The organism is Pantoea sp. S18 (genome assembly GCF_045689705.1).
GTDB lineage: Bacteria > Pseudomonadota > Gammaproteobacteria > Enterobacterales > Enterobacteriaceae > Pantoea > Pantoea symbiotica.
In genome coordinates this window covers 1553857-2471063 of the sequence record NZ_CP142688.1, presented here as the reverse complement: position 1 = coordinate 2471063, position 917207 = coordinate 1553857, and the positions used below count along the sequence as shown (strand labels likewise).

Genomic DNA, 917207 nt, shown 5'->3' with positions numbered 1-917207 from the left:
ACCGAAAATCTTGGTTTGGTGGTGACCAGCAACGTGATTCAGACCCATCCATTTTCGTTTGCGCGCCAGATCTCCTCGCTGGATGAATTTACCCGCGGTCGCATCGGCTGGAATATCGTCACTTCGTATCTCTCCAACGGCTTCCGCAACTACGGCTATCAGGACATTGTGCCGCACGACGAACGCTACGCATGGGCGCAGGAGTATCTCGATGTGGCGTATAAGCTATGGGAGCTGTCGTGGGAAGAGGGCGCAGTGCTGCACGATCCCGCCACCAACCGCTTTTTCGATGCCGACAAGATCCACAAAATTAACCACGTTGGTAAGCGCTATCGGGTGGAAGGGCCGCACATTGTTGAGCCGTCGCCGCAGCGCAGCCCGGTGTTCTTCCAGGCCGGCAACTCGGATGCCGGACGCCGCTTTGCCGCGCGCAACGCCGAAGTGACGTTCCTGCCATCGCAAACGCCAGACACCGCGCGCAAAGATATCGCCATCCTCAATCAGGATGTGGTGGATTTCGGTCGCCAGCCGGAGGATTTGAAGAAGCTGGTGATGCTGTCCACCGTGATTGGATCGACTGAGGAAGAGGCGAAGCGCAAGCAGCAATATCTGTTCGACAACATTGATATCAATGCATTGCAGGGCTTCTACAGCGGCGGTTCGGGCATCGATCTGGCGAACATCGATCCCGATACACCGCTGACCGAACTCAGTCGCCGCGAGGAGTTCAGCCAGCATATGCGCTCGAAATTCCGTATCGCGGTTGATGCTGATTATGGGCAAGGCCGTGTGCTGACGTGGCGCGAATACTTGATCCAGCACGCGCTGCTGCCGGGCCGTTTTGCCGGTACGCCAGAACAGATCGCCGACCGGGTGCAGCAGTTTGCCGATGCCGGCGTTGATGGTTTTAATGTGGTGCCGGTCACCACGCTCGGCTGGTGGGATGAGTGGGTCGAACACGTGGTGCCGGTGCTGCAAAAACGTGGTCTGGCGCAAACGGCGTATAAATCAGGCACGCTGCGCGAGAAGATTTTTGGCAAGGAGAGCAAGCTGCCGGCGTCGCATCCGCAGAGGAAGTTGACGTTGGATTAGCATCACGATTAACCAGGTGCGCATAAATGCGCACCCTACGGTTTTGTAGGGGCGCCATTTATGGCGACCACGTATTAATGAATCAACCTCATAGACCCAATACTATTTCAGGCCATTATCTTCACAATCCCTTCCGCTAACATGGACGAATTCGATCTCTCTGGAATTCAACATGGATCACGCCTCAACGCGTACGCAATCCTTCACCGTCAAATCGAGCGGTTTGCCGTTTATCCTCATTCTGAGTGCGTTGATGGCGATCACCTCGCTATCCACGGACATCTATCTGCCCGCTATGCCGATCATGGCGCGCGAGCTACATGGCGATGCGGAACTTACCATCACCGGCTTTCTTATCGGCTTCTGTATTGCCCAGCTGATTTGGGGACCGTTAAGCGACCACTTCGGCCGTAAAGCGCCGCTGTTTATTGGGCTGACGCTGTTTGTCATCGGCTCAGCGGGTTGTGCGCTCTCCACTGACATCACCCACATCGTGTTCTGGCGTGTGTTCCAGGCTTTAGGCGCTTGTACCGGGCCGATGCTGGCGCGCGCCATGATTCGCGATCTGTTTGCTCGCTCGCGTGCTGCGCAGATGCTCTCGACGCTGATGGTGATTATGGCGATTGCGCCAATTGCCGGGCCGCTGTTGGGCGGGCAGATGATCCGTGTGACATCCTGGCATGCCATCTTCTGGCTGCTGGCGGCTATCGGCGGGGTGATGCTGATGTTGATCTGTTGGTTGCCGGAAACCTTGCCGCCGGAGAAACGGGTGAAAGCCTCGCTGCCGGGCGCGTTTCGCAACTATTTCACGTTGCTGAAAAATCGCCATTTCATGCGTTTTACCCTGTGCGTGGCGTTCTATTACGTCGCGGCCTACGCCTTTATTACCGGCTCGCCTTTTGTCTACATCTCTTACTTCGGCATTGATGCGCAGCACTATGGCTGGCTGTTTGCGGTCAACGTGGTGGGTTTGATGGCGGTGAGCATGGTGAATCGACGTTTGGTGCATCGCTATCCGCTTGAGTCGCTGCTGAAGTTTGCGGTGCTAACCGCCACCGTGGCAGCGCTGATCCTAGCGCTCTGCACCAAACTGCAGCTCGGCGGCATCGTGATGATCATTCTTTCGGTGTTCGTGTTCTTCTCAATGAACGGCATTATCGCGGCCACCTCAACGGCGGCGGCGATGGATGCGGTGCCGAATATGGCGGGTTCCGCCTCGGCGCTGATTGGCTCGCTGCAATACGGCAGCGGCATCATCTCGTCGTTGCTGCTGGCGCTGTTAAGCGACGGTACGCCGTGGACCATGGGCTGGATTATCGCGTTGTTTACCGTGGCGAGTGCGGTCATGGCGATCAGCGCCGCCACGGCAAAGTCGCAAGCTTAAATGTTCTGGTCGAAGAACGGATCGAGTTGACTCATCGCTTCATCGACATAACGTGGCACCCAGTACGTCTCTATGTGGGTTGCGCCTTCGATGAGATAGAGCCTTTTGATGGCGGTTCCGCTGGCTTTGCTAAAGGCGCTTTGCGTCATGTAGAGCGAGTCAGCTTTGCTGCCCGCCATCATCAGCAGCGGCTGGTCGATCAGCTCCATGTTGCTTTGCGCATCAAAGCGCATTAACTCCAGCAGGCTGCTGGTGGTGTAGCGGAAGGTTGAGTTCGGATGGGCGTGGGTTTTCCAGTAATAGGCGTAACCCTGGCGATAGAGATCGAACGGCAGTTTAGCGATCTGTTCATCGGTCAGATTGGCGTCGCCGGAGTAGCTGACTTTACCGCCCGCGGCTTCTTTGCTGCGCGCCTCGGTGGCGGCACGCAGACGATCCTGAATAGTGGCGATCTGGGAATCCTGATAGCCGTTGCGGCGCACGCGCCCGGAATCAAACATGCTCAGGGTTGCCAGCGCTTTGAACCGCTTATCCGTCTGGGCCGCTTTCAGCGAGTAACCGCCGCCGCCGCAGATGCCGAGCAGGCCAATGCGCTCAGCATCAACGCCGGGATAGCGGCTAAGGTAATCGGCCATGCCGTGAATATCTTCGATCCGGTTAGCCGGAATATCCACGCTGCGTGGCATGCCACCGCTGGCACCCTGATAAGCGGCATCGGCGGTGATGGTGATGTAACCGTGTTCGGCCAGTCGCTGTGCGTACAAACCAGCCACTTGCTCTTTCACGCCGCCGTTAGGATGGGCGACCACAATCGCGGGATATTTTTTTGCCGGGTCGTAATTGGCGGGCGTGTAGACATTGGCGGCGATTTGCAGGCCGTGCAGATCATACTTAACGGGATGGATGTTGACCTTGCCCGCCACGTTTTGCGTAATCGCGCCGTCATAAACCAGCGTGAAAGGGTTTTTTCGGTAATCAGCGGCCTGTGCGCTGACGGAGATTGCCGTGATCAGCAGGGCATGTATTGCAGTGAGTGTCATCTTCGCTCCCGGAAAAAAGTTTTGGCCTGAATAGTGGCCGTGCACGGAAGCTTAAGGCGCGCGGGCTGACAGCATCATGACCAGAACATAACAACCTTGTCAGTTTCACTCGTACGCTAACTGACAGCGCTGTCAGCAACTTGTCAGCTTGCTGTTGGTGAGCGACGCGCAACATAACGTTCAACGCTGTAAACAAAGGAAGCATCCGCTATGCGCTTATTGTTGGTTGAAGACGAAGAGAAAACCTCCACGTACCTGAGCCGCGCGCTGGGTGAATCGGGGTTTACCGTGGATGTCTCAGCCGACGGCGCGGAAGGGCTGCACTTTGCGCTCGAGTTTGATTACGACGCGGTGATCCTCGACGTGATGCTGCCGGGCATCGACGGTTATCGTGTGCTGGAAGGCATTCGCAGCAGCAAACAAACGCCGGTGCTGATGCTGTCGGCGCGGGGTTCGGTGGATGAGCGGGTAAAAGGACTGCGGCTAGGTGCGGATGATTATCTGCCCAAGCCCTTTTCGCTGATTGAGCTGGTGGCGCGCATCCAGGCGCTGGTGCGGCGTCGCGCCACCGATGGCGCTGACATCACGCAATTGCAAATCTACGATCTACATCTCGATCTGCTGGCGCGCCGGGTGTTCCGCCAAGGCAATCGGCTGGAGCTGACCGCCAAAGAGTTCGCGCTGCTCAGTTTGCTGGCACGGCATCAGGGAGAAATTTTGTCGAAGATGATGATCGCTGAACAGATATGGGACATGAATTTCGACAGCGACGCCAACGTGGTGGAAGTGGCGATTAAGCGGTTACGCGGCAAAATCGACGCGCCTTTTGCGGTCAAACTGCTGCATACCGTGCGCGGCATGGGCTACGTGCTGGAAGTGCGGGAGGATCAGCATGTTTAAAGGTTCGATCTCGGCGCGGCTGGCGCTGATGTTTGTTATCAGCATGGTGCTGATCGTCTCGACGATTGGCCTGCTGCTGCGCAGTTCGCTGCATGATTCGCTGCAAAAGCAGATGCATAACGAGCTGCAGTTTCGTGAATCGCTGATGAGCCCGTGGATTAGTGCGCGCAGCACGCCTGAAGGCTGGTCGGCGCTGGCCAGCAAGTTCACCGACTTAACCAGCGCGGAAGGTGAGCGCGTGCGTTACTGGATTTTGAGTGGCGATGCACGTTTCAGCGTTGGCGGTGCGCCGCCGCTCGGCGTGCGCTGGGATGCCTTGCAGGAAGGTTTTAATAAAGTGCCGGGCGCGACCGATGAGGCCTGCTCGCTGTTTCTGCTGGTGAAAACCATTGCCGCGCACGGCGAGCGGCCAGCGCTGCGCTATGTGGTGGCCATCGATTCCACGCCTTACATGGGCACGCTGGACGCCTTCACGCGCACGCTGCTGATTATCGCGTTAGTCGGCGTGTTTATTGTGGCGCTGTTCGGTTATGCCATTTCACGCATTGGCCTGCGTCCGGTGGGCGCGCTGAGCCAGCAGGCGCAGCAGCTGGTGCCCGGCGATCACGCTCAGCGCCTCAATACCGACAGCTTGCCGGACGAACTTCAGCCGCTGGCTTCCTCATTTAACGGCGTGCTGGAGAGACAGGCGGTCGCGTGGCGGCAGCTGGAGAGTTTCAATGCTGATGTCGCACACGAACTACGTACGCCGCTGACCAATTTGATTGGTCAAACCCAGCTGGGCTTAGCGCGCCGCCGATCGCCAGCCGAGCTGGAGGATTTACTCGGCTCCAATCTGGAAGAGCTGGAACGCATGACCTCCATCGTCAACGACATGCTATTCCTGTCACATGCCCATGCGGGTGAACATGCTTCACAGCTGACGCTCGTTTCGCTGCGCGCCGAGACCGCTAAAACCGCTGAATACGTTGAACCCAGTTTCGCCGAAAAGCAGCAGCGATTGCAGATTGACGGCGATGCGCAGGTGCATATCGACCGGCGCTTATTCCATCGCTCGCTGGCGAATCTGCTGGAGAACAGTGCGCGCCATGCCGCGCCACACAGCACCATTACCGTCACGCTGAGTGAATCCATCACGCAGGCGAGGGTGGCGGTTTCGAATCACGGCGATGCCATCGCGCCTGAGCATCTGCATCGCCTGTTTGAGCGCTTTTATCGCGTGGACGCGTCGCGTGCCAAAAGCGACACCCACCATGGGCTGGGATTATCGATTGTGCGTGCGGTGGCCATCATGCATCGCGGTGACGTGTTCGCGCGCAGTGAAAGTGGAATTAACACGTTTGGGCTGACCTTTGCCTTAACGCCCGAGCAAAAAACGCTATCTGCTGCGCCCGTCGCCTCGCTGCAAACTGACAACATTGTCAGTAACGCGTCAGCCTGACGACATCTGTGCCTCGTTAGAATCGATGCCTCGCAGCATCCATGTTCAACAAAATAGGACGCACGGCATGACAGCAAAATCGGGTTATCTGGGGCTATTACTGTCCTTTGCTTTCTCATCGGTTGCCGCCGAACCTTTGATGCAGATTGCACCGGCCGGCAGCCAATCAGCGCTTACCGGTCCCGCGCAGAACTTCACCGGTTAGGTGCGCGTTGATCCGCTGTTTGTGGCGGACAACGACATCATTGCCTCGGCTGCGTATGTCACCTTTGAACCCGGCGCACGCTCGGCGTGGCACACGCATCCCGCCGGGCAACGGCTGATTGTCACCTCCGGCGTGGGCTTGACCCAGCAGGAAGGGCAACCGGTGCAGATCATCCGTGTTGGCGATGTGGTGATCTGCCCGCCAGGCGTCAAGCACTGGCATGGCGCCAGCGCTAACAGTGCGATGACACATATCGCGGTGACCGGCGTGGTGGATGGCAAAAGCGTAACCTGGATGGAGAAAGTGACTGATGAACACTATCGTGCCGATTAAGCAACTCACCGTCGGCATCGTCATGATGTTTGCCTGTAACCTGGCGACCTATGCTGCAACCCAACAAGGAGTGACACCTGCAATGAATGAGTCATCAAATCTGTCCGAAACGCTCTCGGCACGTCAACAAGCCATTCCGCTGATGGCGGCGTTTATGGCAACCAGCAACATGGAAAAACTGGATGCGGCGCTTAATCAGGGGCTGGACGCCGGATTAACGGTAAACGAAGCCAAAGAAATTCTGGTGCAGCTGTATGCCTACACCGGTTTCCCGCGCAGTCTCAACGCGCTGAGCGCGCTGATGAAAGTCACGGAAGCGCGCAAGCAGCGCGGCATCAAGGATGAAATCGGCAAAGAGCCGGCGAAGCCGGTTCCGGTGGGCGATGCGCTGCGTCAGCTGGGCACTGACAACCAGACCAAAATTTCTGGCGCACCGGTGCAAGGACCACTTTTCGACTTCGTACCGGCGATCAATCAGTTCCTGCAAACCCATCTGTTTGGCGATATTTTTGCCCGTGACAACCTTGACTGGCAAAGCCGCGAGCTGGCCACGGTAGGCGCCTTGGCCGCTACTCCGGGCGCAGAATCGCAGCTGTTGTCACATACGCGCGCCAGCTTGCGCGTAGGGATCACGCGCGGCCAGTTGCAGCAGCTGGCGGACCTGTTGCGCGCCAATGGGGAAGTTGAGGCGGCGGATCGCGCGGAAAGTGCATTGCAGGCGATATAAGTTAGCAGAGGAAAGATTTTTGAAAAATTCACTCAAAATCTTCAGCATCTGTCTGCTGGCGACCAGCTTTATCGTCGCCGCGCAGTCGGAGCCTTTAGTGATTCAGGAACAAGGTAGTTTTGCGGCGGGCGGCACGGTGATAACCGCGCCAGGGCAATTCGATGCCAAAAAGCCGCTGGATCCTGCAGGCCAAACCTATCACGGCGATCACGCGGCGGTGTTTTATCAAATTCCGCCGCATGCGCATAAATATCCCATCGTTATGCTGCACGGTGCCGGGCAGTTTTCCCGCACCTGGGAAAGCACGCCGGATGGCCGAGAAGGCTTCCAGAACCTCTTTCTACGGCGCGGATTTGCCACCTATCTGGTCGATCAGCCGCGTCGCGGTAGCGCCGGTCGCAGCACGGTAGAAAGCACGCTAACGCCGAAACCGGATGAGCAGCTGTGGTTCAATCAGTTTCGCCTCGGCGTGTGGCCCACCCTCTTCAAAGGCGTGCAGTTCTCACAGGACAAAGAGGCGCTGAACCAATACTTCCGCCAGATGACGCCGAATACCGGGCCGTTTGACGTCAATGTGATTTCGGATGCGCTCTCCGCCGTGGTCGATAAAAGTGGTCCCGCTATTCTGTTTACTCATTCGCAGGGCGGCGGACCAGGCTGGTACACCGCGATGAAAAACAGCAAGGTCAAAGCCATCGTCGCCTTTGAACCGGGCAGCGGCTTTGTGTTTCCAGAAAATGAATTACCGCCAGCGATGCCCAGCGCGTTCGATACGCTGAAGGGTGAACCGGTGGCGCTGGATAAGTTTATGGCGCTGACCAAAATTCCTATTCTGATCTTCTATGGCGATAACATCCCGGATAAACCCAGCGCCATGCCGGCGCAGGACAGCTGGCGCGTAAGGCTGGCGATGGCGCGCCAGTGGCGAGATGTGGTGAATAAACACGGTGGCGATGTGCAGGTGATTCACCTGCCGGAAATCGGCATTAAAGGCAACACGCATTTCCCGTTCTCCGACCTGAATAACGTACAGATCGCCGATCAGGTCAGCCAGTTTTTGCAGCAGAAGCATCTGCAATAGCTCAACGGCAGGGTTTATAGATTGATGAATACAACTAATAAACCTTAGCTGATTACCGGGTCTAATCAAATTAATGCGGTGGCGTTATGCTTTTGGAAACTCTCAAAAGGATAACGCCATGCAAACGGTAAAACTCAATAACGGCCTCGAAATGCCTCTGCTGGGCTTTGGTGTGTTTCAGATGACCGATGCCGCCGAGTGCGAGCGTGCGGTAATCGACGCCATTGAAACCGGTTATCGCCTGATTGATACCGCCGCGTCTTATCAAAACGAAACTCAGGTTGGCAATGCCCTCAAGCAGAGCGGCATCGCGCGCGATGAGCTGTTCGTCACCACCAAACTGTGGCTGCAGGACACTAATTACGAAGGCGCCAAAGCGCAGTTTGAGCGCTCACTCAATCGCTTGCAGATGGATTATGTCGATCTCTATCTGATTCACCAGCCTTACGGCGATGTGCACGGTGCGTGGCGGGCGATGGAAGAGTTGCAGCAGGCAGGCAAGATTAAAGCGATTGGCGTCAGCAACTTCCAGCCGGATCGCCTGGCGGATCTCATCGCCTTCAACAAGGTGATTCCGGCAGTCAATCAGGTTGAAGTCAATCCGTTTAACCAACAACTGCACGCTGTGCCGTGGATGAAGAGCCGTAACATTCAGCCCGAAGCCTGGGCGCCGTTTGCGGAAGGCAGAAACGGTTTATTCCAGCATCCGCTGCTAACAAAAATTGGCGAAAAATATGACAAAAGCGTTGGTCAGGTGGTCCTGCGCTGGATCTTCCAGCGCGGCATCGTGTCGCTGGCGAAATCGGTGCGCAAAGAACGCATGGCAGAAAACATCAACGTGCTGGACTTCGAACTCGGCGAGGCAGAAATGCAGAAAATTACCGCGCTGGATAGTGCGACCAGCGCCTTCTTTTCGCACCGCGACCCCGCAATGGTCGAGTGGCTGACCGGCAGGAAGCTGGATGTCTAAACAGCCTTGTTAGCAACCTACTTTAGGCCGGCTCGATGATTAATACGGCGGTACCTGAATAGGTGCCGCCTTGGGTAATGCCTTCCAGCTGGCTGGTAATGGTCAGGGATGATAGGCCCGTTTCCAGAGAATGTTTTTCGCCCGGCTGTTTATTATTTATAAGAATATTGGCTTTTGCATCATTATTAAGTGGCACATAAGTAAGCTTGCTCTCCAGACTTAATTTTATGTTGTTTTTTTGTGAACAATTGATGCTGAATGATGCGCTGGCTGTCGACGTAGCTAGGTCTTTAATTGAAATAGAGCCGTGATTTAAGTTTATTTCTGGCGTAATGATATAACAATAAACATTGGGTGGTAGTGTTTTCATACAACCTGTTGGTAATATGGCGGTTTCATAAGATGTATTGCCCTGTGGAATACCACCAAATGCCACGCATTTACCATTTGCTCCGCCAGACGCAGAATAGTAAGTGGTTGATGGTCCTTTCTTAAACGCTCGCATGGCGGTCGCACTGATGGTTTCACCCGGTATGACTTTTGAAGCACATATATCATTGACGCAGGTCTCACTTTGTACGACTTCAAATTTAGGACCTGTTGACCAGGAACTGCCAAACCAATAATTTTCCGGTGCCTGGGTATCAGCAAATGGGATGTCAATAGTTGTCCAGATAACTCGTAAGCGAGCGGGTCGATCATCGGTTCTGGTGATGGATAATGGTACCGGGAATGGCCCTGCAATGGCTGCCGATAGCCAGAATATAAGAAAAGGTAGTAATAAACTGCGTATATTCATCCGGAATTCCTCATTGGTAATTCAAATTAAAAGTCGCGATGGCACTAAAAGCGCCATGAATGATGGAACGTTCGCGAATAGCATTGGGTTCACCCTGAATATACGCACGTAATACAATCAAAGTTCGTCCGGCTTGCAACGTAACAGCCGGGGCGACCTTGTTCAGTAGGACGGCTTCTCCAGATAATGTTTCCATGCCAACAGCGATACCAGCGGCTTTACTACCAGCCTGTGTCGCCAGAAATCCGGCCAATTCATTACTCTCCTGGCCGCTAAAAGTAATGGCAACAGTTTTAGCCGTATCGATGGAGCAACCAATCAGATTCAGTGTGAAAGGCATCGTTTGAGATCGATGATGGACATACAGTTCTCGGTCAATAACGTTGCCGAAATTCAGCTCTAAAGCGTCATCTCCGGTTTCAATCTCACAAGGCTCGGCAATCAGTGCACCGCTAAAATGGATATCGCTAGCGAGCGATAAGGGTGAAATCAGCGACAGAAGTATTGCCACTATATTTCGCCAGAGAATCAATAAATCCATTATTGGTACTCCGCAACGAGTGAGGCGGTTGCAAGGAAGCTGCCTTCGGACAATTTAATCGCTGGATCGGCTACCGGTACCGCTTCCAAAACGGGAGGGCTAGCCATATTAATAACCCATGTTGAACCAATAGTAACACGCTGATTATTTTGCAATATGCGAATGCCCAATCCTGATTTACTCGATTGAATCGCCGTATTATCTTTGCTCATGACATTGCCGCTCACAGTGAGCGTCAACTTATATGCAGAACCATTAGTTGCACATTTAATGACGTAATCAATTGTCTGACGATAATTATCTCCATTGATTTTGCTTACACCCAAATCCTCACCAAAACTGATATCAATGGGCTGATCGTCATTTATTTTACAAGACGGAGGTTCAATAATTGTACCTTTAAGTAATAGATTCGGTGCGGCTCTGGCCATGTTGCTACACCACAAAAGCCCACCAATGATTATCAAAGTGAGAATATTAAATCGGGTGCTATTCATTCGTAATATACCGCCAGCGTTGCTGCTGCGCTAAACGGACCTGCTTGTACCTTAACATTACCAATTTTATAAGGTGCAGCTACGAATGCGTATGATCTTAGTGGATCAACCTCCAACCGCTCATTAAGGGGAAACCATTGGCCGGCTCTAAAAAATTCAATACTCAAATTTTCTTTGCTGGTTTTAAGTACTTTAATGCTGCTGTACCATTGCTCGCCTTCAATTTTAAGAAAGATGGTGTTGGGTGTGGATGCATTGCATTGAAAATTAACAAAAAAAATTTCCCGATTATGATTTCCGTCAAGTTTGGTAGATAAAACTTCATCACCAAAGTCCACCTCAATAGTTTCACCGTTATTGATAGTGCATGAAGGCCCTAACACCTCGACATTAACGTGAATGTTGGACGCCAAAGCAGTCAGCGGCAAAAGACACGCCGATAAAATAACAACTTTTTTTACTGCCGTTAGCCAACTCATTTTCTTTTGCCTTAACGAAATCAGACTTAATTATCTAGTGGTGTGGCAATACAGAGATTAACTTTGCAACTGAACTGGAGTTTGGGGCGGGCACCGTAATCATTGACGTAGTTAATCACCGGCGATGAACCCAATTCCGTTACCGATGACGTCAGCAATTGATGACTTTGAGGTGCTAGCATAAGGGGTTTAAAACTTTCAATCGTTTTGCTTTTTGCACTTTTCCGTCCTTCTACCAACGTAATGTAGTAATTGGTTGGGTTGTGAATGCGATATTTATCACCTTCGCGGCTAAGCTTGAGCTGTTCCTGCCATGGCGCGGCACTTTTATCTGCGATGATAGCGGCGGGGCGATAAAAAAGTTTAATGCGCGTTTGCAAGGCGATTTGTAGCGTATTAGGCTTCGATGATTTCGGTGGAATTTCACGTAAATTAAAAAAGAACAAACTTTCTCTGTCCTGGGGCAATGATGCCACTGCCGGTAAGGCCTGAATTTTCAGCTGGCTGCTGGCGCCAGGTTCAACACGTTGTACCGGAGGCAGCACCACTAAAGGGCCGGTGATCTTATTTCCTTCAGCATCTTCCAGCCAGCCTTGCGCCAGATAAGGCAGTTTTTTATTTTCGTTGCTAATACGTAAGCTGACGGATTTCTGCGTGCTATCAAATACAATGCGCGTGCGATCCAGCGAAATCGCCGCGTAGGTGGGTTGAAAGCCAATAACACTGACCAAAAGTGTAGACAACAATGCATTTTTAAATTGAAAAAACATGGTTATATCCCATTATTACAAAAGCCAGTTAAAGGCTGCAGTTTTAATTAAATCTCACCGTCTCTTCGGCAAGGAAGAAATAGATTTGCAGTAAAGTCTTGTGGGTTAAGTGATTGTGGCAACGCAATGCTACATTGCACTTTCTCTGCCCATTTCACTGTCATACTTTCACCTGCGGCAATGCCCGTGAGATAGACATTGCCGCTGTCACTCACAATGCCCACTTCCTGTTTTTTGCGATTGTGCACCGTGGCGCCAAACGGTGGATAGGAACCGTCGGCCAGCCGGATGATCGCCATCGCTTTCTCTCCGGCGATGACGGCAAATTTACGGTAGCCAATGGCACCTTCAGTCAGCGTGGCTTGCACTACCGAACGTTCAGCTTCGACATTGTCCGGTAGATTATTGAGATCGAGGCTGGCGCTGTTGCGGTAATAACTGTTGACGTCAGTCGACACCAGTTTGCCAAAGCGATTACTGCGTACCGCTAATCCGCCACTGCTAACAGGAATGTTGGCCACATTGTCGGTATCAATCATTAAACGTGTGCCACCCATGTTGCTGGAGCGATGCAACGCGGCGCCTTTGGTCGTCGCCGTTGCGCCGCCGCGCACATTGAAGCCAAACGTGGTGGATTTTCCAGTTTGCGAACTGACGTTAGCGTTCAAATGCGCCAGTTCGCCGTCATGCGTTATACTGCCGTTCGACGTGCTGCCATGGCTATTGATCCCCGTTCCCACTTGATAACTGTTGCGTTGGTCCAGACGCCCATAATAATTAACGCGCTGATTTGTCCCATCGCGGCCTTGTGCGGCGCTATAACTCAGCGTGGCGTTGTTACCCAATGGAATCGACAGCGAGACGAATACGCCATCATCTTTGCTGCCATTATTAATAGTGCGATAGGCGGACAGCGATAAACTCAGATTGCGTAATTTGCCAATATCAAAATATTGCGACAGGTTAGCGCTATAACGATCGTTATCCGGCAAGCTCCAATACGTTTGGTGGTTATAGTTGAAATAGGTGCTCAAACGTAAATCACGGAACTGCTTATTAACGGTGACCGAATAAAGTTCTTTGCTGTTTTGCTGACGGATGCCCGTTTTGCGCGTTTCCAGATATTCATTCATGCTGAGGAAATTACGCTCGGAGAAACGATAACCGGCAAAAGTAATCTGGCTGTCGTACTGCTCAAAGTTTTTTGAATAGCTGAGTCGATAGGATCGTCCAGTCAGCTTTTCCGCGATATCAGGTAAGGCGGCGCGTGATTGTGTGATATCAAATGATAAAGCACCCAGCCAGTACAAATCACGACCAATACCCAGCACCAAAGCATTGTAATTTCCTGCCGCCACACCACCACCAAATAGCGACCAACCGTTACTCACGCCCCAGGATAATTCGCCACTGGCAAATGCTGGCCCTTTAAATTGATGGCGAGATTGAGAAGATTTTCCCGCTGCGAATTTGTAACGCATGCGTCCAGGCCGCGTCAGATAGGGAATGCTAGACGTTTCTATGGTAAAGGTTTGCGCCGTGCCATCCTGCTCTTCAACACGGACATCCAGTTTGCCGGAGACGGCATTATCAATATCCTGAATGCGGAATGGGCCAGCAGCGACCTGAACCTCTTTAAGCACACGACCTTGTTGGCTGATAATCACCAGCGCATTGGTACGTGCAATGCCGGTAACTTCAGGGGCATAACCGCGCAGGTTAGGCGGTAATTGGCTATCATCTGAGGCTACGCTAACCCCCGCGTAGCTGAAGCTGTCGAAGAGCTCTGAACCTAAATAATCTTCTCCGACAGAGACTTTTGCTTCCCAGCCTGGAATGGCGCGGTACGCATAATAGCGGCTCCAGTCAAACTGCTGTGCCAGGGTTTTGCTTTGATTGTTTTGCGATCTTCCAGGTTGAGATTGCCAGTCGGCGCGAAAACGCCATGCGTTAAGGTTTGCGCCAACGGTGCCATTACCGTTGAGCATCAGACGCTGCCCGTTTTTTTGACTCTGTGTTTGCCCATTGAAGTTGTAATCAAACAATGCGCCGGGAATACCATTATCCCACATCGCCGGAGCATCCCAGTTTTCATCGACATATTGTAAATAAGCCTGGGGAATGCTGATATACAGCGCCGAGGTGGCCAGATCAGGGCGCACCTCTAATCCCGTCATGCTGGCAGTGTCAATGCATTTTCCCTGTTGCTGCCAAACGATTTTTTCAATCACACTCTTTCTCAGGCCAAACTGTTTAATAAGGTCTGGCGTGATGCATACCGTGCTTTTATTCGTCTCTTCTTGAGTCTGAATAATGACGGTTTGCTCTGGCAGTGCTTGTTTGTTGATAAACACTGACATTTCATACTCCCCAGCGAGAATAAATCCGCTGTTTGAGAATCGGGAAAGGTCAATGTTTTTCCGGTCATTGATATCCAAAATATCAGTATTGAATTCAATATTGTCAGACAAGCTATGACTGGAAAATCCCAGGAAAAAACTCGCTATTAATAAACTCAGCTGCGTTGGCCGGAATCTCGGGAAAATCTTGTAACAAACCACCTTCATAATCTTAACCCTTGATTTCCCTGAGGTGTGCAGACGCAATCCGAACCGAGTATGAAAATATAACGATGAGAGAGAGCGACACGATGAGGAGGAAATTAAATTTTCCCCAGGATTTTTCTTACAGGTTGAGGGGTGACGTGTTTTCAGGCCGTTAGAAGAAAGCCGCGGGGCGAACAGGTATTAATTCCTGCCAATTACTGTCGCTTATATTGGCCGGATTAACAGAATTTAGCGTTGTCGCGCAAAGAGGCGTTACAAAGAGCATGCGGTAACCGCATGCTCGATTGAGGATTACAGGTAGTTAAGGCCGAAATTAACCACTGCCTGGAATTCACCTGGAACAATGGGAAGATCTTTATCGTCTTCATCTTTATCTCCCTGCAGGTAAGCAGCGAAACTGAGATTATTGTTGCCATCCTGCAGTGCCTGAGCAACTGAAGGCGTGCCCAGCTTAATTAAATTGTAGGTGCCATCAACAATAGCAATGCTCGCGCCTTTAGCGGTGCCGGCAATTCCTACACGGTCTGAGTTGCCCGCTGGACCGGTGAAGGTCGTGGTGACGGTTTTCTTGGTGGTTAGGGCACAGTTTTCCAGCATGATATTGAACTGACGAGGTTGAGACTTGCCGCCGTTCGCCAGAGAAACGTTAGAGACCTGACCCAGATCGACTGTTTGGTCGCTATTTTCATGAGAAACAGAACATGGCGCCTCAATGATGGAGCCTGTGAAGGTTATGGTACCGCTGCCCTGGTCAGCAGCGTGGGAAGCTGAGGTTGTTCCCAATGCAATTAAGGTGGCAATGGCAAGTGCGTTAAGTTTCATGTTTAATCCTTTAATGTTTTGTTTTTGATGATTTTTTTATTAAAAAAATCTTACTAAAAACCAGCTTGTTACGAGTTGGAATGAGTGTACAAGTAGGGAAATTCCTACTCAATCAGAATGGATTGTCAGGATCTGTAGGGTGAAACCTACATTGCCGGGCAGTAAATGACGTGCAGGATTATTAAACCGTAGTTTGAATTATTTAGAGAGATTACGTATGGCACTTATACGCTCAATTATTATTGACGATCATCCTTTAATCCGTTTAGCCGTCAGGACATTGTTAGAAAAAGATCAATTCTCCATTGTCGCAGAATCGGATGATGGCCTCGAAGGTCAAAAGCTGGTTGAATTACATAATCCCGACGTGTTGGTTATCGACATTGATATTGCGCGCATCGATGGCATTGAGGTGGTGAAACATCTTCGACGCAGGGATTTTAGTGGTGTCATTGTGGTTTTATCTGCAAAAAATCCTGACTATTATGCTCCGCTCAGTGCGTCTGCGGGGGCGAATGGTTTTGTTAGCAAAGATAAAAACTTGCAGGAAGTCATTAGTGCGATTAACGCAGGTATTAACGGCTATAGTTATTTCCCGCTGATCAAACGCCAGGTGGGAGAGGGCAGTGAATTGTCGGACCAACAAAAAATTGCGATGTTATCCACCCAGGAGTTTAGGGTTTTCCAGTTGCTGGTGGATGGTTTGCAAAATACCGAAGTTGCTCTGAAGATGAACCTGAGCACCAAAACCGTAGCCACCTATAAATGCCGTTTAATGGAAAAGTTGAAATTCAAAACGGTTAAACAGTTATATGAATTTGGGCAGAGAAATAGCCTTTAATTTTACGGTATGAATGGGTATGCTTTGCAGCGTCAGGATCTTCCGGCCAGGGTTGGTTGAGACGATTACAGAGAGCCCATGAAAAACAGTAATGATAAACAGCTATGCGACATTGCGATTGGTGATGCCGTGCTTGAATTATTTAATCAGGATGCACCGGTCTCGCGCACCACGCTGCTCGCGCAATTAGAGAAGATGATTCATGCCGGTGATACGGCGGAAGATGTGCGGGTTGCCAGACTGGCTTTAGCGTTGGTGAAGAGCAGCAGCACAGGCGACAACGCTGAGAAATCTGATGAGAACGTGATGAGCTTTATGGCGAAAAACGTCTCGGCGGATGACTCCACCAAGCACTGATTGTTGCATGCCGGACACGGGTTGTCCGGCATAACGTCAGGATTTACCAGTGGAACTTATTCGAATCTTCCCACTCTTTGACTTCTTTCTCCGCACGGTCTTTTTCATAACCGTAGCGTTCCTGAATTTTACCGACCAGCTGATCGCGTTTTCCTTCGACCACGGTCATATCATCATCAGTCAGGTCGCCCCATTTTTCCTTCACTTTCCCTTTGAACTGCTTCCAGTTGCCGCTAATACGATCTTCGTTCATGTCGAACTCCCTGGTTAGTGGTTACTGTGTGCTCGCCTTTGCTGGCCTGATGCCAGCGGGTGCATTAATTCTGGCACAGGATTTGCGCTTTGCCTGGCAGGGCTGTGAGCTGACTCGAAGATTTGAAATTGCGTGAGGTGGAGCGGTAGTAGAGGCAGGCTTTACAAGCTAACTTATTGCTCTATAAGGCATTATGCTTACCTGGCTATACATGCAGTGGTTTGTTGCGATATAGTAACCGCCGATAAGACATTTCCGTCAACTTTTGGAAACCCGCATTACCCAATGCCATCCGCTATGAGCAAAACGCAAACCACCGACACGAAAAGCAGAGAGCGTGGCCGCCCAAGAGAGTTCGATATCGAACAGGCTCTGGACAAAGCCATGATCGTTTTTCGTCAAAAGGGTTTTCATGCCGCTTCACTGAATGATTTGGGCGAGGCGATGGGCCTGACGGCGGGCAGCATCTACAAGGCTTTCAAAGATAAGCGCAGCCTGTTTCTGCTGGTGTTTGAACGCTACCTTTCGGTGCGCAATGCCGATCTGCGTCAGCGTCTGGCGCAGTTCACCACTGGCCGCGAGAAGCTCAGCGAGCTGCTGCAGTTTTACCTCGATTCCGCGCGGGCGGTGGAAGGTCGCACCGGTTGTTTAGTGGTTGGCAGCGCGGTGGAGTTACAGGTGCTGGATGACGATCTCTCGCAACTGGTCAGTGAAGCGGTGTTGCGTAACAAAAACTTCCTCGCCTCGTTACTCAAACAGGGCCAGGAAGATGGATCGGTCACGCCCAATCTGGATGTCGATACCGCCGCAGGATTGATCCTCTGTATCGCCTTTGGCATGCGCGTTGTGGGCAAGATCACGGATGTAAAAGATGAACCCGAGACCATCAAGTTAGTAATGAAGCTGCTGGACTAAAATTTGTCTAATTAGGAGGCGGATACTTCCTAAATAAGCGAAGCGTAAAGCCGGAGGGCAAGTGAAAGACGAAGATTCAGATATTACGGAAGAGATTCGCGCATTGGTGGGAAGGGTGGTGACACGTATCCTTCGTCCTGATGAAGCGCTTACCGTTCAGGAACTGATTGGCGCGTTGTATCGCCTGAGTTTGCGTTCTACCGATAGCAAAACCAAAGTTGCCTGCGAGAAAGCCATTCGTATTCTGGCGAAAAAACTGCACTAATAGGGTCGCGCGTGCCGCGCCTTGTTGTTCTCCTCTGCTGAAGTCTGGCAATCCCTCGCCAAACACCTGTCTGATTAAAGCGGGCGATGCGCGGTCTCTTTCGCCTTCCACAGCGCAAACAGCGTGATCAGCAACGCCAGGCTGACATACAGCGATACCCACATCGTGCTGCCCATCTCTTTATACAAGGTCGTAATGATCAAGGGCGCAAAGCCGCCGCCGATGATGCCCGCCAGCGTGTAAGCCAGTGACGATCCAGCGTAGCGCACATGGCTGGGGAACTGTTCGGTGACAAATGCCGCCTGCGGTCCGTACATCACCGCATGAATCAGTAAGCCGCCAATCACCGCCAGTACGATCAGCACCGGCTGCGAGCTATCCAGCAGTACAAAGAATACAAACGACCAGACGATCGCCAGCAGCGCACCGGCAATGTAAACCGGACGACGGCCGAGCTTGTCGGAGAGCGCGCCAAACATCGGCACCGTGATGGCATTGCCGATCGCACCGAGCATGGTCGCCATCAACGCCAGCGGACGCGGCAGCTGCAGCACCGTGGTGATGTAAGTCAGGGTAAACACCACCACCAGCGCATACAGCACGTCGGAACCAATGCGTGAACCGCCCGCGATCAGCAGCTCGCGCGGATAGCGCACAAACACCTCTTTGAGCGGCGTATGCGTGGTTTTCTCCGCCTGCTGCATCGCGATAAAGGTTGGGGTCTCTTCCACGCCGCGACGCAGCCATAAGCCAAACATCACCAGCAGCAGGCTCAGCAGGAACGGAATGCGCCATCCCCACTCCTGAAACTGTTCGCCGCTCAATGCCACCGTCACCAGCGTGATAAATCCGGTACCAATCAAGGTACCGCACGATGGGCCCACCTGCGCAAACGAGGCGTTACGGCCACGTTTGTTGGCATCGCCATGCTCCATCGACAGCAACACCGCACCGGCCCATTCGCCGCCTAATGCAATGCCCTGAATAAAGCGTAAAGCCACCAGCAGCACCGGACTCCAGATGCCCCACACCGCATAGCCGGGCAGCAAGCCCATCAGCGCGGTGGTGACGCCCATAATCACTAATGTGGTGATCAATACCGCTTTGCGCCCGGCGACATCGCCGAGATGACCAAAGATAAAGCCGCCCACCGGACGGGAGATGTAGCCGACCGCATAGGTGGAAAACGCCAGAATAGTGCCGACCAGCGGATCGAAGCTGGGGAAAAACACGTGGTTAAACACCAGCGCCGCCATGATGTTGTAGACCGTGAAGTCATACCACTCCAGCGCGGTTCCAATGGAGCTGGCCGCCGCGAGGCGACCGGTTTTGCTGTGGCTGGCGCGCGCGCCTGAAGCGTGCGGCAACGTTGAGTCGGTATTAGCCATGAGCCATCTCCTGTTTGGTTAACTGCCAACTGAGGGAGTAGAGCTGAACATCCGCGTTGAGCGCCTGCGCGGCGTCGGCGGCGAGGGTTTTACACACTTGCGCGTCTCGGCAGATCAGCAGCAGCATTGGATGCATAGGTCGCGTCGCGCTGGTTTCCCGTGGCAGCGGCGAGCTCAGCGTGGTGTCAGGCGTCAGCAAACGTGAGGCGATGTAGCCCGGCGTTTGCTGCACGCTGTTTTGCCAGTTGCCCAGCGATGCAACATCTGTACCGGCTTTCAACGTCAGCACCGCCAGATGGCTGCCGCTGCCTTGTCCATGCTGATGAGAGATGGCGCAGACGCGGCGCATCGGATTGACCATTTTGTTGAGATTCTTCACTGACCATTCGGTCTGGCGCGTGAAGGCGGCGTGGTAATCCGCGCTGGTAAAGGCTTCCAGCGATGCGGTTTCGTACAGGCCGAGGTATTTGCGTTCCGCATCCACCGCCTGATAACGCGTACCGCTGAGAAAGCCGCTGATCGCTACGCGCTCTTCAACGTGTTCGTGGTCGTACCATTGGTTGAAATCCGCTTCATCTGCAGCATCGATATTGGTGGCGACAAACAGCATGCCGTGGGGTTGAGTCATGATCAGCTACTCCGTTTCAGGGTGGTTTCAATCGCGGCAGCCCAGCTGAGTAACGCAGCATCGTTGCCATGGGTGGAAGAGAGCATCAGGCCAACCGGCGCGTCGCCGGGCTGATGACAAGGCAGAGAAATTGAACAGCCATCCAGCATGTTGATCACGCTGGTGTTGCGCAGCATCAGCAGATTGACCTGCATATAACGCGCGGGATCCTCGAGCTCGGCCAGCGTCGGCGCGATAAGCGGCACCGTCGGCATCAATATGCCGTCGAAAGGCGCAACCGCCTGCTCGACGCGCTGTTTCCAGTCGGCGCGCAGCTGATACAGCTCGGCGGCATCCTCTTCAGTCAGCAAACTGCCGCGTTGAATGCGCGTCAGAACCTGCGGATCGTAAGCTTCCGACTGAGATTGGGCGTAATGCTGATGCCATTGCCAGGCTTCCCACGCGGTAATGCCGCCGCGCGCGTTGATGGTGTCGAGTTCCGCCAGCTCTTGCAGCGGCAGCTCGGTGATTTTCACGCCCTGCGCGCGCAGCACATCAAGCGCATGCAGCCAGGCGGCGCTGACGTGTTCGTCAAGGCCAGCCAGCACCCGCGTCTGCGGGATGACGAAGTGTGCGTCCGACAGATGCCGCTCATCGATCTCCAGCGGCCGATCGGCGATCACGCTATCGAGCAGCCAGCAGCTGCGCACGTCGTGAGCGATCACGCCGATGCTATCGAGTGACGCCGCCAGCGGCAGCGTTCCGCGTTGATCGATGCGGCTGGCGCTGGGTTTAAAACCGGTTAATCCGCACAGCGCGGCTGGAATGCGCACCGAACCGCCGGTATCGGTACCGACCGCCGCCAGGCACATGCCATCGCTCACCGCCACCGCCGCACCGGAAGAGGAACCGCCAGGAATGCGCTGCTGCGCGCGCTGCCACGGATTGGCGGGCGTGCCGTAATGCGGATTGACGCCGAGGCCAGTGAAGGCGAACTCGCTCATATTGGTTTTGCCAAAGATGGCGGCACCGGCCTGCTGCAGTCGATCAACTAAGCTGGCATTCGCCGTGGCCACGCTGGCGTTATTCAGCAAGCGGGAACCGGCAGTGGTCACTTCTCCGGCGATATCGAACAGATCTTTGATGCTGATAGGCAGACCATCAATCGCGCTGCGCGGCTGTTGCTGCTGCCAGCGCGCGCCGGCTTGTGCCGCCTGCTGCTGCGCATCCGCGGCATATACCTTGGTGAAGACGCGCTTGCCTTCCCCGGCTTCCGCCGCGATTGCGCTCAGCGCATCCTGGGTCAGGGTTTCCGGGCTGATTTGCCCGGCGAGCAGCTGCTGGCTCGCTTGCCATAACGTTGTCATAGGGAACCTCAGGCGATAACCGGCAGCGAGCCAGTGATGTAGGTGTGTTCCAGCGTGCGGTTCAGCACCGGATCGTGCAGCGCCATGCGGAATTTACTGGAAGGACGAATCCCGCCGATGGCGCTGAGCGTGCCGCACGACATGGCGAAACCCTCCTCAACCTGACCTGCGGCAAAATAGCGGCTCAACAGATCGAGCGGCGTCAGCAGCGAGGCGAGGGCGCCTTGCTGATAAGTTACCCAGTCGCCGTTGACGTTGATCCAGGCATGCAGCTCCAGTTGATCCCAGTGCGCTTTGACTTCGGACATGCGCCACGCGTGACCGGCAACCGGTTTAATGCACGCCTGCTTCGATAGCGCCACGCTGAAGGTTTCCAGATGACGATCGGTGTGATCGGAAATCAGCGAAACCCAATATTCGCCGCGATGGAAAAATACAAAGGGTTCGGCTTCACCGGATGTTTGATCGCCGACCACTTCCAGCTGCGTTTGCTGACTTAATTGATTGGTCGCGACGCGGTAAAACAGCGGTACTGCACCAGGAGCGGGCACGCCGAGCGCTTCGAGTTCCCTGATATGGTGCAGCACCGCTTCCTGGTCGCGCCCAACCCAGCCCGCGATAACAAGTTGATTAACCTCAACATCCAGCAGTGCCGCATCGGCGTAATCTGTCGTAAACCGTAATTGCATGGGATAGATCTCCAGTTGAGAAATGCGTGTGAAATTTCACTGTGATTTCAATCTAGCCATTTTCATGCCAGGTTTTTGTGTAATATGTCTCAGTTACCTAATAAGGATTTGCGCGATGAGTAATGTGATGGCTGAAAATGTGAGCACGCCGACGACACCGAAGAGCATTTCGCTTAATGAGCGCGCTTATCTGGCGTTCAAGCACCGGCTGATCACGCTGCGCTACAAACCGGGCGACTATCTCAATATCGCGCAGGTGATGGATGACCTTGAGATGGGCAGAACGCCGGTGAATCAGGCGGTGCATCGGCTGGAGACGGAAGGGCTGTTGCAGATCATCCCGCGCAAGGGCGTGATGGTGTCGCCGCTGTCGATTGATGATGCGCTGGAGTTAATTGAGGTGCGTTTAGTGAATGAGGCGTTGTGCTTGCGACTGGCTTCGCAGCGGGTCAATGCGGCGCAAATCGCCTATTTGCGGGAAATGAATCAGCGCATTGCCCATGCCAGCGCCTCACGCGATCGCGAACAGATGATGCTGCTGGACCGCGAGTTTCATCAGGTGCTGGCGGATATCGCCGCCAATGGTCGTCTGGCCGATATTCTCAGCATCATCCACGCGCAGGCGCAGCGCTTCTGGGCCACCACGCTTTCCAGCGCTGCGCACATGAACGAAGTGATCGCCGAACACGAAGCGATCATTGCCGCGCTGGAGCAGGGAAATGCCGAACAGGCAGAAGAGGCGGCGCGGGTGCATATCTATTCGTTTAAGCAGGCGCTGTTGAATAATTAATATTCCGCTTCTTCACCCGGTAGCGGAATGGAAAGATCCATGCCTTCAGCCCCGGCATAGAAAATGATTAGCTCGGCAGGCTTATCGGTGGTGAAACCGCGATGGGCAATATCGATGGATTCATTAAAAGCTTCGCCTGCGTTGAAGGTTTTAGTCTCGCCGCCTGCTTTGTCCTCGATGGTGAGCGAGCCCGATAAAACATAGGCTGTGTTGGGCATCGGATGCGTATGCCACGGCAGCTCGGAATGCGCAGGAATCGTCATCTTCATTACGGTGATCTCAGGCTTACCGACGGGATAGTGTTCAATATGCTGGCCGTTCCATGCATGCCCGCTTTGCAGCAGCGTTTCTGCACTGTTTTCATGCTCGTTATCGGCACCTTTCATCTTATTCCCCTGAATAGTCATTAAAATCTCTCCCGCACAGGATAGTGCAAATCTGCAAGGCTGCGCGCGCGTTCACTTCCAATACAAGTCGATCGATCAACGCCGAGACGCTTGTAAAAGAATTGTGATCGGTCACGAAGAACTGCCTAAAGTAATCGATTACTTTTAACTTCTCTGTGGAATGTAATCGATTTCTTTTTGGCGTGAGGTCAGCATGGTTTCGACAACTACAGGTTCTGAGATCGCGGTGAGACAGCAGCGTTTGCTGATTCCCCGCTTGTCGTTAATGATGTTCATGCAGTTTTTCATTTGGGGAAGCTGGTCCGTTACGCTCGGGCTGGTGATGACGCAACACAACATGTCATTGCTGATTGGTGACGCCTTTTCGGCGGGGCCGATCGCCTCCATTCTGTCGCCGTTTGTGCTGGGCATGTTGGTCGACCGCTTCTTTCCTTCGCAGAAGGTGATGGCGGTAATGAACCTTGCGGGCGCGGTGATCTTATGGTTTGTCCCGGCCGCGCTGGTGGCCGAAAACGGTGCGCTGCTGATTGGATTGCTGTTTGGCTACACGCTCTGTTTTATGCCGACGCTGGCGCTCTCCAACAACATCGCTTTTCACAGCCTGGCCAGCAGTGACAAAAGTTTTCCGGTAGTACGGGTGTTTGGCACCATTGGCTGGATTGTGGCGGGCATCTTTATTGGTGTCACCGGCATCGCATCCAGCACCGGGATTTTCACTCTGGCCGCGATTTGTTCCGTGGCGTTAGCGATCTACAGCCTGACGCTGCCGCACACGCCAGCACCGGCGAAAGGCATGCCGTTAAAAGTGCGCGATCTGTTCTGCGCGGATGCCTTCGCGCTGCTGAAAATTCGTCACTTCTTCGTGTTTGCGCTCTGCGCCACCTTGATTTCCATCCCGCTCGGCACCTATTACGCCTACACCGCGTCCTGGCTGGCGGATGCGGGAGTGAGTAACGTCAGTACCGCGATGTCTTTTGGTCAGATGTCGGAAATCTTCTTCATGCTGGTGATTCCGTTGCTGTTCCGCCGCCTCGGCGTCAAATACATGTTGCTGGTCGGCATGGTGGCGTGGTTTGTGCGTTATGCGCTGTTCGCCATGGGCATGAACGATGAAAGCCGCGCACTTATCTACATGGGTATTCTGCTGCACGGTGTCTGTTACGACTTCTTCTTTGTGGTCGGCTTTATCTACACCGACCGCATCGCAGGGGAAAAAGTGAAAGGGCAGGCGCAAAGCATGGTGGTGATGTTCACCTACGGTATCGGCATGCTGCTGGGCTCGCAGATCTCCGGCGCGCTCTACAACCGCCTGATTGCCGGACAAGGCACGGCGCAAAACTGGGCAACATTCTGGTGGATCCCCGCGATTGCGGCGGCGGTGATCGCCGTTCTTTTCCTCTTCACCTTTAAATACCGGGATGAAGAGGTTTGATTGACTGGAGGTGTACGTGAAAACGGTAAAAGGACCTGGAATTTTTCTCGCGCAGTTTATTGGCCCGCAGCCACCGTTTAATTCGCTGGAAGGGCTGGCGCAATGGGCTTCTGCGCTCGGTTATAAGGCGTTACAAGTGCCTTGTAATCACCCGAAGATTTTTGATCTGCCGCGCGCCGCAACCAGTCAAACCTATTGCGATGAAGTGACAGGTTTACTGGCGAACTACGGCTTGCAGATCAGTGAATTATCGACGCACCTGGAAGGCCAGCTGATTGCTGTCCACCCAGCGCATGATGCCGCCTTCGATGGCTTCGCACCCGCCGCCTTGCGCGGCGACAATGAAAAGCGCACTGCATGGGCGATTCAGACGGTGAAGCTGTCGGCTGCCGCGTCGGCCAGGCTGGGATTGCAGGCCCACGCCACCTTCTCCGGCTCACTGGCCTGGCCGTATCTCTATCCGTGGCCGCCGCACAATCCTCAGCTATTGAGTGAAGCTTTCTCAGAGCTGGCGCGGCGCTGGTTGCCGGTGCTCGACGAATTTGACCGCTACGGCATTGATGTCTGTTACGAGATCCACCCCGGTGAGGATCTGCATGATGGCGTGACGTTTGAACGCTTCCTGGCGTTGGTGAACCATCATCCACGCTGCAACATCTTGTTCGATCCCAGCCACTTGCACTTGCAGCATATCGACTATCTGCAGTTCATCGATATCTACCATCAGCGCATCAAGGCGTTTCACGTTAAAGATGCCGAGTATCTGCCAAACGGGCGTAGCGGCGTGTATGGCGGTTATCAGCGCTGGATAGATCGTGCCGGTCGCTTTCGCTCACCCGGTGACGGGCAGATCGATTTCCCGTCCATTTTCAGCAAATTGGCGCAGTACGATTATGACGGCTGGGCGGTGCTTGAGTGGGAATGTTGTCTGAAAGAGGCGGAAACCGGCGCGCGCGAGGGGGCTGAGTTCATCCGTCGCCACATCATTCCGGTGGCCGATCGGGCATTCGATGACTTCGCCGCACAATCGCAGCAAGCGGCCAGCATCCGCGTGCAGCTGGGGCTGAGCGCGGCAGAGTCGCACGATTAAGGTGGGCGCGGAATTATGGTAGCCTCCGTAGTATCTGACTGAGCAAGAGTTCAAGCATGTCCATCCAAAAAATCGCCCGCTTAGCGGGCGTTTCTGTAGCGACAGTTTCACGGGTGCTGAATAACAGCGACACGGTAAAAGCGCAGAATCGTGAGAAAGTCCTGCACGCCATTAAAGCGAGTAATTACCAGCCAAATTTGTTAGCGCGTCAGTTGCGCACTGCACGTAGCTCAATGATTCTCGTTATGGTGTCAGATATCTCCAATCCTTTCTGCGCCGAGTTGGTGAAAGGCATTGAGGAGCAGGCGGAGAAGAACCGCTATCGCATTCTGTTGTGTAATTCTGGATCAGACATCGAGCGCTCCCGCTCCAGTTTGCAATTGCTGGCCGGTAAAATGGTGGATGGCATTATCACCATGGATGCATTCAGTAAGTTGCCAGAATTGGCACAGCTGATTGGCGAAACGCCGTGGGTTCAGTGCGCGGAATACGCCGATGCCGGGGATGTCTCCTGCGTCGGCATTGATGATGTGCAGGCATCAAAGCACGTGGTGGCATATCTGGCGAGCAGGGGACGACAGCGTATTGCGTTAATCAACCACGATCTCAGCTATAAATATGCGCAGCTGCGACAGGCGGGATATCAGCAGCAACTTAGCCAGGAAGCGCGTAGCTGGCAAGCCATCTCTTACGCCACCGATCTGAGTTTTAATGCCGGTAAACAGGCGATGGAAAGCTTGCTGGCGGCGCCCGAGCGTCCAGATGCAGTGTTCGCGGTGTCGGACACTTTAGCGGCGGGCGCGCTTTCAGCGATTCACGCCGCCGGACTGCGCGTACCGCAGGATATTGCGGTGACCGGATTTGATGGCACCGACCTCGCCGAAATGGTCACGCCACCACTGAGCACGCTGGCGCAGCCGTCGCGCGATATGGGGCGCAAAGCGTTCGACTTGCTGCTGAATAAGATCGACCAGCCTGGTTCGCCGGCTCAACGCATTATGATGGACTGGCACTTTGTGGTACGTGCCAGTACTTAAGCGGTCGCTTGCTGACAAATTTAATACTGCCGAAGAGGGTGATAGAGGACGTATAAATGCTCCACGGATTTCCTGGCGCGCGGTTTTAGCCAAACAGCCGCTGGCGGTTTTGCGTCAGCGCGTGGGCCACATCAGGCAGCATCGGGAAAGAACTCTGACCGCCATATTTCTGGATTGAGCAGGAGCTGATTTCAGCAGCGAATGGAATCGCTTCTTCCAGAGCGATGTTGTTCACCAGGCAATAGGCGATGCCGCCAATAAATGAATCGCCTGCGCCGGTGGTATCAACCACATCCGGGCAGAACACAGCGGGATAATGTCTGGCACCTGCATCACCGGATAATACCGCGCCTTTCTCGCCCAGCGTGATAATCACCCGCCCATTCACCTTTTGCTGTAGCGCTGCTGCGCAGGCCATCGCTTCCTTGACCGACGTGACGGAAGTTTTGCTCATAAAGCTGGCTTCGGTCTCATTCACCACCAGAAAATCCACCTGGCTCAGCGCCTGCGCAGACATCTCGCGTGCTGGCGCATTGTTGAGCAAAATCTGGCAATCGTGACGACGTGCCACGCTGATGGCACGTTCAACCACATGGTCGGGAATTTCCGACTGCAGGATTAACAGTGGGCGATCGCTGAATAACCCATCGTGAATATCAGATTCGGTTATCAGGTAGTTTGCGCCCTTAATAATGGTGCTGCAGTAATCACCGGATTCCAGAATCTGCACGATGCCAATACCGGAGGTTTTTCCGCGTTGGCTAATGTTATCCACCGATACGCCGTTTTCATTCAGCGATTTTATGAGCTCACTGCCATAAATATCATTGCCCACGCAGCCCACCATATTGACGTTCAAGCCCAGCTTGGCGCACTGAACCGCCTGGTTTGCCCCTTTACCGCCCGACATCAACATTAATTCGTTGCCGGTAAACGTCTCCCCAATTTCCGGCAGGCGATCCTGCTGGACAAGAATGTCTTAGTTAAGACTGCCAATAACAACAATATTATGTTTCATCATTTCGGCCCTTAATTGGCGGTGCGTTTCGACGCAACCGCATTTCTGGTGTTGTGTAAACTGGTCTGGCTTTTTTCGCTGGTCTTGCTGGCGATAATGGTAAAAATGGCATCGAGAATATTCAGATGCACAATGCGCGTGGTGGCGTTTTCTCCGGTAATCGGATTGTTTTTAACCGAGGAGATAATCGAGTGCCTGGCAATTAAACTCAGCGGGCTGTTGGGATAATTGGTCAGGCAGATGGTTTCTGCGCCGTTCTCATTCGCCGCTTTTACCATCTGGATAATGTCTGTGGTTTGGCCGGAGTGGGAAATTGCCAGCAGGATATCGCCGGGTTGCATCAATGAGGCGGTCATCAACTGCTTGTGGCTGTCACTGAATACCGATGAGAAGATGCCAATTTTCAGCAGCTTATGATTGAAGTCATCACAGATTGAGCCTGAACCACCGCATCCAGCAATAAAAATGCGCGCGCTTTCTGGCTTATTAATAAACAGATACGCCACCGCTTTGATCACGGCACTGTTAATCACACTCAGTGAATCCTGTAGCGCCAGCACTGAATTTAAAAAGGTGCTTTCAATCACCTGCTCAACATATTTCTCTGAATCCGGAATCACTGGAATATCAATAATATCTTCCTGCGTACTGACTTGCCGGGCGATATTGATTTTCAGATCGTGAAAACCGGTAAAGCCGAGTTTCTTCGATACTTTAGTAATGCTCGATACGCTGACATTCAGATAATTCGCAATATCAGTGATGCACATTTTAGATAATGACTGTGGATTGTCGTCAATAAAACGTGCAATAGACCGTTCCTTTTTTCCCAGCTCAGGTGCAAGCGTGCGAGCCAGCAGGAATATCTCATTGCCTTTAAGTCGGTTATGCATGTTGAGCGCTCAATAAAAACGTTGTCGCTAAGCTAGCATGGTGATTAGGGGAAAAGTGTTAACTGGATCACATGCTGTAAAACGTTTTACTGATGCATTTTACTGGTAGTAAAATAAAAGTATCATAATTGCGACTGTTATTTTACTAGCAGGAAAGTGATTATTTAACTTGTTGTATTTTAATGGTTTTACTCGCAGTAAAATTTTCACTATTATAAATTACCCTTTTATTTTATTAGCGGTAGTATTTATCTATCCGCATTTACCTGATGAATGTTCTCATTTATAAGAAAGTGGAAATCCCATTAAAGGTAATTTAAAAATGAAATTCTCATCACGTATAAATTCATTTCGCTCCAGAGCCGATCTGTTTGCGGCGAAGAACAAAATGGATACTTGCGATCTTATTACGCGTATGGGTACCGTTGCGGGCTTGACGCATATTGAGTTGAATTATCCAGAACATTTTATTGGTCAGGATAAAGAACTGATTAAGCAGACCATCGCTGATAACAATTTGCAGGTCGGTGGCATTGCATTGCGTTATAACAAAGAGTTCATTGACGGTGAATTCACCAATCCGGATGCCGCACTGCGTAAAAAAGCGATTGAAATTACCCTTGAAGCCGCAGAGATGTGCAAATACCTCGGCGGTAATACCGTCACGCTGTGGTTTGGCTACGATGGCTACGATTATCCGTTCCAGCAGGATTACTTCCGCGCCTATGAGTGGCTGGTCAGCGCATTACAGACCGTGACGCAGTCCCACGCGGATATGCAATTCAGCTTTGAATACAAGCCTTATGAGCCGCGCACCTTCTCCTTTATTGGTGATGTCTCTTCAACGCTGATGCTGATTGATGACGTGGGCTCCGACAATCTCGGTATTACCCTCGATTTTTGCCACATGATCATGAAGAAAGAGAATCCCGCTTTCTCGCTGTTCCAGTCGGCACGCAAAAACCGTCTGGTGGGTTTCCACCTGAATGATGGTTATGGCCATTTTGATGATGGGTTGATGCTGGGTTCAGTGCATCTGATGCAGACGCTGGAATACATCTATTACGCAAAACGCGTTAACTTCAGCGGCCTGATCTATTTCGATACCTTCCCAAGCCGCGAAGATCCGGTTGCCGAATGCGCGCAAAATATTCGCATGTATAAAGCGCTTTCAAGCTTTATCGACCGCCTGAGCATTGATGAGATCGATCAGCTGATTAAAAGCCAGGATGCACTGAAAGTGCAGGGCATGCTGATGAAAATCATCGCTGAATAAAAACAAAATCAAAACTTACCTCTATTAACTACAACCAGTCAGTGTCTGACACTGGGGGAAACTATGTTCGATAAAATAGGTTTGCCTAAAAACTTGCTTTGGGGCTATATCGGCCTCGCGATATTTATGATCGGTGATGGTGTAGAACAAGCGTGGATTGCCATCTGGCTGGTGGATAAAGGACTCTCCGTCGCGCAGGCCTCTTATCTGATCACCGCGTACGGTGTCACGGTGACGCTGGCGGCCTGGGTAACTGGCGTGCTGGTGCAAACCCTCGGACCGCGCAAAGTGATGGTGTATGGGCTGATCACCTTCGTCATCGGCAGCATCGGGTTTATCGGCATTGGCCTCAAGACCATGCACATGGCCTGGATGCTGCCGTTTTATGCCATTCGCGGCATCGGTTATCCGCTGTTTGCCTACTCGTTTCTCATCTGGATTAACTACAGCACGCCGGTGGAGCGCCGTTCTACCGCAGTGGGTTGGTTCTGGTTCACCTTCTCGCTGGGTTTAAGCGTTATCGGTCCGTTCTTCTCCTCGCTGGCACTGCCGGTAATGGGCGAAATTCATGTGCTGTGGATCGGCATGGTGTTTGTGGTGGTGGGCTCAGTGTTAGGCATTTGGGTGAACCGCGACGTGGTGCCGGCATCTGAAATTCATCCCTTCAGTGCGGCTGAATTAATCAAAGGCATCACCATTTTGCAGCGTCCGGTGATCGCCATGGGATTGGTGGTGAAATCGGTAAACGGCATCGCACAATATGGGTTGGCCACTTTTCTGCCGCTGTATCTGATCAGTTTCGGCTACAGCAAAACCGAATGGCTGCATATGTGGTCGGCGGTATTCCTGGTGGCGATTTTCGCCAACCTGTTCTTTGGCTTCTTCGGCGATAAGTTTGGCTGGCGTACCACCATTATGTGGGTCGGCGGCTTTGGTTATGCCGCGGTGCTGATTCTGGTTTGGGCAGTGCCGCAGGTGCTGGGCCACAACTTCTATGTGATGGCGTTCGTGCTGTGCCTGTGCGGCATTACCATGGCGGGTTATGTGCCGCTATCAGCGCTGTTCCCGTTACTGGCCCCGGACAGTAAAGGCGCAGCGATGTCGGTGCTGAATCTGGGGGCAGGTCTGGGTGCATTTATCGCACCTGCCATCACTGCGCTGTTCTATTCATCACTGGGTGCGGGCGGGGTGCTGGGGATTTATGCCGGACTTTATGTGTTGAGCGGCGTGCTGACGCCATTCCTGAAAACGCCAGAAGAGCTGGATGCGCGGGTGGCGATGACGGATAAAGCGGCCTGAAAGATGTGAGATTTTGGTTATAAAAAAGCCCAGTTAAGAAACTGGGCTTTTTATTGGAATCAATAGCTTAGACGTTGAACAGGAAGTTCATCACGTCGCCATCTTTAACGATGTACTCTTTTCCTTCTGAGCGCATCTTGCCGGCTTCTTTCGCGCCTTGTTCACCTTTGAACGCAACGAAATCTTCAAACGCGATGGTCTGAGCACGGATGAAGCCTTTCTCGAAGTCGGTGTGGATTTTACCCGCCGCCTGTGGCGCAGTGGCACCAACAGGAATGGTCCATGCACGCACTTCTTTCACGCCAGCGGTGAAGTAGGTTTGCAGGTTCAGCAGCGCATAACCGGCGCGGATCACGCGGTTCAGGCCCGGCTCTTCCAGACCTAGCTCAGCCATGAACTCGTCGCGCTCATCATCTTCCAGCTCAGCGATATCAGATTCAACCGCAGCACACACTGGCACCACTACTGAACCTTCAGCTTCGGCAATCGCACGCACCTGATCGAGGTACGGATTGTTTTCGAAACCGTCTTCGTTGACGTTAGCGATGTACATGGTTGGCTTCAGCGTCAGGAAGCTGAGGTAGCGGATTGCCGCTTTCTCGTCAGCATCCAGATTCAGTGCGCGCAGCATGCCCGCTTCTGACAGATGCGGCAGGCACTTCTCCAGCGCAGCCAGTTCGGCTTTAGCATCTTTGTCGCCGCCTTTGGCTTTCTTCTGGCAACGCTGAATCGCGCGTTCGCAGGTGTCGAGATCCGACAGCGCCAGCTCGGTGTTGATCACGTCAATATCTTCCGCTGGGTTAACTTTACCCGCTACGTGGATGATGTTGTCGTTTTCGAAGCAGCGCACTACGTGGCCGATGGCTTCGGTTTCACGGATGTTGGTCAGGAACTGGTTGCCCAGGCCTTCACCTTTGGACGCGCCTTTCACCAGACCGGCGATATCGACGAATTCCATGGTAGTTGGCACTACACGCTGTGGCTTAACAATCTCGCTCAGCTGATCGAGGCGCAGATCGGGCATTGGCACTACACCGGTGTTTGGCTCGATGGTGCAGAACGGAAAGTTGGCTGCTTCGATACCCGCTTTAGTCAGCGCGTTGAACAGGGTGGATTTACCGACGTTCGGCAGGCCCACAATACCGCATTTAAATCCCATGGTCTGATTACCTTTCTCACTGAGTGCGCAGCGCTGTTAACCAGCGCCGACAGATTCAAAAAATTTCGCGCATTATACACAGAATTGCCTTCTGCGGCGCGGGAATTGGCCTTAGCCCGCCTTGAACGCGTGCAGGCGGTTCATCGCCTTGATCTTGTCTTCTTTCAGCCACAACTCGGTGCAGCGCACCGCTTCGTCTACGGCATCGTCAATCAGCTCTTGTTCGCTGGCTGGCGGCTTGCCCAGCACGAAACCAGTGACTTTATTGCGGTCGCCAGGATGGCCAATGCCGACACGTAAACGGTGAAAATTATTGTTGTTGCCCAGTTTGCTGATGATGTCTTTCAGGCCGTTGTGGCCTCCGTGGCCGCCGCCTTGCTTAAATTTTGCTACGCCGGGCGGTAAATCCAGCTCATCGTGCGCCACCAAAATCTCTTCTGGCGCAATGCGATAGAAGGTCGCCATCGCCGCCACCGCTTTGCCGCTGAGATTCATAAACGTGGTGGGCACCAGCAGGCGCACATCTTCTCCCGCCAGCAACAGGCGCGCGGTATAGCCATAGAATTTTGGCTCGTCTTTTAACGACTGATTGTTGCGGCTCGCCAGTAAATCGACATACCACGCGCCAGCGTTATGGCGCGTTGCGGCGTATTCAGCGCCGGGATTGGCCAGCCCCACAATCAGTTTAATGCTGCTCACGATGTTTATCCTGTCTTGCTGCGGAAAGGGCGATAGTTTACTGCCTGACGGCACGGATGACAAAGGCCGCAAGCAGCAGATAATGTCTCTGCGTGACTAATCATTTTCTATCGAAATCAAGGCTCTGGCGGTAAAGATTTGTCAAAGGTTGTGAAGGATATGTGATCCTGTACGCAACTTAAGCGGCAACTATTGCCTAAGCTTATGGCTAGTTAACCATACGTGCTGTTTTGCTTTTATAAGGATGGAGGTGGATCATGAAACGTCAAAATTGCCGCTTTGTAGGTAACGGTTTGATGTGTTTAGGTTTACTGACGATGGTATTAGGTGTCGGCTATTCCATTATCAATCAGCTTCCTTCACTCAACCTGCCGCAATTTCTCGCGCACGGTGCAATGTTTAGCATCTTCGTTGGCGCTTTGCTGTGGCTGGTTGGCGCACGCGTCAGCGGACGTGAGCGCGTGGAAGATCGCTATTACTGGTTGCGTCATTACGGTGATAAGCGCTGCCGTCGCAATCACTCATCACATTAAGTGAGTACGGTTTGCTGAAGCGGCTGTAACTGCGCGAGATAACATTCGATGCGGTTACGGCCGCTGGCTTTTGCGCGATACAAAGCTTCATCGGCCAGCGCCAGCAATGGCGGGAAAGGTTCGCCGGGCTGCAGTGCGGTGGCAAAACCGATACTGACGGTATAGCGCACGTCGTTGGGTTGCGACAGCTGTGTCGCTAAACGAATACGCTCACACACGCGCTGCGCTTGCTCGGCATCGCCGGGAATAATCGCTGCAAACTCCTCACCGCCCAGGCGGGCAAAATGTCCACTCTCCGGCAACAATGCCTGCACCACCTGACAAAAATCGATTAATACCTGATCGCCTTGCTGATGGCCAAAACGGTCGTTGATACTTTTAAAATGGTCCAGATCGAACAGCACCGCGCTATAAACAAATTGCTGTGATTGTCGCGCGCTGCGCAGCACCATTTTATCTGCCTGCTCGAACAGTGCGCGACGATTCCACACGCTGGTGAGCGGATCAAGCATTGATGCCAGTTTGTGGGCGATTTGCGTGCGCTCATTCACCATCGCCAGAATGGTGAAGCTCAGGCCAATGACAAACAGAATCGATTCGAGAATCACATAAACCGAGAAGCTGGAGCCGCCGATCGCACCACGAACCGGCGTTGCCACCGCATCATCCAGAAAGATGCGCGCCACGTGAAACAGCAGATGGATCCACAGCAGGATTTGCGCCGGCCAGAAGGTAACGGTTAACGAGGCATGCACGCGCCACAGCAAGCGGATCAGCGCGCCGGTATAGATGATGCACAGCAGGCAAACCACCAGCACGCGCTTCGGCTGGCTGTGATAAAACTCGGGGAACAGGCACAGAATCGCCCACAATAAACCGCCGCCTAACCAGCTGAGTCCAATGGTTTTACCGCAGAAGATGCGGAAGGCATTGAGCAGATTGCCGTAAGCCAGCAGCAGCATGATGTTGCCGACCGCTACCGGTAAAAACTGGAATCCCGCGCTGCGTAAGCTGCTGAGGAACACCGCGGTCAACGTTAAAACCAACGCCAGCGTGGTGCAGCCCAATACGCGATCGTACTGCGCGCCAACCCAGGCAAAAACCAAAATGATACTCAAAAACCCCAGCACATAGAGCTCGCAAACAAACAGTGTGTAGATGTCGAGAGTCATAGTGGTCGGAGCTCTTGAAAAAGTGGGGAAGAAAATACCATTAATTATTGGAGCGCTAAAGGGCGGCAATGCGAGTTGCGGGAAAAGAGTGGATGGCAGCGAGAATAGCAAGATTTAACGAAATTTATCGCGCAAATATCAGCGGCGAAAGTGGCTTAATCGGTGAGTCAGGTTTAGGACAGTGAACAAAGAAAAACCGGGCACAAGGCCCGGTTTCACGCGATGAATTAATGCTCAAACATCGCGGAGATTGATTCTTCGTTGCTGATACGACGAATCGCTTCGGCCAACATGCCAGACAGCGTCAAAGTACGCACGTTTGGCAGAGATTTCATCTCTTCAGACAGCGGAATGGTATCGCAGACAATCACCTGGTCAATCACCGACTTACGCAGGTTTTCCACCGCGTTGCCAGAGAAGATTGGGTGAGTGGCGTAGGCGAAGACACGTTTCGCGCCGCGCTCTTTCAACGCTTCAGCCGCTTTGCACAGCGTACCGCCGGTGTCGATCATATCGTCGACCAGTACACAGTCACGACCCGCAACGTCACCAATAATGTGCATCACCTGAGAAACGTTCGCGCGCGGGCGGCGTTTGTCGATGATAGCCATATCGGTATCGTTAAGCAGTTTAGCGATGGCGCGGGCACGCACTACGCCACCGATGTCTGGGGAAACCACAATTGGATTTTCCAGGCCAATTTGCAGCATATCTTCCAGCAGGATTGGGCTGCCGAAGACGTTATCCACCGGGACATCAAAGAAGCCCTGAATCTGTTCAGCATGCAGGTCAACGGTGAGAACACGGTCAACGCCCACGCTGGAGAGGAAATCGGCAACCACTTTGGCGGTGATCGGTACACGAGCAGAACGCACACGGCGATCCTGACGCGCATAGCCAAAGTAAGGAATAACAGCAGTAATACGACCAGCAGAAGCCCGACGCAAGGCGTCGACCATCACAACCAGCTCCATCAGATTATCGTTGGTGGGGGCACAGGTGGACTGGATGATGAAAATATCACCACCGCGTACATTTTCGTTGATCTGTACACTTACTTCACCATCACTGAAACGGCCAACAGCGGCGTCTCCGAGGCTAGTGTAAAGGCGGTTGGCAATACGTTGTGCTAGTTCCGGGGTGGCGTTACCAGCAAATAGCTTCATATCAGGCACGAGAAGAACCTCAGGCTTGGCGTCCAGAGAATGAACGGCTCTAGAGTAACCGGCGAATACCAAAGAGCATGTTCATACGGGTGTGTTAATGCGCAACATGCAGTGTCTGGAACGTGTGACACTGTCACGTAGACGCTTTTAGCCCAGAAAGTGTGCGCTGCAACGGCGAGAGGTTAAGCCCGCGCGCCACAAATCCGCAAATCCATTTCGGGGCAAGCTCCAGCACCTGACGTGCGTCGGATTCGGTGTCAAATTCAGCAAACACACAAGCTCCGGTCCCAGTCAGGCGCGACGGCGCGTATTCTAGCAGCCAGGAAAGCAGCTCATCAACCTTACGAAAACGTTTTCTTGCCACAGACTCACAATCATTGTGAAAAGGACGCTGTAACAGTTCATCTAATGTGCGGATTGGTGAATCGCGCGTCAGATCGGGATCGCGGAACAGATCCGGCGTTGCGATACTCACGCCCGGATGCGCCACCAGATACCATTTTTCTGCCGGTTCTGCCGGCTGCAACAACTCGCCCACACCTTCAGCAAAGGCCGCGTGGCCACCAATAAACACGGGCACATCCGCGCCCAGCTTGATGCCAATCGCTGCCATTTCAGCAACGCTTAACCCGGTTTGCCACAGATGATTTAGCGCCACTAATACCGTCGCCGCATCCGATGAGCCGCCGCCGAGACCGCCGCCCATCGGCAAAACCTTCTCCAGCGCGATAGTAGCACCGGCTTGCGCAGGCAAAGTGCCACGCGCGGCGGCGAAGGTTTTTAACGCCTGCGCGGCGCGCACAATCAGGTTCTCTTCATCCGGCACGCCATCCAGCGGTGTCAGCAGCGTAATCTTGCCGCTGCTGTCTGGCGTGATTTCCAGCGTGTCACCGTAATCGAGAAATTGAAACAGCGTTTGCAGGTTGTGGTAGCCGTCAGGACGACGGCCAGTGATATACAAAAACAGATTCAGTTTTGCTGGCGCGGGCCACGTGGTGATCATTGGGTGGTCCAGCTATCCATGCGTAATTTGATGCGCTGGCCGCCTTCAGACAGCTCCAGATTCGCCGGCAGCGGTGGATTCACTTTGCTGTCGTAATCAGAAATGTTCACTTTCCACTGCTGGCCGTTACGGCTGTAATTTAGGCTTTGCAGCTGGTAATTGTTATTCAGCTGATAATCGCTGGCATCGCCCGGCAAGCCCATCATCCACTGTCGCAGATTGGCGAGCGGGATATCCATGCCGGTAAGCTGTGAAATCATCTTCTCGGCATCGTTACTGACGTAGCGCTTGCCTTTGTTATCAACGATCTGCACCACTGAACCTTGCGCATCCAGTTGCAATTCGGTGCTGCCGAGCGGATTGGTTAACAGCAGACGATAGCGATCGGCAGCGGTTTGCTGCCAGTTAAAGCGCGCATAGACTTTTTGCTTATCCGACAGGTACGCGAACGCGCCGCGCGTCTGATACTGGCTGATTTTCGCCACGGCTTGTTGATGCTGCTGCCATTGCGGTGACGTGGTGCTTGGGCCCGGACCTTGTGGTTTGTTAATGGTACATGCAGCCAGTAACACGCTGGCAAGGGGTAAAAGGCGCAGTAACTTGCGCGGGGGCAAATGCATCACGTGGTCATCTCCTCAGACACGTTTTTACTTCGTAACCGGTAACGCTAACCATCCGCATGTAAGCCGTCAATGCTGTTATGGCAATAATTGCGCACGATCAGTTTAATCTTATTACAGTCATAGGCTTTGTATGGCTTTTCTTGACCTGTGGCATCTTGTAGAATGCGCTGCACAAAACCCTGACAACTATTGGGATATCCCAACCCGAATCACATGACGCTGCTTGCACTCGGAATCAACCACAAAACTGCACCTGTTGCGCTACGCGAACGCGTTGCGTTTACACCAGACACGCTGGAACTGGCGCTGAATAGCCTGTTGTCCCAGCCGATGGTGCAGAGCGGCGTGGTCCTCTCGACCTGCAACCGTACGGAACTCTACCTCAGTGTAGAGCAGCAAGCCGACCTGCAGGAGAAGCTGGTGCGTTGGCTGTGTGACTATCACGATCTGCGTGAAGAGGATGTGCGCAACAGCCTCTACTGGCATCAGGATAACGCGGCGGTCAGCCATCTGATGCGTGTAGCAAGTGGGTTGGATTCATTGGTGTTGGGTGAACCACAGATTTTAGGTCAGGTTAAAAAAGCCTTTGTTGATTCGTCACGCGATCATGCGCTGAGCAGTGAACTGGAGCGCATGTTCCAGAAAACCTTCTCGGTGGCCAAGCGTGTACGCACCGAAACCGAGATTGGTGCCAGCGCCGTTTCGGTCGCCTTCGCCGCCTGTTCCCTGGCGCGTCAAATCTTTGAATCGCTCAGCACCGTTAACGTGCTGCTGGTCGGCGCCGGTGAAACCATTGAGTTAGTGGCGCGTCATCTGCGCGAACACTCCGTCAAGAAGCTGATGATCGCCAACCGCACACGCGAACGCGCACAGCTGCTGGCCGATGAAGTGGGGGCAGAAGTGATTGGCCTCGGCGATATCGAAACCCGTCTGGCCGATGCCGACATCATTATCTCGTCTACCGCCAGCCCGCTGCCGATTATCGGTAAAGGGATGGTGGAGCGCGCGCTGAAAGCGCGTCGCAATCAGCCGATGCTGCTGGTGGATATCGCCGTACCGCGCGATGTCGAGCCGGAAGTGGGCAAGCTGGCGAACGCCTATCTTTATAGCGTTGATGATCTGCAAGCGATCATCGAGCAGAACATGGCGCAGCGTAAAGCCGCCGCCGTGCAGGCCGAAAGCATTGTGGTGCAGGAGAGCGGCGAATTTATGGCCTGGCTGCGCGCGCAAAGCGCGGTTGAGACCATCCGTGAATATCGCTCGCAGGCCGATCAGGTGCGCGCCGAGTTACAGGAACGCGCGCTGGCCGCGCTGCAGCAGGGCGCTGACGCCGAAAAAGTATTGCAAGAGTTGGCGCACAAGCTGACCAACCGTTTAATTCATGCACCAACCAAATCACTGCAGCAGGCCGCGCGCGACGGCGACAGCGAACGCCTGCAGATCTTACGTGACAGCCTCGGTTTAGAGTAATCTGGTCAGTCACGACCTATCACTGGGATACCCGCTATTACATGAAGAGCTCTATTGTTGCCAAGCTGGAAGCGCTCCAGGAACGCCACGAGGAAGTGGAAGCGTTGCTGGGCGATGCCGGCGTGATTGCCGATCAGGATCGTTTCCGTGCGTTATCACGCGAATATGCCCAGCTTAGCGACGTCACCCGTTGTTTCCGCGAATGGCAGCAGGTGCAGGAAGATGTTGAAACTGCCGAAATGATGCTGGAAGACCCGGAAATGCGCGAGATGGCGCAGGAAGAATTGAAGCTGTCACGCGAGAAGCGTGAAGAGCTGGAACAACAGCTGCAAGTGCTGCTGTTGCCGAAAGATCCCGACGATGAACGTCCGTGCTTTGTCGAAGTGCGCGCCGGTACCGGCGGTGATGAAGCGGCGATTTTTGCCGGCGATTTGTTCCGTATGTACAGCCGTTATGCTGAAGCACGTCGCTGGCAGGTGGAGATCATCAGCGCCAACGAAGGTGAGCACGGCGGCTATAAAGAAGTGATCGCGCGCATCATCGGCGATGGCGCGTATGGCCGCTTTAAGTTTGAATCGGGCGGTCATCGCGTCCAGCGCGTGCCGGAAACCGAATCGCAGGGCCGTATTCACACTTCAGCTTGTACCGTTGCGGTGATGCCGGAACTGCCAGAAGCGGAAATGCCGGAAATCAACGCTGGCGATTTGAAAATTGATACTTTCCGCTCGTCCGGTGCCGGTGGTCAGCACGTTAACACCACCGATTCCGCGATTCGTATCACCCACTTGCCAACCGGCATTGTGGTGGAGTGTCAGGACGAACGTTCACAGCACAAAAACAAAGCCAAAGCGTTGGCGGTGTTGGGCGCACGTATTCACGCGGCGGAAACGGCGAAGCGTAATGCCGCAGAAGCCTCAACGCGTCGTAACCTGCTCGGCAGCGGCGACCGTTCAGACCGTAACCGCACCTATAACTTCCCGCAGGGCCGCGTTACCGATCACCGCATCAACCTGACGGTTTATCGTCTCGACGAGGTGATGGAAGGCAAACTGGATTCCCTGATTGAGCCGATTGTGCAGGAGTATCAAGCCGATCAGCTGGCCGCGCTGGCTGGACAGGACTAATGATCATCCGTCGCTGGCTACAGCAGGCTGTGGTAGCGCTCTGTGGCGGCGACAGCCCGAAGCGCGATGCGGAAATATTGCTGAGTTTCGTGACGGGCAAACCGCGCAGTTGGCTGATCGCCTTTGACGATGCCGAACTGGACGCGCAGCAGCAGGAACAGCTGAATGCGCTGCTGGCGCGCCGCGTCAACGGTGAGCCGATTGCACATCTGGTTGGCGAGCGTGAATTCTGGTCGCTGCCGTTGCGCGTCAGCGATGCCACACTGATTCCGCGCCCGGACACCGAAGTGCTGGTGGAACAGGCGCTGGCGCATCTGCCGGCCACAGCAACCTCACTGCTGGATTTGGGCACCGGCACCGGCGCGATTGCGCTGGCGCTGGCCAGCGAACGGCCAACTTGCCAGGTTATCGGCTGCGATCGTATTGCCGCAGCGGTGGAACTGGCGCAGGACAACGCGCTACGTCTGCACATCGATAATGCCCGCTTCATCCTCAGCAACTGGTTCAGTGAACTTCCCGCCCAACGTTTTGATCTGATTGTCAGTAATCCGCCCTATATTGATGCCGCCGATGAACATCTGCAGCAGGGCGACGTGCGCTTTGAGCCGCTCAGCGCGCTGGTGGCGGACGATCAGGGTTTGGCTGATTTACGTTTCATCATTCACACCGCACCGAACTGGCTGCACGCGGGTGGCTGGCTGCTGCTGGAACATGGCTGGCAGCAAGGCGCAGCCGTACGCGCCATCATGACGCAGCACGGTTATCAGGCGGTGAGCACCGTTGACGATTACGGCGGTAATCCGCGCGTCACACTAGGACAATTTTTTAACAAGGAATAACGATGGCGAGCTGGTATCCCCTCATTAAACATTTTCACTTGCTGACCGTCGCGCTGACGATTTGTCTGTTTTTGCTGCGCTTCTACTGGCAAACCACCGGCTCAGCGATGCTGCAGCGCCGCTGGGTGCGCATTGCGCCGCACATCAACGACACCTTTTTGCTGTTAAGCGGTGCGCTGCTAGTGATGATTACGCACTTTTATCCGTTCACACCGCAAGGAAGCTGGCTGACGGAGAAGCTGTTAGCGGTTATTATCTACATCGCCTTAGGTTCCGTGGCATTGAGCCGTCGCCCACGTAAAATGGGGACACGTTGGATCGCCTTCCTGATTGCAATCGTAGCTTTGCTGTTTGTGATTAAGCTGGCGATGACCAAAATGCCGTTATTGGGGATTGTATGACCTCGCCAGAGCAACTCGATTACAGTGAAACACCGTTGAGTGAAGCGGTGATTGGCGCCACATGCGCCATACGCAATGATTTTTCTGCACCTTCTGTGCAACAACAGTTGGCGGCAATGGTCGATGAAGCCCGTGAGTTCATCAGCAGCGAGCAGGACGCCGATTTGCAGCTGGGTAAGCTGCTGGAGCTGTTCTATCGTCAGTGGGGATTTGGTGGCGCCAGCGGCGTCTACAATCTCTCTGACGCGCTGTGGATCGACAAAGTATTGAAGAGCCGTCAGGGCACCGCAGTGTCGCTGGGTGTGATTCTGCTGCACATCGCCGATGAGCTGGAATTGCCGCTAATGCCGGTGATTTTCCCGACGCAGCTGATTCTGCGCGCCGACTGGTTAGATGGCGAAATGTGGCTGATCAACCCGTTCAACGGCGAAACGCTGGATACGCATACGCTGGAAGTGTGGCTCAAAGGCAACATCAGCCCAACCGCCAAGCTGTATAACGATGATCTCGACGAAGCTAAGACTATCAACGTGATGCGCAAGATGCTCGACACCTTGAAATCCGCGCTGATGGAAGAGAAGCAGATGGAGCTGGCGCTGAACGTCAGCAAAGTGCTGCTGCAGATCGATCCTGATGATCCTTACGAGATCCGCGACCGTGGATTGATTTACGCGCAATTAGAGTGTGAACACATCGCGCTGACTGATTTGACCTATTTCGTTGAACAGTGTCCTGAAGATCCGGTCAGCGAAATGATTAAAGTGCAGATTCACGCAATTGAACAGAAACAGGTAACGCTGCACTAAGCGTTACCCGATAAAAGGAAAGGAAAGGGCATGACACAGAAAGTAGTGAAAATCGGCGATATCAAGGTCGCAAACGATCTGCCATTCGTTCTCTTCGGCGGCATGAACGTGCTGGAATCGCGCGATCTCGCCATGCGCATCTGCGAACACTACGTTAAGGTCACCGACAAACTCGGCATCCCCTACGTATTCAAAGCCTCTTTTGATAAAGCGAACCGCTCTTCGATCAAATCCTATCGTGGTCCAGGCCTGGAAGAGGGCATGAAGATTTTCCAGGAGCTGAAGCAGGCTTTCGGTGTGAAAATCATCACCGACGTGCATGAAGCATCGCAGGCGCAACCGGTGGCTGACGTGGTTGATGTTATTCAGCTGCCAGCCTTCCTCGCGCGTCAGACCGATCTGGTGGAAGCGATGGCGAAAACTGGCGCAGTCATCAACGTGAAGAAGCCACAGTTTGTGAGCCCAGGCCAAATGGGCAACATCTATGACAAGTTCGTTGAAGGCGGTAACGATCAGGTTATTCTGTGCGATCGCGGCAGCAACTTCGGCTATGACAACCTGGTTGTCGATATGCTCGGCTTCAACGTGATGAAGAACGTCACGCAAAATAGCCCGGTTATCTTCGACGTTACCCACGCATTGCAAACGCGCGATCCGTTCGGCGCTGCCTCTGGCGGCCGTCGTGCGCAGGTGGCTGAGCTGGCGCGCGCTGGTATGGCGGTTGGCATTGCTGGCTTGTTCATCGAAGCACACCCAGAGCCAAACAGCGCGAAGTGCGACGGTCCATCGGCGCTGCCGTTGGATAAGCTGGAGCCATTCCTGGTGCAGATGAAAGCGATTGACGATCTGGTGAAGAGTTTCCCAGAGTTGGATACCAGCAACTGATTGTTTTCAGATGTGAAAAAGGCGCCGATGGCGCCTTTTTTATTGGCTGGACGCCATAAATGGCGACCCTACAACATGCACGATTTCCGTAGGGTCGCCATTTATGGCGACCTGGCACTCACAGCATAATCGTCAACAAATAACCGGCAAACAGCGCCAGATGCGCGGCACCGTTCAACACATTGGTGCGGCCGGTTGAGAACGAAATGTGGCACAGAATCAACACGGCGCTCATCATCACCATCTGCGGCGGCTCAAGGCCAAACACCAATTGCTGGTCGGTTAAGGTCGCAATGATTGTCACCGCAGGCACGGTCAGTGAAATGGTCGCCAGTACCGAACCGAAGAACAGATTCATTGCGCGCTGCACCTGATTCATCAGCACCGCTTTAATCGCACCCAATCCTTCTGGAGACAGGATCAACAGCGCCACCAGGAAGCCGGTGAACTGTGCTGGGGCATTCAGCTCTGTCAGAAGGCTCTCCAGCGGATTGGCGTTCATCTTGGTTACGGCGATAACCGCAATCAGATGCACGATCAGCCATACGGTGTGCCACAGTGAACTGTGCGCAGAAGGCTTGCCGTGATGCGGATCGTCGCCATCATCTTCATGCTCATAAACGAACAGGCTTTGGTGCGTTTTGGTTTGAATCAGCAGGAATACGCCGTACATGGCGGCGGAAATCGCCGCGATAATCAGCGCCTGGGTGGTAGTGAAGTTGCCGCCGGGTAACGCATTGGGAAACACCAGCACCAGAATCGCCAGCGGGAAAATGGCGATCATGTATTGCTTAACGCCCGCCAGATTAACGTACTGCGTGGCAAACTTGCGTCCGCCCAGCAGCAGGGCACAGCCGACCAAACCGGCAGTCACAATCATGATGATCGAGTAAAGCGTGTCGCGCATCAGCGCGGGCGCGGCATCGCCGGTGGCCATCAGCGCCGAGATCAGGCTCACTTCGAGAATGACGACGGAAAGACTTAAAATCAGCGAGCCATAAGGTTCGCCTAAACGGTGTGCCAGAACGTCGGCGTGACGCACCACGCTGAACGCGCTAAACAGAATGGCAACTAATGCCAGCAGATTGATGCCGATAACCGGCAGAAGCGCTGTCTGGTTGCCGAAGAAGCTCAGCACCGCCAGCGCAGCAACGGGGAAAATCAGTGAGTACTCGGTATGGCGGGTTTTCTCATGTCCAGGCATTTACCATCCTCTCCGGAAAAAGTACAAAGCAGGCAATCATTGCCTGATAAATATAATGAGTTTTCTGACGCAACGCAGTGTAACTTTTCAACAACTGTGCTGCTGTGACTTTACGCGATTTTACCAAAAGCGTTTATTATGTATAACACGGCAAAAGAGCATGTTATCGCTGAATTAACGACAGTATTCATTATGTTGCATCAGTCATCCACTAAATTAAGGATGAGATTGGTCTGTTTAATTGACTTGTTTGATACGGCTTATGGGGGTTTAACTCTCTTAAATCCAATATTCCCGTAAAAGTCGGACTTTATGCGGTTTTTTTGCTTCGCTTCGCACTTTTCCTTCCAATATTGAAGTTCCTCGCCAGGCAGCCGATGCTATTTACACAGAATTTCCCTTTTGTGATCGGGGTCAATCTTGAATGTTTTGTTAAAAATGAATTAATGTCTTCTCTTAAGGCGAAGTGTTCAGCGTCGCCTGTAGACATCAGTTTTAAGGAACCACACCGGCAAGATGTCAGCGCAGTAGAGGAGACCACAGTGTTAACGCGGGAATTTTTATTAAAAGCAGATTGTAAAACATCGTTTGGCGATATTGATGAAGCGCTGTTCTGGAGCTGTGAAAAGCGTGCGGCATCGCTGTCAGCGACGCTTGCCTGTCGTCCTGACCAAAGCCCGGTGTGGATTTTTGGCTACGGCTCGCTGATGTGGAACCCGATTTTTGAAGCGGCCGAAGTGGCGCCAGGCCGATTAGAGGGCTGGCACCGTGCGTTTTGTCTGCGTCTGATTGCCGGTCGCGGCACCGTCACCGCGCCTGGTCGCATGCTGGCGCTGAAAGAGGGCGGATCCACCAGTGGACTGGCGTTCCGTTTACCGGAATCGCGACTGCATGATGAGCTGGAGCTGCTGTGGAAGCGTGAAATGATCACCGGCTGCTATCTGCCAACCTGGTGTGAGCTGGAGCTGGAGGATGGACGCAACGTCACCGCGCTGGTGTTTATTATGGATCCGCGTCATCCACTGTATGAAACCGACTCATGTCGCAGCACCATCGCGCCATTAATTGCCCAGGCCAGTGGGCCGCTCGGCACCAACGCACAGTATCTCTATGCGCTGGAGCAGGAGCTGGGCAAACGTGGGATGCAGGAAGCGGCGTTGACGCGCCTGGCGGCAGAAGTCAGAGCGCTGCAGAATCATTCAGCAGCGCGCTAACGCGCATTACTGCGCTGGATTAATCAGCCAGGTTCCCGGCTTATCGATGGTCAACGATTGGCTGTGCACCTGGTTGCCGTTACGCACTTCAATGCGATAGTTCCCCGCCGCCAGATTCAATGAAGCAAACCCGCTGCTGGAGGGCTTCACATCCCGGGCTTCGCCATTCAGCATCACGTTCTCACCCGCCTGCAAACGCAGATAAACCGTCGCTACCGTTGGCGCATTGCTCGCCACATTATTGGCGGGTGCAGCAGGCGCGGCTGGCGTGGTGCTCGCGGCCACCGGCGGCACTTCGCTGTGACGATTCGCTTTCCACACCACCACCACAACCGCCAACACCGCAATCGCAGCGGCCACCACTAAACCGGGCGACAAACGACGCACGTTGCGTGGCGTCAGAGGTTCAACGGCGGCTGCGGCATGATTGACCGCCAACACCTGCGGTTCCGGCGTTGCCACAATCGGCTCCGCCGGTACAACCGGCTCGGCTACCACCGGAATGGTGGTGGAGAGCGCTTCGACATCGCTTACCGGCAGATCGATCAGGCTAGCAAAGGCATCAATGCTCTGCGGACGATCTTCTGGCTTCATCGCTAACGCGCAGTCAATGGCGTGCAGCAGCGGCAGCGAATAGCCTTCCGGCTTGCGCTCCACCAACGGCTGATAGTTATCCTCAATGCAGCGCACCACGCTCACCGGCGGCGCATGGCCGGTGATCAGGTTGTGCAGCACCGCGCCAAGCGCATAGATATCGGTCCACGGACCTTGCTCGATTTCACCTTCTTCACTGTATTGCTCAATTGGCGCAAAGCCGGGTTTAAGCATGATCTCGGTTTCATCAGAGAGGTTACCGATCTCTTTGCGCGCCGAGCCAAAATCGAGCAGCACCGGCAGCTGATTTTCCTGAATCTGGATGTTATCCAGTGAGATGTCGCGATGCAGATAACCGGCAGCGTGAATGGTATCGATGGCGCCAAACAGCGGCGGCAGCAGACGGCGGATCCAGCTTTCATCAATGCTGTCCGGACTGGTGATCTGCCACTCTTTCAGCGTCATGCCGCTGTAATAAAGCGTGCCCATGTACGCGGTGCCGTTCTCTTCCCAGAAGCGCAATACGTGCAGCAAGCCGGGATGATTAAAGCGTGCCAGCAGGCGCGCCTCCTGAATAAAGCTATTGCGACCGGCGGTAAACAGCTTGTGGAAACGCTCACCGCGCAGTTCCAGCGACATATCCGCCGCACGCACCGCCAGCGAGACGGGCATGTACTCTTTGATAGCGATAGTGCGTTCCAGCTGATGATCCCAGGCACGATAAACAATGCCGAAGCCGCCGCCGCCAATCACTTCCTTGATTTCAAATTCATTAAACCGGTAGCCCGCAGGCAGGGCGTTAGGTGTATGGTTTTCGTTTGCCGACATAGTGAACTCTCTGAACACGTCCTGTAGCGCCCCGTCATCACGATGACGGCGGGCAACGACCGCTAATTAATTAATGTTACGCCAGGCACCAATCGCCGGATCGGCGAGATCCGCATGCAGGGTGTCAATCAGTAACACAGTCACTTTTTGCTGTGGCATAAATTGCGGCGACCACACGCCGCGTAATGTCTCAACCCGCTTTTTCAGCACATCGCTGTCCTGATCGGCGGTTTTGTCCATCTTCACCAGAAGTGTGCCGCTGAAGCGCCACACATGCTGTTGTGCATCAAACGGCAGCACTAACCAGCTATCATCGGCATCCGGACGCGTAACGATCATGCGCTGGTTATTCACCGAGACCACTTCCAGCGGCGGACCGCTTAGTTTCAAATCTGCAATCGGGTAGCCCTGATAGAAATTCAGCGCCACATTGCGCGTTTTACCGTTGCTCATCAGCGTCATTTCGCTCGGGCCTTCCAGCCAGCCTTCGGTGGAGCAGTGCTGATTCGGGTTATCCGGGATAAACAGCGAATCGCCTTTGTCATCCCACCAGGTGCGGAAATGACAGCCGCCCGGCAAGGCAAAATGCTGCAGCGGTGTGCTATCCGCCGGGCGCGAGAGATCGAGCGGCGCGGCATTATTGGCGGTTGCGCTGGCCGTGGCATCGTTGATGACGATGGGACGCCAGTTCTGTAATTTGGCCGCGCTACCGTTTGCCAGCACGCTGCCCTCTTTATTAGTCATCTGCCACGGCAGTTCATCCAGCAAGCCGCACTGATTAGCCAGCAGCGTACCGACGCGCGGCAGGAAGCTGGTCAGGACGCTGGAATCGGTGCTTTTGCCCGAAACAATGCGCAGCGGCAGCGTCTCTTTGCACCAGTCGTTAGGTGCTTTGCTCGCCACGTCATCAATGTAGACTTCCAATGACAGGCTCGGTGAATAGACCACACGATAATCTTCTGCCTGCGCATTTCCGGCCAGCAACAGGGTTGCGAAGCCCGTCAACCACACTTTCATAAGAATCCTTGGATCAATAACGTGACGGCAGAAAACGTGCCGCATCAGCCTGGGAATAAAGCAGCGTCGCTTCCTGCGGTTCGCCAATCCAGACGGCCAGAGCGCTGAGATTGTCGCTTTTAACACTGCGGTTAACGGCTTGTTCCATCAAAGTCAGCCACTCTTCGCAGGCATTCACCATGCGCAGGGCCAGTTCCATTTCGTGGGTGGTGAGATTGAGCCAGAATCCATCGCTGCAAACTAAAAACGCGTCGCCGTCGGCCAGCGTAATCACCTCGCTAAAGGTGGCCGGACGGGCAGGCTCAACACCGAGCGCATTATAGAGTAAATTACTGTTAATGCCGGTATTTTCATAGCCCGCCTCGCGTAACTGCTGGGCCAAACTGTGATCACGCGTCACCTGATTCAGCACCCCGTGACGGAAGTGATAAACCCGGCTGTCGCCAGCGTGCGCCCACCATGCGAGCTGTTTTTCACGGTCAATAAACAGCGCAGCGAGCGTGGTGCTCATCCGGGAAAAATTCGGATTGTTTCCCTGTGCCTCAATCAGCACCTGCTGGCAATGTTCGATGGCAGCGCGCGTGCTTTCCGGCGTGAAGGTCGCGCTTTGCTGCAACTGCGTCAGCAGCGTGTCGCGCACCAGCTGCGCAGCGATATCTCCGCCGGGCAAACCGGCGACGCCGTCGCACACCAGAAAACAGGCTTTATGATCGTCTAGTTCAGCGCCGGTACGATCCTGATTTTCGTCGCGCATGCCTTGCTGGCAGCGGCTGGCAAACATCATCTTCATGCGTCTTCGGTCCGCGTCTGAGAATCCTTGTATTGATTCACTTCCATATCATAGGCATGCAGGAAGGCTTCGCCGAACAGCGTGTGGAAATCATCTTCAATTTCACCGGCGGTACGCTGGTAGTGGCGAGAGAAGTAATCCCACAGCGCCGCTTTTCGTCCGGTGCTAAACGCCATTTTGGGCAGCACGCCATCTTTGCGCGCTTCTTCTTCTAAGCGCTGCGGGTTAAATGATTGCAGCATGGCGGCGATAATTGCGCGGATGCCGGCAATCATCCCAAGCTGATGCGCCTGCAAATCCACCAGCGCATCACGCACCGCCGGTTCCGGCGGCATAAAGCCCGGCATCTGGCTCTGATACATCTGCATCAACACGGTTTTACCGGACGGCAGAATTTTGAACGGGTTATTCGCCTCGTTGAGGATCATCGTCATGTCGGCTTTCACGCCGCGCTTGAGAATCGAGCGCGAGGAGAGCAGGGCGACGGTGCCTTGCGAAAACAGGCTCAGCATGCGGCCAGTGACACGCATCTGCTCTTCGGTGATGGTGGTTTGGTGGCCGTTGTTCAGCCCCATGCCTTCCAGCAACGCGGCAATCAGTTTGTCCTGAGAGACGCCCGGCAAGGTGGCTGGCAGCGTCGGCGCATCGCTTTGCGGATCGATGGCGAGACGCGGATCGTTGCGACGTTCCTGACGCGCAACCGGCTCGGGAATCACGTCGGGCTCCTGCATCATGCCGAGCGGGTCGTCGCTGCTGTCGGCAAAGAACGCCAGCGGATCGTCCTGGCGGGCTTTGAGGTTGTTGGGATCGCGCACTTCGAGCCCGTACTCACCAATTTGCAGCGTGTCGCCATCCTGCAACGCCACTTGCGAGCCGCGTTGCAACGCGACGCCGTTCAATACTACCGACGTGACGCTGCCCTGATTGGTCAGGCGGCATTCGCCCTCCGGCGAAAGGTGCACCAGCGCCTGCAAGCGCGATATGGCGCGCGATTCGTCAGGCAGCACCAAATCGTTATCCTGACTGCGGCCGATGGTGCCGCCGGGCGGTTTGAAGGCTACCGTCTTGGCGGGCACATCCGTATTGCACTGCACAATGGTAAATTGCATGAGTCATCCCGTTAACAAGGCAAACGCGACGGCCTATTCAAACATCGGTGGATAGAGGCCGTTGCGGCCCGGCTGTGCACCAGACGCCGGGTTAAACAATAATGAAAAAAGTTGCGCAGTCAGCGGGCCACTGTGTTTATGCGTGGCATGGCTAAAACCGTCACTGCGATTACTCCACCAGTAGCTCATGTGCTGCTGCGGATCGAACCTGTCAGCCACTTCACGCCAGCTCAGCGTGCAGGGCAAATCATCAAAACCAATCACATCCATGATGTCGCTGCGCTGCGTATCCGGCACCAGCAGCGGCGACAGGCGCTGCATTTGCTGTTCCAGCGCATCGGGATTGAGCCGATCGCGCACCGAGTGCAGCAGCAGCGCGCCCAATTCCTGAAACCAGTCGCCGGACATTGCCAGCTGCGCGCTGTGCCAGCGGCTCAGCGGGAAGCTACGCAGCGCCAGCAGCGGCCAGCTGCGGCCCACGCGATCGCATGAGGGCAGCAGGCAGCCCATCTGCACCTGCTGACGCAGCGGCGAAAGCGGCAACACAAAATTCCACACCGGCGCACGTAAAAACTGTGCCGGACTGGCATCCGGTTGCTGATGCCAGTGCGTCAATCCCTGTTGAAACCAGTGGCTCCACGGCGTCACGGTATTTTCGCTCAGACGCTGGCGCAAAAAATCGCCGGTGGCCGGTAACTTGCCGTACCAGCCCGGCGCAGTGTGTGTCGGCATGATTACCTCACCATTACTCACTGTGTCTGGTCAATCGCTGCGAAACGACGTGCGGCGCAATCGCCAGCGTGTTGCTGCTGTCACCGGCATTTTTCAGATTCTCCGCAAGCTTGCGCATCATCAACGCGTTGTCACGCGCATAGGGCGAAGACTGAATTTGTTGATCCAGCAGCTGGCTCAGATGCCAGTCGAGCTGCTGCAAATCACGCGCGCTAACATCATCCGGTAGCGTACGCTGCAGGTTTTGCATCAGCCAGCCACGCAGGAACTCGCCGTCATAATTGCGCGGCTGATACAGCATTTGATAAGCGCGCAGCGCATTGCGACTGTATTCGTTATCGGTGCCCGGATCGTCACGCAGTAAATTCGTTATCTGCTGTGCCACGCGCGGCAACAGTAAAGACTTAAGCGCATTTTGATAAAGCGCCCACGCCGCATCGCTTACCTGATTGCCGCGATATAGCCCAACGCGCATGGTAAGCGGCGGATTGTCGAGGGAAAAACGCTCGGAGAGCGGCAGTTTCACCAGGTTATTTAAGAAGGGTAGCAGATCAAAAATATTATCGGCGGGCTGATGGATCACCTGCTGACTTTGCGTGGTGATCGGGCCAATGCGCTCTGCAACCTGGTCGAGATAACGCTGATTCTGAATATAGCTGGTGAGCCACAAACAAGAGAGCAGCAGCAGCGCGCCGGTCAGCACGCCATAACCGATCCAATGGAACAGGCGGTTGCGGTATTCCCAATGGCGATTGCTACCCGCCAGGCCACTTTCGCGGAACACCAAATCGCTCAGCAAATCGCGGATAAAGAAACTCTGCCCTTTGTTGCCGGGAATGGGGCTGCTGCGATTAACGCTATCCCAGGCAGCGAGGCTGCTTTCGCCGGTGTGCGGCAGCTGTAGTTTACGATTGAGCTCGCCCATGATGCGGTCAAACGGCAAACCTTCCTGCGTGCCGCTGGTGAAGAACAGACCGCGCGCCGACCAGGCGATCGGTTCCTGATGGCTGGAGAACACCACATCGAGATACTCATTCAGCAGCGGACGCAGCGAGCTGAACTCTTGCGGGAACAGGAAGCTGTCGGCGCGCTGGGTGAGATCGCGTTCACCTGCCATCACCTCGGCCAACTGCTGCTGTAAACGCTGCTCTAAGTGCTGATATTGCTGGCTGAAGCTACGATGCCAGTCATCTTTGTGCGGTTTGCCCGGTTCCCACGGAAAGGTAAAGCCCCAAATTGCATCACGCTGCGGCTTGCTTTGGCTGCCGTAGAAACTCATAAACCCTTTCAGCAGGTCGGTTTTGGTCACCATCACGTAAACCGGGAAGTGAATGCCGGTGTGCTGATGCAGCTCCGCCATGCGCTCACGCAGCGCGCTGGCCTGCGCATGGCGCGCTTCGGCTGAATCGGTCAGCAGATCGGAGACGCTGATGGTCATGATCACGCCGTTAATCGGCTGGCGGGTACGATAACGCTTCAGCAGGTTAATAAAACTCTGCCACTCCGCGCCGTCGCGCGCACGCTGGCTCTCCTGCAGGGCGTAACGCCCGGCGGTATCGATCAGTACTGCGCTGTCGGTAAACCACCAGTCGCAATGGCGCGTGCCGCCCACGCCGCGAATCGCCGCTTTGCCAAGGCTATCGGTCAGCGGGAATTCCAGTCCGGCATTAAGCAACGCGGTGGTTTTTCCGGCACCCGGCGCGCCAATCATCACGTACCACGGCAGTTGATAAAGGTAGTGACTTTGGAAACGTGCCAGCCAGCTCTGCTGATGACGACGACCAAACTGAGTGCGCTTTAAACGCAGCGCCGCTTCACTGAAACGCTGCGCCAGCAGAGTTTCGGTGGCCTGACGATCGGATAACTCTTCCTGACTCATCTGCTGCAAACGGTTAAGCAGTTTGCTGTTAAACCAGCCGCGCCACAATGCCGGGATAAACTGGAACAGCAGCCAGAGTAGATAAAGCAGACCGACCGCTAACTGGCGCGGCAATACCGGCTCGAGCGGGCGCGTATCGCCCCAGCTCCACAGCGGTCCGAGCATCCATAGCACGCAGCTCAGTGCGGTGACGCCAATCAGGCTCCACAGCAGGCGATGGGTTAACAGATGTTGCAGTGATGCGCGCATCATTGGCCTCCCTGATGATTGCCGAGGGTTTCCGGTGTCACAAACAGGGTGATTTCCACCCGACGATTGCGGGCGCGGTTTTCATTGCTGTCGTTCGGCAGCAGCGGATTGCTGTCGCCGCGACCTTCCGCTTTCACGCTGTGACCTTCGGCGAGCTGCGGATTTAGCAGCTGGGTGATAGCGCGCGCGCGGGCAAAAGAGAATTCGTAGCTGGAGGCGAAACGGCCATCGACCGGGCTATTATCGGTATACACCGACACCAAAACCGTGCCTTTCACGGTTTTCATTGCGCTGGCCACATGCGCCAGCAGCGCGCGGCCCACCTGATTCACCACCGTGCCATCGCTGGAGAACAGTTTGTCAGCCGGGATGATCACTTTGCTGCCGAACGCGCCATCGCTCACTTCCAGCTGTCCGGCGGCAATCACATCATTCAGACGTTGATGCAGATCGAGCAGCGCTTGAGGGGAAGTAGGGCGACGTCCAGGCGTGATTTGTGGCAGCGGGGTTTGATAGATGGTGCGCAGCAGCGGTTCGGCGGCGTTGCCGAGTCGCCAGTTCAGCCCGCTGTAGATCAGGCTCGCCACCAGCGTGGCTAAGGTAACGCAGGCCCAGAGCGGCACCATTGGACGCGTCAGGGTGCTGACCAAAGGATGCACTTCCACCAGCGGCACCGCCGGATTGGCGCTCGACGGACGATGCTCGGCTATCAATTGCGCCAGGCGTTTGCGGATTGCTTCACACTGCGCGCGACCGCTGTCACTGCCGCGATAGCGACCTTCATAGCCGAGCAACAGGCAATAGTGGATCAGTTCCAGCAACCACAAATGCTGCTGCGGGCTCTGTGAAACGCGCGATAACAGCTGGAACACTTTCTCGCCGCCCCAGCTTTCATTATGAAAAGTCACCAGCATGCCGTTACCGGACCACACGCCGCGCGTGCCCCACGGCGTTTGCGCCGCCGCTTCGTCCAGCACGCTGCACAGGCAGTAGCGCGCGCCGATGATCATCTCAAAAGGTAAGCCCGCTTGTTTGCAGCGTTGTTCGAATTGGCGGATCTCTTCGATCAGTAACTGGCGCAATCCGGCAGGATCGTCATGCGTAGCGGCCTGCCGTATACGTACCACGGCATTCAGGATAGGTGCTGCGGCATTAAGCAAAAGGTTATCATTGCCCGCGACAATGCCATCGCGAGCAAGGGAATCCTGAGTCATTAAATCTTGGTTATCCAGGCAAGGGCGAAAATCACAGCCCGCATAGCGAAAGCTGCTGCGGGCATTGTGCGCCGGATTGCATTATCAGTCTAAAATCCAGGTCGCGGTATCGTTAGTGCGACAAGCCTTACTGGCGCCCCCAACGGCCACACAGACCTGTTTGCTGTTGCGGCGAGGGCGCGGGCGATCGCTACGAATGGTCGCGTCATAGCGGCTGCTCTCTACGCCCGCTTTCGGCGGAATATAGCCAATTAACTGGCCGTTAGGCTCATCGGCCACCGCCAGCCAGCTGTGTTCAACACGTCCCAGCACTTCAAACGGTTTGGCGTTATCAAGATAGCGCACTACCTTGCCACCAAAATCAGGCGTGGTCATCACGGATGCCGCATAGAGCGCGCGATAACTCTCATTGACCGGCGTGAATTCGCCAGGTGCTGCCACCGCATGACGATGAACCAGTTGGACGCCATTCACTTCACTGGTTACCAGCGTGTCATCAGTAACGGGTGGCGGTGGCGCTTTACACGCAGCCAGACTTAACACCGCCAGCAACACAAGCACGAGACTCTTATTCACCATGATCCTCAAATTTCATCAGATTAGCTGCAGAGTAATCTGCGGCACGAGCCTTTAAGGCAGGCAGATTAGGCAGCGAGAAAGCCATCAAAAAAACAGACAGATTACAGAAAGATAGTGCTGAACTAAGTCTACCTAAGACTTTTTAGAATTCAAACCATTGCACCATGAGAAATCCCATGCTACCGGGCGAAAAAGCAGCGCAGGACAATGATATAAAACACATAGTCACGGTGATAGATAAGCTTCATTAATTTATTCGCTGCAGTTAGCGATGCGAGGGTGCGCAGCGGCATTTGGTCGCTGCTAGTGCCAATCGAAAATGGTAAATAAGATTAATCTATTTTTTCAGATTAAAAAAGATTGCTCAGCGAAACAATTTTCTTAAATTCGGAATTTCCGGGCACTTTTTTGCCACTTTTAAAAGCAGCACGGCATGGCTTTTGCTTAATCCTCTGTTTACTCCGCTAAACCGCTGGAGAAAGCAATGAATCGGGCTTTGAACTATCTGCGTGCCAGCCGCGCCAGCGAGATAGCCAGTTTGCAACGTCTGTTGCGAACCGGCGAACAGATTACCGCCATCAGTGAATTGATCCATGTGCTGCAGCGTGAACGTGGAGCCAGCAATATCTGGCTGTGCTCGGCTGGTCGATTGTTTGGCGAAGAGTTGGCACAGCGCGCCGCCGAGGTTGAATTGCGTGAGCAGAGTGCGATGGCGGTGCTGCCAGAAGCAGAGGCGCAGCCCGGCTATAGCCGATTTTGCATGTTGATCGCTACTGCGCTTCAGGCGCTGGACGGACTACCGGCGCTGCGTCAGCAAGTACACAGCCGCACCGTGACGCAGGCGCAGGCGATGGATGCGTTTAATCACATCATCTGCACCTTACTCAATCTGGTCTTTGAAGCGGCGGATACCGCCAGTGAGCCGGACATCTCGCGTGCGTTAATCGCGCTATTTAGCTTTATGCAAGGCAAAGAGCTGGCCGGACAGGAGCGCGCCACCGGTTCGGCGGGATTCGCTGCCGGTGAATTTACCGAGACGCAACGGCAGCGCATTCAGGTGTTGATCGCTGCGCAGGAGCAAAGCTTTGCAACCTTCAGCCAGTTTTCTGATGCGGAAAATTTGCAACGCTGGCAGGCGATAGCCGATGCCGGCAGCCAGATTGAGCGGCTAAGACGCATCGCCTGCACCGGCGCGCAGTGCGGTGAAAATGGCGTGTTGCAGTGGTTTAGTTTGCTCAGCTCGCGTCTCGATCAGATGAAACAGATTGAAGATACGCTGTGCGCCACGCTGATGAGCCGCTGTCAGCGCGCGATTGCGGCTGCCCAGCACAATGAACATTCGCCGATTGCCATCGGAGAAGAGGCCAGTTTCTCGCTCTATGTCGCGGGTGCCAGCTGGCTGTCAGGCGCTGAAACCACGCTGGACAGCAATGGCCTCGCGCCCCAACTCGGGCGTTCGGTGCTGGCGTTGATCCGTGAGCAGTCGCAGCGTCTGCAGACGCAGGCTGATGAACTCGCCTCGATGCGCGCTTCACTGGATGAACGCAAAATTATCGATCAGGCGAAAAGCTGGTTGATGCAACAGCACGGTTTCAGCGAGCAGGATGCGTGGCAGGCGCTGCGTAAAAGCGCCATGAACCAGAACAAACGGGTGCTGGAAATTGCCCAGGCAGTGCTGGCGGTTGCCGCCACGCTCAAGGCATAACCCGAAGGAGGTAGCTGCACAAACCCTGTGCGTAGGGTGCGTCAGCGCAGTGCAAAAATGACGCACCCTCAGCGCATTTGTAGCGCCAGCCTTGATAAATCGGCCTGATATTTTTGGCACAGGCTTTGCAATACCTTACAGACATTGCGCATTTGTTTCGCCAACGGCGGTGAAGCGAGTGCTTTGGATAAAGGCGTCCGGCCCCATGTTTTTCGACATGCGGGAGGACGCCTTTTTTTATTCTTTTTTTTCAGGATGCGCATGATGAGCAAAACGCGGTTCACATTGTCACGACGTCAATTTCTCCTGGGTAGCGCGGTGGTCGGTGGCAGCTATTTACTGCCGGGATTACGCAATGCGGTGTGGGCTGCCGGTTCCGACGCGCCCGAAAAGAGCAACATTCGCGTCGGCTTTATTCCGCTCACCGACTGCGCGCCGGTGGTGATGGCCTCAGTAAAAGGCTTCGATAAAAAATACGGCCTGACGCTGCAACCGAGTAAAGAAGCCAGCTGGGCGGCGGTACGCGACAAACTCACCGCAGGCGAGCTGGATGCAGCGCACGCGTTGTACGGCATGATTTATGGTCTGCAGTTGGGCATTGCCGGACCTCAACATGAGATGGCTAACCTGATGACGCTCAACAACAACGGGCAGGCCATCACTCTGGCGAATCAGCTTAAAGATCAGAAAGTCACCGATGCCGCCAGCCTGCAAAAGTTAATCGCCAGTCAAGCCAAAGGCAGCTTTACCTTCGCGCATACCTTCCCAACCAGTACGCACGCCATGTGGCTCTATTACTGGCTGGCCAACGCTGGAATCGACCCGTTTGAGGATGTGCGTACCGTGGTGGTCCCGCCACCGCAAATGGTGATGAACATGAAGATGGGCAACATGAGTGGCTTCTGCGTGGGCGAGCCGTGGAATCAGCGCGCCATCAGCGACAACATCGGTTTTACCGCCGCGACCACGCAGCAAATCTGGCCGGATCATCCGGAAAAAATTCTCGCCACGCGTGCCGCCTGGGTGCAAGAGAACCCCAATACCGCCCGTGCGCTGACCGCCGCAGTGCTGGAAGCCGCGCGCTGGATCGATGCCTCCGACGCTAACCGCAAAGAGACCGCGCAGGTGCTGGCCGGGCGCGCGTGGATCAATACCAAAGTGGAAACGCTGGAAGGGCGCATGCTCGGTCAGTACGAAAACGGGCTCGGTCAGCGCTGGCAGGACGCGCACGGTATGCGCTTCTTCCGCGACGGTGAAGTGAGCTTCCCCTGGATTTCCGACGGCATGTGGTTCCTGACGCAGATGAAACGCTGGGGCATGGTGCAAACCGCGCCTGATTACGCAGCAGTGGCGCGTCAGATCAACCGTATCGATATCTACAAACAGGCCGCCAGCGCGGTGGGCGGCATTAGCGTCCCAGCCGGCGAGATGCGCAGCAGCACACTGTTCGACGGCAAAGTGTGGGACGGCAGTAATCCCGCCGCTTATGCCGACAGTTTTGCCCTTAAACGCAGTTAAGTGAGGTCATGATGAAATCTGAAGCACGCACGCTCAACGCCGCGCCGATCGCCGCGCAACCCGCGCAGGTGATTGCGCTCAAGGTGACGCCCGCACCGCGTCGAGGTCAACGCTGGCTCCGTCCTCTGTTGCAGCGGCTAATCCCCGCCAGTTGCGGCCTGATTTTGCTGCTGTTTGTCTGGCAACTGGCCTCAATGTCTAGCAAAGGCTTCCCCACGCCGTACGCCACCTGGCAAGCCGCCGTCACGCTGTTTGCCGATCCGTTTTACAACAACGGCCCCAACGATCAGGGCATCGGCTGGAACGTGGTCGCCTCGCTGCAACGGGTGGCAATCGGCTTTGGTCTGGCGGCGCTGGTGGGCATTCCCGCCGGATTCCTGATTGGCCGTTTTAGCTTTATCGCGCACATGCTCAACCCGATCATCGCGTTGCTGCGCCCGGTCAGTCCACTTGCCTGGTTACCAATTGGCCTGCTGCTGTTCCAGCGCGCTGAGCCGGCATCAAGCTGGACCATTTTCATCTGCTCCATCTGGCCGATGGTGATCAACACCGCCGAAGGCGTACAGCGTATTCCGCAGGATTACCTCAATGTGGCGCGCGTGCTGCGGCTCAATGAGTGGACAGTGATGCGCCGCATTCTGTTCCCGGCGGTGCTGCCCGCAGTGTTAACCGGCATGCGTTTGTCGATGGGCATCGCGTGGCTGGTGATTGTCGCCGCAGAAATGCTCACCGGTGGGCTCGGTATCGGTTTCTGGATCTGGAACGAGTGGAACAACCTCAATGTGGAAAACATCCTGATCGCCATCGTGGTGATCGGCGTGGTCGGGTTACTGCTCGAACAGGCGCTGATGCTACTGGCACGCCGCTTTAGCTGGGAAAAATAAGGGCATCCGACGCCTTTGTAGGGTCGCCATTTATGGTGACCTAAAACTCAGAATCATCGGGAATTGAAAAATGAATCCAATTATTCGCGTACAGCAGATCAGCCAGCGCTTTAATACCGCAGGCGGCGAGTTCCTCGCCCTCGATAACGTCAGTTTTGATATCCATGAAGGTGAAACGCTCAGCCTGATTGGTCACTCCGGCTGCGGAAAGTCCACGTTACTCAATTTGATCGCCGGGCTAACGCAGCCGAGTAGCGGCGTGTTGCTGTGTGACAACCGCGAAATCAGCGGTCCCGGTCCAGAGCGTGCGGTGGTATTCCAGAACCATTCGTTGCTGCCGTGGCTGACCGCCTACCAAAACGTGGAGCTGGCGGTGCAGCAAGTGTTCAAAGGAAAGATGAGCAAAAGCGAGATGAGCGAGTGGATCGAACACAACCTCAATCGCGTGCAGATGAGTCACGCGTTGCATAAGCGTCCGTCGGAGATCTCCGGCGGCATGAAGCAGCGTGTCGGTATTGCGCGTGCACTGGCCATGCAACCGCGAGTGCTGCTGCTGGATGAACCGTTCGGCGCGCTGGATGCGCTGACGCGCGCTCATCTGCAAGACAGCGTGATGCGCATCCAGCAGGAGCTCAACACCACCATTGTGCTGATTACGCACGATGTCGATGAGGCGGTGTTGCTGTCAGATCGCGTGCTGATGATGACCAACGGCCCCGCCGCGCAGGTCGGTGACATTCTCAATATCGACCTGCCACGTCCACGTTCACGGGTAGCGCTGGCCGACGAGCCGCGATATCACCAGCTGCGCCAACGGATTCTGCATTTCCTGTATGAAAAGCAAACGGCTGTGGCGTAAGGGGACAACCATGGTGCAGCGACTGGTAGTGATCGGTAACGGCATGGCGGCGATGCGCATGGTGGAAACCTTGCTGCAACGTGCGCCGGGTCGCTACGCCATCACGGTGATTGGCCGTGAGCCGCACGGCAATTACAACCGGGTGCTGCTGTCGCCGGTGCTGGCGGGCGAAAAAGCCTTTGCTGACACGGTGCTCCACGCGCCCGAATGGTATGCGGCACATCAGGTGCAACTACTAATGGGTGAAGAAGCGCTGCAGGTGAATATCCCTGCGCGCACAGTACAAACCGACCAGCGCAGACTGCACTGGGACAAGCTGGTGTTCGCTTGCGGTTCGAGGCCGCGCATGCCGGAACTGCCCGGCATCCATCGCCCACAGGTGCAGGGTTTTCGCACGGTGCGAGACGTGGAGACCATGCTCGCGCAGCAAGGTCCGGTGGTGGTGCTGGGTGGAGGATTTATTGGTGTGGAAGCCGCAGCGGCGCTGCGTCAGCGTGGACGTGACGTCACGCTACTGCATCATCGCCCGTGGCTGCTTGATCGCCAACTGGATGCTAAAGCGGGGGCGCTGTTGCAGCAGCATCTGACACAGCGCGGTATTCGCTGTCGGCTCGGCGTCTCTTTGCAGGCCATTGACGCGAAAAGCGTCACGCTCAGCGATGGTGCGGTTATCGCGGCGGAACAGGTGGTGATCGCCATCGGCGTGCTGCCGGAGATCGCGTTGGCGCAGGCGGCGGGCGTGCCTTGTCAGCGCGGCATTCTGGTAAACCGCCAACTGCAAACCGCGCTACCGCATGTGTATGCGCTCGGCGAGTGCTGCGAAATCAGCGGAGAAACGTTTGGCTTGATTGCGCCTTGTCTGGCTCAGGCCGCCGTGCTGGCAGCACAACTGGCGGGTGAACCCGTGGCCGACTTTCACTATCAGGAAAACGGTACGCGGCTGAAAGTCAGCGGCATTGAGATGTTCAGTGCGGGTGATATCAGCGAAGGCGACGCCATCAGCAGCTTTGACCCGCTGCACCAGCACTATCGCCGACTGTTTTTGCGCAATGGCGCACTGCGCGGCGTGCTGCTGTTTGGTGACAGCCAGGCGGCAGGCACGCTGCTACCACAACTTCAACAGGCCGCGCAGGTGGGAATCAATGCGCTGTTCGGTCTTGACGACAACACAACGCAGCCGAGCGCTGCAGGAAGCCAGATGATGAGCAAACCTCTTCTCGCCGTGGTTGGACACGGCATGGTCAGCCACCATTTTCTCGAACAGCTGGTGAGTCGTGAACTGCATCAGCACTATCACATCGTGGTGTACGGCGACGAGCCGCAGATGGCCTACGATCGCGTGCATCTTACCGAATACTTCAACGGCAAAAGCGCGGACGATTTGTCACTGGTCAGCGATAACTTCTTTCAGCAACACGGCATCGAACTGCGCAGCGGTTGTGAAGTGGTGGCAATTGACAGTGCAAAACGCAGCCTGCGTGATGCCAGCGGCGCGGAATTGAGCTGGGATAAACTGGTGCTGGCGACCGGCTCGGTGCCGTTTGTACCGCCAGTTCCCGGCCACGATCACGCGCGTTGTTTTGTATACCGCACACTGGGCGATCTGGATGCGATTGCTGACTGTGCCCGTGATGCAACGCGCGGGGTGGTGATCGGTGGCGGGCTGCTCGGACTGGAAGCCGCCAACGCATTGAAACAGCTCGGTCTGGAAACCCATGTGGTGGAGTTCGCGCCGCGTCTGATGGCGGTACAGCTGGATGACGGCGGCGCGCAGATGCTGCGCGGCAAAATCAGCGCGTTGGGCGTACAAGTTCATACCAGCAAGCAAACTGAAGCGATTGAAAGCCTGCCGGATGGCAGCCTGCAACTGCGTTTTGCCGATGGCAGCCTGCTGGCAACGGATCTGCTGGTATTTTCAGCCGGCATCCGTCCGCGTGATGCACTGGCGCGCGCCGCCGGTCTGCAACTGGGCGAACGCGGCGGCATTCTGATCAACGACGCTTGCGCCACCAGCGCCGCAGATGTCTATGCGATTGGCGAATGCGCGCTGTGGCAAGGGCAAATTTTCGGTTTGGTTGCGCCGGGATATCAAATGGCGCGCGTACTGGCGGCGCAGCTGGCACATGAAGAGCTGGCATTCAGCGGTGCCGACATGAGCACCAAACTGAAGCTGCTCGGCGTGGAAGTGGCGTCATTTGGCGATGCGCACGGGCGCACCGCTGACAGCCAAAGTTATCAGTGGATCGATAATCCAAAGGGCATCTACAAAAAACTGGTGGTGTGCAAAGATCGCAAAACGCTGCTTGGCGGCGTGCTGGTGGGCGACAGCGCAGATTACGCCAGCCTGCTGCAGATGATGCTAAATCAGTTACCGCTACCGGAAGAGCCAGAGAGCCTGATTTTGCCGCAGTTAGCGGGAGCGCCGGCTAAAGCGCTGGGTGTCGCAGCGTTGCCAGACAGCGCGCAAATCTGCTCGTGCCATAACGTCAGCAAGGCGGACATTTGCGGCGCGGTGCAGGGCGGCTGCGGTGACATGGCGGCGATCAAAAGCTGCACCAAAGCGGCGACCGGCTGCGGTGGGTGCAGCGCATTAGTCAAACAGGTGATGGAGTTCCAGCTCGCCAGTCAGGGCGTGGAAGTGAAAAAGGATATCTGCGAACACTTTGCCTACTCGCGTCAGGAGCTGTATCACCTGATACGCGTCGGCAACATCACCACCTTTGAGCAGCTATTGCAGCTCAACGGGCGTGGACAGGGCTGTGAAGTGTGCAAACCGCTGGTGGGATCATTGCTGGCATCATGCTGGAATGACTACTTACTGAAGCCCGAACATCTGCCGCTGCAGGATACCAACGATCGCTACTTCGCCAACATCCAGAAAGATGGCACCTATTCGGTGGTACCGCGTGTGCCAGCCGGTGAAATTACGCCTCAAGGGTTAATTGCGATTGGTGAAGTAGCCGCCCGTTACGATCTCTACACCAAAATCACCGGCGGTCAGCGCATCGATCTGTTCGGTGCGCGGCTCGATCAGTTACCGGATATCTGGGAACACTTAATCGCGGCGGGTTTCGAAACCGGTCACGCCTACGGCAAATCGCTGCGCACGGTCAAATCCTGCGTTGGTTCAACCTGGTGCCGCTACGGCGTGCAGGATTCCACCGCCTTCGCCATCGCATTAGAGAATCGCTATAAAGGGCTGCGCGCCCCGCACAAAATCAAAATGGCGGTTTCTGGCTGCACGCGTGAATGCGCCGAAGCGCAGAGCAAGGACATTGGCGTAATCGCCACGGAAAAAGGCTGGAACCTGTATGTCTGCGGCAACGGCGGGATGAAACCGCGCCATGCTGATCTGTTCGCCAGCGATCTCGATGATGAAACCCTGCTGCGCTACGTTGACCGCATCTTGATGTTCTATGTGCGCACCGCCGATCGCCTGCAACGCACCAGCGTGTGGATGGATAACATGGAAGGCGGACTCGACTACCTGCGCCAGGTGGTAATCGAGGATTCACTCGGCATGGCCACGCAACTGGAGCAGGAGATGCAGCGCGTGGTGGATCGCTATCAGTGCGAATGGCACAGCACGCTGCAGGATCCTTCGCGTCGCGCCTTGTTTACCGCCACCGTCAACAGCGAGCAGCCTGACGAGACGCTCAACTATGTGCAGGTACGCGGTCAGCGTCAGCCCGCGACGGCGGACAGCATTCCGGTCACCACTTTGCCGGCAGAACCCTGGAGTGCCATTTGCCATGTCGACGCCATCCCGCCGTCTGCGGGCATGGGTGCGCGGCTGGGCGGCCAGCGTGTGGCCTTGTTCCGCTTGGGCGAGGCGATTTATGCGCTGGAAGATATTGAGCCCGGCACGCAAGCCAGCGTGCTGTCGCGCGGCATTCTCGGCGACGTCGCGGGCGAGCCGGTGGTGATATCACCGCTTTACAAGCAGCGCGTGCGGCTGCGCGACGGACAAAGTCTCGATAATGCCGAGCATCAACTGCGCTGCTGGCCGGTGCGCGTGGAAGGCGGCAAAGTGTGGCTCGGGCAGCAGCCGATTATTGCGCTGGCGGCGGCCTCATGAAAACCACCTGTCCGTACTGCGGCGTTGGATGTGGCGTGGAGGTGAAAGCCCTGGATGCGCCGGTGAGTGGCGACCGGCAGCATCCGGCTAATTTCGGTCGGCTGTGCGTTAAGGGTTCGGCGCTGGGCGAGACTCTGACGCATGAAGGTCGTTTGCTCTGGCCGCAGATTGATGGTCAGCGCGTCAGTATCGAAGCCGCACTGGACCACGTGGCGGCAGGTTTCCGGCGCATCATCGATCAGCATGGGCCGCAGGCGGTGGCCTTTTACGGCTCCGGTCAACTGCTGACGGAGGATTATTACACCGCCAATAAGCTGATGAAGGGCTTTATTGGCTCTGCCAACATCGATACCAATTCACGGCTGTGTATGGCTTCGGCGGTGGTGGGTTACAAACGCGCTTTCGGTGCCGATGCGGTGCCGTGCTGCTATGACGATCTTGAACAGGCCGATGTCGTGGTGTTGGTCGGCTCCAATGCAGCATGGGCGCATCCGGTGGCGTGGCAGCGGCTGGTGCAAGCCAAAGCCGAACGCCCAGAGATGCAGCTGGTGGTAATCGATCCGCGTCGTACTGCCAGCTGTGACCTTGCCGACCTGCATCTGGCGCTGCAACCGGGATCCGATAGCGCGCTGTTTGCCGGGCTGCTGAACTGGCTGGCACACCATGCGGGTATCGATACCAGCATGTTGCCGCATCTGACAAATGTTGAGGCCACCTTAGCCGCCTGTGAGGCGTGGGATGTGGCGGCGGTCGCCGCTGCCTGCCAGCTGAGTGAGCATGAGATTGTGGCGTTCTGGCAGCTGTTCGCCGCGCAGCCGCGCGTGCTGACGTTGTGGTGCATGGGCATCAATCAATCACAAACCGGTAGCGATAACAACAACGCCATCCTCAATGCGCATCTGCTCAGCGGCAAAATCGGCCGTGCGGGCTGCGGACCGTTTTCGCTGACCGGACAGCCCAACGCCATGGGGGGCCGTGAGGTGGGCGGCTTAGCCAATCAACTGGCGGCGCACATGGGCTTTAGCGCAGCAGAGATTGATCAAGTGGCGCGCTTTTGGGGGAGCGGTCGTGTTGCGCAGCAGCCAGGACTGACGGCGGTGAATTTGTTCAACGCCATCGAACGCGGTGACGTCAAAGCGGTGTGGATCATGGGTACCAATCCCGCCGTTTCGATGCCGGAAGGTAACCGCGTGGCGCAGGCGCTGGCGAAATGCGAGCTGGTGGTGGTGTCGGAAGTCAGCGCCCACAGCGACACGGCACAGTTAGCTGACGTGCTACTTCCGGCGCAGGCGTGGGGCGAGAAAAACGGCACCGTGACCAACTCGGAGCGGCGTATCTCACGCCAGCGCAGTTTTACCGCATCAGCCGGTGAGGCCAAAGCGGATTGGTGGCTGCTGGCGCAGGTGGCGCAGCGGCTCGGTTTTGGCGCGGCCTTTGCCTGGCAGCATCCATGCGAGATTTTCGCCGAGCATGCCGCGCTGTCTGGTTTTGAGAATCACGGCACTCGCGCCTTTGATATCAGCGCGCTGGCAACCATCACGCGTGAGCAATATGACCAGTTAGCGCCGGTGCAGTGGCCGATCACTGCCGCAGCACCCAACGGCACCGCGCGGCTGTTTGCCGATCGCCGCTTTTACCATGCCGATGGCAAAGCGCGTCTGCTGCCGCCCGCGATGCCGATTAAAACCCTCACGACCACAGATTATCCGCTGCTGATGAACACTGGCCGCATCCGCGATCAGTGGCACACCATGACGCGCACCGGCAACGTGCCGCGCCTGATGCAGCATTACGATGAACCCTTTGTCGCGCTAAATCCGCTGGATGCGGCGGCCCACGGCTTGAGTCACGGCGATGTGACGCGCGTGCAGTCGGCGCTGGGCTGGTGCAGCGGACGCGTCACCCTCGACAGCGGCCTGCAGCGTGGGCAAATCTTTGTGCCGATGCACTGGACAAGGCAGTTCAGCGGGCAGGCCAACGTCGATGGCTTAGTGGCGGCCACTTGTTGTCCCGATTCCGCTCAGCCAGCGTTAAAACAGACGGCGGTGCGCTTGCAACCCCTGCGTCCGACGTGGCAAGGCTGGCTGTGGCTGCCGAACATCATCACGCCGCCTGCGTTATTCTACTGGTCGCGAGCGCCACAGCCCGGCGTGCAGCGCTATGTGCTGGCGGGCAATGCTCACGCTGGCGAATGGCTGATGCAACTGCCGGGCATGTCCGCATTGCAATGGCAGCAGGCGCAGGCAGGACAGCAATTGCACTGGCTTGGCTGGCGCGAGGGCAAGTTGGCATGCGCCTTTTATGCCGCGCCCTGGCTGCCGGACATCGATCACCCCTTTATCGCGCAGGCCTTTAGCCAGCCGCCCGATTCGCCGCAGCAGCGACATGCGCTGTTAGGCGGACGACCGACGCAGGGCGGCAGCCACGGACGAACCCTTTGCAGCTGCTTTGGCGTCGGAGAAGTGGCGATTCGCCGGGCCATTGCCGGGGGCTGTGATTCCCCGGCGGCGCTCGGCGCGGTGTTGAAATGCGGCACCAACTGTGGCTCCTGTATTCCGGAGCTCAAACAACTGCTCTCATCTCTGCGCGTGGCGCAGTAACGGAAAACATCATGACGCAAGCCAGTGAATCCCTCGACAAGCTGTTTAATCCGCGTGACGGCGAACAGGCGCAAGGCGGCGTCTGGCTGGTTGGAGCCGGGCCGGGGGACGTAGAACTGCTCACCTTAAAAGCCTGGCGGTTGATCAACAGCGCCGATGTGGTGGTGTATGACCGGTTGGTGAGCGAGGCGATCATGGCGGAAGTGCCGCCGGAGACGCTGGCGATTGATGTCGGCAAGAAGCCCGGCAGCCACGGTTTGAAGCAGGCGCAAATTAATCAGCTGCTGGTGGATTTAGCCCGCAGCGGGCGGCAAGTGGTGCGGCTCAAAGGCGGCGATCCCTTTATTTTCGGGCGCGGCGGTGAAGAGATGCTCTATCTGCAACAGGCGGGAATAGCCTGCCATATCGTGCCGGGTATTACCGCCGCCGCCGGATGCGCGGCAGCCAGCGGCATTCCGCTAACGCACCGCGATTGCGCACAGTCGCTGCGGTTAATTACCGGTCACGGCAAAAGCGGCGAACCGCAGCTGGATGATGCCAGCCTCGCCGCCGATAATCAGACGCTGGTGTTTTACATGGGGCTGAAATGGAGCGCCAGCATCAGCGCACAGCTGCAGGCGCAGGGCCGCAACGCGCATACGCCAGTAGCCATTATTGAGAACGGCACGCGCGCCGATCAGCGGGTGATGATCACCACGCTGGCTGAGCTGGCGCATACCGTTGAGGTGCAACAAGCGCAATCACCGGCGTTATTGTTGGTTGGTGACGTGGTGCGCTTTTATCGCCATCCGGTCAGCATTTACGCACATTCGAGTGGGGTAGCGGCGCCATTTATGGCGTAATGCACGTCAGTTAAGCATCTTTCGGTCACCATAAATGGCGACCCTACAAAGGATTGGCGCGTTTTTCGTAGGGTGCGCATTCATGCGCACCTGCATACATATGCAAACTAATGCTTAACTGAGCGGCATTAAGCCATTTATGGCTACCCATCAGCCCGCAATTTCACTTATGGCTAAATAAGCTCACATTTCCCCCCTTTAATCCGCGCTTTAGCCTGACCGGGTTTTGGCATTCTATGCTCAGAATTCCTGCCAGCTGAGGTATGTCGTGGCTGAAGAGAGTAACGAGGACAAAACAGAATCGCCCACGCCCCACCGACTTGAAAAAGCGCGTGAGGAGGGGCAGATTCCGCGTTCGCGCGAGCTGACTTCAGTGATGATGCTGTTGATTGGATTGCTAATCCTGTGGATTGGCGGCAACAGCATGGCGGAGCGTCTGGCCAGCATGGTCGCCACCGGTTTTCGTTTTGATCACGGCATGGTCAGCGATGACAAAGTCATCATTGGTCATATCGGCAGCCTGATTAAGCAGGCGGTGATCGCGCTGCTTCCGCTGATGGGTGGTTTAGTGGTAGTGGCGATTGCCGGACCGATGGCGCTGGGCGGCCTTAACTTCAGCGGTAAATCCATCAAGTTCGATCTCAAAAAGCTCAACCCGCTCACCGGTATCGGCCGCATGTTCTCCGGTCAAACCGCCGCTGAGCTGGTGAAGTCGATTATGAAAGCGGTGCTGGTGGGCATCGTCGCCGGTTGGTACATCTGGAGCCACTGGCAAGAGATGCTGCGTTTGATGAGCGAATCGCCCATCAACGCGCTGCATCATGGTTTGTCGATGATCGCCGCCTGCTGCGGGTTGATCATGCTCGGCCTGTTCCCGATGGTCGGTTTTGACGTGTTCTGGCAGCTTTATAGCTACTTCAAAAAGCTGAAGATGACGCGCCAGGAAATTCGCGACGAACACAAACAGAACGAAGGCGATCCGCACGTTAAAGGGCGTATTCGTCAGGCGATGCGTGCAGCGGCGCGTCGTCGCATGATGGCCGATGTACCGAAAGCCGATGTCATCGTCACTAACCCAACGCACTACTCGGTGGCGCTGAAGTATCAGGAAGGCAAGATGAGCGCGCCGAAAGTGATTGCCAAAGGCGCCGGCGACATCGCGCTGAAAATTCGTGAGCTCGCCAAAGAGCACCGTATCCCGATTCTCGAAGCACCGCCGCTGGCGCGTGCGTTGTATCGACACACAGAAATTGGTCAGTTCATCCCCGGCGCGCTGTATGGCGCAGTGGCAGAAGTGCTGGCCTGGGTTTGGCAGCTGCGACGCTGGAAGCGCGAAGGCGGCTTGATTCCAAACAAACCAAAAAACCTGCCGGTTCCGGCAGACATGGACTTTGCAGGAGAGAACACTAACGATGGCTAATTTAGCCGAGAAGCTGCGTTTACCGGGCAACTTTAAAGACACGCAATGGCAGGTGCTGGCGGGCCCGGTACTGATCATGTTGATCCTGTCGATGATGGTGCTGCCGTTACCCGCATTCATTCTTGACCTGCTGTTCACCTTTAACATTGCGCTGTCGATCATGGTGCTGCTGGTGGCGATGTTCACCCAGCGCACGCTGGAGTTCGCCGCATTCCCGACCATTCTGCTGTTCTCGACGCTGCTGCGTCTGGCGCTGAACGTCGCCTCAACCCGTATCATTTTGCTGGAAGGCCATACCGGTGCCGATGCCGCCGGACGCGTGGTGGAAGCCTTTGGTCACTTCCTCGTTGGCGGTAACTTCGCCATCGGTATCGTGGTGTTCATCATCCTCGTTATCATCAACTTCATGGTCATCACCAAGGGTGCGGGACGTATCGCTGAAGTCGGCGCGCGTTTTGTGCTGGATGGTATGCCGGGTAAGCAGATGGCGATCGATGCCGACCTCAACGCCGGTTTAATTGGCGAACAGGAAGCCAAGCAACGTCGTAGCGAAGTGACGCAGGAAGCCGACTTCTACGGCTCGATGGACGGTGCGAGTAAGTTCGTTCGCGGTGATGCCATCGCCGGTATCCTGATCATGGTGATTAACGTCATCGGCGGCCTGTTGGTTGGTGTAGTGCAGCACGGTATGGATCTCGGCCATGCGGGCGAAACCTACACGCTGTTAACCATCGGCGACGGCCTGGTGGCGCAGATCCCAGCGCTGGTGATCTCCACTGCCGCAGGTGTCATCGTCACGCGCGTGGGCACCGATCAGGATGTCGGCGAGCAGATGGTGACCCAACTGTTCAGAAACCCGCGCGTGCTGATGCTGAGTGGCGGCGTGATTGGTTTACTCGGCCTGGTGCCGGGCATGCCAAACTTCGTGTTCCTGCTGTTTACCGCTTCACTGCTGGGACTCGCCTGGTGGTTGCGCGGCCGCGAAATGCAGCCGAAGAAACCAACCGAAGCCTCCAGTCTGGTGAAAACCCAGGAAACGCCGGCCACCGTGGAAGCGTCGTGGACCGATGTGCAGCTGGAAGATTCGCTGGGTATGGAAGTGGGATATCGCCTGATTCCGATGGTCGATCACCTGCAAAACGGCGAACTGCTGGGGCGTATCCGCAGTATTCGTAAGAAGGTGGCGCAGGAGGTCGGCTTCCTGCCGCCGGTGGTGCATATCCGTGACAACATGGAGCTGCCGCCTGCGCGTTACCGCATCCTGATGAAAGGCGTGGAAATTGGCAGCGGTGATGCTTATCCGGGACGCTGGATGGCGATCAACCCAGGCACCGCCGCCGGTTCGCTGCCGGGCGAGCCGACTGTCGATCCGGCCTTTGGTCTGGCGGCGATCTGGATCGATAGCGCCCTGAAAGAGCAGGCGCAGATTCAGGGCTTTACCGTAGTTGAAGCCAGCACCGTGGTGGCGACGCACCTCAATCACCTGATCGGACAATACGCCAGCGAGCTGTTTGGCCGTCAGGAAGCGCAACAGCTGTTGGATCGCGTTACGCAAGAGATGCCGAAGCTGACCGAAGATCTGGTGCCGGGCGTCATCACCCTGACCACGCTGCATAAAGTGCTGCAAAACCTGCTGACCGAGCGCGTCTCGATTCGCGATATGCGCACCATTATTGAAACCCTTGCGGAACATGCGCCGGTACAGAACGATCCGCAAGAGCTGACCAGCGTAGTGCGTGTGGCGCTGGGACGTGCGATTACCCAGCAATGGTTCCCTGGCAACGGCGAAGTACAGGTAATTGGCCTCGATGCCACGCTGGAACGTCTGCTGCTGCAGGCGCTGCAGGGCGGCGGTGGGCTTGAGCCGGGTCTGGCGGATCGCTTACTGGTGCAAGCGCAAGGCGCACTGCAGCAGCAAGAGATGGCGGGCGCGCCGCCGGTGCTGCTGGTCAATCATCCGCTGCGTGCGCTGCTGGCGCGCTTCCTGCGCCGCAACCTGCCGCAGCTGATTGTGCTGTCGAATATGGAGCTGACCGACAACCGTCAGATCCGCATGACCGCCACCATTGGAGGCAAGTAATGCGTCGCTGGTGCTGGGCATTGATGATGTTGCCGATGATGGCGCTGCCGCTGGCTGCCGATGCGGCCAGCGGTGCCTGGAGCGCCAACGCCAGCGGCCCGAGCATTGGCGTGCGCGGTAACTGGCTGATGACGCCTGCGCTGCGTGCGCCCTCCAGCGCACCGGGTAACATCTCGCTGGTGAACTGGCGTTATCAGCTCAGCCGTCCTGCGCCTTCGGGTTTGCTGGTACGCCTGTGCGCGGGCGATCGTTGTGTCGAAATCGAAGGGGCCAGCGGCAGCACGCGTGGCTTAGCCAACGTGGCGGCGGAAGAGACGCTGCATCTGGCGTTTGGCTTTCAGGGGAAGGGCGCATTGCCGCCGGGCTTGCGCGTGGTGAGCAGTGAAGTGACCGTGAATTACCAGTAACGCGTGTTACATCGGCGGCGCATCCTGCGCCGCCGAGTGCGTTAATTAAGGCTTATCTCCCTGACCGTAAATCGGAGGTGAAGCCAGTTTTGCATCCTCTCTTAATCCTTTCACCTGCTTCGCATCCACTTTGGCCGCCGCCGGATTACCAAACTGCTGGGTCACAAAGTTACTGACATCCGCCACCTGCTGGTCACTCAGTTCAGGGGCAAAAGGCGGCATAAAAACTTCGCCCTCGGTCATATTGCGATGTACGCCGTTGAGGATCACCGATACCACGTTCAGCGCATCTGCCGCGCCGGTGCTGGTGTGATGGAATAGCGATGGATAGGCATGGAATCCGCTACCCGATCCCGCACCTTCGGCGCCATGACAGCTGGCACAGTTACCGGCAAACACTACTGCGCCGGGCTGAGCATTGCGGGTTGCGTCATCGGCACCGCGCAGTGCAATCAGCGCGGTGGAAGGTTGTCCCCAACTGTCGCGCGCACGGGTTTGCTGCGCGTCCGGCTGCGGCTTGACGCTGCGCAGATAGGTGGCGATGTCTTGCAGATCACTCTCCGGCAGATATTGCAGGCTGTGCTCAATCGCTTCGGCCATCGGACCGGAGGCGCTGGCTTTATTGGCAACAAACCCGGTTTTCAGATAGGTCACCAGCTGTTGCTGGCTCCAGTCACCGATGCCAGCCTGCTTATCTGGCGTAATGTTGTACGCCATCCAGCCGCCAAGATCGCCGCCCGCAAGCGCTTTATCGTTGTCCATGCCCATAGTCAGATTACGCGGCGTATGACAGGTGCCGCAGTGCGCCAGCGCTTCAACCAGATAACGACCATTATTCCACTGCGCGCTCTGCTGCGTATCGTTCTGCAATTCGCCCTTATCGAAGTTAAACCACTTCCAGAAACGCATGCCCCAACGTTGGTTGAACGGGAACGGCAGGTCGGTTTGCGGTGAAGCCTGATGCACCGGCGGCATCGACATCAGGTAGGCTTTGATTGCCAGCACATCGTCGCGCTTCATTTTGGTGAAGGAGTCATACGGCATTGCCGGGTAGAGCTGCTCGCCGTTTTTGCCAATGCCGTCGCGCACTGCGGCAACAAACTGATCGTCGCTCCAGCTGCCAATTCCGTACTGCTTATCGGAGGAGATATTGCTGCCCCAGATCTGGCCGAAAGGCGTACTGACCGCAAAGCCGCCGCCAAACAGCGGGCCGTTGGTGGCGGTGTGACAGGCAGTGCAGTCACCGGCGCGCGCCAGATATTCGCCGCGCTTAATCTGAGCGTCATTGTCTGCCGCCTGCGCCACAGCGCACTGCATCAGGACCACCGCGATAGCGGCCTGAATAAATACAGGTTTCATCGGGGGCTCCTTACAAGCTTGCCAGAACGCTATCGGCCATACGCAGCGCCAGCGCGGTTCCGGTCAGCGTTGAGTTGACCGTCGAGGCCGACGGCATAATACCGGTGCCGGCGATAAACAGGTTCGGGTGATCGTGGGTGCGGCAGTGACCATCCACCACCGAATCCTGCGGATTGCTGCCCATGATCATGGTGCCGGTGATGTGCTGGTTGTTGTCGTAAACGCCGCGCTTGCTGTAAACCGCTTCCGTTCCGCCCATCTCTTTCACCATGCGCTGGAAGTCGAGCATCGACTGGTCATAGCCGCGATGCACGTATTCCGGGAAGCTGTAGTAAACCTCGAGGCGGGGAATGCCCCAGGCATCCTTCTCAGTTTTACTCAGCGTGACGCGGTTCTGCGGCTCCGGCAGCATCTCCAGCAAACACTTCAGCTGGACAAAGCGCTCGGCCTGGAAGGCCAGCTTGTCGTTAAGCGCCTTGCCGTAATAGCCCTGACGCACCAGACGTTCGGTGAGGTAGCGCACCGGCGAGGTGTTGGCGAGATCGATACGCAGCGCCGAACGCTCGCCACGGAAATCGCCGTCGCGCATGTTATTGATGCTGCCGGGACGCATCGGTCCACGGCCAAACCACACCGGCTCATCGGCGTAAAACTCCACTGACGATCCCGGATGATCCATCAGGTTGCGACCCACCATGCCGGAACTGTTGGCAATGCCGTTCGGGTAGCGATCGCTGGTGGAGAGCAGCAGGATTTTCGGGCTTTCGATGCCGTTGGCGGTCAGGACAAACTGTTTGCCGGTCACGCGATGGCGCGCTTTGTTCTGATCGAGATAGTGCACCGCCTGAATGGCGCCTTTGTCGTCGGCCTCAATGCGAAACACCACCGCATTGGTGACGATTTTGACACCGGCATCCAGCGCCTTACGCGCGGCGATGCCGCCGTGATACTGCGCGTCAATCGGGCAAACCGGCATGCAATTGTTGTTGCCGCAGCAGGCCGGGCGACCGTCGTAGGCGATGCTGTTACGCGCCTGCGGACCAATGCCCACCTCATAACCCAGCGGACCGAGACGCTGCTTCAGGCGATCAAAACCGTACGGCAGCGGAATGCCCGGCAGCGGGTAAGGGCGCGAACGCGGCGAGGCCAGATCGCTATCGCCAGAAACGCCCATCTGATATTCGGCATCGCAGTAATAAGGTTCCAGCTCGTCATAGCTGATCGGCCAGTCGCGGCCAATGCCGTACAGTGACTGAATGCGCATATCGTTCGGCAACAGGCGGAACGCTTGTCCAGCCCAGTGCCATGTGGTGCCGCCGGTACCGCGCAGATATTGGGCGCGATAGGGATCCGGGCCTTTCTGGATCAGGTAATTGTTATCGCTGGGGATAAATTTCGGCTGCGGCGCCCACGGCTGCGGCGGGTAAGGTTCGGTGAAATCGCCCTTAAACGGCGAGTTGCGGAAATACTCCACCGCCTGATCGCGTTTAATCTCCGGGCCAGACTCCAGCATCAACACCGATGCGCCGGCTTTGGCCATCTTCAGCGCCGCCAGTGAACCGGCAATCCCGGCGCCAATCACTACCACATCGGCGCTTAATGAATCAGACATGTGCTCTCCTTGCAGGCGGCTGCGTCCAGAAGTTAGGTTGCCCCGGCGCATAGCTCGGCGGTAACAGGGAATCGCGCAGCAGTTGATAACTGACGATATTCTCAAAAGCAATGCATTGCGGGCGCGGCAGCGGGCCGACGACGCCGAGATACCAGCCGGAAACCAGCGCCTGATAAAGATCGTTGAGGGCTTTGGGCTGCGTACTCAGCAACACCAGCAGGCTGCTGCCGTTGGCGGCGGGTTGCTGTTGCAGCAGCGCGTTGAGCGTATCGAGCTGGCTATCCAGCTGCGGGAAGTGGTCGTGTAGCCAGCTGTAAAGGTGCTGCGCCAGCAAGGCATCTGGCTGATCCAGCCCGGTTAATCGGGTTGAAATCGCAGTGAAACTGGCGGAAGGCGCGACCGCGGCGGCCAGCGGTGGCGAGGCGAGAGCCAGGCTGCCGGGAAGCGCCTGCGTCAGGACGCCAGCCACCAGCAGGCCCGCCGTGCCGGTCAGCAACCGGCGGCGTGAAAGAGTCATCATGGAAATTCCCGAAAGTTATTTCAGCGCCTGAGCGGCAGCCTCTGAAGCCTGGTTATCCAGATCCTGTTTAGGGGTGCTGACGCCGACCGCGCCGACCACTTCATTTTGCAGCGTGAGCGGGAAACCGCCGCCGAGCGCCACAGCGTGCGGGATGGCGAGCACCGTGGTTTCGCCGCTCTGCAGACGCTGCATAAATTTCAGGGAAGGGGCGTGATACAACGCCGAAGTGCGGGCTTTACCAATCGCAGCATCGACACAGCCCGGCGACGCGCCATCCAGGCGCTGGAAGGCCAGCAACGTGCCGCTGGCATCAACCACCGCCACGCAGCCGGTGCTGTGCTGGGCGCTGATGCTGTTTTTCACACTGGTGATAACCTGGTTGGTGTGGCTGGCGTCCAGCGCGGCTGCGCTGGCCTGGCCAATACCCGCTGCCAGCAGCAGGGAAAGGGCAACAGATGCTCTAATCTTCATGTTTTGCTTCCGATATTTATTGTTTTATAACCTGCTTCTCGTCTCGCTTACGCTACGCCGTTGCAAAAATGTAAACAATTGCCGATAAACAAAACGCATACCTTTGGGCGTATAACTCATTGAGGTGGATAGATCTTATCCAGCGTCTCTTGCCAAACGAACGGCGTGAGTTGTTGATAGCGCAGGGCGCGGGCGTTTAACGCATCTACCAGCCCTTGTTGGGTGGTAACAATCGCTGCGCTCATGGCGGCCGGTACCTTGACGTCCTGCAGCGTTTTCACCACTTCCTGCATCTCTTCAGCACGTCGCTGACCGTGCTCCGCCACGCGGCTGATCAGGTAGTGCGGCAGCTGATCGTTCCAGCCCAGCGACGGGAAGCTGGCGTGCAGCGAATCCAGCACTGCTTGCTCTACGCCGTACTGGCGCGCCGCGCTCAGGCATTCGGTGGTTAGCGCTTCGAGGCCTTTGATCATCACGCTGCGGCACATCTTAATCGCCGAGGCTTCACCCACTTCGCTGCCCAGCAGGCGGCTGTTGAGGCCCAGCTGTTGCAGCAGCGGCTGCACCCGCTCAGCCTGCGCACCGCCAATCAGCAGCGGCGTCGCCAGCCGCTTGGGCGGCACCGGCGCCATTACCGCCACGTCGATATAGCTGGCACCGGCGGCGTAAATCACTTCAGCGGCGGCGCGTTTGGTGTGCGGTGCCACCGAGTTGAGATCAAGAAAATGCTGCCCAGCCTGTAACAGCGCTGCCGCCTGCTGGGCCACGTTGAGTGCCTGCGATGCGGTAACGGTGGAGAACACCAGCGTGGCATCCTGCAGCGCGTCCGCCAGCGAAGCGGCCAGCCGCACGCCGCCTTGTTGCGCTTTTTGCTGCAGCGCGGGCAGGGTTTCTGCCGCGAGGGCTTTGCGGTCCCACACCGTCACCGCGTTGCCTTGCGCCTGTAAGTCATGGGCGAGAATGCCGCCCGCTTCGCCAAAACCGATAAAGGTGATGTTCATCAATTACTCCTTGCTGAAGGGCCAGACCGCAGCCGGAATCATGACTTCACCGGCAAAAATGGCGCGTGCGGTGCGCAGTAAACCGCAACCCGCCAGCGGGTTAGCGCCTTCGCGCTGCAGCAATACGCTAAATTCGCCGCTGGGGTGTTCCACGCTCAAGCGCTGTTGAGGTTGCTGGCAGGTGCGTGCCAGTCCGTCAGCGACGCTGCCGGGGATCAGGCAGGCGCTGGCAACGCTCACCGCGCCAAGCACGCCAATCGAGGCGTGGCAGCGGTGCGGAATAAAAGTGCGTGAGCTGATCGCACCGCCGTGACGCGCTTCAGCCAGCAGCGTGACTTTGGGCACCGTACGCTGGCTGACATCCCCTAAGTTCATCCGCGGCCCGGCCTGCAGGCGAATCGACTCCAGCCGCTGCTTGAGCTCGCTATCGTTGTCTAACGCGTCGCGGCTTTCATAGCCGCTGCGATTGACATCCGCCGCACGAATCAAAATCACCGGCATGCCGTTGTCGATGCAGGTGACATCAATGCCATCAAAACAGTCGCGCACCTGACCGGTCGGCAGCAGCGCGCCACAGCTCGATCCGGCAATGTCTTTGAAGGTGAGGGCGATCTCGCCTGCGCTGCCGGGTACGCCATCAATACTTAAGTCACCGTCATAGTCGACTTCACCGTCGGGCGTGGCGAACTCTGCTTCGGCAATCTGCCCGGTGTTCTGCATGAAAATGCGCACGCGGGTGCGTTGATTGCCTGCCTTTACCAGCCCGCATTCCACGGCGAAAGGCCCGACTGCGGCGAGGATATTGCCGCAGTTTTGCCCGTAATCGACGCTGGGTTGATCGACGTTGACCTGAGCAAACAGGTAATCGACATCGGCATCGTCCCGGCGCGAAGCGCTGACGATCGCCACTTTGCTGGTGAGCGGATCGCCCCCGCCGAGACCGTCAATCTGGCGGATATCGGGCGATCCCATCACCGCCAGCAGCACCCGATCGCGGATCGCAGGATCTGCTGGCAGATCCTGTGCCAGAAAACAGGCGGCTTTGGAGGTGCCGCCGCGCATCAGTAAGCAGGGAATGCGACGCTGGCGCATGGTTTACTCCTCCAGTTGATCGAGCGTGTCGAGATAGCGCAGTCCTTTTTCCGCCAGGCGCGGGCGCATCTGATAGATATCCAGTCCCAGCTCACCGGCCGCTAAACGCAGGCGTTTGCTCTCTTCCAGCTCTTCACGCTGACGCGCTTTGGCTGCCACGCTGGCGGCTTCATCGCGAGCCACCACCACCACGCCGTCGTCATCGGCCACGATCACATCACCCGGCCAGATCAGCTGCCCGGCACACACCAGCGGCACGTTCACCGAACCGAGCGTCTCTTTGACTGTGCCTTGCGCATACACTGCGCGCGACCAGACGGCAAAGCCCATCTCGCGCAGCGTGCGGCTATCACGCACACCGACATCCGCCACCAGTCCACGCACACCGCGCGCTTGCAGCGAGGTCGCCAGCAGATCGCCGAAGAAGCCGTCGCTGCACGGTGAGGTCGGTGCGACCACCAGCACATCGCCCGGCTGACAGAGCTCCACTGCGACGTGGAACATCCAGTTATCGCCCGGTGCCACCAGCACGGTGACCGCGCTGCCCGCGATGGCGCAATCCTGTTGAATCGGACGAACGGCGGGATCGAGCAAGCCTTTGCGGCCCTGCGCTTCATGCACGGTGGCGACGCCAAAGCGCGCCAGCGCGTCGATATCCGTAGCTGCCGCGCGCGCAATGTGGCGCACCGCGACGCCTTTTTTAGCGATGATGCTCATGCCAGATCCTCGGTTACGCGTGGGAAGATGCTCTGATAACCTTCGCCATAAATGATGTCGCGGCTGGTGGTAATCCCGACGTTGCGCTTGGCCTGTACGCCGCGCTGCTGTGCCACGCGCGTGTAGTATTCCCACAGATGTTCCTGCCCGGCCATGCACTGAATCGCCTGATATTTTTTGTCCCACACCGAGGTGATATCCAGCAGCACATCCGGCTTCCAGTTGCACTGCTCGGGCTGATGCGGTTCGAAGCAGTAAACCGGCGGCGCACCGACGATTTTTTCGCCCGGACGGTAGCCTTCGGCCTGGGCGATAATGCGCGCTTCCTGTGCCAGATGCGTGGCCATTGGGTGATCGTAGTTGTAGGGATCCTGCAATGAGTGGGTCAGAACAAAGTGCGGCAGCACCCGGCGATAGACGTCGGCAAGGCGGAACAGGGTTTCTTTATCGGCACGCAGCGGATAATCGCCGAGATCAAAAAATTCAATGCTGGCACCCAGAATCTCGGCGGCGGCCTGCGCTTCACTGCGGCGGGCGGCTTTAACTTTCGCTTCGCTCATCTCTCCTTTGCGCCACAGCTTGGCTGATTCACCGCGCTCGCCAAACGAGAGGCAGACAACGTGGACGTCATAGCCCTGCGCATGGTGCAGCGCGATGGCACCGCCGGCGCGCCAGACGAAATCCGCTGAGTGAGCGCTGACCACCAGCGCGGTTTTTTTTGGGGTGTTGTTAGTCATGGCATACTCCTCCGCTGTTTTTTTCCATGCTGTCACTGCCAACCTGGCGGCGATAATTCATTTAATTGCAGCGGGTATGCGTTTTATTTATATTGCGACATCGATCGGTAGCGAAAAGGGGCAGGGAAAGATGGCGGAAAAGGATATGCAAGAGCTGACAAACCTGATGCAAATCAGGGCATTTAGTCAGGTGGTGGCACAAGGCAGTGTCTCGCGGGCAGCAGATGAATTATTTCGCACCCAGTCGGCCATTACCCGCGCCATTCGCGACCTGGAACTCACGTTAGGTGTGACGCTGTTTGAACGTCACGCCGGTGGCATGATGCTGACTGACTTCGGTAAATGCGTGCTGCCGCGCGCGCTGCGGGCGATCGATGAGCTGCATCAGGTGCCGCAGCGGCTGGCAAAATTGCAGGGACGCGGCGCACAGCGTAGCGATGCTGAACCGCTGTGGCTATTTAACGTACGTCGGCTGCAAATTTTTATCACCCTGTGTCAGACGCGGCATATGCAGACGGTGGCGGCACGGCTCGGACTGAGCCAGCCAGCGGTGAGCGCCGCGCTGCGCGTGCTGGAAAACGGTGCGGGCATCGCGCTGCTGGAGCGCACGCCGCACGGCATGATGCCTTCGCTGGCCGGGCGTGAAATTGAAGCCAACGTGCGACGTGCGCTAAATGAACTGCGCCACATTCCAGCTGATATTGCCGCTCGCAGCGGGATACTTGAGGGAACGGTGCGCGTGGGCGCATTGCCGCTGGGACGCACGCGCATTCTGCCGCAGGCTATCGTGATGCTGACGGCGCGTTATCCGGGCGTGCGCGTAGTAACCAGTGAAAGCGCCTTTGGCGTGCTGGCCTCGGAAATGCGCTCCGGCGATATCGATTTTATCTTTGGCGCGCTGCGCCGCGATGAAGATGCGCTGGACGTCACGCGCGAGACGCTGTTCTCGGAACGCATGGTGCTGCTGGCGCGTCACGATCATCCATTAGTCGGGCGTGAGCTTTCTACCGAAGATCTGCGCGCTGCGCGTTGGGTGCTGCCGCGTTCGGCCACGCCAGCGCGATATATGCTGAATAACAGTTTTCAGGCGATGGGCATTCCGGCTCCCGATCCGGTGGTGGAAACCGGCGATTTGGCGTTGGTGCGCGGCTTACTGATGCAGTCGGATATGCTGGCAGCGGTCTCCGCGCACCAGCTGGAAGTGGAACTGGCGTCCGGTGCGCTGGTGGCGCTGCCGGTGCCATTACCGGATACCGATCGCGCCATCGGGCTGACGGTGCGGGCGGGCTGTCTGCACTCACCGGCAGCGGATGCGCTGATCCGCTGCCTGCGAGAAGTGTGCGGGCAGGATGAATAATCAGCCGACGCGCGCCGCTTCCATCAACGCATAGCGGTAACCGCGAATGCCGTAGCCGCAGATCACGCCTTGCGCGACATCGGAAAGATAGGAGTGGTGACGGAAGGGCTCACGCTTGTGCACATTGGTGATGTGCACTTCCCACAGTGGCAACGCCACGCCGGTGACTGCATCGCGGATCGCCACCGAGGTGTGCGTCCACGCCGCTGGGTTGATCACCAGCGCCTGCGCTTCGAGACGCGCCTGTTGAATCCACTCAATCATTTCACCTTCGTGGTTGGTCTGGCGAAACTCAATCGCCACGCCCAGCTCTTCCGCCGTTGCGCGGCACAGCGCTTCCACGCTTTGCAGCGTGTCGGAGCCGTAAGTTTCTGGCTCGCGCGTGCCCAGCAGATTGAGGTTCGGGCCGTTCAGTACATAGATGGTTCTCATCGTGACTCCTGTAATTCAGTAAAACCAAACAGCCGCTGTGGCGTGTGCCAAAGCACCTGACGGCGGCTCTTTTCATCGGGGATCAGCTGTTCGATCAGCAGCAGTTGCGTGCCCATATCCATGCGTTCAGTGGCGCGCAGGAAGGGCCAGTCCGATCCCCACATGCAATTTTCCGCGCCGAAAGCGTCCAGCAAGGCCAGCAGATAAGGATGTCCATCGCTGAAGGGATACGGCTGGCGGGAGAATTTCGCCAGCCCGGAAAGTTTCACGCTGGTGCGCTGCTGACCGGCCAGCGACAGCAGCGCCTGAAAGGCCGGTTGTGCTACGCCTGCGCCGACGTCTGGTCGGCCGGAGTGATCGATCAGCAAACGCGTGCGGGTGCGTGACAGCAGCGGCATCAGCGCCAGCAGCTGATCGTTCTGCACCTGAATCTGAGCAAAGAGGTCCAGCTCCGCCAGCCTGCCCATCAGGGCATCAAGCTGGAGAAACGGCTCGGTGCCGAGCATCGCCACGTTAAGCGCAATGCCGACGATGCCCTGATCTTTCAGGCTGGCGAGCGTGTCGCTATCCACGTCACGCGGCGTGACGGCAATGCCCTTGAACCGTCCTTCACCGCGCTTAATGGTATCCAGCAGGCAGCGATTGTCGGTGTTATAGCCCGATGTTGGGCCGACAATCAGCGAGTGGCGGATGTTGTAGGCCTGCATCACGGCGCGATAGTAATCCGGCGTCGCCAGCTCGTGTCCGTCCGGGTTGTAGGCGCTCTCGGGCGCCCAGGGAAAGTTTACTGGATCAAAAACGTGGTGATGGCAGTCGATAACGGATTGCGTAAACATCACTCTTTTTTCCCCGCTACCGAGTAGAGCACCTGCTGATTGCGCGTCTGCTGGAACTGTTCCAGCGTTTCGCCGCGCATCGCCGAATAGATATGCAGGTTAGACACGCCCACCACTGCACCCAGTTTTTCCAGCAGGAAGAAGCTGACGCCGTAATGGATCATGCCGCGCCAGTCGAGCTGGGTAATCAGCGTTTGCTCTTCAGCGGTCAGTCCGGCTTCCTGATACAGCGCCTGCGGAGCTTCGCGGAAACGCTTACGCCACTCTGGCTGAATCATGCGGTGCAGGAAGCGGTTGATGCGCAGCGCTTTCAGGCTGCGCGCCTGGGTGAACGGATAGGTGCCGGGCAGTTTTTCCACGCCGCTCATTTGCAGGTTGATCTTATCGCGCTGACGCTGATGCACATCAACCGGCGCTTCACGAGACTGGTTTTCGAGGATCAGCGTGGCGATACCGGTCATCGAAGGCAGATAGTAATCCTGATGCAGTTTCTCGACGTTGGCCGACAGCGCGCCGCGCATGATCAACCACATAATCACTTCCGCACCTTCCAGGCCGCCGAGCGTGGCGTATTCCGCCAGGGTGATTTCGGTCAGGCGCTCGGGATCGTTGATCAGCAGATCGATAAACTGCGCATCCCATTCGGGATTGTTGAAGCCACAGCGCTCGCCGTGAACCTGATGTGAAACGCCGCCGGTTGCTACCACCGCAACTTTCAGATCTTCCGGGAAACTCTCCACCGCGCGCTTCAGTGCCTGGCCGAGTTTATAGCAGCGACGTGCCGTCGGAATCGGGAACTGTAAAACGCCCACCGCCAGCGGAACCACCTGCATCGGCCAGCCGCCTTGCCACGGTGCTAGCGCCGACAGCGGCGAAAACAGGCCGTGATCCAGTGCTTTGTCCTGGAAGAATGACATATCGAACTCATCCGCCATCAGGCTGGCACCAATATGCTGCGACAGCGCCGCATGACCTTTTACCGGTGGCAGATCGCGCGGGCCGCCGCCTTCATCCGCCACGGCATATTCGTCATCAATGCCCAGCACAAACGCCGAATAATGATCAAAAAAGAAGGAGGTGACGTGATCGTTAAACACATACAGCAGCACGTCCGGTTTCTTCTCTTCCAGCCAGCGCTGCATCGGCGCAAAGCCATCGAAAATCGGTGCCCATGCGCCTTCCTGCTGCTTGTTATGATCAACCGCAAAGCCAATGGTGGGGGTATGGGAAACCGCTAAACCGCCTATGATTTTAGCCATAATTTTTTGACCTCTACTTCATCGATTATTGAGGGTACGCGACAGGGACGGCAGGTCATTAAGGTCGATGCCTTTAACCTGACGGGCCACCTGTGCAGGGTGATGTCGGGTGATGGAAAGTGCCGCCAAAACTGCCGGGAGCGACAAAACGATAAAAATGGCTGTTTGCCCAGGGAACACGCCAAGCAGCACGCCGCCCAGCGACGAGCTGATAATGGCGCCGCTGCGTCCAATGCCATGCATCCAGCACACGCCGGTGGCACGCATTTCAGTGGGGTAAAAGGCCGGAGAAAACGCCTGCAATCCGGTTTGCGCCCCGTTGATACAGACGCCAGCGAGGAACACTAGCAGCGCCAGTACATTCGGGCCAAAGCTCCAGATGCCCTGCGACACCAGGCAGAAACTGCCCAGCAGATAGAACAGGGCGATAACATATTTCGCTTTGAAACGGTCCATCAATCCGCCGACCATCAGGCCGCCAAAGGTGCCACCGAGCTGGAACAAGCCGGCGACAATCGCGGCACGCTCAAGCGTTACGCCGCCAGAACGGAGAATGGTCGGCAGCCAACCGTTAAGCAGGTAGATGACGAACAGCCCCATGAAGTAGGTGAGCCATAACACCACAGTGCCGCCCGCATAGCCGCGGCTGAACAGCTGCAGCACCTGGGCTTTTTTCGGGATGATTGGCGCATTGAGCACAAAGGCGGTGCCAGCGGAGAACTCGCCGCCCAGACGTTTGAGCACCGCAGCAATCTTGTCGCGACTGACTTTGCGCACCACCATGTACATCGCCGATTCCGGCAGCAGCCACAGCAGCAGTGGCAACATCAGCAACGGCAGCAGGCCACCAAACCCCAGCACCGCTTGCCAGCCAAAGTGCGGCAGCATGCCGGCGGCGATGAATCCGCCCAATCCAGAGCCGATATTAAATCCGCTGTACATCACGGTGATCATCAGGCTGCGGCGGCGCTCCGGCATATATTCCGACACCAGCGTGACGCAATTGGGCATCACCGCGCCGAGACCGAGGCCGGTGAGAAAACGTAACGCGCCCATTTCCAGCGGCGTACGGGCGAAGGCGCTCATCAGGCTGAAGCAGGCAAAGACGGCAATCGACAACAGCAGTACGCGCTTGCGGCCGAATTTGTCGGACCACGGACCGGCGATCAGCGCGCCAATTGCCACACCGAACATCGCAGCGCCGAGAATCGGCCCCATTTCCGCGTGGCTGATGCCCCAGTCTTCAATCAGCGCGGGCGCAATGAACCCCATCGCTGCCGCGTCGTAGCCATCAAACATGATGATGATGAAACACAGGCTGAGGGTCAGCCACTGGTATCCGGTGATCGGGCGGGCGTCGATCCAGCCTTTTACATCGATAATGTCGTGATTGCTCATAGGATACGCTCTGATTTTTTTATTAATGACGTTATCGGGTTGAGATTTTTTTCCGCCCTGACATGGGCCGGGGGCATCACTTTAACCCGATTGCAGGGGTAAGTTTTATAGTTTTTAGCTTTTAAAACAGCTTGTTGCATGTTTTAGCTTTCATGCTTCCATTACCAAATTAGGGATGGCGTGCGACTTTGTCTGCCATAAAATGGTTATGAAGGTATGAGTTTTGTTTATTTGGTGAGCTATGTCGGAAAATTGAGAAAGCGTGTGAAGCGTGAGAAATTGCAGGTATCGAGCAGGATAAAAGCCAAATTCAGAGCAGATTAAGGGGGATTTTTAACAGGAAGGAAGAGGGAAAGCAGCGAAGAGCCGTTTGCGGCGCTCTCCGCTGATGGTATTACATGCGCTCGACGGTTTTGATGCCCAGCGTGTCCAGACCTTGCTTCAGCGTTTTCGCGGTTAACGCGGCCAGCTGCAGACGGCTTTGACGGATGTTCTCGTCCTCGGCGGAGAGAATCGGGCAGTGTTCGTAGAAGCCAGAGAACTGGCCGGCCAGATCGTACAGGTAAGCGCACATCACGTGTGGCGTACCGTCACGCGCGACCTGAGTAATCACTTCTTCGAACTGCAACAGACGCGTGGCCAGCTGCGCTTCACGCTCTTCGGTCAGCACGATGTCGCCGCTCAGGCTATCGGCATCAATACCGGCTTTGCGGAACACCGACAGCACGCGCGTGTAGGCGTATTGCATGTAAGGCGCGGTGTTGCCTTCGAATGCCAGCATGTTGTCCCAGTCAAAGATGTAATCGGTGGTGCGGCTTTTCGACAGGTCAGCGTATTTCACTGCGCCGATACCCACCACTTCCGACAGATCTTTCAGCTCTTGCGCTGACATCTCTGGATTCTTCTCGCTGACCAACGTATGCGCGCGTTCGACTGCTTCATCCAGCAAATCGGCGAGGCGAATAGTGCCGCCGCTGCGGGTTTTGAATGGACGGCCATCCTTGCCCAGCATCATGCCGAATGCGTGATGCTCAAGCGGTACCGATTCCGGCACATAACCGGCTTTACGCACGATGGTCCACGCCTGCTGCAGATGCTGATGCTGACGGGAATCGATGTAGTAGAGCACGCGATCGGCATGCAGGGTTTCAAAACGGTATTTGGCACAGGCGATGTCGGTGGTGGTGTAGAGATAGCCGCCATCTTTCTTCTGAATGATCACGCCCATGGGTTCGCCTTCCTTGTTTTTGAACTCATCAAGGAAAACTACCGTGGCGCCTTCGCTGGTCACCGCCAGGCCTTTGTCGCGCAGATCGGCGACGATGCCCGGCAGCATGTCGTTGTACAGGCTTTCACCCATCACATCATTGCGCGTCAGCGTCACGTTCAGGCGGTCATACACCAGCTGGTTCTGGCTCATGGTGATATCGACCAGCTTCTTCCACATGCTGCGGCAATATTCATCGCCACCTTGCAGCTTCACCACGTAATTACGTGCACGCTCGGCAAAGGCTTCGTCGGCATCGTAGGTCACTTTGGCTTCGCGGTAGAAGGCTTCCAGATCAGCCAGCGCAATCTCTTCGTGGTGTTCGTTCTGCTGCTTTTCCAGATAGGCAATCAGCATGCCGAACTGCGTGCCCCAGTCACCGACGTGGTTGGCGCGGATCACTTTATGGCCGAGGAACTCCAGCGTACGCACTGCGGCATCACCAATGATGGTGGAGCGGACGTGACCGACATGCATCTGCTTCGCCACGTTGGGCGCGGAGTAATCCACCACGATAGTTTGCGGCGCGACACTGCTCACACCGAGGCGCGGCAGCTGCAGCGCCTGCGCGGTTTGCGCCGCCAGCCATGCACGATCGAGGAAGATATTGATAAAGCCGGGACCGGCGATTTCGACTTTGCTGGCGATGCCGTTAAGATCCAGATGCTGAATCACCTGCTCAGCCAGTTGTCGCGGTGCCTGACCGAGCTTTTTCGCCACGGCCATCATACCGTTTGCCTGGTAATCACCGAACTGTACCTTCGCAGACTGACGAACCTGAGGTTCGCAATCGGCAGGCGCACCCGCCGCAATCATTGCCTGACTGACTTTGTCGGAAAGAAGAGCCTGAATATTCACCGCGTTACCTTCATATGCTGAAAAGGCCCGCCTGTAGGCGGCGAGCCGATGTCGTCATCCCGCAACTGCGCGGCGGGACGGAAAAATAAGAGGGGAAGTATACGTGAAATGTTAAAGTGAGTCAGCTATTCGGTATTCAGTGAGACGTAACATCGGGCCCTCAGCGCCGATTAACGGCGCCGTGGGTGACGACGAGGATTTTTAACGCTTTTGTCTTCACGCACCTTCCAATGGCGGGAAATTGCAAATCCCATTAATGCAATCAGGACCGCGACAACAATGAGCATAGACATAAGGCCGTTCCTTGTAGTTGTGAAACACAAATTTATAAGAAAGGGTATCAGGCTGCAATTGTTTGCAACTTAAATAAGAGTTATCTCATTGTATTAACTATCCTGAATAATAACAGAAGGTTAAGCCACTTTCATAAAGTAACTGCTGGACCTGTTTTGGCGATAAATCCGAAATGAATGGTCTATTTATGCGGTTTTCAGCCTTTTTGACACCTAAATCGGATGAATCCGACAATTTTGTCAAGCGGAATCAACGGCTAGCAAATTTCATATTGATTAGTAAACCTGAACTGAATTAGAGGTAAAACGTGATGCGGACCAACTTTCCTATGGAATTGGATGATTTAAAACAAGACCTGGCTCGTTTTGAGCACTCTTTGGCGCTATTTGCTGAACGTTTAGGCATTAACCTGGCTGAACATGAAGCCGATCACGTTGCGGTGCGCTGCCACCAGTTTGCGACGGCAGAACGCTGGAAAAACGGATTGCTGCAAATCGGCACGCAGTTTTCCGAAGCAATGATCAATGGTCGCCCGATCTGCCTGTTCAAACTGCATCAGCCATTGAACCTCGCGGGCTGGGAAATCGATGTGATTGAACTGCCGTGGCCGGGCGAGAAGCTGTATCGCCATGAAGGCTGGGAACACGTGGAGATTGTGCTGCGCGGTGAACCGGAAACGCTGGGTGTGCGCGCGATGGCGTTGCTCTCGGATGATGCGCTGACGCAGCCGGGCATCTCGTTTAAAACCAGCGCGCCCAAAGGCGAGAATGAACGTTTGCCCAATCCGACGCTAGCGGTGACGGACGGGCAAACCACCATCAAGTTTCATCCGTGGCGACTGGAAGAGATCGTCGCCAGCGAGCAGGCTTAACGGCGCGCTGCTACCGCCAGCTGCAAACGCGCCACCGCCTGTTCTAGCGTGGCGCGTGTACAACCAAAGTTGAAGCGCACGAAATTATCGTCGCCAAAATCGTGACCCGGTGAAAAACCGAGTCCGTGCTGCTCGAAGTAGTCCATTGGGCTGGCAACATCCAGTTTGCTGGCGTCGATCCAACCGAGATAAGTCGCTTCCGGCGCGGCCATCTGCAGTTCTGGCAGCGCATTGACCTGCGCCACCAGCCAGTCGCGATTAGCGCGTAGATAATCCAGCTGCGCCGCCAGCCATTCATCGCCATCGCGCCACGCCGCTTCGGCTGCCACCAGCGCCAGAATATCCACGCCAGGCACAATGCCTTCCCGCACGCGTTTGAAGCGCGCTCGCAACTCTGGATTGGGAATGATCGCCATCGAGGCGCCTAATCCGGCAATATTGAAGGTTTTCGACGGCGAGATCAGCGTAATGCTGCGTTGTGCGGCATCTTCACTTAATGCTGCAAACGGAATGTGTTGCGCGCCAGGCGACAGTAATAAATCGCAATGGATTTCATCGGAGCAGACAATCAAATCATGCTGCTGCGCAAATGCCAGCTGGGCTTCCAGCTCGTCACGACGATATACCGTGCCGCCCGGATTCTGCGGGTTACACAGCATCAGCAGGCGCTCATTGCCCTGCATGGCGCTGGCGTCGAGATCCATTACCCAGCGATCGTCCTGTAAACGCAGCGGTAAATGCACCTGTGCGCGATCGGCCAATTTTGCTGCACCGCGAAACGGCGGATAAATCGGCGTTGGGGAAACCGTGGATTCGCCCGATTCCGTGAATGCGCGGACCGAAAGATTCAAACCGCATACCACGCCAGGCAATAGCACAATCCAGTCCGGCTCAATCTGCCAGTTGTAGCGCTGCGCTAAACGGGAAAGGGTGATATCAATCAATCCGCTTGGCGTTGCGCCATAGCCAAAAACGCCGTGTTCAGCGCGCTGTTTAATGGCCTCAATCACACTCGGCGGCGAACGGAAATCGCTGTCCGCTACCCAGAGCGGCAGCACATCGCGATCACCATATTTGTGCCATTTCAAACTATCGCTGTGACGACGGTCTATCCATTGATTAAAATCGAATGCCATAGTGCGAGTTCCACGTAAACTGTCCAATTAAGTAGACTAACTGAAGCATTCATCCCGAGCCAGAAGTCATGAGAAGGAGCATGGTATGACGAAACTGGAAATTTGTTGCTACGGCATCGACTGCGCAATGACTGCGCAGCTGTCCGGTGCCGATCGCGTGGAGCTGTGCAGCGCACCGCGCGAAGGTGGGTTGACGCCTTCAGCCGGCGTGCTGGAAGCGGCACGACGTGAAATTTCGATCCCGGTACATCCTATCGTCCGTCCACGTGGCGGCGATTTTTGCTACACCAACTATGAGTTTGAGTCGATGAAATCGGACGTTGCGCTAATGCGTGAACTCGGTTTTCCCGGCTTAGTGATTGGCATGCTTGATGAAGATGCGCATGTCGATATTGCTCGTATGCAGCAGATTATGACGCTGTGTGACGGCATGGACGTCACCTTCCATCGCGCCTTTGATTTATGCCACAGTCCAAAACGCTCACTTGAGGTGCTGGCTGATTTAGGCATCGCGCGTATCCTGACGTCTGGCCAGCAACAGAGCGCCGAAGCAGGAATTGCATTATTACGGGAACTAAATGAACACAGCACAGGTCCGATTATTATGGCCGGTGCGGGCGTGCGTTTGAGCAACATCCAGAAGTTCATCGACAGTGGATTGCAGGAAGTTCACAGCTCCGCCAGCCGTTTAGTCGCTTCGCCGATGCGCTACCGTAAAGCCGGTGTTTCAATGTGCTCCGAAGCGGAAACCGATGAATTCAGTCGCTATTGCGTTGATGGTGATGTGGTTGAAGCCATGAAAAGCATGACGCAGATGAGCGCCGTCCGGGTAGCCTGAATTCACCCCGATTTTGCCGCGCAGCACGCCAGTCCAAACGACGTGATGTTTGCAAGTACCAACCCCAGTTCTCCTAACTGGGGTTCTTTTTATCTGCCATTCCCGTAGAGATAGCGTGATCGTGTAAATGATGCTTTGATTACTCTATGGCCTCGTACGGATAACCTTCATGAAATCCATCCCTTGTACCGTTTTACTGCTGCTTCTCCCATACTGCGGCGTTGCGCTGGCGGTCAGCACGGCGTGTCCACCGATGAGCAAAAACATCACCAGCAGCAACAACTGGATCATGCTGGGTGGCGATGCCAAAGGCGCGGTGCGTCAGGTGGTGGCGGGCGAATTTGGCAAAGATGTAGACTCGCAAAAGCGCGTACTCGGCCAATTTGATCAGTGCGGCGATTTAATGGTGGCCGATATCTCCTACGACAAAAACGAAGGCAACGTTTTGCTGACGATGGAACAGCATATCGCGCGTGTTCAGCGCGGCTGGGTGGCGGAATATGCCTACATGGTCAAAGTGATCAAAGCGGGGCAGGAGCAAGTGGTCGACAACCGTCAGGGCACCATCAGCTGGCAAATCGGCCAGCATGGCAACATCGTCAGCTCATCCGATAAATTCACCAGCATGGGCAAAGATGGCTTTACCGATACTACTTACCGCTATGACAAACAGTTCAGAGTAGAAAAAAGCGTGGCGCGCGGCAGCGATAGCATGACCAACGGCGAAAGCAGCTGGCGCTGGAATCCACAAGGATTGGTGACTTCATCCAGCAGCGCGCGTAGCAAAGATACTTACAGCTACGATAACCAGTGGCGGGAACTGCGCCTGAACGGCACATCGACCACGCCAGTCAGCACGCTACGCTCGATTGACGAGTGCCAACTGTGGGATGAAGTGGGCAACTGTACGCTCAGTTATCTGCATGAAACCGAAGTATTCGCCAAAGGCACCATTGAACGCCATTTGAGCTCCGCTTATAAATACCAATACTGGAACGCACCTGCCGAAACAGCCGCACAAGATTAAACCGCACGAATTCCACATAAAGGCTGGGAACAAGGGCCGCGTAGTAAAGCTTCCAGCGCATGGATGCGCTGGCAGAGTCCACAGGGATGTGTCCACGACGTCTTTACGCAGCGGCCCTTGTTTTCAGCCTGAAACGCACCGGAGCAATTGAGAGCATCGCATGACACTAATTTTATCTTTCCTCTTCGCCATCACCATCCTCACGCTCACGCCCGGCTTTGATACCGCATTAGTGTTGCGTTCCGCCGCCGCGCAAGGCTGGAAGCGTGCATCGGCTACGGCGTTTGGCGTCACGCTGGGTTGCCTGGTGTGGGGCGTTGCGGTGGGCCTTGGCTTGGGCGCGCTGCTGCTGGCTTCGGAAATGGCGTATAACCTGCTGAAATGGATCGGTGCGGCCTATCTGCTCTATCTCGGCGTCAAATTACTCATCAACCCACGTACTCAAGCGGAAGCAGGTCAGCATGCGCAGAATAAAGAGCAAAGCTATGTTGCCTGCTTCACACGCGGACTATTTGGTAATCTATTAAACCCTAAAGTCGGCGTGTTCTACGTCACCTTCCTGCCGCAGTTCATTCCGGCGGGCGCATCGGTGCCGCTGTGGTGTACGCTGATGGCGCTCACACATATGGTGATTGGTTTGGTGTGGAATGCGGTGCTGATCGGTAGCAGCCAATACTTTGCGACGCATCTGCGTCGTCCAGCGGTGCTGAAAGTGATGGATCGCCTGACGGGCTGCGTCTTTATTGGCTTTGCCGCGAAGCTGGCGCTATCGCGGCGTTAAGCATTACGGCTTGCGCGCTACTAACACAGCACGCAGCGGAGCGGGATAACCTTCAACGGTCTTACTGCTGTCATTCGGATCAAGGAACTCGGCCAGCGACTCGCTGGTCATCCAACTGGTGCGACGCTGCTCTTCCACGGACGTCACCGCATAATCCGCGATGCGCACATCGACAAATCCGCACTTCTCCAGCCAGCTCTTCAGCGCCGCCGCAGAAGGGATAAAGTACACATTACGCATCTGCGCATAACGCTCACCCGGCACCAACACCGCGTTCTCATCGCCTTCAATCACCAGCGTCTCCAGCACCAGCTCGCCATCGCTGACTAACTGATTTTTCAGCTGCATCAGGTGGTCGAGCGGCGAACGGCGGTGATAAAGCACGCCCATTGAAAACACGGTATCGAACGCTTGTAAGGCCGGCAGTTGCTCAATGCCCAGCGGCAGCAAATGCGCCCGACGATCGTCACCCAACAGCTTACGCACCGCTTCAAACTGGCACAAAAACAGCTGCATCGGATCGATACCTACCACCAGCTTCGCGCCTGCACCAATCATGCGCCACATGTGATAACCGCTGCCGCAGCCGACATCCAGCACCGTGCGATGCTGCAAAGGCGAAATGTGCGGCAACACGCGATCCCATTTCCAGTCAGAACGCCATTCGGTATCGATCTCGGTACCGTACAGCGAATAAGGACCTTTGCGCCACGGCATCAAATTGCGCAGCAGATTCTCAATGCCAAGACGCTGACGATCGGTCAGATCCTCAACATCCGCGCTCACGCTGTGCAACAAATCCAGCTTCTGCGGCGTCAGCAGCGGCAGATAATCAACGGACTTCTCCCAGTCGCGAAACTTACCGTGCAAATTCTCACGCTGCCATGCGGCAACTTGCGCCGGTAACACTTCCAGCCAACTGGCCAGCGGGCCGGTGGCAATCTGCTGATAAAAACGGCCAAACTCAATCATTTCAACGCCACCAACGAACCAAAATTAAAGCACTGGAACCACAACTCCGCATGTTTGAAACCGGCGGTTTTCAAGCGTGCCTTATGCGCTTCGACGCTATCGGTCAACATCACGTTCTCCAGCATGCTGCGTTTCTGGCTGATCTCCAGCTCGCTGTAACCGTTAGCGCGTTTGAAATCGTGATGCATGTTAAACAGCAACTCGCCGACATCGGCATCTTCAAAACTGAACTTCTCCGACAGCACCAGCGCGCCGCCCGGATTCAATCCGATAACAATCTTCTTCAGCAACTCAAGACGGGCCGGCGGCTCAAGGAATTGCAGGGTAAAGTTCAGCACCACCAACGAGGCGTTCTCAATGTGGATATCCTGAATATCCGCTTCGATCACCTGCACCGGCGTATCCGCGCGGAAAGCATCGATGTGGCGACGGCAACGCTCAACCATCGCTGGCGAATTATCTACGGCAATAATCTGGCAGCCAGGCACATGAATATTGCGGCGCACCGACAATGTGGCGGCTCCCAGCGAACAGCCAAGATCGTAAACCTGGCTATTCGGCTGAACGAAGCGTTCTGCCAGCATGCCAATCATCGAAATGATGTTGGAATAACCCGGCACCGAGCGCTGAATCATATCGGGAAAAACTTCAGCTACGCGCTCGTCAAAGGTCCAGTCGCCCAGCTTATCGATGGGCGCGGAAAATAGCGTATCGCGATCAGACATAATGAAAGGTCCGGAGAGAAAACGGAAAGGGCGCTATTTTGGCAGAAACGCGGGCGGGCTGCACCCTTTGCGTTGCGTCTAGAACAGGCTTGATTGCTGCGGCCAGTCGGGCAGATCGCGTAACGATGGCTCCAGCTGCTGCAACTGTGGCCACAACGCCTGAATCAGTGGAAACACCTCGCCCATATCCGGCGTATGAATAAACAGCATGGGATCGCTATCCATCTGCCACGCTTGTAGCTTGCTGTGCCACGGCTGAAACAGCGGCACGCTCTCCGCCACGCTATCGCTGCCAATAAAACGCACCATCGGTTGCGAACCGGTGCGCACCGCATGCGGCGGCACGCGCGGCTTTTTCGATCGCGCATCCACGGCGGCGGCGGTTTGCGAGCTTGAAGCATGCACCGGACGGCTATCTAAAATCACCCGATTAACGCCGCGATCCAGTAAACCGCGATTCAGCGCGCGTTCAGCGTCACCTTTGGCAAAAAACGCCTGATGCCGCACCTCAACGCCATAGCGGAAATTGCGTGGCAAACTATCGAGAAAGGACCATAAATCAACCAGCTGTGCCGGTGAAAACGCGGCGGGTAACTGCAGCCAATATTGACCAATGCGTGTGCTCAGCGGATCGAGCAGGCGGAAAAACTCCGTCAGCAACTCATCGCAGTCGCGCAGTGCCGCTTTATGGCTGATGCTATCGGGAAACTTAAAGCAAAAACGGAAATCGTCGTGCGTCATATCGCGCCAGCGCAGTACCACTTCCGGCTTCGGAAGCGCATACAACGTGGTATTGCCTTCCACACAACCAAACAGCTGGGCGTAGTCGGCTAAAGTCTCAATGCCGAACTGTTTCCATTGCGCGTGCTGCCATTGCGGTAATCCTATGCGAAGTGTCAACGCGAACTCCTGAATCCTTTAGGGGCGGGAAAGGGCGGCTTAATGTACCCTGTTTTGATGTCGGCAGGAAAAACAGCGCGATAAAGCATAATGTTTTGTCCGCTTTGATCGGGCTCCACTTATCCTGCCTGGGTTTTTCCATTATAATAGCCGCCTTTTTTGCGACAGCATCTCAGAAGGTTACGCGGCCTGATGTTGTCTGGCAGCAGCGGCGAAGTTAAAAGGATACGTTATGCGTACAGAATATTGCGGACAGCTCAATCTGTCTCACGTGGGTCAGCAAGTCACTCTCTGCGGCTGGGTAAATCGCCGTCGCGATCTGGGTAGCCTGATTTTTATCGATATGCGTGACCGTGAAGGTATCGCACAGGTGTTCTTCGATGCCGATCGTCAGGACGCTTTCCAGCTGGCATCTGAGCTGCGTAACGAATTCTGTATCCAGATCACCGGCACCGTGCGTGCACGTGACGAAAAGAATAAAAACAGCGACATGGCGACCGGCGAAATCGAAGTGTTTGCTCATGAGCTCAACATCATCAACCGTGCTGAACCGCTGCCGCTGGACTCTAACCAGGTCAACAGCGAAGAAGCGCGCCTGACTTATCGCTATCTGGACCTGCGTCGTCCGGAAATGGCGCAGCGTTTGAAAACCCGCGCTAAAATTACCAGCTTCGTGCGTCGCTTTATGGACGACCAGGGTTTCCTCGATATCGAAACGCCAATGCTGACCAAAGCCACGCCAGAAGGCGCGCGTGACTATCTGGTGCCAAGCCGTGTGCATAAAGGCAAATTCTACGCGCTGCCGCAGTCGCCACAGCTGTTCAAACAGCTGCTGATGATGTCGGGTTTTGACCGCTACTATCAGATCGTTAAGTGTTTCCGTGACGAAGATCTGCGTGCCGATCGTCAGCCAGAATTCACCCAGATCGATGTGGAAACCTCTTTCATGACCGCCGAGCAGGTGCGTGAAAAGATGGAACGTCTGATTCGTGAACTGTGGATCAACATCAAAGGCGTGGATCTCGGTGACTTCCCGCAGATGACCTTTGCGGAAGCGATGAACCGTTACGGTTCGGATAAGCCAGACCTGCGTAACCCAATGGAGCTGGTGGACGTTGCCGATCTGCTGAAAAACGTGGAGTTCCAGGTGTTTGCCGGTCCAGCCAACGATGCTAAAGGCCGCGTGGCTGCCCTGCGCGTACCGGGCGGCGCTTCGCTGACGCGTAAGCAAATCGATGAGTACGGCGAATTTGTCAAAATCTACGGCGCTAAAGGGTTGGCGTGGATGAAGATCAACGAACGTGCTAAAGGCTTCGAAGGCGTACAGAGCCCGGTTGCCAAGTTCCTCAGTGCAGAAATCGTTGAAGACATTCTCAATCGTACGAGCGCACAAGATGGCGACCTGATCTTCTTCGGCGCGGACCGCGCCAAAGTGGTGGCGGATGCGCTGGGCGCACTGCGTCTGAAAGTGGGCCGCGATCTTAAGATCACCGATGACAAAGCCTGGGCGCCATTGTGGGTGATCGACTTCCCAATGTTTGAGGAAGATGAAGAGGGCGGCCTGGCAGCGATGCACCATCCGTTCACATCGCCGAAAGACATGAGCGCAGAAGAGCTGGCAACCGATCCGGTACAAGCGGTGGCCAATGCCTACGATATGGTGATTAACGGCTACGAAGTGGGTGGCGGTTCCGTGCGTATCCACAGCGGAAAAATGCAGCAGACAGTGTTCAGCATCCTCGGCATCACCGAAGAAGAGCAGCGTGAGAAGTTTGGCTTCCTGCTCGACGCGCTGAAATACGGTACGCCGCCGCACGCGGGCCTGGCGTTTGGTCTGGATCGTCTGACCATGCTGTTGACCGGCACCGATAACATCCGTGATGTGATCGCGTTCCCGAAAACCACCGCCGCAGCGTGCATGATGACCGAGGCCCCAAGCGAAGCCAATCCAGCTGCATTGCTGGACCTCGGCATTCTGGTGGCGCCGAAGAAAGAAAAGTCAGAGAACAAGTAATGGGCTTTAAACATCCGGTTTCGGTGCTGGTGGTGATTTTTGCCCGCGATACCGGCCGGGTGTTAATGCTGCAGCGACGTGATGACGACAGCTTCTGGCAATCGGTCACTGGCAGCCTGGAAGCGGGCGAAACCCCGCGCCAGGCGGCTCAGCGCGAAGTGTTAGAAGAGCTCGCCATCGATATTGCGCACGAAAAGTTAGTTCTGGACGATTGCCACAAGCAAATCGAGTTTGAGATCTTCCCGCACTATCGCCATCGTTACGCACCGGGCACCACGCACAACCGCGAACACTGGTTCAGGTTGGCCATACCCGCAGAGCGCGACCTGCTGCTCACCGAGCATCTCGCCGCGCGCTGGCTCGAACCCGCCGCTGCCGCAGCCCTCACCAAGTCCTGGAGTAACCGCCAGGCAATTGAAGAATTTATCTGAATGCTCACCGCCGCGCGTTTTTCCCGTGGCAGTTCAGTTAAATTCCGTGAATTCGACGAAGTTATTCCTTCGTCCCTTAAACCCGGTGCAGGATGTGAAACCTGCACCACTAAAATTGAACAGTCGGGCGTAATCGTCGCAGCGAGGTCGGTTACCGCCAGCGCACAGCAACCGGAGCGTACTTATGTACGTGAGGATTGCGAGCACTGCCGGGAGCCGAGATCGCCAGTAAGATAGCCCGTGCGATTGATAAGATCGGAGAATATGTAAAATGGCTGGACACAGTAAATGGGCGAATACTAAGCATCGTAAAGCTGCTCAGGACGCTAAGCGCGGTAAAATCTTCACCAAAATCATTCGCGAGCTGGTCACCGCTGCGAAACTGGGCGGTGGCGATGCGGGTTCTAACCCACGTCTGCGCGCAGCGATGGACAAAGCGCTGTCTAACAACATGACGCGCGACACCATGAACCGTGCCATCGCACGCGGCGTGGGCGGTGAAGATGATTCCAACATGGAAACCATCATTTATGAAGGTTACGGTCCGGGCGGCTCAGCGGTGATGATTGAGTGCCTGAGCGACAACCGCAACCGCACCGTGGGCGAAGTGCGTCATGCCTTCACCAAAACCGGTGGCAACCTCGGTACCGACGGCTCTGTTTCTTACCTGTTCAGCAAAAAGGGTGTTATCTCCTTCGCGCCAGGTCAGGATGAAGATGCAGTGATGGAAGCGGCGCTGGAAGCCGGTGCAGAAGACGTTGTGGCCTATGACGACGGCGCGATTGATGTCTTCACCGCGTGGGAAGAGATGGGTGCAGTGCGTGATGCGCTGGAAGCGGGCGGTCTGAAAGCCGACTCAGCTGAAGTCTCGATGATCCCTTCCACCAAAGCCGAAATGGATGCCGAAACCGCGCCGAAACTGCTGCGCTTGATCGACATGCTGGAAGACTGTGACGACGTGCAGGAAGTTTACCATAACGGTGAAATCTCTGATGAGATCGCAGAAACGCTGTAATGGCGTTGCTTAAAACCCCACTCACCGGAGACGCGCTGTGGCGATAATTCTCGGGATCGATCCCGGCTCGCGCGTCACCGGTTACGGTGTTATCCGCCAAACCGGCCGCCAGCTTACCTATCTGGGCAGCGGCTGTATCCGCACCAGCGTCACCGATTTGCCGACGCGCCTCAAACTGATCTACGCGGGCGTAAGCGAAATCATCACGCAGTTCTCACCCGACTATTTCGCCATCGAGCAGGTCTTTATGGCGAAGAACGCGGACTCAGCGCTCAAGCTGGGCCAGGCGCGCGGAGCGGCGATTGTCGCGGCGGTGAATCACGATTTGCCGGTGTTTGAATATGCGGCGCGTCAGGTGAAGCAAACCGTCACTGGCACTGGCGGCGCAGAGAAAAGTCAGGTACAGCATATGGTGCGGACCTTGCTGAAACTGCCAGCCAACCCGCAAGCGGATGCCGCCGATGCGCTGGCCATAGCTATCACGCATTGCCATATGAGCCAAAATGCGGCGCGTATCAGTGACACCAAATTGGTGATGACGCGCGGTCGTATGCGATCGGGTTAGCGGAAACGAAACGCGAAGTTAGGCTGGATATTCATCCAGCCTTTTTTATGCTATAAACTCAGGCTTACTTACAGATTAAGGAACTGCTCAGGTGATTGGTCGTTTACGAGGCAACATTCTGGAAAAACAGCCGCCGCTGGTGTTGATTGAGGCGCACGGTGTCGGTTATGAAGTGCACATGCCAATGACCTGCTTTTACGAGCTGCCGGAGATCAATCAGGAAGCGATCATCTTCACCCAGTTCGTGGTGCGTGAAGATGCGCAGCTGCTGTTCGGTTTCAATAACAAGCAGGAACGAACGCTGTTCCGCGAGCTGGTCAAGGTGAATGGCGTTGGGCCTAAACTGGCGCTGGCGATTTTGTCGGGTATGTCGGCACAGCAGTTCGTGACCGCCGTTGAACGACAAGAGATTGCTTCCCTGATCAAACTGCCGGGCGTCGGTAAAAAAACCGCCGAGCGTTTGATTGTGGAGATGAAAGACCGCTTTATCGGCATGCACGGCGATCTGTTTGGTGGTGATTCAACCTTTACGTTGACCACGCCTTCCGCCGCACAGGACAATAACGATGCCGAAGCTGAAGCGGTTTCAGCGCTGGTCGCTCTCGGCTATAAACCGCAGGAAGCCAGCCGGATGATCAGCAAAGTTGGTAAACCGGATGCGGATTGCGAAACCCTGATTCGTGAAGCCCTGCGCGCAGCTATTTGAGGTAAAGCATGATTGAAGCCGATCGTCTGGTCTCGGGCAGTTCCTTTAATGAAGAAGAAACGCTCGACCGCGCCATTCGCCCCAGGCTGCTGACGGAATATGTCGGTCAGCCGCAGGTACGTGAGCAGATGGAGATTTTCATCCAGGCGGCGAAACTGCGTGGCGATGCACTCGATCATCTGCTGATTTTCGGTCCGCCAGGATTGGGTAAAACCACGCTGGCTAACATCGTCGCCAACGAAATGGGCGTCAATCTGCGCACCACCTCCGGGCCGGTGCTGGAAAAAGCCGGCGATCTGGCGGCGATGCTCACCAATCTTGAACCGCATGATGTGCTGTTTATCGATGAGATCCATCGCCTGTCGCCGGTGGTTGAAGAAGTGCTGTATCCGGCGATGGAGGATTATCAGCTGGATATCATGATCGGTGAGGGTCCAGCAGCGCGTTCGATTAAGCTCGATCTGCCGCCGTTTACCCTGATTGGTGCCACCACGCGCGCCGGTTCTTTAACCTCGCCACTGCGTGACCGCTTCGGCATTGTGCAGCGTCTTGAGTTCTATAACGTTCCCGATCTTCAGCACATCGTTGGCCGTAGCGCGGCTTGTCTTGGCCTGGCGCTGAGTGAAGAGGGCGCGCTGGAGATAGCGCGTCGTGCGCGCGGAACGCCGCGTATCGCTAACCGCCTGCTGCGCCGCGTGCGTGACTTTGCTGAAGTGCGTGCTAACGGTAATTTGAGCGGCGAAGTGTCAGCCAGCGCGCTGGATATGCTTAACGTCGACAGCCAGGGTTTTGATTATATGGACCGCAAACTGCTGCTGGCGATTATCGACAAGTTCTCGGGTGGCCCGGTTGGCTTAGATAATCTGGCTGCGGCGATCGGCGAAGAGCGGGAAACTATCGAGGATGTGATTGAACCCTTCCTGATCCAGCAAGGATTCATTCAACGCACGCCACGCGGCCGAATGGCAACGCAGCATGCTTACAAACACTTTGGTATCAGTCGCGAAGAGTAAACCGGCATTATGCCGCCGGTTTTTTTGCCATGCTGATGATGAACAACACTGCGGCGCATAACACCACCGACGGGCCGGCTGGCGTATCGTAGGTGGCGGAGAAGGCGAGTCCGCCGGTCACCGCGATAATACCGGCAATCACCGCAAAACCGGCCATCTGTTCCGGTGAGCGCGAGAAGCGACGCGCCGTCGCCGCAGGGATAATCAGCAGCGATGTAATGATCAAGGCACCAACAAACTTCATCGCCACGCCGATGGTTAATGCCGTGACCAGCATCAACATCAAACGCGTGCGCTGAATGTTGACGCCATCGACCTGCGCCAGCTCCGGGCTGATGGTCATCGACAACAGCGAATTCCACTGCCACGCCATCACCGCCAGTACAATCGCCACGCCGCCGCCCATCATCCATAAATCATCGGGCGTCACCGCCAGCAGATCGCCGAACAGATAAGCCATCAGATCAACACGCACGCCTTGCATTAGACTGACGACCACTAAACCCAGCGACAGCGCGCTGTGCGCCATGATGCCGAGCAGCGTATCGATCGCCAGATGAGGGCGGCGCTCCAGCCACACCAATCCCAACGCCAGACACACGGTCACCAAAATCACCGCATAGTAGGGATTCACGTTAAGCAGCAAACCAAACGCCACGCCCAGCAAGGATGCATGCGCGAGCGTATCGCCGAAGTAGGACATGCGGCGCCAAACCACAAACGAGCCAAGTGGACCGGCCGCCAGCGCCAGCAAAACGCCGCCCAGCCAGCCAGGTAATAACAATTCAATCATGACGGGCCATTTCCTTTGCGCAGAACAATGCGTCCCTGTAAATCGTGACGGTGATTATGATGATGACGATAAATCGCCAACTGCTGCGCGCCGCGTGGGCCGAACATCGCAATAAACTCAGGATGTTGTGATACCGCTTCCGGCGTGCCCGAGCAGCAGATGTGATGGTTGAGGCACAGCACTTCGTCGGTTTTCGCCATCACCAGATGCAGGTCGTGTGAAACCATCAGCACACCGCAGTTCAGTTCGCGGCGCAGTTGATCGATCAAATCGTACAGTGCAACCTGGCCGTTGACGTCAACGCCTTGAGTTGGTTCATCGAGCACCAGCAACTGCGGCTCATTGAGTAATGCGCGCGCCAGCAGCACACGCTGCGTTTCACCGCCGGAGAGTTTTTGCAGCGTCGCGTGCATCAGATGTCCAGCCTGAACGCGCTTCAGCGCCGGCAAAATGGCATCGCGTTTGGTGCCACGAGACAGGCGCATAAAGCGCTCAACGGTGATCGGCAAAGTCGGGTCGATGTGTAGTTTTTGCGGCACATAACCGATACGTAAATCAGTGGCGCGTTTGACGCTGCCGCTGGTGGGTTTAAGCAGCCCCAGCACCGCGCGAACCAGCGTGGATTTGCCAGCGCCATTCGGGCCGAGCAGGGTGAGAATTTTTCCCGGCTCAAGTGTGAGGCTAATGCCTGCAAGCACTGGGCGCTGGGAGAATTTCACAGAAATGTTTTCAAGGGTAACAAGTGGCGGCATGTTATTTACGGGTTGCATTGAATTTCGAATGTTATAATATCACATTCCATCAACGGGTCACGATGGAATGACGTATTATGTTACACAATAAAAAGCGCCTTATTTTCACCCTTACTGCTGCGGCAATTGCCGCTTCAAGCGCGTTACCTGCGCACTCTGCAGTTGTCGCTTCAATCAAACCTATAGGATTTATCGCAGCGGCTATCGCAGATGGCATTACGCCAGTTGAAGTATTGCTGCCTGATGGCGCATCAGAACATGATTATGCCTTACGCCCTTCCGATGTAAAACGTATTAAAAACGCAGACTTAGTGGTGTGGACGGGGCCTGAAATGGAAGCCTTTCTCACCAAGTCAGCGGCCGAATTACCCGCCAATAAAAATCTGGAAATTGCCGCTTTGCCAGGTATAAAACCGCTTTTGATTAGCGGCGATGATGGCGATGAGGAACATGAGCACGGTCACGATCATGATCATGACTCAGAAAATTCCGAAGACCAAGACCCTTCTCATGCACATCACCACCACGGCCAGTTTAATATGCACCTGTGGATGTCCCCTGACATGGCCTTACAAACTGCGGTTGCAATCCATGGAAAATTATTGGAACTTATGCCGCAAAGCAAAGCCAAACTTGACGCTAATCTGCAGGAATTTAAGGCAGAATTAGCCGATGCAGACAAACACATCGGCGCGCAACTCGCGCCTGTGCGGAACAAGGGTTATTTCGTTTTTCACGACGCTTACAGCTACTTTGAAAAACATTACGGTTTGTCACCTTTAGGGCATTTCACCGTTAACCCTGAGATCCAGCCGGGCGCCCAGCGTTTACATCAAATACGAACACAGTTGGTTGAGCAGAAAGCCGTTTGCGTTTTCGCTGAACCACAATTCAGACCGGCCGTCATCGATGCCGTGTCCCGTGGAACTTCCGTCCGTAAAGGCACGTTAGATCCATTGGGAATGGACATCAGCTTATCCAAAGACAGCTACGTGAAATTCCTTTCACAGTTGTCGAGCCAGTATGCGAGCTGCCTGAATGGAGCATGAGGAATAGGTAAAAGTGCAGCAGATAGCCCGCTCTGTCGCCCTCGCATTTAATAATTTGCCGCGCCCCCACCGCGTTATGCTGGGTTCATTAACCGTTGTCACGTTGGCCGTCGCAGTATGGCGGCCTTACGTTTACCATCCACGTGATGTTGCGCCCATCGTGAAAACCATCGCGTTGGACAAAGACGAATTACGTACGCTGTTGCCAGAAGCCAGCGAGCCGATTGATCAAACTACCGAAGAACCGGCCGACGATATTCCTGCTGACGACATCGATAAAGACGTACCGGACAATCCCAATGTACATGATTACACCGTCTCTTCAGGCGATACGCTGAGCAGCGCGTTAAATCAGTACGGTATTGAGATGGGCGACATCAATGCACTGGTCAGCAGCGATAAAGATTTGCGCAACATGCGCGTCGGCCAGCAACTGAGCTGGACGCTGGATGCGGATGGTCAACTGCAAACCTTCAGCTGGGAAATCGATCGTCGTGAAACCCGTACTTATCAGCGCGCCGACAACGGCAGCTTCAAGATGCAGCAGGAGCTGCAAAAGGGTGAATGGCGTAACAGCGTCTTGAAAGGTGAAGTACGCGGCAGCTTTGCCGCCAGCGCGCAACGTGCGGGCTTGACCAGCGCAGAAACCAGCAACGTCATTAAAGCGATGCAGTGGCAAATGGACTTCCGCAAACTGCGTGCCGGTGATGATTTCAGTGTGTTGATGTCACGTGAAATGCTCGATGGCAAAAGTGCTCAAAGCCAACTGCTGGGCGTGCGTTTACGCACCGGCGGCAAAGATTATTACGCCTTCCGTGCGGAAGACGGCAAGTTCTACGATCGCAACGCGTCTGGTTTAGCACGTGGCTTTATGCGTTTCCCAACGGTTAAGCAATATCGTGTCTCCTCCAACTTCAATCCGCGCCGCCTTAACCCGGTAACCGGCCGCATCGCACCGCATAAAGGTGTCGACTTCGCGCTGCCGATTGGTACGCCAGTGTTAGCCGTGGGTGATGGTGAAGTGGTGATGGCGAAAAATGGCGGTGCTGCCGGAAATTACGTGGCAATTCGTCACGGTCGTCAGTACATGACGCGTTATATGCACTTGAGTAAAGCGCTGGTGAAACCGGGACAAAAAGTGAAACGCGGTGATCGTATTGCGCTGTCGGGTAACACCGGACGTTCAACCGGCCCACATCTGCACTATGAAGTGTGGATCAACAATCAGGCAGTGAATCCATTGACGGCAAAACTGCCGCGCATGGAAGGGCTGACGGGTAAAGATCGCAGCACTTACATGGCGCAAGTCAAAACCTGGTTGCCGCAATTGACGTTGAAATAACGCATTATTGCGCGTAACACTTAAAAACCGACGGATTCTTCGTCGGTTTTTTGCTATCTGGCGCATGAAGATTGCAAAATTAACCATCGTCACTATTATTGACCGGTCATTGTCAGAGGCGAGTGCATGGAAACCCGAAAGAAAAATAACAGTGAGTTTATTCCCGTTTTTCAACGTTCTTTTTTAAAGCCGAAATACTGGGGAAGTTGGCTAGCGGTTGGCGCGCTGGCCGGCATGGCATTACTTCCCGCCAAAGTGCGCGATCCGATTCTGGGCGGATTGGGCAAGTTCGCCGGTAAACTGGCGAAAAGTGCGCGCCGCCGTGCGCTGATCAATCTCTATTATTGCCTGCCGGAATTGAGTGAAGCGCAGCGCAATGAGATTGCTGATCGTATGTTTGCCACTGCACCGCAGGCGATGGCGATGATGGTTGAACTCGGATTACGCAATCCCGAACATGTGCGTAAGCGCGTTGACTGGCACGGCCGGGACATCATTGAGCAACTGCAGGCGAACAAAGAGAACGTCATTTTCCTTGTGCCGCATGGTTGGGGTGTAGATATTCCGGCGATGCTGCTGGCGTCTGAAGGTCAGATGATGGCGGCGATGTTCCACAATCAAAGCGATCCGTTAATGGATTATTTGTGGAATACCGTGCGACGCCGTTTTGGTGGCCGCATGCATGCGCGTAATGACGGCATTAAGCCGTTTATCGCTTCGGTGCGTCAGGGTTATTACGGCTATTATCTGCCGGACCAGGATCACGGCCCGGAACACAGCGAGTTTGTGGATTTCTTTGCCACTTATAAAGCAACGTTGCCGGCAGTCGGTCGCCTGATGAAAGTGTGCCGTGCACGCGTGGTGCCGCTTTTCCCGGTGTATAACAGCGAAACCCATCGTCTGGAAATCTATGTGCGTCCGCCTATGGATGACTTGCTGGATGCCGATGACAACACGTTGGCACGCCGCATGAATGAAGAAGTAGAAGTGTTTGTGCGCCCACATCCAGAACAGTACACCTGGATTTTAAAGCTGCTGAAAACGCGTAAGGAAGGTGACATTGAACCTTACGCGCGCAAAGATCTTTATCCTAAGAAGTAAACGTAGGGTCGCCATTCATGGCGACCCGTACCCTAAAAAACCAATTACACCACTGCCACATGACTGCGACGCTTACGCTCGCGCAGGAACAGCGTCACCAGCCCAAACCACAATACGCCAGCCACGAAGTTAATCCCGCTAAACCACGGTGTTCCGCCGCTGAAGTAGCCGCTTTTCGCCAGCTCAATCCCGACTGCTAAGGTCAGAATACTGATCATGCCGAGCATCGCCGCCACGCTACCTTTGCCTTCATTACTTGAGTAAAGCGTCAGTCGGTACAGACCGGCATTCACCATGCCCGCGCCAAAAGCGTACAGACTTAAACCGGCGGTCAGTAGCAGATAGGTGTGGCTATCCAGCAAGTTAGCCAGCAGCGAAATGCTCAGACCAATCAGGATTGGCCACGCAGCAAATTTCACTGGCTGCTCAATCGGAACGCGTCCTGCCAGTTTTCCCAGCGTGATGTTGCCCGCAATCATCGCCAGGAACACCGGCAACTGCAGCAGCGCATACTGCATGCGTGACAAGCCTTCATCGTGCATCAGAATCACTGGCGACAGCGCCACCCATGTCAGGATCGGGATAAACACCAACCCAATCGCAAAGGATCCGTACATCACCTGACGATCGCGCGCTAAACGCGCATAGCCGCGCGCCAGCGTTGGCAGAGCGATAGAGTGACTGCGGTCGCCAGCCGTTTCCGGCATTACACGCCACAGCAGGGCAAACGCAATAACGCTGCAAATGGCAAACAGCCAGAACATACTGCGCCATTCGCCAACGGTAAGCCATGCCGCACCGGCCAGCGGGCCCGCTAACGGTGCCAGCAGCGCAACGTTGGCCATCAGCGCCATCATGCGCACCGCCAGCGCTTCGTCAAAGGCTTCCTGCACCGCCGCATAGCTGACTGCGCCAATAAAGCACAGGCTAATGCCCTGCACAAAACGCAGCGCGACAAACTCTTCAATACTGCTGACCCACGTCGTCAGAATACAGGCCGCTGCGAAGAACAGAATGCCAAACAGTAATACCGGACGGCGGCCATATTTGTCTGAAAGCGGACCAAGCAGCCATTGCAGCACCACGCCGCCCATCAGATACGCGGTTAATGAGGTGGACACCCATTCCGGGCCTACGCTGAATTCAGACGTCACCAGCAGCATGCCGGGCTGGATCATGTCATGCGCGATATAGGTGGCGAACTCAAATAGCACCAGCGCGAGCGGAAACAGCAGCACGCGCCCGGTGAGTTGAGTAATAGGTTGATAGCGGGCCATCTGGCCTCCTTGTCAAAAAAATAAAAACGCGACTGCCAGGCAGTCGCGTTTGTCCATGTTGTTACAGCCGCTGTCGGTGGTGCGTATTAATCTACGCGCAGTACACGGCTGGTATTGGTGGTGCCAGTGGTGGACATCACGTCACCCTGGGTAACAATCACCAGGTCGCCTGAAACCAGGAAACCTTTCTCGCGCAGCAGGTTAACTGCATCATGCGCGGCGGCAACACCATCATTATTGCTATCGAAGAACACCGGTGTAACACCACGGTACAGCGCGGTCAGGTTCAGGGTACGTTCATGACGTGACATGGCGAAGATCGGCAAACCGGAAGTGATACGTGAAGTCATCAGCGCGGTACGGCCCGATTCGGTCATGGTAATGATGGCCGAAACCCCTTGCAGATGGTTGGCAGCATACATCGCCGACATGGCAATCGCTTCTTCGACGTTATCGAACTGCACTTCCAGGCGATGCTTGGAAACGTTTACGCTCGGGATTTTTTCTGCGCCGAGGCACACTTTCGCCATCGCTGATACGGTTTCAGCCGGATACTGGCCTGCAGCCGTTTCCGCCGACAGCATCACCGCATCGGTACCATCCAGCACGGCGTTCGCCACGTCCATAACTTCGGCACGCGTTGGCATCGGATTGGTGATCATTGACTCCATCATCTGCGTTGCAGTGATGATGGTGCGGTTCAGCTGACGCGCGCGACGGATCAACGCTTTCTGAATACCCACCAGCTCAGGATCGCCAATTTCTACCCCTAAATCGCCACGCGCAACCATCACCACATCAGAGGCGAGGATGATGTCATCCATTGCTTCCTGTGAGGCAACGGCTTCAGCACGTTCCACTTTCGCCACCAGTTTGGCATCGCAGCCGGCGTCGCGCGCCAGACGGCGGGCGTAATTCATATCTTCGCCGTTACGTGGGAAGGAGACGGCCAGATAATCCACGCCAATTTTCGCGGCGGTAACGATATCAACCTTGTCTTTTTCGGTCAGCGCGTCGGCAGAGAGGCCGCCACCAAGTTTGTTGATGCCTTTATTGTTAGACAGCGGACCGCCGACGGTAACTTCGGTGAACACTTTTACGCCCTGAACTTCCAACACTTTCAGCTGCACGCGACCGTCGTCCAGCAGAAGGATATCGCCTGGCACCACATCTTCTGGCAGGCCTTTATAGTCGATACCGACTTTTTCTTTGTCGCCTTCGCCTTTACTTAAATCGGCATCCAGCAGGAAACGATCGCCGACGTTAAGGAACACTTTGCCTTCTTTGAAGGTTGAGACGCGAATTTTTGGACCTTGCAGGTCGCCAAGGATCGCCACATGACGTCCCAGTTTCGCCGCGATTTCACGGACTTTGTTGGCGCGCTGCTGATGATCTTCCGGTGTGCCGTGGGAGAAGTTGAGTCGTACAACGTTAGCACCCGCCGCGATGATTTTTTCGAGGTTGTTGTCGCGATCGGTGGCTGGACCGAGGGTTGTAACGATCTTGGTTCTTCTGAGACGTCTGGACATGAAGGACTCCGTTAGCAAAGTATCGTGTCGCTCTCAAGTGACACGTAGTGTTCATCTATTCTATATGATCGATGGGCTGTGATTCGACTCACATTGTGAATGTGATGTTAATTATTTTCCTGCGCCTGTTTCTCCAGGCGTGAATCTTTCAGCGCTTCTTTCACCCGTTTCAAATTTTCACGGAAAGCGGCGCCGCGCTCAAGGGTAAACCCTGTCGCCAGAACATCAATCACGGTTAATTGTGCGAGGCGGGAAACCATTGGCAGGTAGATATCGGTATCTTCGGGCACGTCGAGCGTCAAAGCCAGTGTGGCTTCGGCCGCCAGTGGGGAACCCGGAGAAGTGATAGCCAGCACAGTGGAAGCGTTTACACGCGCCAGGCGAGCCAGTTCTACCATATTTTTGGTGCGACCAGTATGTGAGATGAGAACAAACACATCATTTGGACCACTATTTATGCAACTCATGCGCTGGATCACAATATCCTCTGACCAGATGACCGGCAGATTAAAACGCAAAAATTTATTGGTGGCGTCGTGGGCGACCACGGCAGAGGCACCAAGGCCAAAGAAGGCAATTTTATGGGCGTTTGATAATGCCTGAACGGCCTGGCGAATAATCTGAGAATCGAGTTGCTGGCGGACGCGGCTAAGGCCGGCTAACGCGGAATCGAAAATTTTGTGGCTATAACTTTCCACACTGTCATTTTCTTCCACATCGCGGCTCACCCAGTTTGGGCTTTTCACCAGGCTCTGCGCGAGCTGCAATTTGAAGTCAGGAAAGCCGCGCGTGCCCATACGATGGCAGAAGCGATTCACCGTCGGTTCGCTGACGTCAGCGGCGCGTGCCAGCGTGGCGATGCTGGAGTGCATCGCCTGCTGCGGCGCAGCGAGAATTTGTTCTGCGACTTTACGTTCTGATTTACTTAACGCATCGAGTTGCGCCTGAATTTGTTCCAGCATGGTTTAACCTAATGAGCGTCAATCACTTTTCCGCGTTCATCAATCAATGAAATCGCTGCCAATTCCCAAGAATATACCGTGTAATAGCACCTCGCACGCAGCGGAGGACAAATGTAAACGCGAATTTTTTGCGATACTTTGATCGCTGACGTGTTTTGCCACGACAAATATCGAAACAGAAAATGTGCTCAAATGGCACGCTACAACACACTTAACACCTTTATTACGTTCACAGTTAACGCCAGCAAAACGCGGTGTTCGGGTTGTCCTGGACCGGCGAAAAACGTACATTGTGCTGTAAGAAAATTACAATAAGGACCCGGCGTGATGAGAACGCTCAAGCCGGGTATATCCTGCAACGAGGAGAGGAAAATGGCGGTTACACAAACAGCCCAGGCATGCGATCTGGTGATTTTCGGTGCCAAAGGCGATTTAGCGCGCCGTAAACTGTTGCCATCACTGTATCAGCTGGAAAAAGCCGGTCAGATTCATGAAACCACTCGCATTATAGGCGTGGGTCGCGCGGATTGGGACAAAGCTGCGTACACCAAAGTGGTACGTGAAGCGCTGGAAACCTTCATGAAAGAGAAGATCGATGAAGCGCTGTGGGACACTCTCAGCAGCCGTCTCGACTTCTGTAACCTCGACGTAAATGACACCTCGCATTTCACCAAACTGGGCAAAATGCTTGACCAGAAAAACCGCGTAACCATTAACTACTTTGCCATGCCGCCAAGCACCTTTGGCGCGATTTGTGACGGTCTAGGCGCCGCCAAACTGAATGCCAAACCGGCGCGTGTAGTAATGGAAAAGCCGCTCGGCACCTCATTGGAAACCTCGCAAGAGATCAATGACAGCGTTGGCAAATACTTCGAAGAAGGTCAGGTTTTCCGAATTGACCACTATCTTGGTAAAGAGACGGTGCTTAACCTGCTGGCGCTGCGTTTTGCCAACTCCATCTTCGTCAACAACTGGGACAACCGCACCATCGATCACGTGCAGATCACCGTGGCGGAAGAGGTCGGTATCGAAGGCCGTTGGGGTTACTTCGACAAAGCTGGCCAGATGCGTGACATGATTCAGAACCACCTGTTGCAGATTCTCACCATGATTGCTATGTCGCCGCCATCCGATCTGAGTGCGGATGCGATTCGTGATGAGAAAGTGAAGGTGCTGCGCTCACTGCGCCGTATTGATCAAACCAACGTACGCGATAAAACCGTACGCGGTCAGTACACCGCCGGTTTTGTGCAGGGCAAGAAAGTGCCGGGCTATCTGGAAGAAGAGGGCGCGAACAAGCAGAGCGCCACTGAAAGCTTCGTTGCTATCCGCGTGGATATCGACAATTGGCGTTGGGCTGGCGTGCCGTTCTATCTGCGTACCGGCAAGCGCTTGCCAACCAAATGCTCTGAAGTGGTGGTGTACTTCAAGAATCCTGAGATGAACCTGTTCAAAGATTCGTACGCTGAACTGCCGCAGAACAAGCTGACCATTCGTCTGCAGCCGGACGAAGGTGTGGATATCGAAATCCTCAACAAAGTGCCGGGACTCGACCACAAGCATAAACTGCAGACCACTAAGCTGGATCTGAGCTACTCCGAAACCTTCAACCAGTCGCATCTGGCCGATGCTTACGAGCGTCTGCTGCTGGAAACCATGCGCGGTATTCAGGCGCTGTTTGTACGTCGTGATGAAGTGGAAGCGGCGTGGGGCTGGGTGGATTCAATCATCGATGCCTGGAATGCCGATGCCGAAGCGCCGAAGCCGTATCAGGCGGGAACGTGGGGACCGGTTGCCTCTGTCGCGATGATTACCCGCGATGGCCGTTCCTGGAACGAGTTCGAATAAAGACCTAATGCTGAGCCCGCCAATGCGCGGGCTTTTTTTTCGGCCAAAATTCATTTTTCTTAAAAGTGAACCTGAGTTTCAAAAAATTTTGATATCCGATGGACGCCGCTCCAGCCAATCTTGTATGGTAGAGCCCAATTATTGACAGCGTGGTCAAACGCCGGGCTGATGCAACTAAGGAAACGTGATGAAGAACTGGAAAACAAGTGCTGAACAGATCCTGAAAACTGGCCCGGTCGTGCCGGTCATCGTGGTGAACAAGCTGGAACACGCGGTGCCGATGGCGAAAGCGCTGGTAGCGGGCGGTGTGCGTGTGCTGGAAGTCACGCTGCGTACCCCGGTGGCGATGGACGCGCTGCGCGCCATGATTAAAGAAGTACCGGAAGCGATTGTTGGTGCGGGCACGGTTATCAACACCCAACAATTGAAAGAAGTCACTGACGCCGGTGCGCAGTTTGTTATCAGCCCAGGATTGACGGAATCGCTGCTGAAAGCCGCAGTTGAAGGTCCGGTGCCATTGATTCCAGGTATCAGCACGGTTTCAGAACTGATGACCGGTATGGATTACGGCCTGCGTGAATTCAAATTCTTCCCGGCGGAAGCCAACGGTGGCGTGAAAGCATTATCAGCGATCGGTGGTCCGTTCCCGCAAGTGCGCTTCTGCCCAACCGGCGGCATCTCGCCAGCCAACTATCGTGATTATCTGGCGCTGAAAAGTGTGCTGTGTATCGGCGGTTCGTGGCTGGTACCGAATGATGCGCTGGAAAGCGGTGACTGGGATCGTATTACGCGTCTGGCGCGTGAAGCGGTTGAAGGGGCACGCGCATAACGGCGTTTATCGGATTGCCATTGATGGCGTAAAGCTTGCCAGTTAAGTGTGAATCGGTCGCCATGAATGGCGACCCTACGGTAATGTGGCGGTTTTTGGTAGGGTCGCCATTCATGGCGACCTCTTAATACTGACTTAACCTTCTATTTTCACCGCTGCTGCACTGGCAACGGCGCGCGCGATAGCTTCATCGGTGTTTTCACCGGTCGCCAAAGCCACACCCAAACGGCGTTGACCGGCAATTTCCGGCTTACCAAACAGGCGCAGCTGCAACCCGGCACCCAGCGCGGCTTCGATATTCCCGAACACAACGTTCTGGCTGTTCAGCTCAGGCAAAATCACAGCCGACGCTGCAGGACCGTATTGACGGATACCGCCAATTGGCAGACCGAGGAAGGCGCGCACATGCAGCGCGAACTCAGACAGATCCTGCGAAATCAGCGTAACCATGCCGGTATCGTGCGGACGCGGTGATACTTCGCTGAACACCACTTCATCACCGCAGACGAACAGCTCCACGCCAAACAGGCCGTATCCGCCGAGCGCTTTCACCACGTTAGCGGCGATATCTTGCGCGCGTTGCAGCGCCAGTTCACTCATCTGCTGCGGCTGCCATGATTCACGATAATCGCCATCTTCCTGACGATGACCAATCGGCGCGCAGAAGTGGATGCCATCTACCGCGCTGATGGTCAGCAGGGTGATTTCGAAATCAAACTCCACCACGCCTTCAACGATCACGCGGCCCGCACCGGCACGTCCGCCTTGCTGCGCATAATCCCAGGCTTTGTCCAGCTGGCTGGCTTCACGAATAAAGCTCTGGCCTTTACCGGATGAGCTCATCACCGGCTTAACGATGCATGGGAACCCGATCGTCTCAGCTGCGGCGACAAAATTCTCTTTGCTGTCAGCAAACTGGTAAGTCGAGGTCGGTAACGACAACTCTTCCGCTGCCAGACGACGAATGCCTTCGCGGTTCATGGTCAGACGTGCAGCGCGTGCGGTCGGCACCACTTTCTGACCTTGCGCTTCCAGATCCAGCAGTTTTTCGGTGGCGATGGCTTCAATTTCTGGCACCACGAAGTGCGGCTTTTCCTGGGCAATCAATGCGGCCAGCGCGTCGCCGTCCAGCATGTTGATTACATAGCTGCGATGCGCCACGTGCATCGCTGGGGCATCGGCGTAACGATCCACCGCGATCACTTCCACACCCAGACGCTGGCACTCAAGTGCCACTTCTTTGCCTAATTCGCCTGAACCCAACAGCATGACACGCGTAGCGGCAGGGCGCAGCGCGGTTCCGAGAGTCGTCATAATTTCACCTTAGCAGTCAAAATGCGCGCGCAGTATAAACGAAAACGTTTGCGTACTCACGCTTTCGCCACGATCAGGTTTGCCATACTTTTCCCGCTCTGACGTTAACTGACACAGCCTGCGGCAGCATGGAGAACGGAAAATTAAACGGGAGTTAAACGATGAGTAATTGGCTACAGCAAATTCAATCGGTGCTGGCGAAGAAGGGCGGTGGCGGAAAGTCGGGCGGCTTAAGTGACATGCTGGCACCCGGCGCATTGGGCGGGCTGGCGGGATTGCTGGTGGGCAGTAAATCCACGCGTAAGTTGCTGACCAAATATGGCGGCAAAGCCTTGTTGTTGGGCGGCGGCGCGGCGGCGGGCGCGCTGCTGTGGAACAAATACAAACAGCGCATACGTGAAACCCATCAGGACGATGCGGGCTTTGGTCAGCTGCAAACGCCGATGGATCAACGCGCAGAGCGTTTAGTCACGGCGCTGGTGTTCGCGGCTAAAAGTGACGGTCATATTGACGATCAGGAGCGCGCAGCGATTGAGCAAAACATTCAGCAGGCCGGCTACGGCGCACAAGCCGAAGCGCTGATTCAGCAGGCGATGAATCGCCCGCTCGATCCCAACTGGCTGGCCGCCGATGTCAAAAACGAAGAAGAGGCGCTGGAGCTCTATTTCCTCAGCTGTGCCGCCATTGATGTCGACCACTTTATGGAGCGCAGTTATCTCTCCGCGCTCGGCGATGCGCTGAAAATTCCCCAGGATGTGCGCGACGATATTCAACGTGATATCGATGCGGAAAAAGCCGCGTAATCCATTACGAAGGTTGCATCCGCAGCCTTCGTTTTCCCTGTCTGGCTTGCCCTGCGCAAAGTGATGCTGCGTGCAGCTTGGCATCGCACGCGATTAGTGCCACGCTTGCTGAATGTTGTCCTTCAGGGAGAAGAGCCTAATGAATCAGCCACACGCGAAAAAAATTCCCCATGCCATGAATCTGCACGGTGAAACGCGCATCGATAATTATCACTGGTTACGTGATGACGACCGCGAGAATCCAGAAGTGCTGGCCCATCTGCACGCCGAAAATGATTATGGCCGCGCCATGATGGCGTCGCAGAATCCGCTGCAGGAACGGGTGTTGAAAGAGATCGTCGACCGTATTCCGCCGCAGGATCACTCGGTGCCCTATGTGAAAAACGGTTATCGCTATCAAAGCCGTTATGAAGTGGGCAATGAGTATCCGGCTTATTTCCGTCAGCCAGTAGACGCGCCGGCTGATGAGCCATGGCAGCTATTGCTCGATGGGAACCAACGCGCCTCGCACAGTGATTTTTACACCATGGGCGCGCTGGCGATTACGCCGGACAATCAGGTGATGGCCTTAGCGGAAGACTTCCTGTCGCGCCGTCAATACGGCATTCGCTTCCGTAATTTGCAGAGCGGCAGCTGGTATCCGGAAGTGCTGACCAATGCATCATCCAGCGTGGCCTGGGCCAATGATTCGCGCACGCTCTACTACGTGCGTAAGCATCCGAAAACGCTGCTGGCGTATCAGGTGTGGCGTCATGAACTGGGTCATCCGCAATCTGACGATCAGCTAGTGTATGAAGAGAAGGATGATTCCTTCCACCTGAGCGTGCACAAAACCACCTCCGAGCACTTCATTCTGATTGCGCTATACAGCACCAACACCAGCGAGATTCTGCTGATCGACGCCGAGTATCCAGATGCGCAGCCGCAAACCTTTTGTCCGCGTCGCCGTGATCACGAATACAGCATCGATCACTACAATCATCAGTTCTACATTCGCTCGAATCGCGACGGCAAAAACTTCGGTCTCTATCGCAGCGCGTGGCTGGCGGAAGCGCGCTGGCAATCGCTGATCCCGGCGCGTGACAACGTGGTGCTGGAAGATTTCCAGCTGTTCCGCCATTGGCTGGTGGTGGAAGAGCGTCAGCACGGTGTAAACACCTTACGGCAGATTAACTGGGAGAGCGGCGAAAGCTTTGGTATCGCCTTCGACGATCCGGCCTATGTCACCTGGCTTGCCTATAATCCTTCGCCGGAAAGCGACACCTTGCGCTACGGCTACTCTTCCATGACCACGCCGACCACCTTGTTTGAACTGAACATGGAAACCGGCGATCGTCGCGTGCTAAAGCGCACGCCGGTGCCGGGCTTCAAATCCGAGGATTATAAAAGCGAGCATCTGTGGATCACCGTGCGCGATGGGACGGAAGTACCGGTTTCGCTGGTCTATCACCGCAAGCATTTCCAGCGCGGTAACAATCCGTTGCTGGTATATGGTTACGGCGCTTACGGCAGCAGCATGGATGCCAGCTTTGGCACCAGCCGCATCAGCTTGCTCGAGCGCGGCTTCGTCTACGCCATTATTCATGTGCGCGGTGGCGGCGAACTCGGCCAGCAATGGTATGACGGTGGCCGGCTGAAGAATAAAATCAACAGCTTCACTGATTTTATTGATGTCACCGAAGCGCTGGTGGCGAAAGGGTATGGCAATCGTCAGCAGCTCTACGCGATGGGCGGCAGCGCCGGAGGATTACTGATGGGCGGCGTGGTGAACATGGCGCCGGATCTGTTCCACGGCGTGGTGGCGCAGGTGCCGTTTGTGGATGTGGTGACTACGATGCTCGATCCGACGATTCCGCTGACCACCGGCGAATACGATGAGTGGGGCAATCCTGAACAGGCGGAGTTTTATCACCTCATCCGCAAATACAGCCCGTATGACAACATCGAAGCCAAAGCCTATCCGCATTTACTGGTTACCACCGGCCTGCACGATTCACAGGTGCAGTATTGGGAACCGGCCAAATGGGTGGCGAAACTGCGTGAGCTTAAAACCAACGATTCGCTGCTGTTACTCTGCACTGAGATGGATTCTGGTCACGGCGGCAAATCGGGTCGTTTCAAAGCCTATGAAGGTGTGGCGCAGGAGTTCACTTTCCTGATCGGCCTGGCGCAGGGCAGCTTGCCAGACCGCGTCGATTACTGATCGCTCTTCACGTACTTGCGCAGCGCCTGCCGTAACGGTGGGCGCAAATCGCGCACATTTTCCAGCACCCAACGCAGATAGCCGGGATCTTTGCGCGCGATGCTGCCAATGCTCTGACCGCGATATTTGCCGAACGGGAACACATCGCCGCTCACCGGCGCGGGCTGGCATAAATTCGCCATCTGCTCGGCGTTCCAGCCTGAGGTTTCCATAATGCGGATCAGCAGCGCAGCGGTAACGTAGCAGTCATACAATGCGCGGTGCGCATGCAGTTCGGCTGGCGGCGTGACATCCAGCTTTAAGCTGTGACGCAGTGCCTGATTGCCATACTTAATGCCGGGCCACAGCTGACGCGCTAGCGTCATGGTGCAGATCCATTCGCCTGGCATGGTGGGCAACATGCGACGATCAAAGCTGGCGTTGTGTGCCACATAATGCGGGCTGCCATGATAGCGGCCAATCGCTTCTTCAATGGTGGGTTTGCCCACTACCATCGCTTCGGTAATGCGATGTACCGCCATTGCCTGACGACTGATGGGGCGATCCGGGCAGATTAAGTCACTCATCGGATTAACAATCTGACCATCAATGACATCCACCGACGCCACTTCCACCACGCCGCCCTGCAGGCCGCAGGTTTCGGTATCAATAACACGTAACATAAATTACTTCTGCTTAGGTTCGTAGGGCAGGCGCGACAGGCTAAGCGAAGCCTGGCGATAGTTCATTAAGCGCTGACGAAACCAGTCACGCAGCGCTTCGGGTTGCTCGCGTTCTACCATTTCGGCAATCACCGGCATATTGTAGCGCTCTTTAAATGCAACGCCTGCGGCGGCCAGATCGACATTCACTTTGTCTTTCTCTTCCTGCGAGAGCAGGGCAAGGTTTTGGCTCATGCTTTTCTCCTGATAAACAGGGGCAAAAGTAATGGTTTCGGACCTTGGGATCAAGGGGATTGGATCGCACCGCAAGTCTCGACACCTGCGGATCGGCGGCGTATCCTGCTGCCACGTTTACGGTGGTTTGCCGTATTTAAAAGGGAAGAAGTCATGAAGAAAACTGCGTTCAACTCGGTCGTCGCGCTACTTCTGGCGTCATCAACGCTGGCCTTCAGCCAGTTTGCCATGGCGCATGCTCACCTGAAAACACCGGTTCCAGCCGATAAAGCGGTGGTGGAAACGTCCCCGCAGAATTTAACGCTGACCTTTACCGAAGATGTTGAAGCGGCGTTCAGTGGCGTGGATGTGCTTAATGCTCAACATCAGCCGGTGGCGGTCGGAAAAGCCGAACTCAACGATAAACAACATGATCAGTTGATTGTGCCGATCAGCCAGCCGCTGCCATCGGGCAATTATCAGGTTAACTGGCATGTGCTGTCCGTTGATGGGCATAAAACCAAAGGCAGCTACAGCTTCAGCGTGAAGTGATTGATGAGTTTGAGCACGTTGTGGATTGGCTTGCGAGCGCTGCATTTTTTGTCGGTGCTGCTGCTCGCCGGTAGCGCCTTCTATACCGCGCTGCTGGCGCCGCGCCGCTATCGTCCGCTGCTATCACAACGTTTAGGTTTAATTTTACGTACCAGCGCGCTGCTGAGTTTGTTCAGCGCGCTGTTGATGCTGGCAACACAAACCGGCTTGATGAGCGGCGACTGGCGAAATGTCAGTGATAGCGCAATCTGGCAAGCGGTGCTTAGCACACGCTTCGGTCAGGTTTGGCGCTGGGAAATTGCTTTCGCACTGCTGAGCACGTTGGCGCTGCTGCTGCGTGGCACACTGCGGCAAAATCTGCTGTTGTGCAGCGGCCTCTTGCAGTTGATGGCTTTGGCCGGCGTAGGGCATGCCGCGATGCGCGATGGCTGGCCTGGATTGCTGCAGCAATGCAATCATGCACTGCATTTAATTGCGGCTGCATTCTGGGCGGGTGGATTATTGCCGCTATTAGTGCTGATGCGTGAAGCGCGGCAGATTGCCTTTCGCACCGATGCGATCCGCTGCATGATGCGCTTCTCGCGTTACGGACATCTCGCGGTAGCGCTAGCGCTGCTGACCGGCACGATTAATAGCCTGCTGATTGCCGGTTCACCGCTAAAATGGCAAGCCACGCTGTGGAGCGAGTTGCTGGTGGTGAAGGTGCTGCTGGTCATGCTGATGATCGCTATCGCGTTAACCAATCGCTATCTGCTGGTGCCGCGCTTTCGCCTGGCGGCCAGCAATACAGCGCATCTGTTTATTCGCCTGACGCAGCTTGAGCTGCTGCTGGCCGTTATTGTTATTGGGTTGGTGAGTGTGTTTGCCACGCTGTCACCGGCCTGAATGTGTCATTAAAGAAGATGAAATGAGGTCGATATTTTGCTGAAGAAACTGATTCCAGCTTGCGTATTGATGGCGCTGTGCAGCCAGGCGATGGCGGCACAGATTATTACCGTCAGCCGTTTTGAGATTGGAAAAGATAAATGGCCCTTCACCCGCGAAGAGGTGATGTTGACCTGCGAGAAAGACGGCGCGTTGTTCGCGATTAATCCGGGCACGCTGCTGCAGTATCCGCTTAACGATAAAGCCCTGGCGCGCAAAACTGCCGGGCAGGGCACGCTGCAATCGATCGACACCATCGTCGCCGTTGATAAAGCTCATCCCGGTCAGAAAATGAGTCTGCAGCCGATCATCGATCGCGCCCAGCAACTGTGCGATAAGTAATCCCCTAATTTTTCAGGCGTAGCGCACATTTTTGCCGCTACGCTTGCTTCCTTGTTCTGTCAACACGATCACAGAGTTGTCACCTTTCCGTATCAAACCTCCATATTGGCTGGAAAACCACCAATCTTGGTCTACCTTTAAATGGCAAGGCGTCCTCGCCTGCAAAAATGCCAACTTTTAGCGCACGGCTCTCAAAGAGCCATTTCCCTGGACCGAATATAGGAATCGTATTCGGTCTTTTTTTGTCTCTTTTTTACGTTCTAAATTCAAAAAACCATTATCACTAACCGAGAATTAAATATTCTTTTCGCTTGCTAGTATCGAAAATAAATGCGTTAATGCTTCGTCGGTCTGAATAGCAGACAGTTAGAAGGTTAGTTCCCATTGTATTTCTCATCCCAGTTAGTGCCGCTTCAAGCCCTTTCTCTTTGAGTCTTATCCTAAGTTCTGATTCGTATCTGCAACTCGGCCCTTACGCCAATAGGCTCATTTAAAAGGTAAAAATTATGTCTAATAAAATTCTTGGAACGGTAAAATGGTTCAACTCTGAAAAAGGCTTCGGCTTTATTTCTCCTGAAAATGGCAGCAAGGACGTTTTCGTCCACTTCTCAGCCATTCAGGGCACTGATTATCGCTCACTTGATGAAGGTCAGCGTGTTGAGTTTTCAGTTGAAGATGGTCCTAAAGGTCCGTCTGCAACAAATGTATTAGGTCTGTAATTATTCGTATTTATCATCGTTTAAGATGTCCGCATTGCCAGAGTTCACAATATCGCACCTCCGCGTTCGATATTACTAAAATGAACCCACATGGCGCTAAATGCATTTTCTGCAAATCATCAATGATTATGTTGAAAACTGCATAATAACGGATATTCTGCCCTGATAATTATTAGGGCTTATCAGGTAATTGCCTGATATCAGAATTATTAGCACTGCTTAGGCAGTGCTTTTTTATTTTTAAATACCCATCTTAACGTTACTTATTCCCCCGATCGTCATCTCTCCCAGATGCTACAGTTTCTCGTAATAAATCGCCGCTTTAGTGAGAATCTTGCAAGATGTACAAGCCTGTTATTCTGATCGCCATGCTGCTGAGTGGCTGCGCGCTGAAACAATATCCGCAGTCTGCCAATGTGAGCGATGCCGAAGCGCAAACCTACGACTGTGCAGCACTGAATCAGGAGATTGTTAAAAGCCAAAGTGTTAAGCAGCAGATCGATAAAACTGGCGAGTTTGACGCGCTAACCATACTCGGCTTCGTCGGGGATTTTGGTATCGGTAACGGCATTGCGAAAGCCAGTGCGAACAATAAGGCTGCAGCGCGTTTACAGCAGTTGGAAAATCTCAAGGCTGTGCGTTGCGAGCATAACGCGACTTGATGATGACCGAACGGGAAATAATCAGCAGAAAAGGTGCGGTCATATAGCTGCAGTCAGTCTGTGCGAAAAATGGTATAACGTTGGCGCATCTGATTAATGGCCGGATAAGGATCCTTCATGGCAAATACACAATATCTTCTCTGGGTAATGATTGGCACCCTAACGCTGCTTTGTATCTTTATTGGTGTGGTAGTTGGCCGCGCCAAAACGCCGCGTATTGGAACGCTGACATTCGCCGGTTTATTAGCCTTCTTCTTGCTGGCGATCTTTTTAATCACGCGCTAGTACGCAATGCCCCTTGAATGTCACAAATAGCGTCGCAGGGATATGTAAAAGGCTGCAGTGTGCAGCCTCAAGACAACGTCACAACGGTTTACGCGCGGCCAGCAAAAACATCATCGGACGATCGCGTTCTTCCGCCAGCGCGGGATTCAGCGCAACCATCTCTTCGCTCGGGCCCCATTCATCGAGATGCACCATCTCAAATCCTGCGCCGATCACTGCATTGATCCAGGTTGCCAGCTTGCGATGCTGCTTCTTCACGCCATCGGCAAACCAGTTGCTGATGCGCTCGCCTTCCTGCTGATAATGATTGACCGGCCAGCAGCGCTGCTGGTGCTCATCAACCATCCACTGCTGTTGTGTAGGTGCGGTGTAAATCGGATGTTCACAGGAAAACACCAGCGCGCCGCCCGGCGTGATCGCCTCAAACAGGGTAGCGAAAAGCGCGTCAATATTGGTGAGGTAGTGCAGCGCCAGCGAGCTGTAAGCGAGATCAAAGGATTCGCCTAACTGCAAAGTTTCTAAATCGGCGCGCTGATAGCAAATCTCCGTTCCCTGCGTCATGCTCGTGGCTTGCGCCAGCATCTTCTCGGAAACGTCGAGTCCCAGCACGTCGCGCGCGCCTTGCTGCTGCGCGTATCGGCAAAACCAGCCGTAGCCGCAGCCTAAATCGAGAACACGTTTATCCTGCAGGTCAGGCAGTAATGCACGCAGTGCGGGCCATTCTGGCGCGCCGTCTAATCCCTTAACGGAACGTGGCAAGGTGGCGTAACCGGCAAAAAAGGTAGGATTGTCGTAAATATTCTGGCTCATACAGGCTCCTTTATATGATGCGCAAAGGAGTTTAGGCGTTTAGCGCGGAATGTAAAGTGGCGTAATTATCCCACAAATAACAGATGTACCAGACGAGCGAGTGATTCCAGTAGCAGCAAGCTACCAATGAAAATAACGATTAACACACCAATGAATTGCTTCCGTCCGCTCATGCTGTTCCCTCCGCTGGCTAAACCTGACCGGACTATACTTTATGCCGGGCTCACTAAACTTCCAGTCAACCGGGGAAGATTACATGCTTTACCAAACGGTAAACACGCAATTGTGGCGAAAGATTTGGGTGGTTGGCGATCTGCACGGTTGCCGCGCCCAACTCGATGCGCAACTGCAGAAGCGGGATTTCGATAAGCAGCAGGATTTATTGCTGTCGGTGGGCGATTTAATCGATCGCGGGCCGGACAGTCCTGGCTGTTTAGCGCTGATGCAGGAACCCTGGTTTCGCTGCGTGCGCGGCAATCACGAACAGATGGCGCTCGCTGCGCTGGATGGGCGAGATCAAACCTTATGGATGATGAACGGCGGCGAGTGGTTTTGGCAGTTGAAGGGCGCAAAATTAATTGCTGCGCGCCATGCGTTAAAACGCTGCGCTGAGTTACCGTTGATCCTGCATCTGGATTTCGGCGATCGCGTAGTGGTCATTGCCCACGCCGATTATCCTGCCAGTCATTATGCGCTGGGGCAGGATGTTGACTGGCAACAAGTGGTGTGGAGTCGCGATCGGCTGGGACGCCATCAACGCGGCAGTTCAACCCACATCGATGGCGCCAGTGATTTCTACTTCGGCCACACGCCGTTAGAACAACCGCTCAATGTGGCGAATCAGCATTACATCGATACTGGCGCGGTCTTCGGCAATCATCTCACTCTGGTGCAATTGCAGTAACGTTTAACGGAACAGACGCCCGTCGCGCACCAGTTCACGTGGATAACTGTTTTTAATGCGATTACCCACTTTCTTCGCCAATCCCAGCGGCTGCTGCTGATAGGTGACGATCACTTCATCCCGGTTGGGCAAGGTTTCCGGATGGATATCCTGACCGCGATACCAGGTTTCCGCTTCTGCATCGGTGAGTTCGAAATCCAGCGCGCTGCCTGGCTGCGTCAACGCCACTACCGCTTCGTGCTGCCAGCGGTAGCCTTTCGGGAAGGTTTCTGCCAGCTTAAGGCCGATGCGCGAGAAGCGCACTTTGCCCAACCAACTCTCCAGCGCCGCCGGGAACAGCCACAGCTCTTTATCGCGCTGCCACAGCGTGTGGTTCTCATCCCACTGCAAGCCGACTTTTGCCGCCGCCTGCTGCACTTCGGCGCTCAGCTTGCGGCTGGCCGGAGAGAAGGGCAGTTTGCCAACTTTATAGGTTGGCGTGGGCAATGCCGGAATGCTGGCGGTTTTACGCAGACGCGCGACGAAGAAACCTTCGCTATCGAAAATTTGCGGGAATACGTGCAGGAAACCTTCGGCGGTTAACGCCTGATCGGCTCCGGCGAACAGGCCGTTCAGCGGTACGATTTCAACCGCATCGGGATAACGCTGTTGCAACCATTGAATCACTTGCTGATTCTCGATCTGATTCAGTGTGCAGGTGGAGTAAATCAGCGTGCCGCCGGGCTGTAAGGCGTGGAAAGCGCTATCGAGCAGATCGCGTTGGGTTTCGGCAATCGCTTCGGTGCTGGCCAGCGTCCAGTTACGTAGCGCGTCGGCATCTTTACGCACCACGCCTTCGCCAGAGCAGGGCGCATCGAGCAGAATGGCATCGAAACGTTCTGGCAGCGCGGCACCAAACACGCGGCCATCAAAATGCGTCAGCGCCACATTGCTGACACCGCAGCGGCTGATGTTTGCGTGCAGCACTTTAACGCGGCTGGCCGAGTATTCGTTCGCCAGAATAGCGCCTTCATTGCGCATCAATGCGGCCATCTGCGTGGTTTTGGAACCCGGTGCGGCAGCCACATCCATCACCTGACGCGCATCGGGTGCGGCATCAAACAGCGCGGTAACCGGCAGCATTGAGCTGGCTTCCTGGATGTAGAACAGCCCGCTCAGGTGCTCCGCCACGCTACCAAGCGGCAGCGATTCGTCATCACGCTCAATCCAGAATCCTTCGGCACACCACGGAATGGGCGATAAGCGCCAGCCATAGTCGGCGGTGCGGGCGAGGAAATCTTCCACGCTAATTTTTAAGGTGTTGACGCGTAAGCTGCGACGCAACGGTTGCTGGCTAATGGCGAGAAAGCGTTGCAGTTCGGCGTCGTCAGCAAGGCTGGCGCGCATCAGCGCGAGGAAATCTTCGGGAAAGCGATCGGACACGGGCATCTACCGGGAAACGAAATGAGCGCGAAGTGTAACACGCGAAAAAGAATCGGGCAGCCAGGCTGCCCGATTTGCTTAAGGTTGATTAGGGTCCGGAATCGCGGTGCCCCAGTCGCGCCACGCTTTCGGCGCTTCATCCTGTAGCAGGAAGTGTTTGTTGGCGCCGGCCTGCGGTGCTAATGGCACCGTCGGCGGTGTGGCAAATTGTACGCCGCCGCGAATGAACTGCTGGAAGGTGCCGGTTTTCAACACGCCGCCAATCAGACCGAAATCGAAGTTATAGCCGGAAGCCAGCCAGAACACCGAGTTGTTGCGCACCAGATGTTGATACTTCTTACTGATGCGTAGCGCGATCTGCACGCGATCCGCCATATTGCCCAGCGACGTTCCGGTTACCGTGCCCACCTCTACGCCACGGAACAGCACAGGCGTGCCGACCGACAGCGATCCGGCGTCAGCTGCATCGACATAAATCGTCAAGCCGTTCAGGTAGCGTGAATCGGTGATGGTGCTTTCCTGCAGTTCAAAGGTGCGCGCCGGTGCACCTTTGCCCGGATCGACGTTGAGATAAGGCTGCAACAGCGTTTCGATATGATTAACGCCCGCCGCAGAGATCTCCGGAGATACCACCGAGAAGCGACTGCCGATGCGCGCGAAGTCCTGCACGTATTCCGGATAAAGCACCGCTTTAGCGACCACCTGATTGTTATCCGAACTCAGCGCCAGTGATTCAACCTGGCCAATGTTGATGCCGAGATAGCGAATTGGCATTCCCGCCGCCAGTTTGCTGGCATCAAAGGTGTGCAAGGTAATCTGGCTGCCAACTGCACGCGCGGCGGTTTCTGATGCGTACAGCACGCGCTTAACGCCTTTCGCTGCCTGCGCACCGGTCAGATTATCGAAGCTGATGGCACCTTTCAGCGCACGATTGAGCGGGGACGCTTGCACGGTTAAACCGCTGCCGTTGAGCTGCACTTTGGCGCCGCCTTCGGCCCAGAACACACTTTCGCTGGTGAGTAGCTTGCGATATTGCGGTTGAATGTGAATCGAGATCTCAAACGCATCCGCGCGCGGCACTACATCTACCACTTCACCGACCTGGAACTTGCGGTACAGCAGCACCGAACCGGCCTGCACATCTGGCAAGCTGTTGGCGGTGAGTTTCAGCGTGGTCGGCGGCTGTTCGCCCACGATGCCTTCCTGGGCACGTTCCGCATCGGCATATAAAGGATAACGACTGGATGGATTGCCTTTCGCGCCGGGAATCAGGCGAATGCCGCCATCCACCCATTCGCGTGCGCTGGCGCCCAGCACTTGCATACCATCGAGGCCAAACTTCACATCGAGGCGGCTATTCACCACAAACTTGCTGTCGGCGTGCACCAGATTACGGTGTTCCGGGTTGATAGCTGCGACAAAGCTGATGCCATTCTCATCCAGCGTGCGTGAAATCACCTGGCCGATTTTCATGCCATACAGCATCACCGGCTGGCCGGCATCGATGCCGTAGGTTTCCGGCGCGCTGAGTTTTACCGTCAGCACGTCCGGTTTTTGCAGCAAGGTTTCGCTGGCCGGTAACACAGTGAAGTGATCCTGCGGCTCACCTTCGCCGGGCACCAGTTCGAAGGTATTGCCGGTTAGCAGGCTGCTGATATTGGTGTCGGTCAGGCTGATCTTCGGTGTACGCATCTCAATGCGCGTTCCGCTGCGCATCAAACCGGTTACTGAAGGATCGACCGTCAGCTCGCCGGTGACCTTGCCGCCATCCAGCAGGTTGAGTTTGGTTAAGGTGCCGACTTCCAGCCCCTGATACATCAGCGGCGTACTATCGGCTTTCAGATTATCGCCGCTCGGCAAATCCAGTTTCACTTGCACGCCGCGCTGACTGCGCGCCAAATCCGGATAGAGCTGGTAATTGGCATCCACCTGCGCTTGCTCGCCGTCATTGGGCGAATCGAAGGCAATCGCGCCATTCACTAACGCAGCCAGACTTTCCAGCTTCACTTTGGCACCGCTCAGGCTGACATCCGCATCAACGCCGGAGACATTCCAGAAGCGGCTCTGCTTTTTCACCAGATTGATAAAGCGGCGCTCAATCAGCACATCAATGGTGACGCCATCGGTGCTGTTATTCAGGCTGTAATCGTAAACGCGACCCACCGGAATTTTGCGGTAGTAGACCAGCGAACCGGTGTTGAGCGAGCCGAGATCCGGCGCACGCAGGTGGATCAATAGCTCGCCGGTATTGACGCGATATTTCGGTTGGGTATCGAGCGCGGTGAAGTGATCGCTCTCTTTACCTTTGCCCGGCATCATGCCGATGTAGTTACCGCCGACCAGCGCATCAAGTCCGGAGACGCCCGCCAGCGACGCTTTTGGCGTCACCAGCCAGAATTGGGTGTCTTCACGCAGCGCATCGCGCATGTCGCTTTTGATGCTGGCCTTAATCTGGATGCTGCGATAGTCATCACTCAGCACAATGCCTTGCACCGTGCCCACTTCAACGCCCTGATAGCGAATGGGTGTGCGGCCTGGCACAATCCCGTCGGCGGTCTGGAAGTTAATGGTGATCGTCGTACCGCGCTCCTGATAATTGGTCCACAGCAGCCAGCCAGCAATCAGCAGGGCGATGATGGGCAATAACCAGAACGGCGAAATCTTGCGCTTGTTGCGCAGATTGGCGCTAGTCGGTGTAGTCGGCGTTTCCTGTTGCATGTGCATCCCAGATCAGGCGGCTATCAAGCCACTCTACAGCCATAATGGTCAGAACAACGGCGGCACCAAAATAGAAGGCGGCCGGTCCCATGGTAAAAGCCAGAAGCTGGTCACGATTGACCAGCGACATGGTTACAGCAATCACGAACAGATCCAGCATCGACCAGCGGCCCACCCAGGTGACGGCGCGCAGCAGGCGAATGCGGGTTTTTAACCCCTGTTCGCATTTGAAATGAATGCTGATCAACAAGGTCAGCATCACTAACACTTTGGTAAAGGGCACCAGAATACTGGCGATAAACACCACGGCGGCAACCGGAATATTGCCCGATGCCAATCCCAGAATGCCGGAAAATATGGTGTCTTCACGGCGTGCGCCATTCACGTACACCACCGAAATCGGCAGCAAATTGGCGGGGATCAGCAGCACAATTGAGGCGATGAGCGCTGACCAGGATTTCTGCAAACTGTGGCGGCGGCGATAGTCGAGCGGTGTGTGGCAACGCGTGCAGCGCCCACGCTCATCGGCTACACCGGTTTGATGGCAGTTAAGGCACACTTGCCACTCTTCGGGCGGGGAAGTGGGCATCGCTTGCGGATAGTACTGTTCCCACAGCTGCTCAACGTTTAGATGAATCAGCGTCAGCAAGCTGAGCACCGTCAGCGCGATATAAGCCACTAAACCGTAGCCCACCTCCAGCGAGGCGTAATCTTGCACCTTGATTGATGCCACCGCCACGCCGACCAGATAGATATCCAGCATCACCCACTCTTTGAGCTTATCCATCATCAGCAGGACCGGGCGCAGGTTCATACCGAGCGCATTGCCCAGCCAAAGATAGAGGATGCCGACGACCAGCGTGACCGGCGCGCCAATGGTGCAAAACGCCACCATCGACGCGGTTAGGGTGTCGCCCTGCTGCGCCATCTGAATCACGCCCTCCACCAGGCTGGCGTTAATGCGCATGCCCAGCAGGCGAATATCGACCAGCGGCAAGCTAAAAGCGAACGGCATCAGCACGATCATCACCACCGCCATGGCGGTGAGTCGCGTCATTGACCAGTCACGGCCGCTCTGTATTTGTGCATGACAGCGGGGGCAATAGGCTGTCTGATGCGATTTCACATCCGGTAAGGAAAAAAGGGTATCGCATTGCGGACAACGCTGATAACGTGCGTGGGGCAACGTCTGGCTGATAGCGTGAATTTTCATAGGTGACGCAAGTGCCCATCGTTCGTTACGTTTACCGGCATGCTGAGTAGCGCAAATTTGCCTGCAATATTCGGTGGTACCAGAATACTCTTATCCACCGACTGCTAAGGGTATAGTAACTAACAGAATGATTCACCTTATGCGCCTGGATTATTAGTGCTTATTTTAACAACTGAGTGACAACAAGGTCACCACAGTGACGAGTTATGGTTGAACAATGAACAAAAAAGCTTTTTACGAGGATTTGAATCGCGATATCCGCGCTCTGTTGGCGGGCGAAACCTCGTTCCTGGCCGCGCTCGGTAATTGCAGCGCGCTGCTTTTTGAACGTCTGGAAGGCGTGAACTGGGCTGGATTCTATTTACTGACGGAACCGAACACGCTGGTGCTGGGCCCGTTCCAGGGCAAAATCGCTTGCGTACGTATTCCGGTTGGCAAAGGCGTGTGTGGTACAGCGGTAGCCGAGGACAAAGTGCAGTTGGTGGAAGACGTGCACGCGTTCCCAGGTCACATCGCCTGTGACGCGGCCAGCAACGCCGAAATCGTGATTCCTCTGAAAGTAAATGGCACCCTCGTGGGTGTTTTAGACATTGATAGTACGGTTTATTCTCGCTTCGATAGCGAGGATGAAGCGGGGCTGGTGGCCCTTACCGACGGGCTTTGTGAAGTGCTGGCGGGCAGCGACATCGTAAAATTTATTCAGCTGACGCACAGCTAATCGACTGGATCACATAGCATTTGGCGATGTTGTCATTATAATGTCGCCTGTTCATGCCTGCTCTGGTCGGCAAATCCGTTGTAATCAGGAAATTTCATGGAAAATCAACCTAAGTTGAATAGCAGTAAAGAAGTCATCGCCTTTTTGGCGGAACGTTTTCCGCAATGCTTTAGCGCCGAAGGCGAGGCGCGTCCGCTCAAAATCGGCATTTTTCAAGATCTGGTCGAGCGTGTTCAAGGCGAACTGAGCCTGAGCAAGACGCAACTGCGTTCTGCCTTACGTCTTTATACCTCTAGCTGGCGTTATCTTTATGGCATCAAAGCAGGTGCCATCCGTGTCGATCTCGATGGCAACGCCTGTGGCGTGCTGGATGAGCAACACGTAGAACATGCGCGCAAGCAACTGGAAGAAGCTAAAGCCCGCGTTCAGGCGCAGCGCGATCAGCAGAAAGCGAAGAAGCGTGAAGCCGGTGAAGAGACCGCTGAACGTCGTCCGCGCAAGCCTGCTCCGCGTAAAGCTGCCGAAGGTGATGCACCGCGTAAGCCACGTCCTCAGGCGCCGCGTGCGGCCGCTACTGAACGTGCCGCAGCGCCGCAGCCACCGCGTGCTAAACCTGTCACTGATACCTCAACGTTGCAGCCCGGCCAGAACATCAAAGTGACCGCAGGCAAAGGTGCAATGGACGCTACCATTCTGGAAATTACCAAAGATGGCGTTCGGGTTCAGCTCGCTTCCGGCATGGCTATGATTGTGCGCGCAGAACATTTGCAGTTCTGAAACGGAGGCTGACCCTGGCATGAACAATATTTTAAAGATCGGTATGATCGCGGGCCTGCTTTTAGCAGGCCCCACCTTTGGTGCAGATAATATTACCCGCGCCGACCAGATTCCCCAGCTACACGAAGATCCACAGCATCCCACCGTCAGCGAACGCGTTACATCGCGTTTTACCCGCTCTCACTATCGCCAGTTCGATTTGAATCAGGACTTTTCCGCGAAAATTTTTGATCGCTACCTGAATTTGCTCGACTACAGCCACAACGTGCTGCTGGCATCGGATGTCGCGCAATTCGCCGACAAGAAAACCACCGTCGGTGATGAGTTCCGCAGCGGTAAGCTGGATGTGTTTTACGATCTTTACAATCTGGCGCAGAAACGCCGCTTTGAGCGCTATCAATATGCGCTGAGCGTGCTGAACCGCCCAATGAATTTCACCGGCAATGACACCATTGACATTGACCGGGCAAAATCGCCATGGCCGAAGAGCGTTGATGAGCTCAACGCGCTGTGGGATGCCAAAGTTAAATATGACGAACTGAGCCTGAAACTGGCCGGTAAAGATGAGAAAGAGATCCGCGAAACGCTGACCAAGCGTTACAACTTTGCCATCCGTCGTCTGGCGCAAAGCAACAGTGAAGATGTGTTCCAGCTGGCGATGACCGCGTTCGCGCACGAAATCGATCCCCACACTAACTATCTTTCACCGCGCAACACCGAGCAGTTCAATACCGAAATGAGCCTGTCGCTGGAGGGTATCGGCGCAGTGCTGCAGATGGATGACGATTACACGGTGATCAACTCGATGGTCGCGGGTGGTCCGGCGGCGAAGAGTAAAGCGATCAGCGTCGGCGACCGCATTGTCGGTGTTGCTCAGCCGGGCAAGCCAATGGAAGATGTGATTGGCTGGCGTCTGGATGATGTGGTTTCAAAAATCAAAGGACCGAAAGGCAGCAAAGTACGCCTTGAAATCCTGCCAGCCGGTAAGGGCACTAAAACCCGCACCGTCACGCTAACGCGTGAAAAAATCCGTCTGGAAGATCGCGCCGTGAAAGGCACCGTGCATAACGTTGGCAAAGAGAAGGTCGGCGTGCTCGACATTCCTGGCTTCTACGTTGGCCTGACTGACGATGTGAAGGTGCAGCTGCAGAAACTGCAGAAGCAGAACGTCGACAGCGTGGTGATCGATCTGCGTACCAACGGCGGTGGCGCCCTGACTGAAGCCGTTTCACTCTCTGGCCTATTTATTCCAAGCGGTCCGGTGGTGCAGGTGCGTGATAACAATGGACGCGTGCGCGAAGACAGCGATAACGACGGCATTGTCTATTACAAAGGTCCGCTGGTGGTGCTGGTCGATCGCTTCAGTGCTTCGGCGTCTGAAATCTTCGCTGCGGCGATGCAGGATTACGGTCGTGCGCTGATTGTCGGTGAACCGACCTTCGGTAAAGGCACCGTGCAGCAGTATCGTTCGCTGAACCGCATCTACGATCAGATGCTGCGTCCTGAGTGGCCAGCGCTGGGTTCCGTACAGTACACCATTCAGAAGTTCTACCGCATCAACGGCGGCAGCACCCAGCGTAAAGGCGTAACGCCGGATCTGCTGATGCCAACCGGCGTCGAAGCGGCTGAAACCGGTGAGAAGTTCGAGGACAACGCGTTGCCTTGGGACAGCGTGAATGCGGCAAGCTACACCAAAACCGGCGATATCGCGCCGTTGGTGCCGCAGCTGACCAAAGAGCACGCCGATCGCATCGCTAAAGATCGCGAGTTCCAGTACATCATGAAAGATATTGCGCGTTTCGATGCGATGAAAGACAAGCGTAATATCGTGTCGCTTAATCTTGCTCAGCGTGAGAAAGAGAACCGCGAAGATGATGCACTGCGTCTGGAACGTATCAACGCACGCTATCAGGCGGAAGGCAAAGCGCCGCTGAAGAGCATCGAAGATCTGCCGAAGGACTATAAAGAGCCGGATCCGTATCTGGATGAAACGGTGAAAATCGCTAACGACATGGCGCAGCTGGAGAAATCTCAGCCTGCAGCCGAAAGCGCGAAATAACCGTTTGGCCTGTGAAACAGCACCGCTTCGGCGGTGCTTTTTTTTAGGCTAAAATCGTTATTAAGCGCTGCTGATACACTGAATTGCGCACTTCAGTGCCTAATGTAAAGTTATGTCTTTTTAGACACTTAAAGATTAAGGTTGCTTGAAATGCGCGGCGATGACCATAGGATAGATATCCGCGCATATGCGCGTGCACAACTGAGGAAGATTAACGTTTATGATGCGTATTGCTCTTTTCCTGCTCACCAACCTGGCGGTGATGTTGGTATTCGGACTGATTTTGAGTCTGACAGGAATCCAGTCAAGCAGTGTTCAGGGTCTGATGATTATGGCAGGTCTGTTTGGCTTTGGCGGTGCGTTTGTTTCACTGCTGATGTCCAAATGGATGGCGTTACGATCCGTTGGCGGTGAGGTTATTGAACAACCGCGTAATGAGACGGAACGCTGGCTGATGGAAACCGTCGGCCGCCAGGCACAACAGGCTGGCATTGCGATGCCGCAGGTGGCGATTTATCACGCGCCCGACATTAACGCCTTTGCGACAGGTGCGCGCCGTGACGCGTCGCTGGTCGCTGTTTCCACCGGCTTGTTGCAAAACATGAGCCGCGATGAAGCGGAAGCGGTGCTGGCACACGAAATCGCCCACATCGCTAACGGCGACATGATCACCATGACGCTGATTCAGGGTGTGGTGAACACCTTTGTTATCTTCATCTCGCGTATTCTGGCGCAGATAGCTGCTGGCTTCCTGTCGGGTAACCGCGACGGTGAAGAGAGCAGTAACGGTAATCCGATGGTTTATTTCGCGGTCTCCATGGTGTTGGAACTGCTGTTCGGTTTCCTTGCCAGCATCATCACTATGTGGTTCTCACGTCACCGTGAATTCCATGCCGATGCGGGTTCCGCCAAACTGGTGGGTCGCGAGAAGATGATTGCCGCACTGCAACGTTTGAAAACCAGCTACGAGCCGCAGGAGCCAGGCAGCATGATGGCGTTCTGTATCAACGGTAAAAGCAAATCGTTTAGTGAGCTGTTCATGTCGCATCCGCCGCTCGATAAACGTATCGAAGCGTTGCGCAGCGGTGAATACCTGAAGTAGCCAGTGTTTGCATACCAAAAACAAGGGCGCCAGATGGCGCCCTTGCTGTTTTCAGGATTCGGCAGTCTGCCGTGTCTGCGTCATACGCGCGAGGCTCACCACGGCGGCAACGCTGGCAAAGCCACCTGCCAGCAGCAGTGAGGCGTGTGTACCGTGGTCACTGAACAGATTAAACATCAGAGCTACCAGCGCCGCGCCGCTGCTTTGTCCCACCAGACGCGCGGTGCCGAGCATTCCGCTGGCACCACCGCTGCGATTACGCGGTGCTGCGGTGATGATGGTGTGATTGTTGGGTGACTGGAACAGACCGAAACCGGCACCGCATAGCATCATGCGCCAGATGATATCCACATCAGTTGGCTGAGTCGGCAACAGTGCCAGTAGGAACAGACCGGCAGCGAACATCGCTAATCCCAATCCGCCCAATAATCCGGCATGGAACTTCTCGATCAATCGACCCGCAATGGGTGCCATCACCATAGTTGCCAGCGGCCACGGCGTGAGCAGCAAACCGGTTGCTACTTCATCACGACCGAGCACGTTTTGCAGGAAAAACGGCAGCGCCACCATCGCCAGCATCTGCGCGCAGAACGAGCAAATTGAAGTGCCAATCGACAGCGAGAAGATCGGAATACGCAGCAAATCCACTGGCAACAATGGCACCGGCATTGCTAACTGACGACGGATAAACACTATGCCTACCAACACCAATGCCACCAACTCGGCCACAATCAGCCAGCCGTTTTGCCCTTGTGAGAAACCGCTCAGTGCTGTAATCAGCAGCCCAAAGAACAACGCATTCATTATGGCGCTGGGTACGTCGAATTTCTGTTGTTTGGCTTTCTGTGGGTTATCTGGCAGGAAACGCAACGCCAGCCACAGCGCAACAATACCGAGTGGAATGTTGATCAGGAACAGCCATTTCCAGCTGGCGACCGAAAGAATCGCTGCCGCCACGGTTGGCCCGGCTGCACTCGACACCGCGACGATCAGAGAGTTAATCGCCATACCGCGCCCGAGAAAGCGCTGCGGATAGATGATGCGGATCAGCGCAGTGTTGACGCTCATCAGCGCTGCGCCACCAAAGCCCTGCAGCACGCGCGCCACGGTCAGCGTATTCAGCGATGAGGAGAGGGCGCAAAACAGCGAGGTGGCGATAAACAGCGCAAGTCCAACTTGATAGACGCGGCGGTAACCAAGCATATCGCCAAGAAACGACAGCGACAGCAGCGAGATAACGATAGCGATTTGATAGGCGTTAACAATCCAGATCGATTCGGCTGGACTGGCATTCAATTCACGCGCAATGGTCGGCAAAGCCACGTTGGCGATAGCCCCATCCAGCACCGCCATCATGATACCGAGTGCAATGGTGATGATCGCGCCATAGCGCTGTGGAACGGGCAATCCATCCTGAGCAACAGTAGAGGACATAAGTTAGGTAAGTAAAGGAAGTGAATATCATCATGCTAATCAATTCGCTGCCGAAAAGCACCGCATTCATTGACATAAAATTACGTGTGGATGTGTCACTTAGCGTCAGTCGTTGCCGCCATCAGGTTGAAACGCATATACTGGCGCTTCTGTTCCGTTTTTTTTGAAACACTGTCAAAAAAGGATACGCGCCATGGCGAGCAGCGATAACGATAAACAGCCGGACTCGGTTTCATCGGTGATGAAAGTGTTTGGCATTCTGCAGGCGCTGGGCGAAGAGCGCGATCACGGTATCACCGAATTGTCCCAACGCGTGATGATGTCGAAAAGCACCGTCTATCGCTTTCTCCAAACCATGAAATCGCTTGGTTATGTGGCGCAGGAAGGGGAAAGTGAGAAGTACTCGCTGACGCTCAAGCTGTTTGAACTCGGTGCCAAAGCTTTGCAAAACGTTGATCTGATTCGTAGCGCCGATATTGAGATGCGTGAGCTGTCGCGTCTGACTAAAGAAACCATTCACCTCGGTGCGCTGGAAGAAGACAGCATCGTCTATATCCATAAAATCGATTCACTGTATAACCTGCGTATGTATTCGCGCATCGGCCGCCGCAATCCACTGCACACCACCGCGATTGGTAAAGTGCTGCTGGCATGGCGCGATCGCGCTGAAGTGCAGGAGATCCTCAGCGAAGTGGAATTCCGCCGCAGTACCGCCAAAACCATTGTTACTGCAGAAGGGCTGCTGGCGGTGCTGGATCAGGTGAAAGTGCAGGGATTTGGCGAAGATAATGAAGAGCAGGAAGAGGGCTTACGCTGTATCGCGGTGCCGGTGTTTGACCGCTTTGGCGTGGTGATTGCGGGATTGAGCATTTCGTTCCCCACCATTCGTTTTTCAGAAGAAGCCAAAAATGAGTATGTGGCGATGCTGCACCGTGCGGCGCGCAATCTGTCTGAACAAATGGGCTACCACGACTATCCGTTCTGAAATGAAAAACGGGCTGTTGCCAGCCCGTTTCAACGTTTAATTGTCGACCACTTCGCCACTTTTCTTCAGCAGTGGACAATCGGTTACGCCGACGATACCGCTGTCTGTGTGCAGATACTGTGCTGTAATCATGCCGCGTGCGGTCAGATAGCTGCATTGCAGTCCCAATCCCGCCGCATTTTTATTGCTGCCGGTGAGTACGCCATAGCCGGTTAGCAGCATCGCCAACCAAATTAATGCCACCAGCATAATCGTCCGAATAAGTAGTTTCATCTTTTCTCCTTGTGATACACAACGCAGCGCGTCCAACATGGCTGCGAATCTACTGTAGCAGCATGCCTCGCTTTCGCCATCGAATCGATCAGAGATAACTGAAAGAGGGTCTTGCGGGATAATCTGCTTTCCGTCGCTACCCATTATCTTTTGCCCCGGCAACGAGTAGAATCAGCGGCGGAATAGATGTTTGATTTTTGACTACAGAGGCAGTTATGAACGAATTAGCCGCAAACACCAGCCCGCTGTTTAACTACGGCGTTCTGGCCATCATCATTCTTGTGGCCTTTATTGTCTGGTTCTTTGTTAACCGGGCTAGCGTGCGCGCCAGTGAACAGATCCGTTTGCTGGAAGCCGTTATCGAAGAGCAAAAGAAACAGAATGCGCTACTGCGTCGTCTGGTTGACGCACAGCCATCCACAGCAAAACCACCAGCGGATGAAGACGCGGATGAAAAACGCGATTTTATTCGGATGATCCCGGAACGCTAAGCCGTTGGAAGGGGGCAAATAATCGCCGATAGGGCAACCGGCTGCGCACTGAAATGGTGCGTGGCGGGATAATGCCTTTTAGCGAATTCGCTTCCTAAATCAAGTATGAATAGCGATGATCTCTGCGAGAAAGAATATCAACTAAGATTAATCCTAAGGAGTTTTTGTTAAATCAAGCTCATCAATGTTTTTTTTAACATTTAATTGTTGGGTAGATAGTTAAAATTGAGATAAATGCCACCTAATGTTAATGCGTTTATATGGGGCGCATATTATTGGTTTCTCCTTATTTTGGTGCAAAGCAATTAATAACTTATACCTGAGAAAACTATTTGTACAAGATTTGAACGGCGCGCAGTTGTTGTGTGGCTGGCGAACTTTTTAGTGGAATATTTTTTGATGCCATATTAGTGCAATATTTTTGTCGTACTGTTAACCCCTTTAAAATGTACCTGTTTAGACATTACCGCTGCGCTTGACTAAGTGAGGATTAAGCGCTAACTATACTGACAGATAACCCTTTTTTGCGCATCTTACGGGTTGGGTGTCAATATGTTGATTGATGAAGTGCAGCGCCAATTAACTAATTATGTGCGTCACGTCGATCACCGTTTAAAAATGGCTTGCCATTAATTTACGGATATGTGATAACAAATCGTGGGTCAAACGAGGTACAGTTCTGTTTATGTATGGCATCTTCAGTAAAGAAGTTACGAGTAAAGACGTTGACGTTGAATACCGCTTCCTTGCCGAACCTTAAATTAGTGCCTCATTCAGTAATGTCTCTGGTTTATCTGTAAGTCTGCCTGCGGGCAATATAATCATTGAAAGGAAATTTGCGAAATGGCAAAGATTAAAGGTCAGGTTAAGTGGTTCAACGAGTCTAAAGGTTTTGGTTTTATTACTCCTGCTGATGGTAGCAAAGATGTGTTCGTACACTTCTCTGCAATCCAGGGCAATGGTTTTAAAACTCTGGCCGAAGGCCAAAGCGTTGAGTTCGAAATCCAGGACGGCCAGAAAGGTCCTGCTGCGGTCAACGTTACCCCAATCTGATTTCGCCCTCAGGCTCGGTGCCATGCACCACTGAAACGAATCTTAAAGCCCCGTTCACTGAACGGGGCTTTTTCTTTTATCCTTTCTGTAGCCAGATGATCAGGGTAAACTGCGCCGCGAATTGCTAACCCGGAGTTATCTATGTCTTTGATTTGCCCACTTTGTCATCAGCCTTTATTGCAGCAGGCGAATAGCTTCCGCTGTGAGGCTGGGCATCAATTTGATCAGGCCAAAGAAGGGTACGTCAATTTGCTGCCGGTGCAGCACAAAGGTTCGCGCGAACCGGGCGATAGCGCCGAGATGCTGCAGGCACGGCGCGCCTTCCTCGATGCTGGACATTATCAGCCGTTGCGCGCGGGTGTTGCCGAAATCCTCGCGCAGCACCTGAGTGAGCAACGTTCGCAGCTGTTAGATATCGGATGCGGAGAAGGCTATTACACCGTAGCGATGGCCGACGCGTTACCGCAGGCGCAACTCTTTGGTCTGGATGTCGCAAAAGCAGCGATTCGCATGGCCGCTAAACGCTATCGCACGGTGAGATTCTGTGTGGCCTCCAGCCAGCGTTTGCCTTTTGCCGATGCTTCTCTGGATGGGGTGGTGCGCATTTATGCGCCCTGTAATGAAGAGGAGCTCAGCCGTGTGCTTAAAGCGGGTGGCTACCTGCTAACGGTGACGCCGGGTCCGCATCACTTGCAGCAATTCAAGGCGCTGATTTATCGCGAAGTGCAGCTGCATGCGGCAGAAGAGAAGATGTATGCCGGTTTTAAGCAGATCGATCAGCAAAACATGAATTACAGCATGACGTTGAGCGGAAGTGAGGCGGTGAGCTTATTACAGATGACGCCATTTGCCTGGCGTGCGCGCGAAGAGGTGTGGCAGAAGCTTGCGGCATCCAGCGAGTTTACCTGTGATGCCGACTTCATGCTGACGTTGTGGCAGCGCGACTAACGCGCTTCCACCAGCGTATTGTAGATGCGTTCCAAATCATCCAGCTGTTTGACGGCAATCAGCAGGCGACGCTGCTCCAGTTGCATCACCAGAATGCCGTCTTCCGACAGGTTCATACTCTGAATGCGAGCGTAATCGATCCACACGCTGCCAAAAAACAGTCCATTCTCCTTCATTAGCAGCTTCGGGCTACGCACCCAGAACAACCAAATTGCCATAAAGCACAGCACCATCAGCAAATTGGTGGTGAGTTGCGTGCCATGTTTATCAATGTTGTTCCATAGCAGAATCAGCAGCAGCACCACGAAAATGGCGCTATCAATTTTATGGCGACGGCGCAGCGCGACACGCAGTTTGGTCGGGCCGTTGCGGCGCGGCAGGATCGCTTCATCATAGATGGCGAACAGAATGAAGCCTGCAATCAGCAGGGCGATCAGCGCGTCAGTCAGTGACATAAAATACTCTTCCTCAATCGAAATTACCTCAACGTGGGCGCTCAAGTAATGCCGCTCAAAAATAGCCGGGAGCAGGGCTCCCGGCTGGCTGATTACAGACCGAGCAGGCCGATCCAGTAACCGAAGATACCGAGGGCGAAGAAGCCGACGATAATCCACAACGCATTCACCTTACGACGCAGCAGCCACATACAGCCAAAGGTCAGCAGTAGCGGGATCAGGCCAGGCATGAGCTGATCGAGGATCGATTGCACCGTGGTAACCGTGGTTTTACCGGTCTGGTCAGTGATGCGCGACACCACCAGCGGCACATTCACATGCGTCCACTTGTTGACCAAGGCCCCCATGACAAAGAGGCCGAGAATCGACGCGCCCTCCGTCAGTTTCTGCAGGAAGCCGCCGCCCATATCACTGACGATATCCACACCTTTACGGTAGCCGTACGCCACACCGTAGTAACGCGTTAACAGACGAACCGCGTTAAACAGGATGAAGAACAGTAACGGACCCAGCAAGCTGCCGCTCATGGCGATACCAGCACCGAGCGCAGCAAACACCGGACGCACGGTACCCCAGAAGATCGGGTCACCTACGCCTGCCAGCGGCCCCATCAGACCCACTTTGATACCGTTAATCGCCGCATCATCAATCGGCGCACCGTTGGCGCGCTGCTCTTCCATCGCCATGGTAACGCCGAGTACCGGCGCCGCTACGTAAGGATGGGTGTTGAAGAACTCGAGGTGACGTTTAATCGCCTGTTTACGTTCATCGTTGTTTTCTGGATAGAGGCGACGAATCACCGGCACCATTGAGTAGCAAAAACCCAGCGCCTGCATACGTTCAAAGTTCCACGAACCCTGAAACAGGTTAGAGCGCAGGAACACACCACGGACATCGCCGGGGGTGAGTTTCTTTGGAGTGTTAGTTGTATCAACCATGATTTCACCTGTTCCTAGTCGAGTTCGTTATCGAGGTCATTGTTTGCAGGACCGGCATTTGCAGCACCTGCAACGCGGTTATATTTCGGTGCCAGCTGGATATACAGCACCGCCATCACCACGCCAATCACGCCAAGCGCAACCAGGTTGAAGTTGGTGAAGGCTGCAGTAACGAAGCCAAGGTAGAAGAACGGCATCAGGTAGCCCGCGCGCATCATATTGATGACCATCGCGTAACCGACTACCACGATCATGCCGCCGGCGATGTTCAGGCCGTTGGTGACCACTTCTGGAATCGAGTTCAGCAGTTCCTGAACCACGTGAGTACCAACAGAAATCGCCACGATCAAGGCTGGGATCGCGATACGCATCGCCTGCAATACCAGCGCAGAAACGTGGATCCAACTGATCGCATTAAGATTACCTTTCTCGGCTGCCTTATCGGCGGCGTGCTGGAAGGCGACAGTGATGGTACGCACGATGATGGTCAGAACCTGACCGGCGGCGGCCAGTGGAATCGCCAGCGCGATACCGGCACCGACGCTTTGGCCACCTGCGATAACCAAAATGGTTGAGATAATAGAAGCCAGCGCCGCATCCGGTGCAACGGCCGCACCGATGTTCATCCAGCCCAATGCAATCATCTCCAGCGTACCGCCGATGATGATACCGGTTTTCATATCACCGAGGACCGCACCAATTAAGGTACAAGCCACCAGCGGACGGTGGAACTGGAACTCATCAAGAATCGATCCCATCCCGGCAATACAGGCCACAATAAATATCAAAATGATTTGTAGCGTGGTTATCTCCATTGCATTTCTCCTCTGCAAGGTCTCTAAAATTCGCCCACATATGCAGGCAAAGGGCGAACTACGGATTGACCTTGGCGATCAGGTCCATCATTTTCAGTCGCTGATCGCTGGACACTTTACGTACTTCCAGTTCGATACCGCGTTCATTAAGTTTGCGGAACGCCGTGATATCTTTTTCATCCACCGATACCGCGTTGTTCACCTGCGTTTTGCCCTGACGGAACGCCATGCCACCAATATTGACCGACTTAATGTCCACGCCTTGCTCAACAATCCTTACTACATCCGTGGGATTGGTGAACAGCAGCATCACTTTATCCTGGCCATATTTCGGGTTGTTCCACACGCGAACCATCTTGTCGACATCCACCACATGCGCGGTGACGCCCGGCGGGGCAACCTGCGTCAGCAGGGTTTTGCGCACATGATCGTTGGCCACTTCATCAGACACTACGATGATGCGACTAACGTTGGTCTCTTTGGTCCAGCGCGTGGCCACTTGCCCGTGAATCAAGCGGTCATCAATACGTGCCAGGCCGATTTTCATGTGATCGCCCGGAGCCATCGGTTTCTGCGGCTGAGCAGGCGCTTTCGCTGCAACCGGAGCCGGTGCAGCTGCGGCTTGCGCAGGCGTTTCAGTCTTGAGGGCTTTAACGCCTTCACGACCGGCTTCTACCGCGATGTGAATCAGTTCTTCCAGCGATGGGTTGTCATCACGTCCCATCAGGGTTTCCACCAGCATCGGAATGTTGACGCCGGCGATGACATCATAGCCATCCTTATCTACCACAATGCGGCTGGCCGCATTAAATGGACTGCCACCCCAGGTATCGACCAGGAACAACACGCCCTTTGACGTGTCGAGATCTGCCAGCCGTGCCTGATACTTTTCGATTAGCGTTTCTGCATTTTCGCCGGGAACGAAATCAATCCATCCGACATTTTCCTGCTCACCCAACAGCATTTCTGCTGTTTTAAGCAACTGTTCTGCCGCCCAGCCATGTGTACCAATTACAATAGCAATGGTCACTTGCTACCTCCGTTCGCGTGAGAGATTCTCTGGCATTGCCGGGAATCATTGAAAATTACCGTTAGTGTTTCAGGTGGATCGTTAGTGATGTGATAGAGAAAGAGCATCAATAAATAAAACGAAACAATCCGCTGCACAGCGATAAGGTCGCGATTTATTTTAGTGATCGAAAAAATAAATTATGTGATGTTTGTCAGCTATTTCGAGCGTAACGGCGCTAATGTGTACTTTTGTTCGTTATTCATGCGTTCACGTAGATATTTGTAAATGTAATAAATTTTTTTGACGTCGTTGATGTAACTGATACATTAGCGTTCTGTTTTTTTTTCAGGAGTACCGGGCTTCAGCTCACCTTTATGGACCGTCACCGACGTCGCTCAACATGTTCTCAGCGCTTTTCCGCGCCTGCTTCCACGCTCTTCAGCGTTATCACCACCTGTAACGATCTCTCGTCTCGCCCTCTGGTGCAGATGCAATTTCGTGCGCCTTCACGTTCGGTAAGGAGTCATTGATGGAATTTCTCTTCGACCCCTCAATCTGGGCGGGTTTGCTTACGCTGATCGTGCTGGAAATCGTTCTCGGTATTGATAACCTGGTGTTTATCGCCATCCTCGCGGATAAATTGCCGCCGAAGCAGCGCGATAAAGCCCGACTGATTGGTTTGTCGCTCGCCTTGATTATGCGTCTTGGCTTGCTGTCACTGATCTCCTGGATCGTGACGCTGACGCGACCCCTATTCAGCGTAGGCGATTTCAGCTTTTCCGGACGAGATTTAATTCTGTTGTTCGGTGGTTTGTTCCTGTTATTCAAGGGAACCATGGAACTGCATGAGCGACTCGAGAACCGCGGACTCGAACATCAGGGCAATAAGAGCTACGCCAGTTTCTGGGCGGTGGTGATTCAGATCGTAGTGCTGGATGCGGTGTTCTCACTTGATGCGGTGATTACTGCGGTCGGTATGGTGAACCATCTGCCGGTGATGATGACTGCGGTGGTAATCGCCATGGGCGTGATGCTGCTGGCCTCGAAACCGCTGACGAATTTTGTTAACGCACACCCAACGGTGGTGGTGCTGTGTCTGAGCTTCCTGCTGATGATTGGTCTGTCGCTGGTGGCCGAAGGCTTTGGTTTCCACATTCCTAAAGGTTACCTGTACGCGGCGATTGGCTTCTCGATCATCATCGAGCTGTTCAACCAGATTGCGCGCCGTAACTTTATTAAGCATCAGGAACATCGGCCGATGCGTGAACGCACCGCCGAAGCGATTCTCCGTCTGATGGGTGGACGTCAGCGTAAGCAAGCGACGACCACCGAAGAAACCTCGTTGACCGAAGCGATGCCGCAGGAAGCGTTTAAAGACGAAGAACGCTACATGATTAACGGCGTACTGACGTTATCGCAGCGCTCAATCCGCAGCATCATGACGCCGCGCGGTAACATTTCGTGGGTGGATGTTTCGCGTCCGCTGGATGAAATCCGTATTCAGCTGTTGGATACGCCACACAGCTTATTCCCGGTGTGTCGCGGTGAGCTGGATGAAATCATCGGTGTAGTGCGTGCCAAAGAGCTGCTGGTTGCGCTGGAACACGGTATGGATGTGGCAACCTTTGCCGCTAACACGCCAGCGATTGTGGTACCGGAAACGCTGGACCCGATTAATCTGCTGGGCGTGCTGCGCCGTGCCAAAGGTAGCTTCGTAATTGTTACCAACGAATTTGGTGTGGTACAGGGCCTGATCACGCCGCTGGACGTGCTGGAAGCGATTGCCGGTGAGTTCCCGGATGAAGATGAAACGCCAGATATCATTGCCGATGGCGACGGTTGGTTAGTGAAGGGCGGTACCGATCTGCACTCGCTGCAACAGCTGCTGGATCATCACGAGTTAGTGAAGGCCGATGAAGATCACGCCTCGTTAGCTGGTTTGTTAATTGCGCAGAAAGGCCAGCTACCGCTGCCGGGCGAAGTGATTGATTTACCGCCGCTGCATTTCCAGGTGATTGAGGCGACCGATTACCGTATTGACCTGGTGCGCGTGACCAAAGATAAGCCTTTCGATCATGAAGAACACGCCGAGTAAGTAATCTGATTGATGCGAATAAAAACGGCCACATAAGTGGCCGTTTTTTTATGCGCTTAACTGCGCCTGATGCTGCTCCAGCCACTGCGGGAAATCTTCAATCGGCATGGGACGCGCGTAGAAATAGCCTTGCAGATGGTCGACGCCGCGCTCACGCAAATAGTGCGCCTGCTCGGCGGTTTCCACACCTTCCGCCACCAGCGAAATATTCAGACGCTGCGCCAGCGAGATCACCATATCGGTCACAGTCGCGTTGATCGCGTCGGTGCCAATGGCAGCAGTAAAAATCTTGTCGATTTTAAGCACGTCTGGCTTGAGGTCTTTCAGGTAAGCCAGCGAACTGTGGCCGGTACCAAAATCATCAATCGCCAGACGCACACCAATCTCATGCAGCTGCGACACCACCGATTGATCGATAATCGGCAAGGCATCACGCTCCGTCAGCTCGACCACCAGTTTTGGAATCGGATTGGCGGGCCACCAGATATTCTGCAGGTCTTCCACAATGGCGCGATCGCGGAAATGGCTGGCGGCAACGTTAATGGCAATATGGAACGACGGACATTGCGGCAGGTTGGGCAGCTCATCCACCACTTTCGCCAGTACGAAGCGGGTTAACGGCGCGATCAGGTTCTGGCGCTCGGCCAGCGGAATAAACACGTCCGGCGCAATCCAGCCCTGACGTTGGTTATGCCAACGCAGCAGCAGCTCCATGCCGTCACACTCGCCGCTTTTGGCGTTAATCAGCGGCTGGCAATACACCATAAATTCGTTAGCGGTGATGCCATAACTTATCTGCCAGCTAAGGCTCATGCGGTTAGCGGTCGCCAGCCAGACGATATAACCCATCAGCAGGCTCAGCATCAGCGCCAGCGGCAGCTGTGAAGGCAGCGTGTTGAGCGCCAGCCGGGCGGGAGAAGGGCCATACAAGGTGATGCTGAACGGATAACGCAGCGACGCCTGATCGTAAGCCACTTCATCTTCAGACGGTTCGGTTTGCTCAATCAGCGGATTACCGTATTCAAGGCTCTGACCACCGACGTTGAAGATCGCACGCTCCACCCACGGCAACTGCGGTTCCAGCAGATAGTTAGTCATCAATTCAATATTAATGACTTGCAGCAGGCCTTCGCGGTTATCCAGCGATTTGGGCGTCCACAGCAGCAGCACCGGTGATCCTTTCAACAGATCATTATCCGTAGCTAACATCATGCGCTGATTATTGATGGCTAATTCAGGATAGGTTTGGCTGAAGGAGAGGTTTTGCGGGCCGAAAATACTGGAGCAGTAGAGCGTGTCATCCTGCACCAGCAAAACGGTGCGCACGGTTTGCAGCGCGGCAATTTTCTCAATAAGCGGATAACGCACCTGTGAGCAAGGTACGCCAACCAGGCCGAGCGTGTTGTTGGCGGAAACATCCAGCGGCGAGAACATGCGATCAAAGCGTTCAATCGCGCGGGTGGCGAAATTCAGCGACTGCTGCTCAATGCGCGATTTCTCTTCGATATAGCGAAAAGTCAGCGTCAGGACCAGAACCAGCGAGGCGATCACTAACGCGATAAGCAGTCGCTTACGGCGAAATTGACCCACAAATTGCTGGGGAATGAGCATCAGTAACCACCTTGCAAAACAAAGATTGAAGCCAAATTAACGTGTAGGTTATCGGCATTGAGGCGGCCAGGTTTAGCGCGGCTGAATAAAAAATACGGCACTAAAAAAAGCGCGGCCACAAAGGGCCGCGCTCAAAATCAATGTATCTGGTTTACTCAGTTGGAGGTAGCAACAGATGCAGAAAAATAGTCAACTGTTGCTTTAATCATCAGCGGAGTATTAGTCGCACTGGACCTTAATCGCCAATCCGCCGCGTGAGGTTTCACGGTATTTGGCGTTCATGTCCTTACCGGTTTCGTACATGGTCTCAATCACTTTATCCAGCGACACGCGCGGTTCACTGGTGCGACGCAGTGCCATGCGTGCGGAGTTGATGGCTTTCACGGAAGCGATGGCGTTACGCTCAATGCACGGCACCTGAACCTGACCGGCGACCGGATCGCAGGTTAATCCCAGATTGTGTTCCATACCGATTTCCGCCGCGACGCAAACTTGCTCCGGGCTGCCGCCGAGCAGTTCCGCCAGACCGGCGGCCGCCATGGAACACGCCACGCCAACTTCGCCCTGACAACCCACTTCGGCACCTGAAATCGAGGCGTTCATTTTATACAGCACGCCAATGGCGCCAGAGGCGAGGAAGTAGCGGATAAAGATATCGGGCGTAACGGGTTCGATAAAGTGATCGTAATAGGCCAGCACCGCCGGCACGATGCCGCAGGCACCGTTGGTGGGTGCTGTCACCACACGACCACCGGCCGCATTCTCTTCATTGACCGCCAGCGCGAACATATTCACCCAGTCGATGACATCCATCGGATCTTTCGAATGCTTAGAAGATGAAACCAGCAGACGGCGTAAGGAAGCTGCGCGACGTGGTACGCGCAGTGGGCCCGGTAGCACGCCTTCGGTATTGAGACCGCGATCGATACAGGCCTGCATGGTTTGCCACACATGACCAAAATAGGCGTGAATCTCGTCGCGAGTATGCAGCGCCAGTTCGTTTTTCATCACCAAACCGGACAGCGACAGGCCGCTTTCGCGACAATGGCTGAGCAGCTCTTTAGCAGAGTGGAACGGCCACGGCACAGAAACCTCGTCCAGCACCGGCTGGCCGAAATGCTCTTCATCAATGATGAAACCGCCGCCGATGGAATAGTAGGTTTTACTCAAGATCATCACATCGCCAGCGAAAGCGAACACCGTCATGCCATTCTCATGCAGCGACAGGTTTTCGCTGCGGAACACCATGCCGCCTTCACGGGGGAAATCCACTTCGCGCGCGCCCTTGGCTAACAGCAGACGTTCGCGTTGCTCCACGTCTTTGATGAACGCGGGAATGCCATCGATATCCACGGTGGCCGGTTCGAAACCCGCCAGGCCCATGATAATCGCGATATCGGTGTGGTGACCTTTGCCAGTGAGCGAAAGTGAACCGTAGACGTCGACCGCCACGCGCGTCACGTCCTGCAATTTGCCTTGTTCGGCCAGCAGATCAACAAACTGCTTGCCCGCTTTCATCGGGCCGACGGTATGTGAACTGGATGGGCCGATGCCCACTTTAAACATGTCAAAAACACTAATCACCGGTGACACTCCTCACAAATCTTATTCTGCACGGCAGAAGCCGTTTATGCGGCTAATAGTAATCGCCCATGCTGGATAACGAGCAGCTTTTCGCATGAAATAAACTAATTATAAACCACAGAAATAGTTATCCGTTTCTACAGTTGTGAAGCGGATCGGTTTTCCTGGCGAAAGGCTCACGAAGTGGCGGATTTAGGGCAAATTGCTGGTTAGTTAAGCATTAATATGCATCTGTATGCAGGTGCGCATTAATGCGCACCCTACGAAAAACGCGTCAATCCACTGTAGGGTCGCCATTTATGGTGACCGAAAGGCGCTTAACTGAGGAGCATTAGAGGATTTACGGCAGGGCGATTTGTTGACCGAGCGCACGAATAATTCCGGCGGTCATGCCCCAGATAAAGTAATCCTCATACCATGACAACCAAACCTGATGTTGGCGATGACCGCGGCGTAAGGTGAGATCGCTGTAACGGCTGAGACGCAGCGCTTCCGAAAGCGGCATGGCAAAGGCGCTTTCTACTTCGTCCGGATTAAGCAGCAAAGCAAAATTGGCTGGAATAATGCCCACCACCGGCGTCACGGCGAAACCGGTGCTGCTGGTTACCGCCGGCAGCACGCCAATGATCTGTACCTGCTCCGGCTGAATTCCCACTTCTTCCTGCGCTTCACGCAGCGCGGTGTGGATCAGAGACGCGTCAGTGGCATCCTGCATGCCGCCAGGAAACGCCACTTGTCCCGCGTGCTTACGCAGGTGTGATGAGCGGCGCGTGAGCAGTAAGCCAGGTTCCGCGCCGCTAATAACCGGCACCAGCACCGCCGCACGACGTCCGCTGATAGCGCTTTTTGGCACGTGCAAAGGCGGTTGCAGGACAAAGCGGCTGAGGAACTGCTCAAGGGTTAAACTCATTTCAGGTCTCATCGCGCAGGCTGGGCAGAATACGATTCACCTTATGAAAGGTTTCCTGATATTCGGCGTTCAGGTCGCTATCTGCCACCAATCCACCGCCGGCGGCGCAGTAGAGCTGATGGTTTTCCGCAATCAGCGTGCGAATGGTAATGCTGGTATCCATGCGGCCGCACAGGCTGATGTAACCGATGCTGCCACACCACGCATTGCGGCGATGCGGCTCCAACTCTTCGATAATCTCCATCGCGCGGATCTTCGGTGCGCCGGTAATCGAACCGCCGGGGAAACAGGCGCGCAGCAGATCGGTAGCACTTAGCGTATCAGGCAAACGTGCACGCACGGTGCTAACCAGGTGATGTACCGCCGGGAAAGGCTCGACCACGAACAGTTCCGGCACGCTAACGCTGCCGGGCACGGCCACGCGGCCAATATCATTGCGCAGCAGATCGACAATCATCAGATTCTCAGCGCGATCTTTCTCTGAGTTAGCGAGTTTCTCTGCCTGCAAACGATCGGCTTCGGCATCAGCAAGACGCGGCAAGGTGCCTTTAATTGGACGCGTTTCAATCTCCTGCTGCTGTAAAGAGAGAAAACGCTCAGGCGATAAACTCAACAGCGCGCTGTTTGGCAAACGCAGGAAGGCGCTGAACGGCGCGCGATTAGCCTGCGTGAGACGCAAAAATGCCTGCCACTCATCGCCGCGATAGCCCGCCTGAAAACGCTGCGCCAGATTCACCTGATAGCAATCACCGGCCTGAATATAAGCCTGCACCGCGTGGAACCGCTGCGCATAGGCGTCAAAACTGAGGTTCGACTGCCACTCGCTGGTCAAGGTGAAGGGCTCGGCTGGCGGTGCGACCTGTGCTTGCAGCCATTGCCAGCGCTGTTCGGCATCGTTGAGCGAAATCAGCGTCAGTTTTTGCAGATGGTGATCGGCGATCAGCGCCCAGTCATAAATGCCCACCGCCATATCCGGCGTGGTGAGATCCTGCTGCGCACGCTGCGGCAGAGTTTCAAAGCGCCGTCCCAAATCGTAACCGAACAGACCCAATGCGCCGCCCTGAAAGGGTAAATCGGCATCAAAAGCGGGCGTAACACCCAGCGCGGCGCATTGCTGTTGTACCAGCAGCAGCGGATCGTCGGCAGAGTGAATCACTCCATCACCACAGGTAATTTCGGTGCTGGCGCCGCGCGTGGTCAGTGTGGCGAGCGGGTCGGCGGCGAGGATATCAAAGCGGTTATCCGCGTGATCGGCCTGGCCGGAGGTCAGCAACATCGCCCAGCATTGGTGGGCCAGCGGAGCAAAAAGGTGTAACAGCGTTTCGGGCGTATACTTCAGAACGAGGCTTTTTACCATCATGGGACAAATCACTTCAGCAAGCAGGTCGCTAGCCTGACATATTTTTTTGTTGCTGGCACCCGTTTGTTCCACGTGGTAATAATGCGTCCCCCATGCACCAGGAGTGAATTATGTTTACAGGTCTTCCAGCGTTATCCCACGAACAACAGCAACAAGCGGTTGAACGCATCCAGGAATTAATGGCGGGCGGTATGTCGAGCGGACAGGCGATTGCGCAAGTGGCGCAGGAAATTCGTCAAACCTATAAAGGTGAAGCAATTCGGGCGATGTTCGAAGATGACGAGGATGAAGAAGACGACAACGAATAACGCCCAAACGGATTTTACAGCGCGGCGATGATTTTAATTTCGACTTTATACTTCGGGTTCATCAAACCGGCCTGCACGGTGCAACGCACCGGCGCATTGCCCGGTGAAACCCACGCATCCCAGGCGCGATTCATCGCCGGGAAATCGCTTTTCTCCACCAGGAAAATGGTGGCGTCAAGGATCTTGCTCTTATCCGATCCCACGCGCGTCAGAATGGCGTCAATCACTGCCAACGCATTGGCAGTTTGCGCTTCCGCATCTTCATCCAGATTTTCCGGTACGCTGGTGTAATAGACAGTTTGGTTATGCACCACGGCTTCCGACATGCGGTGCTCAGGATCAATACGCGTAATGGTCATGCTGTTCTCCTTTAATTTTGCTGCGCTAGCCTGCCATATCCCAGGGGCGTATGTCATCTGTTGTGGTTGCCTGCCGGGAATCCTGACATAATTACAGTGGTTTTTATTTTTGATGTGAGGAAGTGTGGCAGACGATTTTGCAGCTGACGGCGCCCTGGCGCAGGCAATTCCGGGCTTTAAACCGCGTGAAGCACAGCGCCAAATGGCCAAAGCGGTCACCGAGGCGGTAAAAAAAGGCGGCGAGCTGGTGGTGGAAGCGGGCACCGGAACCGGTAAAACCTATGCCTATCTGGCGCCGGCATTGCGGGCGAAGAAAAAAGTCATCGTCTCCACCGGCTCCAAAGCATTGCAGGATCAGCTCTATAACCGCGATCTGCCCACCATCGCGCGCGCCCTGAAGTTCAGCGGCAAAACCGCGCTGCTGAAAGGGCGCTCCAACTATTTATGCCTCGAACGTCTTGAGCAGCAGAATCAAACCGGCGGTGATCTCAGCGTACAGGCGCTGGGCGATTTGATCAGCGTGCGCGGCTGGTCGTCAGAAACTACCGATGGCGACGTCAGCAACTGCAACGGCGTGGCCGAAGACAGTCCGATCTGGCCCTTCGTCACCAGCACCAACGATAACTGCCTCGGCAGCGATTGCCCGCTGTATAAAGATTGCTTCGTGGTCAAAGCGCGCAAAAAAGCCATGGACGCCGATGTGGTGGTGGTGAACCATCATCTGTTTCTCGCCGATTTGGTGGTGAAAGAGGGCGGCTTTGGTGAACTGATTCCGGAGGCCGATGTGATGATCTTCGATGAAGCGCATCAGCTCCCCGATATCGCCAGCCAATATTTCGGTCAGCAGCTGTCGAGCCGCCAACTACAAGACCTCGCCAAAGACATCATCATTGCCTATCGCACCGAAGTGCGGGATGTGCAGCAACTACAGAAATCTGCCGACCGCCTGGCGCAGTGCGCGCAGGATTTCCGTTTGACGCTCGGCGAGCCGGGCTTTCGCGGCAATCTGCGCGATCTGCTGAGCGACAACAACATCATGCGCATGTTTACCTTGCTGGATGATGCGCTCGAACTCTGTTACGACGTGATCAAACTGTCGCTCGGGCGCTCCGCGCTGCTGGATGCCGCCTTTGAGCGCGCGGCGCTGTATCGCACGCGCCTGAAACGTCTGCGCGCCATTGATGAGCCGGGCTTCAGCTATTGGTATGAGTGCAACAGCCGCCATTTCACGCTGGCACTGACGCCGTTATCGGTGGCGGAACGTTTCCGGGAAGTGATGGATAACCGCAAAGCGGCGTGGATTTTCACGTCTGCCACGCTGGCGGTAAATGAGCAGATGAGCCATTTCTCCAGCCGCCTTGGCGTGGATAACGCCACCACCATGATTCTCGACAGCCCGTTCGATTACACCCAGCAAGCGCTGCTGTGCGTGCCGCGTAATATGCCGGAACCCAATCATCCCGGCGGCGCTCGCCAGCTGGCGCGCATGATGAAGCCGCTGATTGATGCCAACAAAGGCCGCTGCTTCTTCTTATGCACCTCGCACAAAATGATGCGCGAGTTAGCCATCGAGTTTCGCGCTTCGATGACGTTGCCGGTGCTGCTGCAGGGCGAAACCAGTAAAGGACAGTTGCTGAAGCAGTTCCTCGAAGCCGGTAACGCGCTATTGGTCGCGACCAGCAGCTTCTGGGAAGGTGTCGACGTGCGCGGCGATGCGTTGTCGCTAGTGATCATCGACAAGCTGCCGTTTACCTCGCCGGAAGATCCGCTGCTCAAAGCACGCATGGAAGATTGTCGCCTGCGTGGCGGCGATCCTTTTAATGATGTGCAGCTGCCCGATGCGGTGATCACCCTGAAACAGGGCGTGGGGCGTTTGATTCGTGATACGGAAGATCGCGGTGTGCTGGTGATTTGCGATCAGCGCCTAGTTTCACGCCCTTACGGCGGCCTGTTCCTCAACAGTTTGCCGCCCACGCCGCGCACCCGCGATATTGCGCGCGCCATCGAATTTGTCCGTCAGCCTGCGGATCACTAATTTGTGCCAGGCTGTGATAAGATGCGCGCCATTTTGACTCTCTGAGGTTGTTATGTCCGCCCGAATTTTAGCCCTGGACACGGCGACAGAAGCCTGTTCTGCCGCGCTGCAAAATCTGCAGCAGATTGATGCCCGCTTTGAAATCGCCCCGCGCGATCACACCCAACGTATTCTGCCGCTGGTGCAGGAGCTGTTGCAGGCGCAGCAGCTGGATCTGACCGCGCTTGACGTGTTGGCGTTTGGCCGGGGTCCGGGCAGTTTCACCGGTGTGCGTATCGGCATTGGTATTGCTCAAGGGCTGGCACTTGGCGCGAATCTGCCGATGATCGGCGTCTCCTCATTAGCGACTATGGCGCAGGGCGCGTGGCGTTTAACCGGCGCAACCCGCGTGCTGGCGGCGATTGACGCGCGTATGGGTGAACTCTATTGGGCTGAATATCAGCGCGACGAAAACGGCGAATGGCTGGGTGCGGAAACCGAAGCGGTGATCAAACCCGAAGTAGCACAGGAACGTATTGCGGCATTAAGCGGCGAATGGACTGCCGTTGGCACCGGCTGGCAAGCCTATCCGCATCTGTTGACCTCACCAGGCGCTCAGCTTATTGCTTCAGACGTGTTATTACCTGCCGCCGAAGATATGCTGCCGCTGGCGCTCAGCGCCTGGCAGCGTGACGAAGCGGTCGCGGTGGAGAATGCTGAGCCGGTTTATCTGCGCAATGAAGTGGCATGGAAAAAGTTGCCGGGACGCTAAGTCGCGCGCAACTTATCTTCGCGAGCTCAGTCTAATCAGAGAAATAACAGGAGAAGTGCTATGCCAATAAGTCGTAAAGGGATGTCTGGCGCTCTGTTAGCCTGCGCAATGCTGCTCAGCGGCTGTGTTTCGGTGCCAGATTCAATTAAAGGAAGTTCTGAGCTTCCACAGCAAGATTTACTGCGCGTGATGAACGCGCCGCAACTGTTTGTCGGCCAGGAAGCACGCTTCGGCGGGAAAGTGGTGAAAGTCACCAATCTTAACGACTTAACTCGCGTAGAGATTGCGACCCAACCGCTGGATGAGAGCGCGCGTCCGCGTTTGGGTGCAGCCTCAGTTGGCCGCATCTTTGCCGATATCCGTGGCTTTGTCGATCCGGTCGATTTGAATAACCAATACATCACGGTGCTGGGCAACATCAAAGGCATTGAGAAAGGCGATATTGGTAAGGCCAGCTACAACTTTGTGGTGATCGATGTGCGCGGTTATCAGCGCTGGCATCTGACGCAACAGGTGATGACGCCACCGCAGCCGATTGATCCGTATATCTGGTATGGCCCAACGCGCCATCGTGCGGGATATTGGGGACCGAATCCCTATTGGGGCATGAACCTCGGCCAACCGGCGCAGGTGCAAACAATCCTTACCGAGTAAGTTTTTTATTATGTTATTTACGGCCCGGTCGCGGTGCTTGCGAACGGGCCTTTTTATTGGGCGCGCAACCGATGCGCGAAATTTAGTGATGCGCTTCGCAACCTGAAAATGCCGAAACAGGCAAACTGGTACAATCAGTTAAAATATTGTTAACAACATTGATTGTCGAGGCGGCGATGGCTACGCAACAAGATTATCGGGGTGATTCTTTGAATAAGGTTTGGCTCAAACGCTATCCAGCAGATGTCCCTGCGGAAATTAATGCGGATCGTTACGCTTCATTGGTCGAACTTTTCGAGCACGCAGCAGAACAATACGCCGATCAGGTGGCTTTCATTAATATGGGCCAGCCAATGACCTATCGGCAGCTGGAAAAGCAGAGCCGCGCTTTTGCCGCCTGGCTGCAGCAAGGTTTAGGTTTGAAGCAGGGCGATCGCGTGGCGCTGATGATGCCAAACCTGCTGCAATATCCCGTCGCGCTGTTTGGCGTATTGCGCGCTGGCATGGTGGTGGTGAACGTCAATCCGCTCTACACGCCGCGTGAACTCAAGCATCAGCTAGTTGATAGCGGTGCCAGCGCCATTGTCATCGTCTCGAACTTTGCCCACACGCTGGAAAAAGTGGTGGCCGAAACGCCGATCAAGCATGTGATGTTAACGCGTATGGGCGATCAGCTGGCGCCGGTGAAAGCCACGCTGGTAAACTTCGTCGTGAAATATGTGAAAAAGCTGGTGCCGAAATACCATCTGCCGGGCGCGGTGCCGTTCCGCAGCGCCTTGTCGCAGGGCGAACAGATGACCTATCAACGCCCGACCGTAACCAATGACGATCTCGCCTTCCTGCAATACACCGGCGGCACCACTGGCGTGGCCAAAGGCGCGATGCTGACGCACCGCAATATGCAGGCCAATCTGGAACAGACCAAAGCCACTTACGGCAAGCTGCTGCGTCCGGGCAAAGAGCAAGTGGTGACCGCGCTGCCGCTCTACCACATTTTTGCGCTGACGGTGAATGGGCTGCTGTTCCTCGATCTTGGTGGTACCAACCTGCTGATTACCAATCCGCGCGATATTCCCGGCTTTGTCAAAGAGCTCAGCAAGTTCCCGTTTACTGCGATCACCGGCGTGAACACCTTGTTCAATGCACTGCTGAATGATGCCAATTTTAATAAGCTCGATTTCTCCACGCTGCGCCTGTCTGCAGGAGGCGGCATGGCGGTGCAAAAAGCGGTCGCCGAGCGCTGGGAAAAACTTACCGGACACTATCTGCTGGAAGGTTACGGCCTGACCGAGTGTTCGCCGCTGGTGTCAGTGAATCCATATGACATTACCTGTCACACTGGCAGCATTGGTTTGCCGGTGCCGTCCACCGATGTGCGCATCGTCGATGATGAAGACAAGGATGTCGCGCCAGGCGAACCGGGCGAGCTGTGTATTCGCGGTCCGCAGGTGATGACTGGCTACTGGCAGCGCGCTGATGCGACCGATGAAGTGCTGAAAAATGGCTGGCTGCATACCGGTGATATTGTTACCGTTGATAGCGAAGGCTTTATTCGCATCGTTGATCGTAAGAAAGACATGATTCTGGTGTCAGGCTTTAACGTGTATCCTAACGAGATCGAAGATGTGCTGATGCAGCACGAGAAAGTGCGTGAAGCTGCGGCGATTGGTGTTCCCAGCGATCTGTCGGGCGAAGCGGTTAAAGTGTGCATCGTGAAGAAAGATCCCTCACTGACCAAAGAAGAGGTGCTGGATCACTGCCGTCGCCAGCTCACCGGCTACAAAGTGCCGAAGATTATCGAGTTTCGTGACGAGTTGCCAAAGACCAATGTAGGCAAAATTCTGCGTCGCGAATTGCGTGATGAGGCGAAGCGAGAAGGGCAGTAATGCGCCATTCTCCTCAGGTTAACGCCGGCACAGTCCGGCGTTTTTATTGCTTTTAACATGGAGCGCTGCGCGTAGTTTGCCGCAGCGAGAAAGACAACGTGAATTACACCCTGATCGACCAAAATGACCAACTGGCCGCCGTGTGCGAGAAGGCACGCCAGCACGCTGCCGTGGCGCTGGACACCGAATTCGTGCGTACACGCACTTACTATCCGCAGCTCGGCCTGATTCAGCTGTTTGATGGCGACCAATTGATCCTGATCGATCCGCTTAATATCAGTGACTGGACGCCGTTTGTGGCGTTGCTGCAGGATAAGCAGGTCACCAAATTCCTTCACGCCGGTGGCGAAGATCTGGAAGTGTTCCTGCATCGTTTTAAATGCCTGCCCGATCCGATGATTGATACGCAAATTCTGGCGGCCTTTAGCGGCCAGGCGCTGTCGTGGGGTTTTGCCTCGATGGTGATGCATTTCAACAAGATTGAGCTGGATAAAAGTGAGTCTCGTACCGATTGGCTGGCGCGTCCGCTGACCGAGCGTCAATGCGAATATGCCGCCGCCGATGTCGCCTATCTGCTGCCGATTGCCCATCAGCTGGTGGCGCAAACCGAGGAAGCCGGCAACATGGCGGCGGCGTTAAGCGAATGCAATTTGCTGTGCCAGCGTCGCCTCGATGTGCTGCAGCCGGAAGAAGCCTGGCGCGATATCACCAATGCGTGGCAGCTGCGTCCGCGTCAGCTGGCGGCGTTGCAGCGTCTGGCGGCATGGCGTTTAAACATCGCCCGACAAAAAGATATGGCGGTGAACTTCGTGGTACGCGAAGAGAATCTGTGGAAAGTGGCGCGCTTTATGCCAGGAAGCCTTGGTGAGCTGGATCATTTAGGTCTGAACGGCCATGAAATCCGCTTCCACGGTAAAGCGATGGTGGCACTGGTGGCTGAAGCGCAGGCGCAGGATGAATCAACCTTGCCGCCACCGCTGCCTAATCTGATCGATCATCCGCACTACAAGCAGGCGTTCAAAGCCATTAAAGCGCTGGTGCAACAGGTAAGTGAAGAGAGTGGTTTCAGTCAGGAACTGCTGGCATCACGTCGCCAGATCAATCAGGTGCTGAGTGTGCATTGGGGATTGAAAACCGCGTCGCGCACACCTGAATTACAGACAGGCTGGCGGGGCGATTTGCTGAAAGCGGGTATCGACGAGATTCTGCAGGTACTTTAACGCGAGCATTTTCCCCTGCGCGACACCGCAGGGGAAAATCAGGAAACCGCTTTAATCATTTAGGAACGTCTTCCGGCTCCGGCAGCGTTACGTTGAGCTCGAGGATGGAGATATCATCCCCTTTCTGATCCAGCTGAACGGTCACCATATCCGGGTCAATTTTTACGTATTTACAGATCACTTCCAAAATATCGCGCTTCAGCTGCGGCAGATAGTGGGGCTCACTGTCGCCCCTTCTGCGTTCGGCTACGATAATTTGCAGCCTTTCCTTGGCTATATTGGCTGTGTTCTTCTTACGGGATAAAAAGAAATCAAGTAATGCCATTGGTTATCCCCCGAACAGGCGTTTAAGGAAACCCTTCTTCTCTTCTTCAATAAAGCGGAAGGGGCGTTCTTCGCCAAGCAGGCGATCTACGGTATCAGCATAGGCTTTACCGGCGTCAGCGTTTGCGTCGAGGATCACCGGCTCACCCTGGTTAGAGGCGCGCAGGACAGATTGATCTTCCGGGATGACGCCAACCAGTGGAATGCGCAAAATTTCCAGCACGTCTTCCATACTCAGCATATCGCCACGGGTAACGCGGCCAGGATTGTAACGGGTCAGCAGCAGATGCTCTTTCACCGGATCCTGGCTGTTCTCTGCACGACGGGATTTCGAAGAGATGATGCCGAGAATACGGTCGGAGTCACGTACTGAAGAGACTTCCGGGTTGGTGGTGATGATAGCTTCATCAGCGAAGTACAACGCCATCAGCGCGCCGGTTTCGATACCTGCTGGTGAGTCGCAGACGATAAAGTCGAACTCCATCGCCGCCAAATCGTTCAGCACTTTCTCAACGCCTTCACGCGTCAGCGCATCTTTATCGCGCGTCTGTGAAGCCGGCAAAATATAAAGCTGCTCTGTACGCTTGTCGCGAATCAGCGCCTGATTCAGCGTCGCGTCACCCTGAATGACGTTAACAAAGTCATACACCACGCGGCGTTCACAGCCCATGATCAAATCGAGGTTACGCAGGCCGATATCGAAATCGATGACGACGGTTTTTTTGCCTTTCTGCGCTAAGCCGGTGGCGATGGCCGCGCTTGACGTGGTCTTGCCAACGCCCCCTTTACCCGATGTAACTACAATAATGCGTGCCATAAATGTTGATTTCCTTAACGAAAGAAAAGGGGCTTAATTAAGTGTCTGAATGGTCAGCGCGCCATCTTGGAGACTCAAACGCGCCGCTTTACCAAAGAATTCCGCCGGAATGTGATCCATCATCCAATATTCCCCGGCAATAGAGACCAACTCTGCGGCGAGGTTGGTGCAAAAAATCTGGCTGTCGCGTTGTCCACCGACGCCGGCCAACGCGCGACCGCGCATCATGCCGTAAATATGGATGTTGCCGTCGGCGACCAGTTCGGCACCGGCGCTGACGCTGCTGGTGACGATGAGGTCGGCATTGCGCGCATAAATCTGTTGGCCCGAACGCACCGGCGTATTAATGATGCGGGTTTTACTGGCGGCTTCAGCGATCACCGCTGGAACAACCGGAGCGGCTTCAACCACGGGAGCCGCAGCCTGTTTGCGGCTCTCTTTACCTTCTGAAAGTACCGGCAAACCCGCGCGGGCAATCATTTTTTTCAGGGCTTCATCTTTGCAACCGCTGACACCGACGATACGCAGACCGGTCGCCATCACCGCTTGTTGCATCTGTTTCCAGTTAATGTCGCCGGTTAGCGCAGAAACATTCAGCACCACCGGCGCATTCAGCAAAAAGGCAGGTGCCTGATCGATTTTGTCCTGTAGCGCCTGACGAATCACCTCGGGTTGCGAATGATGCAGATGAACGACTGACAGGGTAAAACTGCTTCCCTTGAATTCGATTGGCGTTTGCGACATCTGTGCTGACTCAGTCCTGTTTTACGACCCTTAAATGTACGCCGATAAAATCGGCATTAACATCAAACGGTCAATATTCGAAGTTCTGCAAGCATGTTATAGTTACTGCTATATTCAGGCAAGTGACGCCATCGGTTAATTCGAGTAAAAAATATGTTTTGTGTGATCTACAGAAGCCCGCAACGTGAACAGACTTATCTGTATGTTGAAAAAAAAGACGATTTCTCACGGGTACCGGAAGAACTGCTGCGTGGCTTCGGCAAACCCCAGCTGGCAATGGTGTTATCGCTGGATAAGTGTGACAAGCTGGCTAACGCGGATATCAATAAAGTTAAGCAAGGTTTAAGCGAACACGGCTATTATTTGCAAATTCCACCACCGGTTGAAAGTCTGCTCAACATTCATCTCGATCAGGGTAAAAAAGATTAATTCAGATTCATCTGTAAATATATCCTGTAGAAATAATCAGTGCTATTTGCGTTAATTAACTGCCCGCTTTAACCCTTTATTGCGGGCAATTATCCAAGCGTTTAGCTGATTTTGTTGTATACGATTAACGACTTTTGACAATTTCCGCCACGCCAGCCGCCATAAACCCGCTAATATATTCCACCTCAGCCTGCCGCGTTCCGGCACTGAGCCAGACTTCATCGCCAGATGCACTGGCGGCAAACACAACCAAAGCAGGGGAATAGCATGTATCAGCATCGTAACTGGCAGGGCGCTCTGTTGGATTATCCGGTCAGCAAAGTGGTTTGCGTCGGCAGCAACTATGCGAAGCACATAAAGGAGATGGGAAGTGCCACGCCAACCGAACCGGTGGTGTTTATCAAACCGGAAACTGCGGTCTGCGATTTGCGCCAGCCGCTGTCGATTCCGGCAAATTTTGGTGAAGTGCATCATGAAGTTGAGCTGGCGGTGCTGATTGGCTCAACGCTGAAACAGGCGAGCGAAGAGCACGTTGCGAAGGCGATTGCTGGCTATGGCGTCGCGCTGGATTTGACCTTACGCGACGTGCAGGCCGGTTTGAAGAAAGCGGGCCAACCGTGGGAAAAATCCAAAGGTTTCGATAACTCGTGTCCGCTGTCGGGTTTTATTCCCGTTTCTGAGTTTAGCGGCGATCCTCAGGACACCGAACTGAAGCTGATTGTTAACGGCGAAGTGCGCCAGCACGGCACGACCGCCGATATGATCCACAAAATTTTGCCGCTGATTGCCTATATGAGCCAGTATTTCACCCTGCGCGCAGGCGATGTCGTGCTGACCGGTACGCCTGAAGGCGTTGGCCCGATGCGTTCTGGCGATAAGCTGGAAATCACGCTGGCCGGTCACGGTATTTCGACACGCGTTCTGTAAAACTTGCATCACCGCACCTGAACCTTTATAAGGTGCGGTCTCTTTGCTAACCCGGACCGCCATCATGACTGAACAACCTTTCTGGCAGACTAAACGCCTTGACCAAATGAACGACGCAGAGTGGGAATCCCTGTGCGACGGCTGCGGCCAATGTTGCCTGAATAAGTTGCAGGATGCGGACACCGACGAAATCTACTTCACCAACGTGGCCTGCAATCAGCTGAATATCAAAACCTGCCAGTGTCGTAACTACGAGCATCGTTTTGAGTTGGAAGAGAATTGCATCAAGTTGACGCGTGAAAACCTCACCAGTTTTGAATGGCTGCCGCGCACCTGCGCCTATCGTGTGTTAGGAGAAGGTAAAACCTTGCCGGCGTGGCATCCGCTGATCGCCGGTTCTAAAAAGGCGATGCATGCCCAGCGTATTTCCGTGCGTTTTATTGCGGTGCGTGAGAGTGAAGTGCGGGATTGGGAAGAGCATATAATCGATCGACCGGATCGCAACGGTTAAACATAGAACAGGCAGCCAAGGCTGCCTGTTTTGTTTGTGCTTAGCGTCCGAACAGATCGCGGCGTTTCGGTTTGAACGGTTGTGCAATCAGCACCAGCAGCGCCACCAGCAGATAAGCGGCAAAAATCACGATCATCCACTGCGGCATGCTCCAGGTCAGGAAGGTCCAGCCGCGCTCAGCGCAATCACCGCTCGCTACGAATACAGAAGGCAACCATTTATCCAGCGGCAACCAGGTTGGGAAACGCGCGGCAAAGTCGCAGGTGACAAACGGGTTGGGATGCAGTTGAATCATGGTGTGATCGTAAGAGAGGCGCGTGCCTTCAATTGCGCTGTAGATCCAGATGAGAATGGCCGCCCAGCGTAGCGGTGTTTTCGGCGCAATAGCGCCCACAATGCCCGCGCCCATCACGCCAAACAGCGCGCAACGCTCATAAATACACATTACGCAGGGTTGCAGCCCCATCACGTGCTGAAAATACAACGCCGTCAATTCAAACGCCAACGCCGTCAGGGCCAGCAGAAGCCAGGCACCGCGTCCACGCGAGCATTGATTCAAATATCGCAACATATTGCTTTTCCTGTAACCGTTAATGTTTCGCAGTGTAAACCAAAAGCGCAACCGTGCCAGCCAGGTAACGGGAAAAAATCATGTACAAAAATGACTTAAGTCGCGTTGAGGCCAAAAAAGATCCAGTCAGGCGCTTCATCCGATAAATGCAAGCCTCAGACGCAGCGCAAACGTGTGCCTGACCGGGGAATTTCCTCTGAATTCACGGCTGAATTTTGCGCCAGCGCGCGCTTTTAATCGGTTGGCAGGCTATTTCCGCTATAGCCGCTCTGGTATGATGAGTCGCATTACGATAAAGAAAGCAACGAGAAATAAATGCTATGGTGATTAAGGCGCAGAGCCCCGCGGGATTTGCTGAAGAGTATATTATTGAAAGCATCTGGAACAGTCGTTTTCCGCCGGGATCCATTCTACCTGCCGAACGTGAGCTTTCTGAACTAATTGGCGTGACACGCACCACGTTGCGTGAAGTGTTGCAGCGTCTGGCGCGCGATGGCTGGTTGACCATTCAACATGGCAAACCGACGCGCGTTAACGATTTCTGGGAAACCTCCGGTTTAAACATCCTCGAAACCCTGGCCCGACTCGATCACGATAGCGTCCCGCAGTTGATTGATAATTTGCTGTCGGTGCGCACCAACATCTCGTCGATTTTTATCAGCCGTGCGCTGCGTCATCATCCAGAAAAAGCGCGTGAAGTGCTTGAGAATGCGCTGATCGAGGAAGATAAAGCCGAAGCCTATACCGAGCTCGATTATCGCGTGTTCCGCGGCCTGGCGTTTGCTTCGGGCAACCCGATTTATGGTCTGATTTTGAATGGCCTGAAAGGATTGTATACCCGCGTTGGTCGTCACTATTTCTCCAGCCTGGAAGCGCGTGAACTGGCGCGTAACTTCTATCGCCAATTGGCTGACCTGTGCGTGGCCAACCCATCGCAGGAGCAGATTGTCGATAGCGTGCGTGAATACGGACGCCGCAGCGGTGAGATTTGGCATAAGATGCAGAAAAGCATGCCGGACGATTTAGCCAGCAAGCGATAAAAGAAAAACCGGACCTCAACAGTCCGGTTTTTTGCTTTATAGCGTTGGGCCGCGCGCGGGTGAACGATCCAGCAACTCGACGCTGCCGTCTTCATTCTGTTGCTCCAGAATCACATCAAAGCCCCACAAACGATGCACATGCTTCAACACTTCTTTGCGGCTCTTATCGAGCGGCGCACGCTGTTGCGGCACATAACGCAACGTCAGTGAGCGGTCGCCACGTAAATCCACGTTGTAGACCTGAATGTTCGGTTCCAGATTGCTCAGATTGTACTGCGCCGACAACTGCTGACGTATGGCGCGATAACCCGCTTCATCATGGATAGCTGCAATTTCGAGGAAATTGTTGCGGTCATCATCCATTACCGTGAACAGACGGAAATCACGCATCACCTTCGGTGACAGGAACTGGCTGATAAAGCTCTCATCCTTAAACTCGCGCATGGCGAAATGCATGGTTTTCAGCCAGTCCGAACCAGCAATGTCCGGGAACCAGTAGCGGTCTTCTTCGGTTGGCGTCTGACAGATACGCTTGATGTCCTGGAACATCGCAAAGCCCAGCGCATACGGGTTGATGCCGTTATACCACTGACTGTTATACGGCGGCTGATACACCACGTTGGTGTGGCTGTGCAGGAACTCCATCATAAAGCGCTCCGACACTTTGCCTTCGTCATACAGATGATTAAGGATGGTGTAGTGCCAGAACGTGGCCCAGCCTTCATTCATTACCTGCGTCTGTTTCTGCGGATAAAAATACTGGCTAACTTTACGCACAATGCGCAGCACTTCACGTTGCCAGGATTCCAGCAGCGGCGCATTTTTTTCCATGAAATAGAGCAGGTTTTCCTGCGGTTCAGAAGGGTAGCGCGATGCCTCAATATGCACCGACTCCTTCTCTTTACGCGGCAGCGTACGCCATAGCGTATTCACCTGACTCTGCAAATACTCTTCGCGGCTCTGCTGGCGAGCTTTCTCTTCCTGCAGCGAAATTTTCTGCGGGCGTTTATAGCGATCCACGCCGTAGTTCATCAGCGCATGGCAGGAATCGAGCAGCCGCTCAACTTCCTCCACGCCGTAGCGCTCTTCGCAGTCGGTAATGTAATTTCTGGCGAAGAGCAGGTAATCCACGATGGAACTGGCATCGGTCCAGCTGCGGAACAGATAGTTATTTTTGAAGAACGAGTTGTGACCGTAACAGGCGTGCGCCATCACCAGCGCCTGCATGGTCATGGTGTTCTCTTCCATCAAATAGGCGATACACGGGTTGGAGTTGATGACGATTTCATACGCCAGGCCTTGCTGACCGTGCTTATAGCGCTGTTCCGTTTCGATGAATTTCTTGCCGAACGACCAGTGTGCATAGTTGATCGGCATACCCACGCTGGAGTAGGCATCCATCATCTGTTCGGAGGTGATCACTTCAATTTGGTGCGGATAGGTTTCCAGTCCGTAACTTTTGGCTACGCGGTCAATTTCCGCCAGATAATCATCCAGCAATTCGAAAGTCCAGTCGGGACCATCACTGAGTCGTTTACTGTTGCGGGTTGGCTCGTCAAAGATTGTCGTCATAGCGCACCTCTGTTTTGCAAGCGGCAGGAATTACCTGTCACGATCGTTTAAGGCCTCATCCTGAGTAAAGATGGCCCAATAAAACTGAGCGAACACTTCAATGATAGTCCACTGTCGCCTATCCGAAACTGAATCTCAATCGAATTCTTTTGGCAGAAAATCATTCAAAAAGCGTTAGTTAAGTCGATACTGATGACAAATATTGGTTTTATTTTATTTGTCAGAACAATGTTCTGTTTATAAGTGGATTGTATGACTGCGGCGCTTTCTCCTGAAAAAAGTCAAAACCGCTGCCATCCGCATAATAAATTGCTGATTAAGGGATTTAAGGCATAAAAAATCCTGATTTTGGCTCTATTGCATGATTTCAGTGTGCAGCCAGGTAAAAAACATGTGAAATAAGTCGGTCGAATGTAAGATTTAAGTGGCGGTCGGGTTATGCTGTCTTGGGCTTGGTTAATAGTTAATTATTCTTTTGCTGCGACGAGGGGCTTATGCGCGTAGTGATTCTTGGTAGTGGTGTTGTAGGCGTGGCGAGCGCCTGGTATCTGGCGCAGGCCGGACATGAGGTCACGGTTATCGATCGTCAGCCTGCCGCCGCGCTGGAAACCAGCGCCGGTAATGCGGGGCAGATCTCACCGGGCTATGCCGCGCCTTGGGCGGCACCGGGCGTTCCGCTGAAAGCGGTCAAATGGATGTTCCAGCGTCACGCGCCGCTGGCGGTTCGTCTCGATGGCAGTAAGTTCCAGCTGGAATGGATGTGGAATATGCTGCGTAACTGCGACATGCAGCACTATCAAGAGAATAAAAGCCGCATGGTACGTATCGCGGAGTACAGCCGCGACTGCCTGAAAACACTGCGCGCCAGCACCGGCATCGCCTATGAAGGTCGTCAGGGCGGCACGCTACAGCTGTTCCGTACGCAGCAACAGTTCGAAAGCGCCAGCAAAGATATCGCCGTGCTGCGCGATGCGGGCGTTCCCTATGAGTTACTGGAAGCGCATCAGCTGAAAAATGTCGAACCCGCGCTAGCGGCGACGGCGCATAAACTCACCGGCGGTTTACGTCTCCCTAACGACGAAACCGGCGACTGCCAGCTGTTTACTCAGCGCCTGGCCGAAATGGCGGCGGAGGCGGGCGTGACCTTCCGCTATAACACGTCGGTTGATCAGTTGCTGCGCGAGGGCAATCGCATTTATGGCGTGAAGTGTGGCGATGAGGTGATTAAAGCCGATGCTTACGTGGTGGCGTTCGGTTCCTATTCCACCGCGCTGCTGAAAGACATCCTCGCCATCCCGGTTTATCCGCTGAAGGGTTATTCGTTGACCATCCCGATCAAGAACGCTGACGCTGCACCGGTTTCCACCATCCTCGACGAAACCTACAAAGTGGCGGTTACGCGCTTTGACGATCGCATTCGCGTGGGCGGCATGGCAGAAATTGTTGGTTTTAACACCAAACTGTTGCCGGCACGACGCGAAACGCTGGAGATGGTGGTCCGCGATCTCTATCCTGAAGGCGGGTTTGTCGAACAGGCCACGTTCTGGACCGGATTGCGTCCAATGACGCCAGACGGTACGCCGATTGTTGGGCGCACGCCGCTCTCCAATCTCTATCTCAATACCGGGCACGGTACGCTGGGATGGACGATGGCTTGTGGTTCCGGTCAGCTTTTGGCTGATTTAATTTCCGGTCAGAAACCGGCGATTGCCGCAGATGATTTGTCAGTGCTGCGCTACCTGCCAGGTTTTGAGCCACATTCTTCGCCGCTGCGTAACGCCAGCGCGGCGCGCTGAGACCTCAGGGAGAGTAAAAGCATGTCACGTCCAACCGGTGCCACCATCAATCAACAGGCACTGCGTCATAATCTGGCTGTCGTACGTCAGGCGGCACCGCAATCACGCGTCTGGTCGGTGGTGAAAGCCAATGCGTATGGTCACGGTGTGGCCCGCGTGTGGCAAAGTCTGGCCGAAACCGACGGCTTTGCGCTGCTGAATATGGAAGAAGCGATCTTGCTGCGGGAGCAGGGCTGGAAAAAGCCGGTCCTGCTGCTGGAAGGCTTCTTCCATGCTGATGATTTAGCGCTGATCGACCGCTATCGCCTCACCACCAGCGTACACAGCAACTGGCAAATTCAGGCGCTGGCCAAAGCGCAACTGTCGGCACCGGTCGATGTTTACCTCAAAATCAACAGCGGCATGAATCGACTTGGTTTCCGTCCAGAGCAGGCGCATGCGGCGTGGCAGAAACTGCGTGCTTTGCCGAACGTCGGTGAAATGACGTTGATGGCGCACTTTGCCGATGCAGAGAATCCGCAAGGTCTGGTTGAGCCGATGAAATGCGTTGAACGGGCGGCGGAAGGGCTCGGTTGCCCGCGTTCCCTGTCTAACTCAGCGGCTACGCTGTGGCATCCTGAAGCGCATTTTGATTGGGTGCGTCCCGGCATTATTCTCTACGGTGCGTCACCGAGCGGTGACTGGCAGGATATCGCCAGCACCGGATTGCAACCGGTGATGACGCTCAACAGCGAAATCATTGGCGTGCAGCAGCTGAACGCCGGTGAAGGCGTGGGCTACGGTTATCGCTATCACGCCAGCGGCGCGCAGCGCATTGGTATTGTCGCCTGCGGTTACGCTGACGGTTATCCGCGTCATGCGCCAACCGGCACGCCAGTCAGCGTAGATGGCATCCGCACGCAAACGCTCGGCGCCATCTCCATGGACATGATGATGATCGATTTGGAACCTTGCCCGCAGGCCGGTATCGGTTCGAAGGTTGAGCTGTGGGGCAATCAGGTGAAGATCGATGAGGTGGCAAAAGCCGCCGGAACTGTGGGCTACGAGCTGATGTGCGCGCTCGCGCCACGCGTTCCGGTTGAGGTTATTTAAGCGCGGTCACGCGACCGTGCATCTTCTTGCTGCAGCGCCAGGCGGTCATGGCCAGCGCTGCACCCAGCAGCATCATCAGTGCCAGTGATGATTTCTCCGCAACGGGCAACGCCACGATTGCCATGCTGCCGCCTGCACCACACGCCATCTGAATAAATCCTTGCAGTGCAGAAGCAACGCCCGCTTGCTGCTGATAAGGCTCCAGCGCGTAGCTGGTTGCGGGACCGACCGTGAACGCCAGGCCAGCAACGGAAACCGCCACCGGAATCATGTACAGCGACCAATGGTTTTGCCACGCTGCCGGTAACAACGTTGTACCCATCATTAACAGAATCGCGCCGATTAACATGGTGGCGAAACCCATCGCCAGACAGAATGGACGTCCCGCTTTACGAATGGTTTTGTTCACGAAAGCGCTAACCAGCATGATCCAAAAACCATTGGCGCCAAAGGCAAATGAGAATTGTAGCGGCGTCAGGCCGCCTTCGGTCATCAGCACGTGTGGTGCCAGCGACACATAGGTCAGCACCATGCCTAGCGCGCCGGCATTGGCAAAAGCAAAGGCAAGGAAGCGCGGTTCACGGGCGATGGCAGCGTACTGCGCCAGCGGTAAACCTTTAACGCGCAACGTGTCTGCGGGACGCGTTTCCGGCAGCCACAGCATCACGATCAAGCCGATCACCACCGCATAGCCGCACAGGAACCAGAACGGCATACGCCAGCCGTAGGCTTCAGCCAGAATCCCGCCAAGCAGCGGTGCCAGCGCAGGTACGATATTCAGCGCACCATTGAGAAAGCCGTAAGCGCGTGCGGCATCTTCGCCGCTGAGACGATCGCGCACGCCACTGAATGCCACCACCGCAGTGCAGCACACGGCACAGCCCTGAATGATGCGGGCGAGGAAGAACACCGGCCACAGCGTGCTGGTAGCGGCTATCGCGCTGCCAACGATGTAAAGCGCCAGACCAATCAAGGCGATCGGCTTGCGACCAAAATTATCCACCAGCGGACCGGTAATCAGTTGGCCGATGCCCATCACCAATAAAAACAGGGGAATTGTGATTTGGATAAGGCTCACCGGGCTATTAAGACCTTCGGCGATTTGCGGCAATGTAGGGAGGTAAAGATCAATGCCCAGCGGCGCCAGCAGCACCAGGCTAAGAAGTATTAAGGTGAATTTTTGCATTACGAACCGGACGACCTGTTAAACAATCCGGAAGGGTAATGACTCTTTGGGGAAAAAGAAAGGGATAAAAAAAGCGATGCCTGCCGAAGTGCACAGGCATCGCCTCGAGGGTATTAGTAAGCGCCGTCGCGACGGACCACTACGCCAGCGGTTTTGAACAGAATCGCAATGTCAGTCCACAATGCCCAGTTTTTCACGTACCAGGAATCGAAGTAAACGCGCGTATCGTAGTCGATGTCGTTACGGCCGCTGACCTGCCACAAGCCGGTCATGCCCGGTTTTGCCATCAGGTAGTAATCCACATCACCGGCATAACGCTCCAGTTCCGCTTCAATCACCGGACGCGGACCGACCAGACTCATTTCGCCGCGAATCACGTTCCACAACTGTGGCAGCTCATCAAGGCTGGTTTTGCGCAGGAAGTTACCAATTTTAGTCACGCGCGGATCGTTTTTCAGTTTGAAATCACGATCCCATTCAGCACGCGCTTCCTCGCTGGTCGCCAGCAGATTTTGCAGCACTTCCTGCGAGTTGGTCACCATCGAGCGGAACTTGAGGCACTTAAACTTCACGCCATCTTGTCCAACGCGTTCATGACCATAAATCGCATTGCCGCCGTCACGTTTCACCATCGCACACAGCAGACCGAATACCGGACCGAGGAACAGCAGCAGCATGGATGCCACCACAATATCGAAGGTGCGTTTCAGGAAGCGTGAAGAGCGTTTTGCCAGGTTGTTGCTGACGCGTAAGATCATCACTTCATGGCTGAAGATGAATGACATGTCGGTGCCATACAGCGGCACGCCGCGCAGCGTTGGGATCACGGAAATCGAACGGCACTTCATTTTGGACAGAAACTTCAGCCATTTATCGCGCACCACTTGCTGCTCAAATTCTGTGGCGACGATAAATTGCGTGTTGTCACGGTCCATGGTTTGCCAGTTGATATCTTTCCAGGTGATAACCGGAACGCCATTCACTTTTTCGTGCTGTTGGTCATCATCCAGTGAAATGAACGCCTGCACGTTGTAACCCAGGATCTCTTCGCTCTGCAGCGCCGCATAGGCTTCCATTGCGTTTTTACCGGAACCAATAATGATGGTTTCCTTCTGCCACTGACCTGCACGATTGATCGCACGTTTTACCACGGCACGCATCAGCGGCAGCAGCAGCAGGGCGTAAGTCCAGCTGAACACCCAAACCATGCGCGAGAAGTCCCATTTTGAAAAGGCAATCAGCGCCAGATCAAGCAGAGAGAAGACGAACAGGGTTTTAATCACTTCTTTCAATTCAAACCAAAATGGTTTGCGATAGGTGTAGTGACGCATACGCACCCAGAACCAGGCGGTGCAAAGAATAGAAAGGCTAAATTGGGCAATAAATCGGTATTCAATCTGCTGAGGCGGAATAAACGTATCCAGTTCGCCCCAAATACCTTGAACGGTGGCGGCAGATAAAAACAATGCCAGATTTAACGCAATTAAATCCGAGAAACTAAGTGCGACTTTTGCGATGAGGTTTTTGCGCAGTCCGCTCCACGAGCGGGTTGCATCATTCATTATCAAAGTACTTGCCATAAAACCTGCTCTCTTTTCTTAAGTAAAAGATGGCCTGACCAGAATCAAGTACGCGCTCAGGAGTGATCCGCTGAAAAGCAGAAAGAATAATTCTTTCAGCGATTTATAAGTCTGTGCTGCCATAAGCGCTGCAAGGAAAGGACCGTTTGAGACGTGATGCACGTCACGAAAAGCTGCAGCAACGTTTAAGAGTATGCAGGAGTTATTTGACAGAGTTAATATGGAAATAGTCTGAAAAGGAAAAAAATGACTAAAGAAATAATTGGCTATCTACTTGAAAAATATCGTTAAAAGTTAATTAATCGCGGATATAACGCTTCATTTTAAGACAACTTTTCGGAATGACCGCCATTTTCATCAATGGCGGCGCCAGCCAGTCAGGCAGGTTTTTTCAGTACCCAAAGATCCTGCTGCTTGTCGTAGTGTCCGATTTGTAGATCGACAGCCTCTTCATCAATCCATGCCGGTACACTGGTATCCACATCCCAGCCGTCGAGTTGGTCACTCAGGCCGGGATTGGTATGGCAGGGAATACTCACAGTATCGCCATTGTCAGTATTGAACTCTGCGTCAACAATCTCATAACGACCAATCTTAACCACGTGTCCCATTACATTCTCCCGTATTAACTGGGTTGAATAGTGAGCATAGTCGTTCATACGCAGTTTACGAGCGATAATGGCCTCGGATTATTCCTTGTCTTCCATTACACGCACGCCGATTTTCACGATTTGGTTGTCTTCTTTTTCTGCCACCGTCCAGGTTAACTGGTTCCATTCCACCTGATCGCCAACCACCGGCGTACTGCCCAGCAAACTCATCACCAACTGTCCTAACGACTGCTGATCGTTGGTTTGTTCATCCAACTCCAGCCCGTAAATTTGCGCCACATCTTTCAAACGTGCCTCGGCATCGAGGATAAAGTCGCCGAAGAAACGTTGATCGAGCGAGACGGGCGGCGATTGGCTGAACATTTTGCCAAGAGCGGGGAGATCGCGTTCCCGGCCAATCACACACAGCACATCGCCTTCTTTCAGACGCGTGTTGCCGTTGGGGTGCATCAACACGTTGTCACGGAACAGGGCGGCAATGCGGGTTTCGCGGGGCATCTGCAAATCACGCAGCGCCGCGCCAACGCACCACTTGTCTGCGCCCAACTGGTAAATGAATTGCTCCCACGGATTTTCTGGATGGATATCCAGTCCAACCCGGCTAATCGGCGAGGCGGTTGGCGGCACCACCACTTTGGCACGTTTGGCGGCATAGCCCAGCGACGTACCTTGCAGCATCAGCGATACCAGCACCACAAAGAAGGCGATGTTGAAGTAGAGTTTGGCGTTTTCCAGTCCGGCCATCATCGGGAATACGGCGAGGATGATCGGCACCGCGCCACGTAAGCCCACCCAACTGATAAAGATACGTTCGCGTCCGGTGAAGCCCTTGAAAGGCAACAGGCCAACCAGAATCGATAGTGGGCGTGCTACCAGAATCAACCACAGCGACAGAATCATCGCCGGCACCGCGATGTGCCACAAATCGGATGGCGTCACCAGCAAACCCAGCACAATAAACATGCCGATTTGGCTCAGCCATGCCATGCCGTCAAAGGTTTGCAAAATACCGTGGCGGTTGCGAATCGGGCTGTTGCCCAGCAGGAAGCCGCAAAGATACACCGCCAGAATGCCGCTGCCTTCCATTACCGTGGTCAGCGCAAACACGATGATGCCGCCACTCACCGCCAGCAGCGGATATAAACCCTGCGCGAGATTGATGCGGTTTATCAACTGCTGCAGCGCCCAGCCGCCGCCAAGGCCTAATACGATGCCAAGACCAAACTGCTGCACCAGATGCACCACGAACATCCAGCTCAGGCCGGACTGGCCTTGCTGGATCATGTCGATCAGCGTGATGGTGAGAAATACCGCCATCGGGTCGTTGCTGCCAGATTCAATCTCCAGCGTGGAGCTGACACGTTCGTTGAGGCCTTTATCACCCAGCAGCGAGAATACTGCGGCGGCATCGGTGGAACCGATAATCGCGCCAATCAGGAAGCCCTGCATCAGGTCGAGCTTAAACAACCAGGCAGCGGCGACGCCGGTTAAACCTGCGGTGATCATCACGCCGACGGTCGCCAGCGATAGCGCCGGGCCGAGCGCCACTTTTAGCGAGGTCGCTTTGGTGCGCATACCGCCATCGAGCAAGATGATGGCTAACGCCAGGTTTGAGACCAGATAGGCAACCGGATAGTTATCAAACGCGATGCCACCAATGCCATCAATGCCGGCCAACATGCCGAGCGCGAGGAAGATCACCAGAATCGGAATGCCAAGGCGCGAGGAAAAGGAACTGAGTAAAATACTTGCTGCTACCAGCACGGACCCAATAATAAACACACTGTAAATCATGCTGGTATTCAACGGCGTTCTCCTGCGGCGGGGCAAAAAAGACAAACTGCGGGGGATTCACACAGACAAGGTGAAAAGATAATGCCTTATCAATAGCTTGTCAGCGCTTAATTGCACATTTTTTCATTCTGTGGGGCCATATCCCATATACAGCTAAATTTGTATGAAAAAACAACAAGAAATGGCGGGAAGTGAGCGGGGCTGCTGCAAAGAAAAAGCCGGTCAGTGACCGGCTTATAGACTTAGGCTTCTGCAGCCTGCTTGTGGAAAAGTTCTCTAAATACTGGATAGATGTCTTCTGGCTCGCGAATATGTTGGATTGCGAAGTTATCAAACATCGCCTGCAGATGTTCGTACTCGCGCCATAAGGTCTGGTGCGCGCGGCGCGTGATTTCGATGTAGCTGTAATAACGCACAACCGGCAGAATATGCTTGGCTAAGATCTCGTGGCAGAGCGGTGAATCATCGGCCCAGTTATCACCATCCGACGCTTGCGCCGCATAGATGTTCCACTGCGACGGGTCATAACGCTCTTTAACCACTTCATCCATCAACTTCAATGCACTGGATACAATGGTGCCGCCGGTTTCCTGCGAGTAGAAGAACTCCTGTTCGTCGACCTCTTTCGCCTGAGTGTGATGACGAATGTAAACCACGTCGACGTTCTTATAAGTACGGCTCAGGAACAGATACAGCAGAATATAGAAACGCTTCGCCATATCTTTGGTGGCCTGATCCATCGAACCTGATACGTCCATCAGGCAGAACATCACGGCCTGGCTGGAAGGTTCTGGCCGCTTCTCGAAGTTTTTGTAGCGCAGATCAAAGGTATCGATAAACGGCACGCGATCGATGCGCGCGCGCAGCTCGGCGATCTCTTTACGTAAACGCTCCTCTTCCAGTAACTGCGCCGGTTCGCTGTTTTCCACTTCGGTTAGCGTGGCTTCCAGCTCGTTTAACATCCGGCGTTTACCCGCCGTCATTGCGGTACGACGCGCCAATGAGTTTTGTAGCGAACGCACCACGCTGATGTTTGCCGGCGTACCATTTGAGGTATAGCCCGCGCGATGGGTTTTGTACTCGTTTAACTGACGATGCTGATTCTTACGCAGGTTCGGCAACGCCAAATCTTCGAACAGCAAATCGAGATATTCATCTTTAGAGATTTGGAAGACGAACTCATCCTGGCCTTCACCGTCCTGACTGGCATTGCCCTGGCCGCTACCACCGCCGCCGCCGCCACCTTGCGGACGTTCAATGCGATCGTTTTGCACGAAATGGTCGTTCCCAGGATGAACGCGATGGCGACTGCCGCCACGGCCCTGATGGAAACTCGGCTCATTGATATCGTCAATTGGAATCGAGACCGATTCGCCGCTCTCGACATCGGTCACCGAACGCTTATTGATGGCCTCGGAGATCGATTGCTTGATTTGCGACTTATAACGGCGCAGAAAGCGCTGCCGATTGACGGCGCTTTTATTCTTACCGTTGAGACGCCGATCGATAAAATAGGCCATAAAAATCCCCCAAACTGCATTGCAAGCTTAGGCCGGGAAAACCCGGCCTCCTGTTACAGCACCGAAGCACCGCGACGCTTACAGATAACGATTATGAAGATTTACGCACGCGCAGATACCACTCGCACAGCAGGCGAACTTGCTTGCGGGTATAGCCTTTTTCCATCATGCGATCGACAAAATCATCGTGTTTTTTCTGCTCGTCCGTTGAGGTTTTGGTATTGAACGAAATCACTGGCAGCAACTCTTCGGTGTTCGAGAACATTTTCTTCTCGATAACCGTGCGCAGTTTTTCGTAGCTGGTCCAGTTCGGATTGCGTCCACTATTCTGCGCGCGGGCACGCAGCACGAAGTTGACGATCTCGTTACGGAAATCTTTCGGGTTACTGATCCCGGCAGGTTTCTCGATCTTTTCCAGCTCGGCGTTCAGCGATTCGCGGTCAAACAGCTGTCCGGTGTCAGGATCGCGGTACTCTTGATCCTGGATCCAGAAATCAGCGTAGGTAACGTAGCGATCAAAGATGTTCTGACCGTATTCAGAGTAGGACTCCAGATACGCAGTCTGAATCTCTTTACCAATAAACTCGGCGTATTTCGGAATCAGGTAGCCTTTCAGGTGCTCCAGATACTTCTCGGCTTGATCCTGCGGGAACTGCTCGCGCTCAATTTGCTGCTCCAGTACGTAGAACAGGTGCACCGGGTTGGCCGCCACTTCGGCATGGTCGAAGTTGAACACGCGCGACAGGATTTTAAACGCGAAGCGGGTAGAAAGGCCGTTCATGCCCTCATCTACGCCTGCGTAATCGTGATACTCCTGCCAGGATTTGGCTTTTGGATCGGTATCTTTCAGGCTTTCGCCATCATAAACGCGCATTTTTGAGTAGATGCTGGAGTTTTCCGGCTCTTTCAAACGCGACAAAATGGAGAAGCGGGCCAGCGTTTCCAGCGTACCCGGCGCGCATGGCGCAGTGGTCAACTCACTGTGATCCAACAGTTTGTTGTAGATCTTGATCTCTTCGGAGACGCGTAAGCAGTAAGGCACTTTGACGATGTAAACACGGTCAAGGAACGCCTCATTGTTTTTGTTATTACGGAAGGTGACCCATTCTGATTCGTTGGAGTGCGCCAGAATGATGCCGTTGAACGGCAGGGCAGAGATCCCTTCAGTACCGTTGTAGTTACCTTCCTGCGTAGCGGTCAGCAGCGGATGCAGCACTTTAATCGGTGCTTTAAACATCTCGACGAATTCCATCACGCCCTGGTTCGCACGGCACAAAGCACCTGAATAGCCGTAAGCATCAGGATCGTTTTGCGCGTGATTTTCCAGTTTGCGGATATCGACTTTACCAACCAACGCAGAGATGTCCTGGTTGTTCTCATCACCCGGTTCAGTTTTTGCAATCGCCACCTGTTCCAGAATCGACGGCCACACTTTCACCACTTTGAAACGGGTAATATCGCCGCCAAACTCGTGCAGACGTTTTGCCGCCCAAGGCGACATGATGGTGCCAAGGTAGCGCCGCGGCACGCCATACTCTTTTTCCAGAATATTGGCGTCTTCCTGCGGGTTAAACAGGCAGAGTGGATGATCGTTTACCGGGCTGCGTTCGCCGTCGGCGCTCAGCACATAAATCGGCACACGCTGCATTAGCGCTTTCAGGCGCTCCGCCAGCGAGGATTTACCGCCGCCCACCGGGCCCAGTAAGTAAAGGATCTGTTTCTTCTCTTCCAAACCCTGCGCGGCGTGTTTCAGATAGGAGACGATTTGCTCAATCGCTTCCTCCATACCGTAAAACTCTTCGAAGGCAGGGTAGCGTCCCATGACGCGGTTGGAGAAGATGCGGGAAAGGCGTGGCTCTTGCGCAGTGTCAACCATCACCGGCTCACCGATGGCCATTAATAGTCGCTCTGCAGCGTTGGCGTATGCACTGCGATCCTGTTTACAGATGGCGAGGAATTCCTGCAATGAGAACTCTTCATCCTTGGCAGCTTCATAACGCTGACGATAGTGATCGAATATATTCATAGCGATGCCCGTCCTTTCGTTTTTAGCACAGGTAAAGGAGCGTAATAAAAGTTTGTAGCAGCTCCCGGAAGATATTCTTTATTGAGTACAGCAACCCTTATGCCAACCTGACGTTTTTTAATCGGGGTACACAATTCTTATGGTTACTCTGCTCGTACAAAAAAGTCTCGTCTTACATTTAACTGTAGAAGGCATTCAGAAAACCTGCAGCCACTTTTCTCCTTATTCAGCGATATATCAATAACAAAGTCTCATAAGCACCGAGGCAATCAACCTAAGCAGCGAGAGCGATGCAGCCACTCAGATTATTTCCCGGTGCTGGTTAGAGAGCATCATTAAACGTTAACCGATAGCAAAAATTTGGTTAGACTCTGCGTGTGATTGTTATATTAATGGACTGATTAAATTGTGAACCAATTCAAACTTAAAGCGCTTGCTCTGGCTGTTCATTGTTATTTTGCGGCGTTCGGCACTCATGCAGAACCCTTATCTCTCGGCGCTTCGGTCATTTACGCGCAGTCACCTTATCGGGGCGGACAAGACCGCTATCTGCCGATTCCGGTGATTAATTATGAAGGTGAAAACTTCTGGTTCCGCAGCCTGCAAGGCGGCTATTACCTATGGAAAGACCCACAGAATCAGCTGTCGCTGACCGTGCTGGGATCGCCGCAGGAGTACGATCCTAAAGACAACGATTTGGGTGATATGAAAGCGCTGGATAAGCGCCGTATGACGCTGATGGCCGGCGCCAACTATCGTCATGTGGCGGACTGGGGCATCGTGCGCACCACATTGCTGGGTGATGTGCTCAATAACAGCAACGGCATGATGTGGGATCTCACCTATTTATATCGCTTTAATTTCGGTGCTTTCAGCCTGACGCCGGGCATTGGCGCGCTGTGGAACAGCGCCAATCAGAACCGTTATTACTACGGTGTTTCCTCGCATGAAAGTGCGCGTACTGGCATCGCTGAGTACCATCCTGACGCCAGCTGGTCACAGTATGTTGAGATGAACGCCAGTTACCAAATCACAGAAAACTGGAACGCCAGCTTGTCAGGTCGCTATACGCGCTTCGACAGCGAAATTAAAGATAGCCCAATGGTCAATAAGAGTGGGCAGTACACACTTTGGACCGGCATCAGTTACAGCTTCTGATGATGAAATAAGCGCCTCGTAATGAGGCGTTTTTCTTACATTGCACCATTTACGAGCCCCAATTTGGCGCAACAGGAGGAGTAATGAAGACCATTCAATTTCATGGTGAATCAGCTTTACCCGCCATCGGCCAGGGAACCTGGTATATGGGCGAGAATCCATCATTACGCAGCCAGGAAGTGGCGGCACTGCAGGCGGGCTTAGATCTCGGCCTCAAGGTTATCGACACCGCTGAGATGTATGCAGAAGGCGGCGCTGAAGAGGTGGTCGGGGAAGCGTTACGCGGACGTCGCGATCAAGCCTGGCTGGTATCGAAGGTCTATCCATGGAATGCCGGAGAAGTTGACGCTATTGAAGCTTGCGAACGCAGTCTGCGCCGTCTACAAACCGATTACCTCGATCTTTATCTGTTGCACTGGCGGGGCAATGTGCCCTTAGAAGAAACCATCCGTGCGATGGAATCTTTGCAGCAGCAGGGCAAAATTCGCCATTGGGGTGTCTCTAACTTTGACCACGACGATATGCTGGAACTGTGGCATGAGCCCGGCGGCAAAGCCTGTTTAACTAATCAGGTGCTGTACCACTTAGCGTCGCGCGGTATCGAGTACGATTTATTGCCACAATGTCAGCAGCGCGAGATGCCAATTATGGCCTATTGCCCGTTGGCTCAGGCTGGACGATTGCGCCAGGCGTTGTTTGACGATCCGCATCTTCAACAGATTGCACAACAGAAGGGCATTAGCGTGGCGCAAGCGATGCTGGCTTGGGTGATACGCCAACAGGGCGTTTTAGCCATTCCAAAAGCCAGCAGCGTTGCACATGTGCAGCAAAACGCTGCGGCGCTTGGCATCAATCTAACGGATGAAGAGCTGAGCATCATCGATCGGGCGTTTCCTGCGCCACTAACGAAAACCTCATTGGATGTGGTTTAGCGGCGCAACAGCGCCGCATCTTATTACTTTTTAACAATACGAATCGTGGTGCCCAAACGCGCAGGGGATTCGCCCGCGCTTTTTAACGGCTTGCTAATGCGCGCCGTTTCCACGCACACCATGTTTTTGTAGCCTTCATTTGGCATATCACCCATGCTGCATGACAATTCAGGACCTGGGTTCCACGTGACAACGTCACTTTGATAGTGGTGATAGACTTCAATCTGACGTTTACCAGCTTTATCGTGAATCACGCTGCAGTCATCTGCCGCGGTGTGAATACGATCCACGCGGCTAGGATAGGTCTGTTTACCGTCTGATGCGCCAACCGCATTATCGTTAACCTTATCGATAAAGCTGTTACCCAATCCGCTCACTTCGACCTGCGCGATATCTGCAATCTGGAAGTAGCTGTGCAACGCTGCCGTGGCTTCATAATCGCCGTAGGCTTCCAGCTCAATTTCACAATGTTCAGCAATACGGAAACGAGCGAGCAGGGTGAAATCGTGTGGCCACAGCTTTTTAGTTTGCGCATTGCTTTCCAGCGTAAAAGTCAGCAATACCGCATCTTCGTTTTCGTCATGGGCGGTCAATGTCCACGGCATGTTACGTGCAAAACCGTGTGCAGGTTCACCTGCCGGACCAAACCACGGCCAGCAGATAGGCACGCCGCCGCGAATTGCTTTGCCCGTGGTAAACGGCGTCTTTTCACTGAGCCAAATCACCGGTTGCTGGCCGCTCGGCTGCCACGAGAGCAGATGTGCGCCTTGCAGGGCAATCGCCGCACGTACTTTGGGATGGCTGATCACCACAATCGGTAAATCACCCTGCTGACGCTGTGACAGATAAGGGGTGATTTGATTCACTACCGGAAGGGTATAAAGCGTATCTTGCATGGTCAGACCTTCTCTTTATCCAGTCGAAAAAAAGGGGCGACCGAAGTCACCCCTTGTCTGTTTAGCCGGTTAGCTTACTTAGAAGCAACCAGAGCAATCAGATCCAGAACTTTGTGTGAGTAACCAGTTTCGTTATCGTACCAGGAAACCAGTTTCACGAAGTTGTCGTTCAGAGCGATACCTGCTTTAGCATCGAACACTGAAGTCAGGGTTTCGCCGTTGAAGTCGGTAGAAACCACGTCGTCTTCGATGTAGCCCAGAACGCCTTTCATTTTGCCTTCTGACTCAGCTTTGATCACTGCACAAATTTCTTTGTAGGTCGCTGGTTTTTCCAGACGAACAGTCAGGTCAACAACAGACACGTTTGGAGTAGGAACACGGAACGCCATACCGGTCAGTTTGCCGTTCAGCTCTGGCAGAACAACGCCAACTGCTTTAGCTGCACCGGTAGAAGATGGGATGATGTTCTGCGCTGCGCCACGACCGCCGCGCCAGTCTTTGTGAGACGGGCCATCAACGGTTTTCTGGGTTGCGGTAGTTGCGTGCACGGTGGTCATCAGACCTTCAACGATACCGAAGTTGTCGTTGATAACTTTAGCCAGTGGAGCCAGGCAGTTAGTGGTGCAAGACGCGTTAGAAACGATGTCCTGGCCAGCATATTTGTCAAAGTTAGCGCCACGTACGAACATTGGGGTGCTGTCTTTAGAAGGACCAGTCAGAACCACTTTCTTCGCGCCAGCAGTGATGTGTTTACGTGCAGTTTCGTCGGTCAGGAAGATACCGGTCGCTTCAGCAACAACGTCAACACCCACTTCGTCCCACTTCAGGTTAGCCGGGTCTTTCTCAGCGGTAACACGGATTTTCTTACCGTTAACAATCAGTGCACCGTCTTTCACTTCTACAGTGCCGTCAAAACGACCGTGAGTAGAGTCATACTTCAGCATGTATGCCATGTAATCGGCGTCGAGCAGATCGTTGATCGCGACGATTTCGATGTCAGAACGCTGCTGCGCAGCACGGAAAACGATGCGACCGATACGGCCAAAACCGTTAATACCTACTTTGATAGTCATATATTCCACCAGCTATTTGTTAGTGAATAAAAGGTTGGCTGTAAAATTACAAAAACCTTACCAGGCGTCAAGCGGAATCGTGTCAATTGTTGCGACAGGTCAATTCCAACACCAGGAATAATTCGTTGCGCAATCGCTTACGCAGCACCCTTATTGCGCGCCTATGTTACGCCGAATGCGGGCTGAAAAGGGATGACTTTTGCAAAGGGTGATCGCCATCACAAAATCGTGCTGTGGAAGAGATGTCGGATGCGTTAGCACGAAAAAAGACCCGATAGATGTTGTACGTTTGTTAGAATACTAGTCGATTTTTTCAGAATGACACTCCGGAACTCAAAATGGCTAAAGACACCGCACCCGACGCAAAAATTGCGCAGCTTTCCGAAATGCAGCGCTATGTCACTCAGCATCGTGGAACGGAGCCCCCTTTCTCGGGCGCCTTGCTGCACAATAAGCAGGAAGGGATTTACCACTGCTTAGTTTGTAACTCGCCGCTGTTTCTCTCCGAAACCAAATATGATTCAGGCTGTGGCTGGCCAAGTTTCTATCAGCCTTTCAGTGACGAAGCTATCCGCTATCTGGAAGATGATTCACACGGCATGCATCGGGTTGAGATTCGTTGTGGCAACTGTGACGCGCATTTGGGGCATGTGTTCCCGGATGGCCCACAGCCAAGCGGCGAGCGCTATTGCGTGAACTCCGCTTCGCTAAACTTCACTGATGAGCAGGGCAATCAGCAAGAGGGCTAAGCATGAAACAGGAACTGGAAGCAATGCTGGAGGCGATGACGCCGGAAGTCTACGAACGACTCTCCACGGCGGTTGAAATCGGCAAATGGCCAGATGGCGTCGCGCTAACGCCAGAGCAGAAAGAGAATTGTCTGCAGCTAGTGATGTTATGGCAGGCTCGCCACAATGACGATCCGCAACATATGACCATCAGCAAAGGTGGCGATATGGTGATGAAATCGAAGAAACAGCTGAAAGAAGAGTTCGGCATTGAGCCCGATGTCACGCGCATCAACCTGCACTAAAAAGCCAAAGGGCTGGTTCTCACCAGCCCCTTATTTTCAGATTAATACCGCACCTTGCGCCGCCATCTGCTCGAACGCAATTTCACTGTCGTCCGGATTCAGGTTCACACCACGACAGCCTTCTTTAACCACCTCCACGTTGTAACCCAACTCCAGCGCATCCAGCACGCTGTATTTAACGCAGTAATCGGTCGCAATACCCAACATCACTAAATCGCTAATGCCGCGCTCGCGCAGCCAGCTGTCGAGCTCTGTCTTGCGGCGATGGCCGTTATCGAAGAAGGCGCTGTAGCTATCCACCTCAACATCACCGCCTTTATGGAACACAGCATCAATCAGAGAGCGATCGAGATCGGGATGGAAATCCGCACCGACAGAGTTCTCAATACCGTGATCCGGCCACCAGATTTGCGCTAAACCGTTTAATTCGCCCAGCGTGTACACCGGCTCGCCGGAGATTGAGGCGAAGCTGCCGTGATTGGCTGGATGCCAGTCTTGCAATGCCACCACACATTCGCCCCGATCGTGAAACTCACGCGCAAATCGATTGGCAACAGCAACCGTTTGGTCACCATCACGCACAGCCATTGGGCCGCCGGGGCAAAAATCGTTCTGAATATCGATAATTATCAATGCCCGCTTCATTGGTTTCGCTCCGTATCAATCTTCAGTCAGTTCGCCGCGTAAATTCTGCTGCATTTTGGCACGAATTTCCGCGCTGGTAAGGTTCTGACTCAATAAAAAATGCAGTTTGGTTAATGTCGCTTCAACGGTGAGATCAAAACCGCTGATTACGCCCGCATGCTCCAGCGCATTGCCGGTGGCATAGCCGCCCATATTCACTTTACCGGACATACACTGCGTCAGATTCACCACCACAATGCCGCGATCGCTGGCCTGTTGCAGTTCAGACAGGAACTCGGCGTTTTGCGGTGCGTTGCCCACACCGTAGGAACGCAGGATCAACGCTTTCACCGGTTGGCGCAGGAAGTTACCCACCACGTCGGCAGATATCCCCGGATAAATCGTCACCACGCCAATCGGCTGCGGCGTAATCGGATGCACAATCAGCTCGCCGTGACCTTGCGGTGCGGGCGGCGTATTCAACCGGCGGATATGAATGCCTGCTTCCAGCAATGGCGCCAGGTTTGGCGACGCGAAAGCATTAAAGCCGTCAGCATGTGCTTTAGTGGTGCGGTTGCCGCGGAACAGCGTGTTGTTGAAAAACAGGGCAACTTCATTAATTGGATAATTGGCTGCCACGTAGAGCGAGTTCAGCAAGTTTTGCTGACCATCAGAACGCAATTCTGCCAGGGGAATTTGCGAGCCGGTGACAATCACCGGCTTGGCGAGGTTCTCCAGCATAAAGGAGAGCGCCGAAGCGGTGAAGGCCATGGTGTCGGTACCATGCAAAATCACAAAGCCATCGTAGCGATCGTAGTTTTGCTTAATATCGTTCGCAATCGATTGCCAATCCTGCGGCGTCATGTCCGAGGAATCCATCAGCGGCTGATATTCATGGATAGTGAAAGCCGGCATTTCAGGCCGATGGAATTCGGGCATGTTTGCCAGTTGCTGCTGTAGATGACCCGATACCGGAATGTAGCCCTGCGCAGAGCGCTGCATCCCGATGGTGCCGCCGGTGTAGGCTACGTAGATATTTTTCTTTTGCATGAAGGAACTCAGACTTGCCGTAAAACGCGCAGTATAAGGGGATTGCGAACGAAAAGCAGCCCGACCAGCGGCCGGGCTGTAAAGATTAGCGTACGTTGCCGCAGTTCAGGCAGAAAGCGTAGCGATTTTGCGGATCGTTAAGGTTATTCAGTAAGCCAGGTTGCTGCTTCATTGCGCTCATCACGTCCAGCATTGGCGCAGGCAGCCAGACTTTCAGCGCTGCCGGCAACACCGCCTGAACCGACGCGTTCATCTGATTCAGCAGCAGATCGATCATGCCCGGATCATCCTGATACCAGCTCAACTCCGGCTTGGCGACTTTCGCCAGCTCAGCGGCTTTTGCTACGGCATCGTCAAAGTCACCCAACGCATCGACCAAACCATTGGCTTTCGCATCGCTGCCGGTCCAGACGTGACCCTGCGCAATCGCATTGATTTCGTCAGGCGTTTTGTGACGCGAGGTCGCCACCAGGCCCACGAAGTTACGATAGCCGTTCTCAATGGTTAGCTGCATCAGCTGCTGCACTTCGGTTGGCAGCGCTTTGGTGGTGGCGACGTCCGCCAGCGGCGATGTAGCCACACCGTCGGTATGCACACCTACCGAACTCAGGCTGTTTTCAACGGTGTTAATCACCCCAAAGATACCGATGGAACCGGTCAGCGTGCTGGGGGCCGCCACAATGTAATCAGCAGGCGTTGAAATCCAGTAGCCGCCGGATGCTGCCATGCCGCCCATCGAAACCACTACCGGTTTACCCGCATCGTGAGCTGCCGCCAGTTCTTCACGGATCGCTTCCGACGCAGTGACGCTGCCGCCTGGGCTGTTGACACGCAATACAATAGCTTTAATTTTCGGATCAAGACGCGCATCGCGAATTTGAGACGCCGTGGTATCACCGCCGATGTTTCCGGCGCTCTCTTCACCATCCATAATCGCACCGCTGGCGAGGATCACCGCGATATTGCCATCCTGACTCTGCGGCGGTTGTTTAACGGTATAATCGTAGATACTGACGCTGCGGTAATCGTTATTTGCCTTGTCCCAGCCAAAGGTTTTCACCAGTTGCTGATCGGCGGCTGCACGTGTATCCAGCACATCTACCAATTTATTGTTCAGTGCATATTTCGCCGTATCGCCTTGCACCGCTTGCAGGCCGCTAATAATGCCGGCTGCGCCAGGGAACAGCTGTTCTGGGGTGATCTGACGATTAGCCGCCACGGTATTCAGGTAGTTTTGCCACAACTGGCCAATCCAGCGTCCGTCGGCGTCGCGCGCTTCCGGAGACATATCGTCTCGCAAGAATGGCTCAACTGCCGATTTGTAAGTGCCTACGCGGAACACATGCGAGTTCACTTTCAACTTATCCAGTAAAGACTTGTAGTACAGACCATTGGTGGCGAAGCCGTGCAGATCAACCGTGCCCTGTGGTGAGAGATAGACCTTATTGGCATAGCTGGCGATGTAGTATTGCGCCTGGCTGTAGCTGTCGCCGACCACGTAAATAGGTTTGCCGGCATCACGGAATTCGCGCAGCGCTTTACCCACATATTGCAGCGAAGGTTGATCGCCACCAGCAAAGTCGCGCAGTTCCAGCACGATGCCAGTGATGTTTTTATCGGTTTTGGCCTGGCGGATCGCGTCAACGACGTCAAACAGGGAATTCTCCTGCAGGCGATCGCTGTTGGCGCCTAACAGTTGACGGCTGATACGGCTCAGACGATTGCTAACGGAAGGCTTGTCGACCAGCACACCGCTCAGATCGATTTTCAGCGCGCCTTGCTGCACAGGTTCACTGCTATTGGAACTGGAAACCTGCAGCCAAATCCCGACGCCCGCCAGGATCAACACAATAAGAAATAAATTAAGAATAAATTCCCGAATAAAATTCAGTACCCGCCAGGTCCAGCGGAACAGGCCGGAAATAATTCGCCACAAAGTGCGCATAAACTCTCCATATTCACGTAGCAGGGCAGCCAGCACGCGGTCTGCCCCGATGTCGGGTTCATCCTAAAGAGCGGCGTGCGAAAAGTCAGCAGGAAATCGCGCCAGACTGTTACAAAAGATCGCGCTGTGCCAGGATTAGCCCACGCTTTTTTATTCACGGGAGAAGAATAATGGATGCATTGGATTTATTAGTTAATCGCCGCTCGGCGTCACGTCTGGCAGAACCGGCTCCGGCGGGAGAAGCGTTGCAAAATATTCTGCACGCCGCGATGCGCGCACCCGATCACGGCACATTACAGCCCTGGCGTTTCATTATTGTCGAAAATGAAGGGCGCGAGCGTTTTGCTAACTTGCTGGAACAAGCTGCGCGCGACAGCAACCTTGAGCAGAAGGCGATCGACAAAGCAGCTTCCGCGCCTTTTCGCGCGCCGATGGTCATCACCGTGGTGGCGCATTGTGAAGAGAACGCCAAAGTGCCTCATTGGGAACAGCTGGCGTCTGCAAGCTGTGCGGTGATGGCTATGCAGATGGCAGCCGTGGCGCAAGGTTTCAACGGCATCTGGCGCAGCGGTCCGTGGACCGATCATCCGTCCGTGCGCGAAGCCTTTGGCTGCCGCGAGCAGGATGCAATTGTCGGTTTCCTCTATCTCGGCACGCCGCAGTTGAAAGCTAACACCACTGTGGTGGCGCCGGACACCGCGCATTTTGTCAGTTATTTCTGACAGACAAAGGCGGCGATTTACGGCAGGTTAGGCGCCGTTGCAGGGATTGCACAAAGCCTGTGCGAAAGATCGAGGTTAGGTCGTGCAACACTTACTCCCAACTGACAGCCAGGCTAACATAGCGCCTTCTGTTCATCGCATAAGGAAGTCGCCATGAGTGAACCTCTTCGTTTAACGCAATACAGCCACGGTGCGGGTTGCGGGTGCAAAATTTCGCCGCAGGTTTTGGAAACCATTCTGCGCAGTGAGCTCAGCCCGTTTCACGATCCGCAACTGCTGGTTGGCAATGAAACGCGTGATGACGCTGCAGTGTACGACCTCGGAAACGGTACTGCGGTGGTAAGCACCACCGATTTCTTCATGCCGATCGTCGACGATCCTTTCACTTTTGGTCGTATCGCCGCCACTAACGCCATCAGCGATATTTATGCCATGGGCGGGAAACCGATCATGGCGATCGCCATTTTAGGCTGGCCGGTGAACGTATTGAGTCCGGAAGTGGCGCAGCAGGTGGTCGAAGGCGGACGTGCTGCTTGTCAGGCGGCGGGAATCGCGCTGGCGGGCGGGCACTCGATTGATGCACCTGAGCCGATCTTTGGTCTGGCGGTAACCGGTATCGTCGATGTGGCGCGTGTGAAAAAGAACAGCGCGGCACAGGCTGGCTGTCAGCTCTTCCTCACCAAACCATTAGGCATTGGCATTCTCACCACCGCCGAGAAAAAAGGGCTGCTGCGGCCTGAACATCAGTCGCTGGCGGCTGATGTGATGTGCCAGCTGAATAAAGCCGGAGCGGAATTCGCCAAACTGGCGGGCGTCAGCGCGATGACTGATGTTACCGGTTTTGGCTTACTCGGCCATTTAAGTGAAATCTGCCAGGGTTCAGGACTGCGTGCCGAAGTGATTGCGGCGCAGGTACCGCGCCTGGCGGGCGTTGATGACTATATCGCTGCAGGAGCGGTGCCAGGCGGCACCAGCCGCAACTTCGCCAGCTATGGCGAGCTGGTTTCCCCGCTTGATGACGCCACCCGTGCGCTGCTGTGCGATCCACAAACCTCCGGCGGCTTGCTGGTGGCGGTTCAACCCAGCGCTATTGATGCGTTCCAGCGCTGTGCCTCTGCTGCTGGCGTACAAGCAACGTCGATTGGCGAACTGTTTGCCGCCGAAGCCGATCGTCCACTGATTACCGTAGTTACCTGACGTTAAGGAACGACGCCATCCATGCGTTTGTTTATTGCCGAAAAACCCAGCTTAGCGCGTGCGATTGCCGACGTGTTGCCGAAACCGCATCGACGCGGAGACGGCTATATTGCCTGCGGAAATGACCAGGTTGTGACCTGGTGTGTTGGGCACCTGCTAGAGCAGGCGCAGCCCGACAGTTACGACAGCCGCTATGCGCGCTGGAATCTGGCTGATTTACCAATTATTCCGGAAAAATGGCGCTTGCAGCCACGTCCTTCGGTGGCGAAGCAGTTAAAAGTGATTGAAGGCCTGCTGCAACAAGCCAGCGCGGTGGTGCATGCGGGTGACCCCGATCGTGAAGGTCAACTGCTGGTGGATGAGGTGCTGGATTACCTGCAGCTCGCACCAGAGAAACGCAAAACGGTGCAGCGCTGTTTGATTAACGATCTCAACCCCTCGGCGGTTGAGCGCGCGGTCGGCCGTTTGCGTGAGAACCGCGAATTTATTCCGCTGTGCGTGTCCGCGTTAGCGCGTGCGCGCGCTGATTGGCTGTATGGCATCAATATGACGCGCGCTTTTACCTTGCTGGGGCGTAATGCGGGTTACGATGGCGTGCTATCGGTTGGCCGCGTACAGACGCCAGTGCTGGGCTTGGTGGTGCGTCGCGATGAAGAGATCGAAAACTTTATTCCAAAGGACTATTTCGAGGTTAAAGCACACATCGTCACGCCAAAAGAGGAGCGTTTCGTCGCGACATGGGTGCCAAGCGACGCTTGCGAGCCATGGCAGGATGAAGAGGGGCGATTGCTGCATCGTCCGTTGGCGGATCACGTGCTTGAGCGCATTAACGGTAAGCCCGCGCTGGTCACCGGCTATAACGATAAACGCGAGTCGGATACCGCGCCGCTGCCATTCTCGCTTTCTGGCCTGCAGATAGAAGCCGGCAAACGCTTTGGCCTCAGCGCGCAGAACGTACTCGATTGCTGTCAGCGGTTGTACGAAACCCACAAGCTGATCACCTATCCGCGTTCCGATAGCCGCTATCTGCCCGATGAGCACTTTGCCGGACGGCATGCGGTATTGAATGCCATTCAGGCGCATCAGCCCAATCTGACGCCGCCAGCAGACTTCAATCCCGATCAGAAGAACCGCTGTTGGGATGATAAAAAGGTCGATGCGCACCACGCCATCATTCCTACCGCGCGTGCCAGTAAGGTCAATCTGACCGAAAATGAAGCCAATATTTATGGTCTGATTGCCCGCCAATATCTGATGCAGTTTTGCCCGGATGCGGTGTTCCGCAAATGCGTGATTGACCTCGATATCGGCGGCGGTAAATTTGTCGCCAAAGCGCGCTTTCTAGCCGAAGCCGGCTGGCGTGCGCTGCTCGGCAGCAAAGAGCGTGACGAGGAGAACGACGGTACGCCGCTGCCGGTGGTCGCCAAAGGCGATGAGCTGCTGTGCGAGCGTGGCGAAGTGCTGGCGAAGCAGACGCAGCCGCCGCGTCCGTTTACCGATGCGACACTGTTGTCTGCGATGACGGGCATCGCCCGCTTTGTGCAGGATAAAGAATTAAAGAAAGTGCTGCGTGCAACCGATGGTTTAGGTACGGAAGCGACGCGTGCGGGCATTATCGAATTGCTGTTCCGCCGCACTTTTCTGGTGAAAAAAGGCCGCTATATTCATTCGACGGATGCAGGCAGGGCGTTGATCCATGCGCTGCCAGAAATGGCCGCCCGGCCGGATATGACGGCGCAATGGGAATCAACGCTGACCCGCATCAGTGAGAAATCTTGTCGCTATGATGAGTTTATGCAGCCGCTGGTCAGCACCTTGATTGGGCTGATTGGTGAAGCACGCCAGCGACCGTCGTTACAGGCCTTTCGCGGATTGACTGCGCCTGGGGCCAAAAAAAGAGCCAAAACAAAAACGGCTCGTCGCAAAACCAAGGAGACAGAGTGATGCGTTATGCAATGATGTTGCTGGGCGGATTATTGTTATGCAGCACCTCGGCGCTGGCCAACCGCCAGCCGGAAAATAATCGTACGGGTAATACTGATGTGGTGGTGGATCTGCCACCCGAAGTCTGGACGCAAGGGCAAAATAATCGTCAGAGCAACTGCATGCAGTGCTGTACCTATGAGAATCGCAGTTATTCGGAAGGTGCGGTGGTTAAAGCGGAAGGTGTGTTATTGCAGTGCGGCAGAGATGAGAAGGTATTAGGTACCAATCCGCTTATCTGGAAAATCATCAAATAAAAGCGCGTGGCGTATGACGCCACGCTGCTTCATTACAGCTTAAACGTTGACCAAACTGGGGCGTGATCCGACGGTTTTTCCATGCTGCGGATATCGTAATCGATGCCACTCTCAATACAGCGCGAGGCGAGCGGCTGGCTCGCCAGCAGCAGATCGATGCGCAGACCACGATTGTCGTCAAAGCCTTTCGAGCGGTAATCAAACCATGAGAAACGATCGTTGGTTTCCGGGAATTTATCGCGCCAGGTGTCAACCAAACCCCACTGCAGCAAGCGATCCATCCACTCACGCTCTTCAGGCAGGAACGAGCACTTGCCGGTGCGCAGCCAGCGTTTACGATTATCTTCACCAATGCCGATATCAAAATCTGTGCTGCTGATGTTCATGTCACCCATGATCAACACCGGTTTATCCACGGCCAACTGCTGCTCAAGATAGCTTTGCAGATCGCGATAAAACTTCTCTTTCGCCGGGAACTTGGTGGGATGGTCGCGGCTTTCACCCTGCGGGAAATAACCGTTGATAACGGTGATATCGCCAATTGGACTCGGGATTTCCGCCATGATTATACGGCGCTGAGCATCTTCATCATCGCCGGGAAAACCGCGTGAGACGTTGACTGGCTCAGCTTTGGTTAGCAGCGCGACGCCGTAATGACCTTTCTGCCCGTGATAAAACACGTGATAACCGAGTTTGCTGACGTCTTCAAGCGGGAACATATCGTCATGCACTTTGGTTTCCTGCAAGCCGATGACATCAGGTTGATGCTGTTCAACCAGCGCGGCTAATTGATGAGGACGCGCACGCAAGCCGTTGATGTTGAAAGAGACAAATTTCATTTCGCTGCCATTTTTATCCGCAAAAGTATGGCGCGATGGTAACGAGTTTTTGGGCAAAAGTCATGGTGTGAATCAGGAGGTTACAACGATTAAAACAAGTGGGAAAAACAGGAGAATGGTATTGATGGTGGTGGGAGAAGGATGATTCGACGCGTTGCGTCTCACCCTTCGGGCCGCGCTAAAGCGCGTTGTCTCACTTTGTTCGACTCGAACCTTCAGTCGAAGCTTCTCATCCTTCTCTGGATGATAAATTTGAATTCGGTGATTTTAGCGAGAGAAGGAGAATATGTGATGGTGGTGGGAGAAGGATTCGAACCTTCGAAGTCTGTGACGGCAGATTTACAGTCTGCTCCCTTTGGCCGCTCGGGAATCCCACCGGGGATATTACGTATTGTGGCTTCAAGCAGAGACGATTCAGATGGTGGTGGGAGAAGGATTCGAACCTTCGAAGTCTGTGACGGCAGATTTACAGTCTGCTCCCTTTGGCCGCTCGGGAATCCCACCACTGGCCTGAATCATTGCGTCTTAAAGCGGGGCGCATCATAACAAATGCGCTCAGCCTGTAAAGCGCCGTCACTGAAAATAAAAACTGTTTGCCCACTTTTTACGCGTGGCGCTGAAAGGTTGTGCAGTTCAGCGCCGAAGTGGTTAAAGAATGATCGTGCGATTGCCGTAAACGAACACGCGCTGGCCTAGCACTTTATACAGCGCGCGGCTCAACACATTCTTCTCAACGTCTCGTCCTGCACGCATCATCTCTTCTGCGGTGTAGCTGTGATCGACGTTGATCACGTCCTGCATGATGATTGGGCCTTCATCGAGGTTATCGTTCACGTAGTGCGCAGTGGCACCGATGATTTTCACGCCGCGCTCATAAGCCTGATGATAAGGACGCGCGCCAATAAACGCCGGCAAGAAGGAGTGGTGAATATTGATGATCTGATTTGGATAACGTTGCACGAAGGCGGGCGTCAACACGCGCATATATTTCGCCAGCACCACGTAATCAGGCTGATAACGGTCAATTTCGTCCGCCATGCGGTTATCGTGCTCTTCACGCGTGTGGCCTTCGTGGCTCACCAACACAAACGGAATATCGAAACGTTCCACCAATGAACGCAGCGTTTCGTGGTTACCGATGACCGCAGCAATCTCCATATCCAGACCGCCAAATGCGCTTTTCATCAGCAGATCGCCAAGGCAATGCGCCTCTTTGGTCACCAGAATCACCACACGACGACGACCGGCACTTTGCAGTTCACGCACAGAACCGACTGGCAGTGCGCTATCGAGATCGGCCAGCAGAGTGTTATCGTTGAAAATGCCTTCCAGCTCGGTGCGCATGAAAAAGCGGCCGGTACGGTGATCGACAAACTCATTGTTCTGCACAATGTTGAGTTCGTGCTTGTAACAAATGTTGGTGATCTTGGCGATCAAACCTTTCGCATCAGGGCAAATGGTTCGTAAAACTTTTCGTTGGATGGTTTGCGCTTGCATCTCGATCAGAGTCCTGTCAAAGCGATGAATGGTAAAGCCGTTGTGAATACCCGTCATACTTTGCGCTGCAGCTGCGTTGGCTGCGCATGCTCACCCCAGTCACTTACTTTTGTAAGCTCCTGGGAATTCACATACTTGCCGCCTTGCTGCAACTCAAATTATTTAGGGTCTATCTGTCCAGATTAACCACAACATTTTTTGTATTTTTTATCGGCGCCACAAGGACAGCGATCGTTACGTCCCAACTCAGGCGTTGTTCCGTCGACATAGTACCAGCGTTGATCCTCGCGAAGAAAGCGCGAACATTCATAGATGGCTGAAGTGCGGCCTTTTTCGAGGTAACGCGCAAAAAACGTCACGAAGGCTTCATTCTCGTGGCTTCCATGATTACAACGAGTTACATTCAAGCCCAGCCATTCAGTACCGCTAAAACTTTCGGATAATAACGTCTCGAGGTCAGCCACGCGTTTACTGGAGTGCCAGGTTTTTGCCAGCCACGCAGCATCTTTCACGACGTAGGCGGTATAGCGTGAGCGCATTAATTGCTCCGCGCTGGACGGGTTCGCTTGGCCATTCAGAAAGGGTTGGCAACATAGGCTATACTCCTTTCCGCTGCAGCAAGGGCACTTTTCAGACACGTCATCTCCTGGAAGTGATTAAAGTAAATTAAAGCGTGCGCTATGGTAGCCGACTGTCAGGCGTGATGCTACGTACCATGCCAATCATGAGGTGAGATGAGAAAAGTCAGGATCGGGCTGGCACTGGGCTCAGGTGCTGCCAAAGGTTGGTCGCACATCGGCGTGATCAATGCGCTGGAACGCGCGGGGATTGAAATCGATGTGGTGGCGGGTTGTTCTGTTGGCGCGTTGGTCGGTTCGGCTTACGTGAATGGACGGCTGGGCGTGATGGAAAAATGGGTGAGCGCATTCCGTTACTGGGACGTCATCCGACTGATGGATCTTTCGTGGCAGCGCGGCGGTCTACTGCGCGGCGATCGGGTGTTTAGTCATATCCGCCAGCTGATTCCTAACGATCTGATCGATGAGTGCGACAAGCCGTTTGGCGTGGTGGCAACCAATCTGAGTACCGGACGTGAAGTGTGGTTAACCGAGGGCGATTTGCATCAAGCTGTGCGTGCGTCCTGTAGTATGCCAGGCTTATTACCACCCATCGCTTACAATGGATATTGGTTGGTGGACGGTGCGGTGGTGAATCCCGTGCCGATCTCATTAACCCGCGCATTAGGTGCTGACATCGTTATCGCTGTGGATTTACAGCATGACGCACACCTGATGCAGCAAGATCTATTGTCAGTCACGCCGCAAAGCGGTGAAGAGGCGGCGGCAGTTGAAGCGCTGAGCTGGGGAAAAAAACTGCGTCAACGCCTGATTGGCCTGACGCAACGCCGTGCTAATCAAACGCCGGGTGCGATGGAGATTATGTCGACATCCATCCAGGTTCTGGAAAATCGCCTGAAACGTAACCGCATGGCGGGCGATCCGCCGGATGTGCTGATTCAGCCGTTTTGTCCACAAATTTCCACACTGGACTTCCATCGTGCAGAAGAAGCCATCGCGGCTGGCAAGGCCGCCGTTGAGAAAAAAATGGATGAACTATTACCGCTGGTCCGTGGCAGATAGTCAGGTTGTTCATTCACAGGTGTTGCTACTTCAGCCAATTCTGAAAGGCGCAACTGCATTTTATGAACCACTATTGAATTATCTGGTACGCAGGGGGAGAGAATGGAAAAACCGCTAATCGGCAAAAAGATACTCATTGTCGAAGATGAGGTCGTTTTCCGTTCATTGATAGACAATTTATTAACCAGCTTAGGCGCCAGTACGCTTGAGGCGGGAGATGGCGTTGATGGCTTAACATTGTTGACGGCGCAGTCAGTGGATTTGGTCATTTGCGATCTTGAAATGCCGCGTATGGGCGGTATCCCGTTCGTTGAGCGTCTTCGCACGCGCGGCAACAATGTGCCCATTCTGATTATCTCCGCCACACAAAATATGGCGGATATCGCCCATGTGTTGCGTTTGGGCGTGCAGGATGTGCTGCTCAAACCGCTCAAAAATCTTGAACGTTTCCGTGAAGCAGTGTTTGAGTGTCTCTATCCCTCAATGTTTACCTCCAAAGTAGAGGAGGATGAGCAGCTATTTCAGGATTGGGATGCGCTGGTCAGCGATCCGCTGGCGGCCTCTAAATTACTTAAACAGCTCCAGCCGCCGGTACAGCAAACCATCGCCAATTGCCGAATCAATTACCGCCAGCTCACCATGGCGGAACAGCCGGGCTTAGTGCTGGATATCGCGGCGCTGTCTGATAACGATTTGGCATTCTATTGCCTTGATGTGACACGCGCTGGCGATAATGGCGTGTTAGCCGCGCTGTTACTGCGCGCGCTGTTTAATGGCTTGCTGCAGGAACAACTCTCCGGCCAGAAGCAGCGATTGCCTGAATTAAATGGGTTGCTACGGCAGGTCAACATGTTGTTACGGCAAGCCAATCTCAGCGGTCAGTTCCCGTTACTGGTGGGCTATTACCATCGCCAGTTGAAAAATCTGATCCTGGTTTCAGCAGGACTTAACGCCACATTGCATATCAATACTCATCAAATCCAACTCAGTAATGGTGTGCCACTTGGTACTATGGGCAGCACCCATCTCAATCAAATCAGTCAACGTGCCGACGCCTGGCAGTGCCATATTTGGGGCGCTGGGGGCAGGCTACGTTTGATGCTATCAGCTGAAGAATGACCAGTCGGATTTAAATTTTCCACGGGTTGAAGACAGGACCAGGGGCAAGCTTTACACTTGGGTAATAGTCCTAAATTCCGTGGATTAACTTCTTCCAGGATAAATCCACCTGATAGTAACTGATATACTCATTTCGTTTTTAAACCGACATATCAAGTATTAACTTGAACGGCCTATTAAGAGAGGTATTTTGATGTCTGCCTATAAGACTAAAGTTAAAAAAGCGGTAATCCCAGTTGCAGGCCTCGGCACGCGTATGCTGCCTGCGACCAAAGCTATTCCAAAAGAGATGTTACCGCTGGTCGATAAGCCGTTGATCCAGTATGTCGTGAATGAGTGCATTGCAGCAGGCATTAACGAGATTGTGCTGGTTACACACTCTTCTAAAAACGCCATCGAAAACCACTTTGATACCAGTTTTGAGCTGGAATCTATGCTGGAAAAACGTGTTAAGCGTCAGCTGCTGGATGAAATCCAGTCAATCTGCCCTCCACACGTCACCATCATGCAGGTTCGTCAGGGTATCGCGAAAGGTCTGGGCCACGCAGTAATGTGTGCACATCCGCTGATTGGTGATGAGCCATTCGCCGTAATCCTGCCAGACGTAATCATCGATGAATACGAATCTGACCCAACCAAAGACAACCTGGCAGAGATGCTGGCGCGCTACGAAGAGAGCGGCCGCAGCCAGATCATGGTTGAGCCAGTTGCGGATGTAACCGCTTACGGTGTGGTTGACTGCCAAGGTGCTGATCTCTCTGCAGGTCAGAGCGCGCCAATGGTTGGCGTGGTTGAGAAGCCTAAAGCTTCTGAAGCCCCATCAAACCTGGCCGTTGTTGGTCGTTACGTGCTGTCTGCTGAAATCTGGCCACTGCTGGCGAAAACACCTCCAGGTGCAGGTGGCGAAGTTCAGCTGACTGACTCCATTGCGATGCTGATGGAAAAAGAGACCGTTGAAGCTTATCACCTGAACGGTGTTAGCCATGACTGCGGTAACAAACTGGGTTACATGCAAGCGTTTGTTGAGTACGGCGTTCGCCATCCAGTCCTGGGTAAAGATTTCACTCAGTGGCTCGAAGGCGCGGTAGGCAACAAAAAGTAACTCAATAAACACAGGATAATTTAATGAAAGTCACTGTATTTGGTATCGGCTATGTCGGTCTGGTTCAGGCTGCGGTGTTGGCCGAAGTCGGACATGACGTTCTCTGTATTGATGTCGACGAAAAGAAAGTCGAGAACTTAAAGAAAGGCAATATTCCGATCTTTGAACCGGGCCTGACGCCACTCGTTATGTCTAATTACGAGTCGGGTCGCCTGAAGTTCAGCACGAATGCGGAAGAGGGCGTTAATCATGGCGTGATGCAGTTTATCGCCGTAGGTACGCCACCGGATGAAGACGGTTCTGCCGATCTGAAATATGTGACAGCTGTTGCGCGCACCATCGCGCAGCACATGAACGATCACAAAGTTGTTATCGACAAATCGACTGTACCTGTAGGTACAGCAGATCGCGTTCGTGCGGTGATGACTGAAACTTTGCAAAAGCGTGATGTGAACATCGCCTTTGACGTGGTTTCAAACCCGGAATTCCTCAAGGAAGGTGCAGCAGTTAATGACTGTATGCGTCCTGAGCGTATCGTTGTCGGTACCGATAATGATGAAGTGGTTGAGCTGCTACGCGAGCTGTATGAGCCGTTCAACCGTAATCATGATCGTATGATTTTGATGGATATCCGCAGTGCAGAGCTGACCAAATATGCGGCTAACTGCATGCTGGCAACCAAAATCAGCTTCATGAACGAGATCTCTAACCTGGCAGAACGTCTGGGAGCCGACGTTGAGAAAGTTCGCCAGGGTATCGGTTCAGATTCACGTATCGGTTATCACTTCATCTATCCAGGCTGCGGCTACGGCGGTTCTTGTTTCCCGAAAGACGTGCAGGCACTGATTCGTACTGCTGAGTCAATCGGTTACACTCCGCGTCTGCTGCAGGCGGTTGAAGACGTTAACGATTCGCAGAAGAACAAGCTTCCAACCTTTATTAAGCGTCATTTTGGCGACGATCTGCGCGGCAAAACCTTTGCTTTGTGGGGATTGGCGTTCAAACCGAACACTGACGACATGCGTGAAGCCTCCAGCCGCGTGCTGATGGAAACACTGTGGGAAGCCGGTGCAACGGTTCAGGCCTTCGACCCAGAAGCGATGGACGAAGCGCAACGCGTTTATGGTCATCGTAACGATCTGAAGTTGATGGGCACCAAAGAAGCAGCGCTGCAAGGTGCGGATGGCTTAGTTATCTGTACTGAATGGCAAAACTTCCGTGCGCCAGACTTCGACGTCATCAAAAGTGCGTTAAAAGAACCCGTGATTTTTGATGGTCGTAACCTGTATGATCCAGAGCGTATCAGCAAGCGCGGTTTCACGTACTATGCAATTGGCCGCGGAGCATCAATTAAAATCGTAGAATAATGAGGGATGTATGAAGTTTCTGGTTACCGGCGCGGCAGGTTTTATTGGATTTCACGTCAGTCAGCGCTTGCTGGCCGCTGGTCACCAGGTTGTCGGTATCGATAACCTGAATGACTATTATGATGTCAGCCTTAAGCAGGCCCGTTTAGACCAGAACACACAACATTCTGATTTTATTTTCGTAAAAATGGACCTGGCGGATCGCCAGGCCATTTCTTCTTTATTCGCTGAGCATGCGTTTGAACGCGTTATTCATTTGGGCGCTCAGGCTGGCGTACGTTATTCGATCGAAAATCCCCATGCTTATGCCGAAGCAAATTTAATCGGTCATCTCAATATTCTTGAAGGCTGCCGCCATCATAAAATCGGCCACCTTTTGTATGCCTCATCCAGTTCAGTTTATGGCCTGAATCGCAAAATGCCTTTTTCAACGGACGATTCCGTTGACCATCCGGTTTCACTCTATGCGGCCACTAAAAAAGCTAACGAATTGATGTCGCATACCTATTCACATCTTTATCAATTGCCCACTACAGGATTACGCTTTTTCACCGTTTATGGTCCGTGGGGCCGTCCGGATATGGCGCTGTTCAAATTTACCCGCGCGATGTTAGCGGGTGAAGAAATTGACGTTTATAACAACGGACAAATGACGCGTGACTTCACTTATATTGATGACATTGCAGAAGCGATCGTACGTTTGCAGGATGTAATTCCTCAGCCGGATGACAGCTGGACAGTTGAAGCAGGTTCACCTGCAAGCAGTTCGGCACCTTATCGCGTTTACAACATCGGCAATAGCCAGCCGACCAGCTTAATGACCTATATTGAGTCGCTGGAAAAGGCATTGGGCATTGAAGCGAAGAAAAATATGCTGCCGATGCAACCCGGCGACGTGCTGGGTACCAGCGCTGATACACAACCTCTGTATCAGGCGATCAATTTCCGTCCTCAAACTAGTGTTGAGCAGGGTGTGCAGCATTTTGTTGATTGGTATCGCCGCTTCTATCAACAATAATTAAGCATTAAAAAAGGAAGCCATTGGCTTCCTTTTTCTTACCTGGTCAAAGTGAATTAGTGGTGAACTAATTACAATTCTGAGCGCTGGAATGATTACAGTAGGAAATCGTCCAGTTGTTTACCTTGTTCTTCAATTGCTTTTTTAATCACAGCAGGCGTGCGGCCCTGGCCAGTCCAGGTGCGGTTTTCACCGTTTTCATCAACGTAAGAATATTTAGCGGGGCGCGCAGCACGCTTGGCTTTACCCGGAACTTTTGTTTCAGATAATGCCTGCAATAGCTCATTTGGGTCGATACCATCGGCAATCAGCATCTCGCGATATTGTTCAAGCTTGCGTGTGCGCTCTGCATTTTCCGCTTGTGCATGAGTATCATCTTCACGACGCTCATTGACCACAACTTCGAGTTTTTCCAGCATCTCTTCCAATGTTTCCAGAGAGCATTCCCGAGCCTGTGCGCGCAATGTACGGATATTATTAAGAATTTTAAGTGCTTCGCTCATTGTCCTAATCTCAAAATATAATAAATGGAGGTTGTTCTGCCGACTCATAATAGTGGTGCAAAAAAATAACTGCAATAGCCGGATTTAAAAGCAAAACGTAAAAATAAAAAAGGAGTGCGATTTTATAACGCTATTCAGAATATATTTACTTATCTGGCAATCTTTTTTAACTGGCATAGTAGGCTGAACGCTTAGCCCACGCTAATCCTGACGCTTCGGCTTTAATTAAAACGAATAAAATATCGGCTTAATCGCTACTTTGTCAAAACGTGCTCTCTTTTTTTGGGCGCTGTGATATCCATCTTGATGGTGATGTTAATTTGAGCAAATGATAAAAATAATGCATCGCTACAGGTATACAGCTTTATGGTAAACTGCAGCGCAACAGATATAGGATACGATGAGATTTTCTAATGGCTCAACTTTATTTTTATTACTCTGCGATGAATGCGGGTAAATCAACGGCTTTGCTGCAATCTTCTTATAATTACCACGAGCGCGGGATGCGATCGCTGGTTTATACCGCCGAGATCGATAATCGCTTTGGTGCAGGCAAAGTCAGTTCACGCATCGGTCTTTCGTCTCCTGCATTTTTATATAACGATGAGACAAGGCTCGATGAGGAAATAGCGGCAGAACATGCGAAGCAACCCGTGCATTGTGTGTTAGTCGATGAAAGCCAGTTCCTCACGCGCGAACAGGTGAAAGCGTTATCTGATGTTGTCGACAATCTGGATATTCCGGTGCTTTGCTATGGCTTGCGCACGGATTTCCGTGGAGAGCTGTTTGTAGGCAGCCAATATTTGCTGGCATGGGCGGATAAGTTGGTTGAGCTTAAAACCATCTGTCACTGTGGCAGAAAAGCCAGCATGGTCCTTCGTCTCGATGCAAAGGGTAAACCCTTTAGCGAAGGCGAGCAGGTAGTGATTGGTGGCAATGAGCGCTATATATCGGTCTGCCGTAAACATTATAAACAAGCTATTGATGAAGGTTCCCTTCAGGCGATTTACGGCTCACAATCCCCGCAGGTTTAACTGATCAGCAAGCCATAAAAAAACCCGCCGAAGCGGGTTTTTTGTTTAAAGCGCTTTACGCTTTCTTCATTTTCTTATCAACATTTACTTCGGCTTTAACTTCTTCAGCTTTCTCATTCAGTGACTCAGAGAATTCACGGCCGTAGAAGGTATCCAGCATGATTTGTTTTAACTCAGCAATCAGCGGATAGCGTGGGTTCGCACCTGTACATTGGTCATCGAATGCATCCTCAGCCAATTTGTCCACTTTCGCGAGGAAGTCCGCCTCTTGTACACCCGCTTCGCGGATAGAGGTTGGGATGCCCAACTGCGTTTTCATCTCTTCAAGCCAGGCGAGCAGTTTTTCAATTTTCTGCGCGGTACGGTCGCCAGCGGCGGAGAGTCCCAGATGGTCGGCAATCTCGGCATAACGACGACGTGCTTGTGGGCGATCGTACTGGCTGAAAGCCGTCTGCTTGGTCGGGTTGTCATTGGCGTTGTAGCGAATAACGTTTGAAATCAGCAGGGCGTTTGCCAGACCATGTGGGATATGGAACTCAGACCCCAGTTTATGCGCCATTGAGTGACACACACCCAGGAAGGCGTTAGCGAACGCAATCCCCGCGATAGTCGCTGCATTGTGAACACGTTCGCGAGCCACCGGATTTTTCGCGCCATCGCGATAGCTAGCAGGCAGGTTCTCTTTCAGCAGTTTCAGTGCTTGCAAAGCCTGGCCGTCAGAATACTCGTTCGCTAATACGGAAACGTAGGCTTCAAGTGAGTGCGTCACCGCATCCAGACCACCGAAGGCGCAGAGTGAACGCGGCATATCCATCACCAGGTTGGCGTCAACAATGGCCATGTCTGGTGTCAGCGCATAATCCGCTAATGGATATTTCTGGCCGGTTGCATCGTCCGTCACCACGGCAAACGGTGTAACTTCAGAACCGGTACCGGAAGTGGTCGTGATGGCAACCATACGCGCTTTAACACCCATTTTCGGGAACTTATAGATGCGTTTACGGATGTCCATAAAGCGCAGGGCCAGCTCTTCGAAATGCGTTTCAGGATGTTCGTACATCACCCACATGATTTTTGCTGCATCCATCGGTGAACCACCGCCCAGTGCAATAATCACATCAGGTTTAAAGCTGTTCATCTGCTCTGCACCTTTACGGACGATGCTCAGCGTTGGGTCAGCTTCGACTTCGAAGAAGACTTCGGTTTCGATACCGTGTGATTTCAGTACGCGAGTCACCTGGTCGGCATAGCCGTTATTGAACAGGAAGCGGTCGGTAACGATAAAGGCGCGTTTTGCACCATCAGTTGCCACTTCTTCCAGAGCAATCGGCAGTGATCCACGACGGAAGTAAATAGACTTCGGAAGTTTATGCCACAACATATTCTCAGCTCGCTTGGCCACGGTTTTCTTGTTGATGAGATGTTTTGGTCCCACGTTTTCAGAAATGGAGTTACCGCCCCATGAACCACAGCCCAGCGTCAGTGACGGAGCCAGCTTGAAGTTGTACAGGTCACCGATACCGCCTTGTGACGCCGGCGTATTAATCAGAATACGCGCGGTCTTCATTTTGTCGCCGAAGTAGTGCACGCGCTCGATCTGGTTATCCTGGTCGGTATACAGGCATGAGGTGTGACCGATACCACCCATGGTTACCAGTTTCTCAGCTTTATCAACCGCGTCGTGATAATCCTTCGCGCGGTACATCGCTAAGGTTGGAGACAGTTTTTCATGCGCAAATGGCTCAGATTCATCAACCAGTTTCACTTCGCCGATCAGAATCTTGGTAGTTGCAGGCACGCTAATTCCCGCCAATTCAGCAATCTTTGTCGCTGGCTGGCCTACAATCGCCGCATTCAACGCGCCATTCTTCAGAATGATGTCCTGAATGGCTTTCAGCTCTTTACCTTGCAGCAGATAGCCGCCGTGGCTGGCAAAACGCTCACGAACCGCGTCATAAGCCGAATCAACCACAATTACGGATTGCTCAGAAGCACAAATCACACCGTTATCGAAGGTTTTCGACATCAGGATAGACGCGACAGCGCGTTTGATATCCGCAGTTTCATCAATCACGACTGGCGTGTTACCCGCACCCACACCAATCGCGGGTTTTCCGGAACTGTAGGCCGCTTTCACCATGCCCGGGCCGCCGGTTGCAAGGATCAGGTTGATATCGGGGTGATGCATTAACTGATTAGAAAGCTCGACAGAAGGGGTATCGATCCAGCCGATAATATCTTTTGGTGCACCCGCAGCAATCGCCGCTTGCAGCACAATGTCAGCGGCTTTATTGGTTGCATCTTTCGCACGTGGATGCGGAGAGAAGATAATGCCGTTACGGGTTTTCAGGCTAATCAGCGCTTTGAAAATAGCCGTAGAAGTTGGGTTGGTGGTTGGAACGATACCGCAGATCAGGCCAATCGGTTCAGCGATGGTGATGGTGCCGAAGGTGTCATCAGTGGCGAGGATACCGCAGGTTTTTTCATCTTTGTAAGCGTTGTAGATGTATTCAGAAGCAAAGTGGTTCTTGATCACTTTATCTTCAACAATACCCATGCCTGATTCGGCAACGGCCAGCTTGGCCAGAGGAATTCGTGCGTCTGCAGCAGCAAGTGCGGCAGCGCGGAAGATTGCATCAACTTGTTCCTGACTGAAATTAGCGTACTCACGCTGTGCCTTTTTTACACGTTCAACTAGTGCATTAAGTTCGGCAACATTAGTAACGGCCATAGTGCTCTCCTGAAGGAAGTTAAACTCTTTTAGTAAACAAGCCTGAATCCAGAAGTATAGTCACGCTATGCTTATATTTCGGTCAGGTTGGCAAGTGTTTTGCCTTTGCTTACTAAAAGGGTTTCCTGGTCAAGATGCTAAAACGTCAGGAAGTTGTTTCGACGGGGTAAGATTACCCCTGATGGGGTAGGCAAATTTTGATGCAGATCAACCCTGACCCAAGCTGACACCTTTCAGCACTAACTTTCGCAAGTAAAGTTAGCGTGATGTGCCACATATGCGGTACCCGCTGGCTTCATTGAGATAACCCAACATTAACAGTAGTTGAAAGAACTGACTTAAAGCTTTGCCGGTAGCATAAATTTCTGTTGGCACCTCTGGTTTTCAGCCCGGCTTATGGACTACATTAAGCGCGTTTTTCTACTCAGACTTTACCGGAGCCCACTTTGAACCCCGTGCTACTTGATCTATCCGGCTACATTAAGTTTTTTGTCGGTTTGTTTGCCCTGGTAAATCCGGTAGGTATCATCCCGGTCTTTATCAGCATGACCAGCTATCAGGCTGTGGTTGAGCGCAACAAAACCAACCTCACCGCGAATCTGGCCGTCGCCATTATCCTGTGGACGTCACTTTTCCTTGGTGATGGCATCCTGCATCTGTTTGGTATTTCGATAGATTCGTTCCGTATTGCCGGCGGGATTCTGGTCGTCACCATCGCGATGTCGATGATCAGCGGAAAATTGGGTGAGGATAAGCAGAACAAGCAGGAGAAGTCAGAGAGCGCCATTCGTGAAAGTATTGGCGTAGTACCGCTGGCTTTACCGTTGATGGCCGGTCCCGGCGCAATCAGTTCTACCATTGTCTGGAGTACGCGCTATCACAGTTGGCAGAACTTAATTGGCTTTAGTATCGCGATTGCGATTTTCGCGTTTTGCTGTTGGCTGCTGTTTCGCGCAGCACCATTGATGGTGCGAGTACTTGGCCAAACCGGGATCAACGTTATCACTCGTATCATGGGATTGTTGTTAATGGCATTGGGCATAGAATTTATTGTCACCGGCATGAAATCAATCTTCCCCGGATTACTCAATTAATAGCCCTTAATTTTTAATCTTAACCAGCAACGCGATCCACAATGGTGCAACGTTAAACTTAATTGCACCATTTTGGTAATTTCATTCATCCTTCTTAACGCATTAACCTCCGCATCACTTTTACTACTAATCCTGATAAAAGTATCCAGCAGTTCACATTAAACTGTGATAATTATCACAGATAAATACTCTGTATAATTCTTTCTTGTTAGCATTACGGGAAAGTCATTGGCTGAGTGATGAAATCATTATGTTGTGAAATGATGATTTTTCAGTTGTATTCGTAAAAACTATAACTTAATAACAATAATGAATAAATTTTATGCGATAAAGATATTATATTGATGTTAATCAGCAGTTTAATTGATATTTCATTCCAATAATTAACACTTTGCCTACTTACCAGAACGTGATAAAAGAGAATCTGCTAACATTTTTGCAGTTTAGCTTTGGCGTGCGGGCATCGGTTCTGATAATTTTCGGCACATCACAAATTTTTTATCTGATAGCGACAAATGTGTACGCTTCTTGCTTACAGGCTATCAGGCTTATGATTAAGGTTGATATTTGTTGATGAAATGCATGGTAGCGAAAACGGCCGAACGTTCAGTGCTTGCCTTATGTCTCACAGGCGCAATGGCCTCAAGCCAGGCAGCACAAATTCCCGCAGGCACTCAATTATCAGAATTACAGCTGATCGTAATTAATAATGGCAGCGAAGTGGCAACGCTCGATCCGCAGAAAGCGGAAGGCGTGCCGGAATCCAATGTCATGCGTAATTTGCTGGAAGGTCTGGTTGAAACCGATAATAACGGTCAACTCGTCCCCGGTGTCGCTAAGCAATGGAAAAGCGAAGAGGGGCGCATCTGGACTTTCACGCTGCGTGACGATGCGCGCTGGAGTAACGGCCAGCCCGTTACCGCCCAGGATTTCGTCTACAGTTGGCAGCGCCTGGCCGATCCCAAAACGGCCTCGCCTTACGCCAGCTATTTACAGGCGGCCCATGTCGCCAACGTTGATGCCATCTTGTCTGGCAAAGCCGCGCCAGCTGAACTCGGCGTTAAAGCCCTCGACGATCGTCATCTACAAGTTACCCTTTCTGAACCTGTTCCCTATTTTGTTGCCATGCTGGCCCACAGTGCGATGAAACCCGTCTATCGTCCGGCGATAGAGCAGTGGGGCGAGCAGTGGACGCAGCCGCAACACTATGTTGGCAATGGCGCTTTTACGCTGTCGGACTGGGTGGTGAATGAAAAAATTGTGGTGAAACGCAATCCGCAGTATTGGGATAATGCACACACGACGATTGAAGAAGGCGTGTTCTTACCGCTCTCTTCAGAGAACAGTGATATCAACCGCTATCGCAGCGGTGGCACCGATATGACCAACAGTGCGGTGCCGCCGGAACTGTTTAAAAAGTTACAGCAGGATCTCGGCGCTGAGGTCAAAATCAGTCCGCTGCTGTGCACCTTCTACTACGAAATCAACAACAAAAAAGCGCCGTTCGATGACGCACGAGTACGTGCAGCGCTGAAGTTAACCCTTGATCGCGACATCATTGCGCAGAAGATCATGGGACAGGGGCAGATTCCTGCCTACGGTTTGACGCCGCCGTTTACCCACGGTATCACGCTTTCCCCACCGACCTGGGCGCAACAAACGCAGTCCGAGCGTAATGCCAGCGCCAAACAGTTATTAGCTGAGGCCGGCTTTAATCAGCAAAACCCGCTGCGTTTTACGCTGCTGTACAACACCTCGGAACAAAACAAGCGACAGGCGATTGCTGCGGCCTCGATGTGGCAAAAAAATCTAGGTGCGGTGGTGACATTACAGAATCAGGAGTGGAAAACGCTGCTGGAGACGCGTCACCAGGCGCAGTACGACGTGGTACGCGCGACATGGTGCGCGGATTACAACGAACCTTCGACCTTCCTGAATATGCTGTTGAGCGGTTCATCAATCAACACCGCGTTTTACCAAAGTCCGGCGTTTGACCAGTTAATGAAGCAAACATTAACCACCTCAGATGAAGCAAAGCGCGCCGCTCTTTATCAGCAAGCTGAAGCGCAACTCGATAAAGATTCGCCAATCGTACCTGTCTACTATCGCGTTAGCGTGCGGTTGGTCAAACCTTGGGTGGGCGGTTTTACCGGTAAAGATCCGCAGGACATGCTGGCGTTGAAATACTATTACATAAAGAAACATTGAGTAATGTGCCGATCCGGCGCTAAAGTCGGGCGGCACTTTACCGTGGTAAACCCTGAAGGGTGATTAGGGTCTTCGTTCAGACACGCGAAGATCACCTGGAAACGGGGTACGCCGGGCGTTAAATCGACCCGGTAAAGATAATAAAACTGGAGCGTAATAATGAACAACATCACAAAAAAAAGCCTGATTGCAGCAGGCGTATTAGCAGCAATCGGCGCGCTGGCAGGGAATGCCGCGCTGGCAGCAACAGTGCCAGCAGGCGTTGAATTGGCAGCAAAACAGGAACTGGTTCGCGGTAACGGCGATGAAGTACAGTCGCTGGATCCACACAAGATTGAAGGTGTTCCGGAAGACAACATCGCGCGTGACCTGTATGAAGGTTTGATCACCAGCGACAGCGATGGCAAACCAGTTCCGGGCGTGGCGGAAAGCTGGGAAAACAAAGATTTCAAAGTCTGGACTTTCCACCTGCGCAAGAACGCTAAATGGTCCAACGGTGAACCAGTCACCGCTCAAGATTTCGTTTACAGCTGGCAGCGCCTGGTCGATCCGAAAACTGCATCGCCATACGCCAGCTATCCGCAATACGGCCACATAGTCAATGTTGACGACATCATCGCCGGTAAAAAGCCGACTTCCGAGCTGGGTGTAAAAGCCATCGACGATCACACGCTGGAAGTGACGCTGAGCGAGCCCGTACCGTACTTCTATAAGCTGCTGATCAACTCGGTAATGTCTCCGGTTTATAAACCTGCTATCGACAAATTCGGCGATCAGTGGACCCAACCGCAGAACTGGGTCGGCAACGGCGCATTCAAACTTGAATCACACGTGATCAACGAACGCGTAACTCTCGTGCGTAATACGCAGTATTGGGATAACGAGCATACCGTTCTGAACAAAGTCACCTTCCTGCCAATTAACTCCGAAGTCAGCGACGTTAACCGTTATTTCTCTGAGAACGGCAGCGATATTACTTACAACAACATGCCAATCGAGCTGTTCAAAAAACTTCAGCGTGATAACGGCAAAGAGTTGATGGTGAAGCCATATCTGTGTACCTATTACTACGAAATCAATAACCAGAAAGCACCATTCACCGATCCACGCGTCCGTACCGCGCTGAAACTCGGTCTGGATCGCGACATCATGGTAAACAAGGTTCTGGCACAAGGTCAGCAACCGGCTTACAGCTTCACCCCGCCAGCCACCGATGGCATGGAACTGCTGCCGCCGGATTGGTTCAAGTGGGATCAGAACAAGCGTAACGAAGAAGCGAAAAAGCTGCTGGCTGAAGCGGGTTACACTGCGGATAAACCGCTGACCTTCAACCTGCTGTACAACACCTCCGATCTGCATAAGAAACTGGCGATCGCCGCCTCTTCTATCTGGAAGAAAAACATCGGCGTCAACATCAAGCTGGAGAACCAGGAGTGGAAAACCTTCCTGGATACGCGTCATCAGGGCAACTTTGATGTCTCTCGCGCGGCATGGTGCGCAGATTACAACGAACCGACTTCATTCCTGAACATCATGCTGTCTGACAGCAGCAGTAACACCTCGCACTATAAGAGCGCTGACTTCGATAAAGTTATCCACGATGCGGTTAAAGCCACAGACGATAAAGCGCGCGTAGCGGATTATCAGAAAGCTGAGCAGATTCTGGATAAAGACAGCACCATCGTGCCGGTTTACTACTACGTCAATGCACGTTTGGTGAAACCTTACGTAGGCGGTTACACCGGCAACGATCCGCTGGATAAAACCGTCGATAAAAACCTGTATATCATTAAACATTAATAGCACTCAGGCTATCGACAGTGGCGGTGCTGCGGCACCGCCTTTTTACTTTGTGAAGCAACAGCCTGGTAGGTACGGCAATGTTAAAATTCATCCTGCGTCGGCTCCTTGAAGCCATCCCGACGCTATTTATCCTCATCACCATCTCATTCTTTATGATGCGACTGGCACCCGGCAGTCCATTTACCGGCGAACGTGTTCTGTCGCCAGAAGTGATGGCGAATATCGAAGCGAAGTACCATCTCAACGATCCGATTGGCAAACAGTACCTGAGCTATCTGGTGCAGTTGGCACATGGCGACTTTGGTCCCTCGTTTAAGTACAAAGATTACTCGGTCAATTATCTGGTCGGCCACGCCTTCCCGGTATCAGCCAAACTCGGTCTGGCGGCATTCTTCCTCGCCGTGGTGCTGGGCGTAACGGCTGGCGTGATCGCCGCCCTGAAGCAGAACAGTTTGTGGGATTATGCCGTGATGGGGGTCGCGATGACCGGCGTGGTGATCCCCAGCTTTGTCGTGGCACCGTTACTGGTGCTGGTGTTTGCGATTACCTTACGCTGGCTGCCAGGCGGCGGCTGGAACGGCGGCCAATGGAATTACATGTTGCTGCCGATGGTGGCGCTCTCGCTGGCCTATATCGCCAGCATCGCGCGTATTACCCGTGGTTCGATGATTGAAGTGATGCACTCAAACTTCATCCGCACGGCGCGCGCCAAAGGCCTGCCGTTGCGCCGTATCGTGCTGCGTCACGCGCTGAAGCCCGCTATGTTACCGGTGCTTTCCTATATGGGACCGGCGTTTGTCGGCATCATCACCGGTTCCATGGTGATTGAATCCATCTATGGTTTGCCGGGCATCGGCCAGTTGTTCGTCAACGGGGCATTGAACCGTGACTACTCGCTGGTGATGAGCCTGACCATTCTGGTTGGCGTGCTGACCATTCTGTTTAACGCGATCGTTGATGTGCTGTACGCCGTGATCGATCCGAAAATCCGTTACTGATTGTGGAGCTCGCCCATGATGTTAAGTAAGAAAAACAGCGAAGCTCTGGATGCCTTCAGTGAAAAACTGGAAGTCGAAGGGCGCAGCCTCTGGCAGGATGCGCGTCGCCGCTTTATTCATAACCGAGCGGCGTTTATCAGCCTGCTGGTGCTGCTGGTGATCACGCTGTTCGTGGTGTTCGCCCCGATGTTGTCGCAATTTAAATATGACGATACCGACTGGGCGATGATGTCTGCCGCGCCGGATACCGTTTCCGGTCACTGGTTTGGCACTGATTCCTCGGGCCGTGATCTGCTGGTGCGTGTTGCGATTGGTGGCCGTATCTCGCTGATGGTGGGCATCGCTTCCGCGCTGATCGCGGTGCTGGTGGGCACGCTGTATGGCTCACTGGCGGGTTATCTGGGCGGTAAAATCGACTCGGTGATGATGCGTATTCTGGAGATCCTCAACTCCTTCCCGTTCATGTTCTTCGTCATCCTGCTGGTGACCTTCTTTGGTCGCAATATCCTGCTGATCTTTGTGGCGATCGGCATGGTGTCGTGGCTGGACATGGCGCGTATCGTGCGCGGGCAGACCCTGGGCCTGAAGCGCAAAGAGTTCATCGAAGCGGCGCAGGTCGGCGGTGTCAGCACCTTCAAAATCGTATTGCGCCACATTGTGCCGAACGTGTTAGGTGTGGTGGTGGTGTATGCCTCGCTGCTTGTGCCGAGCATGATCCTGTTCGAATCCTTCCTCAGCTTCCTTGGCCTCGGCACGCAGGAACCGCTGAGCAGTTGGGGCGCGTTGCTGAGCGATGGCGCCAATTCGATGGAAGTGTCGCCGTGGTTGCTGATGTTCCCGGCCGGTTTCCTCGTGGTCACGCTGTTCTGTTTTAACTTTATCGGCGATGGCTTGCGTGATGCCCTCGACCCGAAAGATCGTTAAGGAGTTTCCCGATGACCATTCATGAATTTCAGCCGGCCATGGCTGCACGTGCGGGAAACAATAACCTGCTGCTGGATGTAAAAGATCTGCGCGTCACCTTCAGCACCCACGATGGCGATGTCACCGCTGTGAACGACCTCAACTTTTCACTGCATGCGGGTGAAACGCTGGGCATTGTTGGCGAATCCGGCTCCGGGAAATCGCAAACCGCGTTTGCCTTGATGGGGTTGCTGGCAAAAAATGGGCGCATTGGCGGTTCAGCAAAATTCAACGGCGCAGAGATTCTCAACCTGCCAGAAAACAAACTGAACAAACTGCGTGCTGAGCAGATTGCGATGATCTTCCAGGACCCGATGACGTCGCTGAATCCGTATATGCGAGTTGGCGAGCAGTTAATGGAAGTGCTGAAGCTGCATAAAGGCATGAATAGCGCCCAGGCGTTTGAAGAGTCGGTACGCATGCTGGACGCCGTGAAAATGCCGGAAGCGCGTAAGCGCATGAAGATGTTCCCACATGAATTCTCTGGCGGCATGCGCCAGCGTGTGATGATTGCGATGGCGCTGCTGTGTCGACCTAAGCTGCTGATTGCCGATGAGCCGACCACAGCACTCGACGTCACCGTGCAGGCGCAGATCATGACACTGCTGAATGAGCTGAAGCGCGAGTTTAATACCGCGATTGTGATGATTACCCACGATCTCGGCGTGGTAGCGGGTATCTGTGACAAAGTGCTGGTGATGTACGCCGGTCGTACCATGGAGTATGGACGTGCCCGCGATGTGTTTTATCATCCAGCACATCCGTACTCGATTGGCTTGCTGAGTGCGGTGCCACGTCTGGACGCTGAAGAGGGCGAGTCGCTGACCACCATTCCAGGCAACCCGCCAAACTTGCTGCGCCTGCCGCAAGGCTGTCCGTTCCAGCCTCGCTGCGCTTACGCCATGGACATTTGCGCCAAGGCACCGCCGCTGGAGCCTTTTGCTGAAGGGCGCTTGCGTGCCTGCTTCAAGCCGGTGGAGGAATTAGTATGAGCACCGTAGTCGAAGAGAAAAAAGTCCTGCTGGAGATCGCCGACCTTAAGGTGCACTTCGAGATTAAGGATGGCAAACAGTGGTTCTGGCAGCCACCGCACACGCTGAAAGCGGTCGACGGTGTCAGCTTGCGTTTGTACGAAGGTGAAACGCTCGGTGTTGTCGGTGAGTCGGGTTGCGGTAAATCGACGCTGGCCCGCGCTATCATTGGCTTGGTGAAAGCTACGGAAGGACGCGTCGCCTGGTTAGGACGCGATTTGCTGGGGCAAAGTCAGGAGCAGTGGCGTCAGGCGCGCAGCGATATCCAGATGATCTTCCAGGATCCGCTGGCATCGCTTAACCCGCGTATGACCATTGGCGACATCATTGCCGAACCGCTGCGCACCTATTATCCGAAGATGCCACGCCAGGAAGTGAAGGATAAGGTCAAAAGCATGATGATGAAGGTTGGGTTGCTACCTAACCTCATCAACCGCTATCCGCATGAGTTCTCTGGCGGCCAGTGTCAGCGTATTGGCATTGCGCGTGCGCTGATTCTGGAGCCGAAGCTGATTATCTGTGATGAACCGGTATCGGCGCTCGACGTGTCGATTCAGGCGCAGGTCGTCAACCTTTTGCAGCAATTGCAGCGAGAAATGGGGTTGTCACTGATCTTTATCGCGCACGATTTGGCGGTGGTTAAACACATCTCCGATCGCGTGCTGGTGATGTATCTCGGGCATGCGGTTGAGCTGGGTACTTACGATGCGGTGTATAACAATCCTCAGCATCCTTATACCCGCGCGCTGATGTCTGCGGTGCCGATTCCCGATCCGGATCTGGAGAAGAATAAGGAAATCCAACTGCTGGAAGGGGAGCTGCCATCACCGATCAATCCGCCATCAGGTTGCGTATTCCGTACGCGTTGCCCGATTGCCGGACCAGAGTGCGCTAAAACCCGGCCGCTGCTGGAAGGCAGCTTCCGACATGCGGTGTCTTGTCTAAAAGTTGATCCGCTGTAAATGAAAACGCCGGGCGATTGCCCGGCGTTTTTCTTTCTGTCTCTTACTCGCGCCACAAGATGTGGCAGAGTTTGTGATCTTTCTCGCGGCACAGCAGGACGCGTGCGAACACATCAGTGATCGGCTCGCCGTCGGCTTCACCCAGGCCAATCACCACTTCTGCGAAGAAGTCCGGGTTGAGATCAAAATCAACATGTTCCTGCCAGTCTTCCGCAGGATCGAACAGTTCCGCGCCACCGCGCTCTTCAAACTGCAGATTGAACAGAATAATGTCAGCGGGATCGAGATTGTCGCCAGCCAGCTCAAGAAAAATATCGTAAGCCTGTTCCAGCGTTTCATCTTCAGTAAGGCGATTATTTAAATCCATGGTCATTCCTGCTTGCCCTGAGGCGGTAATATTTTCGCTCGTTTTACAGTAAAGGACTAAAGAAGTAAAACAGTCGTTCAACGATGCGTTGCCACCAGGCACGTTTAGCCCAGCGAGCGCCATCCAGTAAGCGTGAGCGGGCGATGTAATCGTCCTGCACGGTAGCGAGATCGCTGCCAAAGCCATCATCATCAACCACCAATGTGATCTCAAAATTAAGCCACAGGCTGCGCATATCCAGATTAACAGTGCCGACCAAACTCAACTGCCCATCCACCAGCACACTTTTCGTATGCAACAGGCCATCTTCAAACTGGTAAATCTTTACGCCTGCTTCCAGCAACTCGGTAAAGAAGGCGCGGCTTGCCCAGCCTACCAGCAACGAATCATTGTGGCGCGGCACAATGATGCTCACTTCTACCCCGCGTAACGCCGCGGTACAGATGGCGTGCAGCAGGTCATCGCTTGGCACAAAGTAGGGCGTGGTCATGATCAGCTGCTCGCGCGCGGAGTAAACCGCCGTGAGCAATGCCTGATGGATCATATCTTCCGGGAAACCAGGGCCAGAAGCGATTACCTGAATGGTATGACCGCTCTCCTGTTCGAAGGGCATCACGTTGGCATCTGGCGCGGGCGGCAGAATGCGTTTACCGGTTTCAATCTCCCAGTCGCAGGCATACACAATGCCCATGGTGGTTGCCACTGGACCTTCCATGCGCGCCATCAGATCAATCCACTGGCCCACGCCCGCTTCCTGTTTAAAGAAGCGTGGATCGACCAGGTTCATGCTGCCGGTATACGCGATGTAGTTATCGATCAGCACCACTTTGCGATGCTGACGTAAGTCCATGCGGCGCAGGAACACACGCAGCAGGCTTACCTGCAATGCTTCAACCACATCGATGCCAGCGTTGCGCATCATATTGACCCACGGACTGCGGAAGAAGGTGACGCTGCCTGCTGAATCCAGCATCAAGCGGCAATGCACGCCGCGACGCGACGCGGCCATCAAGGATTCCGCCACTTCATCAGCCAGCCCGCCGGGATGCCAGATATAGAACACCATCTCGATATTGTGACGTGCCAGTTGGATATCACGAATCAGCGCGTGCATCACATCGTCGGAGCTGGTCAGCAACTGCAGCTGATTACCTTTCACGCCCGCAATGCCCTGACGATGGCGGCACAAATCAAACAGGGAACGCGCCACGTCGCTGTGTTCGGTGGCGAAGATATGACGGCACTGTTTGAGATCGTTGAGCCATTTGGCGGTAGAGGGCCACATGGTGCGTGCGCGTTCGGCACGCCGTTTACCTAAATGCAGCTCACCGAAGGAGAGATAGGCGATTATACCCACCAGCGGCAGAATGTAGATGATCAGCAGCCAGGCCATTGCGGAGGTGACTGCGCGGCGTTTCATCAGAATACGTAGCGTGACACCCGCAATCAGCAGCCAGTAACCAAACAGCAGCAACCAACTGATGAGGGTATAAAATGTGGTCATTAAGTGGACATCCTGTTCGCGCTTTGTTGTGCAAAGTTTACGTGCTGATCACAGGTAGTGAAACCTTTAATCGTGAATGACGTTTCGATGAAGCTTTCGATTTGGTATTTCCCAACAGATCTTTATAATGCCTGCCGAGTTTAGCCTGTCTGAGAGGATGTGATGAGACGCAGCAAAAATGAAGTGGCGCGCTGGAGAATGTTACGTCAGGTACACCGTCGTCGTTCTCGCTGGCTGGAAGGGCAGTCGCGTCGTTATAAACGCATCCACACCATTCGTCATCAGGTGGCGCAGCAGCATCGCCGCTCCATCCTGTTTATCTCGCAAATGGTCTAATGGGCTAACGCGGCCACTATGCGCCGCGTAGCACCCGAATAACATTGACCATCTCTACTGCCGCTGCCAGCACAATTAACATCACAATGTGCTGCCGAGCGTTGCGCCAGCCTTGCTGACGCCATAGCCAAAGTGCTCTGCCGATGAGCGCGAATGCTATTACCAGCAGTAAAACTGACTGCCACATAGATTAGAAAACACGTTTGAACGGTTTGACCGCGACTTTCTCATACACGCCTGCGGCAATATAGGGATCGTCCTTGGCCCATGATTCCGCGACTTCCAGTGAAGAGAATTCGGCGATGATCACGGAACCGCTGAAACCGGCCGGGCCTGGATCGTTGCTGTCAACCGCTGGCAGCGGACCCGCCGCAATCAGTCGACCTTCATCTTGCAACAGCTGTAAACGAGCAAGATGCGCGGGACGTACCGAGTTGCGTTTTTCCAGTGAATCAGCGGTATCTTCCGCATAAATGACGTAAAGCACGATGGGATACTCCCGTTAGACTTGCCGAAATTGCGTGACACGTTAAGTGATCGTTAATCAGAGTGCAAACGAAAGATAAATACGCTGTCATTCAGCGCAATCAGGGTTAAAAAAGGCCTTTCTGCAGCCACATTTACATCGCTTATTGAAACTGATTGCTATTTGCATTTAAAATCTGCGCTTCACTCAATGAACATGAATGATATGACCACGTTGACTACGCCTTTACCTACACGTACCCCCATTGCTGTAATTTTATCCGTGGTACTTCACGGTTCGTTGATCGCTGGCATTCTCTATGCATCGTTTCATCAGGTCATTGAAGTTCCAAAAGCGTCGCAGCCAATCAGCGTTTCGCTGGTAGCGCCTGAAGTGCAACCCGAACCTGCACCTGCCCAGGTTACGCCACCACCTCCCGAGCCTGAGCCGGAACCTGAAGTAGCGCCAGAGCCGCCGAAGGTTGAGCCGGTGCCGATTCCTAAACCGGAGCCTAAGCCAAAACCTAAACCGAAACCAAAGGTTGAAAAGAAGGTTGAGCCGAAACCGCGTCAGGAAGTGAAGCCGCAGGAAAATCCGGTGAAGCAGGACGCGCCAACCACGCAGACGCGTCCAACCACCGCGCCGAAAGCCAATCCAACCGCAACGCCAAGCATCTCTGATGGCCCGAAAGCGATGAACGTCAGCAAACCAGCCTATCCGGCGCGTGCGTTCGCGCTGCGCGTTGAGGGGCGTGTACGCGTGCAGTTTGATGTTGATAGTGAGGGACGTGTCGATAACGTTCAGATTTTATCGGCTGAACCGCGCAACATGTTTGAGCGCGAAGTGAAGCAGGCGATGAAAAAATGGCGTTATCAGCCGGGTCGTCCGGGCAAGAATCTGACCATGAATATCGTGTTCCGCATCAACGGCGGCGCCAATATCGAATAAGTACTGCTGTTTGATAGGCAAAAAGAAAGCGGTCAGATGACCGCTTTTTTAGTGTTACAAATCGCGTAAATTGCTTCTGCCGGGCGGTAACGGGCGAGATTGCCCGGTATTGTCGACAGCGACGTAGACAAATACCGCTTCGGTTGCGCAGTAAGTCTGTCCAATGGGTTCGGACGACACTTTCTTGATCCACACTTCGACGTTAATGGTCATGGAACTGTTGCCGGTGCGGATGCAGCGTGCGTAGCAGCTCACTACATCGCCAACCGCTACGGGTTTAAGGAACGTCATTCCATCCACGCGCACGGTAACAACACGTCCTTCGGCAATCTCTTTCGCCTTGATTGCGCCGCCCATATCCATCTGCGACATCAACCAACCACCAAAGATATCACCGTTGGCATTGGTGTCCGCTGGCATTGCCAGGGTACGCAACACCATCTCGCCTTGCGGCGACTTATGTTTTTCGTCCATTGCTCAGTTCTTCTGCAGGTGAAGAGAAGCCCGACGTTGTCGGGCGGAGTGGCATTATTTTTGTTCTTGTTGCGGCATCTGTCGCCAGATATACATGCCGCTTAACAGGGTAAAGAGTAGGGTCAGGCCGGTCAGACCGAACACTTTAAAGTTAACCCAAAATTCCTGCGATAACCAAAACGCAACATAAATATTCGCTAAGCCGCAGGCGAGGAAGAAAATTGCCCAAGCGATGTTGAGATTGCGCCACACGCCTGACGGCAATTGCAACTCTTTACCCAGCATGGTTTGGATCAGCGGTTGCTTCATAAACCACTGGCTGTAGAGCAGCGCGACGGCAAACAGCGAATAAATTACCGTGACTTTCCATTTGATAAATTCATCGTTGTGGAACACCAGCGTCAGCGTGCCGAATACCGCAACCAGCACAAAAGTAAAAATGGTCATCTTTTCCAGCTTGCGGTAAAGCACCCAACTGACGACCAGCGCCAGACCGGTGGCAACAATCAGTGCACCGGAGGCGACAAAGATGTCGTACAGCTTGTAGAAGATGAAGAAAACCACCAGGGGAAGAAAATCGAGTAACTGCTTCATAGCGTTTCCAATTAGGGCAGGAGCGTTCAGTTATGGCGCCCGGGTGAGCGCCATAACGATTAACGTAACAGCATATACAGCCGGTACAGATAGATGACCAGTACAGCGGAGACCAGATTACCCAGCGCGTTCAACACCACGGAGGCGATGTTGGCGGGCAGCACGGTCAGCGATGAAAAGAAGAACATCAGCACAATTTTGGCCAGCAGCCACAGCACAATGGCCGGTGCGATAACCTTAATATTCTTCCATGCGAGACGCATGCTGGCGCGCATCGCACCGATCACGCCGAGCTTCTCATTGGCGAGAATCACTGGCGCCAGTGAAAACAGGATGGCCAGAATCACGCCCGGCACCATCAGCACCATAAAGCCCAGCTGTACCAGCAAGGTGATCAGGAAGGTTTGCAGCAGCAGCTTTGGCAGGATCGGCGCAGACGCACCAATAGCACGCAGTGCGCTCACGCGTTGTCCCCCCGACACCATTGGGATCAGGAATAGCATGCCACCCAGCAGCAGCGTATTACCAATCAATGCAGCAAACGTGCCCGCAGCGGAAGCGCGCAGCAAAATACGCTGCTGATCCGGAGACATATTTTGTACCAGCTCAAACAGCGAGGATGCGCTGTCATCTGACTGGCTCAACAATGAGAGCTGGTCTTCACCTGGCGTTAACGCGTGGCCGACGATCACAGTAATGAACGAGGTCAGCAGCGCCAGCAATAAAATAGTAACCAACTGATGGCGCAAAAAATTTCCTGTGTCACGGTATAACGAGCTTGCCGTGATAGACATGTAAACTCCTTGAAAGAACCGGATTAATTAACCCGGCGATTGTACATGTTCTACTGGCGTGCTGGCACCCGCATTGGGATAACTTTCTGTCATAACAGGTAAAGAAGGGTGAAAAAGCGCAGGAAGACCATAGCGAGCACGGGCGCGGTCGCAGGCTTCGTTCAATTCACCGTTCTCGCCGGACATTGAAAACTCCCGACAAGGTGACGGACGCTGCTGATAAATGCCGCAGGAGACGCAACCGCCGACCTCTCCCTCTAACGCAACACAGCGCGGTTGGTGTTGGTTGGTGCCGCGCATATTGCGCATAAACAGGCCTAACGGCTCGGTTAATTCAACGGGAACGGCACCGGCGCCATCATCGGCTTCGGCCCAGTAAAAAGAAACACGGAAATGCGCGCAGCATGCGCCACAGGTCACACAAGGGTTTAGTAAATCGCTCATCTGATCGCCCGCCACCTCTAAGGCATCGAACCAAAATCACACAGGGGAAAGGTAAAATAATCACGGCGGAAAATTTTCGCAAGCGGACTTTTATTACGCGGTGTAAGGCCAAAATTGATCTGAATCAATCCATTGTTTTTTAAGTGATTAATTTAGGTTGATGCAGATGATCTTTTACCAAAAAAGGGGTAAATGTTGTGCCGCATTCAACATCGAGACCCATCTTTTTTGGCAAAGGAGTGATTATGAAACTGGCAAAATGCGCACTGCTGATGGCGCTGGCAATTCCGCAACTGGCTCTGGCTCATGAAGCCGGTGATTTCTTTATGCGCGCAGGTAGCGCCACCGTCCGTCCGACCGAAGGCTCTGACAATGTGCTGGGTATGGGCGGCTTTAACGTCAGCAACGATACGCAACTGGGTTTAACTTTTACCTATATGGCGACGGATAACATCGGCGTTGAGCTGCTGGCCGCCACACCGTTCCGTCATAAGGTTGGACTGGGCGCCACCGGAAATCTGGCTACCGTGCGCCAGCTGCCGCCAACCTTAATGGCGCAGTACTATTTCTTTGATAGCAAAAGCAAAGTTCGCCCGTATGTGGGCGTTGGTATTAACTACACCACCTTCTATGATGCCAAATTCAACCAAACTGGACAGGATGCCGGCTTAAGCGACCTGAGCGTGAAAGACTCGTGGGGCATGGCGGGCCAGGTTGGTCTGGATTATCAAATCAACCGCGACTGGATGCTGAACGCATCGTTGTGGTACATGGACATTGATACCGAAGTGAAATTCAAAGCCGGTGGTGAGCAGCAAAACATCAACACGCGTATCGATCCGTGGGTGTTCTTCTTTGGAGCGGGATATCGTTTCTAATCGGCAAGCAGAAATGAAGCGGGCGACCAGAAGGTCGCCCGTTGTGTTATTTGATCTGCATATTGTTAACCACAGACTTCACGCCTGCCACGCTACGCGTTACGGCAACAGCGCGATTAGCCATCTGCGGTGAGCTGACAAAACCGCTCAGCTGAACTTTACCCTTAAAGGTTTCAACATTGATTTCGGTCGATTTCAGCGACTCGTCATTCAACAGCTGAGCCTTAACTTTGGTGGTTACCACGGTATCGTCGATGTAACCGCCAGTGCCTTCTTTGGTTGCTGTGGGGGCACACGCGCTAAGAGCCAGCGCCATTACCGCAGCCATCATAAATCCTGCAACGACTTTAAAAAAATTCATTGGTTATCTCCCTGTCTTAGATGATGTTTCGCCGCAATGGGGCGGCGCAGTTAATTGTGGTCTGGCGATGCGAAATCGGCAAATCGGCACGTGCGAAAAAGTGAGAAATAGGGAATTTTTGCCACTTATTGATCCAATCCCAGTTTTAGCCGGGTATGAAAAGCTGAGAGTGGCCGAGAAAATGAGCGGGGGAGGTTTATGACGGTAAAAAGGCCTTATCCGCACGGGAATAAGGCCCTGAAGGATTTTAGCGAGTGGCCGCTTTCAGGCTACTAACAAAGGCTTTCAGCTCGCTGAGCAGCGTTGCCGGATCATTCTGATTACGCTCAATGATTTTCACAATCGCCGAGCCGGAAATAGCGCCCGCCGCACCCGCAGCGATCGCTTCTTTCACCTGGCCAGGCTCAGAGATACCAAAGCCCTGCAGAGGTGGCGCAGCGTTAAACTCACGCAGTTTTTCGATCAGGTGGTGCAGCGGCAGGCTGGCGCGATTTTCTGAACCGGTGACGCCTGCGCGTGACAGCAGATAGGTATAACCGCGACCGTGCGCAGCAATCTCACGCAGCAGTTCATCGTCGGCATTTGGCGGACAGATAAAGATCGGTGCCACATTGTGGCGCATGGCAGCCTGACGGAACGGCGCAGACTCTTCCAGCGGCACATCAGCAACCAGCACGGAATCGACGCCCACCGCTTCACACTGCGCATAAAAGTTATCGATACCTTTGCTGAACACCAGATTAGCGTACATCAGCAAGCCAATCGGTAGGTCGGGATATTTCTGACGCACGGTCGCCAGAATTTCAAAACACTGCGCCACGGTGGTGCCGGAAGCAAAGGCACGCAGCGTCGCGCCCTGAATAGTTGGGCCATCGGCCAGCGGATCCGAGAACGGAATTCCGAGCTCTAACGCGTCCGCACCGCCTTCCACCAAAGTATCGATTATTTTCAGCGACAGTTCAGGTGATGGATCGCCGAGGGTAACGAAGGGGACAAACGCGCCTTCTTTCTGCGCCGACAGACGTTGAAACAGCTGATTATAACGTTCCATCAGATCTCTCCCTTGGCTTTCAAAATATCGTGAACGGTGAAGATGTCTTTATCGCCGCGTCCGGAAAGGTTAACTACCAGCAGCTGCTCTTTTTCCGGATTCTCGCGGATCATTTTCAGCGCATGTGCCAGCGCGTGTGAGGATTCGAGTGCAGGAATAATTCCTTCAGCACGGCACAGCTCTTTGAAGGCGCTGAGCGCTTCATCATCGGTGATCGAAACATATTCTGCGCGGCCGATACTGTTCAGATGCGCATGTTGAGGTCCCACCGATGGGAAGTCCAGACCCGCCGAGATGGAGTAGGATTCTTCAATCTGCCCCTCTTCGGTCTGCATCATCGGCGCTTTCATGCCGAAGTAGATCCCAACGCGACCGTGCTTAAGCGGCGCACCGTGTTCACCGGTTTCGATTCCGTGACCCGCCGGCTCAACACCGATCAGGCCAACGCTTTCTTCTTCGATGAAGTCAGCGAACATGCCGATAGCGTTCGAACCACCGCCCACGCAGGCTAACACCGCATCGGGCAGACGACCTTCGCGCTCCAGAATCTGAGCTTTGGTCTCTTCGCCAATCATACGCTGGAATTCACGTACGATCGTCGGGAACGGGTGCGGGCCTGCGGCGGTGCCGAGCATGTAGTGCGCGGTTTCATAGCTGCCAGACCAGTCGCGCAGCGCCTCGTTACAGGCATCTTTCAGCGTGGCTGAGCCGCTATGCACTGGAATCACTTCCGCGCCCATCAAACGCATACGGAATACGTTTGGTGACTGACGTTCAACATCTTTCGCGCCCATATAGATGCGGCACTTCATACCCAGCAGGGCACAGGCTAACGCTGATGCGACACCATGTTGACCGGCACCGGTTTCCGCGATGATCTCGTTTTTGCCCATACGCTTGGCCAACAGCGCCTGACCCAGCACCTGATTGGTTTTGTGCGCGCCACCGTGCAGCAAATCTTCACGCTTAAGATAGAGGCGGGTTTTGGTACCTTTGGTCAGGTTGCTACACAGCGTCAAAGCCGTTGGGCGTCCAGCGTAGTTTTTCAGCAGGTCAGTAAACTCGGCCTGAAACTCGGGATCGCGCTGCGCTTCAACAAACGCATTTTCCAGCTGGCGCAAGGCTGGCATCAGGATTTGCGGCACATATTGGCCGCCAAACTCGCCAAAATAGGGATTCAATAACGTGGTCATTTTTTCATCTTCCTTATTCGGCCCGCGCGATGGCGGGCAAGCGAAATTAATAGGCGCGCAGCGTGCGGAATACCGCCGCGACTTTGCTGGCATCTTTAATGCCTGGCGCAGATTCTACGCCGGAGTTGAAATCGAGGCCGGCACAGCCCAACTGCGCGGCTTCAACGCAGTTGTCAGCGCTTAAGCCCCCGGCCAGCAATACGTTGCTGAGATCCTGGCCTTGCAGCAGTGACCAATCGAAACGCTGGCCGGTGCCGCCCTGGCCGTTATCGAACACGTAGCGATCGACGTGCGGCCAGTCGCGCGCAGGTAAGTGATCTTTGATGCTCAGCGCTTTCCAGATTTTAGTGTCTGCTGGCAGCGCCTGACGCAGTTGTGCGACAAACGCCTGATCTTCATCGCCGTGCAATTGTACTGCGGCCAGTTTTAACGTCTCCGCAAGCGTGACAATGTCACTTAAAGCATTGTTGCGGAACACGCCAACATACTTCAGCGGGGCAGCAGCCTGAACCAACTGCGCTTGCTCAATGCTGATTTTACGCGGCGAGCCTTCAGCGAAGATCAAGCCACCGTAAATGGCGCCAGCTTCCTGCGCTGCACGCGCATCTTCAGCGCGGGTCAGGCCACAGACTTTGTTATCGCCAAGCAACACGCGACGAACGCCAGCGGTGAGATCCGCTTCTTCCATCAGCGCGGAGCCAATCAGGAAGCCGTTAGCGAAGTGGCTTAATTCACGTACCTGCGCGTAATTGTGGATGCCGGATTCGCTGATGACGGTGACGCCATGTCCGAGACGCGGCGCTAACTGACGTGTGCGGTTCAGGTCGATCGACAGGTCGCGCAGGTCGCGGTTATTAATGCCGACGACTTTGGCTTCCAGCGCGATGGCACGTTCCATCTCTTCTTCATTACTTACTTCGGTCAGAACGCCCATTTTCAGGCTGTGCGCCACGGCGGCGAGCTGACGATATTGCTCATCATCCAGCACCGACAACATCAGCAGGATGGCATCGGCTTGATAATGGCGCGCCAGATAGATCTGGTACGGATCGATGATGAAGTCTTTGCACAACACCGGTTGCGTGATGGCGGCGCTGACAATCGGCAGGAACGCAAAATCGCCCTGGAAGTATTTTTCATCGGTTAACACCGATACCGCAGAAGCGTGATGACGGTAAACGCCAGCAATAGTCGCGGGATCGAAATCCTCGCGAATCAGCCCTTTGGAAGGCGAGGCTTTTTTGCATTCCAGGATGAATACGGTGCGTGAGCCACGCAGTGCATCGTAAAAATGACGTTCCGCAGGCTGCAAATCGTTCTGGAAGGTGGCCAGCGGCTGCTGTGCTTTGCGCGCTTCAACCCAGACGGCTTTATCTTGTACGATTTTCTCTAAAACAGTGCCCTTAATACTCATCTCATCCTCTCGCTGCCAGAGCGACAACGCGCTCGTAGGCCTGTCCGCTGCGAATGGCAGCGATGGCGCGTTGTGCGTTGTCGCGCAAATCTTCATTTCCGAACACTTTCAGTAACATTGCGACGTTCACCGCAACCGCCTGCTCATGGGCGGGCTGGCCTTTACCCTGGAGTAAACGGGTCAGAATGTCACGGTTTTCTTCCGGCGTGCCGCCTGCCAACGCGTCTTTATCATGGAAGCCAAAACCGAAGTCTTCTGGCGTCAGCTGATAGCCGGTGATTTCGCCATCACGCAGCTCAGCGACCTGCGTTGGGCTGTGCAGCGCCACTTCATCCATGCCGCCGCCGTGTACCACGGCGGCACGTTGATAGCCGAGCACTTTCAGCGTTTGAGCGATCGGCAGCACCAGCTCCGGGCTATAAACGCCAATCACCGCCAGTGGTGGACGCGCGGGATTGATCAGCGGCCCCAGCACGTTAAAGATCGTACGGGTTTTCAACTGCTGACGTACCGGCATCGCGTGACGAAAACCGCTGTGATACTGCGGGGCAAACAGGAAGCAGACGTTGAGATCGTCCAGCGCCTGGCGTGCCTGTTCAGCAGGCATATCCAGATTGATGCCAAATGCTGCCAGCAGATCGGAAGATCCAGATTTGCTGGAGACGCTGCGATTGCCGTGCTTCGCCACTTTCAGGCCACAAGTTGCCGCGACAAAGGCGCTGGCGGTAGAAATATTGATGCTGTTGCTGCCGTCACCGCCGGTACCCACGATATCGGCAAAGGTGTAATCCGGACGCGGGAACGGTTTCGCATCGGCCAGCAGCGCGGAAGCGGCACCAGCGATCTCTTCCGGACGCTCGCCTCGGACTTTCATGGCGATCAGCGCGGCGGCTAACTGCGTTGGCTCCAGCTGACCGGTGATAATCGCGCTAAATAGCTGGTGGCTTTCGCCCTGGCTCAGCGTCTCGGACTGATAAAGTTTTTCCAGAATAGTTTGCATCATAATCTCCCTATTACTTCGCCAGCGCCCAGGCCAACGTCTGTTCTAACAAGCGCGCGCCCTGAGTGGTGAGAATGGATTCGGGGTGGAACTGGAAGCCACACACACGGTCGGCATCGTGGCGCACGGCCATCACCATGCCGTTGTAGCTGGCGTTAACGGTCAATTCGGCTGGCGTATTGCTGCCGACCAGCGAGTGATAGCGTGCCACCGGCAGCGGATTGCTCAGGCCCGCGAACATGCCTTCGCCATCGTGGGTAATAGAAGACGCTTTGCCGTGCAGGATCTCGCCGGCCTGGCCGACATGTCCGCCGTAAGCTTCAACAATCGCCTGATGACCGAGACAGATCCCGATAATCGGCAGGCGGCCGCGCAGCGCTTGCAGTAAATCTGGCATGCAACCGGCATCTTTCGGCGCGCCCGGACCCGGCGACAGCATCAGAATCGGATTTTCCATCTGCTGCAGGCGTTCAATCAGCACTTCAGCGGGCACGTTGTTGCGGTAAATCACCACGTTGTGGCCGAAGGTACGCAGCTGGTCAACGAGGTTGTAAGTAAAGGAGTCGATGTTATCGAGCAGCAGGATATCGGCCATCAGAAAATCTCCTTGCAGTGATGGGCTGTTGCGATGGCACGCAATACCGCGCGCGCTTTGTTGCGGCTCTCGTCCGCTTCTGCCTGTGGCTGTGAATCCAGCACCACACCAGCGCCGGCTTGCACGGTGGCGACGCCGTCTTCGACCCACGCAGAGCGGATAACGATGCAGGTATCCAGATCGCCGTTAGCGGTGAAATAGCCGACTGCGCCGCCGTAGCTGCCGCGACGTGTGCCTTCTTTTCCGGCTATCAGCTGCATCGCACGCACTTTAGGTGCGCCACTCAGCGTGCCCATGTTCATGCAGGCGCGGTACGCGTGCAGCACGTCGAGGTCTGCGCGCAGCGTGCCGACCACGCGTGACACCAGATGCATCACGAACGAATAGCGGTCCACTTTGGTCAGGTCAGCCACGTAGCGGCTGCCCGGCACGCAGATGCGCGCCAAATCGTTACGCGCTAAATCCACCAGCATCAGGTGCTCGGCCATCTCTTTATGGTCGGTGCGCATTTCCAGTTCGATGCGGCTGTCGAGATCGCGATCCAGCGAGCCATCAGCATGGCGGCCACGTGGGCGTGTGCCGGCAATCGGGTAGATCTCAATCTGGCGCGAGGTCGCGTCATATTTCAATGAGCTTTCTGGCGAGGCGCCAAACAATGCGAAGTCCTGATCCTGCATAAAGAACATATAAGGGCTTGGGTTGCTGTTTTTCAGCGTGTCGTAAGCGGCCAGTGGAGAAGGGCACGGCAGCGAGAAGCGACGTGAAGGGACAACCTGGAAGATTTCACCGATGCGAATCGCTTCCTGCATCTCACGCACCACGTTGCAATACTCTTCGTCGCTTTGACTGGTGCTCAGCGTCATTTGCTCGACGCGCTGGACCGGCAATGCGGGCGCAGCTTGCGTCATCTGGCCGCGCAGTTGTTCAATGCGGCCTTGCAGGCGCTGGAACTCGCTGGTCGATGGGCTGAACAAGCTGGCCTGCAGACGCGCCGTGCGTTGCTGGTGGTCGATCACCAGTAAAGTTTCGGCCAAATAGAAGCAGTAATCCGGGCAACGCTGTTCGTTGCGCAGCTCTGGCAGATCTTCGAAACCCGCGACTAAGTCATAAGCGAACAATCCACCGAGCAACATCGCTTCACGCTCTTCTTCCGGGCTGTTCACCAGTTGCGGAATCAGGCGCAGCGCATCAAACACAGAAAGGGCCTTCAGGCGCGAATCTTCGTCCTGCATACCTTGCGGCTGAGTGAAATGCAGCTCGCGGCCATCGGGGCGCACATCGATGCGCACTTCAGGTGGCAGCGCCTCGTCCAGCAGCGGCAAGATGGCGCGACCATTTTCCGACAGCGCTTTGATGGTGACGATGTTGCCCAACGCGCTGACGCGTAGCGCGCTATCGACGATTAACAGGCTTTTCAGGTTTTGTTTGCTGTCGATATCAGCGGATTCAAGCAGCAGAGTTGCTGGACGTGCGCCGCATAACTGATGAAACACTGCGGCCGGATCTTCGCGGTAGGGCGCGGTACCGGTTATCAACTTCAATGTAGGTTTCGCAATAGCCATAATGGATTCTCTGAATTTCGCTCAAAAAAAAGCCCGCTCGGTGGCGGGCTTAGGTATCAATCTGCACTGCGGTTACGCGAGTTGTGCACGACGATGTCGCCCGATAAAGGGATCTTCGCGCCACCAACCATTTAAAAGCGTACCGAAAATAGTCATGATTAAATACCCGTTACGTGTGAACTTGTGTACTAGTTAACTGGTTCGGACGAAAAATGTCAATACCCTTTTTCAGCCAGGGACAAAATCGTTATCATGCCTGCCGGTTTATGCAGTTGCTGGAGTTATCTTGTCGGACATCGCTCGTTTTCCCCTTTATGATTTACACAGCCATACGCTGGCTTCTGACGGCTTATTAACGCCAACCGCGCTGGTGCAGCGTGCGGTTGAGATGAAAGTCGGCGTGCTGGCGATCACCGATCACGACACGGTGGCGGGCGTGGCAGAAGCGCAGGCAGCAGTGGTGCAACAGGATCTGCCGATCCGCGTGCTAGCCGGTTTAGAAGCGTCAACCTTATGGGAAAACCACGAAATCCACATTGTGGGGCTGAATGTCGATTGCCAGCATCCCGCGTTGACTGAATTCCTCGCGCAGCAGCATCAGACACGTGTGGATCGCGCGCAGCAGATTGCCGAACGCCTTGAGCGCGCGCGCATTCCTGATGCGCTGGCCGGAGCCCAACGTCTGGCGCAAGGCGGCCTGATTACACGTGGCCATTTTGCGCGTTATCTGGTGGAGATTGGCAAAGCCGATAATATGGCGCAGGTGTTCAAGAATTATCTGGCGCGCGGGAAAACCGGCTACGTGCCTCCGCAATGGTGTACAATTAAACAAGCCATTGATGCTATTCATCATTCTGGCGGCTATGCCGTTTTGGCGCATCCCGGTCGTTATGGTTTGTCGGCTAAATGGTTGAAGCGGCTGATTGCGCATTTTGCCGACGTGGGCGGCGATGCCATGGAAGTCGCGCAGTGTCAGCAAGCGCCAAACGAGCGCACGCAGCTGGCAACCTATGCGCGCGACCATCAGTTAGCCGGGTCGCAGGGATCAGATTTTCACCAACCTTGTCCGTGGATAGAACTGGGACGCAAGTTATGGTTACCGGGCGGCGTGGAGCCGGTTTGGGAACGCTTCCCCGAGTTGGCGCCCAGCATTGCTGTTGCAGACAGGTGATATGAGGTTTTTATGAGTCAATATTTTCACATTCATCCCGACAATCCGCAGCCGCGCCTGGTGAATCAGGCCGTTGATTATCTGAACAAAGGCAGCGTGATTGTATATCCAACCGATTCTGGCTATGCGCTGGGTTGTCGTCTGGAAGAGAAAAATGCCATGGAGCGCATTTGTCGCATTCGCCAATTGGATGGCAATCACAACTTCACGCTGATGTGTCGCGATTTGTCGGAGCTGTCGACATATGCGCAGGTGGATAACTCCGCGTTTCGCATCCTGAAAAATAACACGCCGGGCAATTACACCTTCATTTTGAAGGCGACCAAAGAAGTGCCGCGTCGTCTGATGAATGACAAACGTAAAACTATCGGTCTGCGCGTGCCGTCGAATCCGGTAGCGCTGGCAATATTGGAGCGCCTCAACGAACCGATGATGTCGACTTCGCTGATGCTGCCGGGCAATGATTTTACCGAATCCGATCCGGAAGAGATTCAGTACAGCATTGGCAAGCTGGTGGATCTGATCATCGATGGCGGTACGCTGGGACAGCAGCCGACCACGGTGATCGATCTCACCAGCGATGCGCCAGTAGTGGTGCGCGAAGGCGTCGGTGACACCCGCCCGTTCGAGTAATCATGCATGGTCAGGCGTGGCGTTCTGCGTCTGACCAATATTGGATTCCAGCCAATTTTTGAAATCCCCGTACGGAATATAGAGAGAGACATCTTTTAAGATGACTTTCTTGCTGCGCACGTTAGATATTTCGTGGCTGTAACCGACAATCACGCCGCCAATAGTTTGGTCAGCATTATATACCGCGCCACCTGACATTCCTTGCACAACACCAGCATTTGATGCCATCGCCATGCAGGGCTTTTTATTCCATTTATTGGTAATTGCGGTGCGCGCTAAATTAACGCCGCTCGATTCCACCGGCATAGCGGAAATAAAGCTGTAACCGTACATTTTAATCGGTTCACCAATCGCACCGCTGCGGAATTTAGCCAGCGTTTCTGGGCTGTTCTTATGATAAATAATCGCGACGTCGCAATAGGGATGATAAGCCTTCACACGTTGCACGGCGGTTTTTGCCACGTGCGCTGCCGTCAGGCTGTATTCTGGCGTCAAAGGAATGGTTGTGCCGAGGATGCCCAAACCCAGCACAGTAGGGATGCCTGTCACGCTCATATCAACGTGTTGCATCGCAGTACGACTGTACTCAGTGTGGCCCACGGAACAACCGCTCAGTGCCAGCGCAGCAAGCGCAGGCCAAAGCAGAGAGGTTTTCATGGCAGTGATCTTCATTAAAGCATGTCCGTAAAATCCCTGGTGAAGACTTTCGACATGCAAATTAAATTCATTCCGTAAATGAATAAACGCGTCAAATCCCGCGCGCGCCGGTTTATAATATCAGTGAAATTACACAGTGTTCGTTAATGGTTTGTTAGTTGAACGAATATAAATAGTAAATAAGAGCTATGTTATTATGACGACTCACTGGATTTCAGGCTTAAATTTTACACAGTTTTTTCTTCAGAACAATTCATCAAATTTAATATTAATCAAAAAATACAAAAATACAGACTTAATCCAACCTGTAGTGCCAATAAACTATCAATTTACATTTATTGCCAGAAAAGGGCTTATTTAACGCCATTAAATAGTTTTTTATGCTGTTTTGTCTTTTTTAATTAGATTTAAAGTTTGCGATTATCCTTAAGCGTGGCGCGCAATACTGCCTTGGCAGTATTGCGAAGCGCTAATGTATCAGGTGGCTTAAGTCGGGCGCAGATTCAGGCGGGAACGGTAAGCGGCAAGTAACAATATTTCAGTGACTTGGCGTGAATGCTGATGACGAAAAGGAGATCGATCTATCAGTCAGCTGAATGTTTATTGTCGTGGTGCTAATTAAGCCGTTTTTAACGGACCCTCTGTTATCGGCAGCAAAGGAAAAGGTGTTAACAAAACTTGCGTTAGTGTAAAATCGCGGGCCGTCTGAGATTGCAGCAGCGATGCAGAGCGGTAACAGATTCTGATATGGGAATTGGTAATCCCTGTATCGTACCTCTTCTTACCACGACGCCTGGGAAGGCGACAACGAGGCTCCATGAGCGAAAAATTACAGAAAGTATTAGCGCGCGCCGGTCACGGTTCGCGTCGCGAAATCGAAACCATGATTTCAGCCGGACGCGTCAGCGTTGACGGCAAACTGGCGACGCTTGGCGATCGTGTTGAAAGTGATAAATCCCTGAAAATTCGTATTGATGGCCATCTGGTGTCTATCGCTGAGTCGGCAACCGAAGTGTGCCGCGTACTCGCGTATTACAAACCGGAAGGTGAACTCTGCACGCGTAACGATCCGGAAGGGCGTCCAACCGTGTTTGATCGTCTGCCGCGTCTGCGTGGTTCACGCTGGATTGCCGTTGGTCGTCTGGATGTGAATACCTGCGGTTTGATGCTATTCACCACTGATGGTGAACTGGCTAACCGTTTGATGCACCCTAGCCGTGAAGTTGAGCGTGAATACGCAGTTCGCGTGTTTGGTGAAGTCGATGACGATAAAATCCGTCAGCTGAGCAAAGGCGTACAGCTGGAAGATGGCCCGGCATCGTTCAAAACCATCAAGTTTGCCGGTGGCGAAGGCATTAACCAATGGTACAACGTGACGCTGACCGAAGGACGTAACCGCGAAGTGCGTCGTCTATGGGAAGCGGTCGGCGTGCAGGTTAGCCGCCTGATGCGTGTGCGTTACGGTGATATCCAGTTGCCGAAGGGCTTGCCACGTGGCGGCTGGATCGAGATGGAATTACCTGCGGTCAACTATCTGCGTACGTTAGTCAGTATGCCGGAAGAGACGGTGACTAAAGTTGCCGTCGAAAAGGATCGTCGTCGCACCAAGGCTAACCAAATCCGTCGTGCGGTAAAACGTCACGGTGTGGTGAGCAACAATCCGCGTCGTAATAACACCAAACGCGGTTCCTGATGCGAAACCTGACGCCGTAATTTGCGGCGTCAGCGTTTTACCAGTCTATTCCTTGCTGTGCCTGAATTCCCGCATCGAACGCATGCTTCACCGGACGCATTTCCGTCACGGTATCCGCCAAATCCAGTAACGTACGATGACAGCCGCGACCGGTAATGATCACGCTTTGCTGTGCAGGGCGCTGGTTCAGCACATCCACCAACTCATTTAAATCCAGATAATCCATGCTCACCATGTAAGTGATTTCATCCAGAATCACCAGATCGACGCTGTCATCGGCCAACATGCGACGCGCCTGCCGCCACACCAACTGACAGGCGGCGGTATCGGTCTCGCGGTTCTGCGTATCCCAGGTAAATCCCGTGGACATCACCTGAAATTCGACGCCGTGCTGCTCCAGCAAGTTGCGTTCACCGTTTGGCCATTCGCCTTTAATAAACTGAACCGCCGCCACTTTTTTGCCGTGCCCACAGGCGCGTAAGGCGGTGCCGAAAGCGGCGGTGGTTTTGCCTTTGCCGTTACCGGTGAACACCATCAAAATGCCGCGCGTTTCGGTGGCGGCGGCGATACGGGCATCGACTTGCTCTTTCAGTCGCTGCTGACGTTGCTGATGGCGATCGCTCATGCGGTTGCTGGCCCCGCTTTACGTCCCGGCTGCGCATCGAAGCTGGTACCGGTTTTACGACGACTGTCATCGCCCATTAAATAGAGGTAGAGCGGCATCAAATCAGCCGGGGTTTTAAGTAAATTGGCATCCTCTTCCGGGAAGGCGCTGGCGCGCATTTTGGTGCGCGTGCCGCCAGGATTGATGCAGTTCACTCGCAGATGACGGTTTTTATACTCGTCTGCCAGTACCTGCATCATTCCTTCAGTGGCAAACTTCGAAACCGCATACGCGCCCCAGCCGGCACGTCCGGTGCGGCCCACGCTGGAAGTGGTAAACACCAGCGATCCGGCATCCGATTGCAGCAGCAGCGGCAGTAATGCCTGGGTTAAATAGAAGGTGGCATCAAGGTTAATCTGCATCACGTCACGCCAGATCTGCGGATCGAGTTCTTCCAGCGGCACAATCTCGCCCAGAATGCCGGCGTTGTGCAGCACGCCATCCAGACGCGGCACCAGAGCAGCGACCTGATCGGCCAGCTGCTGGCAGCTTTCTGGCGTGGCTTCAGCCAGATCCAGTAATAAAGAAGACGCAGGCTGCTTGTTTAACTGGTTGATGGCTTGCTCAGTTTTCTGCAGCGAGTCGGCGTTGCGTCCCAGCAGGATGACGCGCGCGCCGTAGCGCGCATAGGTCAACGCTGCTTCACGGCCAATGCCGTCGGAAGCGCCGGTGACGAGAATGATGCGATTTTCCAGCAGATCGCTTTTCGGTTGATAATGCACAGCGATGTCCTTTGCTCGGGTCAGGAGGTTTTTGGCTTTATGCCTGAATTTGCCGCGCGGTGCAATCGCTTAGCCTCGCATTCTGTGCCGCCTGCGGGCATTTCAGGCGACGACAGCGCGTAAAGCGGGTAAACTTGAAGCTGTTGTAATTTACTGTTTAATAAGGCGGCAGAATGGATTTTTTCTCCAGTTACGGATTATTTCTGGCTAAGGCCGTCACCGTGGTGGTGGCGATCGCGGCTATTGTTCTGATTGTGCTTAATGCCGCGCTGCGTAAACGTCACAGTAGCGGCCAGCTGCGTTTGACGCATCTTGATGATGACTATCGTGAGATGAAGGAGGATCTGCAGCTCGCCAAAATGAAGCCACAGGCGCAAAAAGTGTGGCTCAAGCAGCATAAGAAAGAAGAGAAGCAAAAGTCGAAAGCCGATAAACGCAATGCCAAAGCGGGCGTGAGCGAGACGCTGAAGCCCACGCTGTATGTGCTGGAGTTCAAAGGCAGCATGGACGCGAGTGAAGTCACTTCATTACGTGAAGAGATCTCCGCGGTGCTGGCGGTTGCGCTGCCGGGTGATGAAGTGCTGCTGCGTCTGGAAAGCCCAGGCGGTGTGGTACACGGCTACGGTTTGGCGGCTTCGCAGCTGCAACGCCTGCGTGATGCCGGCCTGCAATTGACAGCAGTAGTGGATAAAGTCGCTGCCAGCGGCGGGTACATGATGGCTTGCGTAGCGGATCGCATCGTCGCCGCTCCGTTTTCTATTATTGGTTCGATTGGCGTGGTCGCGCAGATCCCTAACTTCAACCGTCTGTTAAAGCGTAACGATATTGACGTTGAACTGCATACCGCCGGTCAATACAAACGTACTTTGACGCTGTTTGGTGAAAACACCGACGAAGGGCGCGAGAAATTCCAGGAAGATCTCAATGAAACGCATCAGCTATTTAAGGATTTCGTACAGCAGATGCGTCCGTCGCTTGATCTGAATAAAGTGGCGACCGGCGAGCATTGGTATGGCCGTCAGGCGCTGGATTTAGGTCTGATCGATGAAATCGGCACCAGTGATGCGTTGATTATCAAGCATATGGATCGCTTCACCGTGTTAGGCGTGCACTATGCACGTAAGCGTAAAATGATGGATCGCTTTACTAACAGCGCCAGTCTGGCGGCAGAGCGGTTGATTCTGAAAATTTGGCAGCGCGGCGAGAAGCCGCTGTTGTAACCGAGCCCGGCAATTGCCGGGCTTTTTTATGCCAGATGATATTGAGAGGAGAGTTCGACCGCGAGGTGTTTAAACACATTAAATACCGTGGTGGTTTTGGCCGTAGGCAAGCCTTGATCATCGAGAAAATAGGGACCGCGAAACACCAAAACCTCACCTTGCTGAATCACGTCATTAGCTTCTAATCCGACAAAATAATTGTCGTGCTGCGTGATCATCTGATTGGCTATTTCCAGTAACGCGTGGCGTGAAATAGATTCTGTTGGCACTGACATTTTTCACCTCTTTTTTGACAGCCATTTTTCTCCTTCTATATTACTTGCGAGCTATCGCGTTCAGCAAATCAGCATTGCGTCATAAAACTGGCGCAAAATTAGGCAGAATGCTAATTAAGTTGCGTAACGGATTTTATCAGGTAGAGTGTGGGCGATTCAGCTTTCAGGGAGATCACACCCGGATGTGTGGTTCTGTCAGATGGAAAACTCGCTCCTAATCATAAAGTTGCAGAAGTCGACGCAATCTGACCTGAGATTATCCCTGCTGCCTTGAAATGCGAAATGCTGGCAGCAATATTGAACCCATTGGGTTTTGGGACCTCCAATTCTCTCCCGTTTATCAGGACGTTTCATTTAGGTAAAGGTACATATGGGTAAATCACTCGTAATCGTTGAGTCCCCGGCAAAGGCCAAAACAATCAATAAATACCTCGGTAATGACTACGTGGTGAAATCCAGTGTCGGTCATATCCGTGATTTGCCGACCAGCGGTTCAACTGCCCGTAAAAGTGCCGACGGGGAAAAAGCGAAACCTGGAAAAAAGGTAAAAAAGGATGAGAAAGCCGCACTCGTAAACCGCATGGGTGTTGATCCATGGCATGGTTGGGAAGCGGATTATCAAATTCTGCCGGGCAAAGAGAAAGTTGTCGCTGAGCTGAAAAACCTGGCTGCCGATGCAGACCACATCTATCTCGCAACCGACCTTGACCGCGAAGGGGAAGCCATTGCCTGGCACCTGCGGGAAGTGATCGGTGGGGACGATAAGCGCTTTAGCCGCGTGGTGTTTAACGAAATCACCAAGAATGCGATTCGTCAGGCGTTCGACAAGCCGGGCGAGCTCAATATTGAACGTGTCAACGCACAGCAAGCGCGTCGTTTTATGGATCGCGTGGTGGGTTACATGGTGTCGCCGCTGCTGTGGAAGAAAATTGCTCGTGGCCTGTCAGCCGGTCGCGTTCAGTCGGTTGCTGTGCGTTTGGTGGTTGAGCGCGAGCACGAAATCAAAGCCTTCGTACCAGAAGAGTATTGGGAAATCGATGCTGATTTCGCCACGCCGAAAGGCGCCGATCTGGCTATGCAGGTTACGCATCAGAATGACAAAGCGTTCCGCCCGGTTAATCGTGAGCAAACTCACGCGGCGGTGGCGATTTTGCAGAAAGCGCGTTACGAAGTGCTGGACCGTGAAGACAAACCGACCAGCAGCAAGCCTTCTGCACCATTTATTACCTCAACGCTGCAACAGGCAGCGAGTACGCGTCTGGGCTTCGGCGTGAAGAAGACCATGATGATGGCGCAGCGCTTGTATGAAGCGGGCCACATCACCTATATGCGTACCGACTCCACCAACCTGAGCCAGGATGCCGTGGCGATGGCGCGTGGCTATGTTGAGAGCAGCTTCGGTAAAAAGTATCTGCCAGAAGCGCCGAATACCTATGCGAGCAAAGAGAATTCTCAGGAAGCGCACGAAGCGATTCGTCCTTCTGATGTGAATATCGTCGCTGAGCAGTTGAAAGATATGGAAGCTGACGCGCAGAAACTGTATCAGCTGATTTGGCGCCAGTTCGTTGCCTGCCAGATGGTACCGGCTCAGTACGACTCCACCACGTTGACCGTGGGCGCGGCTGAATTCAAATTGAAAGCCAAAGGTCGTACGCTGCGTTTCGATGGCTGGACGCGCGTGATGCCTGCGCTGCGTAAAAATGATGAAGATCTGACGCTGCCGCCAGTTGATGTTGGCGACATGCTGGATCTTAAAGAGCTGATGCCAAGTCAGCACTTCACCAAACCGCCAGCGCGCTTTAGCGAAGCGTCACTGGTCCGTGAGCTGGAAAAACGCGGCATTGGTCGTCCATCTACTTATGCCTCGATTATCTCCACCATTCAGGATCGTGGTTACGTGCGTGTTGAGAACCGCCGTTTCTACGCTGAAAAAATGGGTGAAATTGTTACCGATCGTCTTGAGTCTAATTTCCGCGAGCTAATGAATTACGATTTCACCGCGCGCATGGAAAATAGCCTCGATCAGGTGGCGAATAATGAAGCCGAATGGAAAGCGGTGCTCGATTCCTTCTTCAGTGATTTTAGCCAGCAGTTAGATGATGCTGAGAAAGATCCGGAAGAGGGCGGCATGCAGCCAAACCAGATGGTGTTGACGTCGATTGACTGTCCAACCTGTAGCCGTCCGATGGGAATTCGCACCGCCAGTACCGGCGTGTTCCTCGGTTGCTCGGGTTATGCGTTGCCGCCGAAAGAGCGCTGCAAGCAGACCATCAACCTGATCCCAGAAAATGAAGTGCTCAACGTGCTGGAAGGCGATGATGCTGAAACCAACGCGCTGCGCGCCCGTCGTCGTTGCCAGAAGTGTGGCACCGCGATGGACAGCTATTTGATCGATAACCAGCGCAAGCTGCACGTCTGCGGAAATAACCCAGAGTGCGACGGCTACGAGATCGAGCAGGGCGAATTCCGCATCAAGGGCTACGATGGTCCGATTGTTGAGTGCGAGAAATGTGGTTCTGAGATGCACCTGAAAATGGGGCGCTTCGGTAAGTACATGGCCTGTACCAACGACGAGTGCAAAAACACCCGTAAGATTCTGCGTAATGGTGATGTCGCGCCGCCGAAAGAAGATCCGGTGCCGCTGCCAGAACTGCAGTGTGAAAAATCGGATGCTTACTTTGTGTTGCGTGATGGTGCCGCAGGCGTGTTCCTTGCCGCGAATACCTTCCCGAAATCACGTGAAACGCGCGCGCCGTTGGTGGAAGAGCTGCAACGCTTTGCCGACCGTCTGCCAGAGAAGCTGAAATATCTGTCAGAAGCGCCAGCCGCCGATCCGGAAGGGAATAAGACGATGGTGCGTTTCAGTCGCAAGACGAAACAGCAATATGTCTCTTCCGAAAAGGATGGCAAAGCCACTGGCTGGTCAATGTTCTATATTGACGGCAAATGGCAGGAAGTGAAGAAGTAATTCCCCACAAGGCCAGCATCCGCTGGCCTTTCTCTTATCCTTATAGCTAATCGTTCTACATTCTTCCTTTAACTGATATAGTAGTTATAGAACTCTTTTCGTTTCGCTGACTCGCTTTCCCTCCCTCACCGCAATCAAGGCGGAAACACGTCTGCCGGGAATGCACCTCTGTCGCTACCAGGAAGATATAACTATGAAATTGCAGCAGTTGCGTTACATCGTCGAAGTGGTTAATCACAATCTTAATGTCTCATCGACCGCCGAAGGCTTATATACCTCGCAGCCAGGCATCAGTAAGCAAGTCCGTATGTTAGAAGATGAGCTGGGCGTGCAGATATTTGCGCGCAGTGGTAAGCATCTGACGCAAGTAACGCCTGCAGGCGAAGAGATTATTCGGATTGCGCGCGAAGTGCTCTCCAAAGTTGACGCGATTAAATCGGTTGCCGGTGAACATACCTGGCCAGATAAAGGTTCGTTATATGTAGCGACCACGCACACGCAAGCGCGTTATGCGCTTCCTGGCGTGATTAAAGGCTTTATCGAACGTTATCCACGCGTCTCATTACATATGCATCAGGGATCGCCTACACAAATAGCTGAGGCGGTTTCAAAGGGTAATGCCGACTTTGCCATAGCCACCGAAGCGCTGCATCTCTATGACGATTTGATCATGCTGCCGTGCTATCACTGGAATCGCGCCATCGTCGTGACGCCCGACCATCCGCTGGCGGGTAAATCGAATGTGACGATCGAAGAGCTGGCAGATTTCCCACTCGTGACCTACACCTTCGGCTTTACCGGCCGTTCAGAGCTGGATACCGCGTTCAATCGCGCAGGATTAACACCACGCATCGTCTTTACTGCGACAGATGCTGACGTAATTAAGACCTATGTGCGTTTAGGCTTGGGCGTTGGAGTAATTGCCAGCATGGCGGTGGACCCAATTGCAGACCCCGATTTGGTGCGTATTGAAGCATCAGAAATCTTTACGAATAGTACGACCAAAATTGGCTTTAGACGTAGCACCTTCCTGCGCAGTTATATGTATGATTTTATTCAACGTTTTGCACCGCACCTCACACGTGATGTGGTGGATGCGGCGGTCGCACTGCGCTCCAATGAAGACATTGAAGCGATGTTCCGCGACATCAAATTACCCTTCAAGTAAATTCCTAACTCATTCTTTTGCCAAGGTGTCCAGTGGGCACCTTCGGAATCCCTTAGCGCTTAGCGCCACGAGTACTTCAAAAAAAATCATTATTTTTATGTAAATGAAACATGGGTCACATGTTTTTTCATTGTTATCTATTAAATGCGAATCAGTACACAATTTTTACGATGCTACTTTGCAGCTCGCCAGGAATATTCCCATACTCTAGTTAAGAGTTGATGGAGAAGGGCTTTTTCACTGGGTTGGTAAATTAAACTCAAATTTAGATTGGATCTAATTTGCTGTTAACCCAAATTTACAATGTAACGATTTAATTAATAGTTATGTTGGCAATTAAATTTATCTCATCAATCTTTTGTGTTTTGATAAATAGCGTTAATCGTTGTGCTCAATAAAAATAACTGGATTTTCGGTCTTAACAAGTTTAGGATTCGTCCTAAATCTTAATCGTTGTCATCAATCGTTTTATTGAGAGTGATTATCAAAAACTATGAATACGAGAATAACTGTACAGCCGGGCTTCCGGACTAAAAGCACCAAAGTTGAGCGTACTGGCAACACCCGTCGCAAAGCTTGGATGACTGTCTTCGCTGCTTCAGCACTGTTCTGGGTAGTGGTGGCGTTAATGATTTGGCGTATGTGGGGTTAAGCCATGTGGGCAAATACACTCAGTCGTAAGCATCCGGTTTCTGCGCGTCAGCCGCAAACGCCTGCGTGCAAAGTGAAAGACGTTGTATCCACTGAACCACAAGTGACCATTCCTGTTTCGTGGGAACTCAGTGAGAATCAGCGCAACTTTATTGAATCCTTCATGGATATGAAGTCCAAATAACGCGGCGTGCGTTCTGTTCCATATTTAGACATTTAGTCCCTCTTTTTGCCGGATTATCCGGTGGGCAAGTTAAAAGCCCGTCCTTTAACACTCAGCATTAAAAAAACGGTGTCATCAGTACAACGCTGAAGACGGTGGACTTTTTTTTGCCCGGAATCCGGGAGGGAGTGAATTATGAACATCAATACAACGACATTATCCTGGGTGAGCGTATATACCTTTTCCCTGGCTTTTTGGGCTGCCGCCTTTTGGGCGATGATTTAAGCTCTAACTCAAATTAAACTGAATTATATAAATGCCCTGACAAACGTCGGGGCATTTTTCATTGTGCTTTTATGTGTCAATTCGTGTTGTTATCAAAACGTTAACGGTAATGTGGTCTATCTTTAAGTTAAACCTTGCAGTCACTGAGGTTTAAAAAGAGATTCACTTACATGGAGGCGCTATGTCGTTAACGTTACGCGAGCAGAGTCAGGACACGCTGGATGTTCGGGCAAAAAAATATCATTACTACAGCTTGCCCAAAGCAGCTCAGCAATTGGGCAATATTGATCGTTTGCCCAAGTCGATGAAAGTCCTGCTGGAAAACCTATTGCGCTGGCAGGATGGTGATTCTGTCACGCTGGAAGATATTGAAGCGTTGGTCGCCTGGCAAAAAGATGCTCACGCCGATCGTGAGATTGCTTATCGTCCAGCGCGTGTATTAATGCAAGATTTTACCGGCGTGCCGGCGGTGGTGGATTTAGCCGCCATGCGCGAAGCGGTGAAACGCCTCGGCGGCGATGTCGCCAAAGTCAATCCCTTATCCCCGGTAGATCTGGTCATCGACCACTCTGTCACCGTGGACCATTTCGGTGATGACAAAGCCTTTGGTGAAAATGTGCATCTGGAAATGGAGCGCAACCATGAGCGCTACGTCTTCCTGCGCTGGGGGCAAAAGGCCTTCAATCGATTCCGCGTCGTGCCGCCGGGCACCGGGATTTGTCATCAGGTCAATCTGGAATATCTCGGTAAATCTGTCTGGCATGAGACGCTGAATGGGCAAGAGATTGCTTATCCCGATACGCTGGTGGGCACCGATTCGCACACCACCATGATCAATGCGCTCGGCGTATTGGGTTGGGGCGTAGGCGGAATTGAGGCTGAAGCGGCGATGCTTGGCCAGCCGGTTTCGATGCTGATTCCTGACGTAGTCGGTTTCAAACTCACCGGTAAACTGCGTCCCGGTATTACCGCAACGGATTTAGTGCTAACCGTCACGCAGATGCTGCGTAAACACGGCGTTGTAGGTAAATTCGTTGAGTTTTACGGTGATGGATTAGCGGACTTGCCGCTGGCCGATCGTGCAACCATCGCCAACATGGCACCGGAATATGGTGCGACCTGCGGCTTCTTCCCGGTTGATGACGTGACCTTAAGCTACATGACGCTCACCGGCCGCGATGCGGAGCAGGTTGAACTGGTTGAGGCCTATGCTAAGCAACAAGGTATGTGGCGCAATGCGGGCGATGAACCGGTGTTCACCAGCTCTTTAGCGCTGGACATGGGTGATGTTGAATCCAGCCTTGCCGGACCAAAACGCCCGCAGGATCGCGTATCGCTGGGCGATGTTCCTACAGCCTTTGATGCCAGTAATGAACTGGAAGTCAATCAGGCGCAAAAGCCGCATAAAACGGTCAGCTATCGCGATAGTGAAACCGGAGAAAGCTATCAGCTGGATGACGGTGCGGTAGTGATCTCGGCGATTACCTCTTGTACTAACACCTCGAATCCTAGCGTGCTAATGGCCGCCGGTTTGCTGGCGAAGAAAGCCGTTGAGCGCGGTCTGATGCGCAAGCCGTGGGTTAAAGCCTCGCTGGCGCCAGGTTCTAAAGTGGTTTCTGACTATCTCGCTGTGGCCCAACTCACGCCTTATCTGGACGAATTAGGGTTCAATTTGGTCGGTTACGGTTGTACTACTTGTATCGGCAACTCCGGTCCGTTACCTGATGCGATAGAAAGCGCGATTAAAGAGGGCGATCTCACGGTTGCTGCCGTGCTTTCGGGTAACCGTAACTTTGAGGGCCGCATTCATCCGCTGATTAAAACCAACTGGCTGGCTTCGCCGCCGTTGGTGGTGGCTTATGCTTTAGCGGGTAACATGAAGATCAATCTGCAATCTGATCCGATCGGTCAGGATCGACAGGGCAATGATGTCTTTCTCAAGGATATCTGGCCGTCGCCGGAAGAGATAGCGGAAGCGGTGCAGAAAGTGACCAGCGATATGTTCCACAAAGAGTATGCCGAGGTATTTGACGGCACGCCGGAGTGGCAGCAGATCAAAGTCAGCGAAGCGGCAACCTATGATTGGGATGGCGATTCCACCTATATTCGCCTGTCGCCATTCTTCGATGACATGGAGAAAACTCCGAAGCCGGTGCAGGACATCAAAGGCGCGCGCATTCTGGCGATGCTGGGTGATTCCGTCACCACCGACCACATTTCTCCGGCGGGTAGCATCAAAGCGGAAAGTCCAGCCGGACGCTATTTGCTGTCGCATGGCGTCGAGCGCACCGATTTCAACTCTTACGGTTCGCGTCGTGGTAACCACGAAGTGATGATGCGCGGCACTTTCGCTAATATCCGTATTCGTAACGAAATGGTGCCGGGTGTGGAGGGCGGTTATACCAAACACTTCCCCACTAACGAGCAGCTGGCGATTTACGACGCGGCAATGAAATATCAGCAGGAAGGCGTGCCGTTAGCGGTGATTGCCGGTAAAGAGTACGGTTCCGGCTCCAGTCGTGACTGGGCAGCAAAAGGGCCGCGCTTACAAGGCGTGCGCGTGGTTATTTCCGAATCCTTCGAGCGTATTCACCGCTCAAACCTGATTGGTATGGGGATTCTACCGCTTGAGTTTCCGGCTGGCGTGACGCGTAGAACGCTGCAGCTCACAGGTGAAGAGTTTATTGATGTGGCGAACCTGTCGCAGCTGAAACCGGGTGGCACTGTAAACGTGACGCTGACGCGCGCTGATGGCAGCAAAGAGACGCTGGAAACGCGCTGCCGTATCGATACGGGTAACGAACTAACCTACTACCAGAACGACGGCATTTTGCATTACGTGATCCGCAATATGCTGAACTAAAAGAAAAAGCCGGGAATTCCCGGCTTTTTTTATCTGCTTTAAAATCTGCTTAAGACTTCGGTAGCAAATGACCCATTTTCTCGGCTTTAGTATTGAGATAGTGCGCGTTTTTCGGGTTACGCCCGACAACCAATGGCACGCGTTCAACGATATTAATTCCGGCTTCGGTCAGGATCTCAACTTTGCGCGGATTGTTCGTTAGCAAGCGCACTTCATTGACGCCCAGCAGTTTGAACATATCCGCACACAACGTGAAGTCACGCTCATCAGCGGCGAAACCGAGCTGATGGTTGGCTTCGACAGTGTCGTAACCTTTATCCTGCAACGCATAAGCACGAATTTTATTCAGCAAACCGATGTTCCGTCCTTCCTGACGGTGATACATCAAGATGCCACGACCTTCTTCCGCAATCGCCGTCAACGCGGCTTCCAGCTGGAAACCGCAGTCGCAGCGCAAGCTGAACAGGGCATCGCCGGTTAAACACTCAGAATGGACGCGCGCCAGCACCGGATTGTGATCGCTAATATCACCATAAACCAGCGCGACATGGTCATGTCCGGTTGCCAGTTCTTCAAAACCAACCATCAGGAAATCTCCCCATGGCGTGGGCAGTTTGGCTTCTGCTACCCGTTTAAGCTGCATGTGACTCTCCAGAACCTTCAGAGGATGCGCTATCATCATGATAACGCAAGGGCCATATGGCCCGATGAAACTTACACTATTGTGCCACAACCCGAACGGCTGCCGTTAATCGGTCAGAGTGATTGTAGTGATAAAGCACAATTATCCAAGTCGCAATGGGTATGTTATTCTTTTTTCAGCTAAAGTTATGCACAACGCACGTAGTAATGCGGATCTAAAAGGAAGCGAATGTTAAAAATCATTCAGCGCACCACTTTAGGGGCGTTTTTATTGTTGCTCATGCCGTTGGGCGTATGGATATCCAACTGGCAATGGCAACCAGGGGAAAGTGGCAATCTACTTCGCGTGCTGTTTTGGATGACGGAAACCGTCACTAATCCGTGGGGCATTCTCACCAGTATCATCCTCAGCGCCTGGGTGTTGTGGTGTTTACGCTTTCGGCTTAAACCCGCGATTCTGCTTATCCTGATTATGAACGGCGCAATTCTTGCCGGTCAGTACACTAAATCCACCATCAAAGAGCAGGTGCAGGAACCGCGCCCGTATGTCATCTGGCTGGAAAAAAGTCATGGCATTAACGGTGATGAGTTTTATCAGCTGCATCGTCAGCAGCGTGGCGAAATGGTCGCAACTTTGCTGGCCAACGATACCCAGCTTCCGCAATGGCTGAAGAATCACTGGGCGTTTGAAACCGGTTATGCGTTTCCTTCCGGGCACACCATGTTTGCCGCCAGCTGGGCGTTATTGGCGATCGGGTTATTGTGGCCGCGCCGCCATTTCGCCACGGTTGCCGTATTATTTGTTTGGGCGACCGCGGTGATGGGCAGCCGTTTAGTATTAGGCATGCACTGGCCGCGTGATTTAGTGATGGCAACGCTGATATCCTGGTTGCTGGTCACCGTTGCCACTTTACTTGCGCAGCGTTTCTGCGGCCCGCTCACCATCCCGCCAGAAGAGCATCGTGAGATCGCGCAACGTGATGATGGATTGTAATTACGCTATTCGTCCCCATATGATTGATTGTGCTTGCAGAAAAAAGCGCTATCAGATGTGGGGATAAGCAGCATCGACGGCGGTTTTTTGGCATACTTCTATTGGATAACCTCTCGACAGGACGCATTGTGAAATATTTGCTTATTTTTCTCGTGGTATTGGTCATTTTCATCATATCCGTCACGCTCGGAGCGCATAACGACCAAGTCATCACCTTTAACTATCTGCTAGCGCAGGGCGAATTCCGCATTTCAACACTGCTCGCCAGCTTGTTTGGCGCTGGATTCCTGCTGGGATGGGCAATTTGTGGCCTGTTCTGGTTACGCTTACGGGTTTCGCTGGCTAATGCACAGCGCAAACTTAAACGTATGCAGGCACAGAATGAACAATCAACCGCAGTGACCACATCACCAACTGCCAGCCGTCGGGATTAATTTTCGATGCTTGAATTGCTGTTTTTGCTTCTTCCTGTTGCTGCGGCGTATGGCTGGTATATGGGCCGCCGCAGTGCACATCAGGATAAGCAACAGGAAGCGAACCGCCTGTCGCGTGATTATGTGACTGGGGTTAATTTCCTGCTCTCCAATCAACAGGACAAAGCGGTTGATCTCTTTCTCGACATGTTGAAAGAGGACAGCGGCACGGTTGAAGCACATCTGACGCTCGGCAACCTGTTCCGTTCGCGCGGTGAAGTTGATCGCGCCATTCGCATTCACCAATCTTTGATGGAAAGCGCGTCGCTCAGCTACGAGCAGCGCTTACTGGCGATCCAACAACTCGGCCGTGATTACATGGCGGCGGGATTGTACGATCGTGCCGAAGATATGTTTGGGCAACTGGTGGAAGAGACCGATTTCCGCATCGGTGCGCTCCAGCAATTGCTGTTAATTCATCAGGCAACCAGCGACTGGCAAAAAGCCATCGAAGTGGCGGAAAAGCTGGTTAAGCTCGGCAAAGACAAACAGAAAGGCGAAATTGCCCATTTCTACTGTGAATTAGCGTTGCAGGCATTAAGCAGTGACGATCTTGATCGGGCGATGAGTTTGTTGAAAAAGGGCGAGTCAGCCGATCATCAAAGTGCGCGCGTCTCTATCATGATGGGCCGCATTTTGATGGAGCAGGGCGAGTATGCGAAAGCCGCCAGCCGACTGCAGCGCGTACTCGAGCAGGATAAAGAGCTGGTAAGTGAAACCTTACCGATGCTGGAAACCTGCTATCAGCGCCTGAACCAACCTGAAAACTGGGCGCAATTCTTACAACGCTGTGTCGATGAAAATACCGGCGCCGCAGCAGAGCTTTATCTCTCCGATATTCTCGAGCAGCAGCAGGGCCCCGAAGCGGCGCAGCTGTATATCAATCGCCAGCTACAACGCCATCCCACCATGCGCGTGTTCCATCGTTTAATGGACTTCCACTTACACGAAGCGGAAGACGGACGCGCGAAAGAGAGCTTGATGGTGCTGCGCGATATGGTCGGCGAGCAAATCCGCACTAAGCCGCGATATCGTTGCCAGAAATGCGGCTTCACTGCACATGCACTTTACTGGCATTGCCCATCTTGCCGCGCCTGGTCTTCCGTAAAACCTATTCGTGGACTCGACGGCCAATAAAAGGCCGTATTTGTATTCTATCTAAAGCTTATTAGTTACAACATACTTTAATGTTTAATACTGATACTACCTCAGCATCGTGCAGCGAGCGGTCAAACAGGCAAGTTCTGGCGGCAGCGTGATTGTCGGCACCGGCCTGCGCAGGTAGAATGCTTGCCGTTTGTCCATCGCGCCTGCGGGTGCCTGTTACTGAGGAAACGTTATGCCTGTAACCACTTCACCTATTCTGGTGGCACTCGACTATCATGATCTCAACAGCGCGCTGCAGTTTGTAGACCGCATCGATCCAAGCCAGTGTCGCCTGAAAGTGGGCAAAGAGATGTTCACGCTGTTTGGTCCATCGCTGGTGAAAACGCTGCAGGAACGTGGTTTTGAAGTGTTCCTCGATCTCAAGTTCCATGACATCCCAAACACCACCGCACATGCAGTCGCGGCAGCGGCCGATCTCGGCGTATGGATGGTGAACGTGCACGCCAGCGGTGGCGCTCGCATGATGAACGCGGCACGTGAAGCGCTGGTGCCATTTGGTAAAGATGCACCGCTGCTGATTGCAGTAACCGTGTTGACCAGCATGGATGAAGACGATCTGAAAGGTTTGGGCATTACCTTATCTCCAGCTGAGCAGGCTGAACGACTGGCGCGTTTGACCCGCGATTGCGGCCTGCACGGCGTGGTTTGTTCGGCGCAGGAAGCCGTGCACTTTAAGCAGGTAATTGGTCAGGATTTCGCGCTGGTTACCCCAGGTATTCGTCCGGCTGGCAGTGATGCGGGCGATCAGCGCCGTATCATGACGCCGCAGCAGGCTAAACTCGCTGGTGTGGATTATATGGTCATCGGGCGTCCGATCACCCAATCCGCCGATCCGGCCGCCACACTGCAGCAAATCCTGCAAAGTTTACAGGAGGCTTAATGGCTCAGGACAATCGATTGGTGTATTCGACCGACAGTGGCCGAATCACCCATGAAGAAGAGAAAGCGCCGCGGCCGAAAGGCGATGGTATCGTGCGTATCCAGCGCCAAACCAGCGGACGCAAAGGGAAGGGCGTGTGTCTGGTCACCGGCATCGATCTGGATGATGGCGCACTCGAAAAACTGGCCGCTGAACTTAAGAAAAAGTGTGGTTGTGGCGGGGCAGTTAAAGAGGGCGTGATTGAGATTCAGGGCGACAAACGCGATCTGATTAAAACGCTGCTGGAAGCCAAAGGCATGAAAGTCAAACTGGCTGGCGGTTGAAACAGTTCGGGCCACTTATTAGGTGGCCCGTTGTTAAGTAGATGCGCTGCGTAGCCTGATAATTATATTTTATTTGCTGATCTGGTGGCCGATGATGCCGCCGACAGCTGCGCCGCCAACAGTACCAAGTCCGCTACCGTTGGTCAGTACTGAACCACCAATGGCACCGGCACCCGCACCGATTGCGGTATTTCGGTCGCGTTTGGACCAGTTTGAACAGCCGCTCAGCGCGACAACTAAAGTTGTTGCCAATACGGCAGCAGTAAGACGTTTCATTGTTGTAGTCATTAACTTCTCCTTGATTGTTATCACCGAGGTAACTTTATAAGTATAGATGTTACGGCGCACTCGGCAGGGTAAAACGGTCCTAAACTACAAGTCTGCAATCCACATCTTGTTTGTTGTTCGAAACCCCTTCAAGCCACAGATTTCTCGTCATAGCGACTTTCCGCAGCTTTTACAGCCATTCCTTCCATAACGCTTTTCCTCACTGCTCCGCACAATTCAGCTATCACAGTTTGCAGGAGAAAAAAGATGCTGGAAGCGTTAAAGCAGCAGGTGCTGGAAGCCAATCTCGATTTACCCCGTTACAACCTGGTCACTTTCACCTGGGGCAATGTCAGTGCGGTGGACCGCGATCGCGGTTTATTGGTGATTAAGCCGTCGGGCGTGAAGTACGAACAGATGCAGCGCGACGATATGGTGGTTGTCGATCTCGCCAGCGGTGAGGTGATTGAAGGTAAAATGCGCCCGTCATCGGATACCGCTACGCACCGCGCGCTCTATCTCGCCTGGCCAGAGATCGGCGGCATCGTGCATACGCACTCGCGGCACGCCACCATTTGGGCACAGGCTGGACGCGAAATCATCGCGTTGGGCACCACGCACGCCGATGATTTCTACGGCACCATTCCCTGCACGCGACAGATGAAGCGTGAAGAGATTGAGCAGGAATACGAGTGGAATACCGGGCAGGTAATCATTGAAACTTTTGCGCAGCGCGCAATTGAGCCAACAGCGATTCCCGCCGTGCTGGTCAATTCCCACGGCCCCTTTGCCTGGGGCAAAGACGCGCATGCTGCGGTACACAGTGCGGTGGTATTAGAAGAAGTCGCCTATATGGCGCTGCATACCGAGCAACTGCGCACTGAATTACCACCGATATCGCAAACTTTGCTTGATCTGCACTATCTGCGTAAGCACGGTAAAAATGCGTGGTATGGGCAGAATTGAAGTTGATTCAGTAACATCGATGCCTACTCCGAACCTCCAGTGCATATTACTGAAAACGATACATTTGCGAAAGGCGCTGGCGCGTCTGCTGCGGCAAAAGGGCCATTCGCAGCGCTGAGGCTTTTACGTTGGGCCAGGAGCCTCACGCATGGATGCGTGAGGCAGTTCGGGGCGGCCAGGACGGGCGATCCCCGAACGGTCCGTTGGCACGACGTGGAAGCCGAAGGCACCGCCTTAGCGGCGCGAGGACGGCCCGTGACGCAGCAGATGTGTCAGAGCCCGCACGGTAACCCATCCTTAAAGCAATTCTTAACTAACAGCATTACGCCAAAAGGCGCCTTTCTATTTACTTCAAATAATCTGGTATGGCGATATGCATCATAAATACAAAATCATCAATCAATAAAAATAAAACAGCGTTTCATAAATGCATTTGCGATCACTTTTTTCCTTTCAGCCAATCGTTATCTTGCTCGCCATGCCATCTGGCAATTCATAAAAACACCTCCCTCTGGCTCAGTTAAGGTGACACCCTTATGCATATCAAACGTGCAATCGATAAGATTCCTGGCGGCATGATGCTGATACCGCTGTTTTTGGGCGCGTTATGTCATACGTTCTCTCCGGGCGCAGGTAAATACTTTGGTTCGTTCACTAATGGGTTGATGACCGGTACCGTACCGATTCTCGCGGTGTGGTTCTTCTGCATGGGCGCATCCATCAAACTCAGCGCCACCGGCACGGTGCTGCGTAAATCAGGCACGCTGGTGCTCACCAAAATTGCAGTGGCGTGGGTTGTCGCGGCGATTGCTTCACGTGTGATGCCGGAAAACGGCGTGGAAGTGGGCATGTTTGCCGGACTCTCCACGCTGGCGTTAGTGGCGGCGATGGATATGACCAACGGCGGCTTATATGCTTCCATCATGCAGCAATACGGTTCGAAAGAAGAAGCCGGTGCGTTTGTCTTGATGTCGCTGGAGTCGGGGCCGCTGATGACGATGGTGATCCTCGGCACCGCAGGCATCGCCTCATTCGAGCCACATGTCTTCGTTGGCGCTGTGCTGCCGTTTATCGTTGGATTCGCGCTCGGTAATCTCGATCCCGAACTGCGCGAGTTCTTCGGCAAAGCAGTACACACGCTGATTCCGTTCTTTGCTTTCGCATTGGGCAACACCATTGATTTGACCGTCATTGCGCAAACTGGCCTGCTGGGAATCATGCTTGGCGTCGCAGTGATCATTGTTACCGGCATTCCGCTGATTATTGCCGATCGCCTAATTGGCGGTGGCGATGGTACGGCGGGGATTGCGGCATCCAGCACCGCTGGCGCTGCAGTGGCAACGCCGGTATTGATTGCCGAGATGCTGCCACAGTTTAAACCGGTCGCACCGGCTGCCACGGCGTTAGTCGCCACTTCTGTCATTGTCACTTCCGTCATTGTGCCAATCATTACGGCTGTTTATTCACGACGTGTTAAGCGTTCTCATGTTGCCGTGGGGCAACGCGCAGCCATCAAGTAAGCCCGCTAATGCTTCCCCGGCCGCTGGTCGGGGATATCTCTGGATTTTGCTTTATAAATCAATCTCTCATTTGGTCTGGCCTCACTCTGGATTACGCTGATGTGGCGTTTAACGCACTACATAAACATAAACAGAGGATGAGACAATGACAGTAATTAACCAACCGACATGCAGACTGTTCACCGAAGTTGGACAAACCACACAGCTCGCCGCCTACTATGAAGAGGGCCGACGTACCATGTGGATGATGCTGCGTGCGCAACCCCGTCCGAGTTTCAACCACGAATTAATTGAGGAGATCATGAACCTGAGCTATTCCGCTCAGCGTTCCGGTCTGCCGATTGATTTCTGGGTGACGGGATCGTTAGTGCCACAGATGTTTAACGCCGGAGGCGATCTGCGTTTCTTCGTGGAGTGCATTCGCAATAACCGTCGTGAAGCACTGCGCGCTTATGCACGTGCCTGTGTTGACTGCATCCACTCCGCAGCGCGGGGTTTCGATACCGGTGCGGTCACGCTGGCGATGATTGAGGGCAGTGCGCTCGGTGGCGGCTTTGAAGCGGCGCTGGCGCATCACTTCATTCTGGCGCAGAACAGCGCGCGCATGGGCTTCCCGGAGATCGCGTTCAACTTGTTCCCTGGCATGGGCGGCTACTCGCTAGTGGCGCGTCGCTCTGGCATGAAGCTGGCTGAAGAGCTGATTATGGAAGGCGAGTCACACAGCGCGGAGTGGTATGAGACACGTGGTCTGGTCGACAAAGTTTTCCAGCCGGGCGATGGTTATCGCACCACACGGACCTTTATCGATACGTTGCGTCCAAAGCTCAACGGCGTGCGTGCGATGCTGAAAGCGCGTCAGCGCGTGTTGCAATTATCACGCGCCGAGCTGATGGATATCACCGAGGACTGGGTTGATTATGCCTTCACACTGGAACCGAAAGACATTGCTTACATGGAACGACTGGTACAACTGCAGAACCGTCATAGCGCATCCTTGCGCAAAGCCGGCTAATCTCGCAAACCAGCGTTAGACGCGGGCAGGATGCTTAGCCAGCCAATGCCCGAGCTCTTCTGCGGGCATTGGTTTTGCATAATAATAACCCTGACGTCCATCGACACCATTGGCCATAACAAACTTTTCTTCGGCTTTAGTTTCAATGCCTTCGGCAATCACCTGCAGCTTCAAGGCTTTGGCAACGGCGACAATCGCACGGACCAGCGACTGCGCAACAGGTTGCTTATTGATATTACGCACAAAACTCTGATCCAGTTTAATGGCGTCAATAGGGACGCGCGCCAACTGGGAAAGTGAGGAGTAACCGGTACCAAAATCATCAAGATGCACTTGCGCGCCCAGTTCCTGAAACTGCTTCATCAGCATTAGCGCGCCAGCTTCATTCTCAATCAAACAGCTTTCCGTCAGCTCGATATCAATCGGACAGTCGGTCAAACCGGCTTCGTTCAGCGCATGTTTCAGGTCGGTATAAATACTCTGGTCAATCAGCTGTTTAGCCGAGACGTTAACGGCGACGCGCAGATAGATGCCTTCGCTACGCCACTTAATGATCTGCTGTAACACATTCAGCATCACCCAGCGGCCCAAAGGCACAATCAAACCGGACTCTTCGGCATACGAGATAAAGTCGCCCGGCGGCACCAAACCGCGCTCCGGGGAATTCCAGCGCACCAGCGCTTCGGCGCTCAGCACATCGCCTTCGGCATTGAGTTTCGGTTGGTAATGCACCACTAAATGATCAAGTTCGAGTGCTTTACGCAGGTTGGTATCGAGCCACAGATACTCAAACACGCGCTGATTCATCTCGTTGGCGAACACGCAGAACTTGCCGCGACCATTCTCTTTGGCGTGATACATCGCGGTATCGGCGTTCCGAATCAGGCTTTCACGATCTTCGCCATGCAGCGGGGCGAGGGCGATGCCAATCGAGCAGCCGCTGTAAACTTCAATCAATCCAATGCGGAACGGCTGGCGCAGTCGCTCAAGAATGCGCGATGCCATCGCTTCCAGCGCCGCCTGGCTGGTGTGTTCCGCCAGCACCACAAACTCATCGCCGCCAAGGCGCGCCAGCGTCTGGTCTTTGCCAAGGCAACTGAGGATGGCCAACGACACCGCTTGCAGCAACTGATCGCCAAACATATGGCCGTAAGCGTCGTTCACCTTCTTAAAATTGTCTAAATCGAGGTAAACCACACCGGTTTGACTGCCATTCGCCAGCTCCAGTGCCAGACTAATCTGCTGATGGATCGCGTTGCGATTGGGCAAGCCGGTCACGGTATCGGTATTGGCCAGCACGCGCAGGCGTTCCTGAGCGCGGCGCTCTTCAGTTATGTCGGTTCCGGAACAGATGAGGAAAATTTCATTTTTTCCGCTACCGCTGTGAACGAACTTATTACGAAACAGAAACAGTCGCTGACCTTTACGGGTTTTAATCCAGCGTTCAACTTCGTAAGAACTGCCTTCACGGAAGAATCCGGCGATATTGCGGCGTGATGCCTGCGCTTCCTGCTTGGTCATAAACAGCTGAAATACGTTGCGGCCAATCACTTCCTGCTCTTTCAGCCCGGTGTACTCTTCACTCAAACGATTGAAACGCTGAATATTGCCGCGCTGATCGAGAATCACGATCACTGAGTTCGCCTCAGAAACCACTTGCTCGGCGAACGATAATCCCAGCGTTAAATCACGCGCGACAGCCGAGGTGTCGCCCCAGGCTGAAGAGGTGCCTGCCCAGGTCGATTGATTGACTTTACGACCGACAAAATGCATCGGAACGGGTTCGCCGTGCAGCGACAGCGTGAGGTTAATACTTGAGGTAATGACCGTCATCGCACGTAATAAACTGGCTTGTGCGGGAGTCAGCGGAACCGCCATATTGGTGTTCGCGTTCTCATCTTCGGCAAAATGCAGAGCATCACTATCTGAAGTTAAACGCCAATGAGGGCTGGTGGTGCCAAACAAGGTGTATAGCAATGTTTGCCCTTGTTCATCGGTCATGGAAACTTCCTCCGGGGGAATGCTCAGCGGGCGGTATCTCATTATTTTAGCAACAGTATTCAACCTCCTGCGCCAGCACAAGATGCAATCCAAATATATTTTTGTTTTTATTAAAGAATGGCACGAAAAAGCCCCGACAAGCGGGGCTGATCCTGGTTAGCAAGGGCACTTACCCAGTTTTCCGGCCTGGCTGGGAAAGCGGGCATCGAGGCAGTGACGGTGAAAAGCGCGTTCATCCATGGGGGCGATAGTTGGATGATGTTCGCGCATATGCTTCAGATAAGTTTGATAGTCATGAACGCCGACCATTAAACGAAAACTTTGCTGTAATCCCTGCCAGATGCGCTGCCAGCGCGTAAGATTTTGCCCAGCCGCAGCGGGTGCGATTGGTAAGCACTGCTGAATCTGCCACGCACCGGTGGGTTTTCTCCAGTGATAAATGGACTCAGACATTTCGCACCTCTTTACGCAGTGAGATCTCGGATTCATGGGTAGTCGGTACGGTGCTGTTGAGCGCCCGACGGATCACAAAGAAGGCTGAAACCAGCATGGTCACCGCCACCAGCATGAAGAAGGCGCACAGGGCCGCGTTAATTTGATTGCTGAAGACGATGGTTTGCATGTCGGCGACGGTTTTCGCCGGGGCGATGACGATGCCGTCATCAATGCCTTTACGGAACTTGTTGGCCTGCGCGAGGAAACCAATCGAAGGTTTCTCGTGGAAAATCTTCTGCCAGCCCGCGGTCATCGAGGTAATAAACAGCCAGGCGGTCGGCACAATCGTCACCCACGCATAACGCTGCTTCTTCATTTTGAACAGCACCACGGTGCCGAGAATCAGCGCCATCGACGCCAGCATCTGGTTGCCGATACCAAACAGCGGCCACAGCGTATTGATGCCGCCGAGCGGATCGACCACGCCCTGATAAACGAAGAAGCCCCAGCCCGCCACCGCAACGGTGGTTCCCGCCATGTTGCCCAACCATGAACGGTTATTCGCCATCGATGGCACCACGGTGCCCACCAAATCCTGCACCATAAAGCGGCAGGCGCGGGTACCGGCATCCACAGCGGTGAGGATAAACAGCGCTTCAAACAAGATGGCAAAGTGATACCAGAACGCCATCATGACGCGGCTGTTAAACACCTCGGTGATGATATGTGCCATGCCGACCGCAAAGGTGGGGGCGCCACCGGCACGGGAAAGAATGGTGCTTTCGCCGACGTCACGCGCAATGCCGCTCAGCATCTCTGGCGTCACCACGAAGCCCCAGCCGTTAATCACCTGCGAAGCACTTTCCACCGTAGTGCCAATCAGCGCGGCGGGGGAGTTCATGGCAAAGTAGACGCCCGGATCAAGCACCGAGGCGCAAATCAGCGCCATGATCGCCACGAAGGATTCCATCAGCATCGCGCCGTAGCCGATAAAGCGGATATGGCTTTCGCGCTCCACCAGTTTTGGTGTGGTACCGCTCGAAACCAGCGCATGGAAACCGGAAATGGCGCCACAGGCGATAGTGATAAACAGGAACGGGAACAGCGCGCCGGAGAAGACCGGCCCGGTGCCATCAATAAATTTGGTCACCGCAGGCATTTTCATCTCGGGCATGGCAAACACGATGCCGATGGCCAAACCAATGATCACGCCGATTTTCAGGAAGGTAGAGAGATAATCGCGCGGCGCCAGCAGCAGCCACACCGGCAGCGAAGAGGCCACAAAACCGTAAATCACCAGCACCCACGTCAGCTCCGTGCCTTTCAGCGTGAACAGCGGGCCCCAATAGGGATCGGCCGCCACGTTACCGCCGTAGATAATCGCCGCCATCATCAGCACGAAGCCAATGATCGACACTTCCGCAATTTTGCCGGGACGCAGGAAACGCATATACACGCCCATAAACAGCGCAATCGGAATGGTCGCGGCAATGGTGAACAAGCCCCACGGACTGTTGGCCAGCGCCTTCACCACCACCAAGGCCAGCGCGGAGAGGATGATGATCATCACGCCCAGCGCGCCAAGCATGGTCACCACGCCAGCGAATGAACCGAGTTCCTGGCGCGCCATCTCACCGAGCGAGCGGCCATCACGGCGCGTAGAGATAAACAGAATCAGGAAATCCTGCACCGCTCCGGCGAACATCACGCCAACCAGAATCCAGATGGTGCCAGGCAGAAAGCCCATTTGCGCTGCGAGGATCGGGCCAACCAGCGGGCCCGCACCGGCAATCGCCGCAAAATGGTGACCAAACAGCACCCATTTATTGGTGGGCACATAATCAAGGCCATCACTTAAGCGCTCCGCCGGCGTGCGACGACGATCGTCCAGTTCGAAGATGCGCTTAGCGATAAACAGGCTGTAAAAGCGATAGGCAATGCTGTAGCAGGCGACGGAGGCAATCACCAGCCAGACCGCGTTGACGTGTTCGCCACGGCTGAGGGCCAGCATGGCAAATGCGCCCGCGCCAATTAACGCCACCGCTAACCAGATGAGACTGGTTTTGACGTTGTTCATGAGTTAACTCCTTGTAGGGACCGGGAAAAGAAGCGATCGAATACAACAAGTTAAAAGTAATGTAATGAATTGTTAACGACAGGCACAGGCGTTAGAAATGTGAAGCGGAATGCAAATTTAACATTTGCTAATGCGGGCGGAGAGAAATGCGGGATAACGGCTGTTATCCCGCCAGTTTTCATGCTCAGGCGGCCGGACGTGCGACCACGCTGCGGGTTTCCATACGCACTTCGGCGATGGTCACGTCGATGATGTCCGTTACACGGTAAGCGACTTCACCTTTCACCTGCACGGTGCCGCTTTCCTGCGAGCACACCAGCTCATCACGCACCGCGTGGATGAACGGCGCAGGAATGAAGGCCACCGCGCCATTCTCCTGCAGACGAACGCGCATGCCGCCGCGAGAGACATCGATGATCTCGGCGCTGAACTTGCGATCGGTGCCGGCAAACGGCGCAAGGAAGCGTGCGTACAGCCAGTCACCGACATCGCGCTCAGCCATGCGGTTCAGGCGACGACGTTCGCTCATGATGGTCGTCAGCTCATCCTGCGGACGGGCGGTGCTTTCGCCGCGCACAATTGCTTTCAGCAAGCGATGGTTGATCATGTCGCCAAACTTGCGAATCGGAGAAGTCCAGGTCGCGTATGCGTCGAGGCCTAGACCAAAGTGCGGGCCCGGCTCGGTGCCGACTTCGGCAAACGACTGGAATCGACGAATGCGGCTGTCGAGATATTGGGTTGGCTGCGCATCGAGTTCACGACGCAGCTGGCGGAAGCCTTCCAGCGTAGTAATCGCCTGCGGATCCACGGTGATGCCATGACCCGCCAGCACGCCAGCGGCCTGCTCAGCGTTGGCCAGATCGAAACCGGTGTGCAGGTTGTAGATACCGAAGCCCAGCTTCTCCTGCAGCACTTTCGCGGCACAGACGTTAGCCAGAATCATCGACTCTTCAACGATGCGGTTAGCGATGCGGCGTGGCTCGGAAATGATATCCAGCACTTCGCCTTTCTCGCCCAACACAAAGCGATAGTCCGGACGATCTTTAAACACCAGCGCGTGGGTTTGACGCCACTCGCTGCGCGCCAGGCAAACCTGGTGCAGCAGGCGAATCTGCTGGTCAATGGCGTCGTTCTCTGGTTGCCAGCTGCCGCTGTTTTCCAGCCAATCAGAAACCTGGTCATAAACCAGTTTGGCTTTCGACTCGATCCACGCGGCAAAGAAATGCACGTCATCAGCCAGGCAGCCATCTTTCAACACGGTGACGCGGCACGCCAGCGCCGGACGACGTTCGTTCGGACGCAGAGAACAGACGTCGTCAGAGAGTTCGCGCGGCAGCATCGGGATGTTAAAGCCCGGCAGATAGTTGGTGAACGCGCGTTTCGACGCCAGCTTATCCAGCTCGCTGCCTTCCGCCACGTAAGCGGTCGGATCGGCAATGGCGATGGTCAGGATCAGATTGCCGTCGGCGGCTTCTTCCACGTACAGCGCATCATCCATATCCTGGGTGCTGGCGCTGTCGATGGTGACGAAGTTAAGCGCGGTCAGATCTTCACGCTGCAGATTTTCGTCGAGCATCTCACCAAAACCGACGTCCGGAGCCTGACGTTCAAGGTTATGGCGCGACAAGGTTACCCACCACGGCGCGAGGTGATCGTCTGCAGTGACAATGAATTCGGTCAGCTCGGCATAGAAACCGCGATCGCCTTTCAGCGGGTGACGACGCATCTCTGCCACCGCCCAATCGCCAGTCTGGAAATCGTGGGTCACGCCACGTTCGGCGCGGCACTGAATCGCATCTTTCAGCAGCGGATGATCCGGCACAATTGACAGGCGATCGTCTTTCTTCTGCACGCGGCCGACAAAGCGGGTCAGGAACGGCTCAACCAGGGTTTCCGGCTCGGCACTCTCGCGGTCTTTATCGGTGTGGATCACGGCAGAAATACGGTCGCCGTGCATCACTTTCTTCATCTGCGGTGGCGGAATGAAGTAGCTTTTCTGGGCATCAACTTCGAGGAAGCCAAAGCCTTTTTCCGTTCCTTTAACAACACCTTCGACGCGCGGAGTTTGCGCGTGAAGCTTCTCTTTAAGCTGCGCGAGCAGCGGATTATCCTGGAACATAATTTATATAGTTTCGTGGCCTAAGAGCGGCTGACAGTTTTACGCGAATCGGGTCCGCGCGGCAAGGCCAAAACAGGCTAAAAAGCCGCTTTACGCGGCTTTTTACCTTCTGATAACGCTTTGGTCAGGCGATGCGTTGTGAGGCTACGGCGGCGGTTAATGCCAGCTTCACCGGCACCGATTTTGAGGTCGGTGTGCCGCTGCCGTCGCCAAAACTGGAGAGCGGTACCAGCGGGTTAGTTTCCGGATAATAAGCCGCAAGGTTACCGCGCGGAATGTTATACGGCACCAGTTTGAAACCGCTGACGCGACGTGTTAAGCCATCATTCCACAGCGTCTCGATATCCACCAACTGGCCTTCAGCAAAGCCCAGCGACGCCATATCGTCCGGATGGATAAACACCACTTCGCGCTGACCGTACACGCCGCGATAACGGTCATCGAGGCCGTAAATCGTGGTGTTGTACTGATCGTGTGAACGCAGGGTTTGCAGCGTGAACGGCACCGCGACATCACCTAACTGCGGGAACAGCGAAGTCGGCAGGGCGGCAGCGCTGAACTCGGCACGTTTGCTTGGCGTATTGAAGCGCAGCTCGGCGGCAGCGCTACCGAGGTAGAAGCCACCCGGAATGTCGCACTTGTTATTGAAATCAGCAAAGCCAGGAATGGTGGCAGCGATGTGATCGCGAATCAGATCGTAATTGCCTGCCATCGCCAGCCAGTCGATTTTATCGCTGCCTAGCGTCGCATGGGCGATGCCGGCCACAATCGCGGTTTCAGAGCGCTGCGTTTCCGCCAATGGAATGCCGACGCCTTCTGAGGCGTGCACCATGCTGAACGAGTCTTCAACGGTGATGTACTGATTACCGCTGGCCTGGCGATCGCGTTCGGTACGTCCCAGCGTTGGCAGAATCAGCCCTTCATGGCCCGGCACCAAATGGCTGCGATTGAGTTTGGTGCTGATATGCACGGTTAAACCGCAATGCTGCAACGCTTCTTCGGTGACCGGTGAATCCGGTGCGGCCGCCGCAAGGTTGCCGCCCAGCGCAATCAGCACTTTCACTTCGTCACGCAGCATCGCGTTCAGCGCTTCAACGGTGTTGTGGCCGTGCTCACGCGGTGGCTCGAAATCAAAGTGCGCGCCGAGTGCATCAAGGAAAGGCTTGCCCGGTTTCTCATCAATGCCCATGGTGCGGTTGCCTTGCACATTGCTGTGGCCGCGCACCGGACACAGGCCAGCGCCTTTCTTGCCCAACTGACCAAACAGCAGCTGCAGGTTGGTGATCTCGCGGACGGTATCCACCGAGTGTTTATGCTGCGTGATGCCCATCGCCCAGGTGATGATTACCCGCTCAGAGCTTTGGTAAATCGCCGCTGCTTCACGAATCTGCGTTTCACTCAGGCCAGATTGGCGCACGATATCATCCCAGCTGGTGTTATCCACTGCAGCGAGATAGCCCTCGACACCTTGCGTATTCGCATCAATAAACGCCTGATCGAAAATGCCTTTTTCACCGGCTGCCAAACGTGCTCGCTGTAGCTCGAGCAGGGCTTTCACCATGCCACGCACCGCCGCCATATCGCCGCCCAGATTAGGCTGGTAATAGGCAGAACTAATGGTGCCGGCCATCGACGTCACTACTTCTAACGGCTTTTGCGGATCGGCAAAGCGCTCGAGGCCGCGTTCGCGCAGCGTGTTAAAGGTGACGATCTTCGCACCGTGATCGGCGGCGTGACGCAGGCTGTGCAGCATGCGCGGATGGTTGGTGCCCGGATTCTGACCCAGCACGAAAATCGCGTCGGCGTGATCAAAATCGTCCAAACGAATAGTGCCTTTACCGACGCCGATGCTGCGCTTCAGGCCGGTGCCGCTGGCTTCATGGCACATGTTGGAGCAGTCAGGGAAGTTGTTGGTGCCCATCACGCGGCCAAACAGCTGATAAAGCCACGAGGCTTCGTTGCTGGCGCGGCCGGAGGTGTAAAGCTCCATCTGATTCGGATGGTCCATCGCCTGCAGATGGCGAGCAATCAAGGCTAACGCATCGTCCCAGCTGATCGGTTCGTAGTGGTCGGTGGCGCTGTTGTAGCGCATTGGATGGGTCAAGCGTCCCTGATACTCAAGGAAGTAATCGCTTTGCTGATAAAGAGTGCTGACGCTGTGCTGAGCAAAAAATTCCGGCTCTACCACACGACGCGTGGCTTCCCACGTCACCGCTTTTGCCCCGTTTTCACAAAAGCTAAAGGTGCTTTTGTTGTCATCGCCCCAGGCGCAACCTGGGCAGTCGAAACCGCGTGCTTTGTTCATGCGCATCAGGTTACGCATGTTTTTTAGGGCAGCTTTACTATCAAGGACGAAACGGGTGGTGGCTTCCAATGAACCCCAGCCGCCCGCAGCAGCGCGATAGGGTTGAATCTTACGTTTAAATTTCATAGTTGCAGGCTTATTTGTTTATGAGTTGTTATCAGAATATGTCTTCTGTTAGCGGGAAGTGTGCGACTGTCCTTAAAAGTTGTCTAATTGATTGGTTTAATGGTGCGATAGGCGGCGTTTATCGCGGATCGGGCTTAAAGCGTGACCTAAGTCAAACTTTCCCGGCTGTTCAGGGGCGGCGGTTACGTGCTGCTGAGATAACTGGCTAATAATTGCTCTTTCCATTCTGAAAAGGGCACGCGCATGAAGAATCTGGCAAGCCAAATTCACGCCTTCGGTAAGGCCTTAATGATGCCCATCTCGGTGATCGCTGCCGCAGGGATCTTTCTTGGCCTGGCCGCCGCAATGCAAAACCCGGCGATTACCGGCGATGCCTTCGCCAATCTGCAGGTGCCGCAACTGATCATCGGGTTTATTCGCAAAGTGGCAGGCGCGCTGTTTGCCAATCTGCCGCTGTTCTTTGCGGTGGCCAGCGCCATCGGGCTGGCGAAAGCGGAGAAACCCACCGCCGCCTTTGCCGCTGTGATTGGCTATATCGCCATGAACGTCGGTATCAGCTCCACGCTGGCCTCGAAAGGATTGACGGCCGCCACCACCACGCCAGAAGCGCTACAGAAAGCGGGAATGGACCAAACCGCTGCGATGATGACGTCCGCCGAATACATCGACATGCTCGGCATCTTTACCTACAACATGAGCGTGCTGGGCGGCGTGATTGCCGGATTAATTACCGTGGTGCTGCATAACCGCTTTTACACCCAGCAACTGCCGACGGCGATCAGCTTCTTTGGCGGACGCCGCTTTGTGCCGATCGTTACCGTGGTGGTGCTGCCGCTGGTGGGCGTGCTGCTGGCGTTGATTTGGCCGACCATCGGCGCAGGCATCGCGTGGGTGGGTTTGATGATTGGTAAAAGCGGGCAATACGGCGCCTTCCTGCTAGGCACCAGCGAACGTCTGCTGATTCCGACCGGTTTGCATCACATTCTCAACGAAACCGTGCGATTCACACCGATTGGCGGCATGGCAACGGTAGATGGACAAAGCATCGTCGGCGCGCTCAACATCTTTAACACCTCGCTGACGCATCCCGGCGCTATCCCGGACGATACGGTGCGCGGCGCCACGCAGTTCCTCGCGCAGGGCAAAATACCGGTAATGATGTTTGGCTTGCCGGCCGCCGCACTGGCGATTTACCACACCGCGCGCCCCGAACATAAGCAGCGCGTCAAAGCGCTGGTGCTGGCCGGTGCGCTGACCTCCTTTACCACCGGCATCACCGAGCCGCTGGAGTTCTGTTTCATCTTCGTTTCGCCGGTGCTGTATATCCTGCATGCGCTGTTAACCGGCCTGTCATTTATGTTGATGTCGATGCTGCATTTGATGATTGGTAACGTGCAGGGCGGCGCGATCGATCTGGTGGTGTTTGGCATTCTCGGCGGCAGTAAAACGCATTGGTGGTGGACGATTGTCCTCGGCGTGATTTATGTGCCGATTTACTACTACGGCTTCCGCTTTGTGATTACGCGGATGCGAGTAGAAACGCCGGGGCGCGAATCTGATGAGGAGCACAAACCGGAACAAGTTGCGGCGGATGAGCGCACCAAAGTGATCATCAGCGGGCTGGGCGGTGAAGCAAATATAGAGGACGTCGATTGCTGTTTCACCCGGCTGCGCGTGCGGGTTAAACAGATGAATGAAGTGGTTGATCAAACGTTACTCACCACCGGCGCGAACGGCATCAATCGCGTCAGCGAACACGACGTGCAGGTGATTTACGGCCCGCAGGTCGAAAAGATCGCCAACGACGTAAAAAGTGCCTTAGGCGTGGCGTAACTCAATGGTCGCTGCGCGTGGGCTCAGCGCAGCGGCAACCGCCATGATACACTGCCGTTTTCCAGCCAATTCTGCTTTCCATGGACATCAAACAACTCATCTATCTTTGTAATCTGGAACGCGAGCGCCACTTTGGCCGTGCGGCAGAAGCCAGCTTTGTCAGCCAGCCGACGCTATCGATGCGCCTGAAGAACCTTGAGCGCGAATTAGGGCTGTCACTGATCAACCGCAGTAACAATTTCGATGGCTTCACACCGGAAGGCGAGCGCGTGCTGACCTGGGCGCGGGAAATTGTCTCGGTGTATCAGGGATTGAAGCTGGAAGTGGAGTCGCTCAAGCATGGCGTCAACGGCACCTTGCGGCTTGGCGTCATGCCGCAATGCAGCGTGGCGCTGCCTGCGTTGTTGAAAGCGGTGGAAGCGCGTTATCCGCAGCTCGATTATCGCGTTGCCGCGATGAGCGCCGATCAGCTACTGGAAGCGCTCAACAGCCACACCGTGGATGGCGGTATCGGCTTCTTTGAACTGACGTCGCTGCGCGAGCTGCATTTCCAAACCGCGCTGTTAAAAGATCCGGGCGTTGAGGCGCTGTTTAATCCGGCGCATTTCCCGGCGCTGCTGGAGCAAGAGAGCATCTCACTCACCACGCTTGCCAGCCAGCCGCTGTGTCTGGCGGAACCGACGCGCTATTTTCGTCGCTATCTTGATGGGCAACTGCGTGAAACCGGCTTGATTCCGCGCGTGATTGTTGAGAGCGCGTCGATCATGCAGCTGCTACAAAGTGCGCAGGTTGGCCTCGGCGTGATGGTGTCGCCATGCGGGCATCTGTTGCCGGAGCTAATGCAGAATCTGGCGCGACGGCCGATTGAAATTACGCCGATGGGCAGGCAGGCGGCGTTAGTGATTGCCGAGCCGGGCAGAGCATCGCCGCTGGCTCAGCATTTCTTTGATGAAGCGCGGCGCCATCTGCCCGATTAACGGGTTTCGCCGAGCGCCATCAGCACGCGATCCTGCCAGCTGGCAAAGGCTACCGCTTGTAACAAGGTGAAGATGCGTTCGCTGCCCCAGCCCGCGTTCAGCAGCGGTTGCAGATGCGCAGCGCTGAAGCGGTCGGGCAGGCGAGTGAGCTGGGCGCTGAGTAAAATTACCGGCGAAGCTTTGCCAGCGCTTTCGACATCCTGCACCAGCGCGGCTCGCCATTCATCAGAAACACGATCAAACTGACGTCGACAACCCAGCACGCGCGCGCTGACCGCCTGCGCCAGCGCTTCATCCTCGGTAAAATGTTCACTCAGCCGCTGTTTTAGCGTGGCGAAGCCATACAGCGCTTGCGCATCATGCACCAGCAACCAAACGGCATCATCCAATCCGTCAATGCCCTGACAGAAAGTCACCGCCGCCAGCTGATCGGCGCTGGCGTAGCGCAGTTCAACCGGTTTCAGCGCGTGCTGCCAGCTGTCGTTGCGGGCAAACAGCGCTGCGCTGGCATCTGGCGGCGGTGAAACGCCCGGAATCCAGCGCACCGGCAAGCCCATCATCGCCTGCAGCGCGGCCACCACGCGCGACTGATAGCTGACATATCCCACCAGCTGATTCAGTGTGACGATATCCGGTTCGGTTAAGCCCACCGCGTCCAGCGCGATGATGCTGTGGGCGTTGATCAGTTCCGGCTGCATCGCCAGTTGACGCGCATATTGGGTGATTTGCGTCAGACGATTATTACTTTCGCGAGACGAGTCCGGGCCGGGCAACGGATTGAGCCGGGCGGAGTAGTGATTGCACAGGCGCTGCACGCCGGCGACCTGCGCCACCGTCAGCGCGGTGCTGAGGCGATCGTACAGCGTTAAGGTGTGGGTCAAACTGGTGGCAAGCGTATCGGGAAACAGAATCTGGCTGAGATCGCGCGCGGCCAATAAAGCAGGCTGAAAACGCGACAGCAGCGGCTGTAACGCAGTCGCTTCCTGTTGCAAACCGAGTAAGAAACGATCGTCGATATAGGCGGCTTCGGGCACCAGCGGCGCAGTGGCGGTACTATTCGGGCGAGTCTGGCTTTCATAAAACCAGTGGTCATGGCCGGGAGAACGGCGTTGTTCCATGGTCATTCCTTGCGCTAAAAACGGACTTGCTGCACAGCGTGCGAATCTGAAAAGCAGGCATGCAACAAAGGGCTAGCTTATCGTCGCTGAACGGCTGTCCACGGCAAAAGAATGATGGGGAATAATTAATAGCTTACGAGTATAAGGGGGGATTTTTTTGGAGAAGAGGTCGCCATGAATGGCGACCCTACGTAAATCTTATTTCAATTCCAGCTCGTTCATTGCGGCAATGCTGAAGCCGCCATCAACGTGTACCACTTCACCGGTGATACCACCCGCCAGATCAGAGCACAGGAATGCAGCTGAGTTACCCACGTCTTCGATGGTAACGGTACGACGAATCGGGGTAACCGCTTCGCAGTGCGCCAGCATCTTACGGAAATCTTTGATGCCTGATGCAGCCAGCGTACGGATTGGACCAGCAGATACGGCGTTAACACGCGTGCCTTCTGGACCCATCGCGTTCGCCATATAGCGCACGTTGGCTTCCAGAGACGCTTTCGCCAGACCCATCACGTTGTAGTTCGGGATGGCGCGCTCTGCACCCAGGTAAGACAAGGTCAGCAAGGCAGAATTCGGGTTCAGCATCGCGCGGCACTCTTTCGCCATCGCCACAAAGCTGTACGCGCTGATGTCGTGAGCGATTTTGAAGCCTTCACGGGTAACGGCATTTACGTAGTCGCCATCCAGCTGATCGCCAGGTGCGAAACCGATGGAGTGAACGAAACCGTCAAATTTCGGCCAGGTTTTTGCCAGTTCGGTGAACAGCGCAGTGATGCTCTCGTCTTCAGCTACATCGCATGGCAGAACAATGTCTGAACCCAGATCTTTAGCAAACTCTTCCACACGACTTTTCAGTTTGTCGTTCTGGTAGGTGAAAGCCAGTTCTGCGCCCTGTTTGTGCATCGCCTGCGCAATACCGTAGGCGATTGAGAGTTTACTGGCAACGCCAGTAATCAGAATGCGCTTACCGGAAAGAAAACCCATAGCTGTAATCCTTTTGGTCATTGTTGTTGGCGGTCGCGATGGTTGAAAAGTAGGCGACCGACGTTAATCTCGTGCGAAGTCTAGCACGTCTGTATAAATGCGGTAAATCGCACCGCGTTTTCCGCGCCTTAACGCTCACGGCGCCAGGCTTCGGCGGTTAAGGCTTCACCAAAGTGGCTGGTGATCAGGCGTTTGGTGAGATCGTGCAGCGGCGAGGCCAGGACATCGGCGGTGCCACCGCGCTCAACCACTTCGCCTTGATGCATCACCAGCACCTGATCGCTGATGTGCTTCATCATACCGAGATGCTGCGTGACATAAATATAGGCGATGCCGTGCTTCTCCTGCAGTTCCAGCATCAGGTTCACCAACTGCGAACGCATGGTCATATCCAGCGAGGCGAGGGCTTCATCGGCGACGATCACTTTCGGCTGCAGAATCAGCGCACGCGCCAGCGCCAGACGCTGCTTCTGGCCGGGTGCCAGCATATGCGGATAGTATCCGGCGTGGTCGCGCAGCAAACCGACCTGACGCAGCGTGGCAATAATGCGTTTTTCACGCGCTTCATCATCCAGCTCGGTATTCAGGCGCAGCGGGAAATCGAGAATCTGGCTAATGCGCTGACGCGGATTGAGCGAGGTTGAAGGATCCTGAAAAATCATGCGAATGCGCTGGCTGCGGTAGCCGTAATCACCGTACTCCAGGGGATGATCGTCAATGAGCATTTCGCCTTCGCTCGGCTCGACCATGCCGCTGAGCATTTTCGCCAGCGTCGATTTACCCGAACCGTTTTCACCGATCACCGCCAGCGTCTGTTTCTCACGCAGGGTAAAACTGACGCCTTTCACCGCCTCAACGTGCTGACGACGGAACAGGCCGGTGCGATAGCGGTAGGTTTTACTCAGGTTGCGCACTTCCAGCAGCGTTTCCATGTTTACTGGCTCTCCATATTCAGCGGGAAGTGACAGGCAAACAGATGCGCTTTATTGCCGGTCAGGCGCGGCGTTTCGATGCACTTACGCTGCGCATACGGACAGCGCGGCCCCAAACGACAACCAATTGGCAGATGTTCGAGCGACGGAATCGCGCCTGACAGCGTGTTCAGGCGGCTTTTGTGCGGCAGCGCGCTACCGAAATCGGGCATCGCACGGATCAACGCCTGAGTGTAAGGATGATGCGGCGACTCCATTAACTCTTCGCTCTGCGCGCTTTCCACCGTCTGACCGCAATACATTACATTGATGCGGTCAGCCCAGTGGCTCATGGTGCGCAGATCGTGGCTGATCAGCAAAATGGTGGTGTTGTTATTCTGGTTGAGGCGGCTTAGCAGGCGGAAAATCTGCGCCTGCGTGGTCGGCTCCATCGCATTGGTCGGTTCATCGGCAATCAGCAAACGCGGCTGATTAGCCAGCGCGATGGCGATCATCACTTTCTGGCATTCGCCGTCGGTGAGTTCGTACGGGAAACTGCGCATGATGTCTTTATGATCTTTGATACCGACGCGGTGCAGCAGCTCAATCGCGCGCACTTTGCGCCAGAACCACAGCCGTTTAAACCAGCGACCTTTATGCGTCCAGCGCGGAATCGCCTGCATTAGCTGGCGACCAATGCTTTCTGACGGATCAAGACAGGATTGCGGTTCCTGGAAAATCATCGACACGTTATGGCCAACAATCCGGCGGCGTTCGCGCGGTGACAGGCGCAGCAGATCGATATCATCAAACACCATACGATCGGCGGTGACGCGCCAGTTGTCTTTGGTGACGCCACAAATCGCTTTAGCGATCAGGCTTTTACCTGAACCTGACTCGCCGACCAGCCCACGGATTTCGCCTTCGGTGAGCGTCAGGTTGATGCGATCGACCGCTTTGACCGGACCGTCAGCGGTCATAAATTCGATGGTCAGGTTACGGATATCCAGTAGCGGCATTATTCAACTCCCGCTTCTACTGCGCGACGAATGCCGTCGCCCAGCAGATTAACGATCAACACGCTGACCATCAGCGCTACGCCCGGTAGCATCACCGTCCAGGGCGCAACGTAGATCAGCTCCAGCGCGTCACCGAGCATCGCACCCCATTCGGGTGACGGCAGCTGCGCGCCAAGATCGAGGAAACCGAGTGCGGCGATGTCGAGAATCGCCATCGACAGCGAGCGGGTAAATTCGCTCACCAGCAGCGGCAGCACGTTAGGCAGCACCGCATTCCACAAAATATTCAGGTTGCGCGCGCCATCGAGACGCAGCGCCACCACATACTCTTTTTCCATCTCATCATGCACAGCAGTATAGATCTCGCGCACCAGACGTGGGATCAGCGCCAGAAACACCGCAAGCATCGCGTGTTCCAGACGCGGGCCGAGAAATGCCACCACGATAATCGCCAGCAGCAGCGAGGGAATCGACAGCAAGGTATCCAGCACGTGATTCATCACCGCCGAGCGCACGCCATGCGTAATACCGGCAAACACGCCAAGCACCAGCGCGCAAATCGCCGCCAGCACCGTCACCAGAATCGCCGAGCCGACGGTTGGCGCTACGCCGCTCAGCAGGCGGCTCAGCACATCGCGACCTAAATCGTCGGTGCCGAGGAAGAAGGATACATCGCCATAGCGCGACCACGACGGCGGCAGCAGCTGATAACCGAGGAATTGCTGATCGATGCCATACGGCGCCAGCAGGCCACCAAACAGGCACAGGAACAGCAGCAGGCCAAAGCCGTACAAGCCAACCATGCCGCTGGTATCGCGGTACAAGCGCTGCCAGCTGCGACGCAGCGTGCTGGGCAGCCGCTTCTCGTCGTAGACATTATCGTAAGGCATACCATTCCTTATGTTTCAGCGGATTAAGGGCCGCACCCAGAATATCGGACAACACGCTGACCAGAATCACCAGACCGCCTACCACCATCACGCCAGCGGAAATCGCCGCGTAATCCTGCTGACGAATGGCGTTAATCAGCCAGCGGCCAATTCCCGGCCAGTTGAACACCACTTCGGTGATCATCGCCAACGTCAACATGGTGGAAAATTGCAGGCCAAGGCGCGGAATCACTGGCGGCAGCGCGTTGTGCAGCACGTGGCGGCGGATCACCGTGAAGCGTGACAGCCCGCGTGTGGCGGCAGCTTTAACGTAGTTCTTGTCCATCACATCGCTGGTGCTGCTGCGCAGTAAGCGAATCATCTCGGTAGCGGGCGCAACCGCCAACACCACCACCGGCAAAATCATGTGCGTCAATGCGCTGATCAGCATTTCATGCCGCCACGGCGACGGGCTCAGCCAGGCATCAATTAATGCAAAGCCGGTAACGTTTTGCACCGGATAGAGCAGGTCGAAACGCCCGGAAACCGGCAACCAGCCGAGCGTTAATGAGAAGAACAGCGTAAACAGCAGCGCCAGCCAAAACACCGGCATTGAGAAGCCGAGCAGCGCCAGCGCGCTGATGGCTTTATCCTGCCATTTTTTGCGCATCACGCCGGCGCAAATTCCCAGCGGAATGCCCACCAGCAGCGCCAGAATAAACGCCATCACGCATAGCTCCAGCGTGGCGGGAAACACTTCGCGCAGCTGAAGATCAATCGGCTGGCCGTTGGTGCTGGAGACGCCGAAATCAAACTGCAGTAAGCCCTTAAACCAGAACCACCACGCATCAAACAGCGACGCGCCTTCGAGCGGGGCGTTTGGCGTAAAGTAGCTCAGGCTAAAGCTCACCAGCGACAGCAAAAACAGGGTGATCAGCAGCAGCACCACGCGACGCAGAATATAGATAATCATGCTTACTCCTCGCTGCTCTCATCGCGGTAAACGCCGGCGAACGAGGCGTTACCAAACGGGCTTAACACCAAACCTTTGATGTCATGCCGATAGGCTTGCAAACGCAGCGACGAGGCCAGCGGCAGCACCGGCAGCTCTTGCGCCAAAATCTGCTGCGCCTTGTCGTAGCTATCAATGCGCGCCGACAGCTGCTGGGACAATAGCGCGTGCTGCAACGCCTCATCAAAGGCGGGCGAGCACCAGTGTGCGTAGTTAGTCTGCGAACGGATTGCCGCGCAGCTTAATAGTGGGCGGAAGAAACTGTCGGGATCGTTACTGTCGGTTGCCCAGCCGGTAAGCGTGAGATCGTGATTCATCTCCATCAACTGCGCTTCCTGGAAGCGGCCTTCCACCGGCGCGATGGTGACGCGCACGCCAATCTGCGCCAAATCCGCCTGCAGCAGTTCAGCGGTTTTCAGCGGGCTGGGATTCCACGACTGTGAGGAAGAGGGCACAACCAGACGTAAATGCAGATCTTCCAGCCCCAGCGCTTTCAACTCTTCACGCGCTTTGGCCGGGTTGTATTCGGTGACGCGCGCATCGTTGTCATAAGCCCAGGACGCACGCGGCAATATCGAGGCCGCAGTTTCGGCGGTGCCGTAATAGATCGACTCCATCAGGCGTTCGTTATTGATCGCCAGCGCCAGCGCGTGGCGCACTTCCGGGCGATCGAGCGGCGGCTTGCGGGTATTGAACGCCAGATAGGCGATGTTCATGCCGGGACGCAGCGTCATGCGCAGACGCGGATCGTCGCGCAAAATGCTCAGCTGGCTGGCGGCGGGATAGGCCAGTACATCGCATTCGCCGGTCAGCAGTTTGGACAAACGTCCGGTGCCGCCAACGCCCAAATCAATCACCACCTGCTGCAGACGCGGCACGCCTTTCCAGTACTGCGGATTGCGCGCCAGGCGCAGATATTGTCCGGTGCGGTATTCGCTCAGTTGGAACGGCCCGGTGCCGACCGGTTCGCGATCCAGCTGTTCCTGCTGGCCTTTGGCGCTGAGATTATTGGCGTACTCCTGCGACAAAATCGGCGCGTAATGCGTCGCGATGTGCCACAGGAATGAGGCGTCCGGGCTGTTGAGGCGGATTTCAACCGTATCGCTATCGAGCTTTTTCACGCTCTGCACTGAATCGGCAAACTGCAGGCTGTCAAAGTAGGGATAGCTGCCGCCGTTGACGTTATGCCACGGATGTTTGCGATCAAACATGCGCGCAAAGCTGAACACCACATCGTCGGCGTTCATTTTACGCGTCGGTTTAAACCAGTTGGTGTGCTGGAAGGCGACATCTTTACGCAGGTGGAAACGGTAGGTTGCGCCGTTATCCCGCACTTCCCAGCTCTGAGCGAGGTCGGGAATCAGCCGATAAGTATAAGGATCCACGTCCAGCAGCCGGTCATACAGCTGCGCCGCCAGTGTATCGACGACTAAGCCGCTGCTGACCATTTGTGGGTTGAAGGTATTAACCGTGCCGTTAACGCAATAGACAAAGCCGCTATTGCGGATGTTGTCCGTTGGCGCGGCCCACGCTGACGCGCTCATCATGCTGAGACCAAGCAGCAGAGAGGGGAATAATTTTGGCATAGAACTCAACGATTCTGAGGCAATAGCGTGAGTGTATCTTAAACGTCACGTACTCCCCAAATTCGCGACACTTCTGCTGTGTTTTTCGCCAAAGTGGCGATGAGGTAATCACAATCTCTGTGTGGAAATGAGAAAAATTCTCAATTAGGGGTTTACAGATGATAATAAGAATGATTATTATTCTTCTGCGCTTCGACGGTGGCTCTACCGAAGAAGAGCACGACATTGCTCACATTGCTTCCAGTATTAGTTGCCCGCGTCTCGCGGGCTTTTTTTTGTGTAACGTTTTTCCCGTCATCTTTTACGCTGCTGCTGCGTTGGCTGCGTACGCTAACCCCGGTCACATACTGGTGTATGCTCCCGAGGATTATCGCACTTGCCGCCTTGCATCAGCGCAAAAGCTTTTGGGAAAAGCGCCACACACCTGTGCGATAAAACGTAGGGTCGCCATTTATGGCGACCTGGCTAATCCTCGTCGCGCGCCTGAATCCCGTGCTTCTTCATCATGGCGCGCAACTGATGATACGTCACACGCAACAACTCGGCGGCGCGGCGCTGGTTGTATTTGGCTTGCTGCAAGCTCGCTTCTACCAACTCGCGCTCCTGCTGATTTTGCCACTGACGTAAATCCAGCGGCAGAGAAGGCAAAGCAGATGAGGCCGGTTCGGCTGTGACGTCGGCGGGCGGAGTGCGTGGTGCAAACGGGTTGATGATGATGTTATCCAGCTCCTCGTCGGCGCTGTGATGGCGATAGACCGAACGCTCGACCACGTTTTTCAGTTCACGTACGTTGCCGGGCCAGCTGTGATTCAGCAGTGTCAGCTGGGCGCGATCGCTGAAACCTGGGAACAGCGGCAAGCCCAACTCGCGGCACATCTGAATCGCGAAATGGTTGGCCATCACCAGAATGTCACTGCGGCGCTCACGCAGCGGCGGCAGCTGCACCACATCAAAGGCGAGGCGATCGAGCAGGTCGGCGCGAAATTTACCGGCGGTGGCAAGCGCGGGCAGATCTTCGTTGGTGGCGCACACCAGCCGCACATTGACCTGCAAAGATTGATTGCCGCCAACGCGCTCCAGCTGGCCATATTCAATCACGCGCAGCAATTTCTCCTGCACCAGCATCGGCGCGGTGGCGAGTTCATCGAGAAACAGCGTGCCGCCATCGGCGCGTTCGAAGCGTCCCAGATGGCGTTTTTGCGCTCCAGTAAACGCGCCGGCTTCATGGCCGAACAGTTCGGAATCGAGCAGGTTTTCATTCAGCGCGGCGCAGTTCAGCGAAACAAACGGACCTTCCCAACGGTTCGACAGATAATGGAGGCGGCTGGCGATCAGCTCTTTCCCTGTCCCGCGTTCACCAATCACCAGCACCGGTTTTTCCAGCGGCGCCAGGCGCGAAACCTGTTCCAGTACTTCAAGAAAGTTATTCGATTCACCCAAAAGGTTGTCAGAACTATTCGCCATGATGAAATTCGCCACTGATTAATCAATTTCACTACCTTAAGGGATGTTCTGGCGGATGTAAAATAAACAAATGGCGTGAAATCAAGCAATTAAAAGTTGGCACGCGAATTGTATTAGTGATGAGCGCCTCGCGCACCTACATACAAAATTTGAGGAACATCATTATGGGTATTTTTTCTCGTTTCGCCGACATCGTGAACGCTAACATCAACTCTCTGCTGGAGCGCGCCGAAGATCCGCAGAAACTGGTACGCCTGATGATTCAGGAAATGGAAGACACGCTGGTAGAAGTCCGTTCAACCTCAGCCCGTGCGCTGGCAGAAAAGAAACAGCTGCTGCGCCGCAGCGAGCAGGCTGAAATTCAGCAGGCCGAATGGCAGGAGAAAGCGGAGCTGGCGATCAACAAAGGTAAAGAAGATCTGGCGCGTGCTGCTTTAATTGAGAAGCAGAAGCTGACCGATTTGATTGCTGCGCTGCAGCAGGAATCTACCCAGGTTGAAGAGACGCTGGACCGCATGAAAGGCGAGATTGGTGAGCTGGAGAAAAAACTCACTGAAACTCGTGCACGCCAGCAAGCGTTAACGCTGCGTCATCAGGCGGCATCGTCATCACGTGATGTGCGTCGTCAGCTCGACAGCGGCAAGATTGATGATGCGATGGCGCGTTTCGAATCCTTTGAACGTCGCATCGATCACATGGAAGCAGAAGCAGAAAGCCAGCGTTTTGGTAAGCCAAAAGGTCTGGATCAGGAGTTCGCCGAGCTGAAAGCCGATGATGAAATCAGCCAGCAGCTGGCCGCGCTGAAAGCCAAAATGAATCGCCCTGAGTGATCGCCACGGGCCTGATTGCGGGCCCGAGTTAAAAATGGTGTTAGTGATTAAGGAGAGTCAATGAGCGCACTTTTTTTAGCCATACCCTTAACGATTTTCGTGCTGTTTGTCGCACCAATCTGGTTATGGCTGCATTACAGCAACAAACGCAACGGCGGCGCCGATTTATCATCGAGTGACCTGCAGCGTTTGCAACAAATTATTCAGGATGCGCGCCGCATGCGTGAGCGTGTGGAAGCCCTGGAAGCCATTTTGGATGCCGAACATCCAAACTGGAGGCAACCATGATGAATGGCCGTAAACTGTGGCGCATTCCGCAGCAGGGCAAAGTGCGCGGAGTGTGTGCGGGTATCGCCGAATATCTCGATATCCCGGTGCGCTTGCTTCGTGTGATTGTGGTGCTGTCGCTGTTCCTTGGGCTGTTTATGTTCACCATCGTCGCCTATTTTATCCTGGGCTTTGTGCTGGACGAGAAACCCGTTGATGCTTCATCTGAACGGGCACCCAGCGCACGTGAACTGCTCGACGAGCTGGAAACAACGCTGCAAAGCGACGAGCGAAAAGTGCGTGAAGTTGAACGCTATGTCACTTCAGAAACGTTCAGCGTACGCAGCCGCTTCCGCCAGATCTAAATTCCCGGGCTTTCGGGCCCACTTCTTCTATTGTGATAAGAGGCTCTATGCAAACTCAACGTTTTACTGCTCTGCGCCGTCGCGCGACACCTGCGTTGATGTCGGCGGGGAAATTTATCATTATTAGCGCAGTAACTTACGGGCCCGGCGGGATCGCTGGCTGGGCAGTGAAATCGGTGGCGCGCCGTCCGCTGCGCCTGTTGCTGGCGGCCGCCCTGGAACCGTTGCTGAGTAAAGCGTTTAAACGCTTATCGGCACGATTCATCAGGGAGAACGATGAAAAGACTGCAAAATGAATTTGTGGCGTTGATGAACCGCGGTGTTGACCGCCATCTACGCTTGGCTGTAACCGGTTTGAGCCGCAGCGGCAAAACCGCGTTTATCACTTCGCTGGTTAACCAGCTTCTTAATGTCCACAGCGGCGCACGTTTGCCGCTTTTTTCCGTGGTGCGCGAAGATCGCCTGCTGGGCGTCAAGCGCGTACCGCAGCGCGAACTCGGCACGCCGCGTTTCACCTACGATGAAGGTCTGGCGCAGCTGTACGGCACGCCGCCGATGTGGCCGACGCCCACGCGTGGCGTAAGCGAAATGCGCCTGGCGCTGCGCTATCGTCCGGATGAGTCGCTGCTGCGCCATTTCAAAGATACCGCCACGCTCTATCTTGAAATCGTCGATTATCCCGGAGAATGGCTGTTGGATCTGCCGATGCTGGCGCAGGATTATCTCAGTTGGTCACGCCAGATGGTGGGCTTGTTGCAGGGCGATCGCGCCGAATGGTCAGCGCAATGGCGCAGCCTGTGCGCCGATCTCGATCCTTTTGCACCCGCCGATGAAAATCGTCTGGCTGCGATTGCCGCTGCCTGGACCGATTACCTGCACCAATGCAAAAGCGAAGGCTTGCACTTTATCCAGCCGGGCCGCTTTGTGTTGCCGGGCGATATGGCTGGCGCTCCGGCGCTGCAGTTCTTTCCGTGGCCGCAGGTCGACGAGATGCAGGTTAGCAAGCTGGCTCAAGCGCCAGCGGGCAGTAACTTCGCTATGCTGCAGCAGCGTTTCAACTATTACTGCCAGCACGTGGTGAAAGGATTCTATAAAAATCATTTCTTGCGCTTCGATCGCCAAATCGTGTTGGTCGATTGTTTGCAACCACTGAACAGCGGTCCGCAAGCGTTCAACGATATGCGCCTCGCGTTGACGCAACTGATGCAGAGTTTCCATTACGGTCAGCGCACGCTGTTTCGCCGCCTGTTTTCTCCGGTCATCGATAAGCTGTTGTTTGCTGCCACTAAGGCCGATCATGTGACTTCCGATCAGCATGCCAATATGGTGTCGCTGTTGCAGCAGTTGGTGCAGGACGCGTGGCAGAACGCGGCGTTCGAAGGCATCAACATGGATTGTCTCGGTTTGGCCTCGGTGCAGGCCACGGAAAGTGGGCTGGTTGATCATCGTGGCGAGAAGTTACCGGCGTTGCGTGGTCATCGTTTAGCCGATAATGAAGCCCTGACGTTCTATCCCGGCGAAGTGCCGCCGCGCTTGCCGAGCCACAATTTCTGGCAACAGCAGGGATTTCAGTTTGAACAGTTCCGGCCGCAGCAGTTGGATGTCGATCGTCCACTGCCGCATATTCGCATGGATGCCGCACTGGAATTTTTACTGGGAGATAAATTGCGATGAGCGACGAAATACCTTTAAAAGGACGCATTAATTTCGCCCGTCCGCTGACAGTTGAAGCGGAAAAACCACTGCGCGCCGCCCAAACCTTTAGCGCGGACAGCGAGAAGGCCTTTCTCGCCACGGCAGAAGCCGAACCGCTGGAAGAGGGAGAAGGCGAAAAAGTGGTGGAAGCCGCGCTGCGGCCAAAACGCAGCCTGTGGCGCAAAATGGTGGGCGTTGGCCTCGCCATTTTCGGCGTCAGCGTGGTGGCGCAGGGTGCGCAGACGCTGCACGATGCATGGATGGTGCGCGACTGGTTCACCCTCGGCACCGGCGTGGCCGGCACATTGATTGTCGCTGCGGGTGCGGGCGCGCTGATTGGCGAATGGCGGCGTTTATATCGCCTGCGTCAGCGGGCTGAAGAGCGCGATATTGGCCGCGAACTGCTGCACAGTCACGGTGTGGGCAAAGGTCGCGCGTTCTGTGAAAAGCTGGCGCAGCAAGCTCAGCTCGATCAGGCGCATCCTGCACTGCAGCGCTGGCATGCGGCGCTGCATGAAACTCACAACGATCGTGAAATCGTCACCTTGTATGCCCAACTGGTGCAGCCGGTGCTGGATCGTCAGGCTCGCCGGGAAATCAGCCGTCACGCCGCCGAATCAACGCTGATGATCGCCGTCAGCCCGCTGGCTTTGGTGGACATGGCGTTTATCGCCTGGCGCAATCTGCGGCTGGTGAATCGCATCGCAGCGATTTATGGCATTGAGCTGGGCTACTTTAGCCGCATCCGCTTGTTCCGTTTAGTGCTCCTCAACATGGCGTTTGCCGGCGCTTCCGAACTGGTGCGTGAAGTCGGGATGGATTGGATGTCGCAGGATCTCGCCGCGCGCCTGTCAACTCGCGCCGCGCAAGGGATCGGTGCCGGTTTGCTCACCGCGCGTCTCGGCATTAAAGCGATGGAATTGTGTCGTCCATTGCCTTGGCTGGAAGATGATAAACCGCGTCTCGGTGATTTCCGTCGCGAGTTAATCGGTCAGCTGAAAGAATCCCTGGTAAAAAGTGGGGATAAAGCAGGGCAGGCTGCTAAATAATCAGCACTTGCTTACCTTTCACGCTGCAACTGGCGTGAAAGGTAAAATTATCTGTGTTACCGCGCATATTTGGCGGGATTTTTGTTGGTCGCTCCGCTACACTTCCCTCTATCACCTGCCTCTGGCTGTCAACTTTTCCTGACAGGCCTCTTCTGAGGCGCTGCAAGTTAGCGTATTATCACTAAAATCAAAACCTGACTAAGGCTCATCGCAATGCGTTTGGAAGTTTTCTGCCAGGACCGAATCGGTCTGGCGCGCGAGTTGCTCGACCTGCTGGTTGCCCGCAATATCGACCTGCGCGGCATCGAAATTGCGCCACTCGGTCGCATTTACCTCAATTTCACCGCGCTGGAGTTTGAACCCTTCAGCAATCTGATGGCGGAAATTCGCCGTACACCTGGCGTGACAGATGTGCGTACCGTTTCGTTTATGCCCTCCGAACGCGAGCATCGCGCATTGAGTGCGCTGCTGGTGGCGATGCCGGAACCGGTATTATCCATCGATCTGAAATGCAAGGTCGAGCTGGCCAATCCGGCGGCACAAAATCTGTTTACCCTTGATGAACAGAAGCTGCGCAACCAAAACGTTGGCACCTTAATCACCGGCTTTAATTTCCAGCGATGGCTGGAGAATGAACGTGTTGACGCGCAGGCGCAGCATGTGGTGATTCAGGGACGCGATTTCCTGATGGAAGCGCGGCCGATTTATCTGGCTGAAGAAGAGGGCCAGAGCGATCTGCCTGTTGGCGCGATGATCACTCTGAAATCGACGGCGCGTATGGGCCGACAGCTGCAGAATCTCACCGTTACCGATGAATCAGAGTTCGATCACATCGTGGCGGTTACGCCAAAAATGCGTCAGGTGATCGATCAGGCGCGCAAGCTGGCGATGCACGATGCGCCGCTGTTGATTGTCGGCGATACCGGCACCGGCAAAGATATGCTGGCGCGCGCCTGTCATTTACGCAGCGCACGCGGTAAAAAACCGTTCCTGGCGCTGAACTGCGCCTCACTGCCGGATGATGTGGCCGAGAGCGAGCTGTTTGGTCACGCCGCCGGTGCTTATCCCAATGCCCTGGAAGGCAAAAAAGGCTTCTTCGAGCAGGCTAACGGCGGCTCGGTATTGCTGGATGAGATTGGCGAAATGTCGCCACGCATGCAGACCAAACTGCTGCGTTTCCTCAACGACGGCACGTTCCGCCGCGTGGGCGAAGAGCATGAAGTGCATGTTGATGTGCGCGTGATTTGTGCCACGCAGAAGAATTTAATTGAGCTGGTGCAGCGCGGTGAATTCCGTGAAGATCTGTTTTATCGCCTGAATGTGCTAACGCTCAATCTGCCGCCGCTGCGTGAACGTCCGCTGGATATTCTGCCGCTGACCGAAATGTTTGTTGCCCGTTTTGCCGACGAACAAGGCTTGCCGCGTCCGCGCCTCTCATCGCAGTTGACGCCGTTCCTGACGCGCTACAACTGGCCGGGCAACGTGCGCCAGCTGAAGAATGCGCTGTACCGTGCGCTGACGCAGCTGGAAGGTTATGAGCTGGGACCACAAGATATTGTGTTGCCAGAGCAGGCGCTGGATGTGTCATTGGGCGAAGAGGCGATGGAAGGTTCGCTGGATGATATTACTAGCCGCTTCGAACGTTCGGTGCTGACGCGTCTTTACCTCTCATATCCCAGCACGCGCAAACTGGCGAAACGCCTCGGCGTCTCGCATACCGCCATTGCCAATAAGCTGCGTGAATATGGGTTAGGTCAGAAGCGTAACGACAGCGAGTAACAAAGCGCGTACATCCCGTAACGTCGTTCCGCCCGTAGGGTCGCCATTCATGGCGACCTGGTCCGCAAACGTGCATCAACCTTGGCAGGCGGATGTCTTTGCCATTGGCCGCCATGAATGGCGACCCTACGTTTATTTAGCTGGGTTTTAGTCGGGTGCGCGAATATCTACCTGACTTCCTTCCCTCATAAACACCGGAATCTCACTCAATGGCGCGGCGACGCTAATGCGTTGTCCGCCTTGATAGCACTCGCCGTTACGCGCAATCCATTGCTCACCAGCAGGTAACCACACTTCACGTTCACGCTGCCCGGCGTGCAGCACCGGCGCTATCAGCAGGTCACGGCCCAGCAGATACTGATCTTCCACTTGCCAGCTCTCGGGCTGCTGCGGGTAGTGATAGAACAGCGGGCGCATAACTGGATCGCCGAGCTCATGCGCTTCGCGCATCAGGCCATCAATATAGGGACGAATCTGCTCACGTTGCAGCAGGCAACTTTTCATCAGCGCGTAATTCTCCTCACCGTAGCTCCAAACCTCGTTTGGTGAGCCGCTGTTACACTGCGCAATACCATCACGCCAGGCTTCCTCAGGTGCAATCTGTGGCTCGCGGTAACCATGCAGACGCATCACCGGACAGAACACCGCCCACTGGAACCAACGGATTAGCAGTTCATGAAACGCCGGGTCATGAATATTTCCGCCCTGAAAACCGCCGATGTCGGTGGTCCACCACGGAATTCCCGCCATTGCCATGTTCAGCCCGGCAGTGAACTGGTTGCGCAAGGCATGGAACGAGGAGTGAACGTCGCCCGACCAGGCAAGCACGCCATAACGCTGGCTGCCCGCCCAGGCACAGCGCACCAGGTTGACGATCTCGCTCTCACCTTGTTGTTGCAGACCTTCATAAAATCCGCGGGCAAACAGCTGCGGATAGATATTGCCCACTTCCTGAACCGGACCGAGATGATAGCGGTAGTTATCAAAATCGTACGCGCGATATTCCGGTTCCGCTTCATCGAGCCAGAAGGTGCGGATGCCGTGGTCATAATAGTTGCGCTTAACTTCTTGCCAGACGAACTCGCGTGCGGCGGGGTGCGTGGCGTCAAAAAAGGTTGTGTTGCCCATGAAATCGAGGTTCACGGATACGCCGCGTTCGCTGTTGACCAGCAAGCCTTTGGATTTCATCAGACGATAGTTATCACTGCGGCTATCCACCGTGGGCCACACTGAAACCATAGTTTCGATGCCCATCTCTTTCAGCTCCTGCACCATGGCTCGCGGATCCGGCCAGTCGCGCGCATCGAAACACCAGGTTCCCTGATTTGGCCAGTGGAAAAAGTCGATGACAATCACCGAGAGCGGCAGCTGCAGACGGCGATATTCGCGCGCCACCTCCAGCACTTCCTGCTGAGTGCGATAGCGCAGTTTGCATTGCCAGAAGCCGGTTGCAAAGCTGGGCATCATCGGTGCTGTGCCGGTGGCGCGGCCATACTGGCGCACGATCTCAGCCGGTGTATCGCCTGCGGTGATCCAGTAATCCATCTGATCGGTTACTTCGGCTTGCCAGCGCGTGCCGTTTTTACCAAAAGTCACTTCGCCGATGGCCGGGTTATGCCACAGCAAGCCGTAGCCGAGGTTGGATACCATAAACGGCACGCTGGCCTGCGAGTTGCGCTGTGCCAATTCCAGCGTGCAGCCTTTTAGATCGAGGCAATCCTGCTGATACTGGCCCATGCCATAAATTTTCTCCTCCGCACGCGCTTCAAAGCGCACGCTGAGCTGATATTTCCCTCCCGGAATCGGTCGAAAGGCGCGCGCATCCAGCTTAAGGGCGCTGATGTATTTGTCCTGACTTTTTTCGCTGGCGCCGATGCCCACGGTGCTGCGCTGACGCCAGAACTCCTCCAGCAGCAGTTCTCCATGTTGATTGTAAAAAGCCAGCTGGCCGCGGATGTTCAATGTAGCGGTGATATTGCCGTTACGCAGGCTAAGAGATTCATGCTCGCGCTGGATCTCCACCTCGCAAGCCGCAGGCGATAACAACGCCCAGTCATGATCGATCAGTTCAGGCTGACAGGTGGCTCGTACTCGCAGGCTATGCGCGCCCCAAGGCTCGATAACCAGCGTCTGACGGTCAAATGTCCAGATAATACGCTGGGATTCGGCGCGTAATTCACTCATGACAACTCCTGTGGTTGTAGAAGGGGGGAAGCCGTTGCAGCTGGTTGGGCTGACACTTTGTTCTGATTGATGGTGCGCATGGTGGCATCGTTAAGTTTGTAGCCGCGCATTGCCAGCGCGCTCAACAGCGACAGCAGACCTGGAACCACTGAAAACAGCGCGACGATGGCCATCATCGCGGCGGGTTGCTGATGCGGTGCCTGAGCAACGTAACCGCTCAGACCCAGCGTCCAGCCAACAATCGCGCCGCTGATCGCCATGCCCATTTTCAATACGGCGAGCAGCGTGGAGAAGACGGTGCCATCGAGGCGCTTGCCCTGACGATATTCACCGTAATCCACCACATCGGCCATCATCACCCACATCAGCGTGGTGGTGACCTGATAGAAGCTGGAAACGATGAACGTCATGCCGACTAACAGCGCCAGCGATCCCGGCAGGAACACGATGCTGATACTCAACACACCGGCAGTGATGGCGCTGAGGGTAAAGGCGGTGATTTTGTTTAGGCGGCGCGTCAGCAGCTTTGCCAGCACGCTACCGACGCTTTTGCCGACGATATGCGCGGCCAGCAGCCACATGAAGAGACTGGCGTTACCGAGAAAATAGGTGACGTAGTACATCATCGCGCCGAGTCTAACCACGCCGAACGAGATATTGCAGAACACCAGTAATGCAACCACGCGCCACTGATCGTTACGCAGCAAATCGCGTAAATCGGCGAGAAAGTTGCCGTGGTTAGCGGGCGCATTGATACGTTCGCGGGTGTTGAAGAAGCAGATAAAGAACAGCAATGTTGCCAGCGTCGCCATAATCGACATCGCCGCGAAGTAACCGTCCAGTTTGTTACCGCCGCCCAGCCAGGTGGCGAGCGGGATCATCAGGAAAGTGGACATCGCGCCACCTAGCGTAGCCAGGAAGAAACGCCATGATTGCAGGGAGATGCGCTGATTATCATCGGCGGTGATAATCGCCCCCATCGAGCAGTAAGGAATATTGATAGCGGTGTACATCAGCATCATTAGGCTGTAGGTCACGGCGGCGTAAATCATTTTTCCGGTGAGCGACAGGCTTTCCGGCACCGCATAAATCAGCATACAACTGACGCCGAACGGTACTGCCAGCATCAATAACCAGGGACGAAATTTGCCCCAACGTGAACGGGTTCGGTCAGCCACCATCCCCATTGCTGGATCGATCACCGCATCGGCAACGCGCGCCAGTAAAAACAGCGTGCCGACAAAGATCGCGGGCAAACCCACCACATCGGTGTAGTAAAAGGTGAGAAAAATAATGACGTTATCGATGGCGATATGGCTGGCCATATCACCAAGGCCGTAACTGATTTTTTCTTTAATGGATAAGCTTGCTTGCATAGAGATTCCCGCCTGTCTTTGAATCGCTTAAGGGCAATTGACGGTTAGTTATAGGTAGCGAAGCGGATGGGAACAATTGCGGGATCTGTTACGGGTTTTATGTTTTTTGATTAATGTGATACGGGTAACAAGAATCACAGCAAAAATGCAACAAGGTAGGAAGAAGTGCTACGTATCACGATAAATCAACGGGTTAAAAAGGGAACTGAGTTGAAGGCGGGCATAAAAAAAGCACCGAAGAATTAATCATTCGGTGCTCTTTGTTTCACATTAATAGCGAGCTAACGTTACTTCAGCGCAGCCAGCGCCGCATCGTAATTTGGCTCTTCGGTGATTTCATTCACCAGCTCGCTGTAAATCACTTTATCGTTTTCATCCAGCACCACCACGGCACGCGCGGTCAGGCCTTTCAGCGGGCCATCCGCAATCGCCACGCCATAGTTTTCTTTGAACTCAGTGCCACGCAGTGAGGAGAGCGTGATCACGTTGCTGACGTTCTCTGCGCCACAGAAGCGTGACTGAGCGAAAGGCAGGTCGGAAGAGATGCACAGCACGACCGTGTTGTCCGCTTCACCTGAGCGCTCATTAAACTTACGCACCGATGCCGCACACACGCCAGTATCAATACTTGGGAAAATGTTCAGAACTTTGCGTTTGCCTGCATAATTAGCCAGGGATACGTCAGCAAGATCTTTGGCGACCAGGCTGAAAGGTTTAGCTTGCTCGCCAACTTGTGGGAACTGGCCTGCAACCGGCACCGGATTGCCCTGAAAGTGAACAGTCTGAGACATGTGATTTCCTTTTTTTAACGATGAAATATCTGACTTTAAAGATATAGCGTGTGTTTATGACATAATTTTTAAGGGTTTACGAGCGCATTTCCTGGCGATAATCGAGCCGGCTCGCATTTAAGCGACGGATTTAAGGAGAAATAATGAGAACAGTGAAGAGTTATCCGGAAGCCTGGCCGTTACATTCGCCGTTTGTTATTTCACGCGGCAGCCGCATTGAGGCGCATGTTGTGGTGGTAGAGATCGAGCAGGATGGCGTTAAAGGCGTCGGGGAAGCCACGCCGTACGCGCGCTACGGTGAAAGCGAGGAATCGGTGCTCAAGCAGATCGCTTCTCAGCTGAGTGCGTTGCAAAGCGGGATGACGCGTGAAGCGCTGCAACAGGCGTTACCGGCAGGCGCGGCGCGCAACGCCATCGACTGCGCACTGTGGGATTTGGCGCGACAGCAGCAGGGCGAAAGTCTGGTGCAATTGTGCGCTGTGCCACTGGCCGACGAGATTGTCACCGCGCACACTATCAGCATCGACACACCAGATGCGATGGCCAGCAGCGCGCAGGCGTTGTGGCAGCATGGTGCGCGTTTATTGAAGATCAAAATGGACGATCACCTGATCAGCGAACGTTTAGTGGCGATACGCAGTGCGGTACCGGACGCTACCTTGATTGTTGATGCCAATGAATCCTGGCATGCCGAAGGCCTGGCGGCGCGCTGTCAGCTACTGGCCGATCTCAACGTCGCTATGCTGGAACAGCCGCTGCCCGCAGCAGAAGACAGCGCGCTGGGCAACTTTATCCATCCGCTGCCGATCTGCGCCGATGAAAGCTGTCACACGCGTGAAAGCCTGCCGCAGCTGAAAGGGCGTTATGAGATGGTGAATATCAAGCTGGATAAAACCGGTGGATTAACCGAAGCGCTGGCGCTCGCAGAGGCGGCGCAGCAACAGGGATTTGCGATTATGCTTGGCTGCATGCTCTGTACGTCGCGGGCGATTCGTGCGGCATTACCGCTGACGGCGCAGGCGACGTTCGCGGATCTCGACGGTCCAACCTGGCTTGCGGCCGATGTTGAACCGTCGCTGCATTTCTCTCACGGCGTACTCAAGCCGCTGGCTGCCAGCGCAGCAGATTGATCATCGCTTCCAGATAGACTTCGGTGGCTTCGTCGACTGAAATCGGCGGCATCTCGGCGGTAATGCATAACAGGCCGAGATCGTCGCACCAGCTGCCAAACGAACCCGGCGTGGCATAACCCACGCTACTCACCACCGGCAGCGCGGTTTGCTGCGCCAGCCACTGCGCTAAATCGCTGTGGTGCGGATCGTCAATACAGGCCAGCGGTTCATGCCACGAAACCACCCAGCGCGGTTTGATCTGATGAATCAGCTGGCACAGCGCGCGGGTTTCCGGTTCGGAAGAGGGACCTGATCCGGTTGAAAGTACCACATCGCGCTCATCCGCTTCACTGTTCCAGCGATACACCGTGTCGCCATTCTGCCAGTTAGCCGCGGGGAAATTACGGTTGAGATCGACGCCGTTGGCGTTGGCGCGCAGCCCCAACTGACAACCATCGGGATTGACGGCCAGAACAACGTGATGACGCCGCAGCGCCTCCGGCAAGGTGCGCATCGCACCGGATAAAGTGGCAATCGCGGCATTCTCATCGCCGTGCGTGCCAGCAATAATCAGCCCGCTTTCGGCATCGGCGGCGGGTGCCGGAAACCACAGCAGCGGCGCGCCCAGCACCGATTGTCCGTATTGTTGCCAGACAGCGTCCAGCTTGCCGCGCAGCGGACGTGGATGGTATGACGACATGACGTTCCTCTCTGAAATGCTTCCAACACCGCCAAAAACCTTCTGGCGCTTAAGGTAAAAAATGTGACCGGGAATCCAGCCTCAACATAACGGTAAATAGCCTGCGGGGAAATAGCTATATATCAATCAGCAATTTGCGATAAAGTGCCAAACGTTGCTGGCGACACAATCTCTTCGCGGTCGCCATTTTTTTCGCGTAAAGGAGTGGTGATGAAACTAACGTTCCGCAAGACGCTGACTGCGTTAATTGTAGCCAGCGCAGTCTCACCCGCATTCGCCGCCAACGTGCCGTCGGGTGCACAGCTGGCCAGCACCCAGGAAATCGTTCGCCATATAAAAGATGAGCCCGCTTCACTCGATCCGATGAAGGCGGTTGGCCTGCCGGAAATTCAGGTGATGCGCGATCTGTTTGAAGGGCTGACCAATCAGGATGCCCACGGAAAGATCGTTCCCGGCGTGGCGCAAAGCTGGAGCAGCAACGATAACAAAACCTGGATCTTTACCCTGCGCAAAGATGCGCGCTGGTCGAATGGCGAGCCGGTCACCGCGCAGGATTTTGTTTACAGCTGGCAACGTTTAGTGGAACCGAAGAACAGTTCGCCGTTTGCCTGGTTTGCTGCGCTGAGCGGCATTGAAAACGCGGAAGCAATCACCAAAGGACAGATGAGCGCCGATAAACTGGGTGTGACGGCGACCGATGCAACACACCTCAAGGTGACATTGTCACGCCCTGTGCCGTGGTTCCCGAGTATGGTTGCCAATGCCGCGATGTATCCGGTATCGCAGAAAGTGATTGAAAAAGAGGGCGATAGCTGGACGTCACCGGGCAAGCTGGTCGGCAATGGCGCTTATCAGCTGCAGGATCGCGTAGTAAACGAAAAAATCGTGCTGATGCGCAACGCCAACTATTGGGATGACAAAAAATCGGTGCTGACCAAAGTCACCTTTATCCCGATTAATGAAGAGTCCAGCGCCACCAAGCGTTATCGCGCCAATGATATTGATATCACCGAATCCTTCCCGAAAAACATGTACGCGCTGCTGAAGAAAGAGTTGCCGGGCCAGGTGTATACGCCGGATCAGCTTGGCACCTATTACTACGCCTTCAATACCGAGAAAGGGCCAACCGCCGATGTACGGGTGCGTAAGGCGCTGTCATGGAGCATCGATCGTCGCATTATCGCGGAGAAAGTTTTGGGCACCGGCGAGAAACCGGCCTGGCACTTTACACCGGACGTTACCGCCGGTTTCACTCCGATGAAAAGCTATCTGCAGCAACATAGCCAACAGGAGCTGAACGCGCAGGCCAAAGCGTTGCTGACGGCGGCAGGTTATGGACCCGGCAAACCGCTGCATTTGACGCTGCTCTACAACACCTCGGAAAGCCATCAGAAAATCGCTATCGCGGTGGCTTCAATGTGGAAGAAGAATCTAGGCGTGGATGTCACGTTGCAAAATCAGGAGTGGAAAACCTATATCGACAGCCGTAACAGCGGCAATTTCGATGTGATCCGCGCCTCGTGGATCGGCGATTATAACGAGCCTTCAACCTTCCTCAGCCTGCTGACCTCGACGCACAGCGGCAATATCGCGCGCTTCCGCAGTGCCGATTATGATGCGGTGATTACCAAAGCCAGCACTGAAACCAGCGTGGCGGCGCGTAACACCGATTACAACAAAGCCGAGCAGATCATCGCCGATCAGGCACCGATCGCGCCGATCTATCAATATACCAACGGCCGCTTGATCAAGCCGTGGGTGAAAGGATATCCGATCACCAATCCTGAAGACGTGGCGTACAGCCGCGAACTGTGGATTGAGAAGCATTGAGTCTAATCGGTCGCCATAAATGGCGACCCTACAAATGAATGTGACCGCCTGTCATCTTTGCTCACAGCCTGATGATTGCAACTGGTCTGCGCCACGCTAGACTGTATCGTATTGATTTTGATAGTGAGGCGAGTTCGTGAACGTCATTGAAGGAAAAGCGTTACAAGTATCCGATGCCATTGTGTCCTGTCAGCTGGATGGCGCAGGCGGCATGATCCCCATCGAAGATAAAGATGTCATCAACTGCGAACGTCCCTGCTGGCTGCACCTCAATTACACCCAACGGCAAAGTGCGGAATGGCTGCAAAACACGCCGCTGATCCCAGATTCAGTGCGTGACGCGCTGGCGGGCGACAGCATGCGTCCACGCGTGACACGTCTTGGCGACGGCTTCATGATTGTGCTGCGTAGCGTAAACCACAATGCCGATTCGCGTCCGGATCAGCTGGTGGCAATGCGCGTGTTTATCAACGACAAGCTGATTGTCTCGACGCGCCGTCGCAAGGTGTACGCCATTGATGCCGTGCTGACCGATCTGCAAAACGGTAATGGTCCGGTTGATGGCGGCAGCTGGCTGGTGGATGTGTGCGATGCGTTAACCGATCACGCCAGTGAATTTATCGAAGAGATGCACGATAAAATTATCGAACTGGAAGATGCGTTGATGAATCAGGAAGTGCCTGCGCGCGGCGATTTAGCGCTGCTGCGTAAGCAATTGATTGTGATGCGTCGTTATATGGCACCGCAGCGCGATGTCTATGCGCGCCTGGCTATCGAAAAGATGGCGTGGATGAATGACGACGATCGCCGCCGTATGCAAGAAGTTGCCGATCGTCTCGGACGTGGACTGGACGATCTCAATGCGGGCGTAGCGCGAACCTCGATTCTGGCGGATGAAGTGGCGTCAATCCTTGCGGAATCGATGAACCGTCGCACTTATACCATGTCGTTGATGGCGATGATCTTCCTGCCAGCCACGTTCCTCACCGGCTTATTCGGCGTCAACCTCGGCGGCATTCCCGGCGGTAATTGGGCGCTGGGCTTCACCGCCTTCTGCGTGCTGCTGCTGGCGATGGTGGGCGGCGTGGCGATATGGCTAAAACGGCGGAAATGGTTGTAAGGCAGAAAAGCGGGATAAACCTGATCGATATCAATATCCCGCCAGGGCAATCGGGGCAAACTCTTTCCCGCAGGTGAATGCAACGTCAAGCGATGGGCGTTGCGCTCCATATTGTCTTACTTCCTTTTTTGAATTACTGCATAGCACATTTGATTCGTACGACGCCGGCCTATCCGCCGGCTTTTTTTTGCCCGCTTGGCTTCAATACGCATCCTTTCCTATGCTTAAAGGACATTCAGTGACAAGGAGAAGGGCATGCAAGCGATCATTGCCAGCGAACCAATTCCTACCGATCCACCACCCATTCCCGAACCGATTCCACAACCGCAGCCGATACCACCCGCACAACCTCCGTACGATCCCGAATTTCCACCGATCCAGGATCCACCACCGCACCGCTAATAAAAAAGGCGCGTAGCCGAAGCGACGCGCCTTATTTCACAGCAAATCGATTATTTAATTTCCAGCACATCAAGACGCACGCTGAGATTGGGCGCATCGTCCTCTTCTGGCTGCCAGCCCGCAGGCTGCACCGGCAAGCTTTCGCGATCAAACGCCAAATCACCGCCATCTACCACGGCATCACCGTGTTTGATGCCTTTGAAATCGAACAGATTAATGTCGGCCATATGTGATGGCACCACATTCTGCATCGCGGTGAACATGGTTTCGATGCGGCCCGGATAACGTTTATCCCAGTCGCGCAGCATGTCGGCAACCACCTGACGTTGCAGATTCGGCTGCGAACCGCACAGGTTGCAAGGAATGATCGGGAACTGGCGCGCTTCGGCAAAACGAATGATGTCTTTCTCGCGGCAATAAGCCAGCGGACGAATAACGATATGTTTACCGTCATCGCTCATCAGTTTTGGTGGCATGCCTTTCATCTTGCCGCCGTAGAACATGTTGAGGAACATGGTCTGCAGGATATCGTCGCGGTGGTGACCTAAGGCGATCTTGGTACAACCCAACTCGGTGGCGGTGCGATACAGAATACCGCGGCGCAGACGCGAACAGAGCGAGCAGGTGGTTTTACCTTCAGGAATTTTATCTTTAACGATGGAATAAGTGTCTTCGTTAACGATGTGGTATTCAACGCCCTGTTGTTCCAGATAGGCCGGCAAAATATGCTCTGGGAAACCAGGCTGTTTCTGGTCGAGATTTACCGCCACCAGCGAGAAGTTAACCGGCGCGCTTTGCTGCAAATTACGCAGGATTTCCAGCATGGTGTAGCTGTCTTTACCACCAGACAGACAAACCATGATGCGATCGCCTTCTTCAATCATGTTGAAGTCAGCAATGGCTTCGCCCACGTTGCGACGTAAACGCTTCTGCAGTTTGTTGAGGTTGTACTGCTCTTTTTTTGTTACTTCTTGATTTTCTGACATTATTTTCACGCTTGAGAGTGAAGGCGAGGGCCGTTAGCGGCTGAAGCAATCTTCAGCGGCAATAAACCCTATAAACATGACTGCGTATGGTACGGATTGCGGGCGCGAATGCTAGCCTGAAGTGATCTCTTTTCTGATGATAACGCAGTAGCACGCCTTGCCATAACGACGGTAATGCTCATCAGTTAAGTGTTAATCGGTCGCCATGAATGGCGACCCTACAGTGGTTTGGCGAGGTTTTCGTAAGCGTCGGGCTTTTTCCTCTACTCGCTTTTCTCCGTTTTACCTGCTAACTCCGCCAGCCGCTGATAACGCTGACTGGCGGCTTCCGTTGCATCACGCCACAACTGCGACGCTTCTTCTGGTCGCTGGGTTTGCAACTGGCGGAAACGCTGCTCGTTCATTAATGCCTGTTCCAGCTCGGAGGTCGGCGGACGCGAATCCAGCGCCAGCGCGGCTTTGCCTTGCTCGGCGCGTCGTGGATCAAAGCGATACAGCGGCCAGAATCCGCTGGTGGTTAGCAGGCGCATCTGCTCGTGGCTGTAGGCAAGATCATAGCCATGCTCTTCACACGGGCTGTATGCGATGATCAGCGACGGCCCCGGCCAGGCTTCCGCTTCCTGAATCGCTTTCACCGTTTGATTGAGTTGAGCGCCCAGTGAAATCTGCGCCACATACACATGCCCGTACAGCAGCGTCGACATGCCGAGATCCTTTCGCGCCTTGCGCTTGCCTTGTTCGCCGAACTTGGTCACCGCGCCGAGCGGCGTTGCCTTTGATGCCTGGCCGCCGGTATTCGAGTAGCACTGCGTATCAAGTACCAGCACATTGACGTTCTCGCTCAGGCTCATTACATGATCGAGTCCGCCGTAACCAATGTCGTATGCCCAGCCATCGCCACCAATCAGCCAGACCGATTTCTCTACCAGCGCATCGGCTGCTTCGTTTAACGCTTTAGCTTCCGGTTGCGATGACGCAGCAAGCAGGGCGCGCAGCTGTTCAATTTGCTCGCGTCGTTGCGATATCGTGACATTGTCACCTTTTAGTGCGTCAACCAATTCCGCCGGTAACTGCGCCGCGCATTGATCCAGTAATCTGAGCGCGCGCTGTTTCTGCTGATCAACACTCAAGCGGAAGCCCAGGCCAAATTCGGCGTTATCTTCAAACAGCGAATTCGCCCACGCGGGACCGCGACCTTCGGCATTGGTGGTGTAAGGCGTAGAAGGCAGATTACCGCCATAAATGGAGGAGCAGCCGGTGGCATTGGCAATCAGTAGGCGATCGCCATACAACTGCGTCAGCAGTTTGATATAGGGTGTTTCCCCGCAGCCCGAGCAAGCGCCGGAATATTCAAACAGCGGCGTAATCAGCTGCGAGGTACGGATATCAATGCGTTCCAGCTGCTCGGCGGTGATTTCAGGCAGCGCGAGGAAAGCATCATAATTGACCTTTTCCGTCTCAACATGCTCCAGCCGTGATTTCATGTTAATGGCTTTGATTTCCGGATGCTGGCGATCGCTGGCTGGGCACACTTCTACGCACAGGTTACAGCCGGTGCAATCTTCCGGCGCCACCTGCAACACGTATTTCTGTCCGCGCATATCGCGTGATTTCACATCCAGTGAAGCGAGCGAATCTGGCGCATCTGCCAGCGCTGTAGGTTCAACCACTTTGGCGCGAATCGCTGAGTGCGGGCAGGCGGCAACGCAATGGTTGCACTGGGTACAGAGATCGGGCTGCCAGATCGGCACGGCTTCGGCGATATTACGTTTTTCCCATTGTGTGGTGCCAACCGGCCAGGTGCCATCCGGCGGCAGCGCCGAAACCGGCAGTTTATCGCCAAGGCCGGCCAGCATCGCTGCAGTGACGGTTTTGACAAAATCGGGTGCGCTATCCGAGACCACCGGCGGGCGATGCGGACTGCGATCGTCTACCGGCTGCAGCGGCACAGCCTGCAGCGCTTGTTGTGCCATCGCTAGCGCTTGCCAGTTGCGCTGCACCAGCTCTTCGCCTTTGCTGCTGTAGCTGCGGGCAATGGCGTTTTGCAGTTCGGTTAACGCGCTATCGCCAGGCAAAATCTGGGTCAGCTGGAAAAAGGCCATCTGCATCACGGTGTTGATGCGCGCGCCCAGCTGGCATTCGCGGGCGATACGCGCCGCGTTGATCACATAGAATCGCGCCTGTTTATCGTTGAGCTGGCTCTGCACTTCCTGCGGCAGGCGGGACCACACTTCCTCAGCGCTGTAAGGCGTATTGAGCAGAAAAATCCCGCCCGGCTTAAGCTGATCGAGCATGGAATACTTATCGATAAACTGCAGCTGATGGCAGCCAATGAAGTCGGCTTGCTGAATCAGATAGGCGGATTGAATCGGGTATTCACTGACGCGCAGATGGGAAACCGTCAGGCCGCCAGCTTTCTTCGAGTCATAGACGAAATAACCCTGCACGTGCCACGGCGTGGCGTTGCCGATTATCTTCAGGTTGTTTTTGCTGGCGCTGACGCTGCCGTCGCTGCCCAAACCATAAAACAGCGCTTCGAGCCGCGCGCGATTCGGCACGATATTGGCTTCGATCGGCAACGAAAGATGGGTGACATCGTCGTAAATGCCGACGGTAAAACGCGCCGGCGGTTGGTCGCGCTGCAAGGCGCGGAACACTGCCAGCACCGCATCGGGTGCGAACTCTTTCGACGACAAACCATAGCGACCGCCAATCACCTTCGGCAGCGATGAGCGCTCGCCTCGGCTGTAGGCTTCAGCCAGCGCGGTCATCACATCCAGGAACAGCGGTTCCCCCAGCGCGCCGGGCTCTTTAGTGCGATCGAGCACCGCAATACGCTCGACGGAAGCGGGGATTTTTTGCAGCAAATGCGCCGCCGAAAACGGACGATAGAGGCGTACTTTCACCAGCCCGACTTTCTCGCCGCGCTGCAGCATCTCATCAATTGCTTCTTCAGCAGTGCCGCAGCCGGACCCCATCATCACGATTACGCGTTCGGCCTGCGGATGGCCGTAAAACTCAAACGGCTGATAGTGGCGGCCAGTATTTTCGCCAAACGCAGTCATCGCGGCTTCTACGTGCTGGGTGCAATCGTCGTACCAGCGGTTAGTGGCTTCACGTGACTGGAAATAGGTATCAGGATTGGCGGATGTGCCGCGAATCGTCGGGCGATCCGGCGTTAACGCGCGGGCACGATGGGCGTTAATCGCTTCGGCGGGCATCAGCGCCTGTAAAGTTTCATCGCTGATCGGCACGATCTTGTTGATCTCGTGCGAGGTGCGGAAGCCGTCGAAGAAGTGGATAAAAGGGATGCGGCTATTCAGTGAGGCGATTTGTGAAATCAGGGCAAAATCCTGCGCTTCCTGCACGCTGGAGGCGCAGAGTTGCGCGCAGCCGGTTTGCCGCACCGCCATGACATCGGAGTGATCGCCAAAAATCGACAGCGCGTGCGTTGCCACGGTACGCGCCGCGACGTGCAGAACAAACGGTGTCAGCTGACCCGCCAGCTTGTAGAGCGTAGGGATCATCAACAGCAATCCCTGCGACGAGGTGAAGGTGGTTGAGAGTGCGCCGGTTTGCAGCGCGCCGTGCACGGTGGCAATCGCGCCACCTTCCGATTGCATCTCGACCACACGCGGCACATCGCCCCAGATATTACGGCGGCCTTCACCTGACCAGCTATCCGCCAGCTCGGCCATGGTCGAGCTGGGCGTGATGGGATAAATGGCAATCACTTCGCTGGTGCGGAAGGCGACTGAAGCCACTGCACCGTTACCGTCGACGGTAATCATAAATCGTCCTTTGCTACGCTGAGAAACCCGCAAAATTTACGGGGGTTATCAGTTCAGTTTAGCAAAGGGCTCTGACGCGACTTTTTCATCTGTGTGCTTGCGAGATGGCAGCGCACCGGAATCTAACATTGCTGATTTTTACATCATCTCCAGCGACTGAACGCCTTTGATTTCCATCACTTTGTCATAGATGTTGTGCATCGGCGTGCGTCGTGACAATGTCACCTCTACGCTTAATTCGCATAGGCCAATCTCTTCATCACGGTTCACCACGGCGATATGGCCGTAGCGCACATTCTCACGCTGCAGCACCAGCAACACCAGCGGCACGCTTTTCGGTTTGAGATGCACCAGCAGCGTATGATGACGGCCAATCAGCCAGTGACTGATGCGACGAAACGTCTCCAGCACCACCAGCGCCAGCACGGTGCCATAAATGCCGATTTCATACATGCCGCTACCGATCACCAGACCAATCGCCGCAGTAACCCATAAACCGGCGGCAGTGGTGAGACCTTTCACCACTTGCTTCTGAATAATGATGGTACCGGCGCCGAGGAAGCCCATGCCGCTCACCACCTGCGCCGCAATACGGCTGGGATCGAGCGCTACATGATCGCTGACTAACATATCGGCAAAGCCATATTTCGATACCAGCATAAACATCGCGCTGCCGATACCGACCAGAATATGGGTGCGCAAACCGGCCTCTTTGGCGCGCAGCTGCCGTTCCAGGCCAATCAGTCCGCCGAGAATCCCGGCTAACGCGATGCGGATCAGCATATCCGTCAACATCATTCTCTCCTTAGTGGTTGATAAACAAACAATCCGCCGGGTGAAAAGGGCGGAAATATCTCAAACAGGATAATTCTGCTTGTAAACAATGAAATTAAATTTTGTAAAAAGCTGTGTCGCCTATCGATCCCTCACCGCACCTGACATATTCTGGTGCGACTTTTTCGCTCAATCCCCGGAGCCTCATCGATGAAAGCCGCTCTCTTCCTGCTGGCTGGCGCCACCTTGTTACTTTCTGCCTGCAGCAGCAACAGTGATAACGAACCGCCACAACAAGCTACTGCCGCCCACGTACAACCGCGCGTTGTGATGTCATCAATGGCTGAAGTGAATTGTAGTAATGCCGGGGGATCGCTGGCGTTTTCGCGTCAGTTAGACGGTTCACGCATCGGTATGTGCCAATTGGCAAATGGTCGTCGCTGTGACGAACAGGCGCTGATGGGTGGAAGCTGCGCCCGCTAAGGCAGGCGCAGAAAGATTAAGCTGGGACCTGATTCGGGCTGGTTTCGCCGCGTTCCAACTGCTGCAAGTTGCTGAGCGTGGTTTCTGAAATCGCTGTCAATGCTTCGGCGGTCAGGAAAGCCTGATGGCCGGTGAACAGCACGTTGTGACAGGCCGACAGACGACGGAACACATCATCCTGAATCACGTCATTCGATTTGTCTTCAAAGAACAGATCGCGCTCGTTTTCGTATACATCCATCCCCAACGAACCAATCTTCTGCTGTTTAAGCGCATCGATCGCTGCCTGTGAATCAATCAAACCGCCACGGCTGGTGTTGATGATCATCACGCCATCTTTCATTTGGCTGAACGCTTGGGCGTTAAGCAGATGGTGGTTTTCCGGCGTGAGCGGACAGTGCAATGTAATCACATCGGCTTCGGCGAACAGCGTTTTGAGATCGACATATTCCGCGCCCAGCTCCAGCGCCGCCTGGCTTGGATAGGGATCGAATGCCAACAGGCGCATGCCAAATCCTTTGAGGATTCGCATCGCCGCGATACCAATCTTGCCGGTCCCGACTACGCCCGCAGTTTTGTTGTGCATGTTGAAGCCGGTTAAACCATCCAGCGAGAAGTTGGCGTCGCGCGTGCGTTGATAGGCGCGGTGAATGCGACGGTTCAGCGTCATCATCAGGCCAACCGCATGTTCGGCCACCGCTTCCGGTGAATACGCCGGGACGCGCACCACGTTTAAGCCCAGCGCTTTCGCCGCCGCGAGATCGACGTTATTGAAACCGGCACAGCGCAGCGCAATGTGCTTCACGCCCAGCGCCGCCAACTCTTCCAGCACCTCTTTGCTGGCATCATCGTTGACGAAAATACACACCGCATCACAGCCCGCAGCATTTTTCGCCGTCGCCGGTGTCAGCAGGAAGTCAAAAAACTGCAGCTCAAATCCAAAGCCCTCATTGACGTGTTCAAGGTATTTCTGGTCGTAATGCTTGGTGCTGTAAACCGCAACTTTCATTGTTTCGCTCCTGAAAAATGCAACGTCGGTATCACAACAGGATAACGTTTTCCGCGTCATTTTGCTGTTCTTCAGCCAGACTATGTCGCTAACACCTTCATTTGCCGGACGTAACATGCCATCATTTGGCTCCTCGTCAGGATTGTGTAAAGAACAGGAACGTTAACTGCCATGACGCGTGGCCTTCGCCGAACACTTGCTGCGCTGCTGGCGCTGATACTGCTGCTATTGGGATTGCTGCTGACGCTCACGCAATGGTTGCCGCGTCTGGCCGGTATCTGGCTGCCCGCAAATACCCGCGTGGAACTCAACGGCACGCCGCGCTGGCAGCAAGGCGTGCTGCATTTTCCGTCGGTGCGTTATCTGGCGGGCGATTGTGAACTGGCAAACGTCAGCGATGCGGCGCTTGGCTGGCAGCAAAAGCGCTGGCAGCTCAGCGCCGGTGAAGTGCAACTTAACAGCGACTGCCTGCAATCGCTGCCGCACAGCGAAGCCAGCGGTGCGCCGCGCAGCCTGGCCGACTGGCAGAAGATGTTGCCTGGCGCCGATGTGCATCTGCAAAAAATCACCATTCTGCCGTGGCAGCAATATGCCGGTCGTTTTGATCTCACCTTAGATAAAGATGTGCAGCAGCTGCATTATCAGGGCGACAACCTCAATGTGGATGCGCGCTTGCAAGGCCAGTTACTGCAGATTGCCCAGCTGCAGCTCAGTCATCCTCTACTCCCCAAACCGCTCAATCTGCATGGCGATGTCACCTTGCCAACCTTTGCTGATGGCTTGCCGGTGGCGGGTGAACTTAGCGCCGATCTCAATGTGGTGCAGTGGCCGCAGCCGCTGGCGCTGACGCTCAACTGGCAGCAACAGCAAGGCACCTTGACGGTGAAACAGCAGGATGACGATCAGCCGCTGCTGCAGCTGCCGTGGCAGGTCGACGAGCGGCAGATTCGTATTACGCAAGGCCAATGGCGCTGGCCACAGGCCGATCAGCCGCTGTCGGGCGGCATGGCTGTGACGCTGGAAAACTGGCAGCAAGGGCTGGAAAACACGCTGGTCAGCGGGCGATTCAATCTGCTGACGCAAGGGCGCGGCGGCAAAGGCAATCTGGTATTAAGCGTTGGCCCCGGCAAATTGAGCATGGTCGACAGCGCTTTGCCGTTTCAACTGACCGGCGAAAGCAAATTCGCCGATCTGCAGCTGTTTGGCAGCATGCCCGGCTTGCTGCATGGCGTGCTCACCGATCCGCAGTTGAGCCTCAAACAGGGCGCGCTGCTGCGTTTGCGCGGTCGCTTGCTCTCAACGCTGGAAGTGGATGAAGCGCGCTGGCCGTTGGCGGGCGTGACGGTGGCGTCGCGCGGCATTAATGGTCGCCTGCAGGCGATCCTCAAGGCACACGATCCCAGCTTTGGTCGCTTCAGGTTGCATCTCGATGGGCGCGCCAGCGATTTCTGGCCGGACAGCGGCGTGTGGAACTGGCGTTATTGGGGGGACGGTCAGATCGAGCCGCTCTCTGCCAAATGGGACGTGAAGGGCACCGGCAGTTGGCAGGACACCTTGATCAGCCTCGACACCCTGAATACCGGTTTCGATCAGCTGGCGTATGGCATGGTACAAGTGGCTAAACCGCGCCTGACGCTCAACGCGCCGGTGCGCTGGCAGCGTGATCCTGATCATCCGGCGTTTAACGGCGGCTTCACGCTGAAGTCGGGTCAAACCCAATTCAGCTACGGCGGCTGGCTGCCGCCATCAGAGCTTAATTTTGAAGCCAAAGGCAGCGATCCCAGCCAGTTTATCTGGCGCGGACAGCTAACGGCTGAGGATATTGGCCCAGTACGCGTGCATGGCCGCTGGGACGGCGAACGTCTGCGTGGCGAAGCCTGGTGGCCAGCGCAGTCATTGACGGTGTTCCAGCCGCTGCTCAGCAGCGATTTAAAAATGCGTATTCAGTCGGGTGAACTGCGCGCGCAGGTGGCATTCTCGGCGGCCAGCGAGCAGGGCTTTGAAGCGGGCGGTCACTGGACGGTGAAAAACGGCAGCCTGTGGATGCCGGACAGTGAAATCAACGGTATCGATTTCTCGCTGCCGTTCCGCCTGAAGGATCATCAATGGCAGCTTGGACGGCGCGGACCGGTTTCACTGCGTATCGCCGAAGTGAAAAATCAGTTCTCGCTGCAAAACATCACCGCCGATTTGCAAGGTCACTATCCGTGGCAGGAGCGCCAGCCGTTAACGCTTAGCAACGTCAATCTTGATCTGTTAGGCGGACACGTCAGCATGCCCGAGCTGCGTATGCCGCAGCATGAAGCGGCGCGCGTCTCGCTGAAAGAGATCAATCTCAGCAAGCTGGTCAGCGCGATTAAACCCAAGCAATTTGCCATGTCCGGCAAGGTCAATGGCGAGTTGCCGCTGTGGATAAACAATCCGCAATGGCTGATTGAAAAGGGCTGGATCGCCAACAGCGGCTCGCTGACCTTCCGGCTGGATAAAGATATGGCGGATGCCATTGTCAGCAATAACTTTGCGGCTGGCGCGGCGCTGGATTGGCTGCGCTACATGGAAATCTCGCGCTCGTGGGCCACTATCGATCTGGATAACTTCGGCAATCTGATCATGCAGTCGGAAGTGAAAGGCGTTAGTCAGTTCAGCAACCGCCGTCAGACCGTTAATCTGAACTACCGGCATCAGGAAAATCTGTTCCAGCTGTGGCGCAGCCTGCGCTTTGGCGATAATTTGCAATCCTGGGTGGAGCAAAATGCCACCTTACCCTCGAAGAAGGATCCCCAACCATGAGCCTCAGGGCATTACTGGTGCTGGCAGCCTGGCTGCCACTGATTGGCTGCGTGCCGCGCATTGAAGTTGCGGCGCCAAAAGAGCCGATCACCATCAATATGAACGTCAAAATTGAGCATGAGATTCACATCAAGGTGGATAAAGATGTGGAAGCGCTGCTGAAGAATCAGAGCGGACTGTTTTGAGGAGAAGCATGATGAAACGCAAGGGGATAGCGCTGCTTGCGGCGCTGCTGCTGATGCCTTCTGCCTGGGCGCTCACGCTGGATGAGGCGCGTCAACAAGGGCGCGTGGGCGAAACGCTCAGCGGCTATGTGGCGGCGCGTCAGCAGGACGAAGAAACGCTGGCGCTGGTCAAACGCATCAACGATGGCCGCCTGCAGCAGTATCAGCGCGTGGCGCAGCAAAATAACCTGAGCGCCAGCGAAGTGGCGCGCATTGCCGGCGAGAAGCTGGTGAATCGCGCGGGTAGCGGCGAGTATGTGCGCGGCATCAATGGGCAGTGGCTGCGTAAATAAATCGACTTGTTTTTTACAGTGGCTGCCGGGCAAAGGCCGCTTTTAACGCATAGTAGGGCTTGGGTTACCGAATATATAAAGTGAAGCAAATGTGTAGCTGTTATGCGTTACCTGCTGGCTGAAATAAATGACTAATTGTTTGCAAAAAATTCAATATAAGTTAAGCATTCTTAATAAACTGGCACTTGTTTTCCAAAGTGCTCAGTGTATGATTTTCGCCGTTCTGATGCTTACTGACTATGTGATAAGACAAAATCTTGAACTGTCTTGAGAGTCTTTATTATTCAACACAATATAAAATGTAATCATAATTTCTGAATTATGAGCTCACGTGATGCATCAATCAACTCGCCCCTCACTCCGGGCAGACTCCGCCTGGAAGCGATGTGCGATTTAGTTAATTACTTTAATTTAAAACTTTAAGGCATGTTATGGCAGAGTACTCTTCATCAGATGATGACGGTTCACAAGCTTATATTCTCAAATCACTTGAGGATATGCGACGCAAGTTACTGGATCTAACTTCACGCAACAGACTGCTAAATTTCCCGGTCGCTCAAAAACATTCTTCATTACGGATTGTTGATGAGTTACCCGATCAGCTTTTTAGAACCTTGATTTCTGAAGAGCCTATGCAGTTTGCAGGCGTTCCAGACCCTTCAAGACATCAGCTCCAAAAGTTTGGCTTTCTTGATAAAAGCCAAGATTCGACAGATGAAAAAAATAAAAAGTCGATGCCTGATGCCAAGAACTGGGCGGCAAAATTAGGCATTAATACTAGCTATGAATTGCTGAGCCAGCCAAAAGACAACGTGTCTGCTGAAGATTACCAACAGGTGGTCAAAGCCTGGCAGGATATTCTTGATCCACTGAAAGATAATGCTACATCTCGATCGGGGGCATGGAACAACGCATTGCAGTCTGAGCCACCATCTGAGCGACTGATCGCTGCACTTATGCAACTCGGTTATAAAGATTTAGGTGAATTCGAGCTCGATGCAAAAGCGGGAAAACAACTTCGCACCCCTTCTATACGTGCATCCCTAGCTGATACTCAAATTCAGACACTTTATTATCCTTCAGAGCTTGAGGCCATGTTGCGTTCATTGCATGGCAAAGCCCAGGTTGCGATTGAGGAAACTGGAGCTGGAATTCTTTATCTTGCTTTGGGATTTTTAGAATGGTTTGAAAGTGAGGATTCCGATAAGCCGAGGCTCGCGCCACTTTTCACTATTCCTGTTACTTTGGAAAAAGGCAAACTTGACCCGCAGGCAGGTCTTTACCGATATCATTTGCGATACACAGGTGAAGATATTTTGCCAAATCTTTCTTTGCAGCAAAAACTTCAGGGGGATTTTGGTATAGCGCTGCCTAATCTTAGTGATGACATGTTGCCTGAAACCTACTTCCAACAAATCCAGGCGATCATAGAGAAAAGTAAACCACGTTGGTCTGTTCGCCGTTATGGCGCGTTAAGTCTGCTGAACTTCAGCAAGATGCTGATGTATCTCGATCTCGATCCTGACCGTTGGCCGCAAGGCAGCAAGAATCTACTCAACCACGAAATTATCAAACGACTTTTCACCTCACAAGCGGGAGATGCTCCGGGCTCCACCTCCGGCGGGTCAAATGAGTATTCGATTGATAATTTCAGCGATATTCATGAAAAATTCCCTTTGATTTATGACGCTGACAGCTCCCAGCACAGTGCACTTATCGACTCCGTTAATGGAGAAAATCTTGTCATTGAAGGTCCACCTGGAACGGGCAAATCTCAGACGATCACAAACCTGATCGCTGCAGCAATGCTGAACGGTAAGAAAGTTCTCTTTGTTGCTGAAAAACTTGCGGCTTTAGAAGTGGTAAAACATCGCCTTGATAAGGCTGGATTGGGAGATTTTTGTCTTGAGTTACATAGCCATAAGTCCCACAAGCGCAAGGTAATAGAAGATATTCAGAAGCGATTACTTAATCCAGCATTGCAGCAATCTCCTGCACAAATTGATGCGGAAATATCACGCTATGAAGACCTAAAAAACCAGTTAAACAGTTACGCCCAGGAAATCAATCAAGGATGGAAAAATACAGGCCTGACGATTCACCAAATTCTTACGGGGGCAACGCGCTATCGACGCGAATTGGGTATCGAACCCACGCTTCTACATATTGAAAACTTTTCGGGACAGACCTTTGATCGTGTTTCACAGTTGAGACTGCGAGATCAAATTAAACAGTTTAAAGACGTCGTGGTCGAGTTTCGCCTGCAAGTCGGCGAGCAAGCTGAATTGGCCGAACACCCGTGGTATGGCGTCAACAATATTGACATCCAGTTATTCGATTGCGATAGGATCGTTGCATTGCTGAGTGACTGGAATGCCGCGCTATTTTCCTGGCAGGAGGCGTTTTCTGATTTTCTACAAAAACATTCAATTTCCTCAACAAGCTATGATGATCTCTGCTGGCAAACTCAACTGATTGAATTAACCCTACAACTACCGCAGCTTTCTGACAATATCGACTTTGACGCTTATAAAAAACTCGATGAACACAGTATTGAACAACTGAAAAAATGGTTAATTAATTACGACGAAGTTCAAGCCGACTATGTTCAACTAGCTGGTTTTGTTGACACTGAAAAATTGCGTTTTCTTGAAGAAGGCGCTGCCGTTCAAGACTTGCCCGATATTGCCGTAACGTTTGGCCTTGAAGGCACAATTACACTTGCTGATGTTGTGCGCTTAATCCGGGGGCTGCAACAACTGTACGAAGATTTTGAGTCCGATAGTGCGGGCTTCTCTGCACTACTCGAAGCGTTGCCTCCAATAGTTGCTCAAAAGTTTCCAGCTACTGCCCAAGGGTTTAGCCAGGTTATCACCTTTATTGATATCGCCTCTGCGCTACCTGCCGATTTAGTCAAATTCAGACACGACAGATTTGATGATGACAGCATCGATTCGGTACTCAGTGACTTATATCAGCGTCTGGCATCATTGCAAATATTGCGTGACCAGCTCAAACCACGCTTTGTTTTAAGCCGAGTCAAAGATGATGAACAGCTAAAAAATATAGAAATGAGCTTACATGACTCTGGATTGCTGAGTGGATTGAGTAGTACCTGGCGCCAGGCAAAAAATACGCTTATTGGATTATCTACCGACTCTACCGCCAAATGGAAAACACTGAGTGCTGAGTTGCCTAAACTTCGCCAGTATGCGCAAGAGCTGGCTGAGCTTGAAACTCGAAACTTCAACCAACTTTTAGGAGAGCTTTACCTAGGGCTTGATACGAATACGGATCACCTGAGGCAAATCCGTGATTGGTATTGCAACGTGCGCAAAGCCTGGGGTATAGGATTTGGAACTAATGTTGCGATTGGCAGTGCATTGCTAACGTTAGACGGCCAGATTTTTAGAGGTATTCAGCATTTAAAGCAGCAGGGAGCAGACGTACAAATCTCTCTACATCTTGCCCGCCTTAAAGAGCACGAACGGACGTTTTCATCTGGCATGTTGATTGTGGGTAATGATCAGTTGCTGGCCGGCGAGATGAACTTATTTACACCGATTATTGCAAAGCTTAAAGAGGCGCTAGTACCGATTCAACAATGGTTTACGGCTGAGCATCTTACGCTGAATACGGTAAGTGAAAAAATTTCAATCCTGAAGCAGTTACATATTCGGCAGCGTGCTTTAACCGATAATACATTGCCCGCCGAGATCTTTGCCGCTGCTCGTGAAATCGTTTTAGATGTGGATAAAAATAACGCATATCCTCTAAACGTTATGAATGAAACCATCACGTTTACCGAACAGTTACGCGATAAAATTCATAGTACCGATCTGGCTCGTTGCATTAAAAAACTCAGCGGTGGTGATGCTTATCGCAATTTACAGTCTGAATTAGCCTCTCTTCAGCGCGTGTGGCAAGCGCATGTTGATGCTCAGGATAACTTTGTGGGTGAGACACAACTAACATTGGCCGAATGGTATCAAAAAAGCGGTAACAGCCTTGATGCGCTGATTGGGCGCAATAAAGATGCCATTTATAAGCCTCGATGGCTCAATGGCTGGCTTAACTTCATACGCAGATCGAAAGAAATAGAGAAAAGTGGACTGCAGCGTATTCGTGATGCAGTCATGAACCATACGCTCGCGATTGAGCTTAGTGATACTGGATTACAGGTGGCGGTCTATGACCAGCTAGCACGCGAAGTCGCTTCAGAGCGTCCACATTTGCTTCGTACTTCAGGCAATAGCCGTAGCGCACTGCAAAAACAATTCCGGGATTATGACAAAGCGTTACAGAAACTGCAGCGTGACCGCATTGCGGCTATTATCGCCAGTAACACAGTTCCTCAGGGCTCAGCCGGGGGGCGAAAAGCTGATTACACGGAGTTAGCTTTAATCCGTAACGAGGCAGGTAAGAAGACGCGACATATCCCAATTCGGCAGCTTATTAATCGTGCTGGCCAGGCGCTACTTCAGCTGAAACCGTGTTTTATGATGGGACCTATGTCTGCGGCTAACTATCTTGAACCTGGCGAAATAGAGTTTGATCTGGTTGTGATGGATGAAGCGTCACAGGTTAAACCTGAAGATGCGTTAGGAGTTATTGCTCGTGGCAAGCAGGTTGTTGTAGTTGGCGATCCCAAACAGCTTCCTCCAACGAGTTTCTTCGATCGCGCAGGCATTGAGGATGACGATGAAGACACTGCGGCTGTAAGCCAGACAGACAGTATCCTGGATGCCTCTCTGCCGCTTTTCAAAATGCGTCGCTTGCGATGGCACTATCGATCAAAACACGAAAGCCTAATTGCCTATTCCAATCGCCATTTTTATAACAGTGATTTAGTTGTGTTCCCTTCGCCGAACGCTCAGGCACCAGAGTTTGGCGTTAAATTTAGCTTCGTCAAAAACGGCCGCTTCGTTAATCAGCAAAACATTGAAGAAGCTCGCGTCATTGCTAAGGCAGTTGCCCTACATGCAATCCAGTCACCTGATGAGTCACTAGGTATTGTTGCGATGAACTCTAAGCAGCGTGAACAGATTGAGCGTGCCATTGACGAAATGTGCCGTGAGGATGCACAGGTAAACGTTGCCATCGACCGCCTGAGAATTAAAAGTGATGCACTGTTCGTTAAAAATCTTGAAAACGTGCAGGGTGATGAGCGCGATGTCATTTTCATTTCCTTCACGTATGGACCGGGAGAGGCCGATGGCAAAGTTTATCAACGGTTTGGCCCGATAAACTCAGATGTCGGCTGGCGTCGATTAAACGTGCTTTTCACGCGCTCTAAAAAACGTATGCATGTGTTTAGCTCAATGCGTTCGGAAGATGTGCTTCTAAATGAAACGTCTAAGCGAGGTGTGCAAGCGCTGCGCGGATTCCTGCACTTTGCTGAAAAAGGCAATATGGACGGACTCGGTCAATCCACAGGTAAAGCCCCAGACAGTGATTTTGAAGTTGCTGTTATTAATGCGCTCGAGCACGCGGGCTTTAGCTGCGAACCTCAGGTAGGTGTGGCAGGCTTCTTTATTGATATCGCAGTGCGAGATCCTGGCAAGCATGGGCGTTATCTCATGGGAATTGAGTGCGATGGTGCAACATACCACTCAGCTAAATCGGCTCGAGATCGTGACCGCCTGCGGCAGGATGTTTTGGAAGGGCTGGGCTGGAGAATTCGTCGTATTTGGTCAACTGATTGGTTTAGTAATCCAAATGAAATCTTAGATCCAATTATTCGTGAATTAAATCAGTTGAAAACGCTTATCGACAAAAACGATTATTCAGAAGAAGAGGCGATTGCAGAGTTAGTTGCAGAAGAAAGAAAAAGCTGCACCGATCTGGCTGATTACAGTAATGTCAAGGAGCCCCTTAAAATGCGGCTTGAGCGGTTTGCTCGAGAAGTCATTGATGTAGAAAACCCATTCATAGCGGATGAAAGCAAGTTACTCAGGCCTGCCATGATCGAGGCTTTGGTTGAGCACCAACCTCTTTCGCGATCGGAGTTTGTAGAACGTATTCCTAAATACCTAAGGGAAGCAACCGAAAGCAAAATGAGTAAGGCCTACCTCGATAGTGTACTGGCTATTATTGATGGCCAAGAGATGCTCGATTAGCGTTGTATGTGAATTCCGCCTGGAGCATATGTGCCTCAGGCGGAATAATTAACGCCAAGGGACTTAAGAACAATTTTTCTAAGTAGCCAGTTGCTTAACGGCTTCACGCACCGGCATTTCTCCGCCGGTCAACTCAACTATCACGCGGCTGACAGCCGGTTGAGCGATGATCTCAGCCAGCGTCGCCGCCACGTCATCGCGAGGAATATCGCCATAGGGGATCGCCAAACCGGCACGCACCATGCCTTGACCTTTCTCATCCGTCAGCGTGCCGGGGCGTAAAATTACCCAATCCAGATCGCTTTGCGCCAGCTCGACATCGGCCGCTTTCTTCACGCGCATGTAGTTCTCGAAGGTGGCGGAGAGGTTTTTGTTTCTGCCAGCTTCGGGAAACGCCGAGACCAGCAAAAAGCGCGAGATGCCAGCCTGCTGCGCGGCAGCAACCGCGGTGGTTAATCCTTCACCATCAATGGCGTTCGTCATCTCTTCACCGCCTTTGCCGCCGGCACCAGCGGTAAACACCACCGCATCGCTGCCCGCCATTAGCGCGGCAAGGGATTTTGCGTCCAGCGCGGTTAAATCGCCGTTAACCGGCTCAGCACCCATTTCACGCAAAGACTGCTCCTGTTCCGCTTTGCGAAACAGCGGGCGCGCAACGTGCCCGTTTGCGGCCAGCAGTGATGCCAGACGACGGCCAATGTTGCCTGCGCCGCCAATAATAAATACGTTGGACATGAGTACCTCTGCAATTGCGTAGATAAAAGCTAGTCAGTATAGACAACGTCAATCCGCCGGGAAAAAGCTGCGCAGTTTTTGCCTTTCGCGGCCGTGCTGATCCATATTCTCCGCCGCCAGCCATTCGCGTAAGGCCTGCTGAATCGCTGGCCATTCGCTATCAATGATCGATAACCAATCGGTATCGCGATTGCGCTGTTTGCGCGTCATCGCCTGACGAAAACAGCCTTCAAAGGTAAAGCCGATGCGCTCTGCTGCGCGTCGTGAAGCCAGATTCAGGGAATCACAACGCCACGCCACGCGGCGATAACCGAGCGTGAAGGCCTGCTGCAACAGCAGATATATTGCTTCACTGCCTAACACGTTGCGCTGCATCAGCGGCGACCAGGTGACATGACCAATCTCAATCGCGCCATTCTGCATCTCGATATTGGCGAAACAGACCGCGCCAACCGCTTGCTGCTTAACCTGATCGATCACCGCATAACTGACTAATCCACTGTCGCCTATTTTGTTGGCGCTCCAGTCGGTCATTTCGGCTAACGATTGCGGCTGCGATGCGCCGAGCCAGGTCCAGTCGCGATCGTCGGCTGCCAGCGAAAAGGCGGCAAACAGAGCGGGTGCGTGGTTGAGTTGAAGCGGTGCGAGATGGCAAAAACGGCCAGTGAGAATAACTGCGGGCGGGAAGGTAGCGGGCTGCCAGTCGGGTAATGCAAAACCGATGGGCTGACCGTATTGATTGTGGTGTATCACTTCATCTCCTTTCGCTGTGCTGAAATCGACCATTCAGAGGCTGGCAAAGAAGTGCAGTATGGAGCTTTAAGCGCTTAGAAAACAACAGCAAAAAAAATGCCCGTCAGATAAGCCTGACGGGCATGCATCATAGTGAAAAATGATTACGCAGCAACAATTTGCTTGATGGCGTCTTTTGCATCGTTAGCCGCTTTGGTCGCCACTTCTGGACCATAAGCGATGCCTTCTGCGAACACGAAGTTCACGTCAGTGATACCGATGAAGCCGAGGAACAGTTTCACGTATGGCGTCAGCAGGTCGCTGGCCGTATCTTTATGGATGCCGCCACGGCTGGAGAGGATCACCGCACGTTTACCGGTTACCAGACCTTCCGGGCCTGCTTCGGTGTAACGGAAAGTCACGCCAGCGCGGGCAATCAGGTCGAAGTAGTTTTTCAACTGAGTTGGAATGTTGAAGTTGTACATTGGCGCGGCGATAACCACGGTGTCATGGGCTTGCAGTTCAGCAATCAGCTCATCGGAAAGAGACAGCGCTTCCTGCTGACGTGGAGACAACGGTGCGTCGGATGGACGCAGCGCGCCAACCAGCTCACCATCCAGCACCGGAATTGGCTGCGCAGCTAAATCACGCACGGTAACCGAATCACCTTTAACGCGTGCTTCGTCAGCGTAGAAGTCAGCCAGTTGATTTGACTGAGAGTAACCAGCGAGGATGCTTGATTTCAGAACTAAAACTTTGCTCATGGTATTTTCCTGTGCGTTACGCGGTTGGCTTACCGCTCAATGCTTTACACTGTACGGAGTTAGCCCGCGAGGTAAAAGCGCAATATTTCGAGATCTATGTTCGAAATAATTGAATAACCTCGCACGTCCCGTTCAGGCAGGTGTTCCAAATTGTGCTATGATGCCGACCATTAATTGCTTGAATCCGCCGGGAAATCATCTGCCCGCTGCAACAACAGGTACGCATCGCTATGTCATCATCCGACTCTTCACCTTTAGCCTCCCTTTGGCCGCGGCTCGATAATCTGACGCTGCGCGACAGTCAACGTCTGCGACGTCGATTGCTGGGCGCTGCGAAGGTGAAAAATCCTGCGGCGCAGCAGGGCATTATGGCTGAACTGGAGCCGGAATTTGTCGCGGCGGAGCAGCGCCTTGCGCAGCGCACGGCGGCGACACCACGCATCACTTTCCCGGACAACCTGCCGGTCAGTCAGAAGCAGCAGGACATTGCCGATGCGATCAGTCAGCATCAGGTGGTGATCGTCGCGGGTGAAACCGGATCGGGTAAAACCACGCAGCTGCCGAAAATCTGTCTGGCGCTGGGACGCGGGGTAAAAGGGCTGATTGGTCACACGCAGCCGCGTCGTCTGGCAGCGCGCACCGTGGCGAACCGCATTGCCGATGAGCTGGAAACCTCGCTCGGTGGCACCATCGGTTACAAGGTGCGCTTTAACGATCAGGTGAGCGAAACCACCCAGGTTAAGCTAATGACCGACGGTATCCTGCTGGCGGAAATCCAGCAGGATCGCCTGTTGCTGCAGTACGACACCATCATTATCGATGAAGCGCACGAACGCAGTCTTAACATCGATTTCCTGCTCGGCTATCTGCGCGAACTGTTGCCACGTCGTCCCGACTTAAAAGTCATCATCACGTCAGCCACCATCGATCCGCAGCGTTTCTCACGCCATTTCCACAATGCGCCGGTGATTGAAGTTTCCGGCCGTACTTATCCGGTGGAAGTGCGTTATCGCCCGATGGTGGAAGACGCTGACGATACCGATCGCGATCAGTTGCAGGCGATTTTTGATGCGGTCGATGAGCTGGGACAAGAGAGCCGCGGCGACATTCTGATCTTTATGAGCGGCGAGCGCGAAATCCGCGATACCGCCGATGCGCTGATGAAGCGTGATATTGCGCACACCGAGATTCTGCCGCTGTATGCGCGCCTGTCGAACGCCGAGCAAAACCGCGTGTTCCAGTCGCACAGCGGACGCCGCATCGTGCTGGCAACCAACGTAGCAGAAACCTCGCTAACCGTGCCTGGCATCAAATACGTTATCGATCCCGGCACCGCGCGTATCAGCCGCTACAGTTTCCGCACCAAAGTGCAGCGCCTGCCAATTGAGCCAATTTCGCAAGCGTCCGCCAATCAGCGCAAAGGGCGCTGCGGACGCGTTTCGGAAGGTATCTGTATTCGCCTCTATTCCGAGGACGATTTCCTCAGCCGCCCGGAATTTACCGATCCCGAAATTCTGCGCACCAATCTCGCCTCGGTCATTTTACAGATGACCGCGCTGGGGCTGGGCGATATTGCTGCCTTCCCGTTTGTCGAAGCGCCGGACAAGCGCAATATTCAGGATGGCGTGCGCCTGTTGGAAGAGCTCGGTGCCATCACGCTGAGTGAAGACGAAACCTACAAGCTGACACCTTCGGGTCGCCAGCTCGCCCAGCTTCCGGTCGATCCGCGTATGGCGCGTATGGTGCTGGAAGCGCAAAAATTTGGCTGCGTGCGCGAAGCGATGATCATCACCGCTGCGCTATCGATTCAGGACCCGCGCGAGCGTCCCGCTGATAAAAAGCAGGCATCTGACGAAAAACATCGTCGTTTTGAGGATAAAGAGTCCGATTTCCTCGCCTTCGTGAATCTGTGGAATTACCTGCAGGAGCAGCAAAAAGCGCTCTCCAGCAATCACTTCCGCCGCTTGTGTAAAACGGAATTCCTTAACTATCTGCGCGTGCGTGAATGGCAGGATATTTACACCCAGCTGCGTCAGGTGGTGCGGGAACAAGGTATGCCGGTCAACAGCGAACCTGCGCCGTATCGTGAAGTGCACTGCGCTTTGCTGACCGGCTTGCTGTCGCACATTGGGCAGAAAGATAACGAGAAACAGGAGTTTACCGGCGCTCGCAACGCGCGCTTCTCCATCTTCCCAGGTTCTGGCCTGTTTAAGAAGCCGCCAAAGTGGACCATGGTGGCGGAGCTGGTGGAAACCAGCCGTTTGTGGGGGCGCGTTGCCGCACGTATCGATCCGGAATGGATCGAACCGCTGGCGCAGCATCTGATTAAACGCAGCTACAGCGAACCGCACTGGGAAAAAGCGCAGGGCGCGGTGATGGCGACGGAAAAAGTGACGCTTTACGGCCTGGCGATTGTGCTGGCGCGTAAGGTCAATTACAGCCGCATCGATCCTCAACTGAGCCGCGAGCTGTTTATCCGTCATGCGCTGGTGGAGGGCGATTGGCAGACGCGTCACGCGTTCTTCCGCAATAACCTGAAACTGCGCAACGAAATTGAAGATCTGGAACACAAATCGCGTCGTCGCGACATTCTGGTCGATGACGAAACGCTGTTCGCTTTCTACGATCGCCGTATCGGCAGCGACGTGGTCTCAGCGCGCCATTTCGATGCATGGTGGAAGCAAGCCAGCAAAGAGAATCCGGACCTGCTGAGTTTTGATAAGCAGATGCTGATTAAAGATGGCGCGGACAAAGTTAGCCAGCTCGATTACCCCAACTTCTGGCATAAGGGCAACCTGAAACTCAAGCTGAGCTATCAGTTTGAACCGGGCGCGGATGCCGATGGCGTGACGGTGCATATTCCGTTGCCGCTGCTGAATCAAATCGAAGAGACCGGTTTCGAGTGGCAGATTCCTGGCGTGCGTCGCGAGTTGGTTATCGCGCTGATCAAATCGCTGCCCAAGCCGGTGCGCCGCAATCTGGTGCCCGCGCCGAACTACGCCGAAGCGTTTCTTGGTCGCGTTACCGCGCTGGAGCTGCCGTTGCTGGATGCGCTGGAACGCGAATTCCGCCGCATGACCGGCGTCACTATTGACCGTGAAGCCTGGCAGTGGGATCAGGTGCCCGATCACCTTAAAATGACTTTCCGCGTGGTAGACGAGCACAACCGTAAGCTGCAGGAAGGCAAGAATTTGCATCAGCTGCGGCTGCTGCTGAAAGGCAAAGTGCAGGAAACGTTGTCGAAAGTGGCAGACGATGGCCTCGAGCAGAGCGGTTTGCACATCTGGAGCTTTGGCGATTTGCCGCAAAGCTACGAGCAGAAGCGCGGCAGCTATCAGGTCAAAGCCTGGCCGGCGCTGGTGGATGAAAAGGACAGCGTAGCGATTCGCCTGTTCGATAACGAAGTGGAACAGCAGAAAATGATGTGGCGCGGCCAGCGTCGCCTGCTGCTGCTCAACATTCCGTCGCCGACCAAGTATCTGCACGAGAAGCTGCCAAACAAAGCCAAACTCGGTTTGTACTTCAATCCGTACGGCAAAGTGCTGGAACTGATCGATGACTGCATCGCCTGCGGCGTGGATAAGCTGATGGCGGAGGCGGGCGGTCCGGCGTGGCAACAGGAGAACTTCGAACAACTGCGCGACAAAGTGCGTGCCGATTTGAATGAAACCGTGGTCACCATCGCTCAACAGGTCGAACAGATCCTGACCTGCGTGTTCAATATCAACAAGTTCCTTAAGGGACGCGTGGATATGTCGCTGGCGTTGGCGTTAGGCGATATTAAAGCGCAGCTGAATGGCCTGGTGTATCGCGGTTTCGTGACCGGCAATGGCTGGTCGCGCCTCGGTGATACGCTGCGCTATCTGCAAGGTATTGAACGCCGCCTCGAGAAACTGCCGGTGGATCCACACAGCGATCGTGCGCGCATGCTGAAAGTGCAAGCGGTGGAGCAGGCCTGGCAGACGTGGCGGAATAAATTGCCGCCGCAACGTCAGGATGATGCCGAAGTACAGGCGATTCGGTGGATGCTGGAAGAGCTGCGGATTAGCTATTTCGCGCAGCAGCTGGGCACGCCTTATCCGATTTCGGATAAGCGTATTCTGCAGGCGATGGAGCAGTTGAGTTAATCAAGAGAGTGATGTGATGGAGGTCGCCATGAATGGCGACCCTACGTGATTATTGCGCTAACTCTTCTAGCTTATCTTTAAAGGACGGCACCGCAATCGCGCGGTTATCGGCACGATAACGATCGGCCGGCGCGGGCGCTGAACTCTGCACCGCAATCAACTGCCACTCATCACCGTTCTTCAACAGTAGCGGCGAACCGCTGTCGCCCGGCAAGGTATCGCACTGGTGCGACAGCACTGCGCGCTGCGCCCAACCTGTCACTAAACAATCGCTGTGCGAATAGAGCGTATCCAGATGATCGGCTGGATAACCGGCTTGCGTCACTTTGCGTTGGGTGGTTTTCAAGGCGGCGGTTAAATCGCCACGCGAACCCTCAAACAACGGAATCGGCACAATACCGGACGGCGGATTATGCAAGATAACCAGCCCATAATCGTAGGGCGCGGCACCCGGCGGCACGATCCAGCCTTCGCCGTCCGCCTGCAAACGGCGCGCTAAAGAGGGTTCAACGCGCGCATCAATATCATGAATCTCGTAACGCCAGCCTTTGCTGCTGGCCATAAAACGCAGCGCCACTGGCTTATCAAATTTGCCGGGCGGAGCCAATAAACAGTGTCCGGCGGTCAACGCCAGATGGGCAGAAATCAAGGTAGCAGTGCAGAGGTTACCGCTTTCGGTCTCTAACTGACCGATGGCATCCCAGGGCGCGGCGCTTACGTCGCTAATCGCCTGGCGATGATCTTTGCCAAAGAACAACGTTTTGATGTCTTCCGGGCTTGGCCCATCTTCATCATCGGCATGTGCTGTGTGGTTAAAACTGAAAAGACCAACAAGTAACAGGATAGCCAGGCGCATAGTTCTCTCAATGGCGAGAATAAGTAGAAGTTGTTGTCATCACGCTTGAGCGATAACTATAGTCGGTGAGCGGTGAAAAAGGGAGAAATATTGGAGTAATCAGCACGCTACAACGACTAGATAAAAAAGCTGGCTGCAACTATGCCACAGAGGATCATCACAATCAGAATAATTTCGAAGCGATAGCGACGCACCATTTTTCGCTACTCCAGTAAATAAACACCCGGCATAACCGGGTGTTTTCAATCATCAATACGGTGTTGGCGCTAAGCGAATCTTATTTAGCTGCTTTTTTCACTTTGTGATGCTTTTTAGCTGCCTGAGCTTTCTGCGCAGCTGGTTTGGTTACTTTTTTGTGGTGCTTTTTAGCAGCCTGAGCTTTCTGTGCAGCTGGCTTGGTTGCTTTGTGGTGCTTTTTAGCAGCCTGGGCTTTCTGTGCAGCTGGCTTGGTTGCTTTTTTGTGGTGCTTTTTAGCAGCCTGGGCTTTCTGTGCAGCTGGCTTAGTTGCTTTTTTGTGATGCTTTTTAGCGGCCTGAGCTTTCTGTGCAGCTGGCGCTTTCTTCTCTACTTTCTTATGTTTCTTAGCTGCCTGCGCTTTCTGAGCAGCTGGTTTTTTGTGGTGAGCCATTTTGTGTTTAACTGGCGCAGCAGTTGTGGTTGCAGCAGCGGCTGGAGCAGCAGTTGTTTCAGCAGCGAAAGCAACAGAAGACATACCCATAGCAGCGGCGATCACCAGTGCAAATAATTTTTTCATTGCAAAATCCTCGAACTATTTTTTCATGTGTAGCCCACTGCGGGGCCGGTGAAAACACTATATGAAAAACAATTCAGGCTTTCCGTGAGGCATTGGTATCGGCGTGTAACGGATTGTACAAAGCGGCGTAAAGGAAGTGAAAAGGGCGGCCGCATGGGCCGCCGCGCAGTTTACTCAGACAGATAACGTTGTTCAAGGTGCTGGCGGAAATAGTGCGGATTCAGCGCTTCGCCGGTGGCATTGATCAGCAGTTGCTGCGTCGGGAAACGGCTACCGTGCTGCCAGATGTTCTGCTGCAACCAGTCAAACACCGGCTGCAAATCACCTTGTTGGATCAGCGTCTCGACCTGCGGAATCGCACGCTTCACCGACTGGAACAGCTGGGCCGCGTACATCGCGCCCAATGTGTAGGTTGGGAAATAGCCAAACGCGCCGTCGGTCCAGTGAATATCCTGCATGCAGCCATCGCGATAATTACCGCGCGTATCAATGCCTAATGATTGCTGCATCTTCTCGTCCCACAGCGCCGGGATATCATCAACCTCAATATCGCCCTCAATCAGCGCGCGCTCGATCTCGTAACGTAAAATTACGTGCGCCGGATAGCTCAACTCATCGGCATCAACGCGAATAAAGCCCGGCTTCACGCGCTGCGTCTGACGAATAAAGTTGTTTAACTCCAGCGCAGGCTGATCGCTCATCAGCGCCACCACCTGCGGATGTATATGCTGCAGGAAGGCTTTACTGCGCCCCAGCTGCATCTCCATAAACAGGCTTTGAGATTCATGAATCGCGGTAGAACGCGCCTGCGCCACCGGCTGACCGCGCCACTGTTTTGGCAAATTCTGCTCGTAACGCGCATGGCCGGTTTCATGAATCACGCCCATCATGGCGCTGAGGAAGTCGTTCTCGTTGTAACGCGTGGTGATGCGCACATCTTCCGGCACGCCGCCGCAGAACGGGTGCGCACTCACATCCAACCGGCCGTGATTGAAATCGAAGCCCAGCGTTTTCATCACGCTCAGGCCCAGCTGTTTCTGTGATTCGATGGCAAACGGACCGATTGGCTGCGCGATCGGCGTTTGCTGCTGCTTCGCCACTGCTTTTTGCAACAGGTCGGGCAGCCAGCTTTTCAAATCGCCAAAGGTTTGATCCAGCTGCGCGCTGGTCATGCCCGGCTCAAACACATCCAGCAGCGCATCGTAGCGCGATACGCCAAGCGCATCGGCACGCAGCTGCGCCTCTTCACGGCTCAGCTTCACCACTTCTTTCAGATTGGCGGAGAAACCTTGCCAGTCATTCGCTGGACGCTGCTGACGCCAGGCGTGCTCACAGCGCGAACCGGCCAGCGACTTGGCTTCCACCAGTGACGCAGGCAGCAGCGTCGCTTGCTGCCAGGCGCGCTGCATCTCGCTCAGGTTAACCTGCTCGACATCATTCAGTGATTCCTGCTGCGCGGCATCAAACAGCCCGCGGAGGCGTTTATCGGTCAGCACTTCGTGCATGAACACGCTCAGTTCGGCCATCGCTTCACCGCGTGCCTGGCTGCCGCCCGGCGGCATGGTGGTTTGCATATCGACACCGGCAATGGCGCCTAAATGGCCAAAGCGGGAGAGACGCTGAAAAGTGCGGCTAAGTTCTTGATAAGCTGAAGTCACGTATAAAGCTCCTTATGACGGTAAGCGTGGCGCAATGTCCCGCAAGGGTAGATCAACCGGCCAGCAAAAGCGAACGCTGGCGCCGCCGAGCGGACTGCTCTCAATCGAGACATTTCCCTGCATCGCCAGCGCAATAGAGTGGACGATCGCCAGACCCAAACCACAGCCGCCGGTGGCGCGATCGCGGCTCGGATCGAGGCGGACAAAAGGTTCGAACACGCGGGCGCGCTCTTCCTGCGGAATGCCCGGACCGTCGTCTTCCACCTGCAAACAGCCCAGCGCGCCATCAAACCATAAGCTCACGCGCAAACGCTGTTGCGCATAGCGCAGGGCATTGTTCACCAGATTATCCAGCACGCGCTCCATCAGGCGCGTATCGGCGCTGCCGACGTTCTCCAGCTGCGGGATATCCAGCGCAATCTGCGTCTGCGGATTCATGGTTTGCACATCTTCGATATGCACCCGCAGCCATTGCGCCAGGTCGAAAGATTGCAGATGGAGATCAACGCGTGGGCGATCGAGGCGCGCATACGTCAGCAACTCCTCAATCAAACTCTCCAGCTGACCCACATCGCGGTTCAGCGCGGCGGATTCCGCATCGGTGAGGTTATCGCTCATCTCCAGCCGGTAACGCAGCCGCACCAGCGGCGTACGCAACTCGTGCGCGATGCCGTCAATCAGCTGTTTCTTACTGGCAACCAGCGTGTTGATGTTCTCCGCCATCTGATTAAACGCCACGCCAAGACTGTGCAGGCTGGAGGTGCTTTCAAAATGGGTGCGCACGTCGAGTTCGCCGCGACCAAAACGTTCGGCGGCTTTCTCCAGCCGCTGCATCTCTTGCCAGTGTGGACGTAGCCAGATAAATACCGGCAGCGCCAGCGACATACCAATAAACGCCAGCAGCGCGATATCCAGAATGCGCATCTGGTGCAGATAGAAAAGGTAAGGGATTGGGCCGACGGAAAGCACGTAATGGCTGCGTGGAATGTGCTGTAAGAAGGTGTATTGATCGTCAATCGCCACGATTTCGCCAGCGCGCAGGCGCTTCATGTCCGCGTCACCCAGCTGATATTTGCTCATCGGCTCAATATTCAGATCAAACGAAAGATCGAGATCGAGGCTGCGAATGGTTTTGCTCCAGTCGCGCGGCGGGATCTCGCGCAGTTCGCTGCGCATCAAAAACAGCGAACTGGCCATCAAATCGTTCATTGACTGGCGTCCGGCGCGTTCGGCGGTGAATTTGTACACCAGCCCAACCAGCAGCGTCATCACCAGAAAACAGACGAACAGCAGCAAATAGAACTGAATAAAGAGCTTTCTCATGCGGAACGGGTATCCCAGGCCTGAGGCGCGAACAGATAGCCTTTGTTACGGATGGTTTTAATGCGGAACGGCTCGGTGGCGCTGTCGTACAGTTTTTTGCGCAGGCGAGAAATCGCCACATCAATGCTGCGATCCATGCCATCGTAGGTTACGCCGCGCAGGGTTTTCAGCAGCGCATCGCGATTGAGGATTTGCCCGGCATGATTCGCCAGTTCCCACAGCAGATCGAAATCGGCGGTGGACAGTACAATATTTTCCTCGAACAGCGTCACCTGACGATTGAGCGAATCGATGGTCAGTGAACCGAATCGCAGCACGCGCTGCGAACTTTGAATAGCGGGCGCCACTTCCGGCTGCCCAACATGCGCCTGGCGCAGATGCAAACGCAGGCGCGCCAGCAACACCGCCGGCGGCGTGGTTTTAAGGATGTAATCGTTAGCACCCATTTCCAGTGACAGAATATGGTTCATGTCGCTGTCGAGTGAGGTTAGCAACACAATCGGACCTTGCCAGCTGGCACGCAGATCGCGGCACAATGTCATGCCATCCTTGCCGGGTAACATGATATCCAGCATCACTAAATCGGGATCGTGCAGGGCGATGGTGGCTTCGGCGCGGTCACCGCGCGTTTCAACAATAACTTCAATATCGTGGCGGCCAAGGTAAGCGGCGATCAATTCGCCTACTTCTGGCTCATCTTCCACATAGACGATTTTGTTCATAATTCACTGTGACGGATGAGAATGCCAGCAGCATAGCTTTTCCTGGTCCTGAGCTCTACGTTACCGCACGAAATATCCCTGCGTTACTGGTATGTATACCGTGAAATGTGCCATCATTAGCGGCGCGTTGTAGCGCAAGGTTCGGAACCGTAACGAAAAACAGGAGGAGTGCGAGAGTGTCTGATAAAGAGCTGGCTTCAGCCGGATACAGTGATCGCATCTGCTTCAATTACAGTGATTTTCTCTCCGCTTCCTGCAAAAAACGCTGGAGTTTTGTCGATGCCATTTATGGCGTGATGCCTATTTTTGGCATGGTAACGCGTAAATCGGCGCACAACCTTCAGGCCAGCGACGATCATCTGAAAGAATTAGCATTACAAATCATTTCAACGCAGGTGAGCGATGAGATTAATATCGCGCGCCTCATCACGTTGGCCGAGCAACAACACATCAGCCGCTTTGATATTCAGCTGCCATATCCGCTGTCAGCCGAGCAGCTTGACGCTATTCATCAGGAATACCGTAAACCGCTCAATCTGACACAGCAGGATGACCTGCTGTGCGTTTCCATTCCCGTCCAGCCGCACTAATTCGTTAGCTGCCACAACGCGGGCAGTGACGCCGCAATCAACAACACAATCGCGATGCGCTCCAGCTGTGACAACATCTTGTCGCCACGGCCGCCGCGTCGTGCGTACAGGAACAGCAGCAGTCCAGGCGCATAAAGCACCACAGAGAGCAGCAGATGCAAGGGACCCGACGCATACAGCAGCCAAATGCCGTACGCGCTGGCGCCGATGCCGGTAAACATCGCCCAGGGTTTGTTCTGCCCGCGCACCACCTTAATCAGATACAGTCCGACCAGCAGATAAGGCACCAAAATCATTTCTGAGGCGATGGTCAGCAGCGTGTTGTAATCCGCGCCAGTTAAGGCAATCAAGATCAGGCAAACCTGCACGCTGCCGTTGGTCAACCATAACGAGGCTGAAGGGGAGTTGTGGCGATTCTGACGCGCGATGCTGCGCGGGAAGGCACCTTGCTGCGCGGCAAGGAACGGCACTTCAGCGGCCATAATCGTCCAGCTCAGATAGGCGCCGCACACCGAAATAATCAATCCGACCGCAATCACCGCATCGCCCCAATGACCGAGTAGATGCTTCATCAAACCAGCCATGGAAGGATTGCGCATCTGCGCCAGTTCGGCTCGCGGAATCACGCCTAACGACAGCAGCGTAACCAGCAAATAAACCAACAGCGCGGCCAGCACCGCCATCAGCGTAGCGCGTCCGACATCCTGCTTATTACGCGCACGCGCGGAAACCACCACCGCGCCTTCCACGCCAATAAACACCCACAAGGTGATCAGCATGGTTTGCTTCACCTGCTGCCACAGCGGCTGACCGAGCTCGACACCGCTGAAATCAAAGCGGAAGCGATCGTAGTTGAATGCCAGCAGCGCCAGCACCACAAACAGCAGCAGCGGCACCAGCTTGCCCAGCGTAGCCAGCAAGTTAATGCTGGCCGCGGTTTGCACGCCGCGCAGCACCAGGCAATGCACCAGCCACAGCAGCACCGACGCACCAAGCATTGCCTGCCATGTATTGCCATCGCCAAACACCACGCGATCCGGTGTGTCGGTAAAGAAGCTCAGCGCCGAGAAGACAATCACCAGATAAGAGACGTTGGCGATTACCGCACACAGCCAATATCCCCACGCCGAGCAGAAGCCCATCAGCTCACCAAAGCCAGCGCGCGCATAGGTAAAGATGCCGCCATCCAACTCGGGTTTCAGCCGCGTCAGTAATAGCATGGCAAGTGACAGGAAGATGATGCCTACGCCGGTGATCAGCCAGCCGATCAGCAGCGCCGCCGGGCCGGCAACTGCCGCCATGTTTTGCGGCAGGCTGAACACGCCAGCGCCCAGCATTGAGCTGAGTACCAACGCGGTGAGCGCACTAAGACCTAATTTTTTATCCAAAACGCCCATCCTAAGCAGCAGAGTATGCTGGGTGGAGGCGATTCCGCTGGAGTCTCGCGTGGCAGTTAGCCAACTTTGAAACGGAATCCCCTAAAAACAGGCGGCAGATTTTACGGAGTGCAAAGGGGGAAGGCAATGCAAGACTATGCAAATCTGCGCACGGATTATGCAGTCAGTATGAGGGAGATTTTGAAAAGGGCGACGGACGCCGCCCTTAATCGGAATTACTTGAACAGATCCGCAGTGACGGTCAGGTTACCGCCGCTCTGGTTCTGCCATTGACGCGTGATGTGATAGTACTTAGCGCCTTTTTCTACGGCACGTTTGCCAACCGCTTCAGAGATTTCGGTTGGGGTACCGAAGTGATCGGAGAAGGTGATGGTATCAAACGGCTGCATCTGCGCAGCAGTAATCGCATTCACTTCCTGCACGCTGCGGCCATCGGCGGTTTTTACCGTGTAACGTTGACCGGTTGAGCTTTGCGTTTCGAAGAAACGACCTACGTTACGGCTTGGGGTCTCAGAAGAGGCCACGCCTGGGATCGCCACTTTCGCTGCCGCCGCACCGCCAGCAGCCAGAGCGGCTTTACCGGCTTCAGAATCCGCAGGGATTGAATCAGAGGTGTTCTGTACTTTACGTTCTGGCGCATCAGCCTTGTAAACATACGCGGTTACGTACTGATTGCCGCCGTTGTTGGCATCAACCTGACGCACGATAAAGAAGGATGCCGCACCTTTATTTTTAGCTGCCTTGGCAATCGCTTCATTAACATCTGGCTGGCTTGAGAAGAAACCATTAACCGATACGGTATCGTAAGGCTCAAGGCGATACGCTTCTGCTTTCGGCAGCTCTTTCACGCCGGAGAAGGTGCGGTATTTAGTGGAGTCGTCCGCTTTTGGTGCGTTGGCTTTATACAAATCAGCCGTTACGCGCCAGTTACCGCCGTTGCCGTTGCTATCATTAATACCCTGAACATAGAAAGAGTCAGCGCCTTTGGCATCGGCTTGTTTGGAGATGGCATCAGTTGCATCGCCAATGGCATTGAAACGGCCGCTGATATTAATACGTTCGAATGGTTTCAACGCGGCCGCTTGCTCTGGCGTTAACTCTTTAGCCGCAAACGCATTTGCAGCCAGCAGTGATAACAAGGTTGACGCCAGAATGGTGTTCTTCAGCTTCATAAAAATGATCCTTCGCCTTACGCAAAATGAGTACGAAAACGTGCTGGACTCTTGATGTATAACAGATTAGCCGCTGATTATTGCATGTAATAATCGGCCTGTCTCAGCCAATTTAAGCGCATAACATTGACAATCTCTGCCATTTATTCATCGACCTGTCATTGACTTCTGTTACGGCTCTTTTTTGCACAGATAACCACTTATTCTGGTAACACTTAGTGCCATAATAGTTATCGCATTGTTAAATAAAGGTTTTTAATAATACTTAATTCGACATGACACGATTTTGCGCAGCAGAATATTTTTTAATAAACACTAAATGTAGTGGCAAAACGTGGCATTCAATCTTTGCGTCTGAATATTTGTGTGAATGTCATAAGTAGGCGTTATCGCTGTGGATCACTCTTCATATTTTCAGTAGGTTATAAAGACTTTGTTACATTGTGCATTTTGCTCATAAAAAGCTGAAACACTGTTTCGGCTTTTGAGCTTTTTGCCACTTACAGAACCTCATCCTTTAATTGTTGAAAGGAAACAGTATGTTAATTGGGATACCCAAAGAACGGTTAGCCAATGAGTCGCGCGTGGCCGCCACGCCAAAGACCGTTGAGCAGCTGATCAAACTGGGATTTAGCGTCACCGTTGAACAGAGCGCAGGACTTCGCGCCAGCTTTGATGATGAAAGCTTTATCGCCGTCGGCGCCACAATCACCAACACTCACGACGTCTGGCAGTCAGACATCGTGTTAAAAGTGAATGCGCCTGACGATCAGGAGATCGAACTGACGCGCGCCGGTAGCACGCTGGTGAGCTTTATCTGGCCTGCACAGAATCCAGCGCTGCTGGAGAAACTGGCAGCACGCAACGTCACCGTGATGGCGATGGATTCGGTGCCGCGTATTTCACGTGCGCAGGCGCTGGATGCGTTGAGCTCAATGGCGAACATCGCGGGCTATCGTGCCATCGTTGAAGCCGCGCATGAATTCGGCCGCTTCTTCACCGGACAAATCACCGCAGCCGGTAAAGTGCCGCCAGCCAAAGTGATGGTGATCGGTGCGGGCGTGGCGGGATTAGCAGCCATTGGTGCTGCAGGCAGTTTGGGTGCCATCGTGCGTGCTTTCGATACGCGTCCGGAAGTGAAAGAGCAGGTGCAGAGTATGGGCGCCGAGTTCCTTGAGCTGGACTTTGAAGAAGAAGCGGGCAGCGGCGATGGTTATGCCAAAGTAATGTCTGAAGCCTTTATCAAGGCGGAGATGGAACTGTTTGCCGCGCAGGCGAAAGAAGTCGACATTATTGTCACCACCGCGCTGATTCCAGGCCGTCCGGCACCGAAGCTGATTACTGCTGAGATGGTTGCCAGCATGAAGCCGGGCAGCGTGATCGTCGATCTGGCCGCGCAAACCGGTGGTAACTGCGAATTGACGGTTGCCGATCAGGTAACCTTAACCCCAAACGGCGTGAAAATTATCGGTTACACCGATTTGCCAAGCCGCCTGCCTACGCAATCCTCACAGCTTTACGGTACCAACCTTGTCAACCTGCTGAAACTGCTATGCAAAGAGAAAAACGGCGAAATCACCGTTGATTTCGAAGACGTCGTAGTGCGTGGCGTGACGGTGATTCGTGATGGCGAAGTGACATGGCCAGCGCCGCCAATTCAGGTTTCCGCCGCGCCGAAAGCGCAACCCGCCGCACAGCCGCTGCCGAAGGCTGAAGCCAAGCCGGTTTCACCGTGGCGCAAGTATCTGCTGCTGGCGCTGGCGGTGGTGCTGTTTGCCTGCCTGGCCAACGTGGCGCCAGCGGACTTCCTGTCGCACTTTACCGTCTTCGCGCTTTCCTGCGTGGTCGGCTATTACGTAGTGTGGAACGTGAGTCACGCTTTGCACACGCCGTTGATGGCCGTCACCAACGCCATTTCCGGCATTATTGTGGTGGGTGCGGTGCTGCAGATGGGCCACGGCGGTTGGGTAACGATTCTGTCGTTTATCGCCGTACTGATCGCCAGCATCAATATCTTCGGTGGTTTCACCGTCACCCAGCGCATGCTGAAAATGTTTCGTAAGAATTAAGGGGTAGCAACATGTCTGGCGGATTAGTTACTGCAGCATATATTGTTGCCGCGATTCTGTTTATTTGCAGCCTTGCCGGTCTCTCGAAACACGAGACCTCTAAGCAGGGTAATATTTTTGGCATGAGCGGCATGGCGATTGCGCTGCTGGCCACCATTTTTGGCCCGAACACCGGTAACGTTGCCTGGATTCTGGTGGCGATGGTGATTGGTGGTGCGATTGGCTTGCGTCTGGCGAAGAAAGTCGAAATGACCGAAATGCCGGAGCTGGTTGCCATTCTGCACAGTTTTGTAGGTTTGGCGGCGGTGTTAGTGGGCTTCAACAGCTACATCGATCACGCACCGGGCCTCGCGCCGGTGATGGAAAATATCCATCTCACCGAAGTGTTCCTCGGCATCTTCATCGGTGCGGTGACCTTCACCGGTTCACTGGTGGCGTTTGGCAAACTGCGCGGCAAGATCTCCTCTTCAGCGCTGATGCTGCCGCATCGTCATAAAATGAACCTCGCGGCGCTGGTGGTTTCCTTCCTGCTGATGCTGTGGTTCGTGCAAACCGATAGCACTGGCGCGCAGGTGTTTGCGCTGCTGCTGATGACCATCATTGCGCTGGTGTTTGGCTGGCATCTGGTGGCATCGATCGGCGGTGCGGATATGCCGGTTGTGGTTTCGATGCTTAACTCTTACTCCGGTTGGGCAGCGGCGGCGGCGGGCTTCATGCTGAGCAATGACTTGCTGATCGTTACCGGTGCGCTGGTCGGTTCTTCCGGTGCCATCCTCTCTTACATCATGTGTAAAGCGATGAACCGCTCCTTTATCAGCGTAATCGCCGGTGGTTTTGGTACCGACGTAAGCGTGGGCGGCGAAAGCGATGAAGTCGGCGAGCACCGCGAAATTACCGCAGAAGAGACCGCAGAAATGCTGAAAGCCTCTTCTTCTGTGGTGATCACGCCGGGTTATGGCATGGCGGTGGCGCAGGCGCAGTATCCGGTGGCTGAGATTACCGAAAAGCTGCGTGCACGCGGTATCAAAGTTCGCTTTGGTATTCACCCGGTTGCTGGTCGTCTGCCTGGTCACATGAACGTACTGCTGGCGGAAGCGAAAGTACCTTACGATGTGGTGCTGGAAATGGACGAGATTAACGATGACTTCAGCGATACCGATACCGTGTTGGTAATCGGCGCGAATGACACCGTTAACCCAGCTGCACTGGAAGATCCGCGCAGTCCAATCGCTGGCATGCCAGTGCTGGAAGTGTGGAAAGCGCAGAACGTGATTGTGTTTAAACGCTCGATGAGCACTGGATACGCGGGCGTACAGAATCCGCTGTTCTTTAAAGACAATACGCAGATGCTGTTTGGTGATGCGAAAGCGAGCGTGGAAGGTATTCTGCGCGCGCTGTAAAAAAGAAGGGCGGTGATGTGACTCACCGCCCTGAGTTAAATATAGAAAGGGCGGCCATTGCGAGCCGCCCTTTTTTTAATCAATCGTCTTCATCTTCTTCGTCATCGTAATCAATCGGCGATTTGAAATCGTCTGGCTTGATTGCCAGCAAATCACAGCGCAGATGATCGATCACTTGTTCCGCGGTGTTACCCAGGAACGCAGCTGACAAACCGGTACGGCCGATGGTGCCGAGCACCACAATGCCAGCATCCAGATGTGAAGCGATATCCGGAATCACTTCCTCGGGCAAACCTTTTGCCACATGAGTGAACTCTTCACCGATTGAGAATTTTTGTCGCAGCGCTTTCATCGCCACTAAATGCTGGCCGCGAATTGCGTCGTTATAAACGCTCGGATCAAAGTCCGGCAGTTCGATAGCAATGTTGATTGGCGTGATGGGATAAGCACCGACCAAATGCACTTCGGTGTGATTCACCATCTCGGCCAGCAGTGTGGTTTCACGAATCAGCTTCTGATTAAGCTCATCGTGATGCGGCTCTTCGCTGGCAAGATTGACCGCCACCACCGCTTTGCCGCCTTCAGGCCACGCCTGATCTTTCACCATCCATACCGGGCAAGGGCATTTACGCAGCAGATGCCAATCCGTCGGAGTAAATATCACCGCTTCCAGGCGATCGTGCTGGTGCGCCATTTTCAGCACTAAATCATGCTGATGCGCCATAATTTCCTGAATGATGGCTTCATACGGACGGTTGTGCCAAACCACTTTGATTTCAATTTCAACGCCAGCCTCAATATATGCCTGGGCCTGTTGGCGGATCCATTCGGTACGTTGGCTGATCACCCCTTTGCGCATATTGGAGCGCTCGTCGGGCGACAGCAGCGTGGTCATTTCATATGAGAAGTCGTAAATAGGCAGGAAAGCTTTGATTTTTCCGCCGATACGTTGATTGAGATAAACCGCACGACGCAGCGCGGGCTGATCGTCCTGCTGGGCATCAATAGCCACCAGAATATTTTGGTACCGGGACATAGGCCGATCTCCTAAAACCAAAGCAAGTTGGATTAAAGATAGCCTAAGTTTGGACAGGGCAGAAGCGGAAAAGTTGTTGCCGGATCAATAAAATAACTTTTATTAACCCGGCACAGAATCACGCGGCTTGTTCGGTCTGGCCAGCTAATTCTGCCAGCAAAGCGTGGTTCTCGATGGTGATATATTTGCCTTTAACGGCCAGCATGCCACTTTTCTGGAAGCGACCCAGCAGACGGCTGATGGTTTCTACGGTTAGTCCCAAATAGTTACCAATGTCGCCGCGCGTCATGGTCAGACGAAATTCACGCTGCGAGAAACCGCGCTGGCCGAAACGGCGTGACAGATTCCAGACAAACGCCGCCAGACGCTCTTCGGCATTTTTCTTCGACAGCAGCAGAATCATATCCTGATCGCCTTTGATTTCACCGCTCATCAAACGCATCATCTGCTGACGCAGCGCCGGCATTTTACCGGAGAGATCGTCGAGGGTTTCAAAAGGGATTTCGCACACCATCGCGGTTTCCAGCGCTTGCGCAAAGCTTGGATGTTTTGCACCGACAATGGCGTCAAAACCGACCAAATCGCCTGCCAGATGGAAGCCAGTAATTTGCTCGTCGCCTTGTTCAGTGATGGTGTAGCTTTTGATAGTGCCGGAGCGGATTGCGTAAAGCGATTTCAGTTCATCACCGGCTTTGAACAGCGTCTGGCCTTTCTGAATCGGCTTTTTGCGCTCAATGATGTTATCCAACTGATCCAGTTCGTGCTCGTTCAGCGTGAAGGGAATACACAATTGGCTGATACTGCAATCCTGACAATGGATGGCACAACCGCCAGACTGAATACGTCGAATGCTGCGTTTTTCCTGGATCATATAGTTACGCTCGATGATTATTGACTGCGGTCAATTTTAACATTTTTCTAAGCGAAGGGAACTCATCCGAGCAGTAAATGTCCTTAAAACCCCACAAATGTCAGGTATTACACGGTTTGCGCTGCTCTGGCTCAAGGGCATTTATTGATCTGGAACGTTTTGTTGCCAGGTTTACAGTTAGACACAGCTTAATACAGCGCAAAAAGTGACAGATGTTTTGCCAATAATCCTTTGCTACTCTTTTGCTTTGGCGTCGAATTGGACGCTCAGGTAAATACCAGGCGAGAGGAAACACCATGAACCTTGATGATGAAGACCTTTTCCGCGATGCCATGGGTGATGTGACACCATTAAAAAACTGCGCTAACACCCAATGGCTACGCGCCCCTTCGCCTAAAGCGCCGCGCGCGCCGCAGGAAAGTGACGAGCAGGAAAATTTCCTCACGCGTGGCTTTCTCGACATTGTTCCGCTGACAACACCACTGGAGTTTAAGGTTGAGGGCGTTCAGCAAGGCGTATTGGATAAGCTGCGGCTGGGCAAGTATCCGCCCGAAGCCAGCCTTAATTTGCTGCGTCAGCCGGTTGAAACCTGTCGTCAGGCGCTGTTCAGCTTTATGCAACAAGCCAACAAGCTTGGATTGCGCAATCTGCTGATCATTCATGGCAAAGGGCGTGACGATGAGTCGCACGCCAATATTGTGCGCAGCTATGTGGCGCGATGGTTGCAGGAGTTTGCAGAGGTGCAGACCTTTTGCACGGCGCAGCCGAAAGATGGCGGGGCGGGCGCGCTCTATGTCGGTTTACGTAAAACCGAACAGGCGCGCCTTGAGAACCGTGAACGTCATGCCAAACACAGTCGTTAACTGTGGAATTTACGTATGGTCGCCATCAACACTTCGGCGCTTAGGCTTAGCGGGCTGCCGCTGCGCGTAATAATGCCAACCGGTTCGCCTGGCCCCGGCGAGGCAATCGGTAGCGCGCATAACGCATCGTGATTTAAATCTTCTTTAATGGCGCCGGAAGGCACAAACCACACATAGTCGTAACGCAGCGCCAGCTGGCGCGCCAGCGATGTCGATGAGGTTTCGACGCAGTTTGCTGGCAAGGAACAACCTTGCTCATTCAGCATATGCTGCGCAATACGGCGCGGCGCGGTGCCTTCCGGCGAAATCACCACCGGCCACTGCATCGCGCGCGACAGCATAACGTTTTCGCTTAACAGTGGATGATCCGGGCGCACCACCAGTTTGAGTGATTCCAGAAACAGCAATTCATAGGTCAGCCCGGCCATCATGTCGCTATCCGCCATCCGACCAATGCCAACATCAAACTCACCAGCACGTAAACCGGCCAACAGTACGTTATTGTGCAACGTCGCAACCTGCACCGTGGTATTAGGTTGCTGTTCATGGAAGCGATCAAGAATTTGCGGCAACATGCCCATCGCAGCGGTAGTCAGCGCGCCGAGCCGAATCACCACCGGCCGGCCAGGCTGCTGTGCGTTGAAGCTCTGACCCGCATGATTGAGCGCATCCAGCACTTTCACCGCATGAATCAGAAACTGTTCGCCCAGCGTGGTGAGCTGCGCGCCGAGCCGTCCGCGCTCAAACAGCCGCGCGCCGGCCAGCTCTTCCAGCTCATTCAGTGTTTTCGACAAAGCAGGCTGGCTCAGATTGAGCGTTTCAGCGGCACGACCGAGCGTGCCTTGCTGCGCCACCGCCACAAAGGTATGTAAATGACGCAAGCGAATGCGCTGATTGAAAAGGATATTTTTGTCCATACGCCCAACATAATGAGTTATGACGAGAAGCAGCAATGAGGAAACGTTAATTATGTTAACTTGCCTGCAAATTTATATTAACAAAAATGCCGCGACTCAACCTTTATGCCTAACCTGCTGAATTTAAGCGTAATGCTGCAAATGACACTTTTTGCCGAATATTTAGGTCACGTAAAATCAACAACATAATTCGGTAAAAGTTGAATAATTCTCAATTACATCCAAAAACAGTGCCCGATATTGTTAACGATGAGCTATGATAAGCGCCGTTTTTTTTACTAAAACTGATGCCCTAAACGGTAAAAGTGCAGGAGTCGTTACGTGACCAGCGTTGAAGCAGTAGACGTTCGCCAGCTTATCAATAAGAGTGCGCTTAGCAGCTGGCAGAAGCGCTTAATCGCGCTGTGCTTCGTGGTAGTGGCGCTGGACGGCATGGACATTGCGCTAATGGGATTTATTGCGCCCACGCTGAAAGCCAGTTGGGGCGTAACTAATCATCAACTCGGCCTGGTGATCAGCGCGGCGTTGATTGGTCTGGCATTAGGTGCGATGGTCGCTGGACCGCTGGCCGATCGCTATGGTCGCCGCGTGATGATCCTGATCAGCGTATTGTTCTTCGGCCTGTGGACGCTGGCCACGGCGATGGCGCAGAACATCGAACAGATGATGCTGTTCCGCTTTCTCACCGGCTTAGGGCTCGGCGCCGCCATGCCTAACGTTGGCACTCTGGTGGCCGAATACGCGCCCGAACGCCGCCGCTCCTTCATTATTACCGTGGTGTTCTGTGGCTTTACCTTTGGTGCCGCAACCGGTGGCTTTGCCGCTTCGTGGTTGTTGCCGCGTTATGACTGGCACTCCGTTATGCTGATGGGTGGCGTGCTGCCACTGTTGGTGCTGCCCTTTTTAGTGCGCGGCTTACCGGAATCGGTACGCTTTCTGATTAGCCGTCGTGCGCCTGCCGCACATATTCACGCCATCCTCGAACGTATGTTGCCCGGCACAGTGCAGCCTGGAAGCCATTACCAAAGCACTGAACTGCCAACCGCGCGCAAAGGTTCGGTTGCAACCGTGGTGTCGCGCCGCTATCTGTTTGGCAGTTTGATGTTGTGGGGTGGCTACTTTATGGGGCTGTTCCTCGTTTATCTGATTGGCAGCTGGATGCCTTCACTGATCAGCACACTTGGCATGTCGGTGACGGAAGCGGCGATTGTCACGGCGATGTATCAGGCCGGTGGAACCATTGGTTCGCTGTTTGCTGGTTGGTTGATGGATCGCATCAACGCCAATCTGGCGCTGGCGGTGATCTATTTCTGCGGCGGCATTGCCATTGTGGCGCTGGGTTTTTCTCCTGCGCAGGTTGGCTTAATGAGCGCCATCGCTTTCTGCAGCGGCTTCTGTTTTAACGGCGCCAACACCGGCATGAATGCGCTCTCCGCCAATTATTATCCAACACACGCTCGAGCCACCGGCTCCAGCTGGATGCATGGCGTTGGCCGCATCGGCGCCATCATCAGCGCGTTTGTGGGTGCCGAGTTGTTAACGCTCGGCTGGACGTTCAGTCAGATCTTCCTGCTGCTGGCGATTCCTGCGGTATTAACCACCATCATGCTGGTGCTGAAATGTCGCTTTGGTGACCAGTCAAACCTCACTGAGTGACAAGGCGATCACAGTTCCACGAAATTGTTACCCGCCGCTAAAGGGTTGATCTACAGTAGCAACAACCCGTAAGCCCAAGGTGATGATGATGCCAAACTTTCTCAGCAGCGATGCCATCCGCACGCTGTTCTCTCAGGCAATGTCGACCATGTATCAGCAGGAAGTGCCGCAATACGGCACGCTGACGCAGTTGGTCACCGCCGTTAATGAACGTACGCTGGAAGCCAATCCCGAGTTGAAAAACCGTCTGTCAGCCGCCGATGAACTGAGCCGACTCAGCGTCGAGCGTCACGGTGCGATTCGCGTCGGCAAGGCTGAAGAGCTGAGCACGTTGCGCCAGATGTTTGCCGTGATGGGCATGGAAGCGGTGGGATATTACGACCTGTCGCAAGCCGGTGTGCCGGTGCATTCCACGGCGTTTCGTCCGGTCAGCGACCGCGCGTTGCGCCATAATCCGTTCCGCGTGTTCACTTCGCTGCTGCGTCTCGAACTGATTGATGATGCGGCGCTGCGCGAGAAGGCCGCTGCGATTCTCGCCGCGCGCGATATCTTTACGCCGGGTTGCCGCGCCTTAATCGCTAAGCATCAACTGCAGGGCGGCTTAAACGCAGCGGATGCGGCGACTTTCGTGCAGGAAGCGCTGGAAACTTTCCGCTGGCATGCGCACACCACCGTGGACAGCGCCACTTATCGCGCGCTGAGTCAGCAGCATCGTCTGATTGCCGATGTGGTGTGTTTCCGCGGTTGCCACATCAACCATTTGACACCGCGCACGCTGGATATTGACCGCGTGCAATCGCTGATGCCTTCGCGCGGTATCGATCCCAAAACCCTGATTGAAGGCCCGCCGCAGCGCAAGGTGCCTATTCTGCTGCGCCAGACCAGCTTCAAAGCCCTGGAAGAAGCGGTGCACTTTAATGATGGCACGCCGGGCACGCATACCGCGCGCTTTGGTGAGATTGAACAGCGCGGTGCAGCGCTCACGCCGAAAGGGCGCGAACTCTACGATCGTCTGCTGACCGAAGCCGGTACCGGCAGCGATAACCAACATCACCAGCAACATCTCAGCGCGGTGTTTAGTGACTTCCCCGATGACGAAGAGACCTTGCGCGAACAGCAGCTGGCGTGGTTCCGCTATCGCCTGACTGACAAAGGTGAGCAAGCGCCGCCACGCGCGGGCGAAAGCGTGACGCAGTTGCTGGCAGAAGGGCGATTGAGCGCTGAACCGATCGTTTATGAGGATTTCCTGCCGGTCAGTGCTGCAGGGATTTTCCAGTCAAATCTGGGCGATGTGGCGCAAACGCGCAGCGCAGGTAATGCCAGCCGGGCAGATTTTGAAAGCGCGCTAGGTACAGCGGTGCAGGATGAGATGGCGTTGTATCAGCAGATGCAGCAGCGCAGTCTTGAGCGCAGTGGCGTAGCGTAAGAAATGTTACAGCCGGTCTGAAATTCAGCAGACCGGCTGCTTTTATTTTAGTTATTGCAAGCGCGAGTCACGCACCAGCGTGTACTTCCCGGCACCCAAAAACATAATGGCGAGCGCACCCAGCAGGTAAAGAGCTTCTGTCTCCAGCGCCCAGGCACCGACATCTGTGCGATGCCAGACAGCGCCCATTTTTACCAGCAGTGTCGCAACAATCATGTTCACCGCAATAATGAACGCCGCAGGGCGCGTCAGTAATCCGATGATCACCATTAACGGTGCCGCTATTTCCCCGATGTAAGCACCGTAAGCGATGAAACCTGGCATCCCTTTGACGGCGAGCATATGCGCAATCCAGCCCACGCCATGCACTACCTTGAACGCCCCATGAAACAGCAGCAATCCGCCAAAAGTCAGGCGTAACAGCAGTTTGCCGAAGTCCGGGTGATCGCACATCCGGTTGAACATCTGGTTAATGCCACCAAACATGGTGTTTCTCCGTCGCGCCAGGTTAACTTGCAACCTTAAAACAAATGGTCTCAATGGGGTTAGCCAAAATATTTGATGGAGTTGTTCAAAGAATCGCGCCACGGTTCGGCATAATCTGCAAATGCTTTCAGAACATGGACATTCGTCCAAGGCCTGCAAATAATGGAACGATGCATTATCAGGGAACCCGAGATGAAAAATGAACGACGTCTGAGGATCATGACCGCAGAAGGTGAACTCAGAGGCCTGATGGACGAAGATCTTTTTGTCTTCAAAGGAATACCGTACGCAGCCGCACCCACTGGCGCTTTACGTTGGCGACCGCCGCAGCCGGTTCAGCCGTGGCAAGATGTGCGTGACGCGACCGAATGGGGCGCGGCAAGCTGGCAGAACCGTGACTATTGCGTGGCCGCTGGCGGTGGCGATCCCGGCCACTTCAGTGAAGATTGTCTCTACCTCAATATCTGGACACCGGATGTTGAGCCCTCGCGGCCGTTGCCGGTGATGGTCTGGTTGCACGGCGGCGGTTTTGCCATCGGCGCGGGCAATCTCGATCCCTATCGCGGCAAAGCGCTGGCGGCGCAAGGCGTGGTGGTGGTAACGCTCAACTACCGGCTCGGTCACTTCGGTTTCTTCTCTCATCCGGCGCTGGATGCGCAATATCCTGCTGGGCGCGTAATCAACAACTTTGCCTTACTCGATCAAATTGCCGCTTTACAGTGGATTCAGCGCAACATTCCTGCCTTTGGCGGCGATCGTCATAACGTGACGCTGTTTGGTGAATCCTCCGGCGCGCGCAGCGTGTTATCGCTGTGCTGCTCGCCGCTCTCCGAGGCGCTGTTTCACAAAGGCATCGTACAAAGCGCCTACAGCTTGCCCGACATCCCGCAAAAGCAGGCACAACAAATTGGTTTGCAGGTGGCGGCGCATTTTTCATTACCCGAAGATGCCAGCGCCGAGCAGTTGCGTGAGCTGCCAGCTGAACAATTCTGGCCGTTAGAACGCCCGCTAGCACTTGGCCCGGTGCCAATTAGCGGCGATGCGGTGCTGCCGAAGCCGATGTTAACCACCTTTATGAGCGGTAAACAGCATCGCATCCCGTTAATGATTGGCAGCAACAGCGATGAAGCCAGCGTGCTGGACTATTTTGGCGTGGATGCCACGGCGGTGTTGCGGCAGATGCGCAGCAAGAACCGCGTCAGTTATCGTCTGATGAAGTGGTTGTACGACATTCATGATGATGCGCTGCTGGGACGTGCGGTGGCGCGCGATATGGCGTTCACGGTGTTACCGTTGATGGTCGCTCAGGCGCAGCACAATATCGGCATGCCCGCATGGCGTTACTGGTTCGATTACGTCTCCGAAAACGCGCGCGATCTCTATCCGCACGGCACCTGGCACGGCAATGAAATTCCTTATGTCTTTAACACGCTGGATACGCTAACGCCGCCTGCGGAACGCAGCTACAGCGAGCAGGATAAAGCGTTCGCCGCCGCAGTCAGCGCCTATTGGGTCACCTTCGCACGGGAAGTCAGCGAGTTCAGTGCGCACTTACCCGGAGAGGTTGATTGGCCCGCCTGGCGACCGGGCGAAGATCTGACGCTGGCATTGGGCGATCAGGGCAAAGCCCAGGCGGTGGTGAAGGCGCGCTTTATGCGTGGACGGCTGCGTTTGTTCCGTTTGATGATGCGCAGCCACGTTAAGCTTTAATGAGCCTGCTAATGGTTTAAGCAGGTAAATGAATTCTTAAGACAAATTCACGCCTATCTTACTGATTAATCATCAAAGCGCGTTTTCCTCACCTGCGTCAGTAAGCAATTAATTAGCTTTCAAAACCGTTACATTTTCCCCATCCGATGCCGATAAACGCAATATGCCCGATTTTATCGGGCCTCCTTCGCGTTTCACACCACGGGATTATGTATGGGTATCTTAAAAAATTTCACCATCCGCGCCGTATTGCTCACCATTCTTGGGCTGTTTTGCCTGCTGTGGTGTGCCGTTGGGCTGTTTAGCGTCCACTCACTGAATGCCCTCGGCGAGGGCAACGAGATTGACCGCCAGCTGGTCAATCAAATGACAGTTTTGAGCAAAGGAAACGATCAATATTTTCGTGTGGTTACGCGTTTGTCGCGTGTGATGGAAGGCCGTGCTTCAGGCAGTGCAGTCAGTGCAGTCAGTGCTGATGCGTTCGCGCCGGTACAGCAAGCGCTCGACAATATGAAAGATCTGCTGGCGCAGTTTAAAACCATGGCGCCGGGTCCAATGGACGCGGAGACCGCCAATAGCGTCATCGCCAACTGGCAAAAACTGCTGGATGAAGGTATCGCCCCACAGGTTTCGCTGGCGCAGCAAGGCACGATTGAAGCCTATCGCGCGCAAGCCAATAATGTCACGCCGCCGCTCAGTCGTGCATTTGGTGCCAGCGCTGAAGCCTTCAATAAAGCCGCAGGCAGCAAGCTGGATGAGACGCGCGTCACCGTCGATAAGCTCACCAGCATCACCAAAGTGATCATTCTGGTGGCGGTAGTGATTGGCTTGTTCATTCTGCTGTTTACCGATCGCTATTTGGTGGCGATGCTGGTGAAACCGCTGGAACGCATCCGCAATCATTTCTCCATTATTGCGCAGGGTGATCTCAGCCAGCCGGTAGAAGATTTTGGCCGTAACTGCGTCGGTAAACTGGTGCCGCTGCTGCGTGCCATGCAGGACAGCCTGCGCGAAGCGGTAAGCGCGATTCGCAGTGGAACCGAAAACATCTATCGTGGTGCGGCGGAGATCTCCTCCGGCAACAACGATCTCTCTTCGCGCACCGAAGAGCAGGCGGCCGCGCTGGAGCAAACGGCGGCCAGCATGGAGCAGTTAACCGCTACCGTGAAGTTCAACGCCGACAACGCGCGTCAGGCCAGTTCGCTGGCAGAAACCGCCACCGGCACCGCGCAGCAGGGCGGCAAGTTGGTGGGCGAAGTGGTTACCACCATGCAAGGCATCTCCGGCAGCTCGAAGAAGATCGCGGAAATCACCAGCGTGATTAACAGCATCGCCTTCCAGACCAACATTCTGGCGCTTAACGCTGCGGTGGAAGCCGCACGCGCCGGTGAACAGGGCCGAGGTTTTGCCGTGGTGGCCAGCGAAGTGCGCAATCTGGCGCAGCGCAGCGCCGGTGCGGCGAAAGAGATCGCCACACTGATTGAAGATTCCGTGCAGCGCGTGGAAAAAGGTTCGGAGCTGGTGAGCAGCGCGGGCAGCACCATGCACGACATTCTTAAGTCGGTGCAGGATGTGAATGAGATCATGAAGCACATCGCCGCAGCGTCGGAAGAGCAGAGCAAAGGCATTTCGCAGGTCGGCACCGCCGTCACCGAAATGGACAGCGTCACCCAGCAGAACGCCTCGCTGGTTGAAGAGGTTTCTGCCGCGGCCAGCGCGCTGGAGCGTCAAACGCAGGAGTTGCAAGCTTCGGTGGCGAAATTCCGTCTGTCGGACAGCGCGCCGGTGAACAAGGCCGTGGTTTCGACAACCGCGCTACGTCGTCCGGTGTTGGCAGGTGCAGGTGTCGCGCAGCCGAAACCAGCCTCTGACGAATGGGTCTCTTTCTAAACCTCAGATAACCACGCCACCAGTTCCGGCAGGAACGGTGGCGCATCTTTTTCCGCCCGCTGTAACAGGCTGTAGCTTGCGCCGGTTGCCACACTGGCGGCAAAGGGCGCAATTAATCGGCCATTTAACACATCGTTCTGCACTAAGGTGACATCCGCCACCGTGACGCCAAATCCCTGAATCGCGGCGCTGATCGCCAGATCCATGGTGGCGAAATGCTGATTGCGCGCCATCGGCAATGCGGTATCGAGCCCGGCCAGCCACAGCTGCCAGTCACGTGAATCCGGTGTCGGATGCAAAAAAGTAAACCTCGCCAGTTCATCAATCTGGCTGGGCGGCGTGACGCTGCTGGCCATCACCGGCGTTAAACGCTCCTCAAACAGGCAAATCGATCCGGCTGGCGTTGGGCCAAACACAATCGCCGCGTCAAAATTATCCAGCTGCGATCCATGATCGAGCGTGGTGGTTAACGCCACGTGAATATCCGGACGCTGTTGTTCCAGCGCCACCAGACGCGGCACCAGCCAGCGCATGGCGCAGGTGGGTGCTTTCAGGCGAATGGCGGCGTTGCTGCGGCTAGCTTTTTCTGTGGCATTCACCAGCATGGCAAAACCTTGCTGCAGTTCCGGCAGCAGCGCTGCGCCCTGTTCGGTGAGATGCAGGCCACGGGCGTGACGGGTAAACAGCGCGAATCCCAGCCAGCTTTCTAGCGTGGCGATTTTACGGCTCACTGCGCCTTGGGTGATGCACAGTTCGCTGGCGGCTCGCGTCAGGTTGAGATGGCGCGCGGTCACCAGAAACGCGTGAATGGCATTGAGCGGCAGAGCAGAGCGGGACATAACAACCTCAAGCTATGATTTTTAATCATGGCTATTATGACAACAATTCGCTTGTCGACTCAAGCCGCACGCCGTTGAATAGAAATCTACTTTCGATACGTGGTTATGCAACCTCACGAGGCACCGATGACCCTGAATAGCAGTGTTAACATCTCTTCCAAACAGCCCGATGTCGGCACGACGATTTTTAGCGTCATCGGCCAGCTGTCGGCGCAACACAAAGCCATCAACCTGTCGCAGGGCGCACCGAACTTCCCATGCGATCCGCACCTGGTTGAGCTGGTGAGTAAGGCGATGCGCGACGGTCATAACCAATACGCCTCGATGACCGGACTGCCGTCACTGCGTGAAGCGCTGGCGGAGAAAGTGCACACGTTGTATGGCCAGCAATATGATGCCGGCAGCGAAGTGCTGATCACCGGCAGCGCCAGTCAGGGCATTTATATGGCGATTTCCGCGCTGGTGCATGCGGGTGATGAAGTGATTTTCTTCGAACCGGCTTTTGACAGCTACGCGCCGGTGGTGCGCCTGCAAGGCGCTACGCCAATTGGCCTGAAGTTGCAGGTACCTGATTTCGCTATCAACTGGGATGAACTGCGCGCCACTATTACGCCGCGCACCCGCATGATCATCATCAATACGCCGCACAATCCCAGCGCGCAGGTGCTGTCAGCGGCGGATCTGGATCAGTTAGCCGCGTTGACGCGCAACACCGATATCGTGGTGCTGTCTGACGAAGTCTACGAACATATTCTGTTTGATGGCCGTAAGCACTGCGGCATGGCAACGCATCCTGAGCTGGCGCAGCGCAGCGTGGTGGTTTCATCCTTCGGCAAAACCTTCCACGTAACCGGCTGGCGTTTGGGTTATGCGCTGGCACCGGCAGCGCTGATGGAAGAGATTGTCAAAGTGCATCAGTTCATGATGTACGCCGCCGATACGCCGATGCAGGTCGGTTTTGCTCACTATCTGCAAAACCCGCAGAACTATCTGCAGCTGTCGCCGTTCTATCAGGAAAAACGCGATCGCCTGCTGACGTTGATGCAGGATTCGCCATTTAAGCTGCTGCCGAGCGCCGGTTCGTTCTTTATGTTGGCCAGCTACGGACATTTCAGTGACGAAAGTGATAGCGAAATGGTAAAACGTCTCATCGTCGATCACGGTGTGGCCACCATTCCGTTGTCGGCGTTTTATATGGACGGCACTGACAATAAATTAATTCGCCTGTCATTCGCAAAAGACGACGCAACACTTCAGGCCGGTGCAGAAGCGCTCTGCCAGGTCAAAGGGTAACTTAGGGGTAAATATAATGAAAAAATTGAACGCACTGTTTGTCGCTCTGGGCATGCTGACCTCGGCGCACGCGCTGGCGCAGGAAACCTTACGCTATGGTCTGGAATCACAGTATCCGCCATTTGAGAGCCGCAACGCGCAGGGCGAACTGGAAGGTTTCGATATCGAACTGGGTAAAGCGATTTGTCAGGTAGGTAACTTCGACTGTAAATGGGTGGAAAGCAGCTTCGATGCGCTGATTCCGGCTCTGCAGGCGAAAAAATTTGATGCCATCAACTCCGCGATGAACATCACCGAAGCGCGTGCAAAAAGCATCGACTTCACTAAGCCGATCTACCGCATTCCAACCATGCTGATCGTGAAAGAGGGCGAGAAGCTGCTGCCAACCGCCGAATCACTGAAAGGCAAAAACATCGGTGTGCTGCAGGGTTCGATTCAGGAAACCTATGCCAAGAAACACTGGGAAGCGCAGGGCGTTACGGTGACTTCTTATCAGGATCAGAACCAGGTTTACAACGACATGGTTGCGGGTCGTCTTGATGGCACGCTGGTGATGTCTGCGGCGGGTCAATCAGGCTTCCTCGAAAAGCCGCAGGGTAAAGGTTTCGCCTTTGTCGGCAAGCCGGTGGAAGATGACACCATTCTCGGTACCGGTATTGGTTTTGGCCTGCGTAAAGGCGATGCCAAACTGAAACAAGAGCTGGATGCGGCAATCACCAAAGTGCAAACCGATGGCACCGTTACCAAGTTGGCAGCGAAATTCTTCCCTGGGATTGATGTTTCAGCGAGCAAATAACGTAAAACAGGTCGCGTAATGCTTGCCGGTTTAACCAACGGTGTTTGCGCAGGCCGGGGCCACTTTTGGTCCGGCGGTCCTCGCGCCGCTTACGCGGTTCCTTCACTTCGTTCGTCTGCCTGACGGACCGGCGGAGACGGGACTTCCATGTCCCGGCTCCGCCTTTCGCCCGCGTCCTGCGGGCTCTCCTGGCTTCCTCGCTTCGTTCAGCGCTGCGGATTGCCTGCCCAAAAGTGGCCCCGGCCTGCTTCTTAGCTTCCGTGCATGTTGTTGAAAACGTCTCAATTTTGAGAGGCGCTGGCACGTCTGCTGCGGCAAAAGGGCTATTCGCAGCGCTGAGGCTTTTACGTTGGGCCAGGAGCCTCACGCATGGATGCGTGAGGCAGTTCGGGGTCGGCCAGGACGGCCGATCCGCGAACGGTCCGTTGGCACAACGTGGAAGCCGAAGGCACCGCGCTAGCGGCGCGAGGACGGCCCGTGACGCAGCAGATGTGTCAGCGCCCGCACGAGTTGGTGTCGTCATTTATGACGACCTTTTTCTTTTATTTCGCCGCTAAATAACACAGCGCTTCTGCCACCTGATACGACTTCACAAACGAGGGAACCGGTAAAAATTCAAAGCGCGAATGGAAATTGTGCGCGCCGGTGAAGAAGTTCGGCGTCAGTAATCCTTTCGCCGACAGCGCTGCGCCGTCGGTGCCGCCGCGCATCGGGATCACTTTCGGCTCCACGCCCACCTGCTGCAGCGCGGCAAAAATCAAATCAATCGCGCGACGATCCTCACCAATCGCATTACTGATATTGCTGTAAGTGTCGTTAATCGTCAGCGCCACATGGCCGGTGGGATAACGCGCGGCAATTTCGTCGGCCACTTCCACTAATTGCTGTTTTTTCGCGTCAAAACCCTGCAAATCAAAATCACGAATTGAGGCTTTCAACACCGCGCGGCTGGCGTTGGCATTCATATCGTTAAACCAGATATAGCCTTCGCGGCCTTCGGTATGTTCGGGAGTTTTTAAGCGATCAAAGCGCGAGATGAAGTCATGTGCCATCAGCAGCGGATTGACTAACACGCCTTTGCCCGACATCGGATGCGCCGGCACGCCGGTAAACACCAGCTCAGCGGCGGCGGCATTGAAGTTTTCATACACCACTTCACCCAATTCGCAGCAGTCGATAGTCCAGGCGAAATCGACGTTAAAGCGCTGCTCCAGATCGAGCGCTTTAGCGCCGCGCAGACCAATCTCTTCATCGGGCACAAACGCCACCACGATATCACCGTGATCGCTGCGCAGGTTCTCCAGCAGCGTCATCACCACCGTTACGGCGGCTTTGTTGTCGGCGCCCAGCACGCTGGTACCGTCGCTGAAGATAATCTCCTGACCAAGATAGGGTTTGATTTCCGGATGTTCCGCCACGCGCAGCCAGATGTCCTGCGTGCTGTTGAGGCACAGATCTTCACCGGTGAACGTGAGGGTTTGCGGATGGATATCCGGCGAGAGTCCGACATCCACGGTATCGATATGGGTGATAAAACCGATGCGCGGCGCATCAGGGCGATTGCCGGGTTTCACCGCCGTGACCGTGGCGTGCTGGTCAATCACAATATCCTGTAATCCCAGTTCGCCCAGCTCCTTTGCCAGTAACTCCGCCATCGCATGTTGGGACGGCGTACTCGGCAGCGTGGTTGATTTGGCATCGCTCTGGCTGGAAACCGCCAGATAACGGTAGAAACGCTGGGTCAATTGGCTGGCAAGTTGGTCTGTCATCACAATTCCTTATTAGCATTGCGGCGTCTGTAGTACGCGTGCTGGTTAAATCATGTTATTTATTAATCAGATGAACATTAAATAACGAAGCAGACTCATGGAAGTCAATAAAAAGCGAGGATCATGATGAAAAAAATGATGGCAAATCTCACTCTCACGGCAATCGGCTTGGCGGTCGCGGGCGGGGTTTCGGCAAAAACGCTGGTTTACTGTTCTGAGGGATCGCCAGAGAACTTCAACCCGCAGTTGTACACCTCGGGAACCAGCGTCGATGCCAGCGCAGTGCCGATTTTTAACCGCCTGGTGGACTTCACGCCCGGCACCACCGAACTGGTGCCCAGCCTCGCCGAGAGCTGGGATATCAGCCCGGATGGCAAGGTCTACACATTCCATCTGCGCAAAGGGGTGAAATTCCAGAGCAACAAACTGTTTAAGCCATCGCGCGATTTCAACGCCGACGACGTAATCTTCTCGTTTATGCGCCAGATGGACCCCAAAAACCCGTACCACAATGTCTCCGGCGGTAACTACGCCAACTTCGAAAGCCTTGAGCTGGCCAAGCTGATCACCAGCATTGAGAAAGTCGATGACAATACCGTGCGCATCACTTTAGCTCACGCTGAAGCGCCATTCCTCGCCGATTTGGCGTGGTATTTTGCCTCGATCCATTCGGCTGAATACGCCGATCAGATGCTAAAAGCCGGCACGCCAGAAAAGGTCGATATGGAACCGATTGGCACCGGACCGTTTGAGCTGGTGCAGTATCAAAAAGATTCACGCATCCTCTACAAAGCCTTCCCGGAATACTGGCAAGGCAAGGCGAAACTCGATCGCATTGTCTTCTCCATCACGCCGGACGCCTCAGTGCGTTACGCCAAGCTGGAAAAAAACGAGTGCCAGATTATGCCGTTCCCCAATCCGGCCGATCTGGAGAAGATGCGCACCAATCCCGATTTAACGCTGCAACAGAAATCGGGCCTGAATACCGGTTTCCTATCATTCAACACCACCAAAGCGCCGCTGGATAACGTGAAGGTGCGCCAGGCGCTGGCGATGGCGATCAACAAGCAAGCGATTATCGATGCCATCTTTAAAGGCACCGGCACGGTGGCGAAAAATATCCTGCCGCCGGACGTGTGGAGTGCGGATAAAGATCTGAAGGATTACGACTACGATCCGCAGAAAGCCAAAGCGCTGCTGCATGAAGCGGGAATTAAGCCAGGCACCGAAATCGCCTTGTGGGCGATGCCAGTTCAGCGACCCTATAATCCGAACGCGCGACGTATGGCGGAGATGATTCAGGCGGACTGGGCCAAAGTAGGCATCAAAGCCAATATCGTCAGCTATGAGTGGGGCGAATACCTTAAGCGCGTGAAAGGCGGCGAGCATCAGGCGGCGCTGATGGGCTGGACCACCGCGACCGGCGATCCGGATAACTTCTTCGGTCCGCTCTACAGTTGCACCTCAGCGAATGGCGGCTCCAACTCATCGAAATGGTGTTATCAGCCGTTCGAGAAGATCATCACCGAAGCGCGTGCCGAGCAGAATCACGACAAACGCGTGGCGCTGTATCAGCAAGCGCAGCAGATCATGCATGACCAAATGCCCGCAGTGATGATTGCTCACTCAACCATCTTTGAGCCGGTACGCAAGTCGGTGAGCGGTTATCAGGTCGATCCGTTCGGTAAACACATCTTCTATCCGGTGGATATCAAGAACTGAGTTACGGCTTCCAGCGCTGGCGCAGCGGTTCCTCTAACGCGTCCAGCTGTTTCAGTAAAAAAGAGAGAAACACATTCAGGGCGGCACTGCGAGGTCGCCCTGATTGCGTCTGCAGCTGCAAAGTGCGCTGGCTCAGCTGATCGATGCCTACCGAGCGCAAAATAAAACCGTGCGTTTCAGCCTCCTGCAGCACGGTGAAGGCGCTGCAAATCGTCACCGCCTGCGGCGTACGTAGCAAAAATTGAAACAGCATCGAAAAGGTATCGCAGGTCATCACTGGCTCGACCAGGCTGCCATTCATGTGGCTGGCGAGTTCGAACAGTTGCCGCACGGTGGTGTTTTGCTGCGGCAAGGCCAGCGGATAGTGGCTGAGATCGGCGAGCGTGACCTGCGGCGCAGTCGCCAGCGGATGCGTTTGATGCATAACGATTAATACCGGTGCCGGCCACGAACCCATCACTTCGACACCGCGTTCAGCGTGCAGACTAAACTGCAGCGCTACGTCACACTCGCCGTTGCGCAGTGCTTCCGCCACGCCTTGGGTGCTGGCGACTTTCACATCAAACAGCACGCCCGGATTGTCATTGCGAAAATCCGCGATCAAACGGGGTAGCAGCGTAAACGCCAGCCCATCGGTGCAGGCCACGCGGATCAGCGTGCGGCGCACCGCTTTTAGCCCCTTAATCTCCGCCAGCGCGTACTCCATATCCAGCAGGTTCTTACGTACGTGATGCGCGAAAATCTCGCCCGCTTCATTCAACACCATGCCGCGCGCATGACGTGCAAACAGCGGCACGCCAACCTGATTCTCCAGTCGCTGAATTTGTCGACTGATCGCCGACACCGCCACAAACAGCTGTTCGCTGGCGGCGCTGAGCGAGCCGGTATTGGCGACGGCGAGAAAATAGCGGATTTCACTGCTTAACATGCGGGTGCCTCATGGTGGTGCATGCCTCGAAATCGGGCAGGCTAGCTTTGCAATAAAAGCAAATCTTACTCGATAAATTGATAATTGTGGCAAAGCAGCGTTTCCGCAAAGATGAATTAACGACAAAACAATAAAAGACAGGGCAAACATGACAGCACAACAGGCGGTTCAACAGGCCACCGCTTATTTTGACAGCGGGGAATTTCAACGTATTTTGGCGCGTCGTGTGGCGCAACGCACCGAAAGCCAGCGCGAGGATCGTGACAGCGAGCTACAGCGTTATTTGCAGGATGAGATCGGCCCGCAGCTGATTGCACTGGGCTTTACTTTGCACTTCATCGACAACCCGGAAGCCGCTAATCGACCGTTCCTCGTGGCGGTACGCATTGAAAATCCGCAGCTGCCAACCTTGCTCAGCTATGGTCACGGCGATGTGGTGTTTGGCGACGATGAAAACTGGCGCGACGGCTTATCGCCGTGGCAGATGGTTGAAGAGGGCGATCGCTGGTATGCGCGCGGCAGCGCCGATAACAAAGGCCAGCACTCTGTCAATCTGGCGGCGCTGGAGCAGGTGTATCAGTTGCGCGGCGGAAGCCTGGGCTTCAACTGCAAAATGCTGTTCGAGATGGGCGAGGAGATCAGCTCGCCGGGACTGGCGCAGTTGTGCCAGCAGCATGGCGAGCTGCTGCAAGCCGATCTGTTTATTGCCTCAGATGGTCCGCGCCTCAACGCGATTCGTCCCACGCTGTTCCTGGGCTCACGCGGCGCGGTTAACTTCCGTTTGACCGTCAACGCGCGTGACAACGCTTATCACTCCGGCAACTGGGGCGGATTGTTGAGCAATCCGGGTACACAATTGGCCAACGCCATCGCCTCGCTAGTCAACGCACAGGGCGTGTTGCAGGTTGAGGCGCTGAAACCTAACTCTCTGACGCCGCAGGTGCGCGATATTCTCGGCGATATCGAAGTCGGCGGCATGCCGGGCGATCCCGACATTGACGTGAACTGGGGCGAGCCTGGACTGACGCCAACCGAACGCCTGTATGGCTGGAACACGCTGGAAGTGTTGTCATTCCTCACCGGCAATCCGGCACGTCCAATGAATGCCATTCCGGGCAGTGCTACGGCGGTTTGTCAGCTGCGTTTTGTGGTGGGCACCGATTGGGAAAACCTCGCCCAGCATGTGCGCGCCCATCTGCAAGAGCACGGTTTTGACTATGTGGACGTGGAGTTTATGCGCGGATCGCCCGCGACACGCCTTGATCCCACCGATCCGCTGGTCAATTGGGTTCTTAGCAGCATGGCGGAAACCAGCGGCAAGAAACCGGCGCTGCTGCCTAACCTCGGCGGTTCGCTGCCCAATGAAGTGTTCTCTGACATTCTCGGCTTGCCCACCTTGTGGGTTCCGCATTCGTATCCGGCCTGCGGCCAGCATGGCGTTAACGAGCATATGTTGAAATCGATTGCCCGCGAAGGTTTGCAGATCATGACGCGTCTGCTGTGGGATCTCGGCGAGCAGGGAACGGAACTGGTGGCGCAGCATCGTGCGCACGTAGGAGGTGGCCAATGAGTACATTGAATACGGCGATGCCGTTGAGCGCGGCAAAACCCAATCTGCACAAAACGCTGTTCGCCACCTGTATCGGTAATGCGCTGGAGTGGTTTGATATCGCTGTGTACGGCTTTTTTGCCAGCTACATTGCGCATGCCTTCTTTCCCACCAGCGATCCGTCGGTCTCGATGTTGCTGACCTTTGGTAGTTTTGGCGTGTCATTCCTGATTCGTCCGCTCGGCGCGATTGTGCTGGGCAACTATGCCGATCGCCACGGACGTAAAAAAGCGCTGCTGTTATCGATTAACCTGATGATGCTCGGCGGTGCAGTCATCACCTTTATGCCGAGCTACAGCAGCATTGGCCTGATGGCGCCACTGCTGATTTTGCTGGCGCGTCTGGTGCAGGGTTTCTCTGCCGGCGGTGAATTTGGCAGCTCGACGGCGTTCCTGGTTGAGCATTTTCCGGAGCGCAAAGCCTTTATCGCCAGCTGGCAGTTCGCCACGCAGGGCGCCAGTACGTTAATGGCGTCGGCGTTTGGCCTTGGATTGACGCAGATTCTCAGCGAAAGCCAGATTCAGGATTGGGGATGGCGCATTCCGTTCGCCTTCGGTCTGCTGATTGGTCCGCTGGGGATCTATATCCGACGTCACGTGCATGAACCAGCGAGCTTTGCTGAGCACAAACCGGAAGCCGCACCGCTAAAAAGTCTGTTTGGCCGCCAGAAGGAGTTGATGCTGTTAGCAATCGGCCTGATGGTGATCTCGACTGCGGTGAACTACATGCTCAACTACGTGCCGACTTACGCCACTAAAAATCTGCACTTGTCAGGCAGCGTAGCGTTTACCGCCACCTTGTTGGCGGGCGTGATTCTGACGGTGGTCACGCCAATCATGGGGTTATGGGCAGAGCGCGTAGGACGCGTGCCGCTGATGTGGGGATCGTTGATTCTGCTGATCGTTACCATCTATCCGGCATTTAAGCTGGTGGTTGATCACACCACGCCGACCACCCTGATTTTGCTGGTGTGCTGGATGGCGCTGCTGAAGTCGATCTACTTCTCAACAGTGCCATCAGTGATGGCGGATCTGTTCCCGATTGGTACGCGAGCCAGTGGCATGGCGATCAGCTATAACGTGGCGGTGACGGTGTTTGGTGGCTTTGCACCGCTGATTTGTACACTGCTGATTAGCGCGACGGGTACCAGCCTGGCACCCGGCTATTATCTGATGGCGATGTCGGTATTAAGCGGCCTGGCGCTGCTGCGCAGCCAGAAGCGGGTTTCTTAACGATTTCAGGTGCGCAGGGATGCGCACCTGGTCGCCATAAATGGCGACATTACGAGAACTGCAAATACGCCACGTGTGTCTGCAAAAACTCTTCCAAACCGTGACGGCCATCGGCACCGCCAATGCCCGATTTACGCCAGCCCGCATGGAAACCTTGCATCGCCTCGAAATTCTCGCGGTTGATGTAGGTTTCGCCAAACTTCAACTTACGCAGGGCAACCATCGCGGTGTTGAGGTTTTGGGTGTAAATCGATGAAGTCAGACCGTATTCACAGTCATTCGCCAGCGCTACGGCTTCATCAAGAGTTTTAAAGGTCATCACTGGCAGCACCGGACCAAAAATCTCTTGCTGCATGATCTCCATATCCTGACGCACGCCCGTGATGATAGTTGGCTCGAAATAGAATCCTTTGCTGCCTGCACGCTTGCCGCCCAGCACTACTTTCCCGCCATCTGCGACCGCGTTCGCCACTTTCTGCTCAACGCGCTCTAGCGCAGCCGCCGTGATCAGCGGACCCATATCAATATCATTCTGCTCGGCCGGATTACCGAACTTCACCTGCTGCATGGCGGTGGTCAGGGCACTGATAAAGCGGTCGTAAATGCCTTCCTGCACGTAAACGCGCTCAGCACAGTTACAAACCTGTCCGGTGTTGATCACACGGGAGCTGACGATTGCTTTGACCGCAAGATCGAGGTCAGCATCATCCATCACGATAGCCGGCGCTTTTCCGCCCAATTCAAGCGAGACTTTGGTGACGTTTTTCGCAGCAGCTTCCATAGTGGCGATACCGGCGTTGACGCTGCCGGTCAAACTGACCAGACCGACTTTCGGGTTGCCTGCCAGCTCCTGACCAATCTCTGGGCCATAGCCGTAAACAAAGTTGATCACGCCTTTTGGCAGACCAATTTCATGGATGATTTGCGCAAAAATCGCCGCATTGTTAGGCGTCAGCTCACTGGGCTTGATAACAATGGTATTACCGGTTACCAGCGCGGGCGCGGCTTTACGTGCAATCAGGAAGAAGGGGAAGTTCCATGGCAGAATGCCGGTGGTGACACCAATGGCTTTCTTGAACACGAAGATGTTTTCGTTAGGACGATCGCTGTTAATGATCTCGCCATCATAACGACGTGCCCATTCGGCCATGTACTCAAGATAATCGGCGGTAAACAGCACTTCAGTTTGCGCCAGCCCCTGGGTTTTTCCGCCTTCGGCGACGATAGTGGCGGTCAGTTCCGGCTCACGTTGACGAATAGCAACGGCAATTTTACGCAGCCAGTTGCCGCGTTCCACGGCAGGAAGTGCTTCCCAATCCGGCTGCGCCACTTCAGCAGCGTCGATGGCCTGCGCGGCATCGTGTTTGCTGCCTTCCGGCACGCGTGACAGTAACGCCTCGGTTGCCGGATTAATTACTTCTATCCACTTGTCGTTCTGATCGGCAACAAACGCGCCATTAATGTAATGTTGATGGTGTGTTGTCATCTGCAGGTTCTCCGCGATCGGTTTCGTTAAAGTTTTGTGAAGTGCAGAGTGAAACAGATCGCGGTATTGCACCTTTTTGCTATTGCCAATGCGACTTGAAGGGTGGCAAAGAAGGGAAGAACAGCACGACAGACGCAGCATTCCTGGCGAAATGCCGCGCTTTCAGCGGCTTAGAGGCGATTCAACGTATGTTAAATAAATGTCAGGAACCCGGCATCGCCGCGCCGCTGGCAATAAACCACGCCAAAAAACTGACGCCAGCAATGATGATGGCAATAGGGAAAAGCAGTCCGATTTTCATAGTCATCCCGAGAGTTAAGCGATCTGCACGATCGCGCGATGGGTTTTCATCATACTGAACAGCTGGAATTGCGTGGCGTCATCGACCTGACGAAGATGCTCACCTTTCTGATAATGAATCGCATGAATGTGACCCAGTTGGCGCCACACCACAATCACCGACGCCAGCAGGGCGCAATTCTCTTCGCTCTGCACGCAATCCAGCGTGGCGTAGTGCGTCTCATCTAATCCATTAATAAAGACGTTAAGCGCCTGCGCTGGCACGATGGCGCGGATGTCATCCAGCATCACGCGGCTCACTGATTGTGACAGCAGTAGCCGCAATCTCTTGGTATTCATCTCAATCCTTCGTCCTGATGATTTTCCCAACGTTATACGGATTAAACGCCTGCGGGGAAAGTCTGGTGCGCGGCTTTGTGTGACTGCCATGTTAACTGTTGCAGTGGCAGTGAATCAAAAACTGTGCTGTTCGACACAGCACAATAGAAAAATATGCTGAATAATAAGCGACTTATAAAAAACACCTCGTGATCTACCTGCAAATGCGATTTTGTGATCCTTATGTTGACGACCCACCGAATTTTGCCAGCAACCTCCGCTTTCCGGCAGCCATCCAAAGGCTGACGAAAAGCTGCCCACCGTAGACTGCCGGTAATCGGGAAACCGCCGGTTTCCTGTTGGCCTCAACCTTACGAAGGAATAACAATGAACAGTGCCATCATTGCAGGTATTTTCTGGCATCTGGTGGGTGCCGCCAGTGCCGCCTGTTTTTATGCTCCATTTAAGCAGGTGAAAAAGTGGTCCTGGGAAACGATGTGGTCGGTAGGCGGCATTATGTCGTGGCTGATTCTTCCCTGGGCAGTCAGTGCGGTATTACTGCCGAACTTCTGGGCGTATTACGGCAGCTTTAGTTTCTCTCAACTAATGCCGGTGTTTCTGTTTGGTGCCATGTGGGGCATCGGAAACATCAACTACGGGTTGACCATGCGCTACCTCGGTATGTCGATGGGCATCGGGATTGCCATCGGTATCACCTTAGTGGTGGGCACCTTAATGACGCCGCTGCTGCAGGGACGCTTTGTTGAGCTATTCAACTCAACCGGTGGACGTATGACGCTGCTCGGCGTATTTGTTGCGTTGATTGGTGTGGCGATTGTTTCACGTGCCGGTCTGTTAAAAGAGCGGGCGCTTGGCATCAACGCCGAAGAGTTCAATCTGAAGAAAGGTCTGATTCTGGCGGTGATGTGCGGCATCTTCTCCGCTGGCATGTCATTTGCGATGGATGCCGCCAAGCCGATGCATGAAGCCGCAGCCAATCTGGGTATCAATCCGTTGTATGTGGCGTTGCCAAGCTATGTGGTGATCATGGGCGGCGGTGCATTAGTCAATCTGGCTTATTGCTTTATCCGTCTGGCAGTAAAAACCGATCTCTCTGTTCGCCGTGATTTCTCCGTCGCCAAACCGATGCTGCTGGCCAATATCGCGTTTGCCGTGCTGGGCGGCACCATGTGGTATCTGCAGTTCTTCTTCTACGCCTGGGGCCACGCCAAAATCCCAGCACAGTATGACTTTGTCAGCTGGATGCTGCATATGAGTCTCTACGTGCTGTGCGGTGGCTTGGTTGGTCTGGTGCTGAAAGAGTGGAAGTCAGCGGGTCAACGCCCTGTGCGCGTGCTGTCACTGGGTTGTGTGGTGATTATAATTGCCGCCAACATTGTAGGATTAGGATTAGCAAACTAATAAAAGGCCTGACGCACACCTCGCGTCAGGCTTTAACTTTCTCAGATGAGAGTTCGCGATGCGGCAGGAAGCGCTGCCGCCACGCACTCGGCGTTAAACCGGTTTCCCGCGTAAACACCACCGAAAAGTAGTTACTGTCATCGAAACCGCAACGCGCGGCCACTTCACTGATTAAGCAATCCTGTGTACGTAGCAGATACTTCGCCTGGCACAGCTGGAGCTGCCGCAAATAGTGTCCCACGGTCATACCGGTTTGCTGGCGAAACAGCTGTTTTAACGCGCGCTCGCTTAACTGATTCTGCTGGCAAAACACCGCCAAATCGAATGGACGGCTGATGGCACCTTGCAGCGCCGACATCAGCAGATCCAGTTGCTCACCTTCAGGCAATGCCCAGGGCCGATCGGCAGCATAACCGTGACGACGCAAAATCAGCGCGAGTTGCAAAAACAGCGCTTCGGAGAGTTGAATCGATAGCGAATCACTTTTGCGGCTCTCGCGCTCAAGTTGGCTAATCACGCCACGCGCTAACGCCATCCCGCGTGTGGTCAAACGCCAGCAGCCCGGCGAATCTTCTTCTTGCGGCGGCAGCAACTGGCTCCAGTCAAGGCCAAGACGAAAGCGATCGCGGCAGTAAAGAATGTTATCCAGCGCCAGGTCGTTGACGCTGTCGTAGCTGTGGCAGTCGTTATCGTGAATGTAAAAAACGTCGCCGCAGGTTATCAACCATGGACGATCGTTCAACACATGCAGGCCGTTGCCGCGCCAGACGATAACGATTTCACTGAATTCATGACGGTGCGGAGGGAAGGAGGGCTGCGGCATGCGCTCGGCCACAGCAATCGGCAGATTGGTGGACGGAAAATAGTCTTCGCGCGTTAAAATCAGCGACATGAGGAAACGCTCCCGTTATAGCATCTGCTGGCGCTCCGCTCTGGGCGCGCAGCCAAATTCTCGCCGGAACAGCGTGGAGAAGTGGTTGCTGTCACCAAATCCGCACTGGTAGGCAATGTCTGTTATGCGCATATCGCTATGACGCAGTAAATGCCGCGCCTGTAACAGGCGAAGCCGATTCAGGTAACGCTGCGGTGTATTGCCGGTTTGCTGCTTCATCTGGCGGTGCAGGGTACGCAGCGACAATGAAAAACGATCGGCTAAGGCATCCCACACAATCTCTTCACTGTAGTGCTCATTGAGCCAGTCGAGCAACCGATGCAAGCGGGCTTCCTGATCCTGTGATTGATCGTTGTGAGCCGCTTCGCGCAACAACACCAACAGTTGCAGAAAAAGTTGCTCCTGACGTGCGTGCCGTTCCAACGACCATGCATCTTGCTGCTTCATCTGCGTAACGATTTGCAGCGCCTGCGCCATTACCTTGTGATTAATGCGCCAGTGCGACGCGTAGTGGTCCTCTTCTTCGCGCGGCAGGAGTTCCTGCAAACCCGAGAGAAAACGGAATGCCGCCGGACTGCGATACAGCACGTTGGTCAGACATAAATTCTCCGTTTGCTCATAAAGATGGCGATCGTGATCGCGCACGAAGCACACGCATCCTGCGGATAAAGCCTGTGGTTGACCATTAAACACATGAATGCCAGAACCTTGTTCCACTAACACAATCTCATGGAAATCATGATGGTGCTCCGGAAATGCCTGCTGCGGCACGCGCGGCTCAATGGCGATGGCGTAATTCCCTTCCGGGAAGAAATCTGCGCTATGTAAAACGGTCATGATTCGCCTCTTTATTAACTCAACTGTTGCCGAGTCTACGCAGGCGCCCCGCACCTTACCTTGAATTTTCAACTTAGTGGCGCAGGAAAATGGCTAATTTTTCAAGATCTCACCAGTGATTGACGGAAATGCGGCAAGGCTCACATCTCCCTTCTTGTGTGGTTCTGTGAGCTTTCTCACGAACTTCTTTGTTAGCGTGCCAGCGACTATTACGCACTGGCAGTAAGGGGAAGGTGGCAAAAAGCAGAGATTTCTAATCTGTAGCCATCTCATCACAGGAAGAACACGCCATGAGTATGCGTAACATTGTTGCCATTGATTTAGGCGCATCCAGCGGGCGCGTGATGCTCGCACAATGGAGTTCAGCGAATCAGCAAATCAGCCTGCGCGAAGTTCGTCGCTTCACCAATCAGCGTGTGCGCCGTGCAGATTATGATTGTTGGGATTTGGATCGACTGGAGCAGGAGATTCGTTTAGGGCTCGCCCAGCTAGATGATGAAGGTATTGTGCCGGACAGCATCGGCATCGATACCTGGGGCGTTGATTTGGTGTTACTCGATGCCAACGGTGAGCGCGTCGGCGAGGCGGTAAGCTATCGCGACAAGCGCACGGAAGGGCATATGGCTCAGGCCATTAATGATCTCGGCAAAGGTGCGATCTATCAGCGCACCGGTATTCAGTTCTTGCCTTTCAACACGCTCTATCAACTGCACGCACTGCATCAGCAGCAGCCAGATTGGCAGGAACAAGTGCAGCATGCGCTGATGATTCCAGACTATTTGCACTATCGCCTTACCGGGCAGATGAACTGGGAATACACCAACGCCACCACCACGCAGTTGCTCAATATTCACAGCGGCGAATGGGACAGCGATTTGCTTGCCTGGGCTGGCGTGCCGGCTAAATGGTTCGGTAAACCAACCTCGCCAGGCAATACCGTTGGTTATTGGACCAGCGCCAGCGGCAACCACATTCCGGTGATCGCGGTTGCGACACACGATACGGCGAGCGCGGTTTTGGCCACGCCGTTAATGCAGGATGATGCCGCTTATCTCAGCTCGGGAACCTGGTCGCTGATGGGGATCGAGAGCTTGCAGCCTTGTGTCAGCACGGCGGCGCTCAATGCCAACATCACCAATGAAGGTGGAGCAGAAGGCTACCGTGTTCTGAAAAACATTATGGGTTTGTGGCTGCTGCAACGTGTCTGCACCGAGCTGCACATTACCGATCTCTGCTCGCTGATCAAAGACGCTGAAAAGGAACCTGCCTGTCGTGCGCTGGTTAACCCCAATCACAGCCGTTTTATCAATCCAGACAGCATGGTTCAGGAGATTCAGAACGCCTGTGCCGAACAGAACATGCCCGTTCCGCAGACGCCTGCCGCGCTGGCCCGCACCATCTTTGAGAGTCTGGCCTTGCTCTATCGCCAGGTGATTGGCGAACTCGGCACATTGCGCGCTGCACCGCTGCGCCAGCTGCATGTGGTGGGCGGTGGCAGTCAGAACCCACTGTTAAACCAATTGTGTGCCGATGCCTGCCAACTGCCGGTATTAGCCGGGCCAATTGAAGCCTCAACGCTCGGTAACGTCGGCTGCCAGCTCATTGCCTTAGGCGAACTGCGTGACGTCAGCGATTTACGCCGCTGCATTAGCCAAAACTTCCCGTTAGAAAAATTTGAACCGTTGAACAACAGCGCCTTCGCTGCCCATCAGGCACGCTTTGCCGCGCTCAGCCAACCTGCTAAGGAACTTGCATATGACTAAGCTGATTGAACAGGCCTTCGAACTGGCCAAACAACGCTACGCCGCCATCGGTGTGGATGTGGAACAGGTAATGGCACAGCTGGATGGCATTCCGGTCTCGATGCACTGCTGGCAAGGCGATGACGTGCGCGGCTTCGAAAATCCAAACGGTGAACTGACCGGCGGTATTCAGGCTACCGGTAACTATCCGGGCCGCGCCCGTAATGCTGATGAGCTGCGCTCAGATGTTGAAAAAGCGATGTCACTCATTCCGGGGGCAAAACGCCTTAACCTGCATGCAATTTACCTGGAGAGCGATAAGCCGGTTGATCGTGATGCGATTGAACCGAAACACTTCAGCAACTGGGTGGAATGGGCTAAGACGCACAAGTTGGGTCTCGACTTTAATCCAAGCTGCTTCTCCCATCCACTGAGCGCCGATGGCTTTACCTTGTCACACGCCGACAAAGGGATTCGCCAGTTCTGGATCGATCACTGCAAGGCCAGCCGTCGCATCTCGGCGCACTTTGGTGAGCAACTGGGTACTGCATCTGTTATGAACATCTGGGTGCCGGATGGAATGAAAGATCTCACCGTCGATCGCCTTGCACCGCGTCAACGCCTGGCAAGTGCGCTTGATGAAGTAATCAGTGAAAAGCTCAACCCTGCGCATCACATCGATGCGGTAGAGAGCAAACTTTTTGGTATCGGTGCCGAAAGCTACACCGTGGGCTCCAATGAATTCTGCCTGGGTTATGCCAGTAGCCGCCAGACCGCACTAACGCTGGATGCCGGCCACTTCCATCCAACCGAAGTGATTTCCGACAAGATTTCCACTGCGATGCTTTATGTGCCGCGCCTGCTGCTGCACGTAAGCCGTCCGGTGCGCTGGGACAGTGACCACGTGGTGATTCTCGACGATGAAACCCAGGCTATCGCCACCGAGATCGCGCGCCACAAGCTGTTCGACAAGGTGCATATCGGTCTCGACTTCTTTGATGCGTCTATCAACCGCATCGCGGCGTGGGTAATTGGTACACGCAATGCCAAAAAAGCACTGCTACGCGCACTGCTGGAACCTACCGATCAGTTACGCAAGCTAGAGAACGAAGGGGATTACACCGGTCGCCTGGCGATGCTGGAAGAACAAAAATCGTTGCCGTGGCAAGCGGTGTGGGAAGCCTGGTGTCTGCGCCACGATGTCCCTGCTGATGCCAGCTGGCTGAGCGAAGTCCGTCATTACGAACAACAAACACTGCGTCAACGTTAAGGGACACACCATGCAAAATATTCTCTCTTCCGCTTTTGTTCAGGGAATGGTTAAAGCGACCAGCGACATGTGGTTGAAGGGCTGGGATGAACGTAATGGCGGCAACGTCAGCTTACGTTTACTGCCGGAAGAAGTTAAAGATTTCGCCGGTGATTTCTATGCAGAGCCGCGCTGTATTGAGCTGACCAAGCCTGCTCCAGCGCTAGCCAATGATTGGTTCCTGGTTACCGGATCGGGTAAGTTTTTCCGTAATGTACAGATCGACCCGGCTGATTGTCTGGCGCTATTGCAGGTTGATGACAAAGGCTTGTCATACAAAATCCACTGGGGTTTGAGTAACGGTGGCCTGCCAACCTCTGAACTGGCAGCTCACTTCCAGTCCCACAGCGTGCGCAAACAGGTCTCAAACGGCGTTGATCGCGTGATCATGCACTGTCACGCCACCAACTTTATGGCGCTGAGCTATGTGGTCGATCTGGATTCCGCACGCTTCACACGACTGCTGTGGGAAGGCAGTACCGAATGTCTGGTGGTGTTCCCGGATGGTGTCGGTATTCTGCCGTGGATGGTGCCAGGCACTGACGGAATCGGCCAGGCAACAGCCGACGCGATGGCAAACCACAGCATTGTGATGTGGCCGTTCCATGGCATCTTTGGCGCCGGTCCAAACCTCGATGAAACCTTTGGCCTGATCGATACGGCAGAGAAATCCTCCGAAGTGGTGGTGAAAGCGCTGTCGATGGGTGGCATTCGTCAAAGCATCACCACTGAGCAACTGATTGCGCTGGGTGAACGCTTCAACGTTAAGCCGTGGCAAGCCGCGCTGCAGGCGGAGCGCAGCGATGTTGCGTAAAGCCTTTGTGATGCAGGTGCATGCACACTGCCACGATGAGTATCTGCGTCGCCATACGCCAATTTGGCCGGAGCTGGCCGAGACGTTAAAAGCGCATGGCGCGCACAATTACGCTATCTGGCTGGATGCTGAACGCAATCTGCTGTTTGCCAGCGTGGAAATTGAGTCTGAAGCGCGCTGGGAAGCAGTGGCAAAAACGGAAGTGTGTCAGCGTTGGTGGGCATCTATGAAGGATTTAATGCCATCAAATCCGGATAACAGCCCGGTGAGTGCGGCATTAAAACCGATGTTTTTCCTGCCTTAACGCTCGCTCGTCTCTGTATTCGAATAGAGGCAATAATTTCAGGCCGACAGGGAAGTCGGCCTGAATTTTATTTGGTGCTCAACTCACAATATCCCGCCAGAGCGGGCCAGATTGCCATCTGCGTATCCACAATCTGGTCAAGATCCTCACGATTAGCTCCTTCTCGAGCACGTACCGACATTCCCTGAAGTAAGCACGCCAGATAGCTAGCTAAGGTTGCACTATTGGCACATTGCGGTAATTCGCCGCGCTGCTGCCGGGTATCAAGGAATGCTTTTAATGCTGATTCCTGTGCATGATGCTGCTGAGCTAGCATCTGCGCCACTTCTTCCGAGCCGGAAGAGAGCGCGCTCGAAGTACAAATGAAGAAACAGCCTGCTGGCTTATCACATTCTGTGAAGCACGCGGCGGTTGCCCGAAAATAGGCTTCAATTGCCGTTTTCACGTCTGATGCATCATCGTTAAGCACTGCGTTGCGTTGTGCGCTGAAGGTTTCAATGTATCGCTGCATCGCCGCACGGAATAAACCCTCTTTATTCTCAAACTCAGCATAAAGGGTTGGGGCTTTCGCGCCGGTTGCATTAACCAAATCGGACAAGGACGTGCCTTCATAACCATGCGCCCAGAACAACATCAATGCCTTGTCCAGGGCATCATTCCGATCAAACACTTTCGGGCGACCGCGCGTTTTCCTGTTCACTACATCGATCAATTCTGTCATTGGGCACCTCAAAGCTTAGAAACACCCAATTAAATTACCGATCATTAAATAAATATGCAAGCGCAGCCCGGAATGAGCCTGTTCGTCATTGTCCGTTTGTGCTTTTAGCTGTCGAAAGCACCCAAATGGATAAGTCGAATAGGGCTGGGAAGCCCATAATCACGCCACTTCCGATTAAAATAATGACCGTTAATAAAATGATTGACGCGCGCACCCTTTCGGCAGTAGCATTTAATTAACGGTTGTTAACTTAATCGCGACCGACCCCAATTCATCTGTTTAAGAGAGCAAAATTATGAAAAGCATCAAACTGACCCTGGCCGCTGTAGCATTATCCTCAATCGCGTTTGGTAGCATGGCTGCAGACCTGGTAAACGAAGCGCCAATGAATCAACAACAAATTGGTGTGGTTAGCGCTTCAGGCAGCACCAACCTGACGTCGCTGGAGAATCAGCTATCGGAAAAGGCCAATGCTGCCGGAGCAAAGTCATTCCGCATCACTTCGACCTCTGGCAACAACAAGCTAAATGGCACAGCAGTAATTTATAACTAAGAGAATTGAGCGGAGTGCGATTAAGCATTCCGTAAGAAGTGAATAAAAGGCTTCAGAAGATAATCCTTCTGAAGCCTTTTTTCTTATCCGTTAGAACGCAGTTGAGGATAGCGGCGGAAGATAGCGATACACCAGAACAGTGCCACAAGGCCAATAATGCCGCCGACGTTACCAACGTCCGACATTTGCATATGCAAGCTGACCTGATTACCCAGCAGCGCACCTGCGCCGATACCGATGTTGTAGATACCAGAGAACAGCGACATTGCGACGTCGGTAGCATCCGGCGCCAGCGCCAAAACGCGCACCTGCATCGCCAGACCAATCATCATCATTGCCATGCCCCACACGATGCATAGCACGGTGATCGCAGCGGGACGCACTGCGGCAAATACCAGCAAGCCCATACTTAGCGTGATCATCGCAATCGCGGCGATCAGCATCGCCGACGGGAATTTATTACCCAGCGTACTAAACAACACGCTGCCGATGATGCCCGCCGATCCAAACAGCAGTAAAAGCAGGGTGGTGAAATTGTCATCCGCATTGGCAACCACCTGCATAAACGGTTCGATGTAGCTATAAGCGGTGTAATGCGCCGTTACCACTACGGTAACCAGCACGTACATTGCTACCAGCGCCGGACGACGGAATAGCATCGGCACGCTGCTCAGTGAACCGGTATGTTCACTCGGCAGACGCGGCAGGATGCGCATCAGCAAAATCAGCAACACCAATGCAGACAAACCGATCATGCCGAAGGTGGTGCGCCAGCCAAGATATTGACCGACGATGCGCCCAATCGGCACGCCCAGCACCATTGCCAGCGCGGTACCGGTTGCCAGCATACTCAGCGCCTGAGTTTTCTTACCTGCAGGCGCCACGCGAATAGCCAGCGAAGCGGTAATTGACCAGAACACCGCGTGCGCCAAGGCAATACCAATGCGCGAGATCACCAGCGAGGTGAAATCCCATGCCACAGACGAGAGCACATGGCTGGCGACGAACACGATGAACAACACGGCCAACAGCAGGCGACGCTCAATATTGCGCGTAAGCAGCATCAACGGCAGGGACAATAGTGCGACGACCCACGCATAGATGGTCAGCATGATGCCGACGTCGGCAGTCTTCATGTCATAGCTGGCGGCGATATCTGACAGCAAACCGACAGGCACGAATTCTGTGGTGTTAAAAACAAAAGCAGCAATAGCCAGCAATACAACGCGTAGCCAGGCCGTTTTACGGGAAACAGTAGTAGATTGCATGGAGTTCAAATCTGTCAGACGGCGAGTGAAAGGGCGAATAGGCACCCCAGAAAGTGACCGGAGTCACAAATTGCCGCTATTGTGGAGCATTAATGAGCGAAGGGAAACCGTTTGTCGGGCTTTTATTACTGATTATTTTTTATCGTGGAAGGCGTTGTTAATAGCCTGAGGTTATTACGCTTTCTGGTATGAAGGCGAGAGTAATCAGGAGTGATGAAATCAGGGAAGAGGCGACTGGACCTGACGCCACAATGAACGTCTTAAGGTCCAGTTATTATTACACTTAAATTTATAGTTATTATGAAACGCCTCAGCGGTGCTTAACAAAACAGCGAGGGCACCTTACCACTCTCAAATCATGATTATCAGAGTCTCACCATGTGTTTTAGTGCCACGCTATTTTGAGTCGTCATGTTTTTTTTTACCCCAACCGGACAACAGTGCTCGCACCCTAGCGCACTGGCATAAAATTTACGCGCTTGCTGGATGGCGGCATTTGGCGTGTAGAAAGTACCAAGAAAACGGCGTGCCTCATCGGTGGGTAAAAACGGGCATCCCGTTGCATGTACTACATGGTTGTCGTTATAGCCGGCGTGCTTATCGACGTAATAATAGAGTCCCATCTAACGACCTCATTGCTGTGAAATAAAAAAAGTCTAACTATTGTTGGAATGGAATGAATTATAGCGACGAATAGCCGTTTTGTTTTATCTGGGACTGTGAGATCGCCGTGTGGCGTGCACTTGAGATGAAAACGGGGCGCATTAGCCCCGTTTAACAGATGAAAGGTATTACAGTTTCCGGCACTGCAAACGCCAGCCAACCAGCAAAGCCATTAATAATAGCAGGCTAATGAATAGCGTTACGCCCATCCAGCCATAACTGTGCCAGAACACGCCACCCAAGGTACCGGCCACGCTGGAACCGACGTAATAACTGAAGAGATAAAGTGACGATGCCTGGCCTTTAGCACGGCGCGCGCGCGGGCCAATCCAGCCGCTGGCAACCGAGTGTGCGGCAAAGAATCCGGCGGTGAACAGCATCATGCCAGGCAAAATCAGCCACAGCGAGTTAAACGCCGTCAGCAGCAACCCTGCCAGCATAATTGCAGTCGCGCCGATCATCACCGGACCGCGCCCAAAGCGGCTAGTCATCGCACCCGCTTTTGGTGAACTCCATGATCCGGTCAGATACACCACCGACAATAATCCGACCACCGCCTGGCTCAGTGACCACGGCGCACTTAACAGGCGATACCCGATATAGTTGAACAGCGTGACGAACGCGCCCATCAGCAGGAAGCCTTCCGCGAACAGCAGCGGCAAACCTTTATCGCGCCAGTGCAGACGGAAGTTGATTAATAAACTGCGCGGGCGCAGCGACGCCGGGCGGAAATGACGAGATGCAGGCAGAATTTTCCAGAACATCAGCGCGCCCGCCAACGCGAAGCAACCAATAACACCCACCGCAACGCGCCACGAGAAGAAATCGGTCAATACGCCAGTTAACAGGCGTCCGCTCATACCACCAATCGAGTTACCGCTGATATAAAGCCCCATGGAAAAGGCGATAACACGTGGATGAATCTCTTCACTCAGATAGGTCATGCCAACGGCCGCAACGCCGCTTAGAGATAAACCTATCAGCGCGCGCATCAGCAAAATGCCTTGCCAGCTGCTCATGGTAGCGGAAATCAAGGTGCAGATGGCGGCGAGCAACAGCGCGGTAACCATCACCGATTTACGCCCAATTGCATCCGACAGCGGCCCAGTAAACAGCAATCCTAACGCCATTAAGCCGGTGGAGAGCGAGAGAGAAATACTGCTTTGCGCCGGGGAAACGCCAAACTGCTGCGATAGCACCGGCAGAATGGGCTGTACGCAATACAGTAAGGCGAAAGTGGCAAGACCGGCGGAGAACAGCGCTAGCGTCACGCGCATAAACTGCGGCGATCCGCGTTCAATCCATTCTGAAGGGGTTGCAGCTGGAGCAGGCTTTACGGACAACTCGTCTTCATCAAGTATCACCGCCTGGGAAGAGCGACTCACGGAACATCCTCGTTTGAACCATTGTGGCGTTACTGTAGAAAAGCGTTAATAGGTTGTACAATATATTAATAATCTCAAATGAGACTTTTAAAATATGAATGTCGAGTTGCGCCATTTACGCTATTTCATTGCCGTCGCCGAAGAGCTGCATTTTGGTCGTGCCGCGCAGCGCCTGAATATTTCGCAACCGCCGTTGAGTCAGCAGATCCAGCAGCTGGAACAGGAAATTGGCGCGCAGCTGTTTACCCGCACCAACCGCAGCGTGCAGATCACGCCCGCTGGCGCGCTGTTTTTGCAGGATGCGCGTGGCATTTTGTTGCAGGTTGAACAGGCAGCGCGCCGCGCCGCACGCGTGCACACCGGTCAGGAAGGCGAGCTGCGCATTGGTTTTACCTCGTCAGCGCCGTTTACTGGTCTGGTTTCAGATGCGTTGTATCAGTTTCGTCAGCGTTGGCCGCAAGTGCACATACAGATGCAGGAAAACAACACGCGCCAGCAGCTTGCGCCACTTCATGACGACCGGCTGGATCTCGGTGTGATGCGCAATACGCCGCTGCCCAGCGATCTGCAGCATCGTGTGTTACTGCGTGAGCCGCTGTGCGCGGTAGTGCATTGGGCGCATCCGCTGGCCGATGCGGAGTCGATCTCAATTCAGGCATTAGCCAACGAGCCGTTTGTATTTTTCGATCCGCAAGGCGGCACCGCGTTGTACGGTGAAATCCTGGCACTGCTGCATCGTTATCAAATCAAACCTTTTATTACTCAGGAAGTGGGCGAGGCGATGACCATTCTGGGGTTGGTGGCAACCGGACTCGGCGTATCTATTCTGCCGGCGTCGTTCCGCCGTGCGCGTTTGGCCGATGTGGTATGGATCCCTTTGCAGGAAAGCGACGCGATTTCTGAAGTTTGGCTAGTCTGGTCGGCGACGCGAGAACCGACGGCACAAATGACCAATATGATGTCGTTGATGCTCCAAAACGCGGAGAATTGAACCAGCGGGTGAAGCAGGGCATAAACTTTATGTGCGATAAATCACATTTCTAATCAAATATTTGACGCTGCTGGTCAATCTGCATCACCATAGCTGCTGTTTATTTAGAAGCGCGAAAATAATGGGAGCAGGGCGTGAATCTGTACAGTCAACCTGGTCATATTGATCAGATAAAACAGACCAACGCAGGTGTGGTTTACCGACTGATTGACCTTTACGGCCCGATTTCGCGTATTGAGCTTTCTAAACGTGCCCAGTTAGCACCCGCCAGCATTACAAAAATCGTGCGTGAAATGCTCGATGCCCATCTGGTACAGGAAACCGAATTTCAGGAACCGGGCAGTCGCGGTCGTCCAGCGATTGGTTTGATTCTCGATACGCTTGCCTGGCACTATCTCGCCGTACGCATTCAGCCCGGATACATTACGCTGACGCTGCGCGATCTCAGCAGTCGCGCGCTGCAGGAAGATCGCTTGCCGCTGCACGCCAGCGCCGAAAAACCGCTGCTGCAAACCTTGCTGGATCTGGTGAATGACTTCTTTATTCGTCATCAAAGCAAGCTGGAGCGTTTGACCGCCATCGCCATTACTTTGCCGGGATTGATCAACGCGGCTTCTGGTGTGGTACATCGTATGCCGGGTTACGACGTGCAGGATATGCCGCTGGGAGAAACGCTGGCGCAACGCACCGGTTTGCCGGTGTTCGTGCAGCATGATATTTCTGCCTGGACGTTAGCCGAAGCACTGTTTGGTGCTTCCAGCGGCGCACAACATGTGATTCAGATTGTGATCGACGAAACTGTCGGCGCGGGCGTGATCAGCGGCGGACAACTGCTGCATAAAAATGGTCGTACGCTGGTGGAGATTGGTCATACGCAAATCGATCCTTACGGCCAGCAGTGTTATTGCGGCAATAATGGTTGTCTGGAAACCGTCGCCAGCATCGGAAGCTTGCTTACCCTCACTGCCCAACGTTTGCCGTCGCAGCCAGACAGTTTATTGCATCAGGCACCGCTGACGATTGAGAGCTTATGCGCTGCCGCGCAGCAGGGCGATCGTCTGGCGCGTGATGTGATTGCTGGCGTCGGACATCATATTGGCCGGATGCTGGCGATGATGGTAAACATCTTTAATCCTCAACAAATCCTTATCGGTTCGCCGCTTAATCAAGCCGCCGATGTGCTGTTCCCTGCGGTGAGCAGTACCATTCGTCAGCAGGCGTTGCCCGCTTACAGCAGTGAAATCCAGCTCACACCAACGGCTTTCAGCGATCCCGGTACTTTTGGCGGTGCAGCCCTGATAAAAGACGCGCTCTATAGCGGCCACTTATTAGTAAAACTGTTGCAGGGATAATTACAGCTCGCCTTAAGTTTGTCCTAACGCAATCTGCCCGAGAAAACATTTCCTTAAACTGCCTCCTTCGCACGTTACACATCGCTTCAATGAAGGAGGAGAATGGTGAAAACGCTTTTTGTCACCGGTACCGACACCGCGGTGGGTAAAACCGTGGTATCTCGCGCGTTATTACAGTGCTTTGCCAAGGCGAATCTCTGCGCCGCAGGTTTTAAACCTGTAGCCAAAAGCGCGCAGCGCACACCCGAAGGCTTACGTAACAAAGATGCACTGCTGTTGCAGCAGGCTTCGGGCCTCACTCTCACTTATTCCGCCGTCAATCCTATCGCGCTAGAAGAGGATGAAATCAGCACCAGCGCGTCGCAGTGCATTGATTATCCATTGCTCAGTCGCAGCTTGAACGATTTGCAGCAGCGCGCCGCGCGCGTGGTGGTGGAAGGCACCGGCGGCTGGCGCAGTTTAATGAACGACTTGCAGCCTTTATCCGATTGGGTGCGGCAGGAGCATTTGCCGGTTGTGCTGGTTGTGGGCATTAAGGAAGGTTGCATCAGCCATGCTTTACTGACCGCCGAAGCCATTGCGCAGGATGGATTGCAACTGGCGGGTTGGGTAGCAAACCGTATTAATCCCGGCCTGGCGCATTACGCTGAAATTATTGATGTTTTGAGCGGCAAGCTAGGTGCACCTTTATTAGGCGAGTTGCCTTACCTGCCGCGTGCAGAGCAGCGGGAACTGAGCGGTTATCTGGATATTTCGCTGCTCGATGAGAACTTTACGCACGACAACAGTGCAAAGCCTGCGGCCTGATGAAACAAAGTGCCGCAAATGATCAGTGGCTGAATCTAATGATTCAGATTCAGCCATCCTTTTTAACGAATTAATTCCTCTATTATTCAATCCTTTACTCCCCGCATTTTATTGAACACTCTTCTCTGGCGTGATTCATGCATCAGCTGCTCTGATGAATATCTTGCCGGAGCACCTGTATGTCGCAATCAGATGAGAAAGGTTTGTTGTATGGGCTGAATGACCGCATCGGTCCATTGCCTGCATTTTGTGCCGCACTGCAACATGTGCTGGCCAGCGTCGTCGGCATAATTACGCCGCCGCTGATTATTGGTTCCGTTTTGGGATTACAGGCGTGGATCCCTTATCTGATCAGCATGTCGCTGTTAGTTTCCGGCTTGGGTACGTTCCTGCAGGCGCGTCGCTTTATGGGCATTGGTGCCGGCATGATCTGCTTGCAGGGCACCAGTTTTGCCTTTCTTGGTGTGATTCTGTCGGGCGGATTGATGGTCAAAGCGCGCGGCGGATCGCCTGAAGAGATCATGGCGATGATCTTTGGCTGCAACCTGGTTGCGGCGATGATTCCGATGTTAATCAGCCGCTGCATCGCGCCATTGCGCAAAGTGTTGACGCCGGTGGTTACCGGCACCGTTATTACCTTGATCGGCATCAGCCTGATCAAAGTCAGCATCACCGATTGGGCTGGTGGCCATAACGCCAGCGATTTCGGCGCACCCGGTAATCTGGCGCTCGGCGCCTTGACGCTGCTGGTGATTATTGTACTTAACCGTTCGCAAAATCGCTGGACGCGGCTGGTTGCCGTGGTTGCCGGCATTGCTGCGGGCTGTATCGCCGCAGCGATAACCGGTCATCTCACCCTCAAGCCAATGGGCGATACGCCGTGGCTGGTTCTGCCAGAACTGTTCCGTTTTGGTTTTGCCTTTGACTGGACCATTTTCATTCCCATCGCGCTGGTATCGGTGATTGCCGTGATTGAAGCGGTGGGCGATCTTACGGCGAACTGCATGTTGTCGCAGCAGCCGATTGAAGGCGAAGCGTTTGAGCGCCGCATGCAGGGCGGTATTTTTGCCGATGGCATCAGCTGTTTGCTCGCCGCCGTATTCTCAGCCTTTCCCAACACCACCTTTGCGCAAAATAACGGCGTTATCCAGATGACTGGCGTCGCCAGCCGTTACGTTGGCATGGTGATCGGCGTGATGTTGGTGCTGCTCGGTATGTTCCCGGCGATTGGCTCCATGCTGCAGCAGATTCCACCGCCGGTGCTGGGCGGCGCGACCATCGTGATGTTTGGTAGCGTGGTGGCGGCCGGTATCCGCGTGATGACGCAAACGCCGCTTGGCCGTCGCGAGATGCTGATTGTCGCCGTGTCGTTTGGTATCGGCTTAGGTGTAGAAGCAGTGCCTGATGTGCTGAAACAGTTCCCCACGCTGATTAGCAACCTGTTTGGTCACGCAGTCACCACCGGCGGGATGCTGGCGATTATTTTGAATGTCGTGCTGCCTTCAGAGCGTAACGAAGCGGTAGCAGCAAAAACGGCTGAAGAGTCGCATTAACGTGCAGAGTGCATACGCAAGAAGAGGCGGCAGATCGTAAAGACGCCATAAACCATCCCTGGGGCTTGGCCCGCGCCATCCATGGCGCGGGACACTTTACTCCTCTGCCGCCTCTTCCTGCGTTTCAAGTATCGTGCGGTTTTATGGATTCAAACGACGGCGCGTACGTCCAGAACTGAGATAATCGGCAATGTAATCCTGCGATATCTCACCGCTATAACGACCTTCCTCATCGACGATCGGCATCCACACGGTGTTGTGCTCATACAGTTTCGAAAGCACCACGCGCAGATTCTCTTCCGCTTTGCCGGTCACTTTAAAGGTATGCAGCATCTCTTCGCAGCGGCCCGTGGAACCGCGCGCTTCACGCCGCTTCACAAATCCCAGTGGCTTGCCATCTTCATCGACCACCGTTACCGAGCGCATATCGTTATCGTCCATGGTAGCGAAAGCGTCCTGCAACGGCGTATTACGCTGCACGGTGATGGTCGGCTGCTGATCGGTGACATCGCCAGCCTGAACCAGCAACAAACGTTTCAGCGTACGGTCTTGCCCGACAAAGGAGCCCACAAAGTCGTTCGCTGGTTTGGCTAACAGCTCATCCGGGCTGGCGCACTGCACAATTTTGCCCTGACCAAACACGGCAATGCGGTCGCCGAGCTTCAGCGCTTCATCAATATCATGGCTAACCAGCATCACGGTCTTCTTCAACTGACGCTGCATTTCCAGGAACTCGTTCTGAATCACTTCACGGTTAATCGGGTCGACCGCGCCGAAAGGTTCATCCATCAGCAAAACCGGTGGATCAGCGGCCAGTGCGCGAATCACGCCAATACGTTGCTGCTGACCACCGGACATTTCACGCGGATAGCGATGAAGGAACTTGGTCGGATCGAGCGCCACCATGCTCATCAATTCCGTGGCGCGTTCGCGGCAACGCTTCTTATCCCAGCCCAGCATGCGCGGCACCACGGTAATGTTCTCCTCGATGGTCATGTTCGGGAACAGACCAATCTGCTGGATCACGTAACCAATATTGCGGCGCAGGGTAACGGTATCTTGCCCGCTGGTGTCTTCACCATTGATCAAAATCCTGCCGCTCGAAGAGGGAATCAGGCGGTTAATCATCTTCAGCGTGGTGGTTTTGCCACAACCCGATGGGCCAAGCAGCACACACATTTCCCCGGCAGGCACTTCCAGGCTGACGTTATCCACGGCATTGAGAGACGTGCCGTTCTTTTGCGTAAAGGTTTTCGTCAGGTTTTCCAGTTTTATCATTATCGAATCCCCTTAGGAGTCAGCGCCGACTGCAAACGGTGCAGCAGCCAATCAAGCACAATCGCGAGCAAACAAATCATCAAGGCACCGGCAATCAGCATGCGCACATCGCTGCCGCTGATACCGTCGAGCAGTTGCAGGCCCAAACCGCCCGCACCAATCACGGCGGCAATCGCCATCACGCCGACGTTCATCACCACCGCCGTACGGATACCGCCAAAAATTACCGGCAGCGCCATCGGAATTTCCACCCAGCGCAGACGCTGCCAGAAGGTCATGCCAATTCCGCGACCGGCTTCACGCAGTCCGGGTGACAAATTCTCCAGCGCGGTGTGGGTGTTACGCACAATCGGCAGCAGCGAGTAGAGAAACACCGCAGTAATCGCGGGAAGGGCGCCAATGCCCTGACCAATCATTGAAAACAGTGGAATCATCAAACCAAATAACGCAATGGTTGGAATGGTTAACACAATGGTGGCGATGCCGAGCACCGGCGTAGCCAGCCATTTAAAGCGCACAATCAAAATGCCCAGCGGCACGCCAATGATAATGGCGAAACCCACCGCGACCAGCACCAGCCAGGTATGTTGCCAGGTGAGCGACATCAAGGTGTGCCAGTTATTCATGATGTAATGCAAGGTATCCACAGCGCCTCCTTACAGCATGTTCTTAGATTGAAGGAAATCACGCGCCACCTGTTGCGGCGACTGATGATCAATATCGACACGTTTGTTCATCTCGGTGATCGCTTCGTCATTAATCAATGCGGAAAGCTGATTAAGCGCCGTATCCAAGCCTGGATGGCTCTCCAGCACATCCTGACGCACCACCGGCGTGACGTTGTAACTCGGGAAAAAGTGCTTATCATCTTCTAACACTTTGAGTTCAAACCCTTTCACACGGCCATCGGTGGTGTAGATCAAACCCGCATCAACAAAGCCATCGCGAATCGCGTTGTAGACTAAGCCGGGATCCATCTGGCGAATCTGCGGACGATCGAGCGGCATGTTGTAGGCTTTCTGCAACGGCTTCAGGCCATCGGAACGGCCTGAGAACTCCAGGTCCAAACCCAGTTTCCAGTTATGATCCGGATCGTTCTTGCGCACCTCTTCCAGCTTCGCCACCAGTTGCGACATGGTGTTGATGCCTTCTTTCTCCGCACGATCGCGTTGCATAGCAAACGCGTAGGTATTGTTCATCGGTGCAGGATTGAGCCACACCAGCCCCAACTTCGCATCCAGCTGTTTTACCGTTTTATAAGCGTCTTCCGTCGACATCGGTTTATTGATGTGATTAAAGATGATCAGCGAGGTGCCGGTGTATTCCCACGTCATATCAATCTGTTTATTGATCATCGCGTTACGACCGATGGTGGTGGCGATGTTGGTTTTGGGGATCACCTGAAAACCTTTCTTCTGCAACCAAATCACCGTCATCGCGGAGAGGATGTGCTGCTCGGTAAAGCTCTTGGTTGCCATGGTGATTGGTGTTGCGGCAGCGGCGCTTTGGCTGATTGCCAGCGTCGCGGTGAGTGCCAGCGCAGTACGTTTTACCCAGCGCGCCAGCTTATTGGCAGTGGCCATCACAAAACTCCTTGTGTTAAGCCGCAGAGTGCGGGCTGAGATAACGTCCCAACGCTGCGAGCAGCATGTCGAGCACTAGCGCGACCAGCGCGGTGGCCACAGCGCCGAGGATCAGCGTAGGGAAGTCGTTGAGGTAGATGCCGGGGAAGATCAGTTCACCAAAGCTGCTGGCGCCAATCAGGAACGCCAATGGCGCGGTACCGACGTTAATCGCCGTGGCGATGCGCACGCCTGCCAGAATCACCGGCAGCGCATTAGGAATTTCCACCTGACGCAAACGCTGAAACTTGGTCATACCTATACCGTTGGCGGCTTCGATTAGCGACGGCGGTACCGCGCTTAAACCGGCAAAAGTATTACGCACAATCGGCAGCAGCGAGGCGAGGAACAGGGCAATCAGCGCGGGACGATCGCCGATACCGACAATCACCATCGCCAGCGCCAATACCGCCAGCGGTGGCAGCGTGTTACCCACGTTGAAGATTTGCATCACGTACTCTGCCCAGCGACGGGCAAACGGACGACTCAGCAGGATCCCGCTAGGAATCCCCACCAGCAGCGCAAAGAACATTGACCAAAACACCAAAAACAGATGCTGCTGCCCGAGATAAATCAAATCTTCCCGGCGGTCGCGCAGCGTATTCAGCCCAAGCCCCCATACCAGCAGGGCAATCACCGCAACAATTGCGAGCAGAGCCAGCCCAGCTCGGCGGGCGAGCGATGCATTTTGCATAGCCAGTGTCTCCCTGATTCAAAAAATCGTTCGATGTGGTGATGTCATTCCCAGGATGGCGGCGCAGTGTTAAAAACGCACACATACGAAAATCCTTCACCCCGTTAAATTGCAGTTAAAATGACTATTAGCAGATGCTTTTTCAGTGAATAACTGGAAAGCACCGCTTAGACCTATAGCAATGCTTGTCGATAAGCGCCAGTTTCTGCGGCAAAATCAGACAGATAGAAATAATCAAAAACCGCATCTAACCCGCATGGAATAAGGCATCATCCGACAATAAAAAATTTTCATCGAAATAAGTGACGTCGTCACAGATAGGGCGCACGCAGAGGAAACTGGTCTGGTGAATTTTCAGCTAGCCTTGTTAGAAATTAGGGAGACGTATGACTGAAACTGCAGAATTGAACACGGAACATCGCCACTGGATTCTCATCGGCTGCATGCTCGCTATGTTTATGGCGGCGATTGAAGTCACCATCGTGGCCACCGCGATGCCGACCATCATTGCCGATCTTGGCGGCTTTTCGCAGTTTGGCTGGGTATTTTCCATCTATTTACTGACACAAGCGGTCAGCGTGCCGCTGTATGGCCGATTAGCAGACATGTGGGGCCGCAAGCGGCTGCTGTTTATTGGCGTTTCGCTGTTCCTGCTCGGATCGATTTTGTGCGGATTCGCCCACAGCATGACGTGGCTGATTCTGTTTCGTGCTTTTCAGGGTTTAGGTGCTGGCGCGATTATGCCGCTGACCTCCACCATTGTGGCTGACGTCTATTCGCCGCGTGAACGCGCCAACGTACAAGGCTGGCTCTCCAGCGTCTGGGGCGTGGCGGCAATTATTGGCCCACTGAGCGGCGCATGGCTGGTGCAGCACTTTAGCTGGTCGGTGATTTTCTGGGTTAACGTACCGATTGGCGCGGTCGCCATGCTGCTACTGGCGCGCTTCCTTCCTGCGCGTGAGCAAAATCAGGCCACCTCGCTCAATCTCACCGGCAGTTGCTGGCTAATGATCTGCGTGACGGCATTATTAGTCGCGCTGTTGCAGGCCGAAGTGCTCGGCTTCTGGCTGCTGCCGTTCCTGCTGCTGGCGGTCATCGCCGCCTGGCGTTTAAAACATCATGAACAGCGTGCCGATGCGCCGCTGTTTCCGCTGGAAATCTGGCGCAGTCGGCTCATCGTTGCTGGCAACATCGGCAACCTAATTATCGGTGCCAGCATGATGGGCATCAGCGCGTTTCTGCCAACGTGGATTCAGGGCATCACCGGCGGCACGCCGCTGCAGGCTGGCAGCGCGCTGGCGATGATGTCGATTGGCTGGCCGCTGGCGAGCACCTTAAGCGGCAGGTTGATGCTTATCACTTCCTATCGCTTCACCGCGCAGTTGGGCGCGCTGCTGCTAATTGCTGGCAGCGCGTTACTACTGTTACTGCGCAGCGACAGCTCAATCATGCAGGCGGGATTCACCGCCTTTGTGATTGGCACCGGCATGGGCATGACCAGCACCACGTTTTTGGTATCGGTGCAGAACCATGCGCATTACGACATTCGCGGCATTTGCACCGCATCAATCATGTTCAGCCGCATGATCGGATCGGCGATTGGTACTGCGTTGTTGGGCGCGGTACTGAACCTGAACTTGTCGCTGCGTCTGCCGCAGGCGGACGATCCGATGCAGAAAATCATGTCGCACGAAAGTCGCCAGGCGCTGCCGGAAGCGACATTGCATCACTGGACCGGACAAATCGCCAGCTCATTACATTGGGTGTTTGTGGTGTCGTTGCTGATTGCGCTTCTAACGCTGTGGGTGGCGTGGATGATGCCGCGGCAAAGGCCGGAAGTGGAGTAAAAGCAGGGCGGCCAGAGAGCCGCCCGAAAGGTTACTGCGCGGGCGCATCCTGAGAACTGCCTGCACCGTCTGGCACGCTGCTGTCGCCATCACGGCCATTTTTCTTGTAAACGATTTTCTGTGTGTCGTTCTCGCAATGACCCACAACCTGGCCGCCAGCTTGATCGGCTTGATCATTGGCCACGATATCCAGCGTGAAGTCCGATTCGGCGACGCCGTTGTTAATGATTTTTTTGCTGATATCCGCTTTGACACTTTCACAAGAAGCCTGCGCCAAAACCGGCAGCGACAACATCGCCATCAGCAGCACTGCATTACGTTTTTTCATCATTCACTCCTTTGGTCAGAAATCCTGTCAAAACTATAGCAGCGATAAACGATTAGGGTGCAAGTGGACGTCCGGTGCGGCGGTCAAGGCAACGCAGCGTATTCGGTTCCCAATAAGCGTTAACGTTGTAGCTCTTTTCGCAGGAGTCGCGGGTATCAAAAGCTTTATCCGTTTTATCGAACTCTTTCTCGACGCGGGTATTGACCTTGTTACGCAGATTTTTAGTATCGTTCCACTGCTCTTTGCTCTGGCGCGCAGCTTCATTGCTGGAGGCGCTGCTGCCATCTTCAATGATCAGGCGATCGGTTTTGGCCGAAGCGATGGGCGCAGCCATTAACAGGCTCGACGTCACCACGGTCGCCAACAGGGCGGAAAACAGTTTATTCATCGTCATTTCCTTCAGTTAACACCAGCACAGCCGGGATCGCGGCTGTAACAACCATGGGCGCTAGTATATCATCGCTGCTTCTTTGCTCACCAGCGGTGAGCGCTTTGTTTAGCTTAGTGAGAGATTTTCTATGCTGGTAAAAACCGCCTTGCTGTTTTTTATCACTGCGATAGCGGAAATTGTTGGCTGTTTCCTGCCGTGGCTATGGTTAAAGAAGGGCATGACGGCCTGGCTGCTGGTGCCCGCCGCAGCGAGTCTGGCGCTGTTTGTTTGGTTGTTGACGCTGCATCCCGCCGCGAGCGGGCGCGTCTATGCGGCCTATGGCGGCGTGTATGTGTTGACGGCATTGCTCTGGCTGCGCGTGGTGGATGGCGTAAAACTCAGTACATGGGATTGGGTTGGCGCGCTGGTCGCCTTTAGCGGCATGTTGATTATTGTGACAGGCTGGGACCGCACCTAAATCGTAGGGTCGCCATTCATGGCGACCTGGTTCGCATTGAAAGCGACCAGGTGCGCATGAATGCGCACCCTACAAAATCACCTTAACCTTTATGTACTTTCAATCCTGCGGTGGTTTGCGTCACCGGCATAATCTCCAGCGTATTGATGTTGACGTGCTTCGGCAGCGTCGTCACCCAATAGACCGCTTCAGTCACATCTTCCGCCGTTAACGCGGTGGTGCCTTCGTAAACCTGGCCCGCTTTATCGTCATCGCCTTTGAAGCGCACGTTGGAGAACTCGGTGCCGCCCACCAAACCTGGCTCGATATCGGTCACGCGCAGCGCGGTGCCGTGCAGGTCAGTACGTAGATTCAGGCTGAACTGGCGCACGAACGCTTTAGTCGCGCCATACACGTTGCCACCCAAATAGGGCCAGCTGCCCGCAATCGAACCGATATTCACGATATGACCGACGTTGCGCTCAACCATGGCAGGCAGCACCGCACGCGTCATGTACACCAACCCTTTGTTGTTGGTGTCGATCATATTTTCCCAGTCTTCGATATTGGCTTTGTGCGCTGGTTCTACACCCAACGCCAGGCCAGCATTGTTCACCAGCACATCAATATTGCGCCATTCAGCGGGCAGGGAGGCAATCACTTCATCGATGGCGGCGCGATTACGCACGTCCAGCTGAACGGTATACAGATTATCGCCCAACTCATCTTTCAACTCTTTTAAGCGCTCAGCGCGACGTCCGCTGGCGATCACTTTATGACCTGTAGCAATGAAGCGGCGGGTGATACTTTGACCAAAACCAGCAGTTGCGCCAGTAACAAAAATAATCATCTCACTGTTCCTTAAACGATTTCAGGTTATCAGCCACACCTTAGCATTAACCTCGAACCCATGCTCATGAAAACCAAAGGCAGCTTGTTGCAGGATTTTTCCTGCACATTGCGAGTGCATCAGCGCACCACAAAGACGCACGTTTGCGGGCGATGAACTCGCCATGTCAGGTAAAACTTACCGCAATGTTAAATCGCAACCGTTTGCGAATACAGGCAACCGGTTGCGCACACGTTTGCCAGGCAAGCTTGACATAAAAACACGTCCAAACAATCTATAATATTGAAAGTAAACAGTATTTTTTGTTCTTTGCATTGGCATGCGCTTTGCAAACTATCTTTAAGGCAATCACCTGCATTAATAAAAAAAGCACCAAGGAACCATTATGCCTTACGCACCCGAAACGCTGCTGCGCGCCAGCTTCTTTGATTTCACCGCTCTGGCCGCGCAGCCAGACGACATCGCTGCCAACGCGCGCTATCTCGAAGATGGCTTATTAACGCTGCGTGACGGCAAAGTGGTCAGCCTTGAAAGCTGGCAAATCGCGGAAGGGCGCGTCGATCACACGCGCGTCACCGATCTGCGCGGCAAACTGATCGTGCCCGGCTTTATCGATACCCATATTCATTACCCGCAAACCGAGATGATCGGCGCCTTTGGCGAACAGCTGCTGGAGTGGCTCAATCAGTACACTTTCCCGGTAGAGAGCCAATATCACTGTCCCGATCACGCGGCAAAAATGTCAGCGTTCTTCCTGCATCAGCTATTGTCGAACGGCACGACAACAGCGCTGGTGTTCGGCACCGTGCATAAGCAGTCGGTTGATTCCCTGTTCAGCGCCGCACAGCAGCTGGATATGCGGCTCATCGCTGGCAAAGTGATGATGGATCGCAACGCACCGGAATACCTGACCGAAACGCCGGAAGAGAGCTATCAGCACACGCGTGAACTGATTGAGCGCTGGCATCAGCGCGGCCGCCTGAGCTATGCACTCACGCCGCGCTTTGCGCCGACCTCGTCGCCGGATCTGCTGGATAAAGTGCGTCAGCTGCGCGAGGAGTTTCCTGATGTCTGGATGCACACGCACTTAAGTGAAAACCAGCAGGAAATCGCCTGGGTAAAAGCGTTATTCCCGGAGCACGAAGGCTATCTTGATGTCTATCATCACCACCAACTCACCGGCAAACGCAGCGTGTTTGCGCACTGTTTGCATCTGGAAGATCAAGAGTGGCAGTGCCTGCGTGAAACCGATTCATCGATCGCCTTCTGCCCGACGTCAAACCTGTTCCTCGGCAGCGGCTTATTCAACATCAAACGTTGCTGGCAGCAGGGCGTGCGCATGGGCATTGGCACCGACGTGGGCGCAGGCACCACCTTTAATCTGCTGCAAACGCTGGGCGAAGCCTACAAAGTCGGCCAGCTACAGCAGTACAAACTCAGCGCCTGCGAAGCGTTCTATCATGCCACTTTGGGCGGTGCACACGCGCTCGACCTCGATGACGTCATCGGCAACTTTAATCCCGGCAAAGAGGCCGATTTTGTGGTGCTCGATCCGGCGGTGTCGCCGCTGCAGAAGCTGCGCAACGCCAATAGCAAAGATATCTGGGAGCGGCTGTTTGTGATGATGACGCTCGGCGACGACCGTAACATTGCGCAAACCTGGGTGAGTGGCAAGCCGGTTTGGCAACGCGAAAGTGAGGAGCAAATCGCATGATCCAGTTCTTACTCAACGATCGTTTAGTCACCGAACGCGAGCTCGATCCCAATCTCACCGTGCTCAACTACCTGCGCGGCCAGCAGCAGCGTCGCGGCACCAAAGAGGGTTGTGCCTCTGGCGACTGTGGTGCCTGCACCGTCACGCTCGGTAAAGTGGTGGATGGAGAGATGCAGTATCAGGCGGTCAACAGCTGTTTAACGCTGGTAAGTAGCCTGCAAGGCAAGCAACTGATCACGGTGGAAGATCTCAAGCAGGGGCGCGAACTGCACAGCGTGCAGCAAGCGATGGTCGATTGCCACGGCTCACAATGCGGTTACTGCACGCCGGGGTTTGTGATGTCGCTGTTTACCCTGCAGAAAAACAGCGCTGGCTGGAACCGTCATCAGGCGGAACAGGCGCTGGCGGGCAATTTGTGTCGCTGTACCGGCTATCGTCCGATCATGGATGCGGCGCAGCAGGCATGCGAACAACCTGATGCGGATGCCTTCAGCGCCAATGCACCCGCGCTAGTGCAGCGTTTACAGGCGCTTAGCAACACAGAAGTCCAGATTATCGAAGCCGCGGGCAGCCGCTGCTATCTGCCAAAAACGCTAGGGCAGCTCGCCGATCTCTATCAGCAACATCCCGAAGCCCGTTTGGTGGCCGGTGGCACCGATCTGACGCTGCAAATCACCCAGCAATATAAGCGCCTGCCGCTGCTGATTGCGCTGGAGCAGGTCGATGAGTTGAAGGTCTGCCACGAAGATGAAACACATCTTTATCTCGGCGCTGCCGCTTCATTGCATCATTGCTATCAGTTTTTAGCGCAGCACATTCCGGCGTTTAGCAGCATGCTGGAGCGTTTTGCCTCGTTGCAAATCCGTAATCAGGGCACGCTTGGCGGCAACATTGGTAACGCATCGCCGATTGGTGATTGCGCGCCCATGCTGCTGGCACTGAATGCGCGTCTGGTTTTGCAGCAGGGCGACAAGCAGCGAGAAGTCCCGCTCGATCAATTCTTTACCGCCTATCGCCAAACGGTTTTGCTGCCGGGGGAATTCATTCGCAGCATCATCATTCCTAAAGTGACAGCGTCACCCAACTTTACTGCGTGGAAGGTGGCGAAACGGCTGGATGATGATATTTCCGCCGTATTTGCCGCCATCAATCTGCAAATCAAGGAAGGGGTGATTGTGGAAGCGCGACTGGCTTTTGGTGGCATGGCCGCCACGCCGAAGCGTGCGCTGGCGGCTGAGGCACAATTGCTGGGCCAGCCGCTGAATCTCAGCGCCATCGAAAAAGCCTGCGCCGCATTAAGCGTTGATTTTCAGCCGCTGAGCGACTTCCGCGCCAGCGCCGATTATCGCCTGCAGGTGGCGCGCAATCTGTTGCGCCGCTACTACGCACAAGCGTCTGGCGAGCTGACCATTACCGAGGTGTCGCGCTATGTCTCATAACCGTCCGGAACTTAACGAAACTCTGCTGAAAACCCAGTTCGCCACCGGCATGCAAACAGGCGTGGGGCGCAGCAACAAACATGAAAGTGCCGACAAGCATGTCTCCGGTGAAGCGCTTTATATCGACGACAAGCCCGATTTGCCGGGATTGCTGCATCTCTGTCCGCGACTGAGCGAGCACGCGCACGCGCGCATCACTAAACTGGATGTGCAGCCGTGCTACGCGGTGCCGGGCGTGGTCAGCGTGCTGACCTGGCGTGATGTGCCAGGCCTCAATGATGTCGGTCCGCTGGAACCCGGCGATCCGCTGCTGGCGCAGGACAAAATCGAATATTTCGGCCAGATCGTGATAGCCGTGGCGGCTGATTCTCCGGAAGCAGCGCGTGCCGGTGCCGCAGCGGCAATTGTTGAGTATGAAGCGCTGCCCGCAGTGCTCGACGTGCGTGAAGCGCTGGAACAGCGCTTCTTTGTGCAGCAGCCGCATATTCACCAACGCGGTGATGCCGAAGCCGCGCTGGCGCGTGCGTCGCGCCGTATTCAGGGCGAGTTTCACATCGGCGGTCAGGAACATTTCTATCTGGAAACCCAGACGGCGCTGGTGATCCCCGGCGAAGATGACAGCTTGCAGGTGTTCTCCTCGACGCAAAACCCCACCGAAGTGCAGAAGCTGGTCGCGGAAGTTATGGGCATCACCATGAACAAAGTCACCATTGATATGCGGCGCATGGGCGGCGGCTTTGGCGGCAAAGAGACCCAGGCGGCGGGCGTAGCGTGTTTGTGTGCCATTGCCGCGCGTCAGCTGCGTAAACCGGTGAAAATGCGCCTGGCGCGTCGCGACGACATGCAGATCACCGGCAAGCGGCATCCGTTTTTTGTCCGCTACGATGTCGGCGTCGATGACGACGGTCGCTTCTGCGGTGTGAAGATCGATCTGGCTGGCAACTGCGGTTATTCGCTCGATCTCAGCGGATCGATAGTCGATCGCGCGATGTTCCACGCCGATAACGCCTATTACCTCGGCGATGCGCTGATTACCGGCTATCGCTGCCGCACGCATACCGCTTCGAACACCGCCTATCGTGGCTTCGGCGGGCCGCAAGGCATGGTGGCGATTGAGCAAATCATGGATCACGTCGCACGCGAACTCGGATTAGATCCTCTCGAACTGCGCAAACGTAACTATTACGGCAAAACCGGTCGCAACATCACCCATTACCACCAGCAGGTGGAAGACAATCTGCTGGACGAGATGACGGAGCAATTGGAAACCAGCAGCGAATACGCCGCGCGCCGTGCCGAAATCAGCGCGTTTAACGCCAGCAACCGTTTTATGAAACGCGGATTGGCGCTGACGCCGGTGAAATTCGGCATATCATTTACCTCCAGCTTCCTCAATCAGGCCGGCGCGCTGATTTTGATCTACACCGATGGCACGGTGCAGCTCAATCACGGCGGCACCGAAATGGGTCAGGGCTTAAACACCAAAGTGGCGCAGATTGTGGCGGAAGTGCTGCAGATTGATATCAGCCAGATTCAGGTCACTGCCACCGATACCGGTAAAGTGCCCAACACCTCGCCAACTGCAGCGTCCAGCGGAGCCGATCTCAACGGTAAAGCGGCGCAGAATGCCGCGCAAATCCTGCGCGATCGCTTAACCGAGATGCTGTGTCAGCAACATCAATGCGCTGCCGAAGCGGTGCATTTCAGCAACGGCATCGTGCGCGTTGGCGAGAAACACTTCACCTTCGCCCAGGTGGCGCAGCAAGCGTGGCTTAATCAGGTGCCGCTTTCCGCCACCGGTTTCTACAAAGTGCCGGGCATTCATTACGATCGCGCCGCCGGACGCGGCAAACCGTTTTATTACTTCTCCTTCGGCGCAGCCTGCTGTGAAGTGCTGGTGGATACGCTGACCGGCGAATACCGTTTGCTGCGCGCCGACATTTTGCATGACGTGGGCGCATCGCTGAATCCCGCGATTGATATCGGCCAGGTTGAGGGCGGTTTTGTGCAGGGCATGGGCTGGCTCACCTGCGAAGAGCTGGTGTGGAATGACAAGGGCAAATTGCTCACCGATGGCCCGGCCAGCTACAAAATCCCAGCGATCAGCGATGTACCGAGCGATTTGCGCGTCACGCTGGTAGAGAACCGCAAAAACCCGCAGGACACGGTGTTCCACTCCAAAGCCGTCGGCGAACCACCGTTTATGTTGGGCATCGCCGTGTGGTGTGCGTTGCAGGATGCGGTTGCCAGCGTCGATAACTATCGTCGCCATCCGCAGCTGGACGCGCCCGCCACGCCGGAGCGGGTATTCTGGGGGATTCAGCGCTTATCAGGAGCGGACCATGATTTATCATGACTGGATCAGCGTGTTACACAGCCTGCGGGAGAAACACGAAAGCTGCGTGTTGATCACCGTGCTCAGCGAGCGGGGCTCCGTGCCGCGCGATCGCGGCAGCAAAATGGTGGTCAGCGCCAATGACACTTTTCTCACCATTGGCGGCGGCCATCTTGAGTATCAATGTATTGCGCAGGCACGTGAGATGCTGCAGCAGCGCTGCACTCAACCGCGCAGTGAAGATTTTGCGCTGGCTGCGCGCCTCGGCCAATGCTGCGGCGGTCACGCCACTTTGCTGTTTGAACCGCTGATGCAGAAGCAGCCGGAAATCCAGGTTTACGGCGCAGGCCACGTCGGCCAGGCGCTGGTGAACTTGCTCGCGACCTTGCCGTGCCACATTACTTGGATTGATAGCCGCGCCGCACAGTTTCGTGCCGTGCCGCCCGGTGTGACGGTGCGCCAGGTTGAAGATCCGATCGACTGCGTGCGGGAAGCCGCGCCCGACAGCTACTTTGTGGTGATGACGCACGATCATCCGCTCGATCTGGCGCTCAGCGAAGCGATTTTGCGGCGCGGCGATTTTCGCTATGCCGGTGTGATTGGTTCAGCTACCAAAGCCCAGCGTTTTCGTTATCGCTTAGAGGGCAAAGGCATTGCGGCAGATTCTCTCGCACGTCTGCGCTGCCCGATTGGTTTAGCGGATGTGAAAGGCAAGTTGCCGGCGGAAATTGCCGTCGCGGTGGCGGGGGAAATCATCAGCGTTTATCAGCAGCAGGCGATAAGTTGTTGAGTGACGAGGAAACTGCCAGGATAGAACCATCCCGCCGCCACTGTGCGGCGTTGCTGATTATCAGGAGCGATAATGAATTCACGAGCTAATCCGTTTTTCACCGCCAGCACCTTGCCGTATCAAACCCCGCCATTTGACCAGATTCAGGAAGAGGATTTTCTGCCGGCGCTGAAAGCGGGTATTGAAGAGAAACGGCGCGAAGTGGCGGCGATCGCCAGCAATCCTGACGCGCCAACCTTTGCCAACACCTATGAAGCGCTGGAGCGCAGCGGCCAGTTACTGAAGCGCGTAAATCTGGTGTTTGGCGCCATGACTTCCGCCAACACCAGCGATCGTTTGCAGGAAATCGATGAACTGATTACCCCGCAGCTGACCGCGCTCAATGATGAAATCTGTTTGAACAGCCAGCTGTTTGCTCGCCTCGATGCGGTTTACCAGCATCGCGGATCGCAGTGTCCGGATGCTGAAGCGATGCGTCTGGCGGAAGTCACCTGGCAGCATTTCCAGTTGGCCGGTGCCAGCCTCAGCGATGCGGATAAAACCCAACTGCGCGCCTGCAATCAGGAGCTGGCAAGCCTCAGTACCCGTTTCGGCAACAAGTTGCTGGCTGCCACCAAAGCCGGCGCTTATGTGGTGAGCAATGTGGCGGCGTTGGCCGGATTAAGCGAGGAAGAACTGGCGCACGCCAAAGCGGCGGCCGAAGCGCGCGGTTTACACGGCGAATGGCTGATTGCGCTGCAAAACACCACGCAGCAACCGGCGCTGCAAGCGCTGGAAGTGCGCGCCACGCGTGAAGCGCTGTTCCAGCAGGCGCTAACGCGCAGCGAGCAGGGCGATGATAACGACACACGCGACATCGTGTTACGCATGGCGCAACTGCGCGCGCAGCAGGCGAGTTTGCTCGGCTTCAAAACCTATGCCGAGTGGAGCATGCAGGATCAGATGGCGAAAACGCCGGAAGCGGCTTTTGCCTTTATGCGCAATATCGTACCTGCCGCGCGGGCCCGCGCCGAACGCGAAGCCGCCGATATTCAGCAGGCGATTGAACAAGAGCATCACAGTTTCCCGCTGCGTGTCTGGGACTGGAATTTCTACGCCGAGCAGGTGCGCAAAGCCCAATACGCGCTGGATGAGAGTCAAATCCGTCCGTACTTTGAGCTGAATAATGTGCTGGAAAAGGGCGTATTCTGGTCGGCCAGCCAACTGTTTGGTATTCGTTTTAGCCAACGCCACGATCTGCCGGTTTACCATCCGGACGTTAACGTTTACGAGATTTTCGATGCCGACGACACGCCGCTGGCGCTGTTCTACACCGACTTCTTCAAACGCGATAACAAAAGCGGCGGCGCGTGGATGAGTAATTTCGTTGACCAAACCACGCTGCTCGGCACTAAGCCGGTGATCTACAACGTGTGCAACTACACCAAGCCGCAGGCAGGCCAGCCAGCGCTGCTGAGCTGGGATGAAGTGATTACGCTGTTCCACGAGTTTGGTCATGCGCTGCACGGCTTGTTCGCCACGCAACGCTATCCGAGCTTGTCGGGCACCGCCACGCCGCGCGACTTTGTCGAGTTCCCGTCGCAGATTAATGAGCATTGGGCCAGCAACGAAGCGGTGTTTGCCAATTACGCGCGCCACTACAAAACCGGTGAGGCGATGCCGGCTGAGCTGCGCGACAAGATGGTACGCGCCGCGAAGTTCAACAAAGGCTACGACATGACCGAGCTGCTGGCCGCAGCGCTGCTGGATCTGCAGTGGCATTCACTGACCACGCACGACAATCCGCAGGACGTCAGCCACTTTGAATTGCAGGCATTGGCTGCCGAAAACATTGCGCTGGCGGCCGTTCCACCACGCTATCGCTCCAGCTATTTCCGCCATATCTGGGGCGGCGGTTATGCAGCCGGTTATTACGCCTATATCTGGACGCAGATGCTGGCCGATGATGGCTATCAAGCCTTTGTCGAACGCGGTGGATTAACGCGAGAAAACGGTCAGCAGTTCCGCGATCATATTTTGTCACGCGGTAACAGCACCGATTTGCAGCATCTGTGGCTGGCGTGGCGCGGCAAAGAGCCGGAGATCGGCCCAATGCTGAAAAACCGTGGATTAGAATCGTAGGGTCGCCATTGATGGCGACCTGATTTAACCGAACGGACCGCCTTCAATCGTATCGCACATGCCGGCCAGCACCCGCTCGCCGGTTTCGTTTTTCAAATCCGCATACCACGCCGCCGTGACTTCCGCATCTTTCGCATGGGTAACATCACAGCGCTTACGGGCCTTCAACACCAAATCTTTGGTGCGCTCCACACGGCGGCTTTCATAGCGCAACAGCGCATCATCAATCCCCAAAGAGTGTGACGCCAACGTCTGCGCCAGCACCACCGCATCTTCCATCGCCGCACAACCGCCTTGCCCGATATCCGGCGTGGTGCTGTGTGCTGCATCGCCCAGCAACGCCACGCGACCTTTAACGAAACGGCTGAAGGGTTCGATATCGTGGATTTCCACGCGGTTGGTGGTTTCCGGATTAAGGCGTTCTATCAGGCGCTGCACCGGTTCGGCCCAGCCGTTGAAGTAGCCTTTAAGATCGCTTTTCAGCGTGGCGCGATCTTCCGACAAGCCTTTTGGCAGCGGGACATCAAAGAAGAAGTAGAAGCGGTTGTCGCTGACCGGCATCAGCGACACGCGTTTGCCTTCGCCGACAAAAGTGGTCCACTGATCGGCAGGCGCAATCGTTTCATCAATCGTCACCAGGCCGTTCCAGTTGACGTAACCGGCGTAACGACGTTCGACGCTTTCGCCCAGTACATAGTGGCGGATCACCGAGTGCGTGCCATCGGCGGCGATCAGGAAATCACCTTCGGCCTGGCTACCGTCATCAAACCAGGCGGTAACGCCGTGCTCAGTTTGTTCAACCTGCGTGACGCGTTTGCCAAAGCTAATGCGCGAACGTCCGTAGGTATCGATCAGCATCGCCTGCAATTCAGCACGCGCCACCGGATAAGGATATTCACCCACCTGTTGCACCAGCGGTTCCATACTGAAGCGGGTGAGCGTGCTACCGCTGTGCGCATCGTTGTAGGCCATAAACGCCATGTTGCCACCCAGCGCGCGCAGCGGCTCTTTCATACCCAACGCGTTGAGGCATTTCACGCCGTTGGGCCAGATGGAGATCGCCGCACCCACCGGCTTCATCTCTTTCACTGCTTCAAACACGGCGGTGTCAAAACCCGCTTTCTCCAGCGCAATCGCAGCACTCATACCGCCAATGCCCGCGCCAATTACAATCGCTTTCATATCCGTCTCCTTTGCTATGCATAAGAGATTGCAACTTTTGTACCAGATTCGCGTGCAAGCCGATTTGCGGTTATCTCTTTGATTTTACATTGTCGTAGCAGCATCTGGCTTTGCTGTCCTGCACTACAGTGGCGCACATTCATGCACTAAAGAAGGGCGATTTGAGATAAAAATTGAATCGATTGTTTCAGCATGGTAATTGGCGCCGCAGCAGCCATACTCTTTACACTCTTCCTGCGAGGACTCAATCATGAAATGGATAATGGCTTTAGCCTTGCTGTTTAGCGTTAGCGTGCTGGCACAACCGCAATGGCAGCCGGAGCGAAAAGCGCCGGTGGTCCAACTGACGCCGATTGCCGCCAAGTGCGATGTTTCAGCCTGTCAGCAGAACTGTTATGTGCAGCAATCACAGTGCAAAAACGACAATAACGGCGGCTGCGGCTCGCTGGCACAAATTTGCGTACAAAACTGTGCTAGTCAGTGTCGTTAAGTGAAATAAATCTGTCATAACCGAGTGCTAGCGTGTTTCCCCGGCAAGGTAATATTTTGATAACAGGGGAAAATAATGAAAACCCGCTTCACACTGATTGCAACGGTTCTTCTGCTGGCACAGCAGGCACATGCGGTTTCACTGCCCAATGCGGCCGCGCTGGCAGGCTTAACCTCCACCGGTTCCACCTCCGCTTATAGCGATCTCGAGCAGCAATCTTTACAGGCTGAACGTAAGGCGCTGCAAGGCGACAGCAGCAAGCTGACGCGCGAGCAACTGGAAAAAGCTAAACAGAACGCGAAACAATCTGACAAGCAGTGGCTGAAAAACAGCGGCTACGATTTCAAAACTAAAGAGAACCAGCAGGCCGGAATTGCGCTGCTTGCGGGTTTTAGCGCGTTGCCCGCCAGCGTGCTTGATGCCAGCCAGGCCACCGTTACCAATATCAATCTGAACGCCACGCAAAATGTGCGTCATCAGGCACTGGCCGATGCGGAAGCGATCAGCTATCTCTATTTCCTCTCTGATGCGCTCGGCCCGCGTCTCGGCAAAGCCTTCCTCGCGGCTTACGATAAAGGTGAGATCGGCAAAGCGGCGGCGTTGATCAAAGCCAGTGAAGTCAGCACCAGCGCGGCGAAAAAGCACTTTAACTATCCGCGACCGTTCCTGCGTGAAGGCAACAGCATTCATCTGGTGCCGGACGATGTGGTGGTAAAAGACAACGTGCGTTACACCGCCGACGGCGGCTCTTTCCCGAGCGGCCACACCAATACCGGTTATACCGATGCTTTGTTGCTGGCCGAAATGGTGCCGGAACGTTTTGAAGCATTGGTAACACGCGGCGCGCGCTACGGTTATTCGCGTTTAGTATTGGGCGTGCATTACCCGCTGGATGTGATGGGTTCGCGCATGGTGGCGCAACGCAACGTGGCAAATTATCTCAACGATGCGCGCTATCAGGCGCTGTTTAGTGAAGCGCGTGACCAGCTGCGTGCCGCGCTGGAGAAAGAGTGCGGAACGTCGCTGGCAGAATGTGCGCGCAGCGATGGCAAGGACGATCCTTATCGTTCACCTGCAATGAAGCAGTTCTATCGTTTCACCATGAGCTACAACCTGCCGAAAGCCAATGTGCAGAACACGCCAGTTAAAGTTCCGCAGGGCGCGGAGATCCTGCTGAAGACCGCGTTGCCGCAGCTGTCTGATGCGCAGATTCGTAGCCTGATGGTGAAAAGCGCGCTGCCAAACGGTTATCCGCTGTCCGGCAACAGTGCGGATCAGTCATTCTGGCAACGTGTCGATTTAACGGCGGCATTTGCTTTAGCGAAACCGACTTTGTAGGGTCGCCATTTATGGTGACCAGATGCGCATGAATGCGCACCCTACGACAACTCTCGTCACGCTTTAATCCGACGATCAAGCGCGAAGGGCGCTGAAGTGGCTTTTGCAAAGAGGGCGGCGGCGGCGGGATGGTCGGGATTGAGAATGGCGTTGTCTTCACCGGTCAAAATGCTAGGTACCGTCAACAGCAAAGGTAAGCCGCCTTGCAAATCAAGGAACGCGGCGCCAATCGCTTGCGTCTCTTCCTGCTGCTGATACTTTTGCCAATCGCTGGGCAGCTTACTGCTGTCCAGCGCCATGATTTCGCTCTCAGGGATCGGCAGGGTGAAAATCACAAAGCGGCTCTTCTCCAGCATCGCTTTACCGGCATGCACCACCAGTTCTAGCGTTGCGAGTGCCTTTGAGCTGCTGAGGTAAACCGTTTTAATGCCGGGCGGATTCCAGCGTCCGCCCCATTTTTCAGCGCCAGCGCCGCTAAATGCCTCGCTGGCATACTCTTCTTTCACTAAACGATAAAACAATCGATGGGGAGCATCCGGTTCCTTCCGTTGCGTCATTACACAATCACTCCTTGTTCCAGGCGACCAATCAGCGTTAACACCGCATCACAGCCCGCAGGCGTGCTCAGCATCTCCATTGGCAAGGCATCATCCAGTGCCAACGCAGGTTGATACATCCAGTGCATGGCAGCGTCAACGTCACCGGCAAATAATTGCAATACGGCATCCAGAATTTCGAACACCTGATACACGCGAGCACCTTGCTCCACCGAGAGTTGCGATCCGGCTTTCTCCCGGCGGCGATAGGTATTGCGATCGATCGAGACCATCTGGGCCACATCCAGCGGCGTTGCTTTCAGCACCGTGGCAGCGCGCTCAACGATGCCAACGTCCAGACCTTCGGTGATCAACTGATGTGCTTTCAGCGGATTACGCGGCAAGCCCATTTGATCCATAAAAGATTGCTGAGCGTGCTGAATCAGCGTCGGGTCGAAGACGCGTGCGGCATTGCCGTGATTGAATGGGGATGCAGTTGTCATAACAACCTCCTGAACAATGTTCATTTGAACATTTTGATAGTTCAAGTGTACATCACTGCGCAGAGGTTGTCATTTTTTGTACGATCATAAAACTAATGCATTGTTAATCAACAATAAACAGCTTTGCACCGCTGACGGTTGAGGAGCGGTGCGCTTCCGCATTGTCTGCGACCTGATAACTCACGCCTGGCGTTAACGTGAAGGTGCGACCATCTTCCAGTTCCGTCACCATTTCGCCTTCGAGGCAAAGCAGAATATGGCCTTTGCTGCACCAGTGATCCGCCAGATAACCGGGTGAATACTCCACCATCCTGACCCGAATATCGCCAAAGCGTTGGGTGCGCCACAAAGCAAAACCTTCATCGCCGGGATGTTTTTCAGGCGCGATGTCGTTCCAGATGGTTATGCCGAAGGGAAGTTGATTGATCTGCATACGGATGTCCTTAAGTAGATAAGACAGCCATGATTAGCAGCGAGAGGACAATTAAGCCAGTAAAATCAACCGGCTTCCTGCCACATCTCGCGCATCGCCAACTCCAGCTTCTTAAACACGCGATAACGCGTATCGTGAAACGCAACGCGCTCCGCTCGCGGCAACAGCGCGCCGGGATTGATCTGCACCGCCTGCTGCGCGGCCTCGGCGAGATTACGCCACGCGCCGACGCCCACACCGGCACACAATGCTGCGCCGAGCGCACCGGTTTCTTTGCACTCCGCAACGCGAATCGGTATGTCTAACACGTCAGCAAACATTTGCGGCCAGACGCAACTGCGCGCCGCGCCGCCCGACAAAATGGCCTGCGTAAAAGGGATACCCGCCGCACGCAGGCGATCGATATGCGCCCGATGGGCAAAGGTCACGCCTTCAAACAGCGCGAACAGCATATCGGCGCGCGTATGCCAGCCGCCTAAGCCATAAAACCCGGCTTTGGCCGGTTCTGATTTGCGTCCGGAATAGAGGTAAGGATGATAAAGCGGTAACTGCGCATTGGGTTGCACGTGCGCCACGCTATCGCTGCTGCGCGCCGCGCCTTGACCGCCGCGACCGTCGTCAAATTCACGCAGGAACCAGTCGAGATTCGCCGCCGACGTCGCGCTGGCCTCAATCGCCATGTAACGATCTGACTCAATAATGGAGTTCATAAATACCGGGCGCAGATAATCGGGTTTATCCACTACCACCTGATTGATGCTCCACGTCCCGGCGACAATCGAGGCTTCACCGGTGTTCACCACGCCAGAACCGACGGCGCTGGCCACCACATCAAAGATGCCCGCCACCACCGGAATGCCCGCCGGTAATCCGGTGAGCTGTGCAGCATGTTCTGTGACATGGCCAACCACCTCGCAGGATTCACGCAGTGCGGGCAGCAGGGCGAGTGCCTCTTCGATGCCGTAAAGCGCCATCAATTCACGGCTGTAGCCGCGCGCGCGATAATCAATCAATCCAGCCCCGGCGGCATCCGAAAAATCAGCGCTGATTGCACCACTGAGAAAATGGGCGATAACGTCTTTCGCTAACAGTAAATGGCCGATTTGCGCCCAACATTCGGGTTGATGTTGTTTGATCCAACTGATCAACACTGGCGTTGCCGCTGGCCAGGGTTTTTGCAGCGAAATCGGGTAGATGCGCTTATCCGCGCCGCTCATTTCCAGCGCGTGCACCGTATCACAAGCGCGATGATCGATAGACTGAATACCAAACAGCGGCTGGTGATGCTTATCCAGCGCATACAAACCGTTGCCGTGACCGGCCGCGCCAACCGCAATCACCTCGCTGGCTGGCGTTCCCGCCTGTTGCAGGCAACGGCTCACCGCATCGCAGACGCCATGCCAGATATCCGCCACCGGCCGTTCGGCGTAACCTTCCTGCGGACGATGGGTTTCTCCCGCGCACTCGGCCACCGATAATACGCGACCGTTGAGATCAAACAGCACCGCTTTGATCATGGTGTTTCCGGCATCAATACCGACTATCTTCATATCCGACTCCGTGCAACTGGCGAAGACGGCGCACCGCATAAGCGCCGGTGCAGGTAAGGCTCAACCCTGCTGATAGATTTTCAATGCGTCCGGGCCGCTGGCGCCCTGATGAATAATCGCCATCAGCGCTTTCACCACGCGCGACGGATTATCGTGCTGATAAACATTGCGGCCATACACCATGCCGCTGGCACCTTGCGCCATCAGCGCGGCGCTTTTCGTCAGCACGCCCGCCAGTTCACCTTTGCCACCGCCGCGCACCAGCGTGGGACAGCGCGCCGCTTCCACCACACGATGAAAATCCTCCACGTTCTCAGTGGGATCAGCTTTGATAATATCGGCACCCAACTCACGCGCCAGCCGTACCAGCGGCACAATCTTCTCCACATCGCCCAGCGAGCCGTAAGCTGCGCCTTGCCCGGCGGGAGCCATCACCAGCGGCTCAATCATCAGCGGCATGGCGTAGCGATCGCAGGCCTGACGCAAGCGGCCAATGTTTTCAACGCACATGCGGAAAATGCCCGGTTCATCGGGGATCAGATAGAGATTCACCACTACCGCGGCGGCGTCCATCTGCAACGCGGCAAGGATTGGTTCATCAGGATTGTGCAGCACCGCCCACATTTCCCGGTGACGCGCCGCGTTGTAGGCATTGCCCACATCGGTGCGCATCACCAGCGCCGGTTTACGTCCAGCCACACGCTGCAGCAGATCGGCCTGTCCGTAGTTGACCTGAATCGCATCCGGCTGCGCGGCGATCAGGTTATCCATCACGCCCTCAATATTCTCCAGCCCGATGAGAAAATCGGGCTCGTTGGCGATGCCGTGATCGATGGCGACATCCAGACATTTACCGTGCTGAAACAGCCGTTGCATGCGCACTTTATTGGTTACTAACATGTCGTGTTTCCTCCTGAAAAACTGTGGGATAAAGGCCGGTAAGTCCGTGCAAACGGGCCAGATTGGCGCAGCCGCGCTGCAGCTGCTGCGCACGTTCGCTATCGCTCCAGCCGAGCGTCGCGGCCATGATCTCGGCGATCTCCTGCACCAGCGGCGCGCTAAGTTCACCGCAAATCGCCAGCGAGGTGCGGCGCACCAGCAAATCCTCCAGCTGACAAACCTGTTCATTCTCTATCAGATAACGTAATTCGACATCGCTGTAGGCGGCGTGATGCTGCAACATTTGCTCGCCGTGCTGTTGGATCAGCGCCAGCAGCGGCAGCGCGCGGCTGCCGTAACGTTTGGCGAGCTGCATCACGCGCGGCAGCGGCACGCTATAACGCTGCGCCAGTTGCGCCAGCCACGCGGTTTGTCCTGAAGGTTTGGGGAAGTCACGTCCACCGCCAATCGGCACATCGCCGCTCGATACCTGACGTTTTTCACCGAGCAGGCGCAGTACACGATCCGCCGCCTCTTCACCGAACTGACGGAAGGTGGTCCATTTGCCGCCGACTAAACAGAGCGTGCTCCAGGCGCGATTCGCGTCAGCTGGCAGCACCACTAACGAATGATTACGTGAGATTTGTCCGTTAAGTTTGGCCTCGCTGGCGGGCAGCGGACGAACGCCGCAGAAGGTATACACGATGGAGGAATCCGCCACCTCGATATGCGGAAAGACGAAACGCAGTGACTCAAGGATGTAATCCTTTTCCTCCTCTTCGCACACCACCGCGTCAGGATCGTCCACGCGGATATCGGTTGAACCCACCAGCACCTTGCCGAACCATGGGAACATGATGCAGACACGGCCTTCCTGGTTCTCGAAATAGACCATTTCGCCATCCAGCATATGCAGCAATTCGGGGTGATTGAGGATCAGATGCGATCCTTTGGTGCCGCCAATCAGCTTTGGCAGATCGCGGCTGGAGGTGATGCGTTGGTTAAGCTGGTCGATCCAGGCGCCACCGGCATTCACCAGCACATGCGGTTGCAGGCTGAAGCGCTCGCCGCTCAACGCATCCTGCAAAATTACGGTTTCTCCCTCAGCGCTGACCAGCTGTAAATAATTGAGCGCCAGCGCCTCTGGACAGGCTTTTTCGGCATCATCAATCAACTCGAATCCCAGTCGTTCCGGTGCGCTGATCCAGGCATCGTAATAGCTGGCGCTGTATTTCACCCAGGGCGCGAATCCCGGCCAACGATCGCGCGTGGCGGCTTCATTGCGCACCTGATGCTTCGGCATCGATCCGTATTGGCGGGTGTAGATGTCATACAGGCTGAGCCCGGTTTTAATCAGCAGCGCACCACGTCGTGTCGGTTTATCGCTCAGGCGTAGAAAACGGCGCGTGGCATTCACTAAGCCACCAGCGAGATTATCGATTGGCACCGTGGTACGTAAGGGAAACACATAATGCGAGGCATTTTTCAGCAGGCGGTCGCGCTCGGTGACCGACTCTTTGACCAGCGTGAACTCACCGGTTTCCAGGTAACGTAAACCGCCATGAATCATGCGCGACAGCGCACCGCTGGCGGCCTGGCACCAGTCGCCTTTTTCCACCAGAATTGCCGGAATGCCCTGCAACGCCAGCTCGCGAAATGTACTGATGCCGTTGATGCCGCCGCCGACAATCAACACCGGTGTCGACGAACGCAAGCGCAGGGCGCTCAGGCGTTGTTCGCGGGTTTTGATGTTATCCATGAGATGCTCCAGATCCAGTACGCCAGGATGAGATCGTAGTCGCTGGAGAAGTGCTGAAGGATGAAAGGTGAAGGAATTGTTAATTCGATGAGTCGTAGTTGTGATTTCGTTCACTTAAATGGTGTTTAATAGACGGCGGGATTTGAAGTGTGTGAAAGGTTTAAATGCAAAAAAATACTTATCAGAGCATGGCCGTATTTTACTAAGGAGTAATAGCATGAGAACGCAAAAGCGCTGTATGGGATATGTGGCAATTGTCGTGGATGATTATGACCGCGCCATTGAATATTACACTCAGAAGCTGGGATTCCATTTAATTGAAGATACACCTCAACCCGGTAAGCGATGGGTTGTCGTGAACCCTAATCCGCAAAGTGATTGCAATCTATTACTCGCTCAGGCTTCCAATGATCGACAGAAAGAATCTATCGGAAATCAATGCGGTGGCCGCGTATTTCTGTTTTTACAAACCGATGACTTCTGGCGTGACTATAACCAGATGAAAGCTAATGGCGTTACTTTCAGTGAAGAGCCGCGCGAAGAAGAATACGGCACAGTGGTCGTGTTCGAAGATATATACGGTAACCGCTGGGATCTTTATCAGAATAAATAATCATAACGACCGGTGTGACAAGGAATTAATGAATGCTCATCACTTTTAGCGGATTACCCGGCACCGGCAAAAGCACCATTGCGCGGTTATTAGCGCAGCAGATCGGCGCGGTGTATTTACGCGTCGATACCATCGAACAGGCGCTGCGATCGGGTGAAGAGAGCGAGAAAGCCATCGGGCCGGAAGGGTATTTCGTCATCTACGGATTGGCGCGCGATAATCTGCTGCTCGGTTCCACCGTCATCACCGACTCGGTTAACGACCTGCAACTGATCCGCAATGCTTATCGCGATATCGCCTTATTAAGCGACTCGCCGCTGCTGGAAGTCGAAGTGATCTGTTCCGATCGTAACAAACATCGCTTTCGTGTCGAAAATCGCGCGTCCGATATTAAAGGTTTGAAGCTGCCGGATTGGCAGGCAGTTGAACAGCGCGAATATCAAGCCTGGGAACGTGATCATTTGCAGCTTGATAGCGCAATGCTGTCGGCGCAGCAGTGCGTGGATGCCATTCTGCAAGCGCTACCGAAAACGTCAAAATCCTGATCTTTGAGTGGTGGCGTTCAACTCGCCGCCACTTTCATCTGAAAGCTATTTTCAACCTTAATGTGATCAACCTCCGGATTCGGCGCTTGTGGCATTGTTTATTGCTGCGCATTTGTTATGAATGAAGTGTAATTTAGTTTCGAATGAAACAAACAAGTTAACGAATCGGAGCATGTCATGAATAATACTTTCACTTCATTGCAACAACCTGATGATTTCAAACAAAACGTTCGTCTGATGAAAAGCGTGCTGAGAGAGCAGATCGGTGATGTCGAAGGTCTGTTTGAACAAGTCAGAAGCAAAATCGTCAGCGAAATTGCCGCCGCTCGTGCGGAAGAGGCGCAAAACGGCAGCGCGTGGCCGCAGGTCAGTCAGCAGGATATTGCGGCGGGACGCATCAGCGATGAGGTGAAGGATCATATCCGTCGACGCGGTTGTGTGGTGGTGAAACAGACTTTTCCGCGCGAACAGGCGCTGGCGTGGGATGAGTCGATGCTTAAGTACCTCGATGACAACGATTTTGACAATGTCTATAAAGGGCCGGGCGATAACTTCTTCGGCAACCTGGATGCGTCACGCCCGGAAATCTATCCGATTTACTGGAGCGATGCGCAGATGTCAGCGCGCCAAAGCGATGCCATGGCCCAGACGCAATCTTTCCTCAATCGCTTGTGGAGGTTTGAGTCACGCGGCACACGCTGGTTTGAACCTGACGTCAGCATTATTTATCCCGATCGTATTCGCCGCCGCTTGCCTGGCACCACCTCCAAAGGCCTCGGTGCGCACACCGATTCAGGCGCGCTGGAGCGTTGGTTATTGCCGGCGTATCAGCAGGTGTTCAGCAAAATTTTCACCAACCAGTTTGATCAATACGATCCCTGGGATGCGGCGCATCGCACCGAAGTGAATGAGTATCAATCGGGCACCACCACCAAGTGTTCGGTATTCCGTACCTTCCAGGGCTGGACTGCGCTGTCGGACATGCAGATTGGTCAGGGCTTGCTGCATGTGGTGCCGGTGCCGGAAGCGATGGCCTATTTGTTACTGCGTCCGTTATTGAAAGATGTGCCGGAAGATGAGCTGTGCGGCGTTGGGCCGGGCAAAGTGTTGCCGGTATCAGCGCAGTGGCATCCGGAACTGATTGACGGCTTGTGTTCGATTCCCGCGTTGCAAGCCGGTGATTCGGTATGGTGGCACTGCGATGTGATCCATGCGGTCGCGCCAGTAGAGGATCAGCAAGGCTGGGGCAATGTGATGTACATTCCCGCCGCGCCGCTATGCGAGAAAAATGCCGCCTACGCGACCAAAGTGGCGCAAGCGCTGGCCACCGGTGCATCGCCAGGCGATTTCCCGCAGGAGGATTATGAAACGCAGTGGCGCGATCGCTTCACCCTCGATGCGTTAAATGCCCATGGTCGCCGCAGTCTGGGATTGGGCTAAATTTCTGGTAAGCTTGACAAAAATTTCACAGCAGCGGGTGTTATGAACGCACGTCATCAGCAGATTATCCAATTGGTTAGCGAGCGCGGCAGCGTCAGCGTTAATGAGCTGGCGCACACCACCGGTGTCTCGGAAGTAACCGTTCGTCAGGATCTCAATCTCCTCGAGAAAGGCGGCTTTCTGCGCCGCGTGCACGGTTCTGCCGTGGCACCAGAAAGTGATGACGTCGGCGCGCGTATGCAAACCCGCTTCGCGGTGAAAAAGCGATTGGCCGAATACGCAGCGTCGCTGGTGAACAGCGGTGAAACGGTGTTTATCGAAGGCGGCAGCACCAACGCCTTACTGGCGCGTGAACTGAGTGAACGCAACGACATCACCATTATTACCGTGAGCCATTACATCGCCGGATTGCTGCGCGAAAAGGGCGGCGATGTGATCATCCTTGGCGGCCTGTTCCAGAAAAGCAGTGAATCGGTGGTGGGGCCGCTGACGCGTTTGTGTATTCAGCACCTCAATTTCCACAAGGCGTTCATCGGCATTGATGGCTGGGATGCAGTCACCGGCTTTACCGGCCGCGATATGCTGCGCTGTGACGTGGTCAACGCCATCATGGAAAAACCCACGCACACCATCGCGTTGACGGATTCCTCTAAGTTTGGCCAGATTCATCCTTTTGCGCTGGCACCGCTTCAGCCGTTTAAACAGCTGATCACCGATGCCGAACTGGAGGCAAGCTATCTAAAAACGCTGCGCGAGAAGGGCGTGGAAGTGAGTGTGGTTTCGTAGGAAAACCAGGTGCGCATGAATGCGCACCCTACGAAATCCGTGCTCGCTGTCGTAGGGTCGCCATTTATGGTGACCCATTAATTTGATAAACCCACCAACGACTGCGCCGTCACTTCATCCGTGATCAAACCGGTCACCAGACCGCTGGCCAGCACGGCGCGAATCGCAGCAACTTTACTGGCGCCGCCCGCCAGGGCGACAATCTCTGCGCGATGCGAAAGATCGAGATCCACCGACAAGGTGCGTGCCGTCAGGTTGGTGTGAATCATCTGCCCGTTGGCATCGAAGAAGTGGCCCAGCAGTTCGCCGACCGCTCCGGATGAGGAGATATCATTGATCTCCGCTTCATCAATCATGCCGGCTTCAACCAGCTGAGCGGCAGGTTCGACGGTGCCAATGCCCACCAGTTTGACTTCACTCTGCGCCGCCATGGCAAATACCTCGCTCACACCGCGCTGCGCCAGCAACACTTCACGATCTTCCTGAGTATTCGCAAAGAAAGGCACAGGCATCATGTAAGCCTGCGCACCGGTTTTCTCGGCGATGCGATGCATGACGTCGTGGGGATTGAGCGCATAGTTGCGGGTTAAACAGCCGAGCAGCGAGACAAAGCGCATATGCGGCGCATCAATACGCGGCAATTTGTGGATGGCGGCGGAAAGGGTGCGGCCGTGCCCCAGACCTAGCGTGGTAGAAGGCGACGCGGTGAGCAGGTTACGCAGATAATCCGCGCCCGCCATACCCAACGCACGCACCGGCAAGCCTTCTTCACCGAGATCGGGCGCGACATGACAGAAGTTAAGCGCGAATTTCGCCCGCAGCCGATCTTCTAATGCGACGCAGGCGACAATATCGCCATCGATAGACACCTTCACCGCACCTTCCGCCACCATGCGCGCAATCATGCGGTGCGTTTTCACCGACGGCAGCCCAAGTCGTTTCGCCACTTCCGCCTGCGTTAAACCGCCGACGTAGTGCAGCCAGGCGGCGCGCAGCGCCAGAGATTCGTCGCGTTCAGTCGAGGTTGGTGCCGGTTTCATTATTTATACGTCCTGTTAATTAGACAAATGCAGATCCTGCACGCCGGTATCAATATGTCCGGCCCAGAAGGCGACGCTTTCGGCGATCTCAGCCACCACATTGCTGTCGGTTGGCTCGCGCTCTTTAAAGCTCAGTTCAAGGCAGATCTCATTATCCTGCGCGCCGCCGCGCGCCAGCGCGTCTAGCAGCGGCTGCGGCTGAATGCGGCCGCCGGCATTGTACTGCAATGTAAAAGGTCTGTGTCCGCCTTTATCCAGCATGCTCTGTTTAATATGGATAATCGGAGAATAACGCGGCACCGCTTCCGCCCACGCATAGGGATCGTAATCGCGCGGATCGGCGGAGGTAACATCACCGTGATCGATATCCGCCATCATCCACATCGGCAGCGCCATCGAGGCTTCGCTCAAACGCTGCTGCAGCGCTAAACAGGCCGGAATGGTTTCACCAAACTCGCGGCCCACGCTCATCGGCTCCCAAAACAGGTATTTCAGTCCGGCGGTTTTAGCGTGTTCGGCAACGTCGGCCCAGCAATCAATGGCGATATCGATCAGTGCTTCGCGGCGCGCAACATCGTTGAAATCCTGTTGAGTAAAGATGGCGAACTGCGATCCCACCGAGTCGCCACCCAGTTCAGCGGTGATATCGGCGAAGGTTTTAAACCAGTCAACGTAATAGCGGCGCACTTCAACATCAGGATGGCCAAAATGGTTGAGTCGACCATACGGCCCGGTCATGCCGGAGGTGACGCGCACGCCGGTGGCGCGCTGCGCTTGCTGCATCAGGCGCGTCATGCGTGTGATGGTCGCAGCGGCCCAGCTGGGATTGATGAATTCATGGGTGAGCTGCAAATCACGGATGCGGATCTGCTGCGCCACGGTGTGAATCAAATCCTGCGGATCGGCAAAGCGATTTACCAGTGGATTGGTATTCAGTGACAGCGTTAACGGCATGATTCACCTCTTATCCGGCATGCGCACGCAGCGGCGCGGGAGTAGCAAAGGTAGCGTTGAACCATTGGGTGAAAGCCTGTTGCTGCGCGTCATCGAGGTGCAATTTATGCTTGGTGCGACGCCACAACACATCCTCAGCCTGTTGCGCCCACTCGTTTTCCACCAGATAACGCACTTCGGCTTCATACAGTTGCCCACCAAAATGACGGCCAAGATCGCCCAGCGCATTGGCATGACCGATCAACTTATCGATACGCGTGCCATACAGCCGCGCATAGTGTTTGCGCAGCGGCTGCGGCAGCCACGGCCAGCGCGCTTTAACCTGCTCTAAGAAGCTGTCGAAATCGGCGTGTGGCATATCGCCGCCCGGTAAGGTGGCACCACGCGTCCAGTCCGCGCCCATGTTGGGGAAGAACGGTGCCAGCTTCTGAATGGCGTGTTCAGCCAGCTTGCGGAAGGTGGTGATCTTGCCGCCAAACACATGCAGCAGCGGGGCGTTTTGCTGATCGTCGAGGTCAAACACGTAATCACGGGTCACCGCCGATGGATTGCCCTTGCCGTCATCAAACAGCGGACGCACGCCAGAGAAGCGCGTGATCACATCGCTGGCGCGCAGTTTCACCTTGAAGTAGCGATTTACCACATCGATCAGGTATTGCTGTTCGCTGTCGTCGGCGGTGACCGCTTCCGCTTTACCTTGCCACGGAATATCGGTGGTGCCGATCAGCGCTTTATCGCCTTCATACGGATTGATAAAAATCACCCGCTTGTCGGTGTTCTGCACCAGATACGCCTGCTGGCCTTCCCAGAATTTCGGCACGATGATGTGCGAGCCTTTGACCAGCCGCACGTTGCGACTGCTTTTGGTGTGAGTCACCTGATTAACGATATCCAGCACCCACGGCCCGGCAGCGTTAACCAGCACTTTGGCAAACACGGTGCGCGAGGTGCCGCTGGCATCCTGCAGGGTGATTTCCCACTTACCGTTATGACGCGTCGCCGCCACGCAGCAGGTGCGCGGCAGAATGGTGGCACCACGCTCGGCGGCATCCAGCGCATTCAGCGTCACCAGCCGCGCATCATCCACCCAGCAATCGGAGTATTCGAATCCTTTGCTGTAGTTATCCAGCAGTGGCGCACCTTCAGGATCGCGCGATAAATCCAGCGAACGTGTGCCCGGCAGTTTCTGACGGCCGCCAAGGTGGTCATAGAGAAACAGGCCGAGACGCACCAGCCACGCCGGGCGATCGGTTGGACTGTGCGGCAACACAAACCGCATCGGCCAGATGATATGTGGCGCGGCGTTGAGCAGCACTTCGCGCTCGATCAGCGCCTCACGCACCAGACGAAACTCGTAATACTCCAGATAACGTAACCCGCCGTGCACCAGCTTGCCGGAGCGCGATGAGGTGCCCTGCGCGAGGTCATCTTTCTCACACATCATCACCGACAAGCCGCGACCGGCGGCGTCACGCGCGATACCCGCACCGTTGATACCGCCGCCAATCACAAACAGATCCAGCATGTGTTCACTCATGATTTACTCCTTAAAACTGTTTTAGCGCGTGCCAGGCGGCAGGAAGATCGTTACGCATCTGCTGATAGGTGGGGAACAGCTGGTTGTAGCGCTGCATCAGTTCACTAGCTGGCGCTTCGGGCGCATCCAGCAGCGGCATCACCCAGGTTTTGACGCAGCTCTCCATCGACGGATAGGCGCCAATCGCCACCGCCGCCATCATCGCGGCACCGGCCGCTCCGGCTTCGTCGCGCTGGCTGATGCGCACCGGCGCACCAATACAGGCCGACAAAATCTGGCGTAGCGGCTGCGAACGCACCGCGCCGCCGGTTAAACGGATTTCCCCCGGCAAACTGCCCATCGCCTGATAGCAATCGCGCGCCGCAAAACCGATGCCTTCGATCACCGCTCTCACCAGATCGCCAAAGTTGTGGGTGTAACTCAGGCCGGTAAAGCTGGCGCGCGCCTCGGCATTGACGAACGGCCCGCGTTCACCGGCAATTGAGATATAAGGGTGATAGAGCAGGCTGCCGGGCTTGGCCGCGTTGAGCCAGCGATCAATATGTCCCACCAAGCGGGCATGATCGATTTCGCAACCAAAGCTGTTGAGCAGATCGCTGGCCAGATTCAGTAGCCAGTCGAGGTTGAGTGTTGATGCCATATTGGTTTGCACCTGGGTGACATAGCCCGGCCACGGCAGTGGAATCACGTAGCCGGTTTGCGCCGGATTCAGCCACACCTCATCGATGGTGACGCTGCGCAGATGCACGCCGGTCGATCCGACAATCGAGCATGCGGTATTGGCTTCCCCGGTATGCACGCCAGCGCCAAGCGCGGTCATCGCCATATCGACATAGCCGAGACAGATTGGCGTGCCGGCCCGTAAACCGGTGGCCTGCGCGGCTTCAGCGGTTAATGGATGCGTGGTTTCCGTGCCTTCGATAATTTCCGGTAGCAGATGGCGACGCTGTTCCAGCCCCAGCGCGGCAATCACCTGATCGTCATAACGCTGGTGGCGGAAGTTGCCAAAGGTAAAGCTTGCCTCGGAAGGATCGGTGGCGCGAATACCAGTGAGATTGAGGTAAAGCCAATCTTTGCAGTGCAGCGCCACTTCGCTGTGGGCTAACAGCTCGGGAAAGAAGTGATCCATGTGCGCCAGCTGCGATCCCTGCTGACAAGTGTTGAGTCCGGTGCCGGTCGCGCTAAAGCGTGCGGCAGCTAACGGATGTTGATTGAGTTTTTCAACCGTCGGTGCCGCGCGCGCATCTAACCAGATCCACGCATCGCCGACCGGCTGGTTATTGGCACCCACCAGCCAGCTGCCGTCGCCTTGAGCAGTGACAGCCACCGCGACAACCCGCGCGGCGAGATTGTCGACCCGCTCGCCCAGTTTACGTATCGCGGTGACCGCATCCTGCCAGGTTTGGCTCATTGACTGCTGCGCTGCACCGCCTTCGCTGCGGTAATAACTGTTACGCACCGATGCGCATGCCAGTTGCGTGCCTTCCAGATCAAACGCCACCGCTTTAACCACCGAGGTGCCGGAATCCAGACCCAGAATGATATCGCCACTATCCACGTACACCTCCGAAAGAAGAAGAGTTCTGTTCATCGCCGTGATCACCGGAAAGGTGTTAATGGGCTGTGATGAATTTGCTAAATAATGTCTTACACCACTTCTCACTGAGATAACATATCATCTGTATTATTTTTCGATAAAACCAATAAATTTCACTTCGGATAGCGAAGCAGATCACGGATTAGGTGGTAAAACCTCACAAGAAGAAATGAGATATCACGGCGAAAAGGCTTACATGGCGGGGTTTAATGCGCTTTGTGACGAGGCCGACATCAAATAAGCGATCCAGATCGCTCTCCTGAAAAAATTGCGCGCCACCTGTTGACAATTTAGTCACATCAGCACAATTCTCATCACACAAGTTATCACATTTATAACATTATCGGCGCGATTATCGCAGCTGATGTCAGTGAGAGGTCACGTTATGTCCGATGTCTCAATTCAGGCCCAGCAAATTTCCCGCAAGCGCGTTCGGCGCTACGCCGCCATCGGCGCAGTGGTGATCGCGGTTATCGCGGCGATGGCGCTCGACACCAAGGTGGTAAAAATTGGCTCCGCCGATGATGCGCAGGAGCAGGGATTCTCGCCGGACAGTTACGGCCAGAAAACCTTCCCAACCATTCAGCAGGATGTTGAATCACGCGCGGTAGAGGCCAAAACGTTAGCCGATGCGCTGCAAGCGAATCAGCAGGAAGCGGTGCAGAAGTATGGCGTTGGCGCGCCGCTGCCGGTGTTCGCTGTTAAGTTATCAGGCGTGGTGCAAGCGGGGCAGATGGGCATCTTTCCGCTGAAAATCGACGGATTACCGGGAGATATGCAGGTGCGGCTGCAAACCGGTCCGGCGATTACTGGCACCGATCTGCGTGACGCCAACGGTAAGATTCAGTTCGGCGATTTCACTAACCAAATCGAGTATCAAAATGCCGGTTCGGCGATCAATCGCGCGATGAAAAGCGCGGTGCTCGACAAGCTGGATCGTGATGCGTTACCGGGTAAAACCGTGCAGGTGGTTGGCGTGTTCCGTTTGCTCAACGCGAAGAACTGGATGGTGACGCCGGTCAGCATGGAGGTGAAATGAAACCGTTCAACCTCAATCCCGCCTTGCTGAAAGGCGAAGTGATTCTGCAGGCGCGCAACGTCAGCAAAGTGTACGGCTCCACGCACGCGCTGAAGGGCGTCAATTTCGAAATTCGTCGTGGCGAAGTGACCACGCTGTTTGGTGAAAACGGCGCGGGTAAATCGACGCTGATGAAAATTTTGTCTGGCGTGATTACGCCAACAACCGGGGAAATCTTATTAAACGGCGAGGAGAAGACCTTTCGATCCGCCACCGAAGCGCGTGACTGCGGCATCTCGATTATCCATCAGGAGTTGAATCTCGCGCCAAATATGAACGTGCGCGACAACATCTTTATGGGCCGCGAAATCATGAAGCCGGGCGGCGTCGATTATGCCGAAGAGGCGCGCGTGACGGCGCACCTGATGGCAGCGCTGGAGGAGGAGATTGATCCGCTAACGCCAGTGGAAAACCTGCGTCTGGGCCAACAGCAGATTGTGGAGATTGCGCGCGCGCTGTCGGTCAATTCGCAGATTCTGATCATGGATGAACCGACCTCAGCCCTGAGCGCAGCAGAAGTGGCGGTGCTGTTCCAGGTGATCCGTGATTTAACCAGCCAGGGCGTGGCGATTGTCTATATCTCGCATCATCTCGAAGAGGCGCTGGAGATTACCGATCGCGCGGTGGTGCTGCGCGATGGCGTGATGACCGCCTACGCCAAACGCGATGAGATCGATCTCGAATGGATCGTGCGCAACATGGTCGGCGATCACTTTGATCTGGGATCGCCGCCGCAGGGTTACGACTTCGGGCTGCCGGCGCTGACGGTGAAAGATCTGACATTGAAAAGCAAAACCGGCATTCGGCTGGTGGACAACTTATCGCTGGCGGTGCAAGCCGGCGAGATCGTCTGCATTTACGGGCTGATGGGCGCGGGGCGCACCGAACTGCTGGAGTGCATCGCCGGACGTCTGCATCAAAGCAGCGGCCATATTCTGCTGCAGGATACCGATATCTCCGGACTGACCATTTCACAACGCATTCAAATTGGGCTGGCGCTGGTACCAGAAGATCGGCAGCGCGATGGCCTGGTACAAACCATGTCGGTGGGTGAAAACCTGTCGCTCGCCAGCATCGGCGACTTTGTGCGTGGGCTGGTGCTCTCCAGAAGCCGCGAAAAACAGCTGGTTAACGACAGCATTCGCAACGTGACGGTGAAAACCGCCGGTGGCGACGCGGCGATTGGTTCGCTCTCCGGCGGCAATCAGCAAAAAGTGGTGATCGGCAAAATGCTCGCCACCCGTCCCAAAGTGATTCTGCTGGATGAGCCGAGCCGTGGCATTGATATCGGCGCTAAAGCGGAAGTGTTTCGCCTGCTGGCGGAGAACGCCAAAAAGGGGCTGGCGGTGGTGTATACCACCTCGGAAGTGGGCGAATGCCTGAGTATTGCGCATCGCATTGTGGTGATGAGCAAAGGGCGCATCTCCGCCATCTTCGACGCAAGCGTCAGTAAAGAACGCATTATGGCCGCTTCAGGCGAGTCTCTGGTGGCATGACATGAAAAGTGGAGCAAAAGGTATGACTGACAGAACCCAAACGCTGGATACGCCGCCGGTGGTAAACAAGAAAAAAAGCGACAAGCAGCTGAATTTGGCGCGCCTGCTGCTGGAAGGGCGCGCGTTCATCGCACTGCTGGTGATTATCGCCACCTTCTCAATGTTGTCGCCTAACTACTTTACCGGCGCCAACTTCCTCACCATGGCATCGCACGTGGCGATTTTCGGTCTGCCGGCGATCGGCATGCTGTTGGTGATCCTCAACGGCGGCATTGATTTATCGGTGGGCTCTACGCTCGGTCTCGCCGGGGTAATGGCCGGATTTATGATGCAGGGCATCAACCTGGAAGCGCTCGGCGTGGTGCTCTATCTGCCGGTGTGGGCGGTGGCGATTTTGACGCTGGTGGTCGGCGCGCTGGTGGGATTAGTCAACGGCGTACTGATTGCCTGGTTCCGCGTTCCGGCATTCGTCGCCACGCTCGGCACCATGTATGTGGCGCGCGGCATTGCGCTGCTGATCACCAACGGCCTGACCTACAACAAACTCTCAGGCAGCGAAGCGCTGGGAAATACCGGCTTCGACTGGCTCGGCTTTAATCGCATCTTCAATATCCCGGTTGGCGTGCTGGTGCTGGGCGTGGTGGCGCTGGCATGTGGTTTCCTGCTCAGCCGCTCGGCGTTTGGTCGCTGGCTGTACGCTTCGGGTGGTAACGAACGCGCGGCCGACCTGTCGGGTGTGCCGGTGAAGCGCATCAAAATCAGCGTCTATGTGTTGTCTGGCGTCTGCGCCGCACTCGCCGGGCTGGTGCTCTCCTCACAGCTCACCTCGGCGGGCCCAACCGCCGGTACCACCTATGAACTGACCGCGATTGCGGCGGTGGTGATCGGTGGCGCGGCGCTGACCGGTGGACGCGGCAACGTGCGCGGTACGCTGCTTGGCGCGTTCGTGATTGGTTTTCTCTCTGATGGCCTGGTGATTATCGGCGTCTCTGCTTACTGGCAGACGGTGTTCACTGGTGCCGTGATCGTGCTGGCGGTATTGCTCAACACCCTGCAATACGGACGGCGCGCTCGCTAACTCACGCGCGCTGTTTCAGCAGCGCGCGGATATCCGTAAAACCTGTACCCCATATAATAACGGAGCACCAACTATGTTCACTAAACGTCTCTTCATCGCGGCCGCAGCTATGGCCATCACCACTTTTGCTGCACCCACCTGGGCAGATAACGGGTTAATGACGATTATCGTTAACGATCCTTCCAACCCTTACTGGCTGACGGAAGGTCAGGTGGCGCAGAAAGCCGCTGAAAAGCTGGGCTACAGCGCCAAAGTCAGCGCGCACAAGGGCGATACCAATACTGAAAGCCAGCTGATTGATACGGCGATTACCAATAAATCGAAAGCGATTATTCTCGACCCGGCTAACGCCGATGGCTCGGTCGGCTCGGTGAAAAAAGCCATCGCCGCCAATATTCCGGTGTTTATCATCAACGCCGAACTGAATCAGAGCGGGCTCGCCAAAGCGCAGCTGGTATCAAACAACGCGCAGGGCGCGGCGGTTGGCGCGATGGAGTGGGTGAAGCAGGTGGGCGATACCGCGAACTATGTCGAGCTGGTTGGCCCGCCGTCGGATAATAACGCCGCCACCCGCGCCAACGGTTTTGACACCGTGCTGACGCAATATCCCACGCTGAAGAAAGTAGGCCAGGAAGTGGCTAACTGGGACCGTACACAGGGCTTTAATAAAATGCAGTCGCTGCTGCAGGCCAATCCCAACATCAAAGGTGTGATCAGCGGCAATGACGAAATGGCGCTGGGCGCGATCGCTGCGCTGAAAGAAGCTGGCAAACTGAATCAGATCAAAGTCGGCGGTTTTGACGGTTCACCGGATGCGGTCGACGCCGTGAAAGCCGGTACGCTGGCTTACACCGTGATGCAGCCAGTGGCGCAGTTCGCGCAGAAAGCGGTAGAGCAGGCGGATAGCTTCCTGAAAACCGGCAAAACCGGAGCAGCCTCCGAGAAGCAGCTGTTTGACTGCATCCTGATCACCAAAGAGAACGCCGGTAACTTTGCTTCACCGTTTGTTCTGAAGCAGTAAATAAACCAGGTCGCCATAAATGGCGACCCTACAGAAAATATCGCGCTATGTAGGGTCGCCATTTATGGCGACCTCAGCATTTGCCAAAACCCGTTTTAAACGCTGTAATGAGTGCCGAACCCGCTTTCCGCTTCACTTTCCCGGATGAAATATGGCGCACAACCCGCAGGACTCTTCCCTTGGCGTATTTATGGCCGAAACCTTACCCAGCGATAGCCGTCAGGCGCGCCAGCTCGCCCGTCGTCAACTAATCGCCGAAGCGGTGATGGCTGAAGGGGCGATCCGCATCGAAGATATCACCGATCGCTTTGGCATCAGTTTGATGACCGCGCATCGCGATATCGACGAGATGGTAGAACGCGGCCTGCTGCATAAATCGCGCGGCGTGGTATCCGCGACGCCAACCAGCCTGGTTGAATCCAGCGATATCTACCGCGCCACCCGTCAGCTGGAAGAGAAGCAGGCGATTGCCGATGTCGCCGCCACCTATCTCGAACCGGGGCAGGCGATTTTCCTCGATGATTCCACTACCGTGCTGCAGATGGCGCGACTGCTTTCCGCACGCGCGCCGCTAACGGTAATCACCAATTCACTTACTTTGATGAACGAGCTACGCAACGGCCGCGATATCACCTTGATGGGCCTCGGCGGACAGTTCTATCACTGGTGCAATGCGTTTATGGGCCGTATGACGCGGGATGAAATTGCCAGCCTGCGCGCCGACGTGTTTTTCGTCAGCATGTCAGCGATTATCGACGATGCGGTGTTTCATCAATCTGCTGAAACGGTGGAGACCAAACGCGCGATGTTTGACGCCGCGCAGAAGCGCATTCTGATGATGGATAACACCAAGTTTGAACGTCGAGCGCTGCACCGCTTTGCGCATCTGAGTGAATTCGATGTGGTGATTGTCAATCAGGGCACGCCGGTGCCTATTTTGCGTCGTATGCAGGATTTAGGGGTAAAGGTGGTGGTCGCGCCAATGAAAATAAATCATTCGGTTAATTCGTGAAAAGAGGGTCACCATAAATGGCGACCCTACGATTATATGGCATGCCAATCTTTACATTAATTTAAATATATTCCCGCCTCGTTGATTTTTTTACTTTCTTTAATTCGTTCAGCGTCTTATTCGGGAATTTCCTGGTCATGCACTCAGCGTAGTGCTCTATGGTTATTATTCGGCCCTGGTTCAGAATAATGAGGTATCTGATGCTGATTAAACTTAAACGCACACGCACGCATGATGAGGACAGGAATCTGGCAATGTGGCTTGCCACCGCAGCCGGCGTGCTCAATGCGATCGCCTTGGGGGCGTTTGGCTTTTTCCCCTCACACATGTCAGGTAATACCTCACAATTATCCAGTGAAGTATCGAACGTTAATTTCCGCGATATCACCTTTTTAGCCACCATTCTGTTTGCCTTTGTTTGTGGTGCGGTCACGGCGAGAATGGTGGTGATCAGCGGATTAGCCAACGGCAATCGTATTATATTCTGCCAAATACTGTGGGTTGAAGGGCTGGCCTTAATCGCGTTATCGCTGTTTGAAATGTTCTTTTATTCATCGGCCAATAACCGGGAAGTTATTGTAATTCTCGGCTTCCTGATGGGCGTACATAATTCAACCTCAACGCAGTTATCCAATGGTCGCGTACGTTCAACCCATATTACCGGTACCTTAACCGATGCCGGAATTTCTCTGGCATCAGTATTAGCGGCGCTGTTCCGCCGCGATCCGTCAAAGCAGATCTCGGGCCAGAAACGCCAGCTGTGGACGCATCTGACCACCATTTTCTCTTTCCTGATTGGCGGGATTGTCGGCCTGATGATGTTTAAACATCTTGGTTTTAAAGCCATGGCGATGGTGGGCGGCATACTACTAATTGTTGCCACCCTGGCGATGGTGAGAACGGTGGTGCGCGTAAAGAACAACCGCTCACTGGCCTTAAAACCGTCCAGCAAATAAGGCCGCAACCTTAGCAGCCGCATTGATCAAGCGGCTGCTAAAGACGAGATTAGTCGATAAGATTTTTCGCTCTGGCCAGCAGAAACGCGGTCACAGACGTTGCGTCGGTGATCTTGCCTGCCAGAATTAATTCAAGAAATTCGACAGTTTTGATTTTTCTCGCGGTTAATCCTACTTCTTCTGCATCCAGATTTTGTCCCTGATAGCTCAGGTTACTCGCCAGATAAATGTGATAGCCCTGCGCGGAATAGCCTTGCGCTAATTTTTGATAACCCACGTGTTCAAGCTGCCCGGCAATGAGCCCGGTTTCTTCTAGTAGCTCGCCAGCGGCAAGATCTTCAGGTGCGGCATCGGGCGCAAGTTCCCAGCTTCCCTGTGGCAGTTCAATGGTGCGTTCACCCAGCGGATAGCGGAACTGTTCAACCACATAAATGTGGTCATCCTCAACTGGCAAAATCACCACAAAATCATTCTTCTCAATCACCGAATAGATGCCTTCGCTGCCATCGGCGCGCTGGATTTTGTCCTCTTTCAAGGTTAACCAGCGGTTACGGTAAATCTCAGTTGAAGCAAGAGTATGGATTTCAGGTTTCACTGTTGGCCTCCGTGATCTCAATAAGTGAATAACTATAACCACGATCGCCGTTAGCTTTTTCTGAATTCTCACGCCATCGCCTGTTTCAGGGCATTCAGAAAGACCGTGACGCGCGTTGGCAAATGGCGAGCGGTGGGAAACAGCGCCCAGACGCCGAGCAGCTGCGGTTGTGCATCTCGCAAGCCAATCTCAATCAGTTCACCGGCCGCCAATTCCTGCTGCACATCCCACGCAGAGAGCTGGGCGATGCCGCTGCCCGCCACACATAAGGTACGCACACCTTCCACATTGCTGCCGCTGAAACGGCCTTCAACGCTGACACTGGAAATATGGTCGTCGACCATAAAACTCCATTGCGGTACGCCGGATAAACGCAGGCAGTTATGCTGATGCAAATCGGCCAGCAGTTGTGGAGTGCCGAAGCGCGCTAAGTAGTCTGGAGAAGCACAGAGCACCCGCGGATTATCCGCCAGTCGCTGCGCCACTAACCGCGAATCCCGCAGCGGGGCGATGCGAATGGCGACATCATAGCCGAGCCCAACAATATCGGTGACGTTATCGCTGAGTTGAAAATCGATCTTCAGTTCGGGATTCTCCGCCATCAGCGCGGGCAGCAATGGAATAATGGTGCGGCGGCCAAAGCCAGAAGGCGCGGTGATACGCAGTTGGCCGGTGGCGCCTTGTTTATCCGGCGAGAACAGATTACGCGCGCTCTGTTCGGTCTCCGTCAGGGTTTTGGCGTAGGGCAAAAACTCTTCACCTTCATCCGTTAACGCAATGGCGCGGGTGGTGCGATGCAGCAGGCGCACGCCGAGATCTTCCTCCAGCGAGGCGAGTCGGCGCGATACCGTCATCGGCGTGGTGTTTAGTCGCCGCGCGGCCTGCGTCAGGCTGCGCGTCTGGGTGACCATCAGGAATACTTCAACATCCTTTGAGTTCATTGTAACGATTTCCGTTATACAGACGTATCATCATCGGCCATTTTTGTCCCTGTGGCGACCGAATATACTGCGCTCTGTAGATAATCCGCATTCAGAGAGCAATATGAGTGATAAACATCTTTTTCAGAGCGGGACACTGAACCGGCTGGCGCTGAAAAATCGCATCATGGTGGCGCCCATGACGCGCATCTCCGCCAGCGTCGACGGCATACCGGGCGAACGTATGCAGCTCTATTATCAGCGCTTCGTGCGTGGCGGCTTTAGCGCCATCATCACCGAAGGCATCTATATCGATGAAGCCTGGTCGCAAACCTATGCGTTTCAGGCCGGGCTAGTTAACGCCAAACAGAGCGCTGGCTGGCGGTCAATTACCGATCGCGTGCATCAGCGCGGCGGCAAAATCATTGCGCAGTTGATGCATGCCGGGGCGATATCGCAGGGCAACATTTATCGAGCAGACACGCTCGCGCCTTCTTCGATACAGCCACGCGGAGAACAGCTCGGTTTCTATCACGGTCATGGTGCCTATCCGCTGCCGCGTGAAATGGATGAAGAGCAGATCCAGCAGGTGATCGACAGCTTTGCGCAAACGGCGGCGCGGGCAATCGGCGAAGCGGGTTTTGATGGCATCGAAATTCATGGCGCAAATGGCTATCTGCTGGACCAGTTCTTCACCGATTACACCAATCAGCGCAGCGATCGCTGGGGCGGCGATATCGTGGCACGCTTGTCTCTGACACTGGCGGTGATCGCCGCTGTGCGCCAGCGCGTAGCGCATGATGTTACGCTGGGAATTCGGCTCTCGCAGGGCAAAGTGAATGATTTCCAGCATAAATGGCGTGAAGGCGAAGCGGGCGCGCGTCAGGTATTCGCCGCAATAGCTGAGGCTGGCGTGGATTATCTGCACCTGACCGAATATGACGCGCTGCAACCGGCGTTTGCCGATTCGCCGCTGTCGCTGGTGCAAATTGCACGGCAGGCGGCGCCGAATTTGCCGATTATCGCTAATGGTTCGTTAAGTGATGCCAGCTCGGCGGCGCAGGCGCTGGAGCAGGGCGCGGATTATGTGTCGATTGGCAAAAGCGCACTGGCGAATCCCGACTGGCCGACGCGTATTCGTGATGCTGTAGAACTGCGCGTCTTTGATAAAAACCTGTTAGCGCCGTCTGCGGATGTGAAAAACTGCGAGTTGGTGTAACGTCTGGCAAAAGGGCTGATTAAGCGTAATTTTTGATTCAAGCATTAATTTGCATATGTATGCAGGTGCGCATGAATGCGCACCCTACGAAAAACGCGGCAACCTTTTGTACGGTCGCCATTTATGGCGACCGTATGGTTATTGTGCGAAGGCCCACGTCAATTTGCCGTCATCGGAGACCAGCTTTTCCAGCTTCTTCTCGTTCACTTTCTTGCGTGCGCCTAACCGATCCGCCGTCAGCGGGCCGCTATCGCTGTGCGCAATTACCGTGTCTTTCGGCACGCTGGTCATCTTCTCAGCGATGGTTTCCAGCGCTTTGGCGTAACCGCCGCGATTGTTGAGATCAAAGTTCTTCAGTGGGAGCTGAGTTTCCAGCCATTTGCCCCAGTAGAATTCAAGGAACGGCGGCGGATTTTGCTCTTTATCAAAGCCAATATCGCGCACAAAATAGACCAGCGAGCGATATTCATCATTCTGCATGTGCTGGCGACCCAGCTCTTTCGGCAGCGCATCCGGTTTAATTTTGCCAGATGGCGTGTCCAGCCACACCAGATGTGCCGCTTCCATTTTTTGCCAGAAGGCGGACATGGTTTTCAGACTGCGGAAGTCATTGGTAATGCGTACCTGCACCGGCGTGTTGAGACCGGCGATATCGACGAAATTACTGAAAGTATGATGACCATCGGTAAGGTACAGCACATTATCCGGTGCAATCACTGCCGTTTTCATCGGGCCAGGTTCGCTGCCGACCGGCGCTTTACAACTGAAGCTGCTGGGCTGCGAGAGACGTGATTTACTATCAAATTTATCGACGCCTTTCTGACCCATGCTTTCGCAATAATCATCAAACAGCTTTTTCGGTTCGGCTTCATAACGATGTTGTTTGTAATCCAGCTGACGATAGCCAATCGCGGCCTGCGTCGGATGGAGTTGCGCTAACTGCACTTGCACAATATCACCGGCTTTGATGTCGGCGGGCAGCGCGGCAGATGCCTGTCCGGCTGACCACAACAGCACCAGTATTGACCACGGTGTTCTCATTCCCTTTCCTCAAATCGCCCATTGCAGATGCGCACAATAGCATTTCTGTCATCTTGTCGCTGTAGCGTGATGTCTCGCGGTTGCCCAGTCGCAACCGCTTATCCAGACATCTGACCACACGGAGCTTTGATTATGGCACTCGCTGCTGTGCAACCGGCAAAACTGCAACACACCGTTATCGATCCCAGCGTGCGTATGCGCGAAACCCAGATTGGCGCGCAATGTGAAGTGCTGGCCGAAACCTATATCGAATATAGCGAACTCGGCGATTTCTCCTATCTCGGTGAGCACTGCTGTGTCGCCGATGCGCAGATTGGGCGCTTTACCGCCATTGCCAATCATGTGCGGATTGGCGCGCCCAATCATCCGATGGATCGCGCTTCGCAGCACCGTTTCACCTACTGCCCGGAATACTACGATGGGCAGGCGGAGCGCGATAATGGCTTCTTTGCCGAGCGACGCGCCGATCGCGTGATTATTGGTAATGATGTGTGGATTGGGCATGGCGTGATCGTTCTGCCGGGCGTAACGGTGGGGGATGGCGCGGTGCTGGCGGCCGGTGCGGTGGTGACGAAAGATGTACCGCCTTACACCATTGTCGGTGGCGTGCCAGCCAAAGTGATCCGTGCGCGTTTCGCTGCGGATATTGCCGCACAACTGCAGGCAATTGCCTGGTGGAACTGGCCGCTGGAGAAATTGATGACGAATCTGGCGGATTTCCAGTCATCCGATCTCCGCACATTCTGCCAGCGACACGGCAGCTAACCGCGCTGTAAGCGCCATTTGTCGTCGCAGCTAATCTCAAGTAAACTCAAAATACACTGTTTTTGAGATTGCTTGAGATGAAACTGCGTCGTCCGCCTGCTCAACTTATTGATTCGTTAAGTATCAGTGAGATTAATTCGCTCCTCGCTAGTCATGCCGAGTGGGATGAGCGCTATCTGCATTTCGATGAATTGTACCGTCGAGTCAGTGATGGCCAAATGCGTGAGAAACTGTGGAGCGCATTGAAATTCAAGCGCCGCAACAGCTTGCAGCACTTTGTGATCGCCGATCAAACCGTGACCTGTAACCTCACGGCCAAAATCACGGCGGCGATGTCGGTGGTCGATCGTATGACCTTTGCGCGCAATGGCGAACCGACGGATGAGGACGCGGCTTCTTACCTGATGTCTCAGCTGATCATGGAAGAGGCGATCTCATCCAGTCAGTTGGAAGGCGCGGCGACAACCTCGCGGGTGGCGATGGAGTTGCTGGCGGTGGGGCGTGCACCGCGCAACGAAGATGAAAGCATGATCATGGGCAACTGGCGGCTAATGCAGCACATTGCCACGCTGGGTGATGCGCCGTTAACACGCGCCGATATTCTGGAAATTCATCACATCGCCTGCGCTGGCATTAATGATGACAATTATCGGCCCGGCGCCGTGCGTGACAATAACGATGTGTTTGTTGCCGGGCGGGATGGCGAAATCATTCATCAGCCGCCGGATTATCAGCGGCTGAATAGCCTGCTGGACGCGTTATGCGCCGAAGTTGCGTGGCTGGAGCAGCAGGGCAAGCATCCGTTGCTGGTCGCCTGCGTAATGCACTTTGCCATCGGCTACATTCATCCCTTTAATGATGGCAACGGTCGCACCGCGCGCGGGCTGTTCTACCATCATCTGATTCGTCACGGTTATAGCGCATTCCGCTACATCTCTATTAGCAAGCTGTTGAAAGCCGCAGCGGTAAAGTACGGCATCTCCTATCTGTACAGCGAAACCGATGAGATGGATCTGACCTATTTCGTGCAGTTCCAGTGTGAAGTGGTGATGCGCGCGGTTAATGCATTCACCGAGCAAATCGCCACGCTGCACAAAGAGCGAGAGCGTCTGGTGACGTGGGTGGAAGAGAATATGACCTTAGCCAAAGGTGAGCTGGATATCATGGCAATCGCACTGAATGCGCCGGGTTCATTACTCAGTTCTGCCGGGATTAAATCGCGGCTCGGCATTGCGGATAACACCGCGCGTGCGCGCCTGAAAAATCTCACCGAACAGGGATTGTTGCGTCCACTCAAGGAGGGGAAAGGAACGGTGTATCAGGCGCCTGTTTCACTGCGCAAGCTGCAAGAGTGGCTGAAAAAGCGCGAAGGGTAACAACGTCATCGCAAGCAATCTCAAAATACCCTGTTTTTGCGATTGCTTGCGATGTGGATTAGACCGGCGGATGCATCACCATCGCCGACAGCACCGCTTCCTGTGGCAGCTCGACATGCAACAAAATCTGCTGGCGATAGTGCTCATCGGCGTCGCGCGCATCGTCGCTGAGCAACACGCCAACTTCATTGACGTTCTTGCCAGCCACCTGCACCTTGTCACGCGCGGCACTGAGCATCCATTCATACTCGATATCAATGTGGCCGGTATCAATACAGCGAATGCCATGCTGGCTGAGATCGTAAGCCAGCACCGTTGCGGTGGGGCCGAGCGACATCAGCACCATATCGTAATCGCGTGCATGCGCCAGGACGGCGCTGTAGAGATCGTTGTAGACCGAGAAGGCGTTGCGATTGAGCGTGGTGATGCGCTTAATCTCCCGCGCGCCGCCGAGCAAATCGTTGCCGATGCCGAGACGCGTGCCGCTACCTTCCACAATTAATATCTTTTTGTCACTGAACAGTTGCTGGAACTTATTAAACACACGAGCAGCCTGTTGCTTATCCTTATAGTCATGATAGGGACGCGTAACTGAGGTATTACCGTAGCGATAATCTTTCTTTAATAACGCTTCATAATGGCGGAAATAAAACGCTTTATGAAAAAACCAGAATAGGGCCGAGCCAAAACGCATATTCGAGGTGCCGCGAAAGGCATCCGGCAAACACAATAAGCACGTATTCTTCGGCTGGCTTCCGCGACGTAATATCTCTTTAAGGCGAATCGAGAGACGTTCATCGAAAGATTGAAAACCGATATTCTTGAACAAGGTCATTTCCAGTTCGCCGTCGCCATAGCGGCTCATGGAGAGCTTGTCGTTGTTGAGCAGCAGGTCAATGGTTTGCTCAGGCGACATCACCTGATATTGCCGGGCATGCGCATTGGCAACCGGATACTTAAAAGCAGCGTGTGTGAGTTTAAAAGGAAAACGTAATTTACGATAAAAGAAATCTGCGCTAATCATCATAACCTTCTTTTTTATAGCGGACTTGCCGCAGAGCAGTTATGTGATTTATATCACGCTCAATCGGTGATAACAGGCTGAGGAAACTCTCAAAAAGGTATTGAGTCGTAATAGTTAATCAATTCAAAAAATCTTAAATAAAGACTGCGGAAATGAAAATGTAATAAAAATGCGCTTATTCGCACCGCTGAGATAATCGTTGCCAGGAATAATCGCAGCGGTGCTTTTATAATCTATTAAGTTATTTCAATTAATGTCTAACTGTGAAAGCGATTTTCCGGCTTTACTAAGCCTAAACGATCGCGCAGCGTGCCCGGCTGATAGTCGTTGCGGAAGACGCCCGCGTCCTGCAGGCGCGGTACAACCTGTTCGAGGAAGCGATCTTCGTTCTCATCAATGTAGGTGGGCAAAATGACAAAACCGTCGCAGGCCTGATGCTGATACCAGTCAATCATCTGCTGCGCAATGCTATCCGCTGTGCCGGTCGGCGCCGGGAAAGACAAGCTTTCCGCGTAGCGTTTTGCCATTTCACCCAGCGTCAGGTTCTGCTCAATGGCGCTGGAAATCACATACTGGAAACGGCCTTTGCTGCCGGTGATCTTTTCACGCAGATCCGGCACCGGACCATCAATTGGATACTGCGACAGATCGATATTCATGCTGGCCGAGACAAAACTCAGGCCCGATTCCACAGTAATCAATGATTTCAGGTATGCCGCACGCTCCTCGGCATCGCGCTGCGTGTGGCCGACAATCGGCACCATGCCAGGCAGAATGCGCAGTTGATCGGGCTGACGCTGATACTGCTGCGCACGCTGTTTCAGGGTTTGATAGAACTGCTGCGCGCGTTCCCGATTGGGCTGCACCACAAACAGCACTTCCGCCTGTTGCGCCGCCAGATCGATAAAGGCCTCCGAGACGCCAGCCTGAATCACCACCGGATGACCTTGTGGCGGGCGCGGCAGGTTCAGCGGGCCCTGCACGTCGAAAGATTCACCTTGATGATCGAGTCGATGGAAGCGTGACGGTTCGGCAAAGCGCGCCTGCGCTTTATCCAGAATCAGCGCGTCCTCTTCAAAGCTGTCCCACAGCGCTTTCATGACATCGATAAATTCTGCCGCGCGGCGATAGCGATCCTCATGGCTGAAGTGTTCGCTGCGACCAAAGTTGCGCGCTTCGGCGTGGCTCAGCGAGGTAACCACGTTCCACGCCGCGCGCCCGCCGCTGATGTGGTCGATGTTGGCCAACTGACGCGCGGTGGTATACGGCACCGAATAGGAAGAGGAAACCGTGCCGCCGAGTCCGATGTGGTCAGTCACCGCCGCCAGCGCGGCTAATAATGTTAAGGGTTCAGACCAGCCAACCTGACGATGTTGCACGGTGTGCGCCAGATGACCGCCATAAACATCATCAATCGCCAGCTTGTCAGCGACAAAAATCATGTCCAGCTTCGCGGCTTCGGCGCGTTGGGCAATTTTGCGATACAGCGGCCAATTACTGCCGCCGGTCGCGGCCGAATCGGGATGACGCCAGCCGCCCTGATGAATGCCGGAGTCGAGGTAGAGCGCCAGATTCATCATGGTTTGGCGGCTCCGTTGGCGCTAAAGAAGGTGGCATCCACCAGTTTGTCGGCTTTTAAGCCGGGTTTGATCAGGCCGCCACGGGTGAAGGTATCAATTGCCAGCTGCTGGCGTTTCTCCACCAAGGCGTAATCTTCTACCGGCGCGTTGTTTTCACGCTGCACTTTGCTCAGCGCCACCGCATCTGGCAGACGCAGCAGTTTGGCGATCTCGCTGGCGTACGCTTGTGGATGCGCCACGCCCCAAGCGCGTGCGCGGATCAGGCGCTGACGGAAGTCTGCGAGCTGCTCTCGCTTGCTGGCGATGGCGCTATCGGTCGCCACCAGATAGTTTGAAACCGGAGAGTTTTTGCCGTCGATGGCGATACGATCGCCGGATTGCGCCACGGCAAATGACACATAGGGTTCCCAGGTTGCCACCGCATCCACCGCGCCATTATCCAGCGCCAGCGTTGCTTCCGACGGCGTAGTAAAGACAAAACTGACGCTGTCGTCTGGCAAACCCGCTTCGTGCAGCGCATTCAGCACCATATTTTGTCCGGACGATCCTTTTACCGTCGCCACTTTTTTACCTTTTAAGTCGGCGATGCTGTGCAAGGCGCTGTTGTTTTTCACCACGATGGCATTGCCGAGATATTGCGATGCCTGAATGGCGCGGATCTGTGCGCCCGCCGCCACGGCAAATGACAGCGGACCATCGCCGACCAATCCGGCATCCAGATGCTGGGAATTGAGCGACTCCAGCAGTGGCGCAGCGTTGGGGAATTCATACCATTTGATTTCATATGGCACATTGTTGAGCTCGCCGGCGGCGGACATCACCGCGCGAGCATTACCTTTTTGATCGCCAACGATCAGTTCGTTGCTGGCAGCGTGTGAAGTCACCGTGAGGAGCAACAATGAGCAAGCTAATAAAGTGATTTTCATAACGTTTCCCGGGTAAAAAGAAAACAGCGTAAGTTTTCAACTACAGCGGGCGTAGTAATAAATCCGCACAAGGTTATGTCTCAGGCGCAAAAGCCAGCAAATCGCGTACTCTCGCCATTTCCCGTTATCAAAAAATGCGAATTTTCCTCACTAATGATTAATTCTCTCAACGAAAATGAAACGTGATTTCAGTCACACATTGAGCGAGGCGGTAGCTGGCAGCCATTAGCCAAACTACATTCATTAGCGGAGCTAACGACACAACTCGCAACGGGTTTTTACTAAACGGTAACGTACGTTAAAATTCTGTTGATTTTATGTGGGGTTATTTTTGAGGTTTTTCGATGAAAATGGTTGAGGGATTAGCATGGTTAACAAACTAACCAGTATCGTGCTCGCGATTCTGGCGATTGCCTTGCTGTACATGGGCGGCAAGCTGTTAATGCTGGGCGGCAGCGCCTTCTATGCACTGATGGCGGTGGGCTTACTTATTACCGCAATTTTACTGTTCCGCAACCAGCGCAGCGCGCTGGCGCTGTATGCGGTGCTGATGTGGATTACGCTCGCCTGGATTATCTGGGAAGTGGGCTTTGATAAATGGCAGTGGATCCCACGCGGTGACCTGTTCGGTGTGATCGGCCTGTGGCTGGCGATGCCGTGGGTGGTGAAACCGCTGTATCGCGGTGAACGCCGTTTCCACGGCTTCCTCGGCGGCACCGTGATTATCATGATTGTGGTGGTGATTGGTCTGTGCTTCTACGATCCGATTCCGCAGCAAGGCACTATCAGCAATGCCCGCGAACAGAACAGCGAGCAGGGCGCTGCTAACGACTGGACCGCGTACGGTGGTTCGTCTGACGGCCTGCGTTTCTCATCGCTGAATCAGATCAGCAAAGAGAACGTCAAAAACCTCGAAGTGGCCTGGACTTATCACACTGGCGATCTGCGCCAGGATGCGGATGCTACCGAATACACCTTCGAAGCCACGCCGCTGAAAGCCAACGGTATGCTGTACTTCTGTACGCCGCATAACGAAGTGCACGCGCTTGATCCGGAAACCGGCGCGGTGAAGTGGAAATTCACGCCGAATAAAGATCGCTCTTACCTGCAGCAGCATCAAACCTGTCGCGGCGTAAGCTACTACGAAGAAACCCCGGTTGCCGCGCAGGATAGCGCAGCGAATCCGGCTATCTGCCGTAAGCGTATCTTTAACGCCACCACCGATGCGCAGCTGATTGCGCTGGATGCCGATACCGGTAAACCGTGTGCTGATTTCGGTCAGAACGGTGTGGTTGATCTGCACGCCAACATGGGTGAAGTGCGTCCACATGCGCTGATGCAAACCGCAGCACCGCTGGTCGCGGGCAAGCTGGTGATCGTTGGCGGTTCCGTGATGGATAACGGCTTCAACAGCGGCAACCCGTCAGGCGTGATTCGTGCGTATGACGTGCAAAGCGGCCGTCTGGTGTGGAACTTTGATCCGGCCAACCCGGAAAACACCGCACCAATCGCTGCCGGTCAAAACTACCCGCAGGACACGCCAGTAGCGTGGGGCACGTTGAGTGCTGACCTGAAAAACGGCGTGGTGTATGTGCCGTTTGGTAACGCTTCACCGGATGAAGTGGGCATTGAACGCGATCCGAACAGCAACACCGAGAAGTTCCGCGATGCGCTGGTGGCGTTGGATCTGCAAACCGGTGCGTTCAAATGGCGTTATCAGAGCTCCAACCACGATCTGTGGGACCGCGATAATCCGTCACAGCCTTCGCTGGTGGACATCGATTATCAAGGCCAGAAGCAGCCTGTGGTGATCCTGCCGACCAAAACCGGCAACCTGTTTGTGCTGAACCGTCTTACCGGCCAGCCGGTGTATCCGGTAAACCAGGTAAAAGTCTCTACTGAAGGTGGCGTCGCGGGTGAGAAATTTGCGGCAACCCAGCCGGTTTCCAGCCTGAACTTCATCCCGCAGCCGTTGACTGAGAAGTCAATGTGGGGCATCACGCCGTTTGACCAGATGTCATGCCGCATGGATTTCCGAAGCTTGCGGTATGATGGCAATCCGTGGACGCCAGCAACTGAAGGTGGTTCGCTGATCTTCCCTGGCAACATTGGTGTGTTCAACTGGGGTTCTGTTGCTGTCGATCCGCAGCGTCAAATGCTGATTGCCGCGCCAGTGCGTCTGGCTTACAAATACAACCTGATCAAACGCAGCGAGCAGACCGCCACCGAGCGCCTGTTCACCAAAGATGGCACGCCATACTGGAACGAAAACTTCCACGGTGATTACGCGATTCATATCCAGCAGATGGCGTCTGGCCTCGGCATTCCATGTGTTGCGCCACCTTGGGGCCGCATGGTGGGCGTGGATCTGAAGACCGGTAAAACCGAATGGCTGCGCCGCGTCGGCGTTACCAAAAACCTGAAAACCAGCTTCCTGCCTGGCCGTTTCCCAATCGGTTTCCCGATGGGCATGGTGGCGCACGGTGGTCCATTGCTGACTGCGGGTGATTTGGTGTTCCACGGTGCAACCGCGGATAACTTCTTCCGCGCCTACGACAGCACCACCGGCGAACTGCTGTGGCAAACCGAGCTGAGTGCCGGTGCGCAAGCCACGCCGTCTACCTTTATGGGCAAAGACGGTAAGCAGTACGTGGTGATTGCAGCAGGCGGTCACGGTTCGCTCGGCACCCAAGCGGGTGACAGCGTGGTGGCATTCCGTTTGAAGTAACCGAATAGTGCGAAAACGTATGACAACGGCTGGTGCATCGCATCAGCCGTTTTTTTACGCTTAGAAAACCAACTGCACCTTAGCCGCACGCTCTTTATCCGCAGCCATTTCCAGCGCAAGTGCCGCATCCTGCATGGGCATTTCGGCTGATAGCAGCGGCAGCGGATTGATCTTGCCTTGCTCGAGCCAGCGTACTGCGGTGGTGAACTCGCTGGTGAAGCGGAAGGAGCCACGCAGCTGTATCTCTTTGACCAGCAACGGTCCGATAGGATAGTTCACTTCAGCCGCGCCCATGCCGAGCTGCACGATAATGCCGCCCGGACGCGTAAAGGCAACCAGCGAAGCCACCGCCGCGCCTGCGCCGGAAGCTTCAAAACAGACCTCAAAACTGCCGCCATTTTCCGCCCAGCGCGCAGTTTGCTGTTCGTCACGCGGATCCACCACCGCGCTAGCGCCCATCTCGTTCGCCAGCTGACGGCAGCGTTCGCTGATATCGGTCGCTACCACTTCGGTAGCACCTGAAGCCAGTGCCGCCGCGATCACCAGACAACCGATCGGCCCGGCGCCGGTGACCAGCACGCGCTTGCCGGTTAAATCACCCGCCTGACGTACCGCATGAATGCACACCGCCAGCGGTTCGGCGAAGGCCATCACTTTGGCCTCTGCATCATCGCCGTACGGCACGCACTGCACGGGATTCACCGCCACATATTGGGCAAATCCGCCGTTAACATGTGGGAAAAACTGCGCGCTGCCCATAAAGCGCATTGAGCGGCAAAGGTTCTGTTTTCCTTCCTGACACAGCGCACACAACTGGCAGGGTTGGGAAGGGTTGATCGCCACGCGCTGGCCAACTTTCAGGTCGCTGTTTTCTGGCACTTGCTCGATGATGCCAACAAACTCATGGCCTAAAATCATCGGCGCTTTCAGCACCGACATGCCCGCGCGGCCATGCTGGAAATAGTGAATATCCGAGCCACAAATCCCGCCACGCTCAACTTTGACCAACACTTGCTGTGCGTTCCACTCAATTTCCCGCGACTCACAGCGCACATCATGTGCGGCATTGACGATCACCGCGTTCACTGTTTTCTGCTGCATCTTGCTTCTCTCTATGCGTTTGAAGGGGTTTCGAATTTCTTCTTATTTTCAGCGCGTTCTTCGCCGGGCGGTGTCATCACTTCAATTTTGCCAACCAGCAGCAGGTAGGCCAAAAAGCCCATCAGCGCGACGGCGGCGATGTACCACATGGCATACTGGAAGTTGTGGGTGCGCTGCAAAATAACGCCAATGATGATCGGGCTGACAATGCCGGAAAGATTGCCAAAAATGTTCAGAAAGCCGCCGATGGTGCCGATTAAGTGGCGCGGAATCACATCGCTGCATACCACCCAGCCGAGATTAGAGAAGGCGTTGGCGAAGAAAGCGATAGAGAGAATGGCAATGGCAATTACCGGGCTATCCTGGAAGAAATTCACCAGCGCAATCGAGCAAGTAAGCAACATGCCCAGCATCACCGGCAGCTTGCGCGCAAAAGTGCGGCTGCGGCCACGCTTCAACAGGAAATCACTCAGCGTTCCGCCACACAGCACGCCCGCCATCGCCATCAGATAAGGGAACATCGCGCCAATCCCCGCTTTATCGATCGACAGATGCAGCCCTTTTTCCAGATAGACAATAAACCAGGTCAGGAAAAAGTAGAGCGTCGATGAAGCCGCAAACTGCGCAATAAACAAACCCCATGTGGTGCGCTGACGCAGGATGTATTTCACCGACTGCCAGTTAACTTTGCCGTTGCCGGTTTGCTGATTTACCGAACCGTGACCGCCGCCTTTGCGGATAATATCGAGTTCAGCGTCATTCACTTTGCTGCTGTGCTGCGGATCGCGATAGACAATCAGCCAGTAAATACCGAACACAATTCCCACCAGGCCAGAGAGATAAAACGACATCTCCCAGCCCCATTGGCTGACGATAAACGACAGCACCGGCGTCAGCAGCGCCAGGCCAATATATTGCGCGCTGGAGTAGGTTGCCGTTGCACGCGCACGTTCATGGTCGGGAAACCAGGTGGCGATGATTTTGGTGTTGGAGGGAAAAGAGGGCGCTTCCGCCACGCCAATCAGCGCGCGGCACACCAACAGCATCATAAATGACGCAGTGGCGGTGGTGAAAAAGTGATGCGATGCCAATCCCATCAGCAGGGTAAACAGGCTCCACAGCACAATCGCGCTGCCGTATAGCCAGCGCGAACCAATCCGGTCAAGCAGATAGCCGACCGGAATTTGGCTCAGCGCATAAAACCAGGTAAACATAGAGAACAGCAAACCGAGTTGGGTGGCGGATAAGAAAAACTCGCCCTGAATATGGGAACCGGCCACCGCCAGGTTAGCGCGATCCATGTAATTAATCGCGGTGACAATAAACAGCATGAATAAAACGCTTAAACGCGTGCGCGTGGGTTTCATGGTCATGACTTCATTCTCTATTAGTATGCAGAGCGGGTTTGTGCCGTTGGCGTGCTCAGGCTGCTAAAGGTGGTGAGCGCGGTGAGTAATACCGCGACAACCAGCGATCCACCCATAAATACGTAAGATGCCGCCGGGCTGCCGGTCAGGCCATTGAGATAGCCCACAATCCACGCGCCGACGAACGAACCGAGCGCACCGAAACAGACTACGAAGGACATCGCGCCCGCCACCACGTTGCGTGGCAGCATCTCAGGAATCGCCGCGAAGAATGGGCCATACGGCGTGTACATCGCACCGCCAGCAATCACCAACAGCACCCATGAGAGCCAGAAGTGGGTCGCACCGAGCGTAAAGGAAGCAATGAAGCACACCGCGCCCAGCCCAAGGAAAAGCAGCACGATGTTTTTACGCTGCTGATATTTATCGGAGAACCAGGATGCGGTCAGCATCAGCGGCACAGCGAGCAGATAGGGCGCGGCAGAGAGCCAGCCAGTCGCAACGATGCCCATGCCAGACGCACTCTTTAACATCGAAGGCAGCCACATGATGAAACCGTACATGCCGATATTCCAGAAGAAGTGGATGAAAGCCAGCGCCAGCACCTTAGGCGAGCGGAAAGCTTCACGGTAATTCTTAACCGGTTTGATCGACTGCTGCTCTGCCGCCAGCGCGTTTTCGACTGCACGCTTTTCCGCTTCGCTCAGCCATTTGGCATCGCGCGGTCGGTCGGCATAAATTTTCCACCAGATAAACGCCCACAAAATGGCGGGCACACCTTCAATAATGAACATGCCGCGCCAGCCAAAGGAATTCACCAGATAGCCGGAGAGGATCGACATCCATAACACGGTAATCGGATTGCCGAGGAACAGAAAAGTATTGGCTTTGGAACGCTCCGCGCGCGTGAACCAGTGGCTGAGGAAGATCAGCATCGCAGGCATCACCACACTTTCCGCCACGCCAAGCAGGAAGCGAATCACCGCCAGCAGCGCCACGCTGTGCACCATGCCGGTCGCGGTAGCCAATGCGCCCCACAGGATCAGGCTCCAGAAAATCAGCTTCTTCGCCGAGTGCTTTTCAGCGTATATGCCGCCCGGCACCTGAAAACAGAAGTAACCAAGGAAAAATAGTGCGCCGAGTAGAGCTGAAATGGCGGGCGTGATATTGAGATCTTCAGCCAGACCTGCGGCGGCACCGAAACCGTAGTTGGCACGATCGAGGTAGGCGAGGCTATAGGTAATAAAGGCAATCGGGATGAGTTTTCCCCACCGACTGGCCGGTAAAATCCCTGCAATATTCTGGTTCATGGTATGACCTCAGGTCGCTTGAGTAGGATACAGCTGAGTCTTGATGCCCAGCTTAGGTCGCTGTTACAAGGTGGCGAGCCAGCCGCCATCCACGTAAATCATCTGGCCATTGACGTAATCGGAAGCAGAGGACGCCAGATAAATGGCGGTACCCACCAGTTCGTCGGGTTTTCCCCAGCGGCCAGAAGGGTTGCTGCTGCAGACCCATTTATTGAACTCTTCGTTTTCAACCAACGCTTCGTTCATATCGGTGAGGATGTAGCCCGGCCCGATGCCGTTGGTCTGGATATTGAACGGCGCCCATTCAGCCGCCATCGATTTAGTCAGCAGTTTGATACCGCCTTTCGCCGCAGTGTAAGGCGCGACGGTAGGGCGCGCGGCTTCGCTGGTTAGCGATCCGATATTGATAATTTTCCCGCCGCGCTGACGTTGCACCATGCGTTTGGCTGCCGCACGCGAAACGAGGAACGCGCTGGTGAGATTGACATCCAGCACGCGCTGCCAGTCGCTCAATGCCAGTTCCAGCATCGGTTTGCGGAACTGAATACCTGCGTTGTTGATCACAATGTCGACGTGAATACTCTCTTCGTCGAGCTGCTGGAATACCACTTCAATCGCGGCTTCATCTGCCACGTTGAACAGAAAGCCTCGGGCATCAAATCCCTGCTTCTGTAATTGTTCCAGCGCCGTATCCATATGCTCCTGACGCGTGCCATTCAGCAGCACTTTTGCGCCGGCTTGCGCCAGGCCTTGTGCATAAGCGAATCCTAAGCCGCGCGTTGAACCGGTGATCAGGGCGGTTTTCCCGGAGAGGTTAAATAAGGTCTGCATAACAAAACGTCCTTCATGTAACATGACTAACAAGTTGGATGAATTACTTTTACGTGATGCGCAGAAAGGCAGCAATTGGCAGGCGAGAGATTTGTAAGATATCTCACAAATATTTAATGTCATCGCCAGAAGGCAATCATCTACCTTTGATGGTTAACCCAATGAAAGTAATCATTAAGTTACGGAATTTTGTATTATCGCTTTTGCCACACAAAAAATTGCTGCTTGTGTTGCAAGCAGTGACGCGTTAAAAAGCGGTAGACATGTAGGACAAGTGAGTAACGCCGTGGCGCTGGAAAGTATCCAAAAACATAATGTGGTTGATGTCATCTACGAACAGATGAAGCAGAACATTCAGGATGGTCTGTGGGAGCCGGGCTGTAAGTTGCCCTCTGAAGCGGAATTGACCGCAACCTTTCAGGTGAGCCGCGTCAGCGTGCGGAGTGCCGTGCAGAAGCTGCGCGACCTTGGCGTAGTGGTGACGCATCAGGGGAAGGGCACATATGTTACCCGCGAAGTGGCGCGCTACGGATCGTTCAGTGATAACCAGCCCATTCTGCATCTGTCGCAGGAAGAGTTTGATGATATGCGGGTTTTCCGTCAGACCGTCGAGTTCAAATGTATGGAGCTGGCAGTTCAGAACGCCACTGATGAAGATGTCAAAGTGCTGGAAAGCGCCTTGAATCGCATGCTGGTGAGTAAGGATGACTACAAAAAATACTCGCTGGCGGACTACGATTTCCATCTGGCGATTGTGAAAGCCTCGCACAACAAGGTGTTCATCCACGTAATGGAATCCCTGAAAGGGATTTATGTGCATTACCTGGAAGAGTTAAATCGGGTGTTAGGCATCACGCTGGAAAGCGTTGAAGCCCATATCAAAGTCTTTATGGCGTTGAAAAACCGCGATGCGGCGCTGGCGGCCGAGACGCTTAATAGTGCGATGACCCATAACGTGCACGCCATTGAAGATGTACGCCATAACTGAATAACCAAAAGCCCTGAACAGGGCTTTTTAATACACATAACATGTAGGACATCATACAGCATGTTATCCAGCTACCGTGAGGATCATGATGAGTAACCTGAAAATTACCGATGTAAAAACCATCCTTACCGCGCCAGGCGGCATTGATTTGGTGGTGGTAAAAATCGAAACCAGCGAACCCGGTTTATACGGTTTAGGCTGCGCCACGTTTACTCAGCGCATCTATGCGGTCGCCGCAGCCATCGAAAACTACATGAAGCCGTTTTTGATCGGTAAAGACCCGGCGCGTATCGAAGATATCTGGCAATCGGCGGCGGTCAGCGGTTACTGGCGTAATGGTCCGGTGATGAATAATGCGCTCTCCGGTGTGGATATGGCGCTGTGGGATCTGAAGGGCAAAGTCGCCGACTTGCCGGTATATGAACTGCTTGGCGGCAAATGTCGTGATGGCGTGCCGCTTTATCGTCACTGCGACGGCGCAGATGAGATTGAAGTTGAAGATAACATTCGCGCGCGCATGGAGGAGGGCTATCAATACGTGCGCTGTCAGATGGGCATGTATGGCGGCGCGGGTACCGATGATTTACGTCTGATTGCCGGCAAGCTGGCCAAGGCCCGCAATATTCAGCCGAAAGTATCACCGCGTAATCCTACGCACGGCATCTATTTCGATCCGGATGCTTATGCACGCGCCGTACCGCGCCTGTTTGATCATCTGCGCAATAAACTCGGCTTTGGCGTGGAGTTTATTCATGATGTGCACGAGCGCATCACGCCAATCGCTTCGATCCAGCTGGCGAAATCACTCGAACCGTATCAGCTGTTTTTCCTCGAGGATCCGGTTGCGCCGGAGAATATCGACTGGCTGAGCAAATTACGCAGCCAAAGCAGCACGCCAATTGCCATGGGCGAGTTGTTTACGCAAATCAATGAGTGGAAGCCGTTAATTCAAAACCAGCTTATCGATTATATTCGCTGCCACGTCAGCACCATTGGCGGCATCACACCCGCGAAGAAACTGGCAACCTTTGCCGAACTGTTTGGCGTGCGCACCGCGTGGCATGGTCCTGGCGATATCTCACCGATTGGCGTGGCGGCAAACCTGCATATCGATCTGAGCATCACCAATCTTGGTATTCAGGAGTACACGCCGGTCAACGAGGCGCTGCAGGATGTGTTCCCAGGTTGTCCAGAGATTGATCGCGGTTATGCGTACCTTAGCGATCGTCCGGGGTTGGGCGTGGATATCGATCTGAAAGAGGCGGCGAAATATCCGGTGTCGGGCGGAATTCCGGACTGGACCAATGCGCGCCTGCCAGATGGCACGGCTGCACGTCCGTAAGCGTATTTGTGACTGGAGAGGAACCAATGAACGGTTCCTTTTCCATCAATGTTGAAGCTAAGCAGAGATGACCGGGTTCAGGCAAATCTGAGATGTCCGATTGTTGTCAGAGTAGGTTTTTAATAAAAGAACTAACCCTCTGCTTTGAGGGCTAATTAGAATTAAAATTCAGCTTTAATAAAGGGGTTGATTATTCCGGAAGGATCAGCGAGTTAAGGATGTGGTCCTGCCAAGTCCCATTTATTTTCAGATAAGATTGTGCATAACCTTCTTTTACGAAGCCCAGACTGCCCAGAGTCTTTTTGCTGCGTAAGTTATCAGAAAGATGATTAGCCATTATCCTATGGATGTCATACTTATCATGCACATAGGAGATGGATTCTTTCAGCGCCTCATGCATCAAGCCATTACCCTGATAATTCTGGTCGATTGAAAATCCTAGATAGCATGCCTGAAAAACACCGAATATAAAGTTGGTGAAATTTATACTGCCTATAATTTTGTCATCATCTTTTAAGGTGAAAACCATAAGGATGCACTTTCTTTCTTCATAATCGAGTAGCGCATTACTGATCCTTTCAGCTACGCTGTTGATTGTGAAATATTCGTCGTTTCGCAGTGGTTCAAAGGGTGCGAAATTGTCTCTGTTATTAAGCAAAAAACGCTGAAAGCTCGTTGAATGGTCTAAGGTCAGCAGATATACATCGGTCCGTTCAGTAGAAAATAGCTTCATCTCTCATCCTTGTGAATGTCGGTATCGCTCTGATTATATTGATAAATACTTCAACTTCCAAATATCTCCTGACTTCGTGCCTGTAAATCAATCATCGCCTCCAGTAAATCATCCTCATTGACCGCACGTTGCCGTTTTTTTGTTGGATCTTTCTTCGCACTCCTGCGACTTGGCCCAGTTCCAGCGGGAAGCGCCTGCGAGCGCGTATTATCACGCTTGTCCTGCATCAACTTAGCCACGGCAAGCGCGTGGCCGAGCCGCTTGTTGTCAACGATCGCACCCTGGTCAACTTCAGACAGCCGGTCGTAGGCAGAGTAGGGAAGAACCGTACCGTGACTCCTGAGTTCAACGCGGCCGTCCGGGTACTGCCAGGCATCCAGATACTTGCCCATCGCCCGGCGGCTGTCATCGTTATCTTCAAGCAGCAACAGCATTTTATCGTAGCGGACCGTCAGCGATTTTGAGACCTTGCGCAGCTCGCGCCAAGTGAATATCTGGTTCAGGTTGTCATCAATATCGAGTGGACGATGCACGTCAAAGTCGTGCCTCGGTGCCTTCGCGAAACGACGGTTGTAGTCCGCCATAAACTCAGCGGCAAAGGCGTTGGCAGCATCAGGCGTACTGATGCCACGCAGCCTGAGCTCCTTGACCAGCCGGTCCTGCAACGTGAGATGCGCACGTTCCACGCGTCCCTTAGCAGAACTGGTGTTGGCGCAGATGCCGGTGATGTTCAGCTCGTTCAGCGCGCGCCCGAACTGCGTCTGGCCGTCGCCTCCGGCCGCATTTTTATTGTTGATGCGGAACACGCTGGCCTTGTCGCTGTAAAACGCCAGCGGCTTGCCGTACAGCTCGAGATAACCGCGCGTGGCTTGAAAATAGGTGAAAGTAGACTCGGAGCGGACGAAATGAAGCTGCATCAGGCGGCTGGTTGCGTCATCCACGTAAACCAGCAGCGTGCAGGCCGGACCACGTTCCTCAAACCAGCGATGGTCGCAGCCGTCGATCTGAATCAGTTCGCCGACACAGGCGCGGCGGTAACGAGGCTGCTGGATCCTGGAATCGCGATGCCTGCGGGGGATCCAGAAACCAGCCAGCATCATCAGCTTGCGTACGGTCTCTTTAGACAGCATCACGCCGTGCAACTCGGCCAGCTTCTCGCAGGCGAGCGTGGGACCAAAGTCCGGGTATCTCTCACGGATGATCTGAATGGCGCGTTCGGCAAGGCCTTCGGGAAGCTGATAGTTGCTGGGCTTGCCGCGCCGCCGGTCAGCCATGCCCAGCGGGCCTTCGATGCGATAGCGCTGGAGCAGACGACGACACTGTCTGTCGGAAATGCCGAGACGTTCAGCAGCGAGATGTGTTGTCAGACGCCGGTCGACAACGTCCTGAATGACTTTAAGCCGGTTAACTTCGTTCATCGTGAAAAACTCCACACCAGAAGCCGCCATAGCAGGTTCCTCAGCAGGTCACCCGAAGCGGCCATGTCAGCTTAGCTCAAAGCGGACATTACTACTTTGCCTCCTCAATCAAAGGGCGCATAATGTATATTATGTTAAATGAAGTATCTAAGCGCGCACTCAAATCACCATCAGCCTATTACCTGCCTTCAAACACCTCCTTCAACAACAATCCGTAACCAGCGATAATTCTGGCAACGGACTGTTGAACTAACGATGCCGTTATCTGCGGCCTTTAATCACTGATGCCTTCCAGTTGAAATCGCTAACCTCGCTCTCTTTCAGCGACTCCGGTTTCTTCCTGCGCGTTGGCGTTTTCTTTGCTTTATCAGCTAGCGCTTTCTCTTTGGCCAGTTTCGTCGTCATGATTTGCTGCCGGGCTTCTGCCGTGAACTCTTTCTCTTTCTTTGCATCCGGCTCTTTGCCGGTGCGCTGGCGATACTTCTCCATCAATCCTTTGAACGCTTCTTCTACTGCAACACGTTCATTGAGATTGAATTGATCGATGGAAATCATTTTCTTGTCGTTCATAGCGTACCGTCCAATAGTGATTTTCTGGCAACAAGTGTACCGCATTTACCGGCAATGAAGATCGCACCATTGCCGCTGGCGAGGCTTTCTTGTAACCTTTGCCGTCAACATTTTAAGGATTTCCTATGAACGATCATCGCTCCAAAGATCCCTTGCACGGCGTGACGCTTGAGATGCAAATTAATGCGCTGGTCGCCCATTATGGCTGGGCCGAACTGGGCAAGCTTATTAATATCAACTGCTTCAAAAGCGATCCAAGCGTCAAATCGAGCCTGAAGTTTTTACGCCGCACACCGTGGGCACGCGCTGAAGTTGAAGCACTTTATCTGGATTCACTGGATGATTTTGCTACAGATAAGCCGGATGATTCAGCGCCAAATCCCTGGACGATGGGCAAAGATAAGTAATTTCTGGCGATAAAATCGGCAGTGCTACGTGAATTCTCGCTAACTTCCACCCTGCTCTTTTCACAGAATTCACGTAGCGACGTCAGCGAAATTTGCCTTAAGACCGCACCAAAACAGACTATCCTGATATACTACCGCTCCTAAATTATTAAGGAGATTTCAGATGGCACGATGCCTCACTCTATTTCAATCCCCTGGAAGCGCTAGCTTCCTGCCGTTGACGCTCATGCGCGTCGCTTTCGGTTTGTTCTTCTTCGCATCCGGTTTTAACAAAGTGTTTGTTGCGGCTAATCAGGCGCTAATGCTGGAAACCATCACTGAAGCTGGCATTCCCTTTCCAGAGTTCATGTCGGTGTTTGTCGCTAGTTGTGAAACGCTGTTTGGATTACTTCTGGCGCTGGGTTTATTTACGCGTTTGGGCGCTTTAGTGTTGCTGGTGATAAGCCTTGTGGCACTTTTTACCGTTGGACTGCATCACATTCCCGCCGACCTGAATTTATTAACCTGGTATAGTTGGCTGCTCTATCTGCCTGAATCCAGTTACATTTTGATGTGCGTGATGTTAATGGTTCAGGGCTGTGGCCCGTGGGGAATTGATCGTCTATTTGCTCAACGCTATTCACATCAGTAAGCATTTTGTCCGCTGGCTTTTCTAAAGCCAGCGTTATTCTTTAAGTTTTCACTTCCTGCCAACCTTGCCCGCGTCATCACATTTTCCAATGACCGATCGTATTGTAAGTTTCCATTCTGCATGACAATATCGCTACATGTATATACATGTAGCACCAAGATAACTCACATCATACTAACAATACTTCGCCCTCTTTAGACGCTTCAGCGAGGAAACTATGTCAGCCGAATCACCTGCAGCAGATTACGCCGGCGCAGAGAAACAGCGCCTGTCAGAAACGCGATCCATTGATTACATTCCTCCGAGCGAACGCCACGGACACCCTTTTAGCCAGTTCACCTTATGGTTTGGCGGCAATTTGCAGATCACCGCAATCGTGACCGGCGCGCTGGCGGTGGTGTTGGGCGGCGATGTGGTGTGGTCGATCATCGGATTGCTGGTTGGGCAAGTTGTCGGTGCGGCGATCATGTCGCTGCACGCGATTCAGGGACCGCGCCTCGGATTGCCGCAGATGATCACCAGCCGCATGCAGTTTGGCGTTTATGGTGCGGTAATTCCGTTAGTGTTGGTGTGCATCATGTATGTCGGATTTTCTGCCAGCGGCACGGTGTTGGCCGGACAGGCGCTGGCCAAACTGATCAATACCAGCAATGCTTCAGGCATGATCCTGTTCAGCGCGATTATCGTCGTCATCGCGGTGCTGGGATATCGCGTGATTCACAAGTTGGGTAAAGTGGCCAGCGTGATTGGCGTGCTTGCCTTTGTTTACCTGTTTATCACGCTGCTCTCAACGCATGATCTTTCTTCGGTGTGGCTAAACCAGCATTTCACCGTCGCTAATTTCCTGCTGGCGGTTTCGTTGTCGTCGTCATGGCAGATTGCATTCTGTCCGTATGTCTCTGACTATTCACGCTATTTACCGGCCAACGTCTCGGCGAAAAAACTCTTTAACTGCGTTTTCTTCGGTACCGTTTTAGGCACACAAGCTTCAATGACCTTGGGTGTGATTGTCGCGGCGATTGCCGGTAAGGCTTTTTCTGGCAACGAGGTTGGCTATATCGTCAGTTTAGGCAGCAGCGCCACGATGGCGATGGTGATTTACTTCGCGATCTGCTTCGGCAAAATCACCTTCACCACGCTGAATGCTTACGGCAGTTTTATGTCGCTTACCACCATCGTTTCTGGCTTCCGTCAGAAAACGGCGTTAAGTCGTGGCGGCCGCATTCTGTTTGTGGTGCTGATGGTGACGATATCCTGTGTGATTGCACTGATCAGCGAACCTGCGTTCCTGAAATCTTTCACTCATTTCCTGCTGTTTTTACTGGCCTTTTTTGTGCCGTGGAGCGCTATCAGCTTGACGGATTTCTACCTGATCACCAAAGGGAAAGTCGATGTACCGGCGCTTTCCCAACCCAACGGACGTTACGGGAGCTGGAATTGGGCGGGGATTGTTGTCTACTTTTGCGGCGTGCTGGTTCAGTTGCCGTTCATTGATAATCCGCTGCATCACGGTTCGTTAACCTGGATTTTTGCCGGTAACGATGTGTCGTGGATTATTGGTTGGTTTGTCACCGCGCTGCTGTGGTTAGCCGCAAGAAAGTTCGATCGTCGCGGAATGTTAGCACAATCTGTTTACCCCAATTAGTGACAATGTCACGCACCTTGCATTAATGAATTGCGCTCACAAGTGCTTGCAGCTTTGAGCGCATTATCATTCAGCCATCCCGCCGCTACACTTTAACCATGCTGCACTTACATGGAGATAAAGATGAACGACCAATTTGATGGCAATGGTATCTTCCCGAAAGGGCCTAAAAACGACGCTTTTGCACAATACTTTACCGGTACCAGCTATCTGAGCATGCTGACGACAGAAGGCGTCAACATCGGCAACGTGGTGTTTGAACCGGGCTGCCGCAATAACTGGCATATCCATCATGGCGGCGGCCAGATTTTGCTGGTGACTGGCGGAACCGGTTGGTATCAGGAGTGGAATCAGCCGGCGCGTCAGTTAGTGGCTGGCGATGTGGTAAACATTCCGGCGGGACTGAAGCATTGGCATGGCGCATCGGCCGATAGCTGGTTCGCACACATTGCTATCGCAGTACCGGCTGAAGGCGCTTCCAATGAGTGGCTTGAGCCGGTTTCTGACGAGGAATATCAGCAACTGTAAGGTGCGCATTTTGATAGCGGTCGCCATGAATGGCGACCCTACGGGATTATTTGTAACTCACCACCGTCACCCAATTGGCATCTCCGCCGGCAGGTGCCTCGCCAACGCGTTTCAGCGCCCCGCTTTCCTGATCAATGGCATAGCTGCCAGTAACCGCACTCTTCTCGCCGCTGGCAATCAGCCAACGTCCGTCAGCGGTAATCGCGATACCGCGCGGCTGCTTCTCGATTTGCCAGCTATCAATCAGCGTCAGTTTGCCGTCATCTCTATTGATCCGATATCCGCTGATGGTGCTGCTGGTCCGCTCGCTAACATACAGAAAACGGCCATCCGACGTCAGACGAATATCGGCCGCCCAGATGCGCGGTGTGGAGTCACTGTAGCCTGGCGGTCGCTCTTTACCGTGTTGCAGCTTATATTTTTCAGCGACGGCATTCGGCGTCTCCGCCACTTTGACTAGCTCGCCGCTGGCTTCACGACGAAACTGCGTAATGATGCCGCCCATTTCACCGATGTTGTAGAGATAGCGATTATCTGGCGACAACACCGAATGACGCGGTCCGTTTTCTGTCGCCGTTTTAACATAACCGTTGCCTAAGCCCGACAGTTCGCCATCGGCGCTCAGCTTCAACTGCAGCACACGATCGGTGCCGAGATTGCCGACATAAGCGTGTTTTCCGCTCGTATCAACAATCACCGAGTGCGCGGCATGTCCGGTTTTGTAGCTGCCGACTGGAGGCGCAATCAGCATGCCATCGTTATTGAGTTTGTAAACGTGCACCACATCGCCATCGTAGGACGCGCCCAGCAGAAAACGCCCTTGCGGGTCCGTGCTGATGTAGGGATAACTGGCCGCAGCGGATACGGCATTCAATGGGCTGAGATCGCCCGATTTGCTGTCGATGTTCCAGCTGACAAGTTGCAGCGGTTTGCTGCGAATCGCGGCGTACAGATGTTTATGATCGGCGCTTAACGCCATCGGCATCACTTTGCCACCGGCTTGCGTGCGTCCCAACAGTTGTAGCGCACCGGTTTGCTCGTTCAGCGCGTAGCGCGCGATGGTGCCATCATCGGCTTCTGAAACGTAGACAAAAGTTTGTGCCAGTAACGGCGCGCTGGCGGCCAACGATGCTAACAGCGTCGCCGCGCGTAATAGGTTCTTCATGCGGCTTCCTTAGCGTACCAATGACGGACGTTTGGCGTCATAGCGCCAGTTATCGATCAAAAACTGCATCCCCAGCGCATCGTTGCGATTTTTATCCGGCAGCGCATTGTAGAGCGCATGCGCTTGCTCGATGCGATCCATATCCAGCTCGATGCCCAATCCCGGCCCGTGCGGCAACTCCAGATAGCCGTCACGGATCTGCGGCGGTTGACGTGTAAGCTGCTGACCATCCTGCCAAATCCAGTGCGTATCAAAAGCGGTTTGACGATCGCCCGGTGCCGCGGCGCCAAGGTGCGCGACCATCGCCAGCGAAATATCAAAATGATTATTGGAGTGGCAGCCGGTTGTCAGCCCCCATTCGTTGCACAACTGCGCCACCACGTTGGCGTTACGCATCGTCCAGAAGTGCGGATCGGCGAGCGGGATATCGATAGCATTCAGCTGCAGCGCATGATGCAGCTGGCGCCAGTCATTGGCGATCATGTTCGTCGCGACCGGCACGCCAGTGGCGCGGCGAAACTCGGCCAGCGTTTCCCGGCCGGAATAGCCCTGTTCAGCACCGCAAGGATCTTCCAGATAAGGCACTTTCCCGGCCAGCTGCTTGCCAAAGCGAATCGCCTCATCCAGCGACCAGCTGGCATTAGGATCGACGGTGACGCGCGCGTCAGGGAAGCGTGCCAGCAGCGCTTCAACCGTTGCCACTTCCACTTCGCCTGGCTGCACGCCGCCTTTTAGCTTGAAATCGCGGAAGCCGTATTGCTCAACCGCCGCTTCGGCGAGCCGCACCACAGCATCGCTGTTCATCGCCGCTTCATGACGCAGACGGAACCAACCATCTTGCTCATGCTCTCCCGATCGATAGTTCATATTGGTGCGCTGGCGATCGGCGATGTAGAACAAATAGCCCAGCACTGGAATGCGGTCGCGCTGTTTGCCGCTGGCCAGCAGATCCGCTACCGGCAGATTGAAAAGCTTGCCTTGCAGATCCAGCAGCGCCGCTTCAATCGCGGCGGCAGCGTTATAAAACTTCTCCGGATTCATCTGCGGGATATGAATGTCATTGGTGTGCGAAGTTTGTTGCTGACGTGCCTCGCTGCTGAACAACTGGCCTAGCGTCGCGTTGAGGCGCAGCAGCGAACTGCCTTCGATCAGCGGACGAAACTGTTCCAGCAGCTGCAAGGTGGATGCATGACACGGCGTTTCGCCAACGCCGGTATGCCCGGCGGAATCGGTCAATATCACGATGATGCGCGTGAAGTAGCAGTTATGGGCGCCACCAATGTTCAATAGCATGCTGTCGTAACCGGCAACCGGCACGATGCGCATCGATTTAATGACTGGACTGTCTGACATGGTTTCTCTCCGTGTGACCGAATGCGGGTGGAACAGGTTTGCGACGCAGCAGCAAATAGAGTCCGGTAACCACGGACACGCTGGTCAGCGCGTAAAGTCCGCCGGTGGTGCTGCCGGTGTGCATTTCGAGGTAGCCGAATACCGTGGGCGCAAAGAAGCCGCCCAGGTTGCCAATCGAGTTGATCAGCGCGATGCCGGGTGCGGCAATCGAGGCGGGTAATTCACTTTGTGGCATCGGCCAGAAGAACGCCGCGCTGACTTTGGAGCCGATACAAGCCACAATCATCGCCACAAAACCAAACCACGGCGTGCCCAGCGTGGCCATAAAGGTGCCGCACGCGGCGATCAGCATGGCGATGCCGAGGCCTCTATCCAGTTTATCGCGATAGCGGTCGGTGGCTTTGCCCAGCAGAAACAGCGCGACGATAGCGAATAACCACGGAACGGCGGTCAGCAATCCGGTTTCAAAACTGTTAAAGCCCTGAATGCGCTGAATGATCTGCGGAAGCCAGAACACTAACGTGTAGCCGGTCATGGTCATAGTGAAGAAGATTAGGCAGTAAGACAAAAGGCTGCGATCGGTGATCAAGCCCCAGCGGCCGTGTGTCACCGCATGCTCTTCGCGAGCGGCATCTTCCAGTGCTAGTTGCTGCGCCAGCGCCTGCTTCTCCGCGTCGCTGAGCCACTTCGCGCCTTCAGGTTTGGATACCAACACAAAGGCGGCCAGCAAGCCGATCACAATCGATCCGCCGCCTTCCATAAACATCACCCATTTCCAGCCCGCGATGCCGCCAACATCATGCATCATCAGAATGGCGCCGGTGAGCGGGCCGGAAAACAGAAAGGCGCTGGCGGTGGCGCTCAACACCATCGCGGTAGCGCGCCCTCGCCACGCATTCGGCACCCATTGACGAAAATAGAACAGCACACCAGGAAAGAAGCCGGCTTCGGCCACGCCAAGCAGAAAACGCAGCAGATAGAAATGCAGCGGCGTGCTGACAAAACCGGTAAGCACCACCACCATGCCCCACGTAATCATGATGCGTGTCAGCCAAACGCGTGCGCCGAGTTTCTTCAGCATCATGTTGCTCGGCACTTCAAACAGCGCATAGCCGATAAAGAACAGTCCTGCGCCTAAACCGAAGGCGGCGGCGCTGATGCCCGCATCCGTTTGCAGTTCGGCTTTAACGAAACCAATGTTTGCCCGGTCAATCTGGTTCACAATTAACATAAGCGCCAGCATCGGAATGATGCGGCGGAAAAACTTGCCGATGGCCGAGGCGATGTGCGCGTCATGATCCGGCGATAGTGCGTATTGTTGTTGTGTCATGCGTCACCTTTAGGGAGAAAAGCATCGCTATAGATATACGCAGCAGAGTTGGCTCTGGTGTATGTGGCATTGCCCGAGACCGCTTAGGCAAATGCCCTATGAATGTTAAAATTCATGGTGTTATATTAATTCGCGTCGAAAAGTTTACGCTTGGTTTGTGCGCTGGCTCACTGGCGTTTTTACCAGGTGCGCTTAAATGCGCACCCTACAGATGTTTCGTAGGGTCGCCATTAATGGCGACCTTATCCTCAAACTTGCCTTTTCCTCGTCTACACTTGCCTCACGTGAAAACGCTAATAGAGGTAAAAATGTCGCAATCAAATCAACGTAATCAAGCTTGGCTATTAGCCTCACGCCCGCATGGCGAACCGGTAAAAGATAACTTCCGCCTGGTGGAGCAGCCAATTCCTGAGGTGAAGGACGGTCAAATCCTGCTGCGCACGCTCTATTTGTCCCTCGACCCGTATATGCGCGGACGCATGGATGACAGCAAATCCTATGCTGCGCCAGCAGAACTCGACCAACCGATGGTCGGCGGCACGGTGAGCGAAGTAGTGGAATCTAAACACGCGGATTTCAAACAAGGCGATGTGGTCCTCGCGCAAAGTGGCTGGCAAAGCTATGCGGTTTCGGACGGAAACGGCGTGGCGAAACTGGGCGATCTGCCCCATCCTTCCTGGGCGCTGGGCATTCTCGGGATGCCGGGCTTTACCGCCTATATGGGCTTGATGGATATCGGCCAGCCAAAACAGGGTGAAACCTTAGTGGTTGCAGCGGCTACCGGCCCGGTCGGTGCCACGGTGGGTCAGCTTGGCAAGCTCAAAGGTTGTCATGTGGTAGGTGTTGCCGGCGGCGAAGAGAAGTGCCGTTATGCGATTGAGAAACTCGGTTTCTCTGCCTGTATCGATCACCATCGTGACGACTTTGCAGAACAGCTGGCGTCGGCCTGCCCGGACGGCATCGATATCTACTTCGAGAACGTCGGCGGCAAGGTGTTTGATGCCGTATTCCCGCTGTTAAATACCGCTGCGCGCGTGCCGGTATGTGGTCTGGTTTCTGGTTACAGCAGCCGCGAATTACCGCCGGGCCCGGATCGCACCCCGCAAATCATGGGCGGTATTCTCAAACGTCGTATTCGCATGCAGGGCTTTATCATCTTCCAGGATTATGGCGATCGTTACCCTGAATTCCTCAAAGCGATGACACCGCTGGTGGAGCAGCAAAAAATCCACTATCGCGAGCACATGATCGACGGGCTGGAAAACGCGCCGCAGGCGTTTTTCGATATGCTAAAAGGTAAAAACTTCGGTAAAACCGTGGTTAAAGTCAGTTAACGCTTTTCAGGGCGAAAGGGATCTTCGCCTGTTTATGCCGAGTTAAGTAAAGATACTGGTAATCCATACAGATAAGGTTCAGGATGGTCGCTCATCCTGGATTAGCACCCACGGCCATTCACCCTCAATCTGAGGGCTCGTAATGAACTTTTATTCAACTGAAACCGTTTGCGCCATTACCGGTGCCAACCGTGCCAATTTACGTCGCTGGTTGCGCGGTGGATTAATTTCTGAGAATCACGTCAATAAGGACTGGAGCCGACATCAGGTTGATGAAGTGCTCGCCATGATGGCATTAACCTCGGGTGGCGCCACGCTGTGGCAAATCTATCAGGGCAGACACTGCGGGCTCGATTACTCGTCGTCTGGTTGGGTGGCACGCCGTGGCGATCTGTTACGTCAACTGGAGCTGGGTTCTGACCGCGAACTGGCGCGTACCGTGCGCAATCTGGCGGGCGATTATAGCAGCGATGATTTCGTCAACGTGCTGATGAAACCGCTTAATCGCTGGCTGCGTGATGATACACGTCGTGGCGCATCGCGTCGGTTAACGCGCTTCCATGAGGCGATCGTGCATCATAGCGACTGCGTAAAACGCGCGTCAGCCCGTCAGCAGCAGATGCCATTGTTGCTGGAAGTGGTCAGCACCGGCGATGAGACGGAAGTGTGGTTGGAAGCCATTCGCCTTAGCGGACAAGGATTCTGCGTCGATGTCGATCAAACCTCACAACCGATGCTGTACGGTTCAGAAAGTCGTCACGATCATCACCTGCTATGGTGCGGTGCCGGGATCAGCCAAGAACGCATGACCCAGTTCCAGCGTGGATTACGTTCCGGTAAACCGGTGATGCTCAGCGGGCCAGATCGCAGCGTGCATCCGGCTGTCGCTGCAGCCAAAGTTGCTTAGCCGGTGCATTTTGCACCGGTCTCACCGCTTATCGCATTCCGCACTTTGCTTATTCAAAAGAAGTAGTTAGCCACGGCAACAACGGTTAAGTCCGATCTATCCCTCTTCTGTTACGCTCTCGCCTCCCAATCAGGAGGATCCATGAGTTCATTAATCGATATTTTCACCAGTCATAAAAGCGATCGCAGTTTTACCGACCTTCCCGTTGAGGATGCGGTGCTGGATCGCATCATTTCGGCTGCGTATCGCGCGCCAACCTCGGTGAACTCGCAGCAGGTCTCTTTGGTGGTGACGCGCGATGCTGAGAAACGCGCACAAATCTCACAGATTGCCGGCGGCCAACCGTGGATTGCCAAAGCGCCGGTGTTTATTACCCTGGTGCTGGATATGCATAAATCGCGCTTGGCGATGAATGCGATCGACCGCGAGCAAATCGCCCAGCAGAGCATCGAAAGCATTGTGTCGGGCTCAACCGACGTCGGTATTGCGCTGGGTTCGATCATGGCAGCGGCGCGCGCAGAAGGTTTGGGCATTGTGCCGATTGGCGGTATTCGTCGCGATCCACAGGCGTTAATTAGCTTGCTGGATTTGCCGGAATACACTTTCCCGGTGGCGGGCGTGGTGATTGGCCATGTCGATCAGCCTGCGCATCAGAAGCCGCGTCTGCCGCTGACAACCTTCCGTCATGAAGAGCGCTATCAGCGTGATGGACTGGAGCAGCACATCGCCGCCTACAATCAGGAAATGGTGCAGCACTGGAAAAATACTGGACGTCATGATGGCGAGAGCTGGAGCGAAAGCGTCAGCGGTTATTATCACAAGATTTACTTCCCGCACGTGCTGGATGCGCTGAAGAAGCAAGGATTTGGCAACGACAAGTAACGGCTTTTCCCCGCGCGCTCTGCGCGGGGAATGAAAAATTAACGCCCTTTCTTCTTACGACCCGGCTGCGCGAAACGCTGGCGATTCGCTGGTTTTGCACCCGCTTTCTCACCCGGCTTAGCTCCGGCAGCGGGCTTTTTCGCGGGGCTGGCCGGTTTCTTCTTCGCCTGCGTCTTCTGCGTTTTTTGATCTTCCGATGAAGAGTCTTCAATCAATTTGAACAGGTCGATCAGTTCGTCATCGGTTAAATCACGCCATTCGCCGAGCGGAATTCCTTTCAGGCTGACGTTCATGATGCGCGTACGTTCAAGCTTGGTGACTTCAAAACCGAAGTGCTTGGTCATGCGACGAATCTGACGATTCAGCCCCTGAACCAGAATGATGCGGAAGACAAAGGTCGACTCTTTTTTAACTTTGCACTTTTTGGTGACGGTACCGAGCATCGGTACGCCCGCGCCCATTCCGGCAATAAATTCATCGGTGATCGGCTTATCAACGGTGACCACATACTCTTTTTCGTGGTTATTGCCGGCACGCAGGATTTTATTCACCAGATCACCGTGGTTGGTGAGGAAAATCAGCCCCTGCGAATCTTTATCCAGACGACCAATCGGGAACACGCGTTTGCTGTGATTGACGAAATCACCAATGTTGTCGCGTTCACCCTCTTCCATGGTAGTGATGATGCCAACCGGTTTGTTCAGCGCAATCAGCACTAAATCTTCTTCGTCACGCGGCTCAATCAGCTGCCCGTTCACTTTGACTTCATCCCCCGCAAACACCTGCGCACCGACGGCAGCGCGTTTACCGTTAATGAAAACGTTGCCTTGCTCGATGTAACGATCGGCATCGCGGCGTGAGCAGATACCGCTCTCGCTGATGTATTTGTTCAGGCGTGTGGATGAGTTAGGCAGCATGGTTCCTCCGAAAAAAAACGGACTATACAGCAACCTTAGGCGTTGGTTAAGCATCGCGACAATCATCAGCATTTCTCTCACCACGATATAACAGCACACTAACAATGTGGTTGTTGTCAGCCGATCGATCAGCGACAATTCGCACCCATCGTTTTTTCTTATGACAGAGTGATTCCCTCATGACAAATCAGCCATTGGTGACGTGGATTGCATCCGTGCGCACCTTTCTGGCCCGCCTTTGGCCTCATCCTTTACCGGGAGGCAAAAAGCAGATGGTCATCGCCAGTGTTGGCGCGGGATTGGGTTTAATGATTACCAGCCTGACCAGTCACTGGCTGCTGGGCGAAGTGAATCTGTGGTTTGTCGCGCCAATGGGCGCTTCGGCGGTGTTGCTGTTTGGTTTGCCGAACAGTCCGCTGGCGCAGCCGTGGTCAATTGTCGGCGGCAATCTGGTGGCGGGCGTTGTCGGTGTTACCATTGCGCTGTTGGTTCCCCATGCTGCATTGGCGTGCGGCATCGCGGCCTGTTTGACCATTGCGCTAATGTTTCAACTGCGCTGCCTGCATCCACCGAGCGGCGCGGTAGCGCTGACCGCGATTTTAGGCGGTAACGGCGTCCAGCAGCTGGGTTACCACTTTATTTTAACGCCGGTATTGTTGAACTCGGTTTGTTTGGCGCTGCTGGCGTTGGTGTTTAATAATCTCGCCGGGCGTCGTTACCCGCATCCGCTGGCAGCAACTGAAATCAAAGCACCGCCTGTAGTGATCGACGTACCGATTACGCGTGAAGACCTGCATCAGGCGCTGGAAAGCGGTGAAGTGCTGGATATTGATGAGGATGATTTGCAGCAGTTGCTGCAGCGTGCCGAAGAGATTGCGATTCTTCGTCAGCGCGGGAAAATGCCGTTATCATCATGAGCGGTCGCCATAAATGGCGACCCTACGCCGTATTCTTTCACGCGTACTTCGTCGCCCTCAATCTCAACCACTGCAAACGGCACCTCGTCTGCTCCATCCAGCATGCCTTTCAGCGTATAAAAGCCTGTTTGACCGATGCGCGCAAAGCCGCCGCGGTGGTCGTGCCCTGAGAAACAGAACTGTATGTTGTAACTAGAAAGCAGCTCTGCCAGCGTGCTGCCGTTGAGTAAGTTGTGGCTGTTGTGCGGCGCCAGCGGATAATGGCCAAACACCACCACTTTCTCTCCTTGCTGCTGGGCTTGCAGCAACTGCTGCTCAATCCACGCTAACTGCTGCGTTCCTACCGCGCCGTTCCACGGTTTCGCCTGCGGCTGCTGACGCTCGGTCAGATCCACCAGCATCGCCTCCGCCAGCGCGCGATCGTCTCCGTTCTGCGTGTTGCAATAGAGGCTAATATCGTTGCCGTCATAAACAATAAAACGCCAGCCCTGCAATCCAAAGGCGTAATAGCTTTTTGGCAGCGCGGCGGCCTCGTTGAGATGCTGCGCGATGGTCTGTGCATCGTGATTGCCCAGCACCACCGCATGTGGATGCTCGAGGCGATCGTAAATCGGCAATATCGCCGCGTAGCTGCTCCAGTCACGATCGACTAAATCCCCCAGCGTGACGACAAAATCCAGCGGCTGCTGATTCAACGCTTCAATCGCCTGCGGTAACTTGCGCAGTGCATGACGATAGTAGAGATTTTTCGCAATATCGGCGTCGATGTCGGCATATTGTGGATCGGCAATCAAACCAAAACGCAGCGTGCCGCTCAGCGGTGCGGAACGCACATCGGGTAAAGCATAGAGCTCGGCGACATCGCCCAGCAGTTCACGCTGCAATTCAGTCAGCGGATGCGGATAAGACACGAAAAGCACTCCTTAGCGAATACCGGCACGCATAAACGATTGAATAAACTGACGCTGGAAAATCAGGAACAGCACCAGCAGCGGCAAGGTGGTCATCAACGTAGCAGCGCCAATCAACGCCCATTGCACGCCCTGCTCTGGCGCCGAAAACAGTTGCAGGCCAACGGTAAGCGGCCGCACGTTGACGGAATCGGTAATCACCAGCGGCCAGAGGAAATCATTCCAGTGGAAGCTGATCGATACCAGCGCAAACGCCACATAAATTGGCTTCGCCAGCGGGATGTAAATCTTGCGCAGAATGTAAAAGCGGCTGGCACCTTCGACAATCGCCGCCTCTTCCAGCACCAGCGGAATACTTTTAAAGGTCTGGCGCAGTAGAAAGATGGCGAAGGCCGAGGAGAAATACGGCAGCGCGATGCCGGTCAGCGTATCGCGAAAACCCAGCGCGCCAATGGTTTTGTAGTTATTCAGAATCAGCACGTCTGGGCTGATCATCAGCTGCAGCAGAATCAGCGCAAAGATCGCGCCCGAGAATTTCAGACGGAAACGCACTAACGCGTAAGCGGCCATGGTCGCCAGAATCAGCTGCACCACCACAATCATCAGCACCAGCAAACTGGTATTGAGGAAGTAGCGACCAAAGGGCGCGGCATGCCAGGCATTAACGAAGTTTTGTACCGTCAGCGGCGAAAACAGCGAAAAGCTCGCCTGATCGGATGCTGGATGAATCGCCACCCAAAATGCCACCAGAATCGGTAAAAACCACAGCAACGCGGCAAGCCCAATCGCCGTATTCAGACACAGGCGACCAAACGTGATTGTCGGCTTCATTGGTAATGGGCTCGCTTGTCCAGCAGGTTGAATTTAAGCAGCGCAATTGCGGCGAGAATCACCAACAGTACCACCGTCATGGCCGCCGCTGCGGGCATGTCCCAGAAGCTGAAAGCGGTGCGATAGATATAAAAAAGCAGCAAGCTACTGCTGTTATTCGGTCCGCCGTTGGTCATAGCGATCACCTGATCGACGATGCGGAAGGCATTCATCGACGCATTGATCAGCACAAACAGCGTGGTAGGCATAAGCAGCGGCCACTGCACGCGCCGGAAGAAATAGCTGCGTGAGGCCCCTTCTATCTGCGCCGCTTCACTGAGACGCGGATCGATCTGCTGCAAAGCGGCGAGATAAAAGATCATAAAGAAGCCCGCTTCGCGCCACACCGACACCGCCATCAAGCAGTACAACGCGCTACCCGGTTCGCCGAGCCAGTTAATCGCCGGCAGGGAAAACAGCGCCAGCAGCTTATTCAGCAAGCCCAACTGCGGCGTGTAGAAGAACAGCCACAGATTGGCGATGGCAATCATCGGCAACAGCGAAGGAATAAAGAACGCGGTGCGCACCAGCGCATTAGCCCGCATATGGCGATTGACCGCCAGCGCCATCAGCAGCGCCAGCGTGACCGCCAGCGGAATGGTGATCAGCGCATACAGCAGGTTATTCCACAGCGACTGGATGAAAATGTCGTCATCCAGCAGCGCGAGATAGTTATCCAGCCCAACAAAATGGGCTGGACGACCGTTACGCGCCGCGCTGAACAGGCTTTCCCACACGGTCGCAACCGCCGGATAGTGGGTGAACAGCAGTAAAAAGCTCAGTGCTGGCAAAATCAGCAGATAGCCATACAGCTGCATCGACCATAACCGGGGACGACGAACCGGCGCGACGGTGAGAATCGTGCTCATAATTATTGGTATGACTTCAGCAGACGATCGGCTTGCTTCTGCGCGCCTTCAAGTGCTTCGGCTGGGGTTTTCGCCTGCGTCACCGCCGCTTCTACCGCATGATTGAGCGCATCCTGAATCTGCACGCTGTTGTAGGTAGAGAGTTCCGGCTGGGCATACTTCAGCTGTTCACGCGCCACCAATGCCTGCGGAACGTCTTTGACGTAATCCTTCATCACCGTGGTATCCCACGCTGCCGGAGACGTCGCAACGTAACCGGTGGCGATACTCCAGCGCGCCGCCTGCTCGGGTGACGTGACCCAACGGATAAATTCCATCGCCGCTTTCTGCTGTTCTGGCGAAGCGTTTTTGAACACATACAGGTTGCCGCCGCCAGTTGGGCTGCCGCGCTGGGTTTTCTCCGGCAGCATCGCTACGCCGAACGGGAACTTGGCGTTATCACGCACGTTGGTCAGGTTGCCGGTGGTGGTCACCATCATGGCGGTTTTGCCGCTGATGAAATCCTGCGGCGTGGTGCCCCATGCAATCGCGCCCTTCGGCGACACTTCCTCTTTCTGGCCGAGATCGGTTAGCCACTGCAGCGTTTCCACGTTGCCCGGCGTGTTGAAGTGCACCGCCGTGCCTTTGCCGTTATCCAGACGACCGCCGTTGGTAGCGGACAAGCCCTGGAAGTTCCAGTAGCCGTTTGGCGTGGACGGAATCTCGATGCCCCATTGGCTGACGCCGTTGGCATCTTTGATTGTAAGTTTCTTACTGAACTCGACCACTTGCTGCCAGTTGGCCGGTGGCGTATCGGCGTTCAAACCGGCTTTCTCAAACGCCTGTTTGTTCCAGTACATCACCACGGTTGAACGCTGGAACGGTACGCCCCACACTTTGCCGTCAATGTGACGCAGAAACGCCGGATAGAAACCGTCGATCCATTTTTTGCCTTCATCGCCCTGCGCTAAATCGCTGGCCGCCACAATCGCACCGGCATCAATCAGAGAATAGGCTTCGATATCGCCGATCACCGCCAGCTGCGGCGCGTTGCCACCGCGAAATGCGGTCAGCGCTTTGGTCACGGTGGTGGCGTAGTCACCGGTATACACCGGCTGAATGCTCACGTCCGGATGCACTTTCTGGAAATCCGCCACCAGCGTATCCACGGTGTGGCTCACTTTGCCGCCCACCGCGATCGGGTAATACATTTGCAGCTTGACCGGTTCAGCCGCAAAAGCTGAGGTGGTAACGGCGAGGACTAAGGCAGAAAGACGTGAATAACGAATCGCAGACATGATTTTCCCTTGGGCAAATGACAACGGTTAAACGGCGTATTTTTTCTGTGAAGCAAACATCTGTTGTTCGGCTGGCGCACAGCGCTTACCGCTCTCCTGATGGAACAGATATTGCCGCGCGGCGGACCACTGCAATCCCACTTCGCTGCCATCGATAAAGCGCTGCATGCCCGGCACTTTGACCGTCAGCGGCTCTCTGATACCGGCAAGCTGGCACACCAGCAAGGTATCAGAGCCCATATATTCGGAACTGATCACCCGCGCGGTCAACGCTGCCTGTTCTGCGGCGATCAGCTGGATATCTTCGGCACGCAATCCAAGACTGAGCGCTGCTTCGTGGTATTCCACAACGGGCGCGGTGAGGTGCAACAGGGTGTGATGTGCGCCGTTGCGCTGCAGCGGCAGGATATTCATCGGCGGTGCGCCAATGAACTGCGCGGCAAAGACGCTGGCGGGATTGTTATAGAGAACGTCTGGCGTGCCGTGCTGTTCGATGTGGCCGTCGTTGAGCAGAATAATGCTGTCGGCCATGCTCATCGCTTCGGTCTGATCATGCGTGACATACAGCATGGTCAGGCCAAGCTTCTTCTGCAGCGCGCGGATTTCACGGCGCATGCTCTGACGCAGCTTGGCATCGAGGTTCGACAGCGGTTCATCCATCAGGCAAAGCGTATTATTGGCGATTACCGCACGGCCCAGCGCCACGCGCTGCTGCTGTCCGCCGGAGAGCTGCGACGGCAAACGATCCAGCAGCTTATCCAGCTCCATCAGCTTACTGACGTTATCGAGGCGTGCAGCAAACGACTGTTTCTCCTCACCGCGCGCTTTCAAACCAAACAGCAGGTTTTCTCGCACGTTAAGGTGGGGAAACAGCGCGTAGGACTGAAACACCATCGACAGCTTGCGTTGCGACGGCGGCAAATGGGTGATATCAGCGTGTTTAAAGTGGATCGACCCGCGATCGGCCGTTTCCAGGCCGGCAATGGTGCGTAGCAGTGTCGATTTACCACAGCCCGATGGACCGAGCAGCGCGACAAACGAGCCTTCTGCCGCGTCAAAGCTGATGTCGTCCAGGGCGATTTTCTCGCCCCAGGCTTTAGTGATGTGATGAAGCGAAAGGTGGCTCATGCATCCGCAATCCAGAAATCAGAATGGCGGTAAGCTAGCGGAAGGAAATGAAGGATTTATGTCACTGCGGTGACCGCGCGGTTAAAGTGGCTCCCGTAGGGTCGTCATTTATGACGACCTTCTAAAATGAATCACTGATCAAAATAATGCTGCTTCAAAATCGCCGCCCCATCATCAATCGCTTTCAGCAAAATCTTCTCACTGGTAACGCCATCACCCGCCTGCAACGCTTCCAGCAGATGATCATAATTATGATGCCCATTCACCACCTCGGCCGGCTGCGGATAGAGATAGTTGAAGCACGGACCAATCTGCACCCAAAGCTGTTCAATCAGCGCTTCAAGCGTAGGCATTTGCGCATAGCCATACAGCGTAAAACGAAAGGCGCGATTGGCTTCGAGCGCCAATGCTGCATCGCCGCTTAACTTGGCCTGCATAAAGCTGACGCAGAGTTTTTTCAGTTCAGAAAGTTGTTTTTTCCCCACAAAGGGCGTCGCCGTCCTCACGGCTAAACCTTCAAGCTGCTTACGAATTAGCGTGATTTCCTCGAAGCGCTGCAATGACATTTCCGGCACCAAAAAGGCGGCGGCGGGCGTGGCATCCAGCGCGCCGGCAGAAACCAGACGCAATAAGGCTTCACGCACCGGCGTGATGCTGGTACCCAACTGAGCCGCCAGATCGCGCGTCACCAGCCGTGCGCCAGGTTTTAGCTTGCCGACAATCAGCGCGCTGCGCAGTGACGATTCCACCTGCGCGGTCAAACTCATGCGCTGCGCTTTATCCATTTCGATCATTTTTTGTGAGCCCTTTACCGAAATCCGCAAATGGTAAGTTATTTTTAATGTTTTATTGCCAACCGGCCAGATTATAGGATATATCATGTATTACAAATAAGCACAGTCTTGATTCTGGCCGCAGCCACTCTTTTCACTACCTTGCCCTGGCAATTTTTGGAAAACGTTATGAGACTACCTGCAGTGAAGTTTGTCACTACCGCGTTGCTATTTGCTCTGATGCCTGCTGTACAGGCGGCAGAACTGACCATTGGCCAACCCACGTCTGCCACGGCGATGGATCCCGGCTTCCTTAAAGAATCTGCCACGCTGGTAGATAACATCTTCGATACCTTAGTGCGCCGGGCCGATGACATGTCATTGCAGCCGGGCTTAGCCACTGAGTGGAAAGCGATTAACGAAACCACCTGGCAATTTACCCTGCGCCAGGGCGTGAAATTTACCGATGGCGAGCCGGTGAACGCCGAAGCGGTAAAATTCTCCATCGATCGTATTTTAGACCCCGCCAATCACGCGCCGACGATTTCCTATATCCGCACCATCAAATCGGTGGAGGTGATCAACGATTATCAGGTGCAGATCCACACCAACGGCCCGGATCCTCTGCTGCCGACGCGCATGAGCCGCTATCCGGCTTACATTGTGCCACCAGCATACGTGAAGAAAGTCGGTGCCAGCGAGTTTGCGCGCAAGCCAGTGGGCAGCGGTGCTTACAAGCTGGATAGCTTTATCCCGGACGAAAAAGTGGTGATGGTCGCCAATGAAACTTACTGGCGCGGCAAACCGGCGATTGATCGCGTTACCTGGCGTCCAATTCCCGAAGCCACCGCACGCCTTACCGCGCTGCTGACCGGCGAAGTGCAGCTGATTGAAAGCGTGCCCGCCGATTTAGTCCCCGCGTTGAAAAATCGCCCCAATGTCGAGCTGGAACAGGTGAAAGGCGGCGGGTTGACGATTTACCTCGGCCTTAAAGATGATGAGAAACCGCTGAGTGATGTGCGCGTCCGTCAGGCGCTTTCGCTGGCGTTGAACCGTCAGGCGTATACCCAACAGCTGCTGCACGGTTTCGGCACACCAACCGGCACCATGGCCGGAGCCAATGACTTTGGTTATCTGGCGGTTCCGGCTACCGCGCAAGATGTGGCGAAAGCCAAATCGCTGCTGGCTGAAGCCGGTTACGCTAACGGTTTTACCCTGCGCTTCCAGGCGCCGCGCCGCTATATTGCCAGCGCCGATGTGGCACAAGCCATCGTGCAGGATTTAGCCGCAATTGGCGTAAAAGCCGAGCTGGAAGTGCCGGAATGGTCGGTTTATACCCAGCAGGTTGCGTCACAGAAACAGGCTCCGATGTATATGCTGGCGTGGGGTTCAACCCAAACGCTGGATGCCGATGCCGCGCTGTTCCCGATTCTGCGCAGCGGCGAGCCCTATTCCACCGTGCATGATGCGGAGCTGGATAAGCTGCTCGACCAAAGCCGTCAGATTGTTGATCCCGCTGCGCGCAAAAAAGTGTTAGAGCAGATTCAGCAACGCGTCGCTGAACAACAGCCGCTGCTGCCGCTGTATCGTGAAGACACCTTGTATGCGCATAGCACCTCGCTCAACTTCAAAGGCCGCGTCGATGCCCGCATCCCGCTGTTTGATTTGAGGCTGAAATGATTTCACCGGGCAACGTGCTGCAGCGCCGTCCGCGCCGCCTGATTTACGGCGATGCGGTGATCGGCAGCGTATTGCTGATCGTGGTGATTGCAGCGGCGCTGCTCTCTCCGTGGCTGCCGTTGCCCGATGCCTTAAGTAACAACCTTAATGAGATGTTCCTGCCGCCGGGTTCGCCCGGCGCGCAAGCCACGCATTGGCTCGGCACCGACCAACTGGGCCGCGATCTGCTGGCACGTATTCTTTCCGGCACGCGCTTGTCGCTGCTGGTGGTATTGGTCGCGGCGGCGATTGGCGCGGTGATTGGCGTCGCGCTCGGCATGATTGCCGGTTACGCCAGCGGTTGGGTTGATGCGCTGATCATGCGCCTGATCGACATCCAGCTGGCAGTGCCGTTTATTCTGTTGATTCTGCTGGTGATTGCGCTGATGGGCGCCTCACTCACCAACATTATTGTGATTATGGGCTGCACCAGCTGGGCGATTTATGCCCGCGTGGCGCGCGCCAAAACCTTAGAAATTCGTGAACTGGAATATATTCAGGCGGTGCGCGCCATGGGCTTTTCGCCGCTGCGCGTGCTGCTGCGGCATATCCTGCCCAATCTGCTGACGCCACTGGTGGTGCTGCTGACGCTGGATATCCCACGCTTGATCGTGCTCGAAGCCTCAGTCGGATTTCTTGGCATGGGCATTCAGCCGCCCACGCCGACGCTGGGCAACTTAATTGGCGAAGGCCGCTCTTACATGCTGCTGTCGCAATGGCTGGTGCTCTATCCCGGTTTAGTGATTGCGGCGCTGGTAATTGGCTGCAACCTGCTCGGCGATGCGCTGCTACGTCGCACGCACACAAGGCTGGATTAAGATGCTGAACATTCTGCTCAATCGCCTTGGCCAGTCGGTATTAGTGCTGCTTGGCGTGTCGCTGCTGATTTTCTTTAGCCTGCACATGACGGGCGATCCGGCGGCGCTGATGATGCCGCCCGGCTCCAGCCAGCAGGAGATCGATACTTTCCGTCACAGCATGGGCTTTGATCGTCCGCTGCTGTGGCAATACAGCCACTATCTTGGCGGCGTGCTGCACGGCGATTTTGGTGAATCATTGCGCTACAGCCAGCCGGTATTGGCACTGATTGCTGAGCGCTTGCCCGCAACGGCGCTGCTGGCGGTGAGTGCGCTGGCGTGGAGTTCGCTGCTCGGTCTGCTGCTGGGCATTATCAGCGCCCTGCGACCGCACAGCATTTGGGATTTGCTGTGCCGCCTGCTGGCCTTCTCTGGTCAGGCGATTCCGGTGTTCTGGCTGGGGCTGCTGCTGATTTTGCTGTTTAGCCTGAAGTTACAGTGGCTGCCTTCCAGCGGTTACGGCACTTTCGCCGCGCTGGTGATGCCCGCACTCAGCCTTGGTGCGTTTTACATGAGCGCCGTAGCACGCCTGACGCGCGCCAGCCTGCTGGATGTGCTGCAACAGGATTATATCCGCACCGCGCGCGCCAAAGGGCTCAGCGCCTGGCGCATTGTGGTACGCCATGGTTTGCGTAACGCGCTGATTCCGGTGATCACCGTGCAAGGCATGTATTTCGCCTCGCTGCTCGGCGGCGCACTGGTAACAGAGATTATTTTTGCCTGGCCGGGCATTGGTCGTCTGGCGATTCAGGCGATTCAAAACCGCGACTTCCCGCTGGTGCAAGCGATTGTGTTGCTCGCTGCGGTGGTGTTTGTGGCGATCAATTTGCTGATCGACCTGCTCTATCTGGTGCTGAACCCGAGGATTCGTTTATGAGTCGCCTTGATGCCACGCTTGAACTGCTGAGTGAACTGACGCGCTGGCCGAGCGTGGCCGGCCAGTTATCCTCGCAGCGCGGGTTGGCCGCCTGGCTGGAACAGTGGATGGTGGAGCAACTCGACGCCAGCGTGATTTATCCGGTGGCGGCGCAAACCGACAATTCTCCGCCGCTGGTGCATGTGCGCATTGATAACGGCAGCGCCAAAACCGTGGTGCTGTACAACATGTATGACGTGATGCCTGCGGATGATGCCGGTTGGGATGTGCCGCCGTTTGTTGGTGGCGTGTGCCACTGGGACGATCCTGGCGCGGTCTTTGTCGGACGCGGCGCAGAGAACAACAAAGGCCCGGTCGCCGCCCTGCTGATCCTGCTGCGCGAACTGCAGCAGAGCCAGCAGCTCGATTTCAATATTGAAATCCTGCTCGAAGGTGAAGAGGAAATCGGCAGCGGCACACTGCGACGTTATCTGGCGCAGCAGCCTTGCCCGATTGCGCCCGCTGAAGCGGTGCTGTTCCCATCACTGTGCGAATACGGCGGCGGCGCACCGCGCGTTTACCTCGGCTTTACCGGACTGGCCAGCGGACGCCTGAGCGTCAGCGGCGGCGCATGGGGCGGACCTTCCTCCGCGATTCATGCCAGCAATGCCGGTTGGATCGCCAATCCGGCATGGCGCTTAGTGCAGGCTCTGAATGCCATCGCACCGGCCGCACACAGCGGCGTGCTGGCCTGTAACGCCACGGACGATGAGGCGAACCAGTTATTGGCGACCTTAGCCGCCGAATTCAGCATCGATGACGAACTGCAGTTCCGTCGCAGCCAGCGCCTGATGATTGAAGGCGACACGCTGAGCTGCCTGCAAACGCTGCTCGGCAGCGCGGTCTTGACGCTGGCCGAACTACACAGCGATCCGCCGGGCGGACGCGGCGTCATCCCGTTCCGTGCCAGCGCGGAACTAGCTTTTCGCATTCCGCCGGGTTTCGATCAGGACGCGATGATTGAAGCCGCGCAGCAGCGCCTGGCGCAACCCGATTTAGCCAGCAGCGAACTGCAACTGTTCGATCGTTATCCCGGCGTGCGCTTTAGCCGCAGCGCCAGCGGCGTCGATGCCTTGATCGCCAGCTATCAAACGCTGGGCGCGGTACCGCAAATCTGGCCGTGGGCACCGGGCTGTGCGCCCGCTTACGCTTTCGCGGCCGTCGCACCCGCCTTTTTGATTGGTGGATTAGGCCACGGCGGCAACGCCCACGCCGTCAATGAGTTTGTCACGCTGGCGGGACTCGAACGCTTCCAGCAATCCATGAGCTTATGGCTCAACGCATTCAATGATTCGGCCATTGGCCGGGTCGCGCCACACCAGGGAAACACCGCAGTACATAAAAATATAGGTAACACATAATGAAATCAGTTGAAGAGTTTGAACGCGTTCCGCTCGGCTTCTTCCCCACGCCTCACGAGCCGCTGCCGCGGCTCAGTGAGGCACTTGGGATTACGCTGACGATCAAACGTGATGACTACAGTGGCTTCGGCGGCGGCGGCAACAAAGTACGCAAGCTGGAGTATCTGATGGCGGAGGCCTGCAAAACAGGCGTGAATGTGGTGATCACCACCGGCGGGCATCAGTCGAACCACGCCCGCATGGTGGCCGCCGCGGCACGCAAGTTTGGTATGCGTCCGGTGCTGGTGCTGCGGGGCAATCCGCCCGCAAGCTGGCAGGGTAATCTGCTGCTGGACAAGCTGTTCGGGGCCGAGGTGCAGTTCCTCGATCCCGACGGCTATTTCACGCAGATTGAAGGTGCGATGCAGGCGCATGCTGATGCGGCTGTCGCGCAAGGCGAAACCCCAATGATTATTCCGCTGGGTGGCGCAACGCCGCTCGGCGCATTGGGTTATGTGCGGGCCGTGGAAGAGATGTCGGCGCAGCTGGCACCCAGCCAGACGCCCGCGCCCGATTTCATCGTCGCGCCCACCGGTTCCGGCGGCACGCTGGCGGGATTGCATGTGGGTACGCGTCGCTATTGGCCCAATACCCGGGTGATTGGCGTGAGCGTCAGCGCCAAAGCCGACTGGTTCCAGCCACGCATTGCCGGCATGGCGCAGGATTGTGCCGATCTGCTGCAATGGCCGCAGCAGTGGCAGCCGGATGATATCTGGATTGAAGATGGTTATGTCGGTCAGGCGTACGGCGTGCCATCGGACGGCGGCATTGCCGCCATCTATCAACTCGCCCAGCTGGAAGGCGTGCTGCTGGATCCGGTTTACACCGGCAAAGCGATGCATGGCCTGTTCTCGTTGGTCGAGCAAGGGCGCATTCCGCAAGGATCCCGCGTCACCTTCGTGCATTGTGGCGGTTCTCCGGCGCTCTATCCCTTCGCCGATCGCCTGCTGGAGCAGTAATGGAAGCGTTATTGCGTGTACTGGATGAAGCCACCGTCGCGCAATTAGGCGGCGGCGATGTCGCTCTGGCGCTGGAAGACGTCAAAGCGGTGATTCGCCTGATGCGTCTCGGCGAGGCGCAAATGCCCGCTGAAAATCACATCGATCTCGGTACGCCGCTCGGTAAAGCTTATGCCTTACCAGCGCGCGTGGGCGGCAGCTACAACGCTGCGGGCGTAAAGTGGACGGCACATCGTCCACAGCGACCGGATGCGCTGCCCGCCGCCTTAGCCTTAACCCTGATTAACGATGCGCAAAGCGGTATTCCGCGTGGTTTGCTGGCCAGCGGTGCATTAACCGCGGCGCGCACCGCGGCGGTGAGCGCACTGGCGTTGCAGCTGGCCGCGCCGCGTCCGGTGAAACGCGTGCTGCTGCTTGGTGCCGGTTTGCATGCTCAGGCGCATCTGCGCATGTTGCAGCAGCTGTTTCCGCAGCTGGAACAGATTGGCGTGTGGAATCGCTCGCCTTTTAAACTCAATGCGTTGCGCGAAGTGCAGATCGAAACTGATTTGCAGCTCGCTCTGGCGCAGCCTTATGACGCGGTGCTGACCTGCACCAGCGCCGACCAGCCGATTATTGATGCCGCAGCGGTCCAGCCCGGCAGGATCATTGTGCAGATCGGCTATCACGAAGTCAGTTTCGCCGCCATCAAAGCCAGCAGCAAGGTGGTGGTTGATGCGTGGGGCGATTTTGCCCAGCGCAGCGCCAAAAGCCTGTTCCAGATGTTCCGCGCCGGAGAATTTGGTGAGCAGGATGTGGCGGCCGATCTCGCCGCGCTGCTGCTGGATAACTGGCGTCCACAGCCCGATGACAGCGTCTATTTCTCCTCGTTTGGCCTCAACGTGTTTGATATCGCCCTCGCCGCCCGCGTGTTACAGGCCGCCGAGCACGACGAACTTGGTTCGTTGCAGTCGCTGTTTTCAGGAGTTCTGCATGATCATTGATGTGCTTTCCCTGCATCAGCGCCAGGCAAAAGGCGAAACGTTTCTGCTGATCGACGTGCGCGAGTTCGCCGACTGGCAACGCGCCACCTTGCCCGGCGCGCAGCACTGTAACGTCTACGACTATTTTATTGAGGATTGCAGCGAGACAGGTTTAGCGGTGATGGCTGCAGAAGCAGCCACCGCGCTGCAACCGATGTTTACCGCCTATCCCAACGCCACGCCGGTGTTTTTCGAACAGCAGGTTGGCATGCGTTCGCCGCGTGGGGCCTGGTTTGCCTGGCTGCTGAAGCGGGATGATGCGCTGATTCTGGATGGCGGCGTGGAGGCGTGGATTGCAGCAGGCTATGAACTCAGTCCGGGATTGGGATTAAGCCGCACGGTGGCGCATCCACCCGCAGCAAACGCACCCGCGTGGAACCGCGAATTGGTGTGCAGCCGTGAACAGGTATTAGCAGCAGATGGAGTGAATGTGGTCAACGTGGATGCACGTCGCCCCAGCGAATTTGACGGCAGCTTTGCGCATGCCTGCTGCCAGCGCGCCGGACGCATTCCGCATTCTCAGCTGCTGTTTTGGGAGGATGTGGTTGCCAACGGCCATTTCTTAGCAGCGCAGCAGATTGCCGCACGCGCCGAGGCGGCAGGATTGAGTAAAGACGCGAAGCTGCAAGTTTATTGCCATCGCGGAGCCCGCGCCGCCACGGTGTTGGCGGCGTTGAAGCTGGCGGGCTATCCCCATGTTTCGGTGTATGTCGGTTCCTGGCACGAATGGGCTGAACATCACGAACTGCCGCTGTTACACGGCAGCTGATCGCAGCGCCAGCGCCTGCTGCACGTCCGGCGCGGCGGCGAGCAGTTGGCGGGTGTAATTGTCCTGCGGATGATTAATCACGCTGGCGGTCGCGCCGGACTCCACAATCCTGCCGTGATACATCACCACCACGCGATCGCACAACTGACGCACCGCGCTGAGATCGTGGCTGATAAACAGTACCGATAATCCCAGCTTGTGGCGTAAATCATTAAACAGCGCCAGAATCTGCCCGCGCACTGATAAATCCAGTGCCGCCACCGCTTCATCCGCCACCAGCAACTTCGGCTCCATCGCCAGCGCGCGCGCAATGGCAATTCGCTGACGCTGACCGCCGGAAAACGCGCCCGGCAGACGTCCGGCATGTTCGGCCTTCAATCCCACCAACGCCAGCAGCTCTTTAACCCGCTCATCCACCGCCGCGCCTTTGCGCAGTTGCCAGACGCGCAGCGGTTCGGCGATCTGCTCACCAACTGGAATTTTGGGATTCAAACTGGCGTAAGGGTCCTGAAAGATGATCTGAGCGTGACGACGTAACGTATTCAGTTGGCGCCCTTGCAGATGCTGCCCCTGAAAATGTACCTCGCCGCCATCCGCCGTAATCAGACCAATCGCCGCGCTGCCCAAGGTGGTTTTACCGGAGCCTGATTCACCAATCAGCCCAACTATCTCACCCTGCGCAATCGACAGATTGGCTGGATGCAAAACGGTTTGCCGTTTGGCAGGCCACAGCGGCATGCGGCGCGGCAGCGGATAGCTTTTACTGATGTCACGCAGCACCAGCAGGGGCGGCTGTTCAACCGGCGCAATTGCCTCAGGAATTTGCGTAGCTGAAGCGGCAATCAATTTGCGTGTGTAAGGATGCGTTGGCGCGCCGAGCGTGCTCAGCACCGCGCCCTGTTCAACCAGCCGCCCTTGCTGCATCACGCAGACGCGATCGGCGTAGCGCGCCACCACCGAGAGATCGTGGGTGATCAACAAGATCCCCATGCCCATCTCTTGCTGCAGTTCCTGTAGTAGCGCCAGAATCTGTGCCTGAATGGTGACGTCCAGCGCGGTGGTCGGCTCATCGGCAATCAATAATTCCGGCTGACCGCTAATGGCGCTGGCGATCATCACACGTTGCCGCATGCCGCCTGACAGCTGATGAATATATTGCCGTGCGCGCTGCGCCGGATTGACGATGCCAACGCGATCCAGCAGCGCTATCGCTTCCTGCTGCGCCTGTTTCCAGCTGAACTGTCGATGCCGCACCAGCACTTCGGCAATCTGCTCACCAATACGCAGCGTGGGATTCATGCTGGTCATCGGCTCCTGAAACACCGTGGCGATGCGGCAGCCGCGTAATTGCTGGGTCTTACGCGCATCCAGCGGTTCGCCATTAAACACCACGCGGCCACCACTCTGCTGCACGCCCGGCGGCAGCAAGCTCATCAGCGCCAGCGACGTTAAGGTTTTACCCGAGCCCGACTCGCCGACTAACGCCAGGATTTCCTTGCGATCGAGATCAAAAGAGACATTATCCACCAGCAAGCGCTGATCGTGAGTGTGCAGCGAGAGGTTTTCAACCGAGAGCAAGCGCGCGTTAGTCATCTGGCAGGGATTCTCAACAAGGAAAAATACAGGATATATCCTGAACATAGCACGAACAAGACCGTTAGGTTATGGCACTGCGCGTTGCGGAATAAGGCTGTTCATTGAGTTTAAAATATTCCGTATTAACGGCGATGATTGCCGTTGAATCGTAAAACGGTAAACTTTTTCGCGGAATGCTCGTTAGTTAAGCGTCTTTCGGTCACCATAAATGGCGACCCTACAAAGTGTTGGCCGTTTAACTAAACCTTTTCCTGCGACAAACTCAAAATGGTGCGGATATTCTGCGCGGTGGTAGCAATGATATCGATCGCGCCAGTGCGCAGTGCACCGAGGATCGCCATCGCTTTGGTATTTTCTGCGGCAATGGCGATCACACAGGGAATTTTGCGCAGCTCATCAATGCTCAGCCCAATCACGCGATCGTTCATCACGGTATCTACATGTTGGCCTTGTGAATTAAAGAAATCATAGCCGGCGACATCGCCCGTCACGCCCTGATTAACGCTGGCGTCGATGATTTCGTGCGGCGTGAACCAGCCGAGTTTCACCATATAGCTGTTTTCATTCATGTCACCAATACCCACCAGCGCCACATCCGCTTTGCGCGCGCGGTCCAGCGTCTCTTTGATGGTGCCGTTTTGCATAAAAGCATCGCGCAGCGCGCGGTTCTCAACATAGGCAGGCGCGTACAGCGTTTCGCTGATGCCACCAAACTTCTTCGCCAGACGACGGCTGATATGGTCAGCGTTAATGGCATCGCCTGGACGATGCGTGCCGCCAATGCCGCTAATGAACAGGCAGTTACGCGTCGGTACCTGGCCGGGATAATCGGCGACAGCGGCAACGTTGCGCCCTTGCCCAACGGCGACAATGGCGTCGTCTTTCAGCGACTGCGCTAAATGTGACGACACCAGCGCGGCAACCTGACGTCGCTGCTCTTCCTGATCGGGCTGATCGAGCGCTATTAGCGCACGTTGCAGTTGTGGGAAGCGATTTTGCAGCTGTTGTTCGAGGCGGGTACTGAAGACGGGATGGTAACGCACGTTGATTTCGACGATGCCTTCTTCGCGCGCGCGTTTGAGCAGTCGACCGACTTTAATGCGGGAAATACCAAACTTACGCGCAATCTCCTCCTGGGTGATTTCGTCCTGATAATAGGCGACAGCTATTTCCGTCAGCAGCTCGGAGTCCTGAAAAAGCGTGTTTTTTTCCATCCGTAACCTGTCTTTTGTTGGAATCGTGCGCCCGGGCGCAAGCGGATCGTTGTAGGGTCGCCATTTATGGCGACCAGGGATTTTGGGAAGGAGTTATATCATTGATACGACTCGCTTCGCCAGACAACAGCGCCGCGAGTCGATCGAGCATCACGCTTAGCGCTTGATGGCGTCGATTTTCAGCATACGGGCAATCACGATATCCAGCTCTTTCTGATCGAAGATCTGTTTCCAGTCAGGTTTCACAATCTTCTCACGGCCGTACTCCATGGCGATCATGCAGGCATCCGAGAACGGATTGGTGGCGCGGAACGCCACGGCCAGCGCGATCTGAATGTGGCCGTATAACATCGCTTTGGCTGCCTCTTCCGGCACGCCGCTGTGTTTCACAGTTTCATCCAGCGCTTCTTTCATAAACGCGCCGACCATGCAGGCCACAGTTTCCACCAGCGTGGGTTCCAGATACGCCAGTTGCGTCACGGTGACCCAATGTACTTGCTCCACCGGGCCGTACATCACGCTGATCACCTTACTCAGCTCGGCTTTCTGCTCATCAGATCCGGTTTCATACGAAGCCGCTACGTGCTGAACCGCCGCGATCCCGCCGAAAGCATCGGCATGTTCTTCTTTGGTATAACGCTCAAGGAATACCGAGGGATGGCAAGGATGCGCCACCGCGTATTCAATGCCATCGCGATGGGCGATCAGATTAGCGTAGGCCGCTGCGGGGTCCAGCGTCAGCAGAATCGCGCCCGCTTTCATCTGTGGCACCACGCCTTCAGAGACTTTGCCCAGCACGATATCCGGCACAGCCAGAATCACCACGTCGCTCAATGGCACCACGGAGGCCGCATCAGAGAGTTCACGCCCCTGCGCGCTTACCTGCTCTTGCGCCTTCGGTGAGTTCTCACAGTAAAACACCTGGTAATCGCTTTTCTGGAAGTTGGCAGAAATACGCATACCCATTTTGCCGCCCGCGCCAATCACGGTGATGGTTTTCAGTTGCACGCTCATGTTGTTACTCCTGATCTTGTTTACTACGTAAGAATTCAACGGTGCGGCGAGTCCATTCGGCTTCTCGCTCGCAGGTCAGCGCGGCATCGTCCTGCCACGGCAACCAATGTTCGACGATTTGGTTAATGCCTTTATCCGCCGGGCGCACGCTAGCGATCATCCGGTCGTAATCCAGCAAGCCTTCGCCCATCGGGCAACCGGCAAAGGTAAAGCCGACCCAGCCATCTCGACGCGTGAAAGCAAAGTCTTTGATGTGCAGATTGCCGACGCGCGCGGCGGTGTTGGCAATCACCTGCTCTGGCAATTCGAGTCCGGCGACACAGTTGGCGGGATCGAGACACACACCGAGCCACGGCGACAGGAACTTGTTGATCACCGACATCATCGCGCCGCTGTTCACCTGCTCGTATGTCTCCAGACAGAGGCGCACCTGCTGGCGGGCAAAATCCGGCAACACCGCGCCAATCAACGCGGCAGCTTCGTCGAGCGAAGGACGGTGATCGGCGGTGTAGAACATCGAACGTATTACGCGCGCATCGAGGATCTCCGCCATATGCAGATAACGACGCAGATGCTCGGTGCCAAGGCCGCGCGTGCCGAGTTCCAGCGTGATACCGAGCGCATCGGCCTGCTTACGTAGCGCCAGCAGTTGTGCGTCAGACCAGCTTTCAATCGCCGGGTAATCGCAGATTTGAAACACCGACACATCGAGATCGGCGGTCTGTTGCAGCATCTGCTCCAGCGTCAGCGGGTTTGCTACTTTCGACGACATGCGCCAGAAAAAGGCGTAGGTACTGAGTCCGATACGGCTCATGAATCGAGCTCCTGAGCCAGCTCACTGGCTTCATCAATTATTTGTGCCAACGCGTTGGGATCGTGGGCAAAGCGCCCCAGGAACAGGCCATTTACGTCCGCGCCAAGGCGCTGAATCAGTCCCGGACCCGCGCTGCCGCCGTAGATGATTTTCAGCGTGATGCCGGACGGCGTGGCGAGCTGCTGCAACCCGGCGCACACTGCGCGGATGTAGCTGTCTGGTGCCGGTTGCGGCGCACCAATCGCCCACTGCGGTTCATAGGCAAAGAACACTTCGCCCTTTAAGCCCTGCTGCGCCGACTCGACCAGCGCTTCGGCCAACTGCTGCTGGCACAGTGCGATCGCCTGCTGCGGTTCTGCCTGCACTTCTTCACCGATGCACAACACCGGCGTGATGCCGTGACGCAGCGACATTGCCACTTTGGCGGCAATTTGCACTTTATCTTCGTGGAAATGACGACGGCGCTCAGCGTGACCAATTTCGGCCAGCGAGCAGCCCAACTCCTGCAACATGCTGGCGCTGACTTCGCCAGTCCAGGCGCCGTTCTCCGCCTGGCAAACATCCTGGCCGCCGAAGCGCACTGGTGTGTTAGCGAAGATCTCTGCAACCGCCGGAATCGCCGGATAAGCCGGTAACACAAACAAGCCCACTTCGCCGTTTTTCACCGCAGCATGATTGGCTAATGCCGCCACATCGCGACACCATTGCAAAGTTTGCTGATAACCGAAGTACATTTTCAAACTGACGCCGAGCCAGATTTTTGGCTGAGACATGCTTCAAGCTCCTTGTTCAGAGGCACTGTGTTCTTTTAGCAGATCGCCGACGGTATTGACGATCAATGCCAGCGAAATCGCTCCGGCATCCGGCGTGCCAACACTTTTTTCTGCCAGCGGACGCGCGCGCCCCATTTTTGGTACCAGCTGCGCAGTGTCCTGCGCGGCTTTATCGGCCACCTGCGCCGCCTTCAGCCAGGCGTCGGTTAACGACTCGCCAGCGGTAACCGCTTCGTTCAGGCTGTCGCTAAACGGCACCAGTACATCAACCATGGTTTTATCGCCGACGCGCGCTTTACCAAAGTGCATGATGCCTTCTTTCGCTTCACGTACGCCGGTGGCCACGCGCTGCGCATCTGGCGTCTGACGATCGCCAAGCGCGGTACCCAACGCGGTAAGCGCCACGCCCCACAATGCGCCCGACGTGCCACCGGCTTTATCGGCCCAGGCATCCGCCGCGCGGCACAGCAAGCTGCCCGCACCGGCACCACGCGCCGCAACTTCACGCGCCTTCTCAACCGCGCCCAGCACGCCGCGCTCCATGCCGATACCGTGATCGCCGTCGCCGGCCACCGCATCGATATCGCCAAGACGCTCAGCGTTACGCTGTAACATTTCTGCCACTGCTTCGAGCAGCTGCAGCACGCGTTTCGCGCTCTCTTGCGATTCGGCTGTAGCTGATGGCAAGGCTTCTTCCGTGCTTTCAACCAACTCTGAGGCGCTTAACGGCTCGGCCACCAATACGCTGCCTTTACGGTAAGCGGGCGTATTGGTCGGCGCACGCCACAAAGTTTCCAGCTGATCGTCCAGCCACATCAGCGTCAGTGACGCACCGGCCATATTGAAGCTGGTGACAAACTCACCGACGTCCGGCTCAACCACCTGCAGCTTAGCCGCCTCCAGCAGTTGCGCGACGCGGCGATAGACGACAAACAGCTCTTCATATTTCACCGAGCCCAGCCCATTGAGGATCACCGCCACGCGCTGACCTTCGGCCTGCGGGATATCGGCTGGCAGTTCATTGAGCAAGCGCTCCACGAAGATTTCGGCCAGCTCATCCGCGCTCGGCATATCTGTCTCTTTAATCCCCGGCTCGCCGTGAATTCCTAAGCCCAGCGCCATGCGCCCTTTTTCCACTTCAAACAGCGGATGCGAAGCACCTGGCAAGCTGCAACCGGAAAACGCCACGCCAAATGTACGCGTACGGTTATTCGCGTGCTGTGCCAGCTGCAGGACTTGTGATAAATCGTGACCCGCTTCAGCCGCGGCGCAGGCGGCTTTGAACACGCAGAGATCGCCTGCCACACCGCGACGCTTCTCCAGCTCATCTTTACCCGCGCTGGAGATATCGTCGGTCACCGCCAGCACTTCACAAGCAATTCCTTCCGCGCGCAGACGCTCGCAGGCCTGGCCGAAGTGCAGCACATCGCCAGCGTAGTTACCGAACATCAGCAATACGCCCGCGCCGTTATGGGCCGCACGCGCCACGTTGTAGATCTGCTGCGCCGACGGCGATGCAAATAAGTTGCCCATCGCCGCGCCGTGTGCCAGACCTTGTCCAACCAACCCGGCGAACGCCGGATAGTGACCGGACCCGCCGCCCACAATCACCGCCACCGTATTGGGCTGGCTGCGGGTGCTGCGCACCACGCCTCCGGCGACCTGACGGACTTTATCGGCGTTGGCGGCAACAAAGCCTTCGATAAGCTCAGCGGCAAAGGCTGAAGGTTGGTTAAACAGGTACGTCATATTAATGCTCCTGAGCTAAAGAGGTCGGCTGAGACGGCGAGCGACGGCGATTAAGTAACAGCATGAGGAACGCGGACAGCAGCATGAATCCACCTACCACAAACATCGGCAAGGCGTAGCTGTTGGTGGCGTCATGCAGTGCGCCGGTGATGTAGCCCGCAGAGAAGCCCGCTACGTTTCCTAAGGTGTTGATCAAGGCAATGGCTGCGGCGGCAGATGCGCCGGTCAGGAATTGCGTCGGTAAGGTCCAGAAGTTCGGCAGCGCGGCGAAGATGGAGCTGGCAGTAATCGCAATCACCATGATGGTGGTGAACGGCGAATCCATATACAGCGCCAGCGGCACGCTGATGCCGCCTGCCAGCGCCGGAATGGCGATGTGCCAGGTTTTGCAGCCGCGACGTGTGGCATCTTTCGACCAGAAGAACATCACCACCGCCGCGATCAGGTACGGCACGCCGGTAATCAGCCCTTTCTGCATCACGTTAAAGGTGGTGCCAAACTGCTGCTGGAAGCCCGCGATGATGGACGGCAGGAAGAACGCCAGCGCATACAGGCCATAAATAAAGCCGAAGTAAATCAGGCACAACATCCACACGCGGCCATTACCCATCACCGAACGCAGGCTGTGTTTTTGATGGCCCTGCTTCTGTTGATTCTCGGCTTCCAGTTCGGTGTTCAGCCAGGTTTTCTCTTCGGCGGTCAGCCACTTGGCCTGACGCGGCGAATCCACCAACCAGAACAGTGCGACGATACCAATCAGAATCGCGGGAATTGAGACACCCATAAACATCACACGCCAGCCTTCCATACCAAACAGGCCGTGCTGCTGAATCAGTGACGCGGCTAAAGGTGCACCGAACACCACCGTCAGCGGCTGCGCAAGATAGAACAGCGACAGAATTTTGCTGCGATGACGTCCCGGCACCCACATGCTGAGATAGAGAATCGCGCCAGGGAAGAAGCCGGCTTCGGCGATACCCAGCAGCAGACGCAGCGTATACAAGCCTTCCACACTGCTCACCCAGGTGAACAGCAGCGAGACAATGCCCCAGCTGATCATGATGCGCGCCAGCCAGCGACGCGCGCCGAACTTATGCAGCGCGAGGTTGCTTGGTACTTCCAGCAGGATGTAACCAATAAAGAAAATGCCCGACGCCAGGCCAAACTGCAGCGCGGTGAGGCCAAGGTCTTGCGTCATGCCGTTGGGGCCGGCAAACGAAATCGCGGTGCGATCGAGGAAGTTGATAAAGAACATCAGCGCCACGAACGGCACTAAGCGCCAGGAGATTTTTCTGATGGTGGATTGTTCCACCGCCGTCATTGTTTGTTGGTTCATAACGCACCTCCACGACGTGCGTGAGTGATCATTTCTTTATGTGGTGTTGACCAAACGCCAAAGGGGCGCTGGCTGCAGGAGTACTGAGAGGTACGGTGTAAATGACACATGTTCGAGTCCTCGATGGGTCTTCTTGTACATTGGTATAATCATGCGAACATATGAACACTACACGGATATTTGTGCATCTCTCAACTGCAACGCGCGAAAGTGTGAGCGGCTTCATGAGATTTGATTTTGGTCAATTTATCGGATTACTGCGCCCATGCGGCGCGGAACAGGCGGTTTAGCAGGGTTTCCTGAGGAATTCAGGCGCGATCCTGAAGGTAATTCATATGAACAACCATTGAACATATGATTGCATTTGTGGCAGGCTAACCATGAACATCTTCTCGCCTGCTGAACAAACGTGCAGGCGTCATTGCACACCCCGCTGGAGAACGACGATGAAAACTATCGCAATTGGCGCCGATGATGCGGCTATCGAATTGAAAAATGTGATTAAAAAGCTGCTGGAAGAGAAAGAGTATGTGGTGACGGATTACACCAATGACGCGCAAAACGACCGTCCGATGTACCCGGATGTGGCATTTGCGCTCGCCACCGCCATCCAGAAGAACGAATTTGAGCGCGGCATTCTGCTGTGCGGCACCGGTATCGGTGTGGCGATTGTCGCTAACAAGGTGGAAGGCGTGCGTGCAGCGCAGTGTCACGACACCTTCTCTGCCGAGCGTGCTCGCAAGAGCAACAATGCACAGATCATGACCATGGGCGCGCGCGTCATCGGGCCTGAGCTGGCGAAGAACATCGTGAATGCCTGGCTGGCATCGGAGTTTGAAGGTGGCGGCTCAACCGCCAAAGTTGAGAAGATCGGTTACTACGAACAAGTATCTCACGCTAAATAAGCGCCGACGTCGCACCTCTGGAGAACCTTATGTCTACACGCCGGGAAAGAGCCAACGCCATCCGCGCTTTGAGTATGGATGGCGTACAACAAGCCAATTCGGGACATCCGGGTGCCCCGATGGGCATGGCGGATATTGCTGAAGTCTTGTGGCTCGACTTTTTGCAGCACAATCCACGCAATCCCAACTGGGCTAACCGCGACCGCTTTGTGCTGTCGAACGGTCACGGCTCAATGCTGATTTACAGCCTGTTGCACCTGAGCGGTTACGATTTGCCGCTCAGCGAATTAAAAAATTTCCGCCAGCTGCACTCCAAAACGCCGGGGCATCCGGAATACGGCTACACGCCGGGCGTTGAAACCACCACCGGCCCGCTGGGTCAGGGCATCGCGAACGCAGTCGGTTTTGCTATTGCCGAGCGCACGCTGGCAGCGCAGTTCAACCGCCCGGGTCATGACATCGTAGACCATAACACCTACGTGTTTATGGGCGACGGCTGCATGATGGAAGGCATCTCACACGAAGTCTGCTCCATCGCCGGTACCCTGAAGCTGGGCAAACTGGTTGCCTTCTATGATGACAACGGCATCTCTATCGACGGTCACGTTGACGGCTGGTTTACGGATGACACCGCCAAGCGTTTTGAAGCCTACGGCTGGCACGTGGTGCGCGGCGTGGACGGTCACGACGCAGACGCAATTAAGAAAGCGGTTGAAGAAGCCAAAGCGGTTTCCGACAAGCCTTCGCTGCTGATGTGCAAAACCGTGATTGGCTTCGGTTCGCCGAACAAAGCCGGTACGCACGATTCGCACGGCGCGCCGCTGGGTGCCGATGAAATCGCGCTGACCCGTAAGCAGCTGGGCTGGAACCACGGTCCGTTTGAAATCCCTTCAGATATCTACGCACAGTGGGATGCCAAAGAAGCCGGCCAGGCGAAAGAGTCCGCGTGGGACCAGAAGTTTGCGGCCTACGCCGCTGCACATCCTGAGCTGGCTGCGGAGTTCAAACGTCGCGTCAACAACGAGCTGCCAGCTAACTGGGCAACTGAGTCGCAGAAGTTTATCGAGCAGCTGCAGGCCAATCCGGTGAAAATTGCCAGCCGTAAAGCCTCGCAGAACGCCATCGAAGCCTTCGGTAAAATCCTGCCGGAATATCTGGGCGGCTCTGCTGACCTGGCACCGAGCAACCTCACCATGTGGTCCGGTTCTAAGCCGATCAATGAAGACGCGGCGGGCAACTACATTCATTACGGCGTGCGCGAGTTCGGTATGACCGCCATCGCCAACGGCCTCGCGCTGCACGGCGGTTTCCTGCCGTACACCGCCACCTTCCTGATGTTCGTCGAGTACGCGCGCAACGCCGCACGTATGGCCGCGCTGATGAAAATCCGTCAGATCATGGTCTACACCCACGACTCGATTGGTCTGGGCGAAGATGGCCCGACGCATCAGCCGGTTGAGCAGATGGCCAGCCTGCGCGTGACGCCGAACATGAGCCTGTGGCGCCCGTGCGACCAGGTTGAGTCAGCGGTGGCGTGGAAGTACGCTATCGAACGTGTTGACGGCCCGTCGGCGCTGATCTTCTCGCGTCAGAACCTGGCGCAGCAGGATCGCAGCGCTGAGCAGCTGGCGAACGTGGCGCGCGGCGGTTACGTGCTGAAGGACAGCGAAGGTACGCCTGAGCTGATCCTGATCGCCACCGGTTCAGAAGTGGAGCTGGCGGTGAGCGCTTATGAGCAGCTGACGGCGGAAGGCCGCAAGGTGCGCGTGGTGTCTATGCCATCTACCGACGCCTTCGACAAGCAGGACGCGGCGTACCGTGAATCCGTGCTGCCGAAAGCGGTTGCCGCGCGCGTGGCGATTGAAGCGGGTATCGCGGATTACTGGTTCAAATACACCGGCCTGAACGGTGCGATCGTCGGCATGACCACCTTCGGTGAGTCAGCGCCTGCGGATCAGCTGTTCAAAGAGTTTGGTTTCACCGTTGAGAACGTGGTTAACACGGCGAAATCGGTTTTGTGATAGGTGGTCGCCATTAATGGCGACCCTACGGTTTTTTGGCGAGGTTTTCGTAGGGTGCGCATTCATGCGCACCTGGTCGCCATCAATGGCGATCCGACAAAATCAAGGGTGACTCAGTTGAGTCGCCCTTTTTACTGCGCGGTAATACGAATGATTTTTTGCGTCATGCTCATGGCGGAATCAAACGGGCCGGTATTGCGCACGATTTTCACCATCACGCTGGCGCCCACCCACAGCTGATAAAGGCTTTCCGCCACAAGGCTCGGTTTGTCATCGATAACTAATGAACCTTCCTCAACACCCGCTTCTAACGCTTCCGCCAGTCGCGCGATAATGCCAGCCGTGCCCGTCTGTAACGTGCCGCGCATGCTGTCCGACAGATCGGCAACTTCCGCGCCCAGCTTCACCGCCAGACACTTGCCCTGACAATCGGAGAACGATTGCGATTCACGCCACAACTGCCAGTAATTCATCAGCCGCTGCGCCATCGTCAGGCCCGGCTGGCTCAACGTCGCATCAAGCTCAGCCAGATAATCATCGAAGTAGCGCGCCAGCATATCCACCCCAAAAGCCTCTTTCGAGCTGAAGTAGTGATAGAACGAGCCTTTTGGCACACCGGCATCGGTGAGGATTTCATTTAATCCGACAGCCGAAAAACCCTTGCCGGCCATAATGCGTTGGCCAGTGGCAAGGATGTGATCGCGGATTTCATTGCTATGCAATTGGGATGAAGTAGTCATAGCGGCAGATTACCAAATACTAGACCAGTCGTCTATGCACTGAACATGCGTTTACTACTGCGATAAGCTGCGTGCCGCTTTCTCGATCACGGCCGCAATTTCTTTCGGCTGTGAAGCATAAATCGCATGATTCCCTTTCAACTCCGTCACGCTGCTATGCGCACGTTGCGCCATAAAGCGTTCCAGCTGCGGATTGATCGCGCGGTCTTCAGTTGCCACCACCGCCCAGCTGGGTTTGGTTTTCCAGGCTGGCGCACCGGCCGGTGCAGCAAAGGCCGCGACAGCAGGCATCACCTGAGAACGCGCCAGCAAATCGGTCTCTTTAACGGGCAAATCGGCGGCGAAGTCAGCGTGGAATTTTTCCGGTTTCAAATAGAGATAATGATCGGGTGTTTCGGCGATGGATTGCGCAGCGGGCGGATATTTTTTTGCCAGACTCAGCAGCGATTCACCTTGCTCCGGCTGGAACGCGGCAATGTACACCAGGCCAGCAACCGACGGATCGTTACCCGCATCGCTGATAATCATGCCGCCGTAACTGTGTCCGACCAGCAGCGATTTACCCTGCTGCAATGCCAGAACGCGTCGGGTGGCTGCCGCATCATCAGCCAGAGAAGTTTGCGGCTCCTGCACAATCGACACTTTATAACCGGCTTTATCGAGAATGCGCGCCACCGGATTCCAGCCTGAGCCATCCACAAACGCACCGTGAACCAGCACAATGTTTTTCACCGGCTCAGCCAGTGACGCCTGCGCATACACCGACAGCACTGCGCCTAACGCTAACGTGGTTAATGATTTTTTAAACATGATTTTTCTCTCCACAATTTTCACGATGCAAAACAAAGGAGGCGAACAACGGCTCACCTCCCGATGCGTTTATTGCGCCAGTTGCTTGATCAACTGTTGCGCCGTCTCTGCTGAAGACGTTGGGTTTTGTCCGGTAATCAGCAAACCATCGCTGACTACATATGAACTCCAGTCCGCGCCTTTGGAATACAGACCGCCCTTCGCAATCAGCTCGTCTTCCACCAGGAATGGCACCACCTGAGTCAGGCCGACCGCTTCCTCTTCGCTGTTGGTAAAACCGGTGACTTTACGGCCTTCGACCAGCGGTTTTCCTTCCGGCGTTTTGACGTGACGCAGCACACCCGGCGCATGACACACCAGCGCAACGTGCTTATTCGCGGCCAGGAAGCCTTCGATCAGCGCGATGGAGTGCTGATCTTCTGCTAAATCCCACAGTGGGCCGTGGCCGCCTGGGTAAAACACCGCGTCGAAATCGGCTGGCGATACGCTGTCGAGACGTACAGTAGAGGCGAGTTGCGCGGTTGCTGCGGCATCCGCTTCAAAACGATGCGTTTGCTCGGTCTGGAAATCGGGCTCATTGCTTTTAGGATCTAACGGCGGGTTGCCCCCTTTCGGCGACGCCAGCGTGATTTCTGCGCCAGCATCTTTGAATGCGTAGTAAGGCGCGGCCAGCTCTTCCAGCCAGAAACCGGTTTTACGTCCGGTGTTACCCAATTGGTCGTGTGAGGTTAAAACCATAAGAATCTTCATCATCAATCTCCTGCTTGCTGGATTTAAACATCTAAACTAGACCAGTCGTCTAGCGCTTGAATTCAAAGTAACAGCTAATAGACCAGTCGTCTAGTGGTTATAAGTAAAAAAATTTTTGTTTGATGTAGCCACCCATCGAATCTTGCTTAGAGCAGCAAAAGGGGCTGGAGCCCCTTCTCTTAAGCAGACGGCCTTTCGTTCCACGCATCAGTAAATTGAATATTACCGTCAACATACTTCCATGTAATGCGCTCATATCTCAACTCAATACGTTCCATATGATTACATTTTTCAACAGTTTTCGTATTGTACATAATCGGCGTTACCGCAACGATTTTCACTCCTTCAAGCAGCATGTTGAAATATTCAACTTCCTGACCGGCATCACTAATTCGATACCATTTTATTTCAGCCGATTTAAGTGAGTGACCGGTAGCAACGGCTTTATATAAATAAGGTGTAGAGCTATCAAACTCTTTTTCAATTACCAATGGAGCATGAATACGGGTTCCTGTAATTTTCCCGGTACTGTTATCTGTCGGGATGTGCAGCCCATGCCCAAAACCAATGACTTCTATACTACCTTCACGTTCATGAACATCTGAAGAACCTTTAATTAGTGCTCCACCGTCATCTTTGAGCCATAAATGAGAGGGAATAGCCATAGCAAAACTCCTTTTTAGTCATATAGCCAGTATCCAGCCTTGGCTGATTCTACAAGCATGTTTAAGGTCAACGGTTGAGGTTCGATCCACTTCCATTTATTCGCTTTAGAACGAAAAAAATTAAGTGGCATAAATACCTCTTCGTTAGGCCAATATTTAATAAAGGAAAAATCTCTTTTTTCCACATTGAAACGCGTAAAATACTCTTCAAGTATTTCAATGGCGTCTTCATCTGCCCACGGATATTTTCCTGTCGACAAACTTGTTTCAGGGGTGAGTGCCTGACGTTTAAAGAAAGGGAATATCGGACGGTTGTAATTTTCCCGATACCAATCCATTACTTGATTTTCGATAGTGTTAGCTTCGCTCATATACCCTACCAAAGTCGATCTGAAGGATGGGCTATCGTGTTGTATTTGTTAACAGCTTTGAATGTGATAGTTGTTACGTCAACTGCGAGTATTACCCAACCTGCAAGAGGGATAGTTCTGCCAACAAATGTCCCTAATTTCTGCGTCATTATTCTTTTAGCGTTAGGCGGATAGCCTATCCATGTGGGCAATTTCATAGGCATCATCCTACCTCTAAAAAGCCTTCTGGAGTAAATTGAGGCAACTGATGTTCCCGGCGTAGCTCCAGCGAGTTTTCCAGCAACAGTTATGTTGTTAGAACCTAAATAGATCGCCGTTACGGCCGCAATATCCGTAATCCCGAAATGGTCCAGGGTTTCATCAATCATGACCCAAAAAAACAACTCACCAGCACTTAAGTTTGATGAGCCATCATAAAAGTATGTTTCATTGAGCTGCTCAACCGTATCCATACGCATCCTCCCAATATTGAGGAAGCAAGATTACAGTGCTTAAAATGTGTACTTTTGTTCAAAAGAGTGATGTGGAAATAAAAATAGGCCATTGTATTACAAGGATTTCACCATTAAATATTCATACAGATAGTCGGTGTATTTCCTTAAAATTCCCATAGTCCTTACCTCTCCGCCTCATTACGCGTAATCTGTTTCCGCTTATTATTTCTCACGGAACCGAAAAATCATGTCCACCCTACGTTTACTCATTTCTGACTCACACGATCCCTGGTTCAACCTCGCGGTAGAAGAGTGTATTTTCCGCCAGATGCCGACAACGCAGCGCGTGCTGTTTCTCTGGCAGAACGCCGAAACGGTGGTGATCGGCCGCGCACAGAATCCGTGGAAAGAGTGCAATACGCGGCGGATGGCGGAAGACGGTATCAAGCTGGCACGACGCAGCAGCGGTGGCGGCGCGGTGTTTCACGATTTGGGTAACTGCTGCTTCACCTTTATGGCTGGCAAACCGGAATACGATAAGTCGGTGTCAACGGCGATTATCCTGCGCGCGCTGGAACAGCTCGGCATCCCAGCTGAAGCCTCGGGTCGCAACGATATCGTGGTGAATGTGGATGGCGAGGTGCGCAAGATTTCCGGATCTGCCTATCGTGAAACGCCGGATCGCGGTTTTCATCACGGCACATTTTTGATGGATGCCGACCTTTCACGTCTCGCCGACTACCTCAATCCAGACATTAAAAAATTACAGGCGAAAGGCATTACCTCGGTGCGTTCACGCGTAGCCAACATTGCCGATTTGGTGCCGGGCATCAGCTTTGACGCAATCTGCCGCGAGGTGATTGCCGCGTATTTCGCTTACTACCAGGAAGAGTGCGAACCGGAGCATATTTCCCCCGCCGCACTGCCTGATTTGCCCGGTTTTGAACAGCAGTTTGCGCGGCTAAGCAGCTGGGAATGGAATTTTGGTAACGCACCGGATTTCTCGCATCAGCTCAATGAGCGCTTTGTCTGGGGCGGCGTAGAGATCCATTTAGATGTGGAGCGCGGCGTGATTTCTCGCTGCCAGATTTTCACCGATAGCCTGAACCCTTCACCATTAGAGGCGCTGGCGTTACGTCTGCAAGGCGCGGTCTATCGACCTGAAACCATGTTGGCGCAATTAACGCAGTTGAAAACAGAATATCCAGAGCAGTTTAATGAATTGAGCCAGCTGGAAAGCTGGCTGGTGGCGAGTGTGAGCTAGGTAATATTGGTCGCCATGAATGGCGACCCTACATTTGTTTGGCGGGGTTTTCGTAGGGTGCGCATTCATGCGCACCTGGTTGCATAGGCAATTTATTACTTATTCTCTGCCTGAATAACTAAATCCGGTTCCTTGCCCACTAATATCAACGTCAGACTAAATGACATGATAAGCGCAATGGCGACGCCGGAAACGGCCCAGATAAAGTACGGGCCAATATAGGCTGGCAGACTGAATATACTGGAAAGAATGTAGCCATATAAACGCACGCCAAAGAAACCGATAAAGGCTGAAGCCAGTGCACTGGAAACCGTTGCCGCGATAAAGGCTTTTTTGTAGCGCGTTAATACGCCAAACAGCGCCGGTTCCGTGATGCCTAACAACGCTGAAATTGCGGCTGAAAGCGTGACCACTTTGTCCTGACGATTTTTACTTAATTTCCAGATAGCGAACGTCGCTCCGGCAATCGACATATTTGCCATAAACATCATCGGCATCAACATGTCATAACCGCGATCGCTGAAGTTCTGTAGCGCGATGGGTGTCATCGCGTGATGCATGCCGGTTAGCACCGCAACCGGGCGAATGGCGCCGACAATTAAGCCAGCAAAGCTCGCTGAGATACTGAATAAGCCCTCAATAAACAGCGCCAGACCTTTGCCAAGCCAAATCCCCATCGGGCCAATCACCACTAGCGCGGTCAATGCCGCGAGGAACAGCGTCAAGGTTGGGGTAAATACGGTTTTCAATACTTCCGGCATAATGCGATCCACCCAGCGGTGGATATAGCTGAGCGCCAGAATAGAGAAAATGACCGGGATAACGCTGGAAGCATAATTAAATACCGAAACTGGCAGCACGCCCATCAGCCAAAACGCGCTCACTGCGCCCTCCTGATGCGCTGCCAGCGCTTTTGCCGCATCGATTAAAGAGGGATACATTAAACAAGCCGCCACAGCAGCGGCTAAATACTCGTTGGTTTTAAATATTTTGGCGGCGGAGACTGCTAAAAAGAACGGCAGGAAATAGAACACGCCGCTGGCGATTAAATCAATCACCATCACCGTGTCGCTTTTGGCCGAGACTAACTTTAACGCCACCAATCCGGCCAGCAAGCCTTTGATCATCCCTGCACCAGCAATGGCGGGAACAATCGGCCCAAATACGCCCGATACGGTATCCATAAACAGCGATATCAGGCTTTTACGTGTTTTCTCGTTTTGCGCGGGCTGCACGCCATCGTTATTTAATACCGGAACGATTTGCTCATACCAGCTATTGACCTTGGGCCCGATAATAATCTGGAATTGTTCGCTCTGCATTTGCGCGCCCAGCACACCGGGCAAGGTTTTAATTTCGCTCTGGTTAACTTTATTGTCATCAATAAGGTCAAAGCGCAGACGCGTCATGCAATGCCAGACTTTATTGATATTATTCTTCCCACCCACTAAGTGGATTATATTTTTTATTACTTCCTGCGTTCCCATACATGCTCCTGAGGGAAGAAAAACAGCCTGATGAAATCTGCACTGGATGGTAATAAATGACACCAGACAAAACAAACCAATAAATCATGACTGCGATCACAAAAGCCGCTATGTCAGGCCCATTAATCTCTAAAATGACAAATTGGTCCGTTTTATGGCGATAAATACTCTTATTTTCTAACCAATATTTATTGCCAAAAAAAGGTTTGCGTCTCAATAAAAACCCGGTAATGATACGGCAAAAATAGCTTAGCAACATGCCTTGATATTGCGTGCAGTCACTGCACCACAGGAGTATTTCTCGTGACCCCAACCATTATTGAAAGTATTGAGTGTTTTATTACCCGCCCCGATCGTCATAATCTTATTACCGTACGTGTCACCACCAATAAAGGAATTACCGGTCACGGCTGCGCCACCTTTCAACAGCGTCCTTTAGCGGTAAAAACCATGGTGTATGAGTATCTGGTGCCGCTATTAATGGGACGCGATGCCAACAATATTGAAGACCTGTGGCAGATGATGAACGTTAATGCCTATTGGCGTAACGGGCCGGTAACCAACAATGCCATTTCGGGCGTGGATATGGCGTTGTGGGATATCAAGGCGCAGTTAGCCGATATGCCTCTTTATCAGCTTTGGGGCGGTAAAGCGCGCGATGCAATTGCGGCTTACACCCATGCCAGCGGTGAAACACTGGAAGAACTTTATACTTCAGTCGATAACGCCTTAGAGAAAGGCTATCGCCATATCCGCTGTCAGCTGGGTTTTTACGGTGGAACGCCCAAAGAACTCAACGCACCGGAAAATAGCACATCCGGCGCTTATTACTCGCAGCAAGAGTACATGGCAAATACGGTTGAGATGTTCCGTGCGTTAAGAGAGAAATATGGTCATCGCTTTGAAATTCTGCATGACGTGCATGAGCGCCTATTCCCGCAGCAGGCGATTCAACTGGTGAAACAGCTTGAGCCGTATATGCCCTATTTCCTTGAGGATGTGCTTCCTCCCGCGCAAACCGGCTGGTTGGAGCAGCTGCGTCAACAAAGCGCGGTGCCATTAGCCTTAGGTGAATTATTTAATAATCCAGCAGAGTGGCACGAGTTAATTGTGAATCGTCGCATCGACTTTATTCGTTGTCACGTCTCGCAGATTGGTGGCATTACGCCAGCGTTAAAACTGGCCGCGCTGTGTCAGGCATTTGGCGTGCGACTGGCATGGCACGGACCGGGCGATATGACGCCGATTGGCGTGGCAGTAAATACGCATCTGAATATTCATCTGCACAATGCTGCAATTCAGGAATTTATTCCGCGCTCAACGCTGACGGATGCCGTTTTCCCTGGCGCGCCGGAGATTAAAAATGGCTATATTTATCCGCCACAAGCATCAGGTATTGGCGTCAGCTTTGATCAAGCGTTAGCGGAAAAACATCCGGTGGTTTATCGTCCGCATGAATGGACGCAGAGTCGCTTGCCTGACGGCACCATTCACACGCCATAATTTAGCGCTTTTGCTGGCGGAAACGCAGATTATCCGGGTTATGCGGAATCAGATAGGTGCAGGTGTAGTTAATATCAATGATGTCGCTGATTTCATACACCTGCCCGCCTTGCAAAATACCACGATTAATAATGTGCATTGCCGGACTGCCTTTTTTACAACCCAATAACGTCGCCTGTTCGCGATTAACGCTAATCGCGCGATAGCTGGTGAGTAAATGTGAGATTTGATAGCCTTTGGACAACACATATTGCTGTATCGATCGCTCAATAATGTCACCGTTGAGATCGCTAAATAAGGTTGCTGGCATGCGCGATATCTCAATCTGCACGGCCACATTATCCACATAGCGCAGGCGGGAAAACTCCCAAATAAAGGCATCGTCGTTAATGGCGAATATCTGTTGCTCGTCACTGTCCGGGCGTCTTTTACGCAGGCCGATTGAACGGTAATGCATTTGGTCAAAGCGCTTTTCGGTAATCGAATTATACACCAGCGGGTTATTACGCACCGTCTCGTTAATCCAGATGCCCGATCCCTGCACGATACGTACCGCCCCGATACTGACCAGCTTCTCCAGCGCTTGCCGGATGGTGAAACGCGATACGCCATACTCTTCGGCCAGCTGGCGTTCAGGCGGTAATTTGCGGGGTGCGGAGGTATCTTCCTGATAGATCTTGCTCAGCAAATCCTGGGTAACGAACTCTTTCTTTTTCATGGGATTAGCCTCCTCCTGTGTTTTATCTGAAGATGATAACACGATGTTATGAGGAGAAAGGGTTAGGTGCGCATCAAATAGGCAGAGGTCGCCATGAATGGCGACCCAACATGTATTACTGCACCAGAAAGGCGATTAGCGTTGCATCACGTTCTCCCGTCAGCGCGGGTAATGGCGCGGTATCGCTCACGGAATCGCCCTTGTGCAACCGTTCATTATCCATCCGCACAATGCCGTCCAGCACGGTAATCCAGCTGGAAAAGCCTGCACGCTGTGGCACATCCACCTGTTGGCCGCGTTCCAGTTTCAGGTCATAAATATATACCCCCTGATTCAGTGGCAGCGGCGCCTCGCTGCCGTGCGGCCCTGCCAGTAACGTCCATGCATTTGCTGCCGCACCGTCCACACGGGTAAAGGTATTGACCTGCGGTTCACCGCCGGTTTTTGCTGGGCGGATAGTGGCCTGCAGCATTTCGGTTTCAATAAAAGGCGCAGACTCGGCAAAGCGCATCCCGCTACCGGCACTCAGCAGCAGCGCGCGTTTGGCGTTGAGGGAATGCGTTTCTCCCTGCTCGGTGCTGTGCAGCAGCGAACCGCGCCAAACGTAGCTGAAAATCTCACTGTCCTGATGCGAATGCAGCGGAATGGTGGCATCCAGCTGCAGCGTCATTTGATCGATAATCTCCAGCGGTCCAAACGCTTCACCTGGACGCTGACGGCGAATGTTAAACGGACCATATTCAAACAGCTGATCGCGTTGGGCACGCAGGATGTTCATGGTGTTATTCCTCAATGATTTTTCTCTGTCCACCATCATAGAGATCTGGAAAATCATGAACAGCAGGCAAAACTGCTCGCTTAAATCAAAAAAACTGAACAACGATTAAGTGCCGAAATAATAAGAGCAGGTTAATGTTTTTATTCATCGCCAGCGCAGGTTTAATTGCGTAAAATAGCCGCTTTATTCTGTGAGTGTAATAATCATGAACCGAAGCGAACAGATTCTTGCCGCCGCCGAGCAGTGCATGCGGCAAAAAGGTTTTCACCAGACATCGATTCAGAATATTGCCACTCAGGCCGACGTCAGCATCGGTTTAATTTATAAATATTATAAAAACAAAGAGGCGATCATTGAGGCATTAGTCACCAGTGTGGTGCAGCGGATGATCGCGCTATTGAATGCCGATTTCGAACGTATCGCGCATATGAAAGGACAGTATCACGAAGCGGAAGATATTGTGCCGGCGGCCGTGGAAAACAGTATTATTCTGCTGATGGAAGTGTCGTCTGAAGCCACGCGTAATAATCGTATTCAGCAAATTATGTTCGATGCATGGCATGAGCTTAAAAATAACTTTATCGCTCAGGAGCAGGCGCTGCATCCCGAGCAGGACGCCAATGCCATTCACACCCGCTTATATGTAATGTCGCTGATTATTGACGGCATCATTATTCGCCGCTGCATGAAGCAGCGCGATCTCGCGCCGGGCTTTATGCCGTTTTTCAATGCGGTGGTGAATGACGTCTACCCGCACAGTGCTGCCTGATTTCAACCGAACAGATGCTGGCTGAGAATGCCGTTCACGCGCTGCATTTCATGTTGATTAAGGTCGCTATCGCCAAAGGCGCGACAGGCGACGCCATCCACCAGCAGCAATAAAAATTGAATGCGGTTGGCACGTCGCGTTGCGTTGGTTTCAGGTGTTTGTGCGGCAAAACTCACATCTAATTCGGCGAGTAATAATTGCTCTTGCTGGGCCAGAATGGTGCGCACCGATTCATTACGCGACGCCTCAGAATACATTTCCAGTAATAATTTTCGGTCCTGACTCGGCCAATGCTGCCAGAATGGCGAGTCGGCGTTGATAATATCCTGAGTCGATTGTTGCGCAGGTAAATGTTGTACTAAAAACAGGCGCCAGTTGTGCGCGATGCTTTTGATTGTTTCCGTAACAATAAGCTCTTTACTGCTGAAGTAACGATATATTTGCCCTGCCCCTAAAGCGGATTCACGGCTAATATCCGCCATGCTGGCGCCATGAAATCCGGAGCGACTGAAACAAACTTTTGCTGCATTAATAATCTGCTGCTGACGCTGCAAAAAGAATTCGTCATGTTCAGAGTGGCTCACATTGGCTCCGAAAAAGAATTTATCGTTTTAATTGCGTTATCATACGCGATGCGTATCCGGTGAGAAACCATGACAATGTTTCCAATATTTGCGGTTGGTGCGCATAAATGCGCACCCTACGAAACACGCGCCAATCCTTTGTAGGGTCGCCATTTATGGCGACCGAAAGACGATTAACTGACGAGCATTACGCAATTATTGCGTGCTCATTATTTCAGACTCTTTCAACGCCGTACCTCCGCCCATCACTTTATAGAAGGTGATCAAATTCAGGTAATAAGCTTGCTGCGTACTCACCAGACTGGTGCGGGCGCTGTACAGCGTGCGCTGCGCAGTCAAGGCATTGAGATAGGTATCAACGCCGTTGCGATAGCGCAGATCCGCCAGATGGTAATAGGTTTGCGACGCCGCCACATTACTCTGCTGACTGCTGAGCTGATCGTTGATGGTGCCGCGACGCGCCAGCGCATCCGCCACTTCCTGGAAGGCAGTTTGCACCGCTTTCTCATACGCCGCCACGTAATACTCTTTCTGTGCTTTGGTGTATTTCAGGTAAGAGACGTTGTAGCCGCCCTGGAAAATCGGCAGCGAAATGCCTGGCGCAAACGACCAAATGCCCGCCCCATTTTTAAACAGCGTCGACAGATCGGCACTGCCGACGCCGCCGCTACCGGTCAGCGTAATGCTCGGGAAGAAGTTGGCACGCGCCGCACCAATACTGGCGTTGGCAGATTTAAGATTGTGCTCGGCTTGCAATACATCAGGGCGATTCAGCAGCGCATCCGATGAGACGCCCGCCGGCACCTCACGCAGTGCGTTACCAATCGACTCAATGCTGTCAGGCAGCAGGTTATCCGGCACGCTGCGGCCCACCACTAAATCCAGCGCATTTTTATCCTGCGCCACCAGCGTGGTGTAGCTGGCGACATCGGCCTGCGCAGATTGATAAGTGGTTTCCGCAGACGAGACATCCACCATCGAAGCGATGCCATTTTCCATCTGCTTACGCGTCACCTGCCACGATTGACGCGCGCTCTCGGCGGTCTCTTTGGCAATCGCCAGATTGCTGCGATCGGCGGCGAGTTGCAGCCAGTAATCCACCGTGTTGTACAACACCGTCAGACGCGTACTGCGCGCGCCCTGCAGCGTGCCGAGATAGGTTTCATACTGTTCGCGCGTCAGGCTCTGGTTTTTGCCAAACAGATCGAGTTCAAACGAACTCACGCTGCCTTCCGCCGAATAGCTGTTGCTGATGGCGGTTTGATTGCCTTCGCCGGTTAAAGCGCGTGAACGCGTGCCGCTCACGCCTGCGCTGATGGTCGGGAACAGATTGGCGCGCTCTTCGCCATATTGCGCATGCGCAGACTTCACGCTGGCCACCGCTTCACGCAAGTCGCGGCTGCTATCCAGCGCCATCGCCACCACCTGACGCAGTTTGGCGTCGAGCACATAATCCTGCCAGCTCAGGTCGCGGTAGTTGCTGGCCTGCGTGCCTTGCAGTGAACGATAGGCATCACCGCTCGGCATCTGGTTGCTGACCGCGCCTTGCGGGCGTTCATAGTGCGGATCGAGTGAGACACAACCCGACAGCAGCGCGGGAATTAACACCATTAAGAGTTTTGCCGACATGTTATTCCCCCGCCTTCGCCACAGATTGATGATTATCGTCATGCGGAATCGCCGGGAAGACGCGACGCACCAGAACAAAGAACAGCGGAACAAAGAAGATCGCCAGCAAGGTAGCGGTCAGCGTGCCGCCAATAATGCCGGTACCAATCGCAATGCGGCTGTTGGCGCCCGCGCCGGTGGAAATCGCCAGTGGCAATACGCCAGCGGTAAACGCCAGCGAGGTCATGATGATAGGACGCAGGCGCATCGATGCCGCGTGTGTCGCCGCCTTCACCAGGTTTTCCCCTTTGCGGTAATTGTCTTCGGCGAACTCAACAATCAGAATCGCGTTCTTCGCCGACAAGCCAATGATGGTTAACAGCGCCACCTGGAAATAGACGTCGTTTTCCAGTCCGCGCAGGCTGATCGCCAGCAACGAACCGATCACGCCGAGCGGCACCACCATCATCACCGAGAAGGGTACCGACCAGCTTTCATACAACGCCGCCAGACACAGGAACACCACAATCAGCGAGATGCCATACAGCGACATCGCCTGGTTGCCGGAGAGTTTTTCCTGATAAGACAAACCGCTCCACGCAAAGGTGGTGCCCGCCGGTAGCTTCGCCGCCAGTTTTTCCATCGCGCCGATCGCGTCCCCGGAACTCTTGCCTGCCGCCGCCGAACCTTCGATTTCGTAGGACGCCAGGCCGTTATAGCGTGACAGCACATCCGGGCCGTACGCCCATTCGGACGAGGCAAACGACGCAAACGGCACCATGGTGGTATTGCTGTTACTATCGCTGCCGCGCACGTACCAGTGATCGATATCTTCCGGCTTGCTGCGGAATTGCTGATCGCCCTGCATATAGACCTTCTTCACGCGGCCACGATCGGTGAAGTCGTTAATGTAGCTGCCGCCAATCGCCGCACTGAGCGTGTCGTTGATGTCGCTGATGGTGAGCCCCAACGACTGCGCTTTTTCATCATCGATATTGACCTGCAGCTGCGGTAAATCCGGCAAGGTGTTGGCACGCACCGCGCTGAGCAGCGGATCCTGATTGGCTTCAGCAATCAGCTGGTTGCGCATCTTCAGTAACTGGTCGCGCCCGGTGGTGCCACGCGCCTGCAGCTCAAAGGTGAATCCGTCTGACTGCCCTAAACCGGACACCGACGGCGGCGACAGCACGAAGATCTGCGCATCACGAATGCTGGCCAGGCTCGCCATGGCACGTGCGGCAATTGCATCGGCACTGTTTTCTGTACCTTTTCGCTCGCTCCAGTTCTTCAGCGAGATAAAGCCAATCCCGGCGTTCTGGCCGCTGCCGGCAAAGCTGAAGCCGTTAACCAGCATGCTGACGTTGACGTTGTCTTTTTCTTTGGTGGCGAAGTATTCCTGCACCTGACGACGAACCTCGCTGGTACGGTTTTCCGTTGCGCCCGGTGCCAGCTGATATTGCACCATGATGTAGCCCTGATCTTCGGTCGGCAGGAAGCCGGTCGGCAACCGCATGTACATCACCGCGCAACCGATCAGCAGCACCGCGTAAAGCAGCAGATAGCGCACCGAACTGTTCAGCACGTGACCCACGCCATTGTGATAACGCGCCTGCACGCGCTCGTAGCTGCGATTAAACCAGCCGAAAAAGCCCTTTTTGCCGCCTTCTTCGTTATGCGGTTTGAGCAGCGTGGCGCACAGCGCTGGCGTCAGCGTGAGCGCCACAATCACCGACAGCACCATCGAAGAGACAATGGTAATGGAGAACTGACGATAGATAACGCCGGTTGAGCCGCTGAAGAAGGTCATCGGCAGGAACACCGCCGACAGCACCAGCGCGATACCAATCAACGCGCCGGTGATCTCTTTCATCGATTTTTCGGTGGCCTGACGCGGTGGTAAACCCTCTTCGCGCATCACGCGCTCAACGTTCTCCACCACCACAATCGCATCATCCACTAACAGCCCGATGGCGAGCACCATGCCGAACATGGTTAAGGTGTTGATCGAGTATCCGAACAGCGACAGCACGCCAAAGGTTCCGAGCAACACCACTGGCACGGCAATCGCCGGAATCAGCGTGGTGCGGATGTTCTGCAGGAACACAAACATCACGATCACCACCAAAATCACCGCCTCGATCAGGGTTTTCACCACCTCTTCGATCGAGATTTTCACGAAGTCGGTGCTGTCGAGCGGATACGCCACTTCATAGCCCGCCGGCATGCTGCTGCGGAATTCGTCGATGGTGGCTTTCACCTGTTCGGCGGTTGACAGCGCATTGGCGCCGGACGCCAGCTGCACCGCAATCCCCGAAGCCGGATGACCGTTGGCCAGCACGTTGGCGCTGTAATCTTCATCTCCCATTTCTACGCGTGCCACATCGCTAAGATGCACCACCGAGCCGTCGCTTTGGCTTTTCAGCACGATATTGCGGAACTGTTCCGGCGTTTGCAGACGCGAACGCGAGCGGACGGTCGCCACCAGCTGCTGCTCTTTGCTGGCCGGTTGCGCGCCTAACTGACCGGATGAAACCTGGGTATTCTGGCTCTCCAGCGCGCTTGTCACATCGGACGGCATCAGCGAATAGGAGGCGAGTTTGGCGGGATCGAGCCAGATGCGCATGGCGTATTCGGCACCAAACACCTCAACGCTGCCGACGCCCGGCACGCGCGCCAGCGAATCTTCCATGTTGCTGACCATGTAGTCCGCTACATCGGCCGAGGTGCTTTTGTTGACTTTATCGTACAGCGCCAGAATCAGCAGGAAGTCGCTCTGCGCCTTCTCCACCGTCACGCCTTGCGTGGTGACGGACGTCGGCAAGCGGCTTTCGGCCTGCTGCACTTTGTTCTGCACCTGCACCTGCGCAATGTCCGGATCGGTGCCCTGCTGGAAGGTGACGTTGATTTTCACCTGGCCGGTTGAAGCGGTGCTGGTGGAATCGAAATAGAGCAAGCCGTCGATACCGGTGAGCTGCTGCTCAATCACCTGCGTGACGCTGCTTTCCAGCGTTTCCGCCGACGCACCGGTGTAAGTGGCCTGGATACTGATCTGCGGCGGCGCGACGTCGGGATACTGCGCAATCGGCAGACTTTTGATGCTGAGCACGCCGAACATCATGATGCAGATGGCGATCACCCAGGCGAATACCGGGCGGCGGATAAAGAACTGAGCCAACATAATTACTGGCCTCCGCTGCTGGCGCTGTTCGGCGTCACTTCAACCGCTTTCACCGTCATCCCGGCCTGCACTTTGGCGGTGCCTTCAACAATCAGCTTGTCGCCGCTGTTCAAACCGCTGGTCACCAGCCAGGTATTGCCGATAACCCGATCGGTCACCACTTCCCGGCTCTGCACTTTGTTCTCTTTATCCACCACCAGCGCCGTGGCGTTGCCTTTGGCATCACGCGTGATGCCCTGCTGCGGGGCCAGAATCGCATCGTTTTTAACCCCGTTGGTGACGCTGGCACGCACATACATGCCAGGCAACAACTCATGCTGCGGATTGGGGAAGATCGCGCGCAGCGTGACGGTTCCGGTGGCTTCATCAACTGCTACTTCGGTCAGTTCCAGCTTGCCGGGATGATCATAATTGCTGCCATCTTCCAGTTTGACCGTCACCGGCACCACATCGCCGCTCTGCTGTAAGGAAGCCTGCTGACGCTTCAGTTTCAGCAGTTGCACGCTGGATTGCGTGAGATCGACATAGATCGGTTCAAGCGCGCGAATGGTCGCCAGCGCGGTGGTTTGTGCGGACGTCACCAGCGCGCCCGGCGTTACCGACGAGATGCCGATGCGGCCTGAAATCGGCGCTTTGATTTGCGTGTAGTTGAGGTTGATGCGGGCGCTTTCGACGGCGGCACGATATTGATCAACCGACGCTACGTTCTGTTGATAGGTTGCCAGCGCATCGTCGGCATCCTGGCGCGACACGCCGTTCTCTTTCACCAGCGCGCTGTAACGCGCGGATTTTAACTGGCTGCTTTTGACTAACGCCTGCGCATTTTTCAATTGTGCAACGGCCTGATCGTAACTGGCCTGATAGCTAGCCGCATCGATTTGATACAGCACCTGGCCGGCTTTAACTTCATCGCCTTCGGTAAACAGGCGTTTCTGGATGATGCCGTCCACCTGCGGACGCACTTCCGACACCATGCTGCCCACTACACGTCCAGTGAGCTGGCTATCGAGCGTCACCGGCTCGGTTTGCAGCGTTTTAACGCCGACTTCGGTAGTCATCTCGCCCGCTGGCGGGGCGCTGTTCTGGTCACAGGCGGCGAGCAATAACACCAGCCCGGCGATGGCCGTGCGCTGAAAATTCTTCATGAATAATCCTGTAGTGAACGTTCATTCTCAGTTTTAAGTCTACCAAATCGCAGATGTGGGCGTATGTCAGGAAAATGAAAAGAGCGATCCTGAAAAGCGGCAGCAGAAAAGCGTCCTCTTTGATTGAGGATTTATAGTGGTTAAATCGCGATAGGTTACAAAGTGTTGCTAAAGATAATGAGTAATAAGCATTAATGCAAATGATTATTATTTACATGATGATGAACGATAACCCGATGCGCGGCCTTGCATGCGCGTCGTAGGGTCGTCATTCATGGCGACCTCCTTCCAGGTGCGCATAAATGCGCACCCTACGAAAAAACACCTACCACCTTCAACGCCAGCTGCGGGCTGGTTAACGGCTGATTATCCGGTCTAAACAAACTGGTCGCAGCCGCCATTGAAACCTGGGCCAGCGCCACGTGATCCGCGCCCTGCTGTTTCCCGTCGGCCACCGCTTGCGCAATCATCTGCAAATACACATCCTGCTGGCCCGCTTTAAACGCCGCCCAGGCGCCAGAAATCAGCTGCACGTCAGGATGCTGTTCAACCGGCAGCGTCGCTGGGCAAAACAGCGCGCGCGTCGCCGCCAGGGTGGATTCTGCCGCACACAGCACCAGCGATTTTCCCGGCAAACGGTGCACCGCATCGGCCAGCATGCGATCGGTGCGGTACACCGGGCAATCATGTCCTTCAGCGTGAAAACCATCGGCAACCGGGCCCAGCGTCGAGCAGGTAATCAGAATCGCGTCGAACCACGGCGTCAGGCTGTGTAACAATTGTTCCAGTTTTCGCTGCTGCGGCGCGGTCATGCCACCGGTCAGCTCCGCTTCCGCCAGTAAATGTGGCATGACGATATGGCTAAGGGGATTATGGAGGGCCAATGAGCGCGCAGCGTCATCGAAAATAGCGATATTACTGGCGGCGGTATGCAAACAGGCGATGGTCATAGTGCTCCTGAAAAGACGACGGCTAAATAAGAAACACTATAACCTAATGGCGCTTAATATCACTGGATGCGCGTACCTCAGGCGATTTTTTGCTTAAAAAAATCATTGTGGAATTTGAATAGTTCTAAATCACTTTTCATCCCCATTTTCCTGAGCGCATTATTTTTATGTCCGGCGACTGTTTTACGACTGCGCTCAAGTTCTTTGGCAATATCGCTGATCGACATTCCTGACAAGAAATAGCTGATCACCGTCGTTTCACTGGGTGTTAACAGTTTATTCAGTACGGATGAAGCATCCACATCATGAGAGTGTGGCTTAGGCAGATAGTCATTATTTTTGCCGGTGAACTGCACCAGTTGTTCCGCGATAGCAGGCGGAATGAACCGCTGACCATGCGCTACAGTACGAATCGCGGAGCTATAGACTGCGCCACTCTCGCGTTTAGATATATAGCCTTTGATACCCAGCTAATTGTATCCTCGTCCAATCACGCGTACAGCATAAACTAATCCAGAAAGGTCTTCCGTTTTAGTGACAAAACTATTCGCCCCGGTATTCTGACAGCTATGAGTAAAGTGAATCTTTGCCTGATAAGTCAGAACTAAAATTTTGATCTGCTGAATTTGACTGCGTAAATATTCATTCACTTGAAAGCCATTAATTTTTTGCATACTCATATCTAACACAACATACGTAACAACTATGACTCAGCCTGGTATTTTAATTTTCTTAAACAAGATATATTGAAAACACATTCCAGCGAAAAAACAGATTATTTTCAGCGTTGCGAATGCAAATAAAAAAGGGCCTTAAGGGCCCTTTTTTATTTGCATTATCTATATTCGTTAACGGCTGACTTCGTGCCCAATCAAACCACCAATGGCCGCACCACCCAGTGTTCCGAAGGTGCTACCGCCGGTTAATACTGCACCACCCACCGCGCCCACTCCGGCACCGATAGCAGTATTGCGTCCACGATGCGACATTCCACAAGCGGTGACAGAAAACATAACCACCAGAACAATGGCAATATTACAGCTGCGTTTTAAAAGCATACAAATCCTCACTGCCACGAATTTTGGCATGCAAAAATGTTTATTTGATTGTTGTTAAGATACTCACGTGTTGTGAGTGGTACTGGTTGTCGACGTGAATTTAGGGGTTTTTCGTACGCGCTGGAAGGTAAAAATTCCTATTTAATGATGGCACTGCCTGTGTCGGGGGGCGCAAAGATGCGCCCCCCGAAAATAGTGACTATTTTATCTCCGCCAATATAACTTCTGCCTGCGCCTTATCCACCGCTACGCCATCAATAAACAACTGACGCTGTTCACCCGGCGGCAACGTAACGTTCAGCGTTTGCCAGGCTGGCAGGAAGCTGCCTTTGCGCTGGAAGTTAAGGTGGATTGCCTCAGCATCGCTGCGCATTTCCCAGTTGAGCCACAGCGCATTGCCCTGCTGATAACCCCAGCTTTCGCCATCATCCTCAAACAGCACACCGTGGCTGACGCCTTTTCCTTTGAGCGGGAACAGCTGCAAGGTGCGGCGATCGTCAGTTTTAGCATCAACATGACGCAGGCGCTCGCTGAGCGGTAAGCCCGCACCGGCACGCACCAGCATCGGCTGGGTTTCCAGCGGTGCTGCCAGCGTGATCCATTGACCGCCGCTGTACCATTGCTGAGTGGCAAAATCATACCAGCCGGTTTGGTTGTCAGGCAGCCACAGGCGACGTTCGCGCTGACCGGGCTCAACCACGCTGGCCACCAGCAGATCGCGGCCCAGCATAAACTCATCGCACTCGGCGAACGTCTGAGTATCCTGTTCATGATCGAGGAAAGTCGGACGCAGCATCGGTTCATCGTCAGCATGCGCCTGCCACAGCAGCGTATAGAGATAAGGCAGCAGACGATAGCGCAGCTCAATTGCGGCGCGGATTGCAGGCGTGGCCGCTGGATACATCCAGGGTTCATTGACGGTGTGATCGTCATTCCACGAGTGAATAGTGAAACGCGGATGCATCACGCCGTTCTGTACCCAGCGCACAAACAGTTCTGCATCTGGCTTATCGCCAGAGAAGCCACCCACATCATGTCCCACGTTGTACAAACCGGACAGGCTCATGCCCAATCCCATGCGGATGTTGTAGCGCAGCGTGGTCCAGTTGGTGCGGTTATCGCCACTCCAGGTTTGCACGTAGCGCTGCATCCCGGCGCAGCCCGAACGGGAAATCAGGAACGGACGCTTTTCTGGCGCGAAGCGCTGCTGCGCTTCCATGGAGGCGCGCATCATCAGCAGCGGCATCACCGGGCGAATGTGCTTGATGGCAATCGGCGTGCCGAAACCATGGCAGCGCGCTTCGCCATCCCACACTTCATATTCGTTGTTATCGTTCCAGGTGGAATCGATGCCCTTTTCCAGCAGCTGTTTCGTGACGTTTTCCTGCCACCAGACAACGGCTTGCGGATGGGTAAAATCGAGATGTGAACCTTCATCATCCCAGAACACCGAACGCTCGGGCGCATCCTCTTCCGAGTCACGAATAAACAGGCCTTGTTCCGCCACTTCGTTGTAACGCGGATGATCCTGCAACAGGCACGGTTTGATATTAGCGGCAAGGCGCAAGCCCGCGTCGTGAAACGCCTGGCTCATCACTTCCGGCTGCGGCACTTTGTCGTAGTTCCAGTTGAACACGTAGCGCTTGTTGTTAATCGAGGTGTAACCGGACGAGAGCTGGAACGAATCGCACGGAATATCGTGTTCTTCACACAGGCGGATGAAGTTCATCAGCTGATTTTGCGCGTCAGGCGCATCGGTGTAATGCATGGTTGAACCGCTGTAGCCAAGGCTCCATTTCGGGCCGAACAGCGTTTTACCGGTCAGACGCACAAAGGCTTTGGTGATATCCAGCACCTTGTCACCGACAAACAGGTAATAGTCGATATCACCGCTTTCAGCCTGCCAGCGGCGATACGGCTTGTGATAGTTATCGAGCTCATTACCGAGATCAAACCAGCTGCTGCTGAGGTTATCGTAATAGAGGCCAAAGCTGACGTCGGTGCGGCGCGTGATGGTAAAAGGCACATGCTTGTACAGCGGATCGGTCGCGGCGGCGTTGTAGCCCATCGCGTCAAGGTTACGCATCTCGTAGCGCTGACCGTTACGCTGCAAATCACCGCTTTTCTCGCCAAGGCCGTAATAACGATCGTCGTTCATGCGGCACTGATAGTGCGCCACGCCATCGCCGTGCGCGTTAATTTGATAAGCGCTGGTTGGACGGTCACAGGTCAGCAACTGCCATGCGCCGTGGCTGTCGCAATATTGCCACTCCAGCGCCAGCGGTTGATGGACGATCACCCGCAGCTTATCGGTGGCGACCACCAGCGTGTCGCCCTCTTCTTCCAGCGTGAACGATGGCAAGACGAAGCCGGCCAGGCTGTCGCGCTGACGCCCTTCCCACGGCACATCGCTTTCTGGCGCGATGCTCCAGGTGCGGTCAAGGCTATACGCGCCCTGACGTTTAATTACCACGCGGAACATGCCCGTTTCCAGCACATACAGACACAGCGTGTGTTTGCCGTCGACGGTTAATGCCACGTGGTGCGCATCGGAACCGGCTAATGACCAATTTTTTAACGTTTTCATCGTTACCTACTTTTTCATGCGCGCTGTGCGCGACGTTCAGCAATAAAAGCAATCAGGAATACGGCACCAATCAGGTCGAAGAAGCCCATGGCGACAAACAGTGGGTTAAATCCAATGGTGTCGGCGGTAACGCCGATCAGCAGTGAGAACAGGAAGCTGGAGATCCACGCGAACGAGCCGCGCATGCCGTTGACGGTGGCCATCTGGCCTTTATCAAATTTCTCCACCACCAGCGCGCTCAGCATGCAGGAGATGATCTGATGACCGAAGCCACCAATTGAGATCAACGCAATCGCCACATACGGATCTTTGGTCATCGCCACTGCGGCCAGAGACAGCATCAGGAACGCGCCGGTAACTGAACTGGCGACCACTGAATTGACTTGGGTGAAGCCAAAGATCTTAGTGTAAAGGCGCGTCAGATAGCCGCTGGCAGCGCTGCCGAGATCGGCGGCGAGGAACGGCAGCCAGGCGAACATAACAATCTGTTTCAGATCCATGCCGAGCTCTTTTGCCAGATAGAGCGGCACCCAGAAACTCAGTACGCCCCACGCCGGTTCGGCCATGAATGCCGGAATGGCAATGCCGTAGAAACGCTTGTTCTTCGATACGGTTTTCAACGCGGTAAAGAATGGCAGTTTCACTGCCGGTGGTTCGTTGTCCTGGCGGATGAAATCCAGTTCGGATTTCGACAAATTAGGGTGCTGATCGGGATCGCGATACAGCCACCACCACAGCAACACCCAACCCAGTGCCAGCGCGCCGGTGAACAGGAATGCGCCCTGCCAGCCGCCAAACGCCGCATGGGCAAAGTAGATAATCGGCGGTGCCAGCATAGCGCCGAGGGAGAATCCGACACCCGCCCAACCCGCGGCGATAGGACGCTCTTTTTTCGGGAACCATTCACCAATTACTTTGGCGTTGGCTGGCGTTGCAGCGGCTTCTGCGCTGCCCATAACAAAACGCAGAATCGCCAGATGCAGCCAACTGCCCGCTCCAGCATGGAATAAACAGGCAATGGCCCACACCGAGGCGCAGATCAGGAAGCCGACTTTCAGGCCAATCACATCAATCAACCAGCCACAAATCGGTTGGAAGAACGTATAGGCCAGTTGGAAGGCACCGACGATGTAGGAATATTGCTCGGTGGTGATGTTAAGGCTGTCTTTGAGCTCTGGGGCCAGCAGCCCTAACGAGTTACGGGTGATGTAATTGACCGTCACGCCGGCTAAGAACAGCACCAGCACCCACCAGCGCATATGGCGGAAGGTGCGTTTGGTGCCAGCGGCGGTTATCCCTGGATTTAAACTGCGGTTCATCGGGTTCTCCCTAAGTGAATCATCTATGACCATTCGCCAGGAGTGAACCACAGTTGCGAAAAGTGGTCGCCAGCTTGATGTCGCAAATGTGATCTGGTTAACCAAAATCACTCACCAGGTTGACTTAACCGGACAAAGAGCAGAGTTTTAACCGCGAATCGCGTGGTTAATGTTTGAAGTAACACGCTGGCAAGAAATATTGGTCAACCAATCGTGAGTGAGGTAACAACATGAAGCAGACCTGGCGCTGGTACGGCCCCAACGATCCTGTCTCTCTGGCCGATGCGCGCCAGGCGGGCGCAACCGGCATCGTCACCGCACTGCATCACATCCCCAACGGTGAAGTGTGGTCAGTCGACGAAATCATGCAGCGTAAAGCGCTGGTGGAAGCCGCAGGTTTGGTGTGGTCGGTGGTGGAAAGCGTGCCGATTCATGAAGAGATCAAAACCGGCAGCGGCCGCTGTCAGCACTGGATCAGCAACTATCAGCAGTCGCTGCGTAATCTGGCACAGTGCGGCATCAAAACCGTGTGCTACAACTTCATGCCGATCCTCGACTGGACGCGTACCGATCTCGAATATCTGCTGCCGGATGGCGCGAAAGCCCTGCGCTTTGATCAGATTGAGTTCGCGGTGTTTGAACTGCATATTCTGCAACGTCCCGGCGCGGAGCATGATTACAGTGCGGAAGAGATCGCCCAGGCCGCTGAACGTTTCGCCACGATGAGTGAAGAGCATCGTAATCGCCTGATGCGTAATATTATCGCTGGTTTGCCGGGCGCTGAGGAAGGTTACACGCTGGATCAATTCCGCGCCCAGCTGGCGCGTTATGAAGGCATCGGTAAAGCCGAACTGCGTGAGAACTTTGCCACCTTCCTGCGCGCCATTGTTGCGGTTGCCGAAGAAGTGGGCGTGCGCATGGCGGTGCATCCTGACGATCCGCCGCGCCCGATTCTTGGCTTACCGCGTATTGTTTCCAACGCTGATGATCTGCAGTGGATGATCGATACCGTCAGCAGCCCCGCCAACGGATTCACCATGTGTACCGGCTCGTACGGCGTACTGGCAGAGAATGATTTAGCCAGCATGGTCAAACGCTTCGGCCCGCGCATCTACTTCGCGCATCTGCGATCCACCAAACGTGAAGAGAACCCCAACAGCTTCCACGAGGCCGCGCATTTAGGTGGCGATGTGGATATGTTTGCGGTGATCAAGGCGATTGCCGAAGAGGAACAGCGCCGTAAAGCTGCGGGCGAGGAAGATTTGATTCCAATGCGTCCCGACCACGGCCACCAAATGCTGGATGACCTGAAGAAGAAAACCAATCCCGGCTACTCGGCGATTGGTCGACTGAAAGGATTGGCTGAAATTCGCGGCGTCGAACTGGCGATCCACCGCGCCTATTTTGCTCAGGAAGCCCAATAATGCGCTTTATGGATGAAGATTTTCTGCTGCAGAGCGACATCGCGCGGCGCTTGTACCACGACTTCGCTGCGGACATGCCGATCTACGATTATCACTGTCACCTCAATCCGCAGGAGATTGCTGAAGATCGTCGCTTTGCCAACCTCGGCCAAATCTGGCTGGAAGGCGATCACTACAAATGGCGCGCGCTGCGTGCTGCCGGCGTGGATGAGTCGTTAATTACCGGCAAGAACACCAGCGACTACGACAAGTATCTCGCGTGGGCGCAAACGGTGCCAAAAACCCTCGGCAATCCGCTTTATCATTGGACGCACCTTGAGCTGCGTCGTCCGTTTGGCATCACTGATACGCTGTTTGGCCCGGACACCGCGCCTGCTATCTGGCAGCGCTGCGCGGAACAACTGGCGACGCCGGAATTTTCCGCGCGCGGCATTATGCGCCAGATGAAAGTGCGCATGGTGGGCACCACCGACGATCCGGTTGATTCGCTGCGCTATCACCGCCAAATCGCCGAAGACAGCAGCTTTGATATTGACGTTGCGCCGAGCTGGCGTCCGGACAAAGTCTTTAAAATCGAGCTGGAGGGTTTTGTCGACTATCTTGGTCGCCTGGAAGCCGCCGCCGATGTCGCCATCGACAGCTTCGATGCGTTACGCCGCGCGCTGCTGCGTCGCCTTGACCACTTCTCCGCTCACGGTTGTCGCGCATCGGATCACGGCATCGAAACCCTGCGCTTTGCGCCGGTGCCTGAAGACAGCGTGCTCGATACAATTTTGGCGAAACGTCGCCGTGGCGATGTGCTGGATGAATTGGAAATCGCCCAGTTCAGCAGCGCAGTATTGGTGTGGCTCGGCAGTGAATATGCGCGGCGCGGCTGGGTGATGCAGCTGCACATCGGCGCGATTCGTAATAACAGCACGCGCATGTTCCGCCAGCTTGGGCCAGACAGCGGTTTTGATTCGATTGGCGATAACAATATCGCCTGGCCGCTGGCGCGCCTGTTAGATGCGATGGACCTCAACGATCAGCTGCCGAAAACCATTCTCTATTGCCTCAATCCGCGTGATAACGAAGTACTGGCCACCATGGCGGGCAACTTTCAGGGCGCGGGTATCGCTGGCAAGGTGCAGTTTGGCTCCGGCTGGTGGTTCAACGATCAGCGCGACGGCATGCTGCGTCAGCTCGAGCAGCTGTCGCAAATCGGCTTACTCAGCCAGTTTGTTGGCATGCTGACCGATTCGCGCAGCTTCCTCTCCTACACGCGCCACGAATACTTCCGCCGTATTCTGTGCAATCTGCTGGCACAGTGGGTGCAAGATGGCATTGTGCCGCATGATGAGCCGATGCTTGGCAGCATGCTGCGCGACATCTGCTTCAATAACGCCGAACGCTATTTCGCACTTAACGCTTAGTAATGAAGGCCTGACACTGCACGTCGTGACCAGGCCGATTCTTATTCGCTATGCTATAGTGCGCGTCTCTGAGTGAGGCTGTATCAGAGGTTGTGAATCCTTTAACACACAGAAAAGAGCACGATGAAAACTCAAACTTCAGCACAGCGCCCTTATCAGGAAGTCGGGGAAATGCTCCGCCAGATGATCACCCAGAAGCAGTATGCGGTGGGCGAACGGCTGCCGCCGGAGCGCGAACTCGCCGCGCTGCTGGACGTGACGCGCACGCTGGTGCGTGAAGCGCTGATCATGCTGGAGCTGGAAGGATTAATCGAGGTGCGTCGCGGTGCGGGCATCTACGTGATTCACGACTCGCCGCAACAACCCGTTTCGCTTCACAAGGCCAGCAACGATGCCGGACCGTTTGAGATGTTGCAGGCGCGCCAGCTGCTGGAGAGCAATATCGCTGAGTTTGCCGCGCTGCAGGCCACGCGTGAAGACATCATGAAGATGCGCCAGGCGCTGGAGCTGGAAGAGAAAGAGCTGGCTTCGGGTGCGGTCAACCAAAGCGAAAATGGCGATCGTGATTTCCATCTGGCGATTGCTGAAGCCACGCACAACAGCATGCTGGTTGAGCTGTTTAAACAATCCTGGCAATGGCGTGAAGATAACGTGATGTGGAGCCAACTGCATCGCCATCTGGTCAACAACAATTACCGCAAACAGTGGCTCGACGATCACAAAAAGATCCTCGCGACGCTGATCAAAAAAGACGCGCGCGCCGCCAAACTGGCGATGTGGCAACATCTGGAAAACGTGAAACAACGGCTGCTGGAGTTCTCAGACGTCGATGATATCGATTTCGATGGTTATCTGTTTGAATCCTGGCCGCTGTACGCTACCCATAATCCGCCTAACTAATTTGCGTTTCCTCTTTTGACGCCACGACAGTAATAAGGTCAACCACATGCTGCGGGAAAACTTCAACGACCTGATCTATTTAGTGATGGTGGCGCGCGAATGTAGCTTCACGCGCGCCGCAGCTAAATTAGGCGTGTCGCAATCGGCATTAAGCCACTCGATTCGCGGTCTTGAAGAGCGATTAAACACGCGTTTATTAACGCGCACCACGCGCAGCGTCGCGCCAACCGAAGCCGGTGAAAACCTGATTCAAAGTGTGGCGCCGATGATGGCCGATATTGAGAAAGCTCTGCTGCAACTAGCCGATAATCAGGGCAAGCCGTCAGGGAATATTCGTATTACCGCCGGCGAACATGCGTTGTCTTCCACATTGTGGCCGCTGCTCAAACCGTTTCTGCAAGCCTATCCCGAAGTGAATGTGGAACTCTCTGTCGATAACACCTTAACGGATATTGTCAGCGGGCGTTTCGATGCTGGCGTGCGACTGGGTGAAAGCATTGAGAAAGATATGGTGGCGGTGAGAATCGGCCCGGACTGGAAAATGGTAACTGTTGCATCGCCTGACTATTTGCAAAAACACGGCACTCCCACCACGCCCTACGAATTGCAGAATCACAACTGCATTAATATGCGCCTTCCTACGCTGGGAGGATTATATAGCTGGGAGTTCAGTAAAGATGGCAAAGATATTCGCGTTAAAGTTGAAGGGCAGCTGATATTTAATAATCTGGCTTCGCGTATTGATGCGGTACTGTCCGGCATGGGTATCGCCCATGTCCCCGAGGATACCGTTAAACAGCACATCGCCACCGGCGAACTCCAATGCCTGCTTGAAGACTGGAGCGAACCTTTTAGCGGATATTATCTCTATTATCCGAGCCGGAAACAGCACACCGCCGCGTTTGAAAAATTGATTGAAGCCATTAAATATAAGGGCTGAAAAATCGTCAATTGAGCCTTTAGGTCACCATAAATGGCGACCCTACAATGAGCACGATTTTGTAGGGTCGCCATTCATGGCGACCTCAGCTAATAACATCAACTCACCACGCTCAATGCCAAATCCTTCGCCAGAAAAAACGGCCGCAAATACGCCACGCTATTCGATAAAGGCAAGATTTCTTCGCTGAGCTGAATGCCGATGGTTTCCCGCAAATAACGGCGACGGGTTTCGATGCGTTGCCACAGCGCCGGATATTGATTGCGGATGTCGCTTTGCAGCGCCGCATCGGCCAGCACCACGCACTCTTCAACACTGGCACCGTTGTAGCCCGGCACCGATGGGATGATATCAATTTGCAGCATCATGCCGCTTTTGAGCAATTCGGTGGAATGATGATAAATCGGTGAAGACATCCACTCTTCATCCGCCACCAGATGTCCCGGATTGAGATGCCAGCCGAAGCGCTCTTTTGGCAACATCTGCTCGATAAGCTGATACAGTGCCCCGCCGCTCATGCCGCAGCGAATATTTTCCAGCCACGCCACCACCGCCGAGAAATAGGGTTTGGCGATGCGATCCAGATAATCTTGCTGGCCTGGCGGCAGTTCGCTTTGCTCGGCAATGACGAAACCGCTGCGGCTGGAGAGCCCGCCTTTGAAAGCGGTGGTCAGCGAGAGCGGATCGCCGCGTTGCACTTTTTTGTAAGTCGGATAGAGATTCGCCTTGTCGAAACGGCTGCCGGTCGCAGCGATGGTCACCACCGTGTTGCATTGCCCTTCCGCCTGAAGTAACGCGCCCAACTCGGTTTCACGCACGCCCACCTCGATGGCATTCAGCGCCTCCAGCATGCAATTTGATGCGAGGTTTGCGCCATATTCGTAATGCGCGATTTCATTGGCATTGCAGGTGGTGCGCGCGCCGTGATCGCCAATAAACAAGTGGATGGCATTTTCTAACAAGGCGTTATCGCTGAGCGTGCGCTGGATGGCGTCGACGATAAAATACGGCAGATCAAACATAGCGCGCCCATTGCCCGCGGCGGGCGTAAACATCTTCCAGCCCACCAGCCCGACTTTATCGCCGTTGGCTAAGCCAGCGTCTTTGAACAGGCTTTCCAGCGGCGCTTCATTGTCCATGGGCTGATTGGGTAGCGAGAAGTATGGCGTGTGCACCAGCGCAGCAGAGGTGCGTGAGAAGCGCGCCATTTTGAGGTTTTCGTTACCCAGTACCAGCGTGCAATCCCCGGACTGATTCAGCAGCAGCAATCCTTCTTCGAAACGCGGGATAAATCCGGTGAGATATTCGAAATTGCCGCCGTGTTCCTTGTCGGCGTAGATTACCAGCCAGTCAAAACCCTCGCGCTGCATGCCCGCCAGCAGCGTGTTTTTGCGCTGCAACAGCGTGTCATCGGTGAGAAAAACCGGTTCTACGTCGCTAAATTTCACCGGCGCGCTAATCGGCCCGAACGTGATTGCCATGATGCACTTCCTCGCATTACTGAATGAGATGAGGATAGTAGCGTTTTTAGCGCAGCGGACTTTGATCCACGCGAAAAAAGGCGGAGGGGTGAGCTCCGCCTTGTCTCAAGTTCCGATCAGTGTGCCTGACCGGTCAGTTGCAAAAGGGCAACGATGATTTGAAGAATGATGCGGACGATGTCCAGCAGCAATCGAACAAGTTCCATCACTTTCCTTCTCCTCTGAGAGGAGCGCGCCTTTCAGCTGCCGGGGCTTTGACTCCACCCGCCGACCGCCTAAGCACAATTGTGAGGAGTGCTGAGCGGCTCTCATTGTAAAAGCCACAGGCCAGCACCACCTGAAACCTGCCGGGATTTGACTATCCGCGCCCCTGGAGTCATCAGAAAAACAATGAGGCTTTGCTCGTCACTCAACACCTGTATAACCATACAGTATTATGGCAAAACTTGAAATATATCGCCGCACATTTTATTATCGCCTTTGTGAGGAGTGCTGAGCACCCCGTTCGCGGCGCGGTTACCAGCCGGTTAGCGAACATAAAAAAAAGGATTTGGCTTAATGCCAAATCCTTTTTTATTGCCCGCGATTGATTATCTGGCGGAACTGACACGCCAAATGGTATTTCCCGCATCATCGGCAATCAACACGCCGCCCTGCTGATCGGTGGCTAAACCCACCGGCAAACCGCGCACCTGCTTCTGATCGTCCGTCAGAAAACCAGTCACTACCGGCTGTGGCTGCCCTACCGGTTTCCCATTCTCGAATTTCACCCACACCACCTGATAGCCGTTGAGCGGCGTGCGGTTCCAGCTGCCGTGCTCGCTGATAAACGCGCCGCCACGATACTGCGGCATATTATCCGCGCCGTAGAACAACAGGCCGAGCGGTGCAACGTGTGAGCTCAGGGCGTAATCCGGTTTGATCGCTTTCTCCACCAAATCTGGCCTTTGCGGCTGCGCGCGTTCATCTACATGCTGGCCATAATAGCTGTAGGGCCAGCCGTAGAAGCCTTTGTCCTGCACCGACGTCAGGTAATCTGGCACTAAATCCGAACCGATCTCGTCACGTTCATTAACGACAGCCCACAGCTTGCCGCTTTGCGGCTCCCACTGTAAGCCGGTTGGATTGCGCAGGCCGCTGGCATAAATCCGGCTGGCACCGCTGGCCGCATCCACTTCCAGCACCGCCGCGCGGCGATACTCTTCGCCAATACCGTTTTCCGTCACGTTACTGTTCGATCCCACGCCGACATACAGCTTGCTGCCGTCGGGGCTGGCGAGCAGCGATTTGGTCCAGTGATGGTTAATCGGCCCGCCCGGCAGTTCGGTCACTTCCACCGGCGGCGTGCGGATCTCGGTTTGCCCGGTCTCATACGGGAATTTCACCAGGCTATCGGCATTCGCCACATACAAGGTGTTGCCCACCAGCTGCATGCCAAACGGTGCGGTCAGATTTTCGATGAAGCGATGCTGTTCCCATTTGCCGTTAACGTTACGCAGCAAGGTGATGCGATTACCGCCCGCGCCGCCTTTGCCGGACGCTTTCTGCACCAGTCCCATGATCAACTCTTTGGGCGCGCTGATGGTTTTAGCCATGCCATTGGATTCCGCCACCAGCACATCATTATTCGGCAGCACCAGCACCTGACGCGGATGCTGCAATTTTTCGGCGATCTTTTCGATCTTCAACCCATCCGCCACTTTCGGCATTTCACCGGCTTTCCACGGCGTGCCTTCCGGAACCTGCATCGGCGGCATAAAGAAGTTCTGCGCCTGCGGCAGTTCAGGATTTGGGCCAATTTGCTTTTGGGGATCGATCAGTGCCCCGTCGTCACAGGCGCTGAGCAGCATCGCGATGGCTACCGCGCTGAGTAGGTGTTTCATACGCGACCTCCTTGCGTGCGACGTTCGCGCAACACCAGCTGCACGTTAGCGATCAGCAGCAGCGCCACCACCAACGTCGACAGCGTCACGCCCATCGGCACCACCGCGTAAGCATCACGGCTGTGAATAAAGGCATTAACCACCGCCAGTACGATTGCCAGCAGCGACAGCCAGAAATGGGTTTTCTCATTCGGCCGCGCGCCTCGGAATAAATAAACCAAACTGATTAATCGTGGCAGGATAGCCAGCACCAGACCAATGGTGATTAGCCAGCTGGCCGATTTGGTCCACATGATGACGAAGGTTTGCAAATAGAGGATATCGAAAAACCAGGCGGCAACAAAAAAGCCCAGCGGCAACGGTTCCAGCAGCGTATACAACGTCACACCGAACACCGATCTTCCTGAGGTATGAAACATTACTCTCTCCCTTTTACCGTATTAACATCAGATGGCGCACGCGTTTCGCTTTTCTGAAACAACGTGCCACCACCTGTGAAATATTAGTAAAGATAAACAGTAACGTTTAACACTTATCTAACACACTCAAACTTAAGACTTATCTGCCGGCAGGCTTACCCAATAACCCGGCTGATAAGGCAATGGCAGGAACTTTTCGTGGAACTCACGGAACGTGGCGTCCGGATCGAGATCGGCAAACAGTTCAGGATGCAGCCACTTCGCCAGCACCTGAATCGCAACAAACTGATATGGGCTGTCGTAGAACTGATGCCAGATAGCATGTGCGTTACCGTTATGCGCTACCGGCAGCGTTTTGAAGGCGTCACGCATCATTAGTAGCTGCAAACGCGCCGTCGCTTCTTTTACATCTGCACCGGGACCCACGCCGACCCATTTGCCAACGGTGTTGTAGTTTTTCCAGTTCGCACCGGTTACCACCACCACATCGGGACGGCTGGCGATGATCTGCTCAGGATTGAGCGTGCCGAAGGTGCCTGGAATCAGGTCTTTGGCAATATTGCTGCCGCCCGCCAGTTCCACCATCTGACCAAAGTTCTCGTTACCAAACGACATGCAGCACTCGTCGGTGTAGCCGCCTGCGCGATCAATCATCACTTTCGGACGCGTGCCGTTAAAGTTCTTCAGGCGATCGGTCACCTTTTCGATTTGCGCACGGCGGAACGCTACGATCTCTTCGGCGCGCTGCGGATTGTTAACCAGCTCGCCCATGATGCGGATGCTTTGCTCAGCATGTTCCATCGGCTTCTCGCGGAAGTCGATAAACACCACCGGCACGCCCACCGCTTGCAACTTCTCGATCAGCTTGCCTTCGTCGGTCGCGGCTTTGGATTCGAGATTCATCAGCACTAAATCCGGCTTCAGCGTCAGCGCCTGCTCGACGTTAAAGGTGCCATCTTTCGCGCCACCAAAGGTCGGCAGCTTTTTGATCTGCGGATATTTCTTCTCATACGCCATATAGCCGTCGTAATCGGCTTTATGGAAATCGTCGCGCCAGCCCACCACGCGCTGGAACGGCGCAGCAGTATCAAACGCCGCCAGCAGATACATCTGACGACCTTCGCCGAGAATAATGCGTTTGGATTCTTCTTTGACTTCAACCTGTCGTCCAGCCACATCGGTAATCGTTTTAGCAGAAGCGTGACTCGCCACCGCCAGTAACCCCAGTGCAAACAGCCATTTTTTCATTTGATCTACCCGGAATGATAATGATTATTATTAAAATTTCGCGGCGTCACTATTACCTGGCTGACAGCAAATGAAAAGCCCCGGAGACACATTTTTTTACATTCCCTCAGCGATTTCCCACTGTGCAATCGCTCACAAAATGCCCTTCATTCGTGAAAAACCTCACAGTGCACCGGGCAAATGCCCAATTAATCGCCGCGCTATCCCGCGCTTTGGCTAATGCGTAAACAAAATGTGAACGCTAAATTACAAAATGAAACGGCGTTTTATTTTTTATGTTAATGCCCAGCTGGGCAAGCTACCGAGTTGAAGGAGGAGTTACCGTGAAGATCAGTGCCATTGATGTCACCCTGTTTAGCTACCCTACGCGCCGCGTCTCTGACAGCGCCGGACATTCGCATCCCGGTGCAGAGAGCGATGCGCAAATGGCGCTGCTGACCATCACCAGCGAAGATGGCGATTGCGGCTACGCCTTTGCCCCGGCCGAAGTGATTCGTCCGCACGTGGTAAATGCCTTCTTCCGCAAAGTGCTGATTGGGCAAAATGCCTTTGATCGCGAACGTCTGTGGCAGGATTTGGTGCACTGGCAGCGCGGTAGCGCCCATCAACTCACCGAACGCGCGTTATCGGCGGTGGAACAGGCGCTGTGGGATTTGATTGGCCGCAAACTCAAGCAGCCGGTGCATAAGTTGCTCGGCGGCTATCGCGAGAAAATCCCTGCTTACGGCAGCACCATGTGCGGCGATGAGCTGGAAGGCGGTTTATCCACACCCGAAGAATACGCGCAGTTTGCCGAAAAGCTGGTCGCGCGCGGTTATCAAGCCATCAAACTGCACACCTGGATGCCGCCGGTGTCGTTCGCGCCAAGTCCACAAATGGACATCAAAGCTTGCGCTGCGGTGCGCGAAGCGGTTGGTCCAGACATCGCCCTGATGCTCGACGGCTATCACTGGTACAGCCGCAGCGATGCGCTCACCATCGGTAAAGCATTGGAAAAACTCAATTTCGCCTGGTTCGAAGAGCCGATGGAAGAGGAAAGCATGGCGTCGTACGCGTGGCTGGCGGAAAACCTCAGCATTGACGTGCTCGGCCCGGAAAGTCTTGGCGGTAAACACCACAGCCGCGCCGATTGGGTGCGTGCCGGTGCCTGCGACATTCTGCGTGCCGGTGCGAATGGCGTTGGCGGCATCTCCGCCACTATGAAAGTCGCCAGCCTGGCCGAAGCCTTTGGTATGGATTGCGAAGTGCACGGCAACGGCGCCGCCAGCATCGCGGTAGTTGGCGCCATCCGCAACTGCCGCTGGTACGAACGCGGTCTGCTGCATCCGTTCCTTGATTACGAACAGCCACCCGCCTATCTCAACGCGCTGGTCGATCCGATGGATGCCGACGGTTTTGTGCATCTGCCAACGCGCCCTGGACTTGGGGAGGATATCAATTTCGCGTGGATTGAGACGCACACGCTAAATCGCTGGTAAGCGCCCAACACAAGCAGTACGGCAAAAAACTATAAACCTCTGACCTGCTGGACTTTGCTTATGAACCTGATGAACCCCTGCAGAGCGTGGTGCGCCGCGCTGCTGCTGCTCACCTGTAGCCCGTCGCTACTGGCGTCCACGCCAGACGACCAGCTAATTGTGGGCATGAACATGAACAACTTACTCACACTCGATCCCGCCGCCATGACCGGCAATGAAGTGGTCGGCATTGTGGTTAATCTCTATGACGGTTTAGTCGAGTTAGATCCGCAACAGCTCACCAACGTGCGCCCGGCGCTGGCAGAGCGTTGGGAGATCAGCCCCGACAATCGTCAACTAACCTTCCATCTTCGTGACAATGTCACCTTCCACTCCGGCAATCCGTTGAGCAGCGACGATGTGATTTGGTCGATGCGCCGCGTGCTGCACCTTAATCTGGCGCAGGCGTCGGTATGGAAATCTTACGGCTTTAGCAAAGAGAACGTGGATCAGATGATCACCGCGCCGGACGCGCGCACGGTGGTGATTCGCCTGCCCAAGCCTAACGATCCCAAGCTGGTGCTCTACTCGCTGGCAGCGCTCGGCAGCATGGTGGTGCTCGACAGCAAAACCGTGCAGGCGCAGGCGGTGAATAACGATTGGGGCAATCGCTGGCTCACCACCCATGAAGCAGGTTCCGGGCCGTTTCGCCTGGATGTGTGGCAGGCCAAAGATGTGCTGCGCATCAGCCGCGACGCCAATTACTGGCGCGGTGCGCCGAAGTTGACGCGCGTGGTGTTCCGTCATCTGCAGGAGTCGCAAACCTTGCGCCTGATGATGGAAAAAGGCGATCTTGATATCGCCAGCAATATGGCGATCCCCGATGTGAAAGCGCTGCGCCACGATCCCGATCTCACCATCGACGCGGTACAAAAAGGCACGATTTATTACCTGGCGATGAGCATGAAGGATGATCACTTCGCCAATCCGCAGGTGCGCGAAGCGCTGCGTTATCTGGTGGATTATCAGGGGATTAACAAAACGTTGATGGCCGGTTACGGCACGCTGCATCAGCGGCCGATTCAATCCGGCATGCCGGCAACGTTACCCGATCCGGGCTACAAGCTGGATGTACCACGCGCCAAAGCGCTTCTCGCCGCCGCCGGTTATCCCAACGGTTTTGATACTACGTTACGCGTACTGGCCGATCAGCCGTTCCTTAATGTCGCCATTGCGATTCAGTCCACGCTGATGCAAGGCGGCATTCGCGCCAAAATCATCACCGGCACCGGCAACCAGATTTACGGTGCGATGCGTGAACGCCAGTTCAACCTGCTGGTGGGACGCGGCGGCAGCGGCGTGGAGCCGCATCCGCACTCCAGCCTTCGCGCACTGGTGTATAACCCGAATAATGCCGATAGCGCGCGACTCACCAATTTTCAGGGCTGGCGCACCGGTTTTTATGACGCGCAGCTGAACAGCATGATCGATAAAGCGCTGCTGGAGCGCGATGTAAAACAGCAACAGCAGGATTACTTCGCCATCCAGCAGCGTTACGACCAGCTGATTCCGGCGCTGATGCCAATCTCGCAAATGACCGATTCGGTGGTGGTGAACAATCGCGTGCAGGATTACGTGCCGCATCCGTCGGCCACCACTTTCCTGCGTGACGTTTGGAAAACGCCAGACAGCCTGGCGGGAGGTGCGCAATGAAGCTAACAAAAAGCCACTGGCGACGCCTGCGTAGCCGCAGCGTGCAGGTCGCGATCACGCTGTTTGGCCTGCTGCTGCTGACCTTCTTTATTGGTCGCGTCATGCCGCTCGACCCGGTGCTGGCGATTGTCGGGCCGGATGCCGATCACAACACCTATCAGCAGGTTTATCACCAGCTCGGCTTCGATAAACCGCTGTGGGTGCAGTTTGGCATCTATCTGCAAGGCCTCCTGCACGGCAACCTCGGGCTGGCGCTGCTGACCGGACAACCGGTGATCAACGATATCCTGCGCGTCTTCCCGGCCACGGTGGAACTGGCAACGCTGGCGATTGTGATTGGTACCGGCCTCGGCGTCCCGCTGGGCGTGTGGGCCGCCGCGCGCCGCAACAGCGTGATTGACTATCTGGTGCGCATCATCAGCCTTGCGGGTTACTCCACGCCAATCTTCTGGGTGGGCATGGTCGGCCTGCTGCTGTTTTATGCCCATCTCGGCTGGGTCGGCGGCGCCGGGCGTGTTGATTTCAGTCTTGATGGCATTGTGCCGCGTCGCACCGGTTTTCTGCTGATCGATGCCTTGCTGGTTGGCAACTTTACGGTGTTCAGCAATGCGCTCAATCATCTGATTCTGCCCGCGTCGCTGCTCGGCTTTCACTCGCTGGCTTACATCAGCCGCATGACGCGCAGCTTTATGCTGGCGCAGCTATCGCAGGAGTTCATTTTGACGGCGCGGGTGAAAGGCCTCAGCGAATGGCAGGTGATTTGGCAGCACGCGTTCCGCAATATTCTGGTGCAGCTGCTGACGGTGGTAGCGCTGGCGTACGGCTCGCTGCTGGAGGGCGCGGTGCTGATTGAAACCGTGTTCTCGTGGCCCGGTTTTGGCTCCTATCTCACCGGCAGTTTGATGCTCGGCGATATGAATGCGGTGATGGGCTGCGTGCTGGTGGTCGGCCTGATTTTCGTGCTGCTCAATCTTCTCTCTGACCTGCTCTATCAGGTGTTCGATCCGAGGACCAAAGTATGACGATTTCTCTCGATACGCCGTTAGCCAGCCAGACGCGCGAACGGCTGGCGCGCTGTCGCCGCACCGGCGCGCGCATCGGCCATTTTCTCTGGCAGATGGCGAGCAATCCGTTAACCGCGATTGGCGGCGGCATCATTTTGCTGCTGCTGATAGTGGCGCTGTTTGCGCCGTGGATCGCGCCCTACCATCCGCTGATTCAGGATCTCAACAATGCACTGACGCCGCCCAACGCGCAGCACTGGTTTGGCACCGATGAGTTTGGCCGTGACATCTTCAGCCGTCTGGTGTGGGGCGCGCGCATCACGCTGTATATCGTGCTGCTGGTATCGATCACCGTTGGCCCGCTGGGTTTGCTGCTCGGCGTCACCGCCGGTTACTTCGGCGGCAAAGTCGATAGCGTGTTGATGCGCGTCACCGACATCTTCATCTCCTTTCCGAGCCTGGTGCTGGCGCTGGCGTTTGTCGCCGCGCTCGGTCCGGGACTGGAGCATGTGGTGATCGCCATCACGCTCACCGCCTGGCCGCCGATTGCACGCCTGGCGCGCGCCGAAGCGCTGTCGCTGCGCCAGGCCGATTTTGTCTCCGCGGTGCGCTTACAAGGCGCCTCTTCACTGCGCATTTTGTGGAAGCACATTGTGCCGCTGTGCCTGCCGTCGGTGATTATCCGCATCACCATGAATATGGCGGGCATCATCCTGACCGCTGCCGGACTCGGTTTTCTCGGTTTGGGCGCGCAGCCACCGGATCCGGAATGGGGTGCGATGATCGCCAGCGGCCGCACTTACATGCTGGAGTGCTGGTGGGTGGTGACGGTGCCAGGTTTGGCGATTCTGATCAACAGCTTAGCGTTCAACTTCTTAGGAGATGGCTTACGTGACATCCTCGATCCCCGCAGCGAATAGCGCTGCACCGTTGCTCGACGTGCAGGATTTACAGGTCAATTTCGTCAATGGCCGGCTGGTGACGCCCGCCGTGCGCGGCATCTCCTTCCAGTTGGGCAAGGAGAAACTGGCGATTGTCGGTGAATCCGGTTCCGGCAAATCCACCGTGGGCCGCGCACTGTTACAGCTGCATCCGCGCAGCGCGCAGGTCACCGCCCAGCGCATGCAGTTTGGTGACGTGGATCTACTGCACGCCACGCCAGCACAGATGCGCGCCATTCGCGGCAAGCGCATCTCAATGATTATGCAGGACCCAAAATACTCTCTGAATCCGGTGGTGCGAGTGGGCGAGCAAATTGCTGAAGCCTGGCGCAGCCATCATCCCGGCCAGCGCGCGGTTGCGCGGCAGCGAGCGATGGAGATGCTCGAAGTGGTGCAGGTGCGCGATCCGGGCCGCATCTATCAATGTTATCCGCACGAGATTTCCGGCGGTCAGGGCCAGCGCGTGATGATCGCCATGATGCTGATTACCGATCCCGAACTGCTGATCGCCGATGAGCCCACTTCGGCGCTGGATGTTTCGGTGCGTCTGCAGGTGCTGGCGCTGCTGGACGATTTAGTGAAACAGCGCGGTCTGGGGCTGATTTTTATCAGTCACGACATCAATCTGGTGCGGCGCTTCTGCGACCGCGTATTGGTGATGTATGCCGGGCGCGTGGTGGAGTCACTGGCGGCCAGCGAGCTCGACCAGGCTCAGCATCCCTACACGCAAGGCCTACTCGCCGCGCTGCCGGATATGGATCAGCGTCGCGCCCGTCTGCCGGTGCTGCAACGTCAAGCCAGCTGGCTGCAACCCTAAGGAGCAATGATGAACGAGATGATCCGCGTAAGTAATCTCAACCTCAGTTTCGGTGAGGAGGAGCGGCGTAATCAGGTGCTGTTCGACGTTAATTTGTCGATTCGTCAGGGTGAAATTTTTGGCCTGGTCGGCGAGTCGGGATCGGGTAAAACCACGGTACTCAAATGCCTTGCCGGGCTGTTTACTCACTGGCACGGTGAGCTGGCGATTGATGGCGTGCCGCTCGAACATCGTATCGCCCGCGAGCGCTGCCGCAGCGTGCAGATGGTGTTTCAGGATCCCTACGGATCGCTGCATCCGCGTCACACCATCGGCGATATTCTCGAGGAGCCGCTACAGATTCACGGCATCGGTCAGCGCCAGCAGCGGGTCATCGCCATGCTGGAGAAGGTCGGCCTCAATCGCGCGTGGCAAACCCGTTATCCGCATCAGCTGTCCGGCGGTCAACGCCAGCGTGTCGCGATTGCCCGCGCACTGATCCTCGAACCGCGCGTGCTGCTGCTGGATGAACCGACCTCGGCGCTGGATGTGTCGGTGCAAGCGGAGATCCTCAATCTGCTCAGCGATTTGCAGCAGCAGGAGAAAATGACCTATTTGATGGTGACGCACGATCTCGGCGTGGTGGCGCATCTGTGCCATCGCGTGGCGGTGATGCAGCACGGCAAAGTGCTGGAGACGCTGGATGTCGATGCGCTGGTGCACAATCGCGCGCAGGTGGCCTATACGCAGATGCTGGTGGATGCAAGCAGGCAGGATAACGGGGTTTTGGCGTAGGGTCGCCATTTATGGCGACCACTTTACCAGGTGCGCATGAATGCGCACCCTACGTAAAACCCAGAAAATTACTGCGTCAGTTCACGTACAAAACCCACGATCTCCTGATTCTGCCCATGTTCAAACAGGCAATGCTGCAAGCGCGGGCCGCTTACTGCGGTCTTCACCAGTTCCGGATCGATAGCACGCAGTGAGTCGAGGTAATTCTCTTTCAACAGCGCGGCTTTCACTTCGTTCAGGATACCTGCGTTGCGCACCTGTGGTTCTTTGCGCTCAGGCGGATAACCGTGCCCTTTTTCGCCGGTGAAGGCTTTTTCGAAGATAAAGCGCAGGTTCAGTTCCGCGCCCCAGCCGAAGCCTTTAGCGAACGGCAGCGACAGCGCATTCCCGTTGTTGATTTGCGCAAACAGATAGGCATCTGCTGGATCGATGCAGTAACCGCACACCACGCCGGGATGCAGGTTCAGCGACATCAGCGCGCCCTGGCCGGTGCCGCAACCGGCTACCACGAAGTCTACCGCTTTGCTGTTAAGCAGTACGTTGGCAATGATGCCGAGGTGAATATAGGTAAGATGGTGATCCTGTTCGTCGCTCATACCGACGTTAAACACCTGATGCCCGAGCGGTTGCGCCACAGACTGAAGCTCTTTCAACACCGTTGCGTTCTTCGCAGCCTGGCTGTTTTCCATCATCAAAGCGATTTTCATGATCCATCCTCAGATTAAATTGAAACACCGTTTCATTTTAATCAAAGATCGTTAAAATGCAGCCTTTAAATGCCTTTTTGACTGTGAGTTAAGTCACACATTGACGATGCAACCTGCAAGGAGAAATCATGTTTATCTATAAAAGCACAACCCAACTGGACGATTTAGGCAACGGCGTGACGCGCCGAATTCTGGCGCACGGCGGCACCATGATGGCGGTGGAAGTCACTTTTGAGCAGGATGCTGTTGGTCCGCTGCATCATCATCCGCATGAGCAGCTCACCTACGTCCTGTCCGGACGTTTTGCCTTCACCATTGATGGTGTAACCAAAGAAGTCAGCGCCGGCGATACGCTGTATAAAGCACCGAACATTGTGCACGGCTGCGTATGTCTGGAAGCGGGCGTATTGCTGGATACGTTCACGCCGCAGCGCGAGGATTTTCTGGCGGCACCATAACGTGCCGCCAGACAGACTAGCGGGAAGCCCACCAGAGGCGCAGCTTCAGCCCCCAAGCGCTGGTCCAGCCGCTGCTGGTGCTAATGACTTTGCCCTGATGCAGCACGATAAAGGTCGGCGTGGCCTGAATATCCCAGCGCTGGCCGATCGCCCCGCTCTCATCATTGATCGCCACGCCTTGCAGCCCTTTCTTCTCCAGCCAGGTTGCTACGCGCATATCGTTACCGGAGCGCAGCGCAATACTCGCCACCTTGTAACCTTGCTGGCTCATCGCCGCCACAGTTGGCGTGGTGAGTTTGCATACGCCGCACCAGGTTGCCCAGACGTAAACCAGCAATGGCCGATCCTGACTGAGCTCCGCCAGATTGACCTCGCCTTGCAGCGAGGTGAGCGGCTGTTGCGCTAGGTCGGCAGGCAGCTGCGGTGCGCGCAGCCAATCCATGCCCCACAGCGCCGCCGCGACAATCAGCACTAATAGCAGCGCCTCACGCAGCCAGCGCTTTAGTCGACTCATTGCTTCGCCTGCAGCGCGCCTTTCACTGCCGCTTCCAGTTGCTCATACGGCACCGCGCCGCTGATCATCTGATCGCCCACCAGCGTCGCTGGCGTACCTTGCACGCCGAGCTGCTGCGCCAGCGTCAGGTTGCTGTTGATGGTGTCGAGGCTCACTTTGCTTGGCTCTTTCAGCTTGATGCCGGTTTTCTCCAGCGCCGCGTCGATGCTGGCGGTATCGTGATTGCCCTTTTTCGCCATCAAACGCTCATGCAGCTTGAGGAAGTTTTTCGGCTGCTGCTCCCACACGGTGAGCGCCAGACGCGCCGAGGTGAGTGAGGTTTCAGAGCGATACGGCAGCGGTTTAATCACCACCGCAACCTGCGGATACGCTTTCAGCAGTTTTTCGATATCAGCTTCAAACTTCTTACAGAACACGCAGTTGTAATCGGTGAAGTAGACCAGCGTCAGCGCCGGTTTTTCAGCGCCGATGCGCGGTGAACCAGCATCGTTGAACAACGCGTCATGGTTTTTCTTCACCATTTGCGCCACCACATTTTGCTGCTGTTGCGCTGCTTCTTTATCAAACGCATCAGCCGCTTCCGCCAGAATCGACGGATTTTGCACCAAGGTTTCACGGATCAGTTCTTTAATACGCGCTTCCTGCTCAGGGGTAAAAGGCGCGGCCGCCAGCGCAGGCATGGCAAGGAACATCAGTGGCAGTAACAGGGATTTCTTCATTATTTTTTCGCCTCAGAGAGAGTGGAGATCACCGCTTCACGACTCAGCAGCGGTGACAAAATCTGGCCTTGCGGCAGTGCCGGGCCATAAATTTGGTTAAAAGGGATTGCCACGCGGTCGCGGCGGCGCAGGAATTCACCGATGGCAGGATCGGGCTGCGTCCAGTCGCCGCGCAGCAGCACCACGTCATCGGCTTTTAGCGCAGCACGCACATCGGGCTGATTCAGAACGCGGGATTTGTTCACTTTGCAGGTGATGCACCAGTCGGCGGTGACATCGACAAACACCCGTTTATTCTGCTCGAGTGCCTGATGGATCGCCGCTTCGGTCAATGGCTGCCAATGCAGCGTCTCCTCTTCCGGCGTGATGCGCGTCATCAGGAATAGCGCACCAGCCAGCGTCAGAGTGATAAACACCACGCCCGCCTGTTGTAGCGCGCGACGTTTCACCAGCCAGCCGCAAAGTACCGCGAGTAACATACCCGCCAGCACCAGCGCGAAGGTGCTGCCCCAATGCGGTACCAGCAATGTCACCAACCAGAAGGTGGCGAGCAGCATAAACAGGCCGAGCACGCTGCGCAGATGCACCATCCAGCGCCCCGGACGCGGCAAACAGCGCGCCATGCCCGGTAACGCCGCCACCAGCAGCCACGGCAAACTCATGCCGACGCCGAGCGCGACAAACAGCAGCCACAGTTGCGGCAGCGGTGCCGTCAGCGCATAGGCCACCGCAGTACCAAGAAACGGCGCGCTGCACGGCGTGGCCAGCAAAGTGGCAAACGCGCCCTGGCCGAAGTGCCCGAGCAAGCCGTCGCCGCCCTGCGTCGCCAGTTTGGTATTCAAACCCGACGGCAAGCGGAAATGCAGCAGATCAAACAGGCTGGCGCTGAACAGGAACATCACCAACACCATCACCAGCAGGAAGCCGCTGCTCTGGAACTGAATGCCCCAGCCAAGCGCCTGACCGCTGAGACGGAGTCCGGTCATCAACAGCGCCAAAAGCAGGAAGGAGAAAATGATCCCGGCGCTGGAGGCGAGAAACTGCTGGCGCGTCTGACGCTGCGTTTGCCCTTGCTGCTGCACCAGGCTGCTGAGTTTGATCGCCAGCACCGGCAACACGCACGGCATCAGGTTGAGGATCAAGCCACCGAGCAGCGCCAGCAGCAACACCGACCAGAAGGTTTGCGCGCCATCGCCGGATACCAACGCTTCCGCGCCAATATTTATCGCGCTTTGCTGCGCAATCCCACCATCGGCAACCACCAGCGACAACGTTTTGCCGCGCAGATCCGGTGCCGCTTCGCCCCATTCATCGGTGACCGCCACCCGCGCGCTGAGCGTGTCGCCTTTCACACTGATTTGCGGTGCCGCCAGCATGCTGCCCTGCGGATAATCGAAGAACAGTTCAGGTTGTTGCCAGCCACCCTGACGCTGTGCGCGAATCTGCAATTCGCCATTCACAAAGCTGGCGTCGAGTTGATCGGTTAAGCCGCTGGCGGCCGGGATGCGTCCCATCGCCTCGGCGAAATCGCGGGCAAAATCGGCGTCAGCGGGCTGCGTCAGATCGAGGCTGAAGGGGAAGTCGGTGAGGATGCAGACGTCGCTGCAGGTCGAAAGCGTCAGCGTTCCTGCGAGCTGCTGGCTCGACAGTTTCGCCAGTTCGATCGGCAGCGTGATATCGCCTTTGTAGCCTTGTGTGGTCAAGCCGCTAACGTCAAAACGTTCGGGCGCAGGCCAGAACCACTGCGCCTTTACATCCGGCGTTTGCCAGCGGATTTCCGGCGCAACGCCGCCTTCGCCTGGCGTACGCCAGTAGGTTTTCCAGCCAGGTTGCAGGCGAATATCCAGCAGCAGTTGCTGATTATCGTTGTGGCTGGCGCTGCGCAGGCGCACTTCGGCATGGCTATTTTGCGCATTACGCAGCCAGCCGGTGTCTGCCGCCTGCGCAGTAATCGCGCAGCTCGCCAGCAGGAGCAACAGGCTCCTGATCAATACAGTCATGTGAATTCTCCAGTGAATAACAGGGTTTACGCGATGTAACGCGCAGGTGTTATTCCCGGAAGACGCAGAAGGTCAGATGCCGCCGTCGCAGAGGCGGAAACAGCGGTGCGCGGCGATAGCCGACGGAAGTGGTGGTTTGTGTAAAGGTGGCGATCAGCGCCAGCAACAACAGCAGGAAAGGCAATGCGGTATCAAGGATGGGTGCAGCGGCACTCAGCGATTTGGCGCTCAGTGCACAAGGTTTTTCACTGCCGCTGGCATCGTCACTACTGTGAGTTTGCGCGGACGCGCTGACCTGCGTTAAAGGTGCAGAAGGCAAATTGAAGCTGCGCTGGACGAGACAAAACTCCAGCACCAGACAAACCAGTGCCAGAATCCATTTTGCGCGTGATAGCGATATCGTCATGCCGCAGCCTCAGAGAAAAGTGCGGGCATTTTAAGCATCTGCAGCAGAAACACCAAGCTTTGCTGTGTAAACTTTTGTCTTTGTGGTGCGAGCGTCGTAGGGTCGCCATTCATGGCGACCTTGTCAATCACCGCACCCGGCTAAACAATATCATCCACCACGCCGCCATCGACGCGCAGCGCGGCACCGGACGTCGCGGATGCCTGTTTCGAACAAACATACACCACCATGTTCGCCACCTCTTCCACCGTAGCAGCACGCTGGATCACCGAACTCGGACGCTGAGCCATGACAAACTCTTTCGCCAACTCTTCCAGCGGCTTACCGGTGCGTTTCACTTCATCTTCCATCATTGCGGCAAAACCATCGGAGAGCGTTGGGCCCGGCAACACGCTGTTCACCGTCACGCCGCTGCCCGCCACCACTTTCGCCAGCCCGCGCGCCAGCGACAGCTGCGCGGTTTTACTCACGCCGTAATGCAGCATATCGGCGGGAATATTCAGTGCTGACTCTGAAGAGATAAACACCACGCGGCCCCAACCGCGTTTCACCATCTCCGGCAACAAAGCCCGCGACAGGCGCACACCGGACATCACGTTGGTTTGCCAATAGGCATCCCAGGTGTCGTCATCCACTTGATAAAAATCCTGCGGACCGTAAATCCCAGCGTTATTCACCAGAATATCGATTGGCGGCAAACCGTTGAGCAGTTGCTTAACACCTTGTGCACTGCCGAGATCGGCGATAAAAGTGTGAATTTTCGCCCCCACCACTAAGCCGTTGAGCTTCTCGCGCGCACGACTCACCGAGGCTTCACTGCGCCCGTTCAGCACCACTTCCGCCCCGCTGGCCGCCAGACCTTGTGCAATGGCAAAACCGATACCGCCGGTTGATGCGGTCACTAAGGCTGTTTTTCCGTGTAGATCGATATTCATCATGCTTTCCTCTGTGAGCGTAATCACAAAAGCCTGGTTGATACTGCCGGATATGCATTGACAAATCATGCGGTTATTATCACGACAAAGGATTAACGCTGGCCTGCACCCCGCGCTGACCTGACCACCAGGCAATGCCCAACGCCATGACCAACAACAGCAATAACACCGGGGCAAAACTGCCGATACCGAGATTTTGCAGTAACACGCCACCGAGCATGCCGCCGCCAGCCATCGCCAGATTCCACACCGTGACCAGCATAGATTGCGCGACATCGGTCGCGGCACCGGCGCGATTCACCATGCCGGTTTGCAACAGCGTCGCCGCCCCACCAAACGCCAATCCCCACAATGCCACCGCCAGCCACACCAGCTGCTCGCTCGCAGCATTCAGTTGCAGCAATAACGCAGCCACCATGAAAAGGCCGATGCTGATTAGCGTGAGCGGCTGTAAAAATCGGTCGACGAATATGCCGGTGATAACGATGCTGACCAGCGAGCAGAGGCCAAACAGCAGCAGTATCGCGTCAGTTCGCGCCATTAAGCCCGCAGGTTGCAAGAAAGGTGAGATATAGGTGTAGAGAATGTTGTGCGCCAGCACGATGCAAAGCACCAGTAATAATACGCTGCGCACGCCGGGTAAACGCAACACAGCACGCAGTGGCCTACGTTGCTGCGCCGATTGTCCCGGCTGCTCCGGTGCGGTCAGACGCAGCACCAGCATCAACAGCATTGACAACGCACTGAGTGCCATAAAACTCTCGCGCCAGCCGATGGCATTCCCGACGAAAGTGCCAAGCGGCACGCCGATTGAGAGCGCCAGCGGCGTGCCGGCCATCGCAATGGCAATTGCTTTGCCCTTTTGCTGCGCAGGCGCCATCGCTGCCGCGTAGCCCGCCAGCAGCGCCCAAAGTACGCCTGCTGCAGCGCCTGCAACCGTGCGCGCCACTAGCAGCAAGGTGTAATCACGGGCAATGGCCGTCACCAGATTCGCCACGGTAAAACCGGCCAGCGTTAACAACAATAAACGGCGGCGGCGCATTCCTTGCAACAGTGTCATCAGCGGGATGGCGGCCAGAAAGGAGCCCACCGCATAGGCGGTTATGCTCTGCCCAGCCGCAGCGGCTGAAATGGCAAAATCCTGCGCCATCGGCGTCAATAATCCGGCGGGAAGTGCTTCGGTAACAATGGTGACAAACGCCGCCAGACTTAGCGCCAGCAACGGAATCAACGGTAAGCGATCTCTCATTGTTCCTCCCACAAACCCTGATACACCGCGTCACGCAGTTCATTAACAAACGCGCCTGACATGCTGATGGTTGCCGCACTGCCTTGCGCCACTAGCACCATTGCAGCGGTGGAAACGATCAGTTTGCTCACCGACGCGAGACGGAAATGCCCCCTTTTCGCCATCGGACGCTGATTTTCCTGGTCGGCCCATCCCGCCGCCTGGTGATAAATAATCTCGCCGCGCTGCGCGGCCATCACCTCGACCCCGACTAAACGCTGCTGGTCCAGCGCCTGCTGAATCACTGTCTGAAGTAAACCCTGCATGCTTTTCTCTCCTCAATAATGAATGACATCACAGTAGCCACTTCTCAATTACGGAAAAAGCGGGGTATATTTCTCGACTTAACGGACAATAATGTCCGCAATGGCGGAATCAAATGGACAGTCTGAACGGGTTTGTGGTGTTCGTGCAGGTCGCTGAAACCCGCAGCTTTGTTGCTGCCGGGCGTCATTTGGGGATCTCTGCTTCTGCGGTGGGGAAAAGTGTGGCGCGGCTGGAGGAGAAACTCGGTGTCAGGCTGTTTCACCGCAGCACACGTAGCATCACGCTGACTGCCGAAGGCTCCCTTTTCCTGCAGCGCAGTCGCCGCATTTTGGCGGAGATTGAGGCTGCCGAAAGCGAACTGTCACAGGCCGCTGGGCGGCCAAGTGGGCGTTTGAAACTGAGCCTGCCGATTGTAGGATCGCTGATCTTGCCGGTATTAGGCGATTTTATGCGGGCATATCCGGAGATTCAGCTCGATCTGGATTTCAGCGATCGCGTGGTAGATGTGATTGCCGAAGGGTATGACGCAGTGATGCGCGGCGGTCCGCCAACGGATTCACGGCTGTCGGCGCGTAAACTAGGCTATGCCTATTCTGTTGCAGTCGCATCGCCGGACTATCTGGCTCGGCAGGGTGAACCCAAAACGCCTGAAGAGTTGACTCAGCACGCTTGTTTGCACTATCGCTTCAACACCACGGGCAAGCTTGAGCGCTGGGTACTACGCGGTTACGAAGATGAACAGGAACTGACGCTGCCCACCACCATGATTTGTAACAACATTGAAACCCGCGTCTGCTTTGCCATGCGTGGCTTAGGCATCGCCATGCTGCCGGATTTCTCTATTCGTGAGGCACTGGCACAAGGTACGCTGCGTGAAGTATTGAGCGACTTCGCCTGCCACCGTAACGTATTCCATTTGTTGTGGCCCGCCAGTAAATATCCGTCGCCAAAAGTACGTGCGCTGATCGACTTTCTCAGCGCACGCGTTTTTCAGCCCGATGCCGATAAAACCGGTTGAGCGCTGATTGGCAGCCGCAGTTGGCGCTGCAACCAGGCGCAGGCCGCCGCCTGGTCCGGGTTGCGCGCGTTAAGCTGCAACACCGGACCCAGCGCCATCGGCTGGGCGGTTTCCGCTAACTTGCGCAGTTCTGGCAGATACTCCGCGCCCGGATGTCCCGGCATGCGATCGGTTAAACGTGCCTGATAACGCGCCACCGCCTCATCTGGCGTGATCGCCAGCCACAACTCCAGCACCCGCGTCACGCCCGCCTGTTGCAATCCCTGCTGCAATACCTCTTTCGGCTGGAAGCCAAACCAGGCATCGATGACATAGATGCAACGCGTCGGTGCTTGCGCCACCACTTGCCAGATCGCCTGATACGCCGCACAGCCTAGCTGACGATTGCGCAGGCGATCCACCGGCGCAAAGCTGGCCATAAACGGCTCTTTCAGGCTATCCAGCGTCAGCACCGGAAAGCCGAATTGCTCGGCCAGCGCGCGCGTCAGGGTGCTTTTGCCGGAAGCCGGAATGCCGTTCACCAGCACCACCATCTTCTCTTCAGTGTCGGTTGTCATAGGATCTCTATCACCTCCGCAGCACTGCTGGCGTTGCGCAAGCGCACCAGCGTCTCCTCATCTTCCAGCAGCGTGACAATCGCGCGGATGCCCTCTTCAATGTGGGCGTTGCTGTCACGCGCACCGAACATAATCACGATGTCGGCTTTGTCGCTGCCGTCGAAGGAAATCGGCTCATCCAGCACAATCATGCTGAAACAATCTTTCAGCACGCCGGTTTCCGGCCGCGCATGGGGAATGGCGATGCCCTCCTCAAACACGTAATAAGCGCCATGCTCCAGCGTGTTGGCGATCACCGCTTCCGGATAACTGGCTTTGATGTAACCGCCGTTCACCAACGGCAGCGCCGCCAGCGCGATCACCTCGCGCCAATCCCTGGCGCTGATCCCCACCTGAATCGCACTTGCCTCCTGCAGCAGCTGTTTAATACTCATACTGCCTCCTTAAAATGATTTGCGAATGGTGTTGCGCAGTTCATCGATTTTGACAAACAGCGGATCAATTTCCTGACGAAAGCGGCGGCTTTTCGCAAAAATATTTAATGCACGATTATATTCCAGCATTAATTGTTTTTGCGTCTCTGTCGCCTGCGGATTATTGGCTAACTGTTGTTCCAGTTCGCTTATTTTCCCGCTGATGGTTTCAGCCTGAAGATCTATTTCCTGTGAATCCTGGCTCTTATTATCGGAGCCCTTTTTCAAGAATCCAAACATAGCGTCTCCTGCCCCGAATGGCGCCGGGCACCTCAGGTTATTACGTCATGAGTGAGTCGGAATTAGCGGAACAGCTGAATCTTTTCTACCAGCACATTGGTTACGGCATCGTTGGCCGGCACAAGGAAATTACGCACGCTGTCGTTGACCTTGCCCTTTTCAAATGTCTGCTTGCAGTTTGCGACCCACTGCACATTCATCTCGGTGCCGACGTTGACTTTCTCAATGCCGCTGCGCACCGCAAGACGCATATCTTCATCGCTGACGCCGGTTCCGCCGTGCAGCACCAGCGGCGTTTTTGTGGCATCGGTGATATCCGCCAGGCGTTGATGCTGAATATGCGCTTTGCCGGTATACAAGCCGTGCACGGTACCGATGGAGATGGCCAGCATATCGACGCCGGTTTCATCGACAAAGCGTTTGGCTTCATCGACGGTGGTAAAGGCCGCATCGTTCATTTCCACTTCTTTGCCATCTTCCGAGCCGCCAATCGCGCCCAGTTCAGCTTCTACCGAAACAGCCAGCGGGCGCGCCATATCAATAACACGGCGCGTATTGGCGATGTTCTCTTCAATCGGCAAATGTGAGCCGTCATACATAATTGAACTGAAGCCCGCATCCAACGCAGTTTGAATCGCATCTAAGTCCGAACAGTGATCGAGGTGCAAACAGGTCGGCACGTTACGACTTTCCGACAGTGAGCGAATCGCATCCACCAATAATTTATGTCCGAGATATTTCGCTGTGCCGGTTGAGATCTGAATCATTAATGGACTATTGGTTTTCTCCGCCGCTTTAAAAAAGGCCGGCAGCATTTCCAGGCAGTGCAAATTAAAGGAACCGAGCGCTTTAAATTCACGTTCTTTAGCCACCTGTAACAGATCGGTAAAGTTATAAAGTTTCATGGAGCTTTTCCTCATGGGATTTAGACTTAGTGGATTTTCCGTTAACAAACCAGGCGATGAGAGTAATGAAGGCAATAAACAGCGCGACGAACAGCCAGTTATTCTGGAATGCATGGCCGAGCACCAGGCCGGTACTGATGACATCCGAATCACTGAAGGTGACGCCGGTAAAACCGTAACTTTCCAGCATCGGCACCAGAATCGCCGGTAGGAAGGTGATGAATAGACCGTGCACGAAACCGCCGATCATCGCCCCGCGACGACCACCAAGCGCATTACCAAACACGCCTGCGGTGCCACCGGCAAAGAAGTTGGTCAGCAGACCTGGCAGAATCATCGCCAGACCAAACATCGGGAACACCAGCATGCCCACCACCGAGCCCAGCGTGGTGGCGAGGAAGCCGACGATCACCGCATTCGGGGCGTATGGGAACATCACCGGGCAGTCGAGCGCCGGTTTCGCATCCGGAACCAGACGCATGGCGATACCACGGAAAGCCGGCACCAGTTCGTTCAGCAGCAGACGCACGCCGCTATACAGCACGAACACACCGCACACGAACTGAATCGACTGCATAAAGGCGTACATCAGATAATTCATACCGTTGCTGTACTGGCCGATAAATTCCGGACCGGCGGCGACCGCAGGAATCAGGTACATCGGTACCATCACCACCGCCATCGACAGATAGGTATCCTGCAGGAATTTAAAGTTGTCGGGCAGTTTGAGGTCTTCAGTGGAGCGCGAACCTTTGCCTACCACCTTCGCCACCGCCGCCGTCAGCAGATAGCCGATGGTGCAGAAGTGACCGAGCGCCACGTCGTCGGAATCGGTGATACGACGCACCACCGGTTGTGCCAGTGCAGGCATCACGACCGCCATAATGCCGCCAAAGATGCCGCCGGTAAGGATCAGAGGTAAGCCTGTCAGCCCCGCTTTATAGCCAATCACCGCACCGATGGTCGCCATCCACAGCAGCGCCTGACCGGTAAGGAAGATGTATTTGAACGGTGTCAGACGCGCAATGATGATGTTGACGATAAAGATCACCAACAGCGTCAGCGCCACTTCTGAACCCAGCTCGCGGTTTGCTAACCCGGCAATGGCGGCAACGTCAGTGATATAACCCTGCATGCCAAAACCGTGGGTGAAAATGGTGTTCAGGAAGGTCAGCGTACCGACAATAATGTTGATACCGGCCATCATAATTAAGAAACCAAGCAGGGTTTTAAAGGTGCCTTCCACCACCTTGCCCGCTGATTTTTTTTGCAGTAGCAGACCAATCAGGGCAATAAAGGCGATCAGAATTGATGCCTGTCCCAATAAGTCTTTTACCAGGAAGTCGATCACACTATTCATGATTAGCAACCTTTAAGTTACGTTCTTTCATAAACGCCACGATTTTCTCTTCAATTTCCGCTTTGTCGGTCAGCTTATTGAGAATAATCACCCGTTTGATCTGTTCCGGGCTGGCATCGGCATTTAACACATCAGCAAAGGCTTTCTGGGTTAAAATCATGTCGGATTTAAAGGCGTTGGCTTCAGAAATGGTGGTGTGATCGATATCAGCATCAATTTCGAGTTTTTTTAATACCGACTTGGCGCTCATCTCAATCGCAAAGCTTGAACCCAAACCACATCCACAGACACATAATATTTTCAGCATGGCTATTTCCTCACAGAATTTGCAGTTGTTTAGCGAGTTTATAATGATGCCCTTCCGTATCGACCAGGCGTTTTTTCATGCTTATTAAATCAATCGGAATCGGTCGATTATTGCCATTAATAATCACCGCTTTGTTGCGCATTCCCGACTGAATACAACGCGCGACTTCACTGGCCATAATGGTGCCCTGATAAATCTCTTCACAGGTAGGATCGCCATTACGCAGGCCATAACCGATAATTGTTTTACGAATACGCACACCAATTAACGGTTCAATTTGTTTAATTAAGGTATCGATAGCGCCCTGAAAGCCCGGCGAATATTCACGGGTGTAGCCTTCCGAACATAAAATAATGACGCTGTTCTGCGCCGCCAGCCGCTGCGTGATGCGCTCGGCCAGCTCTTGTGGTGCAATCTGGCATTCCGGAATCAGCGCGAAATCCGCATTGGATTTGATCGCCGACTGCAAGGTTAATTCACCGCAATAACCGCCCAGCAGTTCCACCATAAACACTCGACCGGTTAAGGCGCGGCCGGTATTGCGTAATTTCGCCACCTCTTTTAAAACCTGCTCGCAGGCGGTGGAGAAACCGATGCTGTAATCACTGCCAAACACATCGTTATCGATGGTCATGCCAACGCCAAAACAGTTAACGCCAAATTCGCTTAGCGTATGCAGGAATTGTAATGATCCATCGCCCCCCGCCATAATTAATACATCGATGCGCAGCGACTTAAGATGTTTGGCGATGATTTCATATTCCGGACGAATTAATTTTCTATTGGTTCGTCCCGATTGCATCACCGGAATAGCAGCGATGGCGTAATCCACTAAATCGCGCTGGGATATTTCCTGGTGATTATTTTCCAGCAGGCCCGGAATGCCACCGTTAAATAACACCATTTCCGCCTTAGTTAAGCGCGATATTTGATACACAAAGTTATTAATCCCGGTAACATCGCCACCGCTGATCACCATGCCAATTCTCATTGTCATCATCCTTTATGCTGTACGTCTGGAATTCATTCTTCCGATTAACGACATTGTTATTTGCAACGAATGTCACACTTTTGCGATGAATTCCCCGAGTGAGATCATTGACAGCATCCAATACAGGCAAAATTTTGTGATATAAATCACATGCCATTTTTCACCTTAAATCATTAATAACAAATAAAATCATATGGTTATATTCATTTTTCGCAGTAAAACCGGCGGATTAAATAAACACCCTACTCGCTGTTTTTCTTTCGATCTATTTTGTGATTTCCCGCGCATTTTTATCGGTTCCTGACGCTTATTCCGTATCAGATAAAGGGATAATGATTACGTGCGTTATTTATGCGTCAGGGCCAGTGAATGATTGACTCAATGCCGATGCACTTGTCCAATACCGTGGCAGATAAAGAATAAAGAAGAGAAAAAATGAGCATGCAGAAGGATATGTTGCGTAAGTTGGCAGAGGTGGTTGGCGAGAAACAGGTATTAACCCATGCGGATGATAAAGCCTGGTACATAAAGGGATTCCGCGTCGGACGCGGTGAAGCGTTGGCGGTGGCGTTACCGCAAACACTGTTGCAGCTGTGGCAAACGCTGCAGGTTTGCGTGGCGCACGATGTCATTGTGCTGATGCAGGCCTCGAATACCGGCGTCACCGGTGGCTCAACGCCCGACGGCAATGATTATGACCGCGATATCGTGATTATCAGCACCCGCCAGCTCAAAGGCGTGCAGGTGATTGATCAGGTGCGTCAGGTGATTGCTTTCCCCGGCACCACCTTGACCGAACTGGAGCACACCTTGCAGCCGCTCGGTCGTGAGCCACACTCGGTGATTGGATCATCCTGCATCGGCGCGTCGGTGGTCGGCGGGATTTGTAATAATTCCGGTGGCTCGCTGATTCGACGCGGCCCCGCTTTCACCGAAAAATCCTTGTTCGCCCGCATTCATGACGATGGTCGTTTAGAGATGGTCAACCATCTCGGCATCGAGTTGGGCGACACGCCAGAAGTGATGCTGGAAAACCTGACGCAGCAGCGCTATCAAACCGGTGAGCAGCCCGACTGGCAGGGAAAAATCTGGGCGGATGATTATGCCTACCGCCTGCGAGATGTGGCCGCAGATTCCCCGGCGCGTTTCAATGGCGATCTGCATTACTTACACGACAGCTCAGGCAGCGCCGGTAAAGTGGTGGTGTTCGCCGTGCGCTTGCCGACCTTCGAAGCCAGCACCGGCAGCGATACCTTCTACATCGGCACTAATGATGAGAGCGTGCTGGTGGCACTGCGCCGTTTCCTGCTAACCAGGATGAGCGAGCTGCCGCTGCAGGCGGAATATATCCATCGCAACGCCTTCGATTTAACCGTGCGCTACGCCAAGCATATGTATCTGGCGATCCGCAAACTGGGACCGCAGGCCATTCCGCAGATGATGGCCAACAAAGCCAAATGGGATGTGCGCGTCAGCCACCTGAAGTTCCTGCCGCGCAATTTTGTTGATCGGGTGCTGCAATTCTTTAACCAGCTGACGCCTAGCTTTATCGCGCCGCGCATCATGGATTACCGCAGCGAGTATCAACATCATCTGATGATCAAAGTCGAGTCGCCACAAACCGATGAGTTACAGAGCTTGTTACAGCAGTTCTTTGCTGAGCAGCCAGGCGGCTTTTTCCGTTGCAATGCGCGTGAAGCGGCGGACGCGTTTTTGGTGCGTTTCGGCGTCGGCGGCTGCACCATTTCCTACTGCGATGCGCTGGGCTACAACCCTAACGAACGGCTGGTGGCATTTGACGTGGCGCTGCGCCGCAATGACGACGCATGGCGTTTGACGCTGCCGGATCATCTGGCGGCCCAGGTACAGGTTGATTCCTGCTGCGGGCACTTCTTCTGCTTCGTCAATCATCAGGATTACGTGCTGAAACCGGGCTACGACGTGAAAGTGTTTAAGGAAGAGGTGAAGCGCTATCTGGAACAGCGCGGCGCGAAGTATCCTGCCGAGCACAATGTCGGTCATCTTTATCAGGCATCGTGTGAGCATGTCGAGCACTGGAAACAGCTTGATCCGACCAACAGCTGTAATCCGGGGATTGGTAAAACCACTAAGAAGAAGTTTTGGCGGGAGATGTAGCCTCGGGGTTTTGTAGGGCGCGCATTTATGCGCGCCTGGTCGCCATAAATGACGACCCTACGACAACGGTGCGGGTTTCGTAGGGCGCGCATTTATACGCACCTGGTCGCCATAAATGACGACCCTACGACAACGATGCAGGTTTTGTAGGGTGCGCATTTATGCGCACCTGGTCACAAAAATCAACCAACGATGCCGTTCGCGCAGCAGACGCTGGTGCAGTTGCTGAAGCTGCGGCAGCGTGAGTGACTGAATGGCAGCGCGATTGAGCGTCGCCAGGCCGTGCTGCTGGCGCAGGGTTTCGAGTGCGGCATCGCCATTGTCTTTACTTGCGCATAGCGTCATTAAGCTTGCCTGCCATGCCGCCAGCTTTTCAGGGGAAACTGCCGCGATCTCGGCAACCATCTCACGCATAAAGCGTTTGCAGTGACCCAGCAACGCGCGCCAGGTGATATCCGGCGATTGCAGTGCCAGCATTAAGCCATCCACATCTGCCACCCGCTGATAACGCGCCGACACCACATAACCAATTTGCTGATCCACGCGCAGCCGCTGGAAGAAACGCGTTTCCAGCATTAGCGCCAGCACGCGTAAAGCGGCCAGGGCGGCATCGTCGGCGTGCGATAACGGCATAAACAGCAGCAGCGCCTGATCGCGTCCGTCGCAGGCGATGGGCACGATGCCGCGTTGCAGTTGTGCGGGCGGCGTGTAGCGCGCCAGATCCGGTGTAAAATCGCTAAGCAGATGCGCCACGCGCTGGCTTAGCGCGCTATGGGTTCCGCACCATGCCGCCAGCCATTGCGGCATGGGCGATGGCTTAATCAAGCAAGTGGGCAAAGCGGCGAGTAGCTGACGAATCACAATAGAGTGCGTTGTCGCTGCGGATTGTGCCTGCACCGGCTTGTTCAGCGCCAGTAATGCCTGATGCACGCTTAACAACGCGCGCTCTTCGGATGCGGGCAGATTGAGCAACAGCTGCCAGCTTCCCTGCGTTTGTTGCCAACTGCCGTTGCCGCCCGCGTGGCGCAGTTCCGCCAGCAGCGGGCGCAACTGGCGCTGCCGCGCCTGCGCATCTTCATCGCTCAAGGTTTGATAAAACGCCGGACGCAGCAGCAACGTCTCAACCTGTTTAACCGGCGCAATCAGCGGCAGTTGCTGCGCCACGGGCGGAAGACGAGGGAGCTGAATGTTGCCTGAAGCGGGATAGAAGTGAAACGCTGCGGATTCTGCCGCATTCAACGTCGCTGGCAGCCACTCGGCCAGTTGCAGAGTAAAGCCTTGCGTCTGATGCGTTGCGCCGTCGATCTGTCGCTGCGTCAGCAGACGCGTGCGCGGCCAACGCGGCAACGCGGCGGCAAAATCCGTGAAGTTATCTGAAACCGCTAAACCAGGCGCGAAACCCAACGCACGGCCGCGTAGCTGTTCCAGCGGCGACAAGGCCGCGAAATCCTGCTGCGCGAGTTGCGCGTAATGCTGCAGCTGAATCGCATTACATTCGATTAACGCAGCCAGATGCTGCCAAACGCGTTGCTCAATCTGTTGCGCCTGCGCCGGTGAAATGCGCCTGGCGCTAAAACGCAGCGCCAGTAATGCGTGTTGTTCATCTTGCCATAACCATTGCACATCAAAGGTTTCGCATAACGCCTCTGCCTGCAACTGCGCCAGCAAACTGCCGGGCGCTTCGTCCTGCCAGAACCTCTTAAGCAAGGTGACATTGTCACGAACAGTCTGTTCATCACCGGCTATCAACAGCGTCAGCCAGAAATTTTCTTCGCCACCTAATTGCAGCAAACGATCGCCAGGCAGCAGCGTAGGTTCTACAGCCGCAGCGCGTTCTCCACCCGCCAGCAAACTGCCGCCATAGCGGGTCGCTAGCTGTGTTAGCTCATCAAGCGATTGCGGCCCTTGCAGCCAAAGTTCCATATTTTCAGCGCGATAGAAGCGGCAATGAAAATCGCGGAGTGCGGATTGCAACTCCGTGACATTGTCACCAAACGCAAGCCGACTGCCGACACGGAAGCGCTGAAAGCGTCCCTTTAGCTTATCCAGGATGGCGGCTTCACTCAGCGTGTCGGCATGTTTTTGCAGCAGTTGATACTCTGCCTCAATCACCGCTGCTTCCTGTTGAATGGCCTGCGTCGTCAGCAACGGCGACGCCAACATATCGCACAGCCGCTGCACGCCTGCTGACAACGCTGAAGCTGGGAGCTGAAAGAAATAGGCGCTGCGGCTCAACTGCGTGGTGGCATTCACCTGTCCGCCCTGCTGCTGTAGCCACGGCATCAGGCGATCCTCGCCGTTAAAATCTTCACTGCCGCAGAACAGTAGATGTTCTAGCAGATGCGCCAAACCCGGCCAGCGATCGGCTTCATCCAGACTGCCGGCCTGCACGCGCACCAGCGCCGCCGCCTCACGCGCGTCAGGTTGATGATAAAGATGGCAGCGCAGGCCGTTGGCAAGCGTGAGCTGACGCGCGTTCATCAGGTAACGCGCTGCTTAAAGATCAGTTCGGAGTTGCTGCGATTGCGGAACTGCAGCTGCTGGATTTTGATATCGCTGCAGTTGGCTTCACGCCGTGCTTCGAGGATCTTGCCGTGATGCGGCGATTTGCTGCACACCGGATCGGTGTTATCAGCATTGCCGGTCAGCATAAAGGCCTGACAGCGACAGCCGCCAAAGTCTTTCTCTTTCTCATCGCAGGAGCGACACGGCTCTGGCATCCAGTCAAAGCCGCGATAGCGGTTGAAACCAAACGAGTTATACCAGATATCGTCCAGCGTGCGTTCCAGCACCGACGGGAACTCGACCGGCAGCTGACGCGCGCTGTGGCACGGCAACGCGGTGCCGTCTGGCGTGACGCTAAGGAAGATCGATCCCCAACCGCCCATGCAGGGTTTCGGGCGCTCTTCGTAGTAGTCCGGCGTCACGAACAGCAAATTGGTGAGATTACCGGTGGCGCTCATGCGCTGACGATAATCGGCCACCACCGCTTCGGCGTTGGCGATCTGCTCGCGCGTCGGCAGCAAACCTTCGCGATTGAGCTGCGCCCAGCCGTAGAACTGGCAGGTCGCCAGCTCGACATCGTCGGCTTCCAGTTCGATACAGAGATCGATGATTTTGTCGATCTGGTCGATATTGTGGCGATGCAGCACGAAGTTCAGCACCATCGGATAACCGTGCGCTTTCACCGCTTTTGCCATCTCCAGCTTCTGCTGGAAGGCCTTTTTCGACCCGGCCAGCGCGGCGTTGAGCGTTTCATCGCTGGCCTGGAAACTGATCTGAATATGATCGAGCCCGGCGTCAGCAAAGGCGTCGAGTTTTTTCGCCGTCAGGCCAATGCCGGAGGTGATCAGGTTGGTGTAGAAACCGAGATCGCGCGCGGCGCGAATCAGTTCCGGCAGGTCTTTACGCGTCAGCGGTTCGCCGCCGGAAAAACCGAGCTGCACGCTGCCCATGGCGCGCGCCTGACGAAACACCTCAATCCACTGTTCGGTGGTCAGCTCTTTCTCCTGCTGGGAAAAATCCAGCGGATTGGAACAATACGGACACTGCAGCGGGCAGCGATAGGTCAGTTCTGCCAGCAGCCACAGCGGCGGCGTCACGCTTTTACTCGGGTTCACGACACTGTATCCATTTTTGTTCGATGGCTGATTGCAGGAACTCTTTAACGTCATCGCCGACGCCGCCCGCATCCGGGAAACGCGCATCCAGCGTGGCAACAATCGCCACCACATCCTGTTTGCCATCCACCAGCTCGAGGATCGCCACAGCGGTTTCGTTCAGTTTGGCCATGCCTTCAGGATAGAGCACCACATGGCTGTCTTGTGCCGCTTCCCACTGCATGCGGTAGCCGCGACGGAAAGCGGGAATCACATTATCTTTCATGTTGTTATACCAGTCTTGTGCTGTGCCAGGACACCTGATCGGTGACCGTATGATATGGTGGACGTTGCAGCGCATACGCCATGGTCATGGCATCGAGCATGGTCCAGAGAATATCGAGCTTGAACTGCAGGATCTCCAGCATGCGGTTCTGCTGTTCGGCGCTGGTGAACACCTCAAGCGCCAGCGCCAGTCCATGCTCCACATCGCGGTTCGCCTGGCTCAGACGGCTGCGGAAGTAGAAATAGCCTTCCTCTTTGATCCACGGATAGTGCTGCGGCCAGCTGTCGAGGCGCGACTGATGAATCTGCGGCGCAAACAGTTCGGTCAGCGAGCTGCAGGCCGCTTCCTGCCAGTTGGCACGGCGTGCAAAGTTAACGTAGGCGTCCACCGCAAAGCGCACGCCTGGTAGCACCAGCTTCTCCGACAGCAAAACCTCACGATCCAGGCCCACCGCTTCACCCAACTGCAGCCAGGCTTCAATGCCGCCTTCGTGACCGTTGCTGCCGTCGTGATCGAGGATGCGCTGCACCCATTTACGCCGCGTCGCCGCATCCGGGCAGTTCGCCATGATCGCCGCGTCTTTCAGCGGAATATTGGTCTGATAATAGAAGCGGTTCGCCACCCAGCCCTGAATCTGCTCGCGCGTCGCATCGCCGTTGTGCATGGCAATGTGATACGGATGATGAATGTGGTAGAACGCGCCTTTATCGCGCAGCGCCTGCTCAAACGCGGCGGGCGATAACGCTTCAGTAATGATCACGATGCAAACTCCTGCAGATGAATCGCCATGCCATCCCAACTCACTTCAATGCCCTGCTGCGTCAGATAGGCGCGCTGCGGCGATTGCTCATTAAGGATCGGATTGGTGTTGTTAATGTGAATCAAAATCTTGCGTTTGGCCGGCAGCGCGGCCAGCAGCGCCATCAAACCTTGTTCTTCAGCCAGCGCTAAGTGGCCCATCGCTTTGCCGGTATTTTTGCCGACGCCGGTAGCGAGCAGCTCGTCGTCCTGCCACACAGTGCCATCAATCAACAGGCAATCGGCTTTTTGCAGCCACGGCATGATCACCGCATCCGGCTCACCCAGTCCCGGCGCGTACAGCAGCGTTTGGCCGTTGGCGGTATTTTCAATAAACAGCGCCACGTTGTGGCCCGGCAGCGGGCGATCGCGATACGGCGAATATGGTGGCGCGTTGCTGAGAATCGGGATCGCGGTGAACTGCAAACTGTGGCAGACATCGACGCGAAACGGTTCCAGCGGCGTTAACGCATGATGCTGCAAGCCGCCATTCCAGTGCTGCAACATGGTGAAAATCGGGAAGCCGCTGGTGAGATCGCCATGCACTTCCGGCGTGCACCATACCTGATGCGGACAACCTTCGCGCAGGCTCAGCAAGCCGGTGGTGTGATCGATTTGGCTGTCGGTCAGAATGATGCTGCCAATCGCCGTGCCGCGCAGCACACCCTTTTTGATCAGTTCTGGCGTGTGGGCAATTTGCTGGCTGATGTCCGGCGAGGCGTTACACAGCACCCAATCTTCACCGTTATCGCTGACAATGATCGAAGATTGCGTGCGCGCCTGCGCCTGGATGCTGTCGTTACGCAGGCCGCTGCAATTGGCGCAGTTACAGTTCCACTGCGGGAAGCCGCCGCCCGCTGCTGAACCGAGGACTTTAATAAACATGAAAGTTGACCAGAGAGAGAAAACAAAATGCCCGCACGAACGGCGGGCAGAAGTCTTAGCGGTTGGAGATGTACAGAGTCACTTCCAGGCCCAGACGCAGGTCAATAAACGCAGGTTTTTTCCACATAATGGTCTTCCTCTTAAAGCTAAAACGCAGAGAAATCTCTGCTGAAGAGGATTGCGGCTGTGACGTAGATCACATCGCAATCCGTACGCGCGCAGATGTTGCGCCAATGTAGCGAGCAGATCAACCCTGATTCGGTAAGGGAATTGTGCTAATCCTGCCAAATTTGTTGCAACACGCGCTGCCAGTTGCCCCATGCGAGCTGCTCAAGTGCTGTTTGATCGTAGTCGAATGAACGCAACAACGCATATAGATGCGGTAATCCACTGACATCTTTCAGCGCATCAGGCACGCTAATGCCGTCAAAATCTGAGCCCAGCGCCACATGATCGCGGCCCATTATCGCGATCAGGTGCTCAACATGTTTAACAATTTCGATCAATGCGGTGTCGCTATCGCGTTTTCCGTCGCTGCGCAGGAAAGCGTTGCCAAAATTCACGCCCACCACGCCGCCGCTGTCGCGGATGGCACGCAGCTGATCGTCAGTCAGATTGCGCGGCTGCGCGCAGAGCGCATGCGCGTTGGAGTGCGTCGCCACCAGCGGCGCAGTTGACAGGCGCGCGGTGTCCCAGAAGGCTTTCTCGTTCATGTGCGACATATCGATCAACATGCGATGGCGATTGGCTGCAGCGATCAACTGCTCGCCTTGTGCGGTCAAACCCGGTCCGCTGTCCGGCGAGTTGGGGAATGATCCACTGACGCCTTCGCCAAAGCGATTAGGCAGATTCCAGAACGGCCCGATGCTGCGCACGCCCGCTTTGTAAAACGCATCAAGCGCGACGCCATCGCCATCAAACCCATCTGCGCCTTCAATGTGCGCCACCAGCGCCAGCACGCCGTCCGCACGACAGGCAGCAATATCAGCGGCACGGAGGCATAAACGCGCGCGACCGTCAGATTGCGCCGCCAGCGTTTTCAGGATGTCGAGCTGCTGCCAGAGAATCGCCAGTGGTTCGAGATTTTCCTCCGCTCGCTGCGGCGCGACCTCTTTGACATAACGCTGTGGCGGCACGAACATCGCGAACAGCCCACCGGCAAAACCGCCCTGCTGCATGCGCGGAAAATCGAGGTGGCCCTTTTCGATGCCGTGAAAAAATGCCTGCGCCGGATCATCGCGATGATGCAGCCACAGATTGAGAAGCAGGTCGTTATGACCGTCGAAGGTTTTTAGCAACATGGGGAGATCTTTGGCGAAACAACATGCCGCCATGCTACGCGCGCGCTGCTGTTTCGCCAAATATGGGCGCACAAAGGGTTAGTTCTGCGCAACCTTTAAGCCGTGATAGAAGGTCGGTTTCACATCCAGATGCTGCTGGATCAAACCGTATTTCTGGTAAAAATCGGCGGTCTCCTGCTGCTGGGCGATAGTGGCATCATCGATGCTCTGCCAGTGCGATTTGCGGCGTGAGAAGGATTTCGCCGCCGCTTCTTTCGGGAAGCCGATGATTTTCGCCAGTGTGGTGGAGTACTCATCGACATGGCTGTTGGCCCAGCGATCGGCAGCCGCTAAACGATTGACATAATCCTGCAGCGCCGCGCGTTTGGCGTCATCTTGCAAAGCAGCGTCGGTGGCGGCGAGGAAACTGTTGCCACTGGACAGGCCGACGCCGTTAACCAGCACGCGGCCGGTATGGGTCACTTCTGCCAGCGCGGTATAGGGATCCCACGTTGACCAGGCATCCACCGAACCGTTAGCCAGCGCGATGCGCGCATCCGCCGGCGTTAAGAAGCGCCACTTAACCTCTTTATCGCTGACGCCCGCCTGCTCCAGCGCTTTGAGCGCCTCAAAATGGCCAATCGATCCGCGTCCAGTGGCGATGTTTTTGCCCTTCAGCTCGGCCACGGTTTTGATGGGTGAATCCGGGCTGACCAGCACCGCCAAACCTTCGGGTATCGACTTACTTACCGCAACTGCTTTCACCTGCGAACCGGCCGCCAGCGAGAAAAGCAGCGGCGCATCGCCGATAATACCGGCATCCACCGCACCGGCATTCAGCGCTTCCGCCAGCGGTGCCGCCGCCGGGAACTCCGCCCATTCGATTTTGTAATTAAGGTTGTTCAACTGCTGCGCTGCGGCCATTTCCGCGTGCATATTTCCCTTCTGATCGGCAATGCGTAGCGTCACTGTTTCTGCCGCTGCCGCGCCGCTCGCTGCCACGATCAATAGTGCCAAAGCTGCTCTTTTCATTGTGTTTTATCCCATCGCGCAAAACCCCAGCCTAACCCGCGCGCGCCAAATGACCGATGCCGATTTCGCATGAGATATGCCGACAATGGTATATAGCGGTGAGATGCCGCTCAGTTAGGCGCGGAGCAGCTTTCGTTCGCCATGTGCTGGGGCAGTTGCAGTAACTTTGTGCGGCGACCGAGAAGAGGACGCCTCAACACCCGCGCTGCTGCATCAATGCATTATTTTGACTCACAGTCGTTACAAATCCCGTAGGGTCGTCATTTATGGCGACCAGGTGCGCATGAATGCGCACCCTACGAAAAACCAGTTTGAGAACTGTCATCACAGGCAGCGGTGTTGCGCGCCATCCGCAGCGCCGAGCGCAGAGTGACGGCCAGGATGAGCCGACACGACGTCGGCGAAAGCGCGGATTGCTAAGGTCCGCGCCTTCGGACCTTAGCCCGGCCGCCTGCTTCAGGCATTCTGAAACTGCCAGATGCTTAGCGGGCGGAACCCCTGCGATGCCAGTACACAGCTTATCTAATAAGCATTACGCCATTTATGGCGACCGACGGCATGACCGCACGGTTGTCACTTTTGCGCGTGTGGTTGTCAGCAATGCGCGAGCCGCGCCGCGTGCTACTGGGTGAGACTGAATACAACATCACAAGGAGATCGTTATGCTCACGCAACCCGCTGCAAAATACCGCCCGTTTCCGGTCATCGACTTACCCGACCGTCAATGGCCATCGCGCCTGCTGACGCAGGCACCGCGCTGGCTCTCTACCGACTTACGCGATGGCAATCAGGCGCTGGCGACGCCGATGGACAGCGCGCGCAAGCTGGAGTTCTGGCAACTGCTGCTGCGCTGTGGCTTCAGGGAGATTGAGGTGGCGTTCCCGGCGGCATCGCAGACCGATTTTGATTTTGTCCGTTTGCTGATTGAGCAGAACCACATTCCAGACGATGTGGCGATTCAGGTGCTGACCCAGGCGCGCAGCGACCTGATCGATCGTACCTTTGAAGCGCTGCGTGGCGCAGCGAACGCCATTATTCACCTTTACAACGCCACCGCGCCGCTGTTCCGCGAGCGCGTGTTCCGCCAGAGCAAAACCGAGATTATTGAACTGGCCTGCGCCGGTGCACGGCAAATTCGCGCCCGCTGCGAAACACAAAAAGATACCGCGTGGACCTTCGAGTATTCGCCAGAAACCTTCTGCTTTACCGAGCCGGAGTTTGCGCTGGAGATTTGCGAAGCGGTGGCGGCGATTTGGCAGCCGGGCCCGGCGCGTCCGATGATCATCAACCTGCCTGCCACCGTCGAAGTGAATACGCCAAACGTCTACGCCGATCAGATTGAGTATTTCTGTCGCCACTTCAGTCAGCGATCGCAGGTGTCGATCAGCGTGCATCCGCATAACGATCGCGGTACTGGCATTGCCTGCGCCGAGCTGGCGCTGCTGGCGGGTGCTGATCGCGTCGAAGGCTGTTTGTTCGGCAACGGCGAACGCACCGGCAACGTCGATATCGTCACGCTGGCGCTCAATCTCTATACCCAAGGCGTGGCGCCGCAACTCGATTTCAGCGATATCCAGCAGGTGCTGGAAGTGGTGACGCGCTGCAACCAGCTGCCGGTGCATCCGCGCCATCCGTATGCCGGTGAGCTGGTGTTTACCGCCTTCTCCGGTTCGCATCAGGATGCGATTCGCAAAGGCTTTGCCGAACGCGCTGAGCGTGAAGAAACCCTGTGGCAGATGCCGTATCTGCCGCTCGATCCGCTGGATATCGGCTGCAGCTACGAAGCAGTGATTCGCGTCAACAGCCAATCCGGGAAAGGTGGCGCCGCGTGGCTGCTGGAGCAGAATCACGGCCTGCAACTGCCGCGCGGCTTGCAGCAGGATTTCAGCCGCCTGGTGCAGCAACAAACCGACCAGCACGGTCAGGAGATGACGCACCATGCACTGTGGCAGCTGTTTTGTCAGCACTACGGCTTAACCCAGCCGGCGCGTCGTTTGCTGGAAGCGGAAAGTCATAGCGACGATAAAGGCGAAACGCGTTTCAAAGCGCGGCTGCAACAGGGCGCGCAGCCGGTGACGCTGGAAGGCAAAGGTAACGGCTTGCTCTCTGCTGCCGTCAGCGCGCTGCGTCAGCGCTATGACCTAAATATCACCATCGAGGATTATCACGAACACACGCTGGGCAAACGCAGCGATAGTCGTTCAGTCACTTACATCAGTTGCATTAACGCACGCGGTGAACGCGCGTGGGGCGTGGGCATTGATAACGATGTGGCGCGCGCTTCATTGCAGGCGCTGCTCAACGCAGCGCACGCTTTTCTGCCGCAGGAAAGTAGTTCGCTGGCGTAACGCCGAGCACGCGACGAAACATCGCACTGAAGGCACTCGGGCTGTCGTAACCGAGATCGAGCGCCACCGTCAGCACGCTTTCGCCCTGCGCTAAGCGGGTTAACGCCACGCTCAGTCGCGCGCGGCGCACCCAATCGCTGAACTGCAAACCGGTTTCGCGGCTGAAATGGCGCGCCAGCGTGCGTTCCGCCACACAAAGTTGCGTAGCCGCGCGGGCCAGCGTCCAGTTTTCGCCGGGCGCTTGCTGAATGTGCTGGCACAAACTCAGCAGCCGCTCGCTTTCCGGCAGCGGCAGGCCAAATGGCAGCACATCCATCACGCGGATCTCATCGAGGATCAACTCGTAAATACGCTCTGCGCGACTGCCGGGAACGTACTGCTCCGGCAGCGCCAGCGCGCTGACAATCAACTCACGTAGCAGCGGCGAGATTTGTACTACCTGACAACTGGCGGGCAGATCGGCACGCGCCAGCGGATCAACAAACAGCGTGCGCGCCGCAACTGCGCCAACGATGTGCAGCGCGTGACGCGTTCCCGCTGGCAGCCAGACGCCGCGACTCGGCGGCACAATCCAGCTGCCGTGCTGCGTTTCAACTTTCACCACGCCGCTCAGCGTGTGGATCAGCTGCGCGCAATCGTGGTGATGCCACGGCTCCGCGTCGCCATGCGCATAATCATGCGCATAGGGCACCAGCGGACGATGGGCGAAGTCGAAGTTGAGCCGCGCACTCATGTTAGCGTTTCAGATATTGATAAACCGCCGCCAGATCCTGCTCGCCGTAACCGGCGTCCACCGCCTGCTGCCAGACATCCACGATGTTTTCCAGCGCCGGCAGTTTGCTGTCGCCTGCCGCATCCAGCGCCAGTTTGGCGTCTTTCAGCGCCCACACCAGATGCATCTGCGGCGTGAAATCGCCGCTGGCAATCATGCCGAGTTTCATTTTGGCGTACGGTGCTGCCAGCGGACCACCATCCAGCACTTTCCACAGATCGTCGGTGCTGAAACCAAACTCTTCCGCCAGACGGGTACTTTCCGCCAGGCTCTGCATCAGACCAATCAACCAGCTATTCACTACCAGCTTCATGCGCGAGCTAGCGCCCGCCTCGCCCAGCCACTGCGTGCCTTTACCGATCGCCGCGAACACCTGCTCGGCGGCCTGCGCTTTGCTCTGGTCGCCGCTGGCCATCACCAGAATTTGCGCATTTTCAGCCGGCGCTTTGGTGCCGGAAACCGGTGCATCGATAAACACCACGTCCGGACGTGCGCTTTTGAATTCAGCGATCAGTTGATCGGTGGCTTCCACGCCGATGGTGCCCATCTGACAAATCGTCGCGCCCTGCTTAAGCGCGCTGCTGGCGTCGTTCAGCGCCTGCCGTGTGGTATCGCCGTCGGACAGCATGGCGATCACCACATCAGCACCTTCTACCGCTTGCGCGGCGCTATCGGCCAGCGTGATGCCAGCATCCAGCAGATCTTCGCCTTTGGCGCGTGTACGGTTCCAGCCGCGTACCGTGAAGCCTTTTTTCAACAGGTTAGCGGCAAACGCATGGCCCATCGCGCCTAATCCCAGTACCGCGACCACAGGTTGTTGACTCATCATTCCCTCTCTTTTGTGCTTTCAGACAAAACCGCCAGACTGACAGAATTTCCCTGACGCAGCCAGGCCAGAGATGCGATGGAAAAACATTTTCAACACCGCAATTATTAATAATCCGTCATACTATTAACGCTTTTCAAACAAATGATAAAACGATTAACATACGCGCCATTAATGTTCCATTCGGTACATTCCACGCCCTTTTTACGGTCTTTCATAATGAAAATAGCTTTACTGCGACAGGCTTCGTTGCTGATGCTGCCTGCGATGTTGCCGGTCTCAGCGCTGGCGGCGAACGCGGCCAATAACACCATGGTGGTGAGCGCGGCGCCGTCCGCATCCGGACTTTCTGAACTTGATACGCCAGCCGCAGTTAGCGTGGTTTCCGGCGAAGATATGCGCCACGCGGCACCGCGCGTCAATTTGTCAGAAAACCTCAGCAGCGTGCCGGGTTTGCAGATACAAAACAGACAAAATTATGCCCAGGATTTGCAGATTTCGGTGCGCGGTTTTGGTTCGCGTTCCACCTTCGGCCTGCGTGGCATTCGTATGTACGTTGACGGCATTCCAGCGACCATGCCCGACGGCCAGGGACAAACCTCTAACATCGATATCGGCTCAATCGATCACATCGACGTGCTGCGCGGCCCGTTCTCGGCGCTGTATGGTAACTCGTCGGGCGGCGTGATTAACGTTGAAACCGAAACCGGGCAGCAACCCACCACGCTGGAAGCCAGTAGCTGGTACGGCAGTTACGGTAGCTGGCGTAACAGCGTTAAAGCCAGCGGCGCGACCGGTGACGGTACGCAAGCCGGCGACGTTAATTACACGGTTTCCGCCTCACGCTTTACCACGCACGGCTTCCGCGATCACAGCTCGGCGGACAAGAACCTCGGCAACGCCAAACTCGGCGTGCGCATTGATGATGTCAGCACCCTGACGCTGCTGTTCAACAGCGTGCACGTTGATGCGCAGGATCCGGGCGGTTTGACCGCTGAACAGTGGAAAGACAATCCGCGCCAGGTCGCCAGCAACGTGACCTTGTACGACGCGCGTAAAACCGTCGATCAAACCCAGGCGGGCCTGCATTATCAGCGCCAGATGAGTGAAAACGATGACCTGAGCGTGATGATGTACGCGGGGGAACGTGAAACCACGCAGTATCAATCGATTCCTAAAGCCACCCAGTTGCGCCCAGGTTATCCCGGCGGCGTCATCTCTCTGTCACGTCATTATCAGGGCATCGATACCCGCTGGACGCACCGCGACGCGCTATTCACCATTCCGGTGACCTTCACCGGCGGCCTCGACTATGAAACTATGACCGAGAAGCGCAAAGGTTATCAGAACTTTAGCGGCGATGAATTGGGCGTACAGGGCGAGATGCGTCGTAACGAACGCAACCTGATGTGGAACCTCGATCCCTATCTGCAAACCGCGTGGCAGCTGACCGATAAACTGTCGCTGGATGCCGGCGTGCGTTTCAGTACGGTGAATTTCGACTCCAATGACTATTACGTCACCTCAACCGATCCGGATGACAGCGGCAATCGTCGCTACCATCGCTGGCTGCCTGCCGCTGCGCTGAATTACGCGATTGATAACAGCTGGAATGCCTATGTTTCTGCTGGTCGCGGCTTCGAAACGCCGACGCTGAATGAGTTGTCCTATCGCGCCGCCGATCAGGCCGGACTGAATCTCAACCTGCAACCCGCCACCAGCGAAACAGTTGAACTGGGCAGTAAGAAAAGGATCGGCAATGGCCTGTTAACCGCGGCTATTTTCCAAACCGATACCAAAAACGAGATCGTTTCTGACAGCAGCTTTGAAGGCCGCACCAGCTACAAAAATGCCGGTGAAACCCGCCGTCGTGGATTAGAACTCGGCCTCGACCAGCAGTTTGGCGAAAGCTGGCGCTTCAAAGCCGCATGGACCTTGCTGGATGCGCGCTATCGCTCAAACGCCTGCGGCACCGAAAGCTGCGACGGCAATCGTATCCCCGGCATTGCCCGCAACATGGCCTACGCCGGGCTGGCTTACGCCCCCGATCAAGGCTGGTATGCGGGAACCGATGTGCGCTACCTGAGCGATATCGCGGCGGATGATGAGAACGATGTGAAAGCGCCGTCTTACACCGTGGTCGGCGTAAACAGCGGTTATAAGTGGCTGGTGCAGAACTGGACGCTGGATCTGTTTGGCCGCGTCGATAACCTGTTTGACCGCAACTACATCGGTTCGGTGATCGTCAATGAAAGCAACGGCCGCTATTACGAACCGGCACCGGGCCGCAATTACAGCGTGGGTCTGACGGTGAGTTATGCGTTTCAGTAAATAAACGTGAATGCCGGTGCGCATAAATGCGCACCCTACGAAAACCTCGCCAATTACCGTAGGGTCGCCATTAATGGCGACCTGTAAGCCAGGTGCGCATGAATGCGCACCCTACGATGAACCTTACTTCAACAACGCCAGCACATCATCGGTTGTGCCGGTTTCACCCAGGCGCGGGAAGATGCGCTCGACGCTGTTTTTGTGCGTTTCGGCATTCAGGCAGGTCATAGCATCGGTTGCCAACGTGACGTTGTAACCCAATTCATACGCCTGGCGCGCCGTGGATTCCACACCGATGCTGGTGGCGATACCGCAAACAACCACTTGCGTGATGCCGCGCTGCTGCAGCTGTTCATGTAGATCGGTGTTGTGGAATGCGCCCCAGGTTTTTTTGGTGATAGCAATATCACCGCGCTGCTGCGCCAGATCCGGCACCAGCGTGGCCCAATCGGCAGGTAGATCGCCACCATGCTTCGGCTGCTCATTACGGCCAGGTGCGCCGCCCGCAACGTTCACCAGCACCACCGGGCGCTTTTGCCCACGGAAAGCATCAGCCAGACGCGCTGAGCGCTCAATCACTTCATGCGCCTCTAACGGTGCGACAGGCAGCGCAACGATGCCGTTCTGCAGGTCAATTACAATCAGCGCAGTGTTGTCGTCAAGGGTAGTTAAAGCCATGTTGAGTCCTCTCAGGATTATTGGTCGGCAAGTCGTTGCAGTAAGGGAATCGCGGCCAGCAGCGTGTGTTGTTCCTGCGCATTCAACTGCGTCGCGATGCTGTTCAGCAGCCAGTCATCACGTTGTGCGCGGTTGGCGGCGATCAGTTTCAGGCAAGCATCGGTAGGTTGATAGCGGGTTTTGCGGCCATCCTGCGGATCGGCGGTGCCCTGCACCATACCCAGCGTTTGCAAGCTGGCCACGGTGGCGCCCATCGACTGCGTGCGCACACCTTCCAGCGTAGCCAATTCCGTCACCGTCATAGCACCCTCGCGCACCAGATAACCGAGGACCAATACCTGCGGCCAGGTGAGATCGCCCGGCGGCGCCGATTCACGCAGACGACGCGCCAGTTTGCCATTGATGCTGCGCAGTAACGCCGCCGCGCTGTTGAGGTCGCTCATGGCACCTTCTCCTTACTGATGAGCCGCGAGTATATAAATACGAAGGCAAACTGTGTAGTTTACCTTCGTATCAATTTGTAATTGTGCCGGGTTATGAGGTGGTAGCCATGAATGGCGATCCTACGGGCGTTGCAGATAATGGATCAAACTGTGGAAACGCAGCGGCGTGCTAAGAGGATTGCGATAGCTGTGCGGCGTATCGGCGGCGAATTGGCTGGCTTCGCCCGCGAGCAAACGCCGCCATGTGCCTTCCACGCCCAACAGCAGTTCGCCCTCCAGCACCACCACTTGCTCAATCACCCCGCTTTCATGCGCCGATGAATCGCTCTGCGCGCCACCCGCTAGCGTCACTTCCAGTAGATCAAAACGCAGTTTGGCATCGTACGGCAGCAGCGGCTTAACCTGCATCTGTGCATTAGGCTGGCTGAAGGTCGCCACGCTGCCCGGCGGTTGATCGCTGCCCTGCACAAAGAAGGAAAACGGCACGTTAAAGCCGGTGGCGATTTTCCACAGCGTCGCCACCGTGGGGCTCGATTCGCCGCGCTCGATCTGGCCTAGCATCGCTTTGCTCACGCCGGTGCGATCCGATGCCAGCGTCAGGCTCCAGCCGTTGGCCTGACGCAGCTGCTTCAGCGCCAGACTCAAATGTTGATGCAAATTTTCCATGTGTTCTCCCGAAAAGCTCGCGCGCAGTGTAACACTTGTGCGCTATAACGCTCCATGCCACTATGTGCGCTATAACGCACAACCGGATGTGACCTGATGACAACCGCCACCACGCGCAGTGCTTTCTCTTTCCCAATGCTGATTTCTGGATTTATCGCCGTGCTGGTGGGCTACAGCAGCACGGCGGCGCTGATTTTTCAGGCGGCGCAGGCGGCGGGCGCTTCGCCGGAGCAGATTGGCGGCTGGCTGTCGATGCTCGGTGTCGGCATGGGTTTGGCCTCGTTCGGTTTATCGCTGTGGACGCGCATGCCAATCCTCGCCGCATGGTCAACGCCTGGCGCGGCGCTGCTCGCCACCAGCGTGCAGGGTTTGACGCTGAATGAAGTGGTTGGCGTATTTGTCGCGACTAACCTGCTGATTGTGTTGTGCGGCGTCACCGGCCTGTTTGCTCGTCTGATGAATCACATTCCGCAGTCGCTGGCGGCGGCGATGTTGGCCGGGATTCTGCTGAAGTTTGGCATCGGCACCTTTATCGGTTTGCAGAGCAATTTCGCGCTGTGCGGCAGCATGTGTCTGGTGTGGCTGTTGAGTCGTCGCTGGCTGCCGCGCTACGCGATTATTCTGGCGTTGATCGCCGGCGTGCTAGTGGCGCTGGGCCAGCAATCGATCCACTTTCCGCCGCATGCGCTGGCGATCAGTCGTCCCGAATTCATCATGCCGCAATTTAATCTGGCAGCGCTGATTGGCGTGGGGTTGCCCTATTTTCTCGTCACCATGGCGTCGCAAAACGCGCCGGGCATCGCCACCTTGCAGGCGCACGGTTACCAGCCGCCGGTTTCGGCGCTGACCGGCTGGACCGGATTTATCGCCTTAGTGCTGTCGCCGTTTGGTGGATTTTCGGTGTGTATCGCCGCCATTACCGCTGCCATCTGCATGGGCGACGATGTCGATCCGAATCCGGCGCGCCGCTGGATGGCCTCCGCATTGGCGGGCGTGTTCTACATGCTGACCGGTTTTACCGGCGGATTGATCGCCATCATGCTGAGCGCCTTGCCGCCGGTATTGATCGCCACGCTGGCCGGTTTGGCGCTGCTGGCTACGCTCTCCGGCAGTTTGCAGCGCGCCTTAGCGGAGCCGGATCAGCGCGATAGCGCTATCGTGGCGTTCCTGATCACCGCCAGCGGCATTTCGCTGTTGGGCATCGGCTCCGCCTTTTGGGGCTTGCTCGGCGGCATGCTGACCTATTTGATTCTTTCCCCACAACGCCGCGCTTAAAATTTCAGCAATCTTCTCCGCACCCGGGAAAAACGCCCTGTTTTTCCCCCTTTATCAGCCGTTTGATTTCGCAGCATTTGGCTTAAGATCACTATCATCGCCAAAAACACACACTGTTCTGCCTCAGACAACCACCGATAAGGGCCCAACGAGTGGCAAAAACTTTTCTGCGCAGCGGCAATCTGGACACGGTACTGGCACTGGGTGAAAACGGCCAGCCGGTCTGGACGTCCGCGCTGCAAATCCGTGAAACCCTGCGCCTGCGCCGCCAAACCACGCTGGCCAATTGCCTCGCGATTCCGCAGGTCAACGAGCGCGGTGACCGCCTCGATTGGTACGCCCCGTTTAATGGCAAAGTAAAATCCTGGCTGGGTGCCAGCGATCACGAGCGCCGTCAGGCGCTGGAACTGCTGACGCTGAACCAGCAGGATTTACAGGCGCTTAGCCTGCGCGCGCGCGACGCGGAGAATCCGGCGATGCGCTTGTTTGGTGCGTTGCTGAGCAAGACGTTGCAGTTCCCGGATCAGCAGTACGTTTATCTGGTGGATGGCAAACCGGTGATCACCTTTTGGGGCTTTGTCGATCCGCAGGCGCGTTCGCGTGATGACGCGCTGGCTTGCCTGCGTGATTCGCTGGAAGATGAACTGCCGCCGCTATTGCCGGAACCGCCAGCGCCCGCTCCGCTGGTGGTGACACCAGTGATTGCGCCGCTGATCGACGTGCCGCCTGCTGCTGCCGAACCGCTGATCGAGCCGGAACCTGAAGTCGAAGAACCAGAAGCCGAAGTCATTCCTGAGCCCGCGCCTGAACCGGCGCCTGTTGTTCCACCACGTCGCGCCTTTGCCGTGCGACCGCTGATGCTGCTGTTGCCGGTTGCGGCGGTGGTCGCTGCGGGCGTCGCCTTCTGGCTGCACAGCGCGCCGCAACCGGCTGCGATTAGCGTTGCCGATATGCCTGTGCCGGTGAGTAAGCCGCCAGCCGTGATAGTGAAAGCGGAAAAACTCGCCGCCACGCTGCCACAAACCGCTGCCACCGTCATTGCCGCCCCAGCGCCGGTTGCTGCGCCTGTCGCACCGCCTGAGGTGGTCGCTGAACACACCGAACCGGCCAAAGCCGATGATTTGGTGATGACCACCGAAGATGCGCGCGTTGGCTCAGTGAAATTTATCAATGGCACCTGGCGCGTGACGTTGCGTCAAACCAATCTGCCGACCGGCAAACCGCCGAGCCTGCGCTATCAAATTCGTAACGGCAAAGGCACCGCCACCATTACCCAGGGCGACAACATCCGCTGCAAAGCCGATGTCACCGCCGCGATGACCAGCGCCGGCAGCATGGAAGTGCGCAGCCGCTATACTGCGACCTGCAGCGATAAATCGCGTTACCGCATGCCGGAACTGGTGTGTAAAGCCGGTGATGGCATCGCCAGCTGTACTGCGCAATACGGCGCAGATCAGGTCTTCCCGTTGACGATTAAGCGTGAGAGTAAGTAAACATGTTGGCTCCCCTCATCGATGACAAACAGAAAATCACGCTGATTGAAGATAGCGGTGTGCAGTTTCTTGATTTCGGTTTGCGTTTGCCTGCGTTGCAGGCCCGCCGCCAGTTCGTGCGTCAAACCGCCAACGGCCCGCTGCTGCGCCTTAACGTCGACGGCAACAGCGGCAAGTTCCTGCTCTATCCGGAAGATGGCGGCGCGGCAGAAGTGGTGCGTCCGGAAACGGATATCGCGCTGGCCGATTCGCTGAAGCTGCTGGCTCATCAATGGCTGCCGCTGCCGGTGCTGCGCTGCACCAGCGGACGTCGTTTTATTGGCGGCCCGGATAACTGGGCGCGTCTGCATCTGGCGCCGCTCGCCCAACCTGATGCGGCAGGCAACACTCATCGCATTACCCTCGCCTTCGATACGCGCATTGTTTCAGAACAAGATGGCGGTGAGCAGCACGGTTTAAGCAAAGCCGATGCGCAGAACGGCGTCAGTTTCGCCCTCGCCTGGCACAACTACGAGCTGGGCGAATTTCTTGATCACACCTGGGTCGATGGCTGGCTGCGTGAAACCTTTAGCCAGCAGGTGCATGCGCTGGAGTCGCGTCGCGAGCAGGAGCTGAACCAGGCGCTGCGTGAGTTCGAATATCAGGCGCACTATCTCAACCTGCTGGAACTGCTGGGCGAACAGCTCGATCTGGCGGAAATCTATATTCAGGCGACGTCGCTGCAAACGCCGGCGGTTAACGTCGATATCATTCTCGACGTCGGCAACTCGCATACCTGCGGCATTCTGGTGGAAGATCACGCCGAAGAGAGCAGCGGCCTGCGTCAAACCTACGAGCTGCAGCTGCGCGATCTCTCTGAGCCGCATCAGGTGTACAACGAACTGTTCGACAGCCGTCTGGAGTTTGCGGAAACCCGTTTCGGCAAGGCCAACTTCTCACTGGAGAGCGGCCGTGAAAACGCCTTTATGTGGCCGTCGCTGACGCGCGTGGGCCGTGAAGCCAGCCGTCTGGCGCTGCTGCGTGCTGGCACCGAAGGCAGCACCGGCTTGTCCAGTCCGCGCCGCTATTTATGGGATGAAGCGCGCTATCAGCCAGGCTGGCGCTTCAACGCCAACGGCAGCAGCGATGAGCCGCAGGCGACTGCGCTGCCATTCACTTTACTGATCAATGACGAAGGCCAGCCGCTGCACGCGCTGGCGGAAGACGATCGTCTGCCAGTGTTCTCCGCCAGCTACAGCCGCAGTTCGCTGATGACCTTTATGCTGTGCGAACTGCTGGCGCAGGCGATGATGCAGATGAACAGCGTGGCGCAGCGCCAGCGCATGCCGCAAAGCCAGGCACCGCGCCAGCTGCGTCATGTGATTCTGACGCTGCCGTCGGCGATGCCGAAGCCGGAGCGTGAGATTTTCCGTCGCCGCATGCAGGAAGCCATCGCGCTGGTATGGAAAGCCGAAGGCTGGCATCCAGCCGAAGAAGAGTTCACCGCCGCCAGCCAGGCAAACAGCCTGCGTCCGGTGCCGGATGTGCAGATGGAGTGGGACGAAGCCACCTGCGGTCAAATGGTGTGGCTGTTCAACGAAACTCAGGTCAACTTTGCTGGTCGCGCAGAAGATTTCTTCAGCAGTATGGCGCGCCCGGATCGCCCGCGTGAAGTCGATGAGCTGCCGGGTAAAAGCCTGCGTATCGCCTCAATTGATATCGGCGGCGGCACCACAGATTTAGCCATCACCCAATATCGCCTTGATGATGGCCAAGGCAACAACGTCAAAATCACCCCGCGCTTACTGTTCCGCGAAGGCTTCAAAGTCGCTGGTGACGATATTCTGCTGGATGTGATTCAGCTGTGGATTCTGCCGGCGTTGCAGCAGAGCTTGCAGAAAGCCGGATTGCAACTGGCCGAACCGCTAATGAACAAGCTGTTTGGTCACGACAGCCGCATGGACGGTCAAGCCACGCTGCGTCAGCAAGTGACGCTGCAGCTGTTTATTCCGCTGGCGCAGGCGGTGCTGGAGCAGTATGAAAACTGGGATCCGCTCGACAGCCACAGCGAAATCAATGCGCTGTTCGGCGAGCTGGTGCCACAAAAACCGGCCAGCAGCGTGCTGGCGTTTGTGAACGGTGAAATTCAGCGCACGCTCGGCGGCGATAGCCGTTTCGATCTGCTCGAGGTGCCACTGGTGGTCAGCATGGCGCAGCTGCACGGCGAGTTCCTGCAACACCGCATGGCGATTATTCCGGCGCTGCGCGCGATGTGCGAAGTGGTGTCTTTGTACCAGTGCGATGTGCTGCTGCTTACCGGTCGTCCGTCACGCTTCCCCGGCATTCAGGCGCTGGTGCGCCATCTGCAACCCTTGCCGGGCAGCCGCATTTTGTCGCTGGAAGGCTATCACACCAGCGACTGGTATCCGTTCAACAAGCAAGGCCGTATTGATAACCCGAAATCCACCGCCGCGGTGGGCGCGATGCTGTGCCTGCTGGCGCTCGATCTGCGCCTCAGCAGCTTCTGGTTCCGCGCCGGTGATTTCGAACCTTACTCCACCATTCGCTATCTCGGCGTGCTGGATGAGACCTCAGCGCTTAGCGACGATAATCTGTGCTACAGCGAGATCGACCTCGACAGCAGCAGTTTCGCGCTGGATCGCAAAAGCAGCTTCCGCATTCGCGGCAACGTTTGCCTTGGTTTCCGCCAGCTGGAAAACGATCGCTGGCCGGCATCGCCGCTGTATAGCCTGAGCATTGTCGACCCGACGCTGGCGCGTCAGGTTGCCGGTGAAAGCGTACTGCGCATCAAACTGGCGGTGCAGCCGGGCCCGGATAATCTCGGCCCTGAACGCTTAGTGTTAAGCGATGCACGCATGGATGACGGCACGCGCGTGCCGCTGGAGCAGCTGAGTCTGAAACTGAATACGCTTTCCGCCACCGGCAACGCGAATGCGCAATATTGGATCGACAGCGGGAGCGTCTGCAAACGATGAGAACTGCCAAAAAAGCCTCGCCGGTTACGCCCGCGAAACGTCTGAGCCTGATGCAGGAAACGCTGGATGGCGCGCTGAACTGGGTGGAAACCCATCAGGCGCACGCGCCGCGTCTGGCGCTGGAGGCCGAAACCCTGACGCTGCAGCTGCGCCGCGCGCGCGTGGAAAGCCATGCACTGGCGCGCCAGCTGGCGCGTCCGGTGACGCTGGCGCTGTTTGGTCAGTCGCAGGCGGGCAAAGCCTGGCTGCTGAGTGAGATGGTCGGCGATGCGCAGGGCCAACTTATTGCGCGTCTCGGCGATAAAACCCTGAACTATTTCCAGAACATCAATCCCGGCAATCTCGATTTCGCCATCGCCACCCGCTTCAGCCACCAGCGCGAAACCCAATCCAACGCCTGGCCGCTGGAGATGACGCTGCTGAGCGAAGTGGAACTGATTCGTTTGATGCTGGCCTGCGCCAAAACCGAGATTCAGCCGGACACCGCGCAGATCGATGCCGCTTTGCAGCGTTTGCAGCGCCATCGCCAGGATGAACCGCAGCCGGGCCTCGACAGCGATGCGCTGATCACGCTGTGGGCGTGGAGCCGTCGTCATCATCGTCATGCCGAGATTCTCGATCGCCACTTCTGGCCGCAGGCGATTGCGCTGGCGCCGTGGCTCAACGTCGACGATCGCGTGCAGCTGTTTGCCCTGCTGTGGCCGGGCCAAAACGCGCTGAACGAAAGCCTGCGTAGCCTGATGCACTTGCGTCACCAGCTGCGCCACGCGCCGCGCGTATTAGCGCCACTTAGCGTGCTGGTGGACGATGCTGCGTTGCCGGCAGAAAAACTGATTGGCAACGATGCCGACTGGCAGGAGATGATCGAAGTGTGTCCGATCGTCGCCAATCGTGTGGGGAAAGCGCAGCATGTGCCGCTGGGATTGCTGTCGCTGCTGACACTGGAGATTACCTTGCCGCTCAGCTCCACGCCGCGTCAGGCGCTGTACGATGATGCGGATATGCTCGAGCTGCCCGCGCCGGGCACGCCAGCCGATCGCGCCCAACAGGATGAACTGGCGCAGCTGCGCAAACGCGATCCGCTGCGCGCCACGCTGCTGGAACAGAAACGTGCGCTGCTACCGGGCCTGTACGCCGCGCGTCAGGGCATTGATTTGATGCTGATCTGTACCGCCGCCAGTCAGCGTCAGGATACCGATGTCGCCGCCAGCGCGCTGCGCGAGTGGCACATGCATCAAACCATCGCCGCCAGCGGTGAAAAGCCGCGTCTGATTTGGGCGATCACACCGCATGACGCGCGCTATCAGCAGCAGCAGATTAACGTTGATGAAGCAGTGCAACGGCAGATTGGTCAGCCGGGACAGAGTTGGGGATCGATGCTGGCGCTGGATCGCGCAGGCGTCGATCGTATGGGCAGCTGGTTGCAGGATGAGATGCAGCCGGAAGCGCGCCGCGATCGTCTGGCATTGCAGCTCGGCGCGCTGCAGCAGAAGCTGGTAGAACGTTTGCAGCCGTGGACCGAATCCAGCGCCACGCCAGAACAGGCGGCACGCAAGCAGGCGATCTCCGATACGTTGCTGAAATGTTTGCAACATCGCACCGGTTTGCACGGTGAACTGCTGGAGCGTTTGCAGCCGTCGCGTGAAGCGGTGCGTCAGCTGTGGCTGAGCCAGAGCAGCAGCACTGCTATTCAACATAGCGCCAAAACCGCAGCCGCTGAGCAGAGCTATTTTGGCATCGGCTTCGAGTTCGATCTGTTTAAAGACGAGCCGGTGGCCGCCGCTGAGCCGCGCAGCTCGGGCGGTCAGCGCGATCAGCAATTTCCGCAGCAGGTGTTTGCGCTGTGGCTTGAGCATTTGCGTCAGCTGCCGGAGAGTCGCAGCCTGCTGGCGCTGCTCAACGTCGATAAACCTACGCTGGAGATGCTGGTGGAAGAGTTGATTACCGCCAGCTTCCGTCTCAAAGTGCTGAGCAAACTGCAGAGCGCGCTGAATGAGCCGGATGCGCAGGCCAGCGCCCACGAAGCGCGTACCGATCGTCAGGTTTCACGCGCCATGACAGTGCTGGGTGATTTTGTCGCGTGGCTGGGCTTTTTACAGCGCCCGGAGAGCGAGCGTCCTGAAAGCCGCGTCAATCGCGGTCAGACGATTTTTGCTCGTCCGCCTGCGCCAAGCGTCAGCTTCTCGCCGGGTCAGCGCTTAACACGTCTGTCGGCCGCACCCGCCAATCATACCGCTTACTACATCTATGACTGGCTGGTGGGGTTGAATTCGGTGATCGTTGAGAACAACGGCTATACCGGCGGCGGCGATTTGCCCGCCAATGCCCGCCAGATGCTGGCGATTTTGCTGTTACCGCTGCACGCGTAATTTACTCGCCACGCACCAGGCGCAGCTCGCCTTCTAACTGCTGCTGCGCCTCCTCCAGTAACGCCAGCACCGGCGCGAATTCGGCACTCTCGCTGGCGTCATCGGCATGCGCTAAATAGAAGGTCGCCGGCAGCGCCATGCCGCCGGTCAGCCAATCCCACAGCGCATCCAAATTGTTACCGAAATCCACTGGGCAGGCACTTTGCTGCACCAGCGCGCGGTAAAACGCCTGGCGATCCGACAAGTTTTCAAAGTCAAAATGGAGCGTCAACATGGTTAAGGCACCTGTTTGAAGCTGCGATAGTGATCGGTGGTGAGGAAAATCAGTCCATCGGAAGAGTAAAGCAGACGATCGGCATCGCGGTGGCCGCAATCGTAATTCACGTCCGCTTCATACCACTGCCTGCCCGCCTGCATCGGCAACCTTCTTTCGCGGTTGCTAAAACGATCGCCACCAATCGCGCGGCCCGGCAAGACCTCGCACAAGTTGCCCTTGCTGGGATTCCAGCCCTGACGACGCGCTTCGTTTTTGGTGAGATAGAGATCGGGTAATTTGTGATGCTGCTGCAGCCAACGCGCCACGGTGTTGGCATCGGTGAGCTGTGAAATATCGGGATGGCTGGCTGACCATTTATCGGACAAACGCGGTTTCAGCCCGAGCCACAGCGCGGCGAGGACCAGAATTAAGGCAATCCAGAGTTTTTTTGACATGGTGGCATCCTGAAAAACAGGACGACGATAATAACAGATTTAAGGCAGGGAAAAACGCGGGCCAGCTAAGCTGGCCCTGGCGGGGTTTACTGCATCGCGCTGGCGGATGGCGCGGCGTGACGACGCCATGCTCCCGGCGCTACGCCATACTGGCGTTTGAAGCTGCGGTTAAACGACTGCTGCGAGTCGAAACCGAGTGAAATCGCCACGTTAAGAATCGGTTCATTGCTGGTGGTCAAGCGATCCGCTGACTTCTTCAGCTTCTTCTCACGAATGTATTCGCCCAGTGGCAAACCCGTGTGCTCTTTGAACATACGTTGCAGGTGCCATTTCGAATAACCGGCGCGCCCCGCTACGGTATCCAGATCCAGACGCGTTTCAATATTGTTGTCAATCCAGTCGATCAAATCGTGAATAAATGCGGTGGTCATCATCTCGTTTTCTCCGGTCGCCGTTGCGAACAGTATCAGTATCAGTTGCAATTACACTTTAAGGTTGAACGACTATGCCAGTTAATGCAAGTTTTATTATTGCATTAAATGCCGCACTGCGCGTAGGGGCTTTGATCCTTCTGCAACGTAATGATCAAAACAGCACATAAAGTGTATCAGATATTCTTGCAGATGCAGTTTGAGCAAGCCTACACTCGTGGCGTTTTAATGCAATCATAAAAGTTGCAGATTTTTCGTACGTCTCCTTTCATTTTCACCAATGCGGAATAACAACAATGCATCTGCAAACATATAGGGTTCAATGGGCGGTAAGCCTGTCAGGAGTGATGTTGCTGGGAAGCCTGCTGGCCGGTTGCGATCGCGGGGTGGCGCAAAACGCCCCGCCGCCGCCGCCCGAAGTAAGTGTCGCGCAGGTGGTAGAGCAGAAAGTCAGCCAATGGGATAGCTTCAATGGCCGTTTCGAAGCGGTGCAGAGCGTGCAGCTGCGGCCGCGCGTTTCCGGCTATATCGATCAGGTCAATTATCGCGAAGGCGACGAGGTGAAAAAAGGTCAGGTGCTGTTCACCATTGACGATCGCACCTACCGCGCCACGCTCGAGCAGGCGCAGGCCGAACTCGCCAACGCGCGCAGCCAGGCCACGCTGGCACGCAGTGAATCGGCGCGTACCGATAAACTGATCGGCACCAATGTGGTGTCACGCGAAGAGTGGGAACAGCGTCGATCGGCGGCTAATCAGGCGCAGGCCAGCGTGCTGTCGGCACAGGCGGCGGTGGATATGGCGCAGCTGAACCTCGATTTCACCCGCGTCACCGCGCCGATTGAAGGCCGCGCCAGCCGCGCGATGATCACCACCGGCAACTTAGTTACCGCCGGTGACAGCGCCAGCGTGCTGACCACGTTAGTGTCGCAGGATCGCATGTACGTCTATTTCGACGTCGATGAAGCTACCTATCTGCATTATCAGGCGATGGCGCGTAAAGGCGAAAATCGCGGATCGCTGCCGGTGGAAGTGGCGTTGACCGGCGAAGAGGGTTTTCCGCATCGCGGCACCGTGGATTTCCTCGATAACCAGCTGACCGCCAGCACCGGCACCATCCGCATGCGCGCCTCGCTGGATAATCAGCAGCGTCAGTTCACGCCGGGCCTGTTTGCGCGTGTGCGCTTGCCGGGCAGCGCCGACTTCACCGCGCTGTTAATCGACGATAAAGCCGTGCTCACCGATCAGGATCGTAAGTACGTTTACGTGGTCGATGCCCAGGGTAAAGCCCAGCGCCGCGATATTCAGGCCGGTGATTTAGCCGATGGCCTGCGCATTGTGCAGCAAGGCCTGAAACCCGGCGACAAGGTGATCGTTAACGGCTTGCAGAAAGTCTTTATGCCTGGCATGCCGGTGACCGCCCAACCGGTGGCGATGCGCTCCGCTCAATAACCTTCGAGACTGCCTTTTATGGATTTCTCCCGCTTTTTTATCGACCGGCCGATCTTCGCCGCGGTGCTGTCGATTTTGATCTTTACCACCGGACTGATCGCCATTCCGCTGCTGCCGATCAGTGAATATCCCAACGTGGTGCCACCCAGCGTGCAGGTGCGCGCGGAATATCCCGGCGCCAACCCCAAAGTGATTGCAGATTCCGTGGCGACGCCGCTGGAAGAAGCCATCAACGGGGTAGAAAACATGATGTACATGAAATCCGTGGCCGGTTCTGATGGCGTGCTGGTCACCACCGTGACCTTCCGTCCAGGCACCGATCCGGATCAGGCGCAGGTTCAGGTACAGAACCGCGTGGCGCAGGCCGAAGCGCGTCTGCCGGAAGAGGTGCGCCAACTCGGCCTCACCACGCAGAAGATGTCACCAACGCTGACGCTGGTGGTGCACATGTTCTCGCCGCACGGCAAGTACGATTCGCTCTATCTGCGTAACTACGCCACCTTGAAGGTGAAAGATGAACTGGCGCGCCTGCCGGGCGTGGGTCAGATTCAGATCTTCGGGGCCGGTGAATACGCCATGCGCGTGTGGCTCGATCCCAATAAGGTGGCGGCGCGTGGTTTGACCGCATCCGATGTGGTCAGCGCAATGCAGGAGCAGAACGTGCAGGTTTCTGCCGGTCAGCTTGGCGCAGAGCCGCTGAAGAAACAGAGCGATTTCCTGCTGTCGATCAATACCCAAGGTCGTCTGGAGAGCGAAGAGCAGTTCGGCAATATCATCCTGAAAACCGCCGACGACGGCACACTGGTGCGCCTCCGTGACGTGGCACGCATCGAGATGGGTTCCGGCAGCTACGCGTTGCGTTCGCAGCTGAACAACAAAGATGCGGTGGGTATTGGTATCTTCCAGGCGCCGGGCGCCAATGCTATCGACCTGTCGAATGCGGTTCGCGACAAAATGGCTGAACTGGCAACCCGCTTCCCGGACGATGTGCAGTGGGCCGCGCCGTACGATCCAACGGTGTTCGTGCGTGATTCGATCCGTGCCGTAGTGCAAACGCTGTTCGAAGCGATTGTGCTGGTGGTGCTGGTGGTGATTCTGTTCCTGCAAACCTGGCGCGCGTCGATCATCCCGCTGCTGGCGGTGCCAGTTTCGGTGGTGGGTACCTTCAGCATCCTCTACCTGCTCGGCTTCTCGCTCAATACCTTGAGTTTGTTTGGGCTGGTGTTAGCGATCGGTATCGTGGTGGATGACGCCATCGTGGTGGTGGAGAACGTCGAACGCAATATCGAGCAAGGTTTATCTCCGACGGCGGCGGCGCATCAGGCGATGCGTGAAGTGTCCGGACCGATTATCGCCATCGCGCTGGTGCTGTGTGCGGTGTTTGTGCCGATGGCCTTCCTGTCGGGCGTGACCGGTCAGTTCTATAAGCAGTTTGCGGTGACAATTGCCATTTCAACGGTGATCTCAGCCATCAACTCGCTGACGCTGTCACCGGCGCTGGCGGCGCTGCTGCTGAAGCCGCATGATGCCGCGAAGGATATGCCGACGCGCATTATCGATCGCCTGCTCGGCTGGCTGTTCCGTCCGTTTAACCGCTTCTTCCAGCGCAGTTCGGATGGCTATGAATCGCTGGTGGGTAAAACCTTGCGTCGTCGTGGCGCGGTGTTCGGCGTATACGTGCTGCTGCTGGCTGGTGCGGGCTTTATGTTCCATACCGTACCGGGCGGCTTTATTCCGACCCAGGATAAGCTCTATCTGATTGGCGGCGTGAAGATGCCGGAAGGTTCGTCGCTGGCACGTACCGATGAAGTGATTCGCAAGATGAGCGAAATCGGCATGAACACTGAAGGCGTGGCCTATTCGGTCGCCTTTCCCGGTCTGAATGCGTTGCAGTTCACCAACACGCCGAATACCGGCACGGTTTTCTTTGGCCTGAAACCGTTCAATGAGCGTAAGCGCAGCGCGGCGGAGATCAATGCCGAGATCAACGCCAAAATCTCGAAAATCCAGCAAGGCTTTGGCTTCTCAATTATGCCGCCGCCGATTTTGGGTCTGGGACAAGGTTCGGGTTATTCGCTGTATGTGCAGGATCGCGCGGGCCTCGGTTACGGTGCGCTGCAAACCGCCATCAACACCATGACGGGTGCGGTGCTACAAACGCCGGGCATGATGTTCCCGATTTCATCCTACCAGGCCAACGTGCCGCAGTTGGATGTGCAGGTGGATCGTGATAAAGCCAAAGCGCAAGGCGTGTCGCTGACCGAACTGTTCAGCACGCTGCAAACCTATCTGGGATCGTCGTACGTTAACGATTTCAATAAGTTTGGTCGTACCTGGCGCGTAATGGCGCAGGCGGACGGCGATTTCCGCGATAGCGTGCAGGATATCGGTAATCTGCGTACCCGAAACGATCGCGGCGAAATGGTGCCGATTGGCAGCATGGTCAATATCACTACCACTTACGGCCCGGATCCGGTGATTCGCTATAACGGCTATCCGGCAGCGGACCTGATTGGTGATGCCGACCCACGCGTGCTCTCTTCGGCGCAGGCGATGCAGAAGCTGGAAGAGATGTCGACGCAGGTGCTGCCGAACGGCATGAACATTGAATGGACTGACCTGAGTTATCAGCAATCAACGCAGGGCAATACCGCGCTGATTGTCTTCCCGGTCGCGGTGTTACTGGCGTTCCTGGTGCTGGCGGCGCTGTATGAAAGCTGGACGTTGCCGCTGGCGGTGATCCTGATTGTGCCGGTGACCATGCTCTCTGCGCTGGTCGGCGTGTGGCTGACCGGTGGCGATAACAACGTGTTTGTGCAGGTTGGGCTGGTGGTGCTGATGGGGCTGGCGTGTAAGAACGCGATTCTTATCGTTGAGTTTGCGCGTGAGCTGGAGATGCAGGGCAAGAGCATTGTCGATGCGGCGCTGGAAGCCTGTCGTCTGCGTTTGCGTCCAATCGTCATGACCTCGATTGCCTTTATCGCCGGTACCATTCCGCTGATTCTTGGCGAAGGTGCAGGCGCGGAAGTGCGCGGCGTTACCGGAATTACCGTGTTCTCCGGCATGCTGGGCGTGACGCTGTTTGGTCTGTTCCTGACACCAGTGTTCTATGTGACGCTGCGTAAGCTGGTGACGCGCAAGCAGCCGCAGGGTGAAGTGCAGACGGTGTAAAGGTTTTAGGTGAAATGAACAATCCGGGCCAAAGTGCCCGGATTTTTTATAAATGTGCAGCCTACAGAAACCTTGTCAAACAACCGTAGGGTCGCCATTTATGGTGACCGATTAAGCTTAAAATGAATGCAGTACGCCAATGTGCCCAGAATTGTATGGCTGAAGCATGAGGCAATAAAAAGGTCGCCATGAATGGCGACCCTACGGGGTGTGGTTTTAGCGGCCTTTCTTACACAGGTCGGCGAGTTCGAGATCGGGCAGCTCCTCGCAGTTGCTGGTGTCGTTATGCTTCAGTTCGGCTAGCGCGTCCGCGACGGTGCGGGTTTCCAGCACTTTCAGCGACGCTTCTTCAGCCTCTTCAGCAATCGATTTGAAATACCAACACAGGTTGGCACTGACCAGACAACGCGGTGCCACATCAGGGCGCGATGCCCAGAGTTTTTTATCTTCAATCACAGAAGTATAAATGTCGCGCAGCGTGATCTCAGCGGCCGGGCGACCCAAATGAATCGAGCCGGTGCGGCCAAGCGTTGAGACGATGATGCCGTCACGCGTGAGCGGAACCATAAGTTTCCGAATGAAACTGGGGTTCGCTTCAAGACCATACGCCAATATGGCACTGGTCGAGCGTTTACCCAGTTGCTCCGCCATCGCTACGCTCAAAACCATCTGCAAAGCTGTCGGGAAGCGGTAATCAAGCATTTCAATATCCTGAGTTGCGGTTATCTTGTTGTTTTTATGCCGCGACAGTGAGTAATCAATGAGCAATAAATATAACAAACACTGTTGCTTTTTAGAAGTCAACGTCCGTGATCCAGGCACGTATTCCCCATTTAATCGGGCAGAAGCGCACAGGCTGCTTAGTTTATCACTCCCCTTTCCGACTGTCGGCTGGCCTGCGGCAACTTCTGCTGCAAAAGCACTACCAACAGCACGTTAATCAACGCCAGAACGCATAACAACCACAGCGTGGCGCTGGCTCCGAGGTGCTGAAACACATAGCCGCCAACCAGCGGCGTCAATGCCTGACCGATCAAGGCGGGACGCGCCATGCGCCCTACCACAATCGCGTAAGCCTCTGGTTTGACCATCACCAGCGGTAAAGTTCCCCGCACAATGGCGCGCAAACCATTTCCGGCACCGTACAGCACCATGCTGAGCACCGCTAATTGCGGATAACACGCCAGCAGCAGCAAGCCGAGCGCCACTAATCCCACCGAGAAAAAGGTGGTCCAGATTGGATGACCGCGCTTAAAGGCGATATCCACGATACGTGATCCCACCTGGCACGGGCCGAGAATCGCGCTGATGGCCAGCGCCGACGCTAGCGTGTGGCCGCTGGCCTGCAGCAAGGTGATCAGCTGCACCGAAATGGCCGTCATGATCACCGATGCGAGAGTGAAAATGCTGCACAGCAGCCAAAACAGCGTTGGCGCCAGTTCGTCGCCCTGCGCGGTTGGTTTTGCTCTGGCGGCGGCGATTTTCCCTTCCGGCGCGGGCAGCGCGTATAGATAGGCGGGCAATACTGAAACACATAACAATCCTGCGATAGCAAAACAGGCGCCACGCCAATCCAGCCAGTGAATCAGCAGCGCGGTGCCCGGCCACACCAAGGTGGTACAGAAGCCGGAGATCAGCGTGATGCCGGTAATCGCACCGCGCGCCTGGCCGCCGTAAAGCGTGCCGAGCGTGGCAAACAGCGCATCGTACAGGCCCATCGCCATACCAATGCCGATAATCAGCCAGGCAAACAGAAACAGCGGCAGGTTATGACTCAATCCCATAATCACCAGACCGAGCGCCATCACCGCCCCGCTCGCCGCCAGCAATGCGCGGCCATACGTGTGGGAAATCAATCGCCCGCTCAACGGTGCCAGCAAACCGGAAATCAGCATGCCGAGCGATAGCGCGCCATACACCCATTGTTGCGACCAGCCGGTTTCCGCCACGATGGGATTGGCCATTACCGCCATAAGATAGAAGGATCCGCCCCATGACAGGATTTGCACTAATCCAAGCGTAACGATGGCGGCGGCAGGTGGCTTTGGCTGAGGCTTCACAACAATTATCCATTAGCAGGCAAAGTATTGTTATAACACGTTCATCCCGCTGGAAAAATCCCGCCGTTGGCTGCTTAACAAAAACCTTGCGCGGCGCTGGCAGACCAGCGTCTAAGTTAGTACACTGAAAAGTATGTTGTAACTATGGAGGCCATTAATGGCTCGTTATGATTTGGTTGCCGATCTGCACGACTGCGTCAACGCGCTGGAAGCGGGTTTAGACGCGTTGCGTCAACAGATTGAGCAGCAACCGCTGCTGATTGCGCGCGTGTTTAGCCTGCCGGAGATTGAGAAAGGCCGCGAGCATGATGAAATTGAACGCATCGCGGTGACGCAGCATCTTGGCAAAACGGCGCGCGATATGGCGCTGGCGCACTATTGCCGCCTGTTTATGCAGCATCAATCGGAAAAGCTCAGCACCAAAGCCGCCGTGCGTTTGCCGGGCGCGATTTGCATTGAAGCCGACGGCGATGTGCATGAACAGATTACGCAGCAGGTTGCGGAGATAAATACCCTGAAGCAGCGGCTGGAACAGCTGATTACCGTGGAGTCGGGCTTGCCGAGCGAAGCGCGCTTTGAGTTTGTCCATCAGCATCTGCGCGGGTTAATTACGCTTAACGCTTATCGCAGCGTGACGCTGCTTAACTCACCGGACAGTTTGCGCTTCGGCTGGGCGAATAAAAATATCATCAAAAACGTTACGCGTGATGAGGTGGTTGAACAGCTGGAGCGCAGCCTGAAGGCCAATCGCGCTCAGGCGCCGTGGACGCGTGAGCAGTGGGCGGAAAAAGTGCAGCTGGAGCTGGAAGCGATCCTCGCGTTACCGGCGGGTGCGAAACTGAAAATCAAACGTCCGGTTAAGGTGCAGCCGATTGCCCGCGTGTGGCGCGCCAGCGAAAAGAAACAGGTGCAGCTTGCCTGCCCTTCTCCGCTGCTGGTGCTGTGCCGCGATCGCACCCAGGTACCGATTCTGGGTGAGCTGCTGAATTACGATGCCGATAACGTGGCTTATCGCCACAAACCGCTGGCCGAGCCGCTGCATCTGATCATTCCGCGCCTGCATTTATGGAGCGATCGGCAGGTTTAAAAATAAATTTCAAAATCACTGCATCCAATTCATCACCTGCCCTCGTATATCAGAGTGTGAGCAACTTCTTCGCTCCCTACTACGAGGATTTATGATGAAAAAGCTAATGGGCATTGCAGTCGTATCCAGCACTTTACTGTTCACCGCAGGTGCATTCGCCGCGATGGATAATGGCTCCGTAATGGTAGGCGGAGCCGCGATGTATCCGCAAAAGAACATCGTTGAAAACGCGCTGAACTCCAAAGATCACACCACGCTGGTTGCTGCTGTTAAAGCGGCGGGCTTGGTGGAAACCCTCGAAGGTAAAGGTCCGTTTACCGTCTTCGCGCCAACCAATGCGGCCTTCGCCAAGTTGCCAGCGGGCACCGTTGATAGCCTGGTAAAACCGGAGAACAAAGCGAAGTTGACCAGCATCCTGACTTATCATGTGGTGGCGGGCAAATACGACATGAAAGCGCTGGAGATGAAAATCAAGCAAGGTGGCGGTCATGCCGAGCTGAAAACTGTCAACGGCCAACCGTTGTGGATTATGAATAATGGCCCGCACAATATTCAGCTGAAAGATGGTCAAGGCAATGTGGCGAATATCAGCACTTATGACGTCAATCAGAAAAATGGTGTGATTGATGTGATTGATACCGTCTTAATGCCTAAGTAATTGCCTATACTCGGATTGGGCATTTTAGCCAACCGGGAAGATTATGGATAATAGGCTAACAGAACAGCTAGTGACGTTATTGCCGGCGATCGCACAGGGCGATCGCCGCGCGTTTGAACAACTCTATCGACTGACTTCGCCACATCTTTTCGCCCTCACCCTGCGCATGCTACGCCAGCAAGGCTGGGCGGAAGAGGTGCTGCACGATTGCTATCTCACTATCTGGAACCGCGCCAACGCCTACGATCCCGCCCTTAGCGCGCCGATGACATGGATGACGCACATTGTGCGCAATCGCTGCATTGACGTGCTACGCAGCGGACAAGCGCGCATGATGCTAAATACAGAAGAGTTTGACGATCTGCTGCAAATAACAGCGGAAGACGAACAGAATACCTGGCACGATCCGGCGCAAGCCGATCGCCTGCGACACTGCATTGGCCACCTGAGCAGCGAACAGCAGCAAAGCATCACGCTCGCCTATTATCAGGGGATGTCCCACAGTGATATTGCCGCCTGGCTGCAACAGCCGGTTGGCTCGGTAAAAAGCTGGATTCGCCGCGCGCTGGAGCATCTGCGGGAGTGTGTGGGCCTATGAACGATAACGTACAACGTGATGATGCCTTAGCGGCCGAGTATGCGCTGGGCACTTTAAGCGAGCTGGCGCGTTTGCGCTTTGAGCGCCGGCTGCGCAACGAGCCCGAGCTTGCGGCTAACGTCGCACGCTGGCAAACCATGCTGGCGGGCCTTGATAATCAGCTTGCGCCGGTCACGCCGCCGGAAAAGGTGTGGAAGAAGATTACGTTGAGCTTGCCCGAGCAACGCGCGATTCAAGCCAAACGTCATTATGCCGGCTGGCTGGCGGCCGCCAGTATCGCGGCGATCGCCCTGCTCGCCTCACTGTTCCTGCAGCAGCCGACGTTAACGCCGTTGACGGTACTGAACGATGCTCAGCATCAACAGCAATGGGTGGTCAGCGCGGACAGCAAGCTGGCGCAGTTGAGCCTAACGCCGTTACATCCGGTGGCCATCGCCGATAACAACAGTTTGCAGCTGTGGCTGATTCCGCCGGGCAAAGCGCCGATTTCGCTGGGTTTACTGGATAACCAGAAGGCAACCGATGTTGCGTTGAATAGCACGATTTCCCCCTCAGGCGTGATCGCTATCAGCCTTGAACCGCGCGGCGGCTCGCCAACTGGGCAGCCAACCGGTCCGGTGTTGTATAGCGGTCAGCTGTAAACGAAAAAGGCCGTTCAAATGAACGGCCTTAGCTTGTTCAGCAACTATTGCTTCATGCTGCCAACCATCTCTTCCGGACGTACCCACTCATCGAACTGCTCTTCGGTCAGATACCCAAGCTTCAGCGCCGAGCCTTTCAGCGTCAAGCCCTCTTTATGGGCTTTCTTGGCGATTTCCGCCGCTTTGTCGTAACCGATGTGGGTATTCAGCGCGGTGACCAGCATCAGCGATTCGTTCAGCAACTGATCAATGCGCTCGCGCACCGGTTCAATGCCAATCGCGCAGTGGTGATTGAAGCTGTCCATACCGTCGGCCAGCAGACGCACCGATTGCAGGAAGTTGTGGATCACCATCGGACGGAATACGTTGAGCTCAAAGTTGCCGGACGCGCCGCCAATGTTCACCGCCACGTCGTTGCCCATCACCTGGCAACACAGCATGGTCAGCGCTTCGCACTGCGTCGGGTTCACTTTGCCCGGCATAATTGAGCTGCCAGGTTCGTTTTCCGGGATTGCCAGTTCGCCGATGCCGCAACGCGGTCCAGAAGCCAGCCAGCGTACATCGTTGGCAATTTTCATCAACGAAGCCGCCAGACCTTTCAGCGCACCGTGCGCGTGGACCAGCGCATCGCAGGTCGCCAGCGCTTCAAACTTATTCGGCGCGGTAACAAACGGCTGTTTGGTCAAATCGGCCAGCGCTTTCGCCACGCGTACCGCGTATTCCGGATGGGTATTCAGGCCGGTACCAACCGCCGTGCCGCCCAGCGCCAGCTCCGCCACGTGCGGAATACTGTTTTCGATGTGCTTAAGATTGTGCTCGAGCATCGCCACCCAGCCGGAGATCTCCTGGCCGAGCGTCAGCGGGGTCGCATCCTGCAAGTGGGTACGACCAATCTTGACGATATCTTTGAAAGCGTCGGACTTCTCACTCAGCGTCTTTTTCAACACGTGAATCTGCGGAATCAGCTGCTCCCGCACGGCGATGACCGCGGCCACGTGCATGGCGGTGGGGAACACATCGTTGGAGCTTTGGCTTTTATTCACGTCGTCATTGGGGTGCACCAGACGCGACATGCCACGCTCGCCGCCAAGAATTTCACTGGCGCGGTTGGCCAGCACTTCATTCATGTTCATGTTGGTCTGGGTGCCGGAGCCAGTCTGCCAGATCGCCAGCGGGAACTCGTCGCTGTGTTTATCTGCCAGCACTTCGTCGGCGGCTTTAAGAATCGCCTGAGCGCGATCGGCAGGAAGCAAGCCGAGATCCTGGTTCACCTGCGCCGCCGCACGTTTGGTCAGCGCCAGCGCATGCACCAATGCCACTGGCATTTTCTCGGTTGATATTTTGAAATGTTCCAGCGAACGCTGGGTTTGTGCGCCCCACAACTTATCTGCCGGTACTTCGATCGGTCCCATTGAGTCTTTTTCAATGCGATTGGCTGCCATGACTACGTCTCCTTAGCTCAGATTTTGAGGTTTCCGCTCTAAACGCCTTCCCGCGACGCCGTTGAGCGAGCAAGATTGTCACATACAAGAATTTAACATTATGCGAGCCTATCGCCTTTATTGCACTTGTTCGTGTATTTTCTATGGCACTTTCTGCTTTAATAAGCCTATTTACTTACGGTTATTAAGGGTAAACGATGCAAAAATTGAACAATTCGCTGCAAAATTACGCCTGGGGCAGCAAAACTGCGCTGACAGAACTCTACGGCATCGAAAATCCACAAGGTTTGCCGATGGCGGAACTGTGGATGGGCGCACACCCGAAAAGCCCTTCGACCGTTGAGGTCAACGGTGAAGCGCGTTCGCTGCGCGAAGTGATTAATGCCGACAAAATCGCCACGCTGGGTATAGCGGTGGCGGAACGTTTCGGCGAGCTGCCATTCCTGTTTAAAGTGCTGTGCGCCGATCAGCCGCTGTCGATTCAGGTACATCCGAGCAAAGCCGCTGCCGAAGAGGGTTTTGCGCGTGAAAATGCTGCTGGCATTCCACTCAGCGCCGCTGAACGTAACTATAAAGACGCCAATCACAAGCCCGAGCTGGTGTATGCGCTGACGCCATTCCAGGCGATGAACGGTTTCCGCGAGCTGCATGAAATTAATTCGCTGCTGGAACCGGTGGCCGGTGCGCATCCGCAAATAGCTCACTTCCTCGAGAATGCTGATGAAGCCAATCTGGCAAAACTGTTCGCCACGCTACTTTCGCTGCAGGACGAGGCCAAATCGCGCGCCATCGGCGTACTAAAATCGGCGCTCAATGCGCGTGAAGGCGAACCGTGGCAGACGATCAAATCCATCGCCACCGATTATCCGGATGACAGCGGGCTGTTTTCGCCGCTGCTGCTCAATGTCATCACCCTGCAGCCGGGCGAAGCGATGTTCCTGTTTGCCGAAACGCCGCACGCGTATCTGAAAGGCGTGGCGCTGGAAGTGATGGCGAACTCCGATAATGTGCTGCGCGCCGGTCTGACGCCGAAGTTTATCGATATCCCGGAACTGCTGGCTAACCTGAAATTCCAGGCAAAACCGGCCGCGACGCTGCTGACTCAGCCGCAGCGCGACGGCGAAACCCTGAACTTCCCGATTCCGGTAGAAGACTTTGCCTTTGCCATTCATGGGCTTTCCGCTGCGCCGCAATCGCTGGCACAAAACAGCGCGGCCCTGCTGTTCTGCATTGAAGGCCAGGCGGTGATTGAGAAGTCCGGTCAACAGCTGGTGCTGAAGCCAGGCGAATCCTGCTTTGTCGCCGCCAATGAGTCGCCAGTCAACGTGGCGGGCACCGGTCGTCTGGCGCGCGTATTTAATACGCTCAACTGAGTTCCGGCTGACGCTGCCAGCATTAACTGCTATTCTTTCAAACTATTAATTTAAAACGCCTGCGGGCGTTTTTCTTCACCCGTCGCGCACCGACCAGCGGCGTGCGGACGCAAGGATAAGGACGACACAGCGATGAAAAAGACCCAGGTTGCCGTAGGTGTAATTGTGGCGCTCGGCGTGATTTGGACTGGTGCTGCATGGTTTACCGGTAAACAACTGGAAAGCCACATGGATCAGATGTTGCAGAATGCCAATGCGCAGCTGAATGCTTACGCGCCGAACAGCCGACTGACGCTGAGCTATCAGGATTATCAGCGCGGCGTGTTCAGCAGCAAAACCAAGTTGGTGGTGCAGGCTAGCTCGCAAACCAATGACAATCCGCTGTTGAAGCCTGGTCAAAGCATCGTGCTGAACGAGACTATCGATCACGGTCCTTTCCCGTTCGCCCAGTTGAAGCGCGGCAGCCTGATCCCAAGCATGGCGTCGGTGCACACCGAGCTGGAAAACACCGATGCGGTGAAGAAACTGTTTGAACTGACCAACGGCAAATCGCTGGTTAATGCTGATACCCGCGTCGGTTACAGCGGTGCGACCAATACCGATCTCAACCTGCTGGCGGTGGATTACAATAATCCGCAGACCGGCGATCGTCTGGCCACCAACGGCGGCACGCTGAACATCAGCGCCGACAGCAAAGGCGACAAAGTCAGCCTCGACGGCGACTTCTCCAGCATCGCGGTCACCAGCAAAAATCAGGTGGAACAGCCAGTGCTGTTCACGCTCAATGGCCTGAAGCTGAGCGGCGATACCCATCTCAGCCCGGAAGGCGTGCGCGTTGGCGATCAGTCGATCTCTCTGGATAAACTCGATGCCAGCATCAACGGTCAGGAAGGTTTGTCACTGGAGAAGCTGAAAACCACCTCTTCCTTCGATAATAAAGAGGGCAAGATTGGCGGGCAGCTGGATGTCAACGTTGACAAGATTACCCTGCAGAAACAGCCATTTGGTGAAGCTAAGCTGGCGATGAAGTTTGCGCAGTTCGATGCGCAGGCGGTGAAAGCCTTCTCGGATACTTACAACGCGCAGATGCAGGATCTGCTAAATCAGCCGGGCGTGGCGGAAGATCCGATTCGCTATCAGGCCAGCGTGCAAACCATCCTGCGCAATAACCTGCCAACGCTGTTGAAAGGCTCGCCAACGCTGAGCATCGCGCCGCTGAGCTGGAAAAATGACAAAGGTGAAAGCACCTTTAATCTGAACGTCGGCTTTAACGATCCGGCCACCGTGACCGGCGAAGCGCAGAGTTTGGGTGCCGCAGTGGATCGCGTGCTGAAAAACCTCGACGGCAAGCTGGCGATCAATATGCCGATGGCGACAGAAACCATGCGTCATGTCGGTCTGGCGGAAGGTTATCAGGGTGATGATGCGCAGAAGCTGGCGGATCAGCAGGTGAAAGGTTTAGCGGCGATGGGCCAGATGTTCCGCCTGACGCAGCAGCAGGATGACAACATCGTCACCAGCCTGCAATACGGCAACGGTCAGGTCACCATGAATGGCGATAAGATGACGCTGGAGCAGTTCCTGTCACGTTATATGCTGGGCGCACCGACCAGCGAAGGCATGCCAGAGTAAATCGAGGGGCGGCCAATTGGCCGCCCTTAAACTTCCCCGCGCATCAGCTGCGGCGGCACAATCAAGCTTTGAATCTCCGCTTCTGGCTGCGCCAGCCGCTGCAACATCCTTTCCGCCGCCCTTCTTCCTACATCACGCGCTTCGCTACTGACAAAGGTCATGGTGGGATCGTGCAACTCCCGCTGCGGATCGTCATTAAAGCCTACCAGCGCCAGTTGCTGCGTGTAGTAGCTATCGACTGCGCCTTCACCAAAGGTTCGCCCACAGCGTAACGCACCAAAATAGCAGCCGAGCGCGGTGCTACCGTTATGCGCCAAAATCGCGGTAATGCCGGGATGTTGGCGCAACAACTGCAGCGTCAACGCCGACACGCTTTGCTGGCGATCGTCACACTCAATAATCCAGTCGGATCGAAACGGCAAACCGTATTGCAGCAAAGTGGCGCAATAGCCGCCAATCCGCTCGGCGCGCGTCAGAGACGATCCCAAACCGCCCATCCAGGCGATACGCTGATGGCCCTGACGAATCAGATACTCCGTCGCCATGCGCGCCGCCTGACTATTATCGGGACGCAATGAGTCAACGTTATCCAGGCTGCTGGCGCGCGAGGCGCAGACTAAGGCGATGTTCTGTTCCTGCGCCTGCGGCACCAGCGTTTCCGCCTGCGCCACCGCACCGCCGAGCACAATCCCTTCCGCGCCCTGCGCCACCAGCGTGTCAAAACAGCGTTTAAGATGTTGGCCGTGCTGACCGCTTTGTGTCAGCACCAGCACTTTGCCCTGCTGCTCCAGCACTTCGCTGAGTCCGGCCGTCATCGCGGCATAAAATGGCTGGCTGAGATCGCGCACGATCAAGCCAATCACGCCGCTTTCGCCGCCGCGCAAGATTGAGGCCGAACGATTACGCACGTAGCCAAGCTGCTCAATCGCCTGATTGACACGTGTGGCCGTAGCGGGCGAAATGCGCCCTTTGCCGGAGAGCACCAACGACACGGTAGAGACCGACACCCCGGCGACCAACGCCACATCATGAATAGTGGTTTTCTGCTGGGACATAGCGTTCCGTTACCAACGTCCAAATTCAAAGAGGTAAAACGTTACACTGATTGCACCAAAAATAAAGTCTGCAATTAGTCACTCTTTGTGATTATAGCCACAAAAATAAGTGGTAAAACGTTTTATCATCCTTGACCACATTGAAGCCTTTAACTTTTATTGCCAGGAGAGTCTATGTCCGCCAGTCGTCCCAAAATGTCACTTTGGGAGTTTTTCCAAAGTCTGGGCAAAACATTTATGTTGCCCGTCGCACTGCTCTCGTTCTGCGGTATCCTGCTCGGCATCGGCAGTTCGCTCAGCAGCCGCGATGTGCTCACGCTCATCCCCGCGCTCGATCAGCCTTTCCTGCAATATATGTTTATCTGGCTGGCGAAAATCGGTTCCTTTGCCTTTAGCTATCTGCCGGTGATGTTTGCCATTGCCATTCCGCTCGGTATGGCGCGCGAGAACAAAGGCGTGGCAGCGTTTGCCGGTTTTGTTGGCTATGCGGTGCTGAACCTAAGCATCAACTTCTGGCTCAACATCAACGGCATTCTGCCAACCACCGATGCGGCGGTGCTGAAAGCCAATAACGTACAAAATATTCTCGGCATTCAATCCATCGACACCGGTATTCTCGGCGCGGTTATCGTGGGTATCGTGGTGTTCTGGTTGCATGAGCGTTTCCACAACATTCGCCTGCCGGATGCGCTGGCATTCTTTGGCGGTACGCGCTTTGTACCGATCGTCACCGCGATGGCGATGGGCGTGCTGGGCTTAGTAGTTCCGCATATCTGGCCATTCTTCGCCCGTGCGATTACCGGCCTCGGCTGGGTGATTAACAGCGCCGGTGAATTTGGTCCAATGATTTTTGGTACCGGCGAACGTCTGCTGCTGCCGTTTGGTTTGCAGCACATTCTGGTGGCGATCATCCGCTTTACTGACGCTGGCGGCACCATGGATGTGTGCGGTAAAAGTGTCAGCGGTGCGTTAACCATCTTCCAGGCGCAATTAGCGTGTGCGGATACGCACGGCTTTGCCGAGAGCGCCACGCGCTTCCTGTCGCAGGGTAAAATGCCGGCCTTCCTCGGCGGTTTGCCGGGTGCAGCATTGGCGATGTATCACTGCGCCCGTCCGGAAAACCGTCATAAAATTAAGGGTCTGCTGATTTCCGGCGTGGTGGCTTGCGTCGTGGGCGGCACCACAGAACCGCTGGAATTCCTGTTCCTGTTCGTCGCGCCGGTGCTGTATCTGATCCACGCACTGTTGACCGGTTTAGGCTTCACCGTGATGGCGATGCTGGGCGTGACTATCGGTAACACCGACGGCAACGTGATCGACTTCTTCGTCTTCGGCGTGCTGCACGGCCTCTCCACCAAGTGGTATTGGGTGCCGGTGATTGCTGCGGTGTGGTTCGTGTCTTATTACGTCATCTTCCGTTTTGCCATCAGCCACTTCAATATCAAAACGCCAGGTCGCGAAGTGGAAACCAACAGCGTGGAGCAGCAGGTTAATCGCGCAGCTGTCGGTAAATCGGGCTTCAACACGCCAGCAATTCTGTCGGCGCTGGGCGGCGTGGAAAACATCGCTTCACTGGATAACTGCCTGACGCGTCTGCGCATTACCGTGGTCGACATGAGCAAGGTGGATGATGCAACACTGAAAGCCAACGGCGCGATTGGCGTGGTGCATGTTAATGCCACCAATCTGCAAGTGGTGATGGGCCCGCAGGTGCAATCCGTCAAAGATGAGATGGCACACCTGATGAGCGCGACGGTGTAATGATGCCGGATTTTGATTTCAATCAGGTGGTGGATCGCCACGGCAGCTGGTGTACGCAGTGGGATTTCGTGGCCGATCGTTTCGGCGTGGCGGACTTGCTGCCCTTCACCATCTCCGACATGGATTTCGCCTCCGCGCCTTGCATCATCGAGGCGCTGCAACAGCGCCTCACGCACGGGGTGTTTGGTTACAGCCGCTGGCAGCATGACGATTTTCTTTCTGCCATTCAACATTGGATGCGCAGCCGTTTCGCGACAGAAGTTGCGGCAGAATCGCTGGTTTATGGCCCCTCGGTGATTTATATGGTGGCGCAGCTGTTGCGCCACTGGACGCAGCCGGACGATGAAGTGCTGATCCACACGCCTGCTTACGATGCGTTTTACAACACCATCAACGGCAATCAGCGTCGCGTGCTGGAGCTGCCGCTGCAGCGCCACGGAAGTGAATGGCTGTGCGACATGGCGGCGCTGGAAACTTTATTGGCGCGTCCGCGCTGTAAGGTGATGCTGCTGTGCAGTCCGCACAATCCTACCGGCAAAGTGTGGCGCGAAGACGAGCTGCGCCAGATGGCAGCGCTGTGCGAAAAGCATGGCGTGAAGGTGATCAGCGATGAAATCCATATGGATATGGTGCTGAGTGATGCGCGGCATACGCCGTGGAGCCAGGTTGCGCAGTCCGATTGGGCGTTGTTCACCTCGGCTTCCAAGAGCTTTAACATTCCGGCGCTGACTGGCGCATGGGGCATCATTCCGGACGAGCGCGATCGTCAGGCGTGGTTCCACGCGCTGAAGCAGCAGGATGGTTTATCCTCGCCGGCAGTAATGGCGCTTGCCGCCACCATCGCCGCGTATCGCGATGGCGCGCCGTGGCTGGATGCGCTGCGTACCCACTTACGTGGCAATATGCAGCACATTGCAGAACGGATGAACACGGCGTTTCCGCAGCTTAACTGGCAACCGCCCGCCGCCACTTATCTGGCGTGGATCGATCTCAATCCGCTTGGCATTGACGAACAGGCGCTGCAACAGCGTCTGATTCATCAACACAAAGTGGCAATCATGCCCGGTTCGACTTACGGTGCAGCCAGTCGCGGTTATCTGCGTCTCAACGCCGGTTGCCCGCGCAGCAAGCTGGATGATGGGCTTGATCGTCTGATCGCCGCGTTAAAATCGTTCTGAAATGCGACGGATGCTGATTAATTCAGCATCCGTTTTCCTGTTTGCGCAAATCGCTGGCGCTGTTGCGCAAGATGTTTTTATAATCCTCTGCACTTTATGAAACTTAAGCGAGTGCGCCATGATTGATCTAAAACTCCCCCTCACCGACATTCACCGCCACCTTGATGGCAATATCCGCGCACAAACCATTCTCGATTTAGGTCGCCAGCATAATCTTGCGCTGCCCGCTGATACGCTTGATGCATTGCGTCCGCATGTGCAGGTCACCGCGAATGAACCGGATCTGGTGAGCTTCCTGCAGAAACTCGACTGGGGCGTGAAAGTGCTGGGCGATCTTGATGCCTGCCGTCGTATCGCGCTGGAAAACGTCGAAGATGCGGCGCGCGCCGGCATTCACTATACGGAACTGCGCTTCTCACCGGGCTATATGGCGATGACCCACAAGCTGCCGATTGCCGGCGTGGTTGAAGCGGTGATTGATGGCGTGCGCGCCGGTATTCAGCAATACGGCGTCGATGTGCGCCTGACCGGCATTATGAGCCGTACCTTTGGTGAAGAAGCTTGCCTGCGCGAGCTGGAAGGTTTGCTGGCGCATCGCGATGGCATTACTGCCGTCGATTTGGCCGGTGACGAGTTAGGCTTCCCAGGCAGCGAATTCCTCAGCCACTTCAACCGCGCGCGTGATGCCGGTTTCCGCATTACCGTGCACGCCGGTGAAGCCGCGGGCCCGGAAAGCATCTGGCAAGCGATTCGCGAGCTGGGCGCAGAGCGTATTGGTCACGGCGTGAAGGCGATTGAAGACCGCGCACTGATGGATTTCCTTGCCGAGCAGCGCATTGGTATTGAGTCTTGCCTGACCTCGAATATTCAAACCAGCACGGTTTCGTCGCTGAGCAGCCATCCGCTGAAAACCTTCCTGCAGCACGGCATTCTCGCCACCATTAACACTGACGATCCGGCGGTTCAGGGCGTTGAGTTGGCACATGAGTATGAAGTGGCGGCACCGCAAGCAGGATTGACGGCGGAAGAGATGCGTCAGGCACAGGATAATGGCGTGACCATCGCGTTCCTGAGTGATGCAGAGAAAGCCGCGCTGCGCGCACGCGTGGCGGGATAAAAAAAAGGTGCGCATAACGCGCACCTTACATTGTAGGGTCGCCATTCATGGTGACCGCTTTACAGAATTAACGCAACGACAGAGTCTGGCGCTTCTCGGCGGACTGCAAGCCCAGCTCGATCAACTCCATCACCTGAATCGCCTCTTCTGCCTGCACCGGATTTGCACCTGTGCCCGCAATCGCATCACGAATGCCTGCGTAGTACGCCGGATAGTTGCCTGGCAAAGTCAGAAGCTCTTTCTCCACCATCACATCGCCTTCCGCCAGCGTCAGCGTACCGTTGCGCATGTCGTAGCCCCAATCTTCCTGCGGCGGACGTTCACCCGCTTTCAGACGATCTTCCTGTGGATCGAGGCCGTATTTCACGTAGCTGCCGCGCGTGCCGTGCACCACAAAACGTGCTGATTCCGCCGCCACCAGCATGCTGGCGTGCAGCACCACGCGGCGCGTTGGATAGGTCAACACGGCATGGAAGTAATCGGTGGTTTGAGCGCCCGGACGCAGTTCCGCCATATCGACATTGATGGCGACCGGCGTGCCAAACAGCTGCAGCGCCTGGTCCAGCACGTGCGGTCCGAGATCAAACCAAATGCCGCTGCCCGCGCCTTTCATTTCACGCCAGCGTTGACGCACTTCAGGGCGGAAACGGTCAAAGTGAGATTCAAAGTAACGCACTTCGCCCAAGGTGCCGTCGTTCAGCAAGGATTTCAGCGTCAGGAAATCGCTGTCCCAGCGGCGGTTATGGAACACCGACAGCAGCAAACCTTTGGCTTTCGCCAGCGCATCCAGTTCACGCGCCTGTGACAACGTCACGGTAAATGGCTTATCGACCACCACGTGTTTACCGGCGTTAAGTGCGGCTTTAGCTAAGGGAAAATGGGTGTCATTCGGGGTCGGAATAACAATCAGTTGCAGTGTCGGGTCGTCCAGCAGCGCCTGTGGATCGGAAACCACCTGCACTGACGGCCAGTCAGCATGCACTTTGCTGGCATCGCTGCTCGAGATCGCCGCCAGCTCAACATCCGGCGTACCGGCGATCAAGGGTGCATGAAAGGTTTTGCTGGCAAAACCGTAGCCGATTAGGCCGACACGTAATTTATCGCTCATTCTCATTCCTCTTGTTCGTTACCAGACTGATTTAAGACGAATCGGTCTATAAGAACAAGGCGGAATCACCTGAAAACTCAGGAAATAGCACTCCGTGCGGATTGCCAGCTCTCGTGAGCCACCAAAGCATCCTGCGCATCCTGGCTGCGGCGGCGGAAGTCGCTGGGGCTGACGCCAACGCGTTTGCGGAACACGCGCGAGAAATAGAGCTGGTCGTCGTAGCCCACTTCGCGGCCGACAGAAGCGATCGGTTCCTGGGTGGTTTGCAGCAGCAGTTTGGCGCGGATAACCCGCTGATCTTCGCGCCAGCGCAGCAGATTAATACCCATTTGCTCGCGGAACAGATGCGCCAGCCGTGACGGCGACAGGCAAACATGGCGCGCCACTTCTTCAATCTTCACTTCGCCCGCCAGATGATTGGTGACGTACTGGCAAGCTTCAATCACGCGTGGATCGCGAATCTGTTGATGGCTGCGCGGATCCTCTTCCACCGCGCGCAGCAGCAGGCGCTCCAGCAGGTTCATCGCCAGCTCTTCAGCGAAGCGACGTCCGGAGTTGTGGGTTTGCTCGATGCTGGCGAACAGGCGGTCAAACTCGGCACGCTGCGCTTCTGACAGACGCAAACGCCCCACGCCCTGGCTTTCATCCTGCCACTGCAGCCAATCGGTCCAGTAGGCGCGCGGACGGAAATAGACCCAGCGATGGAACCAGCACGGGCTATCGGGTGCGCGTCCGTAATAGTGCGGGGTTTTCGGTTGAAACAGCAGCAGATCGCCCGGCTCGCAGTCGAAGGCGGATTCACCATCAAACACGCGGCCCTGACCTTTAATGGTCAGATTGAGGATGTAGCCTTTCATGCCGTGCGGACGATCGATAAAGAAATCGAGCGCGTCATTGGCGTTAATCGGCGTCAATCCTGCCACCAGCCAGGCATTGAACGCATAGCCCGGCAATAAGGGATTCTGCTGCTCACTCGGGGGTTCACGATGGTACATAGTGGCCTCACTTATCGCGTGAAATGCGGCGAGCGCGCCCGCTATGCGGCGCGCTCAGCCTTGGTTATCAGGCGGCTTTACTTTTCTGTTTGTAGCGGTCAAAAATCACCGCCGCTAACAGTATCAAACCGCGCACCACATACTGTGAGAATGGCGAGATATTCAATAAATTCATCGCATTCTCAACCGTGCCCAGAATCAGCACGCCCGCTACCACGTACGAAATTTTGCCGATGCCGCCTTTCAGCGAAACACCGCCCAGCACGCAAGCCGAAATCACAATCAGCTCATAACCGAGCGACGTCATTGGCTGGCCGCTGGTCATGCGCGACGCCAGAATGATGCCCGCCGCCGCCGACACTAAACCCGACAAGATGAAGATGATGATGCGCGTACGCACCACCGGCACACCGGCCAGGCGCGCGGCTTCCTCGTTGCCGCCAATCGCCAGCGTATTGCGGCCAAAGGTGGTTTTGTTTAGTAAGAAGCCGAACAGCACCATGGTGGCGATGGTGAGCCAGATGGGTGCCGGTACGCCGAGCCAGTTGGCGTAGCCGAGGGTAAAGAAGCGCTCGTCTTCAATGCCCACCGCTTTGCCGTCGGAGAAGATATAAGCCAGGCCGCGCACAATCTGCATGGTGGCCAGCGTGGTGATCAGGGCGTTGATTTTCAACCGCGCGATGACGAAGCCGTTGATAAAGCCAGTGGCCATGCCGAGCAGTAAACCGGCCGCGACGCCAATCCACAGGCTTTCGGTCATGTTGATCACCACTGCGGTGACCACACCGGCGCAGGCGATCACCGACGCCACTGAAAGGTCAAAGTCGCCTGAGGCGAGGCAGAACAGCATGCCGCACGCCACCATGCCGGACATCGACATCGCCAGACCGAGCCCTTTCATATTGATGATGGAGCCAAAGTTCGGCACGAAAATGGCACAAACGATAAACAGCAGTGCGAACACCACCAGCATGCCGAAGTTGTCCCAAATCCGCCCGAGTTGCAGCCCGTTGCGCTGCACCGGTGGCGTGTTGGAAGTGGTAGATGAAGCCATTATTGCTCTCCTTTACATCAGGCCACGGCGGCCGCTTGAGTGGTTTTCGGCATCGCCAGGCTCAGCGTCAGCTGCTCTGTGGCCGTGTCGTGGGACAGTTCACCGGCAATTTCACCTTCACGCATCACCAGAATGCGATCGGCTAATCCCATCACTTCCGGCAAGTCGCTGGAGGCAAACAGCACCGCAATGCCTTTTTTCGCCAGGGCATAAATCAGGTTGTAGATTTCGTGTTTGGCACCGACGTCAATGCCTCGCGTCGGCTCATCGAGCAGAATCACGTTCATCTCTTCCGACAACCAGCGGCCCAGAATTGCCTTCTGCTGGTTGCCGCCCGAAAGGTTCATGATCAGCTGCTGCGGACCCGGCGTTTTGATGTTGAGTGAACGAATGTGGATATCGGCGTTTTTCGCCTCCCAGCTCGGTTTGATCAGACAACCGGCGGTGAGATTGTGGCGACGCGCGCTGATGTTGATGTTATCGCGCACCGAATGCACTGGAATGATGCCCTCAGATTTGCGATCTTCCGGGCACAGCATGATGCCGGCGCGGATAGCGTCGATCGGCTGACGAATGTTGAGCTTTTTGCCATCCAGCGTCACGGTGCCGCCGCGCAGTTTGGTGGCACCGAACAGCCCTTTCATCAGTTCGCTGCGTCCCGCGCCAACCAGACCAAACAGGCCAACGATTTCACCGGCGCGCACCGTTAACGAAATCGGCGTGCGCACGCCCTTCGCCTCTACCGCGTCCAGCTGCAGACGCACCGGGCCCAGTTCACGCGGCGCGTAACCATAAATATCCCCCAGATTGCGTCCCACCATCGCCTGCACCAGATCGTCGTGATGGGTGTTTTTCATGTCGGTGAAGGTGCGCACGTAGCGACCATCTTTAAACACGGTGATAGCGTCGCTGAGCGCAAAAATCTCCTCCATACGGTGCGAGACATACAGCACGGTACGGCCCTGCTCGCGCAACTGACGGATGACGCGGAACAAGTGATCAATCTCGCGCGCCGACAGCGAGCTGGTCGGTTCGTCAAAGGCGATAATGCGCGCGTTACGCGCCAATGCTTTGGCGATCTCCACCATTTGCCACTGGCCGAGCGACAGATATTTCAGCGGCATATCCGGATCGATGTCCATGCCGAGATTTTGCAGCTGCAAACCGGCTTCGTAGCGCAGCAGTTTGCGATTCACCAAACCGCGCTTGTGTGGCAACTGGCCGAGATAGATATTCTCCGCCACGCTCATTTCCGGTACCAGATGCAGTTCCTGGTAGATGATCGCCACGCCAGCGTCCAGCGCATCCACGGTGGTGTTGAAACTCTTCGACTCGCCTTTAATGCGAATCTCGCCGCCGCTCGGCTGATAACTGCCGCTGAGGATTTTCAACAGCGTCGATTTACCGGCACCGTTTTCCCCCATCAGCGCGTGCACTTCTCCGGCGCGGCAGCTGAATGAGATATCCTGCAGCGCTTTCACGCCGGGAAAGGTTTTGCTGATGCCATGAAACGACAGAAAGGCTTGATCAGTGTTCATGGAAACTCCTAAGTCATGGGCCCTGCGCATTAATGCGCACCCTACAAAACCGCATCGTAGGGTCGCCATTTATGGCGACCTTCCAAAAGCGCTAATCCTTACTTCAGCCCTTTCTTATCCAGCTCGGCTTTGAAGTTATCGCGGGTAATCAGCACCACATCGGTGACTTCGGTGAACTTCGGCGGCTCCTGATCTTTGGTTACCCAGTTGTAGAGCATCTGGCTGCTCTTATAACCGTGCACGTCCGGGCTTGGCAGCAGCGAACCGTAGAAACCGGTGGCGGAACCTTTCGACAGCTCACTTACCGCATCAACACCGTTGATGCCGATACCAATCACATCGGGCGCCTTGAAGCCCTGACCTTCGGTGGCGCGTACGCCGCCCAGCACGGTGTTATCGTTCATGCCAAGAATCAGCCAATGTTTAACTTCCGGATGCTGCACCAGCAGCGAGTTACCGGCGTCAAACGCGCCAGGAATATCGTTGGATTTGGTCGGGACCTGATAGATCTGCTTCTCCGGGAAACCGGCGGCTTTCAGCGCATCCATTGAACCGCTGGTGCGGCGGCGTGCGGTGTCGAGCTCGTTGGCAGTAATGGCCATCACGCCGGTCTCTTTCACATCCCAGCCGCGTTTCTGCATCTCTTTATACAGTTCTTGTCCCTGACGCTCGCCGATCTTGGTCGCGGCCATCATCACTAATGGCACGGTATCCATCGGCTTGCCTTTGGCGGTGACGAACTGGTCATCGACGGCGATCACTTTCAAGCCGTAACCGCGCGCTTTGGCGACAATCGCCGAGCCGAGTTTGGGGTCCGGCGTACAGATAACGAAGCCTTTCGCGCCGCTGGCGGCCAGGCTATCGATAGCGTTGAGGGTTTTCTCGCCGTCAGGCACCGCAATTTTGATCACTTCGAAACCGAGATCCTTGCCGGCTTTATCCGCGAATTTCCATTCGGTCTGGAACCAGGGCTCTTCCGGTTGTTTGACAAGGAAACCGAGTTTCATGGTCTCGGCGATAGCGGATTGTGACATAACCGCAGCGAGACCAACCGCCGCCAGCGTTTTAGTGAATTTATGCATGATGCTCTCCGGCACAATGTTGTTTTAGGCTGTTATTAACCAATCGGTGTAAACGCTACCAATCAAATAATTCTGTGGGGTACAGCTAAAAATCAGCGCGTTAGCACAAAGGTTGTACAAAGGCTGCGCAAACGCTGGGCTAGTTGTAGCGGGAATGGAGATGAAAAATGTAGAGCGGTATCACATCCCAAAACGATGACAAAATCCTCCATATATTCAGCAAATTTAACCGGTCGTTAACTTTTGCTATGGATCACACATCCTCGCCGATGGCAGAAAAGTGCATATTCTCAGCGACTGATGACTAACCGCTTCTGCCGCCCCATTCCAGGATAGAGCCAGATAACTCACACAGGAGAATCCCAATGGGTGCTGGCACCATAACAATTGGGCTGGATTTCGGCAGTGACTCGGTGCGTGCGCTGGCCGTGGACTGTCATAGTGGCAAAGAGCTGGAAAAAGCGGTGGTCAACTATGCACGCTGGGCCAACGGCGAATTCTGCGACGCGCACGCCAACCGCTTTCGTCACCATCCGCAGGACTATATTGATGCGTTAGAACAGGCGATTGTCACCGTGGTTAACGCCTTAACGCCTGAACAGCGCGCCGCCGTGGTCGGGATTGGCGTGGATTCTACCGGCTCGACGCCCGCGCCCATCGATCGTGATGGCAACGTGCTGGCGCTGCGCCCGGAATTCGCCAATAACCCCAACGCGATGTTTGTGCTGTGGAAAGATCACACCGCGATTGAAGAAGCCGAAGAGATCAATCAGCTGTGTCGTAGCGGTCGTTTCAACGATTACACCCGCTATATTGGCGGCGTGTATTCGTCGGAGTGGTTCTGGGCCAAGATACTGCACGTGTCACGCGCCGATGCTGCGGTACGTGACGCGGCAGTGTCTTGGGTGGAACTGTGCGATTGGGTGCCCGCGTTACTCAGCGGCACTACCGCACCCGCGCAATTGCGCCGTGGACGCTGTGCCGCCGGGCACAAATCTCTGTGGCATCCGGAGTGGCAAGGCTTGCCACCGGCTGACTTCTTCCGCGCGCTCGATCCTCTGCTGGTCGAGCAGCTTGATTCTCCCCTGTTCGCAGAAACCTGGACCGCCGATGTGCCGGTTGGCACGCTCAGCAGCGAATGGGCACAGCGCCTCGGTTTATCAGAGAAGGTGATACTTTCGGGCGGCGCGTTTGACTGCCACATGGGCGCGGTCGGTGCCGGTGCGCAGCCGTATACGCTGGTGAAAGTGATTGGTACCTCAACCTGCGACATTCTGATTGCCGACAGCGACACCGTTGGCGACCGCGCCATCAAAGGCATCTGCGGCCAGGTGGATGGCAGCGTGGTGCCGGGCGCGATTGGCTGCGAAGCCGGTCAGTCGGCGTTTGGCGATATTTATGCCTGGTTCAGCCGCTTGCTCGGCTGGCCATTGCAGCAGGCGGCGCAGCAACATCCCGAGCTGCAACCGCAGTTAGCCGCGCTGCAAAAGGATCTGATCCGTAATCTCACCGAAGCCTGGGCGGCCAATCCGCAGCTCGATCACCTGCCGGTGGTGCTCGACTGGTTCAACGGCCGCCGCACGCCGGATGCTAATCAGCGCTTAAAAGGCGTGATCACCGATCTTAACCTTGGCACCGATGCGCCCGCGCTGTTTGGTGGCCTGATCGCCGCGACCGCGTTTGGCGCACGCGCCATTATGGAGTGTTTCGAACAGCAGCAAATTCCGGTGCAGAGCATCCTGACGCTCGGCGGCATTGCCCGCAAATCCCCCGCCATCATGCAGGCGTGCTGCGACGTAATGAACCGTCCGCTGGATATCGTCGCCTCTGACGAATGCTGCGCACTCGGCGCCGCCATTTTTGCCGCCGTCGCTGCGGGCGTGTATGCCGATGTGCCTGCCGCCCAGCACGTTATGGCCAGTCCGATTGATGTCACGCTGCAACCCAACGCCGAGCGCGTGGTGGTTTATCAGCAACTTTATCAACGTTATCAAAACTGGTGCCAGGCCGCTGAACCGCAGTATGCCGCACGCACCGCATCCGCTCAGTAAAGGAGAGATTTAATGGAACAGCACAACGCACAACAGGTGTGGTTTGTAATTGGTACGCAGCACCTTTACGGCGCGGAAACCTTGCGTCAGGTTGAACAGCACGCTCGCCAGGTAATGGAGGGCTTGAATCAAGCTGGCACTTTGCCGGTGTCGCTGGTGCTGAAGCCGCTGGTGAAATCACCGGACGAAGCGCTGGCTCTGTGCCGCGATGCCAACCACGACAATCAGTGCGTCGGCATCATTACCTGGCTGCACACCTTCTCGCCAGCCAAGATGTGGATTGGTGGCCTGAGCATCCTCAATAAGCCGCTGCTGCAATTCCATACCCAGTTCAACGCGGAGATTCCGTGGGACAGCATGGATATGGACTTTATGAACCTCAACCAAACCGCACACGGCGGCCGCGAGTTCGGCTTTATCGGCGCGCGCATGGGCTTGCAGCACAGCGTGGTCACCGGTCACTGGCAGGATAAAGCCAGCCAGCAGCGCATCGGACGCTGGATCAATGCCGCGCTGGCAAAACAGGCCAGCCAGCAGCTGAAAGTGGCGCGCTTCGGCGACAACATGCGCGAAGTGGCGGTAACTGAAGGCGATAAAGTTGCGGCACAGATTCAGTTTGGTTACTCCGTGAATGGCTGGGGCGTGGGCGATTTGGTCGAAGTGGTGAACAGCGTCAGCGATGGTGACGTCAACGCGTTGATTGATGAATATGAAAGCCAATACCGCTTTACCGATGTAGCAGCGGTCAACGGCGAAAAACGTCAAAACGTCCTGGATGCGGCACGCATCGAGCTGGGTCTGAAGCGCTTCCTCGAAGCCGAGGGCTGCAAAGCCTTCACCACTAACTTCCAGACCTTACACGGCATGACGCAACTGCCCGGTTTGGCGGTGCAGCGCTTAATGGGCCAGGGCTACGGCTTCGCCGGAGAAGGCGACTGGAAAACCGCCGCGCTGCTGCACATCCTCAAAGTACAAGCGGGCACGCGTGCAGGCGGCACTTCCTTTATGGAGGATTACACCTATCACTTCTCACCGGGCAACGATTTGGTGCTGGGCTCGCACATGCTGGAAGTGTGTCCATCCATCGCCAAAGAGGAGAAACCGCTGATTGATGTGCAGTTCCTCGGCATTGGCGACAAAGCCGATCCAGCGCGCATGATCTTCTCCACGCCAGCCGGGCGCGCGGTGAATGCCAGCGTCATCGACATGGGCGATCGTTTCCGCTTGCTGGTGAATGTGGTGGATGCCATCGAACAGCCCAAACCGCTGCCAAAACTGCCGGTGGCGCGTGCGCTGTGGCGTGCTCAGCCGTCGCTGGCAACGGCCTCCGAAGCCTGGATTCTGGCCGGCGGCGCGCATCACACGGTGTTCAGCCAGGCACTGGATTTGGATGATATGTATCTGTACGGCGAGCTGAATGGCATTGAAGTGCTGGTGATTGATGAGGAGACGCGCTTACCGGCATTTAAAGATGCGCTGCGCTGGAATGAGGCGTATTACCGCCTGGCACGTTGATGTGATCTGGAATGAACAAGGCCGCGATGATTCGCGGCCTTTTTGTTGGTGGCGGTAACGGTGGTCGCCATAAATGGCGACCCTACATCTTCGTAGGGTGCGCATGAATGCGCACCTGGTGTAAAACAGCGATGAAATTATCCACGGGGGACAGGAAAGGCCAGCCCGAAGAGCAAAGCGTCCGAGCCATGGACAAAAACGCCGGGAGCGTTTTTGCACAATGCAAAGCATTGCCCGCTAGCGGGTGAGCCTCATGGATGAGGCGAATACTTGCGAGGCCGATCTGCATGGATGCAGGGTTTCTTTGCGATCGGGCTGGCCTTTTCTGGCCTTTGTGCCGATCCAGCAGCCATCAGGTAAACCAGGTGGCCATGAATGGCCACCCTACGAAAGCGGAGAAGAATTTAAGAGGTTAATCTTTTGACAGGTGCGTTCTGCTGGCGATCCCACATAACCGTTAACAGGCGTTGCAGGGCGATAAAGGCGAACAGCAGAATGCCGATGGCGATCTTGGTCCACCATGAACTCAAGGTTCCGTCGAAGTTAATCCAGGTCTGAATCAATCCCTGAATCAACACGCCGAACAGCGTGCCCAACACCGTGCCGACGCCGCCGGACAACAACGTCCCGCCAATCACCACCGAGGCAATCGCGTCCAGTTCCACACCCAATCCCGCCAGCGCATAACCCGCCGAGGTATAAATCGAGAACACAATGCCCGCCAGCGTCGCCAGCGTGGTCGACAACATATAAATCTTAATGGTTGTCGCGCGCGTGGACACGCCCATCAGCTGCGCCGAAGTCAGGCTGCCGCCAATCGCATATACCTGATTACCAAAACGCGTGCGGTGCGCCAGAATAATGCCGCCCAGCACCACCACCAGCATAATCAGCGCCAGCAAGCTCAAACGCCCGCCGCCGGGGATCTTCCACGCCAGACTCGACAGCGTGGTATAGAGCGGATGATCGATAGGAATCGAATTCTCCGACACCAGATAGCTACAGCCGCGCAGGAAAAACATCCCCGCCAACGTAATGATAAACGCCGGGATTTTCAGCGCATCGATCAACCAGCCCATCATCGCGCCAAACAGCGCGCCCATCGCCAGCACCAGCGCAAACGCCAGAAGCGGATCGAGATGATAGTCACCAATAACCCGCGCGAGGAACACGCCGCTGAAGGCGATCACCGCGCCCACTGACAGATCAATCCCGCCAGACAAAATCACGAACGTCATTCCCACCGCAATAATGCCGAGGAAGGCATTATCGGTAAGGATATTGCAGATCACGCGCGTTGAGGCGAAGCCGGGAAATTGACTCAGGCAAAACAGATAACCCGCCACAAACACCAGCAGCGTGATCATCAAGGGCAGATGACGTTTAATCATTTCGGGCGTCTCCGTTTCAACATGGCAATAAAGCGTGGCGACTGCAGCAGCAGCACGCACATCACCACCACCGCTTTCACTACCTGATTGAGTTCAGGCTGGAAGCCGGACAGCAAAATACCGGTATTCATCGACTGAATAATCAACGCGCCAATCAGCGACAGCACCAGATTAAAGCGTCCGCCCATCAGCGAGGCACCGCCAATCACCACCGCCAGAATCGCATCCAGCTCGAGCCACAAACCGGCGTTATTGGCATCGGCCCCACGGATATCTGCCGCGACTATCATGCCCGCCACCGCCGCACACATGCCGCTAATCACATAGGTCGACATCACCACCAGCCAGCCATTCACACCGGCATTGCGCGCCGCGCGCAGGTTGATACCCACCGCTTCGATAAACAGTCCGAGCGCGGTTTTGCGCGTCAACAACCACACCACTAACGCCACCAGCAGCGTAATCCATACCGGCACTGGCAACAGCCACAGCGAACCGCTACCAAACCACGCCAGGCTATCGCTATTGAAGGTGACGATTTGCCCCTGCGTAATCAACTGCGCCACACCGCGTCCCGCCACCATCAATATCAAGGTGGCGACAAACGGCTGAATTTTTAGCAGCGCCACCAAAATGCCATTCCACAAACCGCAGGCCAGACCGGTACCGAGCGTCACCAGAATGATGAACGGCAAACTGTGCCCCGCCACGGTCAGCGTCGCCGCCGTCGCGCCCGCAATCGCCATCACCGCGCCCACCGACAGATCGATGCCGCCGGTGGCAATCACCAGCGTCATGCCGATCGCCAGCAGCGCCACCGGCGCTGCACGATTGAGAATATCAATCGGACTGCCGAACAAACGGCCATCCTGAATGTGGATGGCAAAAAAGTTATTCGCCACCAGGCTATCCACCAGCAGCACCAGAATCAGCGCCACAATCTGCGGCATGCCAGGCGGCAGCTTCGGCTTACGCCGTTCGGGTTTGTCATGTGTCATAGGGGATTCAAGCATGTTGTGCTCCTCCATCGGCGATGGCGTTGACGATCGCGGCCACCGACAGCTGCTCCAGTGGGATTTCGGCCACCTGCTTCAAATCGCGCATAATCAACACGCGATCGGCATAGCCCACCAATTCTTCGAGTTCAGAGGAGATAACCAGCAGCGCCAATCCGTCGGCGCACAGGGTTTCAATTAAGCGAATGATTTCGGCGTGCGCGCCCACATCAATGCCGCGCGTTGGCTCGTCGAGGATCAGGAATTGTGGTTTGGTCACCAGCCAGCGCGATAGCAGCACCTTTTGCTGGTTGCCGCCGGACAACAGCTCAACCGGCTGATCGGCATGCGGCGTGCGAATGCCAAGACTCTTAATAAAGCGCTCGGCGATCTCCTGCTGCTCACGACGCTTAATCGGTCGCAGCCAGCCGCGCTGTGCCTGCAATGCCAGAATGATATTTTCGCGTACCGATGCGCCACCAATGATGCCGTCGGTTTTTCGATCTTCCGGACAGAAACCCATACCAAGGCGCGATGCTTTCGCGGGCGTGCGGATGTTCTGCACTTTGCCCTTGATAGTTGCAGTCCCACGATCGGCGCGGCGAATGCCAAACAGCACTTCGGCAGTTTCGGTACGACCGGAACCGAGCAATCCGGCCAGGCCTACCACTTCCCCCGGACGCACCTGCAGGTTGAACGGTTCAATAGTGCCCTTCTTGCCGTAATCTTCAAACGACACCACCGGCTGATTGCTGCGCAGCGTGCTGCCCTGACGCTGCAAAGCGGTTTCCAGCAGCTCGCGCCCCAGCATCAGCTTAATCAGTTCAATCTGCTGCAGCGTGGCGGTATCGCGCGTGGCAATAAACTGGCCGTTTCGCAGCACGGTGATGCGATCGGTAATGCGGTAAACCTGGTCGAGAAAGTGGGTCACAAAAATCAGGCTCATCCCTTTGGCTTTCAGCTGCGCCATTAAGGTAAACAGCATTTCGACTTCATTGGCATCGAGGCTGGCAGTCGGTTCATCGAGGATCAGCACCTGCGCGGAGAGATCGACCGCGCGGCAAATCGCAATGATCTGCTGCATCGCCACCGAGTAATGGCCCAGCGGACGCGTCACGTCGAGCACGAAGCCGTAATTGCGCATCAGCGCATCGGCATCGCGCACCATGCGCTTGCGATCGATCATGCCAAAGCGACGCGGCTCGCGGCCAATATATAAATTATCCGCCACCGACATATTCGGCAGCAGATTCACTTCCTGATAAACGGTGCCAATGCCCATCTCCTGCGCATCAGCGGTATTGTGCGGCGTAATCGCCTTGCCATTCAGGGTTACGGTGCCGGCATCGCGGGTGTAAACGCCGGTCAGGACTTTAATCAGCGTAGATTTGCCCGCGCCATTCTCGCCCAGCAGCGCCATGATCTCGCCCTTGCGGATGCTGAACGAAACATTATCCAGCGCCTTCACGCCGGGAAAGCCTTTACTGACGCCGCTGATGGTCAGCAGTGCGGTTTCATCGGAGGTGCTCATCGGGTTCTACCTCGCCTTACGTCATCAAAAACCGCCCCGAAGGGCGGTTGCGGGGATCAGTAACCCATGCCTTTTTTGGTATCGAGCTGTGCCTGCGCGGAGTCCGGCAGATAAAGTTTCGATTCTGTTTTGATGATTTTCGGCGGCATCGTGCCGTCTTTCTTGAATTTCTCCAGCGCGTCAAATGCCGGGCCGGCCATGTTCGGCGTCAGCTCTACGTTGGCATTGGCTTCACCAGCCAGCATCGCTTTGTAGATATCTGGCACGCCGTCAATCGAACCGGTCAGGATATCTTTACCTGGTTTGAGGCCGGCTTCTTTGATCGCCTGAATGGCACCGATCGCCATATCATCGTTATGCGCGTAAACCATGCAGATGTTCTTGCCGTTGTTTTCCGCCTTGATGAAACTCTCCATCACCTCTTTACCTTTGCTGCGGGTAAAGTCACCGGACTGCGAGCGAATCACTTTGATGTTGTCGTGTCCTGCGATGGCTTCGGCGAAGCCTTTCTTACGGTCAATCGCTACGCTGGCGCCAACGGTGCCTTGCAGCTCGACGACGTTACATTTTTTGTCCGCAACAGTTTTCACCAGCCAGTCACCAATCAACTTGCCTTCCAGCACGTTGTCAGCAGTGACCACCGCCATGTACAGCGATTTGTCTTTCACCACGATGGCGCGATCAAGTAAGAACACCGGAATCTTGGCATCTTTGGCTTCTTCCAGCACCGGCTCCCATCCCGTTTGCACCACCGGCGCAATGAAGATGGCATCAACGCCCTGCGCAATGAACGAGCGCACCGCTTTGATTTGGTTCTCTTGTTTCTGTTGGCCATCGGCGATTTTCAGTGTGATGCCGCGCTTTTGCGCTTCACTTTTTGCCACATTGGTTTCTGCTGAACGCCAGCCAGATTCCGAGCCAACCTGTGAGAAGCCCACCGTCATATCAGCAGCCAACACCGACGTACTCAGTGCCGAGCTCACCATGGCGGTCAAGAGTAAACGTTTCCACATAATTTCATTCCTCTGAAGGGAGTGTGTTGTAGGGGTACAAAACGCGAATTAAGCCTGGCTGAAAAGCGCGTAAACAAGCGCGACTTACTTCACAAATCAGAGTGAATTAAAGGAGTTACGCGAACGTGCAAGGCTTTAAGGAGAGTGCCGTTATGGACAAAATGCCTGCTAATTATTGCGCAGGTGGTTAAATAAATGTAATAAACAGAATCGGTTATGTTTCTCAGTACTGGAAACGATTACAGCAGGTACGTAAAGAATGGTTATTGTCTGTCCGGACAAACAATTATCGGTTTTGTGACTGCTCGCACAGATTGTGAGTGCTGGTTTCATGGCGTGTGCATAAATTTGCCGACCAGTCGCGAATAATTAGCGGATTCGTCAGCAGCACGATCGGAAATAACTATTATAGAGACGGATAAATAATGGCTAACCAGTATGGATTAATTAGTGTGAGATTTTCTCACATACCCGCTAATTACCGGCCTAAATTTGCCTTAAATCGCTTTTCAAATACGCGTTTAAAACGTTTAAAAGGCAAAAAAGTGTCGTTTCATGAGCGAATTAGCGCATGTTGTCTGAATTTTGTATTTTTTTACAAGTCGCGTATGGACTCTGGCTGCGTGCTCCCTATACTTGGGCACTTCCGAGTACTTTATATTTAAATGGCAATCATGACTGCGTTAGATTACCTGCTGAAATTCCGCAAAGTGAATAATCTCGATAGTCTGGAAAAACTCTACGACCATCTTAATTATTCGCTGACTGATGATAATGAGATCATCAATATGTATCGCGCTGCCGACCATCGACGTGCTGAACTGGTCTCTGGCGGACGTCTGTTCGACATGGGCCGCGTGCCTAAAACCGTCTGGCGTTACGTGATCTAATTGATTTATCCCCTCTTTATCTGCGCTCTTGCGTTGTCCAGGTCGGGCGTGCCCCGTTTGGACATGATACGCTCTGCATCGCCCTCTTTTCTGCAAACAGGATCTTCCCGATGACCGAACAGGTGTTCCCGCCGCGTATCGCTGGCTGGTTATTGCTGCCGCTGGCGTGGCTGATCATGACCATGCTGACCAGCGCGCTGGTGGTGGCGATGTATTTGAGCCCGCTGTTCAATCCCGAATTGCGTACTACGCTGTTTTCACACGGCGGCATTTTGCTCACGCAATGGTCGATCTCACTGCTGACCGCCGCAGTGGTTTGGCTTTACAGCATGTGGGTGTGCTGGATTTTCTGTAAACGTTCGCGTCGCTTACCGCGCCACTACATTCTGTGGCTGTTGATGACGATTTTGCTGGCGTTAAAAACCTTTGCCTTCACGCCCGTTGCCGACGGCAAGGCGATTCAGACGTTGCTGCTGTCACTGCTGGCTGCGGCGGTGTTTGTGCCCTATTTCAAACGCTCTCAACGCGTGAAACAGACGTTTATCCAGCCATAATGATGTGAGTTTCGTCAGCAATTTAATTCTGAGTGCTCTCAACGACCACACAAACCCGGTGAAGGTTGAGATGCACCTCTCAATTCCGGATAATAGACGCCTTTCGGCTTCCCAGGTTAAAAAATGACCGATTACTTACTTCTCTTTATTGGCACAGTGCTGGTGAACAACTTCGTGTTGGTCAAATTCCTCGGCCTTTGTCCCTTTATGGGCGTGTCAAAAAAACTGGAAACGGCCATCGGCATGGGACTTGCCACCACTTTCGTGATCACGCTGGCGGCGATCTGCGCCTGGCTGGTGAACCACCTGATTCTGGTGCCGCTCGATCTGGTTTATCTGCGTACCCTCGCCTACATCCTGGTGATTGCTGTTGTCGTGCAGTTCACCGAAATGGTGGTGCGCAAAACCAGTCCGTCACTTTATCGCCTGCTGGGTATCTTTTTGCCGCTGATCACCACCAACTGTGCGGTGCTGGGCGTGCCACTCTTAAGCGTTAATTTGAATCACACCTTCCTGCAAGCGGCGCTGTATGGCTTCAGCGCGTCACTCGGCTTCTCGCTGGTGATGGTGCTGTTCGCGGGTATGCGCGAGCGTCTGGTGCTGGCGAATGTTCCTGCACCGTTTAAAGGCAATTCGATTGCGCTGATCACCGCCGGTTTAATGGCGCTGGCCTTTATGGGCTTCACCGGGCTGGTGAAATTCTAATGACCGCGATTTGGATTGCGATTGTCGCACTTGCTGCATTGGGCCTGGTGTTCGGTGCGCTGCTCGGTTACGCCTCACGTCGCTTCGAGGTGGAAGAAGATCCGATTGTTGAACAGATCGACGAGATTTTACCGCAGAGCCAGTGTGGGCAGTGCGGCTATCCCGGCTGTCGTCCGTATGCCGATGCGGTAGGTAATAACGGCGAAGCCATCAATAAATGCGCGCCCGGCGGCGAGCAGACCATGCTCAAGCTGGCCGCGCTGCTCAACGTTGAACCGCAACCGCTCGACGGCGGCGCAGAAGTGCTGGAGCCGATACGTACCGTGGCGTGGATCGATGAAGAGAACTGCATCGGCTGCACCAAATGTATTCAGGCTTGCCCGGTGGACGCCATCGTCGGTGCCACGCGCGCCATGCACACCGTGCTGAGCGACGTCTGCACCGGCTGCGATCTCTGCGTTGCGCCTTGCCCGACCGACTGCATTGAGATGCGCCCGGTTGCCACCACCACGGCCAACTGGAAGTGGAATCTCGACACCATTCCTGTACGGGTGATCCCGGTAGAAACAACCCATGCTTAATTTGTTTAACCTGTTCCGCAAAGAGAAGCTGTGGGATTTTCAGGGCGGCATTCATCCGCCGGAAATGAAAACACAGTCCAACGGCACGCCGCTGAGTCAGTTACCGCTGCCTGAGCGCTTTATCATTCCGTTAAAACAGCATATCGGCCATGAAGGCGAGATTTGCGTCGCGCCCGGCGACAAAGTGTTACGCGGTCAGCCGCTGACCTTTGGCGGCGGACGCATGCTGCCGGTACACGCTCCGACATCCGGCACTATCGAAGAGATTGCGCCACACATGACGGCGCACCCTTCTGGCCTCTCAGAGCTGTGCATTTTCCTGCGTGCCGACGGCGAAGATCGCTGGACGACACTCGATCCGCAGCCCGATTACCGCGCCCTGTCGCGTGAAGAGGCCGTAAAACGCATTCACGATGCCGGCATTGCCGGTTTAGGCGGCGCGGGCTTCCCGACCGCCACCAAACTGCGCGGCGGCCTGCGCGGCGTCAAAACCCTGATCATCAACGCCGCCGAGTGCGAGCCTTACATCACCGCCGATGACCGTTTAATGCAGGATTGTGCCGCCGAAGTGCTGGAAGGCTGTCGCATTCTGGCGTGGGTGTTGCAGGCGGAACGCGTGCTGATCGGCGTTGAAGATAACAAACCTGAAGCCATTGCTGCGCTGAAGCAGGCATTGGGTGGCGATCGTGAATTGCAGATTCGCGTCATCCCCACCAAGTATCCTTCTGGCGGCGCGAAGCAGCTGACGCAGATTCTTACCGGCCTCGAAGTGCCACACGGCGGACGCTCCACCGATATCGGCGTGCTGATGCAGAACGTCGGCACCGCATGGGCGGTAAAACGCGCGATTGTTGACGGCGAACCGATCACCGAACGCGTGGTGACGCTGACCGGCGAAGCGCTGGCGCGCCCGCGCAACGTCTGGGGACGTCTCGGTACGCCGGTGAGTCACCTGCTGCAGCATGCCGGTTTTACACCGGGATCGCGCCAGATGGTGATCATGGGCGGTCCGCTGATGGGCTTTACCCTGCCGTCGCTCAACGTGCCGCTGGTGAAAATCTCCAACTGTATTCTGGCGCCGTCCGCCAGCGAAATGGGCAACGATCAGGAAGAACAATCCTGTATCCGCTGCAGCGCCTGCGCCGATGCCTGTCCGGCCAAGCTGCTGCCGCAGCAGCTGTTCTGGTACAGCCAGGGCGGCGATCACGAAAAAGCGCGCGCACATAATATTGATGACTGCATTGAGTGCGGTGCCTGCGCTTACGTCTGCCCGAGTAACATTCCGCTGGTGCAATATTATCGCCAGGAGAAGGCGGAACTGCGCGCCATCGACCTCGAAGCGAAACGCACCGCCGAAGCGAAAGCGCGTTTTGAAGCGCGTCTGGCACGTCTGGAGCGCGAAAAACAGGCGCGTGAAGCGCGTCATGAAAACGCCAAACAGCGCGTGGCGCGCAGCGACCAGGGTGAACGGGACGCTGCCGTGGCACGTGTGAAAGCGCGTCAGGAAAAAACGCCGGAGCAGGATGCTGCAGAGCGCGAAGCGCGTCACGCACAAGCCTTAGCGCAGCAGGCCGAGAAGCAAGCTGAAACTCAGGCGCTGAGTCGCCAATCTGGCGATCCGCGTAAAGCGGCGGTGGAAGCGGCAATTGCGCGTGCGAAGGCGAAGAAAGCGGGCGCACCAGCGGCTGAGGTAGAGCCTGCCGCTGAACCGGTGGCTGAAGTCGATCCGCGCAAAGCGGCCGTTGAAGCGGCGATTGCGCGTGCGAAAGCGAAGAAAGCCGCCGCTGCCGCTGAACCGGCACCTGCCGAGCCGCCAGCTGAAGCACCTGCTGCTGAAGTCGATCCACGCAAAGCTGCCGTTGAAGCAGCGATTGCCCGCGCGAAAGCGAAGAAAGCCGCCGCTGCCGCACAACCTGCTGAACCTGCGCCAGTAGAGCCGCCAGCTGACGCGCCTGCTGCTGAAGTCGATCCGCGCAAAGCCGCCGTTGAAGCGGCAATAGCGCGCGCTAAAGCCAAAAAAGCCGCTGCGGCTGTCGCGCAGCAGGCTGAAACACCATCTCCTGAAGTGGAGGCTGCTGCCTCTCCTGACTCCGCCGACCCGCGCAAAGCGGCAATTGCCGCTGCGGTCGCCCGTGCCAAAGCGCGTAAAGCGCAGCAGCAGCCTTCGACGACTGAGGATTAAATGGCTTTTCGTATCGCAAGTTCTCCCTATACCCACAACCGCCGCAGCACCGGCAATATCATGCTGCTGGTGGTGTTGGCCGCGCTGCCGGGCATGGCCGCACAATGGTATTTCTTTGGCGTAGGTTTTTTAATTCAGGTTTTGCTGGCGATCGCCACCGCGTGGGCCACCGAAGGCGCGATTCTGCGCCTGCGCAAAACGCCGCTGGTGCCGACTTTATCCGATAACTCCGCCCTGCTCACCGCCTTGCTGCTCGGCATTAGCCTGCCGCCGCTTGCGCCGTGGTGGTTGGTGGTATTGGGTACCATTTTCGCCATCGTCATCGCCAAACAGCTGTACGGCGGTTTGGGGCAAAACCCGTTTAACCCGGCGATGGTGGGTTACGTGGTGCTGCTGATCTCTTTCCCAGTGCAGATGACCAGCTGGCTGCCGCCCGATAGTTTGCAGGCGATCAAACCTGGTCTGTTGGATTCACTCAGCATGATCTTCACCCATCACACGCTGGCCGGTGAAACCATGCAGCAGCTGCAACTCGGCGTTGATGGCGTCAGCCAGGCGACGCCGCTCGATACCTTTAAAACCGGTCTGCGTGCCGGACATAGCGCCGATCAGTTGCTGGCGCAGCCGATTTACAGCGGCGTGTTAGCCGGTCTCGGCTGGCAGTGGGTTAACCTTGGTTATCTGCTGGGCGGCGCGCTGCTGCTGGCGAAAAATGCCATCCGCTGGCACATTCCGGTCAGCTTCCTCGTCTCGCTGGCGTTCTGCGCCACGCTGGGCTGGCTGTTCTCGCCGGAGTCGCTTAACTCACCGCTGATTCACCTGTTCTCCGGTGCCACCATGCTTGGCGCGTTCTTTATTGCCACCGATCCAGTGACCGCATCGACCACCAATCGCGGACGCCTGATTTACGGTGCGCTGATTGGTTTGCTGGTGTGGCTGATTCGCAGCTTTGGCGGCTATCCAGACGGCGTCGCCTTCGCGGTATTGCTGGCCAATATTTGTGTGCCGCTGATTGATTACTACACCCAGCCGCGCGTTTACGGCCATCGCAAGGACTGAAGATGATCGAAGCTATTCGTAAAAATGCGGTGACGCTGGCGGCGTTTGCGGTGATCACCACCGGCGTGACGGCGGTGGTTAACTATGTCACCAAACCGACGGTGGAGCATCAGACCGCGCTGCAACAGAAAAATCTGTTAGATCAGGTGGTGCCGACCGATCTGTACGACAATCACATCCAGCAAGAGTGTTATCTGGTGACCGATGCGCTGGCGCTGGGCAATGGTAAACCGCATCATCTCTATTTAGCGCGTAAAGGCGATCAGCCAGTTGCGGCGGCGCTTGAGACCACCGCGCCAGACGGCTATTCTGGAGCGATTCAGATGTTGGTCGGGGCCGATTTCCACGGCAAAGTGCTGGGCGTGCGCGTGGTTGAGCATCATGAAACGCCGGGCCTTGGCGATAAAATCGAACTGCGTATTTCAGACTGGATCAACAGCTTCAATGGCAAAGTGATCCACGGCGCTGATGACAAAAATTTTGCGGTGAAAAAAGACGGCGGTGAATTCGACCAATTTACCGGCGCAACCATTACGCCACGTGCGGTGGTAAATGCCACTAAGCGCACCGCGCTGCTGATTGAAACACTGCCAGCGAAGTTATCTTCGCTGCCTGAATGTGGAGATGCAAATGAGTGAAGCCAAGAATTTACTGGTCGGCGGCCTGTGGAAAAATAACTCCGCGCTGGTGCAGCTGCTCGGCCTGTGTCCGCTGCTGGCGGTCACCTCAACCGCCACGAATGCCCTCGGCTTAGGCCTGGCGACCACGCTGGTGCTGACCATCACCAACAGCGCAATTTCTGCTTCACGTCGTTGGGTGCCGGCTGAAATCCGTATCCCGATTTACGTGATGATCATCGCCTCGGTGGTGAGCTGCGTGCAGATGCTGATCAACGCCTACGCATATGGTTTGTATCAGTCGCTCGGCATCTTTATCCCGCTGATCGTCACCAACTGCATCGTGGTGGGTCGCGCCGAAGCGGTCGCCTCGAAGAGCAGCATTCCGCTCTCCGCGCTGGATGGTTTTGCCATCGGCATGGGCGCAACCTGCGCGATGGTGACGCTGGGTTCGATTCGTGAACTGATTGGCAGCGGCACACTGTTTAACGGTGCGGATCAGTTGCTGGGGCCGTGGGCCAAAGCGCTGCGTATTGAAGTGGTGCATTTTGATTCCCCAATGCTGCTGGCGATGCTACCACCGGGCGCCTTTATCGGCCTCGGCATGCTGCTGGCGGCGAAATACCTGATCGATCAGAAGATGAAACAGCGTGCGGCCACACGTGCGGCGGCGCCTGAAGCCGAGCCGCAAGGCGCAACCGGGAAAGCGGTGTGAATAAAGAGAAACGCGCGCAAATTCTGACGCGCCTGCGTGATGAGAATCCGCATCCAACCACAGAACTGAACTTCAACTCGCCGTTTGAGCTGCTGATTGCGGTGTTACTCTCCGCGCAAGCCACCGACGTTAGCGTCAACAAAGCCACCGCGAAGCTCTATCCGGTGGCGAATACGCCAGCAACCATTCTGGCGCTTGGTGTGGATGGCGTGAAGGAGTACATCAAGACCATCGGCCTGTTTAACAGCAAGGCAGAGAACGTCATCAAGACCTGCCGCATTCTGCTGGAACAGCACGGCGGCGAAGTGCCGGAAGATCGTGCGGCACTGGAAGCGCTGCCGGGCGTTGGGCGCAAAACCGCCAACGTGGTGCTCAATACCGCTTTTGGCTGGCCGACGATTGCTGTCGATACGCATATTTTCCGCGTCAGTAATCGCACCCGCTTCGCGCCGGGTAAGAACGTGGAAGAAGTGGAAGACAAACTGCTGAAAGTGGTGCCGGCGGCGTTTAAAGTCGACTGCCATCACTGGCTGATTCTGCACGGTCGCTATACCTGCGTGGCACGCAAACCGCGTTGCGGATCCTGTTTGATCGAAGATCTGTGTGAATTCGACGCCAAAACCGAACTCTGAATCGCTGCCGATAAGCAATCTCGCGCTCGCTTATCGGCAGTTTGGCGAACCTGCCAGCGTACTTACGCTCGAATCCTCTACTTTAGCGCCCAGCGCTGCTGGCCTGCTGCGTGTGGCGATGCAGTTTGCTCCCATTAATGCTTCCGATCTGATTCCGATTACCGGCGCCTATCGCCATCGCGTCTCGCCGCCGCTCATCGCTGGCTATGAGGGCGTCGGCACGGTGGTGGCTGCTCCGCCTGCGTTTAGCCATTTGCTTGGCCAGCGCGTGCTGCCGCTGCGAGGCGCGAGCACCTGGCAACGTTATGTCGATTGCGATCCGCTGATTGCGGTGCCGGTTCCGCCCGACATCAGCACCACGCTGGCGGCACGCGCCTATATCAATCCACTGGCGGCGTTGCTGATGCTCAAACAGTGGTCGCCAGCCGGTAAACGTGTGTTGATCACCGCAGGCGGTTCCGCTTGTGCCCTGTTACTGGCGCAGTGGGCGCGACAGATGGGCGCGAGCAGCATCACCGCGATTCATCGTGCGCCGCAGCATGGCGCACGCTTGCAGCAATTGAGCATCGTTGCGCTGGCTGAAACGCAGCGGGCCGAGATTGCTGCTGCAGCGCAGCAGTGCGATCTGGTGTTTGATGCCGTGGGCGGCGAAATCGGCCAGTTGATTTGGCAATCATTATCTCCCGACGCTGAATTCATTGCTTATGGCGTGCTGAGCGGCAAGCCGGTGCGAGTTAATGCGCCACGTCCGGCGCTGCACTGGTTCCACGTGCGGCATACGCTAGAGGATTTAGCACATCAGGATTGGCAAACGTTATTCCGTGAGATCTGGCCGCTGTTACGTGCCAGTGAGTGTGGCGAGGTCGAGATTTTCCCGCTGGCGCACTGGCGGGATGCTATTCAGTGCTATCACCAATCGGGGCGGGAGCGTAAGCCGTTGTTGCAGATCAGTTGAAAGCGGTCGCCATGAATGGCGACCCTGCGTATTTAAACTGCGGCGGCCTGCAGCCACGCGACTACCAGCGGCGAAAGCCGGTTTTGTAACGCTGCACGTTCGGACTGGAACAAGGTAGCCACAAAGAACGGGTGATCGGTCAATTCAATGCCGCGCACGTCGCCGTCCAAATCCCAGGAAGTGATCTGCAGATTCTGTGTCGCTAGCGCTTCGCTGAACTCAGGGTTGACGCCAAAGTTGCAGTGGTAACCCTCATCGCTCTGCAATGCGCCGTAAGCCTTTGCAATACGTGAACCCGGCTGGAAGGTGACGCTTCCGCGCTGTTCCACCAGTGAACAGGCCAGCGGCGCAATCACCCAACGACCGCTGGCATCGGTTTCCGCATGCGCCGCATCTTCCCAGCCCAGCACATTGCGCGCGTACTCCACGATGGCGTACTGGAATCCGCCACACGAACCTAAAAATGGCTTACCGCTTTCCCGCGCCCAGCGAAGAGTGGCAAACACGCCCGCGTCATTGAGATAAGGACTGCCCGGTACCAGCCAAATCGCCTGGTAATCATTGAGGTTGTGCTGGTCGAGCTCGGGAGTGGCAATCCAGTCGGCGCTAACGTTAAGGGAAAGGGTTTTTGCAGCGAGTTGTACGGCGGGAGGAATGGCTTGATGCGCAACGGCATCAGCACGGTAATCGCCAATCAGGGCAACACGAATCGACTTCATCATGACTACGTCCTTTCAGGGAAAAAAGGAGGTTACAGCAAAGTTAACGCGCTGTCTAAACGCCTTAAATGCCGTTTTTTGCGCCTTTCGTTTCCTCGTGTTGCGCTTATGGCGGCCTGTTTATCTGGCAAATAATGCACCCAATCGCGCTAATATTCGTCAGATGTCAGCTACGCAAACGTTTTCTTCTTTTACCTTGCTAATTAATTCACGGTTTTGTGCGCAGGATCAACTAATTAGCGTTCTGGAATCTTTTGACTGCTTATTACGCTCATCAATCAAGCTGTTGTGCTTATATTCTGCACAACAGCAATAATAATCTCTGTATAATTTATGAACTTTAGCGTTATATTCCAACAATGTCTCTCTGAGCAGTTTATATCAGGAAAATGATCTTCCAGATCTGCATTTCACCTGTTTATCCTGATATAATTACACACAGCGAGATTTAACACTGATTTACAACTTTGTATAACGGCATTAACCCTACCTATTGCAAGTATTTCAGCGTGTAGAAAATGCTTGCCCTGTTGGACTGATTCAGCCAAATTAGTCGCCGTTTTTCCTTTCTAATAACAATGTTGCGCGGGATTACCCAGCCCGACGCAGACTTAATTCCTGTCGCAAAACAGGCTATGTTAAAACTGAGGTACACGTGTCAACTGCAAACAAACACACTGACGGGGCGCCAAGCCTCAACGCTTTTAAGCAACCGAAAGCGTTTTATCTGATCTTCTCCATCGAACTGTGGGAACGTTTTGGTTACTACGGTCTGCAAGCCATCATGGCGGTTTACCTGGTTAAACAGCTGGGCATGTCCGAAGCGGACTCCATTACGCTGTTCACCTCGTTTAGCGCGCTGGTTTATGGTTTAGTCGCCATCGGCGGCTGGCTCGGCGATAAAGTGCTGGGTACCAAACGCGTTATCGTACTCGGCGTGATGGTACTGGCGCTGGGTTATGCGCTGATTGCCTTCTCCGGTCATGACACCTCAATGGTGTACATCGGTATGGCGACCATCGCGGTGGGTAGCGGCTTGTTTAAAGCTAACCCGTCTTCCCTGCTGTCGACCTGCTATGAGAAAGATGACGCGCGCCTCGACGGTGCCTTCACCATGTTCTACATGTCGATCAACATCGGTTCGCTGTTCTCGATGATGCTGACGCCGTGGCTGGCTGCGAAATATGGCTGGGGCGCGGCGTTCTCGCTGTCGGTTGTCGGTCTGGTCATTACGCTGCTGAACTTCCTGTTCTTCCAGCGTGTGGTGAAAAACTACGGCTCCAAGCCGGATTTTGCCCCGCTGCAGATGGGTAAACTGCTGATGACGCTGGTTGGCGTGGTAGCGCTGATTGCGCTGGCGGCCTGGCTGCTGCATCACCAGAGCATCGCACGCATGACGCTGGGCGTCATCGCCGCAGGTATCGTGGTGATCTTCGCCAAAGAAGCTTTCGCGTTGAAAGGTGCCGCACGTCGTAAGATGATCGTGGCCTTCCTGCTGATGGTAGAAGCGATTGTGTTCTTCGTGCTCTATATGCAGATGCCAACCTCACTCAACTTCTTCGCTATCCGCAACGTTGAGCATGCGATTCTGGGCATCACCTTTGAGCCAGAGCAGTTCCAGGCGCTGAACCCGTTCTGGATTATGCTGGCAAGCCCGATTCTGGCGGCGGTGTACAACAAGCTCGGCGATAAAATGCCGATGCCACACAAATTCGCCTTCGGTATGGTGCTGTGTTCAGCGGCCTTCCTGGTGCTGCCGTTTGGTGCCAAATTTGCCAACGAAGCCGGTATCGTCTCGGTGAACTGGCTGATCCTCAGCTATGCGTTGCAGAGCATCGGTGAGCTGATGATTTCCGGTCTGGGCCTGGCGATGGTGGCACAGCTGGTGCCACAGCGTCTGATGGGCTTCATTATGGGTTCCTGGTTCCTGACCACCGCAGGTGCAGCAATGATTGCGGGTAAAGTCGCCAACCTGATGGCAGTGCCGAGTGATGTGACCGATCCGCACACATCACTGGCGGTCTACAGCCATGTGTTCCAGCAGATTGGTATTGCTACCGGCGTGATTGCCTTGCTGATGTTGATTACCGCGCCACTGCTGAATCGCATGACGCAGGATGACAGTCAAACTGAACTGAAACGCGCTAGCGCCAATCAGTAATGAGAAAGCCGGGCTTGTCCCGGCTGTTTTCTGCCCGCTATTTCACTTCCATTCACATTTGCTTTAACGATTTCTGCTGCTCACACTTCGCTTTTCGCTCGCTTAACTTCATGATGTCGGCTCACTGTTAATCAGCGTGGAAGAAGCATGGACAGGTTTGATGAGCTTGAGGTGTTTGTCGCAGTTATCCAGCAAGGCAGTTTGGCTGGCGCTGCACGCTTGTTACAGCGATCGCCACCGGTGATCACTCGCACTCTTAATACCCTCGAAGCCCGTCTCGCCGCCACCCTGATTGAACGCACAACGCGCCAGCTGGCACCCACCGAAGCCGGTTGGCAGCTGTTTGAGCAGGCGCAACGGGTGTTGGGCGATTATCAGCGCGCCATCGACAGCGCTCACCACAGCGGCCTGCATGGCTTGCTGCGTTTAACCGCACCGGTGCAGTTTGGTCGTCGCCACGTCATGCCTTTAGTGAATGCCTTTCTGCAACAGCATGCGGAGATGCAGATTGAAGTGGTGCTCAGCGACACCTATCAGGACCTGATCGAAAACGGTCTTGATATCGCGCTGCGCATTGGTGAATTGCAGGACTCTTCGATGGTGGCGCGTCAGGTTGGCAATGTGCGCTCGACGCTGGTTGCCAGCCCCGACTATCTGCAACAGGCTGGCACACCTCTTCATCCCACTGAACTGACTCAACATGCGCTAGTGACGAGCCTGCGCCATACGCGCGAGTGGCGCTTCGCCCAGGATCTGCGCGTGCGCATCACGCCGCGTCTGCGGGTTAATGATGTGGAGAGCCAGCTGGAAGCGTTACGCAGCGCACACGGCATTGGACGGCTGCTGTCGTATCAGGTTCTCGACGATATCCACAGCGGAAAACTGCTGCGTTTACTGCCTGAATGGGAGCCGGCACCGTTGCCGGTACAGTTAGTCACCCAGCGCGTGAAGAATATGACGCCTAAAGTGCGGCAATTTTGGGATTTCGCGCTCGAAAAGCTGCCATTACTGCCATGCTTTGCTGAATAAACCTGAACGGTGACCGCAATTCCTGATCGCTGTCACTGGCAAAAATCCCTGGCAGACTTATGCTGCTTCGATCACCACAACACTCAAGGAGAAGCCATGATGAAACTCTATTGTAAGCCCGGTGCCTGTTCGCTATCACCGCATATTGTCGCGCTGGAATGCGGACTGGACTTTACCCAGGTGAACGTGGACCTGCAGAAGAAAGTGACCGAGCAAGGAGAAGATTACTGGCAGATTAACCCGAAAGGACAAGTGCCGGCGCTGCAGTTTGATGATGGCAGCATCCTGACAGAAGGCGTGGCGATTGTGCAGTATCTGGCGGATCTCAAGCCGGATCGCAACCTGCTGGCCCCGACCGGCAGCCTGACGCGCTATCACACTCTGGAGTGGTTAAGTTATGTCAGCAGCGAACTGCACAAGGGTTTCAGCCCGCTGTTCCGTCCTGATACGCCAGAAGAGTACAAAGCCATTGCGCGTGCGCAACTGGAGAAGAAGTATCAGCAGGTGAATGAGGCGCTGCAGGATAAGCAGTGGCTGCTGGGATTACGTTTTACCGTCGCCGATGTGTATCTGTTCGTGGTGACGCGCTGGGCTAAAGCCATCAAGCTGGATTTATCGGGACTGGATGCGCTGGAAGCCTGGTTTAGCCGGGTTGCGGAGCGCCCAGCGGTGCAGGCGGCGTTGAAGGCGGAAGGTTTGGTTTAATCGTAGGGTCGCCATTAATGGCGACCTCAATTACAGGTGCGCATTCATACGCACCCTACGGGAATTTACAGCTTTTCTGCCGCGAAATGCTGCGTCGGTTTGGCAATCGCATCCTGCGCGGCCACCAGCTGCAACTCGTACTCGCCCATTTCGTGGGTTTTCAGCATCACTTCATACACCGCCGCCGTAATGTGCTCCAGCGCATCCTGCAGCGACTTACCGTGCAGGAGATCGACCAGCAGCAGGCCGCTGGTGAGATCGCCCACGCCAACCGGCTGACGCACGCCAAAGTCCACCAACGGACGGCTGATGTGCCAGCACTCATCGGCGGTCACCAGCAGCATCTCAAAACGATCGCTGCGGCGTCCGGCGCGCGCCAGATGCTTCACCAGCACCACTTTCGGGCCTTTGCTAATCAGTTCTCGTGCCGCAACCACCGCTTGCTCCACGTTGGCCACTTCATGCCCGCTGAGCATCTCCAGCTCCAGCAGGTTCGGCGCGATGATGTCGCTGGCGGGCAATGCCATTTTGCAGTGAAACTCCGCCACGCCCGGTGCCACAATGCAGCCTTTTTCCGGATGGCCCATCACCGGATCGCAGAAGAACCATGCGTTCGGGTTGGCTTCTTTCACCAGACGCACGATCTCCAGAATCTGTTCGCCCTGCTCCGCTGATCCCAGATAGCCACTTAATACCGCATCACAGGTTTTCAGGCGGTCAACCGCCGCTATGCCTTTAACGATGTCGGTCAAATGCGTGGCGGGCATCACGGTGCCGGTCCAGTGACCATACTGGGTGTGATTAGAAAATTGCACGGTATTCAGCGGCCAAACGTTTGCGCCCATGCGGCGCATCGGGAATTCGGCAGCGCTGTTACCGGCGTGTCCGTAAACAACGTGAGATTGAATTGCGAGAATATTTTTCATTTTGCCCTGTACTGCTGTCTTGCCATAAAAAAGGGCCGGAAGCCGGCCCTGAACGCTTACTGCCAGTTAATCAGGCAGTAATGTTTTTTACCGCGACGCAACAACGTGAAACGTCCAAACAGTTTATCGCTGTCGCTGAAACGGTACTCCGCATCTGACTGTTTTTCGCCATTCAGCGAGACCGCGTTAGAACCGATCATGGTGCGCGCCTGGCCGCGTGATGGCACCAGCTCAGCCGCTACCAGCGCCTGCTGCAGATCGTCTTCTGCCGTCAACGTGATGGTTGGCATGCCGTCCTGCGCCAGCTGCTCGAAGTCGGCTTCGGTCATCGCACTCAAACTGCCAGAGAACAGGCTCTCAGTGATACGTTTTGCCGCGGTTAAGCCGCTTTCACCGTGCACCAGACGCGTGACCTGCTCAGCCAGCACGTACTGCGCGCGTGGCGCTGTGCCGCTGTTTTTGTCTTCTTCTTCCAGCGCATTGATCTCTTCAATGCTCATGAAGGTGAAGAACTTCAGGAAGCGATATACGTCTGCATCTGCGGTGTTGATCCAGAACTGGTAGAACTTGTACGGACTGGTTTTCTTCGCATCCAGCCACACCGCGCCACCTTCGGTTTTACCGAATTTGGTGCCGTCAGATTTGGTGATCAGCGGTACGGTCAATCCCCACGCCTGCTGCTGATGCAGACGACGCGTCAGGTCGATACCAGAAGTAATGTTGCCCCACTGATCGGAACCGCCAATCTGCAGCACCACATCGTGACGCTTGTTCAGCTCAGCAAAGTCATAACCCTGCAGCAGGTTATAAGAGAACTCGGTGTAGGAGATGCCCTGATCTTCACGGTTCAGACGCTGTTTCACCGCTTCGCGGTTGATCATCTGGTTGACTGAGAAGTGCTTACCGATATCGCGCAGGAAGGTCAGCACGTTCATGCCGCCAAACCAGTCGTAGTTGTTCGCGGCAATCGCGCTGTTGTCGCCGCAATCGAAGCTGAGGAAAGGCGCGACCTGGTTGCGGATCTTGTCGACCCACTCGCCAACGGTTTCAGCGGTGTTAAGTTTACGTTCTGCTGCTTTAAAGCTGGGATCGCCAATCAGACCGGTGGCACCACCCACCAGCGCGACCGGCTTGTGTCCGGCATCCTGAAAACGTTTCAGGCAGAGCAGCGGCACCAGATGGCCCAAATGCAAGCTATCAGCGGTAGGATCGAAGCCGCAATAGAGTGCAATTGGCCCTTGCGCCAGTCGCTCTGCTAACGCTTCTTCATCCGTTACCTGGGCGACTAAGCCCCTTTCTTGCAATTGTTGTATCAGGTTACTGCTGGTCATCACTGACTCCAAATTGATCAGACTGCACCTAGGCTGGTACACAGCTTTCCGCCGACGTGCGGAGACGAAAAAAAAGAGGGCTATAGCATAAAGCGCTGACGCCAACTGCGCCAGCGTTGAAAGGGGATAAAAAGCAGTTTTACGGGGCTAAACGGTCAATCGACCAGCCATTGTCATTACGCTGGTAGAGGAAGCGATCGTGCAGGCGATGTTCGCCACCCTGCCAGAACTCCACGGTGTGGAATTTGACGCGGTAACCGCCCCAAAAACTCGGCAGCGGCACTTCACCCTGCTGGAATTTCTGTTTGAGTTCGAGGAACTTGCCTTCCAGCACGCCGCGCGCCGAAATGCGGCTCGACTGCTTCGACACCCACGCACCAATCTGGCTATCACGCGGGCGACTGCTGAAGTACTTCAGCACCTCGAGCGGCGACAGTTTTTCCACTTCACCCAGCACCATCACCTGACGCTCCAGGAAGTGCCACGGGAAGTGCAGCGAGATACGCGGATTCTCTGCCAGCTGCAGCGCCTTGCGGCTGCCGAGGTTGGTATAAAACACCATGCCTTGCTCGTCGTAGTGCTTAAGCAGCACGATGCGCTGATAAGGCTGGCCGCTGCTGTCAACGGTGGCCACCGTCATCGCCGTCGGATCCGGCAACTGCGCGGTGCAGGCCTGCTGCAGCCACTGCTCAAACAGCGCCAGAGGATTATCGGGCAGATCTTTACGTCGCAGCCCGCCGCGAGTGTATTCACGACGCAGATGGGCAATATTTTGCAAGCTGTCACTGTCGCTCATGCTGTTTCTCTTTCTCTAACGTTTACTGAGCGGAGGTATCCGCGTTCTGCAATTCACAATCATTAATCACGATTTTGTCATTACGTTCAACAAAAGCGCCATTGCCTTTTGACCAGAAGACGTAAGTGCCGTCACTGTAGCGCGCGCCGGAGGCCGAGATCGTTTGTGTCAGCGTCAGCGGCTTGCCATCCAGAATAAAGCTCACCTGCTGCTTCGCATTATCCTGAGTGACGGTCAGCGGCAAGGTGCCGCACTGGTAGCGCAACTGTTGTGGCGTCTCTTCCTGTTTATGCATCATGCCGCAACCACTTAAGATCGCCACGCTACTCAGCATCATAATTGTTTTTTTCATCTTCACCTCTTAACGAATAGGTCGGGGATTGGCCGGATAAATCGCGCCCAATACACTCATCTCCCGCGCGCCGGTTACCGCTGGCAGGTTGCCCGGTAAGCCATTTAATGTGCGAAACGCCAGCCAGGCAAAGGCCAGCGCTTCCATATCGTCACCGCTGATGCCCGCTTCGTCGGTGGTACCCACTTCAGTACCCGACAGATGGGTGGCTAGGCGCGCCATCAGCAGCGGATTTCGGCTGCCTCCGCCGCACACCAACAGACGATCGCAACCGTCGTTGAGCTGCACCTGCTGCGCGATGGTCAACGCCGTCAGCTCAGTCAACGTGGCTTGCACATCTTGTGGTGCCAGCGCTGGGAAACGCTGCAACTGCTGCTCAATCCAGCTGAGATTGAAATATTCGCGTCCGGTACTTTTTGGCGGCGGCAGCGCAAACCACGGATCGCCTAGCATTAACTCCAGCAGCGCCGGAACCACCTGACCGCTGCGCGCCCAGCCGGCATCTTTGTCGTATGGCAAACCTTTATTGCGCCAAATCCACGCATCGATCAGCATATTGCCCGGTCCGGTATCAAAACCGCGCACCGGCTGGCCGGGAATTAATAGCGACAGATTGGCGATGCCGCCAATATTCAGCACCATGCGGCGCTCGACGCTGTCCATTAACAGCGCCTGATGGAAGGCCGGCACCAGCGGCGCGCCCTGCCCGCCGAGCGCCATATCGCGGCGACGAAAATCACCGATCACCGTCACGCCGGTGGCCGCCGCGATCTGGTTGTTATCGCCAATTTGCAGCGTATTGGGCGCATCACTTTGCGGCTCATGCCACACCGTTTGTCCGTGGCAGCCAATCGCCATAATGTCGCTGGCTTCCAGCGACTGCTGGTGCATCAAGGTCAATACCGCCTCGGCGAACAGTTTGCCAAGCCGCGTGTCCAGTTGTCCGAGCTGCGATAGCGTCAATGATTGTCCCTGACAAATGGCCAGCACCTGCTGACGTAATTCCTGCGGGATGGGATGACAATAGCTGGCCTGCTGCGCCACCATTTGCCCATCAATGGCCGCCAGTACCACGTCCACGCCATCAAGGCTGGTGCCGGACATCACGCCAATATAGCGTCCTGATTTCATAGCGGTTCACTCCCTTAACATCATCTGGCTTAAGCCTGGCAAATTACCGGGGCTAATTCTATGATAAAATTCCGCTTTTCAGCGTCACTGCGCAATGTGTCCCAGCTCAGAAATATTTTCTGCAGGTAATTGAATTTTTGTTGATGGGAGACGGTCTATGCTTCGGCCCAGCCGCGTATTATACGGACTTAGAGTCAATTGCCAGTTTTCTGTCTTATACTCTGTGCAGTACAGGATGAGAAATATGGCGTTTTTTTGCATTAAGGAGCGTTCTGATGATTAAGCGTTTTGTAGCCGTGGCGTTGACCGGCTTAACTCTGGCAGGTTGTGCCAACGACAGCACCCTTTCCGGTGACGTTTACAGCGCCAGCGAAGCTAAACAAGTACAAAGTGTTTCCTACGGCACGCTGGTTTCGGTGCGTCCGGTGAAAATCCAGGGCGGCGATGAAAACAACGTGATTGGCGCAATTGGTGGTGCTGTGCTGGGTGGTTTCCTCGGTAACACCATTGGCGGCGGCAGCGGTCGCAGTCTGGCAACCGCAGGCGGTGCGGTACTCGGTGGCGTAGCCGGTCAGGGCGTGCAGGGTGCGGTTAACAAATCTGACGGTGTCGAGCTGGAAATCCGCAAGGATGATGGCAACACCATCATGGTGGTGCAGAAGCAAGCTGCCACCCGTTACTCGGTTGGCCAGCGCGTCGTGATGGCGTCAAACGGCAGCCAGGTTACCGTTTCGCCACGTTAAGCGAATAGATAAAAAAAACCGACGCCTGGCGTCGGTTTTTTTATTTCTCGCGGTTGTGAAACTCGAGAATATTTTTTTCCAGCCGCGCAATCAGCGTCACCATCTGATTGATCTCTTCCAGGCTGATGCCGGAAAGAATGTCATCACGCGTGGCATCAATCACATTCTCAACCTGCTCGATGATCGGCTCAGCTTGCTTGGTCAGCTTGATGCGTTTCGCGCGGCGATCGTTGGCGCAGGTGGCGCGGGTGATCAATCCCTTCTCTTCCAGCTGATCCAGCGTGCGCACCAGTGAAGGCTGCTCAATGCCGATGGCTTTTGCCAGCTGAATCTGAGACTGCTCTGGCGGGAGTTGATGAATATTGTGTAGCGTCACCCAGTGTGTTTGTGTCAACTCGAGCGGTTTTAAGCGCTGATCGATTAACGCGCGCCAAATGCGCACCAGGCGAGACAGATCGGTTCCCAAGGGCGTATCCATTGCATCTCCTTATAATTAGCTTGCTAGCTATTAAGCCAGATTTTACACTATTCTGCGAGTTTACCTGGCAAATTACAAATACCAGGCCTGCATATACGCTTGCCGTCTACGCTCTATTTAGATGATTCCCGGTCAAAAAGGATGATGACACGTGTCCCTAACCGCTTTTTCCCCCAGCGCCCCGCTTACCGACCTGGTGTTCGGTGCGTCGCTGTTTTTCCCGCCGCTGTTTAAAGCGGTGTTACTCGGATTCTTTTTCTGGTTGTTGATTCACCCGCTGATACGCGGCTGGATCTACTCCGGCGATGTCTGGCATCCCACCTTAATGGACCTTTCCCTGTTTGTACTGTGCGTCGCTGGCGCATTGTGGTTACTGAGCCTCGGATAAATCACTATGAAATTCAACCCTTTTAAGTATTTTTCAACTGTAGTGATCTTTGCGCTGGCCCTGCTTGCCGGATGGTGGATGTGGAATTACTACATGCAATCGCCGTGGACGCGTGATGGCAAAGTGCGCGCCGAACTGGTGGATATCACGCCGGAAGTGTCCGGGCGCATCATCGCCCTGGAGGTGCGTGACAATCAGTTCGTGCATAAAGGTGATGTGCTGCTCAAGCTCGATCCGGTGCCGTGGCAAATTGCGCAGTCCAACGCCGAAGCGCAGCTAGCCAAAGCGCAGGCCGATCTGGCGAAAGCGCAGCATGAAGCCAATCGCCGCGCCAGCCTGCCGCGCAACGTCATTTCAGCGGAAGATATGGACGCCGCGCGCTTAACCGCCAATGCCGCCGCATCAACGGCGAAAGCCGCGCAGGCCAGCCTCGATCAGGCACGCTGGAACCTCGATCAAACTACGATTACCGCGCCCACCGATGGCTGGATCAGCAACCTGACGCTGCGTACCGGCAACTATGCCAGCGCCGGTACGCCGCTGTTTGCGCTGGTCGACAGCCACTCTTATTACGTGATGGGTTATTTCGAAGAGACCAAGCTGCGCCATATTCAACCCGGCGCTGCGGCGCAGATTGTGTTGTACAGCAACGGTGCGCGTTTGCAGGGCAAAGTCGAGAGTATCGGACGCGCCATTTACGACCAAAGCGTCGCCAGCGATGGCGGTTTGGTGCCGGATATCAAGCCTAACGTGCCCTGGGTGCGTCTGGCGCAGCGCGTGCCGGTGCGCATTCGCTTAGACGCGTTGCCGGAAGGCGTGCCGCTGGTGGCGGGCACCACCTGCACCATCTCGATCGATCACTGAGGTTGTGATGAATTTTCAGTGGCTGGCCTGGCAAAATCTGCCGTGGATAAAAGCAAGCTGGGGCGAGTGGCGCTACGCGCTGCGTAATGGCATTGCGATGTGTCTCGCCTTGACCATCGCTTATGCGCTGCAACTCGATGAACCCTACTGGGCCATGACATCGGCGGCGGTGGTGAGTTTTCCCACCGTCGGCGGTGCCATCAGTAAAAGTCTGGGGCGTATCGTTGGCAGTTTGCTCGGTGCCAGCGCCGCGCTGCTGATTGCCGGACACACGCTAAACGAGCCCTGGCTGTTTGCCTTTTTCATGGCCGGTTGGCTGGCGTTCTGCACCTGGATCGCCAATCACTACCAAAACAACGTGGCCTACGCGTTTTCGCTGGCGGGATATACCGCCGCCATCATTGCCTTTAGCAGCGTCAATATCACTGATGTCACTCAGCTATGGGATATCGCGCAAGCGCGCGTTTGCGAAGTGATCTCCGGCATTCTTTGCGCCGGATTGATGATGATGATTCTGCCCAGCACCTCGGATGGCAATGCACTGATGAGTTCACTGCGTCAGATGCACGCGCGTTTGCTGGATCATGCGGTGTTATTACTGCAGCAAGGCAGCACCGATAACGTGCGCACCGCCCATGAGAATGTCATTAGCCAGATTCTCACCATGAACTTGCTGCGCATTCAGGCGTTCTGGAGCCACTATCGCTTCCGCCGTCAGAACAACGTGCTGAACTATGTGCTGCATCAGCAGCTGCGTCTGACCAGCGTGCTCTCCAGTCTGCGCCGCATGTTGCTGAACTGGCCCGATGCGCCGCCTGAACTTTACGATGCCATGGCAAAACTGCTGCACGAATTGGCGCAGCCACAGTGTGACAAATACCGTTTGGCGCTGATTTTGCGTGGCATCACGCCATCAGCAACCGGTGATTACCGCCAACGCGCCTTCGTTCAGCGTCTGCGTTATTTCTGCTGGGTCTATCTCAACGTCAATCGCTGGATTCGCCTGATTGAACTCGCCGATGCCGATACCCGTTTTCAACCGCCGTATGCGCCGTCGCTGGCGCGAGAAAGTGACAGCGCAGAAGCCGGCTGGAGCGCCCTGCGCACTTTTAGCGTCATCATGCTGGGTTGCGCCTTTTGGATCACTACGCAATGGGATTCCGGTGCCGCCGCCCTGACGCTCACCGCCATCGCGTGCGTGCTTTACTCTTCCGCCCCTTCGCCGAGCGGCAGCGTCTCGCTATTACTCAAAACCTTGCTGTGGCTGTCGCTGTTTAGTTTTGTGCTGCAGTTCGGTTTAATGGTGCAAATCAGCGCGCTGTGGCAGTTTTTGCTGGTGCTGTTCCCGCTGCTGCTCACCTTGCAGTTGTTCAAACTGCAGCAGAAGAAACGCGCGGGAATGTGGGGGCAGTTCATTGTATTTATGGGATCTTTTATCGCCGTCACCAATCCGCCCGACTGGGATTATCAAAGCTTCCTTAATGACAATATCGCCAAGGTGTGCGGCGTGTTGCTGGCGTGGCTGGCGTTTCAGGTGCTACGTCCCAGTTCCGATGCGCGCCGCAGTCGTCGGCATATTCGCGCCTTGCGCCATGCATTTCTCGATCAGCTACGCCGCAATCCGCGTCTGAGCGAAAGCCACTTTGAATCGCAGATTTATCATCATATTAGTCAGCTCAGTAACAGTCGCGACGAGCAGGCGCGCGTGTGGCTGCTGCGCTGGGGCGTGGTGCTACTCAACTGTTCCCACATTGTCTGGCAGCTGCGCGAATGGCAGCCGACGTCGGCTACGCTCGGGCAAATGCGCGACAGCAGCCTGCAGGATCTGCAACGGATTATGAGTCTGCGCGGCGTGCATCACACTGCGTTGCAGGCCACGCTGGATGAGCTGGAAACCATGATTAATCAGCTGCAGCAGCAAGCAGAGAGCGAAGCCAATACGCTGGTGGGTATTTTGTGGCGCCTGCGCTGCTCTCTCGCCCAGTTAGCGCAGGCGGTGCCGGATTAATCACTGACAATATTGCGTGGTCTGGCGATTAAAATCGTCCTGCAACTGCTGCAGCGATTTCTGTCCTTCGAAGCGGGTTTTGTCCTGATCGGTCATCGGTTCAATCACCAGCGCCTTCTCTTCTGAAGAGTAGATAAAACGTCGATACAAGGTGGTGCCGGTGAAACTTTTACCCTGAATGCCACCGCATACCACCGTCATCGCATGACGATAAGTTTCGCTGTGAGTGAAATTGGTTTCGGTGGCGCTGCGCAGAACGTTTTCGCAGCCTTTGGCTTCCAGACGATGGAGGGTGTGCTGTGTCAGCCATTCACGCCCACGCGCAATCTTTTCACACTGAACACGCAGTGGGTTGGTATCGATGGTGCGTTGCAGTTGTCGACTGGCATCTAAACGCAGCTGTGTGTCGTTGGGTTGATCGCATCCCACCAGCAATAAACATAACAACATCATCCCACGCGCTTTCATTCCTGCCCCTGAAGGTTTTATTCCTGAATCAATATCATAGGACGGAAAAACCGCTGAGAGTAGCAAGAAAATGGGTCAATTTTTTTCAAAGTAAGGAAATCAGGGCGACAAGCTGCTGCCGCCCACGAAGTTAAATTACACCGCAGGCAAAACGCGCCCCGCCGCCGCCGAGCGGTTGCGGATGGTCGGCATGATTATCGCCGCCCACATGCACCATCAAAGCTTTTCCTTTGATTTCACTCAGGGATTTGATACGTGGCGCAACCACCGGATAAGTCGCCTTGCCATCTTCGGTTACAAACAGCGCAGGCAAGTCGCCAAGGTGGCCATCGGCGTACGGGCCAAGATGCTTGCCGGTTTTTTGCGGATCGAGATGTCCGCCCGCCGCACCGGCCGCCACCGTTTTACCGTCTGATTCGCCCGGTTCACAGCTGCCTTTGGCATGCACGTGGAAACCATGAATGCCCGGCTTCAGGCCGCTTAACGCTGGCGTAAATTGCACACCGTACGGCGTTTCGCTGATAGTGACTTTGCCGATTGCCGCTCCGATGCCCTGCGCGGTGGTTTCGTGCAGCGTGACTTCTTCTGACGCCGCCTGCGCGCCTGCGGCGCAGGCCAGAGCCAGCATAACAATGAGGGTTTTCTTCATAACGTCTCCTTACGGTTAGATTCCCTGTAAGCCTGGACTGCTTTCATCCAGGCTGCCGTAATTTGACGCAGCTTTACGCTTTAGGGCACATCGTAGCCGATGGCGGCTTTGCGGATGCGGAACCATTGCTGGCGGTCGAGGGTTAACTGGCAGGCGCCAACCGCTTCTTTCACACGTTCAATTTTGCCTGATCCAATAATCGGCAGCGGACGGCTTGGCAGCTTCATCACCCATGCATACACCACTTGCTCGATATTGCTGGCGCCAATCTCCTGCTTCACCTGCTCCAGCTCATCGCGCAACGGCTGATAGTGCGGATCGTTAAACACGCGGCCGCCGCCGAGGCAGGACCACGCCATTGGGCGGATACGGTTCTGCTGGCACTGATCGAGCGAGCCATCCAGCAGCGACGTTTGCTCCAGCGGGGAGATTTCCAGTTGATTAGTGACCAGACTAAATGGCAAACGCGATTGCAGCAGCGTGAACTGAGACGCAGTGAAGTTAGATACGCCAAAATGGCGCACTTTGCCGCTCTGATGCAGCGCCGTAAAGGCTTCGGCAATTTCATCCGCGTCCATCAACGGATCCGGGCGATGAATCAGCAGCAAATCGAGGTAATCGGTATTGAAATGGCGCAGCGAATTTTCGGCGCTATGCAGAATGTGGCTGGCTTCGGTGATGTAGTGACCAATGCGGTGTTCGGGTTTGGCGCGCGTCGCAATGCCGCATTTAGTGACGATTTGCAGCTTTTCACGCAAACCTGGCGCCAGGCGCAGTGCTTCACCAAAGGCGGCTTCACACTGGTAATCGCCGTAGATATCAGCGTGATCGACAGTGGTGATGCCCAGTGCTAAATGGTGTTCAATAAACTGCACCACATGCTGCGGCGTCATGCCCCACTCCATTAAACGCCAGTAACCGGCAATCAGCGTTGAAAAGGACGGTCCCTGCGGTGCAATAGCCTGCGGTTGTAACATGGTTAAACTCCCCTAAACACGATTCCAGATAACGAAAGCGGGAGTATAACGGAAAGGCAGATCGTCGTTTTCTTAAAACAGTTCCGGTTGTTGTGGATCATGATCTTCATCGACTTTTTGCTGACGCTGCAGACGCAAAAAGCGTTGCTGGCACAAGCGCAGCACATCACGCTTTTGTGCATCGCTGAATTTCATCCAGTTAAAGCGCTCTTCCCGGCTGCGTAAACAGCCACGACAATAGCCACGTGCGTCACTCTGGCAAATGCCACGACACGGGCTGGGAACGGGGAAGAACTCGAGTTGCTCGGCCACATGCACTCCGCAATTAACATCTCAAATCACATTGATAACAGCTTAATGACATTGTGCAAAGAGTATACGGGCATTGCGCATAATCAAGCCATCGCGGCATTTCGTTACGCCTGTTTACCAAAAAGCCAGCATTTAAAGGATTTGGATTGCTTACGTTTAATCTTCGTTAAGGTTTTCCTCATCTTGTCTTCATACGATTGTCACATTACTTCTTACCGTTGAGTTTTCATGAGATTTCCGATCACCTTTCAGTGCGGCACCAACGGATTTAACCTTATTGCCGCCCTGTTTTTCGCATTAGTCCTGAATGCCCTGTTCTTGCTGCGCGCCTGGGAAATGATCCCTTACGATCACGTCCACGATTATCTGTTCGCCGCCAGTATTCCGCTGGTGCTCGCCTCGGCGTTCTATTTTCTCTTCTCGCTAGCCGCCTGGCCTTATCTGCGCAAACCGTTACTGATTGCGCTGGTATTAGTTAGCGCCGCCGCCAATTACTTCATGCACAGTTTTGGCACGGTGATCGACACCAATATGATTCAAAACGTCTTTGAATCCGACCCGCAGGAAGCCGGTGCGCTGATCAGCAGTCGCTATCTACTCTGGATGCTGTTGATGGGGATGGTGCCGGTGGCGCTGATTTGCGGCGTGCGCATCAATAACGGCACGCGCTGGTGGTGGAATCTGCTGCAACGCCTGACGGGCGCACTAGGCGCAATATTAATCATATTGCTGATGGCGGCGCTGTTTTACAAAGATTACGCCTCGCTGATTCGCAACAATAAAAACCTGATCAAGATGATTACTCCGGCCAACGTGGTTAGCGGTACTGGCCACTATGTCGATCAACGCTATCTGCAAGGTAGTCAGGAATTGGTAAAAATTGGCGAGGATGCCCACAAAGGCCCATTAATCTCCGCAGCAACCAAGAAAACGCTGGTGGTGTTAGTGGTGGGTGAAACCGCGCGCGCCGAGAATTTCTCGCTGGGTGGCTACGCGCGTGACACCAATCCGGAGCTGAAAAAACAGCAGGTCATTTACTATCCCAACGCCATTTCCTGTGGCACAGAAACCGCTATATCGGTGCCCTGCATGTTCTCCAATATGCCACGCGTGCATTACGACGCGAATCTGGCGCATCATCAGGAAGGCGTGCTTGATATCCTGGCGCATGCCGGCGTGAGCGTGCTGTGGCGCGAAAACGATGGTGGTTGCAAAGGCGCCTGCGACCGCGTGCCGCACACCGACATGACACAGTGGAAACTGCCGCAATATTGTCACGATGGGTTTTGCCAGGATGATGTGTTGCTGCATCGTCTTGATAACTATATTGATAGCCTGCATAACGACGGCATTATTGTACTGCATCAAATGGGCAGCCACGGTCCAGCCTATTATCAGCGTTATCCGGCTGAGTTCCGCCGTTTTACGCCCACCTGTGACAGCAAACAGATTCAGGATTGCGATCATCAGGCATTGGTGAATACCTACGACAACTCGCTGCTGTATACCGACGCCATGCTGAGCCGCACCATCGATAAGCTCAAAGGCCTGAGCGATCGCTTCAATGTGGCGCTGGTCTATCTCTCCGATCACGGCGAATCACTTGGCGAACGCGGGATATATCTGCACGGTGCGCCTTATATGTTTGCGCCCTCACAGCAAACACACATTCCTCTGCTGATGTGGATGTCACCGGGATACGCGGCGGCGAATCACATCAATGAAGCCTGTTTGCGCCAGCAAGCTGCCGATGCAAAGGTGTCGCAAGATAATCTTTTCCATACGCTTTTAGGCATGTTCAACATCCAGACGCAGCAGTATCAACCGCAGTTGGATATGAACAGATCGTGCCAAACCGCCGCCTGAGGGTTGCGCTAGACTGACTGGTCTAATAACCTGCGACCCATGAACAAGACTCTGCAACGCAACGATACCCGTGAACATCTGCTCGCTATTGGCGAGCAGGTTTGTTTACAGCGCGGCTTTACCGGCATGGGTTTGATCGAGATGCTGGCGCTGGCGGAAGTCACTAAAGGCTCGTTCTACCACTATTTCGGTTCGAAAGAGGCCTTTGGCGTGGCGCTGATTGAGCGCTACTTCGCCCACTTCCAGCAACAGATTGATCAGCAGCTAAATCTGCCCGGTTTACCGCCGAGCGAACGCCTGTTAGCGCATTTCCGCTACGGTGAAAGGCTGTTTATCGAGCAAGGTCATATTGTTGGCTGCCTTGGCGTGAAATTGTCAGCCGAAGTGTGCGATCTCTCCGAGCCCATGCGCGATGCCCTGCAACAAGGTGCCAATGCCATCATCGCTGCCTACACGCGCTGTTTGACTGAGGTAGCCGCTGAGCAGCCGCTGCCGTTTGGGCAAACGCCGCAGCAGCTGGCGCAGCGCTGCTATTTGTTGTGGCTGGGAGCCAGCTTGCAGAGCAAGATTTCCCGAGAGCCGGGTCCGATTAGCCTGGCGCTCGAAACCATCGAACAGTGGCTTATAAGTCACTGATTTTTAAAAATTGTCGTTACTAGACGACCGGTCTTCCTGGAGCAATCAATATGGCGAGTAAGCAGCTGTTCTCCCCACTCAAAGTGGGCGCGATTACCGTACCGAACCGCATTTTTATGGCCCCATTGACGCGCCTGCGCAGCATTGAGCCGGGCGATATTCCGACGCCACTGATGGCAGAATATTATCAGCAGCGCGCCAGTGCCGGTTTGATCATCACCGAAGCCACCCAGATCTCTTTCCAGGCGAAAGGCTATGCCGGTGCGCCGGGTCTGCACACACAGCAGCAAATTGCCGCGTGGAAAATGATTAACGAAGGCATTCATGCCGCTAACGGTCACAGCGCCGTGCAGCTGTGGCACACCGGCCGCATTTCTCATAACAGCGTGCAGCCAGAAGGCAAAGCACCGGTCGCACCTACCGCGCTGGCGGCAGGTACGCGCACTTCCCTGCGCGCTACGGATGGTTCGGTCTACCGTGAAGACACCTCAGTGCCGCGCGAGCTGTCAGTGGCTGAAATTCAGCAAATCGTCAAAGATTTTGGTCAGGCCGCCGCCAATGCGCGCGAAGCCGACTTCGACCTGCTGGAGCTGCACTCCGCGCACGGTTACCTGATGCATCAGTTCCTCGCACCCGGCTCAAATCAGCGTAGCGATGAGTACGGCGGTTCGATTGAGAAACGTGGTCGTTTCGCGCTGGAAGTGGTGGATGCGGCGATTGCTAACTGGTCTGCCGATCGTATCGGTATCCGCGTTTCGCCAATCGGTGCCTTCCAGAATCTGGAAAATGGCCCGGAAGAAGAGAAAGCAGCGTTGTGGTACATCGCCGAGCTGGGCAAACGCGGCATCGCCTATCTGCACCTTTCTGAGCCAGACTGGGCAGGCGGACAGCCATACAGCGATGCATTCCGTGAGAAAGTGCGTGCGCTGTTCCCAGGCGTGATTATCGGTGCCGGTGCCTACACCGTTGAGAAAGCGGATGATCTGATTGCGCGCGGCCTGATTGACGCGGTGGCGTTTGGTCGCGACTTTATCGCTAACCCGGATCTGGTTGCTCGTTTGCAGCAAGATGCGCCACTCAATCCGCAGCGTCCTGAGAGCTTCTACGGCGGCGGCGCGGAAGGCTATACCGATTATCCAACCCTGTAAGAAAATGGCTGCCGCGTCGGATAGGCGGCAGCGTTGTTTCATCAGTGTGTATACTTAGTTGTCTTGTCATTCACTGATGACGTTTTAAAAAAGAGGATGTTATGCGTTTACTTCACACCATGTTACGCGTTGGCGATTTGCAACGTTCTATCGATTTCTACACCCGCGTGCTCGGCATGCGCGTGCTGCGTCAGAGCGAAAACACCGAGTACAAATACACGCTGGCATTCGTTGGCTACACCGAAGAGAGCGAAGGCGCGGTAATTGAGCTGACTTACAACTGGGGCGTGGATAAATACGATCTCGGCAACGCTTACGGCCATATCGCGCTGGGCGTGGACAACGTGGCTGACACCTGCGAACGCATTCGCAGCGCGGGCGGCAACGTGACGCGTGAAGCGGGCCCGGTAAAAGGCGGTTCTACCATTATTGCGTTTGTTGAAGATCCAGACGGCTACAAGATCGAACTGATTGAAAACAAACATGCCGGTCACGGCTTAGGCAACTAAGGTTGCTGGTCAGCCTGCTAATTGCAGGCTGACTTCCCTCTCCTGCTGCACCCTCCTGCGATTTTTGCCATAATGCGCGCTGCCCTATTTATTGCCATGAGATCCTGATGTCTGAATCGAACGCTTTAAACGCTCTCCACCAACGCTTCCGCGGTTTTTATCCTGTTGTGATCGACGTTGAAACCGCAGGTTTCAATGCACAAACCGATGCACTGCTGGAAATTGCAGCCACAACGCTGAAAATGGATGAAGACGGCTGGTTGCACCGCGATGAAACGCTGCATTTCCATGTGGAACCGTTTGAAGGCGCCATTCTGAATCCTGCGGCGCTGGCGTTTACCGGCATCGATCCCACCAATCCGCTGCGCGGTGCGGTAAGCGAATATGAAGCGCTGCATGCGATTTTTAAAATGGTGCGCAAAGGCACCAAAGATAGCGGCTGCAATCGCGCGATTATCGTGGCGCACAATGCCACTTTCGATCTCAACTTCGTGATGGCGGCCGCAGAGCGCGCCAGCCTGAAGCGCAATCCGTTCCACCCTTTTGCTACGTTTGATACCGCAGCGTTAAGTGGTTTGGTGCTGGGGCAAACCGTGTTGGCGAAAGCCTGTAAAGCGGCGGGAATGGAGTTTGATAGTACGCAAGCGCATTCGGCGCTGTATGACACCGAGCAAACCGCGACGCTGTTTTGTGAGTTGGTGAACCGCTGGAAACGTCTGGGCGGCTGGCCGCTGGCTTTCAGTGAAGAATCCGCAGACGACGCGTCTGCCGAGTAAGCAAAGAAAAGGCCGACATTTGTCGGCCTTCTGCATTATTCCGCTTCTTTATACTTCTCAGCGGTCTCTTTCAGCAGTGGCTGAAGTTCACCGCGCTGGAACATCTCAACGATGATGTCGCAGCCGCCGACCAGTTCACCATCTACCCACAGCTGCGGGAAGGTTGGCCAGTTAGCGTATTTTGGCATTTCAGCACGAATGTCCGGGTTCTGCAGAATGTCCACGTATGCGAAACGCTCGCCACACGCAGAAAGCGCCTGCACGGCTTGCGCCGAGAAACCGCAGCTTGGCAGCTTTGGAGAACCTTTCATGTACAGCAGAATCGGGTTTTCTGCGATCTGACGCTGAATTTTTTCAACAGTACTCATTATTGCCTTCCTTAATCTTCTACTTCGTGTTTGTTTATTGTAGCGATTTCGCTCCCGGACTGAAAACGGGATTTTGCGTTTGCACTGGCTAATCGCCATGTTTGTTAAGTTAACGCATGACAAATAACATTTTCATATCATTAATTGGCATTAATAAATTAATAATTAGCAATAGTTTCGCTGCGTTAACCAGCTGAAATCGCTCATTTTTGCTACAGAATCAATCTGGTAACATATTAATGGAAAAAGGCCTTACCTTTTGGAAAAAAAGTGGATTAGAATTGCCTCGGCGCTGATCGCTTGATCAGATTTCTCTCACTTTAACGCAGTCTGCTTTCATTCAGCCTGCTTAACCTGTAACCGGATTATGCGTCTACTAATTACGCTTTTCATACTGGCTTTCGCCCAACTGTTTTTTAATGTGGCTGCTGCATCTCCGCATGCGCCCGTTAATGCCAGTTCGCTTAAAGCAGAGAAAAAGAGCGCACGTGAAGACGAGCGCCGCAAACGACGCCCGGTGAAAACCACCACCAAAAAATCGCGCCTGACTGCTGTTCAAAAATTCAAACTCAAAAAACAGACCAAAACAGAAACCGCGCTGCACAAGACCACCAGCAAAAAATCCCCGCTGAAACTCTCTGCTAAGAAATACGGTCATCAACGTTTAGCGAAGAAAACACCAGAGATCGCCGTCGATGATGAAGCGTTAGCGCTGACCGGCATCAAAATGAGTAAGGCGCACCGCCAGCGTTATCAAAAAGCGCGTGAAACAGCGATGACCAAATTGATGGGCCAACTCGGCAAACCTTATCAGTGGGGCGGCACTTCGCCACACACCGGTTTCGATTGCAGCGGCTTAGTGTGGTACGCCTATAAAGATTTGGTGAAATTCAAATTCCCGCGCACCGCCAATGAGATGTATCACCTGCGCGATGCGGCACCGATTAAGCGTGAAATGCTGGAGAAAGGTGATCTGGTGTTCTTCCGCATTAATAATCGCGGCACCGCCGATCATGTTGGCGTGTATCTCGGCAACGGGAAATTCATTCAGTCGCCGCGTACCGGCAAAGATATTCAGATTAGCGCACTGGGTGAGGATTACTGGCAGAAACACTATGTGGGCGCGCGTCGCATGATGACGCCAAAAACTATTCGCTAACTGTTGCGCAACAATCATAAAAAGCCGGATGCTGTTCTCAGCTCCGGCTTTTTTGTTAATGCATGATCGCGGTAAAGCTGAAGGCGATAATCATCAACAGTGCGCCAACGGTGGTCATTAGCGCCAGCTTCAGGTCGGTATTCATCACAACTCCTTAGTCACACAATTATTAGGGTTAAGGCGATTTTCGCACAGCAATGGGCAAAAATCTCGTGTTATCCGCGCCAGCTTGTTAGAATCGCCGCCTTTCGTTGCGCAACAGATTTTGCGCGTGCTGTATTTACAGCGTGATGAAGTGATTTCGCCTGCTAAAACACACCGTTTTGCCCGCTTTTTTGGGCTATAAAAGCATTAGCAGACGCAAACGTTTAACAATATACTTATCAGTAAGTTGCGATAAGCCCAGGAGTACCATTTTCATGGCAACAATTAAAGATGTCGCAAAACGCGCGGGTGTCTCAACCACCACGGTTTCGCATGTCATCAACAAAACGCGTTTCGTTGCGGAAGAGACGCGTAACGCCGTATGGGAAGCGATCAAAGAATTACACTACTCGCCCAGTGCCGTGGCGCGTAGTCTCAAAGTTAATCACACCAAAACCTTAGGTTTGCTGGCGACCTCCAGCGAAGCGCCCTATTTCGCTGAAATTATCGAAGCGGTGGAGAACCGTTGTTTCGAACGCGGGTACACGCTGATTCTCGGCAATGCGCACAACGATCTGCAAAAGCAGCGTGCTTACCTGTCGATGATGGCGCAAAAGCGCGTCGATGGCTTGCTGGTGATGTGTTCTGAGTATCCAGACGATTTGCTGCAGATGCTGGAAGAGAACCGCAACATTCCCATGGTGGTGATGGATTGGGGTGCATCGCGCGGTGATTTCACCGATACCGTGCAAGACAATGCGTTTCAGGGCGGCTATCTCGCCGGGCGTTATCTGATTGAACGCGGTCATCGAGATATCGGTGCCATTCCCGGCCAGATGGAGCGCAACACCGGCGGCGGCCGTCACGCTGGCTTCCTGCAGGCAATGAACGAAGCGGGCATTACGGTGCGTCCGGAATGGGTAGTTCAGGGCGACTTTGAGCCTGAATCGGGCTATCAGGCGATGCAGCAGATTTTAAATCAGAAACAGCGCCCAACAGCGGTGTTCTGCGGTGGCGATATTATGGCGATGGGCGCGATTTGCGCTGCTGATGAGATGGGTTTGCGCGTACCGCAGGATATCTCAGTCATCGGCTACGATAATGTGCGCAACGCGCGCTATTTCACGCCAGCGCTGACCACCGTGCATCAGCCAAAAGCCGAACTGGGTGAAAAAGCGCTGGAAATGCTACTGGATCGCATCACCAGCAAGCGTGAAGATCCGCAAACCATTGAGGTTCAGCCAACGCTGATTGAGCGCCGTTCGGTGGCGTACGGTCCGTTCCGCGACTATCGCCGCTAAGCCGACAATTCGCTGAGCCATTCGTGGTTCAGCGTTTCGGCATCCCCGAGATAAGCCAGTAACCACTCCAGCGCCGGTGACGCGCGCTGTTCTGACCAGCTGACGCAGCACGGACTGTCCGGAAAGGCCTGCGGCAGTGCCAGTTCCACCAGTTTATGGCTGTCCAGCAGAGGACGCGCCAGATGGCCTGGCGCCATGCCGACGCATAATCCTGCCAGCAAACAATCCATCCCGGTTTCCCACTCTGGCACCACCAGACGTCGCTGATTATCCAGCGTCCATGTCATACGGCGCGGCAACGCACGCGAGGTATCCTCCAGCACCAGCGATGGCCATACTCGCAATGTTTCATCATCCAGCTCCGTGCTGTTAACCAACGGATGATCCGGACTTACAACACAACGCCAGTTCAACGCGCCCATATCCTGAAAGGCAAAACGTCCGCCCACCGGAATCGCCTGGGTTGCGCCAATCGCCACATCAACCCGGCCATCTGCCAATGCATCCCACACGCCGTTAAACACTTCGTAGCTGATAATCAGCTCCATATCGGGAAAGTGGCGATAGAAATCCTTCACTAACTGCCGCGTGCGCTGCGGTTTAACGATGCAATCAACCGCGATGCTTAGCTCCCCGCGCCAGCCATTTGCCAGTTGCTGACACTGTCGACGGGTTGCCAGCATTTTTTTGATAACAGATCGTCCTTCACGTACAAAATGCTCGCCCGCCGGTGTCATCACCACTTCGCGGTGCTGACGCTCAAACAGCGGCACCGCCAGCCAGCTTTCCAGCTGGCGCACGGTATAGCTGACGGCAGAAGGCACACGATGCAGCTCCTGCGCTGCCGCACTAAAACTGCCAGTGCGCGCCACCGCATCCACCACTTCAAGCGCATATTCTGACCACATAATTTTGCCTTCAAAAAATTTAACAGCACTATGCAAATATTAGCGTTTCACAAAGCGCGTTGCATCCTTTTACACTCCCCGGCGTTCAACCTGCCCAAAAGAGAATCACCATGTTGTCGTCTAAAGCATTTATGCCTTATCTCGCCGTGCTCAGCATGCTCGGCTTTCTTGCCACGGATATGTATTTACCCGCCTTTGGCGATATGCAGCGTGATTTCGCGAGCGCACCCGGCACCATCAGCGCCAGCCTGAGTCTGTTTCTCGGCGGTTTCGCCTGTGCCCAGGTATTTTGGGGGCCGCTGTCAGATCGTTACGGCCGTAAACCCATTTTGCTGGCGGGGTTAGCCATCTTCGCCCTTGGTTGTCTGGGGATGCTTTGGGTGACCGATGTCCGCCTGATGCTGGCGCTGCGTTTTGTGCAGGCGATTGGTGTGTGTGCGGCTGCCGTGAGCTGGCAGGCGCTGGTGGTGGATCACTATCCAAAAGCCAAAGCCAATAAAGTGTTTGCCACGATTATGCCGCTGGTTGCGCTGTCTCCGGCGCTGGCACCGCTGCTCGGCGCCTGGCTTATCGGCCACTTCCACTGGCGCAGCATCTTTATCACGCTAACGCTGGTTGCCGTGGTGTTGCTGATCGGTACGCTGCAGTTAACCTCGCCTAAGCGCGAGAAAGTTGCGTCAGGCAAACAACCCGGCTGGTTGACCTTGCTGGGTACTCGCGTTTACAGCGGTAACGTCTTGATCTACTCGGCGTGTTCAGCGAGCTTTTTTGCCTGGCTGACGGGATCACCTTTCATTCTCGCCGCTGCTGGCCTGACGCCGGGCGATATTGGCCTGAGCTATATTCCGCAGACCATTGCGTTTCTGATTGGTGGCTTTGGCTGCCGCACGCTGTTAAATCGTTATCAGGGCGCGCAACTCCTGCCGTGGTTGCTGGTGTTGTATAGCCTGAGCATCCTGAGTCTGTTTGTCATCGCCCTGATGCCTTCCGCGCCGCTGTTTGTATTGTTGATGCCCTTCTGCGGCATGGCGCTGGCCAATGGTGCGATCTATCCGATTGTGGTTGCCAGCGCATTAGCGCCCTTCCCGCACGCCACTGGTAAAGCCGCAGGATTACAGAACTTATTCCAGTTAGGATTATGCTTTGTTGCCAGCCTGCTGGTCTCCGCCGGTCTTGAGCAGGCGCTGTTCAACACCACGTTAGTGATGGTCGCCACCGTGGTACTGGCGTGGGCGGGCTTTGTCTGCCAGCGATCGCTAAACGCACAAAGTGATATTGCCCACACTTCCCGTCCCTGCGAAGATAATCTCTAAGTCAACGCTTTTCGTTAGCAAACTAACGATAACCCGTTGAATATTGACCCACGTGAGCATATACTCTGTGGGTCAGTAATTCTGTATTAAATCAATAATATAAATGTAATACCTTTAGCGACACTGTCGCGGGATGGCGTCTGCACATTATCCGGTGCGGCGACCCACTTTTCTGCTCAAATTCATACCTCTGTACTACGTCGTACAACGTCGGATTTCTGGCGCACGGATTTTCCGTGAGTTCTCTCACAGGTCTTGGGAAATTGGCTATTCTTTTTCTCAGGTTCAGATCGGAAGGTGATGGAGAAGCTATGAGTTCATCTGTTATAGAAGAAGTGAGCCTTGAAGAAAACCATTGGTATCGGATCGTCAATGAACTGCTAGAGCGGGCTGATATTGCAGTTAATGGCACTCGTCCCTGGGATATTCAGGTAAAGCATCCAGATTTTTTTAAACGCGTTCTTGAGGAAGGATCGCTCGGATTAGGTGAAAGTTACATGGATGGTTGGTGGGAGTGCGAACAGCTCGATATGTTCTTCCATCGCGTTTTAAAACACCATCTGGATAAACAATTACCCCGGCATTTTAAAGATACGTTGCGCATCGCCGCCGCGCGTCTCACTAATTTGCAATCAAAAAAACGCGCCTGGATTGTGGGTAAAGAGCATTATGACCTTGGTAATGATCTATTCTCACTGATGCTTGATCCTTATATGCAATATTCCTGCGGCTACTGGAAAGACGCTGATACCCTGGAAAACGCGCAGCAAGCCAAACTGGATATGATATGCCGCAAGTTGGAACTTGAACCGGGTATGATGCTGTTGGATATCGGTTGTGGCTGGGGCGGACTGGCAGAATACGCTGCGCGCCATTATGGCGTCACGGTGCATGGCGTGACTATTTCAGCAGAGCAACAAAAACTGGCACAACAACGCTGTGAAGGACTGGATGTCACTATATTACTGCAGGACTATCGCGACCTGAATAATCAATATGATCGCATCGTTTCTGTCGGTATGTTTGAACATGTCGGGCCGAAAAACTATGCCACTTATTTTGATGTTGCTGACCGCAACCTCAAACCAGACGGCATATTTTTGCTGCACACCATTGGCGCCCTCACCACAGATATGAATGTCGATCCGTGGATTGATAAATATATTTTCCCGAACGGCTGTTTGCCGTCAGTGCGTCAAATCGCTGATGCCAGTGAGCCGCATTTCGTCATGGAAGACTGGCATAACTTTGGCGCAGATTACGATACGACGTTAATGGCATGGTACGAACGTTTTCAGGCGGCGTGGCCGCAGCTGGCTGAGAAATATGGCGAACGTTTTAAACGTATGTTCGACTATTATCTCAACGCCTGCGCCGGTGCGTTTCGTGCCCGTGATATTCAGCTGTGGCAGGTAGTATTCAGTCGTGGCAAGGATGGCGGTTTACGCGTTGCGCGTTAATAAGCTTTGAAATGAATCAAGGCGCCGCATGGCGCCTTTTTTTACGGTATTATTCTGCGCTAGCAATCTGCGCCAGTGCAGCGGCTTCACGCTGCGCTAATACGCGCTCAACCGTTTCCACAATGGCCTGCGTATGCGGATCAATCTCAATATTGACCTTATGACCAAACTTCTTCGCGCCTAAAGTGGTGCGCTCCAGCGTTTCCGGAATCAAATGCACACAGAATTTGCTTTTCGTCACGTCGCCAACGGTCAAACTAATTCCATCGATACCCACGAAACCTTTGTGCAGAATATATTTGATCTGCGTGGCGTCCTGTAATTTAAACCAGATTTCGCGGTTGTTTTCTGACTGGATGATTTTGCAGATTTCCGCCGTGGTCATAATATGGCCAGACATTAAATGGCCGCCAATTTCATCACTGAACTTCGCTGCACGCTCAATATTCACCACATCACCCACCTTTAATTCACCCAGGTTGGTAATGCGCAGTGTTTCTTTAATCAGATCGAAGCTGACCAAATCGCCGTTAATCTCGGTCACGGTCAGGCAGCAGCCGTTGTGTGCCACCGATGCGCCCAACGCCAGGCCCGGTAACAGATCCTCCGGTAAGCGCACAATATGGGTACGAAACAGATCTTTCTCTTCAATGCCGACAATTTCTGCCGTGCCTTGCACAATTCCAGTAAACATAATCTCAGCCTCTGCAAAGTTTGCGTCAGTTTATCACAGCTTGTCGGCGGCAGCTTAATTTGGCGGAGTTCAAACTTTACACAAATTGCTAAACAAAATGCGATCAACGTTTGGCGGAAGCCAGCGCTGCCGCTACACTATGCCGCGCATTCTTTGGGGATTTCGCCCCGCTCTCTTCTTTAATTAAGCAGGTGTAACGTGCAGAAGTATTTTACAGAAGCGCGTCAATTGCTGGCCCTCGCGATCCCGGTCATCCTTGCTCAGGTGGCCCAGACGGCGATGGGATTTGTAGATACTGTTATGGCCGGTGCGGTAAGCGCCACGGATATGGCCGCCGTTGCTGTCGGCACCTCTATCTGGCTTCCCGCCATTCTGTTTGGTCATGGTCTTCTACTGGCTTTGACGCCTACCGTTGCGCAACTCAACGGTTCAGGACGACGCGAACGTATCGCGGAACAAGTGCGCCAGGGATACTGGATGGCAATTGCCGTTGCGCTACTGATTATGGTGGTGCTGTGGAATGCCGGTTATCTGATTAACACCATGCATGACATCGATCCTGAATTGGCCGCCAAAGCCGAAGGATACCTGCATGCGTTGCTGTGGGGCGCACCGGGTTATCTGTTGTTCCAGGTGATGCGCAATCAATGTGAAGGTTTGTCGAAAACCAAACCGGCGATGCTGCTTGGTTTTCTCGGCCTGATGGTGAACATTCCGCTCAACTATGTCTTTATTTACGGACATTTTGGCATGCCTGCTTTAGGCGGCGTCGGCTGCGGCGTGGCAACGGCGTCGGTCTATTGGGTGATGTTCCTGGTGATGCGCTTCTGGGTCAAACGCATGGCAAGCATGCGCGATATCCGCATGAAAACGCGTTGGTCCGCACCGTCACGCGCAATTTTGTCACGCCTGTTCACGCTGGGTTTGCCGGTGGCATTGGCGCTGTTCTTTGAGGTGACCCTGTTTGCCGTGGTGGCGCTTTTAGTATCACCACTCGGCATCGTCAAAGTGGCCGGGCACCAGATTGCGCTCAACTTCAGCTCGTTGATGTTCGTGTTGCCGTTGTCGCTCGGCGTGGCCACCACCATTCGCGTTGGCTATCGACTCGGACAAGGTTCAGCCGAACAGGCGCGCGTTGCCGCGTGGACTGGCCAGGGAGTAGGCATCAGTATGGCGGCCATCACCGCGCTGTTTACCGTGATCTTCCGTCATGATATCGCCGCGCTGTATACCGCAAATCCTGAAGTCATTACTCTTGCGGCGCAACTGATGCTGCTTGCGGCGATCTATCAGTTCTCAGATTCGATTCAGGTGATTGGCAGCGGCATTTTGCGAGGTTATAAAGACACGCGCTCGATCTTCTTCATTACCTTTATCGCCTATTGGGTGCTGGGTTTGCCGGTGGGTTATGTACTGGCGATGACGGATTGGGTATTGCCGAAACTCGGTCCCGCCGGTTTCTGGTGTGGCTTTATTATCGGCCTGACCTCCGCAGCAGTGATGATGATTTGGCGCATCCGTCGTTTGCAGCGCCTGCCTGCGCAGGTGATTTTAGCGCGCGCCGCGCGCTAAGTGGCTGGTAACGGCGAAAAAAACGACGCATAGCACAGTTGCTGGTCAGTCGTAGGGGAAAAACACTTTTTCCCCTTGCCAGCATCACGGCCTGCCGTTAATATTCGTCCCCGCTGTCGCCCTGACAGCGTGTTGCGCTCTTAGCTCAGTTGGTTAGAGCACCACCTTGACATGGTGGGGGTCGATGGTTCGAGTCCATTAGAGCGCACCATGTGCGTCCGTAGCTCAGTTGGTTAGAGCACCACCTTGACATGGTGGGGGTCGGTGGTTCGAGTCCACTCGGACGCACCAATTATTGAATATTCTGCATGCGCTCTTAGCTCAGTTGGTTAGAGCACCACCTTGACATGGTGGGGGTCGATGGTTCGAGTCCATTAGAGCGCACCACTCTGGTTTTATCTCCTTGCGCAACACCTTTTTCTTGATCTGCATCGTCTTTATCACGCCGCTTTTATATTGGTTTTCGCATACTTAGCGACTATACTATGCCGCGTTGTTCCACCTGAAAGGTTTCAGCGCTAACGTGCCTATGCAAACAACTCCAATGATTTGCGCAACACTGATCACTCAGTTCCCTCGCGTACTGCATAACTTCTCTGCACGCTTTGCTTTCGTCTCCTATTCTTATTTCTGTGAAATCCGTTCCAACACCATAAATATTCTCACTTCGGTGCCATGCGCATCGAATCCCGACCTTTATCATCCATCACAACTTATAGAAAACCTGACATGAAAAAGACCAAAATCGTTTGTACTATCGGTCCAAAAACCGAATCTGAAGAGATGCTGACCCAACTGCTGGAAGCGGGCATGAACGTGATGCGCCTGAACTTCTCGCACGGGGATTACGCTGAACACGGCCAACGCATCACCAACATGCGTGCAGTTATGGAAAAAACCGGTCGTCAGGCCGCTATTCTGCTGGACACCAAAGGTCCGGAAATTCGTACCATGAAACTGGAAGGCGGCAACGATGTATCGTTGAAAGCGGGCCAGACCTTCACTTTCACTACCGATCAGTCGGTAATTGGTAACAGCGAACGTGTTGCCGTGACCTACGCCGGTTTCACTGAAGACCTGAAAATTGGTAACACCGTGCTGGTCGACGATGGCTTGATCGGTATGCAGGTGACTGAAGTCACTGAGAACTCAGTGATCTGTAATGTCCTGAACAACGGCGATCTGGGTGAGAACAAAGGCGTTAACCTGCCAGGTGTCTCCATTCAGCTGCCTGCACTGGCGGAAAAAGATAAGCGCGACCTGATCTTTGGTTGCGAGCAGAACGTTGATTTCGTCGCCGCTTCATTTATCCGTAAGCGTTCTGACGTGCTGGAAATCCGTGAGCACCTGAAAGCGCACGGCGGCGAACACATTCAGATCATCTCGAAAATCGAGAACCAGGAAGGCCTGAACAACTTCGACGAGATCCTTGAAGCGTCAGACGGCATCATGGTTGCGCGTGGCGACCTCGGCGTTGAGATCCCGGTTGAAGAAGTGATCTTCGCGCAGAAGATGATGATCAAAAAATGTAATAAAGCCCGCAAAGTGGTGATCACCGCGACGCAGATGCTGGATTCAATGATCAAAAATCCGCGCCCTACCCGCGCAGAAGCCGGCGACGTGGCTAACGCCATCCTCGATGGTACCGATGCGGTGATGCTGTCTGGTGAGAGCGCGAAAGGCCGCTATCCGCTGGAGTCGGTCACCATCATGGCGACCATCTGTGAGCGCACCGATCGCGTGATGAAATCCCGCATCGATTCACTGCAAGACTCACGCAAGCTGCGCATCACCGAAGCAGTGTGCCGCGGTGCCGTTGAGACTGCAGAGAAGCTGGAAGCACCACTGATTGTTGTAGCTACCGAAGGCGGTAAATCTGCCAAAGCGATCCGTAAGTATTTCCCGGATGCCACCATTCTGGCGTTAACCACCAACGAAACCACCGCGCGTCAGCTGATTCTGAGCAAAGGTATCGAAACCCATCTGGTGACAGAAATTGCCTCAACTGATGATTTCTATCGCATTGGTAAAGAAATGGCGCTGGAAAGCGGATATGCGCAGAAAGGCGATGTTGTGGTAATGGTTTCAGGCGCATTAGTACCAAGCGGAACGACAAACACCGCTTCTGTACATGTAATCTGATTAGCAACTGAATTTTTATTAAAAAGCGCCTTTTCCAGGCGCTTTTTTTATTGCTGATGTAATACAAAAACCAGAAATTTCCAATCGAAATTAACTATTCAAAATCTCGTATGATTAAGGTTAGTCCGATTAAATCTCTCTGTTTTAGCTAATTATTTTCATCTTCTTCTGTGAAATGCTGTTTCTTTGAGCGAACGATCAAAATTAAGCATGTTCTCATCAAAAATTTATTCTCAACTCAAAAAGCTTTGTGTAATACTTGTAACGCTACATGGAGATTAACTCAATCTAGAGGGTATAAAGAATGAATCGCACTAAACTGGTACTGGGCGCTGTAATCCTGGCTTCAACTATGCTGGCTGGTTGCTCAAGCAACGCTAAAATCGACCAACTGTCTTCAGACGTTCAGACTCTGAACGCTAAAGTTGATCAGCTGAGCAACGACGTGAACGCAATCCGTTCTGACGTTCAGGCTGCTAAAGATGACGCAGCTCGCGCTAACCAGCGTCTGGACAACCAGGCTCACTCTTACCGTAAGTAAGAGTACTGGTTGAAAAATGGTGCCCATGTGGCACCATTTTTTTTGTCCTGATTCTGCGTTTCTCTGGTCCGAATTCAGGGTTGCGCTACTGCATCACCTACAGCTTCAGCACTCTGATTCATTACCGGCTCACCGCTGCTCACTAACACCGGCATTCCTGAACGTCGGGCTATCACTTCCTTAATCAACGCGGTATCGCTCTTCTCACTCTTTGAGAAGGCTTTCAGCTGCGCAGACTGTGCAATCGGCATGGTTTGTGGATCATCCTTATCGTTGCGCGATAACGGCTGATGCACTTCAACGTAGCGCTTACCGTCGGGCTCAATGGCATATTTGATGGGCTGATTGATGACCTGCACGCGCGTTCCTTTCGGCACGCTGTTGAACAGCGCTTCAATATCATCCGGTCGCAGGCGAATACAGCCAGAACTCACGCGCATTCCAATACCAAAGTCAGCATTGGTGCCGTGAATCAAATACTGACCAGTACCACGCGCCAGACGCATCGCAAACAGCCCCATCGGGTTATCTGGTCCGGCGGGCACCACGCCCGGCAAAGTGATGCCCTCTTTGGCATAGCGCTTGCGGATATTGGTGGTTGGCGTCCAGGTTGGATTAGGGATTTTCTGGCTGATGCTGGTGACCATGGTTGGCGTCATGGCCCCCAGTTGGCCGATACCAATCGGATAGACCACCACACGATCTTCACCTTTCGGATAGTAGTAGAGTCGCAGTTCCGCGAGGTTAATCACGATACCTTCGCGTGGCGCATCAGGAAGCAGCATCTGCAGCGGCACGGTTAATTGTGTGCCGGCCTTTGGCAGCCAGGGATCAACGCCTGGATTGGCTTCCAGCATGCCGAGCATGCCTATCTTATAACGCGCGGCAATGCTCTCCAGCGGCCGTTTGTCATCCGGCACAGTGGTCAGGGTATTCTCGCCAATTAAACGGCTGTTATCGGCTGGTAGGGGATATTCCGTAGCAAATGCAGGTGCAGAGAGTCCGCAACAGGACAACAGCAATGCACCGGCTAAACGTAAGGCTGGTTTCATGCAATTTTCTCTTTGTCGGATAGAACAGACCCCGGTCAAGCCGGGGTCTGGAGAGTGTAACTTAGCTGAGGGTCTGAGCGTTATGCCGGATCGCGCGGATCATGGCTTCCAGACCCTGTGAACGCGAGGGAGTGAGATGTGAGGTCAGCGCCAATTCGCCAAACCAGTGACGCACATCGAGATCGAGAATCTCTGGCGCCTTAAGCCCCTGATACAGGCTAAATACCACTGCAATCAACCCTTTAACGATGGCCGCATCACTGTCGCCTTCGAAGGCGATGGTGCCATCGGCCTGCGGGGTCATGCGTATCCACACCTGGCTCTGACAGCCTGAAATCACGTGTTCTGGCTGCTGTAAGCTTTCGGAGGATTCTGGTAATTTCCCACCGAGTTCAATGATGTAGAGGTACTTCTCTTCCCAGTTAGCGCAACGATTAAAGTTACGAACCAGTCTCTCTTTATCTGGCAAATTCGCCATGAATCACTCCTGAAATCTGCTCAACCGCCCAGCAGACGATGAATACGGGTCAAACCTGCGGCCAGGCGATCGGCTTCTTCTTCGGTGTTATACAGCGCGAAGGAGGCACGACACATCGCCGGCACCGCATAATGACGCATCAACGGCATTGCGCAGTGATGGCCGGTGCGGATCGCAATACCGTATTGATCAAGGAAACTGCCGACATCAAACGCGTGATGCTTGCCGAGGTTAAAAGCCACCACGCCGCTACGACTCTCCGGACCGTAAATCACCAGATCCGGCACCGAAGCCAGTTTATCCAGCGCATAACGCATCAGCATCGATTCGCGCTGATGAATAACGTCCAGGCCCAGTTCGCTGATCCACGTTAACGCCGCACCCAAACCAATGATACCGCCGGTATTTGGCGTGCCCGCTTCGAAACGCCATGGCGTACTGTTAAAGGTGGTGCCGGTTGGCAGCACCACTTCAGAAATCATCGAACCGCCGCCTTCCCACGGTGGCATGATCTCCTGCAACGCTTTACGCGCGTACAGCACACCAATACCGGTCGGACCATAAATTTTATGGCCGGAGAAGGCGTAGAAGTCACAGTCGATATCCTGCACATCTACCGCGTGATGCATCACCGCTTGCGCGCCATCCACCAGCGTAATCACGCCAGCGGCTTTCGCTTGCGCCACGATGGCTTTCACAGGATTGACGGTTCCGAGCACGTTTGAAACGTGGGTCACCGCCAGCAAACGAGTGCGGCTATCAATCAAGCCGCTCAGCTGCTCCAGCGCTAGCTCGCCCTGCGCATTTAGCGGCAGTACGCGAATTTCTGCGCCGGTGCGCTGTGCCACCATCTGCCACGGTACGATGTTAGCGTGATGCTCCATCTCGGTGATGATGATGTTGTCGCCTGGCTGCAGCTGACTGCCGCCCCAACTGTTAGCCACCAGATTGATGGCTTCCGTGGTGCCTTTGACGAAGATGATCTCTTCAGGCGAAGCGGCGTTAAGAAAACGCGCGGCCTGATGACGCACGTTCTCCATGTCGGTGGTCGCCTGCGCGCTCAACGAATGGATACCGCGGTGCACAGCTGCATAGCCGTGCTGGTAGAAATAACTTTCCGCATTGATGACCGCGAGCGGGCGCTGTGCGCTGGCCGCGCTATCAAGGTAGGCCAGCGGATGTCCGTTGACCTCACGTTTCAGAATCGGAAATTCCGCTCTGATGCGTTCGAGATCGAAACTCATGACTCAACTCCCGGAATACGCGCGGCAATGCGCTGCAGCACCACCTGACGCAGTACCGGATTCTCCAGCGTTTCGGTGAGTTCAGCGGCAAAAGCATGGATGATCATACGCTGTGCGGCGGTCTCATCGATGCCGCGCGAGCGCAGATAGAACATCTGCTCTTCATCAATACGACCAATGGTCGCACCGTGACTGCACTTCACGTCATCCGCATAGATTTCCAGCTGCGGCTTGGTGTCCACTTCAGCCAGACGACCCAGCAACAGGTTGTTGTTGGTCATCTGTCCATCGGTTTTCAGCGCGTGCTGTGCCACTTTGATCATGCCATTGAACACTGCACGACCTTTATCGCGCGCGATGACTTTGTGCATCTGACGGCTGGTGCAGTAGCCTTTGTTGTGCTCCAGATAGCTGCGGGTATCGCACACTTCCTGATTCACCGGCAACGACAAGCTGTTGATAGCCAGATTGGTATTTTCGCCATTCAGCTGCGCGCTGGTGTTGTGACGTGACAAGCCCGCACCCAGCAGGAAGCTGGTGGTGGCTACATTCGCATCACGGCCCATCACCACATCATTGTGCGCGAAGTGGTAAGCCTTCTCGCTCTCAAATGACAGTTTGATGTGCTGCAGTTTGGCATTGTCAGCCACGTCGAAAGTGAAACGCGCGCCGGTAAAGTGCGCCACGTCATTCAGCGTAACGTAGTGCTCAATCACTTCCGCTTCTGCGCTGGCTTCCAGCTGCAGATGGTGGCGATGATGCACGGTGTTAGTGCCCGCGTCCTGACCACTGGTGATGTGCAGAAGATAGAGCGGTTTAGCCGCTGATTTGCCACGCGCCAGACGAATAGTGGTGGCTTCTTCTGCCAGACTTTCGGTCAGATGCAGGAACACTTCCGGCTGAATCGGTGCCGGCAGCGGACGACGCTCAGAAGCCTGCGCATGCTGAATTTCAAACAGGCCGGTATCACGGCTGCTCAATTCGGCCTGAAAGCGGCCGTCAACAAACACCAGACGCACCGCATCAACCGGCAGCGCCAGCGCTTCAACTTGCTCCGCGCTCACTTCCTGCGGCTGCGGCAGCACAAACTGCTGCGCCAGCAGGCCATCAAGCGGCGTGTATTTCCAGTTTTCATGCTTACGAGTCGGCAGGCCGACACGCATCAGTTGCTGCCAGTGCTGCTGCGCCTGTAAAGAACGCACGTCACCGCGCGATTCAAACAGGTGATGCCACTGCTGCAGGGCGTTATCACTCTTGGTCGGTAAGCCAGCCATAGCCTTGCTCCTCCAACTGTTTCACCAGCGAGAAGTCGCCAGATTTAACGATCTTGCCCTGATACAGCACGTGTACGTGATCCGGCTTGATGTAATCCAGGATGCGCTGATAGTGCGTCACGATGATGAATGAACGCTTACCGTCGCGCAGGCTATTAACGCCTTCGGCTACGATTTTCAGCGCATCGATATCCAGACCGGAGTCGGTTTCATCCAGGATGCACAGCTCAGGTTCCAGTGCCGCCATCTGCAGGATGTCGTTACGCTTCTTCTCACCGCCGGAGAAGCCAACGTTTACTGAACGGGTCAGCAAATCTTCTGGCATCTTCAACAGCTGGATTTTATCTTCGATAAAGTCCTGGAAGTCGAAACGGTCCAGCGGCTCCTGCTCACGGTATTTACGTACCGCGTTGACCGAGGTCTGCAGGAAGAACTGGTTGCTGACGCCCGGAATTTCTACCGGATACTGGAATGCCATGAAGATGCCTTCACCGGCACGCTCTTCTGGCTCAAGTTCCAGCAGATCTTTGCCCTTAAAGGTGACAGAACCGCCAGTGACTTCGTAATCTTCACGACCAGCCAGCGTTGCAGACAGGGTACTTTTACCTGAACCGTTCGGTCCCATGATGGCGTGGACTTCGCCCGGTTTCACTTCAAGGTTCAGACCGCGCAAAATCTCTTTGTCTTCAACGCTAACCTGCAAATCTTTAATGCTTAACATACTCTTTCCTTCACATTGCTTCCGGCAACGGGCATCAGCCCACACTGTGCTCAAGGCTGATAGCTAACAATTTTTGCGCTTCCACGGCGAATTCCAGTGGCAGCTCGGAGAAAACGTCTTTGCAGAAGCCGTTAACGATCATTGAGATCGCATCTTCTTCGCTGATGCCACGCTGCAGGCAGTAGAACATCTGATCTTCACCGATGCGCGAGGTAGTGGCTTCATGCTCCAGATGGGCGGTGTTGTTGCGCGTTTCAACATACGGGAAAGTGTGCGCACCGCACTCGGCACCAATCAGCATCGAATCACACTGGGTGAAGTTACGCGCGTTGGTGGCTGTTGGCATGATTTTCACCAGGCCGCGATAGGTGTTCTGGCTCTTACCGGCAGAGATACCTTTCGAGATGATGGTCGACTTGGTGTTTTTACCAATGTGAATCATCTTGGTACCGGTATCCGCCTGCTGGCGGCCCGCAGTCAGCGCGACTGAGTAGAACTCACCAATCGAGTAATCACCGCGCAGGATGCAGCTTGGATATTTCCAGGTGATCGCCGAACCGGTCTCAGACTGTGTCCAGGACATCTTGCTGTGATCGCCTTCGCACAGGGCACGTTTGGTAACGAAGTTGAGGATACCGCCCTCGCCTTCACCGCCTGGGAACCAGTTCTGTACGGTGGAGTATTTCACTTCAGCATTCTTGTGGATGATCACTTCTACCACTGCGGCGTGCAGCTGATAGGTGTCACGCACCGGTGCAGAGCAACCTTCGATGTAGCTGACATAACTGTCTTCATCGGCGATCAAGATGGTGCGCTCGAACTGACCAGTTTTTGCCGCGTTGATGCGGAAATAGGTCGACAGCTCCATCGGGCAACGTACGCCTTTCGGGATGTACACGAAGGTTCCGTCAGAGGCCACAGCGGAGTTCAGCGCGGCAAAGAAGTTATCGTTTGGCGGCACGACAGTACCGAGATACTTCTGCACCAGCTCTGGATGATCGTGAATCGCTTCGCCGAACGAGCAGAAGATAATGCCCTGCTCCGCCAGCTTGCCGCGATAGGTAGTGGAAACGGAAACGGAGTCGAAAATCGCATCCACCGCCACTTCACGCCCTTCACGCACCGGAACGCCTAACTGGTTGAACGCATCTTCCACTTCCTTCGTCAGGTAGTCGCTGGAGGCGACGCTGCCGGAGGTTTGGGTCGCGCCAGGTTCAGAAGCACAGCTGTCGTCGCAGTTGCCGCAGGACGGCGCGGAGTAGTAGCTGTAATCCTGATAATCCAGTTTTTCGTAGTGCGCTTTCAGCCAGTGCGGCTCTTCCATTTGTTCCCAGGCGCGGAACGCCTTGAGACGGAATTCAAGCATCCATTCAGGTTCGTTACGTTTAGCCGAAATCGCGCGCACCACATCTTCATTGATGCCGTGAGCAAATTCTTCGGTTTGTAACTGGGTAAAGAAGCCCTCTTTATAGTTGAGCTTGCCTTCCCACATTTGTACATCATCAGATGCTTCGGTGTGTCGTGACATGTTTTACTTACTCGACGCCAAAGCTTTCACCGCACCCGCAGGCGTGTTGAGCTTTAGGGTTGTTGAATTTAAAAATCTGGTTAAGACCTTCGCGGACATAATCCAGCTCGGTACCGTCAACAAACGGCATCGCCTGAAGTGGCACAAACAGTTTTGCGCCGAATTGCTCAAACTGCAGGTCGTCATCGGCAGGATCTTTTACCAGATCCATAACGTACCCAAAGCCGGCACAGCCGGACGTTTTCACACCCAGTTTCAAGCCCTTGACTTCAGGGTCTTGTTCTACCAGGTTAAGAATCTGTTTCGCTGCCGATTCGGTCAGCGTGAGCCCTTTCCAGACGAAATCTTCGGGTGAAAAGGAGTCGGCATTTACTGATGACATTGTGCTACCTCGTATGTCTGGGCCTTTTCAGGCTATCCCCCTATGGTAGTGATATCAGATATCACTTCAACCTCTTGTTTTGCAGGGATAATCATCTCGTGCTATTTTTCACTGTTGCTTTATTAAGCATAGTCGCTTCAAAGCAGATTGACGGCGGCATTCCCGCGCGCGCCTGACCTGCGTAACCCGTTAAATTGCCGCAAAATTTTTAAAATCAATTTTACGATTTAATCCTGATTGATAGGTTACGCCTTTCTACTATGTAAAGAAATTGTTATTGCCGATTTTAGTAACAGGCAGAAGAAATCAATAAAATTTCACAGCGGGAATTGCATTCCTGACGCGGTTGAATATGATAATGATTATCATTAACCTAAATAGGTGGCGATATGACGCTTACCGTCTCAGCCTGGTTACAACATAAAATCGACGAATATAAGTTTTCGGTGCGCGATATCACCGTTGACTTCTACATGGCTCAGGCAAAGCTCAACCGCACCGATTGCACTCTCGACCAACTGCGTCGCTTCAACGACACCTGCCTCGATATGGCAGAAATCTGCGAACTTAACGGCGACGATCACAGTTTTCTGCATGCCATGGGCAAGCTCCATCACCGCTTAGTGCAGGAGATGGGCAATGCCGATCGTGACCGTTTGTTCCGGATTCAGGCCTATCAACTGGCGCGCCTGTCATTAACACGTTTGTGTCATCAACTGGCGCTCAGCGGCGAGTGGGATCAAGCTACCCGCCTGCAGAGTGATTTTGTTCGCCACGCAGGCTGGATATTCTAATCCAGCTTTGTGACGTCTCCTACAATTTGTTTACATCATTTCCAGTAACGCTTGCAGTGGATGACGCATGCCATTGCCTTCTGCGCGTTTTACCTGGCTACGACAGGAAAAGCCGGTTGCCAGACAGCGTTGACGCGGCAGCTTTTGCAGTTGCGGATGCCAGGAAAGCTCATAAATCCCCAGCGAATTCTCCAGGTTTGCGCTTTCGTGACCATAGGTTCCCGCCATTCCGCAACAACCGACATTGACGTTTTCCAGCTTCGCGCCAAAGCGCGCAAAGATGCTCTGCCACTGATTCGGCGTGGAAGGCAGCGCGGTCACTTCGGTGCAGTGCGCAAACAAATACCAGGCTTCGCCGCTGGCGGTTTGTTCCGCGCGTGGAGACAACGCGGTTTTCAGCCACTCGTGCACCAGCTGCACGTTAAACTCGCCGCGCTGCTCGCCCAGCACCTGGTTGTATTCGTCGCGATAGCAAAGCACGGTCGCCGGATCGACGCCAACCATCGGCATGCCCAGTTTCGCCACGCGGTTGAGGAAATCGGCGGTTTTGCTGGCGGTGCGTGCAAAGCGTTGCAGGAAGCCTTTCACATGCTGCGCCTTGCCGTTCGGCGAGAACGGCAGCAGCACCGGACGATAACCGAGTTTCTCAATCAGCTTGACGAAATCGGTGACCAGCTGCGCCTCGTAATAGCTGGTGAAAGGATCTTGCACCACCAGCACGCAGTTTTCGCGTTGCGCCGCATCCAGCGCTTCTAACTGCTCCAGCGTCAGGTTCATCGCCGGATGGCCGCTTAACTGCTGCTTGAGGCTCGGCGATGACAGCAGCGGCAAATCCACCATGCCGATATGCGTTTTGCTCAGTTCGCGCATCCACGGCTGTTTGAGGAAGAAGTTGAACACTTTGGGCGCTTTGGCCATCAACGGCGCGTAACTTTCCACTGTGGCCACCAGATGATCGCTCATCGGACGCAGATAGCGCGTGTGATAAAGCTGCAGGAAGCGTGAACGGAAGTTCGGCACATCAATCTTGATAGGACACTGCGTCGAGCAGGCTTTACACGCCAGACAGCCCGACATCGCCTCTTTCACTTCGTGCGAGAAGTCATATTCGCCTTGATTCGCGTGCCAGGTATTGCGCGTGCGCTGAATCAGCGTACGCAAGCTCGCGCCCTGTTTGGGCAGCGCCTGCTCCAGCTGAACGGGATCCACGCCCTGCTCGGAGAGCAAGCGCAGCCATTCACGCGTGAGTGTGGCGCGCCCTTTCGGCGAATGAATGCGGTTGCGGGTGATTTTCATCGACGGGCACATCGGGCTACGCGCATCAAAGTTGAAGCACAAACCGTTGCCATTACACTCCATTGCGCCACGCCACTCGTTGCGCACCGTGACGGGAATCTGCCGATCGTAAGTGCCGCGTTTCACCGCATCAACCTGCATCATCGGTTCATCACTGCCCAGCGGCGTACAGATCTTGCCGGGATTCATGCGGTTGTCAGGATCGAACGCGGCTTTGATGCGGCGCAATTCGTTGAACAGCGTTTCGCCAAAAAATTCCGGGCTGTACTGCGCGCGGAAGCCTTTGCCGTGCTCGCCCCACAACAAACCGCCGTAGCGCGCAGTCAGCGCCACCACTTCATCGGAGATCTGCTTCATCAGCAGCTCTTGCTGCGGATCGCACATGTCCAGCGCCGGACGCACATGCAACACGCCGGCATCCACGTGACCAAACATGCCGTAGCTCAGGCCGTGGCTATCGAGCAGCGCACGAAAATCGACGATGTAATCCGCCAGCTGTTCTGGCGGCACCGCAGTATCTTCCACAAACGGAATCGGCTTGGCGCGCCCTTTGGCGTTCCCCAACAGGCCAACTGCTTTTTTGCGCATATTATAGATGCGCTCAATGCCGCCTAAATCGTCACACAATTGATAGCCGATCACGCCGCCCATCTGCTGCTGCATCAGCTCATCTAAACGCTGGCACAGCGTGCTGATTTGCTGCTCAATCAGTTCGCCATCATCACCGGCAAACTCCACAATGTTGAGGCCGAGCATCTCTTTGTCTGGCACATCGGTAATTAATTCATTCACCGAATGCCAGACGATATCTTCGCGCGCCAGGTTCAATACTTTCGAGTCAACGGTTTCCACCGACAGCGCTTTGGCTTCCACCATAAAAGGTGCGTTCCGCAGGGCCGAGTCGAAGGAGTCGTATTTGATGTTCACCAAACGGCGCACTTTCGGGATGGGCGTGATGTCGAGGCGCGCTTCAGTAATAAAGGCCAATGTACCTTCCGCGCCGCACAGCAGACGCGTCAAATCGAATGTCTGTAAATCGTCGCTGAAAACATGACGCAGGTCGTAGCCGGTCAGGAAGCGATTGAGTTTGGGAAATTTCTCCAGAATCAGATCGCGCTGTTCACGGCAGCGGCTTAACACCTGCTGATAAATGCGCCCTTCCGCCGTTGGCGTGTTCGCCAGTTGTTCCGCCAGTGCGGTCGGCATGGCGCGCGTATCCAGGATATCGCCGCCCAGCAGCACCGCACGCAGACCTTCAACGTGATCGGAGGTTTTGCCATACACCAGCGAACCCTGGCCCGATGCATCGGTGTTGATCATGCCGCCAAGCGTGGCGCGGTTGCTGGTGGAGAGCTCCGGCGAGAAGAAGAAGCCATAGGGCTTGAGCCACGCATTGAGCTGATCTTTCACCACGCCCGCTTCAACACGCACCCAACCTTGCTCGGTGTTGATTTCCAGGATGCGGTTCATATAGCGCGACATATCCACCACGATGCCCTGATTGAGCGACTGCCCGTTGGTGCCGGTGCCGCCACCGCGTGGCGTAAACACCAGGCTGGTAAAGCGGGTTTCACCGGCGAGGCGCGCAATCAAGGCTACATCCGCCGTCGAGCGCGGAAACAGCGCCGCATCAGGCAGCAGCTGATAAATACTGTTGTCGGTGGAAAGCGAGAGGCGATCGGCATAGCTGGTGGCGGTATCGCCGGTAAAGCCTTGCTCTTTTAAGGACTGCAGGAATGTCAGCACCAGTTGAACGAGGCCCGGTGCCTGAGAAATCTGTGGGATCATTATTGAGTGACCGAGATGTTGTAAACGTTTGCGTCGTAATTTTTTTCAGCCATTGGTTTTATCATACTTTTCCGCTGGCTGCTGTTTTTTCAGGAAAGCGCGCCGCCGTCGCTGCTTTTCCTGTTTAAATTTCAGGAAATAGATCATCATTAATCAGGGCTGTTCAGCCCCACTCTGAAGGATTCAATCGAGGTTAACCGTTGTGATGAAAGACCTGCAACGCGGTATGGATTTACCGCAAATGCTGTTTTCACTGATGTTCATTCTGATCATGATCATCGCCAGTCTGTGGGTGGTGCAGCCCTTTATTCTCGGCTTCGCCTGGGCCAGCATGGTGGTGATCGCCACCTGGCCGTTGATGATTCGTCTGCAACAAATGTTATGGGGACGCCGCTCACTGGCGGTTATCGCCATGACCATTTTGCTATTACTGCTGTTTATTATTCCCATCGCCCTGCTGGTCAGCAGCCTGATTGATAACAGCGCGCCGGTGATTGCCTGGGCAACGCAGCGCCATCTGGTGATGCCAGACTTCGATTGGTTGCGACAGATTCCCTATGTCGGCAGAAAACTCTATTCCAGCTACCACAAATTAGTGGATGGCGGCGGCGCGGCGATGCTGAATCAGGTGCAGCCTTATATTGGTCGCACCACGGGCTTCTTCGTGGCGCAGGCCGGACACTTTGGCCGCTTTATGATGCATCTCATCGTGATGCTGCTGTTCAGCGTGCTGCTCTACTGGCGCGGCGAGCAGGTGGGTCACGGGATTCGTCATTTTGCTTATCGCATGAGCGGACGCCGTGGTGATGCCGCCGTGCTGCTGGCTGGTCAGGCAATTCGCGCCGTGGCGCTCGGCGTAGTGGTCACCGCGCTGGTGCAGGGCGTACTCGGCGGCATCGGTTTAGCCATTTCCGGCATTCCTTACGCCACGCTGTTAACCGTGCTGATGATCCTCACTTGTCTGGTACAACTCGGACCGCTGGTGGTGTTAGTACCAGCGATTATCTGGCTCTACTGGAGCGGCGATACCACATGGGGCACGGTGCTGCTGGTGTGGAGTTGCGTGGTCGGTACGCTGGACAGCGTGTTGCGTCCGATGTTGATTCGTATGGGCGCCGATTTACCGATGATCCTGATTCTCTCCGGCGTTATTGGCGGATTGATTGCTTTCGGCATGATTGGGCTATTTATTGGTCCGGTGGTATTGGCGGTCTCTTATCGTCTGGTTTCGGTGTGGATGCATGAAGCACCTGAACCGGATGACGATATGCAAACCGCCATCGAAGCATTAGACGATCACGAAGAAACGCAACGTTAAGTTCGTAGGGTCGCCATTCATGGCGACCTGATCCACCTGAATGCCCACCCTGCAAAAGATGCACAAACTCTCCGTTTTACACTGGCCTTACTTTAACCCGCCTAATACCTCAACTTCGTCACCTTACATTCCTAACTGATAATAATTTTTTTCCATAAGCGATTTTTAAGAAAAAACGCAGTTTTAGGCGCTTTAGGTGGGATTCGCTTACGGAATGATTATTTTTGCAGCTGAAACAGCGGTAGATCACTAAGAAAATCACCACGAAAGGTTATCAGCTTTAAACTAATAAGAGGATTCTTAAAGACGCCAGCGGGCCTGATCAATAACATGTTTCCTATGTTTGGAATCAAGCTACTGATTTTTAAACAACCTTATTCCCCTGAGTAAAGTGAAGAATTGCTGTGTGTAGTCTTTGCCCATCCCCTGTGATGGGCTTTTTTTTGGCTTTTTTTCAGGCAAAACAACAAGGCCAGCAGCGCTGGCCTTGATAATTACCTTAATGACACGTCAAATTCTCATCTGAGGCGTTAAATTGCCGCTTGGTTAATGTTTCGCAGCGTTCAACTCTGCCAAACCTAACCATGTTTCAACCACGGTATCCGGATTCAGCGACAGGCTATCAATGCCCTGCTCCATTAACCATGCCGCAAAGTCCTGATGATCTGATGGGCCCTGACCACAAATCCCGACGTATTTGCCCTGTTTTTTCGCCGCTTTGATCGACATCGACAACAGTGCTTTCACCGCATCGTTACGCTCATCAAACAGCGCGGACACCACGCCAGAGTCACGATCGAGGCCCAGTGCCAGCTGCGTCATGTCGTTTGAGCCGATGGAGAAGCCATCGAAGTGCTCGAGGAACTGCTCAGCCAGCAAGGCGTTGGACGGGATCTCACACATCATGATCACTTTCAGGCCGTTCTCGCCGCGCTTCAGACCGTTTTTCGCCAGCTCGGCGACCACCGCTTCGGCTTGATCGACGGTACGCACAAACGGAATCATGATCTCAACGTTGGTCAGTCCCATTTCGTTACGCACGCGCTTCACCGCTTCGCACTCCAGCTTGAAGCAGTCGCGGAAGTTGTCAGCAACGTAACGACCGGCGCCACGGAAACCGAGCATCGGGTTCTCTTCTTCCGGCTCATAACGCTCGCCGCCGACCAGGTTGGCGTATTCGTTGGTTTTGAAATCCGAGAGACGAACAATCACGCGCTTCGGCGCAAACGCCGCACCCAAGGTCGCAATCCCTTCGGTCAGACGGCCGATGTAGAACTCAATCGGATCATCAAAGCCTTTCATCATCTGACGAATCTGCTGCTGCAGTTCCGGCGTTTGCTGATCAAACTCCAGCAGCGCTTTCGGATGCACGCCAATCATGCGGTTAATGATGAATTCCAGACGCGCCAGGCCTACACCTTCGTTCGGCAAGCAGGCGAAATCAAAGGCACGATCCGGGTTACCGATGTTCATCATAATCTTCAGCGGCAGTTCCGGCATGGTATCGACCTGCGAGCTGGTGACTTCAAAGTCCAGCAGTTCGTCATAGACATAACCGGTATCGCCTTCGGCACAGGAAACCGTGACTTTATGGCCATCTTTAAGGTGATCGGTGGCATCGCCACAGCCCACCACCGCCGGAATGCCCAGCTCACGCGCGATGATCGCCGCGTGGCAGGTACGACCGCCGCGATTGGTCACGATGGCCGAGGCTTTCTTCATGATCGGTTCCCAATCGGGATCGGTCATGTCAGTCACCAGCACATCGCCTTTTTCAATGCGGTGCATCTCGCTGATGTCGTGAATAACTTTGACTTCACCGGCACCGATGCGATGACCAATGGCGCGGCCCTCGACCACCACTTTACCTTTGCCCTGCAGCGTATAGCGTTCCATCACCTGACCGTTGGAGCGCACCGTTTCCGGACGCGCCTGCACGATGAACAGTTTGCCGGTGTGGCCATCTTTGGCCCACTCAATGTCCATTGGGCGTTTGTAGTGCTGCTCAATCAGCACCGCCTGACGCGCCAGCGCTTGCACTTCGTCATCGGTTAAGCTGAAGCGATCGCGCTGTTCCTGCTCGACATCTTCTATGCGCACCTGCTCGCCATGCTCCTGCGAATCGGCATACACCATACGCAGCTTTTTCGAGCCCATGGTGCGGCGCACAATCGCCGGACGGTTGGCTGCCAATGTCGGTTTGTGCACGTAGAACTCGTCGGGGTTAACCGCGCCCTGCACCACCATTTCGCCCAAACCAAAGGCTGAGGTGATAAACACCACCTGATCGAAGCCTGATTCGGTATCAATGGTAAACATTACGCCCGACGAGGCGAGATCCGATCGCACCATGCGCTGAATACCGGCCGAGAGCGCTACGCCGCGATGGTCGTAGCCCTGATGCACACGGTAAGAGATAGCGCGATCGTTAAATAAAGAGGCATACACGTGCTTAACCGCGATGATCACCGCGTCATAGCCCTGCACGTTAAGGAAAGTCTCCTGCTGGCCGGCAAACGAGGCGTCGGGCATATCCTCGGCGGTGGCTGACGAGCGGACCGCAAAGGAGGCGTCGGCATCATCAGCAGAGAGTTGTTCGTAGGCGCTACGAATCGCCGCTTCCAGCTCAGGCTGGAATGGCGTATCGACCACCCATTGACGAATCTGTTTACCCGCTTGCGCGAGTTCAGCAACATCATCAACATCCGTTTTATCCAGCAAATCATAAATACGCTGGTTCAGTCCGCTTTGATCGAGGAACAGATTAAACGCATAAGATGTGGTCGCATAACCGTTTGGCACGGAAACACCCAGCGACGACAAATTCGTAATCATTTCTCCAAGGGAAGCATTCTTGCCTCCCACACGATCAACATCATGCATGCCAAGCTGGTTGTACCAGAGCACTAGCGACTGTTGGTCTTGATTGGACATTGAGATTATCCTTTTAAATGATGTGAATACACATGGAACATTTTGCTATTCGCCAAAACAGCCTGGCACAACCGATAAATAAAGACTAAGTGTTGAATCGTTAAAGCAGGAAAAGAAAGGCAAAATCGGATTAGTACTTAGAATTAATTGAGTTGCGCAACCGGGCTATTTCACGCTAATGGATTGCTGTAACGATATTTTTCCCCTTTTCAGAGGGTTAGCGATTGATTTTTGTTGCGCAACGGCTTCACACTTTATTTCATGCGCGAAAAGGAAAATGCGCGAAAATAACGCTTTTCAAAACAGCATTTCATCTAATATTGATTATTCGCTGATTCATCTTTGTGAGCGCAATAGCGGACAATATGGATATTTCATTTTACTATTAATTAAAATGAAATATTGTCATCAATAATTTAGGCATTGATACGCAAGAGGATATTTGCACGATGAACACTGAACGCAGCGTATTCTACATTTCTGATGGCACCGCCATAACCGCCGAAGTACTGGGCCATGCGGTGTTATCTCAGTTCCCGGTGATGGCCCACAGCGTGACGCTGCCGTTTGTTGAGAATGTGCAGCGCGCTCAAGCGGTTAAAGCACAAATCAATGCGCTCTATCAGCAGAGCGGCGTACGCCCGCTGGTGTTCTTCTCCATTGTCACGCCCGATGTACGCGAAATTATTCTGGAGAGCGAAGGCTTTTGTCAGGACATCGTGCAGGCGCTGGTGGCACCGCTGCAGAGCGAGTTGGGCGTGGCGTCAATGCCAGTGGCGCACCGCACACACGGTTTAACCGCCAGCAACCTCGGCAAATATGACGCGCGTATCGCGGCCATCGATTACACCCTTGCGCATGATGACGGCATTTCTTTACGCGGTTTGGAAGATGCGCAAGTAATTTTGCTCGGCGTGTCTCGCTGCGGGAAAACGCCCACCAGCTTGTATTTAGCGATGCAGTTTGGCGTGCGCGCCGCTAATTATCCGTTTATTGCCGATGATATGGATAACCTGAAACTGCCGCCGGCGCTGCGTGCACATCAGCATAAGCTGTTTGGGTTGACCATCGATCCTGAACGTCTGGCGGCGATTCGCCAGGAGCGCGCGGAAAATACCCGTTACGCCTCGCTGCGCCAATGTCGTCTCGAGGTGGGCGAAGTGGAAGCACTGTTCCGCACCAATCAGATTCGTTATCTCAACAGCACCAACTATTCGGTGGAGGAGATCGCCACCAAAATCCTCGACATTATGGGCCTGAACCGCAACATGTATTAGGTGTTGCTGCCGGTCGCCATAAACGGCGCCCCTACAAAAACCGCACTACACATCCGTAGGGTCGCCATTTATGGCGACCTCGTCACTACATTCCTGACCTGTATTTGAATCGTAAAGCCAGGCTTCCGTCTAATTTGATGACCTTTGTTTTTAGCAGGTTGAATTCGCAGGCTATTAGTTTATTGTGACCACCATCACTTCCCGGTATTTCACCGCTGCGAAGAAAAAATTTTTGAGAATCCCAATGAACAAGACTGATGAACTGCGTACCGCGCGCATCGGTAGCCTGTTAACTCCGGCTGCGCTCGCGCATGAACACCCTATTTCGGCAGAAATTGCCGCCAACGTCACCGCTTCCCGTCAACGCATCGCGCGCATCCTAACCGGTGAAGATCCGCGTCTTTTAGTGATTATTGGACCTTGCTCTCTGCACGATCCTAAAGCGGCGATTGAGTATGCAGAACGACTGAACGTGCTGCGTGAGCGCCATAAAGATCGTCTGGAAATTGTCATGCGCGCCTATTTTGAAAAACCGCGCACCGTGATTGGCTGGAAAGGCCTGATTTCCGATCCGGATCTGGATGGTAGCTATGATGTCAATCGCGGCATCGCCATCGCGCGCAAACTGCTGCTGGATATCAACGCGCTCGGCATGCCAACCGCCACCGAATTCCTCGATATGGTGATCGGCCAGTTTATTGCCGACCTTATCAGCTGGGGCGCAATTGGCGCGCGAACCACTGAAAGTCAGATCCACCGTGAGATGGCATCGGCGCTCTCCTGCCCGGTCGGTTTCAAGAACGGCACCGACGGCAACGTGCAGATCGCGGTCGATGCGATTCGCGCCGCGCGCGCCAGCCATATGTTCCTGTCACCGGATAAAAACGGTCAGATGACCATTTATCAAACCAGCGGCAATCCGCATGGTCACGTGATCCTGCGCGGCGGTCGTCAGCCGAACTATCACGCCGAAGATGTGGCGGCTGCGGCGGCCAATCTGCGCGACTTCAATCTGCCGGAGCAGCTGGTGATCGACTTCAGCCACGGCAACTGCCTGAAGCAGCACGGTCGTCAGCGTGATGTTGCCGATGACGTGGCGGCGCAAATCCGTGCCGGATCGCGCGCGGTCGCGGGCGTGATGATCGAAAGCTTCCTGCAGGAAGGAAATCAGAAAGTGGTGAGCGGTGAAGCGCTGACCTACGGCCAATCGATCACCGATCCGTGCCTCGGCTGGGAAGACAGCGCCGAGGTGCTGGCAAAACTGGCTGCCGCTGTCGACAGCCGTTTTTAATCCCGACCTAGCTGGAACAACTCACTTCCAGCGTTTTGCCCCACTCTGGTGGCCGTTGACGCAACTCCGCGCTGACGGCCGCATCGCTAAACGGCTGCTGTAATGCACTGTGCAGCCTGGCTAACGCCGTGGTCTCGCCGTTCTCTACCTCTTCAATCACCTGCTGTGCCAGATAGTTGCGCAATACCAGCGCCGGATTGGCCGCCTTCATCACCGCCTGACGCTGCGCATCGCTGGCGTGATCTTGCAACAAACGCTGGCGATAATCGCTGTACCAGCGATCAAAAGCGTCACGATCGATAAACTCATCCCGCAACGGCGAACGGCTATCATCTTGCTGCGTGTCGCTTAGCATGCGGAAGGTCAGCGTGTAATCACTGCGTTCCGCCGTCATCATCGACAGCAAGCCGGTCAGAAGCGTGTTGTCATTGGCATCCGCCGTCAGCAAGCCGAGCTTGGCTCGCATCTTCTCGCCCCAGACGCGCATCAACTCGTTTTCATAATGACCGAGCGCCAGTTTGAGTTGCTCGGTGGTCATTAAGCCCGACAAGGCGTGCGCCAGGCGATTAAGGTTCCACAGGCCAATCATCGGCTGATTTTCGAAGGCATAGCGGCCCTGATAATCGCTGTGATTGCAGATGTAATCCGGCTGATAGTCGTCGAGGAAACCGTACGGACCGTAATCCAGCGTTAAGCCCAGAATCGACATGTTATCGGTGTTCATCACACCGTGCGCAAAGCCTACGCTTTGCCAATGGGCGATCAGGCTGGCGGTGCGTTTGACGATATCGGTGAACCACAGCAGATAACGGTCCGATTCCTCTTTCAGCTGCGGCCAGTGATGGCGAATAGCGTAATCCGCCAGCTGGCGCACTTTGTCTTGTTCACCGCCGTAATAGAAATGCTCAAAATGGCCGAAACGCAGATGGCTGTCGGCAATGCGCATTAGCATCGCACCGCGCTCCTGGGTTTCGCGCAGTACCGGCTCATCGCCGATGGCGAGCGCCAGCGCGCGCGTGGTGGGTATGCCAAGATGATGCAGCGCTTCGGAAGCGAGGAATTCGCGTACGCTGGAGCGGATCACCGCGCGACCGTCGCCCATGCGCGAATAAGGAGTTAGTCCAGCGCCTTTTAAGTGCCAGTCGAGCTTGCGACCATTTGTTAGCTGCTGTTCACCCAGCAGAATGCCGCGCCCATCGCCCAGTTGTCCGGCCCAGACGCCAAACTGATGGCCGCTATACACCTGCGCCAGCGGCGACATGCCGGGCAACAGTTCGCGCCCTGACCACACGCCATGCCCGCTGCCGGCGAACAGCGCATCGTCTAAACCCATCTCTTGTGCCAGCGGCGCATTGTGATAAAACAGCCGTCCACCTGCCAATGGCGTTGGGTCCAGCGCGGTGTAGAATCCGGCTAATTCTTGCTGCCAGCTATTGGTAAATTGCATCGACACTCCGGAAGGTGCTCTTAACGAAGGCACCCGCATTGAGTTTTAAGATAACCAGGATTGTAACGCCGACGCGGCGTGGAAGACAGGCGAAAGGATTACTGCTGCGAAGGCGTGTGTAAATTCAGATCGGAATAGATGAGATCGCTAAGGCGTTCAGCTTTAACAACCGGGAACAAACTGCCCTGCAGCTGCGCACCGCTCAACGTGCTCATCTTTTCCATCATTTGGTTATCGTCAATACCACAAATAATGATCTGCTCTGCAAAATCAGAAAAATTATTGATAACCGTCTGAATAAAAGGCGTAAACGAGGCACGTTTTGCCAGGTTCTGAATAAAGACTTTATCCAGTTTTAACACGCTAAACAGATTATCGTATACCGCCGTTGCCGGTGCTTTTCCTGCACCAAATTGTGAAAGCGATAAACGAAATTCACTTTGTAATGCGGCGAGCAATGGATGGGATTTACCCAAAGATAATTGCGGAAACGTTTCGCTGATATCCAAAACAATAAAAGGAATTTGTCGGAATTTCCTTAACAGAAATTCGCTGGCTAAAAGTGTATTGGCCATGGAATCATCAATACGTACCAAAGCGGTAATTTGATTAACCTCAAAAAAGTCGCGGTACTTTTCCAGCAATGAAAGCTGGCTCTGCAGCAAACGTAATTGCTGCGCATCGTCCAATTGTGGCAATAGCAAATCCTGCGGCAGCGTAATAGGTGCGCTGTCGTGGACAAATTGCGTCACCAGCTCGACCGCAGTCAGCTGGCCCGCCAGAGAGTAAACTGGATAAAACCAGGTTTCCGACTGATAGTCGGCAGACAAATGGACTTTCATTTTTCAAGCCAGAAGCAATGGCAATTGGCGCATCGTATATCAACGAATACCACCAGGCAATAGGACCAAACGTTTGAAGAGGTGCCGTTTTAGGTCTTATTACGCCGATTTAAGCCGCAAATAATACTTAAGCCAAATAAGCCGGGGTTAATGTCCATACCAATTAAATAAATTTAGCTTTATTATTAGTATTAAATCGATGGCGGGTAAAGTGCCATTCTAAATGATAGTTAAATATCGGCACGATTCGGAATTAATTCAGGGTGAGATAACCTTTCTTTTTCCGCGTCTTTATTAAGCGATATAAGCACTATTTAGATGCGACGCGCCTGCCAAAATACTTTGCGCCAGTAAACGTTATCCAGCGAAGAGCGGATCACACCCTGGCTGGTCGAGGCGTGAATAAAGGTGTTGTCGGTATCGTAAATACCCACGTGCAAACCGTTTTCTCCGCTGCCGGTTTTGAAGAACACCAGATCGCCCGGCAGCAGATCGCCTTTGTCGATGCGCGTACCAATGTCGGTTTGGTCAATGGTCGAGCGCGGCAATTGCATCTCGAATTTATCGCGGAAGGTCAGGTAGACGAAGCCGGAACAGTCCACGCCACCGCGGCTTAACCCGCCGTAGCGATACGGCGTTCCGCGCCAGCGGCTCAGCTGATCGTTGAGTTGGGCAATCACGGTGATGGAATCAGAAAGGCGACCATTAGGCGGCGGCGCATGATGGCTACAGCCCGCCAGCAACAGTGCCAAAATCAAAATTGTCAGCCGCATCAGCCTTTTCCTCTCTCCCTCGTCCGGCTGACACTTTAGCGGCAAAGCGCCACGGCACGCAATCCTCAGTCAGGGAATAAACAGCAGCGGGCCTTGTGCAGTATCGATTTGTTCAAACGGGGTTTGATAAAGCGGTGCTAATTGCGCAGCGGTCAGCACGTCACGGGCGCTGCCCTGACGCACCACCGCGCCTTGATGCATTAGCCACACGCGATCGGCATGGCGCAAGCTGTGGTTGAGGTCGTGCCCGCTGGCAACAATCGCCAGTCCGCTGCGACACAGTTCAGCTAACAACTTATCAATTGCACGCTGTTGCGCCACATCGAGTGCGCTCATCGGCTCATCAAGCAGCAGCAGCTTGCCGCGAGGATTGATCGCTGGATGCACCTGTAACACCACGGCAGCCAGCCGCACGCGTTGCCATTCGCCACCAGAAAGCTGCGTCAAGCTGCGCGTCAGCTTGTCCTGCAGAGCTAACTGCGCGAAAACATCCAGTAAAACGCGGTCCGTTTCCGCCGTTTGTGCGGAGATATGCATGCGTAAGTAATGCCATACCGGCATTTGTCCCGGCGCCATCTGCTGCTGTGGCAGCCAGCCGCGCAGCTGAGCCAATGCCGCACCGTTTGACGTGGACAGCGGCGCGCCATCCAGCACAATGCTGCCCTGACTTGGCAACAAACCGGACAGCGCGTTGAGCAAGGTACTTTTGCCAGCACCGTTCGGCCCCACCAGATGTACTAACTCACCGGCGTTAACGCTAAGTTCAACGGGAGCCAGGCGCCCTATGACGCTGACTCCCTGACACTGCAATAGCATTTACCCGGCCAGCGCCTGCTCAACACTTTTCAGGATGATGGGATCGTCCGGCGTCATATCCGGTGAGAAGCGCGCAATCACTTTGCCCTGCTTATTAATGATGAACTTCTCGAAGTTCCACAGGATATCGCCTGGCGCTTTCGGCGCGCGGCCTTTGCTCTCCATGCGCTCAAGGAAACCGCTGCCTTCAGGACGTTGCGCCACCGGCTGCGCCGCCGTCAGCTGCGCATAGAGCGGATGACGATGCTCGCCATTGACGTCAGTTTTATCGAACATCGGGAAAGTCACGCCGTAGGTGGTGCTGCAGAAGGTTTTAATCTCTTCGTTGCTGCCCGGCTCTTGCTCGAGGAACTGATTGCACGGGAAGCCCAGCACGCTGAAGTTCTTATCCTGCCAGGCTTTCTGCAGCGATTCTAACTGTTCGTACTGCGCCGTCAGGCCGCATTTCGATGCCACGTTCACCACCAGCAGCACCTTGCCTTCATAGGCGGCCAGCGAGGTTTTTTCACCGTCCAGCGTCACCAGTTCTGTTTGATAAATGCTCATAGTCGATTCCTGTTGTTGATAACACGTTGCCAGCCGTAGCTAGCGTGAAGACTTCACTAATAACACGATAAACAGCGGCGCGCCGAGCGTGGCCGTTACCACGCCAATTGGCAGTTCGGCGGAAGTTAACACCAGCCGCGCAATAATATCCGCGCCCAGCAGCACTGCGGCACCGGCTAATGCCGCCGCAGGCAACAAATAACGATGATCGCTGAAACCACTGAGACGCAACAAATGCGGGATAACCAGACCGACAAAGCCGATTGCACCCGCCATCGCCACGCTCACACCCACCAGCCAGCCCATTGCCAGCACCAGCAGGTTGCGCCACAGCAGCACTGGTAATCCGAGCTGACGCGCCGAGGTTTCACCTAGCGCCAGCAAATTCAGTGTGCGCGCGGTAGCGATCAGCAGCAGCGTAACCGGCAGCAGCGCCAGCATCATCCAGCCATAGCGCCAGTCGATGCCGCTAAAGCCGCCCATCATCCAGTACATCAGCTGGCGCAGATCGAGGCTGGTGCTAAAGTACACCGCCCACGTCATGATGGCGCTACAGATAATGCCGAGCGCCACGCCGGTTAACAGTAAGCGGCTCACCGACAGTTGCTTGTGAGCGAAATGCAGCAGAATCAGCGTGATCAGCAGCGCACCGGCCATTGCCGCCAGCGCTAAACTCCATAACGAACCGTTACCGAGCATTACGCCCAATACCAGACCAATCCCCGCCCCATTCGACACGCCCAGTAAGCCAGGTTCCGCTAACGGATTGTTGAACAGCGCCTGCATCACCACACCGCACACCGCCAGCGCCGCACCCACCAGCAGCACCGCCAGCGTACGCGGCATGCGCAGTTGCCAAACGAACAGATCGCCTTGCGCCGAAAACCATTGTGTGGGGGAGATCCAGCTATCACCGGCAGACAGGCTAAGCCCAATGAGCAGCAACAACAGCGCACTGAGTGCGATAAGCCAGCGCTGGCTGCGGCGATTTGCCTGAGAAGCAAGCTGATCCAGCAGAGTCATAGATAAGATTGGCTGAGAAAACAGAGATTTGATTGTAGTGGGATTACAGCAAAAAGAAAGCGGCGCTGTGGAGGCGCCGCCAGAGAAGCATTACTGATGCGGAGGAAGCGGCTGACCGTGGTTATCACGCTTCTGCTGATTATCATGCTGATCGTGATGCTGCGATTGCGGCTGATGCTGTGGCTGACGTTTGTCATCCCGATGCGGTCCATTGCCCGGATGCTGCTCCTGCCAGCCGTTACCGTTCCAGTAACCGTGCGGACCTTTGGTGCCAATGCGCTGGTTATGGTGCTGTTTCCACCACGTTGGCGCACGCCAGTCGTAACCATCCCAATAGTAGCCACGCTTATCCTGATCGCCGATATGAATCGAAACGCCCGGTGTGTTGATGTTGACGGAAACATTGGCGCTAGCCAGCAGCGGCATGCCTAACAGAATGCTTAATAAAAGTGCTGTCTTTTTCATTATTCAAACCATTTGCTATGTGATGGCGCTGTTATAGCAAAAGTGTCGACGCCGTCACTATCAGTGAGGACCGATTTTCGCCCTATTTTCCGGATAATTACGAAATCCTTACATCGTGGATAAATCGTGTAGAACGACCAAATTTAAGGCAAAAAAAAGGCCGCTAAGCGGCCTTTTTGTCGTACTGAAATTAGTCAGCATCCTTGGGTGTCGCGTTCTCGACGCGACTTTTCAACTTCTGTCCCGGACGGAATGTCACCACTCGGCGCGCGGTGATAGGAATATCTTCCCCCGTCTTCGGGTTACGGCCCGGACGCTGGTTTTTGTCACGCAGATCAAAATTACCAAATCCGGACAGTTTTACCTGTTCTCCGTTTTCCAACGCGCGGCGAACCTCTTCAAAAAAAAGTTCTACCAACTCTTTGGCATCGCGTTTGCTCAACCCGAGTTTTTCAAACAGGTACTCTGACATTTCAGCTTTTGTAAGCGCCATAGGTTCAATCCCTCAAGGTTGCCTGGAATCGCTCTTTTAATGCCGCAACGCATTTGGCAACGGTCGCGGCAATCTCCTCTTCTTCGAGTGTCCGGCTGGTATCCTGCAAAATCAGGCTAATCGCAAGGCTCTTTTCACCCTCGTTCACGCCCTTACCACGGTACACGTCAAACAAGTTTACGCCAACTACCTGATTTACGCCAACTTTCTTACACTCCGCAATGATATCTGCTGCAGGCACGTTTTCAGCCACGACAACGGCGATATCACGACGGTTTGCCGGGAAGCGGGAAATCTCACGCGCATCAGGCAGGACGCGGTCTGCGACCTTATTCCAAAGCAGTTCAAACACTAAGGTGCGCCCGTTAAGATCCAGCTTACGTTCCAGCTCTGGATGAACCACCCCGATAAATCCGATTCGTTCGCCGCGTAAATAAATTGCGGCGCTTTGTCCTGGATGCAGCGCCGGATTGGCTTCCGCACGGAAGGAAATCTCATCAAGTTTACCGGTCAAATCCAGCAGCGATTCTAAATCGCCTTTCAAATCATAGAAGTCAACCGTCTGACGCGCCAGATCCCAATGCTCTTCATAGCGATTACCGCTTAAAACGCCGGCCAGCATAAGATCCTGGCGGATACCCAGATCGGCCTGTGTATCAGGAACAAAGCGTAAACCGCTCTCAAACAGGCGTACACGGCCCTGCTGACGGTTTTGGTTGTACACCACTGCGCCCAGTAAACCGGTCCACAGCGACAGGCGCATGGCCGACATATCGCTGGAGATTGGGCTTGGCAGGATCAGCGCCTCTTCGCCAGGATGCAGCAACTGCTGCATTTTTGGATCGACGAAGCTGTAAGTAATCGCTTCCTGATAACCTTTATCCACCAGCAGATTTTTCGCACGCTTCAGCGACAGGTCGGCTTCACGATGTTGCGTCATGATCAGGCTGGCTTTCACCGGCACATCAGGAATGTTGTTGTAGCCGTAAACGCGTGCCACTTCTTCGACCAGATCTTCTTCGATGGCCATATCGAAACGCCAGCTTGGCGCCACGGCTTGCCACTCGCCTGCACCGACCTTCACTTCACAACCGAGACGCGTCAGGATGTCAGTTACCTGATCGTCAGCAATCACGTGACCAATCAGGCGATCGAGCTTTTCACGGCGCAACGTGATGGTGGCGCGTGGCGGCAGCGCGCTTGCGTCAGTTTGATCGATGACCGGGCCCGCTTCGCCGCCACAGATGTCGAGCAGCAGCTGCGTCGCGCGTTCAATCGCTTTGTGCTGCAGAGCCGGATCGACGCCACGCTCATAACGATGTGATGCATCGGTATGCAGGCCTTGACGGCGTGCACGGCCGGTAATCGCCAGCGGATCAAAGTAGGCGCATTCGAACAGCACGTTTTGCGTCTCTTCATTCACACCTGAATGCTCGCCACCAAAGATGCCGCCCATCGCCAGCGCTTTGTGGTGATCCGCGATCACCAGCGTGTCGCTGCTGAGTTTAGCTTCGGTCCCATCCAGCAGCGTCAGGGCTTCGCCCTCTTCTGCCATACGCACCACGATGCCGCCGTCGATACGGTCGAGATCAAAGGCGTGCATCGGCTGGCCAAGCTCCAGCAGCACAAAGTTGGTGATATCAACCACCGGATCGATTGAACGAATACCGCAGCGACGCAGCTTTTCACGCATCCATAATGGCGTAGCGGCTTTGACGTTGATACCTTTCACCACGCGGCCAAGGTAGCGCGGGCACGCTGCGGTAGCATCGACGCGAATCGGGAAAGTATCGGTGATGGTGGCTTTTACCGGCTCAATGGCAGGTGCCGTCAGCGGCAAACCGTTCAGTACCGCTACATCACGTGCAACCCCGATGATGCCCAGGCAATCGGCGCGGTTTGGCGTAACGCTGATTTCGATGGTGTTGTCATCCAATTGCAGATAGCTGCGGATGTCGGTACCAATAGGCGCATCAGCTGGTAGCTCGATAATGCCGCTGTGATCGTCGGAAATACCCAGCTCAGAGAAGGAACACAGCATGCCTTCAGAGGGTTCGCCACGCAGTTTTGCCGCTTTGATTTTGAAATCGCCCGGTAGCACAGCGCCAACGGTCGCCACTGCTACTTTCAGGCCCTGACGGCAGTTTGGCGCGCCGCAGACGATATCCAACAGGCGATCGCCACCGACGTTGATTTTGGTGACGCGCAGTTTGTCGGCGTTTGGATGCTGGCCGCACTCAACCACTTCACCCACCACAACACCGTTGAAAGCGCCAGCAACCGGATCCACGCCGTCCACTTCAAGGCCAGCCATGGTGATTTGCTCAGACAGCGCAGCGCTGTCCAGGGCTGGATTTACCCATTCGCGTAACCAGAGTTCACTGAATTTCATTGGATAACCTGCCCTTATTTAAATTGTTTGAGGAAACGTAGATCATTTTCGAAGAAGGCGCGCAGATCGGTCACACCGTAGCGCAGCATGGTGAGACGCTCCATGCCCATGCCAAACGCAAAGCCCGAATAAATTTCCGGATCGATGCCGACATTTCGCAACACGTTCGGATGCACCATGCCGCAACCCAGCACTTCCAGCCACTTGCCGTTTTTACCCATCACATCCACTTCTGCGGACGGTTCGGTGAACGGGAAGTAAGAAGGACGGAAGCGAATTTGCAAATTCTCTTCGAAGAAGTTGTTCAGGAAATCGTGCAGCGTGCCTTTCAGGTTGGTAAAGCTGATGTCCTTATCGACAATCAAACCTTCCATCTGATGGAACATCGGCGTGTGCGTCTGATCGTAGTCGTTACGATAAACACGGCCTGGCGCGATGATGCGGATCGGCGGCTGCTGGTTTTTCATGGTGCGAATCTGCACGCCTGAGGTTTGGGTGCGCAGCAAACGCGTGGCATCGAACCAGAAGGTATCGTGATCGGCACGTGCCGGGTGATGGCCGGGAATATTTAGCGCATCAAAATTGTGATAATCGTCTTCAATTTCCGGACCTGTCACTACCGCGAACCCCAGTTCGCCGAAGAAGGTTTCAATACGATCAATAGTGCGGGTCACCGGATGCAAGCCGCCATTCTCAACGCGACGGCCAGGCAGCGACACGTCGATGGTTTCCGCAGCCAGACGCGCATTCAGCTCGGCGCTTTCCAGCGTATCTTTGCGCGCGGTAAGGCGATCCTGCACTTGCTGTTTGGCATCGTTGATGACCGCACCCGCTGCCGGGCGCTCTTCTGCTGGCAGTTCACGCAGGGTGGTCATTTGCAGCGTCAGATGCCCTTTCTTACCCAGAAATTCGACGCGCACGGCGTCCAGAGCAGCGATATCCGCCGCCTCGTCGATGGCGGCCGTGGCACGAGCCACCAGGTCTGCGAGTTGGGACATGATTTCCTCTTCTTCCAGCCGGGCTGGTCAGTTCTCGTTGGGATCAGCTGATCCGATTAAGTGTCGCCAGAAACAAAAAAGCCTCCACGAGGGAGGCTTTTAGCGCGATTTTTCGTTTCTTTTCTTATGCGCAAAAGCCCCTGATGTTCAGGCGCTAAAGTAAAAAAAGAAACGGAAAATAGCAGCATTCATGCTTGCGTTACCTTGTCATATTTAGAAACCGCACTATTGAAATGCGCAGCGGCCAAAATGTCAATCTTTTGCGTGAGTTGCGGGTAATAAAAAAGGGAGCAAGCTCCCTTTTTCAACTGACTTACGCCAGAGCTGATTTTGCTTTTTCAACAAGTGCAGTAAATGTCACTTTGTCGAATACAGCGATGTCAGCCAGAATCTTACGGTCGATTTCAATAGAGGCTTTTTTCAGGCCATTGATGAAACGGCTGTAAGAGATACCGTTCTGACGAGCCGCAGCGTTGATACGCGCGATCCACAGTTGACGGAACTGACGCTTACGTTGACGACGGTCACGGTAAGCATACTGACCAGCTTTGATAACAGCCTGGAAGGCAACGCGGTATACACGTGAACGTGCACCATAGTAGCCTTTAGCTTGTTTTAAGATTTTCTTGTGACGTGCGCGAGCAATTACACCACGTTTAACGCGAGCCATGTGAGCTCTCCTATATCATATTCTGTGATTTCCCCTTCATCTTTCGTGCCGCAGCGGCGTTGGCTGTCTTCATTCATCCCAGTCACTTACTGATGTAAGCTCAGGGATTCATTCAGTTGCCGCCTTGCTGCAACCCGAAATCTATCGGGGAACTAAACTAAAAAAATTTTACTTATGCGTACGGCAGGCAGGCAATAACCAGACCCAGATCGCCTTTAGACACCATGCCTTTCGGACGCAGGTGACGTTTACGCTTAGTAGACTTTTTAGTCAGAATATGACGCAGGTTCGCGTGCTTACGCTTGAAGCCGCCAGAAGCGGTCTTCTTGAAGCGCTTAGCGGCGCCACGTACAGTTTTAATCTTTGGCATTTTTACAAATATCCACTTCGCATTGTTAATAAAATGAATCAGACAGGCGAATAAAAATCCGCACAACGCAAGCGCTGCGCGGCTTTATTACTTGAAGGCCTACTGTTTCTTCTTAGGAGCGAGCACCATGATCATCTGACGACCTTCGATCTTCGAAGGGAAGGATTCGACAATCGCCAGATCCATGTCTTCACACAGATCTTTACGGACGCGGTTAAGCACTTCCATACCGATCTGCTGGTGCGCCATCTCACGACCGCGGAAACGCAGCGTAATTTTGGCTTTATCGCCCTCTTCCAGAAAGCGAATCAGGTTGCGTAGTTTGACCTGATAGTCGCCATCATCGGTACCAGGACGGAATTTGATTTCCTTAACCTGGATAACTTTCTGCTTCTTCTTCTGTTCCTTAGAAGACTTGCTTTTTTCATAAAGGAACTTGCCGTAATCCATGATACGGCAAACCGGCGGTTCGGCGTTCGGGCTGATTTCAACTAAATCTACGCCGGCTTCTTCAGCTTTCTCAATGGCTTCACGCAGGGTGACAATGCCAAGTTGCTCGCCGTCTACGCCAGATAAGCGCACTTCGGTAGCACGGATTTCGCCGTTGATACGGTTCGGACGTGTTGGTTGTACTCGTTTTCCGCCTTTAATAACCTGTTTCCTCTAATTGGTGAAGATGTCGGCTGCGAATCTCTTGTTGCAGCTTCTCAACAAACACATCTACGTCCATGCTCCCAAGGTCTTTACCACGGCGGGTGCGCACGGCAACTTTGCCTGCTTCCACCTCTTTGTCACCGCAAACCAGCATATAAGGGACGCGACGTAGTGTGTGCTCGCGGATTTTAAAGCCTATCTTCTCGTTTCTCAAGTCCGCTTTGACACGAATACCTGCATTCTGCAGTTTCTTTGTCAATTCGCTGACGTATTCTGACTGACTGTCGGTGATATTCATCACCACAGCTTGCACTGGTGCCAGCCAACTCGGGAAGAATCCAGCGAACTCTTCGGTCAGGATGCCGATAAAGCGCTCCATTGAACCGAGAATTGCGCGGTGAATCATCACCGGTGTCTGACGATCGTTGTTTTCACCGACAAAAGTCGCGTCCAGACGTTTCGGCAGGGAGAAGTCTAGCTGAACGGTACCACACTGCCAGGCGCGGTCGAGACAATCGTACAGGGTAAACTCAATTTTAGGGCCGTAGAAGGCGCCTTCTCCCGGCTGATATTCGAATGGAATGTCATTCTCTTTCAGCGCTTCTGCCAAATCCACTTCCGCACGATCCCACATTTCGTCGGTACCGATACGTTTTTCCGGACGGGTCGACAGTTTCACCACGATTTTTTCAAAACCGAAGGTGCTGTACATGTCGTAGACCATGCGGATACAGCTGTTCACTTCATCACGTACCTGATCTTCGGTACAGAAGACGTGAGCATCATCCTGGGTAAAGCCGCGTACGCGCATCAGACCATGCAAGGCACCTGATGGCTCGTTACGATGGCAGCTACCAAATTCCGCCATACGCAGCGGCAGGTCGCGGTAGGATTTCAGACCCTGATTAAAGATCTGAACGTGGCCTGGGCAGTTCATCGGCTTGATGCAATATTCACGGTTCTCTGAAGAGGTGGTGAACATTGCTTCTTTATAGTTCTCCCAGTGCCCGGTTTTTTCCCACAGCACGCGGTCCATCATGAACGGACCTTTCACTTCCTGGTAGTCGTACTCTTTCAGCTTGGTACGCACAAACACTTCCAGCTCGCGGAAGATGGTCCAGCCGTCATTGTGCCAGAACACCATGCCCGGAGCTTCTTCCTGCATGTGGTAGAGATCAAGCTGCTTACCGATTTTACGGTGATCGCGCTTCGCCGCTTCTTCCAGACGCTGCAAATAAGCAGCCAGCTGCTTTTTATCCGCCCAGGCCGTACCGTAAATACGCTGCAGCATTTTGTTATCGCTGTTGCCGCGCCAGTAAGCCCCGGAGATTTTCTGCAGTTTAAAGTGATGGCAGAAACGCATGTTCGGCACGTGCGGACCGCGGCACATGTCGATGTATTCTTCATGGTGATACAAGCCAGGACGATCGTCGTGGCTGATGTTCTCGTCAAGAATGGTGGTTTTGTAGCTTTCGCCACGCTCAGCAAACACGTCACGTGCTTCCTGCCAGCTCACCTTTTTCTTCACCACATCGTAGTTGCTTTCAGCCAACTGGTGCATACGCTTTTCCAGCAGCTCAAGATCTTCCTGGGTTAAGGTATGTTCCAGGTCGACGTCATAATAGAAACCGTTATCAATCACCGGGCCGATAGCCATCTTGGTGTTTGGCCACAGCTGCTTAATCGCATGCCCTAACAGGTGCGCGCAAGAGTGACGAATGATTTCTAAACCGGCGTCGTCTTTAGCGGTAATAATCGCGACCTGAGCGTCTTCGGTGATCGGATCAACCGCATCAACCAACTCGCCATTCACGCGACCCGCGATACAGGCTTTCGCCAAACCCGGTCCAATATCCAACGCAATATCCATCACGCTGACCGGACGGTCAAAGCTGCGCTGGCTGCCATCAGGAAGAGTAATTACTGGCATTTCATATCCTTAATTGCAGTGGTAAGCCACACGAAAGCCTACATGCAAAAATGAGTTTTGTAGTGTGTAACCCGGCGTGATGTCAGACCCACGTTGTCGGAATGACGCCAGGAATGTAAAGCGGCGATGATAATAGCAGCTTTCGCCGCCGATCAAAACCCGTGCGGAAATTCGCTAAGCTAAAGAGAAATAAAAAAAACCGCTGCGAGGCGCAGGCCTGGCAGCGGTGATTCACATCCGTCTCGCTTACATTGAGTATGAGAGCTGGATCGTGGTTTTGGTATCGGTACGATCCGGCGCAGATTCTGGCGGATTGTTGTTCCAGGTCACGTTGTAGCCCAGCTTCAGCGCGAAGTGAGCATTGATGGCCACCTGCAGTGCAGTCTCTGAGTTCAGCGTGGTGTCTTCACCGAAGCTGCTCAGCACAGAAACACCCTGGATGAATTTGGTGGTATCTGTCAGCTGCCATTGATAACTCACTGCACCATAACCTAATGCTTTGGTTTCATGGCCGCCATCATGGAAATCGTCGTAACGCACACCCGGACCGAATTCAGCACGCAGTGAGTGAACCGGACCGTTAAGGAGCTGACGACCGTAACCGGCGGTCAGTACATCGCGTGAGTCATAACCGTTGAAACGGTCGCTCAACCAGCTCGCCTGACCAAACAGGTAATCGGCGCTGTTAAGGTTATAACGGCTACGGCCACCGATGTTGTAGGTCTCAGATGAACGCTCATCGTTAGAGGAGTTGTTCGAGGCGTTACCCCACAGGCTCAGTGCGGTGTTGGTTTGGTACCACGTCATATTGGTAGCCGCACTCAGCGAAGAACTGGTGGTGTTACCGGTTTGAGCCAGGTAACCCGCTGACGCACTGCCTTCAAACGGTTTTTTCGCCGTTGAAGGGTCATCCATGGAGGTGAAAACGGCGTTATCTGCAAATGCCTGGTGACAAAATGCTCCAGCAGAGAGCAATAAAACAGCGGACAGCTTGTTAAAGGCTTTCATTAAAAGTAACCCGTACGACAGTTTAAAAAACGAAGAGTCTGAAGCGTTTCTCCGGTCAATCAATGCAATTTACCGTAAGTTTTGTAAAAAAATATGTACCCGCAAAAAAAGCCAGGAAAGTCGCTGGACCGCTCTTTTAATGGGACTTTTCCCATTTTCGTTGCGCATTATAGGGGGCAATTACTTAAATAGCAGCCCAAAAGCCAGAAGAATTTTCTGAACTTTTTTGACAGAGCTTTACCTGCCATTCCTGCTGATGAATCGCCTAAAATTCGCTCTATCCTGCCCGCTGGTCTACGCTGAAATCTGTTCGATAACAATGAGGTGAATAATGAGTGACCATGATGTCAAACGTTACATTGTAACGTTAAAGTATCAGGAAAATGGGCTTGTCGACTTGCAGTCAGTGAATAGCGCCATGATCAATGGCGGATATAGCACCACGTTGAGTGATGATGAAGGTCATCCGCATGAGTTGGGCACTAACAGTTTCGGCATTGTCAGCGCGTTAGAAGAGCATGAAGTGGCGGAGCAGGCCGCGGGATATGCGCAAATCGCTCTCGAACACAAACCTGAAGTCACCGTCACCACGCTTGAGGCATTTTTGAAAGAACAATCCTGACGCAGTGCAAAAAAACGGCATCGACGCCAGGTTTGCTCAGGTTTTGCGCGTTACAATCGAACTCACGCAGCGAACAAAGAGGATTACCCGATGTGGTCAGCCATTAGTCGTCTGTTAAACGAGTACGCCGGTGATGCTGAAATCATCGACCGTCAGGAACTTCCCGGTGGCGATGTCCATCCTGCCTGGCGTATCCGCTATGGCGAGTTAGATGTGTTCGTCAAATGTAACACCCGCGACATGCTCACCTTGTTTAGCTGGGAAGCCGATCAACTCGACCTGCTGGCGCGCACGCAAACCGTTCGCGTACCGAAGGTGTATGGCGTCGGTAACGATCGTGATACCAGCTTCCTGCTGCTGGAATATATTCCGCCTCAACCCTTTACCGAGCAGAGTGCTTTCCAACTCGGTCAGCAGTTAGCGCATCTGCACCAATGGAGCGAGCAACCGCAATTTGGTCTCGATTACGACAACAACATCACCACCTCACCACAGCCGAACAGCTGGTTACGCCGCTGGTCGGTGTTCTTCGCTGAGCAGCGCATCGGCTGGCAGCTGCAACTGGCTGCAGAAAAAGGTGTGCATTATGGCGATACCGAGCTGATTGTCGATTGCGTGCAGCGCACGTTAGCCAACCATCATCCGCAACCCTCTTTATTACACGGCGATTTATGGCCCGCCAACTGCGCTGGCAGCGCAACCGGTCCGTGGCTGTTCGATCCCGCCTGCTATTGGGGCGACCGCGAATGCGATCTGGCGATGATGAGCTACTACGCCGATTTACCGCGCCAGATTTATGATGGCTACCACGCGGTTTGGCCACTGGAGGACGGATTCTCGCAGCGTCAGCCGGTTTATCAGCTCTATTACCTGCTCAATCGCGCCAATGTGTTCGGCGGCAACTGGAGGGGCGAAGCGCAGTTCGCCATCGGCCAGTTGTTAGATGAAGATGTGTTGGGAGAACGTCAGGCCAGACCGGCCTGACGCGTTACAGCATGCCGAGTAGCTTCAGCACAAAGTAGCCGGCGATAGCGATAATGATCGGCAGGATATACAGCGGGAAAATCTGCAAGAAAATGGTGTGACGCGGCATATGGATTTTCTCTTCCAGCTGCGCTCGCGTACGCCCTTCACTGCCTTTTGCCTGTTCCATGATCAGTTGATCTTCAATGCCCTCTTTAATATGGCGCGACTGACGCCACATCCGCGCACCCGAAGCCTGCAGCGCAATGCCGACAAAAATCAGGATGTATATCAGCCAAAAGCCGATATTCGCGCCGCCATTAAACTCCGGCACCGGCGAGTTTTGCCAAAACACATTAAGGAATGGCGTATTGAACTTCACCATGTCGACCATAACATGGACAAAATCGAGCATCACGGCATCAATGCCTGGCTGCTTTTCACTGTGCTTAAACATAAAGCCCAGCAGCGAAATAAGGGTGGATAACAGTGCTGGTATAAAAATCACCCAGCCAGCCACTCGCTTAAGGATGGCGATGTGGCCAGCCTGTTGGTAAGTCATGGTGTCTCCCTGAACCGATAATAGTTTTGCCTAAGTCTACCTGCACTACTGCAATTTTTCCTGAAAAATGCGTGGCCTGCCGCAAGTCGGCTTTCTCCGGCACTCGTGCTAAGGTAAGCCAAATTTCCAAGGGAGCAGTTGTATGTCATATCGTCGTCCTGTATTGGCCGCCATCTTTGATATGGACGGATTGTTGATCGACTCAGAACCGCTGTGGGATCAGGCGGAATTGGATATCTTCGCCAGCCTTGGCGTCGACATCACCCGCCGTCACGAATTGCCCGATACGCTGGGTCTGCGCATCGATCAAACTGTGCGCATGTGGTTTGAAGCGCTGCCGTGGAACGGCCCTGATCAGCAGGAAGTCACCCAACGCATCATTGCTCGCGCGCTGGCGCTGGTGGAAGAGACGCGTCCGCTGCTACCTGGCGTGGAGCAGGCACTGCAACTGTGCCAGCAGCAAGGTTTGAAAATCGGCCTCGCCTCCGCCTCGCCGCTGCATATGCTGGAGCGCGTGCTGGAGATGTTTGACCTGCGCAAATACTTTGATGTGCTAGCGTCTGCGGAAGCGCTGCCGTACAGCAAGCCACACCCGCAGGTCTATCTCGACGCCGCAGCCAAACTGGGTATCGATCCACTGAACTGCGTGACGCTGGAAGATTCCTTCAACGGCATGATTGCTACCAAAGCCGCACGCATGCGCTCGATTGTGGTGCCAGCGGCCGATCATCGCGATGATGCGCGTTGGGCGTTAGCCAATGTGATTCTTGATGATTTAACCCAGCTTAAACCCGAGCATCTGCACGGCTAACCGTCCCCTATTTCTGTTACTGAAAATGAAAAGCCCCGAAAGCAGGAACATCAACTTTCGGGGCTTGTTGCTACAAAGCCAGATTAATCAAAGCTTATTAATGCTGGTCAGTCTGAACACCTTGCTGAATCAGAACTTCAAGTGCGTGGTTATCCGCCTGATAAACACTGTATACCGTGCCGCCGACGGTGACTTCGCCCATCATGTTCCAGTTTTCAACGCCATTTTCACCAGCAATCGCTTCAAGACTCACGTGGTCACCGGCATCGCCATTGATCATTAGCTGCTTGCTGCCATCCTGAATGAACAGATTCTCATGTCCCAGCGCCAGGACATCTTCCATACGCAGGTTCAGGGTGTTATCGCCATGACCTTCCAGTGAGATGCTATGAATATCCTGCTGTTGCTGCGCAATGTTGGACAAATCCAGCACCTGCTCATCTCCGGCCAGCAACAACGCGTAGTTATTGAGGCTGAAGTTTTCGTCGACCATGTTGATGCCTGCAGGAGCCGGATTCAGATCGGCGGCATTGGCTTTGTAATATTCCAGACTGTCAATACCAAATCCAAAAGGATCACCTACCGAAATGATTTCGATACGACCAATAAACTCACCGGCGGGTACTTCATGCACAATGTAGGTATTATTTGACACAACACCCGTTTCTTCAGTAAAAATGAAATTACCGTTTTCATCATAATAGTTCACCGTTAGAGAGGTCTGTACACCGGTGAGAAGGAATGAAAACTTCGTCGTTGGCGCATCCAGCTCGAGCGACATAGTAATGTCTGTGGCTGCAACCTGAATGGCCATACCATCCATCTTAGGTACAGTTCCGGTAGTGGTGTATACCCGCCCATTGCTGTTAGAAATATTCAGCGTAGCGCCATTCAACCGAGTAATTCCCAGCAGGTCCTGACCTTCAGCAAAACCAGAGAACGACTCCACCATCTTCTCTGCCACTTTCACCACAAAATCGTTGCTGGTATCTGTACCCTCCACGCCACTGCGGCTGATGGCAACGGCACTAAAGCTATAGTTGTCAAACGCTAATGGGCTGGATGGCGTCCATGTCCAGTTACCGTTGCTGTCAACCGGCACACGCGCGATTTCACCAGAGACATCCGACAAAATGATTTCGCCATCAATGGGTCCTTTACCGTTGAGCGTCGGGGTCTGGTCGTCTGTGATGCCACCAGAAACCATATCACCGGTTTCGGTTCCCACATCGTCATTAAAGCCCTCAATCAGTGGAGCAGCTGGTACCTGCGTATCAATATGGATGATGCGCTGGTCATTGGAAAGACCCGACTCGTTACCTGCCAAATCCGTTTGCATGGTACGAAAATACCATTCACCATCGGCTAATACTTCCGGAATAGTGATCGACCAGTTACCTTGCGCATCAACCACGGCGGTAAACGTGCGATTATCTGGGCCATCTTCCCAGCCCACACCACCGCCATGAGCCAGTTTCAAGCTCATTACCGCCCCAGGTTCACCGGTGCCGGTCACTGTCGGCGAACTGTCATTGGTGAACTCGCCGTCAGGGATATCACCTTTGATACCACCATCAACCTTGTCAAGAATTCCCGTAATAATAGGCTCTGCAACAATCGTATCCAGCTCGAATTCAACCGGTGTGGATTTGGCACTTTCGTTACCCGCCGCATCGGTGAAGGTGGCACTTAAACCATGTAATCCATCGCCAGTCAGGTTACCGATTACGCTCCAGCTACCGTCTGGCTGAACAACAGCGGTCGCAATAACATTGCTACCGTCGTAAAGCGTAACGATGTCACCAGGTGTACCATTCTGGCCTGACATGGTGATATCACCATTGTTGGTCAAACCACCCGCGGCGAGATCCGAATTATTGGCGTCAGTAATTGAGCCAACAACAGGCGCATCGGGTGCGGTGATATCATAGGAGACCGGCATGTCTGGCGAGCGACCGCTGCTGTTGCCTGCTGCATCGCGCACTTCCAGTTGGAAATTGTACTCACGCTCTTCGGTCATCTCAGCCGGCAAGCTCCACTGCCCACCCGCGCCAACCACTACAGAGCTCGCCAGATCGCTACCATCCCACAGATATACGATGTCACCTTCTTGTGCGTCTCCGGAGAAAATCAGCTCACTGCTGTTCACAATGTCGCCTGCAGCCACCGCTGCGCCTGTGCTATCAGCAATACCGACGTTGGAAGCCTGTACAGGTGGCGTCAGGTCGATTTCAAGGTCATAACTGTCAGATTTTTCGCTGCGGTTTCCGGCAGCATCTTCAATTTCGGTGCGCAACTGATGGTCGCCCTCTTCCAACCCGGAAACGGGGATCGCCCATTGCCCATCTGCACCAACGCGTACTGAACCAATCTCTTCATCTCCGTCGTACAAACGAACAATCTCGCCCTCTTCGCCAGTTCCACGGACAATCAGGTCTGTCGCATTAGTTAATCCGTCCTGAATCAGCGGGTTACCGTTGCCATCGGTGATGGTGACATCGCTCATATCCGGGGTATCGGGTGCCGTCACGTCAAAATCAAAATTAAACTCTTCAGAGCGACCTTGCTCTTCGCCTTCTGGCGAGGTGATGATCAGGCCGACTGACTGCGCACCTTCCTGATCCTCAGGAATTACCAGCTCGTAATGCCACTCACCGCCATCCCCCACAATTACGCTGCCCGCAGGCTGGCCATTACGGATGATGGTGACAATGTCGCCCGGTGTGCCGCTACCGCCCATTTTGATCGGGCTAGTGTTGATTGCTTCGCCAGGCTGTAGCGCGTTGTCGTTACCGTCGCGGATATAGCCGAATTCTGGTTGGTCTAACAGAGTATCGTCGATGATGATCGGGCCAAGGTTAACCGGCAAACCAACATTGCCAGCTGGATCAACCACCACGACAGAAAAGTTATGCTCACCATTTTCAAGTGCGGGTGATGGGGTAAAGGACCATTTGCCGTCTTCGCCCACCAGCACGGTACCAATTAGCTCACCATTGTCGCGGATCTCGACCGTGGCACCTGCTTCGGCGTTTCCGGATAAAGTTGGCGTGTTGTCATTGGTGGTTTCACCCGGCTGAACAGGTCCACGGTGATTGCCAGCGTCATCAGAAAGCGTTAAATCAGTAACACGTCCCGGCGCGGTCAGATCAAGCTCAAAACCAACAGATTCAGAACGCGGCCCTTCAACACCATCACGGTTCATTTCAGAGAAGCTCAGCTCATGATCGCCCGCTGGAAGATTGCTCTCCGGCTGCCACGACCAGCGGCCATCTTCACCAATTTGCACGCTACCAATCAGCTGGTTTTTGTCATAGACGCGAATGATGTTGCCCGGTGTACCCACGCCCTCAAACAGTGGACGTGCATCGTCCGTTGTGCCGCCCACCGCGATAGGCCCCGTCTGGCTGCCAACACGATCCATCATCACCAGTTCACTCAGATCCACCGGCTGCGGTTCAGGCGCTGGGGCTGGCGGATTATCATTATCGCTTCCACCGCCGCCACTGCCGCCGCCTGCGGCTGCTGCAATGCCGCCTAACGCCAGCAGACCACCAATCGCGCCTGCAACTAACCAACCCGTGGATAAACCTCCTGCCACCGCACTGGTCATGCTCAGTCCGCTCAAGCCGGTTGTGCTTTCCGATGCCATCATCAACGACATGGCCGCACCATCATTCATCATTGCGAAGGCTTCAGTCTCGCCTGCTTCAGTGACAAACGTATGGTACTGCCCATCACTGCCCATACCTGCCAGTTCGCCCTGGTTAGCGTAAAAATCCTCGATAACCAGCTGCGGCTGATCGTCATCGTCGTTAAGGAAAACCTGCAGATTTTTTCCGATGCGCTTAACAATAATGTGCTCGTTTACCGCACCATCTTTTCCGGTGGTGAACAGATATTTAGCGCCCTTTACGGCTTTAATGTTTGCTGGAGCCCCTTTAGCCTGCAGGGGAAGCTCCGCGCTTTGGGTGATCTTTTTTCCTTCAACGACAATGACGTTAACCGGTGTATTCATGATGTTTTCAATCTCTTTGCTGATAAATGAAACTGCTGAGGACAGGAGGAAAACTCCTACAATTTGATGCAGCAAATTCTGAAGAATATTTGCAAAAAAAAAGCCAGGTCAGGTCTTGGTTGTTTTAAGCACATAAAGCGATTTTTATAAGCAAGTTGATCACCAACACAAATAAATAAAACATCGTTTCATTTTTATTGAATTCACATCTCATCCTGCCTAAGATGCCCAAAGACCCGCATCGGGACCACTTCCTTTGACTCTTGAGAGGCCTGAGATGGACATTCGTCAAAGCATTCATAGCGAACATGCCAAAACGCTGGACACTAACGGCCTACGCCGTGAGTTTCTGATCGACACGATTTTCGACGCCGACAATTACACCCTCACTTATAGCCATATCGATCGCATCATCATCGGCGGCGTAATGCCGGTGCAGAAATCCGTGACCATCGGCCATGAAGTGGGTAAACAACTGGGCGTCAGTTACTTCCTCGAACGCCGCGAGCTCGGCGTAATCAACATCGGTGGGCCGGGACTGATTGAAGTGGATGGCAGTACCTGGGAAATCGGTAATCAGGAAGCGTTGTATGTCGGACAAGGCGCGCAGAGCGTGATTTTCCGCAGTAGCGATGCCAATCATCCGGCGAAGTTTTACTACAACAGCGCGCCGGCACACACTCATTATCCGGACAAAAAAATCACCCTCGCCGAAGCGGTGAAAGCCACGCTGGGCGACGCGGCCACCTCGAATCGCCGCACCATCAATAAATTCATCGTGCCCGATGTGTTACCAACCTGCCAGTTAACCATGGGATTAACCCGCCTCGATGACGGCAACCTGTGGAACACCATGCCGTGTCACACCCACGAACGCCGCATGGAAGTCTACTTCTACTTCGATATGGCCGACGACAGCGCCGTGTTCCACATGATGGGCCAGCCGCAGGAAACGCGTCATCTATTAGTGCACAACGAGCAGGCGGTGATTTCACCGAGCTGGTCGATTCACGCGGGCGTCGGAACGCAGCGCTATACCTTTATCTGGGGCATGGTGGGCGAAAACCAGGTTTTCGATGACATGGACCACGTCGCCATCAGCGCGCTGCGCTAACAAGGAGCGAATCATGATACTTAACGCATTTAGTCTTGAAGGCAAAGTCGCACTGGTTACCGGCTGCAATACCGGTTTAGGACAAGGCATGGCGCTAGGTCTGGCGCAGGCGGGATGTGACATTATTGGCGTCAATCGCGCTGGGCCAGATGATACGCAGGCCAAAGTTGAGGCGTTAGGCCGCCGTTTTTGGTCGATTCAGGCCGATCTGACCAAACCGTCCGTCGTGCCGCATATTGTTGAACAGGCAGTGGCGCAGGCCGGTCGCATCGACATCCTGGTAAATAATGCCGGCATCATTCGCCGCGAGGATGCACTCAACTTCAGCGAACAGGATTGGGATGATGTGATGAACATCAACAGCAAAAGCCTGTTCTTCCTGTCGCAGCAGGTCGCGCGTCAGTTTATCGCGCAAGGTAACGGCGGCAAGATCATTAATATTGCCTCGATGCTGTCTTTCCAGGGCGGCATTCGCGTGCCTTCATATACCGCATCTAAAAGCGCGGTGATGGGGTTAACCCGCCTGATGGCCAACGAATGGGCCAAGCACGGCATCAACGTTAACGCCATTGCGCCAGGCTACATGGCCACCAATAACACTGAACAATTGCGTAGCGATGAGTCACGCAACGAGGAAATTTTGGGCCGCATTCCATCGGGTCGCTGGGGCGTCCCGGACGACATGATGGGCCCGATTGTCTTCCTCGCCTCCAGCGCCTCCGATTATGTGCAAGGTTATACATTGGCAGTCGATGGTGGATGGTTAGCGCGCTAAGCTAACCCGTTCTTTTCCCGCGTCATTGTGACGCGGGAAAGTGAAAAATATTAACGCTTCGTTACAGCGTCACCATTCTCATTCACTGGATAAATCCCTATACTGGATGCATCGACAGTTTTATGCAGCCAGGTTTCATCATGACGGCCGAAGGCCATATCATTTTTGCCATTGCCAGCGCCATTTTTGCCAAGCGCGCGGAGCTGACGCCAGTTTTGGCCAGCGCCGATTGGTGGCATTTAGTGCCTGCTGCGCTGTTAACCTGCCTGCTGCCTGATATCGATCACCCTAAATCCGTGTTAGGCCAGCGATTAAAGTGGCTATCGCATCCCATCGCCCGCGCCTTTGGTCATCGCGGCTTTACCCACAGTTTGCTGGCGGTAGCGGTGAGTCTGTGGCTATTCCAGATTAATGTGCCCGTTGACTGGTTTCTGCCCGCCGATGTACTGCAAGGTATGACGCTCGGCTATCTCAGCCATATTGTCGCCGATATGCTAACGCCCGCTGGCGTGCCGTTGCTGTGGCCTTGCCGCTGGCGCTTCCGTTTGCCCATCCTGAATAGCCAGAAAGGTAACCAGCTGGAGCGCGCACTTTGCCTGGCGCTGGTCGGTTATGCGTTGTGGTTCCCGCCTGGCATGCCCTCTTTTGGTGCCAACGGCTGGCCGGAACAATTGTTCAATACGCTACAAAATGGCGTCGGTCGGTTGGTTAATGGTCAAAACGGTCAATAACCAGTCGAATCAAGCGATAAAGTTATAAAACATTCTTTTTGGGTATAAGCCCGCCCCACGCTGAACTGATAACATTCTAAATATTCCCTAACGGGGACTTACTGTTTTACGTGCCATCCCAGGGCGATGGCGCGTCACACTCTGGAGTTGAGCATGGATTTTCCCCTCATTATTAATATCGTGGCGTTTGTCGCGCTGCTGATTCTGCTGAATCGCATTGGCAACCAAAGCTGGAGCTTGTCAAAGCGCGTGCTGACCGGTTTGGTTTTCGGTGTGGCCTTTGGTCTGGCGCTGCAAACCATTTATGGCGAAAACAGCCCAACCGTGAAAGCGTCGATTGGCTGGTTCAACATCGTCGGTAACGGCTACGTGCAACTGCTGCAGATGATCGTGATGCCGCTGGTATTCGCCTCGATCCTGAGCGCGGTCGCACGACTGCACAATGCCTCATCGCTGGGTAAAATCAGCGTGCTGACCATTGGCGTGCTGCTGTTTACCACCGCAATCTCCGCGCTGGTCGGCGTGCTGGTAACTGGCCTGTTTGGCCTGAGCGCGGAAGGTCTGGTGCAAGGTGCGCAGGAAACCGCCCGTCTGAGTGCGATTCAGAGCAACTATGTAGGCAAAGTGGCTGACCTCAGCACGCCGCAGCTGCTGCTCTCCTTTATTCCTAAAAATCCGTTTGCCGATCTGGCAGGCGCCAATCCAACCTCGATCATCAGCGTAGTGATTTTCGCCGCCTTCCTCGGTGTTGCGGCGCTGCAACTGCTTAAAGATGACAAGGTAAAAGGCGAGCGCGTGCTGGTGGCGATCGATACTCTGCAATCCTGGGTGATGAAGCTGGTGCGTTTGATCATGAAGCTGACGCCGTACGGCGTACTGGCGCTGATGACCAAAGTGGTGGCAGGTTCCAACCTGCAAGACATCATCAAGCTGGGTGGCTTCGTGGTGGCTTCTTATCTCGGTCTGGCAATCATGTTTGCCGTGCACGCGCTGTTGTTGTCGGTTAACGGCATCAACCCAATGCGCTTCTTCCGTAAAGTGTGGCCGGTGATCACCTTCGCCTTCACCAGCCGTTCCAGCGCCGCCAGTATTCCACTGAACGTGGAAACGCAGACGCGTCGTCTGGGCGTGCCGGAATCGATCGCCAGCTTCTCGGCATCGTTCGGTGCCACCATCGGACAGAACGGTTGTGCAGGTCTCTATCCCACCATGCTGGCGGTGATGGTTGCGCCAACCGTGGGCATCAACCCGTTTGACCCAATGTGGATTGCGACGCTGGTGGGTATCGTGACGCTGAGTTCTGCCGGTGTGGCAGGCGTCGGCGGCGGTGCAACCTTCGCTGCACTGATTGTGCTGCCTGCGATGGGCCTGCCGGTGACGTTGGTCGCGCTGCTGATCTCCATCGAACCGCTGATCGATATGGGCCGTACCGCGCTCAACGTAAATGGTTCAATGACCGCCGGTTCACTCACCAGCCGCTGGCTTGGATTGACCGACAAAAAAGTGCTGGAGAGCGACGAGCACGCCGAACTGGCACACCGCTAACACTCCTCAATACCACAACGGCAGGCCAATTGGTCTGCCGTTTTTTTATGCCCTGTTCTCCCCAATTCCCCCCCAATCATGGCGCTAGCGTCAGGAAAGCGTTAAGCATGGTAAACAGAGGAAAAATCAGCTGCTTTTCGCTTGAGTTTTCGCTCAGGAAGGCCAATTCTGCTGTCAGTCACAGCAGGAGAATCACCGATGAAAACAGTTATCGCCTCGGTGCTGGCGTTAACCTTATTAACACCAGCAATCAGTTTCGCCCATCCCGGCGGTTGGGGCCCCGGTCCAGGTCCGCATTGGGGTGAAGGTCCACATTGGGGCGGTCCCGGCCCGCTGCGCTTCTTACCGGAAGCGGCAACCGCAGTGTTGCTGGGCGGCCTGACCTATTACATGCTGAACGGCAACTACTATCAGCGTCAGGGCGACACTTATGTGGTGGTGCAACCGCCTGAAGCCCCGCCAGGCGGCGGAATGCGCGTGCTGGATTTCAACGGCAAACGCTATTACGTGCAGGAAGGCCATTACTACCAGCGTGAGATCGGTGGTGATTATATCGAAGTGCCGCGTCCTTACGGTTTATAAGCGCCACAACGAAAAACGGCCCGTCAATGACGGGCCGTTTCTTATTCTGCTGCGATTACTGAGCCGCTTGCGGATCGGTATCGTAGTCTTTACAGCTCTGGAAACCGTAGTTCATGACGCGACCGGTATCGTTGTAGCTAACGAAATAGGTCTGCGGTTTGCCGTCGCGTTCGCCAATCACGTAAGTCTGGCAAGTACCGCGGGCGTGAACCATGGTGATTTCAGTAGAGGCTGGACCGGCAATCTGGCGAACCTGATCGCGCGTCATGCCTTTCTTCACATCCTTCACAACCGGCTTGGTTACGTAGCTTTCAGCTTTGTCATAAGTCGTACAACCAGACAGGGCTGCCAGCGTCATAGCGGCAGCGATACATCCCATCACTTTATTCATGTTGTTGTTCCTCGTTTTTTGTCCATGTGGAATAAGCCTGGAACATAAATCCAGATTTATCAACTTTATGGGACAAATTCAGCCAAATTCCGAAGCGTTAGGATTTGGTAAAAATGCTGTGTTGATGCGCTACGGTTCGTATAATCACCCGCGAAAAAATACCTATAGCAATGAATAAAGACAGAGGATTAATGACACCTGCACCTTCTAATCGGCTGGTTTATGCCATCACGCTGGGCTTGCTCGCTGCACTCGGGCCACTCTGTATCGATCTTTACCTGCCGGCGCTGCCGGAACTGGCGCGCGATCTGCACACCGAAACCGCCACAGCGCAGCTGAGCCTCACCGCCGGCTTGCTCGGTTTGGGTGCCGGTCAGTTGCTGTTTGGCCCAATGAGCGACAAGTTTGGTCGCCTGCGTCCGCTGCTGTTATCGCTGGTGCTGCTGTTTATTGCCTCGATTGGCTGTGCGCTGGCAAAAGATATCAACTCGCTGTTAGTGGCGCGTCTGTTTGAAGGATTGGCGGGCGCAGGCGGCGCGGTGCTGTCGCGTGCGATTGCCCGTGATATGTACAGCGGTCATGAACTGACGCGTTTCTTTGCATTGCTGATGCTGGTCAACGGTTTAGCGCCAATTGGTGCGCCGGTGCTGGGCGGTGCCTTGATGACGGTGCTCAACTGGCGCGGCATTTTTGTGGTGCTCGGCTGCATCGCCATCGTGTTGATCTTTCTTGCCCGCTGGAAATTGCACGAAACTTTACCGCCTGAGCGCCGTAGCCAGGGCTCGATCTTTTCTACCTGGGCGGCGCTCGGCCAGGTCGTCACGCATCGTCAGTTTATGGGCTTCTGCCTGACGCAAGGTTTTATGATGTCCGGCATGTTTGCCTACATCGGCGCCTCGCCGTTTGTACTGCAACAGCTGTACGGCCTGACACCGCAAGCCTTCAGCTTCTGCTTCGCTGCTAACGGCCTCGGCCTGATTATTGCATCACAAACCAGTGCGCGCCTCTGTCCGCTGTGGGGTGAATACCGTGTACTTAAAGGCGGCCTGACGCTGGCGTTTGTCGCTTCAAGCTGTTTGCTGCTGGCGGGACTGACAGGCGCCGCGCTGCCGATTCTGCTGGTCGCGCTGTTCTTCACCATTGCCAGTAACGGCGTGATTGCTACCACCGCTTCTTCGCTGGCGATGCAAAGCCAGGGCCAGCGTGCGGGCAGCGCCTCGGCGGTGATTGGCGTGTGCATGTTCACCTTTGGTGCCATCAGCGTGCCGATCACAGGCCTGGGCGGTACCTCGGTGGCGAGCATGACCGGCACCATCTTTGGCTGCTTTATGCTGGCGATTGTGTCGTTCAATCTGCTGGTGCAGAAGGCAAAAAACGCCTGATTTGCCAGCAAATAACCTGAACAACAAGCCGTGCGGCTTGTTGTTTGTGGGGAGAGGCGTTAGCTTTAGCAGATGATTCGCATTGTGCCGTCAGGCTACTGACTTGAGGAGAGGTTCATGTCACTGCAACAGGAAATCATTGAAGCCCTTGGTGTAAAACCGGTTATCGACCCGCAGCAGGAGATCCGCGTCAGCGTTGATTTTCTGAAGTCTTACCTGAAAGCCCATCCCTTTTTGAAAACGCTGGTGCTCGGCATCAGCGGCGGCCAGGATTCGACGCTAACCGGCATTTTGTCGCAAACCGCGATTCGCGAACTGCGTGAAGAGAGCGGCGATAACGATTACACCTTTATCGCCGTGCGTTTGCCGTATGGCGTGCAGGCCGATGAGCAGGATTGTCAGGACGCGCTGGCGTTTATCCAGCCGGACCGCACGCTAGTGGTGAACATCAAAGAAGCGATTCTGGCCAGCGAACGTGCGTTGAAAGACGCGGGTATCACGGTGTCGGATTTTGTACGTGGCAATGAAAAAGCGCGTGAGCGCATGAAAGCGCAGTACAGCATCGCCGGCATGACCAAAGGCGTGGTGGTCGGTACTGACCATGCGGCAGAAGCGATCACCGGTTTCTTCACCAAGTACGGTGACGGCGGCAGCGACATCAACCCCATCTTCCGTCTGCACAAAGGCCAGGGCAAACAGCTGCTGAAAACGCTGGGCTGCCCGGAGCACCTCTATCTCAAACATCCGACCGCCGATTTGGAAGATGATCGTCCCGGCTTGCAGGATGAAGTGGCGCTTGGCGTAACTTATCAGCAAATCGATGCTTATCTGGAAGGCAAAACCATCGATGCCGCTGCAGCGAAAACCATCGAAGGCTGGTATCTGAAAACCGAACACAAACGTCGCCCGCCGATCACCGTGTTCGACGATTTCTGGAAACCGTAAGTTACGCAAGTGCGCATAAATGCGCCCCGCCAAATTACCGTAGGGTCGCCATTCATGGCGACCTAATTCAAATCAGAACCTAAAGTGGCGAGAAAAAGCACAGTTTGATACACTGGATAGACAACCAGTAATTGGAGTGTGCTTTGGTCAGACGTGCAGCCAGCCACCGCCTCGATTTCGATGCGGCAGCAATCTATCAATACCCCGAACATTTACGTCAGTGGCTGGAAGGTTTACCCAACCAGCCGGGCGTCTATACCTTTCACGGTGAAAGCGAAAACCTGCCGCTGTATATCGGCAAAAGCGTCAACCTGCGCAGTCGGGTGATGGCGCATTTCCGCACACCCGATGAAGCCAAAATGCTGCGTCAGGCGCGACGCGTCACCTGGATCCCCACGGCTGGCGACGTCGGCGCACAGCTGCTGGAAGCGCAGATGATCAAAACGCAACAGCCGCTATTTAATAAGCGCCTGCGTAAGAATCGCCAACTCTGTTCGCTGCAGCTGGGTGACGGTGCGCCGCAGGTGGTATATGCAAAGGATCTCGACTTCTCGCGCTCGCCCAATCTTTATGGCCTGTTTCGCAGTCGCTTTGCCGCGCTGGAAAAGCTAAAAGCCATCGCCGATGAGCAGCGTTTGTGTCATGGCTTGCTGGGGCTTGAATCGTTGCGTCCGGGACGCGGCTGTTTTCGCGCCGCCCTGAAACGCTGCGCCGGTGCCTGCTGCGGTAACGAATCGGTTGCTGAGCATCAGCAGCGTTTGCATGCGGCATTAGAGCAAATGCGCATTCAGTGCTGGCCGTGGCAAGGCCCGGTTGGCATGGTGGAAACGGGCACGGACATTACACAAATTCATGTGATCGATCACTGGTTCTGGCTGGGATCGGTAAACAGTGAAGCCGAAGCACGCCAGCTGCAGCGCGCCTCGCACGGCTTCGATCATGACGGCTATAAAATTCTCTGTCGTCCGCTGCTTTCTGGCGTGTTCCCGCTGATCGAGCTGTAAAAACAAAACCGCCGAGGTTGCCCAAAGCATCAGATGCGATGGACAACCCCGGCGGTCTCTATTCAGTTAGCGAAAGAACTTATTCAGCATCAGCCGGCGGTGGCGTCATTTTGCCATCGTGCGGGCCTTTCTCAGTTAAGCGCTTCTCAAAGTTCGCGTTGTACTGTTTCTTCTGCTCTGGTGTCAGCACGTTGTAGATCTTGTTCTGGGTTTCCATCATCTGCAGCGCGCGGTCTTTGGCGTTCGCTGTCATCTTCTCAGCCTGCGCTTCGGCTTTCGCACGGTCGAAGGTATCGGAAGCGATGATGGCATGGTCAGCACGACGCTCTTCCAGCGACGGGCGTTTCATATCTTTGTGGCCATCACGCAGAATAGTTTTGATCTGCGCTTTCTGCGCGTCGGTCAGGTTCAGACCTTTAAACATCATCTCCATACCGTGATGGCGCATCGGCGGCTTGTGCATCGGTTTTTCGCTGCCTGCTGGCGGCGGAGTCAGGTTGTCTGCCGCTGCATGGACGATATTTGCAGCACCAAGAGCCATTGCGGTAGCCAGGAACACAGAAGTTAATTTACGCATAATATTGTCCTTACTTATCAGTTTAATGACGACAGCCTGTGTCGCGTCTTCGGAAACAAGCATACGACGCTGAACGTCAACTACTCAGAGGCTGAGTAAAGCCCTGAAAGCATAAAAGACAGAGATCAGGCAATCATGGAGAGAAAGAGAAGAAATGCGTGAGGAATTGCAAAAGTTTATGACAATCAAGGGAAAAACGTAGGAATTAAGGAGGAGTGTAACGGTATTGTCGGTTTTCAGGAAGGGAAATGTCGGCGATTAATCCCGTTACGCACCTCGTCCATTGTAGGGTCGCCATTCATGGCGACCCGCTACATAAAGATCACAACGCTAGCGCCTGCGTCTGCTCATTCTCCTCCACCAGCATCAGCCCGGCGCGCAATCCCGGCGCGACATTCGGATTCGGGAACAGCACATACTCGCGTGCCTGCTGCACGTAGTAGCGCCGATCACCCTCTTCCGCCAGCAGTGTGCCCTGCGGGAAAGCGGTGAAGTTCAGCGTCTCTGGCCCCATGTGCAACACAAACTTATCACCGTGGCGGGTCAGCTGCTGCGCCACACGATAATGGCGCGGCTGCTCGCGCACCTCCGGCAAGGTCTCGCCATACAGCAACGCCGCCAGCGCCCGTTGCACGCCGCTAAACTGACTCAAATCGTTCTCACCAAACGGCAAAGCCTTGCCGAGCTCCAGCGTGCAGCTCGCCGCATTATGGTGCTCGCAGCTGTAATGGGTGAAAGTGCCGCCCGGCGAACGATGGAACACCAGCGCTTCCATTTCTGCCGCTGCCAGCCAGTGCATAAACTGTTCGGGCCACGGATTGGGATTCAGCGGCATCACGCCAAAACGCGCATGATACGAGCCACGGATCGCGGTATGCAGATCGAGGTGCCAGCGCACTTCGTGATCGAGACAGGCACGCCAGAAACTCTCCAGCTCCTGCTCCAGCTGCAACACACGCTGCGCTTCCGGTACATCGGCCACCTGCTGCCAGCGGCCACCAAACAGGCGGTTGATATCGTATTGCTGGTAACGCTTGCCGCTGCGCAACGCGGCGGGATTACCCAAAATCACCAGCAAACGCACCGCCAGCGGTTTCTCGCCTTTCAATAATGGCGTCAGCAACAGATTGAGAATCTCAACCGGCGCGGTTTCGTTGCCGTGAATGCCCGCAGAGAGCACCAGCGCCTGCTGCGTGGGCGTGTGCGGCGTGAGGGACAGAAGTCCCTCGTTATGCCATTGCCAACTAAGATGATCGTTGCTGCCCTCTCTTTGCTGTGGCGGCTCACCAGACAAGGTCTGCTGTAAAAAATCCTGCATGTTCACTCCTTTTTAACGACGTGGGGCGAACCTCTCACCCCGGCGTTAACGCTGAAACGCGTAGACACTGCCTAAGTCTAGCAGCTTCGTCAGCTCATCCAGCGCGGTGCGCCCTTCACGCAGCAGTTGCGGGTCGGCTAAATCTGCCTGGGTTAGGCGATCGCGGTAGTGGCGATCCACCCAATCGTTGAGCGTGGCAAACAGACGATCGTTCATTAGCACCGCCGGATTCAGCGCCTGACGCTCGGTTTCGGTTAACACCACGCGCAGACGCAAACAGGCCGGGCCGCCGCCGTTAAACATACTTTCACGCAGATCGAACACTTTTAGTTCACGAATCGGCCCGCCGCTCTCCACCAGCTCGGTGAGATAACGCCACACGCCCGCATGCTGGCGCGACTCTTCGGGCAGCACCAGCAGCATACCGCCGTCGGCACGTTGCAATAACTGGCTGTTAAACAGATAAGTATTGACCGCATCGGTTACCGACACTTTATCGCGCGGCACTTCAATCGGCTGGAAACCGTTGACGCGCGCGGCGAGGTCGTTCAGCAACTGCGGCTGATTAACAAAGGCATCCTGATGGCAGAACAGCACCTGCTGATTGCTCACTGCAATCACATCGTTATGAAACACGCCCTGATCGATCACCGCCGGATTTTGCTGGGCAAACAGCGTGCGCTGCGCATCGAGCTGATGCAAACGCGCCACCGCTTCGCTGGCTTCCCGCGTTTGGCGCGCCGGATAACGTGCCGGTGTTGCGCCCTGCTGCTGCCCATCGCGGCCATAAATAAACAGCTGCACGCCCGCATCGCCGTAATCACTGCCGAAGCGATTGTGATTGGCCGCGCCCTCATCACCGAATTGCGCCACTTGCGGCAGCGCATCGTGCACGCTGAAGTGCTGCGGGTTACGGAAAATGGCGCGCAGCAGATCGGCAGTTTCCGGTGCCTCAATGGCGCGATGGAATTTGTTATTCAGATTGGCAACGGTGAAATGCACGCGACCATCGGCGCTATCCGCCGACGGCGACACCGTGGCGGCATTGGCCACCCACATTGCTGAGGCGGAGCTGGCCGCCGACAGCAGCTGCGGCGCGTGCTTCGCTGCCTGCGCCAGCACCTGCTCATCGCTGCCGCCAAAACCAAGTTGACGCAGCAGCGGCAGATTAGGACGCTCGTGCGGTGGGATCACGCCCTGCACGTAACCCATATCCGCCAGCGCTTTCATCTTCAGCAAGCCCTGCTTCGCCGCCAGGCACGGATTCGAAGGTTGCAGCTGATTGCGCGTCGAGGCTTCATTACCAAACGACAATCCCGCGTAGTGATGTGTCAGGCCGACCAGCCCATCAAAGTTAGCTTCAAACGCTTTCATTATTTCGCTCCCTGCGCGGAGAAATCGAGGCCCGGCGATAAGCTGCCCGGCAGCGCCAGGCTTGGGCTCTCCAGCGACGCCATCGGCCACGCACAGTAATCGGCGGCGTACCATGCGCTGGCTCGATGATTCCCCGAGGCGCCGATGCCCCCGAAAGGTGCGGTGCTGGCCGCACCGGTCAGCGGTTTGTTCCAGTTAACAATACCGGCGCGCGCCTCCAGCAACAGCTGATCAAACTGCGCGCGCTGCGGCGAAATCAGGCCGCATGACAAGCCATAACGGGTGTTATTGGCGATGGCAATCGCCTGCTCGAAGCTGTCGTAGCGAATCACCTGCAACAGCGGACCGAAGACCTCCTCATCCGCTAAATCTTTCACTTCGGTCACATCAATGATGCCCGGCGTGATGATGGCGCTGTCGCGATCCGGCCAATGCATGCCGAGCAACACTTTCCCGCCCTTTTCCACCTGCTGCTGCCAGGCAGCAAAAATATGTCCGGCGGCGACAGGGGAAATCACGCTGCCCATAAACGGCTGCGGTTCGGCATTCCATGCGCCAGGCTGCAAGCGCGCGCTGACCTCAACCAAACGCTGCAGGAAGGCATCGCCCGCCGCGCCGCGCTTCACCAGTAGACGACGCGCGCAGGTGCAGCGCTGTCCGGCGGTAATAAAGGCCGACTGAATAGCGATATGTACCGCACCATCGAGATCAGAGGGATCTTCGACAATCAGCGCATTGTTGCCGCCCATCTCCAGCGCCAGCATTTTTTCTGGTTGCCCGGCGAACTGACGATGCAGGTGATAGCCGGTGGCGGCGCTGCCGGTGAACAGCAGGCCATCAATTTGCGCCGCATTCGCCAGCGCCTGGCCGGTTTCACGCCCGCCCTGCAGCAGCGCCATCACGCCCGCCGGTAAACCGGCTTGCTCCCACAGCTGCACGGTTTTCTCCGCCGTCAGCGGCGTCAGCTCGCTTGGCTTGAACACCACGCAGTTACCCGCCAGCAGAGCCGGCACGATGTGGCCGTTCGGCAGATGACCGGGAAAATTATACGGACCAAATACCGCCAGCACGCCGTGCGGACGATGGCGCAACGAGCTCTCGCCGTCGGCCTGTTCGCCGGTGCGGCTGTGATAGGCCTTAATCGAAATGGCGATTTTGTTGATCATCGCCTGTACTTCGGTCAGCGTTTCCCAGCGCGGTTTGCCGGTTTCCTGGGCGATGGTTTCCGCCAGCGCGGTTTTATGGCTTTCGAGCAGACGGGCAAAACCTTCCACCAGCGCCTGACGTTCCACAAACGGTTTTTTCGCCCACTGCGGGAACGCCGCACGCGCCGCTTCGCAGGCCGTAGCCACTTGTGCTGCCGATGCCGCTTTGCCCTGCCACAGCGTTTCGCCGGTTACCGGATTGTGTTTGCTCAGGGCATCAGCGCCGCCGGTCACCCATTGACCTTGAATAAAATGCGTCATGCTTTTTTCTCCTCGCGACACAGCGTGACCACACGCAGATGATCGCCAATATTGCAGTGCAGCGCCGCGCGCTGGCTCTCAGTCAGTTTTACCGTGCCGGATGCCATATCCACCGGCAGCAGCGCCACGCGGAAATGCTGGTAATCCGCGTTCGCCACCAGACACAGCGGCCAGCTTTCATCGGCGGCACCGCTCTCAGCGGTTAACTGGCGACTCTTGCGAATGGCGCGGATGCGATCGATTTCGCACTCCAGCGTCGGGCCGCCGTCGAAGATGTCGACATAGTTGAGATAGCGGAAGCCTTCCGCCTCCAGCACCGCACGCGCCGGTGCGGTTTTCGGATGGACTTCGCCAATCACTTTTTGCGCGGCTTCAGACAGGTAATGAATGTAGAGCGGATGTTTGGGCATCAGCTCGGCGATAAAGGCTTTCTGGCCGGTGCCGCTGAGGAAATCGGCTTTGCTGAACTCCATCGAGAAGAAGCGACTGCCGACGCTGTCCCAGAAGGGCGAGTGGCCATTGTCATCACTGACGCCACGCATCTCCGCCACCACGTGTTTCATAAAACGGTCGCGGAAGTTGGCCATAAACAGAAAACGCGATTTCGACAGCAGATGGCCGTTTTTGCCATCGCGGTAATCAGGATCGAGGAACAGCGTGCACAGCTCGCTGCTGCCGGTATGATCGTTGCTCAGCGACAGCGTCGGCAGGCTGGCATAGACATTCAGCTCTTTCGAAGCGTGCACCTGCGTGCCGACGCGAAAGTTGTACCAGGGATCCTGCAAACCTACCGCCGCTTCGATGGCGCAAATGCCGACGGCGCGATTATCTTCGCTGTCGGCCAGCACAAACACATAGCCTTGCTCGGCAGGCGGCAGCGCACCTTGCCAGGTGAGCAGCGAACGCTCAATACGGGCTTTGAGCGTATCGCTATCCACAGGCAGCGAGGTTAAGCCGCCTCCGGTTTTGCCCGCCAGCGACAACAACTGCGAGAGATCGTCACGTTCGACGGGGCGAATCACCATCATGATGTGGCTCCTTTGAGCACGCGTTCACAGGCACGTTCGAAGCGCGCCAGGCCTTCTTTTACTTCGCGCTCGCTGATGTTCAGCGCTGGCGCGAAACGTACTACGTTAGCGCCGGCAATCAGCACCATCACGCCCTCTTCGGCCGCTGTAAGGTTGAACTGTTTGGCTTTACCGGCGAAATCGTCGTTTAGCACCGCGCCAATCAGCAGCCCCAATCCGCGCACTTCTTTAAACACCGGCAGACGCTGGTTAAGTTCCTGCAACGCAGTAACAAACCATTGATGACGCTCGGCAACACCGGCCATAAATTCCGGCTGATTAATCAGCTCCATCACTTTGCCCGCGACTGCGCCCGCCAGCGGGTTGCCGCCGTAGGTGGTGCCGTGCGTGCCGACGCCCATTACCTGCGCTAAATCTTCACGCGTCAGCATGGCGCCAATCGGGAAGCCGCCACCCAGCGCTTTGGCGGTCGTTAACACATCCGGCGTCACGCCATAATGCATGTAGGCGTACAGCGAACCGGTACGCCCCACGCCGCTCTGTACTTCATCAAAAATCAACACCGCATGATGCTTATCGCAGAGTTCGCGCAATCCGCGCAGGAAAGACGGATCGGCTGGCAGTACGCCGCCTTCACCCTGAATCGGCTCGACGATCACCGCGCAGGTTTGGTCATTGATCAGCGCGGCCGCCGAGGCCAGATCGTTGAAATTAGCGTGTTCTACCGCTGGCGGCAGCGGCGCAAAATCACGGGAATAAGCCGGTTGTCCGCCCGCTGTCACGGTAAACAGCGTGCGACCGTGGAAAGCATTATTAAAGGCAACGATGCCATTCTTCTCAGCACCTAAACGGTCATGCGCGGTTTTACGCGCCAGCTTCAGTGCTGCTTCATTCGCTTCAGCGCCGGAGTTACAGAAGAAAACGCGGTCGGCAAAGGTGGCATCAATCAATTGTTTGGCGAGACGCAGGATCGGTTCATTGGTGTAGCCGTTACCGGTATGCCACAGTTTGCTCGCCTGTTCGGTCAGCGCCTGCTGCAACGCGGGATGCGCATGACCCAGGGCGTTAACGGCAATGCCACCGGCGAAATCGATATACTCTTTGCCTTGTTGATCCCACAGCGTAGAACCTTCAGCACGAACCGGTACAAAAGCCGCGGGTGCATAAACTGGCATCATCCATTGATCGAAATTTTGACGCGAAACCTGCTGTGACATAGCCCTTTCTCCCGCTCCACACCCGGTGAAGCCTTTGTTTTGAAATTGTTAAAAATGTTAAGTGGCAGCTCTACTGTATCTTGCAGATAGCGTGCCAGCCAGCCACAAAAATGCATAAACGTCTTGCCACTACGAAATATCAATAACTTAACCAGTGCGACTATTCACATTAATTGCATAAAAAGTGAATATCAGTCTGATGCATGCTGAATAGCAGCAATTTATTTAGCGGATTTATGCATTGGCAAAATGAAATATTGCTTTTGTGATCGGGCAGGAAATATTTCGCCAAATTAATGCGATATACGCACTTTTTTGGGGCGAGATGTGCCTGATTGGTGCAGGAAAGTGTTAGCGCGGTGCAGATTTAACATGGAGTGGATTAATCGGTCTTTAACATTTACATGGTCAAATTGAATATTATTTCGCCATTTCGTTATTAAACGGAACCTAAATAACAATTTGTGACCAAGGTTATTATCAGAACAGAAATAAACAGACACAAAGCCATGAACCCGATAATTACCATGCTAACGATTAGCTGGATTCAGATATTTGCTATTGAACAATTATGCATAGGCTTGTGCTATTTCACGAACAAGCTAGTTACTTTATTTACGCATCTTTAATTTTTAAATTTTAGAATAAAATCATTAAGATAACTATTTAAAAATTCATATCCCTTGTTGCTTTAGGGATAAGTTTAACCAATACAAAATTCCACATAATGGAATTTAAGATTAAAAATCACACAAAAAGTTAACTGGAAATATTTAGTTACATATATTGCACTGTCGATCTTGAACCTTTTGTGTCATTTTCTTTTCACCCCGAATAAGGGGACAAAATTAAAAAATATCACAGGGTAAAAATTAAATGATGAAGCGCTCCTTACTGGCAGCAGTGATGCCTTTACTGCTGGGACTTTCTTCGGCTCAGGCCGCCGAAATCTATAACAAAGATGGCAACAAGCTGGACCTGACTGGCAAAATTAACGTCTCGCACCTGTTCTCTGATAACGATGCAGCAAATGGCGACACCTCGTCTTATACCCGTCTGGGTTTTAAAGGCGAAACCAAGATCAACGACCAACTGACCGGTTACGGCCAGTGGCAGTATCAGTACAGCCTGACCAACTCTGAAGGCAGCGATGCCAACAACGGTAACAAAACCCGTCTGGGCTTTGCCGGTCTGAAGTTTGGTCAGTTTGGCTCGATCGATTACGGTCGTAACTACGGCCTGATTTATGACGTGCTGGGTTACACCGATATGCTGCCATTCTTCGGTGGCGATCAAGGTTACTCTGATGGATTCCTGTCCAGCCGCTCAGGTGGCGTGCTCACCTGGCGCAATAAAGATTTCTTTGGTCTGGTGAAAGGCTGGAACGTTGCGGCTCAGTACGAAGGTAAAAACGATCGCAGCGCTTCAGACATTGCGGTACGCCGTTCGAATGGTGATGGCTTCGCGCTCTCTACTTCCTATGACTTCGATTTCGGTCTGAGCCTGGTTGGCGCTTACGCTAGCCTGGATCGTACCAATACGCAGAATCAGGCCTTACGTGGCGATGGCGAGAAAGCACAGCACTGGACTACTGGCCTGAAATACGATGCTAACCAGATTTATCTGGCAACCATGTACGGCGAAACGCTGAACGCAACCCCAATCAATGGTGGCTTTGCTAACAAAGCGGTTAACTTTGAAGCTGTGGCGCAGTATCAGTTCCTGAACGGCCTGCGTCCTTCAATTGGTTACGTTTCATCGAAAGGCAAAGAGATTGAAAATATTGGTGATGTCGATCTCACCAAATATGTTGCTGTCGGTGGAACCTACTACTTCAACAAAAACATGTCTGTGTATGCTGAATACAAAATCAACCTGTTGAAAGACGATAATGCGTTGGGCATCGCTTCTGATGATGTCACCGCTGTAGGTTTGGTTTACCAGTTCTAAGTTGCTTTACCCTCATTGCTATTCGGCTAGTGTCGGCTGAATATGCGCAAAGGGCAGCGAAAGCTGCCCTTTTTTATTGGCGTGATGCGATTACGGCGCCATCAAATCAAAGCGATTATCATCGCCCTGATCCAATGAGAACGGCGGCTGCAATTGCAGGACGATTTCGTTCGAAGTGACGCGATTCTGTTTGCTGTCTTCTAACACCACCGACAAGCGATAACTGTTATGCGCGCCCGGCGAGCTATCCCAGGCTGGCATGATCACGCTCCAGCCCTGCGGATCGTTGGGATTAGCACCCGGCGTCAGGCTCAGCGCCTGCGTATCGCCTTGCCACATCACTTTAGCGATTGGGTTGGTGCTGCGGATCTGCAGTTTCAGCGGCAAACTTTCTCCGCCATTCAGCTGCCACGGTGGCGTGGCGAGAAACACCGACAGCGTTTTACGCTGGCGATATTCCAGCACCGGCGTATAGCTGCGCGCCACGTTATCATAACGACTGCCGCGCAGTGAGTGCGCCGCCGCCACGTTATCCGGACTCAGCTGCTGGCTGAGCGCCACGCCAAAGCGGTAGTTCAAACGCAAACCGAGCTGATCCTGGCTCTCACCGCTGTCGCTGGTTTTGTGGCTGGCGGATAAGGTCACCAGCGGCACTGGCGTGTAAGTGACGCCAAAGGTCAACGCCGACGGATTGTGGTAGCGATTGCCGGAGCTAAACAGATCGACGTTATCGCCAAGATATTGCTGCCAGCTCACTGATGCACCGAGCTGGCGATATTGCGGCAAATAGCCTTGGGAGGTGAAATCGTAGCCGCGCGCCATACGCTGCTGCTGGAAAGGATTGCGATCCTGCCAGCCTGAGAGCGGCGTGTAATAGTTGGCGGAGAAGCGCAGATAATCGCCCCACGCTTCGGTACCCAGCGAGGCGCGCTGCAGGCCGCTGCTGAACATGCGGTCCACAAAGCCGTTATAGCCCAGCTGCCATTTGCCCGCCATCCAGCGCTGGCCGAGACCCACATTGCCCACCAGCCCATCATCGGTTTGATGGAAACCCACCTGACTGAAGGTCAAATAGCGATAGTTATCTGCCCACGGCGTCAGCAGCGAAGCACCGCTGCCGTTAAAGTTGCCATCGATGTCCACGTTGAAGTCGATCTGCGCGTTGCCATACGGCGACAGCAATGATTGACCTTCATTGACCAGACGATTTCCTACTTCATCGCGGAAATGATTAAAGGCCCAAAGACCGGCCTGCTGGCTTAACGAATTTTCGTCCGTGCTGTTCTGGCTGGCTTCGCCAATGCTTTTGGCAATGGTCGCCAGCTTTTTGTTGAACGCTTCGGTTTCGTCCTGATAGCCCAACGCAGGTAACTGATCGGCCATTTTCTGAAAACGTGTGGGATCGCTAAACGGCGCATCGGCGAGTTTAGTGTCAGAAATCAACGCCAGCGCAGGCGCGGATGCAGCAAGTAATGAAAAACCAGAGAGATATCGCACGCTTTTGAGTGATAACAAAGTAGATAACATAGCTAAAAATAGGGTTCGACCCAGTTCAGAATTTGAGGTGGCTCACAAAAGTGCATAAGTCTACCCTAGCATATTCTGATGCAAGTGCCGGAAATGTCTGGTTTCGATTAAGACAATGGCGGGGACTTTCGGATTTGTAGAGTGCGCATTCGTGCGCATCTGGAAACCAGGTCGCCATAAATGGCGCCCCTACGGATGCAGTGATTGTTTTGTAGAGTGCCCATTTATGGGCACCTGGAAATCACGTCACCATAAATGGCGCCCCTACGGATGCAGCAATTGTTTTGTAGGGTGCCTATTTATGGGCACCTGGAAATCACGTCACCATAAATGGCGCCCCTACGGATGCAGCAATTGTTTCGTAGGGTGCCCATTCATGGGCACCTGGAAGCCAGGTCGCCATAAATGGCGCCCCTACGGATGCAGCAATTGTTTTGTAGGGTGCCCATTTATGGGCACCTGGAATACCAGGTCGCCATAAATGGCGCCCCTACGGATGCAGCGATTGTTTTGTAGGGTGCCCATTTATGGGCACCTGGAAGCCAGGTCGCCATAAATGGCGCCCCTACGGATGCAGCAATTGTTTTGTAGGGTGCCCATTTATGGGCACCTGGAAGTCAGGTCGCCATAAATGGCGCCCCGGCGGATGCAGCAATTGTTTTGTAGGGTGCCCATTTATGCGCATCTGGAAGCCAGGTCGCCATAAATGGCGCCCCGGCGAATGCAGACGCTGTTTTGTAGGGTGCCCATTTATGGGCACCTGGAATACCAGGTCGCCATAAATGGCGACCCTACGGTGAACTATCAGGAGAAGATCAAACCGCCATCCACATTGATGGTCTGCCCGGTGATATAGCGTGCATCGTCAGACGCGAGGAAGGCCACTAAACCAGCGACATCTTCCGGCTGCCCCGCGCGCTTAAGCGGGATATTTTCCACCCACTCCGCCATAAGCTCGCCTTTGCCATACTGCTTTTTATCGCTGCTGAGGATCTCGCCCCACACGCGATCGTTGTAGTCCCACATTTCACTCTCGATAATGCCCGGACAGAAGGCATTCACCGTGATATGCCACGGTGCCAGCTCCAGCGCCAGACTCTGGGTAATCCCGATCACGCCCATCTTGCTGGCGGCATAGTGCGGAGTATAAATGAAGCCCTGACGTCCCTGGCCGGACGAGGTGTTAATCAGGCTGCCGCTGCCCTGCTTGACCATATATTTCGCCGCTTCGCGACAGCACAACCACACGCCGGTGGTGTTCACCGCAAGGATCTTTTCGAAGTCGCTTTTTGGCATCGAGTCGAAGCGATCGATGGTGATGACGCCCGCATTTTGAATCGACACATCAATGCTGCTGAAGCGCTCAGCCGCCTGCTGATAGAGCTGCTGTACCTCATTTTCATCGGTAACATCGACCTGCAGCGCCAGAATCTCACTACCAAACTGCTGCTCGATTGTCTGCGCAGTGCTGAAGACGCGCTCCGAATTTGACACCATCACCAATCGCGCGCCGTCGCGGGCAAAACGCGCCGCAATGCCCGCGCCAATCCCGCGGCATGCGCCGGTAATCACCACCGTTTTTCCACTAAAATCGCGTGTCATATTGCCTCCTGTTATCCATGTGTCGCTTCAGGCAGGGCGGCCGATTGCTGCTTTTTTTCATGTCTGCGCAGCAGCACCACCTTACTTTGTAATTTTTGCTGGAATTGGTCGATCACCACCGCAGTAACAATTACCAAACCTTTAATCACCATTTGCCAGAAATCGCTGACGCCCATCATCACCATGCCATCGGCGAGGAACACAATGACGAAAGCGCCGATAATCGATCCCGATACCCGCCCGCGTCCGCCCGCCAGCGCCGTGCCGCCCAACACCGTGGCACCGATGGCGTCCATCTCGAACATATTGCCGGTCATCGGGTGCGCGGTTTGCAGCTGCGACGCCACAATCAAACCGACCAACGCGGCGCACAAACCGGAAAAGGCGTAGACAAATACTTTGACCTTGATGATCGGTACACCCGCCAGGCGCGCCGCCGATTCGTTGCCGCCGGTGGCGTAGATGTAACGTCCGAGCGGCGTTTTGCGTGTCAGATACAAACCCAGCAGCAGGAAGCCGAGCATCATCCATATCGGGATATACACGCCCAGCACCGAACCGGAACCGAGCAAAGCGAAACCGGTGTTGCCGAGCGCTGGCGTGCCGACGAGGTTGGCGTAGGTGCTGCCATCGTTGAACAGCAGCGCCGCGCCGCGTGCCACATACATCATGCCGAGCGTGCAGATAAAGGGCGCTACACCGAGTCGCGTGACCACCGTGCCATTAATCAGCCCCAGTGCAACGCCAAACAGCGCCACCACCAAAATCACTTCTGGCACGTTGAAGAACAGCACGTTGCCGCCCCATAGCGGTACGCCGTTAGTAAGCAGCGCACCCGCTACCATGCCGCATATGCCCGCCACCGCGCCCACGGACAGATCGATGCCGCCGGTCAAAATCACCAGCGTCATGCCGATCGCCAGCAAGCCGGTGATCGCCACATGCTGCGTCATGATCAGCAAGTTGGAGGTGGTGAGAAAGTTAGGCACCATAAAGCTGAAGAAACTCACCACGATTAATAAGGCAATAAAGGTGCGCGCCTTAAGCAGGTACATGTAGATCAGGTATTTTTGATTCATCGTTTTACTCTCCAGCGGGCTCAATCATGCGGCGTTGAGGCGCTAATCAGGGCTTCGCGCGTGGCCGCCGCGCGCGGTAAATCGGCGGTGATACGACCATCCGCCATCACCAAAATGCGGTCAGCCAGCGCCATCACTTCATCCAGCTCGGACGAGGAAAACATCACCGCCAATCCCTGCTGCGCCAGGTTGCCAATCAGGTGATAGACGTCGGTTTTGGCGCCCACATCAATGCCGCGCGTCGGCTCATCCAGCAGCACCACCTGCGGCCCGGTCATCAGGGCTTTGCCCAGCACCACTTTTTGCTGATTGCCACCGCTTAACGAGGTGATCGGCAATTCGGCATCGCTGACTTTGATGGCGAGATGACCAATCATTTCATCAACGCGACTCTTTTCTTTGTGCGGATTGAGCATGCGCCAGCAGCGGCGAAAGCCGCGCAGGCTAAGATCGCTGAGCGTCATATTGGCGGTGATCGACATCAGCTGCACCACGCCTTCGGTTTGACGATCTTCCGGCACCAGCGCGATACCTTTTTTCAGTCGCTGCTGGAAGCTGCGCTTCTCCAGCGCTTCGCCGTTCAGACTGACGCTGCCCGACTGACAGTGCATCATGCCAATCAGCCCTTTGAACAACTCGGTGCGCCCGGCGCCCAGCAAGCCGTAGATGCCAATCACTTCGCCTTTGCGCAGCGAGAAAGAGACATCATTGAGTTTGTAGCCGCCGTTTTGATGTAGCGCGGTAAGCCCGCTGACGCTGAGTACCGTTTCGCCCTGGGTCGCCGGTTGGTAGTCGAAGTGTTTCTTCTTGTCGCCCACCATCTGCTCGATGATCCACGGAATCGAGGCGTCGCGGACTTCGCGTTCGCTGATAAAGCGTCCGTCGCGGAAGATGGTGATGTGATCGCCAATCTCCATCAGCTCTTCCAGTCGATGTGAGATATAGATGATGGTGACGCCGCGCCGTTTGAGCTGGTCGATGACGTTGAACAGCACCTTCACTTCTGACTGGCTGAGCGCGCTGGTCGGTTCATCCATGATCAGCACGCGTGTGTCTTTTGATAGCGCGCGGGCAATCTCCACCAGCTGCTGATGGCCGATACCGAGTTCAGCCAGTGGCGCGTAGGGATCGACATCCAGTTCCAGCCGTTCCAGCAGCGCTTTGGCCAGAGAATATTGATACTTCTCGTTGATCACACCGCGCTGGAAAAACTCATTGGCCATGAAGATGTTGTCCATCACATTCATGTTCGGAAACAGGTTCAGCTCCTGAAAGATAATGCTGATGCCCTGTTTTTCCGCCTGATGTGTGGAGCTTAGCGACACCGCCGCGCCGTCCAGCAGAATCTCGCCCGATGAGGGGATCTCCACGCCAGCCAGCATTTTCATCATGGTGGATTTTCCCGCGCCGTTTTCGCCAATCAGCACGTTCACTTTGTTGCGATAGACGCGGTAATTGACCTGATCCAGCGCGGTGACGCCGGGATAGATGCGCGACACGTTGCGGGTTTCAATAATCACGTCATGTTGAGGCTGTTGCATATCCGCTCCTTACTGACGTGTAATCGCCGCAGGTGTCACATTCGGCACCTGCTCCGGCGTATCGAAGCTGCTAAACACGCCAGCAAGCTGCACTTTGTCACCCACTTTGGGCTTGAAAGCACTCATCATGTTCGCCGCCTGCTGATTGATCGCGCGACTGTAGTCGCCGAACAGCACCTGATCGTTAAAGTCCTGATAGCTGGCACCTTTATAGGCATCGCGCAACACCGTACCGGGAAAAATCGGGCCAACCTGCACCGTGATATTGTCACCAGACACATCCTTCACCGTCATCCGGCCATTACGCGATGTGGTGTTGACGGCGGTAACTTCGCCGCTCACGTTGACACTGAACACACACGGGTTCTCTTCCTGGCTGCGATAGCCGTAGGTTTTACAGGCGCTATCAAAATCTTTGGCGGACTTCAGCGCATTCAACAACTCAGCCACCGGCTTCGCATCATGCTGCACTTGCGGTACCAGCTTCTGTTGCCACGTTTGGGCAATATTGCCCATTTTGGGATTGGGAGGATTTTTCAGGTCGGCCAGCTCCTGCTGCGACACAATGCGGCAACCGCTAAGGATCACGACAGGAAGCAGTAACCAGAGTCGTCTGTGCATCACATTCTCCTGGGCGCCCGATAGACGGGCGCACCGCATTGATTACGACTTGAAGTTAAAGTCCTGCACGCCTTTGGCGTTGTCTGGCGTGATGAGAATGCCGCGGAACATCACGCGTTGCTTCTCAGGCTTGGTGCCTTTCTGAATAAAGTTGTCGAGGTCGGTCACGCCCTGTGCGGCGATGGCTTGCGCCTGCAGCATCACCGTGGCTTTCAAGTCGCCTTTTTCCACCGCGTCACGTTCATCATTGCTGCCGTCAATGCCGACCACGATGACGTCGTTACGGCCCGCCGCTTTCAGAGCCGCAATCGCACCCAGCGCCACGGGGCCGTTACCGCAGATCACCCCTTTTACATCCGGATGCGCCTGCAGAATGCTGTCCATGATGCGTTTGCCGTCAATCAGCGTGCCTTTGGCATCCTGACGCGCGACGCTTTTCATGTCTGAATATTGGTCGAGCACCTGATGGAAGGATTTAGAGCGCGTCACGCAGTTGTTGTCGGCGAGGTTACAGGTGAGTTCCGCGTAGCTGCCCTTCTCCCCCATCTTCTCGACAAACACGTTGGCCACGTCAGATCCGGCCTGGAAGTTGTTGTGGGTGATCTGTGCCAGCGCCACGTCGTCTACCGGGATTTCACGGTTGATCAGCACCACCGGAATGCCGGCATCTTTGGCTTTTTTAATGGCGGCCACGCTGGCAGTGGAGTCGGCGTTATCCAGCACGATGCCCTGCACCTTTTTGCCGATGGCGGCATCAATCAGTTCACTTTGTTTTTTCACATCTTCGCCATGCGATAGCACGCTGGTTTTATAGCCCAGCTGCTGCGCTTTAAGGTTGGCACCTTTGGCTTCGGAGGCGTAATACGGGTTATCCAGCGAGTTCACCAGAATCATGATGGTGCCTTTATCGGCAGCGAAACTGGCTTGGGAGATCATGCAACTGGCAATGGCAGTTAACAGCAGGGTACGTTTTTTCATGGTGAGGTTCTCTCATTGTTATATTGGGTCACGCAGGGTCAGCCGTTCTGGTGTTGGCGCGGCTTACCAGATGGTAAAGCCACCGTCGATCATTAAATCTGCGCCGGTGATCATGTCGCTGCCGTTGCTGGCGAAGAACAGCACTGCGGCGGCGATTTCGTCGGTATAGGCAAAGCGTCCGAGTGGGATCAGCTTTTTCATCTGCTCGCCCTTCTCGCCGCGCCAGGCTTTTTCACCCATCGGCGTCAGCACCACGGTGGGCGATAAGGTATTAACGTTAATGCGATAGGGAGCGAACTCTTTAGCCATCACTTTGGTCATGCCGAGCAGACCGGCTTTGGCTGAGGTGTAGGCAACGTGGTTATCGATGGCGATGGAAGCGGCCTGCGAGGCGATATTAATAATTTTGCCGCCGTTACCGGCGCGCACCATGCGTTTACCGGCCGCCTGTGAGCAGAGGAAAGGTCCGGTAAGATTGACGTCGATCTGCTTCTGCCACTCGGCAAAATCGGTTTCTAACACCGGTTGCAACATCACGTAGCCCGCGCAGTTCACCAGGATATCGATCTTGCCGTAATGCTGTTCGACGTTATCAAATGCCGCTTCAACCGAGGCTGGATCGGTCACGTCGCAGCACACCAGCAGCACACGATCGGCAGCAAACTGATCCTGCACGCCCGCCACTTTTTCGCTTTCGAAAGGCGGATAGAGCAGCGCCAGCCGTGCGCCCTTCTCCAGCAGCATGGCGTTACTTGCCATCGCAATCCCGCCCAGCCCGCCGGTGACCACCGCCACTTTACCGGTTAAATCCTGCTCAATGTTCACGCCGTAGCGCAGGTTAACGTCATATTCCCCACTCATCGTCTCTCTCCATAATGGTGTACGGCGGCTCTGGTTACGGCTGGCCGGGTTATCGTTTTTGCAAATATCATTTTCGAACAAAAATATAAGCTATCGATTAATAATGGTTTGTGGAGGAGATCAAATTTCATACAAATCGCAGCAAGAAAAATTATCCCCATGATTTTATTAAGTTTGCGTAAATTACTGAATTTATGACATGGAGAGAGCTGCTAGTGGCTTTCTGCGAAATCAATCGCATAGCAGATGATGATTTTCGTTCGAAAACGAATGATTCTGGAAGCTGCCTCGCAAATGCCCAAAACGCAGAGTAAAATCAGCTCGGGTTTCCTTATTGGAGAAACCAGACCGTGATTGGAAAGAGGGAGCATTTCGATTGAAAAGCAAAACTGAGCAGCTGGCTGATATGCAGCAGCGCCGTGAGAAGATTCTGGAGATGATCCGCGAAGACGGCACAGTCACGGTTAAAGCGCTAACCGACACCTTCGGCCTGACCGAAGCCACCATTCGCACCGACCTGCGCATGTTGCAGCAAGAGGGCCACGTGCAGCGTTATCACGGCGGTGCCACCTTGATGACCGGCAAGCAGAATACCGGCGCAATGTTGCTGGAGCGTCAGACGCATCTTGAAGAAAAACAGGCGATTGGCCATCTTGCCGCGCAGCATGTAGAAAATGGCGATACGGTGATTTTCGATTCCGGTACCACCACCACGGCGATTGCCGAGGCGATTAGCCATATTCGTCGGTTATCGGTGATTACCACGGCGGTGAATATTGCGCTGAAGCTGGGCGGCGAGCCGGGCATTAATATTTTGCTGACCGGTGGGACGTTCAAGTTCCCGACGCTTTCAACTTCGGGCGAGAAAGCGGCTTCGTTTTTCGAAAACGTGCTGGCGGAAAAGCTGTTTCTTGCCACGGCCTGTATCTCGCCACGTCTGGGGTTGAGCTTTCCCAGCGAGACCGATATCAAGGTGAAAATGGCGATGATCAAGTCAGCCAACACCGTTTATGTGGTGGCGGATTCCAGCAAGATCGATAAGGTGTCGATGTTCGCGCTACCGTGTGACTGGAGCCATATTCACTATCTGATTACCGATAGCGGTATTTCTCCGTCGCAGGTTGCGGCGTTTGAGGCGTTAGGCGTGGAAGTGTTGGTGGCGCAATTGGCGTTGGCGCAGAAGCGCGCGGTGTAAAACCAGGTGGGCATAAATGCCCACCCTACGCGGTTTTGTAGGGTCGGCATTGATGCCGACCGCTCGCTAACCGTTAAAACCCTAAGCTATCCAGCAGGTCATCAACCTGATCCTGGTTCGCCACCACGCCAGGTGCATTGGCGTGGATCTGCGGACCGTTCAGCAGGCTGTTGCCCTCTTTACGCGCCGCGGCGTTGGCTTCTGGCATATTCTCCAGCAGCACCATCAACAGCTGACGCTCGATCTCCTGGATCACATCCATCATGCGCTTGATCACCTGACCGGTCAGGTCCTGGAAATCCTGCGCCATCATGATTTCGAGCAACTGCTTATTGGTGTACGACGTGTGTCCCGGAACGTCAGTCAGGAACTGGCGCGTATCCGAAACCAACTCGCGCGCATCAGTCAGTTCAATCGGATTTTCAAACCACGCATCCCACCGGCCTTTCAGCTGGTTAGCGCCGGCTTCCATTTGGTCCTGGTGTGGCTGCGCTGCATCAACGCAGTTCAACGCACGTTCTGCCGCTTGCGCCGTCATTTGCACAACATAATCCAGACGATCGCGCGCATCAGGAATGGCTTCCGCCGCTTCAGCAATCGCCTGGTCTAACCCCAGCTCACGCAGACTGTCACGCAACATGCGCGTCAGTGAGCCGATGCGGGTAATAATGTCGTGTGCCGAGGCTTCTTCGGTTGATTTCGGAAGGTCGCTCATCACATCTCCTTACATACCCAGTTTTTCGAATATTTTGCCTAACTTCTCTTCCAGCGTGGCCGCCGTGAACGGTTTCACCACGTAGCCGCTGGCGCCCGCCTGCGCGGCCGCGATGATGTTCTCTTTCTTCGCTTCTGCGGTCACCATCAGCACCGGCAGTTTATTCAGCGTGGCGTCAGCACGAATGGTTTGCAGCAGCTCCAGACCGTCCATGTTCGGCATGTTCCAGTCGGAAACCACGAAATCAAAGCCACCGGCACGCAGTTTGGTTAGGGCATCGACGCCATCTTCTGCTTCTTCGACGTTGTTGAATCCAAGCTCTTTCAGCAGGTTACGGACGATACGACGCATCGTATTGAAGTCATCCACCACCAAAAAGCGCATATTTTTATCAGCCATATCTACTCCCGTGTTGTCTCGTCCAGCAGGACGGGCTCGTTAAATTCGCAATGCCTGTCCGGCGCTAATTTTCGCCAGCATGTGCTGACTGATGTGGCCTAAATCGACCACTTCACTGGTGCCGCCCATCGCAATCGCTTCGCGCGGCATACCAAATACCACGCAGCTGGCTTCATCCTGCGCGATGGTCCAGGCGCCCGCGCGATGCATTTCCAGCATCCCGGCCGCGCCGTCGTTACCCATCCCGGTCAGAATTACACCCACCGCATTTCGTCCTGCGTGCACCGCCACCGAACGGAACAGCACATCTACCGATGGCTTGTGTCGGTTCACTGGCGGACCGTCATTCAGTTTCACCACATAGTTGGCACCGCTACGGCCCAGCTCCATGTGCATCGCGCCTGGCGCAATATAGGCGTGGCCCGGCAGAATACGCTCGCCGTCTTCCGCTTCTTTCACGGTGATCTGGCACAGCTTGTTCAGGCGCTCGGCAAACGAGCGGGTAAAGCCAGGCGGCATATGTTGAGTAATCAGCAGCGCCGGGCTGGTCGCCGGCAGCGGCTGTAGCACATGGCGAATCGCCTCGGTACCGCCAGTGGAAGAGCCGATGGCGATCAGCTTTTCACTACTCAGCAGCGGACCCGCTTTCAGCGTCACCGGCATCGGCGTGGAAGCACGCACATGCAGCTTGGCGCGCGCGGCGGCGCGGATCTTGTCGGCAATCATCTGGCTGTACGCCAGCATGCCTTCGCGAATTCCGAGCTGCGGCTTGGTGACGAAATCCACCGCACCCAACTCGAGCGCGCGCAGCGTTACTTCTGAACCTTTACCGGTCAGCGAAGAAACCATCACCACCGGCATCGGGCGCAGGCGCATCAGCTTCTCGAGGAAATCGAGGCCATCCATACGCGGCATCTCGACATCCAGCGTCAACACCTGCGGGTTGTACTGTTTGATTAAATCCCGCGCCACCAGCGGATCTGGCGCACTCGCGACCATCTCCATATCGGGATGGCTGTTGATGATCTCCGTCATCAACTGTCGCATTAGCGCAGAGTCATCCACGCACATCACGGTGATTTTGCTCATCGTCTTTCCTTGCTCAGTCCATAGACTGTCTGTCCACGCAGCCAGAACTCTTTGCTGATCTGACTAAAGTTCTCGGAATGCCCGGCAAACAGCAGACCACCGGGTTTCAGCAGGGGCACAAAACGGCGCAGAATCTGTTCCTGCGTCTCTTTATCGAAATAGATCATCACGTTGCGACAGAAAATTGCGTCGAACGGACCCGGCAACGCCCAGTCGTGTGCCAGTAAATTCAGTTGCGTATAGTTCACCATATTGGCGAGGTCGGAACGCACGCGCACCATGCCTTCGTGCGGACCGGTGCCGCGCAGGAAAAAGCGCTGCAGCTGTGACTGCGATAGCGTGCGTAGCTCTTCCTGGCGATACACGCCCGCCACGGCTTTCTCTAATACTTGCGTGTCGATATCGCTGGCATGGACCTGGAATTTACCCGGACCGGTGCCCAGCGTTTCCGCCAGCGTCATGGCGATGGAGTACGGCTCTTCGCCGGTTGAGGCGGCGGTGCTCCAGACGCTGTAATTACCCGTGCGCTTACGCGCATGATCCGCGAGGATCGGGAAGTGATGCGCCTCGCGGAAGAAAGAGGTCAGGTTGGTGGTCAGCGCGTTAATAAACGCCTGCCACTCCGCACTGTTTTGGTCCTGCTCCAGCAGCGCCAGATAGCGGCCAAAGTCATCAATATTCAGCATGCGCAGACGACGCACTAAACGGTTGTAAACCATCTCGCGTTTATGGTCGGCTAGCACAATGCCCGCGCGCTGATAGATCAGCTGGCTAATGCGACGAAAATGCGTATCTGAGAGCGGTAAGCGCTGCACCATTTGCGAGAGCAGCGTGGTCGCTTCACTTTGATCCAATAACGTCGATTTCTTCATTTCAGGTCACCCGGCAACAAACTGTTTAAATTGTGATACTGCGGTTGCTACTGTGCTGCCAGTCGCGCCATTCTTATGGGCCGCCTTGCGGCGGCCACAAGGATTAAAAGGTTTCCCAGTTATCGTCAGTGCTACGTGCGCCTGCCGGTGCCAGTGCTTTTGGCGTGCCGGAACGCAAATTTTTTGCCGCTGTAGATACGTTAACGGCCTGAACGACAAATTCTTTACCGATATTGAACACCGCAACTGACTGTTTCAGTCGGCTAGCCTGATCTTCCAGCGCCGCTGCCGCAGTCGCAGACTCTTCAACCAGCGCGGCGTTCTGCTGCGTCACGCGATCCATCTCGTTCACCGCCAGACCGACCTGATCGATACCACGGCTCTGCTCGTCCGACGCCGAGGCGATTTCGCCCATGATGTCGGTGACGCGCGTAACCGCATTCACGATGTTGGTCATGGTTTCCCCGGCGCTCTCCACCAGCACAGAACCGGTGTTGACGCGGCTGACCGAATCTTCGATCAATCCTTTAATCTCTTTCGCCGCTTGTGCGCTGCGCTGTGCCAGACTGCGCACCTCGCCCGCTACCACAGCAAATCCACGTCCCTGCTCACCGGCGCGCGCAGCTTCTACCGCTGCGTTCAGTGCGAGGATATTGGTCTGGAAGGCAATGCCATCGATCACGCTGATGATGTCAGCGATTTTCTTCGAGCTGCCGGTGATCTCTTTCATGGTGGTAACCACGCCATCCACCACTTTGCCGCCCTGCTGCGCGGTTTCCGAGGCGGTGAGCGCCAGCTGCGATGCCTGACGAGCATTTTCGGCGTTCTGCTTCACGGTGGCGGTCAACTGCTCCATGCTGGCAGCGGTCTCTTCCAGCGAAGCCGCTTGCTGCTCGGTACGCGAGGAGAGATCGTTGTTGCCCATGGCGATTTCGCTGGCACCGGTGTAGATGGCATCGGAACCGTCACGCACGGTACGCACCGTCCGCGCCAGCTCTTGCTGCATCTCTTGCACCGAAGTGAGCAGCTCGCCCATCTCATTGCGCACCGTGATGTCGACCTGCTGCGTCAAATCGCCACGCGCGATGTGACGAATGTGCTCGATGCTCTGCTTCAGCGGACGGATCAGCACCGTACGCATGCCGCTCCACACCAGCGCAATCACCAGCAAGGTCACCAGCAGCGTGCCGACCACCAGCATGATGGACTTGGTGTATGCCGCGTCATTGGCTTCAATGCCCTGATTGGCGAGCACAATGTTGTAGCTCAGCCACGCGTTGTAATCTTTGGCAAATTTGTCCTGGAATCCCTGCGTCGGCTGATCAACAAATCCTTTGAAATTTCCGCTACCGAGGAAATCGATCAACTCACCCAATGCACCCCGATAGGCGTTGTAGTTGGCCTGCAGCGTCAGCACGTTCTCGGCCTTTTTGCCCTTTTCAGACAGGTTGGCGTTAAATTCGGCAAAACCCTGATCGGCGTTCTTCAACTCCTCACTCGCCAGCGCCACCAGATCTTTCACGGTTGCGCCTGAGCCAGCCTGCTGACTGTCCAGCAGGTAACGGATCCCCGCACGGTTCAGCGTGTTACGCGCCTGAACCAGCGATACCCATGAGGTGCCCATCGCCCGCTGCAGCGTGCTAAGACGCTGGTTATAGGCAAAATTATCTTTATCGGCTTTGACCGTGGAGTAGAACACTCCACCGGAGAACAGCTGCAGTAAGGCAAACAGCGCCAGCACGCACAGCAGGCCGGATACAACACGAATACGACTAAACATAAACACCTCATTGGTTGGCGGATCGCCTCTGTTATCGGCGCTCAAAAGGGGATCTTTATGTGTGTTCGCAGGGGTTGGACCAGCTTGGGGATGAAGAAGGTCGCCATAAATGGCGACCCTACGGGGGATTTTGTAGGGTCACCATTTATGGCGACCTGTTACTAACGGTTAAAACGTCTCCCAGTTGCCGTCACTCACCGGCGCGGCAGCCGCTTTGCGCGGTGCGCTGGCGATCTGACCTACCATGCTCGCCTTCGGTTGCGCCTGCGCGGCGCGTGGAATGCGGAACACCGATACCGACTGGCTCAGGCGGCTCGCCTGCTCTTCCAGTGATGCAGCAGCAGCAGCGGACTCTTCCACCAGCGAGGCGTTCTGCTGGGTGACGCGGTCCATCTCGGTCACCGCTTGTCCTACCTGATCGATACCACGGCTCTGCTCATCCGATGCCGAGGCGATTTCGCCCATAATATCGGTGACGCGCGTGACGGCACCGACGATATCATTCATGGTCTCTCCGGCGGTGCCGACCAGCTGCGAACCGTTGTTGACGCGGTTCACCGAGTCTTCGATCAAGCCTTTGATCTCTTTCGCCGCCTGCGCACTGCGCTGCGCCAAATTACGCACTTCACCCGCCACCACGGCAAAACCACGGCCCTGTTCACCGGCGCGCGCCGCTTCAACCGCCGCGTTCAGCGCCAGAATGTTGGTCTGGAAAGCGATGCCATCAATCACGCTGATAATGTCGGCGATCTTCTTCGAACTGCCGGCGATATCCTGCATGGTACGCACCACGCCATCGACCACCTCGCCGCCCTTGCGCGCGGTGTCGGACGCGCTGAGCGCCAGCTGCGATGCCTGACGCGCATTTTCGGCGTTCTGTTTCACCGTCGCGGTGAGCTGCTCCATGCTGGCTGCAGTCTGCTCCAGTGAGGCGGCCTGCTCTTCGGTACGCGCAGAGAGATCGTTATTCCCGGCGGCAATTTCACTGGCGCCGGTGAAAATCGCATCGGAACCGTCACGCACATTGCCAACGGTGCTAACCAGAGACTGCTGCATTTCATGCAGGCTACCGGCCAGCTGGCTCATTTCATTGCGCCCTTCCACCACGATTTGTTGCGTGAGATCGCCAGCAGCGATATGACGAATATGCGCCAGCAGCTGATGCAGCGGCTGAATCAGCACGCTACGCAGACCAAACCAGCAACCAACAATCACCGCCACGACTACTAGCGCCACGGACGCCAGCAACCACATCATGGTCTGGAAGGCGCGCTGGTTTTGCGCCACGCCTTCTGCCGCCAGTTTGCTTTGCTCAGTCCGCCACTCTTCGTATGTGGCTTTCATCGCCACCTGTTTCGCTTCGATATTCTGCGCAAACATGCCTTGCAGATCGTTGGCTTTCAGGCGATCCAGCATGGCTTTCAATCCGTCGTTAAAGGCGGCGTAGTTCGCTTCCAGCTTATCGCGCAGCGCTTCCGGCAAGCCCGGCGTGGCCGGTAAGTCGTAGTAGCGTTGATAGTGACCGGCAGCCACATTGAGCTGCTTTTCAGTTTGCGCAATTAACGCCGCCAGCTGGCCGCCATTCGCCTGCGCGGCCATGGTGCCCTGCATACGCAACATGGCGCGGTTGAGCACCGTGCGGGTTTGGTTCAGTTCAATCCAGGCATCGGACATCGCGCCGACGTTGTTGGAGGAGATCTGCGCTACCGCAAACGCCTCTTTATCTTTCTGTAAGGCGGACCAGAACAGGCCACCCGACAGTAATTGTAAAGCGCCAAACATCAGCAATACGGCGATGAGGCTGGTCACTACATTGATTCGTTTTAACATGGGTTCTCCAGGGATACGTTTCGGCTCCCCCAGTTATCGACCAGCAATCTGAATTTTTCAGGGTGCTTAAGCTACTTTACGAATTAAAACTCTGCGTTTGAGCATGATTGCAGTGTTTTATAACTAAAAAAATTAACAGTAAAAAAAATGCGCCTTTTATCGGATTAGCGATAAAGGCGCATTTTTTTAATGTTGGTCGCCATGAATGGCGACCCTACAAGTGAGGTTTGCGTAGGGTCGGCATTTATGCCGACCGCTATTTAACGCGTTAAAACGTCTCCCAGTTACCGTCCCCCGCCGCCGCGGTCACCGCTTTACGCGGTGTGCCCAGCGTGGGTGGTGCGATCTGTGGATGACGCACGCCGGCTTTGGCCTGCGGCTGCGCTTGCGCCGCGCGCGGTACGCGGAATACTGCTACCGACTGGCTCAGGCGGCTGGCCTGCTCTTCCAACGATGCCGCCGCCGCCGCCGACTCTTCCACCAGCGAGGCGTTCTGCTGCGTCACGCGATCCATCTCCGTTACCGCCTGACCGACCTGATCGATACCACGGCTCTGCTCATCCGACGCCGAGGCAATTTCGCCCATGATGTCAGTGACGCGCGTCACCGCATTAACGATATCGCTCATGGTTTCACCGGCGGTGCCAACCAGTTCAGACCCGCTGTTCACACGCTGGACGGAATCTTCAATCAGCCCTTTGATCTCTTTCGCTGCTTGCGCGCTGCGCTGCGCCAGGTTACGCACTTCACCGGCAACCACCGCAAAACCACGGCCCTGCTCACCGGCACGCGCCGCTTCTACCGCCGCGTTCAGCGCCAGGATATTGGTCTGGAAAGCGATGCCATCGATCACGCTGGTGATGTCGGCGATCTTCTTCGAACTGCCGGCAATGTCGCTCATGGTGCGCACCACGCCTTGTACCACGTCGCCGCCTTTTTGCGCGGTTTCGGAGGCGCTCAGCGCCAGCTGCGACGCCTGACGCGCGTTTTCTGCGTTCTGCTTCACGGTGGCGGTTAGCTGTTCCATGCTGGCGGCGGTCTGCTCCAGTGAAGCCGCCTGCTCTTCGGTACGTGCCGAGAGATCGTTGTTGCCCGCAGAGATTTCGCTTGCCCCGGTAAAGATGGCATCCGAACCGTCACGCACATCACTTACCGTGCGCACCAGCGACTGCTGCATCTCATGCAGGCTTTCCGCCAGCTGGCTCATTTCGTTGCGCCCTTCGACCGCAATGCTCTGCGTCAAATCGCCCTGCGCAATGTGCTGAATATGCTGGATGTTCTCATTAAGCGGCTTGATGAGAATTTTGCGCATGCCAAACCAGCACAGCACAATCACCGCCACCACAATCGCCAGCACCGCGCCTAACAGCCAAATCATGTGTTCGTAGGCTGAGCTGTTGGCTTCGACGCCCGCAGCGGTCAGGCGATCCTGATCGGCACGCCACTGGCGATACTCTTTCAGGAAGGCGTTTTGACTCGGCGCAACCGGCGCTTTGGCTGCCTGATCGAGATCTTTTGCCACCAGCGCATCGTGCAACTGGCCCAGCGCGCTGGCATAGGCGGTATAGGTTTCATCCACACGCTTATTCAGTGCGGCATCCTGTCCCGGTGTGTCCGGCGTGGCTTTAAATAGCTGATAGTTATCGGCGGCGTCTTTCTGGAAGGCTTTGCTGTCGTCATACAAACCGGCGATATCCGCTTCGCTGCCGGTGAGTTTGCTGGTTGCCATACGCAGCTGAATGCGGGTTAACACCACACGGCTCTGATTGAGGCTCATGTAGGCATCGTTGATGGCGGCAGTGTTTTTGCTCGCCAGTTGTGAAACGTTAAAACTGTTTTTGTCATCGCTTAACGCTTTGAAAAACAGTGAGCCCGATGCCAGCTGTAAAAAGCCAAACACCAACAACACCAGCAATAAGCTGGTGACTACGCGGATTCTCGTAAACATAGTTTGCCCTGGAAAATGAAGAAAATTGGTACAGATCAGTTATCGACCAAAGGCGGAGAATATTGAGGGATACTGCAGAGGTTTTTCGCAGTTTTGTTGTTGATTTGTAAGGAATTAATTCACGCGCGTGATGATAACGGGCCGCAGCAGCGCGGCCCGTTGCGGGGATTATGCGGTACGCAGGTTATCCACCAGCGCCATCTCTTCGCTGCTCAGCAGCTTTTCGATGTCGACCAGAATCAGCATACGTTCCCCCAACGCACCCAGACCTGTCAGGTACTCGGTGGACATGGTGACGGCGAACTCCGGTGAAGGACGAATCTGCTCTTGCGTCAGTGACAGCACGTCAGAAACGCCATCGACCACGATGCCTACCACGCGATGCTCAAGATTCAGCACGATCACCACGGTGTTCTCGTTGTACACCACATCCGGCTGCGAGAACTTCACGCGCAGGTCGATGATTGGCACGATCACGCCGCGCAGGTTGGTCACGCCTTTGATGAATTCCGGCGTGTTAGCGATGCGGGTTACCTGATCGTAACCACGAATCTCCTGCACTTTCAGAATGTCGATGCCGTACTCTTCGTCACCCAGTGTGAAAACTAAGAATTCCTGGCCCACGGTTTCGCCAGCGATTTTGGTCACGGTTGCCATGTCAGTCATTTTTTTACCCTTTCGTTATCTATTACGCTGCGGCACCGGCCACACGCTTTTCACGGTTCAACGATTGCAGTGCTGAGACATCCACAATCAGCGCCACGCTACCATCGCCCAAAATGGTGGCGGCAGAGATGCCCGGCACTTTGCGATAGTTGCTTTCAAGGTTTTTCACTACCACCTGATGCTGACCAATCAGCTGATCAACCAGCAGCGCATAGCGACGGCCTGCGCTTTGCAGAATCACCACGATGCCTTGCGTGGCGTCGGTTTTGGCGTTCTGCACCTCAAACACATTCCACAACTCCACCAGCGGCAGATATTCGCCACGCACTTCCAGCACGCGCTCGCCACCGGCCAGCGGTTTCAACTCTTCGGCGGTCGGCTGCAGCGATTCCATCACTGCGTTGAGCGGCAGAATGAACACTTCGTTAGCCACGCGCACTGACATGCCGTCAAGGATCGCCAGCGTCAGCGGCAGCAGGATGCGAATGGTAGTGCCTTTGCCCTGCTTCGAGGAGATTTCGACGTGACCGCCCATCTCCTGAATATTACGTTTCACTACGTCCATGCCCACGCCACGGCCCGACACGTCGGTGACCTGCTCGGCGGTGGAGAAGCCCGGCGCGAAGATCAGCATGCCGACTTCTTCGTCGCTCATGCTGTCGCTGACCGGCAGACCAGACGACAGCGCTTTCGCCAGAATACGTTCGCGGTTCAGACCGGCACCGTCATCGATCACTTCGATGCAGATGTTGCCGCCCTGATGTTCCGCAGAGAGCGTCAGGTTGCCGACGGCGGTTTTATTCGCCGCCAGACGTTTTTCCGGGGTTTCGATGCCGTGATCGAGGCTGTTACGCACCAGATGCGTTAACGGATCGATGATGCGTTCAATCAGGCTCTTATCCAGTTCGGTCGAGCTGCCGAGCAGCGTCAGTTCCACTTCTTTGCCCAGCTTGCTGGCCAGATCGCGCACCAGACGCGGGAAGCGGCTGAAGACATACTCCATCGGCATCATACGAATCGACATCACCGATTCCTGCAGGTCGCGGGCATTACGCTCCAGCTGACCCATGCTGTTCAGCAGGTCGCCGTGCGCCACCGGATCCAGCGCGCCGGAGCGTTGCGCCAGCATCGATTGGGTGATCACCAGTTCGCCAACCAGGTTAATCAGTTGGTCAACTTTCTCTACTGCTACGCGGATACTGCTGGATTCGCTGCCTTTAGCCGGTGCGGCGGCACGCTTAGGTTCACGTTTCACCGCTGGCGTAATGTCGGTCACGGTGGCGGTTTGCACCGCTTCTGCAGCCACTTCCGCTACCGGCGCTTCAGCAACTGCCGCCGCGCCTGACGGGAAGTGGATCTGTGCTTCATCCAGCACAAAACACAGCACCGCTACGATGTCATCTTTGCCGACGCCATCAATGGTGACTTCCAGCGAATTGGCGCCTTTCACCACGTTACTGACGGTACCCAGATTACCGAGCTCTTCCAGCATCAGCTCCGGCTCTTTCTCTTTCAGGTCAACCAGTTGCAGGCGCAGACCGCTGGCGGCAACGGCTGCAGCAATCTCAACCACTTCGGCGACTTTCGGTGCTTCAGGCACAATGCCTTTCGCTTCCAGTGCCAGCTGACGCAGCGCTTCGCAGATGTATTTAAAGCTTTCTGCATTCGGCTCCTGCGCCGTTTTATAGGCATCGAGCTGTTCTTGCATAATATCTTTGGTTTCCAAAAACAGGTTGATGATATCGGTGCTGAGCTGCATCTCGCCGCGGCGCGCACCATCCAGAATGTTTTCCAGGATGTGGGTGGTTTCCTGTAAAACCGTAAAGCCAAACGTACCGGCTCCGCCCTTGATGGAGTGGGCGGCGCGGAAGATGGCATTCAACTGCTCGGAATCGGGCTCCTGGGGATCAAGTCCCAACAGGTGTTGCTCCATATCCGCTAACAGCTCATCGGCTTCATCGAAAAACGTCTGGTAAAAATCGCTGATGTCCATGCTCACGGGATCACCTCGGCTGTGAGGGTTGGTCTGGTGTCACCGCGCTCGCCGCGGGCGTCGCCACTGCCGCAGGTGCCGTTGCAGCAGCCGGCGCAGCCGGTGTCGCAGTGGAACCTGTTGGGGCAGTCGACGCAGCCGGTACAGCGGGTGCGGTAATGTCGGGAATAATTTGCGCCGGGTCGCTTACCTGAACGGCATCGCTCTCGGCATTCTCTTTTTCAATCGCCGCTTCGGTGTCGTGATTCAACACCAGCAGGCTAATGCGGCGGTTGACTGCATCATTAGCACCACGGTTTTTCAGCTTCATGGTGTCGGCCATACCGACCACACGCAGCATTTTGGCGCCGTCGAGGCCACCAATCACCAGCTCGCGCCGTGAGGCATTGGCACGATCCGCCGACAGTTCCCAGTTGCTGTAGCCACGGTCGCCGTTGGCATACTGGAAATCATCGGTGTGACCCGCGAGGCTGATTTTGTTCGGGATATCATTCAGTACCGGCGCGATAGTGCGCAGGATGTCGCGCATGTAAGGCTCCACGTCCGCGCTGCCGGTTTTAAACATCGGGCGGTTCTGGCTATCGATAATCTGAATGCGCAGTCCCTCTTCCACCATGTTGATAATCAGGTGTGGACGCAGTGCTTTCAGACGCGGATCGGCTTCAATCAGCTGGTCGAGCTTTTCACGCAGGCGATTCAGACGGATCTCCTCCAGCTTCTTCTTCTGCGCATCCATATCGACAATCTTCTTTACTTCGCCCTTCTGCTGCGTCGGATCGTCGCCGCCGCCAGGGATCGGACTTTCGCTGTCGCTGCTGCGCTGACCGCCGGTTAACGCCACTTTCAACGGCGTTTTGAAGTATTCCGCAATTTGGACCAACTCTTTGGGGCTGGAGATGGAGAGCAACCACATCACCATAAAGAACGCCATCATCGCCGTCATAAAGTCGGCATAGGCAATCTTCCACGAACCGTGGCTCCCATGGTGACCTTTATGTTTGCGCTTTTTAACCAGCACAATGGGGCGATTGCCTGCTTTCATGAATTCTCATCCGAAGTTTGTTTCGCCGGGTTCTTGGCGTTACGCACGTGCTCTTCCAACTCTGAGAACGAGGGACGCTCGGCGGAGTACAGCGTTTTACGACCAAATTCCACGGCGATTTGCGGCGCGTAACCATTGAGGCTGGAGAGCAACGTCACCTTCACGCACTGCATCATCTTGGTGGTTTCGGCACATTTCTGACGCAGCACCGACGCCAGCGGAGAAATAAAGCCGTAAGCCAGCAAAATTCCGAGGAAGGTACCGACCATCGCGTGGGCTACTAACGCACCCAGTTCGGCCGCCGGACGGTCGGCTGATGCCAGTGCGTGCACCACGCCCATTACCGCCGCGACAATACCAAAAGCCGGTAAGCCATCACCCACCGCCGATATACTTTGCGCTGGTACTTCGCACTCGTGCTCGTAGGTCTCGATCTCTTCATCCATCAATGCTTCGATTTCGAAGGCGTTCATATTTCCGCTGACCATTAAACGCAAATAATCGGTAATAAAATCGACTAACTGTTTATCGGACAAAATACGCGGATAGTTAGCGAAAATTTCACTCTGGCTGGGATCTTCAATGTCGCGTTCTAATGACAACATGCCTTGCTGACGCGATTTCGCCATCAGGCGATACAGCAGCGCCATTAAATCCATGTATACCGCTTTGTTATATTTCGAGCCGCGCATTAACAATGGCAGCGCTTTTAATGTTTTCTTAATCGATTTGCCATTATTGCCGACTAAAAAGGCACCAATACCGGCACCGCCGATAATGATCAGCTCCGCCGGTTGATATAGCGCGCCTAAATGTCCGCCGACCATCGCGTAGCCGCCCAACACGGAGCCGACGACCACGATATAACCCAGAATTATCAGCACAAAAAATCCTTACGTCCGTAACGTGTTGATGGAAGTTAAGCCAGAGAGCCGCAGGTGTTATTCGTTTATCGCAGGCAAAAAAAAAGCAGCGGTATTAACCGCTGCTGGATGTTTTCCACGATGCGAACAAACTTAAACGGCGCGTTTAACCTGTTCATCCAGCAGTTGTGGAAAGGTATCGGCAGAATCTGCAGAAAGTTTACGTCTTTTTACGGCACGTGATGGCGGCTGGCACAGGCTGCAGACAAAGCTGCCGACGGGCTGGTGCGCGTGGTTAATAAAGCTTCCACCACAGCACTTACAGTCAGAAAGTTCCAGCATGCCGCTTTCAACGAATCGCACCAGGGTCCATGCACGCGTTAGCGCCAACAGCGGGCCCTCGTCCGATTGCGGACACTGCTCAAGATACAAGCGATAAGCTTTGATTACCGCTTCAACGCCACTGTTCAAGCCGGTTTTCAGCAGGAACTGCCAGGCGTTACAGAACATAGAAGAGTGGATGTTTTGTTCCCAGGTCATGAACCAATCAGTAGAGAATGGCAGCATGCCTTTCGGTGGTGGAGCACCACGCAGTTCTTTATACAGTTTAATCAGGCGACCACGGCTCAGCTGCGTTTCACTCTCCAGCATTTGCAGTCGTGCGCCCAATGTAATCAGCTCCATTGCCAGCTGAATATCGCGCGCTTCCTGAACAATACTTTTTTCGGTCATTAAACTGCCCTCTTCTTCGCGGAGACGTCATCTTTAGACGCATTCCGCAGCAGGCGGCTGGATAATAAAATACCGGTGTGGATTTGCTGCAAGTCATCCACGCGTGACTCTTGAGTCAGACGATTAATATGGTTGTGATCGGTAAAACGGAACTGGCAAACCAGTTGATTGGTTTCCGCTAATTTTACCATTTCAGGTAAGGTTAATTGCGACAATGCATCAGCCATCGATTCATCGATGCCTAAACGAAACATTGCTGAAGCTTTTTCCTGGTTAATTAAACGCTGAGCAAGAAGCAAATATGACAGATTGATGTCATATATATGTTTTAGTAATTCTGATGTACCCATTTTTTTCCATCCTGATAGACGCGACACATATACGGCCACAGAATTAAATTGTTCTATGGTTCGGGCTGCTGGTTGGTAAATCTAAAGATGGCAAAAAATAATCAGGCTTGAGCCAACGCGTACCTAACTGTTTCACTTCCCGTCAGGACACTGATCAGTAGTAATCAAAACTCCAGGCCATTCTTTGCTTGAGTAGTAACCATCTTCCGTGACGTCTGCTTACAGTTTTTTAAGACTAATCTGAAAACAAGGCAAATCTATATCGTCTGATTTCGACATACAACGTGAGTGGCGCGAAATTTTAGATAAAGTGTGATCTGCGTCACACTTTTAAGGCAAATTTTTTCGCTAACCCTTCAGCATCGCTTTTCTGTTGTCTGTTTTTTGCGCGATTTCTGATTATTTCTTTAATATTTTGCTGAAGTAAGGCGGATTTTAGGCTCTGCGGAAGATTGTCATTACAACGCGATCAGATATCTGTTTTGTTGGAATTAGAGTGCTATAACGCGCCATATAAAGAATTATATGCAGCATAATACTCTGAATTAGCGCGAAACTATTCGCTTCTAAATTAATCACTTACAGGGAATATTGCCCATGTGCCGTAAAGCGAGACGCTAGCGAAGCGTGAAGACTGGGCGTAGAGCGCCTGGGAACTGTCAATGGATTGTAGGGAGTGTTTAGCGCACGGCAGGGGATGTAACAGAGCGTTACATTAGAGAAATGAATGAATCGGTGTTTTTTCGGTTTGCTACGCGATTACTATCGGCGTACCACCTGAGATCTTTAGGGTTGAGACGAAAAAAAGCTTTTTTGGCCTTTCGATTGCGTGCTTTTTAACCAAAATGTGCGCTTTTTGCTGATGAGTCAGCGCATTAGCGCTTAAAGAAATGAAATCGATTTCGTGAAGTTAGGATGGCGCGTGAAAACGCTGTGCAGTGAAGCAGAAATGAGGTGGCGATGGGTGGCGTAATAGCAGGAAGTTTTTGGTGAGGAGATTGTCATTGATGGCTGGGAGTTTTTGGAAACAAGGTCGCCATTAATGGCGACCTTACTTGTTGGTGCGCGTTACGCTAATTTCGGAAAGGTAGCGACTTTATTTGCCGTGCCGTGATCGTCACTGCGTACCGGCAACGTATTTAAATCTTTCAGGAAGCTTTCGCGCCAGTGCGAAATATCCTGTTTGCGCAACACCGCCATCATGTCGTTATAACGCGAAATACGTTCGGTACGCGGCATAGTCAATGCGCGGTCCAGCGCCGCTGCCACTTCATCACGGTCGTATGGATTGACGATCAGAGCCGACGTCAGCTCATTGGCCGCACCGGCAAAGCGTGACAATACCAGTACGCCAGGATTATCCGGGTCCTGCGCGGCCACATACTCTTTCGCCACCAGATTCATGCCGTCACGCAGTGGCGTAATCAAGCCGACGTTGGTGAGACGGAAGATCTTCATTAACAGACGGCGATCAAAGTGCTGATTGAGGTAATAGAGCGGCGTCCAGCCCAAGGTGCCGTATTTACCGTTGATGCGCCCCGCTTCTGTTTCCAGCTGGTGACGGATGTCCTGATAAGCCTGTACGTCGCCGCGCGAAGTGGGTGCAATTTGCGAGTAGCGCACATTGCCGCGATGCTGCGGGAAATTCGCCAGCAAGGCTTCAAAGGCGAGGAAACGCTCCGGCAACCCTTTGGAGTAATCCAGACGCTCGCAGGCGATGATGTTCTGCAGATCGCCCAAATCACGTTTCATCGCCGCCATTTTCGGTGGCAGCGGCCCTTCCGCCATCTCTTTAATGGTGTCCGGCTCAATACCAATCGGATAGACCTCGGTCATAAAGGTGTTGCCGAAGGCGCGATGCTTCTTCTCTCCTTTATTCTGCAGCTGCGTCAGCTGACTCAGGCTATCGAGGAAGGCAACGCGGTCGGATTCTGTCTGGAAACCCAGCAGATCGTAGTCGCACAGCATCTCCAGCAGTTCCTGATGCGGCGGCAACGCGTTGAAGATCTCAGGCGTTGGGAACGGGATATGCAGAAAGAATCCGATGCGGTTATTAATGCCCTGTTTGCGCAGCTCGGCGGCAAACGGCAGCAGATGGTAATCGTGGATCCACAGAATATCGTCAGGCTTGAGCAGCGGTTTAAGGCGCTGTGCCAGCAAGGTGTTGACGCGGCAATAGCCATCCCAGGCTTCGCGCTGATACTGCACCAGATCGAGGCGATAGTGGAAAGCCGGCCAAATCACGGTATTGGAGAACTGGAGATAATATTGATCGTAATCGTTTTGATTCAGCGGCAGTGACGCGTAGGTAATGCCGTCTTTTTCGATCTGCGAAAGTTCTTCATCTTCCTCTTCGCCTGAGAATTCGCTGATCTCTCCGTTCCAGCCAAACCATAATCCTCCGGTATCTCGCAGAGCATCCAAAATACCGACAGCAAGCCCGCCTGCGCTGGCCTTGCTACCATCGGGAATCGCGATACGGTTAGATACGACGACTAAACGACTCATAACCTAAACTCCTTACCCACATTGTCATGTTCTAGTTGTAATAATAGTTGTTCAAGCCAGTGCCATACGGCCTCAACGCTGTCGAGGCGATAGCGTGCATGGCTGGCCCCTTCACCGACTTTGACAGAAATGCCCTGCATGGCGTTGACCGCGAGAAATCCTTTTTCGTCTGTCAGGTCGTCTCCCACAAATACCGGAATGCGTCCGGTAAAGGGCGCTTCCTGCATAAATTCACGTACGGCGGCACCTTTATCGATGCCTTGCGGCTTCAGTTCCACCACGCATTTGCCTGGCTGTAACGCCAGCTCGGGAAAGCGTGCGACGGCGTCTTCGGCCAGCTGCATGATGGCGTTTTCATACTGCGGCGCATTGCGATAGTGCAGCGCAAACGCCATGCCTTTCACTTCTAAAAGCGTATTCGGCCATTGATCCAGCGTCTGCTGCAGTTCGGTTTGCAGCGTTTGCGCCACATCGCCCGGCAAGCTGTGGCGATGTACGCGGCCCGCCGCATCGCGGCGTTCTGCACCGTGCACACCAGCGGCGGGTGCTTCGAGCGGTGCCACTAAGGCGTCAAGTTGCGCAATCGGACGTCCTGAAACCAGCGCGACTGCGCCGTGGCTGAGATTGGAAATTTGTTGCAGGAGCTGGCGTACCGAGGCGGGAATGGAGACCGACTCGGGCTGCGACTGAATCGCTGCCAGCGTGCCGTCGACATCAAAAAAGAAGGCATAAAGTCCGCCACTTAACGACGGCAAGGTGCTGTTCTGATTAACCGCGGGGGTCACGACTCTTCTCCTGTCTTGTGGAATTTACCATCACAGGATGTTCGGAGGCTGGCTGGGCGATCGAGGCGGTTACAACCGCAGAAGTGTGTGCGAGGAGGTTTTGCAGATAACACGGAATTTCGATAGATAACTCTCCACAAACAAACATCATTTGAACTCACTCGCCAGGCTGACTGCGAACATCGTCAGCTTTAAGTGTAGACGCAGATCACGATATTGCCAGATTCATGCGGCTTCGCTATAGGATAAGTGGCAGTTTTAGGGGTTATGCCGCAAAAGAATCGCCTCACGGGTTTTTCATACGCTTCGCTTATTTCTGGCAGTATTACGCCCTTCTCCCGCCTTAATTCCCGGATTATGCCGACTTGCATCCGCCGCGCGGATTATCATATGGTGCGTTTACCGTGCGGCTACAGCGCGGAAATAGAGCCCTGAACCGCATAGATCACGGCTTTTAGATCCATTCAGGCAGGAATCCGGATGATGGAAAACCGATCGACATCACATTTTTCATATGTCATGGCGGGTGAACGACGATGATCCCGCAAAGCTATAGCCAACGCGTTCACTTCTATTACTGCATTCTGGTCGCCCTGAAAATCAACGCCAAAACCAAGAAGTCTGGCGGCGTGCGCGGCAAGAATAACTTCCTGCTGAAATGGCTGCGTAATGCGCAGAACAACACCATTTTCCCGCCGGATATCACCAGCGAGATTGAGTGGCTGCGCGCCAAGATCATCAGCTCCGGGCCCGATACCGATTTGGAACCGATGCTGCAATACGTCTATGACACCGCAAAGCGTGCCGAGACCCTGCGTTTAGGTTCGTGATTGTTGCGCCGGTTCGCCGGCGCGTTTCCTGCGTAGTTCTACCTATTTCCCTGCGTATTCAACCGCATGTTTTCCCCCTCTCGCATTACCTATGATTCGTCATCAGGAACAGTCGCGTTCCTCCTTTCCACCTGACGAAGAGAATGGATTCAGATGAAATTAAAACTATTATGCTGCGCGCTGCCCTTGATGATCATCGCCGGCTCGGCCGTGGCAGCGGATGTGAATCAAGGCTATTACGCTTCGGCGAAATATCTGCAAAACCAACAGAATGCTAAAGAGATGAACACCAGCGCGCGTCCGGGCGTCGGCCAGTTTGTTGCGGGTAACGAGAAGGCGCATCAGGCCACTGCCGCGCTGGCGCTCGGTTATCAATGGGGCAACGGCTGGCGCACCGAAGGTGAATACACCTTTGGCCAAAGCGCGGAGTTCACCAGCGGTTCATCCACCTTCGCCACCAGCTATAACCATCTGCAAACTGACGTGCAGCGCCTGATGTTCAACCTCTATCGTGATATCGAGCTCGGATATAACGTTTCGCTGTACGGCACCGCTGGGGTGGGCGTGAGCAAAATCAAAGCGGGCGGCTGGCAAGGCGTGCCATCGCGTGAGTACGCCTCAAGCACGCAAAACAATCTCACCTACAGCATTGGTGCCGGTCTGAGTTATACACCGATCGATCGCATCGCCATCGACGTCGGCTATCGCTACGTGGATATGGGCAAGATTGAGAGCGGCTATAATAACTTCGTCAATGCGCGCGGTTATAAGGATGAGCAAATGAAAGCCCATCTGGTTGAGAACCAGTTCACGCTGGGCGCACGCTATTTGTTCTGATGCGTTAATTTCTCCCCTTCCCCTGATCTCGCGTTGGGGGAAGTTTGCCCGCGAAATTCCAGCCCTGCGGAAACCACGTTTTTATTGAGAAATCTCAATACCTGCCCGCCAATTACCCCGTAGATCTAGAACAGGTTAAATCTTCTTATCTTGATGAATTTAATCGAAAAAACTTAAATCTGGCATCTACGTGAAGGTAATTAATATGATTAACAGAATGATCCTCAATGAGACCGCTTATTTCGGTGCGGGCGCGATTAATTCGATTGTCGATGAGATTCACAAACGCGGTTTTACTAAAGCGTTGGTGGTCACCGACAAGGATTTGATCAAGTTTTCGGTCGCCACCCGCATTACCGATCTGCTGGCGCAGCACGACCTCAGTTTCGAGATCTATGATGAAGTGATTCCTAATCCCACCGTTGATGTGGTACATGCGGGCGTCGACGCTTTTCGTCGTTCGGGTGCCGATTATCTGATCGCCGTGGGCGGCGGCTCGCCGCAGGATACCTGCAAAGCCATCGGCATGATGATTGCCAATCCCGAGTTCAGCGATGTGCGCATGCTGGAAGGCGGTGCCGCCACGCGTAATCCTTCCGTGCCGATCATTGCGGTACCGACCACCTCGGGCACTGCGGCGGAGGTCACCATCAATTACGTCATCACCGATGAAGAGAAGAAGCGCAAGTTCGTCTGCTACGACCCGCACGATATTCCGGCGATTGCCATCATCGATCCCGACATGATGGCCAGCATGCCCGCCAGCCTGAAAGCGGCAACCGGCGTGGATGCGTTGACCCACGCCATTGAAGGCTACATCACGCGCGGTGCGTGGGAACTCACCGACATGTTCCATCTCAAGGCAATTGAAATTATTGGCCGCTCGCTGCGTGACTCGGTCAAAGGCGTGCCGGCGGGCGTTGCCGATATGGCGCTGGGTCAGTACATCGCCGGAATGGGCTTCTCGAATGTCGGACTCGGTCTGGTGCACGGTATGGCGCATCCGCTGGGCGCGTTTTATGGCACGCCGCACGGTATCGCCAATGCGGTCCTGCTGCCGCACATCATGGCGTTCAATGCCGAACATACCGGCGAGAAGTACCGCGCTATCGCGCATGCGCTTGGCATGGAAGGCGCCTATTCCTGTTCATTAGCCGACGCACGTGCGCTGGCAATTGATGCGGTGATCACCCTGAACCACGATATCGGTATTCCGCTCAGACTGCGTGATATCGGCATGCAGGAGCAGGATGTGGATGCGCTCGCTGCCGCCGCCTTCGCTGATGTGTGTACGCCGGGCAATCCGCGTGAGTGCAGCGTTGAAATGATTAGATCGCTTTATCGTGAACTGTTCTGATTAATGCTAAATAGGCAATCCTGAATGAACAGCATTGCCTGTTATTAGCCGTATCGGTTATTCCCTGTTTATCGCCAATCACGCGACTTCTATCGGCAGATTAATCTGGAAATTTTGCTTAATATTCGGTTATGAGGCGTTCTCTTTGCAGGATGTGCCATAGTTCATGTTGATATGAAATATAAAGGATCCTGCTATGTTTGGCTTTTTAACCTCTCTTTTTGGTAGTCCAGAATCATTAGTGCAAGTCATGACGCGCCAGGACATTCAGGAATCGATTGAAGAAGGTGACAGAATTATTATTGATGAAGACGGTAACGCTTCGGTTAATCCATTGAGTCCTGAAGTACAGCGCGATTTTGCCCATCATGTCAGCACATTAAAGGATATTTAAATGGGCACGGCGATATTTATGGTAATGATGGTGTGCGGTTATTGGTATACTAGCCGCGACATGTCGAGCCGTTTGAAAATTAAGCGCTCTTTTGGCTGGGATGTCTATTTTCTTATTGCACTGTATGGCTGCATATTTGTACTGCAAGGCGTGTTGGCGACCGCCATTATCTGGCTGATTCTGCTGGCCGCATCCGGTGTGAACAATGCCTTTGCCCTGACTTCTGCGGAGAATGTGCACTGGAACGTCGATTTCATGACGTGGAGTTTTTTAGGCATTCAGGCGCCGGTAGTGCTGATGTTGGCCTTTGCCATTCTGTTCTGTATGTATAGATCCAATTGGGCGGTGAGCGCCCGGCTCAACGCCGGTGGGCGCAAAGAGCTGTATCAGCGCCTTTCACGCTCCAACGGCATCGAACAGTTGCTGCTGCAGTGTATGGAAGAAGGCGAACTGGCGTGGGTTACGCTGAAATCGCGCCGTATCTATATTGGCATGATTCACGCGGCGACCTTTGAGTATGCCAATACCGCCAATATTGTGTTGATCCCGATGCTGAGCGGCTATCGCGATTCGCGCACGTTAAATCTGGCAATTGAGCATAATTACAGCAAGTGGTACCACAATCACGACATTGATTTCTCTTCGTCACCGAAAAGTGCCCTTGAGTTTCGCAAAGTGATTATGGTGCATCAAATAGAAAGTTTGTCGCTGTTTGATCCGGCTAGCGCCAGCGCATTAGCCATGGATAAGCAAAGCGGTAATAAACGCAAATGGATTAGGAAGTCTGCGCCTAAACGCGACTATCCATAATTTAATAATCAAAGATGCTGGCTTAATTATTTATGTTGTACCGAGCCAGCAACACTCCATAATAAGTCAAAATAATAAGGTAATCATGATGGACTTTAAAAAGTTCGAGGCCACTCTTCAGCTGTGGGGGGATTTACACTTCACAGGAATTGAATTACAACAGCGTGATAATAAAAGCGAAATTTACGCCACCGGCACCAATAATCATACCCAGAGTCAACTTTATATTTGCACGCTTTCTACTGAGATTGCGTCACATATTCAGTTAAAACAGTTTCGCACATGGTTACACAGAATTAACATTGGTAAAGCAAAACGCCGGTTGGCTCTGTTACGAAAGGAGTAATGACATTGTCCCCGCGTGGGGGACAGCGGAAAATATCAGGCGTCGTCAGGCGTATAGCCCACCACAATTTCCAGCGTTTTGCGCAGTACATCGGCTTCAGCATCACTTTCTGCGGTTTCCAGCGCCATAATCAGACAAAGAATAATCGATTTATTACTGACGCGCCCTTCCGTGGCCAGCACGTGGCGGATAACCCTATCCAATACGGCAGCTTCGTTTCTTAACGTACTGTCTGCATTGCGAAAATGCTCTGCCAACTCGGTATCAGGCAGTGCAGCATAGAGGTTGTGATTTTCCGACATGATTCCAGTCCCGTGATTGCGTGTGTGCCCGCATTGCTATGTCCTAAACGCGAGCCAATCGGTCAATGTTTACGATTGTTGCCAGACTGCTGGTTATGACCAAACAGCTGGAGAACGTTATCTCTTTGCGGCTGCTCTTCGCGCAGTTTTTTCCCCGCCGAAATGCTGTTGCGCACATCGGTGATGGCGGCAGTAATCGCCTTACGCTGTTCGTCATCGGTGCTCTGCTGTTTCATCAGCGTCAGCTGATCCATCAGCGCCTGAGTATTAACGGGACCCGGCTGCTGCAGCAACGCCAGCGCGGCTTCGCCAATAATTTCATCGATTATTTTCTGCTGTTCACTTCTATTCATAACGAATCATTCATAACGAATCTCTGATCGCCGCTTCGCCCCGGTGCGGGGCGAAGCCAGTGTGGGAGCGTATTCAGAGTAAAATTTTAATACTTGTACAAGTTTGACGTCTGACAGGCTCTCAGCTTTCGCGTTCGAATAATAAGCCAATCAGCTGATGATAATGATGCTCTTCTTCGGCATTGGCGGCCAGTTCCAGTCTGCGCAGCAGCTTGGTGCAGAGCGATTTGCGGTTGAGATTACGGCCTTCGCGTAAGATTTCAACCACGATCTGACCCAATGTTTCCTGCTGCGATGGCAGCGACGCTTTGCTGAAGTAGTTGGCAATGGCCTCGACTGAACTCGGCGTGTATCCGTTCTGACGCATAATTGACCCCAATAATTAAAAAAGTTAGGTCATTTGACCTAAGTAAAGTTGTACAGATAGCAAAAAGCTGTACAAGGAGCTTACTCAAGTTAGCTGGCGGGATTTGTTGCAAAAAGTGCTAATAAAGGTGAATTAGGATAATTGGAAAGCTTTTATTTCCAAATCCGTGCGCTCAGCGCCGAAAGTCATCGACGCGTGAGCTTATTGGGATGGTCAACTGTCGTCGGCGTCGGCCGAGGGCATTCTGACGCTGCCTTCCTGACGGCTCAACCCGCGCAACGCTGAATGGACGCGGTTATCGCTGCCCGCCGGTTGACGGTGCGTGAGCAACCATTGCTGCGCCTGGGCAATGCGCTGCTGCTGTTGTGTGTTTTGCTCTTTTCTCGCCATGCGCGCAAGTTCTGCCAGTAGTGAGGAGACGCTGACATCCTCACGACGTAGCAGTAACGCATAGGCCGCTTCGCCGATAATTTTAGGTTGCGAATCTGACATCTTCTACCTCCTGAGAATATGGGCTTACGCTTGCTTCTCACTACTCACTATAGATCATCAGCGTGACGCCTTGTTAACAGAAAGCTCTGGTTATCTTGGGTTTTTGTTACTAACACGTTATGGTAACTGCCCTTCGGTGGCCTCTGCTCGCACCGACGATGTGATTAATAACAAGAATGAAGCAAGGAAATCTGGCATGGAGTTCACCATACGCAAAGCCCAGGCAGAGGATGCAGAGCTGCTGCACCTGCTAGGCCGCATGACCTACAGCGCGCATTTTAAACATATGTGGGTTTCCGCAGAAGAGCTGGATGCCTTTATCGACAAGGAATATGGTCTGGCTGAGCTGAATAGCAGCCTGGCGGCCCCCAACGAGAGCTGGCTGATCGCCGAGACCGACAAGCCGATTGGCTTTGCCAAAGTCACCTGGAACACACCGGTACCGGATTCCGGCATGAGCGGCGCGCTGCTGAATAAGCTGTACCTCAATCCGGAAGAAACCGGCAAAAACTACGGTCGCTGGATGTTCGAGAGCATCATCAATGAGGCGCGCGACAAACGCGAAGGTTATCTGTGGCTGGAAGTGCTAGGCGATAACGTGCGTGCACGTAAGTTCTATGAAGCCTTTGGCATGCAGCACATCAAAGACATTCCGTTTGTCACCGCTTCGCAGCAGAGCACTCTGCAGATCATGGGAATGATGATTTAAGCGCAGCGGCAAGCCATTTGGCACAAAATAAATTTCCTTTGTTGCCAACTGTTTTGCAAATCATTGCGGGTTCTGGCTTGATCAAACCGCCCAATCGACATTACTGTATACATATACAGTAATGATTTGAGATCGCAGCCATGCAGTTTTATCAGCCCGCGGAAATCCGCGCCATTCTTGCCTTACCCTTGTTCATCAGCCGCGTGCCCTGCGGCTTTCCGTCCCCGGCGCAGGACTACGTTGAACAACGCATCGACCTCAACGACTTTTTAGTCGATCACCCCAGTTCAACCTACTTCATCCGAGTCAGCGGTGACTCGATGATCGACATCGGTATCAATGAGGGCGACATGCTGGTAGTGGACAGCTCGCTGAAACCCAAACACGGTGACATTGTGGTGGCTTCGCTTTCCGGCGAGTTCACCGTGAAACAGCTGATGCTGCAGCCTTACCTGCATCTCAAACCGATGAATGCTGCGCATGCGGTTATTGCTATTCCTGACGCCGATGAGTTCGAAGTCTTCGGTATCGTTAAACACGTGATTAAAACCATAGGCCGCTGATGTTTGCCCTGGTGGATGTGAACTCGTTTTATGCCAGCTGTGAAACGGTGTTTCGCCCGGATCTGCGTGGCAAACCGATTGTGGTGCTGTCGAATAACGATGGCTGCATTATTTCCCTGAGCAGAGAAGCCAAGGCGCTGGGCATCAAGATGGGCGCGCCCTACTTCAAACATCGCGAAGAGCTGATGCGCCATAAAGTGGTGGTGTTCTCGTCTAACTATGCATTGTATGGCGATATGTCGCGCCGCGTGATGGAGACGCTGGCGCTGATATCCACGCGCGTGGATGAGTACTCCATCGACGAAGCCTTCGTTGACGTCACCGGCATCAATGCCTGCATGACGTTTGAACAGTTAGGCTGCGATATTCGCGACCGCATTTATCGGGATACCCATCTGCGCGTGGGTGTCGGCATTGCACCGACCAAAACCCTCGCCAAGCTTGCCAACTGGGCCGCCAAACGCTGGACCAAAGCCGAGAACGTGATGGATCTCTCTTTGCCCCGCCGTCAGCGCGAGTTGATGAAACTTGTCAAGGTCGAAGAGGTGTGGGGTGTGGGCCGTCGCTTATCGAAAAAGCTCAACCTGATGGGGATTAACACCGCGCAGGAATTGGCAGAAACCCCAACCGCGCTGATCCGGAAACACTTCGGCGTGGTGCTGGAGCGCACGGTACGTGAATTATGTGGCGAGTCTTGTCTGGCGTTTGAGGAGGTGATTCCCAACCGACAAAATATTCTCTGCTCGCGCTCGTTTGGCGATCGTATTACCGAATATCAGGATATGCGCGAAGCCATCGCCAATTACGCCGCGCGTGCCGCAGAGAAGCTGCGCAGCGAGCGGCAATATTGTCGTCATATCGGTACGTTTATTCGCACCAGCCCGCACGATCCGTATCATCCTTATTACGCCAATGCGGCCAGTCAAACCTTGATTACCCCCACCGCTGACAGTCGCGATATTATTCAGGCCACGCTTAATTGTTTAGATCGTATCTGGGTTCCCGGTAAGCGTTATATGAAAGGCGGCGTGATGCTGGGCGATTTCTTTAGCGATGGCGTGGCGCAGTTTGATCTGTTTGCGGAATATCAGCCGCGTCATAACAGTGACCAACTGATGGCCCTGATCGATAAGATGAATGCCCACCAGCGCGGCGCGCTATGGTTTGCCGGGCAAGGCATTCAGAAACCCTGGTCGATGAAACGCGAGATGCTGTCACCGGCGTACACCACGCGGCTGGCGGATCTTCCTGTGGCGAAGTAACCGCTTCACGCTTGAATTACGCGCATGCCAATACAATATTCAGGCCCTGACACGGCCACAGCTTAATAGCATCCGGAGAATCTGGTTCGGCGAAAAGATGTTTCAGCAGATCAAAAAAACGCGCCAGTCAGCGTAATGCTCGTCAGTTCAGCTTCTTTCGGTCACCATAAATGGCGACCCTACAAAGGATTGGCGCGTTTTTCGTAGGGTGCGCATTCATGCGCACCTGCATGCATTGATAACCACAGGCGCGCCGCAATACCCAGCCCCGCCTCAAGCCGCACCGCCATTTCAGGGCTGATCGATGCTTTACCGCTGGCGACTTTACTCAGCACTGGTTTTTATTTTTCGCAGCGCACCACAGACTCAAGCCCTGAGAGAATCTTCCGCTGGCGAAGTAACCGCTTCACGCTTGAATTACACGCATGCCAATGCGATATTCAGGCCCTGACACAGCCACAGCTTAATAACATCCGGAGAACCTATGTCGAATGAAGAACGCGTAAACGAGCTGGAAGAAACGGTAAACCAGCTGCAGATTGAAGTCGCTGCCTTGCGCGAGTTAATGATTAAGCAGGTGGCGGTAAATAACATCACCTTCAAAGGGAAATATGATGAGGTGATTATTCAGCTGGCGAAAGAATATGAAGAGCGCGGCTTAGAGAACGAAAGGAATAGCCAGATGCACGAAGCGCTGCGTCAATATATCAAATACCAGCTGCCTGCCGTGGAATAAGCCCACGCTTATTTCTGCTCCTCTGGCAGCGAGGCGATATTCATGCCTTTCGCCCCATCACGCCCTTCACGCTTTGCCTGATACAAAGCATGATCGGCGTATTCCAGCAGTTTAACGGCGCTCATCGCCGCCGCCGTAACGGTGGTGGCGCAGCCGGCACTGAGCGTGACATGGCCAACGGGCGAGGCAACATGGGGAAGCTGCATCACCCTCACCGCTTCAACCACGCGGTTGGCAATGGTCATCCCTTCGCCAAATGTGGTATCCGGTAATATCAGCGCAAACTCCTCGCCGCCATAACGCGCGGCCATGTCTGAACGTCTTCCGGTTACAGACGCCAGAACCTCGCCAACCACTTTCAGGCATTTATCCCCGGCAATGTGACCATAGGTATCGTTGTAGTGTTTGAAGAAATCGATATCCATCATGATAAGCGAGAGCGGTTTACCGCTTGCTGCCGCATGGGTTAACGCTTCACGCAGGAAACGATCAAATTCCCGGCGATTCGCCAGCCCGGTTAAGCCATCGACATGCGCGAGTTTGTTCAGCGTCAGGTTGGCGTTGTGCAGTTCGTCACGCAATAGCGTCAGCTCCTGCTGATAGCGCAACACGCGGCGCGCCTGACGCAGCTGGAAGGTGCCGAGTAAGATGATGGTCAGCAGCAGAATGATGCTGAGCAGAATATCCTGCGCCCGACCGTTGACCCACACGTGGAACAGATCGTCGCTGTTGTAACCCGCCGCAACAATAATCGGATAACGATCGGAACGGGCAAAACCAAAAATACGCGGTTGGCCATCGAGCACCGATCGCCACTGCCCGCTGCCACGATCCATCTTAGCCAGCATCTCCTGAAACAGCGGGCTGGCCGAGAGATTCTTACCGATGAAACTGTCTGGCATCGGACGCGCATAGAGCACGGTGCTATCGGCCAGCATTAACACCAGCACATCGCGTGCACCGATCTCATAGTAGCTGTAGAAGCGACGGAAAAAATCCACCTTGATGGTGGCCAGCAACACGCCCTTAAATCCACCACCCGCATCACTGACGCGCAGGGAAACGGGGATCACCAAATCGCCGGTGCTGCGGCTGGTGATCACCGGGCTAATATGCACGCTGTTACGATGGTTGCTGCGCTGAAAGGTGAAGTATTCACGATCGGAGTTATTAATATTGTTGGGCACACGTTCAGCAGAGGTCGCAATCCACTTGCCCTCGGCATCGTAATAGAACAGTCCATGCAGTTGTGGCAGACGACGTTGCAGTTCGCGCATGGTGTTACTCAGGTCTGCGCCCTGAATATGCGTGGCCAGCTGTAGCTGGAGATCACGCTGCATCTGCCGCAGCGACAGCTCCGTCTGCAGAAAGGTATCTTCCGCCTGGCGCGACTGCGACAGCGCCAAATTCATCGCCGTTTGCTGCGTTTGTCGCACGGTGCCGAGCCAGTCTTCGCGCAGGGTCCAGATGCTCATCCCCACGACGGTGATAATCAAAAAGAGACCGGACAGCACTATACTTTGCTGCAAACCTGCGTCAGATGTCGCCCTGGGATCCATTTTTCTTTTTAACTGCATGTTGTCCTCTGTTTTCAAGCTACAACAGAGTTAAGCATGTAATTGATGCAGCGCAGGATGAGGCGGATATTTTTCGGACCATCGATAACTCATATGACCAGTAACCAGATATTACTGTAGTATAGCTTCACCACACACAGTGGCTGCACTACGGCACGCGTTTACAACGAGATCATTCGGTAGTCACATCGACCAGCCCGCAAATTGCGGGCTTTTTTTATTTGAGATGCAGGGAAAGCGGACGGAGCAGAAAGCGCCGCCCTGAAGGTTTTATGCTGCGACGGTCAGCGCTTTTTTACTGCGCGACCAGACGCGATGGGATGCCATCAATGCGAGGAAATCCGCCATAAAGCTGCCTTCGGCTTTCACCGCTTCCACCAGCCCTTCTTCGGTTTCGTTATCCTGCACGTTGAACTGCGCTTTGAACCGGCGCGCATCACCGCTCAGACCAATGGCTTTGAGATGCTTGTACGCTTCCAGCAGGAAATAGCGCGCATCGCCGCTCAGCAGCAACGCATCAATATTGCCATCCGGCACAATCACCGCATCAAAGGTCAGTGAAGGAAGACCGGTAAAGGTGGCATCAACCGGCAGCACCGAGCCGTCATCAGCCAGCACTTGCCCCATATGTGCCGCCAGGATTTTGGCATGCACGCCCTGCGCTTTTAGCGCCTGCAGAATCGCCAGCACGTCGGCAGCTTTCACGCCATCGCTCAACAGTAATGCGACCTGACGGCCTTTAATATCGCCGCTCGGTTGTGCGTACAGGCTGAGACTTTCGTCCTTTTGCAGTCCATTGACATCCTTCGGCGGCGCGGTTTTCAGCTGCTCATCACTTAGCTTCAGACCGAGATTTTTCGCCACGGCCTGCGCCAGCGTGACATCAATCTGCAGCAGATGATCGACCACGCGCTCGCGGATATAAGGACGCGCCACCTTACTGAGCTCAAACGAGTAAGCGCCAATAATGTGCTGCTGCTCTTCCGCCGTCTGGCTCAGCCAAAACAGCCGTGGCTGCGAGTAATATTCGCCAAACGATGGGCTGCGCTCGCGCACCTTGCTGCCTTCAATGCGTTCCTGATAACTCTCAAATCCGCCCTGTTTCGCCGCTGGTGGCACTTCACGCGGCCAGTTGTTGTTGATGGAGTTCGGTTCGTAGTTGGCCGGATTGGTATCGATTTCCGTACGATGCATGCCCTGACGCTGGAAGTTGTGGTACGGGCAAACCGGACGATTGATCGGAATCTCGTGGAAGTTCGGCCCACCCAAACGGCTGATTTGCGTATCGGTGTAGGAGAACAAACGGCCCTGCAGCAGCGGATCATTGCTGAAATCCAGCCCCGGCACGATGTGGCCCGGATGGAACGCCACCTGTTCGGTTTCGGCGAAGAAGTTGTCCGGATTGCGGTTGAGCACCATTTTGCCGACCAACTCGACCGGCACCAGCTCTTCCGGAATCAGTTTGGTGGCATCGAGAATGTCGAAATCGAACTTGAACTCATCCTCTTCCGGGATCAGCTGCAGACCCAGCTCATATTCCGGGAAATCGCCGGCTTCAATTGCTTCCCACAGATCGCGGCGATGGAAGTCAGGATCGCGGCCGGTCAGCTTCTGTGCTTCATCCCACAGCAGCGATGCCTTGCCCGCCACCGGTTTCCAGTGGAAACGCACGAAGGTGGATTTACCCTCGGCGTTAATCAGGCGGAAAGTATGGATACCGAAACCTTCCATGGTGCGATAGCTGCGCGGGATGCCGCGATCCGACATCGCCCAGATGACGTTGTGCAGCGTTTCCGGTTGCAGCGACACATAATCCCAGAAGGTGTCATGCGCACTTTGCCCTTGCGGGATTTCGTTGTGCGGCTCGGGTTTCACCGCATGCACAAAGTCCGGGAATTTATGCGCATCCTGAATAAAAAACACTGGCGTGTTGTTGCCGACTAAATCAAATACGCCCTCATCGGTATAGAACTTGGTGGCGAATCCACGGATATCGCGCACCGTATCAGCCGATCCTGCGCCACCTTGCACGGTGGAAAAACGCACGAAGACGGGTGTGATTTTTTCGGCATCGCTGAGGAAGCCCGCTTTGGTCAGTTTTTCCAGCGAGCGGTAAGGCTGGAAATAGCCGTGCGCCGCCGAACCGCGCGCATGCACGATACGTTCAGGTATGCGTTCGTGGTCAAAATGCGTGATTTTTTCGCGCATGATGAAGTCTTCAAGCAGCGTGGGGCCGCGTGAACCTGCGCGCAGTGAGTTCTGATCGTTGGCGATGCGCGTGCCCTGATTGGTGGTCAGGTCAGCGTTTTCACCATTTTTACGGTACTCATCGAGCTGCTCAAGCTTGTCGTTTTGCGTTGCAGGCGCTTTAAGGCTGCCAGGCGCGGTGGGCTGTTTGCCCGGCGGTGTAGGTTCGGCGGCAGGTTTATGTCCACCATCATGCGGCGCTAAGTCACCTAAACCCGGCTCAGAGGTTTCTGGCCCTTTGTGCGGCGCGGTATGGGTTAAATTTTGCTCTTTTTTATCTTTCGACATTTCACATGCTCCTCCAGTTAAGACCCTATTAACTGTAGAGCAAAAAAACATTTTAATTTCCGCTTCGCTTATAAATGATGTTTAAAGAGATGAATGGCGTTGATTTGCCGTGAAGTAAATTTAAGCGAAGCGTTTTATATTTTTATGCCCATTTCACTTTCTGTACAAAATAAATACTTTTCATACCCGATTAATTAGCCAGGGCTCTAACGTGTAAACAGACGTAATTGTGCCAGGATTAAACATCATGGATAAATAAATAGCGGGTGAAGAGATGAAGCAACGTGTTTTAGCGTCGTTATTAATGCTGTTAAGCGTGGGTGCCAGTGCGGCACAAGGCGGATTCGAGGCCGGAGAAAGCGCACCGCCACAAAGTAAACAGGATGCAGGCTACAAAGGTTCTGAAGACACGGGCCAAACGCCGATATCACGCATTCGTGATTTTCGTCAGGGCGGATATGTCACCTTAGAAGGTTACATCGTTAAAAAATTAAAAGATGAGAGTTACGAATTCCGGGATAATACGGGAACCATTACTCTTGATGCTAAGGCCGATGCTTTTAAAGGCAAAACGTATAAGGCTGACGACAAAATTCGCGTCAGCGGAAAAGTTTATGGACGCGGCGATAATACACATTTAAACGTAACGCGTATTGATGAGCCTTAATTAATTAGCGGCGGCGTTACGCCGCTTGCCACTCCTTCACCAGCGTTTTGACCAATTCAGCGGCCGGCATTTCCCGCGCCAGCATCGCGCCCTGTCCGGCCCACTGCGCGCCAAAACCGTGTGCACCTTTGGCAGCCGCTGCGACGGCGAGCGCTTTGCCTAACGCATAGGTGAGTGGATAAGGTGGAATGGATTCCTGCGCAAATTCGCGCGCCAGATGGCAAAAATCGTTGGTGAGACATCTTGCCGAGCGGCCAGAGATGGCTGCGATCATTTCGGTGCTATTGGCCTGCTCGCTTTTCAGCGCCTGGCGATACGCCGCATTGGCAGCGGATTCCGGGCACAAGATAAACGCGGTGCCCAGCTGAACGCCCGCCGCGCCCAATTTGAGCATGGCGGCAATGCCTGCGCCGTCCATCACACCACCGGCGGCAATCACCGGCAGACGCGAAACCTGGCGAATCGCCTGCACCAGCGTAAAGGTGCTGAGCTGCTGATCGTCGCCTGCAGGCTGGAATATCCCGCGATGTCCGCCCGCCTCAATGCCCTGCGCCACAATAAAATCGATGTCGGCGGCTTCAATCGCCTGGGCTTCGCGAATACTGGTGGCGCTTGCCAGCGTGATAATGCCGCGACTTTTCAAACGCTGCACGAAAGCGGCGGACGGCAAACCAAAATGGAAACTCACTGCGGCGGGCGCGGTCTCCAGCAACACCTCCAGCATCGCGTCGTTATCGACAAACGTTTGATAAATCTCCGACAGCGCATCCGGCGGTGTCGCTTCATAGCGAGCAAACACCGGCTGAAAGCGGGCGATCCACGCTTGTTCTAGCTGTGGATTGCGCTGCACCGGCGCGTGACAAAAGACGTTGACGTTGATCGGTGCGGCAGTCAGCGCGCGCGTTTTTCGGATCATCATATCCGCCTGCTGCGGCGTTGAGGCACCCACGCTGATCGATCCCAGCGCGCCGCTGTTACTGACCGCCGCCGCCAGTTCCGGCGTGGAGACGCCCGCCATCGGCGCCTGAATGATCGGATAAGTGAGGTTCAACTTCTGGCACAGCGGATAATTCATTTTGGCCTCCCTGCTTAATTAACGGTGATTCACCACGTTAAACCCTTCATCGCTGTGTGGCGCGACGAAGTAGCTGCTGATCAGCGCAAACTGCGCATCGGTGGCGGCGAAGTCGTGCTGGCCGGATGCATTGCGCGCGTGCAGCCGCGATTTGCACAGTTCATCGGACACATCGAGAAAATGCAGTTGATGTTCAGCCTCGGCGCTGTGGATCACCGCCTTCATCCACTGACGTTGAGCCACGGTGTTGGCGGGGAAATCCAGCACCACCGACACGCCACACTGCAACAGCGAAATAAGATGCGGCGTCATCGCATTACGCAGCTTACCGGCACAGCGCACGTAATCCGCCACATCCTGCATCTCTTCAGCAAACAGATGTGCAAGCCAGGCATCTTCGCTAATGATCACCGCACCGGTTTGCTGAGCCAACTGATGAGCCAGCGTCGATTTTCCCGCCGCAATTTTACCGCACAGCAGATGCAACACAGGACGAGATGTGGACGCGCACGCAGATTCCATAAAACAGCTCCAGATAAGATGACGCATTAACATGCCGTGAAATGCCAGCCCAGTAAAGGGTGGCAGCTACACTTAGAACATCTGTACCTACAACAGGAGAATCCCGATGCATAAAATCGACTTTCCGGTGAGTAAAGCGCGCAAATATCTGGAGCCGGGTCCGGTGGTGCTGCTGAGTTCACAGTTTGAGGATCACCGCGACATCATGACGCTCGGCTGGCACACCATTCTGGAGTTCTCGCCGTCGCTGGTTGGCTGCATGATTGCCGGCGGCAATTACAGCCATGAACTGATTCGCCAGAGCGGCCAGTGCGTGATCAACGTACCGTCGGCCAATCTGGTGGATAACGTGGTAGCGATCGGCAACAGCCACGGCGATCGTCTCGACAAGTTTGATGCCTTTAACCTGACGCCCGAACCAGCCAGCGTGGTGAATGCGCCGTTGATAGACGAGTGCTTTGCCAGCTTCGAGTGCCAGCTGTATGACGATTCGATGGTGGATAACTACAACTTCTTTATCTTTGAGATCGTCAAAGCACATGTGGCGGAAACGCCGGAGTTCCCACCGACGCTGCACTACACCGGCGAAGGACGCTTTAGCGTGATGAGCAACTTGCGACTCGACAAGCGCAGCGACTTTAAGCCAGAAATGTTAATTTAACTGCTTGAATTGATATGGGCTTGCCCCCACTTTTAACCTTTCGCCCTGACAGGAGTAAATATAATGGCAACCGAATATGCGGTGATCGCTGGTGGCTGTTTCTGGTGTACTGAAGCAGTGTTTAAAGATGTGATTGGCGTCGAGTCAGTCGAGAGTGGTTATACCGGCGGCGCACGTCCGAACCCAACCTACGAGCAGGTGTGCAGCGGCGCGACCGGCCATGCCGAAGCGATTCGCATCGGCTTCGATCCGCAACAGGTGAAGTATGGCGATCTGCTGGATATCAGCTTTGCTACTCACGATCCCACTACGCTGAATCGCCAGGGCAACGATGTGGGCACGCAATATCGTTCGGCGATTTTCCCGGCGAATGCTGAGCAGGAAGCCGAAGCCATTGCCGCAATTGCGCGTGCGCAGGAAGGCCTGAGCGATCCGGTAGTCACTACCATCGAGCCGCTGAAAGAGTGGTATGCGGCGGAAGGCTATCATCAGGATTATTGGGAAGGCGCAGGCCAGCGCAACGGCTACTGCATGGCGGTGATCCCACCAAAACTGCAGAAGCTGCGTAAGAGTTTTGCCAATCGGGTTAAATCGAGTTAATTCCCGCGTGAGTTCAGACGGTCGCCATGAATGGCGACCGTACGTGATACGCGACCTTCTGCGGTTTATCCGTCATAATAGACGCCCTCTTCTCCTCTGAGAGCGATCATGTCTTCTTCACAGCAAGGAATCACGGCGCGCAAGCAGCCGATGAAGCTCAATACGCTGGTCACTCTGATGCTCAGCGCGGTGATTGTGCTGGTGCTGCTCAGCGTGCATATGTTCTATTTCTTCCAGATTGGCGCCGCGACCCGCGCGCAGCTGGAGGACAAAGCGATGGCGGTGGCGCGCACGTTGGCCAAATTTCCTGAGATTCAGCGCGCGCTGATATTGCCGCCAAATGCCACCAGCATCCAACCCATTGCTAAAGCCGTGCAGGAGAGCAATAACCTGCTGTTTGTGGTGGTGACCAACATGGATACCATCCGCTATTCGCACCTGAATCCTGAACTCATCGGTCAGCACTTTATTGGTACGGATATTGAGCCCGCGATACGCGGCCATGAAAATGTCTCCGTCAATCAAGGTGTACTGGGCCGGGCAATGCGCGTCTATACGCCGGTCTATAATGCGCAGCATAAGCAGATTGGTGTCGTGGTGGTGGGCATTTCACTCAGCGCCGTTACCGATCAGATTAACCAAAGCCGCTGGAGCATCTTGTGGACTATCCTGATTGGCACCTTTGCGGGCGCCGTCGGCACCTTTGTGCTGGTACGCGTGCTGAAGCGCATACTGTTTGGCCTTGAACCCTACGAAATTTCCACCCTGTTTGAACAGCGCCAGGCGATTCTCAATTCGCTAAAAGAAGGCGTGGTGGCGATGGACGATCAGGCGCAGATGACGCTGGTGAATCAGGCGGCGCGATCGCTGCTGAACGATTCGATGGGTACCATCAGCGGCGACCGCATCTACGATGCCTCGGTGATCAACGATCATCTGCAGGATGTGCTGCACAGCGGGCGCGCGCGGCGTGATGAAGAGTTAAATGTGAACGGCCGCGTGTTGCTGAGTAATACCGTGCCGGTGCGCAGCCAGGGACGGATTATCGGCGCGGTCTGCACCTTCAGGGATAAGACGGAAATCAGTCAACTGATGCAGCGCTTGACGGGCATGGTAAACTACGTCGATGCGCTGCGTGAGCGCTCGCACGAATTTATGAATAAGCTGCATGTGATCCTCGGCTTGCTGCACATGAAAAACTACACGCAGGTGGAAAGCTACATTCTCAAAACCGCCAATAATTACCAAACGGAGATCGGTTTCCTGCTCGATAAAATTAAGTCGCCGGTGATTGCCGGTTTCTTGCTGAGCAAAATCAATCGCGCATCGGATTGCGGCCATCGCCTGACCATCAGCGATGCCAGCTTCCTGCCCGACAGCGGCAATGAGCAGCAGATGGCGGCGCTGATTACGGTGATCGGCAATCTGATTGAGAATGCGCTGGATGCAATGAGCGAGCAGGTAGAAGGCGAGATTCACGTAATGCTGCACTATCAAAACGGTTGGCTGACCTGTGAAGTGAGTGATGATGGTCCGGGCATTGAAGCCGATCATCTCAGTACCATTTTCGAAAAAGGCTTCTCCACCAAAGGTGAAAACCGTGGTGTCGGGCTGTTTCTGCTGCAACAGCAAACCGAAAATATCGGTGGCAGCGTGAGTGTCGAGTCAGAACCCGGCGTGTTTACCCAATTTTTAGTCCAACTTCCCTGGGATGGAGGAAACCAATCCGCATGATCAATGTGTTAGTGGTCGATGATGACGCCATGGTCGCCGAGCTTAATCGCGCGTATATCGGCCAAATTCAGGGCTTTCACTGTTGTGGCACCGCCTCAACCTTGAAGCAGGCGAAAGAGATCCTGTTCAACAGCGATACCGCGGTCGATCTGGTGCTGCTGGATATCTATATGCAGCAGGAGAATGGCCTCGATCTGTTGCCGGAGCTGCGCACGGCGCAGAGCGCGGTGGAAGTGATCATCATTTCGTCTGCTGCCGATGCGGAGAATATTAAAACCTCGCTGCACTACGGCGTGGTGGATTACCTGATCAAACCGTTCCAGTTCCCGCGTTTTGAAGAGGCGCTGACCGGCTGGCGGCAGAAGAAGTCGCTGATGGACAATCAGCATTACTATCAGCAAGCGGATGTAGATTTGCTGATTCACGGTAGCCCGGCGACGCAGCACGATAACAAGCGCTTGCCAAAAGGCTTAACGCCGCAAACGCTACGCACGCTGTGTCAGTGGATTGATGCGCATCCGGGACACGAATTCTCCACCGACGAACTGGCGGCTGAAGTGAACATCTCGCGCGTATCCTGCCGTAAATACCTGATTTGGCTGGCGCAGATTAATATTCTGTTCACCAGTATTCACTACGGCGCGACCGGTCGTCCGGTGTACCGCTATCGTCTGCAGCCGGAATACCATTCGCTGCTGCAGCAATATTGTCAGTAACGCAGCTGCCAGTCGAAATCGAGCTGCTGGAAGTGGAAATGATGCGGCGAGGAGCAGATGATCTGCCGATCGCGCGTAACGAAAACCGCGTCGATGTCGGGCTGGTCAGCGAGATAAGCCAGCCCTTGCTCTACACCCATGCCGTAGAGCAGCGTGGTGTAGATATCACCATCAATTGAGCGATCGGAAATCACCGTCACGCTCAGCAGTTCGTTATCCAATGGATAGCCGGTTTGCGGATCAAAAATATGGTGCCAGCAGCGCCCATCCAGTTCGAAGTAACGCTCATAAATCCCCGACGTCACCACCGATTTGCCCTGCACCTGCAGCACGCCTAACAGCTCATCATCGCGACCAAACGGCTTTTTCAGGCCAATGCCCCAACCTTGCGGCTCGTGCGGCGGCGATCCCAGCGTTTGCACATTGCCCCCCAGATTGATCAGCGCCTGCTGCACGCCCTGCTGACGTAAAAACGCCTGCACACGATCGGCGATGTAGCCTTTGGCGATGGCACCGAGATCGATCTCCATGCCCGGTTGTTGCAAAAACACGGAGCGATCGGCGGGATTGAGCAGCACCTGATGCGGATCGGTCAGTTTCAGCAGTGAAGCGATTTCCAGCGCAGGCGGCACGGCGCGCCCCTTAAAGCCAATTTTCCAGCGTTTTACCACCGGGCCGATGGTGAAATTGAAGGCGCTCTCCGGCAGCAAACTCACCGCGTGCGCCACGTTGATTAAAGCGAATACTGGCTCGCTGACGATCACCGGATGGCGGCCTGCGGCGTGGTTGATCGACATGACTTCGGATTCAGCGCGATTAACGGTGAACAGGTTTTCTTGCTGTTTGATCAGTTGAAAGACGTGGCGGGCAAGCGTGGGATTGTCATCGAACAATTTAAGCAGAATGGGTGAACCCATCAGAACGGCAGAATAGGCATAGACGCCAGCGTCGGTGTTCATTGATGCCTCTTCTCAGAGAGAAAAAGATGCCTGCACGTGACGTTAAGCACCATTCGGTCACCATGAATGGCAACCCTACAAAACCTGTAGGGTGCGCATTAATGCGCACCGAATGGAATTAACGACCTGACAGGCAGCGAGAGAGATTAGTTTCCTAACGCCAGTTTAGCCGCGTTATGACCGGCTTTGATACCGAAGATGATGATATCAGCCACCGCGTTACCGCCGATGCGGTTGGCGCCGTGGATGCCGCCGACCACTTCACCCGCCGCCCAGGCACCTGGAATCACCTCTTTCTGCGCATCCAGCACCGCAGTATCGGTGTTGATGGTCACGCCGCCCATGGTGTGGTGCACGCCCGGTGCGATACGAATCGCGAAGTACGGACCTTTATTCAGCGGATGACGCAGCGCGGTTTTACGGCCGAAGTCTTCGTCATCCTGCTTCGCCACGAACTCGTTGTAACGACCGAGCGTGGTTTGCAGCGCTTCCTGATCCATGTTGAGTTTCACCGCCAGCTCGTGTGGCGTTGGCGCGCTGATGACAAAGCCTTTGGCGATGTATTCGTCAGCCGCTTTGTTGTTGGCGCGAACCTGCTCATCAAACACGATCCACGCACTCTTCTCTGGCAGCGCGATGATCTCAGCGGAAACTTTGTCACGGGTTTCCATTTCGTTATAGAAACGCTTGCCCGCCTGGCTCACCAGAATCGCCCCGCCGCCGCGCATCGCTTCGGAAATCAGGTACGAGGTGGTTTGCTCAACCGTTGGGTGAATCTGGATTTCTCCCATATCCACGGTATCCGCACCGATGTGTTGCAGCATGGCGATGCCGCTGCCGGTGGCGCCTTTGTGGTTGGTGGTGACGAAACCGTCCAGCTCAGGACGATATTTCACTACCATTTCGCGGTTGGCACTGAAGCCGCCGGTCGCCACAATCACGCTTTTGGCGTTGATGATGCGGCTGTCGTTGTACTCATCCACCACTTTCACGCCGGTGACCGCGCCGTTTTCCACCAGAATTTCAGCTACCGAGGTTTCCAGCAGCACTTCGATATTGCGCTGGTTAACGTTTTTCACCAGGCCGCTGATCAGGAAGCCGCCGACCGCAGAACGATCTTCCGGACGGTGCGTACGATCGATGCTCATGCCGCCGGTGATGGTGATGTCGCACAGCTCGATCTCTTTCGCTGCCAGCCACTCAATCGCTTCGGGCGCTTGCTCAACAAACTCGCGCAGCAGCACCGGATTGTTTTTGAATTTGCCGCCTTTCAGCGTCTCTTCGTAGAACAGCTCTTTGCTGTCTTCGATGCCTTTCAGCTTCTGATAACGGGTTTCCGCTGCGTTCATACCGACCGAGGCTTTGATGGTGTTACCGCCGATGGTTGGCATCTTCTCGATGATCACCACGCGTGCGCCATCGTCATGCGCCTGAATCGCCGCCGCCAGACCGGCACCGCCAGTGCCCACTACCACAACGTCGTAATTCACCGGTGCGTTCGGGTTACCGCCCTCTTCAATCACATACTCTTTGCTTGAGGTGGTCATGGCGCGCGATACCGCTTTTTTCAGCGCTTCACTCTGCGTGGTGGCGCCGGTGATGGCATCCACGTGCGGGCTGTTCGCCACCAGAATGCGTTCACGCAGGCTTTCGAAGGTGCTGGTGAAGTCGACGTCGAGGCTTGGATCCGGTACCAGCGAGATATCGGTGATACGGTCGGTGTCGAGCGTAACGTTGATTTTCAGCTTCAGCGCTTCGGCTTCCACTTTGGCCTGATACACGCCCGCTTTGTATTTACGGCCGGTATCGCTGGTGTCGCGGATCATCGCATCCACCAGCGAGAAGCGCCACAGCGGTTCTGGAATGGTCAACTCTTCGCGCTTGGTGCTGTCGATATACAGCTCCATGTGCTGATTCTTGATGACGCGATCGGTCCAGTCCGGATAAGCGATGCAGGCTTTACCGACTGCTACTAAGTCGAAACCGTGCTCCAGCGCGTTCTCGGCATCTTCTTTATTGACGATGCCGCCGACGCCAATCACCGGCACTTTCGCCAGATTAGGAGAGCGTTGCGCCAGATATTTGGTGATCAGCGGCGTTGGATCCTGAGTGTCAACAATTGACGGGCGCAGCAGTTGGCCCACCGAGAAGTGCACGTAATCGAGACCGCGTTCCGCCAGTTTCTCCAGCAGGTAAAGCGTGTCGTCCCAGCGGATGCCCGGCACTTCCAGCTCTTCCGGTGAGAAGCGATAACCGATGATGAAGTCTGCCGCAGCGAAGCGGTCCGCCATCTTATGGGTGATTTCCAGCACTTCCAGTGGGAAACGCGCGCGATTGTCGCGGCTGCCGCCCCATTTGTCGTCACGCTGGTTAGAGTTTGGCGAGTAGAACTGCTGGATCAGATAGGTGTTGGCACCGTGGATTTCTACGCCGTCGAAGCCGGCTTTAATCGCACGGTTCACTGCATCACCAAACTTGGTGATCATCACATCCACTTCTTCTGCAGTCAGCGCCTGAGGTTTAGTGGCACCGTCACGCGGTGCGGCGATAGCGCTTGGTGCGACCGGGGTTTTACCGCCGATCAGCGCCGGTTCAACCATGCGGCCGCCGTGATAGATCTGCAGAACCGCTTTGGAGCCTTGCGATTTGATGGCGTGGGCAATTTTCGCCAGACCGGGGATTTTGTTGTCGCTGTCGATACCGAGCGCACCTGGGAATGCAGGACCACGGTTATCAATAAAGCAGCACTCTACAATTACGGTACCGATGCTGCCGGCACGCACGCGATAATATTCGACAAGGTCACTGGTAACACCGCCATCGTAATAACCGGTACAGGTGGTCATCGGCGCCATAACCAATCGGTTTTTAAGCACCGCACCTTTCGGTAGCGTAAGCGGATTAAGAATCGGGGTGAGCGTATTCATGATGAGCAACTCCAGAATTAAGAAACTTTGTATTCAATTCTTTGGCGGTTCGGAGACATTTATAATTATTTGAGTGGTCCGATTTCATGGCGTAAATATACCATTTTATTTACTTACATAACCTTATTCGTTAGTTATATAAGTTTTACGCATGGAAATAATATTTGATACCTATTGCTGAAAGTTGCGCTGAGCTAAGTTTTAACCAAGACTTGACAAAAATCAACTTTTTCCTTACATTTAAAACAAATCCAGCCTTATCATAAAGATAAATCGTCTCCTTTCTCTGTTTTTTGCTTGATTTGTGCCGTTTTATTCGCCTCACACAGTTAATTTTCACCTAATGGTTCATTTATTAAGGCGTGCATGTTTAAAGCAAAAAAACCACGAATAAATTTTATTGATCTGGATCAAAATAGATATTTTAATTAATCGCATCATAGGCGCATCCATTAGATAATTCGCGCATCAAATTTTGTAAATAGCGATTTATTAAAACTCAGTTTTAAATGTCACGACTAATCTGTTAAAAGAGTTTTGTAACTAAAAAAACCAGCTTGGTTCGGGGCGTATATACGCATTCTCCATAACTTGCAGACAAAACTATGAACACACAAACAACCCAGAGTGAATCCCTCACCGCGCCTCCCGCGGCACCGGGGAAGAAAAAGAACCGCCTGATAATGTTGTGCCTGCCAATTATTGTGGCTGTGCTGTTGCTGCTGGTGCCGACTCCTGCGGGATTGGAACCTTACGCATGGCACTTCTTCGCCATTTTTGTCGGGGTTATTGTGGGACTGATTTTCGAACCGCTGCCGGGCGCCGTTATCGGTTTAACCGGCGTGGTGGTGATTGCGCTGTTCAGCCAGTGGGTGCTGTTTAGCCCGGCAGAACTGGCGGATCCCAAGTTCAAAACCGCTGCGCAGTCGTTCAAATGGGCGGTAAGTGGCTTCGGCAACTCTACGGTCTGGCTGATCTTCGGTGCCTTTATGTTCGCCGCCGGCTACGATAAAACCCAGTTCGGTCGCCGCCTGGCGCTGATTCTGGTGAAATATCTTGGCCGCCGCAGCCTGACGCTGGGTTACGCCATTACCTTCGCTGACCTGTTGCTGGCACCGTTTACGCCATCCAACACCGCGCGCAGTGGCGGTACCATCTATCCAATCATCGCTAACCTGCCGCCGCTGTACGGTTCAAAACCTAACGACCCGAGCGCACGTAAGATTGGTTCTTACCTGATGTGGGTCGCCATCACCGCCGCCTGTATCACCAGCTCAATGTTCCTTTCAGCTCTGGCGCCGAACCTGCTGGCACTGGCGCTGGTGAAAAGCGTGGTGGGCTTTGAAATCTCATGGGGCATGTGGTTCCTCGCCTTCCTGCCGCTGGGTGTGCTGCTGATTCTCACCATGCCGCTGCTGGCTTACTGGCTCTATCCGCCAGAAGTGAAAGTGAATGATGAAGTGCCGCGCTGGGCGACGGCTGAGCTGGAAAAACTCGGCAAGCTGAAACGTAACGAAATCCTGCTGCTGGGCTTCGTGGTTGCTGCGCTGATGATGTGGATCTTCGCCACCGCATGGATTGAACCGGCAATGGCCGCGCTGTTAGTCATCGTGCTGATGTTGTGGACCGGTGTACTAAACTGGAATGACATCACCAGCAATAAAGCCGCATGGAACACCTTCGCCTGGTTCGCCACGCTGGTCGCGCTGGCGGATGGTTTAGCGCGCGTCGGCTTCATCGCCTGGCTGGGTAAAGAAGGTGCGATGCTGCTGCACGGTTATGACCCACAGGTTTCTGCCGTGGTGCTGTTAATCGCCTTCTACCTGCTGCACTACCTGTTCGCCAGTACCACCGCGCACACCACTGCGCTGCTGCCAGCCATGCTGACTATCGCCGCCTCAATCCCGGGCATCAACATGCCGGTATTCTGCCTGATGATGTGTGTTTCTCTGGGTGTGATGGGCATTATCACCCCGTACGGCACCGGCCCAAGCCCGATTTATTACGGTAGCGGCTATCTGCCAACCAAAGATTACTGGCGCCTGGGCACCATCTTCGGCGCGCTGTTCCTGGTTCTTCTGATGGTTGTCGCCTATCCATGGATGGTGATGATGTTCTGATGATGTTGCTTCGATGTTAAAAACGGAGCCGCGCATTACCGTGAAAATGTTATGATGCTCGCCAGTCAGCCCCTGCGGAGGGCTGGCGAGAGAAAATCGAATAACAGACTGCCTAATTTGTCGCCCGTCATGCTGGCGGGCAACACGAAGCTAAGTGAGCCAACATGTCGAACAAACCCTTCTATTATCAGAATCCCTTTCCTCTCGCCAAAGATGATACCGAATACTATCTGCTGAGCACTGATTACGTCTCGGTGGCCAATTTCGATGGCGAAGAAGTCCTGAAAGTCGATCCCAAAGCGCTGACGCTGCTGGCGAAGCAGGCATTCCACGATGCCTCTTTCATGCTGCGCGCCTCGCATCAGGCGCAGGTCGCGTCAATTCTTGCCGACGATGAAGCCAGCAAGAACGACAAATACGTTGCCCTGCAGTTCCTGCGCAACTCTGAAATTGCCGCTAAAGGCGTGCTGCCGACCTGTCAGGATACCGGCACCGCCATCATCATGGGCAAAAAAGGCCAGCGCGTCTGGACCGGCGGCGGCGATGAAGCCGCACTGTCGCAAGGCGTCTACAACACCTTTATTGAAGATAACCTGCGCTATTCACAGAACGCCGCGCTGGATATGTATAAAGAGGTGAATACTGGCACCAACCTCCCGGCGCAAATTGACCTGTATAGCGTTGATGGCGACGAATACAAATTCCTGTGCATTGCCAAAGGTGGCGGCTCCGCCAATAAAACCTATCTGTATCAGGAAACCAAAGCGCTGATTACGCCCGCCAAGCTGAAGAACTATCTGGTCGATAAGATGATGTCGCTGGGTACCGCCGCTTGCCCGCCGTACCACATTGCGTTTGTGATTGGCGGTACTTCAGCAGAAGCCACGCTGAAAACCGTCAAGCTGGCCTCCACCCACTATTACGATTCGCTGCCGACCGAAGGTAATGAACACGGTCAGGCCTTCCGTGACATTCAGCTGGAAGAAGAACTGCTGAAAGCCTCGCAGGAGCTGGGTCTCGGCGCGCAGTTTGGTGGTAAATACTTCGCACACGATATTCGCGTGGTACGTTTGCCACGTCATGGCGCATCCTGCCCGGTAGGTATGGGCGTATCTTGCTCTGCGGACCGTAACATCAAAGCCAAGATCAACCGCGAAGGTATCTGGATTGAGAAGATGGAAGACAATCCGGGCCGCTACATTCCGGAAGAACTGCGTCAGCAGGGCGAAGGCGAAGTGGTGCATGTCGATCTGAACCAGCCAATGAGCGAGATTCTGGCGCTGCTGTCGGCTTATCCGGTCTCAACCCGCTTGTCACTCAACGGCACCATCATCGTGGCGCGCGACATTGCCCACGCCAAGTTGAAAGAGCGCATCGATAACGGCGAAGGTCTGCCGCAGTACATCAAAGATCATCCGGTCTATTACGCGGGTCCAGCGAAGACGCCAGAAGGTTATGCCTCTGGTTCACTCGGCCCAACTACTGCAGGTCGTATGGATTCCTACGTTGACCTGCTGCAAGCCAACGGCGGCAGCATGGTGATGCTGGCGAAGGGCAACCGCAGCAAGCAGGTTACCGATGCGTGTCATAAACACGGCGGCTTCTACCTCGGCAGCATTGGCGGCCCGGCAGCGGTGCTGGCACAGCAGAGTATTAAGAGTCTGGAATGCGTGGAGTATGCCGAGCTCGGCATGGAAGCGATCTGGAAAATTGAAGTGGAGAACTTCCCGGCGTTCATTCTGGTGGATGACAAAGGCAACGACTTCTTCCAGCAGATTCATAACAACTGCGCCGCCTGCGTGAAGTAATCTACGCATCGCACCGCAAAAAAGCCGTTATCGCGTGATAGCGGCTTTTTTATTGCGATATTTCTGACGAATTGATCATTAAATGAGGCAAAGCAGAAAAGTTAAAAACGGAATTGGCTCTCCAGCTGACGCAATGTTTCCATCCGCTGCGCCGTGGCGACTTCGCGTGCTTTCACTTCCAATAGCAGGTCAGCATCGTTCTGACCAATTACATACACCGCCTGACGTCCAGGCAGGTTAACGGTAATAATATTTTGCTCCACTCCGTCCAGCATCTCGTCATGCTGTTCCAGGTAGTTATACAACGTGTTCATGGGTTCTCCTTGAAAATAGGTGGGCTATTCTGCCCAATCGCATCCTTTAAACACACAAGACCTGGCTTAAAGATACCACTTCCATCAGAAGTTTCTGGCGATAGAGTCATCCTGCGGCCGTAAGATGACGAAGAGATGAAAAGGCAGCGGAGCACTCCGCTGCCTTTTATCATTAGAAGAAACCAAGCGGTTGCGTGCTGTAGCTCACCAGCAGGTTTTTGGTCTGCTGATAATGATCGAGCATCATTTTGTGGGTTTCGCGGCCAATACCCGATTTCTTATAGCCGCCAAACGCCGCGTGCGCCGGATAGAGGTGATAGCAGTTGGTCCACACGCGACCAGCTTTAATCGCGCGACCCATGCGATAGGCGCGGTTGATATCGCGCGTCCAGACGCCGGCGCCAAGCCCGTAAATCGAGTCATTGGCGATAGCCAGTGCTTCCGCTTCATCTTTGAAGGTCAGCACGCCAACCACCGGGCCAAAGATCTCTTCCTGGAACACGCGCATGCTGTTATCGCCTTTCAACAGCGTTGGCTGGATGTAGTAGCCGCTGGCAAACTCCTCGCCCACTTTCTCTACGCCGCCGCCGTGCAGCACCTGTGCGCCCTCTTGCTGCGCAATCTCCAGATAAGAGAGGATTTTATCGAACTGCTGCTGCGACGCCTGCGCGCCAATCATGGTTTCGGTATCAAGCGGATCGCCACGTTTGATGGTTTTGATACGCTTCATCACCGCCGCCATAAACGGCTCAAAAATCGATTCCTGCACCAGCGCACGTGATGGACAAGTACAAACTTCACCTTGATTGAGGAAGCCGAGCACCACACCTTCGGCCGCTTTCTCAATGAAACTCTCTTCGGCATCCATGATGTCTTCGAAGAAAATATTCGGCGATTTGCCGCCCAGCTCAACGGTGGACGGAATCAGACTTTTCGCCGCCAGCTCCAGAATATGGCCGCCGGTTGCGGTGGAACCGGTAAAGGCGATTTTGGCGATGCCCGGATGCGACGCCAGCGCTTCGCCCGCCTCTTTGCCGTAGCCGTGCACCACGTTAATCACGCCTGGCGGCAGCAGATCTTTAATCACTTCCATAAACAGCGTGATCGACAGCGGCGTTTGCTCAGCCGGTTTCAGCACCACGCAGTTGCCTGCGCCAAGTGCCGGTGCCAGTTTCCATGCCGCCATCAGCAGCGGGAAATTCCAGGGAATGATTTGCCCGACCACGCCCAGCGGTTCGTGGAAGTGATAGGCGGCGGTGAACTCATCAATTTCAGCAGCGGTGCCTTCCTGCGCACGCACGCAACCAGCGAAATAACGGAAGTGATCGACCGCCAGCGGCAGATCCGCTGCCAGCGTTTCACGCACCGGCTTCCCGTTATCCCAGGTTTCGTTGACCGCGATGTATTCCAGATTCTCTTCCAGCCGGTCGGCAATTTTCAGCAGCACCAGCGAGCGTGCCTGCGGTGAGGTTTTGCCCCACGCATCGGCAGCGGCCTGGGCGGCAGCCACGGCGTTATCGATATCGGCACGATCCGAGCGTGGGAACTCGCCAATGGTGGAAGCATTAATCGGTGAGGTGTTGACGAAGTAGTTACCGTTCACCGGCGCAACAAATTCGCCGTTGATAAAGTTGCCATAACGCGATTGCAGAGTAATGAGAGAACCTTGTTCTCCCGGAGCAGCGTAACGCATGGTGTTTCTCCTTGCGGACAGAGTGGCGATTAACAACTATGAAACCTGTTATTAACATTGAGCGATCAACGCCAGCCTGTCAGATCGCAGAAGGGGAAACTGTGACCGCATCGAAGGAAATCCGGCACAGCCCATCGCTTTACGATTTTTCACATTGCCCTAAGTTTCAGCCAGGTCTTGTATGCCTAAACTGCAGCCTGTGTATCATCCCCAGTTCCGTTACGGAAAATTCCGAGTTTTCCCACTTATGCCGCAAAAAGCGGAACATGGGCGAAATATGTGGTCAATATGAAGCAGGATACTAACCAGGAGAAACAGATGTTGGCTTCAGCCCTGACGTTAATGCGCGCCAAAGCGAACTTTGTTCAGCAATTCATCCGTAACCCGCGCAAAATGGGCAGCATCACGCCCTCTTCCGCCGCGCTGTGCCGCACCATGTGCGATGCGGTGAATTGGGATAACAGCCTGCGTATCGCCGAACTCGGCGCCGGTGATGGTGTGCTCACACGCCACGTGCTGTCGCGTATGTCATCGCAAGCTCAGTTGGATGTGTTCGAAATTAGCCCGGAACTGGTGAAAAGCCTGCGGGGATTGCCCGATGCGCGCATGCAGGTGCGCGCCTGCTCGGCGGAATATCTTGCGGGGGAATATGATGTGATTTTCTCTGGCTTGCCGCTGCTGTCGTTACCGCCGGCCACACGCGACAATATTCTCAGCGCGGTGCATGATGCGCTGGGTCCACGTGGCGTATTCGTGCAGTTTCAATACACCTCGTTTACCCAGCCAAATTTGTCACGCTACTTCACCTGGGAACGCCAGCGAGTGCTGAAAAACATGCCACCCGCGTGGGTTTATCGCTGCACGCGTAATTACGCGCCCTGAACCTGTGCGCGCGGCTGCGGCCGCGTTTGCAGCCAGAAGCGGCGCAGCAGTTCGCGCGACCAATCTTCCCCCACCAGTTGCGTACCATCGTCACTCACGCCCGCGGGTAAACAGGCGCTCATAATGTCGCGGGTAAATTCCGGATGGAACTGCACCGACAGCGCCTGCGGCGAATAACGCAAAATCTGACAGCCATCCTGCGTCGAACTTGCCAGCACCTGCGCATGCTGCGGCGGCGTTAGCACCGATTGCCGATGCGATAACCACGCCTGAAATTCGCCCGGTAACGCAGCCAGCCACGGATCGTTGTGCGCCTGCGCGCTACGCGTCAGCGGTTTCAGTCCACGCTCCCAGCCATGCGGGTTATCGCCCACTTTGCCCCCCAGCGCATACGCCATCAATTGATGTCCGTAACAGACGCCAAGCAGCGGCAGATCCGCTTCCAGCGCGCCCCGAATCCAGGCGGCGCTGCGTTCGCTCCAGTCAGCGTGATCGGTAACCATCGCCCACGAACCACTGAGGATCGCGCCGCTGACGCGGTCAAAAGCCGGTAAATCATCACCCAGATGCGGACGCACAATCACATAGTCATCAGGCTGCAATTGCAGCGCGTCGATAAACCAGCGGGGTTGTTCACCAATTTGCGCCACAACCTGCGGCGGCGGAACTTCGAGTTGAATCAGAGCAAGAGGTAAAGCGCGGGTGTGTGTCATGCCGAATACGGTCCTCATTATGGTCGCCTTTCGGACGTCCACTTTGACAGTAAATCAGCGACATGTCTTATTTTTTTCCTGCATAAGCTAATGCTTATGCGAAAAAAGTTTTGTCAGACATGTCCGAAGTCGACGGCTTCATGCCATCATTAGCCGGTGATAATCTTTGTACAGCGTGAAGGAAGACCTCGTGGCAGTGCGGCATTTTTTAATGGTTCTGATGGTGGTTTCCATCTGGGCTTTCAACAACGTGGCGGTGAAGTGGGGATTACTGGAACTTCCGCCGCTGTTTCTCACCTGGATGCGCTTTGTGGTGGTGGCGATTGTGCTGGTGCCGTTTTGCCGCATCACGCGCGCACAATTGCCGTGGCTGCTGACGCTGGCATTCACCTTTGGCTTTATGCACTTCTCGCTGCTGTTTGTCGGCATGCGCTACACCGATGCCGGCACCGGCGCCATCGTGGTTCAGCTCGGCACGCCGATTGCCATGCTGCTGGCGATGGTGATTCTGAAAGAGAAATTGCGGCTGGTGCAGCTGATCGGCATCGCCATTTCGCTAAGCGGCGTCGCGGTGCTGTCGGGCAGCCCGACCATTCCGGCCTGGTGGGTGCTGTGTATTCTGCTGTGCAGCGCGTTTGGCTGGGCAATCAGCAATATGATTGTGAAGAAATCACCGCCGATAAAACCGCTGACGCTAACCGGCTGGATCTCCTTCCTCGCGGTGCCGATTGTCGGTGCCGCTTCGTGGCTGACCGAATCCAATCAATTTTACGCATTAGGCCACGCCGGCTGGCGCGGCTGGTTTGGCATTCTGTATAGCGCGCTTGCCTCGTCGATTGTCGCCTATACGCTGTGGTATGCGCTGCTGAAGAAGTACAACGTCAACCTGATCATGCCCTATTCGCTGCTGACGCCGGTGCTGGCGGTGTTGATGGGCGTTTTTGTCTTGGGTGATAGCATGAACAGCTTTAAGATTCTCGGCGCTTCGTTAGTGGTGCTGGGCACCGCCATTGCGGTGATCAACCTGCGTAACCTGCGGATGCACGCGCGTTTCCCGCGCTTACGCCGCCGATAATCCGCTCTGCTATGCTTGAGTCTCGCGCGTTATCCGGAGACTCAACATGGATTCTCAACGTGCTGCCGCACTGTGGCAGCAAATGTGGCAGGGATTGCGAGGCGCGGACCCGCTTCCCTCGCCTACTTTTCTCCAGCCCGACACCTTTTCTTCTGCCTTCGCCGTCAGCGAACTGGCGGCCTCCAGCATTGGTCTTGCCAGCCAGGCGTTGAGCGATCTGCTCGGCCAGGCCGCGCCGGTCAGCATCAATGTCCGTCTCGCCTCGCGCTGGTTTCAGCACAGCCTGATCCCGCTTAATCGACCACCTGCCGCGCTGTGGGATGAATTCGCCGGTGATTACGCCAGCGCCGATGGCTGGATCCGCCTGCACACCAACGCGGCTCATCATCGTGCGGCGATGGAGCGCGTGCTCGGCCAGCATGCTAATCGTGCCGCACTGGCCGATGCAGTGGCACGCTGGCCCGCCACTACGCTGGAACAGGCGGTGATTGATGCTGGCGGCTGCGCCGCGCAGATGCGTAGCGAAGCGCAATGGCTGCAACATCCGCAAGGCCGCGCCGTGCAGCAGGAAGCGCTGATTGCCCAACAGGCCACCGACGCTGCACCCGCGCCAGCCTGGCTATTATCGCCCGCGCGGCCACTGCTCGGCGTACGCGTATTGGATCTCACGCGCATCATCGCCGGTCCGGTGGCGACGCGTTTTCTCGCCAGCCTCGGCGCGCAGGTGCTGCGTATCGATCCGCCCGACTGGCACGAACCAACGCTGGAAGAGGAGATCACCTGTGGCAAACGCTGTGCGCGGCTTGATATCAAATCCCGCACCGGGCGCGAGCAGCTGCGCCAGCTGTTGCAGCACAGCGATGTGTTGGTACACGGTTATCGTGCCGATGCGCTGGAAAAACTCGGGCTGGATGCTGAGACGCGCCGCAAACTCGTGCCGGGCTTAGTGGATGTCAGCCTCAATGCGTGGGGCTGGAGCGGGCCGTGGCGCAACCGGCGCGGTTTCGACAGTCTGGTGCAGATGGGCTGTGGCATCGCCGAACAAGGCATGCGCTGGAGCGGCAATAACAAGCCAACGCCGCTGCCGGTGCAGGCGCTCGATCACGCCACCGGTTATCTGATGGCTGCGGCGGTGCTGGAAGGTTTACGTCAGCGGTTGATCAATGGCGTTGGCTGGCAGGCGCGCTTATCGCTGGCGCGCACCGCTCGGATGTTACAGCAGTTCGGTGCCGCGCCGGAGAATGTGCAAAACGGTATCCACGCGCAGCACGATGACGCGTTGAGCGCGATAGAGATTAATCAATGGGGAATTGCCGAGAGATTGCGTGCCGCAGCGTATTTGCCCGGCACGCCAATGATCTGCGCGACGCCGGGCGTGAAGCTCGGCAGCAGCGCAGCCAGCTGGTAACGGTTAGGCCTCGTCGCCCTGCTCTTCGTTCAGCTCGTCGTACATCGCCTGAATCGCCTCACGGCTTAGCGCCGCCAGCGTGCGATAAAACGCCGTGGTAGCATGCGCTTCCACTTTGCCGAGGAACGCGCCGCACCACGGCAGCAGATAATCATCAAACAGCGCCAGCTGCGCGGCGGATTCATCTTCCGCTGACTGATCTTCCAGCCACGATGCTGCCAGCAGCAGCACGCCAAAATGATCGGCGGGTGCTTCGCTCAGCGGCATGCCGCGCGCGCTGAGAAATGCACGCACGTCCGCTTCAGCAACCCCGTTCGGCCACTGGGATGCGTACGGCGGCACGCTGCAGTCGCTGCCAACAAACAGCGCGTTGTAGTCGGCGGCCAGCGCCTGCGGATCGCTATTCTGCTGCAGGCGCGTCAACAGTTCATCCTGCTCCAGCGGCCACTGCTGTTGCAGTTTGCCTTCACGCAGCAGAGTGAACAGCGGCACCAGCAGCGGATCCTGCGGCTGGCGATTAAACAGCGAGCCGATGACGCGGCAGAGAATGGAAAACTCATTCATGCAACAGAATTCCTTGAGGCAAAAAAGTTAAAAATCAGCAAATTCGGCAATCGTTTTACCGGTGCGCAGTTCGAGGAAATCGAGCAGGCGACGCGGCGTGACATTTAACACGCGATCTTCAGGAAAATCCACTTCGCTGGTGATGCGCAGGCAGTGTTCGAAATTGCCCAGCGTAAACGCCGTATGCGAATCGGAGCCAAATGCCAATTTACCGCCCGCATCGCGCACCGCTTCGGCAATAGCACGACAGTTAGGTTCGCTGCCGAGGCGCGAATGGGTAAAGGAGGAGTTGTTGATCTCCAGCGCCACATCGTAATGCGCGGCGGCTTCGGCTATTGCGCGGATATCCACCGGGAATTTCGGGTTGCCCGGATGCGAAATGATATGCACCAAACCGCCCGCCATTGCCGCAATCATCGCTTCGGTGTGATGCTTTTTATCACGCGGTGCATAAACCGGCTCGTGGAAGCCCGCGACGATCAGATCCAGCGCATCGAGCATCGGGCCGCTGCAATCGATCTCGCCCTGCTGATTTTTGATGTTAGCTTCAATACCGCGCAGCACGCCAACGCCATCAATCACCCGCGGCCAAATGCGCATGTTAACGAAGTGCCAATAGTGCGGCGCATCGGCCATATCCGGACCGTGATCGGTAATCGCGAACAGCTTCAGGCCGTTCTTTTTCGCCTGCGCCACATAATCATGCAGCGTGCTGTAAGCATGCGTGCTGGCAACGGTGTGCATATGTAAATCAACGGGATACATCTTCATCTCCTGACCCAATGTGAATTAATAACCGCGCTGGCGATCGACCAAACCACCCGGCTGTTGACCTTGCTCCAGAGCAAGTATGGCATCCGCAATGTAATCCATCGCCTCGGCTGGCAAGGTAATCGCTGCAGTATGTGGCGTGATTGTGACATGCGGATGAGACCACAACGGATGATCGTGCGGCAGCGGCTCGGTCTGGAACACATCCAGCGCGGCGGCGGCCAGTTGACCGCTGTTCAGCGCCGCCAGCAGATCGGCTTCCACCACATGCGCACCGCGCGCCAGGTTAAGGAAACAGGCACCGTGCGGCAACGCGCTGAGCAGCTGGCTATCAATAAGGTTGGTGGTTTCCGGCGTGGTGGGCAGCAGATCGATCAGCACCTGCGTGCCCTCGAGGAAGGCATTGAGTTGATCGCGGCCATGGAAGCTTTGCACGCCGTCGATGTGCTTCGGCGAACGGCTCCAGCTGCGTAACGGGAAGCCCCATTGACGCAAACTCTCCAGCACGCTGCGGCCTAACACGCCCGCGCCGAGCACGCCAATGGTGAAGTTCTCGCGATCGAAGCCATCCAGTTCCTGCCACTGCCCCTGCTGCTGCAGTTGACGGTATTCCGCGAAACGGCGGAACCAGCCTAGCACGCACCAGTTGGCGTACTCCTGCATCTGGCGCGCCATGCCGGTATCTTCGAGGCGGAATAACGGCACGTTGTCAGCCAGCATTTGTGGATTGTCACGCAGCTGCTTGAGGATCTCGTCCACGCCCGCGCCCATGGCAAACACGCCTTTCAGTTGACGCCCCGCCAGCATCTCAACCGGCGGCGAACGCACCACCGCGTAATCGGCCGGCGCGTTGTCGCCCGGCTGCCAGTAACGCACGCGCGCCTCAGGTAAACGCTGATGCAAACCTTCCAGCCAGCCCTGCGGCGCCAGCGACGGGTGATACCAGATAATCTCCATTCGACTCTCCTTTTTTTGCTTCAGCCTCAGGCAAATAGCCGAACAGGGCAAGCAAAAACCTTAGCCTTGATGCAATTTCTCGCGTGATTAATTCCGGGCGCTTCACATTTCCACCGCTGTACAAGGCTAAGCGGTGCGATTGCGACTAAAGTTGTTCGGGTGGTCAATGCGTTAGCACACCACCTTTTCGGACAAGGAGAAAAACCGATGATAAAAAATGCCGTATTCACGCCCGCGCGTCTGACCTTTTTACTCAGCGCTGCGTTGCTGGCCGCTGCCAACAACGCACACGCCGACGATCAAAGCCGCATGCTCAGCAACCAACCGCAGCCGCCAGATGTGCGTCTGGGACCGCTTTTCAATGCCGTGCAGCAGGCGAAATTTTATCCGGACCAGAAAACCTTCGCCGATGCGGTGCCGAAATCCAATCCCTCTTCGATTCTGGCCGACTGGCAGATGCAGAAAAGCCAGCGCAACTTCGATCTCAAGCATTTTGTCGACAGCAACTTCACGCTGCCAAAAGAGGGAGACAAATATGTGCCGCCCGCCGGGCAAAGCCTGCGCGAGCACATCAACGGTTTATGGCCGGTGCTGACACGCACCGCGCAAAGTGCCAGTCAGTACGATTCGCTGCTGCCGCTGCCGAAACCTTACGTGGTGCCCGGCGGCCGATTCCGCGAAGTCTATTACTGGGACAGCTACTTCACTATGCTCGGCCTGGCGGAGAGCGGTCACTGGGATCGCGTGCAGGATATGGTGGATAACTTCGCCACCGAACTCGATAAATATGGCCATATCCCCAACGGCAACCGCAGCTACTATCTCAGCCGCTCGCAGCCGCCGTTCTTCAGCCTGATGGTTGACTTGCTGGCGACGCACAAAGGCGACGATGTCTATCGCCAATACTTGCCGCAGCTGCAGAAAGAGTACGATTACTGGATGGCGGACAGCGACAAAGTGGCAGCCGGCCAGGCCAGCAAACGCGTGATCAAACTCAGTGACGGCACGCTGCTTAACCGCTACTGGGACGATCGCGATGCACCGCGCACCGAATCCTGGCTTGATGACGTCAACACCGCGAATAAAGCGCCGGATCGTAATAAGCAGCAGGTTTATCGCGACTTGCGTGCTGGCGCGGCATCAGGCTGGGATTTCAGTTCGCGCTGGTTCACCGATGCGCACAATCTGGCGTCGATTCGCACCACGCAGCTGGCGCCGGTCGATCTTAACAGCCTGATTTTCCACCTTGAACAGACATTGTCTAAAGCGTCCAAACTGGATAAGCAGGATGACAAAGCCAAACAGTTCGCGGCGGATGCCGAGAAACGTCAGGCGGCGATCAATCGCTATCTTTGGGATGACAAAAAAGGCTGGTACGCCGATTACGATTTCCAGAAGAAGCAGGTTCATCCACAGCTGACCGCCGCCACGCTGTTCCCGCTCTATATGCAGGTGGCGAGCGATAAGCAAGCTGAGCGCACCGCTTCCGCCGTCGAAAAACAGCTGCTGAAACCGGGCGGACTGGTGACCACTACGGTGAATAACGGCCAGCAATGGGATGCGCCAAACGGCTGGGCGCCGCTGCAATGGGTGGCGGTGGAAGGTCTTGAGCATTACAAGCAGCCGAAACTGGCGCAGCAGATTGGTCAGCGCTTCCTGCAGAACGTGCAGGCAACCTATGACAAGGAGCATAAGCTGGTCGAGAAATATGTGGTTGAAGGTGCGCAGTTGGGCGGCGGTGGCGGCGGTGAATATCCGCTGCAGGACGGCTTCGGCTGGACCAACGGCGTGACGCTGAAGCTGCTCGATAAGTACTGCCCGAAAGATAAAACCTGTAATAACGCCGGCGATATCCCGAATATGCCGGTTTTGAGTAGCGCGAAGTAACGTTTTTCCTGATCCATACGTAACCGTTGTAGGGTCGCCATTTATGGCGACCATTAAACCAGGTGCGCATTAATGCGCACCCTACAACCTCATATGCTTGCACGCTACTCCCGCACTGCCTGTGCATTTTCCTCACAACCCTCTTACAACAAACTCACATCTTGAAACACTCGCGACAAAAGATAATAATTCTCAATCTAATATCGATAGCTATTCCCATTAAAATATCAGGAACCTCTCATGACCTCGCTGTTTACCCTTAACCGTGGCCGCGTTCTGTGCGCGCTTGCGCTGGCCTTACCCGCTGCAAGCTTCGCTGAAGAGTCGATTGTCGTCACGGCGCAACCGCAAGAGAGCGCCACCTCGCCGACGCAGGGCTATCTCGCCACGCGGAGCAGCGGCGCCAGCAAAAGCGATCAGCCGCTGATTACCACGCCGCAGTCAATTTCGGTAGTGACACGTCAGCAGATGGAAGATCAGGGCGCGCAGGATCTCAATCAGGCGCTGGGTTACACGCCGGGCGTGTTCACCAACTTCGGCGGGGCCGCCACGCGTTACGACACCATCGCGCTACGTGGTTTCCACGGCGGCGATGTCGACAACACCTTCCTCGATGGCCTGCGCGTAATGAGTGACGGCGGCAGCTTCAACATCCTGCAGGTGGACAACTGGTTCCTTGATCGCATTGATGTGATCAAAGGTCCCTCCTCCGCGCTTTACGGCCAAACGGTGCCGGGCGGATTAGTGAACATGGTGAGCAAGCGTCCACAGTTTGCCGAAGAGGGCCACTTCCGCCTGTCGAGCGGCACCAACGCCACCAACAGCGCCGCCTTTGATTACACCAACGCCATCAACGATCAGTGGGCGTTTCGCTTAACCGGCATCACGCGCAACAGCGATACGCAGTACGATCACACCCGCGAAGAGAAATATGCGATTTCGCCACAGCTGATGTGGCAGCCAAGCGAAGACACCAACTTAGTGCTGCGCGCCTATCTGCAGAAAGATCCATCCGGCGGCTATCACGGTTCGGTACCAGCGGAAGGTACGCTCTACAGCCATAACGGCCGCAAGTTGAGCGACAGTTTCTACGAAGGCGACAGTTCGCTCGATCAGTTCAAACGTCGCGAGCAGATTTACAGCTATGACTTCTCACACCGCTTCAACGAAGTCTGGTCGGTGTATTCCACCGGCAGCTACAGCCACTCGAATACCGATCTCGATCAGGTTTATCAAATTGGCTGGAACGCAACGAATCCTGACCTGCTAAACCGTTACTACTCTGGCGAGCGTTCATCACTGAGCGCATGGGCTAACGACAACCGCTTGCAGGCTGATTTTGCTACCGGCGCGGTTCAGCATCGTGTGACGCTGGGCGCGGAATACCATCGCTATAAAAACGACATCACCGAAGCCAGCGATGCCGCCAGCGCGCTGAATGCGTGGAACGGCGAAGAAGTGGGCATCATGCCGGACTTCGACTGGACATCGCAGACACGCCGCTACTATCAAACCGGTTTGTATCTGCAGGATGAGTTGCAGCTCGATCGCTGGCATTTGGATTTGTCGGGACGCTATGACCGCATCGTGTCGGAAAACGGCACCAGCCGTCGTCAGGACGATCACATCAGCGGCCGCGCGGCGCTGCTGTATGCCTTCGAGAACGGCATCTCGCCTTACGTCAGCTGGAGCCAGGCGATTACGCCAGCTTCGTTAACCGATCCGCAGGGCAATCAGCTGAAACCGACTACGTCTGAGCAGTATGAAGCGGGCGTGAAATATCAGCCGGTGGGCACGCGCGATATGTACTCAATCGCCGTGTACGATTTGACTCAGGACGATGTCGCCAACCGTAACGTGCTGGACGGCACCTACACGCCGTCGGGCAAAGTGCATTCGCAGGGCATTGAACTCGAAGCCCGTAATCAGCTGACGCAGCGTTTCAGCACCATCGCCGGCTACACGCTGAACCATCTGCGCTTCAAAGATTCGGTGGACGGTAACGATGGCCATACGCCGTATGTCACGCCGAACAGCATGGCATCGTTGTGGGGACATTATCAGTTTGACTACGGCTTGAGCGCCGGCGCCGGTGTGCGCTATATCGGCAAACAGTGGGCGGATAACGAGAACACCACGCGTCTGCCATCCGTGACGCTGTTTGATGCGTCAGTTCGCGCCGATCTGGGCGCATGGAACTCACAATTGAAAGGTGCCTGGCTGCAGGTTAATGCCAACAACCTGACCGATAAAAAGTATCTGGCCGCTTGTTATGGCACCGGTTACTGCTATCGCGGTGCCGAGCGCACTGTGATGGCTACGGTGGGCTACGACTTTTAATCAGGCATAAAAAAATCCGCCATCCTTTACGGGATGGCGGATTTCATCAAATCTCTATGCTGTTAACTTCGTACTTTACGGTAAATCCACAGCACCACAATGGCACCAATCACGGCCACCACGAAGCTACCGAAGTTGAAACCGTCTACTTTACCGAAACCAAACAGGGTACTGATCCAGCCACCGACAACCGCACCAACCACACCCAGAACTACGGTGATGATAAAGCCGCCGCCATCTTTACCCGGCATAATCCACTTCGCGATAATCCCGGCAATCAGACCAAAAATAATCCATGAAAGAATACCCATGTACTGCTCCTTACGTTATTAATCAATGTGTTCACCGCCTCTAGTATAGACGGGATTTTATGATCTGCCTCGCAACTTACCGCAGTAAATAATCGTTAGCTAACTAAAGGTTAGCGCAGCCACGCCGATAACTGACGAACAGCATTGTCAGTCGTGAAAATAACAATCGGATAAGTGGAGCAGGACGTGGGAGAAGCCGATAAAGAACAATACCTCAAGCGAGGCACGTTAGCGGTTTTGGGCGTGATGAAGGATCTGTTGCGTTTTCAAACCCCGTTGATGGTGAATTTTTCGCGCGGTCAGTTTATCAGCCGCATGCTGTCAGCCGATGAAGATCAGGTGATCTTTGACCTTGGCAGCAACGCGCTGGATAACGATTTAGCGCTGCAAGGTGGTGAAGTGAATATCTTTGCCGAAACGCACGGTGCCAAAGTCGAATTTAGCTTAATCGGTTTACAGCGTATCGAATTCGAAGGCTTGCCCGCTTTTGCTGCGTCGCTACCTGAACTGGTGTGGCAGATTCAACGCCGCGAGTTCTTCCGTGTCAATGCGCCGCTGGAGCCGGTTTTTTATTGCCATAGCCAGTGGCCGGATGGCAGCACTGCGCGTTTCCGCCTGCAGGATTTGTCATTGGGCGGCGTGGGCGTGCTGCTGGACGAAGCGCTGCCAGAAGGCCTCAATCGCGGCGATACCTTTAAAAAGCTGCGCGTTGACCTGGCTGAATACGGTCACTTTGAGGTGACCGCACAGCTGCTGCACATTGGTGAGCGCACCATGGTGACCAGCAAGAATGAAACTCGCGTCACACCGCGCCTCAGCTTCCGCTTTACCGCCATCGAACCGATTCAGGAACGCCAGCTGCAGCAGGTGATTTTTGCGCTGGAACGTCTGGCGCGCGATAAGGCCAACCGTTTCCAGTAACTTCGTTCAATTTTATGGCGTAATGCTTGTCAGCCAGGTGTGAATCGGTCGCCATGAATGGCGACCCTACAAAGGATTGGCGCGTTTTTCGTAGGGTGCGCATTCATGCGCACCTGCATACATATGTAGATTAATGCTTAACTGAGCGGCTTTACGCCACTCATGGCGCCCAATCCCCCAGATCCACACAAAACCGCACCCATCAACGCGGCTGATAACGGCAACGCGCCACCGCATCCAGCCAGCCGTGATAATTCTCTTGCATGCTTTTCGCCTGATCTTCACGCGGCGTGATCACGCTGCCACCCTGCAACGCCTGCATCTCACTGCCCTGCTGCCACCAGCCTAAGATGCGGCCCGCTAATAGCGCGGCACCCAGCGCTGAAACTTCTGCCGTGGGTACGCGTTTCAGTGGCCGCTGCAACACATCGGCCTGCATCTGCATCAACCAGCCGTTTTCCGTGGCGCTGCCATCCACGCACAGCGCAGGAAGTTGCACGCCGCTGGCCTGCTCCATGGCAAAAAACACGTCGGCGATCTGGAAGGTGATCGATTCCAGCGCCACGCGCGCCAGTACCTCCGGCGTTGCCGCATCGGTCAAACCACACACCATGCCGCGCGCTTTTAAATCCCACCAGGGCGCGCCGAGGCCAGAGAGCGCCGGTACAAAATAGATGCCCTGGTTGTGTTCGCTGCGCTGCGCCAGCGCGGTGAGTTCTCGTGGATCCTTGATGCCCAGCATGCGGCCCAGCCACGCCGCGCCGGAACCGGTGTGGGTAATGTTGCCTTCAAAGGCATAGCGCAACGTGCCGTCGTGCCACGCCACCGTGGTGCTAAGGCCATTTTCCGTTAGCAGCGGCGTCGCCATCGACATCATCAGTGACGAACCGGTGCCGTACGTGGCTTTAACCACCTCTTCGCTGCCACTGCGCTGCGCTTGCAACGCAGCGTGCGAATCGCCGATGCGCGACAGAATTGGCGTGCCAGGCGCTAAACCGGGAATATCGTTGCGCGTCACCACGCCCTGCGCGCTGGCCGAGGGCACAATCTGCGGCAGCGCCGCACGGGGAATATGGAACAGCGCTAACAGTTCCTCGTCCCAATCGCCGCTGTGCAGGTTGTAGAGCTGGGTGCGCGCCGCATTGGCATGATCGGTGACAAAGCTTTCGCCGCCACTCAGCTGCCAGCTCAGCCAGCTGTCCACGGTGCCGATACAGAGTTCACCGGCCTGCGCGCGAGAAAATCCGTTCGGCAGCGCGGCCAGCATGCCGGTGAGCTTACCGGCCGGAAACATCGGATCGACCGCCAATCCGGTAAGCCCAGTGATGCGCGGCGCTTTACCCGCCACGCGCAAATTGCGGCAAAACGCCTCCGAGCGGCGATCCTGCCAGCTGACCAGCGGTGTCAGCGGCTGACCGTCATGGCGCTGCCAGATCAGCACCGATTCGCGCTGGTTGCTAATCGCTACGGCCGCAACTTGCGCACCCGCACACTGCGCCAGACAATCGCTCACCGCTTGTTTCACCGCCTGCCATATTGCCAGTGGATCCTGCTCCGCCAGGCCAGGCTGCGGATGTTCCAGCGTCAACGGCTGGCTACCGCGCGCCACCACGTTGCCGGCACGATCAACCGCTATCGCTTTCGCGTTGGTGGTGCCTTCATCAATTGCCAGTATCACCGAACCTGCCATCTTTACGCTCCTGCACAGATGCGCGCTGCACTCTTCACTACGCTGGCGGCATCAATGCCATGTCGGGCACGGGTTGAGGCGCGATCGCCCGCAATCGCGTATTCGCCATCGGGGATACCCAAACGCAGCAGCGGGATGCCACAGCCGCCTTCCGCCAGCACTTCTGCCACCAGGCTGCCGACGCCGCCGTTGACGTTGTGTTCTTCCACGGTAATTACCGCTGGATAGTGATTTAACAGCTCGCGCAGCTGTTGGGTATCACAAGGTCGAATCGATGGAATGCTGATCACACCCGCTGTAATGCCTTGCTCATGCAGTTGCTCGGCGGCGTGAACCACCTCGTGAACCGTCGAGCCCATCGCCACCAGCACAATGTCATGACCTTCACGTAAAACGTCGATTTGGCCAGGACGGAATTGGTAGTTCTCATCGTGCAGCTGCGGCAGATCTTTACCGTCCAAACGGATATACACCGGTCCAACATGCGCCAGCGCATACTCAATAATCTGGCGGCACTCCAGCGGGCAGGATGGCGCGTAAATTTCGATGTTGCCGAAGCCGCGCATCACCGCAATGTCGTCGATGCTGTGATGGGTGCTGGCGAGCGGCCCGTAGCTGGCACCGGCATTTAGGCCAAACAATTTCACATTGGTGTTGTTGTAGCAGACATCGACTTTAACCTGCTCATTGGCGCGGGAAACCAGGAACGGCGCGGCGTTACAGGTCACGGCCACTTTGCCGCCAATCGCCAGGCCAGCAGCGGTGCCCACCAGCGTTTGCTCGGCGATACCGACGTTAACCAGCCGATCGGGAAAGGCTTTGATAAAGGGCGCAATTTTGGCGGTTGAGGTGGAATCGGCCACCACCGGCACTAAATCGACGCCGCGATTAACCGCATCAATAAATGCCTCGACCATTACCGTCGCCAGGTGTTTTGCATTACTCATCTTTCAACTCCTCCAGTGCCAACTCAATCTCTTCCCCTTTCGGCACGCGGTGATGCCACTCCGGTTTGCCCTGAATAAAGGAGATGCCGAAGCCTTTTTCGGTATGCGCCACAATCACCTGCGGCTTGCCGCTGTTGCGCGGCAGGTTTTCGATGGCTTCCACCACCGCCGCCATGTCATTACCGTTGCACTCGCTCACCTCCAGACCAAAGGCGCGCCATTTATCCGGTAACGGATCGGTGTTCATGATGTCGCGCGTGTGACCCGCCAGCTGCAGTTTGTTCTTGTCGTTGATGATCACCAGGTTATCGAGGCCGTAATGCGCCGCCACCAGTGCCGCTTCCCAGTTGCTGCCTTCTGCCAGCTCACCGTCGCCGGTAACGACAAAAATACGTCGGTCGCTGTTATCTTTCTTCGCCGCCAGCGCAATGCCGACCGCCACCGGTAAACCGTGGCCCAGCGCACCGGTATTCAGCTCAACGCCCGGCGTTTTTTGGCGCACCGGATGGCCCGGCAGATGCGAATCCGAATGCTGATAGGTCGGCAGCCATTCGGTCGGGAAATAACCGGCTTCCGCCAGCACGCAGTAATAACCGCCCACCGCATGGCCTTTCGACTGGATATAGATGTCGCGTTGCGGATCGTTGGTGCGATCCGGCGCGCAGTTAAGAATGCGAAAATAGAGTGCGGTGAGGATCTCCACCTGTGAGAGATCGGCACCGGTATGCCCGCCCGCCGGGCTGCCCGCATTGAGCTGAATGATGCGGCGGCGCACGGCGCGCGCTTTCGCTGCCAGATCCGCTACCGAATATTTGAAAGGATTCATAGACACCTCTGAATTTTAAAGCATTGATGAATATTTATTCGTAATGGAGAAAAAAAGGTGCAGACAATCAGCGCCTGCACCCAACCGATTAACCTTTTGCCGGGCTACCGCCCTCCTCAATCAGCGCTTTCTGCGCCACCACCGCCGCTTTCTGCTGCATGCGGCTCTGCATTTGGTCGATGATCACCGCCACGATAATCACGATGCCTTTGATCACCATTTGCCAGAACTCGCTCACGCCCATCATGATCAAACCGTCGGCGAGAAAGCCGATCACGAAGGCACCAATCAGCGTGCCGAGAATGGTGCCGCGTCCACCGGCCAGCGAGGTGCCGCCCAGCACCACTGCGGCAATCGCGTTCATTTCAAAGGAGGTTCCGTTCGCCGGATGGCTGGCCACCAGCTGAGACGAGACCACGATGCCGGCAATCGCCGCGCAAAAACCGGAGATGGCATACACCCAGATTTTCACCGACTTCACTTTCACACCCGAAAGTTCAGCGGCCCGTTCGTTATCACCAATCGCGTAAACCTGGCGGCCAAACGGCAGACGGCGCGCAACGTAGGCAATCACCAGCGCCAGCAGCACCATCATCCAGATGGCCCACGGCAAACCGAGGAAATAGCCCGCACCAATCTTGTCGAATCCGGTATTCCCCAGCATTTCATTGCCCTGTAAACCGGGGAAGGTTTCGCCGCCTGAGGTGAGCATTGCCGTGCCGCGCAGGATGTACATGGTGCCGAGCGTGCAGATGAACGGTGCCACGTTATAGCGGGTAATGATCCAGCCGTTTGCCGCGCCAATCAGGCCGCCAATCAGCAACACAATCGGTACGATCAACCACACACTGGGGAAGATGGCGATGCCAAACATCGGCAACACAATGCCTTTGGTGATCAGCCAGCCGGCGATCATGCCGCACAGGCCAAGCGTGGCACCGATGGAGAGATCGATGCCCGCCGTGATGATGACAAATGTGATGCCGAGCGCGAGGAAGGCGTTAATGGCGATGTGTTTCACCATGATCACCATGCTGCCCACCGCGAGGAAATCGGGCACCGTAATAGCGAAGAAGCCGACAATCAGAAACAGCGCAATAAAGGTGCGCAGTTTGAGCAGCAGCAGAATCAGGCTTTCGCGTGAGTTGAACGCTTTAGCTGGCGATGCGAGCGCGAGCGCGCCGTTGTTTTTCATATCAGAACCCTTGTGCGCTTGCTTTAACCAGCGCCGCCTCTTCCGCTTCAGCACGCGGCAGGTCAGCAGTCAATTTGCCGCCGGACATCACAATGATGCGATCGGCAACGGCCATGATCTCTTTCAAATCAGAGGTGGAGAACACCACCGCAATGCCCTGCTCGGACAGCTTCACCATCATGCGGAACACTTCGCCTTTCGCACCCACGTCAATGCCACGGCTTGGTTCATCCAACAGCAGCAAGCGCGGATTGGTCAGCAGCGAACGACCAATCACCACCTTTTGCTGATTGCCGCCGCTCAGCGCGCTGATGGCGACATCCGGCGAAGAGATTTTGATCGCCAGATTGCCGACGGTGCTGGTCACCACTTCGCGTTCCGCCTGCTCTGATATCACCGTGCGATGCGACAGACGTAGCCACAGGCTGGCGATGGTGAGATTGCTCGCCACCGATGAGATGGGAAAAATGCCCGAGCGTTTGCGATCTTCCGGCACCAGACTCATGCCCATGCGAATGCGTTCTGCGGTCGGCAGACGCGTCGGCAGCGGTTTGCTGTCGAGCCACAGCTTGCCGAGATAGTTACGCTGCGTGCCAAGCAAACACTCAAACAGTTCGGTGCGTCCTGCGCCCATCAACCCGTAAATGCCGACGATCTCCCCGGAACGCACCTGGAAGCTAACATCATCCACCAGCGTGTTGCCGTTCGGGCTGACGCAGGTGATGTGTTCGGCTTCCAGCACCGGCGCACCAAACTCGCGATCCGGCGGCAGGAAGGTGCCCACCGGTTCGCTGCCCAGCATTTCGCGTACGATCCACGGCACGTCGATATCGCTGACCTGCGCTTCGGCCTGAAAACGCCCGTCGCGCAGAATGGTGATCACATCGCCAATCGCCATCAGCTCCTCCAGCCGATGCGAGATATAGATGATGGAAACGCCCTGGCGCGTCAGTTCGCGGATCACCCGAAACAGGATCTCCACTTCGGTTTTGCTCAGCGCCGAGGTCGGTTCATCGAGGATCAAAATGTCGGCGTCCTCTGCCAGCGCTTTGGCGATCTCGACCAGTTGCTGCTGGCCGACCTTCAGGCTGCCAACCTTCTCATCCGGTGATATTGGCTGATCGAGGCGCTGCATCAAGGCGGCGGTGCGGCGTTTCTGCTCGGCTTCATTGATGGGCCGAATGCCACTCTGAATTTCGCGGCCGAGGAAAATATTCTCCGCCACGCTGAGGTTTTCAAACAGGTTGAGTTCCTGATGCACCATGCCGATGCCGTGGCGCGCGGCGTCTCGCGTGCTGTGAAACGCCACTTTGTTGCCATTGAGGAACATTTCTCCGCTGGTCGGCTGCTGCACCCCGGCGAGGATCTTCATCAGCGTCGATTTCCCCGCGCCGTTCTCGCCGATGATGACGTTGACTTTGCCGCGCCACACGCGGTAATCCACACGATCCAGCGCTAAGGTGCCGGGGAACAGCATCGACATCTGATTGGCTTGCAGAATGATCTCGTCGCTCATCATGGATTCCCCTGCTTCAGCTGCACCGCCACCACATCATCTACTGTGCCCGCGCCCATGCTGACGGCAAGCAGCGCCTGCGCCGGTTTGCCCACCCAGCTGGCATCCACCGCTGGCAGCTGTTTCACCGCATGGCGATTCAGTGCTTTGGTCAGTTGCGCGTATTGCACCTGATTGGTGAACTCTTCAAAGCGGAAACCGGCCGCATCGCGGATGGCGTTGCCGCGCAGCACCGGACCAATCAACACTTTCACCGGCTTGCCGTTGATGGTCATGGTGAGGCTGCGTTCCCGATCGTTGCTGTTGTCAAACGCCGTCACCGTGCCCGCTGCACGCACAAACACGCTTTCGCTGCCGCCGGCTTTGACGGTGTGGCTTTTGGTTTCCATATCCGCCCAGCTCAGCGCCTGCTTCTCAGCGGGCTGCTGCACGCGGCTGGCCCAGCTTGACTCCGCAATCTGCTGCGGCGTTTGATCGCTGTAGCCCGGTTTGGCGTTGGGATCTTTCGGCATGATGGGTTTGCCGTCGGCATCCAGATCCACCACGGTGCAGGCGGCTAACATCAGCGTCAGCAGCGCCACCAGCATGCCGCTCAGCGCTTTCCCCTTCATGCCGACCTCCATGTTATTGCGCCAGCTTGAAGGTTTTCAGCTTCGAGGCGTTGCTGTCGTCAATCAGCACGCAATCCATCAGCTGCTTCTCCTCTTTCTGCGCTTTGCCGTTCTTCAGGTAGTAATCCACCTGCTCAACGGCCATCTGCGCCTGATCCCAGCCCGGCTGCAGTACGGTGGCTTTGATGTTGCCTTTATTAAGGATGGAGTCGCGGGTGTAATCGCTACCGTCGAAACCGACCACAATCACATTGGTTTTGCCCGCCGCTTTCAGCGCCGCTTCCGCACCGAGCGCCATGGTGTCGTTACCGGAGATCACGCCAACGATATTGGGGTTCTTCTGCAGGATGGTTTCCATGCGGCTGAAGGCTTCGGTCTGGCTCCAGTTGGCACTCTGCTGCGCCACCATTTTCAGATCGGGATAATCATCCAGCACGTCGTGATAACCCTGCGAACGCACGCCCGCATTGGTATCCGACTCTTTGCCCAGCAGCTCGACGTAATCCCCTTTGCCGTTCAGCAGTTTGGCGAATTTCTCAGCACCTAGCTGTGCGCCTTGGTAGTTGTTGGAGACGATTTGCGCCACGGCAATGCCGGTTTTGTTGATTTCGCGGTCAATCAGGAAGGTAGGAATGCCGGCATCTTTGGCTTTTTGCACTGGGCCAACCGTGGCATCCGCACCGGCGTTATCGAGGATGATGGCTTTGGCTTTGCGCGCGATCGCGGTTTCGATCAGCTGGTTTTGCTTATTCACGTCATCATCGTGTGAGGCCACCAGCGTGGTGTAACCGAGCGCTTTGGCTTTTTCCTGCGCGCCATCGGCTTCCGCTTTAAAGAACGGGTTGTCATGTGATGGCGTAATGATGGCCAGCAACCCCTTATCCGCCGCCAGCGACGCCGCCGAGATCATCATGATTGAAGCAAGTAGAGAGACTTTGAGGACAGAGGCTTTCATTTGTTATCTCCGATTGAATATATATTCAATTGCGATTTTATATGCATAATGACTATGCGCTGGCTTTCTGAGCACGTCCATTGCCCAATCCTCAAAAAGCGAAAACGATCACAAAATGTTCTGCGTTGTTATTTATGACAGGCTGATTAACAATACCAGGCAGGTTAAGAGAGAGAAAAAACCATGGCAAAACAGGATGAACAGCGGCTGATGGTGAAAATCGCCACGCTTTATTATGTGGAAGGCAGGAAGCAGTCCGACATTGCGCAGCTGCTGAAGCTGTCGCAATCCTTTGTGTCGCGCATCCTCAATCGCAGCGTGAAAGAAGGTGTGGTGAAGATTAGCGTGGTGCCCCCGGCCAATGTGTTCCCTGAGCTGGAAAAAGCCATTGAGCAGCTGTATCAACTGCCGCAGGTGATTGTGGTGGATGTGCCGGATCAGGCGTCGGCGTTGCAGATTAAACAGGCGATCGGTTCCGCTGCCGCGCACTATCTGGAAACGCGGGTGCGCGCCGATGAGCTGATCGGCATTTCATCCTGGAGCGGCACCATTCGCGCGATGGTGGATGCGCTGCATCCGCTCAGCGCGCCGTGCAAAGGCGTGATTCAGCTGCTGGGCGGCGTGGGCGCCAACGGCAACGTGCAGGCCACGATTCTGACGCAGAATCTGGCGGCGCTGCTGGATTGTCCGGCGTGGCTACTGCCGTCGCAGTCGATTGAGCATTCTGTGCAGGATCGCCAGCGTTTGTCGGTTAATCCCGATGTTGCGGTGGTACTGGAAAAGTTTGATCAGGTGGATCTGGCGATTGTCGGCATCGGCGATCTCGAGCCTTCCGCCCTGCTACGCAACTCCGGCAACTATTACGACGGTGCGATGCTGCAAACGCTGGCCGAACGCGGTGCGGTGGGCGATATCTGCCTGCACTATTTTGACGCCGATGGTCAGCCGGTGCTGAGCGCTGAGGAAGATCCGGTGATTGGCATGGAGCTGGCGCAGGTGAAACGCTGTCCGCAGGTGGTGGCGTTAGCGGGCGGCAAAGAGAAAGCGCAGGCGATTCGCGGGGCGTTGCGCGGCGGTTATGTGCAGGTGCTGATTGTGGATTATCCTACGGCGAGATTGTTGGTGCAGGGTTAGTTTGGTGCGGTTATTGGCAAGGTCGCCATGAATGCTGCGGTTGTGAATAAGGTCGCCATGATGGTGCGGTTATTGGCAAGGTCGCCATGAATGGCGACCCTACTTCAACCGATGGTGCGGTAGGCGGTGGTGACTTTCCACAGATAACGCGGGGCCTGCGCCGCCGGATGCTTGTTCTGCACGTGCTGGTAAAACTCGTCCGGCGTCATCGAATTAATCATCGCAATAGCACGGTCGCGGTCACGCGAGAAGGTGCGCAGCAAGGCGCCCGCGCCGTTGGCGTAGGAGACAATAGTGGCGTAACGCAGCGTCAGCGGATCACGAATCCCGGCTAATGCGGAGTCCTGCAAAATTTTCAGGTAGGCGGCGCCGATATCAATGTTCTTCGCCGGATCGCGCAGCTCGGAAGAGGATGGCTGACCGTGACGGCCCTGGGTGCGATAGACTTCGCGGCCTGCAGTTGAGGCCTTAATTTGCATCAGACCAACCGCATTGGAACGGCTCACCACGGTGGGATTGCCTCCGGATTCGACACTAATAATGGCGCTGATTAACTTCTCATCAACGCCATAATGACTGGCGGCATCTTCGGTAAACATTGACCATGCATCATTCACTTTCGACGGCGGTGCCTGGGTCAACGGCGTATTCTTCTCGGGCAGTGCCGGTTTTTCCGGCTCGCTTGAACAGCCAGCAAGCAGCAGTGCAGAAAGCATAAGTAGGCGAATTTTCACTGATTTTTGGTTCCGCAATAGGGTTGGCGCAAGCTATCATACCTGGCGCAGCGCGATGCAAAATTACCGTTTATCCTAAATCGGTAAAAAACCTTATGCTACCGTGACTTCGATAACGCATTTCGTCATCATCGGCAGGCCACTCTACAGCAGGATGGAAGTTATGGTTACTCCCCGCACGCTACGTCTTATCGCCCCTTCCGGTTATTGCCACAATCAGGACGCCGCCCAACGTGCGGTGCATCGTTTACAGGCCGCAGGCCATCATCTTGAGAATCTCTCTGCCATCACCCGCCGCTTTCAACGCTTTGCTGGCGATGATGCGCAGCGGCTGAATGATATCAACGCGCTGGCTACGCTGGAGGCGCTGCCCGATATCGTGCTGGCGGTGCGTGGCGGCTATGGCGCTTCACGTTTGCTGGATAAGATCGATTACGTGGGTCTGCAACGTCGATTGCTCAATCAACCGGTGGCGCTGTGCGGTCACAGCGATTTCACCGCGCTGCAGCTGGCGTTGCTGGCGCAAATCGGCCTGATTACCTTCAGCGGTCCGATGCTTGCCGGTAACTTTGGTGCAGAGGCATTATCTGATTTTACCGAGTCGCACTTTTGGCAAACGCTAACTTCACCTACAGTCAATCTAAGCTGGCCGAGCACAAGCCCGGATCACGGCCGCTGGCAAGGCACCTTGTGGGGTGGCAATTTAGCGATGATTTGCTCGCTGATTGGTACGCCATGGATGCCGCAAATCGAAGGCGGGATTCTGGTGATCGAAGATGTGAACGAACATCCGTTCCGCATCGAGCGCATGCTGATTCAGCTGCAGCAGAGTGGCATTTTGTCGCGCCAGCAAGCGATTATTACCGGCAGCTTCACCAGCACATCGCTGTCGGCGTATGACAACGGTTTTGATTTTGCCACCGTGTGGCAGCGCATCCGTGATGAGTTTCAGATTCCGGTGATCAGCGATCTGGCTTTTGGACACGATGCCGATACCGTGACGCTGCCGCTGGGTGCCAGCGCCACGTTGCAGATTGAGAATGGAGAAGCACAGTTCGCCTTCACCGGCCACCCGACATTGCGCTAACGTTTTGCCGCAGGAGACCGACAATGAAGCCACTGTACGACGACTTGTGGATCTCCACGCCAGAATTCCCCGCCGAAGAGACGGCGAATGATTTAATGATGCATGGCTTTATGCTGTGCCACCCACGCGGCAATTTATTGATTGGTCGCGTGGAGCATCCACTCGATCATGAATTCCTCAACGATGCCGGCGGCGTGATTCGCCACTATTTGACCCACTGGCATGAAGCCGCACCGGGCGCGATCGCCATTCAGCAGCGCTTTAATAGTGCGCTCTATTGTCACAGTCGTTCGCTGGGACCGGTTAGTTTAGTGATTGAGCCCGACGAAACCTTTACCCAACAAGAGACACACTTCGGCGATTTCCACCTGTTGCCGACGCCCGGACATACGCCCGGCAGCAGCAGCTATCTCTATCACTCGCCGCTCGGCCAGACTTATCTGTTTGTCGGCGATACGCTGACCCGCGACTACAATCGCTGGATCAGCGTGCTGATGCCAGACAGTAATCCCACCGAACTGCAGCAGTCGCTGGAGCTTTATCGCTCGTTGCGTCCCGATGTGGTTTTGATGAGCACCACGCGTGGACATCTGTCGTGGGCCAAAGTGAATTTGCAGAGCTGGCTGGCAGCCATCGATGAGGCGGAACAATCACCGCTGGATTTGCGCCAGCGGCAACTAATCAAACAGGGTTATTAACTCACGAATTTGGGCGCTCGCTGTCGTCGTAGCGTTCCAGTGACAGAATCTGTGCATCTCGCTTATCGGTACGGCTGCAGGGCAACAGCTTGTTGCTGTTAGCGTAGACGAAGAAGGTTTCATCGTTATTTTTATTCACGATTAACTGATCGCCATTACGAAAACGGGTGATGGCAACTTTGTCACCGCCTTTCAGGCTGGTGCGCTGCTGACCAGCAGCGATCTGGAAGTGGCGCGTCGGCCACATTAAGGTACTCAAACCATACTCGGCACGCGATACCGTCATGGTTGGACGGCCGGGACAGGTAATTTGATATTCGGTTTCGCTCCAGGCGGGCGCAATCTGACAAGCCAGCACGCCAACGGCCATAACTATCGCCTTCATTGGGTTCTCCGCTGAGGTTAAATGATGATTTCGTGGAGTGATTGGCTTTGCTGCTGCATTCCATGAACGTTATCTAACAGCAGCAAAGCCTGGTACATCAAACGTGGCGAGATTTCGCAGGAGCAGGAACTACTCAGCGGCCACTTGCGCCGCGACCAACATCAATGCCAGCCCGGCCTCTTCGGCTTCAAAACGCTGCATCACTTCCTGAATGGCCGCTACGCAGTTCATTACCTGCATCTTTTTGTCGGCTTCTAATTTGTCGATCGCGTGCTGAAGAATCATTAAACTCGCTTCTTCTTCTTTCATTAATTTACCCTTGTTTTGCTTACCCGGTGCGCAACGCTGGCAAGAATACCGTTTCTCTGCTAGTAAAGTCACCCCTTTACATTCCTTCCGCTTAACGATTATACAAATGACAAATGGGAAGCAGCGTCAGACCTGCTATGATCCACTTATCAGTACGCATTGGCGTGCCATTGCAAACCAGGGAATGAAGCAGGTGCTCATGTGGCGAATCACGGTTGTACTCACCCTTTTAGTTTTAGCTGGCTGCAGCTCCGCACCGAAAGGTGTCGACTGTCCGGGCGAAGTGTCGACGATTTATGGACAATCGATGGGCAATACGCAGGCGCGCATCTTTGATTTGGTGAACGCCTTCGCCGTCTCGCGCGACGGCGTGAAGGTGCAAAGCGGCACGCTGCACTCCACCGATCGCTTTCAGTACGTGCCTTCGGCCATCACCGCCGAGGGCTTCTACGCGCAGCGGTTGTCGGATAAACAGTTCCGCCTGATCAATCCCCATCAGAACACCATGATCACCTGGACGTGCCCATAAGCCGTGCGTCGCAGTGCGAGATGGTTTATTGTCTGACCATCTCACGCTGCGGACCTGCCTGATGGAAAAGAGTCTGGATAACAACGGTTATATCGATTTCCCCTTCCCGGCCAGTACTAATGCGGATGGCTCAGTGAATCCTTGTGGATTCGACCTGACGCTGGAAACCGACCGAATTGATGAGATCACCGCCGGTAAACATTCCGAAAATATGCGGCGCCTACTGGAAGAGGTCAATTTGCAGGAGGGCTTGTTTATGACGCTGGCCTGCGACTGGCAGCTGCGTGACGACGGCGTGTGCGGCTTTATCGATGTGGCATTTCGTCCGACGACTGCAGGCTTTAACACGGATGAAACACAAAGCCTCGATCAGGCGTTTGAAATCTACCTCAGCCGACAAGAGAAGCAGCACAATATGCAGAACGGCACGCTGATCAATTATGCGCGTGCCGTGTTGGATTGGGGTTGGTCACCGCTGCAGCAGCGCCACATGCGCTATGAAAAAGTGACCTTGCGCTATTACTGCCAGCAGGCCGACGATGCCGAATGGTGTTTTGATCATCTGCGTCACTTCCTTGTGAGCTGGTATCCGGCTTATCGCGGAAAGCCCTAGTTCAGACTATTGCGTCCCGCCTTTCTGCTGCGCGCAGAATTTTTGCTTACTGCAAACTGCTGTTACAACCTTTACCGCTGCGTCATTTGCTGCCTGCAGTTTCTCTGACTACGCTTTACAGGACATTCACCACGATCAGGGAGTAATTATGAGCGACAAAGCGGAAGCAAAATTGAATGAAGCGGCAGGTGCCGTTCAGGAAAAATTTGGCGAATTCACCGGTTCACGCCGTCAGCAAGCCAAAGGTGCGGCGCGTCGTTATCCGGCTCAGGCTAGCTATGCGGTTCAGGATGCAGCGGATTGTGTGGTGAAATCGGTACGCGATAATCCCGCGACCGGCCTGGCAGTTGCAGCAAGCATTGGTGTGATTGTCGGTTTTCTGCTCGGACGTAAGTAATCTGTAAATGGGGCCTTAAGGCCCCAATTTATTGGCGATGTCCAACATCCTCAACGCGTTCCTGAATATGCTCATCCGGCGTTTCAGCCACATCTGCGGTGCTGTTTTCCACCCTCAAATGACGATCGTGCTGCATGGTGAGCGTTATTAAGCCTGAGGGCTGGGCGCAAGCCGCCATGGACAGCAGCAGAAAAAACCATGCAACGATAACCTTCTTTCCCATCGTTTTCTTACCAGCAAGCTGAGATTTGTCGGCTCAGATTGCCCGAGTAAGTGCAAATCAGCGTCAACTTGCCGCAAAGCTCTGTAGTCAGTTGTGTACAACTAAACTTGCGCGCGCCGTGCTTTATAGCGCGCAACCATGGTCATCAGGGCCTGATAAATCAATCCCGCATACAAGCTCATCACAATCACCATGCCGATCTCTTTGCCCTGCGCCTGCCATGAAACAAACCACATAAAAATGCCCCACAACAGGGAAAAAATCAGCCAGCCTTTGACGAACTTGATTACACCTTGCATACCACCTCCTGAATCGTAAGCGCTGAAGATAGCGGTTTAGTCTTTATTTCACACTGCCATCAGCACGTAAATGTTAACTGATTCAAGCTTCTATGAAGTGAATTGTAAAGCAACGCAAAGTGATAGGAATACGCTGCACATATTGCAATTTAGCTCTGCCGCAACTTTGACGTCATCAGGTTAACTTAAGCGCGGTTAAGCACGCCATAGGCAAGGTAGGACGATTGCACAGGTGTGTATCGTGTGTATAATTTGATGGCAGTGATGGCGATGAAAAGCTCTGAGCTAATTAAAATGCTGGTGAACACCGGATGGAGTCTTGAAAGAATCAAAGGCAGTCATCATCAGTTCTCCCATCCTGATTTCAGTTATCTCATTACCGTTCCGCACCCGCGAAAGGACCTAAAAACAGGCACGCTGATGCAGATTTTGAAGGACGCCAAACTTAAATAGCGCGATAACGCCCTACTAAACTCAGCCACAGGTGAAAATTATGTTGTATCCCGCCTTTGTTGAAATTGATGTTGATGGCTCTGCCAGCGGTTTCTTCCCTGACGTAACCGGCTGCTACTTTGCTGGAGATACGCCAGAGCATACCCTTTACGATGCCCAGTCTGCGCTGAGTGCGCATTTTGAATTAATGGCAGAGAAAAGCATGCTCATTCCCGAACCTTCGCAGAATTGGATCACCGATTTTAGCCAGACAGGAATTTGGATTTATGTTGAGATCGATATTACGCGCTATCTGGGTAAATCTGAGCGCATCAACATCACTATGCCGAACTTGTTGATTGAGAAGATAGATCAGGCTGTGGGGAATGATGCGCGCTATAACAGCCGCAGCCACTTTCTCGCTGAAGCCGCGCGTAAAGCGTTATCACACTCTTAACGTGTCACTGCGCAACAACGCCTTTGCGCACGCGTAGCATATCGCCTTTGGCGCGTTTATGTTTGAATTCCCGCCAACACTGTCCGGCATGTGGTTGAAATGAATTATTTAAGCAAGATACAAAGTTTTATTGAGGGCAACACGGTGCTGTCGGCCGCATTCAGCCTGGTGTTACTGATGTTTGCCGGCATGATCGCCCATCTGATCTGTAAATTCTTTATTGTGAAGGTGGTCAGGAAGGTGTTCTTCAGCACGCACAAGAATCAGGTGCCGCTGGATAAGGACGTCAGGCTGTCGGAGAAGCTCTCTAACTTTATCCCGGTGATCACGGTCTACTATCTGCTGCAGTTTATGCCAGATTTACCAGAGCATCTGTTGATTGCGATAAAGACCATCTGCGGCATTCTGTTCTTTGTGTATTTATCGCTGTTCTTTACCGAAGTGCTGGAGATCGTTAATAACTCCTATTCGAAAAAAGCCAAACGTAAGAATCACTCGATCAAGGGTTATATCCAGGTCGGCAAGATTCTGGTGCATATTATTTCGGCGATCATGATTCTGGCGATTATGTCGAATAAATCACCGGTGATTATTATCTCCAGTTTGGGTGCGGTAGCGGCGGTGTTAATGTTGGTGTTCCAGCATACGCTGATGTCGCTGGTGGCCAATATTCAGGTGTCCTCTAACGATGTGTTGCAACTCGGTGACTGGATTGAGATGCCTGACAACGGCATTAGTGGCGAAGTGATCGATATCGCGCTGCACACCATCACCATTCGCAATTGGGACAATACGCTGTCGCGCATCCCGACCAAAAACTTCCTCACCGAAACCTACACCAACTGGCAGGCGATGTTCTCCTCTGGCGCACGCCGCATTATGCGCAGTTTCCATCTTGATCAGATGTCGATACGCTTTCTCGATCACGATATGGTGCAGCAGATGAGCCAAATTCGCGGTGTCAGTGAGCAACTCTCGGCGCTGATGGATGGTCGCGACAGCAATGCGGTGGGCGAACGCTGGTTTGCCGAAAACGGCATCACCAATCTGACGGTGTTTCGTAAGTACCTGACGGCGTGGCTGTCGCAACGCGACGATATCAAGAAAGATATGTATATCGTAGTGCGCGCCATGAAACCTTCGCCTGAGGGCTTGCCGGTCGAGGTTTATTGCTTCACTTCGTCGGTACTGTGGGTGGATTACGAGGATTCTCAATCGGCCATTTTTGAGTATATCTACGCGATTGTCGGCCACTTCTCGCTGCGGATGTATCAGCAACCGGGCGGTAGTGATTTCTGGCGGCTGTCGCAGGAGCGAGCTCAGATGGCAAAGTCCAATGAGCAGCCAGTCGATTGACGCAATAAAAAACGGGAGCCACTGGCTCCCGTTTCTTTAATGTTCGTAAGCCAATGGCTTTATCTAATGACATGTTGGTGAGAACGATGATTTTACAACTTTATTTGTTGTGAGCCTCCATGTAAAATTCCCCACTATTTTTAAAATAATGATGTCCTCATGGCTAACATTTCACTATGTTGAAATTATTCTCACGTTTTTTATCAGTAGGCATCATTAACACCTTGATCCATTGGATGGTGTTTGCAGCCCTGTATTCTCTGAATACCCGCCAATGGCTGGCTAATCTGTTGGCTTTCATTGTCGCCGTAACATTTTCATTTTTTGCTAACGCACGCTGGACGTTTAAAGCCGAAGTGACAACTTTTCGCTATGTCATCTTTGTTGCTTTTATGGGCATGATGGCCGCAGGTATTGGCAGTTTCGCCGATCATACGCATATTAATCCGATTATTACGCTTATTTCATTTTCCATAATAAGTCTGATATTCGGCTTCATCTATTCAAACTTTATTGTTTTTAGGGTGAAAAAATGAAAATTTCTCTGGTGGTGCCTGTCTTCAACGAAGAAGATGCAATACCTATTTTTTACCGGACCGTTAAAGAAAAACTTTCTTCTTACAATCTTGAAATCATCTTTATTAATGATGGCAGTACTGATAGCACAGAGCAGATTATTAAATCGCTTCAGAATAATGACGAATCTGTATTAGTCATCAATTTCATTCGTAACTTTGGTAAAGAAGCCGCGCTGCTCGCTGGACTTGAACATTCTAGTGGTGATGCAGTCATTCCGGTTGATGTTGATCTTCAGGATCCCATTGAAGTCATTCCTTTGCTGATAAATAAATGGCAAGAAGGCTGGCCGATTGTGTTGGCCAAGCGCAATGATAGGCGTAGCGATAGTCGTTTTAAGCGAAAAACTGCTGCATGGTTTTACAAGTTACACAATAAAATTAGCTCACCAAAATTAGAAGAAAATGTTGGCGACTTTCGTTTACTTTCTCGTGCAACTGTCGAAAACATTAAGCAATTGCAGGAACGCAATCTGTTTATGAAAGGTCTTCTGAGTTGGGTGGAAGGTGATTCTGCCATCGTTGAATATAGCCGCCCAGCGCGCATTGCCGGAGAGGCAAAATTTAATGGATGGCGACTTTGGAATCTGGCTCTTGAAGGGCTTACCAGCTTTTCAACATTTCCGCTCAGAGTGTGGACCTATATTGGTTTTTTTGTCGCGTTCTTGTCGTTCGTTTATGGCGCATGGATGATTATTGATAAAATAATATGGGGAAATCCTGTTGCCGGATATCCGTCACTACTGGTTTCAATACTCTTTTTAGGTGGCATTCAGTTGATAGGAATAGGTGTATTAGGTGAATATATTGGCAGGATCTATATTGAAACCAAACACAGACCTCGATATATAAAAAAGGAATCAAATGACTAATATAGTCTGCAATAACTTTAAAATTTATTTTTTATTAGCCGTGGCCTTGCTCGCCAGTTATAGCCCCGTTTTTCTCTCGAGCTATGCTTTTTCGGATGATTGGTACTATCTGTTCAGCTCTCAGACTGATCCAGCCAGCATTTTTAAATGGGATATTCTTTCAGGAAGGCCGGCCTACGGCGGTTTGCGCTATTTACTCTCATTCTTTATATCCAGCGTGGACTCGTTAATACTGTTAAGACTGCTATCCGTTTCTTCTCTTATCATACTAAGCTGTTACTTTTACAAATTTATCTCTGATAGAAATATTCTCAAAAATACTCTGCAGAGAGTGATATTCTCATTAACGATCTGTTTGCTGCCCTCTTTCCAGGTATTCAACTCGTGGTCAGTATGTTTTCCTTTTGTCACCTCTATTATTCTTGCTGGATTGAGTTACTCAGCATTAACTACATTGCGCGGCATTTCAGGGATTATGTTATCAGCATTGCTGATCACGTTCTCCTTCGCTATTTATCAACCCACTGCAATGTGTTTCCTATTTTTTGCATTTATGGACACTTGCCTGACCTCCCGCAAAATTGATAAAAAGGAACTCATTCGTGCTTTCGCAATGATTTTCTTTGGTATGCTGATGGCATTAGTATTAGCTAAAGCCATTCCGCTCCTGTTATTCGGCGAGACACTTTCAAGAAGTAACATCACCATTGATCTTATAGGAAAGATTAAATGGTTCTTTGTAGAACCATTAAAAAATGCCATCTGTAATTTTGACACCGGCAGAAAAGCACTCTCGATCATTATATCGTTGGGTTTTATCTTTATCGGATTGAAAAACATTAGCGAGAATGGCAAAGAAAAAGTATTTTTATCTTTCCTCTTCGCTGTTGCAGCAGTGACACCAAACTTGCTAGTGACAGAGAGTTGGGCGGCTTACCGTACTATCAGCGCGCTCTCGCTGATTACCACCTCTTGCTTCCTTATTGGGCTATTATTTATTATCGATAAAATAAAATACTCAGGATTCATTTATCTTTTGCTTCCTGTTGCTGCAGGATGGCTTGCAGCCAGCAATATTAAAGAGGGGTTTTCTTCGCCTCAGCAAAAAGAGTATGCACTTTTACAGGCCGAAATTACTAAAGTGGTGCCAAAAGATTTCGATGGCACTCTTTACTACCGATTAAATACTGAGAATTTGCCAAAAATTGCAAAATCATCGAAATATGATGAGTTTGGTTCTTTATCTTTAGGCATGCCGTGGACATTTGCTGGTATGGCATACACCGTAAAGAAAGAAGCAGGTATGAATTTCACTCTTACGGAATCGCCAGTGATCACCGGAAACGACAACTGCGCAGGCAAGTGCATTATTATTGATGCTCAATCCGTACTGGCAATGAAATAAATTCTTAGCTGTAATAGTCGCTAATTTTAGAACAAAAAAACGGGAGCCATTGGCTCCCGTTATGCTTTCTGCCTGAGTGGCAAATTACATGTTGTTGATGATTGCATCACCAAACTCTGAACATTTCAGCAGTTTAGCGCCGTCCATCAGACGTTCGAAATCGTAGGTCACGGTTTTGTTAGCGATAGCGCCTTCAACACCTTTAACGATTAAGTCAGCCGCTTCGAACCACTCAAGGTGACGCAGCATCATTTCTGCCGACAGAATCACTGAACCTGGGTTCACTTTATCCTGACCTGCATACTTAGGTGCTGTACCGTGTGTCGCTTCGAACAGGGCACATTCGTCCCCGATGTTTGCGCCTGGTGCGATACCGATACCGCCAACCTGTGCCGCCAGGGCATCAGAGATGTAGTCACCGTTCAGGTTCATACAGGCGATCACGTCGTATTCAGCTGGACGCAACAGGATCTGCTGCAGGAAGGCATCCGCGATCACGTCTTTAACAATGATCTCTTTACCGGTGTTCGGGTTCTTGAACTTCATCCACGGGCCGCCATCGATCAGCTCGCCGCCGAACTCTTCTTTCACTAACTGGTAGCCCCAGTCTTTGAAAGAACCTTCGGTGAACTTCATGATGTTGCCTTTGTGAACCAGGGTCAGAGAATCACGATCGTTGGTGATGGTGTATTCAACTGCTGCGCGCACCAGACGTTTGGTACCCTCTTCCGAGCATGGCTTAACGCCGATACCGCACTGCTCAGGGAAGCGAATTTTCTTCACGCCCATCTCTTCGCGCAGGAACTTGATCACTTTATCCGCTTCTGGCGTGCCCGCTTTCCACTCGATACCGGCATAGATATCTTCTGAGTTTTCACGGAAGATCACCATGTCGGTTTCTTCAGGGCGTTTAACCGGGCTTGGCGTGCCTTTGTAGTAGCGAACCGGACGCAGACACACGTACAGATCCAGCTCCTGACGCAGCGCAACGTTCAGAGAACGAATACCGCCGCCAACTGGCGTAGTCAGTGGGCCTTTGATGGCAACGCGATATTCTTTAATTAAATCGAGGGTTTCCTGCGGCAGCCAGACGTCCTGGCCGTAAAGTTCTACTGATTTTTCACCAGTATAAATTTCCATCCAGGAAATTTTACGCTCGCCGTTGTAGGCTTTCTTCACAGCGGCATCAACCACTTTCAACATTACCGGGGAAACATCAACACCGATACCGTCACCTTCAATGTAAGGAATAATCGGGTTATTCGGAACTGTAAGTTTTCCCTGAGCCAGGGTGATTTTTTGACCTTCCGCCGGAACAACTACTTTGCTTTCCATCAACCTCTCCTTCGAGCGATTTTTTGTTAATGATTTGTAAGATGCGGGTCAATACTACTTGATTATTTCCGCTACGCCAATCACCGTAGTTTCGCGCTATAATGCGCCGAATGTTTCTGACTGCAAAGCCCATGCGAAAAACTTCTCAACGAATTCACCAGGATAAGCGTGCGAACGCCCCAGCACGTAAGCCCGTGCGCCGTGATACCCGTCCGAAAGGCCCAAGACGCGTCATACTCTTTAACAAACCCTTCGATGTTTTGCCGCAATTCAGTGATGAAGCCGGACGCCGCACGCTGAAAGATTTTGTGCCGGTAGGCGACGTTTATGCTGCGGGCCGCCTCGATCGCGACAGCGAAGGATTGATGATTTTGACCAACGATGGCGCGCTGCAAGCCGCGCTGACGCAGCCTGGCAAGCGCACCGGAAAGGTCTATTTTGTGCAGGTGGAAGGCGCGCCGCAGGAATCAGATTTATCCCTGTTACGCAACGGCGTGACGCTCAACGATGGCCCAACGTTGCCGGCAGGCATTGAGTTGGTGGACGAGCCAGAGTGGCTGTGGCCGCGCCAGCCGCCAATTCGCGAGCGCAAAGCGATTCCCACCAGCTGGCTGAAAATCACTCTGTTTGAGGGCCGAAATCGTCAGGTGCGCCGCATGACGGCACATATCGGTTTTCCGACGTTGCGCCTGATTCGCTTTGCGATGGGCGAACATCAGCTAGGCGATTTACCGCCCGGAGAATGGCGCGATATCAGCGCAGCCATTTAATAACTTTTAGTTAACAATTTCGGAGGAAGGATGTTTAAACCTCATGTAACGGTCGCCTGCATTGTACAGGCGCAGGGACATTTGCTGGTAGTCGAAGAGCGTGTGCACGGTCGTATTACCTGGAATCAGCCCGCCGGACATCTTGAGGCCAATGAAACCCTGCTCGAAGCCGCGCAGCGTGAATTGTTTGAAGAGACCGGTATCGACGCCCATCCCGAATATTTTCTCGGCGTGCAGCAGTGGATTGCCCCGGACGATACACCTTTTGTGCGTTTCCTGTTTGGCCTCGATCTGGCCGAAAAAGTCGAAACTTCACCGCACGATCGCGACATCGATTGCTGTTGGTGGTTGCCGCCAGAGCAGATTCTGACGGCGAATCGCCTGCGTTCGCCGCTAGTGGCAGAGAGCGTGCGGCTGTGGCAACAAGGCGAGCGTTATCCGCTGCATCTGGTTGCGCCGTTCCAGTGGCCGTTTCATGAGGGTGCGCGCCCCGCTTCTGCATGATAGAATGCGCCGCCTGTTTTTATCGTAATTTAAGAGTGCGTCATGTCTGACAACAGCCAGAAAAAAGTGATCGTCGGAATGTCCGGCGGCGTCGATTCTTCCGTTTCCGCCTGGTTACTGCAGCAGCAGGGCTACCAGGTTGAAGGCCTGTTCATGAAGAACTGGGAGGAAGACGATGGCGAGGAGTATTGCACCGCCGCCGATGATCTGGCTGACGCACAAGCCGTGTGTGACAAACTCGGCATCAAACTGCACAAAATCAACTTCGCCGCTGAGTACTGGGATAACGTTTTCGAGCACTTCCTGGAAGAGTACAAAGCGGGTCGCACGCCGAATCCCGACATCCTGTGCAACAAAGAGATCAAGTTCAAAGCCTTCCTCGAATTCGCGGCGGACGATCTCGGCGCAGACTTCATCGCCACCGGCCACTATGTGCGCCGTCAGGATGTTGACGGTCAAAGTCGCCTGCTGCGCGGACTCGACGGCAACAAAGATCAGAGCTATTTCCTCTATACGCTCAGCCACCAGCAGATCGCGCAAAGCCTGTTCCCGGTTGGCGAACTGGATAAGCCGGAAGTGCGCCGCATCGCTGAGCAGTTGGATCTGATCACCGCCAAGAAGAAAGATTCCACCGGCATCTGCTTTATCGGCGAGCGCAAGTTCCGTGACTTCCTTGGTCGCTATCTGCCTGCGCAGCCGGGCGAAATCGAAACCGTTGACGGTGAAATCGTCGGTGAACATCAGGGCTTGATGTATCACACGCTCGGCCAGCGTAAAGGCCTGGGCATTGGCGGTCGTAAAGAGAGCAACGACGATCCCTGGTATGTGGTCGACAAAGATGTGGCGCGCAATCGTCTAATCGTGGCGCAAGGCGGCGAGCATCCGCGCCTGATGTCTGTGGGGTTGATTGCCCAACAGTTGCATTGGGTCGATCGCCAGCCGATTACCGCCCCGCTGCGCTGCACGGTGAAAACCCGCTATCGTCAGACCGACATTCCGTGTGAAATCATTCCGCACGGCGACGACCGTATTGAAGTCCGTTTTGACGAGCCGGTTGCGGCCGTCACGCCAGGCCAATCTGCCGTGTTTTATCTCGGTGAAGTGTGCCTCGGCGGCGGTATTATCGAACAACGCCTACCTCTGGCAGAAGCCTAAGGTCGGCGCTGCCCGACGCGATGACAGGAGTTAAGCGTGGCTAAGAACTATTATGAGATTACACTGGCGCTGGCGGGCGTATGTCAGGCCGCCCATGTGGTGCAACAGCTCGCGCAGCAGGGACATTGCAATAATGCGGCACTGAATGTGTCGCTGCGCAGCCTGATCGATCTCAATCCCGGTTCAACGCTGGCGGTGTTTGGCAACGACGAAGCCAATTTGAAGGTTGGATTAGAGACCTTAATGGCGGTGCTTAATAGCAGCAATCGTCAGGGCGCCAGCGCAGAGCTGACGCGCTACACCTTAAGCATGATGGTGCTGGAGCGTAAGCTGCACGGCAATAAAGCCGCGATGAACACGCTGGCACAGCGCATCGGCCAGCTTGATCGCCAGCTGGCGCATTACGAGCTGGAATCAGACACCATCACCAGCGCGATGGCTGGCATTTATGTGGATGTGATTAGCCCGCTGGGCCCGCGCATTCAGGTTACCGGTTCGCCGCAGGTATTACAGAATTCACAAGTGCAGAGTAAAGTGCGCGCCGCCCTGCTGGCCGGCATTCGCTCTGCGGTGTTATGGCAGCAGGTTGGCGGTGGCCGACTGCAGCTGATGTTCTCGCGCCAGCGCTTGCTGAGCGAAGCCAAAACCATTTTATCCCGCCTGGGCCCGGCGTATTAAGCGCCGCCCCGGCATAATTGTTAAACGATTCAGGAGTTGCACTGATGGAATTATCCTCTCTGACCGCCGTTTCACCTGTCGATGGTCGTTACGGCGATAAAGTCAGCCCACTGCGCGCCATTTTCAGTGAGTTCGGTTTGCTGAAATTCCGCGTTGAGGTTGAGGTTCGCTGGTTACAAAAACTGGCTACGACTGTAGAGATCAAGGAAGTTCCTGCATTTGATGCCGACGCAAACGCTTTCCTTGATGCCATTGTCGCCAATTTCAGCGAAGAAGACGCGGCGCGTATCAAAACCATCGAGCGCACCACCAACCACGACGTTAAAGCCGTGGAATATTTCCTGAAAGAGAAAGTGGCCGACATCCCTGCGCTGCATGCGGTGTCTGAATTCATCCACTTCGCCTGCACCTCCGAAGATATCAATAACCTGTCGCACGCGCTGATGCTGGAAACCGCACGTCGTGATGTGATCGTGCCATTCTGGAACCAGTTGATCGATGCTGTAAAAGGTCTGGCGCACGAATACCGTGACATTCCGCTGCTGTCGCGCACCCACGGCCAGCCAGCAACGCCGTCAACTATGGGTAAAGAGATGGCGAACGTGGCGTATCGTCTGGAACGCCAGTTGCGTCAGCTGAGCAAGATTGAAGTGCTGGGTAAAATCAACGGTGCGGTCGGCAACTATAACGCCCACATCTCGGCATATCCGGAAGTGGACTGGCACCAGCTGAGCGAGCAATTTGTCACCTCGCTGGGCATCACCTGGAACCCGTACACCACGCAGATTGAACCGCACGATTACATCGCTGAACTGTTTGATTGCATCGCGCGTTTCAACACCATTCTGATCGACTTTGATCGTGATATCTGGGGCTACGTTGCGCTCAATCACTTCAAGCAGAAAACCATCGCCGGTGAAATCGGTTCGTCCACCATGCCGCACAAAGTGAACCCGATTGACTTCGAAAACTCCGAAGGCAACCTCGGCCTGGCTAATGCGATGATGCAGCATCTGGCGAGCAAACTGCCGGTTTCACGCTGGCAGCGCGACCTGACCGACTCCACCGTGCTGCGTAACCTTGGCGTGGGCATCGGTTATGCGCTGATCGCCTATCAGGCCACGCTGAAAGGCATCTCTAAGCTGGAAGTGAACCGCGATCGTCTGCTGGACGAACTGGACCACAACTGGGAAGTGCTGGCTGAGCCGATCCAAACCGTGATGCGTCGTTACGGCATTGAAAAACCGTACGAGAAGCTGAAAGAGCTGACGCGCGGTAAACGCGTTGATGCCGCCGGCATGCAGACCTTTATCGATAGCCTCGAGCTGCCGGAAGAGGAGAAAGTGCGCCTGAAGCAGATGACGCCAGCCAACTACCTCGGCCGTGCGATTCAGATGGTTGATGATTTAAAATAGTCGCCAATATCTTGCCCTAAATAATTCGGGCTAGCGCAAGGCGGCAAGTGATCGAATCCCCAGGAGCTTACTCCAGTAAGTGACTGGGGTGAGAACACGCAGCAAACGCAGCGATAGTTCGAAGTATGAAGGGCAAGCGTTAATCTGCGGTTTAGCTCTTCTCGCATATACTCATTCCATCATCACTACGTTCGAGCTAAGGAAATACTATGCGTGTACTGGTTGTGGAAGATAATGCGCTGCTGCGCCATCACCTCGCCGTGCAACTGCGTGACATGGGCCATCAGGTCGATGCTGCAGAAGATGCCAAAGAAGCGGATTATTTCCTGCAAGAACATATCCCCGACATCGCGCTGGTCGATCTCGGTTTGCCGGACGAAGATGGCATGTCGCTGATTCGCCGCTGGCGCACCGATTCCGTGCGCCAACCGATTCTGGTATTAACCGCTCGCGAAGGCTGGCAGGCCAAAGTGGAAGCGCTGGAAGCCGGTGCCGACGACTACGTGACCAAGCCGTTCCACATTGAAGAAGTGGCTGCACGCTTGCAGGCGCTGATGCGTCGCAACAGCGGTCATGCATCGCAAATTATCTCTATGCCGCCGTTCCAGGTCGATCTCTCTCGCCGTGAATTGACGGTGCAAGACGAACCGGTAAAACTCACCGCCTTCGAGTACACCATCGTCGAAACTCTGATTCGCAACGCCGGTAAAGTGGTAAGCAAAGATTCACTGATGCTGCAGCTCTATCCCGACGCCGAACTGCGCGAAAGCCACACCATTGACGTGCTGATGGGTCGTCTGCGCAAAAAAATTCTGTCACTCTATCCGACCGAAGTGATTAACACCGTGCGCGGCCAGGGATATCGCTTTGATCTCTGATTTATGACGTGGTTACAACGCTTACGCCCCTTCTCACTTCGCGCCCGTTTCCTGTTGGCGACGGCCGCGATCGTACTGTTTTTGTCGCTCTCCTACGGCATGGTCGCCGTGGTCGGCTACGTTGTCAGCTTCGATAAAAATACCTATCGCGTGATGCGCGGCGAGAGCAATCTGTTCTTCACGCTGGCGCAATGGCACGACAATCAGCTCACCATTGGTCAGCCCGAGCGCATGACGCTCAATTTCCCCACGCTGGTCTTTATCTACGATGAACACGGGAAACTGCTGTGGCAGCAGCGCGACGTGCCGGACATCCGCAAAAAGATTCGTCGTGAATGGCTGCTCAAGCCCGACTTCTACGAAATCGACACCAGCAATCGCACCAGCATGGCGGCGATGGGCAATAACCCGCAGGCGAAAGAGCGACTGCACGCGCTGGATAGCGACAGCAATGACACCTTCACTCACTCGGTCGCCGTCAATCGCTACGATGCCACCACCAACTTACCGGCGTTAACCATTGTGGTGGTCGATTCGATTCCGCAAGAGTTGCAGCATTCCGATGTAGTGTGGTCGTGGTTCAGCTATGTGCTGGCGGCGAATCTATTACTGGTGATTCCGCTGCTGTGGCTGGCGGCACACTGGAGTTTGCGGCCGATTGGCGATCTCACTTCGCAAGTGCGCGAGCTGGAAACCGGCCAGCGCGAGAATCTCGATGACAATCCGCCGCAGGAGCTACGCAGCCTGGTGCGCAATCTTAACCTGCTGCTGACCAATGAACGCCAGCGCTACACGCGCTATCGCACCACACTTTCGGATGTCACCCACAGCCTGAAAACTCCACTGGCGGTGCTGCAAAGTACGCTGCGATCGTTACGCAATGGTAAAGAGTTAACCATTGAGCAGGCCGAACCGGTAATGCTGGAGCAGATCAGCCGCATCTCACAGCAGATTGGTTATTACCTGCATCGCGCGAGTATGCAGGCCGATCACAATCCTTTGCAGCGCGATTTGCATTCGGTGTCGGCGCTGCTCGACAGCCTGTGTTCGGCATTGAATAAGGTCTATCAACGTAAAGGCGTGGCAATCACGCTGGATATCTCGCCGGAGCTGACCTTCATCGGCGATAAAAATGACTTTATGGAAGTGCTAGGCAACGTACTCGATAACGCCTGCAAATATTGCCTCGAATTTATTGAAGTCACCGCGCGCCAAACCGACAACACTTTGCATCTGTTTATTGATGATGACGGCCCCGGCATCCCGGAAAGCAAACGCGATTTGATCTTCGTGCGCGGTCAACGCGCCGACACCTTGCGTCCCGGCCAGGGTTTAGGTTTAGCCGTGGTGCGCGATATCCTCGAACAGTACGCCGGTCAGGTGATTGCCACCACCAGCCCGCTCGGTGGCGCGCGCATGGAAGTTATTTTCCAGCGCCAGGAAGTCGAGCATCACCGCGAGTAGAAAGGGACGCGGGCTGTTATACTTGCCATCATTCTTTGCAGCAAACGGACTCCTCATATGGACTATCAGCTCGATATCAACTGGCCCGACTTTATTCAGCGCTACTGGCAGAAACGCCCGGTGGTGCTCAAGCGTGGATTTAAAAACTTCGTCGATCCTATTTCTCCTGACGAGCTGGCTGGTCTGGCAATGGAAAATGAGGTAGATAGCCGACTTGTCAGCCATAACGAAGGCAAATGGCAAGTCAGTCACGGCCCGTTTGAAAGCTACGATCATCTCGGTGAGAGCAACTGGTCGCTGCTGGTGCAGGCGGTCAACCATTGGCATGAACCTTCTGCCGCGCTGATGCGCCCATTCCGTTTCCTGCCCGACTGGCGCGTTGACGATCTGATGATCTCTTTTGCCGTGCCAGGCGGCGGCGTGGGCCCGCATTTCGATCAGTACGATGTGTTTATCATTCAGGGCACCGGCCGTCGTCGCTGGCGCGTGGGTGAAAAAGTGCCGTTGAAACAGCACTGCCCGCATCCGGATCTGCTGCAGGTTGAGCCGTTCGACGCCATCATCGATGAAGAGATGGAGCCCGGCGATATTCTCTATATTCCGCCTGGATTCCCGCATGAAGGCTATTCGCTGGAAAACGCCATCAACTATTCGGTCGGCTTCCGCGCACCGAACGGTCGCGAGCTGATCAGCGGTTTTGCCGATCACATGCTGGCCAACGAATTGGGCAGCTATCGCTACAGCGATCCTGATGTGCCATCGCGTGAATGCCCATCGCAGATCCTGCCATCAGAACTGGAAGGTATCCGCAAAGTGATGATGGATGTAATTAACCAGCCAGAGCAGTTTAATCAGTGGTTTGGCGAGTTTATTTCTCAGTCGCGTCATGAGCTGGACGTCGCGCCGCCGGAGCCGCCGTATCAACCGGATGAGATTTACGATGCACTGCAGCAAGGCGATGCGCTGACGCGTCTCGGCGGCTTGCGCGTATTGACCATCGGCGATGTGGTGTTTGTGAACGGGGAATCGATCACCAGCAGCCATCCGCATGTGCTGGCGGCATTGGCGCACAATCACGTGCTGACGCTGGAAGATTTCGGCGATGCGCTGGATGATCCTTCACTGCTGGCGCAGCTGGCGGCGTTGGTGAATAGCGGCTATTGGTTCTTCGGCGAGTAAGCTGGCGTTACGGTCGCCATGAATGGCGACCCTACGACGTTGTAGGGTGCGCATTTATGCGCACCTGGATACTGTTACTTTTTCTGTCCCGCCAGCTCAGCCAAACGCACAATCACATCCACTGACTGCGCCATCACATTAAGTGAGGCGAACTCGTGCTTGCCGTGATAGTTGTAGCCGCCGGTAAACAGGTTCGGGCACGGCAATCCTTTCCACGACAACGCTGAGCCGTCGGTGCCGCCGCGAATTGGTTTGACGTTCGGTTCAATGCCACAATCGCGCATCGCCTGCAGCGCTAACTCAATAATGTGCGGATGCGGTTCAACCTTCTCGCGCATGTTGCGATAGCTATCGCTGATTTCAACTTTCACCGAACACTCGCTTTGCAGCCCTTTGCTGACGCGCTGGCCAATCTCTTCCAGCAGCTGTTTACGCTGTTCATAGTTGTCGGCATCAAAATCACGGATCAGATACATCAGCTCGGCATGCTCAACCGTGCCTTTGATGGTATGCAGATGGAAGAAGCCTTCGTAGCCGTCGGTGAACTGCGGCTTCTCTTTGGCGGGCAATTCCGCGTGGAAGCGCATCGCCAGATCCAGCGCATTGACCATCACATTTTTGGCGCTGCCCGGATGCACGTTGTTGCCGGTGATTTTGACCATCGCGGTGGCGGCGTTGAAGTTCTCGAACTCGAACTCGCCAAGATCGCTGCCATCCACGGTATACGCCCAATCGGCGGCAAAACCTTCAACGTCGAAGTGCGACGCGCCGCGACCAATCTCTTCATCCGGCGTAAAGGCCACGCGAATCGCGCCGTGTGGCGTATCACTTTTTGCCAGACGCGCCATCGCGGTCATGATCTCGGCGATACCAGCTTTGTCATCTGCGCCGAGCAGGGTTTTGCCATCGGTTGTGATCAGCGTATGGCCGATCAGCTTATGCAGGATCGGGAACATCACCGGCGACAAGATTTCATCGCCGTTGCCGAGCGCGATATCGCCACCGCGGTAGTTTTCAATAATCTGCGGATTGACGTTTTTAGCGGTGAAATCCGGTGAGGTATCCATATGCGAAATAAAGCCGATCACCGGCGTGGCCCAATCGACGTTAGCCGGCAAGGTGCCCATCACACAGCAATGATCGCTCAGAGAGACATCAACAAAGCCCAGCACGATGAGTTCTTCCTGTAATTGACGCGCCAGCGTCCACTGCCCTTCGCTGCTTGGCACCTGTCGTGCCTGAGGTTTTGACTGAGTTTCTACTGCGACATAACTGAGAAAACGCTCAAGTAATTGATCCATCTGTCATCCCTCTAAAGAACCTGCGTCATTATCATGGTGGCCTGATGGCACCATGTTGCGTCAAATCATTATCCTTCAGGTTAGCTCTCTCAACGTGAATTGCGCTGAAAATTCGCTCACTATCGCCTGTCCGACTTATCCGTTACGCATACTCCGGCATTTTTCAGAGTTTTCAAGGTAAATCCGTGGCAAAACATGGCATTGACACATTTTTGCGGTATCATCGCGCCCTTCATCACAGCAAGCGGCCACCAGCGGCTATGCTGTAACCTGATTCACCATCAGACTGAGTGACTAAAATGACGCAAACACGCGCGCCTGCGCTGGTTACGCTTTCTGGCATCAGTAAAGCTTTCGATGGCAAAAGCATCATCTCTGACTTCGACCTGACCATCCGTCACGGCGAGTTCATCACGCTGCTTGGCCCTTCCGGCTGCGGAAAAACCACCATATTGCGGCTGATTGCCGGGCTGGAAGATGCCGATCGCGGTCACATCATTCTTGATGATAATGACATCACCGATCTGCCCGCCGAGCATCGCCACATCAACACCGTGTTTCAGAGCTACGCGCTGTTTCCGCACATGTCAGTGTTTGAGAACGTCGCCTTTGGTCTGCGCATGCAGAAAACCCCAGCGGCCGAGATCACCACGCGCGTTAACGATGCGCTGGCAATGGTGCAGCTAGAGAGTTTTGCCGATCTCCGTCCGCATCAGCTTTCGGGCGGTCAGCAGCAGCGCGTGGCGATTGCGCGCGCGGTGGTCAATCGCCCGAAAGTGCTGCTGCTGGATGAGTCGCTGTCGGCGCTGGATTATAAGCTGCGTCGCCAGATGCAAAACGAGCTCAAAGCACTGCAGCGTAAGCTCGGCATCACCTTTGTCTTCGTCACCCACGATCAGGAAGAAGCGCTGACTATGTCTGATCGTATCGTGGTGATGCGCGATGGTCGTATCGAACAGGACGGCACGCCGCGCGAGATTTACGAAGAGCCCGCCAACCTGTTTGTGGCGCGCTTTATCGGCGAGATAAATGTGTTCGATGCCGAGGTGCTAAACAGCGACCATGCGCCCTCTATCCGCGCGCGCGTAGAAGGCCGTGAATGTGAGCTGCAGTGTGATTTCCCGGTCAGCGCGGGCGATAAGCTACTTGTGCTGCTGCGCCCGGAAGATCTGCGCGTCGAAGAGATTGATCACGACAGCCGCAGCGACAACCTGATCGGCTACGTGCGCGAGCGCAACTATAAAGGCATGACGCTGGAATCCACCGTGGAGCTGGAGAACGGCAAGCTGCTGACGGTGAGCGAGTTCTTCAACGAAGACGATCCCGATTTTGATCACTCGCTGAACCAGAAAATGGCGGTCAGCTGGGTGCCAAACTGGGAGGTGGTGCTGCCGTATGAAGTTGATGCGTAACCGCCTGCAGAAAGTGATTGTCGCGCTGATCGTCAGCTGGCTGACGCTGTTTGTGCTGCTGCCTAACCTGATGATCTTCGCCAGCAGCTTCCTGACGCGCGATGATGCGCATTTTGTCAGTATGGCCTTCACCCTTGATAACTACACGCGACTGCTGGATCCGCTTTACGCCGATGTGCTGCTGCACTCGCTGAATATGGCGTTTATCGCCACGCTGTGCTGCCTGTTGCTCGGTTATCCGTTTGCCTGGTGTCTGACGAAACTGCCGGCGCGCCTGCGTCCGCTGATGCTATTCCTGCTGATTGTGCCGTTCTGGACCAACTCGCTGATCCGTATCTACGGCCTGAAAATCTTCCTCAGCACGCGCGGTTGGCTGAATGAATTTTTGCTGTGGCTCGGGGTGATCGATAAACCGTTTCGCATCATGTACACCTCAGAAGCGGTGATTCTGGGACTGATCTACATTCTGCTGCCGTTTATGGTGCTGCCGCTCTACTCCAGCCTGGAAAAGCTGGATAAATCCTGCCTCGAAGCGGCGCGCGATCTCGGCGCCAGTAAAGTGAAAACCTTCTTACGCATCATTCTGCCGCTGACCATGCCAGGCATTGTCGCCGGTTGCCTGCTGGTGTTTATCCCGGCGATGGGCTTGTTCTTTGTGGCGGATTTGCTGGGCGGCGCGAAAAATCTGTTGATTGGCAACGTGATCAAGAGCCAGTTCCTGAATATCCGCGACTGGCCATTCGGTGCCGCCACCAGCATTGTGATGACGCTGCTGATGGGGCTGATGCTGCTGGTTTACTGGCGCGCAGCGCGTATGCTGAACAGCAAGGTGGAACTGCAATGATGGCGCGCTGGTTACGTGGCGGCTTCATGGCCGTGATTTACGCCTGGTTTTATATCCCGATCATCATTCTGATCGTCAACTCCTTCAACAGTTCGCGTTTCGGCATTAACTGGCAGGGCTTCAGCACGCAGTGGTATCGCCTGCTGATGAACAACGACAGCCTGATTCAGGCGGCACAGCATTCATTGCTGATGGGCGTGCTCTCCGCCAGCTGCGCCACAATTATCGGCTCGCTGACCGCCGTCGCGCTCTATCGCTATCGCTTCCGTGGTAAACCGTTCGTCAGCGGCATGCTGTTTGTGGTGATGATGTCGCCGGATATCGTGATGGCGATTTCGCTGCTGGTGCTGTTTATGCTGCTGGGCATTTCGCTTGGCTTCTGGTCGCTGCTGTTCTCGCATAACACCTTCTGCCTGCCGTTTGTGGTGATCACCGTCTATTCGCGCCTGAAAGGGTTTGATGTGCGCATGCTGGAAGCCGCCAAAGATCTTGGTGCCAGCGAAGTCACCATTTTGCGCAAAATTCTGCTGCCGCTGGCGCTACCGGCGGTCGCAGCGGGTTGGCTGCTCAGCTTTACGCTGTCGATGGACGATGTCGTGGTATCGTCGTTCGTCACCGGCCCAAGCTTCGAAATTTTGCCGTTAAAAATCTACTCGATGGTTAAAGTTGGCGTGTCACCGGAAGTGAACGCGCTGGCGACAATTTTGCTGCTGCTGTCGCTGCTGTTGGTGGCGCTCAGTCAGCTGTTGCTCCGTGATAAAACCAAATAGAGGATAATCGATGAAAAAGTGGTCTCATTGGCTGGCGGCTGGGGCGCTGGCATTGGGCATGCAGAGCGCGCAGGCGGATGCCGGCAAAACGCTCTACTTCTATAACTGGACCGAATACGTGCCGCCGGGACTGCTGGAGCAGTTTACTAAAGAGACTGGCATCAAGGTGATCTACTCCACCTACGAATCCAATGAAAGCATGTATGCCAAGCTGAAGACCTGGAAAGATGGCGCCTACGATTTGGTGGTGCCTTCAACCTACTTCGTCGCCAAGATGCGTAATGAAGGCATGCTGCAAAAGATCGATAAATCCCAGCTCAGCAACTTCAAAAATCTCGATCCTAACCTGCTGAATAAGCCGTTCGATCCTAATAACGATTACTCGATCCCGTATATCTGGGGCGCGACCGCCATTGGTATCAACACCGATGAAGTGGATGCCAAAAGCATTACCCGCTGGGCTGATTTGTGGAAGCCAGAGTATAAGCAGAGCCTGCTGCTGACCGACGACGCGCGTGAAGTGTTCCAGATGGCGCTGCGCAAGCTGGGTTATTCGGGCAACACCCGCGATCCCAAACAGATCGAAGCCGCTTATGAAGAGCTGAAAAAGCTGATGCCGAACGTGCTTGCGTTTAACTCCGATAATCCGGGCAACCCGTTTATGGAAGGCGAAGTGAACGTTGGCATGATCTGGAACGGTTCCGCCTACGTTGCGCGCCAGGCGGGTACGCCGCTACAGATTATCTGGCCGCAGGAAGGCGGGATTTTCTGGATGGATAACCTGGCGATTCCGGCCAATGCGAAAAACCGTGAAGGTGCGCTGAAGCTGATTAACTTCCTGCTGCGTCCAGACGTGGCGGCGCAAGTGGCGGAAACCATTGGTTATCCCACGCCAAACCTGGCGGCGAAGAAGTTATTGCCAAATGAAGTAGCCAACGATCCTTCGCTTTATCCTGCTGAAGACGTGATTAAAAACGGCGAGTGGCAGAACGATGTCGGTGAAGCCAGCGTGCAGTATGAGACGCTGTTCCAGAAGCTGAAGGCGGGACGTTAATCTTTCGTAGGGTCGCCATTCATGGCGACCTGGCATGCCAGGTGCGCATAAATGCGCACCCTACGACAATCGCTACTTATACAACCCACGCAAAAACGTATGCACAAACTCTGGCACCACTTCGCTTGCTAAGCCGTAATGACTCTCAGCAAACTCATTGCCGACCTGGCTCGGTTCCAGGTTCAGCTCCACGGTATGTGCGCCCTGCAGTTTCGCCTCGTGGACAAAGCCAGCAGCGGGATAGACGTGGCCCGAGGTGCCAATGGCGATAAACAGATTCGCCTGCTCAATCGCCTGATAAATCTCCTCCATCCCTAGCGGCATTTCACCAAACCACACGATGTGCGGACGCAGCATGGCCGGGAACTGGCAGCAGGTGCAGCGATCGTCCGGGGTTAAATCTTCCGTCCAGTCCAGCACTTGTCCACTGCTGACGCAGCGCACTTTCAACAGTTCACCATGCATATGCAGCACGCGCTGGCTGCCGGCGCGTTCGTGCAGGTTATCGATATTCTGCGTCACCAGCAGGAAGTTATCACCCAGCACCTGCTCCAGTTCCGCCAGCGCTTTGTGCGCGGCGTTAGGCTGGATTTCGGGCTGCTGCAGCTGTTGACGGCGCGCATTGTAAAACGCCTGCACCAGCGCCGGATTGCGTTGAAAACCTTCCGGGGTGGCGACATCTTCCACGCGGTGCTCTTCCCACAAGCCATCGGCGGCGCGGAACGTGCGAATACCCGACTCGGCGGAGATACCCGCGCCGGTCAGCACCACCACGCGCGGTTGCGGATGCGCGGCCAGTTCAGCTTTACGATCGCGCTCGAAGATGCGCTGGCGAAAGCGTTGATGCACCTTGCGGCGGTTTTTTTTGTCGCGGGCGAGTCGTAGGCGGCGGCGCGGTATGCGCATAAAAGCTCCTTATCTGCGGCGTTTATCGCCGCGCGTCGGGTATTTTCCGGGCTAATCTGCCCGATAATAGCAGCCGCACGGCGGCTGCGTTTTATCTTTACTGACCGCTAAGCACGCGGGCCGGATCGATACGGCTGGCGCGACGTGCCGGATACCAGCTGGCAATCAGGCTCAGGACAATCGCGGTGCCCAGCACCGAAATCACATCAATCCAGTGCAGTTCGGACGGCAGGAAATCGATAAAGTAAATATCGCCCGCCAGCAGCTGATGCCCGGTAATGTGCTCAAACACGCGCATCACCGGCGTGAGATTGAGCGCCACCAGCACGCCGACCACCACGCCGCTGACGCTGCCAAGCAGGCCCGCCAGCAAGCCGTACCAGATAAAGATGGCGCGAATCAAACCATCTTTGGCGCCTAGCGTACGCAGCACCGCGATGTCGCTACTTTTGTCTTTCACCGCCATTACCAGCGTCGAAACGATGTTGAAGCAGGCCACGCCAATCACCAGCACCATGGCTAAATACATAATGGCGCGAATCATCTGGATGTCACGGTACATGTAGCCGTAAGTGCCAATCCAGCTCTTGATATAGACGTAAGAGTGCGTCACTTCACCGGCGTCTCGCACCAGCTTCTGCGCCTGGAACGGGTCATTCATCTTCAGCGCGATACCGCTGACGCTGTCGCCCATATCCAGATACTTCTGCGCATCCGCCAGCGGCACCAGCGCCAGGCTGTGATCGAGCATGCCGCTCAGTTGCAGCACGCCGCTGACCTGCAGACGAATGCGTTTCGGCTGCAGCAGCTTATTCTCGCCATCATTATTCGGGATCATGATGGTGATCCAGTCGCCCTGTTTAACGTTGAGCGATTTGGCGATGCCGCCACCCAGAATGATCTGCTGTTTACCGGCTGCGAACTGTGACCACGCATCACCGACAACAAAGCTCGGCAAGGCGCTAAGACGCGCTTCCTGCTGCGGATCGACACCTTTCACCTGCAGCGCTTGCAGCTTCGCGCCGCTCTCAATCAGCCCGGTGAAGTTGATGTAGGGCGCGGCAGCGGCAATGCCAGCAACCTGCTCAATCGGCGCGATCATCGGTTGCCAGTTGCGGAACGGCTGATTCACCGGCTCGATTTCACCGTGCGGAACCACCGCCAGAATGCGGTTGTTCAGCTCACGCTCAAAGCCGTTCATGGCGCTCAGGCCGATGATCAGCACCGCCACGCCCAGCGCAATGCCGATGGTGGAGATGATGGAGATCAGCGAGACCATGCCACCACGCCGCCGACCGCGGCTAAAACGCAGCCCGAGCAGCAGGGATAATGACGAAGCCATCAGATCACTCCCAGCGTCAGTTGGTCACTCAACTCACCGTCGCGCATCTCCATCTGCCGGCTCAGGCGTTTCGCCAGCTGCAGATCGTGCGTCACTACCAGAAAAGCGGTGCCCTGCTTGACGTTCAACTCGCCGAGCAGTTCGAAAATTGCATCGGCGTTGCGCGCATCGAGGTTACCGGTGGGCTCATCGGCCATCACCAGACGCGGACGATTCACCAGCGCGCGGGCAATCGCCACACGCTGACGTTCACCGCCCGACAGTTCAGAAGGCCGATGCGCGGCACGTTTTTCCAGCCCGACCGCCGCCAGCATTTCACGCGCGCGTGACTCCGCTTCCGCTTTGCCGATTTTGCCAATCAGCAGCGGCATCGCCACGTTCTCCAACGCGCTAAAGTCCGGCAGCAAATGGTGGAACTGATAGATGAAACCCAGCTCGCGGTTGCGCAGCTCAGCTTTCGCGGCGGACGACATCGCGTTTAGCGATTTACCATCAAAAATCACATCGCCCGAGGTAGGCGCATCCAGGCCGCCGAGCAGATGCAGCAAGGTACTTTTACCCGAACCGGAACTGCCGACAATCGCTGTCAATTCACCCGGCTGCAGGCTGAAGACCACATTGCGCAGCACATCGGTCTGCACGCTGCCTTCCTGATAGCGTTTGCACAGGTCACGACACTGCAACAAAGGAGTATTACTCATAACGTAAAGCCTCAGCGGGTTGGACGGCGGCAGCGCGCCACGACGGATAAAGAGTAGAGAGCAGCGCGACGGCCATCGAGACCAGCGCGATGGTGATCACCTGCAACACATTGATGTCGACCGGCAGCGCCGCGCCATCAAGGAACAAGCCAATCACCGGCATCAAATTATTCAGTTGGCTGGCAAGCAGCACGCCAAGCACGGTGCCCAGCAGCGCGCCAATAATCCCTGCGCTGGCGCCCTGCACCATAAACACCGCGACAATCTGGCGGCGGGTCAAACCCAGCGTTTGCAGGATCGCCACTTCGCCCTGCTTCTCCATGATCAGCAGGCCGAGCGAGGTAATGATATTGAAGGCCGCCACCGCGATGATCAGGCTCAGCAGCAGCCCCATCATGTTTTTCTCCATGCGCACCGCCTGGAACAGATCGCCTTTGCGTTCGCGCCAGTCTTTCCACGTCAGTCCATCCGGCAGTTTCTGCTGGCTGAGCGCATCAACGCTCAACGGCTTATCCAGCCACAAACGCCAGCCGGTGATGTTACCGAGCGGATAGCGCATCACGCGTGAAGCATCCTGCTGATTGACCAGAATCTGATAGCCATCCACTTCGCTGTTGGCTGCATAGGTGCCAGCCACGGTGAAAATACGCTGGCTCGGCAAACGCCCCACCGGCGTGAACTGGCTGACCGACGGCACCATCAAACGCAGCTGATCGCCACGCTTCACGCCCAGCTGTGCAGCCAGCTGTTCACCGAGGATCACGTTGTACTGGCCCGCTTGCAGCACGCTTTGTTGGGTGTTGACGAGGAATGGCGTCAGCGGATCCTGTTCGTCAGGATTGATGCCGAGCATCACGCCGACCGAGACATTACGCGCGCTTTGCAGCACCACATCGGCGGTAGTGAGCGGAGCGATGCGCTTGACACCTTGCAGCTTGAGGTCCTCGGCGGGCAACGCCTTCGGATCGATACTGCCCTTGTCGCTGGTGATCAGCGCCTGCGGCATCAGGCCGAGGATATTGCCTTCCAGCTCGCGCTCGAAGCCGTTCATCACCGATAACACGGTGACCAGCGCCAGCACGCCGAGCGTGATGCCGATAGTTGAGAGCCAGGAGACGAAGCGACCAAAGCGGTCTGAGGCACGTCCACGCATGTAGCGCAAACCGATGAATAACGCGACTGGTTGATACATGAGATCCGTCTTGGCAGTTGCCTGAAAATAAGTAGTGGGATGATAAAGGAGGCGTCCCCTTTATGAAACCTCTAACCCTCTGAGTCTGCGGCAAAGTTGTGTCAAAAACCGTACCAGCCAACGCTTATGCATAAATTTGCGACAAATTAATGATGTTATTTGTACGTTTATTCGTCATCGGCTGGCGTAGACTTAAAGGTGAATTACCGTAGGCGACGAGGAGTACACCATGTTCAAATTCCCCAAGAGCAGTATCGTGAAACATAAATCGGGTGAAATTAAAGGCGAGATCGTTAACGTTTTTGAACAGGGAGATGCGCCAACCGGCTATTACGTGAAGTGGGACGACGGCAATCACAGCTACCATCTGGAGAAAGAGTTGTCATGGGCCAATGTCGATCGCCCACGTATGCACTACACACAGCAATCGAGTAAGTGATTCGTGGGGGTTTTGTAGGGTCGTCATTTATGACGACCTGGCAGAAACTCCGAAACGACAGATGATCCTCAGGGCGGATTATGGAATGATGACGCCCTGTAATCCAAGGAGAGAATGTCGAGATCCCATGTCGGAACAGAGTCGTTATACCCTGCCAGTCAAAGCCGGCGACCATCGCCAGCTCGGCCAGCTAGTCGGCGCCGCGCAAGCGCTTGAGTGTGCCAGCATCACCGAACGCCACAGCGGTCCGGTGTTGATGATTACCCCGGATATGCAATCTGCCTTGCGTCTGCAGGAGGAGATACGCCAGTTCACCGATCTGCCGGTCACTAACCTCGCTGACTGGGAAACCCTGCCCTACGACAGTTTCTCGCCGCATCAGGACATTATCTCTGCTCGCCTCTCCACGCTGTATCAGCTGCCCAACCTAACGCGCGGTATGCTAATTATGCCGGTCAACACGCTGATGCAGCGCGTTTGTCCGCACAGCTTCCTGCACGGCCATGCGCTGGTGATGCAGCAAGGGCAAAAGCTGTCGCGCGATGCGCTGCGCGATCAGCTGGAGCAGGCTGGTTATCGCCATGTCGATCAGGTGATGGAGCACGGCGAATACGCCACGCGTGGCGCCTTGCTCGATCTGTTCCCGATGGGCAGCGATCAACCTTATCGCATCGACTTCTTTGATGACGAGATCGACAGCCTGCGCCTGTTTGATGTCGATACTCAGCGCACGCTGGAAGCGGTCAACGCCATTAATCTGCTGCCGGCGCATGAATTCCCCACGGATAAAGCCGCCATCGAACTGTTCCGCAGCCGCTGGCGCGAAACCTTTGACGTACGGCGCGAGCCGGAGCACGTCTATCAGCAGGTGAGCAAAGGCACGCTGCCCGCTGGTATCGAATACTGGCAGCCGCTGTTCTTTGAGCAGGAATTGCCAACGCTGTTTAGCTATCTGCCCGCCAACACGCTGCTGCTCAACAGCGGCGATTTGCTGGCTAGCGCCGAGCGCTTCTGGCTTGATGCCAACGCGCGCTTTGAGAATCGCCGTATCGATCCAATGCGTCCGTTGCTGGAGCCAGTCACGCTCTGGCTGCGTCCCGACACGCTAATGAGTGAACTGAAAGCCTGGCCGCGCATGCAGCTAAGCAGCGACACGCTGCCGGAGAAAGCGGCAAATACCAATCTGGGTTATCAGCCGCTGCCGGAATTAACCGTGCAGGCGCAGGCCAAAGCGCCACTCGATCTGCTGCGTCAGTTCCTTGAACAATTCAGCGGTCAGGTCATTTTCTCGGTGGAGAGTGAAGGCCGCCGCGAAAGCCTGCAAGAGTTGCTGACGCGCATCAAACTGCGTCCGCATGCCATCGATCACTTTGATCAGGCCGCCAATCAGCCGCATAGCCTGATGATTGGCGCCAGCGAGCGCGGCTTTATCGATACGCAACGCCAGCTGGCATTGATCTGCGAAAGCGATCTGCTTGGCGAGCGCGTCAGTCGTCGTCGTCAGGATAATCGCCGCACCATCAATCCTGATGTGCTGATCCGTAACCTTGCCGAGCTGCATCCCGGCCAGCCGGTGGTGCATCTGGAGCACGGCGTCGGGCGTTATATCGGCCTGACCACGCTGGAAGCCGGCGGCATCGTGGCGGAATACCTGATGCTCTCCTATGCGGGCGATGCCAAGCTGTACGTGCCGGTTTCGTCGCTGCATCTGATTAGCCGCTATGCCGGTGGCGCCGATGAGAATGCGCCGCTGCATAAACTCGGCAGCGATGCCTGGTCGCGCGCGCGGCAGAAAGCCGCCGAGAAAGTGCGCGACGTGGCGGCCGAGCTGCTGGATATCTACGCTCAGCGCGCGGCCAAAACCGGCTTCGCCTTTAAGCACGATCGCGATCAGTATCAGCTGTTCTGCGAAGGCTTCCCGTTTGAAACCACGCCGGATCAAGGTCAGGCGATCAACGCGGTGCTGAGCGACATGTGTCAGCCGCTGGCGATGGACCGTCTGGTGTGCGGTGACGTCGGCTTTGGTAAAACCGAAGTGGCGATGCGCGCCGCGTTCCTCGCGGTTGAGAACGCCAAACAGGTCGCGGTGCTGGTGCCCACCACCTTGCTGGCGCAGCAGCATTACGACAACTTCCGCGATCGTTTCGCTAACTGGCCGGTGCGCATTGAAATGCTATCGCGCTTCCGTACCGCCAAAGAGCAGAGTCAGGTGCTGGAACTGGCGCGCGAGGGCAAAGTCGATATTTTGATTGGCACGCATAAGCTGCTGTCCAACGACCTGAAATGGCACGATCTCGGCCTGCTGATTGTCGATGAAGAGCACCGCTTTGGCGTGCGTCACAAAGAGCGGATCAAGGCGATGCGCGCTGATGTCGATATCCTGACGCTCACTGCCACGCCGATTCCGCGTACCCTGAATATGGCGATGAGCGGCATGCGCGATCTGTCGATTATTGCCACGCCACCGGCACGACGCATGGCGGTGAAAACCTTTGTGCGTGAGTACGACAGTTTGGTGGTGCGCGAGGCGATCCTGCGTGAAGTACTGCGCGGCGGCCAGGTTTACTATCTCTACAATGATGTCGAAAACATCGAGAAAGCGGCGCAGCGACTGGCCGATCTGGTGCCGGAAGCGCGTATTGCCATTGGTCACGGCCAGATGCGCGAACGCGATCTCGAGCGGGTGATGAATGATTTCCACCATCAGCGCTTTAACGTGCTGGTGTGTACCACCATCATCGAAACCGGTATCGACGTACCCAGCGCCAACACCATTATCATTGAACGCGCCGACCACTTTGGTCTGGCGCAGCTGCATCAGCTGCGTGGTCGCGTGGGACGTTCGCATCATCAGGCCTATGCGTGGCTGCTGACGCCGCATCCAAAAGCGATGACCACCGATGCGCAGAAGCGTCTGGAAGCTATCGCGTCGCTGGAAGATCTTGGCGCCGGTTTTGCGCTGGCAACCCACGATTTGGAGATTCGCGGCGCGGGTGAACTGCTCGGCGAAGATCAGAGTGGACAGATGGAAACCATCGGCTTCACGTTGTATATGGAGCTGCTGGAGAATGCGGTCGATGCGCTAAAGGCAGGCCGCGAGCCGTCGCTGGAAGATCTCACCAGCAATCAAACTGAAATCGAATTGCGTATGCCTGCTCTGCTGCCGGATGATTTTATCCCGGACGTGAATACCCGTTTGTCGCTCTACAAGCGCGTAGCCAGCGCGGCGGATGAGCAGGATTTGGCGGAGCTGAAGGTCGAGATGATTGACCGCTTCGGCAAACTGCCGGATGCCGCACGCAATCTGCTGGATATCGCCGGGCTGCGTTTAGTGGCGCGCGAGTTGGGGATTCGTAAGATTGAAGCCAGTGACAAAGGCGGCTTCTTCGAGTTTGCGCCGCAGAATCAGGTTGATCCGGGCTGGCTGATTGGCCTGCTGCAGAAAGATCCTAAGCAGTGGAAACTGGATGGCCCAACGCGCCTGAAATTCACCCGCGACATGGCGGACCGGAAAATCCGTATGGAATGGGTGCAGAGTTTTGTCAGCGAGCTGGCGAAAAATCGGGTTTGATGCCGTGTTGCGGAAGGTCGCCATGAATGGCGACCCTACGGCCGAGATGATGTGTGATACGAAAAAAGCGCCTTGCGGCGCTTTTTTGTTACTGCTGCTGTGATGCATCTTTGCCCAATTAGGCCTGATTCGAATTCAGGATCAGCTGACCATTACGGTCGAGCGGAATGCGGGTGCCAGGGTCATTTTCCATGCGGATTTTGCCCTGCTGGTCGCCTATTTTATAGGTCACGTCATAACCCAGCATTTTTTCCTGTTTATCGTATACCGTTTTGCAACGTTGCTCGTTGGTGGTGTAAGTGTCGCGATCCTGCAGCGCACCCTGCACCTGATTACCACCGTAACCACCGGCCAACGCGCCCGCTACCGTAGCCACATCGCGTCCGCGTCCGCCACCAAACTGATGGCCCAACACGCCGCCAGCTACTGCACCCAGCACCGAACCGGCAATGCGATTCTCATCCTGCACCGCACGACGATGGGTCAGCGTCACATTGCGACACTCCTGTCGCGGCTGCTTGATGCTCTCTTTGATCGGCGTCGCCGACAGAACTTGTGCAAACTGCGGGCCGCGATCGAAGACATCCATGCTGGCGACTGCGGCAACGCCTAACGCTGCTGCTACGCCGATACCGATACCCGCTAACATTGATTTATTCACAGGAATGTCCTCCTGAAGGTTGTTACCGCGCATTCCTGCCGCTACGAAATCCTGATGTAGCCGAGGCATAACCGGCGTGCGCGCCGCGCCGTGTTTGTTGGTAATAAGTTTTACAGATGGACCGTAATTGCAACATCAGATTAATGGAGGAAACGCAGCGGAAACCCATCAGGGCCAGCTTTTAGGAGAGTTCTGAGAGCGGGTGAAATAGTGCCGTAACCTTAAGCTGAACGTGCAGTTTTCAGCGGGTTACGGCAGCTGACGTGGCGTGGGGCGGCATTCACCGCCCGAAAATCATCAGTGCAGCTTGAGGCGCGGACGCAGTACGCGGTTAAGACTGCCGACCAGCATCATCAGACCGGTCTTGAAGTATCCGTGGAGCGCAATCTGGTGCATACGATATAGAGAGATGTAGACAAAACGCGCAATGCGCCCTTCCACCATCATCGATCCGCGCATCAGGTTACCCATCAAACTGCCCACGGTGCTGAAGCGCGACAGCGATACCAGCGAACCGTGATCTTTATAAACATAGGCTTTCAATGGTTTATCTTTACGCTGTGCAAGGATGTTCTCCAGCGCGCGCGACGCCATCTGATGCGCTGACTGCGCGCGCGGCGGCACGAATCCGCCACCTGGCAGCGCGCAGGAGGCGCAGTCACCAATCGCGTAGATGTCGTCGTCCAGCGTGGTTTGCAGCGTCTCTTTCACCACCAGCTGATTGATGCGGTTGGTTTCCAGTCCGCCAATCTCTTTCAGGAAATCTGGCGCTTTGATACCGGCCGCCCACACCATCAAATCGGCCTCGATGAATTCGCCGCCTTTGGTATTCAAGCCGTTTTCTGTGGCGCTGGTGACCATGGTTTGCGTCAACACGCGCACGCCAAGTTTGGTGAGCTCCTGATGCGCCGCCGCCGAGATACGCGGTGGCAGCGCAGGCAGAATTCGTTCACCGGCTTCCACCAGCGTGACGTTCAGCGAGCTGCTATCCAGACCTTTGTAGCCGTAGCTGTGCAACTGTTTCACCGCGTTATACAGCTCAGCGGAGAGTTCCACGCCGGTAGCACCGCCGCCGACAATGGCGATGTTGACTTTTTCCAGGCTGCCTTCGCTGGCCGAGAAACGCAGGAACAGGTTGAGCATTTCGTTGTGGAAACGACGCGCCTGATGCGGGTTATCAAGGAAGATGCAGTGATCTTTCACGCCCGGCGTGCCGAAGTCATTTGAGGTGCTGCCAAGCGCGATCACCAGACGATCGTAGGCCAGCTCACGCTGCGGCACTAACAACGCGCCTTCCGCATCGCGAATTTCAGCCAGCTCAAGGGTTTTGTTTTCACGGTTGATTTGCGTCAGCGATCCCAGCTGGAACTGGAAGCCGTGATTACGCGCGTGCGCCAGATAGCTCAGCGCATCAATCCCTTCGTCCATCGAACCGGTTGCCACTTCGTGCAGCAGCGGTTTCCACAGATGACTGTGGTTACGATCGACCAATATGATCTCGGCCTTTTTCTTGCGTCCCAGCTTGTGACCGAGCTGCGTTGCCAGCTCTAAGCCGCCAGCACCACCGCCGATAATAACGATTTTTTCCATAGATGTAGTCAACAAAGACCCCCTCAAAGTTGTAAACCAATAGTTAATTAATGGTTAATAAAAACCTTAATAAACATAGGGTTGGCGACGTTAAATCGCGAGCTGAGGGCAGAATATCACGGCGTCAAAGACATCACATAAGAAAATTGATGTACATCAATCTTTCAGCAGCATTATCAGAATGTTACACATTTTATGCGCCGCGTCACACGGCGCACCGACGATCAGGGGAGGAGTTTGAAGGCTTTAATGCGCTGTAAATGCGGCGCGATGTTCTTGAATTTGTGGCTGGCTACGTCATCCCAGATGATTTCATAGAACGGCTGCAGATACGCCGCGCTGCGCTGATTATCCAGCGCTTCATCCTGACGAGACAAAATCGCCAGACACTTATCGCGATTCTTCTCGCGGAAATCATTCACGCACTTGGTAGCAATATCGAGATACTCTTCCGGGCGATCGATTTTGCCTTCCATGTTCTCAAACGGGAACAGATTGGGATTAAAGATCACCTGACGCATGCCACACAGGAAGCCAATGCGCTCTGCCCAATAACCGCCCAGCCCAACCCCGCAAATCAGCGGATGCGCATCGTCGCCTTGTTGCAGCAGCTTGTCGCACTCTTTCAGCAGAAACTGCATGTCGTGTTTGGGATGGCGAGTGCTGTAGCTGACTAATCTGACGTCCGGGTCAATAAACTGCAGCTGCAGCACCTTTTCATGGTTGCCCGGACTGTTGGAATCAAAACCGTGCAGATAGATGATCATGATTTTCCTCAGCGTGGAATAAATCCGGGCAGCGCGGCTTATCTGCCCGAAGCTTTATGCGCCAACCAGCGCTCTTGCAATGCGCTGAGCTGACGCTGATTTTGCCGCCAGCGTTCGCTTGCCAGCAAGCTTTGACGGGTAAAACGTCCTTGATGGTATAACTGCGTCACGCGCTCTGCACCGATCGGCGTCAAGTTATCCAGCACGCTCACCGCGCCCGCGCGCTGATTGCACACCAGGATCATATCGCAACCGGCATTCAGCGACTGCTGTGCGCGTTCGGCGTAGCTGCCCATCACGGCGGCACCTTCCATCGACAAATCGTCGGAGAAAATCACGCCGTTGAAGCTGAGCTCTTTGCGCAACACGGTTTGCAGCCAGTACGGTGAACCGCTGGCGGGCAACGGATCCACCTCAGTATAGATAACGTGCGCCGGCATCACCGCATCGAGCAGTTGCTCATCGATCAACTGCTTAAAGATCGCCATGTCATGTTGACGCAGCGTGGCGGCATCGCGATTGTCGCGCGGCGTCTCTTTGTGCGAATCCGCGCTGACCGCACCGTGACCGGGGAAGTGTTTGCCGGTGGTTTTCATGCCAGCTTCATGCATGCCGTTGATGAAGCGACGCGCGACTTGCAGGGCGATGGCCGGATCTTCATGGAACGAACGGTCGCCAATCGCCGCGCTGATATGACCAATGTCGAGCACCGGCGCGAAACTGATGTCGATGTCCATGGCGATCATTTCCGATGCCATCTGCCAGCCCGCCTGCTGCGCCAGTTCACCGGCACTGTTGAGATCGTGCAGCGCGGCGAAGGATTGCATGGCCGGCAGCTGCGTGAAGCCGTCGCGGAAACGCTGCACGCGCCCGCCTTCCTGATCCACCGCGACCACCAGACGATGGCGCGACGCGGCGCGAATCTGGCGCACTAGCTCTGCCAGTTGGTCGACATCGTGGAAGTTGCGGACAAACAGAATCAGTCCGCCTACCAGCGGATGCTGCAGAATTTCGCGTTCTTCGGCGTCCAGCTCATAGCTTTCGACGTCGAGCATCAGCGGTCCAGGCGTATTCATGGTCATGATTAAAATCCTACGTTAAAGGTCGTTCCAGCTGGCCTGCGCCAGCTGTTGTAAGGTGTCATCCTGGCTCTGCTCGGCGCGCAACTGATACCAGCTGGCCATCAGCAGTTGCAGCCACGGCTGCCAGCGCTGCATCTGCCGCGCCAGTTCATGCTCATCCAACTTCGCGCGCGCGGCGTACTCGGCAATCCACGCTGAACGCGTATCGCCATCAACCGCACAAACCGCCGCTAGCTCCAGCGCCACGTCGCCATCGGCGGCATATTCCCAGTCGATCAGGCGCAAACCGGCAGGCGTGGCAATCAGGTTGCCGGCGTGGACATCCATATGCAGCGGTGCCAGGCGCAGCGGCTGCGGTTCGCCCTGCTGTAATAAGCGTTGCAGACGACGTTGCCAGCGCCAGTGACGCTGCTGGCAAAGTTGCCAATAGCGCTGCAGCAGCGGCGCTAATCGTAAACGGTAGCCGGTGAGCGGCTGTTGATGCAGGCACTGCAGCAGCGCCACAATCGCCTCCCGCTGCGCGTTAAACTGAGCGGAGATGAGCACCTCGCCCGGCAACCAGCTTTGCAGCAGCCAGGGATCGCGCCATGCCAGCGGCTGCGGCCCGAGCTGTGCATATCTGAGCTGCCGCAGGATGCGGTATTCGCGCTGGCGATCGACAAACGGAATCGGCTGCGGCGGCGCACGTCTTGCCAGCAACGCGCCCTGTGGCGTCTGCACGCGCACGCTTTGCCCGCTCAGTCCCGGCAGCGCGAAAAAATGACCGGCAGCTTGCGCCGTCGGCCATTGTTGCTGAAGCATGTTTTGCAGCTGCGGATCAGGGTTGAGCAACACCGTTTCCTGACCAGATGATTTCACCGGTTTGTACCAGCATCAGCTGCATTTGCAGCGTAGGTGCTTTCACATCGCCCTGCGCATTGCTGTAAAGCACATACTGCGCGTTAACGTTGCGCGCCAGACCAATCGCTTTACTGCGCGAGTTGAGACTGTCATCCGGCGATAAGCCCAGCGTCTGCTTCGCCTGCGCCAGCTGTTCGGGTGTGATCAGCGTGAACTTACCGTTGTTGGCCAGCGCATTCTGAATCGCATCGGTGGCTTTGTCGGTTTGCAGCGCGCCGTTGGTGCTGTTCTTAATGCGATCCACCAGCAATACGCTGCCAGGATTCACGCCTGAAGATTGCACCATCTTGCCGACCAACGGCTGGACGCTGGCATCCCAGTTAATGGTTTTCAACTTCGGTGGCTGCGGCACGGTTTCTGGCGGCGGCACCGGCTGCGGTGTCGGTTCTACCGGCTGAGTTGGCGTAGTCGGCTGCGTGGGTTCTACCGGCGCTGGCGTCTGTTGTTTCACCACACAACCGGTGAGCATTAGCGCAAATAACAACGCGCCCGAACGTTTTACACTGCGAATCACAGCTTACTCCTCAAAGATAAAGATAGAGACGCACCTTACTGGCGGTCGGATTGCCCATTTGTGAGGCCACTTCTACGCTGCCGTGCGCCGGGACGATTTGGCTCTGCGCCGGCTCTTCCGGCGTGATTTCCAATCCTTTGTCGTCGTACCAATAGAAACGATAGTGCACTTTCACCGGCGTTTCCCGCTGGTTATACAACACGCTCATGGCACGCTGCTGACCATCTTGTTCGGTCAGTTTCGGATCATCGGTAATAATGCCCGCGGATAATACAGACGATTCCATTACCAGCGACTGCGAGGTATTAATCATCGGCTTATCGCTGCTGCAACCTGCAAGGGTCAGCAACAGCAAGCCACTCAGCCATTGACGCATCAATTTGTCCGCCTGAGTTAGATGGCCAGCATTGGGCCCAGCGGCTGACCGCCGACCAAATGCATATGGATGTGATAAACCTCCTGACCGCCATGACTGTTGCAGTTCATGATCAGACGATAGCCATCTTCGGCAATGCCTTCATCACGGGCAATTTTGGCGGCCACGGTGAACATCCGGCCCAGCGCCTGCTCGTGTGCGGCCTGCACATCGTTGGCGGTGGGAATCAATACGTTGGGGATGATCAGAATATGGGTGGGCGCTTTGGGCGCGATATCACGGAAGGCGGTGACCAGTTCGTCCTGATAAACCACGTCGGCGGGGATCTCGCGACGGATGATTTTACTGAAAATGGTTTCTTCAGCCATGGTGCATTTCCTTAAGCCTGAGTTCAGTCAGGCAGTATGCGTGAGGAATTCCATTTCTTTCAACCTCAGGACCACATTTCCTGTATTAAATGACTGCCTTTAAGCCGTTTTCTCCCTTCGCCACGCATTGTGCTACAACTCGCATTTCTAACATCTCATTAACCACAAAAATGAAACGCTGTTTTATAAATTAGAGATATCACGCCATTTTCTTTGTGATTTTGCCACTCACCAGAAAGTCATTGCGAAATCACGAAGGTTTGCCCGCTTAAGCCGCTCTACTTTCAATCCAATCCGAGCAAGTTGTACGGAGTGATGAGGGATGTGTTTACCGACTAATTCAAGGAGAACCTGCCATGCGCTCTCGTAAGATTGGCCTGGGCCATTATCTGGCCTATGGGTCCGGGGATTTCCTCGGTGCAGGCACCACGGCGTTAACCGCCGCCTGGCTGCTCTACTTTTACACCACCTTTTGTGGGCTCTCGCCGATTCAGGCGACCTTTATTTTTGCTGCCGCTCGCGTGCTGGATGCGGTAGTGAGCCCGCTGATGGGTTTCCTGACCGATAACTTTGGTTCGACCTGGCTCGGCAAGCGCTTTGGCCGCCGCAAATTCTTCATTCTGCTCGGCATCCCGTGCGTGTTCAGCTACAGCCTGATGTGGGTTGGCGACATGAGTTTCTGGTGGTATCTGCTGACTTATCTGCTGTTCGATATGGTCTACACCATGATTCTGGTGCCCTACGAAACGCTGGTGCCGGAGATGACCGATGATTTCAAACAGAAAACCCGCTTCTCTGGCGCGCGTATTGGGTTGGCGCAGCTGTCGGCTATTCTGGCGGCGTTCCTGCCGGGCGTGCTGATTGGCTGGTTTGGCAAAGATAATCCGATCTCCTTCTTCTACGCCAGTCTGGTGTTCTCGGTGATTTGTGCGCTGGTGTTAACGCTGGTGTGGCTGTTTACCTGGGAGCGCGATCCCAACGATTTCTCTGCCGAATCACGCCGCGCAGAGCAGGAAAAATCACAGCTAACCTTGCTGCAGAGCCTGAAACGCCTCTACACCGAGCTGGCCTCGACGCTGCGCATTCGTATTTTCCGCCAGCATCTGGGTATGTATCTCGGCGGCTATATCGCGCAGGACGTGTTTAACGCGGTGTTTACCTGGTATGTGGTGTTTGTGCTGATGCAAAGCGCGCAGATCGCCTCCAATCTGATGGGCACCATGGCGGTGATGCAGTTTATTGCGGTGATGGCGATGATTCCGCTGTGTATCCGCCTTGGACCTGCGCCTGCGTATCGTATGGTGGTGGTGCTGTTTGGTCTGAGCGCCCTTTCCTACGCCGGATTGTGGTACACCGGCATGAACGACAACTTCGCCCTGTTGGTACTGATTTCTGGCCTTGCTGGTCTTGGTCGCGGTGGCATCAACTATGTGCCGTGGAATACTTACACCTACATCGCTGACGTCGATGAAGTGATTACCGGTCAACGTCGCGAAGGCATTTTTGCCGGCATCATGACGCTGACGCGCAAAGCCTCACAAGCAGGTGCGGTGATGTTCGTCGGTATCGTGTTGCAGCTGGCGGGCTTCTCTTCCGGCAAGGCCACACAAGTCCCGGCTGTCGGCCATACCATTCTGGCGATCCTCAGCGTGGGCACACTTTGCGTGCTGGCCTGCGGCTTCATTATTTCACTGCGCTTCAAACTCAACCTGCAAACCCACACGGTGTTGCGCGAAGAGACATTGAAAATGCGCGAAGCCGGATGCGTGGTGCCAGAACGCATTACGCCGCAAGCGCGTGAAGTGGTCGAAATGCTGGCGGGTATGCCGTATGAAAATCTGTGGGGCAATAACAACGTCGGGTATCTCAACCGTCATAAGCCTGCCGCACCGCCGCTGCTCACTCAGCCACGATCTTTACCTTCTCTCTCTACCCTGATTAACGATAGGAATGAACCATGACTGTATTTCCTGTGAAGCACAGCGCGTTACTGCGCCAGCCTGAATATCTGTTGCCGCGTACTGAGCTGGTGCAGTTGATTCAGCGGCTAACCCATAATCTGGTGAATATTACCGATCACAGCGGCGAGTTTTTACTGCGCCTCGATGATGGCCGCGTGATCGATACCAAAGGCTGGGCCGGTTGGGAATGGACACACGGCATCGGCCTGTACGGCATGCTGCACTACTATCAGCAAACCGGCGATCAAGAGACGCTGAAGATTATCGATGACTGGTTCAGTACGCGACTGGCGGAAGGTACGCCAACCAAGAACGTCAATACCGTTTGTCCGTTCCTGACGCTGGCGTATCGCTATGAAGAGACGCGAAATGCCGCATGGCGGCCGGTGCTGGAGCGTTGGGCCGAATGGGTGATGTATGAGATGCCGCGTACCGAGCAAGGCGGCTTGCAGCACATCGTTTACAACAACGAAAACACTCAGCAGCTGTGGGATGACACCCTGATGATGAGCGTGATGGCGCTGGCGAAGATTGGTCAGTTGCTGGAACGTCCGGAGTTTGTCGAAGAAGCCAGCTATCAGTTCCTGATTCATACCCAATATTTGATGGATCGCCAAACCGGTTTGTGGTTCCACGGCTGGACGTTTGATGGGCGGCACAATTTTGCCAACGCGCGCTGGGCGCGCGGCAATAGCTGGCTGACTATCGTTATTCCTGATTTCCTCGAGATGATGAACTGGCCGGAACAGCATGCCACGCGACGTTTCCTGCAGCAGGTGCTGGAGAGCCAGGTGAAGGCGCTGAGCACCTGTCAGCACAGCAGCGGTTTGTGGCACACCTTGCTCGACGATCCCAACAGCTATCCTGAAGCCTCCGCCACCGCTGGTTTCGCCTATGGCATTCTTAAAGCGGTGCGCAAACACTACCTTTCGCCCGAATATTTGCCGCTGGCGGAGAAAGCATTGCGTGGCGTGATCGGTAATATCGATGAGGATGGGGAACTGAAGCAGGTGTCGTTTGGTACGGCTATGGGCAGCGATCTGGAGTATTACCGCCAGATACCGCTCACCTCGATGCCGTATGGTCAGGCGATGGCGCTGCTGTGTTTGACGGAGTATTTGCGGGTTTATTTATAAATAAAAAATGCCCTCATTTGAGGGCATTTTTACGCACCGAAAGTGAAGTGCGATGAAGCGGCGGCAGAGGAGTAAAGCGTCCCAAGCCAGGGATGGCTTGGGCCGAGCCCCAGGGATGGTTTATGGCGTCTTTACGATCTGGCGCCGCTTCATCGCACCGGCTCTGCCTGCCCTTTCTCGTTACATGCTGCGGATATAGTCATCCATTTCAGTTTTCAGGTTATCGGACTTGGTGCCGAAGATCGCCTGAACGCCTGAACCTGCTACCACCACACCACGTGCGCCAAGGCTTTTCAGTTCAGCCTGATCAACCTTGCCGACATCTGCCACGCTCACACGCAGACGCGTGATACAGGCATCAAGGTTAGTGATGTTCTCTTTACCACCAAACGCGGTAACCAGTTTGCCAGCCATTTCGCTGCCAGTTGCGCTGCTCTGCTCCATCGCGGTGTCCTCACGGCCAGGGGTTTTCAGATTCAGTTTCACAATCAGGAAACGGAATACGGTGTAGTAAATCAGGCCGTAGATGATACCCACAATCGGGAACAGCCAGATTTTGCTGCTGTTACCGCTCAGCACGATAAAGTCGATCAGACCGTGTGAGAAGCTGGTGCCATCACGCATACCCAGCAGGATACAGATTGGGAAGGCCAGGCCCGCCAGAATTGCGTGGATCACATACAGAATCGGCGCCACGAACATGAAAGCGAACTCGATTGGCTCGGTAATACCGGTCAGGAACGAGGTCAGCGCGGCTGAGATCATGATGCCGCCCACTTTGGCGCGGTTTTCTGGTTTAGCGGTATGCCAAATCGCAATCGCTGCTGCTGGCAGACCGTACATTTTGAACAGGAAGCCGCCTGACAGTTTGCCTGCCGTTGGGTCGCCCGCCATGTAACGTGGAATATCACCGTGGAACACCTGACCTGCGGCATTGGTGAATTCACCAATCTGCATCTGGAAAGGTACGTTCCAGATATGGTGCAGACCAAACGGCACCAGTGAACGCTCAATCAGACCGTAAAGGCCAAAGGCGACGACTGGGTTTTGGTACGCTGCCCACTGTGAGAAGTCCTGAATCGCGGTACCGATTGGCGGCCAAATGAATGACAGCACTACACCGGTGAAAATCGCGGCCAGACCGGAGATGATCGGCACAAAGCGCTTGCCGGCAAAGAAGCCGAGATACTCAGGCAGTTTGATGCGGTAGAAGCGGTTAAACATATACGCCGCAATGGAACCGGCGATGATCCCGCCGAGCACACCGGTGTCGGCCAGATGCTTGGCCTCGATTTCTCCGGCAGGCATATGCAGTACCAGTGGTGCAACCACCGCCATGGTTTTCACCATGATGCCGTAGGCAACCACGGCCGCCAGCGCGGACACGCCGTCGTTATTGGTAAAGCCAAGTGCCACACCGATCGCAAAGATCAGCGGCATATTGGCAAATACCGAACCACCCGCTTCGGCCATGACGTGGGAAACCACTTCCGGCAGCCAGCTGAAGTTTGCTGAACCAACACCTAACAAAATACCGGCAATCGGCAGTACCGATACCGGCAACATCAGCGATTTACCTACTTTCTGCAGGTTCGCAAATGCGTTCTTGAACATAGAAACTCCTGAGTATGAGTGCAATTTTTTGCGCAGTGCGCATGGCTTAGGGGGAGGATCCTTCGCCGGGGTGACGCTGAGCGTCTTTTGATTTATTACGAAGAGTAAAATAAATCGCTAATTGTTAAATTGACGGCCATCACATTTCGCTAAGAGCGGCCCCTTCCTTTCAGTCATTTCTGACTGACTTGCGCTAATAAACAGCAAAAAATCACTGCCTGCGTCCAGTCAGACGCAGTGCAGTTGGGTGATTTTTGATTAATTACAGCGTTTGAAATAAAGCGGTTAGCCGCCGAGACGACTCATCGGGATGTGGAACAGGCGGGAGAAGTTTTCTGTGGTGGCAGCGGCGAGGGTTTCGATATCCACGCCTTTTAATACCGCCATGTAATCTGCAACATCACGCGTAAACGCCGGCTGATTTTCTTTACCACGGTGCGGTACCGGCGCCAGATACGGCGAATCGGTTTCTACCAGCATGCGATCAAGCGGCACATAGCGCGCCGCATCGCGGATCTGTTCGGCGTTGCGGAAAGTCAGAATGCCGGAGAAGGAGATATAGAAACCGAGATCCAGCAGTTTGGCTGCGGTTTCTTTATCTTCGGTAAAACAGTGCAGCACGCCGCCGCACTTCTCCACCTGCTCTTCGCGCAGAATCGCCAACGTGTCTTCACGCGCATCACGCGTGTGCACAATGATCGGTTTATTCAGTGCGATACCGGTACGAATGTGCTCACGAAACGAGGCTTGCTGCTGCGCTTTGGTTTCCTGCTGATAGAAGTAATCCAGCCCGGTTTCACCCAGCGCTACCACGCGATCCTCGGCGGCCAGACGGCGGAACTCTTCGACGTCATAAGGCGCTTCCTGGTTGAGCGGATGCACGCCACAAGCCAGCGCGACGTTTTCACGATCGCCTACCAGCTGTTTGATTTTGTAGTAATCCGGCAAGGTGGTGGCAATTGCCAGCATAAACTTCACATCACGCGCCGCCGCTTTGGCGATGACATCATCCAGATCGCGATGGTGTTTTTCATAATCGAGGCCATCGAGATGGCAGTGGGAATCGACAATAAACATAGAGCTCTCTTTTCGCTTAGCCGACCGTTGCCGGAGTCAGTAAACGTCCCCAGGCGAGTAAACGATCGGTCAACATTAATTCACGGTTGAGCGCGGCGACATGTAACAGCTGTTCGCGGCACTGCATCCATTGCTGCGCGCTGCTGTTGAGCGCACTACTATTCATTCTTTGCGCCAACTGCGTGACCACATCCGGACGATCGCCGTTGCTCAGCCACTGACTGGCGCCCTGCTGCACTTTCATCGCATCCACCAGCAGCGAAATCAGCCAGCTGAGGCGTTCGGCCACATCTTCGCTGTTCAGCGCGGGTAATAGCTGCAGTACATCACCGTTAAGCGCTTTGATCAGCGTTTCGCACAGCGTTTCACGCGCCTGCCAGCGCTCGGGCTGCAACAGCGTCAAGGCGGCGGCGGGTGCGCCATTACTCAAACGTAAGGCGGCGCGCAGCTTCTCTTCCGGCTGCGGTTGCTGTTTCTGCAGCCATTGCAGGCTATGCGCCTCTTCCGGCGGCGACAGATGCCACGTCATGCAGCGACTGCGCAGCGTCGCCAGCAGCCGCGAAGGTTCGCGCACGCTGAGGAAAAACCAGCAATTCGCCGGCGGCTCTTCCAGCGTTTTCAGTAATGCGTTGGCGGCGGCTTCTGTCAGCTGCGCGGCATCGGGCAACCAAACGATCTTTGCGCCGCCCTGCTGCGCGAAGTGATACAGCTTTTCAGTGACGTCGCGCACCGCATCAATACCAAGCGAGGATTTCCCCTTTTCGGCTTCCAGGCGATACCAATCGGGATGCGTATGCGCCTGCATTAACTGGCAGCCGTGGCAGTGGCCACAGCTCTTCAATCCTTCCGGCTGCAAACACATCAACCAACGGCTTACGCCCCAGATCAACGCATCGTCACCCATGCCTTCAATGGCCTGCACCAGCAAGGCGTGATGCGCCTGGCCGCTTTGATGGCGGGCGATAATTTGTCGATAAGGCTGATTAAGCCACGGATACCAATTCATGCGGATTGGCCTGCCAGCCAGCTACGCAAGGTGCCTTGAAGTGACGATGTCACGTCTGCAATATTTTGCGTCGCATCAATAGTTAGAATTGAGGGATCCTGAGCGGCCAAAGCCAGATAGCGTTCACGTGTGCGCTCGAAGAATCGCAACGACTCTTGCTCAATACGATCCAACTCGCCACGTGCGCGGGCGCGTTGCAGGCCAATTTCTGGCGTTACGTCGAGATAGAGTGTGAGATCGGGACGGAAATCGCCCAGCACCGCATCGCGCAGCGTGGTCATTAGCTGTGCATCCAGACCTCGTCCGCCGCCCTGATAAGCTTGTGAGGAGAGATCGTGACGATCGCCGACCACCCAGGCACCGCGTGCCAGCGCCGGTTTGATCACGTTCTCTACCAGCTGCACGCGTGCCGCGTACAGCATCAGCAGCTCGGCTTTATCGGTCACCTGCTCGCCATCAATGCCCTGCTTGACCAACACACGCAGTTGTTCTGCCAGCGGCGTACCGCCCGGCTCGCGCGTGAAGACGACATCATGAATGCCGTGCTCATGCAGCACGGCAACCAGCGCATCACGCGCGGTGGTTTTGCCTGCACCTTCCAGGCCTTCAATGACGATAAACTTACTTTTCATTTTTTTCCTTCATTGCCAGCCGGTAAACCTGCACCGCTTTATTGTGGCTGGCCAGATTGGTGGTAAAGGTGTGCCCACCTTTGCCGTCCGCGACAAAATAGAGGTAATTGGTTTTTTCCGGATGCGCAGCCGCTTCCAGTGAAGCACGGCCCGGCATCGCAATCGGACCCGGCGGCAAACCGCTAATGGTGTAGGTGTTGTAGTCGGTTGGTGTTTCCAGATTTTTACGCGTTAGCGTGCCGGTGTAGCTGTCGCCCATACCGTAAATCACCGTGGGATCGGTTTGCAGTTTCATCCCGGTACGCAGGCGATTGATAAACACCGACGCCACGCGCGCGCGCTCTTCGCTCACGCCAGTCTCTTTCTCAATGATCGATGCCATGGTGACCATGTCCTGCTCTTTCTTGTAAGGCAGATTCTCCATGCGTCCCTGCCAAATCTCATCGACCAGCTTATTCATGCGCGCGTGGGCACGTTCCAGCAGCGCCACATCGCTGGTATTGGCGGTGTAGAGATACGTATCAGGATAGAAGCTGCCTTCCAGTTGGCTCACGTCGAGTTTGAGCGCAGCGGCAACGCTGGCAAATTGATCGTCGGTCAGCGTGTGTTTCAGGTATGGCGCTTTACGCAACTCGGCTAACCACTCGGTAAGACGAGAACCTTCAATAAAACGCACCGGGAATTGCGCTTCTTTACCGCTTGCCAGCAATTGCAACAACTGACGCACCGTCATGCCTGTTTCCAGACGATAGGTACCGGCCTTAAAACGCGCCAGTTCCGGTTCAAGCTTCAGTAACGGGCCAAACCAGATGCTTTGCGGAATGATGTGCTGGCTTTCCAATTGCGCTTCCAGTACCACGCGACCGCTGCCAGCCGGCAAGGTGTAAATGGTTTCCTGCTGCAGTGTTAAAGGCGTATCGGCTAAACGTTCAATCTGCCAATAGCTAAAGGCGGCGGCGATTCCTGCGACTACCACAACGCCTGCGAGAATTTTCTTCATTCGAGTCATGATGCTTCCATCGTCGGGCAACTGGCGCGCAGTTGCTGATACAGCGAGCGTGCGCTAAACGAAACGTCGTCAATTTGTCGCACGGGTAAAACGGGCATCAGGGCGTTGCATATCACCACTTCATCAGCGTTCAAAACGTCGTCCCTGCTGCCATCAATTAGCTGACAAGTCTGGCCATTCGCGACCATCTGCGCCATCAGATAACGACGCATAATACCATCCACGCCAGCCTGCCCAAGCTTAGGTGTAAAGACGTGGTTGCCTTTGCGCCAGAATAAATTGGCCGCACAGCATTCCACCACCGTCCCGTTAGTGTCAAGCACCAGCGCCTCGTCGCCGCCCGTCTGGTCAAGATGCTGGCGAATCAGCACCTGTTCAAGGCGATTCAGGTGCTTTACGCCGGCCAGCAATGGATTGCGTGCCAGTCGTATTGGGCTGGTGTGCAGCACAGCGCCCTGCTGTTGCAGCGTGGCGTAATGCTGTGGCCACGGCGAAAGTGAAAGGATGCGCGTCGGTGAATGGCAGCCTGCGCGACTGTATCCGCGTCCTCCTGCGCCTGGCGTCAAAATCACCTTGAGCACTGCCTGCGTTTGTTGCGCAGCGGCGTGATGCATTTCTGCGGCGAGTTGAACTAGATCAGGTGCATCCATCAATAACCGTGCGCAGCCCTCTTTCAGCCGCTGCAGATGCGCATCCAGCATAACAATATGGCCGTTGATCACTGCAGCAGTGGTAAAACAGCCATCACCAAATTGCACTGCGCGATCGCGTGCTGAAAGCTCGGTTTGCGGTATGCCGTTTATCCACATGTTGGCCGCCTTGATTAGCCCGGTAGAAAATATAAAAAAGGCCCGCAATGCGGGCCTCTGTATGGCTGAGGAGCGATTAAACCTTGCGGAAGATCAGCGAGCCGTTAGTGCCGCCAAATCCAAAGGAGTTACACAAGGTGTACTCCAGTCCGCTGACCTGGCGCGCCGTATGCGGCACGAAATCCAGATCGCAACCTTCGTCAGGATTGTCGAGGTTGATGGTCGGTGGAATCGCCTGGTCGCGCAGCGCCAGAATCGAATAAATCGCTTCTACCGCGCCCGCAGCGCCCAACAGGTGGCCAGTCATCGACTTGGTGGAGCTGACCATCACACTGTGAGCCGCCGCACCAAACACCGATTTCACCGCCTGCGCTTCCGCTTTGTCACCGGCTGGCGTCGAGGTGCCGTGCGCGTTGACATAACCAATCTGCTCAGCGTTCAGCTGCGCGTCACGCAGCGCGTTAACCATCGCTGCTGCTGCACCTGAACCGTCTTCCGGAGGTGACGTCATGTGGTAAGCATCGCTGCTCATGCCGAAACCAATGATCTCAGCATAAATCTTCGCACCACGTTTCTTCGCGTGTTCGTACTCTTCCAGTACGATAATGCCAGCACCGTCACCCAACACGAAACCGTCACGATCTTTATCCCACGGACGGCTTGCCGCCTGAGGATTGTCATTACGCGTGGAGAGCGCACGAGCAGCACCGAAACCACCGACACCTAATGGCGTACTGGCTTTCTCCGCACCACCGGCCAACATCACATCAGCATCGTTATACGCAATGATACGCGCCGCATGACCAATGTTGTGCACACCGGACGTACAGGCAGTTGCGATAGAGATGCTTGGACCTTTCAGGCCGTACATGATGGTGAGGTGACCTGCAACCATATTGACGATGGTAGAAGGCACGAAGAATGGGCTGATTTTGCGCGGTCCACCGTTGACCAGCGAGCTGTGGTTATCTTCGATTAAACCCAGTCCGCCAATACCAGAACCGATTGCCGCACCAATGCGACCAGCATTCTCATCGGTTACGACCAGACCGGAGTCTGCCATAGCCTGAATGCCTGCAACGATGCCGTATTGGATGAAGTCATCCATCTTGCGTTGATCTTTGCGCGAGATGAAATCATCGCAATTAAAATCTCTTACTAAGCCCGCAAAACGCGTTGCATAGGCACTAGTATCAAAATGGTCGATCAGGCTAATGCCGCTCTGACCGGCAAGGAGAGCACTCCAGGTAGACTCTACGGTATTGCCGACAGGAGACAACATGCCAAGACCAGTCACAACTACACGACGCTTAGACACGCACGTCCTCCAGGGAGGGAAAAAATAACGCTATGTGGGGCATACATAAAACTCAGGCGGTCGAGGTGACCGCCTGAAGATATTCATTAGTCGTGTTTATGACTATTGATGTAGTCGATCGCTGCCTGAACGGTAGTGATTTTCTCAGCTTCTTCGTCTGGAATTTCAGTATCAAACTCTTCTTCCAGAGCCATTACCAGCTCAACGGTGTCAAGAGAATCTGCACCAAGGTCTTCAACGAAAGAAGCAGTGTTAATCACTTCGTCTTCTTTAACACCCAGCTGCTCAGCTACGATTTTCTTAACGCGTTGTTCGATATCGCTCATACTATTTAATTTCCTATCAAAACTCGCTTTCGCGATGGTTTTCGTAGTGTATAAAATGTTGAAAAAGATGCAACAAAATCCCGGCTGGTCGAACCACGATTTTGCGTTATTCTGCGGTGTTTGCCGCAGATAAAGCAAATGTTTTCGTGATTATCAGACCATGTACATGCCGCCATTGACATGAAGCGTCTCACCCGTGATGTAGGCTGCTTCGTCAGAGGCTAAGAATGCAACAGCATTGGCAATCTCCTGCGGGTCACCTAAACGACCTGCTGGAACTTCTGCCAAAATACCCGAACGTTGATCTTCGTTCAGTGCACGCGTCATGTCCGTCTCAATAAAGCCCGGAGCTACGACGTTTACAGTAATGCCACGTGACGCAATTTCTCGCGCCAGTGATTTGCTAAAGCCAATCAAACCTGCTTTTGCTGCCGCATAGTTTGCCTGACCCGCGTTACCCATGGTTCCAACTACAGAACCGATGGTAATGATACGGCCCACGCGTTTTTTCATCATGGCACGCATAACCGCCTTAGAAAGACGGAAGACAGATGTCAGGTTGGTATCAAGGATATCCGCCCACTCATCGTCTTTCATGCGCATCAACAGATTGTCACGCGTAATGCCTGCATTATTGACTAAAATGTCCACTTCGCCAAATTCGGCGCGAACTTGTTCGAGGACGCTCTCAATTGAGGCGGCATCAGTGACGTTCAGGAGCAGGCCTTTGCCCTTGTCGCCGAGGTAAGCACTGATTGCTTCCGCACCGCTTGCACTGGTGGCGGTTCCCACCACTTTGGCACCGCGCGCAGCCAGCGTTTCCGCAATGGCGCGACCGATTCCACGGCTTGCACCGGTAACCAGCGCTACTTTACCTTCAAAGCTCATGTTTTTCCTCTTATTCCTGTGTAAGTGCAGCACTCAGTGAAGCAGTATCGTTCACCGCAGCAGCACTCAGGCTATCCACAATACGTTTGGTCAGACCGGTCAGGACTTTACCTGGACCGACTTCCAGCAGCTGTTCAACGCCCTGCGCAGCAATAAACTCGACCGATTCAGTCCAGCGCACCGGGCTATACAGCTGACGGACCAGCGCACTACGGATCGCAGCAGCTTCAGTTTCACACTTCACGTCGACGTTATTTACCACTGGTACCGAAGGTGCATTGAAGGTGATCGCTTCGAGCGCCACCGCCAATTTATCGGCCGCAGGTTTCATCAACGCACAGTGTGATGGCACGCTGACTGGCAGCGGCAGTGCACGTTTGGCACCGGCAGCCTTACAGGCTGCACCCGCACGCTCAACCGCTTCTTTGTTGCCAGCGATAACCACCTGGCCCGGCGAGTTGAAGTTAACGGGTGAAACCACCTGGCCTTGAGCGCTCTCTTCGCAGGCTTTACGGATGGATGCGTCATCCAGGCCGATAATCGCCTGCATAGCGCCAGTACCTTCCGGTACCGCTTCCTGCATCAGTTTGCCGCGCAGCTCAACCAGTTTAATGGCGTCAGCGAAATTCAGTACACCGGCACATACCAGCGCCGAGTATTCACCGAGGCTGTGACCGGCCATCATGGTTGGTTGCACCACATTTTTGCTCTGCAATACGCGATAAATAGCAACAGAAGCCGCCAGTAGCGCAGGCTGCGTCTGCCAGGTTTTATTCAATTCTTCAGCCGGTCCCTGCTGGACCAGCTGCCATAAGTCATAACCCAGCGCATCAGAAGCTTCACGGAAAGTGGCTTCAACCTGCGGGTTTTCAGCAGCCAGCTCGGCTAACATGCCGACGGTCTGCGATCCCTGTCCTGGGAAAACATAAGCAAATTGCGTCATCTTTCGTTCCTGTCAATCAAAAGCGAACCAGCGCAGAACCCCAGGTGAAACCACCACCAAAGGCTTCCAGCAGAATCAGTTGTCCCGGCTTGATACGGCCATCGCGTACCGCTTCGTCCAGTGCACTTGGCACTGACGCGGCAGAGGTATTACCGTGACGATCCAGCGTGACGACAACTTTATCCATGCCCATGCCGAGCTTTTTGGCGGTTGCGCTAATAATGCGCAGGTTCGCCTGATGCGGCACCAGCCAGTCGAGCATTTCACGATCAAGATTGTTGGCTTGCAGGGTTTCATCAACAATGTGCGCCAGTTCAGTCACGGCCACTTTGAAGACTTCATTGCCCGCCATCGTCAGATAAGCAGGCTCATCCTGATGGGCACGATCCTGATACGGCAGCGTCAGCAGTTTGCTGTAACGGCCGTCGGCGTGCAGATGAGTAGAAAGGATGCCTGGCTCTTCGCTCTGGCTCAGTACCACCGCGCCCGCGCCATCACCAAACAGAATGATAGTGCCACGATCGTTAGGATCGAGCGTACGTGCCAGCACGTCTGCACCGATCACCAGCGCATGTTTTACCACACCATTTTTGATGTATTGATCGGCAACGCTCAGTGCATAGGTGAAGCCCGCACAGGCAGCGGCCAAATCGAAGGCAGCGCAATCATTGATCTCCAGCATTTGCTGGATCATGCACGCTGAACTAGGGAAGGCATGGCTGGAAGAGGTGGTTGCCACAATGATCAGGCCAACGTCGCTCGCATTCACACCCGCCATTTCCAGCGCGCGCTGTGCTGCGGTGAAGCCCATAGTAGCAACGGTTTCTTCCGGAGCGGCAATACGGCGCTCACGGATGCCGGTACGGGTGACAATCCACTCGTCCGTCGTCTCGACCATTTTTTCCAGATCCGCATTGGAGCGAATCTGCTCAGGCAAATAGCTGCCCGTACCGATAATTTTGGTAAACATCTACGCTTTGTCACTCCTGGCTAATACAGTGTCAAGGCGCGCAGCAATCCTCTCTGGGACTTGCTTTCGCACCGTCTGCTCTGCCTGCTCTATCGCCACGGCAAATGCACGTTGATTCGCCGCACCGTGGCTTTTGATCACTGTCCCGCGCAATCCTAACAGACAAGCGCCATTGTACTGGTCGGGGTTGAGATGGCCGAAACGCTTTGCCAGACGCTTTTGAATCCAGCGCCCCAACAATGTTAGCCACCAGGCCCGTTTTTTTCCTTCCTCTGACGATTTGATCAGAGAGAGGAACATTCTTACCACGCCTTCCATGGTCTTCAACGTGACGTTACCAACGAAGCCATCACAAACCAGCACATCCGTCTTGCCGGTGAGGAGATCGTTCCCCTCAAGGTATCCAATATAGTTGATTTGCGGTGACGCTCGCAGCACCGCAGATGCGGCGCGGATTGTTTCTAATCCTTTGGTCTCTTCCTGACCAATATTCAGCAGCGCCACACGCGGCTGGGCGATCTCCAACACTTCTTCGGCCATTACAGCGCCCATGATCGCAAACTGCACCAGCATGGCGCTGTCAGACTCCACGTTAGCGCCAAGATCAAGCACCACCGTTTTGCCATGCTGCTGATGCGGCAACACCGTCATCAACGCCGGACGCTCAATGCCATCCAGCGGCTTTAATAACATTTTCGCCAGTCCCATCAGCGCGCCGGTATTTCCCGCACTGACACAGGCTTGTGCTTTCCCCTCTTTCACCAATTCTAACGCCACACGCATGGAACTGCCGCGGCTGTTACGAATCGCCTGAGAAGGTTTGGCATCACTTGCAATAACCGATTCGGCAGGAATAACCTGCACACGCCTCTGTAACGAGGAATCCGCTTTGGCAAGAAATGACGAGATGATGTCGGGATCGCCGACCAGAAGAAGAACCAGCTCCGAATGAGAGGCCAGTGCCTGCAAGGCTGCAGGCACTGTCACGCAAGGACCGAAGTCCCCGCCCATGGCATCAACTGCCAGGGTCAAACGTGTCAAGGTATCGCCTTGTGTAATCGCGAGGATTACTTGGTGATAACCTTGCGACCGCGGTAGTAACCATCCGCAGTGATATGGTGACGCAGATGAGTTTCGCCAGAAACTTTATCTACTGACAGAGCAGCAGTGGTCAGAGCATCGTGTGAACGACGCATACCACGCTTAGAACGGGTTGGTTTATTCTGTTGTACGGCCATGGACCTTACTCCTATTACTTACGCTTTAAACTGGCTAATACGGCAAAGGGATTTGGTTTTTCTGCCTCTGGAGGCAGTTGACCAAATACCATGTCCGCGTCGGACACTTCACAGTGTTCAGAATCATGCACCGGAACCACGGGCAGCGCGAGGATGAGCTCATCTTCGATCACTGCCAGCAAGTCGATCTCACCAAAATCATTGACATCAACTGGCTCGTAGGCTTCCGGTAGTGCCTCGGCCTGCTCATCAGAAGAGACAGGACTGAAGCAATAGCTTACGTGAACATGACGTGGAAACGACTGGTTGCAGCGTTGACATGACAGAGTCACCTGCACTTCGGCTGTTCCTTGCAGAACGGCGAGGCGCTGGTTATCAACCGCAAACGACATATCGCATTCAACTTCACTGTCCACACTCACGACCGTTTCGGCCAAGCGCGCCACCAATTCAGGTGCATAAACACCATGATAATCAAGGCGTTTTTGCGCGGCGCGGACCGGATCGAGCGTCAGGGGTAATTTTACCTTTTGCATAGGGCGCGCATATTAACTTTGTAACGTCATAGAGTCAAAGAAAAAGGCCGGTTTACGGCATCTTTCACCCGTTAGTCGCATCCAGTGCGGCGCATAGTTTAAAATGACTGTCATCTTTACGCTATCTATTCTGAAAAAAAATGACGACACCTTTGGTTTTAGCTTCTACTTCCCCTTTTCGTCAGGCGCTGCTAAGCAAACTGGGCCTGCCTTTTATTACCGCCGCCCCAGATTGCGACGAATCCCCGCTACCGCATGAATCGGCCCCCGAGCTGGTGCAGCGTCTGGCATTAGCCAAAGCGCAGGCGCTGGCCGCACGTTACCCGGACAGCTGGATAATCGGGTCCGATCAGGTTTGTGTGCTTAATGGCGAGATAACCGGTAAACCGCACACCGTGGAAAAGGCCTGCCAGCAACTTGCGGCGGCCAGCGGCAACGCCATCACCTTTTATACCGGCCTGGCGCTTCTGCAACCGCAGAGCGGCAAACAGTCGGTCATTTGCGAACCCTTTACCGTGCATTTCCGCGAGTTGAGTGCTGAAGAGATTCGTGGCTATGTCGAAAAGGAGCAGCCGCTGCAGTGCGCCGGCAGTTTCAAAAGTGAAGGATTAGGGATTTGTTTATTTGACAGGCTGGAAGGTCGCGATCCCAATACCTTGATTGGCTTACCGCTGATTGCGCTAGATGAAATGCTAAGAAAGGTGGGCATCAACGCATTGTGTTGATGCCCGGATAATCAGGCTTTTTTCTGACGCAGTTTGGCGAGGCAATTCTTAAGCGCACCATCCAGTGGCGCTTCCATCCGCAGCACTTCTCCGGTGTTGGGATGGGTGAAGGTTAACGCCGCTGCATGCAGGAACAGACGCGATAAGCCCGTCGAACCTAATTGCGCATCAAATTCGCGGTCGCCGTAACGATCGTCGAAGGCGATCGGGTGGCCGCCATGAAGCGTATGCACACGAATCTGATGGGTACGACCGGTCACCGGGCTGGCTTTCACCAAGGTCGCGAAACCAAACCGCTCTTCGACTTTAAAACGCGTCTCAGAAGGCTTGCCTTCCGCACTAACGCGAACCACACGTTCGCCGCTCTGCAAAATGTTCTTTAGCAGCGGAGCCTGCACCACTTTCAGATGCGATGGCCAGTCACCGCGCACCAGAGCCAGGTAATCCTTCTGCATGCCCTTCTCGCGCAGCTGCTCATGCAGCGAGCGCAAAGCAGAACGCTTCTTCGCCACCAGCAGGATGCCAGAGGTATCACGATCGAGGCGATGGACTAACTCAAGGAAACGCGCTTCCGGACGCAACGCACGCAGCCCTTCAATCACACCAAAACTTAATCCGCTGCCACCGTGCACCGCCGTGCCCGACGGTTTATTCAGCACCATCAGGTAATCATCTTCATAGAGAATGGCATTGGTGAGCGCCGCGACTTTATCCAGCTTAGGTGAAACCGTATTCTCTTCGCGCTCGGCAACCCGTACCGGTGGGATACGCAGCTCGTCGCCATCCTCCAGCTTATATTCCGGTTTGACACGCTTTTTATTCACCCGCACTTCGCCTTTACGCAAAATGCGATAAATCATGCTTTTCGGCACGCCCTTGAGCTGGGTGCGCAAAAAGTTATCAATTCGTTGTCCGGCATTTTCAGCCGTGATGGCGACATACTGTACGCCGGGATTCTCTGTTTTCATGGCGGCGATTCTAATTAGTGTCCCTGGATAGCGCCACCCCTTTTTCTGTGCTTAACTCTCTCTTTGTCGCGTGATGAAACGGTGAAAATGGCGACATTTTCAGCGATGCGATGATTAGCCCTGCAAATGAACAGGTTATGGACGAATAAACTTCTCAGCTTGGCAAAAGTCGCCTTGCTTAATGTTGGTTAGCAATGGAATAATGCAGGTGTTTCTGCCCTGGAAAGATTCAGGCAGGAAAAAGAGCGAAATAAGTCATTTTGCCGGATTGAACGGACACGCAGCAATGGCGTAAGACGTAATGTTAAATCAGGCACTTAGCGGGCTGCGGGTTGCGGCCTGGACGACAGACTAGGATGTGTGGATTTTTGAATACTCTGTAACATTTCCACCTTCAGGCGCTGGATTTCCTTATGAAAAACAGGCCACCGACAAGATTTGCGCCCCTTTAGCCGCCGACAACCGTGAGGTTGACGTCAGTGCATTAAGACACGGGGCCATCGGTTGATTCTCGTCCAGGGTAACGATGCCCGCAGCTAGATCACTCATGTGAGAATAACGAGTAAGTCACGATGAAAAGAATGTTAATTAACGCAACTCAGCAGGAGGAGTTGCGCGTTGCCCTGGTTGATGGACAACGTCTGTACGATCTGGATATTGAAAGTCCTGGACACGAACAGAAAAAAGCCAACATATACAAAGGTAAAATCACCCGCGTTGAACCTAGCCTTGAAGCTGCATTTGTCGATTACGGTGCAGAACGTCACGGTTTCCTCCCTCTGAAAGAAATTTCCCGCGAATACTTCCCCGCCAATTACAACGCACATGGTCGTCCGAATATCAAAGATGTGCTGCGTGAAGGTCAGGAAGTTATCGTTCAAATTGATAAAGAGGAACGCGGTAATAAAGGTGCAGCATTGACCACCTTTATTTCTCTGGCCGGTAGCTATCTGGTATTGATGCCGAACAACCCACGTGCCGGTGGTATTTCACGCCGCATTGAGGGCGACGATCGTACCGAATTAAAAGAAGCACTTTCCGCACTGGAACTTCCAGACGGCATGGGATTAATCGTCCGCACTGCGGGCGTAGGCAAATCTGCCGAATCACTGCAGTGGGATCTCAGCTTCCGTATGAAGCACTGGGAAGCCATTAAGAAAGCCGCAGACAGCCGCCCGGCGCCTTTCCTGATCCATCAGGAAAGCAACGTTATCGTGCGCGCCTTCCGCGACTATCTGCGTCAGGATATCGGTGAAATCCTTATCGATAATCCAAAAGTCCTGGAACTGGCTCGTCAGCACATTGCTGCACTGGGTCGTCCAGACTTCAGCAGCAAAATCAAACTGTACACCGGTGAAATCCCGCTGTTCAGCCACTACCAAATCGAATCGCAGATTGAATCAGCCTTCCAACGTGAAGTGCGTCTGCCATCAGGCGGCTCGATTGTTATCGATAGTACCGAAGCCCTGACGGCGATTGATATCAACTCCGCACGTGCAACTCGCGGCGGTGATATCGAAGAAACCGCCTATAACACCAACCTGGAAGCGGCCGATGAGATCGCTCGCCAGCTGCGTCTGCGCGATCTCGGCGGCCTGATTGTTATCGACTTCATCGACATGACGCCAGTGCGCCACCAGCGCGCGGTGGAAAACCGTCTGCGTGAAGCGGTACGTCAGGATCGTGCGCGTATTCAGATCAGCCACATTTCACGCTTCGGTTTGCTGGAGATGTCGCGTCAGCGTCTGAGCCCGTCACTGGGTGAATCCAGCCATCACGTCTGCCCTCGCTGCAGCGGTACCGGCACCATCCGTGATAACGAATCGCTGTCGCTGTCTATTCTGCGTCTGATTGAAGAAGAAGCGCTGAAAGACAACACCAAAGAAGTGCATGCCATTGTTCCGGTTCAGGTCGCCTCTTACCTGTTGAACGAAAAGCGTGATGCCGTTAGCGCCATCGAAAAACGCCAGGGCGGCGTGCGTGCCATCATCGTGCCAAACGATCAGATGGAAACGCCACACTACTCGGTACTGCGTGTTCGCACCGGCGAAGAGACGCAAACGCTGAGCTATCACTTACCGAAACTGCACGAAGCGGAAATGGCGCTGCCTTCTGAAGAAGAGCACGCTGAGCGTCGTCGTCCGGAGCAGCCAGCATTGGCCGCCTTCGCGATGCCTGATGCGCCGCCTGCGCCGGTTGAAGTGGTGAAAGAGTCTCAGCCTGCAGCAGAAGTGAAAACCAAGCCTGCTGTTGCAGCACCAGCGGTGACTAACACCGGCTTCGTGGCACGCCTGCTGAGCGGATTGAAGAAACTGTTTGCCGGTGATGCACCAGCTGCGGCTCCTGCTGAAACTAAACAAGAATCCCCAGCCGTTGTTGCTGCTGAATCTGAAAATACCCAGCAGCGTGGCGAACGTCGCAACAATAACAATCGCCGCAACAACCGTCGCGAACGTACTCCGCGTAATGGCGAGAATGGTCAGGTGCGCGAAGGTCGTGAACCGCGCGAGCCGCGTGAAGCACGTGAGCCACGTGAAGCCCGCGAACCGCGTGACAATCAGGACAATCGTCGCAACAAGCGTCAGAACGAGCCGCGTGAAGCGCGTCCGGTCCTGAGCGATGAAGCACTTGAGCAACGTGATGAGCAGCAACAACAGCGCCGCGAACAGCGTGCTGATCGCCAGCGTCGTCGTCAGGAAGAGAAGCGCACTCAGCAGCAGGATCAGAAAGCCGCTGAGCCGGTTGTTCAGGCTCCTGTTGTTGACGAAAACGTCGAGCAGGAAGAAGAACGCGTTCAGGTAATGCCGCGTCGTAAGCAGCGTCAGCTGTCACAGCGCGTGCGTGTGGGCGATACCACTGAAATTGCTGCCGAAGCACCAGTGGTTCATGAAGCCGCCGTTGAAACTGCGCCGCGCGCTCAGTACCACGAACATCCTGAAGCCAGCAATGACGAGCAAGATGATAGCGATAACCGTGATAGCGCCAATATGCCGCGCCGTTCACGTCGTTCACCGCGTCACCTACGCGTAAGTGGTCAGCGTCGTCGCCGTTATCGTGACGAGCGTTACCCAACGCAGTCTGCAATGCCGCTGGAATCGGCTGCTGCCTCACCAGAAATGGCGTCAGGCAAAGTGTGGATCTCTTACCCGGTTGCGCAAGCGCAGGAAGAGTACAGCACGCAAGATGCGATGCATGAAGTGTCGGATTACGGCTACCAGCAATCCGCTGATGCAGAAGCTCAACCGGCTACTGTTGAACCGGCCGTTGAGCTAGTTGCTGCTGAAGAAGCTGTGCATCATGCTGAACCACAGGCACATACCGATGTTCCAGTGGTAAACACTGATGACGTCACGCCGATTGCCGCGCCTGTCAACGAAGAGCCAGCCGTGATCTCTGCTGCTGATGAACAAGTTGCACAGGAAACTGCGGCTGAAGCGGAACCGGCTGTTGTCGTTGAAGAAGCGAAGCCTGAAGGTGAAGTCAGCGAAGTCGCTGCGGTTGTAGAGCAGGCGCCAGCTGATGTTTCTCCAGCAGTGGAAGCTCAGGTTGAAGAAGTGCTGGCTGCGCCAGTCGCGGCTGAAGCGGAAGTCACGCCGGTCACTGAACCTCATGCGCCGGTTGCGGCTCGTGATACCGCAGTGACCACGGTAGAGACGCGCTTCAAGCACCACGCTACCGCACCGATGACCAAAGCACCGGCTCCGGCGTGGGAACCTGAACCGGTTCGTAACAGCGACTGGGTCCGTCCAGCGTTTGGCTTCGAGGGCCGCGGCTCTGCCGGCGGTCACAGCGCGACGCATCAGGCCACCGCCCCGGCAACCCGTCCGGAAAGCGCGTAAGCTACAGCACGGCAGTAAACAGCAAACCCCGGCCAGTCCGGGGTTTTTTATTGCCTGCGGTCGCCATAAATAACAGGCAAAAAAAATCCCACAGCCCCGAAAGGCGGTGGGAGAAACTAAGCGCACCCGGTTAAAGTACGCTCAAAGGTTCAGGTCAATTACGAATTAAGCTGGAACAGCGAGAGTTTCGACATATCGGTAAAAGTCTTATAAGACGCCTGCAAAGCCGTTTGTTGCATGGTGTAGCTGGAAATGGCTTGCGTATAATCAACCTGCACCAGATCTGTCATTTGTGAAGCCATAATGGTGTCACGGTCATCGCCCTGCGCATCCAGCGTATCCAGTTCAGCCAACTGTGAACCTACTGCTGAACGCACCGCCAACACGTTGTTCAATGAGTTGCTCAAGCCACGGTTGGATTTATCCATTGCATCCTGGAAAACCTGCTTGGTTGCGTCATCAGCATCATCCTGCGGCGTATTGAGTGCTGCAATTGCGCTATCAAGCATGTTAAACAGATTGGTTTCACTCGGGCTGCCGTCCGGCTCTGCTTTTGCGTTGCTGGTCAGTGACATAAATACTGACGATCCTGTGCTACTCACCGCCATCGTGCGACCATCATCGACCTTCTGCGTAATGGCATCGGTCCCGCCAACATACGTAACGCCCGTTGGGGCTCCAGCGTCACTGAACGGTGCGACATCAGTTTGATAGCCCGCAAAAATATAGCGACCATTACCGTCACGGCTGTTAGCCTGGTTCAGCAGTTGGTCACGAATACCTTGTAATTTGGTGGCAATCGATGCGCGGTCATCGTCACTCAGCGTACCGGTTGAACCATACACAATCATGGTCTGCGCATCTTGAATGCTGCTGGTCACGCTGGAGAGTGAGTTCTCTTCCATCGACAAGCTTTGATCGGCAAAGCTGCGTGCCGTGGCATATTGGCTACTTTTCGCCTGCGATTGCGAAAGCACCACGGCGCGGGAGGCGGCGATTGGATCATCTGAGGGATTGCTGACGCGCAGCCCGGTAGAGAGCTGTTCACCTACTTTTAACCAGGAAGCTTGCGAGTCAGTAATCCCGCGCACCTGCTGGTTGAAAATCATATTGGTACTAAGACGCATGGTTTTTATCCTCTATGCTTAGCCGCGGATGCCCATCAGCGCATTAAAAATGGTACTCGCCGTTTGCAGTACTTGCGCGTTCGCCATATAGAACTGCTGATACTTCGTCAGATTAGAGTACTCTTCATCGAGGTTGACCCCTGAAACTGACTGCTGGCGATCGCTTAGCTGTGTAACCACGTTTTCTTGTGTGGTGCTGGCCGTTTCCAGCGTGCTGGTTTTGTTACCGACGCTGCTGACAATGCTGGCGTAAGCCTGAGCGATGGTCGCATTACCATTCACCAACTTACTATCCTGCAGGTCCAACAATTTCTGCGCATTACGGTTGTCACTTTCACCGCTGGTTGCGCTGGATGCCGCAGCAATTTGCGACTCATCGGTGATCGCAACCGACATACCGGCAATGACGTTCTGTACCGGTTTGACAAGGAAACTGTCTTTAGCGTTAGGCGCGGGTGAGGTGCTCACCGTCAGTTTCAGGCCATCAAAGTTGAGCGTGCCATCAGTCGCATCTGGCGTAACGCTAAACTTCACGTTGTCAGACATGCGGGTCACCGACCAATTACTGCCGTCATAACTCACGGTGTAGTTAGACGCTTTCATCGCGCTGGTATCTGACCATGCAGCCGTAACGGTAGCCGCTGAGGTATTTTTGCTGTTACCCACCACGGTTGGCGAACCGATATTAAAGAAGTTGCCACCCTGGTCACCGTTGCTGTCATACCCTTCGCTGTGCACGGTATTGAAGCTAGTGGTGAACGCCGCAGCTAACTGACCGAGCTGATTCTGCGCGGTATCCAAATCCTGCGTACGAAACGCCAGCAAACCGCCGAGTGAACCGGTGGTTAATGTCTTCTCAGGGATCTCAACATTACCCGCCTGCTTATCGACATAGCCGACAGTGGTACGTGTTGAATCACTGCTGGACGGCATCGCCACCAAACTGGTGGAGTTTTTACCATTCACCAAGGTCACGCTGCCCATTGAGACGATATAGCTACCGTCCTGTTGGGATACGTTAACGCCAACCACATTATTCAGGCTATTCACTAACTGATCGCGCTGATCCAGCAAATTGTTCGGCGCCGCGCCACCGCCGGTGGTCAGCTTGGCGATCTGACTGTTCAGGTCGGCAATCTGACTGGTGAAGGTGTTGATTTGGTCGACGTTCGAGGCGATATCCGTATTAACGCTGTTCTGCATATTATTGAGATATTGCGCCGTGGTCTGGAATTGGTTCACCAGGCCTTGTGCGTAACTCAGCATTGATTGACGCGCCGACGGATCGTTGGCGTTACTCACCACGTTCTGCACGTTGGTGAAGAAGCTTTGGATTGAGGTCGACAAGCTGGTGGTCGACGTCGAGAGCAGATCATCAATGTTCGAAATTTGGTTGTACTGCGTATTCACGGCGCTGTAGTTGGCGCTGGAGCCGCGTAGCTGGGCGGTGATGAACTCGTCATACTCACGCTGCACGCCGGAGAGCGTTACACCGTTGCCGTAATAGCTGTTGCCCTGCAGGGTGCTGTTCGACTGCGACAAAATCGCCGTCTGACGCGAATAGCCCGCTACCGTGTAATTGCTGATGTTATTACTGGTGGTGCTTAATGCAGCCTGTGCGGCGCTCAGCCCACTCATCGCTGAGTTAATTATGCTGGACATCTCGGTTCCTTAATTTCCCGTTAACCGGGCTGGCAGTCATCAGTGCGATTGCGCGGGCGGTGAACGCCCGCGGCATGTGATTGTTATCGGCGTGCTTAAGTGAAACTTGAGAGCAAAAATCAGAACAAATCGGTGATGTCGTTGCTATACGCCTTCACCACTTTTTCGCCCATGTTTTTGAATTGCTGGATCATTCCCACCAGTTTTTGCGCATACTTTGGATCGGTCGCGTAACCGGCGGCCTGCAAGGCACGCGCGCCCTGCTCGGCGCTCGGCGCGTTGGCAACGGCGGCATAACGAGGATTGTTGGACAGCAGTTTGACGTAGTCGCTGAGCGCTTCCATATAGGAGCTATACACACGGAAACTGGCGCGCACTTTTTTCGCCACGCCGCCTTCGTATTCGGTGGTCATGATATCGGTGGTTGCGCCCTTCCAGTCACCGCTCGCCTTAATACCGAACACGTTGTAACTCGGCTTGCCGTCGCGCGTCAGGATCTGTCGCTGGCCCCAGCCGGATTCCAGCGCGGCCTGCGCCAGGATCAGATGATGCGGAATGCCGCTCTGCTGACTGGCGACCTGCGCCGGTTGCGCGAGCTGGGCGATAAAGTCGTTGCTGTCGCTCGGCAAACTGCTCGGCGAGACCGGCAAACGCGGCACCGCTTTACGCACCATCTGCTCCAGCTGATTCGACGGCAGGTTGCTATAGATGAAACTGTTGTCCAGCTTCATCGGCACCGTACCGGCGGTTTCGTCCGGCTCCTGAGCGGGCTGCATCTGTTTAACGATGATATCGGCCATGCCGAGACCACGTTTACCGATGTCCTGTGCAATCTGCTGATCGTACATCGAGGTGAAAAGCCGCGTCTGATCGTTGCTTAGCAGGCCATCCTGCGGCAGCGCAGCGCGCATGCTTTTCATCATCATCTGCACGAACATCCCTTCCACCTGCTTGGCCACCTGCATCGCCTTCCCTTTCGGGTCGGCGGCGGCTTCGCGTTTCAGGTCGTTCAGCGAGCGGCTGTCATACGCCGCATTCACCAGCGATTGCGTATCGTTCATCAGATAATTTCCAGTTTGGCGCGCAAGCAGCCTGCGCTTTCCATCGATTGCAAAATCGACATCAGCTCAATCGGTGACGCACCCAGCGCATTCAGCGCACGTACCACGTTGTTGAGGTTAGCGCTGGAGTTAACACGTTGCAGCGCGCCGCCACTCTGACGCAGATCGATCTGGGTATTGTTAGTGGTCACCGTCTGACCGCCCGCCAACGGCGTATCAGGCTGACTGACGTTCTGCTGCTGATTGACGGTAACCGACAGATTACCCTGCGCCACCGCACAGGTGTTCAGCGTCACTTCGCGGTTCATCACTACCGAACCGGTACGTGAGTTGATAATCACCTTGGCATCTTCCAGCGGCACCGAAACGTCGAGGTTTTGAATTTCAGCCAGCAGACGCACCTGAGAACTGTTATTTGGCGACACGCGGATCTGCACGGTACGCGCATCCAGCGGCTGCGCGGAACCAATGCCACGGCTGTTAATGGCGTCGGCGATGCGCTGCGCCATGCTGAAGTCTTCATTATTCAACTGCAGGTTGATGGTGTTCTGGCTACCAAAGTTGCTCTGTAGTTCACGCTCTACCGTGGCGCCGCCGGTAATACGGCCACCGTTCAGCTGGTTAACCTGCACGCTGCTGCCACCGGCTGAAGCGCCGGCACCGCCAACCAGAATGTTACCCTGCGCCAGCGCATAAACCTGGTTATCGACGCCTTTCATCGGCGTCATCAGTAGCGTACCGCCGCGCAAACTTTTGGCGTTACCCAGCGAGGAGACCACCACATCTACGGTTTGGCCCTGACGCGCAAAGGTCGGCAGCTTGGCGGTCACCATGACGGCCGCCACGTTTTTCAGCTGCATGTTGGTACCAGCCGGCACGGTAATGCCGAGCTGGGAGAGCATGTTGCTCACGGTTTGCGTAGTAAACGGGGTTTGCGTGGTCTGGTCACCGGTACCATCAAGGCCAACCACCAAGCCGTAACCGATCAGCTGGTTATCGCGCACGCCCTGTACGGAGGTCAGATCGCGGATGCGATCAGCATGCGCCAGAACGCTGAAACCGAGCAGCAAGCAGAGGCTCAGGCGGAGCAGAGTCTTCATATTCATTCTTAATACCTCTTACATCGGCGAGACGTTCAGGAAGAAACGCTGGAACCAGCCCATCGTCTGCGCTTCATTGATATAACCATTTCCGACGTACTCAATACGTGCATCGGCCACCGCGGTGGAGAGCACCGCATTGCTGGCGCTGATGGTGCGCGGGTTAACCACGCCCGAGAAGCGGATGAATTCGGTGCCCTGGTTAATTTCGATCTGTTTCTCACCCACCACGCGCAGGTTGCCGTTCGACAACACCTGATTGACGGTGACGGTGATGGTGCCCGTAAAGGTGTTATTCGCCGTGGCGCCACCTTTGCCGGCGAAATCATTTTTGCCATTGGCATCCAGCGTGGCTTTTTCGCCACCGGCACCCACCAGACCACTCAGGCCGGTTGGTACACCTGTCACACCAAAACTGTTGCTGCCATCGCGGCTGGCGTTGGCGGAAGAACTTTTGCTGGCGCTGACGTTTTCCTGCAAGGTGATCGTCAATGTGTCGCCAATGTTGCGTGGACGGCGATCCTCAAACAGCGGCTGATAGCCGTAGTTCAGCGGTGCGACGCCCTGAAAAATGGAACCGTTCACCACTGGCGGTGCGGATGGCGTCGGCTCTGCCGTTGTCGCCCCTTGCACCAGTGGCGTGCGCGGAACCAGCGCACAACCGTTAAGAGTGAGTAGCAGCGTGGCTACCAACCAATGACCAGGCTTGAGAATCACTTGCTTCGCCACGGAGTTCTAACCTTATTCATGTTGCTTAATCAGGCCAGCCAGGCTGGCCCAACGACACCAGCATTACAGCTGGGTTAACTTCGCCAGCATCTGATCGGAGGTGCTGATCGCTTTACTGTTGATCTCGTAGGCGCGCTGCGTCTGAATCATGGTGACCAGCTCTTCCGCCACGTTGACGTTCGAGGTTTCGACATAACCCTGATACAGCAGACCCGCGCCGTTCTGGCCTGGCGTGCTCTGCGTTGCCGCACCGGATGCCTGCGTCTCCTGATAGAGGTTTTCACCCTGGCTATTCAGGCCCGCATCGTTCATGAAGGTGCTGAGCGTCAACTGACCGACCTGCGCCGGGTTGGTCTGGCCCTGCTGCGTCACACTCACCACGCCATCGCGCGAGATAGTGATGCTGGTGGCGTTGGCCGGAATGGTGATGCCTGGCTGTACCGGATAACCGGCGTTGGTTACCAGCTGACCGTTCTGGTCAACCTGGAATGAACCATCACGGGTATACGCCGAGGTGCCGTCTGGCATCTGCACTTCGAAATAACCCTGGCCATTGATTGCCACGTCTTTCGAGTTGCTGGTCTGCGACAGGTTACCCTGCTGATGCAGACGCTCTGTCGTAACAGGACGCACACCGGTACCGATCTGCAGACCTGACGGCAGCGTAGTTTGCTCCGACGACTGGGTGCCCGGCTGACGCAGGGTTTGGTACATCAAATCTTCAAATACCGCGCGCGAACGTTTAAAGCCGTTGGTGCTCACGTTCGCGAGGTTGTTGGAGATGACGTCCATGTTGGTTTGCTGAGCGTCAAGACCGGTTTTGGCGATCCATAAAGAACGAATCATGGTGTTTTCCTTACGCCTTAGCTGCTCATGTTGAGCAAGCTGTTAGCTTTTTGTTCGTTTTCATCGACGTTGGAGATCACTTTCATCTGCATCTCAAAACGTCGGGCGTTGGCGATCATATCGACCATGGTTTCCACCGGCTTCACGTTACTGCCCTCCAGCACGCCAGGCATCACCGTCATGGTGGCATCGTTCGCCAGCGCAGCGCCGCGCGTCGCCTGAGTTTGCTGGTTAGGACGGAACATGCCGTCATCACCACGTTGCATCTCTTTACCGGTGGCACGCACCAGCTTCAGGCGACCAATCTGCACCGTGGCATTGGGTGCATCACCGGCGTTACGCGAGGTGATGGTACCGTCCGCCGCGATGGTCAATTCAGCACCTTGCGGGATGGCGATCGGACCGCCATCGCCCATCACGGGATTGCCCTGAATGGTCAAAATACCGGTCGAGCTGATCTGCATGTTGCCGTTGCGGGTATAGGCTTCGGTACCGTCAGCGGCACGTACTGCCAACCAGCCATCCTGCGCGACACCCACATCCAGCGTGCGGCCGGTGTTATCCATTGAGCCCGGTGACATATCGGCGCCCGGCGTGGAAGCGGCAACCAGCGTACGCGTTGGCAGCGACCAGCCGCTGACCGGCACTGCGCGCAACGCGTTGAGCTGAGCACGAAAGCCCGGCGTTGAGGCGTTGGCGAGGTTGCTGGCCGTTACCGACTGCTGCTCCAACGTCTGACTGGCCGCGCCCATAGCGGTATATATTGCGTGATCCATAAAGCAATCCCGTTAGCGAATTAACGTAAGTTAACCAGGGTGTTAAGAATCTGGTCCTGAGTTTTGATGGTCTGGCTGTTAGCCTGATAGTTACGTTGCGCAACGATCATGTTCACCAGCTCTTTACTCATATCGACGTTGGATGCTTCCAGCGCACCTGAAGTCAGGTTGCCGTAAGTACCAGTGCCTGCCAGACCAACCGCAGCCTGACCTGATGAGCTGGTAGCTGACCAGACGTTATCGCCTTCAGACTTCAGACCTTCCGGGTTAGAGAAGCTCGCCAGCACGATCTGACCCAACAACTGGGTTTTCTGGTTGGAGTAAGTACCGGTAATGGTGCCATCATCATTGATGGTGTAGCTGGTCAAATCGCCAGGCTGATAACCGTCCTGCGTTGGGTTACCAAAGGTGGTCGCACCGGTGTTTTGCTGCAGGCTGCCCAACATGCTCATGCTGATGTTCATGCCATCCGCACCGTTGGTGCCGCTCACAACTAGGTTTGCCAGTGAGGCGCTGGTGGTCGTGGTATCCGGAATTGCAGTGCCCGGGTTGGCCGGATCGTCAATCATTTTTGATACGCCGGTCAGCTTACCGTTGGCATCAAACTTCATCTGGTAGCCCAGGTTGTCGCCTGCTGCGGTGTTACCGACTTCATTACCCGTGGTGGAGTCAACCATATGCACGGTCCAGGTGTTATCCGCAGTTTTGATGTAGTACATATCTAACTGATGATCGTTACCCTGGGTGTCATACACCGTCATGGTGGTTTTTGCGTTGTAGCTATCAACGTTGGACTTATCAAACGTTGTCACCGTTGGTGTGGTGCTGGTTGAGTTCAGGTTCGCAACCTGAGTCGCGGTGGTCGTTGCGCGAGCGCCCATCTGCGTGGTCGGAATACTCAGCGCCACCGGGTTCGCACCGGTCTGAATGGTTGGCGGTGTGCCGCTGGCCGGATAACCGGAAACGTTCAGACCTTGGGTGTTCACCAGGTTACGGTTGGCATCCAGTGTGAACTGGCCGTTACGGGAATAGAACACGCCGCCGCTGGCGTCGGTCATACGGAAGAAGCCGTTGCCGCTCAGCGCTACGTCCAGTCCACGACTGGTTGACGTGGTACTACCATCACCAAAGTCCTGGATAACGGCAGCAACCTTGGTACCCAGACCGACATTAGAACCGGCAAACATATCGGCAAAGGCAATGGTGCTGGATTTAAAACCGGCTGTGGCGGAGTTGGCGATGTTGTTACCAATTACATCCAGATTGCTGGAGGCAGCATTCAGGCCGCTCACCGCTTGTGAAAAAGACATAGTATTTCTCCTGCTAAAGGTTAATCAGAGAATCTGACGAATTTCATCGAGGGTTGCGGAGCCCATGGTGCCGAGATCCAGTTTTGCGGTGTCACCCACTGTGCTGACGCCATTGACGTAGGCATAGTTGAGCGGTTGAGCCACCAATTGGGTGCTGCCACTGCTGGCGGCCAGTGAAACGGTATATTTTCCATCCGGTGCAGTGCTGCCATCGGTCAGGGTGCCATCCCATGAGAAGGTATGGACGCCTGCAGTCAGTGCACCCAAATCGATGGTGCGAACAGTCGCGCCACTGGCATCTTTGATGGTGGCGGTGGTCGCGGTTGACGCGGTGCTCAGTTCCACACCGAAAGGCGTGGTCGTGCCGCTGCCCACCAGGACCTGGCTACCGTTAACCATCACGCCGTGACCAATTAAGGTTGCGCTCTGCAACGACTGGCTAGAGCTAATCTGACCAGAGATGGATCCCAGCGTGGTATTCAGCTTTTCAATACCGCTCAGGGTGTTGATTTGAGCCAACTGGGTGGTGAGCTGGCTGTTATCCATTGGATTGGTGGGATCCTGGTTTTTCAGCTGCGCCACCAACATATTCAGAAACTGATTCTGCAGGTCGGCGGAGGTATTACCGCTCGAAGCACTGCTGGAGGTCAGTACCGTTGGGTCCAGACTGTCTTTAATTCCTACTGCTACGCTCATCGTCGTTCTCCGTTACTGACCCATGGTGAGGGTTTTCATCATCATTGACTTCACCGTGTTCAGCACTTCAACGTTGGCCTGGTAGCTGCGCGACGCGGACATGGTGTTGACGGTTTCGGACACAACATCAACGTTTGGCATCTTGACGTAGCCCTTCTGATCCGCCAGCGGATTGCCTGGGTCATACACCAGTTTTGCCGGAGTAGGATCGTTAACCACGCCTGCGACCTTCACGCCGCCGGTCGCTGCACCTTGTGCGGCGTCGGTCTGGAAAATCACCTGCTTTGCCACGTAAGGTTGGCCATCAGGGCCGGTTACGCTGTCGGCGTTGGCCAGGTTACTGGCGCTGACGTTGAGGCGCTGTGATTGCGCTGTCATCGCAGAACCGGCGATATCAAAGATATTCAGCAATGCCATGCTTATTGCCCCTGCAGAACGCTCATCATGCCTTTGATCTGGCTACTGATGAGGGTGAGATCGGTTTGGTATTTCAGGCTGTTATCAGCAAACTGCGTACGTTCGCGATCCATATCCACGGTGTTGCCATCCGCGGCGGGTTGATCGGGAATGCGGTACAGCAGATCCAGTGACGGCTGAGAGTTGGTTTGCGCTTCAATGTGGCGTGAGGACGTCACATTCAGCGCCAGACTGCTGCCTTCGGCGCGACCGTTTTGCATCACCTTGCTCAGTTGGCTGGCAAAGTCGATATCCCGCGCCTGGTAGCCCGGGGTATCGGCGTTGGCAATGTTTGACGCCAGGATTTCCTGACGCTGAGCACGCAGGTTTAACGCTTCAGTACCAAATCGCAGCGCGGCATCGAGTTTGTCGAGCATGCTTCCTCCGCGAATGAGAATTTTGAGCTGACAGCTTAAGTGGACAAATGCAAGGGCGATCGTCTGAATAGCAGCAAAAATGACGGCTATTTTTGACATTGATTTTTTTGCGCGAGGCGTAGACTCGGTGCCATCTTCTCGTCAGGAGGCGTTATGCGCAGATATTCCACTTTGCTAGCCACACTTTTGCTGGCACTGGCGCTACCCAGTTCTGCCGCGGACCTTACCGCGCAGTTAACCCAATTTTTTAAGGCGCGCGACCCACAACATGCCGCCGGCATGACGGTGGTGGTACGTACGCCGCAGGCGCAGTGGCCAAACTGCGAAACCCCTGAGCTGCAACTGCCGGGTAATAGCCGTCAGTGGGGCAATATCAGCATCGCCGCTAACTGCGATCAAAACCGTCGTTTCCTGCAGGTTCAGGTGCAGGTCACCGGACAATATCTGGTGGCGAGCCGTCAGGTGGCGCGCGGCAGCAATCTCAGCCAGTCTGATGTGCGTCTGGAAACCGGGCGGCTGGATGAACTGCCGGCTCGCGCCTTGATGGATAGCAGTGGCGTCATCGATGCGGTTGCGCTGCGCGATATCCCGCCAGGACAGCCGGTCACAGCCACTATGGTGCGCCAACCGTGGCGCGTGAAAGCCGGTCAAAATGTGATGGTAGTCGCCAGTGGAAACGGGTTTAATGCCAGCAGCGAAGGACGTGCGCTGAACAACGCCAGCGCGGCACAAATGGTGCGCGTGAGGATGGGAAATGGTCAGGTTGTCAGTGGTCGCGTCGACGCGGATGGGAATATTCTGATATCGCTATAAAGCGTTAAAGAACACTGTTGTTCTGCCGATAGAGATATCAACAAAGACATTACCCTATGCTGACTCAGTTGGCTGACCCCCAACTGACCTTACAGGAGCCTTACCATGAGCATCGACAGAACGCAGCCTACGAATCCGGTTAGCACTGTTCAAACACGCGATACCAACGATAACAGCGGCAAAGTGCGTCAGAGCGCCACGCCAGCAGCCAGCACCAGCGAAAGCGGTGCAGAAGTGAAGTTGAGTACCGCGCAGGCGCAACTGATGCAGCCTGGCAGCAAAGACATTAACACAGCGCGCGTTGAGCAGCTGAAGACGGCCATTCGTAATGGCGAATTGAAAATGGATACCGGTAAGATCGCCGACGCGCTGATCGCCGATACCAAGGCGTATTTAGAGGGTAACTAATCCCAATGGACAATCTGCTGATCACCTTAGACAAAATGCAGGACGTGCTGACATCCCTTGCGCTGGTAATGGATGAAGAACAACAGCAACTTTCTGCCGGCCAGGTTAATGGCAACATGCTGCAGCGTATTTCTGAAGATAAAAGCGCGCTGCTGACTACGTTGAATTATCTGGACGAGATGCGCCGCACCACCGAGAAATCCCTCGGCACGCAAGCGCCCTATGGTGATCACAGCGATCGCGAAAACCGCTGGATGCGTATTCAACAGCACACGCGCCGTTTACGCGATGCCAATACGCATAACGGGATTTTGTTGCAGCATCAGATTGGCTTCACCAATGAAGCATTGGCGGTATTGCGACCGCACCAAACGCAGGCATTTTACGGGCCGGATGGTTTGGGTAAAGGTCAGGCGACGCTGAGTCGTAAAGGGTAAAAAAGTGGGTTTGAAGAGGCTGCTATCTTTCGGGATGGCGGCCTTTTTGTTTTGGTTTTAAGCATAGCGCACAAGAGATAAACAGCAGGCGGGAGCTTGTTTTGGGCAGGCATCCGCAGCGCTGAACTGAGAAAGGAAGCCAGGATTTGCCCGCAGGACGCGGGCGAAAGGCTCAGCCGGGACAAGGAAGTCCCGTCTGAGCCGGTCCGTCAGGCTGACGTACGAAGTGAAGGAACCGCAAAGCGGCGCGAGGACCGCCGGACCAAAACAAACTTCCGTCTGCGTGAGAGCTGGTTTTTTACGCCATAGTGCGGCGCGCGAAGTCGCGCGGGCGGAAGCCGAGCAAGCCAAGCATCACAAAGTATGAGCCGCCGCCGATGGCGCAGACCGCCGCCAGACGAATCAGGCGCCACCACATCTGCCCCTCTTCCCATGCTGGCATGACCTGCAGAATGCCCAACAGCGCTGCGGCCATCACACATACCGCAATCAGCAAACGAGTCAGGAAACTGAACCAGCCAGGCTGCGGCTGGAAGATATCCTGCTTACGCAGTTGCCAGTACAACAGCGCGGCATTTAGACAAGCGGCAAGACCAATCGACAGCGACAAACCGGCGTGTTTGAGCGGGCCAATAAATGCCAGGTTCATCAATTGCGTCACAATCAGCGTCACGATGGCAATTTTCACCGGAGTCTTGATGTCCTGGCGAGAATAGAAGCCGGGTGCCAGCACTTTCACCACAATCAGCCCCATCAAACCCACTGAATAGGCAATCAGCGCGCGTTGCGTCATCAAGGCATCAAAGGCGGTGAATTTCCCGTACTGGAACAGCGCGACCGTCAGCGGCCCGGACAAAATCCCCAGCGCCACTGCGCTCGGCAACGCCAGCAGGAAGCAGAGACGCAGGCCCCAATCCATCAACCGTGAATACTCTTCCTGATTGCCACTGGCAAAACTCTTCGCCAGCGAGGGCAGCAAAATGGTGCCCAGTGCCACGCCCAGCACGCCGGAAGGAAACTCCATCAGACGATCGGCGTAGTACATCCATGAAACCGAACCGGAAACCAGAAAGGAGGCGAAGATGGTGTTGATGATCAGTGAAATTTGACTGACCGACACGCCAAGAATCGCCGGCCCCATTTGACGCATCACTCGCCACACGCCCGCATCGCGCAGATTCAGACGCGGCAGAACCAGCATGCCAATTTTCTTCAGGTGCGGCAGTTGATAAAACAGCTGCAACACGCCGCCCACCACCACAGCCCACGCCAGCGCCATCACCGGAGGATTAAAATGCGGCGCAGCGAAGACGGCAAAACCAATCATGCTGATGTTGAGCAGCGTCGGCGCAAACGCCGGCACGGAAAAACGGTTCCAGGTATTGAGGATGGCACCCGCCAGCGACGCCAGCGAGATCAGCAGAATATAAGGAAAGGTGACGCGCAGCAGCGCGCTGGTTAAAGCGAATTTGTCGGCGGTATCGGCAAAGCCTGGCGCCGTCACCACAATCACCCAGGGCGCAGCGATCATCCCCAACACGGTCACCACCGCCAGTACTAGCGTCAATAAACCGGAAACGTAGGCGACAAACACCCGCGTGGCATCTTCGCCCTGCTTGCTTTTATATTCCGCCAGGATTGGCACGAACGCCTGAGAAAACGCGCCTTCGGCAAAAATGCGGCGCAGCAGGTTAGGCAGTTTGAAGGCAACAAAGAAGGCATCGGTTGCCATCCCCGCACCGAAAACGCGCGCCACAATGGCATCGCGGGCAAAGCCCAGTACGCGGGAAAACAAGGTCATCGAACTGACCGCAGCCAGCGATTTCAGCAAATTCATATTGAGTGGCGCATCCTGAAAAGTGTCGGAGAAATGAGCGACTTAGCGCGGACATCCCGTGATGTCCGGCGATAGTCTACTGACACGGCGGGAAATGACCAGCATTGAGTGTTACAAGGGATTATTCACGTTCGGCATCGCGCCACAACTTTTCCACCAGACGCTGCGCCGCCAGCGCCTGTTCGCCACTGGTTTCAGGCATCGTCTGATTTTCAACACACTGAATGAAATGGTGCGCTGCGCCGCTAAAACCGCGCTGGGTAAGATGGCTTTGCCACGCGGGCGGCACATCACGCACGATGCCGCTGCGGTTTTCCTGCTGCCAGTCGCGCATCTCGTTAATTTCGATGTAATCACCGTCACAGATGGCGCTGACCACTTCGCGTTGCGTCCCGGCGCGACGATGCATGCTGGTGGTGATTTGCAGCGAACCGGCGGTGAAATGGTGTTCGGCGTACAACATCGCGCCATCGTCATTGGTCTCGATATGTCCCAACTCGCGCGTCAGAGTGCCGCCCGCCAGCCACAGCGCGGTATCAACCACGTGCAGATAATCATCCAGCAGGGTAAAACGCAGATCGTGCGGGCCAACGCTATCCGCGCGATGCTTCTCAATACGCAGCGAGGCCGCGCGTGGCATGTCATTTTTTAGCTGCTGGTAACGCGGCGCAAAGCGGCGGTTGAATGCCACCATCAGCTTACGCTTATGCTTGTCCGCCAGCGCCACCAGCGCTTCAGCCTGTTGCAGCGTTTCGGCTAGCGGTTTATCGACGCACACATCTTTGCCCGCCAGCAACAGCGCTTTGACCACTTCGTAATGACTGGCGGTGCTGCTATGAACAAATACCGCATCGCTGGCTGCGGCCAGCGCATCCAGTTGACCAAAATAGGGTATGCGATAGCTATCGCAAATCGGTTGTGCCTTGGCCTGATTCGGCGAAAAAGCGCCAGCCAATTGCCAGCCGCTGGCCTGCGATAACACCGGCAGCCACGCTTTCTGCGCGATACCGCCTAAACCTACAATGCCAATGCGCAGCGTCATATCAGAGCTCCTTTTGCAGCAGCTGTTGCAGTTGCGACTGCAACTGAGCAACCGTTTCTTCAAGTTGCGCGACACGCGCGGTTAAATCGTCATTGTCGCTTGAGGTTTCTGCGCTGGCCGCGTCTTCCACCACTTCGCCGCCAAACAGATGCATATAGCGGCTTTCACGTTTGCCCGGTTCGCGCGCCAGGCGCACCACCATTGGACCATCATCGCGCGTGGTCAAACCGTTAAGCGTCTGCTCGACTTCATTCATATCGCTGAATTCATGCAGTCGACCGCTGCGGGTACGCAGTTCGCCCGGCGTCTGGGCGCCGCGCAGGAACAACAGAGTCAGCACCGCGACTTCAGCGCTGCTCAACTGCAAGTTGCCGAAAGCGGAGTTGCAGAAACGCTGTTCATATTTGCTGACGCGCTGGCCGAAGCCATTATTGGAGGTCACCAGATGCTTTTTCACCAGCTCATCGAGCTGCGTTTGCACCTCCATCTCGCTGAGATTCAACACCGGTTCGCGGTTGGATTTCTGATTACAGGCGGTGACAACGCCATTAAGGGAGAGCGGATATTGATCCGGCGTGGTGACCTGCTTCTCCAGCAGGCATCCAATTACGCGCAGCGCCTGCGCGGATAAAGCCATTTTCATTGGGGTAATCCTTTTTTATTGTCCACGGCGATCCGGGGTCCACTCCCGGTAGGTCAGCGCAGTCAGGACATGATCCTGCCAGCGCCCATCAATCAATAAGTAATCTTTGGCATAGCCCTCTTTTTCAAATCCGAGGCGCGCCAGCAGATCGCCACTGCGCTGATTATGCGGCATGTAGTTTGCCATAATGCGGTGAATGCGCTGCTGACGTTGCATATAGCGAAGGGTGGTCGTGAGCGCTTCAAACATCAATCCTTGACCTTGCCACTTCTCGCCCAGCGAATAGCCGAGATAGCAGGCGTGAAACGATCCGCGCAGCACGTTGCTATAGTTGGCTACACCACGCACTTCGGTCTCTTCCGGGTCCATCAGCACAAAATAGTAGGCTGAGCCCTGTTTATGCATGTCAGCGATCAGTCCGAGGCGTGCTTGCCAACCGGAAGGATAACAGTGGCTCTCGTCGCGCACCGGTTCCCACGGCTTAAGAAACGCACGATTTTCAGCGTAATAATCCGCTAATCGCCAGGCATCGCGTTCGTGTACTAAACGCACCACTAAGCGATCGGTAGTGAGGCGCACGCGTGGGCCAGCAGAACGATAGCCAAACATCATGACTCCTGAAATCCATAACTTAAGAAAGATGTACGCCAGCGGCGATACTTCTCACTATAACCGTCACCCCGCTTGCGGTAAAACCCTTGAACACGTTCATCCGGATTCATCCTGATTTAGGATTAATATTTCTGCGGATTCGATGAAAAAATATCATCCTGAGAAAGCTGTTTTTCGCCCCTGAGCAGGCGGAAAATAGACCAATTGGTCTCTTATCTCCTCTCACTTGCTTAGGAATTAGCATGTCTCGGGTTGCGCGGGCACGACGCCTCGGTAAAACATTTCTTTTAGTGGATAACATGCTGGTTGTGATGGGATTTTTCGTGGTATTTCCTCTCATCTCCATCCATTTTGTCGAACAGCTGGGCTGGGCCGCGTTGATGGTCGGCATTGCGCTTGGCTTGCGGCAGTTCGTCCAACAGGGATTCGGCATCTTCGGCGGTGCGATTGCCGACCGTTTTGGTGCGCGTCCGCTGATCGTCACCGGCATGTTAATGCGTGCGGCGGGTTTTGCCTGCATGGCGCTGGCGCATGAACCCTGGCTGCTGTGGTTCGCCTGCTTGCTTTCCGGTCTTGGCGGCACGCTGTTTGATCCGCCACGTAGCGCGCTGGTGATGAAACTGGTGCGCGCACGCGATCGCGGCCGCTTCTTCTCCCTGCTGATGATGCAGGACAGTGCCGGAGCGGTGCTGGGCGCGCTGATTGGCAGCTGGCTGTTGGCGTGGGATTTCCGCCTGGTGTGCTGGGTTGGCGCGGCGGTGTTTGTCGCTGCTGCGCTGTTCAACGCCATTTGGTTACCGGCGTGGCGTATCTCGACAGAACGCATTGCGATGCGTGAAGGGATGCAACGCGTCTGGCAGGATAAGCGTTTTCGCCTGTATGTGCTGACATTGACCGGCTACTACATTCTCGCCGTGCAAGTGATGTTGATGCTGCCGGTGATGGTGAATCAGGTGGCCGGTGCGCCTGCTGCGGTGAAGTGGATGTACGCCATTGAAGCGCTGCTGTCATTAAGCCTGCTCTATCCACTGGCACGCTGGAGCGAAAAACGCTTCCGCCTGGAAACGCGTCTGATGGCCGGTTTGTTCCTGATGACGTTCAGTCTGCTGCCGGTTGGCATGACCGACTCGCTGCCGTCGCTGTTTATGCTGATCGCCATCTTTTATCTCGGCTCGATCATTGCTGAACCGGCGCGTGAGACACTCAGCGCTTCGCTCGCCAGCTCCCGCGCACGCGGTAGCTATATGGGCTTCAGCCGTCTCGGCCTCGCCATTGGCGGCTTGATCGGCTACTCCGGTGGCGGCTGGATGTTCGATATGGGCCAGCAATGGGCGCTGCCGGAACTGCCGTGGATGCTGCTGAGCAGCGTCGGCATGATCACCCTTTTGGCGCTGTGGTGGCAGTTCCAGCCGCGTTCGGTGGCGCCAGCGATTTTCAGCAGCTAGTTTGCCCCTGCCACAGATCTCTTCCATACTTCCCGCACGTCCGAAAAAAGGGTGACCTCCGTCACCCTTAGAACCACAGGAGAAACGGGATGAAACTCTACATCTACGATCACTGCCCTTTCTGCGTCAAAGCACGCATGATTTTCGGCTTAAAAAATCTGCCGTTAGAACTCATCGTTATGCTGAATGACGACGAGCAAACACCGAAAAAACTGATCGGCCAGAAAATGGCGCCGATTCTGCAAAAGGCTGATGGCAGCGCGGTACCGGAAAGTATGGATATTGTGCGGCTGGTGGACAAATTCGATCACGAGCCGCTGCTCAATGGCAAAAGCAATCCGGCGATTAGCGACTGGCTGCGCCATGTAAATGGCTACGTGAATAAGCTGCTGCTACCGCGCATTGCCGATGCCTCCTTTGCCGAATTCGCCACGCCGGAAGCGCGCAGTTACTTTAGCGAGAAGAAGCAGGCCAGCGTCGGCGATTTCAGCGAGTTGCGGAAACACGCGCCGGGCTTAATCAAAAACATCAGCGACGATTTGCGCCAGCTCGATAAGCTGATCGTCAAGCCCAATGCGGTCAATGGAGAACTCTCAGAAGATGACATTCATCTGTTCCCGCTGCTGCGCTCCTTAACGCTGGTCAACGGCATTGAATGGCCAAGCCGCGTTGCCGATTATCGCGATAATATGGCGAAACAAACTCAGGTCAATCTGCTCTCCTCCATCGCCGCATAATCCTCATCCACGAGAGGCGCTACGGCGCTTCTCATCTCTCTCCTGGTGACAGGTGCCGCTGATTCAGGCAGGCTATCGCTGTTTTGCCGTTTCGATCAGGATGAGGACTATATGAAAAAGGCGTTTACCGGGCTTGTCGCCCTGCTTTTTGCCGTGCTACTCAGCGGCTGTAACCAATTGACGCAATACACCATCAGCGAACAGGAAGTGAATCAGGCGCTGCAAAAGCGCAATAACTTCGAAAAAGACATCGGTGTTTCCGGGCTGGTGAATGCGCACATTGTGCTGAGCGATCTCAACAGCCAAATTGGCCGTGAAGAACCCGGCAAAATCACCCTCTCGGGTAAAGCCAATATCAATGTCAGCTCGCTGTTTGGCCCGCAGCAGGCCGAAATGCTGCTGAAGATGAAGGCGCAGCCGGTTTACAACGCACAGGAAGGCGCGATTTATTTGCATGATATGGAGATTGTCGATGCGCAGGTGCAGCCAGAAAAAATGGCGTCGATCATGAAAACCCTTACGCCTTATCTCAATGAGTCGCTGAAGCGCTACTTCAATGAGAAACCCGCCTACGTGCTGAGCGCAGACCGCAGCAAAGGCGAAGCGCTGGCGAAGAAACTCGCTAAAGGGATAGAAGTGAAACCGGGACAATTGGTGATTCCGTTTACTGATTAATCCGCGCAGCCGCACCTTCGGGTGCGGTTTTTGTTTGTCACAATAAAATCCCGTGCAAACGGTTGCCCACATCCTTATGATTACTCCCCGGCCTAAACGTGCCTCTCGTTTTCTTCTCAGCCGGAGTCTTTTTGAATGACAGCCCAACCTCAGCAAATCACCATCCGCCGCCCTGACGACTGGCATATCCATCTGCGCGATGGCGCGATGCTCAACGCCGTACTGCCTTATACCAGCGCAGTAAATGGTCGTGCGATTGTCATGCCAAACCTGGTTCCACCGGTTATTAGCGTGGCCGCTGCCGTGGCTTACCGCGAGCGCATTATGGCCGCGTTACCTGCTGAGCATGCTTTTACTCCGCTGATGACCTGCTATCTCACCGACTCACTCGATCCTGATGAGATCGAGCGCGGCTTCCGTGACGGCACTTTTACTGCTGCCAAGCTCTACCCTGCGCACGCCACCACCAACTCCAGCCACGGCGTCACCAATATCGCCGCGATTGCGAAGGTGCTGGAGCGCATGCAGCAGATCGGCATGCCGATGCTGGTGCATGGTGAAGTGACCGATTCTCATATCGATATTTTTGATCGCGAAGCTCGCTTTATTGAAACCGTGCTGGAACCGCTGCGCAAACAGTTCCCGGCGCTGAAAGTGGTGATGGAACATATCACCACCAAAGAAGCAGCAGAATATCTGGCTGCCGGTAACGAACTGCTGGGCGCCACCATTACGCCACAACACCTAATGTTCAACCGCAACCACATGCTGGTGGGCGGCGTGCGTCCCCATCTCTACTGCTTGCCGATTCTGAAGCGCAATATTCATCAGGAAGCGCTGCGTAAACTGGTCGCCAGCGGTAATCGTCGCGTATTCCTCGGGACCGATACCGCGCCACATCTGCGTCACCTGAAAGAAGCCAGTTGCGGCTGCGCCGGTGTGTTCAATGCGCCGACCTCATTGCCTGCTTACGCCACGGTGTTTGAGGAGCTTAATGCGCTGGAGCATTTCGAAGCCTTCTGCTCGGAAAATGGCGCGAACTTCTATGGTTTGCCGCTGAATGAAGGCACTTTGACGTTGGTGCGTGAATCCTGGCAGGTTGAAGAGAGCATTGCCCTGGCGGATGACACGCTGGTGCCTTTCCTTGCCGGTGAAACGCTGAACTGGCGCATCAAAGAATAATTTTCTGCTGCTTGCCTTCGGGATAATTATACTGTACAAATAAACAGTATATTATTCCGGAGGCTTCTATGCGTGTTGAAATTACCGTAGCAAAAACTTCGCCCCTTCCTGCAGGTGCACTTGATGCACTCAGCATCGAACTGGTTCGTCGCATTACACAGGATTTCCCTGACGACGATCATCACGTCAAAGTGCGTTATGCCGGCGGCAACCAACTTAGCGTGTTTGGTGGCTGCAAAGAGTCACGTGAACGCATCAGCGAACTGTTACAAGAAACCTGGGAAAGCGCTGACGACTGGTTTAATAACGATTAACAGCCACTGTGCCGTTTTTGCCGGGTTTCGCCACCCGGCTTTTTTGTTTTTATTTCACTCTCGCCAGAAAAACTTCCTGCATCTAGACTCATGTTAAACGATCCCCTATTCTTGCCTCGTCATGCTTACAGGAGGTGTTTTACATGACTACTGAAAAACCAGAAGAGGCGATGACCTTCGGAGAGTTGCTGGCATTTATTGCTGAGCAACAGCGCCGCTTAACCGTATTAGAAAATGCGTTTGCCACCTTGACCTTCTGTCTCGACGATCGCGCCAATCAGTTGCTGGTCCACAACCTGACGCTGGAAGCGCAAAACCAGAACCATGACGAGCAGTTACAGCAGCATTTTACCCGGCTGGCGGAAGAGATTCAGAAGCGTCACGGCCTGCTGCCGAGCGAGCCACACGCCTAAAAGATTCTCTTTTTTCGGCCTAAAGTTTTCTCTTATAAAAGCCGATAATTTCGTAACTACCGCCAGTAATATTTCCAATAAAATGCCTGACGTTTCGGGCATTTTATTATTCGTCATAACGTCAATGTGAAGCGCGTTTATTTTCACTCAGATTAGGTTCGTCATACCTTTTAACTATTGTACCCGCTATTTCATGTTATAATTGTTTCGCTAGTGCACGATACAGCCGCATTGAACCTCAAGAAGCACTTCGTTTAACGAGTAATACGGAGGTTATAATGGACAGAAATAAAGACGTCATCCAGACTCATCCGTTGGTAGGATGGGACATCAGCACCGTAGACAGTTATGACGCCATGATGATTCGCCTGCACTCGCTCTCCTCGCAGGGGCAGAAAGAAGAAGAAGCTGACGTGGGCCCGACCTACTGGCTGACTACCGATGTAGCCAGACAGTTCATCTCTCTACTAGAAGCTGGCATTGCAAAAATAGAGTCTACCGAGCAGTACCTACGCGACAATCAAAAGCATTAATTTCTACTATCGCGTGAAAGGGCACCCAACAGGGTGCCTTTTTCATGGGCGCTCTCTTTTGATATGCTATTGAAAAATTTCGCCGTTTTGCTGGAGTGATGTCGTTATGGTTTATGATCTGATTGTGGTGGGAAGCGGTTCGGTAGGCGCAGCAGCCGGGTTTTACGCCACCCAGGCTGGCTTATCGGTCCTGATGATTGATAGCGCCCATCCCCCGCACAGCCAGGGCACGCATCATGGCGAAACCCGCCTGATTCGGCATGCTTATGGCGAAGGTGAACGCTACGTGCCGCTGGTGCTGCGCGCGCAGACGCTGTGGGATGAACTGGAACGCCAGAGCGGCGAGCGCATCATGCATCGTAGCGGCATCCTCAACTTAGCGCCTATTACATCCTCCTTTATTCAAAATGTCATCGATAGCGCCAAAGCATGGCAGCTGGATGTGAAAATCTTGCAAGCCGATGAAGTGCGCGCGCGCTGGCCGCAGTTCATGGTGCCGGATGGCTATATTGGCGTGTTCGAACCTAACTCCGGTTTCCTCAAATGCGAGCAAGCGGTGCGCAGCTGGGTGCAGCTGGCAGAACAAGCCGGCTGCGCGCAGCTGTTTAACTGTCCGGTGACAGAAATTGGTCGCGATGGCGATCTGCAGCAGGTCACTACCAGCGATGGCATTTTCCGCGCGCGTAAATTGCTGGTCAGCGCCGGAACATGGGTTAGCCAGTTGGTCGCCGATCTGCCGGTTGCGCCCGTGCGTAAAGTTTTTGCCTGGTATCAGGCAGATGGCCGCTACAGCGAAAACAACAAATTCCCCGGCTTTACCGTAGAGATGAGCGATGGCAGCCACTTCTATGGCTTCCCAGCGGATAACAATGCGCTGAAAGTGGGACGTCACGATGGCGGCCAGTTGATGCAAACGCCGGCAGACCGCAAACCTTTTGGCAGCATCGCGGTGGATGGTAACGAGTCCTTTAACTTCCTGCGTAAATTCCTGCCGGGCGTGGGCGTCTGTTTGCATGGCGAAGCCTGCAGCTACGACAATACGCCGGATGAAGATTTCATAATCGATACGCTGCCCGGTGAGCCAAATCGCCTGATCATCACCGGTTTAAGCGGGCATGGTTTCAAATTCGCCAGCGTGTTGGGTGAACTTGCCAGTGAATTTGCCCAGAACAAACCATTCTCTTTCGATATTAAGCCCTTCTCACTCGCGCGATTTAACTGATGCGCAGATGCCGGCGCTCATTCCGCGCCGGCAAGATTGACGCATGTTGACATTTAATTACCTAAATAAACATTCAATGCAGCGATATGCCGCATTTGGTGTAGTCAATATGCAATACCCCGCAATAGCCCACATGTTTTAAGTCATCCCTTCAATTATCCTGACTGAGATTTAATTAAATCCTCATTTATTCCGAAGATGATTTTCGACTTTATAGAAAAGTAAGGTTAATTGATCTTTCATTGCAAAATGTAGATGCTCATTGCCACTTATTTCATTCCTGGAACTTTATATGTGGCGTAATTCCACACAGCATTTCGGCGCTGTCTCCATTTTATTGCATTGGCTTATGGCGCTGGCTATTTACGGCATGTTTGCGCTGGGTTTGTGGATGGTCGGATTGGGTTATTACGACGGCTGGTATCACGACGCGCCAGAAATTCATAAAGGCATCGGCATCCTGCTGTTTGCTGCGCTGCTGCTGCGCCTCGGCTGGCGAATTATTTCACCGCCACCCAAACCGTTGTCGAGCTATTCCCCCGCCGTTCGGCGCGGTGCCACTGCCGCACACTGGATGTTATACGGCTTGCTAATTGTGCTGCTGTTCACCGGTTATCTCATCTCCACCGCCGATGGTAAACCGATCTCAGTATTTGGCTGGTTTGAGGTTCCCGCTCTGTTCAGCGGTGCCGCGCAGCAAGCGGATGTGGCGGGCGACATTCATCTTTGGCTGGCGTGGGGTTTGGTGCTGTTCTCTGCACTGCACGCGCTGGCAGCCCTGAAACACCATTTTATCGACCGTGATGTGACACTGAAAAGGATGTTGGGTTACCGCATCCCGTTAACCTCTGAAAAGGAAAAGTAACATGCTAAAGAAGACATTATTGGCAGTAGCAGCGGCCGGCTTATTGAGCGCCAGCCTGACGGCCAGCGCAGCTGACTATAAATTTGATAAGGAAGGCCAGCACGCGTTTGTTCAATTCCGCATTCAGCATCTGGGCTACAGCTGGTTGTACGGTACCTTTAAAGATTTTGACGGCAGCTTCACGTTTGATGAAGCCAATCCTGCAGCAGATAAAGTCAACGTGACCATCAACACTAACAGCCTCGATACCAACCATGCTGAACGTGATAAACACCTGCGCAGCGCGGATTTCCTCAACACCGGTAAGTTCCCGCAGGCGACCTTTGCTTCTACCGCGGTGAAGAAAGACGGCAAGGATTACAAAATCACTGGCGACCTGACGCTGAATGGCGTGACCAAGCCCGTGACGCTGGATGCAAAATTGATGGGAGAAGGCAAAGATCCGTGGGGCGGCTATCGTGCAGGATTTGAAGCCAGCGGTGAAATCGTGCTGAAAGAGTTCAACATCAGCAAAGATCTTGGCCCGGCATCGCAGAAAGCTGAACTGATTATTTCGGTGGAAGGCGTGCGTAAGTAAACCAAATGCAGCCTGAAGTCCGCTGACTTCAGGCTGTTTTGCGCTTATTTTTTATCTGGCGCGGGAATCGCCATCGTCATGTTCAGCAAACCGCGTGATTTGTTAAACACCTTGTTGCCATTTTCACGGCCCGCACGGCGTGCGCGCTGCTCTTCTGGCGACAACGTTGACTCTTCCATGCAGATTGGGCTGCAGCAGTTGTTGTACTTTTCAGCACAGTTTGGGCACTGAATGAACAACAAGTGACAGCCATCATTGATGCAGTTGGTGTGGCTATCGCAAGGCGTGCCGCACTGATGACAGCTGGAAAGAATATCGTCGGAAATGCGTTCGCCCATGCGTTCGTCAAAGACAAAGTTTTTGCCTTTGAAACGCACCGGTAAGCCCTGCTCGCGCGCGCGACGGGTGTATTCAATAATCCCACCTTCAATGTGATAAACATCATTGAAGCCGTTGTGCTTCATCCAGGCGCTGGCCTTTTCACACCGAATGCCGCCAGTGCAGTACATGACAATCTTTTTGTCTTTCTTATCCTGCAGCATATCAACAGCCATCGGCAGCTGATCGCGGAAGGTATCGGCCGGCACTTCCATGGCTTTATCGAAACGCCCCACTTCATATTCGTAGTGGTTACGCATATCCACGAACAGCGCATCCGGATCGTCGAGCATCGCGTTAACGTCAGCGGCTTTCAGGTAAGCGCCGACATCGCTGGCATCGAAGCTATTGTCTTCAATCCCATCCGCCACAATGCGCTCACGCACTTTCAGGCGCAGCACCCAAAAAGATTTACCGTCATCATCCAGCGCAATGTTCATGCGCAGGTTATTCAGCGCTGCATCAAAGGCATACAAGGCTGCCTTCATCTTTTCGTAGCGGCTGGCTGGCACGCTGATTTGTGCGTTGATACCTTCATGCGCGACATAGACGCGACCAAACACCTTGAGTTTGGTTAACTCAACGTAAAGGGCATCACGGAAGGCTTTAGGATCGGCAATCTGGAAGTATTTATAAAAAGAGACTGTGGTACGTGGTTCGGTTTCCGCCAACATACGTTCCTTCAGCTCTTTATTGGAAACAAGGTTATGTAACACTGGCATGGTGTTCGTCCTGTTAGCAATCAGAGAAATTTAGCGCGCGTATGATACCCGAATTCTGCCGGATACAAAAATTTTGGTGTGATAAGCCTGACGAGTGCAATTACAGGCGCATTTCTGCGACACAATTGCGTTTTCGTGCGCATACCTGCTGCCAGATAGCCGTCCACGGTCTATGCTTGATTTCAGCCAGAATGAAAAAATGGCATAATGACAAAAAATTACAGAAACCGGACTCTCTGGCATAAGACGCAGGATACTGACATTTCCATGACTCAACTTCCCAAACTCACCCGTGAACTCCTCTATCCACGCTATTGGCTGACCTGGCTCGGCATTGGTTTTCTCTACCTGTTAGTGCTGTTGCCCTATCCGGTGTTGCATGCCATTGGCTGTGGACTGGGTCGCATTGCCATGCGTTTCATGAAACGTCGCGTTGAAGTGGCGCAGCGCAATCTGGAAGTGTGCTTTCCCACCATGCCGACTAATGAACGCGACGCGATGGTGAAGCACAACTTTGAATCGGTGGGCATGGGACTGATTGAAACCGGCATGGCGTGGTTCTGGCCAGACTGGCGCATCCGTAAATGGGTCACCACCAGCGGCCTGGAACATGTTGCTAACGCGCTGGCAGAGAAGCGGGGCATATTATTAATTGGTATGCACTTTCTGACTCTGGAATTGGGCGCGCGGGTATTTGGTATGCATAACCCAGGCATTGGCGTGTATCGTCCGAACGACAATAAGCTCATCGACTGGCTGCAAACCTGGGGCCGCATGCGTTCCAATAAAAGCATGCTGGACCGCAAAGATCTGAAAGGCATGATTCGCGCCATGAAGAATAACGACATTATCTGGTATGCACCGGATCATGATTATGGCCCGCGCAGCAGCGTATTTGCGCCTTTCTTTGCGGTTCAGGACGCGGCGACAACCACCGGTACGCATATGCTAATTCGTCTGGCAAATCCTAGCGTGGTGCCTTTCCTGGCGCGACGTCTGCCAAACGCACGCGGCTATGAGCTGAAAATGATGCCTGATATCCGTGATAAATTTACTCTGGAATCTGAACTTGAGACCGCTGTAGTGATGAATAAAGTGGTGGAAGAGACGGTGTTACTGGCTCCAGAGCAATATATGTGGCTGCATCGTCGTTTTAAAACCCGTCCGCAAGGTGAGCCTTCGGTTTATTAATGTGATGTGGGGCATGATTGCGCGCCCCACGCCCTTCAGCAGAAATTTACCTTATTACGTGATTTTATCCGGTTATTAATCAGCTAATCGGTCCAGCCTGAGCTTGGGCTAATTGTTCAGTTAGCACCACTCTTAACCCATCAAATCCTTCTTTCTTAGCTATATCTTTGCAAGAAATTAATCTTTCAAGGCGATGCGCCGGCAAAAAACTGCGCTAGTATTTGATTCTGCCGCAGGTTAATCGGAAATATTTACTAATCAAAATATGCCGTTTCGGACCTGTTTTTCCCAACATCCAGGGCTATTCCTATTTAATTTTGCTGAACCCTTCGGCCTCGCTTATCAATGCAGTAAAATTAACTTAGTAAACAAGGTATTGTCTTAATAAAAATCCCTATATTCCTTTTTGCGAAAAAAAACCGCGTCTTTATATCCTTATGGAATTTGTCGGCAAATTCGAATCCAGTTAATTTCGTGATGTCAGTTAGAACATTAAGTTCACTTTAAAAAAATATAAAAAGATTACACACAGCAAATATATCTCAGGACAAATATTATATGAATAAAGGCATCTACTACTACGTGACGATCAGTACCGATCAGGAAGGTTATCATCTTCTGCATCGGAAAGAGTGCAAACGGCTACCCGTAAAGGAGGATATGGTTTTTATCGGCACTCTGTATAATTTAAATCAGGCATTATCAACCGCGCGTATTAATTTCAAAAAGGTTAAGCCCTGTATTAAATGTTGTATTCGTTACTCTGCTCCAATTATTCATGAATCTGTGCGTCCGGTATTACACTTTCCTCAGAAAATAGCCTGACCGGTTGGGCGGTTGAATTTCATGCAACCGCCCAACCGATATTTCCTCTGCGCCCCGCACTTCACGATTTTTCGTCTATCCTTCTGTGAAATCCCTTTTTTACAGACATGGAGTTGATGATGAGCCTGTTTAGCACCCTTGAAGAAGCCATTGAAGCCGCTCGCGAAGAGTTCCTTGCCAGCCAACCTGAGATCGCTGAAGAAGATGCCAGCGTCAGCCAGTTTGCCCTGCAGAAGTATGTGATGCAGGATGGCGACATTATGTGGCAGGCCGAGTTTTTCGCTGAAGAGGATGGCCAGGGTGAATGCCTGCCGATCTCCAGCGGAGAAGCCGCACAGGCCATTTTTGACGGCGATTTTGATGAAGTCGAATTGCGTCAGGAGTGGCAGGCAGAAAATACGTTGCATGAATGGGATGAAGGCGAATTCCAGCTGGAACCTCCGCGTGACCTTGAAGAAGGCGAAGCGGCGGCGCAAGAGTGGGAAGACGATAACAGCCCTTCTGACAATCTGTAATAACGCTTATTCGTACGGGCCGTGACTGGCATCCACGGGCAGTAACAGCGTGTCCATGACCAGCGATAGCGGCAAATCGAGAATGGTCAGCACACGCCACGGTCCGTCACGAACGTCCCACTGCACGCCAGGATAGTATTGATTGCCGTGACCTTGTCCGGGAAAGGTGCGGCTGATGATACTGCCACAACCAGTGAGCAGAAGAATGGCGGCGCTAAGCGCGGTTATTTTCAGGAAATAATTCACAACATTTACTCACAATGAACTGGCGTTAGTTTAACTGCCTGTGAGGTGAAATACCTACTCCTGACGCGTAAAGATTGCGTCATAATCCGGGCGAAAAAAAAGCGGCATCTCTGCCGCTTTTCACTTTCTCATCTTTAGCGCTGTGGCAGCGCCTCTGGATTGAGCTTCAGCTTCTGATAGCTTTCCACCCACTGATGATATTTGTCCGCGCTTTCCCACAGGCGTGAGTGCACACGCGCCAGCACCACTGGATCGCTGATCAGCTGCAAACGCTGCTCGCGGTTCAGTTTCTCTGGCGCATCACTCAGCGCCTGATCAACACGACGGTCACGCGCATGGTCCAGCAAATCGCTCTGCTTATGACGCGATGTTGCCATCGCCGTCGCTAGCGCGTTAAACGCCGGGTTAAACAGCGCATGCATAAAGCCATTTTTCAGCGCACGTTGACGGTTGATCTGCAGGTAGTGATCGGTATCGACCAGCTCTTTTGGTGGTTCATACTCTTCTGGGATCAGGAACAGCTTAGCGTTCTTACTCTTCTGCCCTACCGTTGCACGGCTCGACATCACCGACACAAACGGCGACAGGATCAGCGAGAAGACGATCGGCGACAGCCACCACAGGAAGTTCAGGTCGAGGAAGCCCATTCCGCCCGCCCACACGATACCCAACAGCATCTGTGAACCATGACGACGGAAAGCTTCGCTCCACGGCGTCGCATCATCATCACGCTGCGGCGAGTTCCACACCACTTCCCAGCCGAGGAATGCACTGACCACGAACACGGTGTGGAACAGCATGCGTACCGGCGCCAGTAGCACCGAGAACAGCATTTCCAGAATCAGCGAGAAGAACAAGCGGATGGCGCCACCGTAAGGTTTCGCTCCCTTGAACCAAATCAGCACCACGCTCAACAGCTTCGGCAGGAACAACAGCACCAAAGTGGTTGAGAACAAGGCAATAGCCAGATCCGGACGCCACTGCGGCCACACCGGGAACAGCTGGCGTGGTTGCAGGAAGTAGGTCGGTTCCATCAGCGTGTGCACCACCTGCAAGGCAGTAGACAGCGCAAGGAACATGAACCACAACGGCGCAGAGAGATAAGACATTACGCCCGTCAGGAACACCGCACGGTGAACCGGGTGCATCCCTTTTACCAGGAACAGACGGAAGTTCATCAGGTTACCGTGACACCAACGGCGGTCACGCTTCAGCTCATCCAGCAGGTTCGGCGGCAGTTCTTCATAGGAGCCCGGCAGATCGTAGGCGATCCACACGCCCCAACCGGCACGACGCATCAGCGCGGCTTCAACGAAGTCATGCGACAGGATCGAACCGGCGAAGGAACCCTCACCCGGCAACGGTGCCAGCGCACAGTGCTCGATAAACGGCTGCACACGAATGATGGCGTTATGGCCCCAATAGTGTGATTCACCCAACTGCCAGAAGTGCAGACCGGCGGTGAACAGCGGACCGTACACGCGCGTGGCGAACTGCTGACAACGGGCATACAGCGTATCCATGCCTGACGCTTTTGGCGAAGACTGGATAATACCGGCGTTCGGGTTAGCATCCATCATGCGCACCAAGCCGGTAAGACACTCACCGCTCATCACACTGTCGGCGTCCAGCACCACCATGTAGCTGTAATTGCTGCCCCAGCGACGGCAGAAGTCATCGATGTTACCGCTTTTACGCTTCACACGACGACGACGGCGACGATAGAAAATCTTGCCCGCGCCACCGACATCACGTACCAGCTCCATCCAGGCTTTCTGTTCGGCGATGGCGATATCCGCATCGTAGCTGTCGCTGAGAATGTAGACGTCGAAGTGCTCGGCGTTGCCCGTACGTTTGACCGATTCCCAGGTCGCACGCAGGCCGGCAAACACACGTTCTACGTCTTCATTACAGATCGGCATAATCAGCGCGGTACGATGTTCCGGATTCAGCGGTTCATCGCCGGTGGTCGAATACGAAATGCTGTACTTATCGCGACCAATCAGCAACTGCAGGAAGCCCATCAGCGCGGTCCAGAAACCGGCAGAAACCCAGCAGAACAGAATGGCGAACAGGAACAGAATCCCGGTCTGCAGGATGTACGGCAGAATCAGCTCAACCGACTGCAGCCAGTTCTGGTTGAACATCTCGATCGGATCGATCAGCGTCCAGCCCTGATACGGCAGAATGGTTTTCATGTACCAGGTTGCCACCACGGTCTGCAAAATCGTCAGAATCAGCAGCACGTAACGACGCATGGAGCCAACATGGCGCCACTTATCTTCGGTTTTCTGCTCTTCTACGGTGGCATAGCGCGGTGTGGATTTCTGGCCACGCAGGGAATCCCATGCGCGTGCAATCGGGTTAGTGCGCCAGATCTCCGGGAACATCAGCGAACGCTTCACTTTCGGCATCGCCTTGAGTGTGGTGCGATCGAGATAATCCTTGCTGAGCTGCTGACCATCCGCCAAAGAGTCCGGCCAGGCCATTTGCACACGGGATGACACCGATTTCAGCGGCGCATCATCCGGGCGCTCGCTGGCGGCGTTATCCTGCCCCAGCGACGTATGAATAGCGTGGAACGCCTGCGCATTCTGTAGCGAATCGCTCAGACGGGCGCGCCCTGCCGCATCAAGCGGCAGAGCCTCCACGTAAGATTGAGGTAGAAATATCGATTTATTCATTGGCAGGTAGCTGATAGCTCCAGGTTTCCGTCAATGTCTTGTCGCCGCTCACCAGCGCCGCACGCATCTCAGTCGGCTGCTTGTTATCTTTCACACGCAGACGCAACACCAGACGCCAGCCTTTGGTCACCGGGTTGTAGCGCACACTCTGCTCAACCACGTCAGCGTTATTACCCACGCTCACCTGCGGTGCCACTTGCGTATCTTCCGGCAGCTTGCTCATCGCTTTGCCAACGAAATCCACGGTGAAGGCGATAGAACCATCAGGTTGACGTACCAGATTCGACTGCTTCACATCACCGGCAGAGCGCAGCGTGTCTTTCACCCAAGCGATATCATCGGAGTGCAGCTGATTCTCGTCACGGGTGAAGTGCAGACGATACTGGAAGTTCATCTCTTTGCCTGGCTCAGGCAGTTTTTCCGGCGTCCAGAACGCAACGATGTTGTCGTTGGTTTCATCCGCGGTTGGAATCTCTACCAGCTCAACGCGACCTTTGCCCCAATCACCCTGCGGCTCAACCCAGCCACTTGGGCGCAGATCGTAACGATCGTCGAGGTCCTGGAAACGGCTGAAATCACGCGTGCGCTGCAGCAGACCAAAGCCTTTCGGGTTCTCTACGGTAAAGGTACTGACTGCCAGATGTTTCGGGTTATTCAGCGGACGCCAAATCCACTCACCGTTACCGGCATGAATCGAAAGACCATTCGAATCGTGCAGCTCTGAACGGAAGTTGGTCACCGGCGAAGGCTGGTTAGCACCAAACAGGAACATACTGGTCAACGGCGCAACGCCCAGTTTGCCGACGTTATCACGCAGGTAAACTTTAGATTGCACATCAACCGTCGATTCTTTGCCCGGTTTGATGATGAAGCGATAGGCACCGGACGCACGTGGCGAATCCAGCAGCGCATAAATCACCAGCTGTTTGTCCTGCGGTTTTGGACGTTCAATCCAGAACTCTTTAAAGCGCGGGAACTCTTCGCCGGACGGCAAGGCAGTGTCAATCGCCAGACCGCGCGCCGAAAGACCGTACACCTGGCCTTCGCCAATCACACGGAAATAGCTGGCACCGAGGAAGCTGGTGATCTCGTCGTCTTTGCCCTTTTTATTTAAAGGATACAACACCTTAAACCCAGCAAAGCCGAGGTTTTTGACTGAATCAGCATCGTGTTTTACGTTGCCGAAATTGAAGTAGTCAGGGTTATATTTAATTTCACGTACTGAAGACGCCGTCACTTCGTTAATTTTCACCGGCGTATCGAAATACATGCCCTGATGATAGAACTCAAGCTTAAACGGCGTGCGCAGTTTGCCCCAATAAGCTTTGTCGTGGTTAAACTGGATCTGCTGATAGTCAGCAAACTTCATTTCACGAAACTGAGAGGGTAAATTGCTTTTTGGCGCTTCGAAACTTTTCCCTGCCAACGCCTTGGCTTGTTTTGCAACATCATCAATGTTAAACGCCCAACTATTGTTGGCATACATAGCCAGCAGAACTGCCGCGCCTACCCAGCGCATCTTTACCAGTCCCACTTTATTATTCACATTATTCAGCACATCCCCCCCTTTCGTGTGCTTAGATCAAACCCGATTATCTTAAAGGATTATTCGGTTTTCCGACAGCGTATGTAATAGATTGTTCCGCTGATTTGTAAGCTGAAAGTGTGCTTTTAGGATAATTAAACCCCGCAAAATCACATACAGATTCACCTGATAGTATACCCTGTTTACAGCCGGTAGAATTTTCCTTCGGCATAATCCGGTTTCAGGGTGAAACCGGCAAGTAAACTGACTATTGGAAGATTATGAGTTCAGCAAAACCCGAACGTGAATATTTCCTCGATTCGATTCGCGCATATTTAATGTTATTAGGCGTGCCTTTTCACGTCTCCCTGATTTACTCCACGCAAAAATGGGCTGTGAACAGCCATGACGCATCGATGTGGTTGACGGTGTTGAATGACTTTATTCACGCCTTCCGCATGCAGGTGTTCTTTGTTATCTCAGGCTATTTTTCCTACATGCTCTACTTACGCTACCAGCCACAGCGCTGGTTGAAAGTGCGTCTGGAGCGTGTCGGTATCCCGATGTTGACCGCCGTTCCGCTGATCACGCTGCCGCAGTTTTTCATCACCAAAAATCTCACCGATAAAATCGGCGACTGGAGCAGTTTCTCGCTGTACGACAAGTACAACACGCTGATGTGGGAGTTAATCTCGCATCTGTGGTTTTTACTGGTACTGGTGATTCTGACCACGCTCGGTATGGTGGCGTTTCGCTGGCTGAACAAGCAGCAGCGCGACATCAATTATCAGCAAATTGGCTGGGGTAAACTGACGCTGGCGCTGCTGATTTATGCGTTGATTTGGTGCGCCTTCCGACGCGTGCTGTTTTATTTCGTCCCGGCCGTTTTTGCTGATGGCCTGTTCAGCATTGCCGTGATGCAAATGCTGATGTTCCTGCCATTCTTTATGCTGGGCGCGCTGAGCTGGAAGCATCAGGCGCTGAAGGCGCTGTTTGTACGCTTTAATCCGGTGATGTGCTTTGGCGCTATCGCGGTATTTATTGCTTACAGCCTGAATCAGCGTTACAGCAGCGGTGAAGGTTGGCTGTACGAGATTGATATAATCATTTCGACGCTGATGGGTTTGTGCATGCTAAACGTCTGTTTTAGCTTCGGGCATAAGCTGCTGAACAGCCATTCACCGCGCATTATGTATTTGGTGAATGCTTCGCTGTTTATCTATCTGGTGCACCATCCGCTGACCATTTTGTACGGCATCTACATCACGCCGCACATTGGTAGCGACACGCTCGGCTTCTTCGTCGGCTTGCTGATGGTGTTTGGCGTGGCGTTTACGCTGTACGAAATCCATCTGCGCATTCCGCTGCTGCGCTTCCTATTCTCCGGTAAGCCGCAACGCAAATAAAAAATAGGGCCAGCTAAGCTGGCCCTTTTATCTAAAGCAACCACTCAACCGGCAAACGCCACACCAGCCGCACCAGCAAGCGCTGAAGCAGCGTGCACTGCGGTTCGTGTTTATGCACCACTTCGCCCTGCTCGTTCGCAAACTCCACCCAATTGACGCGTCCCCACTTATCCAGACGCAGCGTCCATGCGCGATCGCGCATGCCGGCAATAAAGCGCTGATGGGTTTGCTGCGCCAGGGTTTCACTCTCAATCACCAAACCCATTTCGGTGTTCAGCATGGCGGAACGCGGGTCGAAGTTAAACGAGCCGATAAACACTTTGCGATTGTCGACGGTGAAGGTTTTGGCATGCAAACTGGAACCCGAATTACCGGTGATGCCGCGATCGTGTGGCGCGCTTTGCGGATTGTCCTGCGGCTTCAGTTCATACAACGCGATACCGTGGCGCAGCAGTTTTTTGCGCCAGCGCGCATAACCGGCATGCACCACCGTGACGTCATTCGCCGCCAGCGAATTGGTGAGTATCGCAATCTTCACCCCGCGCCGCTTCAACGCCAGCAGTTGCGCCACGCCAGCACGCGTCGGGACAAAATAGGCCGAGATAATATCGAACTGCTGCTGCGGCGTGCCAATCACTTCCAGCATGCGCTGAGGCAGCAAACTGCGGCGTTTTGCTTTGCCGAGCCCTTTACGCGGATCGTCGCTCAGCAGACGCGATTCCGCCCACGTCATCTCCAGCTCGCCCTGCTCCATCTGACTGATAAACGACGAATGCTCCAGCCGCGCCAGATAGCGCTCCACCGCTTCACTCTGCTGCCACTCTTGCGGCAAGCGCACCGCCTGATGCGCATCACCGCTCACATCAACCACCTTGCGCAGCGGCGAAACGGCTTTACTGCGCCAGTAGCGTTCGAAATCCTGTGTCACTTCGTCGACCACCGGACCAATCGCCAGCACATCGAGATCGGTAAACAGCGGCTCATCGCCAGTGCCAAAATATTCGTCGCCGATATTGCGCCCGCCCACCAGCGTCGCCGCGCCATCCACCGTCAAACTTTTATTGTGCATGCGCCGATTGAGGCGGGAAAAATCGGTGAGATAACCGAGCGCGCGCAAGGTGCGGAACGAGAACGGATTGAACAGGCGCACGGCGATATTGGCGTGGCGATCGAGTTCCGCCAGCGTTTCATCCAAACCCGGCGTGTTGTTATCATCCAGCAGCAGTCGCACTTTCACTCCGCGCTCGGCGGCATCCAGCAGCGCGCTAAACAGCAAGCGGCCGGACATGTCGTTGTGCCAAATGTAATACTGCACATCAATGCTGTGCTGCGCCATGCTCATCATCTGATAGCGCGCAGCAAAAGCGTCCAATCCATCGTTAAGCGGATGAATGCCGCTCATGCCGGGATGCCGCGCGCAACGCGCCTCAACACTCGGTTTTAGCCCATTGCCCGAATGTTCCTCAGGCGGCAAAGAAGTTGCTGCTTCACTCATAGTGAATCCCTGAAAGCTGTGGACCTATTATTGTTGGTATCAATGCGCTAACAAGCAATCGGAGGCTTCCTTTTCTGCCCGATGGCGCACCGTCAATTTAGTCTAGACTTAGCCAGGCGTTCTGCATTCTGCATCCGGCGTTCACCGTGAGGAGAGGATTATGACTCAGCAATCCCTGCGCCATCACCCTCAGCTGTTCCGCAGTTTCTTTCAGGGCAGTTTTCCCTGTTCAACCGCCTGTCGTGCAGGCGGACGTCGGCTCGATATGGTGATCAGCAGCGGCCACGACATGCTGCTGGAAAAAGATTATGCCGCGTTAGCGCAAGAAGGTTTGCACACCGCGCGCGATGGCGCTCGCTGGCATCTGATTGAAGCCGTGCCCAACGCATATGACTGGCGCACCTTTCTGCCGATGGTGCATGCCGCAGCGCGTCACGACATGCAGATTATCTGGGAGCTGGCGCACTTTGGCTATCCCGATCACCTGGATATCTGGAAAGCCAGCTTTGTCGATCACTTCGAACGCTTCGCCCGCGCGATGGCGCAACTGATGCGCGATGAAGGCATCGAACAGCCCTTTTTCACGCCGATTAACCAAATCTCATTTTGGTCGTGGGCCGGCGCGGACGTTTCCTGGCTCGATCCCTACGCCAGCGATCGCGGTCGCGAGCTGAAGCGCCAACTGGTGCGCGCCTCGCTGGCGGCGATGCACGCCATTCGTGAGGTATATCCCAATGCCCGCTTTGTGCTGACCGATCCGCTGGTACAAGTGGCGACAGATCCCGATAATCCCGACAGCAAACCCTACGCCGACGCGCAGCATCAGGCGCAATTTGAGGCCTGGGATTGGATTGGCGGACGCGATGCGCCGGAACTGGGTGGCCGCGCGGATTTCCTCGATATTCTGGGTCTCAATTACTATCCCGACAATCACTGGTTTTTCTCAGGCGAAACCATTCCGCTCGACCATCCAACGCGGCAACCGCTGCACCGTTTATTAATGCAGTGCTGGCAACGCTATCAGCGCCCGATGATTTTGGCTGAAACCGGCGCTGAAGGTGATGCGCGTGCGCCCTGGCTGCGTCACATAAGTGAAGAAGCGCGTCTGGCGCTGGATCAGGGTGTGGCGCTGGAAGGAATTTCGCTCTATCCGGTGGTGGAGTATCCGGCGTGGGCCGACGATCGGCGTTCACCGGGCGCGCTGTTCGGCCTCGGCGATCCCAATGGCAATCGCACCTTGCATGAGGCGCTGGCGCTGGAGTTGCGCAGTCAACAGATTAAGTGGCAGAACTGGCAGACAAAAAGCTAAGACTGTTGCGTGGTGGTTGGTTTTTGCGGACAGGTTTGCACATCAAGTGAAGGATCAGCCGGATGACGTACGTCGGTGAGCCAGGTCATAGTGAAGAGAAATACCACGCCAATTAAACAGGCGGAGAGCAGGCCAATTATGGCGATCAGTTTGTCATCTCTGGATTCCATCGACATCTCCTTGCAGGCTTCCTTTTCCCGGTGCTGACCTTAACTCATCCACAGCGTAATCATCAGGACGAAGATTATAAGCGTAACCGAAGTGACTGCAAGTACCACAATAGCGAAGAGCGCGTCGTCGAGCGGCTGCCGATAAGGTTCGTCGTGGTCGTCTGGTGGTGCAGGTGAACTCATGATGACTCAAAAATAAAGGCGAGTTTTCGTGCAGGATTGCCGCTCAGAGTGTAATGCAATGTGCTCTAAGTTACAGGATTATTTCTGGCGGAGAAAATAACGGGGCGCAAGCGCCCCGTGAGAACAGATTAGAAATCGTAGCTCAGTGAAACCTTCACCGTGCGCGGTTCACCCTGAGACAAATAGGTGCCGCTGTCATCGACGTTGGCCCAATATTTCTCATTGGTGACGTTATCCACGCCCACGCGCCACACCATATCGTTCTGGTTAACCTTCATGCGGTAACGCAGACCCAAATCCAGCGTGGTGTAATCATCCAGTTTCATGTTGTTTGCCAGATCAGCGTATTGCGAGCCGGTGTAGTTCAGCAATGCCGTGGCAGTCAAACCATCAACTGGCTTGATGTCATACTCCGCACCCAGCGCCGCAGTGAAGCGCGGAACGCCGATGGCGTTTTTGCCATCCTGATCGCTGTCTCCGGTTTTGGTCATATTCGGATCGATCCAGGTGGCGCTGCTATTGAGACGCAGACCCAGCACCGGCTCACCGAATACGTTCAGCTCCACGCCACGGTTACGCTGCTCGCCATTCAGTTGGTAAACCGAATTGTTCAGGACGCCAACCGGCTGTTTGATTTCAAACAGCGCCAGCGATCCGCCAACGCGACCAAAGTCCGCTTTCACACCCACTTCGTTCTGCTTCGCATGCACGATACCGGTAACGCTACCGTAGTTAGTGGCGGTAAACGGTGCGGCGGTGCCCGGCGTCAGCGATTCGGTATGGTTGGCATACAGCGAGATATTTTGCGTGGCTTTATATAGCAAACCGTACGCTGGCAACCAGCGGCTGCTGTCAAAACGTGTCGCGGTATCTTCTGCGCCGTCATAACCGTAGTTACGCACCACCACTTTCTGATGACGCGCGCCGACGGTTGCCAGCAAGGTGTCATCAAAGAAGCCCAGCGTATCGCTCAGCAGGTAGCCCTGCGAGCGTGAACGGTACGTGGTCAGTGGATCGCTGAACTTAGCGCCACCGGCAAACACGCTATCCGGTTCGGCCACATCCTGCGGATTATAAATGTTCACGTTGGCATCGTTGCCCGACGACATGCGATAGCTGTTTTTCGCATTCGCGGTCATCGCCGAATAGCCGAAGTTCACTTTGTGCGTCACCGGACCGGTGGTGAAATCACCACGCAGGCCAACCATGCCGCTCATGTTGTCCTGCACGCGATTGGTACGGAAGCGGCCAATGGTGGCGTTACCGGCGCTATCGAGGATCTTCGGAATGCCGTAGTTGCCCACTTCATGGGTGTGCTGCGCGCCGAGGCCCGCATAGGCGGTCCACTGATCGGTGAGATCGTATTCGGCTTTCGCCAGACCAAACTCCGACTCGATATCGCTGAACACCCAATTCTGGCTGTAGTTTTTCGAGTTGGACGGCACATCAGGAATGAAATCGATGCCGCTGATGTTGATGCCGTTACGCGCATCGTGGAAGGTCTTTTTCTGGTAGCCGACGTCGAGCGACGTACGCAGACGATCGCCACGATAATCCAGGCCGAGTGACGCAGCAGTGGTGCGTTTCTTCTCGCCATCCACCTCCGTGCCGCCTTCACGGTTAACCGCGTTCAGACGCACGCCAAACTGGTTATTGTCGCCAAAACGACGCCCAATATCGGCAGTGCCGCCCACTTGTGAACCGGAAGTGTAATCTACGCCAATACGTGTCAGCGGCGTGTCATCGGCATGTTTCGGCTCAAGGTTAATCATGCCGCCGACGCCGCTTTCCGCCGAACCGTTCAGCAAGGCGTTAGCGCCTTTGAAGATTTCCACGCGATCAATCAGCGAGGCATCCATCACCTGACGCGGCACGATACCGGCCAGGCCGCCGTAGGTCATGGCATCGCCGTCCAGCTTGAAACCACGGATGCGATAGCTCTCGGCAAAGTTGCCGTAGCCTTTCAGATTCTGCACGCCAGCATCGTTGCGCACCACATCACCGATGGTTTGCGCCTGTTGGTCCTGAATCATTTTCGAGGTAAAACCGATGACGTTGAACGGCACGTCCATGGCGTTTTGCTCACCCAGCATGCCAAGACGGCCGCCGTGCGCAACCTGGCCATCAAGGAACGCCGGTACCAGATCGTCGCCGCCTGGTTTGAAATCGGTTTGTGGTGTCGCGGTCACGGTCAGCGTCTGCTGCTCGTTTTTCGCGTTGGTTTGAGTTGTGGTGTTGGTGGTAGCAGCCATCACTGGCAAACAACCGGCGCTGACCATAACGGCCAACAGCGTCGGTTTCAGTCCGGGATTGAAAGGCATAGCGCGCATGGGATCCCCTAATGCAAACGAAGTGATAATCATTATTATTGCGGTTTGCGATTATGCGCAGTCGTTGCCTGAAAGCAAGAAAAATCCTACTTTCTGCGTTCACATTATGGAGAGGTGGTGCAACAGGTCGCCATAAATGGCGACCCTACGACGGGTTTTGTAGGCGATCTTTGATGTAGGGTCGCCATTCATGGCGACCTGCTATCAGGCCTCGCGCCAGCGTTTAAACACCAACGAGGTATTAATACCGCCAAACGCGAAATTATTGGATTGGATGTAGTCGGTCTCAATCTGGCGCTCTTCGCCGATGATGTAATCAAGTTCACCGCATTCCGCTGCCGGTTGAGACAGATTCAGCGTCGGCGCAAACCAGCCTTCGCGCATCATCTCAATGCTCATCCAGGCTTCCAGCGCCCCGCAGGCGCCCAGCGTATGACCAAAGTAGCTTTTCAGCGAAGAGATTGGCGTGCGGTTGCCATAAATCGCCGCGGTGGCTTGGCTTTCGGCGATATCGCCGCGATCGGTGGCGGTGCCGTGGGCGTTGATGTAGCCAATCTGCTGCGCCGTGACACCGGCGGTTTTCAGCGCACGCTCGATACAAATCTGCATGGTTTCCCGCTGCGGCTGGGTAATATGCGCGGCGTCGCAGTTGGTGTGAAAACCCACCAGCTCCGCGTAAATGGTGGCTCCGCGCGCCTGCGCATGTTCCAGCGATTCGAGAATCAAAGTGCCAGCGCCTTCGCCAATCACTAAACCGTCGCGCTGCTGGTCAAACGGCGCGGGCGAGGTGTGCGGCGCGTCGTTACGCTGGCTGGTGGCAAACAGCGTATCAAACACCGCCGCTTCGGATGGACACAACTCTTCTGCACCACCCGCCACCATCACGGTTTGATAACCGTGGCGAATCGCTTCCCACGCATAACCAATCGCCTGGCTGCCCGAAGTACAGGCGCTGGACGTCGGGATCACGCGGCCGCGCAGGCCGAAAAACAGGCCCGCATTGACGGCGGTGGTGTGCGGCATCATCTGCACGTAAGTGGTACCGGTGATGTTGTTGGTGTGCTTTTCCGTCAGCATGGTAGCGAACTCACTCACCGGTCCGGTGCTGCCGGTTGAGGAACCGTAGGCAATGCCGGTTTCACCGTTGGTCAGCACCGGATGGTCGATCAAACCGGCCTGTTCCAGCGCGAGTTCGGTCGCGCGCGTTGCCATCAGTGAAACGCGGCCCATCGAGCGAATGCGTTTGCGCGTGTAATGCGCGGGCGGCGTGAAGTCGTCCACCGGCGCGCCGAGCAGCGTGTGCAAGCCGTCGTAAACCTGCCATTCCGGCATATGACGCACCGCATTTTTGCCCTGCCTGATCCGCTCAGCCACCGCGCTCCAGCTCTCACCAAAGGCGGTCACGCCGCCCATGCCGGTTACCACTACACGCTGAATCACAGCATACCTCCATTGATTGAAATCACCTGACGCGTGACGTAGCCCGCGATGTCCGACATTAAGTAGCTGGCCAATCCGGCAACTTCATCTGCCGCGCCCATGCGCTTCATCGGAATCAGCTTCATTGCTTCATCAATCACCAGCGGCTCAAGATCTGTCATGCCGGTATCAATCAAGCCGGGGGCGATGCAGTTCACGGTAATTTTGCGTTTCGCCAGCTCAATCGCCAGCGCTTTGGTGGCACCGATGATGCCCGCTTTGGCCGCGCTGTAGTTGACCTGGCCGCGATTGCCCATGATCCCCGATACCGAAGAGAGCGTAATAATACGTCCGCCCTTGCGCAGGCCAATCATTGGCATCACGCACGGATGAATCACGTTGTAGAAGCTGTCGAGATTGGTGTGGATCACGCTGTCCCACTCATCATCGGTCAGCGCCGGAAACGCCGCATCGCGCGTGATGCCCGCATTGCTCACTACGCCGTAATAGGCGCCGTGCGCGGCGATATCCTGTTCAAGTGCGCTGCGTGTTGCCTCGCGCTGCGCCACGTCAAACTGCAAGGTGCGTCCACATCCGCCCGCCGCTACAATCTCTGCCAGCGTGTGCGCTGCACCGGCGCTGTCGCGGTGAAAATGCACCACAATCTCAAAGCCATCCTGCGCCAGACGCTGTGCAATCGCGCGGCCAATTCCTTTACTTGCGCCGGTCACTAAAACGCTGCGTGTCATGGCTGAATTCCTTGTTGCAATTGAATTAACTCGTGTTCATTGGGCTGATAAGTATTCAGCCGCCCACTGGCGATGATCGCCTCACCGCAGCGGATTTCCCCTTCGAAGCTGCCCAACCGGTCGTCGCGCATCAGCAGGCGCATTTCAACGCACAGCGTGCTGTTGGCGGCGAAAGCGGCGCTGCTGGCACGATAGCCGCGTCCGCCAAGCAGCATGCCGGGACGAATCTCACTGTCGCCGCGCTGACGCGCATGAAATCCCGACCAGACGCCAACGGTCTGCGCCATGATCTCCACGCCGTACCACGCCGGCAAATCGCCCTGCGGCGTGAGAAACGGCGCCAGCACGCCCGTTGCGTTGATGCTGACTTCGCAGATCACACTGTCGTCCGTCACCTGGATGACGCGATCCAGCAGCAGCATCGGCGCGCGATGCGGCAGATAGGCATCAACCGGCAGAAAATCACTCATGAGGCTTTCCTACAATCAGGCAGGTATTGTTCCCGCCAAAAGCAAACGAATTTGAAGCAATCACCGTACGCACAAGCGGCTGTGACGCGGTGATCAAACCGCATTCTGGCAGCGAAGTATCGCGTGCCACCTGCGAGAAATCCTGCGGCGGCAGCGGCAGATTGTGCTGCAGAATCAGTGCAGCCAAAGCCGCTTCGGTCGCGCCCGCCGCGCCCAGCGTGTGGCCGGTAAGGTGTTTGGTTGAGCTGCACGGCACGCTATCGCCAAACAGGCGATGAATCACCGCCGATTCCACCTGATCGTTCAACGGCGTGGCGGTGCCGTGCAGGTTGATATAACCGACATCCTGCGGTTGTAAACCCGCCTGTTGCAGCGCCATCCGCATAGCGCGCTCGGCACCGACGCCTTCAGGATGCGGTGCCGACATGTGCCATGCGTCCGAGGATTCACCACAACCGAGCAGCGCCAGCGGCTGCTGCTCGCGCGTCAACAGTAGCAGCGCGGCGGCCTCACCAATCGAAATGCCGTCGCGATCGGCGCTAAAGGGCGCGCAGTGACCTTCAGAGAGCGAATCCAGGCTGGCGAAACCGTTAATCGGCATGCGGCTCAGCGAATCCGCGCCGCCCACCAGCGCCACGTCCGCTAATCCGGCATCAATCAAACGTTGGCCGCTGATGATCGCGCGAGCACTGGAGGAGCAGGCAGTCGAAATGGTGTAAGCCGGACCATCCAGTTCTAAATAGTGTGCCAGGAAGCGCGACGGATCGCCAAGCTCCTGCATGCGGTAATCGTAGCCCGGCAATGCGTCATCCACCTGACGATCGCCTTCATCGACGCCGGAGGTGCTGGTGCCGAGCACAATCGCCACGCGATCGCGGCCATATTGTGCGATGGCCGCATCCACTGCCGGACGTATCTGCGCCAGCGCGGCCTGCAGCAGCTGATTATTGCGGGTGTTATGCGCCGCCAGCGCGGCAGGAATCAGCGGCAACGCGCCCTGCACTTCGCCCAGCCAGCAGCGTTTGCCGTCTTGCAGCCAGCCGTCGCGCAGCTGCATGCCCGGCGCTTCACCGGCTTGCAGCTGCGCGGTAATCTGCGCCAGGTTATTGCCCAGCGCGTTCACCATGCCAAAAGCGGAGATGTAGATCATGATGAGGCATCCAGATGTTGGATTTGAATCTGATAGCCAAAAGCACGTTGATCGATGCTGATAGGCTCACGCAACTCGCCGCGCTGCAGATAGCGAATCAGCGTCACCACCTTGCCGGACGGATCGCGCAGCTCGCGACGATCGTCGATGTCGGTTAACGTCCAGCCACGCGGCAACTGCGGCTGCCACGCGCTGATCGGCCAGTGGCTGAGCATTACATCCGCCAGCACCTGACTGGCGGGCGGCATTTCCGGCAGCGCCATCATCTGCTGCGTGTGAATGCCGTTTTTATCATAGGTGACGCGGAACAGGCGAATGCCAAGCGATGACAAACCGGCGAGGCTCAGCTGTTGCGAATCAGCGCTCAGCAGCACCAGCAGCGACTGGGTTTTGCCTTTGGCGTGGCCGGTCAGCAACTGCTGCTGCTGAAACGCTGGCGAAATGCCCGGCGCTGGCAGCGTGACGCGCACGCCCGGTTTCAGCCACGCGCTCGGCCGATTGAGATCGCTCTGATGCTGCGCGCAGCCGCTTACCAGCAGGCTCAACAGCAGCAAAATGCCCATTTTCATCGTTGCTTCCTTTTCCCCGGAGCCAGCGCCAGCGGCGCCAGCAAGAATGCACAAAAAATCCCGCTGCACAGCACGGTACCAAAACCGCTGATAGCGGCGGTGCTGCTGAACACCAGCATGCCGAGCGTTAACAGCGTGGTCATCATCGCCAGCGTCACCGCCAGCATTGAGGTTAACGGCGTGCCGCGCGGATTGCTGAAGAACAGCGTGTAATTAATGCCGATGCCCAGCACCAGAATCAGCGCCAGCAAGGCAAACAGATTGAGGCTCGCGCCGATCCAGCCCAAGGTCGCCAGCGCCGCCGCCAGCGACAGCCACGACGGCAGCGCACTGCGCATGCCGGCTTTCACGCCCAGTCGCAGCATGTAGCTGGCGGTAATCAGCAATAACGCCAGCGCCAGCAATCCGCTCAGCAGCGTGCGCCAGAAGCGGAACAGTTCATCATAGCTGGCCTTGCGATCGACCCAGCTGACGCCCGCCTGCTGAGATGCCAGCTGCTGCAGCGCGGCACTGTTTTTAACGCCGCCGATCGGCACCAGCACGCTGCTGCGTCCGTCCGGCAGCGACAACCACAGCAGCCGCCAGCCTTCACTCAGCGGGCTCGCCAGCCAGTCGGCGGCGGTCACCGGCATGGCGTTGAGATTGGCATTCGCTACCGTGATGCCCGCCTGCTTCAATCGTTGCAGAATGGTGGGCGCGGCCTGCTGTAGCAGCGCCACATCCTGCTGCTGCTGCGCCAGCGAACTGAGCGGCAGCACGCGATAACTCGCAAACCAGCCTTGCTGCTGCGCCTGCTGCAGCTTTGGTGCCAGCGCGCTCAGCCGCTGCAGCGCTTGCTGTTCATCCTCGCCCCACACCACAAACCAGGTTTGATCGGCCTGCTGACCGGTCAACTGCGCCAGCTGACGATCCTGCGCTAACAGTTTCGCCGGTGCGCTTTGCAGATGCGCAATATCATCATCGACCTTGAGTTGCAGCATGCCGCTCAGCGCATAGATCGCCACCAGCGCCGGTAAGCCGCGCTTCAGCCAGTTATTGCGCCGCCACGCGGCCAGCCAGCGCGCCAGCCACACCATTGCCGGAATGGGTCGCACCGGTAAACCGCGCACCAGCCACGGATAAAAACAGATCACCGTCAGGCAGGAAGCGCTCAATCCGCTGGCAGCAAACACCGCCAGTTGGCGCAAGCCGGGGAACGGTGCCAGCAGCATCAGCAGCCAGGCAATCGCTGTGGTGCCGAGCGCCAGCAGCAGCGTGCCGCGCACCTTATGCAAGCTTTGCCACGGCGTGGCCTGCTCGCCGTGCACCATGCGTTCCGTCAGGTAGTAGAGCGTATAATCGGCCGAGATACCGACAATGCTGAGGCTCATCACTAACGTTGTCAGATGCAGCTCACCAAAACACAGCAGCGTTAGCACCGTGCCCGCCATCGCGCCAATCGCCACCGACAGTGCGCACAGCGCCAGCGGTCGCAACGAACGGAACACCAGCCACACCAGCAGCAGCAATCCCGCTAATGTCGCACTACCGAGGGTTTCGACATCATGCTGCGCGCGCTGGCTGGCATCGTCGCTAAACAGCACCGTGCCACGCGTCAGCAGTTGCGCATCCGGCCAGCGGGTTTTCAGCTGCTGCTCCAGCTGATTGAGCGCGGTCACCAGCTGATGGCTCTCTTTGATACTGAAAGCATTGCTTGCCAGTTCGCCGTGCAGGAAATACCAGCGGCGCTGCTGCGCATCGTTGACCGTCAGCCAGCCGTTATGCAGCAGCATTTTGTTGGCACTCTGCTGCATCGCCAGCTGTGCGCCGCGCACCAGCAGCAGCGGATCGTTGCCGATCTCTTTGCTGCCGACGCCCGCGAAGGCCGAGAAAAGCTGCGCCAGAATCCAGTCAGCCTGCGCGCCGCCGCCGTTCTGCAAGCGTGCGCGCGTGGCCGCATCGATCAAACCGTTGCGATGCTGAAACGCATAGGTGCCCCAGCGCTGCATTTGATCGTCATCCAGCGCGCCGCTCACCTGTTTCAGCATCGGCAAAGCTTGCAGCTGCGCTTGCCACCATGCCGCGACCGCATCGCCGTCTTGATTGTTGGCGCTCACCAGCCACACCAGCTGACGATCGAGGCGCTGCATAAAGCCGTGCTGGAACTCCGCCGGTGCCTGGCCGAGGTTCTGCTGCGGCAATAACGCCAGCACGCTGCTGTTCAGCTGGCTGCGCGGCAGCAACACCGCCAGCGCCAGCGCTAACGTCAGGCATACCGCCAGCCACAGCAGCGCAACGGTTTTCTCACTGCGCTGGGGCAAAACGGGCTCGCTCTTCATCGGTTAACTGTTTAGGTTCGGTGCGGGTATCGCTCAGCGTGATCTCGGTTTTATCGCCCTGCTTGTCATCCAGCGTGATGCGGTTGAGGAACGCTTCGCCCTGCAGATCGATACGGTTAAAGATCTTATTCAACGGCGCGGCTTTCGGCGTCAGGCCAAGCTGCCAGCGGTTGTTGCCCTGATCGTGGAAATCGAGCTCAAAGTTCTCGCGCAGTACCTTTTCATCCGCCTGGAACAACGCGCGTAACAGATGGTTGAACTGGAACATCTGCGGATTGCTGTCGGCGGTGATCACCTGCGGCGGCTGGCCGCTCATGCTTTGCACCATGCGCTTGTCATCGAGGATCAGCATCAGCGGGAACGGCGTGGCTTGCTGCCACCACAAACCCTGCTGCTGGGCGATCAATAGCTGACCGCGTGACACCAGCGGCTGCGCCATGCCAGCAATGGTGCGCACCTGAACAAAATTGGCGCGGATCACCGGTTGACTGGCGAAGCGCTGTTGCAGCTGCTCAAGCGTGACCGCGCTGGCGTTGGCACAGATCACCAGCAACAGCAGACAAAGGATTCTGATCACGGTTTCACTCCCAGGCGTTCAAACAGAATATCGGGCGAGACAAAACACATCTCCTGCGTGGCCGCATGCACCGCCACCTGCAGCGTGTGTGCTTTGGTGGTCACCTGCCCCGCCGCATTGCGGATCACGTAATCGATGCGCAAACGGTTTTCGTATTCGCTGATACTGGCGGCGACGCGCACCACCTCTTCGCAGCGCAGCGGCTGGCGGTATTTCACGTGGGTATCCACCACCGGCCAGACGTAGCCGCTGGCGGCCATTTCGCCGTAGCTGTAATTGACGCTGCGCAGCAAGGCTTCGCGCGCCACTTCAAAGAAGCGGAAATAGTTGCCGTGCCACACCACGCCCATCGGATCGCAGTCGTGAAACGACACGGTAATGTCCACCTCAGCGCGGTAGTTGCTTTCACTCATCGCGGGTTTTCTCCTCGGGCAACGTCCAGAAATCATAAAAGTTAAACCAGTCCAGCGGCGCCATCAGCGCGTGCTGTTGTAACCGTTCGGCGTAGCGATCGACCGTGGCTTGTAACGCCTGCTGGCGCTGCGCACGCGGCAGCGAGAGCGGATCGGCGAAGGCTTCGCAATGCACTCGCAACCGGCCCTGTTCACGCAGGGCAAACATCAGCAGCACTGGACAACGCAACGCCGCCGCCAGCACAAACGGTCCCTGCGGAAACGGTGCACGCTGGCCCATAAATTCGCTCCACACTACGCGACGCTCGCCGCCACGCTGGCGATGCACGGCGGTGCGATCGCCAACAATCGCCACCCATTCACCGGCATCCAGTTTTTGCTGCAGCAGAATGGCGGTTTCCGGGCCGATATCGGTGACCGGCATCAGATTCACGCCCGCCTGTGGCGCAATGCTCTCCAGCACCTCGCGGAAGCGCTGCGCATTGTCGGTAAACACCAGCGCGTTAATCACCAATCCGCTGACCTGTTTGGCCATCGCGCGGCAGGCTTCGATATCACCGAGATGCGAGGCGAGAATCAAATGACCTTTGCCTTCGGCGGCGCGAATGGTGGCTTCAGCACCGGGCGCGAAATCGATATCTCGTCCCCATTGCAGATCGCCGCGCCAGCTGGCGACTTTATCCAGCATGCTGTAGCCGAAACGCAGAAAGTGACGATAGCTGTTGAGCGGCGCAGGCAGCGCGATGTTCTGCTGTTGCGCCACCGCCTGCACCCGCGTCAGCCACTGCTGCGAGGCGGCGCGTGCGGTGCGTCCGGTTAGCCAGTAAACCGCCACCACTGGCCACAGCAGCAAGATAAAAGGTAAGCGCCCGGCACGCCGATAGAGCCACAGCATAAAGCGTAAACCGCTCTGACCGCGCCGTTCCGGCGTCGCCGACCAGTGCTGCGCATCGCCACGCTGACGCAGCAATTGCGGGATGCGCGGCAACATGCCGAAGAACAGCCGTGTGTGCATCCACGAGATGCGCAGGTTGTCACGCAGCGCGTCAAAGTGCGACACGCCGCTGGCCGGATAGGTCACGCGCGTGGTGATAAAACGGCTCGGCGTGCCCTGCCAATAGAGGCGCACCATGATTTCGGTGTCGAAATCCATGCGCTGCCCAATCGGGCGGCGATCGCACAATGCCAGCGACGGTGCGAGCGGATAGACGCGGAAGCCGCACATGCTGTCTTTCAGCGAAAACGACAGCGTTTCCACCCACACCCAGAAATGGGTGATGTAGCGACCATACAGGCGCGATTTGGGAATCGAAGCGTCGTAAAGCGGCTGACCGGAGATCAGGCAGTGCGGATAACGCTGCGCTTCGGCTAACATACGCGGCGTGTCTTCCACCTGATGTTGTCCATCGGCATCGAGCTGCAGCGCATGGCTGAAACCCGCCGCCGCCGCCGCGCGCATACCGGCAATCACCGCAGCGCCTTTGCCCTGATTATGCGGCAGCGTCAGCACCTGCAACTGTGGCGCATCCAGCGCTGCAATCTGCTGTTTGGTGCTGGCATCGCTGCCGTCATCCACCAGAATCACCGGCAAGTTGAACGGTGCCAGCCGCGCCAGCACCGACGCTAGCATCGCGCCGTGGTTATAGCAGGGAATTAATACGCAAGGCATGAAGTCAGGGCTTAACACAGGCGGATCTTCCCGCTGCTGGCGATCGTTGCCACGTCGCCGTTGATCAGGCTGTAGCTGAAACTGAGCAGCGATTTTTCTGCCTGCCACTGCAGCTGTAATTGCAGTTCAGCATCCGGCGGCACCGGCTGCTGAAACTTGATATTGTCGATGGCGGCAAAGGATTTCCCGACAGCTAAACGCGTCAGGCCGTAATGCAGCGCCCAGTCGAGCTGAGCTACGCCGGGCAAAATCGGCAGCGTCGGGAAATGGCCGCGAAACCAAAACAGATCGGCGGCAACGTGCAGGCGCAATGTCAGTGCATCGCTCTGCTGTTCGGCATGCAGTTCAACCGGCAACATCAAACAACTCCTCAATTTGTGGCCAGGCGCGTTTACTCTGTGCGGTGACAGGAATGGTTGTCACCACGCGCCAGTAGCGCGGCATCGCCACCGGCTCCAGCCAGGGTTGCAGCGCGCGTTTCCACTCAATTTTTAGCTGATGCAGCGTCGCCGCATCCAGCATCTCAGGCAGCGCCAGCACCACGCCAATCGCGTGACGACCGTGACGCTGAATCGCCAGCGCGGCGGCATCGTCCACGCCGGGCAGCGCCAGCAGGCGGCGTTCAATTTCACTTAGCGAGACGCGCTTATCTTCAATCTTCACCACGCGATCCTGACGCCCCGCCAGCTGAAACTGCCCGGACGGCTGCTGCACGATACGATCGTCGAGCGCGCAACCGGCATCGGTTTCCAGCAAAGCGGAAAACACCCGCCAGCGTCCGGCTTCCTGCTCACGCAGGGTAATTTGCGGGAAACAGTGCCACAGCGCGTTCTCCTCGCGGGCGCAGCGCCAGCCAATCACGCCGGTTTCAGTGCTGCCATAAATTTCATCAACCGTGCAGCTTAGCGCCTGTTGCGCATGCTGCGCCGCCGTCCACGGCAATGCGCCACCGGCGGAGACGATCAGCTCACAGCGCGGCCCGGCTAACGCCGGATCGAGACGCCGTAAAAACGCCGGGCTGCTGATGAACGCGTAGCGACGATCGGGTGATTGATCGGCCAGCTGTTCGCTGTAGAAAATTTGCTGCGCGGCAAAGGGTACACCCAGCGCCATCGGCAGCACGATACGAAAACTCAGGCCATACAGATGTTGATGGCTGACGGAGGCAATCACATGGCAATCACGTAAGCGTGCGCCCCACAAGGTGTTGAGCCAGTGGGCTTCGAGATCCAGCGCGCGCAGCGATTTCACCACGCGACGCGGCGTGCCGGTCGAACCGGACGTAAACAGCACCAGCGTGGCGTCGGTGGCGATCGGCGGTAACGCGTCGCTCGCCAGCGCGCCGTCCCAGCGCAGCTGCGGCAGCGAGACCGCCAACGGCATATCGCTGATCACACCATCGAGGCTGTCGGCCATCTCTTCCAGCTGGGCCGCGCGACAGTGTCCGGGGATCACCGGCGTTTTACCGGCGTGCCACAGCGCCAGCAGCGCGGCAGTAAACGCATAACTGTTGTCAAAACACAGCGCCCAATATTGGCCGGGCTGATTTTGTAGCCGATCAACCAGCGCCTGCACCTGCTGACGCAAAGTGTGCAGCGTATATTGCTGTTGGCCGTGCCAGGCCACAATGCGATCCGGCGCGCTGAGCCAGTCGCGAAGGCTATGTAGGTTCATGCCTGTTTCCTTATGCGCTGACGCAGCAGCCATTCGCCGCCCATCAGCGTGCCCATCAGCAAATAGCTGATGCACCCATTCCAGAGTGTCCAAAGCGTGACATCATTGAGCAGGCAGGTGAGCAATGCCACGCTGCCATTGAAGACGAAAAAGCCGCACCACACTTGCGTCACGCGGCGGGTATAACGCACCGCGCGCGGTGGCAGATCCGGTTCGCGCAGCCGCGCCAGCCGCTCCACCAGCGGCATTGGGCTCCACAGCGACGCGCCAAACAGCAGCAGCATCAGCGCATTGACCACCAGCGGATACCACAGCAGCAGATGTTGCGATCGCAGCAGCAGGCTGGCGAGGCATAACGCGCTGCCGACCAGCGCCAGCAGCAACATCACGCGCGCCATCGGCCCGGCGGCACGGCGCAGCGTCCAGACGCGCAGCACAAACAGCAGCGCCAGCAGAGCCGTCACGCCGCGCCACTGTGGCTGGGTGATGGTTAACCACACCAGAAACGGCCACGCCAGTAGCGCCACGCCGTTTAGCAGCCGCAGCAGCATACGATCAGGCTTCGTCGCGCATCAGTTGGTCGACGGCATCCACCACGTCCTGCACGGTACGCACCGCGCGGAAGGTTTCCGGTTTGATTTTGCGGCCGGTACGTTTTTGCAGATGCACCACCATATCCACCGCATCGATGCTATCCAGCTCGAGGTCTTCATACAGGCGAGCGTCCGGACGAATATCCTCCGGCTCAATTTCAAACAGCGAGGTGAGCAGCGAAGCCACTTCCTGGTAAATTTCGTTTTTGTTCATCATGTTGGCTGTTCTCAGGCTTGCTGTTGTTCAACAAACGCGGCCAGTGTAGCCACGGAAAAAAAGTGCGCGCGCAGCGTTTCACTCTCGGCTGAGAGCTGTACGCCGAAGCGATTTTTCACCGCCAGTCCCAGCTCCAGCGCATCGATTGAATCGAGGCCCAGCCCCTCGCCAAACAGCGGCGCGTCGGTTTCGATGTCGTCAGGGCTGATATCTTCCAGATTCAGCGTGTCGATAATCATCTGTTTGATGTCGTTAATCAGTACTTGCATAACTTAGTTGGTCTCGTCAGGCACCAGCGCCTGTTGCAGATGACGCGTCAGACGACGTGCGGCCAGCGGCTGCGCATCCTCTTCGGCTTCACTAAAGGCGTGGCTAGCAATACGCGATTGTACGCGTACAGTAAAAATCGGTTTAACCAGCGGAATCTGATACCAGCGGCTTTGCTTATCGAGCATGCGCTCGGTGCAGCTAATGTGTACCACGCGCAGATCGCAGCCAGCGCGCACTGCAATATTGGCAGCTCCGCGCTGTAACTTCAGCGGCTCGCCATAACGCGTGCGCGTACCTTCCGGGAAAATCAGGATGGTATCGCCGCGCGCCAGACGCTGTTGGCTGTCCGGCAGCAGCGTATCGGCTTCGCTGTTAATCAGGTAATCGGCGGCGCGAATCACGCCACGGAAGAAAATGTTGTGCTGCAGCTCGGCTTTTACCAGGCAATCCATCTCCGGCAGCACCGAGGCGATCATCACGTAATCGATCAATGACGGATGGTTGGCGACGATCAGGCAGCCGCGATCCTGCCGCAGCTGTTCTGCGCCAATGATCTGGTAATCGTACACGCCGACAAAACGGCAGAAACGCAGGAAGCAGCGGAAGCTCCACGCAATGCTGCTGCGGGCAATGTGGCGACGACGCAGCCCATCGCGCTGCACCAGCAGCAGAAAGTTGAACCAGATCAGCGACAGCAACAGGCCGCCCACGCTGAACAGCGTGAAGCTGACGGCGGTCATTACCAGCCGCCAGTAATAGTTGAAACCTGGACGCGCCTGCGCCAGCGAATTATCCACCATGCTGACGCTCCCAATGCCACTGATGGCGTTCGCCAGCCACGCTAAAAGCTGGCGTGTTGTGCAGCATCGCCGCCAGAAATTGCAGACTTTGCGGCAGATCGTTGTGCGGTTCAGCGGGTTTGCCTGCCTGCGCTTCGCAGCGCCACGCCTCGCCCGCGCGCAGCAGCAGCGCCACCGCGTACGGCGCATTAAAGCGATCGATTTCCGGCAGCCACGGACGATAGTAATCCGGCACCACGCCGTCAAAATCCACCAGCAGCACCTGCGCGTAACCCGCCTGATGTAGCGTCGCTACTTCAATCAATCCTTGCTGGAAGCTATCGATACCGGCCGAAATCGAGGATGAAACCAGCGGCTGACGCGCAGCGATGGTCAAACTGCCCACCGCAGAGTTGTGGACCGACATGGCGAAATCGGTCGGCGACAGCGCTTGCTGTTCCGCCAGCGCGGTGAGAATGCGCAGATTGCGTTCCAGTTCGCCGTGGCGACTGGTGAAGACGATGGCGTCCACGCTTTGCCGCGCCAATAGCGCCAGCCCGCACTCAACCGCTGCACGGCTGCCTGGGCTGAGACGACGCGCGGTCATCATCGGCAAAAATTGGGGTTTCGCGATAGGTTGCGTGGCATCTAACGCCGGTGCCTGTTGCGCCCAACGTTGCCACTCTTCTGCGGTGCTGTTGCCCGGCGCGATGGCGTGCCAGTCAACAAGGGAGTAAGCGAGTTTCATACCTGTATTCTTTCTTCAGCCTCAGGGATGGTCAGATTTTCGCTGCGCGGCATCCCTTCCTTGCTCTCAATACCCGTCATCCCATGCGGATGTCGCCGATTAACAAGGCGGGCACATGGCCCGCCTGTTTCTATTTCGGCAGCGTGTCGGCTAACTTTACAACATTATGTCAGCAATCACGCTTCGCGCTTATTTAGCGGCTTCGACCGCCAGACGCGTTTGGATGCCCTGGCTCAGGTTCTGAATCCAGCGGTTGTAATTACGGTGAATTTGACCGCTACCGGCTTTCAGATTCTGGCTGCTGACATACTGGATTTGATAGCTGTTCGCGGTGTAGTTCACGCGAATATCTGCGGTATGTCCGCGCTCGGCCAGGTGACCATTCATCGCGCCTGGACCGGCTGGCGTCATCACCCAATGGTTAGCGGCACCTGACTGGATGATAGCCTGCTTCATTTGATCATCCGAGTAGCTATGACCCACGGTCTGGCTAACATTCTCGATCGGCGCGGTACGTGGCGCGCAGCCAGTTAACAGGACCGCAGATACTAACAAAGCCAAACCGATTTTCTTATTCATCATTTCCTTTTCTTCCCCTGTCTTTGCAAGCCGCCAAGTGAGCGACCGCGCTGGTAAACTTACCAACACTGTTCCGTTCAGACTGTGTAAAGCGGGCGGATAATAACATTATTTGTAAAGACAAGTAAAAATAAGCATGAATCACTTAAGAATCGTTTAATGCCGATTTAAAACTATTCACAGGCCCTCTTACGGCGGAATTTCTACCGAAAAATGGCCTTGTCGCATGATGTTTAACCCTGCCAGCCGCCACCGAGCGAACGATAAAGATCGATTTGTGCCAGCAGCAGCGTATTTTTCACTGACACGATATTGAGCTGAGTGCTGAACAGCGTGCGCTGGGCGTCCAGCTCATCCAGATAAGAGGCGTAACCGTTTTGATAGCGGTTATGCGCAATGCGATACGCTTCCGCCACGTAACCTTCCTGCTTCTGCAACTCTTCAAGCTGCTCCTGACTGCGGCGAATGGCATCCAGCGCGTTATCCACATCGGAGAACGCATTGCGCACCACCTTCTCATAACCGTAGAGCGCTTGATTGCGCGTCGCCATCGCCACATCAACCTGAGCAGTCAGCGCTTCGCGATTCAGCAGCGGTGCCAGAATGCTGCCGCCAATGCTCCACAAACGGAACGGATTATCCAGCAGCTGATGAAGTTCGCCGCTTTGCAAGGTGCCGCTGGCGGTGAGATTAAGCGACGGCAACAATTTGGCCTGGGATGATGCCAGTGACGCGTCGGCGGCCAGCAGCTGTCGCTGCGCCTGCACGATATCCGGCCGGCGATTCAGCAACTGCGATGGTAGCAGCGATGGCAAGGTTTGCGGTTTGATGTGGTCGAACTGGCTACTGCGCGCAATTTCACGCGGGTTCATGCCCACCAGCACGCTGAGCGCGTTCTCCTGCTGCTCGATCTGATGCTGCAGCTGCGGGATCTGCGCTTTAGCGGTTTGATACTCTGAGGCGGCCTGCATCCATTCGAGACGCGAGGTGTAGCCGGTTTCAAACTGACGCTGCGCCAGATTGAGTGAATTTTCGCGCGTTGCTAACGTCGCTTCAGTGACGCGTAACTGCTCATCAAGTGCGCACAAGCTGAGATAGCCCGATGCCACCGAACTGGCGACGGTGAGCTCAGCGGCAGACGCGGCGGCACGCTGCGCATCCAGCGAAGCTTGCGCGGCGCGAATGCTGTTGCTGCGGCTGCCCCATAAATCCACTTCATAGTTGGCCTGCAGCAATCCCTGAAACACCGCGTTTTCATACGGCTGACCGGTCGCCGCCGACAGCGCACGCTGATGCGTGGCCGCGACGCCCGCCGACAGCGTTGGGAAATTGTCGCCCTGCGCGGCACGTAATTCGGCACGGTATTGATCTACGCGTGAACGCGCCGTGAGAATATCGCTGTTGTGCTGCAACGCCTGCGTAACGAGGCGATTGAGATCGGCATCGCCAAAGTTCTGCCACCACTGCGCTTCCGGCAGCGCATGTGGGCCAACCTGCTGACGCCAGCTATCGGGAATCGGCAACGATGACGGCGCTTTTTCCACTTCCGTCGCACAGCCGCCCACCATTAATGCCACGCACGTGGCTAACAGTAAGCGCTTCATGGCGCATCCTTGTGCGGTTCAGCGGCGGTATCAATGCTCACTTCCACCGACATGCCGGGGCGCAGTGCGTGCAGATCGTCGTTAAGAATTTTGATGCGCACTGGAATGCGCTGGGCAATTTTCACAAAGTTGCCGGTGGCGTTATCCGGCGAGATAGCGCTGAATTCGGAACCGGCGGCAGGCGAGATAAACTCGACGCGGCCATCGTAATGCCTACCGTCCAGCGCATCGACGCGGATGTTCACCGGCAAACCGGGACGCACGCGCGCCAGCTGGGTTTCTTTGAAGTTGGCGATGATCCATTTGTTTTCCGGCACCACCGAAGTCAAACGCGTGCCCGCGGTGACATAGGTGCCTTTACGCACCGACAGCTGACCGAGCTGGCCGCTGTCCGGCGCGATGATGCGTGTATTGGCCAGGTCGATGTTCGCCAGCTCTAACGCCGCTTGCGCACTGGCGACATCGCCTTGCAGTGAAGCCTTATTTACCACCACGGTTTGCAGATTCTGTTGTGAAACGGCAACCTGCGCATCCGCCTGACGCAATTGCGCCTGCGCCTGAGCATTCGCCGCGCGCGCCGCGTCACGTTCACGTACCGACAGCGAACCGTCAGCCGCCAGATTTTCTACACGCTTGAGATCGAGGCTGCTTTTCAGCGCCTGCGCTTTGGCATTTTCCAGTGCCGCTTTGTTGCTGAGAATGTTGGCTTCGGCACTTTTACGCTGCTGCTGGTTATTATTCTGCGCGGCGATTTTCATATCCAGCTGCGCCTGCGCCTGATGCACGCGCTGACGGTAAATACGATCGTCGATGGTCATCAGCAGCTGGCCTTTGGTCACCGGCTGCAAATCCACCACGTTAACCTCGGTCAGATAGCCATTCACCTGCGGGCTAATAAAGGTCACCTGGCCGCGCACATAGGCGTTTTCCGTCGACTGAACGGTGCTGGTGAACGGCCACAGCTGCCAGGCATACAGAATCACCAGCACGCCGACGATAACAATGCCGCTGCCGGCGGCGATGGAAAGAATGCGTCGGCGATTGGTGCGCTCGCGCTCTGCCGCCTGAATGTCGTCCTGTTGGCTCATGAATTCTCCGTCGGGGTTACTGGTTGTGCCGCATTCATTTTGGTCTGACGCCAGTTGATATAGCGTAAACGCGTCAGGCGATACAGCACCCAGATTAAGGTGATGAAGGCCAGCGCGGCGGTAAGAAGATAGGTGTCGTTATAGGCCAGCACGTTGGCTTGCAGCGTCGCCACAATTTGCAGCTGGCTGCTGCTTTGCGCGCTGAGCAGAACGCTATCCGGCAACTGGCTGCTGAACAGCGAGCTGTACTGGCTGAGGCGTTCGGTGACGTTGGGATCGAGCTGCGACAGCTGATCGCCCAATAAGCTGGAGTGATACTTTTCGCGCCACGTCTGGAACGTGCCGAGAATGGCTGCGCCGATCAAGCCGCCTAAGTTCTGGCTCATGCCAAACAGCACCGAGAAGCTCACCAGGTTCTTCGGCTGCGTCACCACGCCGCCAATCCCCAGCAGCATGGCGGGCCCGAGGAAGAAGGCGCTGCCGAAGCCGAGTAAAAACTGACTAAAGTAGAGATTGTTGGCACGCGTCAGCGGGCTGGATTGCGCATCCATGAGTGAGGCGACGATCATCACTACCAGCGACGCGACAATCGGCCAGCTCAGATGCGTAGGTTTGATGGTTAGCGCGCTAGCGATCATGCCGCAAATTACCCCGGCGATGATCGCTAATGCCAGACCGCGCATCTGATCGTTGAGTAAACCGAGTTGCTGCAGGAATCCGACCGCGCCGGTGTTTTGTTCAGCCAGCAGAATACGCATCATGATCATCACAATGCCGAGTCGCACAATCATGCCGTTACTCAGCCAGCGCGTGTTGATCAATGGATTCTTGCGATTGTGTTCGACGACGATCGCCGCCACGATCAATACCAGCGCCAGCGCTAATGCCACACCGAGCCACGGCGTGCTGAACCACCATTCGATACGTCCCAGCGACAGCACCGCACACAACAGCGCCATGCCCGGCGCCATCAGCATAAAGGTGAGGAAATCCATCTTTTCAAACGCTTTGATACGGTCGCCGGGCGGCAGTTTCACCACCAGCACGCAGCCCAGCGAGATCAGCGCCAGACCGAGTTCAAACAGGTACAAACCGCGCCACTCTTGCAGCTGCAGCAGTTCGGTAGAGAACAATCGTGCCAGCGGAATCGCCAGCTGCGACGCGGTAATACCAATCACCAAGGCTTTAAGCCGATGCTTCGCGGGCCACGCCTGAATCTGGTAATAGATGCCGAGCGAACTGAGCGCCGCACCAACCATGCCGTGCGCGGTGCGCACAATGATGGCCGAGCTGAGATCGTTGGCCAGCAGGTGGAAAAACGCCACGATCACATACAGCACCAGAAACGCTTCGGTGAACAGCCGCAGACCAAACTGCTGGCGGAACTTCACCAGCAGCAGGTTGATGGAGATGTTGCCCATCACATACACCGCAGGCAGCCAGGCGATCTCATTGCTGTAGGCGCCAAAAGTGCCTTGCAGATTGGTGAGGTTGGCAGAGACCAACGCGTTACTCAACGCGCCGGTAATGGAGATCAGTAAGCCGATAATGCCAAATGCGATGCGCTTCGAGGGCGAATGCAGCGGCGTTGAGGGCGAGCCCGGCAACATCGGCTTTTCATGTGGCAGCCATTCGCGTGGGGCATAAGGATTACGTTTCGCCACGGTTAAACACTTCCCAGACGCGCCAGCAGTTGTTTCAGCACCTGTTCCGTTATCGCCAGCGATTCGGGATCGATATCCGCCAGCAACTGCGCACGTAGCGCATCGGCCTGGGTTTTCACTTCGGCAAAGGCCACGCTGCCTTGCTCTGTCAGAATCAGCAGGCGCTTACGGCGATCTTCCGGCGGCTGCACGCGCGCCAACAGCTGCTGCTTCACCAAACGATCGACCAAGGGCACGACGCTGGCCTCTTCCAGACCGAGCAATTGCGCCAGGGCTTTTTGCGTTGGCGGCTCGGCGGCGGTAGCGACGCTGGCAATCGCCATCCAGCTGCTCATACTTAATCCGCTCTCTTTGAGGCGACGATCAACGGCCAAACGCCACGCGTGCGCGGTGAGATGCAGCAAACGAGAAAAGGGTTGCGGATAGTCGCTCAAAACGTAGTGGCCTAATGGTTAGGTATCTAACTAAACGGGAGCGTTATTATAGGCGAAGCCGCTCACCAATGAAAACGTTGCTTACATTAGCAAACGTAGTTGGCACGGCAAAAAATCTCCAGCTTTCTGTATCAGTTGTACAACTCGCGGATTTTTTTGCTGTTCCTGCATAGGTTTGTATAGATTTTAGAAAACATTACAAATTATAACTCTTTGTTAAATATACATTAGCACAAATTGCTTAAGATCCTTGTTGTACAAGTTACTCCAGATTGTATAAGTTTACATCCCGCGAGCCAGCTGATGGCTCCGTAACGAATGATGCACTTTGCGTCGCCTCTGAAGGTGTTGTGGATTTCCACCTTCAGAGGTGTCTTTTTGCGTTGGTTGATGAGTTGGGTGGTGCGCGCCTGTCCGCGTGCACGTTTTTTCATCATGGAGCTGAAGGCACATTGCCATCAGGCCGATCTTAAGGGCTTCACATATGCAAAACGCCGCAAACAGTAGCGCTGCCATCGCTGACTACTTCAAACTGGCCGGTAACAGCGACAGCAGTGAGATGGAAGTTTTCGGGCAGATCATCGCCGAAATCCTGCAAGCCGGTATGCCGGTTTCCAATAAAGCGATTATTGCATCGCTGATTAACCGTCTTGAGATGGAAAGCGATGTGATTCAGCTGGATATTTATCGCCACCTGCTTGAATTGGTTGTGAATAAAACACCTGACGATCTCGCGGTCTAAAGCCGGATTCCAGGGATGGAATCACCCTCATCTGTCCCAACGCGCTAGCGTCTAATCTTATTGCCCGGTAACATCCTCTCTCGAAAATTCAAACTGGTTACTGCCGTACCGCGACGGTATGCGCACAATAATAAAAGAGCCTGCACAATCTATGAGCCAACCAACTGAGCGCGCCACTACGGTGGAGAGCGATATCACCGTGGGGCGCGTATTACGTTCGCCTGCCCTGCTAACCCGCGAGTGTCTGGCCGGCATTATCACCGCGCTGGCGCTGATCCCTGAAGTGATCTCCTTCTCCGTGATTGCCGGTGTCGATCCCAAAGTCAGCCTTGTGGCCTCTGTGGTGCTGTGCCTGACGCTGTCGATTCTGGGCGGCCGTCCGGCGATGGTTACCGCTGCAGCCGGTTCGGTGGCGCTGGTGATCGGCCCGATGGTGCATGCGCACGGCGTCGAATACATTCTGCCCGCCGTGATTATGGGCGGCATTATCCAAATTATCTTTGGCCTTGCTGGACTGTCGCGCATGATGCGCTATATCCCGCGCTCGGTGATGATCGGCTTTGTTAACGCGCTCGGCATATTGATCTTCTTTGCGCAAGTCCCGCACGTTTGGGGGCAGTCCGCTTTGGTATGGGCACTGTTTGCCGTGACGCTGGCGATTGTCCTGCTGCTGCCGAAAGTGCTGAAAAGCGTCCCATCACCGCTGGTCGCCATTGTGGTGGTGACGGCTGTTGCACTGCTGCTGGGTTATCGTGTACCAAATGTCGGCGATGAAGGGCCAATGACTGCTGGTCTGCCTGGCTTCACCACCTTATTGGTGCCAATCAATCTACACACCCTGCAAATTATCTGGCCAACCGCCTTGAGCATCGCCTTTGTTGGCCTGATGGAATCGCTGCTGACCGCCAAACTGGTGGATGACATCACTGATACGCCTTCCGGTAAACGCCGCGAATCCTGGGCGCTCGGCGTTGGCAACATTCTGGCGGGCTTTTATGGCGGCATCGCCGGTTGCGCGATGATTGGTCAAACCATCGTTAACGTCGAGCTGGGCAAAGCGCGTACGCGTGTTTCGACCATCGCAGCGGGTATCGTGCTGCTGTTATTAGTGACCGGACTGAGCCAGATTATGGCGCAGATCCCAATGGTGGTGCTGGCGGGCATTATGATGGTGGTGGCGGTGAAAACCGTGAACTGGCACAGCCTGCAACCGGCAACGTTGAAACGCATGCCGTGGTCTGAAACCTTTGTAATGGTGCTGACGGTGGCGGTCACCGTGTGGACCGGCAACCTTGCGATTGGCGTACTGGTTGGTGTAATTCTGGCAATGATGCTGTTTGCCCGCCGCATCGCTCACGTGATTCACGCTGAACGCCACTTGAGCGACGATGGGCAACAGGTCAATTACATCGTGCGCGGCCCGCTGTTCTTCGGCAGCAGCAATGATTTGTTTGAACACTTCAATTACGGCCACGATCCTAAATCTGTCACTATCGATTTAACCCATGCGCAGATTTGGGACGCATCCAGCGTGGCGGCCCTCGATGCCATCGAATATCGCTATCAGCGCCATGGCGCGAAAGTCACCTTTATCGGGCTGGATAACCGCAGCAGCGATTTCCGCGAGCGGCTGAGTGGGAACTTGAGATAGCAATTATTAGGATTGAGACGAAAAACGCCGGAAATCCGGCGTTTTTTATGCTTATCAACGCGCTTCGCTTGCGTAATTTGCTGTTACTGACTTTGCTTACCTCAAGGTCAATCCTTTGATCTCTTTGAGATTGGTTACTCAATCGCTCATTTATGAGGAGCAATAGATGAAAGTTTTAGCAAAAGCAGCATTGGTGACGTTAACGTTGGTCTCGCTGGCGGGCTGTATGCACAAAAGTGATGCAGTCGGCGGCGATGGGCGTCCACATGCGCCAAGTAACCAACCAGTGCCAGGCGCCAGCGAAGGTGCGGGTCCGGTGGGACAACCACAATCGTAATGATTTGCCCGGCTTTGCCGGGTTTTTTATTGATTTTAGTAAAAGACAAAAACAAAAAAACCGCCCTTAGGCGGTTACGACATTACTGCTTATTGCTTTATTTTATTCGTTTTATCAACTGCGAATATGGTGCCCGGGGCGGGACTTGAACCCGCACAGCCATAAGCCGAGGGATTTTAAAGACCTTAATAGCACTAATAATTTCAATAAGTTAAGTAAAATCAGTGCAATATTGAGTTAAGGTTGGGTTTACTTGAGTCAATGCGGATGAATGTAGTCATTCAACTCAACGTGATGCAATATCCTATTCCCGACATAAGTTGGTTCTTGTCGCACCAAAGCTTAAGTCTAGGATACTGGCTATCAACCACTCCAAATTCATCGAAATCAAGAATGTAAGTAGTTCTATGTATGGTGAACAAATTATTGTCATTAATAGCAAAGTATGTGGTAGAAATTAATTCTTCAATTATCTCATCAAGCTCATACCCTGCTTGTTTACATGAAAGTCTATTATCTTCATTAATAGCGTACCCATCAGCCTTGTAAGACAAATGTTGAACTACGAAAATTGCGGACTTTGATATTCTTAATGGCTCATATTGAATCGGTGATAATGACTTTAACTTCTTCGCTGATAACTCAAAAGAGCGGTATTGCCATCCAAATTTTTCATCCTTGCGAACTACTTTTGCGAAAATTAATGGCGCTAGATTCTCAGCTTTATCATCATCTCCCCACGGCATGCTTGTATCGCAAAAAACTGAAATTTTGCTCCATATAAGTTCCAGCATAATACGAAGTGGATTATCTCTACACGAAGCAATAACAACCCAGTCATCTTTTTTATTTTTTATAGAAAATGAATAAGGAAGACCATTAGATTTAACTAAGGTAAATTGACTCGATATTATAAGAGTTGGCAAGCTATTCATGCCACGAATCATTGCATTCGAGCCGCCTTTCTTTTCTTCAATGGCGCGTTTTTTTTCAGTTAAGTTTTTTAGATAATTTTCCTCATCCAAATAATCAACAAAAACATCCCTCAGTCCTTTCTCAGTTTTATAGCCATCATATCCATGAATTATCGTAACAGGCGCAAGTTGTTCTACCACTAACGAATAAAATAGAATTTGATGGTGCTCCGGCAAATAAAAAATGTCATCATAACTTTGTGGACCAGCAACACCAGTAAGTTTTGAAAACATTTCAGAGGCAATTTCTATATTAGGCCTTTCTTCCATAGCATCCATTTTTCTTGAGAAATACTCGCTATATTTCTTTCTCAACACAGCCAAATGTTCGTATGCATCGGTAAAGTCATCTTTACTCAGGTTTTTTTAACTTCGAAGATAGCTAGTACGTTTTCAATGTCACATATATATTCTTCCGTAATTCCGTACCTCTCCGCCTCACCTTTAATTAGCATACAATCAATCTGGTTAGGTATGAGTTCATCCCCAACCCTGATAAATCCACTAACAACATTAAGATTTAACCCTTTTGGAATTATATAATTATGATTAATCCCTTGCTTTGTTATTTCCTCATAAGCTTTACCCAAAGTAGGCATATGAGGCATACTTTGCTTGTCTAACTTATCTTGTTCTAACCGTACAAAAATACTCAATAGTTCGGTGGCTTCATTTATCATTTCTAAGCACTCTGTCAAAGGGATTAAGTTGTATAGCAGCTTCAAGATGTTCAGGAGAAAAATGACTATATCTCATCGTCATTTGGATAGTTGAATGTCCCAATATCTGCTGAAGGATTAATATATTTCCACCATTCATCATAAAGTGGCTCGCAAACGTGTGTCTCAAAACATGAGTTCTTTGGCCGTCAGGTAATTCGATATTTGCCCTATCAATCGCAAACCCGAAAGCATCATACGCATTGTCGAATAAACGCCCACGGATTTTCGGAATCAGTGTATGAAGTTCTTTCGATATAGGTATAGTGCGGTTTTTTTTACTTTTCGTGTTGGTATATGTGATACGAAATGGCATAACTTGAGATTGCCTCAACTGCTCGGCTTCACTCCAGCGAGCGCCGGTTGCTAGACAAATACGCACTATAATACCGAGATCCTTATTTGATGACGCATCACACTCTTGGAGTAATCTTTTAATATCATCCTCGTATAAGAACGATAGTTCATTTTCGCTTTCACGAAAGAGCCGTACGCCTTCAAGTGGATTATCACCTTTCCAACGCCCTAGCCTTTTCAGCTCATTAAACACTGCGCGTAAATAAGCGTGCTCGCGGTTGACTGTGGCTTCTTTCGGCAGTTTTTTAATACCGTGCTTAGGATTGGTGGTAAAATCCCCAGCCAATCGCTGCTTACGATACCTCGCAAACACCTCTTGGTTGAGTGAGAAGGCATCTGGATCACCCATGTTATGGCAGAGTGATTTCAATTTTTGCAGCCTAGCATCGCCATCGGTCAAAGATCTTCCATGTAATTCATACCAATCATTAACTAACTCACTAAGGCGAACCGCGCGGGCTTCCGCCTCAATCGTGTTTATGCTGGAATCGCTGGCTTTAGCGAGCTGTTCTCGCTCGTAACGTAAAGCCTCGCCGCGAGTTGCAAAGCTTTTGCGAATTCGCTTACTTCCTCTGCCCGCCGAGTAAAAATCACAAACCCACTTTCCGTTTTCAGCTTTTCTAACAGACATACCGTTTCCTCAAAAAACAAATGAGGACTTTTTACTGTATATAAAAACAGTGGTCAATGTTTGATTTCTGGCTTTTAAACATGACCACATAATGAGCATCAAGCAGAATGCTGACGCCAATGTTCTTCGCTGATGATCTTCAAAGAGTGTCCCTTTTCACGGTACTCGATGGCTTTTTCTATTTTTCGGCCATAGCTTTGATAGCGCCAATCTCTTGAACTCAAAGTGCCTATAATTAGGTAGTCTAATTTTTGAGTGATGTCATCGATTACAATTCCGCCTGCCGCTTCAATTTCAGCGGCACATGAGGAACGCGATCCGCAGAGAAACTTTCCTGTAAGACAAACCACAGAGCCTTTGATTTTTAACTCATCCACATGTTCAAGCGGTGAACGAATTGAAAGACCGTCAACCGATCCAGTGGCTAAATCGCAGCCCGTAAAAGCTATCATGGCCTCTTTCAGTTCTTCTCTTTCATCAGGTGTTACAACACCATCAGCCAAGATGTTCTCAATCAGAAGATAAAGATCTTTACCGGGGAAGTTTGTTTTTAACAAACCATTATTGGATAACCACCAACGAAGATAGCGGATCTCATCTTCTGTAAGCTCATGATTGGCTAACATGCCTTTACACAGACCTTCTAGAAGGTGTTTATCAGATTCGGTTGAATAGAAGTCAACGTCAGGTGTATCGAGAAGGTTTTGTTGAATATTTAGTAAGTCATCTTTGAATTGCTTCAATTCAACTTCTTCGATGACTCCATCTTCTAAAATGGCAGCAATTTTATCCCGAATAACCTGGACGCAATAATTTTCGCTAATTGCTTCTGCTTCCAATAACCAAGTATCAAGGTAAAGTAATTCTTTGGCATCAACCTGTCCGTCACATGTCATACCCTCTATGATATTGACAAGATTTGCCAGTAACTTATCTCTGTTGCGTGTGTAGTTATAAACACTGAGTTTTCTATCCATAGCACCCCCAATTACATTTTATGTTTGATACTTCCTATAACCTTCGCGATTAATTTAACTTCATCAACAGGCCAATCCACACCTTCGATACGCCAGTGATTGCCCGGCGATCTCTGTAACGTTTCGCATCGCACAACATCAGCGCGCTGAGTGATCCATATTCCATCGGTCGGTTTAGCAAAATCTTTATCGACTAAATAGAACGTGCTGACTTCCAACACCTGAATGACTTCAACTTTTTTGTGACCTGAAGGAAGCAAAGAAGCCTGAATTGAAACCGGCTCCCGCAGCTGCAGATGCCCAGAATCGATAGAACTGAATGGCAGGCTTTCAACTTTAGAAGGCTGTTGTTCTCTTTCGCGAACAGCAGCGATTTCAGGCTCACCTTTTCCCGTGGCAAGCCATTCAAGTGAAACTCCAGTATCTAAGGCGCATTGCACTACGGCTTCACCGGCAAAGTATTCACGGCGAATCCATGTACTAACCGTGCCATGACCAACACCAATCTTTTCGACTAACTCTCTCTGCGTGGAAAAACCGTAGGCTTTCAATAACCTATCAACTAAAGCTTGCCCGCCTGAAAATTCCATTCAACTTTTCCACCATGTGAACGTTGACTGATTCAAATTTGAAATGTAACGTAGTCAATATTGAATCAACGAACGCAATTACCCGCATTTACCTTAACGAACAAGGATGCACGATGAATTCTCCACTTTCAATTACCTTGAGCAGCCCTTACTTGTCGCTGCCGGAATTCGCAAAAGTGACCGGAATACCTTACGAAACCTGCCGACTGATGGTGAAAGATGGTCGCCTACCAATCAGGGCAAAAGCTCGCAAGATGGAAAAAGTGCTCATCAACATGATCGCTTTAACGAAAGAAGCTGACTTTCAGTCACGTTAACATTCAACTTTGCCAATAATTGTGTTCGGCAGTGAGGGATTTGACTATGTTTGATTTCAAAGTTTCTACCCATAAGTTCTATGACGATGCCTGCCGCAAGTTCGCGCTAACTCATAACATGGAAGACGTTGCGCAGCAGGCAGGCATGCGAGCGCAAACGCTGCGTAATAAGCTGAATCCCGACCAGCCTCATCAGCTCACCGTACAAGAAGTGTTAGTGCTTACCGATGTCACAGAAGACGCGACGCTCATTGATGGCTTACTTGCGCAAATCCAGTGCTTGCCATGCGTGCCAGTCAACGAAGTTGCCAACGACAAACTGCCGCTGTATGTGATGAAAGCCACCGCTGAGGTTGGGCAGTTAGCGGCTGGCGCAATCTCCACTGAGCAATTGAGTGCTAGCTGCAAACGTAGCCTGCTGCAAAACGTTAACAGCGGTATTCGTTGTTTATCCCTCGCCGCACTGGCCGTTCAAGCGCGCATACAGGCTAATCCGGCTTTGTCTTCAACAGTCGATGCGATTAGCGGTCTTGGCGCATCATTTGGCGTGGTCTGAGGTGCAGTAATGATTTCATTTGCTGCACAGCTCAAAAGACGAAGCCCGTTAATGTCTTACGGACATGGCTGGATTTTAGGTGACAACGGTAAGCGCTGGCATCCGGTTAAAGAGGTTTCAAGCGCACCACGAACTCAAGCAACACCCAAGAGAGGCAAATCATGGCTATCGAAGGCGATTCAATGCTTGTCGAACTGAGCGCCGGTCAACGTGTCGCGGCACTCAATCACGTTGCGTTGTTGCGCTCGCAATTTAAGGGCGGCGACAGTGAACAGGATTTATCGCGATTCTTCGACTCAATGCGTGATGTTAGAGACAGCAACTATCAGGACAATAAGCGCGCACTGAGCGCCATCTTTTTCCTGGCAAATATTGGCAAAGACCGACACAGCGCCGATTTTAGCGAATTAAGCACCGATGAAAAAACCGCCGTCATACGTGCAATGAACCAATTAAAAGCTGTTGTGAGTTTATTCCCCAAGCGAATGACTCTTTCTAACTAAATAACCCAATGCAATTAACTGGCGTAAACCCGCCGGGATTCTCTTTGCCCAAAAACTGGAAATTACATGCTGAATAATTCATCCCAACCTAAACATACGTCTCCATACATCGATCTCGACATGATGCTGAATGATGCGCGTAAGGAAGAACGTCGCGGTCGTGCTGACCTAATGGTCAACCGCCTGAACATCCTCGCTGCGAAAATTCGTCACGACGAATTATCGCCGATTGAAGCCGCTGAGCTGCTTCATCAGGAAATCGAAAGAATCCAAACACAAATCGCGGAGACGCACTGATGGCTGATTCGATGGATATAGTGCAGCAGCGCACCGAGGAAATGCTTGAACGCAACATTGCTTTAATCGTTAATCGCGCTCCAGCTATCAGCGCATCCTTCTGCGAAGACTGTGACGCCCCAATTCCAGAATTGCGTCGTCGCGCCTACCTTGGAGTTACTCGTTGCGTTTCTTGTCAGGAGATTGAAGAACAACGCGTAAAACATCTGCAGGCTAAAGCCTGATGTCAGAGAATTATGCTTACCCGTGGAATGCTCCACGGGAAGCTATTACCAGCCCCTATCCCACGTATGATGAGATTCACCATCGTAATCATCTGAATGCTCAAAAAGCTGAGCAAATAGCCAAGCTGGTTCAAGCTCATCACCTGCTAGAAAAACAACCTCAGATTGTTCAGTTTGACATCAAACGGCGTATGGCCGAACTTGAAAAGTCACAGGGTGAAATTCGTGCCAATGCGTACTTAACGAAGACTTTTGTTGAGCGCACATTGCCACGCGTTGAATGTGTGAACATCAAGTATCGCCTCAGCGAAATGAAGGCCGGTACGCAAACTCTACTCACTAATAATTCAGACAAAGCAAATGGTGCAGCCAGAGCAAGTGGCGCGCTATGGGAGTTAATGCGTCGTTTTAACCGCTTGCCGGATATGGCTCGCGCCGATGTTGATTTGCTGGCTGGCGACATTGCCAACTTTGCCCTGGCTGAACTGGTACAGGCGCATGCTCAATCTGACAACGAATCAGATTATAAATACACGCACCGCATTTACATGACCGCCGCCACCATCACTCGCGAGTTTAATCAGACACCGCCATTGTGGGAAAAAGTCACATCACGCCTATTCGACCCGGAAGAAGTAACGCCAGCGATCATGCGCATGCAAACCGAGAAATGGTGGAAAGGTCGCCTGCGTCGTATAGCGGCTTCATGGCGTGAACATCTGCAAATCGCCCTCGCTAACGTCAGCAAAAAACACACACCCTATGCCAGCAATATGACTGTCTCGGAGTGGCGCGAGCAAAAGCGCCGCACGCGTGAGTTTCTTAAAGGGCTTGAGCTGGAGAATGAGGAAACCGGCGAAAGGATAAGCTTAATCGACAAGTTTGATTCCAGCGTGTCGAATCCCGCCATTAAGCGCTGCGAGTTGATGAATCGCATTCGCGGATTTGAAAATATCTGTAACGAGATGGGCTTTGTCGGCGAGTTTTATACGGTTACCGCCCCTTCTCGCTACCACGCCACTATCAAGACTGGTCATCGTAACCGCAAGTGGAATGGTGCCAGCCCGGCAGACACGCAGCGTTATCTGTGCAACGTGTGGCAGAAAATTCGCGCCAAGCTGCATCGCGAAGAAATCCGCATATTCGGTATTCGTGTTGCCGAACCCCATCACGATGCAACTCCACATTGGCACATGCTGATGTTTATGCTGCCGGAAAATGTTGATCGCGTACGTGAGGTGATAAGCGACTATGCATGGCGCGAAGATTGCAATGAGCTAACCACCGAAAAGGCCCGCAGAGCACGCTTTCATGCCGAAGCCATCGATCCCGAGAAAGGCAGCGCCACCGGCTACGTAGCGAAATACATCTCAAAAAATATCGATGGCTATGCGCTCGACGGCGAGCTGGACGATGAAAGCGGCAAAGAGCTGAAAGAGACTGCCTCAGCCGTTTCAGCATGGGCGGCGCGCTGGCACATTCGCCAGTTCCAGTTCATTGGCGGCGCACCGGTTACTGTCTATCGCGAGTTACGTCGCATGGCAGACAGCGAAACCGCACACGGACTCAGCATCGAGTTCGCTGCCGCGCATGACGCAGCAGATGCTGGTGATTGGGCTGGCTACGTTAACGCACAAGGCGGCGCATTTGTTCGTCGTGATGAACTGGCCGTGCGCACCTGGTATCAACCGAGCGAAGATCTCAACGCTTACGGCGAAGAAACCGTGCGTATAAAAGGCGTTTATGCCACCGAAGCGGGCGCAGATACGCCAATCTTAACCCGGCTTACACAGTGGAAGATTGTACCGAAGCGTGCCGTTGATTTGGCCGTTGACGTTAAGGGCGCGTCCGCGTCCTCTTGGAGTTCTGTCAATAACTGTACGGCCCCGCCGAATGATGATCCCCCTATAGACTTCACGTGCTCGCCGACCCGTGCCGAGAGAAGACGTATTTTGAAGAGATTGCATGAAAGCACGCCTGCGAAACCGCGAAAAAAACGACAGGCGCCGGTTTCTGATAAATATCGCGATCAACGTAAGCAGCTCAAAGACAGTTTTTATGATGTCTCACGTATTACCCTTTCCGAAAGCGAAGTTACACGCATGATGATGGGGCACAAGCTCAAAGTTGGCGCGCAAATATTCTGGAGTGGAACAAGCGGCCATCTTTTCGTTGAACGTAGAAAACCTTCTACAGCCCTGCAGCGGTTCGATGCATTGGCAGCTCAGCATCGAAAAAGTAGTAATGTTCAATAATCCATCGGTCGGACAAATCCGAGCCATACGATTGTTTACGATTACTTAACGTCATGGTACTGTTTATGCATACAGTATATTTATTTGATAAGGAGTTAATTAGCTGATGGAAATCGATAATCTGAGCGAGACTGTAGCCAGAATCCAATTTATCGCCGACGTCTCATTGATTGCACACTGCAAGGAAGATGAACTAAAGATGGCACTGTCTATGATCAGTGATATGGCCGGAACTATCGACACATCATCTTTTCAGGACACATTATACTACCAGGCAGAATGAAAATTTACGTTATCTCCTCCCCTATAAGCCGCCTGTAAGGTGGCTTTATTGATAGGGATTGAGCATATCTTAAATAGTCTGTCGAATAGCCTCTTTTAAAACATAGAGTCAGCAGATGACAAAGAGTTGCTATATCATTCATGAAAACTACAGTCATCAGTTAAAAGTGCACCGCTCGGATGTTGTTTGATATTAAACTTAGGAAATACTTTGCCAGGCGCTTGAACATCTAACACCACGGTACACGTAGCTTCAGCAGGATCTGCCTGTATCCCATTGAGTAATGGATAGTAGGTGAAATTAGTCTCAATACGGAAAGTATGCTGACCTCGTTTAAGTTTTAGTACTTCATCTGTAAATGGTGTATTAAGATCCTCATTAACCACTAATCTATTATCTACATAAATTGAGATATCACTATTCTTTAGATCAATAAACGCCCAGTTTATCACTCCATCTAGAATAGGAGATTTCGCAGTAAAACCAAGAACGACTATAAATGTATCAGCACTTTCAATTATTTTATTTTGTATAGTACAGTTCAATATATATATTCCACCTGCGCTATTTGTGATCGTTTGATTACAATTCCCATTAACAGCAACACTAACTGTCGATGGCTGGACAGAATATAATGGGAATACAAATGAAATAAAAATCACAGCTTGGAATAATAAAAACCTTAGTGTGCTGTACATGATGATTTCAAACTCACACTTGAAGAGCCTGTGACTACTTGGTTACAATCACCCACGACATCATTATCCATTATTGGTTGAGGCAAACTAGGTAGAATTACTGGCTTATCAACAAACATGACTTTCATATCATCCCATATATGCATACGACACTCTTGATTATTTTTAATAGTACTGCCTAACTGCTCTTGCAGAACCCCATAGTAGCCATTATTCGACAAATCGACCTTAACTGTCCCACCAATATCAGCTACTTTTTTAAGAATGCTATTAACTTTAGCTGTAGCATCAACCGTTAATTTCTCAGAATGCTTATTGCCATCATAAATCATCTCACCACAAATAGTCGTCGCCATTTCCTTTATTAACTCCGAACTTTTAATAACATCAATCTCTGCTATAGCAAAATTCGAATAAATTAATGGGCTAAATAAATATATAATAACAGTTTTGCGGCAACCCATAGGAACCACCTCTAAACTATTTCAGTTGAATTTGTGTAGGGAGTCTGTTTTTAGCGTCAGGTTCACACCAGTTAAGAAATGTAGCCTTAAATGCAAATAACTGCAACAAGAAACTATAACTCAATGTTATTATTATACTTTGACTATGTATTTGTTAAGCAACCATACCTTGATCACTGAATGCAGCAACTTAGGCATAAAATAACATTCTAAAATGCGATGTTCCGTCAACATCTTACAGTCATCCAGTAATGCCTACCTTTAAATACCTCAGTCTAAGTAGCATACCAAATTAGATAGCACCATCCTGCTGGCGACATAAACGCATGCGTATGCATGAAATCGCATGATCCAAACTGTATCCCTACCTTTCCCCACCTTCTTTGCTGGTGCGGTCTGAGACATTGCGTGCAGTTGCATGAAAAGCGTTACATAAAGCGGGCAGGCGTGGCGGGGAAAGCATTGCGCGCGTATGTCTAATTTCCATTACAGTTGGCCTCCCATTGAAAATTAGTAGCTATGAGTAAACGGCTCGGATAACTCTTAATTAAGACTATTCTGATTGCTTGGCTTGAGATATTCTTAAGCTAACTTTCTTATTTAAATAGGCATTTTATGAGTGATAGTTTGAAGGAACTGGCTGGAGCGCTGAAGGATGCATTAGTTACTCCCGTTCAGGAAGCTTTTGTGTACCGTGCTAGAAATCCATTTTTTGGCACATTAGTGATTTCCTGGCTTTTCTATAATTGGAATAAAGTCGCAATTTTCTTCATGTATGACAAGTTAGATGTATTAGAAAGGATTGAATATATTAACAATAAAGTTATTGACAACTCATCAGTATTTGGAATTGAGTTACCATATGCCAATTCAATATTTCTACCTCTCTTATGGGCTATTTTCATATCTTCAACGTATCCCTTTTTTACATACTGCATAATTTTAATGCATAAATGGATTTTTTCTATGATTGAAAATGTTAATGCTTCCAAAGAAAAAAACAGAATCATCCTACAAAGGGATTTAGTTATTGAGTTGGCAATTAACGAATCAGCAAAGATGAAACAGCTTGCTGTTAACGAAACGGAAATCGAAGCAGAAAGAGAAAAAAAAGAGTCTCACAAAGCTAATATTGATGCACTAAAAGTAGCCAAATCCACTTTAGACTCTCAATTAGCCGCTCTCACTGTAGATCATAATTCAAGTGTATCTAAGCTCAACTCCTTAACAAATGAAATTGAGATAGCCGAAAAAAACTTAGAATCAATTAGACAAGAATATAATAGCTTAGGTGTTTTATCGATTGAACATGAAGCTTTAAAAAACAATTACTCTGCAGAGAAACAAGCTTTAGAGCTAGCGAATAAAAAATTAAAATCTTATGGTGAGACCATAAGTAAGAATCAAACTCAATTAGACAACCTCTCAATAAAATATGACAACCTGAGAAATAACATTGACATAAATGAAGTACTTAGAAATAGTCAAGATGCGGTTATACGCAGAATTGAAAAGCTCACGGAAGAATTAGATTCAACATTTCCCAATGCATTTGAGAAAGATGCAAATGGGCTAATAAGCAACATCCATCCTTTTGCAATGGAAATATTCAAAAAAGCTTATTACGAACCCTCTATGGCTAAATCCATGATGATTAGCAATGAGGGAGATATTAATGGAAAGCAAAAAATCACAGATTCAAAATGACTTAACTACTATTAATTAAGGCTCCGAGCGAGCCTTAATTATTACTAATCTAGTGCATAGACCTTAAAATTGACAATTTCCTCTCCAATCCAATTATTAATCTCCTTCAAGCGTTCCTGAAGCGGCGTTAATTCATTACGCACAAACACCTGCGCCGCCTTCACCGCATCACCGAATCCACCTGTATTATCCGGGATAATCCCCATCATTTGCGGCGGCACACGGTGCGCGCTGAGCAGATCGTCGCGGCTCGCCTTCTTAATGTTGAAAAAGTCATCACGCGTAGCCACTTCGCTAAGCGGCAAAATCTTGATGCCGTCCGGCTTGCCGTTGGGCGCATACATAAACAGGTTGCGGAAGTTGCCAATCCCTTTTGTGTCGCGCATAGCCTGTCGCATACGCTCGATATCGCTGCTGCTTTGCGCCGCGTCGGTCATATACAGGATGTAACCGGCGTGCGCACCGTTCTGATAATACTTGCGGCGGAACAGCGTAGCTGACTCATTCAGCCAAGCGGAATTTAACGCGCTGAGATATTCAGGCAGGCCGTATAACTCTTGATTAATATCCGGTTCGATAAGGTGGAACACCTGATCCGTATCGAACTGATACGCCTCCTTCCATTCCCCCACAAACCAATACACGCCCTTCTCCACCCCTCGCCGCGTATATTTAGCCGGTGACGTTTCAAGGCGCAGCGGCTGACCGAGCGTGTTGCGGCGCAGTTCGGCAAAGGCGTTGCCGAATACCAGATAATCCAGCGCGAACTTGCTGAACTCCTGCTGACTCAGCAACGGATGCGGGATAAAAGTTGACGCCAGAATGTTGCGCTTAACGTACAGCGGCGAGCTGTGATGCACCGCCGAGCGCAGACTTTTCGCCAGACCGTGAAAGCTGACCGGCGGCTCGTACCAGCGCCCGTTATGGATGCATTCGGTGTAATCCATGATATCGCGCTTATCCAGTACCGCCGTTGGCTCGCCGAAGCTGAACGCCTCGAACGGCTGCGGCGCTGCCGGTGATGGCTGAGATTGGGCGGTGAATGTCATGCGGTCTTTGCGTTTGCTCATCAGTAAAATTCCATGAATGAAGGGTTATCGCCGCCGCTGGCAGCGGTGAGCGGTTCGTTAAGCAGTGCGTGCATGATTGCCCACGCGACGTCAGCGTGGCTGGCTTCTTCGCTGCGGCTGGCTTCGTAGGTTGAACGGTTGCCGCTGGCGGTCATGGTTTTGCGGATCGCCATAAACGACTGCGTGATATCGGTCTGGCCCGCGTCGTATTCGAGTCGGCCGCTGCCGATGGTATCTTTCGCTTTCAGCACCATCGCGGTTTTTACTTCGGGCGAATATTTGATTTCGCGCGCAGCCGGAAAGAACTGGCGCACAAGCTGAAACACGCCCTGACCGATGCCGGTCGCATCCACGCCGATATATTCCACGGTGTATTTTTCGGTGAGCTGTTTTATCGACTGCGCCTGCGCGGCAAAGTCCATGCCGCGCCACTGGTGGCGCTCCAGCACGCGGAATTTACCGCCCTTCACCAGCGGCGGCGCGATAACCGCACATCCGGCGCTGTCGCCGGTATGCGAAGGATCGTAACCAATCCACACCGGGCGATAGTCAAACGGGCGCAGCGCGTAAGGGTTGAAGTCCGTCCATTCCTCCAGGCTGTCGACCATGCAGGTCTGCAGCTCGGCGAAAGGAAATACGCTGGCCTCGTCGTCGACAAATTCACACATCAGCAGGTTCTGATATTCAGACGGGCTGTATTCGAGCTGCAGCTGATCGATATCGAACAGATTGCATCCGCCGGTCAGCGCATCCTCAACCGTGACAATCTGCCGCCACTGGCCATCGCCACATAGCGCGCCTTTCGCCAGATGTGAATGCGAGAGATCCAGCTCAATGCGGTCGTCTTTATTACGGCGCCCTTTGTTGAACAGCTCGCCTGACCAGAACGGATAAGCGCTGTGTGACAGGCTCGACGGCGTGGAAAAATACGTTGTGCGCCACTTCTTGTGCAGCGACATGCCGCTGGCAACTTTGCGCAGCTCCTGAAACTTCGGTATCCAGAAATATTCATCCAGGTACAGATTGCCGGTGTAGCTCTGCGCGGTGCGCACGTTAGTACCGAGGAAAATCAGCCGCGCGCCGTTGGGCAGCACTATCGGATCGCCTTTCAGGTCAACGTCCACCTGACGGGCAAAGTCGAGAATGTAGTTTTTGAAGACGTGCGCCTGCGCCTTGCTGGCTGATAAGAAAATCTGGTTGCGCCCGGTGGTCAGCGCATCGATCAGCGCCTCACGGGCAAAGTAAAACGTTGCGCCAATCTGGCGGGATTTGAGGATATTGCGAATGCGGTGCGCGAGTCCGGCCTGATGCCAGCCGAGCTGATACGCAAAACAGCCCTCCATAAACAGGCCGGTGAGCTTGTCGGTCTGCTCGTCGCTGAATACGTTTTTAATCACCGGTTGGCGCTCACCTTTGTTGCGGTTGCGCACGTTGGGATTGAGATCCGCCTCGTTACCGCTGCTGCGGTAGCGCTCAACGCGCGCCAGCCGTTCAATCTGACGGCCGAGTGCGTCTATCTCCTTGTAATCACCGTTCCCCTTGACCTCTTTCATGATGAGCTGAATCAACCGCGCTTCCATGCTGGCTTCCACGCGACTGATGGGCGCAATGCTGTCCCATTCGTCGCGCAGCTTCCAGCTCTGCACGGTCGGCGTTTTCTGTCCGAGCGTCTCCGCAATCTGGCGCACGGAAAATCCCTGCCAGTAAAGCAGCGCAGCCTGACGGCGCGGATCGCTGATGATGGTGCCGGGTGTCATGTTCATGCCGGTAAGGCTACCGGTGGCAAATTGGGCGCGCCTGCACTGGCTGTTTGCTGATGCATGAGCGGGCGGGCATGCGTTGAGGGATTGGGTGGCGGCGGTGAAACTGGCCCCGAACCGAACCAACCCACTGACCGGAGCCTGATTGATGGCAACTAAAGCAAAGCGTTTCCGCATCGCTGTGCAGGGCGCAACCACCGACGGCCGCGAGATTTCCCGCGACTGGATTTCGCAGATGGCGAAAAACTATGACCCCACCGTTTACGGCGCTCGCGTCAATATGGAACACATCAAAGGCTATGCCGCCGACAGCACGTTCCGCCGCTTTGGTGACGTAACGAAGGTCGAAGCCGAAGAAATCACCGAAGGCCCGCTGATAGGCAAGCTCGCGCTGTTTGGCTACATCGATCCGACGCCTGAGCTGGTCGAGCTGACTAAAGCACGTCAGAAGGTTTACACCTCGATTGAAGTGAACCCGAAATTCTCCGATACCGGCGAAGCCTATCTGATTGGTCTGGCCGTGACCGACGATCCGGCAAGCCTCGGCACCGAATACCTGAGCTTTAGCGCCACCGCCAAAGCCAGCCCGCTGGCCTCACGCAAGCAGGACAAAGAAAACCTGTTTACCGCCGCCGAAGAAACCCTGATCGAGTTTTACGACGAAGCCGACGCAGGCCCGTCGCTGCTGTCCCGCGTGAAAGAGCTGTTTACCCGCAAAGAAAAAACCGACGACGAGCGCTTTAACGACGTGAGCGCGGCGGTCACTGCCGTCGCGGAGCAGGTGCAGAAGAACGGCGAATCCCACTCGCAGCAGGTGGTCGCGCTGGAAAAAACCTTTTCCGATCGCATTGCGGCGCTGGAGCAGGAAGCCGGTAAAGACCGCGAAGCGCTGAGCACCCTGCATGAGACGCTGGCAAAAACTGACGGCGGCTTTAACCGTCGTCCCCCTGCGACCGGCGGCGACAACAAAGGCAGCGTGCAGACCGACTGCTGATACACCGGACTGAGTAAACCCGAATACTGATTAACAGGAGCGCCAATGCGCAAGAATACCCGCTTTAAATTTAACGCCTATATGTCCCGCGTCGCCGAGTTGAACGGTGTAGAAATCGACGACATGAACAAGAAATTCAGCGTCGAGCCGTCTGTCACGCAGAAGCTGATGACCCGCGTGCAGGAGTCGTCCGCGTTTCTGACCCGCATCAACATCGTGCCGGTGCCGGAAATGAAGGGCGAAAAAATCGGCGTGGGTGTGTCCGGTTCGATTGCCAGCACCACCGATACCGCTGGCGGCGACGAGCGCGAAACCGCTGATTTCTCCTCGCTCGATAGCCAGGGCTATGAGTGCGCACAGGTCAACTTCGATTTCCACATCCGCTACAACACGCTCGACCTGTGGGCTCGCTACGACGATTTCCAGACCCGCTTACGCGATTCCATCATCCAGCGACAAGCATTGGACCGCATCATGATCGGCTTTAACGGCACGCACCGCGCCAAAACATCCAACCGCGCCGCGAACCCGATGCTGCAAGACGTGGCGGTGGGCTGGCTGCAGAAGTACCGCAACGAAACGCCGAGCCGCGTGATGAGCAAAATCACGGAGGAAGACGGCACGGTGATTTCGCCCAAAATCCGCGTGGGCAAAGACGGCGACTACGCCAACCTCGACGCGCTGGTAATGGACGCCACCAATAACCTGATCGAGCCGTGGTATCAGGAAGACCCGGAGCTGGTCGTCATCGTTGGGCGCCAGCTGCTGGCCGACAAGTATTTCCCGATTGTGAACAAAGACCAGGCGAACACCGAGCAGCTTGCCGCTGACGTCATCATCAGCCAGAAGCGCATCGGCAACCTGCCAGCGGTACGCGTGCCGTACTTCCCGGCCAACGCCATGATGATCACCCGCACCGATAACCTGTCAATTTACTGGCAGGAAGGCACGCAGCGCCGCCACATCGAGGAGGTGCCGAAGCGTGACCGCATCGAAAACTACGAATCCGCTAACGAGGATTATGTGGTGGAGGACTACGCGGCGGGCTGCGTGATTGAAAACATCGAACTCGGTGATTTCAGTGAACCGGCTGAAACCAAAACTGAAACCCCGGCAGCGGGAGAGTAACGCATGCTGAGTCCCGCCCGCCGTCACCGGATGCGCGTCCAGGCCGAAACCGAATCGCAGCGGGATGCGAACCCGCTGCGCCACGCCACCGGCTATGAGCAGATGCTCGTGAAACTCAACGAGGACAAGCGCCGCCTGAAGAAAGTCCACTCGGTAGAGCGCAAGGCTGAGCTAAAGCGCCAGCTCCTGCCCGACTACCTGCCGTGGATTGCAGGCGTGATGAAAAGCGGGCGCGGCGCGCAGGATGCCATCGTGATGACCGTCATGATCTGGCGACTGGACACTGGCGACGTAACCGGCGCGCTCGAAATCGCCCGTTACGCATTAACGCACGGTCTGGTGCCGCCCGACGGATTCAAACGCGACAGCCTGCCGTATCTGCTGGCCGAAGAAGTGGCCAGCGCCGCGACACGCGCCTGGACGGCAAAAGAGGCGGTCGATATTGCGCCGCTGCTTGAAACCATCCGGCTGACCGACGCCGAAGACATGCCCGATCAGGTGCGCGCCAAGCTGCATAAAATCGCCGGGTATGTGTATCGCGACGCGGGCGGGACTCTGGAAGCCATGCACCATCTGAAACGTGCGCTGCAGCTGCACGAGGGCTGCGGCATGAAGAAAGACATTGAGCGGCTGGCAACTGCCATGAAAAAGCAGGCGCAGGCCAGCCGCTGACCGGACGCGACCCCGCGCAGGGCGGCAGGACGGCAACGCACTTTCAGTGTTTGCGCCGTCCTCCACCGCCCACCTATTTCTGAGGCCAACTATGAGCACGCTGGTAATAGCAGCACAGCGACCGGCAGAGACTGCCGAGCCGCCGGTAAAAAACACCTTTTTCTGGCCTGATATCGACCTGCAGCAGCTGCGCGAGTCACTGCGCTATGAGGGAACCGTCACCGCGCAGCGCCTGCGGCTGGCGGTGAAAACGGCGATTAGCGAAGTGAACGCCGAGCTGTACGACTGGCGCGCCGACCAGATGGCGGCGGGCTTCAAAACGCTTGCTGACGTACCGGCGGAAGCGCTGGACGGCGTGAGCGAAAAAATCACGCACTACCTCGCCGCCGTCGAGGCGATCACCGCCGCCACCATTGCCGAGCGCTATCGCGGCTATGACGCCAGCGGCACGAAGAAGGCCGGAGACGTTGAGGCCAGCGCCGACGAATACTGGCGCGACGCGCGGTTCAGCATCAGCCGCGTCGGTGAGCGCCCTAACTGCATCGTGAGTCTGCTGTGACGCGGGTTTACGCGCTGCAGGGCGATACCGTCGACGATATCTGTTACCGCCATTACGGGCGCACGGAGCAGGTAACGGAATCGGTCTTTGATGCTAACCCCGGCCTCGCCGACGCCGGGCCGATACTGCCGCACGGCTGGCCGGTCGATCTGCCTGAGCTGCCGGAATCGTCAACGCGTGAGACCGTTAACCTTTGGGACTGAATCATGAACATCACGATGGAGCGCATCAGCACCTTTATCACCTACAGCATTGCCGTGGTGATGGGCTGGCTCGGCAAGTGGGATTTGCAGGACATGGCGACGATCCTCGGCATGGTGCTCGGCGTCGGCATGTTTCTGGTGAGCTGGTATTACAGGCGCAAAACCTACCAACTTTTTGCAACGGGCCGCATCAGCCGGAGTGACTATGAATCTGCAAATCGTTAAGCGTTGTTCGGTGGGCGTGGTGCTGGCGATTGCCGCCACGCTGCCGGGCTTTCAGCAGCTGCACACCTCGGTTGAGGGACTGAAACTTATCGCCGATTACGAAGGCTGTCGCCTGAGTCCGTACAAGTGCGACGCGGACAAATGGACGGACGGCATCGGCAACACGGTTGGCGTGGTGCCGGGTAAAAGCATTACAGAGCGGCAGGCGGCGGGAACCTTTATCGCTAACGTGCTGCGCACTGAAAAGGCGTTAACGCGTTGTCTGTTTGTGAAGGTGCCGCAAAAGGTTTACGACGCCGTGGTATCGCTTGCCTTCAACGTCGGCACGGGTAACGCCTGCAGCTCAACGGTGGTAAAGCTGCTGAACCAGAGCCGCTGGCGCGAAGCCTGCTATCAGTTGCCGCGCTGGGTATTCGTGAAAGGCGTATTTAATCAGGGGCTGGATAACCGCCGCATGCGCGAGCTGGCATGGTGCCTAAAGGGGGCATTGTGATCCGCATTACGGGAACGCTTTTAGCCGTGGCGCTGCTGGCGCTGGCGTTAACCGGCTGGCGCTGGTCGGTTGCCTGCGATGAGCTGGCGAGCGCGCAGCGGGTAATAGGCACACTGTCCGCCGGTATCGAGAGCCGGGATAAAGCCATTACCCGGCTGAAAATCGAAAACAATGAGGGGCAAAAACGCGAAGCCACGTTGCGGCTGATGCAGGGCAAAGCCAGCGCCGGAGCGCTAATGCGAGAAGCACAAATACAGAGGGAAACCGATGCAAACCCGATACTGCGTGACTGGTCTGTTACTGTTTTGCCTGACGATGTTATCAGGCTGCACACCCGTCCCGCCTTCAGCAGCGCCAGAGATTATCTGGATTGGCTGTCCGCGCGTGACAAGCTGCCCGGTGCCGGGAAATAGCCTGAAAACGGCCGGCGATCTGGCGGCGGATAACCGGCAGCTTGAGGCGGTGCTCGCTTCCTGCGGGCTGCAGGTCGAAATCATTAAAGAGTGCCAGGAGCAACACGATGCTGAAACCTCAACAACTCCGCAAGGCACTGACCGACAGCGTGCCGCTGCTGCAGCGCAACCCTGACAGCATGAATGTGTTTATCGACAGCGGGCGTATCGTGTCAACGCTCGCCGCCTCGCTGTCGTTTGAATATCAGTACCGGCTGAACATGGTGATCACCGACTACACAGGCGATATCGATCTGCTGATTGTGCCGATGCTGGAATGGTTGCGCGTGAATGAACCCGACATCATGGCGACCAAAGAAAAGCAGCAGACCGGCTTCACGTTCAAGGCTGACGTTATCAGCGATACGGCCAGCGATATCAGTATTGACCTGCAACTGAGCGAACGAGTGATCGTCAAACGCGTGGGTGATGAACTGCATGTTAATCATGTTGGCGAAAATCCATTAGCTGAGAACGATGCGCGGCCCTTCCAGCTCTATGCTGGCGGTGATCTGGTTAGCGAGTGGCGACAATGAGTGACTTACAACTGGTCAATGACCGGCTGAACGCGTTGATTGGCAACCTTTCGCCGTCTTCGCGGAAAGAAATGGCGCGGAACATTGCGAAGAAGTTGCGCGCCAGCCAGCAGCAGAATATCAAGCGCCAGCAGGCACCGGATCGCACACCCTTTAAGCCGCGCAAGGCACAGCCAATACGCAGCAAAAAGGGCCGGGTTAAGCGAGAGATGTTCGCCAAACTCCGCACCGCGAAATACATGAAAGCTCGCGCGACTTCAGATAAAGCGGTGATTGAGTTTGTTGGAAATGTGCAACGCATGGTAAGAGTGCATCAATATGGATTGCGAGACAGGCCATCACGCGGAGGTAAAGATATGCAATACATTGCTCGCCCGCTTTTGGGTGTATCCAAAATAGATGAAATGATGATCTTTAATACAATCCTGTCAGCTTTGGGGTAAATACGTTAGTCTTATCCCCAGACATTTGCTGACGACACATCGTAGAAGTAAACTTCCAAGGTATGTTTTTTCCTAGTCAATGCCATCTTATTGGCGCGCCTAATTATTTTCTTATTATCATTTGAATCAGGGTTTCCATATATACCAACATAGAGCTGTCTTATCTTCCCATTTTCAATTGCACCAAGGAAATGCTCATCATTCTCTGCTAAAGAATGTCCATAAATGAACAAGGCTCCGGTTATTGCACTAAAGCTTCTGTAAGCTTTGGCAAGGTAGTCGTTATGTCTGATCCTTTCAATTTTTTCTTTAGATGTTCCTTCAGAAACAAAAACAGGGAAAAGATCTTTACTCATTGCCTTACGAATCTGTTCAATGAGTCTCACTTTAGTATTAATCCATGTGAATTTCCTTAACTCATAGCCAGCATCAAAAAGATGTAGAGCACCGTGTAGGAAGAAAAGACTCTGTCCATGAGCATTATTCGGTTCCCAAGTTACATAATCAGCATCATAGTTATCTGCAGGTTTTCTAAATCCATCATCGCTTGTTGGACTTTTTCCTTCTTCGCAATGCATGCAAGTCCAATAAAGTAGCAAATCATAATTAAGAGTATAGACAAGCTCGAAATTATTGAGAAATCGCCTGCAAGACTGATATTGCAGTTCACTAATTTCTCCGGGGTGTGAAGGATGGCTTGTAGCCAGAGTTTCAACAAGTAGCTCTTTAAGAGCTTCAGAATCCTCTAATAACTTGTCAACGATGCTCTGGCCGACACCATCATATGCTTGAAGTACATCACTCGAATCTCTCAGAGTTTTAATGATTTTTTCAAAGTCTTCTGTGCCCATTATATTGAAGGCTTTTTTCGCCGAGGGAGAGAGCTTATCAAACCTTGCTTTTTCGAATAGACGTCCATAGATAAATATATCTGGCTTGCAAGCTATACTAAAGCCGTTACCCAAAAGAATATGTCTTTTCTTCTGACCTTCCGATTTTTTTATTGCTTCACTAAAACTCATTAATTCCATGCCAACCCTCCTCCTCCAATTATTTAAGGAGCCAAGGCTCCTTAAATATCTTAGCCTCTGTGTACAATTGATTTATTCAAAGCATCAATAACCTGATCGATATACGATACATCTTTGCTTTTTAATGCTTGGCTCTCACCAGATGAGCTATTTAAATAAACGCTATATTCAGCCTTCATTTTCCGAAATACAATAACTCCGGCGACCACCAACACAACACCAAAAATTTTCGTACCGATTTGGTCAGCACCGAAAGTCATTAATGCGCCAATAAAAATCATTAATATGGCTGGAAATTTATTAGCATCTTTCTTTGCACGCTTAACTGATGTTACGCCCTGCATTGCATATGTGCTTGCCCCAACACGAAATCTTGCGCTTGAGACGCTAACATTGCCATCGTTGAAAAACTCCACTTCTTCCATGATTACCCCTTAAGATAAGTAGCATTTGCTCACATACATTAACAAAGCTTTACTTTTAAGTAATCATTTAATATAAGCCCTTTTTACCCTCTGTTTGTCCTGTTAGAGATCAATAAACAGCATCATTTTTGCAAGGCTTGATGATTGAAGCATCATCTTGCCATGAACGAACAACTCTCCGAAATCCTGCGCCTGCTGCGCAACCTGATCCGCATTGGCACCGTATCCGCCGTAAAACTGGACGACGGGTTATGCCGCGTGGAAACAGGAAATAACACTACTGACTGGCTTCACTGGCTGTCTGCGCGTGCGGGTAAAACTCGTTCGTGGAATGCGCCGTCGGTAGGTGAGCAGGTGCTTATATTGTGCCTCGGCGGTGAACTCGATACCGGGTTTGTGCTGCCGGGGATCTTCTCTGATGACAATCCAGCACCATCTGCATCCGCTGACGCTCTGCACTGGTCATTCCCTGACGGCGCGGTGATTGAGTACGAGCCGGAAATCGGCGCACTCAAAGCAACAGGCATACAGACCGCTACCATTGAGGCGTCAGTAAAAATTCTGCTGAGCACGCCCGAAGTTGAATGCTCGGCGCACCTGAAAGCCAAAACGTTTGAGTTTTCAGAGGGCGGAAAGATGACCGGCAATGTCGAGCATAGCGGCGGAAAGTTCGACTCGAACGGCGTTGTTGTGGATGACCACGATCACGGTGGCGTGCAGCGCGGCGGAAGCAGAACGGATGGCCCTAAATGACGACAGCGAAATACATCGGCATGAACCGGGAAACCGGCGAGGCGCTTAACGACCTCGACCATATCCGCCAGTCAGTGCGTGACATTCTTTTAACACCGCTCGGCTCCAGGGTGATGCGGCGCAAGTATGGCTCGCTGCTGTCGGCGCTGATTGACCAGCCGCAAAACGAATCGCTACGCCTGCAGATTATGTCCGCCTGCTATATGGCGATCCTGCAGTGGGAGCCTCGGGTAAAACTCACCGGCATCAATTTCGATTCTGATTTCAACGGCAGCATGGTGGTTGAGCTGACCGGCAACCGCGCCGACACGACGCAACCTTTTTCCTTAACCGTTCCTGTGAGCTGAGAACATGGCAACCATCGACCTGAGCCAGCTGCCCGCGCCTGACGTGGTGGAAACGCTGGACTATGAAACCCTGCTGGCAGAGCGCAAAGCCACGCTGATTTCACTCTACCCGGAAGAACAGCAGGCCGCTGTTGCCCGCACGCTGTCACTCGAATCTGAACCCATCGTGAAGTTGCTGCAGGAAAATGTTTACCGTGAAGTGATTCTGCGCCAGCGCATCAACGAAGCGGCTAAGGCGGTGATGGTGGCTTATGCGCTTGACGACGATCTCGATCAACTCGGTGCGAATAATGGCGTTGAACGCCTGACCATTACAGCGGCAGATGAAACGACCATCCCGCCCACGGCGGCGGTGATGGAAAGTAATGATGATTTTCGCGCCCGTATCGCTGCTGCATTCGAAGGCTTAAGCGTTGCCGGGCCGACTGGCGCATATGAGTACCACGCCCGAAGCGCTGACGGCAGAGTGGCGGATGCGTCCGCCATCAGTCCATCGCCCGCCGTTGTTACGGTAACTGTGCTGGCGCGCGAGGGTAATGGCACCGCTGCCGACGACCTGCTGGCCGTGGTGGATGCCGCGCTGAACGATGAGAACGTGCGCCCGGTGGCTGACCGCGTAGGTGTGCAGTCGGCGCAGATAGTTGATTACGCCATCGAAGCTGAGCTTTATCTCTATCCGGGGCCTGAGGCTGAACCCATCCGCGCGGCATCTGAGGCAAAACTTGCGGCCTACGTGACTGCACAAAAACGGCTGGGCCGCGACATTCGCCTGTCTGCCCTGTATGCGGCTATCCACGTTGAGGGCGTGCAGCGCGTCAATCTGATCCAACCTGTCGCAGACGTGGTGCTGGACAAGACGCAGGCGGCATATTGCACCGGCTACACACTGACTGTGGGAGGCTCGGATGAGTGATCGCCTGTTGCCCACTGGTTCATCTTCACTAGAAGTTGCCGCCGCTAAAGCGCTGGCAAGCCTCAGCATGATGAATGTACCACTGCGCCAGCTCTGGAACCCGCAAACCTGCCCGGTGCAGTTGCTGCCCTATCTGGCGTGGGCATGGTCGGTTGACCGCTGGGACTCTGGCTGGAGTGAATCAACCAAGCGCGCCGTTGTGACGGCTGCGCGATACGTGCACCGCCATAAAGGAACCATTGGCGCAATCCGTCGCGTGGTTGAGCCGCTGGGCTATCTGATCCGCGTTATCGAATGGTGGAAGACCAATGAAACGCCAGGCACGTTCCGGCTTGATGTGGGTGTGCTCGATACCGGCATCACGGAGGAAATGTATAACGAGCTGGAACGGTTAATTGCGGATGCTAAGCCGTGCAGCCGTCATCTGATCGGGCTGTCCATAAATCTCGATGCAAACGGCGCAATACCGGTTGCCGTCGCCAGTTACAGCGGCGACGAGCTGACAGTTTATCCCTACACCCCCTGAACTTATCAGCGTCGGCGGGCCGGTCTATTCCGGCGCGGCGGTGCATCTTATCGACCTGACGGAAGTAAGCGCATGACACAAAAATATTTTGCCCTGCTGACCAATCAGGGCGCGGCTAAGCTGGCGAACGCCGCCGCGCTCGGCACCAAAGTAGACCTTAAAGAAATGGCCGTTGGTGACGGTGGCGGCACGCTGCCCACGCCAGATCCGGCGCAGACGAAACTTATCGGCGAGAAGCGCCGTGCACAGCTTAACTCTCTGTCGATTGACGCGGCGAACAGCAGCCAGATTATTGCCGAGCAGATTATCCCGGAAAGCGAAGGCGGTTTCTGGATCCGTGAGATTGGGCTTTATGACGCTGACGGCGTGCTGATTGCGATAGCGAACTGCGCGGAGACTTATAAGCCAATGCTTGCCGAGGGCAGCGGGCGCACGCAGACGGTGCGCATGATTTTAATCGTGAACAGCACCAGCGCTGTGACTCTGAAAATCGATCCCTCGGTGGTGTTGGCGACGCGTAAATATGTTGATGACGCTGTGATCGAGGTTAAGGCCTACACCGACAGCGTAATGAAGAAGCACGCAGATGCAGATAATCCGCACAGTCAGTACCTGCAGATAGCAAATGCCCTTGCTGAAATTAAAAGCGCTGGCCTGATTGGTGACGTTCTCAAAAACCTTGGTTTAGGCGAAGGCTCGCCTGTCATCGGATCGCCATTCCCATGGCCTCACACGAAAATGCCCAATGAACTGTTTGAATCAATGGCTGGCATGGTGTTCCTGAAAAGTAACGGTGCAAACTTTAGCAGCACGCTATACCCGAAGCTGGCGCTTGCTTATCCGGGTTTAAAACTTGCAGATCTTCGGGGCGAGTTTATACGCGGATGGGATGACGGGCGCGGTGTGGACAATGCCCGCGCCTTGATGAGTAGCCAGATGGATGCTCTTCAGAACCACGGACACCGCACAATCAGGCTGCGCTTTGTCGGCGGACCCGGCGGCAACTTTGCAATTCCGGACGGAAGCTCGGATTTTACGGGCGACAATGATTTAGTCGGAGACGTGTCAGCGCGAAATTTCAATGGCGGGGCTGCACGTATCGCTGGTGAAACTCGTCCGCGAAACGTCTCATTCAACTACATCGTAAGGGCAGCATGATGATCGCAGAAAATAGCGTAACGCTTGATGTAAACGGGCTGGCTAAATCCTCTGGCAGCCTCATGGTTTATAACTTCAATACTGAAACCGGGGAATACACCGGCAGCAGTCTGGAATTTCTGGTGCAGGGTGTAGGCATTCCTGCGCACTCTTCTTTCAATGCTCCGCCTGAATGCGAGTCGGGAAAAGTATGCTTATTTCGTGATGGCGCCTGGCAGCAAATAACCGATCATCGTGGCGAAACGGTGTACAACATTGAGACCGGCGAAGCATTCACTTTGCTGCAGCCCGGCGATTATCCCGATGGTTGTACGCCATTAAAGCCCGTAACCATCTTTGATAAGTGGGACGGTTCTGCATGGGTTACTGATCAAGCCGCACAACTTAAAGCAGCAGTGACCGCCGCAAAGGCAGAAAAATCGCAACGCATCAGTGAAGTTGGAAGCATTACCCAGACGTTGCAGACACAGCTGATGCTGGGCATCATCACCGATACAGACAAAGCATTACTCATAGCGTGGATGGAATATCTGCAGGCGGTACAGGCCGTAGACGTGTTAGCCACATCTGAGATTAACTGGCCTTCCCGTCCTGAAAATTAACAGGTGCATCATTGTCCGTGACGTATTCTCGCAGGAATTCAGGATACGTCACGGACACATTGCCATTACTGATTCTGAAGCCCGTCGCTCCCCATATAATCGCTCGTCGCAGGAATGCCTCTGCGGCGGCAGATACCTCTACTGAATCCTCCGGCTTTTCCATCGCATTTAAAAAAAATCCCATCGCAGTCGGACTGAAATAAAGGTTCGCCATATCAATATCCCGTTGATTCAAAGTGAATGGTTGGGGCTTCACCAGGAACGTTTGTCGTATAGGCAACAGTGAAGCGCGTTTTTGAAACATCGTTACCGGTGTCAGTATCTCTGTGAACGGCTATGGACCTGCCCGCCATCGATCCCTGCGTTGTATAGGAAGGACTGGCGAGCGTCGCGAGCGTAGAAACCTGTGCGCCCGGATACTGCCTTGGAAAAGCGACGCGATAATAGTGAGTATAAAAATCCACGCCTCCGATGGTCTGTTTATTAAAGCTGCCGACAGGTGCAAGCGTGACAGTACCAAACTGTCTGATCATGCCATTAGGCAGCACTGACCATCCGTTCTGCCCGTTGCGTGAATAGCCGAAGGCAGACATATCAGGCAGCTGCTTATCACCTGTTCCGACGTCGCGCTTTGCGGCTTCGCCCAAACCAAGGTTTTTGAGAAAGATACTCCTGGCATTAATTCGCGGCCTGCTGGCACACTTCGCGGCTTTTGAGGGGGGGTGAGTCCATGCTAATTGGCTATATCAGGGTGTCAACAAATGAGCAGAATACGGATTTACAGCGTAACGCACTGAAGAGCGCAAATTGCGACCTGATCCTAGAGGATAAAATCAGCGGAAAAACCCGCGACAGGCCCGGACTTAAAAAGGCGCTGCGCACTCTCGGACAGGGTGACACGCTCGTTGTCTGGAAGCTGGACCGTCTGGGACGCAGTATGCAGCATCTGGTTATGCTGACAGAGGAGTTACGAGAGAGAGGCGTCAACTTTCGCAGCCTGACAGACAGTATTGATACCAGTACGCCTATGGGAAGATTCTTTTTCCACGTCATGGGGGCTTTGGCTGAAATGGAGCGCGAACTGATCATTGAGCGCACTCGCGCCGGGTTGGCGGCTGCGCGTGAGAAAGGCCGCGTCGGTGGCAGAAGGCGTGTGATGACGCCTGACGTTATCGGGCGCGCAGAAAGAATGCTGGCGAACGGTGCAACGTTGCAGCAGATAGCGCTTGTGCTTGAGGTGTCTGTCAAAACACTTTACCGATACATTCCAGCAGAGCGGCAGCGGGAAATTATCAATTCTGTCTGCTGATGGTTCAGCAAACTCCAATCAAATGCGTTGCTTAATCTGGCCTGACACTCTGAGCACACCTTTAACCAGGAGTGCAACAGATGGCAGATTATCATCACGGTGTCCGCGTCGTCGAAATCAACGACGGCACGCGCACCATCTCCACAGTATCAACCGCAATTGTCGGCATGGTCTGCACCGCGCAGGATGCGGATGCGGCAACGTTCCCGCTTAATACGCCGGTACTCATCACCAACGTGCAGAGCGCAGTTGGCAAAGCTGGCGTGAAAGGCACGCTCTCTGCCTCGCTACAGGCTATCGCCGATCAGTCAAAGCCCGTCACCATTGTGGTGCGCGTGGCAGAAGGCGCGGACGAAGCTGAAACCATTTCCAATATCATCGGCGGCACCGATCAGAACGGCCAGTACACCGGCATGAAAGCGCTGCTCGCTGCGCAGACGCAACTCGACGTGAAGCCGCGCATCCTCGGTGTGCCAGGCCTCGACTCGCTGGAAGTTGCCACCGCGCTAGCCAGTATCGCGCAGCAGCTGCGCGCCTTCGCCTATGTGTCAGCGTGGGAATGCAAAACCATTTCCGAAGCCCGCCTTTATCGCGACAACTTCAGCCAGCGTGAGCTGATGGTGATCTGGCCCGATTTCCTCGCGTGGAACACCACCGCGAATAAATCAGACGTGGCTTACGCTACGGCCCGTGCGCTGGGCTTGCGCGCCAAAATCGACAACGACACCGGCTGGCATAAAACTCTGTCGAACGTTGGCGTAAACGGCGTGACCGGTATCTCCGCGTCGGTGTTCTGGGATCTGCAGCAGACCGGCACCGATGCCGACCTGCTGAACGAGGCGGACGTCACCACGCTGATTCGTAAAGATGGTTTCCGCTTCTGGGGTAACCGTACCTGCAGCGACGATCCGCTGTTCCAGTTTGAGAACTACACCCGCACCGCGCAGGTGCTGGCCGACACAATGGCCGAGGCGCACATGTGGGCGGTTGATAAACCGCTAACGCCAGTTCTTGTTAAGGAAATTATTGCGGGCATCAACGCGAAATTCCGCGAGCTGGTTAACGCCGGTTATTTGCTGGGCGCGTCCGCCTGGTACGACGAAAGCGCTAACGATAAAGACACCCTGAAAGCGGGCAAGCTCTTTATCGATTACGACTACACGCCGGTGCCGCCGCTGGAAGACCTGACGTTACGCCAGCGCATCACCGACACCTATCTGGCGAACTTCGCCGCATCCGTTAACAGCTGAGGAGCCGGATAAATGGCACTGCCACGCAAACTAAAGGCGATGAACCTTTTCAACGATGCAAACAGTTATCAGGGCATCGTCACCGCCGTCACGCTGCCGAAGCTGGCACGCAAGCTCGATCCGTACCGCGCGGGCGGTATGAGCGGCGCGGCGCACATCGACAATGGATTGGAAGATGACGCACTTGATGTGGAATGGAGTATCGGCGGCATGGATGAGCTGGTACTCACGCAATGGGGTGCATCTGCCGTGCCGCTGCGTTTCACCGGTTCTTATCAGCGTGACGATACCGGCGAAGAGATCGCGGTAGAGGTTGAGGTACGCGGTAAGCACCAGAGTTTTGACTTTGGTGAAGCCAAACAGGGCGAAGACACCGAGACCAAAATCATCTCGAAGTGCACCTACTACAAGCTGACGTGGAACGGCAAAGAGCTGATCGAAATCGACACCATCAACATGGTAGAGAAGGTAAACGGCGTTGACCGCCTCGAACAGCGCCGTAAAAACATCGGCCTGGTATAAACCTGCAACCAGCGCCAGCGCGGCGCTTGCTTAATTAAAGAGATAACCAAGATGGAACAGAACGAAAACACCGTGGTATTTGAAACTCCGCTTAAGCGTGGTGAAAGCGAAATCAAACAGGTTGAACTGATTAAACCAACGGCTGGAAGTCTGCGAGGCGTGCGCCTGGCCGACCTGTGTCAGTCAGATGTTGACGCGCTGCTGACCGTTTTACCGCGCATCACCCTGCCCTCATTAACGAAAGCTGAGTGCAACGCCCTCGACCCGATTGACCTGATCTCGCTAGGTGGCAAGGTGATTGGTTTTTTGCAGACGAAGTCGGACGAATAGAATGGCCTACCGGCCTGACGGTTAATGATCTAATGGCCGATGTGGCAACGATATTCCACTGGCCTCCTTCTGAAATGTACGACATGCCGCTGGCCGAGCTGATGGACTGGCGGCATAAAGCTTTTATCCGCAGCGGAGCAAACCCGGATGAGCAATAACCTCAGAGTGCAGGTGCTGCTGAACGCGGTAGACAAAGCCTCGCGCCCCTTCAAAGCTATCGAGCGAGCCACCCAAGGGCTTGCCACTGAGATCCGCCAGACTCAGAACAACATTAAAGCCCTCGATGCGCAGGCGGGTAAAATCGAGGGCTTCCGCAAGACCAGCGCGCAGCTTGCTATCACCCAACAGAGACTCAAAGATGCCAGGGCCGAAGCGGCAGCGCTTGCGGTGGCATTCAGAAGCACCGAGCGCCCAACGGCACAGCAGGCGCGTGCGCTTGAGAAAGCTAAGCAGGCAGCGGCAGAGCTACAAACCAAGTCGAATTCTTTGCGCCTGTCAGTGCAGCAGCAGCGTGAAGCATTAAAATCTGCAGGTATTTCCACACGCAATCTTAGTAGTGAACAGCAGCGCCTCAAGAGCGCTTCGGCACAAGCTACGCTCGCGATGAACCGGCAGAAACAGGAACTGCAACGGCTCAACGCGCAGCAGGAACGCTTAAACCGAACCAGCGAACGCTACCGCCGTGGACAGGAGCTGTCAGCGAAAGTGCGCAATACCGGTGCGGCAGGCTTTGCCGGTGGTAGCGCTGCACTCTATGCAGAAGGCAGGCTGATTGCGCCGGGTATGGAATTCGACAAGCAGATGTCAGAAACGCAGGCGCTGCTCGATACCGGTAAAAACGATCTTAAGCTGGCAGCTATCCGCAAACAGGCGCGAGACATTGGCGGCAGTACGGCATTTTCTCCAACGGATGTGGCGCGTACGCAGAGCACGCTGGCACGTTCCGGCTACGATGCCGACGCCATCCTGGCGTCAACCGAGTCGACGGTAAACCTGTCACTGGCGTCTAAGGTCGATATTGCCGAGGCGGCTGACATCGTTACCAACATGCAGACCGCTTTCAAAATTCCGATGGCGGAGATCCAGCGCGTTTCCGACGTAATGACAAAGGGTTTCACCAAGTCCAATACCAACTTACTTGAGCTGGGCGAGGCAATGAAATACGTCGCGCCGGTTGCGCGCGCGGCTGGCGCCAGCATCGAAGACACCACCGCCATGCTTGGTGTGATGGCAGATAACGGCATCAAAGGTTCGATGGCGGGAACCGGTGGCAGCGTAATATTCACCCGATTGCAGGCACCGACCGGCAGAACGTCCGCTGCCTTGGGCGAGTTAGGAGTTAAAACCCGTGACAGCAAAGGCAACATGCTGCCGGTGTTTGGCATCCTCAAAAGCATCGATGCCTCATTCAAAAAGAACAGGCTCGGCACAGCGCAGCAGGCGGAATACATCAAAACCATTTTTGGCGAAGAAGCGATGAAAGGTGCCATCAACCTTATCGATGCCGCCGGAAACGGTAAGCTTGATGAAAAGCGCGGCTACCTGATGAAAGCAGGTGGAGCCGCTAAACAGGTGGCAAATGTTCAGGTTGATAACCTCGATGGCGATCTGCTCAACCTATCATCAGCCTGGGAAGACGTACGCATTGAGGTATTTGAACAGCAGGATAAATCTCTTCGCAAGCTGACGACCACCGCCAATAAATGGCTTATCACCGCTGGCAACTGGGTGAAAGCCAATCCTGAACTGACAACCAAAATCGTTATGCTGACCGGCGCGGCGACTGCGCTAGTCGCAGGGCTGGGATTAATTGGTCTGGTTGCATGGCCCGTCGTCGCGGGAATTAACGCATTGATAGCAGGCGCGGCTTTTCTTGGCACAGCATTCAGCATTGCTGGCGGTGCAATAACAGCGGCGCTTAGTTTAATCACTCTGCCGGTCGTTGCTGTCGTAGCGGCCGTCGTGACGGGTGCATTGATGATCCGTAAATATTGGGAGCCTATCAGCGCATTTATGGCTGGCGTTGCTGACGGGTTTACTGCGGCGATGGGGCCGATAAGTGAATCGTTTGGCACGCTAAAGCCGCCGTTTGAATGGCTGGGCGGCAAGGTCAAAGAGCTTTGGGAATGGTTTGGCAAGCTGCTGGAGCCGGTGAAATCCACGCAAACAGAGCTGGCCTCAGCGGGTGAGATGGGTAAGAAGTTCGGCAACATGCTGGCGGAGGCTCTTAAGATACCAGGAGAAGCCCTTGATCAGTTGCGAGGTGGTATTGATTGGGTGCTGGAAAAACTCGGCATCATCGACACCAAATCTGATGGTCTGAAAGACAAAGTCCCCTCACCTGATCCGATAGCAACAGGCGGCGCTGGCGTAAATATGGGCGGGTTGCAATACAGCCTGGCAACTGGTGGTGCGCCCTATCGACCCGTGTCGGCACCGTCCGCAGGCGGCGGATTTACCGACCGCAGTCAGAACAGTTACCAGTATGAAATCAACATGCATGAAGGCATGAGCAAAGACGATGCGCTGGCACTTATGGCGCAGCATCAGGCGCGTGAGCAGCGTAACCGACAAGCGCAGAATCGCAGCAAAATGAGCTGGGAGGATTAAGTGATGATGATGATCTACGGCATGATGCCATTTATGCGACAGACGCTGCCTTATGGTGAGCTGCAGCAGAACATCGATTATCGCTGGCCGACTAACAACCGTGTCGGTCAGCGACCGGCGGCGCAGTTCATTGGGCCGGGCGACGAAAAAATTACGCTGTCGGGAGAGCTTCGACCGGAGATTACTGGCGGCGCCATTTCTTTGATGACGATTCGGCTGTTGGCCGATCAGGGCATGGCATGGCCGTTAATTGGCGGCAGCGGCATGATTTATGGCATGTACGTTATTGAGAGCATTTCAAATACCCACAGCGAATTTTTCCCTAACGGTACGGCCAGCAAAATCATGTTTACGCTAAGCCTGTTGCGTGTGGATGAGTCTCTTACGTCAATGTTTGGCGACCTGAAAAAGCAGGCTGATGGGCTTATCAGCGGTGCGGGAAATCTGCCAGGGCAAATCACATCGGCCATCGGCAGCGTTAAGTCAGCGGCTGGCAATCTCATTTCGCAGGCGGGAGGGTTGATCGGATGACCGGTATTAGTGGCCTGCCGGTGCAGATGGGCGCGCGTTTAACTCCTGATTTTATGCTGACGGTCAATTCAAAGGATGTCACAGCGAACATTCGTGATCGCCTGATATCGCTCACGCTGACCGATAACCGCGGCTTTGAGGCTGACCAGCTCGACATTGAGCTGGACGATGCAGACGGCCAACTGGCGATGCCAGTACGCGGAGCTGTGGTAACGCTGTTTCTCGGTTGGAAAGGACAAGCGCTGATCGGGAAAGGGAGTTTTACCGTAGATGAGGTTGAGCACCACGGCGCGCCCGACACCATGACTATTCGCGCCCGTAGTGCTGATTTTCGCGGCTCGCTGAATTCCCGCCGTGAAGTGTCCTACCACGAAACAACCCTGGGCGATATTGTCACGCAGATTGCCGGTCGCAATAAACTTAAACCTATGCTGGCCGATGGCTTTGCCAGGATTGCGGTGGCGCATATTGACCAGACACAGGAGACCGACGCCAAATTCCTGACGCGCCTTGCCACGCTCTATGGCGCGGTCGCTGCAGTAAAAGCCGGTCGTCTGTTATTTATCCGTCCGGGTAATGGCGTCACCATAAGCGGCAAACCCATCCCACAGATGACCATCACGCGTAACGACGGTGATCGTCATACTTTCAGCATTGCTGACCGTGGCGCTTATACCGGCGTATCAGCTAGCTGGCTTCACACCAAAGACCCAAAGCCTAAGAAAGTGAAGCTGCAACGCAAAACGAAAGTGCGGCAGCTTCGCGCGCTTGAACATCCCGCAGCAAAGAAATCGAAAACACAGGTTGTTAAGCCACCGGAAGCGAAAGAAGGTGATTATCTGGCAGGCAGCGAAGACAACGTGTTTTCGCTGACGACAGTCTATTCAAGCAAAGCAACGGCGATGCGCGCCGCTAAAGCTAAGTGGGAAAAGCTCCAGCGTGGCGTAGCTGAGTTCTCGCTTACGCTGGCAATGGGGCGAGCTGATCTCTATCCCGAAACACCGGTCAAAGTCAGCGGCTTTAAATCGGTGATCGATGCGCAGCCGTGGCTCATTAGTAAGGTGACGCATAGCCTGAGCAACAACGGCTACACCACACAACTCGATTTTGAGGTGTTACTTAATGACGTTGAGTATGACTCATTCACAAATGACTAGTTATTTATTTGCAAATGCCTACTCGTGTAGTCAAAATAGTAATTGATATTTCTAATTATTCAGGTAGCGCCTATATGATGCATTGTCCGCTTTGCCAGAACGCAGCACACACCAAATCTAGCCGTTATATCTCGAAGGAAACCAAGGAACGTTATCATCAGTGCCAGAACATCAACTGCAGTTGCACATTCAAATCACATGAAACTGTGGCACAGATAATCGTTTCGCCTGGTCAGATCAAATCTGTCCCACCTCACCCGCAGCGTGGAAGTCAGCAAATTTCCTGGTGGTAAAATGAAGCCCGCATCGCGGGTTTTCTTTTGCCTGTCGAATGGGAAAGTATGGGGGCAAAAAGTGTCGTGGACGCAATGTAGTCATTTTGTAGTCATTTCCAAATATGGTGCAGACTCCAGAAACGAAAAAACCGCCCTTGGGCGGTTACGACATTGCTTATACTGCTTTGTTTTAATTAGTCTTTTGAATATGGTGCCCGGGGCGGGACTTGAACCCGCACAGCCATAAGCCGAGGGATTTTAAATCCCTTGTGTCTACCGATTTCACCACCCGGGCAGGGTGTAAATTGGAGGCGCGTCCCGGAGTCGAACCGAGGTAGACGGATTTGCAATCCGTTGCATGGCCACTCTGCCAACGCGCCTTTAATCTGATATGTAATTCGTTGAATACGAATTACTAAATTTGGAGCGGGAAACGAGACTCGAACTCGCGACCCCGACCTTGGCAAGGTCGTGCTCTACCAACTGAGCTATTCCCGCATAATCTTCGTCTTTCAATTTGTTGCTGCGTTAGCTTCCTTCACTCACACAGGTCACTTACTGAAGTAAGCTCTTTGTGATTCGTTCAGTTGCTGCCTTGCTACAAAATGAAATACTCGATTCTGTATTTCTGCATCGAACTTACTGATTTCACTCAGCTTCTTGCGGACTCGCTGCTGTTCGATGCGATGCATTCTACTTATCTGACGCAGTGAGTCAATATAATTATCCACGCACTGCGTCCGTTTGCTGCTTTTTAAATCGCATCGATCAGCTATCGAGCAAATCGCCGCGCGCCGCGCTCAAATACTGGAACATTGACCAGAAAGTCAGCACCGCGGCGATGTACAGCGCAACCACACCCACGCCAACTACTGTGGCTTCAGGACGCCACAGCAAGGCGAACAGCGAGAACATCTGCGCGGTGGTTTTCACCTTGCCGATCCACGACACCGCTACGCTGCTGCGTTTGCCAATTTCCGCCATCCACTCGCGCAGCGCAGAGATTATGATCTCGCGTGCGATCATGGTTGCCGCAGGCAGCGTAATCCACCACGCGTGGAAATGCTCTGCCACCAGCACCAGCGCAATCGCCACCAGCACTTTATCCGCCACCGGATCCAGGAACGCGCCAAAACGCGTGGTCTGCTTCCAGCGACGCGCTAAAAAACCATCAAACCAGTCAGTGACCGCAGCAATCACAAAGATCAGTGCAGTAGCAAAAGGAGCCCATTGAAATGGCAGATAAAACGCCAGGACAAAGAAGGGAATAAGTACGACTCGAAACAGGGTAAGACACGTCGGAATGTTAAATTGCATATGCCAGTAACTGTCTGGTGTGAGTAGGGTTTCATGTATGTTCCTACATTGCCCCCCCTCTTTCAACGTTAGTGTTTCAGTGAGTAGTAGATTTTTTCCGCCAGCGCGGTAGAAATTCCCGGCACTTTGGCGATCTCATCGACGCTGGCATTCATCAACGGTTGCAGGCCGCCCATATACTTGAGCAGCTGTTGGCGCCGTTTTGGCCCCACGCCTTCAATGCTTTCCAGTGCGCTGGTGTTCTTCACTTTGGCGCGTTTTTTCCGGTGACCTGAAATCGCATGATTGTGAGAGTCATCACGAATATGTTGAATCACATGCAGTGCAGGCGAGTCCGGCGGCAAGGAAATACCCTCACCTTCCGCTTCAAAGAACAGCGTTTCCAGCCCGGCTTTACGATCGCTGCCCTTCGCTACGCCGAGTAAAATCGGACGATCTTTATCCCACGGCACATTCAGCTCGGCGAACACCTGCTTCGCCTGCGCTAACTGGCCTTTACCGCCGTCGATAATGATCACGTCGGGGATTTTGTCCTCTTCCAGCGCCTTGCCGTACCGACGGCGCAGCACCTGATTCATCGCCGCGTAATCATCGCCCGGCGTGATGCCTTCAATGTTGTAGCGACGGTAATCGGAACGCAGCGGACCATCACGGTTAAACACCACGCACGATGCAATGGTCTGCTCGCCCATGGTGTGGCTGATGTCGAAGCACTCCATGCGATGGATGGTGTCAAGCTCGAGGAACGTCGCCAGCGCCGCCAGACGCTGCTGAATGGTCGAGTGCTGCGACAGCTTGGTAATCAGCGCCGTCGCCGCATTGGTACGCGCCAGTTTCAGGTAGCGCGCGCGGTCGCCACGCGGCTTACTTTGAATATTCACTTTGCGCCCCGCCAGCACGCTAAGCGATTCGGCCAGCAGCTCGCGTTCTGGCAGATTAAAGTCCAGCAGGATTTCCGCCGGCAAAGTGCGCGCTTCACTGCCTTGCAGATAGAACTGGCCGACAAAGGTTTGCACCACTTCGGTCAGTTCGGTATCAGCGGGCACTTTCGGGAAGTAGCTGCGGCTGCCGAGCACTTTGCCCTGACGAATAAACAGCACGTGCAAACAAGCCATGCCGGCATCAAAGGCCACGCCCATCACATCCAGGTCTTCACCCTGATTGGAGACAAACTGCCGCTCGGTAACACGCCTTACCGCCTGAATCTGGTCACGTAAGATCCCCGCCTCTTCGAAGCGCAGCTCCTCACTGGCCTTTTCCATGCGTTTGACCAGTTGATTGATCACCTGATCATCTTTGCCCGCAAGGAACAGACGCACGTAATCGGTTTGCTGCGCATACTCCTCTTCGCTGACCAGCCCCGAAACGCAAGGCCCAAGGCAGCGGCCAATCTGATACTGCAAACACGGGCGCGAACGGTTGCGATACACGCTGTTTTCACACTGACGAATCGGGAACACCTTCTGCAACAACGCGAGGGTTTCACGCACCGCATAGCCATTTGGAAACGGCCCAAAGTATTCGCCTTTAGCATGCTTCGCACCACGGTGCATCGCCAGGCGCGGATGGCTATCGCTGCTGAGGAAAATATAAGGATAGGATTTGTCATCGCGCAGCAGCACGTTATAGCGCGGCTGGTAGAGCTTGATGTAGTTATGCTCCAGCAGCAGCGCTTCCGTTTCGGTGTGCGTCACGGTGACGTCGATGTTCTGGATGTTGCTGACCAGCACTTCAGTTTTGCGACTGCCCACCTGCGTACGGAAGTAGCTGGTCAGGCGCTTTTTGAGGTCTTTGGCTTTACCAACATAGATCACCGTGCCGGTCGCATCGTACATACGGTAGACGCCGGGTTGGCTGGTCACGGTGCTGAGAAAGGCTTTGGAATTGAAGACGTCACTCACTACTGATTAATGGCTCCGCATTGAACAGGCCATGTCGAATGGCCAAATGCGTTAACTCGACGTCGCCACTGATATTCAGCTTACTGAACATGCGATAGCGGTAACTGTTAACGGTTTTCGGGCTGAGACTGAGTTGTTCGGAGATTTCCGTCACTTTCTGCCCGCGCGTGATCATCAGCATAATCTGCAATTCCCTTTCCGACAAACAGCTGAACGGTGATTCGGCTTTTTGCGGTTCGATCTGGCTGAGTGCCATTTGCTGGGCAATATCGGAGGCGATATAGCGTTGCCCCGAATGTACCGAGCGGATCGCACTTACCACTTCCTGTGGCGCGGCACCTTTGCTGAGATAACCCGCTGCGCCCGCCTGCATCACTTTCGCCGGCAGTGGATTTTCGGTATGAATGGTGAGCATGATGATGCGAATGTCGGGGTTAAAGCGCACAATTTTGCGTGTTGCTTCCAGGCCGCCAATACCGGGCATGTTCATGTCCATCAGCACCACATCAACCGGATTGCTGCGGCACCATTTCACGGCGTCTTCACCGCAGGCCGCTTCACCGGCTATGACGAGTCCTTTCATATCTTCCAGAATGCGGCGAATACCGGCGCGGACCAGTTCATGGTCATCAACAAGAAGCAGGCTGATCAACGGGACGTACTCCGCAGGTTAAGAAAGGGAAATATATTTCAGAGCGGCTATCTTACCGGTTTTCAGGTGGAAAAAACATCTATCGCCACAGATAAATCTCAAATGAAATGATGCAAATCAATAACATTCTTTTGATCTTGCTTTTACCGCACGGGGCAATAACATGCAAAATTAGAGAAGTAAAATTGTGACTAATATCATTAAGTTATAATTTATAGCTCGATTTTGTTGTCGCACTCTGTTTGCCGGGTAAATAACAGCTAAACGCTAATTCTGATTGCTGACAAATAGCGCAATAGGCAATTAAATCGCGGTCTGGCTTTTACCGCTTCGCCTGCATTAAAATTCGTCTGACAACCATATGATATACTCTCTTTTTTACGCACAGGAAGAATGTGTCTACATTGAGTAACACCACCAAGGAGTCAATTATGAGTGATGAAGATTTCGCAACTTCACGAGACACGCAGGCGCTGGCAGACGAAGTCGCCTGTCTGAAAATGATGGTGACGCTGATTCTGAAAGGAATGGGTCAAGCCGATGCCGGTAAGGTGATCATCAACATGGAGCGTTATGTGCAAGCTTCGTTAGGCGATAAGCCGCAGGCGGAAGTGTTTAACAATACGATTCGTCAGATCAAAACTGCTTACCGTCAATAAGCGATATGCCCCGCGCACGATGCGCGGGGTATTTAGCTGTGTGATTGCCAGTTAACTGAAACACCCAGCGATGGCAGCACCTCTTCCGGGCTAAAGCGTCGCGTACCACGATACTTCTCCGCCAGCGCCGGTTGATCAACCGGAATGCGAATGGCAAACAGATTGTCTTCAGATTGGATCAAGCCCGGTGAAAGCGGCTCGTAGACCACCTGATGCTGTTCAAACATCTTCTCAAGCATCGGCGTCGCCGAACTGATCAAATACTCCATGCCGCTCAGTTCTGCTAATTGCACCGAGTGCCACAAAATACTCAGCGGCAGCTCTGCATCGACTTCAAGGCGCGCCGAGAAGCGCGACATTTCCCATACCTTTTCCTGATCGAAAGGCAGAACAAAACCTTCAGGCACTTCAGGTTCATGCCATGGCAACAGGCGTGCGCAGCCACAAATACCCTGACGAGCGTTCCAGGCAATCAACCAGGTAACATCCGAGCGATCAAACCGATCGTACTCTTGCCCTGGCGTACTTAATCGCGGTGGAATCGACCACCCTTCGCCGCGCGCAAACACGCTATAGCGATACGTTCCCAGTTCTGCCAACAGTGAGGACGGCATATCCTTAAGCTGTGTTTGAATTACTTTCATCATGCGCCTCTGACATCCCCATGTATGCAATGATTTCTTTGAGCCAGCCTGGCAACATTGCGCGCAGGGTAGACAACTGACACTGGAGAAGGAACTACTAAAATTAGTAGTTGCGTTTTCGCTATATCAGGCCAACCGCTGCGGCATAACAGGCAATCTGCGTTTTATTGGAAACATTAAAACGCTTTTGCATATTCTTTTGGTGAAAATTCACCGTATGTTCAGATATGGCTAAAATAAGTGAAATTTCCGCAGACGTTTTTCCTTCTGCCGTCCATTTCAGAATTTCTAATTCACGCTGACTAAAATCGTTAGATAAAACGACCATAGAATCGTCATTCAGACGCTCCAACACGCGCAAACTCAGTTCCGCCAGAAGATGCAGTTTCACCTCTAACTGTACACGTAAGTGTTGGGTCTTACTGTGAAGCGTCGATGCAATTGATAATATACCAATGGTACGATTTGGTGCCATTGCTGAGCAGGAAAAGCCGCTCATTAATCCTGCGGCGTTAGCTTCCACCCATAAATTACCCGCACCGGTAAATAAATCGCGCGTCCATTCCACACCGCGTCCCGGCCGCTGACAGAGTAATAGCACCGGATCGACCGCATAATAGTTCTCACTTTCATAGCGTTTTACCCAGCTTTCCGGGTACGTACTGAACAAAAACAGGCGCGGCCGGGTAAAAGGTACCGGATGCTGAACCAAAAAAGCGAAGTAATCAAAACCCAGCTTTTCAATCTGCTGTTGCAATAGCGATTTCAAATGCGCCACTTGCGTTAGCGCCAGAAATTCATTTTCCATTTCGTCTCGCCAGACGAAATAATTATCGGTCGTCATTATTGCCTTAGCGCTGTTTCACGCTTTTACATTCTGAAATTGATTCGTGTTAACGCAAAAAATAAATTAGCCAGACAAAAAATATTGATTGAAAAGAGAGCATATTTTCCAGCAGCGGGCATAACTCTTCTAATGTCAATGCTTTAACGTAATGGAAATGTGTAAGTTCACGCTATTTGTTAACAGGTTCACAACTTTAATTCCTCAGCAGATTAGAATAGGATTTTTCTGAAGTAGTTTCAATCACCCGTTTGATTGAAAATCAACGTTAGATTGATAAATTTTTAGCATCGTCATTAACCAAAATTAACGCAAGGCAAAGCATATTCTTTTGCTATCAACGCCATTTCCACAGTGAATTAGTTTTTACTTAATCTTAATCCCATCTATTTCTGCGGTTAAGATAATGGTTTTAGTAATGATGTGATTTCTCTCACGCTGATTCACGGCTACGCTTAATACTCGCGGCATGAGAAATGAAGGTAAAGAGGCAATGGGGGACAATGCGGCAGAACGGCTCACACGTATTGTCACAGGTAGGTGGGAAACTTAGCGGAACCGACTATGTTGAACCAGTTGGCATTACCTTTCCTTGTTCTGGGCGGCTGTACTGCCCTGATGATTCTAAAAGACCTGTTCCGCCATCCGCATCCTGTCGCGGTGATGAATATCATTTGGCCCATTACTGGCTTGTATATGCCTTTTATTGGCTGGATAGCCTGGTGGTACTTAGGCCGCAAGCCTTCACAACAGCAAAAACTTGCGCTGCTGGTTCCACAAAAAATACGCAGTAATGCCAGCTGGCAAACCATATTTATTTCCACTTCATTATCCGCAGCGGCCTGTATATTCGGCGATATAATGACAATCCCGATAGTCACATTACTAAAACAATTTGCCTTTAATCCAACGATTGGGATGCAGGCGCTTATTTGCATTATCGTTTCATTGTTCATCGGATTACTATTTCAATTCCTGGCGATTCGTCAACGTGAAAAACATTCATTTGGCGGCGCATTATTATTGGCGTTGAAAACCGAGATTTTCCCACTGCTGATTTATCAATTAGGTATTTTTATCTTTATGGCATTGGCCCTAAAGTTTGTGCTAAACGAGCAAGTCAATCCGCTGCTGGTGGCATTCTGGTTTATGCTGCAGCTGGCAATAATGATTGGCTTTATTTTCTCCTGGCCGGCTAATCATTTCCTGATAAAACGTGGACTTAATCCTGCGGTATAGCTAACGACAGTAACCTGAACCGCGCATGCCGAGATGAAAATGGCTGGCATGCGCAGCGTTGTAATCAGGCCCCAGCGCATTACCGAATGTGGCGCAGCCGTTACGCCACAGCGCATGCAGTCCTGCCGCCGCATCCTCCGGCTGTTGCCAGTTTTTCCCTACCTGTAACCAACGCCCGCTCGCCAGCTGAAATCCGGTTATATCCCAGGCATCAGCGCTGGCGTGCTCACTCAAACGCCCTTCCTGACGATGATAGATATTGCGACAAGCGTAGCTGCCAACATGGGCAATGCGTTTCAGCGGGCTGTCAAAACCGGCCTGGCGCAACGCGCTGTCGCTGTTAATCACGAACATGGTGCTGGTCACCGCCATTGGACAGCTGGCGAGAAAACTGCTGCTAAGAGAAACATCGCCATAGCCGCTGATGCGTAGCGGCTGCTCAATCGGACAATCACCCTGCATCGGCGGCACGGCGCGAAACTGCACCAGCCGCTGTTCACTGGCTTGCCGCATCACCGCCATGCAGGCGGCAGGATCGCCACTCAGCTTTTTCAACTTGTAGCGCGTCATCCAACCGGGCGGATCGGTGACCTTAAGCGGCGTGAAGGGATTCCACTGAGGCGGCAGATGGGTTTTCAACCACGGCAAACTGAGCCAGCCGCAAACAGCCAGCAACGCGACGGCGAACAGAGCGCGCACAATGCCTCACTTTTCCTGATGAAATGAACTAACAAGTGTAGAAGTCATGCGTGCGGAAAGTGACGTAAATCGCTTAATTGTTGAAGATTTACGCAAAATGACTGCGCTTTAAACTCTGTAAATAATTACTGACACAGCAAAGCGCGTAAAAGGTCACAAAGGGGGAAAAACCATTACCGACACTGCTTAGCTTTCCACTATCTTATGCCACTTGCCTATACAACGGCTCATAACGATTGCCCTAAATAATTCGAGCCGCAGGAAGGCGGCAAGTGTGTGAATCCTCAGGAGCTTACTTTAGTAAGTGACTGGGGTGAACACGCGTAGCCAACGCATCTGCGGCTCGAAGTATGACGGGCAAAACAGCCATTAGAGCTGACACAACATCCCGACAGGAAAGAATAATTTATGGTTGATCAATCAAAAGAGGCGCTCGTTGAGGCCGAACAGCCGGATAAGCTCCAGCGTAGCCTGCATAATCGCCACATCCAGCTGATTGCTATCGGTGGTGCCATCGGCACCGGGCTGTTTATGGGCTCGGGTAAAACCATCAGTCTGGCAGGTCCGTCGATCATTTTCGTCTATATGATCATTGGCTTTATGCTGTTCTTCGTCATGCGCGCCATGGGCGAACTGCTGTTATCCAACCTCGAATACAAATCCTTTAGCGATTTCGCCGCTGACTTACTCGGTCCGTGGGCGGGTTACTTTACCGGCTGGACTTACTGGTTCTGTTGGGTGGTGACCGGCATTGCCGACGTGGTCGCCATCAGCGCCTATTTCCAGTTGTGGTTCCCGGACTTCTCCATCTGGATGAGCGCCCTGCTGTGCGTATTTGTCTTCCTGGCGTTGAACATCGCCACGGTGAAGCTGTTTGGTGAGATGGAATTCTGGTTCGCGATTATCAAAATCGTCGCCATTGTGGCGCTGATCATTACCGGCATTGTGCTGGTGAGCATGCATTATCCGTCGCCGAACGGTGGCAGCGCTTCCCTGAGCAATATCTGGGATCACGGCGGCATGTTCCCGAAAGGACTGAGCGGCTTCTTTGCCGGCTTCCAGATTGCGGTTTTCGCCTTTGTCGGTATTGAACTCGTCGGCACTGCGGCGGCAGAAACCAAAGATCCGCACAAAGTTCTGCCACGCGCGATCAACGCCATTCCGCTGCGTATCATTATGTTTTACGTGCTGGCGCTGATGGTGATCATGGCGGTAACGCCGTGGAATCAGGTGCTACCAAATCGCAGCCCGTTCGTTGAGATGTTTGTGCTGATTGGCTTGCCTGCTGCTGCCAGCATCGTCAACTTCGTGGTGCTGACCTCCGCCGCCTCTTCCGCTAATAGCGGTATCTTCTCCACCAGCCGCATGTTGTACGGTCTGGCGGAACAAGGCGTGGCGCACAAAGCCTTTGGTCGCCTCTCAGCGCGTGCGGTGCCAACCACCGGTCTGTTCTTCTCCTGCCTGTGTTTGCTGGCCGGCGTGGCGCTGATCTACCTGATTCCGGATGTGATGACAGTGTTCACCATGGTCACTACGGTGTCGGCGATTCTGTTTATGTTCGTCTGGACCATCATCCTGTGCAGCTATCTGGCGTACCGTAAGCAGCATCCACAACGTCATGCCGAATCGACGTTCAAAATGCCGCTGGGTAAGTTTATGTGCTGGGCGTGCATGGCGTTCTTCGCCTTTGTGCTGGTGCTGCTGACGCTGCAGGAAGATACCCGCCAGGCGCTGATGGTGACGCCGCTGTGGTTTGTGATGTTGACCATGGGCTGGTTGTTACGTCGTCGTAAAGCGTAAAACGTTAAAGGCAATCGCGCGTGCGCTGGCCGGGGACACATTTGCCAGAGGCGCTGACGCGTCTGCTGCGGCAAAAGGGCTATCCGCAGCGCTGAGGCTTTAACGTTGGGCCAGGAGCCTCGCGCATGGATGCGTGAGGCAGTTCGGGGCCGGCCAGGAGGGCCGATCCCCGAATGGTCCGTCGGCACGACGTGAAAGCCGAAGGCACCGCGCTAGCGGCGCGAGGACGGCCCGTGACGTAGCAGATGTGTCAGAGCCCGCACGGATAGCAATCCTAAAGAAAAATGCAACCAGATAGCCATAAGCATTGGTCGCCATAAATGGCGACCCTACAAATCAGAGTCGCTCGCGGAGTTTGTGCCATGCCTGCGCCAGCGAGGGCCGCATCGAAGGTTCACGCTGAGGAGCCACTTCCGGCGACTGCGGCGATCCCAGATTAAAGGTAAAGGTGTAATCCGGCTCTTCACCCATGCGCAAATCGCTGATCAACGTACGATCGCCCTGCTGCTTCATCGCGTAAAAACCATGACTAAACCACGCCACACGCTCGGCGTGCCATTGCCCTTTGAACGGTGCAAACAGCGCGGGCTGACGGTCGTGCCAGCTTATCTGCAGCGGACGCCCGGGCGACAATAGCGACCAATAGGCTTCGCCATAACGATCCGGCGTCATGATCACCGTGCGCCACACCAGCGTATTAAACGCGGTCGGCGTCACCAGCAATTGCTCGGGCTGCACCGATTGCTGCGTCAGCGCTTGCTCAATGTGCTGAGTCGCGATGCTTTGTGCCACCATGCTCCAGCCGAGATAGAGCGTACTCACCAGCAATCCCGCCTGATTCCAGCGCAAACCCACCGCATCACGCCGCCATAGAGCCACCAGCAGCGCAATCAGCAACGGCAAGGTATACAGCGGATCGATGATGTACATGCTGCCAATGGCATAGGGGAAATCGGTGAGCGGCAGGCCCAGCTGCGTGCCGTAAACCGTGGTGAGATCCAGCAGCGGATGCGTTATTAGCGCCAGCCACATTGCCAGCGTCCAGCCGCGCCAATGTGCGCGACTGCGTGTCGCACCAGCCACCAGCCAGCCGAGCAGCGGTGCAAATAAGGTGAGGAATATCAGCGCATGACTTTCGGTACGATGCAGCGTCATATTGCGGATAGCATCGCCGTGGTCGATAAACACGTCGAGATCCGGCAAAGTGCCCGCCACCGCGCCTACCAGCGCCGCTTGCCACAGCGGAACGCGTTTGCCCATCACCGCAACCGTGACCGCCGCGCCTAACGTCAATTGTGATAACGAATCCATGCACTCTCCTTGAACCAGCGGGATCAGCGCACGCGGATCCCTTCAATAATCATGCGTTGCACATTTTCCAGCGTCTGTTCAAAGAACGCAGCATCGTTCAACGTCTGGCCAGTAATCGCTTCCACCTGCGAGGCGAAATCCGCATAGTGCTGCGTGGTCGCCCACAGCAGGAAAAACAGGTGCTGCGGCTGCACACCCGCCAGCCGCCCTTCGGCGATCCACTGCTCGATAATCGCCGCCTTCTCATCCACCAGCGCTTTTAAATCGCCGGCCAGTTCACCTTTCAGCAGTGGCGCGCCTTGCAACATCTCAAGGCAGAACAACCGTGAAGCTTGCGGATGATCGCGCGAGACTTCCAGTTTGAGCCGAATGTATTGACGAATGGCCGTCAGCGGATCGTGATCGTGCTGCAGCGCACGCAATGGTGCCAACCACACATCAAGAATCTCTTTTAAAACTGCCACATACAGCACTTCTTTCGACGGATAGTAATACAGCAGATTGGTTTTAGAGACGTCGGCGCGCTCCGCCACTTTATCCAGGCTGGTGCCGTGAATGCCGTATTGCGAGAAGAAGGCTAATGCCGCTTCCAGAATGGCTGCCCGCTTTGCGGCGACCGCACGCGAACGGCGTCCCGGTTTTTTTTCATCGCTTTTCACACTGTTACCTCTTCCGTCCTGCGTGAACGCATCATAACAAAGGCCCTCTTTCCTGCCTAATCGCCTGCCTGCACCTTTTTTGACCATGTCGCGCATGAAAAACGTGCAGAACATTTTGACCAAACGGTCTGAATTGGACCAATTACTCCAGTTTACAAACATCGATACTTTTAACACATTGTTATTTAAGTCTTTTGAAAATGTGGCACAACCTTTGCAATTTTGTGATGGAGCGCCGCCCGCAGGATGCGTGCAGGAAGCAGCGCAGCGCGTGAAGCAGTCCCCGTCTAATGCAGAGAGAGGTTTCACATGAAAATTGGCGTCTTTATCCCGATTGGTAATAACGGTTGGCTGATCTCCACCCATGCGCCGCAATACAAACCGACCTTTGAACTGAACAAAGAGATCGTGCTGAAAGCAGAGCACTATCATTTCGACTTTGCTCTTTCGATGATCAAGCTGCGCGGCTTTGGCGGTAAAACCGAGTTTTGGGATCACAACCTCGAATCCTTTACGCTGATGGCGGGACTCGCGGCGGTGACCTCACGCATTGAGATCTACGCCACCGCCGCCACGCTCACCTTACCACCCGCGATTGTGGCGCGTATGGCTTCCACCATTGATTCCATCTCCAATGGCCGCTTCGGCGTCAACCTCGTCACCGGCTGGCAGAAACCCGAGTACGAGCAGATGGGCTTGTGGCCGGGCGATGCCTACTTCTCCAGTCGTTACGAATATCTGACCGAATACGTCACCGTGCTGCGCGATCTGTGGGGCACCGGCCAGAGCGACTTCAAAGGCGAGTTCTTTACTATGAACGATTGCCGCGTCAGCCCGCAGCCGCAGAAACCGATGAAAGTGATCTGCGCCGGCCAGAGCGATGCGGGCATGGCGTTCTCGGCGCAGCATGCCGATTACAACTTCTGCTTTGGCAAAGGCGTCAACACGCCAACCGCCTTTGCGCCAACCGCTGCGCGCATGAAGCAGGCTGCCGATAAAGCGGGCCGCGACGTCGGTTCTTATGTGCTGTTTATGATCATTGCCGCCGAAAGCGACGAAGCCGCACGCGCCAAATGGGAGCACTACAAAGCCGGAGCCGATGAAGAGGCGCTCGCCTGGCTCACCACGCAAAGTCAGCAGGACACCAAATCCGGCAGCGACACCAACGTGCGCCAGATGGCCGATCCGACCTCCGCCGTCAACATCAACATGGGCACGTTAGTGGGTTCTTACGCCAATGTGGCACGAATGTTGGATGAGGTTGCTTTAGTAGATGGCACGCAAGGCGTGTTGCTCACCTTCGACGACTTCCTGCAAGGCATCGAAGATTTCGGTGAACGTATTCAGCCATTAATGCAGTGTCGCCACGATTTAATCGCATCCCAGCAGGAGGTTGCCTGATGAGTACCGTTGTTTGCGCCCACACCTCAAGTTTACCGAACGTCACCTTGCCGGCGCGCCCGGAAGCCATCGCGCTGCCGCCCGCGCAAAGTGCGCTGATTGTGGTGGATATGCAAAACGCCTACGCCACGCAAGGCGGCTATCTCGATCTGGCGGGCTTTGATGTCTCCGCCACCAAACCGGTGATTGCCAAAATCCATCAGGCGGTCACCGCAGCACGTGCCGCCGGGATGCAGATCATCTGGTTCCAGAACGGTTGGGACGACCAATACGTTGAAGCCGGAGATGCCGGATCCCCCAACTTCCACAAATCCAACGCGCTGAAAACCATGCGCAAGCGCCCGGAATTACAGGGCACGCTGCTGTCGAAAGGCGGCTGGGATTATGCGCTGGTCGATGAGCTAGTACCGCAAGCGGGCGATATCGTGCTGCCGAAACCGCGCTACAGCGGCTTCTTCAACACCTCGCTCGACAGCATGCTGCGCAGTCGTGGCATTCGCCATCTGGTGTTTACCGGCATCGCCACCAACGTCTGCGTGGAATCGACGCTGCGTGACGGCTTCTTCCTGGAGTATTTCGGCGTGGTGCTGGAGGACGCGACCTATCAGGCAGGTCCGGCGTTTGCGCAGCAGGCGGCCATTTTCAACATTGAAACGTTTTTTGGCTGGGTCAGCGATACCGACACTTTCTGCGAAACGCTGAAAAGCTAACGCCTCGATTCACCTGCAGCTCAATAACAAGAGGATTTCACCATGCCTAAAAGTGTGATTATTCCGCCCGGCAGCGGTACGCCAATCGCGCCATTCGTGCCCGGCACCTTAGCTGACGGCATTGTGTATGTCTCCGGTACCTTGCCGTTTGATGCCAACAACAACGTGGTGCACGTCGGTGATGCTGCCGCGCAAACGCGTCACGTGCTGGAGACCATCAAAAAGGTGATCGAAACCGCTGGCGGCACCATGGACGACGTGACCTTCAACTCGATTTTTCTCACCGACTGGAGCAACTACGCGGCGATTAACCAGATCTATGCCGAGTACTTCCCCGGCGATAAACCGGCACGCTTCTGCATTCAGTGCGGCTTAGTGAAACCGGATGCGCTGATTGAAATTGCTACCGTTGCGCATATCGGCAAACAGGAGGCGTGATGCATCTGGAGATTCAGGGTTTAACCGCTGAAGATGCGCCGACGCTGGTGCTCGCCTCTGGTTTAGGCGGCGTCGCCGGTTTCTGGCAGCCGCAGCTGGCGGCGCTGACGCCGCATTATCGTGTGGTGACCTACGATCAGCGCGGCACCGGCCGCAGCGCAGATACGCTGCCGGACGGCTACAGCATGACCATGATGGCGGCGGAACTGGCGGAAGCGTTGGAACAGCACGGCATTGAGCATTACGACATTATCGGCCATGCGCTGGGCGGCTTAATCGGCCTGCAGCTGGCGCTGGACTTCCCGCAGCGCGTGGGTCGCGTGGTGGTGATCAACGGCTGGCTTTCGCTGGATGCGCACACGCAGCGCTGCTTCCAGGTGCGTCAGGATCTGCTGATGAACGTTGGCGTCGAAGCCTTTGTGCGTGCACAGCCGCTGTTCCTCTATCCCGCCGAATGGCTGGCGCGCAATCAGGAGCGCATTAACGCGGAAGATGCGCACCATGTCGCCCATTTCCAGGGCATGGAGAACCTGTTGCGCCGCTTGCATGCGCTGAAGAGCGCGGATTTCCGCCCACATGTGGCGCGCATTATCCAGCCGGTATTAGCGATTTGCAGCCAGGACGATCTGCTGGTGCCGTGGAGCTGCTCACCGCAGCTGGCGCAGGCGCTGCCCAACGGCAGCCTGATTGAGATGGCCTGGGGCGGACACGCGATGAGCGTTACCGATGCCGACAACTTTAATGCGCTGCTGCTGCGCTGGCTGGCCGACACGGCTGCGCCTGCTCAGCGTGCGGCCAGCTAATCACAGGAGCAGCCAATGAGCGTGCATGAACTGCCGGTTTTACCCGCTGTAGAACGCGATGCATTTCGCAATGCGATGGCGTGCTTAGGCGCAGCGGTAAATATCATCACCACCGACGGCCCCGCCGGACGTGCCGGTTTTACCGCCTCGGCGGTATGCAGCGTGACCGATTCGCCGCCGACGCTGTTGGTTTGTCTTAATCGCTCTGCGTCGGTGTGGCCGATTTTTCGCGACAACGGTTATCTGTGCGTTAACACGCTGGCCGCCGGACATGAAGATCTCTCAACGCTGTTTGGCGGCAAAACGCCAATGGCAGAACGCTTTGCCGCCGCTGACTGGCACACGCTGGCCAGCGGTTCACCGCTGTTAGACGGCGCGCTGGTGTCGTTTGATTGCAAAGTGGCGCAAGTGGTCAGCGTGGGCACGCACGACATTCTGTTTTGCGAAGTGCAGGCGCTGGTACGCAATGATGAAACCCACGGTCTGGCATGGTTTGACCGTGGCTATCATCACCTTTTACGGCAGGACGCCCGCTAACGCCGCCTTATGCGGCCCGCTTTCACTGACACCCTGGAGATGACGATGGCGAGTTCCTGGTTCCCCCGCTGGCAGAAAAAGTCAGCCTTGACCGATGATGGGCTGATTGCGCCGGACGAAACGCTGCCGTTTGCGCAGACGGTCGTCCTTGGCCTGCAGCATGCTGTGGCAATGTTTGGCGCAACGGTGCTGATGCCGTTGCTGATGGGACTGGACCCCAATCTGGCGATTCTGGTTTCGGGCATCGGTACGCTGCTGTTCTTCCTGATCACCGGCGGACGCGTACCCAGCTATCTCGGATCCAGCGCGGCGTTTGTCGGCGTGATCATCGCGGTAACCGGCTTTAACGGCCAGGGACTCAACCCTAATCTGGCGCTGGCGCTGGGCGGCGTTATCGCCTGCGGCGCGCTCTATACCGTGATTGGCCTGATCGTGATGAAAGTCGGCACCGGTTGGATTGAACGCCTGATGCCGCCGGTGGTCACGGGCGCGGTGGTGATGGCAATTGGTCTGAACCTGGCACCGATTGCGGTGCACGGCGTTTCCGGCTCGATGTTCGACAGCTGGATGGCGGTGATGACGGTGCTGTGCATTGGTCTGGTGGCGGTGTTCACGCGCGGTATGATCCAGCGCCTGCTGATTCTGGTCGGTCTGATTGTCGCGTGGGCCATCTACGCGCTGCTGACCAACGTGATGGGCTTCGGCAAACCGGTGGATTTTAGCGGCCTTGCCAGCGCGCCGTGGTTTGGTCTGCCACACACCACCGCACCGATCTTTGATATGCAGGCCATCGTGATGATTGCGCCCGTGGCGATCATTCTGGTGGCGGAAAACCTCGGGCACATTAAAGCCGTAGCAGGTATGACCGGACGTAACCTTGATCCCTGGATGGGCCGCGCCTTTGTTGGCGATGGTTTGGCAACCATGCTGTCGGGATCTATCGGCGGCAGCGGCGTCACCACCTACGCGGAAAATATTGGCGTGATGGCGGTAACCAAAGTCTATTCCACGCTGGCTTTCGTGGCCGCTGCAGTGATCGCTCTGGTGCTCGGCTTTTCACCGAAATTTGGCGCGCTGATTCACACCATTCCCGGTCCGGTGATTGGTGGCGCATCAATTGTGGTGTTTGGGTTGATTGCGGTGGCAGGCGCACGTATTTGGGTGCAGAACCACGTGGATTTCAATCAGAATGGCAATTTGATCATGGTGGCGACCACGCTGGTGCTGGGCGCGGGTGATTTTGCTCTGAAGATTGGCAGCTTCACCATTGGCGGCATTGGCACTGCAACCTTTGGCGCCATCATCCTGAACGCCATTTTGCAACGTCGCGGTACCGCACTGGCGAACCAGGCGGCACGGCAACATCCTTAAGGTTCGAGCGGTGCCTGATCGGGCACCGCTTTCTTGCGACGAATACGCAGCTCGCTGACGATCACGCCACAAACAATCAATGCCGCGCCCAACAGTGCCGCCGCAGGTAAACGCTCACCCGCCAAACGTCCCACCACGCCAGCCCATACCGGCTCACCGGCGTAAATCACCGTGGCACGCGTCGGTGAAACACTGCGTTGCGCCCAGTTCATCGTCACCTGAATTAAAGCACTGGCTGCACCCAAACCCAACGCGCTCAGCAACAACGGCGTTGACATGGCCGGAACCGATTCGCCATTGGGGATCATCAGAACAAAGGCGCAGGCCGATGCCACCATCAGCTGAATCAGCGTTACGCGGCGCACATCAACTTGTCCGGCATAGCGGCTAATCAGGATAATCTCTGCCGCAATCGCCAGCGTACTCAGCAAGGTGGCGATTTCACCGGCGTTCAGTGTCAGACTGCCATCCTGTGGACCGGCCACCAGCACTAAACCGGTAAACGCCAGTAAAATGCCCAGCCACGCCATTAATCCCGGCGGACGGCGCAGGAATAACCACTGCAGCAGCGGTACCACCGGCACATACAGCGCGGTAATAAATGCCGACTGGCTGCTGGAAATGGTTTGCATACCCCAGGTTTGCAGACCGTAGCCGCCAGCAATCGACAACCCGATCAACGCGCCAGCTTTAATTTCCAGCCAGGTCACCTGTTTAAGATAACGACGGAAGAAAAAGGCCAGCAGCAGCGATGCCGTGGCAAAACGTAATCCAACAAAGAAGAACGGACCGGAATGCGCCATCGCGCGGTGTACCACCAAAAAGGTGCCACCCCAAACCATGGTAATAAAAATGAGCACCAGCTCCTGACGCGAAATACGCAGGCTGAGACAAGAAGAGGAAGCGGACATAACGCACCAGAATAATCAGTTGGCGGTCAGTTTGCTCAGAGAGCGGGGAAATTGCAATGCTTGTTACCGCCGGGCGAACCCGGCGGCCGGGGATTAACGGGCAGTCGCGCTATTTCTTGCCGCGGCTGCGTCCCCCTTTTTCACCGGCTACAGAAGCGCGCTGTGGGTCGTTTCTGAAATTACCCCCGCTGTTTTTGCCGCCTTTGCGACCCGCTTCTGCGGCCCTTTCACGGTCCTCTGCGAAATTGCCTGATCCTCCACGATGTTCGGCCATCATTTCCTCCAGGGATTGAGCGTTCAGTTTAGGGGCTGATCACGATGCTGCCGTGAAAAGCACGGCGGCGGACATTCCGCACGCCTGATTAAATAATAGACAACGCAACGGTGAGATCGGCCTGATATTCATAATTTGAAACAGATAATTCACTCATTTATCTGCGAAAAACCAAATTTACCGCCGCGTTACAAGCAGTTAGCCGACACTTATTGGTACCTGCTTAACCTCTGTACAGCAGCCTGCGCAGGCTCTTCTATACTTCTGATTACTCATCACCCCAGCAGGATGAAAACTATGGCAAAGATTTTGGTGCTCTATTATTCGATGTACGGACATATTGAAACCATGGCGCAAGCCGTGGCCGAAGGTGCAAAGAGTGTAAGTGGCGCGGAAGTCACGATATTACGCGTGCCGGAAAGCATGGATGCCGAGCGTTTCGCCCAGGTTGGCGGCAAAGTGAATCAGGCCGCGCCTGAAGCGAAACCGGAAGATTTGCCGCAGTACGATGCCATCATCGTTGGCACACCCACGCGCTTCGGCAACATGGCGGGCCAGATGCGCAACTTCTGGGATCGCACCGGCGGCCTGTGGGCTTCGGGCGCGCTGTACGGAAAAATCGCCAGCGTCTTTGCCTCTACGGGCACCGGCGGCGGCCAGGAGCAAACCATCACTTCCGTCTGGACCACCCTCGCCCACCACGGCATGGTGATCGTTCCTATCGGTTATGGCACTAAAGAACTTTTCGACATTTCTCACGTACGCGGCGGAACGCCTTACGGCGCGACTACGCTGGCGGGCGGAGATGGATCACGTCAACCTTCGGCGGAAGAACTGGATATTGCCCGTTATCAGGGTCAACACGTCGCCGGACTGGCGGTTAAGCTGCAGGGATAAAATCCACAACAGGAGATCTTCATGACAACAGAACAGTCGAAAGAGCATCACGTGGGCGAATGGGCATCACTGCGCCACACTTCACGCGAAATCGCTGAAGCCATTTTTGAGGTAGCCAACTACGACGAACGTTTAGCCGAGCAGATCTGGAGCCAGCAAGGCAGCGATGAAGTGCTGATTCGCGCCTTCAAAAAGACCGACCAGGATGTTCTGACCTGGGACGACAAAACGGTCGAGCGCAAAAACGTTTGAGTTACAGGCGGGCACTGTCCCGCCTTTGTTACCTTTACATCACCAAGGAGCCTTGTATGTCTGCCTATCAAAGTATCAATCCAGCCAATAACCAACTGCTAAAAGCGTGGAACGAGCACGATGATGCCTATGCACAACAGGCGCTGAAAACCGCAGATGCGCTTTATCATTCCGCGTGGAGTAAAGGCGATATTCAACCGCGTCTGCAGGTGCTGCACCGTTTAGCCGACCTGATCGACCAACGTGTCGAAGAGCTGGCGACCATCGCCAGTAAAGAGATGGGCAAGCTAATTGGGCAAAGCCGTGGTGAAGTGAAAATCTGTTCGCAGATCGCCCGCTACTACGCTGAACATGCCGCGACATTTTTACAGCCGCAACCTTACGCCAGCGATGTGGGCGATGCCTGGCTTGAGTACCATCCGATTGGCGTGATTGTCGCGGTTGAACCGTGGAACTTCCCTTACTATCAGCTAATGCGCGTACTGGCGCCAAACCTGGCGCTGGGCAATCCGGTACTGGCAAAACACGCCAACATTGTGCCGCACTGCGCCGATGTATTTGAAAAATTGGTGGAAGAAGCCGGTGCGCCAAAAGGCGCGTGGACCAATTTGTTTATCTCTACCGATCAGGTTGCGGATCTGATCGCCGATCCACGTGTGCAAGGTGTGGCGCTGACAGGTTCCGAACGCGCCGGTAGCGCCGTGGCGGAACAGGCCGGTAAACATCTGAAGAAATCGACGCTGGAATTGGGCGGTAACGATGTGTTTGTGGT

Annotated in this window: 877 protein-coding genes, 8 tRNA genes, 2 other RNA genes, 4 pseudogenes and 2 other annotated features (2 of these 893 only partly in view); of the genes and pseudogenes, 414 read left to right on the top strand and 477 right to left on the bottom strand. The window is 54.6% G+C overall.

The window, feature by feature from the left end; all coding sequences use genetic code 11:
- Both VIJ98_RS11465 and VIJ98_RS11460 read left to right on the top strand, forming a co-directional pair.
- Positions 1-1092, top strand: partial view of an NtaA/DmoA family FMN-dependent monooxygenase gene (locus tag VIJ98_RS11465; protein ID WP_323274031.1) — the 3' portion only. 288 nt of this gene lie to the left of the window's left edge; the window shows 1092 of its 1380 coding nt (coding positions 289-1380); its start codon lies beyond the left edge, outside the window; it ends in the stop codon at positions 1090-1092.
- Between the two features lie 172 nt (positions 1093-1264).
- Positions 1265-2476 (top strand): multidrug effflux MFS transporter, encoded by a 1212-nt coding sequence (locus VIJ98_RS11460; RefSeq protein ID WP_323274029.1) that lies wholly within the window; start codon positions 1265-1267, stop codon positions 2474-2476.
- Here the strand turns inward: VIJ98_RS11460 and VIJ98_RS11455 are convergent.
- Positions 2473-3516, bottom strand: a complete 1044-nt coding sequence (locus VIJ98_RS11455) for an alpha/beta hydrolase (RefSeq protein ID WP_323274028.1) — start codon at positions 3514-3516, stop codon at positions 2473-2475. The genes VIJ98_RS11460 and VIJ98_RS11455 overlap by 4 nt on opposite strands.
- Before the next feature lie 210 nt (positions 3517-3726).
- Between VIJ98_RS11455 and VIJ98_RS11450 the strand changes: the two genes are divergently transcribed.
- The 6 genes and pseudogenes from VIJ98_RS11450 to VIJ98_RS11425 all read left to right on the top strand — a co-directional run bounded on the left by VIJ98_RS11450 (position 3727) and on the right by VIJ98_RS11425 (position 9173).
- A complete protein-coding gene (locus tag VIJ98_RS11450) occupies positions 3727-4416 on the top strand; it encodes a heavy metal response regulator transcription factor (protein WP_323274026.1) in 690 nt (229 codons plus the stop codon).
- Complete coding sequence (locus VIJ98_RS11445; protein WP_323274024.1) at positions 4409-5857, top strand: heavy metal sensor histidine kinase; 1449 nt, start codon at positions 4409-4411, stop codon at positions 5855-5857. The genes VIJ98_RS11450 and VIJ98_RS11445 overlap by 8 nt, the downstream gene beginning before the upstream one ends.
- 67 nt (positions 5858-5924) lie before the next feature.
- Positions 5925-6395: pseudogene (locus VIJ98_RS11440) on the top strand (cupin domain-containing protein).
- Positions 6373-7122 carry a carboxymuconolactone decarboxylase family protein gene (locus VIJ98_RS11435; protein WP_323274023.1) on the top strand — a complete coding sequence of 250 codons (750 nt, stop codon included), beginning with the start codon at positions 6373-6375 and terminating at the stop codon, positions 7120-7122. The pseudogene VIJ98_RS11440 and the gene VIJ98_RS11435 overlap by 23 nt, the downstream one beginning before the upstream one ends.
- Positions 7123-7159: 37 nt before the next feature.
- Positions 7160-8203: an alpha/beta fold hydrolase gene (locus tag VIJ98_RS11430; RefSeq protein ID WP_323275819.1), complete on the top strand. Its 1044-nt coding sequence runs from the start codon at positions 7160-7162 to the stop codon at positions 8201-8203.
- A gap of 118 nt (positions 8204-8321) precedes the next feature.
- Positions 8322-9173, top strand: coding sequence for an aldo/keto reductase (locus VIJ98_RS11425; protein WP_323274022.1), 852 nt, complete (start codon positions 8322-8324; stop codon positions 9171-9173).
- A gap of 22 nt (positions 9174-9195) precedes the next feature.
- Here VIJ98_RS11425 and VIJ98_RS11420 read toward each other — a convergent pair whose 3' ends face one another.
- From VIJ98_RS11420 to VIJ98_RS11390, 7 genes are all read right to left on the bottom strand, one after another.
- Positions 9196-9972 carry a hypothetical protein gene (locus tag VIJ98_RS11420; RefSeq protein WP_323274021.1) on the bottom strand — a complete coding sequence of 259 codons (777 nt, stop codon included), beginning with the start codon at positions 9970-9972 and terminating at the stop codon, positions 9196-9198.
- A 10-nt stretch (positions 9973-9982) separates the two neighbouring features.
- Complete coding sequence (locus tag VIJ98_RS11415) at positions 9983-10513, bottom strand: fimbrial protein (RefSeq protein WP_323274018.1); 531 nt, start codon at positions 10511-10513, stop codon at positions 9983-9985.
- Positions 10513-10944: a fimbrial protein gene (locus VIJ98_RS11410; RefSeq protein ID WP_323274017.1), complete on the bottom strand. Its 432-nt coding sequence runs from the start codon at positions 10942-10944 to the stop codon at positions 10513-10515. Before VIJ98_RS11410 ends, VIJ98_RS11415 begins: the two co-directional genes overlap by 1 nt.
- Before the next feature lie 62 nt (positions 10945-11006).
- A complete protein-coding gene (locus VIJ98_RS11405; protein ID WP_323274015.1) occupies positions 11007-11489 on the bottom strand; it encodes a fimbrial protein in 483 nt (160 codons plus the stop codon).
- 26 nt (positions 11490-11515) lie between these two features.
- A complete protein-coding gene (locus VIJ98_RS11400) occupies positions 11516-12259 on the bottom strand; it encodes a fimbria/pilus periplasmic chaperone (protein ID WP_323274013.1) in 744 nt (247 codons plus the stop codon).
- 47 nt (positions 12260-12306) lie between these two features.
- Positions 12307-14826, bottom strand: a complete 2520-nt coding sequence (locus tag VIJ98_RS11395; protein ID WP_407330302.1) for an outer membrane usher protein — start codon at positions 14824-14826, stop codon at positions 12307-12309.
- 291 nt (positions 14827-15117) lie between these two features.
- Positions 15118-15648, bottom strand: a complete 531-nt coding sequence (locus tag VIJ98_RS11390; protein WP_008107577.1) for a fimbrial protein — start codon at positions 15646-15648, stop codon at positions 15118-15120.
- Between the two features lie 217 nt (positions 15649-15865).
- On the opposite strand from VIJ98_RS11390, the gene VIJ98_RS11385 reads away from it, so the two are divergent.
- Together VIJ98_RS11385 and VIJ98_RS11380 are read left to right on the top strand one after the other, a co-directional pair.
- Positions 15866-16489 (top strand): response regulator, encoded by a 624-nt coding sequence (locus tag VIJ98_RS11385; protein WP_008107578.1) that lies wholly within the window; start codon positions 15866-15868, stop codon positions 16487-16489.
- Between the two features lie 78 nt (positions 16490-16567).
- Positions 16568-16846, top strand: coding sequence for a hypothetical protein (locus VIJ98_RS11380; protein WP_323274008.1), 279 nt, complete (start codon positions 16568-16570; stop codon positions 16844-16846).
- A 43-nt stretch (positions 16847-16889) separates the two neighbouring features.
- Here VIJ98_RS11380 and VIJ98_RS11375 read toward each other — a convergent pair whose 3' ends face one another.
- Positions 16890-17099 carry a CsbD family protein gene (locus tag VIJ98_RS11375; protein ID WP_008107582.1) on the bottom strand — a complete coding sequence of 70 codons (210 nt, stop codon included), beginning with the start codon at positions 17097-17099 and terminating at the stop codon, positions 16890-16892.
- Between the two features lie 285 nt (positions 17100-17384).
- Between VIJ98_RS11375 and VIJ98_RS11370 the strand changes: the two genes are divergently transcribed.
- Together VIJ98_RS11370 and VIJ98_RS11365 are read left to right on the top strand one after the other, a co-directional pair.
- Positions 17385-18014: a TetR/AcrR family transcriptional regulator gene (locus VIJ98_RS11370; RefSeq protein WP_154193809.1), complete on the top strand. Its 630-nt coding sequence runs from the start codon at positions 17385-17387 to the stop codon at positions 18012-18014.
- A 61-nt stretch (positions 18015-18075) separates the two neighbouring features.
- The gene (locus tag VIJ98_RS11365; protein WP_101764092.1) at positions 18076-18279 is read left to right on the top strand and encodes a hypothetical protein; all 204 of its coding nucleotides are present in this window, start codon (positions 18076-18078) and stop codon (positions 18277-18279) included.
- A 74-nt stretch (positions 18280-18353) separates the two neighbouring features.
- Here VIJ98_RS11365 and VIJ98_RS11360 read toward each other — a convergent pair whose 3' ends face one another.
- From VIJ98_RS11360 to VIJ98_RS11345, 4 genes are read right to left on the bottom strand one after another with little or no spacing between them, the layout of a single operon-like run.
- A complete protein-coding gene (locus VIJ98_RS11360; RefSeq protein ID WP_323274003.1) occupies positions 18354-19667 on the bottom strand; it encodes an MFS transporter in 1314 nt (437 codons plus the stop codon).
- Complete coding sequence (locus VIJ98_RS11355; RefSeq protein ID WP_323274001.1) at positions 19660-20295, bottom strand: hypothetical protein; 636 nt, start codon at positions 20293-20295, stop codon at positions 19660-19662. The genes VIJ98_RS11360 and VIJ98_RS11355 overlap by 8 nt, the downstream gene beginning before the upstream one ends.
- Before the next feature lie 2 nt (positions 20296-20297).
- Positions 20298-21641 carry an amidase gene (locus VIJ98_RS11350; RefSeq protein WP_323273999.1) on the bottom strand — a complete coding sequence of 448 codons (1344 nt, stop codon included), beginning with the start codon at positions 21639-21641 and terminating at the stop codon, positions 20298-20300.
- 8 nt (positions 21642-21649) lie between these two features.
- Positions 21650-22330: a DUF2848 domain-containing protein gene (locus tag VIJ98_RS11345; RefSeq protein WP_323273997.1), complete on the bottom strand. Its 681-nt coding sequence runs from the start codon at positions 22328-22330 to the stop codon at positions 21650-21652.
- A 115-nt stretch (positions 22331-22445) separates the two neighbouring features.
- Here VIJ98_RS11345 and VIJ98_RS11340 point away from each other — a divergent pair, with 115 nt between their 5' ends.
- Positions 22446-23120: a GntR family transcriptional regulator gene (locus VIJ98_RS11340; protein ID WP_323273995.1), complete on the top strand. Its 675-nt coding sequence runs from the start codon at positions 22446-22448 to the stop codon at positions 23118-23120.
- Here VIJ98_RS11340 and VIJ98_RS11335 read toward each other — a convergent pair.
- On the bottom strand, positions 23117-23506 hold the full coding sequence (locus VIJ98_RS11335) for a cupin domain-containing protein (RefSeq protein ID WP_323275817.1): 390 nt from the start codon (positions 23504-23506) through the stop codon (positions 23117-23119). The genes VIJ98_RS11340 and VIJ98_RS11335 overlap by 4 nt on opposite strands.
- A gap of 214 nt (positions 23507-23720) precedes the next feature.
- On the opposite strand from VIJ98_RS11335, the gene VIJ98_RS11330 reads away from it, so the two are divergent.
- Genes VIJ98_RS11330 through VIJ98_RS11320 form a run of 3 tightly spaced genes read left to right on the top strand, consistent with a single transcriptional unit; the run spans position 23721 to position 27086 of the window.
- Positions 23721-24959 carry an MFS transporter gene (locus VIJ98_RS11330; protein WP_154156490.1) on the top strand — a complete coding sequence of 413 codons (1239 nt, stop codon included), beginning with the start codon at positions 23721-23723 and terminating at the stop codon, positions 24957-24959.
- A gap of 16 nt (positions 24960-24975) precedes the next feature.
- A complete protein-coding gene (locus VIJ98_RS11325; RefSeq protein ID WP_323273993.1) occupies positions 24976-26049 on the top strand; it encodes a sugar phosphate isomerase/epimerase in 1074 nt (357 codons plus the stop codon).
- Positions 26050-26105: 56 nt separating this feature from the next.
- On the top strand, positions 26106-27086 hold the full coding sequence (locus VIJ98_RS11320) for a LacI family DNA-binding transcriptional regulator (RefSeq protein ID WP_154193784.1): 981 nt from the start codon (positions 26106-26108) through the stop codon (positions 27084-27086).
- An 85-nt stretch (positions 27087-27171) separates the two neighbouring features.
- Here VIJ98_RS11320 and VIJ98_RS11315 read toward each other — a convergent pair whose 3' ends face one another.
- Together VIJ98_RS11315 and VIJ98_RS11310 are read right to left on the bottom strand one after the other, a co-directional pair.
- The gene (locus VIJ98_RS11315) at positions 27172-28062 is read right to left on the bottom strand and encodes a ribokinase (RefSeq protein ID WP_323275816.1); all 891 of its coding nucleotides are present in this window, start codon (positions 28060-28062) and stop codon (positions 27172-27174) included.
- 53 nt (positions 28063-28115) lie between these two features.
- The gene (locus VIJ98_RS11310; protein WP_008107616.1) at positions 28116-28997 is read right to left on the bottom strand and encodes an SIS domain-containing protein; all 882 of its coding nucleotides are present in this window, start codon (positions 28995-28997) and stop codon (positions 28116-28118) included.
- 322 nt (positions 28998-29319) lie between these two features.
- Here VIJ98_RS11310 and VIJ98_RS11305 point away from each other — a divergent pair, with 322 nt between their 5' ends.
- Together VIJ98_RS11305 and VIJ98_RS11300 are read left to right on the top strand one after the other, a co-directional pair.
- On the top strand, positions 29320-30273 hold the full coding sequence (locus VIJ98_RS11305; RefSeq protein ID WP_008107617.1) for a sugar phosphate isomerase/epimerase: 954 nt from the start codon (positions 29320-29322) through the stop codon (positions 30271-30273).
- A 63-nt stretch (positions 30274-30336) separates the two neighbouring features.
- On the top strand, positions 30337-31572 hold the full coding sequence (locus tag VIJ98_RS11300; protein ID WP_179450519.1) for an MFS transporter: 1236 nt from the start codon (positions 30337-30339) through the stop codon (positions 31570-31572).
- Positions 31573-31639: 67 nt separating this feature from the next.
- On the opposite strand, the gene ychF is transcribed toward VIJ98_RS11300, so the two are convergent.
- Together ychF and pth are read right to left on the bottom strand one after the other, a co-directional pair.
- Positions 31640-32731 carry a redox-regulated ATPase YchF gene (gene ychF / locus VIJ98_RS11295; protein ID WP_008107633.1) on the bottom strand — a complete coding sequence of 364 codons (1092 nt, stop codon included), beginning with the start codon at positions 32729-32731 and terminating at the stop codon, positions 31640-31642.
- A 111-nt stretch (positions 32732-32842) separates the two neighbouring features.
- On the bottom strand, positions 32843-33430 hold the full coding sequence (gene pth / locus VIJ98_RS11290; RefSeq protein WP_323273987.1) for an aminoacyl-tRNA hydrolase: 588 nt from the start codon (positions 33428-33430) through the stop codon (positions 32843-32845).
- Between the two features lie 257 nt (positions 33431-33687).
- Between pth and ychH the strand changes: the two genes are divergently transcribed.
- Entirely contained in the window at positions 33688-33963 is a 276-nt protein-coding gene (gene ychH / locus VIJ98_RS11285; RefSeq protein WP_061723496.1) for a stress-induced protein YchH, read from the top strand.
- Here ychH and VIJ98_RS11280 read toward each other — a convergent pair.
- The 4 genes from VIJ98_RS11280 to lolB all read right to left on the bottom strand — a co-directional run bounded on the left by VIJ98_RS11280 (position 33960) and on the right by lolB (position 37924).
- Positions 33960-35135, bottom strand: a complete 1176-nt coding sequence (locus VIJ98_RS11280; RefSeq protein WP_258143471.1) for a GGDEF domain-containing protein — start codon at positions 35133-35135, stop codon at positions 33960-33962. The two genes, ychH and VIJ98_RS11280, sit on opposite strands and share 4 nt — an antisense overlap.
- Positions 35136-35362: 227 nt before the next feature.
- Complete coding sequence (gene prs / locus VIJ98_RS11275) at positions 35363-36310, bottom strand: ribose-phosphate diphosphokinase (RefSeq protein WP_006118899.1); 948 nt, start codon at positions 36308-36310, stop codon at positions 35363-35365.
- Positions 36311-36434: 124 nt separating this feature from the next.
- Positions 36435-37304: a 4-(cytidine 5'-diphospho)-2-C-methyl-D-erythritol kinase gene (gene ispE, locus VIJ98_RS11270; RefSeq protein ID WP_323273977.1), complete on the bottom strand. Its 870-nt coding sequence runs from the start codon at positions 37302-37304 to the stop codon at positions 36435-36437.
- Positions 37301-37924 (bottom strand): lipoprotein insertase outer membrane protein LolB, encoded by a 624-nt coding sequence (gene lolB, locus VIJ98_RS11265; protein ID WP_101764109.1) that lies wholly within the window; start codon positions 37922-37924, stop codon positions 37301-37303. Before lolB ends, ispE begins: the two co-directional genes overlap by 4 nt.
- A gap of 216 nt (positions 37925-38140) precedes the next feature.
- On the opposite strand from lolB, the gene hemA reads away from it, so the two are divergent.
- Genes hemA through kdsA form a run of 6 tightly spaced genes read left to right on the top strand, consistent with a single transcriptional unit; the run spans position 38141 to position 43452 of the window.
- Complete coding sequence (hemA, locus tag VIJ98_RS11260) at positions 38141-39397, top strand: glutamyl-tRNA reductase (RefSeq protein ID WP_061718543.1); 1257 nt, start codon at positions 38141-38143, stop codon at positions 39395-39397.
- Between the two features lie 41 nt (positions 39398-39438).
- On the top strand, positions 39439-40521 hold the full coding sequence (gene prfA / locus VIJ98_RS11255; RefSeq protein ID WP_008107659.1) for a peptide chain release factor 1: 1083 nt from the start codon (positions 39439-39441) through the stop codon (positions 40519-40521).
- On the top strand, positions 40521-41360 hold the full coding sequence (gene prmC, locus VIJ98_RS11250; RefSeq protein ID WP_323273975.1) for a peptide chain release factor N(5)-glutamine methyltransferase: 840 nt from the start codon (positions 40521-40523) through the stop codon (positions 41358-41360). The genes prfA and prmC overlap by 1 nt, the downstream gene beginning before the upstream one ends.
- 2 nt (positions 41361-41362) lie before the next feature.
- On the top strand, positions 41363-41761 hold the full coding sequence (locus tag VIJ98_RS11245; RefSeq protein ID WP_008107663.1) for a SirB2 family protein: 399 nt from the start codon (positions 41363-41365) through the stop codon (positions 41759-41761).
- Positions 41758-42567 carry an invasion regulator SirB1 gene (gene sirB1 / locus VIJ98_RS11240; RefSeq protein WP_008107665.1) on the top strand — a complete coding sequence of 270 codons (810 nt, stop codon included), beginning with the start codon at positions 41758-41760 and terminating at the stop codon, positions 42565-42567. Before VIJ98_RS11245 ends, sirB1 begins: the two co-directional genes overlap by 4 nt.
- A 30-nt stretch (positions 42568-42597) precedes the next feature.
- Positions 42598-43452, top strand: coding sequence for a 3-deoxy-8-phosphooctulonate synthase (gene kdsA / locus VIJ98_RS11235; protein ID WP_008107666.1), 855 nt, complete (start codon positions 42598-42600; stop codon positions 43450-43452).
- A gap of 118 nt (positions 43453-43570) precedes the next feature.
- Here kdsA and chaA read toward each other — a convergent pair whose 3' ends face one another.
- Positions 43571-44656: a sodium-potassium/proton antiporter ChaA gene (gene chaA, locus VIJ98_RS11230; protein WP_154156473.1), complete on the bottom strand. Its 1086-nt coding sequence runs from the start codon at positions 44654-44656 to the stop codon at positions 43571-43573.
- A gap of 542 nt (positions 44657-45198) precedes the next feature.
- Here chaA and VIJ98_RS11225 point away from each other — a divergent pair.
- Positions 45199-45870 (top strand): gamma-glutamylcyclotransferase, encoded by a 672-nt coding sequence (locus VIJ98_RS11225; RefSeq protein WP_008107689.1) that lies wholly within the window; start codon positions 45199-45201, stop codon positions 45868-45870.
- A gap of 6 nt (positions 45871-45876) precedes the next feature.
- On the opposite strand, the gene VIJ98_RS11220 is transcribed toward VIJ98_RS11225, so the two are convergent.
- The 8 genes from VIJ98_RS11220 to VIJ98_RS11185 form a co-directional block, all read right to left on the bottom strand.
- Positions 45877-47292, bottom strand: coding sequence for a serine/threonine-protein kinase (locus VIJ98_RS11220; RefSeq protein ID WP_323273973.1), 1416 nt, complete (start codon positions 47290-47292; stop codon positions 45877-45879).
- Between the two features lie 66 nt (positions 47293-47358).
- The gene (locus VIJ98_RS11215; RefSeq protein ID WP_323273971.1) at positions 47359-48309 is read right to left on the bottom strand and encodes a hypothetical protein; all 951 of its coding nucleotides are present in this window, start codon (positions 48307-48309) and stop codon (positions 47359-47361) included.
- A gap of 13 nt (positions 48310-48322) precedes the next feature.
- Positions 48323-49099, bottom strand: a complete 777-nt coding sequence (locus VIJ98_RS11210) for a PP2C family serine/threonine-protein phosphatase (protein WP_323273969.1) — start codon at positions 49097-49099, stop codon at positions 48323-48325.
- Positions 49096-50208: a type VI secretion system-associated FHA domain protein TagH gene (gene tagH, locus VIJ98_RS11205; protein WP_323273967.1), complete on the bottom strand. Its 1113-nt coding sequence runs from the start codon at positions 50206-50208 to the stop codon at positions 49096-49098. The genes VIJ98_RS11210 and tagH overlap by 4 nt, the downstream gene beginning before the upstream one ends.
- Positions 50209-50241: 33 nt before the next feature.
- Positions 50242-50940, bottom strand: coding sequence for a type VI secretion system-associated protein TagF (tagF, locus tag VIJ98_RS11200; protein ID WP_323273966.1), 699 nt, complete (start codon positions 50938-50940; stop codon positions 50242-50244).
- Positions 50941-50953: 13 nt separating this feature from the next.
- Positions 50954-53068: a type VI secretion system membrane subunit TssM gene (tssM, locus tag VIJ98_RS11195; RefSeq protein WP_154193899.1), complete on the bottom strand. Its 2115-nt coding sequence runs from the start codon at positions 53066-53068 to the stop codon at positions 50954-50956.
- Complete coding sequence (icmH, locus tag VIJ98_RS11190) at positions 53068-54282, bottom strand: type IVB secretion system protein IcmH/DotU (protein ID WP_036649251.1); 1215 nt, start codon at positions 54280-54282, stop codon at positions 53068-53070. Before icmH ends, tssM begins: the two co-directional genes overlap by 1 nt.
- 84 nt (positions 54283-54366) lie before the next feature.
- Positions 54367-54861, bottom strand: coding sequence for an SH3 domain-containing protein (locus VIJ98_RS11185; protein WP_154156458.1), 495 nt, complete (start codon positions 54859-54861; stop codon positions 54367-54369).
- Between the two features lie 484 nt (positions 54862-55345).
- Between VIJ98_RS11185 and VIJ98_RS11180 the strand changes: the two genes are divergently transcribed.
- The 10 genes from VIJ98_RS11180 (at position 55346) to VIJ98_RS11135 (ending at position 71254) form a co-directional block, all read left to right on the top strand.
- Positions 55346-56566: a nitrate- and nitrite sensing domain-containing protein gene (locus VIJ98_RS11180; RefSeq protein ID WP_323273964.1), complete on the top strand. Its 1221-nt coding sequence runs from the start codon at positions 55346-55348 to the stop codon at positions 56564-56566.
- Positions 56567-56830: 264 nt separating this feature from the next.
- A complete protein-coding gene (locus VIJ98_RS11175) occupies positions 56831-58084 on the top strand; it encodes a CmpA/NrtA family ABC transporter substrate-binding protein (RefSeq protein ID WP_323273962.1) in 1254 nt (417 codons plus the stop codon).
- Between the two features lie 11 nt (positions 58085-58095).
- Complete coding sequence (gene ntrB, locus VIJ98_RS11170; RefSeq protein WP_323273960.1) at positions 58096-58968, top strand: nitrate ABC transporter permease; 873 nt, start codon at positions 58096-58098, stop codon at positions 58966-58968.
- Between the two features lie 70 nt (positions 58969-59038).
- On the top strand, positions 59039-59827 hold the full coding sequence (locus VIJ98_RS11165; RefSeq protein WP_008107708.1) for an ABC transporter ATP-binding protein: 789 nt from the start codon (positions 59039-59041) through the stop codon (positions 59825-59827).
- A gap of 10 nt (positions 59828-59837) precedes the next feature.
- Positions 59838-63905: a nitrite reductase large subunit NirB gene (gene nirB, locus VIJ98_RS11160; protein WP_323273958.1), complete on the top strand. Its 4068-nt coding sequence runs from the start codon at positions 59838-59840 to the stop codon at positions 63903-63905.
- Positions 63902-66505: a nitrate reductase gene (locus VIJ98_RS11155; protein ID WP_323273956.1), complete on the top strand. Its 2604-nt coding sequence runs from the start codon at positions 63902-63904 to the stop codon at positions 66503-66505. Before nirB ends, VIJ98_RS11155 begins: the two co-directional genes overlap by 4 nt.
- Before the next feature lie 11 nt (positions 66506-66516).
- Positions 66517-67347, top strand: a complete 831-nt coding sequence (gene cobA, locus VIJ98_RS11150; protein WP_323273954.1) for a uroporphyrinogen-III C-methyltransferase — start codon at positions 66517-66519, stop codon at positions 67345-67347.
- A gap of 268 nt (positions 67348-67615) precedes the next feature.
- Positions 67616-68767 carry a flagellar biosynthesis protein FlhB gene (flhB, locus tag VIJ98_RS11145; RefSeq protein WP_256696644.1) on the top strand — a complete coding sequence of 384 codons (1152 nt, stop codon included), beginning with the start codon at positions 67616-67618 and terminating at the stop codon, positions 68765-68767.
- Positions 68760-70847: a flagellar biosynthesis protein FlhA gene (gene flhA / locus VIJ98_RS11140; RefSeq protein WP_154156454.1), complete on the top strand. Its 2088-nt coding sequence runs from the start codon at positions 68760-68762 to the stop codon at positions 70845-70847. Before flhB ends, flhA begins: the two co-directional genes overlap by 8 nt.
- On the top strand, positions 70847-71254 hold the full coding sequence (locus tag VIJ98_RS11135) for a flagellar protein FlhE (protein WP_323273951.1): 408 nt from the start codon (positions 70847-70849) through the stop codon (positions 71252-71254). The genes flhA and VIJ98_RS11135 overlap by 1 nt, the downstream gene beginning before the upstream one ends.
- Positions 71255-71299: 45 nt before the next feature.
- Here the strand turns inward: VIJ98_RS11135 and VIJ98_RS11130 are convergent, their stop codons facing one another.
- The 8 genes from VIJ98_RS11130 to galB form a co-directional block, all read right to left on the bottom strand.
- Positions 71300-72613, bottom strand: coding sequence for a cytochrome c (locus VIJ98_RS11130; protein WP_323273949.1), 1314 nt, complete (start codon positions 72611-72613; stop codon positions 71300-71302).
- A 10-nt stretch (positions 72614-72623) separates the two neighbouring features.
- Positions 72624-74225 carry a GMC family oxidoreductase gene (locus tag VIJ98_RS11125; RefSeq protein ID WP_323273947.1) on the bottom strand — a complete coding sequence of 534 codons (1602 nt, stop codon included), beginning with the start codon at positions 74223-74225 and terminating at the stop codon, positions 72624-72626.
- Positions 74218-74745, bottom strand: coding sequence for a sugar dehydrogenase complex small subunit (locus tag VIJ98_RS11120; protein WP_323273945.1), 528 nt, complete (start codon positions 74743-74745; stop codon positions 74218-74220). The genes VIJ98_RS11125 and VIJ98_RS11120 overlap by 8 nt, the downstream gene beginning before the upstream one ends.
- Before the next feature lie 15 nt (positions 74746-74760).
- Complete coding sequence (locus VIJ98_RS11115; RefSeq protein ID WP_061718565.1) at positions 74761-75216, bottom strand: heme-binding protein; 456 nt, start codon at positions 75214-75216, stop codon at positions 74761-74763.
- 116 nt (positions 75217-75332) lie between these two features.
- Positions 75333-76217, bottom strand: coding sequence for a DUF1932 domain-containing protein (locus tag VIJ98_RS11110; protein WP_323273943.1), 885 nt, complete (start codon positions 76215-76217; stop codon positions 75333-75335).
- Between the two features lie 3 nt (positions 76218-76220).
- Positions 76221-77309 carry a 4-oxalomesaconate tautomerase gene (locus VIJ98_RS11105; protein ID WP_323273941.1) on the bottom strand — a complete coding sequence of 363 codons (1089 nt, stop codon included), beginning with the start codon at positions 77307-77309 and terminating at the stop codon, positions 76221-76223.
- 3 nt (positions 77310-77312) lie between these two features.
- Entirely contained in the window at positions 77313-78026 is a 714-nt protein-coding gene (locus tag VIJ98_RS11100) for a 4-carboxy-4-hydroxy-2-oxoadipate aldolase/oxaloacetate decarboxylase (protein ID WP_323273939.1), read from the bottom strand.
- Positions 78023-78763 (bottom strand): 4-oxalmesaconate hydratase, encoded by a 741-nt coding sequence (gene galB, locus VIJ98_RS11095; protein WP_061718569.1) that lies wholly within the window; start codon positions 78761-78763, stop codon positions 78023-78025. The genes VIJ98_RS11100 and galB overlap by 4 nt, the downstream gene beginning before the upstream one ends.
- 130 nt (positions 78764-78893) lie before the next feature.
- On the opposite strand from galB, the gene VIJ98_RS11090 reads away from it, so the two are divergent.
- Positions 78894-80120, top strand: a complete 1227-nt coding sequence (locus tag VIJ98_RS11090; RefSeq protein WP_323273937.1) for a LysR family transcriptional regulator — start codon at positions 78894-78896, stop codon at positions 80118-80120.
- Here the strand turns inward: VIJ98_RS11090 and aroQ are convergent, their stop codons facing one another.
- The 6 genes from aroQ to VIJ98_RS11060 all read right to left on the bottom strand — a co-directional run bounded on the left by aroQ (position 80121) and on the right by VIJ98_RS11060 (position 86463).
- A complete protein-coding gene (gene aroQ / locus VIJ98_RS11085) occupies positions 80121-80552 on the bottom strand; it encodes a type II 3-dehydroquinate dehydratase (protein WP_277977514.1) in 432 nt (143 codons plus the stop codon). It lies immediately after the preceding gene.
- Entirely contained in the window at positions 80549-81388 is an 840-nt protein-coding gene (locus tag VIJ98_RS11080; protein ID WP_323273933.1) for an amidohydrolase family protein, read from the bottom strand. Before VIJ98_RS11080 ends, aroQ begins: the two co-directional genes overlap by 4 nt.
- The gene (locus tag VIJ98_RS11075; RefSeq protein ID WP_265297808.1) at positions 81388-82647 is read right to left on the bottom strand and encodes a gallate dioxygenase; all 1260 of its coding nucleotides are present in this window, start codon (positions 82645-82647) and stop codon (positions 81388-81390) included. The genes VIJ98_RS11080 and VIJ98_RS11075 overlap by 1 nt, the downstream gene beginning before the upstream one ends.
- Before the next feature lie 18 nt (positions 82648-82665).
- Positions 82666-84045 (bottom strand): aromatic acid/H+ symport family MFS transporter, encoded by a 1380-nt coding sequence (locus VIJ98_RS11070; RefSeq protein ID WP_008110512.1) that lies wholly within the window; start codon positions 84043-84045, stop codon positions 82666-82668.
- Positions 84046-84439: 394 nt separating this feature from the next.
- Entirely contained in the window at positions 84440-86170 is a 1731-nt protein-coding gene (argS, locus tag VIJ98_RS11065) for an arginine--tRNA ligase (RefSeq protein ID WP_323273931.1), read from the bottom strand.
- Between the two features lie 170 nt (positions 86171-86340).
- Positions 86341-86463 (bottom strand): hypothetical protein, encoded by a 123-nt coding sequence (locus VIJ98_RS11060; RefSeq protein ID WP_007889544.1) that lies wholly within the window; start codon positions 86461-86463, stop codon positions 86341-86343.
- A 311-nt stretch (positions 86464-86774) separates the two neighbouring features.
- Here VIJ98_RS11060 and VIJ98_RS11055 point away from each other — a divergent pair, with 311 nt between their 5' ends.
- Positions 86775-87335: a VOC family protein gene (locus tag VIJ98_RS11055; protein ID WP_323273929.1), complete on the top strand. Its 561-nt coding sequence runs from the start codon at positions 86775-86777 to the stop codon at positions 87333-87335.
- On the opposite strand, the gene VIJ98_RS11050 is transcribed toward VIJ98_RS11055, so the two are convergent.
- The gene (locus VIJ98_RS11050; protein WP_323273927.1) at positions 87332-88471 is read right to left on the bottom strand and encodes a PatB family C-S lyase; all 1140 of its coding nucleotides are present in this window, start codon (positions 88469-88471) and stop codon (positions 87332-87334) included. The genes VIJ98_RS11055 and VIJ98_RS11050 overlap by 4 nt on opposite strands.
- An 85-nt stretch (positions 88472-88556) precedes the next feature.
- Between VIJ98_RS11050 and cutC the strand changes: the two genes are divergently transcribed.
- The 3 genes from cutC (at position 88557) to VIJ98_RS11035 (ending at position 91117) form a co-directional block, all read left to right on the top strand.
- The gene (cutC, locus tag VIJ98_RS11045; RefSeq protein ID WP_008110505.1) at positions 88557-89309 is read left to right on the top strand and encodes a copper homeostasis protein CutC; all 753 of its coding nucleotides are present in this window, start codon (positions 88557-88559) and stop codon (positions 89307-89309) included.
- 169 nt (positions 89310-89478) lie between these two features.
- Entirely contained in the window at positions 89479-90336 is an 858-nt protein-coding gene (locus VIJ98_RS11040; protein ID WP_323273925.1) for a hypothetical protein, read from the top strand.
- Positions 90337-90496: 160 nt separating this feature from the next.
- On the top strand, positions 90497-91117 hold the full coding sequence (locus tag VIJ98_RS11035; RefSeq protein WP_008110500.1) for a LysE family translocator: 621 nt from the start codon (positions 90497-90499) through the stop codon (positions 91115-91117).
- Positions 91118-91120: 3 nt separating this feature from the next.
- Here the strand turns inward: VIJ98_RS11035 and cmoB are convergent, their stop codons facing one another.
- From cmoB to VIJ98_RS11020, 3 genes are all read right to left on the bottom strand, one after another.
- Positions 91121-92089: a tRNA 5-methoxyuridine(34)/uridine 5-oxyacetic acid(34) synthase CmoB gene (gene cmoB / locus VIJ98_RS11030; RefSeq protein WP_008110498.1), complete on the bottom strand. Its 969-nt coding sequence runs from the start codon at positions 92087-92089 to the stop codon at positions 91121-91123.
- Positions 92086-92814 carry a carboxy-S-adenosyl-L-methionine synthase CmoA gene (cmoA, locus tag VIJ98_RS11025; protein WP_323273923.1) on the bottom strand — a complete coding sequence of 243 codons (729 nt, stop codon included), beginning with the start codon at positions 92812-92814 and terminating at the stop codon, positions 92086-92088. The genes cmoB and cmoA overlap by 4 nt, the downstream gene beginning before the upstream one ends.
- A 78-nt stretch (positions 92815-92892) precedes the next feature.
- On the bottom strand, positions 92893-93714 hold the full coding sequence (locus VIJ98_RS11020) for a DUF72 domain-containing protein (RefSeq protein ID WP_323273921.1): 822 nt from the start codon (positions 93712-93714) through the stop codon (positions 92893-92895).
- A 232-nt stretch (positions 93715-93946) separates the two neighbouring features.
- Here VIJ98_RS11020 and aspS point away from each other — a divergent pair, with 232 nt between their 5' ends.
- From aspS to ruvB, 6 genes are all read left to right on the top strand, one after another.
- Complete coding sequence (gene aspS / locus VIJ98_RS11015) at positions 93947-95728, top strand: aspartate--tRNA ligase (RefSeq protein WP_323273919.1); 1782 nt, start codon at positions 93947-93949, stop codon at positions 95726-95728.
- On the top strand, positions 95728-96159 hold the full coding sequence (gene nudB, locus VIJ98_RS11010) for a dihydroneopterin triphosphate diphosphatase (protein ID WP_008110490.1): 432 nt from the start codon (positions 95728-95730) through the stop codon (positions 96157-96159). Before aspS ends, nudB begins: the two co-directional genes overlap by 1 nt.
- 271 nt (positions 96160-96430) lie before the next feature.
- A complete protein-coding gene (locus tag VIJ98_RS11005; RefSeq protein WP_007889557.1) occupies positions 96431-97174 on the top strand; it encodes a YebC/PmpR family DNA-binding transcriptional regulator in 744 nt (247 codons plus the stop codon).
- A gap of 37 nt (positions 97175-97211) precedes the next feature.
- A complete protein-coding gene (ruvC, locus tag VIJ98_RS11000) occupies positions 97212-97739 on the top strand; it encodes a crossover junction endodeoxyribonuclease RuvC (RefSeq protein ID WP_008110486.1) in 528 nt (175 codons plus the stop codon).
- Positions 97740-97830: 91 nt separating this feature from the next.
- Positions 97831-98445: a Holliday junction branch migration protein RuvA gene (ruvA, locus tag VIJ98_RS10995; protein WP_007889559.1), complete on the top strand. Its 615-nt coding sequence runs from the start codon at positions 97831-97833 to the stop codon at positions 98443-98445.
- 8 nt (positions 98446-98453) lie between these two features.
- Positions 98454-99458 carry a Holliday junction branch migration DNA helicase RuvB gene (gene ruvB, locus VIJ98_RS10990; protein ID WP_323273915.1) on the top strand — a complete coding sequence of 335 codons (1005 nt, stop codon included), beginning with the start codon at positions 98454-98456 and terminating at the stop codon, positions 99456-99458.
- A 7-nt stretch (positions 99459-99465) separates the two neighbouring features.
- On the opposite strand, the gene znuB is transcribed toward ruvB, so the two are convergent.
- Positions 99466-100251: a zinc ABC transporter permease subunit ZnuB gene (gene znuB, locus VIJ98_RS10985; RefSeq protein ID WP_179450603.1), complete on the bottom strand. Its 786-nt coding sequence runs from the start codon at positions 100249-100251 to the stop codon at positions 99466-99468.
- On the bottom strand, positions 100248-101003 hold the full coding sequence (gene znuC / locus VIJ98_RS10980; protein ID WP_323273913.1) for a zinc ABC transporter ATP-binding protein ZnuC: 756 nt from the start codon (positions 101001-101003) through the stop codon (positions 100248-100250). The genes znuB and znuC overlap by 4 nt, the downstream gene beginning before the upstream one ends.
- A 77-nt stretch (positions 101004-101080) precedes the next feature.
- Between znuC and znuA the strand changes: the two genes are divergently transcribed.
- From znuA to lpxM, 3 genes are all read left to right on the top strand, one after another.
- Complete coding sequence (gene znuA / locus VIJ98_RS10975; RefSeq protein WP_154156410.1) at positions 101081-102052, top strand: zinc ABC transporter substrate-binding protein ZnuA; 972 nt, start codon at positions 101081-101083, stop codon at positions 102050-102052.
- Positions 102053-102065: 13 nt separating this feature from the next.
- Entirely contained in the window at positions 102066-103394 is a 1329-nt protein-coding gene (mepM, locus tag VIJ98_RS10970) for a murein DD-endopeptidase MepM (RefSeq protein WP_265297855.1), read from the top strand.
- A 126-nt stretch (positions 103395-103520) separates the two neighbouring features.
- Complete coding sequence (gene lpxM, locus VIJ98_RS10965; RefSeq protein WP_323273909.1) at positions 103521-104495, top strand: lauroyl-Kdo(2)-lipid IV(A) myristoyltransferase; 975 nt, start codon at positions 103521-103523, stop codon at positions 104493-104495.
- 44 nt (positions 104496-104539) lie between these two features.
- On the opposite strand, the gene VIJ98_RS10960 is transcribed toward lpxM, so the two are convergent.
- The 3 genes from VIJ98_RS10960 to VIJ98_RS10950 all read right to left on the bottom strand — a co-directional run bounded on the left by VIJ98_RS10960 (position 104540) and on the right by VIJ98_RS10950 (position 108263).
- A complete protein-coding gene (locus tag VIJ98_RS10960; protein WP_323273907.1) occupies positions 104540-105772 on the bottom strand; it encodes an MFS transporter in 1233 nt (410 codons plus the stop codon).
- Positions 105773-105858: 86 nt separating this feature from the next.
- Positions 105859-107301, bottom strand: a complete 1443-nt coding sequence (gene pyk, locus VIJ98_RS10955; protein ID WP_008110470.1) for a pyruvate kinase — start codon at positions 107299-107301, stop codon at positions 105859-105861.
- A gap of 107 nt (positions 107302-107408) precedes the next feature.
- Positions 107409-108263, bottom strand: a complete 855-nt coding sequence (locus VIJ98_RS10950; RefSeq protein WP_008110468.1) for a MurR/RpiR family transcriptional regulator — start codon at positions 108261-108263, stop codon at positions 107409-107411.
- A gap of 372 nt (positions 108264-108635) precedes the next feature.
- Between VIJ98_RS10950 and zwf the strand changes: the two genes are divergently transcribed.
- Complete coding sequence (zwf, locus tag VIJ98_RS10945; protein ID WP_061718590.1) at positions 108636-110111, top strand: glucose-6-phosphate dehydrogenase; 1476 nt, start codon at positions 108636-108638, stop codon at positions 110109-110111.
- A gap of 187 nt (positions 110112-110298) precedes the next feature.
- A complete protein-coding gene (locus tag VIJ98_RS10940) occupies positions 110299-110940 on the top strand; it encodes a bifunctional 4-hydroxy-2-oxoglutarate aldolase/2-dehydro-3-deoxy-phosphogluconate aldolase (RefSeq protein WP_008110463.1) in 642 nt (213 codons plus the stop codon).
- A 135-nt stretch (positions 110941-111075) separates the two neighbouring features.
- Here VIJ98_RS10940 and purT read toward each other — a convergent pair whose 3' ends face one another.
- On the bottom strand, positions 111076-112254 hold the full coding sequence (gene purT / locus VIJ98_RS10935) for a formate-dependent phosphoribosylglycinamide formyltransferase (RefSeq protein ID WP_323273905.1): 1179 nt from the start codon (positions 112252-112254) through the stop codon (positions 111076-111078).
- A gap of 161 nt (positions 112255-112415) precedes the next feature.
- Between purT and VIJ98_RS10930 the strand changes: the two genes are divergently transcribed.
- Complete coding sequence (locus VIJ98_RS10930; RefSeq protein ID WP_323273903.1) at positions 112416-113057, top strand: DUF533 domain-containing protein; 642 nt, start codon at positions 112416-112418, stop codon at positions 113055-113057.
- Between the two features lie 139 nt (positions 113058-113196).
- Positions 113197-115260: a prolyl oligopeptidase family serine peptidase gene (locus VIJ98_RS10925; protein WP_323273901.1), complete on the top strand. Its 2064-nt coding sequence runs from the start codon at positions 113197-113199 to the stop codon at positions 115258-115260.
- On the opposite strand, the gene exoX is transcribed toward VIJ98_RS10925, so the two are convergent.
- On the bottom strand, positions 115254-115922 hold the full coding sequence (gene exoX / locus VIJ98_RS10920) for an exodeoxyribonuclease X (protein ID WP_008110459.1): 669 nt from the start codon (positions 115920-115922) through the stop codon (positions 115254-115256). The genes VIJ98_RS10925 and exoX overlap by 7 nt on opposite strands.
- 3 nt (positions 115923-115925) lie before the next feature.
- The gene (locus VIJ98_RS10915; protein WP_008110458.1) at positions 115926-116156 is read right to left on the bottom strand and encodes a DNA polymerase III subunit theta; all 231 of its coding nucleotides are present in this window, start codon (positions 116154-116156) and stop codon (positions 115926-115928) included.
- Positions 116157-116309: 153 nt separating this feature from the next.
- Between VIJ98_RS10915 and copC the strand changes: the two genes are divergently transcribed.
- The 7 genes from copC to VIJ98_RS10880 all read left to right on the top strand — a co-directional run bounded on the left by copC (position 116310) and on the right by VIJ98_RS10880 (position 119619).
- Positions 116310-116687 carry a copper homeostasis periplasmic binding protein CopC gene (gene copC / locus VIJ98_RS10910; RefSeq protein ID WP_323273898.1) on the top strand — a complete coding sequence of 126 codons (378 nt, stop codon included), beginning with the start codon at positions 116310-116312 and terminating at the stop codon, positions 116685-116687.
- A 3-nt stretch (positions 116688-116690) separates the two neighbouring features.
- Positions 116691-117572 carry a copper homeostasis membrane protein CopD gene (gene copD / locus VIJ98_RS10905; protein ID WP_323273896.1) on the top strand — a complete coding sequence of 294 codons (882 nt, stop codon included), beginning with the start codon at positions 116691-116693 and terminating at the stop codon, positions 117570-117572.
- Between the two features lie 33 nt (positions 117573-117605).
- Positions 117606-117953 (top strand): YebY family protein, encoded by a 348-nt coding sequence (locus tag VIJ98_RS10900; RefSeq protein WP_036650191.1) that lies wholly within the window; start codon positions 117606-117608, stop codon positions 117951-117953.
- 506 nt (positions 117954-118459) lie between these two features.
- The gene (locus VIJ98_RS10895; protein WP_007889586.1) at positions 118460-118672 is read left to right on the top strand and encodes a cold-shock protein; all 213 of its coding nucleotides are present in this window, start codon (positions 118460-118462) and stop codon (positions 118670-118672) included.
- A gap of 2 nt (positions 118673-118674) precedes the next feature.
- Positions 118675-118818, top strand: coding sequence for a cold-shock protein (locus VIJ98_RS10890; RefSeq protein WP_085982370.1), 144 nt, complete (start codon positions 118675-118677; stop codon positions 118816-118818).
- A 195-nt stretch (positions 118819-119013) separates the two neighbouring features.
- Complete coding sequence (locus VIJ98_RS10885) at positions 119014-119334, top strand: hypothetical protein (RefSeq protein ID WP_154156385.1); 321 nt, start codon at positions 119014-119016, stop codon at positions 119332-119334.
- A 117-nt stretch (positions 119335-119451) separates the two neighbouring features.
- Entirely contained in the window at positions 119452-119619 is a 168-nt protein-coding gene (locus VIJ98_RS10880) for a hypothetical protein (protein ID WP_008110452.1), read from the top strand.
- 78 nt (positions 119620-119697) lie between these two features.
- Here the strand turns inward: VIJ98_RS10880 and VIJ98_RS10875 are convergent, their stop codons facing one another.
- Complete coding sequence (locus VIJ98_RS10875; protein WP_154156383.1) at positions 119698-120429, bottom strand: bifunctional 2-polyprenyl-6-hydroxyphenol methylase/3-demethylubiquinol 3-O-methyltransferase UbiG; 732 nt, start codon at positions 120427-120429, stop codon at positions 119698-119700.
- 256 nt (positions 120430-120685) lie between these two features.
- Between VIJ98_RS10875 and VIJ98_RS10870 the strand changes: the two genes are divergently transcribed.
- Positions 120686-121333, top strand: a complete 648-nt coding sequence (locus tag VIJ98_RS10870; protein ID WP_154156531.1) for a metallophosphoesterase — start codon at positions 120686-120688, stop codon at positions 121331-121333.
- Positions 121334-121336: 3 nt separating this feature from the next.
- Here the strand turns inward: VIJ98_RS10870 and rsmF are convergent, their stop codons facing one another.
- The 3 genes from rsmF to yebS all read right to left on the bottom strand — a co-directional run bounded on the left by rsmF (position 121337) and on the right by yebS (position 126686).
- Positions 121337-122761, bottom strand: coding sequence for a 16S rRNA (cytosine(1407)-C(5))-methyltransferase RsmF (gene rsmF, locus VIJ98_RS10865; protein WP_154156381.1), 1425 nt, complete (start codon positions 122759-122761; stop codon positions 121337-121339).
- A gap of 72 nt (positions 122762-122833) precedes the next feature.
- Positions 122834-125473 (bottom strand): PqiB family protein, encoded by a 2640-nt coding sequence (locus VIJ98_RS10860; RefSeq protein WP_154156379.1) that lies wholly within the window; start codon positions 125471-125473, stop codon positions 122834-122836.
- Positions 125442-126686 (bottom strand): membrane integrity lipid transport subunit YebS, encoded by a 1245-nt coding sequence (yebS, locus tag VIJ98_RS10855; RefSeq protein WP_008110430.1) that lies wholly within the window; start codon positions 126684-126686, stop codon positions 125442-125444. The genes VIJ98_RS10860 and yebS overlap by 32 nt, the downstream gene beginning before the upstream one ends.
- 217 nt (positions 126687-126903) lie before the next feature.
- On the opposite strand from yebS, the gene VIJ98_RS10850 reads away from it, so the two are divergent.
- From VIJ98_RS10850 to htpX, 4 genes are all read left to right on the top strand, one after another.
- On the top strand, positions 126904-127404 hold the full coding sequence (locus tag VIJ98_RS10850) for a GAF domain-containing protein (protein ID WP_008110428.1): 501 nt from the start codon (positions 126904-126906) through the stop codon (positions 127402-127404).
- Between the two features lie 96 nt (positions 127405-127500).
- Positions 127501-128181 carry an RNA chaperone ProQ gene (gene proQ, locus VIJ98_RS10845; RefSeq protein WP_008110425.1) on the top strand — a complete coding sequence of 227 codons (681 nt, stop codon included), beginning with the start codon at positions 127501-127503 and terminating at the stop codon, positions 128179-128181.
- A 19-nt stretch (positions 128182-128200) separates the two neighbouring features.
- Entirely contained in the window at positions 128201-130240 is a 2040-nt protein-coding gene (prc, locus tag VIJ98_RS10840; protein WP_061718719.1) for a carboxy terminal-processing peptidase, read from the top strand.
- Between the two features lie 220 nt (positions 130241-130460).
- Positions 130461-131342, top strand: coding sequence for a protease HtpX (gene htpX, locus VIJ98_RS10835; protein WP_008110421.1), 882 nt, complete (start codon positions 130461-130463; stop codon positions 131340-131342).
- 51 nt (positions 131343-131393) lie between these two features.
- On the opposite strand, the gene VIJ98_RS10830 is transcribed toward htpX, so the two are convergent.
- Positions 131394-132776 (bottom strand): MFS transporter, encoded by a 1383-nt coding sequence (locus VIJ98_RS10830; protein ID WP_323273894.1) that lies wholly within the window; start codon positions 132774-132776, stop codon positions 131394-131396.
- Positions 132777-132969: 193 nt separating this feature from the next.
- Between VIJ98_RS10830 and kdgR the strand changes: the two genes are divergently transcribed.
- Positions 132970-133761, top strand: coding sequence for a DNA-binding transcriptional regulator KdgR (gene kdgR / locus VIJ98_RS10825; protein ID WP_154156371.1), 792 nt, complete (start codon positions 132970-132972; stop codon positions 133759-133761).
- Between the two features lie 36 nt (positions 133762-133797).
- Here the strand turns inward: kdgR and VIJ98_RS10820 are convergent, their stop codons facing one another.
- Positions 133798-134034, bottom strand: coding sequence for a YobH family protein (locus tag VIJ98_RS10820; protein ID WP_008110416.1), 237 nt, complete (start codon positions 134032-134034; stop codon positions 133798-133800).
- Positions 134035-134249: 215 nt separating this feature from the next.
- Here VIJ98_RS10820 and VIJ98_RS10815 point away from each other — a divergent pair, with 215 nt between their 5' ends.
- From VIJ98_RS10815 to rlmA, 4 genes are all read left to right on the top strand, one after another.
- Positions 134250-134525 carry a YebO family protein gene (locus tag VIJ98_RS10815; RefSeq protein WP_008110415.1) on the top strand — a complete coding sequence of 92 codons (276 nt, stop codon included), beginning with the start codon at positions 134250-134252 and terminating at the stop codon, positions 134523-134525.
- A 685-nt stretch (positions 134526-135210) separates the two neighbouring features.
- The gene (locus tag VIJ98_RS10810; RefSeq protein ID WP_110866451.1) at positions 135211-135285 is read left to right on the top strand and encodes a DUF2627 domain-containing protein; all 75 of its coding nucleotides are present in this window, start codon (positions 135211-135213) and stop codon (positions 135283-135285) included.
- 83 nt (positions 135286-135368) lie between these two features.
- Positions 135369-135578 carry a transcription antiterminator/RNA stability regulator CspE gene (gene cspE, locus VIJ98_RS10805; RefSeq protein ID WP_008110414.1) on the top strand — a complete coding sequence of 70 codons (210 nt, stop codon included), beginning with the start codon at positions 135369-135371 and terminating at the stop codon, positions 135576-135578.
- A 141-nt stretch (positions 135579-135719) separates the two neighbouring features.
- Positions 135720-136526, top strand: coding sequence for a 23S rRNA (guanine(745)-N(1))-methyltransferase (rlmA, locus tag VIJ98_RS10800; RefSeq protein ID WP_154156369.1), 807 nt, complete (start codon positions 135720-135722; stop codon positions 136524-136526).
- Here rlmA and VIJ98_RS10795 read toward each other — a convergent pair.
- The 4 genes from VIJ98_RS10795 to manX all read right to left on the bottom strand — a co-directional run bounded on the left by VIJ98_RS10795 (position 136523) and on the right by manX (position 139764).
- Positions 136523-136981, bottom strand: coding sequence for a DUF986 family protein (locus VIJ98_RS10795; RefSeq protein WP_061718723.1), 459 nt, complete (start codon positions 136979-136981; stop codon positions 136523-136525). The two genes, rlmA and VIJ98_RS10795, sit on opposite strands and share 4 nt — an antisense overlap.
- A gap of 92 nt (positions 136982-137073) precedes the next feature.
- On the bottom strand, positions 137074-137919 hold the full coding sequence (locus VIJ98_RS10790) for a PTS mannose transporter subunit IID (RefSeq protein WP_008110411.1): 846 nt from the start codon (positions 137917-137919) through the stop codon (positions 137074-137076).
- A gap of 14 nt (positions 137920-137933) precedes the next feature.
- A complete protein-coding gene (locus VIJ98_RS10785; RefSeq protein ID WP_008110410.1) occupies positions 137934-138734 on the bottom strand; it encodes a PTS mannose/fructose/sorbose transporter subunit IIC in 801 nt (266 codons plus the stop codon).
- Positions 138735-138792: 58 nt separating this feature from the next.
- Positions 138793-139764 (bottom strand): PTS mannose transporter subunit IIAB, encoded by a 972-nt coding sequence (manX, locus tag VIJ98_RS10780; protein ID WP_008110409.1) that lies wholly within the window; start codon positions 139762-139764, stop codon positions 138793-138795.
- A gap of 511 nt (positions 139765-140275) precedes the next feature.
- Between manX and VIJ98_RS10775 the strand changes: the two genes are divergently transcribed.
- Positions 140276-141841 (top strand): TerC family protein, encoded by a 1566-nt coding sequence (locus VIJ98_RS10775; protein WP_008110408.1) that lies wholly within the window; start codon positions 140276-140278, stop codon positions 141839-141841.
- 48 nt (positions 141842-141889) lie between these two features.
- On the opposite strand, the gene VIJ98_RS10770 is transcribed toward VIJ98_RS10775, so the two are convergent.
- The 4 genes from VIJ98_RS10770 to pabB all read right to left on the bottom strand — a co-directional run bounded on the left by VIJ98_RS10770 (position 141890) and on the right by pabB (position 147306).
- Positions 141890-143452 (bottom strand): EAL domain-containing protein, encoded by a 1563-nt coding sequence (locus VIJ98_RS10770; RefSeq protein WP_154156365.1) that lies wholly within the window; start codon positions 143450-143452, stop codon positions 141890-141892.
- 219 nt (positions 143453-143671) lie between these two features.
- Positions 143672-145036, bottom strand: a complete 1365-nt coding sequence (locus VIJ98_RS10765) for an L-serine ammonia-lyase (protein WP_061718726.1) — start codon at positions 145034-145036, stop codon at positions 143672-143674.
- Between the two features lie 340 nt (positions 145037-145376).
- Entirely contained in the window at positions 145377-145946 is a 570-nt protein-coding gene (locus VIJ98_RS10760; protein WP_154156363.1) for a CoA pyrophosphatase, read from the bottom strand.
- Between the two features lies 1 nt (position 145947).
- Positions 145948-147306 carry an aminodeoxychorismate synthase component 1 gene (gene pabB / locus VIJ98_RS10755; protein ID WP_154156361.1) on the bottom strand — a complete coding sequence of 453 codons (1359 nt, stop codon included), beginning with the start codon at positions 147304-147306 and terminating at the stop codon, positions 145948-145950.
- A gap of 110 nt (positions 147307-147416) precedes the next feature.
- Here pabB and VIJ98_RS10750 point away from each other — a divergent pair, with 110 nt between their 5' ends.
- On the top strand, positions 147417-147614 hold the full coding sequence (locus tag VIJ98_RS10750) for a YoaH family protein (protein ID WP_008110398.1): 198 nt from the start codon (positions 147417-147419) through the stop codon (positions 147612-147614).
- A 14-nt stretch (positions 147615-147628) separates the two neighbouring features.
- On the opposite strand, the gene VIJ98_RS10745 is transcribed toward VIJ98_RS10750, so the two are convergent.
- Positions 147629-147973: a RidA family protein gene (locus VIJ98_RS10745; RefSeq protein WP_061718729.1), complete on the bottom strand. Its 345-nt coding sequence runs from the start codon at positions 147971-147973 to the stop codon at positions 147629-147631.
- A gap of 124 nt (positions 147974-148097) precedes the next feature.
- Here VIJ98_RS10745 and VIJ98_RS10740 point away from each other — a divergent pair, with 124 nt between their 5' ends.
- From VIJ98_RS10740 to rnd, 5 genes are all read left to right on the top strand, one after another.
- Positions 148098-150008 (top strand): ATP-dependent DNA helicase, encoded by a 1911-nt coding sequence (locus VIJ98_RS10740; protein ID WP_008110394.1) that lies wholly within the window; start codon positions 148098-148100, stop codon positions 150006-150008.
- 52 nt (positions 150009-150060) lie between these two features.
- Entirely contained in the window at positions 150061-150759 is a 699-nt protein-coding gene (tsaB, locus tag VIJ98_RS10735) for a tRNA (adenosine(37)-N6)-threonylcarbamoyltransferase complex dimerization subunit type 1 TsaB (protein WP_154156359.1), read from the top strand.
- A gap of 60 nt (positions 150760-150819) precedes the next feature.
- Positions 150820-151413, top strand: coding sequence for a Slp family lipoprotein (locus VIJ98_RS10730; RefSeq protein WP_154156357.1), 594 nt, complete (start codon positions 150820-150822; stop codon positions 151411-151413).
- Positions 151414-151622: 209 nt separating this feature from the next.
- The gene (gene fadD, locus VIJ98_RS10725) at positions 151623-153299 is read left to right on the top strand and encodes a long-chain-fatty-acid--CoA ligase FadD (RefSeq protein WP_139221401.1); all 1677 of its coding nucleotides are present in this window, start codon (positions 151623-151625) and stop codon (positions 153297-153299) included.
- Positions 153300-153397: 98 nt separating this feature from the next.
- Positions 153398-154519, top strand: coding sequence for a ribonuclease D (gene rnd, locus VIJ98_RS10720; protein WP_323273887.1), 1122 nt, complete (start codon positions 153398-153400; stop codon positions 154517-154519).
- Between the two features lie 55 nt (positions 154520-154574).
- On the opposite strand, the gene minE is transcribed toward rnd, so the two are convergent.
- The 3 genes from minE to minC are packed head-to-tail and all read right to left on the bottom strand — an operon-like array spanning position 154575 to position 156404.
- Positions 154575-154844, bottom strand: a complete 270-nt coding sequence (minE, locus tag VIJ98_RS10715) for a cell division topological specificity factor MinE (protein ID WP_007889661.1) — start codon at positions 154842-154844, stop codon at positions 154575-154577.
- 3 nt (positions 154845-154847) lie between these two features.
- On the bottom strand, positions 154848-155660 hold the full coding sequence (gene minD / locus VIJ98_RS10710) for a septum site-determining protein MinD (protein WP_007889662.1): 813 nt from the start codon (positions 155658-155660) through the stop codon (positions 154848-154850).
- A 33-nt stretch (positions 155661-155693) separates the two neighbouring features.
- Positions 155694-156404 carry a septum site-determining protein MinC gene (gene minC / locus VIJ98_RS10705; protein WP_008110384.1) on the bottom strand — a complete coding sequence of 237 codons (711 nt, stop codon included), beginning with the start codon at positions 156402-156404 and terminating at the stop codon, positions 155694-155696.
- Positions 156405-156557: 153 nt separating this feature from the next.
- Between minC and VIJ98_RS10700 the strand changes: the two genes are divergently transcribed.
- The 3 genes from VIJ98_RS10700 (at position 156558) to VIJ98_RS10690 (ending at position 158271) form a co-directional block, all read left to right on the top strand.
- Complete coding sequence (locus tag VIJ98_RS10700; protein WP_154156353.1) at positions 156558-156833, top strand: YcgL domain-containing protein; 276 nt, start codon at positions 156558-156560, stop codon at positions 156831-156833.
- Positions 156834-157100: 267 nt separating this feature from the next.
- Complete coding sequence (locus VIJ98_RS10695) at positions 157101-157760, top strand: fumarylacetoacetate hydrolase family protein (RefSeq protein ID WP_008110383.1); 660 nt, start codon at positions 157101-157103, stop codon at positions 157758-157760.
- A gap of 64 nt (positions 157761-157824) precedes the next feature.
- A complete protein-coding gene (locus VIJ98_RS10690) occupies positions 157825-158271 on the top strand; it encodes a YcgN family cysteine cluster protein (RefSeq protein ID WP_008110381.1) in 447 nt (148 codons plus the stop codon).
- Between the two features lie 40 nt (positions 158272-158311).
- On the opposite strand, the gene dsbB is transcribed toward VIJ98_RS10690, so the two are convergent.
- Positions 158312-158842, bottom strand: a complete 531-nt coding sequence (gene dsbB, locus VIJ98_RS10685) for a disulfide bond formation protein DsbB (protein ID WP_154156351.1) — start codon at positions 158840-158842, stop codon at positions 158312-158314.
- Between the two features lie 320 nt (positions 158843-159162).
- Between dsbB and fadR the strand changes: the two genes are divergently transcribed.
- On the top strand, positions 159163-159882 hold the full coding sequence (gene fadR, locus VIJ98_RS10680; RefSeq protein ID WP_008110376.1) for a fatty acid metabolism transcriptional regulator FadR: 720 nt from the start codon (positions 159163-159165) through the stop codon (positions 159880-159882).
- A 36-nt stretch (positions 159883-159918) separates the two neighbouring features.
- Here the strand turns inward: fadR and VIJ98_RS10675 are convergent, their stop codons facing one another.
- Complete coding sequence (locus VIJ98_RS10675; protein WP_008110374.1) at positions 159919-161454, bottom strand: SpoVR family protein; 1536 nt, start codon at positions 161452-161454, stop codon at positions 159919-159921.
- Between the two features lie 494 nt (positions 161455-161948).
- On the opposite strand from VIJ98_RS10675, the gene VIJ98_RS10670 reads away from it, so the two are divergent.
- Together VIJ98_RS10670 and dadX are read left to right on the top strand one after the other, a co-directional pair.
- On the top strand, positions 161949-163250 hold the full coding sequence (locus VIJ98_RS10670; protein ID WP_154156349.1) for a D-amino acid dehydrogenase: 1302 nt from the start codon (positions 161949-161951) through the stop codon (positions 163248-163250).
- Positions 163251-163271: 21 nt separating this feature from the next.
- Positions 163272-164342: a catabolic alanine racemase DadX gene (gene dadX / locus VIJ98_RS10665; protein WP_323273883.1), complete on the top strand. Its 1071-nt coding sequence runs from the start codon at positions 163272-163274 to the stop codon at positions 164340-164342.
- Here the strand turns inward: dadX and VIJ98_RS10660 are convergent.
- From VIJ98_RS10660 to yeaG, 6 genes are all read right to left on the bottom strand, one after another.
- Entirely contained in the window at positions 164335-165528 is a 1194-nt protein-coding gene (locus VIJ98_RS10660) for a multidrug effflux MFS transporter (RefSeq protein ID WP_008110369.1), read from the bottom strand. The two genes, dadX and VIJ98_RS10660, sit on opposite strands and share 8 nt — an antisense overlap.
- Positions 165529-165641: 113 nt before the next feature.
- A complete protein-coding gene (gene wbaP, locus VIJ98_RS10655; protein ID WP_008110368.1) occupies positions 165642-167108 on the bottom strand; it encodes an undecaprenyl-phosphate galactose phosphotransferase WbaP in 1467 nt (488 codons plus the stop codon).
- Positions 167109-167485: 377 nt separating this feature from the next.
- Complete coding sequence (locus VIJ98_RS10650; RefSeq protein WP_008110367.1) at positions 167486-167719, bottom strand: DUF1480 family protein; 234 nt, start codon at positions 167717-167719, stop codon at positions 167486-167488.
- A 78-nt stretch (positions 167720-167797) separates the two neighbouring features.
- The gene (locus VIJ98_RS10645; protein WP_008110366.1) at positions 167798-169525 is read right to left on the bottom strand and encodes a potassium/proton antiporter; all 1728 of its coding nucleotides are present in this window, start codon (positions 169523-169525) and stop codon (positions 167798-167800) included.
- Positions 169526-169755: 230 nt separating this feature from the next.
- Entirely contained in the window at positions 169756-171033 is a 1278-nt protein-coding gene (locus VIJ98_RS10640) for a YeaH/YhbH family protein (RefSeq protein ID WP_008110365.1), read from the bottom strand.
- Positions 171034-171124: 91 nt separating this feature from the next.
- Positions 171125-173059 carry a protein kinase YeaG gene (yeaG, locus tag VIJ98_RS10635; RefSeq protein WP_008110364.1) on the bottom strand — a complete coding sequence of 645 codons (1935 nt, stop codon included), beginning with the start codon at positions 173057-173059 and terminating at the stop codon, positions 171125-171127.
- Between the two features lie 408 nt (positions 173060-173467).
- On the opposite strand from yeaG, the gene VIJ98_RS10630 reads away from it, so the two are divergent.
- A complete protein-coding gene (locus tag VIJ98_RS10630) occupies positions 173468-174217 on the top strand; it encodes a MipA/OmpV family protein (RefSeq protein ID WP_407330277.1) in 750 nt (249 codons plus the stop codon).
- 83 nt (positions 174218-174300) lie between these two features.
- A complete protein-coding gene (locus VIJ98_RS10625; protein ID WP_323273880.1) occupies positions 174301-175149 on the top strand; it encodes an aldo/keto reductase in 849 nt (282 codons plus the stop codon).
- A 23-nt stretch (positions 175150-175172) separates the two neighbouring features.
- Here the strand turns inward: VIJ98_RS10625 and VIJ98_RS10620 are convergent, their stop codons facing one another.
- Entirely contained in the window at positions 175173-176045 is an 873-nt protein-coding gene (locus VIJ98_RS10620) for a D-hexose-6-phosphate mutarotase (RefSeq protein ID WP_323273877.1), read from the bottom strand.
- A 74-nt stretch (positions 176046-176119) separates the two neighbouring features.
- A complete protein-coding gene (gapA, locus tag VIJ98_RS10615) occupies positions 176120-177118 on the bottom strand; it encodes a glyceraldehyde-3-phosphate dehydrogenase (protein WP_007889697.1) in 999 nt (332 codons plus the stop codon).
- A 338-nt stretch (positions 177119-177456) separates the two neighbouring features.
- Here gapA and msrB point away from each other — a divergent pair, with 338 nt between their 5' ends.
- Positions 177457-177867 carry a peptide-methionine (R)-S-oxide reductase MsrB gene (gene msrB / locus VIJ98_RS10610; protein WP_008110360.1) on the top strand — a complete coding sequence of 137 codons (411 nt, stop codon included), beginning with the start codon at positions 177457-177459 and terminating at the stop codon, positions 177865-177867.
- A gap of 2 nt (positions 177868-177869) precedes the next feature.
- Positions 177870-178151 (top strand): YeaC family protein, encoded by a 282-nt coding sequence (locus VIJ98_RS10605; RefSeq protein WP_101764217.1) that lies wholly within the window; start codon positions 177870-177872, stop codon positions 178149-178151.
- 36 nt (positions 178152-178187) lie between these two features.
- On the opposite strand, the gene pncA is transcribed toward VIJ98_RS10605, so the two are convergent.
- The 3 genes from pncA to sppA all read right to left on the bottom strand — a co-directional run bounded on the left by pncA (position 178188) and on the right by sppA (position 181770).
- Positions 178188-178796 (bottom strand): bifunctional nicotinamidase/pyrazinamidase, encoded by a 609-nt coding sequence (gene pncA / locus VIJ98_RS10600; protein WP_154156339.1) that lies wholly within the window; start codon positions 178794-178796, stop codon positions 178188-178190.
- Between the two features lie 15 nt (positions 178797-178811).
- The gene (gene ansA / locus VIJ98_RS10595; protein WP_008110353.1) at positions 178812-179825 is read right to left on the bottom strand and encodes an asparaginase; all 1014 of its coding nucleotides are present in this window, start codon (positions 179823-179825) and stop codon (positions 178812-178814) included.
- Positions 179826-179910: 85 nt separating this feature from the next.
- A complete protein-coding gene (sppA, locus tag VIJ98_RS10590; protein WP_323273872.1) occupies positions 179911-181770 on the bottom strand; it encodes a signal peptide peptidase SppA in 1860 nt (619 codons plus the stop codon).
- Between the two features lie 170 nt (positions 181771-181940).
- Between sppA and VIJ98_RS10585 the strand changes: the two genes are divergently transcribed.
- The 4 genes from VIJ98_RS10585 (at position 181941) to VIJ98_RS10570 (ending at position 185929) form a co-directional block, all read left to right on the top strand.
- Positions 181941-182492 carry an NAD(P)H nitroreductase gene (locus VIJ98_RS10585; protein WP_323273870.1) on the top strand — a complete coding sequence of 184 codons (552 nt, stop codon included), beginning with the start codon at positions 181941-181943 and terminating at the stop codon, positions 182490-182492.
- 153 nt (positions 182493-182645) lie between these two features.
- The gene (gene selD / locus VIJ98_RS10580; protein WP_323273868.1) at positions 182646-183689 is read left to right on the top strand and encodes a selenide, water dikinase SelD; all 1044 of its coding nucleotides are present in this window, start codon (positions 182646-182648) and stop codon (positions 183687-183689) included.
- 21 nt (positions 183690-183710) lie between these two features.
- Positions 183711-185633 carry a DNA topoisomerase III gene (locus tag VIJ98_RS10575; RefSeq protein ID WP_323273866.1) on the top strand — a complete coding sequence of 641 codons (1923 nt, stop codon included), beginning with the start codon at positions 183711-183713 and terminating at the stop codon, positions 185631-185633.
- Positions 185633-185929 (top strand): YnjH family protein, encoded by a 297-nt coding sequence (locus tag VIJ98_RS10570; protein ID WP_008110345.1) that lies wholly within the window; start codon positions 185633-185635, stop codon positions 185927-185929. Before VIJ98_RS10575 ends, VIJ98_RS10570 begins: the two co-directional genes overlap by 1 nt.
- Positions 185930-185961: 32 nt before the next feature.
- Here VIJ98_RS10570 and xthA read toward each other — a convergent pair whose 3' ends face one another.
- The 6 genes from xthA to VIJ98_RS10540 form a co-directional block, all read right to left on the bottom strand.
- A complete protein-coding gene (gene xthA, locus VIJ98_RS10565; RefSeq protein WP_008110344.1) occupies positions 185962-186768 on the bottom strand; it encodes an exodeoxyribonuclease III in 807 nt (268 codons plus the stop codon).
- A gap of 125 nt (positions 186769-186893) precedes the next feature.
- Positions 186894-187022, bottom strand: a non-coding RNA gene (locus VIJ98_RS10560) — RtT sRNA.
- 38 nt (positions 187023-187060) lie between these two features.
- Positions 187061-187145: transfer RNA gene (locus VIJ98_RS10555), tRNA-Tyr, on the bottom strand.
- A 42-nt stretch (positions 187146-187187) separates the two neighbouring features.
- Positions 187188-187272: transfer RNA gene (locus VIJ98_RS10550), tRNA-Tyr, on the bottom strand.
- Between the two features lie 144 nt (positions 187273-187416).
- Positions 187417-188265, bottom strand: a complete 849-nt coding sequence (gene purU / locus VIJ98_RS10545; RefSeq protein ID WP_036648946.1) for a formyltetrahydrofolate deformylase — start codon at positions 188263-188265, stop codon at positions 187417-187419.
- Positions 188266-188447: 182 nt separating this feature from the next.
- Positions 188448-188903 carry a YchJ family metal-binding protein gene (locus VIJ98_RS10540; RefSeq protein ID WP_179450671.1) on the bottom strand — a complete coding sequence of 152 codons (456 nt, stop codon included), beginning with the start codon at positions 188901-188903 and terminating at the stop codon, positions 188448-188450.
- A 96-nt stretch (positions 188904-188999) separates the two neighbouring features.
- On the opposite strand from VIJ98_RS10540, the gene rssA reads away from it, so the two are divergent.
- The 5 genes from rssA (at position 189000) to VIJ98_RS10515 (ending at position 194511) form a co-directional block, all read left to right on the top strand.
- Complete coding sequence (rssA, locus tag VIJ98_RS10535) at positions 189000-189905, top strand: patatin-like phospholipase RssA (RefSeq protein WP_008106599.1); 906 nt, start codon at positions 189000-189002, stop codon at positions 189903-189905.
- 102 nt (positions 189906-190007) lie between these two features.
- Positions 190008-191024 carry a two-component system response regulator RssB gene (gene rssB, locus VIJ98_RS10530; RefSeq protein WP_323273862.1) on the top strand — a complete coding sequence of 339 codons (1017 nt, stop codon included), beginning with the start codon at positions 190008-190010 and terminating at the stop codon, positions 191022-191024.
- Between the two features lie 193 nt (positions 191025-191217).
- On the top strand, positions 191218-192126 hold the full coding sequence (gene galU / locus VIJ98_RS10525) for a UTP--glucose-1-phosphate uridylyltransferase GalU (protein WP_008106595.1): 909 nt from the start codon (positions 191218-191220) through the stop codon (positions 192124-192126).
- A gap of 23 nt (positions 192127-192149) precedes the next feature.
- Positions 192150-193493: a UDP-glucose/GDP-mannose dehydrogenase family protein gene (locus VIJ98_RS10520; RefSeq protein ID WP_008106593.1), complete on the top strand. Its 1344-nt coding sequence runs from the start codon at positions 192150-192152 to the stop codon at positions 193491-193493.
- A 10-nt stretch (positions 193494-193503) separates the two neighbouring features.
- Positions 193504-194511: an NAD-dependent epimerase gene (locus VIJ98_RS10515; protein WP_323273859.1), complete on the top strand. Its 1008-nt coding sequence runs from the start codon at positions 193504-193506 to the stop codon at positions 194509-194511.
- A gap of 95 nt (positions 194512-194606) precedes the next feature.
- Here the strand turns inward: VIJ98_RS10515 and hns are convergent, their stop codons facing one another.
- Complete coding sequence (gene hns, locus VIJ98_RS10510; protein WP_008106589.1) at positions 194607-195014, bottom strand: histone-like nucleoid-structuring protein H-NS; 408 nt, start codon at positions 195012-195014, stop codon at positions 194607-194609.
- 413 nt (positions 195015-195427) lie between these two features.
- Between hns and tdk the strand changes: the two genes are divergently transcribed.
- Positions 195428-196048, top strand: a complete 621-nt coding sequence (tdk, locus tag VIJ98_RS10505) for a thymidine kinase (RefSeq protein WP_154181710.1) — start codon at positions 195428-195430, stop codon at positions 196046-196048.
- A gap of 55 nt (positions 196049-196103) precedes the next feature.
- Here tdk and adhE read toward each other — a convergent pair whose 3' ends face one another.
- A complete protein-coding gene (adhE, locus tag VIJ98_RS10500) occupies positions 196104-198779 on the bottom strand; it encodes a bifunctional acetaldehyde-CoA/alcohol dehydrogenase (RefSeq protein ID WP_323273857.1) in 2676 nt (891 codons plus the stop codon).
- Between the two features lie 446 nt (positions 198780-199225).
- On the opposite strand from adhE, the gene VIJ98_RS10495 reads away from it, so the two are divergent.
- The 7 genes from VIJ98_RS10495 to oppF all read left to right on the top strand — a co-directional run bounded on the left by VIJ98_RS10495 (position 199226) and on the right by oppF (position 207838).
- On the top strand, positions 199226-199873 hold the full coding sequence (locus VIJ98_RS10495) for a YchE family NAAT transporter (RefSeq protein WP_008106584.1): 648 nt from the start codon (positions 199226-199228) through the stop codon (positions 199871-199873).
- A 573-nt stretch (positions 199874-200446) separates the two neighbouring features.
- Complete coding sequence (locus VIJ98_RS10490; protein WP_323273854.1) at positions 200447-202081, top strand: ABC transporter substrate-binding protein; 1635 nt, start codon at positions 200447-200449, stop codon at positions 202079-202081.
- 159 nt (positions 202082-202240) lie between these two features.
- Entirely contained in the window at positions 202241-203881 is a 1641-nt protein-coding gene (oppA, locus tag VIJ98_RS10485; protein WP_008106580.1) for an oligopeptide ABC transporter substrate-binding protein OppA, read from the top strand.
- An 80-nt stretch (positions 203882-203961) separates the two neighbouring features.
- Positions 203962-204882 (top strand): oligopeptide ABC transporter permease OppB, encoded by a 921-nt coding sequence (gene oppB, locus VIJ98_RS10480; RefSeq protein WP_007892378.1) that lies wholly within the window; start codon positions 203962-203964, stop codon positions 204880-204882.
- 15 nt (positions 204883-204897) lie between these two features.
- The gene (oppC, locus tag VIJ98_RS10475) at positions 204898-205806 is read left to right on the top strand and encodes an oligopeptide ABC transporter permease OppC (protein WP_008106577.1); all 909 of its coding nucleotides are present in this window, start codon (positions 204898-204900) and stop codon (positions 205804-205806) included.
- Positions 205807-205817: 11 nt separating this feature from the next.
- A complete protein-coding gene (locus tag VIJ98_RS10470; RefSeq protein ID WP_061718771.1) occupies positions 205818-206837 on the top strand; it encodes an ABC transporter ATP-binding protein in 1020 nt (339 codons plus the stop codon).
- A complete protein-coding gene (gene oppF / locus VIJ98_RS10465; RefSeq protein WP_323273851.1) occupies positions 206834-207838 on the top strand; it encodes a murein tripeptide/oligopeptide ABC transporter ATP binding protein OppF in 1005 nt (334 codons plus the stop codon). The genes VIJ98_RS10470 and oppF overlap by 4 nt, the downstream gene beginning before the upstream one ends.
- A gap of 43 nt (positions 207839-207881) precedes the next feature.
- On the opposite strand, the gene VIJ98_RS10460 is transcribed toward oppF, so the two are convergent.
- Together VIJ98_RS10460 and cls are read right to left on the bottom strand one after the other, a co-directional pair.
- A complete protein-coding gene (locus VIJ98_RS10460) occupies positions 207882-208211 on the bottom strand; it encodes an HI1450 family dsDNA-mimic protein (protein WP_196761379.1) in 330 nt (109 codons plus the stop codon).
- A 37-nt stretch (positions 208212-208248) separates the two neighbouring features.
- Positions 208249-209709, bottom strand: coding sequence for a cardiolipin synthase (gene cls / locus VIJ98_RS10455; protein ID WP_008106571.1), 1461 nt, complete (start codon positions 209707-209709; stop codon positions 208249-208251).
- A 162-nt stretch (positions 209710-209871) separates the two neighbouring features.
- Between cls and VIJ98_RS10450 the strand changes: the two genes are divergently transcribed.
- Positions 209872-210045: a YciY family protein gene (locus tag VIJ98_RS10450; RefSeq protein WP_007892390.1), complete on the top strand. Its 174-nt coding sequence runs from the start codon at positions 209872-209874 to the stop codon at positions 210043-210045.
- A 190-nt stretch (positions 210046-210235) separates the two neighbouring features.
- On the opposite strand, the gene VIJ98_RS10445 is transcribed toward VIJ98_RS10450, so the two are convergent.
- Positions 210236-210532, bottom strand: a complete 297-nt coding sequence (locus VIJ98_RS10445) for a YciI family protein (RefSeq protein ID WP_008106569.1) — start codon at positions 210530-210532, stop codon at positions 210236-210238.
- Positions 210533-210736: 204 nt separating this feature from the next.
- Between VIJ98_RS10445 and tonB the strand changes: the two genes are divergently transcribed.
- Positions 210737-211459 (top strand): TonB system transport protein TonB, encoded by a 723-nt coding sequence (tonB, locus tag VIJ98_RS10440; protein WP_323273846.1) that lies wholly within the window; start codon positions 210737-210739, stop codon positions 211457-211459.
- 54 nt (positions 211460-211513) lie between these two features.
- Here the strand turns inward: tonB and yciA are convergent, their stop codons facing one another.
- Genes yciA through VIJ98_RS10420 form a run of 4 tightly spaced genes read right to left on the bottom strand, consistent with a single transcriptional unit; the run spans position 211514 to position 213765 of the window.
- Positions 211514-211933 carry an acyl-CoA thioester hydrolase YciA gene (yciA, locus tag VIJ98_RS10435; protein WP_323273844.1) on the bottom strand — a complete coding sequence of 140 codons (420 nt, stop codon included), beginning with the start codon at positions 211931-211933 and terminating at the stop codon, positions 211514-211516.
- Positions 211934-211987: 54 nt separating this feature from the next.
- Positions 211988-212527: a septation protein A gene (locus tag VIJ98_RS10430; RefSeq protein ID WP_323273842.1), complete on the bottom strand. Its 540-nt coding sequence runs from the start codon at positions 212525-212527 to the stop codon at positions 211988-211990.
- A 59-nt stretch (positions 212528-212586) separates the two neighbouring features.
- The gene (locus VIJ98_RS10425; RefSeq protein ID WP_323273839.1) at positions 212587-213321 is read right to left on the bottom strand and encodes a YciC family protein; all 735 of its coding nucleotides are present in this window, start codon (positions 213319-213321) and stop codon (positions 212587-212589) included.
- Between the two features lie 27 nt (positions 213322-213348).
- A complete protein-coding gene (locus tag VIJ98_RS10420; RefSeq protein ID WP_008106559.1) occupies positions 213349-213765 on the bottom strand; it encodes a YkgJ family cysteine cluster protein in 417 nt (138 codons plus the stop codon).
- A gap of 245 nt (positions 213766-214010) precedes the next feature.
- Between VIJ98_RS10420 and ompW the strand changes: the two genes are divergently transcribed.
- Positions 214011-214643 carry an outer membrane protein OmpW gene (gene ompW, locus VIJ98_RS10415; protein ID WP_008106557.1) on the top strand — a complete coding sequence of 211 codons (633 nt, stop codon included), beginning with the start codon at positions 214011-214013 and terminating at the stop codon, positions 214641-214643.
- A gap of 46 nt (positions 214644-214689) precedes the next feature.
- On the opposite strand, the gene VIJ98_RS10410 is transcribed toward ompW, so the two are convergent.
- The 6 genes and pseudogenes from VIJ98_RS10410 to VIJ98_RS10385 form a co-directional block, all read right to left on the bottom strand.
- On the bottom strand, positions 214690-215004 hold the full coding sequence (locus VIJ98_RS10410; RefSeq protein ID WP_008106555.1) for a BON domain-containing protein: 315 nt from the start codon (positions 215002-215004) through the stop codon (positions 214690-214692).
- A gap of 247 nt (positions 215005-215251) precedes the next feature.
- Positions 215252-216055: a tryptophan synthase subunit alpha gene (gene trpA, locus VIJ98_RS10405; RefSeq protein WP_008106554.1), complete on the bottom strand. Its 804-nt coding sequence runs from the start codon at positions 216053-216055 to the stop codon at positions 215252-215254.
- Positions 216055-217248, bottom strand: coding sequence for a tryptophan synthase subunit beta (trpB, locus tag VIJ98_RS10400; RefSeq protein ID WP_007892408.1), 1194 nt, complete (start codon positions 217246-217248; stop codon positions 216055-216057). The genes trpA and trpB overlap by 1 nt, the downstream gene beginning before the upstream one ends.
- Before the next feature lie 46 nt (positions 217249-217294).
- Positions 217295-218662, bottom strand: coding sequence for a bifunctional indole-3-glycerol-phosphate synthase TrpC/phosphoribosylanthranilate isomerase TrpF (gene trpCF, locus VIJ98_RS10395; RefSeq protein WP_154193585.1), 1368 nt, complete (start codon positions 218660-218662; stop codon positions 217295-217297).
- Position 218663: 1 nt separating this feature from the next.
- Positions 218664-220257: pseudogene (gene trpD / locus VIJ98_RS10390) on the bottom strand (bifunctional anthranilate synthase glutamate amidotransferase component TrpG/anthranilate phosphoribosyltransferase TrpD).
- Complete coding sequence (locus VIJ98_RS10385; RefSeq protein WP_008106546.1) at positions 220257-221819, bottom strand: anthranilate synthase component 1; 1563 nt, start codon at positions 221817-221819, stop codon at positions 220257-220259. The pseudogene trpD and the gene VIJ98_RS10385 overlap by 1 nt, the downstream one beginning before the upstream one ends.
- Positions 221820-221842: 23 nt before the next feature.
- Positions 221843-221951 (bottom strand) — a sequence feature (Trp leader region).
- A 154-nt stretch (positions 221952-222105) separates the two neighbouring features.
- Here VIJ98_RS10385 and rnm point away from each other — a divergent pair.
- Both rnm and VIJ98_RS10375 read left to right on the top strand, forming a co-directional pair.
- A complete protein-coding gene (gene rnm, locus VIJ98_RS10380; protein WP_061718779.1) occupies positions 222106-222990 on the top strand; it encodes an RNase RNM in 885 nt (294 codons plus the stop codon).
- Positions 222991-223002: 12 nt separating this feature from the next.
- Positions 223003-223623 (top strand): L-threonylcarbamoyladenylate synthase, encoded by a 621-nt coding sequence (locus tag VIJ98_RS10375; protein WP_008106539.1) that lies wholly within the window; start codon positions 223003-223005, stop codon positions 223621-223623.
- Here the strand turns inward: VIJ98_RS10375 and VIJ98_RS10370 are convergent, their stop codons facing one another.
- Positions 223624-224280: a serine protease gene (locus tag VIJ98_RS10370; RefSeq protein WP_175501684.1), complete on the bottom strand. Its 657-nt coding sequence runs from the start codon at positions 224278-224280 to the stop codon at positions 223624-223626.
- 817 nt (positions 224281-225097) lie between these two features.
- On the opposite strand from VIJ98_RS10370, the gene rluB reads away from it, so the two are divergent.
- A complete protein-coding gene (rluB, locus tag VIJ98_RS10365; protein WP_008106535.1) occupies positions 225098-225973 on the top strand; it encodes a 23S rRNA pseudouridine(2605) synthase RluB in 876 nt (291 codons plus the stop codon).
- Positions 225974-226010: 37 nt separating this feature from the next.
- Here rluB and cobO read toward each other — a convergent pair whose 3' ends face one another.
- Positions 226011-226598 carry a cob(I)yrinic acid a,c-diamide adenosyltransferase gene (cobO, locus tag VIJ98_RS10360; RefSeq protein ID WP_323273833.1) on the bottom strand — a complete coding sequence of 196 codons (588 nt, stop codon included), beginning with the start codon at positions 226596-226598 and terminating at the stop codon, positions 226011-226013.
- Positions 226595-227359 carry a YciK family oxidoreductase gene (locus VIJ98_RS10355; RefSeq protein ID WP_323273831.1) on the bottom strand — a complete coding sequence of 255 codons (765 nt, stop codon included), beginning with the start codon at positions 227357-227359 and terminating at the stop codon, positions 226595-226597. The genes cobO and VIJ98_RS10355 overlap by 4 nt, the downstream gene beginning before the upstream one ends.
- Before the next feature lie 173 nt (positions 227360-227532).
- Between VIJ98_RS10355 and sohB the strand changes: the two genes are divergently transcribed.
- Positions 227533-228579, top strand: coding sequence for a protease SohB (sohB, locus tag VIJ98_RS10350; RefSeq protein ID WP_323273829.1), 1047 nt, complete (start codon positions 227533-227535; stop codon positions 228577-228579).
- Positions 228580-228605: 26 nt separating this feature from the next.
- Here sohB and VIJ98_RS10345 read toward each other — a convergent pair whose 3' ends face one another.
- Complete coding sequence (locus VIJ98_RS10345) at positions 228606-228854, bottom strand: DUF2498 family protein (protein WP_154156300.1); 249 nt, start codon at positions 228852-228854, stop codon at positions 228606-228608.
- A gap of 370 nt (positions 228855-229224) precedes the next feature.
- On the opposite strand from VIJ98_RS10345, the gene topA reads away from it, so the two are divergent.
- The 5 genes from topA to acnA all read left to right on the top strand — a co-directional run bounded on the left by topA (position 229225) and on the right by acnA (position 236952).
- Positions 229225-231822, top strand: a complete 2598-nt coding sequence (gene topA, locus VIJ98_RS10340) for a type I DNA topoisomerase (protein ID WP_154156298.1) — start codon at positions 229225-229227, stop codon at positions 231820-231822.
- 193 nt (positions 231823-232015) lie between these two features.
- On the top strand, positions 232016-232990 hold the full coding sequence (gene cysB, locus VIJ98_RS10335) for an HTH-type transcriptional regulator CysB (protein WP_007892425.1): 975 nt from the start codon (positions 232016-232018) through the stop codon (positions 232988-232990).
- 493 nt (positions 232991-233483) lie between these two features.
- Entirely contained in the window at positions 233484-233642 is a 159-nt protein-coding gene (locus VIJ98_RS10330; protein ID WP_071531660.1) for a YmiA family putative membrane protein, read from the top strand.
- Positions 233643-233645: 3 nt separating this feature from the next.
- Positions 233646-233825 carry a hypothetical protein gene (locus VIJ98_RS10325; RefSeq protein WP_036648922.1) on the top strand — a complete coding sequence of 60 codons (180 nt, stop codon included), beginning with the start codon at positions 233646-233648 and terminating at the stop codon, positions 233823-233825.
- A 445-nt stretch (positions 233826-234270) separates the two neighbouring features.
- Positions 234271-236952: an aconitate hydratase AcnA gene (acnA, locus tag VIJ98_RS10320; RefSeq protein WP_323273827.1), complete on the top strand. Its 2682-nt coding sequence runs from the start codon at positions 234271-234273 to the stop codon at positions 236950-236952.
- A 49-nt stretch (positions 236953-237001) separates the two neighbouring features.
- Here acnA and ribA read toward each other — a convergent pair whose 3' ends face one another.
- A complete protein-coding gene (gene ribA, locus VIJ98_RS10315; RefSeq protein WP_323273825.1) occupies positions 237002-237595 on the bottom strand; it encodes a GTP cyclohydrolase II in 594 nt (197 codons plus the stop codon).
- Between the two features lie 228 nt (positions 237596-237823).
- Between ribA and pgpB the strand changes: the two genes are divergently transcribed.
- The 5 genes from pgpB (at position 237824) to yciH (ending at position 241431) form a co-directional block, all read left to right on the top strand.
- Positions 237824-238588, top strand: coding sequence for a phosphatidylglycerophosphatase B (gene pgpB / locus VIJ98_RS10310; protein ID WP_008106519.1), 765 nt, complete (start codon positions 237824-237826; stop codon positions 238586-238588).
- A gap of 128 nt (positions 238589-238716) precedes the next feature.
- Positions 238717-239022: a LapA family protein gene (locus tag VIJ98_RS10305; protein ID WP_008106517.1), complete on the top strand. Its 306-nt coding sequence runs from the start codon at positions 238717-238719 to the stop codon at positions 239020-239022.
- A gap of 6 nt (positions 239023-239028) precedes the next feature.
- Complete coding sequence (gene lapB, locus VIJ98_RS10300) at positions 239029-240198, top strand: lipopolysaccharide assembly protein LapB (protein ID WP_008106516.1); 1170 nt, start codon at positions 239029-239031, stop codon at positions 240196-240198.
- Between the two features lie 202 nt (positions 240199-240400).
- Positions 240401-241108, top strand: coding sequence for an orotidine-5'-phosphate decarboxylase (gene pyrF, locus VIJ98_RS10295; protein ID WP_008106514.1), 708 nt, complete (start codon positions 240401-240403; stop codon positions 241106-241108).
- The gene (gene yciH, locus VIJ98_RS10290; protein ID WP_008106511.1) at positions 241108-241431 is read left to right on the top strand and encodes a stress response translation initiation inhibitor YciH; all 324 of its coding nucleotides are present in this window, start codon (positions 241108-241110) and stop codon (positions 241429-241431) included. The genes pyrF and yciH overlap by 1 nt, the downstream gene beginning before the upstream one ends.
- A 69-nt stretch (positions 241432-241500) precedes the next feature.
- Here the strand turns inward: yciH and osmB are convergent, their stop codons facing one another.
- Positions 241501-241719: an osmotically-inducible lipoprotein OsmB gene (gene osmB / locus VIJ98_RS10285; protein ID WP_008106509.1), complete on the bottom strand. Its 219-nt coding sequence runs from the start codon at positions 241717-241719 to the stop codon at positions 241501-241503.
- A gap of 246 nt (positions 241720-241965) precedes the next feature.
- Here osmB and araD point away from each other — a divergent pair, with 246 nt between their 5' ends.
- The 3 genes from araD to VIJ98_RS10270 all read left to right on the top strand — a co-directional run bounded on the left by araD (position 241966) and on the right by VIJ98_RS10270 (position 245196).
- A complete protein-coding gene (araD, locus tag VIJ98_RS10280; protein WP_323273821.1) occupies positions 241966-242664 on the top strand; it encodes an L-ribulose-5-phosphate 4-epimerase in 699 nt (232 codons plus the stop codon).
- A gap of 536 nt (positions 242665-243200) precedes the next feature.
- Positions 243201-244184 carry a 2-keto-3-deoxygluconate transporter gene (gene kdgT / locus VIJ98_RS10275; protein ID WP_007892437.1) on the top strand — a complete coding sequence of 328 codons (984 nt, stop codon included), beginning with the start codon at positions 243201-243203 and terminating at the stop codon, positions 244182-244184.
- A gap of 145 nt (positions 244185-244329) precedes the next feature.
- The gene (locus VIJ98_RS10270; protein ID WP_007892438.1) at positions 244330-245196 is read left to right on the top strand and encodes a crotonase/enoyl-CoA hydratase family protein; all 867 of its coding nucleotides are present in this window, start codon (positions 244330-244332) and stop codon (positions 245194-245196) included.
- Positions 245197-245211: 15 nt separating this feature from the next.
- Here the strand turns inward: VIJ98_RS10270 and pdeR are convergent, their stop codons facing one another.
- The 5 genes from pdeR to VIJ98_RS10245 all read right to left on the bottom strand — a co-directional run bounded on the left by pdeR (position 245212) and on the right by VIJ98_RS10245 (position 254259).
- Positions 245212-247197, bottom strand: a complete 1986-nt coding sequence (pdeR, locus tag VIJ98_RS10265) for a cyclic di-GMP phosphodiesterase (protein WP_008106502.1) — start codon at positions 247195-247197, stop codon at positions 245212-245214.
- 156 nt (positions 247198-247353) lie between these two features.
- Positions 247354-247650 carry a YbdD/YjiX family protein gene (locus VIJ98_RS10260; RefSeq protein WP_154156294.1) on the bottom strand — a complete coding sequence of 99 codons (297 nt, stop codon included), beginning with the start codon at positions 247648-247650 and terminating at the stop codon, positions 247354-247356.
- Positions 247643-249709, bottom strand: coding sequence for a carbon starvation CstA family protein (locus tag VIJ98_RS10255; RefSeq protein ID WP_323273815.1), 2067 nt, complete (start codon positions 249707-249709; stop codon positions 247643-247645). Before VIJ98_RS10255 ends, VIJ98_RS10260 begins: the two co-directional genes overlap by 8 nt.
- 184 nt (positions 249710-249893) lie before the next feature.
- Positions 249894-251828 carry an exoribonuclease II gene (locus tag VIJ98_RS10250; protein ID WP_323273813.1) on the bottom strand — a complete coding sequence of 645 codons (1935 nt, stop codon included), beginning with the start codon at positions 251826-251828 and terminating at the stop codon, positions 249894-249896.
- Between the two features lie 124 nt (positions 251829-251952).
- A complete protein-coding gene (locus VIJ98_RS10245; protein WP_323273811.1) occupies positions 251953-254259 on the bottom strand; it encodes an FdhF/YdeP family oxidoreductase in 2307 nt (768 codons plus the stop codon).
- Between the two features lie 243 nt (positions 254260-254502).
- On the opposite strand from VIJ98_RS10245, the gene VIJ98_RS10240 reads away from it, so the two are divergent.
- Entirely contained in the window at positions 254503-256092 is a 1590-nt protein-coding gene (locus tag VIJ98_RS10240) for a PTS transporter subunit EIIC (RefSeq protein ID WP_154156286.1), read from the top strand.
- An 80-nt stretch (positions 256093-256172) separates the two neighbouring features.
- Entirely contained in the window at positions 256173-257069 is an 897-nt protein-coding gene (locus VIJ98_RS10235; RefSeq protein ID WP_323273809.1) for a LysR family transcriptional regulator, read from the top strand.
- Here the strand turns inward: VIJ98_RS10235 and VIJ98_RS10230 are convergent.
- The 8 genes from VIJ98_RS10230 to pspF form a co-directional block, all read right to left on the bottom strand.
- Positions 257066-258187 carry an oxidoreductase gene (locus tag VIJ98_RS10230; RefSeq protein WP_323273807.1) on the bottom strand — a complete coding sequence of 374 codons (1122 nt, stop codon included), beginning with the start codon at positions 258185-258187 and terminating at the stop codon, positions 257066-257068. The genes VIJ98_RS10235 and VIJ98_RS10230 overlap by 4 nt on opposite strands.
- A 198-nt stretch (positions 258188-258385) precedes the next feature.
- Positions 258386-259174, bottom strand: coding sequence for an enoyl-ACP reductase FabI (gene fabI, locus VIJ98_RS10225; protein ID WP_007892455.1), 789 nt, complete (start codon positions 259172-259174; stop codon positions 258386-258388).
- Between the two features lie 128 nt (positions 259175-259302).
- On the bottom strand, positions 259303-260106 hold the full coding sequence (gene sapF, locus VIJ98_RS10220; RefSeq protein WP_008106485.1) for a putrescine export ABC transporter ATP-binding protein SapF: 804 nt from the start codon (positions 260104-260106) through the stop codon (positions 259303-259305).
- A gap of 2 nt (positions 260107-260108) precedes the next feature.
- Positions 260109-261104 carry a putrescine export ABC transporter ATP-binding protein SapD gene (gene sapD, locus VIJ98_RS10215; RefSeq protein WP_258143398.1) on the bottom strand — a complete coding sequence of 332 codons (996 nt, stop codon included), beginning with the start codon at positions 261102-261104 and terminating at the stop codon, positions 260109-260111.
- On the bottom strand, positions 261104-261994 hold the full coding sequence (sapC, locus tag VIJ98_RS10210; RefSeq protein ID WP_323273801.1) for a putrescine export ABC transporter permease SapC: 891 nt from the start codon (positions 261992-261994) through the stop codon (positions 261104-261106). The genes sapD and sapC overlap by 1 nt, the downstream gene beginning before the upstream one ends.
- On the bottom strand, positions 261981-262946 hold the full coding sequence (gene sapB / locus VIJ98_RS10205) for a putrescine export ABC transporter permease SapB (RefSeq protein WP_008106480.1): 966 nt from the start codon (positions 262944-262946) through the stop codon (positions 261981-261983). Before sapB ends, sapC begins: the two co-directional genes overlap by 14 nt.
- Positions 262947-262948: 2 nt before the next feature.
- Positions 262949-264571, bottom strand: coding sequence for an ABC transporter substrate-binding protein SapA (sapA, locus tag VIJ98_RS10200; RefSeq protein WP_008106478.1), 1623 nt, complete (start codon positions 264569-264571; stop codon positions 262949-262951).
- A gap of 465 nt (positions 264572-265036) precedes the next feature.
- Positions 265037-266035 (bottom strand): phage shock protein operon transcriptional activator, encoded by a 999-nt coding sequence (gene pspF / locus VIJ98_RS10195; RefSeq protein WP_323273799.1) that lies wholly within the window; start codon positions 266033-266035, stop codon positions 265037-265039.
- Positions 266036-266199: 164 nt separating this feature from the next.
- On the opposite strand from pspF, the gene pspA reads away from it, so the two are divergent.
- The 7 genes from pspA to tyrR all read left to right on the top strand — a co-directional run bounded on the left by pspA (position 266200) and on the right by tyrR (position 272020).
- On the top strand, positions 266200-266865 hold the full coding sequence (gene pspA, locus VIJ98_RS10190) for a phage shock protein PspA (protein ID WP_008106471.1): 666 nt from the start codon (positions 266200-266202) through the stop codon (positions 266863-266865).
- A gap of 60 nt (positions 266866-266925) precedes the next feature.
- A complete protein-coding gene (gene pspB, locus VIJ98_RS10185; RefSeq protein WP_323273797.1) occupies positions 266926-267153 on the top strand; it encodes an envelope stress response membrane protein PspB in 228 nt (75 codons plus the stop codon).
- Positions 267150-267497, top strand: a complete 348-nt coding sequence (pspC, locus tag VIJ98_RS10180) for an envelope stress response membrane protein PspC (protein ID WP_008106469.1) — start codon at positions 267150-267152, stop codon at positions 267495-267497. Before pspB ends, pspC begins: the two co-directional genes overlap by 4 nt.
- A 47-nt stretch (positions 267498-267544) precedes the next feature.
- Positions 267545-267793, top strand: coding sequence for a phage shock protein PspD (pspD, locus tag VIJ98_RS10175; RefSeq protein ID WP_007888070.1), 249 nt, complete (start codon positions 267545-267547; stop codon positions 267791-267793).
- Positions 267774-269171, top strand: coding sequence for a YcjX family protein (locus VIJ98_RS10170; protein ID WP_323273794.1), 1398 nt, complete (start codon positions 267774-267776; stop codon positions 269169-269171). The genes pspD and VIJ98_RS10170 overlap by 20 nt, the downstream gene beginning before the upstream one ends.
- Positions 269168-270241: a YcjF family protein gene (locus VIJ98_RS10165; RefSeq protein ID WP_323273792.1), complete on the top strand. Its 1074-nt coding sequence runs from the start codon at positions 269168-269170 to the stop codon at positions 270239-270241. The genes VIJ98_RS10170 and VIJ98_RS10165 overlap by 4 nt, the downstream gene beginning before the upstream one ends.
- Positions 270242-270454: 213 nt before the next feature.
- The gene (gene tyrR / locus VIJ98_RS10160; RefSeq protein ID WP_154193552.1) at positions 270455-272020 is read left to right on the top strand and encodes a transcriptional regulator TyrR; all 1566 of its coding nucleotides are present in this window, start codon (positions 270455-270457) and stop codon (positions 272018-272020) included.
- 147 nt (positions 272021-272167) lie between these two features.
- Here the strand turns inward: tyrR and VIJ98_RS10155 are convergent, their stop codons facing one another.
- From VIJ98_RS10155 to tpx, 3 genes are all read right to left on the bottom strand, one after another.
- Positions 272168-274204 (bottom strand): glycoside hydrolase family 31 protein, encoded by a 2037-nt coding sequence (locus tag VIJ98_RS10155; RefSeq protein ID WP_323273789.1) that lies wholly within the window; start codon positions 274202-274204, stop codon positions 272168-272170.
- Complete coding sequence (locus VIJ98_RS10150; protein WP_323273787.1) at positions 274201-275580, bottom strand: glycoside-pentoside-hexuronide (GPH):cation symporter; 1380 nt, start codon at positions 275578-275580, stop codon at positions 274201-274203. The genes VIJ98_RS10155 and VIJ98_RS10150 overlap by 4 nt, the downstream gene beginning before the upstream one ends.
- 287 nt (positions 275581-275867) lie before the next feature.
- Positions 275868-276371, bottom strand: a complete 504-nt coding sequence (gene tpx / locus VIJ98_RS10145; RefSeq protein WP_323273785.1) for a thiol peroxidase — start codon at positions 276369-276371, stop codon at positions 275868-275870.
- Positions 276372-276514: 143 nt separating this feature from the next.
- Here tpx and ycjG point away from each other — a divergent pair, with 143 nt between their 5' ends.
- On the top strand, positions 276515-277501 hold the full coding sequence (gene ycjG, locus VIJ98_RS10140) for an L-Ala-D/L-Glu epimerase (protein WP_323273782.1): 987 nt from the start codon (positions 276515-276517) through the stop codon (positions 277499-277501).
- On the opposite strand, the gene mpaA is transcribed toward ycjG, so the two are convergent.
- Positions 277470-278183 (bottom strand): murein tripeptide amidase MpaA, encoded by a 714-nt coding sequence (gene mpaA / locus VIJ98_RS10135; RefSeq protein WP_154193546.1) that lies wholly within the window; start codon positions 278181-278183, stop codon positions 277470-277472. The two genes, ycjG and mpaA, sit on opposite strands and share 32 nt — an antisense overlap.
- A 210-nt stretch (positions 278184-278393) precedes the next feature.
- Between mpaA and VIJ98_RS10130 the strand changes: the two genes are divergently transcribed.
- Together VIJ98_RS10130 and zntB are read left to right on the top strand one after the other, a co-directional pair.
- Complete coding sequence (locus tag VIJ98_RS10130; RefSeq protein ID WP_323273780.1) at positions 278394-280013, top strand: peptide ABC transporter substrate-binding protein; 1620 nt, start codon at positions 278394-278396, stop codon at positions 280011-280013.
- Between the two features lie 136 nt (positions 280014-280149).
- Positions 280150-281133: a zinc transporter ZntB gene (zntB, locus tag VIJ98_RS10125; RefSeq protein WP_008106446.1), complete on the top strand. Its 984-nt coding sequence runs from the start codon at positions 280150-280152 to the stop codon at positions 281131-281133.
- A 452-nt stretch (positions 281134-281585) separates the two neighbouring features.
- On the opposite strand, the gene ttcA is transcribed toward zntB, so the two are convergent.
- The 3 genes from ttcA to VIJ98_RS10110 all read right to left on the bottom strand — a co-directional run bounded on the left by ttcA (position 281586) and on the right by VIJ98_RS10110 (position 287107).
- Positions 281586-282521: a tRNA 2-thiocytidine(32) synthetase TtcA gene (gene ttcA / locus VIJ98_RS10120; protein WP_008106443.1), complete on the bottom strand. Its 936-nt coding sequence runs from the start codon at positions 282519-282521 to the stop codon at positions 281586-281588.
- Between the two features lie 263 nt (positions 282522-282784).
- Entirely contained in the window at positions 282785-286312 is a 3528-nt protein-coding gene (gene nifJ, locus VIJ98_RS10115) for a pyruvate:ferredoxin (flavodoxin) oxidoreductase (protein WP_323273778.1), read from the bottom strand.
- A gap of 138 nt (positions 286313-286450) precedes the next feature.
- The gene (locus tag VIJ98_RS10110; protein WP_008106437.1) at positions 286451-287107 is read right to left on the bottom strand and encodes an MgtC/SapB family protein; all 657 of its coding nucleotides are present in this window, start codon (positions 287105-287107) and stop codon (positions 286451-286453) included.
- Between the two features lie 189 nt (positions 287108-287296).
- On the opposite strand from VIJ98_RS10110, the gene VIJ98_RS10105 reads away from it, so the two are divergent.
- Entirely contained in the window at positions 287297-287569 is a 273-nt protein-coding gene (locus VIJ98_RS10105; protein ID WP_061718809.1) for a DUF333 domain-containing protein, read from the top strand.
- Between the two features lie 16 nt (positions 287570-287585).
- On the opposite strand, the gene VIJ98_RS10100 is transcribed toward VIJ98_RS10105, so the two are convergent.
- Positions 287586-288578, bottom strand: coding sequence for a 2-hydroxyacid dehydrogenase (locus VIJ98_RS10100; RefSeq protein WP_323273775.1), 993 nt, complete (start codon positions 288576-288578; stop codon positions 287586-287588).
- Positions 288579-288749: 171 nt separating this feature from the next.
- Here VIJ98_RS10100 and VIJ98_RS10095 point away from each other — a divergent pair, with 171 nt between their 5' ends.
- The 4 genes from VIJ98_RS10095 (at position 288750) to hhe (ending at position 298004) form a co-directional block, all read left to right on the top strand.
- On the top strand, positions 288750-291368 hold the full coding sequence (locus VIJ98_RS10095) for a YdbH family protein (protein WP_323273772.1): 2619 nt from the start codon (positions 288750-288752) through the stop codon (positions 291366-291368).
- Positions 291365-291553: a YnbE family lipoprotein gene (locus VIJ98_RS10090; protein ID WP_008106429.1), complete on the top strand. Its 189-nt coding sequence runs from the start codon at positions 291365-291367 to the stop codon at positions 291551-291553. Before VIJ98_RS10095 ends, VIJ98_RS10090 begins: the two co-directional genes overlap by 4 nt.
- A gap of 11 nt (positions 291554-291564) precedes the next feature.
- On the top strand, positions 291565-291885 hold the full coding sequence (locus VIJ98_RS10085) for a YdbL family protein (RefSeq protein ID WP_008106428.1): 321 nt from the start codon (positions 291565-291567) through the stop codon (positions 291883-291885).
- A 431-nt stretch (positions 291886-292316) separates the two neighbouring features.
- The gene (gene hhe, locus VIJ98_RS10080) at positions 292317-298004 is read left to right on the top strand and encodes a DUF4011 domain-containing anti-phage protein Hhe (RefSeq protein ID WP_323273769.1); all 5688 of its coding nucleotides are present in this window, start codon (positions 292317-292319) and stop codon (positions 298002-298004) included.
- A gap of 78 nt (positions 298005-298082) precedes the next feature.
- Here hhe and VIJ98_RS10075 read toward each other — a convergent pair whose 3' ends face one another.
- From VIJ98_RS10075 to azoR, 3 genes are all read right to left on the bottom strand, one after another.
- Positions 298083-298739, bottom strand: a complete 657-nt coding sequence (locus VIJ98_RS10075; RefSeq protein ID WP_323273767.1) for an NAD(P)H-binding protein — start codon at positions 298737-298739, stop codon at positions 298083-298085.
- A 48-nt stretch (positions 298740-298787) separates the two neighbouring features.
- Positions 298788-299525 carry a GNAT family N-acetyltransferase gene (locus VIJ98_RS10070; RefSeq protein ID WP_407330276.1) on the bottom strand — a complete coding sequence of 246 codons (738 nt, stop codon included), beginning with the start codon at positions 299523-299525 and terminating at the stop codon, positions 298788-298790.
- A 110-nt stretch (positions 299526-299635) separates the two neighbouring features.
- A complete protein-coding gene (azoR, locus tag VIJ98_RS10065) occupies positions 299636-300235 on the bottom strand; it encodes an FMN-dependent NADH-azoreductase (RefSeq protein WP_323273763.1) in 600 nt (199 codons plus the stop codon).
- Positions 300236-300465: 230 nt separating this feature from the next.
- On the opposite strand from azoR, the gene hrpA reads away from it, so the two are divergent.
- Positions 300466-304362: an ATP-dependent RNA helicase HrpA gene (hrpA, locus tag VIJ98_RS10060; RefSeq protein ID WP_323273762.1), complete on the top strand. Its 3897-nt coding sequence runs from the start codon at positions 300466-300468 to the stop codon at positions 304360-304362.
- A gap of 49 nt (positions 304363-304411) precedes the next feature.
- On the opposite strand, the gene VIJ98_RS10055 is transcribed toward hrpA, so the two are convergent.
- The 5 genes from VIJ98_RS10055 to rstA all read right to left on the bottom strand — a co-directional run bounded on the left by VIJ98_RS10055 (position 304412) and on the right by rstA (position 309675).
- Positions 304412-305218, bottom strand: coding sequence for a serine protease (locus VIJ98_RS10055; protein ID WP_008106412.1), 807 nt, complete (start codon positions 305216-305218; stop codon positions 304412-304414).
- Positions 305219-305495: 277 nt separating this feature from the next.
- A complete protein-coding gene (asr, locus tag VIJ98_RS10050) occupies positions 305496-305972 on the bottom strand; it encodes an acid resistance repetitive basic protein Asr (protein ID WP_008106410.1) in 477 nt (158 codons plus the stop codon).
- 170 nt (positions 305973-306142) lie between these two features.
- Positions 306143-307630 (bottom strand): carboxypeptidase M32, encoded by a 1488-nt coding sequence (locus VIJ98_RS10045; protein ID WP_323273759.1) that lies wholly within the window; start codon positions 307628-307630, stop codon positions 306143-306145.
- A gap of 12 nt (positions 307631-307642) precedes the next feature.
- The gene (rstB, locus tag VIJ98_RS10040; protein ID WP_008106406.1) at positions 307643-308953 is read right to left on the bottom strand and encodes a two-component system sensor histidine kinase RstB; all 1311 of its coding nucleotides are present in this window, start codon (positions 308951-308953) and stop codon (positions 307643-307645) included.
- On the bottom strand, positions 308950-309675 hold the full coding sequence (gene rstA, locus VIJ98_RS10035; RefSeq protein ID WP_323273756.1) for a two-component system response regulator RstA: 726 nt from the start codon (positions 309673-309675) through the stop codon (positions 308950-308952). Before rstA ends, rstB begins: the two co-directional genes overlap by 4 nt.
- A gap of 176 nt (positions 309676-309851) precedes the next feature.
- Between rstA and VIJ98_RS10030 the strand changes: the two genes are divergently transcribed.
- The gene (locus tag VIJ98_RS10030) at positions 309852-310265 is read left to right on the top strand and encodes a hypothetical protein (protein WP_008106403.1); all 414 of its coding nucleotides are present in this window, start codon (positions 309852-309854) and stop codon (positions 310263-310265) included.
- Here VIJ98_RS10030 and VIJ98_RS10025 read toward each other — a convergent pair.
- Positions 310262-311653, bottom strand: coding sequence for an amino acid permease (locus tag VIJ98_RS10025; protein ID WP_154156240.1), 1392 nt, complete (start codon positions 311651-311653; stop codon positions 310262-310264). The genes VIJ98_RS10030 and VIJ98_RS10025 overlap by 4 nt on opposite strands.
- Positions 311654-311877: 224 nt before the next feature.
- Positions 311878-312834, bottom strand: coding sequence for a DUF1471 family protein YdgH (gene ydgH / locus VIJ98_RS10020; RefSeq protein ID WP_008106399.1), 957 nt, complete (start codon positions 312832-312834; stop codon positions 311878-311880).
- A gap of 539 nt (positions 312835-313373) precedes the next feature.
- Between ydgH and pntA the strand changes: the two genes are divergently transcribed.
- Both pntA and pntB read left to right on the top strand, forming a co-directional pair.
- Entirely contained in the window at positions 313374-314903 is a 1530-nt protein-coding gene (pntA, locus tag VIJ98_RS10015; protein WP_008106397.1) for a Re/Si-specific NAD(P)(+) transhydrogenase subunit alpha, read from the top strand.
- Between the two features lie 11 nt (positions 314904-314914).
- Complete coding sequence (pntB, locus tag VIJ98_RS10010; protein ID WP_008106395.1) at positions 314915-316303, top strand: Re/Si-specific NAD(P)(+) transhydrogenase subunit beta; 1389 nt, start codon at positions 314915-314917, stop codon at positions 316301-316303.
- A 79-nt stretch (positions 316304-316382) separates the two neighbouring features.
- Here pntB and uspE read toward each other — a convergent pair whose 3' ends face one another.
- A complete protein-coding gene (gene uspE / locus VIJ98_RS10005) occupies positions 316383-317339 on the bottom strand; it encodes a universal stress protein UspE (RefSeq protein ID WP_008106394.1) in 957 nt (318 codons plus the stop codon).
- Positions 317340-317457: 118 nt separating this feature from the next.
- Positions 317458-318210 (bottom strand): FNR family transcription factor, encoded by a 753-nt coding sequence (locus VIJ98_RS10000; protein WP_008106391.1) that lies wholly within the window; start codon positions 318208-318210, stop codon positions 317458-317460.
- A gap of 296 nt (positions 318211-318506) precedes the next feature.
- Between VIJ98_RS10000 and smrA the strand changes: the two genes are divergently transcribed.
- Positions 318507-319073 (top strand): DNA endonuclease SmrA, encoded by a 567-nt coding sequence (smrA, locus tag VIJ98_RS09995; protein ID WP_323273752.1) that lies wholly within the window; start codon positions 318507-318509, stop codon positions 319071-319073.
- On the opposite strand, the gene VIJ98_RS09990 is transcribed toward smrA, so the two are convergent.
- Complete coding sequence (locus VIJ98_RS09990; protein ID WP_154156235.1) at positions 319070-319990, bottom strand: LysR substrate-binding domain-containing protein; 921 nt, start codon at positions 319988-319990, stop codon at positions 319070-319072. The genes smrA and VIJ98_RS09990 overlap by 4 nt on opposite strands.
- A gap of 321 nt (positions 319991-320311) precedes the next feature.
- Between VIJ98_RS09990 and VIJ98_RS09985 the strand changes: the two genes are divergently transcribed.
- Both VIJ98_RS09985 and VIJ98_RS09980 read left to right on the top strand, forming a co-directional pair.
- On the top strand, positions 320312-321646 hold the full coding sequence (locus VIJ98_RS09985) for an aromatic acid/H+ symport family MFS transporter (RefSeq protein WP_323273750.1): 1335 nt from the start codon (positions 320312-320314) through the stop codon (positions 321644-321646).
- Positions 321647-321734: 88 nt separating this feature from the next.
- A complete protein-coding gene (locus VIJ98_RS09980; protein WP_323273748.1) occupies positions 321735-323072 on the top strand; it encodes a VOC family protein in 1338 nt (445 codons plus the stop codon).
- A 51-nt stretch (positions 323073-323123) separates the two neighbouring features.
- On the opposite strand, the gene VIJ98_RS09975 is transcribed toward VIJ98_RS09980, so the two are convergent.
- The gene (locus VIJ98_RS09975; protein ID WP_258143374.1) at positions 323124-323558 is read right to left on the bottom strand and encodes a DoxX family protein; all 435 of its coding nucleotides are present in this window, start codon (positions 323556-323558) and stop codon (positions 323124-323126) included.
- Positions 323559-323750: 192 nt separating this feature from the next.
- On the opposite strand from VIJ98_RS09975, the gene VIJ98_RS09970 reads away from it, so the two are divergent.
- Positions 323751-325268 (top strand): carboxylesterase/lipase family protein, encoded by a 1518-nt coding sequence (locus VIJ98_RS09970; protein WP_323273746.1) that lies wholly within the window; start codon positions 323751-323753, stop codon positions 325266-325268.
- A gap of 213 nt (positions 325269-325481) precedes the next feature.
- A complete protein-coding gene (locus tag VIJ98_RS09965; RefSeq protein ID WP_323273744.1) occupies positions 325482-327158 on the top strand; it encodes a methyl-accepting chemotaxis protein in 1677 nt (558 codons plus the stop codon).
- On the opposite strand, the gene VIJ98_RS09960 is transcribed toward VIJ98_RS09965, so the two are convergent.
- A complete protein-coding gene (locus tag VIJ98_RS09960; RefSeq protein WP_154156227.1) occupies positions 327155-327997 on the bottom strand; it encodes a LysR substrate-binding domain-containing protein in 843 nt (280 codons plus the stop codon). The genes VIJ98_RS09965 and VIJ98_RS09960 overlap by 4 nt on opposite strands.
- A gap of 126 nt (positions 327998-328123) precedes the next feature.
- Here VIJ98_RS09960 and VIJ98_RS09955 point away from each other — a divergent pair, with 126 nt between their 5' ends.
- Both VIJ98_RS09955 and VIJ98_RS09950 read left to right on the top strand, forming a co-directional pair.
- Positions 328124-329290, top strand: coding sequence for a methionine aminotransferase (locus tag VIJ98_RS09955; RefSeq protein ID WP_323273741.1), 1167 nt, complete (start codon positions 328124-328126; stop codon positions 329288-329290).
- Between the two features lie 16 nt (positions 329291-329306).
- Positions 329307-330086 (top strand): transporter substrate-binding domain-containing protein, encoded by a 780-nt coding sequence (locus VIJ98_RS09950; RefSeq protein WP_061718829.1) that lies wholly within the window; start codon positions 329307-329309, stop codon positions 330084-330086.
- 542 nt (positions 330087-330628) lie between these two features.
- Here the strand turns inward: VIJ98_RS09950 and pepT (VIJ98_RS09945) are convergent.
- A complete protein-coding gene (gene pepT / locus VIJ98_RS09945) occupies positions 330629-331855 on the bottom strand; it encodes a peptidase T (RefSeq protein WP_323273739.1) in 1227 nt (408 codons plus the stop codon).
- Positions 331856-331981: 126 nt separating this feature from the next.
- Between pepT (VIJ98_RS09945) and VIJ98_RS09940 the strand changes: the two genes are divergently transcribed.
- Positions 331982-333577: an ABC transporter substrate-binding protein gene (locus VIJ98_RS09940; protein ID WP_323275810.1), complete on the top strand. Its 1596-nt coding sequence runs from the start codon at positions 331982-331984 to the stop codon at positions 333575-333577.
- A gap of 1 nt (position 333578) precedes the next feature.
- On the opposite strand, the gene VIJ98_RS09935 is transcribed toward VIJ98_RS09940, so the two are convergent.
- The gene (locus VIJ98_RS09935; RefSeq protein ID WP_323273738.1) at positions 333579-334505 is read right to left on the bottom strand and encodes a LysR family transcriptional regulator; all 927 of its coding nucleotides are present in this window, start codon (positions 334503-334505) and stop codon (positions 333579-333581) included.
- Between the two features lie 148 nt (positions 334506-334653).
- Here VIJ98_RS09935 and VIJ98_RS09930 point away from each other — a divergent pair, with 148 nt between their 5' ends.
- Positions 334654-336075, top strand: a complete 1422-nt coding sequence (locus VIJ98_RS09930) for a M20 family metallopeptidase (protein WP_323273736.1) — start codon at positions 334654-334656, stop codon at positions 336073-336075.
- Positions 336072-337346 carry an MFS transporter gene (locus VIJ98_RS09925; RefSeq protein ID WP_061718833.1) on the top strand — a complete coding sequence of 425 codons (1275 nt, stop codon included), beginning with the start codon at positions 336072-336074 and terminating at the stop codon, positions 337344-337346. Before VIJ98_RS09930 ends, VIJ98_RS09925 begins: the two co-directional genes overlap by 4 nt.
- Positions 337347-337395: 49 nt before the next feature.
- Here VIJ98_RS09925 and aldA read toward each other — a convergent pair whose 3' ends face one another.
- The 3 genes from aldA to VIJ98_RS09910 all read right to left on the bottom strand — a co-directional run bounded on the left by aldA (position 337396) and on the right by VIJ98_RS09910 (position 339471).
- Positions 337396-338832 (bottom strand): aldehyde dehydrogenase, encoded by a 1437-nt coding sequence (gene aldA / locus VIJ98_RS09920; protein ID WP_323273734.1) that lies wholly within the window; start codon positions 338830-338832, stop codon positions 337396-337398.
- Between the two features lie 202 nt (positions 338833-339034).
- Positions 339035-339133 (bottom strand): YoaK family small membrane protein, encoded by a 99-nt coding sequence (locus VIJ98_RS09915; protein ID WP_008108862.1) that lies wholly within the window; start codon positions 339131-339133, stop codon positions 339035-339037.
- A gap of 14 nt (positions 339134-339147) precedes the next feature.
- Positions 339148-339471: a hypothetical protein gene (locus tag VIJ98_RS09910; RefSeq protein WP_008108864.1), complete on the bottom strand. Its 324-nt coding sequence runs from the start codon at positions 339469-339471 to the stop codon at positions 339148-339150.
- 366 nt (positions 339472-339837) lie between these two features.
- On the opposite strand from VIJ98_RS09910, the gene rhaT reads away from it, so the two are divergent.
- Complete coding sequence (gene rhaT / locus VIJ98_RS09905; RefSeq protein WP_008108866.1) at positions 339838-340872, top strand: L-rhamnose/proton symporter RhaT; 1035 nt, start codon at positions 339838-339840, stop codon at positions 340870-340872.
- Positions 340873-340897: 25 nt separating this feature from the next.
- On the opposite strand, the gene rhaR is transcribed toward rhaT, so the two are convergent.
- Positions 340898-341764 carry an HTH-type transcriptional activator RhaR gene (rhaR, locus tag VIJ98_RS09900; protein ID WP_323273732.1) on the bottom strand — a complete coding sequence of 289 codons (867 nt, stop codon included), beginning with the start codon at positions 341762-341764 and terminating at the stop codon, positions 340898-340900.
- 15 nt (positions 341765-341779) lie between these two features.
- Positions 341780-342601, bottom strand: coding sequence for an HTH-type transcriptional activator RhaS (rhaS, locus tag VIJ98_RS09895; RefSeq protein ID WP_008108870.1), 822 nt, complete (start codon positions 342599-342601; stop codon positions 341780-341782).
- Between the two features lie 290 nt (positions 342602-342891).
- Here rhaS and rhaB point away from each other — a divergent pair, with 290 nt between their 5' ends.
- Genes rhaB through rhaM form a run of 4 tightly spaced genes read left to right on the top strand, consistent with a single transcriptional unit; the run spans position 342892 to position 346770 of the window.
- Positions 342892-344364 (top strand): rhamnulokinase, encoded by a 1473-nt coding sequence (gene rhaB, locus VIJ98_RS09890; RefSeq protein ID WP_323273729.1) that lies wholly within the window; start codon positions 342892-342894, stop codon positions 344362-344364.
- Positions 344357-345613 carry an L-rhamnose isomerase gene (locus VIJ98_RS09885; protein WP_008108874.1) on the top strand — a complete coding sequence of 419 codons (1257 nt, stop codon included), beginning with the start codon at positions 344357-344359 and terminating at the stop codon, positions 345611-345613. Before rhaB ends, VIJ98_RS09885 begins: the two co-directional genes overlap by 8 nt.
- Before the next feature lie 10 nt (positions 345614-345623).
- A complete protein-coding gene (gene rhaD, locus VIJ98_RS09880) occupies positions 345624-346466 on the top strand; it encodes a rhamnulose-1-phosphate aldolase (protein WP_154193504.1) in 843 nt (280 codons plus the stop codon).
- Positions 346456-346770 carry an L-rhamnose mutarotase gene (gene rhaM, locus VIJ98_RS09875; RefSeq protein WP_008108878.1) on the top strand — a complete coding sequence of 105 codons (315 nt, stop codon included), beginning with the start codon at positions 346456-346458 and terminating at the stop codon, positions 346768-346770. Before rhaD ends, rhaM begins: the two co-directional genes overlap by 11 nt.
- 67 nt (positions 346771-346837) lie before the next feature.
- Here the strand turns inward: rhaM and VIJ98_RS09870 are convergent, their stop codons facing one another.
- A complete protein-coding gene (locus VIJ98_RS09870) occupies positions 346838-347491 on the bottom strand; it encodes a TetR/AcrR family transcriptional regulator (RefSeq protein WP_008108880.1) in 654 nt (217 codons plus the stop codon).
- Positions 347492-347786: 295 nt separating this feature from the next.
- Between VIJ98_RS09870 and VIJ98_RS09865 the strand changes: the two genes are divergently transcribed.
- Positions 347787-348044, top strand: coding sequence for a YdgH/BhsA/McbA-like domain containing protein (locus VIJ98_RS09865; RefSeq protein WP_179450790.1), 258 nt, complete (start codon positions 347787-347789; stop codon positions 348042-348044).
- 83 nt (positions 348045-348127) lie between these two features.
- On the opposite strand, the gene VIJ98_RS09860 is transcribed toward VIJ98_RS09865, so the two are convergent.
- From VIJ98_RS09860 to VIJ98_RS09850, 3 genes are all read right to left on the bottom strand, one after another.
- Entirely contained in the window at positions 348128-349312 is a 1185-nt protein-coding gene (locus VIJ98_RS09860) for a sugar transporter (protein ID WP_061718841.1), read from the bottom strand.
- A 365-nt stretch (positions 349313-349677) separates the two neighbouring features.
- The gene (locus VIJ98_RS09855) at positions 349678-349935 is read right to left on the bottom strand and encodes a hypothetical protein (RefSeq protein WP_008108886.1); all 258 of its coding nucleotides are present in this window, start codon (positions 349933-349935) and stop codon (positions 349678-349680) included.
- 168 nt (positions 349936-350103) lie between these two features.
- The gene (locus VIJ98_RS09850) at positions 350104-351360 is read right to left on the bottom strand and encodes an MFS transporter (RefSeq protein WP_258145136.1); all 1257 of its coding nucleotides are present in this window, start codon (positions 351358-351360) and stop codon (positions 350104-350106) included.
- A 94-nt stretch (positions 351361-351454) separates the two neighbouring features.
- On the opposite strand from VIJ98_RS09850, the gene VIJ98_RS09845 reads away from it, so the two are divergent.
- The 4 genes from VIJ98_RS09845 (at position 351455) to VIJ98_RS09830 (ending at position 356063) form a co-directional block, all read left to right on the top strand.
- The gene (locus VIJ98_RS09845; protein WP_154156199.1) at positions 351455-352351 is read left to right on the top strand and encodes a LysR family transcriptional regulator; all 897 of its coding nucleotides are present in this window, start codon (positions 351455-351457) and stop codon (positions 352349-352351) included.
- A 134-nt stretch (positions 352352-352485) separates the two neighbouring features.
- Positions 352486-353703: an ROK family protein gene (locus VIJ98_RS09840; protein WP_179450794.1), complete on the top strand. Its 1218-nt coding sequence runs from the start codon at positions 352486-352488 to the stop codon at positions 353701-353703.
- Positions 353704-353805: 102 nt separating this feature from the next.
- A complete protein-coding gene (bioD, locus tag VIJ98_RS09835; protein WP_154193499.1) occupies positions 353806-354510 on the top strand; it encodes a dethiobiotin synthase in 705 nt (234 codons plus the stop codon).
- A 179-nt stretch (positions 354511-354689) separates the two neighbouring features.
- Positions 354690-356063, top strand: coding sequence for a nucleobase:cation symporter-2 family protein (locus VIJ98_RS09830; protein ID WP_323273719.1), 1374 nt, complete (start codon positions 354690-354692; stop codon positions 356061-356063).
- Positions 356064-356204: 141 nt separating this feature from the next.
- Here the strand turns inward: VIJ98_RS09830 and osmV are convergent, their stop codons facing one another.
- The 4 genes from osmV to VIJ98_RS09810 are packed head-to-tail and all read right to left on the bottom strand — an operon-like array spanning position 356205 to position 359657.
- Positions 356205-357341, bottom strand: a complete 1137-nt coding sequence (osmV, locus tag VIJ98_RS09825; RefSeq protein ID WP_061718847.1) for an osmoprotectant ABC transporter ATP-binding protein OsmV — start codon at positions 357339-357341, stop codon at positions 356205-356207.
- On the bottom strand, positions 357341-357988 hold the full coding sequence (gene osmW / locus VIJ98_RS09820) for an osmoprotectant ABC transporter permease OsmW (protein ID WP_323273716.1): 648 nt from the start codon (positions 357986-357988) through the stop codon (positions 357341-357343). Before osmW ends, osmV begins: the two co-directional genes overlap by 1 nt.
- A gap of 9 nt (positions 357989-357997) precedes the next feature.
- Positions 357998-358924, bottom strand: coding sequence for a glycine betaine ABC transporter substrate-binding protein (locus VIJ98_RS09815; RefSeq protein ID WP_008108905.1), 927 nt, complete (start codon positions 358922-358924; stop codon positions 357998-358000).
- A 16-nt stretch (positions 358925-358940) separates the two neighbouring features.
- Positions 358941-359657, bottom strand: coding sequence for an ABC transporter permease (locus VIJ98_RS09810; protein ID WP_008108907.1), 717 nt, complete (start codon positions 359655-359657; stop codon positions 358941-358943).
- A 386-nt stretch (positions 359658-360043) separates the two neighbouring features.
- On the opposite strand from VIJ98_RS09810, the gene VIJ98_RS09805 reads away from it, so the two are divergent.
- The gene (locus VIJ98_RS09805) at positions 360044-361504 is read left to right on the top strand and encodes an MDR family MFS transporter (protein WP_323273714.1); all 1461 of its coding nucleotides are present in this window, start codon (positions 360044-360046) and stop codon (positions 361502-361504) included.
- 31 nt (positions 361505-361535) lie between these two features.
- Here VIJ98_RS09805 and VIJ98_RS09800 read toward each other — a convergent pair whose 3' ends face one another.
- Both VIJ98_RS09800 and VIJ98_RS09795 read right to left on the bottom strand, forming a co-directional pair.
- On the bottom strand, positions 361536-361832 hold the full coding sequence (locus VIJ98_RS09800) for a DUF1161 domain-containing protein (RefSeq protein ID WP_008108911.1): 297 nt from the start codon (positions 361830-361832) through the stop codon (positions 361536-361538).
- A gap of 52 nt (positions 361833-361884) precedes the next feature.
- Positions 361885-362220 (bottom strand): DUF1283 family protein, encoded by a 336-nt coding sequence (locus VIJ98_RS09795; protein ID WP_323273710.1) that lies wholly within the window; start codon positions 362218-362220, stop codon positions 361885-361887.
- Between the two features lie 133 nt (positions 362221-362353).
- Between VIJ98_RS09795 and VIJ98_RS09790 the strand changes: the two genes are divergently transcribed.
- Entirely contained in the window at positions 362354-362680 is a 327-nt protein-coding gene (locus VIJ98_RS09790; RefSeq protein WP_323275808.1) for a YnfA family protein, read from the top strand.
- 82 nt (positions 362681-362762) lie between these two features.
- Here VIJ98_RS09790 and ydfG read toward each other — a convergent pair whose 3' ends face one another.
- Complete coding sequence (gene ydfG, locus VIJ98_RS09785; RefSeq protein WP_008104194.1) at positions 362763-363509, bottom strand: bifunctional NADP-dependent 3-hydroxy acid dehydrogenase/3-hydroxypropionate dehydrogenase YdfG; 747 nt, start codon at positions 363507-363509, stop codon at positions 362763-362765.
- Between the two features lie 385 nt (positions 363510-363894).
- Between ydfG and guaD the strand changes: the two genes are divergently transcribed.
- The 5 genes from guaD (at position 363895) to dcp (ending at position 371908) form a co-directional block, all read left to right on the top strand.
- Complete coding sequence (guaD, locus tag VIJ98_RS09780; protein WP_323273708.1) at positions 363895-365223, top strand: guanine deaminase; 1329 nt, start codon at positions 363895-363897, stop codon at positions 365221-365223.
- Positions 365220-366662, top strand: a complete 1443-nt coding sequence (xdhA, locus tag VIJ98_RS09775) for a xanthine dehydrogenase small subunit (protein ID WP_323273706.1) — start codon at positions 365220-365222, stop codon at positions 366660-366662. The genes guaD and xdhA overlap by 4 nt, the downstream gene beginning before the upstream one ends.
- Entirely contained in the window at positions 366652-369018 is a 2367-nt protein-coding gene (xdhB, locus tag VIJ98_RS09770) for a xanthine dehydrogenase molybdopterin binding subunit (protein WP_323273704.1), read from the top strand. The genes xdhA and xdhB overlap by 11 nt, the downstream gene beginning before the upstream one ends.
- Positions 369005-369787: a xanthine dehydrogenase accessory protein XdhC gene (gene xdhC / locus VIJ98_RS09765; protein ID WP_323273703.1), complete on the top strand. Its 783-nt coding sequence runs from the start codon at positions 369005-369007 to the stop codon at positions 369785-369787. Before xdhB ends, xdhC begins: the two co-directional genes overlap by 14 nt.
- A 72-nt stretch (positions 369788-369859) precedes the next feature.
- A complete protein-coding gene (gene dcp, locus VIJ98_RS09760) occupies positions 369860-371908 on the top strand; it encodes a peptidyl-dipeptidase Dcp (protein ID WP_323273701.1) in 2049 nt (682 codons plus the stop codon).
- Between the two features lie 24 nt (positions 371909-371932).
- Here dcp and hpxO read toward each other — a convergent pair whose 3' ends face one another.
- Positions 371933-373090, bottom strand: coding sequence for an FAD-dependent urate hydroxylase HpxO (gene hpxO / locus VIJ98_RS09755; RefSeq protein ID WP_154156177.1), 1158 nt, complete (start codon positions 373088-373090; stop codon positions 371933-371935).
- A 250-nt stretch (positions 373091-373340) separates the two neighbouring features.
- On the opposite strand from hpxO, the gene VIJ98_RS09750 reads away from it, so the two are divergent.
- The gene (locus VIJ98_RS09750; protein WP_154156175.1) at positions 373341-373580 is read left to right on the top strand and encodes a hypothetical protein; all 240 of its coding nucleotides are present in this window, start codon (positions 373341-373343) and stop codon (positions 373578-373580) included.
- A 75-nt stretch (positions 373581-373655) separates the two neighbouring features.
- Positions 373656-374918, top strand: a complete 1263-nt coding sequence (locus VIJ98_RS09745) for a phosphatase PAP2 family protein (protein ID WP_154156173.1) — start codon at positions 373656-373658, stop codon at positions 374916-374918.
- 56 nt (positions 374919-374974) lie between these two features.
- On the opposite strand, the gene VIJ98_RS09740 is transcribed toward VIJ98_RS09745, so the two are convergent.
- The 6 genes from VIJ98_RS09740 to VIJ98_RS09715 form a co-directional block, all read right to left on the bottom strand.
- Positions 374975-375475, bottom strand: coding sequence for an RES family NAD+ phosphorylase (locus VIJ98_RS09740; protein ID WP_154156171.1), 501 nt, complete (start codon positions 375473-375475; stop codon positions 374975-374977).
- On the bottom strand, positions 375475-375957 hold the full coding sequence (locus VIJ98_RS09735; RefSeq protein ID WP_154156169.1) for an antitoxin Xre/MbcA/ParS toxin-binding domain-containing protein: 483 nt from the start codon (positions 375955-375957) through the stop codon (positions 375475-375477). The genes VIJ98_RS09740 and VIJ98_RS09735 overlap by 1 nt, the downstream gene beginning before the upstream one ends.
- Before the next feature lie 103 nt (positions 375958-376060).
- Positions 376061-376390, bottom strand: a complete 330-nt coding sequence (locus VIJ98_RS09730; RefSeq protein ID WP_154156167.1) for a DHCW motif cupin fold protein — start codon at positions 376388-376390, stop codon at positions 376061-376063.
- Between the two features lie 65 nt (positions 376391-376455).
- Positions 376456-377940 (bottom strand): FGGY-family carbohydrate kinase, encoded by a 1485-nt coding sequence (locus tag VIJ98_RS09725; RefSeq protein WP_323273695.1) that lies wholly within the window; start codon positions 377938-377940, stop codon positions 376456-376458.
- 60 nt (positions 377941-378000) lie between these two features.
- Positions 378001-378840, bottom strand: coding sequence for an aldolase (locus tag VIJ98_RS09720; protein ID WP_323273693.1), 840 nt, complete (start codon positions 378838-378840; stop codon positions 378001-378003).
- On the bottom strand, positions 378824-380578 hold the full coding sequence (locus tag VIJ98_RS09715) for a glycerol-3-phosphate dehydrogenase/oxidase (protein WP_323273691.1): 1755 nt from the start codon (positions 380576-380578) through the stop codon (positions 378824-378826). Before VIJ98_RS09715 ends, VIJ98_RS09720 begins: the two co-directional genes overlap by 17 nt.
- Before the next feature lie 217 nt (positions 380579-380795).
- Here VIJ98_RS09715 and VIJ98_RS09710 point away from each other — a divergent pair, with 217 nt between their 5' ends.
- The 4 genes from VIJ98_RS09710 to VIJ98_RS09695 all read left to right on the top strand — a co-directional run bounded on the left by VIJ98_RS09710 (position 380796) and on the right by VIJ98_RS09695 (position 383962).
- Positions 380796-381191 carry a VOC family protein gene (locus VIJ98_RS09710; RefSeq protein WP_179450816.1) on the top strand — a complete coding sequence of 132 codons (396 nt, stop codon included), beginning with the start codon at positions 380796-380798 and terminating at the stop codon, positions 381189-381191.
- A 32-nt stretch (positions 381192-381223) separates the two neighbouring features.
- Entirely contained in the window at positions 381224-381736 is a 513-nt protein-coding gene (locus VIJ98_RS09705) for an AAA family ATPase (RefSeq protein WP_258145121.1), read from the top strand.
- 177 nt (positions 381737-381913) lie between these two features.
- Positions 381914-383176 (top strand): DUF1479 domain-containing protein, encoded by a 1263-nt coding sequence (locus tag VIJ98_RS09700; protein WP_323273688.1) that lies wholly within the window; start codon positions 381914-381916, stop codon positions 383174-383176.
- Positions 383177-383218: 42 nt separating this feature from the next.
- Positions 383219-383962 carry a DNA-binding transcriptional regulator YciT gene (locus tag VIJ98_RS09695; protein ID WP_323273687.1) on the top strand — a complete coding sequence of 248 codons (744 nt, stop codon included), beginning with the start codon at positions 383219-383221 and terminating at the stop codon, positions 383960-383962.
- Positions 383963-384039: 77 nt separating this feature from the next.
- On the opposite strand, the gene VIJ98_RS09690 is transcribed toward VIJ98_RS09695, so the two are convergent.
- From VIJ98_RS09690 to VIJ98_RS09675, 4 genes are read right to left on the bottom strand one after another with little or no spacing between them, the layout of a single operon-like run.
- Positions 384040-385002, bottom strand: a complete 963-nt coding sequence (locus VIJ98_RS09690; RefSeq protein ID WP_323273684.1) for a sugar-binding transcriptional regulator — start codon at positions 385000-385002, stop codon at positions 384040-384042.
- 15 nt (positions 385003-385017) lie between these two features.
- Entirely contained in the window at positions 385018-385956 is a 939-nt protein-coding gene (locus tag VIJ98_RS09685) for a TIM barrel protein (protein ID WP_323273682.1), read from the bottom strand.
- Between the two features lie 10 nt (positions 385957-385966).
- On the bottom strand, positions 385967-387493 hold the full coding sequence (locus VIJ98_RS09680; protein ID WP_323273680.1) for a glycerol-3-phosphate dehydrogenase: 1527 nt from the start codon (positions 387491-387493) through the stop codon (positions 385967-385969).
- A gap of 10 nt (positions 387494-387503) precedes the next feature.
- Positions 387504-389051 carry an FGGY-family carbohydrate kinase gene (locus VIJ98_RS09675; RefSeq protein WP_323273678.1) on the bottom strand — a complete coding sequence of 516 codons (1548 nt, stop codon included), beginning with the start codon at positions 389049-389051 and terminating at the stop codon, positions 387504-387506.
- 424 nt (positions 389052-389475) lie between these two features.
- Between VIJ98_RS09675 and VIJ98_RS09670 the strand changes: the two genes are divergently transcribed.
- The 6 genes from VIJ98_RS09670 (at position 389476) to VIJ98_RS09645 (ending at position 395731) form a co-directional block, all read left to right on the top strand.
- Positions 389476-390129, top strand: a complete 654-nt coding sequence (locus tag VIJ98_RS09670) for a DUF2291 domain-containing protein (protein WP_323273676.1) — start codon at positions 389476-389478, stop codon at positions 390127-390129.
- Positions 390126-391664: a sugar ABC transporter ATP-binding protein gene (locus VIJ98_RS09665; protein ID WP_323273674.1), complete on the top strand. Its 1539-nt coding sequence runs from the start codon at positions 390126-390128 to the stop codon at positions 391662-391664. Before VIJ98_RS09670 ends, VIJ98_RS09665 begins: the two co-directional genes overlap by 4 nt.
- 22 nt (positions 391665-391686) lie before the next feature.
- Positions 391687-392742 carry an ABC transporter permease gene (locus VIJ98_RS09660; protein WP_323273672.1) on the top strand — a complete coding sequence of 352 codons (1056 nt, stop codon included), beginning with the start codon at positions 391687-391689 and terminating at the stop codon, positions 392740-392742.
- 73 nt (positions 392743-392815) lie between these two features.
- On the top strand, positions 392816-393763 hold the full coding sequence (locus VIJ98_RS09655; RefSeq protein ID WP_007888383.1) for a D-ribose ABC transporter substrate-binding protein: 948 nt from the start codon (positions 392816-392818) through the stop codon (positions 393761-393763).
- A gap of 151 nt (positions 393764-393914) precedes the next feature.
- Positions 393915-394775 carry a DeoR/GlpR family DNA-binding transcription regulator gene (locus VIJ98_RS09650; RefSeq protein ID WP_323273669.1) on the top strand — a complete coding sequence of 287 codons (861 nt, stop codon included), beginning with the start codon at positions 393915-393917 and terminating at the stop codon, positions 394773-394775.
- 200 nt (positions 394776-394975) lie between these two features.
- Positions 394976-395731, top strand: a complete 756-nt coding sequence (locus tag VIJ98_RS09645; protein ID WP_154156145.1) for a YoaK family protein — start codon at positions 394976-394978, stop codon at positions 395729-395731.
- Between the two features lie 49 nt (positions 395732-395780).
- Here the strand turns inward: VIJ98_RS09645 and VIJ98_RS09640 are convergent, their stop codons facing one another.
- A complete protein-coding gene (locus tag VIJ98_RS09640; RefSeq protein WP_008104134.1) occupies positions 395781-396326 on the bottom strand; it encodes an NUDIX hydrolase in 546 nt (181 codons plus the stop codon).
- Positions 396327-396394: 68 nt separating this feature from the next.
- The gene (locus tag VIJ98_RS09635; protein WP_323273666.1) at positions 396395-397267 is read right to left on the bottom strand and encodes a LysR family transcriptional regulator; all 873 of its coding nucleotides are present in this window, start codon (positions 397265-397267) and stop codon (positions 396395-396397) included.
- A gap of 103 nt (positions 397268-397370) precedes the next feature.
- On the opposite strand from VIJ98_RS09635, the gene VIJ98_RS09630 reads away from it, so the two are divergent.
- Positions 397371-398465, top strand: coding sequence for an NADH:flavin oxidoreductase (locus tag VIJ98_RS09630; RefSeq protein ID WP_323273664.1), 1095 nt, complete (start codon positions 397371-397373; stop codon positions 398463-398465).
- Between the two features lie 138 nt (positions 398466-398603).
- On the opposite strand, the gene VIJ98_RS09625 is transcribed toward VIJ98_RS09630, so the two are convergent.
- Positions 398604-399506, bottom strand: coding sequence for a ParB/Srx family N-terminal domain-containing protein (locus tag VIJ98_RS09625; RefSeq protein WP_323273662.1), 903 nt, complete (start codon positions 399504-399506; stop codon positions 398604-398606).
- Between the two features lie 132 nt (positions 399507-399638).
- Here VIJ98_RS09625 and VIJ98_RS09620 point away from each other — a divergent pair, with 132 nt between their 5' ends.
- Together VIJ98_RS09620 and VIJ98_RS09615 are read left to right on the top strand one after the other, a co-directional pair.
- Complete coding sequence (locus VIJ98_RS09620; RefSeq protein WP_154193439.1) at positions 399639-400271, top strand: DapH/DapD/GlmU-related protein; 633 nt, start codon at positions 399639-399641, stop codon at positions 400269-400271.
- Between the two features lie 218 nt (positions 400272-400489).
- Positions 400490-401647: a Fic family protein gene (locus VIJ98_RS09615; protein ID WP_323273659.1), complete on the top strand. Its 1158-nt coding sequence runs from the start codon at positions 400490-400492 to the stop codon at positions 401645-401647.
- Positions 401648-401705: 58 nt separating this feature from the next.
- Here VIJ98_RS09615 and VIJ98_RS09610 read toward each other — a convergent pair whose 3' ends face one another.
- From VIJ98_RS09610 to VIJ98_RS09600, 3 genes are all read right to left on the bottom strand, one after another.
- Positions 401706-402671, bottom strand: a complete 966-nt coding sequence (locus VIJ98_RS09610; protein ID WP_323275806.1) for a GT-D fold domain-containing glycosyltransferase — start codon at positions 402669-402671, stop codon at positions 401706-401708.
- Positions 402672-402928: 257 nt separating this feature from the next.
- Positions 402929-404251 carry an NtaA/DmoA family FMN-dependent monooxygenase gene (locus tag VIJ98_RS09605; protein WP_323273656.1) on the bottom strand — a complete coding sequence of 441 codons (1323 nt, stop codon included), beginning with the start codon at positions 404249-404251 and terminating at the stop codon, positions 402929-402931.
- Positions 404248-405177, bottom strand: coding sequence for an aliphatic sulfonate ABC transporter substrate-binding protein (locus VIJ98_RS09600; protein ID WP_323273655.1), 930 nt, complete (start codon positions 405175-405177; stop codon positions 404248-404250). Before VIJ98_RS09600 ends, VIJ98_RS09605 begins: the two co-directional genes overlap by 4 nt.
- 367 nt (positions 405178-405544) lie before the next feature.
- Here VIJ98_RS09600 and VIJ98_RS09595 point away from each other — a divergent pair, with 367 nt between their 5' ends.
- Positions 405545-407905, top strand: a complete 2361-nt coding sequence (locus VIJ98_RS09595; protein ID WP_154193428.1) for a membrane-bound PQQ-dependent dehydrogenase, glucose/quinate/shikimate family — start codon at positions 405545-405547, stop codon at positions 407903-407905.
- A 60-nt stretch (positions 407906-407965) separates the two neighbouring features.
- On the opposite strand, the gene idnD is transcribed toward VIJ98_RS09595, so the two are convergent.
- The 4 genes from idnD to VIJ98_RS09575 form a co-directional block, all read right to left on the bottom strand.
- Entirely contained in the window at positions 407966-409006 is a 1041-nt protein-coding gene (gene idnD / locus VIJ98_RS09590) for an L-idonate 5-dehydrogenase (protein WP_323273652.1), read from the bottom strand.
- 11 nt (positions 409007-409017) lie between these two features.
- The gene (locus VIJ98_RS09585) at positions 409018-410373 is read right to left on the bottom strand and encodes an MFS transporter (RefSeq protein ID WP_258145181.1); all 1356 of its coding nucleotides are present in this window, start codon (positions 410371-410373) and stop codon (positions 409018-409020) included.
- A 20-nt stretch (positions 410374-410393) separates the two neighbouring features.
- The gene (locus tag VIJ98_RS09580) at positions 410394-411683 is read right to left on the bottom strand and encodes an MFS transporter (RefSeq protein WP_008104110.1); all 1290 of its coding nucleotides are present in this window, start codon (positions 411681-411683) and stop codon (positions 410394-410396) included.
- A gap of 63 nt (positions 411684-411746) precedes the next feature.
- The gene (locus tag VIJ98_RS09575; protein ID WP_154156123.1) at positions 411747-412514 is read right to left on the bottom strand and encodes an SDR family oxidoreductase; all 768 of its coding nucleotides are present in this window, start codon (positions 412512-412514) and stop codon (positions 411747-411749) included.
- Between the two features lie 286 nt (positions 412515-412800).
- Here VIJ98_RS09575 and VIJ98_RS09570 point away from each other — a divergent pair, with 286 nt between their 5' ends.
- Together VIJ98_RS09570 and VIJ98_RS09565 are read left to right on the top strand one after the other, a co-directional pair.
- Positions 412801-413502: a FadR/GntR family transcriptional regulator gene (locus VIJ98_RS09570; RefSeq protein WP_008104106.1), complete on the top strand. Its 702-nt coding sequence runs from the start codon at positions 412801-412803 to the stop codon at positions 413500-413502.
- 88 nt (positions 413503-413590) lie between these two features.
- Positions 413591-414844, top strand: a complete 1254-nt coding sequence (locus VIJ98_RS09565; protein ID WP_407330301.1) for an enolase C-terminal domain-like protein — start codon at positions 413591-413593, stop codon at positions 414842-414844.
- 190 nt (positions 414845-415034) lie between these two features.
- On the opposite strand, the gene VIJ98_RS09560 is transcribed toward VIJ98_RS09565, so the two are convergent.
- The 3 genes from VIJ98_RS09560 to VIJ98_RS09550 form a co-directional block, all read right to left on the bottom strand.
- The gene (locus VIJ98_RS09560) at positions 415035-415577 is read right to left on the bottom strand and encodes a GNAT family N-acetyltransferase (RefSeq protein WP_323271474.1); all 543 of its coding nucleotides are present in this window, start codon (positions 415575-415577) and stop codon (positions 415035-415037) included.
- Positions 415578-415627: 50 nt separating this feature from the next.
- The gene (locus tag VIJ98_RS09555; protein ID WP_323273646.1) at positions 415628-417025 is read right to left on the bottom strand and encodes an ISNCY family transposase; all 1398 of its coding nucleotides are present in this window, start codon (positions 417023-417025) and stop codon (positions 415628-415630) included.
- A gap of 231 nt (positions 417026-417256) precedes the next feature.
- Positions 417257-417565 carry a hypothetical protein gene (locus VIJ98_RS09550; RefSeq protein ID WP_061718882.1) on the bottom strand — a complete coding sequence of 103 codons (309 nt, stop codon included), beginning with the start codon at positions 417563-417565 and terminating at the stop codon, positions 417257-417259.
- A gap of 125 nt (positions 417566-417690) precedes the next feature.
- On the opposite strand from VIJ98_RS09550, the gene VIJ98_RS09545 reads away from it, so the two are divergent.
- The 4 genes from VIJ98_RS09545 to VIJ98_RS09530 all read left to right on the top strand — a co-directional run bounded on the left by VIJ98_RS09545 (position 417691) and on the right by VIJ98_RS09530 (position 420776).
- A complete protein-coding gene (locus VIJ98_RS09545; protein WP_008104098.1) occupies positions 417691-417972 on the top strand; it encodes a VF530 family DNA-binding protein in 282 nt (93 codons plus the stop codon).
- A gap of 163 nt (positions 417973-418135) precedes the next feature.
- The gene (locus VIJ98_RS09540) at positions 418136-418603 is read left to right on the top strand and encodes a DoxX family protein (RefSeq protein ID WP_323273643.1); all 468 of its coding nucleotides are present in this window, start codon (positions 418136-418138) and stop codon (positions 418601-418603) included.
- Positions 418604-418820: 217 nt separating this feature from the next.
- Positions 418821-420248 (top strand): cytosine permease, encoded by a 1428-nt coding sequence (locus VIJ98_RS09535; RefSeq protein WP_323273641.1) that lies wholly within the window; start codon positions 418821-418823, stop codon positions 420246-420248.
- 123 nt (positions 420249-420371) lie between these two features.
- Positions 420372-420776 (top strand): cupin domain-containing protein, encoded by a 405-nt coding sequence (locus tag VIJ98_RS09530; protein ID WP_154156110.1) that lies wholly within the window; start codon positions 420372-420374, stop codon positions 420774-420776.
- 46 nt (positions 420777-420822) lie between these two features.
- On the opposite strand, the gene VIJ98_RS09525 is transcribed toward VIJ98_RS09530, so the two are convergent.
- Genes VIJ98_RS09525 through VIJ98_RS09515 form a run of 3 tightly spaced genes read right to left on the bottom strand, consistent with a single transcriptional unit; the run spans position 420823 to position 424624 of the window.
- Positions 420823-421941, bottom strand: a complete 1119-nt coding sequence (locus tag VIJ98_RS09525; protein ID WP_154156108.1) for a lactonase family protein — start codon at positions 421939-421941, stop codon at positions 420823-420825.
- Positions 421942-421950: 9 nt separating this feature from the next.
- Positions 421951-423294, bottom strand: coding sequence for an enolase C-terminal domain-like protein (locus VIJ98_RS09520; RefSeq protein ID WP_154156106.1), 1344 nt, complete (start codon positions 423292-423294; stop codon positions 421951-421953).
- Positions 423272-424624: an MFS transporter gene (locus tag VIJ98_RS09515; protein ID WP_179450922.1), complete on the bottom strand. Its 1353-nt coding sequence runs from the start codon at positions 424622-424624 to the stop codon at positions 423272-423274. Before VIJ98_RS09515 ends, VIJ98_RS09520 begins: the two co-directional genes overlap by 23 nt.
- Positions 424625-424932: 308 nt before the next feature.
- On the opposite strand from VIJ98_RS09515, the gene VIJ98_RS09510 reads away from it, so the two are divergent.
- From VIJ98_RS09510 to VIJ98_RS09500, 3 genes are all read left to right on the top strand, one after another.
- On the top strand, positions 424933-425958 hold the full coding sequence (locus VIJ98_RS09510; RefSeq protein WP_323273638.1) for an NADP-dependent oxidoreductase: 1026 nt from the start codon (positions 424933-424935) through the stop codon (positions 425956-425958).
- A gap of 142 nt (positions 425959-426100) precedes the next feature.
- Positions 426101-426865 carry a hypothetical protein gene (locus VIJ98_RS09505; RefSeq protein ID WP_323273636.1) on the top strand — a complete coding sequence of 255 codons (765 nt, stop codon included), beginning with the start codon at positions 426101-426103 and terminating at the stop codon, positions 426863-426865.
- A gap of 141 nt (positions 426866-427006) precedes the next feature.
- Entirely contained in the window at positions 427007-427747 is a 741-nt protein-coding gene (locus VIJ98_RS09500) for a nitroreductase family protein (RefSeq protein WP_323273633.1), read from the top strand.
- 38 nt (positions 427748-427785) lie between these two features.
- Here VIJ98_RS09500 and rluF read toward each other — a convergent pair whose 3' ends face one another.
- On the bottom strand, positions 427786-428664 hold the full coding sequence (gene rluF, locus VIJ98_RS09495; RefSeq protein WP_008104077.1) for a 23S rRNA pseudouridine(2604) synthase RluF: 879 nt from the start codon (positions 428662-428664) through the stop codon (positions 427786-427788).
- Positions 428665-428843: 179 nt separating this feature from the next.
- Here rluF and VIJ98_RS09490 point away from each other — a divergent pair, with 179 nt between their 5' ends.
- Positions 428844-429581, top strand: a complete 738-nt coding sequence (locus VIJ98_RS09490; RefSeq protein ID WP_323273631.1) for an HPP family protein — start codon at positions 428844-428846, stop codon at positions 429579-429581.
- Here VIJ98_RS09490 and VIJ98_RS09485 read toward each other — a convergent pair.
- From VIJ98_RS09485 to VIJ98_RS09460, 6 genes are all read right to left on the bottom strand, one after another.
- Entirely contained in the window at positions 429551-430492 is a 942-nt protein-coding gene (locus VIJ98_RS09485) for a metallophosphoesterase (RefSeq protein WP_323273629.1), read from the bottom strand. The genes VIJ98_RS09490 and VIJ98_RS09485 overlap by 31 nt on opposite strands.
- 12 nt (positions 430493-430504) lie before the next feature.
- A complete protein-coding gene (locus VIJ98_RS09480; RefSeq protein ID WP_008104071.1) occupies positions 430505-431323 on the bottom strand; it encodes a carbohydrate ABC transporter permease in 819 nt (272 codons plus the stop codon).
- Positions 431320-432231 carry a carbohydrate ABC transporter permease gene (locus VIJ98_RS09475; protein WP_008104070.1) on the bottom strand — a complete coding sequence of 304 codons (912 nt, stop codon included), beginning with the start codon at positions 432229-432231 and terminating at the stop codon, positions 431320-431322. The genes VIJ98_RS09480 and VIJ98_RS09475 overlap by 4 nt, the downstream gene beginning before the upstream one ends.
- 2 nt (positions 432232-432233) lie before the next feature.
- A complete protein-coding gene (locus tag VIJ98_RS09470) occupies positions 432234-433508 on the bottom strand; it encodes an ABC transporter substrate-binding protein (RefSeq protein ID WP_008104068.1) in 1275 nt (424 codons plus the stop codon).
- A 27-nt stretch (positions 433509-433535) separates the two neighbouring features.
- Entirely contained in the window at positions 433536-434636 is a 1101-nt protein-coding gene (locus VIJ98_RS09465) for an ABC transporter ATP-binding protein (protein ID WP_323273625.1), read from the bottom strand.
- Between the two features lie 131 nt (positions 434637-434767).
- The gene (locus tag VIJ98_RS09460) at positions 434768-435430 is read right to left on the bottom strand and encodes a GntR family transcriptional regulator (RefSeq protein ID WP_323273623.1); all 663 of its coding nucleotides are present in this window, start codon (positions 435428-435430) and stop codon (positions 434768-434770) included.
- A gap of 168 nt (positions 435431-435598) precedes the next feature.
- Between VIJ98_RS09460 and VIJ98_RS09455 the strand changes: the two genes are divergently transcribed.
- The 7 genes from VIJ98_RS09455 to VIJ98_RS09425 are packed head-to-tail and all read left to right on the top strand — an operon-like array spanning position 435599 to position 443051.
- Positions 435599-437089, top strand: coding sequence for an ABC transporter substrate-binding protein (locus VIJ98_RS09455; protein ID WP_256696439.1), 1491 nt, complete (start codon positions 435599-435601; stop codon positions 437087-437089).
- A complete protein-coding gene (locus tag VIJ98_RS09450) occupies positions 437086-437946 on the top strand; it encodes an ABC transporter permease (protein WP_323273620.1) in 861 nt (286 codons plus the stop codon). Before VIJ98_RS09455 ends, VIJ98_RS09450 begins: the two co-directional genes overlap by 4 nt.
- Before the next feature lies 1 nt (position 437947).
- Complete coding sequence (locus VIJ98_RS09445; RefSeq protein ID WP_008104058.1) at positions 437948-438862, top strand: ABC transporter permease; 915 nt, start codon at positions 437948-437950, stop codon at positions 438860-438862.
- The gene (locus tag VIJ98_RS09440) at positions 438859-440262 is read left to right on the top strand and encodes a M20/M25/M40 family metallo-hydrolase (RefSeq protein ID WP_323273619.1); all 1404 of its coding nucleotides are present in this window, start codon (positions 438859-438861) and stop codon (positions 440260-440262) included. The genes VIJ98_RS09445 and VIJ98_RS09440 overlap by 4 nt, the downstream gene beginning before the upstream one ends.
- Positions 440262-441260 (top strand): D-cysteine desulfhydrase family protein, encoded by a 999-nt coding sequence (locus tag VIJ98_RS09435; protein ID WP_323273618.1) that lies wholly within the window; start codon positions 440262-440264, stop codon positions 441258-441260. The genes VIJ98_RS09440 and VIJ98_RS09435 overlap by 1 nt, the downstream gene beginning before the upstream one ends.
- Positions 441260-442243 carry an ornithine cyclodeaminase gene (locus VIJ98_RS09430; protein ID WP_323273617.1) on the top strand — a complete coding sequence of 328 codons (984 nt, stop codon included), beginning with the start codon at positions 441260-441262 and terminating at the stop codon, positions 442241-442243. Before VIJ98_RS09435 ends, VIJ98_RS09430 begins: the two co-directional genes overlap by 1 nt.
- Positions 442233-443051, top strand: a complete 819-nt coding sequence (locus VIJ98_RS09425; RefSeq protein WP_323273616.1) for a rhodanese-like domain-containing protein — start codon at positions 442233-442235, stop codon at positions 443049-443051. Before VIJ98_RS09430 ends, VIJ98_RS09425 begins: the two co-directional genes overlap by 11 nt.
- On the opposite strand, the gene VIJ98_RS09420 is transcribed toward VIJ98_RS09425, so the two are convergent.
- The 7 genes from VIJ98_RS09420 to VIJ98_RS09390 form a co-directional block, all read right to left on the bottom strand.
- Positions 443037-444644: an ABC transporter ATP-binding protein gene (locus tag VIJ98_RS09420; protein ID WP_323273615.1), complete on the bottom strand. Its 1608-nt coding sequence runs from the start codon at positions 444642-444644 to the stop codon at positions 443037-443039. The genes VIJ98_RS09425 and VIJ98_RS09420 overlap by 15 nt on opposite strands.
- A 242-nt stretch (positions 444645-444886) precedes the next feature.
- Positions 444887-445861 carry a sugar-binding transcriptional regulator gene (locus tag VIJ98_RS09415; protein ID WP_323273613.1) on the bottom strand — a complete coding sequence of 325 codons (975 nt, stop codon included), beginning with the start codon at positions 445859-445861 and terminating at the stop codon, positions 444887-444889.
- 156 nt (positions 445862-446017) lie between these two features.
- Complete coding sequence (locus VIJ98_RS09410) at positions 446018-446875, bottom strand: phosphogluconate dehydrogenase C-terminal domain-containing protein (protein WP_008104041.1); 858 nt, start codon at positions 446873-446875, stop codon at positions 446018-446020.
- A 4-nt stretch (positions 446876-446879) separates the two neighbouring features.
- The gene (locus VIJ98_RS09405; protein ID WP_154156074.1) at positions 446880-447689 is read right to left on the bottom strand and encodes a sugar phosphate isomerase/epimerase; all 810 of its coding nucleotides are present in this window, start codon (positions 447687-447689) and stop codon (positions 446880-446882) included.
- Positions 447686-448462: a triose-phosphate isomerase gene (locus tag VIJ98_RS09400; protein ID WP_154156072.1), complete on the bottom strand. Its 777-nt coding sequence runs from the start codon at positions 448460-448462 to the stop codon at positions 447686-447688. The genes VIJ98_RS09405 and VIJ98_RS09400 overlap by 4 nt, the downstream gene beginning before the upstream one ends.
- 3 nt (positions 448463-448465) lie before the next feature.
- Complete coding sequence (locus VIJ98_RS09395; protein ID WP_323273609.1) at positions 448466-450211, bottom strand: dihydroxyacetone kinase family protein; 1746 nt, start codon at positions 450209-450211, stop codon at positions 448466-448468.
- Between the two features lies 1 nt (position 450212).
- Positions 450213-451547, bottom strand: coding sequence for an MFS transporter (locus VIJ98_RS09390; RefSeq protein ID WP_323273607.1), 1335 nt, complete (start codon positions 451545-451547; stop codon positions 450213-450215).
- A 446-nt stretch (positions 451548-451993) separates the two neighbouring features.
- On the opposite strand from VIJ98_RS09390, the gene VIJ98_RS09385 reads away from it, so the two are divergent.
- The gene (locus VIJ98_RS09385) at positions 451994-452452 is read left to right on the top strand and encodes an RpiB/LacA/LacB family sugar-phosphate isomerase (RefSeq protein WP_008104031.1); all 459 of its coding nucleotides are present in this window, start codon (positions 451994-451996) and stop codon (positions 452450-452452) included.
- 29 nt (positions 452453-452481) lie between these two features.
- Entirely contained in the window at positions 452482-454473 is a 1992-nt protein-coding gene (tkt, locus tag VIJ98_RS09380; RefSeq protein ID WP_323273605.1) for a transketolase, read from the top strand.
- Positions 454474-454604: 131 nt separating this feature from the next.
- Here the strand turns inward: tkt and VIJ98_RS09375 are convergent, their stop codons facing one another.
- The 6 genes from VIJ98_RS09375 to VIJ98_RS09350 form a co-directional block, all read right to left on the bottom strand.
- Complete coding sequence (locus tag VIJ98_RS09375) at positions 454605-455213, bottom strand: TetR/AcrR family transcriptional regulator (RefSeq protein ID WP_154193333.1); 609 nt, start codon at positions 455211-455213, stop codon at positions 454605-454607.
- Positions 455214-455267: 54 nt separating this feature from the next.
- Positions 455268-456023, bottom strand: a complete 756-nt coding sequence (locus VIJ98_RS09370; RefSeq protein ID WP_323273602.1) for an alpha/beta hydrolase — start codon at positions 456021-456023, stop codon at positions 455268-455270.
- A 69-nt stretch (positions 456024-456092) separates the two neighbouring features.
- Positions 456093-456773 (bottom strand): type 1 glutamine amidotransferase domain-containing protein, encoded by a 681-nt coding sequence (locus VIJ98_RS09365; RefSeq protein WP_061720072.1) that lies wholly within the window; start codon positions 456771-456773, stop codon positions 456093-456095.
- 179 nt (positions 456774-456952) lie between these two features.
- Positions 456953-457438: an Hcp family type VI secretion system effector gene (locus VIJ98_RS09360; RefSeq protein WP_323273600.1), complete on the bottom strand. Its 486-nt coding sequence runs from the start codon at positions 457436-457438 to the stop codon at positions 456953-456955.
- 14 nt (positions 457439-457452) lie between these two features.
- Positions 457453-457809 carry a DUF1493 family protein gene (locus VIJ98_RS09355; RefSeq protein ID WP_323273598.1) on the bottom strand — a complete coding sequence of 119 codons (357 nt, stop codon included), beginning with the start codon at positions 457807-457809 and terminating at the stop codon, positions 457453-457455.
- Between the two features lie 5 nt (positions 457810-457814).
- Positions 457815-458261: an STM2901 family protein gene (locus VIJ98_RS09350; RefSeq protein WP_154193327.1), complete on the bottom strand. Its 447-nt coding sequence runs from the start codon at positions 458259-458261 to the stop codon at positions 457815-457817.
- A gap of 229 nt (positions 458262-458490) precedes the next feature.
- Between VIJ98_RS09350 and VIJ98_RS09345 the strand changes: the two genes are divergently transcribed.
- A complete protein-coding gene (locus VIJ98_RS09345) occupies positions 458491-459507 on the top strand; it encodes a lipoate--protein ligase A (RefSeq protein ID WP_323273594.1) in 1017 nt (338 codons plus the stop codon).
- 95 nt (positions 459508-459602) lie between these two features.
- On the opposite strand, the gene VIJ98_RS09340 is transcribed toward VIJ98_RS09345, so the two are convergent.
- Positions 459603-460994, bottom strand: a complete 1392-nt coding sequence (locus tag VIJ98_RS09340) for a PTS transporter subunit EIIC (protein ID WP_323273592.1) — start codon at positions 460992-460994, stop codon at positions 459603-459605.
- Positions 460939-461253: a hypothetical protein gene (locus VIJ98_RS09335; protein WP_323275881.1), complete on the bottom strand. Its 315-nt coding sequence runs from the start codon at positions 461251-461253 to the stop codon at positions 460939-460941. The genes VIJ98_RS09340 and VIJ98_RS09335 overlap by 56 nt, the downstream gene beginning before the upstream one ends.
- Positions 461254-461297: 44 nt before the next feature.
- On the opposite strand from VIJ98_RS09335, the gene VIJ98_RS09330 reads away from it, so the two are divergent.
- On the top strand, positions 461298-462497 hold the full coding sequence (locus VIJ98_RS09330) for an enolase C-terminal domain-like protein (RefSeq protein WP_323273591.1): 1200 nt from the start codon (positions 461298-461300) through the stop codon (positions 462495-462497).
- A gap of 1 nt (position 462498) precedes the next feature.
- Here VIJ98_RS09330 and VIJ98_RS09325 read toward each other — a convergent pair whose 3' ends face one another.
- Entirely contained in the window at positions 462499-463215 is a 717-nt protein-coding gene (locus VIJ98_RS09325) for a GntR family transcriptional regulator (RefSeq protein WP_323273589.1), read from the bottom strand.
- Between the two features lie 115 nt (positions 463216-463330).
- On the bottom strand, positions 463331-463993 hold the full coding sequence (locus tag VIJ98_RS09320; protein WP_323273587.1) for a pirin family protein: 663 nt from the start codon (positions 463991-463993) through the stop codon (positions 463331-463333).
- A gap of 205 nt (positions 463994-464198) precedes the next feature.
- Between VIJ98_RS09320 and VIJ98_RS09315 the strand changes: the two genes are divergently transcribed.
- Complete coding sequence (locus VIJ98_RS09315) at positions 464199-464762, top strand: TetR/AcrR family transcriptional regulator (protein WP_323273585.1); 564 nt, start codon at positions 464199-464201, stop codon at positions 464760-464762.
- 2 nt (positions 464763-464764) lie between these two features.
- Here the strand turns inward: VIJ98_RS09315 and VIJ98_RS09310 are convergent, their stop codons facing one another.
- The 10 genes from VIJ98_RS09310 to VIJ98_RS09265 all read right to left on the bottom strand — a co-directional run bounded on the left by VIJ98_RS09310 (position 464765) and on the right by VIJ98_RS09265 (position 477191).
- The gene (locus VIJ98_RS09310) at positions 464765-465316 is read right to left on the bottom strand and encodes a TetR/AcrR family transcriptional regulator (RefSeq protein ID WP_323273583.1); all 552 of its coding nucleotides are present in this window, start codon (positions 465314-465316) and stop codon (positions 464765-464767) included.
- Positions 465317-465541: 225 nt separating this feature from the next.
- The gene (locus VIJ98_RS09305; RefSeq protein WP_323273581.1) at positions 465542-466975 is read right to left on the bottom strand and encodes an efflux transporter outer membrane subunit; all 1434 of its coding nucleotides are present in this window, start codon (positions 466973-466975) and stop codon (positions 465542-465544) included.
- Position 466976: 1 nt separating this feature from the next.
- Positions 466977-470132: an efflux RND transporter permease subunit gene (locus VIJ98_RS09300; protein WP_323273579.1), complete on the bottom strand. Its 3156-nt coding sequence runs from the start codon at positions 470130-470132 to the stop codon at positions 466977-466979.
- A gap of 2 nt (positions 470133-470134) precedes the next feature.
- Entirely contained in the window at positions 470135-471277 is a 1143-nt protein-coding gene (locus VIJ98_RS09295) for an efflux RND transporter periplasmic adaptor subunit (RefSeq protein ID WP_323273576.1), read from the bottom strand.
- 311 nt (positions 471278-471588) lie between these two features.
- The gene (locus tag VIJ98_RS09290; RefSeq protein WP_323273575.1) at positions 471589-472227 is read right to left on the bottom strand and encodes a glutamate racemase; all 639 of its coding nucleotides are present in this window, start codon (positions 472225-472227) and stop codon (positions 471589-471591) included.
- 77 nt (positions 472228-472304) lie between these two features.
- Entirely contained in the window at positions 472305-472583 is a 279-nt protein-coding gene (locus VIJ98_RS09285) for a LuxR C-terminal-related transcriptional regulator (RefSeq protein WP_323273573.1), read from the bottom strand.
- Positions 472584-472697: 114 nt separating this feature from the next.
- The gene (locus VIJ98_RS09280; RefSeq protein ID WP_407330300.1) at positions 472698-472901 is read right to left on the bottom strand and encodes a response regulator; all 204 of its coding nucleotides are present in this window, start codon (positions 472899-472901) and stop codon (positions 472698-472700) included.
- Positions 472902-473075: 174 nt separating this feature from the next.
- On the bottom strand, positions 473076-473285 hold the full coding sequence (locus tag VIJ98_RS09275) for a glycine zipper 2TM domain-containing protein (protein WP_008110024.1): 210 nt from the start codon (positions 473283-473285) through the stop codon (positions 473076-473078).
- A gap of 199 nt (positions 473286-473484) precedes the next feature.
- Positions 473485-475872, bottom strand: a complete 2388-nt coding sequence (locus tag VIJ98_RS09270) for a glycoside hydrolase family 31 protein (protein WP_323273568.1) — start codon at positions 475870-475872, stop codon at positions 473485-473487.
- A 14-nt stretch (positions 475873-475886) separates the two neighbouring features.
- Positions 475887-477191, bottom strand: a complete 1305-nt coding sequence (locus VIJ98_RS09265) for an MFS transporter (protein WP_061720092.1) — start codon at positions 477189-477191, stop codon at positions 475887-475889.
- Positions 477192-477421: 230 nt separating this feature from the next.
- Here VIJ98_RS09265 and uxuA point away from each other — a divergent pair, with 230 nt between their 5' ends.
- From uxuA to VIJ98_RS09245, 4 genes are all read left to right on the top strand, one after another.
- Positions 477422-478615 (top strand): mannonate dehydratase, encoded by a 1194-nt coding sequence (gene uxuA / locus VIJ98_RS09260; protein ID WP_323273565.1) that lies wholly within the window; start codon positions 477422-477424, stop codon positions 478613-478615.
- Entirely contained in the window at positions 478612-480027 is a 1416-nt protein-coding gene (gene uxaC / locus VIJ98_RS09255; RefSeq protein ID WP_323275803.1) for a glucuronate isomerase, read from the top strand. The genes uxuA and uxaC overlap by 4 nt, the downstream gene beginning before the upstream one ends.
- A gap of 123 nt (positions 480028-480150) precedes the next feature.
- Positions 480151-480927 (top strand): Uxu operon transcriptional regulator, encoded by a 777-nt coding sequence (gene uxuR, locus VIJ98_RS09250; RefSeq protein ID WP_073980699.1) that lies wholly within the window; start codon positions 480151-480153, stop codon positions 480925-480927.
- Positions 480928-480973: 46 nt separating this feature from the next.
- Positions 480974-481867, top strand: a complete 894-nt coding sequence (locus tag VIJ98_RS09245; RefSeq protein ID WP_154152275.1) for a LysR family transcriptional regulator — start codon at positions 480974-480976, stop codon at positions 481865-481867.
- A gap of 98 nt (positions 481868-481965) precedes the next feature.
- On the opposite strand, the gene VIJ98_RS09240 is transcribed toward VIJ98_RS09245, so the two are convergent.
- The 4 genes from VIJ98_RS09240 to VIJ98_RS09225 all read right to left on the bottom strand — a co-directional run bounded on the left by VIJ98_RS09240 (position 481966) and on the right by VIJ98_RS09225 (position 486898).
- Complete coding sequence (locus tag VIJ98_RS09240) at positions 481966-483348, bottom strand: M24 family metallopeptidase (protein WP_323273560.1); 1383 nt, start codon at positions 483346-483348, stop codon at positions 481966-481968.
- Between the two features lie 590 nt (positions 483349-483938).
- Positions 483939-485231: a sorbosone dehydrogenase family protein gene (locus VIJ98_RS09235; protein ID WP_323273558.1), complete on the bottom strand. Its 1293-nt coding sequence runs from the start codon at positions 485229-485231 to the stop codon at positions 483939-483941.
- Positions 485228-485650 carry a DUF2231 domain-containing protein gene (locus VIJ98_RS09230; RefSeq protein WP_323273555.1) on the bottom strand — a complete coding sequence of 141 codons (423 nt, stop codon included), beginning with the start codon at positions 485648-485650 and terminating at the stop codon, positions 485228-485230. Before VIJ98_RS09230 ends, VIJ98_RS09235 begins: the two co-directional genes overlap by 4 nt.
- A 132-nt stretch (positions 485651-485782) precedes the next feature.
- The gene (locus tag VIJ98_RS09225; protein ID WP_323273554.1) at positions 485783-486898 is read right to left on the bottom strand and encodes an ABC transporter substrate-binding protein; all 1116 of its coding nucleotides are present in this window, start codon (positions 486896-486898) and stop codon (positions 485783-485785) included.
- Between the two features lie 323 nt (positions 486899-487221).
- Between VIJ98_RS09225 and VIJ98_RS09220 the strand changes: the two genes are divergently transcribed.
- Genes VIJ98_RS09220 through VIJ98_RS09195 form a run of 6 tightly spaced genes read left to right on the top strand, consistent with a single transcriptional unit; the run spans position 487222 to position 493604 of the window.
- Complete coding sequence (locus VIJ98_RS09220; protein WP_323273551.1) at positions 487222-488376, top strand: mandelate racemase family protein; 1155 nt, start codon at positions 487222-487224, stop codon at positions 488374-488376.
- Between the two features lie 60 nt (positions 488377-488436).
- Positions 488437-490068, top strand: a complete 1632-nt coding sequence (locus tag VIJ98_RS09215) for an ABC transporter substrate-binding protein (RefSeq protein WP_323273550.1) — start codon at positions 488437-488439, stop codon at positions 490066-490068.
- Complete coding sequence (locus tag VIJ98_RS09210; protein ID WP_008110051.1) at positions 490065-491090, top strand: ABC transporter permease; 1026 nt, start codon at positions 490065-490067, stop codon at positions 491088-491090. The genes VIJ98_RS09215 and VIJ98_RS09210 overlap by 4 nt, the downstream gene beginning before the upstream one ends.
- Positions 491087-491992 (top strand): ABC transporter permease, encoded by a 906-nt coding sequence (locus VIJ98_RS09205; protein ID WP_323273549.1) that lies wholly within the window; start codon positions 491087-491089, stop codon positions 491990-491992. Before VIJ98_RS09210 ends, VIJ98_RS09205 begins: the two co-directional genes overlap by 4 nt.
- Positions 491964-492830, top strand: a complete 867-nt coding sequence (locus VIJ98_RS09200) for an ABC transporter ATP-binding protein (RefSeq protein ID WP_323273548.1) — start codon at positions 491964-491966, stop codon at positions 492828-492830. Before VIJ98_RS09205 ends, VIJ98_RS09200 begins: the two co-directional genes overlap by 29 nt.
- A gap of 18 nt (positions 492831-492848) precedes the next feature.
- A complete protein-coding gene (locus VIJ98_RS09195; protein WP_323275801.1) occupies positions 492849-493604 on the top strand; it encodes an ABC transporter ATP-binding protein in 756 nt (251 codons plus the stop codon).
- Positions 493605-493672: 68 nt separating this feature from the next.
- Here VIJ98_RS09195 and VIJ98_RS09190 read toward each other — a convergent pair whose 3' ends face one another.
- A complete protein-coding gene (locus VIJ98_RS09190; RefSeq protein ID WP_323273545.1) occupies positions 493673-494311 on the bottom strand; it encodes an RpiB/LacA/LacB family sugar-phosphate isomerase in 639 nt (212 codons plus the stop codon).
- Positions 494312-494439: 128 nt separating this feature from the next.
- Here VIJ98_RS09190 and VIJ98_RS09185 point away from each other — a divergent pair, with 128 nt between their 5' ends.
- Positions 494440-494769 carry a cupin domain-containing protein gene (locus VIJ98_RS09185; protein WP_154152296.1) on the top strand — a complete coding sequence of 110 codons (330 nt, stop codon included), beginning with the start codon at positions 494440-494442 and terminating at the stop codon, positions 494767-494769.
- Positions 494770-494785: 16 nt separating this feature from the next.
- On the opposite strand, the gene VIJ98_RS09180 is transcribed toward VIJ98_RS09185, so the two are convergent.
- From VIJ98_RS09180 to VIJ98_RS09150, 7 genes are all read right to left on the bottom strand, one after another.
- A complete protein-coding gene (locus tag VIJ98_RS09180; protein WP_154194244.1) occupies positions 494786-495283 on the bottom strand; it encodes a protein disulfide oxidoreductase in 498 nt (165 codons plus the stop codon).
- Positions 495280-496002 carry a DsbA family protein gene (locus VIJ98_RS09175; RefSeq protein ID WP_323273539.1) on the bottom strand — a complete coding sequence of 241 codons (723 nt, stop codon included), beginning with the start codon at positions 496000-496002 and terminating at the stop codon, positions 495280-495282. The genes VIJ98_RS09180 and VIJ98_RS09175 overlap by 4 nt, the downstream gene beginning before the upstream one ends.
- Positions 496002-498002: a protein-disulfide reductase DsbD domain-containing protein gene (locus VIJ98_RS09170; protein ID WP_323273536.1), complete on the bottom strand. Its 2001-nt coding sequence runs from the start codon at positions 498000-498002 to the stop codon at positions 496002-496004. The genes VIJ98_RS09175 and VIJ98_RS09170 overlap by 1 nt, the downstream gene beginning before the upstream one ends.
- 49 nt (positions 498003-498051) lie before the next feature.
- Positions 498052-498408: a hypothetical protein gene (locus VIJ98_RS09165; RefSeq protein WP_323273534.1), complete on the bottom strand. Its 357-nt coding sequence runs from the start codon at positions 498406-498408 to the stop codon at positions 498052-498054.
- 140 nt (positions 498409-498548) lie between these two features.
- Positions 498549-499343, bottom strand: coding sequence for an SDR family oxidoreductase (locus VIJ98_RS09160; protein ID WP_323273532.1), 795 nt, complete (start codon positions 499341-499343; stop codon positions 498549-498551).
- A 79-nt stretch (positions 499344-499422) separates the two neighbouring features.
- A complete protein-coding gene (locus tag VIJ98_RS09155; protein ID WP_323273530.1) occupies positions 499423-500592 on the bottom strand; it encodes an MFS transporter in 1170 nt (389 codons plus the stop codon).
- Positions 500589-500897 carry a serine hydrolase domain-containing protein gene (locus VIJ98_RS09150; protein ID WP_323273528.1) on the bottom strand — a complete coding sequence of 103 codons (309 nt, stop codon included), beginning with the start codon at positions 500895-500897 and terminating at the stop codon, positions 500589-500591. The genes VIJ98_RS09155 and VIJ98_RS09150 overlap by 4 nt, the downstream gene beginning before the upstream one ends.
- Before the next feature lie 113 nt (positions 500898-501010).
- Here VIJ98_RS09150 and VIJ98_RS09145 point away from each other — a divergent pair, with 113 nt between their 5' ends.
- The gene (locus tag VIJ98_RS09145; protein ID WP_323273526.1) at positions 501011-501916 is read left to right on the top strand and encodes a LysR family transcriptional regulator; all 906 of its coding nucleotides are present in this window, start codon (positions 501011-501013) and stop codon (positions 501914-501916) included.
- Here VIJ98_RS09145 and VIJ98_RS09140 read toward each other — a convergent pair.
- From VIJ98_RS09140 to VIJ98_RS09110, 7 genes are all read right to left on the bottom strand, one after another.
- Positions 501889-502473 (bottom strand): AAA family ATPase, encoded by a 585-nt coding sequence (locus VIJ98_RS09140; RefSeq protein WP_323273524.1) that lies wholly within the window; start codon positions 502471-502473, stop codon positions 501889-501891. The genes VIJ98_RS09145 and VIJ98_RS09140 overlap by 28 nt on opposite strands.
- Positions 502470-502907, bottom strand: a complete 438-nt coding sequence (locus tag VIJ98_RS09135; protein WP_091003163.1) for a PTS sugar transporter subunit IIA — start codon at positions 502905-502907, stop codon at positions 502470-502472. The genes VIJ98_RS09140 and VIJ98_RS09135 overlap by 4 nt, the downstream gene beginning before the upstream one ends.
- Positions 502908-502916: 9 nt before the next feature.
- Entirely contained in the window at positions 502917-503186 is a 270-nt protein-coding gene (locus VIJ98_RS09130) for a hypothetical protein (RefSeq protein ID WP_008110081.1), read from the bottom strand.
- Between the two features lie 62 nt (positions 503187-503248).
- A complete protein-coding gene (locus VIJ98_RS09125) occupies positions 503249-504091 on the bottom strand; it encodes a class II fructose-bisphosphate aldolase (RefSeq protein WP_008110083.1) in 843 nt (280 codons plus the stop codon).
- Positions 504078-505451: a PTS sugar transporter subunit IIC gene (locus tag VIJ98_RS09120; RefSeq protein WP_008110085.1), complete on the bottom strand. Its 1374-nt coding sequence runs from the start codon at positions 505449-505451 to the stop codon at positions 504078-504080. Before VIJ98_RS09120 ends, VIJ98_RS09125 begins: the two co-directional genes overlap by 14 nt.
- Complete coding sequence (locus VIJ98_RS09115) at positions 505444-505758, bottom strand: PTS sugar transporter subunit IIB (RefSeq protein WP_008110086.1); 315 nt, start codon at positions 505756-505758, stop codon at positions 505444-505446. Before VIJ98_RS09115 ends, VIJ98_RS09120 begins: the two co-directional genes overlap by 8 nt.
- Before the next feature lie 10 nt (positions 505759-505768).
- Positions 505769-506749, bottom strand: coding sequence for a 6-phosphofructokinase (locus tag VIJ98_RS09110; RefSeq protein ID WP_323273520.1), 981 nt, complete (start codon positions 506747-506749; stop codon positions 505769-505771).
- Between the two features lie 435 nt (positions 506750-507184).
- Here VIJ98_RS09110 and dld point away from each other — a divergent pair, with 435 nt between their 5' ends.
- Complete coding sequence (gene dld / locus VIJ98_RS09105; protein ID WP_323273518.1) at positions 507185-508885, top strand: D-lactate dehydrogenase; 1701 nt, start codon at positions 507185-507187, stop codon at positions 508883-508885.
- 159 nt (positions 508886-509044) lie between these two features.
- Here the strand turns inward: dld and pqqF are convergent, their stop codons facing one another.
- From pqqF to VIJ98_RS09065, 8 genes are all read right to left on the bottom strand, one after another.
- A complete protein-coding gene (gene pqqF / locus VIJ98_RS09100; protein WP_323273516.1) occupies positions 509045-511366 on the bottom strand; it encodes a pyrroloquinoline quinone biosynthesis protein PqqF in 2322 nt (773 codons plus the stop codon).
- Positions 511366-512505, bottom strand: coding sequence for a pyrroloquinoline quinone biosynthesis protein PqqE (pqqE, locus tag VIJ98_RS09095; protein ID WP_258145039.1), 1140 nt, complete (start codon positions 512503-512505; stop codon positions 511366-511368). Before pqqE ends, pqqF begins: the two co-directional genes overlap by 1 nt.
- Positions 512492-512770 carry a pyrroloquinoline quinone biosynthesis peptide chaperone PqqD gene (gene pqqD / locus VIJ98_RS09090; RefSeq protein ID WP_323273514.1) on the bottom strand — a complete coding sequence of 93 codons (279 nt, stop codon included), beginning with the start codon at positions 512768-512770 and terminating at the stop codon, positions 512492-512494. Before pqqD ends, pqqE begins: the two co-directional genes overlap by 14 nt.
- Positions 512771-512774: 4 nt before the next feature.
- Positions 512775-513530, bottom strand: coding sequence for a pyrroloquinoline-quinone synthase PqqC (gene pqqC / locus VIJ98_RS09085; RefSeq protein WP_179451032.1), 756 nt, complete (start codon positions 513528-513530; stop codon positions 512775-512777).
- A complete protein-coding gene (gene pqqB / locus VIJ98_RS09080; RefSeq protein WP_323273511.1) occupies positions 513527-514453 on the bottom strand; it encodes a pyrroloquinoline quinone biosynthesis protein PqqB in 927 nt (308 codons plus the stop codon). The genes pqqC and pqqB overlap by 4 nt, the downstream gene beginning before the upstream one ends.
- Positions 514454-514508: 55 nt before the next feature.
- Positions 514509-514580, bottom strand: a complete 72-nt coding sequence (gene pqqA / locus VIJ98_RS09075) for a pyrroloquinoline quinone precursor peptide PqqA (RefSeq protein ID WP_002905689.1) — start codon at positions 514578-514580, stop codon at positions 514509-514511.
- A 148-nt stretch (positions 514581-514728) separates the two neighbouring features.
- Positions 514729-515754, bottom strand: coding sequence for a dipeptidase (locus tag VIJ98_RS09070; protein ID WP_323273509.1), 1026 nt, complete (start codon positions 515752-515754; stop codon positions 514729-514731).
- A gap of 78 nt (positions 515755-515832) precedes the next feature.
- Positions 515833-516765, bottom strand: coding sequence for an ABC transporter substrate-binding protein (locus VIJ98_RS09065; protein ID WP_323273507.1), 933 nt, complete (start codon positions 516763-516765; stop codon positions 515833-515835).
- A 662-nt stretch (positions 516766-517427) separates the two neighbouring features.
- Here VIJ98_RS09065 and leuA point away from each other — a divergent pair.
- A complete protein-coding gene (leuA, locus tag VIJ98_RS09060; RefSeq protein ID WP_323273505.1) occupies positions 517428-519113 on the top strand; it encodes a 2-isopropylmalate synthase in 1686 nt (561 codons plus the stop codon).
- Here leuA and VIJ98_RS09055 read toward each other — a convergent pair.
- Together VIJ98_RS09055 and VIJ98_RS09050 are read right to left on the bottom strand one after the other, a co-directional pair.
- On the bottom strand, positions 519064-519846 hold the full coding sequence (locus VIJ98_RS09055) for a helix-turn-helix transcriptional regulator (RefSeq protein ID WP_312182943.1): 783 nt from the start codon (positions 519844-519846) through the stop codon (positions 519064-519066). The genes leuA and VIJ98_RS09055 overlap by 50 nt on opposite strands.
- 1 nt (position 519847) lies before the next feature.
- Positions 519848-520711, bottom strand: a complete 864-nt coding sequence (locus VIJ98_RS09050; protein WP_323273501.1) for an NAD(P)-dependent oxidoreductase — start codon at positions 520709-520711, stop codon at positions 519848-519850.
- Between the two features lie 219 nt (positions 520712-520930).
- On the opposite strand from VIJ98_RS09050, the gene pqqU reads away from it, so the two are divergent.
- Entirely contained in the window at positions 520931-523042 is a 2112-nt protein-coding gene (gene pqqU / locus VIJ98_RS09045; RefSeq protein WP_323273499.1) for a TonB-dependent receptor PqqU, read from the top strand.
- A gap of 123 nt (positions 523043-523165) precedes the next feature.
- Here the strand turns inward: pqqU and VIJ98_RS09040 are convergent, their stop codons facing one another.
- The 3 genes from VIJ98_RS09040 to VIJ98_RS09030 form a co-directional block, all read right to left on the bottom strand.
- A complete protein-coding gene (locus VIJ98_RS09040) occupies positions 523166-523720 on the bottom strand; it encodes an isochorismatase family protein (protein ID WP_154152342.1) in 555 nt (184 codons plus the stop codon).
- Positions 523721-523737: 17 nt separating this feature from the next.
- Entirely contained in the window at positions 523738-524163 is a 426-nt protein-coding gene (locus VIJ98_RS09035; protein ID WP_323273497.1) for a MarR family transcriptional regulator, read from the bottom strand.
- A 120-nt stretch (positions 524164-524283) separates the two neighbouring features.
- Positions 524284-524829 carry a helix-turn-helix domain-containing protein gene (locus VIJ98_RS09030; protein WP_323273495.1) on the bottom strand — a complete coding sequence of 182 codons (546 nt, stop codon included), beginning with the start codon at positions 524827-524829 and terminating at the stop codon, positions 524284-524286.
- Between the two features lie 96 nt (positions 524830-524925).
- On the opposite strand from VIJ98_RS09030, the gene VIJ98_RS09025 reads away from it, so the two are divergent.
- From VIJ98_RS09025 to VIJ98_RS09010, 4 genes are all read left to right on the top strand, one after another.
- Entirely contained in the window at positions 524926-526104 is a 1179-nt protein-coding gene (locus VIJ98_RS09025; RefSeq protein ID WP_323273493.1) for a benzoate/H(+) symporter BenE family transporter, read from the top strand.
- A gap of 152 nt (positions 526105-526256) precedes the next feature.
- Positions 526257-527597: an SrfA family protein gene (locus VIJ98_RS09020; protein ID WP_323273492.1), complete on the top strand. Its 1341-nt coding sequence runs from the start codon at positions 526257-526259 to the stop codon at positions 527595-527597.
- A gap of 2 nt (positions 527598-527599) precedes the next feature.
- Positions 527600-530572, top strand: a complete 2973-nt coding sequence (locus tag VIJ98_RS09015; protein WP_061720134.1) for a virulence factor SrfB — start codon at positions 527600-527602, stop codon at positions 530570-530572.
- A complete protein-coding gene (locus VIJ98_RS09010; RefSeq protein ID WP_323273490.1) occupies positions 530569-532941 on the top strand; it encodes a virulence factor SrfC family protein in 2373 nt (790 codons plus the stop codon). Before VIJ98_RS09015 ends, VIJ98_RS09010 begins: the two co-directional genes overlap by 4 nt.
- Position 532942: 1 nt before the next feature.
- On the opposite strand, the gene VIJ98_RS09005 is transcribed toward VIJ98_RS09010, so the two are convergent.
- The 3 genes from VIJ98_RS09005 to VIJ98_RS08995 form a co-directional block, all read right to left on the bottom strand.
- Positions 532943-533215: a barstar family protein gene (locus tag VIJ98_RS09005; RefSeq protein ID WP_110866072.1), complete on the bottom strand. Its 273-nt coding sequence runs from the start codon at positions 533213-533215 to the stop codon at positions 532943-532945.
- Between the two features lie 2 nt (positions 533216-533217).
- A complete protein-coding gene (locus VIJ98_RS09000; protein WP_154152355.1) occupies positions 533218-533652 on the bottom strand; it encodes a ribonuclease domain-containing protein in 435 nt (144 codons plus the stop codon).
- Positions 533653-533738: 86 nt separating this feature from the next.
- Positions 533739-534086, bottom strand: a complete 348-nt coding sequence (locus tag VIJ98_RS08995; protein WP_008110158.1) for a helix-turn-helix domain-containing protein — start codon at positions 534084-534086, stop codon at positions 533739-533741.
- 293 nt (positions 534087-534379) lie between these two features.
- Here VIJ98_RS08995 and VIJ98_RS08990 point away from each other — a divergent pair, with 293 nt between their 5' ends.
- Together VIJ98_RS08990 and oqxB are read left to right on the top strand one after the other, a co-directional pair.
- Positions 534380-535534, top strand: a complete 1155-nt coding sequence (locus tag VIJ98_RS08990) for an efflux RND transporter periplasmic adaptor subunit (protein ID WP_008110157.1) — start codon at positions 534380-534382, stop codon at positions 535532-535534.
- A gap of 18 nt (positions 535535-535552) precedes the next feature.
- Entirely contained in the window at positions 535553-538705 is a 3153-nt protein-coding gene (gene oqxB / locus VIJ98_RS08985) for a multidrug efflux RND transporter permease subunit OqxB (RefSeq protein ID WP_061720138.1), read from the top strand.
- 216 nt (positions 538706-538921) lie between these two features.
- On the opposite strand, the gene VIJ98_RS08980 is transcribed toward oqxB, so the two are convergent.
- Together VIJ98_RS08980 and VIJ98_RS08975 are read right to left on the bottom strand one after the other, a co-directional pair.
- The gene (locus VIJ98_RS08980; RefSeq protein WP_008110154.1) at positions 538922-539407 is read right to left on the bottom strand and encodes an Rrf2 family transcriptional regulator; all 486 of its coding nucleotides are present in this window, start codon (positions 539405-539407) and stop codon (positions 538922-538924) included.
- A gap of 158 nt (positions 539408-539565) precedes the next feature.
- Positions 539566-540765 (bottom strand): MFS transporter, encoded by a 1200-nt coding sequence (locus VIJ98_RS08975; RefSeq protein WP_407330296.1) that lies wholly within the window; start codon positions 540763-540765, stop codon positions 539566-539568.
- Between the two features lie 157 nt (positions 540766-540922).
- Here VIJ98_RS08975 and tus point away from each other — a divergent pair, with 157 nt between their 5' ends.
- The 4 genes from tus (at position 540923) to VIJ98_RS08955 (ending at position 543749) form a co-directional block, all read left to right on the top strand.
- Positions 540923-541852, top strand: coding sequence for a DNA replication terminus site-binding protein (gene tus, locus VIJ98_RS08970; RefSeq protein WP_323273485.1), 930 nt, complete (start codon positions 540923-540925; stop codon positions 541850-541852).
- Between the two features lie 94 nt (positions 541853-541946).
- Positions 541947-542510 carry a fasciclin domain-containing protein gene (locus VIJ98_RS08965; protein WP_008110148.1) on the top strand — a complete coding sequence of 188 codons (564 nt, stop codon included), beginning with the start codon at positions 541947-541949 and terminating at the stop codon, positions 542508-542510.
- 43 nt (positions 542511-542553) lie between these two features.
- Entirely contained in the window at positions 542554-543108 is a 555-nt protein-coding gene (locus tag VIJ98_RS08960) for a sigma-70 family RNA polymerase sigma factor (RefSeq protein WP_323273482.1), read from the top strand.
- On the top strand, positions 543105-543749 hold the full coding sequence (locus VIJ98_RS08955; protein WP_323273481.1) for an anti-sigma factor domain-containing protein: 645 nt from the start codon (positions 543105-543107) through the stop codon (positions 543747-543749). Before VIJ98_RS08960 ends, VIJ98_RS08955 begins: the two co-directional genes overlap by 4 nt.
- 44 nt (positions 543750-543793) lie before the next feature.
- Here VIJ98_RS08955 and fumC read toward each other — a convergent pair whose 3' ends face one another.
- Positions 543794-545191, bottom strand: coding sequence for a class II fumarate hydratase (gene fumC / locus VIJ98_RS08950; RefSeq protein ID WP_154152367.1), 1398 nt, complete (start codon positions 545189-545191; stop codon positions 543794-543796).
- Positions 545192-545388: 197 nt separating this feature from the next.
- On the opposite strand from fumC, the gene manA reads away from it, so the two are divergent.
- Complete coding sequence (manA, locus tag VIJ98_RS08945; protein WP_323273478.1) at positions 545389-546564, top strand: mannose-6-phosphate isomerase; 1176 nt, start codon at positions 545389-545391, stop codon at positions 546562-546564.
- A gap of 132 nt (positions 546565-546696) precedes the next feature.
- Positions 546697-548196, top strand: a complete 1500-nt coding sequence (locus tag VIJ98_RS08940; RefSeq protein ID WP_154152373.1) for a YdgA family protein — start codon at positions 546697-546699, stop codon at positions 548194-548196.
- 26 nt (positions 548197-548222) lie between these two features.
- Here the strand turns inward: VIJ98_RS08940 and malI are convergent, their stop codons facing one another.
- The gene (gene malI / locus VIJ98_RS08935; protein WP_061720146.1) at positions 548223-549251 is read right to left on the bottom strand and encodes a Mal regulon transcriptional regulator MalI; all 1029 of its coding nucleotides are present in this window, start codon (positions 549249-549251) and stop codon (positions 548223-548225) included.
- A 174-nt stretch (positions 549252-549425) separates the two neighbouring features.
- On the opposite strand from malI, the gene malX reads away from it, so the two are divergent.
- The 3 genes from malX (at position 549426) to add (ending at position 553307) form a co-directional block, all read left to right on the top strand.
- A complete protein-coding gene (malX, locus tag VIJ98_RS08930) occupies positions 549426-551012 on the top strand; it encodes a maltose/glucose-specific PTS transporter subunit IIBC (RefSeq protein ID WP_008110229.1) in 1587 nt (528 codons plus the stop codon).
- On the top strand, positions 551012-552190 hold the full coding sequence (locus tag VIJ98_RS08925) for a MalY/PatB family protein (RefSeq protein WP_323273474.1): 1179 nt from the start codon (positions 551012-551014) through the stop codon (positions 552188-552190). The genes malX and VIJ98_RS08925 overlap by 1 nt, the downstream gene beginning before the upstream one ends.
- Positions 552191-552308: 118 nt before the next feature.
- Positions 552309-553307: an adenosine deaminase gene (add, locus tag VIJ98_RS08920; protein ID WP_323273472.1), complete on the top strand. Its 999-nt coding sequence runs from the start codon at positions 552309-552311 to the stop codon at positions 553305-553307.
- 67 nt (positions 553308-553374) lie between these two features.
- On the opposite strand, the gene VIJ98_RS08915 is transcribed toward add, so the two are convergent.
- The 5 genes from VIJ98_RS08915 to VIJ98_RS08895 form a co-directional block, all read right to left on the bottom strand.
- A complete protein-coding gene (locus VIJ98_RS08915) occupies positions 553375-554415 on the bottom strand; it encodes an oxidoreductase (protein WP_061720150.1) in 1041 nt (346 codons plus the stop codon).
- Between the two features lie 77 nt (positions 554416-554492).
- Positions 554493-555410 carry an arabinose operon transcriptional regulator AraC gene (araC, locus tag VIJ98_RS08910; protein ID WP_008110234.1) on the bottom strand — a complete coding sequence of 306 codons (918 nt, stop codon included), beginning with the start codon at positions 555408-555410 and terminating at the stop codon, positions 554493-554495.
- A 67-nt stretch (positions 555411-555477) separates the two neighbouring features.
- On the bottom strand, positions 555478-556464 hold the full coding sequence (araH, locus tag VIJ98_RS08905; RefSeq protein WP_008110235.1) for an L-arabinose ABC transporter permease AraH: 987 nt from the start codon (positions 556462-556464) through the stop codon (positions 555478-555480).
- 17 nt (positions 556465-556481) lie between these two features.
- Positions 556482-558002 carry an L-arabinose ABC transporter ATP-binding protein AraG gene (gene araG, locus VIJ98_RS08900; protein WP_323273469.1) on the bottom strand — a complete coding sequence of 507 codons (1521 nt, stop codon included), beginning with the start codon at positions 558000-558002 and terminating at the stop codon, positions 556482-556484.
- Positions 558003-558100: 98 nt separating this feature from the next.
- Entirely contained in the window at positions 558101-559084 is a 984-nt protein-coding gene (locus VIJ98_RS08895; protein ID WP_061720153.1) for an arabinose ABC transporter substrate-binding protein, read from the bottom strand.
- Between the two features lie 365 nt (positions 559085-559449).
- Between VIJ98_RS08895 and VIJ98_RS08890 the strand changes: the two genes are divergently transcribed.
- Together VIJ98_RS08890 and araA are read left to right on the top strand one after the other, a co-directional pair.
- The gene (locus VIJ98_RS08890; protein WP_323273465.1) at positions 559450-561135 is read left to right on the top strand and encodes a ribulokinase; all 1686 of its coding nucleotides are present in this window, start codon (positions 559450-559452) and stop codon (positions 561133-561135) included.
- A gap of 12 nt (positions 561136-561147) precedes the next feature.
- Positions 561148-562650, top strand: a complete 1503-nt coding sequence (araA, locus tag VIJ98_RS08885; protein WP_258145012.1) for an L-arabinose isomerase — start codon at positions 561148-561150, stop codon at positions 562648-562650.
- 404 nt (positions 562651-563054) lie between these two features.
- On the opposite strand, the gene yjfF is transcribed toward araA, so the two are convergent.
- From yjfF to ytfQ, 4 genes are read right to left on the bottom strand one after another with little or no spacing between them, the layout of a single operon-like run.
- A complete protein-coding gene (gene yjfF / locus VIJ98_RS08880) occupies positions 563055-564041 on the bottom strand; it encodes a galactofuranose ABC transporter, permease protein YjfF (protein WP_008110244.1) in 987 nt (328 codons plus the stop codon).
- Entirely contained in the window at positions 564038-565054 is a 1017-nt protein-coding gene (ytfT, locus tag VIJ98_RS08875) for a galactofuranose ABC transporter, ATP-binding protein YtfT (RefSeq protein ID WP_008110246.1), read from the bottom strand. Before ytfT ends, yjfF begins: the two co-directional genes overlap by 4 nt.
- Positions 565047-566567 carry a sugar ABC transporter ATP-binding protein gene (locus VIJ98_RS08870; RefSeq protein WP_323273461.1) on the bottom strand — a complete coding sequence of 507 codons (1521 nt, stop codon included), beginning with the start codon at positions 566565-566567 and terminating at the stop codon, positions 565047-565049. Before VIJ98_RS08870 ends, ytfT begins: the two co-directional genes overlap by 8 nt.
- 56 nt (positions 566568-566623) lie before the next feature.
- Positions 566624-567580 carry a galactofuranose ABC transporter, galactofuranose-binding protein YtfQ gene (gene ytfQ, locus VIJ98_RS08865; protein WP_008110249.1) on the bottom strand — a complete coding sequence of 319 codons (957 nt, stop codon included), beginning with the start codon at positions 567578-567580 and terminating at the stop codon, positions 566624-566626.
- 674 nt (positions 567581-568254) lie between these two features.
- Here ytfQ and ydgT point away from each other — a divergent pair.
- The 10 genes from ydgT (at position 568255) to VIJ98_RS08815 (ending at position 576470) form a co-directional block, all read left to right on the top strand.
- A complete protein-coding gene (ydgT, locus tag VIJ98_RS08860; RefSeq protein ID WP_036650139.1) occupies positions 568255-568470 on the top strand; it encodes a transcription modulator YdgT in 216 nt (71 codons plus the stop codon).
- 110 nt (positions 568471-568580) lie between these two features.
- On the top strand, positions 568581-569024 hold the full coding sequence (locus tag VIJ98_RS08855; RefSeq protein ID WP_008110253.1) for a DUF2569 domain-containing protein: 444 nt from the start codon (positions 568581-568583) through the stop codon (positions 569022-569024).
- A gap of 123 nt (positions 569025-569147) precedes the next feature.
- The gene (rsxA, locus tag VIJ98_RS08850) at positions 569148-569729 is read left to right on the top strand and encodes an electron transport complex subunit RsxA (RefSeq protein WP_008110256.1); all 582 of its coding nucleotides are present in this window, start codon (positions 569148-569150) and stop codon (positions 569727-569729) included.
- Positions 569729-570310, top strand: a complete 582-nt coding sequence (rsxB, locus tag VIJ98_RS08845; protein WP_008110257.1) for an electron transport complex subunit RsxB — start codon at positions 569729-569731, stop codon at positions 570308-570310. The genes rsxA and rsxB overlap by 1 nt, the downstream gene beginning before the upstream one ends.
- Positions 570303-572492, top strand: a complete 2190-nt coding sequence (rsxC, locus tag VIJ98_RS08840) for an electron transport complex subunit RsxC (RefSeq protein WP_323273457.1) — start codon at positions 570303-570305, stop codon at positions 572490-572492. Before rsxB ends, rsxC begins: the two co-directional genes overlap by 8 nt.
- The gene (rsxD, locus tag VIJ98_RS08835; protein WP_008110259.1) at positions 572493-573551 is read left to right on the top strand and encodes an electron transport complex subunit RsxD; all 1059 of its coding nucleotides are present in this window, start codon (positions 572493-572495) and stop codon (positions 573549-573551) included.
- Between the two features lie 2 nt (positions 573552-573553).
- On the top strand, positions 573554-574189 hold the full coding sequence (rsxG, locus tag VIJ98_RS08830; RefSeq protein WP_154194172.1) for an electron transport complex subunit RsxG: 636 nt from the start codon (positions 573554-573556) through the stop codon (positions 574187-574189).
- Complete coding sequence (locus tag VIJ98_RS08825) at positions 574182-574883, top strand: electron transport complex subunit E (protein ID WP_008110261.1); 702 nt, start codon at positions 574182-574184, stop codon at positions 574881-574883. Before rsxG ends, VIJ98_RS08825 begins: the two co-directional genes overlap by 8 nt.
- Positions 574880-575515 (top strand): endonuclease III, encoded by a 636-nt coding sequence (nth, locus tag VIJ98_RS08820; protein ID WP_323273452.1) that lies wholly within the window; start codon positions 574880-574882, stop codon positions 575513-575515. Before VIJ98_RS08825 ends, nth begins: the two co-directional genes overlap by 4 nt.
- Positions 575516-575633: 118 nt before the next feature.
- Entirely contained in the window at positions 575634-576470 is an 837-nt protein-coding gene (locus tag VIJ98_RS08815) for a zinc-dependent alcohol dehydrogenase family protein (protein ID WP_323275795.1), read from the top strand.
- Between the two features lie 32 nt (positions 576471-576502).
- Here the strand turns inward: VIJ98_RS08815 and VIJ98_RS08810 are convergent, their stop codons facing one another.
- Positions 576503-577192, bottom strand: a complete 690-nt coding sequence (locus VIJ98_RS08810) for a CTP synthase (RefSeq protein WP_323273450.1) — start codon at positions 577190-577192, stop codon at positions 576503-576505.
- Between the two features lie 652 nt (positions 577193-577844).
- On the opposite strand from VIJ98_RS08810, the gene dtpA reads away from it, so the two are divergent.
- The 3 genes from dtpA to gstA all read left to right on the top strand — a co-directional run bounded on the left by dtpA (position 577845) and on the right by gstA (position 581084).
- Positions 577845-579350, top strand: coding sequence for a dipeptide/tripeptide permease DtpA (dtpA, locus tag VIJ98_RS08805; RefSeq protein WP_008110266.1), 1506 nt, complete (start codon positions 577845-577847; stop codon positions 579348-579350).
- A gap of 147 nt (positions 579351-579497) precedes the next feature.
- On the top strand, positions 579498-580379 hold the full coding sequence (locus tag VIJ98_RS08800; RefSeq protein WP_323273448.1) for a LysR family transcriptional regulator: 882 nt from the start codon (positions 579498-579500) through the stop codon (positions 580377-580379).
- 99 nt (positions 580380-580478) lie between these two features.
- Complete coding sequence (gstA, locus tag VIJ98_RS08795) at positions 580479-581084, top strand: glutathione transferase GstA (RefSeq protein ID WP_175501674.1); 606 nt, start codon at positions 580479-580481, stop codon at positions 581082-581084.
- Positions 581085-581149: 65 nt separating this feature from the next.
- Here gstA and pdxY read toward each other — a convergent pair whose 3' ends face one another.
- From pdxY to anmK, 5 genes are all read right to left on the bottom strand, one after another.
- Positions 581150-582010, bottom strand: a complete 861-nt coding sequence (pdxY, locus tag VIJ98_RS08790; protein ID WP_008110272.1) for a pyridoxal kinase PdxY — start codon at positions 582008-582010, stop codon at positions 581150-581152.
- Between the two features lie 56 nt (positions 582011-582066).
- Positions 582067-583341 carry a tyrosine--tRNA ligase gene (gene tyrS, locus VIJ98_RS08785; protein WP_008110275.1) on the bottom strand — a complete coding sequence of 425 codons (1275 nt, stop codon included), beginning with the start codon at positions 583339-583341 and terminating at the stop codon, positions 582067-582069.
- Positions 583342-583480: 139 nt separating this feature from the next.
- Positions 583481-584137, bottom strand: a complete 657-nt coding sequence (gene pdxH / locus VIJ98_RS08780) for a pyridoxamine 5'-phosphate oxidase (protein WP_008110277.1) — start codon at positions 584135-584137, stop codon at positions 583481-583483.
- A gap of 22 nt (positions 584138-584159) precedes the next feature.
- Positions 584160-584489 (bottom strand): MliC family protein, encoded by a 330-nt coding sequence (locus VIJ98_RS08775; protein WP_323273444.1) that lies wholly within the window; start codon positions 584487-584489, stop codon positions 584160-584162.
- Between the two features lie 9 nt (positions 584490-584498).
- Positions 584499-585620, bottom strand: a complete 1122-nt coding sequence (gene anmK, locus VIJ98_RS08770; protein WP_258145003.1) for an anhydro-N-acetylmuramic acid kinase — start codon at positions 585618-585620, stop codon at positions 584499-584501.
- Positions 585621-585895: 275 nt separating this feature from the next.
- On the opposite strand from anmK, the gene slyB reads away from it, so the two are divergent.
- Positions 585896-586363: an outer membrane lipoprotein SlyB gene (gene slyB, locus VIJ98_RS08765; RefSeq protein ID WP_008110282.1), complete on the top strand. Its 468-nt coding sequence runs from the start codon at positions 585896-585898 to the stop codon at positions 586361-586363.
- Positions 586364-586403: 40 nt separating this feature from the next.
- On the opposite strand, the gene slyA is transcribed toward slyB, so the two are convergent.
- Positions 586404-586841 carry a transcriptional regulator SlyA gene (gene slyA, locus VIJ98_RS08760; RefSeq protein ID WP_007892783.1) on the bottom strand — a complete coding sequence of 146 codons (438 nt, stop codon included), beginning with the start codon at positions 586839-586841 and terminating at the stop codon, positions 586404-586406.
- A 151-nt stretch (positions 586842-586992) separates the two neighbouring features.
- On the opposite strand from slyA, the gene VIJ98_RS08755 reads away from it, so the two are divergent.
- From VIJ98_RS08755 to VIJ98_RS08745, 3 genes are read left to right on the top strand one after another with little or no spacing between them, the layout of a single operon-like run.
- On the top strand, positions 586993-587229 hold the full coding sequence (locus VIJ98_RS08755) for a DUF1656 domain-containing protein (RefSeq protein ID WP_008110284.1): 237 nt from the start codon (positions 586993-586995) through the stop codon (positions 587227-587229).
- Between the two features lie 6 nt (positions 587230-587235).
- The gene (locus tag VIJ98_RS08750) at positions 587236-588093 is read left to right on the top strand and encodes an HlyD family secretion protein (protein WP_323273438.1); all 858 of its coding nucleotides are present in this window, start codon (positions 587236-587238) and stop codon (positions 588091-588093) included.
- 7 nt (positions 588094-588100) lie between these two features.
- Positions 588101-590101, top strand: a complete 2001-nt coding sequence (locus VIJ98_RS08745) for an FUSC family protein (protein WP_323273436.1) — start codon at positions 588101-588103, stop codon at positions 590099-590101.
- On the opposite strand, the gene VIJ98_RS08740 is transcribed toward VIJ98_RS08745, so the two are convergent.
- The 4 genes from VIJ98_RS08740 to VIJ98_RS08725 all read right to left on the bottom strand — a co-directional run bounded on the left by VIJ98_RS08740 (position 590102) and on the right by VIJ98_RS08725 (position 592507).
- Positions 590102-590569 (bottom strand): hypothetical protein, encoded by a 468-nt coding sequence (locus VIJ98_RS08740; protein WP_323273435.1) that lies wholly within the window; start codon positions 590567-590569, stop codon positions 590102-590104.
- A gap of 130 nt (positions 590570-590699) precedes the next feature.
- Positions 590700-591218, bottom strand: a complete 519-nt coding sequence (gene sodC / locus VIJ98_RS08735) for a superoxide dismutase [Cu-Zn] SodC (protein WP_323273433.1) — start codon at positions 591216-591218, stop codon at positions 590700-590702.
- An 80-nt stretch (positions 591219-591298) separates the two neighbouring features.
- On the bottom strand, positions 591299-592195 hold the full coding sequence (locus VIJ98_RS08730) for an aldo/keto reductase family oxidoreductase (RefSeq protein WP_323273431.1): 897 nt from the start codon (positions 592193-592195) through the stop codon (positions 591299-591301).
- A gap of 72 nt (positions 592196-592267) precedes the next feature.
- The gene (locus VIJ98_RS08725; RefSeq protein WP_323273429.1) at positions 592268-592507 is read right to left on the bottom strand and encodes a DUF1289 domain-containing protein; all 240 of its coding nucleotides are present in this window, start codon (positions 592505-592507) and stop codon (positions 592268-592270) included.
- A gap of 228 nt (positions 592508-592735) precedes the next feature.
- On the opposite strand from VIJ98_RS08725, the gene eptA reads away from it, so the two are divergent.
- From eptA to rnt, 5 genes are all read left to right on the top strand, one after another.
- Positions 592736-594373 (top strand): phosphoethanolamine transferase EptA, encoded by a 1638-nt coding sequence (eptA, locus tag VIJ98_RS08720; protein WP_323273427.1) that lies wholly within the window; start codon positions 592736-592738, stop codon positions 594371-594373.
- A gap of 39 nt (positions 594374-594412) precedes the next feature.
- Complete coding sequence (locus tag VIJ98_RS08715; protein ID WP_154194150.1) at positions 594413-595009, top strand: TetR/AcrR family transcriptional regulator; 597 nt, start codon at positions 594413-594415, stop codon at positions 595007-595009.
- A 50-nt stretch (positions 595010-595059) separates the two neighbouring features.
- Complete coding sequence (locus VIJ98_RS08710) at positions 595060-596157, top strand: alkene reductase (RefSeq protein WP_154152437.1); 1098 nt, start codon at positions 595060-595062, stop codon at positions 596155-596157.
- A gap of 101 nt (positions 596158-596258) precedes the next feature.
- Entirely contained in the window at positions 596259-596666 is a 408-nt protein-coding gene (gene gloA, locus VIJ98_RS08705; RefSeq protein WP_007892766.1) for a lactoylglutathione lyase, read from the top strand.
- A 107-nt stretch (positions 596667-596773) separates the two neighbouring features.
- Positions 596774-597442 carry a ribonuclease T gene (gene rnt / locus VIJ98_RS08700; protein ID WP_154152440.1) on the top strand — a complete coding sequence of 223 codons (669 nt, stop codon included), beginning with the start codon at positions 596774-596776 and terminating at the stop codon, positions 597440-597442.
- A gap of 35 nt (positions 597443-597477) precedes the next feature.
- On the opposite strand, the gene VIJ98_RS08695 is transcribed toward rnt, so the two are convergent.
- A complete protein-coding gene (locus tag VIJ98_RS08695) occupies positions 597478-597813 on the bottom strand; it encodes a Grx4 family monothiol glutaredoxin (RefSeq protein ID WP_175501675.1) in 336 nt (111 codons plus the stop codon).
- Positions 597814-598177: 364 nt separating this feature from the next.
- Between VIJ98_RS08695 and VIJ98_RS08690 the strand changes: the two genes are divergently transcribed.
- Entirely contained in the window at positions 598178-598969 is a 792-nt protein-coding gene (locus tag VIJ98_RS08690; protein WP_061716685.1) for a C40 family peptidase, read from the top strand.
- A gap of 55 nt (positions 598970-599024) precedes the next feature.
- Here the strand turns inward: VIJ98_RS08690 and VIJ98_RS08685 are convergent, their stop codons facing one another.
- Positions 599025-599114 carry a YnhF family membrane protein gene (locus VIJ98_RS08685; protein ID WP_007892756.1) on the bottom strand — a complete coding sequence of 30 codons (90 nt, stop codon included), beginning with the start codon at positions 599112-599114 and terminating at the stop codon, positions 599025-599027.
- A gap of 274 nt (positions 599115-599388) precedes the next feature.
- Here VIJ98_RS08685 and purR point away from each other — a divergent pair, with 274 nt between their 5' ends.
- On the top strand, positions 599389-600414 hold the full coding sequence (purR, locus tag VIJ98_RS08680) for an HTH-type transcriptional repressor PurR (protein WP_008110309.1): 1026 nt from the start codon (positions 599389-599391) through the stop codon (positions 600412-600414).
- Here the strand turns inward: purR and punR are convergent.
- Complete coding sequence (punR, locus tag VIJ98_RS08675; RefSeq protein WP_323273420.1) at positions 600411-601322, bottom strand: DNA-binding transcriptional activator PunR; 912 nt, start codon at positions 601320-601322, stop codon at positions 600411-600413. The two genes, purR and punR, sit on opposite strands and share 4 nt — an antisense overlap.
- A 110-nt stretch (positions 601323-601432) precedes the next feature.
- Here punR and punC point away from each other — a divergent pair, with 110 nt between their 5' ends.
- Entirely contained in the window at positions 601433-602635 is a 1203-nt protein-coding gene (gene punC, locus VIJ98_RS08670) for a purine nucleoside transporter PunC (RefSeq protein ID WP_008110312.1), read from the top strand.
- A 311-nt stretch (positions 602636-602946) separates the two neighbouring features.
- Positions 602947-604095: a cyclopropane fatty acyl phospholipid synthase gene (gene cfa, locus VIJ98_RS08665; RefSeq protein WP_323273418.1), complete on the top strand. Its 1149-nt coding sequence runs from the start codon at positions 602947-602949 to the stop codon at positions 604093-604095.
- A 49-nt stretch (positions 604096-604144) separates the two neighbouring features.
- Here cfa and VIJ98_RS08660 read toward each other — a convergent pair whose 3' ends face one another.
- Complete coding sequence (locus VIJ98_RS08660) at positions 604145-604789, bottom strand: riboflavin synthase (protein ID WP_008110317.1); 645 nt, start codon at positions 604787-604789, stop codon at positions 604145-604147.
- 198 nt (positions 604790-604987) lie between these two features.
- Here VIJ98_RS08660 and VIJ98_RS08655 point away from each other — a divergent pair, with 198 nt between their 5' ends.
- The 6 genes from VIJ98_RS08655 to VIJ98_RS08630 all read left to right on the top strand — a co-directional run bounded on the left by VIJ98_RS08655 (position 604988) and on the right by VIJ98_RS08630 (position 609044).
- Positions 604988-606361, top strand: a complete 1374-nt coding sequence (locus VIJ98_RS08655) for an MATE family efflux transporter (protein WP_179451122.1) — start codon at positions 604988-604990, stop codon at positions 606359-606361.
- Between the two features lie 134 nt (positions 606362-606495).
- A tRNA-Val gene (locus VIJ98_RS08650) sits at positions 606496-606572 on the top strand.
- Between the two features lie 3 nt (positions 606573-606575).
- A tRNA-Val gene (locus VIJ98_RS08645) sits at positions 606576-606652 on the top strand.
- Positions 606653-606671: 19 nt separating this feature from the next.
- Positions 606672-606748: transfer RNA gene (locus VIJ98_RS08640), tRNA-Val, on the top strand.
- 342 nt (positions 606749-607090) lie between these two features.
- Positions 607091-608503 carry a pyruvate kinase PykF gene (pykF, locus tag VIJ98_RS08635; RefSeq protein WP_008102983.1) on the top strand — a complete coding sequence of 471 codons (1413 nt, stop codon included), beginning with the start codon at positions 607091-607093 and terminating at the stop codon, positions 608501-608503.
- Between the two features lie 304 nt (positions 608504-608807).
- Positions 608808-609044 (top strand): major outer membrane lipoprotein, encoded by a 237-nt coding sequence (locus VIJ98_RS08630; protein WP_007892735.1) that lies wholly within the window; start codon positions 608808-608810, stop codon positions 609042-609044.
- 74 nt (positions 609045-609118) lie between these two features.
- On the opposite strand, the gene VIJ98_RS08625 is transcribed toward VIJ98_RS08630, so the two are convergent.
- From VIJ98_RS08625 to sufA, 7 genes are all read right to left on the bottom strand, one after another.
- The gene (locus tag VIJ98_RS08625) at positions 609119-610096 is read right to left on the bottom strand and encodes a L,D-transpeptidase family protein (RefSeq protein WP_323273412.1); all 978 of its coding nucleotides are present in this window, start codon (positions 610094-610096) and stop codon (positions 609119-609121) included.
- A 61-nt stretch (positions 610097-610157) separates the two neighbouring features.
- The gene (gene sufE, locus VIJ98_RS08620; RefSeq protein WP_008102979.1) at positions 610158-610574 is read right to left on the bottom strand and encodes a cysteine desulfuration protein SufE; all 417 of its coding nucleotides are present in this window, start codon (positions 610572-610574) and stop codon (positions 610158-610160) included.
- 20 nt (positions 610575-610594) lie between these two features.
- Positions 610595-611818, bottom strand: a complete 1224-nt coding sequence (gene sufS, locus VIJ98_RS08615) for a cysteine desulfurase SufS (RefSeq protein WP_091003179.1) — start codon at positions 611816-611818, stop codon at positions 610595-610597.
- Positions 611815-613092 (bottom strand): Fe-S cluster assembly protein SufD, encoded by a 1278-nt coding sequence (gene sufD, locus VIJ98_RS08610; protein ID WP_110866026.1) that lies wholly within the window; start codon positions 613090-613092, stop codon positions 611815-611817. Before sufD ends, sufS begins: the two co-directional genes overlap by 4 nt.
- Positions 613067-613813: a Fe-S cluster assembly ATPase SufC gene (gene sufC, locus VIJ98_RS08605; RefSeq protein ID WP_008102973.1), complete on the bottom strand. Its 747-nt coding sequence runs from the start codon at positions 613811-613813 to the stop codon at positions 613067-613069. Before sufC ends, sufD begins: the two co-directional genes overlap by 26 nt.
- 34 nt (positions 613814-613847) lie before the next feature.
- A complete protein-coding gene (gene sufB / locus VIJ98_RS08600; protein WP_008102971.1) occupies positions 613848-615341 on the bottom strand; it encodes a Fe-S cluster assembly protein SufB in 1494 nt (497 codons plus the stop codon).
- A 7-nt stretch (positions 615342-615348) separates the two neighbouring features.
- A complete protein-coding gene (gene sufA, locus VIJ98_RS08595) occupies positions 615349-615723 on the bottom strand; it encodes a Fe-S cluster assembly scaffold SufA (protein WP_007892717.1) in 375 nt (124 codons plus the stop codon).
- 389 nt (positions 615724-616112) lie between these two features.
- Here sufA and VIJ98_RS08590 point away from each other — a divergent pair, with 389 nt between their 5' ends.
- Positions 616113-616517, top strand: a complete 405-nt coding sequence (locus tag VIJ98_RS08590) for a hypothetical protein (protein ID WP_008102969.1) — start codon at positions 616113-616115, stop codon at positions 616515-616517.
- Positions 616518-616547: 30 nt separating this feature from the next.
- On the opposite strand, the gene VIJ98_RS08585 is transcribed toward VIJ98_RS08590, so the two are convergent.
- Entirely contained in the window at positions 616548-619601 is a 3054-nt protein-coding gene (locus VIJ98_RS08585; RefSeq protein WP_323273407.1) for an FAD-binding and (Fe-S)-binding domain-containing protein, read from the bottom strand.
- Positions 619602-619806: 205 nt separating this feature from the next.
- On the opposite strand from VIJ98_RS08585, the gene ydiK reads away from it, so the two are divergent.
- On the top strand, positions 619807-620919 hold the full coding sequence (ydiK, locus tag VIJ98_RS08580) for an AI-2E family transporter YdiK (RefSeq protein WP_154152460.1): 1113 nt from the start codon (positions 619807-619809) through the stop codon (positions 620917-620919).
- Between the two features lie 339 nt (positions 620920-621258).
- Positions 621259-621366, top strand: an RNA gene (gene rprA, locus VIJ98_RS08575) — antisense sRNA RprA.
- Positions 621367-621465: 99 nt separating this feature from the next.
- On the opposite strand, the gene ppsA is transcribed toward rprA, so the two are convergent.
- The gene (gene ppsA, locus VIJ98_RS08570) at positions 621466-623853 is read right to left on the bottom strand and encodes a phosphoenolpyruvate synthase (RefSeq protein WP_154152463.1); all 2388 of its coding nucleotides are present in this window, start codon (positions 623851-623853) and stop codon (positions 621466-621468) included.
- A 449-nt stretch (positions 623854-624302) separates the two neighbouring features.
- On the opposite strand from ppsA, the gene VIJ98_RS08565 reads away from it, so the two are divergent.
- Positions 624303-625130 carry a pyruvate, water dikinase regulatory protein gene (locus tag VIJ98_RS08565; protein ID WP_008102960.1) on the top strand — a complete coding sequence of 276 codons (828 nt, stop codon included), beginning with the start codon at positions 624303-624305 and terminating at the stop codon, positions 625128-625130.
- A gap of 244 nt (positions 625131-625374) precedes the next feature.
- Positions 625375-626421 (top strand): 3-deoxy-7-phosphoheptulonate synthase, encoded by a 1047-nt coding sequence (locus VIJ98_RS08560; RefSeq protein ID WP_008102958.1) that lies wholly within the window; start codon positions 625375-625377, stop codon positions 626419-626421.
- A 7-nt stretch (positions 626422-626428) separates the two neighbouring features.
- On the opposite strand, the gene VIJ98_RS08555 is transcribed toward VIJ98_RS08560, so the two are convergent.
- From VIJ98_RS08555 to VIJ98_RS08480, 16 genes are all read right to left on the bottom strand, one after another.
- The gene (locus tag VIJ98_RS08555; protein WP_323273403.1) at positions 626429-627868 is read right to left on the bottom strand and encodes a protein adenylyltransferase SelO family protein; all 1440 of its coding nucleotides are present in this window, start codon (positions 627866-627868) and stop codon (positions 626429-626431) included.
- Positions 627869-627966: 98 nt separating this feature from the next.
- Entirely contained in the window at positions 627967-628710 is a 744-nt protein-coding gene (locus tag VIJ98_RS08550) for an EAL domain-containing protein (protein WP_293798047.1), read from the bottom strand.
- 314 nt (positions 628711-629024) lie between these two features.
- On the bottom strand, positions 629025-629483 hold the full coding sequence (locus VIJ98_RS08545) for an NlpC/P60 family protein (protein ID WP_008102952.1): 459 nt from the start codon (positions 629481-629483) through the stop codon (positions 629025-629027).
- Positions 629484-629552: 69 nt separating this feature from the next.
- On the bottom strand, positions 629553-630299 hold the full coding sequence (gene btuD, locus VIJ98_RS08540; RefSeq protein ID WP_154194126.1) for a vitamin B12 ABC transporter ATP-binding protein BtuD: 747 nt from the start codon (positions 630297-630299) through the stop codon (positions 629553-629555).
- Positions 630300-630845, bottom strand: coding sequence for a glutathione peroxidase (locus VIJ98_RS08535; protein WP_323273399.1), 546 nt, complete (start codon positions 630843-630845; stop codon positions 630300-630302).
- Between the two features lie 39 nt (positions 630846-630884).
- On the bottom strand, positions 630885-631868 hold the full coding sequence (gene btuC / locus VIJ98_RS08530) for a vitamin B12 ABC transporter permease BtuC (RefSeq protein ID WP_323273397.1): 984 nt from the start codon (positions 631866-631868) through the stop codon (positions 630885-630887).
- Between the two features lie 90 nt (positions 631869-631958).
- Positions 631959-632333 carry a DUF2502 domain-containing protein gene (locus VIJ98_RS08525; protein ID WP_323273395.1) on the bottom strand — a complete coding sequence of 125 codons (375 nt, stop codon included), beginning with the start codon at positions 632331-632333 and terminating at the stop codon, positions 631959-631961.
- A 190-nt stretch (positions 632334-632523) separates the two neighbouring features.
- Positions 632524-632826 (bottom strand): integration host factor subunit alpha, encoded by a 303-nt coding sequence (ihfA, locus tag VIJ98_RS08520; RefSeq protein WP_007892687.1) that lies wholly within the window; start codon positions 632824-632826, stop codon positions 632524-632526.
- Positions 632827-632830: 4 nt separating this feature from the next.
- Positions 632831-635218, bottom strand: a complete 2388-nt coding sequence (gene pheT / locus VIJ98_RS08515; RefSeq protein WP_258144988.1) for a phenylalanine--tRNA ligase subunit beta — start codon at positions 635216-635218, stop codon at positions 632831-632833.
- A 14-nt stretch (positions 635219-635232) separates the two neighbouring features.
- Positions 635233-636216 (bottom strand): phenylalanine--tRNA ligase subunit alpha, encoded by a 984-nt coding sequence (pheS, locus tag VIJ98_RS08510; protein WP_154152484.1) that lies wholly within the window; start codon positions 636214-636216, stop codon positions 635233-635235.
- A gap of 71 nt (positions 636217-636287) precedes the next feature.
- Positions 636288-636413, bottom strand: a sequence feature (Phe leader region).
- A complete protein-coding gene (gene pheM, locus VIJ98_RS08505; RefSeq protein WP_106120997.1) occupies positions 636364-636408 on the bottom strand; it encodes a pheST operon leader peptide PheM in 45 nt (14 codons plus the stop codon). Its footprint overlaps the feature before it by 45 nt.
- Before the next feature lie 116 nt (positions 636414-636529).
- Complete coding sequence (rplT, locus tag VIJ98_RS08500; protein ID WP_007892678.1) at positions 636530-636886, bottom strand: 50S ribosomal protein L20; 357 nt, start codon at positions 636884-636886, stop codon at positions 636530-636532.
- 172 nt (positions 636887-637058) lie between these two features.
- A complete protein-coding gene (gene rpmI / locus VIJ98_RS08495) occupies positions 637059-637256 on the bottom strand; it encodes a 50S ribosomal protein L35 (protein WP_004157374.1) in 198 nt (65 codons plus the stop codon).
- A gap of 99 nt (positions 637257-637355) precedes the next feature.
- The gene (infC, locus tag VIJ98_RS08490; protein WP_036647992.1) at positions 637356-637907 is read right to left on the bottom strand and encodes a translation initiation factor IF-3; all 552 of its coding nucleotides are present in this window, start codon (positions 637905-637907) and stop codon (positions 637356-637358) included.
- On the bottom strand, positions 637903-639840 hold the full coding sequence (gene thrS / locus VIJ98_RS08485; protein ID WP_007892653.1) for a threonine--tRNA ligase: 1938 nt from the start codon (positions 639838-639840) through the stop codon (positions 637903-637905). Before thrS ends, infC begins: the two co-directional genes overlap by 5 nt.
- Positions 639841-640086: 246 nt before the next feature.
- A complete protein-coding gene (locus VIJ98_RS08480; RefSeq protein WP_061716706.1) occupies positions 640087-640848 on the bottom strand; it encodes a YdiY family protein in 762 nt (253 codons plus the stop codon).
- A gap of 331 nt (positions 640849-641179) precedes the next feature.
- Here VIJ98_RS08480 and ghoS point away from each other — a divergent pair, with 331 nt between their 5' ends.
- Together ghoS and VIJ98_RS08470 are read left to right on the top strand one after the other, a co-directional pair.
- Positions 641180-641470 (top strand): type V toxin-antitoxin system endoribonuclease antitoxin GhoS, encoded by a 291-nt coding sequence (ghoS, locus tag VIJ98_RS08475; protein ID WP_323273364.1) that lies wholly within the window; start codon positions 641180-641182, stop codon positions 641468-641470.
- A gap of 90 nt (positions 641471-641560) precedes the next feature.
- Positions 641561-642454, top strand: a complete 894-nt coding sequence (locus VIJ98_RS08470; RefSeq protein ID WP_323273362.1) for a fructosamine kinase family protein — start codon at positions 641561-641563, stop codon at positions 642452-642454.
- 4 nt (positions 642455-642458) lie between these two features.
- Here VIJ98_RS08470 and VIJ98_RS08465 read toward each other — a convergent pair whose 3' ends face one another.
- Positions 642459-642995: a YniB family protein gene (locus tag VIJ98_RS08465; RefSeq protein WP_154152494.1), complete on the bottom strand. Its 537-nt coding sequence runs from the start codon at positions 642993-642995 to the stop codon at positions 642459-642461.
- Positions 642996-643137: 142 nt separating this feature from the next.
- Between VIJ98_RS08465 and hxpB the strand changes: the two genes are divergently transcribed.
- Positions 643138-643806 (top strand): hexitol phosphatase HxpB, encoded by a 669-nt coding sequence (gene hxpB / locus VIJ98_RS08460; RefSeq protein WP_154194120.1) that lies wholly within the window; start codon positions 643138-643140, stop codon positions 643804-643806.
- A gap of 97 nt (positions 643807-643903) precedes the next feature.
- On the opposite strand, the gene VIJ98_RS08455 is transcribed toward hxpB, so the two are convergent.
- Positions 643904-647824 (bottom strand): Ig-like domain-containing protein, encoded by a 3921-nt coding sequence (locus VIJ98_RS08455; protein WP_323273358.1) that lies wholly within the window; start codon positions 647822-647824, stop codon positions 643904-643906.
- Between the two features lie 277 nt (positions 647825-648101).
- Between VIJ98_RS08455 and kduI the strand changes: the two genes are divergently transcribed.
- The 5 genes from kduI (at position 648102) to VIJ98_RS08430 (ending at position 652571) form a co-directional block, all read left to right on the top strand.
- A complete protein-coding gene (gene kduI, locus VIJ98_RS08450; RefSeq protein ID WP_323273356.1) occupies positions 648102-648938 on the top strand; it encodes a 5-dehydro-4-deoxy-D-glucuronate isomerase in 837 nt (278 codons plus the stop codon).
- Positions 648939-648951: 13 nt separating this feature from the next.
- Complete coding sequence (kduD, locus tag VIJ98_RS08445) at positions 648952-649713, top strand: 2-dehydro-3-deoxy-D-gluconate 5-dehydrogenase KduD (RefSeq protein ID WP_154183282.1); 762 nt, start codon at positions 648952-648954, stop codon at positions 649711-649713.
- Between the two features lie 140 nt (positions 649714-649853).
- Complete coding sequence (locus VIJ98_RS08440; RefSeq protein ID WP_312664135.1) at positions 649854-650444, top strand: metal-dependent hydrolase; 591 nt, start codon at positions 649854-649856, stop codon at positions 650442-650444.
- A 153-nt stretch (positions 650445-650597) separates the two neighbouring features.
- Positions 650598-651989 (top strand): L-cystine transporter, encoded by a 1392-nt coding sequence (locus VIJ98_RS08435; RefSeq protein WP_154152512.1) that lies wholly within the window; start codon positions 650598-650600, stop codon positions 651987-651989.
- Positions 651990-652187: 198 nt separating this feature from the next.
- Positions 652188-652571, top strand: a complete 384-nt coding sequence (locus tag VIJ98_RS08430; RefSeq protein WP_154194115.1) for a DUF6515 family protein — start codon at positions 652188-652190, stop codon at positions 652569-652571.
- A gap of 55 nt (positions 652572-652626) precedes the next feature.
- On the opposite strand, the gene osmE is transcribed toward VIJ98_RS08430, so the two are convergent.
- Positions 652627-652962 (bottom strand): osmotically-inducible lipoprotein OsmE, encoded by a 336-nt coding sequence (gene osmE / locus VIJ98_RS08425; RefSeq protein WP_007892614.1) that lies wholly within the window; start codon positions 652960-652962, stop codon positions 652627-652629.
- Between the two features lie 191 nt (positions 652963-653153).
- Here osmE and VIJ98_RS08420 point away from each other — a divergent pair, with 191 nt between their 5' ends.
- From VIJ98_RS08420 to cho, 3 genes are all read left to right on the top strand, one after another.
- Positions 653154-654344 (top strand): multidrug effflux MFS transporter, encoded by a 1191-nt coding sequence (locus VIJ98_RS08420; RefSeq protein ID WP_091003186.1) that lies wholly within the window; start codon positions 653154-653156, stop codon positions 654342-654344.
- A gap of 117 nt (positions 654345-654461) precedes the next feature.
- Entirely contained in the window at positions 654462-655289 is an 828-nt protein-coding gene (gene nadE, locus VIJ98_RS08415) for an ammonia-dependent NAD(+) synthetase (protein WP_008102906.1), read from the top strand.
- A 143-nt stretch (positions 655290-655432) separates the two neighbouring features.
- A complete protein-coding gene (gene cho / locus VIJ98_RS08410) occupies positions 655433-656293 on the top strand; it encodes an excinuclease Cho (protein ID WP_154152514.1) in 861 nt (286 codons plus the stop codon).
- 79 nt (positions 656294-656372) lie between these two features.
- Here the strand turns inward: cho and spy are convergent, their stop codons facing one another.
- The 6 genes from spy to VIJ98_RS08380 all read right to left on the bottom strand — a co-directional run bounded on the left by spy (position 656373) and on the right by VIJ98_RS08380 (position 663273).
- Positions 656373-656870 (bottom strand): ATP-independent periplasmic protein-refolding chaperone Spy, encoded by a 498-nt coding sequence (gene spy, locus VIJ98_RS08405; protein WP_061716717.1) that lies wholly within the window; start codon positions 656868-656870, stop codon positions 656373-656375.
- A gap of 322 nt (positions 656871-657192) precedes the next feature.
- Positions 657193-658188, bottom strand: coding sequence for a succinylglutamate desuccinylase (astE, locus tag VIJ98_RS08400; RefSeq protein WP_154152517.1), 996 nt, complete (start codon positions 658186-658188; stop codon positions 657193-657195).
- Positions 658189-658233: 45 nt separating this feature from the next.
- Positions 658234-659562 carry an N-succinylarginine dihydrolase gene (astB, locus tag VIJ98_RS08395; RefSeq protein ID WP_323273349.1) on the bottom strand — a complete coding sequence of 443 codons (1329 nt, stop codon included), beginning with the start codon at positions 659560-659562 and terminating at the stop codon, positions 658234-658236.
- Positions 659562-661028 (bottom strand): succinylglutamate-semialdehyde dehydrogenase, encoded by a 1467-nt coding sequence (gene astD / locus VIJ98_RS08390; RefSeq protein ID WP_323273348.1) that lies wholly within the window; start codon positions 661026-661028, stop codon positions 659562-659564. The genes astB and astD overlap by 1 nt, the downstream gene beginning before the upstream one ends.
- Positions 661025-662056 (bottom strand): arginine N-succinyltransferase, encoded by a 1032-nt coding sequence (gene astA / locus VIJ98_RS08385; protein WP_323273347.1) that lies wholly within the window; start codon positions 662054-662056, stop codon positions 661025-661027. Before astA ends, astD begins: the two co-directional genes overlap by 4 nt.
- Positions 662053-663273, bottom strand: coding sequence for an aspartate aminotransferase family protein (locus VIJ98_RS08380; RefSeq protein WP_323273344.1), 1221 nt, complete (start codon positions 663271-663273; stop codon positions 662053-662055). The genes astA and VIJ98_RS08380 overlap by 4 nt, the downstream gene beginning before the upstream one ends.
- An 876-nt stretch (positions 663274-664149) precedes the next feature.
- On the opposite strand from VIJ98_RS08380, the gene VIJ98_RS08375 reads away from it, so the two are divergent.
- Complete coding sequence (locus VIJ98_RS08375) at positions 664150-665223, top strand: porin (protein ID WP_154152531.1); 1074 nt, start codon at positions 664150-664152, stop codon at positions 665221-665223.
- 90 nt (positions 665224-665313) lie between these two features.
- Here VIJ98_RS08375 and VIJ98_RS08370 read toward each other — a convergent pair whose 3' ends face one another.
- The 7 genes from VIJ98_RS08370 to VIJ98_RS08340 form a co-directional block, all read right to left on the bottom strand.
- Complete coding sequence (locus VIJ98_RS08370; protein WP_323273341.1) at positions 665314-666750, bottom strand: YchO/YchP family invasin; 1437 nt, start codon at positions 666748-666750, stop codon at positions 665314-665316.
- A gap of 804 nt (positions 666751-667554) precedes the next feature.
- Positions 667555-668352: an SDR family oxidoreductase gene (locus tag VIJ98_RS08365; RefSeq protein ID WP_323273339.1), complete on the bottom strand. Its 798-nt coding sequence runs from the start codon at positions 668350-668352 to the stop codon at positions 667555-667557.
- 11 nt (positions 668353-668363) lie between these two features.
- Positions 668364-669431, bottom strand: coding sequence for an ABC transporter permease (locus VIJ98_RS08360; protein ID WP_008102883.1), 1068 nt, complete (start codon positions 669429-669431; stop codon positions 668364-668366).
- A 20-nt stretch (positions 669432-669451) separates the two neighbouring features.
- The gene (locus VIJ98_RS08355) at positions 669452-670972 is read right to left on the bottom strand and encodes a sugar ABC transporter ATP-binding protein (protein WP_323273336.1); all 1521 of its coding nucleotides are present in this window, start codon (positions 670970-670972) and stop codon (positions 669452-669454) included.
- A 9-nt stretch (positions 670973-670981) separates the two neighbouring features.
- Positions 670982-671593: a DUF2291 family protein gene (locus VIJ98_RS08350; RefSeq protein ID WP_179451175.1), complete on the bottom strand. Its 612-nt coding sequence runs from the start codon at positions 671591-671593 to the stop codon at positions 670982-670984.
- Between the two features lie 42 nt (positions 671594-671635).
- On the bottom strand, positions 671636-672571 hold the full coding sequence (locus tag VIJ98_RS08345) for a D-ribose ABC transporter substrate-binding protein (RefSeq protein WP_008102877.1): 936 nt from the start codon (positions 672569-672571) through the stop codon (positions 671636-671638).
- 63 nt (positions 672572-672634) lie between these two features.
- Positions 672635-673432 (bottom strand): GolD/DthD family dehydrogenase, encoded by a 798-nt coding sequence (locus VIJ98_RS08340; RefSeq protein WP_008102876.1) that lies wholly within the window; start codon positions 673430-673432, stop codon positions 672635-672637.
- Positions 673433-673808: 376 nt separating this feature from the next.
- Here VIJ98_RS08340 and VIJ98_RS08335 point away from each other — a divergent pair, with 376 nt between their 5' ends.
- The gene (locus tag VIJ98_RS08335; protein ID WP_323273332.1) at positions 673809-674627 is read left to right on the top strand and encodes a DeoR/GlpR family DNA-binding transcription regulator; all 819 of its coding nucleotides are present in this window, start codon (positions 673809-673811) and stop codon (positions 674625-674627) included.
- A gap of 73 nt (positions 674628-674700) precedes the next feature.
- Here VIJ98_RS08335 and cheZ read toward each other — a convergent pair whose 3' ends face one another.
- From cheZ to otsB, 15 genes are all read right to left on the bottom strand, one after another.
- On the bottom strand, positions 674701-675342 hold the full coding sequence (cheZ, locus tag VIJ98_RS08330; RefSeq protein ID WP_008102872.1) for a protein phosphatase CheZ: 642 nt from the start codon (positions 675340-675342) through the stop codon (positions 674701-674703).
- A gap of 9 nt (positions 675343-675351) precedes the next feature.
- A complete protein-coding gene (cheY, locus tag VIJ98_RS08325; RefSeq protein ID WP_008102871.1) occupies positions 675352-675741 on the bottom strand; it encodes a chemotaxis response regulator CheY in 390 nt (129 codons plus the stop codon).
- A 39-nt stretch (positions 675742-675780) separates the two neighbouring features.
- On the bottom strand, positions 675781-676830 hold the full coding sequence (locus VIJ98_RS08320) for a chemotaxis response regulator protein-glutamate methylesterase (protein ID WP_008102868.1): 1050 nt from the start codon (positions 676828-676830) through the stop codon (positions 675781-675783).
- On the bottom strand, positions 676827-677702 hold the full coding sequence (gene cheR / locus VIJ98_RS08315) for a protein-glutamate O-methyltransferase CheR (RefSeq protein ID WP_101764604.1): 876 nt from the start codon (positions 677700-677702) through the stop codon (positions 676827-676829). The genes VIJ98_RS08320 and cheR overlap by 4 nt, the downstream gene beginning before the upstream one ends.
- 103 nt (positions 677703-677805) lie before the next feature.
- Positions 677806-679482, bottom strand: coding sequence for a methyl-accepting chemotaxis protein (locus tag VIJ98_RS08310; protein ID WP_061716731.1), 1677 nt, complete (start codon positions 679480-679482; stop codon positions 677806-677808).
- A 168-nt stretch (positions 679483-679650) separates the two neighbouring features.
- Positions 679651-681312, bottom strand: a complete 1662-nt coding sequence (locus tag VIJ98_RS08305) for a methyl-accepting chemotaxis protein (protein WP_323273326.1) — start codon at positions 681310-681312, stop codon at positions 679651-679653.
- 268 nt (positions 681313-681580) lie between these two features.
- The gene (locus VIJ98_RS08300; RefSeq protein ID WP_323273324.1) at positions 681581-683260 is read right to left on the bottom strand and encodes a methyl-accepting chemotaxis protein; all 1680 of its coding nucleotides are present in this window, start codon (positions 683258-683260) and stop codon (positions 681581-681583) included.
- 168 nt (positions 683261-683428) lie between these two features.
- On the bottom strand, positions 683429-683926 hold the full coding sequence (gene cheW / locus VIJ98_RS08295; protein WP_008102858.1) for a chemotaxis protein CheW: 498 nt from the start codon (positions 683924-683926) through the stop codon (positions 683429-683431).
- 22 nt (positions 683927-683948) lie between these two features.
- On the bottom strand, positions 683949-685919 hold the full coding sequence (cheA, locus tag VIJ98_RS08290) for a chemotaxis protein CheA (protein ID WP_323275762.1): 1971 nt from the start codon (positions 685917-685919) through the stop codon (positions 683949-683951).
- A gap of 10 nt (positions 685920-685929) precedes the next feature.
- Positions 685930-686961: a flagellar motor protein MotB gene (gene motB, locus VIJ98_RS08285; protein WP_323273322.1), complete on the bottom strand. Its 1032-nt coding sequence runs from the start codon at positions 686959-686961 to the stop codon at positions 685930-685932.
- Positions 686958-687845 (bottom strand): flagellar motor stator protein MotA, encoded by an 888-nt coding sequence (motA, locus tag VIJ98_RS08280; protein WP_007891047.1) that lies wholly within the window; start codon positions 687843-687845, stop codon positions 686958-686960. Before motA ends, motB begins: the two co-directional genes overlap by 4 nt.
- A gap of 132 nt (positions 687846-687977) precedes the next feature.
- Positions 687978-688556 (bottom strand): flagellar transcriptional regulator FlhC, encoded by a 579-nt coding sequence (flhC, locus tag VIJ98_RS08275; protein ID WP_008102852.1) that lies wholly within the window; start codon positions 688554-688556, stop codon positions 687978-687980.
- The gene (gene flhD / locus VIJ98_RS08270) at positions 688556-688906 is read right to left on the bottom strand and encodes a flagellar transcriptional regulator FlhD (protein WP_008102850.1); all 351 of its coding nucleotides are present in this window, start codon (positions 688904-688906) and stop codon (positions 688556-688558) included. The genes flhC and flhD overlap by 1 nt, the downstream gene beginning before the upstream one ends.
- A gap of 1068 nt (positions 688907-689974) precedes the next feature.
- Positions 689975-691414 (bottom strand): alpha,alpha-trehalose-phosphate synthase, encoded by a 1440-nt coding sequence (gene otsA / locus VIJ98_RS08265; RefSeq protein ID WP_008102848.1) that lies wholly within the window; start codon positions 691412-691414, stop codon positions 689975-689977.
- Positions 691411-692199, bottom strand: coding sequence for a trehalose-phosphatase (gene otsB / locus VIJ98_RS08260; RefSeq protein ID WP_323273317.1), 789 nt, complete (start codon positions 692197-692199; stop codon positions 691411-691413). Before otsB ends, otsA begins: the two co-directional genes overlap by 4 nt.
- Positions 692200-692735: 536 nt before the next feature.
- On the opposite strand from otsB, the gene VIJ98_RS08255 reads away from it, so the two are divergent.
- The 6 genes from VIJ98_RS08255 (at position 692736) to VIJ98_RS08230 (ending at position 696773) form a co-directional block, all read left to right on the top strand.
- The gene (locus tag VIJ98_RS08255) at positions 692736-693029 is read left to right on the top strand and encodes a hypothetical protein (protein WP_154152545.1); all 294 of its coding nucleotides are present in this window, start codon (positions 692736-692738) and stop codon (positions 693027-693029) included.
- A 153-nt stretch (positions 693030-693182) separates the two neighbouring features.
- Positions 693183-693866 (top strand): outer membrane protein, encoded by a 684-nt coding sequence (locus VIJ98_RS08250; RefSeq protein ID WP_154181511.1) that lies wholly within the window; start codon positions 693183-693185, stop codon positions 693864-693866.
- Between the two features lie 205 nt (positions 693867-694071).
- Positions 694072-695223: a lactaldehyde reductase gene (gene fucO, locus VIJ98_RS08245; RefSeq protein ID WP_154194778.1), complete on the top strand. Its 1152-nt coding sequence runs from the start codon at positions 694072-694074 to the stop codon at positions 695221-695223.
- Positions 695224-695419: 196 nt separating this feature from the next.
- Positions 695420-695617: a hypothetical protein gene (locus tag VIJ98_RS08240; RefSeq protein ID WP_008102837.1), complete on the top strand. Its 198-nt coding sequence runs from the start codon at positions 695420-695422 to the stop codon at positions 695615-695617.
- Positions 695618-696427 (top strand): hypothetical protein, encoded by an 810-nt coding sequence (locus tag VIJ98_RS08235; protein ID WP_008102835.1) that lies wholly within the window; start codon positions 695618-695620, stop codon positions 696425-696427. It begins immediately after the preceding gene.
- An 85-nt stretch (positions 696428-696512) separates the two neighbouring features.
- Positions 696513-696773, top strand: coding sequence for a hypothetical protein (locus VIJ98_RS08230; RefSeq protein WP_154181509.1), 261 nt, complete (start codon positions 696513-696515; stop codon positions 696771-696773).
- A 35-nt stretch (positions 696774-696808) separates the two neighbouring features.
- Here VIJ98_RS08230 and VIJ98_RS08225 read toward each other — a convergent pair whose 3' ends face one another.
- From VIJ98_RS08225 to VIJ98_RS08210, 4 genes are all read right to left on the bottom strand, one after another.
- Positions 696809-697075: a biofilm development regulator YmgB/AriR family protein gene (locus VIJ98_RS08225; RefSeq protein ID WP_008102831.1), complete on the bottom strand. Its 267-nt coding sequence runs from the start codon at positions 697073-697075 to the stop codon at positions 696809-696811.
- Positions 697076-697137: 62 nt separating this feature from the next.
- Positions 697138-697428 carry a hypothetical protein gene (locus tag VIJ98_RS08220; protein WP_179451180.1) on the bottom strand — a complete coding sequence of 97 codons (291 nt, stop codon included), beginning with the start codon at positions 697426-697428 and terminating at the stop codon, positions 697138-697140.
- Positions 697429-697549: 121 nt separating this feature from the next.
- A complete protein-coding gene (gene ycgZ, locus VIJ98_RS08215; protein ID WP_007891089.1) occupies positions 697550-697795 on the bottom strand; it encodes a regulatory protein YcgZ in 246 nt (81 codons plus the stop codon).
- Between the two features lie 213 nt (positions 697796-698008).
- Positions 698009-698287, bottom strand: a complete 279-nt coding sequence (locus tag VIJ98_RS08210; protein WP_008102827.1) for a hypothetical protein — start codon at positions 698285-698287, stop codon at positions 698009-698011.
- Between the two features lie 196 nt (positions 698288-698483).
- Between VIJ98_RS08210 and VIJ98_RS08205 the strand changes: the two genes are divergently transcribed.
- From VIJ98_RS08205 to umuC, 3 genes are all read left to right on the top strand, one after another.
- Positions 698484-698996: a GNAT family N-acetyltransferase gene (locus VIJ98_RS08205; RefSeq protein WP_323273311.1), complete on the top strand. Its 513-nt coding sequence runs from the start codon at positions 698484-698486 to the stop codon at positions 698994-698996.
- Positions 698997-699136: 140 nt separating this feature from the next.
- A complete protein-coding gene (gene umuD / locus VIJ98_RS08200) occupies positions 699137-699559 on the top strand; it encodes a translesion error-prone DNA polymerase V autoproteolytic subunit (RefSeq protein WP_061716746.1) in 423 nt (140 codons plus the stop codon).
- Positions 699559-700821 (top strand): translesion error-prone DNA polymerase V subunit UmuC, encoded by a 1263-nt coding sequence (gene umuC / locus VIJ98_RS08195; protein WP_323273308.1) that lies wholly within the window; start codon positions 699559-699561, stop codon positions 700819-700821. Before umuD ends, umuC begins: the two co-directional genes overlap by 1 nt.
- A gap of 227 nt (positions 700822-701048) precedes the next feature.
- Here the strand turns inward: umuC and VIJ98_RS08190 are convergent.
- Positions 701049-701153, bottom strand: a pseudogene (locus tag VIJ98_RS08190) (transcriptional regulator); the annotation flags it as partial.
- A 152-nt stretch (positions 701154-701305) separates the two neighbouring features.
- Between VIJ98_RS08190 and VIJ98_RS08185 the strand changes: the two are divergent.
- A complete protein-coding gene (locus VIJ98_RS08185; protein WP_323273306.1) occupies positions 701306-701557 on the top strand; it encodes a hypothetical protein in 252 nt (83 codons plus the stop codon).
- An 8-nt stretch (positions 701558-701565) separates the two neighbouring features.
- Here VIJ98_RS08185 and VIJ98_RS08180 read toward each other — a convergent pair whose 3' ends face one another.
- Complete coding sequence (locus tag VIJ98_RS08180; protein ID WP_323273305.1) at positions 701566-703134, bottom strand: sensor domain-containing diguanylate cyclase; 1569 nt, start codon at positions 703132-703134, stop codon at positions 701566-701568.
- Between the two features lie 270 nt (positions 703135-703404).
- On the bottom strand, positions 703405-705669 hold the full coding sequence (katE, locus tag VIJ98_RS08175) for a catalase HPII (protein WP_323273303.1): 2265 nt from the start codon (positions 705667-705669) through the stop codon (positions 703405-703407).
- Between the two features lie 274 nt (positions 705670-705943).
- Here katE and VIJ98_RS08170 point away from each other — a divergent pair, with 274 nt between their 5' ends.
- Positions 705944-706336 (top strand): YgiW/YdeI family stress tolerance OB fold protein, encoded by a 393-nt coding sequence (locus tag VIJ98_RS08170; RefSeq protein WP_154152571.1) that lies wholly within the window; start codon positions 705944-705946, stop codon positions 706334-706336.
- A gap of 16 nt (positions 706337-706352) precedes the next feature.
- Here VIJ98_RS08170 and VIJ98_RS08165 read toward each other — a convergent pair whose 3' ends face one another.
- Both VIJ98_RS08165 and VIJ98_RS08160 read right to left on the bottom strand, forming a co-directional pair.
- A complete protein-coding gene (locus tag VIJ98_RS08165; protein WP_323273300.1) occupies positions 706353-707411 on the bottom strand; it encodes a nitronate monooxygenase in 1059 nt (352 codons plus the stop codon).
- An 18-nt stretch (positions 707412-707429) separates the two neighbouring features.
- Entirely contained in the window at positions 707430-707933 is a 504-nt protein-coding gene (locus VIJ98_RS08160) for an ATP-binding protein (RefSeq protein WP_154152577.1), read from the bottom strand.
- 106 nt (positions 707934-708039) lie between these two features.
- Here VIJ98_RS08160 and VIJ98_RS08155 point away from each other — a divergent pair, with 106 nt between their 5' ends.
- The 4 genes from VIJ98_RS08155 to dcuR all read left to right on the top strand — a co-directional run bounded on the left by VIJ98_RS08155 (position 708040) and on the right by dcuR (position 711644).
- Positions 708040-708594, top strand: coding sequence for a flavin reductase family protein (locus VIJ98_RS08155; RefSeq protein WP_008102775.1), 555 nt, complete (start codon positions 708040-708042; stop codon positions 708592-708594).
- Between the two features lie 63 nt (positions 708595-708657).
- Complete coding sequence (msrA, locus tag VIJ98_RS08150) at positions 708658-709194, top strand: peptide-methionine (S)-S-oxide reductase MsrA (protein WP_061716771.1); 537 nt, start codon at positions 708658-708660, stop codon at positions 709192-709194.
- A gap of 108 nt (positions 709195-709302) precedes the next feature.
- Positions 709303-710928, top strand: a complete 1626-nt coding sequence (locus tag VIJ98_RS08145; RefSeq protein WP_154152580.1) for a sensor histidine kinase — start codon at positions 709303-709305, stop codon at positions 710926-710928.
- Positions 710925-711644 carry a two-component system response regulator DcuR gene (gene dcuR / locus VIJ98_RS08140; RefSeq protein WP_008102769.1) on the top strand — a complete coding sequence of 240 codons (720 nt, stop codon included), beginning with the start codon at positions 710925-710927 and terminating at the stop codon, positions 711642-711644. Before VIJ98_RS08145 ends, dcuR begins: the two co-directional genes overlap by 4 nt.
- Here dcuR and VIJ98_RS08135 read toward each other — a convergent pair.
- Both VIJ98_RS08135 and VIJ98_RS08130 read right to left on the bottom strand, forming a co-directional pair.
- Positions 711638-712603, bottom strand: a complete 966-nt coding sequence (locus tag VIJ98_RS08135; protein WP_323273292.1) for an FAD:protein FMN transferase — start codon at positions 712601-712603, stop codon at positions 711638-711640. The two genes, dcuR and VIJ98_RS08135, sit on opposite strands and share 7 nt — an antisense overlap.
- Before the next feature lie 146 nt (positions 712604-712749).
- Positions 712750-715530, bottom strand: coding sequence for a flavocytochrome c (locus VIJ98_RS08130; RefSeq protein WP_154152585.1), 2781 nt, complete (start codon positions 715528-715530; stop codon positions 712750-712752).
- Positions 715531-716135: 605 nt separating this feature from the next.
- Here VIJ98_RS08130 and VIJ98_RS08125 point away from each other — a divergent pair.
- Positions 716136-717650, top strand: coding sequence for an anion permease (locus tag VIJ98_RS08125; RefSeq protein ID WP_008102763.1), 1515 nt, complete (start codon positions 716136-716138; stop codon positions 717648-717650).
- A 164-nt stretch (positions 717651-717814) separates the two neighbouring features.
- Positions 717815-719458, top strand: coding sequence for a class I fumarate hydratase FumA (gene fumA, locus VIJ98_RS08120; RefSeq protein ID WP_008102761.1), 1644 nt, complete (start codon positions 717815-717817; stop codon positions 719456-719458).
- A 101-nt stretch (positions 719459-719559) separates the two neighbouring features.
- Here fumA and VIJ98_RS08115 read toward each other — a convergent pair whose 3' ends face one another.
- Entirely contained in the window at positions 719560-719772 is a 213-nt protein-coding gene (locus tag VIJ98_RS08115) for a hypothetical protein (protein ID WP_008102759.1), read from the bottom strand.
- A gap of 172 nt (positions 719773-719944) precedes the next feature.
- Complete coding sequence (locus tag VIJ98_RS08110) at positions 719945-721465, bottom strand: aldehyde dehydrogenase family protein (protein ID WP_008102757.1); 1521 nt, start codon at positions 721463-721465, stop codon at positions 719945-719947.
- A gap of 318 nt (positions 721466-721783) precedes the next feature.
- On the opposite strand from VIJ98_RS08110, the gene VIJ98_RS08105 reads away from it, so the two are divergent.
- Positions 721784-722347 (top strand): class I SAM-dependent methyltransferase, encoded by a 564-nt coding sequence (locus VIJ98_RS08105; protein WP_154194754.1) that lies wholly within the window; start codon positions 721784-721786, stop codon positions 722345-722347.
- Here VIJ98_RS08105 and VIJ98_RS08100 read toward each other — a convergent pair.
- Entirely contained in the window at positions 722335-723060 is a 726-nt protein-coding gene (locus tag VIJ98_RS08100) for a glutamine amidotransferase (RefSeq protein ID WP_323275761.1), read from the bottom strand. The two genes, VIJ98_RS08105 and VIJ98_RS08100, sit on opposite strands and share 13 nt — an antisense overlap.
- 190 nt (positions 723061-723250) lie before the next feature.
- Here VIJ98_RS08100 and VIJ98_RS08095 point away from each other — a divergent pair, with 190 nt between their 5' ends.
- Positions 723251-724135 carry a DMT family transporter gene (locus VIJ98_RS08095; RefSeq protein ID WP_061716778.1) on the top strand — a complete coding sequence of 295 codons (885 nt, stop codon included), beginning with the start codon at positions 723251-723253 and terminating at the stop codon, positions 724133-724135.
- Positions 724136-724181: 46 nt separating this feature from the next.
- On the top strand, positions 724182-725543 hold the full coding sequence (locus VIJ98_RS08090; RefSeq protein ID WP_323273284.1) for a CoA transferase: 1362 nt from the start codon (positions 724182-724184) through the stop codon (positions 725541-725543).
- Positions 725544-725546: 3 nt separating this feature from the next.
- On the opposite strand, the gene VIJ98_RS08085 is transcribed toward VIJ98_RS08090, so the two are convergent.
- The 3 genes from VIJ98_RS08085 to ghrA are packed head-to-tail and all read right to left on the bottom strand — an operon-like array spanning position 725547 to position 727835.
- Entirely contained in the window at positions 725547-726107 is a 561-nt protein-coding gene (locus tag VIJ98_RS08085) for a molecular chaperone (protein WP_258144957.1), read from the bottom strand.
- Between the two features lie 27 nt (positions 726108-726134).
- Entirely contained in the window at positions 726135-726872 is a 738-nt protein-coding gene (locus tag VIJ98_RS08080; protein WP_008102746.1) for a phosphatase, read from the bottom strand.
- A gap of 24 nt (positions 726873-726896) precedes the next feature.
- Positions 726897-727835 carry a glyoxylate/hydroxypyruvate reductase GhrA gene (gene ghrA / locus VIJ98_RS08075; protein ID WP_323273281.1) on the bottom strand — a complete coding sequence of 313 codons (939 nt, stop codon included), beginning with the start codon at positions 727833-727835 and terminating at the stop codon, positions 726897-726899.
- A gap of 207 nt (positions 727836-728042) precedes the next feature.
- Here ghrA and treA point away from each other — a divergent pair, with 207 nt between their 5' ends.
- The gene (gene treA, locus VIJ98_RS08070) at positions 728043-729722 is read left to right on the top strand and encodes an alpha,alpha-trehalase TreA (protein WP_323273279.1); all 1680 of its coding nucleotides are present in this window, start codon (positions 728043-728045) and stop codon (positions 729720-729722) included.
- Positions 729723-729962: 240 nt separating this feature from the next.
- The gene (locus VIJ98_RS08065; protein WP_323273277.1) at positions 729963-732062 is read left to right on the top strand and encodes a TonB-dependent siderophore receptor; all 2100 of its coding nucleotides are present in this window, start codon (positions 729963-729965) and stop codon (positions 732060-732062) included.
- Positions 732063-732124: 62 nt separating this feature from the next.
- On the opposite strand, the gene VIJ98_RS08060 is transcribed toward VIJ98_RS08065, so the two are convergent.
- Complete coding sequence (locus VIJ98_RS08060; protein ID WP_008102737.1) at positions 732125-732373, bottom strand: GlsB/YeaQ/YmgE family stress response membrane protein; 249 nt, start codon at positions 732371-732373, stop codon at positions 732125-732127.
- A 186-nt stretch (positions 732374-732559) separates the two neighbouring features.
- Here VIJ98_RS08060 and VIJ98_RS08055 point away from each other — a divergent pair, with 186 nt between their 5' ends.
- Positions 732560-733294, top strand: coding sequence for a flagellar regulator YcgR PilZN domain-containing protein (locus VIJ98_RS08055; protein WP_323273273.1), 735 nt, complete (start codon positions 732560-732562; stop codon positions 733292-733294).
- Between the two features lie 202 nt (positions 733295-733496).
- Here VIJ98_RS08055 and VIJ98_RS08050 read toward each other — a convergent pair whose 3' ends face one another.
- From VIJ98_RS08050 to VIJ98_RS08020, 7 genes are all read right to left on the bottom strand, one after another.
- Entirely contained in the window at positions 733497-734984 is a 1488-nt protein-coding gene (locus VIJ98_RS08050) for an FGGY-family carbohydrate kinase (protein ID WP_323273270.1), read from the bottom strand.
- Positions 734985-734986: 2 nt separating this feature from the next.
- Positions 734987-735931: a transketolase family protein gene (locus VIJ98_RS08045; protein ID WP_154181488.1), complete on the bottom strand. Its 945-nt coding sequence runs from the start codon at positions 735929-735931 to the stop codon at positions 734987-734989.
- On the bottom strand, positions 735924-736757 hold the full coding sequence (locus VIJ98_RS08040) for a transketolase (protein ID WP_008108197.1): 834 nt from the start codon (positions 736755-736757) through the stop codon (positions 735924-735926). The genes VIJ98_RS08045 and VIJ98_RS08040 overlap by 8 nt, the downstream gene beginning before the upstream one ends.
- 88 nt (positions 736758-736845) lie before the next feature.
- Positions 736846-737952 carry an ABC transporter permease gene (locus tag VIJ98_RS08035; protein WP_008108196.1) on the bottom strand — a complete coding sequence of 369 codons (1107 nt, stop codon included), beginning with the start codon at positions 737950-737952 and terminating at the stop codon, positions 736846-736848.
- 1 nt (position 737953) lies between these two features.
- A complete protein-coding gene (locus tag VIJ98_RS08030; RefSeq protein WP_323275760.1) occupies positions 737954-739468 on the bottom strand; it encodes a sugar ABC transporter ATP-binding protein in 1515 nt (504 codons plus the stop codon).
- Positions 739468-740079 (bottom strand): DUF2291 family protein, encoded by a 612-nt coding sequence (locus tag VIJ98_RS08025; protein WP_323273265.1) that lies wholly within the window; start codon positions 740077-740079, stop codon positions 739468-739470. Before VIJ98_RS08025 ends, VIJ98_RS08030 begins: the two co-directional genes overlap by 1 nt.
- A gap of 13 nt (positions 740080-740092) precedes the next feature.
- Complete coding sequence (locus VIJ98_RS08020; RefSeq protein WP_008108193.1) at positions 740093-741034, bottom strand: D-ribose ABC transporter substrate-binding protein; 942 nt, start codon at positions 741032-741034, stop codon at positions 740093-740095.
- Between the two features lie 183 nt (positions 741035-741217).
- On the opposite strand from VIJ98_RS08020, the gene VIJ98_RS08015 reads away from it, so the two are divergent.
- Positions 741218-742168 (top strand): sugar-binding transcriptional regulator, encoded by a 951-nt coding sequence (locus tag VIJ98_RS08015; RefSeq protein WP_323273263.1) that lies wholly within the window; start codon positions 741218-741220, stop codon positions 742166-742168.
- Positions 742169-742272: 104 nt separating this feature from the next.
- On the opposite strand, the gene emtA is transcribed toward VIJ98_RS08015, so the two are convergent.
- Positions 742273-742884, bottom strand: a complete 612-nt coding sequence (emtA, locus tag VIJ98_RS08010) for a membrane-bound lytic murein transglycosylase EmtA (RefSeq protein WP_007891535.1) — start codon at positions 742882-742884, stop codon at positions 742273-742275.
- A 181-nt stretch (positions 742885-743065) separates the two neighbouring features.
- On the opposite strand from emtA, the gene ldcA reads away from it, so the two are divergent.
- Positions 743066-743989: a muramoyltetrapeptide carboxypeptidase gene (gene ldcA, locus VIJ98_RS08005; RefSeq protein ID WP_323273259.1), complete on the top strand. Its 924-nt coding sequence runs from the start codon at positions 743066-743068 to the stop codon at positions 743987-743989.
- Between the two features lie 23 nt (positions 743990-744012).
- The gene (locus VIJ98_RS08000; protein ID WP_179451226.1) at positions 744013-744687 is read left to right on the top strand and encodes an MBL fold metallo-hydrolase; all 675 of its coding nucleotides are present in this window, start codon (positions 744013-744015) and stop codon (positions 744685-744687) included.
- A gap of 1 nt (position 744688) precedes the next feature.
- Here the strand turns inward: VIJ98_RS08000 and VIJ98_RS07995 are convergent, their stop codons facing one another.
- Together VIJ98_RS07995 and VIJ98_RS07990 are read right to left on the bottom strand one after the other, a co-directional pair.
- Complete coding sequence (locus VIJ98_RS07995; protein ID WP_323273256.1) at positions 744689-745072, bottom strand: hypothetical protein; 384 nt, start codon at positions 745070-745072, stop codon at positions 744689-744691.
- Between the two features lie 129 nt (positions 745073-745201).
- A complete protein-coding gene (locus VIJ98_RS07990) occupies positions 745202-745381 on the bottom strand; it encodes a hypothetical protein (RefSeq protein WP_323273254.1) in 180 nt (59 codons plus the stop codon).
- 199 nt (positions 745382-745580) lie between these two features.
- On the opposite strand from VIJ98_RS07990, the gene VIJ98_RS07985 reads away from it, so the two are divergent.
- The 3 genes from VIJ98_RS07985 (at position 745581) to VIJ98_RS07975 (ending at position 746920) form a co-directional block, all read left to right on the top strand.
- Positions 745581-745910: a hypothetical protein gene (locus VIJ98_RS07985; RefSeq protein ID WP_323273252.1), complete on the top strand. Its 330-nt coding sequence runs from the start codon at positions 745581-745583 to the stop codon at positions 745908-745910.
- Positions 745911-745971: 61 nt separating this feature from the next.
- Entirely contained in the window at positions 745972-746523 is a 552-nt protein-coding gene (locus VIJ98_RS07980; RefSeq protein WP_323273250.1) for a hypothetical protein, read from the top strand.
- Positions 746524-746671: 148 nt separating this feature from the next.
- Complete coding sequence (locus VIJ98_RS07975; protein ID WP_007891510.1) at positions 746672-746920, top strand: CsbD family protein; 249 nt, start codon at positions 746672-746674, stop codon at positions 746918-746920.
- Between the two features lie 28 nt (positions 746921-746948).
- Here VIJ98_RS07975 and VIJ98_RS07970 read toward each other — a convergent pair whose 3' ends face one another.
- Both VIJ98_RS07970 and VIJ98_RS07965 read right to left on the bottom strand, forming a co-directional pair.
- On the bottom strand, positions 746949-747143 hold the full coding sequence (locus tag VIJ98_RS07970; RefSeq protein WP_323273247.1) for a hypothetical protein: 195 nt from the start codon (positions 747141-747143) through the stop codon (positions 746949-746951).
- Between the two features lie 101 nt (positions 747144-747244).
- The gene (locus tag VIJ98_RS07965; RefSeq protein WP_008108184.1) at positions 747245-747442 is read right to left on the bottom strand and encodes a DUF6404 family protein; all 198 of its coding nucleotides are present in this window, start codon (positions 747440-747442) and stop codon (positions 747245-747247) included.
- A gap of 270 nt (positions 747443-747712) precedes the next feature.
- On the opposite strand from VIJ98_RS07965, the gene VIJ98_RS07960 reads away from it, so the two are divergent.
- The 6 genes from VIJ98_RS07960 (at position 747713) to VIJ98_RS07935 (ending at position 752539) form a co-directional block, all read left to right on the top strand.
- Positions 747713-747895 (top strand): type II toxin-antitoxin system HicA family toxin, encoded by a 183-nt coding sequence (locus VIJ98_RS07960; protein ID WP_036649445.1) that lies wholly within the window; start codon positions 747713-747715, stop codon positions 747893-747895.
- A 40-nt stretch (positions 747896-747935) separates the two neighbouring features.
- Positions 747936-748331, top strand: a complete 396-nt coding sequence (locus VIJ98_RS07955) for a type II toxin-antitoxin system HicB family antitoxin (protein WP_154152625.1) — start codon at positions 747936-747938, stop codon at positions 748329-748331.
- A 99-nt stretch (positions 748332-748430) separates the two neighbouring features.
- A complete protein-coding gene (locus VIJ98_RS07950) occupies positions 748431-749687 on the top strand; it encodes a mechanosensitive ion channel family protein (RefSeq protein ID WP_061716806.1) in 1257 nt (418 codons plus the stop codon).
- A 176-nt stretch (positions 749688-749863) separates the two neighbouring features.
- Positions 749864-750223 carry a GtrA family protein gene (locus VIJ98_RS07945; RefSeq protein ID WP_323273243.1) on the top strand — a complete coding sequence of 120 codons (360 nt, stop codon included), beginning with the start codon at positions 749864-749866 and terminating at the stop codon, positions 750221-750223.
- Entirely contained in the window at positions 750220-751134 is a 915-nt protein-coding gene (locus VIJ98_RS07940) for a glycosyltransferase family 2 protein (protein ID WP_323273241.1), read from the top strand. Before VIJ98_RS07945 ends, VIJ98_RS07940 begins: the two co-directional genes overlap by 4 nt.
- Positions 751127-752539 carry a hypothetical protein gene (locus tag VIJ98_RS07935; RefSeq protein ID WP_323273240.1) on the top strand — a complete coding sequence of 471 codons (1413 nt, stop codon included), beginning with the start codon at positions 751127-751129 and terminating at the stop codon, positions 752537-752539. Before VIJ98_RS07940 ends, VIJ98_RS07935 begins: the two co-directional genes overlap by 8 nt.
- Before the next feature lie 84 nt (positions 752540-752623).
- Here the strand turns inward: VIJ98_RS07935 and icd are convergent, their stop codons facing one another.
- Complete coding sequence (gene icd, locus VIJ98_RS07930; RefSeq protein WP_008108175.1) at positions 752624-753874, bottom strand: NADP-dependent isocitrate dehydrogenase; 1251 nt, start codon at positions 753872-753874, stop codon at positions 752624-752626.
- A 101-nt stretch (positions 753875-753975) separates the two neighbouring features.
- Here icd and rluE point away from each other — a divergent pair, with 101 nt between their 5' ends.
- From rluE to VIJ98_RS07890, 8 genes are all read left to right on the top strand, one after another.
- Positions 753976-754644 carry a 23S rRNA pseudouridine(2457) synthase RluE gene (gene rluE / locus VIJ98_RS07925; protein ID WP_372340021.1) on the top strand — a complete coding sequence of 223 codons (669 nt, stop codon included), beginning with the start codon at positions 753976-753978 and terminating at the stop codon, positions 754642-754644.
- Positions 754645-754674: 30 nt separating this feature from the next.
- The gene (locus tag VIJ98_RS07920; protein WP_061716915.1) at positions 754675-755148 is read left to right on the top strand and encodes an NUDIX domain-containing protein; all 474 of its coding nucleotides are present in this window, start codon (positions 754675-754677) and stop codon (positions 755146-755148) included.
- 42 nt (positions 755149-755190) lie between these two features.
- Positions 755191-756303 (top strand): tRNA 2-thiouridine(34) synthase MnmA, encoded by a 1113-nt coding sequence (gene mnmA / locus VIJ98_RS07915; RefSeq protein WP_008103001.1) that lies wholly within the window; start codon positions 755191-755193, stop codon positions 756301-756303.
- 36 nt (positions 756304-756339) lie between these two features.
- Positions 756340-756981: a high frequency lysogenization protein HflD gene (gene hflD, locus VIJ98_RS07910; RefSeq protein ID WP_061716917.1), complete on the top strand. Its 642-nt coding sequence runs from the start codon at positions 756340-756342 to the stop codon at positions 756979-756981.
- Positions 756982-757025: 44 nt separating this feature from the next.
- Positions 757026-758396 carry an adenylosuccinate lyase gene (gene purB / locus VIJ98_RS07905; protein WP_323273232.1) on the top strand — a complete coding sequence of 457 codons (1371 nt, stop codon included), beginning with the start codon at positions 757026-757028 and terminating at the stop codon, positions 758394-758396.
- A gap of 209 nt (positions 758397-758605) precedes the next feature.
- Positions 758606-759274 (top strand): two-component system response regulator PhoP, encoded by a 669-nt coding sequence (gene phoP, locus VIJ98_RS07900; protein ID WP_154152641.1) that lies wholly within the window; start codon positions 758606-758608, stop codon positions 759272-759274.
- 3 nt (positions 759275-759277) lie between these two features.
- Positions 759278-760738: a two-component system sensor histidine kinase PhoQ gene (phoQ, locus tag VIJ98_RS07895; protein WP_008103008.1), complete on the top strand. Its 1461-nt coding sequence runs from the start codon at positions 759278-759280 to the stop codon at positions 760736-760738.
- A gap of 57 nt (positions 760739-760795) precedes the next feature.
- Positions 760796-761917 carry a cupin domain-containing protein gene (locus VIJ98_RS07890; protein ID WP_008103010.1) on the top strand — a complete coding sequence of 374 codons (1122 nt, stop codon included), beginning with the start codon at positions 760796-760798 and terminating at the stop codon, positions 761915-761917.
- A 74-nt stretch (positions 761918-761991) separates the two neighbouring features.
- Here VIJ98_RS07890 and pepT (VIJ98_RS07885) read toward each other — a convergent pair whose 3' ends face one another.
- Positions 761992-763218: a peptidase T gene (gene pepT, locus VIJ98_RS07885; RefSeq protein WP_323273228.1), complete on the bottom strand. Its 1227-nt coding sequence runs from the start codon at positions 763216-763218 to the stop codon at positions 761992-761994.
- A gap of 299 nt (positions 763219-763517) precedes the next feature.
- Between pepT (VIJ98_RS07885) and potA the strand changes: the two genes are divergently transcribed.
- The 4 genes from potA to potD are packed head-to-tail and all read left to right on the top strand — an operon-like array spanning position 763518 to position 767298.
- Complete coding sequence (gene potA / locus VIJ98_RS07880) at positions 763518-764630, top strand: spermidine/putrescine ABC transporter ATP-binding protein PotA (protein ID WP_323273226.1); 1113 nt, start codon at positions 763518-763520, stop codon at positions 764628-764630.
- Positions 764614-765474, top strand: a complete 861-nt coding sequence (potB, locus tag VIJ98_RS07875; protein WP_323273224.1) for a spermidine/putrescine ABC transporter permease PotB — start codon at positions 764614-764616, stop codon at positions 765472-765474. Before potA ends, potB begins: the two co-directional genes overlap by 17 nt.
- Complete coding sequence (gene potC / locus VIJ98_RS07870; protein ID WP_323273222.1) at positions 765471-766244, top strand: spermidine/putrescine ABC transporter permease PotC; 774 nt, start codon at positions 765471-765473, stop codon at positions 766242-766244. The genes potB and potC overlap by 4 nt, the downstream gene beginning before the upstream one ends.
- Before the next feature lie 10 nt (positions 766245-766254).
- Complete coding sequence (potD, locus tag VIJ98_RS07865) at positions 766255-767298, top strand: spermidine/putrescine ABC transporter substrate-binding protein PotD (protein WP_008103020.1); 1044 nt, start codon at positions 766255-766257, stop codon at positions 767296-767298.
- 72 nt (positions 767299-767370) lie between these two features.
- On the opposite strand, the gene cobB is transcribed toward potD, so the two are convergent.
- From cobB to lolC, 4 genes are all read right to left on the bottom strand, one after another.
- Positions 767371-768204 carry a Sir2 family NAD+-dependent deacetylase gene (gene cobB / locus VIJ98_RS07860; protein ID WP_154152662.1) on the bottom strand — a complete coding sequence of 278 codons (834 nt, stop codon included), beginning with the start codon at positions 768202-768204 and terminating at the stop codon, positions 767371-767373.
- Positions 768205-768301: 97 nt separating this feature from the next.
- The gene (gene lolE / locus VIJ98_RS07855) at positions 768302-769546 is read right to left on the bottom strand and encodes a lipoprotein-releasing ABC transporter permease subunit LolE (protein WP_323273219.1); all 1245 of its coding nucleotides are present in this window, start codon (positions 769544-769546) and stop codon (positions 768302-768304) included.
- Positions 769546-770247 carry a lipoprotein-releasing ABC transporter ATP-binding protein LolD gene (gene lolD, locus VIJ98_RS07850; protein ID WP_323273217.1) on the bottom strand — a complete coding sequence of 234 codons (702 nt, stop codon included), beginning with the start codon at positions 770245-770247 and terminating at the stop codon, positions 769546-769548. Before lolD ends, lolE begins: the two co-directional genes overlap by 1 nt.
- Positions 770240-771439, bottom strand: a complete 1200-nt coding sequence (gene lolC / locus VIJ98_RS07845; RefSeq protein WP_323273216.1) for a lipoprotein-releasing ABC transporter permease subunit LolC — start codon at positions 771437-771439, stop codon at positions 770240-770242. Before lolC ends, lolD begins: the two co-directional genes overlap by 8 nt.
- A 229-nt stretch (positions 771440-771668) precedes the next feature.
- On the opposite strand from lolC, the gene VIJ98_RS07840 reads away from it, so the two are divergent.
- Both VIJ98_RS07840 and mfd read left to right on the top strand, forming a co-directional pair.
- The gene (locus VIJ98_RS07840; RefSeq protein ID WP_008103029.1) at positions 771669-771878 is read left to right on the top strand and encodes a hypothetical protein; all 210 of its coding nucleotides are present in this window, start codon (positions 771669-771671) and stop codon (positions 771876-771878) included.
- Between the two features lie 127 nt (positions 771879-772005).
- On the top strand, positions 772006-775449 hold the full coding sequence (gene mfd / locus VIJ98_RS07835) for a transcription-repair coupling factor (protein ID WP_323273213.1): 3444 nt from the start codon (positions 772006-772008) through the stop codon (positions 775447-775449).
- Between the two features lie 118 nt (positions 775450-775567).
- Here the strand turns inward: mfd and VIJ98_RS07830 are convergent, their stop codons facing one another.
- The 8 genes from VIJ98_RS07830 to hinT all read right to left on the bottom strand — a co-directional run bounded on the left by VIJ98_RS07830 (position 775568) and on the right by hinT (position 781707).
- Positions 775568-776110 carry a glycine zipper 2TM domain-containing protein gene (locus VIJ98_RS07830; RefSeq protein ID WP_007885735.1) on the bottom strand — a complete coding sequence of 181 codons (543 nt, stop codon included), beginning with the start codon at positions 776108-776110 and terminating at the stop codon, positions 775568-775570.
- Positions 776111-776407: 297 nt separating this feature from the next.
- Positions 776408-777712, bottom strand: coding sequence for an NAD(P)/FAD-dependent oxidoreductase (locus tag VIJ98_RS07825; protein ID WP_085982346.1), 1305 nt, complete (start codon positions 777710-777712; stop codon positions 776408-776410).
- A gap of 212 nt (positions 777713-777924) precedes the next feature.
- A complete protein-coding gene (gene ycfP, locus VIJ98_RS07820; RefSeq protein WP_323273208.1) occupies positions 777925-778467 on the bottom strand; it encodes an alpha/beta hydrolase YcfP in 543 nt (180 codons plus the stop codon).
- 38 nt (positions 778468-778505) lie between these two features.
- Positions 778506-779549, bottom strand: a complete 1044-nt coding sequence (nagZ, locus tag VIJ98_RS07815) for a beta-N-acetylhexosaminidase (protein ID WP_323273206.1) — start codon at positions 779547-779549, stop codon at positions 778506-778508.
- Between the two features lie 15 nt (positions 779550-779564).
- A complete protein-coding gene (gene thiK, locus VIJ98_RS07810; RefSeq protein ID WP_323273204.1) occupies positions 779565-780380 on the bottom strand; it encodes a thiamine kinase in 816 nt (271 codons plus the stop codon).
- Entirely contained in the window at positions 780367-780963 is a 597-nt protein-coding gene (gene lpoB / locus VIJ98_RS07805; RefSeq protein WP_008103041.1) for a penicillin-binding protein activator LpoB, read from the bottom strand. The genes thiK and lpoB overlap by 14 nt, the downstream gene beginning before the upstream one ends.
- Positions 780964-780973: 10 nt before the next feature.
- The gene (locus VIJ98_RS07800; RefSeq protein ID WP_008103043.1) at positions 780974-781339 is read right to left on the bottom strand and encodes a YcfL family protein; all 366 of its coding nucleotides are present in this window, start codon (positions 781337-781339) and stop codon (positions 780974-780976) included.
- Positions 781340-781356: 17 nt separating this feature from the next.
- Positions 781357-781707, bottom strand: a complete 351-nt coding sequence (gene hinT, locus VIJ98_RS07795; protein ID WP_323273201.1) for a purine nucleoside phosphoramidase — start codon at positions 781705-781707, stop codon at positions 781357-781359.
- A 356-nt stretch (positions 781708-782063) separates the two neighbouring features.
- Between hinT and VIJ98_RS07790 the strand changes: the two genes are divergently transcribed.
- Both VIJ98_RS07790 and VIJ98_RS07785 read left to right on the top strand, forming a co-directional pair.
- The gene (locus tag VIJ98_RS07790) at positions 782064-783668 is read left to right on the top strand and encodes an MFS transporter (protein WP_323273199.1); all 1605 of its coding nucleotides are present in this window, start codon (positions 782064-782066) and stop codon (positions 783666-783668) included.
- The gene (locus VIJ98_RS07785; RefSeq protein ID WP_258144937.1) at positions 783665-784804 is read left to right on the top strand and encodes a glycoside hydrolase family 105 protein; all 1140 of its coding nucleotides are present in this window, start codon (positions 783665-783667) and stop codon (positions 784802-784804) included. The genes VIJ98_RS07790 and VIJ98_RS07785 overlap by 4 nt, the downstream gene beginning before the upstream one ends.
- A gap of 180 nt (positions 784805-784984) precedes the next feature.
- Here VIJ98_RS07785 and ptsG read toward each other — a convergent pair whose 3' ends face one another.
- The 14 genes from ptsG to yceD form a co-directional block, all read right to left on the bottom strand.
- Positions 784985-786418, bottom strand: a complete 1434-nt coding sequence (gene ptsG, locus VIJ98_RS07780) for a PTS glucose transporter subunit IIBC (RefSeq protein WP_008103049.1) — start codon at positions 786416-786418, stop codon at positions 784985-784987.
- A gap of 285 nt (positions 786419-786703) precedes the next feature.
- Positions 786704-787495, bottom strand: a complete 792-nt coding sequence (locus VIJ98_RS07775) for a metal-dependent hydrolase (protein WP_154181483.1) — start codon at positions 787493-787495, stop codon at positions 786704-786706.
- Between the two features lie 16 nt (positions 787496-787511).
- Complete coding sequence (gene holB / locus VIJ98_RS07770; RefSeq protein ID WP_154152691.1) at positions 787512-788501, bottom strand: DNA polymerase III subunit delta'; 990 nt, start codon at positions 788499-788501, stop codon at positions 787512-787514.
- Entirely contained in the window at positions 788498-789133 is a 636-nt protein-coding gene (gene tmk / locus VIJ98_RS07765; RefSeq protein WP_323273194.1) for a dTMP kinase, read from the bottom strand. The genes holB and tmk overlap by 4 nt, the downstream gene beginning before the upstream one ends.
- Complete coding sequence (gene mltG / locus VIJ98_RS07760) at positions 789123-790142, bottom strand: endolytic transglycosylase MltG (protein WP_323273192.1); 1020 nt, start codon at positions 790140-790142, stop codon at positions 789123-789125. Before mltG ends, tmk begins: the two co-directional genes overlap by 11 nt.
- Positions 790139-790951, bottom strand: coding sequence for an aminodeoxychorismate lyase (gene pabC, locus VIJ98_RS07755; protein WP_323273190.1), 813 nt, complete (start codon positions 790949-790951; stop codon positions 790139-790141). Before pabC ends, mltG begins: the two co-directional genes overlap by 4 nt.
- 76 nt (positions 790952-791027) lie before the next feature.
- Positions 791028-792269, bottom strand: coding sequence for a beta-ketoacyl-ACP synthase II (fabF, locus tag VIJ98_RS07750; RefSeq protein ID WP_008103061.1), 1242 nt, complete (start codon positions 792267-792269; stop codon positions 791028-791030).
- Positions 792270-792355: 86 nt separating this feature from the next.
- Complete coding sequence (gene acpP / locus VIJ98_RS07745; protein ID WP_008103063.1) at positions 792356-792595, bottom strand: acyl carrier protein; 240 nt, start codon at positions 792593-792595, stop codon at positions 792356-792358.
- Between the two features lie 153 nt (positions 792596-792748).
- Complete coding sequence (fabG, locus tag VIJ98_RS07740; RefSeq protein ID WP_007885776.1) at positions 792749-793483, bottom strand: 3-oxoacyl-ACP reductase FabG; 735 nt, start codon at positions 793481-793483, stop codon at positions 792749-792751.
- A gap of 10 nt (positions 793484-793493) precedes the next feature.
- Positions 793494-794426, bottom strand: a complete 933-nt coding sequence (gene fabD / locus VIJ98_RS07735; RefSeq protein ID WP_323273187.1) for an ACP S-malonyltransferase — start codon at positions 794424-794426, stop codon at positions 793494-793496.
- 16 nt (positions 794427-794442) lie between these two features.
- Entirely contained in the window at positions 794443-795396 is a 954-nt protein-coding gene (locus VIJ98_RS07730; protein ID WP_008103066.1) for a beta-ketoacyl-ACP synthase III, read from the bottom strand.
- Positions 795397-796437 (bottom strand): phosphate acyltransferase PlsX, encoded by a 1041-nt coding sequence (plsX, locus tag VIJ98_RS07725; protein ID WP_008103068.1) that lies wholly within the window; start codon positions 796435-796437, stop codon positions 795397-795399. It abuts the gene before it with no gap.
- Between the two features lie 26 nt (positions 796438-796463).
- On the bottom strand, positions 796464-796634 hold the full coding sequence (gene rpmF, locus VIJ98_RS07720; protein ID WP_007885783.1) for a 50S ribosomal protein L32: 171 nt from the start codon (positions 796632-796634) through the stop codon (positions 796464-796466).
- Between the two features lie 14 nt (positions 796635-796648).
- Positions 796649-797170, bottom strand: coding sequence for a 23S rRNA accumulation protein YceD (gene yceD, locus VIJ98_RS07715; RefSeq protein WP_007885785.1), 522 nt, complete (start codon positions 797168-797170; stop codon positions 796649-796651).
- A gap of 140 nt (positions 797171-797310) precedes the next feature.
- Here yceD and VIJ98_RS07710 point away from each other — a divergent pair, with 140 nt between their 5' ends.
- Complete coding sequence (locus tag VIJ98_RS07710; RefSeq protein ID WP_258144931.1) at positions 797311-797895, top strand: nucleoside triphosphate pyrophosphatase; 585 nt, start codon at positions 797311-797313, stop codon at positions 797893-797895.
- Between the two features lie 11 nt (positions 797896-797906).
- Here the strand turns inward: VIJ98_RS07710 and rluC are convergent, their stop codons facing one another.
- Positions 797907-798863, bottom strand: a complete 957-nt coding sequence (gene rluC / locus VIJ98_RS07705) for a 23S rRNA pseudouridine(955/2504/2580) synthase RluC (protein WP_061716969.1) — start codon at positions 798861-798863, stop codon at positions 797907-797909.
- A gap of 572 nt (positions 798864-799435) precedes the next feature.
- Here rluC and rne point away from each other — a divergent pair.
- On the top strand, positions 799436-802702 hold the full coding sequence (rne, locus tag VIJ98_RS07700; protein ID WP_323273178.1) for a ribonuclease E: 3267 nt from the start codon (positions 799436-799438) through the stop codon (positions 802700-802702).
- Positions 802703-802860: 158 nt separating this feature from the next.
- Here rne and flgL read toward each other — a convergent pair whose 3' ends face one another.
- From flgL to flgB, 11 genes are all read right to left on the bottom strand, one after another.
- Positions 802861-803829 (bottom strand): flagellar hook-associated protein FlgL, encoded by a 969-nt coding sequence (gene flgL / locus VIJ98_RS07695; RefSeq protein ID WP_061716973.1) that lies wholly within the window; start codon positions 803827-803829, stop codon positions 802861-802863.
- An 18-nt stretch (positions 803830-803847) separates the two neighbouring features.
- Entirely contained in the window at positions 803848-805491 is a 1644-nt protein-coding gene (gene flgK / locus VIJ98_RS07690) for a flagellar hook-associated protein FlgK (protein WP_008103077.1), read from the bottom strand.
- A 119-nt stretch (positions 805492-805610) separates the two neighbouring features.
- Complete coding sequence (gene flgJ, locus VIJ98_RS07685; RefSeq protein ID WP_323273173.1) at positions 805611-806552, bottom strand: flagellar assembly peptidoglycan hydrolase FlgJ; 942 nt, start codon at positions 806550-806552, stop codon at positions 805611-805613.
- Positions 806552-807658, bottom strand: coding sequence for a flagellar basal body P-ring protein FlgI (locus VIJ98_RS07680; RefSeq protein WP_323273172.1), 1107 nt, complete (start codon positions 807656-807658; stop codon positions 806552-806554). The genes flgJ and VIJ98_RS07680 overlap by 1 nt, the downstream gene beginning before the upstream one ends.
- Positions 807659-807670: 12 nt before the next feature.
- A complete protein-coding gene (locus tag VIJ98_RS07675; protein ID WP_008103082.1) occupies positions 807671-808381 on the bottom strand; it encodes a flagellar basal body L-ring protein FlgH in 711 nt (236 codons plus the stop codon).
- Between the two features lie 63 nt (positions 808382-808444).
- Positions 808445-809227, bottom strand: a complete 783-nt coding sequence (flgG, locus tag VIJ98_RS07670; RefSeq protein ID WP_007885801.1) for a flagellar basal-body rod protein FlgG — start codon at positions 809225-809227, stop codon at positions 808445-808447.
- A 17-nt stretch (positions 809228-809244) separates the two neighbouring features.
- On the bottom strand, positions 809245-810003 hold the full coding sequence (locus VIJ98_RS07665; RefSeq protein WP_008103084.1) for a flagellar basal body rod protein FlgF: 759 nt from the start codon (positions 810001-810003) through the stop codon (positions 809245-809247).
- A gap of 20 nt (positions 810004-810023) precedes the next feature.
- On the bottom strand, positions 810024-811313 hold the full coding sequence (flgE, locus tag VIJ98_RS07660) for a flagellar hook protein FlgE (RefSeq protein ID WP_008103086.1): 1290 nt from the start codon (positions 811311-811313) through the stop codon (positions 810024-810026).
- A gap of 24 nt (positions 811314-811337) precedes the next feature.
- On the bottom strand, positions 811338-812009 hold the full coding sequence (flgD, locus tag VIJ98_RS07655; protein ID WP_008103087.1) for a flagellar hook assembly protein FlgD: 672 nt from the start codon (positions 812007-812009) through the stop codon (positions 811338-811340).
- 12 nt (positions 812010-812021) lie between these two features.
- Entirely contained in the window at positions 812022-812426 is a 405-nt protein-coding gene (gene flgC / locus VIJ98_RS07650) for a flagellar basal body rod protein FlgC (RefSeq protein ID WP_008103089.1), read from the bottom strand.
- Between the two features lie 2 nt (positions 812427-812428).
- A complete protein-coding gene (flgB, locus tag VIJ98_RS07645) occupies positions 812429-812842 on the bottom strand; it encodes a flagellar basal body rod protein FlgB (protein ID WP_008103091.1) in 414 nt (137 codons plus the stop codon).
- Positions 812843-812995: 153 nt separating this feature from the next.
- Between flgB and flgA the strand changes: the two genes are divergently transcribed.
- The 3 genes from flgA (at position 812996) to flgN (ending at position 814500) form a co-directional block, all read left to right on the top strand.
- Entirely contained in the window at positions 812996-813655 is a 660-nt protein-coding gene (gene flgA, locus VIJ98_RS07640; RefSeq protein WP_154152717.1) for a flagellar basal body P-ring formation chaperone FlgA, read from the top strand.
- A gap of 105 nt (positions 813656-813760) precedes the next feature.
- Positions 813761-814063: a flagellar biosynthesis anti-sigma factor FlgM gene (gene flgM, locus VIJ98_RS07635; RefSeq protein ID WP_323273166.1), complete on the top strand. Its 303-nt coding sequence runs from the start codon at positions 813761-813763 to the stop codon at positions 814061-814063.
- Between the two features lie 5 nt (positions 814064-814068).
- Complete coding sequence (gene flgN / locus VIJ98_RS07630; protein ID WP_258144924.1) at positions 814069-814500, top strand: flagellar export chaperone FlgN; 432 nt, start codon at positions 814069-814071, stop codon at positions 814498-814500.
- Between the two features lie 298 nt (positions 814501-814798).
- Here the strand turns inward: flgN and murJ are convergent, their stop codons facing one another.
- The 4 genes from murJ to rimJ form a co-directional block, all read right to left on the bottom strand.
- Complete coding sequence (murJ, locus tag VIJ98_RS07625; protein WP_154152720.1) at positions 814799-816337, bottom strand: murein biosynthesis integral membrane protein MurJ; 1539 nt, start codon at positions 816335-816337, stop codon at positions 814799-814801.
- Between the two features lie 121 nt (positions 816338-816458).
- Entirely contained in the window at positions 816459-817379 is a 921-nt protein-coding gene (locus VIJ98_RS07620) for a Gfo/Idh/MocA family oxidoreductase (RefSeq protein ID WP_323273163.1), read from the bottom strand.
- A 1-nt stretch (position 817380) separates the two neighbouring features.
- Positions 817381-818022, bottom strand: a complete 642-nt coding sequence (locus VIJ98_RS07615; RefSeq protein ID WP_323273160.1) for a DUF480 domain-containing protein — start codon at positions 818020-818022, stop codon at positions 817381-817383.
- Positions 818023-818037: 15 nt separating this feature from the next.
- Positions 818038-818631 carry a ribosomal protein S5-alanine N-acetyltransferase gene (gene rimJ, locus VIJ98_RS07610; RefSeq protein WP_008103106.1) on the bottom strand — a complete coding sequence of 198 codons (594 nt, stop codon included), beginning with the start codon at positions 818629-818631 and terminating at the stop codon, positions 818038-818040.
- 245 nt (positions 818632-818876) lie between these two features.
- Here rimJ and mdtH point away from each other — a divergent pair, with 245 nt between their 5' ends.
- The 10 genes from mdtH (at position 818877) to VIJ98_RS07560 (ending at position 826597) form a co-directional block, all read left to right on the top strand.
- A complete protein-coding gene (gene mdtH / locus VIJ98_RS07605) occupies positions 818877-820079 on the top strand; it encodes a multidrug efflux MFS transporter MdtH (protein WP_008103107.1) in 1203 nt (400 codons plus the stop codon).
- A gap of 89 nt (positions 820080-820168) precedes the next feature.
- Positions 820169-820816 carry a glutaredoxin 2 gene (gene grxB / locus VIJ98_RS07600; RefSeq protein ID WP_154152731.1) on the top strand — a complete coding sequence of 216 codons (648 nt, stop codon included), beginning with the start codon at positions 820169-820171 and terminating at the stop codon, positions 820814-820816.
- Between the two features lie 111 nt (positions 820817-820927).
- Entirely contained in the window at positions 820928-821491 is a 564-nt protein-coding gene (locus VIJ98_RS07595) for a lipoprotein (RefSeq protein ID WP_008103112.1), read from the top strand.
- Between the two features lie 135 nt (positions 821492-821626).
- On the top strand, positions 821627-822673 hold the full coding sequence (gene pyrC, locus VIJ98_RS07590) for a dihydroorotase (RefSeq protein ID WP_323273156.1): 1047 nt from the start codon (positions 821627-821629) through the stop codon (positions 822671-822673).
- A 68-nt stretch (positions 822674-822741) separates the two neighbouring features.
- Entirely contained in the window at positions 822742-822987 is a 246-nt protein-coding gene (dinI, locus tag VIJ98_RS07585; protein WP_007893661.1) for a DNA damage-inducible protein I, read from the top strand.
- Between the two features lie 143 nt (positions 822988-823130).
- The gene (locus tag VIJ98_RS07580; RefSeq protein WP_008103116.1) at positions 823131-823400 is read left to right on the top strand and encodes a hypothetical protein; all 270 of its coding nucleotides are present in this window, start codon (positions 823131-823133) and stop codon (positions 823398-823400) included.
- Between the two features lie 278 nt (positions 823401-823678).
- Complete coding sequence (gene bssS / locus VIJ98_RS07575; protein WP_008103119.1) at positions 823679-823933, top strand: biofilm formation regulator BssS; 255 nt, start codon at positions 823679-823681, stop codon at positions 823931-823933.
- A gap of 106 nt (positions 823934-824039) precedes the next feature.
- On the top strand, positions 824040-825155 hold the full coding sequence (gene solA, locus VIJ98_RS07570; RefSeq protein ID WP_323273151.1) for an N-methyl-L-tryptophan oxidase: 1116 nt from the start codon (positions 824040-824042) through the stop codon (positions 825153-825155).
- A gap of 292 nt (positions 825156-825447) precedes the next feature.
- On the top strand, positions 825448-826020 hold the full coding sequence (locus VIJ98_RS07565) for a cytochrome b (protein WP_323273150.1): 573 nt from the start codon (positions 825448-825450) through the stop codon (positions 826018-826020).
- Between the two features lies 1 nt (position 826021).
- Positions 826022-826597: a YceI family protein gene (locus tag VIJ98_RS07560; RefSeq protein ID WP_008103126.1), complete on the top strand. Its 576-nt coding sequence runs from the start codon at positions 826022-826024 to the stop codon at positions 826595-826597.
- Positions 826598-826641: 44 nt separating this feature from the next.
- Here VIJ98_RS07560 and VIJ98_RS07555 read toward each other — a convergent pair whose 3' ends face one another.
- Positions 826642-827697: a rhodanese-related sulfurtransferase gene (locus VIJ98_RS07555; protein WP_154152751.1), complete on the bottom strand. Its 1056-nt coding sequence runs from the start codon at positions 827695-827697 to the stop codon at positions 826642-826644.
- A 267-nt stretch (positions 827698-827964) separates the two neighbouring features.
- On the opposite strand from VIJ98_RS07555, the gene VIJ98_RS07550 reads away from it, so the two are divergent.
- The 3 genes from VIJ98_RS07550 to VIJ98_RS07540 all read left to right on the top strand — a co-directional run bounded on the left by VIJ98_RS07550 (position 827965) and on the right by VIJ98_RS07540 (position 830228).
- On the top strand, positions 827965-828888 hold the full coding sequence (locus tag VIJ98_RS07550; RefSeq protein WP_008103130.1) for a Kdo(2)-lipid IV(A) acyltransferase: 924 nt from the start codon (positions 827965-827967) through the stop codon (positions 828886-828888).
- A 558-nt stretch (positions 828889-829446) separates the two neighbouring features.
- On the top strand, positions 829447-829713 hold the full coding sequence (locus tag VIJ98_RS07545) for a hypothetical protein (RefSeq protein WP_008103132.1): 267 nt from the start codon (positions 829447-829449) through the stop codon (positions 829711-829713).
- Between the two features lie 119 nt (positions 829714-829832).
- Entirely contained in the window at positions 829833-830228 is a 396-nt protein-coding gene (locus VIJ98_RS07540; RefSeq protein WP_008103134.1) for a MysB family protein, read from the top strand.
- A gap of 6 nt (positions 830229-830234) precedes the next feature.
- Here VIJ98_RS07540 and VIJ98_RS07535 read toward each other — a convergent pair whose 3' ends face one another.
- From VIJ98_RS07535 to VIJ98_RS07525, 3 genes are all read right to left on the bottom strand, one after another.
- Complete coding sequence (locus tag VIJ98_RS07535) at positions 830235-830474, bottom strand: YceK/YidQ family lipoprotein (RefSeq protein ID WP_008103136.1); 240 nt, start codon at positions 830472-830474, stop codon at positions 830235-830237.
- Positions 830475-830608: 134 nt separating this feature from the next.
- Positions 830609-833158: a glucans biosynthesis glucosyltransferase MdoH gene (gene mdoH / locus VIJ98_RS07530; protein WP_154152757.1), complete on the bottom strand. Its 2550-nt coding sequence runs from the start codon at positions 833156-833158 to the stop codon at positions 830609-830611.
- Complete coding sequence (locus VIJ98_RS07525; RefSeq protein WP_175501680.1) at positions 833151-834686, bottom strand: glucan biosynthesis protein G; 1536 nt, start codon at positions 834684-834686, stop codon at positions 833151-833153. Before VIJ98_RS07525 ends, mdoH begins: the two co-directional genes overlap by 8 nt.
- Before the next feature lie 278 nt (positions 834687-834964).
- Here VIJ98_RS07525 and mdoC point away from each other — a divergent pair, with 278 nt between their 5' ends.
- Positions 834965-836089 carry a glucans biosynthesis protein MdoC gene (gene mdoC / locus VIJ98_RS07520; protein ID WP_323273142.1) on the top strand — a complete coding sequence of 375 codons (1125 nt, stop codon included), beginning with the start codon at positions 834965-834967 and terminating at the stop codon, positions 836087-836089.
- Between the two features lie 31 nt (positions 836090-836120).
- Here mdoC and VIJ98_RS07515 read toward each other — a convergent pair whose 3' ends face one another.
- Positions 836121-837584, bottom strand: coding sequence for a phosphatidylserine/phosphatidylglycerophosphate/cardiolipin synthase family protein (locus VIJ98_RS07515; RefSeq protein WP_154192225.1), 1464 nt, complete (start codon positions 837582-837584; stop codon positions 836121-836123).
- A gap of 160 nt (positions 837585-837744) precedes the next feature.
- On the opposite strand from VIJ98_RS07515, the gene VIJ98_RS07510 reads away from it, so the two are divergent.
- Positions 837745-838893 (top strand): beta-glucosidase, encoded by a 1149-nt coding sequence (locus VIJ98_RS07510; protein WP_323273140.1) that lies wholly within the window; start codon positions 837745-837747, stop codon positions 838891-838893.
- Here the strand turns inward: VIJ98_RS07510 and VIJ98_RS07505 are convergent.
- The 23 genes from VIJ98_RS07505 to VIJ98_RS07395 all read right to left on the bottom strand — a co-directional run bounded on the left by VIJ98_RS07505 (position 838890) and on the right by VIJ98_RS07395 (position 860560).
- Positions 838890-839063, bottom strand: coding sequence for a hypothetical protein (locus tag VIJ98_RS07505; protein ID WP_258144915.1), 174 nt, complete (start codon positions 839061-839063; stop codon positions 838890-838892). The two genes, VIJ98_RS07510 and VIJ98_RS07505, sit on opposite strands and share 4 nt — an antisense overlap.
- A gap of 311 nt (positions 839064-839374) precedes the next feature.
- Positions 839375-841576: a TonB-dependent siderophore receptor gene (locus tag VIJ98_RS07500; RefSeq protein WP_323273137.1), complete on the bottom strand. Its 2202-nt coding sequence runs from the start codon at positions 841574-841576 to the stop codon at positions 839375-839377.
- 204 nt (positions 841577-841780) lie between these two features.
- Positions 841781-843016: a beta-ketoacyl-ACP synthase gene (locus VIJ98_RS07495; protein WP_323273135.1), complete on the bottom strand. Its 1236-nt coding sequence runs from the start codon at positions 843014-843016 to the stop codon at positions 841781-841783.
- Positions 843013-843744, bottom strand: coding sequence for a 3-ketoacyl-ACP reductase FabG2 (locus tag VIJ98_RS07490; protein WP_323273133.1), 732 nt, complete (start codon positions 843742-843744; stop codon positions 843013-843015). Before VIJ98_RS07490 ends, VIJ98_RS07495 begins: the two co-directional genes overlap by 4 nt.
- On the bottom strand, positions 843741-844214 hold the full coding sequence (locus tag VIJ98_RS07485) for a 3-hydroxy-fatty acyl-ACP dehydratase (RefSeq protein WP_323273131.1): 474 nt from the start codon (positions 844212-844214) through the stop codon (positions 843741-843743). The genes VIJ98_RS07490 and VIJ98_RS07485 overlap by 4 nt, the downstream gene beginning before the upstream one ends.
- Positions 844207-845364, bottom strand: coding sequence for a beta-ketoacyl-[acyl-carrier-protein] synthase family protein (locus VIJ98_RS07480; protein ID WP_323273129.1), 1158 nt, complete (start codon positions 845362-845364; stop codon positions 844207-844209). The genes VIJ98_RS07485 and VIJ98_RS07480 overlap by 8 nt, the downstream gene beginning before the upstream one ends.
- Positions 845361-845933, bottom strand: coding sequence for a DUF3261 domain-containing protein (locus VIJ98_RS07475; protein WP_154192213.1), 573 nt, complete (start codon positions 845931-845933; stop codon positions 845361-845363). The genes VIJ98_RS07480 and VIJ98_RS07475 overlap by 4 nt, the downstream gene beginning before the upstream one ends.
- Positions 845930-848251, bottom strand: coding sequence for an MMPL family transporter (locus VIJ98_RS07470; RefSeq protein WP_323273127.1), 2322 nt, complete (start codon positions 848249-848251; stop codon positions 845930-845932). The genes VIJ98_RS07475 and VIJ98_RS07470 overlap by 4 nt, the downstream gene beginning before the upstream one ends.
- Positions 848217-848828: an outer membrane lipoprotein carrier protein LolA gene (locus tag VIJ98_RS07465; RefSeq protein ID WP_323273125.1), complete on the bottom strand. Its 612-nt coding sequence runs from the start codon at positions 848826-848828 to the stop codon at positions 848217-848219. The genes VIJ98_RS07470 and VIJ98_RS07465 overlap by 35 nt, the downstream gene beginning before the upstream one ends.
- Positions 848825-849241, bottom strand: a complete 417-nt coding sequence (locus VIJ98_RS07460; RefSeq protein WP_154181470.1) for a thioesterase family protein — start codon at positions 849239-849241, stop codon at positions 848825-848827. The genes VIJ98_RS07465 and VIJ98_RS07460 overlap by 4 nt, the downstream gene beginning before the upstream one ends.
- Positions 849234-850910: a glycosyltransferase gene (locus VIJ98_RS07455; protein WP_407330295.1), complete on the bottom strand. Its 1677-nt coding sequence runs from the start codon at positions 850908-850910 to the stop codon at positions 849234-849236. The genes VIJ98_RS07460 and VIJ98_RS07455 overlap by 8 nt, the downstream gene beginning before the upstream one ends.
- A gap of 11 nt (positions 850911-850921) precedes the next feature.
- Positions 850922-851269 carry a hydroxymyristoyl-ACP dehydratase gene (locus VIJ98_RS07450; RefSeq protein ID WP_258144905.1) on the bottom strand — a complete coding sequence of 116 codons (348 nt, stop codon included), beginning with the start codon at positions 851267-851269 and terminating at the stop codon, positions 850922-850924.
- The gene (locus tag VIJ98_RS07445) at positions 851256-852584 is read right to left on the bottom strand and encodes an AMP-binding protein (RefSeq protein WP_323273119.1); all 1329 of its coding nucleotides are present in this window, start codon (positions 852582-852584) and stop codon (positions 851256-851258) included. Before VIJ98_RS07445 ends, VIJ98_RS07450 begins: the two co-directional genes overlap by 14 nt.
- Positions 852581-853135: a hypothetical protein gene (locus VIJ98_RS07440; protein ID WP_323273118.1), complete on the bottom strand. Its 555-nt coding sequence runs from the start codon at positions 853133-853135 to the stop codon at positions 852581-852583. The genes VIJ98_RS07445 and VIJ98_RS07440 overlap by 4 nt, the downstream gene beginning before the upstream one ends.
- Positions 853136-853139: 4 nt before the next feature.
- On the bottom strand, positions 853140-853394 hold the full coding sequence (locus tag VIJ98_RS07435; RefSeq protein WP_008102294.1) for an acyl carrier protein: 255 nt from the start codon (positions 853392-853394) through the stop codon (positions 853140-853142).
- Between the two features lie 11 nt (positions 853395-853405).
- Entirely contained in the window at positions 853406-853663 is a 258-nt protein-coding gene (locus tag VIJ98_RS07430) for a phosphopantetheine-binding protein (RefSeq protein ID WP_007887282.1), read from the bottom strand.
- Between the two features lie 3 nt (positions 853664-853666).
- Positions 853667-854464 carry a 1-acyl-sn-glycerol-3-phosphate acyltransferase gene (locus tag VIJ98_RS07425; RefSeq protein WP_323273114.1) on the bottom strand — a complete coding sequence of 266 codons (798 nt, stop codon included), beginning with the start codon at positions 854462-854464 and terminating at the stop codon, positions 853667-853669.
- A complete protein-coding gene (locus VIJ98_RS07420) occupies positions 854454-855191 on the bottom strand; it encodes a beta-ketoacyl synthase chain length factor (RefSeq protein WP_323273112.1) in 738 nt (245 codons plus the stop codon). Before VIJ98_RS07420 ends, VIJ98_RS07425 begins: the two co-directional genes overlap by 11 nt.
- A 189-nt stretch (positions 855192-855380) precedes the next feature.
- Positions 855381-855770 (bottom strand): hypothetical protein, encoded by a 390-nt coding sequence (locus tag VIJ98_RS07415; protein WP_407330299.1) that lies wholly within the window; start codon positions 855768-855770, stop codon positions 855381-855383.
- A gap of 233 nt (positions 855771-856003) precedes the next feature.
- The gene (locus VIJ98_RS07410) at positions 856004-857374 is read right to left on the bottom strand and encodes an efflux transporter outer membrane subunit (RefSeq protein ID WP_154152807.1); all 1371 of its coding nucleotides are present in this window, start codon (positions 857372-857374) and stop codon (positions 856004-856006) included.
- Positions 857371-858462, bottom strand: a complete 1092-nt coding sequence (locus tag VIJ98_RS07405; protein ID WP_258144898.1) for an HlyD family secretion protein — start codon at positions 858460-858462, stop codon at positions 857371-857373. The genes VIJ98_RS07410 and VIJ98_RS07405 overlap by 4 nt, the downstream gene beginning before the upstream one ends.
- On the bottom strand, positions 858459-860126 hold the full coding sequence (locus tag VIJ98_RS07400; RefSeq protein ID WP_008102306.1) for an MFS transporter: 1668 nt from the start codon (positions 860124-860126) through the stop codon (positions 858459-858461). Before VIJ98_RS07400 ends, VIJ98_RS07405 begins: the two co-directional genes overlap by 4 nt.
- Positions 860127-860128: 2 nt before the next feature.
- Positions 860129-860560, bottom strand: a complete 432-nt coding sequence (locus VIJ98_RS07395) for a MarR family winged helix-turn-helix transcriptional regulator (RefSeq protein ID WP_008102308.1) — start codon at positions 860558-860560, stop codon at positions 860129-860131.
- Between the two features lie 484 nt (positions 860561-861044).
- Between VIJ98_RS07395 and VIJ98_RS07390 the strand changes: the two genes are divergently transcribed.
- The 3 genes from VIJ98_RS07390 (at position 861045) to VIJ98_RS07380 (ending at position 863290) form a co-directional block, all read left to right on the top strand.
- A complete protein-coding gene (locus VIJ98_RS07390; RefSeq protein WP_008102310.1) occupies positions 861045-861302 on the top strand; it encodes a biofilm/acid-resistance regulator YmgB/AriR in 258 nt (85 codons plus the stop codon).
- Between the two features lie 151 nt (positions 861303-861453).
- Positions 861454-862953, top strand: a complete 1500-nt coding sequence (locus VIJ98_RS07385; protein WP_323273100.1) for a SulP family inorganic anion transporter — start codon at positions 861454-861456, stop codon at positions 862951-862953.
- A gap of 166 nt (positions 862954-863119) precedes the next feature.
- Positions 863120-863290 carry a hypothetical protein gene (locus VIJ98_RS07380; protein WP_008102314.1) on the top strand — a complete coding sequence of 57 codons (171 nt, stop codon included), beginning with the start codon at positions 863120-863122 and terminating at the stop codon, positions 863288-863290.
- Between the two features lie 281 nt (positions 863291-863571).
- Here VIJ98_RS07380 and VIJ98_RS07375 read toward each other — a convergent pair whose 3' ends face one another.
- From VIJ98_RS07375 to VIJ98_RS07355, 5 genes are all read right to left on the bottom strand, one after another.
- Positions 863572-864582, bottom strand: coding sequence for a hypothetical protein (locus VIJ98_RS07375; protein ID WP_323273098.1), 1011 nt, complete (start codon positions 864580-864582; stop codon positions 863572-863574).
- Between the two features lie 38 nt (positions 864583-864620).
- Positions 864621-864944 carry a DUF6602 domain-containing protein gene (locus tag VIJ98_RS07370; RefSeq protein ID WP_323273095.1) on the bottom strand — a complete coding sequence of 108 codons (324 nt, stop codon included), beginning with the start codon at positions 864942-864944 and terminating at the stop codon, positions 864621-864623.
- Positions 864934-865971: a tyrosine-type recombinase/integrase gene (locus tag VIJ98_RS07365; protein WP_323273093.1), complete on the bottom strand. Its 1038-nt coding sequence runs from the start codon at positions 865969-865971 to the stop codon at positions 864934-864936. The genes VIJ98_RS07370 and VIJ98_RS07365 overlap by 11 nt, the downstream gene beginning before the upstream one ends.
- 98 nt (positions 865972-866069) lie before the next feature.
- Positions 866070-866948, bottom strand: a complete 879-nt coding sequence (locus VIJ98_RS07360) for a BRCT domain-containing protein (protein ID WP_323273091.1) — start codon at positions 866946-866948, stop codon at positions 866070-866072.
- Between the two features lie 11 nt (positions 866949-866959).
- Complete coding sequence (locus tag VIJ98_RS07355; RefSeq protein WP_323273089.1) at positions 866960-867538, bottom strand: helix-turn-helix transcriptional regulator; 579 nt, start codon at positions 867536-867538, stop codon at positions 866960-866962.
- 113 nt (positions 867539-867651) lie between these two features.
- Between VIJ98_RS07355 and VIJ98_RS07350 the strand changes: the two genes are divergently transcribed.
- The 8 genes from VIJ98_RS07350 (at position 867652) to VIJ98_RS07315 (ending at position 871973) form a co-directional block, all read left to right on the top strand.
- A complete protein-coding gene (locus VIJ98_RS07350) occupies positions 867652-867855 on the top strand; it encodes a DNA-binding protein (protein ID WP_323273087.1) in 204 nt (67 codons plus the stop codon).
- Between the two features lie 46 nt (positions 867856-867901).
- Positions 867902-868411, top strand: coding sequence for a phage regulatory CII family protein (locus tag VIJ98_RS07345; protein WP_323273085.1), 510 nt, complete (start codon positions 867902-867904; stop codon positions 868409-868411).
- 9 nt (positions 868412-868420) lie between these two features.
- Positions 868421-868609 (top strand): phage filamentation protein Fil family protein, encoded by a 189-nt coding sequence (locus VIJ98_RS07340; RefSeq protein ID WP_323273083.1) that lies wholly within the window; start codon positions 868421-868423, stop codon positions 868607-868609.
- Positions 868573-868914, top strand: coding sequence for a DUF5347 family protein (locus VIJ98_RS07335; protein WP_323273081.1), 342 nt, complete (start codon positions 868573-868575; stop codon positions 868912-868914). Before VIJ98_RS07340 ends, VIJ98_RS07335 begins: the two co-directional genes overlap by 37 nt.
- 66 nt (positions 868915-868980) lie before the next feature.
- On the top strand, positions 868981-869211 hold the full coding sequence (locus tag VIJ98_RS07330; protein WP_154193666.1) for a DUF2732 family protein: 231 nt from the start codon (positions 868981-868983) through the stop codon (positions 869209-869211).
- Entirely contained in the window at positions 869211-869435 is a 225-nt protein-coding gene (locus tag VIJ98_RS07325; RefSeq protein ID WP_323273078.1) for a TraR/DksA family transcriptional regulator, read from the top strand. The genes VIJ98_RS07330 and VIJ98_RS07325 overlap by 1 nt, the downstream gene beginning before the upstream one ends.
- The gene (locus VIJ98_RS07320; RefSeq protein ID WP_323273076.1) at positions 869435-871690 is read left to right on the top strand and encodes a replication endonuclease; all 2256 of its coding nucleotides are present in this window, start codon (positions 869435-869437) and stop codon (positions 871688-871690) included. Before VIJ98_RS07325 ends, VIJ98_RS07320 begins: the two co-directional genes overlap by 1 nt.
- A 106-nt stretch (positions 871691-871796) precedes the next feature.
- Positions 871797-871973, top strand: a complete 177-nt coding sequence (locus VIJ98_RS07315; RefSeq protein WP_323273074.1) for a hypothetical protein — start codon at positions 871797-871799, stop codon at positions 871971-871973.
- A 134-nt stretch (positions 871974-872107) separates the two neighbouring features.
- On the opposite strand, the gene VIJ98_RS07310 is transcribed toward VIJ98_RS07315, so the two are convergent.
- Both VIJ98_RS07310 and VIJ98_RS07305 read right to left on the bottom strand, forming a co-directional pair.
- Positions 872108-872671, bottom strand: coding sequence for a hypothetical protein (locus tag VIJ98_RS07310; protein WP_323273072.1), 564 nt, complete (start codon positions 872669-872671; stop codon positions 872108-872110).
- Positions 872656-873135, bottom strand: a complete 480-nt coding sequence (locus VIJ98_RS07305) for a hypothetical protein (protein ID WP_323273070.1) — start codon at positions 873133-873135, stop codon at positions 872656-872658. Before VIJ98_RS07305 ends, VIJ98_RS07310 begins: the two co-directional genes overlap by 16 nt.
- A gap of 615 nt (positions 873136-873750) precedes the next feature.
- Here VIJ98_RS07305 and VIJ98_RS07300 point away from each other — a divergent pair.
- The gene (locus VIJ98_RS07300) at positions 873751-874842 is read left to right on the top strand and encodes a hypothetical protein (RefSeq protein ID WP_323273068.1); all 1092 of its coding nucleotides are present in this window, start codon (positions 873751-873753) and stop codon (positions 874840-874842) included.
- A gap of 44 nt (positions 874843-874886) precedes the next feature.
- On the opposite strand, the gene VIJ98_RS07295 is transcribed toward VIJ98_RS07300, so the two are convergent.
- Both VIJ98_RS07295 and VIJ98_RS07290 read right to left on the bottom strand, forming a co-directional pair.
- Positions 874887-875912, bottom strand: coding sequence for a phage portal protein (locus VIJ98_RS07295; RefSeq protein WP_323273066.1), 1026 nt, complete (start codon positions 875910-875912; stop codon positions 874887-874889).
- Positions 875912-877675: a terminase ATPase subunit family protein gene (locus VIJ98_RS07290; protein ID WP_323273064.1), complete on the bottom strand. Its 1764-nt coding sequence runs from the start codon at positions 877673-877675 to the stop codon at positions 875912-875914. The genes VIJ98_RS07295 and VIJ98_RS07290 overlap by 1 nt, the downstream gene beginning before the upstream one ends.
- Before the next feature lie 145 nt (positions 877676-877820).
- Here VIJ98_RS07290 and VIJ98_RS07285 point away from each other — a divergent pair, with 145 nt between their 5' ends.
- The 11 genes from VIJ98_RS07285 (at position 877821) to VIJ98_RS07235 (ending at position 883377) form a co-directional block, all read left to right on the top strand.
- The gene (locus VIJ98_RS07285; protein ID WP_323273062.1) at positions 877821-878666 is read left to right on the top strand and encodes a GPO family capsid scaffolding protein; all 846 of its coding nucleotides are present in this window, start codon (positions 877821-877823) and stop codon (positions 878664-878666) included.
- 45 nt (positions 878667-878711) lie between these two features.
- Entirely contained in the window at positions 878712-879794 is a 1083-nt protein-coding gene (locus tag VIJ98_RS07280; RefSeq protein ID WP_323273061.1) for a phage major capsid protein, P2 family, read from the top strand.
- A gap of 3 nt (positions 879795-879797) precedes the next feature.
- Entirely contained in the window at positions 879798-880466 is a 669-nt protein-coding gene (locus VIJ98_RS07275; RefSeq protein WP_323273059.1) for a terminase endonuclease subunit, read from the top strand.
- A 91-nt stretch (positions 880467-880557) separates the two neighbouring features.
- The gene (locus VIJ98_RS07270; protein ID WP_222210620.1) at positions 880558-881025 is read left to right on the top strand and encodes a head completion/stabilization protein; all 468 of its coding nucleotides are present in this window, start codon (positions 880558-880560) and stop codon (positions 881023-881025) included.
- Positions 881022-881228 carry a tail protein X gene (locus VIJ98_RS07265; protein ID WP_323273056.1) on the top strand — a complete coding sequence of 69 codons (207 nt, stop codon included), beginning with the start codon at positions 881022-881024 and terminating at the stop codon, positions 881226-881228. Before VIJ98_RS07270 ends, VIJ98_RS07265 begins: the two co-directional genes overlap by 4 nt.
- 9 nt (positions 881229-881237) lie before the next feature.
- A complete protein-coding gene (locus VIJ98_RS07260; protein WP_323275757.1) occupies positions 881238-881453 on the top strand; it encodes an HP1 family phage holin in 216 nt (71 codons plus the stop codon).
- Positions 881434-881946, top strand: coding sequence for a lysozyme (locus tag VIJ98_RS07255; RefSeq protein WP_323273054.1), 513 nt, complete (start codon positions 881434-881436; stop codon positions 881944-881946). Before VIJ98_RS07260 ends, VIJ98_RS07255 begins: the two co-directional genes overlap by 20 nt.
- Positions 881922-882359 (top strand): Rz-like lysis system protein LysB, encoded by a 438-nt coding sequence (lysB, locus tag VIJ98_RS07250; RefSeq protein ID WP_407330294.1) that lies wholly within the window; start codon positions 881922-881924, stop codon positions 882357-882359. The genes VIJ98_RS07255 and lysB overlap by 25 nt, the downstream gene beginning before the upstream one ends.
- Positions 882262-882534 carry an Rz1-like lysis system protein LysC gene (gene lysC / locus VIJ98_RS07245; RefSeq protein WP_323273049.1) on the top strand — a complete coding sequence of 91 codons (273 nt, stop codon included), beginning with the start codon at positions 882262-882264 and terminating at the stop codon, positions 882532-882534. The genes lysB and lysC overlap by 98 nt, the downstream gene beginning before the upstream one ends.
- Positions 882467-882934, top strand: coding sequence for a phage tail protein (locus VIJ98_RS07240; protein ID WP_323273047.1), 468 nt, complete (start codon positions 882467-882469; stop codon positions 882932-882934). Before lysC ends, VIJ98_RS07240 begins: the two co-directional genes overlap by 68 nt.
- Entirely contained in the window at positions 882931-883377 is a 447-nt protein-coding gene (locus VIJ98_RS07235; RefSeq protein WP_323273045.1) for a phage virion morphogenesis protein, read from the top strand. The genes VIJ98_RS07240 and VIJ98_RS07235 overlap by 4 nt, the downstream gene beginning before the upstream one ends.
- 11 nt (positions 883378-883388) lie before the next feature.
- On the opposite strand, the gene VIJ98_RS07230 is transcribed toward VIJ98_RS07235, so the two are convergent.
- Together VIJ98_RS07230 and VIJ98_RS07225 are read right to left on the bottom strand one after the other, a co-directional pair.
- Entirely contained in the window at positions 883389-884408 is a 1020-nt protein-coding gene (locus VIJ98_RS07230; protein WP_323273043.1) for a DUF4917 family protein, read from the bottom strand.
- Between the two features lie 50 nt (positions 884409-884458).
- A complete protein-coding gene (locus VIJ98_RS07225; protein WP_323273041.1) occupies positions 884459-884833 on the bottom strand; it encodes a DUF6232 family protein in 375 nt (124 codons plus the stop codon).
- A 162-nt stretch (positions 884834-884995) separates the two neighbouring features.
- On the opposite strand from VIJ98_RS07225, the gene VIJ98_RS07220 reads away from it, so the two are divergent.
- The 6 genes and pseudogenes from VIJ98_RS07220 to VIJ98_RS07195 all read left to right on the top strand — a co-directional run bounded on the left by VIJ98_RS07220 (position 884996) and on the right by VIJ98_RS07195 (position 889132).
- Positions 884996-885586, top strand: a complete 591-nt coding sequence (locus tag VIJ98_RS07220) for a phage baseplate assembly protein V (RefSeq protein ID WP_323273039.1) — start codon at positions 884996-884998, stop codon at positions 885584-885586.
- Complete coding sequence (locus tag VIJ98_RS07215) at positions 885583-885933, top strand: GPW/gp25 family protein (RefSeq protein WP_323273037.1); 351 nt, start codon at positions 885583-885585, stop codon at positions 885931-885933. The genes VIJ98_RS07220 and VIJ98_RS07215 overlap by 4 nt, the downstream gene beginning before the upstream one ends.
- Before the next feature lie 4 nt (positions 885934-885937).
- A complete protein-coding gene (locus VIJ98_RS07210; protein WP_323273035.1) occupies positions 885938-886846 on the top strand; it encodes a baseplate assembly protein in 909 nt (302 codons plus the stop codon).
- Positions 886839-887448 (top strand): annotated as a pseudogene (locus VIJ98_RS07205) (phage tail protein I). The gene VIJ98_RS07210 and the pseudogene VIJ98_RS07205 overlap by 8 nt, the downstream one beginning before the upstream one ends.
- Entirely contained in the window at positions 887445-888530 is a 1086-nt protein-coding gene (locus VIJ98_RS07200; protein WP_323273034.1) for a phage tail protein, read from the top strand. Before VIJ98_RS07205 ends, VIJ98_RS07200 begins: the two are co-directional and overlap by 4 nt.
- Positions 888527-889132, top strand: coding sequence for a tail fiber assembly protein (locus VIJ98_RS07195; RefSeq protein WP_323273032.1), 606 nt, complete (start codon positions 888527-888529; stop codon positions 889130-889132). The genes VIJ98_RS07200 and VIJ98_RS07195 overlap by 4 nt, the downstream gene beginning before the upstream one ends.
- Here the strand turns inward: VIJ98_RS07195 and VIJ98_RS07190 are convergent.
- Entirely contained in the window at positions 889104-889346 is a 243-nt protein-coding gene (locus VIJ98_RS07190; protein ID WP_323273030.1) for a hypothetical protein, read from the bottom strand. The genes VIJ98_RS07195 and VIJ98_RS07190 overlap by 29 nt on opposite strands.
- A 1-nt stretch (position 889347) precedes the next feature.
- Complete coding sequence (locus VIJ98_RS07185) at positions 889348-889725, bottom strand: hypothetical protein (protein WP_323273028.1); 378 nt, start codon at positions 889723-889725, stop codon at positions 889348-889350.
- Positions 889726-889862: 137 nt separating this feature from the next.
- Between VIJ98_RS07185 and VIJ98_RS07180 the strand changes: the two genes are divergently transcribed.
- From VIJ98_RS07180 to VIJ98_RS07140, 9 genes are all read left to right on the top strand, one after another.
- Complete coding sequence (locus VIJ98_RS07180) at positions 889863-890441, top strand: recombinase family protein (RefSeq protein WP_323273026.1); 579 nt, start codon at positions 889863-889865, stop codon at positions 890439-890441.
- 80 nt (positions 890442-890521) lie between these two features.
- Positions 890522-891691: a phage tail sheath protein gene (locus VIJ98_RS07175; protein ID WP_323273024.1), complete on the top strand. Its 1170-nt coding sequence runs from the start codon at positions 890522-890524 to the stop codon at positions 891689-891691.
- Positions 891692-891703: 12 nt separating this feature from the next.
- The gene (locus VIJ98_RS07170) at positions 891704-892213 is read left to right on the top strand and encodes a phage major tail tube protein (protein ID WP_323273022.1); all 510 of its coding nucleotides are present in this window, start codon (positions 891704-891706) and stop codon (positions 892211-892213) included.
- Between the two features lie 51 nt (positions 892214-892264).
- The gene (locus VIJ98_RS07165) at positions 892265-892543 is read left to right on the top strand and encodes a phage tail assembly protein (RefSeq protein ID WP_222210632.1); all 279 of its coding nucleotides are present in this window, start codon (positions 892265-892267) and stop codon (positions 892541-892543) included.
- A 32-nt stretch (positions 892544-892575) separates the two neighbouring features.
- Positions 892576-892701 (top strand): GpE family phage tail protein, encoded by a 126-nt coding sequence (locus VIJ98_RS07160; RefSeq protein ID WP_323273018.1) that lies wholly within the window; start codon positions 892576-892578, stop codon positions 892699-892701.
- The gene (locus VIJ98_RS07155) at positions 892691-895153 is read left to right on the top strand and encodes a phage tail tape measure protein (RefSeq protein WP_323273016.1); all 2463 of its coding nucleotides are present in this window, start codon (positions 892691-892693) and stop codon (positions 895151-895153) included. Before VIJ98_RS07160 ends, VIJ98_RS07155 begins: the two co-directional genes overlap by 11 nt.
- Positions 895154-895156: 3 nt before the next feature.
- Positions 895157-895684, top strand: a complete 528-nt coding sequence (locus VIJ98_RS07150; RefSeq protein WP_323273014.1) for a phage tail protein — start codon at positions 895157-895159, stop codon at positions 895682-895684.
- The gene (locus VIJ98_RS07145) at positions 895681-896841 is read left to right on the top strand and encodes a phage late control D family protein (protein WP_323273013.1); all 1161 of its coding nucleotides are present in this window, start codon (positions 895681-895683) and stop codon (positions 896839-896841) included. Before VIJ98_RS07150 ends, VIJ98_RS07145 begins: the two co-directional genes overlap by 4 nt.
- 74 nt (positions 896842-896915) lie before the next feature.
- Positions 896916-897134, top strand: a complete 219-nt coding sequence (locus VIJ98_RS07140; protein WP_154152917.1) for a DNA-binding transcriptional regulator — start codon at positions 896916-896918, stop codon at positions 897132-897134.
- A gap of 191 nt (positions 897135-897325) precedes the next feature.
- Here VIJ98_RS07140 and VIJ98_RS07135 read toward each other — a convergent pair.
- The 6 genes from VIJ98_RS07135 to uvrY form a co-directional block, all read right to left on the bottom strand.
- Positions 897326-897411 (bottom strand) — tRNA-Leu (locus tag VIJ98_RS07135).
- An 11-nt stretch (positions 897412-897422) separates the two neighbouring features.
- Positions 897423-897496, bottom strand: a tRNA-Cys gene (locus tag VIJ98_RS07130).
- A gap of 42 nt (positions 897497-897538) precedes the next feature.
- A tRNA-Gly gene (locus VIJ98_RS07125) sits at positions 897539-897614 on the bottom strand.
- Positions 897615-897884: 270 nt separating this feature from the next.
- Complete coding sequence (pgsA, locus tag VIJ98_RS07120; RefSeq protein WP_008102316.1) at positions 897885-898433, bottom strand: CDP-diacylglycerol--glycerol-3-phosphate 3-phosphatidyltransferase; 549 nt, start codon at positions 898431-898433, stop codon at positions 897885-897887.
- A gap of 68 nt (positions 898434-898501) precedes the next feature.
- A complete protein-coding gene (uvrC, locus tag VIJ98_RS07115; RefSeq protein ID WP_323273010.1) occupies positions 898502-900334 on the bottom strand; it encodes an excinuclease ABC subunit UvrC in 1833 nt (610 codons plus the stop codon).
- Positions 900327-900986 (bottom strand): UvrY/SirA/GacA family response regulator transcription factor, encoded by a 660-nt coding sequence (gene uvrY / locus VIJ98_RS07110; RefSeq protein ID WP_008102320.1) that lies wholly within the window; start codon positions 900984-900986, stop codon positions 900327-900329. Before uvrY ends, uvrC begins: the two co-directional genes overlap by 8 nt.
- A gap of 431 nt (positions 900987-901417) precedes the next feature.
- Between uvrY and VIJ98_RS07105 the strand changes: the two genes are divergently transcribed.
- Complete coding sequence (locus VIJ98_RS07105; RefSeq protein WP_007887303.1) at positions 901418-901645, top strand: DUF2594 family protein; 228 nt, start codon at positions 901418-901420, stop codon at positions 901643-901645.
- A 32-nt stretch (positions 901646-901677) separates the two neighbouring features.
- On the opposite strand, the gene VIJ98_RS07100 is transcribed toward VIJ98_RS07105, so the two are convergent.
- Both VIJ98_RS07100 and sdiA read right to left on the bottom strand, forming a co-directional pair.
- Positions 901678-902289, bottom strand: coding sequence for an acyl-homoserine-lactone synthase (locus VIJ98_RS07100; RefSeq protein WP_008102322.1), 612 nt, complete (start codon positions 902287-902289; stop codon positions 901678-901680).
- A 121-nt stretch (positions 902290-902410) separates the two neighbouring features.
- Complete coding sequence (gene sdiA / locus VIJ98_RS07095; protein ID WP_008102324.1) at positions 902411-903133, bottom strand: transcriptional regulator SdiA; 723 nt, start codon at positions 903131-903133, stop codon at positions 902411-902413.
- A 564-nt stretch (positions 903134-903697) separates the two neighbouring features.
- On the opposite strand from sdiA, the gene VIJ98_RS07090 reads away from it, so the two are divergent.
- Positions 903698-904372, top strand: a complete 675-nt coding sequence (locus tag VIJ98_RS07090; protein WP_323273002.1) for a DUF4396 domain-containing protein — start codon at positions 903698-903700, stop codon at positions 904370-904372.
- Here VIJ98_RS07090 and VIJ98_RS07085 read toward each other — a convergent pair whose 3' ends face one another.
- Entirely contained in the window at positions 904373-905071 is a 699-nt protein-coding gene (locus VIJ98_RS07085; RefSeq protein ID WP_258144892.1) for an extensin family protein, read from the bottom strand. It lies immediately after the preceding gene.
- A 408-nt stretch (positions 905072-905479) separates the two neighbouring features.
- Between VIJ98_RS07085 and cycA the strand changes: the two genes are divergently transcribed.
- Complete coding sequence (cycA, locus tag VIJ98_RS07080) at positions 905480-906871, top strand: D-serine/D-alanine/glycine transporter (RefSeq protein WP_323272999.1); 1392 nt, start codon at positions 905480-905482, stop codon at positions 906869-906871.
- A 336-nt stretch (positions 906872-907207) separates the two neighbouring features.
- On the opposite strand, the gene VIJ98_RS07075 is transcribed toward cycA, so the two are convergent.
- The gene (locus VIJ98_RS07075) at positions 907208-908182 is read right to left on the bottom strand and encodes a metal-dependent hydrolase (protein WP_258144890.1); all 975 of its coding nucleotides are present in this window, start codon (positions 908180-908182) and stop codon (positions 907208-907210) included.
- Between the two features lie 23 nt (positions 908183-908205).
- Entirely contained in the window at positions 908206-908841 is a 636-nt protein-coding gene (gene rutR / locus VIJ98_RS07070; protein ID WP_036649823.1) for an HTH-type transcriptional regulator RutR, read from the bottom strand.
- A gap of 309 nt (positions 908842-909150) precedes the next feature.
- On the opposite strand from rutR, the gene rutA reads away from it, so the two are divergent.
- From rutA to rutG, 6 genes are read left to right on the top strand one after another with little or no spacing between them, the layout of a single operon-like run.
- On the top strand, positions 909151-910242 hold the full coding sequence (rutA, locus tag VIJ98_RS07065) for a pyrimidine utilization protein A (protein WP_008109441.1): 1092 nt from the start codon (positions 909151-909153) through the stop codon (positions 910240-910242).
- A complete protein-coding gene (gene rutB, locus VIJ98_RS07060) occupies positions 910242-910952 on the top strand; it encodes a pyrimidine utilization protein B (protein WP_110865881.1) in 711 nt (236 codons plus the stop codon). The genes rutA and rutB overlap by 1 nt, the downstream gene beginning before the upstream one ends.
- Positions 910953-910994: 42 nt before the next feature.
- Positions 910995-911390 (top strand): pyrimidine utilization protein C, encoded by a 396-nt coding sequence (gene rutC / locus VIJ98_RS07055; RefSeq protein ID WP_008109435.1) that lies wholly within the window; start codon positions 910995-910997, stop codon positions 911388-911390.
- Positions 911390-912193, top strand: a complete 804-nt coding sequence (rutD, locus tag VIJ98_RS07050; protein ID WP_323272993.1) for a pyrimidine utilization protein D — start codon at positions 911390-911392, stop codon at positions 912191-912193. The genes rutC and rutD overlap by 1 nt, the downstream gene beginning before the upstream one ends.
- 15 nt (positions 912194-912208) lie before the next feature.
- Positions 912209-912730: an NADH-dependent FMN reductase RutF gene (gene rutF / locus VIJ98_RS07045; RefSeq protein ID WP_323272991.1), complete on the top strand. Its 522-nt coding sequence runs from the start codon at positions 912209-912211 to the stop codon at positions 912728-912730.
- Between the two features lie 45 nt (positions 912731-912775).
- Positions 912776-914101, top strand: a complete 1326-nt coding sequence (rutG, locus tag VIJ98_RS07040) for a pyrimidine utilization transport protein G (protein WP_323272989.1) — start codon at positions 912776-912778, stop codon at positions 914099-914101.
- Here the strand turns inward: rutG and VIJ98_RS07035 are convergent.
- Complete coding sequence (locus VIJ98_RS07035; protein ID WP_323272988.1) at positions 914098-915012, bottom strand: DMT family transporter; 915 nt, start codon at positions 915010-915012, stop codon at positions 914098-914100. The genes rutG and VIJ98_RS07035 overlap by 4 nt on opposite strands.
- Positions 915013-915121: 109 nt before the next feature.
- Positions 915122-915286, bottom strand: a complete 165-nt coding sequence (locus VIJ98_RS07030) for a general stress protein (RefSeq protein WP_061717065.1) — start codon at positions 915284-915286, stop codon at positions 915122-915124.
- 297 nt (positions 915287-915583) lie between these two features.
- On the opposite strand from VIJ98_RS07030, the gene wrbA reads away from it, so the two are divergent.
- The 3 genes in view from wrbA to VIJ98_RS07015 are tightly spaced (at most 56 nt apart) and all read left to right on the top strand, a layout consistent with a single transcriptional unit that may run on beyond the window.
- A complete protein-coding gene (wrbA, locus tag VIJ98_RS07025; protein WP_007887328.1) occupies positions 915584-916183 on the top strand; it encodes an NAD(P)H:quinone oxidoreductase in 600 nt (199 codons plus the stop codon).
- A 21-nt stretch (positions 916184-916204) separates the two neighbouring features.
- Complete coding sequence (locus tag VIJ98_RS07020; RefSeq protein WP_007887329.1) at positions 916205-916435, top strand: YccJ family protein; 231 nt, start codon at positions 916205-916207, stop codon at positions 916433-916435.
- 56 nt (positions 916436-916491) lie between these two features.
- Positions 916492-917207 carry the 5' portion of an NAD-dependent succinate-semialdehyde dehydrogenase gene (locus tag VIJ98_RS07015; RefSeq protein ID WP_008109425.1) on the top strand. Its footprint extends 658 nt past the window's final position, so only the first 716 of its 1374 coding nucleotides appear in the window; it begins with the start codon at positions 916492-916494; its stop codon lies beyond the right edge, outside the window.

What these genes read in the sequence shown, in the direction of transcription:
- VIJ98_RS10430 (WP_323273842.1), bottom strand. Translation starts at nt 212,527, where the DNA reads ATGAAGCAGTTACTCGATTTTCTTCCCCTGGTGGTTTTCTTCATCTTC.
- VIJ98_RS10775 (WP_008110408.1), top strand. Translation starts at nt 140,276, where the DNA reads ATGGAATTTCTCTTCGACCCCTCAATCTGGGCGGGTTTGCTTACGCTG.
- VIJ98_RS08365 (WP_323273339.1), bottom strand. Translation starts at nt 668,352, where the DNA reads ATGACACGCGATTTTAGTGGAAAAACGGTGGTGATTACCGGCGCATGC.
- VIJ98_RS09210 (WP_008110051.1), top strand. Translation starts at nt 490,065, where the DNA reads ATGAAGCTAACAAAAAGCCACTGGCGACGCCTGCGTAGCCGCAGCGTG.
- ppsA (WP_154152463.1), bottom strand. Translation starts at nt 623,853, where the DNA reads ATGTCCAATCAAGACCAACAGTCGCTAGTGCTCTGGTACAACCAGCTT.
- VIJ98_RS07945 (WP_323273243.1), top strand. Translation starts at nt 749,864, where the DNA reads ATGTTGAAATTATTCTCACGTTTTTTATCAGTAGGCATCATTAACACC.
- ycjG (WP_323273782.1), top strand. Translation starts at nt 276,515, where the DNA reads ATGAGAACAGTGAAGAGTTATCCGGAAGCCTGGCCGTTACATTCGCCG.
- VIJ98_RS11130 (WP_323273949.1), bottom strand. Translation starts at nt 72,613, where the DNA reads ATGAAACCTGTATTTATTCAGGCCGCTATCGCGGTGGTCCTGATGCAG.
- VIJ98_RS07185 (WP_323273028.1), bottom strand. Translation starts at nt 889,725, where the DNA reads ATGTCTGCCTTCGGCTATTCACGCAACGGGCAGAACGGATGGTCAGTG.
- VIJ98_RS07240 (WP_323273047.1), top strand. Translation starts at nt 882,467, where the DNA reads ATGCTGAAACCTCAACAACTCCGCAAGGCACTGACCGACAGCGTGCCG.
- VIJ98_RS07975 (WP_007891510.1), top strand. Translation starts at nt 746,672, where the DNA reads ATGAGCGACAAAGCGGAAGCAAAATTGAATGAAGCGGCAGGTGCCGTT.
- ttcA (WP_008106443.1), bottom strand. Translation starts at nt 282,521, where the DNA reads ATGTCAGAAAATCAAGAAGTAACAAAAAAAGAGCAGTACAACCTCAAC.
- VIJ98_RS08230 (WP_154181509.1), top strand. Translation starts at nt 696,513, where the DNA reads ATGATGGACTTTAAAAAGTTCGAGGCCACTCTTCAGCTGTGGGGGGAT.
- VIJ98_RS09275 (WP_008110024.1), bottom strand. Translation starts at nt 473,285, where the DNA reads ATGCTTTTAAAACGCAGCTGTAATATTGCCATTGTTCTGGTGGTTATG.
- sufE (WP_008102979.1), bottom strand. Translation starts at nt 610,574, where the DNA reads ATGGCGAATTTGCCAGATAAAGAGAGACTGGTTCGTAACTTTAATCGT.
- pdxH (WP_008110277.1), bottom strand. Translation starts at nt 584,137, where the DNA reads ATGAGCGACAGTGACAGCTTGCAAAATATTGCCCATCTGCGTCGTGAA.
- VIJ98_RS09705 (WP_258145121.1), top strand. Translation starts at nt 381,224, where the DNA reads ATGCTCATCACTTTTAGCGGATTACCCGGCACCGGCAAAAGCACCATT.
- VIJ98_RS07305 (WP_323273070.1), bottom strand. Translation starts at nt 873,135, where the DNA reads ATGGGTTGCCGCAAAACTGTTATTATATATTTATTTAGCCCATTAATT.
- VIJ98_RS11455 (WP_323274028.1), bottom strand. Translation starts at nt 3,516, where the DNA reads ATGACACTCACTGCAATACATGCCCTGCTGATCACGGCAATCTCCGTC.
- hrpA (WP_323273762.1), top strand. Translation starts at nt 300,466, where the DNA reads ATGTCATCATCCGACTCTTCACCTTTAGCCTCCCTTTGGCCGCGGCTC.
- VIJ98_RS09730 (WP_154156167.1), bottom strand. Translation starts at nt 376,390, where the DNA reads ATGCAGATCAATCAACTTCCCTTCGGCATAACCATCTGGAACGACATC.
- rluB (WP_008106535.1), top strand. Translation starts at nt 225,098, where the DNA reads ATGAGCGAAAAATTACAGAAAGTATTAGCGCGCGCCGGTCACGGTTCG.
- VIJ98_RS11460 (WP_323274029.1), top strand. Translation starts at nt 1,265, where the DNA reads ATGGATCACGCCTCAACGCGTACGCAATCCTTCACCGTCAAATCGAGC.
- pykF (WP_008102983.1), top strand. Translation starts at nt 607,091, where the DNA reads ATGAAAAAGACCAAAATCGTTTGTACTATCGGTCCAAAAACCGAATCT.
- VIJ98_RS11220 (WP_323273973.1), bottom strand. Translation starts at nt 47,292, where the DNA reads ATGTCGGCAAACGAAAACCATACACCTAACGCCCTGCCTGCGGGCTAC.
- VIJ98_RS09520 (WP_154156106.1), bottom strand. Translation starts at nt 423,294, where the DNA reads ATGTCAGACAGTCCAGTCATTAAATCGATGCGCATCGTGCCGGTTGCC.
- hns (WP_008106589.1), bottom strand. Translation starts at nt 195,014, where the DNA reads ATGAGCGAAGCACTTAAAATTCTTAATAATATCCGTACATTGCGCGCA.
- astE (WP_154152517.1), bottom strand. Translation starts at nt 658,188, where the DNA reads ATGCAGGATTTTTTACAGCAGACCTTGTCTGGTGAGCCGCCACAGCAA.
- mltG (WP_323273192.1), bottom strand. Translation starts at nt 790,142, where the DNA reads ATGACTCGAATGAAGAAAATTCTCGCAGGCGTTGTGGTAGTCGCAGGA.
- VIJ98_RS09055 (WP_312182943.1), bottom strand. Translation starts at nt 519,846, where the DNA reads ATGAGTGCGCGGCTCAACTTCGACTTCGCCCATCGTCCGCTGGTGCCC.
- purU (WP_036648946.1), bottom strand. Translation starts at nt 188,265, where the DNA reads ATGCAAGCGCAAACCATCCAACGAAAAGTTTTACGAACCATTTGCCCT.
- VIJ98_RS11410 (WP_323274017.1), bottom strand. Translation starts at nt 10,944, where the DNA reads ATGGCCAGAGCCGCACCGAATCTATTACTTAAAGGTACAATTATTGAA.
- ghrA (WP_323273281.1), bottom strand. Translation starts at nt 727,835, where the DNA reads ATGGAGATTATCTGGTATCACCCGTCGCTGGCGCCGCAGGGCTGGCTG.
- VIJ98_RS09405 (WP_154156074.1), bottom strand. Translation starts at nt 447,689, where the DNA reads ATGAGCCGTATCGGACTCAGTACCTACGCCTTTTTCTGGCGCATGTCG.
- VIJ98_RS07195 (WP_323273032.1), top strand. Translation starts at nt 888,527, where the DNA reads ATGATGATCGCAGAAAATAGCGTAACGCTTGATGTAAACGGGCTGGCT.
- motB (WP_323273322.1), bottom strand. Translation starts at nt 686,961, where the DNA reads ATGAAAGCAGGCAATCGCCCCATTGTGCTGGTTAAAAAGCGCAAACAT.
- VIJ98_RS07985 (WP_323273252.1), top strand. Translation starts at nt 745,581, where the DNA reads ATGTGGCGAATCACGGTTGTACTCACCCTTTTAGTTTTAGCTGGCTGC.
- potC (WP_323273222.1), top strand. Translation starts at nt 765,471, where the DNA reads ATGATGGCGCGCTGGTTACGTGGCGGCTTCATGGCCGTGATTTACGCC.
- lolE (WP_323273219.1), bottom strand. Translation starts at nt 769,546, where the DNA reads ATGGCTTCGTCATTATCCCTGCTGCTCGGGCTGCGTTTTAGCCGCGGT.
- VIJ98_RS10460 (WP_196761379.1), bottom strand. Translation starts at nt 208,211, where the DNA reads ATGACCATGGATTTAAATAATCGCCTTACTGAAGATGAAACGCTGGAA.
- VIJ98_RS08110 (WP_008102757.1), bottom strand. Translation starts at nt 721,465, where the DNA reads ATGCGTTACGCTGCTCCGGGAGAACAAGGTTCTCTCATTACTCTGCAA.
- VIJ98_RS09370 (WP_323273602.1), bottom strand. Translation starts at nt 456,023, where the DNA reads ATGTTTAAAAAATCATTAACCACGTTAGCGTTAGGCGCAGTGCTGTCG.
- sapA (WP_008106478.1), bottom strand. Translation starts at nt 264,571, where the DNA reads ATGCCAAAATTATTCCCCTCTCTGCTGCTTGGTCTCAGCATGATGAGC.
- VIJ98_RS07710 (WP_258144931.1), top strand. Translation starts at nt 797,311, where the DNA reads ATGACGACACCTTTGGTTTTAGCTTCTACTTCCCCTTTTCGTCAGGCG.
- rutF (WP_323272991.1), top strand. Translation starts at nt 912,209, where the DNA reads ATGAGCGTGCATGAACTGCCGGTTTTACCCGCTGTAGAACGCGATGCA.
- kdgR (WP_154156371.1), top strand. Translation starts at nt 132,970, where the DNA reads ATGGCGAGCAGCGATAACGATAAACAGCCGGACTCGGTTTCATCGGTG.
- rutA (WP_008109441.1), top strand. Translation starts at nt 909,151, where the DNA reads ATGAAAATTGGCGTCTTTATCCCGATTGGTAATAACGGTTGGCTGATC.
- rsxC (WP_323273457.1), top strand. Translation starts at nt 570,303, where the DNA reads ATGCTTAATTTGTTTAACCTGTTCCGCAAAGAGAAGCTGTGGGATTTT.
- VIJ98_RS08420 (WP_091003186.1), top strand. Translation starts at nt 653,154, where the DNA reads ATGACACCTGCACCTTCTAATCGGCTGGTTTATGCCATCACGCTGGGC.
- VIJ98_RS09545 (WP_008104098.1), top strand. Translation starts at nt 417,691, where the DNA reads ATGAACGATCATCGCTCCAAAGATCCCTTGCACGGCGTGACGCTTGAG.
- pncA (WP_154156339.1), bottom strand. Translation starts at nt 178,796, where the DNA reads ATGAAGCGGGCATTGATAATTATCGATATTCAGAACGATTTTTGCCCC.
- VIJ98_RS09345 (WP_323273594.1), top strand. Translation starts at nt 458,491, where the DNA reads ATGTCCACCCTACGTTTACTCATTTCTGACTCACACGATCCCTGGTTC.
- bioD (WP_154193499.1), top strand. Translation starts at nt 353,806, where the DNA reads ATGGTGAAAACGCTTTTTGTCACCGGTACCGACACCGCGGTGGGTAAA.
- VIJ98_RS09555 (WP_323273646.1), bottom strand. Translation starts at nt 417,025, where the DNA reads ATGGCGGCTTCTGGTGTGGAGTTTTTCACGATGAACGAAGTTAACCGG.
- VIJ98_RS08690 (WP_061716685.1), top strand. Translation starts at nt 598,178, where the DNA reads ATGCGTCTACTAATTACGCTTTTCATACTGGCTTTCGCCCAACTGTTT.
- VIJ98_RS08085 (WP_258144957.1), bottom strand. Translation starts at nt 726,107, where the DNA reads ATGAATGAGTTTTCCATTCTCTGCCGCGTCATCGGCTCGCTGTTTAAT.
- VIJ98_RS08960 (WP_323273482.1), top strand. Translation starts at nt 542,554, where the DNA reads ATGGATAATAGGCTAACAGAACAGCTAGTGACGTTATTGCCGGCGATC.
- VIJ98_RS09815 (WP_008108905.1), bottom strand. Translation starts at nt 358,924, where the DNA reads ATGGCCACTGCCAATAAGCTGGCGCGCTGGGTAAAACGTACTGCGCTG.
- VIJ98_RS08965 (WP_008110148.1), top strand. Translation starts at nt 541,947, where the DNA reads ATGAAAAAGCTAATGGGCATTGCAGTCGTATCCAGCACTTTACTGTTC.
- VIJ98_RS09725 (WP_323273695.1), bottom strand. Translation starts at nt 377,940, where the DNA reads ATGAAGATAGTCGGTATTGATGCCGGAAACACCATGATCAAAGCGGTG.
- VIJ98_RS10000 (WP_008106391.1), bottom strand. Translation starts at nt 318,210, where the DNA reads ATGATCCAGGAAAAACGCAGCATTCGACGTATTCAGTCTGGCGGTTGT.
- araA (WP_258145012.1), top strand. Translation starts at nt 561,148, where the DNA reads ATGGAACAGCACAACGCACAACAGGTGTGGTTTGTAATTGGTACGCAG.
- VIJ98_RS10860 (WP_154156379.1), bottom strand. Translation starts at nt 125,473, where the DNA reads ATGCAACAGGAAACGCCGACTACACCGACTAGCGCCAATCTGCGCAAC.
- VIJ98_RS08030 (WP_323275760.1), bottom strand. Translation starts at nt 739,468, where the DNA reads ATGAGCGACGAGATCATTCTGCAAGCCAATCAGATGTCGATGCTGTTC.
- VIJ98_RS11090 (WP_323273937.1), top strand. Translation starts at nt 78,894, where the DNA reads ATGGCGGAAAAGGATATGCAAGAGCTGACAAACCTGATGCAAATCAGG.
- rutD (WP_323272993.1), top strand. Translation starts at nt 911,390, where the DNA reads ATGCATCTGGAGATTCAGGGTTTAACCGCTGAAGATGCGCCGACGCTG.
- VIJ98_RS11305 (WP_008107617.1), top strand. Translation starts at nt 29,320, where the DNA reads ATGAAATTCTCATCACGTATAAATTCATTTCGCTCCAGAGCCGATCTG.
- yjfF (WP_008110244.1), bottom strand. Translation starts at nt 564,041, where the DNA reads ATGATTAAACGTCATCTGCCCTTGATGATCACGCTGCTGGTGTTTGTG.
- lapB (WP_008106516.1), top strand. Translation starts at nt 239,029, where the DNA reads ATGCTTGAATTGCTGTTTTTGCTTCTTCCTGTTGCTGCGGCGTATGGC.
- rutB (WP_110865881.1), top strand. Translation starts at nt 910,242, where the DNA reads ATGAGTACCGTTGTTTGCGCCCACACCTCAAGTTTACCGAACGTCACC.
- VIJ98_RS09040 (WP_154152342.1), bottom strand. Translation starts at nt 523,720, where the DNA reads ATGGCTTTAACTACCCTTGACGACAACACTGCGCTGATTGTAATTGAC.
- oqxB (WP_061720138.1), top strand. Translation starts at nt 535,553, where the DNA reads ATGGATTTCTCCCGCTTTTTTATCGACCGGCCGATCTTCGCCGCGGTG.
- idnD (WP_323273652.1), bottom strand. Translation starts at nt 409,006, where the DNA reads ATGCAGCAGAAAACAGTGAACGCGGTGATCGTCAATGCCGCACATGAT.
- VIJ98_RS07455 (WP_407330295.1), bottom strand. Translation starts at nt 850,910, where the DNA reads ATGCCTTGCGTATTAATTCCCTGCTATAACCACGGCGCGATGCTAGCG.
- tonB (WP_323273846.1), top strand. Translation starts at nt 210,737, where the DNA reads ATGACCACGTTGACTACGCCTTTACCTACACGTACCCCCATTGCTGTA.
- punR (WP_323273420.1), bottom strand. Translation starts at nt 601,322, where the DNA reads ATGTGGTCAGAATATGCGCTTGAAGTGGTGGATGCGGTGGCGCGCACT.
- VIJ98_RS08000 (WP_179451226.1), top strand. Translation starts at nt 744,013, where the DNA reads ATGAAGCCACTGTACGACGACTTGTGGATCTCCACGCCAGAATTCCCC.
- VIJ98_RS07485 (WP_323273131.1), bottom strand. Translation starts at nt 844,214, where the DNA reads ATGAGTGATTTTCTGCCGGTTGATGCCTATCTGCCGCATCGCGCGCCG.
- pyrF (WP_008106514.1), top strand. Translation starts at nt 240,401, where the DNA reads ATGCCTGTAACCACTTCACCTATTCTGGTGGCACTCGACTATCATGAT.
- araD (WP_323273821.1), top strand. Translation starts at nt 241,966, where the DNA reads ATGCTGGAAGCGTTAAAGCAGCAGGTGCTGGAAGCCAATCTCGATTTA.
- VIJ98_RS07785 (WP_258144937.1), top strand. Translation starts at nt 783,665, where the DNA reads ATGACTGTATTTCCTGTGAAGCACAGCGCGTTACTGCGCCAGCCTGAA.
- mpaA (WP_154193546.1), bottom strand. Translation starts at nt 278,183, where the DNA reads ATGTCGTCATACCATCCACGTCCGCTGCGCGGCAAGCTGGACGCTGTC.
- VIJ98_RS11415 (WP_323274018.1), bottom strand. Translation starts at nt 10,513, where the DNA reads ATGGATTTATTGATTCTCTGGCGAAATATAGTGGCAATACTTCTGTCG.
- VIJ98_RS07500 (WP_323273137.1), bottom strand. Translation starts at nt 841,576, where the DNA reads ATGCGCGCTATGCCTTTCAATCCCGGACTGAAACCGACGCTGTTGGCC.
- VIJ98_RS08100 (WP_323275761.1), bottom strand. Translation starts at nt 723,060, where the DNA reads ATGACACACACCCGCGCTTTACCTCTTGCTCTGATTCAACTCGAAGTT.
- VIJ98_RS09605 (WP_323273656.1), bottom strand. Translation starts at nt 404,251, where the DNA reads ATGATGAATCTGGCGCTCTACCTCGACTCCGGCATTCATCAGGGCGGC.
- VIJ98_RS07890 (WP_008103010.1), top strand. Translation starts at nt 760,796, where the DNA reads ATGGACTATCAGCTCGATATCAACTGGCCCGACTTTATTCAGCGCTAC.
- VIJ98_RS08715 (WP_154194150.1), top strand. Translation starts at nt 594,413, where the DNA reads ATGAACAAGACTCTGCAACGCAACGATACCCGTGAACATCTGCTCGCT.
- VIJ98_RS07965 (WP_008108184.1), bottom strand. Translation starts at nt 747,442, where the DNA reads ATGCAAGGTGTAATCAAGTTCGTCAAAGGCTGGCTGATTTTTTCCCTG.
- VIJ98_RS09025 (WP_323273493.1), top strand. Translation starts at nt 524,926, where the DNA reads ATGACAACCGCCACCACGCGCAGTGCTTTCTCTTTCCCAATGCTGATT.
- VIJ98_RS09420 (WP_323273615.1), bottom strand. Translation starts at nt 444,644, where the DNA reads ATGACTAACGCGCGCTTGCTCTCGGTTGAAAACCTCTCGCTGCACACT.
- VIJ98_RS09195 (WP_323275801.1), top strand. Translation starts at nt 492,849, where the DNA reads ATGATCCGCGTAAGTAATCTCAACCTCAGTTTCGGTGAGGAGGAGCGG.
- rsxA (WP_008110256.1), top strand. Translation starts at nt 569,148, where the DNA reads ATGACCGATTACTTACTTCTCTTTATTGGCACAGTGCTGGTGAACAAC.
- cmoA (WP_323273923.1), bottom strand. Translation starts at nt 92,814, where the DNA reads ATGTCTGATCGCGATACGCTATTTTCCGCGCCCATCGATAAGCTGGGC.
- pgpB (WP_008106519.1), top strand. Translation starts at nt 237,824, where the DNA reads ATGTTAAAAATCATTCAGCGCACCACTTTAGGGGCGTTTTTATTGTTG.
- VIJ98_RS09490 (WP_323273631.1), top strand. Translation starts at nt 428,844, where the DNA reads ATGACAAATCAGCCATTGGTGACGTGGATTGCATCCGTGCGCACCTTT.
- VIJ98_RS07030 (WP_061717065.1), bottom strand. Translation starts at nt 915,286, where the DNA reads ATGGCCGAACATCGTGGAGGATCAGGCAATTTCGCAGAGGACCGTGAA.
- VIJ98_RS09350 (WP_154193327.1), bottom strand. Translation starts at nt 458,261, where the DNA reads ATGGATACGGTTGAGCAGCTCAATGAAACATACTTTTATGATGGCTCA.
- btuD (WP_154194126.1), bottom strand. Translation starts at nt 630,299, where the DNA reads ATGCTATTGCAGTGTCAGGGAGTCAGCGTCATAGGGCGCCTGGCTCCC.
- leuA (WP_323273505.1), top strand. Translation starts at nt 517,428, where the DNA reads ATGCTCACGCAACCCGCTGCAAAATACCGCCCGTTTCCGGTCATCGAC.
- VIJ98_RS10885 (WP_154156385.1), top strand. Translation starts at nt 119,014, where the DNA reads ATGTACAAGCCTGTTATTCTGATCGCCATGCTGCTGAGTGGCTGCGCG.
- VIJ98_RS08470 (WP_323273362.1), top strand. Translation starts at nt 641,561, where the DNA reads ATGTGGTCAGCCATTAGTCGTCTGTTAAACGAGTACGCCGGTGATGCT.
- VIJ98_RS09175 (WP_323273539.1), bottom strand. Translation starts at nt 496,002, where the DNA reads ATGAAGAAATCCCTGTTACTGCCACTGATGTTCCTTGCCATGCCTGCG.
- VIJ98_RS11320 (WP_154193784.1), top strand. Translation starts at nt 26,106, where the DNA reads ATGTCCATCCAAAAAATCGCCCGCTTAGCGGGCGTTTCTGTAGCGACA.
- VIJ98_RS10870 (WP_154156531.1), top strand. Translation starts at nt 120,686, where the DNA reads ATGCTTTACCAAACGGTAAACACGCAATTGTGGCGAAAGATTTGGGTG.
- VIJ98_RS10165 (WP_323273792.1), top strand. Translation starts at nt 269,168, where the DNA reads ATGAGCGACGAAATACCTTTAAAAGGACGCATTAATTTCGCCCGTCCG.
- yciA (WP_323273844.1), bottom strand. Translation starts at nt 211,933, where the DNA reads ATGGACGAAAAACATAAGTCGCCGCAAGGCGAGATGGTGTTGCGTACC.
- uxuA (WP_323273565.1), top strand. Translation starts at nt 477,422, where the DNA reads ATGAAGCAGACCTGGCGCTGGTACGGCCCCAACGATCCTGTCTCTCTG.
- VIJ98_RS09505 (WP_323273636.1), top strand. Translation starts at nt 426,101, where the DNA reads ATGAACTTTTATTCAACTGAAACCGTTTGCGCCATTACCGGTGCCAAC.
- VIJ98_RS08350 (WP_179451175.1), bottom strand. Translation starts at nt 671,593, where the DNA reads ATGCACAGACGACTCTGGTTACTGCTTCCTGTCGTGATCCTTAGCGGT.
- VIJ98_RS09365 (WP_061720072.1), bottom strand. Translation starts at nt 456,773, where the DNA reads ATGAAGATTCTTATGGTTTTAACCTCACACGACCAATTGGGTAACACC.
- VIJ98_RS09225 (WP_323273554.1), bottom strand. Translation starts at nt 486,898, where the DNA reads ATGAAAAAATGGCTGTTTGCACTGGGGTTACTGGCGGTGGCGAGTCAC.
- VIJ98_RS09865 (WP_179450790.1), top strand. Translation starts at nt 347,787, where the DNA reads ATGAAAAGCATCAAACTGACCCTGGCCGCTGTAGCATTATCCTCAATC.
- VIJ98_RS09930 (WP_323273736.1), top strand. Translation starts at nt 334,654, where the DNA reads ATGACAGCACAACAGGCGGTTCAACAGGCCACCGCTTATTTTGACAGC.
- VIJ98_RS10625 (WP_323273880.1), top strand. Translation starts at nt 174,301, where the DNA reads ATGAAGACCATTCAATTTCATGGTGAATCAGCTTTACCCGCCATCGGC.
- ydiK (WP_154152460.1), top strand. Translation starts at nt 619,807, where the DNA reads ATGAAAGACCTGCAACGCGGTATGGATTTACCGCAAATGCTGTTTTCA.
- VIJ98_RS07410 (WP_154152807.1), bottom strand. Translation starts at nt 857,374, where the DNA reads ATGAAGCGCTTACTGTTAGCCACGTGCGTGGCATTAATGGTGGGCGGC.
- VIJ98_RS08800 (WP_323273448.1), top strand. Translation starts at nt 579,498, where the DNA reads ATGGACAGGTTTGATGAGCTTGAGGTGTTTGTCGCAGTTATCCAGCAA.
- VIJ98_RS08625 (WP_323273412.1), bottom strand. Translation starts at nt 610,096, where the DNA reads ATGAAACCAGCCTTACGTTTAGCCGGTGCATTGCTGTTGTCCTGTTGC.
- oppC (WP_008106577.1), top strand. Translation starts at nt 204,898, where the DNA reads ATGATGTTAAGTAAGAAAAACAGCGAAGCTCTGGATGCCTTCAGTGAA.
- rstA (WP_323273756.1), bottom strand. Translation starts at nt 309,675, where the DNA reads ATGAACAAAATCGTCTATGTGGAAGATGAGCCAGAAGTAGGCGAATTG.
- tpx (WP_323273785.1), bottom strand. Translation starts at nt 276,371, where the DNA reads ATGTCTCAGACTGTTCACTTTCAGGGCAATCCGGTGCCGGTTGCAGGC.
- trpB (WP_007892408.1), bottom strand. Translation starts at nt 217,248, where the DNA reads ATGACCACGTTATTGAATCCCTATTTTGGCGAGTTTGGCGGCCAATAT.
- VIJ98_RS09915 (WP_008108862.1), bottom strand. Translation starts at nt 339,133, where the DNA reads ATGAAAATCGGACTGCTTTTCCCTATTGCCATCATCATTGCTGGCGTC.
- osmV (WP_061718847.1), bottom strand. Translation starts at nt 357,341, where the DNA reads ATGATAAAACTGGAAAACCTGACGAAAACCTTTACGCAAAAGAACGGC.
- VIJ98_RS11155 (WP_323273956.1), top strand. Translation starts at nt 63,902, where the DNA reads ATGAAAACCACCTGTCCGTACTGCGGCGTTGGATGTGGCGTGGAGGTG.
- VIJ98_RS09655 (WP_007888383.1), top strand. Translation starts at nt 392,816, where the DNA reads ATGTTCACTAAACGTCTCTTCATCGCGGCCGCAGCTATGGCCATCACC.
- VIJ98_RS09150 (WP_323273528.1), bottom strand. Translation starts at nt 500,897, where the DNA reads ATGCAGGGTTTACTTCAGACAGTGATTCAGCAGGCGCTGGACCAGCAG.
- VIJ98_RS07150 (WP_323273014.1), top strand. Translation starts at nt 895,157, where the DNA reads ATGATGATGATCTACGGCATGATGCCATTTATGCGACAGACGCTGCCT.
- ispE (WP_323273977.1), bottom strand. Translation starts at nt 37,304, where the DNA reads ATGATCACCACGTGGCCCGCGCCAGCAAAACTGAATCTGTTTTTGTAT.
- pntB (WP_008106395.1), top strand. Translation starts at nt 314,915, where the DNA reads ATGTCTGGCGGATTAGTTACTGCAGCATATATTGTTGCCGCGATTCTG.
- kdsA (WP_008107666.1), top strand. Translation starts at nt 42,598, where the DNA reads ATGACACAGAAAGTAGTGAAAATCGGCGATATCAAGGTCGCAAACGAT.
- flgB (WP_008103091.1), bottom strand. Translation starts at nt 812,842, where the DNA reads ATGCTCGACAAACTCGATGCCGCGCTGCGATTTGGTACTGAAGCGTTA.
- VIJ98_RS09710 (WP_179450816.1), top strand. Translation starts at nt 380,796, where the DNA reads ATGAGAACGCAAAAGCGCTGTATGGGATATGTGGCAATTGTCGTGGAT.
- rpmI (WP_004157374.1), bottom strand. Translation starts at nt 637,256, where the DNA reads ATGCCAAAGATTAAAACTGTACGTGGCGCCGCTAAGCGCTTCAAGAAG.
- VIJ98_RS09385 (WP_008104031.1), top strand. Translation starts at nt 451,994, where the DNA reads ATGAAAACTATCGCAATTGGCGCCGATGATGCGGCTATCGAATTGAAA.
- VIJ98_RS10745 (WP_061718729.1), bottom strand. Translation starts at nt 147,973, where the DNA reads ATGACCATTACGCGTATTGATCCTGAGCACCGCATGTCGGAAGCCGTG.
- VIJ98_RS08630 (WP_007892735.1), top strand. Translation starts at nt 608,808, where the DNA reads ATGAATCGCACTAAACTGGTACTGGGCGCTGTAATCCTGGCTTCAACT.
- sufD (WP_110866026.1), bottom strand. Translation starts at nt 613,092, where the DNA reads ATGGCTGGCTTACCGACCAAGAGTGATAACGCCCTGCAGCAGTGGCAT.
- VIJ98_RS11375 (WP_008107582.1), bottom strand. Translation starts at nt 17,099, where the DNA reads ATGAACGAAGATCGTATTAGCGGCAACTGGAAGCAGTTCAAAGGGAAA.
- VIJ98_RS10820 (WP_008110416.1), bottom strand. Translation starts at nt 134,034, where the DNA reads ATGAAACTACTTATTCGGACGATTATGCTGGTGGCATTAATTTGGTTG.
- VIJ98_RS11070 (WP_008110512.1), bottom strand. Translation starts at nt 84,045, where the DNA reads ATGAGCAATCACGACATTATCGATGTAAAAGGCTGGATCGACGCCCGC.
- VIJ98_RS09695 (WP_323273687.1), top strand. Translation starts at nt 383,219, where the DNA reads ATGAACGCACGTCATCAGCAGATTATCCAATTGGTTAGCGAGCGCGGC.
- yciH (WP_008106511.1), top strand. Translation starts at nt 241,108, where the DNA reads ATGGCTCAGGACAATCGATTGGTGTATTCGACCGACAGTGGCCGAATC.
- VIJ98_RS07995 (WP_323273256.1), bottom strand. Translation starts at nt 745,072, where the DNA reads ATGAAGGCGATAGTTATGGCCGTTGGCGTGCTGGCTTGTCAGATTGCG.
- purR (WP_008110309.1), top strand. Translation starts at nt 599,389, where the DNA reads ATGGCAACAATTAAAGATGTCGCAAAACGCGCGGGTGTCTCAACCACC.
- VIJ98_RS07180 (WP_323273026.1), top strand. Translation starts at nt 889,863, where the DNA reads ATGCTAATTGGCTATATCAGGGTGTCAACAAATGAGCAGAATACGGAT.
- VIJ98_RS08660 (WP_008110317.1), bottom strand. Translation starts at nt 604,789, where the DNA reads ATGTTTACTGGAATTGTGCAAGGCACGGCAGAAATTGTCGGCATTGAA.
- VIJ98_RS09580 (WP_008104110.1), bottom strand. Translation starts at nt 411,683, where the DNA reads ATGAACCAGAATATTGCAGGGATTTTACCGGCCAGTCGGTGGGGAAAA.
- wrbA (WP_007887328.1), top strand. Translation starts at nt 915,584, where the DNA reads ATGGCAAAGATTTTGGTGCTCTATTATTCGATGTACGGACATATTGAA.
- VIJ98_RS07365 (WP_323273093.1), bottom strand. Translation starts at nt 865,971, where the DNA reads ATGTCTGTTAGAAAAGCTGAAAACGGAAAGTGGGTTTGTGATTTTTAC.
- VIJ98_RS09145 (WP_323273526.1), top strand. Translation starts at nt 501,011, where the DNA reads ATGGACAGTCTGAACGGGTTTGTGGTGTTCGTGCAGGTCGCTGAAACC.
- VIJ98_RS08825 (WP_008110261.1), top strand. Translation starts at nt 574,182, where the DNA reads ATGAGTGAAGCCAAGAATTTACTGGTCGGCGGCCTGTGGAAAAATAAC.
- VIJ98_RS09960 (WP_154156227.1), bottom strand. Translation starts at nt 327,997, where the DNA reads ATGTCCCGCTCTGCTCTGCCGCTCAATGCCATTCACGCGTTTCTGGTG.
- VIJ98_RS09860 (WP_061718841.1), bottom strand. Translation starts at nt 349,312, where the DNA reads ATGCAATCTACTACTGTTTCCCGTAAAACGGCCTGGCTACGCGTTGTA.
- VIJ98_RS09700 (WP_323273688.1), top strand. Translation starts at nt 381,914, where the DNA reads ATGAATAATACTTTCACTTCATTGCAACAACCTGATGATTTCAAACAA.
- VIJ98_RS07960 (WP_036649445.1), top strand. Translation starts at nt 747,713, where the DNA reads ATGAAAAGCTCTGAGCTAATTAAAATGCTGGTGAACACCGGATGGAGT.
- VIJ98_RS08155 (WP_008102775.1), top strand. Translation starts at nt 708,040, where the DNA reads ATGCATAAAATCGACTTTCCGGTGAGTAAAGCGCGCAAATATCTGGAG.
- VIJ98_RS10250 (WP_323273813.1), bottom strand. Translation starts at nt 251,828, where the DNA reads ATGTTCCAGGATAATCCGCTGCTCGCGCAGCTTAAAGAGAAGCTTCAC.
- pepT (WP_323273739.1), bottom strand. Translation starts at nt 331,855, where the DNA reads ATGACAGACCAACTTGCCAGCCAATTGACCCAGCGTTTCTACCGTTAT.
- VIJ98_RS09355 (WP_323273598.1), bottom strand. Translation starts at nt 457,809, where the DNA reads ATGAGCGAAGCTAACACTATCGAAAATCAAGTAATGGATTGGTATCGG.
- VIJ98_RS10925 (WP_323273901.1), top strand. Translation starts at nt 113,197, where the DNA reads ATGAATCAGCCACACGCGAAAAAAATTCCCCATGCCATGAATCTGCAC.
- znuC (WP_323273913.1), bottom strand. Translation starts at nt 101,003, where the DNA reads ATGCCGCCACTTGTTACCCTTGAAAACATTTCTGTGAAATTCTCCCAG.
- VIJ98_RS10235 (WP_323273809.1), top strand. Translation starts at nt 256,173, where the DNA reads ATGGACATCAAACAACTCATCTATCTTTGTAATCTGGAACGCGAGCGC.
- VIJ98_RS09510 (WP_323273638.1), top strand. Translation starts at nt 424,933, where the DNA reads ATGTCGCAATCAAATCAACGTAATCAAGCTTGGCTATTAGCCTCACGC.
- VIJ98_RS11335 (WP_323275817.1), bottom strand. Translation starts at nt 23,506, where the DNA reads ATGAAAGGTGCCGATAACGAGCATGAAAACAGTGCAGAAACGCTGCTG.
- rhaR (WP_323273732.1), bottom strand. Translation starts at nt 341,764, where the DNA reads ATGTCGCTGATTTTAACGCGCGAAGACTATTTTCCGTCCACCAATCTG.
- thrS (WP_007892653.1), bottom strand. Translation starts at nt 639,840, where the DNA reads ATGCCAGTAATTACTCTTCCTGATGGCAGCCAGCGCAGCTTTGACCGT.
- gloA (WP_007892766.1), top strand. Translation starts at nt 596,259, where the DNA reads ATGCGTTTACTTCACACCATGTTACGCGTTGGCGATTTGCAACGTTCT.
- VIJ98_RS08185 (WP_323273306.1), top strand. Translation starts at nt 701,306, where the DNA reads ATGTCGAATGAAGAACGCGTAAACGAGCTGGAAGAAACGGTAAACCAG.
- VIJ98_RS08015 (WP_323273263.1), top strand. Translation starts at nt 741,218, where the DNA reads ATGGCAAAACAGGATGAACAGCGGCTGATGGTGAAAATCGCCACGCTT.
- VIJ98_RS10230 (WP_323273807.1), bottom strand. Translation starts at nt 258,187, where the DNA reads ATGGAACAACGCCGTTCTCCCGGCCATGACCACTGGTTTTATGAAAGC.
- VIJ98_RS11310 (WP_008107616.1), bottom strand. Translation starts at nt 28,997, where the DNA reads ATGCATAACCGACTTAAAGGCAATGAGATATTCCTGCTGGCTCGCACG.
- VIJ98_RS09295 (WP_323273576.1), bottom strand. Translation starts at nt 471,277, where the DNA reads ATGAAGAATTTTCAGCGCACGGCCATCGCCGGGCTGGTGTTATTGCTC.
- VIJ98_RS08160 (WP_154152577.1), bottom strand. Translation starts at nt 707,933, where the DNA reads ATGGAATCTGCGTGCGCGTCCACATCTCGTCCTGTGTTGCATCTGCTG.
- minC (WP_008110384.1), bottom strand. Translation starts at nt 156,404, where the DNA reads ATGTCGCAAACGCCAATCGAATTCAAGGGAAGCAGTTTTACCCTGTCA.
- anmK (WP_258145003.1), bottom strand. Translation starts at nt 585,620, where the DNA reads ATGAAATCAGGACGCTATATTGGCGTGATGTCCGGCACCAGCCTTGAT.
- mdoH (WP_154152757.1), bottom strand. Translation starts at nt 833,158, where the DNA reads ATGAATAAATCGATATTTCTACCTCAATCTTACGTGGAGGCTCTGCCG.
- flgK (WP_008103077.1), bottom strand. Translation starts at nt 805,491, where the DNA reads ATGTCCAGCATAATTAACTCAGCGATGAGTGGGCTGAGCGCCGCACAG.
- VIJ98_RS11135 (WP_323273951.1), top strand. Translation starts at nt 70,847, where the DNA reads ATGCGTCGCTGGTGCTGGGCATTGATGATGTTGCCGATGATGGCGCTG.
- VIJ98_RS11385 (WP_008107578.1), top strand. Translation starts at nt 15,866, where the DNA reads ATGGCACTTATACGCTCAATTATTATTGACGATCATCCTTTAATCCGT.
- VIJ98_RS10880 (WP_008110452.1), top strand. Translation starts at nt 119,452, where the DNA reads ATGGCAAATACACAATATCTTCTCTGGGTAATGATTGGCACCCTAACG.
- VIJ98_RS07315 (WP_323273074.1), top strand. Translation starts at nt 871,797, where the DNA reads ATGGAAATCGATAATCTGAGCGAGACTGTAGCCAGAATCCAATTTATC.
- flhD (WP_008102850.1), bottom strand. Translation starts at nt 688,906, where the DNA reads ATGGGTACATCAGAATTACTAAAACATATATATGACATCAATCTGTCA.
- VIJ98_RS07170 (WP_323273022.1), top strand. Translation starts at nt 891,704, where the DNA reads ATGGCACTGCCACGCAAACTAAAGGCGATGAACCTTTTCAACGATGCA.
- prmC (WP_323273975.1), top strand. Translation starts at nt 40,521, where the DNA reads ATGATCATCCGTCGCTGGCTACAGCAGGCTGTGGTAGCGCTCTGTGGC.
- VIJ98_RS07790 (WP_323273199.1), top strand. Translation starts at nt 782,064, where the DNA reads ATGCGCTCTCGTAAGATTGGCCTGGGCCATTATCTGGCCTATGGGTCC.
- VIJ98_RS07390 (WP_008102310.1), top strand. Translation starts at nt 861,045, where the DNA reads ATGCAAAACGCCGCAAACAGTAGCGCTGCCATCGCTGACTACTTCAAA.
- rluE (WP_372340021.1), top strand. Translation starts at nt 753,976, where the DNA reads ATGCGCCGAATGTTTCTGACTGCAAAGCCCATGCGAAAAACTTCTCAA.
- VIJ98_RS07380 (WP_008102314.1), top strand. Translation starts at nt 863,120, where the DNA reads ATGAAAGTTTTAGCAAAAGCAGCATTGGTGACGTTAACGTTGGTCTCG.
- oppB (WP_007892378.1), top strand. Translation starts at nt 203,962, where the DNA reads ATGTTAAAATTCATCCTGCGTCGGCTCCTTGAAGCCATCCCGACGCTA.
- rhaS (WP_008108870.1), bottom strand. Translation starts at nt 342,601, where the DNA reads ATGACCGTTTTACATAGCGCAGATTTCTTCCCGGAAGGGAATTACGCC.
- pyk (WP_008110470.1), bottom strand. Translation starts at nt 107,301, where the DNA reads ATGTCCAGACGTCTCAGAAGAACCAAGATCGTTACAACCCTCGGTCCA.
- murJ (WP_154152720.1), bottom strand. Translation starts at nt 816,337, where the DNA reads ATGAATTTGCTGAAATCGCTGGCTGCGGTCAGTTCGATGACCTTGTTT.
- rssA (WP_008106599.1), top strand. Translation starts at nt 189,000, where the DNA reads ATGAGAAAAGTCAGGATCGGGCTGGCACTGGGCTCAGGTGCTGCCAAA.
- prfA (WP_008107659.1), top strand. Translation starts at nt 39,439, where the DNA reads ATGAAGAGCTCTATTGTTGCCAAGCTGGAAGCGCTCCAGGAACGCCAC.
- VIJ98_RS07160 (WP_323273018.1), top strand. Translation starts at nt 892,576, where the DNA reads ATGGCCGATGTGGCAACGATATTCCACTGGCCTCCTTCTGAAATGTAC.
- spy (WP_061716717.1), bottom strand. Translation starts at nt 656,870, where the DNA reads ATGCGTAAATTAACTTCTGTGTTCCTGGCTACCGCAATGGCTCTTGGT.
- VIJ98_RS10875 (WP_154156383.1), bottom strand. Translation starts at nt 120,429, where the DNA reads ATGAGCCAGAATATTTACGACAATCCTACCTTTTTTGCCGGTTACGCC.
- VIJ98_RS07075 (WP_258144890.1), bottom strand. Translation starts at nt 908,182, where the DNA reads ATGGATTCGTTATCACAATTGACGTTAGGCGCGGCGGTCACGGTTGCG.
- VIJ98_RS11380 (WP_323274008.1), top strand. Translation starts at nt 16,568, where the DNA reads ATGAAAAACAGTAATGATAAACAGCTATGCGACATTGCGATTGGTGAT.
- VIJ98_RS08550 (WP_293798047.1), bottom strand. Translation starts at nt 628,710, where the DNA reads ATGAAAGTCCATTTGTCTGCCGACTATCAGTCGGAAACCTGGTTTTAT.
- VIJ98_RS08995 (WP_008110158.1), bottom strand. Translation starts at nt 534,086, where the DNA reads ATGATGACCACCGCATTTATTCACGATTTGATCGACTGGATTGACAAC.
- kduI (WP_323273356.1), top strand. Translation starts at nt 648,102, where the DNA reads ATGGACATTCGTCAAAGCATTCATAGCGAACATGCCAAAACGCTGGAC.
- VIJ98_RS07145 (WP_323273013.1), top strand. Translation starts at nt 895,681, where the DNA reads ATGACCGGTATTAGTGGCCTGCCGGTGCAGATGGGCGCGCGTTTAACT.
- kdgT (WP_007892437.1), top strand. Translation starts at nt 243,201, where the DNA reads ATGCATATCAAACGTGCAATCGATAAGATTCCTGGCGGCATGATGCTG.
- VIJ98_RS08235 (WP_008102835.1), top strand. Translation starts at nt 695,618, where the DNA reads ATGGGCACGGCGATATTTATGGTAATGATGGTGTGCGGTTATTGGTAT.
- sufC (WP_008102973.1), bottom strand. Translation starts at nt 613,813, where the DNA reads ATGTTAAGCATTAAAGATTTGCAGGTTAGCGTTGAAGACAAAGAGATT.
- VIJ98_RS11005 (WP_007889557.1), top strand. Translation starts at nt 96,431, where the DNA reads ATGGCTGGACACAGTAAATGGGCGAATACTAAGCATCGTAAAGCTGCT.
- sodC (WP_323273433.1), bottom strand. Translation starts at nt 591,218, where the DNA reads ATGAAGAAAACCCTCATTGTTATGCTGGCTCTGGCCTGCGCCGCAGGC.
- sohB (WP_323273829.1), top strand. Translation starts at nt 227,533, where the DNA reads ATGGATTTTTTCTCCAGTTACGGATTATTTCTGGCTAAGGCCGTCACC.
- yebS (WP_008110430.1), bottom strand. Translation starts at nt 126,686, where the DNA reads ATGAAAATTCACGCTATCAGCCAGACGTTGCCCCACGCACGTTATCAG.
- VIJ98_RS08940 (WP_154152373.1), top strand. Translation starts at nt 546,697, where the DNA reads ATGAAAAAGACCCAGGTTGCCGTAGGTGTAATTGTGGCGCTCGGCGTG.
- VIJ98_RS09475 (WP_008104070.1), bottom strand. Translation starts at nt 432,231, where the DNA reads ATGAGCACGATTCTCACCGTCGCGCCGGTTCGTCGTCCCCGGTTATGG.
- VIJ98_RS09305 (WP_323273581.1), bottom strand. Translation starts at nt 466,975, where the DNA reads ATGTCGGCAAAACTCTTAATGGTGTTAATTCCCGCGCTGCTGTCGGGT.
- araH (WP_008110235.1), bottom strand. Translation starts at nt 556,464, where the DNA reads ATGGCTTCATCTACCACTTCCAACACGCCACCGGTGCAGCGCAACGGG.
- ansA (WP_008110353.1), bottom strand. Translation starts at nt 179,825, where the DNA reads ATGCAAAAGAAAAATATCTACGTAGCCTACACCGGCGGCACCATCGGG.
- cheY (WP_008102871.1), bottom strand. Translation starts at nt 675,741, where the DNA reads ATGGCTGATAAAAATATGCGCTTTTTGGTGGTGGATGACTTCAATACG.
- VIJ98_RS09830 (WP_323273719.1), top strand. Translation starts at nt 354,690, where the DNA reads ATGTCGCAATCAGATGAGAAAGGTTTGTTGTATGGGCTGAATGACCGC.
- tus (WP_323273485.1), top strand. Translation starts at nt 540,923, where the DNA reads ATGGCTCGTTATGATTTGGTTGCCGATCTGCACGACTGCGTCAACGCG.
- sufA (WP_007892717.1), bottom strand. Translation starts at nt 615,723, where the DNA reads ATGTCATCAGTAAATGCCGACTCCTTTTCACCCGAAGATTTCGTCTGG.
- VIJ98_RS09360 (WP_323273600.1), bottom strand. Translation starts at nt 457,438, where the DNA reads ATGGCTATTCCCTCTCATTTATGGCTCAAAGATGACGGTGGAGCACTA.
- acpP (WP_008103063.1), bottom strand. Translation starts at nt 792,595, where the DNA reads ATGAGCGATATCGAACAACGCGTTAAGAAAATCGTAGCTGAGCAGCTG.
- VIJ98_RS10150 (WP_323273787.1), bottom strand. Translation starts at nt 275,580, where the DNA reads ATGCAAGCAAGCTTATCCATTAAAGAAAAAATCAGTTACGGCCTTGGT.
- VIJ98_RS08115 (WP_008102759.1), bottom strand. Translation starts at nt 719,772, where the DNA reads ATGAACACGTTGTATAACTACCTGGAACAGCATGACGAGATGCTGGAC.
- pspC (WP_008106469.1), top strand. Translation starts at nt 267,150, where the DNA reads ATGATGAATGGCCGTAAACTGTGGCGCATTCCGCAGCAGGGCAAAGTG.
- VIJ98_RS11120 (WP_323273945.1), bottom strand. Translation starts at nt 74,745, where the DNA reads ATGATGACTCTTTCACGCCGCCGGTTGCTGACCGGCACGGCGGGCCTG.
- VIJ98_RS10490 (WP_323273854.1), top strand. Translation starts at nt 200,447, where the DNA reads ATGAAATGCATGGTAGCGAAAACGGCCGAACGTTCAGTGCTTGCCTTA.
- VIJ98_RS09190 (WP_323273545.1), bottom strand. Translation starts at nt 494,311, where the DNA reads ATGAAAATCGCTTTGATGATGGAAAACAGCCAGGCTGCGAAGAACGCA.
- VIJ98_RS10650 (WP_008110367.1), bottom strand. Translation starts at nt 167,719, where the DNA reads ATGGGACACGTGGTTAAGATTGGTCGTTATGAGATTGTTGACGCAGAG.
- tmk (WP_323273194.1), bottom strand. Translation starts at nt 789,133, where the DNA reads ATGAAAAGTAAGTTTATCGTCATTGAAGGCCTGGAAGGTGCAGGCAAA.
- VIJ98_RS08060 (WP_008102737.1), bottom strand. Translation starts at nt 732,373, where the DNA reads ATGGGTATTCTTTCATGGATTATTTTTGGTCTGATTGCCGGGATTATC.
- aroQ (WP_277977514.1), bottom strand. Translation starts at nt 80,552, where the DNA reads ATGAGAACCATCTATGTACTGAACGGCCCGAACCTCAATCTGCTGGGC.
- VIJ98_RS09460 (WP_323273623.1), bottom strand. Translation starts at nt 435,430, where the DNA reads ATGATCGAAATGGATAAAGCGCAGCGCATGAGTTTGACCGCGCAGGTG.
- VIJ98_RS09290 (WP_323273575.1), bottom strand. Translation starts at nt 472,227, where the DNA reads ATGACCATCGCCTGTTTGCATACCGCCGCCAGTAATATCGCTATTTTC.
- selD (WP_323273868.1), top strand. Translation starts at nt 182,646, where the DNA reads ATGAGTGAACCTCTTCGTTTAACGCAATACAGCCACGGTGCGGGTTGC.
- VIJ98_RS08745 (WP_323273436.1), top strand. Translation starts at nt 588,101, where the DNA reads ATGAATTTTCAGTGGCTGGCCTGGCAAAATCTGCCGTGGATAAAAGCA.
- VIJ98_RS07510 (WP_323273140.1), top strand. Translation starts at nt 837,745, where the DNA reads ATGACTCAGCAATCCCTGCGCCATCACCCTCAGCTGTTCCGCAGTTTC.
- VIJ98_RS09615 (WP_323273659.1), top strand. Translation starts at nt 400,490, where the DNA reads ATGCGTGAGAAACTGTGGAGCGCATTGAAATTCAAGCGCCGCAACAGC.
- sirB1 (WP_008107665.1), top strand. Translation starts at nt 41,758, where the DNA reads ATGACCTCGCCAGAGCAACTCGATTACAGTGAAACACCGTTGAGTGAA.
- fabI (WP_007892455.1), bottom strand. Translation starts at nt 259,174, where the DNA reads ATGGGTTTTCTTTCCGGTAAGCGCATTCTGATTACTGGCGTTGCCAGT.
- VIJ98_RS11345 (WP_323273997.1), bottom strand. Translation starts at nt 22,330, where the DNA reads ATGCAATTACGGTTTACGACAGATTACGCCGATGCGGCACTGCTGGAT.
- VIJ98_RS07445 (WP_323273119.1), bottom strand. Translation starts at nt 852,584, where the DNA reads ATGAACCTACATAGCCTTCGCGACTGGCTCAGCGCGCCGGATCGCATT.
- VIJ98_RS08380 (WP_323273344.1), bottom strand. Translation starts at nt 663,273, where the DNA reads ATGTCACAGCAGGTTTCGCGTCAAAATTTCGATCAATGGATGATGCCA.
- VIJ98_RS09185 (WP_154152296.1), top strand. Translation starts at nt 494,440, where the DNA reads ATGTTTATCTATAAAAGCACAACCCAACTGGACGATTTAGGCAACGGC.
- VIJ98_RS09135 (WP_091003163.1), bottom strand. Translation starts at nt 502,907, where the DNA reads ATGAGTATTAAACAGCTGCTGCAGGAGGCAAGTGCGATTCAGGTGGGG.
- sapC (WP_323273801.1), bottom strand. Translation starts at nt 261,994, where the DNA reads ATGCCTTACGATAATGTCTACGACGAGAAGCGGCTGCCCAGCACGCTG.
- VIJ98_RS08560 (WP_008102958.1), top strand. Translation starts at nt 625,375, where the DNA reads ATGAACAAGACTGATGAACTGCGTACCGCGCGCATCGGTAGCCTGTTA.
- VIJ98_RS07425 (WP_323273114.1), bottom strand. Translation starts at nt 854,464, where the DNA reads ATGGTGGATAATTCGCTGGCGCAGGCGCGTCCAGGTTTCAACTATTAC.
- trpCF (WP_154193585.1), bottom strand. Translation starts at nt 218,662, where the DNA reads ATGAGTATTAAGGGCACTGTTTTAGAGAAAATCGTACAAGATAAAGCC.
- ychH (WP_061723496.1), top strand. Translation starts at nt 33,688, where the DNA reads ATGAAACGTCAAAATTGCCGCTTTGTAGGTAACGGTTTGATGTGTTTA.
- VIJ98_RS07940 (WP_323273241.1), top strand. Translation starts at nt 750,220, where the DNA reads ATGAAAATTTCTCTGGTGGTGCCTGTCTTCAACGAAGAAGATGCAATA.
- VIJ98_RS11360 (WP_323274003.1), bottom strand. Translation starts at nt 19,667, where the DNA reads ATGGCTAATACCGACTCAACGTTGCCGCACGCTTCAGGCGCGCGCGCC.
- VIJ98_RS07280 (WP_323273061.1), top strand. Translation starts at nt 878,712, where the DNA reads ATGCGCAAGAATACCCGCTTTAAATTTAACGCCTATATGTCCCGCGTC.
- yeaG (WP_008110364.1), bottom strand. Translation starts at nt 173,059, where the DNA reads ATGAATATATTCGATCACTATCGTCAGCGTTATGAAGCTGCCAAGGAT.
- VIJ98_RS09010 (WP_323273490.1), top strand. Translation starts at nt 530,569, where the DNA reads ATGAGAACTGCCAAAAAAGCCTCGCCGGTTACGCCCGCGAAACGTCTG.
- VIJ98_RS09855 (WP_008108886.1), bottom strand. Translation starts at nt 349,935, where the DNA reads ATGGGACTCTATTATTACGTCGATAAGCACGCCGGCTATAACGACAAC.
- flgC (WP_008103089.1), bottom strand. Translation starts at nt 812,426, where the DNA reads ATGGCATTGCTGAATATCTTTGATATCGCCGGTTCTGCGATGACAGCG.
- xthA (WP_008110344.1), bottom strand. Translation starts at nt 186,768, where the DNA reads ATGAAATTTGTCTCTTTCAACATCAACGGCTTGCGTGCGCGTCCTCAT.
- yceD (WP_007885785.1), bottom strand. Translation starts at nt 797,170, where the DNA reads ATGCAAAAGGTAAAATTACCCCTGACGCTCGATCCGGTCCGCGCCGCG.
- VIJ98_RS09280 (WP_407330300.1), bottom strand. Translation starts at nt 472,901, where the DNA reads ATGCAAAAAATTAATGGCTTTCAAGTGAATGAATATTTACGCAGTCAA.
- phoP (WP_154152641.1), top strand. Translation starts at nt 758,606, where the DNA reads ATGCGTGTACTGGTTGTGGAAGATAATGCGCTGCTGCGCCATCACCTC.
- VIJ98_RS07335 (WP_323273081.1), top strand. Translation starts at nt 868,573, where the DNA reads ATGGCTATCGAAGGCGATTCAATGCTTGTCGAACTGAGCGCCGGTCAA.
- VIJ98_RS11035 (WP_008110500.1), top strand. Translation starts at nt 90,497, where the DNA reads ATGACACTAATTTTATCTTTCCTCTTCGCCATCACCATCCTCACGCTC.
- btuC (WP_323273397.1), bottom strand. Translation starts at nt 631,868, where the DNA reads ATGACTCTGCTGGATCAGCTTGCTTCTCAGGCAAATCGCCGCAGCCAG.
- VIJ98_RS08240 (WP_008102837.1), top strand. Translation starts at nt 695,420, where the DNA reads ATGTTTGGCTTTTTAACCTCTCTTTTTGGTAGTCCAGAATCATTAGTG.
- dcuR (WP_008102769.1), top strand. Translation starts at nt 710,925, where the DNA reads ATGATCAATGTGTTAGTGGTCGATGATGACGCCATGGTCGCCGAGCTT.
- VIJ98_RS10640 (WP_008110365.1), bottom strand. Translation starts at nt 171,033, where the DNA reads ATGGCCTATTTTATCGATCGGCGTCTCAACGGTAAGAATAAAAGCGCC.
- VIJ98_RS07275 (WP_323273059.1), top strand. Translation starts at nt 879,798, where the DNA reads ATGCTGAGTCCCGCCCGCCGTCACCGGATGCGCGTCCAGGCCGAAACC.
- VIJ98_RS08220 (WP_179451180.1), bottom strand. Translation starts at nt 697,428, where the DNA reads ATGAATAGAAGTGAACAGCAGAAAATAATCGATGAAATTATTGGCGAA.
- VIJ98_RS09885 (WP_008108874.1), top strand. Translation starts at nt 344,357, where the DNA reads ATGACTAAGCTGATTGAACAGGCCTTCGAACTGGCCAAACAACGCTAC.
- VIJ98_RS09480 (WP_008104071.1), bottom strand. Translation starts at nt 431,323, where the DNA reads ATGAAGCCGACAATCACGTTTGGTCGCCTGTGTCTGAATACGGCGATT.
- VIJ98_RS07155 (WP_323273016.1), top strand. Translation starts at nt 892,691, where the DNA reads ATGAGCAATAACCTCAGAGTGCAGGTGCTGCTGAACGCGGTAGACAAA.
- VIJ98_RS10375 (WP_008106539.1), top strand. Translation starts at nt 223,003, where the DNA reads ATGAGTCAATATTTTCACATTCATCCCGACAATCCGCAGCCGCGCCTG.
- punC (WP_008110312.1), top strand. Translation starts at nt 601,433, where the DNA reads ATGTTGTCGTCTAAAGCATTTATGCCTTATCTCGCCGTGCTCAGCATG.
- VIJ98_RS11215 (WP_323273971.1), bottom strand. Translation starts at nt 48,309, where the DNA reads ATGAAAGTGTGGTTGACGGGCTTCGCAACCCTGTTGCTGGCCGGAAAT.
- dld (WP_323273518.1), top strand. Translation starts at nt 507,185, where the DNA reads ATGAGCATGCAGAAGGATATGTTGCGTAAGTTGGCAGAGGTGGTTGGC.
- rsxG (WP_154194172.1), top strand. Translation starts at nt 573,554, where the DNA reads ATGATCGAAGCTATTCGTAAAAATGCGGTGACGCTGGCGGCGTTTGCG.
- VIJ98_RS10055 (WP_008106412.1), bottom strand. Translation starts at nt 305,218, where the DNA reads ATGCGCCTGGCTATCCTGTTACTTGTTGGTCTTTTCAGTTTTAACCAC.
- VIJ98_RS10770 (WP_154156365.1), bottom strand. Translation starts at nt 143,452, where the DNA reads ATGCTCATTCCCCAGCAATTTGTGGGTCAATTTCGCCGTAAGCGACTG.
- VIJ98_RS09990 (WP_154156235.1), bottom strand. Translation starts at nt 319,990, where the DNA reads ATGGACAAAAATATCCTTTTCAATCAGCGCATTCGCTTGCGTCATTTA.
- ydgT (WP_036650139.1), top strand. Translation starts at nt 568,255, where the DNA reads ATGACTGCGTTAGATTACCTGCTGAAATTCCGCAAAGTGAATAATCTC.
- cheA (WP_323275762.1), bottom strand. Translation starts at nt 685,919, where the DNA reads ATGGACATCAGCGATTTTTACCAGACGTTTTTCGATGAAGCCGATGAG.
- pabC (WP_323273190.1), bottom strand. Translation starts at nt 790,951, where the DNA reads ATGTGGATAAACGGCATACCGCAAACCGAGCTTTCAGCACGCGATCGC.
- dcp (WP_323273701.1), top strand. Translation starts at nt 369,860, where the DNA reads ATGAATTCACGAGCTAATCCGTTTTTCACCGCCAGCACCTTGCCGTAT.
- VIJ98_RS07470 (WP_323273127.1), bottom strand. Translation starts at nt 848,251, where the DNA reads ATGAAGAGCGAGCCCGTTTTGCCCCAGCGCAGTGAGAAAACCGTTGCG.
- sufB (WP_008102971.1), bottom strand. Translation starts at nt 615,341, where the DNA reads ATGTCACGACACACCGAAGCATCTGATGATGTACAAATGTGGGAAGGC.
- xdhA (WP_323273706.1), top strand. Translation starts at nt 365,220, where the DNA reads ATGATCCAGTTCTTACTCAACGATCGTTTAGTCACCGAACGCGAGCTC.
- trpA (WP_008106554.1), bottom strand. Translation starts at nt 216,055, where the DNA reads ATGGAACGTTATAATCAGCTGTTTCAACGTCTGTCGGCGCAGAAAGAA.
- VIJ98_RS10700 (WP_154156353.1), top strand. Translation starts at nt 156,558, where the DNA reads ATGTTTTGTGTGATCTACAGAAGCCCGCAACGTGAACAGACTTATCTG.
- VIJ98_RS10520 (WP_008106593.1), top strand. Translation starts at nt 192,150, where the DNA reads ATGAAAGTCACTGTATTTGGTATCGGCTATGTCGGTCTGGTTCAGGCT.
- VIJ98_RS10420 (WP_008106559.1), bottom strand. Translation starts at nt 213,765, where the DNA reads ATGAGCGATTTACTAAACCCTTGTGTGACCTGTGGCGCATGCTGCGCG.
- flgA (WP_154152717.1), top strand. Translation starts at nt 812,996, where the DNA reads ATGCGCAGATATTCCACTTTGCTAGCCACACTTTTGCTGGCACTGGCG.
- tkt (WP_323273605.1), top strand. Translation starts at nt 452,482, where the DNA reads ATGTCTACACGCCGGGAAAGAGCCAACGCCATCCGCGCTTTGAGTATG.
- VIJ98_RS08435 (WP_154152512.1), top strand. Translation starts at nt 650,598, where the DNA reads ATGGATTTTCCCCTCATTATTAATATCGTGGCGTTTGTCGCGCTGCTG.
- VIJ98_RS09215 (WP_323273550.1), top strand. Translation starts at nt 488,437, where the DNA reads ATGAACCTGATGAACCCCTGCAGAGCGTGGTGCGCCGCGCTGCTGCTG.
- wbaP (WP_008110368.1), bottom strand. Translation starts at nt 167,108, where the DNA reads ATGGCAAGTACTTTGATAATGAATGATGCAACCCGCTCGTGGAGCGGA.
- pqqU (WP_323273499.1), top strand. Translation starts at nt 520,931, where the DNA reads ATGAAAATAGCTTTACTGCGACAGGCTTCGTTGCTGATGCTGCCTGCG.
- VIJ98_RS07035 (WP_323272988.1), bottom strand. Translation starts at nt 915,012, where the DNA reads ATGTCCGCTTCCTCTTCTTGTCTCAGCCTGCGTATTTCGCGTCAGGAG.
- VIJ98_RS11105 (WP_323273941.1), bottom strand. Translation starts at nt 77,309, where the DNA reads ATGCGCCAGCGTCGCATTCCCTGCTTACTGATGCGCGGCGGCACCTCC.
- dinI (WP_007893661.1), top strand. Translation starts at nt 822,742, where the DNA reads ATGCGTGTTGAAATTACCGTAGCAAAAACTTCGCCCCTTCCTGCAGGT.
- VIJ98_RS07430 (WP_007887282.1), bottom strand. Translation starts at nt 853,663, where the DNA reads ATGCAAGTACTGATTAACGACATCAAACAGATGATTATCGACACGCTG.
- flhC (WP_008102852.1), bottom strand. Translation starts at nt 688,556, where the DNA reads ATGACCGAAAAAAGTATTGTTCAGGAAGCGCGCGATATTCAGCTGGCA.
- VIJ98_RS09400 (WP_154156072.1), bottom strand. Translation starts at nt 448,462, where the DNA reads ATGTCTCAGCCAAAAATCTGGCTCGGCGTCAGTTTGAAAATGTACTTC.
- VIJ98_RS11405 (WP_323274015.1), bottom strand. Translation starts at nt 11,489, where the DNA reads ATGAGTTGGCTAACGGCAGTAAAAAAAGTTGTTATTTTATCGGCGTGT.
- VIJ98_RS08925 (WP_323273474.1), top strand. Translation starts at nt 551,012, where the DNA reads ATGATGCCGGATTTTGATTTCAATCAGGTGGTGGATCGCCACGGCAGC.
- aldA (WP_323273734.1), bottom strand. Translation starts at nt 338,832, where the DNA reads ATGACAACACACCATCAACATTACATTAATGGCGCGTTTGTTGCCGAT.
- VIJ98_RS11040 (WP_323273925.1), top strand. Translation starts at nt 89,479, where the DNA reads ATGAAATCCATCCCTTGTACCGTTTTACTGCTGCTTCTCCCATACTGC.
- VIJ98_RS07330 (WP_154193666.1), top strand. Translation starts at nt 868,981, where the DNA reads ATGCTGAATAATTCATCCCAACCTAAACATACGTCTCCATACATCGAT.
- flgM (WP_323273166.1), top strand. Translation starts at nt 813,761, where the DNA reads ATGAGCATCGACAGAACGCAGCCTACGAATCCGGTTAGCACTGTTCAA.
- VIJ98_RS07555 (WP_154152751.1), bottom strand. Translation starts at nt 827,697, where the DNA reads ATGCCAGTGTTACATAACCTTGTTTCCAATAAAGAGCTGAAGGAACGT.
- VIJ98_RS11185 (WP_154156458.1), bottom strand. Translation starts at nt 54,861, where the DNA reads ATGGTGAATAAGAGTCTCGTGCTTGTGTTGCTGGCGGTGTTAAGTCTG.
- VIJ98_RS11395 (WP_407330302.1), bottom strand. Translation starts at nt 14,826, where the DNA reads ATGAAGGTGGTTTGTTACAAGATTTTCCCGAGATTCCGGCCAACGCAG.
- VIJ98_RS08430 (WP_154194115.1), top strand. Translation starts at nt 652,188, where the DNA reads ATGAAAACAGTTATCGCCTCGGTGCTGGCGTTAACCTTATTAACACCA.
- galU (WP_008106595.1), top strand. Translation starts at nt 191,218, where the DNA reads ATGTCTGCCTATAAGACTAAAGTTAAAAAAGCGGTAATCCCAGTTGCA.
- VIJ98_RS08125 (WP_008102763.1), top strand. Translation starts at nt 716,136, where the DNA reads ATGAACACACAAACAACCCAGAGTGAATCCCTCACCGCGCCTCCCGCG.
- VIJ98_RS08775 (WP_323273444.1), bottom strand. Translation starts at nt 584,489, where the DNA reads ATGAAAAAAACAATTATGATGCTGAGTAGCGTGGCGATCTTAAGTGGT.
- rhaT (WP_008108866.1), top strand. Translation starts at nt 339,838, where the DNA reads ATGAACAGTGCCATCATTGCAGGTATTTTCTGGCATCTGGTGGGTGCC.
- xdhC (WP_323273703.1), top strand. Translation starts at nt 369,005, where the DNA reads ATGATTTATCATGACTGGATCAGCGTGTTACACAGCCTGCGGGAGAAA.
- rstB (WP_008106406.1), bottom strand. Translation starts at nt 308,953, where the DNA reads ATGAGAAAGCTCTTTATTCAGTTCTATTTGCTGCTGTTCGTCTGTTTT.
- VIJ98_RS08040 (WP_008108197.1), bottom strand. Translation starts at nt 736,757, where the DNA reads ATGAATCCTTTCAAATATTCGGTAGCGGATCTGGCAGCGAAAGCGCGC.
- ytfQ (WP_008110249.1), bottom strand. Translation starts at nt 567,580, where the DNA reads ATGTGGAAACGTTTACTCTTGACCGCCATGGTGAGCTCGGCACTGAGT.
- lolD (WP_323273217.1), bottom strand. Translation starts at nt 770,247, where the DNA reads ATGAGTAATACTCCTTTGTTGCAGTGTCGTGACCTGTGCAAACGCTAT.
- oppF (WP_323273851.1), top strand. Translation starts at nt 206,834, where the DNA reads ATGAGCACCGTAGTCGAAGAGAAAAAAGTCCTGCTGGAGATCGCCGAC.
- VIJ98_RS11075 (WP_265297808.1), bottom strand. Translation starts at nt 82,647, where the DNA reads ATGGCTAAAATCATAGGCGGTTTAGCGGTTTCCCATACCCCCACCATT.
- msrB (WP_008110360.1), top strand. Translation starts at nt 177,457, where the DNA reads ATGGCTAAAGACACCGCACCCGACGCAAAAATTGCGCAGCTTTCCGAA.
- VIJ98_RS11165 (WP_008107708.1), top strand. Translation starts at nt 59,039, where the DNA reads ATGAATCCAATTATTCGCGTACAGCAGATCAGCCAGCGCTTTAATACC.
- VIJ98_RS07540 (WP_008103134.1), top strand. Translation starts at nt 829,833, where the DNA reads ATGAGCCTGTTTAGCACCCTTGAAGAAGCCATTGAAGCCGCTCGCGAA.
- flgE (WP_008103086.1), bottom strand. Translation starts at nt 811,313, where the DNA reads ATGTCTTTTTCACAAGCGGTGAGCGGCCTGAATGCTGCCTCCAGCAAT.
- VIJ98_RS11445 (WP_323274024.1), top strand. Translation starts at nt 4,409, where the DNA reads ATGTTTAAAGGTTCGATCTCGGCGCGGCTGGCGCTGATGTTTGTTATC.
- VIJ98_RS08555 (WP_323273403.1), bottom strand. Translation starts at nt 627,868, where the DNA reads ATGCAATTTACCAATAGCTGGCAGCAAGAATTAGCCGGATTCTACACC.
- VIJ98_RS07350 (WP_323273087.1), top strand. Translation starts at nt 867,652, where the DNA reads ATGAATTCTCCACTTTCAATTACCTTGAGCAGCCCTTACTTGTCGCTG.
- aspS (WP_323273919.1), top strand. Translation starts at nt 93,947, where the DNA reads ATGCGTACAGAATATTGCGGACAGCTCAATCTGTCTCACGTGGGTCAG.
- uspE (WP_008106394.1), bottom strand. Translation starts at nt 317,339, where the DNA reads ATGTCCCGGTACCAAAATATTCTGGTGGCTATTGATGCCCAGCAGGAC.
- adhE (WP_323273857.1), bottom strand. Translation starts at nt 198,779, where the DNA reads ATGGCCGTTACTAATGTTGCCGAACTTAATGCACTAGTTGAACGTGTA.
- add (WP_323273472.1), top strand. Translation starts at nt 552,309, where the DNA reads ATGATTGATCTAAAACTCCCCCTCACCGACATTCACCGCCACCTTGAT.
- acnA (WP_323273827.1), top strand. Translation starts at nt 234,271, where the DNA reads ATGTCGTTAACGTTACGCGAGCAGAGTCAGGACACGCTGGATGTTCGG.
- cobA (WP_323273954.1), top strand. Translation starts at nt 66,517, where the DNA reads ATGACGCAAGCCAGTGAATCCCTCGACAAGCTGTTTAATCCGCGTGAC.
- VIJ98_RS08170 (WP_154152571.1), top strand. Translation starts at nt 705,944, where the DNA reads ATGAAGCAACGTGTTTTAGCGTCGTTATTAATGCTGTTAAGCGTGGGT.
- VIJ98_RS08165 (WP_323273300.1), bottom strand. Translation starts at nt 707,411, where the DNA reads ATGAATTATCCGCTGTGCCAGAAGTTGAACCTCACTTATCCGATCATT.
- VIJ98_RS10260 (WP_154156294.1), bottom strand. Translation starts at nt 247,650, where the DNA reads ATGTCTGAGTCCATTTATCACTGGAGAAAACCCACCGGTGCGTGGCAG.
- VIJ98_RS07190 (WP_323273030.1), bottom strand. Translation starts at nt 889,346, where the DNA reads ATGGCGAACCTTTATTTCAGTCCGACTGCGATGGGATTTTTTTTAAAT.
- VIJ98_RS08080 (WP_008102746.1), bottom strand. Translation starts at nt 726,872, where the DNA reads ATGTATCCCGTTGATTTACATATGCACACCGTTGCCAGCACGCATGCT.
- VIJ98_RS11350 (WP_323273999.1), bottom strand. Translation starts at nt 21,641, where the DNA reads ATGACAACGTTATGGCAAGCGAGCCAGCAGCTGCTCGCCGGGCAAATC.
- uxuR (WP_073980699.1), top strand. Translation starts at nt 480,151, where the DNA reads ATGAAAACTCAAACTTCAGCACAGCGCCCTTATCAGGAAGTCGGGGAA.
- VIJ98_RS11180 (WP_323273964.1), top strand. Translation starts at nt 55,346, where the DNA reads ATGAATCGGGCTTTGAACTATCTGCGTGCCAGCCGCGCCAGCGAGATA.
- potB (WP_323273224.1), top strand. Translation starts at nt 764,614, where the DNA reads ATGAAGTTGATGCGTAACCGCCTGCAGAAAGTGATTGTCGCGCTGATC.
- fumA (WP_008102761.1), top strand. Translation starts at nt 717,815, where the DNA reads ATGTCGAACAAACCCTTCTATTATCAGAATCCCTTTCCTCTCGCCAAA.
- sdiA (WP_008102324.1), bottom strand. Translation starts at nt 903,133, where the DNA reads ATGACGACCGATAATTATTTCGTCTGGCGAGACGAAATGGAAAATGAA.
- VIJ98_RS09575 (WP_154156123.1), bottom strand. Translation starts at nt 412,514, where the DNA reads ATGCAGACCTTATTTAACCTCTCCGGGAAAACCGCCCTGATCACCGGT.
- purT (WP_323273905.1), bottom strand. Translation starts at nt 112,254, where the DNA reads ATGACGACTCTCGGAACCGCGCTGCGCCCTGCCGCTACGCGTGTCATG.
- VIJ98_RS08225 (WP_008102831.1), bottom strand. Translation starts at nt 697,075, where the DNA reads ATGTCGGAAAATCACAACCTCTATGCTGCACTGCCTGATACCGAGTTG.
- tyrS (WP_008110275.1), bottom strand. Translation starts at nt 583,341, where the DNA reads ATGACCAGCAGTAACCTGATACAACAATTGCAAGAAAGGGGCTTAGTC.
- VIJ98_RS09180 (WP_154194244.1), bottom strand. Translation starts at nt 495,283, where the DNA reads ATGAGTCGACTAAAGCGCTGGCTGCGTGAGGCGCTGCTATTAGTGCTG.
- VIJ98_RS09430 (WP_323273617.1), top strand. Translation starts at nt 441,260, where the DNA reads ATGGAAGCGTTATTGCGTGTACTGGATGAAGCCACCGTCGCGCAATTA.
- rluF (WP_008104077.1), bottom strand. Translation starts at nt 428,664, where the DNA reads ATGCTGCCTAACTCATCCACACGCCTGAACAAATACATCAGCGAGAGC.
- lolC (WP_323273216.1), bottom strand. Translation starts at nt 771,439, where the DNA reads ATGTATCAACCAGTCGCGTTATTCATCGGTTTGCGCTACATGCGTGGA.
- VIJ98_RS10620 (WP_323273877.1), bottom strand. Translation starts at nt 176,045, where the DNA reads ATGCAAGATACGCTTTATACCCTTCCGGTAGTGAATCAAATCACCCCT.
- VIJ98_RS08440 (WP_312664135.1), top strand. Translation starts at nt 649,854, where the DNA reads ATGACGGCCGAAGGCCATATCATTTTTGCCATTGCCAGCGCCATTTTT.
- VIJ98_RS09050 (WP_323273501.1), bottom strand. Translation starts at nt 520,711, where the DNA reads ATGAGTCAACAACCTGTGGTCGCGGTACTGGGATTAGGCGCGATGGGC.
- VIJ98_RS08890 (WP_323273465.1), top strand. Translation starts at nt 559,450, where the DNA reads ATGGGTGCTGGCACCATAACAATTGGGCTGGATTTCGGCAGTGACTCG.
- VIJ98_RS08980 (WP_008110154.1), bottom strand. Translation starts at nt 539,407, where the DNA reads ATGCTTGATTACCGCTTCCCGACAGCTTTGCAGATGGTTTTGAGCGTA.
- VIJ98_RS07515 (WP_154192225.1), bottom strand. Translation starts at nt 837,584, where the DNA reads ATGAGTGAAGCAGCAACTTCTTTGCCGCCTGAGGAACATTCGGGCAAT.
- VIJ98_RS10850 (WP_008110428.1), top strand. Translation starts at nt 126,904, where the DNA reads ATGAACAAAAAAGCTTTTTACGAGGATTTGAATCGCGATATCCGCGCT.
- VIJ98_RS09445 (WP_008104058.1), top strand. Translation starts at nt 437,948, where the DNA reads ATGCTGAACATTCTGCTCAATCGCCTTGGCCAGTCGGTATTAGTGCTG.
- VIJ98_RS10470 (WP_061718771.1), top strand. Translation starts at nt 205,818, where the DNA reads ATGACCATTCATGAATTTCAGCCGGCCATGGCTGCACGTGCGGGAAAC.
- VIJ98_RS10270 (WP_007892438.1), top strand. Translation starts at nt 244,330, where the DNA reads ATGACAGTAATTAACCAACCGACATGCAGACTGTTCACCGAAGTTGGA.
- VIJ98_RS07385 (WP_323273100.1), top strand. Translation starts at nt 861,454, where the DNA reads ATGAGCCAACCAACTGAGCGCGCCACTACGGTGGAGAGCGATATCACC.
- VIJ98_RS10070 (WP_407330276.1), bottom strand. Translation starts at nt 299,525, where the DNA reads ATGGTCGATTTCAGCACAGCGAAAGGAGATGAAGTGATACACCACAAT.
- rutG (WP_323272989.1), top strand. Translation starts at nt 912,776, where the DNA reads ATGGCGAGTTCCTGGTTCCCCCGCTGGCAGAAAAAGTCAGCCTTGACC.
- pqqD (WP_323273514.1), bottom strand. Translation starts at nt 512,770, where the DNA reads ATGAAAGATAATGTGATTCCCGCTTTCCGTCGCGGCTACCGCATGCAG.
- cheW (WP_008102858.1), bottom strand. Translation starts at nt 683,926, where the DNA reads ATGACTGACATGGCAACCGTGACCAAAATCGCTGGCGAAACCGTGGGC.
- minE (WP_007889661.1), bottom strand. Translation starts at nt 154,844, where the DNA reads ATGGCATTACTTGATTTCTTTTTATCCCGTAAGAAGAACACAGCCAAT.
- VIJ98_RS07230 (WP_323273043.1), bottom strand. Translation starts at nt 884,408, where the DNA reads ATGGAATTAATGAGTTTTAGTGAAGCAATAAAAAAATCGGAAGGTCAG.
- icmH (WP_036649251.1), bottom strand. Translation starts at nt 54,282, where the DNA reads ATGACTCAGGATTCCCTTGCTCGCGATGGCATTGTCGCGGGCAATGAT.
- VIJ98_RS09205 (WP_323273549.1), top strand. Translation starts at nt 491,087, where the DNA reads ATGACGATTTCTCTCGATACGCCGTTAGCCAGCCAGACGCGCGAACGG.
- VIJ98_RS07990 (WP_323273254.1), bottom strand. Translation starts at nt 745,381, where the DNA reads ATGAAAGAAGAAGAAGCGAGTTTAATGATTCTTCAGCACGCGATCGAC.
- copC (WP_323273898.1), top strand. Translation starts at nt 116,310, where the DNA reads ATGAAGAAAACTGCGTTCAACTCGGTCGTCGCGCTACTTCTGGCGTCA.
- VIJ98_RS11060 (WP_007889544.1), bottom strand. Translation starts at nt 86,463, where the DNA reads ATGTCTATGCTCATTGTTGTCGCGGTCCTGATTGCATTAATGGGATTT.
- VIJ98_RS10950 (WP_008110468.1), bottom strand. Translation starts at nt 108,263, where the DNA reads ATGCTGGAACAAATTCAGGCGCAACTCGATGCGTTAAGTAAATCAGAA.
- VIJ98_RS09595 (WP_154193428.1), top strand. Translation starts at nt 405,545, where the DNA reads ATGGTTAACAAACTAACCAGTATCGTGCTCGCGATTCTGGCGATTGCC.
- lolB (WP_101764109.1), bottom strand. Translation starts at nt 37,924, where the DNA reads ATGCATTTGCCCCCGCGCAAGTTACTGCGCCTTTTACCCCTTGCCAGC.
- VIJ98_RS10105 (WP_061718809.1), top strand. Translation starts at nt 287,297, where the DNA reads ATGAAAGCCGCTCTCTTCCTGCTGGCTGGCGCCACCTTGTTACTTTCT.
- znuA (WP_154156410.1), top strand. Translation starts at nt 101,081, where the DNA reads ATGTTACACAATAAAAAGCGCCTTATTTTCACCCTTACTGCTGCGGCA.
- VIJ98_RS09115 (WP_008110086.1), bottom strand. Translation starts at nt 505,758, where the DNA reads ATGCTGAAAATATTATGTGTCTGTGGATGTGGTTTGGGTTCAAGCTTT.
- VIJ98_RS09690 (WP_323273684.1), bottom strand. Translation starts at nt 385,002, where the DNA reads ATGAAACCGGCACCAACCTCGACTGAACGCGACGAATCTCTGGCGCTG.
- VIJ98_RS09155 (WP_323273530.1), bottom strand. Translation starts at nt 500,592, where the DNA reads ATGAGAGATCGCTTACCGTTGATTCCGTTGCTGGCGCTAAGTCTGGCG.
- kduD (WP_154183282.1), top strand. Translation starts at nt 648,952, where the DNA reads ATGATACTTAACGCATTTAGTCTTGAAGGCAAAGTCGCACTGGTTACC.
- cobO (WP_323273833.1), bottom strand. Translation starts at nt 226,598, where the DNA reads ATGAGCGATCGCCATCAGCAACGTCAGCAGCGACTGAAAGAGCAAGTC.
- nirB (WP_323273958.1), top strand. Translation starts at nt 59,838, where the DNA reads ATGGTGCAGCGACTGGTAGTGATCGGTAACGGCATGGCGGCGATGCGC.
- VIJ98_RS10760 (WP_154156363.1), bottom strand. Translation starts at nt 145,946, where the DNA reads ATGAGTTTAACCCTTGAGCAGTTCCTCAGCCGCTTTGTCCTGCAACCG.
- VIJ98_RS07620 (WP_323273163.1), bottom strand. Translation starts at nt 817,379, where the DNA reads ATGACGCTGCGCATTGGCATTGTAGGTTTAGGCGGTATCGCGCAGAAA.
- araC (WP_008110234.1), bottom strand. Translation starts at nt 555,410, where the DNA reads ATGTACCATCGTGAACCCCCGAGTGAGCAGCAGAATCCCTTATTGCCG.
- nagZ (WP_323273206.1), bottom strand. Translation starts at nt 779,549, where the DNA reads ATGACCATGAATACGCCTGGACCGCTGATGCTCGACGTCGAAAGCTAT.
- msrA (WP_061716771.1), top strand. Translation starts at nt 708,658, where the DNA reads ATGGCAACCGAATATGCGGTGATCGCTGGTGGCTGTTTCTGGTGTACT.
- ldcA (WP_323273259.1), top strand. Translation starts at nt 743,066, where the DNA reads ATGGTTACTCCCCGCACGCTACGTCTTATCGCCCCTTCCGGTTATTGC.
- rnt (WP_154152440.1), top strand. Translation starts at nt 596,774, where the DNA reads ATGTCTGAATCGAACGCTTTAAACGCTCTCCACCAACGCTTCCGCGGT.
- cspE (WP_008110414.1), top strand. Translation starts at nt 135,369, where the DNA reads ATGGCAAAGATTAAAGGTCAGGTTAAGTGGTTCAACGAGTCTAAAGGT.
- VIJ98_RS07480 (WP_323273129.1), bottom strand. Translation starts at nt 845,364, where the DNA reads ATGATCTACATCTCCGCTTTTGGCATGGTGAACGCGCTGGGCAATAAC.
- VIJ98_RS09955 (WP_323273741.1), top strand. Translation starts at nt 328,124, where the DNA reads ATGACCCTGAATAGCAGTGTTAACATCTCTTCCAAACAGCCCGATGTC.
- fumC (WP_154152367.1), bottom strand. Translation starts at nt 545,191, where the DNA reads ATGGCAGCCAATCGCATTGAAAAAGACTCAATGGGACCGATCGAAGTA.
- VIJ98_RS07140 (WP_154152917.1), top strand. Translation starts at nt 896,916, where the DNA reads ATGATGCATTGTCCGCTTTGCCAGAACGCAGCACACACCAAATCTAGC.
- VIJ98_RS09240 (WP_323273560.1), bottom strand. Translation starts at nt 483,348, where the DNA reads ATGGCAATCACGTTCGGGCCGATTAGCGCGCCGGTGAAATTTAGCGAC.
- emtA (WP_007891535.1), bottom strand. Translation starts at nt 742,884, where the DNA reads ATGCTTTCTGCACTGCTGCTTGCTGGCTGTTCAAGCGAGCCGGAAAAA.
- VIJ98_RS08990 (WP_008110157.1), top strand. Translation starts at nt 534,380, where the DNA reads ATGCATCTGCAAACATATAGGGTTCAATGGGCGGTAAGCCTGTCAGGA.
- cheZ (WP_008102872.1), bottom strand. Translation starts at nt 675,342, where the DNA reads ATGAGCGACCTTCCGAAATCAACCGAAGAAGCCTCGGCACACGACATT.
- VIJ98_RS08025 (WP_323273265.1), bottom strand. Translation starts at nt 740,079, where the DNA reads ATGAAGGGGAAAGCGCTGAGCGGCATGCTGGTGGCGCTGCTGACGCTG.
- bssS (WP_008103119.1), top strand. Translation starts at nt 823,679, where the DNA reads ATGGACAGAAATAAAGACGTCATCCAGACTCATCCGTTGGTAGGATGG.
- VIJ98_RS09375 (WP_154193333.1), bottom strand. Translation starts at nt 455,213, where the DNA reads ATGACTACTTCATCCCAATTGCATAGCAATGAAATCCGCGATCACATC.
- flgN (WP_258144924.1), top strand. Translation starts at nt 814,069, where the DNA reads ATGGACAATCTGCTGATCACCTTAGACAAAATGCAGGACGTGCTGACA.
- VIJ98_RS11340 (WP_323273995.1), top strand. Translation starts at nt 22,446, where the DNA reads ATGAGTAATGTGATGGCTGAAAATGTGAGCACGCCGACGACACCGAAG.
- VIJ98_RS10085 (WP_008106428.1), top strand. Translation starts at nt 291,565, where the DNA reads ATGAAACGCAAGGGGATAGCGCTGCTTGCGGCGCTGCTGCTGATGCCT.
- VIJ98_RS10240 (WP_154156286.1), top strand. Translation starts at nt 254,503, where the DNA reads ATGAAGAATCTGGCAAGCCAAATTCACGCCTTCGGTAAGGCCTTAATG.
- VIJ98_RS09620 (WP_154193439.1), top strand. Translation starts at nt 399,639, where the DNA reads ATGGCACTCGCTGCTGTGCAACCGGCAAAACTGCAACACACCGTTATC.
- copD (WP_323273896.1), top strand. Translation starts at nt 116,691, where the DNA reads ATGAGTTTGAGCACGTTGTGGATTGGCTTGCGAGCGCTGCATTTTTTG.
- VIJ98_RS07355 (WP_323273089.1), bottom strand. Translation starts at nt 867,538, where the DNA reads ATGGAATTTTCAGGCGGGCAAGCTTTAGTTGATAGGTTATTGAAAGCC.
- VIJ98_RS09415 (WP_323273613.1), bottom strand. Translation starts at nt 445,861, where the DNA reads ATGGAAAAAAACACGCTTTTTCAGGACTCCGAGCTGCTGACGGAAATA.
- VIJ98_RS07220 (WP_323273039.1), top strand. Translation starts at nt 884,996, where the DNA reads ATGAACGAACAACTCTCCGAAATCCTGCGCCTGCTGCGCAACCTGATC.
- VIJ98_RS07300 (WP_323273068.1), top strand. Translation starts at nt 873,751, where the DNA reads ATGAGTGATAGTTTGAAGGAACTGGCTGGAGCGCTGAAGGATGCATTA.
- VIJ98_RS10690 (WP_008110381.1), top strand. Translation starts at nt 157,825, where the DNA reads ATGACTGAACAACCTTTCTGGCAGACTAAACGCCTTGACCAAATGAAC.
- VIJ98_RS11390 (WP_008107577.1), bottom strand. Translation starts at nt 15,648, where the DNA reads ATGAAACTTAACGCACTTGCCATTGCCACCTTAATTGCATTGGGAACA.
- VIJ98_RS09265 (WP_061720092.1), bottom strand. Translation starts at nt 477,191, where the DNA reads ATGAACCGCAGTTTAAATCCAGGGATAACCGCCGCTGGCACCAAACGC.
- VIJ98_RS09235 (WP_323273558.1), bottom strand. Translation starts at nt 485,231, where the DNA reads ATGAAACACCTACTCAGCGCGGTAGCCATCGCGATGCTGCTCAGCGCC.
- mfd (WP_323273213.1), top strand. Translation starts at nt 772,006, where the DNA reads ATGTCGGAACAGAGTCGTTATACCCTGCCAGTCAAAGCCGGCGACCAT.
- VIJ98_RS09745 (WP_154156173.1), top strand. Translation starts at nt 373,656, where the DNA reads ATGAAAACCCGCTTCACACTGATTGCAACGGTTCTTCTGCTGGCACAG.
- VIJ98_RS09300 (WP_323273579.1), bottom strand. Translation starts at nt 470,132, where the DNA reads ATGTTGGCTCAGTTCTTTATCCGCCGCCCGGTATTCGCCTGGGTGATC.
- VIJ98_RS09395 (WP_323273609.1), bottom strand. Translation starts at nt 450,211, where the DNA reads ATGACGTACCTGTTTAACCAACCTTCAGCCTTTGCCGCTGAGCTTATC.
- rsmF (WP_154156381.1), bottom strand. Translation starts at nt 122,761, where the DNA reads ATGCCCGTGTCCGATCGCTTTCCCGAAGATTTCCTCGCGCTGATGCGC.
- VIJ98_RS09795 (WP_323273710.1), bottom strand. Translation starts at nt 362,220, where the DNA reads ATGAATAAACTGTTTTCCGCCCTGTTGGCGACCGTGGTGACGTCGAGC.
- VIJ98_RS07595 (WP_008103112.1), top strand. Translation starts at nt 820,928, where the DNA reads ATGAAAAAGGCGTTTACCGGGCTTGTCGCCCTGCTTTTTGCCGTGCTA.
- VIJ98_RS07775 (WP_154181483.1), bottom strand. Translation starts at nt 787,495, where the DNA reads ATGTTTATTGTCGATTCCCACTGCCATCTCGATGGCCTCGATTATGAA.
- tyrR (WP_154193552.1), top strand. Translation starts at nt 270,455, where the DNA reads ATGCGTTTGGAAGTTTTCTGCCAGGACCGAATCGGTCTGGCGCGCGAG.
- VIJ98_RS09170 (WP_323273536.1), bottom strand. Translation starts at nt 498,002, where the DNA reads ATGACTGTATTGATCAGGAGCCTGTTGCTCCTGCTGGCGAGCTGCGCG.
- VIJ98_RS10790 (WP_008110411.1), bottom strand. Translation starts at nt 137,919, where the DNA reads ATGGTTGATACAACTAACACTCCAAAGAAACTCACCCCCGGCGATGTC.
- VIJ98_RS09450 (WP_323273620.1), top strand. Translation starts at nt 437,086, where the DNA reads ATGATTTCACCGGGCAACGTGCTGCAGCGCCGTCCGCGCCGCCTGATT.
- VIJ98_RS11400 (WP_323274013.1), bottom strand. Translation starts at nt 12,259, where the DNA reads ATGTTTTTTCAATTTAAAAATGCATTGTTGTCTACACTTTTGGTCAGT.
- umuD (WP_061716746.1), top strand. Translation starts at nt 699,137, where the DNA reads ATGCAGTTTTATCAGCCCGCGGAAATCCGCGCCATTCTTGCCTTACCC.
- VIJ98_RS08180 (WP_323273305.1), bottom strand. Translation starts at nt 703,134, where the DNA reads ATGCAGTTAAAAAGAAAAATGGATCCCAGGGCGACATCTGACGCAGGT.
- VIJ98_RS08955 (WP_323273481.1), top strand. Translation starts at nt 543,105, where the DNA reads ATGAACGATAACGTACAACGTGATGATGCCTTAGCGGCCGAGTATGCG.
- VIJ98_RS10915 (WP_008110458.1), bottom strand. Translation starts at nt 116,156, where the DNA reads ATGAGCCAAAACCTTGCCCTGCTCTCGCAGGAAGAGAAAGACAAAGTG.
- VIJ98_RS07405 (WP_258144898.1), bottom strand. Translation starts at nt 858,462, where the DNA reads ATGAGCCAACAGGACGACATTCAGGCGGCAGAGCGCGAGCGCACCAAT.
- VIJ98_RS08815 (WP_323275795.1), top strand. Translation starts at nt 575,634, where the DNA reads ATGCAGTTTGCTCCCATTAATGCTTCCGATCTGATTCCGATTACCGGC.
- VIJ98_RS09015 (WP_061720134.1), top strand. Translation starts at nt 527,600, where the DNA reads ATGTTGGCTCCCCTCATCGATGACAAACAGAAAATCACGCTGATTGAA.
- VIJ98_RS11245 (WP_008107663.1), top strand. Translation starts at nt 41,363, where the DNA reads ATGGCGAGCTGGTATCCCCTCATTAAACATTTTCACTTGCTGACCGTC.
- gstA (WP_175501674.1), top strand. Translation starts at nt 580,479, where the DNA reads ATGAAACTCTATTGTAAGCCCGGTGCCTGTTCGCTATCACCGCATATT.
- VIJ98_RS09720 (WP_323273693.1), bottom strand. Translation starts at nt 378,840, where the DNA reads ATGTTAGTAACCAATAAAGTGCGCATGCAACGGCTGTTTCAGCACGGT.
- VIJ98_RS11355 (WP_323274001.1), bottom strand. Translation starts at nt 20,295, where the DNA reads ATGACTCAACCCCACGGCATGCTGTTTGTCGCCACCAATATCGATGCT.
- holB (WP_154152691.1), bottom strand. Translation starts at nt 788,501, where the DNA reads ATGAATTGGTATCCGTGGCTTAATCAGCCTTATCGACAAATTATCGCC.
- rhaM (WP_008108878.1), top strand. Translation starts at nt 346,456, where the DNA reads ATGTTGCGTAAAGCCTTTGTGATGCAGGTGCATGCACACTGCCACGAT.
- VIJ98_RS09470 (WP_008104068.1), bottom strand. Translation starts at nt 433,508, where the DNA reads ATGTCTGCGATTCGTTATTCACGTCTTTCTGCCTTAGTCCTCGCCGTT.
- VIJ98_RS11330 (WP_154156490.1), top strand. Translation starts at nt 23,721, where the DNA reads ATGGTTTCGACAACTACAGGTTCTGAGATCGCGGTGAGACAGCAGCGT.
- VIJ98_RS11280 (WP_258143471.1), bottom strand. Translation starts at nt 35,135, where the DNA reads ATGACTCTCGACATCTACACACTGTTTGTTTGCGAGCTCTATGTGCTG.
- rimJ (WP_008103106.1), bottom strand. Translation starts at nt 818,631, where the DNA reads ATGTTTGGCTATCGTTCTGCTGGCCCACGCGTGCGCCTCACTACCGAT.
- VIJ98_RS09685 (WP_323273682.1), bottom strand. Translation starts at nt 385,956, where the DNA reads ATGCCGTTAACGCTGTCACTGAATACCAATCCACTGGTAAATCGCTTT.
- VIJ98_RS07215 (WP_323273037.1), top strand. Translation starts at nt 885,583, where the DNA reads ATGACGACAGCGAAATACATCGGCATGAACCGGGAAACCGGCGAGGCG.
- osmB (WP_008106509.1), bottom strand. Translation starts at nt 241,719, where the DNA reads ATGACTACAACAATGAAACGTCTTACTGCTGCCGTATTGGCAACAACT.
- sapF (WP_008106485.1), bottom strand. Translation starts at nt 260,106, where the DNA reads ATGGAAACGCTGCTGGAAGTGCGCAACCTGAGTAAAACCTACCGCTAT.
- VIJ98_RS09565 (WP_407330301.1), top strand. Translation starts at nt 413,591, where the DNA reads ATGAGTAACCTGAAAATTACCGATGTAAAAACCATCCTTACCGCGCCA.
- VIJ98_RS08895 (WP_061720153.1), bottom strand. Translation starts at nt 559,084, where the DNA reads ATGCATAAATTCACTAAAACGCTGGCGGCGGTTGGTCTCGCTGCGGTT.
- cmoB (WP_008110498.1), bottom strand. Translation starts at nt 92,089, where the DNA reads ATGATTGAGTTTGGCCGTTTTTATCAGCAGATTGCCACCGGCCCGCTG.
- VIJ98_RS10110 (WP_008106437.1), bottom strand. Translation starts at nt 287,107, where the DNA reads ATGTTGACGGATATGCTGATCCGCATCGCGTTAGCCGGGATTCTCGGC.
- ptsG (WP_008103049.1), bottom strand. Translation starts at nt 786,418, where the DNA reads ATGTTCAAGAACGCATTTGCGAACCTGCAGAAAGTAGGTAAATCGCTG.
- pspD (WP_007888070.1), top strand. Translation starts at nt 267,545, where the DNA reads ATGCAAACTCAACGTTTTACTGCTCTGCGCCGTCGCGCGACACCTGCG.
- ychF (WP_008107633.1), bottom strand. Translation starts at nt 32,731, where the DNA reads ATGGGATTTAAATGCGGTATTGTGGGCCTGCCGAACGTCGGTAAATCC.
- VIJ98_RS09665 (WP_323273674.1), top strand. Translation starts at nt 390,126, where the DNA reads ATGAAACCGTTCAACCTCAATCCCGCCTTGCTGAAAGGCGAAGTGATT.
- VIJ98_RS11050 (WP_323273927.1), bottom strand. Translation starts at nt 88,471, where the DNA reads ATGGCATTCGATTTTAATCAATGGATAGACCGTCGTCACAGCGATAGT.
- VIJ98_RS10325 (WP_036648922.1), top strand. Translation starts at nt 233,646, where the DNA reads ATGTGGGCAAATACACTCAGTCGTAAGCATCCGGTTTCTGCGCGTCAG.
- VIJ98_RS11125 (WP_323273947.1), bottom strand. Translation starts at nt 74,225, where the DNA reads ATGTCTGATTCATTAAGCGCCGATGTGGTAGTGATTGGCGCCGGGATT.
- VIJ98_RS09035 (WP_323273497.1), bottom strand. Translation starts at nt 524,163, where the DNA reads ATGAGCGACCTCAACAGCGCGGCGGCGTTACTGCGCAGCATCAATGGC.
- VIJ98_RS10570 (WP_008110345.1), top strand. Translation starts at nt 185,633, where the DNA reads ATGCGTTATGCAATGATGTTGCTGGGCGGATTATTGTTATGCAGCACC.
- VIJ98_RS10075 (WP_323273767.1), bottom strand. Translation starts at nt 298,739, where the DNA reads ATGTCCAACGTATTTATTATTGGCGGCGCAGGCAACATTGGCCGTCGT.
- pspB (WP_323273797.1), top strand. Translation starts at nt 266,926, where the DNA reads ATGAGCGCACTTTTTTTAGCCATACCCTTAACGATTTTCGTGCTGTTT.
- VIJ98_RS08915 (WP_061720150.1), bottom strand. Translation starts at nt 554,415, where the DNA reads ATGAGCGATAAATTACGTGTCGGCCTAATCGGCTACGGTTTTGCCAGC.
- VIJ98_RS07435 (WP_008102294.1), bottom strand. Translation starts at nt 853,394, where the DNA reads ATGATGAACAAAAACGAAATTTACCAGGAAGTGGCTTCGCTGCTCACC.
- VIJ98_RS10575 (WP_323273866.1), top strand. Translation starts at nt 183,711, where the DNA reads ATGCGTTTGTTTATTGCCGAAAAACCCAGCTTAGCGCGTGCGATTGCC.
- VIJ98_RS09320 (WP_323273587.1), bottom strand. Translation starts at nt 463,993, where the DNA reads ATGAACATCCTGCGTGCCCAACGCGATCAGCTGTTTGAATATGGTCCG.
- VIJ98_RS08255 (WP_154152545.1), top strand. Translation starts at nt 692,736, where the DNA reads ATGATCCCGCAAAGCTATAGCCAACGCGTTCACTTCTATTACTGCATT.
- rssB (WP_323273862.1), top strand. Translation starts at nt 190,008, where the DNA reads ATGGAAAAACCGCTAATCGGCAAAAAGATACTCATTGTCGAAGATGAG.
- VIJ98_RS10090 (WP_008106429.1), top strand. Translation starts at nt 291,365, where the DNA reads ATGAGCCTCAGGGCATTACTGGTGCTGGCAGCCTGGCTGCCACTGATT.
- VIJ98_RS09125 (WP_008110083.1), bottom strand. Translation starts at nt 504,091, where the DNA reads ATGAAACTTTATAACTTTACCGATCTGTTACAGGTGGCTAAAGAACGT.
- eptA (WP_323273427.1), top strand. Translation starts at nt 592,736, where the DNA reads ATGAGATTTCCGATCACCTTTCAGTGCGGCACCAACGGATTTAACCTT.
- VIJ98_RS08355 (WP_323273336.1), bottom strand. Translation starts at nt 670,972, where the DNA reads ATGCAACAGCCTCAACATGACGTGATTATTGAAACCCGCAACGTGTCG.
- VIJ98_RS10660 (WP_008110369.1), bottom strand. Translation starts at nt 165,528, where the DNA reads ATGCAAAAATTCACCTTAATACTTCTTAGCCTGGTGCTGCTGGCGCCG.
- VIJ98_RS07730 (WP_008103066.1), bottom strand. Translation starts at nt 795,396, where the DNA reads ATGTTTACCAAAATTATCGGTACGGGCAGCTATTTGCCTGAGCAGATT.
- rsxD (WP_008110259.1), top strand. Translation starts at nt 572,493, where the DNA reads ATGGCTTTTCGTATCGCAAGTTCTCCCTATACCCACAACCGCCGCAGC.
- VIJ98_RS08300 (WP_323273324.1), bottom strand. Translation starts at nt 683,260, where the DNA reads ATGTTTACGAGAATCCGCGTAGTCACCAGCTTATTGCTGGTGTTGTTG.
- ompW (WP_008106557.1), top strand. Translation starts at nt 214,011, where the DNA reads ATGAAACTGGCAAAATGCGCACTGCTGATGGCGCTGGCAATTCCGCAA.
- VIJ98_RS08370 (WP_323273341.1), bottom strand. Translation starts at nt 666,750, where the DNA reads ATGTTATCTACTTTGTTATCACTCAAAAGCGTGCGATATCTCTCTGGT.
- VIJ98_RS09245 (WP_154152275.1), top strand. Translation starts at nt 480,974, where the DNA reads ATGCTGCGGGAAAACTTCAACGACCTGATCTATTTAGTGATGGTGGCG.
- VIJ98_RS10795 (WP_061718723.1), bottom strand. Translation starts at nt 136,981, where the DNA reads ATGTCACTGACTGACGCGCTGATCGCCCTGCTGATTGCAGGCTTCATT.
- cls (WP_008106571.1), bottom strand. Translation starts at nt 209,709, where the DNA reads ATGACCACATTTTATACCCTCATCAGTTGGTTGCTGCTGTTTGGTTAC.
- VIJ98_RS09735 (WP_154156169.1), bottom strand. Translation starts at nt 375,957, where the DNA reads ATGACAACTGCATCCCCATTCAATCACGGCAATGCCGCACGCGTCTTC.
- osmE (WP_007892614.1), bottom strand. Translation starts at nt 652,962, where the DNA reads ATGAATAAAGTGATGGGATGTATCGCTGCCGCTATGACGCTGGCAGCC.
- VIJ98_RS09630 (WP_323273664.1), top strand. Translation starts at nt 397,371, where the DNA reads ATGAGTGATAAACATCTTTTTCAGAGCGGGACACTGAACCGGCTGGCG.
- mnmA (WP_008103001.1), top strand. Translation starts at nt 755,191, where the DNA reads ATGTCTGACAACAGCCAGAAAAAAGTGATCGTCGGAATGTCCGGCGGC.
- guaD (WP_323273708.1), top strand. Translation starts at nt 363,895, where the DNA reads ATGCCTTACGCACCCGAAACGCTGCTGCGCGCCAGCTTCTTTGATTTC.
- araG (WP_323273469.1), bottom strand. Translation starts at nt 558,002, where the DNA reads ATGAACACTGATCAAGCCTTTCTGTCGTTTCATGGCATCAGCAAAACC.
- pntA (WP_008106397.1), top strand. Translation starts at nt 313,374, where the DNA reads ATGTTAATTGGGATACCCAAAGAACGGTTAGCCAATGAGTCGCGCGTG.
- icd (WP_008108175.1), bottom strand. Translation starts at nt 753,874, where the DNA reads ATGGAAAGCAAAGTAGTTGTTCCGGCGGAAGGTCAAAAAATCACCCTG.
- VIJ98_RS09525 (WP_154156108.1), bottom strand. Translation starts at nt 421,941, where the DNA reads ATGAAGAACCTATTACGCGCGGCGACGCTGTTAGCATCGTTGGCCGCC.
- VIJ98_RS10515 (WP_323273859.1), top strand. Translation starts at nt 193,504, where the DNA reads ATGAAGTTTCTGGTTACCGGCGCGGCAGGTTTTATTGGATTTCACGTC.
- tsaB (WP_154156359.1), top strand. Translation starts at nt 150,061, where the DNA reads ATGTCCGCCCGAATTTTAGCCCTGGACACGGCGACAGAAGCCTGTTCT.
- VIJ98_RS10815 (WP_008110415.1), top strand. Translation starts at nt 134,250, where the DNA reads ATGAACGAATTAGCCGCAAACACCAGCCCGCTGTTTAACTACGGCGTT.
- VIJ98_RS09800 (WP_008108911.1), bottom strand. Translation starts at nt 361,832, where the DNA reads ATGAAAAAACGTAATGCAGTGCTGCTGATGGCGATGTTGTCGCTGCCG.
- VIJ98_RS10930 (WP_323273903.1), top strand. Translation starts at nt 112,416, where the DNA reads ATGAGTAATTGGCTACAGCAAATTCAATCGGTGCTGGCGAAGAAGGGC.
- VIJ98_RS10450 (WP_007892390.1), top strand. Translation starts at nt 209,872, where the DNA reads ATGAGACGCAGCAAAAATGAAGTGGCGCGCTGGAGAATGTTACGTCAG.
- VIJ98_RS07325 (WP_323273078.1), top strand. Translation starts at nt 869,211, where the DNA reads ATGGCTGATTCGATGGATATAGTGCAGCAGCGCACCGAGGAAATGCTT.
- rsxB (WP_008110257.1), top strand. Translation starts at nt 569,729, where the DNA reads ATGACCGCGATTTGGATTGCGATTGTCGCACTTGCTGCATTGGGCCTG.
- nifJ (WP_323273778.1), bottom strand. Translation starts at nt 286,312, where the DNA reads ATGATTACCGTCGACGGTAACGGTGCAGTGGCTTCAGTCGCCTTCCGC.
- cfa (WP_323273418.1), top strand. Translation starts at nt 602,947, where the DNA reads ATGAGTTCATCTGTTATAGAAGAAGTGAGCCTTGAAGAAAACCATTGG.
- VIJ98_RS09610 (WP_323275806.1), bottom strand. Translation starts at nt 402,671, where the DNA reads ATGATTAGCGCAGATTTCTTTTATCGTAAATTACGTTTTCCTTTTAAA.
- VIJ98_RS10895 (WP_007889586.1), top strand. Translation starts at nt 118,460, where the DNA reads ATGTCTAATAAAATTCTTGGAACGGTAAAATGGTTCAACTCTGAAAAA.
- VIJ98_RS07415 (WP_407330299.1), bottom strand. Translation starts at nt 855,770, where the DNA reads ATGAATAAGAAAATCGGTTTGGCTTTGTTAGTATCTGCGGTCCTGTTA.
- VIJ98_RS09425 (WP_323273616.1), top strand. Translation starts at nt 442,233, where the DNA reads ATGATCATTGATGTGCTTTCCCTGCATCAGCGCCAGGCAAAAGGCGAA.
- VIJ98_RS09635 (WP_323273666.1), bottom strand. Translation starts at nt 397,267, where the DNA reads ATGAACTCAAAGGATGTTGAAGTATTCCTGATGGTCACCCAGACGCGC.
- VIJ98_RS10675 (WP_008110374.1), bottom strand. Translation starts at nt 161,454, where the DNA reads ATGACGACAATCTTTGACGAGCCAACCCGCAACAGTAAACGACTCAGT.
- VIJ98_RS09940 (WP_323275810.1), top strand. Translation starts at nt 331,982, where the DNA reads ATGAAAAAAATGATGGCAAATCTCACTCTCACGGCAATCGGCTTGGCG.
- tssM (WP_154193899.1), bottom strand. Translation starts at nt 53,068, where the DNA reads ATGCGCGCATCACTGCAACATCTGTTAACCCATCGCCTGCTGTGGAGC.
- VIJ98_RS08455 (WP_323273358.1), bottom strand. Translation starts at nt 647,824, where the DNA reads ATGAATACACCGGTTAACGTCATTGTCGTTGAAGGAAAAAAGATCACC.
- flgL (WP_061716973.1), bottom strand. Translation starts at nt 803,829, where the DNA reads ATGCGTCTTAGTACCAATATGATTTTCAACCAGCAGGTGCGCGGGATT.
- VIJ98_RS07980 (WP_323273250.1), top strand. Translation starts at nt 745,972, where the DNA reads ATGGAAAAGAGTCTGGATAACAACGGTTATATCGATTTCCCCTTCCCG.
- ruvB (WP_323273915.1), top strand. Translation starts at nt 98,454, where the DNA reads ATGATTGAAGCCGATCGTCTGGTCTCGGGCAGTTCCTTTAATGAAGAA.
- VIJ98_RS09465 (WP_323273625.1), bottom strand. Translation starts at nt 434,636, where the DNA reads ATGAGCCACCTTTCGCTTCATCACATCACTAAAGCCTGGGGCGAGAAA.
- VIJ98_RS07175 (WP_323273024.1), top strand. Translation starts at nt 890,522, where the DNA reads ATGGCAGATTATCATCACGGTGTCCGCGTCGTCGAAATCAACGACGGC.
- pdxY (WP_008110272.1), bottom strand. Translation starts at nt 582,010, where the DNA reads ATGAAAAATATTCTCGCAATTCAATCTCACGTTGTTTACGGACACGCC.
- VIJ98_RS09270 (WP_323273568.1), bottom strand. Translation starts at nt 475,872, where the DNA reads ATGAAAACGTTAAAAAATTGGTCATTAGCCGGTTCCGATGCGCACCAC.
- VIJ98_RS08130 (WP_154152585.1), bottom strand. Translation starts at nt 715,530, where the DNA reads ATGAATACGCTCACCCCGATTCTTAATCCGCTTACGCTACCGAAAGGT.
- treA (WP_323273279.1), top strand. Translation starts at nt 728,043, where the DNA reads ATGATAAAAAATGCCGTATTCACGCCCGCGCGTCTGACCTTTTTACTC.
- VIJ98_RS09000 (WP_154152355.1), bottom strand. Translation starts at nt 533,652, where the DNA reads ATGTCAAAAAAACTCTGGATTGCCTTAATTCTGGTCCTCGCCGCGCTG.
- VIJ98_RS08480 (WP_061716706.1), bottom strand. Translation starts at nt 640,848, where the DNA reads ATGAAAGCCTTTAACAAGCTGTCCGCTGTTTTATTGCTCTCTGCTGGA.
- VIJ98_RS10730 (WP_154156357.1), top strand. Translation starts at nt 150,820, where the DNA reads ATGCCAATAAGTCGTAAAGGGATGTCTGGCGCTCTGTTAGCCTGCGCA.
- VIJ98_RS09950 (WP_061718829.1), top strand. Translation starts at nt 329,307, where the DNA reads ATGAAAAAATTGAACGCACTGTTTGTCGCTCTGGGCATGCTGACCTCG.
- VIJ98_RS10345 (WP_154156300.1), bottom strand. Translation starts at nt 228,854, where the DNA reads ATGTCAGTGCCAACAGAATCTATTTCACGCCACGCGTTACTGGAAATA.
- pqqF (WP_323273516.1), bottom strand. Translation starts at nt 511,366, where the DNA reads ATGAACGCGCGTCAGCTCACGCTTGCCAACGGCCTGCGCTGCCATCTT.
- smrA (WP_323273752.1), top strand. Translation starts at nt 318,507, where the DNA reads ATGAACCTTGATGATGAAGACCTTTTCCGCGATGCCATGGGTGATGTG.
- VIJ98_RS08740 (WP_323273435.1), bottom strand. Translation starts at nt 590,569, where the DNA reads ATGAAAGCGCGTGGGATGATGTTGTTATGTTTATTGCTGGTGGGATGC.
- VIJ98_RS09230 (WP_323273555.1), bottom strand. Translation starts at nt 485,650, where the DNA reads ATGTTTCATACCTCAGGAAGATCGGTGTTCGGTGTGACGTTGTATACG.
- lysC (WP_323273049.1), top strand. Translation starts at nt 882,262, where the DNA reads ATGTTATCAGGCTGCACACCCGTCCCGCCTTCAGCAGCGCCAGAGATT.
- VIJ98_RS08045 (WP_154181488.1), bottom strand. Translation starts at nt 735,931, where the DNA reads ATGAGTAATGCAAAACACCTGGCGACGGTAATGGTCGAGGCATTTATT.
- mdtH (WP_008103107.1), top strand. Translation starts at nt 818,877, where the DNA reads ATGTCTCGGGTTGCGCGGGCACGACGCCTCGGTAAAACATTTCTTTTA.
- VIJ98_RS09540 (WP_323273643.1), top strand. Translation starts at nt 418,136, where the DNA reads ATGGCACGATGCCTCACTCTATTTCAATCCCCTGGAAGCGCTAGCTTC.
- astA (WP_323273347.1), bottom strand. Translation starts at nt 662,056, where the DNA reads ATGATGGTGATTCGCCCCGTCGAACGTGACGATCTCTCGCAGTTGTTG.
- VIJ98_RS10940 (WP_008110463.1), top strand. Translation starts at nt 110,299, where the DNA reads ATGAAGAACTGGAAAACAAGTGCTGAACAGATCCTGAAAACTGGCCCG.
- VIJ98_RS09140 (WP_323273524.1), bottom strand. Translation starts at nt 502,473, where the DNA reads ATGACAACCGACACTGAAGAGAAGATGGTGGTGCTGGTGAACGGCATT.
- VIJ98_RS09560 (WP_323271474.1), bottom strand. Translation starts at nt 415,577, where the DNA reads ATGAAGCTATTTTCTACTGAACGGACCGATGTATATCTGCTGACCTTA.
- purB (WP_323273232.1), top strand. Translation starts at nt 757,026, where the DNA reads ATGGAATTATCCTCTCTGACCGCCGTTTCACCTGTCGATGGTCGTTAC.
- ycgZ (WP_007891089.1), bottom strand. Translation starts at nt 697,795, where the DNA reads ATGCGTCAGAACGGATACACGCCGAGTTCAGTCGAGGCCATTGCCAAC.
- VIJ98_RS09110 (WP_323273520.1), bottom strand. Translation starts at nt 506,749, where the DNA reads ATGAGAATTGGCATGGTGATCAGCGGTGGCGATGTTACCGGGATTAAT.
- VIJ98_RS07370 (WP_323273095.1), bottom strand. Translation starts at nt 864,944, where the DNA reads ATGATAAATGAAGCCACCGAACTATTGAGTATTTTTGTACGGTTAGAA.
- pgsA (WP_008102316.1), bottom strand. Translation starts at nt 898,433, where the DNA reads ATGCAATTTAACATTCCGACGTGTCTTACCCTGTTTCGAGTCGTACTT.
- htpX (WP_008110421.1), top strand. Translation starts at nt 130,461, where the DNA reads ATGATGCGTATTGCTCTTTTCCTGCTCACCAACCTGGCGGTGATGTTG.
- tagF (WP_323273966.1), bottom strand. Translation starts at nt 50,940, where the DNA reads ATGCCGACACACACTGCGCCGGGCTGGTACGGCAAGTTACCGGCCACC.
- VIJ98_RS10750 (WP_008110398.1), top strand. Translation starts at nt 147,417, where the DNA reads ATGTTTACAGGTCTTCCAGCGTTATCCCACGAACAACAGCAACAAGCG.
- ycfP (WP_323273208.1), bottom strand. Translation starts at nt 778,467, where the DNA reads ATGATCATCTATCTGCACGGTTTTGATTCCAACAGTCCGGGCAACCAT.
- nudB (WP_008110490.1), top strand. Translation starts at nt 95,728, where the DNA reads ATGGGCTTTAAACATCCGGTTTCGGTGCTGGTGGTGATTTTTGCCCGC.
- VIJ98_RS09390 (WP_323273607.1), bottom strand. Translation starts at nt 451,547, where the DNA reads ATGAACCAACAAACAATGACGGCGGTGGAACAATCCACCATCAGAAAA.
- VIJ98_RS08565 (WP_008102960.1), top strand. Translation starts at nt 624,303, where the DNA reads ATGAACACTGAACGCAGCGTATTCTACATTTCTGATGGCACCGCCATA.
- hpxO (WP_154156177.1), bottom strand. Translation starts at nt 373,090, where the DNA reads ATGAAAGCGATTGTAATTGGCGCGGGCATTGGCGGTATGAGTGCTGCG.
- VIJ98_RS09120 (WP_008110085.1), bottom strand. Translation starts at nt 505,451, where the DNA reads ATGAATAGTGTGATCGACTTCCTGGTAAAAGACTTATTGGGACAGGCA.
- VIJ98_RS08050 (WP_323273270.1), bottom strand. Translation starts at nt 734,984, where the DNA reads ATGGCAGGTTCGGTGATACTGGCAATTGATGAAGGCACCACCAACGCG.
- VIJ98_RS07290 (WP_323273064.1), bottom strand. Translation starts at nt 877,675, where the DNA reads ATGAACATGACACCCGGCACCATCATCAGCGATCCGCGCCGTCAGGCT.
- proQ (WP_008110425.1), top strand. Translation starts at nt 127,501, where the DNA reads ATGGAAAATCAACCTAAGTTGAATAGCAGTAAAGAAGTCATCGCCTTT.
- VIJ98_RS08870 (WP_323273461.1), bottom strand. Translation starts at nt 566,567, where the DNA reads ATGAGCACCTCCGATGAAACCGCACTGCTGACCATCAGCGGCGTCAGT.
- VIJ98_RS08535 (WP_323273399.1), bottom strand. Translation starts at nt 630,845, where the DNA reads ATGAGCATTTATCAAACAGAACTGGTGACGCTGGACGGTGAAAAAACC.
- pabB (WP_154156361.1), bottom strand. Translation starts at nt 147,306, where the DNA reads ATGATGGTAAAAAGCCTCGTTCTGAAGTATACGCCCGAAACGCTGTTA.
- VIJ98_RS09680 (WP_323273680.1), bottom strand. Translation starts at nt 387,493, where the DNA reads ATGAGTGAACACATGCTGGATCTGTTTGTGATTGGCGGCGGTATCAAC.
- VIJ98_RS11420 (WP_323274021.1), bottom strand. Translation starts at nt 9,972, where the DNA reads ATGAATATACGCAGTTTATTACTACCTTTTCTTATATTCTGGCTATCG.
- flhA (WP_154156454.1), top strand. Translation starts at nt 68,760, where the DNA reads ATGGCTAATTTAGCCGAGAAGCTGCGTTTACCGGGCAACTTTAAAGAC.
- VIJ98_RS11450 (WP_323274026.1), top strand. Translation starts at nt 3,727, where the DNA reads ATGCGCTTATTGTTGGTTGAAGACGAAGAGAAAACCTCCACGTACCTG.
- cobB (WP_154152662.1), bottom strand. Translation starts at nt 768,204, where the DNA reads ATGCGCATACCGCGCCGCCGCCTACGACTCGCCCGCGACAAAAAAAAC.
- VIJ98_RS09585 (WP_258145181.1), bottom strand. Translation starts at nt 410,373, where the DNA reads ATGAAACCCACGCGCACGCGTTTAAGCGTTTTATTCATGCTGTTTATT.
- VIJ98_RS11175 (WP_323273962.1), top strand. Translation starts at nt 56,831, where the DNA reads ATGAGCAAAACGCGGTTCACATTGTCACGACGTCAATTTCTCCTGGGT.
- sapB (WP_008106480.1), bottom strand. Translation starts at nt 262,946, where the DNA reads ATGATTATCTATATTCTGCGTCGCGTGGTGCTGCTGCTGATCACCCTG.
- pheT (WP_258144988.1), bottom strand. Translation starts at nt 635,218, where the DNA reads ATGAAATTCAGTGAACTCTGGTTACGCGAATGGGTAAATCCAGCCCTG.
- VIJ98_RS08135 (WP_323273292.1), bottom strand. Translation starts at nt 712,603, where the DNA reads ATGAACACCGACGCTGGCGTCTATGCCTATTCTGCCGTTCTGATGGGT.
- lpxM (WP_323273909.1), top strand. Translation starts at nt 103,521, where the DNA reads ATGGAAACCCGAAAGAAAAATAACAGTGAGTTTATTCCCGTTTTTCAA.
- VIJ98_RS11210 (WP_323273969.1), bottom strand. Translation starts at nt 49,099, where the DNA reads ATGAAGATGATGTTTGCCAGCCGCTGCCAGCAAGGCATGCGCGACGAA.
- VIJ98_RS10095 (WP_323273772.1), top strand. Translation starts at nt 288,750, where the DNA reads ATGACGCGTGGCCTTCGCCGAACACTTGCTGCGCTGCTGGCGCTGATA.
- VIJ98_RS08020 (WP_008108193.1), bottom strand. Translation starts at nt 741,034, where the DNA reads ATGAAAGCCTCTGTCCTCAAAGTCTCTCTACTTGCTTCAATCATGATG.
- VIJ98_RS09715 (WP_323273691.1), bottom strand. Translation starts at nt 380,578, where the DNA reads ATGGATAACATCAAAACCCGCGAACAACGCCTGAGCGCCCTGCGCTTG.
- VIJ98_RS09975 (WP_258143374.1), bottom strand. Translation starts at nt 323,558, where the DNA reads ATGTTTGGTGGCATTAACCAGATGTTCAACCGGATGTGCGATCACCCG.
- VIJ98_RS09810 (WP_008108907.1), bottom strand. Translation starts at nt 359,657, where the DNA reads ATGCAAAATGCATCGCTCGCCCGCCGAGCTGGGCTGGCTCTGCTCGCA.
- VIJ98_RS07420 (WP_323273112.1), bottom strand. Translation starts at nt 855,191, where the DNA reads ATGAAACTCGCTTACTCCCTTGTTGACTGGCACGCCATCGCGCCGGGC.
- VIJ98_RS10385 (WP_008106546.1), bottom strand. Translation starts at nt 221,819, where the DNA reads ATGGCTATTGCGAAACCTACATTGAAGTTGATAACCGGTACCGCGCCC.
- VIJ98_RS07210 (WP_323273035.1), top strand. Translation starts at nt 885,938, where the DNA reads ATGGCAACCATCGACCTGAGCCAGCTGCCCGCGCCTGACGTGGTGGAA.
- VIJ98_RS10170 (WP_323273794.1), top strand. Translation starts at nt 267,774, where the DNA reads ATGAAAAGACTGCAAAATGAATTTGTGGCGTTGATGAACCGCGGTGTT.
- VIJ98_RS10585 (WP_323273870.1), top strand. Translation starts at nt 181,941, where the DNA reads ATGGATGCATTGGATTTATTAGTTAATCGCCGCTCGGCGTCACGTCTG.
- grxB (WP_154152731.1), top strand. Translation starts at nt 820,169, where the DNA reads ATGAAACTCTACATCTACGATCACTGCCCTTTCTGCGTCAAAGCACGC.
- VIJ98_RS09980 (WP_323273748.1), top strand. Translation starts at nt 321,735, where the DNA reads ATGCCAAACTTTCTCAGCAGCGATGCCATCCGCACGCTGTTCTCTCAG.
- VIJ98_RS09660 (WP_323273672.1), top strand. Translation starts at nt 391,687, where the DNA reads ATGACTGACAGAACCCAAACGCTGGATACGCCGCCGGTGGTAAACAAG.
- ihfA (WP_007892687.1), bottom strand. Translation starts at nt 632,826, where the DNA reads ATGGCGCTTACAAAAGCTGAAATGTCAGAGTACCTGTTTGAAAAACTC.
- VIJ98_RS10130 (WP_323273780.1), top strand. Translation starts at nt 278,394, where the DNA reads ATGAAACTAACGTTCCGCAAGACGCTGACTGCGTTAATTGTAGCCAGC.
- VIJ98_RS10100 (WP_323273775.1), bottom strand. Translation starts at nt 288,578, where the DNA reads ATGAAAGTTGCGGTTTACAGCACCAAGCATTACGACCAGAAATACCTT.
- VIJ98_RS10370 (WP_175501684.1), bottom strand. Translation starts at nt 224,280, where the DNA reads ATGAAAACCTCTCTGCTTTGGCCTGCGCTTGCTGCGCTGGCACTGAGC.
- VIJ98_RS10155 (WP_323273789.1), bottom strand. Translation starts at nt 274,204, where the DNA reads ATGAGTGAATTACGCGCCGAATCCCAGCGTATTATCTGGACATTTGAC.
- rpmF (WP_007885783.1), bottom strand. Translation starts at nt 796,634, where the DNA reads ATGGCCGTACAACAGAATAAACCAACCCGTTCTAAGCGTGGTATGCGT.
- VIJ98_RS09410 (WP_008104041.1), bottom strand. Translation starts at nt 446,875, where the DNA reads ATGAGCGTGCAACTGAAAACCATCACCGTGATTGGCGCGGGCGGCAAA.
- flgJ (WP_323273173.1), bottom strand. Translation starts at nt 806,552, where the DNA reads ATGAACGATACGCAATCGCTGGTGAATGCGGCGTATGACAGCCGCTCG.
- VIJ98_RS08545 (WP_008102952.1), bottom strand. Translation starts at nt 629,483, where the DNA reads ATGCGGCTGACAATTTTGATTTTGGCACTGTTGCTGGCGGGCTGTAGC.
- VIJ98_RS07615 (WP_323273160.1), bottom strand. Translation starts at nt 818,022, where the DNA reads ATGAAAATGGCTTTATCCGCGCAGGCGCTGCGCGTAATTGGATGCCTG.
- VIJ98_RS09325 (WP_323273589.1), bottom strand. Translation starts at nt 463,215, where the DNA reads ATGAAAAAGAAAGAGTTCGTTACCCAGGATTTGCTGAGCAAGATCTAT.
- pqqB (WP_323273511.1), bottom strand. Translation starts at nt 514,453, where the DNA reads ATGTTTATTAAAGTCCTCGGTTCAGCAGCGGGCGGCGGCTTCCCGCAG.
- VIJ98_RS07340 (WP_323273083.1), top strand. Translation starts at nt 868,421, where the DNA reads ATGATTTCATTTGCTGCACAGCTCAAAAGACGAAGCCCGTTAATGTCT.
- VIJ98_RS09160 (WP_323273532.1), bottom strand. Translation starts at nt 499,343, where the DNA reads ATGAATATCGATCTACACGGAAAAACAGCCTTAGTGACCGCATCAACC.
- oppA (WP_008106580.1), top strand. Translation starts at nt 202,241, where the DNA reads ATGAACAACATCACAAAAAAAAGCCTGATTGCAGCAGGCGTATTAGCA.
- hinT (WP_323273201.1), bottom strand. Translation starts at nt 781,707, where the DNA reads ATGGCTGAAGAAACCATTTTCAGTAAAATCATCCGTCGCGAGATCCCC.
- VIJ98_RS07460 (WP_154181470.1), bottom strand. Translation starts at nt 849,241, where the DNA reads ATGAGTGAAAGCAACTACCGCGCTGAGGTGGACATTACCGTGTCGTTT.
- VIJ98_RS07270 (WP_222210620.1), top strand. Translation starts at nt 880,558, where the DNA reads ATGAGCACGCTGGTAATAGCAGCACAGCGACCGGCAGAGACTGCCGAG.
- pyrC (WP_323273156.1), top strand. Translation starts at nt 821,627, where the DNA reads ATGACAGCCCAACCTCAGCAAATCACCATCCGCCGCCCTGACGACTGG.
- VIJ98_RS07255 (WP_323273054.1), top strand. Translation starts at nt 881,434, where the DNA reads ATGAATCTGCAAATCGTTAAGCGTTGTTCGGTGGGCGTGGTGCTGGCG.
- pspF (WP_323273799.1), bottom strand. Translation starts at nt 266,035, where the DNA reads ATGGCGAATAGTTCTGACAACCTTTTGGGTGAATCGAATAACTTTCTT.
- VIJ98_RS09870 (WP_008108880.1), bottom strand. Translation starts at nt 347,491, where the DNA reads ATGACAGAATTGATCGATGTAGTGAACAGGAAAACGCGCGGTCGCCCG.
- VIJ98_RS10695 (WP_008110383.1), top strand. Translation starts at nt 157,101, where the DNA reads ATGTATCAGCATCGTAACTGGCAGGGCGCTCTGTTGGATTATCCGGTC.
- cycA (WP_323272999.1), top strand. Translation starts at nt 905,480, where the DNA reads ATGGTTGATCAATCAAAAGAGGCGCTCGTTGAGGCCGAACAGCCGGAT.
- VIJ98_RS09925 (WP_061718833.1), top strand. Translation starts at nt 336,072, where the DNA reads ATGAGTACATTGAATACGGCGATGCCGTTGAGCGCGGCAAAACCCAAT.
- ytfT (WP_008110246.1), bottom strand. Translation starts at nt 565,054, where the DNA reads ATGCTTGAATCCCCTATGACACATGACAAACCCGAACGGCGTAAGCCG.
- VIJ98_RS09750 (WP_154156175.1), top strand. Translation starts at nt 373,341, where the DNA reads ATGAAATGGATAATGGCTTTAGCCTTGCTGTTTAGCGTTAGCGTGCTG.
- topA (WP_154156298.1), top strand. Translation starts at nt 229,225, where the DNA reads ATGGGTAAATCACTCGTAATCGTTGAGTCCCCGGCAAAGGCCAAAACA.
- rhaD (WP_154193504.1), top strand. Translation starts at nt 345,624, where the DNA reads ATGCAAAATATTCTCTCTTCCGCTTTTGTTCAGGGAATGGTTAAAGCG.
- ribA (WP_323273825.1), bottom strand. Translation starts at nt 237,595, where the DNA reads ATGCAGCTTAAACGGGTAGCAGAAGCCAAACTGCCCACGCCATGGGGA.
- gapA (WP_007889697.1), bottom strand. Translation starts at nt 177,118, where the DNA reads ATGACTATCAAAGTAGGTATTAACGGTTTTGGCCGTATCGGTCGCATC.
- VIJ98_RS07565 (WP_323273150.1), top strand. Translation starts at nt 825,448, where the DNA reads ATGTGGCGTAATTCCACACAGCATTTCGGCGCTGTCTCCATTTTATTG.
- VIJ98_RS07200 (WP_323273034.1), top strand. Translation starts at nt 887,445, where the DNA reads ATGACACAAAAATATTTTGCCCTGCTGACCAATCAGGGCGCGGCTAAG.
- VIJ98_RS07105 (WP_007887303.1), top strand. Translation starts at nt 901,418, where the DNA reads ATGAGTGATGAAGATTTCGCAACTTCACGAGACACGCAGGCGCTGGCA.
- lysB (WP_407330294.1), top strand. Translation starts at nt 881,922, where the DNA reads ATGGTGCCTAAAGGGGGCATTGTGATCCGCATTACGGGAACGCTTTTA.
- cutC (WP_008110505.1), top strand. Translation starts at nt 88,557, where the DNA reads ATGACGAAACTGGAAATTTGTTGCTACGGCATCGACTGCGCAATGACT.
- VIJ98_RS07360 (WP_323273091.1), bottom strand. Translation starts at nt 866,948, where the DNA reads ATGGATAGAAAACTCAGTGTTTATAACTACACACGCAACAGAGATAAG.
- hemA (WP_061718543.1), top strand. Translation starts at nt 38,141, where the DNA reads ATGACGCTGCTTGCACTCGGAATCAACCACAAAACTGCACCTGTTGCG.
- astD (WP_323273348.1), bottom strand. Translation starts at nt 661,028, where the DNA reads ATGACGCATTTTATTCAAGGTCAATGGGTGACCGGCGGCGCTGATGCC.
- VIJ98_RS08360 (WP_008102883.1), bottom strand. Translation starts at nt 669,431, where the DNA reads ATGAATCAAAAATACCTGATCTACATGTACCTGCTTAAGGCGCGCACC.
- znuB (WP_179450603.1), bottom strand. Translation starts at nt 100,251, where the DNA reads ATGATTGAATTGTTATTACCTGGCTGGCTGGGCGGCGTTTTGCTGGCG.
- rluC (WP_061716969.1), bottom strand. Translation starts at nt 798,863, where the DNA reads ATGAAAACAGAGAATCCCGGCGTACAGTATGTCGCCATCACGGCTGAA.
- VIJ98_RS07665 (WP_008103084.1), bottom strand. Translation starts at nt 810,003, where the DNA reads ATGGATCACGCAATATATACCGCTATGGGCGCGGCCAGTCAGACGTTG.
- VIJ98_RS10785 (WP_008110410.1), bottom strand. Translation starts at nt 138,734, where the DNA reads ATGGAGATAACCACGCTACAAATCATTTTGATATTTATTGTGGCCTGT.
- VIJ98_RS08855 (WP_008110253.1), top strand. Translation starts at nt 568,581, where the DNA reads ATGACCGAACAGGTGTTCCCGCCGCGTATCGCTGGCTGGTTATTGCTG.
- katE (WP_323273303.1), bottom strand. Translation starts at nt 705,669, where the DNA reads ATGTCGAAAGATAAAAAAGAGCAAAATTTAACCCATACCGCGCCGCAC.
- VIJ98_RS08205 (WP_323273311.1), top strand. Translation starts at nt 698,484, where the DNA reads ATGGAGTTCACCATACGCAAAGCCCAGGCAGAGGATGCAGAGCTGCTG.
- VIJ98_RS10425 (WP_323273839.1), bottom strand. Translation starts at nt 213,321, where the DNA reads ATGTCTATCACGGCAAGCTCGTTATACCGTGACACAGGAAATTTTTTG.
- VIJ98_RS09130 (WP_008110081.1), bottom strand. Translation starts at nt 503,186, where the DNA reads ATGTTTGGATTCTTGAAAAAGGGCTCCGATAATAAGAGCCAGGATTCA.
- tdk (WP_154181710.1), top strand. Translation starts at nt 195,428, where the DNA reads ATGGCTCAACTTTATTTTTATTACTCTGCGATGAATGCGGGTAAATCA.
- VIJ98_RS11080 (WP_323273933.1), bottom strand. Translation starts at nt 81,388, where the DNA reads ATGTTTACGCAATCCGTTATCGACTGCCATCACCACGTTTTTGATCCA.
- VIJ98_RS07680 (WP_323273172.1), bottom strand. Translation starts at nt 807,658, where the DNA reads ATGAATATGAAGACTCTGCTCCGCCTGAGCCTCTGCTTGCTGCTCGGT.
- VIJ98_RS07545 (WP_008103132.1), top strand. Translation starts at nt 829,447, where the DNA reads ATGAATAAAGGCATCTACTACTACGTGACGATCAGTACCGATCAGGAA.
- VIJ98_RS09005 (WP_110866072.1), bottom strand. Translation starts at nt 533,215, where the DNA reads ATGTTGACGCTCCATTTTGACTTTGAAAACTTGTCGGATCGCCAGGCG.
- VIJ98_RS09455 (WP_256696439.1), top strand. Translation starts at nt 435,599, where the DNA reads ATGAGACTACCTGCAGTGAAGTTTGTCACTACCGCGTTGCTATTTGCT.
- VIJ98_RS07970 (WP_323273247.1), bottom strand. Translation starts at nt 747,143, where the DNA reads ATGGGAAAGAAGGTTATCGTTGCATGGTTTTTTCTGCTGCTGTCCATG.
- VIJ98_RS07550 (WP_008103130.1), top strand. Translation starts at nt 827,965, where the DNA reads ATGACTCAACTTCCCAAACTCACCCGTGAACTCCTCTATCCACGCTAT.
- xdhB (WP_323273704.1), top strand. Translation starts at nt 366,652, where the DNA reads ATGTCTCATAACCGTCCGGAACTTAACGAAACTCTGCTGAAAACCCAG.
- VIJ98_RS10960 (WP_323273907.1), bottom strand. Translation starts at nt 105,772, where the DNA reads ATGGCCCGCTATCAACCTATTACTCAACTCACCGGGCGCGTGCTGCTG.
- VIJ98_RS07320 (WP_323273076.1), top strand. Translation starts at nt 869,435, where the DNA reads ATGTCAGAGAATTATGCTTACCCGTGGAATGCTCCACGGGAAGCTATT.
- VIJ98_RS07475 (WP_154192213.1), bottom strand. Translation starts at nt 845,933, where the DNA reads ATGAAAATGGGCATTTTGCTGCTGTTGAGCCTGCTGGTAAGCGGCTGC.
- VIJ98_RS08585 (WP_323273407.1), bottom strand. Translation starts at nt 619,601, where the DNA reads ATGATCCCACAGATTTCTCAGGCACCGGGCCTCGTTCAACTGGTGCTG.
- VIJ98_RS07920 (WP_061716915.1), top strand. Translation starts at nt 754,675, where the DNA reads ATGTTTAAACCTCATGTAACGGTCGCCTGCATTGTACAGGCGCAGGGA.
- VIJ98_RS07295 (WP_323273066.1), bottom strand. Translation starts at nt 875,912, where the DNA reads ATGAGCAAACGCAAAGACCGCATGACATTCACCGCCCAATCTCAGCCA.
- VIJ98_RS09530 (WP_154156110.1), top strand. Translation starts at nt 420,372, where the DNA reads ATGAACGACCAATTTGATGGCAATGGTATCTTCCCGAAAGGGCCTAAA.
- cheR (WP_101764604.1), bottom strand. Translation starts at nt 677,702, where the DNA reads ATGAAGAAATCGACGTTATTGGATCAAAGTGAAGCGACCACGCTGCTC.
- nadE (WP_008102906.1), top strand. Translation starts at nt 654,462, where the DNA reads ATGTCACTGCAACAGGAAATCATTGAAGCCCTTGGTGTAAAACCGGTT.
- VIJ98_RS08210 (WP_008102827.1), bottom strand. Translation starts at nt 698,287, where the DNA reads ATGTCAGATTCGCAACCTAAAATTATCGGCGAAGCGGCCTATGCGTTA.
- umuC (WP_323273308.1), top strand. Translation starts at nt 699,559, where the DNA reads ATGTTTGCCCTGGTGGATGTGAACTCGTTTTATGCCAGCTGTGAAACG.
- hxpB (WP_154194120.1), top strand. Translation starts at nt 643,138, where the DNA reads ATGTCATATCGTCGTCCTGTATTGGCCGCCATCTTTGATATGGACGGA.
- VIJ98_RS07225 (WP_323273041.1), bottom strand. Translation starts at nt 884,833, where the DNA reads ATGGAAGAAGTGGAGTTTTTCAACGATGGCAATGTTAGCGTCTCAAGC.
- VIJ98_RS08310 (WP_061716731.1), bottom strand. Translation starts at nt 679,482, where the DNA reads ATGTTTAGTCGTATTCGTGTTGTATCCGGCCTGCTGTGCGTGCTGGCG.
- solA (WP_323273151.1), top strand. Translation starts at nt 824,040, where the DNA reads ATGGTTTATGATCTGATTGTGGTGGGAAGCGGTTCGGTAGGCGCAGCA.
- cysB (WP_007892425.1), top strand. Translation starts at nt 232,016, where the DNA reads ATGAAATTGCAGCAGTTGCGTTACATCGTCGAAGTGGTTAATCACAAT.
- fabD (WP_323273187.1), bottom strand. Translation starts at nt 794,426, where the DNA reads ATGACGCAATTTGCTTATGTTTTCCCAGGACAGGGATCGCAGACCGTC.
- VIJ98_RS08465 (WP_154152494.1), bottom strand. Translation starts at nt 642,995, where the DNA reads ATGACTTACCAACAGGCTGGCCACATCGCCATCCTTAAGCGAGTGGCT.
- VIJ98_RS09440 (WP_323273619.1), top strand. Translation starts at nt 438,859, where the DNA reads ATGAGTCGCCTTGATGCCACGCTTGAACTGCTGAGTGAACTGACGCGC.
- VIJ98_RS09740 (WP_154156171.1), bottom strand. Translation starts at nt 375,475, where the DNA reads ATGACGCAACGGAAGGAACCGGATGCTCCCCATCGATTGTTTTATCGT.
- VIJ98_RS08250 (WP_154181511.1), top strand. Translation starts at nt 693,183, where the DNA reads ATGAAATTAAAACTATTATGCTGCGCGCTGCCCTTGATGATCATCGCC.
- pdeR (WP_008106502.1), bottom strand. Translation starts at nt 247,197, where the DNA reads ATGACCGATGAACAAGGGCAAACATTGCTATACACCTTGTTTGGCACC.
- VIJ98_RS07955 (WP_154152625.1), top strand. Translation starts at nt 747,936, where the DNA reads ATGTTGTATCCCGCCTTTGTTGAAATTGATGTTGATGGCTCTGCCAGC.
- VIJ98_RS08375 (WP_154152531.1), top strand. Translation starts at nt 664,150, where the DNA reads ATGATGAAGCGCTCCTTACTGGCAGCAGTGATGCCTTTACTGCTGGGA.
- VIJ98_RS09165 (WP_323273534.1), bottom strand. Translation starts at nt 498,408, where the DNA reads ATGACGATATCGCTATCACGCGCAAAATGGATTCTGGCACTGGTTTGT.
- VIJ98_RS07935 (WP_323273240.1), top strand. Translation starts at nt 751,127, where the DNA reads ATGACTAATATAGTCTGCAATAACTTTAAAATTTATTTTTTATTAGCC.
- potD (WP_008103020.1), top strand. Translation starts at nt 766,255, where the DNA reads ATGAAAAAGTGGTCTCATTGGCTGGCGGCTGGGGCGCTGGCATTGGGC.
- VIJ98_RS08710 (WP_154152437.1), top strand. Translation starts at nt 595,060, where the DNA reads ATGGCGAGTAAGCAGCTGTTCTCCCCACTCAAAGTGGGCGCGATTACC.
- VIJ98_RS07580 (WP_008103116.1), top strand. Translation starts at nt 823,131, where the DNA reads ATGACTACTGAAAAACCAGAAGAGGCGATGACCTTCGGAGAGTTGCTG.
- VIJ98_RS07285 (WP_323273062.1), top strand. Translation starts at nt 877,821, where the DNA reads ATGGCAACTAAAGCAAAGCGTTTCCGCATCGCTGTGCAGGGCGCAACC.
- fabG (WP_007885776.1), bottom strand. Translation starts at nt 793,483, where the DNA reads ATGAGCTTTGAAGGTAAAGTAGCGCTGGTTACCGGTGCAAGCCGTGGA.
- rne (WP_323273178.1), top strand. Translation starts at nt 799,436, where the DNA reads ATGAAAAGAATGTTAATTAACGCAACTCAGCAGGAGGAGTTGCGCGTT.
- VIJ98_RS09845 (WP_154156199.1), top strand. Translation starts at nt 351,455, where the DNA reads ATGAATGTCGAGTTGCGCCATTTACGCTATTTCATTGCCGTCGCCGAA.
- VIJ98_RS09805 (WP_323273714.1), top strand. Translation starts at nt 360,044, where the DNA reads ATGACTGAAACTGCAGAATTGAACACGGAACATCGCCACTGGATTCTC.
- sapD (WP_258143398.1), bottom strand. Translation starts at nt 261,104, where the DNA reads ATGCCGCTACTGGATATCCGTAACCTGACCATCGAATTTATGACCGCT.
- VIJ98_RS08525 (WP_323273395.1), bottom strand. Translation starts at nt 632,333, where the DNA reads ATGAAAAAGACAGCACTTTTATTAAGCATTCTGTTAGGCATGCCGCTG.
- slyB (WP_008110282.1), top strand. Translation starts at nt 585,896, where the DNA reads ATGATTAAGCGTTTTGTAGCCGTGGCGTTGACCGGCTTAACTCTGGCA.
- flgG (WP_007885801.1), bottom strand. Translation starts at nt 809,227, where the DNA reads ATGATTCGTTCTTTATGGATCGCCAAAACCGGTCTTGACGCTCAGCAA.
- VIJ98_RS07505 (WP_258144915.1), bottom strand. Translation starts at nt 839,063, where the DNA reads ATGGAATCCAGAGATGACAAACTGATCGCCATAATTGGCCTGCTCTCC.
- VIJ98_RS09070 (WP_323273509.1), bottom strand. Translation starts at nt 515,754, where the DNA reads ATGTTGCTAAAAACCTTCGACGGTCATAACGACCTGCTTCTCAATCTG.
- VIJ98_RS09030 (WP_323273495.1), bottom strand. Translation starts at nt 524,829, where the DNA reads ATGGAAAATTTGCATCAACATTTGAGTCTGGCGCTGAAGCAGCTGCGT.
- VIJ98_RS07440 (WP_323273118.1), bottom strand. Translation starts at nt 853,135, where the DNA reads ATGCTGCTGCGGCTGCTAAACGGCGTGGCGCTACTGGCGTGGCCGTTT.
- VIJ98_RS08750 (WP_323273438.1), top strand. Translation starts at nt 587,236, where the DNA reads ATGAAATTCAACCCTTTTAAGTATTTTTCAACTGTAGTGATCTTTGCG.
- VIJ98_RS07490 (WP_323273133.1), bottom strand. Translation starts at nt 843,744, where the DNA reads ATGACACGCAGCGTTTTAGTGACCGGCGCAAGTAAAGGAATTGGCCGC.
- VIJ98_RS09515 (WP_179450922.1), bottom strand. Translation starts at nt 424,624, where the DNA reads ATGACACAACAACAATACGCACTATCGCCGGATCATGACGCGCACATC.
- pheS (WP_154152484.1), bottom strand. Translation starts at nt 636,216, where the DNA reads ATGTCCCAACTCGCAGACCTGGTGGCTCGTGCCACGGCCGCCATCGAC.
- minD (WP_007889662.1), bottom strand. Translation starts at nt 155,660, where the DNA reads ATGGCACGCATTATTGTAGTTACATCGGGTAAAGGGGGCGTTGGCAAG.
- VIJ98_RS10670 (WP_154156349.1), top strand. Translation starts at nt 161,949, where the DNA reads ATGCGCGTAGTGATTCTTGGTAGTGGTGTTGTAGGCGTGGCGAGCGCC.
- VIJ98_RS09970 (WP_323273746.1), top strand. Translation starts at nt 323,751, where the DNA reads ATGAAAAATGAACGACGTCTGAGGATCATGACCGCAGAAGGTGAACTC.
- hhe (WP_323273769.1), top strand. Translation starts at nt 292,317, where the DNA reads ATGGCAGAGTACTCTTCATCAGATGATGACGGTTCACAAGCTTATATT.
- VIJ98_RS11370 (WP_154193809.1), top strand. Translation starts at nt 17,385, where the DNA reads ATGCCATCCGCTATGAGCAAAACGCAAACCACCGACACGAAAAGCAGA.
- VIJ98_RS08105 (WP_154194754.1), top strand. Translation starts at nt 721,784, where the DNA reads ATGTTGGCTTCAGCCCTGACGTTAATGCGCGCCAAAGCGAACTTTGTT.
- VIJ98_RS07020 (WP_007887329.1), top strand. Translation starts at nt 916,205, where the DNA reads ATGACAACAGAACAGTCGAAAGAGCATCACGTGGGCGAATGGGCATCA.
- VIJ98_RS10410 (WP_008106555.1), bottom strand. Translation starts at nt 215,004, where the DNA reads ATGAATTTTTTTAAAGTCGTTGCAGGATTTATGATGGCTGCGGTAATG.
- VIJ98_RS07840 (WP_008103029.1), top strand. Translation starts at nt 771,669, where the DNA reads ATGTTCAAATTCCCCAAGAGCAGTATCGTGAAACATAAATCGGGTGAA.
- zwf (WP_061718590.1), top strand. Translation starts at nt 108,636, where the DNA reads ATGGCGGTTACACAAACAGCCCAGGCATGCGATCTGGTGATTTTCGGT.
- exoX (WP_008110459.1), bottom strand. Translation starts at nt 115,922, where the DNA reads ATGTTACGTGTTATTGATACCGAAACCTGCGGCCTGCAGGGCGGCGTG.
- VIJ98_RS07310 (WP_323273072.1), bottom strand. Translation starts at nt 872,671, where the DNA reads ATGTACAGCACACTAAGGTTTTTATTATTCCAAGCTGTGATTTTTATT.
- ydgH (WP_008106399.1), bottom strand. Translation starts at nt 312,834, where the DNA reads ATGAAGCTGAAGAACACCATTCTGGCGTCAACCTTGTTATCACTGCTG.
- pepT (WP_323273228.1), bottom strand. Translation starts at nt 763,218, where the DNA reads ATGGATCAATTACTTGAGCGTTTTCTCAGTTATGTCGCAGTAGAAACT.
- VIJ98_RS08090 (WP_323273284.1), top strand. Translation starts at nt 724,182, where the DNA reads ATGGATTCTCAACGTGCTGCCGCACTGTGGCAGCAAATGTGGCAGGGA.
- malI (WP_061720146.1), bottom strand. Translation starts at nt 549,251, where the DNA reads ATGTCCCAGCAGAAAACCACTATTCATGATGTGGCGTTGGTCGCCGGG.
- VIJ98_RS09670 (WP_323273676.1), top strand. Translation starts at nt 389,476, where the DNA reads ATGTCCGATGTCTCAATTCAGGCCCAGCAAATTTCCCGCAAGCGCGTT.
- asr (WP_008106410.1), bottom strand. Translation starts at nt 305,972, where the DNA reads ATGAAAAAATTATTTGCACTGGTGATCGCCGCTGCTATGGGTATGTCT.
- VIJ98_RS11055 (WP_323273929.1), top strand. Translation starts at nt 86,775, where the DNA reads ATGCGGACCAACTTTCCTATGGAATTGGATGATTTAAAACAAGACCTG.
- VIJ98_RS11110 (WP_323273943.1), bottom strand. Translation starts at nt 76,217, where the DNA reads ATGAACATCACCTTTATCGGTTTTGGCGAAGCGGGCGGCATTCTCGCC.
- VIJ98_RS08730 (WP_323273431.1), bottom strand. Translation starts at nt 592,195, where the DNA reads ATGTTACAACCGCAGGCTATTGCACCGCAGGGACCGTCCTTTTCAACG.
- VIJ98_RS09435 (WP_323273618.1), top strand. Translation starts at nt 440,262, where the DNA reads ATGAAATCAGTTGAAGAGTTTGAACGCGTTCCGCTCGGCTTCTTCCCC.
- rlmA (WP_154156369.1), top strand. Translation starts at nt 135,720, where the DNA reads ATGTCTTTGATTTGCCCACTTTGTCATCAGCCTTTATTGCAGCAGGCG.
- VIJ98_RS11115 (WP_061718565.1), bottom strand. Translation starts at nt 75,216, where the DNA reads ATGAAGATTAGAGCATCTGTTGCCCTTTCCCTGCTGCTGGCAGCGGGT.
- VIJ98_RS09645 (WP_154156145.1), top strand. Translation starts at nt 394,976, where the DNA reads ATGCTGATTAAACTTAAACGCACACGCACGCATGATGAGGACAGGAAT.
- malX (WP_008110229.1), top strand. Translation starts at nt 549,426, where the DNA reads ATGTCCGCCAGTCGTCCCAAAATGTCACTTTGGGAGTTTTTCCAAAGT.
- rutC (WP_008109435.1), top strand. Translation starts at nt 910,995, where the DNA reads ATGCCTAAAAGTGTGATTATTCCGCCCGGCAGCGGTACGCCAATCGCG.
- VIJ98_RS08305 (WP_323273326.1), bottom strand. Translation starts at nt 681,312, where the DNA reads ATGTTAAAACGAATCAATGTAGTGACCAGCCTCATCGCCGTATTGCTG.
- VIJ98_RS08685 (WP_007892756.1), bottom strand. Translation starts at nt 599,114, where the DNA reads ATGAATACCGACCTGAAGCTGGCGCTAATGACCACCGTTGGCGCACTG.
- VIJ98_RS08810 (WP_323273450.1), bottom strand. Translation starts at nt 577,192, where the DNA reads ATGATGAAGTCGATTCGTGTTGCCCTGATTGGCGATTACCGTGCTGAT.
- mdoC (WP_323273142.1), top strand. Translation starts at nt 834,965, where the DNA reads ATGAGTTCAGCAAAACCCGAACGTGAATATTTCCTCGATTCGATTCGC.
- VIJ98_RS08065 (WP_323273277.1), top strand. Translation starts at nt 729,963, where the DNA reads ATGACCTCGCTGTTTACCCTTAACCGTGGCCGCGTTCTGTGCGCGCTT.
- rhaB (WP_323273729.1), top strand. Translation starts at nt 342,892, where the DNA reads ATGAGTATGCGTAACATTGTTGCCATTGATTTAGGCGCATCCAGCGGG.
- VIJ98_RS11425 (WP_323274022.1), top strand. Translation starts at nt 8,322, where the DNA reads ATGCAAACGGTAAAACTCAATAACGGCCTCGAAATGCCTCTGCTGGGC.
- azoR (WP_323273763.1), bottom strand. Translation starts at nt 300,235, where the DNA reads ATGAGCAAAGTTTTAGTTCTGAAATCAAGCATCCTCGCTGGTTACTCT.
- VIJ98_RS11100 (WP_323273939.1), bottom strand. Translation starts at nt 78,026, where the DNA reads ATGAGCATCATCGCTAAAAAAGGCGTCGCGGTGCGCCACATTGCGCGC.
- pspA (WP_008106471.1), top strand. Translation starts at nt 266,200, where the DNA reads ATGGGTATTTTTTCTCGTTTCGCCGACATCGTGAACGCTAACATCAAC.
- flgD (WP_008103087.1), bottom strand. Translation starts at nt 812,009, where the DNA reads ATGAGCGTAGCAGTAGGAATTAAAGACAGTCTGGACCCAACGGTACTG.
- dsbB (WP_154156351.1), bottom strand. Translation starts at nt 158,842, where the DNA reads ATGTTGCGATATTTGAATCAATGCTCGCGTGGACGCGGTGCCTGGCTT.
- VIJ98_RS08145 (WP_154152580.1), top strand. Translation starts at nt 709,303, where the DNA reads ATGTCTTCTTCACAGCAAGGAATCACGGCGCGCAAGCAGCCGATGAAG.
- VIJ98_RS07560 (WP_008103126.1), top strand. Translation starts at nt 826,022, where the DNA reads ATGCTAAAGAAGACATTATTGGCAGTAGCAGCGGCCGGCTTATTGAGC.
- VIJ98_RS07165 (WP_222210632.1), top strand. Translation starts at nt 892,265, where the DNA reads ATGGAACAGAACGAAAACACCGTGGTATTTGAAACTCCGCTTAAGCGT.
- VIJ98_RS09065 (WP_323273507.1), bottom strand. Translation starts at nt 516,765, where the DNA reads ATGAAAAGAGCAGCTTTGGCACTATTGATCGTGGCAGCGAGCGGCGCG.
- VIJ98_RS07345 (WP_323273085.1), top strand. Translation starts at nt 867,902, where the DNA reads ATGTTTGATTTCAAAGTTTCTACCCATAAGTTCTATGACGATGCCTGC.
- VIJ98_RS07950 (WP_061716806.1), top strand. Translation starts at nt 748,431, where the DNA reads ATGAATTATTTAAGCAAGATACAAAGTTTTATTGAGGGCAACACGGTG.
- VIJ98_RS11300 (WP_179450519.1), top strand. Translation starts at nt 30,337, where the DNA reads ATGTTCGATAAAATAGGTTTGCCTAAAAACTTGCTTTGGGGCTATATC.
- dadX (WP_323273883.1), top strand. Translation starts at nt 163,272, where the DNA reads ATGTCACGTCCAACCGGTGCCACCATCAATCAACAGGCACTGCGTCAT.
- VIJ98_RS09650 (WP_323273669.1), top strand. Translation starts at nt 393,915, where the DNA reads ATGGCGCACAACCCGCAGGACTCTTCCCTTGGCGTATTTATGGCCGAA.
- VIJ98_RS08590 (WP_008102969.1), top strand. Translation starts at nt 616,113, where the DNA reads ATGACGCTTACCGTCTCAGCCTGGTTACAACATAAAATCGACGAATAT.
- VIJ98_RS09600 (WP_323273655.1), bottom strand. Translation starts at nt 405,177, where the DNA reads ATGAAAATCACTTTATTAGCTTGCTCATTGTTGCTCCTCACGGTGACT.
- VIJ98_RS09500 (WP_323273633.1), top strand. Translation starts at nt 427,007, where the DNA reads ATGAGTTCATTAATCGATATTTTCACCAGTCATAAAAGCGATCGCAGT.
- tagH (WP_323273967.1), bottom strand. Translation starts at nt 50,208, where the DNA reads ATGCAATTTACCATTGTGCAGTGCAATACGGATGTGCCCGCCAAGACG.
- prc (WP_061718719.1), top strand. Translation starts at nt 128,201, where the DNA reads ATGAACAATATTTTAAAGATCGGTATGATCGCGGGCCTGCTTTTAGCA.
- VIJ98_RS10245 (WP_323273811.1), bottom strand. Translation starts at nt 254,259, where the DNA reads ATGAAATTTAAACGTAAGATTCAACCCTATCGCGCTGCTGCGGGCGGC.
- VIJ98_RS10330 (WP_071531660.1), top strand. Translation starts at nt 233,484, where the DNA reads ATGAATACGAGAATAACTGTACAGCCGGGCTTCCGGACTAAAAGCACC.
- VIJ98_RS08320 (WP_008102868.1), bottom strand. Translation starts at nt 676,830, where the DNA reads ATGAGCAAAATCACCGTGATGTGCGTGGATGACTCTGCGCTAATGCGA.
- VIJ98_RS09315 (WP_323273585.1), top strand. Translation starts at nt 464,199, where the DNA reads ATGAACCGAAGCGAACAGATTCTTGCCGCCGCCGAGCAGTGCATGCGG.
- ydfG (WP_008104194.1), bottom strand. Translation starts at nt 363,509, where the DNA reads ATGATTATTTTTGTTACTGGCGCAACTGCTGGTTTTGGTCAAAGTATC.
- otsA (WP_008102848.1), bottom strand. Translation starts at nt 691,414, where the DNA reads ATGAGTCGTTTAGTCGTCGTATCTAACCGTATCGCGATTCCCGATGGT.
- VIJ98_RS07800 (WP_008103043.1), bottom strand. Translation starts at nt 781,339, where the DNA reads ATGCGTCAATGGCTGAGTGGCTTGCTGTTGCTGACCCTTGCAGGTTGC.
- VIJ98_RS07450 (WP_258144905.1), bottom strand. Translation starts at nt 851,269, where the DNA reads ATGTTGCCGGTTGAACTGCATGCCGAACAGCAGAGCGATGCACTGACA.
- fucO (WP_154194778.1), top strand. Translation starts at nt 694,072, where the DNA reads ATGATTAACAGAATGATCCTCAATGAGACCGCTTATTTCGGTGCGGGC.
- VIJ98_RS09965 (WP_323273744.1), top strand. Translation starts at nt 325,482, where the DNA reads ATGGGTATCTTAAAAAATTTCACCATCCGCGCCGTATTGCTCACCATT.
- VIJ98_RS10605 (WP_101764217.1), top strand. Translation starts at nt 177,870, where the DNA reads ATGAAACAGGAACTGGAAGCAATGCTGGAGGCGATGACGCCGGAAGTC.
- VIJ98_RS09935 (WP_323273738.1), bottom strand. Translation starts at nt 334,505, where the DNA reads ATGTTAAGCAGTGAAATCCGCTATTTTCTCGCCGTCGCCAATACCGGC.
- VIJ98_RS09340 (WP_323273592.1), bottom strand. Translation starts at nt 460,994, where the DNA reads ATGGGAACGCAGGAAGTAATAAAAAATATAATCCACTTAGTGGGTGGG.
- ntrB (WP_323273960.1), top strand. Translation starts at nt 58,096, where the DNA reads ATGAAATCTGAAGCACGCACGCTCAACGCCGCGCCGATCGCCGCGCAA.
- phoQ (WP_008103008.1), top strand. Translation starts at nt 759,278, where the DNA reads ATGACGTGGTTACAACGCTTACGCCCCTTCTCACTTCGCGCCCGTTTC.
- VIJ98_RS11435 (WP_323274023.1), top strand. Translation starts at nt 6,373, where the DNA reads ATGAACACTATCGTGCCGATTAAGCAACTCACCGTCGGCATCGTCATG.
- fadR (WP_008110376.1), top strand. Translation starts at nt 159,163, where the DNA reads ATGGTGATTAAGGCGCAGAGCCCCGCGGGATTTGCTGAAGAGTATATT.
- rplT (WP_007892678.1), bottom strand. Translation starts at nt 636,886, where the DNA reads ATGGCTCGCGTTAAACGTGGTGTAATTGCTCGCGCACGTCACAAGAAA.
- VIJ98_RS09535 (WP_323273641.1), top strand. Translation starts at nt 418,821, where the DNA reads ATGTCAGCCGAATCACCTGCAGCAGATTACGCCGGCGCAGAGAAACAG.
- sufS (WP_091003179.1), bottom strand. Translation starts at nt 611,818, where the DNA reads ATGAGTTTCGATCTCGAACGCATCAGAGCGGAATTTCCGATTCTGAAA.
- galB (WP_061718569.1), bottom strand. Translation starts at nt 78,763, where the DNA reads ATGACTAACAACACCCCAAAAAAAACCGCGCTGGTGGTCAGCGCTCAC.
- VIJ98_RS10830 (WP_323273894.1), bottom strand. Translation starts at nt 132,776, where the DNA reads ATGTCCTCTACTGTTGCTCAGGATGGATTGCCCGTTCCACAGCGCTAT.
- VIJ98_RS07090 (WP_323273002.1), top strand. Translation starts at nt 903,698, where the DNA reads ATGTTGAACCAGTTGGCATTACCTTTCCTTGTTCTGGGCGGCTGTACT.
- VIJ98_RS09550 (WP_061718882.1), bottom strand. Translation starts at nt 417,565, where the DNA reads ATGAACGACAAGAAAATGATTTCCATCGATCAATTCAATCTCAATGAA.
- VIJ98_RS09625 (WP_323273662.1), bottom strand. Translation starts at nt 399,506, where the DNA reads ATGAGAACACCGTGGTCAATACTGGTGCTGTTGTGGTCAGCCGGACAG.
- VIJ98_RS08035 (WP_008108196.1), bottom strand. Translation starts at nt 737,952, where the DNA reads ATGAAAAACAACGGCGCGCTCGCGCTCGCATCGCCAGCTAAAGCGTTC.
- VIJ98_RS08345 (WP_008102877.1), bottom strand. Translation starts at nt 672,571, where the DNA reads ATGAAAAAACGTACCCTGCTGTTAACTGCCATTGCCAGTTGCATGATC.
- VIJ98_RS10255 (WP_323273815.1), bottom strand. Translation starts at nt 249,709, where the DNA reads ATGAACAACGTCAAAACCAGTCTCATCTGGTTAGCGGTGGCGTTAATT.
- chaA (WP_154156473.1), bottom strand. Translation starts at nt 44,656, where the DNA reads ATGCCTGGACATGAGAAAACCCGCCATACCGAGTACTCACTGATTTTC.
- ghoS (WP_323273364.1), top strand. Translation starts at nt 641,180, where the DNA reads ATGAGTGACCATGATGTCAAACGTTACATTGTAACGTTAAAGTATCAG.
- VIJ98_RS09910 (WP_008108864.1), bottom strand. Translation starts at nt 339,471, where the DNA reads ATGAATACCAAGAGATTGCGGCTACTGCTGTCACAATCAGTGAGCCGC.
- slyA (WP_007892783.1), bottom strand. Translation starts at nt 586,841, where the DNA reads ATGGATACGCCCTTGGGAACCGATCTGTCTCGCCTGGTGCGCATTTGG.
- VIJ98_RS08340 (WP_008102876.1), bottom strand. Translation starts at nt 673,432, where the DNA reads ATGAGTGGGGAATATGACGTTAACCTGCGCTACGGCGTGAACATTGAG.
- VIJ98_RS09335 (WP_323275881.1), bottom strand. Translation starts at nt 461,253, where the DNA reads ATGTTGCTAAGCTATTTTTGCCGTATCATTACCGGGTTTTTATTGAGA.
- VIJ98_RS07100 (WP_008102322.1), bottom strand. Translation starts at nt 902,289, where the DNA reads ATGAAAGTAATTCAAACACAGCTTAAGGATATGCCGTCCTCACTGTTG.
- sppA (WP_323273872.1), bottom strand. Translation starts at nt 181,770, where the DNA reads ATGCGCACTTTGTGGCGAATTATTTCCGGCCTGTTCCGCTGGACCTGG.
- astB (WP_323273349.1), bottom strand. Translation starts at nt 659,562, where the DNA reads ATGAAAGCGTTTGAAGCTAACTTTGATGGGCTGGTCGGCCTGACACAT.
- manA (WP_323273478.1), top strand. Translation starts at nt 545,389, where the DNA reads ATGCAAAAATTGAACAATTCGCTGCAAAATTACGCCTGGGGCAGCAAA.
- VIJ98_RS07235 (WP_323273045.1), top strand. Translation starts at nt 882,931, where the DNA reads ATGAGTGACTTACAACTGGTCAATGACCGGCTGAACGCGTTGATTGGC.
- potA (WP_323273226.1), top strand. Translation starts at nt 763,518, where the DNA reads ATGACGCAAACACGCGCGCCTGCGCTGGTTACGCTTTCTGGCATCAGT.